Below are 922746 nucleotides of genomic sequence, written 5' to 3' on the forward strand. Positions count from 1 at the left end.
ACGAAGTTGTGGCGCAGGCCGACGGAGTGGCCCATCTCGTGGAGGATCACCGCGTAGTGCGCCCGCTGCGCGAGGTAGCGCCGCATGGCCTCGGCGCGCCGCACCTTCTGCGCGGCGTCTCCCTCGCCGAAGCGGCCGTGCTTGCTCGCGAATTTCTCCTCGAGGATGTCCGCCAGGTTGGCTGTCGCGAGCGGCGCCGGCGCCTCGTGCAGGACGCACGCGCCGCGCTCGGCGAGCGCGAGCTCCCTCAGGTTCCTGAGCTCGCGCTGCACGCTCGGGTTCGCCCCTCGGAGCGGCGAGGCGAAGCGCATCACCTCGTCCGTGAGCGGCAGCGCCTCCACGCCGGTGAGCTCCTGGATCCTCTTCGTCGTGAGCTCGGCCTCCAGCTCGGTGCCCACCGCGGATCTGCGGCGCGCCTCGTAGACCGCGCGCATGCTGTCCGGCGCCGTCGCGTCGGCCGCGATCGCGCGCACCTCCTTCGAGAGCCGCCGGAGGCTCTCGCGCAGCGCTGGATCGCGCGCCATCTGGCCGGACGCGTCCTCCGCGTCCCCCGCGTCCACCCCGGCGGACCGGGCGATCCGCCGCGCGATCTCCTCGCGCGTGAGCCTCGGCAGCGCGCCGCCCTTCGACGCCCCGTCGCTCGCCTGCGCCCAGTCCCGGACGTAGTCGCCGTCGGTGACCTCCTCGGTCTTCAGCTCTCCCTTGATGTAGCGGGCCGTGTCGACGACGCCCTGGCTCCACATGTCGCTGACGTGCGTCCAGACGTTGATGCTCGACGCGATCTTCTCGCCGGTGAGCGGGTCTTCCGAGTCGCTGTAGATGCCCCACGCCGAGGGCGACTGCGGCGCCTCGAAGTTGTTGATCTGGTGATAGCGCAGGTCGCCGATCCGCGCGTTCAGCGCCTCACGGCACGCCTTCATCAGCGCGGGATCGCGCCCCGCCTCCTTGCGGCGCTCGTCGCTGCACATCCTGGCGGTCACGCCCTCCGGGAGCCGGGGGCCGCCGCACGCCTCCGGGTCGGTCGCCTCGACAGGGCTATGACAGACCACGATCGCCTCGGGCATCTTGGCGAGCGCGACGACGCCAGGCGCGTAGCCGCGTTGCTTTCCGAGCTCGTCGGCGAGGGCGTCGCACCCCTGCCCCTCCCGCGCCCCGCCGCGCCGGCACGCGTCGACCTCGCGCGCGAGCGCGATGGCGTCGGCGCTGTCGTCCATCTGCCCGTCGTAGATCGGGAACTCCGCGCGGCAGCGCGCCGCGTCGCCCGCCGTCCGGACGCACTCGGCGTACCTGGCGGTGACGACGGCGCTGCGCAGGGCGACATCCCACTCGTGGGCTGCCCAGTCCGTGGCGTCGAAGTAGTCGGGGTGGCTGCTCGATGTCACGTACCACGGCTGCGGCACGGCCTTGCGCCGCTGGTACGGCAGGGTGCACCGCTGCTTGAAGGCGTCGCACCGCGAGCCGGGGCCCACCGTCACCGGCGCCCCCTCCCGGTCCATCATCGCCCCCGTGACCGCCTCGCACTCGTCCTCGGTCCCGTTCTTGTCGTCGTCGCGGTGCGGATCGGCGGAGGCGGGGGTGGTCTCGGGCGTGAAGCAGGGGATCTCGCCCGTCATGCGCTCCGGATCGGCGTAGTAGTGGCTGCGTTCCCAGAGGTTGTACCGCGTGATCATGCGGTGCCACTTGGCGTCGCTCATGCCGTAGTTGCGCGCGTAGCCGAAGCGCTCTCGCAGGAAGGGGCCGAACGCCCGGAACCGGTACCCGTCCCACTCGGCGGGCTCGTAGTCCCGATCGACGACGCGGCGGAAGGACTGCCGGAGCGTGACCTCGACCGGGTTGCAGGACCCCACCGGCGCGGTGCCGCCGGGGAAGTCCGCGTCGAGCATGCAGGCCGGGAAGCTGTCGATGCCCCACCCGAGGTGGCTCAGATCGATGAGCTGTGGCATCGCGAAGGCCTTGTTTGTGACGTCGAAATATCCCTCCTCGGAGTCGAAGTGGGGCGCGTCCGGGTGGCTCGGATCGCTGACGTAGTAGGAGAGCGGCTCGTACTTCACGCCGCCGTAGACGCCGATGAGCGACAGCGTATCGAAGTCGTAGGAGTCGACGTTCAGGTTCTTCGACCAGTCGACCCGCATGTACTCCCGCGCATACCAGGGACGGTCGGTCGTGTTTTCGACGACGACGTTGCTCTCTTCCCCCGTCGCCCGGTTGTAATCGCGCTGGACGTCGAAATGCGAGAGGATCTTGTACGCGACGGCCACGACGCCGTCGTCCGTGGCGGCGCCGGCCCCCTTGCCGTCGGTGTCGTTCACGCGCTCGTAGGTGAGGCGCCCGATCAGGAGATCTTCCTGGACGATCCACTTGATGCGCGCGACCTCCGCCTGCGCGTACGAGGACGAAAACAGCCCGTCCTGCGAGGCGCCGTAGCCCACGTCGACCACCGTGGTCCGCGTCCAGAACTCCGGATCGTCCTCTTTGCTCTGCAGATCGGCGCCGACGAAGAACGATTTCGCCAGCGCGTTCGCCTGCACCTGGCTGATCGGCTTCCGCTCCTCGGCGCAGCCCGCGTTCAATCCCACGGCTGCCACGAGCAGTGCCAGTCTCACGATCCAACTCATCGCAGAGTCCTCCTCTTGCAGCTCGGTCCCGAGCGCGCGTGCCCCCATGAGAACCTCGGCGTCCGCACGCGATCTGCCGTGACGGCCGCCCCGGTTGCGCGATTGGCGTCTCTGCTCGCCCTCACCGGGTCTGCGGCACATCGCGTGCCACACGCCACAAAGCGCCCTTGTTCGCAGCAACCCCTGCTCGTACGGTGTCTTGTCGACCTCCGCCGTGCGACCGCGCAGCGCCGCCAGCGTTAGCGGACTGACGCCTCCGCCCGCCGGCTCGCGGAACGTCCCAGGCGAGTCGGCGGGTCCCCCGCTCCGCGCCTCGCGCCTCCGCTCCGGGGGCCGAGCAGCCCGGCACCCCCATCTCCCCTCCGCTTCCCTCGCCTCTCTCCGTCCGCTGCGGTATCGACAACCTCACCCGACCGGGAGGAACACCGTGCCTGAGGGAGACGTCCTGCTCTCGAACGCCGACGGCGCCATCCTGGCGCTCGGCCCCGCCGTGCTCGTCTGCGAGTGCCATGGCGACGGCATCGACCTCGCCGTACGTCGCGTCGCCGCGTTCGCGCTGACCGCCTCGCTCATCATCGTGGGCATCGTGGCGGCGCGCGCGGCCCCCTTTCCCATCCTCTTCATCGCGGGTACGTGGACCGCAGGGGCCACCGCGGCGCTGCTCGTCGTCCGCCGGCGCCGCCGGCGCCACGGCCTGTTCCGCCTCGACTTCGAGCGGGCCGAGCTCGTCCAGGAAGGCCGCGGCTTCCGGCGGGTCTTTCCGATCCAGGCGATCGTCGGCGTCTCGACCCCGCCGGCCTGGGACGCCGAGGTCGACGAGCCGGGCCTCGCGCCGCGCTGGCTGCTCCTTCGCCTGTCGACCGGGGAGCAGCTGCGCCTGGGCAGGGCGCCCGCGTACGCGCTCGGCCCCGCGCTCGCCTTCCTCAAGCGGGCCGGCGTCGAGGCGTGAAGCGGGCCCGCCGCCGTGCCGTCAGGGCCTGGACAGGCTGGGGTAAACCGGACCGAATTCCCTGACCATGGTCCGGCTGTCCGAGAGGAACGGCGTCTTCATCGCCTCGTCCTGGTAGATCGGCCTGACGATGCAGGTGTTGCTGCCGCCGCACTGCCCCGGATCGGGCTTGGGGAAGAGCACGTCCGCCACGAGCCAGAACCTGTCGCCTGAGTCCTCCGGGAGGAACGAGACGGGCTGCTCCGGGTCGTAGAAGCCGGTCGGCCCGAGGTCGGCCCCGAGCTCGCCGTTGCAGAAGATCTTGACCCGCGGGTGCACGTCCGTCGACGCGGTGCCGCCGAAGTAATGCACGGCGACCCGCATCCAGCCGTCCTTGGGCGGGAAGTCGACGTTGATGTTCTCCGGCGCGCAGAAATTCGGATTGTCAGGGTCGGTGATGCGGTGAACGCAGGAGATGTTGTCGAGGTCGAGCCGCGGGTTGTGGCACCCTTGGCCGTTGGCGCGCCACGCGTCCCCCACGCCGCGGGGCGCGTAGAAGCACGTGTTGTTGGCCTCCTCCGGATCCAGATACCAGTTCACCGGATCGGGCGGCGTCGCCCCGTCGTCGAACCAGCGGATGGACGAGTCGCCCAGGAAGCCGTCGAGCGTGCAGTTCCCGTAACCGCACGCGACGCTCGAGCCGCCGATCGTCCAGGGCTGCGTGTTGTTCGGCTTGTGGAGGTAGAGGTCCAGATCGACGCTGGCCCGATCGTGCTCCCACTCGAGCTCGACGCGGAGGCCGCGGGCGCCGACGAACAGCGGGTAGGCGCAGGTCGCGGTCTCGCCGCCCGCCACGCGCTTCGTGTACGTGACCGTGTACTCGCCCGACTGCAGCGGCTTGAAGTCGTCCGCCGGATCCGTCCCGCCGACCGAGGGGCACGGGTCCACGCCCGGTGGACAGGTCACCGTCCAGACCTCGGAGCCCGCGAGCGCATCCTCGCCGAACGACCCGGTGCCCTCCTTCAGGTCGACCTTCGCCAGCGGAGCCGTCTGCATCGGGTGGCAGCCCGTCACATCGTTCATGTGGCAGCTCTCGTCCGCGTGCACGCCGCCGACGCACGGACCCCACGTGCCCGTCTCGGCGCAGAGCTGGGTCCCGGGGAAGCACCCCGGGCTGTGCCGGAACGACGGGTCGCCGCGAAAGCAGGAGTGCGCCTGGCCGGGAATGCACGGGCACGTCTCGTCGATCGTCCCGTTGCAGTCGTCGTCGAGCCCGTCATGGTCGACGCCGAGCTCATCCACGCCGCAAAGCTCCGTCGGGCCGCAGGCGCTCCCGCACGGGTTGACCTCCACGTGCGGCGTCTCCTGGGTCGACCCCCCATCGATGTTGATCAGACCGCCGAAGCCCTCCGACGCGCCCGTCGGGTCGCCCGCCTCGTCCCCGGCGGTGCCCGCCCCGCCGGCGCCGCCCGCCCCGCCGGGGTTCGCGCTGCCCCCCGTCGTCCTATCCAATGCGAACCGCTTGCCCTCGGCGCTGCAGCCGGCCGCGATGCCGGCGCCCGACGCCGCGGCTGCGATGACGACCGGGAACGCGGAGAGGACACGAAGACGAAACATGATACCTCCACTCGGCGACTTCGGCGCGGGGTCGCAGCGGGCCTGCGTCCGCTCAGCACCACAGCGAAGAACACCGTACCTTGGCAAAGCGGCGACGCTGCAGCCCGGCGACACGCGAGGATGCGTGCCCAGGGATGGCAGACCACGAAGCCTCATCCTCTTCCGGTGAGAGCCGGAACCAATTTGCAGGCTCAACAGGTGACGTGCAGGACTCCCTGGCTCCCTAGCATGGTTCTCCGGCCGGCGTCGGAGATAACGAGCAGCCGGGAGCCGGAGAAGCGCGCTCTCCGGAGGAGCTGAGTCAGGCAAATCACGATCTAGTTAATCATTACAGGGTTATTGTCCTGCTATCGGGCGCGGCCGAGGCGGCGCTCCGTTCCAGGCGCTCGAGTCCGCCGGCTCGCGCGCTGCCAGCCGCAGCACCGGAGACGTGGCGGCAGCGCTCGCTTGATCGCGGCAGCGCTCGCTTGATCGCGGCAGCGCTCGCTTGATCGGCGAGGAGCTGAGGTGTTCCGGATGCGGGGGCGCCCGTCGCGCCCGCGGCTCAGGGCCGCGTCGGGTAGGCTGGACCGAAGCTCGTCTCGACGTATTCTTCGGTGGTGAGCAGCGGCGTCTTGCTGCTGGTATTCCGGTAGAGCGGCTGGACGACGCAGTTCGCCTGACCGCACTCGTCAGCCTCGGGGAAGATCACGTCGGCCACGAGCCAGAACGTGTCTCCCGCGCCCGCGCGCGCGAAGGCGACGGGCCGCTCGGGGCCGTAGAACCCCGTGGGCCCGAGATCGGCTCCGAGGGTGCCGTTGCAGAAGATCTTGATCCGCGGGTGGATATCGTCGGCCGTCGGGCCTGTACCATAGTAATGTACGCCGATCCGCATCCACTGGTCCTTTGGCGGGAAATCGATGTTGATGTTCTCGGGGGCGCAGAAACCGGGGTCATCGGGGCTGTCCACGGTGGGGTCGCACTTCCCCGTGTTGTCGAGGTCGAGCCGCGGGCTGTGGCAGCCGAGCTTGTGCGCGCGCCACGCGTCCCCCACACCCTGAGGGGCGTAGAAGCAGCTGTTGTTGCTCTCCAGCGGGTCGAGGAACCAGTTCACCGGATCCGGCGGCGTCGCGCTGTTGCGGAACCAGCTGACTCCCGAGTTCTTCGCGAAGTGCTCGATGGTGCAGTTGTTCCAGCCGCAGTCCTCCGACGAGCCCGACGTCGCCCAGGGCTGCGCGCTGTTCGGCCTGTGGAGGTGCAGGTCGAGATCGACGCCACCGACGTCGTGCTCCCACTCGAGCTCGACGCGCAGGCCGCCCGCGCTGACGAAGAGCGGGTACTGGCAGCTCTGCGTCTCGCCGCTCGCGACACGCTTCGTGTAGGTGACGGTGTACTCGCCCGATTGCAGCGGTTTGAAATCGTCCGCTGGATCCGATCCGTCCACGCCGGGGCACGGGTCGATGCCCTCGGGGCAATCCACCGTCCACACCTCGGAGCCCGCGACCGCATCCGCGCTGAAGATGCCGGTGCCCGGCTTGAGGTCGACATCGGCGAAGGGCGACGCCTGGATCGGGTGACACGCGACGTCGCTGTTCCCATAGCAGCTCTCGTCGGCGTGCACGCCGCCGAGGCACGGCCCCCACGTGCCGGTCTCGCCGCAGAGCTGGGAGCCGGGGAAGCAGCCCTCGGCGTTCCGGAACGATGGGTCCCCGCGGAAGCAGGAGTGCGCCTGGCCGGGGAGGCAGCTGCAGTCCTCGTCGATCTCACCGTCGCAGTCGTCATCCAGGCCGAGGTTCGCGCCGGCGCACAGCTCCTGCTCGCCGCACGCGCTCCCGCACGGGTTCACCGTCACGTCACCGGTGGGCTCCTGCCCTCCATCGAAGTTGAGCAGCCCGCCCGCCCCGCCCGCCCCGGCCAGGCCGCCGGCACCCCCTGTGTCGTCACCTCCGCTCGAGCTGAGCCCGCCGGGATTGCCCGTCGCGCTACAGCCGACCGCGATGCCGGCGCTCGACACCGCAGCCCCTGCGATGATGAGGAGCGACGAGGAGAAACGAAGTCGACCCATGAAACCTCCATTCGAGGGCAATGCGGTGACCCAGCGGGTTCACCCCCGCCCGCCACCCCCGGCATTCCACAGCTCACGCGAGCGTAGCAAAATCAGCAAGCGACAGTTGCACTGTAGCGCAGCAGGGAAACGAGGCCCGCGCATCGCGCGCCGCCGTCGATCCGAGCGCCGTCGATTGGCTACATGTCAGGCGAGCCGGGGCGTTCGGCGAGCCGCAGGCCTGGCCGCCGACACGCAGCGTCCTGTCGCGCCGAGGAGCGCCGCGCCGGAACAGCGCGTCACCACGGGCCTGGAGAGCCCTGTTGCATTGCGTTGCAGCTTGCAGGACGGCGCCGGCAGGACGGACGCGCGCCGGGTGACGAGGGGCCACTCTATCCCAGGATCGGCAGCTGCCTGCTGCCCTTGGCCCTCGCCGGCTGGGGCTGCTGCGGCTCCTGCTGCGGCTGCGTCGCGGGCGGAGCGGCGGTGTCCTCGATGTGCACGCCGGACCGGAAGCGCTGCTCTCCCCCCGCGATCTTCCGGTGCGCCAGCGAGTGCTGCATGAAGTTCAGCGGAAAGAAGCCGGCCAGCTGAATCCAGCTCGACTGCCGCGTCAGGGTGAACCTGCGCCAGATCGAGGACGGCGAGTAGAATTTCGTCCATGCCGACACCCAGCCCTCCCGGAGCCGCTCCCGGGACATCTGCTTGGGCACGAAATAGGGTGAACCGGCGTCGTGGTCGCGGCGCAGCCACCAGCGCTCGTCCGTGAGGCGCCCCTCCGCCTTCAGGCGGCGGTACAGCTGCGTCGCCGGGTACGGGGTGAGGATGGCATACAGCGCCATCGTCAGCTTCATGTCGATGCCGAACTCCACGGTGCGATCGAACACCTCGGGATCGTCCGTATCGAACCCGAAGACGAAGCTCCCCCAGACCGAGATGCCGTGCTCGTGGAGCATCGCCATCGTTTCCTTGTACTGCGAGGGCCGGTTCTGCCGCTTGCCGGTGAACTTGACCGTCTCCTCGTCGATGCTCTCGAAGCCGATGAAGAGCGCCTTGCACCCGCTCTCGGCCATGAGCTTCACGTTCTCGAGGCGCTTGACCGCGGCGAGCGAGCACTGGCCAATCCAGTGCTTCTTCATCGGCACCATCCGGGTGAACAGCTCCTTCGAGTAGGCCCGGTGGATCATCACGTTGTCGTCCGCGAACATGATGAGCTTGCCGAGCGTCCTGAGCTCGCTCAGCACCTCGTCGGTCGGGCGGAACCGCATCGTGGTGCCGTTCGCCGTCGACACGCTGCAGAACTCGCACGGGTACGGGCAGCCGCGCATCGTCTGCACGACCTGGAACGGGATGTACTTCTTGGAGGTGAACAGGTCGCGCCGCGGCGGGGGCCTGCCGGCCAGGCTCGGCAGCTCGGGGCGGTAGATGGGTTTGAGCTCGCCGCGCTTCGCGTCCGCGAGCAGGACGGGCCACGCGTCCTCCGCCTCGCCGACCACGACGGCGTCCGCGTGCTGCATGGCCTCGTCAGGACAGGCCGTGGGGTGGATGCCCCCGAGCACCACCTTGACGCCGCGCCTCCGGTAAGCCGCGGCGATATCGTAGCTCCTGCGGGCGGTCTTGCTGTCGACGCTGATGCCGACGAGATCGACGTCCTTGACGTCGCGCTGGAGGTCGAAGGGCTGCACGACGTCATCGGTGTAGATGATCTCGTCCTCGGGGGGCGTGAGCGCCGCGAGGGTGCCGAGCCCCACCCGGGGCAGGTAGGCGGAATCTTCGCTTGCCGTGGCGATGAGCTCGATCTGCATGGCAGATCGTGTTTATCACGGGGCCGCGCCGCGCCGTACCGCCTCCGCGCGCCGCCCGCGTCAGGGCCTCCTGATTGCGCTAGGCGCACCGACACCTCCATCGCACCCTCTCGCGCGCGCTCCGGACGCGGAGCCCCAAGGAGACCCGACGCATGAGCTTGCTCTCTCACGCCGCAGTCCTTCTCGGCGCCGCCGTGGTCGCCGTGCCGCTCTTCAAGCGGATCGGTCTCGGCGCGGTGCTCGGCTACCTCGTCGCGGGCGCGCTCATCGGCCCGTGGGGCCTGCGGATCCTCACCGACGTCGAGAACATCCTCCACTTCTCGGAGCTCGGCGTCGTGCTGCTCCTCTTCCTCATCGGCCTCGAGCTCCAGCCGTCCCGGCTCTGGGTGCTGCGCCGCGCCGTGTTCGGGCTCGGCGGCGCGCAGGTCGCGGTCACGGGCGCGCTGATCGCGCTCACCGGCGTCGCGCTCGGCCTGCGCATCGACACGGCGGTCATCGCCGGCGTCGGGCTCTCGCTCTCGTCCACGGCGTTCGTGCTGCAGATCCTGACCGAGAAGGGCCACATGCAGTCGCAGCACGGCCGCTCCGCGTTCGCCATCCTGCTGTTCCAGGACCTCGCCGTGATCCCGCTGCTCGCGGTGCTCCCCCTGCTCGGCCCCGGAGGCGGGGCCCCGGCCGAGGGGAGCGCCCTCGCGTCGTCGCTCAAGGCGGTGGCCGTGGTGCTCGGCGTGGTCGCCGGCGGCCGTTACCTCGTGCGCCCCTTCTTCCGGGCCATCGCCGCCGCCCGCGCCCATGAGATCTACACCGCGGCGGCCCTGCTCGTCGTGCTCGGCACGGCGCTCCTCATGGTGCAGGTGGGCCTGTCCATGTCGCTCGGCGCCTTCATGGCCGGCGTGCTGCTCGCCGACTCGGAGTACCGCCACGAGATCGAGGCGGACATCGAGCCGTTCAAGGGCCTGCTCATGGGGCTCTTCTTCATCGCCGTCGGCATGTCGGCGAACATCGGCCTGCTCATCGAGCGGCCGCTGCTCGTCCTCGGGCTCGTCCTCGGCATGATGGCGCTCAAGGCCGCCGTCCTGTTCGTCCTCGGCAGGGCGAGCGGGCACGCCGCGGGCTCGGCGCGCGACCTCGCGCTCGCGCTCCCGCAGGGGGGCGAGTTCGCCTTCGTCCTCTTCGGGCTGGCCGCGGGACAGGGCCTCATGGACAGGCTCCTCTCCGATCTCCTGGTCGTCGTGGTCACCCTGTCCATGGCGCTCACGCCGCTGGTCATCTCGCTCGGCGACCTGCTCATCAAGCGATGGCAGCGGACCGGCCCAGCGCGGGAGTTCGACGCGATCGAGGACGGCGACCCCAGGGTCATCATCGCTGGATACGGCCGCTTCGGCCAGATCGTCTCTCGCGTCCTCCGCACGAGGAAGATCCCCTTCACCGCGCTCGACGCGAGCGCGACGCAGGTCGACTTCGTCCGCAAGTACGGCAACATGATCTATTACGGAGACGCCTCCCGGCTCGACCTGCTCCGCGCGGCGCGCGCCGACAAGGCGAAGATCTTCGTGCTGGCGATCGATGACGTCGCGTCCTCGGTGAAGACGGCGGAGGTGGTGAAGCGGCACTTCCCGGAGCTCAAGATCTACGCGCGCGCCCGGAACCGCCAGCACGCGTACCAGCTCATGGATATCGGGGTGGAGGTGCTGGAGCGCGAGACGTTCCTGTCGTCGCTCGAGGTGGCGGCGCGCGCGCTCGAGGGCCTCGGGATGCGCGCGCCGGACGCCCGCGCCACCATCGAGCGGTTCAGGGCCCACGACGAGCGGGTGCTCCTCCGCGGGCACGCGGTCCACCACGACGAGGCCAAGCTCATCCAGAGCGCGAAGCAGGCCGCGCAGGAGCTGGAGGGGCTGTTCGAGACCGACGAGAGCGCGCCGTCCGGCAAGGACGACAAGGCCGCGGCGGTGTGACGCTGGGGTGAGCCGCGGCGCCGGCCGCTCAGTCCTGTTCCTGCTTCGCGCCGATGCCGTGGCGGCGGAGGTAGGCCCGGACGTGCGCCCGCTCCATGCCCGCGCGCCGCGCCATCTCGCTCACGTTGCCCTTCGCGTCCTCGGACAGGGCGGCGAAGTAGTCGCGCTCGAACCGCGCCAGGACGTCGCGCTTCGCTTCCTGGAACTGGCGGCCCTTGAGCGAAGCGAACGAGCTGTTGAACGAGCCGCCGCCGCCCGGGTGGATCGACGGCGACGAGTTGCCGTGCACCGGCGTCTCGGTGAGCGCGCCGAGGTGCGCCGCGACGTCGATCTCCTCGCCCTCGCCCGCGAGCGCGAACGCGACGGCGACCGCGTTCCTGAGCTCGCGCACGTTGCCCGGCCAGTCGTGGCGCATCAGCCGCTCGAGCGTGCTGTTCGCGATGCGCTCGTAGGCGCTCTCGTCGCCGAGATCCTTCAGCATCCGGCGGACGAGCACGGGGATGTCCTCCACGCGCTGCCGGAGCGCCGGCAGCTCGATCTTGATCTGCGCGACGCGGAAGTAGAGGTCGCTCCGGAAGTTGCCGCCGTTGACGGCGCGCACGAGGTCGCGGCGCGTCGCCGCGAGCACCCGCACGTCGACCTCGCGGTAGCCCGACCCGCCGACGCTCTTGATGCGGCGCTCGGCGAGCGCGCGGAGGAGCTTCGGCTGCACCTCGAGCGGCAGCTCTCCGAGCTCGTCGAGGAAGATCGTGCCGCCGTCCGCCTCGTGGAACGGCGAGAGGCGCTTGTCGACCGCGCCGGTGAACGCGCCGCGCTCGTGGCCGAACAGCGTCGCCTCGGCCAGGGTCGGCGGGATCGAGCCGCAGTCCACGACCACGAACGGCTTCTTCGAGCGGGTGCTCCCCAGGTGCAGCGCCTGGGCGACGAGCTCCTTGCCCGTCCCGGTCTCGCCCGTGATGAGCACCGTGAGGTCGGTCGGCGCCATCTTGGAGAGGCGCTCGAAGATGGCGCGCATCCCGGGGCTGCTCGCCACGAGCGGGCCGAACGACGGGATCGCCGAGACCGTGATGCGCTCGGGTCGCAGCGGCTCGAACTGGATCTCGGTCTCGCCGAGCCGGAGCTTCGTGCTCGTGAGCAGGTAGATGTCGCCGACCCGCACGCCGCCGACGAACGTCCCGTTCCTGCTGTCGAGGTCGCGCACGCGGACGCCCTGCTCGGTGGCGACGAACTCGGCGTGCACAGCGCTCACCTTGGCGTCGTCGACGACCAGCTGGCAGGCCGCGTTGCGGCCCACGATGACGGGATCGGTGCCGATCTCCAGCCATCCGCCGCCGCGAGCGGCCGACTTCGTCGGGCGGATACGCCCGCCGCGCACCTCGACCCTGTTCTTCGTGCCTACCGTGGCGTCGAGCAACTCAGTTCCTCTCTGTCTTGCGGCGCGAAGGTGGGCCCTCCGGCCGGGGAATCTCTGCGCCCCCCGTCCTGCTCGGCGGCGCCGGGGGTACCGCGCCTCCCGTCCTGCTCGGCGGCGCCGGCGGGGGTGCCGCGACCCCCGTCCTGCTCGGCGGCGCCGGGGGTGCCGCGACCCCCGTCCTGCTCGGCGGCGCCGGGGGTGCCGCGCCTCCAGCCCGGCTCGGCGGCGCCGGGGGTGCCGCGCCTCCAGCCCGGCTCGGCGGCGCCGGGGGTGCCGCGCCTCCAGCCCGGCTCGGCGGCGCCGGGGGTGCCGCGCCTCCAGCCCGGCTCGGCGGCGCCGGGGGTGCCGCGACTCCCGTCCTGCTCGGCGGCGCCGGGGGTGCCGCGACTCCCGTCCGGCTCGGCGGCGCCGGGGGTGCCGCACCTCCGGCCCGGCTCGGCGGCGCCGCGCCCCCCGTCCTGCTCGGCGGCACCGGGGGCGGCACGCTCCCCGTCCTGCTCGGCGGCACCGGGGGCGGCACGCTCCCCGTCCTGCTCGACGGCGCCGGCGGCACCACGCTCCCCATCCTGCTCGGCGACGGCGGAGGCGGCGGCGGCAGCGAGCTCTGGCCAACGTCGCCGAAACCGCCGTTCTCGGTCATCGTCGGGGGTCCGTCGACGACCGTGGGGTTGTCTTCCAGAAACGCATCGGGCAGCTCCGAGGGGTACCGGCTCCGCTGCGAGCGGCGCATCGCGCGCGAGATGTTCACCGGCTGGATGGCGCGCCAGCTCGCGAGCGCCTCCGCCGCGGTGCTGAAGCGCCCCTCGCGCCGGCGATCGAGCGCCCGCTCGAGGAAGCGCTCGATGCCCACCGGCCACTTCTCGCCGGTCGCCTCGGCGAGCGACGGCGCCGGGCGGTCGAGCTTCATCGCGACGAGCACCGCGGCCGTCGCGCCCTCGAACGGCAGCCGCCCGGACAGGGCCCGGAAGGCCACCGCGCCGACCGCGTAGATGTCAGCCCGCTCGTCGGCCCGCGCGGCGCCCCGCACCTGCTCCGGCGCCATGTACGCGAACGAGCCCAGCGTCGCGTCGAAGGCCGTGAGCGTCGGCTCCTCCTTCTCGCGCCGCGTGAGCTTGGAGATGCCGAAGTCGAGGATCTTCGCGCGCTCGCGCCGATCGGGCAGGCCGAGGTGCTCCAGGTAGATGTTTCCGGGCTTGAGGTCGCGGTGAATGACCCCGGCGGCGTGCGCCGCCACGAGCCCCTGGATCACGTCGTCGATGATCGGGCCGACCTCGCTGAACGGCAGGTACTGCTCGCGCTTCAGCCGATCCGCCAGCGACTCGCCGTCGAGCTGCTCGAACACGAGCAGGTGCGCGCCGTCGTTCGCCTCGCCGACCTCGATCAGCTGGCAGACGTACGGGCTCTTGATGGCGGAGGCGATCTTCGCCTCGCGGTCGAAGCGCCGCACGAGGTCGGGCTTCATCGCGGCGCGCGCCAGCAGGACCTTGATGGCCACCTGCTGCATGTCCGATTCCCGTGTCGCCGCCCAGACTTCGCCCATGCCGCCCCGCCCGAGTAAGCGGGTGACACGGTAACCAGCAACAAGGTCGCCCGGGTGGATCGCCACGTAACCTGGATCGGGACCGTACCAGCGCGGACGCAGAACCGGTGAGAAAAAAGCGAGTGTCCAGGTAAACCCTGTGATTCCCGGAGCGAGCAGAACCGATCACGGAGCGGCACCTCATCGCGCGCGGAGCGACGGCTCGCCTCGGTTCGGTGGACCACCACGGCCGGCGCGGCGCGCCCTCAATCCGACGTGGCGGCGTGGCGGCGTGGCGGCGTGGCGGCGTGGCGTCGGGGCGGCGCGCCCTCCATCCGGCGGCGGGGCGGCGGGGCCGCAGCCGGCGCCGCGGCTCGGAATCCCGGGAGGAACTCGAGGGGCCGCGGCACTAGCCCGATGCGACATGATTCTGTAGGCTCGCCGCGCCATGCCGCGCACCGCCGAGGACGTTGAAACCTACCTCCTGCAGCTCGATCGCCGGTTCGAGAACGACGCCGGTACCTACCTCGTCTCGGGGGGCCCTGACGCGCCGCCGATCGCGATCCGCATCGATCCGCCGATCGTTGCGGTCCGCGTCTCGATCGGCTCCGTTCCCCCCGACGACGCCCACCAGACCAGGCTCTTCCGCCGCCTGCTCGAGTACAACGCGACGGATCTGATGCACGCCTCGTACGGGATCGAGGCGGGCACCATCGTCCTGTCGGCGGCGCTGGAGCTCGAGAACCTCGACATGAACGAGCTCGAGGCGATCCTCAGCGACATCGATCTCGCGCTCGCCCGCCATGTCCCCGTGCTGCACGATCTCGCGCTGAGCTGACCTGCCGCGACGTTCGACCCTGCGCTACCCGTGAGTTGGAGCTGATCTATGGGAATTTTCGCGCGCCTTGCGACCCTCATCAAGTCGAACCTAAACGACCTCATCAGCCGCTCGGAGGACCCCGAGAAGATGCTGAACCAGGTCGTCATCGACATGGCAAACCAGCTGATCGAGGCGAAGAAGCAGGTCGCCGTCTCGATCGCCGACGAGAAGCGGCTGGCGAAGCAGGCCGAGCAGGAGGCGGCCCACGCCGCGGAGTGGGAGCGCAGGGCGATGCTCGCGATCAAGGCGGGCGACGACGCGCTGGCCAAGGAGGCGCTGAACCGCAAGAAGGAGCACGACCAGCTCGCCACGACCTACAAGGACCAGTGGCAGAAGCAGAAGCAGGCGGTCGACCAGCTGAAGACGGCGCTGCGCCTCCTCAACGGCAAGATCGAGGAGGCGAAGCGCAAGAAGAACGTGCTCATCGCCCGGAAGAAGCGGGCCGAGGCGCAGAAGGCGATCCAGGAGACCATGAGCGGTCTCAACAACGCCTCCGCCTTCGAGACGTTCGACCGGATGTCGAACAAGATCGACCAGATCGAGGCCGAGGCGGAGGCCGCCGGGGAGATCGCCGAGCAGTACACGGGCGACACGCTTGCGCACAAGTTCGGGCAGCTCGAGGCGACCGCGGGCGCGGACGACGAGCTGCTCGCGCTCAAGCGGAAGATGGGCGTGCTCCCGCCCGAGCCGCCGCCCGCCGCGACGCCGCCGCAGGTGCGCGTGGCCGGGACGGGCGGCGCGCCGGCCGGCCCCCAGCAGGCCGAGCAGGACGAGCTCGCGGCGGCCATCGCGGAGCTCGAGGCCGAAGAACAACGTGAACAAGCCAGGATGAAGCGCTAGAGCACGCCCGCCCATGAGCCAAGCTGCCACGGCGCTCCGCCGGACCGAATCGAACGCCGCCCCCTCCGCTCTCATTCCCGTGCACGCCGAAGAGGTCGGCGCCTTCCTCGAACGCGTCGGCGTGAGCTCGTCCGGCGGGCTCTCCGAGGCCGAGGCGCAGAAGCGCCTCGAGGAGCACGGGAAGAACCGCCTGCCGGAGACGAAGAAGAAGAGCGCGCTCCTCCGGCTCCTCGAGCAGTTCGCGAACCCGCTCGTCCTCACGCTCCTCGCCGCGGCGACGATCGCCGTCGTCGTCGGCTTCACGGCCGACAAGAGCGAGAGCTTCCTCCACAGGTTCGGCGACGCGATCGCCATCCTGCTCATCGTGATCCTCAACGCGTTCCTCGGTTACTACCAGGAGCGGCGCGCGGAGGCGGCCCTGGAGGCCCTCCAGAAGCTCAGCGCCCCGAACGCGCGCGTGCGCCGCGGCGGCAAGACCGTGGTCATCGCGGCCGAGGACGTCGCGCCCGGCGACATCCTCGAGATCGAGGCGGGCGACTCGGTCCCGGCCGACGCGCGGCTCGTGCAGACGATCAGCCTCGCGACCGAGGAGGCGGCGCTGACGGGCGAGAGCGCGGCCGCGGTCAAGGACGCGCTCGCCCCGGTCGCGCACGACGCGCCGCTCGGCGACCGGGTCACGATGATCTTCACGGGCACGAGCATCGTGCGCGGCAAGGGCCGCGCGGTGGTGACCGCGACCGGCGTGCACACCGAGCTCGGCCGCATCGGCGAGATGATCCGCTCGGTCGGCGAGCAGAAGACGCCCCTCGAGGAGCGCCTCGATCGCTTCGGCTCGATGATCCTGCGGGTGTGCCTGGCGCTGTCCGCGGTGCTCCTCGGCTGGGGGTTCATCCGGGGCGGCCGGCCGTGGCACGAGCTCCTGCTCGAGGGCGTGAGCCTCGCCGTGGCCGCCATCCCCGAGGGGCTGCCCGCGATCACGACGATCACGCTCGCGCTCGGGATGCAGCGCATGGCGAAGCGCGGGGCGATCGTGCGCAAGCTGCCCGCGGTCGAGACGCTCGGCGCCGCGACGATCATCGCCTCGGACAAGACGGGCACGCTCACCCAGAACGAGATGACCGTCCGCAACGTGTACGCCGGCGGCCACCGCTTCACGGTGGCCGGCGAGGGGTACAACCCGGTCGGCGCGCTGCGCGACGAGGGCGGCGCGGAGGTCGTCGACCCCTCGGCGCCCCTCGGCTACCTGTTCGCGACGGTCGCGCTCTGCAACAACGCGTCGCTCAACGAGGACCAGGCGACGGGCCGCTGGAACATCGTCGGCGACCCGACCGAGGGGGCGCTGCTCACGCTGGCCGCGAAGGGCGGCCACTCGCGCGAGTCGGTGGCGCCGTCGCACGCGTTCGTGCACGAGCTGCCCTTCGACAGCGATCGCAAGCGGATGACGGTGATCACGCGGGACGAGCGCGGCCGCGACATCGCGCACGTGAAGGGGAGCGTCGACGTGCTCCTGCCGCTCTGCGTGAAGTTCGCGGACGACAAGGGCGTGCGGGCGCTGACCGAGGACGACCGGAGCGCGATCACCGCCGAGGCGGATCGCATGAGCGCGTCCGCGCTGCGCGTGCTCGCGATCTGCCGCCGCGTGCGGGTCAGCCGCGACGAGAACGACGTCGAGCGCGAGCTCACGTTCCTCGGCCTGGTCGGGATGATGGACCCGCCGCGGCAGGGGGTGAAGGAGGCGGTGGCCGAGTGCCGTCGCGCCGGCATCCGCGCCGTCATGATCACCGGCGACCACCGGCTCACCGCGACGGCGATCGCCCAGGAGATCGGGCTCTGGGACGAGGGCGACGAGGCGCTCAGCGGCGCGGAGCTCGCGGCGATGGGCGACGAGGAGCTCGCGCGGCGGATCATGCACGTGCGCGTCTTCGCCCGGACGACGGCGGAGCAGAAGCTCCGGCTCGTGCGGGCGTTCAAGGCGCACGGCCACATCGTGGCGATGACGGGCGACGGCGTGAACGACGCGCCCGCGCTCCGCGAGGCGCACATCGGCGTGGCGATGGGGCGCGGCGGCACCGACGTGGCGCGGCAGGCGGCGGATCTCGTGCTGGCGGACGACAACTTCGCGACCATCGTCGAGGCGGTGCGCGAGGGGCGCGCCATCTACCGCAACATCCAGAAGTTCATCTTCTTTCTCCTCTCGTCGAACATGGGCCTCCTCGTGGCGGTGTTCGTCGTCTCGTTCTTCGGCAAGTGGCCTCCGCTGACGCCGCTCATGATCCTCTGGATCAACCTCGTGACGAACGGCTTGCCGGCGCTCGCGCTCGGCATCGATCCGCCGGATCCGCAGCTCATGAGCGAGGCGCCGCGGCCGCGCGACGAGGGCCTGCTCATCAAGCGCGACTACCTGGGGATCCTGTACGTCGGCGCGTTCATGGGGCTCGCGGCCGTGGCGCTCTACGCGACGTCGGACCAGACCGAGGACGGGCTGCTCCGCACGCGCGCCGTCGCCTTCTCGCTGCTCGCGCTGTCGCCGCTCTTCCACGCCTGGAGCTGCCGGAGCCCGGTGATCTCGATCTTCAAGTCGAAGCCGCTCGTCAGCCTGCCGCTCCTCCTGGCGGTGACGGCCAGCGCGGTGATCCACCTCGTCGCGCTGCTCGTGCCCGCGCTGCGCCCGGTCTTCCGCACGTACGAGATGTCGTCGAACGAGTGGATGCTCCTGCTCCTCCTCTCGGCGCTCATCGTGCCGGCCGTCGAGATCGCGAAGCTCGTGTACCGCCGGATCCGCCCTGCCGACGCCGGCCCTGCCCGCCTCCCCGCCTCCGCCGGCTCCCGCTGACCCGCCGGTCTGGGCCGGCGCCGCCGGCCCCTCTCCTTCTCCCTCTCCTCGCCCTCCCCTCGCCCTCCCTCGCCGCGTCGAGGTAGCCGCCTCGGCCACGCCGGGGCGCTGCCTCGGGCCGCTCGTGGCGGCGTAGGGCCCGCGCGCGAAGCGATCCGGAAACAAAGTGCTCGTGGTAAGAACAAGCGGGCGCGGAGAGGCGTCCAAACCCGAGCTTATGAGACGTAGAACACCCTATCTCCGTGCGCCGGGGGCTCCGGCCCTCGGTTTCCGCCTCGCCGCGCTCGCGCCGGCCGCGCTGGCCGTGCTGGCGGCCGCCGCTCCCCCCGCCCTCGCCGCCGGCGCGCCGCTCGCGGCGCCGCTTGTCGAGTCGAAATGGCTCAAGTTCGACGGCATCCCGAAGGAGTGGCCGGTGGCGCTCACCTCCCTCGGCATCAAGGTGAAGGGCAAGCCGAGCAAGGCCGATCTCGCCGCGCATGCGGCCGTCGCCTACGACGACGCGCGGATCTACGTGGCGGCCGACGTGACCGATGACGCGCTGCGCGGCGGCGCGGATCACGTGAAGCTCGTCCTTGGCTTCCCGGGCGGGAAGGTCCGCGAGGTCGCGCTCTACCCGGGCCAGCCGGGCAAGACCGCGGGCAGCGTGAAGCTCCCGGGCGGCAAGGCGGTGGCGGGGGCGAAGGTGATCGAGGCGCCGCGGAGCGGCGGGTACACGCTGGAGGCGAGCGTCCCCTGGTCGGCGTTCCCCGAGGCGGCGACGACCCGGGTCGGGCTGCGGGCGGGGCTCTTCGTCCACGACGCCGACGGCGCCGGGGGGGTCGAGGCGATCCTCGGCAGCGCCGCCTCGGAGGCGTACGGGTCGCTGTCGCCGCTCGCGACCGAGCCGGAGCTCGCGCTCACCGACGGCCTGCTGAGGAGCAAGGGCATCCGCGGCGCCCCGAAGTACGACCTCGTCGCCGACGTCGTCGGCGACGCGATGCGGGAGCGGGTGATCGTGCACGAGCGCTTCCTGATCGTCCTTGGCCCCGGGTTCCGGAAGGGGGCGCAGTACTACTTCGAGGACCTCGGGGTCGACGCCAGCGACGGGATGCTGCCGTCGCTCACGGCGCGCGACCTGACGGGCGACGGCCAGGCCGAGCTCATCCTGAGGAAGCGCTCCGGCAGCGGCGCCAAGTACCGCGAGGTCATGCACGTTGTGCAGTTCGGCGCCGGCGACACGCCGAAGCCGATCTTCCAGCACGAGGTCGCGATCTCGACGGAGAAGGGCTCGGTCGTCAACGAGGTCGAGTTCGTGCCCGACGGCGCGAGGATGGCGATCCGCGTGGAGCCGGGCAAGGCGACCCGGTACGACGCGAGCAACTACGCCGAGGCGGTGGAGACGACGTACGACCCGCTGCTCTTGCCGTGGGGGTCGATCAAGTCGCAGCTCTACAAGCTGACCGGGGGGGTGTTCACGAAGGCGAGCGAGCAGCGGCAGGCGCCGGCCGCGGCGGCGCGCCCCGCGGCGAAGGCCGACGAGGCGCGGGGTGCGGCGAAGCCGCCCGCGCTGTCGCCGGCGGAGATGCTCGACAAGGTGTACGCGCTCTACCGGCGCGACCGCGGCGCCTCGTCGAGCAAGCCGCGGTTCGATCTCGCCGCCGACGTGGCCGCGGGTCGCGAGCCCGAGCGGGTGCTGCTGCACGACCGCGATCTCGTGGTGTTCGGGAAGGGCTTCCGGGGCGGCGCGGGGTACGCGTTCATGACGCTCGCGCAGTTCGCTTCCCCGGGCGACATCCGCTCGGTGAGCGCGCGCGATCTCACCGGCGACGGCAAGGCCGACATCATCGTCCACGGCACCGTCCGCGCGGCGGCGCCCAAGGACGCGGGTGGCGGGACGGTGGATCGCGACGTGGTGCTCATCTTCCGGATCGAGGGCGAGAGCATCCAGCGGATCTTCGCGGCCGAGGTCGCGCGCAGCATGGACGACAAGAAGATCGCCGGCGAGCTCAAGTTCGTGCGCGTGGACGACAAGGTGGGGATCGAGCTCGCCCCCGGGCGAGCCATCGAGTGGACGGAGCAGACGTATCCCTTCAACCAGGACAAGGGCCCTGTCGGCGGCTTCGAGCCGCTGCTCCTGCCGTGGGGGGGAGCGCAGCCGGTGCGGTACGTCTGGAATGGGTCCACCTTCGCCAAGTAGGCGGCGCCGGCGAGCGGCCGCTGCGCCCGATCGGGGGCGGCGGCTCCGGTGTCTGCGCGATTCGCCTGCTCCTGAAGAAGGCGTGACGAAAGCTTACTTATTCGTTTCATTCTCGTGCCGGCGCAAATCCTCCATACCGGTCGAACTCTCGTCCATCGGCTCCTTGCCTGGCGTCCCGAGCTGCCCATCTTCTCCCGCTTCCTTGATGCGCTCTGACGGCCGGGGCTGCCCGACGCACTGAGGCACGGGCAGCCCGATCGCAAACCCACAACCTCGAACCACGAGACGAGGGATCCTTGACCAGCCGCAGCGACGGTCACCGAATTCCGGCTCTCCGGCAGGACGGATCCGCTCGGCGATTCGAGACGGCGGTTCGGCCCATTTCGAGGGTCGCCAAGCGCTTGATCGAGGGCTAGCACGTCGGTCGCGTGAGGGTCCCCCCTCGGGCAGCTGGACGGCTCGCCTGGAAGGCTGCATTTGAAGGTCCCCGACCGAGCTCCTGCAGCTTCTCCTCGTCCTCCTGCTTCCGTGTGTGTGTGTTAGAGGCTCCTATCATCTGGCACATTCACGCTCAACGGCCGAGGTCCGCGGTTTGCGTCCCGATGACCATGCGAGCCATCCAAACGATTCTCGCCGTACTCTCTCTGTCTGGAGTCGCACTGTGTGTTGTCTCATGCGTCACACAGACGACAGAACCAGCGTCCGAGACGGAGGACGCCACACCAGACAGCGAACCAGAAACTGACTATGTAACACCTGGCGATGACGAACCGGAGAGCGACTCCGAAACAGCAGAAGCAAGGAGCGCGCTCAAGATCATCCGATGCAAGAAAAGCGAACGCGGCGCAGAATGCATGGAGCGGTGCGCCGAAGAAGGAATATCTTGCGCGGCAGGACGCCGCCATCCATACATGCGCAATGTAGGTACTGGAATGCTAGGACAGTGCAGATCAGCCGCCGGAGTCAACTGCTGCTGGTACTATTACCCAAACGGGCACGTCTGTAGGTTCATTGGGAAGCTTCATCTCTGCCTGTATGAGGGTGGACGTCATGATTGAGGGCGCGCGCGTGGGACGCGAATTCGTCCGAAATGCGCTTCCAGTCCGGGCCGACTAGGGAATCCATGCACTGAAGAGCGAGCGGGTACAGCTCGGGCGACCGCTCGCCACCCGAGAGCGCTGCGGAGCCCAGCGCATGAAGCCGGTGCATCCACTTGACGTCCTCCAAGGTGATGGACGTAGGCCCCTGCATGCGGCCGTGTACGTGCTCCATCATCGCCCACTGGACGGCGGCCATCGTGTTCTCCCACGCCGAGGGATCGACCCCGAGCTCGGCGTCGCCGCGCTCGAGCGCGTCGGCGAGCATGCGGATGTAGCCGACTGCGTAGACCTCGGCACTAGACGCCCAGTCGAGCTGATCCTCCATGTGTTCCTGCTCGGCTCGGTCGGCTTCGTCCGTGGGGCATCCCGGATCGAGCAACGACTCTATGCACCGAAGAGCGAGCGGGTGCAGTTCGGGCGACCGCTCACCGCCAGAGAGCGCCACGGAGCCCAGCACATGAAGCCGGCGCATCCGCTCGACATCCTCCAGGGTGATGGTCGGGGGCCATCTCGCGCGCCCGTGCACGTGCTCCATCATCGCCCACTGGACGGCGGCCATCGTGTTCTCCCACGCCGAGGGATTGACCCCGAGCTCGGCGTCGCCGCCCTCGAGCGCGGCGGCGAGGGTGCGGATGTAGCTGACTGCGCAAACCTCGGCATTGGCCGCCCAGTCGAGCTGATCCTCTAGGTCTTGCTCGTGGGGTCGATCAGAGTGAGCCATGCGCGGAGTCTACTCCAGCCTGACGAATGTGTAGCAGCGCCCACGCCGATGGCGTCCGAGTTCGCGCTCCAGGACATCGACGCTGGCGCGTTCGCTGAGCTCGCCGATCGCCGACCGCGTCCGCGTGGCCGTTGCCGTTCACGACCGCGTCATCCGGCGGGCTCCGGCAGGCAGCAGACGGTGGTCGGGTACGGCTCGCCGCCGGCCGGCTCGCAGAGCCCCAGCTCGTCGACCTCCCATTCGGCGCGGATGCTGCCGAGGGCCGCACCATCCTCCTCGGGACGCAGGCAGCGATCGACCTCGCCGGCCGTCACCGTCGTCGTCCCGAGGAGCGCGCCCTCGCTGCACGCGCGATCCGAGTAGGCGCTCACCCGCGCGACGCACTCCCTCGGCATGATGCAGCGTTCGCGCTGTACGTGGTCGAGCTCGCCACGGTGGCCGAGGAAGAGGACGACGATCTGCTACACTTGCTCGATCACGGTGCGGCGCGAACGGTCGAGGCCCGCCGGTGGTTGGCCGAGCAGGTCGGTGCAGAGGAGAGCTCTATCGCGATGCGCGAGCTGGAAGGCTTCGACGAGGTGCTGCGGACGCTGCTGACGAAGCTGCCGATCGAGGCGTTGCTGCCAGCGCTGCCGATGGAGGAGCTGCTCGCCGGGTTGCCGCCCGAGCAGCGGGTCGCGGGGCTGACGCCCGAGCAGCGGCTCCTCCTGGCTCCCGACGAGGTGCTGCGGCTGCTCCCAGACGACTACCTGCGCTCGCTTCCCGAGGATGTCCGGGCGCAGATCCGCGCCCGGATCGGCCGCCCGCTCTAGCGAGGACCGGGATGCTTCCCGTTAGGTGCCGCTACGAGGGTGGAACTCCTGAATGAGAGCGCGCGCGTAGGACGCGGCTTCCCGCGCCGTGCGCTTCCAGTCCGGTCCGAACAGAGACTCCATGCACCGAAGAGCGAGCGGGTAGAGCTCAGGCGACCGCTCACCGCCCGAGAGCGCAGCGGAGCCTAGTCCGCGGAGTCGCCGCATCCTCTCGACGTCTTCCACGGTGATGGCTGTAGGCCCGTGCAGGTGACCGCGGATGTGCTCCACCATCACCCCCTCGACGGCGGTCAGGGTGTTTTCCCACGCCACGGTATCCACCTGGAGATCGGCGTCGCCGCGTTCGATCGCGTCGGCGAGGATGCGGATGTAGCCGCCTGCGAAGAGAACGGCCGTAGTCGCCCAGTCGAGCAGGTCCTCTTGGTCTTCAGTGAGGGGTTGATCCGGGTGAGGCAGACCCGGAGTCTAGTCCAGTCTCACGATGGGGAAGGGCGCGGCGTACATGGGGCCGCTTGGGGCCGACGCGGGTGCGCCCTCCCCTCCCGCCCCCTCCGTCGCGCGGCGCCGGCACGCCCGCAGCGGAGCTCGACAGGTTGACGACTTCCGGCGCAGCGGAGCCCCCGCAAGAAGCCCTGAAGCTGCCGGGCGAAGGCCGCCGCGTGCGGCCTGGGGTGATTCCTGGGGTGATTGAAGAGGACCGCGTTCGCATTCGTGAGGCCCCTCGTACCGCGCGACCATGCAGTACCGCCACCCGGGGGGCACATTGGCCTCTTGCTGGTTGACCATGCAGACCTCCCCACCCCTTGGACACTCAAAGTCGGCTACGTAGCCACTGCACGCGACCGCGATCTTGGCAGGGCCCGCCGGCGGAGAAGGCTCGTCCACGGTGGACGGCGTGCACGATCCATCCCGCGCCGCCGCGATCCAGATCGCCCTGAACTCCTCTGCCGGCACGGTCCCTGGAGACGTGCATTCGCCTTGCCAGTACTTCGGCGGATTGAACGGCCTGAGCATCGCCGCCGGGGTGTTCTCGCAGGACGCATGCGAGTGCGCCGCAACGATCTCCGGCATGCGGCAGTACGGAACGCTGCATTTGCACTCGGGACAGGGCTCCTCGCCCGGCCGCAACGACCGGAGCCCGAAGGACAGCGTCGGGGCGATCTTCTGCATGTCAACATCACCGTTCCCTGGGCAGGCAGCAGATCGTCACCGGCTCCTCCGGCTCTCGCGCGCCGTCCGGTACACCGCCCTCCGGCGTGCAGCGTCCTGGCTCGTTGACGATCCACGTCGCGCTCAGGCTCCCGATCATCGGGGCTGGCCCAGGGGCCACGCAGACCTCTTGCGTGGTCACACTGATGCCGACGAGCCAATCGCTGCACGCGCTGTCCATGTAGGCGGACATGAACGCCTCGCACCGGCTTGTCGCGGGCGGCTTGCACGTGCACGGCGTACACGCGCGCGTATCCTCGACGCCCTTGTAGAACACCGCCAGCTTCTCGGAGAACCTCGGCCAAGGGTCTCCCGCCGCGGCGGGCGCCTCGCACGCAGTGTCGAGCCCCTCGATCGAGACGCACTGCCGCCACGCCTCGGGCAGGGAATTCTGCTGCTGGTAGACCAGGCATGTCTGGCCCATCTGTGCGCACAGCGTGGTCGATACCCGGCTCGGGCATGCGATCGCGACCTCGCCCGCGACCGCGTCGCGGGGCACCGGGGATTCCTCGACCACCGGCTCGCACGGCCGCTCGATGATCGACCCGATCAGGAGCGATCCGAGCTGCTCGGGCGGCCCCCAGCCCGGCGACACACACGCCCCGTCCCAGCCCGGCGGCGCCGCGAAGGGCGTCCGTGTCTCCGCGGGCCCATCCCCGCACATGGCCAACGAGACCGCCGTCACGTCCGAGGGCAACGCGCAGGACGGTACGGTGCACGCGCACGTGGGGCAATGGAGCTCGACGCGCGGCAGCGCCCGTCCCAAGAGCTTCGGCGTTCCGCTCGACGGCCGGATGATCTCGTCCGTGCCGGGAACGACCCAGGTGAGATCCTCGCACGACGGCGCGAACGTCTCGGGCCCCGTCCAGACGAGCATGGGCTCCCCGAACTTCCCGCCCGGCGGGTACACGCATTGACCCCAGCAGTGGCCGTTGCTCGTGCCGTTGGCGTTCACGATCTCGCAGGTCACTTCCTCCGCGCAGTCGTATTCCCGGGCGCCGCACCCTCCCGCCGCCGCCAGGCCGCCCGCACCGAGGAGCAGGCCCCCCGCCACCCAGCTCCGCACGCGCCGCATCGCCATCGCTCCTTTCGGTCTCCCCTCCGGCCTACCAGTCCAGCAGCTCGCCTGTCCCCGGCCGATCCGCCGGCCGTCGATGAACACCTCGGCCTCGGGCCGGCTCACCGGGATGGTCGCCGGCGCCACCTTCGCGCTCCGCCCTGCGCGGCCCCTCGGAGAAGCGGCGCCACGCCGCCAGCGCGAGCGACTCCGAATCGAGCAGCGACTCCCGCAGGTGCTCCGCCTCTAGCCGCATCACGTGTCCCTCGGCAAGCAGCAGATCGTCTTGGGACCTCGGGCATCGATCTCGCCGACCGGCGCTCCCCCCTCGGGCGTGCAGCGCCCCGGCTCGTTGACGATCCATGTCGCGCTCAGGCTCCCGAGCGTCCGGGTTGACCCAGGGTCCACGCAGATCGCTCGTTGCGTGGTCATACGGCCGACGACGAGGAAGTCGCTGCACGCGCGGTCCTCGTAGGCGGACAGGTCCGCCTCGCACCGGTGCGTCTCGGGCGGCTTGCAGGTGCACGGCGTGCAGCCGCGCGTGTCGTCCACCTCCGTGTAGAACACCCCCAGCTTCTCGGAGAACCTTGGCCAAGGGTCCCCCGCCGCGACGGGCGCCTGGCACTCGCGGTCGTCCCCGTCCGCGAGAATGCAGTGCCGCCACCCCTCGGGCAGGTGGTCCTGCTGCTGGTAGAGCATGCAGCGCTGCCCGTCCTGCGCGCACAGTGTCGACGACACCTTGCCGGAGCAGGCGATCGCCACCTCGCCGGTGAGCGCATCCGGAGGCGCGGGGGATTCCTCGACCACCGGCGCGCACGGCTGCTCGGTGGTGGACCCGAGGTAGAGCGAGCCGAGCAGCTCGGACGGCACCCAGCCCGGCGACACGCACGAGCCGTCCCAACCCGGAGGCGGCGCGAAGGGCGTCCGTGTCCCGGCGTTTTCTCCCTCGCACAGGCGCAGCGAGCTCGTCGTGACGTCCGAAGGCAGCGCACAGGACGGTGCGGTGCACGCGCACACGGGACAGGAAGGCGCCTCCCCCGGCGGGGTGCGCCCCACGAACGCAGGCGGCCGGTCGGCGATCCGTATCACCTCGTTCGTTCCGGGGATGGCCCAGACGAGATCGTCGCACGACGGCGCGAGCATCTCGAGGCCCGTCCATACGAGCATCGGCTCATCGAAACCACGCGGCGGCTCGGGCACGCACTGCCCCCAGCAGTGGCCGTTGCTCGTGCCGTTGGCGTTCACGATCTCGCAGGTCACTCCCTCCGCGCAGTCGTATTCCCCGGCGCCGCACCCTCCCGCCGCCGCCAGGCCGCCCGCACCGAGGAGCAGGCCGCCCGCCACCCAGCTCCGCACACACCGCATCGCCATCGCTCCTTTCGGTCTGTCGCTCCGGCCTACCAAGCCCCGACGAAGAGCACGCCACCGCCTTCCGCCGTCGCAAGCGGCACCGCGCGCACGGCGCTCGCGCGCGGCGCCGGGGCCCACCAGAACGACGAGATCGCGACGGCGCCCGCGACGCCCGCGCCGATAAAGCTCGCCCAGGCAAAGGTCTCCAGCGTGTCGCGCGCGCCGTTCGTCTTGCGCAGCGCCCCGCACGGCTTCTCGTAGTCCGTGTACATGCACGCCGCCGGCCCGCCGCGCCGGCGGATCGCGTCCGCCTGAGCCGCCGCCTCGTCGCCGCGCACCGCCGCCGCGAGCGCGAAGCCCGTGCCGAGCGCGACGCCCGTCGACGCGAGCGCGATCCCCCCGACGCGGAACACCGTGCCCGCCGCCGGGCCGCTCGACGGCGCGGGCGCAGCAGCAGCGGCCGGCACGGGCGCGACCGGCGCCGCAGCGGGCGGCGAGGGCTTGGGCTCCAGGTGAAGGCCGATCATCGCCTCCCGGCCCCGCTGCGCCTCGAACGGATAGACCTCGTCGACATACCCCTCGATCCTGCCGCGCGCCTCGTGCCGCCCCGGCTCGACGTAAACGAAGTACATGCCCTGTCCGCTGCCGATCCGCCGGCCGTCGATGAACACCTCGGCCTCGGGTCGGTTCACCGCGACGGTCGCGGGTGATACCTCGCGCTCCGCCCGCTGGAGCCCGTCGGAGAAGCGCCGCCGCGCCGCCGCCGCGAGCGTCGCGGGATCCAGCAGCGACTCCCGCAGGTGCTCCGCCGCGTCCCGGAACCGCCCGAGCGCGAGCTCGGAGAGCCCGAGCTCCCCCGCGATCTCCGGCCGCGGATCCGCCTGCCACGCGGCGCGATACGCCGCCTCGGCTTCCGCCCACCGCCTCGCGCGGCGCGCCCTCTCGCCTCGCGCAAACGCCTCCTCGGCCTCGGAGCGCGCCGCAGCCGCTCCGGACGGTCCAGCAGGACGATCTTCGCCGGCAGACACCGCCGCGAGACTCCACACGACAGATGCAGCGGCCACCGCGAGGAGCAATCGACCCGTGGAGCTGGGGAATTCCCTCATTTTGTGCCCGTTTACAGCGGGAAATTGAACAGGGAGGCGGGGAGGCGGGGAGTTTTTCTGAGATTTTACTCCCCGCCTCCCCGCCTCCCTGTGAATTTTCCGAAAAATTTGAGGGGATTCCTCAACCCGTGGAGCCCATCTCGCCGGCACACTACGAGTGAGGCTCCATGCGGTCAAGCTGCCTTGGCCCGGAGCAAACGACGAAATCAGCTCAACCGTCAGCCAATTTTGGTAGCTCCTCCGGAATGCTCCGCGCTCCCCTCCACGGCATGGTCCAGAGCGCGCACACACGAGCACGACCGGCCTGGATCGACCCGCCCCAGCATGACGTTTTTTCAAATGTCGAACAGACGCGCCACGTAACTGAGCGGGTATGGGGAAACCTTCTCGCAAGACCGACGCCGCCGCCGAGGGCTCACCGCTCACCCTGGAGTCGATCATGGCCGAGCACCAGGACGCCATTCGCCGCTACGTGGAGCGGCGGGGTTTCCGGGGCGCGGATCGGGACGATCTGCTCCAGGAGATCTTCCACGGCGCCGCGCGGTCGTTGCCCCGGTTCGATCCCCGCCTCGCCAGCGTGCGCACCTGGCTCCTGCGGATCGCGTTCAACCTCACCTCCAACGAGCGCAAGCGCGCCCATCGCCGGCGCGAGGCGCTGTGGCCGGAGGAGGCGCTGGACGGGCTCCCCAGCGATGCGCCGGACTCCGAGACACGGCTCATCGAGGCGCAACGGAGCGACCTCCTCGCCGAGCTGCTCCTGGAGGTCCCTCCGATGCGCCGTGAGATCCTCGTCGCGCACGACCTGGAGGAGGAGGCGGTCCAGGTCATCGCCGAGGAGCGCGCGATCCCGCGCAACACCGCGTGGAACCACCTCCGGCTCGCGCGGCTGAGCCTCGACGCCGCCGCGCGGCGCTGGCGGGCGCGGAACCGCGGCCGAGGCGCGCCGCTCGCGCCGCTCGCCCTCGCGTTCGGCGCGGGCGAAGCGCGCGCTTCGTCGGGGCCAGTCCACGGAGGCCCGCTGCGGCGGCTGCTCGGCTGGGCTCGCCGCGCCCTCGGGCGCGCGCCGTCCCGCGGCGATGCCAGCCAGGCAGCGAGCTCGCGGGGCAACTCGCAGGTGGCGACATGCGCTGTCGGAAGATCGGTGACCAGCGCCGCCGCCGGCGTCGCGGCGGGCGCTCTCGTGCTGTTCGCCCCGGGTGGGACAGGCGATGTTGCGACGCCACCAGCCGACGCGGGCTCGCGGAGCTCACCGCAGCTCCAGGCGGCCGTTCAGCGCGGCAGGGCCCTCCCCTGGGCACCTGCGCCGCCGCCGGATCCACAGGCCGCCGGCGCAGCGGGCGGCGTTCCCGAGGCGACAGGCCGCATCCGGTCGAGCCCGCTGCGAGCACCCGGTCCGCTCCCGGGTGGCGGCGCCCTGTCCGGGCGCGAGGACCGGCTGTGGCGACAGGCCATCACGACGCTCACCTCGGGAGGAGGAGACGCGGCGCGCGAGCTGCTCGAGCAACACCGGCGCGAGTTCCCCCGGGGCGTCCATGCAGGTGACCGCGAGGAGATCCTGCGACGCCGGCCGGCCTCTGCGCGCCCCGAGTGACGCGGTGGGGGTCGGATGCGAAGGCGAAGGCTGCCGCCCGTCGCCCAGGCCCGACGGGTCCACGCCGGCGCCGGGGGTGGCTGGATTTCAACAGGAAGGCGGGGAGGCGGGAGGCGGGCAGGCGGGCAGAAAAAACCAATCATCTTCCCGCCTTCTCGCCTTCCTGTGAACCTCTCCGGGCAACTCCGGCGCAACCCCCATGCGCCGGATCCCTGCCATGGTCTTGCGAAGGGCAGTCGCGCTCGGCAAGCATCGGCTCGTTTGGCTCAACCCAAGGAGGCGCCTGTGGCAGACCCCTATATCGATCCTTTCGAGACGAAGATTTACGGTAAGTTCGCCCGCGAGCAGATGGCCGCGGTCCTGATGGGCAAGCTCCCTGCGCTCGACGGCATGGTCGAGTTCGCGATCGGCAAGCAGCTCATGGCCGATCAGGCGATGTCCGACGTCCTCGATCGCCAGCCCAAGCCCGCGCCGGAGCTCGACACCGGCGCGGTGCTCGAGGAGGCGCGGGACGTCGTCGTGCGGTTCGCCTCGTACCTCGACTCGCTCAAGGGGAGGCCGGTCGATCCCAAGGTGTTCTTCCGCGGCGAGGCGCCGAGCGTCCTCGCGCGCCGGCGGCTCACGAAGCTGACCGCGGCGGTCGGGCACATCGCCGACGAGCTGGAGAAGCACCGCGAGAAGATCCGGGGCGCGGAGGTGTGGCTGGCCGAGCTCAGGGAGGCGCACGAGAAGCTCGGGATCATCGAGCGGCAGCAGCGCGCCACGCGCGTCGAGCGGCTCGAGCTCGGCCCCGAGGTGTCGACCGCGCGCGAGGCCTGGCTGGGTGTCTACAACGCGAACAAGAGCCTCGTGCGCGGGCTGCTCGCCCACCTGGGCAAGCCAGAGCTCCTGCCGCTCCTCTTCGACGACCTGGCCGAGGTCCACCGCGCGAGCGGCGTGAGCGACGCGCTCCCGCCCGGCCAGCCGGCGGCGCCGGCCGCGCCGGCGGCCGGGCCGGCGGGCCAGCAGGAGGCCTCGCCGGACGCGTGAGCCTGCGGCCCGCTGCAACGCTTGATGCAAGCGTTGCAGCGGGCGACTCGGGGGCCGAGTCGGCCGTTTCAAGGCGTGAGACGGCCGACTCGGCGGCCCAGCGGGGCGGATCAAGGCTTGAGATGGGCGGCTCGGTCCCCGAGTCGACCGTTTCAGGGCTTGAGATCGCCGACTGGGCGACCGAGTCGGGCGTTTCAAGCCTTGAAGCGGGTGACTGCGCGCAGGAGAGGGCGATTTCAAGGCGCTCACCGCGCAGCAAGACGATGCAGGGGGCTGGGTGGACGACCTTCCGGCGCTCCCCCGAACGGTGCGCCGTGCAACGACGGAGCTCTCCGGCGTCCCTCCCCGCGGCGCTTCGCCATCCGCTCCGACCGGAACCGGAGTGAAGCGTCGCGAGCCCGATCGAGCGCGGATCCGACTGTCACGCGGGGGAATCGTCCCCGTTCCGATGCTGCTCCCTTCGCGAGCGCGCCCGCGCGCCGCCGCCTCAGATCACCCGGTCCACGAGCGGCTCCCCCCGCTCGAACCGCCGCAGGTTCGCCAGGAAATGCTCGACCTGCGCCACCGGCTCCTCGCGCCGCCCGCCGGCGGTGTGCGGCGTGATGAAGCAGCCCGGTGCGCGCCAGAGCGGGTGCTCGGGCGGCAGCGGCTCGGGATCCGTCACGTCGAGGTACGCGCCCGCGAGGCGGCGCGCCTCCAGCGCCTCGAGCAGCGCCGCCTGGTCGACGGTGGCGCCCCGGCCGACGTTGAAGAACCACGCGTCGGGGCGCATCCGCGCGAGGAGCGCGCGCGAGACGAGCCGCCGCGTGCTCTCCGCGTCAGGCAGGGTCGAGACCACGTGGTCCGCCCACGCGAAGGCGTCGCCGAGCGCGTCCCTCGCGACGACACGGCCAGGCTCGTCGCCGCGGGGACGGGACCGCAGGATGCGCAGATCCACCTCGAACGGGGCGAGCAGCGCGGCGAGGCGGCGGCCGATGGCGCCAAAGCCGAGGAGCAACACCCGCCGGCCGCGGAGGAGCGCGCTCCGCGAACGCACGGGCGCGTCGGGCCAGCCGCGCGGGCCGAGCTGGTTCTCGAGGCACTCGGGCAGCCGCCGGGAGGCCGCGAGCAGGAACGCGAGCGCGTGCTCCGCGCAAGGGTCGGCGTAGACACCGCTGCTCGTCGTGAGGACGGCGCCGCGGGCCGCGAGCGCGGCGCGCACGGAGGGCACATCATAACGGGCATAGCCGGCGGTGCTGAGGTGCACCCAGCGCAGGCGCGGGGCCGCGCAGACGTCGTCCGGATGCGGCTGGCCAAAGACCACCTCGGCGCCCAGAACGACCGGATCCGGCGCGACGACGGCGAGGTTCTCCGCCGAGCGCGCCGCAGGCAGCGCGAGCGCGTGCGGCGCGACCCCCTCGACGAGCAGGCGCGCCGCATCCGCCGGGAAGACGGTGGTGCAGGCGATGATCCTCGGATCCATGGACGCCCCGCTCACCCGTGCACCGCGCGACCGAACTCGCGCATCCACGCCTCCTCGTCCGCGGTGAGCGGCCCCTTCGCGAGCGCGTCGAGGTTCTCCTCCACCTCGGCGCGGGTCTTCGGCCCCGTCAGCGCGAGATCCACGTGCGGGCTGGAGAGCTGGAATCGATAGCAGTCGCCCGCCGTCATCGCCGGGCCGTCCCAGCCCCTCGGCTTCTTCAAGAGGCGCCGCCACGCCGTCGCCGTGTAGGCGAGGACGCTCGGCCTCGCGTCGCGCACGTGCGGGAAGATGTCCCGCTCCGCCCCCGGGTGCGCGGCGTTGTAGCGGATCATCAGCAGGTCGAGCGGAGAGGACGCCGCGAGGCCGCCCGCCCGCGCCCGGTCATGGATGCTCACCCCGAGCGCGCCCACCTTGCCGCTCTCGCGCAGGTGGACGAGCTCACGCTCGGTCGCGCTCGTCCACGCGGCGCCGACGCCGAGCCAGCCGAGCAGGTAGGCGTCGAGGTGATCGGTCCCGAGCTCGCGCAGGAGCTTCTCGGCCCCCCGGCGCACGCCCCAGCCGAACCAGCCGACCTGCGCGACGCCGACCACCGCCACCCGGTCGCGGCGCTGCTTCAGCGCCTCGCGCAGCGGATTGCCGAGCCCACCCGCCCGCAGGGTCCAGAAGAAGAGGTTGACGCCGCGATCCATCGCCGAGCGCACGCCGCCCTCGTCGATGCCGTAGTTCGCCGCGAGACCGAGCCGGAAGATGCGCTTGCCGCGGAACGCGGTCGGCGCGCGGTGGAGCCAGTCGTCCATGCGCCGGAGCTTACACGACCGGGCGCCGGCGCTCGCGCCACGTGCGCCACGTGCGCCACCTCAGTCGATGTCTTCGTACGCTCGGTACAGGAGGCCCGGGATGCGCGGCGTGCGGACGTCGAAGCCGAAGCTGCGATCGACCGCCTCGAAGAGCTCGATCTTGTACGCGAGCCCCTCGGGCTCCCCGACGTTGGACGAGCGGTGGCGCTCTCGCCAGAGGCCCTCGGACCGGACGAGCGGGAAGCCGCGCGTCGCCAGGGCGACAGCGAACGTCCCCGGGCCGAGATACGCCACGTCGGAGGGCTCGCCGCGATAGGCATCCATCCGGGGCGACTCCACCCATTCGAGCCGGTCGCCCTCGGCCGAGGCGCGGATGAGGCGCTCCTTCCGGCCGTCGACGACGACGCTGAACGTGGCCTCCCGCTCGCCGATCTCGATGTCGTGCGCGGGCAGCCCGCGGCGCCACGTGAAGACGAGCGCGTCCGTCCAGCCGGCGATCCACATGCGCAGGCCGAGATAGAACCGCACCGCCGGCTGCCACGCCCAGCAGGTCTGCACGCGCACGCCGGGCACGCCGTGGGCCCACGCGACGACGTCCGCGCGGCGCAGCGCGGCGCCCGCGACGCCGCGCCCGCGGTGGGCGGGGAGCACGTACAGGCTCGAGACCTCGATCAGCCGCTCCCCGCGGGCGCCCGTCGACAGCGCGATGGTGCCGACACGACTGCCACCCTGCATGAGCCAGTACGGGCGCACATAGCGCGCGCCCGCATGAGGCGTCCCGATCAGCGCGCCGTCGCGCGTCGCCCTCGGCTCCCACACGGCGCGCAGCTCGGCGCCGCGCGCCACAGGATCGATGCGCGCGAAGAAGCGGTTCTCGACGAGCGACGCGAGCTCGCAATCCGTCCACAGGCACGTCTGCCGGTCGTCCATGACCAGGGGCGCGATCGTGCCGCCCGCGACGAGCGCCGCGTGGATCGCACCCATGGGCCGATCGGCGGCGTCGTCCCCCGGAGCGCTCATCGCGCGACGCTACCACGCCGCTCGGTCCACACGGAGCGCCGCTCGGTCCACACGGCGGCCGGGGCCGCTCCCGGCGCGCCACACATTCGCCGCCCACGACGGCCCCGACCTGTGCGAGACTCGCCGCGACCGATGGGCCAGGACAGCTCTCCCCGGTGCGCCGGCTGCAGCGCTCCGCTCCCGGAGAACGCCCGCTTCTGCCCCTCGTGCGGCCATCTCATCACCGATCCCGGGCTCGCCGCGACGGCGTTTCCCCCCACACATCTCGGCGCCGGGGGGCTGCCGCCACCCTCGCTGCCGCTGCCGCCGGTGCGGCTCCTGCCCGGCACGGAGATCAGCGTCTACCGCATCGAGTCGACGCTCGGCGAGGGCGGCATGGGCGTCGTCTACCGGGCCCACGACCGGGCGCGCGAGCGCGTCGTCGCCGTCAAGTGCCTGCACTCGAACCTCTCCGGCAACCCCGAGATCCGGCGGCGGTTCGCGCGGGAAGCGCGGGTGCTCCGCTCCTGGAGCCACGACAACGTCGTCGCCGTCTACGACTTCGTCGAGCGCGAGCACCTGCTCGCGATCATCATGGAGTACGTCGAGGGGTCGACCCTCGTGCGGCACCTCGAGCGGTGGCGCGGGCGCATCCCCTTCCAGGAGATCCGCGCGCTGTTCGGCGGGGTCCTCGACGCGATGGATGAGGGGCACCGGATGGGCATCATCCACCGCGACCTCAAGCCCGACAACATCCTCGTCACGACCGGCAAGGACGGCCTGATGCCCAAGATCGTCGACTTCGGCATCGCCAAGATCCTCGAGGGGACGACCTACACCCTGAGCGGCGCGTTCCTCGGGACGTGCTGTTACATGTCGCCCGAGCAGGTGAAGAGCCCCCACGCCGCGGACCCGCGCTCGGACATCTACTCTCTCGGCGTGACGCTCTACAAGCTGTCGACAGGGCAGGTGCCGTTCGACAGCCCCAACCACTTTGCCGTGATGATGGCCCACGTCGCCGATCCGCCGGCGCCGCCCTCATCGCTCCGCCCCGACCTCCCGCCGGCGCTCGACCGGCTCATCCTCGACGCGCTCGCGAAGGATCCGGCCGGGCGGCCGGCGTCGTGCGCGGAGTTCCGGGCGCGGCTCGACGAGGCGCTCGCGGAGTTCTCGCCCTCGCCGGCGCGGCCCTCGTCCGACGGGCGCGAGCTCGCGCCGACGGTCCGCGAGAAGACCGGCGAGCAGATGATCCTCGTCCCCGGCGGGCCGTTCCTGAGCGGGCAGCAGCGCAGGAAGCTCCATGTCGACGCCTTCTACATGGACCGCACGCCGGTCACGAACCGGCAGTTCAAGGCGTTCGTCGACGTGACGGGGTATCGCCCCGACGACGCCGACGCGAGCCGGTTCCTCTCCCATTTCAGGCGCGGCGAGATCCCCGCGGGCCTCGAGGACCACCCCGTGGTGTACGTGTCGTGGGACGACGCGCGGGCCTACGCCAACTGGGCCGGCAAGCGCCTGCCGACCGAGGCCGAGTGGGAGAAGGCCGCGCGCGGCACCGACGGCCGCAAGTACCCCTGGGGGCGCGCCGAGCCGGGGCCGGCGCGCGCGAACTACGACAACCGCGAGGGCGGGACGGTGCCAGTCGGCTCGACGCCGGGCAGCGCCTCGCCCTACGGCATCCTCGACCTCGCCGGCAACGTGTGGGAGTGGTGCGAGGACTACGACGATCCGCACTTCTATGCGGACGGCCCCTCCCACAACCCGCGCAACACGCGGCCTCCGGACAGGCCGCTGCTCGTGATGCGCGGCGGCTCGTGGATGTACGGCGCGCAGTCGCTCCGCACCTGGGCGCGCATGAGCTTCGAGGCGCACTACCGCTTCGCCGACGGCGGCTTCCGCTGCGTGCGCACGGCCTCGTCGAGCTGATCGGCGCGGGCGCGGCGGCTCACGCGCTGCTGGCCAACCGGCGGCGGCGCGGATAGAACGCCGGGCGCAGATGACGAAGGCGATGGCGAGCGGCGGCGTCCGCGTGCGGCTGACCGGCATCCGGCGCGTCTTCCCGGTGCTGGACGACGCCGGCCGCGCGCGGGGGGGCAGCGCCTCCGGCCTTGTCGTGCTCGACGGCCTCGATCTCGACGTCGCGCCGGGCGCGTTCGTCGCGCTGCTCGGGCCCTCCGGGTGCGGCAAGTCCACCTTGCTGCGCCTCGTCGCCGGGCTCGACCGCGCCGACGCCGGCGCGGCCGTCGTGGAGGCCGAGGGGGGCGCGAGCGGCGCGGGCGGCGCGCGCGCGCCCATCGCGTACGTCTTCCAGGACGCGCACCTCCTGCCGTGGCGGAGCGTCCTCGAGAACACCGCCCTGCCGCTCGAGCTCGCCGGTGCGCCGGTCGAGGAGCGCCGCGCCGCCGCGCGGGCCGCGCTGCTCCAGGTGGGCCTCGCCGACGCGGACGCGCGGTACCCGGCCGAGCTCTCCGGCGGCATGCGCATGCGCGTGTCGCTGGCCCGCGCGATGGTGACGCGCCCGCGGCTGCTCCTGCTCGACGAGCCGTTCGCCGCGCTCGACGAGCTCACCCGGAGCCGGCTCGACGATCAGCTCCGCGCCCTGTGGGCCGAGCTCGGGATGACGGTGCTCTTCGTGACCCACTCGATCATCGAGGCCGCCTACCTCGCCGAGCGCGCCGTCGTGCTGTCCCCGCGCCCGGCGCGCATCGTCGCCGACCGCACGCTCTCGCTGCCGGCGGAGCGAACCGCCGCGCTGCGCACCGAGCCGGCGTTCGCGCGCGAGGTGCGCGCGCTGCAGGAGGCGCTCGAGCGCGGCGGGGCGTGAACCGCGGACCGGGGAGCGAAAGGGCGATTCAACGCGCCCCGGCGTTCCTCGCGTAAACCCTCGGGGCTGCCCCCACCGTGGCCGTCCCGCACGGCGCGCGCGGCGCGCGTCCCCGCGCCGCGGACCTCCGCCGCGGGCGACGCCCATCGTGGGCAGAGCTCCCACTCGCCGCACGAAGTCGCGCGCGAACGCGCTTCCATGTCGACTGCGCGCCCGTACAATCGTCTCATGCCCACGTGCCCCCGGCGGATGCTTCCCCTCGCGCTTCCTTGGTTATGGCTCGCTGCAACGGCCTGCAGCAATCCTGAGATCGTGACGAGCCCGGGCGAGGGCGGCGGGGGTGGCGGCAGCACGAGCGGAGGCACCGGCGGCGGGTTCGTCGGGAGCACGGTCGGCAGCGGCGGGGCGGGCGGCGTCGAGAGCGGCTGTGGGGACGTGGACTGCCGGCCGGATCAGCGCTGTGAGATCGAGGACGGACAGGGCACCTGCGTCAACAACACCTGCGCCGACCTCACCTGCGACCCGACCGAGCAATGCCAGATGACCCCGGAGGGGGGCGCCATCTGCGTGGATATCAGCTGCGAGGACGACCTCCGGTGCCCCTTCAACCAGTTCTGCAACGGCACCATCTGCGTCGCCGACGCCTGCACCGCCGGCGAGCGGACGTGCGACGGCGAGAGCCTCCTCTCGTGCGTCTCCAACGGCAGCACCACGAGCGAGCTCTTCACGTGTGGCGGCGAGGCCTACTACGAGAGCACCTGCACCGACGACGGCATGGGGAACGCGAGCTGCCCCTGCGAGGACGACTGGGACTGCCCCACCTACGCCGCCTGCGAGGTCGGCTCCTGCTCCGGCACCGGCGCCGCGCCCACGTGCCTCTTGCCCCCGGAGCCGTTCGCGAGCGTCCTGCCGGAGGTCGAGTTCACGTGGGGAGGGAAGAACCGCGCCAACACGGACGCCGTCGACAGCCCGTTCCCGATCTCGGCGCAGAACGTCATGACCCCGCTCGTCGCCAACCTCGACGACGACAACGGCGACGGGCTCATCAACGAGCTCGACTTCCCCGAGATCATCTTCACGACGTTCTGCGGCTCGACGTACAGAGATAGCGGGGTCCTCCGCGCGATCCACGGCGGCGGACCCAACAAGGGGCGCAACTACTTCGCGGTGCTCGGTGCGCAGGTATGGCAGGAAGGCGAGGCCTTCGACGCGAACTACCTCTGCGCCGACGCGACGCTGATGCCGACCGCCTCGCTGGCCATCGGCGATCTCGACGGCGACGGCGTCCCCGAGATCGTCGCGATCACCGAGTCGCGAGGGCTCCAGATCTTCACCAACACGGGCGAGACCCGGCTCGTCGCGAACGACCTCTGGCTATCCACCGACGTTTACAACGAGCCTGCGCCGGCGATCGCCAACATCGACGGAGCGGGGCTCCCGGAGATCGTGGTCGGGGCGCGCGTGTTCACGCTCCGCGTCGACGCGACGACCCGCGCGCTCTCGATCGTCGACAGGTTCGTGGGCAAGGCGGCGCAGGGGATCCAGGGGGATCCGGCGAACGCGGCCAACCGGCTCGGCCCCATCGCGTGCGTGGCGAACCTCAAGGACGACCACCGGCTGGAGATCGTCGCGGGCAGCACCGCCTACGCCCTGCCCCGCCCGCCGGAGGGCGTGACGAGCAGGGCCGAGTGCGCGCCCCCCTACACGGACCCGGAGGCGACCGCGTTCTGCAACGGGGAGCTCGTCGTGGTCTGGGACGGGCAGACCGTCAACGGGGCGACCCAGATCCCGCTCGCCCAGCGCGACGGGTTCTGCGCCGTGGCCGACGTCCTCGGGGCCGACCAGAGCGCCGCGCCCGGACCGAGCAACCGGCTCGACCAGCTCCCTGAGGTGATCCTGTTCAACAACGGGTATTTCTTCGTGCTGAACGGGCAGGACGGCACGATCGCGCGCCGCATGGCGATGGGCGCGAGCGCCAATTTCGACGGCGGGGCGCCGAACGTGGACGACTTCGACGGCGACGGCTTCCCCGAGGTCGGCACGGCGTTCGGCGGGCGCTACGTGATGCTCGACCTCCAGGAACCGACGGCGGAGTGCCCGGAGTGGCCGAACCCGATCTACGACAACGGCTCGGGGACAGCCAACCCCGCGCGGACGCCGAACGGGAAGGAGTGCACGACCGACGAGGACTGCGGCGGCACCGGCGCGGCGACCTGCAACACGCAGCGGGGCACCTGCGTCTGCTACCACAACGGCTGGCGGCGCGTCATCGAGGACAACTCCAGCCGCGCCACCGGATCGAGCGTGTTCGACTTCAACGGCGACGGCGCCGCCGAGGTCATCTACAACGACGAGTGCTATTTCCGCATCTACGACGGCGTGACCGCCAGCGTCCTGTTCAAGGAGCACTCCCCGAGCCGCACGCGGACCGAGTACCCGGTCGTGGCCGACGTCGACAACGATGGCAACGCCGAGATCGTGTTCGCCACCTCGAACGAGTCCGAGAACTGCCGCGAGGGCGTCGATTACAACAACGGCCTCGAGGTCTGGGGCAGCCCCACCGATACCTGGGTCTCGGCCCGCCGCATCTGGAACCAGCACAGCTACCACGTGACGAACGTGCTCGAGAGCGGCGGCATCCCCCAGCGCGAGCCCGAGAGCTGGAAGACCTACGGCGGCCGCGTCTACAACACCTACCGCTCGAACCCGCGGTCGTACGGGATCGCGCCGGACCTCGCGCTGGACGCCATCCAGATCTCGTCGCCCGACGCGGCCTGCGGCGAGCTCACCGACAACGTCGAGATCACCGTGCGCGTGAAGAACGACGGCGATCTGCGCGTGGGCCCCGGCGTCGTCCTCAGCTTCTACGGCGAGTGGGACGCCGCGGACGGCTGGGAGCCGCTCCTCGACGAGACCCTCGTCCCGCTGAAGGCGGTCCTCCAGACGAGCATCGAGCCGCACAGCTCGCTGCTCCTCACGGTGAGCTACAACGCCGCGAACAGCCCGCTGGCGACGCTGCCCGGCCGCGTGCGCGCGGTCGTCGACGAGAGCGCCATCGAGCGCGAGTGCAACGAGGGCAACAACGAGCAGATCGTGGTCGTGGACGAGGGCGACGCGCTGCCGGACCTCCAGATCGAGATCGGCCGGGTGACCGACGTGAAGTGCAACACCCAGGAGGTCGACGTCCCGACGAGGGTCACAAACGCCGGCTCCGCGCCCGCGAGCGACGTGCGGATCCGGTACTACGCCGGCGATCCCGGTCAGGGCGGGACGGTGCTCCACGAGGAGGTCGTCGCGGGGCCGATCGCGCCGGGGGCCAGCGTGAGCCTCACCGCCACCATCGACGAGTTCCCGTGGAACCTCTCGATCCTGATCTACGGCGCCGTCGACCCCGACGGCGCGATCAACGAGTGCAACGACGGGAACAACAAGGACGCCGCCTCGGACAAGGTGGTGTGTGAGCGCGTCGACTGACGCGCCGCCGTCCGGCCGCCGGGGCCCCTAGACGACCGCGGCGGCGCACGAACCCCCCGCTCTCCCGGGGCGCAGTGCTATGCCTCTGCCCCCCGCGGCGCCGCGCACCGCGCCGCTCCTGACGGCGCGCGCCGCGCCGCGCGGCCCAAGCCCCCAAAGCGCCATGCTCGGAACGTCCAACCTAGCGAAATCCTTCGGTGATCGGACCCTCTTCGAGGGCGTCTCGCTCAAGCTGAACCCGGGGTCCCGCTACGGCCTCGTGGGCGCCAACGGCTCGGGCAAGACCACCTTCCTCAAGATCGTGGCCGGCGACGAGCCCGCGACCGAAGGGAACGTCAGCCTGCCGAAGGACGCCCGCGTGGGCGTGCTCCGGCAGGACCGGTTCCTCGACGACGACCAGATCATCCTGGATCTCGCGATGATGGGCGATCGCGTCGTCTGGGACGCGCTCGTCGAGTCGCGCCGCCTCGCGGAGGAAGGCGGCGACGCCGGCCGAATCGCCGACCTGGAGGACCGCATCCGCGCCCACGACGGCTACACCCTGGAGGCGCGCGCGAGCGCCGTCCTCGAGGGGCTCGGCATCCCCGTGGAGGCCCACCGCAGGTCGCTCTCCACGCTGTCGGGCGGCTTCAAGCTGCGCGTGCTCCTCGCCCAGGTCCTCCTCGGCGGCTCGGACGTGCTCCTGCTCGACGAGCCCACGAACCACCTCGACATCCTGTCGATCCGGTGGCTCGAGAAGTTCCTCGCCGGCTACAAGGGGTGCGCCGTCGTCATCTCGCACGACCAGCGCTTCCTCGACAACGTCGCCACGCACATCCTCGACGTCGACTACGAGACCATCACGCTCTACACGGGCAACTACGCCGCCTTCGTGGTCGAGAAGCAGGCGATCCGCGAGCGCAAGCAGGCCGAGATCGCCCGCGCCGAGAAGATCATCGCCGACAAGCGCGCGTTCGTGGACCGGTTCGGCGCCAAGGCGACCAAGGCGCGCCAGGCGCAGAGCCGGCTCAAGCAGATCGAGAAGATCGAGGTCGAGGAGCTCGCCGACACGTCGCGGCGCACCCCGGCGTTCCGGTTCGCGGTCCAGCGGCCGAGCGGTCGCGACGTGCTCGAGGCGCGGGGCATCTCGAAGGCGTACGGCGACAAGCAGGTGCTGCGCGACGTGTCGCTGTCGGTGCGGCGGGGCGAGCGGGTCGCGGTGATCGGGCCGAACGGGCTCGGCAAATCCACGCTGCTCAAGATCCTCGTGGACCGCCTCGCGCCCGACGCCGGCGGCGCGTCGTGGGGGCACGAGGTGCGCGTCGGCTACTTCGCCCAGGACCACCGCGAGCTGCTCGTCGACGGATCGATGACGCCCCTCTCCTTCCTGTGGGAGGCGTGCCCCGACGAGTCGCCGAGCTACGTCCGCGGCCAGCTCGGCAAGGCGCTGTTCTCGGGCGACGACGTGGAGAAGAGCGTCGGCTCGCTCTCCGGCGGCGAGGCGGCGCGGCTCATCTTCTGCCGGATCCTCGTCGAGCGGCCCAACGTGCTCGTGCTCGACGAGCCGACGAACCACCTCGATCTCGAGGCGATCCACGGGCTCGTCGAGGGGCTCAAGGCCTTCGAGGGGACGGTGCTCTTCGTCTCGCACGATCGCTTCTTCGTGTCCGAGCTGGCGACGCGCATCCTCGAGGTCACGAAGACCGGGCCGCGCGATTTCCTCGGCACCTACGAGGAGTACCTGGCCGGCTGCGGCGACGATCACCTCGACGCCGACACGGTGGTGCTCAAGGCGAAGCGCGAGCACCAGAAGTCGGCCGCCGCGCCCGAGGCGGGCGGCTCCTGGGAGGAGCAGAAGCGGCGGCGCAACCGGCAGAAGGAGCTCCCGGGGCGGCGCGACAAGGTGCTCGCGGCGATCGAGGCGGCGGAGGCGCGGAAGAAGGCGATCCACGACCTCTACTGCAGCGACGGGTTCTTCGAGCGCACGGGGCAGGCGGAGATCGCGGCGTTGAACGCCGAGGAGGAGGCGCTCGGGCCGCGCATCGACGCGCTCATGGCCGAATGGGAGCAGCTGGAGCAGGAGATCGCCGAGCTCGGGGCCATCCAGCCGTGAGGTCTCGCCGAGCTGCCCGGCTTCATGAGCCGCCCGTCAGGCGGGGATCTGCGCGATGTCCTCGCGGTCCCAGTGGCGGTGCTGCGCGATCGCCCGGAGGAGCTCCTGGGTGAACGGCGTGAGCCCGGCGGGATCGCGCAGGGTGATCACGCCCTTGTCGGAGAGGAGCGGGCCCGCGGCCGGCGTGTCGGCGAGCGCCACGCCGCGGATGAGCGACGACGAGAGGAGCGCGACGCCGTCGCCCGTCGCCCCGATCGCCTTGCAGTGCTTGAACGCCTCGTTGACGAAGTGGACCGCCTCGCCGATCGCCGCGAGCGCCTCGACGCTGGCGCGCCCGCCGGGGACGTAGACCGCGTCGAACATGACGGATTTCGTCGTGAGCAGCGTCCTGTCCGCCTCCACGGTGCTGCCGTCGTCCCCGAGGATCGGTCCGAGGCGCGTCGACACGACCTGCGCATGCGCCCCGGCCGCCTCGAGCGCCGCCCGCACCGCCGCGAGCTCGGCGCCGCTGAACCCGTCGGCCGCGAGCACGGCGACGAGCCGGCTCTTCACCGTGTCCTTCACCGTGTTCTCCATGCTGAGCGCCGGTGATGCGTCCACGGAGCGCTTGCCCGCGGCCTTGCCCTTCGAGGGCGCCTGGGGCTGGCCCGCGGGCGGGGCGATGCCGAGGCCCTCGGCGACCAGCCTGCCGAGCTGAGCGTCGACCTCGCCGAGCCGCGCGACCATGCGCTCGCGGACGTCCCGGGTCGCGACGTTGCCGAGCTCGAAGCGCGCCGCGCGGACCAGGTGCCTCTTCTCGGGCACAGAGAGGCTGTTCCAGAAGAGCCTCGCCTGGGTGATGTGGTCCTTGAAGCTCTCGCTCCGCTCGCGCAGCTTGAGCCCGACGACCCGCTCGGGGTAGTGCACGAAGGCGCCCGTCTGCCACGACGCCGTCACAGGGCAGCCGCCGGCGAGCGAGTTCGGGACGTAGTGTGCGCGCCCCTGCTTGATCCGCTGCTGCATGAAGCCGTCCCGGTTCTGGTTGTGCACCGGGGCGAGGGGGCGGTTGATGGGGATCTGCGGGAAGTTCGGGCCGCCGAGCCGGAGGAGCTGGGTGTCGAGGTACGAGAAGTTCCGGATCTGGAGCAGGGGATCGTCGGAGAAGTCGATCCCGGGCACGACGTTGGCCGTGTGGAACGCGACCTGCTCGGTCTCGGCGAAGAAGTTGTCCGGGTTGCGGTTCAGCGTCAGCTTGCCGATGCGGCGCACCGGCACGAGCTCCTCCGGCACGATCTTCGTCGCGTCGAGCAGATCGAAGTCGAAGGCGAACTCGTCCTCTTCCTCGATGATTTGCACCCCGAGCTCGTACTCGGGGTAATCCCCCCGCTCGATGGCGTCCCAGAGGTCGCGGCGGTGGTAGTCCGGATCCCTGCCGGCGAGCTCCTGCGCTTCGTCCCAGACGAGGGAGTGCACGCCGAGGAGCGGCTTCCAGTGCAGCTTGACGAAGCGCGATTTGCCCTGCGCGTTGACGAAGCGGAAGCTGTGGACGCCGAAGCCCTCCATCATGCGGAAGCTCCGCGGGATGGCGCGATCCGAGAGCACCCACAGGGCCATGTGGGTCGACTCCGGCATCAGCGAGATGAAGTCCCAGGAGGTGTCGTGAGCGGACGAGGCCTGTGGGATTTCCCGGTCCGGCTCCGGCTTGAGCGCGTGGATGACGTCCGGGAACTTGATGCCGTCCTGAATGAAGAAGACCGGGATGTTGTTGCCGACGAGGTCGAAGTTCCCCTCCTCGGTGTAGAACTTCGTCGCGAAGCCGCGCACGTCGCGGACTGTGTCCGCCGACCCGCGCGAGCCGACCACGGTGGAGAACCGGACGAAGACCGGCGTCTTGGCGCTCGGGTCCTGAAGGAACCCCGCCCTCGTGTACTCGGCCATCGGCTCATAGACCTGGAAATACCCGTGCGCCCCCGAGCCCCGCGCGTGGACGACGCGCTCCGGGATCCGCTCATGGTCAAAATGCGTAATCTTTTCCCGCAGATGAAAATCCTCAAGGAGTGATGGCCCTCGGGCCCCTGCCTTGAGTGAGTCATCGGTGCTGTCGATCCGGATGCCCTGGTCAGTCGAGAGGATGGTGCCTGTCAGGTCCTCGCGGTGGGGTTCCAGGCTCGCGACCTTGCTGTTCGGGTCGATGCTTGGGCTTTCATTCTTCTTCCCTTGGTCGGCCATGCGTCCTCCTCGTCCTCCTGCCGGTCCAGGCCCTCAGCAGGTGGCGATTGGATGCATGCGGCAGCCCCCCGTCGCACCAGACGCAACTCTTCCTCTCCCCCCCTCTATGCGCAGGACAGACCCCCACCTCCCCCGGACGAGCTCCGGCTCACGAGCCCCCGACCGCCCCCTCACGAGCCCCCGACCGCCCTCTCACGAGCCCCCGACCGCCCTCTCACGAGCCCCCGACCGCCCTCTCACGAGCCCCCGACCGCCCTCTCACGAGCCCCCGACCGCCCTCTCACGAGCCCCCGACCGCCCTCTCACGAGCCCCCGACCGCCCTCTCACGAGCCCCCGAGCGGCGGCTCACCCGCACAGGAGACGGACCCAGATCGGCGTTTTCGGCGCACAGGCGCACTCCAGTGCGCCGAGCACCGAAAACGTCGAGATGGGCCCGTATCCGAAGCGGGTGAGCCGTCGCTCAGTGGGAGCGGGATTTGCGGCTGGCCATGTCGATGCCGACGGCGAGGATGAGGATCACGCCCTTGATGATCGGCTGCCAGAAGCTCTCGGTGTTCATCAGGCTCATGCCGTTGTCGAGCGAGGCCATGACGAGCGCGCCGAGCAGCGCGCCCCAGATGGTGCCCTGTCCGCCGAGGAGCGACGTGCCCCCGATCACGGCGGCCGCGATGGCGTCGAGCTCCATCATCCGGCCGGCGTCCGAGGTCGCCGAGCCGACCCGGGCGGTGAGCACGATGCCCGCGATGGCCGACATCACGCCCATCAGCGTGAACACCGCGATGAGGTGACGATCGATGTTGATGCCGGAGTAGAAGGCCGCCTCGCGGTTGCCGCCGATCGCGTAGAGGTGCCGCCCGAACGTCGTGTGCTTCGCCAGCACCGTGAACGCGGCCGCGAGCAGGATGACGACCAGCACGGGGAACGGGACACCCTGGTAGGAGTTCATCAGCGCGGCGAACGCGAGGGTGAACACGGTGAGCCCGAGCCACGGGAGGCGCGCCGAGCCGGTCGCGCGCGCCGCCTTGTACAGCAGCACGACGGAGAGGAGGCCCGCGCCCGCCCAGCCGAGCGCGTGCGGCACATACGCCTGGCCGACGAACAGGTAGGGCCGCGCCGGTGACACGGAGACGCCCCCGGTGGTGCCGAGCATGGCGCCCTGGAAGATGAGCATCCCGCCGAGCGTGACGATGAAGGGGGGGATGCGCAGCCGCGCCACGAGCGTCCCCTGCACGAAGCCAAGGAACGCCCCGAGGGCGAGCGGCAGGAGGAAGGCGGCCGGCAGCGGCCAGTCGAGGTTCACGTAGATGATCGCCGACGTGGCGCCGAGCAGGCCGGCCAGGGCGCCCACCGAGAGGTCGATCTGCCCCGCGACGATGACCATCACCATGCCGACGGCCAGGATCGAGGTCACCGACATCTGCCGCGCGAGCAGCGTCAGGTTGCGCGACGTCACGAACGTCCCGTCGGTCGTGATCGAGAAGGCGACCCAGATCGCGATGAGCGAGCCAACCATCGAGAGGGCGCGCCAGGGGATACGCACGCGAAGCTTCGCCTCGCTCATTCCGTCACCTTCCTCGTTGCTGCAGCCATCACGCGCTCGGCGGTGGCGTCCTTCCGGTCGAGGCAGGCGGTCGCCCTGCCCTGGGTGAGCACCAGCACGCGGTGGCTCATGCCGAGCAGCTCCGGCAGGTCGGAGGAGATGAGCACCACGGCGAGCCCGTCCGAAGCGAGCTTGTGAATGAGCTGGTAGATCTCCGCCTTCGCCCCGACGTCGATGCCCCGGGTCGGCTCGTCGAGCAGGAGCACGCGCGGCCCCGTCATCAGCCACTTGCCGATGACGATCTTCTGCTGGTTGCCGCCCGAGAGCTGGTTCGCGAGCGCGAGCGGCCCCGGCGCCTTGGTCCTGAGCGCCCTCATCTGCTCGACCGCCGTGGCCTCCCGCGCGGCGTGATCGAGGAAGAGCCCCTTCACGAACCGGCGCAGGGTCGCGAGCGTGATGTTGTCGAGGAGGGTCGCCTCGAGCACGAGGCCGTAGCGCTTGCGATCCTCGCTGACGAGCGCGATGCCCGCCTCGATGGCCCGGGCGGGCGCCGTGAACGGCGGCGAGGCGGGCCGTCCGCAGACCGAGATCGCGCCGGTGACGCGGCTCTGGGCCGCGCCGAAGATCGTCGAGACGAGCGCGGTGCGCCCGGCGCCCATGAGGCCGCCGACGCCCAGCACCTCGCCGGCGCGCACCTCGAAGCTCACGTCGCGCAGCACGAACCGTCCGGGGTGCCCCGCGTCCTCGACCGACCAGCGCTCGACCGAGAGCGCGACGGGGCCCTCCGGCGGCGGCGGGCAGGGATAGAGGTTCGTCACCTCGCGCCCGACCATGAACGAGATGACCTTGTCCGGCGAGAGCTCGGTCCGCGGCTGCGTCGTGATCGATTTGCCGTCCCGGAGGACCGTGATGCGGTCGGCGATCTCGAAGACCTCCTCGAGACGGTGGCTGATGTAGATGCAGGAGACGCCGCGGGCGCGCAGGTCGCGCAGCAGGCCGAGCAGCGTCCTCACGCCGGAGTCGGTGAGCGCCGCCGTGGGCTCGTCGAGGACGAGGATCTTCGCGTCCTTGAGCAGCGCCTTCGCGATCTCGACCATCTGCTGCTGGCCGATGCCAAGGTCCTTGATCGGGCGCTCGGGGTCGACGTCGAGCCCCACGCGCGCGAGCGCCTGCCGCGCCACGGCCCGCACCGCGTCCCAGTCGATGAGCCCTCCCCGGACGGGCTCGCGCCCGAGCACGAGGTTCTCGGCCACGGTGAGGTCGGGGACGAGCGCGAGCTCCTGCGCGATGAGCGCGATCCGGTGCTCCTCGGCGCCGCGCATGCTGCTGAACTCCACGACGCGGCCGTTCAAGCGGATCTCGCCGCCGTACGTGCCGGCCGGGTAGTAGCCGCACAGGGTCTTGATGAGGGTGCTCTTGCCCGCGCCGTTCTCGCCGCAGAGGGCGTGAATCTCGCCCTCCTGGAGGTCGAACGATACGCCGTCGAGGGCTTTCACGCCCGGGAACTGCTTCGTTATCGATGCGAGCTCGAGGAGAGGCATTGTCCTGGGCGCAGGTGCGGAAGCGCGGCCACGTTTACCCGGGACACGCCTGAGATGCAAGCACTTATTTCGGACGGCGCCCGGGCGGCGCACGGACGAGCTGCGCGGGCAGTCGTCGCCGTCGCCGTCGCCCGGGCCAGCTGGAAGCGCAAGACGTGCAGAATGAATGACGGCCCGCGGCGCGACGGCCCCTGGGGAGAGGCCGGCGCGAGGGCGCTCAGTTGTAGAAGCCGAGGTCGTCGATGTAGACGTCGAACGAGGCCGCGTCGGTGATCTGGAACTGGATGGAGTAGAGCTTCGCCGCGTCGATCTGCTCGGTGCCCGCCGGATCGCCCCAGCCGCCCTGCTTCATGTCGGCGAAAGGAATGGTGAACTGCTGCCACTCCTCGGTGACGGCGAGGTCCTTCTTCCACGGGTCGCACAGGTCGGAGCAGGCACCGCCGACCGGGTCCGTGCCCGGGTCCGAGATCAGGACGACCGCGCCCGTGCCGGAGCTCGGACCGAGCTTGGCCCAGAACGTGATTCCGGTGTACGCCGAGGCGTCATATTCGGTCTTGGCCCCCTCGACGCTGTTCAGATCGAAGCCGAACCCGATGCCCCAGTCCTCGAAGCCCGTGCCCCAGGAGCGCGCCGCGTACGCGCTCTGCCCGCGCGCCGGATCGAGCTCCGCCATGGTGAAAGGCGTCTCCCCGGTCCCGTCCGGATCGGGCGGAGGATTCTGCGTGGCCCCCTCCGTCCCGTCATTGAAGGTGTACCAGTAGCCGACTCGACCCCCCTCGGGCAGGAGGGCATTGTCGCCGTCCTCCATGTCATCGATCATCTCGATCGTCTGGGGGCCGCCGCCCGTGCCCGTCGTCGCCGAGGTGCTCGCGGCCGTCGTGGTCGAGGTGGTGGGCTCCGTGGTCCCCGTCGTCGTCGTGGTCGACGGTTCCACGGTGCCCGAGGTGGTGCTGCCCGCGCCGCCCGCGCCGCCCGCGCCCCCGGAGCCGCCCCCGTCGTCATCACCGCACCCCGCGAACGCCGCCACGGCCAGGCCGGCGATCGCCAAGTTAAATCCGCGCAGAAAAATTCTAGTCTTCATACGTTCGAGTCTCCGTACTCCGCCAAATGCCAATCAGGAGTCGCCTTAAGCCGGACATCATGTGAGTTAAGGAGCGTCCTGGCGCGCCGAGTATCGCCCGGAATTTCAGGCACCGCAACCTTCTTCTCTCCACGCTGCAATCCGTCTTTCTCGCGTACGCCGCGAAAGGGAGCGCTCGCGCGGAGCTCCTTGCTGGGGCCGCTCGCAACGGCGGTGGAGTGTTCGGAGCATCGTTGCAACGTGAGCGGCTGGATCATCGCGAGTGGCCGCCTGCTTGCAACGCGCCTTCGTGGGCTCTCTGGACGAGGCTCGAGGGGGGAAAGATGGCAAAAAAGAAGGCTGTCCTGCGAGCGCGCGCCGCGGCGCAACGTACGGAGCAGAGCGCGGGCCGGGAGCGGAGCGCGAGCGAGGGCGCGCCCCCGCCGGAGCAGGAGAGGGCCTCGCCGGGAGCGCAGGTGTTCGCCGCAGGGCCGGGCGAGCCGTGCGCGCCGCTGCCGCGAAGGAGGGGAATCGCGAGGCGGCTCTGGAGCCGCGTGGAGACGGCGGCATACCGCGCCTTCGAGCGGATCTCCGGGCTGTCCGAGGAGCGGCCGGCGCTCGGGGTCGAGATGGCGGCGCCGGTGCTGCGGGCGCTCGGGGTGCACGCGCCGCGGATCGCGAGCAGCGTCACGGTGAGCCGGGCGCGCGCGGCGGTGCTGTGCGCGCTGTACGACGCGGAGGGCGTGCGGCGCTACCTGCAGCGGGTCGCGCGCGTGGAGAGGGGCGTGGCCGAGGGGACCTCGACGATCTGGACGTCCGGCATGGAAGGCCGGGAGCGCGGGAGGACAGGGCTCGTGTCGCTCGCCGAGGCGCCGGGAGCGCGGGGCACGGAGATCCGGGTGGTCCTGCCCGGCGCGCGGCCGAGGGGGCGGCTCGCCCGCGCGGCCGGCGCGCTGCTCGCGGAGGTCCCGAAGCGGCGGCTGCGGGGCGATCTGCGGCGGTTGAGGCAATGGATCGAGATCGGAGAGATCCCGACGACGGTGGGGCAGCCGTCCGGCCGGACAGGCCGTGAAAGGATGTGATCATGCGAGCGATCTGCTGGAACGGGGTGAATGACGTCGTCGTCGAGTCGGTGCCGGAGCCGAGGCTCCTCGGCCCGCACGACGCCATCGTCCGCGTCTCGCTGTCGTCGGTCTGCGGCTCGGATCTGCACCTGCTCCACGGGTACGTCCCGACGATGAAGGAGGGAGACATCCTCGGGCACGAGTTCCTCGGCGAGGTCGTGGAGACCGGCGCGGAGGTGAAGCGGGTACAGCGGGGTGATCGGGTGGTCGTGGCGTCCATCATCGGGTGCGGGCGGTGCGCGTATTGCCAGAGCGAGCTGTGGTCGCTCTGCGAGAACTCGAATCCTCACCACGTGGTGGCGGACCGGGTGTTCGGGGACACGACGGCCGCGATCTTCGGCTACTCGCACGCCTTCGGGGGGGTCGCGGGGAGCCACGCCGAGTACGTGCGCGTGCCGTTCGCGGATCACGGCGCGTTCAAGGTGCCCGACGGGGTGCGGGACGAGAGCGCCCTGTTCGCCTCCGACGCGCTCTCGACGGGCTACATGGCGGCCGAGCTCTGCGACATCCGCCCGGGCCAGGTCGTGGCCGTGTGGGGGTGCGGCGGCGTCGGTCAGATGGCGATCAAGAGCGCCTATCTCCTCGGCGCCGAGCGCGTGATCGCGATCGACAGGGTCCCGGACCGCCTGGCGATGGCGAAGGCGCACGGGGGCGCCGAGGTCCTGAGCTACGCCGAGGTCGACGTGCAGGAGGCGCTCCGCGAAATGACGGGCGGGCGCGGCCCCGACGCCTGCATCGACGCGGTCGGCATGGAGGCCGACGGCACGGGCCTGCAGTACGCGTACGACCGGGTGAAGCAGACGTTCCGGCTGCAGAACGACCGTCCGCTCGTGGTGCGCGAGGCGATGCTGGCCTGCCGCAAGGGCGGTACGGTGTCGATCGTGGGCGTCTATTCCGGGTTCGCCGACAAGATCCCGCTCGGCGCGCTCATGAACAAGGCGCTGATCGTCAGGACCGGACAGCAGCACGGACAGCGGTACATCCCGAGGCTGCTCGAGCTCATGCAGCGCGGCGACCTCGATCCTTCGTACCTCGTGACGCACCGGATGTGCCTGGACGACGGGCCGCGCGGATACCGGCTGTTCGACGAGCGCGCGGAAGGGTGCATGCGCGCGGTGTTCGCACCCTGACGCCGGGCCACGGAGGGGGTGGTGGCCTATTTGACCCGGAGTGAATCCCATGAAGGCGGGAAGGCAGGAAGGCAGGAAGATCATTGATCTTTTCTTCCCGCCTCCCCGCCTTCATGTTCAAATCCGGCCACCCCCCTGGAAAGAGCGGGGAGCTAGCGACCCTGCTCTGACGGCGTGCCCTGCTGCTTCTCCAGCGTCGCCAGGATCGTCCGCGCATGCTCCAGGTGGCTCGCCACCTCATCACGAATGCGCTGGAGCTCCTCCTTCAGGGCCGGCGCTTCCGCCTTCGGGATGAGCTGCTCGTCCAGCATCCGCAGGGCGTAGCGGTGCGTCATCACCTGGGTGGCCATGAACACCTGGTCGAATTTCTTGGCCGGCTGTTTGCGGAGGTAATTCGCGAAGACCGGCGAGTGCCCGACGAGCATCGCGCTCATCCGCGTCGGCTGCACCTCGATCCTGAGACGCAGGAGAACCGCGCTCAGACGGCGCTCGGTCTGGGTGTGGGATTCGAGCATCTCCCTGGCGAAATCCTTGACCTCGCGCGACCGCGCCTGCTTGCGGGCGATCGTCGCCAGGGTGATCTCGATCTGGTTGCTGGCCGAGATGATCCCGGCGATGGCGCCGTCCGACACCTGGGCCTGCGCGCGCTGCGGCCTCTGCTGCTGCGGCCTCTGCTGCTGCGGTCTCTGCTGCTGGGAGATCTGCGCACCTTTCTGAGCGTAACCTCCCCGCCCGGTCGCGTGCGCAGAGCTGGCGATGACGCTCGCGGCGAGCGCGGCGATCACCGCGACGCGATGCTTGAAATGATGACGCATCATGGTGGATTCCCTTCCTTGATTTCCACGGAGCGCTTCACGGACCCATCCATGGACGCCCGCGGTTCACGACGTCTCAGACATCAAGCAAGCGGTGGACCCGCTCTCGACGGAATCGGCGCGACCGCGCTGCTCACCTCGAGGCGCGCAGGGAGGGCGATCGCCGCGCACCCGGCGAGCGCTCGTCGCCGCCTCTCAGGCCTTCACGGCGAAGAGGGAGTCTTGCCGTCATCCATCGAGAGAGAGCGCCTCCGCGAAAGGCGTCCTCTCCGGCGGAGGCCGGCTCCCTCGACCCTCGCGCTCCTCCGGGAAATCCTGGGCGCGGGGGGCGAGAGGGGGTTGCGGGGGGCCGGCCCCGGTGGTCAAGTGTGGCGTGGCGCGGAGCGGTCCCGGGCCGCCCGCGCGCCGGCGACGAGCTCGCACGGAGGCCTCCGCGCACCCGCACATGCCTGACCGCGGCTTCATCCTCACGCCCACCTACCGGGTCGTCGCCGGCTGCCCGGAAATCCATCTGTACGCGGTGATGGAGGACGGCACCCCGGCGCTCGTCATCGAGGACCGGTTCAGGCCTTACTTCTTCGTGCGCGAGAGCGACGCGGACATCGCGCGGCGGCTCGCGGGCAACCGCGTCTCCCCGGAGGCGCTCGAGACGCTCGACGGCGAGCCGGTCCTGCGCATCGACGCCGCGCTCCCGCGGGACGTCGCGGCGCTGCGCGACAAGCTGGCCGAGGCCGGCGCCGACGCCCTCGAGGCGGACGTGCGCTTCGCCTACCGCTTCCTCATCGATCGCGGCGTCCGCGGGGCGTTCGCGGTCTCCGGGCCGTTCGAGCTCCGCCCAGGCGTCGGGCGCGTGTACCGCAACCCCGAGCTCGTCCCCGCGACCTTCGTCCCGGCGCTGCGCGTGCTGTCGCTCGACATCGAGACGAGCCTCGACGGCGAGCACCTCTTTTCAATCGGCCTCGCGGGGGCGGGCGGCGAGCGCTGCCTCCTCGTCCGCGACGAGCCCGTGCCCGGCGGCCTGCCCGCCTACGTCGAGCGCTTTCCCGACGAGCGGTCGCTCCTCGAGCGGTTCCTCGCGTACGTCGCGAAGGCGGATCCCGACGTCCTCACCGGCTGGAACATCCCCGACTTCGATCTGCCCGCGCTCCAGCGCTACTGCCGCCGCGCCGGGCTCTCGTGCGCGCTCGGGCGGGGCGCTGACGAGATCGCGATCCTGCGCGATCCGGGCTTCTCGCGCGAGGCTCGCGCCATCCTCCCGGGGCGCGTGGTGCTCGACGGCCTCGCGCTCCTCCGCAGCGCCTTCATGCGCCTCGACGATTACCGCCTCGAGACCGCCGCGCAGACGATCCTCGGGCGCGGCAAGCTGTTCGGGTCCGAGGACCGGGGCGCCCAGATCGAGGCGTCGTACCGCGACGACCCGGCCCGCCTCGCGGCCTACAACCTCGAGGACGCCCGGCTCGTCCGGGATCTGCTGGAGAAGACCGGGCTGATCGAGCTCTCGGTGCGGAGGAGCCTGCTCACGGGCATGCAGGTCGACCGCGTGGGCGCGCAGATCGCCGCGATCGACTCGCTGTACCTGCCCGCGCTCCGCGCCCGCGGCAAGGTGGCGCCGTCGGTGTCGAGGGAGGCGCCGGACGAGGAGGTCGAGATCGCCGGCGGCCTCGTGCTCGAGCCGCTCCCGGGGCTGTACCGCAACATCGTGGTGTACGATTACAAGAGCCTCTATCCGAGCCTCATTCGCACCTTCAACATCGATCCGCTGACGTTCGTCGCCGGGGACGGCGCGCCGCCCGAGGCGCTCATCGTGACGCCGGGCGGCGCGGCGTTCCGGCGCGGCGAGCCGGGCATCCTCCCCGAGCTCGTCGCGCGGTTCTGGGACGAGCGGGCCGATGCGCGGCGGGCGGGCGATGAGCGGGGCGCGATGGCGATCAAGATCCTCATGAACTCGCTCTTCGGCGTGCTCGGCTCCCCGGCGTCGCGCCTGTTCTCTCCGGCCGTCGCGAACGCCATCACCAGCGCCGGCCAGCACGTCATCCGGCTGACGGCCGAGGCGGTGCGGAAGGCCGGACACCGGGTCCTCTATGGCGACACCGACTCGCTCTTCGTCGAGTTCGGGGAGCCGGACGCCGCGCGCGCCGCCGCCCGCGCCGAGGAGCTCCGCGACGCCGTCTCGGGGTCGGTCGCCGCCGAGATCGGGAGGACCTTCGGGTGCGAGAGCCGGCTGGAGCTCGAGTTCGAGAAGGTCTATGCGCGCTTCCTTTTGCCCGAGCTGCGCGGCGCCGCGCAGGGCAGCAAGAAGCGGTATGCGGGCCTCGTCGCCGGCGAGGGCGGCGGCAAGCTCGAGATCGTCGGGCTCGAGGCGGTCCGGCGGGACGCGAGCGCCGTGGCGCGGCGCTTCCAGCGGGAGCTGCTCGATCTCGTGTTCCACGATCGCCCGGTCGAGGGCTTCGTGCGGGCCTTCGTGACGGAGCTGCGCGCGGGGCGGTTCGACGCGGAGCTCGTGTACAAGAAGGCGCTGCGGAAGCCGCTCGGCGCCTACACGAAGACGACGCCGCCGCACGTCAAGGCGGCCCGCAAGCTGAGCGGGGACGCGGGGCGGATCGTGGCTTACGTGATCACGCGCGCGGGCCCCGAGCCGGCGGGCCAGACGACCGCGCCGCCGGACTACGACCATTACGTGTCGCAGCAGCTCAAGCCGATCGCGGACTCGGTGCTGCGGTGGCTGGGCGGGCCCGATTTCGACGCGATGACCGGCGCGCGGCGGCAGCTGTCGCTCTTCTGACCCGGCGACCCGGCGCCGCGTCCTCACGGCGCCGCCGCGCCCGGGCTCACTTGCTCGACAGCGCGTCGGCGACCATCGCGCGCGCCTCGTCGAGCACGCGATCGAGGTGCGCCTGGTCCTTGAAGCTCTCGGCGTAGATCTTGTAGACGTCCTCGGTGCCCGAGGGCCGCGCGGCGAACCAGCCGTTCTCGGCGACGACCTTGAGCCCGCCGATCTCGCCGCCGTTGCCGGGCGCGCGCGTGAGCTTCGCGGTGATCGGCTCGCCCGCGAGGGAGGTGGCGCGCACCGCGTCGGGGGAGAGCTTCTTGAGCACGCTCTTCTGGCTCGGCGTGGCGGGCGCGTCGATGCGGGTGTAGAGCGGCGCGCCGAAGCGCTCGGTCAGGTCGCGGTAGTGCTCGGCGGGGTCGCGGCCGGTGCGCGCGAGGATCTCGGCGGCGAGCAGGTCGAGGAGGATGCCGTCCTTGTCCGTGGACCACACCTGCCCGTTGCGCCGCAGGAACGAGGCCCCCGCGCTCTCCTCGCCGCCGAAGCCGAGCGAGCCGTCGAGCAGCCCGTCGACGAACCACTTGAAGCCGACCGGCACCTCGCGCAGCGGGCGGCCGAGGTGCTTCGCCACCCGGTCGATCATGCTGCTCGAGACGAGCGTCTTGCCCACGGCCGCGTCAGGCCGCCAGTGCGGGCGGTTCTGGTACAGATAGGAAATCGCCACGGCGAGGTAGTGATTCGGGTTCATCAGCCCGGCGCTGCGCGTGACGATGCCGTGGCGATCCGAGTCGGCGTCGTTGCCGAACGCGAGGTCGTAGTCGTCCTTGAGCGCGATGAGGTTCGCCATCGCGTACGGCGACGAGCAATCCATGCGGATCTTGCCGTCGTGATCGAGGGGCATGAAGCTGAAGGTGGGGTCGATGACCTGGTTCACCACGGTCAGATCCAGCCCGAATTTCTCGGCGATCGGCGCCCAGTACGCGATGTTCGAGCCGCCGAGCGGGTCGACGCCGAGGCGCAGCTTGGCGCCGCGCACGGCCTCGAGATCGACGACGTTGCCGAGATCGGCGACGTAGGAGCCGATGTAATCGTACGGGTGGGTCGTCGACGCGTGCAGCGCGGACTCGTAGGGCATGCGCTTCACGCCCGCGTTGCCGGCGCGGAGCAGCTCGTTGGCGCGGTCCTCGATCCAGCCGGTGACGGTGGTGTCGGCGGGCCCGCCGTTGGGCGGGTTGTACTTGATGCCGCCGTCGTCGGGCGGGTTGTGCGAGGGCGTGATCACCACGCCGTCGGCGAGCCCCGAGGTGCGCCCGCGGTTCTGGGTGAGGATCGCGTGCGAGATGACCGGCGTCGGCGTGACGCCGTTGTGCTCGGCGAAGAGGACGTCGACGCCGTTGGCCGCGAAGACCTCGATGACGGAGCGCTGCGCCGGCTCGGAGAGCGCGTGCGTGTCCATGCCGAGGTAGAGCGAGCCCGTCGTGCCCTGCTTCGCGCGGTAGTCGCAGATGCCCTGGGCGATCGCGAGGACGTGGGCCTCGTTGAAGCTGCGCCGCGCGGCCGAGCCGCGGTGACCGGAGGTGCCGAAGGCGACGCGCTGCTGCGGGTCGCTCGGGTCGGGGACCTCGCTGTAGTACTGCGCGCGCAGCTTGTCCGGATCGATCAGCACATCGGGCGGGGCTTTACGGCCTGCGAGGGGGTGGAGCGGCATGAGCCTCCGCATAGCCGAGCGCGCGGGACGAGCAAAGCCTTCCGCGCGGCGCTGCGGCCGCTCCGCCTTTCGGCGCACCGGACGCCGCGGCGAGCGACGCCGCACGAGCGCGCCACGGGCCGAGCGCGCGGCGCGCCGGGAGGCCTCCTTTCCTGCTGATCTGCGTGCTGCGTCCCGGTATCCTCGTCGGGTCGCGCATGCGGAGCGATCGAGACCTCAAGACGCACCGGCGCGCCCGCACGATCGCTGTCGCGGCGGTGCTCCTCGCCTGGCTCTCTGGCTGCGCCGACGCGCAGGCCACCGCCGGCGCCCCGGAGCCGCGGGCAACCGCCTCGGCCTCGCCGCGCCCGATCGCCGTGGTCGTCGAGCGCGGCGTCGAGTACACCCGCGCTCCCGACTGACGGCCCATGGTGCCCGGCAACGAGCCGCTCAGGCTGCTGCTCCTCCCCGGCCTCGACGGCACCGGCGCGCTCTTCGAGCCGTTCCTCGAGGCGCTGTCCGGCGACATCGCGCCGGAGGTGGTCTCCTACCCTGCGGACAGGGCGCTCGACTACGACGCGCTCGAGGAGCTCGTCGCGGAGCGCCTCCCCGCGGACGGGCCGTACGCGCTGCTCGGCGAGTCGTTCTCGGGGCCGCTCGCGCTCCGCCTGGCCTGCCGGCGCCCCGGCGAGCTCGTCGGCGTCGTCCTCGTGGCCACCTTCGTCACGAACCCGGTGTGGCTCGTCCCGTCGCTCGCGCGGCACCTCGTCGGTCCGTGGCTCTTCCGCCGGCGCGCGCCGGCGTTCGTCTCGCGCCGCTACCTCGTCGGCGCGGGCGCCACCGCCGCGTGGATCGAGCGCGTGGCCGCGAACGTGGCGACCGTCGACCCCGCGGTGATGGCGGCGCGCGTGCGCGAGGTGCTCTCGGTGGACGCGCGCGCGCTGCTCCAGCGCTGCGCCGCGCCGCTGCTCTACCTGGGCGCCGCGGGCGACGCGCTGGTGCCGCCGCGCGTGCTCCGCGAGCTCCGCCGCCTGCGGCCCGACCTCGAGTCCGTCACGGTGGACGCGCCGCACCTCGTGCTGCAGCTCGCGCCGGAGGCGTCGGCGCAGGCCACAGAGGGGTTCCTGAGGCGCGCGGCAGCGCTGCCCAGGAGCGCAGCGCCCGGCTGTCCGGGCGGTCTCTAGTGCGCCGAACCTGCTGAAGATCCTCCGGCGAGGGGTCGGTACCCATCATCACCCGTGCATCGTCGCTCCAAATTGCGAGCGAGGCTTCGTAGCAGGAACGTAACGCAGCCGAGTGTTGACGCAAACAATCCGGCGCACATACGCTGACCTCCGTCCGGCTGAAGCAAGCGGACGTGTGCTGTACGGGGACTACCGGGGCCCCTTCGCGTCGTCCAGCAGGTCATCGGACGAGGCGCCGGACTTTGTGACGATTCAGAGAGCGATGTTCCTGCATCGCAGCCGACCTTTACTGGACTCAATTCAAGGAGATCCTACTGATGGAACAGAGACATGCAGGCGTGAGAGCGCTCGTTGGTGCTGCCTTTGCCCTTCTGGCAGCTGTCGTTTCTTCGGGCTGTATTTACGAAGCTGCCGAGGAGGAGAAGACGGAAGAGTCCGCGAGCGCGCTCTATGACAGCCCGCAGCTTGTGGGGAGCGGCGTGCTGGCGTTGCAGGCCGCGCAGAACCTGACACAAGCCAACGGAAACCTGTGGGAATACTGCGGCCTGGTGGTCCGGAAGGCCAACGGCCAGTACCGCGCCGGAGCCCCGGTGACACAGAATTCCCAGACGTTCTGCTCCGCGAGCATCTCGCTCTCTGCGGGTGAAAGCGTCGTCGGCTACTATCACACGCACCCTGCAGGGGTGGACACCGAGTTCAGCCCCGAGGACATAGCCGACGCCGAGGCCGACAGTCGCATGTATTTCGTGGCGTGCAGCGATGACTGTGGGTACAGATATGACCCTGCGACGAATATCACCTCGCATCTAGGTTGCTCGTTCTGACAAATCCAGTAGCATCGATCGAAGTCGCAAAAACCCCTCCGCTCGGCCCGCTGCAAGGATGAGGTCTTCATGCGCATGACGTGGTTGCACTGTATCGGCGGCGTTGCTGCTGCGACGTTCAGTCTCTGCTCATGCGCAGCCAGGAGCGCGAGAGAAGCCGCACCGACGAAGGTAGACCATGGCGTCCACCAGCCGGCCACAGGCGCTGCCGATGGGCAGGGGGCCGGGCGTGGGGCTCCGTGGCCCGGTTGGGTCGCTGTCCCGGACCCCCAAACCCGTCCGGACGACATCGAGTGCGCCGGGCAGCTGTCAGCACCGATGTGGGGTCTCCGGCGCGATGACGGGGGACGCGTGCTCCCTGTCCAGGTGGGCAAGTGGGCTCCCGTCGTAGACCCCCTCCCGGTCGAGCTGCCAGCTGAGCTTCGTTCCAGCATCCCCGCCGACGCTGCACGTCGCGTTATCGATGTGGACGATGGCTGGCTGGTCGCGGTCGACAAAGGGGAGTTCGGCGCGGGTCTCTTCTGGGTCGACAAGACGGGGATGCGAGGCCGACGCATCGACACGGCGCTCGACGAGCGTATCCGATGGATCTCACGCGTCACGTTCGGGCTCATCGGGGTCGCCGGGCTGTGCCATGGCGAGGCGTGCGCGAGGCACACGAAGCTCTATCGAATCGACCGCAACGAGCGAGGTGACTGGGCGCTGACGCCGCACGCAGATGTCGTCGGCTGCCCCGCCGCGCGCGTGCTCGATCCAGGCGCCGATGCGGTGCTCATCGGCACATGCGGCGCCCTGTACCGGGTGACCAAGGCGGGCGTGGATACGGTGGGCCAGTGGTCGAACCTGCTGATACCGCGCGCGTTCGAGGCATCGGTGACAGGGGATGCGCACGGCGACTATCACGTGAGCTTCGGCCGGCTGATCGCACGGTTCTCGGGCAGCGGAAAGCCGGACTGGTTCGCTCCGACGTCCTGCGCGAGCGTGCAGCGTGATGCAGGCGGAGCGTGCTCCTGCGTCCAATGACCGCGCCGAGGCTGGCCGGGCCAGCGCCGTCGCGCTCGGCTCCCCGCGCGACTTCCTGACGAAGCCGATGGCCCCCGAGGCGTGATGTTCGGCGACGCGAAGATCGCCGCCCGCCGCCGAGGAGGTGAGCCGGCCCGCGGCGGGCTCAGGACCTGCGGTTCACAGCGGGCGCTGCGCCGCGAGCGACTCGAGCCACGCCGCGCACGCGACGTCGTCTGCGGGCGGCTGCACGCCCTTCAGGAGATACCACGCCTCCCGGTGCTGCGCGCGGGCGCCCGGCTCCACGCGCTGCAGCGGGCCGAGCGACTCCACCTCGAGCATGTCCTGGTTCGTGAAGGCCTCGAAATTGACCCCCATGTCCGGGTAGGTCGCGCCCTCGACGAACGGGAACCGCTTCAGGAACACGTTCCCGTGGTTCGCGTACGCCGCGTAGCCCTGGCTCACGAGCATACCCACCTTCTGCGGGGCCTCGCCGGCGACCTGCCGCAGGCGGAGCACGCGCTTGCCCCAGGTCCACCGGGGATCGGTCATGTCGACGTAGGGCCACAGCACGAGCGGCCGCGCCGGCAAGAGGCGGTCGGGGTGCGGGAAGAACGGCGCGTGCGGGAACAGGCACTCACCGCCGCCCGCCATCACGGTGAGCGACCAGGGCGTGAGCTCGACCGCATAGGCGCCGTGGTTCTCGATCGCATGATCGAGGACGAACCTGCCCGCCGCGGCGTCCGCCGTGATGCGGATCTCCTTCTGCATCCCGTACCTGTCCGGGGCGGAGCGGAACACGTGCGCGCCGTTCTCCTCCCGATACTCCACCGGATCGTTGTCGGGCTGCAGCGTCCGCTGCTCGTCCTCCGGGCCGATCCAGAGCCGGTGGCCACCGTAGAACCTGTACCTGGTCCCGCCCGTCGCGCCCTGATCTTCGGGGATCTCGGACAGCTCGTTCGGACCGCCGATGACGCCGTACCGCATGATCCGCGGGCCGATGTCGAGCGTGACGACGAGCTCCGTGTCGCCACAGACGAGGCGCGCGGCGCGCTTCCAACCGCCGTAGGGGATGATCTCCATGAGGGAGGTCTCGTACCGCAGAACCCGATCGCGGTTCAACCCCGACAGCCGGGCGAGCTCTTGGCGCAGGGCCTCCGGAAGGCCCGCACGCGGCGCGCTCGGAGCCCGCGCGGCCCCGCAGCGGTTCGCTCGCTCAGGGCCGGTCGCCGGCGAAGCGCTCCGGAGGGGCGAAGTCGGCCGGACGGCCGCCGAGGCCGACCGCGATGGCGCGCTCCCAGTAGCGGCCGCCGAGGCCGAGCGCGAAGTCCTGCAGCGACGGCAGCGCGTGCGCGCGGCTCGAGGCGGCGGCGACGGCGCGGAGCAGCGGCACGGCGAGGAGCGAGGTCTGCCGCGGCACTCCGAGCTGCTCGGCGAGCTCCTCGCCCAGGACGGCGCGGGATACGCAGCAGAAGATGGCCATGATCCGCTCGGCGCGCCGGCGCTCGCCGTCGCTCCGCGCGCTGCGGATGCTGTGGGTGACCAGCGCGTCGACGAGCATGCGCGAGTCGTTGTCCGGCGCGCCCTGCGTGACGAAGATCATCTCGGCCAGGCGCCTCGCCCCGGCGCACGACCCCGGGATGAGCTCCGGCTCGACGCCGATGACGTAGGCCACGTAGCGCCAGAGATGGATGAGGTCCTCTTTCTGGTCGGGCGGGATGTGGTAGCCGAGCTTGTCGAAGCCGTCGAGCACCGCGACCGAGAAGAGCAGCGCCGTCGCGACCATGTCGTGCTGGTTGATCGGCTCGCCCCAGAGCGATGTCTGCCACCGGCCGCTCGCGCGGATGAGGCGCCGCACCTGGGCGTGCATGATGCGCACCTTCACGGTGATCGCGAAGCCCTCGCCGGAGCGGCGCATGCCGTTCGCCTGGCTCACGGCGTAAACGAACCGGCTCGTCTCGCCGAGGCGACGCCCGGCCTGCTCGCGGAGCCTCCCCGAGAAGACGAGCGGTTTGTTCCCGCCGGGCGAGGCGTACCCGAGGATGAGCGCCTGCATCGCGAGCAGGACCCCCCCGAGCACGCCCGTGCGCAGGAACGCCGTCCCGCCGCGGTTCACCGCCTCCCAGTCCACCCAGAGGGGCACGTGGTCGACCGCCGCGAAGAGCGCCCGCAGCTCGGCCGGGGCGTCTTTGGCGACGTGGTCGACGCCGCGCGCGAGGGCGGCCTCGAGGAGGCCAAAGCCCTGGCCCGAGGGCATCGACGCGAACGCCTCCACGACGGCGTCGGCCACCGGATCGACGCGGAGCAGGAAGGGCGCGAGGCGATCGAGCTGGTCGCCGAAGCGACGGCGGGCATCTGCGGTGTCCTGGAACCGAGAAGGGATCGTCGCGTTCTTCATGCGGTGATACGGAATCCCTTGGCACACCGACGGCGTTACGCAAAGGCGAGCCCGTACGGCCGGCGCCGCCTTCCGGCGAGCACTTCCCTGGAGCCGTGAGCGGCGATGGGGTGCCAGCCCGGGCGCTGCCCCACAGCGTCGCGGGTCGCCCAGCTCGGTAGTCGATGCTGCATGGCGGGAGGGCGCCATCCCCCTCGTGAGGTGAAGTGGAGAGGTGAATTCCACGACCGCGCGGTCAGCGCAGCGCGCTCTCGGGGTCTCCACCGCCGTGAGTCTCTGCCGCGCTCAGGTCTCCGTCCGGCGCGGCGCCTCGATCTGCCCGGCGCCGCGGCGGATCACCTCGGCGATGTCGTGCGCCTTGCGCTGCGCCAGGCAGAACCTGAGGCCTTCCCGCAGGCTGCGCATCGGGTTCAGCTCATCGAACGAGACGCCGAGGGTGACGAGCGTCGCTGCGACGTGACCGCCCAGCCCGGTGAGGACGCAGCGCGCGCCGAGGAGCTGCACCGCCTGGGCGAGCTTGACGAGGTGCAGGGCGGTCATCGAGTCGATGACCGTGACGCCGGTGAGGTCGAGGATCACCCACTCGACGTCGCTGTCGTCCGCCACGCGGGCGAGGAGCCGCTCGGTCACCTCGACGGCCCGCACCGAGTCGAAGAGCCCGACGAGCGGGAGCGTGAGGATGCCGTGCCAGATGTCGATGATCGGCACCGAGAGCTCCCGGATGGCGCTGTCCTGGCGCTGGATGGTCTCCAGCTGGCTCTCGAGCTCCCGCTTGGAGGCAGCGAGCGCGGTGAGCGCCAGCGCGCTCTGCTGCGTCGTCGTGGAGAGCTCGGAGAGAAAGACCCTCAGCGCCTCCTCGACCACCCCGAAGGCGTCCTGCTCGACAGCCTCGATCTGCTTCAAGGCGAGCTCGATCTCTCCCGTCGATGCGAGCGCGACCGCGTCGATGACGCGTTGCATCCGACGCTCCTCGAAAGAGATCATGTTCTCGGATTCTTGCATGGGCTCCTGTGCGCTCAGCAGGGGTTGACCGAAAGGCCTCGCTGCTCCTTCGCGGTGTCGAGGCGCGGTGTCGCCCTCAACGGCGGCCGGCGCGCCCAGACGCGCGCGTGGCGGCCTGACCGCGTGCACCAGGCCGCACAACTACACCTGTTTAGATATCCTACCTGACGGCCCGCCGTGGGAATCGGCTTTCGACCCAGGACAGACAAATAGCCCATCCTCGTCACGGCTGGAAGGAACCTGCTCGTGGGATCGGCCGAGCCGCGGCTCGCCTCCGTGGGTCTGCCCACGAACCGGCGGGCTCATCGTTCTTCGAGCGCCTCTCGGAGACGGGCGGACAAGGGGGGTGGCTCGCGCTCAATCGACCGTGCGAGCGCAGCGGAACCCGGTCGAGACGTCGCCCGCCTCGCGGTCGAACGCGAGGCGGAACGTCGACTTCGCCGCGCTCGCCGAGAAGTCCCACGATCCGCCGCGGAGCACGCCCTTGCTGCCGGCCGCCGGCACGCGGGGATCGGTCTGGGCGCCCTTCGCATAGACGCCTGGATCCCAGCCGTCGGCCACCCACTCCCAGACGTTGCCCGCCATGTCGAGCGCGCCCGACGGGCTCGCCCCGGCCTTCACCGAGCCGACCTCCTGGGTGCCTTTGCCGGGCGCGCCGCAGCCGTGTCCCGAAGACCGCGACACGATCGCGTGCGCGCACCCCGGCGGCTCGTTGCCCCACGGGTACTCGCGGCCGTCGGCGCCGCGCGCGGCGTACTCCCATTCGGCCTCGGTCGGGAGCCGCTTGCCGGCGAAGGCGCAGTACGCGGCCGCCTGCGCCTGATCGACGCACGAGATCGGGTGCTGCGACTTCGCGGGATCCCCCGCGGTGCAGAGCGCGCCGCGCTGCTCGACATCCGCGTCGGTCGCGCGGGGGCCGTGCAGGCCGCTCGGCGTGCACCGGCCCGCCTCGACGCAGCGCTCGTAGGCGGCGACCGTGACCTCGGTGCGATCGAGATCGAACGCGCGGGTCAGCGTCACCTCGTGGGGCGGCCGCTCGGATTTGCCGCCCTTTGCGCTGCCCATCGTGAACCGACCCGCGAGCACCCGGACCATGTCCGTCGGCGGCGCCTTCACCGGCGGCGCGGCCAGGCCGCCGCGCGCGCGCGCCGGCGGCGCGCCGTCGGGGGCGCGGTGCTGGAAGAACGCGACGGCGCCCGCGCCGGCAGCGGCGGCCAGCGCGGCCGCCGAGACGACCGCGGGCAGCAGGCCGCGCCGCCGAGCGGCCCCGGCAGCCGCGGGCGCGGCGGGAGGCGATCCCGGAGGCGGCGGCCCCGGCGGCGCCGCGCTCGCGGAGAGGCCGCGCATCGTGGTGACGCGCGGGGCGGGCGGCGCGCCTGCGGGAGCGGGCAGCGCGCCTGCGGGAGCGGGCAGCGCTGCGGGCGCGGACGTCGCGGCCATCGCGGCCTCGAGCGCTCCCCAGAGCTCGCCCGCCGTGCGGTAGCGCTCGCGCGGCTCGACGGCGAGCGCGCGGCGCACCACCGCCTCGACGGCGTCGGGCGCGCTCACGCCCGCGCCGCGCAGGCTCGGGCGGAACGCCGGATCGGTCGCGGCGATGTAGAGCTGCGTGACGTCGCTCCCGAGGAGGGCGCGATTGCCCGACGCGACCTCGATGAGCACCAGGGCGAGCGCGAAGACATCGGTCCACGGCCCCGTCGCGCCGAAGCGATGGTGGAACTGCTCCGGCGCGCCGTAGTGGACCGTGAAGGCCCGGAGCGCGCTCCCCGTCTCGGCCATCGCCTGCGTCATGCTCGACAGCTCGCTGAGCACCTTGGCGATGCCGAAGTCGAGGACCTTCATCGTGCGCCGGCCGCCGATGTCGGCGAGGAACAGGTTCGCCGGCTTGATGTCGCGGTGGGCAACGCCCTGCGTGTGCGCGACCTCGAGCGCGAGCGCCGCGGGCGCGAGCAGGGAGATCGCCTCGGCGAGCGGGCGCGCCGCCTCGCCGCGGGCGCGCCGCGCGGCGATGTCGTGGTCGAGCGGCGCGCCGTCGAGCCACTCGAGCACGAGGTACGGCGTCCACTCGCCCGACGGCGAGACCGCGGCGCCCGTGTCGAGGGCCTGCACGATGCCGGCGCTCGCCCGGGAGAGGCGGTGGAGGAGCCGGCCCTCGTTGAGGAGCATCCGCTGGAACGCCTCGCGCTCGGCCGGAGCCAGCGCCCCGAGCTGCTTCAGGCACTTGACCGCCACCGGCTCGTCGAACCCGAGGTGGTGGCCGCGGTAGACGACCCCGAATCCGCCCTCGCCGACGACGGCGTCGAGCCGGTATTTGCCGCCGATCGTCGCGCCCACCCAGCCGAAGGGATCCGAAGGTGCCATCGCCCGGCGCGAGTCTACACCGGGCGCCGCTGCCGCGCGGAAATCGCGCCGTGCTCGGGTGTGGAGAGCCCGGATGTCGTCATTGCGTTTCAGGGCTCGAGAGGGTCCGGAGGCGATCCGGAGGAGGCCTGTGTCCCCGAGCCCCCCTCAGCGCGCCCGCGCCTCGAACCCGCCCGGGCTCAGCGCCCGCTCGAAGAACGCGCACAGCTCCTCGTGCCGCGCCCGCGCATCCGCGCGGCCTATCTCGATGAGCCGCCCGGCGAACTCCCCGTCGAACAGCAGGTACGACAGGAAGTCGGCCTCGCGCTGCTCGTCCCCGTCGGCGAGGCGCCGCATCACGCGGCCGAGCACGCTCGTGGTCCGCGCGCGGAACGCCGGCGAGCGAACGAAATCCGCCGCCAGGCTGCCGATGTTCTTGGAGCAGCGGATGAGCAGCGACCGCATCGGCCGGAGCGTGCGCCCCGGCGGGAGCCCGAGCTCGTCGTTCAGCTCGTCGATGAAGCCCTCGCCATAGCGGCGCCGCCCCGCCTCGAGGATGCCGTTGATGCTCTCCAGGCGCGCCAGGTCGTTGTCGATCCGGTCGAGCATCAGCGCGTTCAGCGTCTTCCCGAGCAGGAAGAGCGGCCCGGGGAAGCCCGGCGCGTCGCGCTCGGTCGCCGCCGAGGCCGGCTCGATGTACCGCGGATTGACGACGATCACGCCGTCGGCCCCGAGGCGCCGCGCCGGCGACAGCGGGACGTTCTGGCGCAGCCCGCCGTCGCAGTAGAGCTCGCCGTCGATGCTCACCGGGCGGAACAGGATGGGGAGCGCGGACGAGGCGAGCGCGTGCTCGGCGCGGATCGCGGTGGCGCGCGGGGAGATCGTCGGATCGTGGCTCCAGGGCGGCAGACCGGGCTCGCGGCGGTGGACGAAGACGACGGTGCGGCCGCTCTTGACCAGCGTCGTCGACACGGTCACCGCCGACAGGAGCCCTCGCTCGAGGTGGCCGTCGATCCGCTCGAAGGGGATGGCCTCCGCGATCTGCCGCTCGAGGCCCGACGTGTCGAGGAGCGCCGCGTGGCCGCCGCTCGAGGGCGCGCTCGGGGCCCCGCCACGGAGCAGGTCGTGCCCGACCGCGAGCACGCCGCGCACGTCGAGGCGCACGAGATCGTCGATGCGCAGGCGCGTCCACACCCCGGCGAGGCGCCGCGCGCGGCTCCGCGCCTCGTCCGCGAACGCGGCGAGCCCGCAGACGTTGATGGCGCCGACCGAGGTGCCGCACAGGATGTCGAGCGGCGCCTCGCGGCCGAGGTCGCGCGAGACCTCCTCGAGGATGTGCTGCACGATGCCGACCTCGTAAGCGCCGCGGGCAGCGCCGCCGGCCAGGACGAGCGCGATCTTGGGGGCGCGGCCATTCCGGGTCGAAGCGGGCGAGAGGTCGACCATGCTCTCAGAGTACCATGATCGCCAGCGCGACACCGACCCTGAAAAGCGCGCCGCGCGCGGCGCCATGCTACATCCGCCGTGCGCTCGGACACGGAGGCGCCCGATGACAGCAATCTACCTCGTCCTTGCCTACCTCCTCGGAGCGATCCCGACAGGCTACCTCTTTGCGCGGTTCGTCAAAGGGATCGACATCCGCACGGTGGGCTCAGGGAACATCGGCGCCACGAACGTCCTGCGCGCGTTCGGCTGGAGACCCGGCCTGGCCGTCATGGCCGCGGACGTGGCGAAGGGCGCGCTCGCCGCCGGTCCCCTCGCGTCGTGGCTCGCCGCCGCGCCGGGCGGGTGGGTCGCGGCGGCGGGCGGCCTCACCGCGGTGCTGGGCCACGACTACACGGTCTTCCTCGGGATGAGGGGCGGCAAGGGCGTCGCGACGTCCTGCGGTGTGCTGCTCGTGCTGGCGCCGCGCTCCACGCTCGCCACCCTCGCCGTCTTCGCGGTCGTCGTGCGGGCGACCCGCACGGTCTCGGCGGGCTCCCTCGCCGGCGCGCTCGTCCTGCCGGCGTTCCTCTGGCTCCTCGACGAGCGGGACACCCCGGTCCTCTGCCTCTCGCTCCTCCTCTGCGCGTTCATCTGGCTGAAGCACACCCCGAACATCCGGCGGATCATCGCGGGCACCGAGAGCACGATCTCCTTCGGGAAGCGGACCGACGGCGGCGCGAGCGCCGGCGCGCCGCGCGACGACGAGCGGCGCTGACGCCGCAGGCCGGCCGGGGCCGCGGGCCTCGTCAGCTCACTTGGCGATCGTCTTCGCGTAGAGGACCGCGCCTTGCTTGTCGATGAACTCGAAGCGCAGCGTGGTCCCCTCGGACTCCAGGTAGGCGAAGCCCTCGGTCCCGTCCGTGTAGAAGAGCTGCCCCGGCTCCCTCGGGACCGAGGCCGACGCTCGGCGGATCTTCGAGCCGGCGCCGCTGACGGCGAAATAGGTGCCCGGACACCGCCCGTCGCGCCCCTTGTCGATGAGCTCTAGATTGTGGTCGTGGCCGCTCATGTACATGTCGGCCCCGCAGTAGATCGCGCGCTGCATGTCGAACATCCCGTTCAGCCCGAACTGTTGATTGTCGGCGGCGTGCGCTCCCGACGTGAAGCGGGGGTGATGGCCAAAGACGATCTTCCACCGGGCGTCCGAGGCGGCGACCCGCGCGCTCATGTCGAGCGCTTGCTCATCGGAGGTGAAGTCGACGGTATCGATCCCGAAGAGATGGACGTGCCCGACGCGAACATCGTAGTACGCAGCGGGCATGTGCCATTTGTCGGTCATCCGCGTACCCGGCCCGTCGCCCGGCGGCAGCAGCGAATAATCGATCTGCGCTTGCCGCACGCCGTTGCTGCTGGGGCCGTGATCGTGGTTGCCGAGGACTGCGTAGAACGGGAGGCCGTTCAGGCCCGGCCGATCGTAGGGTTGCTCGAACTTCGGGCCCCACTGCGCGTCGCTGGTGTCGACCACGCCGTGATCGTAAAAGTTGTCGCCGTTCATCATCACGGCGTGACAGCCCCCGACCTCGAGGCACTTTTCGCTCATCCGATCGGCGACCTGGTGCTGCGCGAGGTTGCCCTCGCCGGTGTCGCCGATAGCGATGATCCTGACGACTCTGAGCGGCGCGCCGACGAGCCTGGTGCCGCCCTCGCCGCCCGCTTCCGCGCCCTCACCGTGGCTCGTGGCGCTGCTCGGCGCGGCGCCGCTGCCCTCGCCCGCCGCGCCGCCCGCGCCGGTCGAGTGGCCGCCTGTTCCGGCCTGGGCTCCGCCGCCGGGAGCCGTCGCGTTGCCCGCTCCGCCGCCGCCCGCGCCGCAGGCGACGGCCGGCAACGCGGAGAGGACGAGGGCAGCCATCGCACCCGGAGCTCCGGCGAGACGACAACCTGCAAGGAGATGCGTCATCGGTGCGCATTCTAGCCAGGGCTGGCCTCCGGTGATCATCCACCAGCGCGTCCGTTCGCCATGGCGCACGAGCAAGCTCCATTTTCGCTTGACACCAGCGAGGCCTCCATTTATCGAAGTTGAACATCACTTTCAATATCAACAACGGAGCCCTCGTGAGCCCAGAGATGCCCCCTGCCCTGAGCCCGTCCCCCTGCGCACCGCTCGCCGCTTTCCCCTGGTCCGTCGCGCACCGGGCGGAGGTCTCGTGAGCTCGCGCACGCCGCTCGCCGCGGAACGCCCGCTCCGGACCGATCCCGCGCGCTTCGCAGCGCCCGAGCACGAGGAAGGCTGGCCTCCACCGCCGCACGATCCTCGCGAGCGCGAGCTCGCCCTCGTCGTCGAGGGCTGGGAGGTGCGCGTCTTCGGCGGGCGGAAGTTCGAGTACTTCGTCGCGCGCGGCTTCTGGCACCTCCAGCTCTGGCACCCGGAGGCGCGCGTCTCGGTGCTGACGCCCTCGCGGCTCACGCGCGGGCTCTACGAGGCGTATCCGATCGCGAACTGGAAGGCGCAGGCGCCCGACTACGACAGGCTCGTGACGCTCCTCGGCGGGCTGTTCGCGGCGAAGCTCCCGGAGAGGTCCGCGGTGCTGCGCCTCGAGCGCGCGTTCGTCGCCGAGGTCGTCCGAGGCAGCGGCGGGGTGCTGTCGTGACGCGCCGGCCCCCGGGGGTGCGCGCGCTCGCGCGGCCTCGTGCCCCGCGCCGCCAGGAGGGCGCATGAGCTCCACGACCGTCTCCAGGGACACGGTGCTCTCGCTGGTCGGGCGCGCCGAGGCGCGGGTGCGCTTTCCGGATCTCGACTTCGCCGATCCCTGGGCCGAGGCGATGCTGGCCTCGCTCGACGTGGATCCGGCGGGCTTCGACGCCCGCGCGCTCCGGACCTCGACGGTGCGCACCATGATCGTCGATCGGCTCGTCCGGGACTACTTCGAGCGGAACCCGTTCGGCCTCGCCATCGCGCTCAACGCCGGGCTCTGCACGCGATTCTCGCGCATCGACAACGGGACGCTCCGCTGGGTGGAGCTCGATCCGCCCCACGTGGCCGAGTTCAAGTGCGCGCATCGCCTCTGCCACGCGTCGGACCGCCACGCGATCGCGAGGTGCTGCTCGATCGCGTGCACGGGGTGGATGGATGGCCTCCGCGGCGCGGGCGACCTGCCGACGCTCCTCATCGCCGAGGGCGCCCTGGCCGGCCAGCCGCCCGAGCTCGTCGACGCCTTCTTCACGCGAGCCTCCCTGCGCCTCGCGACGGGGACGGAGCTCCTCCTCGATCATGATGCGTCGTCGCCGCTGCGGATCCCGCCGCGGCTGCGCGCCTGTCTGGAGCTCCCGACGCTGGATGGATCCGTGGCGCGCTACCCGCGACTGCGGCCGTTCGGCGGGGACGAGGCCGCGCCGGCGCTCGGGCGAGCGCTGCGCGAAGCGAGCAGGGCGGCGCGCCTGATCCAGGACGGAGCCGCGCCGTCCGTCCTCCACCTTCGCTTCGCGTGAGCCCCGCCGATCGCCATGGCGTTGCACCTGAGCCCCGATGTCGATCGTCGCGTCGCAGACCACGAACGATCCGCGCGATGGCGGCGCCGCAGGACGCGCGCCGGATCAGTACACGCGGAACTGACCGCTCAGCGTCAACAGCGAGAGCAGGTGGAGCAGCCCCGAGTAGTAGCGCGGCTGCCCCGTCGTCAGCTCGGTCGCCCACGCCGCCTCGATAAACGCGGCGCGCTCCTCGGTGGTCGCGACCAGGCCGGTGACGCCGTTCATGACGATGAGCGCAGACTCCCGTGCGCCGGCCGCCTCGCCTTCGAGCGTGTAGGACCCGACGTAGTAGTCCATGCCCTTGCTCGAGAAGAACGCCAGCAGCCGGTCGGCCTCCTCCACCTGCCACGGGTCGACCCCGAACCACACGTGGTCGAGCGCGATGTTCAGCAGCGCCCGGTAGGACTCCGAACCGAACCGCTCCGAGCCGGTCACCGGCGTGCCATCGAAGCGGACGCGCACCGGGATGAGCCCTGTGCCCGGGTGCGCGACCGCCTTCCAGTGCTCACGCGCGCGGGCCGCGGCCTCGGACCAGAACGGGTCGCCCGTGGCCTGCGCCCAGAGCTCGTAGTACGCGGGCATCGCGGCGGACGGGCGGGTGGTGTCCGCCGCGTCGACGTGCGGGACGTCGAAGACGAGCTTCGTCTCCGCGTCGAAGATGTTCGTCACGCCGTCGTCGACGCCGCCGTTCAGCGTCTCCTTGTGGCGCATCACCTCGAGCAGGGCGATCGCGTCCGCTCCATAGTCGATGGCCCCGGTGTCGCTCCCCCAGCGGCCGTGGGCGAAGAGCAGCGCCATCGCGAGCTGCTGGAGGCCGAACGGATCGGTGCACCGCACCGTTGTACCTGCCGAGGTGTCGCACCACGACCTGAAGTAGCCCTCGCTGGGGCCGGACGTGCGCTCTAGCCAGGCCTTGGCGTACCTCCAGAGCCGATCGAACTCGCTCCGCTTGTCGAGCTCGACCGTGATGATCATCCCGAAGCCGATGCCCTCGGTGCGCACCTGCTCGTGCAGGACATCCCAGATATAGGCCCGATCGGTGTTGGACAGGTCCGGGTAGAAGATCGCCTCGCTCCATGGATCGCCGTAGAAGAGCTGATTGAAGCGATCGTCGATCTTCTCCGCGATCTCCTCGTCCGTCTTGCCGAGCACGTCGCGGAGCGCGTTGGGGTACTCCGGCGGACCGGTCAGCGGGCGGAGCTCATCGCTGATCATCCGGTCGTGACCGAGCCAATCCACCGTTGTCCCACACGCGGGCAGCGCGCAGAGCGCCAGCGGGGCACACACAATGCCCGACGCTAAGCGGAACCAACGGAGGGGGGCGGGACAGCGCATGACCCGGAGTTTAATCAGTTACATAGCGCCGAACCCTGGAAGCAAGCACGCTGTTCGGATGCCGGCGCAGAAACGTCTCGGCGCGCTGCGACGCCGTGTCCGGCCGGCCGCTCTTCGCGAGCGCGTCAATCCGCAAGACCTCGGCCTCGAGCCCCATCCGGCCGCGCGGATGCTCCCTGGAGTAGGCGTCCAGGAGCGCGAGCGCGCCCTGCGCGTTGCCGCTCGCGAGCGTCGTGCGCGCCGCATCCAGCGCGCTGAGCTCCGCCTGGAGCGCCGTGCTCGAGGCCGACGGCTTCGGGGCGACCCTGGGGGCCGCGCCGCCGCTGTCGTCAGCGCGCGCCGGGGCGGGGAGCTCCTCCGGCCGAGCCTCCACGGGCGCCGCCTGGGCCGCCGCCGGGGTCGGGCGCGGCGTGGCCCGTGCAATCGGGTCCGCGAGCGCGTCCGCGAGCGCGCCGCCGAAGCGGTGGACCGCGACGGGCTCCGGCGCCTGTTGCCCGCGCCAGGCGAGATAGCCGGCCGGGATGCCGGCCAGCACGCCCACCGTCGAGAGCGCGACGAGGATCTTGGTCCAGCCGAGCTTCACGGCGAGCGACGAGGACGCAACGGCCGTCCCCGCCGCGGAGACCGCAGCAGGCGCGACGACGCTGGCCGACAGCGCGGCGGCGCCGGCGAGGCCCAGCGCGGCCAGCGTCTTCGCGCGCGTCTCCGGTGAAGTCTGGTACGACGCGCCGGCGCTCAGCAGCGCGCGCTCGAGCGGGCTGTCGCTCTCTTCCAGCATGCGGCGTGGTTCACTCATCGTCTTACCTCGCTCGTCCCAACGAGCTCGAGCGCGCGGACGCGCTCGCGAAAATCGGCCCTGGCCCTTCGTAGCCGAGAGGCCACGGTACCCTGCGGGATCCCCAGCACGCCGGCGATCTCCACCATGCTCATCTCCTCAAATTCGTACAGCACGAACACGGTCCGCAGGTCCGACTCCATCTGGTCGAGTACCTGGTCCAGCATCTGCCGCGCGTGTTTCTGGCTAGTAAGCTGCTCCGGTGTCGCGGCGTCCACGACCTCCGGCGGCTCGGCCGCCGGAAACTCCCGCCGGCGCGCAGCGCTGCGTCGCGCGTGGGCGGCCACGTGAAGCGCTGTCTGGAGGAGAAAACTCTTCTCAGCCCCCGGCCGGACATCGTCCAGCCGCTGGGCGGCGGCGATGAAGGTGCGCTGCACCGCATCGTCGATCTCGGCGGCGGGGGTGCCCGCGTTGCGGAGCACCCGCCCGATGAAGTCAAGATGCGCGTCCACCATCCGGCGCAGGCGCGCATCCCGTTGTCTCAAGCTCGCTGCCGAAGGTTTCACGTTCGCCGGCTCCATTTCAGGCAAAGCAGGCGATGTCAGGACTTCGGCAACCATGTTTCCACTCACCGCGAGGCGGGACATGAGACCAGGGAACAGGCGTTCCGCACGGACGACGACCGGCGGCAGTCAGCGCGGAGCAGGTGCGTCGGGTCGGGGTGGGCACCGTGCCTGCCGCACTGCTTCCTGATGCCGTCCATGTCTCATAATTCCCAGGCTGCATCGAGTTGATCACGGAAGTGCCGGCTCAGAAGCTGTGCACGATCCCGACGGCCGCCAGCGGCGAGATCACAGGCGTTTTACCGACCGTTTCCGTCGGCAAGGAAATGGTGAAGCGCCGATGAACGAGCGGCACGCTGATCCCCGCCTCGATTTCGAAGGCGGTGCCCCCGCCGAGCGACACGGCGGCGCGCGCGAGGGCCCCGGCGCTCCACCACGACCGCACGGCGGACCTCGGGTTCGACAGGTCTTCCCCCGTCGCCGTGAACCAGCCGCCGGTGGCCACGACACACGGCTCCGCGCTGACGATGTCGGCGATCTGCCAGCGCAGCGGGCAGGCGGTGAGCGCAGCGGCCGTCCAGTGGATCAGGGCGTTGTCGGTGCCCTGCAGGATGTCGTTTCGGGCGTAGGTCAGCGAGAGGCCGAGTGAAGGGCTCAGCGCGCTGTCCGTGTGCAAGGTCGCCCGGGCGACGAGCGCGCCGCCCAGGCTCGCGTAGGGCGAGACGACCTGCGTCACAAGGGCCTGCGCTCCGAGCCCGAACGTGAACGGCAGCCCCTGGCGCGGGGCCTCGGGCGGCGGCGGGGGCGGCGCAGGCGGCGGCGGGGGCGGCGGGGGCGGCGGCAAGGGCGCGGTCTCCTCGGCCACCTCGTCGAGCGCGAGCGCCGCGGTGAGCGAGAGCGCCTGGACCACGACCTCGCACGACATGGCCTCGACGGTGCGGGTGTCCGTCGCGCCGCGCTCGTGGATCACGCGCAGCTCGCCGTGGACCCTGGACCCGACGCGCATCAGCCGCACGCGAACTTCCCAGCCGCCCTCTCTGTCCTCCGCCTGCCGCACGCGATCCGATCGGGCGCGGATGCCGTCGTAGAGATCGTCGACCGTCGCGCAGTCCGCCGGCGCGTCGAAGTCGATGCGAATGGGGATCGGCGTCGGCGCCGCGGTGGCCGAGGACCAGCCGAGGACGACGAGCTCGATGAACGAGATGCCGTCACCGGAAGCCACGGGCGCGAAGGTGCCACGAACCGCTCGCAAACCGCCAGACGCTCATGCAGTCCCCGGCTGGGCCGTGCAAAAATCCACGCGGCGACGCGGTGCGGTGGGGGTGAGCGGGCAAGCGCTGTGAGCCAGCTCATCGCCCGAGCCTGAGATCACGCTCGATCTCCCTCGAGGCGCTCGAGCACCTCGCGCAGCGAGCCGAGCTCCTCGTCCGCGCCGGTGAAGTCCGACAGCGCGGTGAGCGGCGACGGGACGACCCAGCACGCGAGGCCCGCCGCCTTGGCCGACCGGAGCCCGCGCTCGGAGTCCTCGATGACGAGGACATCCTGCGCGGCGAGCCCTAGCCGCTCGCAGGCGACCCGGTACGGCTCGGGATCCGGCTTGGCGCGCGCGTACTGATCCCGCGTGAGCGCGAACTCGAACCACGCGAGGAGGCCCGTCATCGCGTGCGCGCGGTGGAACGGCTCGGGCTTGCTGCTCGTGACGATGGCCATGCGGAAGCGCGCGGCGAGCGTCGCGACGATCTCACGCACGCCGGGCAACAGGATGTCTCCGCCCGCGATGAGCTCGAGATACCGGCGGTCCCTCTCGTCGGCCAGCCGCCGCACCGCCGCCTCATCGACCCCGCGCGCGCTGGCGAGGTGCCAGGCGCCGCGCGCCTCGACGAGGAACAGCTGGCGGTAGTCCTCGACGGTGAGCTCGACGCCGACCGACGCGATCGTCTCGCGCGTCGCCTGGAAGTAGAGCCCTTCCGTGTCGACGAGGACGCCGTCGTTGTCCCAGAGGATGGCCTTGAACACGCGGGGCGTTCCTAGCGCCGCCCCTCCAGGCCGGCAAGCGAGCCTCGCGGAGCGGGCGCTACCCCTCGATGAGCCGCCGCTCGGCGAGGATGCGCCCGCGGGCGAGGGCGAAGACGGGCAGGATCGCGGCGCCCGTGGCGAGGACGAGGAGCGGCGGGAGGACGAGGATCCCGCCCGGCAAGAGGCTCGCGAGCGTCGCGTAGCCGAGCGCGCGGACGGCGCCCTTGGGAGCGCCGGCGGCGAGATCGCGCGTCGACGCCTCGTGGATCGCTCGCGCGTGGCGGAAGGCGAGGTACGCCATGAGGGCGTGCACGTGGCCCACGAGGACCAGGGAGGCGCGCACCCAGCTGTCGAAGTCCTCGGTCAGGCCGCTCAACGTGGCGTACCAGCCCTCGAAGCAGCAGTAGATCACGAAGTGCAGCGTGAGCGGCGCGAGCGCCACGAAGCCGGCGAGCGGGAGCGCGACGCTGCGGCGCTCCTCTGCGTCGATCATGCCGCGCACGCGCGCCTCGGGCGCCGCGGCCTCGATCCGCGCGCGGTCCGCGTGCACATCGCCGCTCCGCTGGATCTCGCGGGAGAGCGCGCGCCGGAGCCTCCCGTCGGCGAGCTCCCGGCCCGCGACGCCGGCGAGCGCGGACGTCGCCCACGCGGCGAGGAGCGCGGTCGTGGCGGCGCCGTCGTCGAGGACGCCGAGCAGGGGGGGCGCGGCCGCGGCCAGGATCACGAGGACCGCGCCGCCGAGGGCGACCTGGCCGGCCAGCGTTCGGGCGACGCGGCGACCGTACAGGCGACGGAGGGACTCCGGGATGGCGTCGACCTGCTCGCGGTGGCGCGCGAGGAGCGACTCGATATGTAGACGGGCAACGTCCTCATCGTTTCGGTACGTGGCTCTCATGACAGGTTCCCCTCGGGCCCGGTGAACCCGGTAAACGCCGGCAGACCACGGCGGTTTCCCGGTGCCCTTCGCTCAGACTGTTCAGCAAGCCCGGTGCCGGGTCAAAGACCCTTGTTTTCAGGCACATTCCGGAGACCGTAGCCCCGCCGGCGCCCAGCCGGTGGGCGGCCGGCGTCCACGCCGTGGACACCTCCGGCAGCCGCGCATCGCCCGGAGGAAGCAGGCGGCCATGCTGAAGGCCCCACCGTCTCCCGGCCGTCCTGCTTCTCCGTGGGCGAGCGAAGGCAGCGAGACGGCAAGACGCGCGCGATCGCGAAACACAAAGTTCGTGACTACGCCACCGGAGTTGGTGCTACCCTCGAGGAAGGTGGATTTTTTACCAACGCGTCCACCGAGGCGGTGCTCCCATGGGTGACAAATCTCCGAAGGCCAAAGATCGACAGAAGAAGCAGGACACGGCGGACAAGAACCAGAAGAAAGCAGCCGCGGCAGCCAAGGCGTCGCCGGCTCCGGCCGCGCCCGCCAAGAAGGGCAAGTAGTCGGGCCGTGAGGCGCCGCGCTCGGCGCGGTTCACGCCCCACCTCGACAAGACCCCCTCTCGCCCAAGCCCACCCTCCGCCCGCCGTCGCGGGTGTTCCGGACGCATAGAGATCCACCGCGGTCAGGCACCGGCCGCGCGATGCGTCGCTCTCCACCCCATCTCTCATCGAGCGCGCAGGGTTCTCGACGCGGCTCCTCCGTGCTCGCAACCCCCCTGTGCTCTCGGCCTCTCCGCCTTCTGCGGCGCGATGCGCCGAATCGCTCTCCTCGCGGCGCGCTCGAGCCGTCGTCCTTGCGCATGGCCTCGCGCGCCGCGCCCGCGCGCCGGCCTGGCTTCTTCCGCCGCGCCCTCTTCCTGGCGCGGCGGCGTCGCGCTATGAGGCTCGAGCCGTGCGACCGACTCTGCTCCAGGCCGTGGCGCCGCCGCTCGTCGCGCTCGTGCTCTTGCTCGCGCTCTGGGAGGTGCTCGCCCGCGCGCTCGACATCCCCGCCTATCTCCTGCCGCCCCCCTCGGACGTGGCGCGGGCCGGCGCGAGGGACGCCGCCACCCTGCTCGCCGGCGCCCTCACCACCGCGAAGGCGGCGCTCGCCGGCTTCTGCCTCAGCGCCGCGGTCGGCGTGCTCGCCGCCATCGCGCTCGCCTCGTCGCGCCCGCTCGAGAGGGCGCTCTATCCCTATACCGTCTTCCTGCAGACCGTCCCGATCGTCGCCATTGCCCCGCTGCTCGTGCTCTGGTGCGGCCCCGGCCTGCGCGCGGTCACGGTCTCGGCGTTCATCGTCTCCGTGTTCCCGGTCATCGCGAACACGCTCACCGGCCTGCGCTCCGTCGAGCCCGCGCTGCGCGATCTCTTCCGGCTCTACGGCGCCCGCCGCTTCGCCACGCTCCGCAAGCTCGAGCTGCCCTCGGCGCTCCCCCACATCGTGACCGGGCTCCGGATCGCGGCGGGCCTCGCCGTCATCGGCGCCATCGTCGGGGAGTTCGTCGCCGGCTTCTCGGAGGACGCCGCCGGCCTCGGCATCCTGGTCCTGTCCGCCTACCGCCAGCTGCGCACGGATCTGCTCTTCGCCGCCGTGCTGCTCGCCTCCGCGCTCGGCCTCGCCCTGTTCGGCGCCGTCGACCTCGCCGGCAAGCGGCTCTTGCGGCGCTGGCATCCTTCGGAGATCAATCGCTGATGCACTCCCGTGACAGTCGTCGGCTGGTCCTCCAGCGCCTCGCCTCCCTCATCGCCGTCCCCCTCTTCGCCCCGGCGTGCTCGCGGTCGCCGGAAGGCGATGGGCGCTCATCGGCCCCCTCCCCTCAGGGAAGCGCGCCGGCCGCGCCGGCCCAGGGCGCGCCGGCCGCGGCCCAGGGCGCGCCGGCCGCGCCGGCCCAGGGCGCGCCGGCCGCGAAGGTGAAGCTCGCGCTCAACTGGGTCCCGGAGCCCGAGTTCGGCGGGTTCTACGCGGCGCGCGAGGCCGGCGCGTTCGCGAAGGAGGGGCTCGAGGTCGAGATCCTCGGCGGCGGCGCCGGCGTGCCGGTCGTCCAGATGGTGGCCGGCGGGCAGGTCGATTTCGGCCTCTCCGGCGCCGACGAGGTGCTCACCGCCCGCGCCCGCGGGGCCGACGTGCTCCCCCTCTTCGCCGTGTTCCAGACCTCGCCGCAGGCCATCATGACCCACGAGAGCCGCGGCGCGAAGGGCATCGCCGACATCCTCGCGTCGGGCGGCACGCTCGCGATCGAGCCGGGGCTGCCTTACGCGGCGTACCTCAAGAAGAAGTACGGGTTCAGCAAGGTGAAGGTCGTCCCGTACGACGGCGGCGTCGCCCGCTTCGTCGCCGACAAGGACTTCTCGCAGCAGTGCTTCATCACCGCCGAGCCGATCGCGGCCAAGCGCAAGGGGAGCGATCCCGCCGCGTTCCTCGTGGCCAGCGAGGGGTTCAACCCGTATGTGGTGGTCGTGATCACGCGCGCGGCGCTCTGGAAGGAGAACCCGGAGCGCGTCCGCGCGTTCATCCGCGCCACGCGGGAGGGCTGGCGCGCGTACCTGCACGATCCGAAGCGCGCCAACGAGGTCATGGCCCCGCTCAACACCGCGATGGACGCGGAGACCTTCGTCGCCGCGGCGGAGGCGCAGCGGCCGCTCATCGAGACCCCCGAGACCCGGGAGAAGGGCCTCGGCGTGATGACCCGCGAACGCTGGGAGACGCTCGCGAAGCAGCTCGTGGACCTCGGCGTGCTCGAGAAGGTGCCGCCGATCGACGATCTGCTCGTCGCCGCGCGCTGATCGGAGCGGCAGGCCGGCCGGCGCGCAGCGCGAGGCGAGATCTCGGCCCTCGACTTCGTCTAGAATGCTGCACGCGCGCGCGTCGCGCCCCCACGGCGCTGCCGCGCCACAACGCAAGGGAAAGCGCCCTCCATGGCTTCCACGCATCGACCTCGGGCCAGCCGGCTCCCGTCCGCCTCGCTGCCCCTCGCGGCGGCGTACGTGCCTGCCGCTGTCGTCGTCGCCGTCGCCGTCGCCTCCGGGGCGTGCGGCAAGGAGTTCACGGCGCGCCCGTCCGACATGTCGACGAGCTCCAGCACCGGCGGCGGCAGCGGCAGCGGCAGCGGCAGCGGCGGCGGCAGCGGCGGCAGCGGCGGCGGGTGCCCCGGCGGCGGCGAGGTGTGCGGCGACACGTGCGTCGATACGACGACCGACGCGGAGCACTGCGGCGCGTGCGACGTCGTCTGCTCGGCCTTCGGCGGCCGGCCGAGCTGCCTCGACGGCGTCTGCCAGTCGCCGGAGTGCGAGGAGAACCGCGGCAGCTGCGACAAGGACCCCGAGAACGGCTGCGAGGTGGATCTCCTCACGAGCCTCTCGCACTGCGGCAGCTGCGACAACCCCTGCAGCGGCCAGTGCGTGCAGGGTGCCTGCGTCGTGCCCCGGCACATCTCGGCCGGCACCGATTACACCTGCGCGGTGCTCAGCGACAGCACGGTCTGGTGCTGGGGCAGGAACACCTGGGGCAACATCGGCGACGGCACGCTGCAGCAGGATCGGCCGATCCCGAGGCAGGTCATCGGCCTCGGCGGCGGCGCCGTCAAGGTCGCGACGAGCATCTCGTCGGCGCGGTCGCACACCTGCGCGGTGCTGACCGACGGCGCCGTGGCGTGCTGGGGCGCAGGCAACAGCGGGCAGCTCGGCGACGGCGAGGCGACGAACTCCCTCTCTCCCGTGCGCGCCAAGGAGCTCGCGGGCGCGACCCAGGTCGCCGCCGGCGGGAACCACACCTGCGCGGTGACGGCGTCGCACGATCTCTTTTGCTGGGGCGAAGGCAGCTCCGGCCAGCTCGGTTACGGCGACGAGGCCGATCAGTACGTGCCCACCGTGGTCCTGGACGGCGTGGCCTCGGTGAGCGCCGGCCTCTCGCACACCTGCGCGGGCATGATCGAGCGGATGGGTGAGCGGCGGATGAGCTGCTGGGGCCACAACGAGAGCGGCCAGCTCGGCTCCGGTAGCTTCCAGCCGTCGAGCGTCCCGCTGCCCCTCCCGGGCCTCACCAGCGTCGCGCTCACGGCCGCGGGCGCCTTGCACACGTGCGCCGCGCCGGCGACCGGCGTGGCCTCCTGCTGGGGTGAGGGAGCGCAGTACCGCCTCGGGACAGGCACCGTGAACGTCGAGGCGGCGCCGCGCGAGATCCCGGATCTCGTGGACGTGAGCGGGCTCTCGCTCGGCGCGAGGCACTCCGGCGCGGTGCTGGCCAGCGGCGACGTGCTCCTGTGGGGCGACAACACGAAGGGGCAGCTCGGCAACGGCACGCAGGATCCATTCATCCTCCCGCAGCCGCTCGGGCTGACCGACGTTGTCGAGCTGGCCCTCGGATCGGACCACAGCTGCGCGCTCAGGCGCACGGGCGAGATGCTCTGCTGGGGAGACAACAGGAACGGCGAGCTGGGCGACGGGACCGTGGAGCCGCGGCTCGTGCCGACGCCCGTCGCCTGGCCGGCGCGGCCGTAGACGCGGGGTCCGGCGGGCGAGACGTCGAGGCCAGCGCGGCGCGCTGGGTGTCGCCCGCCGGCATCGACGCGACCTGGATCCTGCGCAATCCCGACAAGCTGGCCACGCTCGGGGCGGCGCTCCCGCTGCTCCCGTCACACCGCCTGCCCGACGCAGCTGCGTGATCGACGCCGGCGCGTCGCGCCGAGCCCGCGCCGACAAGACATTGCTTGGTGCGCGGATCAATCACATTCGATCACAGGACGACACGCGCCTGTTAGCCACTCATGTCAACACGTGGTAACACGTGGTTCAGCGGGGGCGCAAACGCACAAGTACGCAGATTCAATCATAGTAAAGACAGGAACCTGTCCGCGTCGCGCAGCCGCCTCGCCGCGACTTCATGAGTGAAGGAAATTTATCTCGACAGCCGATTGGCTCATCGACATATACTCCAGCCATCATGGACGCGTCTTCGGCTTGACAAAGCCGGGCCGATCGCGCCTTCGCTTCTCGATGGCGTTCATTTCGACAACCCCGGTCCGTGGACCACGGACCCAGGAGGGAGCATGTCGCATTTCGTGCAGTCAAAACTATCGCGCTCGAGCAGAACGGGGCTTGTTTGCGGCGCGCTGACGCTGCTTTCCATCGCGTCGGCGCTGGTCGCAGATTCGGCCCGGGCGCACGGGGAATGGCACGGCCAGATCAAGACGTTCGCGACGTTCCCGGCGTCTCCCGGGTTCCCTGAGGGGATCGCGGTCGATGGCAATCGGGTCTTCGTGTCTGGCCCGGCGACGTTCGGCACCGCGGGTCGGGGGCCGTCGAAGATCTTCGTTCACGACAGGGACAGCAAGGTCCTGAAGGGCACGATCACGGTGGCGGGCGAGGCCCTCGGCGCGGAGCATGCGCTGAGCTGCATCGCGGTCGACGGCCAGGGCCGTGTCTATGCGCTCAGCACGCAGCTAGGACTGCTGCGCTTCACCAAGACTGGACACGGATATGTCCAGGAGACCTACGGCGCTCCGCTGCCGGATCTGCCGGCGTGCGTGGCGGCCGCGCCGGGAGAGGCGTGCTCGCCGACGCCCTTCGAGGTGCCGCCGATCCCGAACGACATCGTCTTCGACGAGGATGGCTATGCCTATGTGACCGACTCGTTCCAGGCGACGATCTTCCGCTATGCGCCCGGGGGCGGCGCGCCGCAGATCTGGTTTCAGAGCCAGGCGCTCTCCGGAGGGGGTCCCCTGCCGTTCGGCGCGAACGGGATCAGGCTCGATCCGCTGCGGGAGCACGTCTATGTGTCGGTGACCTTCTCCCTGTCGGATCCGGGCCTCGGGTCCATCTACCGGCTCCCCTTGGTCGACGCCCCCGAGGAGGCCGATCTGGAGCGGGTCCACGACTACACCGCCGGCGAGGCGCCCGACGGGTTCGCGTTCGGCAAATCGGGGAAGCTCTATGTCACGCTCGCCGCGGCCAACGCCATCTCGGTCCTCGACGAGCACGGGGTCGAGGAGACGCGCATCGAGAGCTCGCCCGGAGACGAGATGCCCCTCGACGCGCCCGCCAACGTCGCCTTCAACGACTCGGCGAAGACGCTGCTCATCGTGAACCACGCGCTCCTCAGCGGGAACCCGGACCACTTCGGGGTGCTGAGGGTGTGGGTCGGCGACAAGGCAGATCCGCTGGAGAAGCCGTGGCTTCCCTGAGGCGAGGCGGGTAGCCCGCGAGCGGCGCCGTCCCGCGGAAGGGGGCTCATCGCGCGGGACGGGGCGAGCGAGCTGACGAGCGACATCGCGCCTCGGGCGAGGCCCCCTCAGGCGAGGCCCCCGCGCCTCCGCACGATCCAGTGCGCGCCGAGGGCCGCGGCCGCCGCGACCGTCCAGGCCCAGGGGGGCAGGAGCGGCGCGACGTGGCGCTCGGCCGCCACCTGCGTGGCAGCCGGCAGCGGCAGCGAGCCGGCGGCCGCCGGCAGCACCGACGCCCCGCCCGTCGCCCTGGCGATCGCCTCCAGGCGCGCGACGTCCGGGCGCGGATCCGCCCACTCGTCGCCGCCGCGCTCGCACGCGAAGTCGCGCCTCGTCGTGGCGCCCTTCGCGTCGCCGGCGGCGCCCTCCGCCGGGACGATCTCCACCGTGGCCGCGTAGCCGCCAGGCTCGAGGCGGCCGGCGGCGAGCTCGATCGGCTCGCCGCCCTCGCCGATCCGCGCGCTCAGCGTCCGCACGACCGTGCCGCTGCCGAGGCGCGCGATCGTCACCCTGGCCTCACCCCGTTGCCCGGCGAGCGGGCGCAGCACGAGCGCCGTCTCCTCGCCCGCGAGGCAGCCGCCGCGCGGCTCGATCGCGGCGGGCTCGAAGCGCGGATCGCGCATGAGCCAGCCGAGCAGGGCGTCCCAGAACGCGCCGTGCGCGCGGCCCGCCGAGCTCGAGGCGAACGCGCTGAAGAGCAGGCGGTGGCTGCCGTCGAGCGTCAGCGCGATCGTCCGGCCGCTCTCGTGCTCGCCCAGCGAGAGCACCGGCATCGGCGCGCCCGAGGCCGTCGTGCGCGTCGGGTGCGTCATCAGCACCGTCGCCCCGGGGAGCGGATCGCCGACCACGTTGGTCCCCGGCATCTCCGGCATCTCGTCGCCGATCAGCGCGAGCAGCGGCGCGAGCACCGGCGCCGCGCGGCCCGCGGCGGTGATGCGCGGCACGAAGGCGCCGAGATCCGGGGGCGCGCGGCCGATGTCGAGATCCACCGGCAGCACGCGGGCGAGCCGCGTGCGCGCGTAGTTGCCCTGCACGAAGGCGTTCGGGCCGCCCACCATGATGAGGCCCCCGCCCTTGTCGACATACTGGGCCAGCGCCGGCAGGTGCTTGGTCAGGCCGTACGGCGCGGCGTCGAAGTCCTGCAGGACGACCGCGTCGAAGCTGGACAGGTGGACGCTGAAGAGCTCGTCCACCGGGAAGGGGATCAGCGCGAGCTCGTCGGACGACGCGTTCACCTCATCGCCCGGGGTGCGCAGGATGAAGAACGCCACGACGTCGACCGAGGCGTCGGCCTTGAGCCACATCCGGAGCGCGCGCACGTCGTACGTCGGCCGGCCCGCCACGTGGAGCACCCGGATGCGATCGCGCGCGACGTCGAGCGTGACGTAGCGGACGTCGTTCTCGGGGAGCTCGTCGCCGTCCGGCGCGTCGATCGCCACCTCCAGGATGCGCCTGCCGGCGCGATCGAGCGTCACGCCGAGCTCGACCATGCCGACGCCTCCCTCGACGTGCGCCGTGCCCGTCGCGAGCGTCGTGGGCGCGCCCTGCTCGCGCAGCTCGCGGGCGACGACGGGGACCGCGTCGCACGCGAGGCCGCCGCTGCAGCCGATGTCGATCCGGAGCGAGAGCGGCTGGTGGGCGACGGCGGCGCCGGAGGTCCGGACCGCGCGGACGCTGGCGTCGCGCACGGACTCGGTCGCCACCGCGACCGTGTGCACCGGGACGTCGAGCCCCTCCAGCGCGGCCCGCGTCGCCGCGGCGGTGTCCTCCGGGCCCGGGCGGTCGAGGCGGCCATCCGAGATGACGACGAACGCCGACGGCCGCTCGTCCGCGGCGCGGGCGAGCGCCTCGAGGGCGGCGCTGAGGTCCGAGCGGCGCTGCGGCCGGCCTCGCGCCGGCGTCGCGGCCAGCGCGGCGGGCGCAGGGGCGCCTGCGCTCCCGCCGGGCGCCGGCGTGGCGCCTGCGCTCCCCCCCGGCGCGGGCGCGGTGCCGGCGCTCCCGCCTGGCGCCGGCGCGAGGCCGCCGGGATCGCCTGCCTGCCCGTCGGCCGGCAGCGGCACCCCTTCGCCGAACAGGTAGCGGGAGAGCCGGACGTCGGCGCGCTTCCCGAGCTCGGCGAGCGCCAGCTGGGCGCTGTCGCGGCGGGTCCCCGCGAGGCCGGGCAGGTCCATGGACCGGGAGCCGTCGACAAGCACCACGACCTTCGGGCCGACGAGGCTCCCGCGCGACGCGACCGCGACCGGGCGGAGGATGGCGGCGAGCAGGCAGAGCACGGCGAGCGCGCCCGTGAGCGCCGTGCCGAGCGCCGCGCCGCGGCCGCCGCCCGCCCCCGCGGCGGCCCGGCCGCGCGAGCGGACGAGCTCCAGCACGAGCAGCCCGAAGCTCAGCGCGGCGACGACGCAGGCGATGGCGACGACCGGCGAGGAGAGATCCCCCGAGGGCGCGAAGCTCCGCGTCACGGCCGCTCCGGGAGCGAGCGAGCAGAGCGAGCAGGAGAGAGCGAAGAGGGAGGCCCGCTGGATGCGCCGGCTGCGTGGGAACGCGACAGCGCGAGCAGCGAGTCGAGGGCGCGCGACACGGGCGGAGCCTAGTACATCGGGCCGAGGGTGTCCCAGCCCGGCGCTCACATCGACGCCGCGTGTCCCAGCCCAGCACCGTCTCTGCGGCGACCTGCCAGGCAACATCGAACAGCCCTGCCAGCGACCTTGAAACGCCCGCGACGCTCCGCGTAGGCTCGCAATCTTGCCGATGGCGCGCGAAGATCTGGGCGAATCCGGGCGGCTTAGAGAAGAAAACGCGGAGCTGCGCGCGCGCGTGGCGGCGCTGGAGAAGGCGCTGGCGGAGCGGTCCGACGGTCGCGCGCCGGACGGCGCGGCGCCGAACGGAGCGGCGCTAGACGGCGCGGCGCCGAACGGAGCGGCGCTGAACGGCGCGGCGCCGAACGGCGCGGGGAGCGCGGGCGCTCACGCCGCGCTCGACGGCCTGCCCACGGCGGTGCCAGCGGTGGTCTACTGGCGCCTGGACGGCACGGTGACACGCTGGAACGACGCGGCCGAGCGCATGTTCGGCTGGAGCGCGGGCGAGGCCGTCGGCCGCAGGCTGGCCGACCTCGTGGCCGCGGATCCCGTGTCCCCGGCCGCGGTGCGGGCGTTCGAGTTCACGCGGGAAGAGAGCCGGTTCGCCGCGACCGCGAGCGAGGCCAGGACGAAAGAGGGAAACGCGCTCGTCTGCCGGTGGACCTACGCCGTGCTGCGCGACGACCGGGGCGACGCGCGCGAGATCGCCGCGATCGTCGACGACACCGGCGACCAGCGACGGAGGGAGCGAACGGTGCACGGGCGCTACCAGATGCTCCTGCAGCTCGTGGACAACGCGCGCAGCTCCATCTTCGTCAAGGACATCGCGGGGCGCTACGTCTTCGTCAACCGCGCCTATGCGCAGTCCTTGCAGAAGCACGTCGTCGAGCTCATCGGAAGCGATGACAGGGAGGGACCCATGCCCCCCGAGGTCGCCGAGCTGCTCGCGGAGAAGGAGCGAGAGGTGATGGCCGGCGGTCAGGTCATGCAGTTCGAAGAGGTGCTGCCGATCGGCGACGATCGACTCCATTATTTCACGGTCAAATTCCCGATCCACGACGAGCACGGCGAGCCGATCGGCCTCGGCGGCATCGTGACCGAGATCACCACCCTGAAGCGCGCGGAGGCCGAGCGGGCCGCGCTTCAGGAGGAGATCATCGCCGGGCAACAGGCCGCCCTGCGGGAGCTGTCCACGCCGCTCATCCCGCTCGCCGACGGGGTGGTGGCGATGCCGCTGGTGGGGACGATCGACAGCGGGCGCGCGGAGCAGATCATGGAGACGTTGCTCTCCGGCATCACAAGACAGGGCGCCCACACCGCGATCCTGGACATCACCGGCGTGCGCGCCGTCGACACGCACGTCGCGGACGCGCTGACGCGGACCGCGCGCGCCGCCCAGCTGCTCGGCACCCGCGTGGTGCTCACGGGCGTCCGCCCGGAGGTGGCCCAGACGCTTGTCACGCTCGGCGTGGACCTCTCCGGGATCACGACGCTGAGCACCTTGCAGAGCGGCATCGCGCACGCCCTGCGTCACGCCCGGCGGTGACGGCGAGCCCCTCGAGCGGCAGGGCCGGTGAGCCCGGCGGCGCACCGGGCTCATGGCCTCCTCCGGCTCATGGCAGCTTCTACCGGGCCGAGGCTGTCTCGGTGCTTGGTCGGTCCTGCTCGCCGAACGAGAACGCGCCCGTGATGCCGAGGTGAAGCGACGTGAAGGCGCCGCCGTAATCCCTCGCCCACATCGCTCCGAAGCCCGCGTGCCCGCCGACCCGGAACCTGCGCGACAGGGCGGCATCCACGGCCAGACCGACGTCCATCAGCGGAGCCTGCGCGCGGCGCTCGTAGCCGTCGGTGTCGCCGGTGATCCACGCGTACCCGCCGCGCGCGAACAGCGACGGGACGACCCGGTCGCCGACGCCGAGGCGCAGGCCGCCGAGGAGACGGAAGGCCGACGGATTCGACGGCAGGAGCGAGGAGCCGTCGGCGACGCCGTCTCCCTGCGCGATGAACACGAATCCCGCGCCGGCCTCGGGGGCGAGGAAGACGCCCTTGCCCAGATCGATCTCGTACCCTGCTCGAGCTGTCATACCGAACGTCGCGCCGTTCCAGTCGGCGGCCTCCCCGACCGCGTGGCCGACGTCGACGTCCCCTGACACCGTGGGCGCCGCGATCGCTGGATGGCTCAGCAGCGCGATCGCCGCAAAGGATGCTCCGAGAAGAAGAACGTGTCTCATGTGATCACCTCGTCCAGAGGCGCCTTAGCAACCGCCATACCCGGCCGCGGAGCGGGGACGCGACAGGATCCGCCGCTCAGCCGCCCTGCGTGAGGTACCGCAGGAGCGCGGCCTCGTCGCTCGTGATCAGCCGCTTGATGCTGTCCCTCCTCGCATAGCGCTGGGCCTGCAGCTCGCCGACGACGCTCTGCACGAGCACGCCGACCCTGCGGAAGCCCTGGAACCAGAGCGGCCGGAGGCGGTCGAGGGCGGCCTCGAACGCGGGATCGTTCCGGCCGGGAGCGGCGCGGACGTCGAGGAGGAGGGCATTACGCGAGCGGCCCAGCCCATCCAGGCAACGGCAGACCGACGCCACCGAGGCCTCGAGCTCCTCGAGCGAGGCGAACGGCTTGCTGCTGCGCACATTCCAGACGATGGCCAGCGGCGCGTCGACCAGGACCGCGTAGTAGTCGTTCTGCCAGACCGGCTTCGGCGCGGGGGCAAGACGACCCGGCATGTCAGCTCACGGCGCCCCGGGGAGCGCGGGCACGGAGCGGGGTCGCGCGTCGTCGATGGCGCGGCGGCGCATCAGGAACGGCGCGTGCACCTGATCGTCCTTGTAGTTCGAGCAGAGCACGTACATCGCGATGTTCACGGCGAGCCGGAACGCGCGCTCGCGCTGCGCCTCGCCCCCGGGCGTGACATCGACGCTCGATCCGCCGCCGTCGGAGCGCGCCAGCGCGCCGGCGAGGTCGTGGTCGGAGAAGATCACCTGCGGCATGCCGCCGCGCACGATCGCCGAGAGCTTCTGCGGGCCCTCGACGCGGCCGACGGCGCGCGGGAGGAGATAGAAGGAGCGGAAGACGACGTTCTCCGTGCCGATCGGGATGGGCGAGCCCTCCGGAAGGACACGGGCGAGCTCGCGCCGCGCGGCGCGGCCGAACGCGCCGCTCCCCGGGGCGAAGTCGTCGACGAAGAGCACGCCGCCCAGCGCGAGGAAGCGCCGCAGGCCGAAGACCTCGCGCTCGGTGAGCGGCGGGAGATCGCCCTCGCCGCCCCAGAGCGCGAACGGCTCGGCCAGGAGCGCCGGATCGTCGGCGCGGACCGTGGTCGGGTTGCGACGCGCGGGCGCGCTCGTCCGGCGCTCCAGCTCGAACGACCAGCGCGCCGGCGCGGTGGCGCGCACGCCCTCCCACCGCGCGTTGCCCGTGAGCAGCGGCCGCGGGTTCCACGCCCCCTCCTCGCCGAAGGCGCGCGCCGGACGCGGCACGGCCGAGAGGAGCAACGCCGAGACAAGCACCAGCGCCGCCGCGACGAGGCGGCGGAGCGGCACCGCCGCGGCGAGGCGGCGGAGCGGCACCGCCGCGACGAGGCGGCCAGGCGTCGCCGCGGCGAGGCGGCGGAGCCCGGAGGAGCCGGCTCTGGCGAGCCACCGTTTCAATCGAAGTCCTCGACCCGCCATACACCCGCCTCGCGCCGGAGCTTCACCTCGTGCCCACCCGGGATCTGAACCGTCGCGGAGTCGCCCGCAATCCGGACCTCGAGGCCCTCGGGCTGGGCGAGCCCCTCGACCAGCGAGCGGAGGTCGCTCTCGATGGCGCTGCGCGTGGCCGGCGTGAGGACCCGCAGCAGGCCGGCGTAGCTGCGGCGCGCGAGGACGCGGCGGAGCTGCTCGAGCGCCTGCTCGGGGGTGCGGCCGCCCGCGGGCAGCGCGTCGGCGGCCGAGATCCGGAAGGCGCGCTCGCGGTCATCGAGCTCGAGCGTCGCGATCTCGCCGTCCGGGTAGCGGACCCGGGCGCGGGTCTTGACCACCACCCCGGGCGCCGTGACGCTCCTGGCCTGCTCGGCGAGCTCGGCGCGCGCCTCGGCCACCCGCCGCCGCACCTCCTCGCGCGACGTCGCGGTGCGGCTCCGCTCGCTCAGCATGCCGTAGATGGAGTCGGCGTCGCCGCGCGCCGCCGCGTCCGCGTAGGCCCGCACCGCCTCCTTCGGGTCGGGGAGCGAGGACGACGCGCACGCGAGGCCGGTGAGCGGCGCGAGGAGCGCGAGCAGCGAGGTGAGGGCACGCGGCACAGGCCGAGCCTAGTACATCGGCGCCGGCGCGTCCCGGCGCCGTCGAGACACGTGGAGACCCGGCCGTGGTAAGGCGGCGCCCTCCGCGCCTCGACGATCTCCTCCACGACCTGAACGAAGCCATCGCCGCATGACCGACGTTGTTGGAAAGCTCTGGGGGTTCTGCCACACGCTCCGCCACGACGGCATCGATCATGGAGACTACATCGAGCAGATCACGTACCTGCTCTTCCTGAAGATGGCCGCCGAGCGAGGCCTCGATCTCTCGCGCGTCGAGCCACGGGCGCCCCGCGACAACGCCGAGACGATGGATTGCTCCTGGCCGGCCCTGCGCGCGACGAGCGGGCAGGCGCTGCTCGACCGCTACGCCGAGGTCCTCCGGTGCCTCGACCAGGCCCCCGGCGTCCTGGGGGAGATCTACGCGGGCTCGCAGGCGCGCTTCAAGAGCCCCGCGAACCTCCAGCGGCTCGTCGACCTCATCGACGACGTCGCGTGGACGCGCCTCGGCGTGGACATCCAGGCCGCGGCGTACGAGGGGCTCCTCGAGAAGGCCGCCGCCGAGGGAAAGAAGGGCGCGGGGCAGTACTTCACGCCCCGCGTCCTGATCCAGTCGATCGTGCGGTGCATGCGGCCCGACCCGCGGGGAAAGCCGGGCTTCGCCCTCTGCGACCCGGCGTGCGGCACCGGAGGGTTCCTGGTCGCCGCCTGGGAATGGCTCGAGGCCGAGGCGCGGGGAACGCTCGATCGGGAGGCGGCGGGCCGGGTCAAGTCCACGGTGTTCTTCGGCCACGAGCTCGTCGCGCGCCCCCGCCGGCTCGCCCTCATGAACCTGTACCTCCACGGGATCGAGCCGAGGATCGCCCTCGGCGACTCGATCGACGCCCCGCCGCCGCCGCCCGAAGAGCAGTTCGACGTGATCCTGACGAACCCGCCGTTCGGCACGAAGGGGGCGCGCCAGGCGCCGGCCCGCGAGGACTTCGCGATCGCGACGGCGAACAAGCAGCTCAACTTCATCCAGCACGTGCTGACGATCCTGAAGCCCGGCGGGCGGGCGGCGATGGTCCTGCCAGACAACTGCCTGTTCGCGGACCAGGCAGGCGCCGTGTTCGAGATCCTCGCCGAGGGCTGCGATCTGCACACGGTGCTCCGCCTGCCGCGCGGGACGTTCACCCCGTACAGCCCCGGCGTGAAGGCCAACGTCGTCTTCTTCACGAAGGGTCGCGCGACGGAGAAGGTCTGGATCTACGACGCGCGGACGGGCGTCCCGTCGATCACCAAGAAGGATCGGCCGCTCTCGCCGGCGCACTTCGCCGAGTTCGAGCGGTGCTACGGCGGCGACCCGGAGGGGCGGGCGCGGCGCGAGGCGGCGAGCTCCAGCGAGGGTCGCTTTCGGAGCTTCGAGCTCCGCGAGGTCGAGGAGCGCGAGTTCAAGCTCGACGGGTTCAAATGGCTCCGGGAGGAGTCGCCCGACGACGCCGGCGAGCTGCCGGAGCCGGAGGAGCTGGCGACCGACGCGATCCAGGAGCTGGAAGAGGCGGTCGCCGCGCTGAACCGCGTGCTCGCGCTGCTCGAGGGCGGGGCGAAGGCGGCGGAGGCGTGAGCGGGCGCCTGCCCGAGGGGTGGGCCGAGACGACGCTCGCGTCGCTCTGCTCGCACAGGAGCGGGAGCTCGAAGCTCATCAAGGGGAAGCTCCACGCCGAGCAGCGGCCCGGGCGCTTCCAGGCGTTCAGCGCCTCCGGCCCCGACGTGTGGTCCGACCGCTGGGAGCACGAGGGCGAGGCGATCGTCGTCTCCGCCGTGGGGACGCGGTGCGGGAAGGCGTTCAAGGCGCGCGGGCGGTGGTCGGCGATCGCGAACACCCACGTGGTCTGGCCGGACCCGCGGGCCATCGACGTCGACTACCTGTTCCTCCACCTCAACGACGAGGGCTTCTGGGCGAAGGGCGGCTCCGCGCAGCCGTTCGTGAAGGTGCGCGAGACCTTCGAGCGCCCCTTCGCGCTGCCTCCCCTCCCCGAGCAGCGCCGCATCGTCGCGAAGGTCGAGGCCCTGCTCGGCGAGGTGGACGCGGCGAGGGCCCGGCTGGCCAGGGCGTCGCTCGTCCTCAGGCGGCTCCGGCAGGCCGTGCTGGCGGCGGCGTGCTCGGGCAGGCTCACCGAGGACCTCCGCGCGCCGGACGCCGCCGCGCCGCCTTCCGCCGAGCCCCCGGAGGCCCTGCGGCGCTCCTGGCCGGCGGCGCCGGGCGCGGGGAGCGACGGCGGCTCGACGCGGCGCCTGCCGGCGTCGTGGGCCCTCTGCCCGTTCGGCGCCCTTGTCGACAACCACGACGGGCGGCGCGTCCCGGTGAACTCCACGGTTCGAGCGGGGCGCCGGGGTTCGTATCCCTATTACGGCGCGTCGGGGATCATCGACTCGATCGATGGCTATCTGTTCGACGGCGACTACCTGCTCGTCGCCGAGGACGGCGCGAACCTCCTGTCCAGGAGCACCGCGGTGGCCTTCGCCGCGAGCGGGCGGTTCTGGGTGAACAACCACGCTCACGTCGTCCAGCCGAAGGCCGGCGTGGTCCTCGGGTACCTCGAGCTGCTCCTGAACTCGCTCGATCTCCAGCACCACGTGACCGGCTCGGCGCAGCCGAAGCTCACGCAGGCGGCGCTGAACGGCATCCCTGCCCCGCTGCCGCCGAGCGAGGAGCAGGCGGAGATCGTGCGCCGCGCGCAGGCGCTCTTCGCGCTCGCCGGCGCGGTCGAGGAGCGCGTGACCGCCGCCGCGGCCCGGGCCGACAGGCTCGCGCAGACGATCCTCGCCCGGGCGTTCTCGGGCGAGCTCGTCCCCACCGAGGCGGAGCTCTCGCGCGCAGAGGGCCGGGACTACGAGCCGGCGGCGGTGCTCCTCTGCCGCGTCCAGAGCGCGCGGGCGGGCTTCATGGCAAGGAAGAGCGCCGGCCGGCGCTAGAACACCGATCGCTTGAAGACCGAGAATGAACCACAGGTCGCAAGCCACCGCAGCCCGGAGAGCTCCTGGCGGGAGCTCTGACGCTCGGAGCTATCTGCCCGCGTTCTGCGCTCCCAGCGCCAGCATCGTGTCCCAGAACATCTTCTCATACGCCTGAAATAGCCGGGTCGTGCGATGGATCGCCCGGGGCGCCACGCCGCGGTCGAGCCCGTCCTGCACGATCGCGACCGCGGTGTCCTCGAACGACGGCAGCGCCGCGAACGCGTCGAGGAACGCAGTGGGCTCCGGGCCGAAGCCGTACCGGTCGCGGAGCGCCCTGGCCATCCTGCCGCAGTTGAACCCCCAGGCAGGGAAGTTGATGAGCAGGGCACACGCGATCTCGGCCGCCGAAGCGTTGGCCGCTGCCCAGGCCATCTGGGTGGCGTAGGCGAACCCCTCCGCGGTGACCTCGTAGCGATCCAGGTCGTCCCTGGTCATGCCGAGCTTCTGGCCCATGGCGGCGATCCCGCCGGGGGCCGCGAGCTCGCCCTGGAGGACGCCGCTCCAGAAGTCGCGAAAGGGCGTGTCCGCGAAGCGCTGGAGCATCATCGCCATCGAGCGCAGATCGCTGAGCGCCACGTGGTGCTGGTGGCCCGGAAACGCCTTCAGCCCATCGAGCGTGACCTCGCCCCGCTCGATGGCGCCCGGATAGGGGTGGGCCCTCAGCTGATCGTCGATGTTGTGGAGCTCTTCGCGGATCTCGTTCACCAGCGCGGTCGCGGCCTTCATGGATGCCTCCTCCGATCGGGCTCCATCCTACTACCGTGTTGCCGCCGAGATCCCACAACCTGCGGCGCGCTACCCGCCGGCGCGCTGCCCCGCTTGCGCCTCCCGCACGCGCGCGATGATCGCGCCGGCGACCTCCTGAGCCGGCCAGCGCTCGGTGAGCCAGCGCTGCGGGATGGTGTGGGCGCGGTCGTCCTCGCGGATCACCAGCGTGAGCGGTTTGGCCGGGGGCTGCATCTCCACGGCCTCGATGCGATCGAGCAGCACGGTGACCTCCCGCGCAGCTCGGAACGGATGCATCGATGGCAAGGTGATCGTTCGAGGGCCAAGGAGGATCCGGAACTGCTTCAGCGCGGCGAAGCGCGCGGCGCCGAGGAACCCCAGCGCGCACATGGCCCCGGACAGGATCGCCAGCGCCGCGTAGAAGATGTCGGCGCCCCCGTGCTCGAGGTGGATGATCCCGTTCAGGATCAGGCCCCGGTCGTTCGCCCGGGCACGGTGGGCGAGGACTGCCGCGCAGACCGCGAAGAAGAAGCCGGCCAGGAGGAGCTCCCGGTAGGGACGGCGGAGCGGGATCTCCAGCGTGTCGCCGCCCGCGTTGTCGCTGGGTTTCATCGATACCCTCCTTCGCCGGCGGACGCCGCCTCGAGCAGTCGCGCGGCGAGCAGCTCCGCGTCGAGCGCCGCCTGGTGCTCGGTCAAGAGAAGCGTGTCGCCGTCCCGCTGGGCGGCGACCCAGGGCAGCGCGCGCGCGTCGCCGATCACCTTGTCCCGGCTGCCAAGGAGGACGAAGACGCCTCGCCCTTCAGGGCTGGTAGCGAGGGTCACGTCGCGAATCAGGGCGGCGGGGATGGTGACCGGAACCCCGTTGGCGGTGAGACGAACGGCATCTGCCGAGATCGCCTCCAGACGGACGGATTGACCGTGACGGGGATCGCGGAGGACGGCGATGTCACGCCCGAGCGCGAGGGCGACGCCGAGCGCTCCGGCGCCGTAGAGGAGCCAGACAGGCCAGGCGATCGACACGTCGAGCGCGGCGAGCGCAGCCCCCCACAGACCGCCGGCCGCGACGAGCGCGGCGGCCATCACGCAAAGGCCCAGGCCGATCCGGATGCGCCGGATCCTGCCGAGCTCCTCGATCGACGTCCCCAGCGCCATGAGCGCCAATGCGGCGATGCCCAGGCCCGCCGGAGACGCGAGGAAGGGAAGAACGCCCTTCGGGCCGGCCGGCGCCATGCACGCGAGCGCCATGCTGGCGAGCCCGATGAACATCGCGCGCGCTCGGAAGGTGACAGGGGGGCGGATCACGAGGAAGGGAGGCTCATGAAATCCGGGAGAGTCCGGGCTGTCAAGGTCCCGTAGCCCCACCTCCGTCTCTCCTGTGTCGATATCCGCCTCGCCGCTCAGGATCAAGGTGGGTGTCGTGGCCTCGCCGGCCCAGGACACCTGCGAGCGCTTGCGGTAGCGCTCAGGCGCGCTCCGCGAAGAAGCGGGCGTTGATCTCCCGGTAATGTTCCCACTCGGCCGGCAGCTCGTCCTCATCGAAGATGGCGTCCACCGGGCACTCGCCCTCGCAGGCGCCGCAGGAGATGCACGACTCGGGATCGATGTAGAGCTGGAGGCGCGCAAGGCGCGTCTTCCGCTCTTCTTCGGGGATGCGCGCGATCTCGTCGGCCGGGAGCGGGCCGTGGATGCACTCGACGGGGCAGACGGAGACGCACGCGGTGTCGCAGGTGGCGATGCAGGGCTCGGCGATGACATAGGCCATGAAGGGTCCTTTCCGCGGAACGGTCGTCCGCGCGCTCTCTCCCTGCTTGGTGCACGGCGCGTACCCGCGGCCCGAGCGGCCCTTTCCCGGGCCTGCGCTGGCCTTGTGCTGCCCCGGCAACGCCCCTACGGTGCCGCGCAACGCCATTTCGGTGGCGTCGCTCCGCGCACGATGACCGCCCCCGCCGATCGCGCCGTTCTCCTGCTCGCCGACCTCGGCGAGGCCTCGGCGCGCGCGCACACGGAGGCGACGCTCGTCCCCGCGGTGAGCGCCGTGCTCGCGCGCCACCTCCCGCTCCGGCGGCTCGATCTCCGCCGCGGCGCGGCCGCGCCGGGCGCGCCGGAGATCCGGCGCGAGGCGGGCGGCGAGACGCTCGCCGTCTTCGCGCTCCGCGACGCGGAGGGCGCCGTCGGCTGCGCCACGATGGCGCTCGGCGAGGGCGCGACGCTCGAGCTCTCGCCCGCGCTGCTCGAGGCGCTGGGCCGCCTGCTCGCCGTGGCGCTCCGGCAGGTGCAGGTCCTCGGGCGCGTCGCGGCGATCGCGCGCCGCGCGCAGGGCGAGAAGCGGGCGCTCCAGGAGGAGCTCGACCGCGTCGCGCTGCCCCGGGAGGTGGTCGCGGCGGGCCCGGCGATGCGGGCGATCTTCCAGGAGATGGTGCCGCTCGTCGCGCGGCAGGACACGACCGTGCTTGTGCGCGGGGAGACGGGCACCGGCAAGGAGGTGATCGCGCGCCGCATCCACGCGCTCTCGCGCCGCGCGGAGCGGGCGTTCCTCGCGGTGAACTGCGGCGCGCTGCCCGAGGGGCTCGTCGAGAGCGCGCTCTTCGGCCACGAGCGCGGCGCGTTCACCGGCGCCTCGGCGCGGCACCACGGGATGTTCGAGCGCGCAAACGGCGGGACGCTGCTGCTCGACGAGGTCGGCGAGCTGCCCAAGGCGGCGCAGGCGAAGCTCCTGCGCGTGCTCCAGGAGGGCGAGATCGAGCGCGTCGGCGGCGAGGGCGCGGTGCGCGTCTCGGTGCGGGTGATCGCCGCGACGCACCGGCCGCTCGAGGCCATGGTGGCGAGCGGGGCGTTCCGTGAGGACCTGTATTACCGGCTGCAGGTGTTTCCTATCGTCGTCCCCCCGCTGCGGGAGCGACCCGAGGACCTGGAGCCCCTCACGCGGGTCATCGTGGAGAAGGTCGCGGCGAGCTTCGGCCGGCCGCCGCAGCGGGTGAGCGCGGAGGCGATGGCGCGGCTGCGGGCGCACGGCTGGCCTGGTAACGTGCGGGAGCTGGAGAACGTGATCGAGCGGTCGATGGTGATGTCGACCGGGGACGAGCTCATCCTGTCAGCGCCGCTCGCCGCGGCGCCCCGCGCGGCGGGGCGCGCGATGACGTACAGGGAGGCGGCGCAGCGCTGCATCGAGGAGGCGCTGCAGGCCTCGGGCGGGAAGATCTACGGGGAGGACGGGGCGGCCGCGGCGCTCGGGCTGAAGCCGACGACGCTGCAAAGCAAGATGCGGAAGCTCGGGATCCGGAGGGCGGGGGGCGAGAAGGGCTGACTCGAGGCCAGCGCAGCCGGGCATCGACGGCCTCGCGAAGGGCGTCGTCGAGCGCGCGGGTGCGGAGCGGCGTGGCGCGAAGTTGACGGTTGCCCTTCACGTGACGTGCGGGGCTGTATCCATTCTTCAGGAGTGTCGAGCATGAGAGTGAATCTGGCCTGCGGAGCGATGGTCATCTTGCTTGCCCAGGGCATGCTGGGATGCGGTGACGAGACGGATCCCGGTGGAACGGCGTCGTCGAGCTCCTCGACGGGCAGCAGCGGCGGCAGCGGCGGCAATGGCGGTAACGGCGGCGACGGCGGCAACGGCGGGAACGGCGGCGACGGCGGCAACGGCGACGCCATCGCGTGGACTCCCTGCCCGCTCTTTACCGACGGCACCGGCGAGGACGCCGAGTGCGCCGAGATCCCCGTCCCGCTCCACTGGGACCAGCCGGAAGGCAAGACCATCACCTTCTTCGTCAAGCGGAAGCTCGCCGCGACCCAGCCGAGCCGCGGGCAGCTCTGGCTCCTGAACGGCGGGCCGGGGGCCTCAGGCGCCGATTTCGAGCCCTTGGTGCAGCTCCTCGCCGGCGTCGATCCGACGCTCGACATGTACATGCCGGACCACCGCGGCACGGGCCGCTCGAATCGCCTCGGCTGCGCGGACGGGGAGACGCCGGAGAGCGAGGCCGGGAGCTACCTCACCGACGCCGAGATGACCGCCTGTCTGCCGGCGATCAAGGCCGAGCTGGGCGACGACATCCAGGGATTCACCGTCACGAACGCCGCGCGCGACGTCGGCGAGATCATCGAGCGGACGCGCGCCCCGGGCGGCGAGGTCATCGTCTTCGGCGGCTCTTACGGCACGATCTGGGGTCACCGCTATCTCCAGCTCTACCCCGACCAGCCGACAGGCGCGTCGCTCGCCGGGCTGGCCGTCAACTCGCACCTCTCGGATATCGATGTCTGGCTCAACGACCTCGGCCAGCGTGTCATGGACCTCTGCGGCGCCGACCCGTCCTGCTCGGACAAGCTCGGCGCCGACCCGTGGGCGACGATGACCGGGACCCTCGACGCGTTCGAGGAAGGGGCCTGCCCGGAGGTGGCCGCGCTCGGCTATGACCGGCAGCTCTTCCAGACGTGGTTCGCGCAGATCCTCTATCAATGGGCGCCGCGGCCGCTCATCCCCGCGCTGATCTACCGGCTGGACCGGTGCTCTCCCGCCGACGTCGCCGTGTTCACGCACCTCGCGGGGCTCCTGCTCGCGCCTCTCCCCGAACCGCTCCCGGCGAGCCTGCGGTTCTTCTCGCCGGTGCTCCGCAACAACATCATGCTGTCGGAGCTCTGGGCCGACCCGCCTCCGTCCGTGTCCGAGACGCAGGAGTTTCTCGCCCAGGCCAACGTGGTCATCGGGCTGACGGACGACGCCGCCGCCATCCGCGAGAGCTGGCCGCGCTACACCCCCGACGCGTACGCAGGGCAGTGGGCCACGACGAGCGTGCCCCTGCTGCTCCTCCACGGGGAGCTCGACTTCATCCCGAGCGCGATACCGGAGGCCGTCGAGAGCCACTTCACCGGCCCGAACCAGACCTTCGTGATGCTGCCGCGGGCGCCCCACGGCCTCGAGAGCCCGACCGACCTCATGGGCGGCTCGTGCGACCGGGAGCTCCTGCTCCAGTTCCTCGCCGATCCCGAGGCGACGCTGGACACGTCGTGCACGGAGCAGGTCCTGCCCCTGGAATTCAGCGTCGATCCGGGCCTGAGCGCCGCCTACCTCGGCACGGAGGACGCCTGGGAGGGCGATCCGAGCGCGGAGCGGCGCGCGCCCGGGGCGTCGTCGTCCGAGCACGATCGCGCGATCGCGCGCATGCGCGAGGCCCTGCACGACCCGGGCAAGGGCCGCGCCCTGCCGCGCCCGCGGCTCCCCTGAGCTGCGCTCCGCTGGCCCTCCCCTCCCCCGACGTTGAGCGCGGCGTGGCCACGCCTCGTTCGCAGTTACACCGCCGATTTCCAGCCATCAGAAGGTGGTTTGCAGGCCTATCGCTCCAGGCCCGAGCACCGGGGTCAGCGCCGCGCGCGAGCCCGCCGTCGGGCCCCGGGGTGGCAGCATCAGCAGGCCGGCGACGCCGACGCCAGCGCCGACGGCGAGGACCGCGAAGCCGACGTTGGAGATGTTGGCCAGCGTGTTGGCCGTGCTGAGCTCGCCGCGCCGGCTCGGAGGGCATCGGTCGTCCGGACACGCCTCGGCGAGCGCCCCGGACTTCGAGAGCGTGAGTGCGCCCGCGACGGCCCCGACCACCAGGCCGACCGCGCCGACGCTGAACCCCGTGGTCATCAGCACCGTCCCGGTGCTTCCCGCCTGCGGCTTCGACGCGGGCGCCGGCCCCGCCGCGCGCGGCGCCAGCGCGCCCGGCGGCGCGCCGGCGGGACCCAGCGCAGCGGGGGGCGCGTCCTCCAGCGCCGGGACGGTGACGACGATCGTGGCGCGCTCGGGCGGCACCTCGACGTCGGTCGACCACGCCCTCTTCCCCGGCGCCGCAGCGGCGACGCGGTGCTGGCCTGGATCGATGGGGAACGGCGCGTTCAGGGCAGCGCCGTTCAGCGGCTCGCCGTCGAGGGTGAGGCGCAGGCTCGCGGGCGGCGCAGCCATCCTGACCTCGAGCCGCGCGAGCCGCTTCTCCAGCGCCTCGCGCTGCGCGCGCGCGAAGCCCTCGCGGTCCTTCCGGCCTTCGCGCCGCGCGACCTCCTCCACCGAGCTCAGCTCGGCCCAGGCGGTCGCGAGCTTCCCCACCTTCTCGTGACAGACGGCGAGGTTGAGGAGCGTCCCGGGCTTCGGCTCGATGCGCTGGCTCTCCTCGAACTTGTCGCAGGCCTCGGGATACTTCCCCTCCTTGAAGAGGTCGCGCCCCTGTCGAAAGAGCACCTCGGCCACGGGCTTGACCGCGCGTTGCGCGCGCTGCGCCGACGCCGCGCTCGACAGCGCGACGGCCCCGAGCAGCACGCCGGAGCCGAGGAACGAGAGCCCTCGCTTCATGTTCCCGGCTCACTCACGCTGGTCGAGGAGCCTCTCCACGTGACCCTGGCGCAACCCCCCGGCGCGCGGGGTCGCGGCGCGCGGGGTCGCGGGGCGCGAGGTCGCGGTGCGCGGCGGCGCGGCCCCCGAAGCCGCTGCGGCAGCCGAGGCGAGCGGCGGCGGCGCTGCGGCAGCCGAGGCGAGCGGCGGCGGCGCGGCGGTGGCCGAGGCGAGCGGCGGCAGCGCTGGCGCGGCGGTGGCCGAGGCGAGCGGCGGCGGCGCTGGCGCGGCGGCGGCCGAGGCGAGCGCCACGGCGCTCGAGCCGTCCAGCGGTGGGAGCCGGGAGGGACGCCCGGCCGCCCACATCCACGTCGCGGCGAGGAGCCCCGCGGCGGTCGCGACCAGGAGCTTCCAGCGCCTCGCCGCCGCCGCCCGTGCGGCCGGAGCGCTCGACGGCGCCTCGACGGCGGCCAGCTCGCGCAGCGACGAGCGATCCTCCGCGTCCGCTCCTCGCACCGGGTCCACCGCCCCGGCGGGCGGCCCTGCCGGGGGGAGGGTCGCGCCTCCAGGGCTCGCCATCGGCCCGGCCGTGCTCTCGGCGACCGCGATGGCCGAGCCCCCGGGCGCGATCGAGGGCTCCGGCGTCGGGACGGTACCGGCGTCCGAGCAGCGGTCCGGCGCCCAGCTCCCGCCGGTCGCCGAGGGCCCTGTCTCGAAGGGAACGCCCGTCTCCAGGGTGGTCGCGTCCTCCCTCGCCGCAGGCGCGAGCCCCGGGCTCCACGTCGCGCTCACCGGCACCACATCCTCGGTGGCCGGAGCCCCCCCTCCCCGCGTCCACATCGCGCTCGCCGGCGCCACATCCTCGGTGGCCGAAGGCTCCATGGCCGATGACGCCAGCCCCGACGTCCACGTCGCGCTCGCCGGCGCCACAACCTCGGTCGTCGAGCGCGTCTCTCCCGGACCCCGCGTCTCGACCGGGGGCGCCGAGACGGGCTCCTCCGGCGCGAGGCCCCGCGTGAGCCCGATCCGGCGCGCGGCGTCCAGCAGCGCGGCGACTGCCCTGCTCGCGCTCGGAGGCCTGTCGCCCGCGCGCTTCTCGAGCATCGCGAGCACCGGCAGGTCGAGCTCGGGCGGCAGATCGGCGCAGACGCTCGACATCCGCGGCGGAGGATCCGATACGTGCTTGTACATCACCTCCACGGCGGACTCCCCGGTGAACAGGGACTTTCCCGTCAGCATCTTGTGAATCATCACGCCGAGCGCATAGATGTCCGCGGGCGGCCCGATCCGCTGCCCGCGCGCTTGCTCGGGCGCCATGTACTGCGGCGTGCCCAGCACGACCCCGGTGCTCGTCTCCTCCGAGCCGTCCGCGAGCTTCGCGATCCCGAAGTCGAGCAGCTTCGGGAACCAGGTCCCGTCGCGCTCCGCCGCGAGGAAGACGTTGTCGGGCTTCAGATCCCGGTGCGTGATCCCCGCCTCGTGCACGGCGTCGAGCGCGTCGGCGATGCCCCGCAGGATGGGGACGATCGTCGGGAACGGCAGCCGCCTCCTGCGCCGGCACAGCTCGCCCAGCGTGAGGCCGTCGAGCAGCTCCATGACGAAGTAGTGCCGCTGCAGCTCCTGGAGCACGCCGAAGGAGAAGATATCGATGATGTTGCGCTGGCGGATCCGGTTCACCGCGCGCGCCTCGGCGACGAACCTGGCGACGGCCTGAGGCTGCGCGGCAAAATACCCGTTCAGGACCTTGATGGCGACCTGCTTGCCGATGATCGGGTGCTCGCCGGCGTAGACCTCTCCAAACGTGCCTGCGCCGAGCTTCCGCTCGATGCGGTACTCGCCGACCATGGTGTGCGCCGCGAGGAGCGGCTCGGCGGGGAGGCTCAGGTCCGTGTGCAGCAGCGGATTGCCGTCTGCCGGACACGCCGTCACATCCTCATCGTACACCGCACCGCACTTGGGGCACCTCGCCATACTGAGCCATGGAAGCTAGGGGTCGCGTGGTCCCGGCTGCCCCCACGCGGGGCAAGTCGTCATGCAAAGCCCTAGAATATCGGGGTCGCGTGGTCTTGGCTACCCCTATCCCCGGCGCCGCCGGGCGCTGTTCTCATCGCGCTCATCGCGCCGCCGGGCCCTGCGGGACGCGCAGGTGGCGCATGCCCGCCGCGTCCACGCCGCAGCGCGGCGCGCGCGGCGCGGCGCGGCGCGTGGCAGGGGTCCTATCCGAGCATGAAGGCGGGGAGGCGAGAAGAAAAGCTCAATGATCTTCCCACGTTCCCGCCTTCATGGGAGCTCTCTCCGGGCCAACGCGACCCCGCCCGGCGCCCGCATGGATCACTGGCATACCTGCGACATGCACGAGCACGAGCTCCCGCACTCCTGATCGATGATGGTGGTCTCGAGGAGGCAAGCAGTGATGCAAATATTCGTCCCACATTCAAATTTCACGTTGCTCGCGCACCCTGACCGGCCGCACTCGAGATAACACGGGCCGTCATGGCTGCATCGCATGAGCAGGCCTTGACACCCGCCGTCGCCGCAGACGACCTCGCACGGGTGCGGCCCTATGCAGACCACGCGGATGTTGTTGCACTGGCCGTTGCACTCGAGCCTCGCCGGGCGCTCCTTCGCGTCGAGCATCCGGTCCCCGACGCACTCGCCTTCGGTGTCGCACCGGGTGACGCACTTGCCCCCTTCGCAGTGCTCGCAGCCGTCGCACGGGGCCGGATCGGAAGGGCTCGCCCCGCACGCCATGCACGTCGCGGTCATCGTGTCGCAGACCGCGGCGTCGACGCAGCCGTCGAAGATCGAGCAGCTCGTGGCGCACGCCGTCCCGCTCAGGTCGCAGGCGTAGGACCCGCAGCTCCTCGGCTCGGCGGAGCACGTCCCGTCGCCCCTGCAGGTGCCCGGAGGCGTGACCGTGCCGTCCTCGCACGTCCCGCCGCACCGGGTACCCACCGGCCCACAGTCGCCGATGACGCCGCCCGCCGACGGATCGACGTTCATCCCGTCGATGCCCGAGACGAGCTGGCAGCCCACCGCCGTGAGGCTCACGATCAGCGCCAGCGCGCCGCGGGCAGCAAGCGCCCTCAAGTCGAGGTCGTTCATCCTGGCGTAGAGTTCAGCCCAGAGGAGCGCCCCGGACAAGCTCGACCTTCAGCGTCCGAGCGACCGAGCCGCCGAGCTCGGTCGTGGTGGATTTTTCTTCCCTGGGTCCACGCCGCGGCGCGACGGACCCGCTCCGCCGCCCTCTTCCAGGCGCGATCGCCGGCGAGCCGACCGAGGCGAGCGTGGACGCGCTTGCCCCCCCGTGCGGCCGGCACCATAGCCGACGGGCCGCGCGCTGGCGCGCGACAGCGCGAGATCCGAGCCGCGATGAGGACGTGCCCGTGATCTCGGCATGAAGGTAGATGCGATGCCGTACTTTGTTTTCCGGAATTTCCCCGACGATACGCCGATCCCCGATGACTGCTACAGCTGCGACGGTGCACCGGACTGGGCGGCGTTGCTGGAGTGGATATGCCCCGACCTCTCGCCCGATGAGGCGGAGCGGCTCGCCGCCGTCGGCGAGGCGAGCGGAGACCGGCTGGACATCGCGAGCCTGAAGCGGCTCATCGAGGAGCACGCGACACCGCAGGCGCGCGGTGAGGAGCGCCCGGACGCGACGACGTGAAGGCGCGACGGCGGCAAGACGTGAAGACGTGAAGACGTGAAGAACCGATGCTAAGGCAAGGACCCGAGAGGCCTGCCGCGGAGCGAACGTGATGACTTGGTGTCAAGCGTCTGACGTGCTCATCTCGGCAGCGAGGCCGCGCCGTTTCCTGCGCGTGGGGCCCGATACTCCGACCCTCGGCCGCTGCGATGCCCTGGCAGGGCGCCTCGCGCGTCGCTAAGGAGGGGGCGATGGCGAAGATCATCGACCCTCAACGTCACACGTGGTGTAGCACCCCGGTGGACAGCTTCGGCCTGCTGGTCGATGCCGACGAGTATTACCCCGAGTTCTACCGGGTCGCGTCCGGGGCGCGGCGCTACGTGCTCCTCGCCGGCTGGCAGTTCGACAGCGACGTCGCCCTGCTCCGCGGCGGGCGGGAGGCGGGGGTGTCAGGCCCGATCACCCTGCTCAAGTTCCTGGACCACCTCTGCGAGATCACCCCGGATCTCCAGATCTTCATCCTGGCCTGGGACTTCCACCTCGTGTTCGCGCTCGAGCGCGAGTGGCTCCAGCAGCTCGTCTTCGAGTGGACGAACCATCGCCTGCACTTCCTCTTCGACTCCACCCACGTCGAGCGCGCCTCGCACCACCAGAAGTTCGTGGTCGTCGACGGCGAGCTCTCCTTTCTCGGCGGCCTCGACCTCTGCGACCACCGCTGGGACGACCGCAGCCACACGAACAAGAACCCGCTCCGCGTCAGCCGCGGAGAGCCGCACAAGCCGTTTCACGACGTCCAGGCCTACGTGCGCAGCCGCGAGGTCGCCCGGGCGCTGACCGAGATCTTCACGGATCGCTGGCGGCGCGCCGGCGGCGTGGCCATGACGCTGCCGGACCTCGAGGCGGCCGAGCCGACGTTCCCCGACTACCGGCCCGAGGGCGGCATCCCCCTCGCGGCGCGGCACGTGACGCTGAGCCGCACCGATCCGCACGGCGCGCCCACCGGCGCTCCGCACTGCACCGAGATACGCGAGCTCTACCTCGATGCCATCGACGCCGCCGAGCGCTTCATCTACATCGAGACGCAGTACTTCAGCTCTCACGTGATCGCCGAGGGGATCGTGCGGCGGATGCGCGCCGAGGGCCGGCCGCTCCTCGACGTGGTGCTCGTGCTGAACATGGAGGCCGAGACGATGAAGGAGCAGATCGCCGTCGGGCTCTCCCAGGCCAAGGTGCTCGGCACGCTGCGCGAGGCGGCGGCCGAGACCGGCCACCGTCTCGGCGTCTACTACACCCTGCCGGCGTGCGGCGAGGACGAGACGGCCGAGCGCGCCACGTACATCCATTCCAAGGTGATGATCGTCGACGACCGCTTCCTCACGGTGGGCTCCGCCAACCTGACGAACCGCAGCCTCTCGATCGACACGGAGATCAACGCCTCGGCCGAGACCGACGATCCCGACGACGCGCTGGGCCGCTCGATCCGCAGGGCGCGCGCGTCGCTCATCGGCGAGCACCTCGGCGACACCGCGTTCGACCAGGTGGACGACCTCGTCGCGTACCTCGACGGGCTGGCGAGCCCCGCGATCGGGCCGCGCGCGCCGGGGAGCTCGTGCCGGCTGAGGCTCCACCCCTCGCCGACGGCGGACGAGCGCGCCCTGCTCGAGGTGATCGACCCGCATCAGCTGCCGTTCGACCCCGCCGCGGTCGAGGACATCGACCAGCGCAACGGCTCGCTCTTCGTGGGCGGGCTCGGCACGCTCTGGCGCCACCTCTTCAGCAGCCGCAGAGAGGCCGGCCGCAGCGGCACAGGCCACAGCGACGCCGGCCGCAGCGACGCGAGCCACAGCGACGCCGGCAGCGGCGACGCAGGCCGCAGCGACGCGAGCCACAGCGACGCCACGTAGCCGCACAGGCGGCGCTCCGCGCCCGCGGAGGGACGGAGCGCGCTGCAGGGCCGCGCCGCCCGCACCGTTGCCGGCCGCCGGTGGCATATGGTATGCTGGTGTACTGTAAACCTGCAGCCAGTTCCTTCGGGTTGTCTCTCGAAGTGGAAGCGTTGACGCGACGAGGAGTATGCAAGAGGCAGAGATCAAGATCGGGGGCATTTCGGTGCGCGACCTCGCGGAGCAGTACGGCACGCCGCTCTATGCCTACGACGCCGAGCGCATCCGGGAGAACTTCCGTCGACTCACGCGCGCGCTGAGCAGCTGTTACCCGGAGGTGTCCGTCTTCTACGCCATCAAGGCGTGCAACAACCTGGAGATAGCGAAGCTCCTGGTCGAACAGGGCTCCGGCGTGGACGCCGCGAGCCCTAACGAGATCCGCCTGGCGCAGGCGCTCGGGCTCTCGGGCGAGCAGATCATCTACACGGGCAACAGCCTCTCGGACGACGACCTGACCGCGGGGCTGCGCGCCGGTGTGATCTTCAACGTGGATGACCACGGCATCCTGCAGCGCCTGTTCTCGCTCGGGCGGCCGCGCTGCATGTCCTTCAGGATCAACCCGAGCGGCGAGGACATCGCGACGCCCGATCTGAAGCCGTTCGCGGGCCCGTCCGCGAAGTTCGGGATCCACCCGCGCTACGTGGAGGAGGCCTACCGCACCGCGCTGGAGAACGGGGTCGAGCGGCTCGGGGTGCACATGATGCCTCACTCGCAGGCGAACAAGCCGGAGAGCTTCGCGCACGTCACCGGCAAGCTGCTCGACCTGATCGGTCCGGTCGCCCGGAAGCTCGGCTTCGACCTCGCGTTCCTGGACATCGGCGGCGGGCTCGGCATCCCCTACCGCAGGGAGCAGCCGACGCTCGACGTGGACGCGGTCGCCCGCGAGATCGCCGCGATGGTGCAGAAGAAGTGCGCCGAGCACGGCCTGAAGGCGCCCCGCCTCGTCATGGAGCCGGGGCGCTACTTCGTCGGGGACGCGGGCTACGTGCTCGGGCGGGTGATCTCGATCAAGCAGGGATACCGGACGATCATCGGCACCGACATCTCGATGAACACGATGGCGCGGCCGGTGATGTACGGCGCTTACCACGAGGTGCGGATCAACGGCCGCCGCGGCCAGACCGCCCCGATGGCGATGACGGGCCAGGTCTGCGAGAACACCGATATGTGGATCAGCGAGCGCGAGTTCCCCGCGGACGTCGCCGAGGGGGACGTGGTCGTCCTGATGGACGCCGGCGCGTACGGCCACGTGATGAGCTACGACTACAACGGCCGGCTGCGACCGGCCGAGGTGCTCATCGACGGCGGGCGGAGCCGGCTCATCCGGCGGCGCGACACGTTCGAGGACATGGTCTCGCGGATGTGCCTGTCCGACGACATCAAGGAGCGGCTGCGCACGACCGCGGCGGAGCCGGCGGGCGCGACCGGCCGCGGCTGAGCCGCGACGCCGGGTGACCGCACGGACGCGGGCAAGGCGCGTCCCGCATGCGGTAGGCTTCCGGCCCTGGCGTCGAGGGGCTCGAGCGGCTCGCCGCCGAGGTGGCCGAGGACGCGATGGCCGTCGCGCGCTCGCCGCCGGCAGATCGACGAAAACTGGTCCACGCCGATCAAGCGCCGGAACATGGATCGGGACGGTGCCCGTCGTCCCGACTCGATGATCCCCAAGAACGCTCGTCCCTCCGGCATTCCCAGGCCGCCTCCACACCCGGCCACCGTCGCGCAGCCCAGGCGGCCCATGCCCGGGATCGCCCCACGACCCCCGCACGCGGCCACGATCGCGATGCGCCGGGCCGCGCCGGCCGGAACAGCCATGCTGCCGCCGCACCCGGCAAAGCCTGCGGCGACGAAGCCCGGTCCGGCCGGCGGACGGTCGCTCCAGCGGATGGATCAACGGGAACGCCCGCTCCACGAGCTGATCTGGGACGTGCTCGACACCGACGAGCTCTCCAGTGATGAAAAGTCGCGCCTCGTCTCGGCGTACAAGAACGACGGAGAGAGCGCGTTCTGGCGCGAGTACAGCTCGATCGTGAGCAGTCGGACGTACCAGTACGAGAAGAAGGTGGTCAACGAGGGGAGGACCGGACCGATCATCAACCACTCGAGCTCGGACGCGGTCAAGCTGTCCAACGACGTCCTCAAGCTGGCGAAGGTGAAGACGCAGGGCGGGAACCCGAAATGGGTGGCCGGCTGGCTCTCCGGCCCGGTGGGCGAGCTCGGAATCGAGATCGGAGAGAACAAAGAGTTCTCCTCCAAGTTTTCGCTCATCGGGGACGACGCCGAGATCGTGGTCTCTAAGGACGACGGCGAGGTGGGCGTGCTCTCGTCGGCGCTCGCCATCCTACGGCAGAAGCCGCTGCCGGTCGTCCAGCTCATCATCTTGGGTCCCTATGGTCCGTGCGACGGGTGCAAGCGGCGAATCCTGCGGTTCGTCCAGTTGGTCCTCGAGATTGGGCAGGTCAAACATGTGGTCGTCCATTACCTGTATGGTCGGGTGCTGGAGAAGTACCGGGGCGACGAGAAGATCAAATCGCAGACCACCTACGGCAGTGAAACCGATGTGGCAATCGAGTACAAGGGAGTCCAGTTCCGTATCCACACCTGGGAGGGAAAGAACTGAAGTCTCCCGCCACGGCCATCGCTCGGCCGCCGCAGGGCCGCCGATGTGCAGCGACCTCGCTGACTTCTCGTATACGTGGGCGGCGCCGTTCACATTCGTCTGCATCGATCACTCGCAGCTGGCGATGTCACCCGGGATGGTCGACGGTGCTGGTCTTCGTCGGGCTGCCCCTCGTACCTAGAACACCAATCATGTTGAAACCGGGAGAAATTTCACAGGGAGGCGGGGAGGCGGGGAGGAAGAAAAAAAAGAATCTCTCCCTCTCGCCGTCTCTCGCTCCCCGCCTCCTCGCCTCCCTGTGAAATTTCTGCTTTTTTTCGGGGTTACAACCCGTTTGTCGCTCTAGCTCCAGCGGTCGGCTGTGTATGCGTCGTAGAGCCTGAGGGTCACCTCTGGGGTGGCCTCGTCTCCGAAGGTGTCGACCGCGGCCCAGATCGGCGTGGGCACCGGCGGTGAACGGTGAACGCCGGCGATCACGTGGCCGCGGTCTTCACCGATCGGACTCGGGACGCGATGATCACCGACACCAGGTCAGCAGCAGCGTGAAGATGGTGAGATCGGCGGCGACGTGCGCCACGTACGGCGCGAGGAGGCCGCCCGCGCGGCGCCGGATCACGCCGAGCATCACCGCGTAGATCGCCGCCAGGGCGACGCCGACCGCCCCGCTCGGGAAGCCGTTCAGGTGGAGGAGCCCGAAGGCAGCCGCCTGGACGAGCACCGCGGTCCAGCCGGAGGTCGTGACGGCGTCCAGCGATTCGAGGAACACCAGGCGGAAGACCGCCTCCTCGAGGAACGCGTTGAACAGCGCGAACCCCAGGCCGCCGAGGAGCAACAGCGGCAGCGAGACAGGCGGCATCAGGGCCCGAATCTGCGACAGATCGGGCCGCATCAGCCGGACCCAGAGCACGAGCGCGAGCCCCGAGACGACGGCGACCGCCGCGACCCACCCGAGGATCACGGGCCCGAGCGCCCCGCGCCGCGGCCGCGGCGCCGACGACCGGAGCGCCGGCACGGCGCGTGCGAGCAGCGCATATACAACGAGCGGCGCGACCAGCGAGATCGGCCAGGGCACGACGAGCCCCGCCGCCGCGGGCGCGAGCGTGAGCACCGCGAGGAGCGGCGCGTGCAGCGCCGCGCGGCCCGACGCGCGCGCCGTGACGAGCAGGGACGCGAGCGCGACGCCGAAGCAGGCCAGGCCGAGGACGCGGTCCGCCGCGGCAAACGGGTACGCGCCGTAGGCGAGCGTCGCGGCAGCGACCGCGACGAGCCCCGACCAGCCAAGGCGAGGCGCGCCCGCTCGCCCGGCGGCTTCACCGACCGCCACAGCGCCGAGCGGCGCCGCGCCGGGCTGCTCGTTCTGCCCGATCTGGCCGAGCCGCTCCCAAAGTTGAGCTTTCACTCTGATATAGTCGAGCTTTAGCTCAGTTTGTCAAGTACACTCGGCGCGTGGCCACGAAGCGCAAGAAGCCGCCGTCGACCGCGCCCCGCCGGGTCCCGCTGCAGGCGAGGAGCCAGCGGCGCAGGGAGCAGATCCTCGACGCGACGGCGGCGCTGCTCGCGTCCCGCGGGCTCGACGCGGTCACCACCAACGCCATCGCGGCGCGGGCGCGGACGTCCATCGGCTCGGTCTACGAGTTCTTCCCGAACAAGGAGGCCGTGCTCCACGCGCTGACGGGGCGTTACCTGGAGCGGCTGCAGGCACGGACCGAGGCCGTGCTGGCCGAGGCGCCGCCGGGCCCATGGCGCGAGCTGACCGAGCGCTGGATCGACGCGCTCGCGGCGTTCTACCGCACGGAGCCGGGCTATCGGGAGCTGTGGTTCGGCGCGCAGCTCTCCGGCGCGCAGCTCTCGACGGGCGTTGCGTGGGGGGACGAGTTCTCGGCGCGCGTCGAGGCGATCCTCTCGCCGCTGACGCCGGCGCTCGCGCCTGCCGAGCGGCGCGTCGTCGCGCGGAGCACGCTGTACATCGCCTCGACGCTGCTCGCCCTCGCCACGCAACAGGACGAGCAGCAGGGCGCTCTTTACGTCGAGGAGGCGAAAAAGGCGGTCTGTCGCTACCTCGCGCCCAGCATCGAGCCGGCGGGCCGGCCGGGGGAGAGCGCGTGACGCGGTGGGGCGCGCTCACGATGCGTCGCTCGCGGCGACGCGCCCCTCGCGCGGAGGACGCGGCTTCAGGCCGCCGACGCCCGGGGCTTCGCCGCGGCCGCGTGGCGGTTCGCCGGCCGCGCCAGCCCGAGGTTCTCCCGCAGCGTGCGTCCCTCGTACTCCGTTCGGAACAACCCCCGCCGCCGCAGCTCCGGGATCACCAGATCGACGAAGTCGTCGAGCCCGCCCGGGAGCCACGGCGGCATCACGTTGAACCCGTCGGCGCCGCCCTGCGTGAACCACGCCTCCAGCTGGTCCGCGATCTGCTCCACCGAGCCGACGAGCGTCCAGTGTCCGCGCGCTCCCGCCACCCAGAGATAAAGCTCGCGGATGGTGAAGTTGCGCTTGCGGGCGATGTCGAACATCAGCGCTTGCCGGCTCTTGTTGTTGTTGGTCTCCGGCAGATCGGGCAGCGGACCGTCCACCGGGTACCCCGACAGATCGATCCCGCCCGACAGGCCCGAGAGCAGCGACAGGCCGACCTCCGGCAAGATGAGGTCCTGCAGCTCCTGGTACTTCGCCCTGGCCTCCGACTCCGTCCGGGCGACCACGGGGAACACCCCCGGCATGATCTTCAGCTGGTCGGGGTGGCGACCGTACCTGGCCATCCGACCCTTGACGTCGGCGTAGAAGGCCTGCGCGTCCTCCAGCGTTTGCTGCGCGGTGAAGATCACCTCGGCCGTCTCCGCCGCGAGCTCCCTGCCCGCCTCCGACGATCCCGCCTGCACGATCACCGGGTGCCCCTGGGGCGGACGCGGGATGTTGAGCGGCCCTCGAACGGAGAAGAACTTCCCCTTGTGATCGAGCCTGTGCAGCTTGTCCGGGTCGTAGTAGGCCCCCGACGCCTTGTCGCGGAGGAAGGCGTCGTCCTCCCAGCTGTCCCAGAGGCCGGTGACCACGTCGACGAACTCGCGCGCCCGGGCGTACCGCTGCGCATGGTCGGGGTGGGCGTCGAGCCCGAAGTTCCCCGCCGCCTCGCCCCCACCGGTGGTGACCACGTTCCACCCTGCCCGCCCCTGGCTGAGGTGGTCCAGCGAGGCGAACTTGCGGGCCAGCAGGTAAGGCTCCTCGTACGTGGTCGACGCCGTGGCGATGAAGCCGATGCGCTCGGTGACGGCCGCGAGCGCGGAGAACAGGGTGACCGGCTCGAAGCTGGCCCCGTAGGCGGTGCGGCCCTGCGCCCCCGGCCGGTTCTGCAGCGCGAGCCCGTCCGCGAGGAACACGGCGTCGAACCTGGCCCGCTCCGCCGTCTGCGTGATGCGCTTGTAATGACCGAAGCGGATGCCTCCGTCGGCCTGCGCTTGCGGATGCCGCCAGGCGGCCACGTGGTGTCCTGCGCCAGGTAAGAAGGCGCCCAAACGGATCTGCCGCGGATTGTCGCTCATGGGTTGTCCTCGGTCTCGGTGCTGGCGCCCGCGGGCGGACATGCCGCCGCGCGAGCGCCGTGCGCGCTGTGCGCGCCCTGCGTGCCCTACGTGCCCTGCCCTGAGCGCAAGCGGCGTGCCCGGGAGCGGGACCACGGGCGCGCCCGTGGAGAGCGAGGCACCGCCTCCCCGGCACAACGACGGCGTGCTGCGGGAGCAGCACCGGACCACCAGCGCTGCGGAAGCGCTGCTGGCAGGGAAGCACCCGCCCGGCCGGAAGGCCCGAGCGCGGCGGCAGCCCGGGCTACTGCCAGCGGAAGAGCTTGAGGGCGAGCGCGAAGCAGACGGCGCCCCAGCCCACCAGCACCGCGAGCTCGGGCGCGAGGGCGGCGAGGGGCGTGGCCTCGAGCATCACGCCGCGGAGCGCGTCGTTCAGCGCCGTGAGGGGCAGCGCCTGGATGAAGGGCTGGACCGCGTCCGGGAAGCGCTCGGTCGAGAAGAAGACGCCGGAGAAGATCCACATCGGGAACATCGCCAGGTTGGTCAGGCCCGAGACGCCCTCGAGCGTCCGCGGCCGCGCCGCGATGAGCAGGCCGAGCCCGACGAACGACAGCGCGCCGAGCACGATGACCAGCGCGAGCGCGGCGAGCGAGCCGGCGATCGGCACGCCGAGGACGAGGACCGCGAACAGCAGCAAGGCGATGACCTCGATCGCCAGGAACACGAGCCGCGCCCCGAGGTGCGCGACCAGGAGCTGCCAGCGCTTCATCGGCGCCGCCACGAACAGCTTCAGGAGCTTGCCGATGCGCTGCTGCACGATCGAGAAGCCGATCGCCCAGATCCCGGTCGACATCAGGTTCATGCCGAGCAGCCCGGGCACGAGGAAATCGATGTAGCGCGAACCCTTCTCGGTCATCTCGAGCGCGGCCGGGCGGAACGCGTCCGCGCGCCCGGCCGCGCGCTGGAGCGCCTCGTCGACCTCGAGCCGGGCGATGCGGCTCTCCGGCCGCGTCGGATCGGACCAGTACGTGGGCGGATCGGTGGCCAGCACGACCAGCGCGACCTTGCCGGCCCGGAGCTCCTGCTGCGCCTGCTCCCGCGGGACCACCCGGGCGACGACCTGCCCGGAAGCCTCGAGCGCGGCGCGCCGCGCCTCGGCCCCGGCGCCCGCCTCGACGCTCACCGGCAGCGGCGCCGCGGCCTGGTCCCGGAACGCGACGGCCAGCGCCGACGAGAGCAGGATGGGGAACACGAGCATCCAGAAGATCGCCTCGGGCTCGCGCAGGAACTCCGCCACCCGCGCCCGGATGAGGAGCACGAGCGGCGCGCCGCGCAGCGAGCGGAGCCACCGCGCCATCACGCCGCCTCCTCGCCCGCGAGCTTCCGCCCGGCGAGCGCCATGAACACGTCCTCCAGGCTCGCGTGGTGCGTGGCGAGCCGCCGCGGCGCGGCGCCGCGCGCGGCGCAGAGCGCGAGCAGCGGCGGGAGCACGCGCGCCACGTCGCGCACCGTCAGCCGGAGCGCCCCGTGCGCGAAGCGCACCGCCTCCACCCCGGGCAGCGCCCTGAGCTCCTCCTCGGCGATCTCGCCGTCCACCTCGACCTCCACGACGTGCTCGGCGCCCAGCGACGCGACGAGCGCCGCCGGCGTGCCGAGCGAGAGCAGCCGCCCGCGGTCGACGATCGCGACGCGGTCGCAGAGGCGCGCGGCCTCCTCCATGTAGTGCGTGGTCAGGAGGATCGTGCGGCCGCGCGCCTTCAGGTCCTCGACGACGTCCCAGATCTCGCGGCGCGACGCCGGGTCGAGGCCGGTGCTCGGCTCGTCGAGGAAGAGCACCTCCGGGTCGCCCGCGAGCGCGCAGGCGAGCGACAGCCGCTGCTTCTGCCCGCCCGATAGCCCGCGCACGAACGCGCCTGCCTTCTCCTGCAAGGACACGCAGCGCAGCGCCTCCTCCGGATCGAGCCCGCGCGGGTAGAAGCTGCGGAACAGCGCGATCACCTCGCGGACCCGGAGCTTGTCCGGGAAGCGCGTCTCCTGGAGCTGGATGCCGAGGCGCTGGCGCAGCGCGATGCCGTCCCCCGCCCAGCGCTCGCCCAGCACCTCGACCTCCCCGGCGTCGGGGCGGGTCAGCCCCTCGAGGATCTCCACCGTGGTCGTCTTGCCCGCGCCGTTCGGGCCGAGCAGGCCGAAGCACTCGCCGCGCCGCACCTCGAGGTCGAGCCCGTTCACGGCCACGACGTCGCCGTAACGCTTGACCAGGCCGCGGCAGACCAGGGCGGGAGAGGCAGACACGGGGCGCATGTATCGCAGGGAACGCCGAAAAGGAACCGCCGCGCGCAACGGCCGGGCGGCGCGTGCGGGGCGGAGGCGCGCTCCAGATCGCCCGCGGCACACGGAGCGCGCCTGCAAGCGCCCACAGGAGCGCCGGAAAATTCGACAGGCGACGCGACGCATTGCCTCTCCGGAGAATCGAATCTCAACAGAGCCTGCGGTAAGCGCGACGAGCGTGGCCCTGCAAGGAACCATCCGGTCCGAGATCGTGGCTGGCCGATCTGCAATCTCAGAGCGACTGAGTGGGGGGGCGCGTAGTGAGCGATGAAGAGGGAGTGGTGCCCGTGCACTGCGGCGAGGTCATCGCGGACCGCTATCGGGTCGAGCGGCTGCTCGGGATCGGCGGGATGGGGGCCGTCGTCGCGGCGCGGCACCTGTCTTTGGGCGAGCTCGTGGCGATCAAATTCATGCGGGCGGAGCACTGCGGCAACGCGGCGCTGCTGAGGCGGTTCCAGCGCGAGGCGCGCGGGATGTTCCGGCTGAAGACCGAGCACGTGCCGCGGATCCACGACCTGGGCGCGCTCGCGCCGAGGCCGGGGATCGCGCTGCCCGTACCGTACATCGTGATGGAGCACCTCTCGGGCAACGATCTCCGCTCGATCGTGGAGCGCCGCGGGCGGCTGCCGGTCGACGAGGCGGCCGAGTACGTCCGCCAGGCCTGCGTCGCGCTCATGGAGGCGCACGCGCTCGGGATGGTGCACCGGGATCTGAAGCCCGCGAACCTGTTCCTGACGTACCGGACCGACGGCACACCGCTCATCAAGGTGCTCGACTTCGGCGTCGCGAAGTTCACGTGCGCGAGGCCCGAGGAGGACGGGCTCGAGATGACGACGGCGCGGTCGGTCATGGGCTCGCGCCGCTACATGGCGCCCGAGCAGATGCTCACGCCCAAGGACGTGGACCTGCGCGCGGACCTGTGGGCGCTCGGGGTCGTGCTCTACCAGCTCGTGAGCGGCGCGCTGCCGTTCGGCGCGGAGACGCTGGAGCAGCTCGTGCTCGTGGTGTCGGAGCAGGCGCCCCGGCCGCTCCGGAACGTGTGCGCCGATCTGCCCGAGGGGTTCGAGGAGATCGTGATGGGCTGCCTGGAGAAGAACCGGGCCCGCCGTCCGGCCTCGGCCCGCGAGCTCGCCGCCGCGCTCGCGCCGTTCGCGCTGCGCGGGCCGCCCGACGCGACGCTGCCCACGGCGGTCCAGCGGGCCCAGCCGACGTTCACATGGCTGGACGAGGGACCGCCGACGACCGCCTTCCGGCCGCCGACGACCGCCTTCCGGCCGCCGACGACCGCCTTCCGGCCGCCGACGACCGCCGTTCGGCCGTCCGAGGCGCGGGGGTCCGGGGTCGTCCACCGCCCCAGGCGGGCATGGCTGGCGGCCGGCGCCTTCTCCGCGAGCGCCGCGCTGGCCATGACCGTCCTTCCGCTCGGGTGGCCGCGCACGGGGGGGGTCACCTGGACCGACCGCGCCGGCGCGCAGCACCTCGCGGGGGTGCCGCACGGGCTCGCCGCGGAGCCGCCGGGGACCCCCGTGGCAGGTGGGCCGCTCTACGCGCCCCGCGCCGCGGCTGACGGCGCGCCGCACGGCGGCGCCGGCGGCGCGTACGGCGCGCCCGAAACCGACGCGAGAAGTGCGCCACCGGCCGCGTTCGACGGCGGCGGCCCCGTCGCGCCCGCGAGGGGGGCGCCGCCCGCGCGGGCGAACGCAGGGAGGCCGTCGCGCGCGCCCGCGCGGGCGGCGCTCGCGGCCGGGACGTGGGCGGGCCCGGCGCCGCAGGGGCGACAGAGGCCGGCGGCGCCTGCCGGCGGCGCGCCTGCCGGCGGCGGTGCGCCCTCGGCGGCCTCGCCTGGGCGCGATGCGCCTCCGCAGCGCCCTGCGCCGCCCGATGTGCCCTCGCCGGCCTCGGCTGCCCTCGCCGCTGGGGAGGGGGCGGGGCCGGCGGGTGCGCCGCAGGCGGCCCCGGTGCAGGCCGCTCCGGGGCCCGCGCCCACGACGTCGTCTGCTCCGGCGCCGCCGCCCGGTCGGGACTCCGCGGCCGGCGCTCCGGTCCACGTGGCAGGGCCCAGCCGCGGCGCGAACGCTCCGACGGTGGGGGCGCCGGACAGCCCCTGGTGATCGCCATGCGCCGAGGAGATCTCCCGAAGGTCTGCAGCTCGCGCCCGCGCGGGCTCGCCTGCGCCCTCGCGGCGCTGTCGCTGTCGCTCTCGCCGGCGAGCGGGGCGGCTTCCGAGCCCGGCTTGAGGCACCCCAACCCGGGACAGCCCAACCTGGGTCAGCCCGGCTTGAGGCACCCCAACCCGGGACAGCCCAACCCGGGTCAGCCCAACCCGGGTCAGCCCGGCTTGAGGCACCCCAACCCGGGTCAGCCCAACCCGGGTCAGCCCGGCTTGAGGCATCCCAACCCGGGACAGCCCAACCCGGGACAGCCCAACCCGGGTCAGCCCGGGGGACACAAGGAGCAGGTGCTCGCGCTGTATCAGGTCGCCCGACAGCTGCTCGACGCGGGGCGCGTCGCCGAGGCGTGCGCCGTGCTCGAGCAGGGCAGGACCCTCGATCCGACGGCGATCAACCTCCTCCTGCGGCTCGGCGAGTGCCTCGCGCGCGCGGGCAGGACCGCGGGCGCCTGGAACGTCTTCAGCGAGGCCGCGGCCATCGCGAAGAGCGCGGGTGACCCCCGCGCGGCGCGCGCGGCCGCGCTCGCGGCGGCGCTCGAACCGCGGCTCTCGCGCATGGCGATCGAGCCGCCCGCGGCCGGCGCCGCGCCGGGGCTGGAGATCCGGCGCGACGGCGTGCTGATCCTGCCCGCCCAGTGGGGGCAGGCGCTCCCGGTCGATCCCGGGACCCACACGGTCGAGGCGCGCGCGCCCGGCAGGAGGCGCTGGTCCACCGCGCGCGCCGTCCCGCCGGACGGCGCGCGCGTGGTCATCGACGTGCCCCCCCTGGAGCAGGAGCCGCCCCCGCGCGCGCTCTCCGCGACGCCGCCGGGCCCCCGCCGGCAGGCGCCTCCCGTCCTGGCGAGCGCCGACCGCGGCGACGGCGGCGACACCGGCGGCCGCGCGCAGCGGATGATCGCGCTCGCGACCGGCGGCGCCGGCCTCGTGGGGCTCGGCCTCGGCGCCGTGTTCGGCGCGGAGGCGATCGCCCGCCGGGACGCCTCGAACCGGGGCCACTGCGACGCGCGCAGCCGCTGCGACGCCGCCGGGGTCGCGCTGCGCGAGGACGCCCAGTCCGCCGGCACCGCCTCGACGATCGCCTTCTCGGCCGGCACCGCCGCGCTGCTCGCGGCCGGCCTGCTCCTCTGGACCGCGCCGCCCCGCGCCGCCGCCCCGCCCGCGCGACGCGCCACGGCGGCGGCCGCCGCCGGCCCCGGGGCGTTCTCGCTCGTCGTGGGCGGGAGCTACTGACGTGGGCGCGCGCGGTGCGATCGGGATCGGCGGGCGCCTCTCGCTCGTGGCGCTCGGCTGCGCCGGGTGCAACACGCTGCTCGGCCTCGAGGACGGCCTCCTCGTCGACGAGCGCTGCGAGCCGCTCTCGGCGGTCGCCTGCTACACCGGACCGCCGACGACCGAGGGGATCGGCGCCTGCCAGACGGGCCTCCGGCGGTGCAGCGCCGCCGGCGACGGCTACGGCCCCTGCGAGGGCGAGGTGACGCCCGCGCCCGAGCGCTGCGGCAACGCCGCCGACGACGACTGCGACGGCGCGGTCGACGAGCCGGCCCGCGACGCCGGCGACCCCGCGGCCGGCGGCGGCGAGGCCTGCGCCTGCGACCCGGGGACGGTCGAGGTGTGCCCCTACGGCGGGCCGCCGGGGACCGTGGGCGTCGGCGCGTGCAGCGCCGGCCGGCGCACGTGCGGCGGCGACGGCCGGTGGGGCGCCTGCGCCGGCGAGGTCACGCCGCGGGCCGAGGACTGCACGACGCCGGCCGACGACGACTGCGGCGGCGGCGGCGACTGCGGCGCGGTGCTCCCCGGCGGGCCCCTCGGCGCGCTCCTCGGCGGCTCCGGCCAGGAGCGGGCGCGGGCGCTCGCGGCGGGGCGCGGGGGTTTCGCGATCCTGGGCGGCGAGTTCGAGGGCTCCCTCGACCTCGGCGCCGGGCCGATCGCGACCGGCGCCGAGCGGGACGTCTTCGTGGCGCGGCTCGAGGCGGACGGCGCGGTCGCGTGGGTGCGGCGGCTCGTCGACGAGGGGCAAGGCGCGCTGCAGGCGCTCGCGGTGGACGCCGAGGGCGAGATCGCGATCGCGGGCGACCTCGAGGGGGTGATGGGCGCCGCCGGGCTCACCGCGCCCGCGCAGCAAGGGTTCGTGGTCAAGCTCGACGCGGGAGGCGGGCTGCGCTGGGGGACGTTGCTCCCCGGCAAACCGCAGGACGTCGCGGTCTCGGCCGCGGGCGACGTCGTGGTCGCGTCGGCGCTCCTCGGGCACGACGGGAGCGACGTGGCGGTGGCCAGGCTCAGCGCGGCGGGCGTGCCGCTCTGGACGCGGGTGCTCGGCGGCGCGGGGACGCAGGAGCCGACGGGCGTGGCCGTCGACGCGCGCGGGGATATCCTCCTGACGGGGACCTTCGAGGGCGACCTCGACTTCGGCGAGGGGGCGCCCCGGCTCTCGTCCGCGGGGATGAGCGACGTGTTCCTGGCCAAGCTCGACGAGCGCGGCGAGCACGTCGCGTCGCTGGCCTTCGGCGACGGCCGCCGCCAGCACGGGGGCGACATCGAGATCGGGCCGGGCGGCGAGATCGCGCTGAGCGGGACGTTCGAGGGGCTCCTCGACCTGGGCAGCGGCACGCTGTTCTCGGAGGGGGTCTCGGCGTTCGTTGTCGAGCTCGGGGCCGCGCGGGAGCACCGCTTCAGCCGGGCCTACCCGGCGGAGCAGCCGCCGCGCCTCGCGCTCGAGGCGGACGGCGGGCTCGTCCTCGCCGGCAGCGTCGAGGGGCCGACCGATCTCGGCGGCGGGCCCCTCGACGGCGCCGGCCGCGGCAACGACATCGTGGCGGCGCGGCTCGACGCCGAGGGGCGCCACGTGTGGAGCAAGCGGCTCGGCCCGGGCGCCGGGCGCAGCGGCGGGCGCCGGTCCGCGGCGGGCGTCGCGGCCTCCGTGGACCGCGGCCACGTCCTGCTCGCGGGGACGGTCGAGGGGAGCGTGGACCTCGACGGCGCCGCCGCGCAGTCGACCGCGGCCGACCTCCTGGTGGTGCGGCTCGCGCCGTGAGGCCCCCGGAGCGCTGAGCAGGCGAACATGTCGCGCAGGAGAGCGGCCGAGCCCGGAGCCACCTTCGCGTCAGGCCCACAAAACACGACAGGCGACCTGCGAGAGGCCGCCTGTCGTGCCCGGTCAGGCCGGAGAGCGGGAGATCACTCGCAGGAGTTGGAGCACTCGGTGAGCGCCTGGCAGTCCTCGGCCGCCTCGCAGGCCGTGTAGGCGTCGTCGTAGCACGAGCCCGTCGCCGACTCCTCGGCGACGCACGTCTGGCAATCGTCGTTGCTCACTTCCATGTTCACCTCCCCGTCTTCCCCGCAGACGTCGGTCGTGGGATCCGTGGTGTCGCAGAACGCGGCGCACCGAATTTCTGCCGCGCAGCCGCAATGCCAGAAGTTCAGCTTTTTGAACGCCTCCGCCTCGCTGGGATGTGCTTCAGCACAGCAGTCCATGCACGCCTGGACCTCCAGGCCGGAGCATTCATTGCCCCCGCCCTCGCCGCCCGTGCCGCTATCCTCACCGCCCTCGCCGCCGGTCCCCGACGTGGTGCTCGTGGAGGTGCTCGTCGAGCCGCCCTCACCGCCCTCACCGCCCGTGCCGCCGTCGCCGTCTGTGACCGTACAGGCCGCCAACGCACACACGCTGACCAGGATCGCCGCAAAACCAAGAGCTTTCATGAATGAATCCTCCGACAAGAAGAGTTGCGCTGCTCATGTGGAAGGACACGTCGGGCGACGCCGCCCGGCAGCCCTTCCTGTGCACTTCAGCGCCGCCGTTGGCGCCGGGTTCTGTTCCTACACCAGAAATTTACGCGATGGTATCCGCTGCGTGCTCACAGCTGCGCCTTACGGGCGCGCCCCGGAGGCGTTCGAAGAGCGCGCGCTTCCGCGAGATGCGCCCGCCAGGCGCGTGTGAGCGATCCACCATCAGCGAATTTGTGAAGCAAGAGCAGACCCTAGCACGGAGGCGACGTGGGGGATCAAGTGTGTCGCGTAGATAACCTGCTCTCCGGGAACCACGACGAGCGCAGGCGTCCTCAGCGGCTCATGCGCGACACCGGGATCGGACGAGCTCGCTCGTGCGATATCCTCGTAGTACAGGGGGTCCGTACCCAGACGAGCGAACGGCCCAGTCAGGCCGGTTTGCAGCGGCGCGTCATTCCGGCGATCCCACGGCTCGTCCGAGCTGTCCCGCCGAGGCCAGAGCGCCGGCGCGGCGCCCGGGCAAGCTGCTTTGAGCTCACGCGAAGTGCGCTGAGCTCACGCGAGGAAGGGAGAGCGTTGGATGGCCGCGAGACGGGTGGGCGCTACGAGCCGCCCGCGGCGCGCCGCATGGCGCAGTCGAGGTCGCCTTTGCAGGGATCGCTCGCCGCGCGCGCGCCGCCCTGGCTCGGCGGCGGGGCGGCGCCGCCGGCGGCCGGTCCGCTGCTCTCGGCGGTGCGCTTCGCCGCCGCCTTGCCCGCGCCTGCCGGGGCGGCGGGCCGGGCCTTCGCCCCGCGGCCGGCGCGCTCCTTCGCCTTGTCGCCCGGCTTTGCCGGAGGCGCCGCCGCGATCGCGCCCGGGGCCTTCGCCTCCACCTTTGGCAGGTGCGAAAGCGCCGCGCTCGCCGCGGAGCGCACCCCGGGCTGCGCGGCCGCGTGGAGCGTCTCGCGCGGGGCGCCGAGCCACACCGCGCTGGCGACGACCGCGGCGCCGACGAGGCCCATGACGCCATAGCGCACACCCGCCGCCCGCCGCGCGCGCGGCGGGCGCAGGTCGATCGGGACCTCGGACGGCACCGGCGTGAGCTCAGGCGACCTGAACGCCGGCAGCTCGGGCGCGCCGAACGGAAAGAGATCCAGGTAGCTGCTGCGCTCCTGTTCATCGCCGGCGGCCGGTCCGTGGATATCCACCGTCCCGGAGCCCTTCGGGCCCTGATCGACCCGCGCGCCGGCCACCTTCGTGGTCGCTGCCTGCTCCACCGCGAGCAGCGCGCTCAGGGAGATCACCACCGAGTTCTCGTCCCGCGGCCCGGCCACGACGCTGTTCGGCGTCGCCCCACCGCTCGAGGATCGCCCATCCGTCTCACCGGGCATGTGATTCGTGCTTCCCATACGCTCCACCCCGTTTGCCGTCCGTGTCGCTCGAGGACAGGGCGCAGACAGCGTCCATCAATGTACCTGGGCACCACCGCTCTTGATACAAGTTTTTTACTGCACTGGAGAGCGCACCTCATCGCAACAGCGCCGGAGCGCTCAGCGCTCGTGCGCGCGGAGGCCAGAGCTCCCCACACTGTATCGGCGCCGGCGACACCGGGCGTGGCGCACGCGCCTCGCTGCCGGGGCCGGCGCTCCAGCGCCACCGCCTGCCCAGCCCGTGCTGGCGCCTCGGACGGCCCTGCCTCGCCCTTCCGCGCGCCGCCCTGCCTTTCCGGGCGCGGCCCGTGTCCGCGCCCGCAGCCGCCGCAGTCGAGGCGCGCGCGAGACTCGCTTTGTGATCGGGGACCCCGATGGCCGGCGGAAAGCGCGCCTCGTCGCCCGACCGGTCGACATTTCATCTCGACGAAACCTCGAGGAAACATGGTGCTCGGCATTAGACACTTCACCACGACGTCGTGTCGCTGGCCCCTGTCCGAGGGCCGAGCCCTGCTGCGCAGGGCGGTCCTTCGGTGTCCAGCCGGGAGTCTCCAGTTGCCGACTCCCGAGCTTTCCCACGGCTCTTGTGCAGTCGGATCGCCGCGCCGCGTCGATGCAGGGCATTGAACGCGCACCCGGCACCCAAGGAGGATGCGTTGAATATGTTCACGTCTGGGTTGGACGTTGAGGAGCGGCCGGCGGCGGGCTCCTTTCGGCGGCGGGCGGTCTGCTTCGCGGCGGCGGCCCTCGCCGGCGCGGCCCTGCTCTCCGCCTGCGGCAAGGAGGGCGAGGAGGCGCCGGCGCCCGGGACGGCGCCCGCGGCGCCCGCCTCGGACAGCGCCACCATCAAGGTCGGCGTGCTCCACTCGCTGAGCGGCACGATGTCGATCAGCGAGGTGGCCGTGAAGGACGCGACGATCCTCGCCATCGAGGAAATCAACAAGGCGGGCGGCGTGCTCGGCAAGCAGATCACGCCCGTGATCGAGGACGGCGCCAGCGACTGGCCCACGTTCAACGAGAAGGCCAGAAAGCTCATCCAGCAGGACGGGGTGGCCGTCGTGTTCGGCGGGTGGACCAGCGCCAGCCGCAAGGCGATGCTGCCCTCGTTCGAGGAGCTGAACGGCCTCCTCTTCTACCCGGTCCAGTACGAGGGCCTGGAGCAGTCGCCCAACATCTTCTACACCGGCGCCGAGCCGAGCCAGCAGATCGTCCCCGCGATCGACTACCTGATCGAGCAGGGCAAGAAGCGCATTTACCTGCTCGGCTCCGACTACGTCTTTCCGCGCACGGCCAACAAGATCATCAAGGCCCAGCTCGCGGCGAAGGGCGGTGAGCTCGCCGGCGAGGAGTACCTGCCGCTCGGCGGGACCGAGGTCAGCACGATCATCAGCAAGATCGGCGCGGCCAAGCCGGACGCCGTCTTCAACACGCTGAACGGCGACAGCAACGTGGCGTTCTTCAAGCAGTTCAAGGACGCCGGCTACACGGTCGACAAGATGACGGTCCTCTCGGTGAGCGTCGCCGAGGAAGAGGTGCGCGGCATCGGCGCCGAGAACATCGCCGGACACCTCGTCTCGTGGAACTACTACCAGACCACGGAGACCCCCGAGAACAAGAAGTTCGTCGAGGCGTACAAGGCCAAGTACGGCGCCGCGCGCGTCACGGACGACCCCATCGAGGCGGGTTATTTCGGGGTCTACCTCTGGAAGCTGGCCGTCGAGAAGGCGAAGTCCACGGAGGTGGCCAAGGTGAAGCAGGCCGCGAGCGCCGGAGACATCGAGTACGCCGCGCCCGGGGGGCTCGTCCGGCTCGACGGGAAGAACCAGCACACCTGGAAGACGGTGCGCATCGGCCAGGTCCGCAAGGACGGCCTCATCCAGGAGGTCTGGAGCTCGGGCAAGCCGGTCCAGCCGGACCCGTACCTCACCGCATACCCCTGGGCGAAGGAGCTGGTCGCCAAGTAGCGCCGCCGGAGGCGGCAGTCCCGCCCTCGAAGCCCGAGGGCCCGACCACGGAGGCGCAGAGCGCACAGGGGGCTCGTCGTGATGCCCGCTGTGCCTCTGCGGCTCGAAGCTCTCTTGCGCGGCGTCTCAACCTGTTCGGTGCTCTAGCATGAACGAAGTTCTCCTCCATGCCTTCAACGGCCTGAGCCTGGGCTCGATCCTCCTGCTCATCTCGATGGGCCTCGCGTTCTCGTTCGGGCTGATGAACGTGATCAACATGGCCCACGGCGAGTTCATCATGGCGGGGGCCTACACGACGTACGTCGTCGGGCAGCACCTTGCGCCGCTCGTCGGGGGGACGGACGCCGGGCTCTGGTTCCTGCTCGCGCTGCCGGCCTCGTTCCTCGTGGCCGGCGTGCTCGGGCTCCTGCTCGAGCTCACGATCGTGCGCTTTCTCTATGGCAGGCCGCTCGACACGCTGCTCGCCACGTGGGGGGTCGGCCTCGTGCTGCAGCAGGCCGCGCGCAGCCTGTTCGGCGCGTCCAACGTGCAGGTCTCGAGCCCGTCGTGGCTGAGCGGCGGCGTCGCGCTCTCGGGCGGGGTGCAGCTGCCCTACAAGCGCGTCTTCCTGATCGCCCTCGTGATCGCGTGCATCGCCGCCGTCTACACGTACCTGCACCGCTCCGCGGGCGGCAGGCGGCTGCGGGCGGTGATGCAGAACCGGCAGATGGCCTCGTGCCTCGGCGTCCGCACGCGCCGGGTCGACGCCGCGACGTTCGCGCTCGGCGCGGGGCTCGCCGGGGTCGCGGGGTGCGCGCTGACGCAGCTCGGCTCGATCGGGCCGTCGCTCGGGACGAACTACATCGTCGACGCCTTCATGGTGGTCATCCTCGGAGGCCTCGGGCGGCTGCCCGGCACGGCGGTGGCGGCGCTCGTGATCGGCGTCGCGAACACGCTGCTCGAGCTCTCGACGACGGCGTCGCTCGGCAAGGCGCTCGTGTTCGCGCTGGTGATCGCCTTTTTGCAGTGGCGGCCGACAGGCCTGCTCGCCCTGCGCACCCGATAGAAGAGGACACGGACATGGCCCTTCGAGACTCCACCCTTCGCAGTTTCCTCTGGACCTGGGGCGCGCCGCTCGCGGTGGCGTTGCCGCTCCTCGTCGCGCCGCTCGTGCTCTCCGACTTCCGGCTGAACCTGCTCGGCAAGTTCCTCACCTACGCCATCGTCGCCCTCGGGCTCGACCTCATCTGGGGCTACGGCGGGATGCTGAGCCTCGGACAGGGGCTCTTCTTCGGCCTCGGCGGCTACGCGATGGCGATGTACCTGAAGCTGGAGACGTCGGGCTCGCGCCTGCCCGATTTCATGAGCTGGAGCGGCCTCGAGGCGCTGCCCCTCTTCTGGGAGGCGTTCCGCTCGCCGGTCGTGGCCCTCTGCGCCGTGGTGCTCCTGCCGATGGCGGTCGCGTCCGCGGTCGGCTACCTCGTCTTCCGCAGCCGCGTCCAGGGGGTGTACTTCTCGCTGATCACCCAGGCGCTCACGCTGATCGCGTCGATCCTCTTCATCGGCCAGCAGGCGCTCACGGGCGGCACGAACGGGATCACGAACCTGAAGACGATCTTCGGCTTCACGCGCGGGGCGGCCTCGACGCAGACGGTGCTCTATTTCGTGACGCTCTTCTGCCTGGGGGCGCTCTACCTTTTTTGCCGGAGGCTCACCCAGTCGCGCTTCGGGCGCCTGCTCGTGGCGATGCGCGACGACGAGAACCGGGTGCGCTTCCTCGGCTACAACCCGGTCACCCTGAAGACACTTGTGTTCGCGCTGTCGGCGGGCATGGCCGGCATCGCCGGCGCGCTGTTCGTCTGTCAGGTCGGCCTCATCTCGCCGTCCTCGATGGGCGTGATGCCGTCGATCGAGATGGTGACCTGGGTGGCGGTCGGCGGGCGCGGCACGCTGATCGGCGCGGTCGTCGGGGCGATCCTTGTGAGCCTGGGGAAGAGCGCGCTGAGCGAGTCGTACCCCGAGGTGTGGCAGCTCGCCTTCGGCGCGCTCTTCGCGGCGTCGGTCATGCTGCTCCCGACCGGCGTCGCCGGCTTCCTGCGGCGCCACGGGTCGAGGCTCGTGCGCCGCCACGCGGGCGGCGTGGCGGGTCCGGCGGGCGCGCTCGGCGAGGCCGCCGTGGCCGGGCCGGCGGGCGCGGGCGAGGTCGAACCGGTGGCGCACACCGAGGCGCCGGCGACGTCCGGGCGCTGAGGGGGAGGAGCGGAGATGAGCGGGGACGAGCGCGGGAATGGACGCGGGGATGGACGCCGGAATGAGCGCGACAACGAACAGAGGAGCGAGGGGATGAGCCGCGGCAACATCGTCGAGATCCAGCAGGTGACGGTGAGCTTCGACGGCTTCAAGGTGCTGGACGGGCTCGACTTCTCGATCGAGCGCGGGGAGCTCAGGTTCCTGATCGGGCCGAACGGCGCGGGCAAGACGACGCTGCTCGACATCCTCACGGGCAAGACGCGGCCGTCGAGCGGACGTGTGGTGTTCCACGGAGGTGGGGAGTCGGGGCGAGAGGCCGTCGAGGTGCACCGGTTGCCGGAGCACGCCCTGGTCCAGCTGGGGATCGGGCGGAAGTTCCAGACGCCGGCGGTGTTCGGCAGCCTCACGGTGCTCGAGAACCTGGAGGCGGCGATGGGCTTCCGGGAGAGCGCGCCGGGTCTGCTCCGCGGGCTGTCCGCGGCGCAGGAGAAGGAGATCTCCGAGACGCTCGACCGGATCGGGCTCCGGCGGCGCGCGGACGTGCGGGCCGCGGTGCTCGCGCACGGGGAGCGGCAGTGGCTGGAGATCGGCATGCTGCTCGTGCAGCAGCCGAAGCTGCTCCTGCTCGACGAGCCGGTGGCGGGGATGACCCGGCGCGAGCGCGACCGCACGGGGGAGCTCGTCCAGGAGATCGCGAAGCAGCGGTCGGTGCTGGTGGTGGAGCACGACATGGAGTTCGTGCGGCGCTACGCGAGCACGGTGACGGTGCTGCACGCCGGCAGGAGGCTGTGCGAGGGGCCGGTCGAGGAGGTCCAGGGCAACGCGCAGGTGATCGAAGTCTACCTCGGGCGGGCGCACGACGCAGGGCGCGCGCGCGGCGGCGCGGCGGCCGCGGCTGCGGCGGAGGAGCGGTAGAGAACATGCTGGTGATCGAGGATCTCGCGGTCTACTACGAAGAGAGCTGCATCCTGTCGCAGGTCAGCCTGGAGGTCGCGCCCGGCCGGGTATCGTGCCTTCTTGGGCGCAACGGGGTCGGCAAGACGACGCTGCTCAAGGCGATCATGGGCGTGCTGAAGCCGCGGCGCGGGAAGGTGGCGCTCGACGGGGCGGACCTCACCTCGAGGTCGCCGAGCGACAGGGCGCGCGCGGGCATCGGCTATGTGCCGCAGGGGCGAGGGATCTTCCCCTATCTGACGGTGCGGGAGAACCTGCTCATGGGCTTCGAGGCCAAGAGCGACCCCACGCCGAGCCCGGCGGCGCTGGAAGAGATGATGGCCATGTTCCCCATCCTCAAGAAGTTTCAGGCGCGGGCGGCAGGGACGCTGAGCGGCGGGCAGCAGCAGCAGCTCTCGCTCGCGCGCGTGCTGCTGAGGAAGCCGAAGCTCCTCTTGCTGGACGAGCCGACGGAGGGGATCCAGCCGTCGATCATGCAGGAGATCGGGGAGGTGATCAAAGGGCTCGGGAAGCAGGGGGACATGGCGATCCTGCTCGTGGAGCAGTTCCTGGATTTCGCGCTCTCGACGGCGAGCGAGTACTTCATCATGGATAACGGGGGGATCGTGCGGCGGGGGAGCGTGGCGGAGTTCGACGACGAGATCGCGAGGGAGTTTCTGGCGGTGTGAGCGGCCGCGCGACGACCTACGCCAGCGCTTCCTCTGCGCTGGCCGAGGTCACCGCCTGATCGAGCCAGCGCTCCAGGGTGACCAGCTCGGAGCAGTCATCGATCCGGGCCTCCTGCGCGGGGCTCAGCGCGAGCCCGCGCCGCGCCAGCACCCTGCGCAGCGCCGCGCGCGCCTCCGTCACCCGGCCTTGCTGCTGGCCCCGCTCGATTCCCTTCTCGACGAGCCGCTCCGTCACCTCCAGGCTGTCTGCGAGCAAGGTCTGCAGGATCTCCTGCCGCCGCGCCTCGATCTCCGGATCGTCGGACCGGCCGAACCGCCGCTTCAAGTCCTCACGCGTCCACGCTGACATCGGCATGTACTGTACCATGGAGAGCACCCATTCCACTTCCCGCCGCGGTGCCACCCACCGGGCGAATTCGTCCAGGGCGCGTCCCGAGCGCGCCACCAGGAATGGCACCAGCTCGTCCCGCAGCGGCAGCTCGTTGGCCGCGATCCACAAAAACTGAAACGGCGACGGCCCCACGCGGTAACAACCGGGCGCAACCGGCTCCAGCAGCTTTCCCACGCGGCTTCGATACCAGCGCTCCAGGAGGAGCGCACTTCGAATAACCGCTCTCCATGGCAGATAAAAAGACATGGGCGCACCGGACTGTGTGTAATTACGCGAGGCCGCGTGTTCTGATCAGCGAACAGCTCGCCACACGTCGGGTTCGGGGCAGCATTGGCGCACTCCACTCAGCAGATGACCTCGCTCAGCTCACGCCCGCGCCGCTGGCCGCGTGCTCCCGAGAGCGCCGGACACGGCGCGCCGGTGCGATCCGGGAGCGCACGCATCGCCGATGCGACGCAGCTGCTCGCTGACCAAACGCGAGCACGGGCGCGCGGCGCGGTGGACAGCGCCCGTGCGGCGGCTGTAGGAGTAAACATGCTCAGCAGGCGCGCCGGGTGGTGGTGGGCGGCATCGGCCTTCCTGGCCAGCGGTTGTACGACGCTCCTGGGGCTGGACAAGGACTATCACCCGCTGGATGGCGCGGGCGGCGACACCGGCTCCGGCGGCGGCGACGCAAGCTCGGGCCGCGGCGGCGCCGGCGCCGGCATCGACAATGGCAGCGGCGCCGGCACCGGAGCGTGCACGCCCGGCGACGCGCGGTGCTCGGACAACCGACCAGAGCGGTGCAACGACCTCGGTCAGTGGGACGCCTCGGAGCCGTGTCCTGCGGAGGCGCCCGTGTGCAGCGGAGGGGCGTGCACGACACCGCCGAGCTGCGAAGGGCTGCCGGCGACGTGCGGGTCGGGCGCCAACGAGGGCTGCTGCGCGAGCGCGCTGGTGCCGGGGGGGACGTTCAACCGCGGCAACGATCCTGCGTATCCAGCGACGGTGAGCGACTTCCGGCTGGATCGCTTCGAGGTGACGGTGGGGAGGTTCCGGAAGTTCGTGGAGGCGTACCCCGGGAGCCGGCCCGCGGCCGATGCGGGAGCGCACTCGGGCATCCAGGCGAGCGGGTGGAACCCGGCCTGGAACGGCGAGCTGCCCCCGGATGCGGCGGCGCTGCGAGCCGCGGTGACGTGCACTCCAGACAGCCCGGACATGCGCACGTGGACGGAGGAGCCCGGCGCCCAGGAGCACCTGCCGATGAACTGCGTGAGCTGGTACGTCGCCTTCGCGTTCTGCGCGTGGGACGAGGGCCGGTTCCCGACGGAAGCCGAGTGGAACTACGCGGCGGCCGGAGGGGACGAGCAACGGCAGTATCCGTGGTCGAATCCGCCGGAGTCGACGACCATCGACGCGAGCTATGCCTCCTATGATTGCAGGGAGAGCGCAGCGCCCGGCTGCACGTTCCAGAGCGACTTTGGCGACATCGCGCCCTCCGGGTCCCGCTCGCCGAGGGGCGACGGGCGGTGGGCACAGGCGGATCTCGGCGGGAGCATGCGGGAGTGGATGCTGGATGGATACGGGACCTACCCGGCGGAATGCGTCGATTGCGCCAACCTGACGGACACCTCGAACCGGGTGGTCCGCGGCGGGAGCACCTTCGGCGCGCCAAGCTATCTCTTGACGTCCGCGCGGGTCAGCGTGGCGCCGTCGGCCCCCTACTACAGCCTCGGCGTGCGGTGCGCGAGGACGCCGTAGGAGGCCGCGCTCAGCCGAAGAAATCGAACGCCGTCCCGGCGCCCCGCTCGCGCGCGGCGGCGTAGACGACGCGCGCAAGCGCCACGTCCTGGATCGCGAGGCCGGTCGAGTCGAACACCGTGATGGCCGCGTCTCCGCGCCCCGCGAGCTTGCCCGCGACGAGCTCGCCGATCGTCCCCTGGATGTGCTCGCGGTGCAGCGCGCCCGCGTGCAGCGGCACGTTGACCTCGCCGCTCTCGGTCGCCTGCGCCCAGTCGTCGATGATCACGCGCGCGTCCCGGAGGATCTCCGGATCGAGCTCCTGCTTGCCGGGCGCGTCGGCGCCCATCGCGTTGATGTGCGCCCCAGGGCGGACCCACGCGCGCTGGACGACCGGCGCGCGCGCGGGCGTGGAGGTGCAGAGGATGTCGCAGCCGGAGGCCTCTTCCACCGAGACGGCGCGCCCGCCCGCCTCGGCCGCGAACCGCTCGCTCGCCTCGCGCGACACGTCCGCGGTGAGCACCTCCAGCTGAGCGCCGTAGACGGCGCGGTGGGCGTCGAGCAGGAAGCGCGCCTGCACGCCGCAGCCGATGAAGCCGAGCGTCCTCGGGTTCGGCCGCGCGAGGAGCCTCGACGCGATCGCCGCCGCCGCGCCGGTCCGCACCGCCGTGAGGCGGGTCGCGTCCATCACGGCGAGGGGTGACGCCGTGGCCGGATCGCTGAGGATGTAGAGTCCCATGACGGACGGCAGGCCGAAGCGCGCCGGGTTCTTCGGGTGAGAATTGACCCACTTCACCCCTGCCGCGCCGTCGGCGTAGGCCGGCATCGCACGGAGATCGCCGTCGTGGGCCGGCAGCCCCAGGTACACCTTCGGCGGCATCGCGGCCTCGCCGCGGCCGTGCGCCGCGAACGCTGCCTCCACGGCGGCGATGGCCGCGTCCATGGCGAGAAGGGAGACCACATCGGACTGGGAAAGGAGCAATGTTTTCTCGGACTTCATCGGACGCGACCGTACGCGAGGCCGAAAGCGAACGCACGCGTTCCGGCGGTGGGCAGGTGTGCTCGCATGCTCCGCGCACCGCCTTCGTGCGCCCTCTTTCCACGAAAGGGACGGCCTGTCCTGCTCGGATCTCGCAGCCGAGAGCGGCCGGTCACGGAACGCCGGCGACATGAACCGGGGGGTTGGCAGGCGAAGCCATTGCGCTGAAGATGGCGTCGCTGCGCCGTGGGGTGGGGTGCACCTCGCGTCTTGACGATCTCTCTTCTGGTGGAGCGAGTGGATGAACGTACGACTCGTTGCAGGTCTCTTTGTGCTCGCGTTCTCGGCGACCGCCGGATGCGGCGATGATGAAGGCGAAGGTGGCAAGGGCGGAGCCGGCGGCGCCGGCGGGAGCGGCGTCACGGGCAGCGGCGCCGGCGCGCCGGACGCGACAAGCACGGGCAGCAGCGGCGGCGCTGAGCCCACCGGCACCGGCGGCTCCGGCGGCGCTGAGCCTACCGGCACCGGCGGCTCCGGCGGCGCCGAGCCCACCGGCACCGGCGGCTCCGGCGGCGCCGAGCCCACCGGCACCGGCGGCTCCGGTGGAGGGACGTCCGCCGGCCATGGCGCGGCGTGCACCTACGATGCGGCGTGCGCCGGTGAGTACTGCATCACGGAGACCGACTGGGGCTGGCCGGCCGGGGCCTGTGCGAGCCTCTGCGATCCCGCCGTGGGCGCATGTTCCGACGGCGCCGTCTGTGTCGATTTCGGCGAGTCGCTCGGCCTGTGCATCCTTCGTTGCAGCACGACCGACGAGTGCCGCGATGGCTACAGGTGCAGCGACATCGGCGGCGAGATCACGGCGTGCATCCCGGGGTGCACCGTGAACTCGCAGTGCGCGGATCTGGGCGTGTGCGACAGGCTCGACGGTGTCTGCAAGCTGGGCGAGGCCGACTGCTCCGACGGCGAGGACGACGAGGGCGACGGCCAGATCGATTGCGCGGACAGCGACTGCGCCGCGACCTGCGGCCCGCTCGTCGACGCAGCCTGCGCGGGCGCGACGCCGGTGACGACGACGATCGAGGGCGACACGTCGAGCGGCACGCGCGCGCTCCAAGGCAGCTGCACCGGCGACGGGCCGGAGGAGCTCCACCTGTTCACGCCGCCCGCGGGCCAGTCGGGCACGCTCCTCGTCGCGCTCCAGTCGGAGAGCAACCACGGCCTCTATACCCGCACGGCGTGCGCGGATGCTTTCACCGAGCTCGCATGCGCGGATGAGCACGCCGCCTCGGACGCCGCGCCCGAGGAGGAGTCGCTCGCGATCGTCGTGCACGAGGGCCAGGCGGTGCCGATCGTCGTCGACGCCCGCACGCGCGCCGACGCAGGGCCGTACACGCTGGAGCTCGTGTTCTCTCCGGCCACCTGCGGCGATCGGACCGTCAGCGCGCCCGAGCAGTGCGACGACGGCAACACGGTCAGCGGCGACGGCTGCTCCGCCGCGTGCACCGCCGAGCTCGACGACGTCTGCGAGGACGCGTCCGTGGCCGTCCTGGGCGACAACCGAGGCAACACGACGGGCGGCACGGTGCTGTTCGCGGGCAGCTGCATCCGCCCCAACACGCCGGAGAGGATCCACTCGTTCACGCCGCCGAGCGCCGGCAGGCTCAGGCTTGTGCTGTCCTCCGAGACCGATCAGGGCATGTACGTGCGGACGGGCTGCACGGGCCCCGAGCTCGCGTGCGTCGACGCCGTGCTCGGAGGCCGCGATGAGACGCTCTCGGTCAGCGTCCAGGGCGGCGTGCCCCTGCTCATCTTCGTCGACACGGACAGCCTGAGGAACGCTGGGCCTTACACGCTCAACCTCTCCTTCACCCCCTCTCCCTGAGCTCCGGCGCCGCCGCGCGGCGCGACCGAGCGCCCTCCGGACGGGGCGGATGAGGTACGCTGCGCGCGTGCTTGCCGCCCCGCCTTCCGCTCCGCCACCTCACCGCACGCGCCTGCTCGCCGCCGCGTTGCTGGCCGCCTGCGGCTGCCAGCCGGCCCCGGCGCCGCCGGCCCGCGCCTCCCAGGACGCCCCGCCGCTCCCCGGCGCGCCCGGCGTCGCAACGCCGTCGCCCCACGACGCCGCCCCGGCCCCGCAGCCCGCGCCGTCGATCGCGGGCGATGGCGCGTCGGGCGCGGGCGCCGGCGCGGCGCGCGCAACGCTCGACAGCAGGTCCCCCGTGAAGCTCGCGCCGCCGCCGTTCAGCCAGACGCTCGTCCGGCCCGCGCCGGCCGGAGGCTCCGCCGCGCCGCGCCTCGTGAAGATCGCCGAGCGGAAGAACGAGATCACGGACGGGGCAGCGTGGTTCACCACGAACGGCCTCTCCCTGCCGACGCTGCAGGTGCCGAGCGCGGCCGCGGGCGGCGCGGGCGGCGCCCGTCCCCTCCCCTCCTTCGTTCCCGAGGGCTACCGCGATCAAGCGCTCGTCAAGGCCATCGATCACGGCGACCACATCGCGCTGTTCTACGGCCCGGACTTCGCCGAAACGCGCTTCGTCGCGATCCTCGACGCGGCGCGCAGGGTCGTCGCCTTCTTCGACTTCGAGAGCTTCCTCAGGCCGCCCGAGTTCGCGCCCAAGGAAGCCGCGTTCGTGCGGGGCCACGTCGGCTGGGCCGTGGTCAAGGACGGCGTGCTCTACGTCTCGTCGGGACACAGGACGTATGCGGCCTCATCGAAGGGCAAGAACGCCTACCTCTCGGCCATCGATCTCGCCTCTGGGCAGCTCCTCTGGCAGAGCGCGCCGCTCGTCTGCAACGCCGAGAACTTCGTCCTGCGCGGAGATCATCTCCTCTGCGGATACGGCTTCACGGCCGAGCCGGACTTCCTCTATGCCCTCGAGCGCGCCACCGGCAAGGTGGTCTCGAAGCTCCCGCTGAAGAGCGGGCCTGAGTTCCTTGTCGAGAAGGACGGCAAGCTCTTCGTCCGCACCTACGACACGGATTACGTCTTCGAGATCCGCTGAAGCGGCGCTCGGGGTGCGGCCGGCGCGCCCGCTGACGGCGGGGGACGGCACGCCGCGATCCGAGGGCCCCGCCGTGCCCGCAGCTGCGGCCAGGCCACCCCGCGCTTCGCGCCGAGGGTGTCCAGCGCCCCGGAACGGCCCGAGAGCGGGGCGCTATGCCCCAGGGCACCCGCTGCTCCTCCGAGGGCGAGGCGAGGTGACGCCGCGAGATCTCGCCCTCGTGCTCGCTCCCCTGTCGCTCCTCGGCGCCGGCGCGACGACGCGCCATGCGCACCTGCTCCCGATCGGCACGGCATTTCGGCACGGCGGGCGGCCCCTCGCATCGTTCGGCGCGAGGGTCCGCCCGCCGCAGTGACCGCCCCTCGCTGCATTACATGGCAGAGCTCGCCCGCCGGGCGCTGACACGCTTTCCTGGACCGGACAGGCGCGTAGAACGCGATGAAATGCAACGGAATGACGCGAGACGCCCCGGGTGTCGCAGATTGCCCCAGGAGAGCACGCTCCGTCGTTCCTCGCCCACGCCGCCCGCGCCAGCCTGGAGATCCACGAGGGACGCAAGAAGCTGCTCTTGTCGCGCAGAGCTTGCGCCGCCCGGACCGCGCCCGGCGTCGCTCGACCGCGGAGCTCGCCGCCATCGGGCTGCCGCACGGCTGAGCGACCCCTGGCAGCGAACTTGCTACCTGCTCACTTCAAGCACACACGAGGAGTTACCTCACAGATCCGGAGCGGCGCGCATTCCGGGAGACAGCGCAGATGCTCGCGAGGCCGGGACAGTACCCGGTGCCCCAATCGGATGCCCTCGCACATGCACTTGAATCGGCTGGTAAGAATCAGCGATGCACATCGACTGCAGTGACGCGTCCAAGCGACGCAGGATGAAAAGGAGCGAGCATGCAAGTGGAGCTCACCTTCCGGCACATCGATAAAAGCCCCTCGCTCGAGGAGCTGATCCGGGAGCAGGCGAACAAGATCGAGCGCTTCAACGACCACATCAACAGCTGCGCCGTGGTCGTCGAGCGCGAACACGCGAGCCAGGGCACGGGCGGCGAGTACCGCGTGCGCGTCGACCTCCACGTGGCCGGCAAGCACGAGATCGTCAGCGAGGAGCGGGCCGCCAGGAACCTGCTGCCCACGGCGGTGCGCGACGTGTTCCACCGCGCCGGTCGCCAGCTGAAGAAGCTCGCGAGCGAGCAGCGGAGCGAGGTGAAGGCCCACCCGGCGCAGGACACCGCCGGCGTCATCACGAAGCTGTTCAACGACTACGGGTTCATCAGGACGATCGAGGGTCGGGAGATCTATTTCCACGAGCGAAGCATCGTATCGGCGCCGTTCGCCGAGCTGAAGATCGGCATGGGCGTCGCCTACACGGAAGAGGACGGCGACGAGGGGCCTCAGGCGAGCACGGTGCGGGTCGTGGACGCGCGCGGCGGCAACCGCAGCCGCGAGGAGATACCTACGCTCAGCTAGGCCGAGCGAAGAGAGCGCGGGGCTCGTGCGCGCGGCGCGGGCCCCGCCTCCCCTCGTCCGCTCTGCGAGCGGCTATATCGTCGTATCGCGCGGCAACGGCGGGAGAGGCGCCCGCGGCGACGTCGAGTCCATCGGGGGCTCGGCCGGCGGCGTCGCGATCTCCTCCTTCTCTTCCTGTGCAGGCGCCGCGTCCCCGTCCCGAGGAGGATCTGGCTGCGGCTGCGCCCTCTGCCGCCTCGCCTCCCACTCCTCGCGCTGCCGCTCCAGGTCGTCGATCCGGTCGGAGGCCTCGTCGAGCTTGCGCTCCAGCCAGCCCACGCGCGCGGATTCACGCCTCAGCTCCGAGAGCGCCGCCCTGAGCTCGTGATCTCTCGAGCGGAGGGCGGCCCTCACCCGCTCGCGCTCGCTCTCGGCTTGCTCGATCCGCGCCGACAGGCGCTCGCGGTCGATCTCGAGCCCGGCGATCTCGTGCTCCATGGCGCTCTTCGACTGCTCGTAGCGCACATCGGCCTCGGCCTTCGCGGCCGACGCGGCGTGGGCCGCGCGCCTCGCCCGGAGCTCGGCGTGCTCGGCCAGGCGCTTCGCCTCGTTCATCGACTCCTTGGCGGAGTTGGCGCTCTTCGCGTCGTCGCTCGCCCGCATCGCCAGGGCGAGCGCCTCCTCGGTCGCGCGCTGCGCCTCGCTCATCTTCGCGAGCGCCTCCTGCGCCGAAGCGTTCGCGGCCGCCTCGAGGCGGCTGTGCTCCCTCGCGGCGCGCTCGGCGGCCTCGGCCGTCTTCCGCGCTCGCGTCGCGTGCACCCAGAACACGGTGGTCGTCGCGACCATGCCCATCAGCACGACCACGCCGAGGGCGAGGAGCCCCCGCGTGAGGCGCTCGCGGCGCGCCTCCGCCGCGACGGCGGCGTCGAGGAAGGCGCGCTCCAGAACGGTGAGATCGTCGATGTCCCGGGCCCAGGCGGACAGCTCGTGCAGCGCCTTGCCGCGAGGCAAGAGCCTCGGCGCCTTGCCGCCGACGACCCACCTCGAGAGCGCCTCGTCGAGCTCCTTCTTCGCCCGACCGAGCCGGTGGAGCGCGCTCGCCACCTCCGTCATGCGCGGCCGCGCCTCGGGCTCGAACGACAGCACCCGGTGGACGAGGGCGACGAGATCGGGCGGCGTGGAAGCGCTCATCGGGGGCGGCCATGCCCCGCTCGGCGCGTCGGGCGTCCGCCCCTCGAGCAGCTCATAGAGGATGACGCCGAGGGAGTAGACATCCGCCTTGACGTCGACGCTCCCGGAGTGGCGCTCCTGCTCCGGCGCCATGTAGCTCCTCGTCCCGAGGCCCCACACGCCCTCTTGCGTGAACGGCATCGTGGGCTGTCCCGCGCCGTCGCTGTGCGGCGCGGGCTCGATCGACGCGCGCGACCCCCGCGCCACCGCGGAGGAGGCCGCCTCGGGCGGGATCTCGACCGACGCGGGGTGGATCGCGGGCCTGCTGACGCTCACGACGGGGAGGCTCCTGAGCGCATCGTCCTCGCGCGCGTCGCTCTCTGACGTGGCGCCCGCGGCGCTCGCGGTGCCGGCCGCGAGCGCGGGGCCGTTCGTGGTGGCCACCGTCGGCGCCGGCCGCGCCGAGAGCTCGGTGCGGATCGTGGGCACGGACGCGGGCGCGATGGATCCCCTCCCCTCCAGCTCCAGCACCTCGGGGAGACCGCCCCAGAGCACCTTCGCGATGCCGAAATCGAGGATCTTGACGCGGCTGCCCCCGGGCGCGAGCTCGTCGTCGACCACCATGATGTTCTCCGGCTTCAGATCGCGGTGGACGACCTTCGACGCGTGGGCCGCGGCCATGGCCGAGGCGATCTGGTAACCGAGGCGCACGACCTGCCGCGGCCGATCCGCGGGCGGCGCCGCCTGCACCCAGTCGCGCAGCCCCCGCCCGTCGAGGTGCTCCATCACGATGTAGGGCGAGCCGTCCTCGAGCTCGCCGGAGTCAAAGACACGGACGATGCCCGGGTGGTTGATGATGTTGACGGCGATCGCCTCCTGCCGGAAGCGGGCCACGACGTCCGGCCGGCGGGCGTAGTCGCCGAGCAGCACCTTGATCGCCGCCCGCGCCCGCGTCTTCGGGTGCCGCGCCCGGAACACCCGCCCCATCCCGCCGCGGCCGAGCTCGCCCTCGATGAGCCAGCCGCGCAGGACCGCGGGGAACGGCGCGAGCTCGTCCTCGATGCGGTCGGAGGCCGGACGCATCTCCATGCCCGAGCATCCTGCACCTGCCCGCCCGGCGGCGGAAGCCCCGACGCGCGCCGGCGCGCCTGACCCCTCGACCGTGGGACGGGGGGCATGGACGCGCCGGCGCGAGGGGCTCAGGTCATCCCGCGCTCGCGCAGTAGCCTGCCCACACCTCCGGGATACGCCGCTCGCTCAGGCCCATGACGGGCGCCGGCGGCAGCCACTTCGGCTTCACCGGGGCGCGGAGCAGCTTCATGCCGGCCTGCTCCGGCGTCCGGCCCCGCTTCATCGTGTTGCACGCGTAGCAGGACGCGACGATGTTGTCCCAGACGGTCCTGCCGCCTTGCACGCGCGGGACGACGTGGTCGTAGTTGAGCTCGCGGGCCACCTTCTTCACGCCGCAGTACTGGCAGCGGAAGCCGTCGCGCAGGAGGACGTTGACCCGCGAGAACCTCACGCCGCGCTTCATCCCCAGCGTCGGCCGCTTCAGCCGCACCACCGCGGGCGCCTTGATGGAGAGCGACGGCGACCGGATGTCGTCGTCGTATTCCTCGATGACCTCCACCTTACCCAGAAAGCTCATCGTGACAGCGGTCTGCCACGAGATGACCTTATGGGGCACCATCCATGGCGTCAAAAGCAGCGTCTGCGCGGTCATGGCCCACCTCTCTAGCGTCTCTTTCTCTTCATGATGTCACTCCACGTCACGTGCGATCGGTGCCCGGGGAGGGAGTCGAACCCCCAGTAGGCTGGGTCTAAGCCAGCAGCGTTTGCCGTTTCGCCACCCGGGCAGGGTGTCACCGGTGGGACTCGAACCCACATACCCCGAAGGGCGCAGGATCTCAGCCTGCCACGTATGCCGTTCCGTCACGGTGACGTCCGCGCGCCGCGGTCTGGGTGGGAGGATTCGAACCTCCAGCCCCCGGCTCCCCGAGCCGGTGCTCTACCAGGTTGAGCCACACCCAGAGGGTCTTCGTCGCGCGTCGCGGCGAGGCGTCGCCTCTCCGCGGTCTGGGTGGGGGGATTCGAACCCCCAGTCCCCGGCTCCCGAAGCCGGTGCTCTACCAGGTTGAGCCACACCCAGAAATATGTCGCTGAGATAGAATTGGCAGGCTCGCTCGCTCGGGCGCGGGCTCCCGAAGTAGCACGCAGGCGAGCGGAGCGGCCCGGCGTCCCCAGCGGGATTCGAACCCGCGTCTCCGGAGCGAAAATCCGGCCGCCTGAGCCTCTAGCAAGATGGGGACGTGGTCACATAGCCACGCAATAGCGACCGCCGGCCGCGGGAGATCCCGGCTCCGCGACGTCGCGGGCGCGGTCCTCTCCCGAGGCGCGGCTCGTGGCTGGAGCGGTGGAGGAGAATCGAACTCCCGTCGCGAGCTTGGCACGCTCGCACTCTACCATTGAGCTACCACCGCAGGTTCATGACGAAAAAAAGGAGGCGGGCCGCCGGGCGCCGCGCGCGCCCGCACGATGTGCGGCACGCCGGCCGGCGGCCCGCCTCGGCGACGAAACGAACGAACGGGCAAGGGGCGCTGTGGGGACGCAGGGTAAGGTGGTAACCCACGAGCTTCGGCCCGTCCGGTGGAGCGACGAGGGGTCGAACCTCGATCCCTGCCGTGCGAGGGCAGTGTTCTCCCGGTTGAACTATCACCCCGTTTCAGCGACTCGACTCTCGCGTCAGATCTTCATCGTCATCTCCTTATCCATTGGCTCCATTGGACGGCTGTCCGCCGGTTCTATTGGGTCAGGCTCGCTCTTTTTTGGAGGAGCCGGGCGTGCAGGAATCGAAGCGTTTCGCAGGAGCTCTGTAGAGCTCCCGAGGCGCCCCCGAGGAGGATCGAACTCCCCTCACCTGATCGACAATCAGGCTGCCTCACCAGATGCATACGAGGGCAACACGGCGCCGCCGGCGGGACTCGAACCCGCGACATCCTAGGTAATGATAACCGTCCTCCTTCGGCCCGGGTCGGGCAAGCGGGCGGAGAACGGTATAGGTGCTCTACCAGGCTGAGCTACAGCGGCAAGGTCGGGATCCGAGAACCGTCGTCCCTCGGCCCGGGTCGGGCAATGGGCGGACAACGGAGGGCGGGATCCCGGCGCCCCCGGCGGGACTCGAACCCGCATCGACCGGCTTCGTAGGCCGGCCCCTATCCATTCGGGCTCGGGGGCAGCTCCTGGGAGCGGAACGCTGGAGTCGAACCGCCCCCCGGCATCGGACGGACGGGCCGGCGGAGCCCGTCCGTCACGCTGTCTGTCACGAGGCACCCCGGGTGAAATCCGCCATCACCTGGGGGGCCGCCCCGTCGAACCCCACGACATCGAGCATGCCGGGGTCCGTCGGGTCGGCGATCGAGATGCCGGTCGACGTCATGCCGACGACGACAAGCTTCGCCGGTCGGCCCATCGCCTGCCGGTAGTCCCTGAGCGCCTGAAACGGGTGAACGCCGCCCGCCCAGGTCTCGTTGTCCGTGTAGATGACGAACGAGTCGACCTCCACCCGGTTCCGCTTCGCCCAGATCATCGGCAGAGCGCAGTCGGTGCCGCCGAAGGGAAGGCCCTCCACCGCGCGCAGCACGTCATCGAGCCGCTGCTCCGGCGAGATCGACAGCGGCAAGAGGCCGGAGACTCCCCCGCCCCACTTGCCGCCGTACCCGCCCGACGCCGCCGAGAAGCCGACCACGCTGTACTCGCGCTCGATCCTCGCCGTCGCCATGGCCATGGCCGCGCTCGCCACGCGCGGCGTCAGGCCGGGGACACCAGCGATGTTGCCGCTGGTCATGGATCCGGAGATGTCGAGCGCCAGGAGGTGCTTCTTCCTGGTCGGCTCGACCGCCCGGAACGCGAGGTAGAACGCCTCGTTCAGGGCGTCGACGATCTCGCGGACCGGGGTCCACGAGAGCGCGTTGGCGCGCCGGCGAGCGCGCTCGCCGTGGCCCTGCTCATAGACCTTGAGGGCCGAGAGCACGGCGACGGGGTGGACCCGCGCCGCGGCCAGGCGGCCGGCGTCGGTGAGCTGTTGCGCCACCCTGCGGGACGCGTCGCTCATCGGCGAGAGCACGCCGATCGCGGTCATCTTCCCCAGGTTCCGGATGAGCGCGGTCTGCGGCATGTGCTCGAGCAGCGCCTCCCAGACCGCGGGGTCGTTCTTCCACTCGGTCTGGAGCATCTCGTGCGTGAAGCGATGCTGCCGGATCAGCGCGGTGACCTGCTTCCGGTTCGTCGCCGCGCGGAGCGACTCGAACGCGCGCACCGCGTCCGGCAGCTCCCCCGGGGGCAGCGCCTTGCCGCGCACCGACTCCTTGCCGAGCGCCTCGATGCCGCCGACGATCCAGCGGTACAGGGCGTCGTGCTGCGGGGTCGGCGCGACCGGATGCGCGAGCCGCAGGAGATCGCGGTGGCTGAACCCGTCGCGCTGCTGGTACTTGATCGCCTGATACGCGACCCTGTCGACCGGCTTGCCGTTGTACCAGGCAGCGACGGCGGACCGGAGCCCGCGCCCCCACTTGCGGAAACCCTGCACGTCGCGGGCGAAGTGGAAGAGATCCGTCCCCGTGCGGCATACCTCGGGCAAGGCCGCGAGGGCAGCCTTCCGGGTCTCGAGCTTCGGGTCGGCCGAGGCCATCGCGAGCGCGAAGATCGCAGGCGCGTTCTTCGGCGCTCGCCCCGAGCCGCTGATGTCGACGATGCGCTGCACGGCGCGGGGCCCGTCCGCGGCGAGGCAGGCCTCGACGGCGCGGGCGTTCTCCACGGTGAGCTTCCGCTCGGTCGCGTAGTAGGTCCCCCCCTCCGCGCCGAGGATGAGCCAGCGGTCGAGCCTCGCCCACTCGTCGAGGGCGAAGGCGAAGCCACCGGCGCTGTTCCTCGCCTGATCGGCGCGGGCCTTGTGCCGCTGCGGGGTGACCAGCGCGGCAAAGTGCTTCAGATAATTGGCCATGACATCACCTCCGGCCCGAGAGCCCGGGCAAAAGAGGACGGATAAGCGGCGCGCTCGGAGGATCTACCAAAGATAACCGAGCGCAATCGACCCGTCCTGGGTGGGCGTACGGGGATCGAACCCGCCTTCGCAGGGTCACAACCTGCCCTCTTCACCAGAAGAGTAACACCCACGCAAACTATCGTCGGGATGGCCGGATTCGAACCGGCGGATCTCCTCACCCCAGATGAGGCGCCTTTCCACTGGGCTACATCCCGGAGCGCCTGCCCACGGCAGGCGCCCACGGCCCCCGGGCCCGGAGGCGAGCCCGAGCCTCGCGTGAACGAGGCGGGCCCTGCCCTCCGAGCGCCGGGGGCGCGGCTCCGGCGGGAGGGATCGAACCTCCAACCCTCCGCTTAACAGGCGGACGCTCTACCATTGAGCTACACCGGAACATGGAGGCGCAGCGCGCCTCCATCTACATTGTACATCCTGGTTGTCACAGAACGAGCGACCCCTCCGCAGAGGGATCCACGAGAGCGCATCGACGATCTCTGCGCTCTCACGCCGCGCGCGCCGGCATTTCACGCCGAGCGGTGCGCCGGGTGGACCCGAGAGGAATCGAACCTCCAGCCGTCCGCTTAAGAAGCGGCTGCTCTATCCAGTTGAGCTACGGGTCCGCACGGAGGGCGCACCTCCGCATCGCCTGCCACGCCGGCAGGCCATCATCCTCTGAAGAGCTCGAACCTCCGCGTCGAAAGAGCGGATGATCTACAGCCGCTCGGGCCACCCCTCGCCCGGAGCGGGCGTACACGAATCCCGATCGCGCCCCCGCGAGCGCGCGCCATGTCCCCCGAACGTCATTCGTTATCGATTCGAATGCTTCCAGCGCATTCTCTACCGCGCCTCCTTTCCATGGGCGCAATTCCCCCCACAGCGCGCGACGACCTCGCGCGCGTTGCAAGCAAGACAATCCCTCTCGTCAACGAGCCTGCAGCCCGCACCCCACAGCGGACCCGAAGCCCACAAGGGAGCCACGGCCCACAGCGGGCCTGTAGCCCACAACGGGCCTCCAGCTCACGAGCCCCAAAACGCCGAAGGCCGCCTGGGTTTCCCGAGGCGGCCTTCGCGAACGTCGTGGATCGACGCGTGCTTAGCTGCCTCTAGGCGCTATTCTCCGGGTTACCGAGCTTCCGCGACGGGCGGAGGCCGCAGGAGTGTCCGGGGTCGTGCGCCAAGGAATCGCCACCCAGCAGATGCTCCCATGCCACGATCGCTTCAGGCGTTCCCACCTTTGGCTGGCTGGCGATGAGCTGCATGTTGTCGCGGCGGCTGAACATAACGAATCCTTCTTGTGCCGAATGAGTACTCCCCTTGGACGGGCTGTGCAACCGAAAAGTTCCTCGAGTCGATTCATTTTTTTTCGCCGCCGTCGATACCTGGGCTCTCCGGGCTCCGACGCGGGTCAGCGCAATCGGGGAATCCCGCGGTTTTCCGGAGGTTTGCCCGGCATATGCCGAGGGCGGCGGCGGGCCCGATCACCAGGCATCATGGGAAGGAGGCGGCGGAACGTGGCTGCGCGGAGAACGCCTCGTGCCTTATCGGGCGCCGGCCTCGAGCCGGACGAAGCGTCCGGAAGACCGGAGCGCGCTCGAGGCCATGAGCCCTCTCCGACTCGGCGCCTCGCACGCGCCCCGTCACGTCGCTACAGCGCGCGACAGGGTACTACAGGGCGCCGGCGCGCCCCGCGGCCGCCTCGGCGGAGCGCACGGCCGCGTCGATCCCGGAGCCGTGGAACGCCGAGCCGGCGAGGAGCACGCCGCTGCCGGCGAGCGCCTGCTCGGTCTCCCGGACCCGCGCCGCGTGGGCGGGCGTGGAGACCGGGAGCGCGCTCGACCAGCGCGAGACCCACGCGCGCTCGAAGGGCCCGCGCACGGGCAGCACGCGCGCGAGCGAGGCCTCGGCGCGGGCCGCCCATGCGCCGTCGTTCATCTGCTCGAGATCCGCCGGCTCGGGGCGGAAGAAGAGGCGAAGCGCGACATGGCCGGCGGGGGCGCGATCGGCGAACTTCGAGGTCGTGAACGTGCACGCGCGGAAGCCGTGCGCCTGGTGCCCCGCGGCGACGACGAAGCCGGTGCCGTCGAGCGGGTGCTCGATCGCGGCGCGCGGGTAGGCCAGCGACACGGTCACGCTGGAGAGCGTCTCGGCGTCGCGGAGCGCCCGCGCCGGCTCGCCGAGCAGCGCGGCCGCGCCGGCGGCGTGGGTCGCGAGCACCACGACGTCGGCGTCGACCTCGACCCCGCCGGCGAGCGCGAGCCGGAAGCCGCCGGCCGCCCGCTCGAGCGAGACGGTCGCGGCGGAGGTGCGCACGTCGACGCGCCCGTCGCTCGCGAGCGCGCGCGCGAGCGTCTCGGTCAGCTGCGCCATCCCGAGGCGAAAGGTCCGGATCCCCTTGCCGAGCTCGTCGCGCGGCACCTGGAAGCCGAGGAACGCCGCCGCCTCGCCCGGCGCGAGCTCCCGCAGCGCGGCGCCGTCGAAGCCGAACGACCTGTGCGTCTCCTGACCGACGAGATCGCCGGCGATGCCGAGCGCGTCCGCCAGCGCGGGGACCGCCTCGCTCCGCGCGATGAACCCCTCGGCGCCGTGCTCCACCACGAAGCCAGAGGTCCGCTCGGTCCAGAGCTGCCCGCCGATCCGCGGCGCCGCCTCGACGAGCGTCACCCGGTCGCCCGCCGCCGCTCGCCTGAACGCGACGATGCACCCGGCCAGACCGCCTCCGACGATGGCGATGCGTCGCATCGCACCCCTATACCACGACGCAGCGCCACGAGAGGCACGCTCGGCCGCGACCCCATGGAGGTCGATTGGCCCCGATCGCGCTCTTCAGGGCCGCTCCACAACGTGGCTGTGGTGCCCGGCGTGCCCGGCGCGGCGTCAGCCGGGCCAGCCTCATCGCCGACCCGTTCCCCCTCCGTGCCGGCGCGCGATCGGCCGCGCTGCTCTCCTCGACGGTCCGCTCACCGTCGGTGTTCGCTGGCGCCTCAGCCGAGCTGCGACAGGAACTTCCTGAGCTGCTGCGCTTCCACCATCGTCATCACCGGGACGAGCCAGGCCTCGAGCGAGGTGGTGTCGCGAAACGCCTTTCGGCTCGAGTTGTGCGCGTCCCGGATGAGCCGCTCGACCTGAAGACCCAGGATCGCGTTCGCCACCGGCAGCAGGTAGGCCGTCCGATGCACCGTCGCGTTCTGGACGCGCATCATCTCCAGGAACTTCTCCGCGCTCTCGGGCGCGAGCACGTCGACCTGGAGCAGCTCGATGCACACCACAGCCCCGTGCCGGTTCTGGGTCACGATGCCCTGGATCCTGGCGATGCACGCGTCGACCTCACCAGCCGGGAGCGGTGAGGCGAGCCTCACCTCGATGAGACGACCGGCTCTGTTGTCAACGGAGTACATGAGCGAAATTAAACGTACCGTAGACGTCCGAGCCCGAGCGCGTCAATGAACGGCGAATTCGTGCGGTACGGCCCCGTACGCGCGCCCACGCCAATGGCGCTTTGTCTGCGGCCGCCTCCAGAGGACAAAACCGCCCGAGACGGCGCTCACGCGTCGGACGAGAAGATCACCTTCCCGGGGCGCGCCTCGTCCTCGGAGGCCGCCTCCCGCTCGGCCTCGATGGCCTTCGCCTCGGTCTCCAGATCGGGAAACCGGTACCGGATCCCCTCGCCCGCCTCGAGATCGACGTCGCCCCCGAGCGCGACCACCTCGCGGGTGATCTCCTCCGAGCGCGGCGCCTCCCCCGCCGCGTCCTGCCAGGCCCGCTGGAGCACGGCCTCCGTGATCGGCTCCCGGCCCTGCCTGGCGCCGATGCGGGTGAGGATCGCTTGCAGCACCGCCCGCCGGGCGTTCCGCCGGGCGAGCCGCCGCCGCTTCAGCGGGCGCAGGAGCGCGCGGCCGAGCGGCAGCGCGAAGAGCGCGAGCGAGAAGACGAGCGGCACCACCCCGAGGGCCACCGCCGTCCCCGTGGCCGGCAGCTCCGCCATCGGCACCCCGCGGGCCAGGAGTCCGAGGTTGTCCAGCGTGAGGTTCGCCCCGAGGGCGTAGAGGCTCATCAGCAGGTTGAACCCGTTGAGCGCCACGATGAGCGCGTTCGCCCCCGGGCCGTTCCCGGTGAGCGGCGGCAGCTCCTCACGCTTCGCCCAGACGGGCGCCGGCGCCCGCGACGGCGCCTCGGCCGCCGTCCGCCGGATCGCCTCGAACCGGTAGACGATGCCTCCCTCCTCCGACACGTCGACCGTGCCGTCGTAGTCGAGCATCAGCCGCGCCATCAGCGGGTCCGCCTCATCGCGCGACAGCCCCGTCACGCGCATCACATCGGCGAGCCCGATCCGGCCCCGCTGCGCCCGGATCTCGGCCAGGATGAGCTTCTCGTTCTCCAGCGGATCGGGCGGCGCCGGCGTCGGTCCGAAGAAGAACCGGTTCACCTTCTCGTAGAACGGCGTCTCGTCCCGGCGCTGCCCGAACGCCCCGCGGCGGCCGTGCGACGAGGACCACGGCGGATCGGCCGTCCACACGAACGGCGAGAACGGGTGGAACGTCCAGAAGATCGCGTCGAAGATCATCCGGAAGAGGAAGTAGCCCGCGAACGATCCGGAGAAGCTGCCGTGATCGCGCGAGTCGCTGCTCGAGCGGGCGAACAGCTGGGCGAGCAGGATCCCGACGAAGATCACGACGTACGCGATCAGGACGATCGCGATCCACGCGCGCACGACGAAGCGGGCCACGCCGGCGGCGCCGCGGAGGACGGCCCCGAGCGCGCGCTCGAGCCGCGTGCGGGTCTCCCACGGCTTGGTGAAGCCGTGCGGGAAGCGGAAGAGCAGCTCGCCTTCGGACGTCGCCTTGAGGTGCCCGCGGTACTCGCTGACGAGCAGGTGCAGGCCGCTCTCGGCGTCGCGCAGCGGCAGGCCGCTCCTGGCCGAGGCGTCGGCGAGCGTCAGATCGCCGGTGTGCCCGCGCAGGGCGGACTCCAAGATGCCGGCGGCGCGGCGGGCCTCCATCAGCTTTGGAGATTTCAGCGTCAACGGTCGCTCGCCCCTCGTTCCGCGGCGGCGCAGCCGCCCTCGCTCGCGGCACCGCCGCGACCGCTGGCACGGCGTCGCCGCGCTCGTTTCCGGAGGCACAACTTCCCCCGTGCTGACCTACATGGTGACGCGCAGGGTTCCGCGCAAAGGTCGCGGCGATTTTTTTCGCGCGCCATCCGCCCACGTTCGCGGCGGTTCCCGTCGCGTCAGCCGCCCGCGGTCGCGGCGGCCGGGGGCGGGAGCGATCTCGGCGTGGCGTCGACCATCCGCACATCGAGGCCGAGCGCGTCGCGCAGCATCCCCGCCTTCGCGACGACCGTCCACTCCTCGAGCGCTCGGTCCTCCGCGCCCTGCACCTCGAGCACCAGCGTGTCGTCCTCGATGCGGCCGCTCACGTCCACGACCTTGGCCCGATGCTCGCGATCGAGCGCGTCGGCGATGCGGAGGATCGACGCCATCGCCTTGACCTTGGCGCGCGCGTCGCGCGAGAGCGCGCGGAAGTTGTCGTGGTCCATGCTGGGCGGCGACTTCCTGTGGTAGCGCGCGATGTTCGCGACGATCGCGCGCTCCTCCGGGGTCAGGCCCATGAGGTCGCTGTGGACGATGATGTAATAGCTGTGCTTGTGGTGCCCCTCGTAGCGGACGAAGTCGCCGATGTCGTGGAGCAGGGCCGCCGCGCGCAGCAGGATCCGGTCGCGCTGGCCGAGGCGGTGGCGCGGCGCGAGGTCGTCGAAGAGCCGCTCGGCGAAGCGGGCCACGAGCGCGCCGTGCTGCTCGTCGAAGTGGTAGCGGCGGCCGAGCCGGGTGCAGGCGTCGCTGACGGCGGCGGCCTCACCGCGGAAGTCGGGCCCGAGGAAGTGCGCGTGGGCGAGGTCGACGAGCACGCCCTCCTTCAGCCCGACGCCGGGCGCGACGATGAGCGGCTGCGCGAACGTCCGGACGATGCGGGTCAGGATCGTCGCGGCGGGGACGATGGTGTCGGCGCGGTCCGGGCGCAGGCCGTAGATCTGCGCGCGCTCCTCGGGCGTCTTCGACGCCAGGTCGTCGAGCAGGCGGGACATCGCGGCCACGTCGATCGCCCGCCCCTCCACGGGCGCGCCCGGCATGGGGCAGAGGTCCGCGAGCGTCTCGATGTTGCCGCCCGTACCGACGAGCAGATCGACCCCCGAGCCCTCGCCGAGCAGCTCCACGATCTCGCGCGTGGCGTCGGCCATGACGCGGTCGACGTACTCCTCGACGAGCCGCCGGTGCCCCGCGTCGACCGGGCGGCGATCCTCGAGGAAGGCCTCGACCATCCGCACCGTCCCCACGGGGAGCGAGCGCGAGAAGACCGCCCCGCGGCCGCGCAGCAGCGTGAGCTCGGTGGAGCCGCCGCCGATGTCGATCAGCAGCGCGGTCCGCTCGCCGAGCGGGACGCGCTCGCAGACGGCGAGCTGGACGAGGCGCGCCTCCTCGACGCCCTCGATGACCTCGACGTGGACGCCGGCCTCACGCGCAGCGCGCTCGACGAAGAGGTCGCCGTTCTGGGCCTCGCGCGCGGCGCTCGTCGCCACGGCGCGGTAACGGTCGACCTTGGCCGCGTCCATCGCCGTCCGGAAGCGCCGGAGCGCCTCGCAGGCGGCGCCGATCACCCCCGACTCGAGCCGGCCCTTCGTGAACACGTCGTGCCCGAGGCGCACGGGCGCGCGATCCGCGTGGACGTCGCGGAACGGGTGGAAGCGCGGCGCGTCATGCGCCCCGGACGAGCCCCCGGCGAGCGCCGGCTCCCGGCCGGCGCCGAACGCCCCGAGCGCAGGAGGATCGACGTCGACGATGCGCAGCCGAATGGCGTTGGATCCGATATCGATCGCAGCGAGCCGCGCCATGTCGGGAGAAGTAGCGAAGCTCCGGGCTGTTGGCTACTCTCATGCCGCTCATGTGGAGGAAGCTTCAACGCGGGTCGGGGGCCCACCATCTCGGTCCCCTTCAGCATCGGTCTTCAGAGCGCGCGCTCGCGCCCGGGTCTGCCCGGGGCGCGCCCCGTCTCCTCGGCCGGGCGCGCGAGGCGGCGCGCGCCGCGCTCGGGATCGCGGCCGCGGCGCTCGCGCTCGCCGGCTGCGGCGGCGGCGAGGCGCGCGCGCCGAACCCGCTGCGCTCCCTCGACGAGCGCCGGGCGATCGAGGTGATCCGCCGGGCGATGGTGCAGGAGGGCGCGAAACCGGTGCTCGGGCGCCAGATCGATCTCGTGAGCGGGGCCAAGGTCCGCATCGACGTCGGCGTGCAGAGCCGCTCGTACGGCGTCGTCTACGTGACCGAGGAGGACGCCCAGGCGCTCGGCGCCGCGATCCCGCCGCCGAACGGCCGGGACGAGAAGCTGCGCATCGTCCGCGGCGGGCCGGACGGGGCCATCCGCATCGTCCTCCTCTACCAGCAGAACTACCTCTACGACGATCTCGTCGGCGAGTCGCACGAGCGCACGACGATCACCGCCGAGCGCGAGCTGACGCGCGACGTGCAGGACTTCATCACCTACGCGCGGACGCAGAAGTTCCAGTGAGCGCGCGCCAGCAGGACGAGGGCCCGCGCCGACCCGCGCGCCGCCGGGGACAGCCGACAGCGACCGAGGACCGCGCGCGCCGCGCGCTCGGCGGCGGGGGGTTGCTCCTCGTGGCCGGGCTCGCGCTGGTCGGCGTCGGGCCGTCGGACGCCGGCATGGCGCTCACGGTGCTCGCGCTCGTCGTGCTCGTCTACGGCATCCACAGCTTCGGCCGGCTGGGGCCGGAGCATGACGAGCGGGCGCGGCTTCCGTCGCGTTGAGGCTTGCGGCGCGCTGCGCCTTCGAGCATATCCGCCGCCATGTATCGCCCTACGCGCCAGCACCAGCACCTCACCCTCAAAGTCGCCCAGAAGCAGGAGAGGAGCGCCCAGAGCTCCCGCAAGCCCGGCCGCAAGACCAAGCGCTGGAGCAAGTTCCTCGCGCAGTACGCGCCGATCGTCGCTGGCGCCGAGACGGCCGCCCCCGCCGAGAGCTGAGCTCCGACGCTGGCCGACGGCGCCCCCTCGGCGCCCGGCCTTCTTATTTTCCGCTTTCTTCAATTTTACAACCTCATGACCGACCGGCGCGAGCCGCGTCCGCTCCGGGCGACGGCCGCGCCGTGTTCGTTCCAGGGGACGGCCGCGCCGTCTTCGCTCCGGGCGATGGCTGCGCGGCCCCTGCGCCACGCCGCGACCGCGCCGCCCTCCCTGTGCTTCCTGCATTTTTCGTGATGGCGTCGCGCTCCTCTCGCCACACAGCCAAGAGAACGCCCCCTCTCCGCGTCTGACTCGCGATCGCCAGGCGGCCTGTCATCCACCCCGCGCGAGACAGGCGCGCCGGCGCAGCGCGCGCGCGCCGTGTGCGACGCGCGAAGGGCCCACTCCATCTCTCGCGCAAGGAAGGATCCATGGCCGATCGCCCTCCGTCCCGCGCTGCCCGCGCAGCCGCGTTGCTCATGAGCTCTCTCGTCGTGGGCGGGACATCGCTCATCTCGGGGTGCCTGAGCCGCCCCATCGCCCATCAAGATACGCGCACGACTGGCACCGTCGTCGAGCGGCTCCCGCAGCGCGTCGACAAGATCGATCTCCTCCTGACCATCGACAACTCGGCGTCGATGAAGGACAAGCAGGACATCCTCGCGCTGGCCGTGCCCGACCTCGTGAGGCGCCTGGTCGACCCCCGGTGCATCAATCCGCTGGAGCCCACGGAATCATCCCCGCCGATGAACGGCAGCTGCCCGAGCGGCACGGAGCGCGAGTTCGAGCCCGTCCTCGACATCCACATCGGGATCATCAGCACGAGCCTCGGCGACCACGGCGCGGCGGGCCCGTGTAAGGCGGAGGGGAATAACTTCTCCAACAACGACAAGGGGCACCTCATCACCAGGAGCGACACGGACAACGACAACGAGCTGCCGACCTATCAAGACAAGGGCTTCCTCGCCTGGGACCCGGAGCAGAAGCTGACCCCAGCGGGCGAGTCCATCCTCGACGACGGCCAGGGTGGCGGCCTCGTGCCGACGCTGGCGAACATGGTCAGAGGCGTGGGCGACGTCGGGTGCGGCTACGAGTCGCAGCTGGAGAGCTGGTACCGGTTCCTCGCGGATCCTGCGCCCCACGATAAGATCGTGGTGGAGAAGGACAACGCGGTGCGGGAAGGGCTGGACACGACGTTGCTGGCGCAGCGCAAGGCGTTCCTCCGACCCGACTCGCTCCTCGCGATCATCATGCTGTCGGACGAGAACGACTGTTCCATCCGCGAGGGCGGGACGGCCTTCTGGGTAGCGAGGTCGAGCCGGATGCCCCGGCCGCGCAAGGAGTGCGAGACGAAAGGCCCAGATGACCCGTGCTGCAGGTCATGCGCGTCGGAGAGGGACGAGTGCCCGGTCGATGAGACCTGCACCGAAGGGGGCAGGATCGCGCCGCTCGACGTGAAAGAGGACGCGATCAACCTGCGCTGCTTCGACCAGAAGCGGCGGTTCGGGGCCAACCTGCTCTATCCGATCGACCGCTACACGAAGGCGCTCACGGAGGCGCAGATCGCGGATCACAAGGGCGAGCTCGTGGACAACCCGATCTTCTCGGATCTCGACCCGACCGACGAGAACAGCACGGTTCGGCCGCCGGAGCTCGTGTTCTTCGCGGGCCTCGTGGGCGTGCCCTGGCAGGACATCGCGCGCCAGAACGACGCGGGCGAGCCCGACCTCCAGAAAGGCAAAGACAAGGACGGCAACCCCGTCGGCGGCTTCAAGAGCGCCGAGGAGCTGAGCGCCCCGAACGCCGGGTTCTCGAGCACCTGGGACATCATCCTCGGCGATCCCAAGGCGCGCCGCCCTCCCGCGGACCCCCACATGATCGAGTCGCCGGCCCCCCGCGAGGGCGAGAACCCGATCACCGGGACGTGGATCGCTGGCCCGGACTCGCCGGACAACGCAAACGAGATCAACGGCCATGAGTGGAATCCCAGGACGAATCTCGGCGACCTCCAGTTCGCCTGCACCTTCCCGCTGCTCGCGCCCACGCAAGGCGGAGACTGCGCGAATGACGGGGCAGACCGGAATAACCCTCTGTGCAAGGACAACCCGGACGGCACCGACAGCGAGCTCCAGGTCTACGCGAAGGCCTATCCGGGCCTGCGGCAGCTCGAGCTCATCCGGGACCTCGGGGACCAGGGCATCGTCGGCTCGGTGTGCCCGGCGCAGCTCAAGAACTCGGGGCCGGGTGACTCCGACTTCGGCTATCGGCCGGCGATCGGCGCGATCGTCGATCGCCTGAAGACGAGGCTCGGCGGGCAGTGCCTGCCCCGCGCCCTCCAGCCGAGCGAGGCCGGACAGGTCAGCTGCCTGGTCCTCGAGGCGCGAAGCGTGAGCGACGGGCAGTGCAGCTGCGACGGGCTCGCGGCGCGGCGGAAGGTGCCCTCGGAGAACCTCGTCGCGGAGCGGATGGTGCTCGACGATCCGGTCGCGGCGGCGAACGGCTGGAACTGCGTCTGCGAGGTCGAGCAGCTCAGCCACCCGGACGAGCTCAAGGCCTGCCAGGACACGATTCCGCCGGCGCCGGTCGAGGTCGGAGGCGAGAAGGTGCACGGGTGGTGCTATGTCGACCCGCGGCTCGGCCTCGGCAAGGACGAGGTCGTCGCCAAGTGCCCGTCCACCGAGCGCCGGCAGGTCCGGTTCACCGGCGACGGTGAAGCCCGCGACGGCGCGACGCAGTTCGTCATCTGCTCCGGCGACACCGCCGACCAGTAGCGCGGCGTGGAACCGCACGGCGGCGGTGTTCACTCCGGCAGCTATGCCGGCGCATCCCGCCGATCGGGTCGCACCAGGAATGGCGAGAGAGGCTGGCGTCGAGGCTAGTTGCCGGCCGTGTGGGCGATCGCGAAGATGAGGTTCCGCTCGAGCCGGATCCCCTGCGGCGTGCGCCACGCCTCGAGCTCCCTCGCCAGCCGCTCGCGCACCTCGCGCTTCTCCTCGGCGCTCAGGTGCGAGAGGTGATTGCCGAACGAGCTCGAGCCGCTGTGCCTCAAGATCTCATCGATGTCGGCGGCGTGGTCGACGAAGGTGCGGATCTCCAGCGTGTCCACGATGAACCCGGCGCGCTGGAGCAGCGCCCGGGCCTCGTCGACCGTCAGCTTGTATGGGAGAGTGCCCTGCGCCTCTTTCCCGAGCTCGGCGAGCACCTTGCGCTGGATCGGCTCGAGCTGGTGCGGCTTCTCCCGCGATCCGGTGCTGAACCCGAGCTTGCCGCCGGGCTTCAGCACGCGCGCCGCCTCGGAGATGGCGCGCTGCTTCTGGACCTCGTTCAGCCAGTGAAGGACGCTGTTCAGGTACACGACGTCGAAGCTGCTCGTGGCGAAGGCGGAGAGATCCTCGGCGCGCCCGACCGCGGGCGTGAGGTTCGCGCGGGTCTTCTGCCGGGCGATGTCGACGCGGAGCGGGAGGGGATCGATGGCCACCACGCTGCCCTCGGCGCCGACGCTCTCGGCCACGTGCGCGGCGAGTCGGCCGGTGCCCGCCCCCACATCGAGCACGCGCTGGCCGCGCCGCACGCCCAGCGCTTCGATGAGGAGCTTGCCGTGGTTGAACTGCCGGTCGCTGCCGCGCTCGTAGGCCTGGGCGAGCTCCGGGGTATCGAGAGAAAGGCTGATCGTGGTCATGCGGGCCGCCTGAGCAGGGGGCGTGCCGGCGCCCGGTGCGGCGTGGCCAGCCGCGGGCGCAGCGAGCCGCGCCGGCGCCTCCACCGCGAGCGAGCCGCGGCCCGCGATCGCCGCTGCTCGTGGATCAGCAGCGCTGCTGCTCGGCTGCTGGGCGCCGAGCAGCTCGGACAGCGCGCTCCCAGCAGCGGCCGGGGGCGGGCCATCCCGGAGCCGGCGGGCAGCGGCACAGGGCGTGCAATCCACGTGAGCTCGAGCAGCCTGCGCATCCGCGCGCCCGGAGCCCCCGGCGGGCGACGCATGCCCGCCGGCGCAGAACCCGGCGAGATCTCTCGTGTAGAAGGAATGATTCAGATGGAGAAGAGACGGATCGGATCGCTCGACGTGTCGGTCGTGGGCCTCGGGTGCAACAACTTCGGCGGTCGCATCGACGAGCAGCGGACGGCGGCGGTGGTCGACGCGGCGCTCGACGCGGGCATCAACTTCTTCGACACGGCCGACATCTACGGCGGTACGCGCAGCGAGGAGCTGCTCGGCCGGGCGCTCGGCGGCCGGCGCAGCCAGGTGATCATCGCGACAAAGTTCGGCCTCCCGCTCGACGACGAGCGCAAGGGCGGCGCGAAGCCGGCGTACATCCAGCGCGCCGTGGAGGACAGCCTGCGGCGGCTCGGCACCGACTGGATCGACCTCTACCAGATCCACCGCTCGGACCCCGAGACGCCGATCGGCGACACCCTGGAGGCGCTCGACGCGCTGGTCCGCGCCGGCAAGGTGCGCGAGATCGGCAACTCGAACTTCTCGGCCTCCCAGCTGCGCGGCGCCGAGGAGGCCACCCGCCCGGGAGCGGCGCGCTTCGTGAGCGTCCAGAACGAGTACAGCCTGCTCCAGCGCGAGCCCGAGCGGGAGGTGCTGGCGGAGAGCGAGCGCCTCGGGCTCACCTTCCTGCCGTACTTCCCGCTCGCTAGCGGGCTGCTCTCCGGGAAGTACCTCCCCGACCGCCCCGCCCCCGCGGGCGCCCGGCTCTCGGCGCCCGACGACCGGCTGACCGCCCGCTTCCTGACCGAGCAGAACCGCAGCGCCGCCGCGGCGCTCGCCGCTTTCGCGTCGTCCCGGGGCCACACACTGCTGGAGCTGGCCTTCTCGTGGCTCGCCGGCCGGCCGACCGTCGCCTCCGTGATCGCCGGCGCGACGTCGCCGGAGCAGGTGCGCGCCAACGCCGCGGCCGTGAGCTGGCGGCTGACCGCCGACGACCTCCAGCAGCTCGATCGCCTCGCGCCACCGCCGGCGGGCTGATGGATCTGCCCTGCCGCGCGTCGCTGCGCCGGCATCGATGCTCGACGCTCCAGGTCCCTCGCTCGGGAGCTCGCCCTTGATCTCGACGCCGCTCCGGGACATCCAGGCCGTCCTGTTCGATCTCGACGGCACGCTGTTCGACCGCGAGGCCGCGGTGCGCGAGGTCGTCACGGGCCAGTACGCCGCCTTCTCGACCGAGCTCGCCGGGGCGACGCGGGAGCGGTTCGTCGGCCGCGTGCTGGAGCTCGACGCGCACGGCTACGGCGACAAGTCGGAGATCTACCCGCGCCTCGTCCGGGAGCTCGGGCTGCCCGAGCCCCTCGCCGCGCGCCTCCACGCGCACTTCTGGGGCGCCTACGCCACGGTGGCGCCGGCGCTACCCGGTGCGCGCGCGACCCTCGCCGCGCTGCGCGCCCGCGGCCATCGGCTCGGGGTCGTCACGAACGGCAGGGTGCGCGTGCAGGAGGCGAAGCTGCGCGCCCTCGACCTCCTCCCGTACCTCGACGTGGTGCTCATCTCAGAGCGCGAGCAGCTCCGGAAGCCGGATCCGGCGATCTTCCTCCGGGCGGTCGAGCGGCTCGGCCTGCGCGCAGGACAGGCCTGCTACGTCGGCGATCACCCGGTGAAGGACGTGCTGGGCGCCCGCGACGCCGGGCTCCACGCCGTCTGGGTCCGCACGCCGCACTTCCCGCCCCCGGAAGTCGCTCACGCCGCGGTCGACGGCCTCGGCGAGCTCCTCGCGCTCGTCTGAGGCAGTCCGGACGAGGCGCGCCGGCGGCCGCTCGATGACCGCCGCCTGGCGCGAGGCTACGACGCCTTGACGCCCTGGGCGCTCGGGTTCCCCGGCCCCTCGAGGTACTCGTCGTACGTCCCGTTGTACAGCTGCGGCCCCCGGGGCGACAGCTCGAGCACGCGGGTGCCGAGCTTGCCCACGAAGTGCCGGTCGTGGCTCGTGACGATGACCGTCCCCTTGTACTCGATGAGCGCCTGGAGGAGCGCGTCGATGCTCTCCACGTCGAGGTGGTTCGTCGGCTCGTCGAGCACCACGATGTTGTTCTTCACCAGGATGAGCTTCGCGAGGAACAGGCGCGCCGCCTCGCCGCCGGAGAGGTTCTCCGTCTTCTTCAGGCCGGCCTCGCCGCTGAACAGCAGCTTGCCGAGCACCGAGCGGACGTGCTCCTTGGGCGCGCTCGGGTCGAAGCGGTACAGCCACTCGTAGGCCGTGAACCCCGGCTCGATCGCCTCGTGGTGATCCTGCGCGAAGTAGCCCACGTTCGTGTCGTGGCCCCACGTGACCTTCCCGGCGTCGGGCGTGAGCTCGCCGACGAGGAGCTTGAGCAGCGTCGACTTGCCGATGCCGCTCGGCCCGATCACGGCGAGCTTGTCGCCGCGGTTCAGGTTGAAATCGAGCTTCTGGATGACGTGCAGGTCGCCGAAGCTCTTGGCGAGGCCCTCGACGCGCAGCACGTCGCGGCCGGAGGGCTTCTCGATCTCGAACTTGATGTACGGCCGGACGACGCTCGTGCGCCGCACGTGGATGCCCGCCTCGAGCTTCTCGATCTCCTTCACGCGCGACTGCGCCTGGCTCGACCGGCTCGCGCTCGCGCCGAAGCGGGCCACGAAGTCCTTGAGCTCGGCGATCTTCTTCTTCTTCTGCGCGGCGTCGGCGTCCGACTGGCGCTTGCCCGTCGTCTTCTGCTCGATGAAGTCGTCGTAGTCGCCCGTGTAGAGCGTGACCGTCTGGTAGTCGACGTCGGCGACGTGCGTCGCGATCGCGTTCATGAAGTGCCGGTCGTGGCTGACGACGAGCAGCGTGCCGCGGAAGGTGTCGTTGAGGTACGCCTCGAGCCAGCGGATCGAGTCGAGGTCGAGGTGGTTCGTCGGCTCGTCGAGGAGCAGGACGTCGGCGCCGGCGAAGAGCGTCTGGGCGATGAGGACGCGGAGCTTGTACCCGCCCGCGAGCGTGCTCACCGTGCTCGTGTGCCGGGCGGTCGCGATCCCGAGCCCCTCGAGGATCTCGGCGGCGCGCGCCTCGGCCGTGTAGCCGTCCTCCTCGCCGATCGTCCCCTCGAGCTCGGCCAGCCGCATGCCGACCTCGTCGGTCATCTCGCCCTCGTACAGCCGGTCGCGCTCGTGCATCGCCTCCCAGAGGGCCCGGTTCCCCATCAGGACCGTGTCGATGATGCGGTGGGACTCGTAGGCGAAATGGTCCTGCTTGAGCACCCCGACCCGGAGCTGCTTCGGGATCTCGACGGCGCCCTGATCCGACTCCTCCTCGCCGGAGATGACCTTGAGGAGCGTCGATTTCCCCGCTCCGTTCGCGCCGACGAGCACGTAGCGCTTGCCGGGGTCGAAGCGCATCGACACGTTCTCGAAGAGAATTTTGGGACCGTACCGCTTGGTGAGCTTTTCGAGCGTGATCATCTCAGCGGCGCGGGGGATAGCACGTGGGCGCCTGCGCTTCCGGTGAATTCCGGCGGAAGCGCGCCCGCGCCAGCCCGGTCACGACGAACGTGGCGCGCCCGCCGGCCGCGCGCGCTCCAGCCGCAGCTCCTGCAGGAGCTCCCGGTGAGCTCCTGCAGGAGCTCCCGGTGGCTGACGCCCACCCCGGCCAGGCGCCGATGCAGCGTCCTCCTCCGCGCGCTCCTCCCGAAGCTGTCGCCGACGCGCACCAGGCTGGGGTTGCCCGCATCGAGCGCCAGCGCCCGGGCGTGCCGGAAGGCCGGCACGAGCTCATCGTCGTGCGAGACCGTGCCGCGGAGGTCCAGGCGGGAGAGCGCCGCCTGGCCGATCTCGATCGGCTCGGCGTGGACACGTCGGCCCTGAGGTCCTCGGCCGAGTCGTTCCTGCGGATGTGGGAGCGCGCCCAGGGCCCGCTCCCCCGCCGGTCGCCGCTGCGAGCCCTTGACCCGCCTTGCGTGCGCCCGCTGGATGGCGCCCCGGGTGATGGGCGTACGGATGCCGCCGGCGGGGGTTCCAGGCCCCGGATCGCCATCCAGGAGTCCCCATGCCCCGCGATCATCGACATGCGGTCCACGGGCCCCGCGGCCCAACGCTATCCCTGCACGCGCGTGCGTCTTCGCACGTCGCATGCAGCGATGGCGTTGGGCTCACTCGGACCATTGCGGATTCCAGACAACCTCCCAGAGATGGCCATCTGGGTCTTGGAAGTAACCGGAGTAGCCGCCCCAGAAGGTGTCGTGCGCGGCCTTGATGATGGCGGCTCCCGCTGCTCTCGCCTTTGCCATGACAGAGTCAACCTCCGCCTTCGATGTGACGTTATGGCCCAGCGTCATCTCGGTCGGGCTAGCACGACCTACGGAGAGGCCCGTGTCATGCGCGATGCTCGCGCGAGGCCACAAAGCCAGACGCAAGCCAGGCTGAAGCTGGATGAACACAACAGCGCCGTATTCAAACTCTTTGCCAACAATGCCTTCGGTCTGGAAGCCGAGACCCTCCCTGTAGAAACGCAACGACACTTCGAGATCGTCGACGCCGAGTGTGATGACTGTGATTCGTGGCTTCATGTTCTCTTCATTTCGTCAGGCCTAACGCGGCCCCTCCGCGCGCCTGACGAAGGCGCTCATCAACTCGGCGCATTCGGCCGGATGGGTCTCGAGAAGGAAATGCGGGCCGTCGAGGATGTGCGCCTCCATGCGCGGGAGCGCCTTCATCCAGGAGAGGGTCTCCTCGAGATCGAAGAAGACATCGTGCCGCCCCCATAGCATCAGCGCCGGGGGCTGCCAGCGATCGAGATAATCGGCAATTTCCGCGAACCGCGCGAAATGGCTGCGATAATCGAGCACCAGCGCACGCTGCGTCTCGAGCCGGCCGGGGAGCGACATGATCCGCCAGTCCTCCTCCCACCGGGGATCGATGCGCTCGGCGATGTCCCGGGGAACGCCGCCCACATATTGGTCGCGCGTCCCCTCGAAGGTCAGGTGTGCGGTCGCCTCGGTTTCCCGCTCCGGCGTGGGATCGTCCCAATAGGCTCTGGTCGCCGACCATTGCGGCCCCATCCCGCTCTCATGGGCATTGGCATTCTGGACGATGAGGCTGCGTATCCTGCGCGGCGCGCGCGTGGCGAGATGAAGCCCTACCGCCGCTCCATAATCGTGGAGGTAGAGGTGGAAGGCCCCGGCTCCGAGCCGCGCGAGCAGTCCGTCGATCATGTCCGCGAAACGCGAAAATGAGGGCCGCTCAACCGGCTCGGAGCCTCCGAACCCCGGAAGGTCCGGGGTGATCACGAAGCAGTCCCGCGCGAGGGTGTCGATCACGTTCCGGAACGATTCCGAGGAGCTTGGAAAACCGTGGATCAGGAGAAGCGCCGGCTTCTCGCGATCGCCCGCCAGGCGGACCGCCATTTCGGCACCTTCAATCTCAAACCTCACCAGTTCCGGCTTTCTCATCGCACCTGGCTCCTTCGATGCCTTCCCAGGTCTCTGCTGACGGCATCGAGCGCCGCCTCCAGCTGTTCGAGGGTTCGCCCTTCCATGAGGTCCTCCGTCCGACGTCGGCACGGAGAGCATGCCATCCCTCCGCCGTCGCCTCAAGCTCCGCCCGGCTCGGGCGGGCGAAGCAACTCTACGCCCGAGGGGCAGCGCACGACCCGTAGCAGGATCCACCCGGTGCACCGGCGGTGCGGAGGTCTGGCCTCGCGGAGCCGGTGCTTACGCTTGTCAGCGTCATCGGGCAGAGCTCGCTGAGCACTCGGATCATCGGGAGCGTGAGCGCCCGTTTGCGGCCCAAGACCTCCGAGACGCGTGCCCTGGAACCGATCAGCCGCTCAAGCTACTTGCGAGTCCACCCGAGTTGCTCGCAGCGCGCCTCGATCGCTGCGATCGGGTCTGGCGGCGCAATGGGGAACTGCTTGCGCTCGTACGCGTCGACCAGCATCGCGAGCGCATCGAGTTCTTGCGCCTCGGGCGAGCCTGGCTCGGCGTCCCAGAGCTCTTCGATTCTGCGGAGCGCCCGACCGTGACTCTCCTTATCCACAACAGGCTCGATCATCGCGGTGCCCTCATACGCTCGTCGCGTCAATTTTGTCGTATTCGGCGCTGCCTCCCGATGATGTGGTCGACTTGATGGGGGAGGATTGAAGCTTCTTGAGGAAGCTGGCAGTACTCACACGCGCCCTGAGCGCGCCGCTGTACCGTCTCCCGCACATCGTTCGGGAGCTTCACGAAGCCGCGCGCATCGTCCAGAAATCCTCGGCCTCGAGCTTGAGGAGGCTGAGCCGGTCGTTCAAGCGGACGATCTCGGCGTACTCCCTTTGCTCCTCCGGGGTGAGCGCGCCTTCGGCGCTCTTCTGCGCGAGCTCCTCGACGCGTGGGGCCAGGTCTCTGCTGACGGCATCGAGCGCCGCCTCAAGCTGTTCGAGGGTTCGCCTTTCCATGAGGTCCTCCGTCCGACGTCGGCATGGAGAGCATGCCATCCCTCCGCCGTCGCCTCAAGCTCCGCCCGCCTCGGGCCGGCGAAGCAGCTCCACGTCCGAGGGGGAGCGCACGACCCGTAGCAGGATCCACCCCGTGCACCGGCGGTGCGGAGGCCTGGCCTCGCGGAGCCGGTGCTTACGCCTGTCAGCGTCATCGGGCAGAGCTCACTGAGCACTGAGCACTGAACCCGTCTGCCGAACGACCCGGCTTCTGCCGCGGCGCGCAGCGCCGCCGGCAGCAAGACCTTGTTAGCCAAGTGCTCACTTTGTGTAGTACAGGATGTAGCCAGAGTAGACCAGGTCACCAGCTGCTTTCGCGTCCTCGAAGGTGTGCTCGAGCTGCTCCTGCGACGTGAACCCGTACTGGCCGAGCCTCTTCCCTGCAAACTGCAGTAAGCGCCAGGCATCAAATCCGTCAATCTGACCCTCGTCGCCGAAATCGAAATCGACCGTCCATTTTGGCCCCGCTACTGCGCAGCCAAAGCCATGCTTGAAATAGCGGTAGCCTCCCGTGAATTCACCGCGACCGGCGACGTCTGTTTGAGACCATTCGAGGCTGCTCGAAGGACGCGGTATGCCGGCACGTTCCAGCAAGGCAACGGCCTCTGCGACCTTTGCACGATAGTCCTCGATGAGCTTGGCAAGGCGCGGATCCACCAGTTTAGCCTTGTTGCAGGGGTTTGGTCGGTGTTCTCATGCTACTGAAGCTGCCCTGGCCCTTCGCGGAGCGACCGTCGCACGTCCTCTGCCTCCGTGGATAACCCGAGACGTGTATATAGGCGCTCGAGACGGGTCAGTGCCGCCACTCGTGCAGCTGTCAACTCGGGCGCGGATGCCGCAATGATAGCAACAATATGCCGCGAGACCGCGACCGATTTGAGGTCAAAACCGCCTCGATCGAGGGCGTCGGCGGCCGACTCATAGAGCTCGATCGCCTCGGACCAACGTCCAGCGCGCACCAACGAATCTGCACGACGCAGCAAGTCTCTCATGGGATCGAGGAAGATTTGGCTAACGGCTTTGCGATGTGCTGCCAAGCCCGCGACGGGGCGCTGCACGAGGCAGCGCGAGTGCCACGCTTCAGTCGGAAGGCGGGCTTGGTCTGCACCATCGTATTGCTGGGCGGCCGCCGTCACACGTCCGCCCGGTGTCGCGTCCCGGCGATGTACTCCTTCAGCTCGGTCTTCATGCGAGATGCCCGGGCCTGGACTGCGCCACGAACGTCGTCGATCGTCTTCGCGGCAGGCGGGTCGACCAGAGCGTCGTCGATGTCCAGGTCCTTGGCCCATGCTTCGACCGTGAGAGAGCCGCTTTTGAATTCGTGAACCCGCTTCAGAAAGTCCCGCAATGGCTCTGCGCCCTTGGCGATATTGAAGGACTTCTCGAGCAAGCAGCAGTTGCCGAGCGCGTTCATCGTCGTCGAGAGATCTTCCAAGGCGAGGGCGGCGTCATTGTCTTCGGCGACCGCCTGTGCGGGCGCGCCTTGCAGCTTCTCCCACAGCTTCACGGCGACGACATGGTCAACGTCAATGCTCAGACTGCCCCGCTTCGATTCGCGAAGAGGCAAAGCCGACGCCTTCCAACGGCCGGCATCCAGACGGTGCCATAGCCAGAGCGGGAGAAAGTACTGGTGAACCGCGTCGCGGGTGAGCACGGCAAGGTCGTCAATGTACTTGTTCGATTCAGAGTGCAGTGCCGTGGTCCACAGCTGCATCCGATCCTGAAGCGCTTTGATGAGGGAATCGGGGGCCGCTGCTTGCTTGATGGTGTCCCAGTCCGTTGCGAGGTCCTTCACGTACTCCGCAAACGCCTTGTCGGTTGACTTGCCCCAACGCCCCGACCACTGCGAGAGCAGGATCCATCGGTCACATGCTGATTCGAACGCAGCGTCGAGACTCTTTTCGAAGCTGTCCTTCGCGGTGACGCTCAGTCTCAGTAAGTGTTCGGTCAGCCACTGCCGGCCGAGGAGGCGCCAGCACAAGAGCAGCGTCAGCACGTTCAGCGACCGATAGTGAACGCCGAAGAGGAACCCACGATCCTCGACGATCTGAGCCCCGTCAACGGCGTTCGATGCCACCGTTTCCCATCGCCGAACGAGATCCTCCGCCATCGGGCGCACCTTCTCTCCCCGGAGAAGGTCGTTTGACGTGAGCAGGTTGCCATCGCGATCGAGCACAGACCACATGGCCGACACAGCTCCCACAAGCGCGTCGATGTCGAGTTTGACTCCCACCGTGGCGAGCGCCTCTCCGAGGTCATCGAAGCACTTTCCAGCGGTCCGGTTCCCGGTCTTGGATTCGTCCCACCCGGTTTTGATCCACGCGAATGTGATCTCCTGACGGGTGAGCGCTCGACCAGCCGTGTTCAGCCGCGTGAAGATGTTGACGATGGCGTCGTTGTATAAATCCTGGGTGAAGGCCTGATCGTTGAACGGCGTAAGCTGAAGGTACGAGACCTTCGACTGCTTGATGGCGACCAGAGTGACGACGAGCTCGGCGAGCGGTTCGAGCACGTCGTCGCTCACGGCCTGCGGAACACCGTGCTCCTTCAGGAGGGGCACGAGCTTCTCGCGAAAGTGGCGCTCGTATAGCCCGGGTTGCGTGGACGCCAGATTCCAAAGTCGGCTGAGTCGTACGAAGCGGCCCTTGTTCTCCGCATCGAGACCGCTCGCGAGCGGGTGTTTGTAGTTCGGAGGGCGCCTCAGCGTCGACGGACCTCCGTCCGGACTCTGCACGACCCAGTTGAGGACGTCGCGGAAGTCCAGCTTGGTAACGTGCTCCGCCGTTTTCAATCGATCCCGGAACGCCCAAACGTCGAGCGACAGATGTCCGAGTGACCAATGACGCTTGGCGTTTCGTCCCCGCGGCCGTTCCGAGTCGAGCACTGTGGACCACTCATGATCGAGGAGACGGAAGCCCCAACTGTCCCCGCCGAACACGAGGAGAAGGCTTTGCAACCGCTGCTGTCCATCGAGCACCATCCGAAACTTCGCGGGCGGGTTGCTCTTGCTCACCTGGGCGTCGTCGAACTCACCGGTCCGATCGGCAACCCTCCAGAACGGACGTGATGGGATTCCGGCGAGGTCCTCCTTCTGGACGCTCCAGAGAAGCAGCGTTCCAAAGGGCCACCCTCGGAGCAACGAATCCACAAGGAGCGTCACCTGGCTGGGGCTCCACACGTAGGGACGCTGCAGGTCGGGGACCAGCAGCGTCGCGCCTTCGTCGGAGCTCGCCGCGCGCAACAGGTCGTGAAGTGGTTCCGATCCTTCGTCGTAGATTTTCATAGGCTCGCTCGATTGACCGGGCCGGCCATATGCTCTGCCTCTAGCCGGAACAAGGGTGGCGGGGAGAAGTCATGTCGCTCGAAGCAGAATCGCAGAGAATGCCATCACCGTAAAGAGCAAATGTAAGCGGCACGACCTGAGCAACGTGACACGCGGACTGAGTACGCGGACGCAGCAACGACCTTCGGTCCGCCCAACTATCAGTCGATTGGTCAACCGAAGCCGCCGGACGAGGTCTGTCTAGAGCGACAAACGGGTTGAAACCCCGAAAAAAAGCAGGAATTTCACAGGGAGGCGAGGAGGCGGGGAGCGAGAGACGGCGAGAGGGAGAGATTCTTTTTTCTCTTCCTCCCCGCCTCCCCGCCTCCCTGTGAAAATTCTCCGGATTTCAACATGATTGGTGCTCTAGATGGTCGTCTTTCGTGACCTCCCCTACCTCCTGCGCGGCCCTGTCAGTCCTCCTGCGCGGGCCCGTCGATCCTCCTGCGCAGGCCCCGGCGCCCTCCTGCGCGGGCCCGTCGGCCCTCCTGCGCAAGCCCCGGCACCCTCCTACGCGGGCCCGTCGGCCCTCCTGCGCAAGCCCCGGCCCCCTCCTGCGCAAGCCCCGGCTCCTCCTGCGCACCAACATTGGTGTCCTATGCTACACCCGCCCCAGTCCTGCGCGGCCCCAGCGCCCCTCCTGCGCGCCCCTGTTGGTGTCCTTCGTCACCATCGTCCGGCTCCTGCGCAGCCCCGGTGGGTCTCCTGCGCAGCCCCGGTGAGTCTCCTGCGCAGCCACGGCGTCGTCTCGCACGCCTTTTTCGTATGCTGCGCAACACTTTCTCCATCGTGCGCCCCCTTCGCCAGCTCCGTGGCCCGCTGCCGGCGGCGCCGGGCAAGCCGCTCCTCTCGATGCCGCGGCACACCGCCTCTCCCACCCTCGGCCCCAGCGCCTCCCTCCCTCGCGACGTGACCGACTCGTGCTCTCCGCTGGCCAATGCCTTGTTCGCCGCTACCCTCGCCGATGCTGCGGCCCCCCATTCCGAGGGGCGCTGGCCCCGACAAGGAGGCGTATCTTTACCATGGCAAAGGCATTCACCACCACGTCGCCCAGGACCAACAAGGTCGCAAGGAAGCGCGCTCCGCGCGAGGCACAGGGCGCGCCTCGGTCCTCGACGAGAGCAGCAGCGTACACGCTGAGCGCCGCCCGCGAGGCCGAGCTCCTCGGAGAGGCCGCGTCGCTCGGGGACAACACCCTGGTTTTTCCAGGCAAGCTCGCTCGACGCGTCATCTGGGCGAGCCGCATCCAGCTCGCCGCCGAGCGCGACGCAGCCGATCTCGTCCGCACCCCGTTCCCCGAGGACGAGCCCGCGCTCACACACGAGGAGATCCATGCGCTCCGCGACAAGATCGAGCTCCTGCGCGTCACGCAATCGCGCTGGCAAGCCGCGCAGCAGCGTCAAGAGCGGGCCATCGCGATGTTCAAGGGGCCGGCCGCCGAAGCCGCCTTGCACCGGCAGACGCTCCTCCGCTTCTTCGATCTCCGCTTCAAGAAGAGCCCTGAAGGTCAAAAGCGGCTCATGGCGATCCGCGCAGGCAGCGGCGACGCGGATCTGGTCCAGGACGTCTCCGACCTCCTCTTGCTCTGCTCCGAGCACGCGGAGGCCCTTCACAAGGCGCCTCGCGGCGAGGTCGACGCGACAGCCCGCCTCCGCGAGCTCTCGCCGCTGCTCGCGCGCATGCTCGCCGACAAGACGCTCTCTCCCGAGGCGCAGCGCTCGCGCAAGCTCCGCGACGCCGCGTACACGCTCGTCGTGCACGCCGAGCGGAGGCTGCGCGCCGCCGCGGAGTACTGGTACGCCGGCACCGACAGGATGAAGGACTATGCGCCCTTCCCCGTCTCCCGCGGCGCCGCGTCCACCGGAGAGGAGAAGGAAGGCGAAGCCTTCGCGGAGGACGGCGCGCCGGAAGGCGACGCGTCGGAGGAGAGCGCAACGGAAGACGGCGCGCCGGGCGAGGGCGAAGACGAGGGGTAATCGCCCCTGGCCGCGGCGGGCGCGTCCATGAGGGGGCGCTTGGTTCGTCGGAGGGGAACCGACAAACGCCTTACGGTATCGAACCGTATCTTCTCATCCGAAGCGCCGGTATGTGGCGATTTCTACCCCGTTGACGCCGTGCGGCTCGCGTACGTACCGTCCGCGGATGGATGTCGTCGAGCCATCGCTGGACGTCTGCGTGACGCTCGGCGGGACCGCGCCATCCGCCGAGGGCGTCCGCGCCGTTCCGGTGGCGGTCCCCGGGCCAGCAGGCGCTCCTCCGTCGGGGCGCGAGGCGAGGCGGAGGGGAGCGCGTGCGTCGTAGGCTCCAGGATCGATGCCGGGGGGTTGCTCGTCGCATCGCGGTCCTCGCGTTGAGCGCCGTGGGGGCTGCGGGCGTGTCCGGGTGCTCCTACGACCACGACTGCGCGAGGACGTTCACGTGCGAGCCGCTCCCCGGCGAGAAGCCGCCGGTGCTGCCGGCGTCGCCGTGCGACGGCGATCCTGCGGCGAGCCCGGCGAAGGACGCGTGCGGGGTGTTCGTCAGCGCCTCGTCAGGCGACGACGGGAACCCTGGCACGAAGGGCGCGCCGGTGAAGACCTTGCAACACGCGATCGGGCTCGCCGCGCACGGACGAGGCGACGGCAAGCCGCCGACCCGGCGCGTGTACGCGTGCGGCGGGTCGTTCGAGGAGGAAATCACGCTGCCTTCCGGAGTCGACCTCTGGGGCGGCCGCCGCTGTGACGACGGCGACGGGTCGTACGCGTGGTCGTTCGGCGGGCCGGAGGAGCGCACCGTCATCGCGCCGCCCGAGGGGATCCCGCTGCGGATCGTCGAGGGGGAAGACCTGCAAAGCATCCCGTGGGACGACGCGACCTCCATGGTCTTCGGCGTGCGCGCCGTGGCGGCGGACGCCTCGGCGCCGGATGGCAAGTCGTCGATCGCGATGATCTTGAGCGCGGGGACCCGGGCGATCGTGCGGGACAGCGCGATCGTCGCGGGCAACGGCAAGGACGGGGAGCCGGGCGAGGACGCGCTCAGCGAGCGAGCGACCGATGGGACGCCGGGGAACCACGGCGCGCACGCCTGCACGGCGGACGCCGCGACGGGCGCCCTTCCGGTCGTGACCGCGTGCGACGATGGAACCGAGTCCGTCGGAGGCTACGGGGGCGACGGCGGGCTCGACGCGGGGGGCGACGGGGAGCCGGGACAGCCGATGCCGGCGGCGAATCCGCAAGGCAGAGGCCTCGCGGGGGCCGGCGCAGGCAGCAGCGCGTGCACACCGGGGAAAGACGGCGCCGAAGGCGGCGAGGGCGGGCGCGCTGCCGGCGCGGTGGGCGCGGGCTACCTCTCGGAATCGTATGGCTGGATCGGCGTCCGGGGCGAGGACGGCAAGAGGGGCGGCGTCGGCCAAGGGGGGGGCGGCGGCGGCGGTGGCAAAGGGCGAGATGGCACGATCGCATGCCGCGCGGGCAGACCGCAGGGCGGCGCGGCCGGCGGCTCGGGCGGGAGCGGCGGTTGCGGTGGGCGGGGCGGCACGGGGGGCGGCTACGGCGGCACGAGCATCGGCATCGTCGCGTTGCAGGGGAGCGCGCTCACGCTCGAGGCGACCGAGATCACCGCGGGCTACGGGGCTCAAGGGGGCGCCGGCGGCAGGGGCCAACCGGGGGGCTTCGGTCGCGGTGGCGGCTCCGGCGGGGTTCACCATGAAACGGACATGTTGAACGCGTGCGGCGGCGGGGGCGGCGGCCGTGGAGGCCGCGGCGGGGACGCCGGCGGCGGCATCGGTGGCTCGTCCTACGGCGTCGCGTTCATCGGTGCCTTCGTGAGCATCGATCCGGCCGTGATCGTCCGCGTCGGAGACGGGGCCAATGGCGGGCCAGGAGGCAATGCGGCGCCTGACGACGACCGGGGCGGGGGCCAGGCCGGCGACGCCACGGCCTACCGTCCGTTCGATGCGCCCGATCCAGGGCCCCCCCAGTGACCGTGGCGGCGCGCCGCGTGCGGCGCCGACAGAGGACCATGAAGACGACCCGATCGACCTATCCGGTTCTTGCACTGCTGTTCGTCGTGGCCGGGTGCGGGACCGCGCCGGTCGCGAGCGACGCCGGCGGAGCACCGTGCGACGGCTCCGCGTCGTGCCACGACAAGGCGCCGCCGGAGTCCGTCTGTCTCGAGCGCCTCGCCGCCGATGAGCTGGTGGACGGCTGCGGCGTGTTCGTGACCAACGAATTCGGAGGCGGTGACGACGCGAACCCCGGCACGACGAAAGAGAAGCCGGTGCGCACGCTCCAGCGCGCTGTCGAGATCGCGCGCACCGGGCGCGGGCGCGTGTTCGTCTGTGCCGACGGGTTCCATGGTCCGCTGGAGCTGCCCTCCGGGGTCGATCTCCTCGGAGGGTTCCATTGCTTCCAGTGGCAGCGTCAGGCAGGCAGCGTCTCCCAGCTTCAGGTCACCGACAAGCCGGCTTTTCCCCTGACCGTCGTGCCGGCGACCGCCGAGGATACGGGCGCTGCGGACGGGGTATCGAGGATCGTCGACATGAGCCTGAGTTCATTTGGCACGATCGCGATGCTCGTCCAGTCGAACACCGAGGTCGAGATCCTCCGAGGCCGGTTTCGCCCCTCCTATGGGTGGGGGGGCCATCATGGCGAGGATTTGCCCGATCCGAGCGACGCAGACGGCGCCGATGGAATGTACGGCGGCGATGCGTGCTCGGCGGAGACCGTGGCCGGCGGGCCTGCCGTGGTGAACCCGTGCGAGAGTGGGATCTCGAGCGTCGGCGGCAAGGGCGGTGACGGATTGCCCGGCGGCGCGGAGGACGGGCGCGACGGCGAGCCGACCCCGACGCCGAACCCCAACAACTACGGACGGCGAGGACTCGGGGACGTGGCCGACGTGGGCTGCACGGACGGCGATTACGGGATCTACGGCGCGCGGGGCACCGTCGGCGCTCCCGGCAAGGGCATCGGGCGCATCAGCGAGGCCGGCTGGGAAGCGGGCTGGGCCGGCGACGGCGGCTGGGGCACGCCAGGCCAGGGCGGCGGCGGAGGCGGCGGCCGCAGGGGCGGGCTCGGCGTGTGCGGCGCGGCGTCCAGGGGAGGCGCCGGGGGAGGATCGGGCGGGGCCGGCGGCTGCGCTGGCCGAGGCGGCAAGGGGGGCGAGAACGGCGACCCGAGCATCGGCATCGTCGCGCTGCACGCCAGGGTGACCGTGCGCGACACCGAGATCGTGGCGCTCGCCGGCGGCCAGGGCGGCGACGGCGGCGAGCCCCAGCGAGGCGGACGAGGCGGCCGGGGCGCGCCGGGCGGCGTGCTGGAGGACGGCTCGGCCTATTCCTGCAACGGGGGCCCGGGGGGCGCCGGCGGCGAGGGCGGTTATGGCGGCCCGGGGCGCGGCGGCGACTCGATCGGCATCGCAACCCTCGACGAGGACCGGCTCACGGTCGAGGGCGTCACCTTCACGCTGGGTCCGCCGGGCAAGGGCGGCATCAGCTGGGACGAGCAGGGCAAGATGATCACGGGCGAAGACGGCGTCGCCGTGGAGACGCTCAGGTTTCCTGAATAGCTGGATTGGAGCTCGCCCGCGCCCGCACAACGCCCCGCGATGAATCAGCCGGCAAGGCCCGTCGGATTCATCACCTTGCTGGGCCACGTCCATCCATCGTCAGGAGAGCACTTCGGTGGCAGTCTTCGCCCCGAGGACGTTATCGATCCAGCGGTCGAGGGTCGCGATGTCCGTGCATGCCTGGATGCGCGCGCTCTCGTTCTCGGTGAGCACGATCCCTGCACGCGCAAGCAGCCGCAGCAGCGTGTCCCTCTTGCCCTTGAGCTCGCCCTCACGGATGCCCTCGAGCTTGCCGCGATCGACGAGCTTCTGCACGAACGGAGGAAACGTCGCCTCGCCTTCGATCTGCCGTTCCATGACCAATGCCTCCAGAGCCTGCCTCATGGGCTCCCGCAACCCGTTCCAGATGAGCTGAAAATAGACCATCGCGTGCGCCTGGTCGAGCCGGCCGAGGCCGGCGAGCGCCGCCTGGACCACGGTGAGCCCGCTCGGCCCGTTGCCGTGCGCCACCGCCGAAAGCACGGCGAGCTCCGTCTCCTGCTCTGCGTCGGCCGGGTCGGTGATCTCGGGGACGACGGCCGGACCGAGCACCAGCGGCTCGACGTTGCCGCGGCCCAGGCCGAGGTCGATGTTCTCCCCGGCCCAGGCAGCCACGCCGGCGTCCGGCGCGACCACGAGGACGATCGTGCCGCAGCGCTTCCTGGCGCGCACGACCGCGACGTACGCCGGCCACGAGAACTTCTTGTCCGGGTCCACGTCACGCTGCACCTCGATGACGATCGCCAGCACGAGCGCGTCGTTCTCGTCTCGAAGCTCGAGCACCAGATCGGCGCGGAACTCCACCGGGAGGAGCTGGTCGAGCGACGACTCGACCACCGCGACCGAGGCGTGCGGCGGCACCTCGACGTGGAAGAGCGTCGCGAGCAAGCGGGGCGCGAGCTCCGGGTGCTCGCGGAACATCTCGACGAGGGCGTTGTGCTCGAGCGTCGGCATGACGCTCGGCCTTCAGCACCCCCCATGCCGACACGAAACGCCGGGGAAATGCGAGCAGAGCTCCAGCTCAGGGGTGGCGGCGCCATGGCGGACGGGGGCGACCACCTCGCGCCACGCCAGGGCACGGCGGCCCAACGCTCCGGGCTTCGCTTGCAGTCGGCCGTAGCCGGGGCGCGGTGCCGAAGCCAAGAGACACGAGCGCACCGCAGCGCAACGCTTCGGGAGCACCCCGACCTCAGGCCCGGCCGAGGATGCGGCGGAAGAAACCGGTCTTCGGGGGCGGTGCCTCGACGGGTCGCCCGGCCAGCCAGCAGTCGGCGACCACGAGAGTCGCGCGCTCCGGGACCTGAGCGGAGGGTCATGGCCTGTCCGGTCGACCTGCGATCGATGAAGGCTTCCCATTGTGCCTCGATGGCAGCGATGTTGAAGCGGTCGCGATCGAGCTCCTGCTCCCAGACGCGAAGAATGTCGTCGTGAAGCCGCGCGAAGCGCGCCGCGAGGGGCTCGCGAGCGAGCACCATGGCGTGGACGGCACACGCGTCGGCGATGGTGTGCTTCCAGCGATCGGGGGCCTGCACGTCACGATGGGACCCCATGGATCACCTCCCGTTCACGGCCAGGCTCTCGAGAGGGTCGACGAGCTCGACGCGGCTCCACACGTCCCCCTCGCACGAGCCCTCGGCTTCGATCCAGGCGCGACACTGCGCGCACTCGGTATAGATCTGGAAGTGCTCGGGCAGCCGAAAGCGCTCGCGATCGGACGCCGGTAAGGCGCACTCCTCGTCGACGTGCTGCCGCGGCGGCGAAGGCATCCCCTGCACCCATTCGAAGAGGCCGCAGGGACCGTCCTTTCCTTGCCAGCCGTCGAGCGTCGACCGACACCTGGGGCAAGCGAGCGGCGGCGTCGGCGTGTACCAGTCGAACATCCCCATGCTGGAAACCTGTCAATGCGGTCGGAACGCCCAACGACTACCCGCTCACCCGCGGTTCGCCCTGCCACGCGAAGCGCGGCAGGGCGAACCGTCGGTACCTGGCACGCTTGTCCTCGCACGACGACGCAGTGTCGCCGCGTGCTCGACGGAGACGACCACGGTGACGCTTACCGACGGCCAAAGGCTCGTCGTCTGGGTGCGCGACGGGATGGGCGCCAGGGATCGCGGCGTGCCGCTGCCGCGCCCGCTGCTCGCGCGTCTGCGTCAGTACTGGGAAACCGAGCGGCCCCGATCCTCGGCGCCGTACCTGTTCGTCCCGCAGGACGGCGTCGCTCCCATGCACGAGACGACGCTGCAGAAGACGTTCACGGCGGCGCCAGTACAGCAGACGTCGCTTTGCATGCGCGATGGCGAGCACGAGCGTGTGCTCGGGGTGCACCTCGAACGCAATGACGTACGGAAAACGGTCGACGATCGCTCTGCGAATGCTCCGTGGTGCAGGAGAAGTCCCTGGCCAGAGCTGAAAAGATGCCGGGGCCTCTCCAATCTTATCGAGCATCGACGAGAACCTCGGCGATGAACTCGTCGCCCAGCCCGGGGCACCTCTCGTCGTACCAGATGGCCGCCGCACGAAGCTCACCGCGCGCCTCAGGATGAAGCTCGACCCGCACGCCGGTCCTCGAGTTCCTTCAGGATCTCCGCCCGCGCCGTGCCCCAGTCGACCGTCTGGGCCTTACCCTCCGCGACCTCGCGCGCTCGGCGCGTCAGCTCACCCGCCCACGCTGCTGCGACCTCCTCGGCGTCGGGCTCCTCAAGGCTGGAGAGCACTTCTTCTGCCAGCCGGGCCCGCTCGTGGCGGGGCAACAGCAGCACCTGCGCGAGAAGTTCCTCAATGGACATAGGGGAACGATAGCATGGCTCGGGTCCGCCACGCACGGCGATGCGGCCTCCAGCTCGATGGCCCGCCGCACCCGCGCCAGGCTGGTCTGCTCGCGGGCCAGAACAGGCGATGGGTTCGGCATGCCGATGCTTCTCCGGGCCGCGCAAACACCGAGGTCGAGATCCTCCGAAGCTGGATTCACCCCTCCTACGGATGGGGGGCACGAGAGCGATCTCAACTGAAGCCGCTTCGTGTCGGGCGAGTTGACCGATCATCCGAACGACTTTGGCACCGCGGTGCTCGGAGCCGCTTGACGAAGATGGAGGCTCTCGCGCGCGGTCTGGCGTTGGAACTCGCGCCGCCGTCCGCGGCATGGCACGCTCCGGCGTGGGCCGGTGGATCCGGCCACCGATCGGAGAACGACATGATCACGCTCTATGGCTTCGGACGTATCTTTCCCGAGGGGGTCGGCGAGACCAAAGACCTCCGGGCGCAGTGGGCGCTCGAGGAGACCGGGCTGCCGTATCGAGTCCACGCGCTCGACCACACCGCCGGCGAGCTCGACAGCGACGCCTACGGCCGCATCAGCCCCTTCCACCAGGCGCCGGTCATCGACGACGACGGCTTCGTGGTGGCCGAATCTGCCGCGGTGGTGCTCTACCTGGCGGAGAAGGCCGGCAAGCTGATCCCGGGCGACGTCCAGGGCCGCACCCGCGTCGTCCAGTGGTGCTTCGCCGCGGTCAGCACCGTCGAGCCGACCCTGGTGTGCATCGACCTGATCGGGATATTCGACAGCGGCAAGGCCGCACACAAGCTCCACGCGGAGGTGCCCAAGCTCGCCCGCCGCTGGCTCGGCGACGTCGAGCGCCGCCTCGAGGACCGCGAGTGGATCGCCTGCGCCGATTTCACGGCGGCCGACATCATGATGGCCGGCGTCCTGCGCAGCATCCGCAAGACCGACCTGATGGATCCCTTCCCGAGGCTCAAGGCCTACTACGAGCGCTGTCAGGCCCGCCCGGCGTGGCAGCGCACCCTTGGCCTCTACGCCGAGCGACTCGGCGTGAGCGTCGACGACATCCGCTAGAGCGACAAACGGGTTGAAACCCCGAAAAAAAAGCAGGAATTTCACAGGGAGGCGAGGAGGCGGGGAGCGAGAGACAGCGAGAGGGAGAGATTCTTTTTTTCTTCCTCCCCGCCTCCTCGCCTCCCTGTGAAAATTCTCCGGGTTTCAACATGATTGGTGTTCTAGAGCGTAAGTTCTCGTCACGACGGGGCAGCGCAGACAGCGCGAGGATCTACGAACCAACGCAGCTCGCGAGGCGATTTCTCATCGTGGTGCTCGGGTGGCATCGCGCGGTTCGGCTCAAGTGACAAAGTGACAGGAGCGGAGGTTGGCCGGCTCTGGACGGTGGTCGTGCGAAGGACTGCTCCTTGGCCCAGAGCTGCTGGCCGCGCTATCACGATGCGGTCACTGTTCCTTCTTGCACGTTACGTCACACTGCCCGGCGCTCACTCTTGCCTTCTGAATGCCGCCGGCACACGGGTTGAGCGGCTTTCGACCGCTGCATGCACATCCTTGTTCGGACGCTTCGGGGGTGCTCCCGTCCGGACAGATGAGCGCGATCCTCTTCAAGCTTTGAGGCGTGGGCTTGCAGATGAAGCCACACTGTTTTCGATCCACCCGGAGCGCTTTGATGCCATCCGCGCACACATTCAATTCATACCCTTCGCAGTCGCAGCGACCCGACTGGTCATCGGGAGGAAACGCGTTCTCACAACGGAGAACCATGTCGCCCGTCTCCTCGTCATTGCCATTCACCGTCCAGTTGGGGATCGGCCTCCCCTTCCTCGAAGGAGCAGGCGGCGTGCTGGAAACATCATCTCGAACGCGACTCGACGAGGAAGGCTGGCTCGGAGCCACATCGATTGCGACAGCCGTCGGCGGCGGCTCTGCAGATATGATCGCTGCGGGGACGTCCGGCTTCGGCGCGGCTGCCGGTGCGCTGGGTGCGGAGCAGGCTGTGGCCAAGAGCGCAACGATGGGGAGAGATCGAACGAGGCCTGTGCTCACTTGTGCTCCTGTTGCCCGGTAGTCCCGGAAGCCTTGCGTCTTCGAGACATCGTCTTCCTTCTCGCGGATGCGTCGCGGCACCCCGTAGCATATCTTCGTATTTCCGCGGACAGGTCGCGATCTTCCGCAGGCTATCTGCGCATCTCCGGAGACAACTCGCGCCCGCCTTGCGCCGATAAAGGTCAATGCGGGTCCGATCCTGCGACGGGTCGACAGGTCCTCTACCACCTGCACGAATCGGCGGTGCAAAGGGCCGTGCACGATGCCGGACGCGCGGCGGGGCTCACCAGGCGCGCGACATGCCAACCCCTCCGCCACAGCTTCGCGACCCACCTGCTCGAGGCGGGCACCGACATCCGGACGATTCAGACATGGCTCGGCCACAAGGATGTGCGGACCACGATGATCTACACCCAGATCGTCGACCGCGGCCCTCTCGACCGCTGACCGCCGCTTCCGCGTGGCGCGCCTTGAACTTCGATCCCAGCCCCACGTGCCGGCCCCACGCATTGTGGAAAGATAGCGTATCCGACGGCTGCCCCTCCTTGTCAAGGAGACCGGCGCAGGATCGTGCGGGCGCTACACCGGACGAAGGCGCGAGCCCCTGCGCCGTGGAGAGCGCCCCGTCGTGCCCCGAGGGCGCCGCCGCGCAGGAGCGCCGCGAGCCGCCGTGAGGGCACGCCCTCGCGCCGGAGCTCCCTCCCGCTCCGCGCTGCCCCCGTGTGGCTGTCCGTAACACTGACGCCAGAACACTGATGCCAGGCGACCACACCCCCCCTGCCGCCGCCCCGCCCATCGCTCCCCGCACCTCCGAACACCGCGCCTCCCGGGCGCGCCGCGCGCCCCCGCCTCCGCGCACGCGCCTTGCTCTTGCTCGGCCGCGCGCCGTCGACTCCTCGACAGCGTTCTGGGTTTGCTGTTGCTCGCGCTCGCCGAGCAGCCCGCCACCTCCGGAGGCCTCATGCATCGGAATCTCTCCCGCACGACAACCCACCTGGCTCTCGCGGCCTTGAGCGCGATCGCCGCCGGCGTCGCGGCCTGCTCCTCTCTCCCCGACGACTCCGCGAATCGGTTGCCGTCGAGCCCCGCGCTCGACGAGCCCCCGCCGCCCATCAGCGGCGGCACGCTGCTGATCGCCCGCGACGGGCACACCGCCGTGGCGGCCGACCCCGATCGCGACGGCGTCTGGGTGGTCGACACCGACGGCGGCGAGCCCCGCGCGATCCCCCTCGCGCGCGGCGACGAGCCCGGGCGCGTCGTCGAAGACGCGGCCGGCCGCGTCCACGTCGCCCTGCGCCGCGCAGGCGAGCTCGCGACGATCGATGTCGGGACGGCGAAGGTGCTCGACCGGCGCGCCGTCTGCCCCGCGCCGCGCGGCCTCGCCTACGACGCGTCGCTCGACGCGATCCATGTGGCCTGCGCCGGCGGCGAGCTCGTGACGCTCCCGGCCCAGGGCGGCGCCGCGCTCCGGAAGCTACGGCTCGACGCCGACCTGCGCGACGTGATCGTCGAGGGCGATCGACTGCTCGTCAGCCGGTTCAAATCCGCGGAGACCCTCGTCGTCGGCCCGGACGGAGAGGTGCTCTCGCGGCGGTCGCTCCCGTCGTTCACCGCGAACGCCGCCGTCGACTCCGACTACCGCCCCTCGGTCGCCTGGCGCATGGTCGCCCTCCCCGGCGGCGGCGCGGCGATGGTCCACCAGCGCGCGTTGACCTCGCCCGTCGTGCTCGCCCCCACGGGCTACTACGAGGCTGCCGCCTGCGATGGCGGCATCCTGCACGGCGCCGTCAGCGTCCTGCCCCCGGCCTCGGCCGCTCCAGGCGACGGAGCCGAGCCCCCGACGCCGGCCCTCTGGCAGATCGCGCTCCCGGTCGACATCGCGGTCGCGCCGGACGGAAAGCGCGCCGCGGTCGTGGGCGCCGGCAACTACACGACCGAGTTCATCCACCTCGACACCATCACGAGCGAGGACGCCTCGGGCACGTGCGGTGTCTACAAGCAGTGGCAGCACTCGAGCCAGCCGATCGCCGTCGCCTTCACAGCGCGGGGCCGTGCGGTCGTCCAGTTCCGCGAGTCGGCGAGGATCGAGGTGCTCGATATCGACACGTTGGATCGCGTGGGCATCGACCTCCCCGGTGACAGCGTGAGGGACCCGGGACACGCGCTGTTCCACAAGCCGCCGCTCAGCTCCCGCGGCATCGCGTGCGCCTCCTGCCATCCGGAAGCGCACGAGGACGGTCACACGTGGCGCTTCGACAAGCTCGGCCTCCGGCGCACCCAGACGGTCGCGGGCGGCGTGCTCAGGACAGCTCCCTTCCACTGGAGCGGCGACCAGAGCGACCTCACCCACCTCATGCGGGAGGTCTTCGTCTCGCGCATGGGCGGCTCATGGCCAGGAGATCGGAATGTCGAGCTCCTCGAGCGCTTCCTCGACAGCGTGCCGGCGCTCCCTGCCTCGCCCCCCGACGACCTGGCCGCCGTCCGGCGAGGAGAAGCCCTGTTCCATGACCCGCAGGTAGGCTGCGCGACATGCCACGCAGGGCCGATGCTCACGAACAACCTCAACGAGGATGTCGGGTTCGGCGAGGCACTCCAGGTGCCCTCGCTGATCGGCCTCTCCGCGCGAGCGCCGTTCATGCACGACGGCTGCGCGAGGACGCTCCGCGACCGGTTCGACCCGGCCTGCGGCGGCGACCGCCACGGCGACGTCTCCGCGCTCGCCCCGGCGCAGCTCGACGAGCTCGTGGCGTACCTCGAGTCGCTCTGACGCCACGGAAGGCGCTCCGCCGCTCACGGCCAGGGATCGCGCCGTGAGGGGGCACGCGTACGTTACTCGCTCACGGAATCGAGGCGCTTGTTCGGGCTGCATCAGGAGAGCACGTCGGCAGCAGTCTTGGGTCGCGTCCTGTCCGATCTCGCAGGCCCCTCCCATGTCGCAGAAGTGCGCGGAATGACCGTGCTTTCTGTTGGGTTTCGATGGGTTGGGCGAGGGCTGCCGAGCCAGACTGGCCGACTTTGCCTGCAACAGGGGCCCCGGGGGCGACGGCGGCGAGGGCGGTCGTAGCGCAAGGCGCTGCCGTGGATCGTAGTGAAAGTAAGTGCCGTAGCGTAGAAGTCGGCGGGGTTAGCCGCCTTATGCCCCCATATAGGCCGCCAGCTCGTCAGGACTTCCCATGGGAAAGGCTTCCTTCAAATGGTCGAGGAAGGCGGATACACGAGCGCTCAGCAGCCGCCGGGACGGATAGAGCGTCCACAGGGCGATGTCTGGGCCGTCCACATCGCCCCAATGCACCAGAGTTCCAGCGGCCAGATCGTGACTTACAAGTGAGATTGGGAGGCGTCCGGCGCCGACGCCCGCTCGGACAGCATCGCGGACCAGGACGAGCGACGATAGGCGCAGGACTGGATCAACCACGATGCGTGATCTTCCAGCTGGCGCCTTGACATCCCAGGCTGCAGTCCGGTCGCCTGCCCCCCGCACTACAGCCGGAACAGCAAGATTGTCCGCCGGTCGAGCGAGGCCCGGGCTCGCGACGACGACCAGCCGATCGCGCAGCAAGATTCGTCCGACAAGGCTTTCATCCGGATCCGGATTGACCCGGATCACCAGGTCATAACCTTCCTCTACCATGTCGACGGCCCGATCTTCCGTCGTGACCTCAAGCCGGACCTCCGGATATTTCAGCGCGAACTCGGCCGCAAGCTGACCCATCGTGATCTGCGAGAAGAGCAAAGGCGCGCTAATTCGTAACTTGCCTCGCGGCCGGTCCCCACCCGAGGCGATCGCTGCCGCAGTCTCGTCGAGCTCGATAAGCAATGCCCCCGTTCGCTCATAGAGCGCCCGTCCTTCCTCGGTGAGCTTCAGTGTGCGCCCCCCGCGCTCGAAGAGACGCAGGTCGAGGGCGGTCTCCAGCTCCGCGACCCGGCGGGACAGGGTCGCTTTCGGGCGCCCCGCGGCGCGTGCGGCTCGTCCGAAGCCTCCGTGTCGGGCGACGAGGCTGAAATCAGCGAGAGCAAGCAGATCCATGCGTTCCACCAGTGAGACGGTCTGTCCCAAAATATCGTCTATCGGCACGAATGTAAATCACCAATTTACAGGGTGTCTTTTGACCCAAACCGGAATGATCCCCATGACCATCCTCGTTACCGGCGCAACCGGCACAGTCGGCCGCCAAGTCGTCGAACAGCTCGCGAAGCGCGGCGCCGACGTGCGCGCTCTCGTCCGTGATCCCGCCAAAGCTGACTTCCCGGCGGGCGTCGCCGTCGCGCCGGGCGACCTGCTCGACGTCGACTCGCTGCGGAGCGCCTTCTCGGGCGTCTCCACGCTCTTCCTGCTCAACGCCGTGGCGCCTGACGAATTCACCCAGGCCCTGATCGCGCTCAACCTCGCCCGCGAGGCCGGCATCGAGCGGATCGTCTACCTGTCGGTGATCCACAGCGACCTCTACGTGAACGTGCCGCACTTCGCGGGCAAGTTCGCCGTCGAGCGCATGATCGAGCAGATGGGCTTGAACGCCACCATCCTGCGTCCCGCGTACTTCATGAACAACGATCTCACGATCAAGGACGTGGTGACCGGACACGGCGTCTACCCGATGCCGATCGGCGGCAAGGGGCTCGCCATGATCGACGCGCGCGACATCGGCGAGATCGCGGCCATCGAGCTGATCCGCCGCGAGCAGGCCGCCGCCCCGCTCCCCCTCGACCGGATCAACCTCGTCGGTCCCGACACGCTGACCGGTGCGGATGCCGCAGCCATCTGGACGGAGGTCCTGGGGCGCCCGATCGCCTATCCTGGCGATGACACCGCCGGGCTCGAGCAGAACCTCCGGCAGTTCATGCCGAGCTGGATGGCCTTCGACATGCGCCTGATGAGCGAGCGCTTCCTCACCGAGGGCATGCTCCCCGAGGCCGGCGATGTGGCACGTCTCACCACGCTCCTGGGACGCCCCCTGCGCTCCTACCGCGACTTCGCCGCCGAGATCGCGACCTCGGTCCAACGGCCGAGCGAACCCCAACACTCACGACAAGGAACATCCTCATGATCTATTCGACCGCCACCGTCCCGGTGAACCCGGAAAGCGAGACCGAGCTGACCCGCGCGCAGGCCTGGGAGGGCCTGGTCCTCAAGGCCCGCGACGCCCGCCTGTTCCTACCGCCCGGCCTCTGCACCCGTTGCGACGTCGTCGAGGAGAGCGGCTCTCACATCGTGCGTGAAGCCACGATCGCAGGCGACGACCTGCGCGAGATCATCACGTTCGAGCCACAGAGCAAGGTCACTTTCTTCCAGGCCACCGGTCCCCGCGAGGGCGCGATCATCAACGAGCTGTTCGAGGACGCCGACGGCACGCTCCAGCTCCGCTTCTACTGCTACCTCGGCCTGCGCGGCAAAGAGCCGAACGGCCCCGAGGAGCAGGCCGAGCAGGAGTGGATGAACGGCGACAAGGGCTACAAGAGCGCCTTGCTGTCGACGCTGAAGCGCACCCGCGAGCTGCTCGCGGAGGGCCGGCGCTGATCACCACAAGGGACATGAACGACGGGACTGCCTCTCAGGAGGCGTCCCGCTTTCCGAGGTATTCACCGCCATCCACTGGATCGTGCGGCCCCGACATGAGGCGCGAGCGTTTTCGACGCTGGCCGACGCGGAGGAGTGGCTTCTCTCGAGGTTGCGCGCCACGGGCGCCGAAGTCACTGCTGCTGCCGCTCCGCGCTAGGGTGCGGGTGCCGCGGCGTCTGCCGATGGGAGGGGGCGATCGACGAGCCGACCCCGACGCCGAATCCCAGCAACTACGGACGGCGAGGACGCGGGGAGGGGGCCGACGTGGGCTGCACGGACGGGAGCTACGGGAGCTACGGTGCGCGAGGCACCGCCTGCAGGGCGCCTCCCTCTTCGGTCTCGAGGAGCACGACGGCCCCGGCGGCCGCGGCGTGACCCGCCTCCATGGCGTCAGCGCCGTAACCGCCCATCGGCCGCCATGGGCGTGGCCCCTCGCGGCGCGCGCCGGGGTCGGCGAACCTGGACGCGGGGCGCCAGGGCGGCTCACTCGGAAAAGCGGAGTGTCTCGACCGCGACGCCGCCCTCGCCCCAGGTAGCAGGATCCGCGGGGTTGCCGGTGGCCCGCCCTCGCCGGGTCTCCGCAGCGGCGGCCTATCTTCGGAGATGCGCAGATAGGTCGCGGAAGTCGCTGCCTAGTCACGGGAATGCGCAGAGTTGCCGCGGAGCGTCGCGACCTGTTCGCGGGAATACGGAGATTGGCCGCGGTGCCTCGCCGTCTACATGCTATAACTCGCCGCTAGGCCCTGCGACGCAGCTGATTGCGACCTTGACCGGACATGGAATGAATCGAGGGAACGAATGAACGGAGGAGACCAGATCGCGAGGGCCGTCGGAGCGATCGTAGACTCTGGCGCGCTTGCCAACGCAGCAACGATGGTTTGGCGCGACGGCAAGGTGGTTCAGCGCGCGTCTGTTGGGTGGCGAGACCTGGAGGCCAAGCTGCCCCTTGAGCATGACAGTCTGTTCCGCATCGCGTCGATGACGAAGCCGATCACCTCGACGGCGGCGCTCATGCTGTTCGAGGAGGGGCGCTTCGCGCTGACCGATCCGATCACCCGCTGGGCACCGGAGTTCAGAGACATGCGCGTCCTGCGTTCTCCCACGGGCCCGCTCGACGAGACCGACCCGGCAGAACGACTGATCACCTTCGAGGATCTGCTGACGCACCGCTCGGGACTAACCTACGGGGCTTTGCATCCTGGGCCCATCGCGAAGGCCTATGGGGAGGCGCTGGGAGGCGATATCGATAGCCACGTAGCGCCCGATGATTGGATCACGCGGCTGGCTGCTTTGCCGTTGCTCGACCAGCCGGGGGCCACCCTTCACTATGGTCACTCGACCGATCTCCTTGGGTTGCTCATCGCACGCATCGAGGACGCGCCGCTCGGCGACGTGCTCAAGCGCCGGATCTTCGATCCGCTTGGCATGGCCGACACCAGCTTCATCGTGCCACGTGAGAAGCGGAACCGGCGAGTCAAGAACTACGGGTTCGATGGTTCGGGCCGCCTCTCCGCGCGCCTCACCTGTCCAGGCGACTCGACGGTTCCTGAACGGCCTGATGACATGGAATATGTCTCCGGCGGCCAGGGGCTGTGGTCGACGTTGGACGACTATCTCGCGTCCGCCCGCATCTTCCTGGGAGCAGGCGCCGTGGATGGCGTGCGTATATTGCAGCCCGAAACTCTCGCCTTGATGACCTCCAACCGTCTCACGGAGCAGCAGCGCGCTACGGCTGAAGTGGGAGGCATGCCGCTCTTCCGGGGCGGTCATGGGTTCGGGATGGGCGTCGCCGTGGTACTCGATCCGAAGAAGGCCGAGCCCACGGTGTGTGGGGGCCGCAAGGGTGCAGTCGGTTGGCCTGGCGGCTTCGGAGGCTGGTGGCGCGCGGACGCCAACGACAACTCGGTGCTGATTTTTCTGGCACATAACATGGTCGAGCGGGACCAGCTCAGCAGAGGCATCGGCTTGGGAGTCTACGAAGCCATCACCCAGTTCCAAGCCTTGGCGTCGGCCGACGACCGCTGACGACCTTATCACTCAGCAGCCGGCTAACATCAGCGCCGGCCGCTTCGAGCTGCTCCCCGGCCGCCGCGCAGGCCCGCGTGCGCATCTTTCCCCGGCGCATGTTCACGAGCGCCGGCGAGGAGGGGGAGCCCGGCGCACCAGTCGAGCACCTCGGAGAACCGGCGAGCGACCAGGACGCCGAAGAGCGGATCGCGCGCGAGCTTGGCCTGGGTGGTCGCCGGGCTCGAGAGGCCGCAGAGGAAGCGCGCCGCCTGGCGAGGGTGACCCAGGGCGCCCCCGTGCGCCGCGCGCAGCGCCGTGAACGCGGCGACGTCGAGCCCCGCCGGCATCGGCGGCGCGCGCGGCGGCTCCGGCAGCCTCAGGGCGACCCGGGTGCGGCAGAAGGTGCAACGCCCGCACGCGGCGTCGAGGCGCTCGCCGAAGTACTCGGCGAGCGCGGCGGCGTGACAGCGCTCCGCGGTGAACAGCTCGAGCACCTGCCGCACGCGCGCGATCTCCGCGTCCTCGCGCCTCGCGAACCGCGCCAGGAGCTCGCCGACGAGGGCGGGCGCGTCGTCCGGCGGCGCGACGCGCACGAAGCGGTGCCGCAGGTCCGACGCCTTGAGCTCCGCGAGCCCCTGCCGCTCGAGGTACTCGAGCGCGCGCACCACCCGCTCGCGCGGCTGGTCCAGCGCGGCGGCGGCGGCGGCCGGATCGATCGCGTACAGGACTCGCCCCCTCTTCGCATGGCCGAAGAGCGCTTCGAGGAACCGCGCCGGCTCGCCCTTCACCGTCGCGACGACCTCCTCGAGCTTGCGGTGGAGCCGCACCTCGTAGCCGGCGTAGAACGGCGTGAGCTGCCGGACCGCGCCCATCAGCTCGAGGTAGGTCAGCGCGGTGCGGAGCACGAGCGGCCGGACGTCGTGGCGCGCCGACAGCGCGTGCAGGCCGAGCTCCACCTGGGGCGCGCCGAGCACGACGCCGACCACCCGGTGGAGCGCCTCCGCGGTCGGCGTATCGCCATAGGCGAAGTTCTCGAGGACCGGCAGATCGTCGCCGCACACGAAGAGCTCGACCGCCGAGGGCGCCTGATCCCTGCCCGCGCGGCCGATCTCCTGGCTATAACTCTCGAGGCCCTTCGGGAGATTGTAATGGTCGACATAACGCACGTCGGCCTTGTCGATCCCCATCCCGAACGCAATGGTGGCGACCACGACGCCGCGGTCGCTCTGCATCCAGTCGTCCTGCACGCGCGCGCGCTCCACCGCGTCCATTCCGGCGTGGTAGGCGCGCGCCGGCAGCCCCGCCGAAGCGATCTGCTCGGCCACGTGCTCGGCGGTCTTCTGGAGCGTGACGTACACGATGGTGGAGCCGGGCGGCCGGGATCTCAGGCGCTCGATCAGGATCCGGTCGCGCGCGGGCGCGCTCACCGCCGTCGCGCGGATCTCGAGGTTCGGCCGGTAGAAGCCGGTGACGATCGCGTGCTCCTCGCGGATGCCGAACGTGGCGCAGACGTCGCGCACGACCCCGGGCGTCGCGGTGGCCGTCAGCGCGAGCACGCGCGGCACGCCGAGCGCCCGGGCGGTGTCCGCGAGCCTCAAGTAGTCGGGGCGGAAGTTGTGCCCCCATTCCGAGATGCAGTGGGCCTCGTCCACCGCGAACAGGGCGATCTTGAGCTCTTTCAGCAGCGCCATGAAGCGCTCGCTCACGAACCGCTCGGGGGCGACATAGAGCAGCTTCGTCTTGCCCGAGCGCAGGTCCCTGTGCGCCTCCGCCGCGTCGTCGGTCGACAGCGACGAGTCGAGCCGGACCGCGGCGATGCCGCGCGCCGTGAGGAAATCGATCTGATCCTTCATCAGCGCGATCAGCGGAGAGATGACGATCGTGACCCCGTCGAGGAGCAGCGCGGGGAGCTGGTAGCAGAGCGATTTGCCGCCGCCTGTCGGGAAGACCGCGAGCGCGCTGTGGCCCGAGAGCAAGGCATCCATGACCGCGCGCTGGCCTGGGCGGAGATCGCGGAACCCGAACCGCGCCTCGAGCACGTCGAGCAGATCCTGGCGGGGGAGCGTCGGCCGGTCCAAGGGGCGCATCCTACACATCGTTCGCGCCGAGGGGGGTCCTGCCCCGCTTCCGTCGACACCCCCGGAGGCACCCGGGGGCAGGGATGGGACGGAGAAGGAGGAGGGCGCTCGAGCCCGGGCGGCGGCGGGCGGACGACCCGATCGGGGATCGGTGTAGACTGCGAGGCCGGAGCTGGGCGATGGGCGGCAAGCTGTTCAACCTACCGAGGATGCCCCGAGGCGAGTACCTGGCGATCGAGGCCGAGGTGCGGCGCTACCTCGACGTCAAGCTGCCGGGGCAGTACCGCATCCCGCGCTACTACGGCGACAAGCCGGACTTCGGGGACATGGATGTGATCGTCGCGTCGCGGCCGGACTGGGGCGAGGTGCGCGCCGAGATCGCGCGCGACCTCGGGGTCACGCAGACCAAGGCCGTGGGGCACGTGTTCTCGACGGTGTACCGCGGGCTGCAGACCGATTTCTTCCCGGTGCCGGAGCGCTACCTCGAGAGCGCGTACAGCTTCATGTGCTTCAACGACGTGGGGAACTTCATCGGGCGGATCTGCCGGCGCTTCGACCTGAAGTACGGGGAGCGCGGGCTCGCCTACGTGTACCGGCGCGAGGGGGGCAATTACCGGGCAGACCTGGAGGTGACGCGGGATTTCGAGCGGATCTGCGGCTTCCTCGGGTTCGATCACGGGGCGTGGCAGGCGGGGTTCGCGTCGCTGCCGGCGGTGTTCGACTGGGTGATCGCGAGCCCTTATTTCTCGGTGGCGCCCTACCTCGATGATGGCGAGAGCCCGCTGCGGGAGCGCGCCGGCGTGCGGTCGACCGTGGCGCGGTTCATCGAGTACCTGAGCGCCCGGGGGATCGACAAGCGGCCCACCCTCGGGGACCGGCGGTCGTACCTGCCCATGATCCTCGCCGCGTTCCCGGAGGCCGATCTCGGCGGGCAGATCGAGCGCGAGCGCGCGGCCGAGGCGCGGCGGGCGCAGATCGACACGAAGTTCAGCGGGAAGCGGGTGATGCGGCTCGTGCCGGGGCTGGAGGGGAAGGCCCTCGGCGAGCTCATCACGCGGTTCAAGGGATCGTTCGACGACTTCGAGGGATGGCTGCTGGCGACGTCGGAGGCGGAGATCGACCGGCGCATCACCGAGTTCGCCGCGCTCCTCGATGCGGAGCTGCGTCCTCCCGGCTCCTGAGCGTCCTTTCCCGCCCGCCGGCTCGACGGACCCGCAGGGCGGCTGCAGCGGGCCTGCTGCTCACCCACCACCCGCCCGAGCGGCTCCCCCCGCAGGCACGCCAGGAGCTCCGCCAGAATGGCCACTCTGAGGCCGGGAATGGATGCGGGTGTTCCTCTACTGTGTCCATGAGGGCTGACTATTGTCGTTCACACGCGGCCGGAGGCCGTCGGGTGCAGTGCCACTGCTGGGCGGAGTCTCGACAGAATGACACCACATGTCGATCGACGCATGCTTTGATCCCAGCACGATCATGCATCTGCCCAGATCACACGGACATCGTAGGGCGTCATGAGCCGATCGGCGGTGACGAGCTGGATGTCCTCGACCTGGGCCTGCGCGACCAAGATCCGGTCAAATGGATCCTTGTGATGCGGGGGAAGTCCAGCGACCTGGAGGGTGTGCCGTTGCTCGATGGGCAGGGAAAGGTGACCGAGGGCGGCCATGCGAGAAGGAATGTATTCGGCAGGCGGGATGGGAAGGGAGAGCTTTCCGAGCGCGTGCTTGATGACGATTTCCCATGCTGTCGCAGCCGAGATGTAGACGTCAGTACCTTCTGCGACGAGCAATCTCCACGACGTCGCGCCTGATCCTCTCGGGGTCGGCGACGAGCCAGAGCCAGCAGTGTGTGTCGAGCAGCAACCTCATGTCTCGCCATCGAACGCTCGCTGTAGGTCCTCCGGCAACGGCGCGTCGAAGTCATCGGCGATCTGGACCGTACCCCGATCCATGCCAAGCGCTGCCCGCTTGTCGAGTGGCGCAGCCTTCTGCGGGGAGGTGATGAGGACGATCACCTCCGCTGGGCCTTCTGGAAGGTCTGCGGGCACCTGCAGCTCTACCCGACGGTCTGCGGGGATGACGATGGGGATCTTGGCGGCTTGCACGATGCTTCCTCCTGCTCCGTTACCGGCGATCTCAGTCTAGCGTCAGAGCTCCCCGGCGTCACGCGCGATGCCCGAGGCGGGCCGGCCGGTGCGCGCGGCCCGGACGGACATGTCCGGCAGGCGCCGGCTCGACCCGACGCGATGAGCCGGAAGCTGCGCCTGAGAGACCCTATCCCGGTCTTTACAAGCCCAATGCCCCAGTTCACCTGCGGGACCTTTGGCCTCCAGGCGCGCCGAACGTACCCTCCGGGCGAGGAACCCGCCAGGCGAGAAACCTGATGACCAGCGGGGCGCTCGGGCGGAGAGCGTCGGCATCTCCTCGAACACCTCGTCGTCAGGCAAGGAGAGGACCTCTTGGCCGGCCGCCGCGAGCCCTTCTCTCGAGCCTCGTTGCGCGACGAGCGCGCGGCCATTCTTCACTGTCCGAGTGCTCTCACCGATTTCTGATCCACTGTTCGAACTCACCCACCGGGCGCTGCGGGTGCAAGAGTGCGGGTGCAAGAGATAGACACCAGCGCCGTCTGCGGCGCGGACCCTCTCGATCAGGTGATGCGGCTCGATCCGAAGCTCTTGCAGAATTTCGAGGTCCTCGGTGAGGTTGTCGAGCCGGGCTGCCGTCCACTCTGTTACTTCAGCAGCCGTCTTCAGGTCGGCGACCGTTGTAATCATCGTTGCTTGAAAGAGCGCTTCGAGCCCACGGGGCCGAGATGCGTGTCGCCGAACGCCGTCCCGTACTTGAGCCCATAGCCCAGCATCCGATCGAAGCCGATGTGCCCGACCCAGATCGCCGCGCCGAGCAGCAGCGTCGGCGAGCCAAGCGCGACCGACGCGGCCGCGAGCAGCGCCGGAGCCAGATGGCTGTGCCCCGCGTTGTAGGCCACCGCGCCCACGCGCGGGCCCGCAAGGTAGCCGAGCAGCGACAGGTCGGGCAGGAGGAAGAGCGCCGCGAACCATCCCCAGCTCCCGCCCAGGTGCGCGTAGGCGAACAGCGCTGCTCCGAGCACGAGCGCGCCCTCGAGGCGCAGGAGCGCGCGCGGCATGCCCTTGGCCCCGCCCGCCGAGACCTCGCAGGTGGGCTGCGGCACGGGGCGGCGGGTAGCGGGAGCAAGGTCGAGCGCAGGGAGCATCGCGGCGGTGGTCATGGTCGTTCTCCTCGTCGTGCGTACCGGCGCGGGTGCCGGCGACGTGGAGAGCATGGTCGCTGCGGGTGCTCATGAACATTGTACAAATGCGTCCATCCGCTCATCATCTTTTGATGAGCCCAGCCGAGCCCTCGTGGGACCTCTACGGTGCCTTCCTTGCCGTCATGCGCACCGGCAGCCTCTCCGCCGCCGCGCGTGCCCTCGACGTCGCGCAGCCCACCGTGCGCCGCCAGATCGAGCAGCTCGAGTCGCAGCTCGGCGTCGTGCTCTTCACCCGCGCGCCGAACGGCCTGGTGCCGACCGAGCTCGCGCTTGCCACGCTGCCCTACGCCGAGTCCATCGCCGCGAGCGCGCGCGCCCTCGTGCGCGCCGTGTCGAGCCCCACCGATGCCGACCGCGGCACCGTGCGCGTCACGTGCAGCGAGGTCGTCGGCGCCGAGGTGCTTCCCCCGATGCTCGCCGCGCTCCTCGTGGCTCATCCGCGCCTTCAGATCGAGCTCGTCGCCACGAATCGCAACGAGGATCTCCTGCGCCGCGACGCCGATGTCGCCGTGCGCATGGCGGAGCCGACGCAGGCCGGCCTGGTGAGGCGCTGCGCCGGGCGCGTCGAGATCGGCCTCTTCGCCACCAAGGCGTACCTCGCCGCGCACGCTGCCCCGACGTCGCTCGCGGGGCTCGTGCCCGACCACGCCCTCATCGGCGCCGACGGCTCCCGCGCCATGATCGACGCGATCGCCGCCGCCGGGCTCGTCACCACGCCGCGCGATTATGCGTTCCGCAGCGACAGCGACATCGCGAAGCTCGCCGCGGTGCGCGCCGGCCTCGGCATCGGGGTGTGCCAGCTCCCGCTCAGCCGGCGGCCGGTGCCGCTCGTGCGCGTGCTGCCCGCGCTCGCCTTCCACCTGGACGCCTGGGTCGTCATGCACGAGGATCTGCGCGCCGTGCGCCGCGTCCGCCTCGTCTTCGAGCACCTCGTCGCGCAGCTGGGTGCCTACGCGACCCAGGCACGCGAAACACGGCCCGTGGCGGCGAAGGCCCGGCCGCCGGGCACGCGGGGAAGGCCCAGCTCGGGCTGAGCGGCGAGGGCCCCTTCATGACGACCGAGGTGGGGTCTCCCACCTGGCCCACGTTGACACTGCGCTCGCCCGCCGAACGCCCTGCCGGTCTGCCGCGGCGCGCAGCGCCGCCGGCAGCAGCGGCTGGTTGGGCAGCTTCATGGTTCAATCATCGGGCGGATGCCACCCCACAATGACCCAGCCTCGCCGGGCTTCCACGATCTCGGCGCGGTTCAGGCGAACCGCAGCGATCGTAGCTCGGCCAGTTGGCGTCTTACCGATGATCAGAGATCCCTCCGTGCTCCAGCTGAAATGATCCAGCCAGACCTGCTGTCGTGGGTTGAAGAGACGCACGACTTCCCCGGTGTACGGGTCGGGAGCAGCGATTCGATTGCCCTTGTGATCGTTGCACATCGAGCATGCGAGCCAGAGGTTTTCCCTGGCAGTAGGTCCGCCCAGCGACTCAGGGATAATGTGATCGATCTCCATCGGCGTGCCGATGATACGCGCCGAGGTCAGGCAGTAGCCGCAGCGATGGCGCGCCTCACTGGCGACCTGCTCACGCAGCGCCCTCCCGATGTAGCTACGGCTCATGTCCTTGGTGAAGCCCCGAGACGTCATGACCTCGCTGTTTGAGCAGCGCGGCAGATCGGGAACGGACCAGCATGATCCGGCTGTACTCCTTCATGAGCGTCGCGAGCGCCTCGATGTCCGACGCGGAGAGCCCTTCGCTCTGGCGCTTGATGTGCAGCTCCTCGAGATCCGCGGCCTTCTCCGGGGCGAGGCTCTGCCTGGCGGCCCGCCATAGATCCTCGTCACCTAGCAAGTGCAGCGCGGCGATGGCCTCCGCCATGTCGGCCGGCAGCCCGTCGGACTCGTCAGGGAGGGAGGTTGTCACCGCATCGACGAGCTCGGCCTCGACGGTTCGTTGCGTCTCCTGCGCGCGGCGAGCCAGGCGCTCGTACAGCGGCTCGGGCAGGTTCACGGTAACGGCTTGAACGGCCATGTCCTAGTTTACGATGGGCCGTCGAGACAAGCAAGCTCGGCGGTGCAAGGCACCGCCGACGCGCAGCCGGCCGATCTCCCCTGCCGTGCCATGATCGGTACCATCGTCTGCCCAACGTCTGGAGTTCACCCGCGAGGTCCCGAGCGCAGCGAGGGCCTCGTCTGGTGCAACGACAAGTTAGACCGCCGTGGGGATAAGGCGAACAAAGGCGTCGCGGTGCATCGAGCGCCTGGGAGCGCGAGCGTTTTGAACGGGATGGTGGCGATGTCGACCAAGGCGCGAGACCAGAATATCACGATGCTAGAGCGTGGCGCTGGATTGCCCCAGGTGAGAGGAAATAGCGAAGTTCCAGGCTTCGGCGAGCTGTTGAACGGGTCGATCCGTGATCGGATGGGGTGCCGTCCGGACACGTCGGCGATCGCTCTGCAATGCTCCGTGGTGAAGGAGAAGTTCCTGGCCAGATTTGAAAAGATGTCGGGGCCTCTCCGATCTTATCGAGCATCGACGAGACCTCGGCGATGAACTCGTCGCCCAGCCCGGGGCGCCTCTCGTCGTGCCAGATGGCCGCCGCACGAAGCTCGGCGCGCGCCTCAGGATGAAGCTCGACCCGCACGCCGGTCCAAGAGCTCCTTCAGGAGCTCCGCCCGCGCCGTGCCCCAGTCGACCGTCTGGACCTTACCCTCCGCGACCTCGAGCGCTCGGCGCGTCAGCTCACCCGTCCACGCTGCTGCGACCTCCTCGGCGTCGGGCTCCTCAAGGCTGGAGAGCACTTCTTCTGCCAGCCGGGCCCGCTCGTGGCGGGGCAACAGCAGCACCTGCGCGAGAAGTTCCTCGGTGGACATAGGGGAAATGTAGCATGGCTCGGGTCCACCACGCACGGCGATGCGGCCTCCAGCTCGATGGCCTACGAGTGCGGGCTCCCGAGCGTCGGCGGCAAGGGCGGTGACGGATTGCCCGGCGGCGCCGAGGACGGGCACGACGGCAAGCCGACCCCGACGCCGAACCCCGGCAACTACGGACTGCGAGGAAGCGGGGACGTGGCCGACGTGGGCTGCACGGACGGCAACTACGGCATCTACGGCGCGCGAGGCACCGTCGGCGCCCCCGGCCAGGGCATCGGGCGCATCAGCGAGGCCGGCTGGGAAGCGGACCGGGCCGGCGACGGCGGCCGGGGCGCACCGGGCGGCGTGCTGGAGCACCGCTCGGCCTATTCCTGCAACGGGGGCCCCGGGGGCGACGGCGGCGAGGGCGGCTACGGCGGCCCGGGGCGCGGCGGCGTTCGATCGCACCTCGCGCGCGGTCGTGCTCACGGACGAGGGGCGCCGGTTCTACGAGCAGGTGGCGCCGCTCCTCGCGGGCATCGAGGACGCCGCCACGGACGCGGCGGGCTCGTCGGCTGCGGTGCGCGGGCGGCTCCGCGTCCACGTCGATCCGCTGTTCTCGCGCCTCGTCCTCGCGCCCCGCCTCCCCGGGTTCCTGGCCGCGCATCCCGGCCTGTCCCTCGACCTCTCCGTGCGGGATCGCCTGGGTGACCTCGTCTCGGAGGGCTTCGACGCGGCCGTGCGCTTCGGCGAGCCGGAGCCGTCAGCGCTCGTCGCGCGCCTCTTGCTGAAGACACGGATACTGACCTGCGCGTCGCCCGACTACATTGCACGGCATGGCCGGCCGGCGCATCCCCGGGAGATCGCCGAGGGGCGGCACGAGTGCATCCTGTTTCGCGATCCGGCCACGGGGCGGCCCTTTCCGTGGGAGTTCCACCGCGGGGACGAGGTCATCGAGGTGCCTGTCTCGGGCCGGCTCACCCTGAACGACTCCACGACGCTGCTCTTTGCTTGCGCCGCCGCGCACGGGATCGCGCCGGCGATGGAGATCGGCGTGGGCGAGCTGATCCGGAGCGGCAGCCTCGTGGAGCTGTTTCCGGAGTGGGGGGATGAGCGGTTTCCGCTCTACGTGTTCTATCCGTCGCGGCACTTGCCGCCCGCGAAGGTGCGGGCGTTCGTGGAGTTCGTGGTCTCTTCCGTCGTGACGTGAGAGGGGCCGGCGTGCGGGCCCCTCAAGGCGCTCCGCAAGTGGCTCTACGGAAGCCCGCGGTTGAAGCGAGGAGCGCCTTCAGGTGCAGCTCGATGCTGTGAAAACACTCCGTGGCAAACGTGGATGCGCGCACCTGGTATTCAACGTGCCTGGTTTCGCCGCGGCGAGCGCCGCCGCCGGTGGGGCTCTCGTGATCACTGCGCAGCGGGCGGAGGAAGCTTGATGTTCGCAACGTTGCATGACGTGCAGGAGGGGCCCTCGCCGTTGGGCTGAATTTCACGGTAGGAGATGGTGCGCTCGAAGCTCACGAGCTCGCGTTGCGTGTCGACGTCGATGACGCTGACCGAATAGACGTCCCCGTCCTCGAGCTCCGTGTCGACGTCCGCCGAGAAATCGATCGAGAGCTCCCATTGCGCGTTGGTCGGGTCGACGTCGAAGAGCGAGAAGCCGAACCGCCCGCCGTCGATGTCGGCGTTCGCGCCGTTGGTAGGGCTCGGCGAGCTCGGCAAATCACCCGGATCCGAGCTGAGCGTCGCTTCTCCGCAGCGCCCGTTCCAGCACGCCCGGACCTCGATGTGCGCCGACGCATTCGCGGCGAGCCCGATAGGCCCCGAGATCTGGACGCCGTCCTCGCAACCGACGTCCGTGCCGTTGCACAACGGACATCCGGCGATGAGCGCCGCGAGCGCGAGGAGGGCCGTCCCGGCGGCGGCCGCGCGCAGCACCGCCCGGCCGCGCCAGCCGCCTCCCGCTCGGGTGTCCCCACGCCTCGAGGAGGACGGATCGATATTCAGGATCGCTGTGGCCGAGGTGCCGGTTCCCTTCATGATACCCTCATTGATGCTGGCTAACGCGCCGTGGGCGGGCCGGACCTCCGATGCGGGATCAGGCTAGCCGGGCTGGCGATAAGCAGGTGTCGAGGATCCCATCCACGCACGGGGCGAGCAAGTTATATCCTCGCCCGCCGGGCGCCGCGGGGGGCCAGCACGGTTCCGGCAGCGAGGCGCGAAGGGGCGTGGGGTCCGGGCGGCGGGCGGCGTTCGGAGCGCATCCAGCGCGGCGCGCTCGTGCCGCCCTCGAGCCCGTGCCGCGCGCCGCGCACCTTGACGCCGGCGAGCGCGTCGCCCCGAGGCGGGTACCGTCGGCGGCGATCGGCGCGGCATCGTTCGCCGGACCGCCAAAGCCCCATGCGGCGATCGTGACGATGCGCAGCCTCACACTTTCGCCCTCCGGCTCGACCCGGGCAGCACGCCACCCTGGCGCGGCAGGGCGGGGTCAGCCATCAGACGCCCGTGCGCGCCGCGCGAACTGCTCGGCACTCAGCCAGCTCCGCTCCCATCGGTCCCCCGCTCGCCCCACTCCACTCTCGTCGCCATCGCTCGCTCCTTCGTCGCGATGGGAACTGGTAACCGGCGCCGCACGGACCGTCACGATGGCGTTGGTCGGGCGCTTACGCGGCGGCGACTCGATCGGCATCGCGCATCGCCTACCTCGACGAGGACCGGCTCACGGCCCTGGGCGTCACCTTCACGCTGGGGCCGCCGGGCAAGGGCGGAATCAGCCGGGACGACCAGGGCAAGATGATCTCGGGCGAGGACGGCGTCGCCGTGGAGATGCGCCGATTTTCTGAATCGCTGGAGTGGGATGGAGCTCGCCCAGCGAACCGCGGCCGTGGAAGCCGGCGCGTCCACAGGCCCGGGTGCAGCGGCGGCCATGGGGGTGATCGGTCGAGCACCGCAGGTTCCCGTACCACCCGGGGCCGTCCCGTCAGCGGGGCGCTCGGGCGGGAAGCGTCGGCATCTCCTCGAACACCTCGTCGTCAGGCAAGGAGAGGACCTCTTGGCCGGCCGCCGCGAGCCCTTCTCTCGAGCCTCGTTGCGCGACGAGCGCGCGGCCATTCTTCACTGTCCGAGCGCTCTCACCGATTTCTGATCCACTGTTCGAACTCACCCACCGGGCGCTGCGGGTGCAAGAGTGCGGGTGCAAGAGATAGACACGAGCGCCGTCTGCGGCGCGGACCCTCTCGATCAGGTGATGCGGCTCGATCCGAAGCTCTTGCAGAATTTCGAGGTCCTCGGTGAAGTTGTCGAGCCGGGCTGCCGTCCACTCTGTTACTTCAGCAGCCGTCTTCAGGTCGGCGACCGTTGAAACCATCGTTGCTTGAAAGAGCGCTTCGAGCCCACGCGGCCGAGGTGCGTGTCGCCGAACGCCGTCCCGTACTTGAGCCCATAGCCCAGCATCCGATCGAAGCCGATGTGCCCGACCCAGATCGCCGCGCCGAGCAGCAGCGCCGGCGAGCCAAGCGCGGCCGACGCGCCCGCGAGCAGCGCCGGAGCCAGATGGCTGTGCCCCGCGTTGTAGGCCACCGCGCCCACGCGCGGGCCCGCAAGGTAGCTGAGCAGCGACAGGTCGGGCAGGAGGAAGAGCGCCGCGAACCATCCCCAGCGCCCGCCCAGGTGCGCGTAGGCGAACAGCGCTGCTCCGAGCACGAGCGCGCCCTCGAGGCGCAGGAGCGCGCGCGGCATGCCCTTGGCCCCGCCCGCCGAGGCCTCGCAGGTGGGCTGCGGCACGGGGCGGCGGGTAGCGGGAGCAAGGTCGAGCGCAGGGAGCATCGCGGCGGTGGTCATGGTCGTTCTCCTCGTCGTGCGTACCGGCGCGGGTGCCGGCGACGTGGAGAGCATGGTCGCTGCGGGTGCTCATGAACATTGTACAAATGCGTCCATCCGCTCATCATCTTTTGATGAGCCCAGCCGAGCCCTCGTGGGACCTCTACGGTGCCTTCCTTGCCGTCATGGCCGTGCGCATGGCGGAGCCGACGCAGGCCGGCCTGGTGAGGCGCTGCGCCGGGCGCGTCGAGATCGGCCTCTTCGCCACCAAGGCGTACCTCGCCGTGCACGCTGCCCCGACGTCGCTCGCGGGGCTGGTGCCCGACCACGCCCTCATCGGCGCCGACGGCTCCCGCGCCATGATCGACGCGATCGCCGCCGCCGGGCTCGTCACCACGCCGCGCGATTATGCGTTCCGCAGCGACAGCGACATCGCGAAGCTCGCCGCGGTGCGCGCCGGCCTCGGCATCGGGGTGTGCCAGCTCCCGCTCAGCCGGCGGCCGGTGCCGCTCGTGCGCGTGCTGCCCGCGCTCGCCTTCCACCTGGACGCTTGGGTCGTCATGCACGAGGATCTGCGCGCCGTGCGCCGCGTCCGCCTCGTCTTCGAGCACCTCGTCGCGCAGCTGGGTGCCTACGCGACCCAGGCACGCGAAACACGGTCCGTGGCGGCGAAGGCCCGGCCGCCGGGCACGCGGGGAAGGCCCAGCTCGGGCCGAGAAGGCGTCTGACAGCGCAGCGAAATCTGCGTGCCTGGGGTCGGCGAAGCGCTGGGAACGGGAGCGGGTTCGTGGCGGAGCGCTCGCCGGCGTCGAGGAGCTCGGCACGCGGCACGGGATCGAGGGCGCTGCGCGGCCCAGACCGATGCCGACGTCTGCGGTAAGCGCAATTGTTTGCCCTCGCAGTACTGCGAGGGCACCCCGGCGCCCTGTTCCGAGATCGCTCTCGAGGACTGCCGCGACGTGCCGAACTGCCGCGTCGAGCCGTGCTCGGCGGGGCATCTTTCCGCTCGACGAACGCCCGGCCGAGCGAAACACAAATACGTTCACGGGCCCGCGGGCATTCTAGGGATGATGGAGCGGTGGCAAACCCGGGCATCCGAGGGCGTTCCGAGTGGCAGCCGGGCGTTTGCGTCCATTGAGGTAGGGGAATTGCGACCATGTCAAAACGCATGAACCGAAGAATTTTCCTCCGGGGGCTGGGCGGAGCTTGCGTCGCGGCGCCGTTCCTCGGCTCGATCTTCGACCGCACCGTGATGGCTCAGCCGGCCACGCCACCGAAGCGGCTGATCGTGATGTACACGCACTATGGCTGCATCACGACGCGGTGGTTCCCGACGAAGTCGCACGGCCCGCTCACCGCCGCGGACCTCCAGTCGACGACGCTCAAGCACCTGGCGCCTTACGTCGACAAGCTCCTCATGCCCCGAGGCATCCGCGCGATGAACGAGTGGACGGCGACGCTGGCGCGGGGGCAAGGGAACGATCGCCACACGCAGGTGAACGGGTCGTACTTCACTTGCCACCCGGTCACTCCCAACAGCGACGACCCGTTCAGCTTCGCCCTGGAGACGAAATTCAACGCCATGCCGACCGGTCCCTCGCTGGACCACGTCATCGCACGACAGCTCAGCCCGCAAGGCACTCCGTTGCTCTTGAACACGACGGGTCAGACTGAGAACGCTCAGTCGGCGATCTCCTACTCCGCCGCCGTGACCCTCTTCAAGGGCCTGAACGCGTCGCAGGCCTTCAGCAGCCTCACGGGCATCTTCGAGGCGGGGAAGCCGCCGTCTCCGGACACCTATGCGGCGATGCGCGGCAAGAGCATCCTCGACATCGTGAAGGATGATCTGCAGACGCTCGAGCGGTTCGACATGAGCCGAGCCGACAAGCAGAAGCTCGCAGCCTGGAAGGAGCTCCTCCACTCGACAGGAAACGTGGTGGCTTCTGCGCAGTGCGACACGTCCCTCGCCACGGCGCTCGGTGTGACGCAAGAAAACATCGACCTGGCGAGCACGGCCCCGAGCGTCGACGACAGGCTGACGCGGCGAATCTCGGACAGTCTGGACGGAGCGGACCTCTGTTCGAACCTCGCCGTGCTCGCGGCGGCGTGCAACGCGAACCCCGTCATCTTCCTGAAGTACCCCGGGAGCTACACCTTCAAGGGGCTCGGCCTGACGCAGGAGAGCGCGGGTCTCTCGGGTCGCTTGGGGAGCGCGGGCATGGTCGGCACCTGCGTCCCCGGTGCGATCGACAAGCTCCTCACGATCGACGACTACTATGCGAGGAAGTTCGCCCACCTCGTCGGGCAGCTGAACGGTATCGACGAGGGCGACGGGACGCTCCTCGACAACTGCGCGGCCGTCTGGCTCCAGGACGTGTCGGACGGCTGCGCCCGCAACCTCAACAACCTGCCGATCGTCCAGGTCGGCAGCGCCGGCGGCTACTTCAAGACCGGCTGGGCCGTGAACGTCGATGACGGCTCGCCCGATCTCACGACCGGCAACAGCGAGATCACGTGTGCCGACGGCACTCCGAACGAGGTCGACGGGATGTCCCAAGAAACGGGGACCGATCCGTCGCTCGCCAACGCGCCGATCAACAAGTACTTCTGCAACTTGATGAACGCCCTCGGGGTCAAGGCAGGCGTGGATGGTTTCCCGGCACGGGGCGGTTCGGAGCCGGTGACCCACTTCGGCATGTACGACCGGACGGAAGACTTCATCGGTGGCGGGATCAATCCCCCCACCATCCACGATCCAGGCGAGTTCGCCGCGCTCAGGGCGAGCTCCTGAGCGGTCTCGTTCCCGAGCCTGTCGCGCGCCCGGGTCATGAACGCGCCGCGGCGGCCCGGTGCTCCGGCGTCGACCTGGGGCAAGGGTGGCATCCGCCGGGACGACCAGGGTAAGAGGATCTCGGGCGAGGACGGCGCCGCCGCGGAGACGCTACGGTTCGCTGAATAGCTGGAGTGGAGATCGCCCGCGTCCGCGCAACGCCTTGAGAGTCACGTGCAGCGCGAAGCGGCGTCGGGTGCATTGCCGTATTGGGCGGGCCATTCACAAGGCACGAGTGAGCCAGTACAGCGGACGCTGCTTTGCATGCGCGATGGCGAGCACGAGCGTGTGCTCGGGGTGCACTTCGAACGCAATGACGTACGGAACACGGTCGACGATCGCTCTGCGAATGCTCCCGTGGTGCAGGAGAAGTCCCTGGCCAGATCTGAAAAGATGTCGGGGCCTCTCCGATCTGATCGAGCATCGACGAGATCTCGGCGATGAACTCGTCGCCCAGCCCGGGGCGCCTCTCGTCGTACCAGATGGCCGCCGCGCGAAGCTCGGCGCGCGCCTCAGGATGAAGCTCGACCCGCACGCCGGTCCTCGAGCTCCTTCAGGAGCTCCGCCCGCGCCGTGCCCCAGTCGACCGTCTGGACCTTACCCTCCGCGACCTCGAGCGCTCGGCGCGTCAGCTCACCGGTCCACGCTGCTGCGACCTCCTCGGCGTCGGGCTCCTCAAGGCTGGAGAGCACTTCTTCTGCCAGCCGGGCCCGCTCGTGGCGGGGCAACAGCAGCACCTGCGCGAGAAGTTCCTCAGTAGACATAGGAGAACTATGGCATGGCTCGGGTCCGCCACGCACGGCGATGCCGCCTCCAGCTCGATGGCCTACGAGGGCGGGCTCCCGAGCGTAGGCGGCAAGGGCGGTGGCGGATTGCCCGGCGGCGCGGAGGACGGGCGCGACGGCGAGCCGACCCCGACGCCGAACCCCGGCAATTACGGACGGCGAGGACGCGGGGACGTTCCTGCTCGCCACCGCCTTGGCATCGGTGTGATGAATGTTGGATGGTAGGGACCATGGCATCATATCAAAGTGGCGCGACGATGACAACGGGTTGCGTCGCTGGCAGCATTTCTCGGCCCAACGCCAGAATCAGCCGCGGACGCGCAGCGCTCGTCGGCTGCATGCAGGGCTGGGGGGCCTGCGGGTACGAACGGGTTATTCATCCTTCTCGGGTGCTCCCGTCTCTGCTCCGCATTTGGCATCTGAATCACGATCGAAAGCATCGTTAGCAGGTAGGAGCCAAACTCCCCCCGGCAGATCGCGGAAGGACTGCCCCCAATACCTCTTAGCCTCGCGAGTATCGTCTCCTAAAAGGCCACGTCATGATGCGCATCTGTTCCGATTTGGAGGAGTTCGATGGTTCCGATTGTCCGGCGATCTGTACTGTACTGACCTTTTAGTGACAAAGCAGTACCCTTGTCTGTTTTGACGGCTACAACTCTAAGTATTGCGGTCCCATTATATGACTCCCGACCGGGTATTTTCGAGTCGGACCGGTACACGTAGTGAAGACGGTGCTGGCCCTTTTCAATAATTGGCGTCGCAGACTGAGTAACAGAATCAAATGTTTCTCCGTGAAAATCGATAAATAGAACCAATATCGAATGTTTAATGCTTGCGCGCACCACCAAAGGCTCACTCGCCTTGTCGGCCCTGTCCGGCACCGGACATATCTTCCCTTCCCAGGATCCTGTTAAGTTTGGATATGTATCCCTGCTCCACCACCGAAGGGTATCCCAGATTGCTCGGGACACAAAGTTCGAAAACGCTATAATGGTTAATATCGAAGAAATCGATGACGATAGTGTAACGATCTTGTATATCTCCCAGTCTATCTTGAGCACGCGTTGAATTACCAGGAAAACGGCTACTGAAGCTGCAGTCGTGACGAGGGCGTAAGCTGGGAGCACTTTCTTGGGATCCAAGAGGTGAAGCATGAGACGCTCCGGATAGATGATTAAATGGGCTCCTGGTGAATGATTTCGTAGTCTACGTGCATATTTTTCCCAGAGCACTTTGCGTGAGTTAATGCCAGATAAGCCTGTTGAAGACTTTGGCCGGTACCAGCAGAAAACGTGATGCCTTTAGGCGCCAACTCTCGAATTTGGTCGAGCAACTTATCGGCATTGATTGGATTCTCATTTGCTCCAACTACCCCGTCGGCGGCACAAAAAATAACTCGAAATCCCATCTTGTCCAGTAGTCGAGATATCGCCACCACTGCCCTGCTCATGTCGATGCTGATTTGGGCCAATCTGGATTCATCGTTAGATATGTAGCAAGACGTGATCTTTCTCCCGATGTCGTCGCCGTCTATGATAATGAATACCATTGATTCCTTCTTTGGTTGACTTGGCCCGACGATATTTCGATCGTGGCGGCATGGGTGCACTGGGCAGTGTGCGACATTTACTCCCTGCTGCCGGCCCAACGTCGCAATTAGCTGTGCTGCACAAATATGTATCCGCGTTGATGGGCTTCGGACGGCGACGGCGTGTCGCGGAGCAAGATACGCGCCTGTAAATGATCACCTCGGGCGACTGATGTGCGGCCGAAATATCCGCCGGCCGCCGCAACTTCGACTCATCGGCGAGCTCCTCTACGGAAGCGGCCTCCGCCTCCTCAAAGCGCTTTCGATTCGCATCGAAGACGTCGACCTCGATCATCGGCAAATCATGTTGAGCCGCGGAAAAGGACAGCGCGACCGGCCGGCCCTGCTCCTGAGGTAACTCGCGGCTGGTCGCGGCGAGGTCGACCTGCCCCACGCTCTGCGAGGCAAGATGCCAGGACGAGCCACGAGCCTCGCCTGGCAGTCCCTCTTCCCCGCCTCTCGCCCTTGCACCGCTCGTGCGACTAGTCGACAGGTCCTCTACCACCTGCACGAATCGGCGGTACAGAGGGCCGTGCACGATGTCGGACGCGCGGCGGGGCTCACCAAGGGCGCGACATGCCATGCCCTCCGCCACAGCTTCGCGACCCACTTGCTCGGGGCGGGCACCGACATCCGGACGATTCAGACATTGCTCGGCCACAACGATGTGCGGACCACGATGATCTACAACCACATCGTCGACCGCGGACTTCTCGACGTGATCAGCCCTCTCGACCGCTGACCGCCGCTTCCGCGTGGAGCGCCTTGAACCCCGACCCCGCCCCCTCGTGCCGCCGCCACGCATCGTGGGAAGTTAGCGTATCCGACAGCTGCCCCACCTTGTCAAGGAGACCAGCGCAGGACCGAGCCGGCGCTACACCGGACGAAGGCGCGAGCGAGCCCTCGATGCCCTACCCCTCCGAAGCGAAGCAGTGCCCCTACGACGGCCCGACCGATCAGCGGCGGGGCTGTTCAGGTTGCCGCAGCTCGCCGAGTTCTCCACCGCGCAGGGCGGGCCTGCCGTGGTGAACCCGTGCGGGGGCGGGCTCCCGAGCGTCGGCGGCAAGGGCGGTGACGGATTGCCCGACGGCGCGGAGGACGGGCGCGACGGCGAGACGACGCCGACGCCGAACCCCAGCAACTGCGGACGGCGAGGAGGCGGGGACGTGACCAACGTGGGCTGCACGGACGGGAGCTACAGGATTTGTGGCGCGCGAGGCACCGTCGGCGCCCCCGGCCAGGGCATCGGGCGCGTCAGCGAGGCCGACTGGGAAGCGGACTGGACCGGCGACGGCGGCTGGGGCACGCCGGGCCAGGGCGGCGGCGGAGGCGGCGGCCGCAGGGGCGGGCTCGGCGTGTGCGGCGCGGCGTCCAAGGGGGGCGACGGGAGAGGCTCGGGCGGCGCCGGCGGCTGCAGTGGCCGAGGCGGCAAGGGGGCGAGAACGGCTACCCGAGCATCGGCCTCGTCGCGCTGCACGCCAAGGTGACCGTGCGCGACTGCGAGGTCGAGGCGTCCGACGGCGGCGAGGGCGGCGACGGCGACGAGCCCCAGCGAGGCGGACGAGGCGGCCGGGGCGCACCGGGCGGCGTGCTGGAGGACCGCTCGGCCTATTCCTGCAACGGCGGCCCCGGGGGCGATGGCGCCGAGGGCGGTTACGGCGGCCCGGGGCGCGGCGGTGACTCGATCGGCATCGCCTACCTCGACGAGGACCGGCTCACGGTCGAGGACGTCACCTTCACGCTGGGGCCGCCGGGCAAGGGCGGCATCAGCTGGGACGACCAGGGCAAGAGGATCTCGGGCGAGGACGGCGTCGTTGTGGAGACGCGCCGGTTTCCTGAATAGCTGGATTGGAGTTCGCCCAGCGAACCGCGTCGGTGGGAGCCGGCGCGTCCACAGGCCCGGGTGCAGCGGCGGCCATGGGGGTGATCGGTTGAGCACCCCAAGCTCCCCCCACCACCCGGGATCCGGGCCGCCCCGTCAGCGGGGCGTCAGGCGAGGAGAGGACCTCTCGGCCGGCCGCCGCGAGCTACGCTCTCGGCCCGTCCCGGAAACGCGTGCGGAAGGCGGCCGACGGGCGGAGGGTCATGGCCTGTCCGGCCGACCTTCGCCGGTAGGTGGTCCCGACGCCGGCCGCGCTCGCCTCGACGAGGCTGAGATTGAGCTTCCTGAGGCACACGGTCGCTCTTCGACGTCAATGGCGTGGGGCCAGGAGACACGCAGGGACACAGCGCGCACCGGCTCGCGCTCGACGCCGTCGAGCGGCGTGCTGGCCACGTCCTCTGGCTCCGCTACCGCGTCCAGCCACGGGACAAGCTCCGGTAGCCGCGTAGATGCGAACGTAGCTTGGTGTCGTCGCGAGCTGACGCCTTCAGGCCCAAGAGCATAAGGCGCACCAATTTAACATTAGCCGGCTGTTTCCATTGGAGACCCATATCCGACAACATCTCCTGCCCTAGTAACTGAGGCAAGTGGGTGGAACCCATACAATTCCCGCACTATGGATCCATGCTCCAATCGAACAGAGCTCGTACATGGAAGGAGGTCATGCGGAAGCGGCACTCTCGCACGCGGGTTAAAGAACACAGTAACTCCCTGAGACCATGCTTCGCGAGACATGTGCGAATCACCGACATCATACTCAAAATCAACTAGCTCACACCGGTCTCCTGGCGAAAAAACATATGCGGTACCAGCCCGCTGCGCCGAGGTCGACGTTTCAAGGCCACTCTCAATGGCGATGCGAAGAAACTTCGGGACCGTGAACGAGTTCGCGTAAATCACGGCGCTAATGTGTTCACTGTCCACCTGACAAAAAAAGTTCGATCGCACAGAACGTCCATTGTAGCTATGACGATCGACCGGCACTGAGCGCACCCAAAGACCATTGCGCTCGACCCAGCCGGTATATTCCTCGATTCCATACAGATATCGACTAAGCACATCATCAGTAAACGACGTCGAGCCAGCCTCAAAGAGAGGGCTGACGATGATAACGAATGGCACATCTCTGCAGTGAGGGAGCGCCCAATAACGCTTCTGGCGTTTGCCAATCAATAGTCTTCCCATTTTTACCGGAAACTCGTTAAGAACTTTATCAGAGAGTGCATCGTGAGACAGATCCTCAAGGCTCCGGAGAGAAATGTCGGTCGTCTGTCGTGACACTGGATTTGCCGTGGCAGCCTCTATGGCTACACGGCTGCCATCGACAGATATCAAGAAGTCGGGGGCCTCGTGTTCACGATCAATGAGCGCTCCCATCTCTTCAATATATGCAAAACAAGCGAGTTCAAACATTCGAGAGTGGAACCCCTCGGACTGAAAGTCCGAGCAAAAATTTCCGTTGGGGTCCCCCATTCGATCATATAGTCCATTCATGAGCAGACGCGCACCGGAGTGATTCGGCGAATTCCTTAACGCCAGAAACGCGGGATGAGCTTTGGATTCAGCTACGATCAAGTCAAAAAGATCTACCATACATTCTCTTATACGTCTGCCGTGCTCGGGTGGCGAGGGGTAACCGCCCGACCGTCGCCATGGTCGTGAGCCCTTGCCGCTGTCGCCGAAGGGCGACGATGCTGGACGCGGGGCGGCGTCAGCCCGGGCCCGGGCGGGCTTGGGACGATGCCCGGCAAGGCCGTTGCGGGCGTGTCGTCGACTGGGCCGGCGACGGCGGCTGGGGCACGCCGGGCCAGGGCGGCGGCGGAGGCGGCGGCCGCAGGGGCGGGCTCGGCGTGTGCGGCGCGGCGTCCAGGGGGGCGCCGGGGAAGGCTCGGGCGGGGCCGGCGGCTGCGGTGGACGAGGCGGCAAGGGGGGCGAGAACGGCTACCCGAGCATCGCCCTGGTCGCGCTGCACGCCAAGGTGACTGTGCGCGACTACGAGATCGAGACGTCCGACGGCGGCCAGGGCGGCGACGGCGGCGAGCCCCAGCGAGGCGGACGAAGCGGCCGGGACGCACCGGGCGGCGTGCTGAAGGACCGCTCGGCCTATTCCTGCAACGGGGCCCCGGCGGCGACGGCGGCGACGGCGGCGACGGCGGCCCGGGGCGCGGCGGCGACGCGATCGGCATCGCCTACCTCGACGAGGACCGGCTCACGGTCGAGGGCGTCACCTTCACGCTGGGGCCGCCGGGCAAGGGCGGCATCAGCTGGGACCACGAGGGTAAGATGAGCTCGGGCGAGGACGGCGTCGCCGTCGAGACGCTCCGGTTTGCTGAATCGCTGGACTGGAGCTCGCCCAGCGAACCGCGTCGGTGGAAGCCGGCGCGTCCACAGGCCCGGGTGCAGCGGCGGCCATGGGGGTGATAGGTCGAGCACCCCAAACTCGCCCCAACACCCCGGGCTGCTCCGTCAGCGGGGCGCCCCGGCGGGAGGCGCCAGCACCTGCTCGAACACCTCAGCATCCGGCAAGGAGACGGAGAGGACCTCTTGGCCGGCCGCCGCGACTTGCGTTTTCGGCACGTGCCGGAAACGCGCGCGGAAGGCGACCGACGGGCGGAGGGTCATGGCCTGTCCGGTCGACCTGCGCCGGTAGGTGGTCTCGACGCCGGCCTCGCTCGCATCGACGAGGCTGAGGTTGAGCTTCCCGAGGCCGCCGCCAACGTCCCGACGTCGTAACGGTCGTGGCTGGCTGCAACTTCCCCACGACCGACGCCGACGTCTCGCGAGGTAACGGGCGGCGCTCGTCAGCTGGAACCGCCTGTTGGACCGCCCAGCATCATTGATGCACGGGTGGCCATTGGGGTCTCATCCGCCCGGTGCTCTATGCCTGGACAACCTTGAGGCTATCCAGCCCTAGCTTCATTCTTCGCCCGCCGTGATCAAACCAGAAATGGGCGTCTTTAACTTCAACCCTTCCCTCCAGCTCGGTTCCTCTAACTGCTTCCATCAATCCGACGTCCCCAAATGCGTCTCTGACATTGACCAGAACACCCTCCCAATACAACACCTCGGAAAGGCGACTTTGCATCTCGTGGACAAAGTTTGCAAAATCGTCTTCCGAGATCGCACCATCCATTCTGTCAAGACGCTCGCGCAAAGGCTTCACGCTCCAGACGGAACTCATCTTCCAGAAGCCAGATGGCCAAGTAGTGATTCCCTGATGCCCGCCAGGCGTGATGACGGGCTTGTGGCAGAGTTGCGCGAAGGCGCTCATGAGTGCGTGCTCCAGACCGGTGTCGGGCAAAAATTGCCGTACGCGCTCACAGAACCGGTCGACGCGATCCATCCCCCTCCACACGCCCTGCATGCGAGCATCCAGCTTTTCGAGCCACTCGACGAGCAAATCTCGGTCGGTGGTCAAGGCCTCTTCCACCGCCATTTCCGATTGCGATCGCCAAGAGATGCTGATCGGTGGACACCCGCTGCGCCCCTGATGCAGTACGACGCGCCATGCATTATTCTGAGCGACGAGCACAGGGGGACCCGACGTCGGACACGTGGTGAGAATAACCTCGACACGAGGCCCGTCGGTCGTCACGCTCCATTGGTCTTGCTCGCGCGCGGTTCGGACCCCGTCGCCTACAACCACTGCGATATCCCAACCACCTCCACCCACCCGAAAGGCGACGCGTCGAGGGTCCTCAAGGAGGCGTCTCGTTCCGCTGACTGTCGAGCTTGCACGATTCGACATGACCCGCACACGGGCATTCGCGAACCAGCGCAAAACACTCTCGTCGGGCTCGTCTGGAACGCTGACTCGCCACGCGCGCCACTTCGCGAGGTTGCCTCCATGTCGCGGAGGCTGCAAGAGGGAAACCGGAGTCGCACCCAATGGCATATAGTCATTCGCGGAGGTCAAAATATAGTAGTCTCCGCCAGGTAGCACGATGTCCCGAGACAGGACTCGGGTTCCAAGCGCGGTCGCATCGAACACCATCCATTTTGAACTACTGGCGTCACACGAGAGACCCTTGGCTTCAACGTGCTTATGACCAATCAACTCATCTCGTAAAAGTTGCGCACTCCAACGAGATACGGTATCAACGGCAAGAACCCATATTCCGTCTTCGGTTACGCGGACACTACGCGCAGGAAATGCGTCGCTCTTGCCGGTCCACAGGACTGACCCTGCAGCAGCGTAAAACGGGCACTGCGGGCTCGCCGTGCCACGGACATGCGCGAAATACACTTTGTTTCGGTCCCCGTCGCGAAGTTCGACTGGGGCTGCGCAATCCGTATTGGGACACATGTGCGCCTCGCGACGGTGAGCTTCGCTAGCTACAACGCCGCGACCCGTGGCAACGAGGATTGCAAAGTCCATGTGAGAGCCTCAGCCGGTGTTCATGCTTCGCGTAGTCCGGGTGCAGCTTGACCACGATTCGTTTCACGACTCGGGATCGGCTCTATGGCGGAGCCGTCGTTTCGTCGATGTACCGTGCCGCCTGTGCCCGGTTAACGCCAGTATCAGTCGAGTCGAAGGCGCCCGTCGACTGCAAGCAATTTTTGCCTGGACTCGATGTCGATCGTGCTCATTGAACTAACAACTAAATGACCTCGCCGCACTGAGGGCACATGTGGTGCTTCTTGAAGACAGGCTGATCTTCTGGAAAGTGCGCTCGACAATGTGGGCATGATCGTTCATCCGGGCTACGCAGGTATTCATCGGGTAGAACAGTGTTCCGGATTTTTCGGCGATCCGGATCCTGTAACTCCAAAAGCTTCTCGACCCAATCCGGCAGCGTCTGTTCGGGCTCCACGCCAGCTTCCCGCGCCTCCTTCAGAACAACATCGGACGCCTTCAAGATGTGGCGGTAATTGGGAGCGTTGAGATGATCGACCACCACGCAGTAGTCGATGGCAAGCACCACAAACCGTTCGCCGGAGTATGTTGGCGAACTATAGTTTCGGTCGTATATATGAAGAATTCTATTGTGCACGAGGTACTGAAGAGGAACGGAGCTCGCAAGATGCTCACGGACCATAAAGACGCCCTGGTGCTTGACCTGTAATATCTCTTTCAATATTCCTTGAAACAATGCTGATCCTGCAACGTTCTCCTTGATAGAGTCGAGCTTCTCTGCCCCAAAGTCTCGCGCCGCACTGGTTATATTATCGACGTTAATCTTGGGTGCTTCGGATTCTCTCCAGTACAGGTAAGCCTTCTTGAACAAATTCAGGTAATCACGCGGGTTGCCATGGGAGAACTTCAGTAACCGAACATGTGCCTCCTCGGTAAAAAGTTCATCCAGAAAGTGGTCGGCGGACGTGGGCAAGGTCACCATGTGGCGTGGAATCCGCCGCAATGCATGGACAAGGTGCTTGTGAAGAACGGCGGGCAAAACTCGAGCGGCACGCTCAGGGTTGCGCTGATAAACGAGGTCGGCATCGAGATCTATCGCCTGATAGATGTCACCGTTGCGCTCAAAGCCAACGGTGTCAGGGCCCTCGCTAATCGCGAAGTTTGTCTGGAAGGGAAGCGTCGCAATCTTGACTGCGATTTTTTTACTAGGCAGGAAAGTTCGCTTGATGAGGTCCGCAAGATAAGGCTGCACGGAAGACGTGAAGAATGCCCACTCATCCAACAGCACATAAAGTCGCTCAAGATCGTTCGCGTCTAGAAATTGCTCGATCGCTTCACGAATGGCGACGTATGAGACTCGCCTTGCGCTAAGGTATTGCGTTTCGGTCTTCTGTTCTCTCTTTTTTAGCCAGCCCAAAAGACCCTTTGCTGTGGCGCCTGCGCTCGATGGGTCATGAGACAGGGATGCTTCGATGCTGACCCCGGCCTCTTTACTTTCGTGGTCGGATGTGGTCGATTTCGAGGTGCCTAGAGCCATAGGACGGTCTACGCCGACCACTGCAGCAGTCAGGAGAGTTTCGATGGCTCGGTGACTGTTCTCAGCTACGCGTTTCTCCCACTCTGAACGCTCTGTGGGAACCTCATTCTGCCAAAGTTCGCGAGCGGCTATATCTCGCAATCCGTCCGCGATTCGAAGGATCAGTTCGCGAAACATCTGACGGGCAGCGATCTTCGGAGATTCTGACTCTCCCGACTCAATCGCGAGATCTCTTGCGTCGACGTAAACTGCGCAGTGGAGATCTTTGTTGATCTTTGTGTTTATGCTTTCGGCGAGGAAGCCAAAAAGGTGAGTCTTGCCCGTTCCTCTGCGACCGTCGATATACTGATGGATGGGTGTTGTGCACTTCTCGGCGTGACCCATGTTTACGTAGGCATCGAGGAGCACGTCGCGAGCAAGTTGCTCGCTCTTGGGGACGAGGTCGCAGACTGCTTGAAAAATGACTATGTCGCGGTAATTCATGAAATTTGTCACTCGAGGAGATGGATTTATAGGCAATCTATGCAGCGGATGGTGAGTTTTCCGGACCGTCGAACGTGATCGCAGCCAGCCGCGGTGCGCGCAGACCTCCGACCCCCGTCGTGCCACCCCCATGCATCGTAGGAAGGCAGCGTATCCGACGCCTACCCCGCCTTGTCAAGGAGACCAGCGTAGGCGCGTGCGGGCCCCACCTCGACGGCGCGAGCGGACCCCCGACGTCCTACCCCTCCGAGCCGATCAAGAAGCGCTGGAACGGTCCGGCCGATCAGCGGCCCGGCTATTCAAGTTGCCGCGGCTTGCCGAGCCGTCCAACCCACCACGCGGGGTAGCGTCCGCAGTCGCAGCAGTGCACGCGTCGACTCTGAGCCAAGCGCGTGGATGCCCGCGGGCTGTCGCGATGCGGGCACCGGGAATGGCTTTCAAATGCCGGCGGGACGCTTGCGCGGCCGGCCGCGTTTGATCTCCGGCATCTCCGCAGGCCGGAGGAGAGCCGCCGGTGAAACGTCGAGCGCGTTCGCGAGCCGCACGAGCGCGCCCAGGCTCACGCTCTGCCGCATGCCTTCGATGTCCTGCAACGTCCGGAGATCGAGCTCGGCAGCCTCCGCGAGGCTCTCCTGGGTCATGCCGCGCTTCTGGCGCAGACGCCGAAGATTCGCGGCGATGTAGACCAGAACGGTGTCCAGGGTGAGCGTTCGCACCAGGTCGACGTACACCCTTGCTCGGCCCAGAATAACGCGGCCCTACCGTGCTTTTCCTTGACGCTTCCCGCCGGCAGCCCGTAGGGTTGCGGGACCACGAATAGTGCCGCCCGCGGGTGCTGGTAACACCCCGGGCGGCGTGGCCGAACCCCGCTCGAACGAGGTCCGACATGGGAACAATACGTTCACGCCCTGAACAGGGCCAAGAGATCGATCCGCCCTCCCGCCGCCGCGTCCGCTCCGGCGCTCCACGCCCGCTCGGGCAATGGCCCGGCAGGCGCGGTTCTCCCGCCGCACATCCCGCCGTCTACCTCGACCCCACCGCGCTCCTCGAACAGCGCCCGCTCATCCGCCGCACCCTCCGCGCCCGCGGCGTTCTCCCCGCCGATCTCGACGACCTCACCCAGGACACCGTCCTCGGCGCCTGGCGCAGCATGCGCGCCGGCCGCTTCCGCCCCTCCCCCGCTCTCCCTCCCGCCGACGCCCTCCGCCGCTGGCTCTCCGGCATCGCCTCGCGGCAGGCCTCGCACTACCGCGACAAGGCCCACCGCCGCCACGAGCTCCCCGCGGCCGACCCTGACCGCCTCTCCGCCTTCGCCGCCCCCTCTCCCGAGGCCCGCCTCGTCGCCCGCGGCCTCCTCCGCGCCTTCCACCGTCTCCGCCCCGAGCTGCGCGAGATCCTCTCGCTCGCCGCCACCGGCCTTTCCTCGCTCGAGATCGCCGCCTCCCTCTCGCTCCCGCGCCCCACGGTCGCCACCCGCCTCCGCCTCGCGCGCCGCCTCTTCGCCCGCGCCCTCACCCGCTCTCGGAGGTGGCCCCGATGAGCCCGATGAGCCGCGCCCCCGTCGACGCCCCCGCCGAGACGGCGGCCGAGCTGCCGACCGCGACCGAGGCCGCCCTCCTCGAGATGGTGCTCGGCCTGCCCGGCGTCGGACCGCGCATCCTCGGCACGGCCGCCCTCCCCTCGCTCGGTCGCCTCTCGCCCGCGGCGCTGGCCGAGCGCACCCAGATCGCCCTCTTCGACGCCACCCGGCTCGCCGCCGCCTTCGAGCTCGGCCGCCGCTATCACGCCGCCCGCGCGCGCCGGGGCGCGCTCCTCACCGACGCCGCCCGCGTGGCGCGTTACTTCGGCCCGAGGCTCGCGTCCCTGGTCCACGAGGAGCTCTGGATCGCAGCGCTTGACACCCACGGCCGCGTCCGCGAGACGCGCCTGCTCGCCCGCGGTTCCGACGACGCCCTCTACGTCGGCCGCTCCACCGTCCTGCGCACGGCGCTGGACATGGCCGCCCACAGCTTCGTCCTGGCCCATAACCACCCCAGCGGCGACCCGACGCCGACCCGCGAGGACGAAGCGATGACCCTGGAGCTGCGCCACCTCGGCTCGGAGCTGCACATCCCGCTCACGGCTCACGTCATCGTCACGCCCAGCGGCCGCTACGCCGCCGTCCACGAGTAGGTCTCCTCGCGCGGCGCAGCGCCCCTGCGGAGGGGCGCCCCGCCCCTGCGGGATCACACCCGGAGCAAGGCCCGGTCAACCTCCAGCACGGATGTGGCGGCACCGCGAAGGGCCGGACGTTTCAGCGCTCGCTTCCACCAAGCAAAGCGGCCACGGCTGCCCGAAGACGCGTGATCTCTCCTTGGAGCGCCTCGTTTTCGCGCCGCAGACGCGCCTCCGCCTCCCGTGAACGCGAGAGATCGGATCTCTGCGCCTGAAGGACGTGGAGCAGATGGCGCCTCTCGATGAGCTGCGGGCGGTTGAGGTGCAGTCGCTGGATGTGAAACCAGCCACGAGGCGTGAGCCCGATGAGCCGGCCGTGGACCGTCTCCTCGACGTGCGCGCCGAAATCGTCACGCTGAGGGCGAAGGAGCCGCAAGCTCTCAGGTGCATCGTGTGCGGGCGCATAGTCGCCCTTGAACCGGTTGCACGCGGTGCAAGCGTAGACGAGGTTCTCGATGTCATCGGACCCACCCGCTGCCAGCGGGTGGAAGTGATCAATCTCCAGCTCGCCCCCCACGGACGTTTCGGAAACGCCGCAGTAACCACACCGGCCACCGAAGGCGACCCGGACGATGGCGCGCGTTTCCGTCGAGACGGCCATTCACGCAGCGTGCAGCGGGCCGCCGGCGATGCGGGCAAATCCGTCGAGGATGGAGGCGCGGCGCCGGTCGAACTCCTCGAGGAACCTGCGCGTGTCGGCCACGAGGGCCTGTTGCTGGGCCATGAGCTGGGCCAGCTGTTCGTTCTCGCTCTCGACCCGAGCCAGCTCGGCCGCCACGTCTCCGGCCTCGGCACGCAGCCGAGCCATTTCCGGGGCAAGCAGCGCCGCCTCCTCCGCCTCGATCCGCGCCATGAGCGCCGCTAGCTCCGCCTGCTCGGGCTCCGTCAACGTGCCGGAGAGCTCCTTGCCACGGAGATGGTCGAGCTTGCTCTGGTCATCCTTGGTCCAGCTCATGACAGCCACCCTAGCCATACCAGGCCAGGAGCACCGGGGCAACGGCCGGCCTCTTCTACCTTGCACGAGAGCATGGTCGTTGAGCAGGACAGCTCGTCGCCGTCGTCGCGGCATCTCCTCGCCGATGGGGAAGCGCGCCTGGGCAGCCTCCGAGCCGCGCGGTACAATCCTTCCGTGAACCTTCCCGAGCTGGAAACCGAAGCCCTGAAGCTGCCCGTCACGGAGCGCGCACGTCTCGCAGAGACGCTTCTGGAAAGCTTGGGCGAGCTCGCCGAGGAGGAGCACTGCCGCCTCTGGACCGAGGAAGCGACGCGCCGGGACGCAGAGCTCGACGCAGATCCGTCCCGGGGGCGACCGGCCGAGGACGTCTTTCGTGACGCCCGCGCGCGGCTCCGGTGACGCTCCCGGTCATCGTTCACGACCTGGTTGAGGTCGAGCTGAACGAGGCCGCCGCTCACTAAGCTCGGGCACGTCCTGGCCTTGGCGACGCCTTTCTCGCCGAGGTTCAAGGTGCAGTCGATGCCCTGGCTGCATCACCGCTCGCGGGGAGCGCCGTGGAGAGCGATGTGCGCTGGTGGCTCGTGCGGCGATTCCCCTACAGCGTGCTGTACCGGGTACGCGACGATCCCATTCGTATTCTCGCGATTGCACGTCAGAAGCGGCGGCCCTTCACCTGGCGCGGGCGCCAATAGTCCGGCTCGGCGCCTGCTCGCCCGCGGCTCCGACGACGCCCTCTACGTCGGCCGCTCCACCGTCCTGCGCACGGCGCTCGACATGGCCGCCCACAGCTTCGTCCTGGCCCACAACCACCCCAGCGGCGACCCGACGCCGACCCGCGAGGACGAAGCGATGACCCTGGAGCTGCGCCACCTCTCCGCGGAGCTGCACGTCCCGCTCACCGCCCACGTCATCGTCACGCCCAGCGGCCGCTACGCCGCCGTCCACGAGTAGGCCCTCGCGGCGCGCTGCGCCCCTGCGCATCCAGCCGCCAACGCGCCACGCATCGCCCCGGCCGGCTGTTCCGTAAGCCGCAGGCGAGGGCACGAGGTGCTGGAGCACATGGCGCCACCACGGGACCCGACCCAGGGCACTGCATCGAGGCCGATCCGCACTCACGCATCGCCTCCGGCGACCGCCGGCGCGCCGGCGTCCGCACCGAGGCCCGGCATCGTGCGCCCGACGTGCGACCTCGACCTGGATGGCGCGCGAGAAAGGCGCTCGCGAGGTCGGGCGGTGGGAGCCACCCGGCCGCGGCGACGTCCAAGGCGGGAGGAGTGCGACGAGCGTACGCGCTCAGGGCGACGATAGCCGGCCGGCCTCGGGAGCGTTGTTCGCTCGCTATCGTCGGGGAGAGTCGAGCGCATGCGGAAGGCACTGGAGTTCATCGAGGAAGCGAAAGCAGCCCATGGTCACCGACTTTCGGCGCGTCGTTGAAGCGCTCAGCGGTGAGCATGTCGGTTGGCGCCATAGACCTGCTGGGCGATGTGCCCGGAGTGGGTAGCTTCGACGACGTTGTGAAGGGGTCGGAGGAAATCCAGCTCTACGGCTCCGCGGTTCGAATCCTGGGGCTGAACGCCCTGGAACGCGCCAAGCGCGCGGCCGGTCGTGCCAAAGATCTGCTCGATCTCGGTGAGATCGCTGCGATCCGTGGGCGCCGATCCCCCTGATACTGACCGACGTCGACCTGCGAGAACGAAGCGACGCCGGCTACCGCAAGCCGGCTACCGCAAGCCGGCTACCGCGACCTGGTCGGGTTCCGCTGCCGCACCCACGCCGCCCGCGCGCGCCGGGGCGCGCTCCTCACCGACGCCGCCCGCGTGGCGCGCACCTTCGGCCCGAGGCTCGCCTCCCTGGTGCACGAGGAGCTCTGGAGTCCAGACGTTTCGGAGACGTCAAGTCCCACCGCTGGGACTCTTCATCCAGGATTCCGATTCGCAGGACAAGACAGGGCAGACGCGCCTCGGCGGGTCCACCTGGGGCGGCGTGAAAGGGGATCCCTGCGCCGGCCCCAAGCCTCGCCTCTCGATAAATCGCAGTTCGATCGTCGACGGAAACATTGACGAAATGAAGCCGCGTCTACACTCCGCGGGACGTCGAGGGAGCTCGATCGCTCCGGCACACGCCGGGGCGATCCGTTCGCGCTGCCGCCCAGGCCGCGCCGGCCAGCGTGGCGCGGCCAGCCAGGGGCGGGCGCGCCAAGCTCGAGTCCTCTCGCCAGTCACGTCTTCACGGAGGAAAGCCAAGCTTATGTCCTATTTGGCGCCGGCAGAATTTGTCACCAAGATGGTCGATGCGGGCGAGTCCAAGGTCTTCATGTCGACCCGGGACACGTTGATCCGAGCCTACATGGCCGGCGCGCTGCTCGCGCTCGCCGCCGTCTTCGCGGTGATGGTCACCCAGCAGACGGGATACCCGATCATCGGCGCGATGCTGTTCCCGGTCGGCTTCTGCATGCTGTACCTGCTGGGCTTCGATCTGCTCACGGGTGTGTTCGTGCTGTCGCCGCTGGCGCTGATCGATCGCCGCAAGGGCGTCACCCTGGGCGGCGTCCTGCGCAACTGGGGCCTGGTCTTCATGGGCAACTTCGCCGGCGCCGTCACCGTCGCCGTGATGATGGCGGTCGTCTTCACCTTCGGCTTCTCCACGGAGCCGAGCGCCGTCGGCAAGGCCATCTCCGGCATCGGCGAGGCGCGCACGCTCGGCTACAAGGAGTATGGCGCCGCCGGCATGCTGACGCTCTTCGTGCGCGGCGTGCTCTGCAACTGGATGGTCTCGACCGGCGTGGTCGGCGCGATGATCTCCAACACCGTCGGCGGCAAGGTGACGGCGATGTGGATGCCCATCATGCTGTTCTTCGCGATGACGTTCGAGCACTCCGTGGTGAACATGTTCCTGTTCCCGTCGGCCATGCTCATGGGCGGCAACTTCTCGGTCATGGACTACATCGTGTGGAACGAGATCCCGACCGTCGTCGGCAACATGCTCGGCGGCATCACCTTCACGGGCCTCACCCTGTACGTCACCCACCTCAAGACCGCCCCCAAGCACGTCCCCGCCGCCAGGGAGCGCGAGCTCCCCGCCGAGCCGCTCCGCGCCTCCACCAGCTCCGCCTCCTGACGCGCCCGCAGGCACCAGGGCCAGGTCAGCCCGTTCTACCTTCGTCTCGAACGCGTTTTTTCCAGACAGACGGGCTGCGCCGCTGATGGAGTACGGCAAGGATGACCGCGGCCCGCTCGCTTCCTTCAACACGGAGCAGGAAGTAAACCGTGTGGGGGGATCGCTTGAGCAGCGCGCGCCGGACACCCCGCCCGACATCGGGGAACTGCGACGGAAGGTCGCTGATCCGGCGGACGATGTGCCGTAGCTCGTCGACGAACTGTCCGCCCAGCCCGTCCTCCTCGCCCTCGTACCAGTCCGCCGCCTCCCGGATGTCCAGCTCGGCAGACGGGCGAACGAGGAGCCGACTCATCGACGCGTTGCGAGGCGCGCACGGAGGTCGGCCTCGACCTGTTCCCAGGACCGGCCAGCATCCGGTGCGGCCTCGTACTCGGCGAGCCGGCGATCGAGCTCGACCTTGTGCCACTCGGGTACCGGCACCTCGTCCTCCCTCGCCGCGATCCGCTCCCAGAGCGCCTGGACGTACTCGATCTGCTCGTGCACGGTGAGATCGTCGAAGCCGGGCGGCGGGCCCTGGATGGCTCGTTCCATGAGCCGCAAGATACCACGAGGCACCGGGACGGCGCAGCACACGGCCCTCGCGGTCGAGAACGAGCGGCGCCGACGGCGAATCACGCACTGCCGCGCCGTCCGGCCGAGCCCGGGCCGCCTCGTCATCGCGGTCGGCGGAGAGGAGCGGAGGGCTCCTCGTGCTAGGCTCGACGGCGAAGCGGGCTTGCCTCCCGCGTCCACCCCAGCGCGATGTCGACCGCCACCGTCACCCTCGCTCTGCCCGAGGCGCTCTACCAGCGGCTGAGGGGGACTGCGCTCGCGACCCGACAGCCGCTCGAAGCCGTGATGCTGCGCGCGCTGAGCCTCGGCAGCCCTCCCGCCTGGGACGACGCGCCCCCGGAGTTCCAGGTCGACCTCGCCTGCCTGGACAAGATGGACGACCAGGCGCTCTGGCAAATCGCGAAGAGCCCCAGGTCCGAAGCAGAGCTCGCGCGCTACGACGAGCTGCTCGACCGGAACGCCCAGGGGCTCCTCACGCCGGCGGAGCGCATCGAGATCGAGCGCCTTCGCCACGAGAGCGACCTGTTCATGCTCCGCAAGGCGCACGCTGCGGCGCTCCTGCGATGGCGCGGGCACGCGGTCGCTTCTCCGTAGCGCGCGCCCTCCACGAGACGGACGACGGACTGTCGACCTCACGCTCATCCGCTGGATGCTGAGGCTCACGCCCGCAGATCGGGTCGCCACCCTCCAGGCCCACATCGACTTCGTCACGCTCGGCCGTGAGAGCAGGCGCGCGCGAGAACCGCATGCTCGCGCCGACGAAGATCGCTGAGCTCCTCGGCGTGCTCGCCCGGCACCTTTCGTGCTAAAATTCGTGCTAAAAGCAGAATTGCCCGCCCCTCCAAGCAACCAAGGACGGAACATGGCAACTCGACAGATTGTGGTGGATGTGCCCGAGAAGGTGCTCCTTGCGGAGAAGATGGACGAAGCTGAGTTCGCGCGAGAGCTCCGCACCCTCGCCGCGGTCAAGCTGTACGAGCTGGGGCGGCTCTCGTCCGGACGCGCTGCGGAGCTCGCCGGCATGGCGCGAGTCGAATTTCTCTTGAGTCTGGGTCGCTACAAGGTTTTCCCTCTCGACGCCGAGCTCCGCGCGCTGGAGGCCGCAGTTGGTTGAGGCCATCAGCAATACCTCACCCCTGCTGTACCTTCACCGCATCGGCGCCATCGACTGGCTCGCCGAGATGTTCAAAGACGTCTGGGTCCCCAGCGCTGTGGATCTTGAGTTGAAGGAGGGGCGACGCAAGGGGTATGAGGTCCCCACGCTGAGCACTCATGGGTGGGTGAAGATCGTCGACCCCAAATCCAAGCCATCGGAATGGCTCGCGCTCGACCTGGGAGCGGGAGAGCTTGCAGCCATGGCCCTGGCTCTGGAAAATCCATCCCGTGTGATTCTCCTCGACGATGCGCTGGCACGACGCACGGCTCAAGCGGCAGGGCTGGTCGTCTGGGGAACGCTCAAGATCTTGCTGGAGGCAAAGTCTCGAGGGATCACGCAGAACGTCGGACCGTGGGTCGACAAGCTCGCCGATGCGGGCATGTGGCTGTCTGGCGAGATCCGCCAGAGAATCCTGTCGCTGGCTGGGGAACTGGGTGAGCGGCCGCCTTGATGAATCCTCGATCGTCGAAGCGCCAACGATCCCACCCCAGCGGCGACCCGACGCCGACCCGCGAGGACGAAGCGATGACCCTGGAGCTGCGCCACCTCGCCTCGGAGCTGCAAGTTCCGCTCACGGCCCACGTCATCGTCACGCCCCTGCGCGACGGCCTCGCGCGCGGCGAGGTACTCTGCTCGTTTCGAGCTCTTCTTCGTCGTCGTTCGGGAAGCCATGGAGTTCTCCTGGCTCCTTCAAGGTCGATGATGGCTTCGCCACCATGGAATGATGGGGCGGCCATCATTCCATCCTGGAACGGCCATCGTCGAGGCCTGCGAGGTCAACCCCGGAGCAAGGCCCGGCCAGCGCTCAGCATGGGTTCAGCGACATCGCGAACGCCCTGACGGTGTGCTGCGGGAGGGAGAAGGAAGTGCCGCGTTCACTCCACAGCCTGCGGGCCAGATGGCCAGATGGCCGGATGAGGTGGTCAGGCGGTCGCCCCAAGGCTTGACTCCCGTATCGCCCTCTGGCTTCCTGGCCCCCTTGTTCAACTTGCTGGCGAGGCCACGGCGGCCTGGCGGACGCAGGTTGTCCGGCGGAGTGGTGAATGACGATCGAACGGCAGTGGCGCAGCGGGAACCTCGGCCTTTTGTCGGCGGCCCTCTCGATGCTGGCCTGGGCGCTCTTGACGAGCTGCTCGGACGGGAGCTCCGCCGACGCGGCGACGAGCACGAGCGGCGCGCACGCCGGCGGGGGCGGCAGCACGGGGAGCGGCTCCGGCGAGGGTGGGGCCGGCGCCGGTCACCCGTTCGACGACCCCGGGACCTGCTCGGACGGCGAGCGCAACCAGCGTGAAGACGACGTGGACTGCGGCGGCCCGTGCGAGCCCTGCGTGTTCTGGCAGCGCGTCGCGCCCTCCGGCGCGGTCCATCTGTTCCTCACCGGGCAGGGGACCCTGCTGGGGAGCAACGAGTATGACTGGCTCAGCCGGCTCGAGCGGCTGGACGGCGCGTGGCAGCGGGTGCTGGCGGACGGTGAAAACGTCACGGTGAAGCCGCTGGCGAACGGGAGCAGCGGCGAGATCTATGGCGCGGGCGACGGCCTCGTGCGCTCCGACGACGATGGGCTGACATGGCAGGTCATCAACCCCGAGCTCAGCCCCAGGTTCTTGAAGGTGATGGATGACGCGCTCTACGCCGGGCTCGGCAACGATCTCTACCGGTCGACGGACGCCGGGGTGAGCTGGGAGCTCGTCGCCGGCGGCTTCGGAGGTGGCGAGCTGGTCCGCCTGGAGGTCAACTCCGACGGGATCTGGTTCCTGCTGTCCCACAAGCTGGTGATGCGGTCGCTGGATCGCGGCGCCACCTGGTTCGAGGTGGCCTCCACGGAGGGCGATACGAGCGCCTGGCTCGTCGAGCTCTCCGATGGAGTCGTGCTCGTCGGGCAAGGTGCGCGTCCTCCCGTGTCGTCCGTCGATCGCGGCGACTCCTGGCAGCAGCCCGAAGAGGTCGACGTGACGGCGTGGGTGCTCGCGGCCAACTCCACGGATCTGCTCTTCTCGGGCGGGACCGGCGTGGACATGTCCGAGGACGGCGGGCTCACCTGGACCGAGCGGGGCGACGGCGACCTGTTCGGCTTCCGGTCGATGGTGATGCTCCCGGACGATCGCCTCGTGGTCCTCGACAACAACGACCAGGTGTTCGTGAGCCGGCCAACCACGTTCTGGGGCAAGCACGAGCGCCGTGGCGAGCCGCTCCCGGCGTCGTGCACCGACGGAGCCCAGGGCCCGGGTGAGCAGGGCGCCGACTGCGGCGGAAGCTGCCCGGCGTGTCCGACGTGGCGGCGCCTCGCCGAGGTGAACCTCACGAACCTTCAATGGGTGGCAGCGACGCCGGACGGCACGCTGTTCTTCGACAATCAGGAGGCAAGGTACCGGTCGACGGACGCCGGCGCCTCGTGGGCTCCCCTCGAGCTCGACGGCGAGCCGCTGCCGTTCATCAGCACCGTCATCCAGATGGGAGATGGAACGATGCTCGCCACCTCGGGCGCCGAGCTGTATCGCTCGTCGGACCGCGGCGGCTCGTGGAGCGTGATCGACGCGACCCTCGACGTGGGCGCGATCGCCCTCCATCCAGACGGCCGCCTCTACAGCTTCAAGCAAGGGTTCTCGAGCGACGGCGGCGTGTCCTGGGAACGGGTATCGGATGAATCACGAGACATCACGGGGGTCGTCTTCACCGACAACGGCGATCTCTACGCTCATGGCTCACGGTCTCTGGTTCGCTCGCTCGACGGCGGCAGGACGTTCGAGCCCCTCGACGGCGTGCCCCTCGACAACGACGACAGCTACGTCAAGCTCGCGGCCGCCCCGAACGGCCACCTGTTCCTCGCCTCGACGAGAGGCATCTTCCGCTCGATCGACAGGGGAGTCTCCTTCACCGAGGTCACCGCCGACGCCTGGAATGTGCTGGTCGACTCGAAGGGCAACGTCTTCGCCTTCGGACAAGGCATCGCCATGTCGCGCGACGACGGCGATACCTGGGAGAGCCGCCTGCTCGGGGTCAATGCGGCGCCTCGGGCCGTGGCCCTGGCCGACGACCGCATCTACCTGAACACCGCTCTCGGCCACTACCTGAGCACGACGACCACGGCGTGGTGAACGCCGCGGAGCGATCACCCGCGACGACCCCCCTCTTGGGCGCGAGTTCTTCAGGGTGCTGGTGGAGGTGGACGAGGCGGTGACGCGCCGGGTCGCGGCCGAGGGCTGCCCCGTGTGCGACGGGCCGCTCCCGGCGTTTGGCCTGCCCATGGAGCTGCCGGAATAGGGCGCGAAGATTTTTTCGAGCGACCGATGATTTCTCCGCGGGCGGGGGGTCCATGGAGCAAAAGGAAGACCCCCTCATGTCCCACAAGCTCTTCGTCAGCCTGCCCATCAAGAACCTCGATCGCACCATGGCGTTCTTCAAGGCCCTCGGCTTCACGTTCAAGTTCACGGACGAGAACGCCGCCTGCATGCTCATCGGTGAGCACGCCTACGCGATGCTGCTCGTCGAGCCGTTCTTCAAGACGTTCACCAAGAAGGAGATCTGCGACACCGCGACGCACGTGGAGGGGGCCTTCGGGCTCTCGTGCGAGAGCCGCGCCGAGGTGGACGCGATGGTGGCGAAGGCGCTCGCCGGCGGCGGCAAGGAGGCGGGGCCGCCGCAGGACCACGGGTTCATGTACGGGCGGAGCTTCGAGGATCTCGACGGGCACCACTGGGAGGTGCTGTGGATGGATCCAAAGGCCGTGCAGTAAGCCGCACGGAGCTCGACGGAGGAGAAGGGATTCGAACATCTCGTCCCCGGGTCGGTCAATCCTGGCAGCAGCCGTCAAGCGCCTGGTGGGCCGTCTGCCCTGATTAGGGCACCACCTCTCGACACCCTCCGGGTTGAAATTCAATTCTCCCCGGAGGCTCAGCTCGGGCTCTGCGACGCGATGAGCGATCGCAGCCAGTCGTCCGAGGCCTTGCGGTACTCGGGGACGCGGCTCCGCTCGGCCACGGCGAGCGCCTCCTTCAGCCGAGGCGCGTCGAGGTCGTGGAGGTAGCTGGGGGTACCCGGCTGCTGGCGCCACGAGTCCTCGAGGCCGCCCGCGTCGACCGGATCGAAGCCGAGCTCGTCGACGAGGCGCATGACCTTCGCCCGCGCTTCCGGCGGCTCCCCCGCGATCGGGAGGGCGACGCGCCCCGGCGTGCCCTTCGGATTGCGCTTCGCGAGCAGGCTCTCGAAGTAGATGTTGTTGAACGCCTTGACCACCGGCCGCCCGATCTGCTCGGCGACCCACGCGCTCTCGACCTGCCCCGCCTCGATGGCCGGGATGCTGCCGTCGCGGACCGGGTAGTAGTTGTTGGTGTCGATCACGACCACGTCGGCGGGCACGCCGGCGAAGAGATCCTTCGGCAGGTCCACGACCGCGCGCTGGGGGATCGTGACGACCACGATCTCGCCGCCGCGCGCGGCCTCCGCGGCCGTGACGGGGGTGGCCCCGGTCTCGGCGGCGAGCTCGCGGAGCGTTTCCGGCCCGCGCGAGTTCGCGATCACCACCTGGTGACCGAGCTTCCCCAACAGCTTCGCCAGCGACCCGCCGATCAAGCCGGCACCGATGATTCCGATCTTCATTCGTCACTCCTTCGAGCCGAGCCGCCCGCGATCGAGCGCGGAGGCCGGCGGTCCAGGTGCGTCGTCTGACGCAGACGGGCGATCGCTCGCGCCGTTCACGTCGGAGACGGGCTGTACCACGACGGGCCGCCCCCGGCCCGCGCAGCCCGCGCAGGAGGCTGCCCCCAGGACGACCTTGCCCTCGGGGTATGACCTGACCCTCAAGGTAGGACGACCTCATCCACGGACAGCGCGACGTCGCCCCCTTGCTGCGCCAGCAGCGGGCGCGTGCTGCGCGTGCAGCAACACCCGATTCGGCACAGCGGACGAGTGACCGCAGCAGCTAAGCCAGCTGACGCAAGAACGACAGGACCACCTCTCCCAGGCGCTCGGGTTGTTGAAATGGAAGGCCGTGGCCGGCGTCCTGTACCTGCTCGATTCGTACGCGCGGGTTGAGACTCCGCAGCTCCGTTGCCATCTCGAGCGTGACGACGGGGCTGCTGTCACCCATGACGAGCAGGCTCGGGACGTCGATCGCGCTCACCACGTCGCGAACCTCGGGGTTCGGCGGCGTGAGAACGTCGAACGCGCCCATGCGGGTCTTCAGTCTCGCCTCGGCTTGCAGCTCGACGATCTCGGGCGAGCAACGCGGGTGTCGGGCTCGGGCCTGCGCGACGAGGTCAGACTTCTGTAAGCCGAGGGCCTGGCGGTGTTGATCGGCGACGTCGCTGTCGCGCACCTCGCGCTGGCGCTCGGGGCTCAAGAACGTCGGGTCGACAAGGATGAGGCCGCGGATGCCCCCCGCCCCTCGACTCGCCACCACCGCGGCGGTCATGCCGCCCATCGAGTGGCCAAGCAGAACCGGACGAGAGAGCCCCAGGCCGCGGAGGAGGCCCACGACGTCGCTCGCGTGATCGTCGTACCGGTATCCGTGGTGCGGCGCGCTCGAACCGCCGTGCCCTCTGGCGTCGGGCATGACGACGTCGAATTCACCTTCGAGCGCCCGCGCCAGGGGAGTCCAGCAGGCGCCGCTCCCCATCAATCCATGGAGCAGAACGACGGGATACTTGGCGCCTCCAGTTCGGAGGTAGTGGATGTTGATGCCGTTCGTTTCGCAGACTCCACGGATCCAGGTCGTCATGGAACTGTCCCTGCCTGCCGCAGCTTCGCAAGTGTGATGAAGTGGTTCAGGTCCAAGTACGCGGGAATATCGGCATCAATTCTCCCCGCGGTCCGCTCGGCGCGTCAAGTGACTGTTCAAACCTCTCGCCACGCGCTGGAGCCAAGTGCATGCCCTCCGCCACAGCTTCGCGACCCACCTGCTCGAGGCGGGCACCGACATCCGGCCCTCGCGGGGCGCAGCGCCCTGCCGCCGGCGCGCTGCGTCCGGCTTCCTGAATAGCGGGATTCGAGCTCGCCCGCCCCCGCGCAACGCCCCGCGATGAATCAGCCGGCAAGGCCCGACGGATTCATCGCCTTGCTGGGCCGCGTCCGTCCATCGTCAGGAGAGCACGTCGGTGGCAGTCTTCGCCCCGAGGACGTTATCGATCCAGCGGTCGAGGGTCGCGATGTCCGTGCATGCCTGGATGCGCGCGCTCTCGTTCTCGGTGAGCACGATCCCTGCACGCGCAAGCAGCCGCAGCAGCGTGTCCCTCTTGCCCTCGAGCTTGCCCTCACGCCTGCCTTCTCGCATGCCCTTGAGCTCGCCCTCACGGATGCCCTCGAGCTTGCCGCGATCGACGAGCTTCTGCACGAACGGAGGAAACGTCGCCTCGCCTTCGATCTGCCGTTCCATGACCAATACCTCCAGAGCCTGCCTCATGGGCTCCCGCAACCCGTTCCAGATGAGCTGAAAATAGACCATCGCGTGCGCCTGGTCGAGCCGGCCGATGCCGGCGAGCGCCGCCTGGACCACGGTGAGCCCGCTCGGCCCGTTGCCGTGCCGCAGCGCTTCCTGGCGCGCACGACCGCGACGTACGCCGGCCACGAGAACTTCTTGTCCGGGTCCACGTCGCGCTGCACCTCGATGACGATCGCCAGCACGAGCGCGTCGTTCTCGTCTCGAAGCTCGAGCACCAGATCGGCGCGGAACTCCACCGGGAGGAGCTGGTCGAGCGACGACTCGACAACCGCGACCGAGGCGTGCGGCGGCACCTCGACTGCGCCATTCTTGGGAATCACCACAGCCAGGGCAGTGTGCGTGGGCGATGACGACGTCGAGAAGTCCCATAATCCTTCGCTCGGCGAACGCCTGAGTCAAGCCGTGCCGCGAAGCGGCGTAGGCTTGAACGATCGGTTATCTATCACTCCATAGGCTGGCGGACGATGGTCTTCCACTTGGCCGGATCGGCGCGACGTATGTCGCTCAGATACACCTCGTGGTGCTTTCCTGCAAGCGCCGAGCGCGCACCGATATAATCATGGACTCGCTGGATGGTCGGTCCTTCTTCAGTGAAGGGGCCAATGTGAAGTATCTGAGCACATGATCCTTCGGAGAAGCTCTCCAGTCTGAGCGCGTCTACCGCGGGGAGCGCCTTCTTTCGCCTCACCTCCACCATGGCCCCCTGAATCACCGCCTCCTCCACGAAATGAGGCTGCATGATCATCATCGTCCATTTCCACCTTGACCTATCGTCGGAGGTGAAGACGGACATGTCATCCGACCACCAAAGGCCTTCGAGAGGCATCACCGCATAGTCAATTCCTTGCGCCCCCTTCTTCACCATGAACTTCGTCGTGTAGGAAACGGAGAACAGCGCTTCCACTGCCTCGGCATACCCCTGTGATGTGTTGGGGTCGCCCTCGCCGTCGATCATGAGGAACCGAAATGTTGGCACTTCAACCTGAACCACCTCCTTCGCGGATGCGTGGTAGAGATGTTTGAGCTCCCTCTTGAGATCAACTTTCGACACGAATGCACCTGTTGATAGCTAACGGCCACGTGCTCACCAGCGGCCGACCGAGCATCGAGGCCGGACGGCGGGCCCTGGATGGCTCGTTCCATGAGCCGCAAGATACCACGAGGCACCGCGACGGCGCAGCACACGGCCCTCGCGGGGCGCAGCGGCCCCGCCGCCGGGGCGCTTCGCCCGTGCGCATCCAGCCGAAAGCCTCCGTCGTTCGGGGAACCATGGACTCCCCCTGGCGGGTTCAAGGTCGATGGTGGCTTCGTCAGCATGGAATGATGGGTCGGCCATCATTCCATGCTGCAACGGCCATCGTCGAAGCCTGCGGGGTCAACCCCGGAGCATGGCTCGGCCAACCTCCAGCACGGGTTCAGCAACATCGCGAACGGCCAGGCGTTCACCCTCCCACGGACGGGGGGCCGGCTGGCGAGGACTTGCCCGGGCCGAGCCGTACCCCCGACGGCGCCGATGGGATGTACGGCGGCGACGCGTGCTCGGCGGAGACCGTGGCCGGCGGGCCTGCCGTGGGGAACCCGTGCGAGGGCGGGCGCGGGCGTACCTTGACGGTTTCGCGCCCCGCCGCGCCAGACCGGGGTAACATGCGCCCGTCATGCCTCGCGCGCCCGTCAGCCATCCCTGCCGCTCTCGCCGCGCTGGCTTCGCCGGCCTGGCCGGCGCCGCGATGACCCCCGTGGCCACGACCGGGGGTGGTCCTCGCCGATGACCCGAGTCGAACCTGAGGGCTTCCGGCCGGAGGCGCTGGTAGGCCAGGTCCTGCGCGGCAAGTGGCGCCTGGAGCACCTGCTCGGCTTCGGCGGCATGGCCATGGTCTACGCCGGCACGCACCGCAACGGGATGCGCGGCGCGGTGAAGATCCTCCGCCGCGAGCTGTCCGAGGACCAGGAAGCGCGCTCGCGGTTCCTGCGCGAGGGCTACGTCGCCAACCGCGTGGACCACCCGGGCATCGTCCGGGTGCTCGACGACGACGTCACCGACGACGGCTCGGTGTTCCTGGTCATGGAGCTGCTCGAGGGCGAGACGGTCGAGGCGCGCCGCGCGCGCGAGCCGAGCGGCACGCTCGGCGTGAACGAGGTGCTCGGCATCGCCGACGACCTGCTCGACGTGCTCGCCGTCGCGCACGAGCGCGGGATCGTGCACCGCGACCTCAAGCCCGACAACCTGTTCCTCACGCGCCAGGGGCAGCTGAAGGTGCTCGATTTCGGCATCGCGCGGCTGCGCGAGCTCTCGTCCCCGGCGAACAACGCGACCACGCGCGCCGGCACCCTGATGGGGACGCCGCAGTTCATGCCGCCCGAGCAGGCACGGGGGCAGTGGGACAAGGTCGACGCGCGCACCGACCTCTGGGCCGTCGGGAGCACGATGTTCCAGCTCCTCTCGGGGCGGTACGTGCACGAGGCCGAGACGTTCCCGCTGCTCCTGCTCGCCGCCATGACCCAGCCGGCGCCGCCCGTGGGCAGCGTCCTGCCCGCCGTCCCCCCGCCGATCGCCGCCGTCATGGACGTGGCCCTCGCGTTCGATCCCGACCGGCGCTGGCCGAACGCCCACGCGATGCAGCGCGCGCTCCGCCAGGCGCGGGGGGGCGCGGCGTTCGACCCGGCCCCGGGCTCGCACGCGGATGCGGCGCGCATGTCCGCGCACCCGGATCCGGGGCGCGCGCTCATGTTCTCGGATCCCGGGCGCCCGACCGTGCAGGCGCGAGGCCCGGGGAGCGGGCCGCGCGGCACGGAGTTCACCGCGGCGAGCCCGGGGAGCGGCGGCGCGGTCAGCGCCGGCTCGGCGGGCGGCCCGGCCAGCGCCGGCACGGTCTCGCCGGTCGTGGAGCGCTCGGTCGGCACGGAGCGCCCGGCGCCGCGCTCGGCGGTCCTGGGCGCGATCCTGGCCGGTGCCGGCGCGCTGGCCGTGGGTGCCCTTGTCGCGCTCGTGTGGTGGCAGCGGGGGAGCCCGGGCGGGGACGCAGAGCACCCGTCCAGCGGGTCCGCGGTGGAGGCCGAGCCGCGCCCAGGCGAGCGCGCGGGGGCGGAGCCGGAGCCACCCGGCGGCGCGGGCTCGCCGGGTGCGGGCGCGCAGCCCGCTCCGTCCGGCGATGCGGTCCCGGCGATCGCGCCGTCCGCGCCCGTGCCCGCCCCGCCGCCCGCGCCCACGCCGAGCGCGTCCGCGACCGGGGCGCCGTCGAGCGCGACCGCGGCCACCTCGAGGCCCGCCGCGGGGGACAGGGCGCGACCGCCCGCGACCGCTCCGGTGAAGACGCCGCCCGCGCCGACGCCGGCTCCCGCGCCGACGCCGGCAGAGGACCCGTACAACCGGAGACGTTGAGGTCGCACGGATGGGTAGATTGAGCTCGCGTAGACGATTCCCGGCCGAGGTGCTCGCCCTGGGAGGGGCCGCGCTCCTCGCCTGCCCCGACGCCTCGGCGCAGGCGCGTGATCCCGCGGCCGCGGAGGCGCTGTTCGACGCCGGCAGGGCGGCGCTCCAGGCGAAGGACTACGAGACCGCGTGCCCGAAGTTCCGGGAGAGCTACGAGCTCGACCCGGCGCCCGGGGCGCTGCTCAACCTCGGCGACTGCGAGGAGAAGCGCGGCAAGATCGCGACCGCGTGGTCGATCTTCCGGCAGCTCGCCCGTGATCTGCCGGCGAACGACGACCGGCGCCCCATCGCGCAGGCGCGCGCCGCCGCGCTGGAGGGCCGCGTGCCGAGGCTCACCATCCGGCTCGCGCCCGGCGCGCCGGCGGACACCGCCGTGCAGCGCTCGGGGATCCCGGTCGGCGCGGGCTCGCTGGGCGCGCCGTTGCCCGTGGACCCGGGCGAGGTCCAGGTGACGGCGACGGCGCCGGGCCGGAAGCAGAAGACGTTCAAGGCGCAGCTCGCCGAGGGCGCGCAGGCCGAGCTGGTCGTGGCGCCGGAGGAGCCCGCCGCCGGCGGCGGGAGCGCAGGGCCCGCGCCCCCCCCGAAGGAGGGCTCGCAAGGGGCGGGGAGCTCGGCCTGGCGAACGGCCGGCTGGATCGGCGCCGGCGTCGGCGCGGTCGGGATCGGCGTCGGCGCCGCGTTCGGGCTGCGCGCGCTCGGAAAGAAGGGCGACGCGGAGGCCTACTGCAACGAGGCCAACGTCTGCGGGGAACAGGGGATCCGGCTGCAGGAGCAGGGCGCCACCGCAGGGACGATCTCGACGGTCGCGTTCCTCGTCGGGGCGGCGGCGCTGGGCGCCGGCGCGGTGCTCATCTTCACGGCGCCTTCCCCGGCACAGGCGTCCTCGGCCCCCAGGGCGATGGTGGGCGTGGTGCCGGGAGGCGCCGTGGCGAAGGTGATCTTTTGACGGCGGCCGTACGCGCCGCGCCACGGGAGGCGGGAAGATGACGCGCGATCTCATGAGCACTCGACCCCTGTTCTGCGCCGGGCTGCTCGTCGTCGCGGCCACAGGGGGCTGCAACGCGATCATCGGGCTCGAGGTCGGCGAGCTGGACTCCTCGTCCGGCAGCGCGGGCGCGACGTCGGCGAGCGTGTCCGCGGGCGGCACGGGCGGCGGCGGCCATGGCGGGGGTGGCGGCGGCGGGGGTGGCAGCGGCGGCGAGGGTGGCAGCGGCGGCGGGGGTGGCGGCGGCGGGGAGGAGGCGCTCTGCAGCCATGTCCGCGAGGGGGCTGTCCGCGCGCCGTCGAGCGAGTGGGGAAAGCTGTCGGGCCTGTCGGTCGCCGGCATCGCGGCGCTGGACGGCGCGGTGACGGCGATCGTCAAGGAAAGCCGAGGGCTCGCCACCGCGTCCGACAAGATCGGGTTCTCGGTCGCGAGGTGGAACCCGTCCGGGACCCTCGACGGCGCGTACGGGATGCGGACCGGGGACCTGCCCGGCAGCATCTGGCCCGAGCACCTCCTCGTCGTCTCGGACGTCGCCTACGTGACCGGGTCGTCGGATGCGCAGTTCACCTTGCTCACGCCGGATGGCGGGTGCTCCGTCGGCGCGCACGCCAGTACCGGGCATAAACCGAGCTTTCTCGCGGCGCTCGACCAGCTGGGCAAATGCAGCTGGATCTGGAGCGTCGATGCCGAGCTCAACACCTCCCCCGTCGCTCTGGCGGCGACGCCCAAGCGGGTCGTGTTCGCTGTCTCGGTGTCGGGAGCGGCGCGCGCGAGCACCGGCGATTGCATCCTCGGGACCGGCGACGCGCGCGGGTCCACGGAGCTCGTCGGGCTTGACGCGGACGGCATGTGCATCTGGAATCTCGCGTTCGAGACCACCGCGACCGTGCGCGTCGAAGAGCTCGTCGCCGCCCCGGAGACCGGGGAGGTGCTCGTCGTCGGCGACTACGATGCGCCGGAGGGGGCGATCAAGATCCAGGCGAAAGAGCTCCCCGCCACACCGGATCGCGACCTGTTCGTCGCGCGCGTCCGGCTCGAGGACGGCGAGGTGACGGAGGTCCTCCCGCTCAGGGCCCCTGGAAACCAGTCGGCGGCGCGACACGGGGCCGCGCTGCTCCCGGGCGGCGACGTCGTGATTTCCGGGACGTACACCGGGCCGTCCTTCAGCTTCCAGGACGACTGCCCGCTCCTGCCGGAGGCGGGGGAGACGGAGAACACCTTCGTCGCGCGCGTCTCGAAGGGTGGAGTGGTCTGGAGCCGTGGATTCGGCGACGCCGCGGAAGATCAGATGGTCGTCAGCCTCGAAGTGGACAGCGCCGGCTCGATCTACGTGGCGGGGACGCTCGAGGGCGAGATTCCTCTGGGGCCCGGCGAGAGGCTCGCGGCCGAGATGGATCAGCTGTCGAGCTATCTGATCGTGCTGAGTCCGGACGGCAACGTCCTCTCGGCCAACGCGCTCGCGGGGGCCGGCACCGTGGCTGTCTGGTCGGTCGCGCCGGGCGCGACGCTCGGCGATCCGCTCTACATCGCCGGTGAGCTGACGGACACGTTCCCTCTCGTGCCCATCGACGACCATCCCATCCTGGCGCCGGGAGAAGGGTTCATCGCTCGGTTGAAGGGCATGCCGTGACCGCCGCGCGCGGTCTCGAGCGCGCGCCCGACGAACAGCCCACGACATTTCCACACGACACCGCAGAGCCTGCCACGGTGCGGCGCGGCGCATCATCCAGCCGTCGGTTGACGCCGGGGGGATCGGCAGCTTCCATTCGTGCATGCGCTCGCTTCACCGATGTTTCCACCTGGCTCTCCCCACCGCCGCCGCCGCCGCCGCTCTGAGCGCCGCCGCGGGGTGTGATTTCCCCGACGCCACGTTCACCGATGACACGAGCGCCGCGAGCGCTGGCGGAGCTGGCGCGGGCGCCACCACGTCGTCGGCGAGCACCGCCGCCTCGTCCTCGGACGCAGCGGGCTCCGGCGGCGGCGCGGCGACCTCCGGCGCCGGCGGGGACGGCGGCGGCGCGGCGGCCTCCGGCTCCGGCGGCGCGGGCGGCGCGGGCGGCGGCGGCGCGGGCGGCGGCGGCGCGGGCGGCGACGCGGCGACCTCCAGCTCGGCCACCTCCGGCTCCGGCGGCGGCGCGGCGTCCTCCAGCGCGAGCTCCAGCTCGGCCGTCTCCGGCTCCGGCGGGGGCGGCAGCGTCGACTGCGACGCCGACGAAGACGGCTATCGTTCGACCGCGTGCGAGGGCGGCAACGACTGCAACGACGACAACCCCTCGGTCCACCCCGGCCAGCCCAGCGTGTTCTACGACACGCCGATCGCCCTGGGACGCGGCTTCGATTACAACTGCAGCGGCGCGGAGGAGCCGGAGCTCCCGGCGGCCAACTGCAGCGGCCTCGTTTGCGCGGCGAGGACCAACGTGTTCCTGACGAACGTCGCGTGCGGAGGCCGAGGTCCGCTCGGCGCTTGCAACACCCTCTGCCAGAGCACCATCACCTATCCTGACTCCGTCAGGGCTTGCCACTGAGCCCGCGCTGGCGCGATGGCGGCCTCGGGGATGCCACGCAGCGGAGAGCCGATCCGATGAAACGCGAACCTCGTACGATCCGATCCGTCGTGTCCTGCGCCGGCCTGTTCGCCGCCGTGGCGGGCGGCTGCAACGCGCTCATCGGGCTCGAGGTCGGCGAGCTGGATTCATCGCAGGCCGGCGCGGGCGCGGCCCCGGGCGCGACCTCCTCCTCGGAGGTCTCGGGCACGGGCGGCTCGGGCACCGGCGGCATGGGCGCGGGTGGCTCCGGTGCGGGTGGCTCCGGTGCGGGTGGCTCCGGCGCCGGAGAGTCGGGCGGCGGGGGCTCGGGCGCGGGAGGTGCGGGCAGCGGCGGCGGGGGCAGCGGCGGCGGGAGTCCGGTGTGCAGCGACGCCGGGGGCGCCATCATCGAGCCGTCGGCCGAGTGGGGCGAGACCCTCGGCTTCGACGTGGGCGACCTCGCCGCATCGGGCGGCGCGTTGACGGCCGTCGTCACGGATGTCCTCGAGGATTCGGCGTATCAGTTCACGGTCGCGAAGTGGAGCGCCGGCGGGGCGCGCGACAGCCGGTACGGGCTGGCGACGAAGGGCGTGTGGGGCTTGCACCTGGCTGCCGGCAGTGACTTCACCTATGTGACCGGGGAGTCCGAGGGGGCCGTCAACCTGCCCACCGGGAACCTCAGCGCATGCCGCGTCGGCCCTGCTCTGCTCGGCACCGCCTTCACGACGAGCTTCGTGGCAGCGCTCGGTCCAGAGGGCAAGTGCGGGTGGGTGTGGAGCGTCGACGCCGAGCACGGCACCACCGCGCGCGGCCTCGCGGCGACCTCCGAGGCGGTCGTCTTCGCCGTCGATGTGTCGGACGCCGGCAGGAGCTTCGGGCCGTGCGCGCCCGGGGACATCCCGGCCGATTCGGCGCTGCTCGCCGCGCTCTACCCGGCGGACGGTGCGTGCAGGTGGCAGCGCCGCCTCGGACCGCGAGCGGCCGTGACCGTCAAGGCGATCGCCGCCGACACGAGGTCGGGGTCGAGGCTCTTGACCGTCGTGGGCGACTACGACTCGCTCAGCGGAGATGTCTCGTTCGGCGGAGACACCCCCTTCGCCTCGCAGCACCGCGATGTCTTCATCGCACGCTATGTGTCGAGCAACGGCGCCCTGCAGGGCGTGAAGCCGCTGAACCTCGACGGCGATCAGCAGGTGGCGCAGCACGGGGCCGCGCTGCTCCCGGGCGGCGACGTCGTGATCGCCGGCACGTACCGCGGGCGCATCAGCTTCGGCGATCGCTGCCCGGCGCTGCCCGACGCGGGGGAGACGGAGAACTTCTTCATCGCGCGCGTCTCGGACGATGGCGTCATGTGGAGCCGCGGGTTCGGCGACGCGACGGAGAGCCAGATTGCCGCCGGCGTGGCGGTGGACGAGGGTGGCTCGATCTACGTCACGGGCGAGTTCACGGGCGCGATCGCGCTGGGGAGCGCCGGGGTGCTCACGACCTCCCGGAAGCGGGCGGGATTCCTGATGAGGCTGGATGCCCAAGGCAACCTCATCTCGGCGGCCCGGTTCGAGGGAGACGGCTCCGTCGCCCTGCGGGTCGTCGCGGCGAGCGGGACATCCGACGAGCCTCTCTACGTCGCAGGCGCCGTGACGGGGACCCTCGACCTCCCCGGGCTCGACAAACCGCTCGGCAGCGACGGTGATCCGGAATCGCACGGGTTCATCGCGAGGCTGTCGAGCATGCGCTGATCCGCGAGCGCGGCGAGCACAGCTGGAAGCGCCGGCGCCGCGCTCGCGTCCCGTACGGCCTCAGCGGCCATGAGGCGTATGGGGATCCCTGCGGTCGATTTCAAGGGCGGATTTGTTTATCCGCACGCAACATTGTGTTTCCAGAAGACGTCGTGAGCAGCAGAGACGCCCCGTCCGGGACCGCATGATGCTCTGCCGGCCCGGACTCAGGCACACTGCGTGTTCGAGCGGACCGGCCTTTGAGCCTGCGCTCGCCTCATGGCGGCCACGACTGCGCCGTGCAATAGAGGTCGACGCAATGAAGCGCGCTCTCACGATGGTCCGAGCTGTGTTCTGCGCTGGGCTGTTCGCCGCGGGCGCGGGAGGTTGCAACGCCCTCATCGGCCTCGAGGTCGGTGAGGCCGATCCAGGCGAGATCGATGACGGCGCGCCCTCCTCGTCCGCGGGCGGCTCCTCCGCCGTCAGCGCGGGTGCTGGAGGGGGCGGCGGCGCCGACAGCGGAGGGGGGGACCTCGCCTGCAACGACACGAGGCCGGGAGCCATCGCCGCGCCGTCGGGCCTCTGGGGCGACACGATCGGCGTGGACGTGGGGGACATCGCGGCCCTGGATGATGCGGTGACGGCCATCGTCAACGAGACAGCCTCGTTCACCGTGGCGCGGTGGAGCTCCACCGGGGTGCGCCAGAGCGGGTATGGCCTGTCGGCGCCGGGCGTCTGGGGCACGCACCTGGCCATCGGGGCGGGCGTCACGGTCGTCGCCGGGGAGTCGGCGCTGGGCGTCGACCTCGCCGATGCGCGGTGTCACGTCGGCCCGCACGAGGGGGCCACGACCACCCGGCCCAGCTTCGTGGCGGCGCTCGATGCGGCGGGTCGGTGCGCCTGGGCGTGGAGCATCGACTCCGATCACGGCACCGCCGCCCGGGGCCTCGCGGTGACCTCGGACGCGGTCGTCTTCGCCGTCGAGTCAGTGGACAAGGGCAGGAGCTTCGGCCCGTGCAATCTCAAGCGCACCGTGACGGAGGAGTCCGTGCTGGTCGCCGCCTTCGATCCGGCGCGGGGTGCGTGCAAGTGGAGCCGCAACCTCGGGACGCGAGCGGGCGTGACCGTCAGGACGCTCGTCGCCGGCGCGACGTCGGGGGAGGGGTCGGTGGCGGTGGTGGGCGACTACGACACGACGCGCGGCTCCGTCGCGTTCGGCGAAGATACACCCCGCGCGGCGGAGGGCCGCGGGATCTTCGTCGCGCGCTACGCGTCGAGCGACGGCGCTCCGCAGAAGGTCACGATGCTGCGCCTCGAGGGCGATCAGCGCGTCGCGGCACACGGCGCTGCAGGGCTCCCGGACGGCGACGTCGTGATCGCCGGCAGCTATGCCGGAGCCCTCGATTTCGAGGATCCTTGCCCGCGAATGCCCGAGGCGGGCGGCACGGACAACGCCTTCGTGGCGCGCGTCTCGGAGCACGGGACAGTGTGGAGCCGCGGGTTCGGCGACGCGGCGGCGATCCAAACGGCGGCCGGCGTGGCGGTGGACGACGCTGGCGCGATCTACGTCACGGGGCTGTTCACCGGCGAGATCGACCTGGGCGCCGCCGGAAAGCTCGCGGTCCGGCCGGGGAAGCAGGCAGGGTTTCTGATCAGGCTCGACGGCGCGGGCAACGTCGTCTCGGCGTCGACGCTCGAAGGGGACGGCGCCGCCGACCTGCGCGTCGTCGCGGCGGGCGGGGCGCGCGGCGGTCCCGTCTACGTCGCGGGGAACCTGACCGGACCCCTCGAGCTCGGGCTCGACGAGCGGCTCGGCAGCCACGCCGACGCGGAGCCTCACGGGTTCGTCGCGCGGCTCTCCGACGCGCCCTGACGGGCGTCGCGCCGCGCGCCGCCGTGCTGCTCCTGCATCCGCCGGCGGAGCGGCGGCCCGGCTCCTGGCGGCCGGAGATCTTCGCGAGCGCGAGCTCGGTCTCCGGATCCAGAGCCAGGGGCCGCAGGCGCCTGGATCGACCTCGGCGGCGCCTCGCCGTCGCGCCGGAGCCCTGGATCTCGCTCGGATGCCGTGACCTGCTTCACGAGCCCGAGCGGCTCCGGTTGCGCCGGCGAGGCGCGCCGTCGCACCCTCGCGCGCGATGCCCGCCAGCAGCTCGCTCCGCCGGCCGCGCCGCGCCGCGACCGCGGCGCTCTCCTGCGCCTCGCTCGCGTGCGCCGCGCTCTCCCTCTCCTGCGTCCCGGCGCCGGCGCTCTCCCCCGCGAGGGAGCCGGCGCCGCTCCGGAGCCTGCGCATCACCGACGGTGACCTCGACGGCGAGCCGCGGACCGTGTCCGCGGCCGAGGCGCTCCGCGATCTCGACGACGCGCGCTACGCCTTCGAGCACGCCTACGCGGGCCTCGACGGGCGCTCGCCCTCGCCCTCGCCGCTCGCGATCGCCCGGGCCCAGGGCGCGCTCCGCAGCCGCGCGGCGTGGCGCCCCGCCGAGCTCGCGCGGCTCCTCCGCGACGTGTTCGCGGCGCCCGACGGCCACCTCGCGTTCGGCCACGGCGGCCGCGCGCCGCTCCGGCTGGCCGCGACCCCGCCGCCCGCGACCCCGCCGCCCGGCCCCGCGCCGCGCCTCGAGCGCGCAACCGCCGCCGAGACCGCGCCCCTCGCGCCCCCTCCGCGGCGGCGTGATGCCCCTCCGCGGCGGCTCGACTCGCCGCGCCGCCTCGGCCACAGCCCGGCCGTCGAGCTCACGCGGAGCCGCGATGGCGTCCCCGTGCTCGCCATCCGCACGTTCAGCAGCGCCGCCGCCGCGGCGCTCGCGGCGCTCCCTGCGCTCGCGGCCGAGCTGCGGCGAGCGCCCGCCTTCGTCGTGGATCTGCGCGGCAACGCCGGCGGCAACTACCTCTTCGCCGAGCGCTTCGCGCTCGCGCTCACCGACGCGCCGCTCTGCGCGCTCGACGAGCGGGAGGTCCTCTCCGTCGCGGCGGCCGAGGGGCGCGCCAACAGCGTCCGCCGGCGGCTCGCTCGCGGCGACGTCCCGGACGAGGCGCGACCGCGCTTCGTCGATCACCTCGCCGCGCTCGAGCGCCTCGCCGGGACGCTGCGGGCGCGCGCGTTGGACGGCGGTGCCGCGGCGCCGCGCGCCGACCTCACGACCCGCGGCGCGCAGGTCCGCGGGCGGGCGGAGGGGCCGCTCGAGGGGCGCGCCGTCTTCCTGGTCGACCGCGGCTGCGCGTCGGCGTGCGAGATGCTGCTCGCGCTGGTCCGACAGATCCCGGGTGTCCTCGTGGCCGGGCAGAACACCCGCGGCGGCATGAGCGTCGGCGAGATCGCGTTCTTCCGGCTCCCGCGCTCGGGCGTCACCCTCTCGTTCGGCACCCGCGCGTTCCGCGACCCGCTCGGCGACTTCGCCGAGCTGCGCGGGTTCGAGCCCGACGTCCGGCTCGACGGCGCGGACCTCGCCGAGGAGGCGGCTTCGCTCGCGCTGCGCGGGGCGCCCTCGGGCGCACCTCGCCGCGACGCGCGGACATCGTGCGCGCCTCGTTGAGTTCGCGAGCAGTCCGCGTATCCTGGCCTCGCTGCACCGAAGCCACCCGCAGTTCCTTGGAGTCGCCGCGCGAGCGCGACGGGAGCCAGCATGCCGATCGGGCAAACGGAAGGGAGTATCGTGCCGCGTCGCCGCCTCGCCGCGCCGCGCGCCCGCTGCGCGCAGGCCGCCGCGCTGCTCGCCGCGCTGCTCGGGATGGCCGCGCCGGCGGCCGCGCAGGTGCCGGCCGCGCCGCCGGGGCCCGCGCTCGGCAGCACGTCGGCGAGCCCCGCCGTGCAGGGCGCTCCTCCCGCGCCTGCGGGCGCTCCTCCCGCATCCGCGGGCGCTCCTCCCGCATCCGCGGGCGCTCCTCCCGCATCCGCGGGCGCTCCTCCCGCGCCTGCGGGCGGCGCGCTGGTGCCCGTTCCGCAGGGCTACTACTTGCCGCCGCCGTCGCTCCCGCCGTGGGCGAACCCGCGGACCATCCAGTACGAAGAGGGGGACCCGATCCCGCGCGGCTACGCGCTCAGGACCAGGCCGGACCGCACGCTCGTCGGGGCGGGGCTCCTGACGTTCGGCATCCCGTACGCGATCTCGTTCACGGTCGCGGGCATCGCGACCCTCGCGGAAGAGGATTTCGACGAGTTCGGGCCGCTGTTCATCCCGTTCGTCGGCCCGATGATCGGCACGGCGACCATGGACGTCGAGGGCGCGGGACTCTTCTGGCTCACGATGGACAGCGTGCTCCAGGTGAGCGGGCTGCTCCTGTATGCCGCCGGCTTCGCCCACGAGGAGGTCTACCTGGAGCGCCAGTTCTCGGTGAGCCCGCGCGGCAACGAGCACGCTGCGTCCCTGTGGCCTGCGATCTCGATAGGCCCGTCGTCCGCGGAGCTCCGATGGCGATTCTGAGCCGGCGATCCTGCGCCGGGAGCTCTCACCCCGAAGGGAGACGCACGTGATCGCGATCCGCACTGTCCTCTCGATGGCCTCGCTGCTCGGCGTGCTCGCGCTCGCTACGCCGGCCGCCGCGGAGGGCGTCGCACCGTCCGTGCAGGGCGCGCTGCCGCCGCCTGGCTACCCGCCGCCGCCTGGCTACGCGCCTCCAGGCTACCCGCCGCCTGGCTACCCGCCTCCTGGCTACCCGCCTCCAGGCTACCCGCCTCCAGGCTACTCGCCGCCTGGCTACGCGCCTCCTGGCTACCCGCCGCCACCGGGCCACGCCTATGCACCGCTCGTCATCCTCGGCATGCCGCGGACGCTGCCCTTCAAGGAACGCGAGCCGCCGCCGGAGGGCTACCGCCTCGAGACGCAGATGAGCCGCCGGCTGGTGGTCGCGGGGTCCATCGTCCTCGGCACCGCGTGGGCGCTCGCCGCGCTGACGGCCGGGAGCATCCTCGCCGAGGGAGAGAGCGAGGCCGGCAGCTACGCGCCGCTGTTCGTGCCCGTGGGCGGCCCGTTCATCACGCTCGCCACGGGCGAGGACATCGACTTCTCCAGCGACGACGGCCAGGTCGCCGGCACCCTCGTGCTCCTCGGCGGGCTCACCCAGGTGACGGGCTTCGCGCTGCTCGTCGCGGGCCTCGTCTCCAACCAGCAGGTCTGGGTGCGCAGCGACATCCCGCGCAAGGTGTCGCTCCACACCCCCGAGCTCCTCGTCGGCCCGACCGGCGGGACCCTGCGCGTCCAGTTCTGAGGCGCGAGCGCCAGGAGCGCGTCTCGGCTCCCGGCGCCTCCTGCGTCCTTCACGCCTCGCCGGGGCCCATCCGTCGGCCGCCCCGAGCAAGGCAGCACGCCCCCCGGGGCGGACGCCCCCTCACCGCGCCAGCCGGTACGTCGCGTCGAACGGCGAGCCCCCCTGCGGCACCTCCCGGACGACGCCGCGGTCCGGGTTCGCCGCGAGGTGGCGCAGGATCCAGAAGACCGTCTCGACGTCGTCGGTGCCCGCCGCGCGCGCGATCTCCTCGAGCGGCAGCGCGCGCCCCGCGCCGGTGGCCAGCGCCGCGAGCACCTTGGCCTGCAGATCCAGCACCACCTGCGCGGCCTTCTTCCCGGCCTCGACGCCAGGCTGGTGGTACGCGTTGATGCCCACGAGCGACGCATACAGCCCGACCGCGCGCTCGTAGAGCGCGATCAGCATGCCGACGGCGCGCGCGTCGACCGTCTCGATCGTGATCGAGATCGACTCGCGCCCGCTCTCGCTGAGCGCCTTGCGCGTCCCCTGGAGGAAGCCGGAGAGGTAGTCGCCCGTCGTGACGCCGGGGTCGACCTCGATCGCGCCGCGCGAGGGCGCGCGATCGCGGAGCACCTCGATGAACGTGACGAAGAAATTGTCGAGCCCGTCACGCAGCTGCTGCACGTACGCGTGCTGATCGGTCGAGCCCTTGTTGCCGTAGACGGCGATCCCCTGGCAGACCTCCTTGCCCTGGCGATCGAGCCGCTTGCCGAGCGACTCCATCACGAGCTGCTGGAGATAGCGGGAGAAGAGCTCGAGCCTGTCCTTGTACGGGAGCAGCACCATGTCCTTCCGGCCCACGCCGCCCGTCGCCGAGTACCAGGCGAGCGCGAGCAGCGCCGCCGGGTTCCGGAGCACCTCCTTCGAGCGCGTGACCTCATCCATCTCGCGCGCCCCCTGCAGCATCTCCACGATCGACAGCCCCTGCAGCGCCGCCGGCAGCAGGCCGACCGCCGAGAGCTCGCTCGTCCGCCCGCCGACCCAGTCCCACATCGGGAAGCGGGCCAGAAAGCCGTGCTTCGTCGCGAACCTGTCGAGCTCGCTCCCCTCCCCCGTCACCGCGACCGCGTGCGCGCCGAGCGAGAGACCGAGCCGCCGGTACGCCGCCTCGAGCTCGAGCATCCCGTTGCGCGTCTCCTTCGTCCCGCCCGATTTCGAGACGATCACCGCGAGCGTCGCGCCGAGGTCGTCCCCGATCGCGTCCAGCGTGCGATCGATCCCGTCAGGATCCGTGTTGTCGAAGAAGTACGGCTGCATCCGGTCGGCCGGCGTCCCCAGCGCCGACGCGACGAACTGCGGCCCGAGCGCCGAGCCGCCGATCCCGACGACGAGCACCTTGCGGAAGCGGGCCGCCCGCTCCGGCCGCACGCGCGCCGCGTGCACGTCCGCCGCGAAGCTCAGGATCCGCGCGTTCGTCGCCTCGATCGCGGCGCGCAGCGCGGCCTCGGGCGCGAGCTCCGGCGCGCGCAGCCAGTAATGGCCAACCCGGCGGTCCTCGTCGGGGTTCGCGATGCTCCCGCCCTCGAGCGCCGCCATTTCGGCGAGCGCCGCCTGGATGCGCGGTTCCATCGTGGCGAGAAAATCTTTCTCGAAGTGAATCCGGCTCACGTCCAGCCAGAGACCGAGGCCGGGGTCGTGGAAGAGGTGGTCCCGGAAGCGATCGAAGGGGAGGACGGCGGGCGCCGGTCCTCGACCCGGGGTTGCGCGGTCTTGATCCATGGGCCCCTTCTACCGCTTCTCCCTACCGTTTCTCCAGGCGCTCGGACCCCTTGCCCGGGCGATGATCCGCCCCATGCGCCGGAGCCATCGGAAAACGACTCTAGCGTGCCGCCCCGACCCGCGTTATTTGCACGACGAACACGATGCAGCTTGATTTCGGAATCAATGCAGGGCTCGTCGAGGAGCTCTATGCTCAGTACCTCGAGAACCCCGAGTCGGTAGACCCTGGCTGGCGCTCGTTCTTCGAGAGCAAGAACGGCGGGGCGGCGCCCATCAGGCTGCCCGCTCCCGCCGCGCTGCCATCCATCCAGCCTCACGTGCTGCGGCCGTCGGCGGCGCCCGGGAACGGGCACGGCAAGACGAACGGCGAGGCCGCGAAGACGCTGGAGGCCGCGTTCGCGCAGACGCTCAGCGAGCACCCGACCTCGCTCGAGACGTCGCGCGATCTGAAGGTGCTCGCGGAGGCCGCGCTCAAGGCGCGCGTGTACGCCCTCGTGAACGCCTACCGCGTGCGCGGCCACCTCTTCGCGCACGTCGACCCGCTCGGCCTGCCGCCCGCCACGCCGCCCGAGCTCGACCTCACGAACTTCGGGCTCCGCGTCGAGGACCTCGACCTCGCCTTCCCGACGACCGACCTCGCCGGCGTGCCGCCCGTCCTCACGCTGCGCGAGATCATCCGCCGGCTCGAGGAGACGTACTGTCGCTCGATCGGCGTCGAGTTCACGTTCATCGAGGAGCCCGAGGCGCGCCAGTGGCTCCAGCAGCAGATGGAGTCGACGCGCAACCGCCTGACGCTCGACCGCCAGAAGCAGCTCCGGATCCTGACGAAGCTCTCCGACGCCGAGATCTTCGAGCAGTTCATCCACAAGTCCTACGAGGCGGGGACGAAGCGCTTCTCGCTGGAGGGCGCCGAGAGCCTCATCCCGCTGCTCGACCTCATCATCGAGCGCGCGGGATCGCACGAGGTCGACGAGATCGTGGTCGGCATGGCGCACCGCGGCCGGCTCAACGTCCTCGCGAACATCATGGACAAGAGCCTGCGCGAGATCTTCGCGGCCTTCGAGGACAAGGAGGCGGAGCGCCACCTCGGCAGCGGCGACGTCAAGTACCACCTCGGCTACTCGACCGACCGGGCGCTCGAGAACGGGCGCAACGTCCACCTCACGCTCACGTTCAACCCGAGCCACCTCGAGTTCGTGAACCCCGTCGTGCAGGGGCGCGTCCGCGCGAAGCAGGACCGGCGGCTCGCCGACGGCGCCCCCGACGCGCGCCGCCGCGTGATGCCGCTGCTCATCCACGGCGACGCGGCGTTCATCGGCCAGGGCGTCGTCGCCGAGACGCTCAACATGATGAACCTCCCCGGCTACACGACCGCCGGCACGGTCCACGTCATCGTGAACAACCAGGTCGGCTTCACGACCGATCCGATGGAGGGGCGCTCGACCCGCTACGCGTCCGACATCACCCGGATGCTCAAGGTCCCGGTGTTCCACGTGAACGGCGAGGACCCGGAGGCGGTCGCCCACGTCGCGCAGCTCGCGATCGACTACCGCACGCGCTTCGGCTCGGACGTGGTCATCGACATGTACTGCTACCGGCGGTACGGCCACAACGAGGGCGACGAGCCGCGCTACACGCAGCCGCGGATGTACGCCGCGATCGACAAGAAGCCGACCGTGCGGCAGGTCTACGTCCGGCGCCTCATGGAGCTCGGGCAGGTCACCGAGGAGAAGGCCGAGGAGATCGTCGTGCGGCGCCGCGAGGCGCTCGCCGCCGCGCTCGACGAGGTGAAGCAGAAGGGCTTCGCGCCGGTGCTCTACTCGATGGGCGGCGTGTGGTCGCACTACCGCGGCGGCGCCGATCACGCGACGCCGGACGTGCCGACGAACGTGCCGGCCGAGAAGCTCATCGCGCTGTCGGAGCGGCTCCTCGAGCTGCCCCAGGGCTTCAAGGCGCACCCGAAGGTGCTGCCGACGCTCAAGCTGCGGCACGAGCGGCTCGTCGCCGGCGAGCCGTTCGACTGGGGCACGGGCGAGATGCTCGCCTACGCGACGCTGCTCGCCGAGAAGACGCCGGTGCGGCTCTCCGGGCAGGACGTGCAGCGCGGCACCTTCAGCCACCGGCACGCGGTGCTGCGCGACGTGGAGACGAGCACGCGCTACGCGCCGCTGTCGCACGTGGCCGAGGCGCCGGGCCGCTTCGAGGCGTTCAACAGCCCGCTCAGCGAGGCGGGGGTGCTCGGCTTCGACTTCGGTTTCAGCCTCGACTACCCGGACGGGCTCGTCATCTGGGAGGCGCAGTTCGGCGACTTCCTCAACGGCGCGCAGGTCATCGTCGATCAGTTCCTCACGTCGAGCGAGGACAAGTGGCACCGCCTGAGCGGCATCGTGCTCTACCTGCCGCACGGCTACGAGGGCCAGGGGCCGGAGCACTCGAGCGCGCGCATCGAGCGCTGCCTGCAGAACAGCGCCGAGGACAACATCCAGGTGTGCAACCTGACGACGCCGGCGCAGCTGTTCCACGTGCTGCGGCGGCAGGTGCACCGGCCGTGGCGCAAGCCGCTCATCATCGCGACGCCGAAGAGCCTGCTGCGCGTCCCGGCGACGTCGAAGGGCCCGCACCGGCCGGTGTCGACGATCAAGGACCTCGCCGAGGGCAAGTTCCACCGCGTGCTGCCCGACACGAGCGGGGTCGATCCCGCCGACGTGAAGCGGGTCCTGCTCTGCTCGGGCAAGGTGTACTACGACCTCGCGCTCGCGCGGGAGACGCGCGGGCTCAAGGACGTGGCGATCCTGCGGCTGGAGCAGCTGTTCCCGCTCAACGAGGAGATCGTGAACGCGCTCGCGCCCTACAAGGACGGCACGCCGCTCGTGTGGGTGCAGGAGGAGCCGCGCAACTACGGGGCCTGGTACTACATCCTCGCGGTGCTCCGGCAGCGCATCGGCGACCGGCTGCCGCTCTCGTGCGTGGGCCGATCGCCGAGCGCGAGCCCGGCGACCGGCTCGCGCGCGAGCCACCTCCTCGAGCAGAAGATGCTGATGGACGAGGCGTTCGTCGGGGGCAGGAGTTGAGCGAAGCGGCGAGCCTGCAGGACAGGTATGCGCCGCAGAGCCGCTGCTTCGGGTGCGGGCCTGCGAACGACAGGGGGCTCCGGCTGAAGAGCCGCGTCGAGGGCGACGCGGTGGTCTGCGACTTCACGCCGGAGCCGCACCACGAGGCGTTCCCCGGGATGCTCAACGGCGGCATCATCGGGGCGCTGCTCGACTGTCACTCGAACTGGACCGCGGCCCACCACCTCATGCAGGCGCGGGGGGCCGACGCGCCGCCGTGCACGGTGACGGCGGACTTCCACGTGAAGCTGAAGAAGCCGACGCCGCTCGGTCCGCTGCGCCTGCGAGCGCAGGTGGCGGAGGCGGAGGGCGACCGCGTCGTGGTCGAGGCGACCCTGGAGGCAGGGGGCCGGGTCACGGCGACGTGCCGCGGGACGTTCGTGGCCGTCAAGGAAGGGCACCCGGCCTACCACCGCTGGTAGGCCCGCGGGCCGCGCGGCGGCGTCGTGCGGTGAGCGGCGGGGCGGCCTCTCGCGCCGCCGCGCCGCCCGTCCGCGACCGAGAAGGCGGTGCGCGCCGCCCCGTGGCACACGCGATGCTCGCGCCCCCGGCGAGCGGCGTCCCCGGGCGGGTCGCGCGGCGTGGGTCGCGCAGCGTGGAGCGCGGATCGCGGATCGGCTCCGCCGCCTCGTGGCGCCGCGAACGAGGAGGATCCGCAATGAAGGCAAACACGGGGTTCGTGGTCGTCGCGGGCGCGCTCGGCGTGCTCTGCGCGCGCGCCGCCTCGGCGCAGGATTTCGGGGGCGAGATCCCGCCGAGCTACCTGAGCTCGCCGCTCAGGGCGCCGAGCAACGCGCTCGAGCTCGGGGTCGGCGCCGGATACACGCAGGGGTTCGGCCACATCGCGAGCGAGCGGCGCCTTCGCGACGTGTCGGGCCCCGGCGCCGGCGTGGCCGTGAAGCTCGGCTACCGCGCGACGCCGAAGCTCGGCCTCGGCCTGACGTCGAGCTACGAGCAGTACATGGCCATGGGCCCGGACCGGCGCGAGACCGACGTCCGCGGCCTCACGGCGGGCGTGGAGGCGAGGTTTCACCTCGCGCCGTTCGAGCGCATCGACCCGGTGATCTCGCTGGGCAGCGGCTACCGGGCCCTCTGGTCCGCGGCGCCGGGCCGGCAGCGCGACACGCTCACCCACGGCGTCGAGCTCGCGCGCCTCGGCGCGGTGATCGACGTCCGCATGTCGGACAGCGTCGCGCTCGGCCCATCCATCGGCGGCGGGCTCGACATGTTCCTCCTGGAGCGCGCCGGGGGCGCGAGCGCCGCCCGCGAGGTCCGGGGCAGCCGCGTGAACAGCTTCGTGTTCGCGGGGCTCGAGGGGCGCTTCGATATCGGCGGCCAGCGCGTGCGCGAGATCGTCGAGATCGCGCGGCGCTGAGCGCCCGGGGCCGGCTCGCGCCGGCGGCGTACGTCCTGAATCGACTCCTCCCACCTGCGACAGGCCATCTCGCGGCCGCGCCGCTCTCCCCGTCACCGCTTTACACGTGCTGGACACAACGCAGCTCCCCCGTCAGGGAGAGGCGCCGACCGAAGACACCCGCTCTCGGAGAAGCACCTTCGTGGCGGAGCAAACACCGATTTTTATGGACCCTCAAAAACCGATACCGTAACGTACGAGACATCGACTCGACGAAGGCGGCGCAGACGGGGGACACGTCCGCTCGGGAGCTCTTGAAGGCGGAATAGCGGCCTGCCGACGCGGCGCTCGCGGGCAGCGCGGGGCGCCGCCTCCGGCGCGTGTCGGCGTGACGGCGGCCGCGTTCGTCATCGGGCGGGGCGCTGCGGGATCTTGCTTTCAAGGGGGCCACTTCATGACCACCATTCTCCTCGTCGAAGACAACGAGATGAACCGTGACATGTTATCGCGACGCCTGCTTCGCCGTGGATACGCCGTGGTGACCGCCGTGGACGGCGAGTCGGGGGTGGAGATGGCGCGGACCAAGCGGCCACAGCTGATCCTCATGGACGTCGGTTTGCCCAACATCGACGGCCTCGAGGCCACCCGTCGGCTCAAGGGAGACACGCGCACCAGGGACATTCCCATCATCGTCCTCACCGCCCACGCGATGACCCGCGACAGAGAGCAGGCCATCGAGGCGGGAGGCGACGACTACGACATCAAGCCCGTCGAGATCGAGCGCCTCGACGCGAAGATCCAGACGCTGCTCGGCCGGGAGTCGCCGTGAAGCGCCCGGCCGATCCCCTCGCCGGGCGCGGCGCCGCGACGGGCGACAGGCCTGGCCGACAGGAGCTCTGGAGATCGCTCGTCGCGCACCTCCGCCACGAGCTCCACACGTCGCTCACCGCGATCGTGGGCTACGGCGACCACCTCCTGGAGTGCCTGCCCCTCGACGCGCCGACGAGCACGTTCGACGCGCTCAACGGGCTCCGGGGCATCGGGGCCTTCGTGCTCACCCAGGTCGACGAGCGCATCTCGGAGGAAGCCCTCGGCAGCCGCGACTCGCAGGCGCTGCTCTGCAGCCTGCGTGAGCTCAACGCCGCCACCGAGCCGCACACGAGCAAGATCGAGCCTCTCTGCGCGGAGCTGCTCTCCCGGTTCGAGCGCGAGGAGCGATTCGCGCTGATCCCCATCCTCTGCAGGATCCAGGCGGCGGGGGTGATGCTGCGCAACCTCATCGCGGGGTACTCGCAGAGCGGCCTCCCGAAGGCCCCGTGGCTCGGGCTGCCGCTCGGCCAGGACGAGCCTCCCCCTCCTGCGCTGCTCCCCCAGACCAGGGCCGGGGGCATCGGAGGGCGCCTGCTCATCGTGGACGACAACTCCGTGAACCGCGACATGCTGACCTCGTGCCTCGAGCGGCGGGGGTACGAGGTGGACCAGGCGCCCGGGGGGCGCACGGCGCTGCAGCTCATCCGCGAGAACGACTATGACTTGATCCTGCTCGATCTCGTCATGCCGGACCTGAACGGCCTCGAGGTCCTGGAGAAGCTGAGGGGCGAGGGGCGCCTCGGCTTCGCGCCGGTGGTCCTGCTCTCCGCGTCCGACAAGCTCGGCGACGTGGCGCGCGGCATCGAGTGCGGCGCCGAGGACTACGTGACCAAGCCGTTCAACATGGTCCTGCTCCACGCGCGCATCCGCGCCTGTCTCGAGCTCAAGCGGCTCAGGCAGTGCGAGGAGGCCTATGTCACGCTGCTCCGGGAGCACCGGGCGCGCGCGGAGGAGGCGCAGCGCGCGGCGCGGGGCGCCGCGAACGAGCAGGGCGGGGGCTGAGCGAGGGGGACCGCTCCGGCCGGGGCGCGTCGCGGGGCGATGGTCCGTGAACACAAGTGCGCCTGGCCGCGGCGTGCCGCGGCGGCGCGGAGCGGCAGGCCATGCAGGTCATCCACAACATCGTCAGGGAGAGGCGCGAATACAACAGCTGGGTCGCCAACGAGACCATGGAGGACTACTCCCTCCGCTACGCCCCGAGGTCGTTCCGGAAGTGGTCCCCGGCGCTCCTCGCCAACACGGCGCTCGGCGGCATCTCGTTCCTGGCGCTGGAGGCCATCGGCGGCTCGCTGATCGTCAGTTACGGATTCACGAACTCGCTCTGGGCGATCCTTGTCTGCAGCGCCGTCATCTTCCTCACGGGCCTGCCGATCACCTACTACTCGGCGACCTACAACCTCGACATGGACCTCCTGACGCGAGGCGCCGGGTTCGGTTACATCGGCTCGACGATCACGTCGGTCATCTACGCGTCGTTCACGTTCATCTTCTTCGCCCTCGAGGCCGCCATCATGGCGCAGGCCCTCGAGCTCTACTTCGGGCTGCCGCTCGTGCCCGGGTACCTCGTGTGCTCGGCGGTGATCATCCCGCTCGTGCTCTATGGCGTGACCCTGATCAACAAGTTCCAGCTCTGGACCCAGCCGCTGTGGCTCGTGCTCATGGCGCTGCCGTTCGTCTTCGTGCTCCAGAAGGACCCGGAGGCGCTGTCCGGCTGGACCAGCTTTGCCGGCAGGTCGCCGAGCGGCAACGCGTTCGACCCGCTCCTCTTCGGCCTCGCGGCCAACGTGAGCTTCTCCCTCATCGTGCAGATCGGCGAGCAGGTCGACTACCTGCGGTTCATGCCGGACAGGACGAGATCGAACCGCCGCCTGTGGTGGATCGCGCTGATCCTCGCGGGCCCGGGGTGGATCCTCCTCGGCGGCGCCAAGCAGCTGGCCGGCGCCTTCCTCGCGTCGCTCGCGGTGAGGCAGGGCTCGAGCATGGACGCGGCGCTCCGGCCGGTGGTGATGTACCTGGCCGGCTACGAGCACGTCTTCTCGAACCGGAGCGTGGTCCTCCTCGTGGCGATGGCGTTCGTCGTCGTCTCGCAGCTCAAGATCAACGTGACCAACGCCTATGCCGGGTCGCTCGCGTGGTCGAACTTCTTCTCGCGGCTCACGCACCGCCACCCCGGCCGCGTCGTGTGGCTCGTGTTCAACGTCGCCATCGCGCTCCTCCTCATGATGTTCGGGGTCTTTCAGACCCTCGAGAAGGTGCTCGCGATCTACTCCAGCGTCGCGATCGCGTGGATCGGCGCGATCGTGGCCGACCTCGTCGTCAACAAGCCCCTCGGGCTGAGCCCGCGATACATCGAGTTCAAGCGGGCGCACCTCTACAACGTGAACCCGGTGGGGGTCGGCGCGATGGGCGTGGGCGCCGCGGCGTCCATGCTCTGCTTCGCCGGGGTGTTCGGCCCCGCCGCCGCGGCGTACTCCTCGTTCATCGCGCTCGGCCTCGCGTTCGCGCTGTCCCCCGCCATCGCCTGGCTCACCAAGGGCAAGTATTACATCGCCCGCCACAACACCCATTTCTCGAACGACAAGGACCAGGGTATCGCGCAGTGCTGCGTCTGCGAGCACGGATACGAGCCGCAGGACATGGCGTACTGCCCCGTGTACGAGGGGGCGATCTGCTCGCTCTGCTGCACGCTGGACGCGCGCTGCCACGATGTCTGCAAGACGCCGCGGGCCGGGGTCGACGCGCGCCGGGCGACGGCGCTCCGCGCCTTCGTGGCGGAGCGGCTGTCGGCGCGGCTCTCGTCGCGGCTCCTGCGCTTCGCGCTCGTGTTCCTCGCCATGGCCGGCGTCGTCGGGGCGCTCTTCTGGCTGTTCTACTGGAGCGCTGCCCTGACCCCCGAGGCGCGGCCGGAGGTCCTCGCCGCGTTCATCAAGCTCTATTCGGCGGTGGCGGTCCTCATCGGCGTCGGCGCGTGGTGGCTCGTCCTGTCCTGGGAGAGCCGGGAGCTCGTCGAGGAGGAGCTGGATCGGCAGAACGAGCAGCTGCAGCAGGAGATCGCCCTGCACAAGGAGACGGAGCGGGCGCTGTCCCAGGCGATGGAGAGGGCCGAGGTCGTGAACCGGCAGCTCTCCGAGGCCAAGACGCACGCCGAGGCCATGGCGAGGGCGGCCGAGCGCGCGAACCTGGCGAAGAGCCAGTTCGTCGCCAACATGAGCCACGAGCTGCGGACGCCGCTCAACGCGATCCTGGGCTACAGCGAGATGCTCCAGGAGGACGCGACCGACCTCGGCAACCACGCGTTCGTGTCGGACCTGAAGAAGATCCATCAGGCCGGCACCCACCTCCTCGGCCTCATCAACGACGTCCTCGACATGTCGAAGATCGAGGCGAGCAGGATGGAGCTCCACCCCGAGTCCTTCGACGTCCAGGCCCTGCTCGACGAGGTGACCTCGACCGTGCGCCCGCTGGTCGCGCAGCACCGGAACACGCTCTCGATCCACCGCCCCGACGGCGCGATCACCCTGCACGCCGACCCGCGGAGGACGCGGCAGATCCTCTACAATCTCCTCAGCAACGCGGCGAAGTTCACCGCCGACGGCGCCGTGCGGGTGCGGGTCGCGGTCGAGGGCGGGCCCGGCCGGCCGACGCTGCACCTGCAGATCGAGGACGAGGGCATCGGGATGACGGAGGAGCAGCTGAAGCGGCTGTTCCAGCCGTTCGTCCAGGCCGACTCGTCGACGTCGCGCAGGTACGGCGGCACCGGGCTGGGCCTCATGCTCACGAAGCGGCTTGTCGAGCTCATGGGCGGCGCCATCGACGCGACGAGCGAGCCCGGCAAAGGCTCCACGTTCAGCGTGCGGCTGCCGCTCGCGGCGGCGCCCGACGAGGCCGCTGCGCGGAACGGCGCGGCGGACGGCCACGGACGCGCCGGCGTCGAGGCGTGGACACCGGGTCACGGGGACGTGCAGCGGCTCGTCCTCGTGGTGGATGACGACGCCACGGTGCGCGACCTGCTCAAGCGGCACATCGAGGCGCTCGGCCACCACGTGGCGCTCGCGCCGGGCGGGAAGGAGGGGCTGCGCCTCGCCGGCACGCTGTTTCCCGATGTGATCACGCTCGATCTCCTGATGCCCGAGATGGACGGCTGGCGGGTGCTCTCGGCGCTCAAGTCGACCCCGGCGCTCGCGTCGATCCCCGTGATCGTCATCTCGATCGTCGAGGAGCGGGGCATCGGGTATTCGCTCGGCGCCGCGGACTACATCACGAAGCCGGTGGAGCGCGAGGCCCTGGAGCGCGCCCTCGCGCGCTGCGCGCTCCGGAGCGGGCGCAGCCCGCGCGTCCTGGTGGTCGAGGACGACGCGCCGAGCCGGGAGGTGCTCGAGGGGATGCTGCGCCGGTCGGGCTGCGACGCGCTGTCGGCGGCGAACGGGCGGCTCGCGCTCGATCTCCTGGCCACCGACACGGAGGCTCCGGACGCGGCCATCGTCGATCTGATGATGCCGGAGATGGACGGGTTCGAGCTGATCGAGCGGCTGCGCCTCCACGAGCACTGGCGCCGGATGCCGCTCATCGTGCTCACCGCCAAGGAGCTCACGGACGAGGATCGCGCGCGGCTCCGGATGGGCACGGAGCGGGTGTTCCAGAAGGGCCAGCTCGGCCTCCAGGAGCTGCTGGAGGAGGTCCGTGTCTGCGTCGAGGCCGCGGCGCAGGCCGGCGCCTCCCGGGCGCCAGCGCCGGCCGGAGCGCCCGCGGCGTGAGCTCGCCGGCGCGCCCCCGCGGCTCGGGCCGCTCCGATTCCGGTCCCGCGCCGCCCGGCCTCGGCTATCCTGCCGAGCCAGCGCGGCGCCGCCGCTGCGCGCCCTGCCACCGATGCGGTTGTACGTCGCCCTCGCCCACTTCGAAGGCTGTCCCTTCGACTTCCTGAACAGCCCGACCGCGCTCCGCGGGGTGCTGGAGGCGGCCGTGGCCGCCGGGCCGTTCACCCTGCTCGAGATGGTGGTCGTTCCGTTCTCGCCGCAGGGCATCACCGCGTGCGCGGTCGTCAGCGAGTCGCACGTGGCGCTGCACTCCTGGCCCGAGTCGGGGCGGCTCTTCGTCGACGTCGCCTCGTGCAGCACGCTGGAGAGCGTCCGCCGCGCCGTGGCCGCCATCGAGAGCGCGCTGCCCGCGGGGCGGCTCGCGGTGCTCGACGAGCGGATCGTCGACCCCGGCGGGGCCCGGGCGCCCTGACGCGGCGGCGCCCCCCGTCTCGGGGGCACCGCCGCGCCGGGATCCGCCCGGTTCACTGATTGCCGATGACCCGGCGGAGCGGCTTGTTGAACGCGAACATCGCGGCGCCGGCGCCGATGCCGAGGACGGTGAGCATCAGGAAGAACATGTCCTTCGACCAGCGCTCATAGAAGATGCCGAGGAAGCCGCTCAGCGTGTTGCCGAAGAAGCTCGAGACGAACCACATGCCCATCATCATCGAGACGATGCGCACCGGCGAGACCTTGGTCACGAGCGACAGGCCGATGGGCGACAGGTAGAGCTCGCCGATCGTGAGGAGCAGCGTGCAGAAGAGCGGCCAGAACAGGCTGCCCTTGCCGTCGCCGACGGCCTGCGCGCCGAGGATCATCACGATGAACGACACCCCGAGGAGGGTGCAGCCGATCGCCATCTTGGACACGCTCGTCGGCTCCGTGCCCCGCCTCGCCTGCCAGCGCCAGAAGATGTCGAGGAGCGGGGCGAGCAGGATGATGCAGAGCGGGTTCCACGACTGGAACCACGTCGAGGGGAGCTGGAAGCCGAGGACGCTGGGCCATATCGTCTTCTCGTCGGCCCAGCTCTGCATCGTGTTGCCCTGCTGCTCGTAGACCGCCCAGAAGACGATGTTGAGGGCGCAGAGCGCCACGAGCGCGCCGACGCGCTTCCACTCGTCGCTCGTGAGCGGCTGCTTCTCCTCGCCGGTGCCCTCCGCCGCCTTCATCAGGTTGTCCTTGGCGAGGTACTTCTGCCCCATCAGGTAGACGACGAGCCCAAGGCACATCCCGACGCCCGCGGCGGCGAAGCCGTAGTGCCAGCCGTAGACGGCGGCCAGCGTGCCGCACGCCAGGTTGCTGATGAAGGCGCCGAGGTTGATGCCCATGTAGAAGATGGTGAAGGCGCCGTCGCGGCGCGGATCACCCTTCGGGTACAGGCTGCCGACCTGGGTCGAGATGTTGGGCTTGAACGCGCCGTTACCGAGGATGAGCAGGAGCAGCGCGAGGAAGAACGAGTTCTCCAGCGCCATCACGAAGTGTCCGACGGCCATCAGGACGCCGCCGATCACCACCGTCTTGCGCTGGCCCCACACCCGGTCGGCGAGGATGCCGCCGAAGAACGGGGTGAGGTAGACGAGGCCCGTGTACAGCCCGTAGAGCACGGACGCCTGCTCGCCTGGCGCGCTCGGGAGCAGGCCCCGGATGAACTCCCAGCCGAACACCGAGGCCGGATCGCCATGGACGAGCTCGCACGGCGGCGCGTGCTGTCGGCACCCCTGGTACGCCTCGCGCGCTGTGACGAACAGGTAGTTCGCCATATACAGCTTGAGGAGGCCGCGCATGCCGTAATAGGAAAAGCGCTCCCACATCTCCGCGAAGAAGAGGATCACGAGCCCCGGCGGGTGCTTGAAGCGCCTCTCGAAAGCGGTGACGGGGAGGGCGGGCTCGATTGCTTGCTCGCTCAATGCTGTCTCTCCACGAGCTGGGACCACGCTGCGTGGTCGTCGGGCGATGCAGGGGATCGTGGGGCGTGATGCCCCTCGCAGGCGGATGCTAGACGATCCGCGACGCCCACGTCACGCCCTTGTTGCGCACAGCGTCGAGCCGGGTGAACAGGGTGTTCACGTGGGCGGCCCCGCGGCGCCGTGGCGACAACCCGGCGTTCCAGACCGGCGGGAGGTGCTGGGGTCGCCCTGCGCCGGCAGAGCGGCCGCCGCGCCGGCGGAGAGGCCGCCGCGCTGACGCCGCCCGGCGGGACGGCGGTCGCGGCGACTGGGCAGCGCCGGCCCGCGCTGTCCTCGGTTGTGCCGGGAGCGTCACGGGGGGCCGCGGGATCCGCCCTGGGCGCGTGCTGCCCCTGTCCTCCGGCAGGGGAGATCCACACTCGAGGCTTCCGGTGAGGCGCCGCCGGTCGCAGGTGATTCGTGATGCGAACTCCCCAGCTCCGCTCCGTCCCGAGGGACAGAGCACGTTCGAACAATCTCCTCTGGATCCTGCTCCTCCCTGCCTGCGCCGGGATCGAGCCCTCGCCGCCCGCGGCGTGCGCTCCCGGCGAGGAGCTCTTTCGCGGGCGGTGCGTCCACCCTGCTGCCCGCTACGAGCCTGAAGAGCGCATCGACCGGGACAACGTCGTCGCCTTCGGCGAGCCGCCCACCCGGCTCACGCTGCCGGAGCCGCCGCGCAGCGGCTTCAGGATCATCGCGCCGCCGCGGACCCTCGCGCCCGGCGAGGAGGCGACCTTCTGCCTCTCATGGCCCTTCCCTGCCCTCGTGAACGAGACCGTCCACGCGGCGCGCGTCTACACGACGGCCGGGCTGCACCACAGCAACGTCATCGCCAAGCCGGTCAATCCATCGCTCGGGCCGAACCCGTACCCGGACTGCCATCCTGGCGCCGACGACCCCTTTGGCGCGCTGCCGGTGGTCATCCCGGACGTCCTCTTCGCGAGCTCCACCCAGGTCGTCGGCGACGAGACGCTCGTCTTCCCGGAGGGGATGGGCTTCACCCTCGACACGTCCCGCGAGATCGCGACGAGCGTCCACCTGCTCAACGCGTCGGCCGAGCCCGCGGTCGTCGAGATCGCCTACGACTTCTTCACCATGCCTCTCTCGGAGCGCACGGAAGAGCTCGTGCCGTTCGTCATGAACGTGAACGACTTCCTCGTCCCGCCGCGCGCCACCCGGACCATCGGCGCCGCGTGCTCGACGTTCGGCGGAAACATCGTCTCCCTCATGCCCCACACGCACCGTTACGCCGAGGCCTTCGACGTGGATATCGTCCGCGAGGACGGCGGCGAGGCGCGCGTCTACGAGGGCGGGGCGTTCGACCTGGAGGGCGACATCGAGGTCTACCGGCCGGCGATCGCGCTCGAGGAGGGCGACTCCCTCCGGTACGCGTGCAGGTTCCGGAACACGTCGGACCACGATCTCACCTTCGGCCTCGGCGACAACGAGATGTGCACGCTGTTCGGGTACATGTACCCTCCCGAGAAGCAGCTCGCGGCGATCTCGGTGCGCGACGGAGAGCCCTGTCTCTCGTTCGGCATCGGCGCGTTCCGGTGAGGGGCTGTCGGACCGGCGGGCCGCTGCGCCTCGGCGGAGGGTCTGTCGAGCGTCGGGGATGGAGAGCGTCGAGGGTGGAGAGCTCACGCCGGCCGGCCCGTCACCTCGGGCGCCGGGGTTGCCGAGCTTGCCAGCACCCTGAGCCGCGCCTTCGCCCTCCGTAATGTGATTTGGAACACTTTATCCATCGCAAAAGATTAGACAATCATTGCACATTCATGAACAAACGATACACACCTGAGTGCGCGCCGCGCAGAATAGTGAGCTAAACCACAATCACCCTTCGTTCGAAGGCCACGTTCAGGAGATTCGACCGTGAAGCAAGAGCTCCTCCATTCACCGCACGTGATGCTGGGCGCAGCGCTCCTCGTCTCGGCCCTCGGAGGGCTGGGGGCCTGTCAAGAGACCGAGGGAAAGGCCGCCTCGGGGGCCCCCGAGGCAGCGACCGAGGAGCCCGGCGGCGTGGGCACGGGCGGCGCCGTCTTTCAATGGCCCGAGCAGGCCTGCGTCGACCCGATGGCCGGCGAGCCGGCCGGGCAGAGCGACGGCAAGGTCTGCACGTTCGGCGCGATCTCGGGCTGCACCGAGCCCGGCCGCCTGTTCACCGACTACGCGTCGTGCGAGCCGGTCCTCACGCAGCGCCCGTACTGGCCCGCTCCTCCCTCGGATTACAAGACCCCGAGCGATGATCCACGCCTCTCCGACCCGCAATGGCTCGGCGAGCTCGCCTGGGTCACGGAGCAGACCGAGGCGTGCGGGTGCGTGTGCTGTCACTCGGAGGAGGCCGCGCCGGCCGCGGGGCCGTCGAACTGGTACATCGAGGCCGGGCCGGTCTGGACCGACAGCTTCTATCCGGCGGGCCTCGCGCTGGTCGCCGGCTGGGTCTCCTCGGATGCGCTCGGCGCCTATCCGGCGGACCAGAACAACGGCTTCTCCCGCGACGTCGCCGGCCTGCCCACCACCGACTCGGCGCGTATGGTCGCGTTCTTCGAGGGCGAGCTCCAGCGCCGCGGATTCACGAAGGAGGATTTCGCGGACCAGACCCCGTTCGGCGGGCCCCTCTACCAGCAGAGCCTTTATGCGCCGAGCGAGTGCGCGGCGGGGGAAGGCGTGGACGCCGCAGGCAAGATCACCTGGACCGGCGGCGACGCCCGCTACGTCTATGTCTTATCGGCGGACGCCGAGAACCCGGGCGCCCCGCCCAACCTCGACCTGCCCGAGGGGACGCTCTGGCGGCTCGACGTGCCCTCGAGCGGCGAGCCTGTGAAGAGCGGTATCGCCTACGGCGAGGTTCCACCGGATACGAAGCAGGGCTATCCCGCCGACGGGAGCCCCGAGGAGCTCGTCCCGGGCACGAAATACTACCTGTACGTGTGGGCGGACGTCGCCATCCCGATCACGCGGTGCCTGTTCGAGGTTTCGCCCTGAAGTCAGCCTGGTCGACCGGTGGGTGTGACGCCGAGCGCGATGAGCGTGCGCCGGGTCAGGCCGCTCGGCGGGCTCTCGTCGAGCGCCGCGCGGAGGAGCGTCGTTTGCAGCTCTCTCCCCTTCTGGTCCAGGAGGCGCTCAGGATCACTCATCGCACTCACCTCGGGAATGGCCCCGCGCCTCGATCCGCCTCACGGCGGCCTGGAAGTGCTCGCGCGCGCGGCGAAGGCGGGAGGCGACCGTGCCCGGTGGGAGCTCGAGCATCACGGCGATGGCCGCCATCGTCATCTGCTCCAGCTCGAACAGCACGAAGACGGCGCGCAGATCGAGCGGCATGCTCTCGAGGATGGCGTCGAGCGCCGCGCGGGCGCGTGCGCGATCCACCATCTCCTCGGGATCCGGCGCCGGATCCACGCGCTCGTAGGGCGCGTCCTGGAGGACCTCCCGGCGCCGCCGCTGCGTCCTCCGCGCGTGCCAGGCGATCCGCTGCGCCGTGCAGAACAGGAACGCGGACTCACGGCCGGTCTCGATGACCGAGAGCTTCCGGGTCGCCACGAGGAAGACCTGCTGCACCGCGTCCTCGGCGTCGGCGCGCGGCACGCCGAGCCGCACCAGCGAGCGCCACACGAACTCCGAGTGCTCCGCCACGAGCGCGGCGATTCGCCCCGCCGCCGCCCGGCTCTCGGTCAGAACGGCGGCGGGGAGATCCGTCAGGGCCAGCGCTTCACCACGGCTCACACCTCGTGCAATCTCCGGATCGCGGCCGTCTGATCAGCAAAACGAAAGGCTCGCGCCAACGTGGAGCGCCCGCGTGACCGGGGGCACCTCGTGGATGAGCGGCGCGGGCTCCTCGAACACGAACGAGCGCCGCAGCAGCGGAAATTGCGGTCCACCTTGCGCCTCGACGCGCACGCGGGCGCCGAGCGAGTACAGGGTTACGGTACCTGGCAGGCTCGTGCGCTGGCTGCACGAGCTGCTCGGCTGAAGCGAGGAAGGCCGCACTCGCCTGGCGACCCCCAATTCGGTAGGGTGCGCGCTCGAGGGATGGCACCGATGCACAAGAATTTGATTTCGATTGGGCTGCTCACCTGCTTGCTCTTGTCTTGCGACTCGTCGACGTCGAGTCCGGACGATGCCGCCCCGGACGACGCCACCGGCGCCACCGGCGGCACCGCGAGCACGGTTCAAACGGGAGGAACATCGGCGAGCTCCGTGGGGGGCGCGGGCGGAAGCGACGCTGGAGGCAGCGGTGGGGCGCCGGCCGGTACCAACAGCGGTGGTCAGACGAACGAGGGTGGAAGCGGTGGCACCCCCGACGCTACTTCCGGAGGCACGGGGGGCGCGGAGGACGACCCCAAGAACCTGGCGGAGAAGTACGCGAGCTATTTCCCGATCGGGGCAGCGGTGGATTCGCAGTCGTACATGACGCACGCCGCGCTGCTGAAGACGCACTTCAACAGCATCACCGCCGAGAACGAAATGAAGTTCGAGTCGCTGCAGAGGACCGAAGGCAGCTTCTCCTACGGCCCGGCGGATAGCATCGTGAATTTCGCGGTCGCGAACGGGATGAAGATCCGCGGACACGCCCTGGTCTGGCACAGCCAGAACCCCGCTTGGCTGTTCTCGAACGGCTCTGGCGGCACCGTCTCGAAGCAGACCTTGCTGGCACGCATGAACAGCCACATCAGCAACGTGATGCGTCACTTCCGGGGCAAGGTCTACGCGTGGGACGTCGTGAACGAGGCCATGATGGAGGACGGCACGTACCGCACGGGCAACCTGGCGGATGGCCAGAAGAGCCGCTGGCACGAGATCATCGGCGAGAGCTATATCGCGGAGGCCTTCAAGTCCGCGCACGCAGCCGACCCGGACGCCAAGCTGTTCTACAACGACTTCTACAACTACATCCCCGCCAAGCAGCAGGGCATCTACAACATGCTCAAAGGCTTGCTCGCTCAGGGCGTGCCAGTCCACGGCGTCGGGCTGCAAGCTCACTTCAACGTCGAGCCCTCCACGGTGACCACGAACCAGGCATATTACCAGCACGTGGCCAACCTGGAAGAGGCGATCAAGCTCTACTCGTCGCTCGGCCTGGAGGTGCAGGTCACGGAGCTCGACATCTCGTTGTACATCCCCGGCATGACGTACAACCAGAGCACGTTCTACACGGCCGCGACCTTCACCGACGACCTGAAGGCCAAGCAAGCCGCGCGCTATCGGGAGTTCTTCGAGCTGTTCCGGGAGTACAAGAGCGTGATCACGGGCGTCACCTTCTGGGGCATAGCGGACGACAACACCTGGCTGTCCGAGTTCAGCTCGGGGCGCAAGGACTTCCCCCTGCTCTTCGACGTCAACCACGACCCGAAGCCGGCCTACGACGCCGTGATGGATTTCTGAGCGGTCACGAAGGCGATACGAGCTGACCTGGTGAGACCGGGGGGCGTTCGACCTGCGGAGGGCGACATCGAGGTCGACCGACCGGCGAGCGCGCTCGATGAGGGCGGTCCCCTCCCCCTCAGGTCCCGTGGATCGGACCAGGGCCCTGGCGCAACCTGGCGACGCCGATCCCGCGAAGCCGGATCCCCAGCGCGATCAGGAACACGCCGAACACGAGCGCATACGCCCCGATCCACACGATCATCACGAGCGCGCCGACGCCGGGCGACGCGAACATGAGCACCCCGAGCGCGATGGAGAGCACCCCCGCGAGGCCGAGCAGCCACTCGCCCTCGATGTGATCGCGGAGCCGGATGGCCAGGCCGATCTCGAGCGCGCCCCGGAGGATCGCCCACGCGCCGATCCAGAAGACGAGCGCGACGGCGGTGATACCCGGCAAGAGCAGCGCGATGAGCCCGATGCCGACGCCCACGATGCCCTCGAGGAGCAGCACCCACCAGCGCCGCCGCTCGTCACCACCCCGGACGGCGCCGATGATGCTCGTCACGCCCTCGGCGACGGCATAGACGCCGAAGACCAGGATGAGCGCCTTCAGGCTGATCCGCGGCACGGCGAGCGTGAACGCGCCGAAGAGCACCGCGAACACGCCGCGGATGACGGGCGCCCACCAGTTTCGAACAATGAATTCGGTCATCATCGCATTCTCCAAGAAGGCGCGCCCTCGGGGCGACGTGCATCCTGCGGCGCACCCTCGCGAAGGGGCTGAGCCTGCCGCCCGCCGCCGTAGCGACCTATCTGCCCGCCCGCTCGCTGCCGCTGCATTCCGGTGGATTGACCGCCGGCCCCCTGAAGTGCCCGCCGGCCCGTCGCCCGGCTGCTCTGCTTGCCTTGCTGCGACCTGGAGACCGGCACGTCCTGACCCGCCTGCTGGCGCTGCTGTTCCGCCATGGGAAGGAACCTCCTCTCACCCGCGTGCTCAGCAAGCGCAGTGCCGCGACGCCAGCGTGAAGCAACGCGCTGCACGGCGAGCGGACGCGACGCTTCGTGCTGTGCAAGGCCACGCCGCGTGCGGCGCACAGAGGGCAGAGGCAGCACGGTTTGCCCACCTCCCGGTGAGCGACCCTGCCACGGAGGTGAGCCCGTCTCTCACGGTCCATGGCCCATGGCCCCACGGCGTCGGCGTGCGCGCGTCCGAGCTCGGAGCGAGCGGCACCGGGCGCGTCGGTGCCTCGACCGGCAGGTCGTGAATGCGCAGACGGACGCAGAGAGACCGGACCCGCGCCTACTTCGCCCTCTTCGCCGGCAGCGCGCGCGACCTCGGCCGATACACCCCCGTCGGCGCGTCGTAGCGCCACGTGATCTCCACGGCGCGCTTCGCCTCGCCCTCGCTCTCCGGGAGCACCCGCGTACCGCGGATCCCGAAGCGGTCGAAGCTCGTCGAATGGAACTCCTCGACGTCGTCGGCCCAGGGACGGTTGTCCTCGGAGTGCTCCAGGATATCGGCGTACTCGCCGCTCGGTTTGACGCCGATGACTCGCCAGCTCGCGCTCTCGGCCCAGATGTCCGTCGACGTGTAACGATCGTAGAAGAACACGTGCAGCTCCTTCTTGCGCACCACGAAGCCCGTCGGCGCGCCGGAGGTCTCGATGGTGTCGACGACCTCGCCCTTGCGCAGGATGACGAGCGCGGGCCGCCGCAAGAAGAGCTCGCCGACCTCGATGTCCCCCATCGTGAACAGCGGGCTGTAGAGCCCCTGGTACCCGGGCTCCAGCGCGGTACCGTCCGAGCCTCTCGAATAGCCGATGATCTCGAGCCCGAGCGGGTCTCCCGGCTGGTACGACATGGCGACGCGGCCGATCATCTCCGGCGACTGGAACGCCAGGGCGCGGAGGTTTGCGAAGGGCTCGTAACTCACCGGCTCCGGGACGGCCAGCCAGACCCACGCCTCGTCCGCGGGCGCCGGCGGGCGCGGCGCGTCCGCGGCCCGCGCGAGGAGCCGGATGCCGTCGATCGGCGCCGACGAGGCGCGGGGCAGCGCCGAGGTCGGCAGCGTGGCCTCGATGGTGAGCTTCCCATCGCCGCCCTTCACCGCCGCCTTCGCGCCGTCCACGAGGCGTCGCTCCCCGTCCTCGCCGATCACCGAGAGACCGCCGCGATCCAGCCGGAAGAACCGCTCGAAGCGCGCCTCGTGGCCGGCGGTGAACGCGGCATGCCGTTCCAGGGTTTCATTGCAGTCCTTCTGCACCTCGGCCGGGAGCGGCTCGCCGCCCATGTCCGTTTCGCAGTTGAGCGGCGTCACCCCGCCCCCGCGCTGGAAATAGCCGATGGGCGGCAGCTCCGGGACGCCGAAGCCGATCCCCAGCCAGATCCCGTCCTGCGACCCTTCGTCGAGCTCGGCCGCGAGGGTGACGCCCGCGCTGGAGAGCACCACGACGACGTGCGAAGGCGCATCCAGCGCGCCGGGCGAGGGCGGCGGGCTCTGTCCTTGTGCGGGCCGCGGAGTACGTGGTGGCGACGGGACCAGCGAGCCCCACTCCGTCACGTCGCCATCGAGCGCGAATCGTTCGGGCACGCGTGCCTCGGTCTTCACGCTGACGCGCGGCGAGGGCCGGGGCGCGGCCGCTGGAGGCGCCACGACGGCGGGCGCAGGCAGCGTCGCGGTCTCGGCGCGCATCGTCGCGGGAGGCGGCACGGGCCGACAGGCAGCGACAAAGAGAGGCGCGAGAAGGACGGCCGGCGGGGGACGGGTTCGCATGGGAGACCTCATGGTACTCGAATGGGAGCGGGTCGTCCGGCGAGGCCCGGGCGCGCGCCGAGCGTGCCCGCAGCGAGGACCACCTCGTCCGCGGCCGGATCGATGCCGAAGGCCACGGCCATCGCGGCGCCCATGCGCTGGTAGACCACCTCCCAGCGCACCGCGAGCCCGTCGATGGCCGCCGGGAACACGAGCCGCACGACCCGCGGCGCCCCCGACGCGGGCAGGCGCGTATCGCCGGCCGGAACGCGCTCGATGCCTCCGTCGATCGCGCGCACGGAGAACCGCCGCTCGAGGATCACAGGCGCGGCGGTGGCCACGGTCGTTCCCTCCGCATCCACGGCCGACGCGCGGATCTCGAGCCGGCGGAACATATCGCCCGTGGGGACGGCGTGCCCCGCGGCGATCACGCGCGCGCTCACCTCGATGGCATTCGCGCCGCTGCGCGACGCGCTGGCGTCGATCGCGGAGCGCAGCAGGGCCGGAGACCCGAGCACGGTGAACCGATGATCGCGGTGCGCCCTCCCGGTGCTGCCCTGAACCAGCGGCATGTGGCAATCGCGGCAGGGTCGCGCCGCGAAGCGCCCTGCGCGATGCTCGGCCACGGTGTCCTGCATGGCCGCGCCGGGCGCCTCCGGAAAATCGAACTGATGGCAGCGGGCGCAGGCCTCATCGGTCGAGAGCCGCGCGTCGCCGCGGACCGTGTGCGCGCTGCCACGCGCGTCCCGGCCGTGCGCGGAGACGACCTCTCCGGCCACGAGGTGGCACGTGACGCAAGCGACCCCCACCGCCTGCGCGTCCGCGCCGGGATGGTGGGCCGGATCGGCCTCGGGCGCATGGCAGCCACGGCAGAAGGGCAGCGGCTCGATCGCGTAGGATCGCTGGAAGACGCGATCCGTGAACGCCTGCCGGTGCAGCGAGGCGCGCCATTCGGCCGCGATGTCCTCGTGGCACCCCTCGCAACGCTGGTTCTCTGTGCGCGCGGAGAAGCCCTGCGGCCTCGCCTGTGGCGCGGGGCCCGGCAGGTGCGGCAACGGATCGCCGCGCACACCGGGTGTGGGTACGAACAGCAGCGCCGCGAGCGCCATGACTGCGACACCCGCGATACGCGGCGTCATCAAGTCACCGGAGCCCGTCCGACGCCGCCTGCCCATGTTCGCTCAGGATAGCACTCTCCTGGACGGCCGATGAAGCTTCGTGCAGAGGGCGACTGCCGACGCGAGCGAAGGTGTACCCTGGAGCGCGTTGTCGCGCCGCGGTCGTCATTCCGTCGACGCTGAGCTCGATGCGGTGACGCGTGAGCACCGTCGATCGGTATCTCGAAGCTGTCCGTGCCGGAGGTCTCGACGTAACCGCCCGGCGGGCGCCATCTGGCATGAACAGGCATGTCCCGCTCGGGGGAGATTGTTCAGGCCGCTGTCGCGGCCTCCGACTTCGTGCTTCAATGCCATCATGCCATTCGAGAATGGCAACTCTCGCACGGGAGCCGCCCTCATCGGCAAGTGCACGAGCCATGGCCTGGGGCGGATCCGCGTCGACGGCCCCGACCTCTCCCCGCCTCGCTGACGTCGGCGGCGCCATCTCGCGTGAGCGGCTCTCCCCTTCTCCTCACGCCGATCGCTACCGCCGGCCGCTCCTCCGCGCTACGGTGGCCGCCGTGGACGCACCCCGACCGTCCGGCACTCGCCGTGCGCTGCTCATCGGCCTCCCCCTCGCCGCGCTCGCCGCGGCGGCGTTCCTCTTCCTGGATCGCGACGAGCCCCCCGCCCTGAAGGCGCGGCCGTCGAGCGCGGAGTCCAGTGCAGCTACGAGGCCGCAGCGACGCGATGAGTCATCCGTCGTTCCCGCGCCGCCGCCTGTCGCTGCCACCGTGAGCGCCGCAGCGGAAGAGCCGGAGCCACCGCCGGACACGGACCCCGAGGCCCGTGTCATCGAGCGTATGCGCGCCGCGTTGACGAGCGACCCCGAGGAGGTGCTCCGGCTCGACGACGCCGCGTCGCGCGACTTCGGCGACAGCCCCCGCATCGCCGAGCGCGGCCTGCTCCGCGTGCGGGCGCTCGTGCGCATGGACCGGACCGGCCAGGCCCGCAGCCTCGCGGAAGACCTCGTCGAACGCTATCCGGACGACCCCTCGGCGAAGAGCGCCGCCGCGTACATGGGGATTCACCCCAGGCCGCGTGGGCCCTCCAGGTAAGGCGAAATACCCTGGCTGCCGTGCAGGAGAGACGATGATCTCGCCAGGGCCGCTGTGACAATCATCTTGTAGCCATGGCAGAACGTTACGCGCCGAGTCACTGAACCGATTAAGAGATCGGGCTGGCTCGCTCGCGCGTTTCTGGCGATAATCGGCCCATGCGCAACTGGCTTTCTCTTGTTGGGGTTCTCCAGCTCACCACGGCTGGACTGGGCTGTGGCGACGGAACGGGCTACGGCGGCGAGGGCGGCGCGGGCGGCGACCCAGCGGACAGCGGCCCTACCGGCAGCGGCTCCTGGGGCACGGCCGGGCCGACAGGCACGGGCGCCGGCTCGCCCACCGGCACGGGTGGCGGCTCGCCCACGGGCGGGCCCGCGAGCACGGGCAGCGGCGACCCCGTGGGCAGCAGCACCAGCAGCGGCGGAGAGCCCAGCACCTGCACCGACGAGGACGCCTGTCCGTTCGATGCAGGGGTCGAGATCGCCTGCCGCCTCCGCTTCATGTACGGCGTCAACTACGCCTGGCGCGACTTCGGCGCCGACTTCGGCGGTCAGTCCCGGTGGAGTCAGGCGGGCATCTCGGGCAAGCGGAGCCAGGTGCTCGCCGATCTCCAGGACATGCGCGCCAACGGCGTCGACGTGGTCCGCTGGTGGATCTACCCCCGCTTCTACGGGGACCAGATCGCCTTCGACGGGCAGGGCAATCCGACCGGGCTCGGCGGCACGTCGAAGCAGGACATCCTGGCGGCGCTCGAGCTCGCGGACCAGGCGCAGGTCAACGTGATGTTCACGCTGTTCTCCTTCGACGGCTTCCACAAGACGTCGCACAACCCGCCGGACGGCCTGTCGGTCTGGAGCATGGGGCCCATCGTCGCGGACGCGAGCCGGCGCGCCCGGCTCATCGAGAACGTCGTCCGGCCCATCGCCCAGACGGTCGCGTCGAGCCCGCACCGCAGCCGCATGCTGGCCTGGGACGTCATCAACGAGCCCGAGTGGGCGATGACCGGGCCGAGCCTCCACGGCGACGATCCGCCGTTCGAGGGGGACTCCAGCAAGTTCGACCTCGTCACGCACCAGCAGATGGAGGCGCTCGCCAAGGAATCGGCCGCCGTGCTGAGGGGCGAGACCGGCGCGCCCGTGAGCGTCGGCAGCGCCGCGATCAAGTGGGGTCAGGCGTGGACGAAGTCGGACGTCGACTTCTACCAGGTCCACATGTACGGCTGGGTCAACGACTACTTCCCGTACAACAAGCCCCTCTCCGAGTACGGGCTCACGGACAAGCCGGTCGTCATGGGCGAGTTCCCCATCAACATGGCCGAGATGGACGTGGGCTACGACAAGTTCGTGAGCGACCTCTACAACATCGGCTATGCGGGCGCGCTCTCCTGGTCGATCACCGATGGGAACTTCCCCTGGTCGTCCCACAAGACCGCCGTGAAGGCGTTCGCCGATCAGCACCCCTGCGAGACGCGGTACTGAGCACCGGGTGAGCGCCGCTGTCCGCGGCGCCCCGCATCGCTCCATCGAAGCCGAACCTGGCTGTCACGCCGGCGTGGCGAGCTCGTCCCGGACGGGCCCGGCCGCGCCGGCGTGACAGCTTGCCCCAGCGTGTGGCGCATTGGCGCATCGGCGGCTCGGCAGCGCCCTAGTCTAGCCCGGCGAGGCCATCTTTCATGGTGCCGGCGCTCCTCCTCCGCCCCTCTGGGCACGTCGGTTGCTGCGCAAGTGGACCCGCGGCTCACGGAGGTGTCCGCCTGTGTGAGCCTCGAGAGGTGTACACCAGCACCCATAGGAGAGCGACATGGCACGAGATCGCTACGATGACCGGGGCTTCCGTGACGAGGGGATGCGCGACGACTGGCGTCACCGGGAAGAGCAGGGGCGCTTTCCAGAGAGCGATGATCCGCGCGGCTTCCGCGGACACGAGCAGGAGCGCGACGCGTTCGAGCGAGGCTCGTACAGCCGCGGCAACTACGCGAACCAGAGCGGTGGCAGCCGGCAGGGCGAGCTGGGCCAGGAGCCGCGCTACGGACAGCCGCAGTACGGACAGCAAGGGCGCGGCGAAGGCAGGGGCCCGTGGCAGGCGGGCGGCCAGCGCGGACCGGATCACCGCGGCGGGTTCGGCGGGCGCGGACAGGAGCAAGGAGGCTTCGGCGGGCGCGGCGACCGCGAGCACGAGGAGAACCGCGCGTACGGAAAGGACAGCCCGTCGTGGGAGCGGAGCGGCGGGCGCGGCGATCACTTCAGCGGACGGGGCGCGGAGGACGAGCGCAGAGGGTTTGGATCGGCTCAGCGAGGGCGCGACGAGAACCGCGGCGATCTCGGCCGCGACATGAACCGCGGGACCACCGGACAGGACGAGGACCGGGGCCGCCGTGCTTACGGGCGCGACGATTACGGCCGCGAGGAGAACCAGCACCGCGGCTACGGGCGTGAGGAGGAATACGAGGGCCGCGGCCACGGGGGCCAGAGCCGCGGCTACGCTCACGGGCGCATCGAGGGCCAGGGGCGCGGCGATCAGGGCCGCGACGACTACCAGAGTCGCGAGGGCCAGGGCCGCGGCTATCAGAGCCGCGACGACTACCAGAGTCGCGAGGGCCAGGGCCGCGGTTCTCAGGGCCGCGACGACTACCAGAGCCGCGGCTATCAAGGCCGCGACGACTACCAGAGCCGCGGCTATCAAGGCCGCGACGACTACCAGGGTCGCGGGGGCCAGAGCCACGGCTACGGCTACGGGCGCGGCGATGGCCAGGACCGCGGGTATCGAGGCGGCGACGAGCGCCAGAACCCGGGCCATCACGGCTGGGGCGACGAGCGCGGGTTCAGCGGCGGCGAGCGCGGCCGCGACGAGCACCAGCGCTCCGGCGGCCGGGGCTGGGAGGCAGAGCGCGGCGGGCTCAGCGGCGGCGGTCGCCGCGATCGCGACGAGGACCGCGGCTACCAGGGCCGCAGCGACGAGGACCGCGGCTACCAGGGCCGCAGCGACGAGCGCGAAGGCCACGGCCGCGGCCAGGGCGAACTGTACAACCGCCCGGAGCGCCGGCCCGGGTTCGGCCGCTTCATGGGCGACGAGCTCCCGCAGGGGTACTCGACCCGCATCCACGAGCGCGACGACGTGCGCGCCTCGCAGGGCCAGCGCCGCTCCTCCGCCGAGGACAGCGGTCGTTCCGAGCACGAGCGCCAGAACCGGACCTGGAACTGAGCGCCTCCGCCGCGCGCCGCCGCGATAGACACTCCCCCTCCCCCGAATGCCCGCCGCGCGGGGCGCGCAGTCGACTCCCCCGCCGGGCGAGCCTGCGCTCCGGCGGCGCGGAGGACATCAACCGATCTCGGCGTCTCCACGCCCGCATCGCGGAGTCTGAACCGGTTCGCAGGGAAAGATTGGTGTTGTGTGCGCCACGGACTTGCAGCATCCTCCGCCGCATGAAGACAGCAGCTTACTCAAGCCTCCCGATGCTCGCTTTCGCCGTCTGCATCGCCTCGTCGGCGCTGGCCGGGTGCGGGGACGACGATCCGAACGGGGCGACGGGCGCAGGCGCAGGCGCATCGACCTCGACCAGCGCCTCCGGCGCAGGCGGCGAGGGCGGCACCGGCGAGGGCGGCGCAGGCGAGGGCGGCGCAGGCGAGGGCGGCGCAGGCGCAGGCGCGACGACGTCGAGCACGAGCGGGACCGGCGGGGGAAACCCCTCCGGGGACACCATCCGCTTCATCGGGCGCTTCGACACGACGAAACCCGAAGGCCCCCGCTTCTCCTGGGCTGGCAGCGCGATCGCCACGCGGTTCTCGGGGACGTCGATCAGCGTCCGCTTCAACGACGCGTCGACCGCGGCCCAATCCAACTTCTTCCAGGTGGTGATCGACGGCGAGTCGAAGGGCGTCCTCAAGGTCAACGGAGACGAAGAGCTCTACACGGTCGCCGAAGGGCTGCCCGACGGCGAGCACGATCTCCTGCTCCACCGCCGGACCGAGCCGCTGGTCGGGGTGACGCAGTTCGTCGAGTTCGTCCCGGAGCAGGGCGAGGCGCTCCTGCCGGTTCCGCCCGCGCCCGAGCGCCGGATCGAGGTGATCGGCGACTCGATCTCCGCCGGCTACGGCATCGACGGCGCGGACGAGACCTGCCCCTTCACGAGCGACACGGAGAACAACTACCTCGCCTACAGCGCCCTGACGGGCCGGATGCTCGAGGCCGACACAACGATCGTCGCCTGGTCCGGCAGAGGCGTTTACCGGAACTACGACGATGAAGCGGCCGACACCATGCCCGAGATCTACGGCCGGGCGATCGCCGACGAGCCGGAGCCCGCATGGGACTTCTCGTCCTGGGAGCCGCAGGTCGTCGTGATCAACCTGGGCACGAACGACTTCAGCATCAACGTCCCGGGCGACGCCCAGTTCCGCGCGCCGTTCACGAACGCCTATACAGACCTCGTCGATACGGTCAGGGAGAACTATCCGGAGGCGTTCATCTTCTGCACCATCGGCCCCATGCTCAGCGACGGTTACCCGGAGGGCGCCGAGGCGCTCACCAGGGCGCGCGACTACGTCGGCCAGGTGGTGAAGGCTCGGACCGACGGCGGCGACGATCGGGTGCGCTTCCTCGAGTTCCCCCCGCAGGACGGAGCGGCGAACGGGCTCGGCTGCGACTACCACCCGAGCGTGAAGACGAACCAGATGATGGCCCAGCAGCTCTCCGAGGCCATCAGCGAAGAGCTCGACTGGTAAGAGCAGGGCGACGAGGCGCAGGGACATCGATCCTCCCCTGCGCCCCCCAGCCGCGCCGCGGCTCGTCGCTCTCTGCTCTGCAAAGAGCAGCCTGGCCACGAGATCGGCCTTTTCTCCAGCACCCCGCAGCAGCTCGACGCGCCGTGCCACCGCGGTACGGCACCGGGCATCGTGTCACCGGCGCCTCTCATCCGCTGTGGCACGCCGCTACACCCGCTGCACGTCCGGTACAGCGCGCGCGTCACGGCGCGCGAACACCGATCCGATTTCCTCGCCAAAGCGTGATCAGGATGGCGTTCCAGCCTTGGTACACGCGGTGCATCTCGCGATGTCACGCGACGTCAGAACACCGGACGGGCGGCGCAGCGGAAAGCGCGTGGGAGTGCCGCCGAGCGAGGAGATTATCCATCATGCAGACCAAGCAAGACGGCTCCCAGCGGGCCACCCGCAGAAGCCACGGCCAGGATATCGTGGAGGCAGCGCGCAATAGCGCGAGTCGCGCGGACGATCGCGACGCGTTCATCCCCGACCCGGGGGACGGCCCCACGCAGGGGGTGGACGAGTTCGCCGAGCAGATCGCCGAGCAGTACCTCGCCTCCGCGACATCGGGCAGGGGCGACCCCTCCGAGGATTACGAAGACACGATGGATTCCGAGGAGCTCGGGGGCCCGTTCATCGTCACCACGGCCGAAGAGGAGATGGGGTACAGCAGGGATTCGATGAACCCCGACGACGCCGAGGTCGAGCCGTTCCCCCTGGTCAGCCGCTCGCCCCTCGGCTGAGGGTCCGGCGCGAGCGACGGCTCGCGCCGGCGCGACCGACAGCTCGCGCTGGCGCGGACAGCTCGCGCTGGCACGACCGACAGCTCGCGCTGACGGATGCGAGCGGCAGCTCGCGCCGGCAAGACCGTCCGACAGCGCATCGCCCACGCGGCAGGTCGACCGGCGCCTCGAAGCCGGCGGCCTGGGTGGATCTGCTTGGCATCCGCCCTCCGCGCGCCTACGACCCTTGCTGCCGCACAGCTGCACAGAGGAGGATGCAACCATGGCTCAGACCAAGTTCAAGGGAAGCCCCGTCCACACCGCCGGCGAGCTGCCGTCCGTCGGCGCGACTGCCCCCGATTTCACGCTCGTGAAGAGCGACCTCTCGGAAGGAAAGCTCTCGTCCTATTCCGGCAAGAAGATCCTCAATATCTTCCCGAGCGTCGACACGGGGGTTTGCGCGAAGTCCGTGCGCACGTTCCACGAGCGCGCCGAGAAGCTCCCGGGCGTGACGGTGCTCAACATCTCGGCGGACCTGCCGTTCGCGCACGGCCGCTTCTGCGCGGCCGAGGGCATCAAGAACGCGGAGGGCCTCTCGACCTTCCGGGGCGATTTCGGCGAGAAGTACGGGGTCAAGCTGGTGGACGGGCCGCTCGCCGGCCTGCTCGCGCGCTCGGTCCTCGTGCTCGACGAGCAGAACAAGGTCGTCCACGCGGAGCTCGTCCCGGAGATCGCGCAGGAGCCCGACTACGACGCGGCCCTCGCCAAGGTGCGGTGAGCCGGATCGCGGGCGCCTGCGCCCTCACACGCCCGCGCGCCTGGTGAACCGGATGCGCAGCCCCTCCGGCTGCATCGCGAACGCCATCCGCTCCCGCACCGGCGCGGTGTGATCCGCGAGGTGCACCGTGAAGCTCCGGAGCACCATGCCGACCGTCACCGCGCACTCCAGGAGCGCCATCGAGCGACCCGGGCAGATGCGCGGCCCGCCGCCGAAGGCGAGCGCCATCCTCGGCTCGTGCGGCAGCGTCGCGGGCGCGCCCGCGAGCCAGCGCTCGGGGCGAAACGACTCCGGATCGCCGAAATACTCGGGCTTACGCCCCGCCGCGCGCGTGAGCGCCATGACGCCCGCGCCGGCGGGCACCGCCACGTCGCCCACCGCGGTGTCGTGGTTCGCCTCGAGGTAGAGCAGCGGCGCCGCGGAGCGCAGGCGCAGCGTCTCGTGCGTGACGGCGCTCGTGTACTCCAGGCGCTTGCTCTGCTCGAGCGTCGGGATCAGGGCGCCGCCGAGGACGCGATCCGCCTCCTCGCGGGCGCGCGCCTGCACGTCGGGGCGCGAGCCCAGGTAATAGAGGATCCACGCGAGGGTGTTCGCCGTGGTGTCCTCGCCCGCGAGCAGCATCGTGAGGACGTTCGCGTAGACCTCGGCGTCCGAGAGGCGCGCCTTCGGGTCCTCGCCGTCGCGCGCCGCGATCATGAGCTCCAGGAGCGTCCGCGGGCGGGCGGGCCGGTCCGCGCCGCCCTCGCTCTCGCGCCGCGCTGCCGCGCCGCCCTCGCTCTCGCGCCGCGCTGCGGTCACGAGATCGAGGATGAACCGCTTCACCGCGACCAAGGCGCGGTCGTAGGCGCGGTCGGCGGGGAGGCCCAGGTAGCGCCAGTAGGGCAGCGGCGCGAGTATCCGCCGGTTCAGGCCGAGAAAGACGCGCTGGAGGTGCTCCTGGAGCGCGTCCGGCCCGCGGGCGAGCGTGTTGAGATCGCGGCCGAAGGCGACCGACGAGGTGACGTCGACCGAGTAGCGCATGAGATCGCCGAGGACATCGCGCGCGGCGCGCTCGTCGGCCGCCTGCGCCCAGAGGTCGCGCAGCCTGCCCGTGATCTCGCAGATGCTCGGGAAGAAGCTCTCGACGTGCCGCGCGTGGAACGTCGGGCTGATGAGCTGCCGCTGCTTCCGCCACGTGTCCCCGTCCGCCGAGAACAGCCCCACCATGTCCGCCTCGCGTGACACGTCCTCGATGGTGCGCATCCGCCGGAACACCGCGGGGCGGCGCTGGAGCACGTCGCGAACGAGCTCGCCGTCGGCCACGACGAGGATCGGCCGGCGGCCCAGCCGCACGACGAACAGGTCTCCATGGACGCGCCACCATCGCTCGAACTCGAGGTGCCAGCGGTCGGGGTGGATCGCGAGCAGATTGCCGATCACGGGCAGCCCCCTCGGCCCCGGGAGGTCCGCCAGCGTCCGCCGCGGGCGCGCGGGCTCGGCGCCGCGGCGGATGGAGTCATCCATGGCAGGGAGCGTGGCCTTCATGCTCTCTTCATACAGAGCCGGCGCGCCCCGGCGCAAACCCGACAGGCCATGAAGGACGCGCGCTCGTAGCGCTGGACCCATCGAGGCAGGCGCGCTCTGCGTCGCCGTCCGACACCGGCGCCGGTGGGCGTGGGTCGAGGCGTTCGTGGCGGCGCGGATCGGGGCGCCTCGCGGTCGGCCGCGCGGGAGCGGGGCGCTGGCGTGGCGGCGTCGGCGCGGGTAGAGACGCGGACATGGCGGAGCCGCTGGAGAGAGAGCTCGCGAGGCTGTCCGGCGAGGAGATGGTGGCGGCGCTCGGCCTCGGCGGGGCGCCGGCGTGGGTGCGCCGCGCGGGGTGCGCCGCCTTCGCGGTGCCGTCGTTGCCGCTCGGGCGGGTGCTCGCGCGGTTCGATCGGCGCACCGGCGAGGCGGGGCTCCACGTGGCGGCGCGGGAGGCGCTCTCCGGCTTCGGCGCGCGGTGGGCGGCCGACGCGGCGCCGCCGTCGCGGGGGGCGCTGCTGGTGGTCTCGAATCACCCCGGGGCCTACGACGCGCTCGCGCTGATGGCGGCGCTCGGCCGGGGGGATCTGATGATCGTCGCGGCCGAGCGGCGGTTTCTGCGGGCGCTGCCCCACGTGAGCCAGCGGCTGCTCTTCGTGCCGATCGACGAGGGCGGCGGCCGGCGCGAGCTCGCGGCGCGGACGGTCGGGGTGCGCCGCGCGCTGCGGCACCTGCGCGGCGGGGGTGCGCTGCTGCACTTCCCGGCGGGTCGCATCGAGGCGGATCCGGCGTTCGCGGGCGCGGGCGAGGCGCTGCTCGGGGCGTGGCACCCGAGCGCCGGGGCGCTGCTGCGCGCGGCGGCGGCGGCGGGGGGGCGCGTCGCGGTGGCGGTCGTCTCGGGGGTGCACTCGCCGCGGGCGAAGCGGCTGGCCGTCACGCGGTGGGCCGAGCGCCGCGGGATCAGCACGCTGGCGCCGCTCCTCCAGGTGGCGCTGCCGGGCTTCGACGACGTCGACGTGCGGGTGCGGCTCGGCGAGGCGCGGGAGGCGGCGGCGGTGGTGATGGGCGGGGGAGACGATGACGCGGGGCTCACGCGGCGGCTCCGGGAGGAGGCGGCGGCGCTGCTCGCGGGGGACGCGGGACGCGCGGGGGGCTCACCTCTCCAGCGGCCCTCCAGGACTTGGGTCCGCTCGCCGGGGGACGACAGAAAACGAGATTGTCCCGGCTGATGCGGTTGAGCGCATGCAACCGCCTCAAGCGGTCGGCCGACGCCACGGACAGCCAGACATCTGACCAGGAATCGATCGTGCAAAACGAGGGCACGAGGGCACGAGTGCACGAGGGCACGAGTGCACCGCAACAGGCCACGGCAATTCGAGCCGATGCAACGAAGCACACAGGCGAGCCCATTCCCGCGAACAGGACAAAATTGCCGTAACATGAGTTGATTATCGTTCGAAAGGCTCACAAAAGGGGATGTGGGTCGACGGGAAGACGGATTTCCACACTCCCGGCCCTCATCATTCCCATGGACTCACACAAATTACCGCGGTCGAACGCGTGAATTGGTCGATTTGCCGATTGACTTGTGGATCGGCCACGCATGATCCTCACGACTGAGGACACCCATGCTCAGAACACTGCTCGCCACCGCGTTGTTGCTCGCGCCGCTCGGATGCGGCAGCGACTTCGAGCCACCGCTGGTCGCGGGGAGAGCCGTGCTCACCCTCGGGGCGAAGCAGTTCTTCCTTGATACGGGCAACAACGGGGAGACCGCGGTCGCGTTCGACGAGGACAATCAGCGCAGCTGGTACACCGATTGTGGGGTGAAAGGCGATGAGTTCGAGGTGATGATCCTCAACAGTCCAATCCGCGAGAAGAAGGGGTTCTGGGGAATCACCCTCCGCGCATCCCACGACATGAGCCAGGACGCCTGGAACGTGTCCGCCAACCTGGGCGACGACGCGCTCAACGGTGTTTGCCAGCTGAACCACAAGACAACGCGCGAGAAGGACCCTTACGAAGGGGAGCTCTCCGTGGCGGCGTGCATCGTGAAGGACCCGACCGCCGACGCGGACGGCCTGCAGGAGGCCCGGTTCGACGCCTTCGTCCGCGCCAAGCGGTGCTTCCTGCGCGATCCCGTCGGCGCCGCGGAATGACGGCTCAGCGCGCGTCGGGCACCCGCGCGAGCACCGCGCGCACCGCGACCGCGGCGCCGTCCCAGGTGGGCAGCGCCGCAGCCCGGAGCAGCGCCGCGCGGCTCATGCTCGCCCGCAACGCCCCGTCCTCGATGAAGCGGGAGAGCGCCCGCACGAGCCCCTCGCCGTCGTCCCAGAGCAGCGCCTCGGCGCCGTCCTGCACGACCTCGGCGATCGCGCCGGCGCGGGCGGCGAGCACCGGGACGCCGGCGCGGACCGCCTCGGTGAGCACCATGCCGTAGCCCTCCAGCAACGAGGGCAGGACCAGCGCGTCCGTCTCGGCGAGCGCGGCCGCGAGCGCCCCGTCGTCGAGCACGCCGGGCACCGCGACGCGCGCCCGCAGGTACGCGGAGCCGGCGATCGCCCGGCGCACCCGCTCGGCATAGGCCGGATCGCGCGCCGCATCGCCGATGAGGCGCAGCGTGGCGCGCGCGCTCCCGACCCGCTCGAACGCCGCGAGCAGCTCCAGCAGCCCCTTGCGCGGGATGAAGCTCCCCACGAACGTGAGCCGCAGCGGGCCGCCGTCCCGCGCGGCGCGAGGGCGCAAGGGGAGCCGGTCCGCGCCCGGCGTCGCCACGTCGACCCGGTCGAGCCCGTGCTCGCCCCGGAGCCGCGCCGCGGTCGTCGCGCTCGTCGCGAGGTGCGCATCGGAGAGCCGGATCACCGCCCCTTCGGCGAGCGAGAGCGCCGCGCGACGCGCGCCGGGCGGGAGCTCCCACGCGCTCAGGTGGTGCACGAGGAGCACGCGCGCGATCCGCCGCGGCAGCGCCGCGAACGCCGGCCCGAGCTCCGGGAAGCAGAGCTCGTCGCCGACCACGACGGCAGGGTCGATCCGGGCGAGGCGCCGCGCGAGCGCGAGCCCGGCCAGCGCGCGCGACCGCGGCGCCGGGTCGAGGGACACGACCTCCACGACGTCGCCCCGCGACCGCAGCCGCTCGACGACGAGCCGATCGTAGATGTACCCGCCCGTGGTCTGGTCGAGGGCGCCGTAGACGATCCAGGCGATGCGCATGGGTCCGGAGAGCAGCTCGACCTGATATACCCCCCTCGCGACGCGCAGCAACGCGCCGCGCGGCGTCGCGCGCCCGACGCATGCCTGGCCCCGCGGCGCCGCTCGCCCGACGCCTGCCCTCGCCGCACGCCCCCGCGGCGCTCGCCCGGCGGCGGGCGCTACAGGTCGCGCTCGAAGCCCGCGTACGCCGACGGCGACTCGCGGACGAGCACCCGCAGCGTCGCGCCCGGGTGCGGCGCCTCGTCGGCGGGCAGCTTCGCGATGTCCGCGGCGAGGAGGCCGGCCACGTGCTCGGCCACGCGCTCGGTCGTCGAGGTGCGCCCGGGGAAGGCCTGGTGCTCGTCGAGGTTCTGGTAGTCGATCGTGCCGAGCGCCCGGCGCAGCGACGCGTGCAGCGCGCCGATGTCCATGACCACGTGGTGCGGGCCGAGCGCCGTCGCGCGGATCTCGACCTCGATGGCGTACGTCGCGCCGTGCATCCGGGTCGCCGGACCGAAGAACGGATCGGAGAAGCTGTGCGCGATCATCACGTGATCGCTGACGCCGAGGAGGAACATGGCAGACCTCTAGGTTGCCTCTCGCGTACCCGATCGCGCGCCGTACTGGAAGACCGTCTGCAGCCTCGCCCCGGGCGCGGCGGCGAGCTCGGCGTACACCGACGGCGCGGCGTCGAACGGGACGGGCGGGTCCAGCAGCGCGTCGAGGGCAGCGTCCTCCAGGAGGGCGCGCACCAGCGCGAAGCGCCGCGCGTGATCCCAGCGGGGCGCGCGCTCGGGCGGGATCGTCGAGACCTGGCTCGCGCGCAGGCGCAGCCGCCGGCGGTGGAACTCGGCGCCGAGCGCGACCGGGCTCGTCCGCGCCCCGTAGAACGACGCGACCGTCACCGTCGCCTCGCGCGCCGCGTGCGCGATCGCGCGGTCGAGCTCGCCCGGGTCGCCCGTCGCGGCGATCACGACGTCCGCGTCGCCGCACGGCCGGTCGTCCTCCGGCCGGATCGCCGCGGCAGCGCCGAGCGCGAGGCCGGCCAGGCGCCGCCGCTCGCTCGGCTCGATCAGCCGCACCGCTGCCCCCGCGCGCCGCGCGAGCGCCACGACGAGCAGCCCGACGACGCCGCCCCCGAGCACCACCACGGCGTCCCCGAGGCCCACCCCCGCGTCCCACACGCACGTGATCGCCGTCTCGAGGTTCGCGGCCAGCACCGCGCGCTCGCCCGGGATCGAGCGGGGCAGCGCGCGCGCCGCGCCCGGCCCGAGCAGGTGCAGATCGCCGTGCGGCGCGAGCGCGAAGACGCGGTCGCCCAGCCCGAGCGCCGCGCCCTCGCCGCGGGCGACGACCTCGCCCACCCACGCATAGCCGTAACGGCGCGGGTAGGTCGGCGCGCCCGGCGCGTCGAGCGAGGGATCGAACGGCGTCGGCCCCTCGCCGCGGAAGAGCAGGAGCTCGGTCCCCTGGCTGACGCCCGAGGCGACCGCTCGCGCCACGACCTCGCCGGCCCGGGGCTCGCGCGCCGGGGCGCCCCGGCGCACCTCGACGAGGCCGGGCCGGACGAACCAGAGCTCCCGGGCGGGCAGCGCGGGCGCCGTGAGCGGCGCGGGCCTCTCCGGCGGCGCCGGATCATCAGTCGGGATAGGCAACTTTCCCTCGCAGGAGCAGGTTGCTCCCCAGGAGCTCGAGCGCCGTCTCCCGCAGGTCGATCGCCGACGCGAGCGACGCCTCTCCCAGGGCGCCGACCGCGGGGATCGCCGTGTCGCCGAGCAGGCGCGGCGCGATCTCGACCTCCGCGCGGTCGGCGAGCCGCGCGCGCAGGAACGAGGTGAGCACGGCGCCGCCCCCCTCGACGAGCAGCCGCCGCACGCCGCGCGCGTGGAGCTCGGCGAGGGCGTGCGGCAGCGAGACGCGGTCGTGGTCGTCCGCGGGCACGACGACCACCTCCGCGCCGCGCTCCTCGAGCCGCGCGCGCGCAGCGTCCAGCGCGCGGCCTGCCGCGCCAATGACGAGCACGCGCCCGCCGGCCGGCTGCCCTCGGCTGGACGACCGCAGCAGGCGCGCCCCCTCCGGCACGCCGAGGGCGCTCGCCAGCACGACGCGCATCGGCTGCGGGCCCTCGCACAGGCGCACCGTCAGCAGGGGATCGTCGATCACGACGGTGCGGATCCCGACGAGCACCGCGTCGTGCTCCGCGCGCGCCCGGTGGGCGTGCTCGAGCCCCGCGGGCGTGCTGATCTCGACGCGCTTGTTGGGGGTCGCGATGCGGCCGTCGAGCGTCTGGGCGAAGTGGAGCGTGACCAGCGGGCGCGGAGCGCTCATGGCGTGCTCGCGGGCGCCCGCGCGGCGCGGCCGAACGCGCGCGCCGCGCGGGCGTTGGGGGACGGCGTCTTCGTCCCGAGCCGGCAATCGAGCCTCCGCGCCACAGCGCCACTCTAGAACAGAACGCCTTATCCGGGGAGGAGGGCGCGCCCTGACTTCGTGCCCGCTCCGGAAGCCTCCGTGCCCGCGACAGAAGCCTTCGTGCCCCCGACGGAAGCCTTCGCGCGGGCGCCGGGGCCAGAGCTCGCTTGCCGCGCCGGTCCGGGCGCCCTAAGCGGGCCCCGGTGCCCATCGGCTGGCCAGATCTCTCGGCGCGCTGCGACCGCGCGGGTATCCCGCTGCGCGGCGGCTTCCACCCCCTCGACGCCGACGGCGTCCCCGCGGCCGGAGACCTCGCCGCGGGGACGCTCGTCCTGCTCGGCAATGCCGGCCCGTCCATGTGGCGCGCCTTCTCCCGCGCTCGCGAGCAGGCCCCCGATCTCGCGCTCGACGACTGGACCCTCGCGGTGGTCTCCGCGCTCGCCGCGGAGCTCGGCGCGGCCGCGCTGTTCCCCTTCACCGGCCCTCCGTACTGGCCTTTCCAGCGCTGGGCGCAGCGGGCCGAGCCGGTGTACCCGTCGCCCCTCGGCATCCTCATCCACCCGCGGTTCGGCCTCTGGCACGGGTACCGCGCCGCCCTCGTCTTCGCCGAGCGGCTGTCGCTCCCGCCGCGCGAGGACCGGCCGAGCCCCTGCGCGTCCTGCGCCGACAAGCCCTGTCTGGGCGCCTGCCCCGTCTCCGCGTTCTCGCCCGGCAGCTACGATGTCGCCGCCTGCGTCGGCCACCTCGACGCCCAGCTCGCCGGGGCGTGCATGACCGGAGGGTGCCTGTCGCGCCGCGCGTGCCCGGTCGGGCAAGAGCACATCTATCCCGACGAGCAACGCCGCTTCCACATGCGCGCGTTCCGCCGCGCCGCGCCGCCCGCGGGACGCTAGAGCACAGCGTCGCCCGACGCCGCGAAGCCGGGGAACGACGCACCTGGCGCGCAGGACGCGATCGCAGATGACAGCACGGGACCGCTGGCAGATAGTGAGCCCGCCATGATCCAGCGCCCCCTGCCAGCCCTGATCGCCTCGCTCTCTCTCGTGGTCGCGTGCAGCAGCGACAGCCCCGGCGCGGGCGGCGGAGGCGCGGGCGGCGCGATCTCCCAGGACGGGGGCGGCGGCGGCGCAGGCGGCGCGGCTTCCGGTGCGTCGTCGGGCAGCACAGGCAGCGGCAACACGTCCGGCAGCGGGAGCGCACAGGCGAGCTCGACAGGCAGCAGCAGCAGCGGCGGCGGCGGTGGATCCGGCGGCGCGAGCCCGATGCCGAGCGCCGGCTGCGACAAGGACGCCTCGCAGGCCCTCGAGCAGTGGGTCGCGCAGCCCGACCTGAACATCGAGTCGGTCGATCGGAAGTGGTGGGTCTGGCTGCCCGCGAAGTACGACCCGACGCGAGCCTACCCGGTGGTGTTTCTCTTTCATGGCTGCAGCTCGGGCGACAACAACGTGCCGATGCAGCGCCAGACAGGGGACGACGCCATCCTGGTGCGCGGCGTCGGTGTGTCGAGCAACACCTGCTGGGACGCGTCCGCGGACGGCCCCGACGTCGCTTTCTTCGATCGGATGCTGGACGCCGTGCTCCAGAATCACTGCGCCGACACGTCGCGCGTCTTCGCGGCCGGTTACAGCAGCGGCGCGTGGCTCATCAACACGCTCGAGTGCCGCCGCGGCGACAGGCTGCGCGCCGCCGGGTCGGTGGCGGGCGGCGCGGTGAACCCCCGCGACTGCGTCGGGCAGGTCGCGCGCATCTTCGTGCACGACATGAACGACATGGACAACGACATCAGCGGCAGCGTGGTCGAGCGCGATCGCCTGCTCGAGGCCAATCACTGCGACGCCGAGCTCGAACCGGTGGCCGAAGAGCCGGCGCCGTGCGTGCGCTATCAGGGCTGCGACGAGGGGTACCCGGTGATCTGGTGCGAGACCAGCGGACGGGGCCACGATCGCCAGGACGCCCTCGCGCCCGCTGCGTTCTGGGGCCTGTTCACCGAGCTCTGAGCCGGAAACGAGCGACGCGCAGCTCCGCGCCGCTCAGCGCGGGCTGCACTGCACGACGCAGATGGCCGAGGCGCCCTTCGCGCGCGCGCTCGCCTCGCACGACCGCTTGGCTTGCTGCGAGGCGAGGAAGCGGTCCTTCCCTCCGCCGTTGCCGAACACCATCTGATAGTTGCAGGCGCCCGCAAAGCCGCAGACGCGCACGGAGGCGCTCGCCGTGCACCACCAGGACGCCCCGCCCGTCGCGCCACCGCTGCTGGGGCCTCCGTTCGAGGAGCCCTCGCTCGGAGCGGTGGGCGTCCGCCCCGCGGCCAGCGAGGGCGTCGGCGCTTCGCCCGTCCCGTCGTCGCCGGAGGGCGACGCGACATCGCCCGGGGCGTGGTCGCCGCTGGACGGGTCAGCGCCCGCCACCTCATCGGCTTCGAGGTCCGGGCGGAGCGGGGTGCTCGTCGGCGCGGGCGGCACGGGCAGCACGGGCGAGACGCCGCCCGTGGTCGACACGTCGGAGAGCGCGGGCTCGCCGACCGCTTGCTCCGGCTCCGCGCTCGCCACCAGGTACACCGCGCCGCCGATCACGACGAGGGCGCCCACGCCGAGCGCGAACAACCCGCCCACGACGGCGAGCACGATCACGAGCGGCGACACGCCCGGCTTCGGACGCCGCGGAGGGGGTGGCGGAGGAGGGTAGTAAGGCGGCGGCTGCGGAGGATAGTAAGGCGGCGGCGGAGGACGGTTCTGAGGATGCCCGGGACCGAACATCCCGCAGTCGTAGCGCAACGGAGCCGTCCGCGCTGCGTGGGATAGCTGCCCACGCTGTCGGCGAACGACGGTTCTCGAGACGACCGAGCCCGCCCGCACGCCGGCCTTGCCGCGAGCTCGCGGGGAGGCGCGCGCGCCTTCGCCGGCTCAGCGGGGAGGATCGGACCGGGGGCTCATCCCCTGCCTCGTCGCGCTCCCGGCGACTCGAAGGCCGACGTCGTGGGTCTCGAGCGACAAGGGCTGACGAGAGGCGCTCTCAGTCCGCAAACGTGGGTTTCCAGGGCGCGAGCATGTTCTCGACCGTATAGCTTGCAGCCTCGGCCGCGCTGAGCTGCTTGGACTCGCGGGCCCGCTCGCTCGGCTTCGCGCCAGGTCCCGTGGTCATGTACTCGGCGAAGCGCGCTGTCGCGAGCGTGTTTTCGCTCATGCGGACCCAGCCGACGGGCGAGATGTGCGCGCCGAGCTCGGTTCCGAGGTAGGTGGCCGCGCCGTAGGGTCTCCAGTTGCGACCGAGGGCGATCGAACCGGACCGGATCGATCCGACCGCCGTGGCCTTTCCTCCGAGGAACACGATTCCGAAAGGAATCGATGCGTCCGTGCTCGGCGCGGTGATCGCCGTCCCGCTCGCGACGTTATGGACCGTACAGTCCTCGAACACGGCCGTGGCGCCTCCGAAGATGAAGTCGACGGTGCCCTCGATGTAGCAATCCCTGAAGTACTGCGATCCGTTCTTCACATAGAGCGTGTCCTGGTAACCGATGGCCCGGCAGTGACGGAACTGCACGCGACTGCCGGAGACGAGGAGAGCCACGGCCTGCACGCCTGGGCCCGTGCTGTTGGCGAAGGTGATGTTCTCGGCCGAGACGTCGCTCGCCGAGATATTGACGCTGAAGCTCCCCGAGGTGCCCAGCGTGCCCCCTGCGCCGTTCGAGGTGTTCGCGCTGTCGCCGTAGGTGAGCACGGTCGTCTCCGCCTGACCTGTCTGGCCGCAGAGCGTCACGTGCGGACGGTCGACGACGAGCTTCTCGGAGTAGGTCCCGGGGGCGATGCGAAGGATAGTGGGCGTCGTGTTCGACCTGGCGACGCTGTTGATCGCGGCCTGAACCGAGGTGAAATCACCCGATCCATCCCGGTTCACCTCGATGAGCGTCCCACCCGTCACGCTGTTGCAGTCGGAGGCACCGCTGCCGCCGCCTGAACCACCAGCGCCTGAGCCGCCGGCGCCTGAGCCGCCGCTGCCGTCGCCGCCGGTCCCCGAGGTCCCGCCCGTGCTGCTAGACACGCCGGCGCTTCCGCCGGTGCCTGCGCCTCCCGGGCCGCCGGGCGACACCGTGCCGCCGCTCCCCGTCGTGCCGCCCGAGGGCCCGCCGGATGCGGCGAGCGAGCCGCCTCCGGCGGGCGCGGCCGGATCATCGGCGCCCTGCTCGCTCGAACAGGCGAACGAGGCGAATGAACAAGAGAGAGCGAGAAGGGATGGGAGTGCGAGGCAGGACCAAGGACGCAACATAGGGGAGTTCTCCAGAACGCAAGCAGGGCGCAGCCTGAGGGCCTCGTCTTGAGCGGGTATGGCGAGGGGCGCGCCTCCGCCGGCTCAGCGGGGGACGAGGTTGCGGCAACCGCTGCCGCAGGCGTCGCCGTCGAGGTTGTTGCCGTCGTCGCACTCCTCGACATCCTGCACGGTGCCATCGCCGCAGAACTCGCCGAGCTGGCAGCTCGGTCCGCACTCGCCGTAGCCGCCGTCGTTCACGCCGTCGTCGCACTGCTCGCCCAGGCCGACGACGCCATCGCCGCAGATCGCGGCGCACTCGCTGCGCGCCGTCGCGAAGCCCTGCAGCGTGAGCTTGAACGTCGACGCCGCGGTCTGGCGCTCGGCGTGGAACACGGCGATCTGATAGACGCCGCCGTCCACCAGGCCGAGGTCGACGTTCCGCGCCGGGATGTTGTCGTCCTCTCCTCCGGCGTAGGTCACCCTGCCTGCCCCGTTGGCGCCGATGACGAGGTGCCCGGTGACGGCGCTGTGGATGCCGCCCACGTCGACAGCGAGGCGATCGTTGATGAACACCCACACGTCGTCATCGCCGGTGAAGTCGAGCACGTACTCCTCGCCCGCCGTGTACTGGAACCAGTAGCGGATCTCGCTCGTGAAATGGAAGTTGTGGTCCGGGGTGCCGTCCTCTTTCAACCAGCTCCCGTCCCCGTAGCTCGGGAAGATATCGGCAGGGACGCGCTCGGCCGCCGGGGTGAATCGATCGCCGTCGACCGGAAAGAACAGCGGGTTCCCGTCGTAGGTGGCGTCCACGTACCTCGCCCAGTAGACCCCGCCGCGCGCCTCGCAGCTGTGGAACTCGGGGCTGTGGATGTCGCCGCAGGCCGCGGTGTTCTCGGTCGTCGAGGTACAGGGCTCCCCGTCCTCCTCGTTACCGACGTTGCCGCAATAGTGCGCGCTCTCCGGGGACAGCAGGGTCCACGGCTCGCCTTCCGCGCCCCAGCGGTTCACGAAGCGGCCATCCCCGGTGTCCCACAGCGTGAGGGTGGCGACCGTGGTGCTGTTGGTGCCGGGCACGTCGTGGTACCAGTCGGCGAAGCTCTGCGCGCTCGTGACCAGGCTGTTCGCGACCGCCATGTACGCAGGCTTCTTCTCGGCGTCGAGCCGGTTCGCGACCATGCCGAAGACCGGCGCGCTGCGGCCGGGACCCTTCGGCTCGAAGTCGGGGTGGGCCGCCCGGAAGTCGCGGAACACCACCGGCACAGCCATGGATCCCGAAGGCTGGGGCACGGCGCAGCGATACCCGGGCTCTGTCGCGCAGGCCCCGGAGCACCCGTCGCCGTCGATGTTGTTGCCGTCGTCGCAGTCCTCCGCGAGCACGAGGCCGTCTCCACAGCGGGAGGCGCAGGAGCCCGCGGCGCAATCGGGCTCGGCCTGGCACGTCGAGGAGCAGCCATCGAAGGGCATCGTGTTGCCGTCTTCGCAGCTCTCGGCCCCCTCCTGGGCGGTGTCGCCGCAGGTCGTCTCGGTGCAGGCGCTCGGGCTGCCGTCGCATTTGTAGCCCACCTCCACCTTGCAGGTCGGCGAGCAGCCGTCGCCCGGCTCGGTATTGGCGTCGTCGCAGAGCTCCGGAAACACCACGGCACCGTCCCCGCAGCGGGCGGCGCGGGTGCAGGCAGCGCCGGGCCTGGGGCAGGACCAGCCCAGCTCGACCGAGAGGCAATCTCCGGGGCAACCGTCGCCCCCCGCGAGGTTGCTGTCGTCGCAGGCTTCGTCCGACGTCAGGATCCCGTCACCACAACGGAACGTGGCGTTGTTGTCGCCGATGCCGATGTCGCCGTCGCCATCGCCGAGCTCGCCGCCGGTGCCGGTGTTGTCCCCGGCGCCCGAGCCGCCGCCGCCGGGGGTGCCCGTGCTGTTGTTCTCGCCGGACGCAGAGCAGCTCGCCAGCACGGCAAGGCTGCTCGCGATGGTGATCGTCGACCCAAGCCACGAAGCACGAGGACGCATGACCCGCTCCTTTCGGCCGCCCCCGATCGCTCGGGACGCGTGAAGCGGTCGCAGTCTTCCACGCGGTTGCCCTGAACTCGAGCCCCTCGTGCGCCGAGCCGACACCCGCACGATCGTGGCGTGAAGGATACGCCTTCGACGCGCGGACAAATCCCGACACAGCGTTGTTTTTCTGCGAGGGCGGATCACAGAGAGCTCTTGATCAACCAGGTATGCAGCGTGGCTGTATGATGGGACGGAGGCCGCGAGGGGCTTGATTTTCAGACGGCGCGGCTCACTGCTTCGTGATGCGATACCCCGCGCGCGGGAAGTGCAACGCGATCTCCCCCACGGCCGGATCGTGGCGCCGGACCGTGATCTCGGAGGCCGAGAGCCGCACGACGACGCCCCGGCTCTCCTCTGGACCGTAATCGTCGGCCGCGATCGCCACCGCATCTCCCGGCCGGAGGCCCTCTCCTGCCGCGATCTCCCCGCCTGCGACGTCGGCCGGCTCGGACGCCCGGGCGATCGCGAGCGCCTCGGCGGCGCTCATCGGTCGAGCGTCGCCCGGGCCGAAGGCCTCGATGCGCGCGAGCCACGCCGCGAGCGCCGGCCGCGCCTCGACCTCCGCGAACAGCCTCGCGCTCTGTTTCACGCTCTGTTTCACGAACCACACCGGGTGGAAGCACGCCGCGTCCGCGATCGAGAACGCGTCGCCCAGCAGGAAAGGCCGGTCGCGGAGCTGGCCGTCCAGGCGATCGAGCGACAGCAGCGCCTGGCTCAGGGCGTGCGGCGCCGCCCCGAAGATCGCGTCCTTGCTCAACGCCGGCGACATCGCCGCTCGATCCGCGAGGATGCCGGGCGGCAGGAAAGCAAACAGATCGACGATCACCGGCGGCACGATCTGCTGCATCAACCGGTGGTCGGCCCAGTCCTCGATCAGCCCGGCCAGCCCGGCCTCCCCGGGCGGGATGCAGGCAGGCTCCGGCCGTAGCTGCTCCAGGCGCCGCGCGATGCACGCCGTGTCGCAGTAGACGTCCGCGCCGATCTGCATGACCGGGATCCGCCGGTAACCGCCGGTGAGCGGCGTCAGCTCCGGCTTCGGCGCCATCATCGGCTGTTCGACCGAGCGCCACGCGATCTTCTTGTATGCCAGGATCCTGCGGATCTTCTCGGCGAAGAGCGACAGGGGATAGTGGTGGAGAACGATCTCGGCCATGGGAAAACCTCGGTTTGGGGCGACCTTCTCTGGTCGACGCTCATCCTAGACACCGCGCCAAGCGTCGTTCTTGGAGAATCTTGCGATCTCCGAGCCATCGCCGGGGGCGCTCGGCGGAGCGCCCAACAGGCCGGCGGAAGCCGCCGTGACACCCGTCCTCGGATCGGGTAGCTCGACGCCATGCATCGAGCGATCACGGGCTACCATCGGGACGACGCGAACGACTGGGTGGCCGAGCTGAGCTGCGGTCACGGCCAGCACGTCCGGCACACCCCGCCCTTCATGGTGCGCCCCTGGGTGCTCACGCCCGAGGGCCGTGCGTCCATGCTCGGAACCGAGCTCGACTGCGTGCGTTGCGATCGGCTGGAGATGCCCGACGGGATGGTCGCGTACAGTCGAACGGCCGAGTTCGACGAGGGCACGATCCCGGGCGGCCTGAGAAAGAACCACACGACCAAGCCCGGTGTGTGGGGCGTGATCCACGTCGTCTCGGGGCAGCTCCGCTATCGCATCGACGGGCTCGGCGGTCGCGAGATGCTGCTGGATCCGGAGTCCCCGGGGACCGTCGTGCCGGAGGTGCTGCACCACGTCGACCTCCACGGTCCAGTCCGGTTCTTCGTGGAGTTTTACCGCAAGGCAGGGTGACCCCGATCGGCCGGCGGTGTCGATTATCGGTAGAGCGTCGCTTTTCCAGGAGAGTGAACGAACCTCATAAGGTTCTATGCTCGAGCCAGCGCGCGCAACGTGACTGTACGCTGCACGGCAAGCTGCACGCGAACTGCACGCGAACTGCACGCGAAATCACCTCGACAAATAAAAGAGTCTTGACTTTCGCCACGAATTTGTATGAATGTTCTAATCCCCTTTGGCGCCCCGGACCGTTCCCGGCCGGGCGCCGCTGTCGGTCGCCGGACGTTCAGGGGCCGACTCCGAGCGGGGCTACTGTCGGGATAACTTGCTTTTGGCGGCTGCGCGTCCGAGCTGCTCTTGCTTTCTAAGATGCCCAGCCTCCTCGCGCGGGGTATCCGCAGGTGAGCATCTCTCCGACCAACATCGTGTAGGCCAGGCATGTCGTCGGCACAGGCCCGCGGGAGCAACCGTGATCGGGAGCACGCTGGCCGTTCATCTCGAACTCTAACCAATGGATCGGGGGAGATCGCGGGCGTCACGCTGGTTCACAACTCTGCCTTGAGCAGAAGCCTGCGACCCGACCGGTCCGATCATGGAGAACCTTAATGCGTATCACTCGCTTGCTTGGCTGCATGTCCGCTTCGCTCGCATTCAGTGTGCTCGGGTGCAGCGTTGAGCCCCTCGAGGACGAGGAGCTCGACCATCTAGATTCCGCCTTGGACAGCGCCGATAACTCGATGTCGGCGGCTCTCATCCTTCGGTCGGACTGGGGAAACGGCTACTGCGCGGACGTGACGGTAACGAACAAGAACCGCACCCCGGGGACCACCGGCTGGAGCGTGGACGTCGCGCTCAATGGCTCGTCGAAGGGCACCCCGTGGAACGTGACCGTAACGGACTCGAACGGGCGGTTCACCGCCAGGAACGTGAGCCATAACGGAGCGCTGGCTCCGGGCAACTCGACGACGTGGGGATTCTGCGGGACCGGCACCGGGCGGCCTTCGATCGCATCGGTCACCGGCAGCGGCGGCACGGTCGGCACGGGCGCTTCCACCTCATCGAGCAGCAGCAGCTCGACCTCGTCGTCCAGCAGCTCATCGTCGTCCAGCAGCTCATCGTCGAGCAGCAGCTCATCGTCGAGCAGCAGCTCGGGGACGGGCGGCAGCGGCGGGGCCGGCGGCTCCGGCGGGGCCGGCGGCTCCGGCGGCTCCGGCGGCTCCGGCGGTTCCGGCGGCGGCGGCGGGACGGGCGGCTCCGGCCCCGTCGAAGACAGCGGCGCGAGCTGCCCCAGGCCGGCCTTGCCTGCCGCGTCGTCTCTTCCGGCTCACGAGACGCATCAGGATCCGTTCCTGATGACGAGCGGCTCGCGCATCGCGAGGAAGTCGGACTGGGCATGCCGACGCGCCGAGATCAAGGCGCAGGTCGAGGAGTACGAGTCCGGCGCGAAGCCCGTGGTGTCCAAGGACAAGGTCACGGGTTCGTTCTCGGGGAAGAAGCTGACGGTCAACGTCAGCGAGGGGTCGAAGAGCACCTCCTTCGGCCTCGACATCAACCGGCCTTCCGGGGCGCCTTCCGGTCCGATTCCGCTGCTCATCAGCCTCTCCGGCTTCGGCGCGATCACCCTCGACTCCAGCGTGTTCAGCGCCAACGGCGTCGCGACGGCCATCTACAACAACAACGAGATCGGCGCCCAGAGCGGGGGCGGCTCACGTGGGACGGGCAAGTTCTACGACCTCTACGGCAGGAGCCACTCGGCCAGCTCGATGATAGCGTGGGCCTGGGGTATCAGCCGGATCATCGACGCGCTGGAGAAGACCCCGTCAGCCAACATCGACCCGAGGCGCATCGCCGTGACGGGTTGCTCGCGGGATGGAAAGGGCGCCCTCACTGCGGGCGCGTTCGACGAGCGCATCGTGCTGACGATCCCTCAGGAGTCGGGCGCCGGAGGCTCGGCGAGCTGGCGCGTGTCGCAGGCAGGGGCCAACTCTGGGCAGAACGTGCAGACCCTGTCCAACGCGGCCAATGAGCAGCCGTGGTTCCGCCAGAATTTCGGCTCGACCTTCGGCAGCAGGGTGAACAACCTCCCCTTCGATCATCACATGGTCATGGGCCTCGTCGCTCCGCGCGCGTTGCTCGTCCTCGACAACAGGATCGACTGGCTCGGCATCGATAGCACCTTCACGGCTGGGTCCATCGCCCACGCGATCTGGGAGGGGCTCGGCGTGCCCGACAAGATGGCTTACTGGCAGCTCGGCGGCCATGAACACTGCCAGTTCCCCGCCGCGCAGAGGGCGCTCCTCGAGGCCTACGTGAAGAAGTTCCTCGTCGGAGGCGGCTCCGGCGAGACCAACGTGGTCAGGAGCGACGGGGCGAGGGCCGACCTGACCCGGTGGATGAAATGGACGGCGCCGCGCCTCGAGTAACCGCTCCCGCCGAAGCGGTCGCCTGGTCACCGCACGAAGAGCTCGTGCAGACGACATGATGTCTGCCGCCGGCAGGGCGCGTCACTGGACGCGCCTTCCGGCGCGCACACCCAGCAGACACCCCCCTTCCCCGTCACGGTCGCCACATGACGAGCGCCGTCCAGCGCCGCTCGGGCGCCGGCGTGCGCCCCGGGGCGCTGCTGTTCCTCCAGGCCACGGCTTCCCCCGGCGGCCTTCGGATAGAAGGGAAAGCAAACCGATCAGAACGGCCCGGCCACGCCTTGGCGTGACCGGGCCGTCGAGCGGGCCCGGCACCTTTTCTTCGGTGACCGGGGCCCGTCTTTCACTCGCCTTACTACAAGGTGGGGGTCTCCCAGTCGATCACATCGGTGAAGTCCAAATCGAAGTTGCCCTCTTGCGGCTGGATGACGATCTCGGTCTGTGCGTCCATTCCTTTGAGGAACTTGTCCACGAATGCCTTGACGCTAGCCTGTTGAGCTGCCGGGGCCGCGCAGTGGCCGTGGTTGCTCGTGAAGTCGAAGCCGATGTTCTCTGGCACTCCCATGGCCTTCCAGACTTCCTTGGCGGCATTGATCGATTTCCATCCGGATTCATCACCCAACCATTCAAAGTCCTGGTTGCCCAGGGCGATGATGGCGCGGGGGGCAATCATGGCGATGAGCTCATGGTGGTCGTGGGGCAAGCTGTAGGGGTCGAGCTGCTTCATGCTGCCCAGGAACCAGGAGCCGTTGGTGTTGTCGATCTTCTCGATGTTCGTCCCGGTGCGGGTCGTGAAGTTTTGAGACGTCCTCCAGGAGGTGATGCCACCCCCGCCCGATTCCTGGGCAACGGTGAGCGCCACCCGTTCATCGAACGCACCGCCGAACAGGGCCATTTTCCCGGCATAGGAGCAGCCCTGCAGGCCGATTTTGGTCGGGTCGACATTCAGCTCATCCTTCACCTGCTCGATACCGTCGATGAGGCGGCTGATACCCCATGACCAGGCGTTGTACTTTCCGATTTTGCCCCACAGTTCGGGGTACACTTTGTAGAAGGGGTTGTTTTGATTGTGCGAGCCGCCGCCCCCGTCGTAACCCACCACTTGATCGTGCATGAAGGGAATCTGGGTGCAGCCGCTGATCAGGCCCGCGTTCCCGTTCATCCCGATGGCGACGCAACTGCCCGACCCTCCGATAGTGGAGGTGAGCGTGATCGAGCCTGCAGCTGTCGTGACGACTACGTTCAGCATGTTGCCGGACACGCTGGCCTCAACCATCGGGGGTTCAGGCTTGGGGCCGATTTCGTACTTCTCAATCTCCGTCTTGATTTCCGCTCGTCGGCACTTCCATGCTGCCTTGGTGGTGATGGCGGTTCCGTCGTTCATGACGAAGGGATTGGGCAGATTGTCATTCTTCTTCAGTTCACCGGCAGTTACCTCACAGTCGGCGCCGGTGTGCTCGGGGTAGCCATCACCGACGACCGGACCGCCGCCTGTGCCGGGGGCACCGCCCCCAGTCCCCGTTCCCGTGCCTGCGCCACCGGTTCCACCGCCACCGGTTCCACCGCCACCGGCGCCGCCCGTTGACGACGTGTTGCTGACCGACCCGGTGCTGCCGGTCGGATTGCCGGTGCCGTCGGAGCCGCCGGCGCTTGTGTCGCCCGTGTCATCGCTCGAGCCGCACGCGACGAGCAGGGGGAGGAGGGCGGCTGCGGTGAGCTTGGAGTACTTCGGTCGAAAGGACATGGGGGGCCTCGCTGAGTCTAAGGGGCTCGGCATGGTCATGGTCGGACAGGTCGTGCTGCGTGTTTTTCCGTCGGAAACACCGCGCAGCGCGACCGCATGTACATTCCCGGTGGAAGGCGTTTCCATCAGCTTCCTCGTGGTCGCAATCGCCGTTGTCACGATGCTTGCGTTGAACGCGTTGCCATCGTGCGCGACAGGCCGCATCCGGGCGATCTTGTGCAGGCTGGAGCTGGCGCGCCGCCACGCGTCGAAATGGCCGCTGCGCAGCGCACACGCCGTCTGCTGATCTCCCCGATTCGGGTACCACACGAGGGGTCGAGAGAATACACATTTCACCCCTGGCAAAGCGCGCGGGTAGCCTCGCTCGGCGACGTCGCGCTACGATCGGTAACACGCGGACCACGTCGCGCTACGATCGGTAACACGCGGACCACGTCGCGCTACGATCGATGGCAGAAGCGGCTCTGGCTGCGCTAGGTCGCGGCGCACAGGCAGTGCGCGGCGTCGATGCAGAGAATATCGGTGCACTCTGGAACGAACCAGCGCTCGTCGCCCATGCACTCTTCACCTGTACGATAATTCTACGCCCAATGCCATGCTTTCTTACGGCTCACGGCTCACGGCTTACGGCGCGTCACGGCGTGTCACGCCGCGTTACGTCGCGAACTTGAAGAAGTGGATAAGCCTGTGAATCGAAGCACACAACACTGCTGCGGCGATGTGACCCGCCGCGCCAGGATCTGAATCGCCGCCGCCTTCTCTTTCGGGTCGCTCCAGTCGAGGTCGAGCCCGGCCTTGATGCAGGGAGCTCCGGACGCGGACGAGATCATGGCCTGGCGAGACCGTCGAGCCTTCCATCGAAGCGCCCGGAATTGTCACCAATCCACCTGAACGGTGCTCTACGCTGCCTCCATGGCCGAAGGGGAATCCGAGGACTTCGCCGCGGCGCTCAACGCCGCGAGCATCGACGGCTGGATCAGCGCCATGGGTCTCCGGCTGATCCGCGCCACGGGCGACGGGGTGGAGGCCGAGCTCGACATCGGACCGCAGCACCTGCAGGCCTACGGCATCGTGCACGGCGGCGTCCACGCGGGGCTCATCGAGACGCTGGCGTCGGTCGGCGCCGCGCTCCACGCCCTGCCGGACGGCCGCTCGGTCGTCGGGCTCGAGAACCATACGAGCTTCCTGCGCGCGGTCCGGTCGGGGCGGCTCCGCGCCACGGCGCGGCCGCTCGACCGCGGGCGGCGCACCCAGGTCTGGGAGGGCTCGGTCCACGACGAGGAAGGCCGGCTCTGCGCCACGGGCCGCGTGCGCCTCCTCGTGCTGGAGCCGGACGCCGTGCTCGCGGGCCAGCGCGCCGGCACGCCTGGCTGACGCCGCCCGGCCGCCTGATCGCAGCCGCCTTCGCGAGGTGCCCCCGTTGCGCGACGCAGCCGCCCTTCGGATGATCGATCGCATTCCCCGGCTCGGGTGGATCGGCGCGCCCTCGCCGGTCGCGGCGCTGCCGCGGCTCGCCTCCGCGCTCGGCCTCGACTTTCTCGGGATCAAGCGCGACGACCTCTGCGAGCCCCTCCACGGCGGGATGAAGATGCGGAAGCTCGACTACGTGCTCGCCGCGCCCCCGCTCTCGACCGCGGCGGCGTGGTCCGCGGCGGGCGGCATCGGCTCGGGCAACGTGGCGGCGCTCGCCGCCGCGGCGGAGCGGCTCGGCCGGCGGGTGCACGCGCACCTGTTCTGGACCGACCCGTCCAGGAGCGTGATCGACAACCTCGCGTTCATCGCCTCGGGGCCGACCTCGATCCGGTTCTATCCCTCGCGCCTCGAGCTCGCGCTCGCGCGCCCTTCGCTCTTCCTGCCGCTGCGCGCGCGGGATGGCGACGGCGCGGCCATCGTGCCGCTCGGCGCCACGTCGGCGCTCGGCATGGTGGGCGTGGTGCGCGCGGCGCTCGAGCTGTGCGCGCAGGTCCGCGCGGGCGAGCTCCCCGAGCCCGAGCGCGTCTACGTCCCGCTCGGCTCCGGCGGCACCGCCGCCGGGCTCGCCGCCGGGCTCGCGCTCGGCGGCCTGCGATCGCGGGTCGTCGCCGTCGCCGTGGTCGAGCGCCTCCTCGCGTCGCGCTTCCGCCTCCGCGCCCTCACGGCCGAGCTGCGCGCCCTGCTCGCGCGCAAGGGCGTCGCGCCCCTGCCCCCCGCGGCGCCCATCGACCTCGTCCACGGCTACCTCGGCCGCGGGTACGGCTCCCCGACCCCCGCGTCGCTCGCCGCCTGCGAGGCGCTCGCGGCCGAGGGCATCTCGCTGGAGCCGGTCTACACCGGCAAGGCCATGGCCGCGCTCATGGCGGACGCGCGGGGTCGGCGGCTCGGCCCGGTGCTGTTCTGGCAGACCGCGCGGCGCGAGCCCCTGCCCCGCCCATCCGATTTCTGCGAGCGGCTCCCGTCCGCGCTGTCGCGGCGGCTCAACACCTACTGTGGCGGCAGCTCTCGATAAAAAACCTACCTACCTACCAGCGCGTCTCCTGTGGACCGGCCGCTGTCGCGTCGTCACAATTTTGTGCTTCGACCCGCTATGATGGCGGGATAAGATCGTTTTCTCCCTTGCGCCCTGGGCCGGCGTTTGGTTTGGCTGCCCTGGCGCGTGTCCGCGCAACTCACGCTCAGAAGGAGTCTTCGCATGCTTCAGCCGCTGCAATCGAATTGGTGTGCTCCGCTCGCAATGATGCTGGTCCTGGCCGGGGTCGCCTGTGGGGGCGGCGACGGCGAGTCGACCGGCTCCGGGGACAGCTCCGGCGCCGGGGCTGGCGCGGGCGCGAGCTCGGGCGGCGACGACATCGGGAGCGGCGTGACGGGGCCGGGCGCGGGCAGCGGCAGCGGCAGCGGCAGCGGCAGCGGTTGCGACGCGAACCTCACGGGCATCGTGCGCGACTTCCGCGCCTATGACGACGGCGACGGGCACCCCGACTTCGAGACGTTCACGGGCAGCGGCCTGAAAGGCATCGTCGAGCGCGAGCTGGGGCCGGATCAGAAGCCCGTCTATGCGCACCAGGGGGGCACCGAGCACACAACCGGGCCGGCCGAGTTCGATCAGTGGTATCGCGACGTACAAGGGGTGAACATGCCGATCCAGTTCACCATCACGCCCACGGTCGACGCGGACGGCATTGCCACCTACGACAACCGGGCGTTCTTCCCCATCGACGGGGAGGGCTTCGGGAACGAGCGGAGGGAGCACAACTTCCACTTCACGTTCGAGCTCCACATGAAGTTCGTTTACAGCGGCGGCGAGGTGTTCTCGTTCAGGGGCGACGACGACCTCTGGGTGTTCATCAACAACCGGCTCGCGATCGATCTCGGCGGCCTCCACAGCCCGCAGTCCGACGAGCTCGACCTCGATGCCATGGCCTCCGAGCTCGGGATCGTGCCCGGCCAGGAGGTTCCGCTCGACTTCTTCCACGCCGAGCGGCACACGAACGAGTCGAATTTCGTGATCCAGTCGACGCTCGCGTTCACGAACTGCGAGCCCATCTTCGTCGACTGAGCAGCGCTCGCGCGGCGCGCGGAAGAATTTGAGCCACGAGGCACGGAGGCACGGAGGACACAGAGTTTCTCTGTTCTCTCCTCTGTGTCCGCTGTGCCTCTCTGTGGTTCAAATTCTCATGAACCCAGGGACGGCGTGGCGACGCGGCGCTAGAACCGGAACGACCCGCTGACGAACGTCGAATCCGCGAACCGGTAGGGCACCCCCATGATCTCCCTCGGCCGCGGCCCGCGCGCGAGCTCGCGCGGGAGCTCGTAGGTCTGGTCCATCAGCCGGATCTCGAGCGGCCCGGAGTCCTCGACCTCCAGCGACCACTCGATGCCTCCGGGCGGCAAGCCCATGTAGGTGAATCCCCAGCGGACGTCGCGCCCCGCCGCCGCGCCGCGGGCCGACTCCTCCACGCGCCGCCCGTCCACCTCCGCGCGGATCACCTCGGTCGGGGACGCCACCTCGGCGAGCAGCCAGGGGGCTCCCCGGGGCGACGCGACGCGGACCCGGAGCGACCGGACACCGCCGCGCACCGCGTCGCCGAGCACCGTGAGCGAGGGCGGCGGGAGGGCGAGGGACGGCGCCTCGCTCTGGCGGGTCACGCTCACGAACGGCACCGCGAACGAGGGCGACTGCTCGCGCTCCGCCGGGAAGTACCCGGCGGTCCACGGGTCGAGGTCCCGGTCGGCCGAGAGCCAGTGGGCCTGCTCGGCGGCGGTGTCGAGCGCGTAAGCGAGGCTCGCCGGCCGGGGCTCTGCCTCGGTGAAGCCGAGGGGCGCGCAGGCGACGGCGAGCGCGGCGAGGCCCGGGAGGGCGAAGGCGAGCGCGAGCCGCCGCGAGAGGCCGCCGCCGAGCACCTCGGCGTGCGGCAGGAAGAGCCCGAACACGAGCGCGACGGCGAGGGCCGGCGCCGCCGCCATCGGCAGCCCCACCGCGACGAAGAGCACGTACGGGCCGGGCACGGCCAGCGCGACCACCGGCACCGCGGCGGCGACGAGGAGCGCCGCGTCCGCGAGCGTGGGAGGGGCGTCGCCGCGCCGGATCGTCACGGCGAGGCCGAGCAGGGCGAACGCGAGCGGCCAGGCGAAGTAGAAGCTCGCGCCCGGCATGAAGAGGCTCGCCCCGACGAGGAGCAGCAGCCACAGGAGCAGCGCGCCGAGGGCGAGCTCGCAGGCGCCGAGGCGCCGCCGGAAGAGCCGGTAGCCCGCCGCGGAGACCGCGAGCGCGGCGAGGGCGAGCGCGAGCCGGAACGCGGGCGCGTTGTACGGCTCGAACGGCATCGCCCGCAGCACCGGGTGGACGCGCCGGAGGATCCACCCGAGCCCGCCCACCGCCGCGGCGGCGCCGGCGAGCAGCGCCAGAAAGGCGAATAATCCCGCGGAGATGCGACCGAGCGAGGCGACCCGCCGGCGCCGCGCGACTAAGACCGCGCCGGCGAACAGGCCGGCGACCAGCGCGGCGATCGGGATCGCCCAGCCGATCGGGTGGGAGACGACGTGGGCGCCCCAGGTGTTGAAGTACACCGCGTCCTCGCGGTCCCGGTGCCGCAGGTCGAGCCCGCCGAAGCGGCGCGCGAGCGAGAGCGCGTAGTCCCCGGCGTGCTGCACGCTCCGGAGGTCGAGGTTGCTCAGGGTGTCGGACGGCGTGTGGTAGTGCGCGGCGTCGTCGCTGAAGGCGAAGTTCAGCCCGGGGATGCCAGCCCGCTTGAAGACGCTGAAATCGGTGCTGTGGCCCAGGCGCCGCGCGACCTCGGGGAAGAGCGACGACGCGATCGGGAACGGCGCGGCGCGGGCGAGCTCGCGGACGGGAAACGCGTCCCCGGGCCCGGTCTCGAACATCGCGACCACGCCGCCGGCGCCGCGGGCGTCGAAGTTGAGCGCGATCCCCACCTCGCGGCTCAGCGGGTGCTCGTCCATGAACGCCTTGCCGCCGAGCACGCCTCCCTCCTCCGCGTCCGTGAACAGGAGCAGCACGTCGTTGCGCAGCGGTGGGCCGCTCTTCAGCGCGCGCAGCGTCTCCAGCAGCGCCACCACCCCGCTGCCGTCGTCGGCCGCCCCCGGACTGCCGGGCACCGAGTCGTAGTGCGCCACGAGCGCGACCGCCCGGGTGCTGTCCGCGCCCGGCAGCCGCGCCACGAGGTTCTCGACGTGCGCGGCGTCGTACGGCAGGCCCCACTGCCGGCTGAGGACCGAGGTGCTCTGGACCTCGGCCTGCACGCCGAGCTGCGAGAGCTGCGCGAGCAGGTAGTCGCGCGCCCGCCGGTGCCCCGCCGAGCCCGTGGGGCGCGGCTCCGCGGCGATCTCCAGGAGGTGCGCCCTGGCCCGCTCGGCCGAGAACACGTCGGGCGGGGCGCTGGCCGGGACGACGCTGGGAGGGCTCAGCTGCGCGATGCGCAGCGCGACAAGCGCGAGGAGCGCAAGGGCCAGGGCGAGACGGGGCGACCGCGCCATGCCGCGGTCGTATCACCGTTCCGCGGCGGCGCGGAGCGCACAGCTCGCCCGCTTTCGCCCGGGCTCCGCGTCAGCCCACCGGCGGCGCGTGCCTCGCGCCGCCCTGCGGCTTGCCGCCGCCCCCGCCGGGCCGGTCGATGTCCGGGCCGTCGTCCTCGGGCCGGCGCGACAGGCGCACGGCCGCGCGCCGGTAAAGCTCGGTGAGCGGCGCGCGGTGCGCGGCGAGGAGGATCGTCGCCCCGGCCAGCCACAGCAGCGCGAGCGGCACGAGCGCCGAGGACGTCGTGTAGATGAGCACGGGGTGGAAGACGCGATCGCGCGTGACGAGCTCGCGGCTCGCCTGGACGGCCCGGTCGTACTCCGGGAGCGTCAGCGCCACCGGCGTCACCCCCTCCAGCACGGTGCCGCCGGGCGCGAGGGAGCCTCCGCCCTTGGCCTTGGCCTGGTCGTCCGTGCTGGCGATGCGCGCGGACGAAGACGGCGCCATGGACGTCTCGTACGAGGAGTTCCATCGCTCGCCCCGGTAGCGCCCCGCCGAGACGGCGAAGAGCCCGACAAGCAGCGCGATGCCGCCCATGCCGAGCAGCACCACCATCGCGACAGCGCGGCTCGTGCCCTTGAAGAGCCGCCCCACGAGCCACGCCGCCCCGGCCGTCGCGATCCCGACAAGGAGCGCCACGAACGTGGCAGGCGCCACGAACCACAGGCCCGCCATGATCAGCCCGCCCAGCACGCGCAGCGCGCGCAGGCGCCCGCGGCTCGGCGCCCCGCCGGGGCGGACGGCGATCCACGCCGCCACGAAGCCGAACGCCACGGCGACGGCGTCGCCCAAGTCCGCGAACCACACCGGCCGGTCGCCGCCGAGCAGCGCGAGCGGCACCACGAGCTCGGGCAGCCCGACCGTGAGCGCCACCTCGCTCGCGGTGAGCGGGTAGCTCGGCATCGGCAGCTCCATGGATCCGCCGAGCGGACGCACCACCGCCTGCGCCAGCGACTGCACCTGGATCCTGTGGCTCCCCGTCTGCAGGGGCACGAGGACCTCCTCCGCGGCCGCGCCCTGGTGCATGATCCGCTGGGCCTTGCCGTCGGTGGCGAGGAAGATCGGCCGCCCGCCGGGCGCGTAGGTCAGGTAATCGATGCCGTTGTTCTCGTAGGTCAGCTCGTCGTCGGCCACGAGGTCCCCGCGCTCGGTCAGGATCAGGGTGCGGCGGTGCTCGCGCACCACCGCGGCGAGCACGTCGACGCCCGCGAGCGGCTCGACCTCGACCTCGACGCGCTGCCCGCGCTTCAGGAGCAGCAGCCGCGACGTCGCCTGGGTCCGCGGGATCGGCGACTCGGCGGCGTCGACCTGGCGAATGTCGCCCTTCACCGTGAGGCGGTGCTCCACGTCCGACTCGAACAGCCACCACTCGTAGGCGGAGCGCGGATCGGGCGAGAAGCCCCCGACCTTCGGGAGCGTGCCCGAGATCGTCATCTCCGCGGTGCGGCCCGACGTGGGCAGCACGAGCTCCCCGCCCTCGACCCGGAAGCCGCTCGCGCCGGTGACGTCGAGCACCTTCTCCCCGAACGCGAGCGGCAGGCGCACCACGCCGAGGTCGCTGCCCGACCGCAGGACGAGCCGGTACTCGAAGCCGATCTCCCGCCCGACGCGCACCGCGCGCGCGAGCTGGAAGACCGTGGGGCCCGCGCTCTGCGCCGCCGCGCCCCCGTCGCGGCTGAAGTGGAGCGTCGCCCCCGAGAGCCCCGAGAGCTGGGCGCCCTCCGCGACCGAGCCGCCGGTGACGTCGGCCTCGAACGTGTTGAGCGGACCGGCCACGAGCAGCGTGAGGTCGCCCTCGAGCCACAGCGAGCCTCGGAGCACGAAGCGGCGCGCGGCCGTCCAGAGGTAGTAATGGCCCTCCGCGAAGCTGATCGGCGCGGCCTCGCGGCGCGACGCGGGCCTTCCATCGTCGAGCACGGCCTCGATGCGGAGGTGCGCCGGCGGCCCGAAGAGCGGGATCGCCACCGGGCCGTCCGCGAGCACGCCGCCCGAGAGCTCGAACTGGAGCGGCCCCTCGCCCACCGCGCCGGTGATGCGCAGCCGGTCGAGCGCGTAACAACGCTCCGCGCACCGCCCCGCGCCGCGGCGCTGGTCGACCCAGCGGGAGAGCATCTCCAGCTGGCCTGCCCACGAGTCCGGCGGAGGCCCAAGCGCCTGTGCCTGCGCCTGCGCCGCGGCCGCCTTCGCCGCGGGCGCGGGCGCCGCGCCCGCGGCAGGCGCCGCCGTCGGATCGCCCGGCCCCTGCGCCAGCGAAGGCGAGGGAACGGCGAGCAGCAACAGCACCACGAGGAGCCAGAAGAGCCTTGAAGGCGCCGCCTTGTTCCAGCGCGCTAGCGACATAGGGAAACTCCCTTCCTTGACCTGCCGAGCGAACGCGATGGCCGCCGCAGCGTCCTCATCAAACAACCTAGTGAAAAACGACTGCAACAAAATCGACATGAACCCTTGACAGTTAACGCGTCGCGTCGCAGTGTCGTGACGTCGCGCTTGTGCCTCCGACGGGCCCACCGAGTGGCGCTGTTGGCTGGCATGGCCGCGCGGCGAGGCCCCTCGCTCCAGTGCACATCGCGTCTTGCGGCGACGCGCGGGACCGGGGGGTCTGCGCTCGATGGATCCTTTCTGTACGCCCGCGGCCGTCGCGGGGGGACAAACCGAAGTGGGAGGCAGATCATGAGTGAGACCCAGAGCATCACGGAGCCGAAGGCCGGAAACAGCGTGAACGGGAGCGCCGCCCCCGCAACTCAGGTGGACGCGGGCGCCGCGGCGCCGGCGACCAAGCCGCCTTTCGTCGAGACGCTGCGCGAGCTGGGCACCTCCTGGGCAGGGGTGGCGATCGGGTATGGGCGGATCGCGCTCGAGCACGCTGCGCGCACCCTCGACCGGACGGCGGGAAAGCTCGGCGAGCTTCAAGGGAAGCTCAAGAAGGGCGACGTGGCCGCGGCCGAGGGCGCCCGCTGAATTGCCACCGATCCTCCGCGCCGCCGAGGAGCGTTCATCACGGCGCTTCTGGCGGCGCGGGGACCGGCGCGCCGACGATGCCGACCGCAACAGCGTAGATCGAGCCGGCTGCGCCCCCGACATAAAGGGTCCTTGCATCGAAGCCGGGGCCCGATCCGAACTGCGCATTGGCGACCCCGGTCGGAAAGCTCGCCAGGAGCTCCGGCCCTCCCAGGGCCGCACCGCCCCGATCGAGCCGCACGCGATAGAGCTCTCTGTCCTTGTTATCGAGCGTGTAGAGGTGACCGCACGTGTCGAGGACGAGCCCATCGAGCGTGGCCGACGCGACCGTCGCCACGAGCGCGGGCCGCGCGTCGGGGGCGGCGAGGTCGATCCTGCGGATCTCGCCCGCTGAGGAGTTCGTGTAGAAAACCGCCCTTCGCGCCGGGTCGAAGACGATTCCGTTCGGCTGGCTCACCTCGGGAGCGCCGCTCGCGATCTCGTCGACCGTGGCGTCCGGGTTGAGGCGGAGCACCCGGCCGCCGGCGAGGTCCGTCGCCCAGACGTTGCCGTCCGCGTCCGGAGAGAGACCGTTCGGGTCCTGGAGATCCTCGACGTACTCGGAGACGATGCCGGTCGCCGAGATCTGGACGACGTCGCCCTGGTCGGGCCGCGCCGCCACGAGGGTCCCGTCGGACCGATAGCGCAGCCCGAGCACGTCGCCCGGCAGAGACGCGAAATTCGAGGTGTGCGTCGTGGCGTCGAAGCGAACGAGGTTCGGCCCCTGCTTCGCGACGAGGTAACCCTGGCCATCGAACGCGAAGTCCTCGCTGCCGCTGAACACGTCTGTGACCAGCGTCGGCTCGAAGGGCCCTGGCGCGACCGCCGCGCACTCGCCCGTCGGGCCCCCGCCCACACCCACGCCCACGCCGCCACCCCCGCTGCCCGCCGCCTCGCCGCCGCCTTCGCCGCGGCCGCCTTCACCGCCGCCCGAGCTCGCGCTGCTCGACGTCGCGTCCGCCCCGCCGCCCGACGTCGCGCCGGTCGTCTCGCCGATGTCGCCGCCGCAGGCCGAGGGCGCACCTGAAAGGAGCAGCGCCCATCCGAGCAGCCGGTAACCTCTCCTCATCTACCTCGCCTCCTCGCGGCGCACACTACACGTCGCCCCCCGCATTGCCTACGGTCGACGGCGTTGGTGCAGAGCGGCGCCCGTCCGGCGCCCACCACCGCGGCCGAGGCGCCCCACGTTGCCCCACGCGGATCCAGAGCGGCGGTCACCCGCACAGGAGACGATGACGACGCCGGCGCCGACGATGGCGGCCGCCGCCCACGTCGTCGTGGAGGCGCGCTCGCCGCCGAGCAGGATGCCGAGCGCGATGGCGACGATCGGGTTCACGTAGGCATAGCTCGTCGCGATCGCCGGGCGCGTGTTACGGAGCAGGAACGTGTACGCGCTGAGGGCCACGATCGACCCGAACACCGTCATGTAGCCGAGCGCGAGGAGCGATCGCGCGGACGGGGGCGCCGCGAGGTGCTCGCCGGTGAGCGCGCTGATCCCGAGCATCACCGGGCCCGCCGCCAGCATCTCCGCCGCGACCGCCATCGGCCCCTCCGGCAGCGGCAGCGAGCGGCTGTACAGCGAGCCGAGCGCCCACGCCACGGGGGCCAGCACGATGAGCAACGCCCCGGCGTGCGCCGCGTGGAGGCCGCCGCCGAGGTGGAGCAGCGCCGCGCCGGCGAACCCGACGAGGAGCCCGAGCCACTCGCCCCGGGAGACATCCGGGGCCCCGGCGGACGCGCCGCGCGCGCCGCGCACGGTCGTGAACAGCGCCAGCCAGAGCGGCATCGTGGACACCACGACCGCGGCGACGCCGGAGCTCACCCACTGCTGCGCGACGACGACGAGCCCGTTGCCGAAGACGAGCAGCAGCACCCCCACCCGCGCCGCCGCGCCCCACTGCCGCAGGGTCGGGCGAGGGACGCCGCGCAGCCGGAGCCCCCCGTAGAGCAGCGCGCCCGCCGTCACGAAGCGCACCCCGGCCAGCAGGAACGGCGGCAGCGTCTCGAGCGCGATCGAGACCGCCAGGTACGTCGAGCCCCAGATCAGGTACAGCGCGGCGAGCGAGAGGAGCACGAGCCAGCTCCCCCGCGCCCCCTCGAGCGCCGCGCGCCCCCGCTCGAGCGCCGCGCGCACCGTCCTCTGCGCCTCGCCCGCGGCCACCGCGATCTGCGCCGGCTCGAGCGCCTCCACCACGAGGAGCCCGCGCCCCTCGCCTCCATAGCTGGCCCCCGCCTCCAGCACCACGTCGTCCGGCTCCCCCTCTCGGGTGAGCCAGACCGAGCCGGCGGTGCAGCTCAGGAGGAGCGGCCCGCCCCGGAGGCGGTGCGTCCACAGGCCCCCCTTCCCCAGCTCGATCCGCGACGACTCTCGGAGGCGCGAGCGCGCCTCCGGAACAAGTGAGGTCAATTTCATGCCGCCCAGCTTGGGCTCAAGCGAGCGACCGGCACAGAGGCAGTCCGCCCGACATTGAGGCCGGCACAGTTCGCGGAACCGGCGACTGTGCTGGTCCTCACGCCCGCCGGCTGTACCGGTACCGCAGCGCCCGCCCGGTTGTACACTCGTCCCTCGTGCTGGTGCCCATCGAAGCGGAGGCCGAGGCCCATCTCTACGATCGCGTCGCCGCGCACATCGCCGATCTGATCGCGCGCGGCACGCTGCGGTCGGGCGACCGGATCCCGTCGGTGCGGCGGCTCAGCCGGCAGCAGGGGGTGAGCGTCGCGACGGTGCTGCAGGCGTACCTGCAGCTCGAGAACCGCGGGATCATCGAGGCGCGCCCGCAGTCGGGGCACTACGTCCGCGCCCGGCGCCTCTCGGCGCTCCCCGAGCCGCGCGCCGCGCGCGCCTGCACCACCGCCTCGCGCGTCAGCGTGAAGAGCCTCGTCTCGAAGGTCTACCGGGCCTCCCGGGATCCGCACATCGTCCCGTTCGGCGCGGCCTGCCCGAGCCCCGAGCTCCTGCCCACCGACAAGCTGAACCGGATCCTCAGCGCGATCGCGCGGAGCGCGGGCGGCGCGGGCGTCTCGTACGACCCGCCACCCGGCCTGCCGGCGCTGCGGCGGCAGATCGCCCGGCGCTCGGTCGAGTGGGGCGTCGCGCTCTCCGCCGACGACATCGTGACCACGGTCGGCGCCATGGAGGGGCTCCACCTCTGCCTGCGCGCGGTCGCGCGCCGCGGCGACACGGTCGCGCTGGAGTCGCCGGCATACTACGGGCTCCTCCAGCTCATCGAGAGCCTCGGCATCAAGGCGATCGAGGTCCCGTCGCACCCCCGCACCGGCATGGACCTCGACGTCCTCGAGGAGATGCTGGGCCGCCACCGCATCAAGGCGTGCCTCGCGATCCCGAACTTCAACAACCCCCTCGGCAGCGCCATGCCCGACGAGGCGAAGGAGCGGCTCGTCGCGATGCTCGCGCGCCGCGAGGTGCCGCTCATCGAGGACGACATCTACGGCGACCTGCACTTCGGCGACGTCCGCCCCCGCCCGGCGAAGGCGTTCGATCGCAAGGGCCTCGTGATGCTCTGCTCGTCGTTCTCGAAGACGATGGCGCCGGGCTACCGGGTCGGCTGGACGGCCCCCGGCCGCTTCCTCGACGAGGTCGAGCAGCTCAAGTTCGGGCAGAGCGTGGCGTGCGCGACCTTGCCGCAGATGGCGGTCGCCGAGTTCCTCGAGATCGGCGGGTACGACCACCACCTGCGGACGCTCCGGCGCCGGCTCGCCGCCCAGGTCGCACGCATGAGCGAGGCGATCGCCGAGCACTTTCCCCCCGGCACCCGCGTCTCGCGCCCGGCGGGCGGCTTCGTGCTCTGGGTCGAGCTCCCGCCCGGCGCGAGCGCGCTGGACGTGCACGAGCGCGCGCTCGAGCACGGCATCAGCATCGCGCCGGGGCCGATCTTCTCGGCCAAGCACCGGTTCTCGAACTACATCCGGGTGAACTGCGGCTACCCGTTCACCGACCTCACCGAGCACGCGGTCCGGACGCTCGGGCGGCTCTGCGCCGAGGCGGCGGAGGCGTGACCCGCCCGCCGAGGCGGCGAGGGCGCCCGCTCGTCGAGACGGCGGCGGCGTGCCGCGGCAGACGGCGCGGCTGACCCCTGACGGCCGCGCCCTGGATGCCGTACCCGCCCTGAAGTAGAACCTCGTCGCTCGCCACGAGCGCCCCCGACGAGCCCACGACCTTGCGTCCCAGACATCCCGCGTCCCTTCCTTCGCCCGCGCCCCCGCCGCCGCCCGCGCTCCGTCCCTCCGGGCCCGCGTGCGCGGCCCGTCCCTCGCCCGCCCGCGCGGCCTGGGCGCTCGCGGCCCTGCTGGCGGCCGCGCCCGCCTGCCGCGCCGGGGCGACCGCCTCGCCGGGCGCGCCGGCGCCCGAGGCGCTGCGCGCGCTCCCGGATCGCATCGACGGCAGCACCCTGCTCGGCAGGGACGCGCAGCGCGCCGCCGAGGCCGGCGCGGGCCCGCTCCGGGTGATCGGCGCCGACATGGCGTCCGACGGCGATCGGGTCGGCGCCTTCGTCGAGGTGCCCGCCGGGGAGTGCATGCTCGCGATGGCGCGCGTCTCGCCCACGATCGGCGACGTCGACCTGTTCGCCTTCGAGGACGACGGCAGCGCCTTCTCCACGGACGAGGCCGCCGACGCGCGCGCCTCCATCCTCGTCTGCCCGCCGCACCCGCGGCGGCTCTATGTCATGGCGCGCGTCATGTCGGGCGCCGGGGCGGTCAGCGTCGGCGTGCAGGGCGTCCCGCTCAAGGCGGCCGACGCCGTCGCGCGCGCCGTCGGCGCGCGCGGCCGGGCCGGCGACGAGAGCGGGCGGCTCGAGTCGTGGCCCGGCCTCGAGGCGAAGGTCCGGGCGCACCGCGGCGCGATCGGCGCGCGCTGGGAGGACGTCCGGCGCGTCGCGCTGCCCGTCGGCTCGAGGACCGCGAGCCGCATCGGGGCCACCCTCGAGGGCGGCCGCTGCATCGACGTGCTCGTCTCGCCGAGCGACGAGGTCGCCTCGCTCGAGGTGGTCGCGGAGGACGAGACCGGCAGGATCGTCGCGCGCGCCCGCGAGCGGGGCCAGGATCGCCTGCTGCTCCTCTGCTCGACGATCTCGATCGAGCTCTCGATCGCCGTCCGCTCGCGCGGCACCCAGGGCCTCGTGGCCGTGGTCGTCGGCCGCTCGCAGCCGGGCGCCGAGGCGGAGATCTCCGGGGCCACGCCGATCGAGCGCGTGACCGAGAGCCGCGACCTCGCCGAGGCGCGGGCGGCCCACGGCCGCGCGCTCGCGGGCCGGGGCTACGGCGCGCCGCGCGTGTCGACCGGGGCCGCGCGGCTCGGCAGCCGCACGACGCTCCCGATCGAGCTGCCGGCCGGCTGCGCGCGGATCGACGTGCTGGCCGGCAGGCCGCTCGCCGACGTGCTCGCGGAGCTCTGGAGCGACGCCCACGCCCTCCTCGGCCGCGCCCGGGGCGGCGCCCGGGCGACGCTCTTCGCCTGCGGGAGCGGCGGCCCCGCCCGGATCGACGTCGAGTCGATGGCGCAGCCCGGCCCGTTCGCCGTGGAGGTCCGCAAGGAGCCCAAGGCCCCGCCCGCGCTCGTCGCGCACCCGCTCGCCGCCGCGAGGCTGCTCGGGCGCATGAGCGCCGCCGGCCTCGTCGACGCCGCGGCGGCCTCCGGCGCCCAGACGGTGGCGCTCGACGCCTCGCGCCTCAAGATCCTCCCGCTCCAGATCCCGGCCAACACGTGCGCCGAGGTGATCGCGGCGCTCGACGCCGGGGGCGCCGGCGTCGATCTGCGGCTCGTCGACACCTCGACCGGGGAGAGCTCGCTCGCCCGTGCGCGCCATATCGTGTCCGACAGCCGCTGCGCCGGCGCCTCGCCCGTCCCCGCGTCGATCGAGCTCAGGCTCGCCGACGGCAAGGGCGAAGCCCTCGTGCTGACCCGCACCTCCTCTCGAGCGCCGTCGCCCTGAGGCCGCCGCCGCGGGGCGGCGACCCCGCAGGCTTGACAGCGGACACCTCGGAGCCCTCAGATACGGCCGAGAGGCCCTTTCATGTCGTCGGGTCGCTTCGCCATCGCCACGCACGCCCTGGCGCTGCTCGCGCAGACCGGTGAGAGCTGCGCGAGCGACGAGCTGTCGGCGAGCATCAACACGAACCCGGCGTTCCTGCGGCGCATCCTCGCGCGCCTGTCGCAGGCCGGGCTCATCGAGGCGCGGGAGGGCCGCGCGGGCGGCTATCGCCTGGCGAGGCCGGCGAAGCGGATCCGGCTGAGCGAGGTGTACGCCGCCGTGGAGCCGGAGGGCGCCATCGCGCCGAGCCCGTGCGAACCGGACGCGAAGTGCCCGATCGGGGCGGGGATCCAGCGGGCGTTCGACGAGGTCGCGGACGCGGCCAACGAAGGGCTGCTGCGCGGCCTCTCGCAGAGGACCGTCGCGGACATCGCGCTCCGGGCGCAGCACCTCGGCCGCCCTGCGCCGGCGCCGGTCAAGGCCCGCTGATCGGCCCGCGCGGCGGTCTCCCCTCCCCCTGGCAGAAACTGAAACCGTGCCTATAACAGTTCATGCGAGCGTCGCTGTCGCGACCAGGCCGGCGTCGAGCCGGCGCGCGCGGCCAGGGGCGCTCGCTTCCGAGAAGAACTGAAAGGACAGCGCCATGGGCAGCAGCAACGTCATTGAAGTCAACGACCTGAATTTCGCGCGAGAGGTCCTGGAGACGGACACACCGGTGCTCGTGGACTTCTCCGCGTCCTGGTGCGCCCCCTGCAAGCGGCTCGCGCCGATCGTCGATGAGATCGCGGCGGAGACAGCGGGCCAGGTCAAGGTGGTCAAGCTCGACGTCGACGCGTCGCCCGCGGCCGCGAAGCGCTTCGGGATCCGGGGTCTACCGACCGTGGTCGCCTTCCAGAACGGCGAGCCTCTGGGGCGGCACATCGGCCTCACGAACAAGAAGACGCTGCTCGCGCTCCTCGGACGTTGAGCGCATCGAGCGCGCGTTGAGCGCATCGAGCGCGCCGGGCCTTCGCCGGCGCCTCAGCGCCGATCGCTTGCGTCGTGATGCTCCCCACACATGACGCGGATGCCGCCGCGGCGCCGTGCGCGGGTTTCCGACATCGACCTTCATTTGCGCGAGTCGCGCGCCTTCACCGCAGCGGCGCGCGTGGTGTGCGACGCTGCATCGCTCGTCCGCTGTCTTCGACGGACGCAGCATCCCGTTGACATCACCCCCCGATACGAGATCCTCTCGGCAAGGAAGCCCAGCATTCCGCAGCGCTGCTCGCGGCCGTCCGTCAAGGAGGTCCGGGGGTCGCCACGCGGAGCCCTGCCGGTGTGGGGTTTTGCTGGCATGGCGCGACTCAGCCTGGCTTCCCGAAGGCCATGGCTCTGTTCGACGACGACTTCGAGACGCTCGAGCAGCTCCCCGAGATGCGAAAATCTCGCGGAAAGGGCGGGGATTCGCACGGCCAGAGCCCCACGCCCGTGAACCCCGGCCGCGCCCGGGCGGAGCTCTCGGATCTCACGAGCGACGGTCCCCGCTACGAGGTGCGCTCGCTCCTCGGCGTCGGCGGGATGGGGGAGGTCCACTTCTGCAGGGACCGCCGCATCGGCCGCGACGTGGCCATGAAGGTCATCCGCGCGGAGCACCAGGGCGACACGACGCTCCGCCACCGGTTCCTCCGCGAGGCCCGGGTCCAGGGCCAGCTCGAGCACCCCTCGATCGTGCCCGTCTACGACCTCGGCCTGGACGCCAAGGGCTCGGCGTACTTCACGATGAAGCGCCTCCGGGGCCTCACGCTGGCGAGGATCCTGAACGAGCTCCGCGAGGGCGACGCGACGGCGCTGCAGAGCTTCTCGCGCCGCAAGCTGCTCACCGCGTTCTCGTCCATCTGCATCGCCGTGGACTTCGCGCACTCGCGCGGCGTGCTCCACCGCGACCTCAAGCCCGCCAACATCATGCTCGGCGACTTCGGCGAGGTGTACCTGCTCGACTGGGGCGTCGCGAAGCTCATCGATTCGCCGCACCAGACGATCGACATGGGGGAAGATCCCATGAGCACGAGGACCATCCCCGGCGACGTGCTCGGGACCCTCGGGTACATGTCGCCGGAGCAGGCGCAGGGGTGCGTCGACACGCTCGACGTGCGCAGCGACGTGTACTCGCTCGGGGCCATCCTCTTCGAGCTGCTCACGCTCAAGCCGCTCCACCCGAAGAAGGATCGCGGCGAGATGCTCGACTCGCTCATCCACGGGGCCGACGCGCGGGCGTCGGTGCGCGCGCCCGAGCGCGAGGTGCCCCCGGAGCTCGATGCCATCTGCGTGCGGGCGACCCGGCGCGAGCCGTCCGAGCGGTACCCGACCGCGCGCTCGCTCTACGAGGCGGTCGAGCGGTTCCTCGACGGCGACAAGGACGTGGAGCTCCGCCGCGGCCTCGCGGCGCGGCACGCGGGCCTGGCCGAAGAGAAGGTGGCGATGGCGCTCGCCGGCGGGAGGGAGGCCGAGAGCGCCCGCAAGGCGCTGCTCAGCGAGGTCGGCCAGGCGCTCGCCCTCGATCCCTCCAACGAGCGCGCCCTGGAGACGCTCCGGCGCATCCTGACCGAGCCGCCGCGCGAGATGCCGCAGGAGGTGCTCGCCGAGCTGGACGCGACCGCGGCGACGCGGCACCGGCTGCAGCTGCACGCGGGCATCCGCGCCGAGCTGCTCGCGACGGCGATCGCGACGCTCGTGGCCGCGGTGTGGCTGGGCATCCGCGAGTGGCAGGTCTTCGGCTTCATCCTGGGCTTCACGGCCCTGGCAGCGCTGATGAAGTTCATCGCGGCGCGCCTCGTCCACCGCCGGTCCGCGGAGTGGTACGCCTACGCCGGGTTCGTCTTCAACGTGCTCAGCTTCCTGTTCATCGCGCGCGGCTTCGGCCCGCTGCTCTTCATGCCGATGCTCCTCGTGATCTTCACGTACGGCAACTCGTTCACGTACCGGACGGCCTACCGCGTCGCCGTCGTCGTCACCGGCTGCCTCGCGGTGCTGGCCGCCGCGTGGATCGAGTACTCGGGCATCCTGCCCCGCTCGTACGAGTTCACGGGCGGCGCGATGGTCATCCTTCCCCAGGCCGTCGAGCACTCGAAGGTCCCGACGATCACGGCGCTGACGCTGACCACCCTGTTCATGCTGGTCGTGCCGGCGTTCATGATGGGCCAGCACCAGCACGCGCTCCGCGACGCGGAGCGACGCGCGTTCCTGCAGGCGTGGCAGCTCCGCCAGCTCCTGCCGGAGCGGGCCCAGTCGGGCGCCGTGACCAGGCCCACGCCGGAGCCGATCACCTCGCGCCGCCCGAGACGCCCCCGCACGGAGGGGTGAGCCGGCGTCAGTCCATGGGCCAGACCGAGAGGACCCAGACCGGCGAGCCGCCGCGCGCGGACACGCGGACGGCGGCGCTCTCCTCGATCTCGGAGCAGAAGGCCACGCCGGCGCCCTCGCCGTGCTCGCCCGCGTCGTCGCGCGCGGCCCGATCGCCCAGCTCGACCGAGATCCGGAGCGCGCGCATCTCGCCCCGGACCAGCGCCGCCGCCGCGAAGTAGCAGCGGCCCGGCTCGACCTGGACGGGGACGAGCGTGTCGCCCTGCGCGCCGACGGCCTCGACGATCGCCTGCGCGCGCGGCGCGGGCGCGCGGCGGCGCTGCAGCGCGAAGGCCAGGTTGCCCCGGGCGCGCGCGCCGAAATACCCCGGCACGTGCGAGGGCATGGGCCACTGCGCGTCGGACAGCACGACCTTCACCGGGCCCGCCGCCCCGAGGAACGGCACCTCGACGACCCCGGGCTCCCCGAGACAGAAGTCGAGCCGCGTGTCGGGCGCGTCGGAACGGTCGCGACCGAGCAGCCTCCCCGTGCCCGCCTCGCGCGCCTCGGCGTCCAGGTCGGTCGCGCGGCGCACCGCGACGCCCGGGACCTCGGCCATCAGATCGAGCCGGTGACAGCCCTCGCTGAGCTTGACCGAGAACTGTCCGGTCCCGACCGACGAGGCGCGCATGTCGATCGGCGCGACGCGCGGCGCCCCCTCCGCGCGCGCGCGGCGCGCGGCGCGCGCGACCCGGGCGTCGAGCGGCCCAGGCTCGGCCGGCCGCCCCGGGTCGCCGCGCGGCGCGATGGGCCCGGAGACCCGCTCGGGCAGGATGGACTCGAGGCGCTCCGGCGGCCCGCTCGACGCCGCGACCACGACATCGAAGGCGCCTCGCGTCGAGAGCACCTCGACCGCCACGCGGCGCAGCCCCTCGCGCGCGGCCCCGCACCGGAGGATCGCCGCGGCCCCGGCGACGCTGTGGATGCGTCGCTCGTCCTCGGGATCCGGGCCCCGCAGCCGGTGCACGAGGCCCTCCAGGGCGGAGGGCTCGCCCGCGAAAGAGTCCGGCTCCAGCGTGAACTCGACGGTGCGCGGCGCGAGGAACACGACGGTGAGGCACTCCTCGGCCTTCGGTCCAGCCGCGCCGGCCGCGCCGCTCGCGCCGGCCACGCCGGCCACGCCGGCCGGCGGCGGATCCACCGCCACCACCCTGACGCGGCCATGCTCGATGAAGAAGGGGGGAAGGCGCGCGACGCGCGCGCCCGAGAGCGACCACACCCGCGCGACGCGCGCGGCATCGTCGCTGAGGTCCGCGCGCGCCGGCGCCCCCGCGGAGAGGCCGGCGAGCGCGGTCAGGAGCGCGAGGGCCGCGCCGCGCGCGGCGCCGGCGGCCGCGCGGCGGCCCCGCTCGACGAGGCCGCGCGCCGCCGCCATCACGGCTCCAGGGCTACGACGAGCTGCGCATCGCCTCGATGAGGATGCGCGCGACCTCCGGACGGGAGAACTCGGGCGGCGGCAGCTCGCCGCGCTGGAGCAGCTCGCGCACCTTCGTCCCGGACAGATTGACCTGCGTCGACGCGTCGCCCGGCGCCGTCTTCGCGGTGGCCATCGCTCCGACCACCGTCGAGTAGAACGCGTTCTCGAAGTTGAGCGTGGCGATGCCGAGCTCGCCGGGGCTGAAGACATTGAAGATCTCCTGCGCGTCGTACGTGCCGTAGTAGCTGCCGACGCCGGCGTGATCGCGCCCCACGATGAAGTGGGAGCAGCCGTAGTTCTTGCGCGCGAGCGCGTGGAAGATCGCCTCGCGCGGGCCCGCGTAGCGCATCGCCGCCGGGTAGATCGAGAGGAGCACGCGGTCCTTCACATAGTACTTCGCGATGAGCTCCTCGTAGCAGCGCATCCGGACGTCCGCCGGGATGTCGTCCGACTTTGTCGCGCCGACCAGCGGATGGATCATCAGCGCGTCGCAGCTCTCCAGCGCCGTCTTGGTGATGAACTCGTGCGCCCGGTGGATCGGGTTCCGCGTCTGGAACCCGACGATGCGGCGCCACCCCTTCTCGGCGAAGTACGCCCGCGTCACCGCCGGGCCCCGATCGTACGACGGGAACGGCGACTCGACCGGCCGCTCCAGCACGCGGATCTCGCCGCCGACGTACACGGCGCCCGTGCTCATCAGGTAGGCGACGCCCGGGTGCTTCGTCTCGGTCGTCCGGAACACCTCCTGCGCCTCGATCTCCTTGTTCGGCCGCCACTTGTCGCTCAGCTCGATGACCGCCACGATGCGGCCGTCGCGCGCGCGGAGCGCGGCCTCGGAGCCCACGCGGAGCCCCTCCGCCGCCTGCTCCGAGACGGCGAGCGTGATCGGCATCGACCACGGCAGGCCGCTCTCGAGCCGCATCTCGCGCACCACGCGCAGGTAGTCCTTCGAGTTCATGAAGCCGCGCAGCGGCGAGAACGCGCCGACCGCGATCATCTCGACGTCGCTCTCGGTCCGCTCGTCGAGCTCGATGACCGGCAAGCCCTTCGCCCGCTCGGCGAGCGACGCCTTCTCCGCGCCCTCGACCCACCGGTTCACGAGCTCGCCGCCGTGCGGCGCGATGAGCCCGCGGCCGCCGCCCGCCGCCGCCCCCGCGGCAGCAGCGCCGGACACCGCGACCGCGGCGCCGCGGCGCGGGACGTAGCCGACCTCCTCGAGCTTGGCGAGGATCTTGGCGAGGCTCTCCTCCTTGGTCTCCTTGTCGGTGTAGACGACCACCTCGGGGCTCTCGGGCGCCTCGTACGGGTCGTCGATCCCCGTGAAGTTCTTGATCTCGCCCGCGAGCGCCTTCTTGTAGAGCCCCTTCGCGTCGCGCTCGGCGAGCACGGGGATCGCACAGGAGCAGTACACCTCGACGAACTGCGGGATCTGGGCCCGCTGCTCGTCACGGATCGCCTTGTACGGGCTGATGGCGGCCGTCATCGCGCACGCGCCCGACCGGGCGATGAGCTTCGCCACGTATCCGATCCGCCGGATGTTCGTATCGCGGTCCTCCTTCGAGAACCCGAGGCCCTTCGAGAGGTTCGTGCGCACCTCGTCGCCGTCGAGCACCTCCACGTGGACGGAGCGGGCGCGGAGCTCGGCCGAGAGCATCGCCGCGAGCGTGCTCTTGCCTGCGCCGCTCAAACCGGTGAACCAGACAACAAAACCTGACATTTAGGCAACTCCTTCGATGATCAAGTGACAACTACAGAATCAGCCTCGCTGGGCCTCGGGAGTCGATCCCTGCAAGCGGGTGCGGGCAGCGCGAGGACGGCGGACGCGCCCCGGCGCGATGAGCTCAATCGACGACGGTGAACGTCGACGCGACGAACGCGGCGCCGTCCCAGACGAAGAGGCGGTGCTCGGCGATCCGGGGCTTCCCTTCCGGGCCCCCGTCGCCGGAGCCGCCGCGCACGCTTGTGACGAGGAACGCGAGCGGGAACGCCGGCCCGGGCCCCATCACGATCTGGGCCCCCTCCTCGGCCGGCGGCTCGCCGCCGCTCATCATGGCGGCGTCCGTCGGGCTGAAGTAGGCGCCGGCATCGAGGTGCGAGTGGTACAGCACCTTCACCGGGCGTCCCTCCGCGGCCCCCTTCTCGACGGCATCGGAGAAGCGCTTCCCGTTGAAGTCGAAGAACGTCCGCGCCGTCCGGAAGTACCGCTCCGGATCGACGGCGTGGAGCTTGTTCGCGATGTTGTCCATCCGGACGTGCTCGTCGCAGAGCAACGACTCGCCCGCGGGCCCCTTCAGGTACCCGCAGGCCTCCTCGTCGCGCGCGTAGCCGGCGAGCGCCTCGTCCTCGACCGCCTTCAGGACGCCCGCCTTCAGGACGACCCCGCCGGCGGTCCACGGGTGAGGTGACATCACCATAGGTAACGCTTCTCCCATTTCATTGGCGCAAAATAGCGGTCGCCCCGGTCCGGGACAATCGCCACAACGCACCCTCCCTGCTGTTCGCGGTGCAGGCGCTTCGCCACCTCGAAGGCCGCGAAGATCGCCGCGCCGCCCGAGTGCCCCACGTGCAGCGCCTCCTCGCGGGCGAGGCGGTCGGACATGTCCCAGCCGTCCTCCGTCATGATGCGCATCGTCTCGTGGTACGCGCCCGCGTCGTGGATGGCGGGCACCAGCGAGCTCGGCAGGTGCTTGAGCCCCTCCAGCCCGTGGAGCGCGTCCGCGGGCTCGACCGCGATGCAGCGGATCGGCCGGTGGTGCTCCCGGAGCCGGCGGCTCGTCCCGACGATGGTGCCGCTCGTGCCGACCCCGGCCACGAAGTGCGTGATCCGGTCGCCGACCGCCTCGAGGATCTCCCGCGCGGTGCCGTGGTAGTGGGCGAGCGGGTTGTCCTCGTTCGAGTACTGGTCCGGGTAGAAGTACTTCTCGGGGTCCTTCTCGACCAGCGCGCGCACGTGACGGATCGCGCCGTCGGAGCCCTCCATCGGGTCGCTGAAGATGAGCTCCGTGCCGAACGCGCGCGCGATGTCCTTGCGCGCCTTGGACACGTTCGACGGCATGACGAGCGCCACCTTGAAGCCCATCGCCGCGCCGAAGATGGAGTAGGCGACGCCGGTGTTGCCGCTCGTCGAGTCGATGAGCGTCTTCTGGCTGGTCAGGCGACCCTCTTCGGCCGCGCGGCTCATCATCCGCAGCGCGGCGCGGTCCTTCACCGAGCCGCCGGGGTTCGTGAACTCGAGCTTGGCGTACACCTCGACCGACGGCGTCTCGCGGCCGATGCGCGAGAGGCGCACGAGCGGCGTGTCGCCCACGGCGTCGACGACCGACCCGAGCCGGATCGAGCGGGCGAGGGAGCGCCTCATGACGGCCCGCCCTCCGGCAGCCCGCCCTCCGGCGCGCTCCCCTGCCCCGCCCCGGCGACGCCCCGGCCGAGCGCGGCCCGCATCTCGGCGAGGGCCGCCCGCGCCCCGGCGAGCACCGCCCGCGCGGCGGGCGACGCGACGAGCTCCGCGGGCGCGAGCGCGGCGACGTCGATCGCGCCCTCCGCGAGCGCGCCGAAGCCGGCGCCGCGCGCGTAGCGCTCCGCCACCTCGTGCGCGAGCGGCGGCGCGCCGCCGCTGCCGCCGAGCACGCGCGCCGTCGCCGCCCCGAGCCTCGCCTGTCCCTCTGGACCGATCTCCGCGAGCAGCACCTGGCGGAGATAGCGCGGGTCGTCCACCTCAGCCCCCGGCGATCGCGGGCACGATCGCGATCTGATCGCCGCCCTTCACGGGCGTCTTCAGCCCGTCGAGGAAGCGGATGTCCTCGTCGCCCACGAAGATGTTCACGAAGCGCCGCACCCCCTTCTCGTCGAGGAGGCGGTCGCGGATGCCCGGGTAGCTCTTCTCGAGGTTCTCGATCAGCTCGCCGACGGTGCCGCCGGCGGCTTTGACCTCGTCCTGCCCGCCGGTGAGGGTGCGGAGCGGGGTCGGGATGCGGACGGTCGCGGTGTCAGCCATGGTCTTGGTCTCCAGTGTTGAGGTGGGTCGGGGAGCCGCTTCCGCGGTCCGTTTCAGCGTGGGTCGGGGAGCCGCTCTCGCGGTCCGTTTCAACGTGGGTCGGGGAGCCGCTCTCGCGGTCCGTTTCAACGTGGGTCGGGGAGCCGCTCTCGCGGTCCGTTTCAACGTGGGTCGGGGAGCCGCTCTCGCGGTCCCCTCGTTCTGCACCACACGAGATCACGTAGCGAGACGCGTCGATGGTCGCGATGTCGGCGCGCTCGCCGCACAGGGCGCAGCTGGGGCGCGCGGCGACAGGGACGCTCCGCAGGGTGTCCGAGAGGCCGTCGTAGGTCGCGATCCGGCCGTAGACCGACGTGTCGCCCAGGAGGATCGCGAGCGCCCGGTCCGCCGCGAGCGCGCCGGCCACGCCGCACACGGGGCCCGCCACGCCGGCCGTGGCGCAGTCCGGCGCGTCCCCGGTCGGCAGATCCTCGAACAGGCAGCGGTAGCAAGGCCCCCCCTCCGCCGCGACCGCCATCACCGTCGTGCACCAGCGGATCGCCGCCGCGTGCACCACCGGCGTCCTCGTGAGGCGGCACACGTCGGCGATCAGGAACCGCGACGCGAAGTTGTCGGTCGCGTCGACGACGACCGAGACGCCCGGCAGCAGGCCCGCCGCCGCGCTCGGCGCGAAGCGGCCGTGCCGGCGGTCGACCCGGAGCCCCGGGAAGCGGCGGCGCAGCGCCTCGGCGAAGGCGTCGAGCTTCGGGCGGCCGACGTCGTCGGCGTCGAACAGGATCTGCCGGTGCAGGTTGGTGAGATCGACCTGGTCGTCGTCGACCACCCGGAGCTCCCGCACGCCCCCCGCCGCGAGCGCGAGCGCGGCGGGCGCGGCGATGCCCCCCGCCCCGACGAGGAGCACGCACCCGCGGATCGCCTCGCCGTCGCCGCCGCTCATCGGAAATACTCGTCCAGGCTGAAGTACCGCTCGCCTGTGTCGCAGAGGACCGTCACGACATTGGCGTCGGGGCCGAGCTCGCGGGCGACGTCGAGCGCCACCCGCACCGCGGCGCCGGCGCTGATGCCGACGAGCAGCCCCTCCTGCCGGGCGAGCGCCGCCTTCGTCTCGTACGCGGCGCGATCGCTGACCGTGCGCACCTCGTCCACCACGCCCGGATCGTAGTTCGCCGGGACGAACCCGGCCGCGAGCCCCTGGATCTTCGTGGGCCCGCGCTCGCCGCGCGAGATCGTCGCGCACGACTCGGGCTCGACCGCGATGACGCGCGTCGCGGGGCGCAGCCGCTTGAGCACGCGCCCGACGCCGCTCACCGAGCCGCCCGTCCCCACGCCGGCCACGAACGCGTCGATCGCCAGCGACTGCCGCGGGCCGGACCGCCCGGGCCCGTCGAGGCCGGCCATCGCGTGCAGGATCTCCCGCGCGGTCGTCTCCGCGTGGACGCGCGGGTTGTCGGGGTTGTCGAACTGGCTGAGGATGACCGCCCCCGGGATCTCGGCCGCGAGCGCGCGCGCCCGCTCGATCGCGCCCTCCATCTGCAGCTCGGGCTCCGTCAGCACGACCTCGGCGCCGTAGGCCTCGAGCAGCTGGCGCCGCTCCAGGCTCATGCTCGCCGGCATCGTCAGGATGCACCGGTACCCCTTGGCCGCGCACACGATCGCGAGCCCTATCCCGGTGTTCCCCGACGTCGGCTCGATGACCACGCCGCCCGCGCCCGCGCCGAGCCGCCCGCGCGCCTCGGCGCCCTCGATCATCGCGAGGCAGATCCGGTCCTTCAGCGAGCCGCCCGGGTTGTACTGCTCGGCCTTCCCGAAGACGCGCCCCCGGGGCGTCGCCGCGTCGACGCGGCAGATCTCGAAGAGCGGCGTGTCGCCCACGAGGTCGAGCACGCTGTCGACGACGCGCGGGTGCGAGGGCAGCGGGGGCAGCTCGGCGTCCCCCGCCGCGGGTGCGCGGGGGACGCCGGGGGACAGGTCGGCTCGGTCGGGGCTTCTCATGGCTGTCAGCTCAGATCACGTAGGTCGACCGCTCGGGCCGCCCCTTGCGGCGCACGCCGAGCTCGACTCCGCGCTCGCAGACGTCGGCGATCGACACCGAGTCGAAGCAGCGCTCGATCGCGAGGGCCAGATCGAGGAACACGGCCGTGGGCGGATCGAGCGGCGAGCTCTCCGGGCTGCCGTCGTCGTCCGGCACGAGCACCGCGACCGGCCCCTCCAGGGCGCGGACGACGTCGCCCAGGCTGATCTCGTTCGCCGGCCGCGCCAGGTGGTAGCCCCCGCGCGGGCCCCGCTTCGAGCTGATGAGCCCGGCCCTCTTCAGATCCTGGAAAATCTGCTCCAGGAACCGGGCCGGGATGAGCTCCCGCTCCGAGATCTCGCGGATCTGCGTCGGCCGCCCGTCGTTGTGGAACGCGATATCGAACAATGCGCGCACACCGTAGCGACCCTTGTTCGAGAGCTTCACCGGCAGCCATATGCATTGGTGCATCGGAGAAGTCAAGAACCCCACAAAGAGCGACTTGGGCTTCTTTCCGTGCGACACGGCACCCGAACAGCGCACAGAAACCGGCCGGCGCGCCGAAATTGACAGCCGGGGTTCACCGTCCGCTGCGTCACCGCGACGCGTCGCTCGGCTTCCTGTTGAACCGGATGGGACGTGTTCAGTAGCTTCGAGTCGATGAGGCTGCGAGTCGCCGCGCCTGCCCGCATGGGCGCGCGGAACCGGATCCGACGCGTCCGCGTCGGACGGTTCGGGCTGCGGCGCACCAACCCAGGAGTCGGCCGGTGGCTTTCTATCAAGACCCCCCATCACTCGGGAACCAGTACGACGATGACCGCGTGCTGCGGTCCTACCTCGCGCGGGTGCTGCCGCGCGAGGTGGCCGCGTCGATCACGCCCTCGCTGCGGGAGATGGGCGAGCTCGCGGGCGGCCGCCTCTACCGCCTGCAGCTCGCCGATCGCCCGAACGAGCCGAAGCTCACGTCGTGGGACGCCTGGGGCAAGCGCGTCGACCAGATCGAGGTGACGCAGCTCTGGAAGGAGGCGGCGCGGATCGCGTGCGAGCACGGGGTCGTCGCGACGGCGTACGAGCGGGCGCACGGCGCGCTCTCCCGTGTCCACCAGTTCGCGCTCGCGTACCTCTTCGACGCGTCGAGCGACGTGTACACGTGCCCGCTCGCGATGACCGACGGCGCCGCGCGGGCGCTCCTCGCGAGCGAGAACCGCGCGCTCATCGACCGCGCGGTGCCCCGCCTGACGAGCCGCGACCCGGCGCTCGCCTGGACGTCGGGGCAGTGGATGACCGAGCGCACCGGCGGCTCGGACGTGGGGCGGAGCGAGACGGTGGCGCGGCCCGGGCCGGACGGGGCCTACCGGCTCCACGGGACGAAGTGGTTCGCCTCGGCCGCCACGTCCGAGATGGCGCTCGCGCTCGCGCGCCCCGAGGGCAACCCGGAGGGCAGCCGCGGGCTCGCGCTGTTCTACGTCGAGCTCGCGGGCGAGGCGGGGCGCCGCGAGGGCGTGCTGCTCAACCGGTTGAAGGACAAGCTCGGCACCCGCAAGGTCCCGACCGCCGAGCTCACGCTCGACGGCGTCCTCGCGACGCCGGTCGCGGGCCTCACGAACGGCGTCCGGGCGATCGCGCCCATGCTCAATGTCACGCGCACCTGGAACGCGATCGGCGCCATCGCGGGGATGCGGCGGGGGCTTTCGCTGGCGCGCTCCTACGCCCAGAGCCGCGTCCAGTTCGGCACGACGCTGGCGGAGAAGCCGCTGCACATGGACACCCTCGCCGAGCTCCAGGCCGAGTTCGAGGGCGCCTTCCACATCACCTTCCGCGCGATCGAGCTGCTCGGGCGCGAGGAGACGGGCTCGCTCACCGAGTCGGAGGCGAAGCTCCTGCGGCTGATGATCCCGCTCGCGAAGCTCACGACCGCGAAGCAGGCGGTGTCGGTGCTGAGCGAGGTGCTCGAGGCGTTCGGCGGGGCCGGCTACGTCGAGGACACGGGGCTGCCGCGCCTGCTGCGGGACGCGCAGGTCCTCACGATCTGGGAGGGCACGACGAACGTGCTCGCCCTCGACGCGCTGCGGGTGATCCAGAAGGACGGCTCGCTCGACGTCCTCGCGGCCGAGGTGGCGCGCCTCCTCACCGGCGTGGTCGAGCCGAAGCTCGCCGAGGCCGAGACGGCCGCGTCGCGCGCGGTGTCCCACGCCCGCGCGTGGATCAAGGAGATGGCCGCCAAGGACCGCCCCGGCCTCGAGGCGGGCGCCCGCCGGGTCGCGATCACCCTGGGCCGGGCGCTGCAGCTCGCCCTGCTCGTGCGCCACGCGGCGTGGGCCATGGACCGCGAGCGCAGCCGGACCGCGCTGGCCGCGGCGGTCCAGTTCGAGCGCAACGGGGTCGACTGCATCCGCGACCACGACCCCGACACCATCGAGGCCCTCGCCGAGACGCGGCAGAAGCCCGCCACCTGAACCGACGACGCCGCACACGGCACTGAACAGCGCCCCGCCCAACCCGGGTGCTGCGCCGGCGTCAGCGGCCGGATCCGTCCTGCCTCGCGAGCCTCCGACGATTTTTCCGCGGGTTACCTGCGTTCTAAGCGCACAGAATAAATGATGGGTTTCAGATAGTTGCGGACGCGGTGGCGGACCGGAGGCGGACGACCTTTGTCCTACCGGCGCGCGAAGGCACTAGACGGAACTAACTGAACGGGCATACAGTAATCCGTAGCTGCGGCGCTGAACGCGTGCCCGACGGGGGCGGCGTGCGGGTGGTCCTGTCCCTGGGGGCGGGCGCTGCCGGCGCGGCGTCCCCGGGGGGTGAGATCCGCCTGCGCGCGCCCGCTCCGGCGCGCGAGGGACTTCGTCCGCCTCGTGGACGGATCGGGCACGCGTGGCCCCGGGCACGCGTGCGGCGCGCGGTGCTGGCGAGCGCACACGACGAGCTGCGAAGAGGCGAGATGAAGACGCAATACACGCTGCTGTCCGGCGAGACGGTCGAGTTCGCGACGCCGACCGGCGAGCTCGGCACCTTCTTGTCCCGGGTGCTGGCGGCGGCCCGGGATCCGTCGGTGTCCGAGGCCGAGCTGGCCGATCTCGTCCTCGGTCCGGAGAACCCGCTGCTGGACAGGACCGCCGTGGCGGGGCGGAGCGTCGCGACGGCGGAGGTGTACCGCGATCCGGCGTTCCACGTGATGCTCGACTGCCTGGCGCGCAAGCGGCTGCCGCCCGAGTCGGCGGTGGCCACGCCGCGGACGCGGTACACGATGACCGTGCCGGAGGCCGCGCAGCAGCTCGGCATCTCGGAGAGCGCGGTGCGCCAGGCGATCTACGCGGGGCGGCTGCGCGCGAGCAAGGAGGGCGGCACCTACTACCTCGATCCGCACGCGGTGGCGGGCTACCGGGTGAGCAAGCGCGGGCCGCGGCGGCAGGACCAGGACGCGAAGGGGCCGCCCGGCGGGACGCTCGACGCGCGCATCGGATCAGGCCCGGACGCGAGCTTCCGGGTGAAGCACAGCCGCGACGACTTCGAGCTGACGGAGAAGCGCGGACCGGAATGGACGGGCAGGATCCCCGCGGGGTGGCGGCGCATCGCCGTCCTCGGCACGTCGAAGGATCGCTCGCGTTACTGGGAGATCGAGCCGGCCGAGGGGGAGAGCGTGCTGCACTTCGAGGGGTTCTACGTCCGCGGGGGCTTCCGCATCGTCGAGACCGTGAGCAGCACGCAGCGGGCGGTGGCGGCGTTCAAGGGGTTCCAGCCGCGGTGAGCGCGGGCGGCGGGCCGGCGGCGGCGCGAGGGCAGCGGCGCGGCGAGCGCCGGAGCTCGGAGAGGCGGGCGCGGCGTGCCCCGGATCAGAAGCGGGCCTGGGCGCTCATGCCGCCGCCGAGGAAGTCGGGGTTCAGGAAGGTGCGCAGCGCGACGGTGCCCTCGGAGGGGTCGCGCTCCATGAAGGTGCCGTTGTTGTCGCGCACGTACTGGACCCACGCGATCGCGGAGAGGATCCGGCTGATATCCCACTTGAGGCTCGCGCGGGCCTGGAAGATGGGCACGGCGGACCGGTTGTAGGGCAGGATCGACAGGTTGCCCTGCTCGCGCACGACCACGGTGCGCGCGATCGGCGCGCTGAAGACGTCGAGCGAGGTCGTCTTGAACGTGGCGGGGAACTGGAGCCCCGCGCCGATGCCGGGGGTGAGCCGCGCCGACGCGATGTAGTAGTCGGCCGCCAGCGCGAAGAAGAGCTCGTCCCCCGTCCAGGCGCCGCCGGTCTCCGGGATGGTCTGGAAGGGGATGAAGCTCGGCTGGTTGCGCAGCACGAACGGCAGATCGCGGTAGATGCCGGTGACGCTCGCGCGCGCGTACCCCGACTTGAGGACCGCCTGGAGGGCGCCCGTGCGGGCCGGCTGGAGGGTGGTCACACCGGTGGACTCGAAGTCCTTGAGGTTCTGGTAGAGGTTCGACGCTTCGAGGCTCACCGCCCATGTCGTCTTGCCCGGCGTGTACGCCTCGGGCTTGAAGATGATATGCGGACGGTTCGGGTCGTTGCGGTAGAGGAGGAAGTCGACCGACTGCGGGATGGGCTCGCCCTTCGTGTGCGCGACGACGCGGGCCGAGGCGCCGTACGTATAGACCGGCTCGCCCGCGACGTCGGGCAACTCGAACCTCCCCTGCTGGAAGTAGCCGGCGCCGAGGTCGGCGTGCACGTACGGGTGGAGATCGGCGCCGCCGCCGAGGAGAAAGCCGTAGTTCGTCTGCGCGACGCTGATCTGCTCGACCTCGCTCGTGCCGGGGGTGAGCACCCGCTGGAGCTGGGTGAGGCTCGCGACCTTGAACCCGGCGAAGACGCTGAACCGCTCGGCGTCGAACTGGACCTTCGCGCCTGGCGCGGTGCCGATGATGCGCGGGAACATCGACTGGTTGATCGATCCGTTCGTGCCGCCCCACGAGATGTCGTAGAGGTAGCCGAGGCGAAAGCGGTCGGTGTCGAGGGGCCAGAGCGTGATGCCGAGGCCGGTCTTGCCGTCGGCCTTGCCGTCCGTGTGATAGAAGGCGCGGATGAACGAGCCGGCGTCGTAGAACGCCTGATTGACGTTGTTGTTGTTCCTGGACAGCGACGCGATGTCGATGCGCAGGACGAGCGAAGCCTCGGTGTCCAGCCGCTCGATGAACCCAGGCATCTTCTTGTAGAGCGCGAGGTGCGTCAGGTTCTCGCGCCCGCTGAAGCGGGAGTTGAGGTTGTCGAAGAAGAGCCGGTACTGCTTGCGATCGCCGATGCTCAGGTTCAGCGAGAGCGGCTGCGCCTGGCCCGTGTCGTGGAGCAGGTCGTCGTCGCCGAGCGTCCAGGTGAGGCGCGTGTCCATGGCGTCCCCCACCCGGACGGGCGGCTCCTCGGCCGCGACGCGGCGCTCGTGCCGCGGCAGCGCGGTCGGGGCGGGGGCCTGCGCCGGCGCGGGCAGCGCGGTCGGGGCCAGCGCGGCGGGGGCCGGAGCCGCCGCGGCGGGGGCCGGGGCCGCCGCGGCGGGCTCCGGGGTCGGCGCGGCGGGAGCCTGAGCCGGCGGCGCAGGCGCCGGCGCGATGGGGGTCTCGACGGGCGCAGCGGGCGCCGGCGCGGCCTGGCCGGGGACCGGCTGGGGCTGGCCCAGCGCCGGCGGCGCGAGGGTGACCAGCAGGGCCGCGGAGACAGCAGGGGCGAGGAGCGCGCTTCGGTGCATGGCGGGCGGTGGGCTTCCTTGGGCCAGGGGGATCCGGCGGGCGCGGCGCGGCCGCGGCGAAGAAAGGTGGTGGCTAGTTGGTCTCCGCGTCGTTGTCGTTGAGGCTGCGCCGCCGCACGCAGGCCTCGTTCGAGGGCTTCGCGGCGGGCGCGCAGCCGGGCGCCTCGCAGACGAGATCGTCCGGACAGCGGGCCTCGATCGTCCAGTTCAGCGAGCCGCCCGAGAAGTTCCGGAGCGTGCCCGTCACGGCGTCGAGCACCTCGCCCCGGTGGGACGTCGGATCGAAGGCGCTCACCGTGCCCGTCTGGATCTGGATCATGCTCGACCCGTCCGTGACCTTGTAGTTCCCGCGCGCGGAGTAGCTCGTCCACTCGCTGCACTCGGGGTCGCGCGAGCACGCGTTCCCGCAGCTCCCCTCGGCCGGGCTCTCGAAATCGACCTGGCCGTCGCCGTTGAGATCGCAGCTCGACTGCTCCGGGCCGAAGACGTTGTTCCTCGCGGGCTTCGGGCCGAAGTTCTCGCTGATGTGGAACCCCTCGACGCGCACGAGCCCGCTCTCGAGGCGCTCCATGGCCGAGGCGTCGGCGATCGTCCGCGCGTCGAGCCCCCTCGGCTCCGGGACCTGGCACTCCGCCCCTTCCTCGAAGGGCGCGATCTCGTAGGAAGGGAACGAGAGCTCGGTGAAGCCGAAGAACTCGTTCACGGTGCCCGCGAGGTACTCGAGCCGATCGCAGACACGCATGTTGGCGGGGGTGTTGAAGTTGTACGCGAAGAGGTGGTTGTACCCGCCGTCCTGGCCCCCGAGGTCGGTGACGTAGAAGCCATCGCTCGCGACGCGCGTGACGACGACCCGCTGGGGAGCAGCGGTGTTGACCTCGATCCCCTCGAACGCGTAGGGCGTCGCCGAGCCGCCCCCCTGGATATCGGCGATGCGCGGCAGGGCGTAGGCGACGGGCTTCGAGGCGCCCGCGCTGAAGGTGCCGCCCTCCTCGGTGTCGTCGTCGGCGAACGCGCACCCGGGGTCGGCGGGGAAGTCGATGAGCACGTCGCCCGGCGCGTCGTCGTTGGCGCCGTTCGCGCACGCGGGCTGGCCGTCCCGGGGCGCGGGCCGGTAGCCGACGTCCTCGACCCAGAGCCGGGTGGGCCCGTAGACGGCCGTCACGTGGACGACGCCCTCCGCCACCCCGTCGCGCAGACGGAGGTTGCGGCCGACCGCGAGCCCCTCCTCGTCGGCCTCGACGTCGACGACGGCCCCGGGCTCGACGCTGAGCCGGACCATGCCGTCGAAGGGCGCCCGGCGACCGGCGGGATCGCGCGCCTCGACCCGGAACGCCCAGGCGTCGACCGCGTCGCCGCGGTTGGCCGGCAAGGGCGCGTCGGCGGGAGGCGGCGCCTCGCCGTTCACTTGAACGACCTGGACCCAGAAGCTCGAGACGCCCCGGGGCGGTCCGGCGTCGCTGCCGCACCCGGCGAGCGCCGCGGCCAGGAGGGCCGCCCGGAGCCGCGCCCGCGGCGTCACTGGCCCACCATCCGCAGGCGGCCGTCGGAGAAGTTGCCGAGCCGCCGGTCGACGCACGGCAGGTACTTGCACTGCTCGCCGGCGGCGCTGCACGGGGCGAGCGCGCTCTCGCACTGCCGCCGCACCTCGGCGGTCGGCGCCGCGGCGCAGACGTCGCGCTGGTAGGCGGCGACGTCGTCGCGGCAGCGCGCGAGCACGCACGCGCCCTGGGCGCACGGCGCGTCGCCGGTCGCGCACACCGCCCCCTCGACGACCGACTCGGGGCACGCGCAGACGTAGCCCTCGCCCACGCCCGCGCAGTCGGCGTCCCGCTGGCACGACGCGAGCTCGCCGCGGTCGTCCGCGCCGCACGGGCGGCCGGCGCGGATGTAGTCGATCAGCGCGTCGCGCTGCTGCACCTGGGTGTCGAACTGGGTGGTGTTGCGCTGGAGCACGCGGAACCCGCTGCCGCCCTGGGCGAGGTAGTTCGACGTCGCGAGCTCGTAGGTGGAGATCGGATCGATCGGCTGCCAGCACCGGCCGGCCTCGACGTCGCAGCTGCCCGAGAGGCCCCCCGGGCAGTCGGCGTCGCCGTCCGGGCACGCGATCGGCGGGTCGTGAGCGCCGATATAGACGTGGGTCGCGACGCCGGGCGCGGCGCCCTCGGAGGCGCGCCCGGCGCAGTCGATGACGACCCGCGCGCCCGCGATCTGCGCCTGCGACACGCACCCGCGGCCGCTCGATCGGCGCGCCACGAAGTCGAAGAGGTCCTGCACCTCGAGCCCGGAGAGCTGCATCTTCGAGATCGAGTTGTCGAAGGGGAAGATGTTGAACATCTGCTCGACCGTCACCGGTCCGGGCACGAGGTCGGCGCGGATGCCCGTCGTGTTGGTGAGCGAGAAGTCGGTCTGGATGCCGAGGCGCAGCCACATCGCTGCGGCGATCATGTTGCCGAGCGGCGAGTCGCCGCCGCTCGTCGAGAAGCGGCGCGAGCCGTCGAGCGCGTAGCCGACCAGGAGATCGAGGTTGGCGAGCGCGTCGAGCCCCTGCGCGTACGGCTCGAGCACCGAGGCGACGATCGGATCGGCGGGCACGCTCTCGGTCACCGGGAAGAGCTCGTAGCGGTTCGAGATCACCTCGAAGCCGTTCAGCGGGTCGTGGTCTTTGCCGAGCTCCGAGGCGTCCTTGGACAGCACGAGGTCGAGGCGTCCGACGAACTTCGCGAAGGCGCCGGAGTGCGCGAGGACCACGTCGCGCGGCGCGCAGTAGCGCCGGCGCTTCTCGCCCTCCTCCGGGGAACGCTCGTCGTTCAGGAGGATGTAATGGCTCTGCTTCTCCTCGTCGTAGTACCGCGAGCAGTCGCGGACGCGCTTCGGCGGCTGGAGCACGATGTGGTTGTGCCCGCCGAGCACGACGTCGATGCCCGTCGTCGTCTCGATCATCCGCTCGTCGACGTCGAGCCCGAGGTGGGTGACGAAGACGATGACGTCCACCGTGGGGCGGAGCAGATCGACGTAGAACTGCGCGACCTCGGTGGTGTTCAACGGGGTGACGCCGAGCCGGTTCGGCGCCTCGAAGATCGACGTCAGGCTGGAGAGGTTGCCCATCCCGATGACGCCCACGCGGAGGCCCTCGAGATCGAAGACCGTGAACGGCTGCAGGATCGCGCCGAGCGGGGAGGCGCCGGGCTGCGCGGGGTCCTCGAGGAGGTAGTTCGCCGCGAGGATGGGGAAGCCGGCATTCTGCTGGAGCTGGATGCCGAGGTTCAGCGCGCCGCGGTCGAATTCGTGGTTGGCGACGATCATGGCGTCGACGCCCATCGCGCCGAGGGTGCGGATCTCCGCCTCGCCCGAGTAGAAGTTGAAGATCGGCGCCCCCTGGAAGCAGTCGCCGCCATCGAGGTGCAGCGCGCGCGACGACCGCGCGCGCTCGCGGCCGATGATATGGGACATGCGCGCGGCGCCGCCGACGTTGGCGATGGAGGTCGCCTCGCCGAGGCCGAGCCCCGCGTCCACCTGGCCGAGCTGCAGGTTGTACGGGAAGAGCCGCGAGTGGATGTCCGACGTGTGGAGCAGCGTCAGGTGCACCTGCCCCACGAGCCGCGTGGGCGGATTCTCCTGCTCGCAGCCCGCCGCGCACAGGCCGAGCGCCACGGCGCAGGCGGCCAGCGCGCGCGACACGCGCGACGCGGCCGGCGCCGCGGGCGAACGCCCCGCCGCGCCCGTCACGCCGCGCGCCGGAGAGAGGAGAGCCTCGGAGGGCGGTGTCGTTGCCCCCGGCGCCGCGCCCATGGCTTTACGGGACTTCATGGAGCGGCATCACGCTAGGAAGCCCTCCACGCGAGCTCAAGCGAAAAGGAGGTGAAGGCGGCGAGGCGGTCGACCCGCGGCGCAGGTCACCGCGCGTCGCGCTCTCCCGTGAGCAGATCGTAGAGATCCGGCGCGAACGCCGCGGCGACGCAGCACTCGACCTCCTCCGCCGTGGCGTAGGCGAGCGCCTCCGCCGCGACCGCCTCGGCCTCGGCGACCGTCACGCGCCGGAGCGTCTCCTTGATTTCAGGGATCGCCGCCGCCTCCATCGAGAAATCGCGGAGGCCGAGGCCGAGCAGGAGCAGGGCGGCGAGCGGGTCGCTCGCCATGGCGCCGCAGAGCGACACCGGGCGACCGAACTCCTGCCCCGCCCGGATCACCTTCGTGATCAGCCGGAGGATCGAGGGATCGAAGGGCGAGGCCAGGTAGGCGAGCGAGCGGCTGGTCCGGTCGACCGCGAGCGCGTACTGGATGAGGTCGTTCGTCCCGAGGCTCATGAACGCGGCCTCGCGCGCGAAATGGTCGACCATGATCGCCGCCGCGGGCACCTCGATCATCACGCCGAGCGGGATCTCGTCGGCGCACGGCTGGCCGCGGGCGCGCACCTGCTCCTGCGCGCGGTGGAGCAGCGCGCGCACCTGACGGAGCTCGCCGAGGCCCGCGACCATGGGGATCATGATCCGCACGTCGCCGTAGGCGGAGGCGCGCACCATGGCGCGGAGGTGCTCGAGGAAGACGTCGGGGCGCGAGAGGGCGAGCCGGACCGCGCGGAGGCCGAGCATCGGGTTCATCTCCGGCGGCACCTGGAAGGTGGAGACGAACTTGTCGCCGCCGATGTCGAACGTGCGCAGCGTGACCGGCTTCGGGCGGAGCGCCTCGACGACGGCGCGGAAGATCTCGAACTGCTGGTCCTCCGAGGGGGGAGACGTGCGATCGATGTAGAGGAACTCGGTCCGGTAGAGGCCGATGCCGTCGGCGCCCTGGTCGCGCGCGAGGATCGCCTCGGCCGGGAGCTCGACGTTGGCCCGGAGCGACACCTTGACCCCATCCTTCGACTGGGCCGCGCGGTGCCGGGACTCCGAGAGCGCCTTGGCGAGCGCGCCGAGGCGCTCGGCGCGGGCGCGCGCCTCGGCGAGCTCGGCGGGCCCGGGGCGGACGATGACCGAGCCGCGCAGGCCGTCGATCACGACGACGTCGCCCGTGATCACGCGCTGCAGCACGTCGCTGACGCCGACCACAGCCGGGATCTCCAGCGCGCGGGCCATGATGGAGGTGTGGCTCGTGCGGGTGCCGACCTCGGTGACGAAGCCGACGACCGGTTCGTCGACCATGGCCGCGGTGTCCGCCGGCGATAGATCGTGCGCGATGAGGATGGTCGGCCCGGAGAAGCGCGGCAGCGCCGCGCCGAACGTCGCGGGCATGGCGATCGAGTTCTGCAGCTCGATCAGGCTGCGGGTGGAGAGCGGCGAGGTGTCCCGCGAGGACGGCGGCTCCTGGGGCGGGAGGCTGAAGGCGCGCAGCAGGCGCTCGCCGACGAACATGACGTCGTGGCTGCGCTCGCGCAGGTACGGATCGTCGAGGGCGGCGAAGCGGCCGGCGATCGCCTCGCAAGCGGTCACGACCGCCCACTCGGCGCATTGCCGCTCCTCGGTGACCTGGCGCTTCACGGCGTCGGCGAGCACCTCGTCGCCGAGCATCAAGAGGTACGCTTCGAGGATCGACGCCTCGGCGCGGTGATCGCCGACGCGCTTCGACATGTCGCGGAGCTCGTCCTGCGCGCGCTCGACCGCGGCCTCGAAGCGCCCGATCTCTGCCTTGATCTCGCCGGAGCTGACGCGGCGGCGCGGGTGATCCGTCCTGTGCCCGCCGATCACGACGGCGGCGCCGATGGCGACTCCGGGCGACCCGGAGATGCCCCGCAGCGTCTCGGTCCGGGCGCCGGGCGGCAGCGAGCTCCCGCGGGCGCCGGGCGCCGCCGGGTCCCGGGCGCCGGGCGCCGCCGGGTCCTGGGCCCCGGGCGGCTCCGGGTCGCTCCGGACGCCGGACGCCGTCGCGTCGCCGCGGGCGGCGTCCGCCGGGGCGGTATGAGGGCCCGGGGCCCCCGCGGAGAACGCGCTCCGGCCGCGCGTCACTCGGGCTCTCCGAAGCGCGAGGCGATCAGCGCGCCGATGGCGGAGACCGCCTCGGCGGCCTGATCGCCGGTCGCGCGGACCTCGATCACGGTGCCCATCGAGCCGCAGAGCAGGAGCACGCCCATCACGCTCTTCGCGTTGGCCGACTGCCCATCAGGCCCCATCAGCGAGATCTCGCAGTCGTAACGGCCGGCGAGCTGCACCAGCTTCGTCGCGGCGCGCGCGTGCAGCCCGCGCACATTGATGATGGTGAACCGCATCGTCACCGGCTCGGTCGTCACCGCTCGCCCCCCGTCACGCTCTTGTCCGACGCCGGGCGAGACTCCGGCGCGGCCGCTCCCGGCTGAACCCGCCGGAAATCCACGCTGGGCGTCCCGGCCATGCCCTCACCCGCCCCCGAGGGTACTACACTACTGCTCACCCGGGCGACGTCCCGGTGCACGACCGTGATCGGGAGCCCCGTCTTCCGCCGCAGGCTGTCGCTGAGCACGTTGGTGAGCACGACGGAGCGGTGCCGGCCCCCGGTGCACCCGATGCCGATCGTGAGATAGCTCTTTCCCTCGCTGGCGTAGCGCGGCATGCAGAACGAGAGCAGCCCCTCCGTTCTGCTGATGAACTCGAGGGCATCGGCGTTCTTCAGGATGTACTCCCGCACCGGCTCGTCGTTGCCCGTCAGCTCGCGGAGGCCGTGGACGAAATACGGGTTGTCGAGGAAGCGGACGTCGAAGAGCAGATCGGCGTCGAGCGGGATGCCGTACTTGTAGCCGAACGAGATGAACCGGGTGGACATCCGGGGCACATCGACCTTCGCCGGGCGCAGCCGCTCGATGACGACGCGGCGCAGGTCGTGCGTCGACAGCCGCGTCGTGTCGAGCTCGATGGTCGCCCTCGCCCGCAGCGACGCGAGCCGCTCGCGCTCGAGGAGGACGCCGTCGAGCATCGCGATGGCGCCGCTGCCGCCGGTCGTCAGCGGGTGCGGGCGCCGGGTCTCGCTGAAGCGCCGGAGCAGCGTCTCGTCCGAGGCGTCGAGGAAGAGGATCACCACGTCGCGGCCGACCCGGATCGAGTCGAGCGCCGCCGTGGCGCCCGCGAGGAACGAGCCCACCCGGACGTCGATGCCGAGGCCGATCCGGGTGATCCCGCCCGCCTCGCACGCCTCGACCGCCGGCCGGACGAGCGACGTGGGCAGGTTGTCGACGCAGAAGAAGCCGAGATCCTCCAGGGCGTGGAGCGCCGTCGACTTGCCCGCGCCCGAGAGGCCCGTGACGACGACGACGCGCGACGTCGCGCCGTCGGGCGGCGGCTGCGCGGGCGGCTGCGGATCGCCTCCGCCGCTCACCCTCGCCTCCTCGGCCGCGGCAGGCTCACGGACGACTCCGTGGCGTCGAACCCGGGGCTCGGCCGCTCCGGGAGCGGGGGCGGCCTCCCCCGCTCCACGGGCTGCCGGAAGGCGCTGCTCGGCGGGCTCTGCACGGCCCGCCCCGGCCGCGGCGGCCGGGGCGGGCCGTGCGGCGCCGCGTGGCGCGGGGCCCCCTCCTCCGCGAGCCGCACCGGCGGCGGGACCGACGACTCCTCGGCCGAGCGCTCGCGGAGCAGCTCGCCCTCGACGTTGCCGAAGAACTCGCGCGCCGCGTGGAACCCGGCGTTCTTCAGGAGCTCGTTGCGGGCGGCGACCTCGAGGATCGACGCCATATCGCGGCCCGGGCGCACCGGGATGACGAGCTCGCGGATCTTCACGCCGAGGATGGTGTGGTACCGCTCGTCGAGCCCGAGCCGGTCGTACTCGGTGTCCTTCGACCATTCGACCAGCTTCACCACGACGTCGATCCTCTTGCGCTCGCGGATCGAGGTGACGCCGAAGAGGTCCTTCACGTTGAGGATGCCGAGGCCGCGCACCTCGAGGTGGTACCGGAGGAGCTCCGCCGGGGCGCCGAACACCATGCCGGGCGGGCGGTAGTCGCACTCCACGGCGTCGTCGGCCACGAGCCGGTGGCCGCGCATCACGAGGTCGAGCGCGCACTCGCTCTTGCCGATCGCGCTCGATCCCACGAGCATGAGGCCCACGCCGAAGACGTCGACGAGCACGCCGTGCAGACGGATGCGCGGCGCCAGGCGGTCGTCGAGCAGCGCGTGCAGGGCGGTGATCGTGACGCTCGACCGCACCGCCGAGACGAGGAGCGGCGTCCCGCTCTCCTCGGCGCACTGCGCGAGCTCCGGCACGGGGACGAAGCCGATGCCGGAGCCGTTGGTCTCGAACGGCTGGTCGCCCTGCGTGATGATGACGCAGCAGAGGCCGAGCTCGAAGAAGCCGCGCAGCGACAGGAGCCGGTCCTCGCGGGTGAGCTTGTGCAGGAACGAGAGCTCGGTCTGCCCGAGGATCTGCACCCGCGTCGGGACGATGCCGTGGAAGTGGCCGACGAGCGCGAGCCCCGACTTCTGGATGCGGGTGTTCATGATGGGCCGGTCGAGGCCCGCCGCCCCGGCGATCAGCGTGAGCTCGATGCCGAGCCCTTCGTCGGCCATCAGGCTCCGCACCGTGAGGGCGGGGCGGTCGGGCCGCCCTGCGCCGGTGGGGGGCACCCGGCCGCCTCCGTCCCCTTCCTGTGTGCTGCCGCGCGAGCTGCTCATGATACCGACCTCCCTTCCTCGGCGGCGATGAGCTCGAACGCCGCCCGCCCGGTCGAGGCGCCGAGCAGCCGCCTCCTGAACGCCTCGTCCCGCAGGAGGCGGGAGATGCGCGCCAGCGTCTTCAGGTGCTCCCCGGTGGCCCGCTTCGGCCCGATCACGGCGACGAGGATGGACACCGGCGCCCCGTCGATCGCGTCGAAGTCGATCGGCTTCGGGCAGAGCAGCACGGCGCCGATCAGCCGCTCGACGCCCTCCATGGCGCCGTGGGGGATGGCCACGCCGCTGCCGACGCCGGTGGACTGCAGGCGCTCGCGCTCGGCGAGGACGCGCTCGATGTCCTCGGTCTTGACCCCCTGCTGCGCTGTCGCGAGCAGGGCGGCGAGCCGGTGGAGCGCGTCCGCCTTGGAGCGGACGACCCCCTCCTGCTCGCTGGCGACGGATACCTGGTGCGCGGTCAAGATGTCGCAGACTTGCATGCTGATTTCGGCGCTCGGGAGAGGTGAGAGGGCTCTGGAGTGGCGCCCGTGGCACGGACGGCGCGGCGCTCGGCCAGGGCCAGGCGCGCCGACGGTGGCCATCGTACCCTGGGGACCTCGGGTACGCGACTCAAGGACGCCATCGCGGCCAGCGGCCCCGGAGGGAGCGTCCTTCGCCTCGTGATCGCAGACGACCGCCGCAGCGCGGGCGGCGGGATCCTCGGGCGCGTTGCGCGCTCGGGTGCGGGATCAGGCCCGCAGCGACGATCGCCGTTCGACGCCGCGGCGGCTCGCCTGCGGGAGACCGCCGCCGCCGCGACGGCGAGCGCTGCGGCTCACCTGCGGAGAGCCGCCACCGCCGCGACAGCGAGCGCGGCGGCTCGGATGGGGTGCGCCCCGCCGACTCGGCGGCTCAGGATCGCGTGCGTCCCGCCCCTGCCACCGCTTCCCTCTCCACCTCGGCGGCGTACTCTCCGGCGCTCGTACCGCCGCGCTTGCGCGCTATGGTGTGCCCCTTTCCATCGCGGATCTGCCGCTCGATCTTGTCGTGGACCATGTCGATCGACGCGTACATGTCCTCACCCCGCTCGGTCGCCTGGAAGGCCAGGCTGCCGGAGGAGATGCGGACGTCGGCGACGTGGGTCAGGCCCTCGACGGAGAGGGTGACCTGCGCCGTCATCGCCTGCCTAAGGAATTTCTGGAGCTTGGCGACCTTCTCGTGAGCATACTTTTTGACGGCCTCGGTACCCACCATGTGCCGGAACGTGATCGTAATGTTCATCGGGCCAGCCTTCCTTCCCTGACGCGTAGAGGAGACAATCGACTACGGCTACAGAGCACCCCTCCATCACCATAGTAACACTGCTGTAGAGCTCCGGTCTGCCCTCAACGGCGCGGCGCTTTCGTTTTGTTTGGCTCCGTTTCGTTCTGCTCGTTCTGCATGCCCTTGCTGGGTCTCGCCGAGTTTTGCCGCGTCTTGCCGCGCCGCGCTGCGTCCGGCGTGGCCTCCACGCGTCCTCTTCAACAAGTCTTGGCACGCCCGGCTTGTTCCAGGGCCCGGCGCACCGTGTGCGGGGCGTGGCCAGAAGCCAGCGCGATCTCGCCGATCGTGGGTGTGCGCCCAAGCTCGGCCGCGAGCCGCCTCGCGCTCCCGAGGACCACGTGGAGCACCTCGACGTCGCCCGAGTCCAGCGGCTCGGCCACGCGGAGGCCCTCGGACTCGAGCTGGTCGATGATGTACTCCACCTCCTCATACGAGACCGGCCGGCGGTCGATGACGTCGGCGATGTCGTTGAGGTCCACCCGACCGGTCGACCGATGGCGCGTAAGGAGCTCCTGGATCATGTCGTCAATGACAGGCCGCACGGAGCTAGGGTGCCACCTTCGCGCAGGCCGCGCACGCGCAGGCCGCCCCAGCGCCGGCGCCCGCACCGCTGAGCCGCCCGAGCGCTCCGGCCCGTCCTCCGCGACCGCCCCGGCGGCCGGGGCGCTCGCAAAGGCCTGAACAGCTGGCTCGCGGGGCGCCGGCCGCCTCGCCTCGTCCCCGCGTCATGGCCACGGCGCCCGGTTTCCGTCCCCACCTCGTCGGCTCCACCTCGGCGCATTGGCAGCACCCGCACCGGCTCAACAACGTTTCCGCCAGGAACCGCGGAGATATGATAGACACAGTGGAGTCATCGAGCGGATACATATCAGGAGATCTCTCCATGCGCTGGACTCCTCCCGAATCGCGATCCCGTTATGCGATCCGCGACCATATCGAGGCGAACCTCGATCCGGTCAAGGACCATCAAGAAATCGCGTTTCTCACGACATACTATGATTTCCCGTGGGACACGCAGCGCGGCCTCGAGCTCGCGCTGCTCCGTGTCTTCGGCATCGCGAAGGGCACACCGCTCCTGGTGCAGACAGGGGAGCTCCTGCAGCGCACCCAGAAGCGCTACGATGACACGACCCTCATCCTCTCCGAGATCCTGGAGAACGGATACGACAGCGAGCGCGGCCGGGCGGCGCTCCGGCGCATGAACCAGCAGCACAGGCGCTACACCATCCCGAACGACGAGTACCTGTACACGCTGTCGACCTTCATCTTCGAGCCCGTCCGCTGGAACGAGCGCTTCGGCTGGCGGCCGCTGACCCGGAAAGAGAAGCTCGCGGGATATCACTACTGGAAGCAGGTCGGGACGCTCATGAACATCCAGGACATCCCGCCGAGCTTCGAGGCGTTCGAGCGCTTCAACCTCGAATACGAGGCGGAGCACCTGCGGTTCTCGGAGAACAACCATCGGCTCGCCGTCGCGACGCGCGACCTCATGCTCGGCTGGGTGCTGCCGAAGGCCCTGTGGCCGCTCGGGGCGCAGGTCATCCACGCGCTCATCGACGATCCCCTGCTCGACGCGGTCGGGCTGCCGCGGCCGCCGCCCGCGCTGCGCCGCATCGTCGCGGCGGCGCTCCGCGCGCGCGGCCCGCTGCTGCGGGCGATGCCGCGCCGGCGCTCGCCGCGCCTGCTCACCAGGATGAAGAGCCGCACGTATCCGGAAGGTTACCGCGTCGAGGACCTCGGCGCGCGGTGACCCTGCATCGGCCCGTCAGCGCATCGGCGCATCCGCGCCGGAGGGGAGACCGCCTGTCCGTTCAGGGCAGCTGGCGCCGCAGGAACTTGAGCGCCTCGCGCGCCGCCGGGTTCACCGGCTCGTAGACGTCGGGGCTCTTCCGGAGCGGCGCGCCGATCGGCTCGCCGGGACGGGCGCCGAGGATGCGCTCGACGTCCTCCAGGAGCGATTGCATCGAGTCGAAGCGGTTCCCGGGCAGCTTGCGGAGCGCGGTGGCGACCAGCGCCTCGAGGCGCCGGTCGATGCCGGGGCGGATCGTGCTCAGCCGGGGGGCCGGCGTGCAGGCGTGCTGGGCGACGACCACCACGTCGTCCGGCGAGGAGAAGGGCAGCTGGCCGGCGAGCATGCGAAACATCGTGATACCGAGGGCGTAGATGTCGGTGCGGCCGTCGACCGGATCGGCGAGGGCCTGCTCCGGGGCCATGTAGGGGACGGTGCCCAGCACGAGGCCGGCCGCGGTCACGGGGCCCGATCTCAGCTTGGCGAAGCCGAAATCCATCACCTTGATCACGCGCGGGCCGCTCGGGGAGCGGACGAGGAACATGTTGTCCGGCTTCACGTCGCGGTGGACGATCCCGACCGCGTGCGCGTCGGCGAGCGCCGACGCCGCCTGCCGTATCAGCGGCAGCGCGACGGCCTCGCTCACGGCCACCTCGCGGCGGAGCAGGACGCCGAGCGACTCGCCGGTGAGGAGCTCGAGCACGATGAATGGGGAACCGTCCTTGCGCTCTCCCGCGTCGAGGACCCGGATGATGTTGGGGTGCCCGAGCTCGGCCGCCACCTCGAGCTCGCGGAGGAACCGCTCGCGCTGGGTCCGGTCCGCGGCGAAGTTGCGGTTCAGGATCTTGATCGCGACCTGCTCCTTCGTGCGGCTGTCCACCGCGAGGTACACGCGCGACATCCCGCCGGCGCCGATGAAGCCCTGGATCACGTAGCGATCCTCGAGGACGGCGCCGAACTGCCGCGTCGGCTGCGCGGGCGGCGCGGACGACAGGGACTCGACGAGGCGGGAGCCGTCGTCGGGACAGAAGCCGTAAGAGCGGTCGGCGTACGCGCGGTGGCAGCGCGGGCAAATCATGGACGCGCGTCATGATGGCGGCGCGAACGGGGAACCTCAAGGGAACTTGCGCCCGGCGGGCAATCTCGCGAGGGGCCGACGAGCGACGAGCGGCCGACGAGACGAGAGGGCGGGCCAAGGGGGTGAGGCCGCGATCTACCTCGCCGGAGCGGCGGCGCGTCCCGCCGCTCCGGCGAGGTAGATCGCGGCGCGCACCTCGGCTATGTGTGCGACTTTCCTCGTCAACGCGACGATCACCTCGAGCCCGAGAAGAGACAGACCGTGACCTCACCGAAGCACCCTGCGACCCTCATCCCCGGCGACGGCATCGGCCCCGAGATCGTGGAGGCGACGCTGCGCGCCCTCGACGCCCTCGGCGCGCCTTTTGAATGGGAGACGTGCGTGGCCGGCATGGCCGGCGTCAAGGAGGCCGGCGATCCCCTGCCCCGGGCCACGCTCGACAGCATCCACCGCACGCAGCTCGCGCTCAAGGGGCCGCTCGAGACGCCGATCGGCGGGGGATACCGCTCCTCGAACGTGCGCCTGCGGCAGGAGTTCAAGCTCTTCGCGAACGTGCGGCCCGCGCGCACGCTGGTCCCGGGCGGCCGCTACGAGAACATCGACATCGTGCTCGTGCGCGAGAACCTCGAGGGCCTCTACGTGGGCTTCGAGCACTACATCCCGATCGGCAGCGACGAGCACGCGGTGGCGATCGGCTCGGGCGTGAACACCCGGGTCGGCTCGCGCCGCATCGCCGAGTTCGCCTACGACTACGCCGAGAAGCACGGCCGCAAGAAGGTCACCATCGTCCACAAGGCCAACATCATGAAGGCCCTCACCGGCCTCTTCCTCGAGACCTCGCGCGAGGTGGGCAAGGGCTACGAGGGCCGCGTGGCGACCGACGAGCGCATCGTGGACGCGTGCGCGATGCAGCTCGTGCTGAACCCGTGGCAGTTCGACGTCATCGTCACGACGAACCTCTTCGGCGACATCCTCTCGGACGAGATCGCGGGCCTCATCGGCGGCCTCGGCATGGCGCCGGGGGCCAACATCGGCCAGCACGCCGCCATCTTCGAGGCGGTGCACGGCTCGGCGCCGGACATCGCCGGCAAGGGCGTGGCGAACCCGATCGCGCTGATGCTCGCCGCCGCGATGATGCTCGACCACGTGGGTCACCAGGAGCTCGCCGGCCGCCTGCGCGCCGGGATCGACGGGGCGCTGAACGTGGACGGGGTGCGCACCGGCGACCTCGGCGGCAAGTCGGACACGAAGGCGCTCACGGACGCCATCGTGGCGCGCATCCAGAACGGCTGAGCGGTCGCGGCGGACCTCGTGTCGGCCGTCGCCGCGGAGGGCGCCGCGGGCGCGGCGCTCGCGTGTCCGCCGTCGCGGCGGAGGGCGCCGCGGGCGCGGGATCAGTCGCCGCTCGAGGGCGCGTCCGAGAGCGGGAGCGTGAAGTGGAAGGCCGTCGTCTCGCCCGGCTCGCTCCGCGCCCAGATGCGACCGCCGTGCGCCTCGACGATGCCCTTGCAGATGTAGAGCCCGAGGCCCGTCCCGGGCGGGCTCCGCCTGGACGGGGCTGACGCGAGCCGCTGGAAGCGCTGGAAGAGCCTCGGCAGATCGTCCGGATGGATGCCCGGCCCGCGGTTCTCGACGGCGATCTCCGCCTCGGCGTCGCGGCGCGAGAGCGTCACCCGGATCGGCGCGGCGGGGTCGCCGTACTTGGCGGCGTTGACAAGGAGGTTCCCGATCACCTGCTCGATGCGCGCCTCGTCCACGTGGACGAGCGGCACGTCGTCGTCCGCGGTGAGCACGACGTCGCGCTCCGGCCGCTCCGCGGCGGCGAGCTCGACGGCGTCGCGGAGGTGGGCGCGCAGGTCCGTCGGCCGCCGGTCGAGGGAGAAGCGCCGCGCCTCGATCTTTGAAGCGTCGAGCAGATCCCCCGTCATCCGCTCGAGGCGCTGGACGCTGGCCAGGATCTTCTGGCTCCACGGCCTGATGTCGGCGGCCTCGGACCTTCGCGACAGCACGCCCGCGCACGCGGTGATCGCGGTGAGCGGCTGCTTGAGGTCGTGCGCCACGATGGTGATCCACTCCTCGCGGAGCCGCTCGCGCTCCATGAAATGGGTGACGTCCTCGTAGCTGGCGATGGCGCCGAGGATCGTGCCCTGGCCGTCGCGGATGGGGCCGGCGCTCACCACGACGGGGACGTGGCTCCCGTCGGTCCTCCGGAACCACAGCTCCGCGCAGGTCGTCCCCTGGCCGCGCGCCGCCCGGACGAGGGGCATCTCGTGGTGCGGAAGGGGCTGCCCGCCCGGCGCGCAGAGGAGCGCGCGCTGGGCGGGCGCGGGCGTCGTGAGCGGGTGCGGGCCGCCGCAGAGCTGCTCGCAGCGGCGGCTCGCGAGGAGCGAGCGGTCGCCGCGCTCGTCGAAGACGGCGATCGCGACGGGGAAGTCCTCGATGATGCTGCGCAGCCACTGCCGCTCCGCCGCGAGGCGGGCGTCCGCCTCGCAGGCCGCGGCCCGGGCGTCCCGGTGGAGCGCCTCGGCGCGCTGCTCCGCCTGCGCGCGCGCGTCGGCGTCGTCGACGCGCGCGCCGTGGAGGCGGCGCTCGGCGCCCCGTTCGACCTCGCGCTCGGCGGCCGCCAGGGCGAGGGCGAACAGCGCGCCGAGGGCCTGGACGCGCGGGAGGAGCTCCAGCGAGGGCGCGCTGCGGCCGCTGAACGCGCAGGTGAGGACGCCCAGCAGCCGGTCTGCGCCGAGCAGGGGGGCGGCCAGCACCCAGCAGGCCTTCAGGCAGGTCTCGATCGCGCGGATATCGGCGAAGCGATCGAGGGCCGCGTCGTCCGCCGCTGCCTGCTCGACGCGGCGACTCTCTGCGGCGCTCAGGGCGAGGGACGGGGTGCTCGTGAGGTCGTCGAGCGCCCCGGCGAGCGCACCCGGCAAGCCGGAGGAGGCGAGCAGGCGGAGGGGGCGCGGGCGATCTGTCGGCATGCGCGTGCGCGTGCCGTGGAGGAGCGAGAGGTCGGCGCCGAGCAGCCGGGTGGCCTGCGCGGCGATGGTGTCGTGGAGCTGCTGCGGATCGAGCTTCCCGGAGAGCGCGGCGGACGCCTCGACGATCGCCTCCGCGAGCTGGGCGGAGGCCGCTGCGGGCTCTCCGTTCGTGCCCGGGGTCCGGTCATGCGCCGAGATCATCGTCACGCGTCCTCGGACCTTGGCCTAGCACCTGCGTAGGGAGGTGCCGCTCGAGCGGATGGCGCATCGACCTCGTTCGGGCGGCGTGAGCGAGCGGACGGAGGCGGGCGGTCCATGCTGTGGGCCGAGCTGTCGGCGATCAACGGGACGGATCGAAGCGGCGTTTGGCCCAGCTCACGAGCGGGCTGTTGTCGCGGGTCCGCGCGGCGCCGGGCGCGCCGCGACGTTTCCGCCAGTCGCCTTCGCGGACGCGGCGGCAGCCTGCGGCCTGTTCCATCGAGAGGAGGTAGGCCTGGGCCTCCCGCCCGTCGGCGAGGCGAACGGCGGCGCGGCGGTGCAGGATCGGGTGTCCCCGGTGCACGTCGAGCGCGGCGAGCGCGGCGGGCGCGACGGCGTAGAGCTCGCCGGTCACGGTAACGAGCCCGCCCTCGACGAGGGCGCCGCTCGTGCCCAGGTCGACGAGCGCGTACCGGGAGATCGTGCTCGCCTCCCCGAGCGGGCGTGCCGCCGAGAGCCACTCGTGCTGGTCCTCGCCCTTCATGAGGTTGTCGTAGACGAAGAGCGCGATCTCGCTGGTGGTCATCTGGCGTGGTCCCCGGGACGGGCCCGGCGGCCCGGCAGAGACCCTCGCAAGGGGAGGGGGCGGGCGCAAGGTCGGCCGGGAGGACGCGGGCGGGGAATCGGCGGGAGATGCAGCGCGATGGGAACGTTGCACCTGCCCGCTCGGGGAGCTGCGACTCGGGGCTGAGGCTCGGACGAGGGGGGGTGCCGCGATGAGGGGAGATGGCTCATCGACTCTTGAGCTGTCGGTCAGCGCGTGGACGAATGCGCCTCGCGTACGTCGGTCTCCGCGACACCCGATCTCGCCACGGGATCTCGCGATCGGCTTTGCGACCGGATTGACCGCCCCTTACCGCCCCGCGCGCGGCCCTACCAGCTCACCACGAACTGCAGCGCGTCCGGCCCTCGCACATCCACGGAGATCGTCGGCTTGGCGCCGTATCCCATGACGAGCGCCTCGAAATTGCCCAGCGGGTACTCCAGCGTGCCGCGGAAGCTGCTGATGTCGATCTGCACCTCCGACGGACCCAGCTGCCGCGCCCTGGCCGACGGCCCCTTCACGAGCGCGCCGAGGCTGCCCGTGTAGCGCATCAGCGCGGCGCCCGGGTCGGTCGCGAGGTGCATCGTGATCCGACCGAGCGCGCTCTCCCTGAACGCCGCGACCTGCTGCCGCGCCAGGCGCCGGTACGCCTCGCGCGAGCTCCGGTTCGGGTGCGAGAGCCGCGCGGCCGCGTCGTAGACACGCAGGAAGTCCCGCATCGGATAGTCCGAGAACGGCAAGTAAAGCCCACCCCGCGGCGGGCTCGACAGCGTCGTCACCACCTGCACGAACCGCTCCCCGAGCGTCGCCGCCAGCGCGTTGAAGAACATCCCCTTCATCGCGTAAAACTCGGGGACACCCGCCACCACGGCGTCGATGTCGATGTTGCCGAGGAGCGGGTCGGACGGACGCACGTCGAAGGACGCACCGTTCGGCCCCACGAGCGGCCCCTCGGCGGCCGGCGCGCTCGCCGGCATGACGCTTCGAGGCACGGTGCGCATGACGCCGCTTCTGGGAATCGGCGTCTCGTTCGCTTGCCGTTGCTGGTCGCTGCGGACCTCTTTCATCATGGTGCTCGCCGCGGAAAATCCTCGACACGGGGCCGCTTGCGGTAACCACCGCAGCAGAGGGAACACTCCCGCTATTGCAACGGCCATGCCGCCCGATGTCGACACGAGTCACCGCACGAACACGGGGGTTCACGGCGGATTTCCCTTGCATGGATGAAACGCCGCTTCAGCGGTGCAACCGAGGGCAATGGCCCGGACGGTACCGACCTCCGCTCCGGCCGCGAGCGCGCGTAGGCGGAGACACACATCCGAGAGCGCCCGGGGCGAAGGGACACCGCGTCACGTCTCCTGACAGCACGCTGTCAGGAGGGCCGTCGTAGGCTGCCAGGGCGCGCGGGCGGAAGTCCCGCGAGGAGGACCTCATGAAGGCAGGACTGGGTGGCGTGATCGTCTATGTGCCCGATGCGGTGGAAGCCGCGGCGTTCTACGAGCGCGCGTTCGGCTTCGAGCGCAAGTTCGTCTCCGGCGGCAACGATTACTGCGAGATGCACGGAGACGTGCCGCTCGGGTTCGTGCAGGAGGACTACGTCCAGAAGCACCTGCCCGAGTTCGTGAAGAACCGGTCCGGCGCGCACCCCGCCGGGTTCGAGATCGCCGTCACGAGCAAGGACGTGGACGCGGCGTTCGCGCGCGCGGTTCAGGCCGGCGCCGCGCCCGTCACGGAGCCCCACGACATGCCCTGGGGCCAGCGCGTCTCCTACGTGCGCGATCTGAACGGCGTGCTCGTGGAGATCTGCTCGCCGTGGACCACCTCATGAGATCGACCGCTGCGCCGCGGCGCCATCGCGGTGGCACCGTCGCTGCGACGCAGTGCGCCGCCTGCCGCGAGGGTGCGCCCTGTCGCCTGACAGCGCTCTCCTGACAGGCGCCTGCGGCAAGTCCTTGCCGCGCCTGACGCGGCCTGCTTAACCTCCGCGCGTGAACGCGAACGGTCGGACACGGGTGCATCTGCTCGTGGCAGCAGCGATCGCCCTGCTCGCGGCCGGCCCCTCGGGGCTCGGCGGCGGGCCCGTCGCGGAGGCCAAGGAGGCCGCCGGGGGCAAGAGCAAGAAGAAGAAGGCGCCGCAGTACGAGTGCCGCCCGCAGAGCCCGCAGAAGTTCCTGAAGCGGCGCACCTTCGTCCAGAAGGGCATGCTCAACCCGAAGAAGCACGCCAAGGCGGTCCGCTACCTCGCCGAGCGTTACGGCCACGTCGATACCGAGGAGACGCGGCGCTACAACCCCGAGAGCGCCCACGCCCAGGCCACGACCGTGCGGTTCATGGGCCTGCCGCTCTCCATCCACGAGAAGGTCGCGCCCGCGCTCCACTGCGTCGAGAAGCGGATCCGCGCGACGTGCAACAGCAAGTCCCGCCGCTACACGCCGCGCGCTGTCGGCGGGTTCCGCACGGCGAACAGCTACCGCGGCGCGGAGATCTCGAACCACCTCTTCGGCACCGCCATCGACATCGATCCCGAGCGGAATCCGTGCTGCGGCTGCGTCGATCCGTGGCCCACGAGCCCGCTGTGCCACGAGAAGAAGCGCACCGCCTACGAGCGCACGGCCCTCCCCCGCTGCTGGATCAAGGCGTTCGAGCGCTACGGCTTCGACTGGCTGGGCCACGACGACCTCGAGGACACGATGCACTTCGAGTTCCTCGGGGATCCCGACCGGTTCAAGAAGAGGTAGCGCTCACGCCCCGCCGCGGCCGCCCGCGCGCCGGGAGAGCCGGCGCGCGCGCCGCTCTGCCGCGGCGTCGGCGAGGCGGCGATCCTCGTCCGTCTCCAGCCGGAGCGGCGGCACCGCCGTCGGCCGCAGCGACGCGTCGACGGCCACGAACGTCACGAAGGCCGTGACCGTGGGCCAGACGTCGCCCGTCGTCGCGTCCTCCCCCTCGACCGACACCAGGATCTCGAGCGACGTGCGGAACGTCGCCGTCACCCGCGCGGCAAGGCGCACGACCTGACCGACCTTGATCCCGCGGTCGAACGAGAGATCGTCGATGCCCGCGGTGATCACCGTGCTGCCGGTGTGCCGCTGCGCGCAGATCGCAGCGCACAGGTCGACCCAGGCGAGCACCTGCCCGCCGAAGATCGAGCCGAGCGCGTTCGCGTGCGTCGGCAGGACGTACTCGGTCATCGTCGTGACCGAATCGGAGGCGCGCTTCTCTTGCTGTGCTTTCACCCGCCAGATGTATCACCGCGTCGCCCGCGCTCGTCCTCGAGCGCGCGGGCGACGCGGCACTAGCTAGCTGGAGCTGGAGACCCGCCCCGGGCTCGGGAACAACGCCGGCTCCTCCGGGGTGGGCGTGCGGCCCGGGCTCGACGAGGAGACCGGCGGCTGCTTGGCGAGCCCCGCCGGCCCCGTCGGGAGCGTGGGCTCGTCCTCGAAGCGCATCGACGTGACCTTCAGCCGCGCGAAGATCGCCTCGGCCCGCTCGTTCATCGTCACCGCCTCGCGCCGCGCCGCCATGTTCGCCAGGAAGCTCCGGTCGGTCGTCAGGAACCGCGCGTAGGCCTGGAACGTGCGCGCGAGCTCGAGCTCGTTCCCCGTCTCCTCGAAGATGCTCACGGACCGCGCGAAGTAGGCGCGCGCGCTCTTCGTGTGCGCGCTGCCCCAGCCGCCCGCCGCCGTGATCTCGCCGAGCGTCCGCAGCGCGATGCCGAGGTGCACCTTGCTCCGGACCGAGGCGAACAGGTCCACCGCCCGGCTGATCGAGTCACGCGCCTTCTCCAGATCGCCCCGGAGCATGTAGGCCTTCCCGAGGGCGCGCCGCGCCTCGGCCAGGCCGAGCCGGTCGCCGAGCTCGTCGCAGAGCTCCTCGGCCTGCTGCAGCACCCGCACCGCCTCGTCGGGATCGCCGCTCCGGTAGAGCGTCCCGCCGATGTTCGTCAGGATGAGCGCCGTCCGGTTGCGATCGCCGACCTGCCGCGCCACCTCCAGCGCCTCCTCGAAGAGCTCGAGGGCGCGGCGGTGGTCGCGCTGATCCTGGGCGATCATCCCGAGGTTGTTCAGGCTCACCACGACGCCGAGCAGATCCGAGATCTCGCGCCGGATCGCGAGCGACCGCTCGAACGTGTTGAGGGCCTGCTTGAACTCGCCCGAGTCCTGCAGGGCGAGGCCGAGGTTGTTCAGCGACAGCGCGATCGAGCGGCGGTCGCCCATCCGCTCGCGGCGGGCGAGGGCGTCGCGCAGCCACTTCAGCGCCTCCTGGTACTCGCCCCGGAGCCAGTGCAGCTTGCCGATGTCGTCGATGGTCGAGGCGATCCCCCGCTCGTCCCGCGCGCCCTCGAAGAGGCGGAGCGCGGTCGTGAGGTGCTTGCCGGCCTCGTCGAGCGAGCCGCTGTCGCGGTAGAGCCGCCCGATGCGGTTGTGCGCCGCGCCGCCCTTGCGCCGGTTGTCGAGCCGGTAGGCGAGCGTCAGCATCTCGCGGAAGGCGGCGAGCGCGTCGTCGATCCGCCCGGCGAGCTGCAGGACGTCGCCGTAGTCGTGGAGCGCGTCGATGCGCCGCGCGACGTGCGCGTCGCCGAGCAGCGACAGCCCGCGCGCGTAATACTCCGCGGCCTTCGCGTTCGAGTAGCGCCCGCGCGCCACGTCCCCGGCGTCGAGCAGCGACAGCCCCGCCCGCACCGAGTCGCCGATGCGCTCGCGGTGCGTCGCGAGCTCGGCGAGGAACTCCTCGCTGGCGCGCACCGCCACCTGCTGCTCCAGCCACTCGGCGATCGCGTGGTGGTACCGCCGCTGGGCCGCGGCGCTCATCCGCTTCTGGAGCGCCTCGCGCTCCTTGTCGTGCATGAACACGAACTCGTCCGAGCCCGCGAAGCTCGACTCGCTCTGCTTGCGCAGGTAGCCGCGGTCGCACAGCGAGCGGAGCGCGGCGTTGATCCGGTCGAGGTCCTTGTCGCTCTCTTCCTCGCCCCACAGCTCGGGCGCCTGACAGCCGGCCCGGCCGAGCACGAACAGCGCGCCGCTCCAGAACGCCGGGCCGATGGTCGCGGCCTGCTCGAGCAGCTGCCGGCAGTCGTGATCGAGCGCGGCGAGGCGGACGTTCACGGCGTCCTCGACCGTCATCGGGAGGTGCGCCGTCGACAGCTTGCCGAGCTGCACGCGCCAGCGCGGCCCGCCCGAGTCGGGCGCGAGCTCCTCGATCACGCCCTGGTCGTGGCAGATGCGGACCATCTGCTCGATGAGCGCCGGGTTGCCGTTCGCGAAGGAGCAGGCCGCCTCGACGAGCTCGGGCGGCGCGCCCGGCCGGCCCTGCGACTCCGCGCCCGCGGCGTCGACGACGACGACGTCCTCGCCGCCGCGCGGCATGCAGGGCGCGAGCAGCGCCCTCGCCAGCTCCGCCGCCTCGGCCTCGCCGAGCGGCGTGAGCTCGACCAGCGCGTGGCGCCGCTCGCCGACCTTGCCCCAGTCGTCCTCACGGGTGAGCAGCTCCGGGCGGGCCGCGCAGACGATCAGGACCGGGCCCGCGAGGTACTCGATGAGGTAGCGCAGGAGCGCGAGGGAGTCGTCGTGGGCGGCGTGGATGTCCTCGAAGACGAGGCACACGGGGCCCTGGGCGGCGTCCGCCTCGAGGAACGCCTTCAGCACGGCGCGGCGGATGAGGTCGGCCTGCGCCGGGTCGTCCTGCACCGCGCGGGTGAGCGGGCTGTCGCCGAACGCGAGCCCGATGAACTGGCCGAGGAAGTAGATGACGTCCCCGACCTTGCGGTCGCCCATCACGTGCGCGACCTGCGCGCGGACCTCGGCGCGGGCCGCGTCCTTGTCCATGCCGTCCGAGAGGCCGAAGCGGGCGCGCAGGAGCCGCGTGAAGATGCCGTACGCGGACGCCATGTCGCCGGCGCTGCCCGCGTAGACGCGCAGCGCGGCGGAGCCCTGGCGCTGCCGCTCGAGGAAGTCGCGCGCGAGCCTGCTCTTGCCGATGCCCGGCGGGCCGACGAGCGTCACGGTCCGGGTGGAGCGCTCCCGCTCGACGGCGTCGAGGGCGCGGGCCAGCGCCGACAGCTCGGCCTCGCGCCCGATCAGCGGTGCGCGGGCGGGCGTCGCTGCGCCAGTTGCACTGTCCTCTCGGCTCATCTCCATGGCCTCCACGTCCCCGGGGGCCGCAGCGCGGGACATTCCCCTCGGCTCATCTCCCTGCCTCCGCGTCCCCGGGTGCCGCAGCGCGGGGACACGATGTCCCGAGCCTATACCAGGTTCGGCTTCGGTGGCGCGTGCGGTAAGCTGCGGGCGTGGACGACGAGGTCACGGGGACGCCGCGGAGCGCCGGCAACACGGCGCGCAACGCCGCGGAGATCCGCGGACGCATCACGGCCTGCTTCAGCCTGGCCGAGCTGCGCCGCTTCGCAGAAGAGCTCGGCGTGCCCGACATCCCCTGGGATCGGGGGATCCAGGGAGCAGCGCACGAGCTCGTCCGCCGCTTCGAGCAGCGGCGCGAGCTCTTGTCGCTCGTCGAGCAGCTCCGCGCGGTACGGCCGCTCGTGGAGTGGCCCGACATGCCGATGGTGCCGCCGGCCACATCGATCGCGCAGGCGCACACGGACATCCCGCGACCGGCGCCGCTGCCGAAGCTCGCGCCGCTGCAGGTCCCCTCGCCTCCCACGGAGGTCCCGACGCTGGCGCCGCCGCCGATCCCGCCGACCACACGGACGCCGACCGTCCCCATGGCGGAGCCCGCGAAGCTGCGGTCGCCCGGCGCCGCCGGGCCGGCGTACCGCGCGGCCGGCCCTCCGGGCGCCGCCGAGCGCGCGCCGGCCCGCGCCTCGCGCCGCATCGACTCGCGGCTCCTGCTCGCCGCCCTGGGGCTCGTGGCGGTCAGCCTGTTCGTCGCCTTCCTGATCGGCAGGGCGTCGAGCGCGCCGGACGATGCGGCGGCGCGGGCGAGCGCCGCGCCCGCGAGCGCCGCTCCCGCGAGCGCCCCGCCGCCGGCGGCCCGACCGGACGGGGTCGCGGCGCGCGCGGCCGCCGCGATCGAGCGCCGGATCGAGAGCGTGGCGCGGGCGTGCGAGATCTCTCCGGGCTCCGCGGAGGACGTGATGCGCCGCGCCTTCGAGCGCTGCGGACCGGCGCCCGCCCACCCGGCGCAACGGACGGCCCCGGCGCAAGGGAGCGATGCGCCGGCGGCGGAGCGCCCGGCGTTGCCGCCGGCCGCTGCAGGGGCGGCGCCTCGCGCGGCCGCCGCGGCCGGCAACACGCCCGCCGGCGGCAACGCCGGGTGCGTGGGGGCGTGCGAGCGGCGACACAAGGCGTGCAGGGCGACGCAATGCGGTAAGGAGCCCACGCAGGGCAGCCAGTACCAGCGCTACCAGAGCTGCCTGTCGACGTGCCTGGAGCAGGCGTCCAGGTGTCGCCTCGGCTGCCTCTGAGCTGCCTCCCGCTCGCGGGCGCCGTGAACGGCGGCGTCGCGCGGGCGCCGTGAACGGCAGCGTCGCGCGGGCTCCGTGAACGGCAGGGCCCCGCGAGCGGCTTGCGCCCAGCGACCGGCGCCAGCCGCGCGATCGCGGGCCGGCGTCAGAGCGGCGGGCGGCTGCGGCGCATCACGCTGACCGTGGCGGTCGGCTGGTGCTCGGGGCAGCCGGTGCGGCCGGATCGGCTCGGGTCGAAGTCGATGCGGAGGCAGGTCTTGCAGACGCAGAGATAGGCGTCGTGGAACTCGCGGTAGTTCAGCATGTCCACCGCGAACAGGCTGAGGACGATGTCGCTGAGCAAGTCCTCTTCGCGCGGGCACGACTCCCAGAGCGCGGCGTCTCCGGCGCGGCGCACGCGCCCGCCGTCGATCGCGGCGGCGAGGAAGCGATCGTCCGCGGCGGGCGGCATGAAGGCGCGGAGCGAGGCGAGCACCCGGAACCGCGCCGCCTCGACGAGCTCCTGGAGCTCGGGCTCGTCCGGTTCTGCCGGGGCGAGCGGGCCGAGCGCCACCTGCTTGGAGAAGCCCTCGGTCACATAGGCCGGGCGTGGCATCCGCCCGGGCGCCACGAGGTGCTTCTCGAACCAGCGCGCGAGCGCCACGCAGCTCTGTGGAGGCTTGTCGACGAACGTGAGCGCCGCGAGCAGCGCGCGCCGATCGTGACCGCTGGCGACGAGCGACGGAGCCGATGGAAGCGTGGGAATCGAGGTGTGGGAGTCAGCTTGGCGCATGAACACCCCCCTTTATCCACCCCAGTCTGCACGAGGATTTCTCTCGCGGTCCAGATGCGATGGCGCCCCGGTCAAAGATTGCGGAACCACCTGCAACGCATTGCGTTATAGGCGCCTGACTGTGACGGTGCGCGGGGAGGCGGGTCTCAGTCCGTGATCTTGAGCGCCCCGCTGTCGTCGAGCGCGCCGCTCGCGTCGGCGCCGTCCGAGTCGGCCTCGACGTCGTCCTGGGACGTGGACTTTCGCAGAAACGACAGGTCGAGGCCGCCCATGGGCTGCTGCGCTGCCGCGCGCGCGGCGGCGGCGGGGAGCGCGTCGGCTTCACCCGCGCGCGGCACGGCGCGGCGCCCCTCCTTCTCAGGGCGCGGCTCCTCGCGGCGCGGGTCCTCGCGGCGCGAGCCTTTCGCGGGATCGCGCCGGCTCGCTCCGGCCTCGCGGGGCCGCTCCGGCGCGGGCGTCGCGGTCGCCGCCTGCGGGCGCGCGGCCTGAGCGCGGGCGGAGGGGGTCCGGAGCGCCTTGGCCGTCTTCGCCATGCGCCCGCGCGTGCGGAACGAGGGCGCGTTCTTCGCGAGCTCGATGCAGCTGCCGCGCATGGCGCGCGGGCAGGAGATGCGCACGTGCATGTGGTCGTCGTGCGGCTCGGCGCCCGTCGGCTGCATCATGGCGAGCTGCGCGCGGACGAGCAGCGCGCGGGAGACGCCGATGCGCTTGGCGTGGGCGAGCAGCGCGTGCCGCAGCGGATCGGAGATGAAGATGTGGCTCACGTGGGCGCGGGGGTCGGTGAGCAGGTGCTGCACGAGCAGCCAGTTGCGGGGCACGTCGAAGCGCGCCCCGGGCAGGTTGGTCGAGGCGAGCCGGGCGTTGAATTGCAGGAAGCGCGGCGCGTGGACCTGCTTGCCGCGGCCGTCGAGCGCGTAGAAGCCGAGGTCGACGTCGCGGCCGCTCTCGTGGGAGTTGTGGCGGTGGACGTCGCCGCCGCGCTGGCGCGACAGGTCGCCGACCTCGAGCACGGCGCCCGGGAAGCGCCTGGCCACGCCGCGCGCCGCGCGCTCGATCATGCCGACGAGCGCCGGCACCCCCCAGCGGACGTCGGCGTGCGCGTAGGCGGGCACGACGCGGATGTCCTTGCGCGAGGTGTCGAGCCGCACGCCGCCTTCGAGGCGCCCCTCGTTCGGGTGGCCGACCGACGAGGCGGGCGCCTTGGGCGCGGCCTTGGTCTTGGCCGGCTCGGCCGATCTCGCCCCTGCGTCGCCGGCGCGGGGACGGTGGCCCTTGCCGGCGTCCTTCGTGAGCCGCGCGCGCGGCGACCCCGCGCGCGCCCGTGTGCCCGCGGCGGGGCGCGCCTTCGAGCCTGCCGGCTCTTTCGCTGCAGAGCGCGCCTTCGAGCCCGCCGGCGTCTCCGCGGCAGAGCGCGCCTGCGCGTCCGGCGCCGCGGCCGCCGGGGCGCCGGGCAAGGAGAGCGCCAGGATCGTGAACAGCAAGGAGAGCGGTCGAGGCACACCGGTGCGTTACGGGGTTTCGGCGGGTAGGGCCAAAAAGCCGGCGCCGCCCGGTCCCCGTGCCGCGCTGCGGCGGCAGCGGAGGCTTTTGCCTCGCGGCCAGTTGGGGTACCTCTCGGTCGGCCATGGACAAGGTCTACAAGAGCGCTCTGGATGCCGTGAGGGACATCCCCGGCGGCGCCACGATCCTCTCGGGCGGCTTCGGCCTCTGCGGCATCCCGGAGCACTGCATCGCTGCGCTCCGCGAGCTCGGCACGAAGGATCTCGTGGTCGTGTCCAACAACTGCGGGGTCGACAGCTTCGGCCTCGGGATCCTCCTTCAGAACCGCCAGATCCGGAAGATGATCTCGTCGTACGTCGGCGAGAACAAGGAGTTCGAGCGGCAGTACCTGAGCGGTGAGCTCGAGGTCGAGCTCACGCCGCAGGGCACGCTGGCCGAGCGCATCCGCGCCGGGGGCGCCGGGATCCCGGCGTTCTACACCCCGACCGGGGCGGGCACGGCCATCAGCGAGGGCGGGCTGCCGGTGCTCTACAACCCCGACGGCACGGTGAAGAGGTACTCCGAGAAGAAGGAAGTGCGGCAGTTCGACGGCCGCGACTACGTGCTCGAGCCGGCCATCCGCGGCGACTTCGCGCTCGTGAAGGCCTGGAAGGGCGACCGGTTCGGCAACCTCGTCTACCGCCACACCGCCATGAACTTCAACCCCATGATGGCGATGGCCGCGAAGGTGACGATCGCCGAGGTCGAGGAGCTCGTCGAGGTCGGGTCGCTCGACCCGGACCACATCCACACGCCCGGGATCTTCGTTCACCGGATCTTCCAGGGCGAGCGCCACGAGAAGCGGATCGAGCGGCGCACGGTGCGCAAGGCGTCGGCCGCCTAGGCGCGGCGCCGGGACAGGGGAGACGATGGGACTCACGCGGGAACAGATCGCGCAGCGCGCCGCGCTGGAGCTCAAGGACGGCTACTACGTCAACCTCGGCATCGGGATGCCGACGCTCGTCGCCAACTACATCCCCGCCGGGGTCGAGGTGGTGCTCCAGAGCGAGAACGGGCTGCTCGGCATCGGCCCGTACCCGGTCGAGGGCGCCGAGGACCCGGACCTCATCAACGCCGGCAAGGAGACCGTGACGATGCTCCCCGGCTCGGCGATCTTCTCGAGCGCCGAGTCGTTCGCGCAGATCCGGGGCGGCCACATCGACCTCGCGATCCTCGGGGCCATGGAGGTCTCCGAGAAGGGCGATCTTGCCAACTGGATGATCCCCGGCAAGATGGTGAAGGGGATGGGCGGGGCGATGGATCTCGTGGTGAGCGCGAAGCGCGTCGTCGTGATCATGGATCACGCGGCGAAGAACGGCGCGCCGAAGATCCTGACCGAGTGCGCGCTGCCCCTCACCGGGCGCGGCGTGGTCCACCGGATCATCACCGATCTCGCCGTGCTCGACGTGACGCCCGAGGGGCTCGTGCTGCGCGAGCTCGCGCCCGGCGTGAGCGCCCGAGAGGTGCAGGAGAAGACACAACCAACGCTCCGGGTCCCCTCCGATGTCCAGGAGATGGGCCAGCGGGGCGCCTGAGGGTTCGCCGATGACCTGGCCCGAAAAGACCCTGCCGACGACCGACGCGAGCGAGAAGCGCTCGCTGGGAGCGGGCGTGTTCCGTCGCTGCGACGGCTGCTCGCACACGCACGACGCCTCCGAGCTCGCCCGCACCTTCGAGGTGTGCTCGCAGTGCGGCCACCACCACAAGCTCGACGCCGAGGGGTGGCGGAGGCTCCTGCTCGACGACGGCGAGCTCGCCCAGTGGGACGACCACCTCGTCCCCAACGATCCGCTCCGGTTCAGCGACGGCAAGAGCTACCGGGACCGCGTCGCGGCGCTCCACAAGAAGGGGCGCGCGAAGGAGGCGATCGAGATCGGCCGGGCCAGGCTGGACGGCCGCGACATCGCGTACGGCGCGTTCGTCTTCGCCTTCATGGGCGGGAGCATGGGCTCCGTCGTCGGCGAGAAGATCACGAGGCTGTTCGAGCGCGCGACGCGGGAGGAGCTCCCGGTGGTGCTCCTCCAGTCGTCGGGCGGCGCGCGGATGCAGGAGGGCATCCTCTCGCTGATGCAGATGGCGAAGAGCGTGGCCGCGCTCGAGCGCTACCGCAAGACGCGGCTCCCGTTCCTCTCGGTGCTGCTCCACCCGACCACGGGCGGCGTGGCGGCGAGCTTCGCCTTCCTCGGCGACGTGAACATCGCCGAGCCGAAGGCGCTCATCGGCTTCGCCGGCCCCCGGGTCATCGAGAACACGATCCGGCAGACGCTGCCGGAGGGCTTCCAGCGGGCCGAGTTCCTGCTCGATCACGGGATGGTCGACGCCATCGTGCCGCGCCCCGAGATGAAGGCGTACATCGGTACGCTGCTCCAGCACCTCGTGGGCAATCGCCAGGCGCGGCGATGAGCTCGGCGGCGCCGCGGCTCCCGGCGCTGCTCGCGGCGCTGGGGCAGCGGGCGCCGCGCGGCATGGTGCTCGGGCTCGACCGGATGCGCGAGGCGCTCGCGGCGCTCGGCGACCCCCAGGCCGAGCTCTCCGCTGTGCACGTCGCCGGCACCAACGGCAAGGGGAGCGTGTGCGCGATGGTCGAGTCGGTCGCGCGCGCGGCCGGGCTCCGCACCGGGCTCTACACGTCGCCGCACCTGTCCCGCTTCGCCGAGCGCATCCGCATCGGCGGCGACGCGATCGGCGACGCGGCGCTCGAGCGCGCGCTCGCGGCCGCGCTGGAGCGGGTCCCCTCGCCGCTCACGTTCTTCGAGGCGCTGACGGTGGCCGCGTTCGTTGCGTTCCGCGACGCGGACGTCGACCTCGCGATCCTCGAGGTCGGCCTCGGCGGGCGGCTCGACGCGACCAATGTGATCGCGGCGCCGCTCTGCACGGCGATCACGTCGATCGCGTTCGACCATGTGGACCTGCTCGGCCCGACGCTGGCCGACATCGCCCGGGAGAAGGCCGGCATCCTCAAGCCGGGCGCGCCCGTGGTGCTCGGCCCGCTCGATCCCGAGGCCGACGCCGCGATCGAGGCGGTCGCACAGGCGATCGGGGCCGGCCCGCGCCTCCGCGTTGCGCGGGCCGAGCACGGCGGGCGCGCGGGCGAGATCGCGGTGGGGCGCGCGGGGCCTGAAGCGCGCGCGACGCGCATCGCCGGACCGGGGCGCCGCGCGCTCGAGGTGGAGCTCGGCCTCCGCGGGGCGCACCAGGCGGAGAACGCAGGCGTGGCGTGCGGGATCGCGTGGCAGCTCGCGGGCCGGTGGCCCGAGATCGAGCGGGCGCTCCCGGAGGGGCTCGCCGCGACCCGCTGGCCCGGCCGGCTGGAGCGGATCGACGCGGGCGCCGCCCAGGTCCTGCTCGATGCTGCGCACAACCCGCACGGCGCCCAGGCGCTCGCCGCGTGGCTCGACGAGGAGGGTCCGGGCGCGGCGCGCACCGCGCTCGTGTTCGGAGCGATGGGCGACAAGGGGTGGGGCGAAATGCTACAGACGCTCGCCCCGCGTGCGCAGCGGCGGTTCTACGCGACGCCGCAGGGCCGCGCGGCGGCCCCGCTCGATGCGCTGCGCGACATCGCGCCGGGCGAGCCGATCGGCGATCCGCGCGCGGCGGTGGCGAGAGCGATCGAGGTCGCCGGGGCGGGTGGGCTCGTCGTCGTGGCCGGCTCGATCTACCTGGTCGGCGAGGTGCGGTCGGCGCTGCTCGGCATCGTGCCGGACCCTGTCGTGACGCTCTGAAGCGAGCGCGCCGCCGCGCGATGTGCAGGCGCGTCGCTGCGTGACGGCGCGCCGGTCTGGCACGGGCGATGCCGGTCCGGCGGCATGGCGTTCAGGAAGCGGCGTTCTCCGGTGCTCTTTCCTGCGGCAGCCCTCGGGGCGGCCGCGTTCGCGCGGATGGCGTTCCGCGCCCTGCGGCGGCTCGACCTGCGCGGCCGGGTCGTGGTCGTCACGGGCGGCTCCCGCGGGCTCGGGTTGCTCCTGGCCGAGGAGTTCGGCCGGCACGGCGCCCGGGTGGCGATCGCCGGCCGCGACGCGGGGGCGCTCGACCGGGCGGAGCAGCGGCTGCGGACGCTCGGCATCGAGGTGCACGCGGTGGCGTGCGACCTCGGCGATCGCGCCGCCGCCGAGGCGTTCATCGACGGCACGGCGAGCGTGTTCGGCCGGATCGACGTGCTCGTGAACAACGCCGGCGTGATCCAGGTCGCGCCGATGCAGGACCTCGGCGTGGAGGAGCTCGACGAGGCGATGCGCTCGAACTTCTGGAGCGCGGTCTACACGACCCTGCGCGCGCTGCCGCACCTCCAGCGGCAGGGGCGCGCGGCGCGGATCGTGAACGTGGTGTCCATCGGCGGGCGCGTCGCCGTGCCGCACATGCTCGGGTACAATGCGTCGAAGTTCGCGATGATGGGCTTCTCGGAGAGCCTCCGAGCCGAGCTCTCCCACGGCAGCGCGCGGGGCCCGCGCGTCACCACGGTGATCCCCGGGCCCATGCGCACGGGGTCGATCTACAACGCCGAGTTCGGCGGCAACCCGCAGCGCGAGTTCGGCTGGTTCAGCCTGGTCTCGTCGATCCCGATCGCGACGATCGACGCGCGGCGCGCGGCGCGGCAGGTGGTGGCGGCGGCGCGCGAGGGGCGCGCCGAGGTGAAGCTCGGGCTGTCCTCGCACCTGCTCAGCTGGGCGCACGGGATCGCGCCTCAGACGACGGTGCGGTTGATGGGCCTGATCAACGCGCTCCTGCCGTCGCCCCGCGGCGGCGAGGGGACGACGCGCGGGCGGGATCTGCACGCGCCGGCGCAGGGGTCGGTCCTCTTGCGGCTGAGCAACGAGGCGGCGCGGCGCAACAACGAGGCGCCGCCGGAAGCGGCGCGGTGACCGGTGCGCCGCCGCCGGCGCCGGCGCGCGGCGAACGGTGGCGCAGGCAGCGACCGCGTCACACGGAAGCGGCGCGATGAGCGACCGCGTCACAAAAGCGGCGCGATGAGCGACCGCATCACAAAAGCGGAACGATGAGCCCAGGGTCGCCGCGCCGGCAGTTGGCCGTAGGCTGTCTTGGCAAAGGTTGCTAAGGGTGGTCTCCTCAGCCCAGACCCACAGAGAGGGACCGTGCCGAAGCACACCAAGAAGGATCATAGGGAGGGCGCTCCGTCGGCGACGGGCGCACCACAGAAGGCCTCCGCGGGGCGCAAGCTCTTCGGCACCGACGGGGTGCGCGGCGTGGCGAACCAGCCGCCGATGACGCCCGAGATGGCGCTGCGGCTCGGGCGGGCGATCGCGTTCGTCGCGAGCCACGGGAAGTCGCGGCAGGTGCGGGTGGTGATCGGGAAGGACACGCGGCTGTCCGGCTACATGCTGGAGACCGCGATCGCGTCCGGCGTGTGCGCCATGGGTGGCCGCGTGATGCTGAGCGGGCCGATTCCGACGCCGGCGGTCGCGCAGCTCACGCAGAGCATGCGGGCCGACGCCGGGGTCGTGATCAGCGCGAGCCATAACCCGTATCAGGACAACGGCATCAAGATCTTCGGGCCCGACGGCTACAAGCTGCCCGACTCGGCGGAGGAGGAGATCGAGCGCCTCATGGAGAGCCACGAGCTCGACGAGGCCCGGGTGGTGGGGTCGGCGATCGGCAGCGCGGTGAAGCTCGACGACGCGCGGGGGCGGTACGTCGTGTTCTGCAAGAGCACGTTCCCCACGGCGCTGTCGCTCGACGGCGTGAAGATCGTCGTCGACGCGGCGCACGGGGCGGCCTACCGCGTGGCGCCCTCGGTGTTCACCGAGCTCGGCGCGCACGTGACAGCGCTCGGCGTGAAGCCGAACGGCCGCAACATCAACCGCGAGACGGGCGCGCTGCACCCGGAGAACGTGACGACCGAGGTGCTCAAGCGGGGCGCGGCGATCGGCATCGCGCTCGACGGCGACGCGGACCGGGTGATCATGGTCGACGAGCGCGGCCAGGTCGTGGACGGCGACGCGATCATGGCGCTCTGCGCGCTCAGGATGCTGCGCATCGGCAAGCTGCCGCGGAGCACGATCGTGACGACGGTGATGTCGAACCTCGGCCTTGAGCGCGCGCTCAAGGCCCAGAACGGGCACGTGGTGCGGACGGCGGTCGGGGACCGCTACGTCGTCGAGGCGATGCGGAACGGCGGCTACTCGTTCGGCGGCGAGCAGTCGGGGCACCTCATCTTCCTCGACCACGCGACGACGGGCGACGGCATCGTGGCGGCGCTGCAGGTGCTCGCGATCATGATGGAGGAGGACAAGCCGCTGAGCGAGCTCGCCTCGAGCGCGATGCAGCGGGTGCCTCAGGTGCTGGAGAACGCGACGTTCTCGACGCGGCTGCCGCTCGACAGCATGCAGCGGACGCGGATCGCGGTCGATCGCATCGAGAAGACGCTCGGGGACAAGGGGCGCATCCTCGTGCGGTGGAGCGGGACGGAGCCGAAGCTGCGCGTCATGGTCGAGGGCGAGGACGCATCGACCATCGAGGCGTACGCGCTCGAGATCATCGAGGCGGCCAAGCAGGACGTCGCCGGCGCCACGGCCTAGCGCCCCCCCTCTCTCCCTCCCCATCCGCGGCGCAGCGCGCCGAGCTCTCCCTCCCCATCCACGGCGCAGCGCGAGGCCCGCTCGCACAGGAGACGGGCCCAGATCGGCGTTTTCGGCGCGCAGGCGTACTCTCGTACGCCGAGCACCGAAAACGTCGAGATGGGCCCGTATCCGAAGCGAGCGGACCTCGCTCAGAGGGCGCGGCGCATGAAGAGGTCCTCGAGCGTCTCGCGGCGCGGCGTCACCTCGACCACCTGCGCGCCCGCGGCGAGCGAGCGCTGAAGCACCTCGCGCACGCCCGCCTCGCCCTCCACGTCGACCACCACGACGTCGCCGCGGCGCGTGGTCGCGAAGCCCAGCGCGCCGAGCTCCTCGAGGAGGGCCGGGCTCGCGCCCGCCAGCGTGACGTCGGTGCGCAGCACGTCGCCCCGCAGGAGCTGCCGGATCGCGCCGCTCACCACCACGTGGCCCTCGCGCAGAATCGCCACGCGATCGCACATCGCCTCGACGTCGCTCAGGATGTGCGTCGAGAAGAAGATCGTCCGGCCCTGATCGCGCTCCGCAAAGATGAGATCGCGCACCTCCTTGCGGCCCACCGGATCGAGGCCGCTCATGGGCTCGTCCAGGATCAGCATCTCGGGATCGGCGACCAGCGCGGCGGCCAGCCCCGTGCGCTGCAGCATCCCCTTCGACAGCCGGCGCACCTGCCGATCCGCGGCGTACGCGATCTTCACCTGATCGAGCACCTCCATCGTCCGCCGGCGCAGCGCAGCGCCGCGCATCCCGGACAGGCGGCCGCAGAGCTCCACGAACTCGCGCGGGGTGAGGTAGGGATACACGTACGGGTTCTCCGGCAGAAAGCCGATCTTCCGGCGCGCCTCGGGCGACGGCACGCGCGCGCCGAACAGGTACGCCTCACCGCCGGTCGGGGCGATGAGGCCCGTCAGCATCTTGATCGTCGTCGTCTTGCCGGCGCCGTTCGGCCCGAGAAAGCCAAAGATCTCGCCGCGGCGCACGCCGAAGCTCACTCCCTTGACCGCCTCGACCGCCTTCCGGCGCAAGAAGCCCACCTGGAACGTCTTGAGGAGTCCGCGGACGTCGATCAGCAGCTCGCCGTCCAGCGCCTCCCCGCCGGCGCCGGCCGGCACGGCGCGCTCGCCGCGCTCCTCGACGATCGATCCGGCACCGCTGCTCATGCGCCCTCCTCGCCCTCGGAGCTCTCGCCGGACGCGCCGTCTCCCGGCCGTGCCCGGCCACGCCCGGCCGCGCTGTACTCGTGCAGCTTGTACTGGATCTTGCGCGGGCTGATCCCGAGGATCGTCGCCGCCTTCGAGGTCGAGCCCTTGCACGCCTCGAGCGTGCGCAGGATCGCGTAACGCTCCAGGTCGTAGATGGTGCTCCCGGGGACGCGCGGCATCGCGTCGGACGCCTCGGCCGGCTCGGACCCCATCTGCGCCGGCAGGTGCCGGAGCTCGATGCGCGCGCCGTCGCAGAGCACCGCCGCCCGCTCGATCGCGTTCTCCAGCTCGCGCACGTTGCCGGGGAACGAGTAGCTCGTCAGCGCCGACAGCGCCTCGTCCGTGAAGCCATCGATCCGCTTGCCGTTCTCCTGCGCATAGCGGCCCAGGAAGAACGTCGCGAGCTCGGGGATGTCGCTCCGGCGCTCGCGGAGCGGCGGGATCTCCAGGGTGACGACGTTGAGCCGGTAATAGAGATCCTCCCGGAACAGGCCCTCGGCGATGCGCTGGCGCAGGTCGCGGTTCGACGCGGCGAGGATCCGCACGTCGACCTTGAGGGTCTCGTTGCCGCCGACCCGCTCGAACGTGCGCTCCTGCAGGAAGCGCAGCAGCTTCACCTGCGTGGCGAGCGGGATCTCGCTCACCTCGTCCAGGAACAGGGTGCCGCCGTTCGCCTGCTCGAAGCGGCCCTCGCGGCGGCCGACGGCGCCCGTGAAGGCGCCGCGCTCGTGGCCGAACAGCTCGCTCTCCAGGAGCGATTCGCTCAGGGCAGCGCAGTTCAGCCGGACGAGCGGCGCTTTCGCCCGCGGGCTCGCGCGGTGGATCATCTCGGCGATGAGCTCCTTGCCCGTGCCCGTCTCGCCCACGATCAGCACGCTCGCGCGGCTCGGCGCCACCTGCTCGACCATCCGGAGGAGCTTCGCCATGCTCGGGTGGCTCGCGATCACGTGGCCGAACGCGTTGCGCTCGCGCAGCCGCTCGCGCAGGCGCGAGTTCTCCTGGAGCAGCCGCGCCCGCTCCACCGCGCGCTCGACCACGACCGCGAGCACCGAGAAATCGAGCGGCTTCGTCAGGTAGTTGTACGCGCCCTTCTTCACCGCCTCGACGGCGCTCGAGATGGTGCCGAACGCCGTCATGACGACGAACGTCGCGTCCGGCAGCGCGAGCTGCGCCTTTTCCATCATCCGGATGCCGTCGAGCCCCGGCATCTTCAGGTCGGTCAGGACCACATCCGGCGCGAACTCCTCGAGCTTGCCGAGCGCCTTGAAGCCGTCGGCCGCGGTCTCGGTCGTGTACCCCTCCTCGCGGAGGATCTCGGAGAGCGCCGCGCGCGCGTTGGCCTCGTCGTCGACGATCAGGATGCGCCCGCGGGATGCCATGGTGATGGCTTTCCTAGCATGCGCGCCCGCAGAATTGGGCGGCTGCTCGGCCTCGGCCGAGGAGCGCCGTCGCCCCGGGGCGCCCCGGTCGAGCACGTTTGCGACCGGGTCGCCGGCGCCGAAGCGCGACAGAGCGCGCAGAACGCGACAGAGCGCCGAGCGCGCCGCAGGAACGAGGCGCGGAGGAGGCCGAACGACCGGGCCTCACGGGCGCGGCGAGGCCGCGCTTAACGAGGCGTGCGGCGCGGCCTGTCGAGGAGCTGCTGCCGAAGAAAACCGCTGTTTCGTGTGCCGCCCGGAGTGATACAACGGGCCGCGCGCGAGGTCTCCACCGTCCCGATTGGCGGGCGTTTCCTTGTTCGATCTCGCGGATGAGGCTCGATGCATACGCTTCGGAAGGTGTTTGCCGACAGGCTCCGGCGCGCTGCGCTCACGGCGCTGCCGCTCGTCGGCTCGCTCACGCTCGCGGGCGCTGCCGAGGCACAGCAGCCGCAGCCGCCCTTCGGACCGCAGCCACCTCCGGGCCAGCCGGCGCCGCCGCCTGGGTCGTTCGGGCCCCAGCCTCCTCCCGCCCAGCCCGGTCCCTTCGGGCCGCAGCCGGGCTTTCCGGGCGACGCGCCCCCGCCGCAGTTCGGCCAGCAGCCGGGCTTTCAGCCGGGCTTTCCGGGCGACGCCCCGCCGCAGTTCGGCCCGCAGCCGGGCTTTCAGCCGGGCTTTCCGGGCGACGCCCCGCCGCAGTTCGGCCAGCAGCCAGGGCAGCCGCCGCCGGACGCGAACTTCTCCTTCGGTGCGCAGGCGTCCGCCGGCAATCAGGGCCTCCAGGCCGGCGCGACGGCGCCGCGCTCCACCGCATGGGACGAGGAGGAGCGCGCGCTCTCGCTCACCGCGCAGCCGAACCTGTGGGGGTCGACCGGCCTCCTCAGGACGTCGTACGCGGGCTCGGGCGCGCCGGGCACCTTCCGGGTGTCGTTCCTGCTCGACTGGTTCTCGACGAGCGGCTTCCTCTGCGATCCGGCCGAGTCGACGCTCGCCGGCCACCCGATCACCTGCGGCCCCGACGCGCAGGAGGACTCGGCGAGCCACGTGGGGGCGTTCTTCACGCTGAACGCGACCCCCCTGCCCTTCCTCGAAGGCTACGCGTCGATCCGCACGTTCGCGAACGCGAACGACCAGGGCCGCCCGCGGCTGCTGCAGGTGCTCGGCGACACGACGCTCGGCGTGAAGGCGTTCACGCCCACGAAGATCGGCAAGCCGTTCACCTTCGGCGGCGAGGCGCAGCTGCTGCTGCTCAACGGCACGGGCGACGTGGGCCTCGCCGGCGGCGGCACGAGCGCGGTCTTCCGCGGGCTCGCGACGCTCGATCTGCGCAAGCCGCAGGGCAAGGGGTTCCCGCTGCGGGTGAACGTGAACCTCGGCTACAAGGTCGACAACTCCGGCAAGCTCGTGGAGGAGGTCGAGAAGGAGCGGGCCAAGGCGTTCACTGACGAGCGCGATCGGCAGCCGATCTCGCGCATCGAGCGGTTCGGGCTCGGCATCAACCGGGTCGACTTCTTCCAGACCCACCTCGGCGTCGAGGTGCCGCTGCCGAAGGTGCAGCCGTACCTCGAGTACACGCTCGACATCCCGGTGAACCGGCAGGGCTACGAGTGTCACACGAGCCGCGTGTCGCGCGGCGACGTCTGTCTCGGGCTCGACGACTTCGCGTCCCCCGACCCCCAGAGCCAGGGTGGGCCGGGCTACGCCGCGGCGCCGTCGCGGCTGTCGCTCGGCGTGCGGGTGACACCGTTCGAGAAGGCGTTCCGCGGGCTCTCCGGGCATGCAGCGTTCGACCTCGGCCTGTCGGCGACCTCCGTGTTCATCGAGGAGGTCGCGCCTCAGGCGCCGTGGACGCTGTACCTCGGGATCGGCTACGCCTACGACACGCAGCAGAAGGCGCCGCCGCCGGCCCCTGCGCCGCAGATCATCAAGGAGCCGCCGCAGCTCGTGCCGGCGCCGCAGAGCTTCGTGCGCGGCTTCGTGCACGAGCAGAACCGGCCCGACGCGGCGGTGGCCGACGCCATCGTGACGGTCGAGGGCGCGCCCCAGCCGCCGTACGCGACCGGTCCGGACGGCCGCTTCCTCACGCGGCACCTCGAGCCGGGGACATACACATTCAACATCCGGGCGAACGGCTACAAGCCGGGCACCTGCCAGGCGACCGTCCTCGCCGGCGGGGCGGCGCCGGGGCAGCCCGGCGCCTTCGGCCTGCAACCGGGGCAGCCCGGCGCCTTCGGCCCGCAGCCGGGGCAGCCCGGCGCCTTCGGTCCGCAACCTGGAGCCTTCGGTCCGCAACCGGGGCAGCCCGGCGCCTTCGGTCCGCAACCGGGGGCCTTCGGCCCGCAGCCCGGCGCCTTCGGTCCGCAGCCCGGACAGCCCGGCGCCTTCGGCCCGCAGCCGGGCCCCTTCGGCCCGCAGCCCGGCCAGCCCGGCGCCTTCGGTCCGCAACCCGGCCAGCCCGGCGCCTTCGGTCCGCAGCCCGGCCAGCCCGGCGCCTTCGGTCCGCAACCCGGCCAGCCCGGCGCCTTCGGTCCGCAGCCCGGCCAGCCCGGCGCCTTCGGTCCGCAGCCCGGTCCCTTCGGCCCGCAGCCCGGGCAGCCGGGGCCCTTCGGCCCGCAGCCGGGGTTGCCCGGCGGTGCACCGAGCGCGGCGCAGCCGCAGGGGCCGACGTTCGTGGACGTCGACTGCTCGCTCGAAGCGCTGCCCAAGACGGGCAACATCGTCGGGACGGTGAAGGACACGGAGAGCGGGGACGCGGTCGCCGGCGCGACGATCCGGCTGGTCGACGTGGCGGGCCGCGAGCAGACGGCGACGGCCGACGCGAGCGGCGCCTTCCGCTTCCCGGATCTGCCGGCCGGCGCGGTGACGCTCAAGGTCGAGGCGCAGGGGTACATGAACCACGTCAACCAGGCCGACGTCCGGACGAGCGAGGACACGCGCGCCGCGCTCACGGTGAACAAGCGGCCGAAGGTCTCGCTCGTGAAGGTGCAGGGCAACGAGATCAAGATCTCGCGGCAGATCCACTTCGAGACCGACTCGGCGAAGATCCTGGGCGACTCGAACGCGCTGATGGAGGAGATCGCGGACGTGCTCCAGCGGAATCCGAACATCCGCAAGGTCGAGATCCAGGGGCACACCGACAACACGGGCGGGCGTGAGCACAACCAGACGCTCAGCGAGGCCCGGGCGAACTCGGTGCGCGCCTGGCTGGCCAGGGCCGGCGTGGACGCCTCGCGGCTGCTCGCGAAGGGCTACGGGCAGGACCGCCCGGTCGCGCCGAACGTCACGCCCGCGAACAAGGCCAAGAACAGGCGCGTGCAGTTCATCATCGTGGAGAAGTGAGCCTGGCCCGCCGTCGGGCGGATCCGGCGCACGGCCGCGCCCCGCGGTCGCTTGTCGGCGCCGGGGCGGTGCGATAGGGCACGCGCATGATGAAGCACGTCGTCGTGGGCGCGCTCGCGGTGATGACGGGTTGCGCGGCGCCCACCCCGGCGCCGGACGCCCGGCCCGCCGAGAGCGCCCGGCCCTCCTCGGCCGCCGCCGCGCCCACGGCGGCGGCGACAGCGGCGGCGGGCGCGGCCGAGGCGGCGCCGCGGCCGGAGGACGCAGGTGCGCTGGGGCCGCCGCAGAATGGGGGCGCTCGCACGGCGGCCGAGGCGGCAGCGACGGACGGGTCGCCCCCGCCGGCATCGCCGCCTGTCCCTGGCGCGGATACCGGCGCCACGGCGACCGCCCTCGCGACGAACAAGATCCTGCCGCCGCTGGAGAGCGAGGAGCTCACGGCGCGGGCCAGGGAGCTGTTCGACGCCATCGTGAAGAACGAGCCGGCGCTGGCGGATCCCTTCTGGTTCCCCAAAGAGCCGTTCATCCCGCTCAAGGACGTGAAGGATCCCGGCAAGTACTGGGACCACCTCCACGCCGCCTACGCGAACGACGTGAAGGCGATGCACCGGAAGCGCAAGAGCTGGGAAGGCGCGCATTTCGTCGGCTTCGAGGTCGGCTCCAGGCCGAAGTGGGTGCCTCCGGGCGACGAGGTCAACAAGATCGGCTATTACCGCTCCTTCCACGGCAAGCTGAAGTACGAGATCGACGGCAAGCCGGCGAGCCTCGATGTCCACACGATCATCTCGTGGCAGGGTCGCTGGTACATCACGCACCTCGGCGACTTCAAGAAGCGCTAGGTGCCCGCTCCCGGTCGCCGCGGCGACACCTCTCGTGGAGACGAAGGACCCCAGGGGAACGCGATGGAACAGCCAGAGCGCGTCGCGGGCAGGCTGAGGGCGCGGTACGACGCCGTCCGGGCGTTCACGGAGTCGCTCTGCGCCCCGCTCTGCGCCGAGGATTACGTCATCCAGTCGATGCCGGACGCGAGCCCGGTGAAGTGGCACGTCGCGCACACGACGTGGTTCTTCGAGACGTTCGTGCTCGGCGAGCGCGCCGGATACGCGCCCTTTCACCCGCGGTTCGGGTACCTCTTCAACTCGTATTACGTGAGCGTGGGCGAGCGGCACTGCCGCCCGCGGCGAGGGGTCCTGTCGCGCCCGACGGTGGAGGAGACCTCTCGCTACCGGCGCCACGTGGACGAGAGGATGCGCGAGCTCCTCGACGAGATCGGCGCGGGCCGGCACCTCGATCTCGCCTTCACGATCGAGGTGGGGCTGCACCACGAGCAGCAGCACCAGGAGCTCATCCTGACCGATCTGAAGCACGCGATGGCGCAGAACCCGCTGCGCCCGGCGATCTTCGGCGGCGCGCCGCCGGGCCGGAGCGGCGGAGCTGCCGGGGAGCTCCGCTTCGTGGAGCACGCCGAGGGCGTTCGCTGGATCGGCCACGGCGGGGACGCGTTCGCGTTCGACAACGAGACGCCGCGGCACCGCGTGTTCGTCGGCGCGTTCGCGCTCGCGGAGCGGCCGGTGACGTGCGGCGAGTACCTCAGGTTCATGCAGGACGGCGGGTACGCACGGCCGGAGCTCTGGCTATCGAGCGGCTGGGACGCGGTCGTCGCGAACCGGTGGGAGGCGCCGCTCTACTGGGAGCCTCGGGACGGAGGGGTTCAGCTGTTCACGCTCCACGGGCTCCGCGAGGTGGACGTCGATGAGCCCGTCTGTCACGTGAGCCACTACGAGGCCGACGCCTACGCCCGCTGGGCAGGCGCGCGGCTCCCGACGGAGGCCGAGTGGGAGACGGCCGCGCAGGGCGCGCTCTCCGGCGCGGAGGAGGTCCCCGGCGGCGCCGCGCCGGGCGAGGCGCCGCCGGGGAATTTCGCCGAGCGCGGGCGCTTTCACCCGGAGCCTGCGAGCGCGCCGCCGCGACCGGGAGCCCCACGACAGCTGCTCGGCGACGTGTGGGAATGGACGTCGAGCGCGTATGCGCCCTATCCCGGGTTTCGCCCGTGGCCCGGAGCGCTCGGCGAGTACAACGGCAAGTTCATGAGCAGCCAGCTCGTGCTGCGCGGCGGCTCCTGCGCGACCCCGGCGACGCACGTCCGCGCGACGTACCGGAATTTCTTCCCGCCGGACGCGCGGTGGCAGATGAGCGGCATCCGGCTGGCCCGCGATCTCTGACGCGGGCCGCCTGACGCGGACCGTATCGGCGCGCGCCCGGTACCGCGCATCGCGGCTCGCCGCGCCGCCGCGCCCCGTCGGCGATGCGCCGGCGGCGCTCCCTTCCTGTGGACGCTGCGCCGGCGCGCCGCCATGGTCTCGGCGTGGCGCCGCTCGTCTCCGTCTTGCTCCCGTACCGGCAGGCGGAGGCGACGATCGAGGAGGCGCTGGAGAGCGTGCTCGCCGAGCGCGAGGTCGACCTCGAGGTGATCGCCGTGGACGATGGCTCCACCGACGCTGGCCCGGCCAGCGTCGCGCGCATCGCGCAGCGCGACCCCCGTGTCGTTCCGGTCGCGACGGGCGGCGTGGGGATCGCGCGGGCGCTCTCGCGCGCGACGGAGGCGGCGCGCGGCGAGCTGCTCGCGCGCATGGATGGCGACGACATCTCGGTCGGCGGGCGCCTCGCGCGCCAGGTCGAGGCGCTCCGGCGGGATCCAGGGCTCGGCGTCGTCGGGGCCCGCGTCGAGGCGTTCGCGGCGGGGCCGATCGGCGAGGGCATGCTCCGCTACGTGGACTGGCTGAACTCGATCATCACGCCCGAGGACCACGCGCGGGAGATGTTCGTGGAATCCCCGCTGTGTCACCCGTCGGTGATGCTGCGGCGGAGCGCGCTGGAGCAGGTCGGCGGGTTCCGAGAGACCCCCTGGGCGGAGGACTACGACCTGTGGCTGCGCCTCGACGCCGCCGGCGCGCGGATGGCGAAGCTCCCGGAGCTCGGCCTGCGCTGGCGGCACCGCGAGGGCCGGGCGACGTTCGCGGATCCGCGGTACGCGATTGCGCGCTTCCTCGAGGCCAAGGCGCACTACCTCGCGAGAAAGCTGGGCTCGGCGCGCCCCGTGGCGGTGTGGGGCGCGGGCAAGACCGGCCGGCGGCTGGCGAGGGCGCTCGCCCGGAACGGCGTGACGCCGGAGCGGTTCGTGGACATCGATCCGCGCAAGATCGGCCGGATCGCGCAGGGGGCGCCGATCGTCGACCCGTCGCGGCTCTCGCGGGGCGCGCAGACCCTCGTCGTCGCCGTGGGGGCGCGGGGGGCGCGCGCGCTCATCCGCGCTCACCTCGCCGCGCGCGGCTTCGTCGAGGGCTCCGACTATGTGTGCGCGTCCTGAGCGCGCAGCGCGCGCAGAGCGGCTATTTGCAACCGCGGGCTCCGGTGGGAGGATTCGACCCCACAGCGATGCGCGTCCCGGTGCTCACGAGCAAGCTCGACTTTCCTCCGCCCGAGCGCGCGACCCCGGAGGGGATCGTGGCCGTGGGCGGCGAGGCCTCGCCGGAGCGGCTGCTGGCCGGCTACCGCCGGGGCATCTTCCCGTGGCCCCACGAGGGGCTGCCGCTGCTCTGGTTCTCCCCGGATCCGCGCTTCGTCCTGCCGCCGCGCGAGGCGCACATCCCGCACTCGCTGCGCAAGCGGGTGCGCCGGGGCGAGCTCGAGGTGCGGACCGACACGGCGTTCGCGGACGTCATGCGGGCCTGCAGCGAGTCGCCGCGGCCCGGGCAAAGCGGTACGTGGATCACCGAGGAGCTCGTCGACGGATACACCGCGCTGCACGGCGCCGGGATCGCGCACAGCATCGAGGCCTGGTCGAACGGCGAGCTCGTCGGCGGCCTCTACGGCGTGTCGCTGGGGCGCATGTTCTTCGGCGAGTCGATGTTCGCGCGCGCGCCCGACGCCTCGAAGGTCGCGTTCGCGACGCTGCTCGGGAACCTCGTCGCCTGGGACTTCGCGCTGGTGGACTGCCAGGTGTACACGGACCACCTGGAACGCTTCGGCGCCGTGGAATGGCCGCGGCGCGAGTTCCTCCGCGCGCTGACGACGGCGCTCGACGCCCCGACGAAGGTGGGACCGTGGCGCTTCGACCTCGAGCCCGCGCAGGCGATCGAGCGGCTCATCCCGCGGTGATCGCGCCCGGGGAGCGCGCGGCGCTCCCCGGCCCCGGCGCTACGAGCGCGGGTCTCCTGGCTCGTCCTTGATCTCCCGGAGCAGCTCGTCGATCCGCCGCTCGGCGTCGGGGCCCTCGTCGTAGAAGAAGCGCAGCGTCGGCACGACACGCAGGCCCATCGTGCGTGCGACGTCCCTGCGCAGCCGGCCCGACGCCGCCTCCAGGCCCTTGAGCAGGGCGCGACGCGACGCCGCGTCCTCCGCCCCGAACTCGTGGCGCACGTGGATCTTCGCGCTCTGCAGATCGTCGGTGATCTCCACGCGCGACACGAGCACGCCGGCGATCCGCGGATCGCGCATATCCCGGAGCAGGTTGGACAGGTCCTCGCGGAGCCGTTCGGCGACCCGCGTCGCCCGCTTCACCGTGCCGCTCATTCGTCGTCCTCTGCGTCCTCGAACATGTCGGAGGGCGCTCCCAGATCCCCATCCTCGCGACCGAGCGCCTGCTCGATGCCGCCCTGCACCCCCGCTCCTCCCTCACCGAACGACACGATCTCGGTCGCCCGGTCGGTGAGGACGGCGTGGGGCAGCGATCCGGCCATCGCGGCCACGTCCGCGAGGACCTTGTCGCACATGGCCGCCGAGTTCGAGACGACCGCGACGCCGAGCGTCGCCCGCCTCGGATCATCGAGCACGCCGATCTCGGCGATCGACACGCGCATCCGGCTCTGCGCCCGCTCCTTCAAGGAGCGCACCACGCTGCGCTTGTCCTTGAGGGAGCGGGCCCCGACGATATCGAGGCGGAGACGGAGAACGCCGACGAACATCTAGCGGCTCAGAGCCTCGTCTTGACCTCGTCGATCTCGAAGCTCTCGATGAGGTCGCGCTCCTTGATGTCCGAGTAGCCATCGAGCGAGATACCGCACTCGAACCCCTCGACCACCTCTTTCACGTCGTCCTTGAAGCGGCGCAGCCCCGAGAGGCGCCCCGTCCAGATGACGGCGTTGTCCCGGATCAGGCGCGCCTCGGCGGTGCGCTTGACCGAGCCGCTCACGGCCATGCAGCCGGCGACCGTGCCCGCCTTCGTGATCTTGAAGACCTGGCGAACCTCGGCGCGGCCGAGGACCTTCTCCACCTTGGTCGCGGGGAGGAGCCCCTCCATCGCGCTTCGGATGTCGTCGACGGCGTTGTAGATGATGTTGTAGAGCCGGATCTCGACGCCTTCGTTCTCGGCCAGAGCGCCCGCCTTGCCGGCCGGTCGGACGTTGAAGCCGACGATGATCGCCTTCGACGCGACCGCCAGGTTGACGTCGCCCTCGGTGATGCCACCGACGGCGCCGTTCACGATCGTGACCTTCACCTTCTCGGTCGTGAGCTTCGCCAGCGCGTGGGTGATCGCCTCGACCGAGCCCTGCACGTCGCCCTTGATGATCAGCTTGAGCTCGAGCTGATCGGCCTCCTGCAGGTTCTTCGTGATCGACTCGAGCGAGACGCGCGAGTCCTGCGGGATCAGCGTCTTCGACGCCTTCTTGCGGCGGGTCTCGGCGATCTCCTCCGCGGTCTTCCCGTCCTTGACGGCGTGGACGGGATCGCCCGCGCTCGGCACCTCGGCCAGGCCAAGGACCTCGACCGGCGTCGCCGGGCCGGCCTCGGCGACGGAGCGCCCGAGCTCGTCGGTCATCGCCCGGACCTTGCCCCACGCGGCGCCGGCCAGGAGGATGTCGCCCGTGCGGAGCGTGCCGTCCTGGACCATGACGCGCGCGACCGGTCCGCGGCCACGATCGAGCAAGGCCTCGATGACGGTGCCGCTGGCGCGCTTCTTCGGGTTGGCGCGGAGGTCCTGGACCTCGGCGAGGAGCAGGACCGACTCGAGGAGCTGGTCGATGCCCTGCCCCAGCTTCGCCGACACGCTGCAGAACATCGTCTCGCCGCCCCACTCCTCGGGCTGCAGCCCGAGCGCAGCGAGGTCGCGCTTGATCTTGTCCTCGTCGGCGCCCGGCTTGTCGATCTTGTTCACCGCGACGATGATCGGCACCTTCGCGGCCTGCGCATGCGAGATCGCCTCCTTGGTCTGGGGCATCACGCCGTCGTCGGCCGCGACCACCAGGATCACGATGTCGGTGAGCGAGGCGCCGCGGGCGCGCATCGCCGTGAACGCCTCGTGGCCCGGCGTGTCGAGGAAGGCGATCGTCCCGCGCGGCGTGTCGACGCGGTAAGCGCCGATGTGCTGGGTGATCCCGCCCGCCTCGCCCTCGGCGACAGTGGCCTTCCGGATCCTGTCGAGCAGCGACGTCTTGCCATGGTCGACGTGACCCATGACGGTGACGATGGGCGGACGGTTCTCGAACTCCTCGTCGGCTTCGGTGCCGGCCTGCATGGCGGCGGTCAGCGTGTCCTGCTCGCTGACAGCCACGTCCTCGACGCTCCAGCCGAACTCGCTCGCGAGGATCTTCGCCGTTTCGGCGTCGAGCGTGCTGTTGATGTTCACGCCCGTCATGCCCATCGACAGGAGCCGCATGAGCACATCCGTGGCCTTCAGGCTCATCTTCGCGGCGAGCTGCTGAAGGGTGACCTGCTCCTCGATCTTGATGACCTTCTTGTGCGAGGCCATCTCCTGCGTGGAGACCTGGACCGGCTTGCGCGGGAGAGAGCCCGGGCGCGGCCGCCCGAACATCCCCGGGCGCGTGTTCCGGCCGCCCATGGGCCGGCCGCCTGGACCGAAGCTGGGACCGCCGGGGCGCGCTTGCTGGGCGTTCGCACGCGGATCGTAGGTCGTGCGCCGCGCCGGCGGCGTGCCGGTGCGGGCAGCAGGCATCGTGACGCCGGGGCGCCCCTGCCACACCTCGATGCCGGTCTTCGGCGGCGAGGACGGCCGGCGCGGCGCCTGGTTCGCGCCAGCCGGGTCGTCCGGCTTGGCCGCGGACGCCGATGCGGGCGGCGCTGTCGGCCGGGATCCCGGGCGGGCCGCGGACGACGCAGGGTGGTGCGCCGGACCGGAAGGCCGATGCGGCGTGGGGGGCGGCTGCGTCGACCGAGACGCCCCATGCGCCGGGGCAGGCGCCGAGGGCGCAGCCTGCGTCCGGGCCGGCGCAGGCGCCGCGGTGGACGCGGGCGCTGCAGGCTTCGCCGGAGCCGGCGCAGCCGCCTGCGCCGCGGTGGGCGCGGGCGCAGCCGGCGCGGCGGGAGCAGGCGCTTGCGCCGGTGAGGGCGCAACCGCGGCGGGGGCCGGCGCGGCAGGCGCCGACTCGGCGGGAGCCGGCGCGACGGCGGCGGCAGATGGCGCCGCGACGGCGGCGGGTGGAGCAGGCTTCGGCTCGGGCGAGGTCACCTTCGTCTCCTCCGCGAGCGCGGGCGCGGACGCCGCGGCAGACGCGGGTACTACGGGAGCGGGAGCCGCCGGAGGCGGCGGCGCTGCCGGCGCTACCGCAACGGGCGGCGCTGCCGGGGCAGGTGCGCTGGGCGCGGGCGCTGGTTCGCGCGGGCTCGCGGCGACCACCGGCTCAGGCGCCGGCGCCGGGGGCGCTGCGATGGAAGCGGCGGGCGGCGGCGGAGCGGGGCGATGGACCGGCGCTTCTTCCTGAGCAACGCGCTCGTGCGGCGGGGAAGCTGGAACGGACGCAGCCGCAGGCCGCGAAGGCGCCGGCTCCGGAGCGGCGCGCACCGGCGCCTCCGGGTCCGGCCCGCGGCCCGGCGACGACGGCTCGGGATCGGCCCCAGGCCGAGCACGGCGCTTTACGACCGTCGGGCGGATCCGCTCCTCCACCACCTCAGGCGACTTCTGCCGCTCGAGATGCCGCTTAACCCGCTCGACGACGTCGGATTCGACGGCGCTCATGTGATTGCGCACGTCGCCAATACCCATGGATTGGAAGAGCGCGACCAGCGTCTTCTGGTCCATGTTCAGCTGCTTGGCGACCTCGTAGACCCGGACTTTGCTCATGCACCTCGCTCCACGTTAACCAATCCGCTTCACCCATCCGCGCGGGCGACCCGTTGCGGCCACTCTGTCCACCGTCGTGGCGCGTCCGGCAGAACCGGACCTCGCCACCGTGCCCCCGACAGGGCCGCCTTCCCCGGTGCCCCGCGCAATTGCAAGAAGCCGACCGGACCCACTCTTTGACGCCAGCCGCTCGTCGCGGCCAGCAAGCCCGCCCGCCGGGCTGTCAGGTTTTTCCCCGACCCCCTCGGACGCTGGCCGAGCGCCAGAGCTGAGGTGCTCGACGTGCTCGACGTCCACCCCCGCCCTCCCCGATCCACGGCGAGGGGCCGGGCCAGCATGGCCGGACGCAGCCTTCCGTCGCTCGGGGACCCCACCTGTTTCCGACCGGACAGCCGCGTTGCGCGCCGACCGCCCCCTTCGACCGGAGCTGCCGCGCCCGCCCTCCGCGGCGCCCTCGCCCCGCTCGATGCGGGCGCAGGCGTCCACGACGTGCGCTGCGTGCGCAACGGCGACCGCGAGCGATGCCGAGAAGATCGCCATCACCGCCACGCCGCGCTCGCGCGGGCCGCCCGCCAGGGAGCCGAGCACCTGTTGGGTGCCCCATGCGACAGCGCGCCCCTCCGCGATCGCCCGCCGCACCTCCGGTAGATCCGCGCCTGCCGGCGCGTCGCACGCGACCAGCAGGAGCGCGGCCTCGCCCCGCTCGCACGACCCCACGACCGCATCGGTGCCGATCGCCACGCTCTGAGAGCGGACGGCCGCACGGATGAGCCCCTGGAGCCGGCGCTCCGTCGCCTCCCGGATGGCCCGCGCCAGCGAGACGGCCGTGAGCGGCTCCGCGCCCGGGGCGGCCTGATCGCCGGCGCCCTCCGCGCCCGGGCCTGAATTTCCCAGGATCGCGTGGACCCGCCCCTTGGCGGCACGGGCGAGACCCCGGGCGACCGCGGCCGCCACGCAGTCCCGCTGCGGATGGACGTGGGCGCCCCGCCCGAACCCGCCGTCGCCCGGATCGACCGCGACCACGCCGCCGGGACCGAGGATGAGCCGGACGAGCGGACGAGCGCCGCGGACGTCATCGACGCCGACGCGCTCCCCGCAGCCGACACACGTGCGCACCCGCCCCCTCTCGAAGGGCTCGCGCTCACCCGCGTCGTTCTGTCTGCTCACCAATGATTCCATCCTCGGTCCTCTGAACCCCACTCCTTGAAACGCGTTACACGTGTCTCGCTTCGGCGGCGCGACGAATGTCCGCCCGCGCTGCATCGAGCACCTTCTGCTCGCTCTCGACGAAGTCCCGCGCGCCCTGCTTGATGGCGCGCGCCTTCTTGATGCCAAGGCCCGTGCGGATCGCCAGCCGATCCTCGTCTTCTCGCAGCAGGTCCTCCACGCTGCGGTACCCGGCTTCCTCCAGCAGTACCACCGTCCGCTCGCCGACGCCGCGGATGAACATCAGCCGCTCGCGGTCGGTGAGGGGCTCGGTGCGCGAGCTCGCGGTACGGATGCGCTCCTGACGCAGTCGCTCCATCGTCGTGTCCGCCTGCGCCTTGATGCGCTCGGCGGCCTCGGCGCCGCCGAGGCCCGGGATGGCGGCGAGCTCCTCGACCGAGGCCTCGCTCACCTCTTCCAGGGCGCGGAAGCCGAGCCGGTACATGGACTTGGCGATCTGCTCGGTCACCCAGTCAATCTGCTGCAGGGCGGAGATCGCCTCCTCCTCCATCTGCTTGAACTTTGTCTCGCTGATGATGTCGAGCTTCCAGTTGGTCAGCTGCGCGGCGAGCCGCACGTTCTGGCCCTTGCGCCCGATCGCGAGCGACAGCTTCTCGTCCGGGACCACGAGCTCCATGCGCCCGTCGGCCTCGTCGACGATCACCTTGTGCACCTCGGCCGGCTGGATCGCGGCGATGACGTAGCGCGCCGGATCCCGATCGAACGGCACGATGTCGATCTTCTCGCCGCGGAGCTCCTGGACCACGGCCTGCACGCGCGAGCCCTTCATGCCCACGCACGCGCCCACCGGGTCGACGTCCGCGTCGCGGCTGGTCACCGCGATCTTGGAGCGGGCGCCCGGCTCGCGGGCGACCGACACGATCCGCACGATGCCCTCGTAGATCTCGGGGACCTCGGCCTCGAAGAGCTTCTCGACGAGCCGGGGATCGGAGCGGGAGAGGATGACCTGCGGGCCGCGCGCCTCGCGATCGATGTCCTTCACGTACGCGACGATGCGGTCCCCCGGCCGGTACGTCTCGCGCGGCGTCTGCTCGCGGAACGTGAGCACACCCTCGGTGCGGCCGATGTCGACGATGATGTTGTTGCCCTTCTCGAACCGCCGCACGATACCGCGAATGAGCTCGCCCTTGCGATCCTTGTACTCATTGAAGATGAGATCGCGCTCGGCGTCGCGCACGCGCTGGAGCAGGACCTGCTTCGCCGTCTGCGCGGCGATGCGCCCGAAGGTCGTGCGGCCGTGCTTCAGCTTCAGGATGTCGCCGTACTCCTTGTCCTGATCGCGCGCCTTCTCCGCGTCCTCGGGGCGCCAGAAGACCTGGAAGCCGAGCTCCTCGCCCAGGGTCGCGTCCAGCTTGAGCTTGTCCACGTCAGTGATGGAGATCTCGCGCTCCGGCTCCGCCACGGCCTCGACCACGGTCATGTACTGGAAGAGGTCGATCTGCCCGCTGTCCTCGTTGAAGCGCGCCTCGAGCTCGCGGGTGGGGCCGAAGACGCTCTGCGCGGCCTTCAAGATCGCGGCCTCGATCGTCTCGACAAGGATCTTCTTGTCGATCCCCTTCTCCTTCGCGACCTGATCGAGGATGCTGCCGAGGCTCGTCTCCGAGGTCGGCATCGCTGCCATCGTTGCCATGACGTCCCTGTCTCCTGATCTTTCTTCTCTCTACTTGCGCTTCTCGGAACCGCGCGCGCTCCGCATTGAGGCCGGTCGCGGAGCCGCCTCCGAGAGCCGCTTCGTCGGCCCCGACTCCTTAGCGGTCTCCTTGCCCTGCCGCTGCCCCTTCTTGGGCTTGGGCTGCGACGAGAGCTCGAAGACGAGGCGCGCCTCCATGACATCCGAAAACGGCACCTCGATCCGCTTGCCGTCGACCAGGACCGCGACCTGCCCCTCCGGAGCCGTAAGGAGCTCGCCCCGGAGCACCCGCTGGCCGTCCGGCGCCGGGCGCGACAGCTTCACCTTCGCCGTCTTGCCGAGGAAGCGGACGAACTCGGCCGGTGTGCGCACCCGCCGGTCGAGGCCCGGAGAGCTGACCTCGAGGTTGTAATGGTTGGGTATGAGATCCTCGACGTCGAGGACCGAGGAGACGTCGCGCGACACATCCACGCAGTCCTCCAGCGTGACGCCGCCGCCCACCTCGGCCGCCCCCTCGCGCTCGATCGTGAGCCGCAGCGTCCAGCCCGCACGCTCGGTGGTCCACTCCAGGTCGACGAGCGTGACCCCATGCGTGGCAAGCACCGGCGCGAGGGCGTCGCGAACGCGCCCGAGATCGAACACTGCTCTGGTCGAAGGCTCCATCAGTTGCGGCATGTGCATGTGAGAGACGTCACCCTTGGCGGATCCGGGAACTTTCAGCGCCATGAACCCCGAGCGACGGTGCCCGGCGCCCCTGCGCCAAAAAAAAAGAGCCGATTCCCGAACTGGGAACCCGGCTCGCGGATCCGCCTAGTTGTCGGCGGACAACCTAGTCGAATGCTGGACCTCATGCAAGGGGGGATACGGGCAAACCGCCCCCTCGTGGCCGGGGATCTCCCCGCCGGTTCGCCCCCGCCCTGGTCTGCGCCGCGTCACCGCCGGAGGGCGGGCTGCCTTACGCCAGATTCGGCAGCGCGACGATATCCACGTGCAGGACCTCCTCAAACGCCGCGATTTCCTTCAGGCAGGCTTCGCTCGGCCGGCCGGAGACCCGCATCTTCGTGCACGTGGCAGTGGCCCCCTCGAAGACGGTATTTGAAATCTCCTCGATGTTGATTCCGTGCCGTTTCATGACGCTGAGCGTGTTCGCGAGCACGCCGACCTTGTCCAGCATCCGGACGACGACCGCGTAGCGAGCGGGCGAGGTAGCGCAGATGTTGACCACGTTGGGCAGCTCCTCCTCCGTCATGAAGGAGCGGATGATCCGGGCCGTCTCGAGGGCGATGGCCCGCTGGGCCTGCTCCGTCTGCGCGGCGATGTGCGGGGTCCCATAGACGAGCCCCCGCGCCAGGAGGTGCGACTCGAACGACGCCGAGCCCTTGTCGGGCTCGCTGGCGAAGACGTCGAGGCCGACCCGCAGCCCCTTGCGCGGGATGAGCTCCTCGAGCGCGGCGTAGTCCAGGACCTCCGGGCGCGCGGCGTTCACGACGATCGCGCCGTCGGGGAGCGCCTCGAGGACGCTCCGGCCGACGATGCCGCGCGTCTGCGGGGTGGCCGTCAGGTGGATGGTGAAGATGTCCGAGCGGGCAGCCAGGTCCTCCAGGGTCCGGGCGTAGCTGACGTCGAGCTTGGCGGCGCGGCCCGGCGTCAGCGAGCGCGACCAGGCGTGCGGCTCGAGCCCGAAGGCGCGGGCGCGCATCAGCACCTCGCGGCCAATCGCGCCGAGCCCCGCGATCCCGATCCGCCGGCCGAACAGCCCCCGGGCCGACGAGTACTTCGTCTTCTCCCAGCGGCCGGCCCGGAGCTCGGACGTCGCGTCGACCAGCCGGCGGTCGAGCGCGAGGATGAACGCCATCGTCAGCTCTGCCACCGCGGTCGCGTTCTTGCCGGGGCAGTTCGCCACGTAGACGCCGCGCGCGCTCGCCGCCGCGACGTCGATCGTGCCCACGCCGACCCCGGCCCGCACGATCAGGTTGAGCTGACGGCCAGCCTCGATCGCCTTCGCCGTGACCTCCGTCGAGCGAACGACGAGAATGCCGATCCCGTCCAGGGCCGCCGGCAGCGTGTCCTGGGTGAGCTCGGGGCGGGACTCGATCTGGATCCCGAGTACCTTGAGCTCTTCCAGAGCCGAGAGATCCATCTTATCGGCGACTAGCAGGCGCATGCGGAAGGGAACGGTAACAGAAAAGCTCTCGCTGACGATGTGCGTTCTGCTCATCTCCTGCGCCAGCGATCATCAGGTCTCGCCCTGGGGCACCGCGCGCAGGCCGCCCCTCGGCGCGTACGTCACGCCCCCGGACCTCGAGGCTCAGCTGCGCGCCATCGACGTGGAGACCGCCGAGCTCGGGCTGAAGCTCGAGGTCGAGCTCCGCGGCGCGCTCCCGCGCCGCGGAGGCGAGGTGGTCCTGCGCGGCTACCGCGGGACCGACGCGCTCGGGCGCCGCACCTCGGCGGTCCGCGTGGCGACGCCGCGCGGCGTGGTCATGGCCGCGGGGCCCCTCGACAGCGGGCGCATGGACCGCAGCCAGGCGACCCAGCTGATGCCGTCGCTCCTCCCGGGATCGCAGCCGGACGCGACGGAGCAGCTCGGGGCGTTCCGCTCGGGGACCGATCTCAACCGCGACGGTGCGCCGGACGTCGTGCTCAGAAACGAGGCGGGAGAGCTGGAGATCTGGGGCGTACACCCGCTCGGCGCGACCCGGTACACCGTCGAGCTCGCGATGCCACCGCGGCTCGCGCTCGACGTCGACCACGACGGCACGCTGGAGCTCGCCGGTCGGATCGGCGTGGCCGAGGAGGATCCCATCGCGCCGGATCTCCTCGACGTCGCGGGCTTCGAGGGCGATCGCTACACGCACCGGGGCAGCGCGGCGCAGGCGTTTCATGAGACGCGCGCGCGAGGCCCGGGCGCGGAGGCGGCCGGGCAGGGTAAGCGGCAGGAGCCGCCGAAGGACGACGCTGCGCGGCTCAGGGGCGCGCTCGAGCATGCCTGGCACGCGCTGCTCGCGGGCAGGCCGGCGGCGGAGACGCTCGCGGCGCTCGACCGAGAGCCGGTGCCGCCCGCGCTCCGGGGGGCGTTCACGGCCCACCGCGCGCGGGTGGCGAGCGCGGCCCCGGCGGCCCCGAGGGGCGCCCCGGCCGGGGAGGAGCCACGCGGGCGCGGCGGCGCGCCTACTCGTCCGCAGGGAGCATCGGAAACGCCTGACCGGCGCTGAGGACGATGATGCCCGGGATCGCACCGGGCCCCCTGTAGCCGCGCGTGAGCGGGAAGCCCCAGTCGACGCGCGTGACGATGCGGTTGAACTGCGGGAAGAGGGCCCGGAGCCCGAAGCCCGCCGACTGCTTGAGGCGCAGCTCGTCGTAGCCGTCGAACGCGTCGCCGGCGTCGAAGAAGGCCGCGCCACCGAGCTGACACGACCAGATCTCCACCGGGCGCGTGCGGAGCTCGAGGTTCGCGGAGAGCACGTCCTCGCCGATGAACGCCGCCGACTTGTACCCGCGGAGGCGCGTCTCGCCGCCGAGCGGCGACTGCCTGTTGAGGTAATTCCGGTAGCGGTCGAGCAACCGCACGTCGAACACGAGCCGCCCGACGCCGAAGCTCGGCGTGTGCACGCGCGCGCGCGCCTCGATCGAGGCGTCGAAGATCCGGGAGCGGTCGAGCTCCGTGACGGTCTCGACCACCGCGCGCGCGAGGCCGTCGCCGAGCGCGACGGTGTACGCCGCCGCGGCGGAGACGCCGAGGAAGCTCCGGGTGGAGTTGAGCGCGGTCGTGACCGGGTAGAGCAGGATCGAGAGCTCGTGTCCGAGCCGGTAGTCCTCCTGCAGCGCGAGCGTGTTGAAGTCGAGCACGCGCGAGAAGCGGGTCGAGTACGTGGAGTACTTGAACGTCGGCGCGACGCGGGTGTCGCTCACCGGCATCACGCGCGCCTCGAACTCGGCGAGCGCGGCCGGAGCGAAGCCCGCGGGCGCGTCGAGGCGGTACACCTTGCGGCTCGCCTCGATGCCCACCGAGAAATCGTGCTTCACGGCCGAGGCGGCGGCGCCGAAGCTGCGCGTGACGGCGTAGCCGCCCACCAGGAGATCGCTCCGGTAGCGGTACGGGATGCGGTCGTCGTCCGGCGTGGCGCTCGCGTCGAAGGTGGCGAGCTTCGCGCCGATGAAGCGGCGGGTCACCTCGTCACGCCAGGTGACCTCGGCGTCCCAGGCCCACTCCGCCTCCGTCGCGTAGAGCGGCTGCCCGTACACGAACTCGCCGCGCGTGCCCTCGAGCTCGCCGGTCTGCCGATCGACGATCGCGTTCAGCTCGGTCCGCATCCGCACGTGGCTGCCCCCGATGCCCGGCATCGCGTAGGCGACGCCGAGCGAGAGCGCGCCGGGATCGAGCGTGAGCTGCGCCGCGACGGCGTGGTGGATGCCGAGCAGGTTCTGCTCGGCGGCCTGCAGGAAGAGCTTCTCGAGCTCCCCCTCGGCGATGCGGTAGTCCGTGTTGAGGCGCAGGCTCCAGACGTCCTTGGTGGCGACCGCGACCCGCACCCGATCCGGCGCGCTGCCCCGCACGGCGAAGACGAGGACGAGCGACACCTGGCTCAGGCCACGCAGGTTGCGCGCCGACTCATCGGCGAGCGCCTGCGCGTAGGGGCGCCCGACCGCGAGCAGCACCTCGCGCCGGATGACGTACGGCCGCGAGAGCGCGTGGAACCAGTTCAGGAAGGACGGCGCGGGATCGCGGTCCTCGATCACCTCGAACGGGACCACGTCGATCCCCTCGACGATCTTGCCCTCGGGGGCGGGATCGAGCGTCGCGCCGAGCCGCGCCAGGGCGCGATCGATCGTGGCGCTCTCGTAGCTCGAGTAGCCCTCGTGCTGGCGAGGCTCGGCCGGCGCAGCCGGCGCGCTCTGCTGCGCCTGCGCCTGCGACGCGATCGCGATGACCGCCCCGAGGAGCGAAGGCGCGCAGCGCATCAGCACGATCGATGCGCGCCGCACGAGCCGCTCGCCTCAGAAGGAGTCGCTGGCAGGGTACGTCGCCATGACGTTGATCTTGTACTTCACGTACTGGTGCGGGATCGTCCCCCAGTCGGGCGTCGGCATCGCGCGCTTCACGCAGCGGAGCAGCTCCTTCGTCTTCGCGCGGTCCACCGTCGTCGACTTGCCGGCGTAGACGTTGGTGCGCTTGCGCCGGAAGTCCATCTCGAAGACGAAGCTCACCGTGACGCTCGCCTTGCCGGACGGGGCGCACTGGACGTTGTCGCGGATCGCGCGCGCGAGGGCGTCCTCGAAGAAGGTGACGTGATCGCAGCGCTCGGGCGGCGTGGTGCCCGGGCCGGGGTTCTCGCACTTGATCGTGGTGAACGGCGAGAGCTTGACGCCCTCCGCCAGCGCGGCGCCCGCGTCGGCGAGCGCCCCCGCGTCCCAGGCGTAGGCGCCGGCGTCGGCCGTCGCGGCGTCGGCGGACGGGATCGACTCAGGCTTCGGGCGGCGCCAGAGGTAGAGCGGCACCGCCACGAGGATTAGCCCCGCGACGAGCGCGATGATGATCTGGAGCCGCACGGGGCGCTCGCCGCCGCCGCGACCGAGATAACGGTACGGCGAGGGCTGAGACGGCGGACTGGACGGGAACGGAGGCCGGCTGTTCATCGGACGCGTTCAGGTTCAATCGATGAGCGTCCGCGCAGGGCGCCCGGGCTCGCCCTTCACCAGCGTCGCGCCAAGCTCGAGCGTCTCGGGGAGCATCCCCTGAACCTGCGCGACCACCTGCTCGACCACGTGGCGAGCCTCGTCGATGCTCGGACCCACGATCGAGACCACGAATTTGAGCGGCCCCGTCCGCCCCGCCACGGCGGGGGTGAGGCTGAGCAGGAGCATCTCGGTCAGATCGATCACCCGCTGCGCCGCCTTCCGCAAGGCGAGCATCTCCAGGATGGTCGGGCGCTCGCTGACCTGGCGGTTCGGCCCGCGCAGCTCGTAGCGCGCGACCTGCATCGGCACCTCGGCCCAGTCGGCGAACAGGCCGTCCTCGTCGATCGCCTTCATCAGGTGCTCGCGCACGAGCAGGCCGGTGAGGCCGTCGCGCTTCGCGAGGTACTGCTTCGCGCGCCGGTGCTGCGGCGAGTCCGGGCCGAAGGTCACGAGCTTCATCCGGCACTCGCCGACCTGCACCTCGCCGCCGTGCAGCAGCGAGACCTGCGACTTGCGCTCGTAGTTGAAGTCCGCGTAGGTGCCGTTCGTGCTGCCCTGATCCTCGATCAGCCACGAGCCCGTCTGCCACTTGAGGATCGCGTGCGCCCCCGAGACGGTCGCCTCGGGCACGCACAGGCTCTGATCGCTGCGCCGGCCGAGCGCGAGCTTCGTGTCGTGCAGCGGCAGCAGCGAGCCGACGATCTCGGGCGCGTTCGTCGCGTACGTCACGAGCAGCGACTGCGCCGCGGGGGTGAAGTTCAGCTTGAGCGCGCCGCCCGGCGGCGGCCCCGGATCGAGGCGCTCGCGCGGCAGCTGGATCGGGCTCGTCGTGAGCTGCGACGGGTTGAAGAAGCGCATGTGCCGCGCCTGCGGCCGCATCGACGGATCTTCGTTGAGGCCGCGGAAGATCTGCCGCACCTCGTCGATCGACAGGCCCGCCGGGACGTCGAACATGATCTGCTGCTTCATCGTCTTGAGCCGCGGCTTGTAGCCGGGCTCAGGGACGCGGCAGGTCCACATCTCCCAGAGCGTCAGGGCCATGGCGTACACGTCGTCCTCGGGGCTCGCGCCGCCGTTGCGCAGCCGCTCGGGAGACATGTAGTTCGGCGTGCCGCCGTCGGGCGGCGCGCCGGGGCGGCGCGCCGAGGCGCGGGCGCGCTCCTGCGCGAAGCCGAAGTCGAGGATCACCGCGCGGCCCTCGGAGACCATCACGTTGCCGGGCTTCAGGTCGCCGTGCACGAGGCCCTGCGCGTGGATGGCCGCGAGCCCGTTGCAGACCTCGCTCGCTATCTTGCGGAACTCGTCCGCCGTGTAGCCGCCCTGGGCCTTGCGCTTGCGGATGTGCGTGTGGAGCGTCTGCCCGGGGATCTGCTCCATCACGAGGATGGGGCCCCACGGGCTCGGCGCGAGGTCGTGCACGCGGCAGACGTTCGGGTGGCCGACCGAGCGCGCGAGGAGGAGCTCCTGGCGGAGCGCCTCGTCGTCGCCCGGCATGCGCGACTCTTCGCGAACCACCTTCAGAGCCACGGTCTGCTGGGTCGAGCGATCGAAGGCCAGGAAGACCTCGCCCATGCCGCCTTTACCGAGGCTCTGACGGATGTCGTAACGATCGTTGATGACCGTTCCGGCAGTAATGGGAGGAGGGGGTGTCTTGGTCACGGCCCGCGGTGGATAAAAGGAGCGCGAACCGGAGCGTGCCCGACACCGGCTGCGGCGCACAGCGTCGTCCATCTGAACGTGGAGCGCAACGGTCGTTCTGGGGGACAGGCAGGACACCGCGCGGCGGCAGCCGCCGGCCCGCTGGTTTGTGCCGAGATCGCCCCTCCGGACGCCCCGGGCGCCGGGATCTCTTGACGATGACCGCCGATTTGTTTACGCGGCTCGATCAGCCCGGCGCGACCGCCGTGCGCCGGCGCTGACGACGCGAGGCGCTCCGGGCCAGCGAGCCGGTGGAGCCGTGATCCGGCGCAGCGCCCCCGCCGGCCCGGAGCCCGGGACGGACGCGATCACCGGACCGCAGCGCCGCGGATCCTCGGAGGCATCGATGCGCTGGGACGGCTGGATCCAACAGGGAAGAGCGCGCCTCGCCGCGGCGGCGCTCTGCGCAGCGGCGGCGCTCGCGCTGGGCTGCGGCGACGACACGGACGGGAGCGCCGGAGCGACGTCGGGCGGGAGCGGCGACGCGGACGGCGCCGGGTGCCTGGACGCGCGATCCCACGACGCGCTCTTCTCGCTGGTCGACCCCGCGTGGTGCGCCATCGCCGTCTACACGACGGACGAGGAGATCGGCTTCGCCTCGGTGACGTGGGGACGGCACGGCGGACCGATGCTCGCGCGGAGCGACGCCGATGGCGCGGTCGAGATCGTGCGGCTCACGCCGCCGGACGGAGCGGACGGGGAGCTCGCCGCGGCGCGGACGACCGTCGACGCCGGCATCCCCGACGGCGCCTTCCTCGGCGGACAGGCCGTGGACCTGCCCTTCTTCGGCTGGACGGCGATCTCGTGGACCAGCGCGTTCCCCGACACGCGCGGGGACCTGGTCCTCATCGAGGACCGCGCGGTGGCGAAGCGCTACGAGGTGAACGGCTTCTTCGCGGTCGCCGCCGTCGAGGGGCGCCTGCTCCACACCGGGCTCTCGCCGCTCGGCGATCCCGCCGCGGGCCCGAACGGCCTCTATGCAGCCGACCGCTGCGGCGCGGCGGGGCAGGACGCGCGGCTCGTGCCGGAGGGCGACGCGAGCTGCGCGGAGCCCACCGCCGTCGCGGCGTGGGGCGACAGCTCCGGCCCCGTCGCCGCGGACCTCCGCGGCAACGTGTTCGCCGTGCTCCCGTCTGCAGACGGAACGCAGCAGGCGCGCGGCTTCGCGGCCAGCGCGATCGCGCGGGGCGCCGGGCCTGCGGAGGGCGACGTCCTCTTCTCGCTCCCGGGCAGCGGCATGAGCCTGGCAGCCCTCGCGCCCGAGCAGGGCGCGCCGGGCCTCCTCGTCTTCCAGCCGAGCGACCCCGCGACCTACGAGGCGCTCGCGCCGGTCGCCGTCGCCTTCAGCGACGACGGCGGTCGCGTGCGCGCCGACGGCTCCCCGGCCCCGCTCCTCGAGCTCGCGACGGCGGGCACGTCGCTCGCGCTCCTCGCCGACGAGGAGAACCGCCTCTGGATCGGCGGCCCCCTGCCGAGCGGCGGGTTCCTGTTCGCTGTCGCCGCCCGACGCTGAGCCACCTCCAGCGGACCCTTCCGGCGCGATCACCGCGCCGGGAAGCCGCCGCACCGCGGCTCACCGACCGTCCGGACGGCAGCGCACCACATGCCGCGCATTTCCTGCGTGTATCGTGGCACTGCAGATTGACACGTCAGAGTCGCCTCAGTCACACTGCTCCCGAGGCGGCTGCTGTGTGTCCAATCTTCACCTCCTCACGCTGCCCGAGGAGAGGCACGACATGCCTGATGGCCGACAGCGAGAGGTAAACGGCAGCTCGAGGGCATCGAGGTCTGCCGCGCCGGACCCGCTGCTAGGGCGTGTCATCAACGGCCGCTTCAAGATCGTCAGCGTCATCGCCCGCGGCGGCATGGGCAAGGTGTACAGGGCCGAGCAAGCGCCGCTCGGCCGCATCTGCGCGCTCAAGGTGCTGAGCCCCAAGTACGAGGGCGACCACGATCCCGAGTTCCACAGGCGCTTCTTCCTCGAGGCGTCGACCGCGGCGAAGCTCTCGCACCCGAACACGGTCACCGTGTTCGACTACGGCCATAGCGACGACGATATCTACTACATCGCGATGGAGTACATCGAGGGGAAGACCCTCCACCGCGTGCTCCGCGAGGAAGGACCGTTCCCCGAGGCGCGCGTCGCGCACATCGCCCGCCAGATCTGCCGGTCGCTCCGCGAGGCGCACGCGATCGGCGTCGTGCACCGCGATCTCAAGCCGGGCAACGTGCTGCTCGTCGACCACGAAGACGAGCAGGACCACGTGAAGGTGCTCGATTTCGGGCTGGTCAAGGACACCCAGAGCGGCGAGGACCTGACGCAACAGGGCCTGTTCATGGGCTCGCCCAAGTACATGGCGCCCGAGCAGATCGCCGGCTGCGACGTGTCCGCGCGCACCGATATCTACGCGCTCGGCGTGATGATGTACGAGATGCTGTCGGGACAGGTGCCCTTCGACAAGGGCGCGAGCGTCGGGACGCTCATGTCGCACGTCCACGACCCGGTCCCGCCCATGCAGGTGCACAACCCGACGCTCTCCATCTCTCAGACGATGGAGGGGATCGTCTACCGCTGCCTGGAGAAGGACCCGGCGCAGCGCTTCTCCTCGATGAACGAGCTCGTGACCGCGCTCAAGTTCGCCGCGGGGGGCATCTCCACGCGAGACACGGGCGAGACCGCGCCCATGCTGCCGGGCACGACGAGCTACCGCGCGTCGGCCCCCTCGTATCCGTCGGCCTCGTCGTATCCGTCGATCCCTTCGTATCCGTCGGCTCCGTCGTACTCGACGTTGGGCGAGCTCCCGGCCCTCTCCACGCCGAACTCGTCACCTCCCACGAGCTCGCTCGTGACCTATACAGGCCCCCTCACCACCGACAGCGCGCTGAAGCCGCCGGCGGCGCCCCTCTTCGTCGCCCCGTCGATCACCGACTCGATGGGGCCGCGCCCGGCGCCGCACGCGGAGGGCCTCGCGTCGACCCAGCCCGGCGCGAGCCCGGGTCGGAAGGTCGTCCCCTGGGCGATCGCCGCGGCCCTCGCGGCCGTGGTCGGCGTCGCCGCCGTCATGACGACGCGCGCGCCGGCGGCAGAGACGAGCGCGGCGGCGCGCGAACCGAGCGCAGGGAGCACGCCGGCGGACGAGACGGCCCCGGAGGTGAACGCGCCCGCGGCGAACGCGCCCCCGGCGCGCCCGCTCCAGGTCGAGAGCACGCCGCCCGGAGCGGCGGTCAGGGAAGGCAACAAGGAGCTCTGCACCGAGACGCCGTGCGAGATCATCTGGCGCGGGAGGGCGGCCTCGCTCGCGTCCGAGCACGAGCTCGTGTTCGAGAAGCAGGGCTACAAGCCCGCGATCGTGCGCGTCTCCGGCGCCGAGGAGAAGGTGCGCGCGAAGCTCGATCCGGCCCCCATCACGGCGCCGGGGACGCCGAGCAAGCCCAGGGCGAACGCCCAGAAGACCGAGCCGTACAAGAGCAACCCGTACTGACGAGCGCGCGGACGCGCGCCGGCCGCTTTGTTAGAATCGCCGCGCCTTCGCGGCCAGAACCGCTTACCATGACCGCGGTGGCTTCGCGCTCGCGCGAGGGGCGTGGCGGGCGCTCCTCGCGTCGATGAAGTGTTCGGTGTGATGTGGGGAGCAGCGCCGTCCGCGCTCCCGAGCTCTCGCCGGGCTCGCCGTCGCGACCCGGCCTTTGTCGCCGGAGGCTCGCGGTCGCGCCCCCGGCCCCGATGAGGACAGGGCGAACGCATGTCGTCTTCCGATTCCTGCTCGCACGGCCTCCGCGACGCCGTCCCGGCGCCCGCCCCGACGAACGACGCCCGCGCAGCGCGGCCGCGCAGCGGGGCGGCGCTCGGGCGGAGGCTCTTGGCCTGCGCCGTCGCCCTCGGCGCGATGACCGCCCCGCGAGGCGCGCTCGCCGACGCCCGCACCGAGGCGCGCGTCCACTTCCGGGCAGGCATGGACCTCATCGCCCAGAAGCAGTTCGACGAGGGCATCCGCCAGCTCCACAAGGCCAACGAGATCCTCCCGCACCCGAACGTCGTCTTCAACATCGCGCGCGCGCACGCCGAGGCCGGCCACATCGAGCAGGCGATCGCCGCGTACCGCGAGTACATCGCGAGCGACCCCCCGGACAGGGAGCTGGCGACGCGGGTCGTGGAGCAGCTGGAGCAACGCCTCGCCGCGCAGCGCGCCGCGGCGGCCCCGGAGCCGAGGCAGCCGCCGGCGCCCGAGCCGCAGCCGCCCGGGCCGCAGCAGGCCGCCCCCGGCGACGCGCCCGCCCAGCCCACCGCCGGGCAGCCCACCGCCGAGGGCGCGCCCGCGAACGCCGCGGTCCCGGCGCCGGCGCCGGCATCGAGCGCGGCCCCCGGCGACGCCGCGGGGATCGTCGGCGCGGCCCGCACCGAGGACGTCTACCAGGAGACCGTCATCACCGCGTCGCGCGGCGCCCAGAGCCCGCTCGACTCCCCGAACTCCACGACCCTCGTCACCCGCCAGGACATCCGGCTCTCCGGGATGACCCGCATCCCGGAGCTGCTCCGGCGCGTCGCCGGCATGGACGTCATGCAGATCACGGGCGGCGACGCGAACGTCTCGATGCGCGGCTTCAACAGCCGCCTCGCGAACAAGCTCCTCGTCCTCGTGAACGGGCGCACGGTCAAGAACGACGTGCTCGGCTCGACCTTCTGGGAGGCGCTCTCGATCGACGTGGACCAGATCGAGCGCATCGAGGTGGTGCGCGGCCCGGGCTCGGCGCTCTACGGCGCCGACGCGTTCGCCGGCATCGTCAACATCATCACGATCGAGCCCGGCGTCGGGAAGAGCGGCTTCCGCGCCGGCTACGGCGATCACCAGCAGGGCTACGGCTCGGTGTGGACCTCGGCGCGCGAGGGGGACTTCGCGTACCGCCTGTCGGCGGGCTACACGCGCTACCCGCGGTGGACGCGCGAGGTCGCGGACGACCGGATCGACCTCGAGACAAGCGGCCAGAGCCAGGATCTCGGCGCGCAGAACGTGCGCATCGACCTCCGGGCCACGCAGCGGCTCGGGCCTCAGCGCGAGCTCGCGGTGGGCGCCGGCTATTCCCGGAGCGAGCTCGACGTCTACGGCATCGGCCCGTTCAACGACTACAACCTGGAGGCCGCCAACACGGACGCCTCGGTCGCGTACCGCAGCGAGAACGTCAACGCGCGGACGTACTACTCGCACATCGACGGGTACTCGCAGCTCAACGCCGCGTACCTCGGACACCCGTTGTACGCGGGGAGGCCGCGGCAGCACATCGTGAACGCCGAGCTCGAGTTCGTGAAGACGCTCCGGGCGCCCGCGCCCGTCGTGCACGACTTCCACATCGGCCTCGGCTACCGGCTCAAGGCGACCGACTGGAGCTACCTCGACGACGACATGCCGATCGAGCACCACGGCTCGGTGTTCCTCCAGGACTCGATGAAGCTCGGGGAGCGCGTCACGCTGGTCGCCTCCGGAAGGCTCGACTACGTGCCTTACCTGGAGCGGCTCATCCCGTCGCCGCGCGGCTCCGTCATCGTCAAGCCGACCCCGCGCCAGGCGATCCGCGTCTCCGGCTCGACCGCGTTCCGCTCGCCCACGTCGCTCGAGGCCTACGTCGACCTGCCGATCCAGCTCGCGCTGCCCGGCCTCGAGTTCCTCTCGACCACGCGGCCGCCGGTCAGGTCCGACGTCATCGTCGACCCCGAGCAGATCATCACCGCCGAGGCGAGCTACCTGAACCAGCAGAGCGACCAATTCGAGTTCGAGGTCACCGCGTACTACAACCGCGTGAGCAACCTCATCGTGCTCGCCGAGCCGCAGCGCACGACGCTCTCGCAGCGCGCCCAGGGGTTCGGGGGGCTGAACCCGGAGACGGGGCGCTACACCTCCGGCCTCGGCGGCTTCGAGAACCAGTGCGACATCTACCACGTGCTCGGCGGCGAGCTCGGCGGCCGCGTCTACCCCGCCGAGGGGCTCGACGTCTTCGCCAACTACGCGCTCAACCTGTCGGAGCAGGAGCTCCCGGCCGGGTGCAAGGCCCTCAAGGACGGGCGCACAAGCCAGCACAAGGTGAACGCGGGGGTCCAGGTCCGCACCCCGGTCGGCGTCGACGGCGAGGTCACGCTCCACTACCAGTCCAAGCAGGAGTGGGCCGAGCAGGTCCCGGCGGGGACGGTCATCGACACGCACATCTACAAGCTGCCCGCGTACACGCTGCTCAACGCGCGCCTCGGCTACCGCTTCCTGAACAACCGCGCCGAGATCTCCGCGACCGTCTTCAACGCGCTCGACGGGCTCGGCGATCAGCCGCTGCAGATGCACCCGTTCGGCAACCGCATCGGCCGGCGCTTCATGGGATTCCTCAGGTACTCGCTCTAGGCACCCCCATGCTCCGACCCACCCCCCGCACCGGTCTCTCCCTGCTCGGCGCACTCCTCGCGGCCCTCCCGGGCTGCGAGGCGGTGGACGTCTTCATCCCGCTGCCGGACCACAGCGGCCCCGCCGGGGTGCTCGACGGCACGGTGACGTACGCCGGCCCCCGGCCCTGCACGAAGGACGGCCACGTCGTCGGCGCCGCCGTCGTGCTCGGCTTCGACACGCGCCTCCTGCCGCCGCCGGAGGGGCTCGGCACCTCGGCCGCGAGCCTCGACGTGATCCCCGGCGACGAGCTGTTCGGGGGCCTGGGCGCCGCGCTCGATCTCACGAGCGACGGCGTGCTCCGCTGCCCCGAGCCGGACGATCCGCCCGTGACCGTGAGCGCCACCTGGAGGCTGTCGCCGCTGCCCGCCGGCACCTACCAGATCCGCGGCTTCTACGACCACGACGGCGATTTCGACCCGACCTTCAGCATCGCCAACCTGCCGAGCCGGGGTGACGTGGCCGGCGGCGCGATCGAGAACGCGACCGAGGTGCTCGGCGGCGCCGCCCCGCGCTACCGCGAGATCACGCTCGCCGCCCCGATCCCCGCGACGGGCGCGCGCGTCAGCGGCATCGCGGTCACCCTCGGCCTCCCGCTCCCGCTGGAGCGGCCGATCTTCCACGTCGCCGAGGTCCTCGCGCCAGCGTCCGGCATCCGCCCGAGCTCGAGCGAGGTGGTCATGGCGTCCGACTTCCAGCTGGAGACGTTCACCCTGGCCGATCCCGCCGGCGCCGAGGCGTCGCTCCTGCGCCTGCGGCTCGCCGCGGGGGTGCCGGCCAGGGAGATCGCGAGCGCGGCGATGCCCCCGATCTCGCTGCCGGTGGGCGGCGAGCCCGCGCCGACGCTCACGTACGCGCGCCAGGACGTGAACCGCGACGGAGCGATCGACGCCGACGACCACGTCCCCGACTCGGCCCAGATCCCGGCGCTCTTCCCGATCTCGGTGTTCACCAAGCTCGACGACCACGACCCGCTGGTCCGCCAGGCCGCGCCCGCGGTGCTCCTCCAGGGGCTCACGATCTACGACGACCTCGCGACCACCGCCCTGCTCGGCGCGGCGCCGCTGGACGAGCCGCGCGAGAGCGTGCTCGTCGGCGTCCGGCCCGCTGCGCTCTGCATGCACCCGACCGAGCCGAAGGGCGTCCTCGTGATCAGCCACGAGACGGACACGGAGGGCAACGCCATCCTCCCCGAGCCGGAGGACGAGAACGCCGGCGCATGGGGTGTCCGCGACGTCGAGGAGGCGCTCACGCGGCAATTCGGGCGCACGATCGAGGTCGTCTACGGCTGCCTGCCCGTGGGGCGCTACGCGCTCAACCTCATCTACGGCACCGGCCAGGCCTGGACCGTGCCCAACGAGGCCGGCGTGTGCGCGCCGTCGGAGAGCGCGTCCCCCGACACATGCGGCGCGCGACCGCGCCTCGCGTCGCAGGACATGGTGCTCCGCATCGGTCCGCCGGACGACCCGACGTACTGCGCCCAGCACCCCACCCCCGCGGCCTGCACGCCCTCGCCGCCCTCGCCCTGAGCGCCGCCGCCGCGCCCGGTCCCCCGCGGCGCGCAGACCTCCGCGAACCGGGCGCGGGCGCGGGGAAAGCGCCGCTTTCCTGCGGCGAGCGCCGGTTGCCTCGCGCGCATGGACCGATGGTAGGGTCTCGGCATATGCGCTGCATTCGCTTTTCCTCGCTTGCTTTTCTGGGGGCGCTCGGCGGCGCCGCGGCGGGCGCGCTCGTTCCCTCCGATGCGTCCGGCGGCTGGCCGCCGCCCCCCTCGGCCAGCGCAGCGGACATGGCCGATCCGGAGAGCTGGCCGAGCGATCCCGGGTACGGCACCTCGGCCACGCAGAGCGGGCAGTGGAGCTTCTACTCCTTCATCCCGGCCCCGAGCGAGGGCGTCCGCCCGCGCCCGGAGGAGACCGCCGCCGGCATGGCGATCGATCTCGCGTGGCGGCTCACCCAGGGGGACCCGCGCGTCAGGATCGCCGTCACCGACTCCGGGATCCTCTGGGGCGAGGGAGATCTCCTCGAGAAGGTGTGGATCAACCGGGGCGAGCTCGCGCCCTACCCGCCGCTGCACGCGGACGGCACGCCGTGCGGGGGCGACGGCGAGCTCGCCGGCTTCGACTGCAACGGCGACGGGGTCCTGTCCGCCTCGGACTACAAGAATACATCCTGGCTCACGCCCGGGGCGTCGGAAGGGCGGCCGCAGGGCGACCGGAACGCGAACGGCCAGCTCGACGCCGGTGACCTCATCCTGCACTTCTCGGACGGGGTCGACGGCGATCAGAACGGCTACGTCGACGACATCGCGGGCTGGGACTTCTTCAAGAACGACAACGATCCGTTCGACGACACCCGGAACGGCCACGGCACCGAGGGGGCGAAGACCTCGGCGGCGCAGACGAACAACCAGCTGGGCGGCGCGGGCGTCTGCCCGCAGTGCAGGGTCGTCCCGCTGCGCGTCGGCGACAGCCACGTCGCCGACGCGCAGGACCTCGCGAAGGCGCTCCTCTACGCGGCCGACCTCCGCGCCGACGTCGTGCAGTGCCCGGTGACCGCCGTCGACAGCACCGCCTTCCTCCAGGCGGCGCTCGACCACGCCCACGCCAAGGGGACGCTCGTCGTCGTGTCGATGGGCAACGAGGGCTCGCGCCACCACAGCGCGCCCGCGACGAGCAACCACGCGCTGCCCGTGAGCGCCGTCCGCTACGACGGCCAGAGCGTCACGACGTCGACCTCGTTCCTCGACGCCTCGCCGTGCTCGAGCTTCGGCGGCAACAACCTGCTCGCCGTGTCGAGCGCCGGCTGCGCCAGCGACGCGACCGCCGAGCTCTCCGGCATCGCGGGGCTCCTGTACTCCGCCGCCCTGGAGCGCGGCGTGACCCTGTCCCCCGGCGAGATGCGGGGCCTGCTCATCGCGAGCGCCGACGACATCGCCGTGCCGGAGTCGCGCGAGCCGGGGTCGCCGTACCGCGCTTCGCAGCCCGGGTTCGATCAGCGGTTCGGCCACGGCCGCGTCAACGCGAACCGCGCCGTCGAGGCGCTCAGCGACGGGCGCGTGCCGCCCGCGATCGACCTCACGTCGCCGCGGTGGTTCGAGGTCCTCTACAAGGATCAGGTCCAGGTGCCGGTGCCGATCGAGGGCACCGTCTCGGCGAAGCGGGCGACGGCGTACGACTACTCGGTCGCGTGGGCGCCGGGCGTGCAGCCGCTCGCCGCGGACTTCAAGGTGATCCACCGGGAGGTGAACGTCGCGCCGACGGTCACCATCGGCGGCCAGGGCCCGATCGCCTCGCTCGACGTGCGCACCATCGACACGTCCCACGCCCGCGACGCCGACAGCCCCCACGGCGAGAACGACCGCGCGATCACGGTGCGCATCCACGCGGTCGCCCACTACGACGGGGCCACCGGCGACGTGGAGAGCGAGGCGCGGCGCACGTACTACGTCGCCAGCGATCCGACGCTGGTCCAGGGCTTCCCCCGCTTCATCGGCGACAGCGGCGAGGGCAGCCCGAAGCTCGCGGACCTCGACGGCGACGGGGCCCGCGAGCTCATCTACCCGACGGCCGGCGGCGAGCTGCACGTGCTGACGATGACGCCGAAGGGACCCGAGCCGCTGCCGGGGTTCCCGTTCCAGACGCGGCTCGCCGACGGCCTGCTCGATCCTGCGCCGTCGCCGGCCACGCCCGTCTACCGGAGGGCCCGCGCGTACGGCGAGGTGGCCTGGGCGCTCGGCCGCGAGCCGATCCTGGGCGCGCCCGCGATCGCGGATCTCGACGGAGACGGCGCGCAGGAGATCGCGGTCTCCACCTGGCCGGGCACGGTCTACGTGGTCGGCGCGGACGGCCTCCTCCGGGCCGGGTGGCCGGTACGCCTGCCCGAGATCCCCTCGTGCCCGCTCGATCCCGGCGCGCCGGCGAGCGCGCCGTGCATGTCCGAGGGGGCGCGGATCGCGCGGGGGGCCTCCGCCTCGCCGGTCATCGCCGACCTCGACGGCGACGGCTGGCTCGACGTGATCCAGGCGGCCTTCGACGGCAAGATCTACGCGTTCGACGCGAACGGCGACGCGCTGCGCGGCTGGCCCGTGGAGGTGCACTACACGGGACCGCTGGCCGCGGAGCCTGCGCGGAGCCGCCTGCTCGCGACGCCGGCCGTCGCCGACTTCAACGGCGATGGCCTCCCCGACCTGCTCGTCGGGTCGAGCGAGCGGCTCGGCGACGACGGCGAGGCCGGGGCGGTCTACGTGCTCGACGCGCGCGGCACGGCAGCGGCCTCCGGGCCGGTGCTCGCGGGCTGGCCTGTCACGATCCCGTCGCTCTCGCTCGCCCCGCTCGTCGCGGAGGGGATCACGGCCTCGGGCGTCGTCGGGCGGTTCGACGGCACGCTGGCCGGCGTCATCCAGGGCAACGGCGCCGCGCCGCTCGTGCTCCCGGCCTCGCCCGGCGGGCAGGACGCGCTCCTCTCGACCCCCGCGGGCGCGCTGCCGCCGGCGCGGGGGGGCTCGCAGGCCGGGCTCGATCCGACGTTCGGCCCGCTCTCGCCCGCCGCGGGCGCGCGGACGATGCTCCCGCTGCTCTCGCATCCCGCGCTCGGCGACGTCGATCAGGACGGCACGCCCGACGTCATCGCCGCCGGCTCCTCGGAGGCGGCCGCGCTGGCCCTGGCGGGCGCGCGCGGCGCGGAGCAGCCGGGGCCTCACCTGCTCGCGGTCTGGAGCGGCAGGTCGGGCGCGATGCTGCCGCGCGCGCCGTTCGTCCTCGAGGATCACACGCTCGGCAACAGCCAGGCGGTGGTCGATCTGAACGGCGACGGTTATCCCGAGGTGCTGACGGGCTCGAGCGGCTACTTCCTGCACGCCTTCGACGGGTGCGGCCGGCAGCCGCGCGGGTTCCCGAAGTTCACCGGCCAGTCGATCGCGACGACGCCTACCGTGGGCGATCTCGACGGCGACGGGACGCTCGAGGTCGTGGTGGGCACCCGCGACGGCTGGCTCTTCGCCTGGCACACCGAGGCGACGACGGACGCGGTCATCGCCTGGGAGAGCTTCCACCACGACAACCGGAACACAGGCAACCTCGAGACGCCGCTCGATCAGGGCAGCGGGCGGCGCGCGCCGCGCCCGCTCACCGTGGACCTGTGCGAGGGGGCGCAGCAGGCTCCGGTCCTCCTCCGTCCAGGCGGCGGCTGCGCCTGCGCGACCTTGGGCGACCCGCAGCGCGGGGGCGGCGATGGCGCGGCGCTGGGGGCGGCGCTGCTCGGGGCGATGGCGCTCTGGGGGCGGCGGCGGGGGGCGTAAGGGCGGGAGGGGGGCTGAGCGGCGGAGGGTGGGGAGCTCGCCAGCCGATCGGTTGACGAACACCCCGCACAAACCCTTCCCGGAATTCAACGCAAAGGCGCAAAGGCGCAAAGGCGCAAAACGACGGAGGGAAAATGAACGAGAATGAGATGGCCAAGATCGTCGTCGACGCGGCGATCGAGGTGCATCGCAGCCTGGGAGGTCCGGGGCTGCTCGAAGCCGTCTACGAAGAGGCGCTTGCCTTCGAGCTTGAGTCGCGAAGGCTGAGCGTGGTGCGCCAGAAGACGGTGCCGCTCGTGTACAAGGGCAAGCGCCTTGCGTCGGATTTGCGCCTCGATCTGCTCGTGGGCGAGCGAGTCATCGTCGAGTGCAAGGCCACGGTCGCGTACAACAGAGTATTCGAAGCGCAGGCCCTCACCTACCTGCGGCTCTCGAATCTCAAGCTCGCGATCGTCATCAATTTTGGCGAGGTGAGAGTGAGTCAGGGTATCCATCGCGTGGTCAACGGATTGCAGGAATGACTCCCCCCTTCCTTGCCTTTTTGCGCCTTTGCGCCTTTGCGCCTTTGCGTTAAATTCCGGCTTCCCGTTGCGAAGAGACGGGTTCCGTCACCGCTTCAGCGACCAAGGTGGTGGGGAGGCGCTCCGCGTTGCTCCTCGGTCTACCAGGAGACGGAGACCAGCGCCTCGAGAGCGCTCCCGACCCGGACCGGTGCGGTCGACATGGGGGCGCACGTTCCCGACGCACGCCGCGGGTGACATGGGCTTGCCTGTCCAAGTAGCTTGCCACACTGGAGGATCTCATGGGCCAACCCAAGACATCAAAGTCCCCGAAGGCACCCAAAGCCGAGCGCACCGAGACAGAGCCGCTCGACGAGCCGCTCGATGAAGCGACGCCGACCGAGCTCGACGCCGAGGCCACGGCGCTCCTCGGCCGCGTCCATACCTTGCTGTTCAACCTCCCGAAGCACCTCGACCGGGCGAGGCGCCACGGGTACACGCAGAAGGAGCACGACCTGGGATGGGAGCTGTACACCACGGCTTCCGGCAAGAACCGACGCTTCGAGCACTGGCTGGCGGAGAGCGATCAACGCGACGTCGCGACCGGCGTCTCGGCGGAGCGGATGCGCTTGCTCCAGGAGATCGACGCGTTCGAGAACCTCTGGTTCCCGCGGATGCGGGCGCTCATCCCGCGGGTGATCCCGCGCGAGAGCACAGACCGGTTCGCCGCCGCGTTCTTCAAGGACCTCTCCCAGCAGCCGCTCGGCCCCGCCGTGGTGGACTCGGTGAAGACGTTCCTGAACCGCATCGACGAGCTCGCGTCGAGCGCCGAGCCAGGCGCGCGGGCGCTGTACGAGACGCTCGGCGAGCGCGGCCTCACGCCGAAGAAGATCGACGCGATGCGCCGGCTGATCGCCGCCGCGGAGGAGCACAGGACGCCGGACAAGGCCGCGCCCGCGCTGAGCCGGGAGGAGATCGCGAAGGCCAAGGAGGCGCAGCTCGCCGCGCTCGAGTCGCTCCGGCTCTGGTACAACGACTGGGCCACGACGTTCCGCGGCGTCTTCGGCACGCGCGCGCAGATCACCCTCGGGCTCACGGCGCTCAAGCGGAAGAAGAAGGACGCCGCGCCGGAGGACGCCCTGCCGGACGGCGAGGAAGAGGAGGACGGCGACGCGGGCGATTTCTAGCAGCGCCGCCGGTCACGACCTTCCACGACCCCCGTCGGACAAGCGCGCCCGACGGGTCCCCCCTCCGCCCCCAACACGGTCGACCGTGGTCCGGGGCGCGTTGACCACGGCGACATAGCGTCTCCATCGCGCTCCGGAGGGATCCCGGCTGCAGTTCCCGGGGATCCGGACCGCAGTCCCGAGGGGTCCGGACTGCGGTCCGGCGGGGTCCCGTCTGCAGTCTCGAACGGTCCGGGTGCAGTCCGGAGGGGTCCCGACCACAGTCCGGAAGGATCCTCACTGCAGTCCGTACCGTCCGGGGACGATCACCGCCGCCTCCTCGCCGCCGGAACCTCCCCGCGGCGCCGCTGTCTGTTGCCCGTACGACGGACAGCCGGCCAGAGCGGCCGAGCGCCTCGCCCGGAGGACGCGGATCCACGCGCCCTCCGCCGGACTTCTGACGACATGAGCGCGCCGCCCCTCGCGGCGCACAGGGGAGATCCATGCCCAGCGCGAACCCATCGGACGCCGAGGGCGGCGCCGCCGCCTCCACCGACGCGAGCCCCACCGACGCGAGCCCCACCGACGCGAGCCCCACCGACGCGAGCCCCACCGACGCGAGCCCCACCGCCGCGGGGCCCCCGGACGCGGCGAGCACCGGAGAGGCCGCGGTGGCCGCGGTGCGCTGCGTGGAGATCCTCATCTCCTGGGGGACGACCGTCCTCCTCGTCCAGCACCTCGCGCCGCCCCGCGCGTTCGACGTCGGCGAAGGGCGCGACGACGGGCGCCCGTGCGACGGCTTCCTCCCCGAGCGCGTGCTCGGCGCGCGCCGCGCGCCCCTCCTCGAGGTCGATCGCGCCGGGCGCGTCCGCTTCGTCCTGCTCGGCGCGGCGACGGGGACGCTCACCCTGGGCGGCGCGCCCCTGTCCGCCGCCGCCGCGCGGGAGCGGCACGCCGGCGCGGCGCACGCGGAGATCCCCGGCGCGGTGCGCGTCCCCCTCCCCGCGCACGCCCGCGTGGACGTCGAGATCGCGGGCGTCCGGATCCAGATCGGCGCCGACGTCGCCGCGGGCGTGCGCGCGCGCCGGTCGCTCGTGAACCGGAAGAGCCTCGCCCTCCACGCCGCCTCGGCGGCCCTGCACCTCGGGCTCCTCGGCGCGCTCGCGCGCTGGGCGCCGCCTCTCGTCGACCCGTCCTCCGGCATGAGCGCCGATCGGATCGCGCTCGTGCAGCGGTACCTCGCGTCCGCAGACGAGCGCGAGCTGCGCGCTTCACACGAGGAGGAAGGCGAGCAGAGCGCGGACGCGAAGGAGGGCGGCACGGGAACGAGGGCGAAGGGCGAGGAAGGATCGATGGGCAACCCGCCCGCGCCCGGGATGGCGATGGGGAACCGGTGGGGGGTCACAGGCCCGAGCGATCACCCCGCGCCGCACGGGACACCGCAGGAGGCGCTGCGCGACGCCGCGGAGTTCGGGATGATCGGCCTGCTCAACCGCGGCGCCGGCGGCCAGCCGGGCGCGCCGGCGGCGGCGTGGGGCCACCCCAGCGCGCCCGCGGGCGCCGGCGGATCCGGCCTCCCCCTGGACGGGCTCGGGGACGCCGCCGGCGGCCTCGGGGACGCTGGCGGCGGGGGGCTGAGGCTCGGCGCCATCGGGACGATCGGGCACGGCGCGGGCGCCGGGACAGGCCAGGGGTTCGGCAGCGGTCACGGGCGCGCCGGCGCCGCCGCGCCGCCGGGATCGCCGCGGGGCGCGGCCGCCTACGCTCCGGAAGCCGAGATCCCGCTCGATCCGAACGGCCGCTTCGCGACCACGTACCGGCCCGGGGGCGGTCACCTCGCCGCCTTCGAGGCCGCCCTCGCGCGCGGCGTCGTGCCCGAGGCGGAGCGCGAGCTCGTCAGCGACGTCGGCGCCCGCTACGCCCCGGAGGTCCCGCTCGCTCCCGGCAAGGCGCTCGGCCTGCGGACCGACCTGGAGCGCGCCGCGCTCGGACCGGGCGGCGGCGCCCTCCACCTGCGCCTCGCGCTCCGCTCCGCGGCGGCGGCGGCGGCGGCGGAGCGGCCGCACCTCTCGGTGCACCTCGTCCTCGACACGAGCGGCTCGATGGCCGGCGCGCCGATCGAGAGCGCCCGCCGCGCGGCGCAGGCGCTCGTCGACCGCCTCGCGCCCACCGACGACTTCTCGCTCACCACCTTCTCGAGCGACGCCGAGGTGAGGATCGAGGACGGCCCGGTCGGCCCGCGCCGCGCGGCGATCCGCGGCGCCATCGAGGGGATCCACGAGGGCGGCGGCACGAACATCGGCGCGGGGCTCACGCTGGGCTACGCGCAGGCGAGCCGGCCCGGCATCCCCGAGGACGCCGTGCGCGTGGTGCTGCTCGTCTCCGACGGCCGCGCGACAAGCGGCCTCACCCACGGCGAGCGGCTCGCGGGGCTCGCGCGGGGCGCCTTCCAGCGCGGCGTCCAGACGAGCGCGCTCGGGCTCGGCGACGACTACGACGGCCAGCTCATGAGCGCGATCGCGAGCGACGGGGCCGGCGGCTACTACTACCTGCGAGACCCGGCGCAGATCGCGCCCGCGCTGTCGACCGAGCTCGACAAGCGCCTCGACCCGGTGGCGACCGCCGTCGAGGTGCGCGTCCGCCTGAAGCGCGGCGTCGACCTGCTCCGCGTCTACGGCTCGCGCCGGCTGAACGACGCCGAGGCCTCCCGCGTCCGCGCCCAGGAGATCGCCGCCGACGTCGCCGCGCTGTCGCGGGACAGGATCGCGGTCGACCGGCGCGACGATGCCGAGGGCGGCATGCGCTTCTTCCTGCCAATCTTCGCCCGCGATGACCGGCACGCCCTCTTGCTCAAGCTGAGCGCCGAGCCCGGCACCGGGAAGCGTACCCTGGCGACCGTCGAGCTCAAGTACAAGGACCGACTCTCCAGGAAGAACGTGATCGAGGAGATCCCCATCGAGGTGCGCTACGCGGACAGCGACGCGGCGAGCGCGGCGTCTGTCGACGCCTCGATGACGCGGACTCTTCAAGGCTTCGCCGCGGGCGAGTCGCTCGCCGAGGCCGCCGCCCGCGTCGGGCGAGGCGACCCGAGCGGCGCGGCCGCGCTCCTCGCCGAGCGCGAGGGCATCCTGCGCGAGGCAGCGGCCCGGCTGAACGAGCCGCTGTTTCTGGAGGACGCTGCGCGCCTCGCGCGCCTCCGCGCGCACATGGGCGCAGAGCACGGCCTCGGCGACCCGCTCGTGCTCGCGATGCTGCTGGAGACGGCGGGCCGATCCCACCTGCGCTGACGCGCGCAATCGCAGCGCGCGCACGGGCGGAGGCGTCGCCCAGGTGGTAGGCTGAGCGCGGCCATGACAGAGAGAGTCTCATCGACCGGCCGCGCTGCGCTGCGAGAGTCGCTGCTCCAATTCTCCGCCTTCGCCGACGCGCTCGAATCCCGTGCCATGCGCGAGGCGATCGAGGCCTGCATAACCGTCCTGGACGCTCCGGGACCCCTTGACAAACGCGTCCTTGCCCCGTGGCTCAAGGTCGTCCACGAGCGCGCTGCCGAGGTCTTTCGTCGGGGCATCCGCGAGACCTCGGGGATGCTGCGCCAGCAGATGATGCACGGGCTGAAGCAGGCCGAAGAGGACGCGGTCTGGATGCAAGAGGCCATCGACGCGCTGAGTCGAGACCACGCCAACTGACACGCCGGGAGGAGACGGCGTCTGGGGTCCTGGGGACCGGGCGCTCGTACAAGAGATACAAGAGATCTGTATTCCTCGAACCACGCTGGAAGCGACGCGGCGTGGGACGATGGTTGTGGATGGACGGCTGATCGACGGCTGACCGACGCGGATCGACGGCTGATGGATGAGCGCGCCTCGTCAGGCTGCGCTGATCGGGTGTCACGCACCGCCGCGCCGAGCCCGACGAACCGACTTTCTTGGGCCGAGTCAAGCGGGCGTTCTTCACCGGATCTGCCGGGAGTCCACGGAGCTCCGCGGGCCGGACGAGACGAGATCGAGCGCTCGGCCGCCGCGCGCGGGGCCGGTGCGCCGCGGGCGCGGCAGGGAGCCGCCCCACGCCGGCGTAGCACGGAGCGCGTGCTCCGTGCTACGAAACGGGCCATGTTCGCCTCGGCGTTTCCGCTGCTGCTCCTCGGCTTCTCGCTCGGTATGCGCCACGCCACCGACGCGGACCACGTGATCGCGGTGGCGACGATCGTGAGCCGCGTCCGGAGCCTCGGGGTGGCGCTGCTGATCGGCGCGATGTGGGGTCTGGGGCACACCCTCACGCTGATGCTCATCGGGGGCGGCATCCTCCTGTTCGGGCTCGTGGTGCCGCCGCACGTCGGCCTGGCCATGGAGCTCACGGTCGCGCTGATGCTGATCGGCCTCGGCGCGTACCATCTCCTGCGGCTCTACCGGGCGGTCCGGCGGGGCGAGCCGCAGGCGCAGGGGGCGGAGCATCACGACGGCCACGGGCACGGCGTCGGCTGGGCGGACCGCGTGTTCGGCCGGTCACGCGTCTACGTGAGCCTCCGGCCGCTGCTCATCGGCGTGGTGCACGGGGTGGCGGGCTCCGCGGCGGTCGCGCTCCTGGTGCTGACCACGGTGCGCGATCCGCGGTGGGGGCTCGGGTACATCGCGCTGTTCGGCGCGGGCACGGTCGCCGGGATGATGCTGATCACCGGGATGCTGGCGGTGCCGTTCGCGTACACGAACGCCCGCTTCGGCGGGATGCACCGCGCGCTCGGCGCGGGCGCGGGCCTGCTCAGCGTGGGCTTCGGCCTGTTCCTCGCCTACGACATCAGCATCGGGTCCGGGCTGTTCACGGCCAACCCGCAGTGGACGCCCGGCTGACGGCGCCCGTCGCGAGCCGCCGGGCGCCTACGGCGCCCGTCGCGGGCCGCCGGGCGCCTACCGGCTCGCGGTCGACCACGCGCGCTCGGCCTCGCGCGGCGGCGGCGGCGCGAGGTGCGCGTCGATCTGGGTCATCAGCCAGTCCATGAACTCGTCCTTCAGGATCGTCTGCGCCACGTGCAGGTCGGTCCAGACGGGCGCGCGCGCCGCGGCCCGATCGCTCGTCTGCACCACGACCGGGATCGTGCAGAACCTCGCGTCGGCGCGCATCGCGCGGATGAGCTCCATCCCGTTCATGACGGGCATGTGGACGTCCACGATGGCCAGCGCCACGGGCTCGCTCGAGAGCAGCGCGAGGGCGTCGCGCCCGTTCTCGGCCTCGAGCACGGTGAAGCGCGGCTCGAGGATGAACCGGTAGCACTCGCGGATGTCCGCGTCGTCGTCCACGACGAGGACGGCGACCCCCTCGACGGCGCCGAGCACGCGCTCGACGGCGGCGCGCAGCTCCGGGGCGGTGACGGGCTTCCGCACGTAGCCGGCGACCCCTCGCAGGATCGCCTCCGCCGGCTTGTTCACGACGGAGACGAGCATCACGGGCACCCGCTCGCGCGACTGCACAAGCCGGTTGAAGGCGAAGCCATCCATCTCGGGCATCAGGAAATCGGTGAGGATGAGGTCCGGCGTCCAGGTCCGGAGGAGCTCCAGCGCCGCGCTCCCGCCGCTCACGGTCCGGACGTCGTACGCCGCGCCGTCGAGCGCCTCGGCCATCCACGCGAGCGTCCCCGAATCATCGTCGACCAGCAAGAGCTTGGCCATGTCATCACTCCCTTCGCGTCTCGCACTGGGCCCCGCCGCCCGCCGCCTCGCCCGCCGCGCCGACGCGCCGCAGCCGGACCCAGAACCTCGCCCCTCCTTCCGGCCGCGCCTCGTAGCCGATCGCCCCGCCCCACCGCTCCACCGCGATCCGGGCGCCGTAGAGCCCGAGGCCGCTGCCCGCCCCCGGGTCGCGGCCGTACGCGAACTTCTGGAACAGGCGCGGCGCGATGGCAGGCGAGACGCCCGGGCCCTCGTCCTCCACCGTCACGCGAGCCCACCCGGGCTCGTCCTCGTGCACGAGGACCCGCACCGACGTGCGCGCAGGCGCGAAGCGGAGCGCGTTCTCGACGAGGTTGGAGACGACGCGCGCGAGCCTGCGCCCCTCGCCGACGACGCAGCACGGCTGTCCCCCGCCGCTCTCGGGCGGTCCTTCCAGGCGAACACACCGGCTGCACGCCATGGGCAGGAGCGCCTCGACGACCTGAGCGACGGTGCCGCGCAGGTCCGCCACCTCGGCGAGCTCGCCGTCGGAGGCATCGAGCGCGGCCCCCTCGGCGGCGAAGGTGTCGAGGATCTCCCGGATGAGCTCGCGCTGCCGCAGGGCGGCCTTCAGCGCGACCGCGGCGAGCGCGCCGCTCTTCTCGGGGAGCGGCTGCTCCTGCAGCAGGGACAGGGCGCCGAGGAGGCTGTTCAGCGGGCCGGAGAGGTCGTGAACGATGCAGTGGACGAGGACGTCCTTCCGCTCGACCTCGCGCGACAGCGCCTCGTGCACGAGGCGCAGCTCGCGCGCCCGCTGGAGGACGCGGCGGCGCTCGTGAAACAGCGCGTCGTTCCGGGTGATCACGAGCAGCCGCGAGGAGCCCACGCAGAGCGCCGTCGCCTCGAGGTGCAGCGCCTCGTCGTCCTCGGTCATCTGCGTCCAGCCGTCGGACTGCACGCTCCGCTGCGTCCAGCCGTCGGCTCGCGCGCTCCGCGATGCGTCCGTGGACCAGGCCCGCTCCGCCTCGGGGAGGAACACCTCCAGGAACGGCAGCGCGCGATCGATCCGGAGCGGCGTATCGCGCCACGGCGGCGCGATCCCGAGCCGGTGGAACCACGGCGGCGGCTCGCCGCGGACGACGAAGGTGCCGTCGCACAGGCGCTCGAGCACGAGCTTGTCCAGCGCCGAGAGGAGCCAGGTGTCCACGTCCATCAGCCCCGCCACAAAGGCGCATCGCTCGCCAGCATGGCGCGCGCGAGCGCGCTGAACGCGCCCTCGACCCCGGCGCCGGTCTTGGCGCTCGTCCTCGTGACAAGGAGGCCCGCCCTCCTCAGCCTGGCCTCGGCGGCCTCGTCGATCTCCCACGCTGCCGTGAGATCGGCCTTGTTCAGGACGACGACGGACGGGAGCTCCCCGGCCATCGCCCGCGCGGCGGCGTGGAGGCGGAGCCCCGTCTCCACCGTGAAGCGCCGCGTGCCGTCGATGACGAGGAGCAAGCCCGCGGAGCCGCGCACGTACGATATCTGGACGTCCTGGAACTCGTCCTCTCCGCTCAGGTCCCAGAGGATGAGGTCGAGCTCGCGATCATCGCACCTCACGCGCCGCGTCTCGATCGTCACGCCGATGGTCGTCAGGTAAGTCTCGGAGAAGATGCTGCGCGCGAAGCGGGCGACGAGGCTCGTCTTGCCGACCCCCGTGGCGCCCAGCACGCAGACCTTGCGTTTCTCCGCCATGACTCATTCCTTGCTCGCCGCGCGCAGGTCCACAAGGAAGATCACGCTGCGCGCGCGCCGCTCGTCCGCGCCGGCGATGCACCCTGTCCGCGCCGCTCCCCCCGGACAGGACGGGGACTGGAGCTCGCGCCGCAGGCCCGCGCCGCTCGCGCGCAGCCGGTCGGCCGGGACGCCGCGCGCGCCGAGCTCGGCCGCGACGTGCTCCGCGCGGGCCAGGCTGAGCGCTCGATTCGACGCCTCCGATCCGACCGGATCCGCATAGCCGATCACGCGGATCTCGGCGGTCATGCCGGCCTCGCGCGCGAGCGCGAACAGCCGCTCGGCCGCGGCCGCGACCTCGTCAACACGCGCGCGCTGCTCGGAGGAGAGCCGCGCAGCGCCGCGGGGGAAGAGGAGCTCCACCTCCTCGAGGGATCTCGCCGCGGCGCGCGCCCGGTCGATCGACTCCTGGGCCTGCAGGCGCTCGCCGTCGAACCCCGAGACGCCCGGGAGCACCGCCGCCGACCAGCGCGCGCGCTCGATCCAGCGCTCGGGCGCGACCCCGCTGGCCACGAGGACGCCGTCGCGCAGCGCCAGAGAGACCCCCGGCGGCGGCTCCAGCGCGCGCGCCGCCCGGCGCTCGACGATCTGCGGGTGGAGAGAATAGAAGGGCTCGAAGCGCAGCGTGACCGCCGGGGGCGCGGGGACGCCGCGCTCGATGACCGCCCTCGGATCGGCGGCGAGCGGATCGCGCACCCCCGTGAGCACGACCTGGCCCTCGCGCCGCTCCGCCGCGGTCACAAGCAGGCCGGGCTCGCGCCGCAGCGCCTCGACGCAGCCGGCGAAGCGGCGCTGGTCCTCCCACGAGGCGCGCACCCAGAAGACGAGGGCGGTCGCGGCGAGCGCGGCCAGCACGGCGGCCGCCGCGAGCGCGGCCCGACCTCGGCCCGGGGCCGGCTTGCGTTGCTGTTGCAGGCTGCGCGAGAGCAGCTCGCGGGCGCCGGAGAACGGCGTCCGATCGCCGCGGAAGCCGGCGAGCTCATCACCGTACGCGAGGTGAACGCGCTCCAGCGTCTCGCACAGGACGGTCCCGTACGCCGGCGGCGCCGCGCCGCGCACGATGGCCACGAGGAGGGCCGACGGGCCATGCTCCACCCACCCCGTGAGATCTCCCACGCGAAAGCGCTCCAGCCGCGCATCGGTCCGAAACGCGTCGTGGGCGAACGCGTCGATGGCGGTGAGCATCGCCGAGACCTGATCGGGATCCCTGTAGGGGATGTCCTCGGCGGTCACGTGCTCGAGGGCGATCCCCGTCCCGCGGTGGACAAGGAAGAGCTGCTCGGTCCGATAGACCATCGAGCGGAGCAGCACCACCTCGGCGAACGAACGCCCCGTGCGGCGCGCCTCGAGGCGCCAGCGCAGGCTCTCCCAGGACAGGCCGAGGGCGAGCGCCTCGTTGAGGCGCTGGATCATCGCGCGGAGAGCGCAGGCCACGGCCCTGCGGATGGCCGGCCCCATGGCAGGGGAGATCGCGTCCGCGAACGACCCCGGGTCCCGGCGCACGCGCTCGTGGATCGCGGCGGTGATGAGCGGCTCCAGCGCCCACGTGAGCGCCTCGCCCTTCTTGCGGCTCTCGATCACGGCCTCGGGCAGCACCCCCGCGACCATCTCGGCCATGGACTGGTCCAGCCGCTCCTCGATCCGCCGGATGCGGCGCTGCTCGGGGCCCACGAGCAGGGGGCGGAGGTCTTCGAGCGTCCTCACCACCGGCGAGGGTGCCCCGCGACGCGCTCTCGGCTGTCCCATCGTTCGTCTCCGGACCTCCGCGCCCGCTCGCAGGAGCGGCGCCGTCGCCTCACGCGGCCTCGTCCGAGCGGCGCTCCGTCTTCTGGTACCGCTCGGACTCCGCGGCCCCCTCGCGCGTCGGCGTGTCCGGCGCGCCCGCGTCGGCGCTGTCGGTCCACATGGCGGCGAGCTCGCGCTCGAGCAGGTTGCTCAGCTCGCTCCGCGTACGCCGCGTCTCGTCGAGGAACGAGTTGGACTGTTCGAGCAGCTGTTGCCGGAGCTCGCGCTGCGTGCGCGCCACGAGATCTTCCAGCCGCTGGACCCGCTGCTCGAGCAGCTCGAGCCCCTCGCGCGAATCGCGCGCGACGTTGCCGAGCGCGCCGACGCCGGCCGCGCGGTGGGCCTCGATCGACGCGCTGAGCGCCTCGATCTCCCTGCGCACGTGCGCCTCCAGCACGTCCAGGCGCCGTCGCGCCTCGATCCGGAGCTCCTCCGCCTGGGCGGCGACCTGAGCGTCGGTGTGCGAGAGCCGGCGAGCGAGCTCGCGGAGCTGGGCGCCGCACAGGATGTCACGCACCTGCTCCAGGCTGTTGGTGATCGCGGATTCCGCATGCCCGGCGCTTGCTTCGAGCTCCGTCCGCCCGCTCGTCCTCATGGTCATGATGAAGATCCCCCCGACGCGCTACATGGGTCAGCGCCGCGGCTGCTGGTAGCCCTCGGGAGGGCGTCGGGGCTGGCCACGGCGCGGGCCGAGAAGCCGCTCGGCCGCTCCGGGGCGGCGCACAGCGCACGGGGGCTCCCGGAGCGCGGGAAGAGGCGTGCGCGCGGGGACGGACGCGGTGACAGCCATGGTCGCGAGGATCGCGCGCCTGACCGCCGCCGTGGGACGCTGGCGCCACGGAAGTCCCTCAGGGCGCCACGGAAGGCCCTCAGGGCGCCAGAGGGGCCTGGAGGGCCTTCGGGGGCGCCACGGAGCCCTCAGGGCGCCACGGAGGCCCTCAGGGCGCCACGGAGAAGGAGACCGGCTCGCCTGGGAACGGTCCGCCGCCCTGCACGATGCGGTTGTTCTCGAACACCGCGTTGATCACGCTGGCGGTGATCGGCGCGCCGGCAGCGCGGAGCTTTTCCCAGGCCGCCGCGTCCGGCGTGTAGCTCAGCTTCGTCGTGAACACCCGGAGCAGCCCCTCGCGCTCTGCAGTCGAGAAGACAAGGAAGTAGGCGCGCCCGTTGATGGGCGTCCCGTGCGCCCGCGCCGCGCGCACCGGCCCGAGGAGCGCGCCGACCTCCGCCCAGAGCGACGCCCCCGCCGCGCCGGAATCCCCCGCCCCCGGCGCGGCGCCCGCGAACCGCAGCGCCGGCGCGGCCCGAGGGGCCATCCACTGCGCCGCGCCCGCGACACGGAAGGTCAGCTCCGGCGCGGCGTCGCCGGCGAGCGTCGCGCCCTCCGCGGGCGCATCGAACACCGTCCCCTGCGACGGCTCGTCCTTCGGCGCCGCCGCGAGCAGCGCGAGCAGCGCCTCGTCGGTCGCGCCGCCCTCGTAGATGACGTCGTCCAGGTTCGGCCCGGACGACGTCCCGCTCGACGTGTCCCCGTGGTCGTGGTCGTGGCCGCACGCCCCGGCGTACATCGCGGCCGACACGAGCGCCGCCAGCGCGGGGACGAGGAGCGCCCTCTGGAGGATGGGTGCCCGGCTCACGGCGCCTCCGCCCACGGATCCGCGTAGCGCGGGTCCTTCAGAAACTCATCGTCGGTCAGGCTCTGCAAGAAGGCGATCACGTCTGCTTTCTCCTCTGCTGTGAGATCGAACCCGGTGATGAGCTCGCTCTTGAACTTGTTCTCGCTCCCCACACCGGCGTTGGGGCCGTCCTCGATCGTGCGCCCTCCTGCGGCGTAATGGTCGAGCACCTCCTCGAGCGTCTCGACGCTGCCGTCGTGCATGTACGGCGCCGTGAGGGCGATGTTGCGCAGCGTGGGCGCGCGGAACCGGCCCATGTCCGCCTCGTTGCCGGAGATCTCGTAGACCCCGGCGTTGCCCTCGGGATAATCCCCGCTCCCGCCGATGTTGTAGAGACCCGTGTTGTGGAACATCACCTCCGTGAAGGTGGTCCCGTCGTGCTGCACCGAGTCCGACAGGTTGAAGCCACCGTGGCAGTGGAAGCACTCTAGCTTCTCGGAGAAGAAGAGATCCATGCCGCGCAGCGCCGCGTCCGGCATCCCCGAAGGGTCGCCGTCGTAGCGGTACCGGTCGTAGGGCGAGCGGTACGAGAGCAGCGACCGCTCGAACGCCGCGATCGCCCTCGTGATGTTGGCGAGGTCGATGGGGGCCTCGTCGCCGGGGAAGGCCGCGGGGAAGAGCTCCTGGTACAGCGGCTCGTCCCGGAGCCGCTCGAACAGCTCTTCTTCCATGCCCGCGAGCCCGAGCTCGACAGGCGTCTCGCCGAACATGGGAAGGAGCGCCTGCTCCTCGAGCGTGTCGAGGAGCGGATTCCCCCAGGTCAGCGTCGTGAGGTAAGCGACGTTGACCAGGGCCATCGAGCCGCGCGAGTGCAGCTGGCCGGTCGAGCCCTCGGCGCTCGCGAGGCCGTCGGTGAACGCGAGCTCCTGGACATGGCACGAGCCGCAGGAGTACGTGCCGTTGCCGGACAGGCGCCTGTCGTAGAACAGCCGCCTGCCGAGCTCGACCTTGGCCGACGACATCGGGTTGTCCTGGGGGACCTTCGGCACCGGGAAGCCCGGCGGCAGCCCCCAGACGTACGCGCCCGCGTCGCCTCCCCCGCCGCTTCCACCATCGCCCCCGCCCTGGCCGCCGGCGCCCTCCCCCGAAGGCCCGCCCGCGCCCGGCGAGACGACGTCGTCGCCACACGCACAGGCGAGGGCCGCCAGCGCGGCCAGGACAGAGGAGAGCGCGGAGCGGCGGAGGGCGTTCACCAGGGGGAACATGGTCATGGCTCCTAGTCTATCCTGAAGAACGACTGCTGCTCGGGGCGCGGCGAGCCGTCGGCGGTGTCAATGCCGAGGTGGAGGAACAGCGGCGGACAGTCGGGATCCGTCGGGTCGGACATGCAACCGGGCGTGCCGCCGGCGTTCCCCGACACGTCGCTGTCCGAAACGAGCGCCGCATAGTCGACGAGCACCTTCGTCGTGAGCGGATCGATGTCCTGGATGACGATCTCGGCCACGTTGGGGCGATCGCACGCGGCCATCTCGCCGCCCTCGCCGGCGACGCAGCCGGTGCTCCCGACGTGCACGAGGAAGGGGTTCTCGCCCACCTCGGAGACGCTGTCGAGGCGCAGGAACTTGTACCCGGCCTGCCAGCTCCAGAACAGCCCGGTCAAGTTGAGCGGCGACGGCGCGACCGAGGCGTCGCCGTGGTTGAGCTCGAACGGGACGCCGAGCTTGAACGACAGGCCATCGTACTCCCCGGCCGGAACCGTCCCGCGCACGAGCCCGTTCGTCTCCTGCGTCCCGTTGGCGCAGCTGCCCGACCTGTCCTCGAAATCGAGGAGCACGACGTTCTCGTGCTGCCACAGCCCGTCCTGTTCGAGCGAGAGCGGCACCACCTCGCCGTCCGCGCGGCGCAGGCGTACATCGTGAATGTACAGGCGGAAGTCGTTGAGCTTCACGTCCGTCGCCGCGGTGCCGACAGCGTACGTGTCGCTGCAGGAGAACACCTCGTCGCGGACGCGGCCCTCGAACTGCAGCTCGACAGCGACCGCCGCGTCGCCGCCGCCGGCCCCGCCGCCGCCTGCCTCGCCGCTCCCCCCCTCGCCGCCGGCCCCGCCGGCCCCGCCGCCCCCGCCGGCCCCGCCGCCGGCGGCGCCCGTCGAGGTCGATGAGGTGCCATCGACAGGGTTCACCCCACCATCGCTGCCGCACGCCGTGAGCGAGAGCGCCGCCCCGACCAGCGGGAACAAGAGCCGTGATGCACGAAGACCGCGTTTCATGAGAGTCCTCCTGAGGAACCAAGGAACAACGCGCGCCACGATAGGCCGCGTCGTCACCAACCTGAATGCGTCATCTTGTCGCGATCGCTATCGCGATCCGCTCCAGCGCACGAATCGAGCGGGCATCGAGAAATAGCCCCTGCTCGTCCAGGAACGGCGCCAGGCGGCCAGCGACAAGGAACGCCGCGGACACCCCGCGCCCGCCGCCTGAAACCTCTAGCAGGCGCGCCGGTGGGGTCCCAGGCGAGCGAGCGCATCCAGCTGCGTAGCACGAACTCAAAAAAACGTGCTACTGAGCGGTCCCGCTGTGATCCTCTCCCTGCGCACGGCGCTCGCGCTGCTCCTTATCACCACGGCCGCCGTCCCGGCGCGCGCCGGCGACGCCGCGCCGGTCGCGGTCGTGGTGCAGGGCGCGCCGCCGCCGCGCAGCGCCTCCGAGACGGTGCGGGAGCGGGCCGAGGTGCGGGCCGCGCCCCACCGCACCGCGAGCGACGTGCTGCAGCTCGTGCCGGGCGTGTTCGCCGCCCAGCACAGCGGCGAGGGCAAGGCGCACCAGATCTTCTTCCGCGGCTTCGACGCGGTCCACGGGCAGGACCTCGAGATCTGGATCGCGGGCGCGCCGGTCAACGAGGTGTCCAACGTCCACGGGCAGGGCTACGCCGATCTGCACTTCGTGATGCCCGAGGTGATCCGCGAGCTCCGCGCGCAACCCGGGTCGTACGACCCGCGCCAGGGGGACTTCGCCGTCGCCGGGACCGTGCGCCTCGAGCTCGGCTACGACGAGCCGGGGATCACCGCCACCGCCTCCGCCGGCTCGTTCGGCGCGCGACGGCTCTTCCTCGCCTACCACCCCGAGCACGCCGAAGAGACCACGTTCGCCGCCTTCGAGGCGTACACGACCGACGGCTTCGGCCCCGCCCGCGCCGCCAGCCGGACCTCGGCCATCGCGCAGGGCGTCTACGAGCCTTTCGCGGGGGTCCGCGCGCGCGTGATGGTGTCGGCGTTCGCCTCGCGCTTCGGCTCCGCCGGCGTCCTGCGCCTCGACGACCTCGAGGCGGGCAAGGTCGACCGCTTCGCCTCGTACGACCCGGATCAGGGCGGCGACTCCTCGCGCGCGCAGCTCGTCGTCGACCTGCGCTCGTCCGGCGGCGACGCCGCCCGCGGCGAGGGCCTCTCGCTCGCGCCGTTCGTCGTGCTGCGCGCGCTCCGCCTGCGCTCGAACTTCACCGGCTACCTCACGGATCCGACCTCCGGCGACGCCACCCAGCAGCTCAACGAGGCGATCACGGCGGGCGCGACCGCCTCGTACCGGCTCAGGTTCCCGGTGCTGTCGGATCGCGACACGTTCGAGGCGGGCATCGTCGCGCGCACCGACTGGATCGAGCAGTCGCAGCGGCGCCTCGCGGCCGTCGACGGCCGGCCGACCGCGACGCTCGTCGACGCGAAGGTCCGCGCGACCGACCTCGCCGGCTACCTCGACGCGTCGATCCGGCCGGTTCGGCGGGTCACGGTGCGCGGCGGGCTCCGCGCCGACGGGCTCGCCTACCAGGTCGTCGACCACGCCGGCGAGGGCGCGCAGGCGCGCAGCGCGCAGGGCGTCCACGTGGGCGGCAAGGGCACGATCGACGTGACGCTGCTCCCCGGGCTGCACGCGCTCGCCAGCGTGGGCCAGGGGTTCCGCTCGCCCCAGGCGCGCAGCCTCGGCGAGGGCGAGCGGGCCCCCTTCACGCGCGCGCTCTCCGCCGAGGCCGGGCTCCGCTACGCGGACGAGCTCGTGAGGGCGTCGGCGGCGCTGTTCCACGCGCGCCTCAGCGAGGATCTCGTCTTCGACGAGGCGATCGGCCGCAACGAGCCCGTCCCCGCCACGGCCCGCACCGGGGTGGCCCTCGACGCTGTCGCGCGCCCCGCGCCGTGGCTCGTGTCGAGCGTCGGCCTGACGTACACGCGGGCCGCCTTCACCGCCGCGGGCGGGCGCTACGCGGCGGGCGATCTCCTCCCGTTCGTGCCGCAGGTCGTCGCGCGCGCCGATCTCGCGGTGACGCCGCGCCTCGGCGCGCTGTTCGGCCGGCGCCTCGAGGCCCGCGCCGGCGCCGGCGTGACGCTGCTCCACGGCCGCCCGCTGCCGTACGGAGAGATCGGGCGCGACGCGCTCCTCACCGACGTGACGGCGCACCTCCGCTACCACCGCGTCGAGCTCGGGCTCGACGTCTACAACCTCCTCGACGCGGCCTGGTTCGACGGCGAGTTCGTCTACCCGTCGAGCTTCACCCGGGGCGCGGCGCCCGACCTCCTGCCCGCGCGGCACGTGACGGTCGGCGCCCCGCGCAGCTTCCTCGTCTCGCTCTCTCTCTTTCTCGGATGAGGTCCTCGATGACGTCCACCACAGCACACGAAAGGCCCCGCCGGCGCGCCGCGCTCGCCGCGGCGGGGCTCCTCGCCGCGGGCGCGCTCGCCGCCGGGTGCGGCGCCGCGGACGGCGACTCGACCGCCGGCAAGCGCCTCACGCTCGCGACCGAGATCGCCGCCGACGCGGCGCCGGCCGAGCCGTTCACGAACGCGCTCGGCTGGACGATCACCCTGTCGAAGGCGCACCTGTCGGTCGGGCCGCTCTACTATTTCGAGGGCGCCCCGTTCACGGCGCGGCGCGGGGCGCCGGGCCGCGGCGGCGCGCCCTCGCTGCTCGACCGGCTCGCCCGCTGGGCCGTTCCGGAGGCGCACGCCCACCCGGGCCATTATCAAGCCGGCGAGGCGAGGGGCCAGATGACGCAGCCCACCTCGGTCGACCTGCTGGAGGGGGCGACCCCGCTCGCGGACGCCGACGCGGTGAGCGGCGTCGTGCGATCGGCGCGCTTCACGTTCGGCGCGCCGCCCGCGGGCCCGTTCGCCGCGGAGCTCGACGGGCACGTCGTCGCCCTCGAGGGCCGCGCCGAGAAGGGCGACGTCGCGCGCGTGTTCCGCGCGCGCGCCCTGCTCGCGGACGTCGTCAGCGGCGCGACCGGCGAGCCGGCGGTGGAAGGGTGCGTCTTCGAGGAGGTCTACCTCGACGGGCCCGGCGTCGTCACGCTCGTGGTCAAGCCGGCGGTCTGGCTCGACCAGGTCGACTTCGAGGACGTGGCCGGGAGCGACGACGGCGCGCCGGCCGATCTCGAGCCGGAGAGCCAGGCCCGGCGCGGCTTCGCGCGGGGCCTCAAGAAGGGGACGGCCTACGCGCTCTCGTTCGCGCCCGGCGCCCCGCAGGAGAAGGAGAAGGAGCGATGAGGATCACCGGAGGAATGTGCGCGGCGGCGCTGTCGCTCGCCGCGACGGCGCTCGCCGGCTGCGGCGACGACGGCGCGGCGGGGGCCGGGAGCGTGGCGTTCTCGACGTGGGGAGAAGAGTACATCGAGCAGGAGATCCCGGCCGCGGATCTCGAGGACGGCTGGAGCATCCGGTACGAGAAGTTCCTGTTCGTCCTCCGGAACGTGACCGTCGCCGATCGCGAGGGGAACGTCGGGGCCCGGATGGAGGGCTCGATCCTGGTCGACCACACGAAGCCCGGCGTGAAGCCGGTGGTGACGTTCGAGGGCCTCGAGGCGAAGCCCTGGGAGCGCGTCTCCTACGAGATCGGCCCGGCGGACGCGGACACCGCGCTCGACGGGGCGACCGAGGAGGACAAGGCGCTGATGCTGGCAGCGGGCGCGTCGGTGCACATCGAGGCGATCGCGCGGAAGGGGGATGGCGGCGACGAGAAGCGCCTCGACTGGACCTTCTCGCTCGCGACGCGCTACGCCGACTGCCAGGGCGAGAAGGCCGGCAAGGAGACCGAGGGCGTCCTCGTCACGAACGGCGGCACCGACACCGTGGAGCTCACGATCCACGGCGACCACTTCTTCTACGACGACCTCCAGTCCGCGACCGCGGCGCGCCGCTTCGCGCCGATCGCCGCCGCGGACGCCGACGGCGACGGCGCCGTCACCCTGGAGGAGCTCGCCGCGGTGCGCCTCGTCGCGATCGAGGAGGGCGGCTACGGCACGGGCAGCGCCGGAAATATCAATGATCTCGGTGCGTTCGTCGCGGCGCTCTCGCGCACGCTCGGGCACTTCCGCGGCGAGGGCGAGTGCGTCTCCGAGGGCCCGTGACCGGGCCGGCCGGCCGCTAGAGCGACAAACGGGTTGAAACCCCGAAAAAAAGCAGGATTTTCACAGGGAGGCGAGGAGGCGGGGAGCGAGAGACGGCGAGAGGGAGAAATTCATTTTTTTCTTCCTCCCCGCCTCCTCGCCTCCCTGTGAAAATTCTCCGGGTTTCAACATGATTGGCGTTCTAGCTCCGCCCGCGGAGCTCACTCGATCGCGACGGTCGTCGAGACCTCTTGGAGCTCGTTCCCGTCGAACGGCGGCACCCGCGTGGAGCCGAGCACCATGTGCACGCAGCTCCCGGCCGGGGTCATCGCGACCCTCGGATCGATCCCGATGCGCTGCACCGCGCCCGCGGGGTTGAAGAACACGCGCGCCGTCACCGCCTTCGGCCCCTCCCTGCCCTTGCAGTGGACCGGCGCGGTCGACCCCTTGCGTTGCAGCGCGGCGTGGGCCGCCGCGTGATCGAACGGCCTCGCCGCGCTCGGCTGCGCCGTGGTCGAGGGCGCGGGCGCGCCGCCTTCGCGCGAGGGGCGCGGAGCCTTCGGCAGGGGCACCAGCCCGTTGCGAGGGCCGGGCGCCGACGGCTGGGCGTCCGCGCCGTCCGCGCCGGCGGCCGGCGGGCGCGCCCCGTCGCCGCGGCCCGCGCTGACCACCGTGGGGCGCGCCGGCGCGGGCAGGCGCTGCACCAGCGCGACATCGCGCGGCGTGCGGCCGGTGGCGAACGCGAGCGCCGCCGCCCCCGCAGCGCCGCCGAGCAGGCCACCCGCGAGGAGCAGCATGGGCCTCCACCGGGCCGGCCTCCGGAGGGCTTCCGCCGGCGCGCTGCTCGCCAGGGCCGGCGCGCTCGCCGGCGCAAAGGACGCGCCCTGCCGCGACCGATCCGCCGGCTGCGAGGAAGGCGGCGCACCCCAGCGCGCGCCGGGGGCCGCTGGCGGCGGGCGCTGCGCGTCGGCGGCCACCTCGGTCGGGCCGGTCATCGAGAGGCGCGAGGCCGTCCCCGCGGAGGTGACAGCCGCCGCCGCGATGGCGGGCGGCGCCGCCGAGATCGCGGCGCCGGCGGGGCGCGCGCTGCGCGGGTCGGCGAAGAGCGCCGGCCCGAGCGCGTCGAACGCCTCCTGCGCCGTCTGGAAGCGCTCCGACGGCTCGCGCGCGAGGCAGCGCGCGAACCAGGCGTCGAACGGGTGCACGATGCTGCCGGCGCTCCCGAGCGCCGTCGCGCGCGTCGAGGCCGGGTCGATCGGCTCGAAGAGGATCTCGCGGAGCAGCACGGGCATCGCGGTGCCCATCGGGTCGTTCGCGGCGCGCCAGTACGTGCGGCCGGTGAGCATCGCGAAGGCGATGAGCCCGAGCGCCCACACGTCGGTCGCCGGCGCGATCTGCCCGCGCGTGTCCGTCTGCTCGGGCGCCATCCAGAGCGGCGTGCCGAGCGACGCGGTCGCCATCGTGCTCGCCTCCGCGGCGATCTTCGCGATGCCGAAGTCGAGGACCTTGACCGACCACGGCGCCGTCGCGCTGTGCGTCCTCGCGAGGAAGACGTTCTGCGGCTTCATGTCCCGATGGACCACGCCCGCCCGGTGGGCGGCGCCGAGCGCGTGGCAGAGCTGCCGGAAGATCTCGTGCACCTCCTGGGGCGGGAGCAGCCCGCAGCGCTTCATGCGCTGCGCGAGGTCCTCCCCTTCGAGCAGCTCCATCGCGAGCCACGGCACGCCGTTCGCCGGGTCGATGCCGGCGCCGATCACCTGCACGATGTGATCGCTCTCGACCAGCGCGCCGACCCGCGCCTCCTGCTCGAAGCGCTCGCGCAGCCGGGTGTCGGCGCAGAGCTGGGGGTGCATGAGCTTGAGGGCGCGCAGCTTGCCGGTGCTCGCCTGCTCGGCGATGTACACGGCGCCCATGCCCCCGGCGCTGAGGGGTCGAACGATCCGGAACTCTCCGAAGAGCATCCCGGCCGCCGGCTGAATCGGCGCGATCATGGCCGGCGATGCTAGCATGGCGCTGTCGAGGGGGGCCGGCGCGCACGGGCGCGGCGCGGGTCGCTACGGGTGCGCGCCAGCGCCGTCGCCATCGCCATCGCCATGTACGCCCCGCGGCGGGAGCGACGCGACGAGGCGCTCGATCCCGAGCCGGCCGACGACGAGCGCGCCCGTCGCCGCGGCGCGGAGCGCGTCGGGCGCCGGCTGGGGTCTGCCGGCGAAGTGGCGCATGCCGAAGCGCAGGAACGACGGCTCGCCGAGGAGATAGCGCTCGACGCGCTCCCGCGGCGCGCCGTAGAAGGCGCGCATCACCCGGCGCCGGAACCGGATGTCCAGGCCGAGCAGCGAGCGCTCGACGCGCCGGGCCCAGTCGTGGAACCCGAGATCGCGGGCCTCGAGCTTCTCGGCGAGGTACTCACCCGCGAGGGCGCCGTACGCGATCGCCTGGGCGATCCCCTCTCCCAGCATCGGATCGATGCCCGCGGCCTCGCCGACGAGCAGGGCCGCAGGCCGCGCGACCGCGGCCCTCCGGTCGAGACCGCGCTCGGCGAAGCGCTTCCGCCGGTAGCGGTCCGGGTCGAGGCCGAGCGCCGCGAGCCGGCTCCGGAGGACGCGCTCGGCGTCGGGCGCGGGGCGCGCTGCGCCGAGGGCGCCCTCGTGCAGCACGTACGCTCCCCGGCAGACGAGCTCGCGCCCGCCCACGATCGTGGGAAAATCCCACAGGTAGCCGGGGAACGAGCGGTCCCGCATCTCGAAGTGCAGGAGGTCGCGCGCCCGGTCCCCCGCGACGGGCTCGGTGTCGACCTCGACGGCCTGCGCGCGCAGCCTGCCGAACGGCAGCCCCATCGCGCGGCGAACGACGCTGCCGACCCCGTCCGCGCCGACGACGACGCGGCCGTCGAAGACCCCGGCCGAGCTCTCGATCCGGGCGCCGTGGGGGCCCAGGGAGGCGCCGGTGACCCGCGCCCCCTCGACGATCCGGACGCCTCGCGCCCGCGCGGCGAGGGCGAGGCCGCGATCGAACTCGACGCGCCGGACGACGCGGCCGATGTTCCCCTCGCGGAGCGCGATCTCGCCGGTCTGGAACGCCGCGCTGACGCCGTGCACCACGACCGAGGGCACGTCGATCGTCACCCCGATCGCCGCGAGCGCCCTGTCCGCTCGCTCGCCGAGCCCCCCCGCGCAGCACTTGTCCCGCGGGTAGCGCTCCTTCTCGAGCACCACGATCCTGTCGGTGAGGGCCGGGCGATGGTGGGCAAGGAAGATCGCCGTGCTCAGGCCCGCCGGCCCGCCGCCGACGATCACGACTTCATGCGCCGACATGCGGCGCCGCTCTAGCACGGCGCCTCCCGCAGCGGGCGCGCGGGATGCTCGGCCGGCGAACGGGGCGCTCGGCGGGCGCTCGGCGGACGCGCGGGGCGCTCGGCGGGCGCGCGGGACGCTCAGCGCCGCTCGTAGAAGGCCACCAGCGTCCGGTACGGAAAGAGGTACACGCTCTTGCCCGCAAGGTCCGGGTGGTTCCCGGCCAGCTCGCGGACCTCGTTCAGGACCGCGTACCGCTCCTTCAGGGGGAGCGCGGAGATGTAGCTGGTCGAGGCGACGCGCTCGAGGAGCCCGTCGAGATCGAGCTCCTGCGTGTGGGTGAGCTCGTGCTCTCGGATCGATGCGAAGAGGCGGGAGTCGGAGAAAGGCTGGCGCCAGGCCCCGAACCGGTGGACCGGGGCATCCCGGCCGTAGCGGTCGAGGATGTGGGAGATGCGAGCGACCCAGTCGACGCGCTCGTCCCGCAGGTTGAAGAGCAGGGAGAGGCGCCCCCTCGGCCGGAGCACCCGGTGGATCTCGGTGAGCGCGAGATCGCCGTGGAACCAGTGGAACGACTGCGCGGCGACCGCGGCGTCGACCGACGCCTCGGGCAAGGGGATCGCCTCGGCCACGCCGTCGAGCGGGATGGCCGACGGGACCATCTGGCCCAGCTTGCGGCGCATCCCCTCGACCGGCTCGAGCGCGAGGAGCCGGGCGCCCGTCGGCACGAGGAGGCGCGTGAGCTTGCCGGTCCCCGCGCCGAGATCGAGCACGGTGCTCGCGGCGTCGATGCGGAGGGTGTCGAGCAGGAGCTCGATCGCGCCGCGCGGGTAGTCGGGGCGCCCCTTCTCATAGGCATCCGCTGCAGTGGCATAGCCCTGTGCAGCGAGGCGATGGAGAGTCATGGCCTGCATCCGCTCCGCGTGAGGATGAGTTCGTGCAGCGCCGGAGGGACCACCCACCCCGACGGCCCTGTCGAGAGAGACTACGCAGCCTGGAGCCTCGTTGGAAGCGGATTATCGCTCAAGGTGCGCATTACGTTATCGCGCAGCAACTTGCCGATGACACGCTCGCTCAACCCAGCTTGGAGCAGCGCATCCGTCAAGAGCGGAAGATGGGCGGCATCGCACAGCTCTCGTGTGGGAACGATGAAGCCGTCCCAATCGGATCCGAGCGCGGGGGTGTCCTCGCCGGCAACGTTGATGATGTGCAGGAGGTGCTTGACCACGGGGGCGAGGCCGTTGCCGCCGAGGTAGAGCGGGCAAAAGATGATCCCGGCGCACCCGCCGCGGTCGGCGAGGGCGCGGAGCTGCTCGTCATCGATGTTGCGCCAGTGCTCGAACGCGCCGGCAACGCCGGTGTGGCTGACCATGGGTGGCCGGCGCGCGAGCGCGCACGCCTCGAGGAAGCCAGCGCGGTTGATGTGCGCGAGGTCGACGATGACGCCGAGATCCTCGGCGCGGCGCACGACCTCGCGGCCGAAGGGGGTGAGGCCTTCACCGTCCCTGCGCCCGCGGCCGTAGGCGGGATAGCACACGTCGTTGGCGCTGAAATGGCAGAGCCCGAGGTAGCGCACGCCGCGCCGCGCGAAGCGCTCGAGCGTGTCGAGGTCGCCCTCGAGGGCGTGCGCCCCCTCGATCCCGAGCAGCGCCGCGACGGCGCCGCGGGCGCTCGCCGCCTCGATGTCCTCGGCGGTGAGCGCCTTCATGAGGCGGCCCGGCTGCGCGCGGACGGCCTGTTCCAGGAGGTCGATCTGCTCGTCGACGACGGCGGCGAGCCCGCGCCGCTGCCCGATGGGCACCGAGACAAGGCCGAAGAACTGCGCGCCGACGCCGCCCTCGACGAGGCGGGGGACATCGACGTGCCCGGCCAGGGCAGCGAGCGGCAGCGGCGGCTCGTGGCGCTCGTGCAGATCGTAGCCGACCCAGCGCGCCCACATGAGGCTGTCGGCGTGGAGATCGATGGCGGGGAACTGCGCGTGCAGGGCGCGGGCTTCGGGGGTTCCGTGCATGGAGGGGAGGTTAGTCGACCCGCGGCGGTCGGTCGTGCGCGCCGGAGCGGAGATCGCTCAGGGGCTCGACAGCTTGAGGCCGAGGATGGACACGACGAGCAACGCGAGGAAGCCGAGCCTCGCGGGCGTTGCAGGGTCGCCGAACAGGAAGATGCCGGCGATCGCCGCCCCGAACGCCCCGATGCCGACCCAGACGGCGTAGGCCGTGCCGATGGGCAGGGTCCGCGAGGCGGCCTCGAGGAGCACGAGGCTCGCGATGATCGCGGAGATCGTGAGCACGGTGGGCAGCGGGCGCGTGAAGCCCTGTGTGTACTTCAGTCCGACAGCCCAGCAGACTTCGAGCAGACCTGCGAACAGCAACAACAGCCAGGACAAGACGAATCTCCTCGTGGTGTGGCTGCGTCGTCTTGTCCTGACCGGGTACGGCGCGTCTCGTCCGGGACGCTCTCGTCGAGCGCCGCGGGGAACCTAGCAGGCAAGACGGGCTGCGCAACGAGCTCGTCGGCGACGCGGTGCGGCGCGGACAGGACGCACCGGGGCCACGACGCGCTTGTCGAGCCGTCGAGCACCTCCTCCTCCTCGGGCACCGCGAACGAGGCCTATCACGAGCCAGGGCGACGAGGTCGCTAGTCGAGCTCGTCGCCCTGGAGCATCGCCAGGCTGCTTTCTGCATCGCTGATCAGCGCCGCGGCGAGCTCGTTGATGTACTCCTCGACCGCTGTGTAGCCGGACGACATCACCCTGCTGTGATCGTCTGCGCTGGACGGGCTGAGGCCGTGCGCGCGCTCCCACGCGTCCGCCATGCCGTCGCCGTCGGCGTCGGCGGGCGCCCTCCCGGGGGTGAGCCCTTCCATCAGGTTCTTCGCGTAGCGAGCGCCCCACGCGCCGTCGCGGCGCTCGATGTTCTGAAGGACGCCTCTCGTCACGACGTCGTGCGGCAGCGCGCCCGCCTGCGCGAGGACGAGCCGAGAGGCATCCGCCGCGCTGTGCGTCGTCACGGGGATGTACCCCGGGACGTCGCGCGAGAAGTTGAACTGCGACGACGCGCGGTGCGACTCGGGCTTGTTGAGCCGGCTGAAGCTCGGGTGGAGGTACGGCTTCTGCCAGGGGTTGTTCACCACCCCCGTGAACCTGCCAGGATCGTCGATGTGGTTGTCGGCGAGGAAGTACTTGAGCCCCGCGCCCGCGCTGCCGTCGAAATAGAAGGGGATCAGCTGATCGCTCGGCCCCTTGATGTACGAGTTCCCCACGATGTTGAACTGGCCGCTCGCCCGGTTGTGATGCACGAACCCGTGCCTGACATTGTAAGCCACGTTGTTGCGGATATCGGCGGGGCCGTTCGCGACCGCTGGGCACCTCGCCTTGTGATGCGCGAACAGGTTGTGATGAATCGTGATCCGATGGCCATCAGGGCCGTTGATGAGACCGTAATTGTGCGCCCCCTCTGGATGGCCCGTGGTCGACGACGACTCGATGGTGGACCACTGCACCGTGACGTCATCTGCCTCATAGAGATCCAGGGTCTCGTCGACGCCCCAGGCGATGGAGACGTGATCGAGGATCAGCTTCGAGTTCAGCGAGAACTGCGCGCCGTCGAACTGCTCTCCGGCCGAGCCGCCGAACACAGGGCGGACTCGCAGGAATCTTACGATGACATTGTTGACCGCATTCGAGTACCTGGCGAGGAGGCGGCCGCGCACGGTGATGCCTGCGCCCGGCGCCGTCTGGCCCGCGATGGTGACGTTTCCATTGCGGATGACGGCATCCCCCTCGATCACGCCGCTCACGTCGAAGACGATGATGCGCGGCCCGCTCGCGTCGAGGGCCGCCTGGAGGCTGCCCGCCCCGCTCGCCCGCAGGTTGGTGACCTTGATGACGCGCCCGCCGCGCCCGCCGGTCGCGACGGCGCCAAAGCCCTCTGCACCGGGAAACGCCGGGAGCGCGCTCGCCGGAGCCGACAGCGCCGTGAGCGCAGACACCGCTGCAATCGCGCAGCCGAAGCGGCGAAGCCCCTGTGCTCCAATGGAAGAACAAGTAGGAAGGTATGTCATGACGTTCGCTCCCCTTTCGTACGTCTTAAACCGCAAGCCGTAGTGTGATGACCCTACAGGACCAACTTCATCGACGGCAATCGACAATTGCCAATCTGTGCGACAGGGCACACCAAAAGCGATCTGGCAATTTCAACTCGCCAGATGAAGCGAGCTTGGTTATCCTGCACGTGAAGCGCACAAGCGGGCTCATGACATACCGAGACGCTCCCACCTGCGACGACAGCGGGCACACACAAGAATAAACGAACACCGAACAACGCGCGCGCGGAGAGAGGAGATTGCCAGTCTCGACGATCACGCAGATCGATTGAACACGCCCGCGCGCTCAGCGGTCGAGCGCGTCGAGGTGCGGAGAGAGCACCTCGGTGATCCAGCTCATCACCGCGCGCACGCGGCGCGGCACGCCCCTGCCGTGCGTGTGGAGGAGCGAGACCGGCATGGGCGCGCAGGTGAGGGCGGGCAGGACCTCGACGAGCACGCCTGCGGTGATGCTCTCGAGCACCCCTACCCGCGGCGCCTGGATGATGCCGAGGCCCGCCACGCACGCCGCGCGATAGGCGTCGGCGCCGTTGACCGTCACCACGCTGCGCATCGGCCGCTCGCGGTAGCCGCCGTCATCGGGGTACTCGAACGACGGCGCTTCGGCGCCGAGCGCCGACGAGTAATGCACGACGAGGTGCCGGTCGAGATCCTCGAGTCGACGGGGCGTGCCGTGCTTGCGCAGGTACGCCGGGCTCGCGCAGTTCATCATCCGCAGGACGCCGAGCCTGCGGCCGACGAGCTCCGCGTCGCCCGGGGCGCCGATGCGCACGACGCAGTCGAAGCCCTCGCGGAGCGGCTCGACGCGCCGGTCGGTCGTGCTGACGACCATCTCGAGCTCGGGGTGGCGCGCGAGCAGCTCGGGCAGGCGCGGGATGATGACGTTGCGCGCGAAGTTCACCGGCAGATCGATCCGCACGCGCCCGCGCAGGGCCCTCGCCGACTGGAACATCCCGCCGATGTCGTCGGCCTCGAGCACGAGGCGGCGCGCCCGCGGGAGGAGCGCCTCCCCGTCCGGCGTGAGGCGCACGACGCGCGTCGAGCGCTGGAGGAGCCGGCTGCCGAGCTCCGCCTCGAGCGCCTTCAGCCGCAGCGACACGCGCGCCTTGGGCATCCCGAGGTGCTCGCCGGCGCGCGTGAAGCTCTCGAGCTCGGCCACCTTCACGAAGATCTTCAGCGACTCCAGGTCGACGCTCATTGTTTCGCCTGGCGAAACAGTGTGTCGGTTCTCCCGGCCTTTATCAACCCGGAACGGAGCGCTATTCATGCTCGCAGACAGCGGCGAGCGGCCGCGTCACCCGCGAAAGGACCTGATCATGAGCACATCGAAGCCCAATCCCGTCGCCCTCATCACCGGCGGAAGCCGCGGCCTGGGAAAGAGCATGGCCCTCCACCTCGCCGATCGCGGCGTGGGCGTCGTCATCACCTACCGCAGCGGCGCGGCCGAGGCGGCCGACGTGGTGAAGCAGATCGAGGCCAAGGGGAGCACCGCAGCGGCCCTCGCGCTCGACGCCGCCGATACGCGCAGCTTCGACGCGTTCGCCGGGGCGGTGAAGGCGGAGCTCGCCGGCCGCTTCGGGCGCGATCGTCTCGATTACCTGGTGAACAACGCCGGCATCGGCGCCCACGCGAGCTTCGCCGAGACGACGGAGGAGCAGTTCGACGCTCTCATGAACGTCCACCTGAAGGGGACGTTCTTCCTCACGCAGAAGCTCCTTCCGCTCATCGCGGACGGGGGGCGGATCCTCAACGTCTCGTCGGGGCTCACGCGGTTCTCCTTCCCCGGGTACGCCGCCTACGCCGCGATGAAGGGCGCCGTCGAGGTGCTCACCCGCTACATGGCGCAGGAGCTCGGATCGCGGAAGATCGCGGTCAATGTGCTCGCGCCGGGCGCGATCGAGACCGATTTCGGGGGCGGCGCGGTGCGCGACAACGCCGAGCTCAACAAGATGATCGCCGCCCAGACCGCCCTCGGCCGGGTCGGGCTCCCCGACGACATCGGCGGCCTGGTCGCGCTGCTGCTCTCGCCCGAGGGCCAGTGGATCAACGGCCAGCGCATCGAGGCGAGCGGCGGAATGCAGCTCTGAGGCGCGCGCCCTTGGGGCCATGGCGGTCCCCCTCGCAGCCCGACTTCTCGCAGTAGCGTCAGAAGACGCCTCGCATGGCGGCGCCGAGGTGCAGGATCTGGAGCGGCGTGTCCGAGGGCGTGCGGAGGGGGCGGACCTGGTATTCGAGGACGAGCGTGGGCTGCGCGTCCTCCTCGGGGAAGAGCGCGAAATCGAGGCCAGCGCCCACATAGAGGTCGGCGCGGAGCGCGCCTTGCTCGCCGCCGACCTCACCGCCCAGGCTCAGAAAAGGGTCAATCCGCTCGTAGGTCGTCATCTGGGCGAAGGCGAGCGGCCGGAGCTGGCCGCCGAGCGCGAGCACGCCGCCGCCGCGCCCCTCCACCTGCTCATAGCGGATCGCGCCGGCGAGACCGATTCCGCGCACGCTCATCGAGGCGCGCAGGCTCACCCCGCCCGGATCCTCCCAATCGCTGATCGCGGCTGCGGCGCCTATCTGGGCCTGGCCCCAGAAGCGGAGCTCATTGAGCGCCTCGACGACGGCGGAGCCCAGGCCGGTGAACGCGGGCGCCGAGCTCGAGGCGCTGGCCGCGGCCGGAGACAGGAGCGCGGCGGCCACGGTCGCGGCGGCGAGGGCGCGTCTCGCGGGTGAGTTGCACGGGCTCATTCTGGCCAGATCAGCACTGGGCGCCCGCAATCACAGGAGTGATCCGAGCGCCCACGCCATGCCGCCCCCACACCTGCCGGACTAGCGCTTACCTGAAGCAGTCGACGCCGAGGCCTGCGCGGGCGGCATGATGACGCGGAATTTCCCGCTCAGGTGCAGCAGGGACATCGTGTAGAGCATGCCGTCATAGTACCGCCACTTGCCCGTGGGCGCCTCACGTTGATACACGTCCTCGACGAAGCGCCAGGCCCGCGGATGGGTAGCAGCCAGCGCCGCAACGCCGTTCATCGACACGAGTCCGAGCGAATCGTGCTCGACGATGGGCTTCCCCTCGAGGGTGAAGTTGGCCCGGTACTTGGGGCCCTGTGACTCGAAGAAGGCGAGAAGTCGATCGCTCAGCTCGGTCTCCCGCGGATCCTTCGCCCACCATGCCGCATCCACCGACCAGTTCATCGCGGTACGGAACGCGTCGTAACGGAAGTTGGCGGTCCCCGCGTCCCAGGAAGCAGCCTTGGGCGTGCCATCGAAATTGGAGTAATCCGGAGCGAGCCCGGTCTTCGGATGGGTCGTCTTGACGAAGTAATCGCGGCTCACCTTGGCCGCTTCGGCCCAGAACGCACGATCCGCCTCGGGGCCCCAAACTGCCCAGATCTCGTAGAACGCAGGCAGGTGATACGACGGATCCGTATGATCGCCGTTCTTCGAGAAGTTGTCCGAGTCAGGCGTGAACCGCACCATCTTGTGCTCGGCATTGAAGAGCGAGAGCAGCGTGGTCTTGCGCTTGTCTGCGTTGACCGGTCCGGTGATGGACTTGCGGTTCTTCATCGCATCGAGGAGGCTCAAGGCCTCCTTCCGATAGTCGTAAATCCCTTTGCCGTTCCCCCAGCGATGGGACGCGAACAGCAATGCCGTGGCGAAATACTCCTCCGCGTCGGCGGCAGGATTCTCATCGATGGCCGTGCCATCCGGGCGCATCTGCCAGGAGAAATAGCCGAACCCGGGGTGACGCGGATCCGCATGATACATGTGAGACTTGGCCCAGTTCCACAGAGCATCGAAGTCGTCTTTTCGATCGACCTGCACGGCGATCATCATGCCGTACGACATCCCTTCGGAGCGGATGTCATTATTGCCGATGTCCATGATGTACGCCTTGGGGCCGCTCGCGTTCTTCCCCGCCGCGAACATGACGGCTTGTTCCTTGGGATCGCCATGGAACAGCTGCGCGTAGGCCTTCGCGATCTTGGCGTCGATCTCGGCGGGTTTGTGCCCCAGCTCGGCGAACAGATTGCGATACTCACCCGTGAAGTACGCCCCTTTGGCGGCCGGCTGAAGCGGGGGACCCAGGGGCGCAGGCTCCGCCGCCGGGGACGCCTGAGCCGCGCCGCTCTGGCTCGAGGTGCCGGCCGGAGCGGCGCTGCTGGCTTGATTTGTAGCGCTCGCCTGATTGGGAGAGCCAACCTGGTTGCCTTGGTTGCTGGGCGCGCAGGCGATCACCGTGAGCGCGAACCATGACGATGCGACCGGAAACTTTAACATTCTCAAGTTCATCACTGTCCTCTTTAGCGAGCTCGCATCCTATCGGAAACGTGCTCCGCGTCAACATCATTGACGAGCTCACGTGTGCCATGCTCGCAAAGTGCCGCCTTCACTCCACAGCCTGCTGGCTCCTCCGTCGCGGCGCATGCCCATGCGGCCTCGTTGGCGGCGCGGATAGGGCCAGCCAGCCAGCAAGCCCTCGTCTTCAGCCGCGAGCGACAAGCCGCCTTCGCCAGGAGCGATGGCGGCCTCGATGAGCCACGACGGCACGCCTGTTCGTCCTCGATCCATGTCCCGGCGGCCGCGGCGCCGGCCCGGCGCGCCGGGCGAGGAGCAGGAGCGCCTGAGGAGGGACGCCACGGCGCGCGTCATTGGGAACGACGCCCTGGCGCGAGCGCCGCTCGAGGGGCGACGCCACGACCGGCCGGGCGTCGCGCCCGCGCCGGACGGCGCACCGGACACGGCGGAGCGGCCGCCGACCACGAAGAACGGCGCGCCGTCGATGCCGAGCGAGCCGGCCTCGCCTCGTCGGCGCGCACCTCGGGCGCGTGCGAGGTCGGACCCCACGTCCGCACGGAGCTGCTCCATGAGCCGGAGCGTATGTCGCGGCGGATAGGAACGTAGGGCTTTTGCCCATGTCAAGCCCGGCGGGGGACGGCGCCGGGCGAGCCGTCCTGGCCCGTGAGACACCAGCTTGCCCCGTCGCAGGACCGGCGCGCCGTGCTCGGCTGAGTCAGATCGGTCTGCCCATGACCGCTTCCAGCACAGGAAGATGTTTGTCGTTGCACGCTTGCGGCAGGTTTGATAGCCATCCTCTGACGCCGCGAAACCGTCCCCGTTCTCGACGGTCATTCGCCCGGCCGCGGGGCGCGATCCATAGGAAGGACCATGAGCACATGCCTCAATTGAACGGCAACGCCTGTGAAATCGATGAGCTTCCGGATGGTGTGACCGTAACCATCAAAGTCACGACCAACTCAAGGTACACTCAAAAGATAACCGTGACTCGCAACGATGAGGTCCTGTGCGTCTTCGCAGGCTCTGGTGAGCGCAACGCGATGACGGGCCAGTCGACCGTCGTCTCCAATTCAAGAGCGAAGCTGCAAGCGAAGTTCGAGTATCAAACGGACATCAACGCAGAATGGATCAAGTCCCGCCAGCTGAAATCTGGCGGCCCTTACACGATAGGCAACTACAATCTCATGGTGATCGTCGCTGAAAATGGAGACGACGGCGACTACAACGATAGCATACTTGAATTCAGCTGGAACACGCCCACGTAGCATTGTCCGGAGCTCCGGAGGCGGGGCGCCGTGGGGGTCAGCGGGCGGCGTCCGACGGCCCGTTTTCGTTCGATACGGCGCCGGGCAAGCGCCTCGTCCTCGAGGGGCGCGTCCCACCGAAGGTGAACGACCGAGATCGTCTCAGAGACCTCGACGCGCGAGTCGACCGCACGTTCGTCGCACCGAAGTACCGCTGGACCGAAGCGTACTGGATGGTGCCGGGGAGTGCCTCTCAAGGCCGGGGAGTGTTCCCCGCAGCCCCGCACACGACCTCCACGATCGACGTGATATCGTCGCTTCTGGACATGACGACCCGCGCGAACGGGAAAAACCGCCCATGCCCCCGCGAGGAATGAAGCATACCCGTGTTGGTAGCAACGGCCTGAGATTCGTCGAGCCGGAAGGCCCCTCGATTACCGCGCCGGCGCGCGGCGCCCCTCGACCGCCGTGAGGTAGTCGAGCACGGACTGCTGCATGCCGACCTCGAGCGCGAGCGCCACGAGGTGGTGGCCGATCGACACCTCCTGGATCTGCGGCGCCTCGCTCACGAGCGGCGCGAGGTTCTCCACGGTGAGGTCGTGCCCCGCGTTGATCCCGACCCCGGCCGCCACGGCGGCCCGCACGGTCGCGACGATCTTGTCGAGCTCCGCGCGGTGATCGCCGCGATCGAACGCCTCTGCGTAAGGCCCGGTGTAGATCTCGATGCGATCGGCCCCCATCTCCGCGACCACCGGGACGACCGCAGGGTCCGCCTCGACGAAGAGGCTTGTCCGGATCCCCTCCTCCTTGAGCCGCTTCACCACCGGCTGGAGGAGGAAGCGCCACTTCACGACGTCCCAGCCGCGGTGCGAGGTGAGCTCTCCGGGCGTCACCGGGACCAGCGTGCACTGCGTCGGCCTGAGCTCGAGCGTGAGGTCCAGGAACTCCTCGCGGAGATCGCCCTCGAAGTTCGTCTCCACGGTGGTGATGTGGCGAGTCACCGCCCGCGCGTCGTCCGGTGTGATGTGCCGCCGATCGGCCCTCGGATGGATCGTGATGCCGTGCGCCCCGTAGGACACGATCTTCTGGGCGAAGGAGAGGACGTTCGGGGCGTCGTGTCCCCGCGAGTTCCGCAGGAGCGCGATCTTGTTCACGTTGACGCTGAGCTTCATGGGGGCATCCTCTCGCGGGCTCGGGCGCGGCGCTCGCGACGCCGCTATACACGATCGACGCCCCGAGGCGAACACGCCACGAGCCGGACGTGGGGACGCGGCCTGCCGGCGACCCCGGACCGGACGCCACGCCCCCGCTCGCCGCGGCCCGACGGCTGCTACAGGCGCGGCACGGTCCGCGACCGCCGCACCGCGACCTCGGTCGGGACGAGCGACACGATGAAGAGGCCGATGGCGACGAGCGCGTTGTTCCACACCGTCCCCGCCGACAGCGCCGGTATCGACCAGGCGCTGAGGAAGAGCCAGATCGCCAGGATCGTGTTGAGATAGCGCGCCCGGGGCGCCCAGATCGCGAGCACGGCGAAGAGCACGCACAGCGCGCCCACCACCCAGGTGTTGGTGAACTGCCCCTGGCTGTGCCGCCAGAGGAACGCGGAGATGACCAACCAGACCCCGAGCGCGATGTTGATGCCGCGCACGGTCGCCGTCCGACTCTGCATGGCTTCCCCCTCCTCTCCTGTCGCCGTGCCGGCGCTCTCCGCCGTGCGGCGCTCCCGCTCCCTCGCTCCCCCGCCCGCTCGCCGCAGCCCGCGCGCAGGCGTCACGCTCCCGAGCGGCCCGGAAGGGCCGAGTCCGCTCACCCCCTCTGCCGAGCGCCGGCGTGCCTGCGCCCGACCCACACATCAACGAGCTCGCCGAGCTCCGTGCGAATCCAGTGCCACCGCCGCGGCTCGCCCGGCTCGTCCGGCAGCCGCAGGGCCGTTCGTGAGGGCCGCCGCGCGGCGGTTCGGCTACAAGCCCGGTCGCCATGGACTTCTTCGCGACCGCCGCCAAAGGCACCGAGCCCGCCCTCCGCGACGAGCTCCGCGAGCTCCGGTTCCGCGGCGTCCGCGCCGATCGCGGCGGGGTCCACTTCGCCGGCGCGGCGGACGAGGGCTTCCGCGCCTGCATCGAGCTCCGCACCGCCGTGCGCGTGCTCGCGGAGCTCGCCTCCTTCGACGCGCCCAGCGGGGACGCGCTCTACGAGGGCGTCTCCCGCGTCGACTGGGCGCCTTACCTGAGCCCGGTCCACACGCTCGCGGTCCGCTCCTCCTGCCGCTCGAGCGCGCTGACCCACACCCAGTTCATCGCCCAGCGGACCAAGGACGCCATCGTCGACCAGATCCGGCGCCGCGTCGGCGCGCGCCCGTCGGTCGACCTCGAGGACCCGGACCTCGCCCTCTTCGTCCACCTCGTCCACGACCACGCGACGCTCTATGCGGACCTCGGCGGCGCCGCGCTCCACCGCCGCGGCTACCGCACGCACATCGGCGGGGCGCCGCTCAAGGAGACCCTCGCCGCCGCGCTGCTCCGCCTCTCCGGCTGGGACCGCGCCCGCCCGCTCGTCGACCCGATGTGCGGCGCCGGCACCATCGCCCTCGAGGCGGCGCTCTGGGCGCGGGACATCGCCCCCGGCCTGCGCGCGCAGCGCTTCGGCTTCGAGCGGTGGGCCTGCCACGATCAGGCCGCCGCGCAGCGCACGACCGCCCTCCGCGACGCCGCCCGCGCGCGGATCCGGCCCGAGGGCCCGCCCATCCTCGCCGCCGACATCGATCCCCGCGCCGTCGAGATCACCCGCGGCAACGCCCGGATGGCCGGCGTGCAGCTCGACGTGCGCTGCCAGCCCATCTCCGTGCTCGCGCCGACGGCGCCGCCGGGCCACGTGCTGACCAACCCGCCCTATGGCGAGCGCCTCCCGGGGACGCTCGACCTCTACCGCGACATGGCGGCCGCGCTCTCGCGGCTCGCGGGCCACCGCGTCGCCATCCTCGCCGGCACCGAGGACATCGAGCACGCGATGCGCCGCCGGCCGGAGCGGTCGCTCGTCGTGTTCAACGGCCCGATCGAGTGCCGCCTGCTCACGTACGACATCCCCTGAAGCGCGCCTCGCCGCGCGGCGCGCGCCGGTCGCGCGGGGAGGCGCGGCGCATCAGCGAAAGCGCGTCAGGAGAAGAGGCGCATCAGGAGCACCATCGCCGCCGCCGTGAGGATCATCCCCGCGACGAAGCCGATGATGAGCCCGCGCTTGCCGGCGAGCCAGCTCGGCTCCCGCACCGGCGACGGCGCGGGCGGCGCCTGCGGCACAAGGAAATGATCCGGCATCGTCGCGCTGCGCTCCAGGATCGTGCGCTCCGCTGTGAGCGTCGAGGCGAGCCCGAGCGGCAGCGACTCTGCTGCGGCCCCCGCCGCGGCGCTCCCGGCGACCTCTGCGCTCGCCGCACCCAGCCCTGACGGGCTCGCCGCCTGCAGATCGCCGGGCTGTACCGTGGGCATCTGGCTGTCGGCCGGCGGCGGGTACGAGACCAGCCGGAGCGTGTTGGCGACGCGCTTCGGTCTCGTCTCCCACGCCGCCGCGTCCGGGTCGAACTGCGGGCTCGGCGGCGTCGGCGGCATCGGCGCGGAATCGACGCGCACCAGGCCGACCTCGGCCCGCTTCTCCGGCGTGCCCAGCCCGAAATCCTCGGCGGAGCGGAGCGTCGCCTTCACCTCGCGCCCCGGCGGCGTGAGGTCGAGCTCGTCGCCCTCGTCATACGCATCATACGACCCGGTGTGGACCCGGACCCTCGCCGGACCGAGCAGCTCGTCGCGGCGGACCATCGTCAACGTGCTGTCCTCGCCCGCATCGCCCGCATCGACCGCATCGTCGGACGAGCCGGGCCCAGCCAGGCCGTTCCCCGAGAGCAGCGCCTCGCTTTCGCTGTGGGACCAGGACGGAAGCTGCAGCGAGATCTCCGGCACCGACTCCGCGGCCCAGCGCTGCGGCTCGGCGCCCATGGACGGGTACACGCCCGGCGGATCGAGCGTGGGCGGGAAGTCCAGGGCGGGCGTGCGGAGCTGCACCGGCGGCGGGGGCCCCGTCTCCGGCGCGACCGTCCCGGAGACGAGCGTCCGGGCCGACTCGATCGACGCCTCCGCGCGCGGGTCCGGGCCGAAGAGCGGCACCGACGTCGAGCTCGGCAGCGACGTGAGCGGCGGGAGCGACGACTGCGGCCGCGGCGGCACGTCCCGCGAGAGCACCGAGCTCGGCTGCCGGCGCGAGATCGGCCCCAGCCCCACGGCCGTATCGGGCAGATCGGCGAGCAAGGTGTGCAGCGCATAGCCGAGCTCGCGCGCCGTCTGATGCCTGTCCGCCGGCTGCTTGGCGAGCGCCTTCACGAGCAGCGCCTCGAGCCGACGGTCGATCCCCGGCGCGCAGGTGCTCGGCACCGGCACCGGCGCGTGGATGTGGAGCGTCGCCGTGTGGAGCGGCGTCTCCCCCTCGAACGGCAGCCGCCCCGTGACGAGCTGGAACAGCAGCACCCCGCACGTGTACAGATCGGCCCGCTGATCGATCGGCAGCAGCCCGCACTGCTCCGGGGACATGTAAGCCGGCGTACCCACAAACGTGTTCGCGCGCGTGACGACCGACAGCGGATCGGCGTGGATCTCGGGCTCGTCGCCGGCGAAGGCGGTGTCGAGGATCTTCGCGATCCCGAAATCCAGCACCTTCACCCGCTCGCCGTGAGGGTGCGTCAGGTCCGGGACCACCATGATGTTCTCGGGCTTGAGATCGCGGTGCACGACGCCCATCTCGTGGGCGACCGCGAGCGCCTCGCACACCTCCGAGAGGATGCGGACCGCCCTCGCCTGACCGATCGCGCCGTGGCGCTCGAGGAGGACGTAGAGGTCGTCGCCCGCGAGCAGCTCCATCACGATGTAGCTGAGCGCGCCCTCGATCCCGTACTCGAAGATCTTGACGGAGTTCGGGTGCTTCACCCGCGCCGCCGCCTTCGCCTCGCGCTGGAAGCGCCGGACGAACGCGCGGTCCGCGGTGAACTCCGGGTTCATGATCTTGATCGCCACCCGGCGGGGCTCGGCGTCGCGCTCGGCGATGAAGACGCTGGCCATCCCGCCCTCGCCGAGGAAGCGGGTGATCGTGAACCGCCCGGCCACCTTGCGGCCGAGGAGAGCGTCATGCCTCATGCGCCTGGCACCCGCCCGCGCCTGCGACGTTCGCTCGTCACCGGGCCGCCGTACCGCCCACCTGCCCGCGGGCGCCCGCGCAGAAGCGCACCGCCACCAGGGCCGTCCGCGCGCCTGCGCGACCCGCGCGCTCGATGCGAGGGGGAGTGCACGCGGCGACCATACCAAAGAACGTGACAGGGGACGACTTGTCGGCCCCCCCGGCGGCGGACACAGCCGCCTCCCAGCGCGATCGGCCGTCCCGACCACCGTTCCCGACCACCGTCACCCCGGACACGGCGCCGGTCGCAGGCTCGACCGACGGCAGTTAACTCTTTAACGCCACCCCAGGTGCAAATGTGCGACAGGTGCTTAACTTATCGAAAGGGTTCGCCTTCGAGCGTTGGCAACATTCTTGCTTGGGGGAAACGCCTCGCGCCGCGCCGGGTGCGTCGCGAAGGCCGGCTTGTGCATCGATCTCGACAGGCAGCTTCCGGAGGATCGTTGATGAATCGAATTTTTAGGCGCGCGGTGCTCCTTGGCACCGTTGCGCTGACCGTCGTGGGGGCGGGCTGCGCAGAGGAGCGGCAGTCCATCAGAAAGGTCCAGAGCGATGCGCTGGCCAAGTCCTTCTTCGTCGGAGGGAGCCTGGACGACATCGCCGACGACCCCGAGTTCTACATGCGGGGCACGGTCATCGACGTCGGGTACGGCGCTGCCCAAGATGGCCTCTTCACATCGACGTACGCCCAGCCCGTCTCTCGCATCAAGTGGGAGGTCACCGAGCACCAGCTCAATGCTCGGCTCGCTTACGAGCGCATCGAGGGCACCGACACCAAGGGCAACACCTATAACGGGCTCACCAGGAAGACGACGAACGACGGCCAGATCGTCGCGAGCTACGCGATCGAGTCGCACTTCGACATCCGCCGCGACTACAACCCGGCGACGGGCGAGGAGTCGAACGTCATCGTCGAGAACACGACCGACAAGCTCTGGTTCGATCGCGAGTACATGCGCGTCGACTGGTCGCGCAACCTCGCGACCGACGCCTACGACTTCGACACCCTCTCGATGCTCGGCCTCTACGGAGGCGTCGAGTACGAGCCGCTCGCCTATTACGTCAACGATCCCAACGCCGCCGACGCCCCGAAGTTCGACGCCAAGAACGGCTACTTCGACGTGACGACGAAGGCGTTCGCCACGCCCGCCATGCTCGACCTCTCCAGCCTCGGCTGGGGCATCGACAAGTTCCCGGCCTGCATGCTCCCGGGCGACTTCGCCGGCGGCACCGACCCGTACGGCAACTGCAACCCGGTCGAGATCACGATCCGGCAGTCGTTCAAGAAGGTGGTCGACACCGACTACGAGCCGGTCGACTTCGACGGCGTCCGGTTCCAGGCGTTCGGCATCTTCAACTTCGACTACCGCTACGGCTACGAGCGCAACTACGGGATCCTGGACAACCAGTGGCGGCGCTTCGCGGCCCGCTACAACCTCTGGAAGCGCAGCCACCACTACACGAGCCCGGAGACGATGGAGGGCGCGATCGCCTGCGCGACCCGGGAGACGACCCAGGGATCGGGCGACCTGACCGCCGATCCGAACCGCGACGAGAACAAGGACGGCACCGCGGACGAGTGCGCCGCGGCCGGCCCGGGCTCGCAGTGCGACGTGTACAAGCAGAAGTGCACGCTGCCCTACGCGCAGCGCGAGGCCGTCGTCATCCCCTGGTACCTCGGCGGCAACACGTCGGAGGACCTCTTCGAGGCGACCAACTGGGCCGCCGAGGAGTGGGATCTCGCGATGAAGACCGCGATCCAGACGTCGCGCCTCGTCGAGTGCAGGAAGACCGGCGGCGCCGACTGCGAGGCGCGGTTCCCGATGTGGAGAGGCCAGCAGGACGACATCGACGAGGCCACCACGATCTCGCGCGACCTGAACGCGTGCCGTCGGGCGAACGGCTGGGACGCGCCGCAGTGCGACCAGGCGGCCAGGGCGGCCGTGCAGGACCTCTCCGAGAGGCGCGGCAACGACCAGGCGACGCTCGCGATCGGCGGCGTCGTGACGCAGCCGCCCGTGATCGTCCTCTGCCACAACCCCGTCATCGCGGGTGATCACCCGGCCTGCGGCGAGGAGGGGCTCTCCCCGCGGCTCGGCGACCTCCGCTACAACAGCGTCCTCATCGTCGACAAGCCGCAGACCCCCTCGCCGTGGGGCATCATGGCCGACGCCGACGACCCGATCACCGGCGAGAAGCTGGCCGCCAGCATCAACATCTGGAGCCACGTCACCGACTCCGCGGCGCAGGGGCTGCTCGATCTCGTCCGCTACATCAACGGCGAGATCCCGACCGCCGAGATCACCGAGGGCAAGTACATCCGCGACTGGTCGCAGGCGAGCCGCGTCTCGGGCGGCGGCCAGGGGCCCACGATGACGAAGGACGAGGTCACCTCGCGGCTCGCGAGCGCCACGAAGCTCGACCCCGAGGCGTACAAGGCCCTCGTCGCGCAGGGCGCCTCCCCCGCGCTCAAGGCGATCATCCAGCCGATGAAGGCCCAGGTCGCCGACATCGCGGTGCGGGGCGACATCGCCTCGCCGCAGCAGGCGGTCGTGAGCGCCCGCATGAAGGCCGCCCGCGGCAGCCTCGCCGAGGCGGAGCTCATGAACCCGGCGATGCTCCAGCGCGCGGGGATCCCGGCCGGCATGCCCGTCGAGGGCCCGCTCGCCGACGCCGCGTCGCCGTTCGGGATGAACAACCCGAAGGTGCAGTCGCAGCTCCGCCGCATGCACGACAACGCGCTCGCCAAGCGCGGCGCCTGCATCCTGCACGAGGCCCCCGAGGCCTCGGCGATGACGGGCCTCGCGGAGGCGCTCAGCGAGAAGTTCCCCGTGGGTGACAAGGAGACCGACGCGGACAAGCGGGGGCGCTACGAGCGGATGTTCAAGTACATCCAGCGCCGCTACCAGTACGCGGTCATCGCGCACGAGATGGGGCACTCCGTCGGCCTCCGGCACAACTTCGTGAGCACCTACGCCTCGCTCTTCTTCCGGCCCCAGTACTGGCAGCTCAGGACGAAGAACGGCGCGATCAAGGCGGCGTGCACCGGCGAGGCGGGCGAGGACACGGACAAGTGCGTCGGCCCCCGCTACTTCGACGCGATCACGGACGAAGAGCAGAAGAACATGATCTGGATGTTCCAGCACTCCACGGTCATGGACTACCCGGGCGACGTCTCGCAGGACCTCGTCGGCCTCGGCGTCTACGACTTCGCCGCCGCGCGCTTCTTCTACGGCGACACGGTGAGCGTCTACGACAACGGCGACCCCAACTACCTGGCCGGCCGCAAGATCGGCGGCGCGCTCCTCGCCGCGACCGACTCCTTCGGCGGGCTGGCCGGCATCAAGTACGGCACGTTCGCGAAGGGCAACGCCACCAACGACCCCAGCGTCACGGACTTCCACTACTCCCAGCTGCACTCGGAGTACGGCATGATCCGCGACTGCTACGACGTGCCGACCCAGCCGCCCGCGAGCTGGAACGAGGCGGTCGACGGCAAGTGGCACCAGGTCATCGACGGCGGCATCGTCACGGTCGGCAACGAGACGAAGCGCTGCCGCCAGCAGCCGGTCGACTACGTCGGCTGGAAGCACCTGCGCAAGCCGACGGACAAGGAGACCGCGATCGGGAGCTTCCGCGGCGGTCCGGCGGTCGACGAGCAGAACCGGGTCCGCGTGCCGTACGCGTTCGCGAGCGACAACTGGGCTGACACCGGCAACGTCTCGGTCTTCCGTCACGACAACGGCGCCGACCCGTACGAGCAGCTGATGTTCCTGCTCACCTCCCAGGAGAACAGGCACATCTTCGACAACTTCCGGCGCGACCGCACGACGTTCAACGTCCGCAGCGCGGCGGATCGGTCCTACAGCCGCTACAGCGAGAAGCTCCTCGGCATCGCGGGCGGCATCGGGTTCTTCGGGACGATCTACCAGGATCTCGCGACGAACCAGGGCCTGTCGTTCGACACGCTGTGGCCGCTCCTCATCGACGGCGGCCTGGAGGAGAACGTCGTGGCCGCGACGGTGGCCTTCGACCACTTCGCCCGGCAGCTCTCGCGCCCGGAGGATGGGCCGCACTACCTGCGCAACACGGAGGCCAACGTCGTGAACGACCCCTGGTCCGAGTGGCGCGTCCTGCGCTCGAACAAGGACGGCGACGACTACGGCGCCGGCACCGACTTCGGCAGCTTCGGCGGCACGGTCAACAGCCCCGTGCTGGTGCAGATCCCGAACGGCTCGACCGGCTACCTGAAGGACGTCGGGTTCGGCGGTCACCCGCTCGAGAACGCGAACTCGGAGGACAACGGCGACTTCGACACCGACTTCACGATCAACGCGGGCAGCTACTACGACAAGGTGAACGCGGCGATCCTGCTCTCCGAGTCGGAGGACCGGTTCGTGAGCAGCTCCCGCCGCGACTTCTACGACGCCCGCTTCCGCGCGGTCGGCATGGCCGACGTGCTGCCCGAGGGGTACCGCCGCCTGCTCGCCAACGCCCTCACCGGCGATCGCTCGCTCCTCGCGCCTCGCATCGAGGCCGACGCGAACGGCTTCCCCGTGGTCGACGCGGAGAGCACGGATCCCGACCCGCTGGCGAAGGAGTTCCCGGCGCGCCCGATGGGCTGGGTCAGCTGGTGGCCGAACGAGGGGCCGAAGGTCTGCTTCCCGACGGACGGGAAGAACCTCTGCTCGAACTACCTCGGCGGCGACTTCAACCCGGAGACCGTCCCCCGCACCATCGCGGTCGATCCGCAGATCGGCTGGGAGGTGCAGAAGTTCCTGATCGCCTGGACGCTCGCGTACATCCCCGCGAACGGCAAGACGAACTGGATGGACATGCTGCGCGTCTACCGGCTCGGCACCGACGCCGAGCCCGGGATCGAGCAGCGCATCGAGTGGCAGGATCCGACGTCCGGGCAGGTCTACTACGCCCGCACGTACGGCATGGAGTGCCTCTTCGGGATCGGCAAGGACAGGGCGGCCTGCGAGGGCACCGGCGGCAAGTGGGTGCAGAAGGGCATCGCGGCGCGCGTGCTCGAGTACGCCAACGCCCTCACCGCGAAGGGGTACCAGCTCGACCCGAGGCACGAGGCGCAGCCGGGCAACCCCAGCGACAGCATCCCCGCGGATCCGGCGTACACGGCCGGGTACGGCCCCGGCTTCAACAGGTACGGTCGCGCGATGGTCACGTACCACCCGGACGGCGCCGCCATCATCATCCCGGACCCGGCCATCAAGGACGTGCCCCCGGTCGGCACGCTCAAGGACGTGCCGGCGTGCGATCAGAACATCGACCCGAACTGCACGCAGCTCACCGTCTACAAGAACCACTACGCGTACGAGCTGAAGAGCTACAAGTCGGTGCCCGACTACATGCTCCAGATGATGGCCAGGTTCGGCCTCGCCGATCCTGAGCAGCTGGGCTTGTACCTCGACTGATCCGCTCCTGGCTGCACCGGGGGCCCCTCGCCGGGGCCCCCGCCCTCCTCTCCCCTTCCAGCTCCAGTTCCAGCTCCAGCAACCCGAGCGCGCGGACCACGGCCTTCGCCGTTCGCCCCGCGCGCGGCCGTCGCCGGCCCTCAGTCCGGCTCAGCCAGGGGCCGCCCGCCCCCGCCCCCGCTCCGTTGGAGGTCGCGCGGGCGCCGCGGCGGCATTACGCTCCCCGCGGCGCAGCGCGCGCCACGGCATGGACGTTTCCCTCGCCCTCCCCGCCATCACCCCGGCGCAGCACTCGGACGCGCGGGCCTTCATGACCTACCTCGTCGAGCACGTGGCCGAGTCCGGCCGCCGCGGCGTGCCCCATTTCGCCGTCGTGACGTCGCTCGCCCCCGACGAGGTCGAGAAGAGCGCGCGCGACCGCTGGAGCAAGGCGCTCGACGAGCCGCTCTGGGGACGGGCCTGGCTGCTCCGATCGACCGAGCCGCGGGCGCGCGTCATCGGGCACATCGAGCTGCGCGGCGGCCGCGTCTGGTCCGAGAGCCACCGCGCCGTCCTCGCGATGGGCATCCTCGGCCCCTACACCGGGCAGGGCCACGGCCGGCGCCTGCTCGAGACGGCGATCGCCTGGGCGCGCGACAAGGCGGGCCTCTCGTACCTCGATCTCGGGGTCTTCTCCAACAACGAGCGCGCCATGCGGCTCTACGCGCGGATGGGCTTCGTCCCGATCGGCACCCGCGAGGACGCGTTCCGGGTCGACGACGCCATCCTGAACGACATCCAGATGACGCTCGCGCTGCGCGATCCCGACCCGCGTCCGGACGCACGCGGGGCCAGACAGGCCGGGCGCTGACCCCCGGCGCAGCGGCGCCCCGGGCCGGCGCGCCGGCCGGGCGGGGCCGCCGAGGCGCGCTGGAGGGTACCCACCGCGCCGCAGATGGGTCATGAGGACACCGCCGTCCGGGCGCCCGTCTGCCGATCCGGCCACCTCCGGCGCGGATCTCCGCGGTCCTCACCGCCGTCATCGCCACCGAAAGCCACCATGCTCCGCTCGCCGCTCCTGCCGATCTTCCTTACCGTCTTCGTCGACGTCCTCGGCCTCACGCTCGTCCTGCCGCTGCTCCCGTTCTACGCCGAGCACTTCGGCGCCAGCGAGCTCATGGTCGGCGTGCTCGCGGCGAGCTACGCGGTCTGCCAGCTGATCTCCGGGCCGATCCTCGGGCGGATCTCCGACCGGGTGGGCCGCAAGCCGACGCTGCTCGCGAGCCAGACCGGCACGTTCCTCGGGTTCCTCGTGCTCGGCTCGGCGGGCTCGCTGTCGATGCTCTTCGTGGGGAGGATCATCGACGGCCTCACGGCCGGGAACCTGACGATCGCGCAGGCGTACATCAGCGACGTGACCCGGCCGGAGGAGCGCACAAGGGCGTTCGGCCTGATCGGCATCGCCTTCGGCTCGGGGTTCCTGCTCGGCCCGGCCGTCACGGGGGAGCTCGCGAGCCGGTTCGGCTACGGCGCCCCGGCCTACGGCGCGGCGGCGCTGTCGCTGCTGTCGATCGTCCTGACGGCCACGCTGCTGCCGGCGAAGCCGATCGTGCCGGCGGCCTCGCCCGATGCGGCCGCGGCCGCGCCTGCTCGCGCGGCGACGATCGGCCGCGGGGACGCCTTCCGCCGGTACTTCGATCGGCCGCTCCCGCGCCGCCGGCTGCTCGAGTTCTTCGCCTTCACCCTCTCGTTCTCGACGCTCATCGGCGGCCTCGCGCTCTTCCTCGAGCGGCGCTTCGCGTTCGGCATCAAGGAGACGGGCTACCTCTACGCGTTCTCCGGCCTCATCGGCGGGAGCATCCAGGGCGGCGCGATCGGCCGGCTGGCGAAGCGGTATGGCGAGGAGCGGCTCGCGCTGATCGGCTTCGGCGCGATGGCGGTCGGCTACGGGCTGCTCGGCGTGGCGTCCGCGCTGCCCACGCTGCTGGTGCTCGTGGCGATCGGGGCGTTCGGCTCGGCGGTGGTGCGGCCGGCCGTCACCACGCTGCTCACGAAGAGCGTCGGCCGCGACGAGCAGGGGGCGGCGCTCGGCGTGAGCCAGTCGCTGGCGAGCATCTCGCAGATCGTCGGCCCCATCAGCGCCGGCTGGCTGATCGAGCACCGGGCGCTGGCGGCGTACGGCCTGATGGCCGCGAGCTTCGCCGCCATCGGCGTCGTCCTCGGCCTGCAGAAGATCCCGGTCGGCGAGCCGGTCGAGTCCTGAGCGGCGCGCTCGGACCGACCCCGGAGCGGCGCGCTCAGGGGCGCGCGCCCTTCACGAAGGGCAGGACGGCCTCGACGAGCGGCGGCGTGGCGTCGTCGAGCTTCCGGGGGTTGTACCAGGCGAACGGCTCGACGAGCCGCGAGGGGCGCAGGCCGAGCTTGCCGCGCGAGCACTCCACGAGGAGCGACAGCGCCCCGTGGCGATCGTGGAGCCAGTCGATCTCCAGGCCCGCCTTGCGGATGCCCCAGGCGAAGCGGACGTAGGACATGGCGCGGTACGGCTTGCGGTCCGCGGCGCGCGCGACGCGCAGGGCGAAGGCGCGGTGCTCGGCGGCGTCGGCCACGGGCCAGAGGCTGTGCGCCGGCGGGTACAGCACGGCGCCGCCGGCGCTGTGCAGCGACAGGGCGCGGTCGATCCGGCGCGAGGACAGCGCGTGCGCGATCGCCTCGACCTCGGGCTCGCTGGCGGGGCGGCTGCCGGGCGAGACGACGAGCCCGATGAGGCGCTGCACGAGGCCACGCTCGTACCACCCGGCGTCGAAGTTCCGGTTGAGGTCGACGCCGCGGGCGTTGCCGCGCACGTAGCGGTGGCGGCCGGAGCGGAGGTTCATCTCGACGCGGAGGAGCCCGTCGGGGTTCACGATCGGGACGGCGAAGATCGACCGGCCGCCGAGGTCCTCGGTCGCGAGGCGGTCGAGCAGCGCGAGGTGCGCCTCGATGCCGACCCATTCGAGGGGGTGGATCCCGGACAGGATCACCGTGGTCCGCTCGCGGCCGCGCGGCCCGGCGCCCGCGGAGCCGCGCGGGTCGAGCGGGCCGGCGCGCACGGGCGGCTCCGCGGCGGCGGCGTCGCTCGCCGACGGCTCGTCCGCGCCGCCCGGCGCGCCGCTGCCCCCGTGGGCGCCGCGGGGCGGGGCGCCGTTCGAGGAGCTCCGCGCGCCCTGGGAGAGCAGCGCCGGGCGCCCCACACCCGGCCGATCGCCGGCGGCCGGGCGGGCTGCGCCGAGGTGGACGGCGAGCAGCGGCTCGCCGCGGACCGAGCGCCCGATCAAGGAGAGCTGCGCTCCCCGGTCGGCGAGCCGCTCGATCGCCTCGAGGAGCTCGCCGTAGCCGCGGTAGGGGCCGAGGCCGCGGCGGGCGAGCAGGCGCGAGAGGGGCGCGCGGCGATGCACGAAGAGGGCCGCCCTCAGGGCGGCCCGACCTTGCTCTTCCGACGCCGGATCGGACTTCGGCATGCAGGGCTCACCTTTACCCGAGATGACATGAACTATAGAGCACCGGTCGCGCCTTCGCGCGACCCGGACCAGGCCGATCCCGGGATTACCGTGGCAGCGGGCGCGCGAATGGAATTCGATAGCAACGGGTGGGCGGAAGGACGTATCGAGCTCTTGCCGCCGGGCCAGGGCTGGTCGCTGCTGTCGCCCGAGCCGGAGGCGCGGATCGACGAGCACCGCTGGGCGCATCAGGCGCGCGTCTTCTTCGGAGCGGAGCTCGCGGTCGTGCAGAAGAAGGCGTATCCGTCGGGGGCCACGCCGATGGTCGACGCCGTGGAGGTCGACATCGCCCGCGCCGGCGGCGCGCCGAGCCGGGTGCTCGTGCTGACGGCGCCGCTGGATCGCGCGCCTCTCCTGCGGGCGGCGGCCGCGGCGGGGGTGCGGGCGATCGGCGGGCGCGGGTTCGACGCGCTGCTCGCGCGGGCGCGGCGGGCCTGGCAGGTGCGCGAGCCGCCGGTCGCCGGCGACGACGCGCGCGCGCCGCTGGTCGTGACCGCGGTCCTCGCGGCGGTGCTGCTCGCGCCCGTGGTGCCGCCCGACGAGGAGACGATCTTCGGGGTGAAGGGGGCTCGGGAGCGGCTGCAGCGGCTCGGCTGGTGACGGCGCGGCGCGGAACGCTCGTTCCGTGGAGCGCCCTGTCGCGTGGCCGCCCGCCCCTATCGCGCCGCTAAGGTGCCTGCTTCTCGCGCGCCTGTACTAGCTTGCGCGCCCGTGCGTACCCGCTTCCCGCTCGTGGTCGCCCTGTTCTTCGTCTCCGGCGCGACCGGCCTCCTCTACGAGGTCGCCTTCTCCAAGCTGCTCGCCTACGTCTTCGGCGCCACCGCCTATGCCGTGAGCACGGTCCTCGCCGCCTTCATGGGCGGCCTCGCCCTCGGCGCGCACCTCGGCGGCCGCCACGCCGCGGCCGCCCGCCGCCCGCTCGTCGTCTACGGCGTGCTCGAGGCGATCGTCGGCGTCATCTGCGCCGTCTCGCCGTTCGTGTTCGAGGCGCTGACCTCGGCCTACGTCGCCGTCGCCCGCGCCGCGCCGGACTCGCTCGCGCTGCTCACCGCGGCGCGCGCCGCGCTGACCGCCCTCGTGGTCGTCGTCCCCACGGTCGCGATGGGCGCCACGCTCCCGGTGCTCTCGCGCATCCTCCGCGCCGGCGCCGCGCCGGACGGGGGCGCGCTCCCCGCCGAGCACGAGGCCGCGCGCCGCCTCGCCTCGCTCTACGCCATCAACACGGCGGGCGGCGCGGCCGGCGCGCTCGCCGGCGCCTACGTCGTCCTCCCGCACCTCGGGATCCGCGGAGCGCTCTGGTCCGCGGCGATCGCCAACCTCGTCCTCGGCGCCGTCGCGATCGTCGCCGGGCTCCGCGGCCCGGCGCCCGTCCCGTCCACCGCCGTCGCGACCGACGCCCCCGAGGCTCGCTCCTCGGAGGCTCGCTCCCCCGAGGCTCGCTCCCCCGAGGCTCGCTCCGCGAGCGCCCCTCTCCCGCCCGCCGTCGGCCGCGCCGAGCCGCCGTTCCTGCTGCCGCTCGCGTTCGCCTCGGGCTTCCTGGTCTTCGCCGCCGAGGTGGTCCAGACGCACCTGCTCGCGCTGCTCATCGGCAACAGCGCCTACGCCTTCGGGCTGATGCTCGCCGTCTTCCTCGTCTGCCTCGCGGCCGGCGCCGCGCGCTCGCCGGCCCTCGCGCGCCGTCACGGCGAGGGCGCGCTCTGGCGCGGGCTCGTCGCCGCGGCCCTCGCGCTCGCCGCCACCATCCCGCTGTGGGACCAGCTCCCGCGGCTCTTCGCCTTCGCGGGCAAGCACGTCGACGGGTGGGCCGGCCGCGAGGCGTGCCGCGCGCTCGCCGCGCTCGCGATCCTCGCGCTGCCCACGCTGTGCATGGGCATCACCTTCCCCCTCCTCCTCGCGCGCGCCGCCGCGCACGCCGACGTCGCCGCGCGCGTCGGCAAGCTGACCTCCGCGAACACCCTGGGCACGATCGCCGGCTCCATCATCACCGGCTACCTGATCCTGCCCGCGCTCGGCTCGGAGCGCGCCCTCCTCGCGATCGCGCTCGCCTTCGCCCTCACGGCCGTCCTCGCCGCCGCGCGCGCCCGCGCGGAGCTCCCCCGCGCCCTCGCGGTGGCCGCCGCCGCGGTGGCCCTCGTCGCGCTCTCGCCTCGCTGGGACATGGCCCGCCTCACGAGCGGCGCGAACGTCTACTTCGCCATGGGGCCGCGCCCCGAGCGCATCGACTTCGTGCGCGAGGACGTGCACGGCGGCGTCACCACCGTCGCGCGCCGCGCCGGCGTCACGACCATGTTCACGAACGGCAAATTCCAGGGCGACGACGGCCCCGAGATGACCGCGCAGCGGCGGTTCGCGCACTTCCCCTCGCTCTTCGTCCGCGACACGCGCGCCGCGCTCGTCATCGGCCTCGGTACGGGCACGACGACCGGCACCATCGCGGCCTACCCCTTCGAGCGCATCGACGTCGCCGAGATCTCGCCCGCGATCGTCGAGGCCTCTCGCCGCTTCTTCGCGGGCCCGAGCCTCCACGCCCTCGACGACCCGCGCGTCCACCTCTCGCTCAACGACGGCAGGAACGAGCTGCTCGTCGCCCCCGAGGGCCGCTACGACCTCATCGCGATCGAGCTCACCAGCGTCTGGTTCGCGGGCGCCGCGAGCCTCTACAGCCGCGAGTTCTACGAGCTCGCCCGGTCCCGGCTCACCGAGGGCGGCGTCCTGCAGCAGTGGGTGCAGCTCCACCACATCCGGCGGCGCGAGCTCGCCGTCGTGATCCGGACGATGCGCAGCGCCTTCCCGCACGTGGCGCTGTTCGTGGGCGGCGCGCAGGGCATCCTGGTCGCGAGCGCCGCGCCGCTTTCCGCCTCGGAGGCGCGCCTCGCCGCGCTCGACGCGCGCCCGGCGCTCCGCGCGACGCTCGCCGGCGCGCGGCTCGCGGATCTCCTCGACGATCTCGTGACCTCCGGCGACGATCTCGACCGCCTCATCACCGACGCGGCCGAGGACGGCGGGCCGATCCTGTCCACGGACGACAACCTCTACCTCGAGTACGCCACGCCGAAGGGCAACGTGCTCCCGTACGGCGCGTCGCTGGAGGCGGCGCTCGCGCTCCTGGAGCGGTACCGCACGCGGTCGCCGCGCGCGCGCCACCTCGCGCCCTGAGGGCGCTCACGCGCTGAGAGCGCTCAGCCCCCGCCCGCCGGCGGCGCCCCGCCCTTCGCGGGCGCTTCCTTGGCCGGCGCGCTCGGCTTGAGCGGCTCGCCCTCCGGCCCCCCGGTCTCGACCGGCGGCTTGACCGGCACCGGCTTGATCTCGTCGCCCGTCGCCACGAACGCCTTGCGGGGCGGGGGCGCCTTGGGCTGCGCGGCCTGCGCCGCGCGCAGCTTGCGCTCCTCGAGGCTCAGCACCTCCAGCGCGAGGCCGCCCGCGTACGGGTCCTGCCCCTGGAAGGGGCGCCCGTTCACCTCGGCCACGTGGAGCTCGACCCGGCGGTTCTCGCTGCGCCCCGCCGCGATCTCGTTCGGCCCGAGCGGGCGCGACTCGCCGAAGCCGACCGCGATCAGCCGGGTGTTCTCGACCCCGCGGTCGACCAGCCAGTCGGCGACCGCGAGGGCGCGCCGCGCGCTGAGCTCCTGGTTGCGCTCCTCGCTCGACTGCGCGTCGGTGTGCCCCTCGATCCGCAGCCGCGTCACCTCGGGGTGCTCCTTGAGGAACTGGAGCAGCGTCTCCAGCGTCTTCTCGCTGCCCGGCCGGATCACCGCCTTGCTCGTGTCGAAGACGATCTTGCCCTCGATGTAGACCTGGCTCTCCCCGCCCTGCTCCGACCAGGCTCTCTCCGGGTACCAGCGCGGGAGCGACCGCTGCTCGTCCGCGCGCGGCAGATCCCGCGGCGGCAGCCGGTTGTCTCCGCACCCCTGGCCGGCGTTCGCGGCGGCCGCGAGCGCCACCGCGACCGCGAACGGCAGGGCGGTGCGGCCTGCCTGCTTCCTCTTCGAGTCCATCTCGCCGTTTAGCGTGTCAGAACCGGCGCTCGAACCGCAAGTAACCTGGCGGCATCGGGCGCGGATCCCGCTCGGGCGCCGGGCCGACCGGCGCGCCAGACGGCTTGTGGTAAAGGGAGGATCGCCATGTCCGCGCCGTCGCTCACGCCCCAGGGCTCCCCCATCGACCCCAAGCTCGCCGGGCTGCGCGCCCGGCTCCGGGAGCTCGGCTCCGTCCTCGTCTGCTACTCCGGCGGGGTCGACAGCGCCTTCGTCCTCGCGGTCGCCCACCAGGAGCTCGGCCCGAGGGCCGTCGGCATGACCGCGGTCTCGCCGAGCCTCGCGCCCGCCGAGAAGGAAGACGCCACGGCGATCGCCCGCCTGATCGGCGCCGACCACCGGCTTGTCGCGTCGTCCGAGATCGACGATCCGCGCTACGTGGCGAACAACCCCGACCGCTGCTTCCACTGCAAGAGCGAGCTCTACCGGATCGCCGTGCACAAGCGGTCCGAATGGGGGCTCGCGGCGATCCTGAACGGCACCAACACGGACGACCTCGGCGACTACCGCCCCGGGCTCGAGGCGGCGCGCGAGGCCGGCGTGGTGAGCCCCCTCGTCGAGCTCGGCTTCAGCAAGGCCGACGTGCGCGCCGGCGCGGCGCGCGTCGGCCTGCCCATCTGGGACAAGCCGGCCGCCGCCTGCCTCTCCAGCCGCATCCCCTACGGGACCAGCGTCACCCGCGAACGGCTCTCGCAGATCGGCGGCTTCGAGGGCGCGCTGCGCGGCCTCGGGTTCCGCCAGGTCCGCGTCCGCTACCACGACGACCTCGCGCGCATCGAGCTCGACGCGGGCGAGCTGGCGCGCGCCGCCGAGCCCTCGTTGCGCGCCGAGATCGTGGCCGCCGGCAAGCGGCACGGCTTCCGGTACGTGACGCTCGATCTCGGCGGGTACAGGACCGGCAGCCACAACGAGGTCCTCGTCGGCCGCGCCCTCAAGATCGTGAGCTGACCGGCGGCGCGCCCCGCCGGGAGCTGGCAGGAGCGCGGGCTCCCGGCCGACGCGCTCTGGATCCTCGACGTGGGAGAGACGCGGGCGCTCGCCCGCTGAGCGGGCGCGGCGGCGACCGGCACACGCCCATCTGGACACGCCGCACGCCCATCTGGACACGCAGCACGCCCATCTGGACACGCAGCACGCCCATCTGGACACGCAGCACGCCAATCTGGACACGCAGCACGCCAATCTGGACACGCAGCACGCCCATCTGGACACGCAGCACGCCCATCTGGACACGCAGCACGCCCATCTGGACACGCCGCTTTCCTGCCTTCGCGCCGTGCGGCGGCGTCGCGCGCCCCGCTCGGCCGCGCGGCCTCACATCAGCGACGAGCGCACGGCCTTCGCGCGCTCGTCGCGCTCCTTCAGGTGCTCCAGGATGATCACCGCCGTCTCCTCGATGGCGCGCCCGGTGACGTCGACCACCGGCCACTCCGGGTGCGCGGCGAAGAGCCGGCGCGCGAAGTCGAGCTCCTGCCGGACGTGCTCGCGCATCGCGTAGTTCGTCTCGGAGGGCATCCCGAGCTGGCGCAGGCGCGCCTGCCGGATCTCGCAGAGCTGGTCGAGCCCGATGGTCAGGCCGACGACCCTGTCCTGCGGGGCGTCCACGAGCTCGGGCGGCGGCGCGACGCCGAGCACGAGCGGCAGGTTCGCGACCTTGAGGCCGCGCTGCGCCAGCAGCGTCGACAGCGGCGTCTTCGACGTGCGCGAGACGCCGACGAGGACGATGTCCGCCCGCTTGAAGTTCCTCGGCTCCTTGCCGTCGTCGCTCTTGACCGCGAACTCCACCGCCTCGATGCGCCGGAAGTACTCCTCGCTCAGCGGCAGCATCGCGCTCGGCAGGTTGATCGGCTCCCGGTCGAGGAAGGTGCCGAGCCGGCCGATGAGCGAGCCGATCAGATCGATCGCCTCGATGTTCAGCTCGGCCGTGGAGGCGTGCACGAACTCGCGCAGCTCGGGGCTCACCACCGTGAACACGACGAGCGCGCCCTCCCTGGCCGCGCGCTCGAGCACCGGCCGCGCGATGTCCGGCGTGCGCACCCGGGTGTGGAGGCGGATCTGCACCCCCGCGTCCGGGTACTGGAGCAGCGCGGCGCGCACGGCCTTCTCCGCCGTCTCTCCCGTGGAGTCGCTCAGGACGTCGATGAACTTCGGTTTGTCCATGTCCGATGCCTCCTTCGCCATGTCGGCTCAGGTGCTCGAGGCAGCGCTCGTGCCTCGGCGTTCAGCGGGACGCAAAGGATCGCCCGCGGGCGCGCGGCAGGTCAACCAAACAGGCCCTTGAGCTTGTCCATGAAGCTGGCCTGCTGCGGCTGCACGCTCTCGCCGAGGTCCTTCGCCAGCTGGGCGATGAGCTCTTTTTGCGAGGCGGTGAGCTGCGTCGGCACCTCGACGCTCACCTCGACGAGCTGGTCGCCGCGCCCGCCGACGACGCGGCGCGGGATGCCCTTGCCCTTGATCCGGAGCACCGAGCCGGGCTGCGTGCCCGGGGGGATCCGCAGCCTGCCCTTCCCGTCGAGGGTCGGGATCTCCAGCTCGCCGCCGAGCGCCGCGCGCGCGAACGAGATCGGCACGGCGCACACCACGTCGTCGCCGACGCGGCGGAAGAGCTCGTGCGGCGCGACGCGGATGGTGAGCTCGAGATCGCCCGGCCCGCGATCGGGGCGGGCGGCGTTGCCGCCGCGCTCCACGAGCCGGGTCGCGCCGTTCTCCACGCCCGCGGGGATGGTCACCTCGATGGTCTTCTGCTTCGCCGCGAGGCCGGCGCCGCGGCACGTCTTGCACGGGTCGGTCACGATCCGGCCCGTGCCGCGGCACCGGCCGCAGGGGCGCTCGATCGCGATGGGGAACATCCCCTGCTGCATCCGGACCCGGCCGCGGCCCGCGCACGCCGCGCAGCGCTCGGTCGACGCCCCGGGCGCGGAGCCCGAGCCGGCGCAGTCGCCGCACGGCTCGACGCGATCGTAGGTGATCTGCTTCGTGCAGCCGAACGCCGCCTCCTCGAAGCTGATCCGCACCTCTTTCTGCAGCGTCCCGCGGTCGCCCACCTTGATGCCGAGGGCGCCGAGCAGGTCGCCGAAGATGGCGTCGAGGTTGAGGTCCTGCATGTCGAAGGGCACGCCCTGGAAGCCCGAGCCGGCGGCGGCGCCGACGGCGGCGGGGCCGAACCGGTCGAACGCCGCGCGCTTCTGCGGATCGCTGAGGATCTGGTAGGCCGCGTTCAGCTCCTTGAAGCGGACATGCGCGCCCTGGTCCCCCGGGTTCTTGTCGGGATGGTGCTGCGCGGCGAGTCGCCGGAAAGCGCCTTTAATTTCATCCTGCGTCGAGGAGCGCTCGACGCCCAACACTTCGTACGGATCCCGCACGAGGTGCGAAATAGCATCGATCGCGCTCCCGGGACAGCGGCTACCGGCGCGCCTATTCCGCTGGTTTCGGCTCGGGTCCGGCGAGGTCGCGCTTCATCACCTTGCCCGTCGGGTTGCGCGGCAGCGCGTCGACGAAGACGATCTCGCGCGGGACCTTCGGGCCCGCGAGCTCTGCGCGGCAGTGCGCCTTGATGTCGTCCTCGCTCGCGGCCGCGCCGGGGCGCAGGGCGACGAACGCGCGCACGCGCTCCCCCCAGGCGCGATCCGGGACGCCCACCACGGCGGCCTCGGCGACCGCCGGGTGATCGTGGAGCACCGACTCCACCTCGGCGGGGTACACGTTCACGCCGCCCGAGATGATCAGGTCCCGCTTGCGGCCTTCGATGTGGTAGCAGCCGCGCGCGTCGCGGCGCGCGAGGTCGCCGACCGAGAAGTAACCGTCCAGCATCGACTCGCGCGTGGCGTCCGGATCTCTGTGGTAGCCGGAGACGAGCAGGGGGCTCCTCACATAGAGCTCGCCCACCTCGCCGTCGCGGCACGGCTTCCCGTCCTCGCCCACCAGCATGAGCTCGCTGCCGGCGACCGGGCGCCCGATGGTGCCCGGCGACGCGCGCAGATCCTCGGGGCCCGCGATCGTCACCATGCCCGTCTCGGTCGCGCCGTAGAAGTTGAAGAGCCTGTCGCCGAACACCCCCATCACCTTCGTCGCGAGCGCCGGCGGCAGCGGCGCGCCGCCCGTGAAGATCGCGGTGAGCGACGACGTGTCGTGGGCGCGGAGGCGCGCCTCGCCGAGCTCGAGCACGCGGTGGAGCATCGTCGGGACGACCGTCGTGGTCGTCACGCGGTAACGCTGGATCGCCTCGAGGAAGAGCTCCGGATCGAACTCCGGGAGGATCACGATCGTCGCGCCGAGGACCAGCGAGAGGTTCACGAAGCCGAGCGCCGTGAGGTGGTAGAGGGGGCCCACGGCGAGGTGCACGTCCCCCGCGCGCATCGGGGTCGCGCCGATCGCCCCGAGCGCCGACACGACGACCCCGCCGCCGAAGCCGCGCACCGCGCCCTTCGGCTTGCCGGTGGTGCCGGAGGTGTACATCACCACCGCGGCCCGCTCGCTCCGATCCGGCGCGGCGCCGCGCTCGGCGATGAGCTCGTCGAAGTGCGCGAAGCCCGGGGCGCGCTCGCCGACCGCGATCATGCTCTCGCGCGGGATCCCCTCGAGCCGCGGCGCGGCCTCGCGGATCACGTCGGCGATGTCGGCGTCGAACACGAGCAGGCGCGCCCCGGAGTGGCCGGCGAGGTAGGAGAGCTCGGCGGGGGTCGATCGCCACGAGGCCGTCACCACGGACGCGCCGACGCGGGCGAGCGCGATCTGGCTCATCACGAACTCGGGGCGGTTCTTGAGCGCGAGCAGCACGGTCGCGCCCGGGCCGACGCCGCGCCGGTCGAGCGCGTAGCCGAGCCGCTCGATCGCCTCGTTCAGCGCGAAGAACGAGTAGACCCGATCCTCGGCCGGGGCCTTCACGTCGCCCTCGGCCGCGCCGCGCGCGAGGCTCCGCGGGTCGACCACCGCGATGCGGTGCGGGCTGTTCTCGGCGTAGAACCGGAACAGGAGCGACGGGTTCGCCTTGCCCTTCGCGAGCTCGCGCGCGAGGACCTTGAGCCCCGGCCAACGCAGCGCGGCGAGGAGCCCCGTCTGCGTCACCGCCCGCCCGGCGACGAGCGCCCCGTCCTTGAGCGCGCCGATCCTGCGCCGCCCGCTCGCGACCGCGGCCCTGGCACCACCAAGTTCCATGACCGGCGACTTTACTCTGGGCCGCGTGCGCCGTGGTAGGGTGGTGCCGTGACGGAGACGGACCGCCGCTCAGCCCATCGGGCCGCGATCGAGCTGAGCGTGGAGTACAAGCGACTCAACACGTTCTTTGCTGACTACACGCGCAACATCTCGAAAGGCGGGACGTTCATCCGGACCGATCGGCCGCTCGCTATCGGCACCGAGTTCGTCTTCGCCCTCTCGATCCGCAACCTGGCCGAGCCGCTCCGCCTCCGCGGGCGGGTGAAGTGGATCGTGATGCCCGCCGAGGCGACGGAGGAGGCGCCGGCGGGGATGGGCATCGAGTTCCAGTATGCGAGCGAGGCGGAGAGCGCCGCGACCGAGGCGGTGGTCGAGCAGCTGATGATGAGCGAGCTCGGCGAGACGCTCGCGTCCAAGCTGCTCGGCCGCAAGCTCGGCGACGCCTCGCGGTAGCGCTGGCGACAGAGCGCCCCGGGGGGTGCGCGCACGCTTCGCCCGTGTACACTGCCCTGCAATGTCGCTGCCGACCTTGTTCCCCCGGCGCCGTCTCGCCCGGGGTCTCGCCGCGCTCGCCCTCGCGCTCTCTCCCCTCGCCTGCGGGGCCTCCGGCACACCGGGGGCGAAGGGGCCGCCCGGCGCCGAAGGCCGCGCCGCGGTCGTCGAGGTCCGCGACGCCGATTTCTCCGGCAGCCTCTACACGATCGTGCGCGACGGCAAGCAGAGCCCGCAGCGCACGGGCCTGCTCATCGGCGTGATCCGCAGGCAGCTCGCGCACGCCGCGGCGCGCTTCCACGCCGGGCAGCCCGACCGGGCCGTCGACAGCGTCCTCGGCGCGCTCTACCTCGTCCGTCCCGGCGAGGGCCACGCCGAGATGATCGACGCCGTGGGCGAGCGCGCCCTCGCCGGCGCCATCGAGCGAATGAGCCCGCGCGGCGACGAGGGGCGGGTGCGGGCGCTCATGGAGCTCCGCGCCGCCGCGCTGCCGAGCGGCAGCCGGGCCCGCGCCGAGGTCGACGAGCACCTGGCCGCGCTCGATCGCTGGATGAAGGAGACGCGCACCGGCGGGCCGCTCGAGCAGCTCGGCATGGAGCAGCGCGCGTCCGTCTCGCGCGCCCTCATCGACAGCCGCCCGGAGACGATCCAGCGCGCCGCCGCCGCCACCGCGGCGTGGATCGATCGGGCGATCGAGTTCAACATCGAGTACCGGCAAGGGGGAAAGCGGCCGGAGCGGGAGGAGGCGGTCGAGGCGGCGCGCGCGCTGGAGTCGGGCGGCGCGAGCATGGCCGCGCTGCTCCTCCGCTACGGCGACGCGAAGGGCGCGCTCGAGCAGATCGACCGCACGAGCGCGCGCCGGGTGATCCCGCCCGGCCTGTACGAGCGGATCAAGGCCGCCGCGTCCGGCGACGACGCGGTGTCGTGGCAGGCGCTCGCGACCGCCTTCGCCCTCCACGACACGCAGGAGCGCGACGCCGAGACCGGGATGCTGCAGGACCTGCTCAACGGGGCGATCTGGGGCACGGCGCTGGAGGCCTACCGGCGCGATCCGCTGAGCTACGACAGCGCCACCCTGCTCTCCCAGGTGATGATCCGCCTCGGCATGTCGGAGGCGACGCCGCTCGTGATCGCCGGCGCGCTCGGCGACCGGCCGAGCCCCGGCGCGCTCGGGGCCGCGCTGGGGCTCCTCTTGGGCGCGCTCTCGGAGGAGGCGTCGAGCGACGATTTCGAGGCCGCCCGGCGCACCTACAGCGCCGCGGGGCCGCTGCTCGTGCTCGCCGACCGGGCGGCGCGCGGCGGCGCCGTGCTCGATCCGTCGGGCGCGCGCGTCCGGTCCCTCATGGCGTCGCTCGAGCTGCGCGCCGGCCACCTCGCCGGCGCGCTGCCGCTCCTCCGCGCCGCCACGGCGGCCGAGCCGACGGTCAACGGGCTCACGCTGCTCGCGATGGCCGAGCGGCAGTCCGGCGAGCTCCAGGCCGCGCTGGAGGACGTGCGGCGGGCGCTGGGAGCGCCGGACGCGCGCACCGCGCCGCTCGAGATCATCCAGGCGCACCTGCTCGCCTTCGAGCTCCACCGCGAGGCGGGCACGCAGGAGCGGGCCAAGGAGTCGCTCGACGCGGCGCTCGCCGCCGCGCTCGACGCCCGGCAGCGCGCGCGGGATCCCGGCACGAAGGCGCGGACAGAGCGGCTGCTCGGGCGCATCCTCGACGGCTATGGCGACGAGAAGGGCGCGACCCGCGCCTACGAGCGGGCGTTCGCCCTGGTGGCCGCCGAGCCGCCGCAGCTCGGCGCCACGATGCTCGACGCCGTGGGGCGCGCGCTCGTCGAGCGCGATCTCCCCGCCGCGCGGCGGGCGCTGAAGCGCGGCCTCGAGGCGAACGTGGACGAGGAGGATCTCGTCTACGGCGGGCTCTGGGTCCTCCTGCTGGAGCGCGCCCTCGGCGTCGCGACGGACGGCACCGCGGGCCGCGCGCTGGACAGCGCGGCGACTCGCGCGTCCTGGACAGGGAAGCTCGCGGCGTGGGCGAACGGCAGGCTCAGCGACGCGGATCTCGGCAAGCTCGCCCAGAGCGCGGCGCAGCGCGTGGAGACGCAATTTTACACGGCGATGGCCAAGAAGGCGGCCGGCGATGCGGGCGCGGACGAGCGGCTCCGGGCGGTGTCGAAGAGCCCCGTGATCGACCTGCTCGAGGTGCACCTCGCGCGCGAGATGCTGGCCCCCGAGCTGCGGATCGAGCTGCCCCGCAACGCGAGCCTTCCGTGAAGGCAAGGTGGGAGGTCATCCCCCGCGCTGGGCAAGCGGCGAGGTGATCGGACGGCCAGCGCGCGGGGGCGCGAAACCGCGCGCGGAGAGAAAAAAGCTCCCACGCCTCTGCGCACTTGCTCGATCATCGATGGATGCCCGATGACCGGAACGATCCTCTCGAGAAGCTCGCCGCCGCTCACCGGAGCCTGGAAGAGAACCTGAACGACCTCGCGCGCGCCGCGCGGGCGCTCAGCGATGGCCGCGGGCGCGCCGCCGCGCTCGAGGGTCTCTCCAGCGTTGTGGCCTACTTCGAGCGGTCGATGAGCCGGCACCAGGAGGACGAGGAGCGCTCGCTGTTCCCGCGGCTCGCGGTGCTCGAAGCCATCGCGCCGACCCTCGATCGCCTCCGGCAGGAGCACAAGGCGCATCAGCGCGCGATCAACGCGCTGCGCACCGCGATCGAGCGCGACGGCGGCCCCGAGGCGGTGGAGGTGCTCCCCCAGCTCATCGAGAGCCTGCGCGCCGCGTACCAGAGCCACGTGGCCTGCGAGGAGCAGGAGGTCTTTCCGGCCGCTCGCCGGTTCCTGCAGGCCTCGGCCATGCAGGGGATCATGAACGAGATGGAGACGCGCCGGGGGCGCGGCGCGCAAGGCAACCCTGCCAAGGGGATCAGCGGGCGCCCTCACCGCCCAGGCGGGATGCGCAGGGGCCCGTAGCGGCTCGGCGCCGCCTGATCGAGTCGCTCCTCGAGCGCGGCGCTCGGTCCGCTAGAACGCCAATCATGTTGAAACCCGGAGAATTTTCACAGGGAGGCGAGGAGGCGGGGAGGAAGAAAAAAATGAATTTCTCCCTCTCGCCGTCTCTCGCTCCCCGCCTCCTCGCCTCCCTGTGAAAATCCTGCTTTTTTTCGGGGTTTCAACCCGTTTGTCGCTCTAGAACGTCTCCTCGCTCGCGCGCTCCAGCGCCGCGCGCAGGTGGTTCTGCGCCCGCAGCGTGTACGCCCCGTCGGGGTGCTGCTCCAGGTGGCTGCGGAACGCCTCCGCCGACTGCACGAACTTCCCCAGCCGGTAGAGGGTGACGCCGCGGGCGAGGTGCCTGGGGTACGCCGGGTCGAGCGCGGCGAGCTCGTCGATCTTCTTCAGGCGATAGTGCTCCTCGGCGCGCTGCGCCTCCGCCGCGCGGAGCGCCGCCGCGGGCGAGCGCGGCCCCGGCTCGCCGGCCTGCTGCTCCGGGCGCGCCGCCGCCTCCGCGGCGGGAGGCGCCGCGAGATCCTGCGCGCTCCTCCCGCCGAGCGGGTGCGACAGCAGGAACTTGAACAGCGCGCGCTCCTCGTCGAGCGCCACCCCGAACGGAGCTCGCTGGAGGCCCACGATGGCGCCCCAGCGCTTCTTGAAGAGCACCCCGAGCACGGCGCCATCCATGGCGATGCGGCGCGCCTCGTCGCCGCCGCGCGGCCCCGCCTCCCCTCGCCTCAGCCATGTGTTTCGGCGGAGCAGCCCGATGAAATTGCCGCCGAGCTCGCGGAGCTCGTCGGACTCCTCGCCGGTCGCCTCGAAGCGGCGCACCTCGCGGACGAACGAGCTCATCTGGTAGGCCCGCAGCCGGAGCACCGCCTCGTCCCCCTGGGCGAGCGCGGGGCCCACGGCCTCGAGCACGCGCCTGCGCGCGGCGAGGAGCTCGGCCTCGGTGTGATCCGCGTCGGCGTCCACGACCCCGAACGCGCGGATGGCGGAGCCGAGCTCGCGCACCTCGGCGTCGAGCCCGAGCTGCTCGGCCTCGCCAGCGCGCGCGATGTCCGCGTCCCGCGCCTGCGCGAGGGCCTGCGCGTCGGCGAGCGGCAGCGGCAGCTCGGCGGGCTCGACCGATCGCGGCACCGCGAGGATGGCCGCGGAGCCCGCGATGAAGAGGGCCACGAGCCCCGGCTCCCAGCCTTCGAGGTGCCGCTTCCAGCCGCGGCGCTCCGCCGCGACCTCCGCGCGCGACGACGCGACGGCCCGGCTGCGGCTCGACCGAGCCGAGCGCGGCTCCCGGCGCTTGACAGCGACGCTCTCGGCTCGCGACATTGATCGTCTCCTCTGCGCTTCAGAATACCCCACGCGGCGACCTCCAGCGCCGCGCACCTAGCCAGCGAGGCACGTGCGAGATCACCGCAAGCACCCGCGCAAGCCCATCGAGCTCTCGATCGCGTTCCGGATCGGCGACGGCCCGCGCGTCGATGCGACATGCCGCGACATCAGCCTCGGCGGGATGTTCATCAAGACCAGCTCGCCCGCTCCCTTCGGAGCGACCATCGAGGTGCTGCTGTCCCTGGCGGGCCTGAAGCAGGCCGCCGCGATCCCGTCGATCGTGCGATGGACCACCTCCGAGGGGATGGGGGTGCAGTTCGGGGTGATGGGCGCGCGGGAGACCTACGCGCTCACGCAGCTCCTCGGCTCGCTCTGAGCCTCCGCGCGACGGCCGCGCAGCGCTCCCCGCGCGACGGCCGCGCTCAGTCCTCGATGGTCAACGGGATGGCGAGCTGCCTCGGGCCTTCCGCGAAGCGACCCTGGTAGAGGCCTGCGGCACAGGCCTGCAGCGCAGGCCGGAGCGGCGGGTCGAAGCGCACGGCGGCGACGCTGCCGTCCGGGTGCACGGAGATGCGCAGCGTCGAGACGATCGACCTGCGGACCCAGGACGAACCGCCAGCGCTCTCGCGCGCGAAACAGCTCGACAGCAGCGATTGCACGGACGCTGGCGTCAGCGCCGGCGGGTGAGAGGTCGCCGGCGGGTCGGGGACCGGCTCTGCGACGGCCAGCGACGGCTCGGTCGCCGACGGCGGAGTCGGCTCGTCGACCGCCGGGGCGGCCGGCTCGGCGATCGCCGAGAAGGCGGGCGCGGCGGCCTCCTCCACGTGAGCGACGGCCACCGGGGCCGCAGCAGCTCCGCTCGGCGGACGCACGCCGGTGGTCGGCCGGGGCGACGCAGGCGGACGCGCCGGCTCCGGCGGGGCGGCGGCGGGGGCGCTGTCCTGCGGCGCGGGGCGCTGGAGGAGGCGCGCCTCGCGGCCGCCGTCGAGCGAGAAGGTGCCGCGCGACGGACCGACGAGCAGGTGCGCGGTGGTCGCGCCGCGGTACGCCGCGGGACCGACCGCGACGGTGCCGTGCTCCACGTCGACCTCCACGCGATTCTCCAGGCGGGTCACGGTGAAGAGCGTGCCGTGCACCGCGACGCGGGTGCCGTCCACCTCGACGGCGAACGCCTCGACGAGCCCCTCCTCGGGCGCGCGCGTGACGACGTCGGCCCGGACCGAGCCCCGATCGAGCGCGATCACGTGGCCGACCCCCGCCGCGCCCACGGCGCGCACCACGGCGCGGCTGTTCGGTAAGAGCGTCCAGCGCACCGAGCCGACATCGACGAAGGAGATCGCGTGGGCCGCGGTCTCGACGGAGTCGCCTGGCCGGAGGGCGCGAAAATCCAGGTCGTCGGCCGCCCCGGCGGCCCTGGGCACGTCCGCGAGATCGCGGGCGCGCGGCGGCGTCGACGTCGCCGCGACGGGCGGGGCGGAGCGCCCGGCCGCGAGGACCGCGAACGCGATCGCCGCCGCGGCCGCCGCGAACGCGAGCGCGCGCCCGAGCGGCGAGCGCTGCGGCGGAGCGGCGCGACGCTCCGAAGAGGGCCGATCGATCCGCGCGAACAGCTCGCGCTCGATGGCGTCCCAGCGAGGCTCCGGAGGCTCCTCGGCGCGGAGCAGCCGATCCATGTGCTCCCGTGCCCGCTCGTACTGCTTTGCGCCGCTCACATGTCCTCCGCGTCGACAGCCGCTTGATCCGCCGCGGGATACCCCACAGCGGCGCCCCCTCTCGAAACCCGTTCGCGCGTCGCCTCCGGACCTGTGGCGTCCACCCTGTCCGCGCCGCCCTCGGCCAGCTCGACGGCGAGCTGGGCGAGCGCGGGCTCGGCGCGCATCATCGCCTCGATCTCCCGGCGCGCATAGAACAGCCGCGTCCGGACGGTCAGGACCGGGGCGCCGACGATCTCCGCGATCTCGGTGGGCGCGATGCCCTCGAGCTCGTGGAGGACGTAGACGACCCGCTTCTTCTCGGGGAGGCGCTCCAGCACCCGCCGGAAGGCGTCGATCCTGCGAGCGCGAGCGGCGTCTTCGTCCGGGAGCATGCCGCGGTCGGCCTCGAGATTGATGCTGGGCTCGCACGCGAACACCGGCCGGGAGCGCGCCGCGCGCCGGGCCATCAGCACCGCGTTGACCGTCACCCGGTGGAGCCACGTCGAGAACTTCGACTGCCCCCGGAAGTCCCCCAGGCTCCGGTGCACCTGGATGAACACCTCCTGGATGACGTCCTCCGCGTCGGCGGTCGGCCCGAGCATCCTGAAGACGAGCCGCGCGACGTCGCGGCGATAACGCCGGAAGATCTCGGCAAAGGCCGTGGGGTCGCCGCTCTGGAAGCGGCGGATCCACTCGCCCACGTCGTCGGGCTCGGTCACGGGCGGAAGCCTATCCGCCCCTTCGGCGCTCATGGAACTCGATGGCGAGACAACGAGCGCCGGACGGCGAGACAGGTCATGGCGCGCGAGCGCCGCGTCGAGCGCCACGCGCGCGTCCTGCGCGGCCCGGGCGTCCGCGCGGCCGTTCGGCGCCCCCCAGCCGAGGCGGAAGAACGACTGCGGGAGGTGCGCCCAGAACGCCCCCGTCTCGACCGCCACGGTATGCACGAAGGTCTCCGATGCGCCGAGCAGCCGGACCATTCATGGCGCTGCGAGGGCCGATAGCGCCCATGCAGCGCCGCCCCGGGCCGCGATGACGCCCGGAAACGCACAAAAGTTGTTCCTTCGGGCACATCGGCGCGACCTTCCGGCGCATGATCCTCATCGCCGTGTCGCTGACCGTGGCCCTCGTCGCCGCTGACCTGCTCGAGCTGGGCTCGCGCCGCCGCGATCGCGCGTAGCGACCGGCCTCAGTCCCTGGACAAAAAGGTGCCCGGCTTGAGCCCGCTTCGGCCTCAGGCCGACGTGCGCTCAAGCCGGGCGACGGGAAAAAACCGTGGGGGTGCCCGGGTCGTCCGGCCGGGTCAGCCCGCGGCCTCGGCGCCCTCCACCGCGGCGCCGCCCTTCTTCGGCAGCTCGAAGAGCGCCGACAGCTCGATCTTCTCCTGCTTCTTCTGCTCCAGGATGCGGTTGACCGCGCGCAGCAGGCGCGTCTTCGCAGGGCCGCTGATCGGCTTGCCCTGCAGCGCCGCACCCAGCGTGCGGTCGGTCACCGGGCGGCCGCTGCGCGGCTTCTTGGTGCTTGCGGCCTCCTTCTTCTTCGCAGCATCCTCGCTGCTGCGCGCCAGCCGCTTGGTCAGGCGGATCGCCCGATCCTCCGGCTGCAGCCGCTCGATCTTGACCGACACCGCAATGATGCGGCGGGGGTCGATCTTCTGTTCCTTCAAGAAATTTTCGATCTTGGTGCCCATCGTCGTCACTTGCCCCGAAAGGGCGGCGACCCTACCACGCTCGGTGCCGCTGTGCATCTGCGACGTTTACCTCCCGCGTCGCCCTCGGGTAGCTTGTCGCGGTGACCCTCCTGGCCGAGCTCGACGAAGCAGCGCACATCATTCACCAACGAATTCCGGCGCCTCCGAGCATCGGTGTGGTGCTGGGATCTGGGCTCGGGGGCTGGGGCGACGAGCTCTCCGGGCTCGTGAAGGTCCCCTACGCGGAGATCCCCGGCATGCCCCGGCCCGCCGTCGAGGGGCACGCCGGCTTCCTCTGCGCCGGGCGCGTCGGGGACGTGCCGGTCGCCTGCTTGCAGGGGCGCGCGCACCTCTATGAGGGGCACCCGCCGGCGAAGGTCGCGTTCGGCGTGCGCGTGCTCGCGCGGCTCGGCTGTCGCGCCGTGCTCCTGACGAATGCGGCGGGCGGCATCCACCCCGGCTTCGCCGCCGGCGACCTCATGCTGCTCACCGATCACCTGAACCTGATGGGGGTGAACCCGCTCCTCGGGCCGAACGACGAGGCGCTCGGCAAGCGCTTCCCCGACATGACCTACGCGCACGATCCCAGGCTGCTCGAGCTCGCGCGGGCGGCGGCGAACGACGCGAGCGTCTCGCTGCGCGAGGGGGTCTACGCCGGTCTGCTCGGGCCGACGTACGAGACCCCCGCCGAGATCCGGATGCTGCGCACGCTCGGGGCAGACGCGGTCGGGATGAGCACGGTCCCGGAGATCATCGCGCTCAGGCACATGGGCGTGCCGGCCGCGGCCATCTCGTGCATCACGAACCTCGCGGCGGGCCTGACGCAGCGCGAGCTCGACCACAAGGAGGTCGAGGAGACCGCCCGGAGGGCGCGCGCCCGGTTCACGGCGCTGCTCTCGGCATGGGTCCGCCGCGCCGGCGAAGGCGCCGCGGCCGGGAGCCCTGCGTCGTGAGCCGCGCCCCGCAGGACGCCGTCGAGGCGCCCGCCGCGACCGAGGCGGCGCGGGCGATCGACTGGGACGCGCTCGACCGGGCGGCCCTCGCCGTCCGGGAGCGGGCGCACGCGCCGTACTCGGGCTACTGGGTCGGCGCGGCGATCCTCGTGCGGTCGGGCCGCGTGTTCGCCGGCTGCAACGTCGAGAACGCCTCGTACGGGCTCACCCTCTGCGCGGAGCGCTCGGCCATCGCGCAGATGGTCGCGGCCGGCGAGCGCGACCCGATCGCGCTCACCGTCGCCACCAGCGGGCCCGTCCTCGGCAGCCCGTGCGGCATGTGCCGGCAGACCCTCGCCGAGTTCGCCGTCGATCTCCCGATCCGCCTCATCGCCGCCGGAGACGGCAGCGTGGCGCCTCGGCTCACCTCGCTGGCAGCGCTCCTGCCCGAGGCGTTCGGGGCGGCCGCGCTCTCGCGCTGATCGCCCCCGCGCCCCGCCAGCGAGCGCCGCCGGCTCACTCGATCGACAGCGCCTCGCCCTGATCGATCTGCGACAGCGCGGAGGCGAGCGCCTCCCGCGCGCGCTCCAGCGAGGCGCGGTCCTCGCCCCACTTCGAGCGCGCCTTCTGCAGTCGGGCACGCTCGACGGCGAGCTGCTCGGCGAGCTGCTCGCCCTGCGTCCTCAAGGTGTCGCGCTCCTCGGTCCGGTGCGAGAGCTGGGCGCCGAGCTCGCTCTCCCGCTGCTCGGCCTCGGTGAGCCGGCCCTGGAGCGCCTCGACGGCGCGCGCCCGCTCGGCGAGCTCCCCCAGCAGGCGATCGCGCTCCTCGACGCGGGTGGACAGCTCGCCCGTGCGCTGCTCCAGCTGCTGATCGAGGTCGCGCGAGCGGGCCTCGAGGTGCGCCACCTGGTTGCGCGCCTGCCCGAGCTCGGCGGAGAGCCCGAGGGCGATCTCGTCCAGCTCGTGTTTCTGCGCCGCCCAGGCGGCCTCGCGCTCGGCGATCTCGGCCTGGTGTGCGCCGCGGAGGTCGGCGAGCGCCTGCGCGTGCGCCGCCTCGATCTGCGCCTGCCGGTCGGCGGCGCGCGTCTCGAGCTCGGACACCCGAGCCGCATGCGCGTGCTCGGCGGCGCGAACGGCCTGCTCGCGCTCCTCGATGAGCTCGCGCTCTCGAGCTGCGAGCCGCGCCGCGAAGTCCTCTCGCGTCGCCTCGAGCGCCCGCGCGTGCTCGTTCGCCTGCCCCTCGATGGCGCGGGCGTGCTCGGTTCGCAGGCTGAGCAGCGCGGCCGCGTGCTCGCGGTCGCGCCGTTCCCCGTCCTCCGCATGCTCGCGCCGCAGCGCCTCGACGGCGGTCGCGTGGTCGCCCCGCAGCGCCTCCAGCGCGGCGGCGTGCTCGGCCTGCTGCCGCTCGACGGCGGCGACCTGCTCGGCGCGCACCCCCTGCAGCGCGGCCGCGTGCTCCGCGTTGATCCGCTCGACGGCGGCGGCGTGCTCGACGCGCGCCGCGTCCAGCCCGGCGGCGTGCTCGGCGCGCGCCGCGTCCAGCCCGGCGGCGTGCTCCCGGTCGCGCCGCTCCGTCTCGCCCGCGTGCTCGCGCCGGAGCGCCTCGACGGCGGCCTCGTGCTCGCCCTGCGATGCCTCGACCGCCGCGGCGTGCTCCGCCCTCAGCCGGTCCAGCGCCGCAGCGTGCTCCGCGCTCAGGTCATCCACGGCCGCGGCGTGCTCGGCCCTCACGCCGTCCACGGCGGCCTCGTGCTCGGCCCTCAGGCCATCCGCCAGCGCCGCATGCTCGGCCCTCACCCGATCGAGCGCCGCAGCATGCTCGGCGGCCTGCTTGTCGATGGCCGCGGCGTGCTCGCCGGCCAGCCTGTCGGCGGCGGCGCGTTGCTCGGCGGCCTGCTGCTCCACGCGGGCGGCGTGCTCGGCGTTCAGCCTCTCGACCTCCGTCCGGTGCGCCGCCGTCGCCTGCTCGAAGCGCTCCCGCTCCGCCTGCGCGCTCTCCTCGATCTCGCGCCGCGCCGACGCTTCGACGGCGGCGATCGCCTGCGCCATCTCGTCCGCCGCGGAGCGCAGCGCCTCGGTGTGCGCGGCCTCCGCGCTCATCAGGGCCTGCCGGGCCGCCGAGACCTCCGCGTCGCGGGCGACGACCTGCGCCTGCATCTTCTCGGCGCGCGCCTTGAAGTCGTCGGCGCGCTTCGCCGCGAGCTCCTTGTCGGCGCGCAGCGACGCGAGCTGCCCGTCGAGGTCCTCGCTCGCACGCTCGAGCTCCAGGATCCTGTCGACCTGATCGGCCTTCTCCCGATCGAGCGACAGCGATTGATCCCGGAGCTCCAGGAGCTCCTTGTCCTTGCGCGACATCTGGTCGCGGAGCGCGAGGATCTCCTTGTCTTTCTTGTTCAGCGCCTCGCGCAGATCGAGGAACTCGCGGCTCGACACGCCGCCGGGCCTGGAGCCGCTGCCGCCGGCCGCGAGCTTCGCCTTGAGCTCGTCGAGCTCGCGCCGCAGGCGGACCGCCTCCTGGCTGCCGTCGTTCGCCGTGGAAATCTCGCCCTCGAGGCGGAGCGACGTGGCGCGCGCAGCGGCCACCTCCTTGGTGAGGCGGACGATCTCGCTCTTGGACCTGTCCAGGTCGGCGCGCAGGCGCTCGATCTCGCCCGCGTCGGCGTCGGAGCGATGCGGCGCCGGCGGCGCCGGGGTCAGCCGCCCGCGCTCGGACACCGGGGCGCGGTAGGCGCCCCCGCGCTCGGAGACCGGAGCGCGGTAGGTGGCCACCGGCGACGAGCTCACCGGCGGGGGCACCGAGGCTGGCAGGGGCGTGCCGGTGGACGTCGGCGTCCGCGTCGACGGCACGACCGAGGGCGTCCGCGTCGACGGCACGACCGAGGGCGTCCGCGTCGACGGCGCGACCGAGGGCGTCCGCGTCGACGGCGCGACCGAGGGCCTGACGTCGGTCGGCTCCTCCTCTTCGTCGCGGATCAACCGGGTGAACGCGCCGCCGATGAACTCCTCGATGTCCTCATCCGACTTGCGGGAATCCGACCTCACGACGGCGGCCTGAGGAGGCTTCGTCGGTCCTGGCGCCCGCACACGCTCCTGGGCGGCGGCGGACGGCGGCGCGGCGGACGGCGGCCTCGGCGCGGCGGATGGCGGCCTCGGCGCGACGGATGGCGGCCTCGGCACAGCCGACGGCGCCGGCGGCGCGACGCTCGCGGGCGTGCCGTTCGAGCCCACCGCCGCGGTGATGATCGTGGGATCCCCGGAGTCCTCGTCGATGTCGGCCTCGAGCACCTCGGCCTCATCGATCATGATCGGATCGGCCTCCGCGTCGTCGCCGTCGAGCGGGACATGGTTGCGGATGTGCTCGAGGAGCTCGCCGAACGCGATCGGCTTGTGGATGTAGTCCTCCGCGCGCGTCCTGAGCTTTCGGTGCTGCTCGAAGGTCTCCTCGCTCGACTCGCTCGACATGATGACGAGCGGGACGTCCTTGAGCTGCAGGTCCTTCTTGAGCTTGTTGCAGACCGAGAAGCCGTTCATGCGCGGCAGCTCGATCGACAGCAGGATGAGGTCGGGGCGATCGGCCGCGGCTGCCTGCAGGCCGACGTTGCCGTCGTCGACGACCTGAACGGTGCAGCCGAGGCGGCCCAGTTCCGTGCGGAGCTCCCCGGCAAACGCCGGATCACTCTCAAATACGAGGACTTTCGTCATGTTCCGGGGTGTGCGCGGGTTCGGAGGGGAACCCAAGATATCGGCCCCCTTCGACGAGTGTCAAACACGAGGCTGGTCGCCACGCTCAGGCCGCCCGGCCGGCGGCGCGCCGCGCGAATGACACCCGGTGGCAGGCGAACCTGGACAATCCGCCACGGCTCCTGCCGGGCCGACGGCCGACAGCGGCACACCCGCGCGCCCCGGGATCAGGTGGCGGCGAAATGGTCGGACGGCTCGTCGCCGAAGCACAGGCCCATCTCACGGGCCGTGACGACCGTGTCCGAATCGAGCGGCACCGTCTTCGTCTTGCCGGCCACGTCGTCGAGGGAGACCAGCTCGATCCGGTTCGCCCGCAGCGCGACCATCCCGCTCCCGCAGTCCTCGACGAGGGAGCGCATCGCGGCCGCGCCGAAGCGGAGCGCGAGCAAGCGGTCCGCCGTCGTGGGTCCGCCGCCGCGCAGCAGGTGGCCGAGCACCATCGAGCGCGCTTCCTTGCCCGTGCGGGTGGCGAGCTCCTTGGCGACGCGCTCCGCCACGCCCCCGAGGACGGCGGCGCGGCGGAAGGCGTCGCCCGCGTCCTTGATGACCAGCTCTCCCCCCTGCGAGCACGCCCCCTCCGCCGCCACCACGATGGAGAAGCGCCGCCCGCGCGAATCCCGGAGGCGGATCTTCTCGGCGATCGGCTCGTACTGGAACGGGATCTCCGGCATCAGGATGACGTCGGCGCCCCCGGCGACCCCGGCGTTGAGCGCGATCCAGCCCGCGTGCCGCCCCATCACCTCCACGACCATGATCCGCTCGTGCGCCTCGGTCGTGGTGTGGAGCCGATCGAGCGCCTCGGTCGCGATGGAAACGGCGGTGTCGAAGCCGAACGTGACGTCGGTGCAGCAGACGTCGTTGTCGATCGTCTTCGGCACGCCGATGACGAGGGGCAGCCCGCGCTCGAGGAGCTGGTGCGCGATCCGCATCGAGCCGTCGCCGCCCACCGCGATGAGCGCGTCGAACCCGAGCGCGCGGAACCGCCGCACGAGATCCTCGGACCGATCCCGCGGCACGAGCCCGTGCTCGCCCGGCACCGGATAGTGGAACGGATCGCCGCGGTTCACGGTACCCAGGATCGTGCCCCCGAGGTGCGCGATGCCCCGCACCCGCTCGCGGTCCAGCCGGATGAGCCCGTCCGGAGAGTCGTCGAGCAGCCCGCGGTAGCCCTGCCGGATCCCCCAGACCTCCCAGCCACGCTCGATCGCGGCGAGCGTGGCCGCGCGGATCACAGCGTTGAGCCCGGGCGCATCGCCGCCTCCGGTATTGATAGCGATCTTACGTGCCGCCATGAGGCGGCCAGCATCGCGAGCCCTCCTCGGCGACGCAATAGACAATAGACATCTTCCTCGCCCCGGTCTCGAGAGCCGCGGAACGCGCGCGAGAGCCGCGGAACGCGCGCGAGAGCCGCGCTTCGCGGCGACCACGAACGACGACGCGCGCCGCGCTGGACGAGCGCTGGACAACACAAGGAACGCTCCCGCGAAGCGTCATTCGCACCGGCCGCGCTCGTCTGCGGCCGGGGCCGCCCCGGGACGCGTCTCGCGCGCCGGGCGGAGCGCCGCATGACGGTCGCGAGCGCCGGCGACAGGGTATAGGGGCATGCGCAGGCGATCACCCCGGCTGCACGCCCCCGTATGAACCGCGCCACCCTGATCCGAGGCATCCAGGTCGTCGTCACGCTCACGCTCGCGTCGTTCGCTTACGTGCTCTACAGCGAGATCCACGACAAACAGGAGAGCCTCGCCGCCGGGCTCGCGCACGTGCGGCCGGGCTGGCTGCTCGTCGGCGCCGTGCTGGCGCTGCAAGAGGGCGTGTTCGGAGGCCTCAGGATCTGGGTCCTCGGGCGCGTGCTCTGGCCCGGGCTCAGCTTCCGCACCGCGGTGACCTCGGAGTTCGTGCTGATGTTCTGCGCCGGCGTGACCCCGGGGCAGGCCGGCGCGGCGCCCTCGCAGGCCGCCGTGCTCGTCCACGGCGGCATGCGGCTCGTCGACGTGGCCACGGCGGAGCTGCTCACCGCCTCGTGCACCGTCACATTCTTCCTCCTCTCGGCCCTGACCCTCTTCGCGCTGCGGCAGAACGGGATGCTGGTCATGCACGGGGGGTCGCAGATCGAGTGGCTGCTCTTCTTCACCGTGGCCATGTTCGGCTCCGCGCTCGTCGCGCTGATCGTCGCGGCGGCGTACCCGCCGCTCCTCAAGGCGATCGTGCGCGCGCTGTCGGTGCCGCTCGGGCGGCTCCTGCGCGCCGCGCTGCTCGGCGCCCGGCGCGTGCCCCGGCTGCGGGCCCGCGCCGACGCCGCGCTCGCCGCGCCCGGCGCCATGACCGCGCGCCTGCTGCGGAGCGTGGACGAGTTCCACGAGGGCTTCCGCGTCTACATGCGCCGCGGCAAGCGCGCCTACGCCGCCGCGCTGCTGCTCACGTTCGGCTTCTTCTGGTCGCGGTTCGCGGTCGCCTACTTCATCCTGCTCGGGCTCGGCATCCCGACGTCGCCCTCGACCTTCGTCTCGGTGGGCCCGCCGATCGTCCAGGTCGTCCTGACCCAGACGCTGCTCAACTTCGCGCTCTACATGAGCCCCACGCCCGGCGCGAGCGGCGTCGCCGAGCTCGGCTCGAACGCGCTCATGTCGCCCTGGGTCCAGGGCGCGTTCGTGGTGCCGTACGTCGTCATCTGGCGGGTGCTCGCCCTGTTCCTCTGCATGTTCGTGGGGGGCATCTATGTCTTCCGCTACCTCGGCGCCGACGTGCTCGAGGAGCGCGTGAAGCAGACGGAGGCGGAGAAGCGCGCGCTCATGGAGGCGGCGCGCGCCGCGGACGCCTCGCCTGCGAACGCGCCCGAGGGTCGAGAAGAGACCGCCGGCCGACGGCAAGGCGTGGGGTGATCGGGAAAGACCGGCGCGCGCCGGCCGCGCCGCAGGATCAGCGCGCGGGGATGGGCACGGCCGCGAACTGGACGACCTTCCCGCGCCGCACCTTGAGGAGCGCCATCGACCCTTCCTTGACCTTGGCGATGGCCGCGCGGAGGCCGGCGGTGTCCTTGATGGGGGTGCTGTTCACCTCGACGATCACGTCGCCCACCTGGAGATCCTGGACGTTGCCGCCCGACGCGAACCCGTCGACCCGCACCCCGCCGCCGGGCGCGTCGGAGATCTGGATGCCGAGCTTCTCGGCGCTCTGCTGCCGCTCGGGCCGGGCGCCCTGGCTCGGCCGCGCGCGGCTGGCCGCGTCACCCTCCTCGTCCTGCAGCGCGTCCAGCTTGGCCCGGAGCTCGTGCCGCTTCTGGGCGCGCACCACGGTCACCTCGATCTCGGCGCCGGGCGCGTTGCGCGCCACGTTGCGCCGAAGCTCCTCGGCGTGGTGGATCGGGACGCCGTTCACGTCCACGATCACGTCGCCCGGCTTGATGCCGGCGCGCGCGGCGGCGCCGCCCGGCTCGACCTCGGCGACGAGCGCCCCCCTGGGCGCGTCCAGCTGGAGCGCCGCGGCGAGCTCGCGCGTGACCGGCTGGAACAGGAGGCCGAGCTTGCCGCGCTCGACGTGCCCCTTCTCGCGGAGCTGCGGGAGCACGTCCTTCAGCGCGTCGACCGGGATCGCGAAGCCGATGCCGTTCGCGCCCGCCCGGATTGCGGTGTTGATGCCGACGACCTCGCCCCGCCAGTTGAACAGCGGCCCGCCGCTGTTGCCCGGGTTGATCGAGGCGTCGGTCTGGATGAAGTCGTCGTACGGCCCCGCGCCGATCGCGCGCGCCTTCGCGCTGACGATGCCGAGCGTGACCGTGTGGCCGAGCCCGAACGGGTTGCCGACCGCCAGCACGTGCTCGCCGACCCGCAGCTGCTCGCTCGTCCCGAGCGGCGCCACGGGCAGGCCGTTCGCGCCCTTCAGGCGGAGGAGCGCGAGATCGAGCTTGGGATCGCGCCCGACGACCTCGGCCTCGAACTCCCGCTCGTCGGCGAGCCGCACGCGGACGCCGGACGCGTCGTGGATGACGTGCTCGTTCGTCACCACGTAGCCGCTCGGATCGATGATGAAGCCGGTCCCGAGCGCCGTCTGCGGCGGCCGCGGGCCCCGCGGGTTGAGCCGGCCGCCGCCCTGCGGGCCGAAGAAGTACTCGAAGGGATCGAGCCCCTCGGGACCGCGCGACTCGTGCATCGTCGTGATGTTGACGACCATCGGCCTGACCCGCTCGGACAGCGCCGCGACATCGAAGGTGGCCGGCACCGGCGCCGGCGGAAGCGTCACGGTCGAGACGGGCGGCGGCGCTGCAGCGGGCGGCGAGGCGACGGCAGCCTGGGTGGAGGGGGGCGTGGCGTGCGCCTGCTGGCCGCACCCACCGAACGCCAGCGCCGCCATCGAGAGCAGCGCGAGGGCCGAAGCGCGAGAGCGATAGGAAACCGCTTGAATCATGGAATCTCCGTCGGGCAGTCGAAAGGTCCCGTCCTGCGTTCGGCGAACAGGGAACCGACTGCGTTCATTCCGCCGCACAAATAACGTCACGGCGTCCGCTGACAAGGGCGCTCGCCGCGCGCGGGGGGAAGGCGCGCCGCGCGTCCGCTCGCCCGTCCATGGCAGCGCGCCGCGCCGGCGGCGATGACCGTCGAGATTTGAGCCGCGGGCTCGGCAGGGCTGCTAGGGTGCGCGCTCTTGGAGGTGAGCATCGCGATGGGGAGCGACGACGGCCGGCTGCGAGGGCGCAAGATCGGGTTTCTTGGCGGCGGGAACATGGCAGAGGCGCTCATCCGAGGCCTGCTCCAGGGGGGCGCCGTGGGCGCGGAGCAGATCCGGGCGAGCGATCTCAAGAGCGAGCGGCTCTCGTTCCTCCACACGCGGTATGGCATCGAGACCACGGAGGACAACGAGGCGCTCTGCCAGTGGGCCGACGTCCTCGTCATCGCCGTCAAGCCGCAGATCGTCGATCGCATCCTCGCCCCCCTCTCGTCGGGGCTGGGCCGCACGGATGTCGTCATCTCGGTGGCGGCCGGCGTGCCGATCGACGCCATCGAGGCGCGCCTGCCGGAGGGCGCGCGCGTCATCCGCAGCATGCCGAACACCGCCGCGATCGCGCTGGCCGGCGCCACGGCGATCTCCGCCGGGAGCCACGCCACGAGCGACGACATCGAGATCGCGCGGACCCTGTTCCAGGCGGTCGGCCGCGTGGTCGTGCTCGACGAGTCGCTGCTCGACGCGGTGACCGGCCTGTCGGGCAGCGGCCCCGCGTACATCATGCTGATCATCGAAGCGCTGGCCGACGGCGGCGTGAAGGTCGGCCTCGGCCGGGACGTGGCGCTGCTGCTCGCGGCGCAGACGGTGTACGGCGCCGCCAAGCTCCAGCTCGAGACCGGCGAGCACCCCGGCCGCCTGAAGGACATGGTGACGAGCCCCGGCGGCACGGCGATCGCGGGGCTCCACACGCTGGAGGCAGGCGGGCTCCGGCGCACCTTGATCGACGCGGTCGAGACCGCGTCGAACCGCTCGGCCGAGCTGGGCGCCCAGATGGCGCAGAAGCTCCGCCGCACCTGAGCGAAGGGGCAGCCCTCGGGGGCGCCGCGCGGAGGTGTTGGCGTTCGGCCGTCTCTTGACTATGTTCGCCGCGTCGCAGCGGGACAGGCGATCGCCGGCGGCCGGGGAAGCCCGGTCGCGGGAGGAAAGTCCGAGCTCCGCAGGGCAGGGTGCCGGGTAACGCCCGGTGAGAGCGATCTCGAGGAAAGTGCCACAGAGAACAGACCGCCGCGCCGCGCGCTCCGCGAGGGGCTCGCCGCGCGGCAAGGGTGAAACGGCGGGGTAAGAGCCCACCGCGCCCTTGGTAACAAGGGCGGCACGGCAAACCCCACCTGGAGCAAGGCCGCGTAGGGAGGCGTCCGCGGCGGCAACCGCCGCCGCGGCAAGGGTTGCCCGCCCCAGGCCTCCGGGTTGGCTGCTTGAGGCGCGCGGCAACGCGCGCCCTAGAGGAATGATCGCCGGCGCAAGGGGGGCGACCCCCCGCGCAACAGAACTCGGCTTACGTCCCCTGCGACCACGGAGCCCCGCCTCGGCGGGGCTCCGTGCTTTTGTGCTCGCCCGCCGCTCACCTGTGGCAAGTCGCTACGCGGCCAGCGGCTGGAGACGGTCGCGCAGCTTCTTCTTTGCGCGCGCCTCCAGCTGCCGAGCCCGCTCGCGCGATACCCCGAGGCGGCGCCCGATCTCGGCGAGCGACAGCTCCTCCTCCGGATCCGCCATCATCCGGGTCTCGACGATGTACCGCTCGCGCGGGTCGAGGTTCTCCACGGCCTGCGTCAGCCGCTCGCGGAGCAGCGCCCCCTCCTCCGCGCGGGAGAAGCGCTCCTCCTGGTCCTGGTCGTCCGCCGGCAGCGTATCGACCAGCGACCGGGCGCCGTCCTCGAACACCTTCGTGTCGAGCGAGACGTCCCGGGCCTCGAGCCGGTGGGCCATCTCCAGCACCTTCTCCGCGGGCGCTCCGAATTTCTCGGCCAGCAGCCGATCGCCCTCCTCCCCCTCGCCCACGAGGCCCGCGATGCGCGCCCGCTCCCGCCGCAGGCGAAAGAACATCTTCGAGCGGAGCGGGCCCGAGCCCACGCCGACCAGGCTCCAGGAGTGAATGACGTGGTTCAGGATGTACGCCCGGATCCAGTAGGCCGCGTAGGTCACGAAGCGATTTCCACGGTCCGGGTCGTACTTGCGGATCGCGTGGACGATCCCGAAGTTCCCCTCGGCGATGAGATCGGCGAGCGGGATCCCGTAACGCCGGTAGCTGATCGCGATCGAGACAACATGCCTCAGGTTCGCGAGCGCGAGAGCGGCCGCGGCCCGCTCGTCGCCGTGGTCCCGCCACCGTCGAGCGAGCTCGACCTCGTCCTCGCGCGACAGCTCCGGGATCTGCCGAACATGCGTGATGTAGCGCGAAACCGCGCTGGCCTGATCTCGGGACGTTTGCACAGGGTTTCCTTCAAGGTCCGAAGACCCCGGTTCGATTGATGAGGCCGGCCGATGCCGGACCTCGGCTCCTGCTGTCGAGGCCGGCCGACGACGCGCCTCGATCGCGTTGATCGCTTCACCGGCACTTGCCGCCGAAGTGGTTGGTTCGAGATACCGAAGAGAGCAGCCCACCCAGGCTGCGATGCAGCTGGCATGCCGCCCCGGGCGGGCAGGTTGTACACCGTGGCTGCGAAGCCATGGCGCACGCCGCTCAGGCTCGCGTGCGCGAGCACTGAGGCAAAAAGGAGGGACGAGAGAGCCGGGAAGGTCTCGATGCTCCGGGCGGACGCGCCCAGGGGCTCGTGTGCATCTCACGTCGGCCGCTCCGCCAAAGGACGGAGCGAGCCAGGACGGACGCGAGGTTCAGGCGGAGTGCGAGCGCGCGATCAGACGGAGAACGAGGAGCCGCAACCGCAGGTGCTCTTCACCGTCGGGTTGCTGAACTTGAAGCCGGAGCCGTGGAGGCCCTCGACGTAGTCGATCTCGGTTCCGTCGAGGTACTGGTAGCTCAGCGGGTCGATGTAGAGCTTGATGCCCCGGTCCTCGAACTCCTCGTCGAACTCGGTCGGCTTGTCCTCGAAGTACAGGTCGTAGGAGAAGCCTGCGCATCCGCCGCCCACGACGCGCAGGCGCAGCCCCTGCCCCATCAGCTCCTCCGCGGTCGCGATCTCCATCACCTTCTCGGCTGCCTTCTGCGTGATCGTGATCATCCTGAAATCTCCTCTGCGTGCTTTGTCCGGCCGGGGACGGCTGCCCTGCCCGAGGGGGCGCTCGCCCCGCTGGAGGCGAACCGCGCGGTGAGCCCGGCCGGCCGTGCCCTGGGGTGGGGTGCTCAGGGCTAGCCAAAGATACGCACCTCCAGCGATGTCCGCCAGTGCCTCAGCCGGAACGGGGTACGCGATCGACCCGACGCCGCCCGTCCAGGTGTAGCCGCCATTCGCCCAGGGGCCCGCCCCCCTCGTCCCAGGGGAGGCCGCGCCAGGTGAGGCCTCGGATTCGGAGGAAGACCGCTGCCCTCGCCGACCGCAGGCGGCGCTTGACGCGTGCCCGCAGGTCCGCCAGTCTCCAATCCGTTCATCCGGATTAGTAGATACAAAGAGCAGAGCCATGAACGAAAGCGAACACCCCGCGCGCATCGAAGAGATCCTCGACGCCCGGATCCTGTGCCTCGACGGCGCGATGGGCACGATGATCCAGCGCTACGGCCTGGGCGAGGCCGACTACCGCGGCGAGCGCTTCCGCGACCACGCGATCGATCTCAAGGGCAACAGCGATCTCCTCGTGCTGACGCGGCCGGACGTCATCGCCGAGATCCACGGCGCGTACCTCGAGGCCGGCGCTGACATCATCGAGACGAACACCTTCACGGGCACCTCGATCGCCCAGGCCGACTACCGGCTCGAGTCGCTCGCCTACGAGATCAACGTGACCGCGGCCCAGATCGCCCGGAAGGCGGCCGACGCGTGGACGGCGCGCACGCCCGACAAGCCGCGCTTCGTCGCGGGCTCGCTGGGACCGACGCCGAAGACGCTGTCGATCTCGCCGAGCGTGAACGACCCGTCGTTCCGCGCGGTGACCTTCGACGAGCTGCGGCGGGCGTTCGCCGAGCAGGTGCGCGGGCTCGTCGACGGAGGGGCCGACGTGCTCCTCGCGGAGACATTCCTCGACACGCTGAACCTGAAGGCGTGCATCGTGGCGATGGAGGAGGTCTTCGCCGAGAAGGGGCGGCGCCTCCCGATCATGCTCAGCGTGACGATCACCGACCGGAGCGGCAGGACGCTCTCCGGCCAGACGATCGACGCGTTCTGGACGAGCGTCGAGCACGCGAGCCCGCTCAGCGTCGGCCTCAACTGCGCCCTCGGCGCGAGCGACATGCGGCCATACCTCGCGGATCTCGCGAAGCTCGCCCGGGCGCGGGTGAGCTGCTACCCGAACGCCGGCCTCCCCAACGCGTTCGGCGAGTACGACGAGCTGCCAGAGACGACGTCGCGGCTGCTCGCGGAGTTCGCGGAGAGCGGCCTCGTGAACATCGTCGGCGGCTGCTGCGGGACGACGCCGGACCACATCCGCGCGATCGCCCGGGCGACGGCCGAGCTCAGGCCGCGGCCCCTGCCCGCGGAGCGCGACGGCTTCGGGCGCTTCAGCGGCCTGGAGACGCTCGTCATCCGGCCCGACACGAACTTCATGATGATCGGCGAGCGGACCAACGTGACGGGCTCGGCCCGGTTCATGGAGCTCATCAAGAAGGGCGACTTCACGACCGCGCTGGAGGTGGCGCTCGACCAGGTGCGCGGCGGGGCGAACATCCTCGACGTGAACATGGACGAGGGCATGCTCGACTCCGAGCAGGCGATGACGACGTTCCTGAACCTCATCGCCACCGAGCCCGAGATCGCCCGCATCCCGATCATGATCGACAGCTCGAAGTGGTCGGTCATCGAGGCGGGGCTCAAGTGCATCCAGGGCAAGGGGATCGTCAACTCGATCAGCCTCAAGGAGGGGCCGGAGGACTTCCTCAAGAAGGCGCGCGTCGTCCGGCGCTACGGGACCGGGGTCGTGGTGATGGCCTTCGACGAGCTCGGTCAGGCCGAGACGGTGGAGCGGAAGGTCGCGATCTGCCAGCGCGCGTACAGGCTGCTCATCGAGGAGGCCGGCTTCGATTCGCAGGACATCGTCTTCGACCCGAACATCCTCGCGATCGCGACAGGCATCGAGGAGCACAACGAGTTCGCCAAGAACTTCATCGAGGCGACGCGGATCATCAAGGCGACCTGCCCGGGGGCGCGCGTGAGCGGCGGCGTGTCGAACCTGTCGTTCTCGTTCCGCGGCAACAACGCGGTCCGCGAGGCGATGCACTCGGCCTTCCTGTACCACGCGATCCGGGCGGGCATGGACATGGGCATCGTGAACGCGGGGCAGCTCGCGGTCTACGAGGACATCCCGAAGGACCTGCTCGAGCGGGTGGAGGACGTCATCTTCAACCGGCGCCCGGACGCGACCGAGCGGCTCGTCGATTTCGCCGAGCAGGTGAAGGGCAAGGGGAAGAAGAAGGAGCTCGACCTCGCCTGGCGCGAGGCGCCGGTCGAGCAGCGGCTGTCGCACGCGCTCGTGAAGGGGCTTGTCGACTTCATCGAGGCGGACGTGGAGGAGGCGCGCAAGAAGTACGAAAGGCCGCTCTCCATCATCGAGGGGCCGCTGATGGACGGGATGAAGATCGTCGGCGAGCTGTTCGGCGCCGGGAAGATGTTCCTCCCGCAGGTGGTGAAGAGCGCCCGGGTGATGAAGCGGGCCGTCGCGTACCTCATGCCGTTCATGGAGGCCGAGAAGGCCGCGGGCGAGTCGTCGTATCAGGGGAAGATCGTGATGGCGACCGTGAAGGGCGACGTGCACGACATCGGCAAGAACATCGTGGGCGTGGTGCTCGGGTGCAACAACTACGAGGTGGTCGACCTCGGCGTGATGGTGCACCAGGACAGGATCCTGGAGGCCGCGCTGAACGAGAAGGCCGACATGATCGGGCTGAGCGGGCTGATCACGCCGTCGCTCGACGAGATGGTCAGCGTGGCGCGCGAGATGGAGCGGCGGGGCATCCGGCTGCCGCTGCTCATCGGCGGGGCGACGACGAGCCGGCAGCACACGGCGGTGAAGATCGCGCCGGAGCTCAGCGGGACCGTGGTGCACGTGCTCGACGCGTCGCGGGCCGTGGGCGTTGTGTCGAGCCTGCTCGACGCGGCGAAACACCGGGCGTTCGACGCGCAGAACCGGGAGGACCAGGCCCGGCTGCGCGAGCTGTTCGCGAGGAAGCGGGCGAAGCCGCTCGTGACGCTCGCCGCGGCGGACGAGGGGCGGCTCAAGATCGCGTGGCGGCCCGAGGACATCGCGGCGCCGTCGTTCACCGGGCGGCGCGTGGTGGACGACATCTCGCTCTCCGAGATCGCGCGGTACATCGACTGGACGTTCTTCTTCACCGCGTGGGAGCTCAGGGGGCCGTATCCGCAGATCCTCGAGCACCCACAGTACGGCGAGGCGGCGCGCGAGCTGTTCGAGCACGCGCAGAAGGTGCTGCAGCGGATCATCGACGGCGCGCTGCTCGAGGCGCGGGGCGTCTACGGGTTCTGGCCGGCGAGCGGCGAGCAGCGGGACATCGTGCTCTACGGGGACGCGGCGCGCTCGCGGGAGCTCCTCCGGTTCAACATGCTGCGACAGCAGCAGGTGAAGGCCGCGGGCGGCGCCGAGGAGGACGGCGAGAAGGCCGCCTTCGGGGCGAAGCCGCACCTGTCGCTCGCCGATTTCGTGGCGCCGAGGGAGAGCGGGCTCGCCGATCACGTCGGCGCGTTCGCGGTGACGGCGGGGATCGGGCTCGATGAGATCGTGCGCGCGTACGAGCAGGACAAGGACGACTACAGCGCGATCATCGCGAAGGCGCTCGCGGACCGGCTCGCGGAGGCGTTCGCGGAGCTGCTGCACGCGCGGGCGCGGAAGGACTGGGGGTACGGCGCGGGCGAGGCGCTGACCAACGAGGAGCTGATCGAGGAGAAATACCGCGGGATCCGGCCGGCGTTCGGGTACCCGGCGTGCCCGGATCACACCGAGAAGAGCAAGCTGTTCGCGCTGCTCGACGCGCCCGCGGTCGGCATCGAGCTGACCGAGACCTTCGCGATGATGCCGGCGGCGAGCGTCAGCGGCATCTACCTGGCGCACCCCGCGTCGCGGTACTTCATGGTGGGGCGCCTCGGCAGGGATCAGGTCGCGGACTACGCGAAGCGCAAGGGGATCACGGTCGAGGAGGCCGAGAGGTGGCTGTCGCCGAGCCTCGGGTATGACCCGAAGGCGGCTGCCAGCGCATGAGGCAGGCGCGCGGTCTTCCTCGCCCCGCAGGGCCCGAGCCGAGCGCACCGCATCCGCCTGGTCCGGGCAAGCGAGACTGGGGGCTGCTCGGCGTGCTCGTCGCGATCGGGCTGCTCGAAGTGGCCGCGAGGCTGGAACAGTCGTGGACGTCCGCCTCGCTGGTGGTCGGCGTCGCGCTCATGCCCACGGTGTTGTGGCGGCGATCGCGGCCGCTCTTGATGATCTCGATCCTGTTCGGCGCGACCGCAGCCATCGCGCTGGCCCGGCTCTTGACCGGCAGCGACCTCCCCACGCTGTACACGGCGGTCTTCCTGCTGTTGCTCCCCTACTCCCTGCTCCGGTGGGGTGCGGGACGCGAGGTCATGATGGGCGCCGCCCTCATGCTGGCCTCGGCGTCGCTGCGTCTCCTCTCGGAACAGGCGAAGGTGAGCGATGTCATCGGGGGCTTCGCCGTCCTGCTCTCCGCCATGGCGCTCGGTGCGGCGGTCCGCTATCGGGCTCGCGCGCGCTCTCACGAGATCGAGCAGGTGAAGATGCGTGAGCGCGAGCAGCTCGCCCGCGACCTCCACGATACGGTCGCCCACCACGTGTCGGCCATCGCCATCCGCGCGCAGGCCGGCCTGGCCACGGCGCCCACGAACCCGGAGGCCGCGATCGACGCGCTCCGCGTCATCGCGACCGAGGCATCGCGCACCCTCACCGAGATGCGTGCGATGGTCCGGCTCCTGCGGCGAGACGAATCCGCCGATCTCGCTCCCAACCCGCGCATCGCGGACCTCGAGCGCCTGACCCAGCGGCCCGCCGAAGGCCCCGAGATCCATGTCGATATCTCCGGGGACCTCGACGACCTCTCACCGTCTGTTTCAGCCGCCATCTACCGCCTCGCGCAGGAGTCGATCACCAACGCTCGGCGACACGCGCGGCACGCGACGCGGATCGACGTCGGAGTCACCGCCGACGGTGCCTCGGTGCGCCTGCGTGTCAGCGATGACGGCGACCCCACGCACGCTCGGCAGCCCGCCTCGGCGGGCTACGGGCTCCTCGGCATGATCGAGCGAGCGGAGCTGCTCGGCGGCACTTGCCACGCGGGCCCCAACCCGGAGCGCGGCTGGGCGGTGACCGCCGTGCTACCTCGACAAGGACCGGCCACATGAGCATTCGAATCATCATCGCCGACGATCAGGAGATCGTCCGCACCGGACTCACGATGATCCTCAACGCCCAGCCCGACATCGAGGTCGTGGGCGTCGCCGCCGACGGACTCCAGGCCGTGCGGCTGGCGCTCGACCTTCACCCCGACGTGTGCCTGTTCGACATTCGCATGCCCGGGATGGACGGCATCGAGGCCACGCGACGGCTCGCCGGCCCGAACGTCGACCGGCCCGTCGGCGTCGTCGTGATCACCACCTTCGACCACGACGACTACGTGTATGCCGCCCTCAAGGCCGGCGCCCGCGGCTTCCTGCTGAAGGATGCCGGCCCTGACCTGCTCGCCCAGGCCATCCGCGCCGCCGCGAGCGGCGACGCCCTGATCGCCCCGAGCATCACCGCACGGCTGCTCGCTGCGTTCGCCGACTCCCGGCGCGACCTGCCGCGAGCGCAACCGAGGGAGGCCCTCACCGACCGGGAGGAGGAGGTCCTCCTCACCGTGGCCCGCGGGCGAACCAACGCCGAGATCGCCGACGAGCTCCACATCAGCCTCAGCACCGTCAAGAGCCACATCGCCAGCCTCATGACCAAGCTCGGCGCGCGCAACCGGGTCGAGATCGCCATCTGGGCGTACGAGACCCATCGCGTCCGGAGCTGATCGGCCGAAAGTACGACTCCACGGTCGAACTCTCGGCCAGCTCAGATCTGGCCGCTCTGCCGATGTTCCGCGACCGGAGCCATCGTTACGCTCGAGCGCATGATGAATGAGAGCGCTGCGGCGTCCTGTGCTTCGCCCTCCCTGTCGCCGCCGAGCGGCAGGCGCCTGGAGGGCGGACAACAAGGACGGTCGAGCACGACGATCCCCTCGGAGAAGGGGGTGTGGCGAGCGCCCGCGCTGCTGATCGCGCTCAGCGCGGTCCCGGTCGTCGCCGGCATCGTTCGCCTGGTCGGGCTGGCCGGCGGCGCGGAGATCACACCGGAAAACGCGCGGTTCTTCGCGGCCCCCCTGCCCGCGGTGCTGCACATCGTCAGCGTCAGCGCGTGGTGTGTCCTGGGTGCGTTCCAGTTCTCCTCCGGCCTGCGCCGCCGGAGCCCCGGCTGGCACCGCGCTGCTGGACGGGTGCTGGTTCCTCTCGGGCTTGCCGCCGCGCTCTCGGGTCTGTGGCTGACCCGGACCTACCCGCCTGCCGACCATGACGGCCCGCTCCTTCATGCCATCCGGCTGGTGGTGGGCTCGGCGATGGCCCTGTTCATCTGCCTCGGTTTCGTCGCCATCCGCCGCCGGGACATCGCCAGGCACCGCGCCTGGATGGTGCGTGGCTATGCGCTCGGCCTCGGCGCCGGCACGCAGGTGCTGACCCACGTGCCCTGGCTCCTGTTCGGAGGCATCCAGGGCGAGCTCAGCCGGGCGCTCGCCATGGCGGCCGGCTGGGCGATCAACCTCGCCGTGGCCGAATGGATCCTCCGCAGGCGACCCGCCCTTCCGGCGCGGTCCCGCGCGCTCGGAGGTCCATGATGAAGGCGCGCCCGACCGGCGACGTAGCGCGACCTGGCGCACGCGCGATCACGGCGGCGTCCGCGGGAGGCCGCGGCGCGATGCGGCGCGGCAGGAGCCGTGATAGACAGGCTCCCATGACCGAGGCCGAATGGTTTGACACGAACCGCGCCGCCTGGAACGCCCGCACCCGCGTGCACCTGGCCTCCAGGTTCTACGATCTGACCTCCTTCCGGGCCGGCGCGGGCTCGCTCAAGCCAATCGAGCTCGATCAGGTCGGCGACGTGCGCGGCAAGTCTCTCCTCCACCTGCAGTGCCACTTCGGTCAGGACACGCTGTCCTGGGCGCGCCTGGGCGCGCGCGTGACCGGGCTCGACCTCTCCGACGAGGCCATCCTCGCCGCGCGCGCGCTCGCGGAGGAGCTCTCGCTGGACGCGCGGTTCGTGGAGGCCAACGTCTATGACGCTCCAGCGGCCGTCGGCGGCGAGACATTCGACATCGTGTTCACATCATACGGTGTGCTCGGCTGGCTTCCCGACATGACGCGCTGGGCGCGCGCGGCCGCCGCGTGCCTGAAGCCCGGGGGCGTCCTGCACCTCGTCGAGTTCCACCCCGTCGTGTGGACGTTCGACGACGCGTTCGAGCACATCGTCTATCCGTACGACGGGCACGGAGAGCCGATCCTCACCGAGGAGACAGGCACGTACGCCGACCGCGACGCGCCCGTGAGGCTCAAGGAGGTCGGCTGGAACCACGGTATCGGGACGGTTGTGACAGCGCTCCTCGACGCCGGGCTCACGCTGGAGCGGCTCCGGGAGATCGACTGGTCTCCGTACGACATCTTCCCGGACATGGCGGAGGGGCCGTCCGGGCAGTTCCGCATGAGGAGGTTCGGGCGCCGCCTGCCGCTGGTCTATGCGCTCGCGGCGCGGCGGCGGTCCTGAACGGGGTTCGCCGGCTCGCGATGGGTTCGACCGCCGCACAGCCTGGCCTTGGGCCTGGTCGCGGGGGGGTCGACCCCCGTACAGGGCCGGGTCTTCTCAGCTCGTCCTGCGTGGGCGAGCGGCGGCTCAGGCCACGAGCGCGTTCAGCGGGCTCTTCCGGCCGAGGCCGCCGTGGAGATCCTGGACGCGGCCGAGCCACGCGAGCAGCGGGTCGTCGCTCATGAGGAGCGGCGCGGTGGCGATCGACGCGATCCAGAGCAGGAAGCCCGCGACGATGTAGTCCGCATAGCCGGGGTGCGCCCCCGAGAGGAACCGCGCGCCGCCCTTGAGCGTCAGCCGGACCGAGTCGAAGCCCGCGCGCGCCGCCTCGATGCGCTCCGCGCGCTCGCTGGCCAGCTCCTCGAGCGTGCGGCCGAACAGCTTCTCCCGGCTCTGCCGGAAGTAGGCGCGGTCCCTCTCGAGCGCGTGATCGTGGATGTCCTTCAGGTAGCTCATGAGGAGCGACTTGCCGGCGCTCACGAACAGGCTGGCCTCCACGAAGCGACAGAGCTCGCGCTCCGCCGCCGAGCCGAAGAGGCGCGGCCGGTCCGGATAGGCCTCGTCGAGGTAGTCGGCGATCGCCCAGGAATCGCCGACGGTCTTGCCGCCATCCTCGATGATCGGCACGGTCTTGTGCGCGCCGCCCGCGATCGACGGGATGTCCGTGAGCGCGGTGGGCACGGCCTCGAACGGGAGCCCCTTGTGGGCCAGGGCGTACTTGATACGCCAGCAAAACGGGCTCGGCCGGCGGTCGTCGCGCACCTGGAGATCGTAGAGTCGGATGGTCGTCATGGCGGCGGCCATCCTCCGGGCAACCCGCTCGCGGGCGCAAGCCTCGCGCACGCTCAGGGCGCCGCGCCGCCGGCCGCCTTCGTATACGAGCTGCCCGCCGGCGCGGTGAGGTGCGGGTTTCTCTCGACCTCCTCCGCGGCCGCCGCGGACCAGCGCGCCATCGCCGGGAGCGACGTGAGGGTGCCCGCATACGCCCGCGCGACGTCATCGATCTCGACATCGTACGAGAGCAGGCGCGTCACCACGGGCGCGAACATCGCGTCGGCGATCGAGAAGGCGCCGAACAGGAACGGTCCGCCCTGGCCGAACCGAGCGCGGCAGTCGCGGAAGATCCCGAGGACGCGCGCGATGTCGCGGGCGGCGGCGTCCGAGACAGCGCGCCGCGGGTGCCGCCGCGCGATGTCCATCGGCAGCTCCCGGCGCAGGTCGGCGAAGCCGGAGTGCATCTCGCTGCTGACCGCGCGCGCGACGGCGCGGGCCTCGCGCCCCTCGGGCCACAGCCGCGCTCCGGGGAACGCCTCGGCCACGTACTCGCAGATGGCGAGCGACTCCCACACGACGAGCTCGCCGTGGCGCAGGACGGGCACCTTGCGCGTCGGCGAGCGCTCCGCCACGCGGTCGCCCCAGTCGGGGAGCTCGTACGGGATGACGTGCTCCTCGAACGGGACGCCCGCATGGGACATCGCGAGCCACGGCCTGAGCGACCAGGACGAGAGGTTCTTGCTGCCGATGTAGAGGTGAAGCGCGGGGGTGCTCATCGTTTCGCCTCTTATCCCCTCCCCACGGCACCTGCAGCAACCCCGATCGTCGCAACACAGAGCGGCGCTCCCCCGCATAGAACGCGCTCGTCGACGGGGAGTCGCGGACTGCGCTCGGGGTGCGCGAAGCTGCCGGGCGATCGCAGCGCGTCGCTGAGGCGCGCGTCGGCCAGCGAGACGAGCGCGTCGGGCGCCGCCGGCAGCGGGCCCTCGCAGGCGATGGCGTGCGCCAGCGCGTGCACGGTCGGACCGGGCCGGAGGAGGCTCTCGTACAGCGCGTGGCCGAAGACGAGCGCCGCGGCCTCGCCCCGCTGCACGGCGCCCTGCACCTCGCCGGCGCAGCGCCGCAGATCGGAGGCGTCGACGAGCAGGGGCGCCGCGCGCGCGTGCGCGCCGTCGTAGAGCAGCAGGAGCCCGCCCTCGTCGAGGAGCGCGAGCCCGTCCAGCTCGCGCGTGCGCGCCGGCGGGAGCGCCTCGGCGGACGGGTCGAGGCGCGCGGCGATCGCCCGGTGCTGGCGCGCGTGGAGCGCCGCCTTGGCGCGCGGGAACGCGGCCCACACAAGCATGTTGAGGAAGTCATGCCAGTTCCTCGGACGCGTGGGCACGCAACCCTCGACGTGGATGCGCGCGTCGTAGAGCGCCGAGAGGTCCAGCGGCCCGTGCCGCCCGCGGCGCCGCGGCCTCGGCGGCTGCTCCACGAAGCGGACGGGGAAGCCCTCGCCGAGCGCCCGGTTGTAGTCCTCGACCGGCGGCCAGTCGACGCACCCCGCGAACGCCTCGGCCCGCGGACGGATCGGCCAGTAGAGACGGCTCTTCTCGTGGAAGAGCGGCTCCCAGGGGACGGGGCTGCGCCCCGGTGCGCCGCCCTGGCGCGGCGCAGATCGGCCGTCGGCGCTCACGCCGGGCAGCGTAGGAGCAGGACGGCGAGAGCTCAAGCCGCGACGGTGCGCCGCCTCGGCGGTCCGCCCGGCGCCGTGGTATCGTCGCATCCCGATGACGCCGGACCTCATCGTTCGCGGGTTGCGGGTGGTCACCGGAGGCGCCGTGCGGCCGGCCTCGGTGCACATCCTGGGCGGGACGATCGTCGCCGTCGCCGGACATGACGAGGTGCCGGAGGGCTGCCCCGTCGTGGACGCGCAGGGCGCTGTGGTGATGCCCGGCCTGGTCGATGCGCACGTGCACATCAACGAGCCCGGACGGACCGAGTGGGAAGGGTTCGAGACGGCGACGCGCGCCGCGGCCGCGGGCGGCGTGACGTCGCTCGTCGATATGCCCCTCAACAGCATCCCGCCGACGACCACGGTCGCGCACCTCGAGGAGAAGGCGCGCGCGGCGGAGGGCCGGTGCCTCGTCGACGTGGGCTTCTGGGGCGGCGCCGTCCCGGGCAACGCGGGAGAGCTGATTCCGCTGCTCGAGGCCGGCGCGCTCGGCTTCAAGTGCTTCATGGTCGACTCCGGCGTGGCGGAGTTCGGCCACGTCGCCGAGGCGGATCTGCGGGCGGCGCTCGAGGTGCTCGCGGGCACGGGGGCGCCGCTGCTCGTCCACGCCGAGCTCCCCGGCCCCATCGACGCGGCGCGCGCGGCGCTCGCCGGCCTGGATCCGCGGACGTACGCCGCCTACCTGCGCTCGCGGCCGCGCGAGGCGGAGGACGAGGCGATCGCCCTGCTCGCGGCGCTCTGCCAGGCGACGGGCGCGGCCGCGCACGTGGTCCACCTCTCGTCGGCGACGGCGCTCGGCATCCTGAGGCGGGCGCGCGACGGCGGCGCCGCGCTGTCCGCGGAGACGACGCCGCACTACCTGCACTTCGCCGCCGAGGAGATCCCGGACGGCGCGACGCCCTTCAAGTGCGCTCCGCCGATCCGGGAGCGGGAGAACCGCGAGGAGCTCTGGGCCGCGCTCCAGGGCGGGCTCATCGATCTCGTCGTCTCCGACCACTCCCCGTGCACGCCCGAGCTCAAGCGGCTCGAGGCCGGCGATTTCGACGCCGCCTGGGGCGGGATCTCGAGCCTGCAGCTCGGCCTCTCGATCGTGTGGACCGACGCCCGCCGCCGGGGCATCCCGATCGAGCGGCTCGCGGACTGGCTGTGCCGGGGGCCGGCGCGGCTCGCCGGGCTGCGCTGCAAAGGGGAGATCCGGCGAGGGTTCGACGCGGATCTCGTGATCTGGGATCCCGAGGCGACCTTCCGGGTCGAGCCGCCGCTCCTCCAGCACCGGCACAAGGTGACGCCGTACGCCGGGGAGGAGCTCCACGGGGTCGTTCAGGCCACCTACCTTCGCGGCGAGAGGGTCTATGACCGCGGGAGCTTCTCCGGGGAGGCGAGGGGACGATGGCTGAAGAGAGAGGGGTGACGGGGCCGGCGTTCGCGGAGGCGCTCGACCTCGCCTCGGAGCGCCTGGGCGGCGCGGTGATCTCGGCGAACGACGAGTTCTTCGCGCCGAAGGAGAACCTGCTCAAGGCCGGGAGACCGGTGTTCCTGGAGCACGAGTACACAGATCGCGGGAAGTGGATGGATGGCTGGGAGACGCGCCGGCGCCGGACTCCCGGGTTCGACTGGTGCCTCGTCCGGCTGGGGCTGCCCGGGATCATCCGCGGGGTCGTCATCGACACGGCGTTCTTCCGGGGCAACTACCCCGAGCACTGCTCCATCGAGGCGTGCGCGGCGCGGCCGGACACGCGGGTGGAGGAGCTGCTGAATCCGCGGACCCACTGGGTCGAGATCTTGACGCGGTCGGCGCTCGCCGGCGACTCGCAGAACGCGTTTGCGGTGAGCTGCCCTTCTCGGCTCACGCACCTCCGCCTGAACATCTATCCGGACGGCGGGGTGGCGCGGCTCCGGGTGCACGGCGATGCCGTCCCCGACTGGCGCCGGCTCGACCGGCCGGGCGCGGAGCTCGACCTCGGGGCCGCGGAGAACGGCGCCCGCGTGCTCTCGTGCAGCGACATGTTCTTCGGGGTGCGCCACAACCTCATCCTGCCCGGCCGGGCGGCGAACATGGGAGAGGGCTGGGAGACGCGCCGCCGGAGGGGGCCCGGGTACGACTGGGCGATCGTGGCGCTCGCAGCCCAGGGCGAGATCCGCCGGATCGAGGTCGACACGAACCATTTCAAGGGCAATTACCCCGACAGCTGCATGATCGAGGGGCTCGACGCGGCGGGGCGCCCCGTGGAAGAGCTCGCCGGCGCGGGCGACTGGCGGGAGATCGTGCCGCAGACGAAGCTCCAGGCGCACACGCGCCACCTCTTCGAGGACGAGCTGCGCGCGGCGGGGCCGTTCACGCACGTCCGCATGAACATCTATCCTGACGGCGGCGTGAGCCGGCTCCGCATCTTCGGCAAGGCGACCCGGAGCGGGGCGGCGGAGCAGCGGCTCCGCTGGCTCAACGCGCTCACCGAACGGGAGGCGGAGGCGGAGCTCCGCGCGGCGTGCGGGGCGTCCTCGTGGGCGTCGCGGATGGCGGCGGCGCGGCCGTTCCGCGACGAGGAGGCGCTGCTCGCGGCGGCGTCGGAGGGGTTCGCGCGGCTCGGTCCGGAGGACTGGCTCGAGGCGTTCCGCGCGCACCCCCGCATCGGGGAGACCTGGCCGCAGGCGGAGGCCGCGGAGGCGAGCGCGACGGCGAGGCGATTCTCGAGCCAGGAACAGGCGGGGATGAACGCCGCGGCCGAGGAGCTGCGGGAGGCGCTCGCGCAGTACAACCTCGCTTACGACGAGAAGTTCGGGTTCATCTACATCGTCTGCGCCACCGGGAAGAGCGCGGACGAGATGCTGGAGATGCTGCGCGAGCGGATCGAGCACACGCCGGAGGAGGAGCTGCACATCGCGGCGGAAGAGCAGCGGAAGATCACGGAGATCCGGCTGAGGAAGCTGCTGTGGGGCGGGTAGATCCGGGGAGGCACGGCCCCCGGGGAGGGAGCTCGTCATCGGCACAGCGCCTGTCCGGGCTGCCGGGGTGTCCGGGCTTCGGGCGGGGCGATCAGCGCGAGAGCTGGCCTCGCAAGGCGCCGTCGGGGAAATCGGCGGTGCGGACGGCGACGTAATACCGCTCCGGTGCGGTGAGCAGCGCGCTCAGGTCGTCGCGGGCCGCGCTGACGCAGCCGCTGGAGCTGCCGCCCGTCGGCGGCATCAGCGTGATGACACCGCGGCCCGCGTGGCCGGCAGGGCCCTCGTGGATGCGCGCCGCGACCGCCGGCGCGATGCCGGCGACCGTGAGGTCGAAGCAGACCTCGCCCCGGACGAGATCGAACGTGAGGCGGGCCGTGCCGCTCCCCCTCGGATCGCCGGGACCGGGGACCTCGTCCTGCCCGGTCAGCGCGGCTGTGAGCGGGCGGGCCGGGCGCTCAGGCAACGCCGCGCGCGAGAGCGCCGTCGCGAGCAGGACGGCGCCCAGAGCGGACATCGTGAGATGCTGCATGTCTCCCTCCTGCACATCCCAGGGATGCGCCATGCAAGGGCGCCACAAGGAGCAAAGACGACGCCGGGCCCGCGCGCACGCCGCGCGACGCCCGGCACGTCGAGCGGCGGCGCCCGGCGAGGGCTGCGACGGACACGCTTTCTCCCCGGGCCGCGTCCGGCAAGCCGAAGAGAGGACGCCAGCGGAACAAGAGCGCAACGGGAGCGCAGCGAGAGCGGCCCAATGCATGAACCGGAGTCGCCGCTTCTGCCGAGATTGAACCCGGATCGACGGAAGCGTAGGGTGTCCGCCTCTCATGATCTCGCCCCGAAAGCCGTCCCGCGCCGCGACGTCCCGGCGCGTCGATGGCAAGCCGCCCCGGCAGCGGCTCGACCTCGACGCGCGCCGCGCGCAGCTGCTCGCGCTGGGGCTCGAGCTCTTCAGCCAGCGAGCCTACGACGACGTATCCATCGACGAGGTGGCGCAGGCCGCAGGCATCTCGAAAGGGCTTCTTTACCACTATTTTCCAACCAAGCGCGATTTCTATATCGACGTCCTGCGTGAAGCGGCGCGCGAGCTCGTCGAGCGGTCGCTGGACGTCGACGACGTGCCGGAGCCGGAGCGGCTGCGCACCGGGCTGGACGCCTATCTGACGTATGTCGAGCAACAGGGGATCTCCTACGCAGCCATCTTCCGGGGCGGCATCGGCTCGGACGCCGAGGTGCTGGCGATCATCGAGGAGACCCGCAGCCGGTTCCTCGACAAGCTGCTCGCCGATGCGCCGGTGGCCGAGCGGCCCCCGGCGCTCCGGGTGGCGCTCCGCGGGTGGATCGGGTTCGTGGAGGCGACCAGCCTCGACTGGATCGAGCGCCACGAGCTCGACCGGACGTCGCTGCGCGATCTGCTCGCCGATCTGCTGCCCGAGGTGGTGAGGCTCGCCCTGCTGCACGCGGGCGGACAGGGCGCGGCCGAAGCAGCGGCGGAGGCGCCCGCCTGAGGGCGCCCGGTCCGTCGCGGCCGGGGTCAAGGTTGACGGCGAGTCCGCGTTCTGCCAGGAGACGGGCGCGCGCGACGCGCGCGGAGAGCACGGCGGAGGACCACGATGAGCACAGAGAACCCGAAGATCGAAGACGACTGGACCATGCCCAAGCTCATCGCGCTTGCAGCCGCGACGCTCACCGTGGCCTTCACGGTCATCTACCTCATCTCCCCCTGACCGCGGCGCCTGACGGCGCTGGTCAGCGTCGCCTCACGAAGCGCGGCCGGCGCTACAGCGGCCTTGCGCAGCGGACCCCGAGCGCGTCCGTGAGATCGGCCGGGTCCCAGCTCTCCCGAAGGGGAGTGGAGATGTCCTCCGCTTCGGGCTGCCACCAGCTGCCGCCGCGGATCACCCGCGTGGAGCCGCCCTCGACCTCCGCGCAATCGGAGCACCGGGCGAGGTACGGCCCATGGAAATCCAGGGTCCACTCCCACAGGTTCCCCGCGAGGTCGGCCTGCCCCCACCGGCCATCGCCTCTCGGCGATTTCGAGCCGACAACCGCGCTGCCCGCCGCGTTGTACACGGCGTACGTCGCGTTGGGAAACGCGTTGCCCCACGGATACTCCCGCTGCTCGCTCCCGCCGGCAGACGCATGGTTCCACTCCGCTTCCGTCGGGAGCCGCCCGCCATCCCAGGCGCAGAACGCGAACGCAACGAACCAGCTCACGCAGCTGATCGGCCTGGCCTCGTTCTCGCCCGCGTCGTCAGTCCACGTGTGCAATCCCGGCTTGCACTTCAATGCTTCCCTCAGCTCGGCCTGGGTCGCCGGCAAACGAGCGCCCCATCCGCCGTCCCAGCCGCTTCGCGGGATCGTCGGGTGAGCTCCGGCGCCGGCGGCAGGTCGGCTCTCGGGGTACGCCTCGACGAAGCTGCGGAACCGTCCGACCGTGACCTCGTACCGGTCCATGCGAAGATCGCTCACCTCCGCAGGATAGGCCTCGTCGTTGCTCCGGTTGTACCTGCCGCCCGGAACGCGCGGGCTCGCGCAGCAAGGCTGGTTCCGCTCCGGACCGCAGGCCTCGCCTGCTCCGGGCGAGCCGCCCTGGCAGCTCCGCGGCACGACGCACGCGCCCGCGCCGCACCACCCGGCGCAGCCGACGGGTCGCCACTGCCCGTCTCCGCCGCACGCCTCCAGGAGATCGCCGGCGCACCGCGCCTCCGCGGGAGAACACGCCACGGGGCTCCCCCCGCCGCTGCCAGCGCCGCCGCCACCCGCCTCGCCGCCACTGCCAGCCCCGCCACTGCCAGCCCCGCCGTCGCCAGCCCCGCCGCCGCCAGCCTCGCCGCCGCCGCCTCCCGCAGCGGCGGATCCACCTGCTGCACCACCGGCGGCGCCATCCCCTCCCGTGGCGCCTGGATCGACGAAGCGCCGCTCCTCCGGCGCACACCCGGGCGAGGGCGCAACCATCGCGACGACGAGCAAGCCAGCACCGCGCCGGCGATCCCGCGCTTCACCTGAGCGAGTTCGTAGAGAGCTCACCGTTTCCCCTCCAGCTGCCCCAATACCGGGCGGCGTCCATCGTATCATGAGCTCCATCGCCATGCGCCACGCGGGAGCCGCCGCCGCCGCGGGCCCCTCGATCGCATCCGCATCAGGCGCGACCAGCGCACGCGCTCCAGCGCGCGACGCTCGAGCGCCCATGCTCCGTCGCATCGCCCGCGGGCGCGCGCTCAGCTCTCAGCTTCCGCGGTACGTGGTGTAACCGTAAGCGCTGAGCAGCAGCGGGACGTGATGGTGCTGCGCCGGGTCCCGGATCTCGAAGAGAATCGACACGGTGGGGTAGAAGCTCTCGACCCCGAGCGCCGCGTGATAGGCGCCGGTGTGGAAGGTGAGCCTGTAGGCGCCCTCGATCGGCCGCTCGCCGGGCGGGAGCAAGCCTCTCTGCCGGCCGTCGTCGTCGGTCGTGCCCCGGCCGACCTCCCGGTAACCGCCGCCGTCGCCGACCTCCAGCACCACCAGCACGCCGCTCGCCGGGCAGCCCCGCGAGGTGTCCAGCACGTGCGTCGTGATCGCGCTCATCGGTTCTCCTCGGGCCCGGGGCCCGGGCCCCTGTGCGATGCGTCCGTTCCGATGCTCTCCTATCACACGCTCCGGCGCGCCACGATGGCAGGGAAGGATCGCCCCCTGAGCTCGTCCGGCGTGAGGCCGGTCCTCTCCGCCGCCTCGACCTCCGTCATCGCGCCCGCGCTGATCGCGCGCAGGAAGAAGCGCAGGAGCCCCTGCCCCGTCGCGGCGTCGTCGAACACCGTCCCGACGACGGTCGCCTGGGCGGCCCGCTCGATGAAGCCCCGCAGCCGGGCAGAGGTCGCCTCGACGCCCTCCAGGAAGAAGGCGTAGGTGGCCGCGTAGCGCACCGGGAGCTCCGCCGGGTGCAGGTCCCAGCCCTGGTAGTAGCCGCTCCCGAGCGCGCGACGGACGTGCTCGTACTTCAGCCGCCATGCGCCCACGACGGCGCGACGGTTGTCCTCCACCTGCTGCGGTGTGAGCGGCGCCCCGCCGGGCCGCGCGCGGTGCGGCGCGACGGGCAGGACGTTGCTCGCGCCGTCGGAGAGCCAGACCCCCGAGCCGGCCAGGGCAATCTGCATCACGTGTCGCGCGAAGTCGCACGCCGGGTGGGCGAGGTGCTGATGCGCGGCCGTGATCTCGCAGCTCGCCGTGTAATCGTAAGCACCGAAGTGCGCCGCCGCGCACCGCCCGCGGGCCGCCTCGACCATCCCGGGCAACGCGATCTCCCCGCGCGGGCCGAGGATCGACGCCGGCGTCTCGACCATCAGCTCGATCCGGATCGAGCCGGCGGGCAGGCGCAGGGCGCCCTCGAGCGCGTCGAGGGCGTCGGCCAGCGCGGAGACCTGCTCGGGCGCGACCACCTTCGGCAACGTCACCGCGAAGCCGGGCGGGAGCGCGCCGCCCGACGCGGCGACGAGCGAGGAGAGGAAGAGGTCGAGCGTCCTCAGGCTCCGCTCGGCGCATTCGTCGCCGAGCGACTTGATCCTGATCCCGAGGAACGGCGGCAGGCCGCCCGCGGCCATGCCCAGGGCGACCTCGCGCGCGGCGGCGGCGGCGTGCGCGTCCTCCTCGTGGCCTGGGCGCACGCCGTAGCCGTCCTCGAAGTCGATGCGCAGGTCCTCCACGGGCTCGCGGCGGAGCTTGTCGAGCACGCGCGCGTACACCGCGTGCGCGAGCCTCGCCGGCCCGGAGGCGCGCGCCGCCGCGCCGCCGCCGGCCTCGATCGCGGCCGAGAGCGCGAGGGCCTCGGCGCGCTCCTCCGGGAGCCCGTCGGCCCCCGGCAGGCCGATCGCCCGGGCGAAGGCGGCGAAGTCGGGGGCGTGCTCCTCGACGACGCGGAGCGCCACCGCCCCGAGCTTCCGGGCCGTGTCGGCCTTGAACAGGTGGGCGCCGCCGTAGACGGTATGGACCGGCTGGCGCGCGCCGGCGCGGCCCCGCTCGGGAGGCCCGCTGCGGAGGCGCGCGAGGGCGCCGCGCAGCGCTTCAGGGGAGAGGTGGGTCTGGAACATGACATGCTTTCAGCGGGTCGAGCCCGCACGAGAGGCCGCCTTACTCGGCACGTCAAGTACCCCTCGCGCCCTTCGCGCGGAGGCGCCATGCTGCGGCCCGCGGCGCCCGAGCGAGCCCGAGGAGCGCGCGGGCGCGCGGCGCGAGGGCGGGCCCGGCGCCGCCGTTGCGCGCGCAGCGCCCGGGGTGTATCCGTCGTTGGAGGACTTCAATCGATGATGAGACGCCGAGACTTTCTTCGCGCCACCCTGGTGACCGCCGGCTCGGTGGTCGTGTCGACGGCCTGCACCGACGAAGAGGGCGGGCCCGGCGCCTGCGACGTACAAGAGGATGACGCGTCCTTTCCCCAGTCGGTGGCCTCCGGAGACCCGAAGCCCGACAGCGTCGTGCTGTGGACCCGGCTCGTCGACAGCGACCAGAAGACGGATCTCAGCCTGTCGCTCGTCGTCGCGCTCGACGAGGAGTTCACGCGGCTCGTGACGCTCAAGGCGACCTCCGGCAACGCGGCCACCGTGGGATCGAACAGCACGCGGTTCCCCGTGACCGCCCGGGCGGAGTTCGATCACTGCGTCAAGGTCAAGGTGAGCGGCCTGAGCGCCGGGACCACCTACTATTACCGCTTTTACTACACGACAGGAGACGGCTGTGTCAGCTCGCGCATCGGCCGGACGCGGACGGCGCCGGCGCCCGACGCGGACGTGCCTGTGCGCTTCGCCTTCGTGTCGAGTCAGGACTACGTCGGTCGCTACTACAACGCGTATGCGGCCCTGGCGAGACAGCAGCTCGATTTCATCGTTCACCTCGGGGACTACATCGTCGAGACGACCGGCGATCCGAGCTTCCAGGCCCCTTCGGAGGAGCGCAAGATCACCTTCTCGGACGTGAACGGCGCCATCGCCTTCGAGCCGGCGCAGGGCGCGCCGTACTACGCCGCCAAGTCGCTGAGCAACTACCGGGAGCTCTACAGGACGTACCGGTCCGACCGGGCGCTCCAGAGGGTGCACGAGCTGTTTCCCATGATCGCCGTCTGGGGCGATCACGAGTTCTCGGGCGATTGCCACGGCGCGACAGCGACCTATTTCAACGGCCGGCAGCCGGAGACGGACGAGGAGCGGCGCAAGGCGGCGAACCAGGCCTGGTTCGAGTACATGCCGGTCGATTACACGGCGGGCGACGACTTCCGCTACGACAAGACGGTCGAGTACCCCGAGGACATCACCATCTACCGGGACTTCACCTTCGGGAAGCACGTCCACCTCGTGATGACGGATCTCCGCACCTACCGCGCGGATCACCTGATCCCGGAGGAGGGCTTCCCGGGTAAGGTCTTCGCGACGGATAGCGCTATTGTGAGCGCGGGCGGAAGCGTGCCCGACGTAGCGGGCAAGTACATCGCGGACATCGATGACTACGACGACGGCTACTACGCGAACGTGCTGAAGGAGGCCGCGCCCGTGCTCGGCTTCGATCCGAACCTCGGGTACACGCAGGACGAGCGGACCCGCTCCATCAGCGTCGCCTTCATCAATGCGATCGTGGAGAAGCTGAACGAGCAGGGGGCAGAGCCGCCGCTGCGCCTCATCGACAGCACCATGAGCGCCTTCTTGGATATTGGGCTCGCCTACGTCGACCTCGGAAAGTACGTCGATCTCGCGCTCGAGAAGCCCGACTACTACAGCGCGTTCGGGTCGCGCTACTTCGTGGTCAAGGACACCTTCGATGCGGCCTCGCTGATCGCGTTCAACCCGCCCGCCGAGGCCACGGTCATGGGGGAGGCACAGCTGGCGTGGTTCAGGGACAAGATCAACGGGTCCGAGAGCACATGGAAGGTGTGGGGAAACGAGTACTGCCTTTCACAGCTCGCCATCGATATAACGATGTCCGCCACAGAGCCGCTCAACCGGCGCTTCTACCTGAGCTGCGACGGCTGGGACGGCTTCCGCGAGCAGCGGAACGCGCTGATCCGCGAGATCGCGGCCCCCAACGTGGTGGCGATCTCGGGCGATCCCCACGCCTTCCTCGCAGGGACGCCGGCCGTGGACAGCGCCGACGCCGACCCGCCGAAGATCGTGGAGTTCGCCGGCGCCGCGATCTCGTCGACGACGTACCAATCGCGGCTGCAGAAACAGGTGGCCAGCCATCCGCTGCTGAAGAACGTCAACGAGATGGCGAACATCGCCGAGCTCATCGAAGTCGACCCCTTCAATCCCAAAGAGGCGACGATCAATCCGTACCTCGCCTTCAGCAACACAAAGAGCAACGGATTCTGCATCGCCGAGGCGAACGCCGAGGAGTTCGTCGTGAGCATGCACATGCTCCCCGCCGACGCGCTCGCGAAACCCCTGTACGAGGAGGCCGACGCGGCGACGCTCGACGACCAGATCACGATCACGCGGTTCAGGACGGCCGCGGGCGAGTCGGAGCTGTACTTGGACGAAGAGGGCACCTGGAAGAAGTGGACCCCGAACACGGCGAGCCAGGACGGCTGACCCACGGCCGTCCCCGGAGCACCGCGCGGGCGCGTTGACCGCGGCCCCCTGCGGCCGGCCGCAGGGGGCGCCAGGGCCCGGGCGCGCGGCTCAGCGCGCCAGCATCACCACGGTGCCGTCACGGCAAGCGATCGCCATCCGCTCCTCGCCCGCAGGGACGACGGCGACCGGGGCAGCGCAGACACGCTCGGCGGCGATCGAGACGTTGCCGTCCGCCTCGACCACGCCGGCGCGGCCTCCCGCACGCACGAAGCCGACGCGGCCCGTGCGATCGATCACGACCGGCGGGCTCGGCTTCGCGTCCGCCGGGCCCAGGAAGCCGGAGAGCCCGGCGGCGGGCGGGGCGGCGAGAGGCCGGTCGATGGCGACCCGGAGCGCCTCGTTGCCCGAGGCGTCGACCCCGAGGAGCAGGCCGACGGTCGAGAGGACCACGGCCACGCCGCCGACGCCGACGGCGGGCGGCCCGTCGAGCACGCCGAAGGCGCCGCCGACGCGGACGCCGGTGGTCCCGGTCGGCAGATCCAGCGCGACGAGGCGGCGGCCGTCGATGACCGCGAGCAGCGTGCGGGCGTCGGCGAGCGCGGCGCCGCGGCGGGGCAGGCCGCCGAGGGAGCCGAGCCGCCTCGGCGCGCTGGGCGGACGCCAGGTCAGCACCGCGCCCGACTCGGTGGTGACGAGCGTGCCGCCGGGGCCCGCGAGCAGGGCGCCGGTCGCGCGATCCGGGATCTCGGCGCGGGCGCGCACGCTCCCGTCCGCGGCGAGCTCGACGAGGGAGCGCCCCGCGGCGACCACGAGCCCGCCGTCGTCGAGCGCGAGCGGCGTCACGTCGGCGTCGCGCCCGCGGAGGCCAAGGGGGACCGCGAAGCGCACGCTCCCCGCAGGCGTGAGCCCGACGGCGAGGCCGGACGAGGTGATCAGCGCGAGGGTGCCGTCGCTCGTGATCGCGGCGGGCGCGAGCGGCGCGCTGTCGCCGATGCGCACGCGCCAGCGCTCCCGGCCGTCGGCGCCGAGCTTGACGACCTCGGGGACGGTCAGCGTGAGGAGCAGGTCGCCGTCGGCGTCGACGAGCGGCGCCGCGTCGATGCCGCCGCGGAGCTGCCTCCGCCACGCCTCGCGCGCGGGGAAGGGCAGCCGCGCCGCGGAGCGGCCGGTGCGGCGCGCATCGAGCCGGTCGCTCGGGGCGAAGCCGCGGGGCGCGCCGACCACGATGGTGTGCGGCCGGCTCGTGTCCACCGCGTCGGCGAAGGCGAGCGGCGCCGCGGCGGGGAACAGGACCGCGGCCGCGGCGAGGCCCGCCCTCCAGAGGCGACGCGGCCGGCGCGGGCCGCGCTCTGGCGCGCGCGCGGCGCTCATCGGGCGCCCTTCAGGGTGAACTCGACCCACACCTCGGGGATCTCGGCGCCGCCCGGCGCGGCGAACGGGGGCGCGACGCTGCCGTAGGCGGTGAGGACGTCCCCGCGCTGGGCGGGGTTGTCGGCGCCGTGGACGAGCCGGACCTTGCACGCATCCGGCGAGCGCGCCGCGGCGCCGGGGCTCGCGCTCGCGGCGGTCGCGCCGGCCTCCTTGCAGCCGGAGGCGGGCGGCACCGAGAGCAGGATCAGCGTCGAGTACCCCTGCCGGCGCGCCTCGAGGACCTCGCCGGTCAGCGCGACCGGCTTGCCGATGTGGTCCTTCCCGCCCGCGGCGAGCTCGGCGTAGCCGATGGGACCGCGGCCGGCGAACTCCTTCGCGGCGGTGGCGAGCCGGTCGACCCGGCGCACCGCGATCTTCGCGATGCGCGGCGCCATGCCCTGCATCTTCGCGCGCACCTCGAACTGGGTCGCGCCCACGGACGAGACGTTCATCACGTGCGCGAAGGTGCCGTCGGGGCGGACCGCGATCGGGTGCGCGCCGGCGAAGAGCTGGGCCCCGCGGGCCGTGCGCCCGGCGAGCACGAAGCTCTCCTTGTCGATGACCACGCTCGGGCCGGGCGCCTCGATGCCGAGCGGGACGATGCCGACCGCGACGCTCACCATGCCCTGTTCGCGCGGGCCGTCGGGCGGCACGACGGTGTACGGCACCTGCCGGCTCAAGGTCTTCGTCTCGTCCGAGAGCCCGGTGACCGCCGCGGTGACGTCGATCGACTCGATGGCCCGGCCGCTCGTGAGCGCGACCTCCTTGCCGTCGAGGATCACCTGCGTGCCCTTGCTCGCCTCGACCACGACCTGGATCGAGGGGCGCTCCCCTTGCAGGGTGCCGAGGTCGGGGCGGATCCGGTAGGCGACGTGGATGGAGACGCCGACCGTCTCGTCGCGCCCCCTCCCGGGGCGGTCGATGGCGACCTTCATCCGGTTTTCGCCGACGGAGAGCGGGCTCGCGAGCGGGATCTGCGCGACGCGGGCGGCGATGGTCGCGCGGCCCTCGCCGGTGGAGACCGCCGTGCCGTCGGGGCAGCTGTCGCACCGGAGCTCGATGACCTCGCGGCCGCCGGCGTCGGCGCGGGCGCGCGCGGTCACCGGGGGCGCGCTCGGCCAGAGCAGCGCGAACAGGACGGCGCCGAGCGCGAGCACGCCGCCCGCGGCGACGACGACGACGGCCCGGCGGGACGTGCGCGCGCGCGTGTTCGGCGGCGCCGGCGCCAGCCGCTGCTTCAGGCGCTGCGGGCGCATGAGCTCCGGGTTCCGCAGCGCCGGGGGACGGAAGCGCATGGGGGCGATCGTCGCGCCGAGCTCGCCGGCCGGCTGGTAGCGCGCCTCGAGCTCGGGATCGGGCCCGGGTTCGGCCGGGGCGCCGGGCGCGAGCGGCGCGATGCCGGGCCGGGCGACACCGACCAGCGTGCGGGACGCGGCCGGCGGCGGCGGTGGCGCCGGACCGCGCGCCGCGGCGAGGCTCGGGGCGAGCGGCACGGTAAGGTCGAGGAGCTGCGCGCCCGGCGGCGGGTACACAGGCGCGCCCGGCGGCGGGTACACAGGCGCGCCCGGCGGCGGGTACACAGGCGCGCCCGGCGGCGGGTACACAGGCGCGCCCGGCGGCGCCGGCGCATCGAAGCGCGCGCCTGACGCGACTGCCCCCGGGGTCCCGACGGCAAGCGTGCCCCCGGACAGGCGCGGATCCGCCTGCACAGGCGCCTGGCCGAAGATCGCGGCGGGCATGCCGACGATCGTGCGCGAGGCGGCGCTCGGCGCGCCGGCCATGGGCGGCAGCGCGGCCTTGCCGTGGCCCGCGCCGCGCGGATCGGCCGGGGCGGGCGGCGTCTGCCGGAGCAGGTCGGGGAGCGCGACGCCGACCATGGTGCGGGCCGCGGGCTTCAGGCCGTGATGGCCCGCCGCTCCGCCCGGCGGCATGAGCGCGGCGCCACAGTGCGGGCACGCGTTCGAGCCCTCGGAGATGGGTTTCCCGCAGTGCGGGCAATGCATGGGCGCCATGGTAGCGAGGAACCGCGGCGCGGTCAGGCTCCGGGCGTCCGGTCCCACGCGCGGCCCGGTCTCCGCGACAGAAACGCCGGCGAAAGCGCGGGAGGGCGCTCGCGCGCTTTCGCCGGCGAGAGCGCACGGCGCAACAGTTGGCCCACGCGCGGCAGGTACGCTAACGCCCACGTATGCTCGCGAAGCGCATCATCCCGTGCCTCGACGTCAAGGACGGCCGCGTCGTGAAGGGCGTCCGCTTTGTGGGGCTGCGGGACGCCGGCGATCCCGTCGAGGCCGCCCGCCGTTACGACGCCGAGGGCGCGGACGAGATCACGTTCCTCGACATCACCGCGTCGCACGAGAAGCGCGGCATCATCCTGGACGTCGTGGCGCGCACGGCGGACGTGCTGTTCACCCCGCTGACGGTGGGCGGCGGCGTCAAGTCCGAGCAGGACATCGAGGCGCTCCTCCACGCCGGGGCCGACAAGGTGGCGATCAACACCGCGGCCGTGAACGATCCCGACCTCGTGCGCCGCGCCGCGGATCGGTGGGGCGCGCAGGCGATCGTGGTCGCGATCGACGCGCGCCGGATCGCGGATCCCTCGCGCGTGGCATGGACGGTGGTGACCCACGGCGGCCGGCGGGATACGGGGCGCGACGCGGTCGCGTGGGCCGAGGAGATCGCGCGCGCGGGCGCCGGCGAGCTGCTCGTCACGAGCATGGACCGCGACGGCACGCGGGACGGGTACGACCTCCTGCTGACGGCCGCCATCGCGCGGGCCGTGCCGGTCCCGGTGATCGCGTCGGGAGGCGTCGGGACGCTGGATCACCTGCGCGCCGGCCTCGTCGAGGGCGGCGCCGACGCCGCGCTCGCCGCGTCGATCTTCCACGACGGCGAGTACACGATCGGCGAGGCGAAGGCGTACCTCGAGGCGGCGGGGGTGCCGGTCAGGCCGGCGCGCGCGAGCGACGCGGCGGCGCGGGGGCTCTCGTGAGCGCCTGCGTCACGCTGGAGGAGGTGCTCGCGGCGGCGCACGCGCGCTGCGCCTCGCTGGTGCCGGAGACCTCGGGCTACCTCGCGCTGGCGGTCAGCGATGCGACGTCGCGCCTGCCCCTCCGGCTCGACCATCGCGCGGTGCTGCTCACGACCGAGGGCACCGTCACGCTGCGCTCGCGCGGCGAGGCGGTGGCGCCGGCGGAGGCGGCGCGGCTGCTGCGCGATCTGCTCGCCCGGCTGCTCGCCTCGTCCGCGGGCAGCATGCCGAGCCTCGGGGCGACGGCGCGCCCGCGCCCCGCGTCCGAGCAGGACCCGGACGCGGTGGCGCGCGAGCTCGAGGCCGCGCTGATCCCGGTGAACCGCAACGCCGCCCGGCGCGCGCTGGCGCGGCTCGCCCGCGAGACGCTGCGCGCCAAGGAGGCCGGCCGGCTGAAGCGCGCGCGGGCGGAGGTCCAGGCGAAGCCCGCGGCGCAGGAAGCGAACGAGAGGGTGCAGCCGCCGCCCGCGCGATCGCAGCGCGAGCCGCGCGCCGAGGCAGCGGTCGCGCCGCGTGACCAGGCCGCCGTGGCGCCGCGTGACCCAGCCGCTGCGATGCGCGACGAGGCCGCGCCGCCGGCGCCGGCGATCGTGGAGCTCACCCTCAGCCCCGGGCCGATTGCGCGGCGATCGTGGAGCTCACCCTCAGTCCCGGGCTTGTCGCGTGCGAGCCCGGGCTGGTCGCGTGCGAGGCCGCCCGGCCGCCGCTCCCGGCCTCTGCGGTGGCGGGCGAGGTCACCGGGACCGCGGCCGTCGAGCCGTCTCCCGAGCATGCCGCGCGCGCCGGCGAGCAGTCCGGGGCGCCCGAGCCCCCTCCGCGCGCCGAGGCGCAGACCGGCGCGGTCGAGCCCCCTCCGCGCGCCGAGGCGCAGACCGGCGCGGTCGAGCCCCCCACGCACGCCGGCGCGCAAGCCGAGGCTTTCCCGGAGCCGACGCCCACCATCGTGCAGGCGGTGGTGGAGATCGAGACGGCCGGAGCGCGGGCCGAGGTCCCGGTGATCCCGGAGCTCATCGAGCCTGTGCGGTCGATCGCGCCCGTGGCGCTCATCGCGTCGAGCTCGCCGATCGCGCCGGCGGTGGCGGCCGTCGCGCCTGAAGAGACGCGCGCCGTGGCAGCCTCATCGCCTGTCGCCTGCGCCTCGGGGTACGGGGAGGCGCTCACGAGCCCCGAGGGGATCGAGGTGTTCCTCGTCGACTTCTCCCCTGCCCCCGCCGGCGTCGCGCCGCCTCCCTGGGAGCCCACGCCGACCGACTCGATCCTCGTCGAGCTCTCGCCGGATCCCGCCGGCGTCGTCCCGCTCTCGCAGGAGCCGACGCCCACCGTGGCCACGGCCGTATGGGCGGAGAGGATGGCGGCCGAGGGCGCCGCGGCCAACCGCCTGGCGGAGGCGCCCGCCGGGGTGACCGAGGTTCCGGCGGAGGCCGTCGAGGCTGCGCGCGCCCTCGCCATCCATTTCAAGGTCGAGGAGGCGGCAGCTCTCCAGGTCACCCCGGCCTACGGCGGCTGGCCGCTCGTCCGTCGGGAGCACCTCGGCGCCGTGCCCGCGGGTCCTCGAGCGCCCGTCGCGTCGCTCGAAGAAACGCCGGAAGCGCGACACACGCTGCCCTGGCCCCTTCCGGCGCAGCGCGGCGACGATGCTCCGGCCGCGGCGGCCCTGGCGGCTCCGCCTGCGTCCGCCGAGGCCTCGCCGGCGGTGGAGGCGGATGCCCCGCTGTCGGCGCTCGACGCCGTGCCGCCCGCGGACGCGGCCCCGGCAGACCCGCCCGCGGACGCGGCCCCGGCAGACCCGCCCGCGGACGCGGCCCCGGCGGAGGAGCCGTGCCCGGCGGGCCTCGGTCCCATCGACGCCATCGTGTGGAGCGCCTCGCGTCGATCCCGGAGCGCGCGCCCCCCGGCGGACGGCGCCGGAGCTTCCCGGGTCGACGAGCTCGTCGCGCGCTTCGTGGCGCAGTCGGAGCACAGCGCGCAGCGCCGCGCCGCGCGCAGCATGAAGGCGCTCGCAGGCCTCGACCTCACCCTCACGCCTCCCCCGGTCGCGACCCTCTCCGCGAGCTCCGCGCTCGCCATCGCGGGCGTGCGCTCGCCCGTCTCCGGGGCGGGGCGTCCCGTTCCGTCCGAGCGCGCCGCGCCCGAAGCCGAGCCGCTCCCCCTGGACGAGGGCAGCAGACCGCCTGCGCCCCTGGTGACCCGGCGCCGGAGAGGCCTGTCCCTGTGGCTCGCGCTCGTCGCGCTTGCCCTGCTCTTCGCCGGGCTCGCCGGGACGCTGCGGCCGGAGCTCTTCGCCTCGCTGGCCGGGCCGCTCGCGCGCGGCGCCCTGCACGTCGTGCCGCACGCGGAGGCGAGGACGCCGCCCCCTCACGATTGACGTTGCCCCGGAGGAGCGACGACACTCGTCGCCATGCAAGAGCAGAGCATGGCGATCGTGAAGTCGCTCGTGAGCGTGGCGTGGGCGGACGGCGAGTTCCACGACACCGAGCGCGAGATGGTGGAGGGGCTGATCGCGGCGTTCGAGGCGAGCGAAGACCAGGCCAAGGAGATCCGCGCCTACGCCGCCGAGCGAAAGACCCTGGACGACGTGCCCCTCGGTGAGCTCGGCGGCGACGACCGCCGCACGCTGCTCCAGCACGCGGTGCTGCTCACCTTCGTCGACGGCGAGCAGCACGACGCGGAGAAGCAGTACCTCGCCGCGCTGTGCAAGAAGCTCGAGATCCCCGAGCTCGAGTCCGAGCAGATCATCCAGTCGGCCGAGGCCCGCGCCCGGCGCCTCCTCACCTTGCTCTGAAGCCCGACGCGAGCCCGACGCGAGCCCGAGCGGCACGACGTCGAGACCGCCGCGATCGAGGCGGACGGAAGACCAGCAAGCACGCATGCGCCGAGGATCGCCGTGGCACGGCTTCGATCCAGGCGATTCGCGCCTCGAGAACGGGCGTGGAGGCAACGCCGCGCTGCCTGTCCCGGCGAAATCCCCGGCAATCACCGGCCATCGACGCGATGGGTCCAGCGGAATCTCTTGACAGGGCGGTCATCCTGCACGTACATAGCCGCCTCAGCTAGCGACTTTCATTATCATCTTCATGAAAGGGTCGTCGATCATGCCTTCGAGGAGAACCTTGCCGTCCGCTCATCGGACCGTTCTCGCAACGTTCGGAATTTCCTGGTGCGTGCTGTTCGGCGGGGTGGCTGCATGCGGTGACGACACCGACGGCCAGGAGAATTCTGGAGGCGGCGGGGGTGCAGGCGGCGCGACCTCGACGAGCAGCACAGGCGGGGGCGGTGCAGGCGAGGGCGGCGGCACCGGCGGCGCGGGTGAGGGCGGCGCGGGTGAGGGCGGCGGCACCGGCGGCGCGGGCGAGGGCGGCGCGGGCGAAGGCGGCGGCACCGGCGGCGCGGGCGAAGGCGGCGGCGCGGGTGAGGGCGGCGCGGGCGAAGGCGGCGGCACCGGCGGCGCGGGCGAAGGCGGCGGCGCGGGTGAAGGCGGCGCGGGCGAAGGCGGCGGCACCGGTGAGGAGCCCTGGGCGGACGGCTTCGCAGGGGTCGTGGCGCTCGATGAGGCCGCCGACGACCGCTTCTGGGCCGTGGCGTTCGACGCCGAATCGAAGGCTTACGCCGCGGGACACGTGGCCGTGGAGGGCGACACCCACATGGTGGTGGCGCGCTTCAACACCGATGGCTCGCTCGACACCACCTTCGGCACGAACGGGATAGCGAAGGTCAACGTGGTCGCGGGCAGCACCGCAGAGACCGCGCGCGGCATCGTCCTGCAGTCGGACGGGAAGGTCGTGCTCGCGGGCAATGTCGAGCACGACCCGAGCGCCACGCCGCCCGACGCGGATCTCGCGGTCGTACGGTTCAACACCGACGGCACGCTCGACACGACCTTCGGTACGGACGGCATCGCCATCCACGATCTCGGCGCCGGCGAGGGCAACACGGGCGACATGCTCTGGGGCGTCGACCGCGACATCGACGATCAGCTGGTCCTCTTCGCCTCCAAGAAGGCGGAAGGCCGCACCGATCGAGACCGCGCGATCGTGCGGCTCACCGCGGACGGCGATCTGGACACCACCTTTGCGACCGAGGGGGTTCACACGCTCGACATCGACGGGCTGAACCTGGGCGACAACCCGCGCAACGGGCTCGTGCAGCCCGACGGCAAGATCTTCTCTTCCGGCTACACGAGCGTGGGCGGCAGGAACCAGATCGTGCTGCTGCGGCTGAACGACGACGGGACCCCCGATACGACCTTCTCGTCGGACGGCGTCGTGAGGCTCGCGCCGTTCCCGGTCGGCATGGCCGAGGCCTACGGCGCGGCCCGCCAGTCGGACGGCAAGTACGTGACCACCGGATACGGGCGCGCCGAGGAGAGCGGCCCTGTGGATCTCGTGTCCTTCCGCGTCACGGCCACCGGCGGATTCGACGCCTCCTGGGGCGTGAGCGGCGGCTTCCTGCTCGACGTGGCCGGCGACAACGATCGCGGGCGCAACCTCCTCGCCCTGCCCGACGATCGCGTCGTGATGGTCGGGAGCGCCACCCCCGCCACGGGGAACGTCGATGCCATGATCGCCCTGCTCGATCGGAACGGCGCCCCGGACACGCGCTTCTCTCCGAGCGGACATCGGCTCTACGGCTTCGAGCGTTCCGATGACTCGCTCTACGGCGTCGCGGTGTCGCCGAACGGCGCCTGGATCGCGGCCGCGGGATACCGGTCCGACGGCAATGGGCCCGAGGATGACGACGCGACGCTGGTCCTGCTGCCGGTCCCGGCCCCGAGGGACTGACACGACCGATACGAGAGGCAGCGCGCTCCCCGTCTCGTGTTGACGGACGGGGGGCGACGGACGATCCTCCCGTGAAACGAGCCTGGGGCCGCCGCGACGCCGCGGGGCCCGGGCGAGCGCCCGTATCCCAGGAAGGCTCCATGAACAGCGTGAGGCCGAGAATGTACCGGGCCCGGAACGGGAGCGCAGCCCACCGCCTCCCGACGGCGCTCCTGCTGTCGCTCGCCGGCATCGCCACGGTCGTCGCGTGTCGTAAGCCTCCCCCGAACGAGGTGGTCTACACCGGCCAGAACGCGGTTCCCGGCGGCGCGCAGCCATCGGGCAGCGGCGGGGCCGCGCCCGCGCCTTCGACCGGGAGCGGCGCCGTGAGCTCCACGACGGGGGGCGCCACGACGGGGAGCGCCACGACGGGGAGCGCCACGACGGGCGCCTCCACGAGCGCCGCGACCGGAGGCGCGGGGGGCGGCGAGCCGGGCGTCGGTGACGTCTGCGCCCCGGTCCCCATCGCGGAAGGCCCCTTCACCAAAGCCAAGCTGCTCTCGGCGGCCGCCGACTGCGCGCTGAACCGCGCCTGCGAGTTCGAGGCGCAGGCGCGCGCGCTGAACGAGAGCGCCTCGGCCCTCGCCAGCGCCCCGGGCGAGCCGAGCGCCTCCGCCGCGCGCGGCGCCTGGCTCGCCGCCATGACGGTCTGGCAGGAGGCAGAGATCTTCCGCTTCGGCCCCGCGGCGAGCTCCGCGCAGCCCGGAGGGCAGGATCTCCGGGACCAGATCTACGCCTGGCCCCTCGTGAGCCGGTGCAAGATCGAGGAGCAGATCGTGAGCCGGGCCTACGCGCAGCCGGGCTTCTCCTCGTCGCTCATCAACGCCCGCGGCCTCGCGGCGTTCGAGTACCTCGTCTTCCACGGTGGCGGCGACAACGCCTGCTCGCAGTTCTCGACCATCAACGCGAACGGCACCTGGGCGGCGCTCGGCGCCGGAGAGCTCGCGCGGCGCAAGGCCGATTATGCCGCCGCGGTGGCCGCGGACGTGCTCACCCGCGCGGGCGCGCTCGCGCGCGTCTGGGCGCCCGAGGCGGGGAGCTTCCGGGAGAAGCTCACCCAGGCCGGCCACGGGAGCCCCGTCTTCGCGACCGAGCAGGACGCGCTCAACGCGGTGAGCGACGCGATGTTCTATGTCGAGAAGGAGCTCAAGGACTGGAAGCTCGGGCGGCCGCTCGGCTTCACCGCGGACTGCGTGACCCCCACCTGCCCGGAAGCGCTGGAGTCCCGCTTTGCCCTGGTCTCGACGGCGCACCTCCGGGCGAACCTGAGGGGCTTCCGGCGCCTGTTTCAGGGCTGCGGCGAGGGCGGCGAGGGCGTCGGGTTCGACGACTGGCTGCGCGAGGTCGGCTCGGGTGATCTCGCCGATCGCATGCTGGAGGCGCTCTCGGGGGCCCAGGCGGCCGTGGACGCGCTCGACCTGCCGATGGAGCAGGCGCTCGCGACCGACCGGGCGAAGGTCGAGGGGGTCTACAACGCCGTGAAGGCCCTGACGGACCTGCTCAAGACGGAGTTCGTCAGCGCGCTGAACCTCGAGCTGCCCCAGTCGTCGGAAGGTGACAACGACTGAGCTCCCTGACCGCGCGCCCCCTCGCGGGCTCGCGGCGGCGTGGTCGCGCGCGGCCGGGGCTCTGACTCGCCCGATCGACATCGCCTGGCTCGCCGCGTTCCGCGCCCTGTTCGGGCTCACGATGTGCGTGAGCATGGCGCGCTTCGTCGCGTACGGCTGGATCGACGAGCTCTTCGTCAAGCCGAGCTTTCATTTCAAGTACTGGGGCTTCGCCTGGGTCGAGCCGCTGCCGCCGGCCGGAATGCACGCCCTGTTCTGGGCGCTCGGGGCGCTCGCCCTGGCGATCGCCCTCGGCTTCATGTTCCGCGTCGCGGCGCCCTTGTTCGTCGTCGGCTTCACCTACCTGCAGGTCATCGACGTCACGACGTACCTCAACCACTATTACCTCGCGAGCCTGCTGGGCCTGCTGCTCGCGGTGTCGCCCGCGCACCGCGCCTGGTCCGTCGACGCACGGTTCTCCCGGCGCCGCCAGCGCTCCGTCCCGGCCGCGTGGCTCACCCTGTTCCGCTTCCAGGTCGGCGTCGTCTACACGTTCGCGGGGCTCGCCAAGGCGCACGCCGACTGGCTCCTGCACGCGCAGCCGCTCAGGATATGGCTCGGCTCGCGCACCGACATGCCGGTCCTCGGCCCGCTCTTCACGCACCCGTGGGCCGCGCCGCTCATGAGCTGGGCGGGGTTCCTGTTCGACACAAGCATCGTCTGGCTGCTCCTCGTCCGGAGGCTCCGTCCCTTCGCCTACGTCGCGGTGATCCTGTTCCACGCCGTCACGCGCGCCCTGTTCCCGATCGGGATGTTCCCGGTGATCATGGTCCTGTCCGCGCTCGTGTTCTTTCCCCCGGCGTGGCCCAGGCGGCTCGTCGCCCGGGCGCGCGCGCTCCTCGGCCACGGCAGCGCCGGCGGCCACGGCAGCGCCGGCGGCCACGCCAGCGCCGGCGGCCACGCCAGCGCCGGCGAGCGGCCCGCGCTCGCCGGCGACCTTGCCGCCTCGCCGGCGGCGCCCCCCTCGCGACGGCTGCGCGCGCTCGGGCTCGCGCTCGGCGCCGCGTATTGCGCCGTCCAGCTCGCGCTGCCGCTCCGCTTCCTGGCGTACGGCGGCAACGTGCGCTGGCACGAGCAGGGAATGCGCTTCTCCTGGCGCGTGATGGTCCGCGAGAAGAACGGGAGCGTCACCTTCATGGTCCGCAACACGCAGACCGGCCGTACGTGGCACGTGAGCCCGCGGGAGTACCTGACCCGCCAGCAGGAGCGCGAGATGGCGGGCCAGCCCGACCTCATCCTGCAGCTCTCTCGCCACATCCGGGAAGACTTCGAGCGCCGCGGCCGCGGGCCCGTGGAGGTGCGCGCCGACGCCCTCGTCTCGCTCAACGGCCGCCGCATCGCGCGCCTCATCGATCCCGGCGTCGACCTCGCCTCGGTCCGCGACGGCATCGGCCCGGCGTCTTACATCCTCCCGGGCCCGAAGGAGCCTCCGCCGCACCTCCGGCCGCTCTGATCGACGCCAGGCTCCGCGTCAGAACGACGCCTTGGCCCCGACCTGGATCCACCGCGGCGCGTTCGGCCGGGCGCCGAAGGGCCGGCGCGACACGATGTACTCGGAGCCGAGGAGGTTCCGCGCGTTCGCGTAGAGCACGAGCGGCCCGACGACACGCACCCTGGCGCTCGCGTCGATCAGGAGCTGCTCGTCGGTGGCGAGCGCCTGGGCCATGGGCTCGCCGCCGGCCTTCTCGCGCATCGCCGACACGTAGCTTGCGCCCACGACGACGCCGGCGCGCTCGTGCTCGACCCCGACCGACAGGCTCGCCTGGTGCCGCGGCACGTAGGGCATCTCGTCCCCCTTCGCCACCCGGCCGAAGATGGGGTCGTCCGAGGTGAAGCTCGTGAGAAACTCGGTCTGCGTGAGCGTGTAGGCCACGGTGATCGGCAGCTTCAGCTGGCCGAGCGGGATCTCGTGCTCGGCGTAGGCTTCGACGCCGTAGATCCTGGCCTCGCCCGCGTCGTACTGGCGGTCGAGATCCGCGTCGAGGCAGCCGCTCGAGAGCGTGCAGACGTCCGTGATGTTCGAGTAATCGTTGTAGTAACCGATGAGCTCCGCGCGCAGCGGTCCGTCGGCGAAGCGCGCGCCGCCCTCGTAGTTCACGCTGAGCTCGGGCTGGACGTGCTCGTCGCTCCCCGGCGCCGGCGGGCTGAAGCCGCGGTAGACGCCGGCCAGGAGCCCGAGCGCCTCGGTGAGCGCGTAGTAGGCGCCGGCGCCGGGCAGGAGCGCCCGCGCGAGCCGCGTCTGCTCGCTCCCGGCCGCGCGATCCACGAGCGCGGAGCGCATCATCTCGATCCGGACGCCGGGAGTCACCGTGAGCGATCTCCACGTGACCGCGTCGCTCGCATGGAGCGCGGCCGCCTCGGTCCACGCCTCGTTGAACTGGGTCACGACGGTCGGGCCGCCGTCCGGCACGAGCGTGCCCCCGAGCACGTGAAACCCGTTCTCGCTGTGGCGGCGCTCGACCCGATCGTAGTGCAGGCGCAGGCCGTACTCGACGCGGTGCGAGACCGGCCCCGTGGTCGTGTTCCAGCGGACGCGGGTCTCCACGCCATGGGCGGCGAAGTCGCGCTCGTTGGGGCCGATGAGCAGCGCCTCTCCCGGCGTCGAGCTGTCGAGCTGCCCGGTGAGCACGGCGTAGTACACCGCGTTCTGCGGCTTGTCGGGGGCGGCGAGCACGTCGAACAGGTTGGCCCCGCGGAACCCGTTCACCTTGCGCCACGCGCGCGAGAAGTCGTTCCGGTAGACGGTCGTCGTCACCGACACGTCCGGGGACGGCTCGAGCACGTGCGTCAGGGCGACCGCGGTGCGGTGGTTGCGCATCCGGTCGAGCGCGCTCGCGCCGTAGCGGCGGAGCGGGCTCTTCTCGAAGTCCTCGTCCGTGATGCCGAGGTACGTCTCGTTCGAGAGCTCTTCCGAGTACGTGAGCTTGAGGCGGAGCTCGTTCTTGATGCGCGCGGTCGGGTCGACGACGTAGCTGCCCTTGAGCATCACCTCGTTGCGGTAGAACCCGGTGTCCTCGCCGCCCGGGAGCTCCTTGAACCCGTCGCTCCGGAGGTGCACGCCCTCGACGAGGAAGTCCATCTGACCGTCGCTCGACCCGAGATAGCCGTGCGCCTTGCCGTAGCCGTACTCGCCGAGGGCGAGGTCGAGCGCGCCCGAGGCGAGCGACGGGGCGGAGCGGGTGATGAGATCCACCGTGCCGCCCACGGTCTGCGGGCCATAAGCGATGGCGCCGGGCCCCTTGATCACCCGCACGTTCGACATGCGCGTGATCAGGGGAAAGTAATAGGCTGCTGGCGCGGAGTACGGCGCAGGCGAGATGGGGACGCCGTCCTCCATGAGCGTCACCTTCTTGCTGCGATCGGGGTTGACGCCGCGCACACCGATGTTCGGCCGCAGGCCCAGCCCGTCTTCGCCCCTCACGTACACGCCTGGGACGCTGATCAGCACCGCGTGCGGGTCGTCGTGCTCGAAGCGCTCTAGCTGGCGGCTCTTGATCACATGGGCCGAGCCCGCGGTCCTCGTCACGCGCGTTCCCGCGACCGTGACCTCCACCGGCGCTTCGTCGCGAGAGGCCGCCTGCTCCGGCGCAGCAGCGCCCTGGGCCTCCGCCGGCGCTTCGTCGCGAGAGGCCGCCTGCTCCGGCGCAGCAGCGTCCCGACCCTCCGGCGGCGCTCCGGCATCCGGAGGGGAACCCGAGGCGGATGGGTTCCCCGTGGCCCCTGGGCTCGGTTCAGGAGACTGCGCATACGCGCGGGCCAGGGTGAGCAGAAGCACGGGCGCGGCGAGGCCAAGCCGACGCAGGGAGGTACGGAGCAGCATCAAATGTAACAAATATTACAAATAGAAAATTACCGTGCCGCGCGCTCGGCGGGCACGCAGCGTCTCGAACGCGCGGGTATCACGGACCCACTCAAAATGAAAGTCAACATCAATTAGGCAGCGCTCTGCCGCGTCGGGTACGGCATGTCCCGGGATGTCGGCGCGGCCCGTTCTTCGAGCCACGATCCGAGGCTTCCGCGCGATGTTTGCCGCGCCGTCGCGCGCGCGTCGCCCCTCCAGCGCATCCTCCCGCCGCTCGGGCCGTCCCGGAGCGTTCATCGTCGAGGAGTGCTCATGAAATACGATATCGGCATGATCTGCCAGGCCTGCGGCTGCGTCACCATTTTCCAGGCCGGCACCAACACCCCGCGGCGATGCGCTCGCTGCGATGACGTGGACATGGATCCCCCGCCCGCGCTGCCGTCGCGCGAGCGGTCGGCGTGCTCCGGCGGGCGCAGCCGCCGACTCGAGGCCGCGCAGCTCGACTGGATGGAGTGATCAGACCGGCGCGCCGAGCTGCCGGAGGAGCTCTCGCACCACCCCGCGAGCGCAGTGCTCCCGGTAGGCGCGCGTCGAGCGCACGTCATCGATGGGCGAGATGTCCTGCGCCACCGCGGCGTCGAGCTCCGCCGCGGTGAGCTCGTCGAGCGGGTGCGACAGGCAGAGCGCGCGCACGCTCGGCAGGAGCGCCGTCGTGGGCGCGACCGACGCCATCCCCAGCCCGAGCCGAACGAGCCGCCCGGATCGCACCTCGGCCACCCCCGCGAGCGCGACCTTCGAGATCGCCTGAGCCCGGCGCGCGCCGACCTTCCGCCAGTACCAGGGCGTTCCGGGCTCCGGCAGCGCGATCTCCACGGCGACGATCACCTCGTCCGGCGCGCGCGATGTGCGCTTGTAGCCCGTCTGCAGGGCGCTCATCGGGATGCGCCGCTCCCCCCGGACGCTCTGCACCACGACGATCGCGTCGTAGGCGGCGAGCGCGGCGACGCCGTCGGCCGCCGGCGACGCGGTGGCCAGGTTGCCGCCGAGCGTGCCGCGCGCCTGGATCTGCACCGCGCCCACGTCGCGGCTCATCCGCGCGAGGAGCGGCGCCCGCCGGGCGATCGCGTCGCTCCGGCGCATCTCCAGGTAGGTCGTCGCGGCGCCCACCCGGAGCGTGTCGCCCGAGATCGAGATGCCGCGCAGGTCCGGGAGCCGGGACACGTCGACGACGATCGGCGGCGCCGCCGGATCGGCGCTCGCCGGCGGCGCCGCCGCCGGGGCCGGGGCGGGCACACCGAGCGGAGGCCTGAGCTCCTGCTCGACGACCCAGTCGGTGCCGCCGGCCAGGAGCGCGACCGGCGCGCCGCGCGCGGCCTGCTCCGCCACGAGCTCGCACAGGGGGCCGAGCCCGGAGACGCGCCGCATCTCGAACAGGGGGAGATCCGCGATGCTCACGGGGCCCTCCCCCCTCCCCGGCGCAACGCCGCCGCGGCGCGGACGCTCTCGACGATCCGCTGGTAGCCGGTGCAGCGGCACAGGTTGCCCGCGAGCGCCTCGCGCACGTCGAGCTCCGAGGGATCCGGGTTCCGCACGAGCAGCGCCTCGGCGGAGACGAGCATGCCGGGCGTGCAGATCCCGCACTGCGCGCCGCCCTCCTCGACGAAGCAGCGCTGCAACGGCGACAGGTGCCCGGCGGCGGCGAGGCCCTCGACCGTCGTCACGTGCCGCCCCTCGCACTGCCCGATCGCGACGAGGCACGCGTTCACGGGGTCGCCGTCGATCAGCACCGTGCACGCGCCGCACTCGCCCTCCGCGCACCCCTCCTTCGTGCCCGTGAGCCCGAGCGGCCCCCGGAGCGCATCGAGCAGCCGCGAGAGCGGCGGCAGATCGACCTCGCGCGGCGAGCCGTTGACGACGAGCGATACCTTCATGCGCGCTCCCCTCTCCCCGCCGCCGTCCGCGGCGCCGCGGCGCCGCGCGCCGCCTCGAACAGGCGCTCCGGCGTGAGCGGCAGCGCGCACGCGGCGATCCCCGTCGCGTGCTCGACCGCCGCGGCCACCGCGGGCGCGCCGCCATCCATCGGCATCTCGCCGATGCCCTTGGCCCCGCCGCCCGGACCGAACGGGAACGGCGCCTCGACCAGGACGACATGGAACGGCGGCGCGTCGAGCGACGTCGGGATGATGTAGTTGGTCATCCTCGGGTTCCTGATCTTGCCGCCCTGCCAGACGATCTCCTCGGAGAGCGCCCAGCCGATCGCCTGGAGGCTGCCGCCCTCGATCTGCCCCTTGCACATCACCGGGTGGATCGCCTTGCCCACGTCCGCGGCCGACCAGAAGTCGACGACGGTCACCTCGAAGGTGTCGAGGTCCACCTCGACCTCGGCCACGTCGCACGCCCAGCCGAAGCACGGGTACGCGTCTCCCTTGTAGGCCTCGTCGTCCCAGCGCACGTAGCTCGGCGGCTCGTACTGCTTCAGCGACGTCACCTTCCCCTCGCGGGCGAGCAGGCGGTCGGCGGCCTCCTCGAAGCTCAGCGCCGGAGGCGCCGCGCTGCTCGCCTGCCCCTCCTGCGCGGCGCGCGGCTGCCGCGCCGCCTCCTGCTCCTCGCGCACGCGGCTCGCCAGCTCGCGCGCCGCGGCCTCGAGGATCGACCCGACCACCATGACGGTGCGCGACGCCACCGTGGGGCCCGAGTCGGGCACCGTCGTCGTGCACGGCACCTCGAACTCGACCCGATCGAGCGGCAGCCCCGCCGCGTCCGCGGCGATCTGCCGGAACACCGTCTCCGTCCCCTGGCCGATGTCGGTCGACGCCGTGCGGATGCGGAGGCGCCCGCCGGGCGCGAGGTCCACCGCGATCTTGCCCTTGTAGTAGCGCTCGCCCGACCCGGTGAAGCCCGCGCCGTGCATGAACACGGACAGCCCGATCCCGCGCGCCACGCGCCCGCGCACGACCGGACCGGCCGCGCGCTTCTGCCGGTAGCCGCTCGCCGCGATCGCCTTCGCGATGCACTCCTCGCCCGCGACGCTCTCGCGGAGCACCTGCCCCGTCGCGGTCGAGTCGCCGGGGCGCAGCACGTTCTTCGCCTTCAGGTCGAGCGGATCGCAGCCGAGCTCCCCCGCGACGCGGTCGAGGTGCCGCTCGATCGCCCAGATCGTCTGCGGCGCGCCGAAGCCGCGGAAGGCGCCGTTCGGCGGCGTGTTCGTCGCGACGGCGGTCGCCTCGATCCAGACGTCGTCCCAGCGGTAGGCGCCCGACGCGTGGAGGGCGCCGCGCGACAGGACGACCTGCGACAGCGTCGCGTACGCGCCGCCATCCATGAGGACCCGGATCTTCAGCGCGCGGAGCGTCCCGTCCCGATCGCAGCCGCTCGTGATCTCGCAGGACGCCGGGTGGCGCTTCGTCGTCGCCTCGATGTCCTCCGTCCGGTCGTAGATCATCCGCACCGGGCGGCCGCTCTTCCTCGCCAGGAGCGCCGCGTGGAGCGCGATGATCGACGGGTACTCCTCCTTGCCCCCGAAGCCGCCCCCGGTCACCGACTGCGTGATGTGAATCCGGTCGGGCGGCAGCCCAAACGCCTTCAGGAACGCCTTCTGCACGTAGAACGGGCACTGGATCGAGCCGGTCGCGTGCGCGCCTGCCTCGTCCCACCAGGCGATGACCCCCTGCGGCTCGATGTAGAGCTGCTCCTGGTGATGCGAGGCGTACGTCCCGGTGACGACCACCTCGCAGCGCGCGAGCGCCGCGTCGATGGCGGCCTCGCTGCGCTCACGCTCGGCGTCCGCGCACCCCTTCGTGATGAGGTACCGCTTGATGACGTTGTCGGTGCCCCAGAGGATCTCGTCGCCCTCGAGCGCGGCGCGCATGTCGAGCACCGGCGGCAGCGGATCGATGTCGAGCGTGACGGCCTGGACCGCCCGCGAAAGCTTCAGCCGGTCCGCGCAGCCGAGCAGGACGATCGGCTCGTAGGCGTGGTTCACCTTCCCGGTCCCGAGGATCGGCTGATCGTCCAGGATCAGCGCGACCACGTTGACCGGGACGTCCTCGGCGAGCACCACCGTGACGTCGCTCCAGTCGAACGCGGGGTCGAACCGCACCCCTCGGAGGATCCCGCGCGGCACCGGGCTCCGCACGGTGCGCCCGAAGATCTCGCCCGGCATCGCCGGGAGATCGTCGACGTAGCGCGATGCCCCCGTGACCTTGGGGGGGCCGTCGGCGCGGGGCACGCTGCTCCCCACGGCGCTTGCTGAGGCTGGAGGGCTCGTCGCCATTCTTCTGCTCCTCCTCACCGACGATAGCCCGGTCGCCCGGGTGACGTCGACCCGGGCGCGCTGCGCGACGTCGTCGACGAGCGCCGATCGCCCTCAGGTGAGGAAGCGCGGCGGCCCCCCGAGCACGCGGATCACGTCCACCGGGATGTTCAGGTCGTGCAGCACCCTCGGATCGTCCACCTCCTCGCCCACGCACCTGTCGCCGAGCGCCCTCAGGTGCTCGCGGAGCGGCGGCGGATCCGGCTCGAGGTAGCGCTGCAGCGCCTCGGCGCGCAGCACCACCGGGTGGCCGCCGCGGCCGAGGTGCCGCGGCCGCACCGCGAGCGGCGGCGCCTCGGACGGCGCGCCCGCGTCGAGCCGGGCGATCAGCCGCGCCACCGTCGCGGCGCTCGCGGGGGGCACGTCGACCGGCGTCACGACGACGGCGTCGGCGTCGCCGATGCGCGGCGCGGCGACGGCCAGCGAGCCCGCTGGGCCGAGGTCGTCCGGGGCGGTCCACGAGACCAGGTCGATGCCCGGCCGCACGTGGGCCAGGAGCGCGTGAAAGACGGAGGTGCGCACCACCACGAGCACCCGCGCGCTCTCGGCCGCGAGCCGCGCCTCCGCGTGCGCGATGGCCAGCGGCCGCTCGACCCCTCCCTTCGCCCCCGCGGGCCAGGCGAGGAGCGCCTTCGGCCCCCCGAGCCGCTTGCCCGCGCCCGCGGCGAGCACGATCGTGATCACGGTCTTCATCGAGCCTGCTCCTCCCCCGCCTGCGCGGCCGCGGCGGTCGACCCCCGAGCGCGCTGTCGCCCCGAGCGCCAGGCGACCAGCTCCGCGGCGAGGGCGACGCTGATCTCGGCCGGAGTGCGCGCCCCGATGTCGACGCCGACCGGCATCCGGACCCGCGCGACGTCGCTCTCCGACACCCCCTTCGACTCGAGCCGCGCGCGCGTGCGCGCCGCCTTCGCCCGGCTCCCGACCCCGCCGACGTAGCCGAACCCGCGCGCGAGCGCCCACTCGATCGCCGCCTGGTCGAGCCCGTGGTCGTGCGTCATCACGAGCGCCGCCGCCTCGCCGAGATCCCTCGGCAGGCCCGCCGCCACCTCGGGGTCGTCGTGATCTGCGAGCACGAGCCGCACCTGCTCCGCGAGCGCGGGCAGGGGCCCCTGCTGCGCGCCGTCGTGCAAAGGCGGCACGCCGGTGAGCGGCCCCGACGGCGGCACGCGGGCGGGATCGGCGGCGGCGGCGCGCGCGTCGCAGAGGGTGACCCGGAAGCCCAGCGACGCGAGGAGCGGCGCCGCGAACGCGCCCACGTGCCCGGCGCCGATCACGAGGACGTGCACCGCGGGCAGCATCGGCTCGATGAGGACCTCGACCGAGCCGCCGCAGCACATCCCGAGGCTCGGGCCCAGCCGGAAGGTCTCGAGCTTCGGGGTGCTGGCGAGCTCGTCGAGCGCGCGCCCCATGATCCCGAGCGCCGCCCGCTCGACGGCGCCGCCGCCGATCGTGCCGATCGCGGTGAGATCCTCGAGCAGGCAGAGCTTCTGCCCCGGCGTCGACGGCGCCGAGCCGTGCCGCGCCACCACCGAGGCGAGCACCACCCGCCGCCCCGCCTCGAGCGCGCCGAGCGCCGCGCGCAGCACGTCGTTCGGCAACGCCGTCCGCGGGATGACCTGGCTCAGATCCGGCATGGTGGAACTCTAGCGACCCGGGGACCGAAAACGAGAGCGCCGAGAGGTCCCACGCTGAAAGAGCTTGCCGGAACGGCGCGCTTGTCGCGAAAGTCGAGCGCGCGCGGCGAGCGACGCAGGCACCCCCTGGATCCCGGCCGGCTGCATCCGCCGGGATCCCCAATGAAAACGTGGAGATCCCAGACTCGATGAGCTCCCCCGCCACGCCCGACCCCGACCTCCAGCGCGCCCTCTCGGACCCGGGCTTCACGCCGGGGCGCCGCCACTTCACCGCCCTCCTCGAGCTGCTCGAGACGGCCGGCGAGCCCGCCGAGCTGGCCGAGCGGGCGCTGCGGCGCGCCGGCGCGGCCGCGCTGCCGGCCGCGCTCGAGCGCGCCGCAGGCGCGGCGCCGTCGCTGCGCGCGCCGCTCACCCGGCTCATCGGCAAGCTGATGGCCGCCGCGCCGCTCGATCCCCAGGTCTCGGAGCGGGCGCGCGACTACCTGCTCGCCTGCCTCCGCGACGACGATCGCCGCACGCGCCGGATGGCGGCGGTGGCGCTCGGCAAGCCGAAAGCGGCGGATCTCGGTCGCCCGCTCGTCGAGCAGGCGCTCGCCGAGGCGGCGCGCAGCGAGCGCTCGCCCGACGTCCGCCGCGCGCTGATCGACGCGCTCGGCAAGGTCGGCGGCGGCGTCGCGCTCGACGTGCTGGCCGAGCTCGGCGGCGACGACGACGTCACCGGCGTGCGCGCGCGCGCCGAGCTCCTGGCCAGGAGGACCCTGTCGCGCGGCGAGCCGTCGGAGATCGCCGGCGATCGCGCGCCGGAGCTCCCTGTCCGCGTGGCGGTGCGCTGCCGGCGCGGGCTCGAGGCGATCCTCGCCGAGGAGCTCGCGGCGCTCGACAAGGACTCTCCCGGCGGGGCGCTCGTCCCCGAGCTCCGGAGCGATCCGTGCGGCGGCACGCGCGTCGAGGTGATGCTGAGCGGCCGCCTCGACGTCCTGTTCGGGGCCCGCACGATGCTGTCGATCGCGCTGCCGCTGCCGCTGCGGAAGCTCGATCCGGGCGCCGATCTCGCCGCGGCGGTCGCCGAGCGCCTGCTCTCGCGGGAGTCGCTCGAGATCCTGCGCCGCTTCACGCTCGGCGCGATCCGCTACCGCATCGACTGGGCCGGCGGCGGCAAGCGCCGGGCAGCGGTGTTCCGCGCCGCGGCGGCGGTCGAGGCAGGGGCCCCGGAGCTCGTGAACGATCCGACGCAGAGCACGTGGGACGTGGTCGTCTACGAGGGCGCGGGCCGCGTCCGGGTCGAGCTCGCGCCGCGCCTGCCCGACCCGAGGTTTACGTACCGCCGGGGCGACGTGCCCGCGGCGTCGCACCCGACGATCGCGGCGGCGCTCGCGCGCATCGCGGGGGTGCGCGCCGACGACGTCGTCTGGGATCCGTTCGTCGGCTCGGGCCTGGAGCTCTGCGAGCGCGCCCTGCTCGGGCCGTACCGGCGGCTCGTGGGCTCGGATCGCGATCCTCGGGCCCTGGAGATCGCGCGGGAGAACCTCGACGCCGCGGGCGCGCGCGACGCGGAGCTCCTCCAGCGCGACGCGTACGGTGGGCCGCCCCCGGGCGACGCCCCCACGCTGATCCTGACCAACCCGCCCCTCGGCAGGCGCGTCGAGCGCACGGGAGAGCTCGACGCCATGCTCGACCGCTTCGTCGAGGGCGCCGCGCACGCGCTCGCACCCGGCGGCAGGCTTGTGTGGATCTCGCCGTTCCCCGAGCGGACCGAGGCGGTCGCGCGCCGCTCAGGCCTCCGGCCCGAGGCGCTCCAGCGCGTGGACCTGGGCGGCTTCGACGCCCAGATCCAGAGCTTCCACAAGGCGGCGGTCCAGCCGCAGGCGAGCCTCGACCGAGGCGACGGCCGGCGCGGGGATCGGCTGGACCGTCCCCTCCCCGGGCGCGCCGGGCGCGGCCCCCAGCAGGCCGAGCTGCGCGGCGAACAGCATCGCCCCCGCCGCCAGGAGGAGCGCCACGAGCACCGCGATGATCATCCCAAGCCGCCCCGAGCGATCGGGGGGCGGGTCGGTGGTCATGCCGTCGAGCCTGCCGAAGGGCGGCGACGCCGGCGCGGCTGAGCCCTGCTGCGCCGGAGCCGCGCTCGGCTGCGCGGCGAGGGCGTTCTGCGGGGGCGGCGATGCCGGCTGTCGCGGGCTGACCGCACCGACGGCAGCGGCGCGCGGCCCGGGGAGCCCGCCGCTCCCGGCGTCGGGGCTCCCGGACGCAGGGGCCAGGGGCACCCCCGGCGCGCGATCGACCGGCGCTCCAGCGGGGCGGCCTTTCGCCGCCGCGTCGGCGAGCGCCCGTGGCGTGCTGACCGACGCTGCCGCCATGACCTGAAGCGGCGCGTCGGACGTGGTCTGGGATGCCTCCCGCGTCCGCGTGGGGACGTCGTCCTCGTCGTCCTCGTCGTCGACGACCGTGGGCGCATCCAGCGTGGGCTCGTCGTGGATGTCGTCGTCGAGATCGCCCAGGAAGGGCATGTCGTCGTTGCGCTGCGGATGCGGCCTCGCCAGCGCGCCGTGCTCAGCGCCCGGACGCTCGCGCCCAACGAACGCCGGGGCCGGCGCCCCGAGCGCCGACGGCTCGCGAGGACCTCCGGCGGGCAACCCCGCGCTCGTTCCGGGCCGCCCGGCGCTGCTCACGCGGTGCGCGACGGAGGGCGTTCCTCCGAAGGGCGGCGGCGCTGCGGCCGCCGGCCCCGCCGCTCCGCGGAGGTCCAGGGGCGACCCCTCCCGCGTGAGCGTCATCGGCTTCTCGCCTTCGCGCTCGTCGCCGAACGACTGGGTCAGCGGGACCGCCCCGACGCCCGGGAGCCGCCCTCGCGCGGCCGGAGCGCGGCCTCGCGTTGCTGGAGCGGCTGGCGCTGCAGCTGCAGGCGCTGCCACGGGCGCCCTGGGGACGGGGGCGGCACCCAGCCTCGGCGACGACGCGCCGTGGTACGCCGCTGGAGGCTGCGGGCGCTCAGGCGGAAGTTGCGGCGGCGGCTGCCCTGCGGCCGCTGCCGCCGTGCGCTGCGCGATGATCGCGTCGAGCTGGCTCGAGCTCAGCGGCGCGACGCGCATCAGCGTCCGCACTTCGTCGTCGTCCTCGTCGTTCGTCGCGTCCTCGTCGTCGAGCGGGAGCAGCGTGCGCACCGCGGGGTCGGGGTGCCATTCCTCGAGGGCGCGCCGGAAGGCGGCGGCGTTTGTCGTGCGGACGGAGCGATCGCGCTGGAACGCGTCGTCGAGGACCCGCTGGAGATCGTCGTCGCCGACGTCGAAGACCGCGAGCGGCGCCGGCGAGGAGCTCGCGATCCTTTGCCGCGTCTCGGCGTCGCTCCCGCCGCCGAAGGCGCTCGTCCCGGTCAGCACCTCGTAGAGCGTCGCCGCGATGGCCCACACGTCGTCGCCGGGCGAGAGCGTCCCGCCCGCGATGCGCTCGGGCGACTGGTAGGCGGCGCGGCTCGGCGTCTGGCGCAGATCAGCCAGGATGGCCTTCGAGGTGCGGTCGACCGCGGTCGTGAGCACGCACTCGGGCGAGATGGCCCCGTGCGCAACGCCGAGGGCGTGCAGCGCCTCGATCCTCTTCGCGAGACGGATGGCCCAGCCGACGGCGTCGAGCTCGTTCAGCGGGCCATCGCGCAAGATCCGAGTTGCAAGCGTTTCCACTTACGAAGCCAGGGTAGTACCGGTTCGCCGAAGTTTGTACCGGGATCCGCGTGCAGTTCGCACCGGGACCGACCAATTCCGGGATGCGCGTCCAGCCGCGCACCTTCCTCGGGGGCGGCGCCCCCGACGGACGGCGCCGGCGCGGGGATCTGCGGCGCGGGGGGACGCGCTCGTCACGACCGCTCGCCCCCGGTCGCGTCGGTCGGGACGATACGGACGCGGCGCACCCTCCGGCCAGCCACGTCCATGGCCACCAGCGTATAGCCCTCGCACTCGACGCGCTCACCGGCCTCCGGTGGGTGCTCGAGCCGGCCGAGCATATAGCCGCCGACCGTCTCGACGGTCTTCACCTCGGGCAGCAGCACGATATGGGCGTCGCGCTCCAGGTCCGCGAGCAGCACGCGGCCGTCGACGTCGACGATGCCGCCGCCGCGGCGGTGGATGGGCGGCACCTCCTCGTCGTTCTCATCGCGGATCTCGCCGACGATCTCCTCGATGAGGTCCTCCATCGTGACGAGCCCGATGAACTCGCCCGAGGCCGAGGTGATGATCGCCACAGGCACCTGGCGCGCCTGCATCTCGAGGCGGAGGCGCTCGACCGAGGTGTTCTCGCGCGCGAAGATCGGCTTGCGGAGCAGCTCGGCCACGCGCGTCGCGCGGCGTCGGTGGCTCAGGACGTCGAACAGATCGCGGAGGTGCAGGTAGCCGAGCACGTTCTTGCCCTGCTCGTCGAGCACCGGGTACCGGGAGTACCCGGCGTCCGCCACGGTCCGCACCGCCTCCTCGATCGTCATGTTCGCGCGCAGGATCGCCGCGTCGGAGCGGAGCGACATCACGTGCCGCGCCGTGCGCCGGCGCAGGTCGAAGATGCGCACGAGCATGCTGCGCAGCGCCGGATCGAGCCCCGCGGGGCTCTTGGTCAGGAGCAGCCGGAGCTCCTCCGAGGTGTGCGCGATCTCGGCCTCGCCGACCGGCCGGAGCCCGAAGAGCCGGACGAACCCGTTTGCCATCGAGTTGAGCACCCAGATCACCGGCCACATCAGGACGAAGAACCCGTGCAGCGGGCGCGCCGCCCAGAGCGTGACCTTCTCCGTCCGCTGGATGGCGAGCGACTTCGGCGCGAGCTCGCCGATCACCGTGTGGAGCGCCATGATCACGATGAACGCGATGCCCACGGCGAGGGCGTGCGCGCCGACCCCCGACCACGCGCCGATCGGCGCGAGCATCGGCTCGATCAGGTGGGCGATCGCGGGCTCGCCGATCCAGCCGAGCCCGAGCGACGCGAGCGTGATACCCAGCTGGTTGGCCGAGAGGTACTCGTCGAGCCGCTGCGACATCTGCAGCGCGAGCCGCGCGCGCGCATCCCCCTCGCGCACGAGCTGCTCCAGCCGCGTCGGCCGCATCTTGACGATGGCGAACTCGGAGGCGACGAAGAACGCGTTGAGGAGCACCAGGAGCGCGGTGCCCAGGAGATAGACAAACGTCATGCCGGTCGACGTCCCCCCGCGGAGGCGCCTGCCCCCCCGCGCCTCCCCGGCGACGAACCGCGCTTAAATCCGCGCACGATCGAGGATCTTGCTTCGCAGGTCCGGGTCGTCGTTGCTGAGTCCATCGACGAGAGCATCGGCCGGAGACTGCCCCTTGGCGATGAGCGCGCTGAGCCGGTCGAGGTGGACGCGCTCGTCCTTGCCGCTCTTGTTCAGGCGCGCGCGCCGCTCGAGGCCGCCCGAGGCGATCGAGACGAGCTGCTCGGCCATCGCCGCGAGCGGCTTGCCGCGGAATGTAGCGCGGAGCGCGCGCTCGGCGATCATCGGGCGCACGGCCTCGAGCTCATCGAACCTGAAGCTCTCGGACAGGGCGTCGGCCTCGTCGAGCGCGCGCGCGTCGTACAAGATCCCCGTCCACAGCGCCGGGAGCGCGCAGACCAGGTTGCCCGGCAGCGAGTCCGCGCCGCGGACCTCGAGGGTCCGCTTCAGTCGGACCTCCGGGAAGAGGGTGTTGAGGTGCATCTCCCAGTCGGCGCGGGTGGCCCGGTGCCCATCGCGGCCGTGCTCCAGGAACTCACGGAACGTCTGCCCCGTGTTCTCGATCACCTCGCCGTCGCGCTTGATGAGGAACATCGGCGCGTCGACCGCCCACGCGACGTAGTCCGAGAAGCGGCGGCCGCGCTCGAGCACGTTGCGGAGCAGCCCCTGCCGCGACGGGTCGACGTCGAGCCAGACCTTGGCGCGGTAGCTCCGCCCGCCGAACAGCGCGCCCTCGTAGAACGGCGAGTTCGCGAAGATGGCCGTCACCAGCGGGGAGAGCCGGAGCGACACGCGGAGCGCGCGCATCGCCGCCTCCTCGCTGGCGTAGTCGAAGTTCGCCTGCACCGTGGCGGTGCGGCGCATCATGTCGAGGCCGTGCGCGCCGCGCGTCGGCAGGTAGCGCCGCATGATCGCGTAGCGCCCCTTGGGCACCCAGGAGAGCTCGGCTTGGGACGCGAACGGGTGGAACCCGATGCCGAGCCACGCGAAGCTGAGCTCGGCGGAAATGTCGCGCAGCTCCGCGAGGTGCCCGCTCATCTCCATACAGATCTGGTGGATGTTCTCGAGGGGCGCCCCGGACAGCTCGAGCTGCCCGCCTGGCTCGAGGGTCACCGAGGCGCCGGCCCGGGCGAGCGCGATCAGCGGACCGCCGGGGGTCTCGTGCTCGGGCGTCCAGCCGTGCCGCTCGACGAGCGCCTGGAGCACGGAGAGGATGCTCCGCTCACCCTCGTAGGGGATGGCGGCGCCCGTCCTGGCATCGACCCCGAACTTCTCCGCCTCGGCGCCGATCCGGTGGAGCGACTCGGGCTTCACCGCTTCGTGGAAGGGAAACATCAGATCGTCGAACGTCTTCAACGGTTGAGACATCGACTCGCTCGCGTGGCTTGCATCGGCCATCATCACGGTTCCGGTTTGTTTCGTTCTCGCCTAGAGCGCACGCCTAAGCAGGGGCGCGCGCTGCGTCGTACGGAGCATCTTCGCGAGCGCACCGAGGTGCGCCAGCGTTGTCCCCGTCCCTCCCCCGAGCATTCGCGCGCCCGCCTCGATGAGCCGCGCCGCGGACACGGCCCAGGCGTCGCACGCCTCGGCGGGCGAGGGGCGTTCGGCCCCCTCTCCATGCGCGGGCTCGACGCCGAGCAGCACGCCGACCTGGGCCTCGTGGGCGACGCCCTCGAGGCGCCGGAGGATGTTGAGCCCGAGGTCGACCGACGCGATCTCGAAGAGCAGCGCGTCCGCGCCGCTGTCGAGCGCCCCCCGGGCGACCTCCTCGAAGCCCTCGCCGTCGGCGGTACGTCCGGCCCCGTCGAGCTCCACGAGCGCCCACGTCGCCAGCTGCGTCGTGCTGGCGCTGACCACCGCCGCGCGGCGCGCGAGCCGCGCGACCGCGGGGGAGACGCACGCCGCCTGGACGGGATCGAAGCCGCAAGCGACGAGGATCTCGCAGCCGGCGGCCGCCAGCCTGGCCGCATGGACCGCGTAATCTTCCGCAATCCGGTCGGCCATGGGCGCGGCGGCAGTGTGGCCCAGGATACCGGCCACCGCCACGCGGCGAGCGGCCGCGCCTGCCGCCTCCGCCGCGAGCTCGACCGCTGTTCCGGTCAGCGCGGCGGCTCGGAACCCCATGCCGATGGGCGCCAGGGCACGCGTCGTCGTCGCGGACGTGAGGGCCCGGACCACGTCGATCCCCAGCGCGATCTCCTGCTCGTGGAGCTCCGCGATCGTCCGAGGCGACTCGCGGAGCAGCCGGCCGAGGGCGGTGTTGGAGGAGACCGAGGCGCCCCGGCCGCGGAGCGAGGCGAGCGGATCGCCGCTGATGATGAGCGGACGACCTACCGGAGGCCGAAAGGTGGAGGCCTCGAGCGCGTTCACGTCCTTCGCTGCTTTCCAGGGCTCCTCTACCACCGGTCTATAAGGGGAAACTAGCCCAAGACAGCCCCTCCGCGTCGCGAAATGGTGCGGGCCAGCGGTCTGGAGCACAGCGATCCATGCAGCGGAGTCGGGGGCAACCTGACGGATGCTCGCCGGTGCTGGGCGTGACGGCGGCGCGGAACGGGGGATCAGCGATCATCGGGGCTCGGTTGTGCCGCGGGCCGTCATACGGCGGGGAGGCTCCGGCCTCCTACCCCGCGGCCGCGGCGTGCGACGAACTTCCGGTCGAAGAGCCGCACCCGCCGGACGAACAGATCGAGCAGGAAGACGAGCATGGCGGCATAGATGAACCGCTGCCAGAGCTCCTCGTGGAAGGTCACCTTCTCCCCGGCCGGGTCGAAGATGGCCGCCACGCCGTTCGGATCGACCGCGCCGCCGGTCAACGTCGCGGCCTTCTCGAGGGTCGTGAGCTCGGGCTCGAAGCTTGCGTACTCGCGGGGGTACGGGTTCGAGACGTGGCCGTAGCTGACGGCGACAGGCCGGAGCGAGCCGTCCTCGGCCTCGCGAAGGTGTTCCGCCCGCAGCAGGAAGGAGCCGTACCGATCCAGCGCGAGCGCCGTCTCGTACCGGCCCGGCGCGGTCTGACGCATGTCGACCACCCGCGTCGTCCCGCCCGGCTCGGGCCCGATGATGCTGAGCCGGGAGGACAGGTTGTTCTCGAACCGGTCGTCTGCCCCGAACGCGTCCACCGACGCGCGCAGCTCTCCGTCCACGATCTCGGCCTTCATGTCGAGCTCGCGCCGGTGCTTCTGGCGCATGTGCTCATGGATGAGCTGCCCCCAGAACTTCTCGAAGCCCGGCCACCTCAGCCACTCCACGGCCCAGCGCGCCTTGACGTCGCTCGTCCAGGCCAGCGTCCACCCGAGGCCGACCCGCCAGCGCGCGAGGATCGGCTCCTCGGTGTCGCTCGTGAGCAGCTCCTGGGCCGGCGACGGCTTCAGCTTGGTCGAGACGTAGCCGTGCAGGTTCGGCGCCGTGCGGATGTCGATGCCGCGGAGGAACGCCGCGTCGCCGACCTGCGTGACCGGAAACCACTCCTCGACGGCAGCGGCGCGCGCGACCATCTCGGTCTCCTTGGTGAAGATCCGCGGCAGGTTGTTCGGATCGGGGACCGCGTGGAAGCGCCCTCCGCCCACGTCGGCGATCATCTTGAGCAGCTGCTCGTCGAGGTCGTTCCCCAGCCCCACGGTGGTCACCGTGATCGACTCCGCGATCATCGCGGACACGAGGTCGCGGATGCCGCCCGTCGACGCCTTGCCGTCGGTGAGGAGGATGACGTGCTTCTTGCGCGCCTGGGTCACGGTCATGTCCTGGTAGGCGGCGTCGAGCGCGGCGAAGATCTCGGTCCCGCCGCCCGGCTGGATGCGCGCGATCTCGCCGGCGATCCGCGAGCGGTTGCGCGCGGGCTGCATCTTCACGTACCGGGTCGGCGCCGAGTCGAACGCGATGACCTCGATCAGGTCGTCGGACGACAGGACCCCGGCGGTCGCCTTCGCCGCGGCCTTGGCCATCTCGAGGGGCAGCCCGGTCATCGACCCCGAGCGATCCATGACGAGCGCCATCGCGACGCTCGGCATGTCCTTCTTCCGCTCGTTGTCCATCCGCACCGGCAGGATCCGCTCGATGGTGGTGCGGTACCAGCCGCCGAGGCCGTACCCTGACTCGCCGCCGGCGAAGAGGAACCCCCCGCCGAGATCGCGCACGTAGCTCTCGATGATCTCCTGCCCCTGCAGGCTGAGCGCTTCCTTCGGGGTATCGGACACGATCAGGAAGTCGTAGCGCTCCATCTCCTTGAGGGAGCCGGGGAAGCCGGCCGGCGGCCTGACGTCAACGTCGAGCTGCTGCGCGGTGAGCGCGCTCGAGAGCGGGCCGGCGTGCTGCGGCGTCCCCTCGATGTAGAGCACCGACGGGCGTCCGGGCACGTCGATGGTGGTCGCGTACCGGTTGTTCTCCTTGAATTTGTCGTCGGCGATCTGGTCGAGCTCGAGCGCGTAGGTCACCTGCCCCGCGATGCGCACGACGCTCTTGAACACGACGTCGTTCGGCCCCGCCTTGAGCTCGAGATCCCGGATGCCCTCGAGGCCGTTCAGCGCCTCCCCCTGGAACAGCCGCACACGGGCCTTTGTGGCGCGGCTGGCATAGATGTCGGCGTGGATCTCGAACGTCTCGCCGACCTTGACGCGGTCCGGCATCCTGAGCTCGCGCACCGCGACCTCGGGCGGCGCGGGTCGCCGGTACGGGATGGAGAACAGCCGTACCCCGAAATCGCGCGCCCGGTTGGCCTCGGCCAGCACGTCGCCGTCGGTCTGGACGCCGTCCGACATCAGCACGGCGCGCTTGAGATAGCCGGGCGGGTACAGCCCGTAGGCCAGCTGAAGCGCTGCCTGGAGGTTCGAGCCTGCGCCGAGATCGCCGCGCTGTCCTTTCTCGTCGAGGTGGCGGCCGATGGCCGGCGCGCGCCGCTCTGCGTCGCGGCCGGCCGCCTCGCCGGCGGCGTGCTCGACGAGCCGCGGCCGTCGCGCGAACGTGATCACCTTGATCACGCCGTCCTCCGGCTTCTCGGCGAACGCCTTGTCGACCGCCGCGCGCGCGTCGCCGAGCGACTCGTCGGTGACGGACTCCGAGACGTCGATGAGATAGATGGTGGCGACCTTCTCCGTGGTCGCGGTCCTCGCGAGCCGCGAGAGCCCGAGCGCGATCAGCGCGACGAAGGCGATCCTCAGCAGCACGGAGAGCACGCGCTGCGGGAGGGGAAGGTCGGCGAGCGATCCCGCGAGGACGCCCACGAACCAGGGGGCGAGCAGGAGCGCGCCGAGCATCTTCGGGTTGAGGAGCTCGTACTTCACCCCCTCGCGCACCCACGTGAGCGTCGGATCCGGATGCAAGATGACGTACTTCCGGTACGCCCAGAACAGGATCCCACCGAGGGCGGCGCAGGTGATGGCCCACGCGACGACGCGGAACTTGCGGCCACTGAACGCGCTCACACCGTCACCCTCCTGTGGTACGTGAACCACTCGATCGCGGTCACGAGGAGCACCGCCGCGAGCAGGTAGACCCAGAGCTCACGGCGAACGCCGATCTTGAACTCGCTCACCGCGCCCGCGCCGCGTCCGTCGACCTTGAGCTCGGCGGCGGGTGCGATCGCGCTCTCCTGCGGCGCGGAGAGGTTCGCGGCGAACATGCTCTCCTCCTGCGCGCCGGCGGCGCCGACGCGCAGCGTATAGAAGCCGGCGTGCTGTCCGAGGAAGACGGCGCGCCCGTCCTGGATCGGGACCGCCCGCTTCGTCCCGTCGGGCAGCTCCAGGCTGGCCGACTCCGCGGACGAGGACGCCGGGATGTGCCAGACGGCGCCCGTGCGGAACGAGGAGATGTAGCTCGTGTCCTCCTCGACGAAGTCGTTGATCGCGTTGAGCAGGAAGAGCGGCCAGGCGATGCGGAGGGGGAAATCGCTCTCGCGGACGTCGAAGCCGAGCGCGACGAATTTGACGCCGCCGCGCCGCCCCTCGATGAGCAGCGGGCCCTTGTAGCTCCGGCCGACGACCCTGTCTTCCTTGTTGCCCTTGAGCACATGGGCGCGCGCGACGTTCACGTCGCTGAGCGCCGTGTAGCGCAGGAGCGGGTGCTTCGCGTCGAGCTCGTCGAACCCCAGACGGTAGTTCGGGTCGTCGTCCAGGATCTCCTTGCCTACCTCGAACGGGAGGGTGGTCCCGGTCGGGTTGAGGTAGAGCAGGCTCCCGCTCCCCGGCGCGACGCTCGGCGCCACGCCGTCGAAGATGGTCACGTCGAACGACGACGCCGTCGGGTAACGCTGCGGCTCGACGTACGTCACGTCGAGGTACTCGTCGAGGAGCAGCGCCGCCTCGAGGAACATGTTCCCCGCGGAGACGACCTGGACGCGCGCGCGGCGCCGCTCGGGGAGGAGCGCGTACGCGCGGTTGTCCGCCGGGAGGTCATCGGAGCTGCCGTCGGCCAGCGCGAGCTTCGCCTCGAGCGTCTTCGATGCGCCGGAGAGGTTCGGGTAAAAGCGGGGCAGCTTCTCCTTGGGCTTGAGCCGGATGCGCGTCAGATCCGTGAGCTGGCCGTCGCCGAGCAGCGACAGCTCGAGATCGAGCGGCTCGTCGCTCGTGTTCGTGACCTCGAGCATCACCTCGTAGCGGCTCTTGTCGAGCGGGTAGCGCCGCACCGAGAACTCGGTGATGGCGGCGTTCCGCTGGCCCGTGCCGATGGGCAAGAACGAGAGCTTGATGTCGCCGAGGTGCACCGGCCCGCCGGCGTCGGCCGGTTCGCCGAGCGCGCCGTCGCTCACGACGATGACCTCCGGCGACGGGAGCCCGCTCAGGGTATCGCCCGCGAAGCGCAGCGCGCGCGCAAAATCGGCCGTGGCGTCGGTCGGCTTCACCGCCGCGACGGCGGCCTCGAGATCGGCGATCTCGCCGGTGAGCGTGGACAGCGGCGTGACGGCCGCGTCCATCTGGGCCAGCAGCATGCGGTCGCTGCCGGACAGGCCACGGACCATCTTCCTGACCTCTTCCTTCGCGAGCTCGATCCGCGAGGGCGCGACGTCGACGGCCTGCATGCTCGCGCTCGCGTCGACGAGGACGACGATGTTGCGCCCCTCGACGAGGTTCGCCTGCGGGCGAGGATCCCCGAGCGCGAGCAGGAGCAGCGCGAGGAGCGCGAGCTGCAGCAGGAGCGAGAGGAGCCGCTTCAGCTGCGAGAACAGGCTCGTCGCCTCCTTGTCCCGGAGGACGCGCTCCCAGATCTTCGAGAAGGGGACCGCGACGGGCCGCCGGCGCAGCTTGAGGATGTAGAAGACGACGACCACCGCGCCGGCGAGGGCGCCGATCTGGAGCAGAGTCTGCAGCGGGACGCCGGTGAAGTGCAGCATCGCTACCGGAGGAAGCCGCCTCTGCGGAACACGCGCAGGATCAGCTCGTCGAAGGGGACGGACACGTCGGCGCGGAAGTAGCTCACCTGCCGCGACGTACAGAAGCGGCGGATCTCGTCGAGGTACTGCTCGTACGCCTCGGCGTAGCGATCCAGCACCTTCGCGGTCACGGTGACCTCGCGCTCGTCGCCGGTCTCGCAGTCGTAGACGCGCACGTCGCCGCGCAGCGCGGGCCGAGCCTCGCGCGGGTCGACGATGTGGAGCACGAACGGCTCGAACCGGTTGTACCGGAGCACGTTGATGCCGCGCTCGAAGCCCACCGGATCGTAGAGGTCGCTGAGGATGACGGCGAGCCCGCGCCGCTTGTGCTGCGCCACGAAGGTCTTCATCGCCTCCCCGAGATCGGTCGCGCCGCCTTTGCGCGCCTCCCCGAGGAAGCGGAAGATCCTGAAGATGCGCGCCTTGCCGCGGGTCGACTGCATGCGCCCGCTGATCTCGTCGGTCGCGGTGACGATCGCGATGCGGTCGAGGTTGGCGAGCCCCACGTACGCGAGCGCCGCGCAGAGGCGCTTCGCGTGGCGCAGCTTCGCGCCGTCGCCGAACGCCATCGACGCCGACGTGTCGAGGATGAAGTAGATCGAGAGATCTTCCTCCTCCTCGTAGAGCCGGATGAGGAGCCGGTCGAAGCGCTGGTACGCGGCCCAGTCGAGGTACCGGAAATCGTCGCCGGGGGCGTAGTCCCGGTGATCGGCGAACTCGACCCCGGAGCCGGTCTTCTTGGTCCGCCGCTCCGCGCGCATCGCTCCCGAGAAGACGCGACGGCTCACCATGGCGAGGTAGTCGAGCTTGCGCTGGAACTCGTCGTCGAAGAGCTCCTCGTCGGGGGCGCCGGCGGAGAGCGCTGAGAGCCGGCGCAGCGGCGCGGCGGCCCTCTTGAACGCGTCGAAGAGCCCCATGCTACCCTAGGCGGCGCCTCATTTGCTCTCCGGCAAGTGCTTGAGGATCGCCTGCAGCACCTCGTCGGTCTTCACCCCCTCGGCCTCTCCCTCGAAGTTGAGGAGCACACGATGGCGCAGCGCGGGCAGCGCGCACGCGCGCACGTCGTCGACCGACGCCGCGAACCGCCCCTCGAAGAGCGCCCGGATCTTCGCGGCGAGCAGGAGCGCCTGCGCCCCGCGCGGCGACGCGCCGAACTTCACGAACCGCTTCACCTCGTCGAGGCTGTCTCCCTCGGTGGGGTGGGTGGCCTGCAGGAGCCGCACCGCGTAGTCCTGCACGTGCTTCGCCACGGGCACCTCGCGGACGAGCCGCTGCATCGCGATGATCCGCTCCCTGTTGAGGACCGGGCGCGCCGCGACCGCGTCGGTCCCGGTGGTCCGCTCGAGGATCGAGTTCAGCTCGTCGCGGCTCGGGAACGGCACGTGCAGCTTGAAGAAGAACCGATCGAGCTGCGCCTCGGGCAGCGGGTAAGTCCCCTCGCTCTCGAGGGGGTTCTGCGTCGCGAGGACGAAGAACGGCTCCTCCAGAGTGTAGCTCTGCCGCGAGACCGTGACCCGGTGCTCCTGCATGGCCTCGAGGAGCGCGCTCTGCGTCTTCGGCGTCGCCCGGTTGATCTCGTCGGCGAGGACGATGTTCGCGAAGAGCGGCCCCTTGCGGAACGAGAACGACCGCTGCCCGCCCGCGCTCTCATCGATGACCGTGGTGCCGATGATGTCGGCGGGCATCATGTCGGGCGTGAACTGGATGCGTGAGAACTGGAGCTCGAGCGCCTCGGCCATGGTGCGGACGAGCATCGTCTTGCCGAGCCCCGGCACGCCCTCGAGCAGCGCGTGCGAGCCTGCGAGCATGCACGTGAGCACCCCATCGATCACCTCGCGGTTGCCGACGATGACCTTCCCCACCTCCTCGCGCAGCCCTCCGATGCTCGCGCGGAACTCGTCTACCTCGGCCCGCGCTGCTTCCTTCGTCTTCTCGGCCATAGCTTCCTGCTTCGTGCCCGCTGTCGTGGAGCGCCGCTAGAGTCGCGGAACGCCGCTGGAGTAGAGAGGCGCGGTCGCGTTCGAGCCGCCGGCTCGACTCACTCGCGCGGCCTGATGAGCTGGAAATACCGGTTCACGTAGAACCGGTATCCATCAGGGATCTGGTCCTTGTTGATCTGCTGCTCCGCGACCGTGTGGTAGTCCGTGAAGACCTTCTTGTAGCCGGTCCCCTTGAAGCCCCGCTCGGCGGCGCTGAGGATCACCTCGCTGTTCGACGGCCCCTGCTGCGTGTCGAGCCCCTGGGCCTGGACGTCCTGGGTCCCCATCTTCGGGTCGGTGCGCTTGCCTGCGACCTCGCCGCCGCGGCTGGAGCCGGCGCCGTCGCCCCCGGGCTGATTGCCGCCGTTGCTGTTGCCCTGGCCGCTCCCCTGCCCGTCCTGCCCCTGCCCCTGCCCGCCGGGCATCAGGATCTTCTTGCCGCCGGGCCCGATCACCAGCTCCTGACCCTTGCCCTGACCGCCCTGGCCCTGACCGCCCTGGCCTGGCTGACCGTTCTGGCCTTCCTGCTCGCCGTCGCCCTGCCCCTGCTGGCCCTGCCCCTGCTGCTCCTCGCCGCTGCCCTGGTTGCCGCGCGCGCGCTTGCCGAAGCGGAGCATCCTCGCCATCCGCTGCTTGCCGCCCTGCCCTTGCTGGCGCACGAGCTCCCGGAGCTCTTCGAGCCGCTGGCGCAGCTCTTCCTTCTCCTGCTCGGACATCTCCTCCTGCTGCATCCGGTTGATGTCCTCGGCGGCCTGCTCGAGATCGTCCGCTGACATCCCGAGATCGCGCATCAGATCCTCGGCGGCCTTGGCGAGCTCTCGGTCGAGCCGGTCGAGCTGGCGCCCCGTCCGCTCCTTCTGCTCGGCGTCGCGGTCGAGCCGCTCCAGCTCGCGCTCCTTCTTCTTGAGCAGCCGCTCCTCTTCGGACTTCTGCTGCTCGTTCGCGGAGGCCTTCTGCTTCTGCTTGAGGAGCTGCTCGCGCACCTCGGCCCGCTTCTCGTTGATCGCGGCGAGGGCCTCCTTGCGGCGCGAGGCCGCCTCGGCGAGCGCCTTGCGCAGCCGCTCGATCTCGGCCTTGTTGAACTTCTGCTTCTTGTCGCGGAGCTTCTCGGCGAGCTCCTTCAGGTCTTTCTTCGCCTTCTCGAGGTCCTTCTTCTCGAGGGACTCCCCCACGCCCTTCGCCAGGTCGCTCTTCTTGAGATCGATCCCGGTCTCCTTCAGCGCCTCTTCGAGCGCCTTCAGGTCGGCCTCGGCGCCCTTGAGGAGCTCGCGCTCGAGCGCCTCCATGCGGCGGAACGCCTCGGTCCGATCGAGGCGCTTGTTGGCGATGTCCTCGATGAGCTGGTTGAACCGCTCGACCGCAGACTTCATTTCCGGGCTCTGGTCCTGCCGGTCGAGCGCCTTCGCCGCGTCCTTGAAGAGCTCGAGGTCGTCGGGCGACATCGCGAGCGCGTCGATGGTCTGCGCGACAGGCGCTTGCTTCCGCGGGATGCGCACCTCGAGCAGCGCCACCGCGAGCACGCCGAGGCCTACCGCGGCCGAGGTCCAGAGCTCGCGCGGGAACGCGAGCGGCGCGGCGCCGGCGGGGCGCAGCGTTGCCGCGTGCTCGCAGGCGTCATCGATCGCCGCCTCCATCAGGGGGGTCCGCTGCGCCGCGGGCAGCTTCTCGAAGGCGAGGGCGTTGGTCAGCCGGTCGTGAAGACCGTGGTGCCGGTCGAGGGCGATCGTGCCGGCGCGGGGAGGCAGGCGGCGCAGCATCGCCAGCGCGAGGGTGGCCAGCACGAGCAGCCCCGCGCCGAGCAGGATCTGCCGCGTACGCGGCTCGCTCAGGTGCGCGGGGAGCGCCTTGTGGACCGCCAGCGTCCCGGCTGCGAGCGCCAGCGCGAGGGTCAGCGCGGTCGGCAGAGCGCGCAGCGCGCGTCCGAACCGGAGCCTCAGCTCGACGGCAAGCGCGGCGCTGCGGATACGGTCGAGATGCTTCGTGCGAGAGTCGCTCACGGTGCTCAGCGCTCCGGACGCCCCCCGCGGGGGCCCTCGAAGAGGAAACGTCGCAGCATTGTACCCGCTGATGGGTCAGGCGCCCGAAAGTTCCTGGGAGGCTGCGCGCGACGCGTGAGGGCATGACGCGCGGCGAACCCCGATCATTCCCGCGCAGGACAGCCACTGCGCTCAGCGGACTTCCGGCATCGATCGCGCTCCCGGGAGTGCGCGAGGGCTCTTCCTCCGATTTCCGACCGGATGGATCCCCTGCGCCCTGGCGCCAGCAGGCGAACGCGTGCGTTCTATGGGAACGACGTGACCGGGCGCGCGCACGGCGCGGCCCAGGGTGGCTTACTTCGCCGTCTTCTTCTTGGGTGCCGCCTTCGTGACGGCTGTCTTCTTCACCGCGGCCGGCTTCTTCGCCGCGGCCTTCTTGGGCGCCGCTTGCCTCGCGGCCGGCTTCTTCGCCGCGGCCTTCTTGGACGCCGCTTGCTTCGCGGCCGGCTTCTTCCCCGCGGCCTTCTTGGGCGCCGCTTGCCTCGCGGCCGGCTTCTTCGCCGCGGCCTTCTTGGACGCCGCTTGCTTCGCGGCCGGCTTCTTCCCTGCGACCGGCTTCTTCGCCGCGGCCTTCTTGGGCGCCGCTTGCTTCGCGGCCGGCTTCTTCGCCGGCGGCTTGGCGGCCACCTTGTTCGTCGCAGCGCCGTTCGCCGCCGACTTCTTCGCCCCGGTCGCGCGCGCGGCGGACGGTTGCTGCGCGCGCGGCGCATCCGTCTCGCGCTCCTCGCCTGCTGCGCTCGGCTGGCCCTTGCTGCCGTTCGCTTCGGGCAGCTGCTTCGCGTAACGCGCGAGCGTCTCGCGCACCCGCGCATCGAGATCCGCGAAGTCGAACGGCTTGTTCAACCAGGCGTCCGCGGCGAAGAGCGGCGACGTCATCTCGTTCAGGTTCTCGCCGATCCCGGTGAGCATGATGACGCCGGTGCTCGCGAACGGCCGGCCGTCGGACGTGTCGCTCTTCAGCCGCTTGCAGATCTCCCAGCCGCTCATGCCGGGCATCATCACGTCGAGGATCACCAGGTCCGGCTGGTGCTCGCGCGCGAGATCCCAGGCGGAGTCGCCCTCGGAGGCCTCGATCACGGAGAAACCCAGGTTCCTCAGGTGACGCGCAACGAGGCTCAACATCGCCGGTTCGTCTTCGGCCACCAGCACACGGGGCGGCATCATGCTCGCGGAAGGCATCGTGGATGCGGATGAGAGTACGTGCGCGCGAACCGGTCAAGAGAGAACGAGCCCGCGCGGCCACGACCGGCGCTCGGAGCCGTCCCCCAAGGACGACCCCGAGCGCCGGTCGCGGCCGCGATCAAGCGGCTCGCGCGAGGGCTATCTTTTCCGTCTGCCCCGCCGCGTAGAAGCGTCGAAGCGCGGCGAACAGCTCGGCGTGCCGGCCGCGGCGGGCAAACTGGGCCTCCAGCCGGCCCGCGAACCGCGCCGCGAGATCGTTCGCGATCCGGTAGCGATCGCCGGTCTCCGTGCCCGGGGGATCCATGAAGGTGACGCGCTCGAACAGGTGGGCGCGGATCCGCGCGGCGCGCTCGGGCTCGAAGCACGCGGGCCCCGGTGGAGCGACCTCGCGGCGGCGCCGGAGCGGCGGGCCGGGAGGCTCCACCTCCTCGGCCAGACCGCCGTGGACGAGCAGCACGTACTTGTCCACCTCGGCCTGGAGCTCGAGCTCGAGCTGGGTCGCCGGGAGCTCCCTGCGCGCCCGCTCGGCCACATAGATGAAGTGGCTCACCCCCTCGACGATCTGGCAGATCTCGTCGAACGTCCCCTCTCGCCCCCGCGTGATCGCGCGGCGGGGCAGGTGCAGCGCCACCTCGATGTCCCCGTCCGCGTGCCGGATCAGCAGCGCTTCGCGCGCCCTTCCGTCCGTCGGCCGGATGAAATCGTCGACGGCGGGCGCGTCGTCGAGCGCGTAGGTGCGCGCGAGGTGCTGCTGGATCCGACCGGGGAAGGTCGCGCCCGGCATCAGTTGAGCCCGCCCGTGCCACGGCCCGGCACGATCCCACGCGCCCCGAGCTCCTCGGCGAGGCGGCTGGAGCCGGTGCGGACCCAGCGCTCGTACAGCCGGAGCACCGAGCGCTCATCCCGAGCACCGGACGCGAGCGTGCCGTCGGCCACATCGTTCAAGACGCTCACGAAGCGCTCGAATTTCTCGGCCATCTCCGAAAGGACATCCGGGCCCTGGCCGACGCGCGCGTTGAGGCGCAGCATAGCGGCGGCATGGTGGTAGGCGGTCGACCCGACCCCGACCACATAGCCGCGATCGACGCCCTTGAGCTCGATGTGGCCGCCGAAGAAGCCGACCACATAGAGGACGCCATCGCCGAGGTTGCGCAGCCGGCGGAAGCGCTCGGCTCCGGAGGCCTCCAGGGCATCGCGCAGGAGAAAGGTCAGGGGTTGGTTGAAGGCGGACTCGGCGTGCTCGTCCGGGTGAGCGAAAGCACAAAGCAGACTGACCAGGTAACTCGACGCCGCCTCGGTCGCGGTGACGTTCCGAACTCGGAGCGCCTCGTCCACAACCTCTTGGAAGTAGCGGGTCATGCTCGGGGACAGAGAGATCGCTTGGCTCACGGGGGCACCTCACCTGCGCGGGCGCCCTGGATACCGACGTAACCCGGGCCACCGCGCGCTCAGGCCAACCAGACACGTCCTGTCGGCCTCCATCGGGCTGGAGACCGTGAGGGCGTCGCGTCACGCTGCTGCCGCATTTCCGCCCTCATAGGCTCACTCTAGCCGATGGCCCTGACCGAGCCCAGCCTCACACCCCGCACCTTTCCTTGGGATCTTCAGCATTTACAGCCACCCCAGCGCCTGGCTGCCAGCCCGCAAAGTGCCGGACTGGCCCGCGCTTGACACCCCGGAGGGGGTGGCTATCTTCCGCGCGCTCGCTAGCACTCCCATGAGGTGAGTGCTAGCAAAGTGCCCAGACTGCAATCGTATGGGACCTTGCGGCAGCTCAGGCGGGCTGTCTGGGTCCTGCCGTCTCGAGGGACGCGGCCGCTCGTCCCCGGAGGATTCGCAAGATGAAGATTCGACCGCTCCAGGACCGCGTGATCGTTCAGCGCGTGAAGGAAGAAGAGAAGACCAAGGGGGGTCTCTACATCCCGGACACGGCGAAGGAGAAGCCGATCGAGGGCACGGTCATCGCCGTCGGCAACGGCAAGGTCGGCGAGGACGGTACCGTGCGGAAGCTCGACGTCAAGGAGGGTGATCGCATCCTCTTCGGCAAGTACTCGGGCACCGAGGTGAAGATCGACGGCGAGGAGCACCTCATCCTCCGCGAGGACGACATCCTCGGCGTGATCGAGAAGTGACGCGGGCGACAGCAGGAACTTAGGAGAGACACCATGGCAGCCAAAGAAATCATCTACAACGAGTCCGCCCGCAGCATGATCCTCGCGGGCGTCAACGCCCTCGCCGACGCGGTCAAGGTCACCCTCGGCCCGAAGGGGCGCAACGTCGTCATCGAGAAGAGCTTCGGCTCGCCGACGGTCACCAAGGACGGCGTCACGGTCGCCAAGGAGATCGAGCTCGAGAACCGCTTCGAGAACATGGGCGCCCAGATGGTCCGCGAGGTCGCCTCGAAGACGAGCGACATCGCCGGCGACGGGACGACCACCGCGACCGTGCTCGCCCAGGCGATCTACCGCGAGGGCTCCAAGCTCGTCGCGGCCGGCCACAACCCGATGGAGATCAAGCGCGGCATCGACAAGGCGGTCGAGGCGATCGTGGCGCACCTCCACAGCACGGCCAAGCAGACGAGGGACGCGAAGGAGATCGCGCAGGTCGGCACGATCAGCGCGAACGGCGACGAGACGATCGGCAAGCTCCTCGCCGACGCCATGGAGAAGGTCGGCAAGGAGGGCGTGATCACGGTCGAGGAGGCCAAGAGCTCCGACACGACCCTCGACGTGGTCGAGGGCATGCAGTTCGACCGCGGCTACCTCTCGCCGTACTTCGTGACCGACCCCGAGGCCATGAAGGCGAACCTCGAGGACGCCTACATCCTCATCTCGGAGAAGAAAATCTCCAACATGAAGGACCTGCTCCCCGTGCTCGAGGCGATCGCCAAGAGCCAGAAGCAGCTCCTCATCATCGCCGAGGACGTCGAGGGCGAGGCGCTCGCGACCCTCGTCGTGAACAAGCTCCGCGGCACGCTGCACTGCGCGGCCGTGAAGGCGCCGGGCTTCGGCGATCGCCGCAAGGAGATGCTGAAGGACATCGCGACCCTGACGGACGGTCAGGTGATCGCGGAGGAGCTCGGCCTCAAGCTCGAGAACGTCACGATCAGCGATCTCGGCCGCGCCAAGACGGTCATCATCGACAAGGACAACACCACGATCGTCGGCGGCCAGGGCAAGAAGGACAAGATCAAGGCCCGGCAGCAGGAGATCCGCGCCCAGATCGAGAACACCACGAGCGACTACGACCGCGAGAAGCTCCAGGAGCGGCTCGCGAAGCTCGTGGGCGGCGTCGCGGTGGTCAAGGTCGGCGCTGCGACCGAGACCGAGATGAAGGAGAAGAAGGCCCGCGTCGAGGACGCGCTCCACGCGACCCGCGCGGCCGTCGAGGAGGGCATCGTCCCGGGCGGCGGCGTGGCGCTCATCCGCGCGCAGAGCTCGCTCGAGAAGATCCAGGTCAACGACGAGCAGCGGTTCGGCGTGAACATCATCCGCCGCGCCATCGAGGAGCCCCTCCGCCAGATCTCGGCCAACGCCGGCGAGGAGGGCTCGATCGTCGTGCAGAAGGTGCGCGAGGGCAAGGACTCGTTCGGCTACAACGCGGCGTCGGGCAGTTACGGCAATCTGCTCGAGATGGGCGTCATCGATCCGGTCAAGGTCGTCCGGTCGGCGCTCCAGAACGCGGCCAGCGTCGCCAGCCTGATGCTCACCACCGAGGCGCTCATCGCCGAGCGGCCGAAGGACGAGAAGGCGGCGGCCGGCGGGGCCCACGCGGGCCACGGCCACGACTTCTGATCGCGGCGCGGGCAGCTAAGCCCGGCGGGCGAGGGCCGGCTTCCTCCTGGGGAAGTCGGCCCTTCGCCATTTCGACTTCCGGCAGGCCGCGACGCGTGATCTGATCCGCGTAGGTTCGCGATGAGCACCCTGACTACCGAGCGCCTAGATCTGACCCCGGTCTCGCTGCCCCTGCTCGAGGCGGTCATCCGCGGAGATCGCCTCGAGGCTGAGGCGATCTCCGGCGCGCGCTTCCCCGACGCCTGGCCCGGGCGCGCGCTCGTCGAGCGCGCCTTCAGCTCACCCCTCGACCGGCTGCGCGAGGATCCGGACGCCTTCCTGTGGGGCACGCGGCTGATGGTGACGCGCGGGCAAGAAGAGCGCGTCGTCGTGGGCAGCGTGGTGCTGAACGGCCGGCCCGACGCGACCGGGACGGTGGAGATCGGCTACGGCGTCGAGGGCAGGTCCCAGGGACAGGGCTACGCGACCGAGGGGTCGCGCGCCGTCCTGCGCTGGACGCTGCAGCAGGCGAGCGTGAGGCGCGTGATCGCCACCACGCCGGCCTGGCACCGCGCGTCGCTCCGGGTGATCGAGAAGCTCGGGATGCGCCCTGCCGGGACGCTCGATCACGACCTCCTGGGCGAGCTCCTCGTCTTCGAGCGCTTTCGCGAGTAGCGGCCCCTCGCCCCGCGCGGACACCGCGCGGCGGCGCGGCTCAGCCTCCCGGCGCGGCTCAGCCTCCCGGCGCGGCTCAGCCGCCGGCGCGGCTCAGCCGCCGGCGCGGCTCACGCCGCCGCGCGGATCGCGCCGCCGAGCCCACTCGCACAAGGTCATGCCTGCGGCGATCGCCACCGGGTACGAGTGGTTGATCCCGTACATGGGGATCGCGATCACGTCCTCGCACGCGTCGAGCAGCACCGGCGGCAGCCCGTCGTCCTCGCTGCCGAAGAGGAAGACGAGCCCGTGGGGCAACGGCGCCTCCCAGAGGGTCCGCCGCGCGTGATCGCGCTCGACGCCGATGAGCGGGCGGCCGCGCGCCGCCTCCAGGAAGGCCGCCTCGTCGGGGCACTCGACGAGGGTCTCGTACTTCTGCATGCCCATCGAGGCGCGCTCGTAATAGGGCTCGGTCCCGATCAGGAAGATCTCCCGCACCAGGAAGGAGTGCGCGACGCGGATGATGGCGCCGATGTTGAACGGGTTCTTCGCGCGGCAGACGGCGATCGAGAAGTCATTCCGCAGGGGGGCGAGCTCTTCGCGGATCTCCAGGGTGGTGAGCCCGAACGGCGGGATCTTCACGGCGCGCTGGCTCCCTTACTCGGCGGCAGAGAAGCGATCGAACAGCGGATAGATGGGTCCCTCGTGGACCCTGAGCCGCTCGGTCGCGCCTGTGGTGTGCTTGACCAGGAGCACGAGCCCGGCGCGCGGCGCGGCGTCGAACACGCCCCGGATCGCGGCGACCGACAGGCGTCGCACAGGCCGCCCCGCGATCTCGAGCACCTCGTCGCCCTTGCGGAGCCCGGCGCGCTCGGCGGGCCCCCCCTCCAAGGTCCGCGAGATGAACGCGGAGCCCGAGTGCAGCTCGTACCAGAAGCCGAGGCCGAGCTTGGCGTGGGCCGGCTCGAACGCCAGCGTGAGCCAGCCGCCCCCGTCGAGCTCGACCTCGATCTCCGCGGCGGCGCGCTGCGTATCGGTCGGCCGGCCGATGTCGCGTACCCCGATCGGCGTGTCGAGGAGCGCGTCCGACTCCCAGACCTCCACGCGGAGCCGATCCTCGGGCGAGATATGAAAATTTCCGCTGGGAGCGTCGGGCCACGTCGGGTCCAGGGTGTCCGATTGCACCTTGGTCCGAAAGACCTCCTCGCCGTTGACCAGGATGCGGGCATAGGGGTCGGGGAGGCCGCCCGCCTCTGGATCCCAGGCTCGACCGTCCCGCGTGCGTTCCGGGATCCTGGCCTGGACGATCCGGAGCCACCGGACGTCCTCAGGCGGCGGAGGATGCAGCTCCTGCCCTGGAGGGGGCTCGTGGAGCCGCGTCGCGAGCTCCGGGTAGAGGAACGAGCAGCCACCTGCGGCGAGCAGGATGCTCCCTGCGGCGAGCAGCTTGGACAACACAGGCGCGCAGAGCGCGCGACGCTTTCGGAAGGCCACGATGGCGCCATTTTTGGCCGGAGCCGGCGTCAGCCGCAACTAAACCGTGCTATTTCGGGCCCCCATGCAGGACTCGCCCGTCATCGCTACCAGCGACCTCAGCGAGCACGTCGACAGCAGGGTCGTGCTCCGCGGATGGCTCTACAACAAGCGCTCAAGCGGCAAGCTCCACTTCCTCGAGCTCCGCGACGGCTTCGGCACCGTCCAGTGCGTGATGGCGAAGAGCGACGTCGGCGACGAGGTCTTCGCGGCGGCGGACAGGGTGACCCAGGAAAGCGTGATCGAGGTCACGGGTCAGGTGAAGGCGCACCCGAAGCGCGCCGGGGTGGTCGAGGTCGTCGCGTCCGGCTTCCGCCTGCTCGGCCCTACCACGGGCGAGTACCCCATCTCCCCGAAGGAGCACGGGACCGATTTCCTCATGGATCACCGCCACCTCTGGCTGCGATCGAGGCGGCAGCACGCGATCTTGCGCGTGCGTCACACCATCATCCAGGCCATCCGCGACTTCTTCGACGGGCGAGGGTTCACGCTGGTCGACGCGCCCATCTTCACGCCGAACGCGTGCGAGGGGACGAGCACGCTCTTCCAGACCGATTACCACGGCGACAAGGCGTACCTCACCCAGTCGGGGCAGCTCTACATGGAGGCAGCGGCGGCCGCGTTCGGGAAGGCGTACTGCTTTGGCCCCACGTTCCGCGCGGAGAAGTCGAAGACCCGCCGCCATCTGGCCGAGTTCTGGATGGTCGAGCCCGAGGTCGCGTTCATGGACCTCGAGGGGGATATGGACCTCGCGGAAGACTTCCTCTGCTTCATCGTCGAGCGCGTCCTCGAGCGGCGCCGGCCCGAGCTCTCCGTGCTCGAGCGCGACGTCACGAAGCTCGAGGCCGTCAAGAAGCCGTTCCCGCGCATTCGTTATGACGAGGCCGTCGCCCTCCTGAACGAGGCGCGCGTGGAGAAACGTAAGATAGCGGCAGAGTCTGGAGTTCCGGACTTTCCCTGGGGCGAGGACCTCGGCGGCGAGGACGAGACGATCATCTCCAGCCGGTATGATCGCCCCGTCATGATCCACCGCTATCCGGCCCAGGTGAAAGCCTTCTACATGAAGCGCGATCCGACGGACAACCGGCTCGCCCTCTGCGTCGATGTCCTGGCGCCTGAGGGCTATGGTGAGGTGATCGGGGGCGGGCAGCGCGACGACGATCTCGCTACACTCGAGCGGGCAATCGAGACGCATCAGCTGCCCCCCGAGGCGTTCAGCTGGTACCTGGATCTGCGCCGGTATGGCACCTTCCCGCATGCGGGCTTCGGGCTGGGTGTCGAGCGGAGCGTCGCCTGGATCTGCGGCCTGCCCCATGTGCGCGAGACAATCCCGTTCCCGCGTATGCTGAATCGGCTCTCGCCTTAGTGCCGCGCGTCAGAGGTCCTGACGGTATGTCTGGCCACCGCTCTGCCGCGCCTCGCGCGCCGCGCGGGGCTGCTCCTCGGGTCTCGGCCGCGCGCTCTGCCCCGAGGCCGCGGATGCACAGCGGCCGCTGCGCAGCGGCCCGCGGTGCAGCAGCCGCCTGTGCCGGCCGCACGTCGCGAGGCCAGCGCGAGCTACCGGCGGGGCGGCCGAGCGCTGGAGGAAGCGCGCCACGGCGCGATGCGCCACGGCCTCGACGCGATGAGCCGACGCGTAGAGCAGAGCAGACGAGGCTAGCCGCTCGCGGGGGAAGGAGCGGGAAGGAGAGGGAAGGAGCGGCAGGTAGGAGCGCGCCGTGCGAGGAGCGTGAGTAAGAGGTAACGCGACCGGCACCGGCGGCACCGACACAACGAGAACGAGCGGCGGGCAGTGTGGTCAAGCCGTGCCCGCGACCAGCGTCGCCGCTGGGGATCCGTTTTTGCTCCGCTTGCAGGGCGACTCTGTCGTATCAAGAAAGCATAGGGCGCAACCCGCGACCCACGCTCACTCGGCCGACCGACGGAGCCACCCCTGCTTGCAGATGAGGGAGCGCTCTACCGGCGAGCCGGACCCTGCCCCCGCCCCCCGGCCCAACTCGCGAGGACAAAGCTATGGCTCGTCTCGTCGGCTTTATCGGTAACCGTCCGGATCTCGGCGCGCGTGCGATCGAGCTTGAAGACCGTGCCCTCACGGTTCGGCGAAGGGAGGGCGTGATTCCTGGCTGGGGCGTCGGCTTCTACCAGGGAGGAGAGATTCTCCTCAAGCGCCGGCCGATCGACGATCGACCCGAGATCAGCCTGGTCGATATGACCAAGGATGTGCGCGCCGACATCCTCGTGGCGCATGTCCGGGCTGCGACGGTCGGCAGCCTGCGCACCGAGAACACGCACCCGTTCCGCTACCGGCAGTGGCTGTTCGCCCACACGGGCACGGTCGAAGGGTTCGCCCGGCTGCGGAGCCAGCTGAGCGACTCGCTGCCGCAGTTTCTCCAGCGCGACGTCCGCGGCGAGACGGACAGCGAGATCCTCTTCCACCTGTTCCTGTCGTTCCTCCACGACAGCGGCCAGCTTGATCGGCCCAACGTGGACGCGGCGAGCGCGCGGGCGGCCCTCCGGTCCTCCGTATCGCTCGTCGATCGGCTCTGCGCGGAGGAAGGGGCCGGACCGAGCGCGATGAACATCGTGGTCACGAACCCGGAGTACCTGCTCGCAGCCCACGGCGGCACGCCGATGGCGTACCGCATCTACCAGGGCAGCGACGACATGGAGCGGCTCCTGAGCGACGGCGGCCTCGGCCGGATGCGCATGCCCGACTACGCCGCGAGCCGGTTGACGCTCGTCGCGTCGGACTTCGACGACGACCAGGCCCCCGCGGGGTGGACCGACGTCGGCGAGCGTGCGATCGTGACGTTCACGCGCGCCGATGCTCCAGCGATCGAGCCGATCTGACCGCCCCCATGGCCCGCAGGGGGCCGGGGTGCATGCATGGCCGGCCGGCGTCCCCGACGCCTCGCAAGCGCCGCCGGCGCTCCCTTCGCTGCTCATCGCCGTGCTCATCGGCTCATCCCTCCTGGGGTGCGGATTCGGAGGAACGGCCTCGTTTCCCGCCGCTTCCGAGCTCCCCGACGAGCGTCGCCGCCCGGACGGCGTGGCGATCGATCCGGCGAGCGCTCCACCGCAACCCGCGAACCAGGCAGACGCCAGCGACAGCGTCGTGACCCTCCGGACGCCGCTCGGGGTCGGCCTGGCGCTGGACGTCGTGGCCGAGTTCTTCAAGCGGATCATCGCCGAGGACAGCGAGGCGCTGAGCGAGCTGCTGACGCGCGATGCCCTCGCGATCCACACCGGCTCCGGCGGATCGGGGCAGCCGCCGAGCGCCGGGCTCTGGTGGGAGCAGCGGTTCCGGCGGCTCGAGTACGGCAAGCTCGCCGGAGAGCCGGTCTACCGGGAATCGGAGCTCCAGATCTTCCGGGCGGAGGACGTGCTCGCGACGCCGCAACACCCAGCGATCCAGCCCGAGACGCTCGACGACCAGGACATCGTGATCCGCGTGCCGATCATGACGGCTCGGATCGCGGCGGATCGGCTGCTCGGCGACGAGCTCGTGGTCTGGCTGCGGCGAGACGGACCGAGATTCAAGATCTACCGGCTGCTCGAGGACTTCCAGCTACAGTAGGCTTTGCGCTTGTGCCACATCTCCGACAAGATCAGGGCTCGATGAGCCGCCTCAAGATCGCGTTCGTTGGCTCCGGGGGGGCGGCGCGAGGCCTGGCGCACCTCGGCGTGCTGAAGGCCTGCGAGGAGCTCGGGATCCATCCAGAGATCTACGTGGGCGCGGGAGCTGGCGCGCTGGTCAGCGCGACGTACGGGCAGGACATCCCGCTCGATGTGCTGCTCGACGCCTACCGCCTCCCGTGGAGACGGCGTCACCGCGGACCTCGCCTCCACGTCTCGAGCTTCTTCGGACCGCCCGCGCTGCGCGATCTGCTCGACCCGGGGTACCTCTGCTCGGGGGTGTTCTCGATCGATCGGCTCGAGCGCTATGTGCGCCGGACGCTGCCGATCAACGATTTCCGACAGCTGCCGCACGCGGTCTACGTGACGGCGGTCGACGTGGACAGCGCCAAGCGCGTCGTGTTCGGCCCGGGCTACGACGAGGCCACGCCGATCAGCCAGGCGGTGGCCGCGAGCTGCTGCGTGCCCGGCCTGTTCCGGCCCTACCGCATCAACGGCCGCTATCACCTGAGCGGCGAGGTGATCCGGACGCTCTCCGCCGACGTGGCCGTGAACGCTGGCGCGAACATCGTGATCATCTCCAACATCTACCGTCCCGAGGAGCGCGACGAGTCGCAGCGCTCGATCGCGAGGAGCGGCGCGCCCGGCGTCGTCCGGCAGTCGCTCAGCATCCTCCTGGCCGAGAAGGAGCGCCGCGGCGTCGAGCTCCTCTCGAAGCTCTACCCGAACGTCACCTTCCTCGACGTGGCGCCCGCGATCGGCCGATACAGCTACATGAACCGGTTCGCCGCGAAGCCGCTCGTCCTGCGCGGCTACCGCACGGCGCTCCGCGTGCTCGCCGCCGCGAAGGAGAAGGGCGTCTTCGATGCCCCCTCATCGAAGAGCGCGCTGAACTAGCTCCGCCCCCTGCGTCGCTCGACGGCGCCACAGGGCAGCGGCCGAGCGGCTACATCCCCGCGACGATGCGGTACTCGTCCTGGTGCTCCACCAGCTCGAGACGGTTGTCGTCCACCTTGCGACGCCACTCTTCGCCCTTGCGACCCGGGATGCGGTAGCTGGCGCTGAAGGTGTAGTCGACAAAGATGAGGTCATCCTCCCTGAGGACGCGCCGGTAGCGGATCTCGTAGCGGATGGCGCGCGCGTCCTGGAACTTGCCGTTGAGGTACTCGCGCAAGCCGGCGTAATCGAGGTCGTCCGCCGCGTCGATGTTGCCGCCGTCCTCGTAGTACTTGGGCGAGACGAGCTGGAGCAGCGCACCGATGTTCTTGCTCTCCACCGCGTTGCGGTACTTCTCGCAGAACGAGATGATCTTGCGGTTGTCGTCGTTGTCCTCGACGTCCGTGTTCGGGATGTAGTGGGTCGCGCAGCCGGCGAGGACGGTCGAAGCGACGACGAGGAACGAGGCGACAGCTTTTGTTTGGCGGCAGAGCATACGCGGGCAGGACAACGCTCAGGGGAAGTAGCTGATTCCAGCCGGGGACCTTGCCAGATCGAGGTGCAGATCGGCAAGCGAAGCGATCAAGACCACGGCGGATGACACGGACGGGCACGGGCGTACCCGCTACCCGTGCTCATCGAGCCAGCGGAGGAGGGCGAGATGACCGACTGGCCCCTCGTGGTCGACAGAGAGGTCGAGCTCGACCTGGCGCAGGCGCCCGGCGTCGCCGGGTGCCGCCTGCCCGGCGTCGCCGGGTGCCGCCTGGAGGAGGAGCGCGACGGCGCCGCAGGCGAACGGGCGGTGCTGCGCTCCGGTGAGGCCGAGCAGCTCGCGCGCGACCGGCCCCGCGTCGTCGGCCGCGACGACGACCATGCGATCGGCGTCGGAGGACGCGACGAGCTCTGCCGCGGCGCGGAGCGCCTCCAGCGCGCCGCCGAGCCCGGCGCCGACCGCGAAGCTCGGCCCGGTGAGCTGGTACGCGATGGCACACTCACCCGCGATCGCGTTCGGCGACGTGGCGGGAAAGAGGCGCGGCTCGACAAAACGGGCGCCGCGCGCGCGGCGGCGGGCGTCGTAGACATCGTTTGTGTCGATCGTCGCGAGCGCATGGCCCGCGACGATGCCGGCGCCCCGCAACGAGTCGGCGCCGACGACGTCGGCGAGGGCCGCCACCGCGGTCAGCCCGAGACGGCAGAGCGCGTCGAGGCGCGCAAGGCGGTCGCGCGCGATACCGGTCGCCTCGGCGAGGCGTCCAAGATCGAAGCCCGTCACGCGCGCCTCTGCGCGAAGGTACACGGGGCGAGCGCGCCGCGGCGTTCGGCCGCTCGCGCAGGACGTGAGCAAGAGCGCGGCGTTGGCGCCGCCGAAGGCCGCCGAGAGCTTGAGCGCCGCAGCGAGCGGGCGCGGCTCGGCGCGCTCGAGCAGGAGGGCCGGAGCGTCGGGATCGAGCTCGCCTTCGGACGCCGCCGGAGGGGCGATGGACGCCGCGAGGGCAGCCGCGGCCGAGAGCGTCTCGAGCACGCCCGCGGCCCCGAGCGTGTGTCCGATCTGCGCCTTGAACGGGTGGACCACGGGCGGAGGGAGATGGACGCCCGGCGGCTCGCCCGAGCCCTCCGCGGGGCAGGGCGTCGCGAGCAGCGCGGCGATCGCGCGCGACTCCATCGCGTCGTTGTAGGGAGTCGCCGTCGCGTGGGCGCTGACGAGGCCGACGCGCGAAGCAGGCCACCCGGCGTCGGCGAGCGCCGCAGCGCCGGCGCGCATGAGCCCGGAGCCCGTCCGATCCGGGGCGGTGATGTGCACCGCGTCCGTGGAGGCGCCGAAGCCGGCGACGCGAACCATCACCGGGGCGCCGCGGCGGCGATCCTCGCGGACGAGGGCGACGACGGCCGCGCCCTCGCCGAGCGCCATGCCGTCACGGCCGAGGCGGAAGGGCCGCGACCTGGACGCCGTCGTCGCGCGGAGCGCCTCGAAGCCGGCGGCGACGAAGGTGCTGAGGGCGTCGTAGCCGCCGGCGAGCACGAGATCGCAGGCGTCGCGATCGAGCCAGCGGAGGCCGAGGCCGATGGCCAGGGTGCTCGCGGCGCACGCGGCGAGCAGGTGCGTGCGCCGCGGGGTCCGCTCCAGCCCGAACGCGGCGAGCGCATCGTTGAACGGCGCGAAATAGGTCGCGCCCGAGGCCAGCGCGGCGAGCGAGGCGGCGTCGGCCCCCTCGGCCCGCGCAGCGAAGAACCGCTCTGCGGTGAGCATGCCGCCGCTGGACGTGCCGAGGGCGATGCCGATGCGCTCGCCCCGCCAGCCCGGGCGCACGCCCTCCAGCGCCGAGAGCGTCTGCGAGAGCGCGGCCTTCAGGAGATCGGTGGCGCGATCGGTCCCCGGAGCGACGCCGAGCGCTGCGGGCGCCCGAGCGGCGAAGGGCCGCAGGAGACCGGCACGCACGAGCCCTTCGTCGCGCGCGATCGCGACAGGCGCGGGCTCGCCAGCGTCGGGGACGCGGTAGGCGAGAGGGCCGAGGCCGAGCGCGGAGACAGCGCCCGAAGCGATGACGCAGGCATCGCTCATGAGTCGTCCCCCGGCCCGATCGCATCGGGATCGACGAAGGCGCGCGGATCCGGCGCGCGGTCTCGCTCCTCGGCCTCGCAGATCACCGTGACGAGCAGCCCGGTCGACGCCTGCGCGTAGCGGACGTGGCCGCAGCCCATGCCCTGGGCGATCACGATCTCCTCATCGAGCCGGCGCCGGCGCGCGCCCTCCGCCGACCACGTCGTGCGGCGCGCGCCGATCAAGCCGCGGTCGTTGATCCGCAGATCGATCACGGCGTCGCCGTCGCGCAGGACGAAGGCGGCCGTGCTCGCGGCGCGCTCGTACCAGAGCAGCGTCCCCGCTGCCGGGTGGAGCATCCACCAGCGCAGGAAATCTACCGGCAGGCCGCGGAGCGATGCCCGTGGCGTCGCGGCATCTCCGCGCTTCAGCAGATCGAGCGCGGGGACGGCGAAGCGGAAGCGGTCGCCGCGTGCCCACAGATCGAGCGCGGTGGTGCCGCCTGGCCCGAGGAGGATCATCCGGAGCGCGCCCTCCGGCTCGAGGACCGCGCTACCCGCCGCGCGGGCGCTCCCGTCGATCGCTGGCGGCGCGATCGCGATCGCGCCGCGGGCCTCGAGCACCTGGCCGGTGCGCGGCTCCCGCAGCGCCAGGCGGACGCGGAGCGTGCGCGGGCCGGCCCCCTCGACCTCGCGGCGGAGATCTGCGAGGCGCTCTCGCCCCTCGCGCCACCCCGAACGATCGGGCCGCGCGGCGGACGTGCCCGGCGACGGGAGAGGCAGCATCCGCGCGAACTCGGCGTCGAGCGGGCTGCCGCGCCGCGCGACGTTGGCGGCGCAGGCGGGGGCGCACGCGAGCGAGAGCAGCAGGCACGCAGCGCTCACGAGGCGGCGCACACGGCGGCCGGGCGCAGGCAGCGATGTCGTCACGCGTCGCCGGGAGCGACCAGCAGGATGGCGTATCCGCGGTCGGGTGCGCCGCCCAGGATGAGCACGCTCGCGAGGGCGCCGCTCGCGATTGCCGCGACCGCCGCAGCCGCAGCGAACCCGCCAGCGCCCTCGTGATCGCCTGCGCGCGGCGCCAGCGTGGAGCACGGAACCTCGGCCCACGGCGAGCCCCGCAGGCAGGCGACGATGCGCTCCGCCTTCCGCCCGACGAACACGGCGGCGGGCGTCGGGACGCTGGGCTGCACGCGCTGCGCGACAGCTTCGGGAGGGCCGGGGGGCGCCGGCGCCGGCGCTCCCGCGAGCATCCCCGCGCCGTCGCCGCGCCAGGAGCTCCACCAGGCCACCGTCGCCATCGGGCGCGCCCCCCGCTCGCGCACCCGCGCGGCGCTCTCGAAGAGCAGCACGGCGGCGCCCTCGCTGCGCACGCCGCAGCTGACGACCTGCGAGCAGATCGGACCGAGGCACCGCTCGACCATGGGGCTCGCCTCCTCGACGCTGCCGGCGGCGAGCACCTCCCCTTCCCCGGCGGTGATGAGCTCGATGGCCGTGACCATGGCCGCCTCCGCGGTCGCGCCGAGATCGGCCATGGCGAACACCGGCCCGCGGAGGCCAAGGTAGATGGAGGCGTGCCCGACCGGTGACGAGGGGACCAGGTTCGGGAAATCGGCGGGGCTCGCGTACTTCGCCCCCTTGTCGTAGATGCGCCGCATGTAGGCCGTCGAGGCGTCGACGCTGCCGAAGGAGGCGCCGACGATGGCGCCGGGCAGGGTGCGGCTCGGCGCGACGTCAGCCGCCGGGTCGCCCGCGCCGGCATCGCCCTGAGCCGCGCCACCGAGGCCGGCATCCGAGATCGCCGTGAGGATCGCGGCCGTCGCCAGGCGGCCGGCGCGATCGAGCCGCCTCGCGCGCGCGAGATCGAGGTGCGCGCCCGTGTTGAAGGCGATGGGGCCCTCGGGTGGCGGAGGGCCGGGCTCGAGGTACGCGGCGCCGCCGCGGGACGCGAGGACGCCGAGCGGACCGATCGTCGCGGCCGCCGTCACGACGACCGAGCGCCGCACAGGCGCGCTGCCGACGCCGAGCGGCGGCGGAAACCGATCGGGCTGCGTGAACACGAGCACGCTGTCCGTGCCACCGAAGCCGAAGGAGTTCGACATCGCCGCCCGGATCGGCGCCTCGCGCGCCTCCTTGAGGTGCAAGAGCTGGCACGCCGGATCGACCTCCTCGAGGCCGCCGGTCGGCGGCATCACGCCGCGCGCGATGGCGAGGGCGGTGATCGCCGCCTCGACCGCGCCCGCAGCGCCGAGCGTGTGCCCGATCTGCCCCTTGGACGACGAGACGGCGATGCGGCTCACCTCGGCGCCGAGACAGGCGCGCAGGGCGGCGCTCTCCATGACGTCGTTCAGCGGCGTCGCGGTGCCGTGCGCGTTGACGTAGTCGAGATCCGAGGGCGAGAGCGCCGCGCACCGGAGCGCGTCGCGCATGACGCGGGCGGCGGTGCGCCCCTCGCGCTCGGGGTTCGTGATGTGATGCGCCTCGGCGCCGGTCGCCCATCCGCGGAGCTCGACGATCGGCTCCGCTCCCCGCGCGCGCGCGGCATCCTCCGACTCGAGCAGCAGGAACGCCGCAGCCTCGCCCAGGTTCAGCCCGGCGCGCCGCCGATCGAACGGGCGGCACGGATCCGGATCGACGGCCGCGAGGGCGCCGAAGCCCGTGTACGTCAGCCGGCACAGGCCGTCGGCGCCCCCCGCGAGCACGCGGGTGGACAGGCCGGCGCGGAGCCAGGCCGCGCCCAGCAAGACGGCATTGGCGCCGCTCGAGCAGGCGCTGCAAACGCTCCTCACCCGGCGGAATGGGCCGACGACGGCGCGGACGTGATCGGCCGTCGACGAGAGCGGGTGCGAGAGCATCCGCTTCAAGGGAGCGATCGCGCTGGGATCGTGCGAGAGCCAGGCGAGCAGCTCCTCCGTCTCGAACATCCCGGCGGTCGTCCCGCCGACCACCAGGTCGACCGGCATGGCCCCGGGGTCGACGCCCGCGTGTGCGAGCGCCTCGCGGGCCGAGAGCACGGCCATCGCGTCGGTTCGAGACCACCCTTCCGCCTCGCCCGGCGGAGCGACCTCCTCGGCGGAGAGATCGCGGACCTCCGCGGCGATGCGCGCGCGCGCCCCGGGGATCTCGAACAAGGAGAGCGGCGCGAAGGCCCGGTCTCCTGCGATGAGCCGGTCCATCGTCGCCCTCGCCCCGCGCGCCAGGGGCGAGACGACGCCGATGCCCGTCACCCAGATTCGCACGCTCGAACGGCTCTCTGCGGCGGGATCACGCGGCCGCGGTCGACTTGAGGATGTGGGCCACGAGCGCGTCCACCGATGCGAAGATCGGCCTCGCCTCGTCGCCCTCCGGGATGCGGACGCCGAACCGCTCCTCCACGCTCATGGCGAGCTGGAGCGCGTCCAGCGAATCGAGGCCCAGCCCCTCGCCGAACAGCGGCGCGGCGTCGTCGATGTCGGCCGGCGTCTTCCCCTCGAGGTTCAGCTCCTCGACCATGAGTTCTTTCAACTTCTGCCGCACGTCCTGCGCGTTCATGAGCACGTCCCTGCGGGGTAGCACAATCTCGCGCCATTCTACCAGGGGGCAGCGCTTTTTCTGACGGTTTGGTAAAGAGGCCCATGGCTCTCGTCGACTACGCCACCTCTGCAGGCGTCGCGCTGCTTACCCTCAATGATCCGCCCGTCAACGGGTACACCCACGAGATGATGAAGGACCTCGACGCGGCCATCCTCGAGGCCCGCTTCGACAACGATGTACATGTCATCGTCATCACCGGGCACGGCGAAAAGTTCTTCTGCGCCGGAGCGAACATGAACATGCTCCGCGAGTCGGATCCGACGTTCAAATACTACTTCTGTCTCCACGCAAACGAGACGCTGAGCCGCCTCGAGCACACGCCAAAGCTCTGCATCGCGGCGCTGAACGGTCACACGGTAGGCGGCGGCCTCGAGATCGCGATGGCGTGTGACCTCCGCATCGCCCGCAAGAACGCCGGAAAGATCGGCCTCCCAGAGGTAGCGCTCGGCGTCCTTCCCGGTACGGGCGGCACCCAGCGCCTCGCCAGGCTCATCGGTAAATCCCGGGCGATCCAGCTGATCTGCGAGGGCCAGACGTTCGATTTCGAGACGGCGCTCGCGGTCGGCCTGGTCAACGACGTCTGGGAGACGGCCTCCCACGGCGAGTTCATGGACCGGATCCTCGCGTACAGCCACACGTTCACGCTGCCGGATCGCGCGGCCCTGGCGGTCGGACGCATCAAGCGCGCGGTGCAGACAGGCTTCGAGGTGGGACTCGAACAGGGGCTCGCCCTCGAGCGAGAGCTCCAGGCAGAGCTGTTCGCATCGGAGGATGCTCGCGAGGGGCTCGCCGCATACATGGAGAAGCGGAAGCCGGTGTTCCAGGGCAAGTGAGCTCGCGCTGCACGTGCAGTGAAATTTTGTAGTTTATACTACAAATAAACAGCTCGCTGGGATGGTCTGACGATTTTCAAATCGGCGGGGGTTGCTGCACGTAAGTTCAGGCATGCAAGAGCCTCTTGGGCACGTGCCGCTCCTGGAGCGGCCCAGCTTCGAGACCGTGTACACGGTTGGCCTGTCGTTTCTCCGGCAAGCGCTCCGCTGGCTCGGGGTGGCGGAGCGCGACATCGACGACGTCCTGCAAGACGTGATGATCGCTGCGTACCACGCCCTGGAAAGCTTCGATCCGAGGCGCAGCACAGACGGGGCACGCGCCGGCCACCCCCGTTCCAGGCACGACCCCAGCTCGGAGCGCAGGGCTCCGCAGACAGCGATCCCGCTCGGCGAACCCCTCAGGCGCTGGCTGTTCGGCATCGCGTGGCGACAGGTAGGCCACTACCGTGCGCGAGCCCATCGCCGCCGAGAGATCGCGGTCGGCGCGGGGACGAGCTGGCCGTTCGACCTCGCCGACCCAGGCTTGAGCTCGGAACAGCTGCTCGCGCGCGAGCAGAGCGGCCAGCTCGTCGGCCGGTTGCTGGGAGCGATCGACCTCGAGCGACGGGTCGTCCTGATCTTGCACGACCTGCTCGACGTGACGACCGCCGACATCGCGCGCGATCTGGACGTGAAGGAGAACACGGTGCGCAACCGCCTCCGGCTCGCCCGCGAGGACTTCCGCGTGGCGGTGAAGCGCATGAACGCCGAGGACCGGCGCGCGCTCCGCGATCCCTTGAGCCTCCCGGTCGCGGAGCGCTCACGAGCGGTGGACGGAGAGGCGCTCATGAGCGAGGCCAGGCTCGTCCCCGAGGTGCCGGATGCGATCCGGCGCAGGCTCTGGATCGCGGTGACGCGCGCGCTCGCCCACGCGCACACGGCCGGATCGAGCGCGCAGGCAGCCGCCGCGCCGCCCGTTTGAGCGAGCACCGAGCACGTCGAGGCGAGCGCCGCCGGGAGCGGCGCGCGGGTCGGGCGCGATCAGTGCTCCAGCATCCTGCCGTAGTGCTCGGCGAGCGCCGTCCCACCGAGGCGGGAAAAGAAGGATGAATAGCAGATCCAGATCGCCAGCCCGTTCATGTCGTCGAACAGCGGCGGGAGATACGGGGGCGGGCGGATGATCCCGTCGGTCACGTGCGCGTGGAGAACGGGGACGTCCTCGTGCGCGACCTTCCCCACGAACAGGAAGGGAATGAGCATCGCTCGATCGTGCTGAATGGCAGCGCGCATGAAGGCGTAGTTGAGGACAATCCCCTTGCAGTAGCAGGCGTCCTTCGTGAACGGCGCTCCCCCGGCGAGCACGCCGCCGCGGAAGACGCGCCGGGCATTCTGGAAGCACTCCTCTTCCTCGTAACCTTCGGTGCGGTACCACTCGAACACGTCGAGGAAGGATGCCCCGTCCTCCGCTTTGTCCACCGCGAGGATGCGGTCGTTCAGCTTCTTCGCGCGACGCGGCGTGCTCCTGAAGGTGAGGATCTCGAGCAGGACGGCGAGCCCTTCCTGAACCGCCGTGGTGCGCGGAGGCCCCTTCGCCAGCCAGCGCGCCACAGGCTGAGCCTGCCCGTTCAGGCTGGTCGCGACGTGCACCCACCCCTCGTGCGCCTCGAGGATGTCGACGTCGCTCCTGGAGAACATCGCGCCGCTCCTGATCTTCACGTAGTCGCTGCCGGCGGCGGCGTCCGCGAGGAGCGAGTCGTCCACCTGCACGCGGATCGACGCGCCGCCGAAGAAGCGGTCGAAGCGGCCGTTCAGCTCGAGCGCCGCCATCCCCGCCGTGATCTCGCGCTGCTGCGACGGGCCGAGCCGCTCACCGCCGATCGCCGTCAGGAGATCATAGAGCACGAACCCCATGTCCCGCACGCTCGTCTTCCCATCGGGCAGCTTGTCCTTGGGGGAGCCGTAGAGCTCGCGGGACAGGGTGTAAAACGCCTTCGTTCCCCGCCCCATGAGCATGGTCACGACCTTCCTGTACTCGTCCGCGGTCGTGCGGAGGATCTGGCCGAGCCGATCTCGCTTGCCGAGCTCCCGCTCGGCGTCGCGGAGGATCTCCTCGAGCTCGCGCTGCTTCGCCGCCGGGTCGAACCCGAGATCGTCCGAGTAAGTCACCCTGGGCAGCTCGCGCTGCTTCGAGCGGAAAAACTGCTCCTCGACCTCGGCTTCCCACCGGAGCGCCTGGAGGATCCGGATCGGGCGCTGCGCCTCAAGCACCCGCTGGGCCAGGGTCGCGAGGATCTCCTTGTAGGAACGCCACGGCCCCGCGACCGGCGGAAGCGGCGCGTGCGGGATCGGTCCGTCGTGCAGGCTCAGCGACTCCAGCGGCGCCGAGGGCGCTTCGCCGCTCGCCCCACCGCCCTCGTCAGGGCCGTCCTGTCCACCCGCCGCGGGGGCCTCGATGCCGTCCTCCGCCGCGCCGGTGCCGCCGCTGGGCGGCTCGTCCGCTGGCTCGCTCACCTTGAGCTCGCGCTGCGCCTCCCCGTCCGCCGCGTGCGCCCCCCTCCTCTCCCGGGCCTCAGAGCTCTGCGCCATTGCGATCGATTGCTAACACTGGCTCACCGGTCGGAGCAAACGTCCACGGAGCAGAACGCCGCCGCGGTGAGCGCTGGCTCCGCCGGGTCCTTGTCGGCATCGCCGCCTCGGGGTACGAGCCCTGCCCGTATGAGCGATCCCGAGCACACGAACGACGCCGAGACGACCGCCGACGAGGAGTCGAGCTCCCTCTCGGATGCCGCGCTCCTCGAGCGCACAGCGGAAGGAGCCAAGCGGCTCCGCTCGGCGATCGCGGCGGCGGTGGTCGGGCAGGACGACGTGGTCGAGGCCATGCTGATCACGCTCGCCGCGCGCGGGCACGCGCTGCTCGTGGGCGTCCCGGGGCTCGCCAAGACGCTGCTCGTGTCGTCGCTCGCCAAGGCGCTCGACCTCAGCTTCGGGCGCGTCCAGTTCACGCCGGATCTGCTGCCCGCCGACATCACGGGGACCGACGTGCTGCACGAGCAGCACGGGTCCCGGAGCCTGCGCTTCCAACCCGGCCCCATCTTCCACAACCTCGTCCTCGCGGACGAGGTGAACCGGACGCCGCCGAAGACCCAGGCGGCGCTGCTGGAGGCGATGCAGGAGCGCAAGGTGACCGTCGGGACCACCACCCACGCCCTGCCCGACCCCTTCCAGGTGTTCGCGACGCGGAACCCGATCGAGCAGGAGGGAACGTACCCGCTGCCAGAGGCGCAGCTCGACCGCTTCCTGCTCGAGATCCACGTCACGTACCCGAGCGAGGCCGAGGAGCGCGAGGTGGCGCGGAGGACGACCTCGGGGAAGCCGCCGGTGATCGCGGCGGTGCTCCGGGCGGCAGAGGTGCGTGCGATCGGCGGCCTCATCCCGAGGATCCCGGTGACCGACGAGGCCGTGGATCTCGCGGTGCGCCTCACCAGGGCGACGCGGCCGGGGGCGGAGCGCGCCGCGCAGGAGGTCCGGGACTACGTGCGCTACGGCGCGGGGCCACGCGGGAGCCAGGCGCTCGTGATCGCCGCCAAGGCGCGCGCAGCGCTCCGCGGCGAGGCAGCTGCGGACGTGGACGACGTGAGGGCGCTGCTGATCCCGGCGCTGCGGCACCGGATCGTGCTGTCGTACCGCGCCGAAGCGGACGGCGTGCGCGACGTCGACGTGCTGAGCGCCGTGGAACGCTCGGCGCGCTGAGCGCGCGTCCGTACCTCCCCGCCGCTCAGCGGGAGCGAGGCGCCTGCTACTGCGCTTCCTTCACCGGGTCGACCGCCTTCATGGCCTTCAGATCCAGGGCGAAGCGCAACGTCCCCGGCCCACGCCCGTCCCAGCTCACCGCAACGACGCCGCTCTTCTTCAGGCCTGTCCAGCCGACGTCGCCGAGCAGCGATGTCACCAGCGCCGACAGCGAGGGCTCGTGCCCCACGAGCGCCAGCGGCTGCGGCCCCTGATACTGCGAGAGGAGGCGGAGGATCTCGGCGGTGTCCCGGGAGGGAGATAGCTCGGCGACCACCGAGACCTCGTCGGTCAGCTCGGCAGCCTCGGCGATGATCTCCGCGGTCTGCACCGAGCGCACGAGGGGGCTCGTCCAGAGCGCCGCAGGGCATCGGCCCTTCTGCTTCGCGAGCCACCTGGCGACGCGCCGGGTCACCTTGCGACCCTTGCCCGTCAACCAGCGACCGGCGTCACCGAGGTCGGACGCGTCATCCACGGCCTGGCCGTGGCGAATGATGAGGATCTCCATGCCGTGACCTTAGCCCGGGCGACCGCCAGCAGGGGAGCGCCGTGCGCGCGGACGAGGCGAGGGCGCCGGCCTCCGAGCCCTCAGAACTCGCACTGGCTGGTCGCGTCGTTGCAGTGCGAGCCCGGTGCCACGAAGGGGCAAACGCTCCCGAAGAAGCTGTTGCACGGCAAACCGCACGTGTACGCCGTGTGCGCGTAGCAGATCTGCCCCGCGTCGCAATCGGCGTCCGAGGCGCATCGGCAGTTGAAGTCGTCGGGGATCCCGTTGCCGTTTTCATCGAGGCCGTCGCAGCACTCCGTCACATAAAAGTCGCTTGCGCTGCAGTCCTCGTCAGCACAGTCGAGCGTGCCGTCGCAGTCGTTGTCGATCCCGTCGGTGCACGCGGCGGACCCGAACTCGGGGCCAGGCGCGGCGCCGTTCGCGCAGCCCCGGCAGGGGCCGAAGGCGGCGCAGTCGGGATCGGCGCAGTCGACGTGGTGATCGCCGTCGTTGTCGAGATCGTCGTCGCAGCGCTCGCTCGGGTTCGGGGTGATCTCGACGTTGAGCACGAAGGGCCCCTCGTTCGCGCCGCTCCCGGGATCGATCGTGTAGCCGTCGAGGAAGACGAAGTACGTGCCCGGGTACAGGATGCTGAAGTCGAGCCGCGAGGACCCCGATTCGCCGCCGCTGTCGTCGTCGCAGCCGATCTCCCGGCCGGAGTTGCAGATGCCGGTGCGGACATAGAGCACCGAGTCGAAGCCCGACCCCCGCGAGTCGAGGAGCACGCGCGACGGCGAGGTGAGCACGAAGAAGAAGACCGCCTCGCCGGCGTCGCCGCCGCACGCGCCCCGGGTCTCGCTCACGTGGCCGGTGGTGTCCCCCGTGTAGGTGCCGGTCCCGGGGATACGCCTCGGCGAGAGGCAGTTCGCCTGCGCGAGCACGCACACCGGGCTGCTCGCGCAGTCCGGATCCCGGCAGTCGATCAGGGCGTCGCGGTCGTCGTCGAGCTCGTTGTTGCACTGCTCCGGCGTCGGCTCGCAGTTCGGCGCGAAGACGCAGGCGGCGTCGGCGCAGTCGATGTGCTCATCGCAATCGTTGTCGACGCCGTCGTCGCAGACCTCTGGCACGCAACGATCGCAGGCCGGCGCGGAGATGCACTGCGGGTCCGCACAGTCGATCCTCCCGTCGCAGTCGTTGTCCTGGCCGTCCTCGCACCGCTCCAGCGAGCCGGGCGGCTCGCACACGCAAGGGAAGAAGTTGCGGCAGTCCGGGTCGGCGCAGTCGACAAGGAGATCGCAGTCGTCGTCCGCGCGGTTGTCGCAGAGCTCTCCCTGGAGGCTGCAGGCGCACAGCGGGTCGGCCCCGCAGTTGCCGTCATCGCAGTCGAAGACGCCGTCGCAGTCGTCGTCGACGCCGTTGCCGCACTTCCCGGTCTCCGAGGCGGAGCAGCCGCAGGCGGGGGTCCCCGAGCAGTCCGCGTCGAAGCAGTCGACGATGGTGTCGCAGTCGTCGTCGACGCCGTTCTCACAGCGCTCGCCGGCGGGGCTCGGGGTACAGCCGCAGTCCTGCCCTGCGGCGCACGCGGGATCGAAGCAGTCGCTCACGCCGTTGCAGTCGTTGTCCGCCGCGTCCGTGCAGATCTCCGGAGCGCCCGGGAAGACGGACGGGTTGAAGTCGTTGCAGTCGCTCCCGCCGCAGATCGTCGGCCCCCGGCCGTCCTCGTCGTCGTCGCGGGGACGGTGCTCGCAGCGCCCGTCCTCGCAGTCGTCGCTTGTGCAGTCGTCGCCGTCGTCGCAGTCCGTGGGGCTGCCGCACGCCACGAAGCCTCCGGCGCCGTCGCCGCCGTTCGACGACGTCGACGCGCTGGCGCTGGTCGTGCCGACGAGCCCACCTCCGACGCCGGCCCCGCCGACGCCGGCATCCGAGAGCTCGAGGAGGCTCGTCCGGCCGCACGCCCCCACCAGCGCGCCGAAAGCCGCCCACGCCCCGATCGCGAGGAGGGATCGTCGAATCCCGGGGGACCGCGGATGCGCCTCCCCGACCCATGCTGAAGAGCCCGGCTTCATCTCTGACCCTCTCGGACCGGCCGCATGGTGCCCACGCGTCGATTCACTTTACACGCCCGAGTTTCCAGGAAAGCAAGTCTTGATCCCCTGACGCTGTCCGGTCTGTCTGCGCGGCCCCGGGGGCCCGCCGCCTCGAGCTGCGCGGCTGGATATTGAGGAGGTGCCAGGACGGCTGGCGGGCGGGGTGGTGCGCCGATCAGGCTGGCTCGCGCCGCGGATCAAGTTGCGGGTCGACGCATCCGCGTGTAACGAGGCTCGGTGGGCGCGCAGCTCCAGATCGAGTACGAGCGGCCGCCTGCCGGCCTTCAGCGCGGCCGTTACCCTGCGCCACAATGGGTCATCCTGGCGGTCGGCGCCGCCGTGGTGCTCGGGGCGGTCGCCGTCCTGATCTGGCGAGCGCGGCGCGCCTTCCGCTCACGAGGGAGAGGCGGGTCGCATTCGGCGGGACGCCGGTGACGAGGAAAGTGCCGGTCGCCCGCTCCAGGCGGATGAATGATCGACAGCAGGTGCGATCGCGGGTTGACACCGAGCAGACCGGACCGGTAGGCACCTTAGAGGGACGCGCTCCCGGTCGGCTGATGTAGAGTGCCGCCCGAGCGCGCGACGCGCCCGCAACAACCGGGGCCGAAAACGCGGCCTAGTGAGGCCCTTTGGTTCCTGAAGAACGCCGCGCAACTGCGGCCCGTGGATACATGGCACCGATCGAACGTGGCGTTGAGCTTGTGCATCGGGTGATCGCGCAACTGAAGAAGCGCCCTTCCAGCCATGCCGCCGTGGGAGCGAGCCAGGCAGCGCTCGATGCGCTCGAGTCGAAGTTGATGGTCGAGCTACCGCCCACGCTGCGGGCGTTCCTGGAGTTCGATTTCACCCTCGATAGCCTGGGCCCGCGGTTCAAGGGGCGGCATCGCTTCGGCCAGGACCCGTCGGCGCCTCGACCGAAGCTCACCTCGGTCCGCAAGCTGGCCGAGGCGAAGACCGACCTCGGCTGGACCGAGTCGCGCCTCCGAAGCAAGGTCGTGCGGTTGCCCAACCTCCCCGGTCAGGCGTGGAACGCGCTCTACCTCGGGGAGGCCAGGCGGGACGGCGAGCTCGTCATCCTCGGCCTCGACAACGAGGACACGAACGTCCGGGTCTTCCCTCGCTACACGGCGTTCGACCTGTACCTCGTCGAGCAGTGCGGCCTCGCCAGGCTGTCCGAAGCGCAGCGGCTCGAGGACCTCGAGTCGCACATCGCGCTCAACCCCGAGCTCGGGACCGCCGAAGAGGACGACGAGGGCGATACGGAGTATTGATCGCGCGGCGAGCGACGCCCTCACGCTGGCGCCGCTCGGCCGTGAACGACGCCCGTGACGAACGCGATGGCTGCCGGTGGGGAAGCGCTCCACTTCCGGGTGGACGACGGCGACCCGCGTGACCGGCTCGACAAGCTCGTCGTCCACCTGCTGGAACGCGCGGGCCGCGCGACCTCGCGCGCGGCGGTGCAACGATGGATCGCCGCCGGTCGGATCCTCGTCGATGGGGAGCCGGCGCGCGCGTCGGTGGCGGTGCGCTCGGGCGCGCTCGTCGACATCCGGCCGGAAGAGCCGGCGCCCTCCGCCGCGGCGGCCGACCCTGGCGTGGCCATCCCGGTCGTGTACGAGGACGAGCACCTGCTGGTGATCGACAAGCCGGCAGGGCTCGTCGTGCACCCGGCGCGCGGGCACGAGTCGGGCACGCTGGTCAACGGGCTGCTCGCCCTGCCCGGGTTCGCGCTGGCGCCCGCCGATCCGCGCGATCCCATGGGGCATGTCCGCCCCGGGATCGTGCACAGGCTCGACCGAGGCACGAGCGGCCTGCTCGTCGTGGCCAAGGACGAGCCCACCCGCGAGGCGCTGAAAGCTCGGTTCGCTAGGCACGAGATCGAGCGCGAGTACGCCGCGATCGTGGCCGGCGAGGCGCGAGACGCGACCTACGACACGCTCCACGGCCGCCACCCGACCGACAGGCTCCGCTACACGTCCTGGATGCGCAGCGACGCCGCCGCGCCCGGCGCGCGCGCCACGGCGCCGCGCCGCGCGGTGACGCACGTCCGCGTGCTCGAGAGGCTCGGCGACGCGGCGACGGTCGTCGCGTGCTCGCTCGAGACGGGCCGCACCCACCAGATCCGGGTGCACCTCGCCGAGCGCGGCAGGACGCCGGTCCTCGGCGACCCCCTCTACGGCAAGCCGCCGAAGAAGCCGGCGGTACGGGCGATCGCGGAGGAGCTCGGGCGGCAGGCCCTGCACGCGCGCGTGCTCGGGTTCATCCACCCCGCCACGCGAGAGCCGGTGCGCTGGGAGAGCGCCCTGCCAGCGGACATGCGCAAGGCGCTCGACCAGCTGCGCAGGCTCGCTACCAGATCTTCGATTTGATGTGGCCCTTGGACTTGACCAGGATGTCCACGAGGGCGCGGTCGTAAAAATTCTTCTGGAAGAGATCCGGCGACACGCGGCTCTTGTAGAGGGCGCGACCCTCCTCGACCTCCTCGGACAGGACCGTGAAGAGGTCATCCTGCTGGATGCCCTGCACGATCTTCTCCTCGTTGTAGAGCGAGAGATCGCTTGCGATGGCGCGCGCAAGGCGTCGCGCCGCCTCTTCGGTTTCAATCAAGGGCATCCGTCTCTCCTCCAGGTTCGCCGGCCGGGGGCACGCGCTCCCGAGCCGGCGGGCGCCTAGGATGCAGCAGCCCGGGCGGCGCTGTCAAAGTAGCTCGTCTTCCGGCCCGCTCGGAGGCGCGGAGGCCGCCTCGCCCGTGGGGTGCGGCGCGCCGGCGCGAGGCGGCTCGGAGCTCTGGCGCGCCGCGGCGAGGGCGGCGAGCCCCGAGAGGAGGGGGAACGCGACCAGCCCGTAACGCCCCGCGCCGAAGAACACCGCGTGCGTCGCCGCGGTCGCAGCGAGGACGGCGAGCGCGGTGACCGCGAGCACCGGCGCCCGGAGGAGCGCGCGGCCCTGGAGCAGCGCGAGGCCGAGGAGCGCGAGGTAGCCCACCCACGCATGGACGTGCAGCGCGGCGACGACCCCCAGCGCGAACAGCGCGAGCCGAGCAAGCAAGAGCGCGCGCTGCGCGAGCCGGCGAGCGCGATCATGAGGAGCGACGGGCGCCTGCGCGGGCTTGCGCGCTGCCCACATGAGCGCGAAGAGGAGGACGAACCGCTCGAACGCGGTCTCGACGGCGCCGAGCGCGACCTTGTCGTCCTCGCTGAACGCCGCCGGGTTCGAGGCGTGCAGGTACCACCCGGCCGCGCCGCAGTAATCGAACGTCGCCGCGAGCTTGCGGGGCACGAGCCCGAGCCATGCGCCGGGGTGCTCGGCGATGTAGCGGCGCGCCTCACGGCCGAAGCAGGCGTCCTTGCCCGCCTCGTCGAAGACCTCGCGGCACGCCTCGGGCACCTGGATGGGCGCCCAGGCGCCGGTGGAGGCCGGGTCCGCGCCGATGAGGAGGTTCCAGCCGCCGTTCACGCTGACCAGCGCGCACTGGTTCATCCGCACGCAGTTGCGCGCGGTCCAGGGCGCGCAGACGAGGAGCGCCGCGATGACGGTCACCAGGACCGGCGCCGCGCGTCGCGCCGCGCGCGCGGCGAGGGGCCCATCGATCCGGGCACCGTCGCCGGGTGGAGAGCCCAGGAGGGCGAGGCCGGCGAAGAGGGGCGCGAGCAGGAGCGTCTGCGGGCGGACGAGGGTTGCGACGCCGACGAGCAACCCGAGGACGGCGAAGGGAGCCAGCGCCGGGCGGCGCTCGCGCGCCCACGCAGACGCCCACGCCGCGCAGGCGACGAGCGAGCCGGTGACGCCCTCGGTCATGAGGGCCGGGGTGTACGCGACGAGCCCGGGGTGGAGGGCGACGAGCGCGCCCGAGAGCGCCGGCACGGCGCGCGAGCGCGGCGCAGCGCGGGCTGCCAGGCGGTGGACGGCGAGCGCCGCGAGCGCTCCGAGCACCGCGTTCAGCAGCATCGCGACCGCAGGGTGCGCGCCGAGCAGCGCGTACAGCGCCCCGACGGCGCCCGGGTAGCCGACCGGATAGTGCGCGGCGTACGTGACGACGCCGTCGGGCCACATCCACGTGTAGCCGAGCCCCGCCGCGATCCGTTCGGCGATGCGCTGGTAATAGGTGCCGTCGGCCGCGGGCGGGAAGCGCCCGGCCGCCCAGACGACGACGGCGATCCGCACCGCGAGGGCGAAGGCGAAGATCGCGCCTCCGTCGCGCCGGCGCGCGGCCATCGAGACGGCGTCGCTCATGACGAGCGCGCGGGCGACAGCGGGAAGCGCGCGAGCAAGCCGGTGGCGCGCAGCGCCGCGACGACCTCGCACGCGGGCAGGCCGACGACGTTGGAATAGGAGCCATCGATGCGCGCGACGGCGAACGCGCCGACGCCCTGGATCGCGTAGGCGCCGGCCTTGTCGAGCCCCTCGCCGGTCGCCGCGTACGACGCCACCTCGTCCTCGTCGAGCTCGCGGAAGCGCACCCGCGTCACGACCGTCTCGACGTGGAGGGCCTCGGCGCGGCCCGGGACGGCCGCCGGCGCGAGATCGGCGTGACCGCCGCCGGCGATCGCGAACCGGGTCCAGACCTGGTGCTCGCGGCCCGAGAGGGCGCGGAGCATGGCGCGCGCGTCGGCCTCGTCCCGCGGCTTGCCGAGGATGGAGTCCTCGAGGATGACCGAGGTGTCAGCGACGAGGATCGCGCCGGTCCCGGCCGCCTGGTGCAGGCGCCGCGCGGCCGCGAGCTTCGCCAGGGTGACTCGCTCCAGGTAGGCCATAGCCCCCTCGCCGGGGTGCCCCGCCTCGTCGACCTCGGCCGCCGCGACGCGGAGAGGCAGGCCGAGCGTGGTCAGGATCTCTCGCCGACGCGGCGAGCCGGAGCCAAGCAGGAGCGGATGCGCGTCGTCGATCATGGTCGTGCGGACGCCGGCGGCGCCGGGCCCGGCCGGGCGTGGTCGTAGCACGGCGCGAGAGCGAGCGCGGGACGCAGCGCGCCGCGGAGCGTCGGGTGCCCCCCGGATCGCGCCGAGGCGATTGCTGTTTTGACTCTCACCCCGGCAGTAGTAGAGGGTCGGGCGCGATGCGCGCCAACTGCAGGGTGCCGGCACGATCAAGCCTCCCGCTGCTGGTGGCCTCCGGGATCTTCATGGCGGCGCTCCTTCCGGCGCCGGCGCGCGCGGACGAGTGCGCGCCGGCGGACGGGCTGTCGGGCTGCATCGACGCCGACAACCTCTGGCCCCACGCGGGCGGCGGCCCCTTCTTCGCCGTGGGGAGCACGGGGACGGCTCCGAGCGCGAAGGCCTCCTTCGGCCTCGTGGCGAGCTACCTGTCGCGGCCGGTGGCCCTGCGCGACCCCTCGCCCGACCCTGACGGGACGGTCGTCCACGTGCTCGACAACATGTTCGACGCGACCTTCCTGTGGTCGCTCGGGCTCACCGATCGGATCGAGGTCACGGTCGCCGCTCCCGTCACCCTGTACCAGGACGGCGCGGGCTTCTCCGATGTCCTCGGCACCGACACGGAGCTGCAGCGCAGCGTGATGCGCGACACGCGCCTCGGCGCAGCGTTCGCGATCGTGCCGCCGCCCGTGCAGGGTCCGCTCGACGGCTTCTCGCTCGCAGCGCGCCTGGAGCTGGGTCTGCCCACCGGCGACGAGACCGTGTTCGCCAGCGCCGGGACCGTCACGTTCGCGCCGACCGTCACCGCGGCGTACCAGCTCGGCGAGCTCCGGCTCGCGGCCGAGGTAGGCGCCAGGCTCCGCGGCTCGAGCACGCTGATCGACGTCGCGATCGGCTCGCAGCTCCTCGGCGCTTTCGGCGCCGCGGTCGACGTGCTCCCGGACCGCTGGCTCACGGCGTCCGCAGAGGCGTTCGCCCTCTACACGCTCGCCGAGCAGCCCGCCCGGGACGCGGCGCCGGTGCCGGCGGAGTGGATCGTCTCTGTGACGAGCGCCCCGCTGCTCGCCGGCGACGTCTCGCTGTCCGCCGGCGGCGGGAGCGCGATCCCGTTCTCCTCCGAAGGCGCGCTCACCGCGCCGCGCTTCCGGTTCAACCTGGGGCTGCGCTATGCGCCGACGGGACGCGACGCGGATGCCGACGGCGTCCTGGATCGCGACGACGCGTGCCCGCTCATCGCGGAGGATCGCGACGGGTATCAGGATGGCGACGGCTGCCCCGATCCCGACAACGACGGCGATCGGATCCCCGACGGGCGCGACAGGTGCCGGGACGAGGCCGAGACGATCGACGGCTTCCAGGACGGCGACGGCTGCCCCGATGCCGACGACGACAACGACGGCGTCCCGGACGACACCGACACCTGCCGGAACGCCGCCGAGGACCGCGACGGGTTCCAGGACAGCGACGGCTGCCCCGATCCCGACAACGACGGCGACGGGATCCCGGACGAGCGTGACACGTGCCCGAACGGCGCAGAAGACGTCGACGGCTTCAAGGACGACGACGGCTGCCCCGATCCCGACAACGACATCGACCAGGTCCCTGACGCCCGCGATCGATGTCCGGACGCGCCCGAGGATCGCGACGGCTTCCAGGACGACGACGGCTGCCCCGATCCCGACAACGACGAGGACGGCGTGGTCGATACGGCCGATGCATGCCCGGTGACGGCTGAGACGATCGACGGTACGAACGACGCCGACGGCTGCCCCGAGCCGGCGGCCAGGTCGCTGCCGCAGTGGTCCGGCGACCGGATCCTCCTCGACGGCCTGGTCCGCTTCCCTGCGGGGAGCGCACGGGTACCGCCGGCCCTGGCGGCACAGATCGGCATGATCGCCCAGCTCATGCGCGGGCGCATGCCCCTCGACGTCGTCATCGTCGAGGCTTACCCCGATCGTCAGGGCGATCAGTCGACGCGCGCGATCGAGCTCGCTGGCGCGCGCGCGAGCGCCGTCAAAGATCACCTCGCAAGCGCAGGGTTCCCGGCGGACCGGATCACGGCCGCCGCTGGCGACACATCAGCCATGCGCGCGAAAGACGCGCCCCAGATCGAGGTGACGGCGACCCGTGCTCGGCGCTCGGAAGAAGCCCCCCGTGCGCCGGGCGCAGCCTCCTCGACCCCCGGAGAGAAGAAACCGCGATGAACGTTCTCGAGGCACGCCGTGCCCGCCATTTGATCATCCGCCTCGATCGAGGCGAGGAGCTCCCAGCAGCGCTGGTGCGCGCCCTTGACGAGGCCGAGGCGCGCGCCGGCTGGATCGAGGGGACAGGCTCGCTCGAGAAGGCGGAGATCGCGCTGTTCGATCAGGCCTCCCGCACCTACGCGAAGACGCGCGTCCTCGAGGGGCCCTGCGATGTGGTGGCGCTCTCCGGGAGCGTCGCGCTCCAGCAGGGCGAGACCTCGCTTCGCCTGTCCGCCACGCTCGCCCGCGAGTCCGGCGTCGGTCTCCAGCTCGCCGCCGGCGAGCTCGTCTGGGCGCGCGTCTACGGGCTCGAGCTCCGCGTCACAGCGTTCGACGATCTGCCCCTCGTGCGGGCGTTCGACGATCGAACGGGCCTCATGCAGCTCGCAGCCCAGTCGACCGGCATCCCGGCGACCGTGAGCGAACCGCCCCGGATGACGCCTCCGGCGCAAGCCGCCGAGCCGACGCGCACGGCGCCTCCGGCGCCGGCCGCGGAGCCGCCCCGCGCGATGGCCGCCGAGCCGCCCCGCGCGGCGGTGGCCTCAGTTGCCGAGCCCGCCCGCGCGGCGACGACCTCCGTCATGGAGCCCGCCGTTTTGCCGCTGCCGCACCGCCCGGTCCGCCCTCGCCAGGAGGAGGAGAGCTATCCGGAAGTCGGCGACAGCGTGACCCACTTTCACTTCGGCGAGTGCACCGTGATCAGCTCCGACGGCGAGCGGATCCGCCTCCGCCAGGAGCGCGACGGGCGCGTGCGCGAGGTCTCGCTGACGATGCTCCGCATCGAGCCTCACACCGTGGATCCGGCGACGGGCAGGAAGCAGTTCCGCCTCGCGCGGAAGAACTGAGCGCACTGCGCGCCACCTCGCTCGAGAGGTGGCGCGCAGCGCGTCGTCGCTCAGAAGACGCGCTGCGCGACGTTGATCGAGTCCCCTGCCTGGAGCGGCACATCGGGGATCTTGTTGTCGATGATGTCCTCGACCGAGACGGTGGCGAACACGGTCTTGCCCTGGGACTTCCTGCGGATCGTGACGCGATCCTTGTTTGCGATGCTGTTGAATCCCCCCGCCATCGAGATGGCGCGGAGCAGCGTCATGCCAGGTTGAAGCGGCAGGGACCCGGGCTTCTGCACCTCGCCGAGCACCTCGACCCGCTTCGAGTTGTACTCCTTGATGCTCACGCTCACGCTGGGGTCGGTGAGGACCTGCCCCTCCATGAGCTTCGCGCGGACGAGCTCCGCCACTTCCTGAGGCTCCAGGCCCGCGATCTTGAGCCGCTTCACGTAGGGGAAGTCGACGGTGCCATCCGGCGCGACGGTGAACGCCGTGGGCAGCTTGTCTTCCCCGACGATGCGGAGCTCGAACACATCTCCGACACCGATGGTCGTCGCCTCCACCGGCGGGGGCAGGTTCACCGGCCCGGGCTGGCGCGACGAGCAGGCGGCGATCACCAGCGCGAGGATGGCGGCAACCCACCGACCGGAACGCCGCATCACATGAACCAGCGCACGCCCAGGTAGGCTTCGAGCTGCTGCCATCCGAGATAGTTCTGCGGCTCGGACTGGCCGAGGATCGTGAGCGCGGTGCTGCTGACGTTGTTGCCGTACCGCAGGGTCGAGTTGATCCCCAGAGAGTCCCCTATCCGGTACTCGCCGAACAGAGAGGCATCGATACGGACGTCCGTCCAGGGCTCCTGGCGCCCGACGAGGCCTCCGTTTTCCCCCGGGATCCCGGGAAACACGTGGGCTGCCACGCCGCCGTCGACGATGAGCAGAAACCGTCCGCCGAAGAAGTAGGTCAGCTTGAGGTACCCGCGATCGCGCTCGAAATAGCTCGTGAGGAAGCTGTCGTGAAAATCGCGCGTGAAGCCAGCCGAGAGCGAGGAGAGCGCGAGCGTCGCCGCCGCAGGATCGGTTGACGGGTTCGGCGTCAAAAACCACTTCAGCTCGAGCTGGCCGATGACGCTGTCGAAGTCGTGCACGACGTCCCCGGCGTCGTTTGGCGTGTAGAAGCTCGCGCCCCAGCCGGCCATCGCGAGGAGACCGAAAGACGACGTCACAAGACCGTTGATCCCGATCTGGGCCCGCAGAGGATGAGAGCCGAGCTGAGCGCCCGGATTCGGGTAATCGACGAACCCGAGCGACGCGTCGTAGATGAGCGCGGTGCGCGGCAAGAAGCGCCAGCGGCCCCGCGTCCGGACGATATGATGCATGTTCGTCAGGCTGTCGTACTCATCGACCTCGAAGAACGTGCCCATGAAGCGATAGCCCAACCGCCAATCGAGCAGCCCCCCGCCCGGCGTCCACACCAGCTCTGCTCCCGCGCCCGCGTTGACGCGCCGGAAGCTCTGGTTGGAGATCCCGATATCGGAGGAGGCGATGGTCCGGCCGAGCGACGCATCGAGGATCGCGGACCACGGGCGTTGGGGCAGGATCGTCAGGTTGGCGTCGAGTATGCCGCCGATGTTCCGCTGCTGACTCAGCCGCTCCTGCCCGCGCTCCGACCCGGATACCGGGATGAACTCATCGTAGGTCGCGGCGATGCCGCCGCGAAACTCGACATCCGGCGGGGGCGCGCCGGGCGTCGCCTCCTGGCGCTGCTGACTGAGCGTCGAGAGCGAGAAGGACGGCGTGATCCGGAGCCGCATCGAGCCCACAGGCCCGATGTCGTCCGGGCTGGCCTCGTCTCTCTCGGCCCTGCGGAAGAAGTTGGAGTCATAGCCGAACTCCGCGGCGACCCCCGGGTGCAGCTCGAGGTCGCCAGCGCGTATCCCGATGCCCTCGGTGTAGCGACGATCCTTGAGCCAGGGCTGATCCTGCGCCAGGGCCAACGCCGGGGACAGAGTGAGTGGGAATACGGCAGCGACTATGATTTCACGAAGTTTCATCGCCTATTGGGCAGTGGCAATCCGAGAGAGGCGGTCGCCTACCGAAAACAGCTACTGCACGCAGGCGGCTCGATGATGATCGGGTTGACGGGATACTCGGAAGGATCCTCCTTGGGAAGATTCGGATCGATCGTGGCTGTGACGGCACTATCGCCCACGAAGCCCGCTTCCTGGCCGATGCACTGGTTGGCCTCAGCCGTCAGTTGCTCGGTCCGCTGCCGCAATACCGTCAGGATCGTGAACTCGTGGTTGGAGAGATCGGCATCCTGCCGATTCACGGCGAGCTCCAGGCCCTGCCGCCGCTCGCGGGCGGAACGGATGGCGACGTCGACCTGATTCAGCTTGTCGTTCAGGCAGAGCGTCTTCACGACGTCTCGCTGCGACCGCGCCGTCTCGAGCTGGCGACGAACGGACGTCCGGGCCCCGTCCATCCGGGCAAGGAAGGTCTCGCTCTGCGCGAGCTGCTCGGCAGGCGAGAGCGTCACCTGCCGCGCGAGGCCTGCGGACGCATCCGGCGGAGGCGCCGTCTGCGCCTGCGCAGCAGCGATGCCATGGCCGATCACGACCGAGATCAGCGCGACTGCTGCGAAGCCGGGGATCTGTTCACGCTTCATCGAAGCCTCCGAAAGTCAGGCCCGCGCATTATAAGTGCGGGCAGACGCGGTTGTCAAAACGCAATGAACATGCCGGGCATCCAGCAGCTCGCTCCATCGGGAGGACCCGTACGAGGTTCTTCCCCATTGGATGCGCGACGCCAGCACGCCATTCACCTTCAGGCGAAGCGAGAGGATTGCGCCTTGTCCACGGAGTCGGGTGGCATCGGGTCTATTGGCTCACGAAGGTGACAGGAATCACAACCGTCGCGCCGCCGCCCTCGGGCGGCGCGAACTGCGCGCTCTGGACGCGCGCAACGACGCAGGAGACCACGGTCCCGGACAGGCCGGAGCCGCCGGAGGGAGTCGCCGAGAGCACCTCACCGTTGGGGCCGATCTTCGCGGTGACCCGGACCGACCCCTTCATGCTCGGGTCCTCCTGAAGACCTTTATTGTAGCAACGACGGAAGCCAGCCGTCATCCCTGCCACGACGGAGGGTGCGTTCGAGACGCTCCCGCCGGAGACCGCGGCGCCGCCCACCTGGGCGTTGCCCACCGGTCCCTTCACCGTCTGCGCCGAGCCGGCGGTCGCCGGGCCGCTGGTCCCGGTGTTGCCGATGCTCGCAAGGCCACCGCCGCCGGCGGAGCCAGGTCGCACTGTGCCCCCACCGGCGGCGCCCATGTTCAATCCCGCCACACCGCCCTTTCCGACGCCGGACCCGGAGGCGGCCGCGTTTTCGAGGAGGCCGGTCGGCACATCGCCGGAGCTGAGGACGCTGGCTGTGGCGTTCGCGCTCGAGTTGAGCGCGCCCAGCATCTGCATGTCGAGCTGCGCGAGCTCGTTGGTGAGCGCCGAGGCGCGAGCGTCGCTCAGCCCGCCGGAGCCCTTCCCCGGGCTGGCAGCCGCGCCCTTGTTCCCGCCGCCGCTCGCGGCCTTCGGCGCCTCGGCGGTGGGCGCCGCCGTCGCCGCCGTCGCCTCGGCGTTCTCCTTCGGCTGCTCGACCACCGGCGGCGGGGGCAGCTGCCTCACGGACTCGAGCAGCGCCGCGACGTCGACCTCATCGTCGACGACCGGGTCCATCCAGTCGGAGTAGATCGACCCCACGGCACCGAAGTGGAACAGGAACGAGAAGGCGGCGATGATCGTGGTCGTCCAGTCGATGTCGTTCGCGATCCCCGACTTCACCGAGACGGGCAGCTGCGGCTTGGGCTGCACCGGCGGCGGCGCGACGAACTGGAACAGGAACGTCGTCTCCCCCACGACGATCTTGCCGCGCGCCTCTTCGCTGAGCTGGACCTGATAGGCCTGGGCATTGCCCACGGCCGCGCGCTTGGCAGACGACTTGAGCGTGGAGAGCTCCGAGACGCCGGCCTTGAAGGCGACCCGGCCGGTCATCCCGTCCAGGAAATTGAGGAGGTAGTCGCCGCCCACGAGCTCGAACAGCCGAAAGCTCGGCGGGATGCTCTTGCTCGGGATGACGAACATGCTCTTTTCGCTGGGACCGATGGTGACGTGGGTGCGCTGCTTGATGACACGCTCCTCGATCACCTTTCCCCCCTGGACCAGGCCGATCCTGAGGACCTTCGGGCCGGTCACCGGTGCGACCGCCCGCATGACCGCGGTCATCTGCCCGGGCTGCCCGGGGCGCGACGGGGTGGGGTGCGGGTGCTGCTGGGTCATTCCAAGGGACTCCGGGAGAGAGGGGACGCTGCAGGGGCCGCCGCCGATCGCGCGCGGCAGGCGGAGCCGCGCCCCCGGGTCCGGTGGGCCCCGGGCCTCGAACCGCGGAAGGAGCGCTGCACGGCGGAGGGCACCACAGCTCGCGAGGGTACACGGACAGGTGGGGGCGGTCCAGGAGAGCGCGCCGCGCTCACGGCCGCGCGCGGCGCGATCGCCGCGGTGATGCAGAGGGCGCGCTGGCGGCCCGGACGACGCTGTCGAGCGGTCCCAGAGCGACGCCGACGAGCGCATCGACGGCCTCGCGCTTTCGCGAGGCGGCGGTGCGGCCGGCGCGCCCGGCCGCCGCGGACGCGATCGCACCGGCGGCGCCCGCGACAAGGACGAGCGCGATGACCGATGGCCCGGCCTGCGCGAGGAAGGAGAGCGCGGCCAGGAGCAACGCGGCGAGCGCCGAGAGACGCGCCGCCGCGCGCGGCCAGCCCGCGCCGGCGTCGAGCCGCTGCTCGAGCTCGACGAGGAGATCGTTGGCCGCCGCGATCTTCGCGCGCGGGTCCGCGGCGGACATGACCTCGAGCGCGAGCCGGCGCTCCCAGCTCTCCGGCGGCGAGCGCCTCGCCAGCTCGGCCAGCCGCGCCTCGCCGGGCAGCGCGCGGAGCGAGCGCGCAAGCGCCGTCAGGTCGCCGCCCGTCGCGCGCGCGATCTGCGCCGGATGCTTCCACGAGATCGCGGCGCACGCGCCGCTCGCCGCGAGCGACACCGCGATGAAGAGCGCGGCGGACACACCGCCGCCTAGCGCTCGGCGCGCGAGCTGCCGCCGGCGGCGCGAGGCACTAGAACGGCTCCTTGAAGATCGCCTGCTCGATGCGGTCCAGGAAAGGCTGACGCAGCTCGGCGAGCGTGAGCTTCGGCTGGATCCGGCTGACGTCGACGGCCGCGATGGGCTTCTGGATGCGGCCGGTGATCGTCACCTCGGCGAGCGTGATGACCCCGCGCTGCTTGCCCTTCTCCTGCGCGCTCGCGCGCTCGCCGTGGCAGAGGATCGCGAGCAGGACCGAACCCAGCGCAAGTGTCTTGTACATGCTCATGGCCTCCCTCACCTGTCGGTCGCGGCGTCGGCGACGCCTCCATCCGCGGCGGCGGCAGGAGGAGGAGCCGCGGGCTGCGCTGCGGCTGCAGCCGCGTTGAGCTCGCCCTCCTTGAGCTTGGCGCGGTTCAGGAGCTCCTCCGAGTCGTCACGCTGGCCCTTGTTGCGCAGCTCCTGGAACTTCGTCAGCGATTTTATCGCCTCCGCCACCTGCTGCTTGGGCGTCATGCCGGGGACGCTGGGGGCGAACAGGTAGAGCAGGCCGAGGTCGTAGTGGACCTGGGGCAGGTTCGGATTCCGGGCGAGCACCCAGTCGAACTCGCGCTTCGCGTCGCCGTAGCGCTCGAGCAGGCGGTAGGCGTCCCCGAGGTTGAGGTGCGCGGCCACGTGCTCGGCGTCGAAGCGGACGGCGCCCTCGAGGAGGGGCAGCGCCTCCTGGGCATTGCCCGCCTCGAGCAGGTAGGTCGCGAGCTGCACCCGCGCCTCGACGAGATCGGGGCGGCGCGTCACCGCCTTGCGGAACTCCTCCAGCGCCGCGGCGCGCTGCCCCTGCTCCCGGAAGATCAGGCCGCGGAGCAGCAGCGCCTCCGCGTTGTCCTTGTCGCGCGGCGGGTTCTCGCTGACCGGCTCGAACCCGTCCAGGATCGCCTGGAGCGCGTACAGCGCGAGATCGAGGCGCCGGTTTCTGTAGTGATCGCGGGCGATGACGACCATCGCCGGCCGGTAGTCCGGGTTGATCTTCAGCGCCTCCTGCGCGATCCGCTGGGCGGAGCCGGTGTCCTTCTGGAGCGACTTGATCTCCGCGAGCGTCGCCGCGACGGCCGCCGACTTCGGCATCTGGCCGCGCTTCTCGTTGAGGAGCCGCTCGGCCTCGCCGAGCTGGTTCTTCCGGGCGAGGAGCATCGCGTACGCGATGATGGCGGGCTCGTAAGCCGGCACGAGCGTGAACGCCTGGCGGTAGCTCGCGCCGGCGCCCTCGTCGCGGAGCCGCTCCTGCACCACGCCGAGCGAGTAGAAGGCCTGGTGCGCGCGCGGATCGGCCTGCGTTGCCTGCGTGAACTGCGCCCTCGCGCCGGCGAGGTCGCCGATCGCGAACGACTGCAGGCCGCCCTGGTAGAACGCCGCCGCCCGGGCGTTCATGGCCGGATGCGTCGCCTGGGCAGGCTGGTCGTACGGCCGCGTCGAGCTCGGCGCGTCGTTCATGCCGTACGGCGCCTGGACGGGCGGGGCCGCGCCAGGACCCGCCACGGGGCGGGTGGGCACCTTGGGCGGCGGCGTCGCCTCGTCGCCGCAGGACGCGAGGGCGAACGGCGACACGACCGCGAGCAGGCTGACGAAGAGGGTGACAGAGAGGCGGCGCTTCATGGGACGACCGGCAGGGGCAGGGGGAGGCCGTCGGGCGCGAGCGGCGGGGTCATGCCGGGCCGCGTCCGGAGGAAAAGGCCATCCTTGTACTCGAACGGACGCTTCGTCTCGGGGTCGATGATCCCCTGGCTCCACTCGCGGAGCTTGGCGTCGCCGAGGATGTCCGTGAAGAACGCGAGCCGCTGGATCGCATAGTCCACCGCCGGATTCCGGACCTTCCACGCCTTCGCCCAGACGACGGACTCGACGTAGAACTTGACCATCGCCTTGTCGGCGTCGGTGAGGAGCCGCTCGCGCGCCGCGCGCCATTGCTCGCGCCGGTTCTGACGGAGCGCGTCGGCCGTCTCCTGGAGATCCTCGCGATCGCTCGTCTCGGCGAGCTTGAGCAGCTTCTCTTCCTTGTCCGTGTAGAGCCTCAGGCCCGGCGGGCGCGCGTTGTAGAGGCCCGTGCGGCAGGAGTCGTAGAGCGAGCCCTGCCGCGCGCGCGCGGCGACCGACCACTGCCGCGATTCATAGGCGGCGATGACCTCCTGGAGCTCCTTCCAGTACCGGTCGTTGGCCTTGGTGATGTCGGCCTCGAAGGCCCGCTTCACCTGATCGATGACCCCCTCGTAGCGGTGGTGCCCCGTGTCGTAGTCGAACTCGGCCTTGATGCGATCATCGATGGCCTTGTAGGCGCACTCCGCGGCCATGTCGGCCTGCACCGATCCCAGGGGCTTCACCTTGTCGCCGGTCGCCGAGCTCCGGAACGACGTGAACGCCGTCATGGTGTTCTTGCACCAGTCCCGCGCCTTCGGATCGGCGGCGGCGCTGCGCATCTTGGACGCGTGGTAGGCCGCCTGGACGACATACCCGCGCGCGGCCGGGTTGTTCTTGTTGGCCGCATAATAGGCCTCCATGGATTGCATGGCCTTGGTGCGCGCAGCGCGGTTCGGACCCTCGTCGGACCCCTGCTCGTCCCAGGCCTTCAGGTCCGCCGACGCGACGAGAAAGTCGATGTCGGCCTTCTGCTCGGGGGGCGGGTTCAGGCTCATGAAGGTGGCGCGCGAGGCGGTCATCTTGTCGCGCTCCCCGATGTTCGCGTAGAGCAGCACCGAGTTCCGGGCCGCGTCCCGGCGCGCCGCCTGCTCGAACCGCGTGTTGCGCGCGATGGTGTCGTAGGTCTCGGCCGCGCCGCGGTAGTTGAAGAAGAGGACATACGCCGCGGAGAGCGCGTCGTAGGCCTGCTTCAGGTACTTCACCCGCTCGGCGTAGCGCTTCGGATCAGGGTTCTTCGGAGGGTTCGCGTCCGGATCGCCCTTCTCGAGCTTCGCCAGGTTCTCCTCGTTTCCGTACTCCTTGATGAACAGGGAGTACATCGCGATGGCCTGGTCGTAGTCGCCCACCTGCTTGTAGCAGTAAGCGCCGTTCATCGCGGCCTCCGGCGCCTCGTCGCGGGCCGGCGCCTTCTCGAGCGCGACCTTGTAGAGCGCCGCAGCCTCGCGCCAGGCGGCGACGCGCGCCGGGCCGTCCGGCATCTTCTCGGCCTTCTCGAAGGCCCGGGCAGCGTCGAGGTAGTAGCCGCGCGAGATCGTCGGCCGGGCGATGTCGCCCTCCTTCAGCTTCTGCTCCTCGCTGACAGCGCAGCTCCGCGTGAGCGCCGCCTCGGCCAGCTTGCGGCTCTGCTCGACGTTGTTCTCGAGGTTCGACATCGTCGTGAGCCGCTCCCACGCCTTGTAGCCGAACTCCGTCTTGCCGCACTGCGCGTTGTAGATGGGCTCGAGCCGCCTGCGCGCCTCGGCGAACTGGCCGTAAAGGAAGTAGTAGTCGGCCGCCTGGAACGCATAGAGATCGATGTTCTTCGGGGCGTCGAGCGCGGGCGGGACGCGCTGGATGTACTCGTCCCGGGCGGTGACGGACGCCTGGACCTGCGGGGGCAGCGGCTCGGCGATCACGCGCTGCTCGTCGCCCTCGCCGGCGATCTTGACCTTCTCGCGCGGCTCGATCCCCTCGGCGCCGTTCGTCCGCTGGAAGAGCTTGTGCCGATCCAGGAGCGCCTGGTGGGCGGTGTCGACGACCATGTACGCCGCGGGCTGCAGGTATTTGTCGTCCTCGTTGGAGTCCCGCACGCTGACCGCAGAGGTCCTCGCCAGCTCGACCTCCTGCGGGGTGGGCGAGCGATCCATGGCCACCGCGATCACGACGACCATGTGGTGCGCGTCGGCCAGCCAGTACCGGCTCTCGTATGCGTCCGGAGCGTTCTCGTCCTGGGCCAGGTAGCCGGCCCAGCCCTGCGCGGCGAGGCGATACTCGCCGAGCGCCCGCTCGAAGATCGGGTCGCGCGTCTCCTTCTCGCTGACGGTCAGCGCCTGCTGCACGAGGGCGCTGCCCGCGTTGGTGTGATCGGCGGCAGCCCGGCGGAGCCCGCCGCGCACGAGCCGCTCGGCGGTCTGGATCGCCTCAGGATCGTCCTTGTTGGCCTCGACCCACGGGGTCGTGCCGACGTACTGGGCGAGCTTCGTCCGCGCCTCGAGCGCCTTCGCCGAGTTCATCGCCCGCTCGGCCGTCCCCTCGCGCGACTGCGACGTGAGCGTGTCGTAGATGTCCGCGATCTGGTTCTGGATCACGGGCGCGTCGCGGTGCATCGGCCACTTCTGGAGGATGATCTCGCTCACCTCCACCGTGTTCCGGTACTGGTTGAGCTCCTTGAACTCCAGCGCGAGCGCCTTGTAGACCTCGACCGTCCACTTCTGATCCTGCGGGATCAGCTTGGGATCCTGGACGCGCTCGATGGCGATCCGCATCTTCTGCTCGGCCATGCGCGGGTCGGTCTCGACGTCGAGGACGTCGTTGCGCGGGATGTAGGGCTCCTCCGGCCCAGGGCCGACGAAATCCAGGTACGTGAGCGAGCCGGCGATGTAGGTGTACGCCTCCGCCCGGAAATCCGCGCCTGGGTCGCCCGTGAGCTTCTCCTGCTCGTCGGTGTAGCGGAGCAGCTCGATGAACTGGCGTACCGAGGTCTCGTAGCGCTGCTGCTTGAAGTACGTCCAGGCGAGCTTGTACATCGCGACGCCGTGGACAGGGGGCTTCTTGTACTTGATGGACTGCCGGTAGGACGACTCCGCCCTGTTGTAGTTGAACGGGCCGCCGGCGCGGTCGATCTCGTTGAAATGGTAGTCGCCGATCTGCCACCAGACCTCGGCGATGTAGCGGGGCTCGGCGCCGAGCGCCGTCTTCTGCGGGATCGGCTGGCAATCGTCAGGATACGGAGCGACATAGGCCGTCTCGTCCTCGACGACGGGGGCTGTCCCCCGCGCGGCCCTGCGGGCGGGCTGGATCGCCCGGCCGCCCGGCGTGGAGCCGATGGGCGTCGGGTGGCGCGCCTCCCAGCCGGTCCAGTAATCGTCGTCGTGGTCCTGCGGGAGCTTGCCGACCGTGTCGCGCGTCGGATCCTTCGGGTCGGGCGCGACGGGATAGGGATACCTGTCGTGGCACACGAGCGAGCGCCACACCTGCTGCGCCTCGGGGAACCGGACCGAATCGTTCAGCGCATGGCCGAGGTAGTAATAGATCCCGGCGAGCTCGCGGTACTGAGGGAACTCGTTGATGACGCGCTTGTAGAGCGCGATGGCCGGGAGCAGCGCGAGGCTGAGATCCTCGCTCGCGTCGGTGTCGGTGCGCGCGCGCTCCTCGTAGAGCGCGGCCAGGCGGAACATCGCGTCGGGGGTGTTCTCGGGGTGAGCGTTCGGGCCGCTGTAGCGCTGGACGAACACCTCGAGCCGGCGGATCGCCTCTTCCCGGGCGTCGCGGAGGCCCTTCCGCTCCGTCTCGATCTCCCGGTCGAGCGACGAGAGGATGCGGCGGCGCCTGTCCTCGTAGTGGTGCTGCACGATGCGCGTGATGGCGCTCCGGTAGTCGCGGGCCGCGTTCTCGTAGGCGGCCGCTTCCTTCTCGAGCGCGGCGAGCGCGGCGAGCTGCGCGGGCGTCGGAGGTGGAGGCGGCGGCGCCTGCTTGCGCCCGACGGACATCGGCGGCGCGAAGGGTTGCGCCGGCGGCGCAGGGGCGGCGCCGGCCTGCGCCGCAGGCGCCCCGGCCCCTGGCGAGGCCGGCGCCGCGGCCCCCGGCGAGGCCGTGGTCGGCGCGGCCGCAGGAGCGGCGGAGGTCGCCGGCCCGGGCGACGGCTGGCCGCCTGGCTGCGAGCGCGCGAGGGGCGCGACCGCCAGCACCAGGGCAAGGCTGGCAACCCCGAGCGCGCCGCGCGGGCGACGGCGCCCCGCTCTCACGGCGTCGCCGAGCGGCACGCGCGCGCCCCCGGGCTCGAGGATCTGCGCCCCTGCCCCTGCGCGCGGTGCGTCAGCGTTCTTCGGCGCGCTCGCGCCGCCCTGCTCCTTGCTCACTTCTCGTCCTCCGGATCGCCGCTGTCGTCGAGGACCTCGTTGAGCTCCTCCTTGAGGAGCCGATCCTCACGGGCGCGCTCGACCTGCAGGCTGCGAACACGCGTCATCTGCTCCTCGCGGACCTCCCACGCCTCCTCGGTGATGCCGACGTCGGCGCGGAGGATGATGTTCTTCAGCCTGTCGCGGACGAGGCCGAAGTTTCGCATCGCGACCTCGCCGACGACGAGGCGCGCCTCCCGGTCGAGCGCGTCGAGCTGCACCGAGTGATGCACGACGCTCGCCGTCTCCCGGCTGACGATCTGCCGGAGGCCCGAGGACTTCTGGGCGACCTCTCCCTCGATCTCGCGGAGCGCCGCCTCGACCTTCGCGTCCGCCGCGTCGCCGGCGCGGAGCACCGGCGTGATCCGCTGCGCGTACGCCGCGAGATCCGGGCCGCCGGCGCCCGCCGCGGCCAGCTCGACCTCGCGCGTCAGAGCGTCGCGGTGCGCCTTGCGCGTCTGCGCGTCCTCGATGAAGCGCTGATCGCCGAAGCCGACCTGGACCCGGCCCGCGCTCACCTGCTTGCGGAGCACGTCCGCCTGCTGGCGGTAGAGCCCGAGGTCGCGCTCGTTCTGCGCGAGCTCGTGCTCGAACCGGGCGATGCTCGCGGGATCTCGGACGACCCCGGCGTGCGGCCCCTCGCGGAGCAGCCGCCTGAGCCCGTTGACCGTCGCCTGCAGCGTGTCCATCTGCAGCGTCAACTGCTGGAGGCGCTGCGACTGGGTGTTCCACTGCTTGAGCGCCTGCGTCTCGCGATCCTGGAAGTCACCGTCGGTGACGGGCACCCGCGAGAGGCGCTTCTCCAGCGCGCGGCGCCGCGCGCGGACGCTGCCGATCTCGCCCGAGAGCGAGCCGTCCTCCACGTCGTCCATCCCCTGGCCGAGCGCGAGGCGCGCGAGCGCGACCCGGTTGAGCAGCGCGAGCGCCCTCTCCTCGCCGGCCTTGAGCTCCGGGAACGCGCGCACCCGGTTGGGCGAGCTGAGCACGGCGTTCAGCTTCTCGATGAGCTCGTTCGACTGCTTGATCAGCTCGCGGCAGGAGTGGATGTCGTCGATGACCGCGAACGCAGCCGGACCATCCTCGGCCTCGCGCGCCCACTGCACCGCGAGCGGCGGGAGCGCGGAGGTCGTGTCGAGCGCCTCGAGCTGCTCCTGGCTCAGCTTGTCGTAGTAGACCGCGGGATCGCTCGTCGAGCCGAGGAACGCGTCCACGCGCGCGCGCATCGGGTCGTAGGTGGCGCGGACGCCCTCGTACACCTTCAGCGCCTTCTCGAAGCGGCCGGCGCGCAGCATCAGATCGCCGCGGAGCAGCGAGCCATCCGCGATGTTCTGGCTGTCCGGCTCGGCGATGGCGAGGATCTCGAGCGATCGCTGGGCGCGATCCACGTCGCCCAGGCGGACGTACACCCAGGCGAGCTCGTAGAGCATGGCCCCGAACTCGGGCGAGACGCGGTCGATGTGGCCGTACGCCTGCACGGCCTGGGCCCACTGGTCCGCCTCGTAGAAGAGCCGCCCGATCGCGAGCCACGCAAGATCGATGACGCGCCGGTGCTCCGGGGTGTCGGCCGGCAGCTGCGTCACCTTCTGGAACAGGTCGATCGCGGCGACGTAGCGGGTCTTGGGCACCGCCGGGGGCACGTCGCCCTCCTTGAGCGGCTCCGGCGGGGGCGTCGCTTCCTTCACCGCGATGAGGCCGAGCAGGTACCTCGCCTGGTGGAAGTACTCGCTCCGCGGGTCGACCGCGCCGAGCGCCGCCTTCGCGCCGGCGAAGTCCTTCTTCACGTAAAGGCCCTTGCCGCGCGCGTACGAGAGGGTGCTCCCCGCCGCGGAGGACGGGATGTTGTTCATCGACGCGAAGATGGCGTCGAGGGCGTCGTAATCCTTGATCCGGAGGCAGATGTCCACGAGCCGCCCGAGCGCCTTCGCCTGGTAGGCGGCGAAGCGCGGCTCGGCGCTGCTCGCGACGATCCGCTGGAACGCGCGGCGAGCCGAGAGGTACTGCTTCGAGCGGAAGTACGTCTCGCCGAGCAGCGTGAGCGCGTCCGGGAAGGCCGTCGGATGGTCAGGGTATTTCTCGACCACCTGGTTCAGCACGTTCGCCGCGCGCTCGTAGTCCCTGGAGCCCATCAGCAGGACGGCATCCGCGATGCGCTGCGCCGGGGTGCGCTGCTCGCCGCGGGACTTCTGGATCGCCGCCTGGATGGCGCCCAGCCCGGAGGCGACGCCGCTGATCTGCTGAGACGCGCTCGTGTAGGCGCGCTCGGAGTCCAGGGCCCACGCGTCGGCAGGGGCCACGGTCGTGGCCGCGCCGAGCAGGAGCAGGCCAAGCAAGGCAGGGGTAACCCGCGATCCGGAGTCCCAGGTCATGGCGACTTGTCCTAACGAGCTCGAACCTACTTGCCACCCGCGGCGGCGGCCGGCTGCCCGGGAGCATCCGAGAGGCCGCTCACAATCTTCTCGACGAAACGGACCGCCGGGCGCTCTTCGAGCGGGGTCGTGACCCCCCCCTTCTCGAACGCGACCGCCTGGAGGTTCATCGTTTTCCCCTCGACCGCCGTGAAGGAGTGGCTGGAGCGCACCTCGAAGCGGTAGCCGCGGAGGTAGGAGAACACCCCGTAGCCGTTGCCCTGCAGGTTCACGAGCACCTGGAGGGTGTGATCCCCCGGCGGAACCGAGCCGTTGAAGATCGGGATCTCGGTCTGCTCGGCGAGGGCGCCCGACTGATCGGTCTTGTTGTACTGAACGGCACCATCCAGGACGATCAGCACGCGGGTCACGCGGAACGCGCTCGACAGCTCGTTGTTGAACCGGATCGAGGCGCGCGAGCCGGCGCCGCCCCCGGAGAGGATCGTGTCGCTGAGGAGCGAGAGCCGCGTATGGCTGCGGCGGATCTGCTCCTTGAGCTCATCGATGCGCTGCTCCAGATCGCGTAGCCGCACCGCGTAGGTCGGGCCGTCCATCGCCGGGGCGGCGGTGGTGCCCGCAGCCGGCGCGGCAGGCGATGCAGCCGCGGCGCCCGTCGTGGCAGGCGATGCAGCCGTGCCCGCAGCCGGGGCGCCCGCCGTGGCAGGCGATGCAGCTGCAGCGCCCGTCGTGGCGGCGGGCGCAGGGGCGGCCGGCGCTCCCGCCGCAGGCGCTGAGGCGGCCGGCGCCGCAGAGGCGGCAGGAGCAGCGGCCTTGCCCGACGCGCCGCCGGGGCTCTGCGCGAGGGCGGGCATGGCCATCAAGAACGAGGCCCCCACCCCCACAGCCAGCATCCTGATAAGTCGCATCGAAAGGTAACCTCGTGGTTTTACCCTCGTCAGCAGAGGGGGGCGACCTCACGCCCGGTGCCGGGGAGTCTAGTGGCGGCGGGCTTCCGAGCGCAACGACCTGGACAGCTTCCTCATCACCCCGCAGAGCGCGCCGCCGCTCGCGACGCAACGGCGGCGCGAACCGGGCAGCGAAAATCGTGCTGGAGCCCTCACCCAGCGCACGCCCGCGGCGTCCTCGGCCGGTCGGCGATGCGCTGCCACGAGGACGCCACGCGACCGAAAGCGGGCTCCCCTCCGGACGCCCGCGACCCTCGCCTCGCCGTGGGCGAAGGGGGCTCGCTCGCTCGGGGGCGGATCCGCTAAGGTGCGCTTGTGTCAGGGGAAGGAGAGCGCCTCAGATCTTCGAGCCGCGCTGCGCGTCCGATCCGACGCCGCGGTCGTCGCCACGAACACCCCGCCGATCGGGCCGCCGAAGGAGCGCCGCAGAGGCTCGGCCGCTCCGGGAGCTAGGATGGTCCCGATTTCTCGCGAGGAGGTCACCGACGAAGCCCTGATGATGCGTTTTCAGGGCGGCGACCGCGCCGCATTTGCCGGGCTCGTCCGGCGGCACAAGACGCCCATCTACAACTTCATCCTGCGGCAGGTCCGCGGGCCTGCGATCGCCGAGGATCTGGTGCAGGATGTGTTCGTGAAGATCGTGCAGAGCGCGTCCGACTTCAAGCATGAGGCGCGGTTCACCACCTGGACCTACGCCATCGCGCGCAACGTCTGCATCGATCACCTGCGCAAGATGTCGCTCCGGCGCCACCCGTCGCTCGACCAGGGCTCCGGTGACGGCGGCGACGGGCCCACGCTCGGCGAGCGGACCGCGGACCCGGCGCCCCAGGCCGCGGTGGACCGGGTCGCGATCGGCGCCGAGATGGGGCAGCTCATCGTGCGCGCGGTGGAGGGCCTCCCGCACGAGCAGCGGGAGGTCTTCCTGCTCCGGGAGATCGGGCACGTGCCCTTCAAGGACATCGCCCAGATCGTGGGGGTGCCCGAGAACACGGTGAAGAGCCGGATGCGCTACGCCCTGGAGCGGCTGCAGGAGGCGCTCTCGGAGTACGAAGATTACGCGAGGGCGCTGCGCTAGCGCGCCGGAAGAGCTGTCTATGGACTGCGAGAAGTTCGACCAGCACGTGATGGACGCGCTCTACGACGAGCTCGACGAGCTGACGCATGCGGCCATGAAGCGGCACATGGACAGCTGCGGCCGGTGCGCCTCGGCGTTCGCGGGGCTGCGCGCGGCCCGCGACGCCGGCCCCTTGCCGCTCGAGGAGCCGAGCGAGGAGCTCGAGGCGCGGATCCTCGATGCGGTCGAGGTCGCGCAGAAGAAGACGCCGTTCCGGCGCAAGGCGCTCCGCGCGCTCGCCTGGGCCGGCAGCCACGCGATGCGGCCGCAGCTGGCGATGGCGGCGCTCTTCGTGCTCGTCATCGGCTCGAGCCTGCTGCTGCTGCGGCCGAAGACCGGCGTGGCCCCCGTGCGGGTCACCGAGTGGGGCCAGCCTGCGTCGGTTCACCAGGAGCCGCCCAGCGTCCCCGCGCCGGCCGCCCTCGCCACATCGACGGAGGAGGGCGATGCCCGGCGCCTGGCCGAAGCGAAGGCGGGCGAGCCACCGAGGACGATGGTGGAGGCGACGAAAGATACGGCGAAGGAGAAGAGCGCGCGCGCGGCAGCGGACCCCGAGGACGGCGCGAGCGCCGCGCTCCGGGAGGCGCAGGCGCTGCAACGAAAGTCGGGCTGCGCGGCCGCCGTCGGCAAGCTCGACGAGGTCGGCGCGCGGTACCCGGGCACGCCGGCCGCGCACGCGGCGATGTGGGAGGCGGCCCGGTGCTACGAGGCTGCCGGGGAGACGGAGAAGGCGCGAGAGCTGCTGCTCGCGCTCCGCGCCGCGAAGGGGTACGGCGACCGCGCCGAGCAGATGCTCGCGGGCCTCGAGACGAACGTCGGGCGCTCGCAGGCCAAGAACGCGATCCCGATGGCCTCCCGCCCCGCCGCGGCAGCCCCACCTCGCCGCGCCGCGCCGAGCGCGAAGCCCGCGGCGCCGCCGCGCGCAGACGACGCGCAGGAGCCGGCGCAGGCGGCACCTCCCGACGCCGTGATGGGACGCTGACGGGCCGCGGGCGCACGCGCCGGCGTCGCCGCGAGGGGACGCCGCGGGCGCACCCGCCGGCGTCAGTTCGATCTCACCGGCGCATCGCGGATGTAGGCGATCGTCCTGATCGTGTCGACGATGCGCTCGCGAGCGTCGGGCGTGAGATCGATGAAGCGGATGCCCATGCCCGGGTTCGGGTTGTCGTGGAGAGGGCGCACCTCGTTGATCCACTGCACCGTCCCCTCGAGCACGTACGAGCCCTCGGCCCCCGGCGGCGAGAAGCGGAGCGTGAGCCGCGTGCCGATCGAGAGCGGCTGCGTCGTGCGGACGAAGATGCCCATCTCCGAGATGTTGGTGATGGAAGCGTAGAGGAACGTCTCCTCCGTCTCGCAGTCCACGAGCCACGTGACGTCGAGGCGCTCGGACGAGCGTCGGTTGAGCGAGTCCGGGGCGGAGCTCTCGCGCTCGTCCTCCCCGCCGGCGTGGCGTTCGTCCCCGTAGGCGCCGCTCTGCGCGGGGGATGCCGATGAACCGCCAGGCACGTCGGGCGGATGGTTGGAATCACCACGGCCCCCGGTCATGTTTCTGCGACTAGCCGCTTTCCGCACGCGCGTCGAGGGCGCTCGACGGCGAGGACCGCGCGCGCGTCGCCGGGCGCACAGGGGAACCCGCGCGCCACGGCACGCGTCGTGAACCCCACAACGAGCCGCTCACCGCACGCGGATGACGCCGCCGCGGATGCGGTTCTCGTGCTCAGGCCCGCGCGTCACCTGAAAGCGCGTCTCGCCGGCAAAAAGGCCGAAGTAGAACGCGTAGTCGCCCGGGGTGAAGTTGGGCTCGAGCCGGAGCTCATGGTCGTCCACGATGACGTCGCCCGGTTGCCACAGGCTCAGCGGGTAGCGCCCCTCGAGCACGGGGTGGTCGCCGTTGTAACGGCGCTGGAACCCATCGATGTGAACGAACATCTTCCAGTTGCCGATGATCGACCGGTGGACCCGGAAGTAGGTCCGCAAGTGGTAGGTCTTCTGGGGGACCACGCTCGAGACCTTCTGGCCATCGTCGTCGGTCAGCTCCCAGCCGAGCACCTCCAGCTGATCCTCGAACATCGCGTCGATCGGGTTCGCGGGCGCGACGGGCTCGTCGAGCACGACACGGCTGAGCCAGCTCTCGTTCGGTCGACCGCCGAGCTCGTTCGACGCGAGGAGGATCTGGCTCGATCGGCCGTCGAGCACGGGCAGGTTGCGCTTGTGGTGCTTGCGGAAGAGGCTGTTCAACCTGGGGAGCTCGTCGGATTTGACGACGAGCCAGCGGCGAGCCCCGGGAGCGGCGGATCCCTCCGCAGCGCTGTCCGCCGTGGCGGTGAGCCAGGCGAACGCCTGCGGGACGTCGTCGAACGACGCGATCTCACCGCCCTGGTAGTAGGCCGCCGCGCGGCTCCGGACGCCGAGCGTCGCGAGCGGCTCGCCGGGTCTGCGCAGCGACCCGTACGACTCGAAGACCGCCTTCGGGGAGAGCTGAGCCGCGAGCGCCGGGTAGTACCAGAAGCTCAGCGCGAAGCCGGCGAGGAGGCCGGCGAGCGGCGTGCCGAGGGCGCGGGGCATGGCGGCGCGCGCGACGACGAAGCGGAACGCGTCGCGCACCGCGATGAGCACCACGGGCCCCGCCGCGAGCAGCAAGGGCAGCGCCCACCACGCGTTCATCCCGTAGGCGGCGAGGTGGTTCGGCATCCGCGCGACGGTCCCCCATCCGATGCGCCTGCCGACGAAGAGCATCGCGCCGACGCCGACGAGCGCCGCCTCGAGGACGATCAGCAGGAAGAGCAGGTTGCCGCCCCAGATGCGGGCGAGCTCCCCGGCGCCGGCGTGGAGCTCGTCGGCGAGGCGCCGCGCCCACGCCTTGAAGCTGCGATCGAGCTCGCGGGGCTGCTCCTCGAACCAGGTGAGCGCGACGAGGCCCGCGAACGCGATCAGGACGAAGCGCATCGCGGAGGCCGCCTCCTCCTCGAAGCTCTTCGGGAAGACCGGCTTGTCGACGGAGAAGACGCTGAGGGCCCTGTCCGGCGAGAGGACGAGGTCGCGGTAGAGGACGAACGCGAGCACGGAGCAGCCGACGGCGAGCGCTCGCGAGGAGGGGGCGCCGCGCTCGAGATCGCGGATGGCGAGCGCGGCGATCGCGGCGAGGAGCGCGGGGCCGCTGAACGGGAGCGCCCCGGCGTGCGGCGCGAGCAGCGCGAAGGCGCCGTAGGCGAGCGCCGATGTGACGACGAGGGCGATCCGGACGCCCGCCTCGCGATCGAGGCGGGGCGCGACGGCCGCGGCCCCTGGTTCCACGGCAGGGGCGCGGAAGATCCGGCCGATGGCGAACGGCAGGAAGGCGCTCCACGGGAAGAGGGCGTGGCCGAGCTGGCGCAGCGTGAGGTCGAACGTGGACTCGACCGGCGGCTTCTTGAGGAGCGCGACGCCGAGGGCGCGGGGGAGCGGCGCGTCGGCGCTGGCGCTCGCGAGCACGAGGAGGCCCTTCGCTGCCGCGGCGACGCCGAGCAGGAGCGCAGCGCAGCCCACGAGGTCGCCGAGCGTGGGGCGCGGGCCCTCCGGCCCGGGCCAGGCGCCGGACGTCCGGAGCACGAGCCAGGTCAGGCCGGCGCCGAGCGCGGGGACCGCGACCCCGATCAGCAGGCCGCGGCTGAGGTATCCGGCGGCGAGGCCGAGGATCCCCACCGCGAGCCACGCGGCCGGCGCGAGCAGGGCGCCGCGTTGCGCTCGTCGCCCGCCCTCGAGCAGCGCGCCGGTCAGCCCGCAGAACGCCATCGTGAGCGCGGCCATGGTGACGATGTCGCCGAGCATGGTGCGGGCCTGCATCACGTAGAGCGGCATCGTCGCGAGCACCGCGACGCCGTACAGGCCGGCCTTGCGGTCGACGAGGCGCGCGAGAAACTCGTAGAGCACGAGCGCGCCGGCCAGCCCCCACAGCGCGAGCGGGAGACGCCCGGCCCAGTCGTGCAGGCCGAACAGCCGGAAGCCGAGCGCCATCGAGGTGAACCCGAGCTCGCCCATCCCGAGGTCGGTCAGGGTCGGCAGCTGCCCGACAGACGCAGCGAGATCCACGCCGCGCGCGCCGAAGACGTGGAGGGCGATACGGCGGGCAAGGTCGGCGTTGTCGAGCTCGTAGGGGTCCCAGATCCCGCTCGTGCCGAGGAGAGGCAGCAGCGCGAGGGCCGCGAGCGCGAGGGCGGCGAGCCGCGCAGGGCCGGCTCTCCAGCCGCCGTCCACCGCGCCGGCGCGGACCCTGGCCGGCGCGCTGTCGGTCTCGGCCGAGCGGTCCTCGCGGGGTGGCGCCGCGTCGTGGGACGGGGCTCCGGTCGCGTGCGGGTCGGGGGCGGCGGGCGGGGCTCCGCTTTGGGGGTCCCCTCGGTGGACGCTCGACATGCGAGGCATCCCCTTACCGCCTTCGCGCGCGCTTGACCACGGATCGTAGGGAAGCGTTTGTAGCCCCCCTGGGCGTCTGCTATCGCGCGCGGCGTGGTAAAAGGCCGTCCCCAGAGTGCGCCCAAGGGCGCGAAAGCGCGCCAGCAGGCGCCGAAGCCCTCCCCGGCTGCCGCCGGCCCCCGTCCAGCCAGGAACGGTGGCCGAGGCAGCCGCCGGGAAGCGCAATCCGGCGAGGAGCCCCGGACGGACGAGGCGGCGACCCCGCCGGCGCGCCCGCCGCGGCGTGAAGACGAGGCGCACGCCGACGACAGGTCGCGAGGCGCGGGTAAGCGAGGCGGCGCCGAGCGCGCTGCCGGGCGGGGCGGCGCCGAGCGCGCTGCCGGGCGGGGCGGCGCCGAGCGCGCTGCCGGGCGGGGCGGCGCCGAGCGCGCTGCCGGGCGGGGCGGCGCCGAGCGCGCTGCCACCAAGGCAGGGGATACCGAACGGGGCGCCAGGAAGAGCCGGAGCTCCGCGGCGCGCTCCTCCGGCGCTGCCCGCGGCCAGGCAGGACGTGAGCCCCGCCCCGCTGGCGACGCGAAGGGGCGACCGCTCCCCGAACGGGCGGCGGGCGCGCGAGGCGGCGGGCAGCAACAGCGAAGGAAGAGCGCCGAACCGAGGCGGACGGAGGAGCCGGACGCTTCTCTGCCGCGGCGATCCGGGCGCGTGGCCCTGGTAGGGCGGCCCAACGTGGGCAAGTCGACGCTGCTCAACGCGGCGCTCGGCCACCCGCTCGCGATCGTCTCGCCGATGCCGCAGACGACGCGCGACGCGATCCTCGGGGTCGTGCACCACGGCTCGGCGGAGATCGCGCTGCTCGACACGCCCGGGCTGCACCGGCCGCGCACCGAGCTCGGGCGCGTGATGAACCAGGCGGCGCGCGAAGCGGCGCGGAGCGCCGACGTCATCGTCTTCGTGACGGAAGCGCCGGATCCTGCGCGCCTTCCACGGCGCGCGAAGGAAGGCGAGGACGGCCCGCCGCTCGTGCCACATCCGGGCGACCTCACGCTGCTCGCAGACCTGGGGAGCGAGGCGCCGGTGGTGTTCGTGCTCAACAAGGTCGACCGGATGCGGGACAAGCCGCGGCTGCTGCCGCTCCTCGACGCGTTCGGCAGGCTCCGGGATTTCGCGGCGATCGTCCCCATCTCGGCGCTGCGCGAGAACGGCGTTCAGCGCGTGCTGGACGAGGTGGCGAAGCTCTGTCCCGAGCGGGACTGGGGCTTCGCGCCCGATGAGCTCACCGACAGGCCGACGCGCTTCTTCGCCGCCGAGTATGTGCGCGAGCAGATCCTCCGCGCGACGAAGGCCGAGGTACCGCACGCCAGCGCCGTGCAGATCGAGCGCTACGTCGAGCCGACGGGCGACGGCGTGCTGCACATCGACGCGACGATCCACGTGGAGCGGCCCGGGCAGAAGAAGATCTTGATCGGCGCCGGCGCGGAGCAACTGAAGCGGATCGGCACGGAGGCTCGGCTCCGGATCGAGGAGCTCGTCGGGCGGCAGGTGAACCTCAAGCTCTGGGTGCGGGTGACACCGGAGTGGCGGGAGTCGCTCCAGCGACTGGAAGAGCTCGGTTACAACAAGGGAGAGACCACGTGAGCGCGGCAAAATCAGCTCTTTCAAGGACGACCAGGCGCGGTAAGGATGCCGCCGGAGGGGGTCGGGCGACGAAGAAGGGCGCTGCTCCCGAGAAGAGGCGCGGCGTCGCCTCCACGAAGGGCGCTGCTCCCGAGAAGAGGCGCGGCGTCGCCTCCACGAAGGGCGCTGCTCCCGAGAAGAGGCGCGGCGTCGCCTCCACGAAGGGCGCTGCTCCCGAGAAGAGGCGCGGCGTCGCCTCCACGAAGGGCGCTGCTCCCGAGAAGAGGCGCGGCGTCGCCTCCACGAAGGGCGCTGCTCCCGAGAAGAGGCGCGGCGTCGCCCCCACGAAGGGCGCTGCTCCCGAGAAGAGGCGCGGCGTCGCCCCCACGAAGGGCGCTGCTCCCGAGAAGAGGCGCGGCGTCGCCCCCACGAAGGACGCTACCCCCGAGAAGAGGCGCGGCGTCGCTCCCACGAAGGACGCTGCCCCCGAGAAGAGGCGCGGCGTCGCCCCCACGAAGGGCGCCGCCGTCTCCAGCAAGAGCGCCGTCGCTCCCAGAAAGAACGCGGCTGCGTCCGGCAAGGGCGCTACCGCGTCCGGCAAGGGCGCCGCCGGTTCGCAGAAGGGCAGAGGATCGGGCCCGAGCAAGGGGCGTGCTCCCTCCGAGCAGAGCAGCCACGATCCGACGGAGCACAGGGAGGAGCTCACGGCGGAGCTCGCCGATGAGGCCTTCGCGGCCGCCGAGGACGCCGCGGCCGATGCGCCTGCGCCGCTCCCCTTGGCCGGGATCGTCGCCCTGGTCGGGCGGCCCAACACCGGCAAGAGCACGCTGTTCAACCGGCTGGTCGGCAGGCGCGTCGCGATCGTGCACGACGAGCCCGGGGTGACCCGCGATCGCCACTACGGCGACGTCATCTCGCGGGGACGGCGCTTCGCGCTCGTCGACACGGGCGGGTTCGACCCCGAGAGCGGTGATCCCATGCGGCAGGGGATCAAGCGCCAGATCGACCTCGCCATCGCCGAGGCCGACGTGATCGTGTGCGTGCTCGACGCCGTGACGCCGGTCACGCCGTCCGAGCACGCCGAGCTCGGCCTCCTGCGCCGCGCGGGCAAGCCCGTGATCTACGTCGCGAACAAGGCGGACTCGACGCGCGCCGAAGCAGAGGCGGCGGAGCTGTACCGCCTCGGGATGGAGCGGCTCATCCTGATCAGCGCCCTCCACGGCCGCGGCATCTCGGATCTGGAGATGGCCATCGAGGCCGCGCTGCCCGAGAAGCCCACGGCGCCCGAGGAGTCGGCCGAGGGGGCGCTCCGCATCGCCATCGTCGGGCGGCCGAACGCAGGGAAATCGTCGCTCGTCAACCGCATCGCGGGCGAGGAGCGCATGCTGGTCGACGCGCAGCCGGGCACGACGCGCGATCCGATCGACACCCTGGCCGAGCGCGATGGGAAGCGGTTCTTGCTCATCGACACGGCCGGCATCCGGCGCAAAGCGAAGGTGACGAAGGAGGACAGCGCCGTCGAGGCGGTCAGCGTGATGCACGCGATCCGCGCCATGGAGCGGGCAGAGGTCGTGCTCCTGCTCTGCGACGCGGCCGAGGGCGTGGCCGAGCAGGACGCGAAGATCCTCGGCCTCGCGGTCGACCGGGGGTGCGGCATCGTGATCGGCCTCAACAAGATCGATCTCCTCGACCGGAAGGCCCTCGCGAAGGCGGAGCAGGACGCCCGCGACAAGCTCGCGTTCGTGTCGTGGGCGCCGATCGCGCACGTGAGCGCGCGCAACGGGCGCGGCGCGACGAAGCTCCTCGAGACCGTGGTCCAGGTGGCCGACGCCTACCGGAAGCGCGTGCCCACCGGGGAGCTCAACCGCTTCTTCGAGCAGATCCTCCTCACGCACCCGCCGCCCACGCATGGCGGTCGCGCGCCCCGCCTGTTCTTCGTCACGCAGGCCGAGACGTCGCCGCCGCTGTTCGTCGTGATCGCGAGCGACCCCGAGAAGCTCCACTTCAGCTACCGGCGCTACGTGGCGAACCAGCTCCGGCAGGCGTTCGGGCTGGAGGGCGTGCCGGTCCGGGTAAAGTACAAGGAGCGCCGGCGCGGCAGCAGATAGCCGGCGCCGCGGGCGCGCCTGCGGCCACACCGCAGGCGCGCGCAGCGCCGCACGTCGACAGGAGGGGCGGGTGCTACCCCGCCGCCCCGGGCAGCGGCGCCAGCACGTCGGCGATCCTCGCGAGGCCGGCCACATCGTAGATGTCGTAGGGGAAGGCCGGGACGTCGACGCGGACGCTGCCGCCGGTCTGCTCGTCTTCCAGCGCCGCATCGAGGGCGATGAGGTTCAGGTGATCGAGCTTGCCCATGCGGCTCTCGTCCTCGGCGGCCTGGAGCAGGCGCGCCGCGGCGCCGGGGCCGAGCGCGAGGCCGCTCCCGTCGAGCGCGGCGGCGATCTCGGCGGCGCCGGGGATCGCGCCGTACACCGGGTGGACGCGGTTCACGACGAACGCGTCGCGCCGCATCTCCTGCTCGCGCAGGCGATCGGCGAAGTACAGCACCTCGCGCACGCAGAGCGGATCGGGCGTCGTGACGAGCACGTAGGCCACGTCGGGGCCGCGCAGCGCCGAGGCCACCGCGTCCGCCCGCTGCTTCCAGCCGCCGAAGACCGCGTTCATCTCGTGGATGAACGCCGCGATCTGCTCGAGGAAGCCGCTGCCGGTCAGCTTGCCGATGCCCCGGAGCACCGCGGCGGTCGAGCGCGCCAGCAGGTTGAGCGACAGCTTGCCGGAGCTCTGGAAGGCCTGCACGAACCAGCGCGTCGCCGCGCTGTCGATGGCGCCCACGAGCCGCTCCGGCGCGTCGAGGAAATCCAGCGCGTTCGCCGTGGGCGGCGTGTCGAGCAGGACGAGGTCGTAGCTCGGGTCGCTCCTCACGGCGTAGAGCTTCTCCATCGCCATGTACTCCTGCGTGCCCGCGAGCGACGTGGAGATGTACTTGTAGAGGACGTTGCCCAGGATCCGGTCGCGCTGCTCGGGCGACGGGGCGAGCGAGGCGACGAGGCTGTCGAACGTCGACTTTGTGTCGAGCATCATCACCGTCATCGAGCCGGACACGTCGACCCCGGCCCTCTCGAACCGGGCGGGCTCGATCGTCTGCGCCTCCGTCTTCATCTCCTCGATCCCGAGGCTCTGGGAGAGGCGGCGCGCCGGGTCGATCGTCAGGCAGAGGACGCGCTTGCCACGGCGGGCCGCGGCGAGGCCGAGCGCCGCGGTGGTGGTCGTCTTGCCGACGCCGCCGCAGCCGACGCAGAGGATCACCCTGCGCGAGGCGAGCAGCGGGGCGAGGCCGGCGTCGTCCGCCAGGAGGGATGCGTGAACGGCGGGCGGGGTGTTCCGAGGGGGTGCGAGCGGGCCGGGCATGGCGCGCGACCTGAGGCCGCGGCCCCTTGTAGCACGAACCGGGGAACGCGAGCGCTCGGGCTGCTGCGGGACGAGCGCTCGCCTGCGGCCGGCCGAGCGCTCAGCCTGCGGCCGGCCGAGCGCTCAGCCTGCGGACGGGCGAGCGCTCAGGCTGCGGTGCGCAGGATGCGCAGGCACCCGGCGGCGGCCCGTGCGATGGAGGCGCCGCGCTCCGCCGTGCCGCCGCGGCCGCAGAGCAGCACCTCGCTGCCCGCCACGGAGAGGCTCTGGACCTCGACCTCCGCGGTGAGCGCGGCGATGCGCGAGCCGAGCGCCGCGCTCTGGACGGCGTCCGGGTTGACGAGGAGCGGGGCATAGGCGGCGAGCTCCTCGCACGCAGGCCACGCGCCCGCCCCCGCGACGAGGCAGCCGCTGTCGTCCACGAGGACCACGACGTCCAGGTTCGCCTCGGAGCGCGTCGTCGAGAGCTGATAATGCAGCGCGGTGATCGGGTCGTCGCTGCGACGGCGCCGCCGTTCGGAGGCGGGGACCGCCTCCTCCGAGGCGTTCGCGCCCCCCTCGGCCGAGAGCGCGCCTGGGTCGACCGGCCGCTGAGCGCGGCCTCCCTGCTGGTCGCCGCGCAGGCCCCCCGCGCAGCCATCCGACCCGGGCTGAGGCACAAGCTGCTGGTTCGATAACGAGAGCGACACGAACACCTCCTCGACGCGAAGGATGGTCGTAGCGCACGACGGCGGCCAACTTTGCTAAGTTCGAGGCCACGATGCGCGGCTTCATCGATCTCCACTGCCACTGGGTCGCGGGCATCGACGACGGCGTCCGCACCGTCGAGGAGAGCTTCGCCCTCCTCACCGCGCTCCGCGGCGCCGGGTTCGACACCGTGGTGGCCACGCCGCACATGCGCCCCGGGATGTTCGACAACACCCAGCAGAGCCTCCGGGCCGCCTACGACGCGACCTGCGCCGCGCTGCGCTGCGCCGATGGCGCGCGCGACCTGCCCGCGCTCGACCTCTCGTCGGAGCACTTCTTCGATGACGTCGTCTTCCAGCGCCTCCTCGACGGCAGCGCCCTCCCCTACCCCGGCGGCCGCGCGGCGCTCGTCGAGTTCCCGACCCGGAGCTTCCCCGTCCGCATCGCCGAGCGGCTCTTCGACCTCAGCCGCCGCAAGCTCCGCCCCGTCATCGCCCACCCGGAGCGCTACGAGCCCGTCCTCGACGACTGCTCCTCGCTGGATCCGCTGATCGACGCCGGCGCGGTCCTCCTCCTCGACGTCGCGGCCCTCACCGGCAAGTACGGGCGCGCCCCCCGCCGGGCCGCAGAGCAGCTGATCGAGGCAGGCTACTACTACGCCGCGTGCAGCGACGCCCACGCCGCCAGCGACGTCGCCGCCGTGCGCGGCGGCATCGACGCCCTCTTCGCCAGGGTCGGCGAGGAGGAAGCGACCTTCATGCTCATCGACGGCCCGCGCGCGATCCTCGAAGGAAAGATCGAGCCCTGAGCCCACGAGGGCCCGCTTCCTTGACGGCACCGCGCGCCCCGCTATAAGTGAACCAACCGTTCACTATTTGCCATGGCACAGGTACTCAAGGACGACGTCCAGGAGAGCATCGCCGCTGCCGCGCTGACGATCTTCGCGCAGAAGGGGTACGAGAGCGCGACCATGGCCGAGATCGCCCGCACGGCCGGCGTCTCCACGGGCAACATCTACCGGTACTACGCGAACAAGGACGCGCTCTTCTACGCGGTGGTGGACGACGGCTTCGCCCGCGCCCTCACGCTCCTGCTCCGCCGCCGGATGAAGGCGCTCGACGGCGTGGAGGACCTCCGGACGCTCGCGCCGACGGCCCCGTACCACCGGGTCGCCGAGGAGCTCCTCCGCTTCTGCATCGAGAACAGGCTGCGCGTCGTGATCGTCCTCGGACGGGCCGGCGGCTCCAGGTACGAGCGGTTCTCGGAGGAGACCGTGGAGCGCCTCGTCGCGCTCTCGATCGAGCACTTCCGCTCCGTGAACCCGTGCCTGTCGGTGACCGAGGCGATGCGGTTCAACCTGGACCAGATCTACCAGAGCCTCGTCAGGACGATGGTCGGCGCCCTCGCGCGCTTCGAGGACGAGGCCGCCATCCGCGAGGCGATCCACGGCTACTCGAAGTACCACCTCGCCGGGCTCAGGTGCTTCTTTGCATGAGATTTTTTTCGTCTCAAAAGTGAATGTATCGTTCATCAATGCGAGCTCAGCCCCTCGCGACGGCGAGGGGCGCACGGAGGCCCACCATGCTGCAAAGCAGGCTTGATCTGCCGGTCGAAGCGCGCGCCGTCATCGAGGAAGAGGAGGCGCTCCTCGAGCGCGTGCGCGCGGCCCTGGAACGGGCGCGGGAGCGCGCGGCGCGCCCGGCCGCGCCGCGCGAGCTCAGGTCCGTCGCCGCGCTCCGGGAGCTCCGCGACGAGGCCGCCGCTGCCTCGGCCGACGATCTGCCGGCGGTGCTGCTCGAGATGAGCGTGCGCCAGCGCCTCATCGCGCAGGAGACCGGGGAGACGCTGCCCGACCCGCTCTGCCCTTACCTCGCCCACCTCCGGGTCGACGAGGGCAAGGGGGCGAAGGACTACCTGCTCGGCCACGCGACGTTCCTGGATCCGTCGGCCGACGTGCGGATCCTCGACTGGCGTGTCGCGCCGGTCGCGCAGATCTTCTACCGGTACCGCGAGGGCGACGAGTACGAGGAGGCCTTCCCGGGCCGCGTGGCCGAGGGCGTGGTGAAGGCGCGCCGCATCGTCGTCGTGGAGCGCGGCGTCCTCACCCGGATCGTGGGTGACGGCCTGGTCCTGACGCAGGGCGGCGACGGGCGGTGGACCCTGGCGGACCGCGCCGCGCTCGCCATGCAGCCGGGAGGCGCCGGGACCGCCGCGCGCCCCGGCAGCCTGGGTGTCGGCGCCGGCGCCCAGGAGCGCGCGCGGGCCGCCGAGGTCACCGCCCTGCTCGACGCCGACCAGTACGCCGCGGTGTGCGCGCCGCCGGAGCAGCCGCTGCTCGTGCTCGGCAGCGCCGGGAGCGGCAAGACGACCGTGGCGCTGCACCGCCTCGCCAGGATCGCCGCGCTCGATCCGGCGCGGTACCCGCTCGCGGCCATGAGCGTCGTCGTCCCCGAAGAGGGGCTCGCGCGGCTGTCGCGCCGCCTGCTCGCCCCGCTCGGCGCGGGCGAGGCCCAGGTGAAGACGCTCGACGCCTGGTCGTCCGCGACCGCGCGCGAGGTCTTCGGCCAGCCGATCGCCCTCTGCGCCGACCCCCCGGCGCTCGTCTCGAGCCTCAAGCGCCACCCGGCGCTCTACCGCGCGCTTCGCGACCGCTTCGCGAAGCTCGCGCGGGCGAGCACGACGCTCCCGCGGCTGCGCCGCCGCCTCGCCGATGTCTTCACGGATCGAGGGTTCCTCGAGGGCGTCGCCGCCGCCTCGGGCGGGGACGTCCCGCGGAGCGCCGTCGAGGAGACCGTCCGGCACACCCTGCTGCAGATCGCCGAGCCGCTCGACCGGCAGCTCGCCTCGATCACCGTGGCCTCGATGAAGCAGGCGCTCGACGGCCGCGCCATCGCCGAGGGGACCCCGGACGAGCTCGCCGGGACGCTCGATGTCGATGATCTGCCGATCCTGCTGTTCCTGCGCGCCTCGCGCGCCGGCCTCGACGGGGCGGGGTGGTCGCACCTCGTGCTCGACGAGGCCGAGGACGTCTCGCTGTTCGAGCTGTTCGTCCTGGGGAAGCTCCTTGGCGAGGCGCGCAGCGTCACGCTCGCCGGCGACGAGGCGCAGCAGACGTCGTCGAGCTTCGCCGGGTGGGACGGGGCGCGCTCGGCGCTCGGCGTCGGCGACGCGGCGACCTGCCGCCTCGCGGTGTCGTACCGGTGCCCGCGGCCGGTGACGGAGCTCGCGCGGCGGCTCCTCGGCAAGCTCGCGCCCGAGGCGCCCGCGCGCGCGGCGCGGGACGGCGCGCCGATCGGGTTCTTCCGCTTCCCGAGCGAGGCGCAGGCGCACCTGTTCCTCGCCGGCGCGCTCCGCGACCTCGCGGACCGCGAACCCCGCGCCTCGGTGGCCGTCATCGCGCGGGACGAGGCCGCCGCGCGGCAGTTCCACGCGCTCGTCGCGGAGCTGCCGGAGGCGCGGCTCGTGCTGGAGGGGGAGTTCTCGTTCGAGCCGGGCATCGACGTCACCGACGTGGACAGCGCGAAGGGGCTCGAGTTCGACTACGTCGTCGTGCCCGACGCGACCGCGGCGGCGTACCCGATGACCGACGAGGCCCGCCGGCGGCTCCACGTCGCGGTGACGCGGACGTCGCACCAGCTCTGGCTCATCTCCGGTGCGGCGTGGTCGCCGCTCCTCGGCGACGTGGGGGCGAGCTGACGCTGCTCGCGGCGCTCTCCGCGCGCGGCCCGGCGGGGGCGGTGAACGCGGCCGGCGGGAGCGGGCTGTCCTTCACCGCCGAGGTCCCGGCGAGCGCGACCCCGAGGACGGCTGCCCCGAACGCCCACGCCGTCTGCGCCCACCGCCGCGGGGAGCCCGAAGGCTCGGTCTCGTCGACCGAGCCGCCCCCCGGATCGAGCGACTCGAGCGCGGCGCGCAGCTGCTGCGTGCGGAGGTGGGACGCGTCCCCGAGGACCTGTCCGATCCAGCTCGCGACCAGCACGTCGTTGCCCGGGTGCGCGGCGCCCGGGACCGCCTCCTCGAGCGCGCGCATGAGCTGCGCGGCGGTCGCCGTGCGCGCGGTGGGCGACTTGGCGAGCGCCTCGGAGACGAGGCGATCGAGGGCGGACGGGATCGTCTCGCGCGGCGGCGCCGAGCTCAGCCGCTCCGCGAACCCGCGGCGGGACAGGACGGCGCGCGACGACAGCGGCGCGGCGGGCCGCTCACTCGCGATGTGGGTCATCGTGCTCTCGCTGTCGTCGGCCTGGAACGGGTGCGCGCCCGACAGGAGCTCGTAGAGCAGCACCCCCACCCCGAAGAGATCGGCCCGCCGGTCGCACGGTTGCCCGCGGATGTGCTCCGGCGCCATGTACGGCGCGCTGCTCCTGAACAGGAGCGCGCCCCCCTCGCCGCCCCCCGCCGCCGCGGCGAAGGCGCGCCTGCCGTCGCTTCGCAGCGATGGAGGCCGGCGCTCCGATAGCCGCTCCTCCTCGAACTTCGCGATGCCGAAATCGACCAGGCGGACGAGCCCCTCGGACGTGATGAGGACGTTGTCCGGCGAGACATCGTAGTGGAGGAGCTCCCGGGGGTTGCCGACCTCGTCCCGCAGCTCGTGCGCGGCGTCGAGCGCCGCGCAGATCTGGTAGGCCAGCCTGGCCGCGGCGAGCACCGGCGCCGGGCGCCCGCGCGCGGCGCGCAGCACCGACGAGAGGGGCTCCCCGCTCACCCACTCCATGACATAGAAGAGGGTGCCGCCCTCCTCGCCGAGATCCACGACGGGCACCACGTTCGGGTGCCGGATGCGCGCCGCGAGCGCGGCTTCCTCCAGGAACATCCGCACGGCGTCGGGGTCGGGCGAGAGCTCGGGACGAAGCACCTTGATGGCAAAGAGCTTCTGAAACCCGTGCTCCCGCCTGAGCCGCCCCGCCCAGATCTCTCCCATGTCGCCTGCGGCCACCCGCAGGACGAGCTCGTACCGGCCCAGGGAAAACCCCGGGAAAAAGCGGCCCCCACCCCCCACTTGGAAGGTGTGGCCCACAGATGAAGAGTCCGCCAGCGCTCCCCGTGTGCGACGATCACGATTGTTGCCTGGATTGTGAGACTCCACATCAGCCGGGAAACAGCGCTTCCGACCGCGACAGGATCGCCCTGTTCGGAGGCGGCCAGTCCGGGGGTCGTGCCCGGGCGGCGGCCCGACGCACCGCCGAGCGCGCCCGCTGCCAGGTCCGGCCCGGCCGGGTCGCTGCGCGGACGTTTTCGGTCCTATCCTGGGTGCGGGAGTCTTGCTTCCTGAACAACCGGACAGTAAAGCTGCCGGAAACTGTGGGTCCGCGCGTCGGGGGTTCGCCGGCGCGATCCCCTTCGGTCTCCCCCTCCCTTTGGCCCCCCTCTCCGAGGTACGCATGAGTGACGAGAAGAACACCAAGCAGAAGTCTGCCGCCCTCGAGCTCGCGATCGCCAGCGTCGAGAAGGAGTACGGCAAGGGGGCGATCATGCGCCTCAAGGACGGGCAGAGCCTGCACGAAGAGGTCGCGGCCGTGCCGACCGGCTCGCTCGGCCTGGACATCGCTCTCGGCATCGGCGGCTACCCGCGCGGCCGCATCGTCGAGGTCTACGGGCCGGAGTCGAGCGGCAAGACGACCCTCACCCTCCACGCCATCGCGGCCGTCCAGAGGGCGGGCGGGACGGCGGCGTTCATCGACGCCGAGCACGCCCTCGACGTGAACTACGCCAAGCGGCTCGGCGTGAAGACCGAGGAGCTGCTCATCTCCCAGCCCGACTACGGCGAGCAGGCGCTCGAGATCGCCGACATGCTGGTCCGCTCGAACGCCGTCGACGTCATCGTCGTCGACTCCGTCGCGGCGCTCGTCCCCAAGGCGGAGATCGAGGGCGACATGGGCGACAGCCACGTCGGCCTCCAGGCCCGGCTGATGAGCCAGGCGCTCCGCAAGCTGACCGGGACGACCTCGCGCTCGCAGTGTCTGCTGATGTTCATCAACCAGATCCGCATGAAGATCGGCGTCATGTTCGGCAGCCCCGAGACGACGAGCGGCGGCAACGCCCTCAAGTTCTACGCCTCCGTCCGGCTCGACATCCGCCGCATCGGCGCCATCAAGGAGGCCGCCGCGGGCGGCAAGGAGCCGGCGGTCGTGGGCAATCGGACCCGCGTCAAGGTCGTGAAGAACAAGATGGCTCCCCCGTTCCGCGAGGTGGAGTTCGACATCCTCTACGGCCACGGCATCAGCCACAGCGGCGACGTCATCGACCTCGCGACCGAGGCGAGCATCATCGAGAAGAGCGGCTCCTGGTTCTCGTTCCAGGGCGAGCGCATCGGCCAGGGCCGGGAGAACGCCCGCACCTACCTCGAGCAGCACCCGGCGGTGCTCGAGAAGATCGAGTCGATGGTCCTCTCGAAGCACGGTATCTCCCGCACCGGCGCGGGCGCCGCGGCGAACGGCGCCGCAGCCGCCGGCCCGAAGGGCGGCGCGACCGCGGCCGCGGCCGCGGCGGAGCCCCCCGCGCAGGCGAAGGGTCGCGGCGAGGCAGCCCCGGCCGGCCCGGACGCCCGACGCCCCCCGGGCAAGACGAACTGACGCCGATCGCCCCATCGCCATGCACCTCTACGTGATGCGGCACGGCCCGGCGGAGGACCGGTCGGCGAGCGGACGCGACGCGGACCGGAGGCTCACCCCCGAGGGCCGCGCGCGCGTGGAGCGGGTCGCGATCGAGCTCCATCGCGTCCGGGGCGGCGCCCCGCTGTCGCGGGTGCTCGCGAGCCCCCTCGCGCGCGCCCGCGAGACCGCCGAGATCGCTGCGCCCCTCTGCGGTGCGCCGGAGGTCGAGGTCCGGGACGAGCTCTCGGTCGACGCAGAGCTCCCGCTCGCGCTGGTCGCCGCGCTCGTCCGAGGCGGGGCCGACGCGCTCCTGATCGGCCACCAGCCGAACGTGGAACACCTCGTCAGGACGCTCATCGACTCGCCCGGCCGGGGCGCGACGGGCCTGCTCCTCGCCAGCTTCTGCACGGCCCTGGTCGTCGCCCTCGAGCCCGAGCCGGCGCCGCGCGCGCAGGACCGCTGGCGCGTGGCGCAGATCGTCGACCCCCGCGCGCTCACCTAGCGAGGGCGCGCCGTGTGCGCGCCTAGCGAGGGCGCGCCGTGTGCGTGCCGTGTCCTGGAGAGGGAGCAGGAGCAGACGGCACGCGTCCGAGGCGGAAGGCGGCTCGACCGGAGCCAGCTCGACCGGAGCGGTCCCGCGGCGAGCCGCGGCGGTTCAGGCAAGTCCATGAAAGTGCGTCAGAAATCCGGGTGGCCGGCGGACGGCGGCGGCGACTCCCGCCATACCCCTCCGGCGAGGTCGGCCTCCTGCTTACGTAATCATAAAGCCAAACGATTTCGATGATTTCGGCCGCTCGCTTGACAAGGATCCCACCCGAGAATACGCCCAAATAAGGAGGATTGAGATGGCGGGACAGATGGCCTTCCCCTTCGCTCAACCCCCTCCAGGCCGTCTGTCGCGCAGCGGTGGGAAGGGCGCAGCACCCTCTTCCCTGTGGCCGCGCGTTTCCCGGGCGGTCGTCCGGGTGCCGGACCCCCGTCACCATCCGCTACACATCGGCCTGCCGTCGGGCCAGCCGCAGATCTACGTGCACGAGGGGGCGCGCCAGGCGCTCATCCGGCGCCTCGAGCTGGCCCAGAAGCGGCCGGTCCTCCTCTCGGTGACCGACAACTACCGGCAGATGATCTCCTCGTCGCTGCGGGAGGGCATCCTGCAGGCGCGCGTCCACCACATGTTCCTGGATGCGCCGGCGGTCGTTCAGGAGGCGCTCGTCCGGTATGTGGTGACCCAGGACCGGGCCGCGTCGCTCGTGGTCGGCCAGTACATCGACGAGAACGGCCACCGCATCCGGGCGAGCCAGCCGGTGAGTACGCCGCTCTCGACGCAGGGGCAGACGCACGATCTGCTGACCCTGTTCCAGAAGCTCAACCACGCGTACTTCGGCGGCGTGGTCGACGCGCTGATCACCTGGGGCAAGCGGACCAGGGCGCGGAAGCCGCGGCGCACCATCAAGCTCGGGAGCTACTCGGCGGTGGAGCGGCTGATCCGCATCCACCCGGTGCTCGACCGGCCCTGGGTCCCCCGCTACTTCATCTCCTACGTCATCTACCACGAGATGATCCACCACGTGATGCCCGCGAGCCACGGCAACGGGCGCCGGATGCTCCACCCGCCCCAGTTCCTCGCCCGCGAGCGGCTCTTCCGCGACTACGAGCGCGCCCTCTCCTGGGAGAAGGACCACGTGGTCAGGCTCCTCCGCACCTGAGGCGCCGTCTCCGGCGGACGCTCGCCATCCGGCATCGCCGAGCGACGAACCCGCGCCGAGCGACGAACCATTGCGCGGAGTACCGGCTGGCTCTAAACCGGCGGACCCCGTGCGGGCCGCGCGAACCGGCGCGCCACGGGCGATCCCGTAACCTCGAAAGTGTGGAAGGCCAGCGTGCAGGAGATTCTCACCCAGGAAGCGAGCCCGAAGCGGGCCATGGAGGCGCTCGAATGGGCCGTTCAGCGATCAGAGACGGCGGAGCCCGCGCAGCCCGAGGCGGCCGACGAGCCACGCTCCTCGGCCAGGGTGATCTCCGGGCGCCCCGCCGACTTCAAGGCGGCGGCGGCGATCTACCTGCCTGACGTCCGCAAGCAGCTCGACCGGATCATGATGAGCAAGGACGCCGAGGCCGGGCTCGACGCGCTGCTCGAGTCGGGCGCCCTCGCGGCGATGCTCCCCGAGGTCGAGGCGATGGTGGGGTTCGGCGACGGGGAGTGGCGCCACAAGGACGTGTGGAAGCACACGAAGCAGGTGGTGCGTCAGGCGGTCCCGAGGCTCGAGGTCCGCTGGGCGGCCCTGCTCCACGACATCGGCAAGACCAGGACGCGCTCGATCTCGCCGTCGGGAGAGGTCCATTTCTTCGGTCACGCCGAGGTCGGCGCGCGCATGTTCGACAAGATCGACCGGCGCCTGCCGCTCTTCGCGAAGGAGGAGGCGTTGAAGGGCAGCATCCGCTTCCTGATCCTGCACCACCTGCGGGCGAGCCAGTACGAACCGTCGTGGACCGACAGCGCGGTGCGCCGCTTCGCGAAGGAGATGGGCGACTGTCTGAACGACGTGCTCGACCTGTCGCGGGCGGACATCACGACGAAGCGGCCGGAGAAGAAGCGGAAAGGGCTGAAGCAGATCAGCGACCTGGCCGACCGGGTGCTGCATGTCCAGGCCGAGGACGCGGTGGTGCCGCCGCTGCCGAGCGGCATCGGCGACGCCATCATGCGGGCGTTCGGGCTGCCGCCGTCGCGGCGGGTGGGCGAGGTCAAGCGGGCGCTGGAGCAGGCGGTCGAGGAGGGCGAGGTGCCGTCGCACCAGGAGGCGGACGTCTACATCGCGTTCCTCCGGGAGCACGCGACGCGCTTCGGGATCTGAGAGGCGGCGGCCGGGCCGCTTGCTGAGCTGCCCGGCCCACGAACGAGCCGGGCGGACGCTGTACCAAGCGCTCACCGAGCGGCGGTCGCCCGCACAGGAGACGGGTCCAGATCGGCGTTTTCGGCGCGGAAGCGTACTCCAGTACGCTGAGCACCGAAAACGCCGAGATGGGCCCGTATCCGAAACGGGCGACCGCCGCTCAGCGGAGGGGGGCGTCGCAGGTAGCGCAGCGGGGGGGGATGCCGTCCTTGTGGTAGAGCTCGCCGCAACGGCCGCAGAGGCGGGCGTCGGCCTCGAAGGAGATCAGCTTGTCGGTCGCCTTGCAGTGAAGCCCGGCGACCTGCGGCGGGTCCAGCGGGCGCACCTCGCCAGCTGCGTCGTCGGGCGGAGGCAACGCGCCCTCCTTGATGTCGACGACTCGCCCGGGGACGCGCTTCCTCGCCTCCGCCAGGACGCGGGAGGCCGCGGGGAGATGCGCGCGCAGCGGGATGGCGAGCACGGTGCCGCCCCCCTGAACCGTGAGCACAGACTCCGTGAGCAACAGGCCCGTGACATCGTGCCAGCCGATGCGCTCGATCTCGCCAGGCCCGTTCTCGATCGCCACGCCGGCATCACCGACACGGACGGGCTTCATCGACCACTGACCGAACAGACCCACCGCCGCGCCGAGGAGCAGCGCGCCGACGAGCAGGTACGGAGCAGCTGGGTGCGAGCCCGCCTCCTCGCCCCGGAACCACTGGCCGTAAACACCCGCCCCCGCCAGCAGCGCCGCGATGGACATGCCGAGCAAGGTGAGACCGAGCTCCAGCGAGGCCTTCGGCTCGAAACGCCGCTCGCTGCGCGGATCGGTCCGCTGCCGCAGAAGAACCTCGCCCCCCTGCCCCGTGGCCCCCGAGCCCTTGCGCCTGCGCTTCACCGGTCTGTCGCCTGCCATCGGCCGCTTCCTATCGGAGGAGACGCCCGGACGCAAAGGGGCTCGGCACGAACGACAGCGCTCCGCACGAGCAGCCAGCCCGATCCGAGCCCCGACCGCGCCGCAGGGACGGAGAGGTATGCTGGGGCAACCATGATCTCGATGCCCAACGCGGCGACCTATGTCCTGCCTGCGCTCAGCATCGGGCTCGCGGCGCTCGTGATCCTGGGACCAGGAGCGCAGCGCATGGCCACCGGCGTGCGGGTGTGGGGAGCGCCCGTCGCCGGAAGCGAGGCGCTGGCGCTCCGCATCGAAGGGGTGCGCCGGCTCTACGGCGCCGACGATCCAGCTGCGCTGCCGGAGCTCGAGGTGAGCGCGACGTCCGCGGGGACGCCGCTCGAGCGATGGATCGGCTCGACCGGGAAGGACGGCATCGGCGAGGCGCTGCTGCGCGCAAGGGGCGGGCTGAAGGAGCCGGTCGTGGTGCGGATCGCGCGGGGCGGCGACACGCTCGTGGAGCAGGAGCTGCCGCTCTTGCCCCCGCTCCCCGCGGCAGAGACGAGCGCGCTGCCCGGCGCGGCGCACACGAGCGCGCTGCCCGGCGCGGCGGACGGGGAGCTCCGCCTCCGGGTCACGGCCGCGCGGGGCGCCCTGGCAGCGCCGTTCCCGGAGCCGGTGCGCGTCGCGGTCGAGACCGAGAACGGAGCGCCCGTGCCAGGGGCGCGCGTGGAGGCGAGCGCCGTCGGGGCGGATCTCGAGGGGCAGGGCAGCGGGCCGGTGCAGCTCGCGGCCGATGCGCGCGGCGCCGCGGAGCTCACGATCAAGCCGCTGGCGCACGCCGTCGAGCTCACGCTGCGCGCGACGCGCCCGGGGAGCGCGGCGCCGGGGCCGCCGGGGTCACGGGGGGCGAGCGGCACCTGGGAAGGGAGGCTGCCCGTGATCCCAGGCGCGATCTGGCTCGATCCGGCCGGGCTCGCGGGCGGGCGGCCGGAGCTCCGGCTCACCTCCCCGGCGCCGAAGCCGCGCGCCTACGTCTCGATCGGAGGCGCGCACGGCCGCCTGCTCGGGGCGGTCGTCCCGCTCGCGGCCGACGGCGCAGGCTTCTTCTCGGGGACGCTGGCGCTCCCGGACGGACCTTCGCCCGGCGCAGCGGGCTGGGCGGTCGTCGCGAGCGACCCCTACGAGCAGGGCGCGGGTACGGTGGCCTGGCCGCTCTCGCCAGCCGCAGGCCCGGCCCTGCCGCGGCGCGTGGCGCTGCTCGCGGACGGGATGCCGGCAGCCGAGGCGCGCGAGCAGGGCCGCGCCTCGCAGGCGCGGCGCGCAGGCCTCCTGGTGCTCGGCGCCGCCGGGGTCGCACAGATGATGCTGCTCGCGCTGCGAGCCCGGACCGCGCGGCGGCGCCTCGAGGCACACCTCGCCGCCGCGTCGGGCGGCGAGGGCGAGGACGGAACCGACGGGGCGCCGCTGTCCAGGGAAGATCGCGGCCGGCTGCTCGCCACCGTGCGGGCGGAGCCGCTCGTGTCGGTGCTCGCGCTCGCCGCGCTCGTCGGCCTCTCCTTCGCGGCGGTTGCGGCGCTCGCCACGTTCCGATGACCCGGCAGGCGCGAGGCGGCGCCGCATGGATTTCATCCGCTGCGGGGCCCGAGCCGCTAGACTGGGCAGACAGACGGGACGGGGCGGGAGGACGACAGACAGGGCATGTCCGAGCAGCAGCGTTACCGGGTCATCAAGCGCCTCGCCTCCGGCGGCATGGCGGAGGTCTTCGTCGCCGAGAGCGCGGGGATCGAAGGGTTCAAGAAGCAGGTCGCGATCAAGCGCGTCTTGCCGCAGCTCAGCAAGAAGGAGCAGTTCATCGCGATGTTCCTCGACGAGGCGCGCCTCTCGGCGCACCTCTCGCACTCGAACGTCGTGTCGGTGTTCGACATCGGCGTCGGCGACGGCACCTACTTCATCGTCATGGAGTACGTGGACGGCGCCGACCTGAGGGCCCTCCTCGAGCACCAGAAGAAGGTCGGCCGGCCGATGAACGTCGAGGTCGCCGCGTTCATGGCCGCGAGGATGTGCCAGGGCCTCGCCTACGCGCACGATCTCGCGACCGCCGACGGAAAGCCGCTCCAGATCGTGCACCGGGACATCACCCCGGCCAACGTGCTCATCACCCGCTACGGCGAGGTGAAGATCGTGGACTTCGGGCTCGCGAAGGCGTCGAGTCAGCTCGCCGAGAGCGACGCGGGCATCATCAAGGGGAAGTTCGGCTACCTGGCGCCCGAGACGGTGCTCGAGCAGGGCGTCGACCAGCGCGTCGACATCTTCGCGCTCGGGATCATCCTCTGGGAGATGCTCGCCGGGCGCCGGCTCTTCCTCGGCGACTCGGACTACATCACGGTGCGGCTGGTGCGCGACGCGGTGGTCCCGTCGCTCCAGCAGGTCAACAGCGAGGTGCCGCGCGAGCTGGAGCAGATCATCCGCCGCGCGCTCGCCCGCGATCCGGGGGCTCGCTACCGCAACGCGCGCGACCTCGGGCGCGACCTCACCCGCTTCCTCTACCGCTACGGCCGCCCGGTGAGCGAGGACGACGTCGCCGCGCTCGTGGAGCGCACGAAGGGCGGGCCGGCGCGGACGATCGACGGGACGCAGAAGATCGCCGAGCTCATCGACATGATGCTCCTCGAGTTCAAGTCGCTCACGAAGGATCCGACCGCGGGGGGCAGCGGCCTCAGCCTGCTGCCCACCCTGGACGGGGCCACGAGCCTGACGCACGGGCAGGCGCACCCGAGCTCCTCGCCCCCGCGCAGCGAGGCGCCGCTCGGCGGGCTCGCCGACGAGCTGGAAGGACCGGACTCGCTCCACCAGGACGAGTCGTCCTCGTCGGTGGCGGCCTGGTTCCGGGGGCTCATCCCGCGCTGATCCCGCGCGGGCAGCGACGTGACGCCCGCGCCGCACCGCTCCACCGTTCCACGACCGGTCACCGGCCGGGAGGAGCCTTCCTCCGGCCCACAGCAAAGGCAAAGAGAAGATGAGTGTAGAGATTGGAAAGCCGTTCCCGAGCTTCGCCCTGCCGAACCAGGACGGCAAGACCGTGAAGCTCGAGGACTTCGCGGGCAAATGGCTCGTCGTCTACTTCTATCCGAAGGACGACACGCCGGGTTGCACCATCCAGGGCAAGTCGTTCACCGCCTCCAAAGAGGACTTCGACAAGGCCAATATCACCGTGGTCGGCGTCAGCGCGGACGACGTCGCGTCGCACAAGAGCTTCTGCGACAAGTTCGCGTTCACCATCGATCTGCTCGCCGACACGAATCACGAGCTCCTCAAGGCCGCAGGCGTCGGGCAGAGCGAGTGGAAAGGCAACCTGTACTGGGACCGGACGACGTTCGTCGTCGATCCGCAGGGCGCGCTGCGGAAGACCTACCTGAAGGTGAAGCCCGAGGGGCACGAGCAGACGCTCCTCCAGGACATCGCGGAGCTCAAGGCCCAGGGCTGAGCTGGAAGGCGCCCGCGCGCGTCCCGGGGGGCCGGGAATCCGGCAATTTGGGAATCCGGGAATCCGGGAATCCGGGAGGTGGGCGGGGCGTCCTGCGCAAAGCCTGCTCCCGCTGGATTTGCCAGCGTTGCGCCCCTACCCTGTCGCCTTTGTGGCTGCACGCCTTCCCTTCGCGCCAGGTCGAGTCGTATCGCTCACAACCTTCGCGGCGCTCGCCGCGGCGGCGCTCGCGACCGCTGCCTCCGTGGGCGCCTGCAAGGACCCCGGGGTCGGCGGGGCCGGCGGCGGCTCGGGCATGGGCGGCGCCGATGGCTGCCCGATGGGGCCGCGACAGGCGATGTTCACCATCACCGTGCGCGCGAAAGGCGCCCCCGTCCCGCCGGACACCACCGTTCACGTCGCGTGGAGCGCAGCGGAGGAGCCGACCTTCGTCCTGAACGACCCGACCACCTGGAAGACGCTCGACGAGGCCAACCTTGTGTGCGCCGTCGATCGCGCGAAGCCGCCTCCGGACGCGCTGGAGGCGCTCGTCTGCGAGCTGTGGACAGCAGGGGTGACGCAGGTGAAGATCTCGGGGACAGGCTATGAGGACTTCGAGCAGACGCTCACGCCTGTCATGAGCGAGGAATGCGAGGACTCCGTTCCTCAGGAGATCGACATCGAGCTCGTGCCGGCGGTGGACGGGGACGGCGAAGAGTAGCCGGCCGGAAACCCGGGGGCGGGGTCCCGGTCGTCGCGCCGCGCGCTCGCGGACGCGCTGGAGGAGGACGGGACAGGCGGGCTGTCGCCGTGATGCGCCCCGAGCGCAGGACCGGCAGGAGCGGCCCTTCATCGACGAGCCCGCGCCGCTCCGATATCCTCCGCCCGTCGCCGCCGCATTCACGGAGGGTCATCACGCCATGCCGACGAACCAGCCCCAAAGCTCCCTCGAGGAGCTCTTTCGCGAGCTCGAAGCGACCCCTCACGCCGCCGGCATCTTCTATCCGAGGCAGGTGAGGAAGGTCCCGCTCGGCGGCGCGACGGACTACGACGTCCCCGTCGCCCCCGGGGTGACCGTCGGGGCGCGCTGGCACCTGTCCGACCCGCAGAGCCCGACGGTGCTCGCCTTCCACGGGAACGGCGAGACCGTCCCCGACTACGACGACATCGCCCAGGAATGGCAAGCGATCGGGCTCAACCTCTTCATCGTCGATTACCGTGGCTACGGCTGGAGCGGAGGGCGGCCGACGTTGCGCTCGCTCCATGACGATCCCGCGAAGGTCGCCGGCTTCTTCGAGCGGGAGCTCGCCGAGAAGAGCCGCGCCGCAGGCCTCGACCGGCCGCCGAAGCCGCTGCTCTTCGGCCGCTCGCTCGGCAGCTCGCCCGCGTCGCGCATCGCTGGCGAGCGCGGCAGCGCCTACCGCGCGCTGATCCTCGAGAGCGGCTTCAGCGACGTGCGGCACCTCCTCGCCCTCTTCCAGATCGAGCTCGGCGACCTGCGCGACGAGGCGCACCGCCGCTTCTCGAACCCGGAGCTCCTGAAGCACGTCGAAATTCCGGTCCTCTCCCTGCACGGCGCGCACGACAGCCTGCTCCCGCCGTTCCACGCCCGCGAGAACCACGCGGCCGTCCCGCACGAGAAGAAAGAGCTGCGCCTCATCGACGGCGCCGGACACAACGACATCCTCCTCTTCGCCCCCGCCTACTTCGGCGCGATCCGCGAGTTCCTGCAGAAGCACTGATCCGGCGCCATTACACCTCGACCAGGAGGAACGACCGCCCGGTGAGCTTCCTGAGCAGCGGCATGGCCACGTTGTAGACGGGAGTCCCCTTCGGCGTGCGCCCCTCGAGCGCCCCGTGGTGCGCGTGGCCGTGGAAGACCACGTCGGCGCCGTACAGATCGATCGGCGCGGCCAGCCGGCTCGTCCCCAGGAAAGGCCTTATCTCCACGTTCTCGCCGACGGTCGTCTCCAGGATCGGCGTGTAATGCATGATCACGATCCGCTTTTCGCTGTCGAGCTGCGAGAGCGCCGCCTCGAGCTTCAGCGCCTCGGTCACGGCCTCCTGGACGAAGGCCTTGAGCGGGCCCTCGCCGAACGCCTGCAGCGTCGCATTCCCGAACCCGCCCATGAACCCCTTCACGCCGGCAACGCCGAGGTCGTCGCGCAGGATCAGGTGATCCCCGTCGAGCACCTCGACGCCCGCGTCGCCCAGGAGCCTCGTGACCTCGGCGCCCGCGCCGCGGTCGAGGTCGTGGTTGCCGAGCACGGCGGCGCATGGCACCGACAGCCCGGAGAGCGCGTCGGCCAGCACCTTCGCCTCCTCGGGATGGCCGCGATCGGTGAGATCGCCGCACAGGACGAGCACCTCGGCCTCCGCGTTCACCGCCTTCACGAACTCGCGCATCCTTCCGCCGTGCTCCGGCCGGCAGTGCAGGTCCGAGGCCGCCGCGACGCGCCGCTTGCCGTGGTCCCCGCGGTCCCCGTTTGCGCCGGCGCCGGCGCTCATGATCCCGGCTTGCGGAGCCGCGCCGCCTCGACCTCCGCCCCCAGACGCTCCGCGCCGCCCGGAGCCCCCTCGCGGATCGGCACCCCCTTGCCGAGGTGCCGCCGCGCCGCCGCGGGCGGCCGGCGCTTCCGGCACAGCGACCCCCGCATCACCTCGGGCTCGAGCACGGCGGGCGCAGCCATGAGCCCGAGCTTCTCGTAATCATGGATGTACTGCCGCCGGCTGATCAGGTTCCCCCGACAGACCCGGTGCGGCGCGTCGCCCGCCCGCGACTGCTCCAGCGTGCGCCGGCAGAGCTCCTCGACGAGCCACTCGGGCACCCGGCTCCGCGCGCCGGGATAGACGAAACGGTAGAGCGTGACGTGCGCGAACAGGACCTCCCAGTGCGGGCCGAACCGATCGAGGAGCCGCTCCCAGTCCATCTCGTCGCCGCACGCGTAGATGAGGTGGTTCACGTCGGCGCCGTCGTACCGCTCCCGCTCGTCCACGAACGCCTTCGTGAAGATGATCTCCTCGACCGGCGCGATCAAACAGCTGTGCCCCAGGATCGTCGCCGGACGCGCGTGCTCGAACCAGCCGCAATCCACCACGCCCAGGCCGTTGCTCGACGAGAAGATGAGATCGATGAACCTGTCGCCGGCATACGCCTTCGCGATCCACCGCGGATCGAGCACCTCCGTCTGGAAGCCGGCCCGCTCGAGCGCCCGGAACGCCGCCGGCACCTCCCGCTCGTCCAGCATCACGTCGAGATCCTTCGTGTCGCGGAAGATGCCGGTGTACGCGAAGAAGGCATACGCCCCCGCCACCATGAACGGCACACCGGCGCACAGGAGCGACTCCAGCGCCTTTACCCTCACCTCCAGCTCGCCCGCACAGGACAGCGGGCCAGCGGCATCGTCGACGGCCGGCGGAGGGAGCGTCGCGCGCTCGCCGGCCCGCGTCGCCCGGGCAGAAACCGCGCGCTCCGCGTCGTCAACGGCAGGGGATCCGCTGCGGGCCATCCCGCTCTGCGTAATGAACAGAACGTGCGATGGCGACCCCCCTCCGCCCCCATGCGACCGCGAACTGCGGCAGAGGGGCGAAAGCCGCGGGAACGGGAACATAGGCGGGGTCGTCCTCGCTGACCATTGCAAGGAGAGGCAGGTCTGGCTCAAGCTCGCCTGCCGGGATCGCTCGGCGCGCCCTGCGCAGGCAGGAGACAGGGCGCGGCCCCCGGCGCTCGAAGAGGAGGCACATCCGTGAACACGGCCATCGCGACGATCAATCCAGCGACGGGAGAGACGCTTGAAACCTTCGAGCCCCTCTCGTCGGCGGCGCTGGAGCAGAAGGTGGCGCGCGCGCACGCCGCGTTCCGCAGCTTCCGGCAGACCCCGCTCGCCGACCGCGCCCAGAAGCTGCGCCGGGCGGCCGAGATCCTGGAGGGAGAGAAGGAGCAGCTCGGGCAGCTCATGACGGTCGAGATGGGCAAGACCATCGGCTCCGCCATCGCCGAGGCCCAGAAGTGCGCGACCGTGTGCCGCTACTACGCCGACAACGCCGAGCGCCTGCTCGCCCCCGAAGAGGTCGCGACCGACGCCGACAGGAGCTACGTGGCGTTCCACCCGCTCGGCCCGGTGCTCGCCATCATGCCGTGGAACTTCCCATTCTGGCAGGTCTTCCGCTTCGCCGCGCCGGCGCTCGTCGCCGGCAACGTCGGCCTCCTCAAGCACGCCGCGAACGTCCCCCGCTGCGCGCTCGCCATCGAGGACATCCTCCGCCGGGCCGGCTTCCCGGAAGGAGTCTTCCAGGCGCTGCTCATCGGGACCGACGCGGTGCCGCGCCTGCTCGCCGACCCGCGCGTCGTGGCCGCGACGCTCACCGGCAGCGAGAACGCGGGGCGCAGCGTCGGCGCCCACGCGGGGAAGCACCTCAAGAAGGTGGTGCTGGAGCTCGGCGGCAGCGATCCGTTCATCGTCCTCCCGAGCGCCGATCTCAACGCCGCCGTCGGGACCGCGATCAAGGCGCGCATCATCAACAACGGGCAGTCCTGCATCGCGGCGAAGCGCTTCATCGTGCACGAGTCGATCGTGCCGGAGTTCGAGCAGCGCTTCGTCGCGGCCATGCGGCGCCTCCGGGTGGGCGATCCGATGGATCCGTCGGTCGACGTCGGGCCGCTCGCCACGGCGCAGATCGTCACGGAGCTCGAGGAGCAGGTGCGGGCGTCGGTGGCCGCGGGCGCGCTCCTCCTCACCGGCGGCAAGCGGCTGAAAGGCCCGGGCAACTACTTCCCGCCGACCGTGCTCACCGACGTCCGGAGCCCCTCCCCCGCCGCCGACGATGAGCTCTTCGGCCCGGTCGCCGCCGTCATCCGCGTCGCCGACATCGATGAGGCCATCCACATCGCGAACGCCACCCGATTCGGCCTCGGGGCGAGCGCCTGGACCCGCGACCCGCAGGAGCGCGAGCGCCTCATCGACGAGCTCGACGCCGGCCAGGTGTTCATCAACGGGATGGTCGTGTCCGACCCGCGGCTGCCGTTCGGCGGGATCAAGATGTCCGGCCACGGCCGCGAGCTCTCGTCCTACGGCCTGCGCGAGTTCGTGAACATCAAGACGGTCTGGATCGCCAAGGACGAACGCCAGAGAGGCGTGCCCGCCACCGAATGACCCATCCCACAGCGAGCGCGTGCACCTGACCTGGCCTGCGCTGACCTGACAGGAAGGAAAGCGCCCGAACCGGAACGTCGCGTCGCGACGCGCAGCCGGTTGCGTCTTCGTGGGCGTGGACCTAGCGTGGGCGATTGTGTCGGAAGATCCGGCCGTGGCCGCTCTGCTGAGCGAGTACCCGCCCGCAGCGCAGCAGCTGACCTTGCGCGTGCGCAAGCTGCTCCTCCGCGTCATCCCCGACGTGCACGAGCACGTCTATCCAGGCTGGCGGATCATCAGCTTCCGGATGGGCGACGGGCACGAGCACCAGATCTGCTGGCTCGCCCCGCAGCGCTTCGGCGTGAACCTCGGCTTCGAGCACGGCGCCGAGCTGCCCGATCCGGACCGCGTGCTCACCGGCAACCCCAAGCCGGCCAGGAACGTCCATATCCGCTCCGCCAAGGACGTGGACGTCTCCAAGATCGCCGCGCTGGTCGCGACCGCCATCGCGCTCCACCGGGACCGCTGATCGCGCGGGGCCCCGCGGCCCGAGGGCGACGGGCGCCGCCGCGGCTCAGGAGCGACGGTAGACGACCCGCCCGCCGGTCTTGCCGAGCGCGTACGAGAACCCAAGCTCCAGGGTGGAGCGGGTGACGATGTCCCCGAGATCGAGCCCCTGCTCCACCATGAGCCGCGCCGCCTCGGGCGCGATCCCGACGAGCACCACCTCGGACCCGAGCATGGCGGCGGCGCGCGCCGCCTGCACGAGGTGGCTCGCCGCGCTCGCGTCGACGACCGCCATGCCGGTGACGTCGATGATCACGACGCGCGCCTGGTGCTCGGAGATCTCCGTCAGCATCGCCTCGATGAAGCGGCCGGAGCGCGTTGCGTCCAGCGCGCCGACGATCGGCATGACGAGGACGCCGGGCGCGATCGGCACGACCGGGCTCGACATCACGGCGATCGTGTCGAGGAGCGCCACCTGGCGGCTGCTCAGCGACTCGAGCTCCCTCGTGCGCTCCTTGATCCGCGAGAGCAGCCGCGCGTTCTCGAGCACGACGGCCGCCACCGAGGCCACGCGCTCGAGCAGCGCCAGGTCGTTCGCCGAGCACGCGTCGGGCTGCGGGCTGCTCAGGACGAGGACCCCGAGGACCGCGTCCCGGGAGAGCAGCGGCACGCCGACCAGCGTGCGCGCGCCGTTCCAGCGGGCCTCGACGACATCGCTGAAGTGCTGGTACTCGCTCGACGCGGTGTCGATGACGAGCGAGCAGCACGAGCTCATCACCCGGCCCACCAGGGAGTCGTCCACGACCGGCGCGCGCTCGTCGTCGACGAGGCTCTCGCGCTCGGCCATGCCGATCACCAGAAACTCGAGCGATCGCGCCCGGCTCGCCGCGCCCAGCCTGCGGTTCGCGACCCGGCGGGCGGAGCTCATGGCGAGGTGATCCGAGAGCGCCACCGAGAACGGCGTGCGCTCGACGGTCACGACGTCGACGCCCGTGTCGATGAAGCGCGACGCCGGCAGCTCCGAGAGCGCCGCCTCGGCGCCCCGCGTGGCCATCTCGTAGAGCACCTGCACGCAGCGGTAGCCCATGTCGTACTCGCGCTGCACGATCGCGGCGTGGATCACGCCGTCCTGGAGCATGGCGACCGTGGACGTGATGAGATCGAAGGCGAGGATCTTGAGGTCTCCGGCCCTGCCGAGCGTCATCGACGCCGTGCCGAAGCTCGAGCCGTTCTCGCTGCACACCCCGAAGGCGCCGGCGATCCCGGGCTTGTCGCGCAGCGTGGAGAGGGCGAGCTCGATCCCGCGCGCGGGGTCGAAATGGTTCTCCAGGGGCGCGTCGAGGCGGGTCGCCGAACCGGCGACGGCCTCGCGGAAGCCCTCGAGGCGCTCGCTGGCGTTGGACACGGCGAACGAAGGCGCCTGGGTGACGACCAGCCCGCCTTGCGGCAAGAGCCGCTGCATCATCTCGCCCGCGAGCCTGCCGGCGACCCGGTTGTCGGTCCCGATGTAGACCGGGGCCGCGCTGCCCTCCACGGTCGGCGAGTCGATCGCGACCACCGCGATCCCCGCCGCGACCGCGCGGCGGATGAGCGGCTCGAGCGCGACCGGATCGATGGGGGCGACGGCGATCCCCTTCACGCCCCGGCGGAGCCCTTCCTCGAACAGCGCCTCCTGGGACGCGGGATCGGCGCCCACCCCGCTCCTGAACCCCACCGCGACCCGCAGGTCCCGCCCCGCGGCCAGCACGCCGTCGCGCACGTTGTTCCAGTACGCCGTCATGGGCCGGCGGGGAGCCCGGTAGAGGCGCAGCGTCCGCCGCGCATCCGCCGCGGGCCCTCGCCCCGCGTCCTCCAGGATGGCGAGGTCGATCGTGCCCCAGCGCGGGCCCGTCTGCACGCTCCTGATGCCGTCCGCGAGCGTCTCGATGAGCTCGAGGAGATCGACCGACTCGGCGACGGAGCTCAGCACCTCCTCGAGCAACCGCAGCTCCTGCGCGACCTGCGCCTTCTCCTCGAACAGGCCGCGCCGCTCGAGCGCGGCGCCCGCGCTCTCCGCGACCGACTCCAGGAGCGCGCGGTAAGGGCCCGACAGCGGCGCGTCGTCCGGCTGCTCCAGCGCGAAGTAGGCGCCCGGCGCGCCGAACAGGTGCACCGGCACGACCTGCACGTGGGCCCCCTCCGGAGGCCAGCCGGGCCGCTGCGCGACCTCGGGCAGGTGCGCCCGGTACCACACAGCCGCGGGGACGAGGCACGGGCCGCGCGCCGCCTCGGGCGCCGCGGCGGGGCCGAACGGCGCCGACGCGCTCAGCAGCCCGCCGTCCGACGGCATGTGCACCCGACCCGGCAGGATGCCATCGAGCCCCACGGACGCCCTGTACACGAGCCGCCGTCCAGCGCGCACCAGCAGGCTGCCACGCTGCGCGCCGGGGAGGCTGGCCGTGGCGCGCTGCACCAGGTGGTGGAGCGTCGAGAAAACATCGAGTCCGGTATTCATGCAGATCCGTTCAGCCGGTCACCCGGTCGCACGTTGCGCACGGCGCAAGAGAGCACAGGCGCTAGCAGGCGTGAGCCGCGTCGTGCTTGTCAAGCGAAGACGATGAGACCACCGTAACGGCACGAGGAGCTCGCACCCGCATGAAGCTCGCCTCTCTCCGCGGCCCCGGCCGTGACGGCACGCTCGTCGTCGTCCGCCGCGACGGCCTCGCCTGCGCGCCGGCCGGCGCCGCCTTCCCCACGCTCCAGGCCGCGCTCGACGACTGGGAGCGCGCCGAGCCCGCGCTCCGCCGCATCGCCGACGACATCGAGCGCGGCGACGCGGAGGTGGCCCCGCTCGTCATGGAAGAGCTCGCTGCGCCCCTGCCCCGCGCGTACGAGTGGATCGACGGATCTGCGTACATCCACCACATCGAGCTCGTGCGCAAGGCGCGCGGCGCCGAGCCCCCCGAGACGCTCACGACCGATCCGCTCGTGTACCAGGGCGGCTCCGGCGTCCTCCTCGGGCCGACCGACGACATCGTCCTGCGCGACGAGGCGTGGGGCCTCGATTTCGAGGCCGAGGTCTGCGTCGTCCTCGGCGACACCCCGCAGGGCACGCGCCGCGACGAGGCCCACCGGCACATCCGCCTCTTCCTGCTGGCCAACGACGTGACGCTGCGCAACCTCGTGCCCGCCGAGCTCGCGAAGGGCTTCGGGTTCTTCTGCTCGAAGCCGGCCACGGCGTTCTCCCCGTTCGCGATCACGCCGGACGAGCTCGGCGACGCGTTCCGGGACGGGCGCGTCCACCTGCGGCTCCGCTCGACCTACAACGGCGCGCTCATCGGTGATCCCGAGGCCGGCCCGGAGATGCACTTCTCGTTCTCCGATCTGGTCGAGCACGTCGCCAGGACCCGCAGCTTCACGGCCGGGACCCTCCTCGGCAGCGGCACCGTCTCGAACCGGGATCCGGCGCGCGGCGTGTCGTGCCTGGCCGAGAAGCGCATGCTCGAGATCCTCTCGCACGGCGCGGCGAGGACGCCTTTCATGAAGCCAGGAGACACGATCATGATCGAGATGCTGAGTCGCTCGGGCGAGAGCCTGTTCGGGCGCATCGCGCAGCGGGTGGTGGCCGGATGAGCGCCGCGATCCAGGGGCTCACGCTCTACGGCTACTGGCGCAGCTCGTGCAGCTGGCGCGTGCGCATCGCCCTCGCCCACAAGCGCGCCCCGCACGCGTACCGGCCGGTGAACCTCGTCCGGGACGGCGGCGAGCAGCTCCGCGACGACTACCGGGCCAAGAACCCGATGGCGCAGGTGCCGCTGCTCGAGTTCGAGCAGGGCGGCGCCGTCCGGCGCGTATCGCAGTCGGTGGCGATCATCGAGCTGCTCGAGGAGCTGTTCCCCGCGCCGCCGCTCCTGCCCGCGGATCCGTACCTGCGCGCCAAGGCGCGGCAGCTCGTCGAGATGGTCAACTCCGGCACGCAGCCGATGCAGAACACCGCCACCTTGAAATACGTGCAGAGCGAGCTCGGCGGTGACGAGAAGGCGTTCGCGAGGCGCTTCATCGCGTCGGGGCTCGCCGCGTTCCAGGCCGCGGCGGCAGAGCTCTGCGGCCAGTTCTGCGTCGGCGATGAGGTCACGGTGGCGGACGTGTTCCTCGTGCCCCAGCTTTACAATGCGCGACGCCACGGGGTCGACCTCGCGCCGCTCTCGACCCTCACGCGGATCGAGGCGGCGTGCATGGCGCTGCCCGCCTTCCAGGCCGCCCACGCCGACCGCCAGGCCGACGCGGTCGCCGCGGGCGCGTAGCTCACCCCCTGCGTACCCCCCTCGCGACGGAGGACCGGATGGCCAAGGTGGAGTCGATCGGCATCAAGCGGGTGGAGGCGCTGCACTACTACGTGCGCGACCTGGAGCGGAGCCGCAGGTTCTACACGGAGAAGCTCGACTTCCAGGAGATCGCCGCGAGCTCGCCGGAGCTCACGGCGGCGGCGGCGCAGCGGTCGGTCGTCTTCCAGGCCGGCGAGTGCGCCATCGTCTGCTCGCAGCCGCTCGGCGAGGGCGGGCGGGCGTGGCGCTACCTGCGCAAGCACCCCGACGGGGTGGGCACGATCATCTTCGAGGTGGAGGACGTGGACCGCGCCTTCCGGCTGCTCGAAGGCCGCGGGGGCACGCCGATCGACGAGATCCACCGGGTGGCGGAGGGGAGCGGCGCCTTCGCCTCGTTCTCGATCACGACGCCGTTCGGGGACACCACCTTCCGCTTCGTGGAGCGGCGCGGCTACCCGGCGCAGTTCCCCGGCTGCGTGGCCCACGACGCGCCGCGCGGCGGCGAGAACCGCTTTGGGATCGCCCGGTTCGATCACATCACCTCGAACTTCCAGACGATGGCGCCCGCCCTGCTCTGGATGGAACACGTGCTCGGGCTCGAGCCGTTCTGGAAGATCGCGTTCCACACGAACGACGTCGCGAAGGACGCCGATCACGGCTCGGGCCTGCGCTCGGCCGTGATGTGGGACCCGGGCTCGGGCGTGAAGTTCGCGAACAACGAGCCTTATCGGCCCTACTTCAAGAGCTCGCAGATCAACGTCTTCAATGAGGAGCACCGCGGCGACGGCGTGCAGCACGTGGCGCTCGCCGTGGAGGACATCCTCGCGGCCGTGCGGGCGATGCGCGCGCGTGGCGTGGAGTTCATGCCGACCCCGGCCGCCTACTACGACATGCTGCCCGAGCGCCTGCAGCAGCTCGGCGTCGGGCAGCTCGACGAGGACGTGGCGGCGCTGCGGGAGCTCGAGGTGCTTGTCGACGGCGACGGCGAGAGGTCTTACCTGCTCCAGATCTTCCTCAAGGAGTCGTCGGGCACGCACCGCGATCCCGACGCCGGACCGTTCTTCTTCGAGCTCATCCAGCGCAAGGGGGACCGCGGCTTCGGCGCCGGCAACTTCCGGGCGCTGTTCGAGAGCATCGAGCGGCAGCAGAAGTCGGAGGGGCGCGGCTGATGCTCGATCGCGTCGTCGCCGGGAGCGTCCCGCGCAAGCACCACATCGCCCTCCGGAGCGAGGCGGGGGAGCTCCGCTACGAGGAGTGCCTGACGCGGGAGGGCTTCGACGGCCCCTACACGATCGCCTACCACGAGCGCCGGCCGCACGAGCACCGGGTCGCGCGGGCGGCGCACGGCTTCGCGCTGCCGATCGCCGCGCCGGCGCGCCCGCTCGCGAAGCGGCACTACCGGTCGCAGGACCTGCCGCGGCGCGGCGGGCCCGCGATCGACTGCCGCGTGCCGCTGCTCTTCAACGACGACGTGGTGATCGGGATCGCCCAGCCGGACGCCGCCGACCCGGTGTACTTCGCGAACGCGGACGCCGACGAGCTGCACTTCGTCTTCCGCGGCGGCGGCGTCCTGCGCACGATGCTCGGCGATCTCCGCTTCGAGCAGGACGACTACGTCGTCGTCCCGAAGGGCCTCTTCCACCGCTTCCTCCCGGACGCCGCGCCCCAGCTGTGGCTCTCGATCGAGGCGGCGGACATCCACCTCCCGCGCAGGTGGCGCAACGAGGTCGGCCAGCTGCGGATGGACGCGCCCTACTCCCACCGCGATTTCCGGCGGCCCACGTTCGTCGGCCCCCTCGATGAGGGCATCCGCGCGCTCGTCGTGAAGCGCGGCGGCGCGTTCCACGGCTTCGCCTGCGAGCGCTCGCCGCTCGACGTCGTCGGCTGGGACGGGACGGTGTACCCGTTCGCGTTCCCGATCCAGAGCTTCCAGGCGCGCGTCGGGCTCGTGCACCTGCCGCCGGACTGGCACGGGACGTTCGCGGCGCGGGGCGCCCTCATCTGCAGCTTCGTGCCGCGCCCTGTCGACTTCCACCCGGAGGCGATCCCCTGCCCCTACCCCCACTCGTCCGTCGATTGCGACGAGCTCCTGTTCTACTGCCGCGGCAACTTCACCTCGCGCCGCGGCGTCGGCCCCGGCAGCATCTCGCACCACCCGGCCGGCGTCCCGCACGGGCCGCACCCCGGCGCGTACGAGGCGAGCCTCGGGAGCCGCGAGACGAGCGAGCTCGCCGTCATGCTCGACACGATCCGCCCGCTCGCGGCCACCCCGGCCGCGCTCGCGGTGGAGGACCCCGGCTACCAGGACAGCTTCATCGCGGGCCCCTGAGGGCCCAGGCGATCAGCGACCCTGGAAGCAGAGGCTATTGCACTCGTTGAAGCGCTGGGCCTCGTCGAACTGGGTCCCGTTCACCCCGTCGCAGGACACGCTGAGGATGCACTCGGCGTTGCACGCGATCTGCTCGGAGCACGCCTCGGCGCCGGGCGCGAAGGCGCCGCTCTGCCCGCACGCCGCGAGGTGGTCGTTGGCGTGCTCGCAGACGGTGCGGAAGACGAAGACGCCGCACTGGCGGAGGCTCCTCTCCTGGTCCTCGCAGCCGTCTGAGGAGAACGCATCGTCCTTGCACTCGATCTCCTCCTCGAGGCAGGCCAGGTACTCGTCGAAGGCGGCGGGGCAGCTCGCCTCCGCCGCGACCGTCTTCGCGGTCTCCGTCTTGTCGACGCAGTCGAGGTAACGCGCCTCGCTGCAGCCGGTGCAGTCGCAGAGGAGATCGCACGCGCGCTCCTCCTGCGAGGGGCAGCCGGCGGACAGGAGCGCGCCGCCGGCGGCGGCCAGGGAGAGGAGCACCTCGAGGAGGCGCGGCGGGCGGGGTATGGCGGCAAGCACGCTGGCCCGCTCCGCTATTTCGGCATCTTGCCGAGCCGCTCGAGGAGGGCGCGCACGAGGAGCGGCCAGGCGACCGTCGCGTCGGCGTACACCTCGGAGAAGCGGCCGCCCTCGCGCGGCGGGGTGAACTTCCCCCAGCTCACGCCCTCGGAGTAGGTGCAGCCGGAGAGGCCGCCCCAGTGCACGGGCTCGGGGCAGATGCGGACGCCGTACTGGAACCGCGGGTGCTCGACCTCGATCCCCAGGCGATCGCCCACGATGTCGTAGAACGGCGCGACCTGCTGGGCCCAGTTGCGCGGGACGCCGCCGCCGATGGTGAAGATGCCGAGGCGCTTCTTCGTGCGGACCAGGCGGGCGTAGCTCAGGAGGTCGAGGAACGGGTTGTACGAGGGCGGCACGGCCTCGCGCCACACGTCGAAGTCCGGTTTGTCGCCGTGCTGCGCCTTCACCTTGCGCAGCATCCACGTCGCCACGTCGAGGCCCATCTCGCTGTCGGTGAAGGCCGGCACGTAGACGGGAACGTTGCGGAGGTACGCGCTCCGGAGCACGCCGGGCGAGTCGCCCATCTCGGCCAGCGCCTTGCCGAGCTGGCGGCAGATGATCTCGCTCGACCAGGGCGACCCGGGGTCCAGCTGGTCGAGCTCCTTCCGGACGAAGACCTCGATGGCGTTGAGGTTCTTCTCCATCTCGAGCGTGTCGTAGACCCGGTTGTACCCCTTGTCGAAGTACGTCTCGTCCGAGATGCCCGGGTTCGCCTTGTAGTGGGTCAGGCCGACCGCCTCGCTCAGCCCGTGCGCCATGAGCGCCCCGGTGCTGATGACGCAGTCGATCATGCCGGCCTCGATCATCCGGACGATGACGACGCCCATCTTGGCGACCGTCATGGCGCCGGAGAAGGTCGCCACGACGAGGCAGTCCTCGTCGCGCACCATCGCCTCGAGCACGTCGCACGCCTCGCCGAGCGCGCGGCCGCCGAACGCGGTCCGGCTCATCGCGCGGAGCAGGTCGTCGAACGACCCGATCTTCAGCGGGTCGAGCGCCTCGAGCGGGACGAGCTTGTCTTCAACCCCATCGCCGAGATGTCGGTGCGAGGAGCTCGGGTGTTTCGGAGAGGACATGGCGCGCGAACATATAACCGCCCGGGGGGTGGGGCGTCGAGCACGAAGGTCCTCGCAGCAGCGGCGCTTCAGGGCCGGACAGGCAGGGAGCACGCGAGGCGGCGCGCTGTTCCGCGTGCTGTTCCGCGCGCTGTTCCGCGTGCCGTTCCTCCGCCCCTGCCAACGCCTTCGCCGATCCCACGCTCGCCACCTTCGGCGCGCCGGGCCGCGAGATCGGCGCGGACGAACGCGATCTCGCCGGCGCCGGGGCGGGCGCTGGGCTCGCCTTCGGTCCGGCGATCGAGATCGATCAGCGCGGCGACCTTCGCCACGCAAGCGTCATGGCCTGACACACGAACGTCATAGACAGCCGTGCTCGCGATCGCGCCGTGACCGTCGATGACCACGGAGGCGCTCGCGCGGTCGAGCACGAAGCGCGCGCCGCGCGGGCGCGCGGGGCACGCCGGCAGGCGGGTGAGCTCGGTGCGGACATTCGGGGCGATCTCCCAGCCGTCGAGCGGCAGGAGCGGCGGGACCTTCGCGGGCGCTGCCGGCGCGGTCTTCTCCGGAGGTGCTCCCGGCGCGGGCGCTGCCTGCGCGCCTCGCTGCGCGGGCGTCCCCGGCGGGGTCTTCTCCGCGGGCGGGATCGGCACCGTGCGGCCGAGGGTCACGTCGCGGAAGCCGAGCAGCAGCGGCACGCCGGCGCTCGTCGGCTGCCCGAGCGCGCGCGCGCCGCGGCTCGCGAGCGAGGCGATCGGCCGCGGGGCGTCGCCGGATTGCCAGGCGATGAGCGACGTGCCGCGGAGCCACGCCATGGGCCCGTCCGGCGCCTCGCTGAAGGCGACCTCCGTCTCGGGCATCAGCTCCTGCGGCACCTCGACGACCTCGGGGCCGCGGCCGGGCCTCGCCCGGATCAGCAGGTCGCGGCCCGGGGCGCGCACCCCGAAGACGAGCCGGTCGCCGGACGCCGCGAACCGCGTGAGGATCGCGTCCCGGCCGACGCCCTCGGGCGCGGGGCCCGTCCACGAGCGGACCCTGGCCTGGAGCTCCGTGGGGTCGAGCCAGCGCAGCGTCCACGTCACGCGCGGCGCCGCGGCGGCGCCGCCCCCCGGGCCGGCGCTCCTGGCCGCGCCGTCGGGCGCGCGCGCCTCGAGCACGGCGACGGTGGAGAGCAGACCCCACCGCCGGTCGCTCACCGACGAGACGTGCCGCTGCCCCGTGGGCGCGGGCTTCGCGTCGCTCGCGAGCAGCGCGAGCGCCTCCTGCGCGCTGCTCGGCGGCGGCACGCCCGGCGGCGCGGGCGGCGGGCCCGGCTGCGTCGTGCAGGCGAGCGCGCGCTCCGGGAGCCCCGGCGCCGGCGGCGGGCGGTGCGGCAGGAGCGGCGCGGCCTCGAGCGCCGGCCCGGCGGCGGGCGCCCCCTGCGCTGGCAACGCCGGCCCCCAGCCGACGCGCAGGTGGGCGTCGATCTTCAGGCCGACCTCGTTGACGGCCAGCACCCCGGGCTCGGCGAGCAGATCGCCGAGCTGGGCGGCCGCATCCAGGGCGCGGGGCGGGACCTCGATGGGCGCCCACGAGCGGCCGGCGTCGGCCGACGCGAGCACCTTCCCCTCCCCGACGGCGACGCCATGGCCGCCGTGGATCAGGGCGTGCGCGACGCCGGCCAGACGAGCCCGCGACGCCTCGCCGCCGGAGGGCAGCACCACCGCGGTGAGCTCGCCGGCCTCGTCGGCCACAACGAACGACAGGGCGCCGTCGTGCCCCTCCTCGATCGGGCTGACCACGTGGATGTCGCCGCCCCCGTCGCGCAGCCAGCGGAGCGGGATCAGCGGCTCCTCCCTGCCGCGGGCGTCGATCACCGCGACGTGGGCGCCGGCCGCGGCGCCCTCGCGGCCCTGGCCGCCGCGCGGCGCGGGCTCCCCGCGGGGCGTGGGGTCCTCGCGCGGCGCCACGTCGCTGTTCCAGAGGCCGCGCACGATCGCGATCCGGCCATCGGCGAGCGGCCCGGCGCCGCGCCAGTGGATGTCGGTGCCCGGGCGGACCGTGATCCATTGCCCGCTCGGCTGGCGCACGCACGCGCTGCCCTCCTCGTCCGCGTCGCACGGCGCGAGCAGCATGGCGCCGCCGCTCGGCGACACGCGCAGCTCGGCCTCGCCGCTCCGCAGGAGGACCGGGGGCTCGCGGCCAAGGGCGCCGGCGGCCGTGACCTGGAGCACGCCGAACGGATCGTGACGCCTGTCGGCCCCCTCCTCGCCGAGCGCGCAGGCCACCCACGCCGAGCGCCCCGCGCGACCGACGCCGCAGGCGTTCAGCCACCGGTCGCCGCGGCCCACGGGGGCGACCTCGTGCAGCGCGCCCGAGGCGAGGTCCACGCGCGCGAGGAGGCCGTGGCTCGCCGTGATCGCGGGGCCCGTCCACGCCGCGCCGCTCGCGATCGCGGCCTCGAGCGGGTGGCGTCCGGTCGCGCGGATCCAGCGGAGCAGCGGGGCGCCGGCGCCGGGCTCGGGCGCGCCGCCGGCCGGCGCGAGCCGCGCCTCGGCGACAAGGATCCGTGCCTCGCGCTGCCCGGGCGGCGCGGTCGCGCCGTGCGTCACGGCGAGCAGCTCGTCGCCGCGCAGCCGCAGGCCGGAGATGTGGAGCAGGGCCGCGGGGTCTGCCTCCTGGCCGTCGTCGCGCAGCGCCGGGGCGACGGGGCGCCACGACGCGCCGCCGTCGGCCGTGACCGCGAGCCCCGCCGCCTCGAAGAGCCCGGCCCCCTGCCGGGGATCCCGGAACGCGACGGCGCGCAGCGGCAGCGCGGGCAAGCCCGGCAGCGCGCGCGGCTGCCCCGTCTCGATGTCGAGAAAGCTCGGCAGATCCGAGGCGGCGTCCCACACCGCGACGACGGCGGGCCCGCCGCCCAGGCGCAGGAGCTCGGTCTCGGACCGGGCGAGGAGCGCGGGCGCGCCGAGCGGATCATCGAACCGGTAGACGCCGTGGACCCCGCGCCCGACGAGCCGCGGGCCGGCGGCGGACGGCACGAGGGCGAGCTCGATCAGGGGCTCGGGGCAGGCCGCGGTCTCCGGCCGAGCTGCGCCGTCGCTCCCGACGAGGAAGCGCCGGCCGCCGAGCAGGGCCATGGTGCCGCCGGCGACCCGGGGACCGACCGCGGTCGCGCCGCTCGCGTCGACCCAGCGGGCGCGGAGGAGCCCCGGCGCCGGCCGCGGGGGGTGCGCCGACGCGGGCGCGCGGCCCTCCTGCGGCGCGGGTCGGGGCGGCGCGCCCCCGCAGCGGGCGAGCGCGAGCGCCGCGAGGAGCGCGGCCGCTCGCCGAGACCGGCGCGGGGGAGCTGCGAGGCGGGGAGCGCCCGCCGCTCTGGGCTGCATCATCGCGGCGGAGCCTACCGTGATCCGCGGCCGTGGCGACGCCGCGACCGGCCGCAGGCGCCCGCGCGCGGCGCAGGCCACCGGCGTCCACCGGACGCGGGATGTCCACGGACGCTGCGGGGGCGACGGAGGCTCAGTGGACGGTCGAGGCGGCCTGGACCGGGGCAGTCTCGCTGTCCGGCGACTCGGCCCTGCGGGCGAGGAGCGCCACGAGCCCCTTGGCCCCGAGCACGGCGTAGTCGGACACGCAGTTATTGAAGATCGCGTGTACCCGCTCCGCCTCCTGGGAGAGCCGCGCGACGGTCTCGGCCCACGAATCGAGCTCTGCGGGATCGTAGACGTACCTGAACTTCTCGTTCACGCTGACCGAGGCGTCCCAGGTCTCCGCGCGCCGGCCATGAAAGCGCACCACGGCGAGGCGCGTGTCGGCGACGAGCGGGGTGGGAGGCATGCTGTTCTCCTTGCCCTGCGGCTCGTCGACGACGACATAGAAGGCGCCGAGATCTCGCAGGAAGTCGACGACGCGCTCGATGCGACCGGGCGCGCCCCACGACGCATGCCGGAGCTCGACGGCGAACGGGATCCCGTCCATGCGGCCGCGGCAGTCCTCGATGACCCGCACGCTGCCGCGCGTCGCCGTGAACCACGGAGGGAACTGGAAGAGCACGTACCCGAGCTTTCGCGCCTGTCGCAGCGGATCGAGCGCTTGCCGGAAGCGCTCCCAGAGCACGTCCCTGGTCTCGGCCGGCAGGTCGCCGGGATAGAGGCGCCGCCTGTCGAGGAGCCCTGCCGGCAGGGCGCGCTGGACGTCCGCGGGAAGGCGGGCGGGCTCCACCGGGTGCTGGGTGAGCGGCGCGAACGCCTTCATGTTGAGCACGAAGTCGGGCGCCGTCCGCTGGACCCACTGCTCCACCATCGCCGGGCGGGGGAGGGCGTAATAGGTCGAGTTGACCTCGACGACCGGGAACTGGGACGCGTAGAACTTGAGCCGTTGCTCCGGGCTCGACACGCCCTTCGGGTAGAATCGCTGGCTCTTCACCAGGGAGGGATCGGTCCACCCGGCGGTCCCGGCCAAGACGCGATCGAGGCGGGCGGGCACAGGCGCGCACGCCGCGAGGGCGGTGGCGCGCGCGAGCCGCTCCTCGTCCTCGTGTGGAGTCTCCTCTGAAGGCGACCGCGGCGGGTCGCGCAGGGCGGCTTCGTGCATCTCGAGAACACCCTAAGGCCTTTTCGCAGCGACGGAAGCGCTCTCCGGGGAAGAGATGGCGACGGGTCAACGTGTCTTTGGACGGTCCGCTCTCGCCTCCTGTGCGACCGCCCGCGCCCGCTCGCCGCCTTCGGCACATTCCGTCGACATCGGGTATTTCTCACACGTTCTGCGGGCGCTCGGGGCCGCGAGCGGGTCGCAGGGCGCCTGTGGTTCACGAGGGAGCCGCGACGAAGCCGCCGGCGGGCGGCCCCTGCGCGGCGGGCGTCGCCGTCCCCGCCCGGCGGACCGAGCCGAGCCGTCCCGCGACCGCTGCCCACGACGGGCCGCAGCGGCAGCCGGTTCGGGTCGCCGCGCCGGCCGCGGTCGCCGGCGGCTCGCCGCTCCTCCGGCGCGGCGAGCGCGAGCTTTGGTCCCCTTCCGCCGGGCCTTCGCCTATGCTGCCTTGCTGCCCGGACCGAAGGGCAATCGCTGCCCGCCTCGCCGCACCTCGCGGCGAGGTGCTCCTGGAAGCGCGCAGCAAGTCGAAAGGGCGCAAGCCGATGCTGAAGAAAACTCTCTTGGAAAAGTTAACGACGGCGAAGCAGGAGATCACCGATGCGGAGGGCAACCTCGAGCAGGCCCTCGCGGAGATACAGGTCGCGCCGCGCGCCGACAAGATGGCCGTCAGCGAGGTCGTCCAGGAGGCGTTCACCAAGCTGAGGGCCGCGAGGATCAACCTCACCGAGCTGGAGAGGCTCGTCATGAGCGAGGAGGACTGAGCCGCGCGGAAGCACCGAAGCACGGAAGGACCGAAGCACGGGAGGACCGAGCGGCGACGCCGACCTCGGTACGAGGCGCGCTCGGCACGGAATGGAGGAGCTCGCCGCGCGCGATCCTGCGCTCCTCTCCACGTCCAGCGCATCCGCATCGAGCTCTTCTGCACATCCCCTCGCGCCCGCCGGCCAGCGCGGTGTGCTGGCCTGTGATTGGCTGTCCTCGGCTGATGTGACTTCGATGCAGGCGCTCTCCCGTTACGCCCTCTCGTGGCCGATCGACGCCATCCAGGAGAGCCCAGATTGTGCATGCACCGCGCCGTCGACTGCGCTATACTGTACAAGGGCAGGGGCTTGGTGCATTCCTGCGCGACCGAGGTGGTAGATGTATTCAGCGAATCGTCGCAGGAATATCGAGCGGGAGGAGCGCATGCTCCTCCGCGGGAAGCGCGAACAGGCGGCTGGCAAGCTCCTTCAGAAGGTGCCGGATCTGACGAGCTTGAACCTGGAGATCCGCGAGAGCCGCCCCAACGGACTCACGAACGACACGCAGTACATCCGCCGTGTCGTCGTGGAGCACGCCCATGCGCTGTTCGAAATGCCGTGCTCGTACTCTTCCTGCGACAACGGCGGCTACGACGTGACACGAGAGGTCCTGAACGCCCTCGCTTCGCGCGCGGCGCGCTTCGAGGGTGAATGCGCCTGTCGGGGGAGCTGTGGTGGCGAGTTCTGCTCCAGGGTCCTCCACTACGTCGCCACGGCCACGTACCGGTCGGGCCCCGAAGCGTAGAGGCGGGGGGGCGAGCGTTTATCGCCCCGTCATCACCCGAGGCGTGTCTCGGGTGATGAGGCATTGCTCGACGGACGCCGCGAGCGGCCTGTGCCCCGGCGCTCGACGCTGCGGGCCGTCTGTACCGTCTGTACCCAGGCCAGAGCGGTGCTTGAACGAAGAAAAGTAAACCGCCGAGGCCCCAAGAAGAGACCTTCTTGGTTCCCTTGGTGTCCTGACGGTCTTCTTTTCTGAGTCGTTGCACCGGATGAAGTCGGTGCACCGATCGAGAGCGGCGATGTTACGTTACGGCGTCTCGGGCTCGAGGTGTCTACGCCACTCGTTCCGAGCGCTTGCGTACGCGGTCCGGGCGGCGAGCTCGCGCTCTACGCCGGTGATGGCGGGCATCTTGCGGTGCAGCAGCTCGCTCGGGAGGTTGATCTCTACCTGAGTCCGCGCTTCGCGCAGCGTGCCGGGCCATCCGCCAGCAGCGGGGCGGCCTTCGCGATGAAGGTCTTGACGCCACTGCTTGGCCCACGCCTGTCCCAGCGTGGTCGCGCTCTGCTCGATGAACCGTCGCCTTGCGGTGGTCTGCGCCGAGTTTTCCGGATCAGTCTCTGGCTCGGACGGGGCGCTCTCGGCGCCCTGGCTCGGCGCTGCGCGTTTCACTCTACGACCGGAGGCTGAGGCCCCGGGATGATCCCCGCAATGTCCGGATCCTCTCCCGGTGAACCGTTGTCGCCGGGGCCCTTTTCCTTGCGGCGTGCGACGCGGTTCGCGTCTTTCTCGCGCTGCTTTTCTTGGCGCGCGCGTTCTTTTTGCCGCTTCAATGCTCCCTGCTTCTGCATGCGGAACCAGGCCTTTCGGCGCCTTCGGGCGCGTTCTTCAGCGCCCTATGGCGCATTGAAGGCGCAGGCGCGGCGGCGCACGAGCTCCGCCGCGCCGCGCCGGTGATCAGTACCGGTCGCGACCGCCGCGGCCGCCACCACCGCCGCCGTAGCCGCCGCGGCCGCCACCACCACCGCCGCCGTAGCCGCCACCGCCGCCGCCACCGCCGAAGCCACCCCCACCGCCGCCGCCGCCGAAGCTGCGCGCCGGGCGCTCCTGCGCCTCGTTGACCTTGAGCGCGCGGCCGTCGAGGACGGCGCCGTTGAGTTGCGAGATGGCGCTGTTCGCGGCCTGGGCAGAGCCCATGGTCACGAACGCGAAGCCGCGCGGCTGCCCGGTCTCACGATCGGTCGGCATCGCGACCTCACGGACCTCGCCGGCTGCGGCGAACGCGGACTCGAGGGTCTCGCGGGTGGTGCTGAACGAAAGGTTTCCTACGTAGAGACGATTTCCCATGCCATCCTGCTTTTTTTACGGCTTTCTGGTGCGCCATGCGGCGCTCTCGGCCTGCCATCCGACGAAGCCGTATCGGATCGAACGGAGACGTGCCGCGCGGAACCCCCGCGCGGTCACACGGTGCGTCGTCCAGTCGTCCGAGCGAGCTGCAGTCTCCCTCGCGAAAGAGGGAAGAGGGAAAGCGTCGTATCGAGGGCCAGGGACGTTCGTGAGGAGGAGCATCCTAGCCCGACGCGACGTCTTTCGCAAGCGGGCCGTTCCGTCTTCCGTCGCGGAACCTGCTTCCGGCGCTGCGAGCGCTCGGTTGCGCTTGGTTGCGCGGTCGGTTGCGGTCGGGTTCGCCTACGGACGGCTCGGTTGATCGTCGGCGCGGGCGAGGCCGCCCTCTGCGGTCGCGACGTTCCCGCGCGGTGCGGGCTCGGCCGCGGCGGCGCCGACGTCGACCGGGGCGGTGCGGCTCGCGAACCAGAGCCACACGACGACGGCGCCGAGCGCGATGCGGTACCAGCCGAACGGCGCGAGGCCGTAGCGCTTGAGGTAACGAAGGAAGACCGCGATCACGAGCAGGGCGACCACGAACGAGACGGCGAGCCCGATGACGAGGGCCGCAGCGCCGCCGGGCGCTTCGAGGAGGGCGCGGCCATTCTGGGCGAGGTCGAAGACGGTCGCGGCGCCGAGCGTCGGGATGGCGAGGAGGAACGAGAACTCGGCGGCCGCGGCGGTGCTGAGGCCCGAGAGCTGGCCGCCGACGATGGTGGCCATCGAGCGCGACGCGCCGGGCCAGAGCGAGAAGCACTGCGCGACGCCGATCGCGAGCGCGCGCCGCAGCGTGACGTCCTCGAGGCGGGGAGCGCCCTGGTCGGACCGGCGCCGGCGGGCGGACTCGACGCCGATCATCAGGAGGCCGCCGGCGATGAGCGCGACCGCGACGGGGCCCGGACCGAAGAGGTACGCCTTGATGGCCTTGTGGAAGAGCAGGCCGACCACCGCGGCCGGGACGAAGGCGACCGCGAGGGCGAGCGCGAGACGGAGGCTGTCGGGGTCGCGGCGGAAGATGCCGCGCACGGTGGCGGCGAGGCGCTCGCGGAAATAGACGACGACGGCGAGGACCGCGCCGAGCTGGATCACGATATCGAGCGTCTTCGCCGCCTCGCTCTGGTGACCGAGCCACGCGCCGAGCAGGATGAGATGACCGGTGGACGAGACGGGGAGGAACTCGGTCAGGCCCTCGAGGACCCCGAGCAGGACGGCATCGAACCAGAACATTGCGCGGAGTCTAGCCGCACGCCGGGCGCGGCGGATCGAGAGCGCGCAGAGGATCGACCGGCGTGGCGGCGAGCGCCGGAGGCCGGCGTGAGGGTGGAGCCCTGGCTCACCAGCACCGGCGCGCGATCCGGCCAGCGAGCGCGCTCCTGGCGAGCCGCAGCCTGCTGGCGGCCGTGGCGGGGCTCAGGCCGTGCGCCCTGGCGTGGGCGGCGAGGGTCCGAGGGCCGGCCGCGACGCGGAGGAGCTCGCGATGGCGGGCGGACAGCTCGGCGAGGGGTTCGAGCGCGGCGCGGGCCAGGAGCCTGCCTTCCGGGTCGATGCTGCCCTCATCGACCAGCGCGCGCGGCTCGTCGACCGGAATCTCGCGGCGGACGCAGGCGCGCCCCAGGTGATGTCCCGCCTGTCGCCACGTGATGCCATGCAGCCACGACTGGAGCGCGCGGCGGATCGGCCCGCGGATCGGGGCGGTACCTGCCCGACTGGATGGCTTCCCAGGCGGCGATGAGCACGATCTGGAGCAGGTCCTCGCGATCGCGCGCGGGGACGCCGCACGCAACGAGCCTGGCCGCGATGAGCCGTCTCGGCTGCGCCCTGCACCGAATGGAATTACGGAACACGACCGGGATCCGACAACGGACTTTTCCGCGCCGCAGCCACCCGCCGCGCCCACCCTGACGGGAGCTGAAGACCTCGAGGTCTGCGGAACGGGTCGATCCCCCGTTCCAGAAAGCCCGCCGGCCTCTCAAACAGGTCGCCGACCCCTGGAAAGAACCCGATCGGCCTGCGCCAGCACGACGGCGACCCGATCCCGGAAGCCCTGCGGTATCTCCGGGCCGGACGGCGACCTGTCGGCGACCCCTCCGGGCATCGCCGGCAGGTCGCCGACCCGTCCGGCAACCCTCCGGGCATCGCCGGCAGGTCGCCGACCCGTCCGGCAACCCTCCGGGCATCGCCGGCAGGTCGCCGACCCGTCCGGCAACCCTCCGGGCATCGCCGGCAGGTCGCCGACCCGTCCGGCAACCCCGGACGGCCCCCGGGCAGGGCTCACCGTCGCGCTGCCCTCCCCCACACGCGCCGGCGGTGGCCCCATCCGAACAGGGACATGGGCACGCGGGGGCGGAAAACCTCAATGCTCCTTCTCCTCTTCCCCTCCTCGTGAAGACTTCCAGGCATCCACCCGCCCCCTCACCACGGGCGTTCCCCGGCACGCGCCAGGGCGCCGAGAGCACATTGACGACGGCCGGAGCGCTGGACTCGGGATACCGGCGTTCATACCATGCGGCGATGGATCCCACGTTCGATGCTTCCGTGTATGTTCGCGCTCCCATCATCAACATCGCCAATGGCGTGACCCTCGCCAACACGCTGGTCGCAGCCTGTCCCGAGGCGGCGCCGGAGAACGTCGCCAAGGCGTGCACGAAGCTGAAGGCCGCCGCGGAGGCAGGCCAGAAGGCGCTCACCACGCGCCGCCGCGAGAACGGCGCCCTGTCCGAGGAGGACGTGCGCGTGCTCGACCGCGAGGGCGACGCGAGCTTCGGAGCGCTGCGCATGCGCCTCGTCGCGACCTCGATGCTGCCCGCCGAGCGTTACCCGCAGGCGCGGCGCGCGGGGGAGCTGGTCAAAGAGCTCTTCGGCGACGACGGCCTCTCGTTCCTCACCGCCGAGTACTCCGTGCAGAACACGGTCATGGCCTCGATCGTCGAGCACATCCAGGAAGCGGATCTCCAGCCGGAGATCGATGCGATCGCCGGACCCGAGTTCCTCGAGCAGATCGGCAATGTCCTGCCGCGCTACAACGCGATGGTGCGAGACAGGCTGCAGAAAGAGACCGCCGCGACATCGAACCTCACCACCGTCGTGCGCGCCATCCAGTCCGCCATCGTGAATTATGCGACCAAGGTCGCCGGCATGGTCGACGAGGACGAGCCCGCAACCATCGAGACCGTCCGGAAGGCGCTCCGCCCGCTCGACGCGCACCGCGAGACCGGCGCCCGGCGCGGGCAGGGCGGCGCCAAGGGCGAGGCGACGAACAGCGCGCCCACCGCCCCGGCCGCCCCGACCGGACCGGCAGCGCCGGGGACGGGCACCGACGGCGGCGGAGCGCTGAGCGCGCCGGTCTGACACGGACCCTCCCGACGATCCGATCGGGCCCGCCATCGAGGCGCTCGAGGACCTGGGCCAGCAGAGCCAGATTCGGGTCGTGGTCCTATTCGAGCAGGAAGGCGGGAAAGCGGGAAGAGGGGCGCGCAGGCCTGGATCAGGCGTACAAGAAGCGAAATGCCACCTTGACCTCCAGCTCGCGGAGCCTTTGCAAAGGGCGCTCCACGCAGGCGACTGCCCTGTCTCGCGACAGGCGAACGCCGGATGAGGCGCTCGGCCACAGCTGTCGCAAGATGGCCAGCGCGCTCCTTGCCTGACGGGCTCAGCGGAGGGACGGGGCACGCGCGACTGGCAGGCTCCAGGGGGGTAGAGACGTACCTCACTGTGAAGATTCGAACATCGGACATTTGTTAATTATCGTGCATCCGCGTCCGCAAGCCCGAGGCGCGCTTCCGCAGCCGCGATGAGCCGGTTCGTTCACGTTACACCTCCGACGTCCCGGCTACCTGGAATACCCCATTTCACGCAGGCAGAACGGAACTTGATATCTTCGTGCTGGCCTATCGAGAGGGCGTGTTGCGGTGTTGACTCCAACAAACCGGGTCGTGTAGATCTCCAAAGCAGAGGCCGTCGGCGCGGGGGGCGCCGGGCAGGCGCTCTACACCACGCAAGCGCGCTCGCGCACCTCCGCGACCAGCGGCACAGGACGCGGACCCGCGATCGTCGCAGGAGGCAGCCACCGTGTCATCGACCGTAAGAGCTCATCGCACCTCTTCGGAGGGTCAACACAGAGGCGCCGTATGCTCATCGTCCCGGCGGAGATACTGCGTCCTCATTGTCGAGGATGATGAGCAAGCGCTGAGCAGCATCTCTGCGGTGCTCTCCACGGATGTCGACGTCGTGGAATGTACGTCGGCGGAGCAGGCGCTCGCGCTGCTCGAAACGAAGGAGTTCCACCTGGTCTGCTCCGATCTCATGATGATTGGAATGAAGGGAGACGAGCTCCTCCGGAAGGTCACGAGCATGCCCGTTTACACGAGCTGTCTCCTGATCACCGGGGCCGAGGAGTACGCGCGCTCGAAGGAGGCGGGAGTTCTCCATGTGCTGCTCAAGCCGTTCCATCCTGAGCGGCTGATGGCGCTCGTCCTCCAGCTGGCGCGCCTCACCGAGATGAAGCGCTCGGTTCACTCGATGGCGGACTCGCTCACGCCGACCGACCCCGGGGGCGAGCTCATCTCGTGCGACGGGTCCGACGCCGGGGCCGCGCCGGAGTCGTCGTCGCGGGCGCCGAGATCCACGAGGTTCGAGGCCCGCGTGACGCGCGGTGCCGCGCTCGATCTGCAGGAGCCGGAGCCGTCGCGGGCCGTCGCGCTCTCGCCCCGCGCCCCGCGACGGCCGGCCCGGTGAGCCCGCGGGCCGCGGCGCGCGGCGCGACCCGCATGGGCGCGTGCGGCGACTCGGCGAATCGGCGGCGGCGGCCCGGGCGGACGCCGCGCGGCTCAGGCGCCGCTCGGGCCCTTCTCGTCCCACCACCTCGCCATGCGCACCTGCATCTCCTCGACGGAGACGTCCTCGATGACGGCCGAGAGGATCCACTGGTGCCCGAACGGGTCCTCGACCCTGCCTTCGCGCCGGCCGTAGAACTGGTCGTCGATCGGGTAGATGATCTTGGCCCCCGCCTCGACGGCGCGCGCGGCGACGGCGTCGGGGTCCTCGACGTTCAGGGTGATGACGATGGGCGAGCCGCCGAGCGCCTTCGGGCCGCGGGCGTTCCACTGGGGGGCCTCGTCCGCGACGCTGACGACCGAGTCGCCGAGGACGAGCTCGGCGCAGACGATGGCGCCGCCGAGCTTCGGGTCGGCGAGGCGCATCTTCTCGGTCGCGCCGAACGCCTTCTTGTAGAACGCGATGGCGTCCGTCGCGCCGGCGACGACGAGGTGGGGCACGACGGTGTGGTACGGGGGCGGGGCGATGGGGTGAGGTCGCTGGGTCATGGGCGGAGGATGCCCACGCGGCCCGAGCGGGTATTGTAAAAACGTGCCGGCCGGGTCAGCCGTCGAGCGGGACGTGGTTCCGCTCGCGCCGCCTCGCGACGTACTCGGTCGGGGTGAGGCCCGCGAACGCGCGGAAGTCGTGGATGAAGTGCGCCTGGTCGTAGTAGCCGCACGCGGCCGCGACGCCCGCCCACGAGACGCGCTCGTCGCGCGCGATCGCCGAGATCGCCTGCTGGAAGCGCTGCACGCGGCAGTAGCGCTTCGGGGTGAGGCCGACCTGCGCGGTGAAGCTGCGGATGAACCGCTTCGAGCTCATCCCGAGCTGCCCTGTCACGTCGGCCACGGTGGTCGCGCGGGACGGGTCAGCGAACGCGGCGAGCGCGAAGTCGACCGCGGGGTCGCGCGCGAGCGGGCGCGCGGGGCGGCGGAGGAGCCGCGCCGTGAGCGCGGCCTCGAGCGCGCGGAGCCTGGCGTCGGGGGTCCTCGCCTCGAGGACGCGCTCGCGGACGAGGGCGGCCTCGCGGCCCCAGAGCGCGTCGAGCGAGACATGGGCGCCGCTGAGCGCCTCGGTGTCCGGGCCGAAGAACGGGGACGCGCCGCCCGGCGTGAGCTCGGCGCCGACGATCGCGCGCTGCTCGGCCGTGTCGATCGCGAAGTGCTCGGCGTGGGCGCCGCAGACGGCGATGCCGGAGAGGCGGTGGCAGCGGGCGGAGGAGGCGGCGACGGTGGCGCCGGCGGGGGTGGCAGGCGCGGCCTCGTACCAGCGCAGCTCGTCCTCGGCGAGGTTGATGAGGAGGCTCATGGCACCGGTGGGGAGCACGCGCTCGAGCAGGTCGGGGAGCTCGGGGGCGGCGTAGTACCAGAGCAGGCGGACGAAGCGGTCGAGCGGTGGAGGCGGGGCGTACGTGACGAAGTGCATGGGGCGGCCCGAGGGAGGCAGCATGCCATGGGCGGAGGACCGGGTGGCGTGAGGAAGCCGTTCCGGGCGCGTGGCGTAGCCGGGGAGGCGCGGCCCGGAAGGGGCGCGGTGCTCGGCGGCTGGACGGTGGGGAGGGCGATCTCTAGGATGCCGGCTCGTGACGGCGGCCGTGCGACAGGCGAAGACTGGGACGGGGCGAGGTAAGGCCGCCGCCGGGGCGAAGCGCCAGGCCAAGGTGAAAGCTGCGGCAGCGGAATCGCCGGAGGCGTTGCTCGACAGGATCTTCGGCGAGCTGCCGGATAACCCTCACGCGAGCGACGGCCTGCCCGAGGTGGTCCGCAAGAACCGGCGAGGGCGGGCAAGGCGGCGGCTGCTCGATGCGCTCGCGGCGCGCGGGCCTTATCCGGTCCCGGAGGGGCTGCGCGGCGAGCTGCGCGCGCTCGTGGAGCGGTGGGGGCAGAAGGGCTTCGAGGATGCGTTTCCGGAGGCGGATGCGTTCGAGATCCGGTGCGCCGAGGAACGCGCCGTGCTCGACGCGGCGGCCCGGGGCGACGAGGAGGCGCGCTTCGCGGCGGCGGAGCGGGCCTATCGGCGCGAGGTCGAGGCGAGGTACGGGCAGATCGAGATCCGTGGGCTCCAGCTCAGCGCGCGCGTGCGCCAGGATCTCGAGATCGCCTATGTGCCGCTGCACGTCGAGGAGCCGCTCGAAGAGCTGCGCTCAGCGAAGCCGAGGAAAGCGGCTGGCAAGAGGCCAAAGGGCGAAGAGACGACGGTCGAAGCCAAGGCGGCCAGCGCCATGCTACGCGTGCTGGAGCGGCCACGGGTGCTCGCGACGGATGCGCTCGTGAATCACCCTCGGCTCCTGATCGTCGGCGAGCCCGGTAGCGGCAAATCGACGCTCCTCGCGTACCTGGCCACGCGCGCCGCCCGCGGCGAGGTGGCCACCTCCACCCCAGGGCGCGAGCCTGAATCCATTCCCTTCCTCGTACCGGTGCGAGCACTTCAAGAAGATGCAGCGAGCCCGGAGGGGATCGCTCGCGCGGCCGGCGCGGAGCCCTGGTTTGTGGAAGCGGCGCTTCGACGCGGGCGAGCGCTGCTCCTCGTCGATGGCCTCGACGAGGCTCGAACCGAAGTGGCGGGGAAGGTGCTCCCGACCCTCACGGCGACGCTCGACGCGTCCCCGGGGAACTCTGTAATCGTCACGACGAGGCCAGCCGCCGCTCCTGGGAAGGACGAGACCGCACCCAGGGGTTTTGCGCGCGCACGCCTCGTGCCCATGACGCGCGACGAGGTCGGCGTCTTCATCGACCGATGGTGCCTTGCAGCCGAGCTGAGCCTCAACAAACCGCGCAGCCAGGCCGAGCTCGACGCACGTGCCGCCGCAGACGACTTGAAAGAGCGGGTGCGGGCGAGCCGGGCGATCGAGAAGCTCGCGGAGACTCCCCTCCTCTGCTCGATCATCTGCGTCGTCCACCGCTTCCTCGGGCAGCGGATCCCGGAGCGCCGGGTCGCCCTCTACGAGGCGATCACCAACGTGCTGCTCTACGAGTGGGACCGGGCCAAGTTCGCGGAGGGCGCCATCATCGGCAAGCTCGACGCTCACGCAAAGCGCGCGCTGCTCGCCCGGTTAGCACTCTCCATGCATAGGGCGCGCGTGGCGGATCTGCCCGCGGAGGAGGTCGTCAAGCGGCTCGCGACCCACCTACCGGATCTTGGCCGTCCAGAGGAGGAGGCGGCGGCGATCGTGGCCGAGATTCGCGACCGCAACGGCGTGCTCGTGGAGCGGGCGCCGGGGTCGTTCGCGTTCTCGCACCTGACGTTCCAGGAATACCTCGCAGCAATGGAGCTGGTGAACGCGCACGCTTACGACGAGCTGCTGCGCAACCACAAGGACAAATGGTGGCACGAGGTCATCGTCCTCGCCGCCGGGTTCCCGGGGGCGCATGCGGATCGGATCATCCGCGGGCTCCTCGACAAGGACGGCGAAGACGTGGCTGCAGGGACGATGCTCGCAGCGCAGTGCGCCGAGACCGCCATCGAGGTGAGGCAGCCGCTGCGGAAGGAGCTCGAGAAGCGCGTGGCACGGCTGGTCCCGCCGGCGAGCCGGACAGAGTTCTGGACACTTTACCATCTCGGCGAAGTAGCTGGACCGGCGCTGCTTCGCTCGCTCGATAAGGCGAGCACGGAAGAGCGGGCTTCGATCTTGATGCTACTCGCATTTATCCGATATGAGCCAGCAACAAGGACAGTCACCAAATTCCTGAAAGACCCCAGCCGGACCGATCGCCCGTTCCCCAGCCTCAACGGAATGAGCGTTACAACTTACACACTCGCCGAATGTGCCGCTCATTTTGTGAAATTCGTGATCGAGGTCTCGCCAGCAGCGTTCTCCGTGTTCCTGGACGCTATTCCCTTGGCCCATCCAAGCGCCATAGAGATGCTTAAAATCTTCAGGAAGATTGAGAAGGGCCCCCGGGAGCAAAGCAAGCTCGAAGCGCTCATCGCGCGCGCCGAGGCCGCACACGCGAAGGATTCTTCCGCCTTCGCCGCCCGCTGGCCCAGACGCGCCGCACGTTCTGGTTGATCGCCTCGGAGAACGCCACCGGCCGCGTGATCAGCATGTCCTGGAGCTCGATGCCAGGACGCCCCATTAGCCTCCTCACGAAGTCGAGATGGCACTGGATCGCCGTCCCCCGGTGCTGCGTGAGCCAGTGACGCGTCAGGCCGAAGTCCTCGACCGTGCACCTCGCCTGCTCATCGCCTTCACGGGCCGCGATCTCGCCGTTCTCCGCGAACACGAAGCGGCTTCCCGGCCTGCCCTCGTCAGGCCGGACATACCCGCAAGCCGGCCACTTGTCGTGCTTCGCGCCGTTGCACGCCATGCACGCCAGGAAGTAGTTTTTCCACTCGTAAGCCTGCGCGGGAAAACGCGCCTTGGGCCGGAAGTGCTCGACCTGCCCCGGCGGCCTGTCCTCGCCGCTGGTCCCGGGGTGGTTCGAGCTGACAGGAGACTGGCAGTAGGCGCAGAAGCCCTGCGACATCCCGGCGATCGCCTGTCGGACCCGCGCATCGGTGCGCCAGACGGGCGGGAAATCCGGCTTCCCCTTCTCGTCCGCCGGCAGCACCTCCGGCGCGTAGCTGGTGAACCCCTTCTTCCGCTTCGCCCCTTGCCCGGCGAGCTTCTCGAAGGCCCTCGCCTTCTTCCAGAACGCCGCCGCGTCCGGGAGCGCCGCGTCCACCGTGCCTTGCCAGTCAGCGGGCGGCCTTACGCCTCTTCGCCGGAGCCGGATCACGCCGTCCCCCTCCTTTCGCGGAAAGCTGTGCATCCAGCCGCCTGAGCAGCGCGATCTGCGTCCGCGCGATCTCGGAGAGCAGCGGCCCCTTGCCCTCCCGCTCCTCCTCCCGCGCCAGAACGCCTTGAAGCTGATCCAGCGTCTCCAGCAACGCCTGCCGGTCGCGCGCAGTCGCCGTGCCGCCCTCGACCTTCCGCCGGAGCTCGGCGGCCTTCACCTCCAGCGCCTCGTACGTCGGCGAGAGGCGCGACGGCACATCGAAGACGGCGTCGTCCACCATCACCGAGTCGACCTCCGCGCCGTCGAGCCGCTCCAGATCGCCCTTCGTCAAGGGCCGCACCGTCGTGCCCTCGCCAGGCTTCTCGTCCAGCACGAGGATCTGGATCTCGCGCTCCCTGTCGTCGATCGCGGCCTGCACGACCGCCGGGGAGTGCGTGGTCAGCACGAAGCGCGTACGCGGGAACAGGCGCGTGAGCTGGTCGATGATCCGCCGCTGCCAGCGAGGGTGGAGGTTCAGGTCCACCTCGTCGATGGCCACCATGGCCTCGCCGGCGAGCGGATCGTCCAGCGCGGAGAAGAGCTGCGCGTAGCGGATCGCGAGATCCAGCACGACGGAGAGCATCGCGCGGTACCCGTCGGAGAGCTCCGAGATCGAGAGCACCACGCCCGAGCGACGGAACGCCGCCACGCGGCGCCCTTCCTGCTCGACGATCTCCACCCCCTCGATGCGCCGGTCGAGCCCCACCAGCCACGCGCGGAGCCGCTCCCAGACCGCCCGCGCGGCAGGGTCGTACTCGCCCCGCTCCTCCAGGAGCGCGACATAGGCCGAGAGATCCCGGAAGAGGTACTCGTCGAAGTCGACCAGCGTGCGCGTGGCCGGGCGGCGCAGCGCGTCCTCGAGGTGCGCCGGGAGCGCCCTCGCCAGCGCCTGCTCCCACTCCGGACCGAGGAGCGCAGGGCCGGTCGCCTGGCGCGGCCTCGCGGGCGGACGCAGGGCGCGGTACTGGCCGTAGGCAAAGACATGATGTCCGCGCGGGAGCCGCGTGCGCTCGGGGCGCCCTTCGCCATCAGCCCAGCGCGCGAGCGGCTCGGCGCCGATCCCGCGGAGCGCCATCGAGCCGCCGGACGCCCCGCGGCGGAGCGGAAAGCGGTCGAGCCCCTCGCCGTCGCCGGGCGCGAGCGATGCGAGCGCCTCGACGATGCTCGTCTTGCCGGAGCCGTTCTGCCCGATGATGACCGTGACCTGCGCCCCGAGCGGCACCTCGCCACGCACGAAGCAGCGCACGTTCTCCAGGACGAGCCGGGTTTCACCGGAGGAGCCTGCCCCCGGCGGGGACACCGGCGGCGGCTTGCTGCGTTTGCGGCGCGTCGTCACGCGCCGACTATACCCCGAAGCATCGCAAAGAGGGCGCCTGCTGGCAGAGCTTCAATCCGCCCGAGCGCTTACCTGATCGGATACTGATCGAGCGCGCAATCCGATCATGGCCGCGGGCCACGTCAATAAGGCGGCAGCATCCTCCGGAACCCGTGCCCCAGCGCCAGCACCAGGAAGAGCAGGTTGCGCACCGGCAGCGCCGGCCAGAAGAGGCCGAGAGGCCCTTCCCCGCCGGAAGCGCGCTCCCCCGCCGCGACGCTACCGTCCTCGCCGCGGAACGCCCGCGCGAGCCGCGCGCCGAGCCGCCGCATCCACGGGATCGATCGCGGGAAGTCGGCAATCCCCTCCAGCCACGCTCCCGGGATCCCGCGCGCCCCCAGCGTCGCGCCCGCGAGGCCGCCGACGATCGCGCCGGTGCTGTCGGCGTCGCCGCCGAGCAGGATGACGTCCTCCACTGCGCGCCGGAAATCGCCCGGGTGCGCGAGCCAGCAGAACAGGGCCGCTGGAGCCGTGTCGACGATGAACCCGCTCACCCCCTCCTGGAGCCCGATCGCCGCGGCGAACTCCTCCGCCGAGGCGCGCCGGTCGAGCAGCTCCGCCGCGCAGTCGAGCCGGCGGCGGAGCTCCACGTCCGAGACGCGCTCGCGGAGCAGCGCCAGCAGCTCGGCCGGATTCACCTGCTCCGGCGTGCGCACGGCGGCGTACGCGGCGGCGAGCGCGATGATCCGCGCCCCCTCCTCGGCGCGCGGGTCGGTGTGCGTGAGGCGCGTGGACGCGCGCACCATGGGCTCGACGCGCGAAGGCGTGAGGGCGAGGGCCGCGCCCAGGATCGGCGCGCGCATCGCAGGGCCGTTGCCGGCCGAGAAGACGCCGCTCCGCTCCGGAGAGAACCCGAGCCAGAGCTTGAGAGTCGCCCGCAGCGTGGCGTATCCGACGCCCGCCGGCAGCGAGGCGAGCCAGCCGCGGAGCTGCCAGCCGAGCGAGCGCGCGAACCGCGCCGCGTCTGCCGGAGCGGCCAGGAGGGCCTGGGCCGTCATGCACGCATGCTCGGCGTCGTCGCTGATCATCCCGCGGCCGAGCACGAAGCGGTGCTCGAGCGGCGACGCGCCGAAGAGGCGGGCGGCGCGGCGGCGCGAGAGGCCTTCACGAGGGAGGCCGAGCGCGTCGCCGACCGCCGTGCCGAGGAGGACGCCGGCGAGCCGGTCCTCGCGATCGATCGATGTCATCTCGATGGGCATGCGAGCGCGCCTTTCACGCTCCGTGCCCGGCGAGCTCAGCGGAGATCCGCGCCCCAGGGCGCCCCTCCCGAGGGCCCCGCGCGCCAGGATGGCAGCCACGACTCAACGGCAGACATCATGTCACGCCCCCGACACCTCTCTCCGAGCTGCCCGGCGCTCTCCCGCTGCGCTCCGACGTCGCTCGCACATGCGGCCCAGAGCGGCGGTCACCCGCACAGGAGACGGGCCCAGATCGGCGTTTTCGGCGCGGAAGCGCACTCCAGTGCGCTGAGCACCGAAAACGTCGAGATGGGCCCGTATCCGAAGCGGGTGACCGCCGCTCTAGCCTGAACCCCTCGGCACGCCCGGTGAAGCATCTCACCGGCCGACCTCGGCCGAGGCACATTGCTCCACAGCCCGCCGGCGCATTGCTCCGCACCGCGCGCACGAGCCAAAACGGCGCCGCCCAGCACGCTCTTCCCTGTTGACGCTGAACCGTTTAAGTGGTCTGCCACGACGCGCACCGATGCGAGGGTGACACCCTGAGTGGAGATTTGCATCGGCGCGAGAACCGGGGAGCTCGCTGTGGCCACGGCAACACGATCACCACGACGGCGACGCGACAGCCCGGCACGTCACCACACGCCGGCCGTGGGCTCCGGGCGGCAGAGCTCAACCACTCTCGAGGAACGAACCTCGTACCACGTAAGGAACCGACCATGAACAAGACCTTGTTGCTCGCTTTGGGTTTGCTCTCCCTCGCCGCGTGCACCTCCGACACGACCGACCCCGGGCCCTCCGGCGGCACCGGCGGGTCCGGCGGGTCCGGCGGCAACGACGCCACCGGCGGCGGCGGCACCGGCGGGTCCGGCGGGTCCGGCGGCAGCGACGCCACCGGCGGCGGCGGGGACGGAACCGGCGGCAGCGAGCCGCTCGACTGCGCCGAGCAACCCGAAAAGTGCTACGTCCGCGCCGATGGGAGTATGCTCACGCTCGACGGGAAACCGTACAAGTACATGGGCACGAATTTCTGGTCAGCTCCTTACATCAGCCTCGAGCGCCTGCGCCTTGAGCTCGACATCCTCGAGGCCCATGGCGTCATGAACCTCCGGCTCATGGCGCTCAGCGAGGGCGACATCCCCGAGGCGCAGCAGAACGACGCGCAGTACGGCCCGCAGCGGATCTACCCCGCGTCGTCCAACGAGCCGTGCGCCGATCCGGAGCTCGAGACGTTCGCGGACAACCTGGCGACGGTGCTCGACGAGATCCACAGCCGCGGCATGAAGGCGGTCATGACCCTGAACGACTTCTGGCACTGGTCCGGCGGGATGCCCCAGTACATGAAGTGGGCCCACGACGAGGCCGACACCTCCTGCGGAGAGGACTTCGGCGCGTACCAGGTCGGCCTGACCCACCCCGCGACGGGCGCCGACCTGCTCGCGGCCGACCACCACGTGCCGTTCGCCGGCTCGATTCGGTTCGAGGAGGGCACCGGCGAGGACTGCCAGGCCGTGGCCATCAACGAGTGGGCGATCCCGCACTCGGGCACCCTCGACCCGGCCACGAACCCCTGGCCCGACCAGATGGACCTCTCCAGCCTGTTCTTCTGCAACAAGAAGGCCCAGGAGTTCTACTTCAGCCGGGCCAAGGCCGTGATCGAGAAGCTCAAGGATCACCCGGGGATCATGGCGTGGCAGCTCGGGAACGAGCCGCGCTCCTTCAAGGGCTGGGGCCCGCTCTTCAAGCTCTGGGTCGAGAGGAACGCGAAGTTCATCAAGGACATCGACCCGAACCACCTCGTCTCCATCGGCTCGGAGGGCGACCTCTCCTACAACTGGGGCGACTACGCCAACAGCGATTTCCGGGCCTTCCACGACGTGCCCGGCATCGATTACCTCACCTTCCACGTCTGGCCGGAGAACTGGGAGTGGTACGACCCGTCGCTCCCGATCGACAGCTCCGCCGACAAGTCGCTCCGGTCGGCCATCACCAAGAGCGACGAGTACATCGAGCTGCAGATCGCGCACGCCAAGGCGCTGAACAAGCCAATCGTCGTCGAGGAGTTCGGCCTCGCGCGGGACGACAAGTCCGAGCCGGTCGAGTCGCCCGTCGCCAAGAGGAACGAGTACTACTCGTCCGTCTTCGACGCCGTCGTCAACAACGCGGAGCTCGCCGGCGTCAACTTCTGGGCCTGGGGCGGGGCCGGAAGGCCGTCGGACGACGACAACGAGTACTGGCTCCTCGGAAACGACTACATCGGCGATCCGCCCCACGAGCTCCAGGGGTGGTACTCGGTGTACGACAACGACACGGAAACGCTGAACGTCATCATGAGCTACGCCGATAGCATCAGTACGATCGAGTAGCTCCGGCCCCAACACAGCCCCACATTTCTCATCATCTGACTCGGAGGTCACCTTGATTCGTCGCTCCACCTTTCTCATGGCGCTGCTCTCTCTCACGTTCTCGGCCGGCTGCTCGAAGCCGGCCTCCGAAGGCGAGCCGGGCGCGGCCAAGACCGAGGACAAAGCCGCAAAGACCGCGGACGCCAAGGTTCCGGAGAAGAAGAAGAAGATCACCATCGGATTCTCGATGGATACCCTCAAGGAAGAGCGGTGGCAGCGCGACCGCGACCTGTTCAAGGCGAAGGCCGAGCAGCTCGGGGCGCAGGTGCTCGTGCAGTCCGCGAACAGCGATGACGCCCTGCAGAACTCGCAGGCAGAGAACCTGCTCACGCAGGGCGTCGACGTGCTCGTGGTCGTGCCCCACAACGCCAAGACGACGGCCACCATCGTCGAGTCGGCGCACAAGCAGGGCGTGCCCGTCATCGCCTATGACCGGCTGATCCTCGACTCGGACCTCGATCTCTACGTGTCCTTCGACAACGTCCGCGTGGGAGAGCTTCAGGCCGACTACCTCGTGAAGAAGCAGCCGAAGGGGAGCTACGTCCTCATCGGCGGCTCCCCCACCGACAACAACGCGAAGCTCTTCCGCGACGGGCAGATGAACATCCTGAAGCCGCTCATCGACAAGGGGGACATCAAGGTCGTGGCGGACCAGTGGGCCAAGGACTGGCAGCCGGTCGAGGGGCTCAAGATCACCGAGAACGCCCTCACCAAGAACAACAACAACGTCACCGCGGTCGTCGCCTCGAACGACGGGCTCGCGGGCGCGGCGGTCCAGGCCCTCGGCGAGCAGAAGCTCGCCGGCAAGGTCGTCGTCTCGGGGCAGGACGCCGAGCTCGCCGCCTGCCAGCGCATCGCGGCCGGCACCCAGAGCATGACCGTCTACAAGCCGCTCAAGGCGCTCGCCGAGAAGGCCGCCGAGCTCGCCGTCAAGCTGGCGAAGAAGGAGCCCCTCGGCGAGAAGTCGCAGGCGATCAACAACGGGAAGAAGGACGTCCCGAGCGTGCTCATCGCGCCGATCGCCGTGGACAAGGACAACCTCGCCTCCACGGTGATCGCGGACGGGTTCCACAAGGTCGAGGACGTCTACAAGGACCTCCCCAAGGACCAGTGGCCCGCGGCGGGCAAGTAGTCGCCCCCAGGCCGGGCCGCGCCGCCCGGCAGGCGCCCCCGCCGCCGCGCTCGCCGGCGGCGACCGCGCTCCCTCCCAGGACACAATCACGCCCGTCGCGCTGAGGGTTCGGCAAGTCCGGATTCCCCATCGTGGTCATGCACGCTCGCGAATCCGGAGCTTCGCCCGTACGCTGAGCTGCGCCCGAGAGGTGCGGCGCGGCGCACGCCTCGCGCGGCGACGCAAGTTCTGCAAGCGCACCGCGGCCGGGCCGACGCGCGGCCTCCCCCGTGGACCCCGGTCGGCGCCGGGCCCGGCGGCGACCGGGGCGCAGCGCGACCGGGCTCGTCAGGTACGTGGCCCGACTCTCGCAAGTCTCTCGCAGATCGCGCCCAGGCCACGACGCCCGCACGCCCGAGGAGCCCATGAACGCCCCGCAGACCCTGCCTGAATCCGACCCCTCACGCCAGGTCCGCCAGCTCGTGGAGGCGGTGTTGCCGGACGCACGGGTCGAGGACGTCACCACCCTGGGACCGGACGGCGGCCCGGGCAACGACCTGACCGAGAAGGCCGCCGGCTACGGCGTCCCCCGGCGGATCACGGTGGTGAGGCCCGACGGCTCGACGCAGCGGCTGGTCCTGCACACGTCGACCGCCAACGCGTTCGGACACGACAGGCGGTCGGATCGCGCGGCGGAGATGCTGCTCGCGTTCGACACCTTCGGGTCGATCCCGGCGCACGTGGAGGTCGTGGACGTCGGCTCGCTGACCCGCGACGGGCGCTTCCTGTCCCTGCGGGACGCGGGCGAGTTCTACCTCCTGACCACGTACGCCGAGGGAGACGTCTACGCCGCGGATCTGCGGCGGATCGCGAAGGAGCGCCGCGCGCGCCCGGAGGATCGGATGCGCTGCGAGGCGCTCGCCAAATACCTCGTCGCGCTCCACGGCGCGAAGGGCGCGCAGCCGGGCAGCTACCGCCGCGCGGTGCGCGACCTCGTGGGCCACGGCGAGGGCATCTTCGGTATCATCGACGGCTATCCGGACGACGTGCCCGGCGCGCCGCCCGCCCGGCTCCAGGCCATCGAGCGGCGCTGCGTGGAATGGCGCTGGAAGCTCCGCGGCCGGGATCAGCGGCTCGCGCGCACGCACGGCGATTTCCACCCGTTCAACATCGTGTTCAACGAAGCGTCGCAGCTCACGTTGCTCGACACGAGCCGGGGGTCCCAGGGCGACCCCGCGGACGACGTCACCTGCCTCGCCATCAACTACGTCTTCTTCGCGCTGGGCGCGCCCGGCGCATGGCAGGGCGGCTTCCGCGCGCTGTGGCAGCGGTTCTGGGACGTCTACCTCGGCTGGAGCGGCTCCGCGGGCGTGCTCGACGTGGCGGCGCCGTTCCTCGCGTGGCGCGCGCTCGTGCTGGCCAACCCCGGCTGGTATCCCGCGGTCACGGCGAGCGCGAGGGACGCCCTGCTCGACCTCGTGGAGCGCACCCTCGACGCCCCGCGCTTCGATCCGGCCGACGCCGAGAGGCTCTTCGCGTGAGCGGCGGGGTCGTCTGGATCACGGGGCTCCCCGCGTCGGGCAAATCCACCCTGGCCGCGCGGGTGCACCGCGAGCTCCTCGGCGAGGGCCGGGCGAGCTGCCTGCTCGACGGCGACGAGGTGCGCGACGCGCTCGTCCCGCGGCCGGGGTATGCGCCGCGAGAGCGCGACGATTTCTACGAGACCCTCGCGCGGCTCGCGGCGCTGATCGCGCGCCAGGGGCCGCTCGTGATCGTGGCGGCGACCGCGCACCGCCGCGCTTACCGGGAGCGTGCCCGCGCGCTCGCGCCGCGGCTCGTCGAGGTGTACATGGATGTCCCTCCCGGGGTCTGCCGCGAGCGCGATCCGAAAGGGCTCTACCGGGCGGCCGGCGCCGGCGAGATCGACGCGCTCCCCGGCGCAGGCCCCGACTACGAGGCGCCGCGCTCGCCGGAGATCGTCGCGCGCGGCGGCGAGGATGAAGCGGCGCTCGGGGCGATCCTGGAGCGCGCGAGATCGTGGTCCGCCGCCGCGGAAGCGCGCTCATGGTAGGCTCCCGCGCCGTGCCCGCGCACGAGACGCTCTTCGACGAGATCAAGCGCTACGTTCGCTTCGAGGACGAGGACGCAGGCTGGCTGGCCGCCTTTCGCGCGCACGCGGAGCCGCACTTCCCCCGCATCGCGGACGAGTTCTACGATCGCATCCGCGAGCACGAGGGCGCGCACGAGGTCTTCACCGGCGAAGAGCAGGTGGAGCGCCTCAAGCGCTCGCTCGTCCGCTGGATGACGCGGATCTGCACCGGGCCCTACGACGGCGCGTACTTCGACGAGACCGCGAAGATCGGGCGGATCCACGTCCGGGTCGGCCTGCCCCAGCGGTACATGTTCACGGCGATGACGCTCATCCGGATCGCGTTCTACGAGATCGCCCAGGGCGCGCTCGGCGCGCAGGCGATCCCGGTCCGATCCGCGGTGAGCAAGGTGCTCGATCTCGAGCTCGCCATCATGCTGGAGACGTACCGGGACGACTTCCTCGCGCGCGCGCAGCGCGCCGAGCGCCTGGACCGGGAGGAGGTCGGCCGCACGCTCGCGCGCACGGAGCACCGGTACAAGAGCGCGGTCGAGCTCGCGCGCGTCCTGGTCGTGGGTCTCGACGCGCACGCGGTCGTGCGGCTCTTCAACCGCGAGGCCGAGCGGATCACCGGGCTCGGACGCGAGGACATCCTCGGGATGCCGTTCGTCGAGATGCTCCTTCCCGAGGAGATCCGCGCGGATCACGGCGCGCTCGTGGAGGACGTCGCCGCGGGCCGCCGCGCCGGCGCCGATCTCCTGGAGAGCAGCCTCCGCACGCGCGCCGGCAAGATCCGCGACGTGCGATGGCAGCTCGCGTACGCCCCCTCCGCGGCGGATGACGAGGTGGTGCTGTTCGCCATCGGCCAGGACACGACCGACGAGAACGCGCTCGCCGCGCGCGTGCGTCAGAGCGAGAAGCTCGCCGCGGTGGGGACGCTCGCGGCCGGCCTCGCGCACGAGATCAGGAACCCGCTCAACGGCGCGCAGCTGCACGTGACCTTCCTCGAGCGGGGGCTCGCGCGCGCCGGCATGAACGACCCGGACACCGTGGAGGCCATCCAGGTCGTCCGCGACGAGATCCGCCGCCTGTCGGAGCTGGTGAGCGAGTTCCTGGACTTCGCCCGGCCGAGGCCGCTGGTCGTGAAGCCGACGTCGGTCGTCTCGCTCTGCGAGCGGGCGGCGCGCGTCGCCGTGGCGTCGGACGGCGACGGCGCCGGCGCGCACGCCGAGGTGAAGGTCGATCTGCCCTCGACCGACATGGTGCTCGACCTCGATCCCGCCCGGATCGAGCAGGTCCTGCTGAACCTCCTCCGCAACGCGATGGAGGCGGCGGGGTCGGCCGGAGGCGGCACCGTCACCCTCCGCGCGCGCCGGAAGCCGCGCCACGTGCTCCTCGAGGTGGAGGACGACGGCCCCGGGGTCGCGAGCCCGGACGCGCCGATCTTCGACCCGTTCTACTCGACGAAGCCGGACGGCACCGGGCTCGGCCTGGCCATCGCACACCGCATCATCACCGATCACGATGGGACCCTCGATTTCCAGAGCCGCCCGGGGAAGACGCTGTTTCGCGTGACGCTGCCGATCCGCCTCTCCGGCTGAGCTCCCCGCCGTCCGCGGCGCACGGGCCGCACCCCGTCGCTGGCACGCAAGTTGGTAGATCGCCCGGCGTGGAACCACGCAGCATCATCGAAGAGCCGCTGATCCTCCTCGTGGATGACGACATCCGCACCGCTCGCCTGCTCGCGCGCCTGCTCGAGGACGACGGCTTCCGGGTGGAGCTGGCCACCGACGGCGCCTTCGCGATCGCGCGGCTCGCGCGGACGCCGGTCCCCGACATCCTGGTGACCGACTTCCGCATGCCCCACGCCGACGGCATCGCGGTGGCGCGCTTCGCGCGGTCGCTCCGACCCGATCTCCCGCTCTTCGTGCTCACCGGCTACCCCGAGCTCGTGGCGCGGCTCGGGCGAGGGCTCGTCCCCGAGGCGGTGGTGCACACCAAGCCGGTGGACTACACCGCCCTGAGCGCCGAGCTGCGCTCCAGCGTGGAGGCGGTGTCCTCCAGCGCCGCGCGCGCGCAGCCGAGCGCTGCGGCCCCCGGCCCGCTCCCGTCCCCGATCCCGGCCTGAGCCCCCGGCGAGCGCCCGCCCGGGCGAACGGCTTGCGCCCCCGTGCAACCGCTGCGATCCATCACCCCGCCGCGGCCGGCGGGCAGGCCGCGGCGCGGCCTCCCTCCGCCATGGATCCCGGGCCGGCGGCGCGCCGTGGACGCGGGCGCGCGACGCAGGGGGCCGGGAGCCGGGCGGGGCCGGCGTGGCGCGCCTCGTGCACCAGGTCCAGGCATGTCCCTGTGCCGATTTGAACATGGCGCCGTGTGCGCAGAGCTGACCGAGACTGCAATCGACGTCGCGCGCAGGATGCGCGACTTCCGCGTGGGCTGCGTCGTCGTCACGCAGGGCGCGCGCGCCATTGGCATCCTCACCGATCGCGATCTCGTGATGCGGGTGATGGCCGACGCGCGCGACCCCGGGAAGACGCTCGTGTCCGAGATCGTGACGTACGATCCCACGACGCTCCAGCAGACCGACAGCATCGAGACGGCGCTCCGCCTGATGCGCGATCGCGGCGTCCGGCGGCTGCCGATCGTCCGTCACAACGGCAACGTGACCGGCATCGTCACGGCCGACGATCTCACCGTGATGCTCGCCGCGGAGCTGGCGGACCTCGGCGCCGGCATCCGCGACAACGTCGACGCGACCGAGAGCCGCTGACGGCTCCTCGTCCTTAATCCAGCAGACCCAAGCGACGCGCCGCTCACCCCGCGGCCCTTGCGCCACCCTCCGGGCGGTGCTTGCCTGCCGCGCCGTCGCCGACGGAGGCGCGCCGCAGCCGGAGGAGAGCCGCGACGCGCCTCCATCGACTGCGGCGCGGTATCCTCTGGCGGTCTTCGGAAGGGACGACATGAACGCTGAGAAGAGGCAGGGCTCGAGGGTGCTCGTCGTGGACGACGAGGCGAGCGCGCGCTCGGGGCTGGAGAAGCTCCTGCGACAGGAGGGCTACGCTGTCGACTCGGCGGCGGACGGCGTCGAGGCGCTCGAGGTCGCGACGGAGCGGCCGCCGGACGTCGTGGTCACCGATCTGAAGATGCCGAACATGGATGGCGTGACGCTGCTCGGGAAGCTCCGCGAGCAGGACCCCTCGCTGCCGGTGATCGTGGTCACCGCGTTCGGCGATGTGAGCTCGGCGGTGCAGGCGATGCGGGCCGGGGCCGAGGACTACCTGACGAAGCCGGTCGACTTCGACGCGCTCCTCCTCTCCCTCGAGCGCGCCCTCGAGCGGAGCGCCCTCCGGGTCGAGGCGGAGAACCTCCGCCGGCAGCTGCGCGAGCGCGAGGGCGAGGGCGTGGAGGGGCTCATCGGGACGAGCCCGGCGATGCAGAAGGTCTACCGGATGGCCCGGCAGGTGGCGGGCGCGCGGGCGACGGTGCTCATCACCGGCGAGAGCGGCACCGGCAAGGGGGAGCTCGCGCGCGCCGTCCACGCGAAGGGCCCGCGCGTCAAGGGCCCGTTCGTGACGCTGCACTGCGCGGCGCTCGCCGAGTCGCTGCTCGAGAGCGAGCTGTTCGGCCACGAGCGCGGCGCGTTCACCGGCGCCGACAAGCGGCGCATCGGGCGGTTCGAGCAGGCGCACGGCGGGACGCTCTTCCTCGACGAGGTCGGCGAGATCGCGCCGTCGACGCAGGTGAAGCTGCTCCGCGTGCTCCAGGAGCGGAAGTTCGAGCGCGTCGGCGGGAACGAGACCGTGTCGGTCGACGTGCGGCTCATCGCGGCCACGAACCGCGATCTCGCGGCGGCCGTGCAGGAGGGCCACTTCCGGGAGGACCTCTACTACCGGCTCAACGTCGTCCACATCGACATGCCTCCGCTGCGCGTCCGCGACACCGACGTGCTGCTCCTCGCGAATCACTTCCTCCGCCGGTTCGCCGCGGAGAACCACCGCAAGATCGAGGGGTTCACCGACGAGGCGCGGGCGAAGCTCATCGCGCACCGGTGGCCGGGGAACGTGCGCGAGCTCGAGAACGCGATCGAGCGGGCCGTCGTGCTCTGCGACGAGACGCGCATCGACGCGGAGCACCTCCCCATCGACGCGGCGCCGGTCGCCAAGGGCGCCCTGCGGGTCCCGGGCGCCACCATGGCGGAGATCGAGCGCTATGCGATCCTGTCGACGCTCGAGGCGACGAACGGCTCGACGACGCGCGCGGCCGAGCTCCTCGACATCAGCATACGCACCATCCAGTACCGCCTGCACGAATACGGCCTGACGGCGAAATCCAAGCGATCGCCGGCCACGGAGTAGGCGCCGCGCAAGGAGCCCGCGCCGCGCGACGCCCGCGCGGGATCCTCGTCAGACCACGTCGTGCATCCAGCCGTGCCGGTCGGGGGCGAGGCCGTGCTGGATGTTGAGCAGCGCCTCGCGGAAGCGCGCCGCCACCGGCCCCGTCTCGTTGTTGTGGATGGCGAAGCTCTCCTCTCGCGACTTCACGGCGCCGATCGGCGTGATGACCGCGGCCGTGCCGCACGCGAACGCCTCGGTCATGCGGCCCTCGCGCACCGCCGCGCGCCACTCGTCGAAGGTGACCTTGCGCTCCTCCGCGCCATAGCCGAAATCCCGGGCGAGCTGGATGATGCTGTCGCGGGTGATGCCCGGGAGGAGCGTGCCTGTCAGCTCGGGCGTCACGAGCACCGTGCGCCCGCCCTCCTCGTAGACGAAGAAGATGTTCATTCCCCCCATCTCCTCGACGACCTTGCGGTGCACCGCATCGAGCCAGACCACCTGCGCGCAGCCCTCCGCCGCGGCGTTCATCTGCGCGAGCAGGCTCGCGGCGTAGTTGCCGGCGAACTTGGCCGCGCCCGTGCCGCCCGGCGCCGCCCTGACGAAATCCTCCGAGATCCAGACCGTCACCGGCTTCACGCCCTGGGGGAAATACGCGGCCGCGGGAGACGCGATCACCAGGAAATCGTACTCGCGTGACGACCTCACCCCGAGCGCCACCTCGGTCGCGAACATCAGCGGTCGGATATACAGGCTCTCGCCCACCGCCGCGGGCACCCACGCGCGATCCTGGCGGATCAGGGCGTCGACGGAGCCCACGAACAGAGGGACCGGCATCTCCGGCATCGCGAGCCGCCGGGCAGAGCTGTTGAAGCGGTGCGCGTTCGCCTCCGGCCGGAACGTCCTGATGCGCCCGTCCGGCTGGCGGTACGCCTTGAACCCCTCGAAGATCGCCTGACCGTAGTGCAGCACCATGGCCGCGGGATCCAGCGTGAGCGGCGCGTACGGCTTGAGCTGCCCCCGGAGCCAGCCCCTGTCCGCGGCGTACGGGATCACGACCATGTGCTCCGTGAACACGCGCCCGAAGCCGGGGTTCTGCATGCGCTGCGCGCGCTCCGCGTCGCCGAGAGGGTGCTGCGTGGGGAGGATCTCGAGATCGACCTTCGTGGCGGACGCGCTTTCGGTGCTCATCGTGCTCGACTTCCGCGACGGACGGCGATCGATCCGGCTCAAGGGAGCCGGTGCGCGCTCTCGTCGTGCGGCATTTTTCGGAAGAATCCTGCCAGGATGCAAGCACTTTCTCGCGGGAAAGCGGCGCCGGCGCGCGGGCTGTTCAAGGCGGGAAGGCGCGAAGATGCCGGGGCTCTTCTTCCAGTTCCAGCGTTCCCGCGTTCCCGCTTTACACGTCTTCGCCCCCAGCGACAGCGCGATCGGCCGGCGGCGGATCACGCACGCAAATAAGGGTTTGTGTCGCGCTCCTCACCGATGGTCGTGGAGGGGCCGTGTCCGGTCACCACCCGGGTCGACGGGTCGAGCGTGAGCAGCTTGCTCCGGATGGATGTGAAGATCGCCTGCGAGTCGCCTCCCCAGAGGTCGGTCCTGCCGACGCTGCGCCGGAACAGGGTGTCCCCCGTGAACGCCACCGCGCCCGTCGTCGAGAGGGCCAGGAACGACACGCTGCCGGGCGTGTGCCCCGGCGTGTGGAGCACGTGCAGATCGAGCCCGCCGGCCTTCACGACCGCGCCGTCGTTCAGGTCGCCGTCGAGCTCGCAGCGCTCCGGCAGCGCGATGCCGAGGAGCGCCGCCTGGTCGGGGAGCAGGTCATAGAGGAAGCGGTCGGCCTCGTGGATGCGCGCCGCGGCGCCCGACCAGCGCTGCAGAGGCGCGGTCGCGCCGACGTGATCGATATGGGTGTGCGTGTGCACGATGGCCGCGACCGTCGCCCCGGCCCGCTCGAGGCGCGCGCGGATCTTGTCGAAATCGCCCCCGGGGTCGATGACGACCGCGGCCTTGCTGGCCGGGTCGACGACGATCGAGCAGTTGCAACCCAGCGGACCGACGGCAAACGTCTCGAGCAGCACGGGGCGGGCTTGTAGCACGCCGCGCCCCGGCCTCCACGCGCGACCTCTACTTCGGGGCGCTCACGATGGTGCCGCCATCGCCGAGCGCGTTGGTCCAGTAGACGCGGTTCGCGTCGAGGGCGATGCCGAAGGGCGACAGCTCCCTGGCGGCGAAGGCCCCGATGATGCCGTTCGGCAGCATCCGCATGATGTGCGGCGACGTCGGGTCGGTCCAGTAGACGCCCGTCGCGTCGGCGACGATGCCCCTCGGGTTCTCCTGCTCCGTGACGATCGCCGTGGGCTCTCCTCCGGTCTTGGCCACGCGCATGACCGTGCCGGTCCTGCTGGTCGTCCAGTACACGTGCGTCGCGTCGATCGCGATCTCGCGCACCTCGCCTTGCTCGGTCGCCAGCTCGTTGAACGGACCCTCGCCCGTGGAGTCCTTGGGCGCGGACATCACCCGGCCGATCTCGTCGCGGACCGTCCAGTAGACATGGGTCGCGTCGACCGCGAGGGCGTGGGTCGTCCCCCCGCGGTTCGAGATGGTGACGAACGGTCCATTGCCGTCCGAGTCCTTTCGTGCGCGGACCACGGAGCCGCCGCGCTCGCGGTTCGTCCAGTAGACGAACTCGTCGTCGAGCGCGACGCCGAACGGGGCGGCCTGCCCTGCGGCGAGGGCGATCGGCTCCTCTTCGCCGCCGATGCGCGCCCTCATCACCTGGCCGTCGTTCATGCCGCTCTGGCCCTGGTTGGCCCAGAAGACGTGGGTGTCGTCGGCCTTGATGTCGGCCGGCTCCGGCTGGCCGGTGGCGATGTTGATCGCGATGTTCTCGCCGGGCGACCACTGCCTGACGACGCCCTGCTCCCCGTTGGTCCAGAACACAGTGCCGCGGGAGACCGCGAGGTACAGCGGCTCCTGCTGGCCGGAGACGTGGGTTGTGGTGCCGGCGCAGACGCCGGCCCGGCAGATGCCGTCACACACGACGGGGCACGTGCCGCAGTGGAGGGCGTCGTTCGTCACGTTGATCTCACAGCTGTTCTCCTCGTCCGCGTCGCAGTCGACGTAGACATCGCCGCACACCGGCGGCTCGTCGACGATGACGGGCCCCGCGCCCGCGCCCGCGCCCCCGGTACCCGCGCCCGCGCCCCCGGTACCCGCGCCCCCATCGCCGCCCACGCCCGCCGCGCCCCCGTCGCCCGGGGCGCCGCCCTCGCCTCCGCTCGCGGAGGTCACGCTCCCCGGTCCGGAGCCGCCGGTAGCGAAGAGGCTCGACGCATCGGGAGCGGAACAAGCTGCCACGGAAAGCCCGGAGAAGAGCGCGAGGAGAACGGTGCGACGCATTGTGCTCTGCATGGAAACCTCCACGAATACAGGCTACACGAGCCCGTCGAGAAAACGCATCTGCGAACTTGGCGTGTTGCTCAAACGGCGTTCGTCCACGCACGACGGGCGCCGATGTGGGCTGCTCGTGGCAGAACAGCGGGCGCGCGCCCGCCAGAGCCGGCTCGGCCGTCCGGCCCGCGCGCGGGGCCGGAGCTCCGGCGAGGTCGCGGGATCTGCCGAGAGGTGGTCGCGCTCCGCCGGCGACGGGCGGGCGCCGCCCGGCGCGCAATGGGGCCTCTCTCAACGGGGGTTGCGGGCGCGACTCCGCATCTCGTTTCCAGCGTCTCTCCTTGTCCGCGCCGCCGCGGGCCACAGGCCATGATGGCTCCTGACCCGCTGTCCGGCCGGAGGCACGATGCGCCTGCGCCTTCAGAGCAGGAGACGGCGCAGCCCGGCGATTCTCCGTCACGGCGGAGCGGTCGAATCCCGGGCGCGAGGCGACGAGGGCACGACGATCCGCGGGCAGCCCCCGCCGAGGGCGGCGAGCGGTGCCGTTCCCGGGCTCGCTCGGGAGGCGCGGCTCACCCGTGCTCCGTGAGCTCCAGCCTCGGCGCGCGGGCGGGAAGCGCCCCCGCGCGGGCGCGCTTCCCGCCCGCGCGCCGAACCGTGGCGATGGCGCTGGGCACGGAGGGGCGCTACCCTCGAACGCCCGGTGCGTGAGCGTATGATGTCAGCAAGGGTGGAACCGCCGTTCCACCGCGAGGCGCCTTGCGGGCGCGGCGCGGCTGTGCCCGCAAGGCGCGGCGGCGCGGCCTGCGCGCGAGGGGCTCGGCCTGGAGGCGCCGCCGCATGAGCGGGCCCATGGTCCTCGCGGGTGGTCAGGCGAGCTCCGCGGCGCACGAGCGGGCCATGGCGCTCATCGGGCGCACGCTCCTCCACCGGTACCGCATCGAGGAGCTCGTCGCGATGGGCGGCATCGCCGCCGTCTTCAGGGCCACGAAGCTCGCGACCGGCGAGGACGTGGCCGTCAAGGTGCTCCACCCGGACGCCGAGGAGCTGCCGGAGCTCATCGAGCGCTTCGAGCGCGAGGCCATCGCCGGCCGCCACATCTTCCATCCCAACGTCGCGGCGGTCTACGAGATCAACCAGCTCGACGACGGCGCGTGGTTCATGGTGATGGAGTTCATCCGCGGCATCACGCTGCGCAAGCTCATCGACCAGGGCCCCATCCCCCCGCCGCGCGCGGCGAACATCGCGCGCCAGATCGCGACGGCGCTGAACGCGGCGCACGATTTCGGGATCGTGCACAGGGACGTGAAGCCGCTCAACATCATGGTCCTCGACGGGCCGGAGGAGCGCGTCCAGCTCATCGACTTCGGCCTGGCCAAGGTCCCGATCGAGCAGTTCTCGTTCACGGACGAGGGCTCGCGCCGCTCGCTCACGAACGCCGGGGTGCTGCTCGGCACGATGGCGTACATGGCGCCCGAGGCGGCGCTCGGCATGCGCTCGGTCGACCGGCGGGCCGATCTCTACGCGCTCGGCATCATCCTCTACGAGATGCTCGCGGGCCAGCACCCCTTCACGGCGGTCGAGCCCTCGGCGCTGTTCGCGCAGCACCGCTCGACCGAGCCGCCGCCGATCGCCGAGCGCTCCCCCGGCATCGTCGTCCCGCCCGCGCTCGAGGCGGTCGTGATGCGCCTGCTCGCCAAGGATCCGGATCACCGCTTCCCCCACGCGCGCGCGGTGCTCGTGGCGCTCGACGCCGCCATGCAGAAGATCGGCGCGCGGGACAGCAGCCTCGGCATCGCCGCTCCGGCCAGCCTCCGGGCGGCCGCCAGCTTCATCGAGCGGCGGGCCTCGCGCGCCGTGCTCGCCGGCGCGGGCATCCTGTTCTTCACGCTGGGGGGCGTGATCACCTGGCTGCTCGTGTCGCGCTGAGCGCGCGCGCCGTCGAACACCGTACCTCCCTCGAGCACGGAGCAGCCCGAACACGTTATCTCGGCCGCGGCGAGCGCCGAGGAGCCCTCCGCGGCCCGCGAGCGGGGTTGATGCGAGGTAAGCGCTCCGTCCCGGGCGCCCCTCTCGGCTCCGCGGCCCGCGCGCGTGGTCGCTCCGGATCACAGGCAATCTCACCGAAATCTGGCACGGCGGCCCGGACGAGAAAAACGCAAGACGCCGAGGACACCAAGAGAGCCGAGACTATTTTCTCCCTGGCGTCCTTGGCACCTTTACAGTTCGAATCCATCTCTCCCGAGCACCGCGATTGAGCCGCAGACTCATCGCGCGGCCCACGACCCCGACGGGCCTGGATGACAGGGAATCACCTCGACTTCCGTCGTCAGGCAATGAGCCATCGGATTGACGAAGACCCTTTGCGTGCCTCACCTACTCGTGGGAGGCTCTGCGATGAGTGATTCGAACAACGAAAATGGCGCGCCGAAAGACCTGGATGTCTCGATAAAGGAGCTCCGCAATGCCATCGACGATTTGTCGAGCAGGCTGGAGGAAATGGAAATAGCAAATCCGGCCAGCTACAACTGTAGCTGTAGCTGCGGTTGGAGCTGCAGTTGTAGCTGTGGTTGGAGCTGCGGCGGCCACCACTGCGGCGGCCACAGGTGCGGCGGCCACAACTGCGGCGGCCACCGCTGCGGCGGCCACAACTGCGGCGGTCACCGCTGCGGCGGCCACCGCTGCGGCGGCCACAACTGCGGCGGCCACAGGTGCGGCCACAGGTAGCGCTGAAACCAGCCCGAAGGCCGGCGAGGCCGAGCTATCGAGCTCTCGGGAAAGGCGAGGAGCGCGGGGGACCCCAAAAGCACCTTCCCGTCTTCCTGGGCTCACCACGATCACGCGACCTCGCGCGCCAGCCGCGCGCGAGGTTCTCCTCTCCTTTGCTTGTCGGGGCGCCGCTCCGCGAGCGCCAGGGTTGAACCTGTTGAACCTGTTTACCGAAGGTGCAGCGCGGCGCCGGTCGAGACGCCGCCGCGCTGCCCTTTCCTGGAGATCTCGGGTGACCATCCAACTGCCCAGCGCATCGATCGCCGCTTCGTCGCTCGGGGGGACCGCCGCGCCGGCGGAGGCGCACGAGAAGCTCGCGCGTTCGCGCGTCCTCGTGGTCGGGCTCGAGCCGTGGGGCGCCGTCGCGGCCACCGAGCTCGCGTCCGCCGGCGTCGGCGCGCTCCACGTCCTCGACGACGGAGAGGTCACGGCGGACGATCTCGGCCCCTTCACCGAGGGGGATCTCGGGAAGGCTCGCGCGGTTTCGCTCTCGCTCGCGCTGTCGCGGATCGCTCCCGGCTGCGCGGTCACGCCGGGGACGCTGATCGCCGAGGCCGGTCGACCGCTCGCCCTGGAGGACACCCGATGGGACCTGATCCTCGCGTGCGTCCCGGGCGATGATCTCCTCGTCCTTCAGGGCGTCGCCCGCTTCGCTCACGAGGCCTCCGTCCTCTCGCTCAGCGCGCACCTCGAGGGGCTCGACGCCGTCATCGGCCCGGCCGTCGTGCCGGGCCAGACAGCATGCTGGGACTGCTGCCGTCTCCGGAGGCTCGCCACCAGCGCTCAGCCCGAGGCAGATCACGCGCTCCAGGCGTCGCTCCTCGCCGGGCGCCCAGGGCGCCGCGCGCGCACCTACCTCGCGCCGGTGCCGGCGCTCCTGGGCCACGCCGTCGCGCTCGCGGCCCTCGATCTGCTCGTCACCCGAGCCGCTTCGCCGCTCGCGGGGCGCTTCCTGGTCCAGGACCTGATCGACCTGGAGGCGTCGTTCCACGCCGTCCTGCAGATGCCCTGGTGCCCGGTCTGCGGCGGCGCCGAAGGCGCCCTGCGCAGGGGGAGCGCGCGGAGGCGCCCGCGCGTGCACCTCCGCGACGCGCGCGACCCGGCGGCGCTCCGGCGGATGCTCGCCGGCATCGTCGACGCGCGGGTCGGCATCGTCCAGCACCTCGCGCTGAGCGCGACGAGCCCGGCGCTCGCCCCCGAGGCGCCCGTCACGGCCGTGGCCGTCCTCAGCGACTTCACCGACGGCTCGAAGCACGCTCACCGCGGCGAGGAGCGGCAGGTCGGCACCGGAAAGGGCCTCACGGCCGTCGAGGCCATGGTCCGGGCGACCGGCGAGGCGGTCGAGCGCTACTCCGCCGGGATCTTCGACGAGCAGGCGCTGCTCCGCGCCTCGGTCGCCGAGATGAAGGGCGACTTCATCGCTCCGGAGCGGCTCAGCCTCTACGCCGAGGAGCAGTACGCGAGGCCCGAGTTCCCCTTCGCGCGGCTCGATCCGGCCACGCCCATCGCGTGGGCCGTGGGGCGCTGGCTGGACACCCACGCACCCGTGCACGTGCCAGCGCTCCCGACCTACTACAATTACTGCGCAGGGCCCGACACCTTCTGCGAGGTGACCTCGAACGGGCTCGCCGCCGGCGCGACGCTCGAGGCCGCGTCGATGGGCGCCGCGCTCGAGCTCATCGAGCGCGACGCGTTCATGATCTCGTGGCTCGCTCGCCGGCCGGGGCAGCGGATCTTGCCCGACGACACGGTCGACCGCGAGGTGCACGAGATCGCCCGGCAGCTCGAGGAGCGCGGCGCCCGGATCGAGCTGTACCTCCTCGACGCCGGCATCGCGGTGCCCGTGGTCATGTGCGTGGGCTACGGCGACGGCAAGCGCTGGCCCGGCGCGGTGGTCTCGGTCTCCGCCCACCTGAGCCCCCTCACCGCGATCAAGAAAGCCATCCTGGAGCAGGGCCAGATAGGCCATTACGTCTTCCGGCTCATGACGGGCGAAGCGGTCGCCGTCCCCGAGCGGCCGGAGGACGTGCGCTCGCTCGAGGATCACGCGGTCTATTACATTCCCCCGAGCCGCGCCGCGGCCTTCGACTTCCTCCGCCGCGGAGGGACGGTGACCGCCGCCGAGCTGGAGGAGCCCGGGGAGGTCTCGCTGCCCGAGCTCGCCCGACGCGTGGAGGCCGCGGGGCTGCGCATCGCGATCGTCGACGTGACGTCGCCCGATCTCGCGCCGACCCCCTTCCGCGTCGCCCGGGCCCTCGGGCCGGACTTCCAGCAGATCCACTTCGGCCACGAGCGCGCGCGGCTCGGCAATCCGCGCCTCCACGCGATGGCCCCCCGCGGGATCAACCCTGACCCTCACCCGATGGCCTGAGAGAGGACACCATGGCAAGGAGCAAAGAGGCGGACGTCGCGCGGCTCTATCATCTCCAGTCCTCCCACGTGAGATCGCGGGGGATCGAGCCGCCGTTCGACAAGGATCTCCAGCCGCTCCGCTTCCGCACGTACGCCGGCTCCACGCGCACGCCGCTGCCCGGGCGCGATTTCTCGATCGACGCCCCGCTCGGCGCGGTGCTGGAGCGGCGGCGATCGGTCCGCGATTTCGCCCTCGGGCCGATGCCGGCGGCGACGCTCGGGCGGCTCCTCCACGCGAGCTACGGCGTCAGTGGCATGCGAAAAATCGAGGGAGAGTGGAGCCACGATCGCCCCGCTCCCTCGGCCGGCGCCCGGTACCCGCTCGAGATCTACGTGGCGACGCAGGCCGTCGAGGGGGTCCCGGACGGCCTGCACCACTACGACGCGCGCGCGCACGAGCTCGAGCTCCGCCGGGAAGGCGTCACCCACGCGGCGCTCGCGGAGCTGGCCGTGGACCAGCACATGGTCCTGAACGCCAACGTCGTGGTCGTCATCACGGCGGTCCCGTTCCGCACGATGTGGAAGTACGGCCAGCGCGGCTATCGCTTCCTGTGGCTCGACGCGGGGCACCTCGGCCAGAACCTCTATCTCGTCGCGACGGCCATGGGCCTCGGCCCGGTGGCGATCGGCGGCTTCTACGACGAGGAGCTCAAGCGCTTCCTGGCGCTCCCGGCCGAGGAGGACGCCATGTACCTCGTCTGCATCGGTCAGCCCGCACCGGCAGAGGGCCGGACCGGGGCCCAGCAGGCCTGAACAGGGATCGTCGGAGAGCACCATGCCCAGCATTCGACTCAGCCGCTCTGCCAGCATCACGCCCACGGACGTGGGCGTCATCCTCCGCTCCGATCTCGGCACCTTCCAGCTCACCGGCGGGGACGTGGGCGCGTTCCTCGAGCGGATGGTGCCGCTGCTCGACGGGTCGCGCGACCGCGAGGCGCTCGTCGAGGCGCTCGCCGACTACTCGCCGCAGAGCGTGACCGCGTTCCTCGACCTGCTCGAGGCGCGCGGGCTGGTCGAGCCGGCGCCCGACGCGCCGCCGTCCGTCGATCGCGATCGCCTCCGCGGGCAAGTCGAGTTCCTGCGCAGGTGGTCCTCGGCCCCGGAGCAGGCGGCCCAGCGGATCGCGAGCGCGCGCGTGCTCGTCGTGGGCCCGGAGCCCTGGGGCGCCGCGGCCGCCCTCGCGCTCGCGGCGGCGGGGATCTCGGCGCTGCGCCTGATCGACGAGCGCGGCGGCGCGGTCGACCCGCGCGACGTCGCGGTCGCCCAGGCGCGGGGCCAGGCGGCGCTCGGCGCGCCCCGCCGCGGCGCCGTGGCGGCGCTGATCCGCGAGCGCGCGCCGCTGTGCCGGGTGGACGAGAGCCCCGCCGCCGCGCTCCTCTCGGACGACCTCCTCGCGCCCGACGAGCGCCCCCACCTCCTCGTCGCGGCGGTGCGCGGCGACGACGCGGAGCTCCTCTCGCGCGTCGCGCGGTTCGGCCACCGCGCGCGGATCGCCTCCCTCTTCGCGCACCTCGCGGGGGCGACGGCCGTCCTCGGCCCCCTCGTGTTCCCGGGCGAGACGGCGTGCCGGGTCTGCGCGATGGCCGAGGCGCTGAGCCCCCTGCCCGCGGCGGCCCTCCGGGCCGAGCCCGCGCCCCACGCCGGCGCGATGGGGCAGCTGCTCGGCCAGCTCGTGGCCATGGAGGCCCTCAAGGTGCTCTCGGCGTACACGCCCTCGAGGCTCGGGGGCCGGCTCCTGATCCAGGACCTCTCGACCTTCGAGACGTCGCGCCACACGCTCGTGAGGCTGCCGTGGTGCAGGTGCTGCGGCGAGGGATGACGCGGGGGCGGAGGTGCTCTAGCCTGCAGCCGTGAAGAGGGCCCGCCCCCAAGCCGCCGCCTCACGCTCCGCCGACGCGCTCGCCAAGGCGGCCGTCGCCGGCGTTCCGGGCCTCCCGTCATGATCGGTCGAGTCCTCGACGACCGCTATGCGATGCTCCGGCTGCTCGGCCAGGGCGGCATGGGCGCCGTCTACGAGGCGCGGCACACCGGCACCGGCCGCCGCGTCGCGGTGAAGGTCATCCTCGGCCAGGCCGCCGACGACGAGCTCCTCCGCCGCTTCCAGCGCGAGGCGCGCGCGGTCGGCGCGGTCGAGTCGGAGCACATCGCGCAGGTGTTCGACACCGGGCGCGACCGCGAGACCGGCTCGCCGTACATCGCGATGGAGTTCCTCGACGGCGAGGACGTGCAGGCGCTCATCGAGCGGCTCGGCCCGCTGCCGGTCGATCTCGCGCTGCGCATCGGCCTGCAGGCGTGCCTCGGGCTCGAGCGCGCGCACGAGGCCGGCGTCGTCCACCGCGACATCAAGCCGGCGAACCTGTTCCTCGCGCGGAAGCAGGGCGGCCAGCGCGTCGTCAAGCTGCTCGACTTCGGCGTCGCCAAGATGAGCGACCAGAGCCTCGGCAACGGCGGGATGACGAAGAGCGGCGCGCTGCTCGGCTCGCCCCTCTACATGTCGCCCGAGCAGGCGCGCGGCAGCGGCGCCATCGACGCGCGCTCGGACATCTGGTCGCTCGGGATCAGCCTGTACCACGCCCTGTCGGGGCAGCGCCCCAACCAGCACCTGACCGGTCTCGGCGAGCTCGTCCTGGCCATCTGCACGACCCCCGTGCGCTGGATCCAGGAGATCGCGCCGTGGGTGCCGCCGGAGGTCGCCCACGTTGTGCACCGGGCGCTGATCATCGATCCGGCCGGCCGCACCGCGAGCGCCGGCGAGCTCGCGGCGGCGCTGCGCGCGTTCCTGCCGCACGGCGAGGCGATCGTCGAGGCGATGCTCGTGCCGCTCGACGCCACCGTGCGCGCGTCGCGGGCGCCGTTCGGGGCCGCCGCGCCGTTCGGGACCGCCGCGCCGTTCGGGGCCTCCTCGGGGCCGCCGCGCCTGTCGGGCGCGCCGTTCGACGCCGCCTCGACCCCGCCGCGCCTGTCGGGCGCGCCGTTCGACACCGCGTCGGGCCCGCCCCGCCTGTCGGGCGCGCCGGCCGGGCCGCACGCGCTGTCGGGCACGGCGCCCGCCACGAGCATGGGGCTGTCGAGCCGCAGCGAGCGCCCGGCGTCGCGCGCGCCCATCGCCCTGGTCGCCGGCGGCGTGCTGGCCGCCGCGATCGCGGGCGGGGCCGGCGTCTACCTCGCGGTGCGCGGCAGGTCGCCCCCGGCCGCCCCCTCGGCCGCCCCGGAGCCCCCGCGCGCCGAGGCCGAGCCGCCGCCGCCGTCCGCGGGCGCCGAGACGAGGCCGGCGCCTCGCGCCGAGGCCGAGCCGCCGCGCGCCGACGCGCCGGCGCCGGGGGACGCGCCGGCCGCAGCTTCATCGACGCCCGAGGCGCCGCCCTCGGCGACCGCGCGCGTCGCTGCGTCGGCGAGCGCGGGCGCCGTCGCGCGCCCGCCCGCGCCGAGGCCGCCCGCGGCCAGGCCGCCGTCGACTCCCAGGCCCCCGAGGAATGATGATGACGAGACATCGAGGAAATAGCCGCGTCGCGTGGTGTGTCGCCGCGCTCCTGTCGCTCTCCGCGGGCGTCGCCCGCGCGGAGCCCTCGGCGGATCAGGCCGCCGCGGCCGAGGCGCTCTTCCGCCAGGGGCGCGATCTCGTCGCGCAGGGCAAGCTCGTCGAAGCGTGCCCCAAGTTCGCGGCGAGCCAGCGGCTCGACCCGGGCTACGGCACCCAGTGGAACCTGGCGGACTGCCTCGAGCGGCTCGGCCGGACCGCGAGCGCCTGGGCCGCGTTCCGCGAGGCCGCGGACATGGCGAGCCGGGCTGGCCAGGCCGACCGCGAGGCGAAGGCGGCGCGCCGCGCGGCCGATCTGGAGAAGCGGCTCGAGCGCCTCGCCATCGCGGTGAGCGCGCCGGCCGACGGGCTCGTCGTGCGGCGCAACGGCGCGGTCCTCGACGCCGGCGCGTGGAGCGCGCCGCTCCCGGTCGACCCGGGCACGCACCGCATCGAGGCGACCGCGCCCGGCAAGAAGCCGTTCTCGGTGGAGGCGCAGACCGCCGGCCCCGGCAAGGTCGTCACGGTGGCGGTCCCGCCGCTCGAGGACGACCCCGCGGCGGCCGGGGCGACCGCAGCGGCCCCGTCGCAGCCCGGAGGGCCGTCCGCGCCGGCGCCCGGGGCGCCGCTCCGGCCGGTCGCGGGCGGCGACGGCGACGACGGCGCGAGCACCCGCCGCACCCTCGCCTTCGTGGCCGGCGGCGTCGGCGTCGCGGGCGTCGTGACCGGCTCGATCTTCGGGCTCATCGCCAGCGCGCGGTGGGGCCGGGCCCAGGACGACCACTGCCGGACCGCGACGCTCTGCGACGATCAGGGCGTGGCGCTGGTCGACGACGCCAAGAGCGCGGCGACGCTGTCCAACATCGGCTTCGTGGTCGGCGGGGTCGGGCTCGCGGCCGGCGTCGCGCTGTTCGTGACGTCGCTCGGCGACGCCGAGCCCGCGGCGGCGCGGATCGTGGTCACGCCCGCCGTCGGGACCACCGGAGGCGGCCTGGGGATCCAGGGCCGCTTCTGACGGACGGCAGCGGTCGCCTCTGACGCGCGGCGGCCGCCCGCGCGGCGCCCTCGACGCGCGGGCGGCCGCCCGCGCGGCGCCCTCGTGGAAGAGCGCGCGCGCGGGGAGGAGCGCGCCTCAGTTGTCGACCACGAACTCCACGCGGCGGTTCTTCGCCCGGCTCGCGTCGTCGTCGCCCTCTGCGAGCGGCTTGTCCGGGCCGAAGCCCTCCGCCGTGAGCCGGCCAGGGCTGACGCCCTTCTGGATAAGGTACTTCCGGACCGTGTCCGCGCGCTCCTGGCTCAGCCGGAGGTTCAGCTCGCGCGTGCCGGTCTCGTCGGTGTGCCCCTCGATCCGCAATCGCTCGACCTCGGGGTTCGCCTTCATGACGAGCGCCACCTGGTCGAGGGTCTTGTACGACTCCGGCTCGAGCTCGGCCGACCCGGTCCGGAAGCGGACGGTATCCCGCATCACGATCTGGCCCTGCTCGTACGTGACCTGCGGTTCGCCCTTGTCCGGGCAGCCGTCGTCGTCCTCGACGCCGTTGATCGTCTCCTTCTCGTCCGGGCACTCGTCATCCGCGTTCGCCACGCCGTCCTGATCGTCGTCGGCGTCCTCCTCGGGGCAGCCGTCGCTGTCGTAGTCGGCGTCGCGATCCTCGGGCACGTCGGGGCACTGGTCGCGCTCGTCGTCGACCCCGTCGTTGTCGCGGTCGTGCGAGGTCGGCGTGTACTTCACCCCCGCGAACACGCGGAAGATCGGCACGCCGTAGCCGGCCAGCGCGCCGATACCCGGGCCCGCGACGATCTCCCACTCCTCGCTCGGGTTGATCTTCACGTAGCCGAGCGCCTCGAGCGGCGTCTCTTCTTCCTTCAAGTCGTCCGCGGTGAAGCCGATGCCGCCGTTCGCCTCGGCGCCGATCTCGACCTTCCCGTCGATGCCGCCGAAGCGGTAGCCGAGCGCCGCCGCGTAGGTCAGCTCGCTCCCCGCCTCGACGTTCGCGTACGTCGTCCGCTCGCGGATCGCGACGCCCGCGTTGACGCCGAACCGCAGGCCCGGCGCGAACCGGTGATCGAGGATGATGCGCGGCCAGAACACCACGTTGCGCGCGCCGCCTGAGAAATCGCCGGTGTGCGTGGGCACGCGCAGCTCGGCCACGAGGCCGAGGCCGATGGAGTCGCGGTCGTCGAGGATGCGCAGCTTCGGCACGAGCCGGATGTCGCCGAGGCCCCCGAACGACGGCGAGCCCTCCCCCGACTGGAAGAGGAAGAACGGGATGTCGAGGCCGAGCGCGAACGGCTCGGCGATGGTGACCGAGGCCATGAGATCGGCGCCCAGGCGGCCGCTCACGATCTGCGTCCGCACGTCCCCGTCGCCCGTCGCGACGATGAGCGGGTTGCGCGCGTAGTTCAGCAGCAGCCCGAACTCCCAGGGATCCTCGGGCTCCCGGACGCCGGAGCCCTCGGTGACCACGAAGGCGTCGTGCGTGACGGCGGGCTTGAAGCGCTCGATGTCGATGTCGGTCTCCTGCGCCGACGCGCCCGTCGCGGCGGCGAGGATCGTGAAGATCGTGCAGGCGGTGGCGGCGGTGATCCGTGCGCGCATGGGTCTCCTCTTCATCGGCCAGCCCCCGGTCCGCGGCGGGGACGTCTGCGCCAGGCGAGCGAGAGCCCGCCGGCGGCGAGCAGCGAGAGGGCGCCGCCGCCGAGGGGCGCGGGCCCCGTCGCGCAGGCGCAGGCGCCGCCCTGGACCGCATCGCCCTCGAGCAAATCCGGCTCGCCGGGCCCGCCCGCGCCGCTCGACGCCGCGCCGTCGACGCAGCGCCCGGTCGGCGCGCAGCGCGCGTCCGGGCCGCAACTGTCGCCGCCGAGCGAGCATGGGCTGCACTGCCCGCCCACGCACACGAGGTCGCCGCAGTCGACGTTCGACGTGCAGCTGCCCGACGGCGCGGGGATGCACCGGTGATCCGGCGAGCAGTCCTCGTCCCCGGCGCAGTCGGTATCGTCGACGCACGACACCGGCAGCACGCAGTCGCCTGCGACGCACACGCCCGCGCCGGCGCAGTCCGCGTCGCGGGTGCAGCCGGACGACGGGACGATCACGTCGGGCACGCGGTCGCCGTCCCCGTCGTCGGCCACGCACGGGGCGGAGAGGCCGATGTCGAGATCGCCCGGCCCGATTTCCGCGGCGCCGTTCACCGACCGGAAGTACAGGTTCGCCGCGCACGCCACGCTGACGCCCACGATGTTGAGATCGATGGATCCCTGCACGTATCCCCGCGTCGCGTCGCCGAGCAGCAGGGGATCGACGTCCGTCCTTGCCTCGGTGGCCACCTGCATGTCGGTGACCGTGACGCGCTCGTAGCTCCCCGGCGGCTCCACGAACCTCCAGACGTCCGAGAGCGTGCCGTCGCCCTTCACGCCGAGCACGTACTCGTAGCCGCCCATCGACGCATCGGCCGTGAACTTCGGGTCGATCTCGGGCGCCTCGGCCGTGCCGCCGGTCCCCCGGTTCTTGTCGGCGTCGATGAACACGAAGAGCGTCGTCTGGGCGCCGATCGCGGTCGTCCCCGACACGTAGGCGCGCACCCAGAGCCGTCCGGCGTCGGCGACCGCGTAGGCGGTGCGGAAATCGATCGACTGCTCCGGCTCCGCGAAGGTCGCCTCGCCGTCCCCCGCGACGTCCTCGTCGCCGTAGGGCCAGCGCGGCTCCCCGGTCCTGTCGATCGCGACGATCTCGTCGAGCACCGGCGTCGTCCGTCCGCCGGTCCACGTCTGAGCGGACGAGCTCTTCGGAACGAGCGCGACGGCGAGCGCCGCGCTCACAGCCAGGGGCGCGGCCAGCCAACGCCCCCTCCTCCACCCCTCTCGATGATGTGCCATGGCGGGCAGCATCCTCGCATAGGTCGCTGCAACCCTTGCAAATGAACGGCGAAACGACAGACGCGCTGCGCCCAGGGTACGCAAGGGTGCGCGCGCCTTGGCCAGCGCCGGCGCGCGCTTCGGGCTGCCCGCGGCCCGAGCGCCGCGCTCGCCTGCGCCGGCGGCGCCGCGTCGACGCGCGGCGACCCCGAGCGTCGCGCGCCCGTGGCGCACGCAACCGAGCGCCCCGCTTTTTCAACACCGGGCCTCCCCGCCGCGATCTCCGGGGCGTCACCTCCGCTTGGCCACGGGCGCAGCGACGCGTAACTGTCCATAGGTCAGTTACGCGTCGCTGCGCCTGTCTGGGCTCGGGTTACCGGGCTGCGGCTTCCGGCGGGCGAGATGAAGCGCCTCTTCCGATCGAAGGAGACCGGATGCACTGCACTGTCCAGAAACACCGCCCCGGAGCGTTCCGGGTGGCCTGCCTGCTGCTTGGATCGCTCGTCGCGGCGTGCTCGGGGGAAGGCCCGGCGCCGCTCGAGGGGAGCGCGTTCGACGTCGAGCGATACGATCTCCGGGGCGAGTTCGACTGGGAGCGAGGCCGCCTCGTCGCGACGCTGGGCCTCACGCTGTCGGTCACCGGCGACGGCCCGCGCGTCGTCGTGCTCGACAGCGCCGTCGCCGAGGTGAAGGAGGTCCGGCAGAAGGACGGCGGCGCCCTCCCGCACGAGCTCGATCCGGCGCGCGCGGCGCTCGCGGTCGATCTCTCGAGCGTGCCCGAGGCGACGCGCGGCGAGCCGATCGAGATCGAGATCGACTACGAGGCGCTCTCCGGCGACGCGCTCCGCGCGGTGCCGGAGCGCATGGGCGATCCCGTCGCCGTGCGCGCCGTCTACACGGTGTCGGAGCCGCTCGGGGCGTCGCGGTGGATGCCGTGTCACAACGCGCCCTCGGACCGGGCCTTGTTCTCGGTCGCGATGCGGGTCGACGGCGGCGAGTCGCTGATCGCGAACGGCGATCTCGTGGGCGACGAGGACCTCGGGGCCTCGGGCCGCCTCGTCCGTTACGAGACCGCCTATCCGCTGCCGCCTTACCTCATGGCGTTCGCGATCGGCGATTTCGAGGTCGAGCGCGGGGCGAAGGGGGACCTCCCCATCGCGATCTGGCGCCGCCGCGGGCTGCCCGGCGATCACGGCAAGATGCTGGACGAGATCGCGCGCGCGATCGACCGCTTCGAGGAGCTGCTCGTGCCGTACCCGTTCGAGAAGTACGCGCTCGTGCTCCTGCCGGACTTCTCGGTGGGCGGGATCGAGCACGCGAGCATCAGCTTCCAGCGCGAGGAGCGGAGCACGGAGCCTGCCCTCGCCTCGGATCTCCTGCTCACGACGCACGAGCTCGCGCACCAGTGGTTCGGCGACCTGGTGACGGTGGAGACCTGGGACGACCTCTGGATCAAGGAGGGCATGGCGACGCTGCTCGAGCAGGAGGGCGTCCGCGCCTACACGGACGAGAGCGGCGCGGGGACGCTGAACGGCGACGAGCTCGGCCCCCACGCGGGCGATGCCGTCCGCGATCCATCGCTCGCGCCGGGCGAGAAGTACACGAGCGGCCCCTACGGCCGCGCCGCCTGGCTGCTCACCCAGATCCGCAGCCTCACCGGCGAGGACGCCTTCTGGTCGGCGCTCCGCGGGGTGCTCGAGGAGCACCGCTTCGGGACGATCGGCACGGACGAGTTCCTCGACGCCTTCGCGCCGGCGCTCGGCCCGGAGGCGCTGGCCCGCGCGCGGCGCGCGGTCGCGGCCAGGGCGCTCCCCTGGCTCACGGTCGAGCCCGCGGCCTCCGGCGGGGCATTCGTGACGCTGCACGACCCGGACGGCGCGCTCGTTGCCCCGCTGGAGCTCGCCTGGGTGGCCGGGGACGGCCTCACCCGCGTGCAGACGCTCGCGCCCGCCGAGCGCGTCGAGGTCGCGCCCGGGGCGCCTTCCGAGCTCCTCGTCGTCGATCCGCTGGATCGCCACCCCGAGTGGGCCTTCCTGAGCACCGAGCGCGATCTCGACGCCTACGCCACGACGCTCGCCCCGCACCGCGTGCCGTCGGATCCCGACGCGATCTCGCGCTTCCTCGACGTCGGCGGCGCGCACCAGCTCGCCGCGCTCCAGGGCGGCCTGCCCGCGGGGCTCGCGCCCGAGCAGCTCGAGGCGTTCGTGGCCGGCCTCGACGCCGAGGCGGCCCGGGCCGTCGCGCTCGCCGCGGCGTGCGACGCCGCGTGCGCGCCGGGCCTCGACGTCGAGGTCCGCGGCGCGTGGTCGAGCGTGCTCACCGGCATCTTCGCCGGGGCTCCCTACAGCTACGGGCTCGACTACGTCGACAGCTACGCGGCGTGCAGCAGCGTCGTCTCGCCCGAGGATCTGTTCGCCGACGACTGGTCCGCGCTGCGGACCGGGCTCGCGACCGGCGGCGTCTCGGACGCGCGGCTCCAGTACCTGTCCAAGTTCAGGTTGCCGCCCGACGCGGCGCTCCGCACGTGGGGCCAGGTCGCGCTGGCGTCGAGCTCGGTGCGCGCGCGCGTGCTCGCGCTCCGGCACCTCGCGGCGTACCTGGAGGGGCTCGACCCTGCCGCCCTCCCCGCGTGGCGCGCCTTCTTCGCCGGCGTGCTCCGCGTGACCGACGTCTCCGATGTCCTCACCGCGGATCTTCGCGCCGTGGTGGCCTCTGCCGCGCCCACGGCGGCAGGCAACGAGGAGGCGCTGGAGGGCCTGACTCGGGTGCTCCGCGCGCCCGCGGCCCGCTCGGTCCACCCCCGCGCCGTCTGCGCGGCCCACGCGTTGACGGGCGGTGACGAGCAGGCGTTCCGCCGCTTCGCCGCGGGTCTCGACGGCGCCGACTTGACGGATCTCGCCGCGGCCTTGCTGCGTACTCCCTCCGACTGCGGCTGAGGCATCGCTCGCCGCGACATGGCGCCTCGCCCGGCCGGCCTCGTTTCAAGGCGAGGCTGGCCGCCTGCGCCGAAGCGGAACGCTGCTAGGCTCCTCTGCCCATGTCGGAGCTCATCCAACTTCTTCGCCAGAACGCCCCGGTAGCTCGCCTCGCGGAGCACCTTGATGGCTTGACGCACGACGAGCGCCTCCACGCCCTGTCGACCACGACCCGCGCGGATCAGCGGTCGCTCTACACCGCCGCGCTCCACGCCCCCCCGCTCACGCTCGACTTCTTCGTCCCGGACGGCACCCCGCGTCGTGTTGCAGTTCATCACAAGGGCAGGAACAGTCTTCCTCTCCCGTCCCTGCTCCGCTTCTTCGAGAAGCGTTTTGCCTTGCCCGAGGACGGCAGCGCTCGGCTCTTTGGTTACAACGAGGGGTTCACGCGCTCCTGGATCGGCCCTGGCTTCTTCGTCGCGCTCCCGACGGCGGGCAACCTGGCGTGGCAGGAGCGCGGAGCGGTCGTGATCGATTACTTCCAGGTCCCGGACGGCCCCGTGCCCGACGGCTGGCCCCAGGTCGTTCCCAACGGCAAAGGCCTCCAATTCTTCGTCTACAACGGAACGCGCGACTTCATGCGCCGGGTTTCAAAGGACGTGTCCATCGGCGCCGCGTTCAAGGGGGAGAAGTCGCTCGATCATTATTTCACGCTCTGTCGGTCCCCGTCGTCCTAGCCCACCCTCACTTCCCAAAGGCGTATCCGCCGCCCCCTAGTTCGGCCCCGTCCCCCCCGTCCCCGACAGCCGCGCGATCATCCCCTTTCTCAGGAGCCCCACCTTGTTCCGCATCGCGGTCACCTGCTGCCGCATCCCGTCCGCCTGCTCCGCGAGATCCACGATCCCCGCCTCCGTCGCCGCCTGAGCCAGCCCGCGCGCCTCGTCCGCGAGGTGCCCCATGCGCCCTTCGACCTCGTCCATGGCGGCCACCACCTCCCCGATCTGCTCGGGGCTCGTCGCCTCGCGCTGGCGCGCCGCGGCCTCCTGGACCAGCTGGTTGATGTTCCGCCCCTCCTCGCCGAGCGCCGCGAAGCGCTGGAACAGCTCCCCGAGCTGCTCTGCCCGCCGCTTGATCTCCTCGCCGCGCCCCGCGAGCGCCGTCGCCGTCGCCTCGTGGCGATCCCGCGCCGCGGCGATCGCCGCGATGAGCGACCCGAGCGCCAAGCTCACGCGCTGCTGCGCCTCCGCGGCCTCGGTCGTCGACCTCGCGGCGCGCTCGAGCCCCTTGCGCGTGTCGAGGGGCAGCCTCCGCGCCGAGTCCGCGAGCTCCTCGAAGCGGCTGAGCTCGCGCTCGAGCGCGCGCGCCGCCTCGGCGAGCTCGCCCCCGCCCTTGCCGTGATCGTCCTTCCCGCCCCCGCCGCGGCCGTTCTTCTCGCGCTTGTTCACGTTGTGCACTCTCGACCGCCCCTTGCGTCCGTCCGCGTGAGGCGCCGTGCATCCTGCACGATCCCCGGCCCGCGCGGCAGCCCCCGCTCTCGCCCGGCGCGCGATCCCGGCCGAGCGGCGCTGCCGCCACAGGCGTGTCGCGGGCGCGCCGGCGCCTGCGGCCCCCCTGCGCCGGCCCGGGCAGCGTGGTACCGGATGGCCCCCTACGCCCGCGTCCGGTATCCTCGCGACCCCGATCCCCTCGCGGTCTGTTGTTGTCCATGAGCACGAAGAACAGCAGCCGCGCCAGGCGGCCATCCAGCAGGAAGAAGAAGCCAGCGACTGCGCAGGTCACACCCAAGCTGGATGTTCGTGCGCCTGGCCCGGTCGCCGAGAGCGCCGAGGACACCCGAGCGCCGGCCCCCCGCGAGCCGCTCGTCCAGGCGAGCCCCACCTATGTCGTCGGGATCGGCTCCTCCGCGGGCGGCCTCGAGGCGCTCAGGATCCTGATAGGCGGCCTGAAGGCCGCCGACCGGATGAGCCTCGTCATCGTGCAGCACCTCGCGCCGCAGCATCGGAGTCGGCTCGTCGAGATCATCAGCCACTCCACCGCCCTGAGCGTCAAAGAGGTCTCCGAGGGCGAGGTCCTCTGCGCGAACACGGTCTACGTGACCCCGCCCAACGCCGACGTGGTGGCCGACGGCCGCGTCCTCCTCCTGCGGCGGCCCGAGACAAAGGTCGGCCCGAAGCCCTCGGTCGACCTGTTCTTCAAGTCGATCGCCGAGCACTACGGCGAGAACGCCATCGGCGTCGTCCTCCCGGGGACGGGGTCCGACGGCGCGCAGGGCGTCCGCGCCATCAAGGCCGCGGGCGGGGTCACCCTCTGCCAGACCTCCGAGTCGGCCAAGTACGACGGGATGCCGCGCGCCGCGAAGCAGACCGGCGCCGTCGACCTCGAGCTCGGCCTGGAGGAGATGGCCAATCAGCTCAGCAAATTCAACGAGCTCGCCGGCCGCTCCGACCAGCCGGACGCCTCGCTCAGACAGCTCAGCCTGAGCCAGCAGGATCCTTATCACAGCATCCTCTCCTTCCTGGAGAAGGCGAGCCGGGTCAACTTCGCCCAGTACAAGCAGACCACCGTCCGCCGGCGGATCGAGCGGCGCGTCATCGCCACGCGCTGCGAGTCCATCGAGGCCTACGCCGACTACCTCCGCGTGCGCCCCGAGGAGGGCAGGCTCCTCTTCCAGGACATCCTGATCTCGGTGACGTCGTTCTTCCGCGACGAGCCCTCGTTCAGGGCCCTCGCGGCCGCCATCGCGGAGCGGATCGACCGGAAGCGGCCGGGCGACAGCTTCCGCGCCTGGGTCGTCGGGTGCGCCACGGGCGAGGAGGCGTACTCGATCGCCATCCTCGTGTTCGAGGCGCTCGCGAAGGCGAACAAGCAGCTCAACGTCCAGATCTTCGCGACGGACATCGACGAGCAGGCGATGTCCGTCGCGCGCAAGGGGCTCTATCAGAAGGCCTCGGTCGCCGACATCCCCTCCCGGCTGCGGTCCAGATACTTCGACGAGCAGGACCCGTCGTTCAGGATCAAGGACCATATCCGCGACGCCATCGTCTTCGCGCGCCACGACGTCGCCCAGGATCCGCCCTTTCTCAAGCTGGATCTCGTCTCGTGCCGCAACGTCCTCATCTATTTCAACCCCCACCTGCAGGAGCACACGCTCAAGACGTTCCATTTCGCGATGGACGACCAGGGCGCGCTGTTTCTCGGCAAATCCGAGGCGGCGACGATCGTGGGCGATCTGTTCGAGCTCACGGACAAGAACGCGAAGATCTTCGTCCGGTCCGCCAGGAAGGGCGACCTCCCGCGGTCGTACTCGAGGCAGGAGTTCAACCGCGAGAGCGCGCTCATCACGAAGGATCGCCAGTCCACCACGGCCATCGATCTCTTCAACGCCATGGTGAACGGCTTCGCCCCGGACTCGGTCCTTGTCGACGACGACCACCGGGTGCGGCACGTGTTCGGGAACGCCAACCGGTACCTGAACTTCCCCAAGGGCGAGCCCACCGTCTCGATCCAGAAGCTGCTCCCGCCCGACGTGGCGATCGAGCTCACCGCGCTGCTCCACCGGGCCGGGCGGTCGGGCCACGCCGCGAAGGGGGACCAGCGGCACGCGTTCGTCGTCGACCGCGAGGAGAGGAGGCTCCAGCTCACCGTCGTGCCGCTCCCGTCCGACGGCCGGACCGAGTTCATCATCCGCTTCAGCCACGCGCCGCACGCCCCGCCCCGCCCCGTCAAGGCGCCCGCGAGCGCCTCCCGCCTCGCGCCGGGGGAGCAGATCCGGCGGCTCGAGCAGGAGCTCGCGGCGACGCGGGAGCACCTCCAGACCCTCGTCGAGGAGCACGACACCGCGAGCGAGGAGCTCCAGGCCCTCAACGAGGAGCTCCAGTCCACCAACGAGGAGCTGGAGACCACGAACGAGGAGCTCCAGTCGGCGAACGAGGAGCTGACGACGCTGAACCAGGAGATCAACGTCAAGTCGTCCGAGCTCATGACGCTCAACCAGCGGCTCGTCGCGATCCAGAGCGTGATCGCCTATCCCCTCCTCGTCATCGACAAGAACCTCCGCCTGACCGACTACAACCCCGCCTCCCGCCACCTGTTCCGCATCTCGGAGGTGGATCGCGGCCAGCACGTCCGCGCCGCCCTCGCGCACCTCAACGTCGATCCCGTCCTCGAGATGATCATCGAGAGCGCGCGCGAGCGGCGGCCGATGAGGCTCCAGCTGGAGGTCCTCGACCGGCACTTCGAGGCGCGCCTCCAGCTCATCCCGGGGCCGAAGGGCGAGGTGGACGGGGCCGTCGTGAGCTTCGTCGACAACACCGAGCTCGTGCACGCGCTGACCCAGAGCAGGGTCAGCAGGGAGCGGCTCTCCGCCATCCTCGACAACACGCCGGCGCTCGTGACCATGAAGGACTCGATCGGCGCCTACGTCTACGTCAACCAGCGCTTCTGCGACGTCCTCGGGCGCGCCGAGAAGGACGTGCTGGGGAGGACCGACGAGGAGCTGTTCGGCCAGAGGGCCGGCAGCGCGCTGCGGGAGCGCGATTTCGAGGTGCTGAAGAGCCGGTCGCCCACGTGGCTGGAGGAGAGCCTGCATGTGGGCGGCAGGCTCCGTTACTGGCTGTCGTCGAAGTTCCCCCTGCTCGACGACAGGCGCAACGCCCAGTCCGTCTGCACGATCGCGCTCGACATCACGGAGCGGGTGCTCCACGAGCAGCACCTCGAGGTCTTCAAGAAGGTCGTCTCCGCGTCCAACGCGGGCCTCGCGATCCTCGAGTCGGACGAGGGGCTCTACCGGGTGACCTTCGCCTCGAACGAGTTCGCCGACAAGGTCGGCAGGGGCGAGGCCGAGCTCCACGGCCTCGCGCTCGACGAGCTGCTCGGCGTCGTCCTTCGCGGCGCGGGGTCGCCGCGCATCGCCGATGTCTCGGAGGCGGCCCGCCAGAAGCCGCTCGCGTCGTTCACCATCAACCTGGCAGAGCGGACGGGCGGCGAGCTCTGGATCGAGCTCCGGACCGCCACCGTCAGCTTCGGCGCCGAGGAGCCGAGCTACCTCATCCTCCTGATCTTCGACGTCACGCAGCGGGTCCAGGCGCAGCGGATCATCCTCTCCCAGCAGGAGGAGCTCTCGAAGTTCAGCAAGCTCGCGTCGCTCGGCGAGGTCGCGGCCGGGATCTCCCACGAGATCAACACGCCGCTCAACGTGATCACCACGAAGACCGATCTCCTGAAGAGGCTCGCGGAGCGGGGGCAGCTGGAGAAGGAGCGCCTCGCCCGCCTCGCGACCGAGATCGACGGCATGGTCGAGAACATCACCAACGTGATCTCCGGCCTCAAGTCCATCACCCGGATGGAGTCCGAGAAGCTCCGCCCTCACAACGTCCAGGAGCTGATCCGGGAAGCCGTCCGCGTCAGCGGCTTCCGGCTCCAGCCGGCGAGCGTCCAGCTGAGCTTCGATCTACCGCGGGAGGAGCTCGTCATCGACTGCTACCCCGTCCAGATCGTGCAGATCCTCATCAACCTGATCAACAACGCGGTCGACGCCATCTCGGCGCTCCGGGAGCGATGGATCCGGATCGAGGCGCGCTCCTCGGATGACAAGGTCTACGTGCGCTTGATCGACAGCGGCAAGGGGATCGATCCCGCGCTCGCGGAGAAGATCATGACCCCGTTCTTCACGACGAAGAAGGAAGAGCACGGCACCGGACTCGGCCTCAGCCTCTCGCGGAACATCGCGCAGCACCACGGAGGCGATCTGAGGCTCGTCTCGGAGCACAAGAATACCTGCTTCGAGCTGGAGCTGCCCCGGAAGCAAGCTTGAGGCCGCCCGCGCACCTGGTGCGTACCTGGGGTCGCCGCAGGCGCGGGCGGGCCGCCGAGCGGCGCCCCGGGCTTCGTTCCCGGGGCCGGCCCCCTTGAATCGGCGGTCGTTTTGCGTAGAATACACGACTTCATGTAAGGTCGAGGCTTACGCCTGCGCCTTACGTCTGCTCGAAGCGCCGGAGACGGCCCGCGCTTCGAGCAGGGCGCGCCCCTGGGACTGGAAACCTCGACGTCCGTCGCACGAGCTGCTAATCCGTCGTGAATGCCCTGCGTGCATGTTGGCACGCGGGCCCATGCGGTGGTGGGAGCATGCTCCTGAACATCATCATCGTCGAGGACAGCGAGGAGCTGTGTGAAGGGTGGCAGGACATCCTCACGCTCGACGGCCATCACGTGCACTGCTTTCTCCACGGCAGGGATGCCCTCGAGAACCGGGCGCTCATCATGCAGGCCGACGTCCTGGTCACGGACTATTACTTACCCGACATCAATGGATTGACGCTGGTCTCCATGGTCCGGAAGGTCCGCACCGACCTCCCGATCATCCTGCTCACCGGCACGCGCGACCCGGCCATCCAAGAGAGCCTCCGCCAGGTGGAGAACGCGATGTTCCTGAGCAAGCCGATCAGGATAGAGCAGCTGGAGCGCAGCATCCGCGAGCTCATCGCCGCCTCGTCGAAGGCCCCGTCCGCCGAGCCGGACAAGGTGGACCGCACGCGCTCCTCGCCGTACTGAGCCGCGCGCTCCGGGGCGGGCCTCGCGAGGTGAGGGGGTGTGAGGGGGACGCGCTGCCCCGCCTGCCGCACTTTCCGGAAGGGCGCCGCCGTTTCGCGTGCAGCTTTCGCGTGCAGCGGTTGTTCGGACCGGTGTACTGTATCAAAACGGCGGACCGTACGTCGGACGCACCTCGGAGGAACCGATGCGAAGCGCGCTGCTCGTCCTCGTCGGAGTTCATGCCCTGCTGGGCTGCGGGGCGGCGTCGCGGAGAGAGCCGGCAGCCGACGCGGATCCCGCGCACGTCCGGAGCGCCGCCCTGCACGGCTCGCTCGGAGAGACGCGCGCCGCCCTGCCCTCGCCCGAGGAGGCCCCCCTGCGCGCGTCCGAGGAGAAGGAGCGCGCCGCCCTGCGCTTGCCTGGAAGCGAGCGCGCCCGCGACAGCGCGCCTGACGCCCCGAAGGAGCGCGCCCCAATTCCCCTGTCCGACAAGGGGCGAACGCCCGTCCCCTCGGCCGACAAGGAGCGCGCCCCCGTCCGCTCGGCCGGCAAGGAACGCACCCCCATCCGCTCGGCCGACAAGGAGCGCACCCCCGTCCGCTCGGCCGACAAGGGACGCGCCGCCCGCTCGCTCGAGGCCGACTGCAAGGCGCTCGGGCCGGAGGTGCAGAAGGCCTCACGGATGGTCGAGGTGCTCCGGCAATCCGATCTGAGCACGCCGCCCGACGTGCTCCAGCGGATCGCGGACCGGCTCGGCCTCTGGGCCCGCACGGCCGCGGTGCAGGCCTCGGATCCGAAGCTCGCCCAGGCGGCCACGGAGCTCCGGGAGAGCTTCGCCCGGACCGGCGCCGCGGTCCGCAAATTCCGGGCGTCCCTCGTCGCGCGCGACCGCAAGAAGGCCGGCGTCAGCCGCGCCGGGCTGGAGCGGGAGCTCGATCAGGACGCGAAGGTCGTCCGGAGCATCGTCGGCCGTTGCAAGAGCAATCCCTATGATCCGATCAAGGGCAAAGCCCACATTCCACCCCAGGTCGTGCGGCGCGTCGTCCAGGAGAACTTCGGCGCGATGCGCGCTTGCTACGAAAAGGGCCTTCGCCAGAACCCGAAGCTCCAAGGGCGCATTCCCGTCCACCTCGCCGTCGATGGCCAGGGGAAGGTGACGTACGCGGGGGACGCCGATCACCCCCCCGCGGACGCGCCCCTCCTCATCGCGCTCCCCTCGCCCGGCGCATCGGCGCCGTCGTCGACCGCTCCGCCGCTCCGCGACCCCAAGGTCGTCGGCTGCGTGCTCGACGTCTTCCGCGGCCTCCGATTCCCCTCCCCCGCGGACCGCAAGGGCGTCGCCACGGTGGTCTATCCCGTCGTCTTCGGTGTGGACGACAACCGCCCTTCGGCCACGTCCGCCAGGTGACGCAGAGCGCAATCGCCGCGGCGAGGCGGTGAACATCTACCGTCCGAGCGGGGCCGACGCCAAGCATGCTCGCGGCCTGACGTGCAAAGTTATTTCCTTCTCAGGAGCCAGAGGGTAAGCATTTCCCCGATGAAGCTCTCGCTCACCGAGCTCCAGGACATCCGCCGCACCCTCGCGGCCCGCATCGTCTTCGGCCTCTCCACGCCCGGCACCGAGATCGCCGCGCTCCCTGCTTACCTCGCGCCGCCGCCGGACGGGATGACGGGCCGCGCCGTGGTGGTCGACGCCGGCGGCACGAACCTGCGCGCCGCGGTCGTGGAGCTCCTGCCGGGCGGCGTGTCGCGCATCGTCGCGGGGCCCGAGCCGGCGAAGTTCCCGGGCGGGCCGGAGGTCGCGGGCGACGCCTTCTTCGATGTGCAGGCGGAGCTTGTCGAGCGCCTCGGCGCCGTGCACGGGCTGCCGGTGGGGTATTGCTTCTCGTATCCCTCGGAGACGCTGCCGTCGCTCGATGCGCGGCTGCTCCGCTGGACCAAGGGCGTCCAGGTCGCGGGGGTCGAGGGCACCTCCGTGGGCGAGCGGCTCGGCCGGGCGCTCGGCGCGCGGAGGCTCCGGCCTGGCCCGGTCCGGGTGCTGAACGACACGGTGGCGAGCCTGCTCGGGGGCGCCTTCGCGCACGGCGGGTCGCAGGCTGCGGCGTTCATCGGGCTCATCGTGGGGACGGGGACCAACATGGCCACGTTCCTCCCCGCCGGCCGCATCCCGAAGCTCAAGACGGGGCATTTCGTGGCGCCGATGGCGGTCAACCTCGAGAACGGCAACTTCAACCCTCCGCACCTCCAGCCCTTCGACGCGGAGGTCGACGCGAGCTCGGAGAACCCGGGGGCCCAGCGCTTCGAGAAGGCGGTGTCCGGGGCCTACCTGCCGCGGCTCTTCGCGCGGCTGTGCCCGGACCATGCCCCCCTGACGAGCTCCGCCGATCTCGTGCGGCTCCGCGACGAGGGCACGGGGGACGCGGGGCGGGTCGCCGGCGACCTGCTCCAGCGCTCGGCCGACCTCGTGGCCTCGGCGCTCGCGGCGGTCGCCGACGTGCTCGAGAGCCCCCCGGGGATCGGCATCCTCGCGGAGGGCAGCCTGTTCTGGGGCGACCCCCGCTACGCGCCGCGGGTGCAGGAGACGCTGCGCTCCCTCGTCGGCTCGCGCGTCGAGCCGCGGATCGCCCGGCTCGACCACGTCAACCTGATCGGGTCGGCCTGCGCCGCGCTGTTCGCCTGATCGGCCGCGCGCGGCGCGGAGCGCGCCGGAACCGGCAGCGCGAAGCCTGAACAGGCTGCCGGCAGCGCGAAGCGTACAGATTTCCAGGATTTCCGCTTGTCTGTCCAGAGCGACCGCGGCGTCCGGCCTGGCGGCGCGACCGTGCCTCGGGCATCCTGTGGCGGCAGGATCGCACATTTCTGGCCGTATCCGCCGTTTGGGACCACCATGGCGCAGCGTTGACCCCGCGGGAGGAGCTCGGCCGGTGATGTGTGGAACAGCAGCATGCTTCGGCGTTGCCGGACCGGATGGACCGGCGGGGCGCCTCCGGTCGTCGCGGGCGGGCCCTGGCAGCCGGAATGGCTATCGTCGTTAGAGACATGCTCCCGTCGAACCGCAGACTCGCGTTCCGAAGGCAGCCGCACCTGCTCGACGACAGCGGGAGCGTCGGCGTGTGGATCACGCAGCCGTCGGGCATGGTCGTGCAGCTCCTGCGCGAGACGGCGGCGACAGGCGACCTGGCGCGGTTCATCTCGGTCGACGCGTACCAGAAGCTCGTGGGCGTCATGCGCCCGGGGGAGCGGGCGTACTTCATCTACGACATGGCGCTCATGGTGCGATACGAGACCGAGGCGCGCGTGGTCTTGACGCAGTGGGGGCTCAGCGTGCGCGACAGGATCGAGCACATCGTGGTCCGTCCGCCGCCCGAGATGAACAAGCTTGGGCGCATGGGGATCCAGACGATCGCGGCCGCGATGAGCCTGGCGGGGGTGCAGCTCGACGTCACGGACGACCTCGAGCCGTTCCTGCGCGAGCGGAACCTGCGGCCGCGGATCAGCCTCACCTGAGGGGTGCTCCTCGCAGAGGGCCCTGAGGCCCTCCTGGAGGCCCGGCTCGAGGAGGGAGGTCCGGCCGGCTCGGCTGGACCTGCTCAGCCCTGCGCTATCAGGAGGGGAGTGCGGAGCCGGCGAAGGTCAGTGCCCGCCGCCGGTCCCCTTGATCTCGAGCTGAGGACGGGAGGGATGCGGCCAGTCGAGGTGGAAGGCCTTGCCGCGCGGCTGGTCCGTGCGCTCGTAGGTGTGGGCGCCGAAGTAGTCGCGCTGCGCCTGCAGGAGGTTCGCGGGCAGATGGGCCGCGCGGTAACCGTCGTAGTACGACAGGGCCGACATGAACGCAGGCGCCCAGACGCCGTTCTGCGCGGCGATCGAGACCACCTTGCGCCAGTTGGACTGACCCAGCTTGATCTGATCGTTGAAGTACGGGTCGAGCAGGAGGTTCGTCAGGCGAGGATTGCGCGTGTACGCCTCCGTGATCTTCTGGAGGAACCGGGCGCGGATGATGCAGCCGCCGCGCCAGATGCTCGCGATCGTGCCGAAATCAAGCTTCCAATTGTACTCCGCCTGGGCCGCCGCCATGAGCTGGAACCCCTGGGCGTAGGCGCAGATCTTCGAGCAATACAGCGCGTCGCGGATCGCCGTGATCGTCCCCTGCCGGTCCTTGACCGGGGTCGGGGTCGGTCCCGCGAGCTGCTTCGAGGCCTCGACACGCTCGTCCTTCAGCGCCGACAGGCAACGGGCAAACACCGCCTCGGCGATGGCGTTCGCGGGAATGCCCATATCGAGCGCATTGCTGCTCGTCCACTTGCCCGTGCCCTTCTGCCCCGCCGTGTCGAGGACGAAATCGACGAACGGCTTGTCCTTCTGGACAGGATCCTTCTGCTGGAGGATATCGGCGGTGATCTGGATGAGGTACGAGTCGAGATCGCCGCTGTTCCACTCGGCGAACACCCGAGACATCTCGTCCTTCGACATCCCGAGCAGCCCGTCGAGGAGCGTGTACGCCTCGCAGATGAGCTGCATGTCGATGTACTCGATGCCGTTGTGGACCATCTTCACGTAATGGCCCGCGCCGTTCGGCCCGATGTACGCCGTGCAAGGCACGCCGCCCTCCACCGGCTTGCCAGGGGACGCGCCCTCGAGCGGCTTGCCGGTCGCAGGATCCACCCTGGCGGCGATCGCGCGCCAGATCGGCTCCAGGTGCTTCCAGGACTCGGGGTCGCCGCCGGGCATCAGCGAGGGGCCGAAGCGCGCCCCCACCTCGCCGCCGGAGACGCCCGAGCCGAAGAACTTGCACTGCTTCGCGTACTCCTGCTCGCGACGGATGGTGTCGGTCCACAGCGAGTTGCCCAGGTCGACGACGATATCGTCCGGCTCGACGCCCGCCTCGAGGAGCTGCTTGACCACCATGTCCACCGGCGGACCGGCCTTGACCAGGATCACCGCCTTGCGCGGCTTCTTCAGGGCGCGGACGAAGTCCTTCAGCGTCTCGCAGTAGACCAGGCCGCCGGGGGTGCTCGGGTTCCTCGCGACGAAGTCCTTCGCGACCTGCACCGTGCGGTTGTACACGGCCACCTTGAACCCGTGGTCGGCCATGTTGAGCGCGACGTTCTCGCCCATGACGGCCAGGCCGATCATGCCGATGTCGCAGCTGGATGTGGCATCATTCATCCCGGTTCTTCTCCTTCACACGTTGCTCATGCTCCGTCAGCGACCGCTTGTCTTGCGCGCATCGGAGGGCTCAGCAAGGCCTCGGCCCGCGCGCCGTCAATCTCGTTGGGTCGGCTGGCAGCCACGGCCGCGCATTCTGAGCAGGCCGGCGGCGCGGCGTCCAGTGCGCTCGTGACCGGCCGCCGCATGCGCTCGCTGGACGCCGCGCCGCCGGCGTGGAGCCGCGCTCGCGCGCCGTGGTAGGCTCGCGCCGGTGCGACCGGGCCCGGCGCTCGTAGGCCTCCTCCTTGCCGCTGCCGCAGCGTCGGCCTGCGGCCCCGCCACGTACAACGTCCGCGCGGCGCGCGCCTTCGCCAACGAGGACGCCCGCCGCGCGATCATCGACGACCGCGCGGCCGATCTGGAGCGCGCGGCCTGGCTGGCCGACGAGGCCCTCGCGAACACGCCCTACTCCCCGGGAGACACGTGGGTCGCGGCGCTCCGCCTCGACGACGACGAGGGCGAGCGGCTCCGCAAGCGCTTCGAGGAAGCAGCGCCGTACGACGGGGAGCACGAGGTCCCGCTCGCCAAGCTCTACCGCGTGAAGCTCGACGAGGCGCTCGCCCGCGCGGCGGCGCCCCGGCCGGCGCCGCCCGCGTTCGCGCGGCTCTTCGACGCGCTCGCCGCGCTCGCGGCGCCCGCGTCCGCGTCCGGAGAGAGCGCCGCGAGCCGCCTGCCGGCCGCGTGGCAAGCGCTCGCCGAGCACGCGCGGGCGCTCGCCGCCGAGGAGCGGAACGTCGAGCGGCTCTCGGCCGGAAGGCCCCTCGGTGCCCCCGACACGCCCGAGATCGCCGCCGCGAAGGGGAGGGCCGCCGCGCGGCGGCGGGCGCTCGCCGGAGCGCAGCGGGACATCGCGGGCGCCGCCGCCACGCTCCGCGCGGCGAGCGCGGGGCAGGAGCCCGCCGCGACCCTCGCGCGCGACGCCCTCCGCGTCACGTCGTTCCTCCTGCGGATGCACACCGAGGCGCTCACCGTGGCGCCCTACGTGGTGAAGCAGGCCCGGCGCGTCGCGCGGGGCGAGCCCGGCTACGGGGCCACCGTGGCGCGCGCGGAGGCGCTCTCCAGGGTCCTCGAGGAGCAGCGCGAGGCGCTCTCCGCCTGCGCCGAGGCGCTCTCCGTGCCGGCGCGGACGCCGCTCGAGGACACCGCGGGCTTCGAGATGCAGGAGAGCCTGCTCGATCAGGGCAGGGCGATCAGCCTCGACGCTGTCCACCTGCAGCTGAAGAGCGACGTCGAGCTCCTCTTCTTCCACCAGCTCGCGAGCCCGAGCTCCTCCGGCGGCATCAACGATTACCGGGGCAGGACGCGGCGGCTCGCCTACGACGTCGATCCCGTGTTCATGGTCGGCGGCCGGGCGCTGCTCACGTACGACTTCGAGCACGTGCGCAACGCCGCGCGCCTCAACGCCGGGTTCAAGACCGACCGGCTGTTCTCGTCGGGGGGCGACATCGCGTACGATAACTCGCTCGGGAGGCTGATCGGCCTGAACGGCTTCGCGAGCGACGTCTTCGACATCGGCGCCGACCTCGTCGGCATCAGCACGAGCCTCAAGATCGCGCGGTTCACCGCCGGGAGCGTGACCGAGCTCGCCGTCGATCCGGTGACCGGGCGAGACGCCGGCGCCGTGGCGAGCGCGCCATTCCAGCTCCTGGTCCGCCAGGTGGACGTCGGCTTCGACGTGACGAAGCTCTTCCCGGAGGCCGCGGACGATCTCTATCTCGAGGAGCTGCTCGTCGGCTTCCGGTACATGGATTACAAGCTCCCGCGCATCTTCTATGCGCTCCGCGAGCGGGATCCGGGCACGGGCGACGTCTACGTCTTCGAGCGGCAGAGCCCTGCCCAGAGCGTGACGTCGCGCTTCTACCAGGGCGGCTTCAGCCTGCGGATGGGCAACGGCGAGTGGCCGCGGCTCGCGCCGTTCGGCGACCTCGGCCTCTACGGCGGCGCCGGACCGGTGCGCTACGCCTTCCCGGCGGATCCCGCGGTCCCGGGCGGCGCGCGCGAGGCCGACGAGGCGACGATGATCGCGCTCTCCGGCAACCTGTCCCTGGGGCTCCGGCTCCGGCTGACCTCGAACCTCAGCCGGCTCCGCCTGCTGACCGAGCTGTCCTACAACGTCGAGGCGATCGGCCAGGGCATCGTGTCCAGCATCCACGCGACGAGACGCGGAGACGAGACGACCTACACGGTCGGCCGCAAGCTCGATATCGGCGGCTTCGACCTGTTCCACGGGCCCCGGCTGCTCGCGGTGCTCGTGCTCTGAGCCGGATCTGCCGTCGCCCTGAGCCTGTCTATCGAGGAATGTCACGCGGTCACGGCCGGCGCCGACAACGAGCCTCGACAACGCATCGCGAAAGGCGCAAATTGCGTCAATGGCGCAGACAGCGCAGACAGCGCAGGTCGAACGCGCAGCCTTCACACCTGGCCATCGCTGTAGGGGGACCTACGACGTTCAGTTCCTGAGTGCAGCCGTCCGGCCTCAGGTGTAAGCTCGTTCGACGCGGTGGACCCATGTCGCTGAACTTCAACGAGGGGAGGCTGTTCGCAGGCAGGTACCGCATCGTGCGCAGCATCGCGACCGGCGCGATGGGCGCGGTCTACGAGGTCGTGCACGTCGAGACGGAGCGGCGGCGGGCGCTCAAGGTGATGCACCCCCACCTCGCCGATAACCCCGAATTTCACGCCCGGTTCAAGCTCGAGGCGCGCATCGCCGCCCGCATCGCGACCGAGCACATCGTCGAGGTGTTCGACGCGGGGATCGACGAGGAGACCGGCATGCCGTTCCTCGTCATGGAGCTGCTCCGCGGCGAGGAGCTCAACAAGCGCCTCCGCCGCGCCGGGCGCCTGTCGCCGGCGGAGGTCATCGCCTACCTGCGCCAGACGGCGGTCGCCCTCGACAAGACGCACGCCGCCGGGGTCGTCCACCGCGATCTCAAGCCGGCGAACCTCTTCCTGGCGGCGAGCGACGACGACGACGAGCTCCGCATCAAGGTGCTCGACTTCGGCATTGCCAAGCTCGTCGCCGAGACGTCGCTCGACTCGGCGACGACCGCGGCCCTCGGGACGCCGCTCTACATGGCGCCCGAGCAGTTCAGCGGCGCGTCGATCTCGAAGGCCGCCGACCTCTTTGCCCTCGGCATGATCGCGTACACGCTCCTCGTCGGCAAGGCCTACTGGCTGAACGACATGCGGGAGTTCAGCAACACGCTCGCGTTCGCGGTGATCGCAATGTACGGCCCGCAGGAGCCCCCGTGTGCGCGCGCGGAGGCCGACGGGGTGATGCTGCCCCCGGCCTTCGACGCGTGGTTCTCGAAGGCGACGGCGCGCGACCCGACGGCGCGCTTTTCGACCGCATCGGCCGCCGTGGCGGCGCTCGCCGAGATCTTCGACATCGTGCCCGTGCCGATGAGCTCGTCGCTCCTGTCCAGGGTGGACACGCCGGACCCGCGTGGGGGTCAGGGGCCCGCGTCGTCGGTGCCTGTGGCCGCCCAGTCCTCCAGCACGGGCGTGGAGACCAGGATCGTCGTCGCCGCGAGGCCGCGGAGCCGGTCCGCGATCGCTGCCGCGGCCCTCGCCCTGGCCGGCGGAGGCGCCATCGCGTTGGCCTCGCTGCGCGGGGGTGTGCCCCCTGCCCCCGGCACTGCGGAGGACGTGCCGGCGGCCGTGGCTGCAGCCGCCTCGCCGACCCCCGCGCCGACCTGGGCCGGGTCGGCTCCCGCTCTCCCCGAGGCCTCCGGGACGCCTGGAGCGCCCGGCCTCGTGACGCCCGCGACGAAAGCCTCCGCGTCGCGCGAGGACGGCGACCGGACGCCCGCCCCCGCAGCAGCGTCCGCGAGCGCGAGGGCCTCGATGCCGCCGCCCGCCGCGGCGCATTCGCCCGCCGCAGCGCATTCGCCCGGCGCGGCGCCTTCGCCCGGCGCGGCGCCCTCGCCCTCGCCCGGCGCGGCGCCTTCGCCCGACGCGGGGCACGGGCCCACGCCGGCCGCGGAGCCGTCCGCTTCCTCCTCGGCCAGGCCCCGGGAGTCGCTCTACTCGGCGGACTGACGTCGCGGCCTCTGCGGCGGCCGGATGCAGCGGCAGCGGAGCGGTGCTTTTCTTGCCTGGCGCGATACCGGGGATGATATCTCCTGCCCCACCAATGCGATTCGTCTGGCCTGCGCCCGTGTTGAGCGGATTGCTGAGCATCGCCCTCATCGCTCCGGCCAGCGCGCAACCCGACGCCGTCGCCGTGGCCGAGTCGCTCTTCAACCGCGGTCTCGCGGACATGCTGGCGGGCCGGTATCCGGCGGGCTGCCCTGCCCTCGCCGAGAGCTATCGGCTCGATCCTCGCGCAGGGCGGCTGTTCACGCTCGCCGAGTGCGAGGCCCGGTGGGGGCGCATCGCCACCGCCGTCGCGCGCTACAACGATTTTCTGGCGCTGTATTCCCGCATGTCGGAAGCCGAGAAGCTCCAGCAGCACGAGCGCTACAAGGTCGCGCTCGAGCAGCGCAACGCGCTCGCGCCGCTCGTGCCGCAACTCACGCTATCGCTGCCGAGCGGCGCGCCCGCGGGCACGGTCGTGCAGCGCGACGGCATCACCCTGGAGCGGCCTTCCCTCGGCATCGCGCTCCCCGTCAACCCGGGAGAGCACGTCGTGACGACGAGGGCGCCAGGGGGGCCCGTGCACGAGGTGCGGTTCACGATCGACAAGTCCGCGTCGAGGACGATCGAGCTCGAGGTGAAGCTCCCCGTCGAGGAGCCGCCGCGCGCGAGGCCGATGGATCGGCCGCCCAGCCAGGTCGTCGGGCCGCCCGTGAAGCCCATCGAGGGGCCCGCTCCGTCCACGGAGACGTCCGGGCCCAGCGGCCGCCGTGTCGTGACCTACGTGGCGGGCGGGCTCGCAGTGAGCGGGCTGGTCCTCGGGTCGGTGACCGGATGGATGGCGCTCAACGAGAGCAGCCGCGCGGCCGAGGCGTGCGAGGACGACGGCCCCGGCGCGGCGACATGCAGCCCCGAAGGGAAGGCCGCCGGCGACCGCGCGAAGGACCTCGGGAAGGTGAGCACGATCGGCTTCAGCGCCGGGGCGGTGCTGGCGGGCGCGGCGGTGCTGCTCTTCCTGACGGAGCCGTCCCCGCCCGGCCCGCGGGCGGCCGCGGCGGCCCGCTCGCAGGCCAGCGCCGCACCCCGCCCGAGGGCCGGCGCGGTGAGCTGGTCGCTGCTCGCCGGACCGAACGGCGGCGGCGTCGCGGTGCACAGCCGGTGGTGAGCCAGCCCGCGCCCGTCGCCGCCGGCGCGTACGCCCGGTAGCGCTGCGCGCCCACGGCGCCCCTCGCGCTCCGCACGCTGGCGCCTCGCGCCGCGCGCACAGGGTGGGCTCACGTGCCCTTGCGCTCACGTTGCCAGAGGCGGTGCACGGTGAATCCATGACGGGATCTCCCCGACTCGTCGAAACCGTGCGTCTCGTCGTGGGACGCGATCGGATATAGTATCAATAAAAAACTACAGGCCGGCGCGCCCGGGTGGTAGTTGGCGATGAGGAAAGGACAACTCATGATCACGAAGACCACGATGGCCATGTTCGGGCTCGCCGCCTGCGGGTTGCTCGCGGGCTGCACGGAGACGCTCGACTCGAAGCAGATCCGCACCGGAGGGATCTCGGCGACCCTGGAGGCGACCGCCGAGAGCGCGTCGTCGACGAGCCTGAAGGCCACCCTCAAGGCAGGCGGCGACGAGAGCAACACCTACGTCATCCTGAGCGCGGGAGACCGGATCTCGGCGACGGCGGACGACGAGGAGGTCGAGATGCGCTCCGAGAGCGCCGGGGTCTATGTGGCTCACTTCGACGTCGGGGAAGGAGGCACCGAGTTCACGGTGCGGCTCGACCGCGAGGACGACGACGACGCGCCGGACAACGCCGGGACGCTCCCCGACCCGTTCGAGCTCGAGGCGCTGCCCAAGGAGCCGGTCCCGCGCGGCGAGGACCTCACGATCGCGTGGTCGCCGAGCGGCTCGGGGGACGACATGGTGATCCGGGTGGACGGCGACTGCATCTTCTCCAAGACGTTCGATGTGGGGGGCGACACGGGGACGTACACCATCGAGGCGGGCGAGCTGGACCCGACGAGCTCACAGGAGCCCGAGACCTGCGATGTGGACCTCGTGATCAGCCGCACGCGCGGCGGCACGACGGACAAGACCCTGGACCCGGAGAGCTCGTTCGAGCTGGCCCAGGTCCGGGAAGGCCGTTTCACCTCGGCGCCCTGAGGCACCCCCGGCCCTCTGCCCCCCTCGCGCGGAGCCTCCCCGGCGTCAGCGCGGGGCAGCAAGCTCAGCCGGACAGCGCGGGCGCGGTCGTCCTCGCGAGGGCCCACCAGCATCCGGTCCCCATCACCAGCACGGGTCAGCCTGTCGAGATCTGCGCCTACCGGTAGAAGGCGACGTCGTCGACCCAGATATCGAACGCCTGCCTCGGATCGAAGCTGAAATAGAAGCCCCAGAGCTGATCCATGGCGGGCGCGTTGAACTGCTGACCGAACCCTTCCTGTTCGAGGCACTTCGCTGGAACCTTGAAATGCTTCCAGTCGTCCGCCAGCACGACGCGCTTGTGGAAATGGTCGTTGCATTGGTCGTTCGCGTTGTCGCAGATGCCCCCCGTATGACGGGTCTGCCGCTCGACGAACATCACCTTCAGCCTCCTGGAGGAGCCCTCCGCGGCGCGGGCCCAGAAGGTGATGCCGCGGTAAGCGGAGGCGTCGTAGTAGTCATCGTCGTTCACGAAGACGGCAACGCCGGCTCCCCAGACACGGAAGCCGTTATTGGCGCTTGTGTGCAGGGCCACAAGGCTATCGCCGCGCGGAGGGTCGAGGGGGGTCATCAGGTCAGGCTCGTTCGCAGGCTCGTGGATTCCTCCCACGGACTCGTCGTGGTCCATGAACCAGGTCCCTTCCCGAGGGGCTGGGCCGTCGCCGTCGAGGATCCAGAGGTCCTCGTCTTCCATGTCGTCGATGATCGACAGCTCCAGGCTCTCCCCCGGCATCACCTCGAGGACCTCACACTCCGGATCCGGACCGCCGCCCCCAGCGCCCCCTCCCCCGGCGCCGCTGCTTGCGGTCGCGCCCCCTGAGCCGCTGCTCGCGGTTGCGCCCCCTGAGCCGCTGCTTGCGGTTGCGCCCCCGCCGTCACCGCCTCCTGCGCCGCCGCCCCCGGCGGCCCCGCCCACGGTGTCGTAGCTCTTGTCGAAGCCGAAGATCTGCGCGCATCCGAGCCCGAGCATCGCGATGGCACATGCGCCGGCGCACCCAACGAAAAACAGCCCTGTCTTCCTTCTCATGGCAGTCTTCCCGACATCTTCTATGAACGAGGGTAGGACGGTGTCCGCCCAAATGAAATGGGGACATGGCCGGGGCGCCTCGCGACCGCCTGCCGCCGCCCTGCCCCCGAGGAGCCAGTCGCCGCAGATCCCCCGGCGCGACGACACAGCTCGAGGGAGCGCTCCTCACACCAGTTACCTCAGGCGAGCGATGTGAGGAGCCCGCGATCGCCCTCGTCCCCTCGCGCCGGCGGCGCGCTGCCGCGCATCCGGGGCCCGCAGGGGAGCGGCGCCGGCTCAGGCGAACAGCGCGGCGTAGTCGTCCTCGCGAAAGCCCACCAGCACCCGGTTGCCCTTCACCAGCACGGGCCGCTTGACGAGCTTCCCATCCTCGCTGAGCCACCGCGCGACCTCCGCGTCGCTCGCGGCGTCCACCCGCGCCTTGCCAAGGGCGCGGTAGCTCTGCCCGCTCGTGTTGAGCCACCGGCGCACCGGGAGCCCGCTGGCCGGGACCCACCGGGCGAGCTCCTCGGCCGTCGGCGGCTCGTCGACGATGGGCCGGACGGCGACGTCCACGCCGCGCTCGCCGAGCCACTTCAGCGCCTTCTTGCAGGTGCTGCAGCCGGCATAGGAGAGGATCTGAACCTTGCTCATGCCGGCCTTCTGCCCTCGCCCCCGGGAGAGGGCAAGCCCGATGGAAATGCAGGAGAAACGCAGCCGTCGCCACAGCCGAGGGCCGTCACTGGAAAGATTCCCCATAGCAAGAGAGAAACCCGAGCTCGCATAAGCAAAGACCTCGGTCCGGAAGCGAGCAAAGCGCAGAGTCACCACGGCTCGGCGGCGGGCCCAGGCCGCCGCGCAGGGCGCAAGAATTGCCACATCGCGCGACGGGCCGTCTGGTATACGTGCGCGGAAAGGAGCCGCCTCCCGCGGCAGCGACCCTCGTGATCCGCCTCGATTCTATCAGCAAGCAGCACGGTAAGCAGATCCTCTTCCTCGAGGCCTCGGCGGCGGTGAACCGCGGCGAGAAGATCGGCCTGGTCGGGCCGAACGGCTCCGGCAAGACGACGATCTTCCGGATGATCACCAAGGAGGAGGCGCCCGACGGCGGCCAGGTCGCGATCGACCGCGGCGTCACCATCGGCTACTTCAGCCAGGATGTCGGCGAGATGAAGGGCAGGAGCGCCGTCGCCGAGACCATGGACGGCGCCGGCCCGGTCTCCACCGTCGCCGCGGAGCTCCGCGACCTCGAGGCCGCGCTCGCCGACCCCGAGCGCATGGACGAGATGGAAAGCCTGATCGAGCGCTTCGGGCAGGCGCAGGCCCGCTACGAGGAGCTCGGCGGCTACGCGCTCGACGCCAAGGCGCGCGAGATCCTCGCCGGCCTCGGCTTCAGCCAGGCCACGATGGACGGCGACGTCGGCGCCCTCTCGGGCGGCTGGAAGATGCGCGTCGCGCTCGCGCGCATCCTCCTCATGCGGCCTGACGCGCTCCTGCTCGACGAGCCGACCAACCACCTCGACATCGAGTCGATCATCTGGCTCGAAGGGTACCTGAAGCAGTATCCAGGCGCGCTCGTCATGACCTCGCACGACCGCGAGTTCATGAACCGCATCGTCACGAAGATCATCGAGATCGACGGCGGCGAGCTCACCAGCTACTCGGGCAATTACGAGTTTTACGAGCAGCAGCGCGCCATCAACGAGCAGCAGGCCGAGGCCCAGTACGAGCGCCAGCAGGCGATGCTCGCGAAGGAGATGCGCTTCATCGAGCGCTTCAAGGCGCAGGCCGCCAAGGCGGCGCAGGTCCAGTCGCGCGTGAAGAAGCTCGAGAAGATCGACAAGGTCGAGCCGCCGAAGCGCCGGAAAACCATCCGCTTCGAGTTCAAGCCCGCGCCGCGCTCGGGCGACGACGTGGCGCGCCTCGACGGGGTCAGGAAATCGTTCGGAGGCCGCCCCATCTACGACGGGCTCGATCTCCTGATCCGCCGCCGCGAGCGCTGGTGCGTCATGGGCGTGAACGGCGCCGGCAAATCCACCCTCCTCAAGCTCGTCGCGGGGACCTCCGCGCCGGACGCCGGCGAGGTGAGCGTCGGCGCGAGCGTCAAGATGGGGTACTTCGCGCAGCACGCGATGGAGCTCCTCGACCCGACCCGCTCCGTCTGGGAGTCCATCGTCGCGAGCTTCCCCCAGGCCTCCATCGGCTCGCTCCGCACGCTCGCCGGCGCATTCGGCTTCTCCGGCGACGACATCGACAAGCCCTGTCGCATCCTGTCCGGCGGCGAGAAGGCCCGCCTCGTGCTCGCGATCATGCTCTACGATCCGCCGAATTTCCTCGTCCTCGACGAGCCGACCAACCACCTCGATATGGCGACCAAGGAGATGCTCGTCGGGGCGCTCGCCTCGTTCGAGGGCACCATGCTGTTCGTCTCGCACGATCGCCGCTTCCTCGCCTCGCTGTCGAACCGCGTCCTCGAGCTCGTGCCCGAGGGACCGCGCGTCTACGGCGGCGGATACCTGGAGTATGTCGCCCAGAGCGGACACGAGGCGCCAGGCATCCGGAGCTGACAGGGCCCTCGCGCGTGGCCGCGCGGGGCGCGCCCGGCCATGCGGGCTGCACCTGAGCTAGACTCCCGCTCGTCGGCTCCATTCACCGCGCGGCGCGAGGTGAACACACGCTCAAGGTTTCGCGCTATCGTAAGGGCCTAGATGGATCAGCTCGGTAGACCGAGCCCAAAGCGGCTCTCCGGCTTCATCCAGCGCCACCGCGACGCGGTCCTGGAGGCATGGAAACAGCGAGTCCGCGCGATGAGCCCGGCGCGGCGGCTGTCGGATCCGATGTTGATCGACCACGTCCCGAACGTCCTCGACTACATCGCCGAGGTCACGGGCAGCGCGAGCACGGGGGCCGCGGTCGACCGGAAGCTCCAGGGCATGCCCGGGTATCACGCGCTGAGCCGGCTGGCCCACGGGTACGACCTCGCCGACGTGGTGATGGAATACGCGGCGCTCCGCGCCGTGATCCTGGAGCTCTGGGAGCGGGACGGCGGCGGGGACGGCGGGCGCGAGCTGATCCAGCTGAACGCGGCGCTCGACGAGGCGATCGCGGACGCCGTGTCGCGCTACCAGGAGGCGCGCGTGCGCCTGCTCCAGGCGCTCGACGTGATCTCGGCGGCCGCCCTCGGCAGCAGCGACCTGGATACCTTCCTGAAGGCGCTCATCCGGGCCACGCGGGAGGCGGCGGCCGCCGTGGATGTGGCGATCGTCCTGCTCGGGGACGGGGACCGCCTCGAGGTGCACGCGACCGCCGGCCTCGACGACGGGCCGCTGCTCGGCCCGCCGCTCGAGGCGACGCGGGAGCTCGCCCGGGCGGTCCTCGCGCTGCGCGGGCCCACCTCGCTCGACGCCGCGCTCCCGACCTTGCCCGTGACGGCGCGGGAGATCCGGTCGAGGGGGCTGCGCGCCGTCTACGGCGTGCCGCTGCTCCACGGGGGGCATCCGATCGGCGTCGCGATCCTCGGCTCCCGCAGCGCCAAGGAGTTCTCCGACGAGGACCTGCTGATGCTCCGCACGATGACCAACCGGGCGACCGGGATCATCGTGCAGGCGCAGCTCGTCGCGAAGGAGCGCGCGTCGCGGCACCAGGCGGACGACGCCCGCGCGCTGCTCGCGACCGTGGTCGAGCAGATGCCGGCGGGGCTCATCATCGGCGAGCGGGAGACGGGGCGCGTCCTGCTCACGAACCAGCAGGCCACGGCGATCTTCCGGGGGTCGCTCGCCGGCATCCAGAGCATCGAGGGCTACAACCTCTACCGGGGGTTCCATCCGCGGTCGGGCAAGCCGTACGAGACGTGGGAGTGGCCGCTCGCGCGCACCGTCACGACCGGCGAGGTCGTGAACGACGAGGAGATCGACCTGCTCCGCGGCGACGGCACGTGGGGGCGGATCCTCGTGCGCTCGTCGCCGGTCCGGGATCCGGGCGGGCGCGTCTCGGCGGGGGTCGTGACCTTCTTCGACATCACCGAGCGCACGCGCGCCGAGCAGGGGCAACGCTTCCTCGCCGCCGCGAGCGCCGCCCTGAGCGACAGCCTCGATCTCCAGGGCACGCTCGACCGGCTCGGCCGCCTCACGGTCCCCGAGCTCGCGGACTGGTGCGTCATCCAGACGCTCCCGGAGCTCGAGGCGGCGCGGCGGATCACGGTGACGCACGCGGACCCGGAGGCGGTCCGGAGGGCGCGCGCGCTCTTCCGCGAGGTGGATCCGCCTCCGGGGCTCGCCGCGCTGATGGAGAAGGCCCCCTGTATCGAGCGCCCGGAGCTCGTCCGGGACCTGTCGCACCCGCTGCTCGCCTCGCTCGGCGAGCACGCCGCCTTCCGCCGGCTCGTCGGCGAGCTCGGGATCACGTCGGCCATGGTGGTCCCGATGGTCGCGCGGGGCCGCACGTTCGGCTGCATCACCCTGGCGACCGCGGAGTCCGGCCGGATCTACGACGAGGCGGACCTCGCGGTCGCGCACGATCTGGCGCAGCGGGCGGCGCTCGCCGCGGACAACGCCCGGGTCTACGAGGCCGCGCAGCGCGCCATCGAGCTCCGGGACAACGTGCTCGCCACGGTGTCCCACGACCTCAGGAACCCCCTGAGCGCGATCATCACCGCGGCCGCCGTGATGACCAAGCGCGCGGCGGTGCGCGGGGACACGGGCGATTCGAAGGCGATCCAGGCGATCCAGCGCTCGGCGCACCGGATGGATCGGCTGCTCCACGACCTGCTCGACTTCGCGAGCCTCCGCGCCGGCCGGCTGGCGCTGCGCCGGCAGCCGCAGGACCCGCGGGAGATCGGCCGGGAGGCGGTCGAGACGTTCGAGCCGCAGGCCCAGGAGAAGGGGATCCACCTGGGCGTCGTGTCGTCGACCGAGGACGTCCCGCTCGTCGTGTGCGATCGCGATCGCGTGCTCCAGGTGCTCTCGAACCTCCTGAGCAACGCGGTCAAGGTGACGGGCGCCCAGGGGTCGGTCACGGTGCGGTGCGAGCATCGGGAGGAGCACGTCCTCTTCTCGGTGGCGGACACGGGGCCGGGGATCCCGGAGGACGAGCTGCCCTACCTCTTCGAGCGGTTCTGGCGCGGCCAGCGGAACGGCTACAAGGGCACCGGGCTCGGGCTGGCCATCGCCCGGGAGCTCGTTGTCGCGCACGGGGGGACCATCCACGTGGAGAGCCGCGTGGGCGTGGGGACCACCTTCCGGTTCACGATCCCCGTGGGGAACGCCGAGGCTGAGCCGGCGGCGGGTCGCGCGGCCGGGCAGGAGCGGCCGGCGGCGGGTCGCGCGGCCGGGGGGTGAGCCCGCGGCGAGCGCGCCGGCACGGCCTCCGCGGAGGAGTGGACGATCGCGCGCGCCGGCCCCAGAGGCCTCCGGAAGGAGGAAACATGGGAGACGAGACAACGCACGACCCGCTGGACGCGCCGCGCGCCGCGGGCGAGGTCAGCGAGGAGAAGCGGCCTCACCCGCAGGCGGACGTCCCCGGCGTCCGCGGGCCGATCACGTCGTCCGGCGAACGAGAGGATGCTCCCCCCGGCGAGGTCGAGACCTGGGGCAGCGAGGGCGGCGCCGGCGTGTACGAGGGGGGGCCGGTCGTCTCGGACACGAAGCTCCCCGCGGGGAGCTCTGGCCGCAAGCCTTCGTAATTACATATATTTTAGCGAGGCCGCGGTTCGCGGCGTCTCGCGGTCGGCCGCCGGCTCACGGCTGCTGCTGCTGCGTCGGCCTGGGCGCGCACCGATGCATGTAGGCAGGCTCGGGGCAGCCTTCGTGGGTCAGGATCTCGTTTTCCTGGCACTTCACGAGCGCCGCCCGGATGTCGAGGCACTTCCCGGGCCCCGCCTCCACGCACCGGTGCACCGGGGTGGTCCCGTTGGCGCAGCCATCGAGCTGCCCCTCGGGGCAGGCAAGGAGCGGCCCGACCGAGCAGTCGCTCTCCGGTGTCGGATCGGTCGCTGTCGTCGACGTCCCCTGGGTCGCCTGCTGCCGGGGCGTGCAGGCGGCGCTCCCGGCGAGCGTGAGCCCCGTGAAGAGGAAGAGCAGGCCCCGGCGGGGCGAGCTGCTGCGCGTGTTCATGCGGTCGTTCTCCGTGGGTGAGGTCGTGCCGGGAACCCGAAAGGCAGGTCGCCGCCCGGCGCGCCCGGCAGACTACTCCACGGAACGACGGAACGACGTCGTCCGGGCGCTTTTGCCGGCTGCCAGAGAGGCCGCGCACCTCAACCACGGTCGGAACGAGCTGAGCCGCCCGCCCGCCTCAACCCCGGTCGGGCCGCCTCAACCACGGTCGGGCCGCCTCAACCACGGTCGGGCCGGGCCGCCCCAACCCCGGTCGGGCCGCCCCAACCCCGGTCGGGCCGCCTCAACCACGGTCGGGCCGGGCCGCCCCAACCCCGGTCGGGCCGCCTCAACCACGGTCAGAACGCGCCGCCGCCGTGCGCGAGCAGCGCCCAGCTGTCTCCGCCCGTCTGGGTCGCCGAGCCGCGGACGGTCAGGTCGTCGAAGAAGGCAGGGCGGAAGTTGAGCCGGGCGCCCAGCTTGACGTTGCGCGTGACAAGCCGCTCCACCCCCGCGGTGAGCGGCACCGACACCGCGAACGCGTCGCCGCCCTCGCCCGCCCAGCCCGTGTAGCCCACCCCCGCGACCACGAACGGCTGCACGATCGCCTCGTCGGCGCGCAGGACGTTGTAGCGCAGCCCTGCATCGAGCGAGGTCATCACGAGCGACCTCCCCAGCGTCGCTCGCTGGTTCACCGAGCCGATGTAGTTCGCCTCGACAGCCACGCGCGGCGACATGCTCCCGGTCACGCGCACGTTCCAGGTGGGCCCGACGCCCGCGGTGCCGCCCAGGTAGCCCAGCATGCCGAAGCCGCCCTCGACCGCGATCGAGGGCTCGGGGATGCGCCGGATGAGCGGCTGATCCGCCGGAGGGACATTGCCCAGCGGCCGATCGCGCTGTTCCGGTCGCGCCGCCCCCTGCGCCTCCGCCGCGCCGGCGAGCGCCATCATGGCGGCGGCGGCCAAGGCCGGCGCCGCGAATCGTTGCGTGCTCATTGCTGTTCTCCCCCCATGGACCGGTTCCGTCGTCGACGACCGCCTCGTGCACACCGCAGGCCACGCGCGGCTGTGCAGCGCGGGTCCGGCGGCCCCACCCCGCGCCACACGCCCGCCTCCGCGCGGCCGCGTCCGCCGGCGAAACCGCGCCGCCGCTCGCACGTAACCCGTACGTGGAAGTGAAGCGAGGCGCGCCCGAGCGACCCCTCGCTCGCTCGGATCGGATGCCGCTTGCGGCCGCGAACCAGCTCGGATCGACAGCGACATCGAGCGAGCGGATGGGGGGACGGGCAGCCCCGATCTCCCTTCCCGTCCTCCTGCCTTCCTGTTCAAGTGGAGAGCGCCACGCGACCGGGACGGCCGCGCATCAACCCATGGAATCCAGGAGACGATCATGACGACGATGCGAACAAGGCCCCTGCTCCTCCTCGTGCTCGCGGCCGTCGGGCCGGGCGCGGCCGCATGCCAGGGGGAGCCGCCGCCGCCCCTCGCGCCCGCCGCGACCGAGCTCAAGGCGCCGGAGCCGAAGGCGCCCGCCGCGGCGGCCTTCGCGATCGACAGGGCGGGCAGCAAACTCGAGCTCGCGATGGACGCGCCGCGGGAGAAGATCCGCGGGCGGATCGAGGGCGCCGCCGGGGGGACGTTGCAGGTCGATCCCGCCGACATCACGAGGACGACAGGCCTCATCACGGTCGACCTCTCCACGCTCGAGCTCTTCCAGACCGCCGTCGGCGACGACGGCAAGCCCGGCGAGGAGAAGAAGAGCGACCTGCAGAACGAGCACGCTCGCACCTGGCTCGAGATCTCGAAGGACACGCCCGACGACGTCCGAGCGAAGAACGAGAAGGCCCAGTTCGCGATCCGGTCGATCTCGACCGCCGGCGAGAAGGACCTCTCGAAGCTGTCCGGCGCGGAGCGGACGGTGACCGTCACCGCATCGGGCGACCTCCTGCTGCACCAGCGGCAGACCCCGAGGACCGTGGAGCTCATCGCCACGTTCAGGTACGAGGGCGACAGGCCCGCCGCCGTCACCGTGAAGACGGCGAAGCCGTTCTCGGTCGGGCTGGCCGAGCACGACGTCCGCCCGCGCGAGGCGTTCGGCAAGCTCGCCCAGAAGACGCTCGAGGTGCTGTCGCCCAAGGTCGCCAAAGAGGCGATGGTGTCGCTGGAGCTCACCGCGACCGCCGGCGCTGCGGCCACGGCGCCCGCGGGCAGCGCCGCGCGGTGAGCGCCGCGCGCGCCGCCGGCGAGCCCGGTGGCCCCCCAGTGAGCCGTTGCGGCGCCGTGGCGGGTCTGGGAAACATGGCGCTCCGGACGCCGCCGGGAAACCGGATCACGCCTCGCCCGTAAGGGGTGCAGGCCCGTCGATGACGAGAACCAGAGGAGCCACACGATGCTGTCGAAGAAGAGCATTTACGAGACGCTCGCCGCGCTGAGCGCCGGTGCCATGCTGATGAGCGGCTGTGGCGGCGCGCAGGCGCCGGTCAACGCGACCGAGGTCCCCGCCGAGCAGGAGGCGACCCCGGTCGCGCCGGCCGAGCCCGCGCCGGCCGAGACCACCTCCGGCGACGCCGCCGCGGGCGCGAACGTCCCCGCGGCCCCGGCCGCGCCGGAAGCCCCGGCGGCGCCGCCCGCGAGCGACGTGCAGTCCGCCGCGACGGCGCCGCAGGTCGCCCCCACGGCCACCCCGGCGCCCGTCCCGCCCACGCCGACCGCCGCCCCGGCCAAGCCCGCCGCGAAGAAGCCGGGCGCCAAGAAGGCCGGCCACGCGGGCTGTGGCCAGGGCACCTGCGGCTGATCCCGATCGGCCCTGCCCGCCCCGCACCCCCATGACCGGCAGCGCGCTCACCGGCGTCGGCCTCGGGCTCCGATGGGAGTTCCTCGACGAGGTGCTCGCGGCGCTCGATGCGCCCGGCGAGGGCGCGCGCGGCGCGGCGCTGCCCGTCCCCTTCTTCGAGCTCTCCCCCGAGAACTACATGCGCCGCGGCGGCTACTTCCCCGCCGCGATCGAGCGCGTCCGGGAGCACCGCGCGATCCTGACGCACGGGCTCACCCTGTCGGTCGGCGGGGTCGATCCGCTCGACGACGGCTACCTGCGCGCGCTGCGGGGGTTCGTCGATCGGCTCGATCCCCCCTTCCACAGCGATCACCTGTGCTTCTCCGGCGTGGGCGGCAGGTTCCTCCACGACCTCTTGCCGCTCCCGCTCACCTCCGCGGCCGCCGCCCACGCCGCCGCCCGCATCCGCGAGACGGAGGAGCGGCTCGAGCGCCCGATGGCGATCGAGAACATCACCTACTACCTGGTCCCGGGCCGCGCCTCGCTCGACGAGGCCGACTTCCTCGTCGAGGTGCTCGAGCGCGCCGGCTGCGGGCTCCTGCTCGACGTGAACAACGTCTACGTCAACGCCCGGAACCACGGCTTCGACCCGGCCGCGTACCTGGAGAAAATTCCACCTGCACGCGTTGTCTCGATGCATGTGGCCGGGCATGCGTGGCGCGACGACGCGGAGGTCCTCGTCGACACGCACGGCGCGCCGGTCATCGAGCCCGTGCTCGACCTGCTCGCCCGCGCGGTCGCGCGGACCGGGCCGGTGCCGGTCGTGCTGGAGCGCGACAACGAGGTGCCGCCGCTCGAGGCGCTGCTCGCCGAGCTCGCCGAGGTCGACGCGGCGTACCGGCGCGGGCTCGCGGCGCGCGAGGCGCGGGCGTGAGCGCGGCGCGCGAGGCGCGGGCGTGAGCGCGGCGCGCGGAGACGCGGGTGTGAGCGCGGCGCGCGAGGCGCTGAACGAGCCGCCGCCGGAGCTCGCGGCGCTGCAGCGGGCGCTCCAGCTGAGCGTGAGCGCGCCGGACGGCGAGGCGATCGCGGCCGATCCGCGCGCGTGGCTCGCCCGCGCCGGGCTCGAGGGGCCGGACCTCGAGGCGATGGCCGCGCTCCCGCCGAAGCGGCTGCTGCTCTACCGGGGCCTCATCCGCCGCGGGCTGACAGGCGCGATCCGCGCCGGGATCCCGCGGACCGCGGCGCGCCTCGGTGCCCGGTTCGAGGCGGACGCGGCGCGCTTCCTCGACGTGGAGCTGCCCCGCTCGCGCTACCTCCGCGACGTCGCCTTCGATTTCGTGGGCTTCGCGGCGCCGCGCTGGGCCGAGGACCCGGAGGTGCCCGCCTACCTCGCGGATCTCGCGCGCCATGAGCTCGCCGCCTTCGCGGCGTCGTTCGCCGAGCCGGACGGGGAAGAGGCCGGCGCAGCGGGTCGACCGGACCCGACAGGTGACCCGGGTGCGCCGGACGCGCCGGACGCGCCCGCCTCCGGCGACGAGCTCTCCCTCGACCGCGGCGTGCGCTTCCAGCCGGCCGCGGCGCTCGTGCGCCACGAGCACGCGGTCCACAGGCTGCAGGGCGCCGAGTCGGCGCGCGACGTGCCGGCGCGCGAGCCCACGCGCCTGCTCGTGTACCGCGACGCCGGGCACGACGTGCGCTTCCTCGAGCTCACGCCGCTCGCGGCCGAGCTCCTCGGCCGCCTCCTCGCGGGCGCCACGCTCGGCGAGGCCGTGGTCCAGGGCTGCGCTGCGCTGGGGCACCCGGTCGACGGCCCGGTGCTGGAGAGCACCGCGGCCCTCCTGAGCGACCTCGCCGAGCGCGGGGCGCTCCTCGGACCGTCGCGCCGCGGGCCGCAGGCCCCGGGCGCGCCGAGCGAGACGCCACGCTGATCGCCGGCGCGCAACGGGTGTATGCCGTCGGAGCCGCCATGGACGAGCTCGCCCTGAACGCAGCGATGGACCGGTACGCGTGCGGCGACGCGCGCGCGTTCGCGGAGCTGCACCGCGCGCTGTCGACGCGCCTCCTCGCGTACCTCACCCGCATGTGCGGCTCCGAGACGCTCGCCGGCGACCTGGCGCAGGAGACGTTCCTGCGGATGCACCGCGCCCGATCGACCTTCGCCCAGGGCGGCGCCGTCACCCCGTGGGCCTACGCCATCGCGCGGAACGCGTACCTCGACCACGCGCGCGCCCAGAAGCACCGCAGCACCGAGCGCCTCCCGAGCGATCCTGGCGCGGAGCCGCCGGACGCGGACGGCGCCGACGGCGAGGCGGTCGCGATCGCCTCCGAGACGGCGCGGGCGGTCGAGCGCGTGCTCTCGTGCCTCCCGGCGTCGCAGCGCGAGGCGTTCGTCCTGCTCCGGTACGAGGGGCTGAGCGTGCAGGACGCCGCGGCGATCCTGGGGACGACCGGGACCGCGGTGAAGCTCCGCGCGTTCCGCGCCTACGAGGCGCTGCGCGCCGCGCTCGAGGAGCTCAAGCGGCGGCCCGGGGCGGAACGAGGCGCCGACAGGAGCGTAGAAAAGGGCCAGGAGAAGAGCGACAGGCCCGCGGCCGCGAGGCCGGAGCGGAGCGGTCGCCGTGGCAAGGGACAGGCGGGCGTCCGGGGAGGTGTCGATGGCGAATGAGCACGACCTGCTGAGGGGGATCGACGACATCCCCGATCCCGCGGCCCACCTCGCCGCGCGCCCGCCGCCCGCCCTGGCGGAGGCGCCGGCCGAGCCGTCGCTGACGCGCCCGGCGCGCGAGCGCCGCGCCCTGAGCGCGACCCTGGCCGGGCTCGCCTGGGTCCTGCTCTTCAGCTGGAGCGAGGGCCTCCGCGACGACCTCGGGTCACCCCGGGTGGTCGTCCCGCTCGCCGTCGTGGCGGTGCTCTCCGGCCTCGGCCTGCTGCTCGCGCTGAGGCCGCGCGCCCGGGGGCTGCCGGCGAGCGTGAGGGCGATCCAGGCGCTCGCCGTCGCGGTGCCGGTCGGATTCCTGGCCGCGGCCGTCGTGAGGTCGCGCGTGTCCGACCCGCCGGTGCCTCTGGAGCTGCACCTCCAGTGCATCGTGAGCGCCCTCTGCACGGCGCTCGTGCCGTTCGCGCTGGCGGCGCTCGTGCTGCGCCGCTCGTTCCTCTCGGCGCCGGCGTGGCGCGGCGCCGCGATCGGGTCCCTGTGCGGCCTCGGGGTGGTGGTTGGCGTCGAGGCGCACTGCGCGCTCGACGATCTCCTCCACGTCGCCTTCGCCCACGGCCTCCCGATCGCGGCCGGCGCGCTCCTCGGCGCCGCCGCCGGGGCGCTGCGCGGGCGCGCCTGAAGCGCCGCGCCGCATCGTGCGCCCTCCCCGGAAAGCGCCGCGCGGGGCGCGTCGGCCAAGCACGCCTCGCCCCGCATCGCGACGGGGAGCGCCGTGGCGCTTGCCCCGCGGCGCAGTCCGGGGATAACCCAGGTCCAGGTGAACGTGGATCGATCGATGCAGCGCACCTTCCTCTGCCTGGTGGCCGGACTGTGGCTCGGATGCGGCCGAGCCGGCGCCGGGACCGCGAACAACGGCGCGACGACGGGCACCTCCGGGAGCGGCGGTGACAGCATGAGCCAAGGCAACGGCACGACCAGCACCGGCACCGGCGGCAACGGCAGCAGCGCGAGCAGCACCGGCGCCGGCACCGGCACCGGCGGTGGCGCCGGCGGTGGCGCGCAGCCCACCGGCGCGCCCCTGGTTTACGTCGGGGGCCACGAGGGCATCTACGTCTTCCGCCTGGACGACGCCGACGGCGCGCTCTCGGCCGTGCAGGGCCCGCTCGACGCCGAGATGAACCCGACCTTCCTCGCCGTCGATCCCGCGCGCCAGCGCCTCTTCGCGGTGAACGAGCTGAGCGAGGTGGACGGGGAGATGTCGGGGGCGGTCAGCGCGTTCCGGATCCACCCGCAGGCCGGGACGCTCGAGCTCATCAACCGGGTCTCGTCGAAGGGCCAGGGCCCTGCCCACCTGTCCACGGATCGGTCCGGGCGCTTCGTCCTCGTCGCCAACTACGGCGGCGGGACGGCGGCGGTGCTCCCCGTCGGCCAGGAGGGCGCGCTCGGCCAGGCGGCCTCCGAGGTGTCCTTCGGGCGCCGGACGAGGTCGCACCACGCCGTGACCGATCCGGCCAACGGGTTCGCCTTCGTCACGAACCTCGGGAGCAACGCGATAGCCCAGCTCACCTTCGACGCGGAGACGGGCCGGATGGAGCCGAACGACCCGCCGGCGCTCTCGTTCTCCGCGGGCACGGCGCCCCGGCACCTCGAATTCCACCCGAACGGCCGGTTCGCCTACGTGATCAACGAGTCCGCCGACTCGATTACCACCCTGAGCTACGATCCGTCGCGCGGGACGCTGTCCGCCCTCGACACCGTCTCGACGCTCCCCGACGGCGTGAGCGGCGAGGAGAACGCGTGCGCCGAGATCCAGGTGTCCCCGTCGGGCAAGTTCGTTTACGGGTCGAACCGGGGTCACGACAGCATCGCCATCTTCGCGGTTGATCCCGAGCGGGGCACGCTCACGCCCGCCGGCCACGCGTCGACGCGGGGCAAGACGCCGCGCCATTTCCAGATCGCGAAGACAGGCAAGCTGCTGCTGGTCGCGAACCAGGATTCGGGGAACATCGTCGCGTTTCACGTGGACGAGGCGACGGGCGCCCTCGAGCCGACAGGCCGGGTCACGGAGGTCCCCGAGCCCACCTATGTCGGGATCGTGGCCGAGCTGGGCCGGTGACCGGGGCGCCCTCCCCTGGGCACGCCCCCGGGCCCTCCGGTGGATTCGCTACATCGCCGCGACGCGCCTCTGCTTGTCTTCCAGGGAGAGGTCCTCGATCCGGTGCGCGAGGCCCCAGCGATGGCCGTACGGATCGCGGAGCCAGGCCATCCTGTCTCCGAACGGCTGATCCTGCGGCGGGCGCTCGATCGTCGCGCCCGCCGCGGCGGCCTGCGCGGCGAGCGCGTCCACGTCCTCCACGTAAACGACGATGCTCGCGCTGGTGCCCTTCAGCGTCTCGGGGCTGACGGCGCCGAGCTCGGGATACTCATCCGACAGGAAGAACCGGGCTCGACCGATCGACAGCTCGGCGTGGCCGATCCGCCCATCGGGCATCGTGACGCGCCAGTCCTCGCGCGCGCCGAAAGCGCGCTTGTAGAAATCGATCGCCTCCACGGCGTTGCGCGCGCTCAGGTAGGGAAAGCACGTCTGACCTTCGGGGACGGGGGGTACCTGGCTCTTCGTCATCGTCGCGCTCCTTGGTGCTCGAATCGCATCGCGATCGTTCCCGGGGGAACGGCGGATGTCGCCTTCCTGCCTAGAGGATCGCGCCGCCGACGTATTGGAAGAAATTTACCTGCGCGCCTTGGATGCCGATGAGCCCGCCTTCTCGGTCGGCGCCGGTCGCGTCCCCGTCACCTCACCCATGGCTCTCCTCTGCCCCCATCGCCCAGTGCTCCTTGACGCAAGCGTCATCTACACGTATGCCCTCTCACAACAACTGCGTGAGCTGCGCAAAGACCTCGTGCTGCAACGAGTACGACGCGAGCGCCGGTGATGCTCGCTGTGTTTGCCTTGTCGACTGCCTGGCCGGCGACAACCCAGTCTCTATCTGCACCCTGCCCGACAACTGCGGCCCCGCCGATCGGGTCTTCACGGAGGCAGCCTCGTGCCTGGACGACGCCTGTCAGGCGCAGTGCCCGAGCCCGGGCGCTCTCGGCGCCGACTCGACAGACCGCGCGCCGCCCAGCGGCGCGAAAGACGTCGGCGTCGGGGACTCTCCGTTCGCCGGAGACGCCCCATGAACGCGAGCGCTTAGCGGACGTTCGAGGTCGTCGAGCACGGACGGTGGGACACGTCGGAACCGAAGCAGGAACTCATGGTCATGCCCACTGAATCGACCGAGCGCGCGACCGTTGTCGCGGTCGGCGACGAGCTCGCCGGCACCCACGTCTGGCACGTCCTGAGCCACGCGCTTCAGGTGAGGCTTTCCCTCGACGAGCGCGAGGGTCTACCAGGGCTCATCCGGCACAGCGAGAGGCAGGAGACCACGGGCCCGATCTGCGACTCGGGACGCTTCGCCACGGCCCTGGTGGGAAAGTTGCGCGTCGACCGGCGAGGCGAGCTCGCGGACGCGATCGTGTCGTTGCTGGGCGGCGGCCCGATCGACGCCGACCCGATGCCCTGGCTCAACGAGGTTCAAGGAAAGATCGCCATCAGGAGCCAGACGGCCGCAGCGCACCGCGCCTGCGGGCACCACGAGATGGCGAGCCTGGTCGAGAACACCCTGTCGCTCGACCTCCGGGTGGCGCTGAGAGAGCGGCTTTGCGCCGATGGGCGCCGCGACCTCGCGGATGCCATCTCGAGGGCGACCTATGCCTACGAAGAACAGGAGCGCTGCGAAACAGGAGCGCCGGCTCCGGCCCAGCCGCCCGTACCGGCTACGAAGTACGAGCCCCCGCCCGATGTCGCTGCCCGCTGGGCCCTCGCCGACGCGCTCGGCCGCACCCACCCCGCGGGCGTCCTGGCCTATGCGCTCGTCACCAAGCTTCGCTCCGAGGGCCGCGACGTGCTCGCAGGCTCGCTCATGATGTTCTGGGCGCGCGGCATTGCCGGGCCGATCGTCGACCCGGCACGGCTCGCGGCCGACCTGGTCGCTCAGCTCCGCGTCGAAGGACGCGGGGAGCTCGCGGACACCATCGCATTGCTGCTGCGGGGCGCCGTCATCGATCGCGATCCGTGCGACATCATGGCAGTCTGGATGAACGAGCTCGCCGGACCGATCGTCGCCCCAGAACCGCTCGCCGCCGCGCTGGTCTCGGTCCTCCGGAGGCAGCAGCACGACAAGCTCGCGGACGGCGTCGAGGCCTTGATGCGCCCGAACCAGTGAGCGCACATCTCCGTCGCGCCCGAGAGCGAGCCGATCGCGATCTCGATCGCGCGCGCCGGGGGGAGCGTCTCAGCTCGACTCCGCCTATTCAGGAAAGCGAAGCGTCTCCACGGCGACGCCGCCCTTCCGCCTGTCGTCACCCCGGACGCCGATCCATCCATCGACGCTGAGGTAGCCTGCGCCAGCCGCGCCGGCAGCGCGCCCGCGGTCGACACCGTCCGCCGCCTGCCCCAGGTGTGCACACCTCGCTGCCCGCGCCGGTCCCTCCACGGCCCTTGCCCTCTGGATTGTCCGCGGGCTCCGGCTGCTGCCCTGGAGCGCCATCGCGCCCCTCGTCGATGCCGCCGTCACCCCCGTATCCGCGCGTATACTCGATGCCGTCGTCGCACACGGTCACCACCGTCCGGGCGCCCGTCACGACGTCCGCCGTGCAGGCGTCCGCGCCGTCGTTCCCCTTCACCCCGTCCTTCGCCCGGTCGCCCGGCACGTCCTCTCCCGCCTCCCCGTCCGTGCCGTTGCCCGCGACGCCCTCGCTCGCTCGCACGATCGCCTGTCCGCTGCCGGCGCGAGCGCTGGATCCCCGTCACAAGGAGACGGCTCGGGAGGAGGGAGCTCACACCGCTAGAAATCCGCGCAGCTCTCGGAGTAGCAGCCGGAAATGCCGAGGGCGCCCCCCAAGCCCAGCGCGACGAGCGTGAGAGACCGACGAGCGTGACGCATGAGGGCACGGAACGGTGCCGCCCGCGCGAAGTCAATCGGCCTGAGCTGACCTGTGGGCGAGAAAAGGCGGCCTGACGTCGGAATGTCAAACTGTATGCGCCGGACGCGCCCCCGCGGGCGAAGGTGGCGCACAGTCCTTCTTCGCAGCCTGCCGCGCGGCATGCCGAGCCTCGGTCCGACTTCCTCCGTGAACGCATTCGGGCTCAACACATCCCGGCCCACCCTGCGGCCAGCATGCCGCCGGGCCGCCAGCCAGCGCGGCGCTGGCCACGGAGGCCGTTCCGGGCACGGACCTCCCCGGGCCGCTTTCGTGCTGGCGAGGCCCGGGCCGGGGAGGGTGATGTATACCCGAGCAGAGCGCCGCGGCGAACGCTCCCTGCTGGTGCGGGACTCGCGGCCTACTGCCGGAGGTGAAGCATGTCGATGCGCGCGAAAGGGATGGTGCTCTTGAGCCTCGGCCTCGGCCTTGGCCTTGTCTGCGCGAGCTGTGCCAAGAGCGAGGAAGACGTCCAGGAGGAGTTCGATACGATCGTCGCCGAGTCGAACGCGTGCAACGACGCCTCTGAATGCGTCTATGCGTCGCCCGGTTGCCCGCTCGGGTGTTTCGTGGCCGTGAACAGCACCAAGAAAGCGGTTGTGGAAGAGGAGGCGCGCGCGCTCATCGAGGACTACGAGCGCTGGGGGCGGGCGTGCGCGTACGAATGCGTCGAGCCGGGCCCGATCGAGTGCACCGAGGGCCGCTGTCAGGGGGGTGACTCGCCCTGACGCGCGGCTCACCGCGAGCCTTGGTCCCCTCGCGACCGCCCTCGCCCGCGACCACAACGCGTCCTGGTCCCCTCGCGACCGCGCGGTACTGCTCAATTTTGAGCAATGGGCCCGGTGTGCCGTTGACGCCTGACTCGATGCTTTAGCCAGGCCATCAGCTCTTCCTCACCCTCTACCTCCCACCCTTCCCGCTTCATCAATTCGATGTAGGCCATGTGTGCCTGAGGCAGGATCTGGACCGCTAGATCTTCGGCGTCCTCGGACAGGGAGACTCTGACCTCGCCGCGTTCGGCGTCCTCCTCCACAGCGTTGACCTTCCGCTGCCGGTCAGCCTCGACCGTAGAGTCCACCCTCGGAACTTTGGTAATCTCCACAACCTTGGTCATGGCATGACCACCGTTCTCCAGGACGAGTCGCGCACGCATGGGCGAGACGCTATCACATGCATGCCGCCACCGATCCGCCAGTCCACATCGAGGGGGAGCGAGGCCGTCAAACAGGCTGTAACCGCGCCTGTTTGGCTATGACATCGTGTGTCCTAGCTACACCGAAACGCCGGAAAATTCAGGCGTTTCGTGCTCTGTTCCAGGGTACTTAACAAAGCGCCCTGTCCCCGGCTGGACCCCGAAGACAGGGCTGCGGAACACCGGACGGTGGCCCGTCCAGCGCACCTCGCACGCGCATCATGGGCCGCCGCTTGGGGAGAGGCAAGGCCCTGCATGGCACACGTGCTGCCGATGACGAAGCGCGTTGAGGTCGTCGCACATCTTGTCGAGGGAGCGGGCATCCGCCCCACGTCGCGGCTCACCAGCGTGAGCCAGCCTGCGATCCTGTCGCTGCTGCTTCGCGTCGGCGACGGCTGCGCGGCGCTCCACAACCGGCTCGTGCGCGACGTCGACTGCCGGACGGTCCAGGTCGACGAGATCTGGAGCTACGTCCAGAAGAAGCAGGCGGGCGTCCAGCCGGGCGACTCGCCCGAGGTCGGCGAGGCGTACGTGTTCGTTGGCATGGCGAGCGCGTCGAAGCTCGTGATCTCCTACCGCGTGGGGAAGCGCGACGACGAGAACACGCGCGCGTTCATCGCCGATCTGCGGGCCCGCCTGATGACCATCCCGCAGCTCTACAGCGACGGCTGGCAGCCCTACACCACGGCCGTCGGCGAGTCGTTCGCGCTCGCCGGCTCGGTCGACTACGCCCAGGTCGTCAAGAACTACAGCCGGAAGGCGCGCCGGGACGACGACCACCGGTACGAGCCGCCGCGCGACCCGTTCATCACGCGCACTCCCGTGTTCGGCGTGCCCGACGTGAAGCGGGCGAGCACAAGCCACGTCGAGCGGCAGTACCTCACGATCCGGATGCACATCCGCCGCTTCACGCGGCTCTGCAACGGCTTCAGCAAGCGCCTGCCGCACCACAAGGCGGCGGTCGCGTTGCACATGGCGTTCTACAACTTCTGCCGCCCGCACGAGGCGCTACGCGTCACGCCCGCCATGGAGGCGGGGGTGGCCGATCACGTCTGGAGCATCGAAGAGCTCGTCACGGCGGCGCTCGCCGAGACGCCCACGGAGCCGCCGAAGCCGAAGGCGCTGAAGCTGCCGGAGCAGCCCGCCGGGACGCCCACGGCGCCCGCCAGAGCCCTGCCGAACGGGCGCGGGTTCCTCCGGCTAGTCGGGAGCGTTCCGGCTGCGCCTGTGGCGCCTACGCCAGCTCCGGAGCCCCCGCCGTCAGAGCCACCGCCCGCGCCGCGTGCGGATGGTGCAGTTGAGCCTGTTCGGCGAGCCTGACAGCACGGGGTAAGGGCATCCGGTGCGTCGAGCCGCCCGTGAAGGCGGGCAAGGCGGCCAAGAAAAGGGGCGCGTCGAGCTCAGCTACCCTGTCGGTCACGCGGCAATGCTTGCATTGGTGGAGCAGTTCTGTACCTGGTCACTCAATGGGCCACCTGATTTTCGGGCAATAATCTCCTTGACGTCCCGGTGGCATGCGGTCCACGCTTCGGTACAGAGGCGCGGGGGTGCCGTGTCTCAGGCCGCAAACCGCACACGCGGAAGTGGACCAACAGGAGGTTCAGACGATGGATACGGGAGTAAGCTACGAGGAGCACGTGACGCGCGTCAGGTCGGAAGCCGCGCGAATTTTCAACGCCGTCGGTGCAAGCGGTTGGGAGGAAGTCCCGAAGCCCAGCAACAGGCCCAGGGTTGGCGAGCGGCCGTTGTCGACGTCGGGCGCTTTCGCCATCGATACCAACTACACGGTGCAAGGCTGGTTTTCTGTAACGTTTGACGGGCGGCCGGTGCCCATAACGGTCGTTCAGCAGTACACGAACCGCAGAAACTGGAACACGATCATTCTAAACGCGAATCGCGGCGAGTGCGCGTCTGATCAGGTGTTCCTTGAGCACGTTCAAGAGGAGCTGAGGCGCGAGGCCCGGCGCGTGCCAGTATAGCGGCGAACGACACGCCTGACGACTGCGGCCCAGCTCGGACGGGCCGCAGTCGGAGCCGCCGCCAGCGCCGGGACCGCGCAGGATGGTGCAGTTGTCGCTGTTCGACCCGTAGGCGAGGTTGACAAGGGCAAGTGCCGGACCAAGTCTCAGCGCCGGCTACCCACGTCCGGCTGCGGTCGTCCACACCCGCAGCGGACGACCGCCGTGTCGTATAGACAGTACGATCCACCCAGGACACGGCACGAAGACAACTGCTTCAATATTGTTGGATAGCGCGATGACGTGCTTGGTCATGTTCGAGGCCGAATCAAACACGGAGGTACCCATAGGATGTCAGAGAGCGGAGGAGCCGGGGATAAGTTGAATCGACTTTTCGGCATGTACAAGGCTGAGGAACAGCGTGTACGGGAGGACAAGACTCGCCGTGACAATGAGAAAAACGCGTTTTCTAACGCGGTTGACGAAGCGCTGAACACAGCGCTGAGGCCGGCGTTCGAGGAAGTGGCCTCTCGCTACAAGGAGAACGGGCTGAAGGCGGAGACTGGGGAAGGTAGGCCCATCACCTGCAACGGCGAGAAGTCCACAGAGGCGCACGTTGCCGGCGTGAAAAAGTCGCTGATCTCTATGAGGTTTCAGCTCATAAAGGGGTGGCTCTCGCCGAAGGATTTTAGGGTGCCTCATATGCCCGACTTGGGCATAGTGGCGGACAAGTCCAAGAGCAGGCTTGTGCTCTTCGTGACTGACCTTCGTGAGCCGTCGCCCGTGGCCCCGCGCGAGGTTGCCTCGTTCGATCCGACTGCGCTCACAAAGGAAGCAGTGGTTGATGCCATTGTCGAAACGCTTACCGAGGCCAACAACATCGGCAGGCGTCCCTAGTGGACTGTTCGACAAGTTTTTTAACATAATCACGCGGCATGCCGCTCAACCCAGCGGTGCATCTTCTGCCGCGTCCAGGACCACCTGAAAGGGTGAGCGTAGAGCTGGTCGTACTCCCGCCAGCTCACGTTCAGGTGCTCGACGAACTGCTGGCGGCTGTTCCAGCTGCCGCGCTTCAGGTAGCGCTCGCTGAATGCGCGCAGCAGCAACTCGGCCTGGTTGAGCCACGAGGCGTGCGCCGGCGTCACAAGCACGCGGACGTGCGGGTAGAGGGTACGCAGCAGGGTGGTGGTCTCCTGTGCGACGTGGGACGGGGCTCCGTCCCAGATCAGGTGCACGCGTCGCGCATTGCAGCACTCGTGGAGTAACTCGGGCAGGATCGCGCGCAGGTGCTCGCTATCGTTCCGGCTGGGGCACCACCCGCGCATCTTGCCCGTGTGCACATCGAGCACGGCGGCGAAGTTCACCGTCCCGTGCCGGATGTACTCGAACTCCTGGTGCTCGATCTGGCCGCGCCTCACGGGGCGGGTCGGTCGTCGACGTTCGAGCACCTGGATGTTCGGCTTCTCGTCGAAGCAAAGTACAACTTCGCCGCGCGCAGCTAGATCCGAGGCTCTTTCGTAGCACCACAGGATGCGCGTCGCCCTCCTCTCGAAGTCGGCATCGATCGTGGGCGTCTTCCAGTACCGCGAACGGTGGGGTTGGAGATCGGCGGTACGCAAGATCAGCGAGACGGTCGAGTGCGCGATTTTCGGCACCAGCCCACGCTCAGCCGCCACCTTCGCCAGGCTGCGTGTCGACCAGTGCGTCATGTGCAGCCCGAGCCCTGCGGGCTCACAACAGGCGAGCATCTCGAGGCCGACGCGTTGCAGAGGGGGAAAAAGCCCGGGGCCGACCTTCGCGAGGAGCGTCCTCGGCCGCCCGAACCCCCAACTTTTCGTACCGACGGCAGAGGTGCCAGATGGTCTCGCGCCTCTGCTCCACGTGCGCCGCCAGCTCCTCCACGACCGTCGCCGGGTCTGCCATGGCCAAGAGCACCCGAGCTCGGCGAGCGACGCGTTGCTCGGTGCGTCCATCGCGCACCAGCCGCTCCAGGTACGCCCGATCCTCCCGCGACAGCTCGATCCTCCTGGGTGGTCGTCCTCGCATGCCGAAGCTTACGCCACCCCGGGGAATATGTTAAAAAACTTATCGAACAGTCCACTAGCGCTTCGCGTTAGGGGCCACGGCTGTTGTTCATCGCCGCCACCTGCGAAACTTCAGCGCGAGCGCCTCCCGCGCGATGCGGAGCCGGCTGAGCGCCGTGTGCGGGCTCATGCGGTGCCGCCGTGCGTACGCCGAGACGCTCTCCGGGTCGTCGACGGAGAGCAGCGCGTCGACCTGCCAGCCCGGCAGGCTGGCCATGGCGTCCAGCACTTCACGAGCCTCCATCTGCGCGTGCAGTCGACGCCGACAGGCTCGCGAAGCATGCCGAGCGGGCTCGGATGGAGTACCGCGTGACGCACGTACGCGCTCTTGATGTAGTGCGAGGCGAGGCGCCAGGCGATCCCGTGGAGCCACTTCCGGAGCGCGTCGCGCGGCTTGTCCTTCGGGTCGGGTCTGTACATGCCTCGCTTCACGGCGTGCCAGGCGCCCATGAGCACCTGCTGCTCCACGTCGGCACGGTCCCGCTTCGGGATGCCGGCGAGCGTCGCCAATATGATGCCGCGCTCCGCTAGGATTTCTGCCATCGGCGGTCGCTTGCTCCGATGTCGTGCGGCAGGCGGGCGGCGAGCCACCTTCCGCGACTTCGTCACCCGGACCTCCCGCACGTGGGGCAGCGGTCCGCCGCCGTGAGCCCGCCGAGGAGCTGCTCAACCGGGACGCCGGCAGCCTTCGCGGCGCGCTGCGCGGTCGCGGGCGAGCCGTTGTCGCGACCGTTCGCGATGGCTTCGACGCTGACGACGGACATGCCCATGACCTCGGCGAGGCATGACCACGAGCCGTACGCGGCGCGCAGGTTGCGCAGGGCTGCCCGGAGGCGCTTGCGCTGGGTCGGGGTGAGGGAGAGGCAGGGAATGGAACGGCGGCGGCGCGCGGGCGCACCTTCGCCTTGCCCACCGTCGGGGTGGATCAGATACAGTTGCACTGTCGGACCTCGGTAGCTCGGGGTTCGGCCACGCAGCCCGGGGTGTTTGCCGCACCCGCGGGCTGCACTTCTTCCGGCCGACCCTACGCGGCGAGATCCCTAGTCGCCACGCCGATCAAACAAAGTTGAGCACTCAGGGCCAAAGTTGAGCATTACCGACCGCGCTCGCCCGCGACCACAACGCGTCCTGGTCCGCGGAGATGGATCTTATGAAGATTGCTTGACTTTTGACGACAACGTGAGCCGTCTCACAGCCTCAGGCTCGGCTCACGCCGGATCGGCCAGGGGCTCCGCTTCCGCTCCCGGCGGCGCGGCAGGCGCGGCGGTCGCGGCGGGCGTCTCGGGGACGTCGCCGGCGCCGCCGTTCGAGCCCGCCGGCCGCGACTGCCACGCCGCGAGCGGCTCGAGCAGCGCCGCGCTGACCTCCTCGCTGCCGGGCACGTCCGGGTCCGCGTGCGCGGCGACCCGGGTCGCGTAGTCGCGGAGGGCGGCGAGCGTCGCCATGAACGCGGCGCGCACGTCGCCGGTCGGAGCGCTCTCGGGCTTCGGCGCGGTGATGTGCAGGGCCCGGCCGTAGGCCTCGTGCGCCTCCTCCAGGTGCGCGAGGAACCCCTCGCCGCCGAGCTTCTTGAACGTCCTGTCGTGCCGCGCGCCGCGGAGCGCGTCGAGGCGCGCCTTCGACTCCTTCCATTCGAGCTTGTACGGGAGCCGGGTGAAAGAGAGGCCGTCCGGGTAAAGGATCTTGAAGAGATCCTTCGCCTCATCGAGGCTCGGGTTCCGCTCCGGCGGGAGCTTGCACCAGCCTCCGAGCCAGTCGAACGTCGCGCTCCACGCGTTGTCGAGGAGACGATCGGCCTTCGGCTTGGTCTTCGTCTCCACCGGGTCGCCCCCCTGCGGCCGGGTGAGCGCCTCGAGCGTGGCGACCGCGGCGACCAGGCGCCCTTTCGAGCGCCCGATCGCCTCCGGGAGCTTCTTCGGCTTGAGCCGCCGCTCCCTGGCGTCAGCCACCGTGATGAGCTCCGTGGCGAGCACGACCGACTCGGCGGCATTGAGGCGCGGGAGCGCGACGAGATCCTGGGAGGTGAATGAACGGGCCATGGTGAACTCCTTCCCTGAAACGGCGCAATCGTTTGCGCCGGGAAGGCGCGCCATGGCAAGAACGGAGCCACGCGCGACACCTCGGGGTCTCGCGCTCTCCACCGCCCCGTGCATGCCTCTGGCCAGGCCTGGACCGACCTGTCTTGGCCGGCCTGGCCTGGCCTGGCCGGCCTGGCCGCGCACAGGCCAGCGCGCAGGTCGTCACCAGCCCCGCGCCGAGCTCTCCAGGCCTTCGGAGACCGCGCTCCCCAGGCGCGGCCCTTCCCCCTTCAGAACGTGGCGTCGAGCTGGAGGCGACCGACGTGGCGGCCCTCGGAGGCATCGTTGCCGAAGATGTAGAAGTAGTCGCCCTGGAGCTTCAGGGCATAGCCGTTCAGGTAGTAGTTGAGCCCGCCGCCGACCTGCTTCCCCTGCGTGTCGACGAGCTCGACAAGCTTCGGATCGGTGCCGCGCTCGGCGAAGATCTGGTCCCATCGCGCGGCGACCTCGACCCGCTCGGTCAGCAGGAAGCCCGACTGGACGAAGTAGCCATAGCCCGACCGGGTCCACTGCCGCGCGGGCGCGCCGTCGATCTCACCCTCGAAGGAGTCCCTCTCGGCGTGGCGCACGACCGCCTCGGCCGAGAGCGAGAAGCCGGCGTACTTGAAGACGAGATCGGCCGCGCCATGCAGGTAGTCGGCCGCGCCGAGCGAGAGCGTCGTGCCAAAGGTGCTGTTCTGGCGATTGGTCTGGTGGTTGTAGGCGCCAGTGACGCCCACCGCGAGCCGGGGCTTCGCCTCGCGCTTGAGGTCGCCGTCCTGGTCGTCGTCGAACGCGCCGAACGGGTGGACGGCGAGCCGCGCTACCGCGAGCGGACCGTGCTTCTGGCCGCCGAAGCGATTGCGCCCCTCGCCGCCGCCAACGAAGAGGTTGTACGACAGCTTGCCTCCCAGGCCGAAGAGATCGGGCGACGAGAACATCAGGCCGACGTCGCGATCGAGGTTGAGCTCGCGGACGGCGATCGGGCGCTCGGTTTGCTGGAGGGAGACCTCGCGCAGGGTCCGCGCCCGGTTGAACGGGGTAAGGAACTGGCCGACACGCACGTTGAGATCGCGGATCCCCGTGTACTCGACGAAGGCATCGAAGACCGGAGAGGCGCTGTCCTTCTCGAAATCGTTGCCGCCAAAGGCGAGCTGCACGTTGTACTTCAGGTCGGGCGAGACGACATGACCGCTCGTCGTGAGGCGCACCGTCTTGATGTTGATCTCGTTGGTGTCGTCCTCCGCCGTGTGCGTGAGGGTCTCGCGGATCTGCACGCGGGCCCGGATCGTGGACGAGAAGCTGTCATCCGCCGCCCTGACGGTGAAGCCCTTTCCGGGGGCCGCCGTCACCTTGACGCCGCCGCCCTTGTCCTTCGCTTCCTGCTTCTGCCCGGCGCCGGCCTCCTTCTCGGCCGCCGCACGGCGCTCCGCGGCGAGGCGCTCCTCCAGCGCGCGCTGCTGCTGCTCGAGCTCCGCGACCCGGCGACTCAGCTGCTCGACGGCAGCCGCCGCGCCGGCCTCCTGTGGCGCCGGTGGCGGCGCTGCCGCCGGTGCCGGTGGCGGCGCCGCGGGCTCCTGAGCCGACGCCTGGAAGGGGAGCGCGGCGGCGAAGAGCGAGAGCGCTGCCGCCGCGCGGACCGTGTGCGACTTCGTTCGGTTGATCGATTTCAAGCGTCTTTATCCTCGGATCAGACCCTCTGCTGCGCGTCCAGCCGGCGCAGGTCGCCGGCGCGAAGGCGCACCACGCCCTCGCAGGCGGCGGACCAGCGCTCCCAGGCCTGCGCTTCGCGCCACACGCGCAGACACCGGACAGCAGCCACGAGCGCCCAGCTGGGATCAGCGACGCCAGCAGGGAACCACCGTGTCCTTGTCCAATATAACGGACGGCCGAGGCTGTCAAGGCATCCTGAAGATGGCGACAACAGCGCTAGAACCCAGAATTGTACGCGCCAACACCTGCCTCAAACATCCGTCATGCCGGACACCGAGGGCCGTCTCCGGCAGCGCTCGCCGGCGCTCGCCGGGCGCGGCGGTGGAGGGCGGCGCCGGGGCGGCGCGGACGCCGGATCGCGCGAAAGAGTTCCAACCGACCGCGGGGCCACTAAGATGGCCCCGACCACGCACGAGGCGCTCCGATCGGCGCCCCGTCGCGGCCCGTAGAGATCTCATGAGCCAGAACCCGGACCGCAGCGATCCGCTCAACATCGCCGGCAGCCTGATCGCCGACAAGTACAGGATCGAGCAAGCCGTCGGCGAAGGCGGCTTCAGCGTCGTCTACAGGGCCGAGCACATCATCTGGAAGCAGCCCGTCGCCCTCAAGTGCTTCACGCTCCTCGCGGACGCGCCGGCCGAGCAGCGCGAGCAGCTGCTCCAGGCGTTCATCCAGGAGGGCAAGCTCATGGCGGAGCTCTCCAGCCGATCGGCCGCCATCGTCCAGGCGCGCGACATCGGCACGTTCAACGCGCCCGACGGGCAATGGCTGCCCTACATGGTCCTCGAGTGGCTCGACGGCAAGCCGCTCGACCGGGTCCTCCACGAGGAGGCGACCCAGGACGCGCCGCCGCGCGATCTGTACGCGATGGTCGCGCTGCTCGAGTCGGCGGCGATCGCGCTCGAGCTCGTGCACTCTCGGAGCATCGCGCACCGCGACATCAAGCCGGCGAACCTGTTCGTCATCGGCCCGCCGCGCGACGCCTCCACCTTCGTGAAGGTGCTCGATTTCGGCATCGCCAAGGTGATGGCCGAGCACGCGGCGGCGGCGACGGCGCTCGCCCACACCGGCAAGGACATCACCGCGTTCACCCCGAGCTACGGCGCCCCCGAGCAGTTCAGCCGCACCCACGGCGCGACCGGGCCCTGGACCGACGTGTTCGCGATGGCGCTCATCATGGTCGAGGTGATGCTGGGCGGAGCGCCGGCGCTGCAAGGCGACGACTACCTCCAGCTCGCCGTCGCGAGCCGCGATCCGTCGCGCCGGCCGACCCCGCGGACCCTGGGGCTCACGGTCAGCGACGAGGTCGAGGCGGTCTTCGCGAAGGCGCTCGCCGTCGCGCCGGCGGATCGCTTCCCCACCATGGGCCGCTTCTGGGCGGCGCTGCACCGGGCCGTCTTCCCCGACGATCCGGGCTGGGCGCTCGCCACGGGCGGCGGCTCGCTCGCGCCCCCCTCCGGGGCGACGGCGACCCGCGGCTCCGCCCCGCGGATGTCCTGGCCGCAGATCGCGCCGACGATGGCGGCGCCCGCCACGGCGCCGGGCCCCCCGCGCGCGGCCACGTCGCCGACGGTCGCCGCGGTCGGCCCGAGCACCACGGGCGGCACCGCGAACGACGCGTCGACGCAGCGGTCGTCGGCGACGGCGGCGCCGAGGTCGAGGGGCGCGCTGGCGCTCGGCGGCGGCGCGATCGCGCTCGCGGCCGGCGGCGCGATCGCCTGGAGCTTGCTCCGCTCCGAGCCGCCCGCGCCGGAGGCGTCGCGCCTCGATCCGGTCGCCACCGCGTCCGCGACGGCGGTCCCGACGGCGAGCGCCGCGGCCGCGCCGGCCGCGCTGCCCGCGCGGCGGACCGAGTGCCCTTCCGGCATGGTGCTCGTCCCCGGTGGCAAGTTCTTCATGGGCTCCGACGAGCCGGCCTTCAAGCTGTGGCAGCCGGCGCACAAGGTGACGCTCGACACGTTCTGCATCGACATCCACGAGGTGACCGCGGGCGACTACAAGGCGTGCTCGGACAAGGGGGAGTGCAAGCGGCCGCCATCCACGCCCGACTTCCCGAAAGCGGACGGGGTGTCCGCCGCCGAGCACGAGAAGACGCTCACGGCCCTCGCCGAGCTCTGCACCTTCGGCAAGCCCGAGCTCGAGAAGCACCCGATCAACTGCGTGCCGTGGAGCCTCGCGGACGCCTACTGCGACGTCCACGGCAAGCGCCTGCCGACCGAGGCCGAGTGGGAGTACGCGGCGCGCGGCTCCGACGGGCGCAAGTTCCCCTGGGGCGACGCGCCCGGCGATCGGACCTTCATGAACGCGTGCGGCACCGAGTGCACGGCGTGGGAGAAGGCGCGCGGGCTCACGCCGAGCACGCGCATGTACGACGCCGACGACGGCTTCTTCGGCACGGCGCCGGTCGGCTCGTTCCCGAAGGGCAAGACGAGGTTCGGCGCCGACGACGTCGTCGGCAACGTCTGGGAGTGGACCGCCGACTGGTTCGAGACCTACAAGGACGAGGAGCAGGTGAACCCGAAGGGGGCGCCGGCCGGCGATCGCAAGGCGATCCGGGGCGGCGGCTACAACGGCGGCGTCTCGCTCTGGCTCAACCCGGCGTTCCGCTACCACCAGCTCGCGACGGCGAGCGCGCCGGGCATCGGCCTCCGCTGCGTGACGAACCTGTAGGCGAACCTCTGGCCGTGCCGGTCCCCGCCTCGCAGCTCGCGAACCCATCGATCGCCGGCCCGCTCGGCACGCTCGCGTTCTCGCAGGTCCGGCCCCTGAGCTCGTCGCTCGCGCTGCGCGCGATCCGCTGGCACCAGAGCCTGGAGCGGCTCGGGGTGGTGCTGCCGTTCGCGCTGGTGCACGACGCGGGCCTGCTCTTCTCGACGCCGCGCGAGCAGATCGAGATCGGCCCGCGCTGCGACGCGAGGGAGCTCGCGGGCCGGCTCCGCGACGCGGAGCGCATCCTGGACGGCTACCGGGCGGTGCTCCGGGAGCTCGCCGAGAGCGAGGCCTCGCGCTGCGCGGCGCAGCTCCGGATGAGCGACGACCTCGTGACGGTGGTGCTCTCGCGGCTCTTCAGCGCGGTCGCGGCGCGCACCCACGCGGCGCCGGCCTACCGCGCGATGCTCCCCGCGGACGCGGCGCTGTTCGAGGGGATCGAGCCGCAGCTCCGCGGCCTGTTCCTGTCGGCGCGGCGCGAGTTCGAGCAGCGGGCGCTGGAGGCGCTCGACGTCTCGCGGCTCTACGTGCTCACGATGTCGGACGCGCTCGACATCGAGACGCTGCGCCTGTTCGGCATGCTGGGCTCGGAGGCGTCGGCCGGGGCGCTCGCCCAGGTCGACCTGCTCGCGGCGCTCTCGTCGCCCGAGGCGAACGACATCGTGAACTTCTCGCTGGAGATCTTGCCGAGCGTGCTCGAGACGAAGACGCGCCCGGCGGCGGGCACGACGGCGGCGCACGGCTACTCGGGGCTCGGGACGCGCGGCTCGATCGACAGCATGGTGCTGACGGAGCTCGCCTGGGACGACGTGGAGCTCGCGCGCCGGATCGCGGACAACGAGGTGCTCTATTTCGCCCGGGAGCAGAGCCGGGACGAGCAGCGGCGCATCCACTATCTGCTCATCGACGCGTCGGCCTCGATGCGCGGCGATCGCCAGACGTTCGCCCGCGGGATGGCGATCGCCACGGGCAAGCGGCTGCTGCTCGAGGGCGAGGACGTGGCGTTCCGCTTCTTCGACGCGCGCCTCTACGAGCTCCACCGCGCGAAGAACGGCCAGCTCCCCACGGCGCACCTGCTGTCGTTCAAGGGGGAGCGCGGCAGGAACCCGGCGCGCGTGTTCGCCGAGCTCGCGACGGACCTCGATCTGACGCGGCACCACGACCCGCGCACGCCGGTGGTGCACCTCTTCACGCACGCGGCGCTCTACATTCCGCGGGAGATGGTGCAGGCGGTGCTCAATCACGCGCACATCTCGGCGGTGTTCATGCTGCCTTCCGGGGGGCAGCTCGACCTCGAGTACCTGGACCTCCTGGACGCGCACTGGGTGGTCGACCATGCGACGGTGGCGAGCGGGGCGGCGAGGACGAGCGCGGCGAAGGCGATCCTCGGGGAGAAAGACCGGCAGGACCGGCCCGAGGAGGGAGGTCCCGCCGCGCGGCGCCCGGGGGCCCCGCCGAGCTAGCGCGCAGCGGCGCCGTCAGTGGTGCGCGATCAGGCCCAGCATGTCGAACGGGCTCGACTCGTACTCCTCCTGGGTCAGGAAGTCCTCGAGGTCGAGCCACGCCGCGAGCGACCGGCACGCATGCACGTTCCATGGCTTGATGAGCGCCGCCATCTCCTCGGGCGTGCGCGGGTAGACCTTGATCCCGGCGAGGGCCCCTGCGCTGTTCAGATGGTGCGCCGCGGAGGCGCCGCGTGGCACCAGGAAGCTGACGGCCAGCACGCTGCCAGGGGCGCAGAGCGCGTGCATCCTCCGCAGGAGGTCGCGCGAGCTCTCATCATCCATCATGTACATGATACCGATGCACCCCAGCGCGATGCGGCGGTCTGCGCCGAAGAACTGCGCCGCGGCCGCGAGGAGCGGCGACGGATCTCGCAGATCGGCCTGGAAGTAGCGCATGTTCGGCTTGTCAGCCAGGATCTCCTCGCCGTAGATCACGCTCACCGGGTCGATGTCCGAAAACAGGATGCGCGCCTCGGGCAGATAGTCGTTGAGGTGGCCCTGCGTGGGTAGCCCCGAGCCGAGATCGAGCACGCTCGTGATGCCCGCATCGGACCATTGCTGTCCCACGAGCTGGAGGAACCAGCGGTTGAGCCTCGCCCACTTCGGATAGGTCGGAACGAGCTTCAGTATCTCCGTGGCAGCGCGGCGATCGACCTCGTAATTGTGGTGTCCTCCGAGGACGTAGTCGTAAACCCGACCGATGTGCGGCTTTGTGGTGTCAATCTCCATGGTCCCCTCCCAGAGGTCGCGGTGCGCTCGTCAGCGGCCGCGGTACAGGCGAGCAGCCCCGCGCTGCGCGAGCGGACTGGCACACACTTCGAGCCCCTCCCGCCGCAGCGCATAGACGATACCGCTTTGAAGGTTGGCCAGGACCACGATGCCCGCGAGGTGGGCGTCCTGATCGCTCAGCGCACGGGCTATCTCGGGGCGGATGCCGACCAGCACCGGGTGAGCGCCGAGGAGGTCGACCGCGCGCGCGGTGCGCACGAGCGCGTCGATGGCCTCCGCGTCCATCGCCGGCACGCCGGTCACGTCGATGATCGCGGTGCGCGCTTGCCGGTCCACCACGTCACGCAACAGGCACTCGGTGATCCTGCTCGCTCGCTCGGTATCGAGCTTTCCGATGAGCGGCAGCACCAGGATGTGGTCGTACACCGGCATGATCGGCGTCGAGAGCTCCAGGATCACGCGGCGCAGCTCGCGCTCGCGGTTCTGTATCGCGCGCTCGAGCGCGAGCTGCATCTCGTCGCGCTGGACGCAGATCTCGCGCCTCTCCTGCTCCGCCACCGCGTCCACGAGCAGCGTGAGGTAGTCGTTCACGCGCGCCGCCTCCTCCAGCGCTCCAGGCGCATTTCCGGGCAGGCGCGCCAGCACCTGGCGCAGAAGAGCGCGGCTCAGCCCGAGGAGGGCGCGCAGCCCGAGCCCCTGCTGACCGAGCTTGTGCCCGAGCGACAGGACGGGCGCCGTGTCGCCGGCGGACATGAAATGGAACAGCTCGTCCAGGAGCTGCTGCGCGACCTGCGGCAACCGGAACGGTGGGAGGCCGCTGCGGTTGTGCACGACGTTGTCCTTGAGCACCTTCGCGGCGCTCTTCGCCAGCGCCTGGCGCTCCGGGTCGATCCAGCTCTGCATAGGACGTCCGCTTCCTTGGCCTTGGCCATGTCGTATGAATGCTCACGAAGTAGAAAAAAATAGATCACCCTTGGACCGCGCAAGCCTGTCTGTGCGCCAGACTGGAGTGGATCTCGGCACCATGCCGCGATCTGCTCGTCATGCAGACGAATGTCGTGACTTCGCAAGGTGCTCCCCCCACCGAGATGCAGCCTCACGCCCCCGTGCCGTCTCTCTACATACCAGTATCCTGGCCGTCTGTGCTCCATGACAAACGCGGCGTGCAGCGGCGCAACCACGGCACCCGGTGGGCCCGCACCGCGGCTTGCAGGGACGGATCGAGCATGAGCGATGGTCGAAACCTCCTTATTGTAGATCCCTCGACGCCCGCCCCCCGGCGCCGTTGGCCCCTGCCGCCGACCGGCTTCAGAACGTCGATGTCGGTAGACGGCCCCGGCAGCGGCCCGCCGATGTGACGCGCGCGCTGGCATGCGCCTCGCCATGCAATTCTGCGCGCGACGGATCGCGTCGCGTGGAGCGCGCAGCAGGTCTGCCCCTCCGGCGCCCGCATGTCGCGCCGCTCGCAACGCGTCGGGTTGTCGTCCCCCATGCAACCAGGCTCCAGCATCGGGAGGCGACCGACTGCCGTTCTGGCGCTCGGAGCGACGCGCATCCCACAGCGCTCGCGCCGCCCTATCGGCAAACGGGCGCTACAGCCGGTACACCCACCAGACGCGCATCACGCCGTCCCAGGGGTCGAGCGTGGTGCGAACGCGGTAGGAGCCGACGGCGAGACGCACGGTCGTGGTGTCGTCTCCAGGAAGCCGGTAGGCGTCGCCCTCTGCGGTCTCTGCGAAGCGCTGGACGGCCGCGTCGATGCGCTCGCCGTCTCGCCATGGGATCCGCTGGAGCGAGACGATGCCCTGCGGCATCCACTCGATCCGCCAGGTCATCGAGGACGGGACGGTGCGCGCCCGCGGGCCCGCATGATCTCCTCGTACTCCGCCAAGGCGCCCTCGGCCTCGGCCCTCTTCCGGATCTCAGCCGTCACCACTTCGCCAGGGATACCCGGAGCATTCACGTCAGCCGCCATCACGGCACGCTCCTCGTCGCTGATCTCCTCATCGTAGCGCGTTGGCGCTCGCAGAACGGCCTGCCACACCGGGTCGTTCTCGGGGATGACCGGCTGCCGAGCGGGGGCGGTGCTATCTCGTCGCGGGCTCATGTCCGGGAGGCTACTACGGCACCCTCGTCGGATCGACGGCGTCCGGCGTGGAAAATGCCGACAGCTAAAGGGAATGCTGCTTCGGCCGAGCTGCTCCCGCTCCCAGCGCTCCTGCTCGGCGATCGGCGCGTCGGCGGCACGGACGCCCCCGACGAAGAGCGCCGCGTCCGCGGGGTCGTCCAAGTCCAGGCCGAGCCGAAGCAGTACGGCGCGGTCGCGCGGCGGGACCGAGCGAAGGATCTCGGCGGCGGAGCGGCGGCCGGGCACGGACGCGTGCCTGCCACGCCGAGCAGGCCGGTAGGCCTCGGCTCCAGCATCCCGTGATGCCTAAGGTTGTTGACCGTAATACGCCGGCTCATTGCCGGGCTTCCACTTGATGTTGCAACCGATGCTCGGGCGCTGATCCGAGGGGACGGGCGCCGACGCGAGCACCGCGTCGATGGCGGCGCGGAGGTCGCGGCCAGTCACCGGGACGTCGTTGCCAGGACGGCTGTCGTCGAGCTGACCGCGATAAAAAAGCCGGCGATCGGGGCCGAAGAGGTAGAAGTCCGGCGTGCAGGCCGCCCGATAGGCCTTGGCCACCTGCTGCGACTCGTCGAGGAGGTACGGGAACGTATAGCCGACCTCGCGCGCCTCCCTCGCCATCGCCTCGGCGTTGTCCGCCGGATAGGCAACGATGTCGTTCGGGTTGATGGCCACGATGGCCACATCCTCGGGGCGATAATCGCGCCGCAGCCTGGCGAGCTCGTGGCGGACGTGTTTGACGAACGGACAATGATTGCAGATGAACATCACGAGGAGCGCCCGCTCCCCGGTGAAATCCGACAGCGCAACCTGCTTTCCGTTGAAGTCCGGCAGCCTGAAATCGGGCGCCGGGGTGCCCAGCTCAAGCATCGTGGACGGAGTGCGTGCCATGACAGGATTCTCCTCTCGCTGTAACGGGGCGCACCATACCACGCGGGAGGGCAGGAACGCCCGCGCCGCGCGCACGGGCGTCGCCGCTCCCCGCCCCCGCCGCCTGCGGCTCGGCGCGGCCGCCGGACGCCGGACGCGCTGAGCCGGAGACGGCGGGCGGACAACCCCATGCAGGCGCGCCGACGCCATGAGCCCCCGGACAACCGGGCACGCCAGACAGCCCGGGACGAATGCACACCTCCGCGAGACGGCTGACGGACAGCGCACGAGAACGCACGAGAAACAGACGCTCTCGTGGCTCATCGGTCCACGCGCACTACATTCATCGGATGCGACTCCAATCGCTGGACATCTTTCGCGGAATGACGATCTTCGCGATGCTCCTCGTCAATTTCCAGGACAGCTTTCCGGCCGTCTACCCGCCCCTTGTCCACTCGTACTGGGATGGCTGCACCCCCGCAGACACGATATTTCCTTGCTTCCTGTTCATCATCGGTGTGACCCTGCACATTTCCATGTCGGCCCGCCGCGCGCGCGGGGCGACCGACGGTGAGATCGTCCTCCAGGTCGTCAGGCGCGGCGCGATCTTCGTCCTCCTCGGGCTGTTCCTCTCGGCGTTCCCGTTCTACCCCGAAGGGCGCCTCACGCAGCTGCGCATCCCGGGCGTCCTCCAGCGCATCGGCGCCGCGTACGTGCTCGCGGCGCTCCTCAGCCTCAAGACCACGGCGCGACAGCAGGCGGGCATCATCTTCGCGGCCCTGATCGGCTACTGGCTCCTCCTGCGGGTCTATCCGCTCGACGACCCGCTCCAGACGCTGACGGCCCGGGTGGATCGGTATTTCCTCGGAGCGCACATCGCGCCCAAGGGGTGGGACGCGATGGGCATCCTCGCCACCGTCCCCGCGGCGATGACGGTGATGCTGGGAGGCCTCGGCGGCCGCTGGCTCACCTCGACCGCGGGGCTCCGCACGCGCGTCGCCGGGCTCCTCGCCGCCGGCGCCGCGGCGATCGCGCTGGGCCTCGTCTGGGGCCAGTGGTTCGCGTGGAACCGCGGCGTGTACTCGAGCTCGTTCGCGCTGTTCACCGCCGGCGTGGCCGCGGTCGTCCTCGCCGCCTGCATGTGGATCGTGGACGTGAAGCAATGGCGGCGATGGGGCGCCCCGTTCCTGATCTTCGGCGCGAACCCCATCGCGGCCTACGTGGGCTCGACCATGATGTGGCGCCTGCTCTACCACTCGAGCATGACCGGAGACGACGGCGCGAGGACGAGCGCGCTCCAGCTCCTCTACGCGCGCCTCTTCGCGCCGTGGCTCTCGCCGCTGAACGCCTCCCTCGCCTTCGCGCTCACGGTGGTCGCCCTGTGGCTCGCGCTCCTCTACCCCCTCCACCGCCGGGGCATCTTCCTCAAGGTCTGAGGCGCGCGGGCAGGCAGGATCGAGCGCCGCGCTCACCTCGGGAAGCAGCGCCCGCTCTCCTTCCCACGCGCGGCCGCCCCCTCCGGCGGCCGCTGCCGTGGTGTACTACGCTCGCTCCCCGCATGACCCAAGGCGTCCGCCCCCTGCACGAGCTCCGCGACGAGGCCCGCTCCGCGCTGGCCCGGAGCGATCTGCCCCGCGCGCGCGACGCGCTCTTCAGCGCCCTCCAGCACACAATCGCCCGCGAGGACGACTACGTCGCCATGACGGACGAGCTCCGCGACGTGCTGGTCCGGCTGGGCGACCCGAGGAGCGCCCTCACCGTGGCCTGGTACGCGGGCAGCGAGCACAGCCAGCGCCCCCTCATCGCGCACGTCCCGCCCATCGACCGCGCGCGCACCCTGCTCGCCTGGGCCGAGCGCGAGCAGGACCCCGAGCGGCAGAAGCGTCTCCACGCCCGCGCCGCCGACGAGTACGAGGCCGCCGGCCTCGTCGCGCAGGCCGCCATCGCCCGCGAGCGCGGCCAGGACTTCGCCCGCGCCCGCGCGCTCTGGTCGCGCCTCGCCCAGCTGCTCTCCTCGTCGGGCAGCGACCTCTACGCCGCCGGCCTCGCCCGCTTCAACCTCGCCCGCACCTCGCTCCGCACCGGCGACGCCGCGGCCGCGCGCGAGGCCGTCTTCGCCTCCGTCCACCTGCTCGAGGAGGCCGCCGACCGGTACGAGACCATCGGCCAGCGCGAGCGCGCCTTCGACTGCTACCAGGTCCTCATCGCCGTCGGCCGCGAGAGCCGCGCCTTCGAGCACGTCCTCGAGGGCTACGTGAACGTCATCCGCATCCTGCGCGAGGACCACCTGCGCTACTACGCGCTCCAGTCCTACGAGGAGGCGGTCGCCGCGGCCGAGAAGCAGGGCGAGATCTCCGCCGCCGCCACGCTCGCCCGCGAGATGGCCACGTACGCCCGGAAAGAGGGCCTCACCGCCGTCGCCAACTTCGCCGTGCTCACGCAGGCCCGCCTCTGGCAAGAGGTGTCCGCCGTCTCGCAGAAGCGCGCCGCCCCCCCCGAGATCGCCGAGAACGCGCTGCTCGCCGCCGTGATCGCGCTCGGCGAGGCGGGGCAGTACAGCAAGGTCGGCACTATCTATCGCGCCCTCGCGCAGCTGCCGCTCGAGGAGACCCGGAGGAAGCACTACGCCCGCGCCGGCGGCCGCTACGTGAGCGCGCAGGACCTGCCGATCGACGCGTCGCCGCTGCCGGCGCACCTCCGCCACGAGCTCGGCTTCCCCGACGTCTGGCACATCGATCTTGTCGAGTGGGAGCAGGCCGGCAGCGCCAGCCAGGCGTGCGGCGACATCGTCCTCGACCCGGCGCAGTGGTCCGAGGTCACCCGCCGCCGCGCCATGCTCGCCCGGCTGACCGCGCTCGCCGTGGAGGGCGCGACGCCCGAGGCCGCCCCCGCGCAGCGGTCGCCCGCGCAGCAGCTCATCAGCCTTGCCGAGCAGCTCGCGACGGTCGAGCTCTACACGATCCTCTCGCCGCTCGAGCACCTGTTCCGCCGCCCCGAGCCGAAGATCCGGGTGGCCGTGGTCCGCGCCCTCTCCCGCTTCCTCTACAAGCGCACGTTCATCACGCTCCGCGACGCGCTCGTGGACCCCGACCCGACCGTGCTCCACGAGGCCGCGCGCGCGCTCGAGGAGCTCCGCTTCGCCCACGCCTTCGAGCCGCTCGCCCGCATCTACCGCGAGTCGCAGGCGCCCGCCGTCCGCGCCAGCGCCGTGCGCGCGATCGCGAAGATAGACACCCTCGAGGCCGGCGAGATGCTCCTCGGCATCCTCCAGCACGAGGGCGCCGAGGAGCGCGCCGCGGCCGTCGAGGCGCTGAAGCGCGCGCGCGGCATGAAGTTCGTGGAGCTCGCCCGCGCCTCGCTCGCCGAGCTGCCAGGCTCCGCGCAAATGGTGGTGCGCGAGATCCTCCAGAGTCGCGGCATCAGCCCGTGAGCGCACCAGCGCACCAGCGCGCCTGCGCGCCCACCGGTCGCCGGCTCCCCGCGCCGGGCAGCGCCGGGGTGGTTGCCTGTCCGGACGTCAACAGCAGGCTGCGCCCGGTCCCCACCCCCGCTCATGCGCTGGAAAGCGGATCAGACGAGTAACCCCGCGATTGTGCGCCGCGGCAAGGGGATTCCCCTAACGACTTTGTGTCTGGCGTCGCGATGGGAGGGTGCACGGCACCTTCCAGTCGGGATACCCTGCACGCGCCAATCCAACTCATCCCGAGAGCAGCTCGGCGCGTAATGTCGTAAGCATTGAAGCGGACGGAGCGCTTGGGGGAGCGCTGGGAAACCGCCGTCCGGGCTCCCGGTGGTGCGCTGCTCGACAACGGTCGACTTCTCAGCGCGCCACCGGCGGCTCTTCTTGCGTGGGCAGCAGCTGGGCGCCGTCGCGCGGCGCCCAGCTGCCCTGGCAGACACGTCGCTGCCGGGGCGGACGCGCGCCGGCTTCTCCGCGGGCGCTCGGCTCCGCGGGCGCTCGGCGGCCGAGGCCAGGCGCTCGGCGGCTGAAGCTCGGCTCAAGCGCGGCGGGCGCCGGCGGCGAGCGGGGCTCAGCGGCCGAAGATCGACTCGAGCGCAGGCACCAGGCGGGCGTGGCGGAACGTGTAGCCGAGCTCCTCCGCCCGCCTGGGATGGACGCGCTGCCCGGTGGTGACGATCTCGGCCGCGTCGCCCATGCCGAGCTTCACCACCGCCTCGGGCACACGGAGCCACGACGGCCGGCGGAGCACGGCGCCGATCGCCTGCGCGACCTCCTCGCCGGTCGCCGCGTGCGGCGCGGTCACGTTGAAGGGGCCCCGCACCGCGTCGCTGTCCAGGGCGAGCAGGGTCATCGCCACGACGTCGTCGCAGTGGATCCACGAGATCACCTGCTTGCCGTCGCCGATCGGCCCGCCCAAGAAGAACCTGAAGGGGGCGATCATCTTCTCGAGCGCGCCGCCGCCCTCGCCGATCACCACGCCGATCCGCAGCTGCACCGAGCGGACGCCGTGCTGCTCCTCGACGGCGCGGGCCGACTCTTCCCAGCGGACCACGACGTCGGCGAGGAAGCCCTCCCCGGGCGGGGCGCCCTCGTCGAGCACCTTCTCGCCCGGCTGCGGGCCGTAGTAGCCGACCGCCGAGGCGCAGAGGAACGCGGCCGGCTTGCGCTTGGCCTTGCCGATCGCCTCGCCCATGAGGCGGGTCGTGTCGACGCGGCTGTTCACGATCTCGCGCCGCGCGTCCTCGGTCCAGCGCTTGGTGATCGACTCGCCCGCGAGGTGGATGACCCCGTCCACCCCGTCGAGCTCCTCGAACCACGGCCCCGCGCTGTAGGGGCTCCACGACACGACGCGCGCCCCGGGCAGCGCCGCCTGCGTCCGCCCCACGTCGCGCGTCAGCACCGTCACCCGATCCCCCCGCGCGAGCAGCTCCTTCACGAGACTACGCCCGATAAACCCGCTGCCGCCGGTGACAAGAACCGTCTTCACGAGATCGTTCTATCACGGCTCGGACGGAGGCGGGGCTTCCCTTCGGGCGCCTCGGGCGCCACGACGGAGGCGCGCCGGACGGGCGGCAGCTGTCCAGTCGTGACGCGGAGCGCGGGAGACGGTAAGACGCCGGACGTGATGGATGACCTAGAGACCTTCAAGAAGCTTCCTCTCGGCGGCCTGGATCGCCGCTCGCTCGTCGGGGCGCTGGCCGAGCACGGCGCGCGCGTGGCGACCGAGCAGCTCGCGGCGCACCGCGCCCGCATCCGCCCGGCCGGCGCGAAGATCGCCCCGGACGCGGCGGTGCTGATCCTGGGCGGCTCGAACGGCATGACCCGGGCGCTCGCGCTGCAGCTGCTCTTCGGGGAGCGGGCCGCCGTCTTCGCCGTGCACTTCGACAGCGAGAAGATGCAGATCGGCCCGCACCACGTGAAGGCGATCACGGACGCGGCGGAGGCCGAGGGGCTCACGGCGCGCTTCTGGAACAGCGACGCCACGAAGCCGCAGGTGATCGACGAGGTGGTCGCCGCGCTGAAGGAGCGGTATCGGGCGGTGCACCTCGTGAACGGCATCGCGGCCGGCGCGATGAAGCGGTACGCGGAGCACGGGCCGACGAAGGTGAAGGACCTCGACGTCGCGTTCGATCCGGTGCTCCAGGTGCCTGATTTCTCGCGCCCCGAGAACGTCCGCAAGCTCGGGCTCGTCGAGGTGGACGTCGCGAACGACGCGGACATCGAGCGGACGAACAAGTTCATGGGCACCTCGTCGCTCCTGTGGGCCGAGCCGCTCGCCGCGGCGGGGCTGCTCGCGAAGGGCGAGAGCGTCGTGTCGTTCTGCGACTACGACTACCCGAGCGACGATCCGGTCTACGCGATGGGCCCGCTCGCCGGCGCGAAGCAGCTGCAGCGCAAGACGATGGCGGAGATCCAGGAGCGGTTCGGGGTGCGGACGGCGCGCATCTGCTATCCGGCGCTGGCGACGACGGCGCTCGGGGCGATCCCGGGAGGGCTGCTGATGTTCGGGCTCAGCACGCAGATCCTGAAGGAGCGCGGGCAGTTCAAGGACGTCATCGATCTCGCGGGCGAGACGATGGAGATCTGGCGCCCGGGCTGGGATGGGAGCGATCTGCGGGTGGACGCGGCCTATCAGGCCTGTCTTCCGGAGTTCAACAAGCGCAAGGATCAGCTCGGGCCGAAGGACGTCCCCGGCGCGTTCCGGCTGCTGTTCACGTAGCGTCGAGGGGAGCCGCGCGCGGGGGGCCGGCGCGGCCGGCCCCTACCCTTCGGCCCGCGCGGTCTCGGGCTCCATCCGGGCGACCTGGCGCTTGTCGGACATCTGGAGGATGCCCACCCAGCCGAGCACGCGGATGACCTGATAGGCCGGGTCGATCTCGAACCACCGCACCGCGAAGTTCGGGCTCATCGCGTACTTGTGGTGGTTGTTCTGGAAGAGCTCGCCGAGCGTCACGACGTCGAGGACCAGCGTGTTGCGCGAGTCGTCGTCGCTGTTGAAGTTGCGGTAGCCGTAGCGGTGGCCGCACCAGTTGACGATCGCCCCGTGCAGCGGGCCCATGGTCCAGTGGAGCGGGAGGAACAGGAACTGCCACCAGTGCGAGGCGAAGGCCACGTAGAGGAGCGTGTACCCCGTGCCCCACGCGAGGCGGCTGATCCACGAGTTGCCGATGCGATCGAGCGTCGGCCACTCCGGGTAGCCGCCGAGGAAGCGCGGCTCCACGTCGGCCTTGCCGTCGTAGATCGCGTCGTAGCGCTTCGCGGTGTCCAGCATCATCGAGACGACCCCCGAGTAGTACCGCGGCGAGTGCGGATCCTTCGGCGTGTCGCTGTACGCGTGGTGCATGCGGTGCAAGATCGCGTAAACCCACGGAACCAGGTACGAAGAGCCCTGCGTGAGGTAGGTCAGGAAGTGAAAAGTCCGCTCCCACCGCTTCGACATCGTGAACATCCGATGCGAGGCGTACCGGTGCAGGAAGAAGGTCTGGAAAAAGACCGAAAGCGTAGAGTGGGCGATGAGAACGACCGCGATCTCCATGCTCCGGTCGTATCCCGGCGGTCGGCGGCAGGGGGTCAGGGCACCGTCACGTTTCCGTAACGGGGGCCTGGATCCCGCGTGTTTTCGGGTTGCTTCCGACATCCCCGGGCTCTCCCGAGCCCGTTCGTGGTAACGGCGGCGTCGTGAAGGCCGTGATCATCGGTGCGGGCCGGGGCAGCCGGCTGCGTCACCTGACCGAAGAGCTGCCGAAGACACTGGTTCCGATCCTTGGCCGCCCGATGCTCGACAGCATCCTCGACGCGCTCGCGGCGGGCGGCTTCAAGCGGTCGGATGTCGTGTTCGTCTGCGGCTACAAGGCCGACGTGATCCGGGCTGCTTACCCGGATCTGACGTACGTCGAGAACCGCGACTGGGAGCAGAACAACATCCTGCTGTCGCTGCTCTGCGCGCGCGAGCACCTCGAGGGCGGCTTCGTCTCGACGTACGCGGACATCGTCTACCGGCCCGAGATCGTGGCGGATCTCGTGCGCTCTCCGCACGACATCGCGCTCGCCTGCGACACGGACTGGCGGCGCCGCTACGTGGGCCGCTCGCAGCACCCGGAGACCGACGCGGAGAAGCTCCGCGCCGACGCGGCCAGCGCCGATCGCGTCGTGGAGCTCTCGCGCCGCATCCCGTCGGAGGCCGCGGCGGGCGAGTTCATCGGGGTGATGAAGCTCTCCGCGCGGGGCGCCGCGCAGTTCCTGGCCGCCTTCGACGCCGCGCGCGCCGCCTTCTCGGAGCGGCCGGAGTTCCGCGAGGGGCGCTCGTTCCGGCGCGCCTACCTCATCGATCTGCTCCAGCACATGCTCGAGTCCGGCGCGGCCCTCCACAAGATCGACACGCACGGCGGCTACATGGAGATCGACACCCTGGAAGACGCGTCGCTGGCCGACGCGTGGTGGCGCGGCGCGACCTGAAGCGGCCGCCGCGCGCGCGCGGCGGCTCGCGCCGCCCTAGAAGACGTCGGCGAAGTCGGCGCCTTGCGCGAGGAGGCCGGGCAGGCCGCCGGTGTGCAGGAACAGCACCCGCTTGCCCGAGAGCTCGCCCCGCTCGGCCATGTCCCAGAGCCCGGAGAATGCCTTGCCCGTGTACACCGGGTCGAGGATGAGCCCCGACAGCCGCGCCACCTTCAGGATCCGCGCCCGTTGCTCCGGCGTGGAGACGGCGTAGGCCGGCCCCCTCGCGGAGTCGTCGATCACGAGGTGGGCGGGCGCGCCGAGGCGCGGATCGAGCGCGCGCGCGTCGTCCATGATCTGGACCGCGATGCGCGCGAACGTCGCCCTGTCCTCGCACACCGCCATCGCGCGCACCTCGCCGGCCACCTCGTAGCGGGCCGCGCCGAGCGCCGTGCCCGCCGCCGTCCCGCCCGAGCCGCACGCGTGCACGATGACGTCGAACGGCTTGCCCCCCGCGAGGCCGAGGTCGAGCTGCTTGCGGATCTCCTCCATCGCGCGCACGTAGCCGAGCGCGCCGAGGCCGTTCGAGCCGCCCTCGGGGATCACGTACGGCCGGCCGCCCGCCGCGCGGAGCTCGGCGGCCGCCTCGGCCATCACGGCGTCGCGGCCCCGGTACGCCTCGGGCGAGATCAGCCGGATCTCGGCGCCGGCGAGCCGGTCGAGCAGCGTGTTGCCCTGGAGCGGCGCCCCGGCCGACGGCTCGGCGGTGCGCAGGAACAGCACCGAGCGCAGGCCGAGCGAGGCGCAGAGCAGCGCGGTCGCGCGCGCGTGGTTCGACTGCAGGCCGCCGCAGGTGAGCACGCAGTCGGCGCCCTCTTCGCGCGCGGCGGCGAGCAGGTACTCGAGCTTGCGGATCTTGTTGCCGGCCTCCGCGCCCGCCGTCATGTCGTCGCGCTTCACGTAAAGATCGACGCCGAGCGCCTCGGCGAGCCGCTGCGGGCGCTGGATCGGGGTCGGAAGGTGGCTCAGCGCGAGTCGTTTGCGCATCGTTTCTCTCCCATGCGGTCAATGGATCACGCCCAGCTTGAGCGTGAGTAGGTACTGGTCGGCAAGCTCCGTGCCGGAGGCGTCGTCGAACGCGCCGCCGGGGAAGAGGACGCCGGCCTCGGTGCCGAACTGGAGGGTGACGAGCCTGCCCATCGCGATGCGCGCGTCCACGCCGAGGTCGAGCTCGACGCCGAGATCGCGGCGGCGCGTGGGGCCGCCGTCGTAGTTGGCGAGGTTGCCGCCCGCCCGGGGGGTGCTGTGCGGGTCGACGACATCGGTCGTCGCCTCGGCGATGATCGCCCCTGCCTTCAGGTCGAGCCAGCGCGCCGGCCGCACGACGATCCGCGGGTTCACGTAGGCGGCGCCGAACACGCCTCCCTTGGAGGGCAGCGACCGGATCCCGGGCTCGGGGGACGCGGCGAAGAGCTCCCGCTCGGCGATCGTGGCCGAGCGCGCGGTCTTCCAGGCGAGCACCTGGTCGAACAGGAGGAGCCCGACGTTGTGGCTCGGGTCGAAGGTGAAGCGCCGCGACACGCCGTCCCTGGGGTCGTCGTCGCCCGACGCGTAGCCGGCCTCGATCTCCGTGACGACGCGCCCCCATCGCTCGGCAGGCCGCCGACCGCGGCCCGCGACGTGCACGGCCCCGAGCGTGGCCGCGCCGCCGACCGAGCGCACCGCCACGGGCGCGCGCCCTGCCGCCGCGCCCGAGGGCGGCGCGGGCCCGCGCGGGATGAACGACGTCGAGCCCAGGATCACCGCGGCCTCGATCTCGCCGTAGACGTGGGCGCCGCCCCCCGGCACCGGCGCGTCGAACTTGCCGGTCACGTCGATCACGGCCGAGGCGAGCGTCTCGGTGGACCGGGCCGGGCTCGTCTTCGCGCGGCGCTCGCGGGCCTGCCGCCGCAGGGCACCGTAGATCCCGACCTCGCCGCGCCGCTCGCGCCAGAGCGCCGACACGACCGCCTGGAGCGCGCGATCGCCCTCCCCTTCGTCCTGCCCCTCGACGTCGTTTCCGAGCAGGTCGGCCGCGCTGTCCTCGAACACGAGGTCGCCTGCGATCGTCACGAGGAGCGGTCCGGTCGGGCCCATCGGCGTCGCCGCGAAGAGGACGCGCTGGACGAGCGATCCGCGCTCGTAGTCTCCGAAGAGGGTCGCGCGCTCGCCGTCGTTGGCGACGAGCCCCATCCCCCAGTGCGCGCCCTGCTGGCCCAGCCGGAAGACGCCGACGGACGACGGCAGCTCCAGGTAGAGGTAGCGCGGGTGCACCTCGTACCAGGCCAGGGCGGCGCGCGCGTCGCGCACCTGCTCGACGTGCCGCGTGACGTCGCCGGCGATGAGCCCGCGGACGACGTCGATCTGCGCGACGATGGACGCCTTGTCCTTGTAGTGGAAGCGCGGCGAGAGGCGCAGCCAGTGAGCGATGTACTGGTTCTGCCCGAGCGTCGTCGCGCCCGGCGCCGAGAGGCGCGGCGCCCGGAGCCGGAGATCGCTCATGGCGCGGTAGCGGAGCTGGTACTCGCCCTGGAGCGAGAACGTCGACCGGGTCGGGTCCGGCGGGGGCGGCGGCGAGCGGCCGGTGTCCAGGACGAGCCGCGGATCGAAGTGGTCGGCGGACGGCGCGGACGGCGCGGACGGCGCGGACGGCGGCGCGCCCAACCCCGCGCTGCTGGCGCCGTCCGCGTCCTCTGCGCCCGCGTCATCGACGGGCTGAGCGGCGCTCGGCGAGGCGAGCGCGACAGCAAACGCAAGGGGGGCGAGGAGGGCAAGGGCGAAGCGCATCGGAAGCAAGCAACCGCACGCCGGCGCGCGGCGCGGGAACGCGCCGGCGAGGATAGGCGGATCGATCCCCGCGGGGCACTGGATTCTGCGCTTTCCAGCCGGGGCGCTGTCGGAGCCCCGCTGGCCGCCGGCGGGCGGTCGAGCGGCACCGCGGATCGCCGCTCGGGCGGCTTTTCTCGAGGCATCCACCGCTCTAGCGTGCGTCCCCGTGACCCTCTCCACGCCGCGCGCCGCCGCTGTCTCTCCCTCTCCGTTGCTCCTGGGCCGCCCCCTCTCCCTCGCGGATCTCGAGGACGTCGCGCGACGCGGCCGTCCGGTGGCGATCTGCGCCGAGGCGCGCGAGCGCGCCGAGGCCTCGCGCCGCGCGATCGACGCGATCGTGGCGGCGGGCGACGCCGCGCCTGCGGTGTACGGGATCAACACCGGCTTCGGCGCGCTCGCGGAGACGCGCATCGCCGATCACGACATCCGGGCGCTCCAGCGGAACCTCGTGCGGAGCCACGCCTGCGGGGTGGGGCCCGATCTCGGCGAGGCCGAGGTGCGCGCGATGATCGTCCTGCGCGCGCAGGTGATCGCGCTGGGGCACTCGGGGGTGCGCACGGAGGTGCTCGACCTGCTCGCCGCCCTGATCGAGCGCGGCGTGTGCCCGCGCATCCCGGCCCAGGGCTCGGTCGGCGCGTCGGGCGATCTCGCGCCGCTCGCGCACCTCGCGCTCTCGCTCATCGGCGAGGGGGAGGCGCGCTTCGAGGGGCAGCTCATGCCGAGCGCGGTGGCGCTGGCGAAGGCCGGCGTCGCGCCGCTCGCGCTCGCCGCGAAGGAGGGGCTCGCGCTGATCAACGGGACCCAGTACATGACCGCGCTCGGCGCGCTCGCGCTGCGGGACGCGGCCGCGCTCTGCACGGTCGCGGACATCGCCGGCGCGGTGAGCCTCGAGGCGCTGATGGGCTCGAAGCGCCCGTTCGACGAGCGGCTCATGCGCGTGCGCCCGCACCCGGGCCAGGCCGGCACGGCCGGCAACCTGCGCACGCTGCTCGGGGGCAGCGAGATCATGCAGAGCCACGCCGACTGCCCGAGGGTGCAGGACGCCTACTCGCTCCGCTGCATGCCCCAGGTGCACGGCGCGACGCGCGACGCGCTCGCCTGGGCCACCGAGGTGCTGACCCGGGAGGTGAACAGCGTCACGGACAACCCGACGGTGTTCCTCGGCGAGGGGGGCGCCGAGCTGCTCTCGGGCGGCAATTTCCACGGGCAGCCGGTCGCGCTGGCCCTGGATCTCGCCGCGATGGCGGCGGCCGAGCTCGCGAACATCAGCGAGCGGCGGGTCGAGCAGCTGGTCAATCCCGCGCTCTCGACCGGCCTCACGCCGTTCCTCGCGCCGCGCGGCGGGCTGCACTCGGGGTTCATGATCGCCCAGGTGGCGAGCGCCTCGCTGGTCAGCGAGAACAAGGTGCTCTGCCACCCGGCGAGCGTCGACTCCATCCCCTCGAGCGCCGGCCGCGAGGACCACGTGAGCATGGGCAGCATCAGCGCCCGGAAGCTCTCCCAGGTGATCGAGAACGTCCGCAGCTCGCTGGCGATCGAGCTCATCACGGCGGCGCAGGGGGTGGACCAGCGGCGCCCGCTCCGCCCGAGCGCGGGGGTGGCCGCCGCCCACGCCGCCATCCGTCGCGTGGTGCCGGAGCTCCTCGAGGACCGACCCCTCTACCTGGACATCGCGGCGGCCACCGAGCTCATCCGGAGCGGCGCGCTCATCGCCGCGGTGGAGGAGGCGGTGGGTTCGCTCAACTGATTTTTTCTGTTGTCGCAATTACATCTGAGACGATTCTGTGGAAATCCGATGCGACTCATCGGAATGCAAATGCTCCATCGAAGGGGGAGTTGCTGTACATTGGCTCAGTGCCCATTCCGGTCAGCACCCCGCCGTTTCCATTCGATGCCGTTCGAGATCTGCTCGGCGTGGTGCGGGCGATCTACGCGGCGGCGAAGGACGGGGGGGCGTCGCGGGAGCAGCTCGCGCGCATCGAGCGGGTGGGCCGGGAGCTGAGCCGAGCGCTGGACCTGGCGGGGTCGCCCCAGCAGGGGGTGTCGGGTCACTCGACGGCGTGGAAGGTGACGGACAAGGCGATGCTCCAGGTGAACGACCTTGTCGATCCGCTCACGCCGGCGGCGCCGCTCCTGCTGGCGGCGCGGAGCCGCGTCACCGGGAGCCGGCTGGCCGTGCGGAGCAAGCCTCAGGGACGGTAGGGGGCTGGGGGCGAGGGCGAGGACGAGGACGTCCAGGCGGGGGCGCCGGGAGCGGGGGCGGCAGGGACGGGGCCGCTGGGAGCGGGGGCGGGCAGGAACGGGCTGCCGGCCGGCGCGCTTCGAGGAACGCACCGCAGGGGTGGAATCGTCAGCTGCGACCGAAAAACCTGCGACCGCGGGACCGCTCGGCGTCGCGCCGGATGCCCTGCATCACCATGCGGATGAGCTCGCGGTTGTAAGCGCGCCTGTCATGGCGCTTGTGCTCGGGCAGCTTGACCCCCAGCGCGTGTGCAAGACGTTCGACGTTCTCTAGCTTCGCCTCGCGCAGACAATCGATATCCAGATCCATGTAGTGGCGCTCCCATTACTAGAGCCGACTTGGTTTGTCGAGCCCAGAGGCGACAGGGCACGGCTGCGCGCTGGTTGGGCTTCAGACCGTGACAGGTGCCATCAGCCCGTGACGGGGGCGCGGCGTCTCGGGCACGTCAGCGCCACGAGGGACACAGAGCGACCTGGAGCGACCTGGTCCCGTTCGAGGCGGGCAAGCAGCTCAGGTCAGCCGCTGCCGCGGGAGGTGGATCCGCCGCTGCCGCTCGATCCCCGGTCGTCGTGACGCACGATGTCAGGCCAAGGTCACGAGCTCACCACAGAGAGGGTGAGGGGGAAGCGCTCCGCAGCAGTGGAGGGTGTGAGATGCCGTGAGCGGCAGCAGAGGGCGTGTCCGGTGGGGTCCCGGCCGAGCGCCCCAGGCGGGGAAGCAGAGGAGAGAGGAGAGAAGGGATTGCGGCGAAGCTGCAAGATGGCCATGAGCCTGGCGGACGCGCGGCGAGGAGCCGAGCTCGCCAGCTTCCAGGTCGAAGCGCAGTCCCCCTGGCTGCGCTCGATAGCCCCCAGGTGGAAGCTCGATGCGCCCGGCGGCTCTCGCCGGCCGGGCGCACCGAGGGCCCATCACGTCGTCGGGGGCCCGATCGGCACGTCACCCCACGAGGTAGCCCCGGCCGGACTCGAACCGGCACGCCCAAGAGGGCCGCGGATTTTAAATCCACCGCGTCTGCCTTTTCGCCACGGGGCCAAGTTGTTGGTTTTGCTTCTATTTTTGTCTCTGGCGCCCCGCCCTCTCCCTCTTCTGTGCCGTCTCCTGTGACGCTTCCGGCGAGCTCGGGGATCGCCTCGGCGAGGGAAGCTAGCTCGCCAAGGCCCAGCTCTGCAAACGTCCTGGGGGCTCGGCGGCACCTCGGGTCACGACGGAGCCCCGGTGCCGGGTCCGGTCGGCGATCCGGGTCTCGCTCCGGCGGTTCGCGAGGGCGACGGGGATGAAGGTCGATCGCGTGTCGTGCGCGCCCACTTGCTGCCGCTCGTCCATGGCCTCGACGAGCTCCGGGCGGTCCATGCATGGCCTCGACGAGCTCCGGGCGGCCCATGCCGGCGAGCTGGAGGTGGCGCGGAGCCGCTCGGCGGCGTGCTCGAGGCTGAAGCGAGCGCCGTCCTCGTTCACGAAGAGCGACGCGGAGGGCGCCGGGTTGCCGCGGAGCGCGAGCCATGCGCGCAGCGCCTGCGGTACGCCGGGACAGCGCCCACGCGCGGGGGTCGTTCGTCTTGTTCTTCCCGAGGCGCAAGGCGCCGCGATCGAGGTCGACGTCCTGCACCTGCAGGCGCGCCGCCTCGCTGATGCGTGGGCCCTCGCGGTTCAGGAAGCCCCAGAGGGCGCGCCAACACAGCGGGATCGCGGTGCTGGCCAGCAGGCGCGCGTCCTCGTCGGGGTAGAGGCACGCCTTCGCCTTCGCAGGGCCGAGCTTCGGGAGAACGCCGCGGGGCAGCGGGTTCGTCGCGAGGAGACGGCAGGGGAAAACGGCCATCGCCATGAGCCGGTGCAAGAGCTGCGCGATGTGACGGCCCGACGCGGGCGACATCGCGCAGAGCGTGCGCATGACGCGCCCCGCGTCGTCGAGCGTGAAGGCAGCGACGGGGACACGCCCGGCGATCGGGTACACGTGGCGGTCGAGCCGGTAGACGTCTTGCTCGACGCTGCGCTTCGGCTTGACATGGTCGGGGACCATGCGCGCGAGCTCGCCCGAGGTCATCGGCCGAACGCGCCGGTCTTGGCTGAGCTCCGCAGGGCTAGCCACAAGGCTCGCCCGCAAGAGGGCCGCGCCTCACCTCGATTGGGTGGCGACGTAGACGCTGCGCCAGAAGCGTTCGAGAGCTCCCGAGAACAGAAAATCGGAGGATTGTGTCATCACTATCCCGATTAGCTCGCGGCTCGGATCATTGATCCAGGACGTCCCGAACCCGCCGTCCCATCCATAGCGCCCAGGCACCTCCGAGACGGCGTCCGGCGCGGTGAGCACGGCCATCCCATGACCCCAGCCATGCGTCTCGAAGAAGCCCGGGAAAAATGAAGACGCCGCTTTCTGGGCCGGCGTGAGATGATCGGTCGTCATCTCGCGCACCGAGGCGGCGCTCAAGATCCGCCGGCCCTCGTGCACGCCGCTGTTCGTGAGCATGCGCGCAAACACGAGGTAGTCGTCCACCGTCGACACGAGCCCGGCAGCGCCCGAAGGGAACACGGGCGGGCTGGCGTAGGCGCTCTCGACCCCGTCGCGATCCATGCGCGTCTTCGCCATCGTCTCCGGGTCGGTGAAGTAACCACAGCCGGCGAACCGATCGAGCTTGTCCGCCGGCACGTGGAAGTCGGTGTCCCGCATCCCGAGCGGCGCGAGGATGCGCTCGCGCACGAACACATCGAAATCCTTGTCGGCCACGCGCCGCACGAGCACCCCCTGCACCAGGCTCCCCGTGTTGTACATCCACTGCGCCCCCGGCTGATGCATCGACGGCAGCGTCCCGAGCCGCCGGATCCACTCGTCTGGCCCGTGCGGCGTCATCGGTACCGGCTCCCCGTTGACGAGCTGGAGCTCGTCGATGGCACGCTGGATCGGCGACGAAGCATCGAACAGGAGTCCAAAGCCCATGGTGAACGTCATCAGGTCGCGCACCGTGATCGGCCGCTCAGCGGGCACCGTCTCGTCGATCGGACCATCGATGCGTGCCAGCACCCTCCGGTTCGCGAGCTCCGGCAACCAGCGGTCGACGGGGGAGTCGAGGTCGAGCTTGCCTTCCTCGACGAGCATCATCACCGCCGTCGCGGTGACCGCCTTCGTCATCGAGGCGATCCGGAAAATCGTGTCCCGCCGCATGGGTGTGCTGCCGCCGATCTCGGTCACGCCCACCGCGTCCGCGTGCACGTCGCCGCCGCGCGCAATCAGCCAGACCGCTCCCGGCATCTGCCCCGCCGCGACCTCTGCCCCCATCACCTCGCGCACGGGCGCCAGCGCGGCAGCCGGCCCCGCGCCGGCCCCTCCGCTCTGCCCTGGCCGCCCCTCCTCTCGCTCCACGTCCCCCACACAGGCCGGCGCCACGATGCTGCCCAGAACTCCCATGAACTCTCTCCTTCTCATCATCATCGATGCCTCTCCGAGCGGGGACGCCTGTCCCTTTCGAAAGCACTGACTGCCCGCGCCCGAAAAAATCATCGGTGCCGAGACGATCGCCGCTGGGTGGCCAAGGTACGCCGCGCTACCACAACATCAGCAACGTCGGAGGATCCGCACGGGCTTGCGATTACCTCGTAGAGGGCGGTCCAGTTGTCGGTGCCGTGCCCGGCGGCGATCGCCCGGCTCTCGATGCCCCGGCGCCCGCGCAAGAGTCCGCGCAGCGCCTCGGCGCTCGCCCCGGTGGGCGAGCTCGAGCGCTACGGCGCGCCGGCGCTGCTGCCCGGCTGAGGGCGGGCAGGGCCGCGTCGAAAAAAAACGAGGGCGACCGATGAGTTTTCGCCGCCGCCCCGGTCTCAAGGGGAACGTGCCTCGAAGCATGGGGCACCCACCTCGACAGGAGCACCGACGATGAAACTGTACGAATTTGCGCCGACCCGATCCATTCGTGCCCGCTGGACGCTGCAGGAGCTGGGGGTCGACTTCGAAGCCATCGAAGTCGACCTCGTCGCGGGCGATCATCACCGGCCCGAATTTCGCAAGATCAACCCCGCCGGCAAGGTGCCCGCGCTCGTCGACGGAGACTTCGTGGTCACCGAGTCGGTGGCGATCGCGCTCTATCTCGCGGAGAAGTACCCGCAAAAGCGCCTTTTGCCCACCGATCTACGGCAGCGGGCCGAGGTCGACCGCTGGCTTTTGTTCACCGTGACCGAGCTCGAGCAGCCGCTCTGGCGCATCGCCAGACACACGTCGCTCTACCCCGAGGCGCTGCGCCTGCCTGCCGACGTCGACCTCGCCGGCCGCGAGTTCAAAGAGATGGCCGCGGTGCTCGAGGAGCACATGCGGGGCCGCCAGTTCGTTGTGGGCGACGGCGTCACCGTCGCCGACTTCGTGCTCGCCTACACGCTCGACTGGGGAAACGAGGCCAAGCTGCTGGGCGATTGCCCCCAACTTATCTCTTACATGGAGCGAATGTACGCCCGCCCCAGCGCAGCGCCGCGTATCGCACAGGCCAGGGCGAGCCTCGCGGCCAGGTAGGTCGCCTTCGCCGCCCGCGCCACCCGGGCTCCGAGCCCGCTCGGCCTCACGCACCCAACGTAAACAGACCCTGGTGTCGTCTCCGCCTCGTCGCCTCCGGCTGCCCCTGCGGCTCCGGTACTTCGATCCGGGAGAGCGCGCCCCTCTCCTCAGGACGCCTGCGCGAGGCCGATCTCGCCCTCCGGCTCGACGGGCAGCTCGACGACGAACGTGGTTCCTGAGCCCAGCTGACTGTGCAGATCCACGCGCCCTCCATGCGCTCGTACGATCTCCCGAACAAGGTACAGCCCGAGCCCGAGGCTCTGCGCTTGATGAAGCCCCGTCGCGCGCTCGAACGCCTCGAACACGCGCCGCTGGTCGGCCTCCGAGATCCCGATGCCCTGATCGGAGACCGAGAGGCGAGCGACGGCCCCGTCCGCGTCGGCGACGATCCGAACCGGCCTTCCGGCTCCGTACTTCATGGCGTTCGTCAAGAGGTTCGTCGCGACCTGCTCGAGCCGCAGCCGATCCCACTGGCCCCAGGCGGCGCGCTCCGCCTGCACGTGGAGCGCACATCCAGCCAGCTCGGCCTGCTCGCTCAGCCTCCCGACGACGTCCCGCACGAGGGCCGTCAGGTCCACCGGCTCACGCGTCAGGACGAGCCGCCCCACCTGGACGCGCGAGAGGTCGAGCAGGCTGTCGATCAGCAGGCTGAGCCGACCGAGCTGACGCTTGAACGACGTGAGCGACGACGACAACCAGGACGAGGATACCGTCTCTTGCTGCTTGATCGATCGCGTGAGCGCGTCGAGCTTCAGATGGAGGCCTGTCAGCGGCGTCTTCAGCTCGTGGGCGAGGAACGCCGTGCGCCGCTCCGCGGTCTCTGCCGCCGCCCGCGCCTCTCGCTCCCTGGCGACCAAGAGCGCGTTCTCGAGGGAGATGGCCGCTTGCGTGGCGAGCAGCTCGAGGGCGAGGAGCCGCTCGGGCGTGAACGCGTGCGTGGTGAGGTTGTTCTCGAGGTAAAGCAGTCCGAGCACCTCGGCCTGCCGCAAGAGCGGAACGCAGAGGATGGACCTCGGGTTGTGTCGGACGATGTACTCGTCCCCCGAGAACCTGCCCGCCTTCGCGGCGGCATCATCGAGGAGCACGCGCTCCTTGGTGAGCCGCACGTAGTGGAGGAGCGAGGCAGGGATGAGCTGGGAGGAGGACACCGGCAACGACTGTAGAACCTGGGTCACGGTCCCTTGTCGCTCCTCGATCGCGGCTTCCGCCTCGATCGTCAGGTCGCCGTCCCGCACGAGGATGAGGCAGCCCTTCTGGGCACCTCCCTGCTCGAGGACGAACTCGAGCAGGGTTCGCAAGAGCTTCTCGAAGAGGATCTCGCCCGAGATCGTCTGCGACGCCTTGACGACCGAGAGCACGTCGAGCAGGTCCGTGCGCGCCGCGAAGGTGGCGGTGGGCGCGAGCGGCCGTCGTTCGAGGAGCTGCGGATAGAGCTGTTCGAGCTGCCTCACCTTGCCGTCGGCCCCCCAGCGCACGTAGCACGAGCGGGCTTCGCGCAGGTACGTATCGGAGAAGCGCTCGAACCCTCGTGCTCGATAGAACCGAGACGCGAGCTCGTAGGCAAGCGCTTCATTGTGGACGAAGCCGCTCTCGCGCGCCGAGCGGATGGCCTCTTCATAGAGGCGCATCGCGTCGAGGTCCCGGCCCTCGACGCGGGCGACCTCGGCGGATACCAGGGCGTAGCGGCTCCGGAAGTTGTCGGGGCAGCTGTCGGCCCAGTGCCTCAGCTTCTGTAGCTGCTTCTCGAGGGTCCGAGCCAATTGCTGCCGCTGCTCGGCCGGCGCCTGCGCGTGGAGCGCCGTCACCGTGAGCGCGTAGTAGAAGTGGTGCGCCGCCCCCATGGCCAGAGACGCCACCTGGTCCTGCATCAGCGCGGCGCTGGCTGCGGACTCCAGCGCTTCGGCGTGACGTCCATGCGTGAACGCCGCGATCTGCTTCATGATATGATACGCGGCGATCCCAAGGCCGAAGCCCGCCTTCTCGAGGATCGCGAAGCTGCTGTCCTCGTCGAAGTCGCCGCTATTGAAGCTCGTGGATGCCCGCGTCGCTCCCTTCAGGCTCGCCGCGAGCTGCTCCTCGAGCCGGACCACATGGTACACGACGTCGTTGTGGGTCTTCCGGGCGAAGGCGGCGTACTTCCGCGCGACGTCAATGACATGATCGAGCGGGTCGCCGTTCTCCAGAACAATCCACACCATGTTGTACGTCAAGTAGCCGGCAAACACGAAGTCTCCGACCTCGAGGCAATCGGAAAATGCCTTATCGAGGAGCGGGAGGCTCGTCGCGTAGTGCCTGTACCAGATACTGATGACGCCCGCGTGGTGGAAGAGCAGCCTCCCCTTCAGCATGGCCGTGACGCTCTTGAACTTCTCGTTCAGCCTGAGCGCCATCTCGGAGAACTGGAACGCGCACGGGATGTCCCCGAGGATGGACACCATGACGCCGGCGTAACAACTGTAGACGAAAGAGGACTCCTCGGCGTGTCCGCGCTGCAGGGAGACGTTCACCCCCTTGGCGGTGAGCAGCGGCCAGAGCGCCGGTCGCACGGAGAATACGAGGGGGCACGACTCGGCGACCAGGCCGATGAACACCCGCACGTCTTCGTCGGTCGCCACGGGCGCATCGACGAGATCGGCGATGCGACGCCCGCGCAGGGCGTCCGGGACCTGCCGGATCTCGGCCTCCACGGCCGCCTGGATCTCCTCGTCGGCCTCCGGGAGCGCCACCCCGTAGAGCCGCAGGGCCTCGATCATGACCGTCATGGCATCGCGGTGTCGTCCGGCGATCTGGTAGAGCCGCATGCGCAGCCGGTGGGCCCTGGCCCGGTCGGACCTGGAGCGGGCGTTCTGGAGGATCCGATCGAACAGGTCGTCGGCCGGCTGGAAGTTGCCGGCGAGGGACTCGCATTCGGCGAGCTCCAGGTAGAGCGTGAGCGTGTCCTCGTACCGTGCGCTCCAGGCGTCCGGTGGCAAGAGAGACGCCGCCTGCGCCAGATAGATGCGCGCCGAAGCGTAGGCGACCGAAGCCTTTGCCTTGATCCCTGCCACGAGGTTGAGCCGGCAGAGCGCCTCCCTCTCGCGTGGATCGTTGATGAGGTGGGCGCCGTGATTGAGCTGGTTCGCGACGTCAAAAGCCCGCTCCTCGATGGCCCCGCTGGGCAGATGAGACACGAGGCGCCGGCCGATCTTGAGATGCGCTGCGGCCCGCAGATCCTCCGGGATGAGCGAATAGGCCGCCTCCTGGACGCGGTCGTGGAGGAACTTGTACGTGCCTTCGTGGCAGAGGACGAGCCCCGCGCGAACGGCCTGCCAGACCTCCGCGTGCAGCTCCTCCTCCGAGCGGCCGCACGCTATCGTCGAGACGCCGACCTCCGTGGCGTTCCCGAGGCAGGCGAGCTGCTTCAGCGCCTCCTGGGTGCCAGCAGGGAGCCGCGCGAGTTTGTCGACCATCAGGTCGACCACGTTGTCGGTGAAGCCTTTGGCGCGGATCTTCGCCATGTCCCACCGGAAGGCGCCCGCATGGGGGTCGAGCTCGATCAGCCGCTCTTCATGGAGGGCGATGAGAAACTGGATCGCGAAGAAGGGGTTGCCGGCCGTCTTCTCATGGACCAGGGCCGAGAGCGGCGCGGCGTCCTCAGGGCGGCATTGGAGCAACTCACTGACGAGCATGGACAGGTGCTCGCGGGAGAGCGGGCCGAGCACGATATCCCGGACGCGCGCGCCCTCCCTCCTCACGTTGTCCAGCGCCGTCATGAGCGGGTGCGAGGGGGTCACCTCGTTGTCGCGATACGCACCGATGACGAGAAGATGGCCCGTGTCGAGGTGCTTCACCAGATCCTGCAGGAGCCCGAGGCTCGCCGAATCGGCCCACTGGAGATCGTCGAGGAAGAGCACGAGGGGGTGCTCCTTCCGGGCAAACACCCCGATGAAGTGCCGGAAGACGATGCGAAACCGGTTCTGCGCCTCGACCGGCGGCAGCTCGGGAGCCGGCGGTTGCGGGCCGATGACCAGATCGAGCTGCGGGATCAAGTCCACGATGAGCTGCCCGTTGACCGTGAGGACCTCGAGCAACCGCTGCTTCCAGGCCGCGATCCTCTCGCTGTCGGCGAGGAGCTCGAGCACGATCTCCTGAACGGCCTGAACGATGGTGAAGTAAGGGATATCGCGCTTGTGCTGATCGAATTTTCCCGAGGCGAAGAATCCCCGCTCGCGGGTGACAGGCTTGTGCAGCTCGTGGACCAGCGTCGACTTGCCGATGCCGGAGTAGCCCGATATCAGCACGAGCTGTGGCGATCCGGTGTCGACCACGCGCTCGAAGGCGCGCAGCAGCACCGCGATCGCCTCGTCGCGCCCGTAGAGCTTCTGAGGGATCTGCAGGCGGCCCGACGCGTCCTGCTCGCCCAGCGGGAAGGGTTCGATGCTGCCACCGCAGCGCCATGCTTCGAAGCACCGTTCCAGGTCATGGCGCAGGCCGCGGGCCGTCTGGTAGCGCTCCTCGGGCATCTTCGCGAGGAGCTTGATCACGATGCGCTCGACCGCCTCGGGCACTTCGGGGACCACCTCGGACGGAGCCGCGAACGAGCGGGCGACGTGACAATGGATCCATTCCAGCGGGTCGCGGGCATCGAATGGGAGCTCCCCCGTGAGCATCTGGTAAAACGTGATCCCCAGGGAATACAGATCACTGCGGCTGTCGGTCCCACGGTTCATCCGCCCCGTCTGCTCGGGCGACATGTAAGGTAGGGACCCCTCGATGAGGCGTGCTGGCTCCGCGGCCTGCTGTTCGCGGGGGAGCCGTAAGGCGAGCGCGAGGTCGGCGATCTTCACCGCGCCGGTGGCAGGAATGACCAGGATATTCGCGGGCTTGAGGTCTCTGTGAACGACGCCTCGCTGGTGAATGTCGGAGACGGCCCCCGCAATGCGGATAGCGAGATCGAGGAACCTGCCGAGCGCCATCGGCGCGCCGAGCAGTCGATCAAGCGGCTCAGCGCCGGAGTCTTCCATGACGAGGGCGAGCGCCCCATCGTACGTCTCGAGGGCGAGGGGCCTGACGATGGCTCCCACGTCGAGCATCTTGCCCGTCTCGTACTCCCTCTTGAGCCGGTCGATGTCCATCGGCCGGCAGCTCCTCGGGTCGAGCACCTTGAGGACCACCGGATGGCCGTCGGCGTTTCGAATGGCGCGGTACACGGCGATACCGCGGCCCTCGTAAACGGTTTCGCCGATCGTGTAGGAAAATGGAGGAGACGGGCTCGTCATGCAGGCGCAGGGAGAGGCAGCCTCGGCAGTGGCAGCAGGAGCCCGCCTCCCCCGATGAGGTATAACATTCCCCGCCCCCGTCCTGGCCGGCGTTGCGGGCGATCCAACGCGAAGTCGCCTCCGCCGTCGGGCTCGGCCGCCTGCGGTACCCGAGGCGCCGTCGCCAGGCCGTCTCCGCCGAGTGTCGCTCCTCTCAGGATGCCAGGCGCTCCGATCAGGATACCAGGAGCTCCGACAATGCTTCGAACGTCACGAAGATCGCAACGATCGCCGGAGCAGGATCTGGATGGAACCCGGGCCGCACGCGCTCGCCTGGGCGTCATGGTCGACGAGGCCGTAGCCGATTTGTGTTCACACCCGCGCCGGCGCGGGTCTGCCTCGAGGAACGCCGGCGGAGGGCCGGCCTCACCCGAGGAGCAGAGCCATGACTCGCATCGATCCGAGAGCACACCTGTGGACCAAGGCGGCGCGGACCCTGACGGCGCTGGGCGCCCTGCTGGCCGCGGCGGCCGCCCCTGCCAGCGCGCGCGCCGAGATCCTCGCTTACGACGAGCACGACGGCGAGGCGGGCGGCGCCGTCGGCTGGACGGACGATTGGCCCTTCGCGCGGGCGGGCGGCGAGCTCGCACAGACCTACGGCTACTGGCGGCGCCGGTTCGCGGCCCCGCTGTCCGCCGCGCACGCCACCCGGTGGATCGCCGTCACCGGGCGCATGGCCGCGCCCCCCGTCGGCTACGCGTACCACGTGCCCATGGGCGTCAGCTCCTGGACGACCGCCCACCAGCACCACGGCCTCCATTTCGACACGTCGAGCCCTGCGGGCCTGCTCGTCGACGGAGCCGGCCCGACGAGCGCCATCGCCGGGACCACGCAGCAGACGTGGCTCGCGCGGTACGTCTTCGGCCCCGCCAATGCGAGCGGCCGTCACAGCGCCACCGTGAGCATCTGGGCCGGATCCGGCGCCGGTCGCCGCATCGATCCGGGGGCGCCGCCCGTTGTCGTCCGCACGCTCACCGACACCACGCTGGACAGCCTCTATTCCGGGCAGAGCGACGCCCAGAACATCTTCTTCGTGGAGCGCGAGAGCGTCGCCACAACGGCCCGGGAGGCGCTCGCCGCGCCCGAGCGCGATCTCTACGTGGTCGCGCACCAGGACGACGATCTGCTCTTCATGAACCCCGATATCGCGGATTCGATCCAGGCGGGGAACTTCGTGCAAACCGTCTACGTCACCGCGGGCCTCGGCGGCAATGGCCTGCCCGTCATGGACGAGCGGGAGGCCGGGATGAAGGCCGCGTATGCGGCGATGGCTGGCCTCGCCAATGGCTGGAGCTGCGCCGAGGCCGCGGTGCTGGACAAGGAGCTCGTGCGCTGCGCGCTCGACGGGAGCGCCGGCCGCGTCGGGCTCGTGTTCCTGCGGCTCCCATCGTACCCGGACACCGCGCTCCTGAGCGACCTCTGGAATGGGGGCGCACCGACCGTGCCGCGCGTCGACCGCACCGACGATGACCCCGCCGGCGAGGTCCCCGTCGATTACACCCGCGAGGAGCTCGTCGCCGTCCTCTCGCGCCTGATGTCCGATTACCGCGCGAGCCGCGTCGGCACGCTGAACAGCGACCACGGCCACGCCGGCGACCACACCGACCATTACTACACATCGATGTTCGCGTTCGCCGCGCACCAGGTCTACGCCGCCGGGCACGCGCTCCAGACCTACCGGGGCTACGACATCTCGAACGAGCAGGCGAACGTCTCCGACGCCGAGTTCGACATCACGTGGGACGCATTCCGGTGGTACGCGCAATGCGACCGGTTCACCTGCACGGACATGAGCGCGTGCGGCACCGGGACCACCTGCGACCCGGACAAGCCGGACTATCGCGCCTGGGCGCGGCGCCGGTACGTGGGCTCGGCGATCGCGGGCGTCTCGGGCCGCCTCGGCGCGCCCGGGGGCAAATGCCTCGCGGCCGTCGGCACGTCGAACGGCGCGCCCGTGGTCCTCGCCGATTGCTCCACGACCTCGGCGCAGCCATGGACCGTCGCGGAGAACCGCATCGGCGGCATCGGCGGGCGCTGCCTCGGCGTCGCCGGCGGCAACACCGCGAACGGCGCGCTCGTGGTGCTCGAGAATTGCGCCGAGACCGCGGGCCAGGGGTGGACGATGCTGGACGGCGGCCAGATCCGCGGCCTCCAGGGGAGGTGTCTCGCGGTCGCCGGCGGCAGCACCGCGAACGGCACGCCGGTGCAGATGATCGACTGCAATGGCGGCGAGGCGCAGCGGTTCGCGATTCAGCTCTCGGCGCCCACGCGCTGGTCGTCCGGCAACGATTTCTCGGACGCCCAGATCGGCACGAGCGAGTCCACCACCCGCACGGTCCGGCTCGGCGACGTGAACGGCGACGGCAAGGCCGACGCGTGCGTGCGGCGCACCGACGGCGTGTATTGCGCGCGCAGCAACGGCGCAGGCGGGTTCCTCCCCGCGCAGCGGTACACGACGGAGTTCTCCGACGCGAACGGCTGGCAGCCCGCGAGATACGGCAACACGATCCAGCTCGCCGACATCGACGGCGACGGCAAGGCCGACGTCTGCGGCCGCGGTATCCACGGCATCCTCTGCCAGGTCGCGAACGCCGCCGGCGACGCCTTCGTGACCTCCGGCAGCGTCTGGTGGACGTACAGCTTTTCCGACGCGGAGGGATTCGCCGACGCACCGAGCCATTACCGCTCGATCCACCTCGCCGACGTGGACGCCGACGGCCACGCCGACGTGTGCGGCCGCGGCGCCGACGGGGTGCGCTGCGCGATCAACACGAGCGCCGGGAGCTTCGGGGCGGCGACGCTCTGGCTCGCCGAGATGTCCGACGCGAACGGCTGGCTGCCGGAGCGTTACGGCGCCACGATCCAGCTCGGCGACATCGATGGCGACGGCGCGGCGGACGCGTGCGGCCGCGGGCCGTCGGGCGTCGTGTGCGCCGTGGCGAGCGCTTCCGGCCCCGGGTTCGTGCGGCCGCACGTCTGGTCGTACAGCCGCGGCGGCGCGCCCGATTACGGCGACGCGTCCGAGTTCGACGCGGCGCCGGGCCACTGGGGGAGCCTCGGCCTCGGCGACGTCGACGGCGACGGCGACGCCGACCTCTGTGGCCGCGGCACCTCCGGCGCGCTGTGCGCCATGTCGAACCGCCTCGATTTCGGCGCGGCGCGCCCCGCTTCGCTCGGCGCCTTCGGCGATGCCCAGGGGTGGCTCCCCGCGCGGTACGGCGCGACGGTGCAGCTCGGCGACGTCGACGGCGACGGCCGCGCCGATCTGTGCGGCCGCGCGTCGGACGGCCTCTGGTGCGCGCTCGCGCCGTGAAGCGGTGTCCACGGTCGAGGAGTCGATCACGATCACGATGAGCGCCGTCGCAGGGCGGCGGGCTCGTCGACCGCGGAAGCTCGGCGGACGGTGATATCCTCGGCGCCACGATGTCCGTCGATCGAGAGCACCTCGAGCGCGAGGTCCGCGAGCACTGCGAGAGCGGCGCCGTCACGCGGGCCGCCGAGCTCGCCATCCGCGGCTACGGGCCCGAGATCCTCGGCTTCCTGACCGCGCTCCTCCGCCGCGAAGAGGACCCCGACGACGTCTTCTCGCTGTGGTGCGAGCGCATCCTGCGCGGGCTGCCGACCTTCGCGTGGGAGTGCTCGCTGCGCACCTTCGCTTATACGATCGCGCGGAACGCGGCGAAGAACCACGCCCGCGACAGGCGCGCCCGCGACAGGCGCGTGCGCCCCTCGGTCGGGACGACGGAGCTGAGCGCGATCGAGCAGCAGGTGCGCACCGAGACGCGGCCCTACCTGCGCACCGACGCGAAGGACAAGCTCATGGAGCTGCGCGAGGCGCTGCCGCCGGACGATCGGATATTGCTCGTGCTGCGCCTCGACAAGGAGCTGGAGTGGAAGGACGTGGCGCGGGTCATGCTCGATGAAGAGGCGGTGGTGGACGAGGCCGCGCTGAAGCGGGAGGCGCAGCGGCTGCGCAAGCGCTTCCAGACGGTGAAAGATCAGCTCGTCGAGGCGGGCCGGCGCGCGGGGCTGTTCGGCGAGGGATGACTGGTTTCACGTGTCAGAAATCCCGCCAGAAACACCGGTTGATGACGACTGGCGGCCGGGAATAGTAGCGGTTTTCGTAGCCTCCGCCTGTTTCGCCGCCGAAGGCGGCTCCGGTGTGGCGAGCGGGGCGCCCTCCGCCGCCGCGTCGCCCGCGGTGAAGGGCTCGCGGCATCACCGGTCCCACCGTACGGCCAGTGCGGCGGGTGCGGTATGCTCGCGGCCACAGGTGGCCTCATGTCCCGCTCGCCCCTCCTCGCGCTCGCCCTCGTTCCCCTCCTGCCAGTCGCGTGCGCTCGCGGCCCATCCGTGCCGGGTGCGCAGCCGGTCGCGTCGCGATTGCAGCCCGCCGACATCGCGGCGCTGCGGCTCGCGGACTGGCGGCCCGTGCCGCTCCTGGCGCTCGATCGCACCGCGATCGCGCACCTGGCCGTGCCCGCCGTCGATGTTCACACGCACCTGCGCCGGGTCGTGGACGTGGCGGCCGAGGTCGCGCGCATGGACATGCTCCACGTCGAGACGATGGTCAACCTCGATGGCTCCTCGGGCGAGCGCCTGGTACGCGAGCTCGAGCGCTTCGACCGCGCGTATCCGGGGCGCTTCCTGACCTATGCCAACGTCGACCTCACGCTCGTGGGCGCGCCGGGCTGGGGCGCGCGCGTCGCCGCGCAGCTCGCGGCCGACTTCGAGGCCGGGGCCAAGGGGCTCAAGATCTTCAAGGAGCTCGGGCTCACGGTGCGCACGCCCGAGGGCCGGCGCGTCGCGCTCGACGACGCGGAGCTCGAGCCCGTCTGGCGCACGTGCGCGCGCTACCGCCGGCCCGTGCTCTGGCACGTGGCCGACCCGTCGGCGTTCTTCGTCCCGCTGGACGCGAAGAACGAGCGCTGGCACGAGCTGCACGAGTTCCCGGACTGGTCGTTCGCAGACCGGAAGCGCTTTCCCACGCGCGCGCAGCTCTTCGAGGAGCGCAACCGCGTGCTCGAGCGCCACCCCGACGTCACCTTCATGGGCGCGCACATGGGTAGCTCGTCCGAAGACCTGCGGCAGCTCGCGAGCTGGCTCGATCGCTACCCCAACTTCCACGTCGACATGTCGGCCAGCGCCAGCGAGCTGGGCCGGCAGCCGCTCGCGGCGCACCGCTTCTTCGTGCGCTACCAGGACCGCGTGCTCTTCGGCACCGACCTCAAGGGCGCCAATGCCGCGGGCTACGAGGTCTACGCCCGCTTCCTCGAGACCGAGGACGAGTATTTCAGCACCGAGGCCGCGAACGGCCGCCAGGGGTTCTGGATGATCTACGGCATGCACCTGCCCGCGCCCGTGCTGCAGAAGATCTACCGCGACAACGCCCGTCGCCTGTTGTACCCCGCAGATCCCGATCGGCCCGCGGCACGCCTGTGAACTCCCGCTGAGCCGCACCTCCGCCCACGCGTTTGAAGAACGCGCCCGGTGTGAGCCCGACGAGCAGACGGAAGTCGGCGATGGCTTCGCCCAGCGATAGGGCTTCTTTCACTTACGCGCTCGAGCGCTGGTACGAGGAAGCCGCCGCCGTCCTTGGGGCAGCGCGCGAGGTACGCGCGGAGGATCTGGATGAACATGACGTCCGCCATCCGGAGGAGGACGATCTCGGACCCGGGATCAGATGTTGCTCGTGCTGCGCCTCGACAAGGGGCTGGAGTGGAAGGACGTGGCGCGGGTCATGCTCGATGAAGAGGCGGTTGACATAGAGAACCCTACATGACCGACTCAGTCGGCAGGATCGTACCGGCACAGGACGGACCCGCGCGGCCGAGGCGCGGGCCAAGGGCAGCTTGGCCACGGCGGGATCCAGCCCCGTAGAATCAACTGTTCGCTGGCCGCCAAACGTCCCGGCGCCCCGCTGCACGGCGCCGTTGCGCTCCACGAGCCCGCTCGGTACCCTCGGGGGAAAAATGACGTCCACCGCGCCGCAGGGCTGCTGCGAGAGGAGCCATGTCCACCGTTCGGCTCCCCCTCTGACCAGAGCCCTGCCTCCGCCGCCGCTCCCTCCGGCCCGATGAACAAACGGCGCGGCGCCCCGTCCCCCCTCCACGGCATGTTACACACAGCGGCGCACACCGACATGCGAATCAAACACCACGCCAGGGCCGAACGCCGTGGCTTGGCAGACCGATGAAAGGAGTTCTGACGACATGAAGACGTTCTTGGCTCTGTTTGCCGCCTTGGGTTGCTCCCTCGCCACTTCGCTCGTGCTCGCGGGTCCTCTCCCTGTGACCGGCCAGTGGCGGACGATTGATGAGCAGGGGGTCGAGCAGTCGGTGATAGAGATTTACGAGAAGGGCGGGAAGATCTTCGGCAAGATCGTGAGCCTGAAGCAGCCGCTCGACGCGAAGGGGAAGCCGAAGATCTGCACCGCCTGTGAGGGTGCCGACAAGAACAAGCCCCTTGTGGGGCTCGTCATCATCAAGAACATGGCCCGCGATGACGACGAGTACGATGACGGTACGATCCTGGATCCGAACAACGGCGAGACCTATAGCTGCAAGCTCGAGGCGATCGAGGGCGGGAAGAAGCTAAAGGTGCGCGGCTTCTTGGGCATCTCCCTCCTCGGCAGGACCCAGACCTGGCTGAAGAAGTAAAATCTTCTCATACACCAGTCGTGGGGCACCGCGGGGCGCTCGAAAACTAGAACGGCGTTCAGGCCGGTGGCAACCATGCGCACATGTCGGCAGCGAGCCGTCTTCTTTGGCGTGCTGAAGGCCTACGAGGTCATGCTGAGGCGGGGCGGATCGCGCCCCGCGGTCCTCGACGAGCAGCGTCAGAAGGACCAGAGCGGCACGCTCGAGGCCCATGTGGCCGCGGCGTGGACGAAGCGTCGAGGGCAAGGGGCTTGATGGCAGTCGCCGTCGCGGTCCAGCGTGACGTAGACAACATACCACAGCCGAGTGAACCCGTTGGATTTGTTGTCTATTGTAGACGGGTCAGTGGATCGTGCTTATTGGATGTTAGGTCAACTGGTTGTCGTTGGCGTAAAATTCTTGACAAATCGAAATGGCTTTGCGCGGACCATTCTCCGGCCCTCGGCGGCAGGCCATGAAGATATTTAACTTCATCTCACCCCGTGCTATTTCTGGACCAGTGCATTCACTCGATCATGGGATGAGGTCAGCTTCATGAAAGTATACGTTTTCAAATCGTTGCCGCCATTTCTTTGGGGTTACACGCGCGACCTCCGTGCGACGTGGGCGCTGGAAGAGTGTGGAATCGCCCACGAGGCCGTCGGGCTCGATTGCGGTCCGAACGGTCTTCAGGATGAAGTCGAGTTCGGAATGGTATCGCCATTCAAGCAAGTTCCGGCGATCGATGATGACGGGTATATTTTGACGGAGTCGGGTGCGATTCTGCTTTACCTTGCGGAGAAATCCGGAAAATTGATTCCTTCTGATCTGAAGGGGCGCGCGCAGGTCTATCGCTGGACGATCACGTCATTGAACAATATCGAGCCTTTTTCGCTGCCGATTCTATTTGCCGATCTTCAAGGCGACTCAAATCCCCATTTACAGGCCTTGCGCCCTTGGCATGTCGAGATACTCGATCGCTTCTTGCCGACGATCGACCAAATGCTGCAGGCTCAACCGTTCATCACGGGGGCTGACTTCACGGTTGCCGACATTATTCTCACGTGCGTGCTGCGCGAACTTCGTAAGACGGAGATCCTCGCCAAGTATCCGAACGTCGAAAACTTCCGCCGTCGCTGCGAAGAGCGACCCGCGTTCGTGAAAGTCCTGAACGCCTACGAAGACCGCCTCGGCATTCCCCGCGGAAGCGCGCGATAAGCGACCCGCCGTAAGCGCCCGACCAATGCCATCGTGACGGTCCGTGCGGCGCCGGTTACCAGTCCCCATCGCGACGAAGGACGAAGCGATGGCGACGAGAGCAGAGTGGGCCGAGCGGGTGGACCGATGGGCGAGGAGCGGGTTGAGCGCCGAGAAGTTCGCGCGGCGCGAGGGGTACAAGCCCAAGCAGCTGTACTGGTGGCGCTGGAAGCTGCGGGCTGAGGGGCCCTCGCAACCCGCGCCGTTGCGGTCGACGGAGGCACCGCGCTTTCTGCCGGTGCACGTGGTGGCCGACGCAGCGCCGAGCAACGCGTCGCCGAGCTCGAGGCGGCGCTCGCCGCGGAGCGCGTGGCGGTCGCGGCGCTGACCGTCGAGCGCGACACGCTGCGGCTCGCCTACCGCAACCTGCAGCACGAGCTGGAGTTGATGCGGCGCCGGCTCTTCGTCGCCAAAGCCGAGCGGCTCGATACGACCCAGCTCGAGCTCGAGTTTGCCCACAAGCTCGCGGCACTCGACGCGCTCAACCAGCAGCTCGGACAGCCCGCTGCGTCCGCGCCGGCGGATCCAACCGAGACGGGCGGGTCGCGCCCGCCTGGCGGCAAGCGCAAGCCGACTGGGCGTCGCGACCTACGCGAGGCCGCCCTCCCGGAGGAACGCATCGAGCTGACCGACCCGCTGCTCGAGGGCTCCGCCCCGAGGATCGGCTGGGAGGAGAGCTGTCAGCTCGCCTGACGGCGCCCGAGCCACGTCCGCATGGTCATCGCCCGCGCCAAGTACCGCGACGCCGGCGCGGCGGACACTGCCGAGCCGACGATCTTGACCGCACCGCTGCCGCCGCAGATCCTGCCGCGCGCGCTCGCGACACCTTCGCTCCTGGCGCACATCCTCAGCGACAAGTTCTGCGACGGCCTGCCGTTCCATCGCCAGGAGTGTTAGACTCGCCGCATGGGACTCTTGACCTTCAGCATCAACGTCACCCTGGACGGCTGCGTCGACCACCAGGAGGGAATCGCCGACGACGAGACACACGCCATCTTCACCCGCCTCATGGACGAGGGCGGGGCGATGCTGTGGGGCCGCGTCACCTACGAGATGATGGAGAGCTACTGGCCGGCGGTCGCCCGCGGCGACGAGGAGGCGCCGCCGGCGATGCGCGAGTGGGCGGTCAAGCTGGAGGCCAAGCCGAAGTACGTGGTGTCGTCGACGCGAAAGGACTTCCCGTGGACCAACAGCCACCACATCGCCGGCGACCTGCGCACGGGCGTGCAGAAGCTCAAGGACGCGACCCCGGCCGGCGTGCTCCTCGGTAGCGGCAAGCTCGCGACCGAGCTGGACCGGCTGGATCTGATCGACGAGTACAAGTTCCTCGTCCACCCCAGGATCGCCGGCCACGGCCCGACCCTGTACCAGAGCGGGCTGCCCAGCACGCGACGGCTCGAGCTGGTCTCGGCGAAGCCGCTCCGCAGCGGCGCGGTCGCCATGCACTACCGGCGCGCGCGCTGACTCGGAGCAGCCCCATCGCGCCCAGCTCGCGGGCCAGCGCGTCGTCGGGAGCCTTCTCGCCGCGCAACACGGCGTACCCGCTGCACGAGCCCCGTCTTGAGCATGACCGGCTGAGCGGTGCAGGGTGCAGGGGATGGCGGATGCAGCTACGTGGAAGAAGCATGTGGCGGCCTGGCGTGCGAGCGGAGACGTCCGGCGTCCTGGTCACCACCTTCTCCGGCAACGGCTTCGACCATCGGCGTCCAGATGTAGCCAGGATGTACGGAGTTCACTCGGATGCCGTAGCCTGCCTTCGAGCAGTGCAGCGCGGCTGATTTGGTGAAGAGCCGTACACCTCCCTTGCTGGCGTTGTAGGCGGCGAGGTTCGGGTCGCCGATATGTGCATTCCACAGCCGAGCCGGCGCTCCTCGGGCACGATCCTCTCGCCGTCGTCGCCGCCGCGCAGCATCGCGGCGTAGCCTGCGTAGCCATCGCCCTGCAGATAGCCAGTGAAGCCCTGCAGCAGCGCAGCTGGGTGCTTTGGCTGCCAGTCCGGTGCGTACACGAACGTCACGAGCTCGGCCCCGACGAAGGCCCACATATGCCCTCGCTTCACCCCGGCCGGATGATCCCGATCCAGCACGCGCATGCCCGTGTCGTCGGCGCGCACGTAGCACGCACCCAGCACGCGCTCCTGGATCCTCTTGGCCACGGGGGCGAGCACGTCGAGCGCGAAGGCCGACCACTCTCCCAGCGTCGACGGCGACAGCGACACGCCGAAGCGAGCGTACTGCTGCGCCTGCCGGTAAAGCGGCATCGCGTCCTCGAACTTCTCCACGATGATGCTCGCGAGCAGCCCCGGACCCGGGCGCCCACGATCCATCACCTTCTCGCTGTCGGCCGTCGTCACTCCCTGCTCGGGGCAGCGCGGACAGGCGAGCTTCTCTCTCTGCTCTGCGAGGATCCGGAACTGCGCAGGGACGAACTCGAGCACCTCCCCTTCCTCGACGGTCGTGAGAGTGAACTCGCCGAAGGTCATATCCATGTAGAGCTGACCGACGAGGACGATCGAGCCTTCCGCGTCGATCGTCATCAACTCTGGCTCAGCGGCTCCGGGCAGTGCGAGCGCGTGGAGAACTTCTCCGGTCGCCGAGTACTCCGCAAGAAAGGGTTCGTCGATCGAATCGGGGAGGAGCTCCGCGGGAGCTCGAGCGCCGACCGTGATGACTGAGCCGTTTCTGGTCGCCGCGAGCGGTTGACCGAGACCAAAGACGTTGCGCCGCGGGAAGCTCAGCAGAAATTCCTCGCCGGCCCCATCGGGGTCGGGCTGCGCTCCGCCGCTCCCGTTCGCGCCGCCACTCGCAGCGCCGCCGCTTGCTGCGCCGCCGCTTGCTGCGCCACCCGCACCAGCACCGCCACTTGCTCCACCTGACGCCGTTCCACCACCACGCGCAGCGAAATCTCGCAAGCTCCCCAGCTCGCCTTCAGCAGGTGGATATCGCTTTCCCTTGCGTCCCTTGCGCTCTTGCGGTGTCCTCTCCATGGATCACGTCGTTGGTGGCGGGGGATCGCATCGGAGGACGAGCATGAAGAGCTTCTCGCGGTGGACGATGGGGGTGTCTGGGCTCGGGCTGATCGTGGCCCTGACGGGAGCCGCCGGCTGCCTCGGCACGGCCGAGGGGGAGGACGCAGCGCTGGCCGAGCCGATGGCGGCGGGGGCGCAAGCGCTGACCGGGTGGCAGTGCGCGGCGTGCGTCAGCGGTGAATACACGCACTCCGTGTCGCTGAGCCAGGGCAGCGCGCTCGGCTGCGCGAACGGCGAGGCCTACCGCTGCGAGCTCATCCCCTGGGCCACGCGGGCGTCCTTCGCGCATTGCGGCGCCTCCGTCGCCTGTCCGCCCGGCTGGTACGTGAGCGGCTCGCAGAGCGGGCCGAGCTACTGCGCCGGGATCTACGATCGGATCTCGTGTGGCGCGGTGCCGTACCCGAGCGGGGCTTACGCGACGTGCGACCCGATCTGCTACCCTGGCTTTACCGAGACGGTGGTGAATGCCGGCGTGCCGAGCTGTGATTACCAGGACAAGCGCACCTGCGTGAAGTGAGCGGCGGCGCCACCTTTCGCCGCGACCCAGCTCTCTCCGGCGAGCGCGCGCGCGAGCCACGGCGACGGCATCGGTCCTGCCCGTCGTCAACGGTCGTCGCGCATCGATTGGGCTTCCCTCCTCCTCCGCGGTGGTGACCTAATTCGAACATGAAGGCGGGAACGCGGGAAGAAACCTCAATGTTCTTCCCGCCTTGACGGCGTCGATCTCGTGGACCGGGAGCGGCAGGTGGCGGTTGCGCTCGAAGGACTCGGCGGCCCTGGCAGAGGCCGCAGTCGAGGAGGACGGTGGCGTCACGCGTCCTCAGGAGGTGCATGGATCCGGTGACGGTCTGGGCGGCGCCGATGAACTCGAGGTGCACGGGGCGATGATAGTGCCAGCACAGCCGAGATGGTCTGCCCCTCGCTGGCGATCATGATCGCCGCTGCCTGCAACGTGCCCCGGCGTGTGGTGCAGCCTCCCGACACCGTCGCGTTGATCGGCTCGCGGTTGCACCTCTGGCGGCCACGCTCGGCCTTCTTCCCGGCAGGCCTCGCGGGCGCGGGGCTACCCGCCGGGCGGGGTCCTCGATGAAGATCCTCCCCATCGCCGTCGCGACCTCCGCGCGAAATGCAGCCAGGCGCCGGATCTCGAATGGCAGCGAAAGCACCCATTGTCTCACCGGCATTGCTGGCAGTACGCGATCGACGAGTTGGACCCGGGTTGGGCCCATGCCTCCCGAGGGGGTGCGATCCGTCGTCACGCCCTCCCATGATCCCCGGGGATCCGACGGATGGAGACGGTTCGCCGCCGAGGGCGCCTCCGGTGTGGCCCAACGGGGCGCCCTCCGCCGCCGTGTCGCCCACGGTCAAGGGCTCGTGCCATCACCGGTCCCACCGTACGGCCACGCTGCGCGTGCTGGCTGACATAGAGAACGCGGCGCTCCGAAGGAGACCCGCCAGCCTCGTCCTCCCTCGGGCTCGAGGACAGCCGCAGGCCGGTCGATTGGAATTGACATCCGACATGTGAGCGCTCACATTGACCTGGAGGGGCATCCTTTTGCTTGGACGATCGACTGCGTGCCGCCGGCGTCCGTGGGGCGCCAGAAGACCCGTGTACATCTGCCCCGTCAGCACCACGGGAGGATGGCAACATCAAATCAACCTCGCCCGGTCGGCGCCGGGCCGGACGCTGCCGCATCCGAGTCGCAATAAATATTTATAGTGTGGATCGAGTCGAGGGCGACGCCTCGGGGTCACACTTGGCTACCAGCGACTCAAATCGCGGAGAGACGCGAATGGGGCCCCTCCCCTCTTCCTTCGATCGCTAGATATAATATGGAGTCGCTATGAAAACAAAATCGAGTTGGGCTTTCACCTGGGCCGCGCTGGGCATGATTGTCGGGGCTTGCGGCGGCTCAAGTGACGACGGCAACCTTGGGGGAAGCGGCGGAGCCCCGGCGGCCACAGGTGGGAGCGTGAGCGGCTCGGGCGGAGAGCAGGCGGGCGCCACCGGAGGGCCTCTGCCTACGGGCTCGGGTGGCTCACAGAACACGACCGGAGGGTCTGAGCCCTCCGGCTCGGGCGGAGGAGCGCCTGCCGGCGGCGGGGAAATGGCCGGCGGGAACGGAGGCTCGGGCGACGGCAGCGGCGGCTTTACCGGCACGTGCACCGAGTCACAACCGGCTCGTCGAGACGTGTCGGGGAGCGGCCCTCATGAGGTGGTCGTCGAGACGAATTCAGACCCGGGCATCAACCAGGGCACGATCTTTCGTCCGGCGGATCTCGGTGGGGACGCCAAGTATCCGATCTTCGTCTGGGGGCAGGGCGGATGTTCGCGAGACGGGCTCGCGACTGAAGCGGCCATGGCCGAGATTGCCTCGCATGGCTACTTCGTGGTGGCGGACGGGACACCGGGAAACACGGAGCCCAACCGCGAGCTCGGGGGCGGAGGCGACGTGCTGCTCGCCTACATCGACTGGGTGATCGCCGAGAACGGGAAGCCTTGCAGCGCCTACTACCAGCGTATCGAAACCACGAAGGTCGCCTCGAACGGCTTCTCCTGCGGCGGCTTGATGGCGGCGGGGACCGCCGCAGATCCCAGAATGACGACCTGGGGACACACGAGCAGCGGCTCTTTCTCGGCGAACCAGGCATTCTACGACTCGATTCATACACCCGTATTGATCGTCACCGGCACCGAGGATAGCCTGGGCGCGGACGAGAACGGCGCGAGAGACTTCGAGAACATCGCCGCCTTGGGTGATATCCCGGTCATGATGTTCGCCAAGGTCGGCGCGGATCACGGGGGCGATCTGTGGGCTCGGAACGGCGGCGAGTTCACTCAGGTCAACCTGGCGTGGCTCAACTGGTGGCTCAAGGGCGACGAATCGGCCACCGGCAAGGGCCTGCTCGTCGGCGCGAGCTGCCGCTTCTGCAGCGACAGAAGCTGGAATATCTCTTCTGCCAATCTGCCCTAGAGTGGATCGCTCTCAAACCGCCTTGCTCCGAGGAGCAGGGCGGTTTGACCGGCAACGAGGGCCCCACAAGGCCAATCCTGCTGGTTCCCGCACCTGCCGACCGTGGCCGCGCAACCGGACACGTCGGAGTGTCAAGCGACAGTAACTTCGGCTCTCCCCTTAGGCGCACGCGCGGCGTGGCTTGTCCTACATCATCGCCTCCTCCTCGCCCAGGCTTCGCCTCACGCACTCTGCAGATCTACCTTGACAGGTGAGCAGTACTGCGCAAAAGTTCGACCGGGTATGCCTGCGCCCGCACCCCCTTCGAACGAGGAGACGACAATGCCCATGATCGGACGACAGTGCACACGCGATGGCAGGACGGTCTGCCTTCGGATGAGTCAGACCGATCTGCCGGTGAATCAGGAGGAGCCCGGGCTCACGCTCGTTTACGGGTGGTCGAGCGAGGAGCGCCGCGCGCAAGGGCTTCCAGCTTCGATCCAGGGCGTCGAGCTCCGCACCGACTCGGGCAAGCTCCTGGCATTCGACTACTGCCCGTTTTGCGGCGAGAAGTTTGCGGGGAGCGCGAGGAGCGTCCGAGCGACCGTCGCGCGGCGCACCGCGTCGGAAGGCGCCCGCACCGAGTCGCCGCCGGTGGTGGCTGAGCGCGCACAGCGGGCCGGGCGCGCGATCGAGGTCGTGCCGCCTCCCCCTCCGAGCGCACCGGCGCGCGCGCAAGCGGCGACGGGCTCGACGGCGCTGAAGGTGCTTCGCGAGAAGCTCGGGCTCTCGCAGGCCGAGCTCGGCGAAAAGCTCGGCCTCGCGCGCAGCTCGGTCGCCAACTACGAAAACGGACGGTCACCTCTATCGCAGCGGCTCCGCAAGTGGGTCGCAAAGCACGAAGCGAAGCTCACCGAGGGGAGAAACGGCGCAGCCGGCCGCGGGAGCGCGGCCGCCTAGTAACGACCGCGCGCCTCGAGCGGCTAACGCTTCGATCCGGTGGCATCGAAGCGCGGAGCCTCCGGGAGCTCCGGGGCTTCGAGCCCCGCGAACGGATCGCGCCAAGCGTCGAGCTGCCACAGGCGCGCGTGCCAGGCCGCGACGTGCGGGTAGTCCGCCAGCGGCAGCCCGGCGAGATCCGCGAACGGAAGCACCGACGCCATGCGAAAGTCCGCATATGAGACCACGCTCCCGACGAGCCAGTCCCTGCCGCTCAGGACCTGTTCGAGCAGCGTCGCCGCTTCGGCGAACCCCGAAAGCCCCTCCGCCACGAGGTCGTCGCGGATGGGACCGAGCCCGTAGCGCTGCTTCGTCACGCGCTCGAAGTGGACCTTGTCGCACGCGGCGACGAAGTTGTGCGTGCCCCAGCTCAACCAGCGGATCATCTCCGGTTGTGCGGTACCCGTGCGCCAGAAGTCCGAGCCCATGAGCTGCGAAAGGCGGCACGCGATCGCGTCCGTTTCCCAGAGCGACTGGTTCCCCTCGACCAGGATGGGCAGGCGCAGGTTCGGATTCAGCGCTCGAAACTTCTCCTGCTGTGACGGGTCAAGAGGAGCCGCGTGGACGCATTCCACCGGTGCCTCGAGGTGGCGCGCCACGGCAACGGCGACCCGTGGATTCAAGTTTCGGCTGAAGTACAGTTTCACGGATCGTCCTCTCCTGCCCGCTCATTCCACGACGACCTTCGCCGTCGTGAACTTGACTGTCCCGCTGTTGGACTGGGCCTCGAGCAACAGCTTGACCTCGTGCAGATTCCCCAGGGGAAGGCCGAGCTCTTCCCACTGGGTGAAGTGTTCGGAGACGGAGATGGTGCCGCACGTGCGAGCCGTCCGCCGGATGCTGAAATACTGATCGAACGTTTCACTTGAACCCGTGATGGCCGGCTTGTTCACGCGGGTTTTCTTCCACACGTCGTAGGTCTCGCCATCGGCAGTGAGCGTGCCCACCTCGTCCCGCGGCGTCCCGTCGGAAGAAAAACCTCCCGGCTTCTGGCTCCCCCAGTCGTCGAGGATGTAGAACTCGCGCAGCGGATTGACGGTCCAGCCGTAGATGCCGATGTACGTGAAGCCGCCGTCCTCCTCCGTCTTTGTATGCGCGAACTCCGCCGAGAAGGTGCCGATCTGGGTGTGCTTCTGCGTTTGGTTGAAGTCGAGCCCGACGCGCGCCAGGAAATCCTCGACGTTGTTCCATTCCGCGCTGAACGTGGCGTCGACGCCGTGCACGGTCATGCAGCCCGACCCGCCTCCTTCCGCCCAAAGCTCATAACCGTAACCCCTGCCCGCATTGCCTCGGCTGTTCGAGCAATACTCCATGCCTCCGGTCAGGGGTGTCGCAGGCGGGCAGGTGTTCGCGCCGCCGCCCGTGGACCCGCCGCCGCCGTCGCCGGCGGAGCCACCTCCACCCGTCGCTCCGCCCGCACCAGGGAGCCCACCGCTGCTGCTCGCGCCGCCACTCCCCGTGACACCTCCGGTAGCGGAGGTAGCGCCCGCGCCCCCGGCGCCCGGTTGACCACCGCTTCCGCTCTCGCCGGTGGATGCTGCGATCGATCCGCCGCTCCCGTCTTCGTCCTTCACCTCCCCGGAGCCGGCACAGCCCGTGAAGGCCGCGCCAGCCAGGCAAGCGGCGAGGGTACCCAGCGACCAGCGGGACGGAACGACAACCTTCATGGTTGGAGCATGCCAGGGTCTGCACCGTTTGATCAAGCGAGGCGAACCGTTTGAAGGATACCTCGTCGTCGGGTTGCCGCATCGGGCAGAAGTTTCCACAACCGCGCGAAGATCCGCTTCACTTCGGCGCGCCCGACACTGCCGAGTGAGGACCGAGGTCCCCACTCACCTCACAATCGTCGCCGCGGCGCGCCATCCCTCTTGCACTGCTGCCGCAGATTTCTCACCGAAACGCCGGAGGTTGCGCTGCTCCGGTGACGACGGCTTCGATTGGGCCGATAAGAATGTCCTGTCAACCCGAGACAGGTCCCGCAGCTGGGGCTTGACGTTCCCGAAACGTTTGGATTTCCTTCGCGCCGGGATAGTGTGACGCATGGGAAATTTGACCGAAGCTTCTGGTCTCGCCTCGCCGCGGCTCACGATGACCCGCCACGGGATCGCAGGTCTCCTCTTGCTCGCAAGCTCCGGCTGCTCGGCGGAACGAGAGGAATCCTCCAAGGTGCGTTCGACGGCTCAGCCGCTCATCACCGAGACGCGCGCGGAGTTTCATCTCGTCGCAAACGCCCCGCCGATCGTTCCCGCGGCGCTGCTCGCGGCTCCGCTGCTCGAGTGCGGACCCAGCACGTGCCTTTCCATCTACGAGTCCAACGTATCTGGCGCAATCAAGTGGATGACGCGCGTGTCCGCCACGGGCCAGCTCCTGGACACGCCACGCAACGCTTTGTCGGTGGCGCCTCGCGCGGTCACCCGCCTTGGCAGCGACTTCGTCGCCCTCAGCGGACCCTTGAACGGCCTGAAGCTCACACGCTTCAATGCGGCGACCGGTGCGATTATCAAGGAGGCATTGAGCGGCGTTCCAAGCGGCTACACGGACGCGTCTCTGGTGGGCAACGGGGATACGGTCGCCATCCTCGCCACAGGCAACCCCATTGCACCCGGCTCCACGCTGCGGATCTACGATGCGGAGCTCGCCTCGGTCGGCAGCGCCATCGGTGGGGTGCAGAGCGCCTATCCCGGCCCCGACCAGTACCTGGTCCCCGCGTCCGACGGAGTGCGGCGAGTGTCGTCGACCACCGGCGCAGTGCTCGACGCCCAGAACATACAATATCGCAAGTACGAATTAATCTCTACTGCGCAGCAGAGCGTGTCGTACGTGAACGGCACCTACCATTTCTTCTGGGTCAGCAGCGAAGGCGGCGACATCCGCACCTCCCGCGTTCGCGCCAGCGATGGCGCCGTCCTCGATCCCGCTGACGAGTTCAATCAGGTGTCCGGCGCACGGACCGTCTGCTCCGGTTGTGGCGGCACCTCGTGGTCCAGCGTCGTGCGCGACGGTCGCCTGCACGTCGTCGGCAGAAAGCCCAACGCTGGTACGGCGGCGCTCCACGCCTTCGAGCTGGATCCGAGCAGCGGCGCTCGCCTCGATGCGTCGACGGCGCTCCCCGCCTCCTTCGGTTCCCTTCCGAACACCGTCGCGACGCGCTGGGTCGGCTCGGATGCCGGCTTCCTCGTGGAGAACGACGGCCAGGTGCGGGCGGTCGGCGTGTCCGCGACGAGCCCGGCCACCTATTCCCTGGGCAGCGCGACGCCGGTGGCTCTCGAGTCCGTCGATGGCGCCGTCCATGCCGTGGCGTCCAACGGGCAAGACTTCCTGGTCGTTGGCGCCCAGGACGACCGGCTCGTGGGCGTGCGGGTGAGTGGGACGAGCGGCAACGTGCTCGATGCGACGCCCTTCGAGATCGCGCCTCGCTTCGTGCAGGGCGCCAGCACGGTCGCAGCGACGAGCTCGGGTACGGACTACGTGGTTGCCTATCAGCAATCGCAGGGGGTGATTGGCCGCGCGCTGGTCAGCGCGGCTGGGAACGTGACCGCCCTCGCCACGCAGAGCAAGATCGATCTGCGCAACACCAACTTCGACCTGTCGCTCGTCGGCAATGGCGCGCGGATTCTCCTCGCGTTCAACGAGCTCAACAACACCTACCTCCGGCGCATGGAGCCCGACGGAGACTGGGTCGACACGTCGCTCAGGACGGCTCCCAAGAGCGTCGTGAAGCAGGTCTACGCGCTCGCGGTCGCCGCGGACAGCGCGCCCACCCCCGAGATGCGCACCTTCATGATGTTTTCGCAGAGCGAGACTGGCGTTGATACCTTCCGCCTCCGTTCGGATTCCGGGACGCTCCTCACGGGAACCACGCCAGTCGCGGGCATCCCGACCTCGCTCGAGGCGGCATCCAACGGCGCGGACATCGTGCTCTTCTCGACGAGCGGCCCGACGCTCGTGGCCACGCCAGTCGACGCCGTCAGCGGCGAGGCCATGTCCGGCAGCTTCGGAGCTCCTTTGTTCGACGCCGGAGCGGGCGTCGTGACAGCGAGCTACGATGGCGTGAGTTACGTCGTCTTGCTCGGCGGAGCGCGGAACACGAGCGGATTTCGCGATCTGCGCATCGTGCGGTTCGACCCGGAGGATCTCGATCCGCTGGATGATGTCTCGTCCACGGGCGGCCACTACGTCACCCAGGACGAAAACGTGAACGTGGTCATGGCCTCCAACGCCGCTGGGCGCACCCTCATCGGCCTGTCGAGATACGATCGAGATCGCTTTGGGTTCGCCCTCAAGGCCATCCTCTTGAACAACGATGGTCAAGCGGCGTCCCCGGGAGACAGCGGCGGCGGCTCGGGCTTGGGCGGAGGCGGCGGCTCAGGCTTGAGCGGAGGCGGCGGCTCAGGCTCGGGTGGCGCGGCGAACACGGGTGGCTCGGCGAATAGCGGCAGCTCGGCGAATAGCGGCGGCGCCAACGGAAGCGGAGGCTCCGGTGGCCATGGCGGGACAGCAACGGGCACCGGCGGGGCGGAACCCTCGGGCTCCGGTGGCTCCGCCGGCGCGGGGGGCGATCCCGGCGAGACGCCCCCGGATGGCGGCCCCAACGACCCCCGAAGCGGTGGCGGCGGCTGCGGCTGCACGGTGGCCTCGACGAGCTCCGGCCATGTCCCGCTTTTTGCAGTCATCGCGATGGCCCTCGTGGGCTGGGCTCGCCGTCGCCGTGACGATTCGACGTCACGCACGATGAATGAAACAGCAGCGCCCTGCTGTCGCTGACACGGGTCAACGGCCGCCCGGACGACGAGCTGTGAATCTGGCCAGCTTGTCGTCCTTCTGTTCACCCAGGAGAGCGCCGAGGGAGCCTCCGGCACCGCCCCCTGCCGCAGACATGCGACTTCAAAAATCCAGCCCCGCGGCGAGGCCTGCCGCGCCCCCTCGGGGAGGCGGCCGCGCCCCGATTGTTCGTGTGGGCTACACAGTCAGAGCGCGGCGCGCCGTCCAATCAGCCTGCCCTCGGCGAGCTATTCATGAGGACTTCAACCGCGCCGCCGTCGCGAGCACGAGCGCCGAGGAAGGCGAGCAAAAGATGCTGGAGAGGTATGGTGACCTCAACCTCCCGATCATCCTGCAGCTGAGCGCCCAGGCGGCGTTCAGCGAGGCGGCGCCGTGACCGGCGCTCCAGGCTGCACGAAGGCGCTCACCGCCCCGCCCGCTCGCCCCGCTCGCCTTCACTCCACAGCCTGCGGGTCACCGTCGTCGTCGTCGCTGTGGCCGTCCTCGCCGTCATCCTCGTCGTCCTCGTCCTGCTCGGGGGGCTTCGGCGCGAGCACCACGGGCGGGTATCGCTCGCCAGACGGGTCACGGCGCCCGGCCTCCCAGGCGTCCTCGAGGTTGACGAGCTCATACCAGCCGAGGCGATTCACGGCCTCGAAGAAGAACCTGCCGTCGGCGCTCGGCTCGAAAGTGAGGGGCTCCGGCTCGATCTCGGCGAGCGTGCGGACGCCGTCGTCGTAGACGCCCCAGACCCGGACAGGCTTGCCTTCGGAGACCTCCAGCACGGCCACGCGGCCACCCGCGGCGCGCTCCACGACGCGCAGATCCAGGTCGCCGCGCGCCTCCAGCCTGGACGCGCCGCCGCTGACCGAGAAGATCCAGGTCTCCGACGAGGTGCCGACGATCACCCGCCCGGAGGCGAGCGCCTCGAGCGTGTAGACCTCGTCCTCGCTCTCCTCCTTGCTGAAGTCGTGCACGAGGACCGGCTTTCCATGCGGGAGGTCTACCCACCAGAGCTTGGCGTCGCCGTCGGTCGCCACGAGAGCGGTGCTCCGATCCGCGCTCACCAGGCCCGACGACGAGGCGGAGCCCGCCTTCACCGCGGTCTCGATGAGCTCCCCGTCCTTCAGCACGGCGAAGACGAAGGAGCGCCGGGCTTCCTTCTTCCACCCGATGTACACGTCGGCGGGGCGGTAGCGCTCGACCTCCCGCGCGCCCGCCCCGAAACGCGCGCGCACGTCCTTCGGGATGTCCTCCTCGTCCTCCGGCAGCGGGCGCTGCTTGCCCAGGTAGCGCAGGCCGACGCGGCCCGGGGCGGGCTCGATGGCGTACTCCTCGGGCGCCCTCTTCGGGCCCGACTCGGGCGCCCCGTCGCCGTCGTCGTCATCCTCGGACGGCGTGTACACGGCGACCTCGGGGAACGCGTCGGGGCTCGTGGCGAACCGCTCGACCAGCGCGTCGAGGCCGAGCAGCTCGTAGGTGTCGCCGCTGTGATCCATGAAGGCCCGGCCCTCGGCGATCCGGACCTCGCCCACCGAGGCCTTCACGCGGCCCACGCGGCGCAGCTTGCTCCCGTCGAAGCCGACGAGGGTCAGCCCGTCCTCGGAGTCCTCGCCCTCGTAGCTCTTGACGAGGAGCAGCCGGCCGCCGTGGGCGGGGGTCAAGCCGTAACCGCTCACGGCCCAGCGCTGCTCGAGGACGGCGCCCTCTCCCTCGCGGCGGTAGACGTCGAGGGACTCGTCCGCGGCGAGGAGGATGCGGTCCTCCGGGCCGTAGGCGATCTCGGAGATCGACGCCTCGTGTTCGAAGAGGCGGCGCAGCTTGCCGTCCGCGAAGGAGAGCTCGGCGACGAGCTTGTCGTCGAACCCGTACAGCACCGCGCCGCCGTCCTCCCGCGCCGCGATGTAGCCGTGGGGGCTGGGCAGCACCTCGCCCTCGGCGCGCTTGAGCTCCCCGCCCTCGATCCAGGCGGCCGTCACCGGCTTGCGCCGGAGCTTCGCGATGCCGTAGACGCGGCCGCCGGGAGCCATCGAGACGCAGGAGGTCGACCCGAACAGCTCGCGCTGCGCGCGCTCGATCTGGGGCTCCGCGGGCACCTCGCGCGACCTCCGCCGCTCCACGCGGATCGCGCCCTCCAGCACCTCTGGCCGGGATCCCTCGTCTTCGTCGCCCTCGTCGGACGCGCTCTCGTCCTGGTCTTCGTCCCCGTCCTGGTCGCCGGGTTCGCGCTTCTTCAGCTCGGGGAAGGAGGCCGGCTGCACGGCGAAGCGCGCGGCGAGCTCCTCCAGGCCGAGCAGCTCGTAGCGCTCGCCGCCGTCCTCCACGATGACGCGGGCGCCGTCGACCACGATGTCGCCGATCGAGATGCGCACGCGGGCCAGCCGGCGCATCGTGGAGCCGTCGTAGCCGAGGAGGGTGACGCCGTCCGTGCTCTCGTCCTCGTCGTCGTAGCACTTCACGAGGAGCAGGCGTCCGCCGAACACCGACCGCATCCCGTAGCCGTCGAGGTCCCAGCGCCCCTCGAGCGCGGCGCCCGAGCCCTCCCGCCGGTAGACGTCGATCGTGCTGCCCGCGAGCAGGAGCACCCGGTCCTCCGGGCCGTAGGCGACGTCGGAGAAGGACTCGTCGTGCGTGAAGAGGCGCCGCACGGAGCCCTCCGCGAACACGACCTCCCATACAGCCTCCGAATCCTCCCCGATCAGCGCCGCGCCGCCGTCGTCGCGCGCGGCGAGGCACACGCTGTCCGCAGTGGCGAGCGGATCGCCCTGAGCGGTGCGGAGCTCGCCGTCCTCGATCCACGCGGGGACAGGCGGCTGGCGCTTCGGCCGGGCGACGCCGAAGACGAGGCCGTTCGGCGCGACCTGCGCCTCGCCTCTCCGACCGAAGAGCTTCTGTTGCTCGGCGAGGGGCTCGGGCGCCTTGTAGCCCGGCTCGCGCTCCAGCCGGAGCCCGCCGGAGATGACCCTGGGCTTGTCGTCGTCGTCGCTGGCCTCCGCCTCGCCTGCGTCGTGGTCGTCGCCCGCCTCGCTCGCCCACGAGCGCCCCTCCTCGGGAGGCGCGGCGCGCGCCGCGTCGCGCGCGGCTTCGACCTCCGGATCCACCGCGCACGCGGCCTCGAAGCGCTCGCCTCCGCCGAAGCGGGGCAGCTCGACGGGCCACCTCGGGCCCGTCGGGGGCTCGGGTCGCTGCTCGGCGGACCAGGCGTCCCAGTCGGTGTCGCTCTCGATCGCCTCGGCCAGGGAGGCCACCTCGATCGGGTGCGCGCCGTGCACCGCGGTGAGGGCCCGCTGGACCGCGCGCGCCATGTCGGCGATGCAGGGCTTGCTCCACCCCGCCGGCTGCACCCGCACGAGCGCCCAGCGACCGGCCCACCAGAAGGGCTCGCATTGCTCCACCGCGCGCGGGTCGAGCGCCCGCTCCCACGCCTCGCCGACGGCGCGCCGCGCGGCCGCGTCCGGGGGCGCCGCGAAGCAGAGCTCATAGGAGAACAGGTCCCCTTCGAGGTCGAACCAATCGCTCGGCGCTGCCCCGAAGAACGCAAACGAATAGGGCGGAGATCCCGGCATGAGGCGAACGGTACCGCAGGAAAAAGGCGAGGTGAAACGATTTGAGGATGTCAACGGCGAATAACCAAGCTCGCTTCCGGCAACTGAAGGGTGCCGATCTGGGTGTGCTTCCGGATTTGGTTGAAGTCGAGCATCGAGCGTGCCGCACAACCCAGCGGTGCATCGAGTCCGGGGCCGGCACCAACAATGGCAAGCATTGGTTATCTTCACGGCTCGCCTGATCCCCTGAGAGAGCCTGACAAGTCGACCGGTGCGGGGGGGACAGCGCGAGCAGGAACCTGCTCGGTTGCCGAAGCGTGGGGACGACCACGGCTCTGCCGTACAGCAGAGGTTGCCCGAAAAATTCCCCAGAGGGAGGGGAGGATCGGTGGTCGCATTCCGCCCCGCTCGATACTACGATGATGCTCGGACAGCAGCGCCCCTGAACGACAAGGACGCGAGGGGGGAAACGATGGAGCTGCGGGATTACACGCTGGAAAAGGTAGTCTACGACGGCAACGAGACACGAGTATGGCGCGCGGTCCATGTCCCCTCGGGGGCGCGCGTGGCAATCAAGATCCCGGTGGCCGAGGTGCCCAGTCCGCGCGTGATGGGGCGGCTGATCCACGAGCACCAGGCGCTCATGCAGCTCGCAGAGGTGCCCGGGGTGGCGCGCGCACGGGCGCTGGAGCAGCAGGGCGGCACGGCGGCGCTGGTGCTGGAGGATCCTGGCCTCGACTCGCTCGATCGCCTGCTCGCCAAGCAGGGGCGCTTGCCGGTCGGGACCGCGCTGCGGCTCGGCCGGCTCCTGTCACGGGTGCTCGAGGGGGTGCATGCCGCTGGCGTGATGCACAAGGACATCAAGCCGCAAAATGTGCTGGTGGACGAGGCGTGCGAGGGGGTCACGCTGCTCGACTTCGGCATCGCCTCGTTCCTGTCCCAAGAGGCGACCGAGGCGAGCATCCCCGAGGCGCTGGAGGGGACGCTGGTTTATATTTCGCCGGAGCAGACGGGGCGCACAGCGCGCGCGCTCGATACCCGCACGGACCTGTACTCGCTGGGGGTGACGCTCTTCGAGGTGATGTCGGGGCGGCTGCCGTTCACGGAGCGCGATCCGCTCTCGCTGGTGCACGCGCACCTGGCCAAGGACCCGCCTCCGCTCGATTCCGTCGCCCCGGAGGTGCCTGGGGCCGTGGCAGCCATCGTGGCGAAGCTCCTGGCCAAGGATCCCGAGCGACGCTACCAGACGGCCCGCGGCGTGGCGGAGGATCTGGAGGAGGCTCTCCGGCAATCGGACGAGCGTGGCACGGTGGAGCCGTTCGGCCTGGGAAGCAAAGACTTCTCGCGCAAGCTCCGGTTGCCGCAGGTTCTGGTGGGGCGGGAGCGCGACGTCGAGCGGATGGGCGAGTCCTTTGCGCGCGCCGCGCAGGGGATGACGGAGCTCCTGCTCGTCGGCGGCCCCTCGGGCATCGGCAAGACGGCGCTGGTGCGCACCGTCTACAGGGATATTGCGCAGGCGGGGCGCGGGCTCTTGATCGCGGGCAAGCACGATCAGCTCGCGCGGTCGACGCCGTACGCGGCGCTGGCGCAAGCGTTCGGGGCGCTGATGCGCCAATGGCTCTCCAGCTCGGAGGCGGTGCTCGAGGCCTGGCAGGAGCGGATCCGGCGCGAGGTCGGGGACAACGCGCGGCTCATCGCGGACGTGGTGCCCGAGCTCGACCTGGTCATGGGCAAGCTGCCGCCGGTGCCGCCGGTGGAGGGCGAGCAGGTGCTCAACCGGCAGAAGCTGACGTGGCTGAATTTCGTGCGAGCCGTCACGGCGCCGAACCCGCCGCTGGTGATGTTCCTGGACGACATGCAGTGGGCCGACAGCGCGACGCTGATCATCCTGCAGACGCTGCTGACGGACGTGGAGCGCAAATCGTTGCTGGTGATCGCGGCGCACCGCGACAACGAGACGCCGCCCGAGCACCCGCTGTGGAAGCTCGTGGAGGCGGTGGAGAAGAGCGAGGCCAGGGTCTCGCGAATGACGGTGGGCCCGCTGTCGGGAGAGCAGGTGCAAAAGTGGTGCTCGCGGACGCTGGAGAGCGAGCCCGCGCGGGTGGAGCCGCTGGCGCGCGTGCTCTCGCACAAGACCCGCGGAAACCCCTTCTTCCTGGAGCAGTTGCTGCTCTCCCTGCACCGGCAGAAGCAGGTGGTGAGGGACCCGGAGAGCGGGGCGTGGCAATGGGAGCAATCGTCGCTGGAGAAGGCGGGCGTCACCGATAACGTGGTGGCGCTCTTGACAGACAAGGTGCGCGAGATGCCCGAGCCGACGCAGCAGCTCCTGGGGCTCGCGGCCTGCGCAGGTCACACGTTCCACCTGCAGGACCTGGAGCGGCTCAGCGGGTGGGAGCGCGCCCCGGTGACGGGGGCGTTATGGCCGGCGCTGGATGCCGAGCTGGTGGTGCCGGTCGATGGGGCTTACCGCCCCGCGCAGGCGCTCGGAGGCATTGGCTGGGTGGCTCTGGACGCGGCGTACCGGTTCCTGCACGACCGCGTGCAGCAGGCAAGCTACGAGCGGATCTCGCCGGAGCAGCGGGTGCTCGCGCACCTGGAGATCGGCCGGCGGCTCCAGGCGCGTTATCGTGCCGAGGGGGGTACGGCCCCGCAATTCCTGGAGCTCGTGCGGCACCTGAACCTGGGCTCGGCGCGGCTCGAGTCCGTGGAGGAGCGCAAGGAGCTCGCGCGGCTGAACCTGCAGGCCGCGCGCACCGCGAAGGCGGCGAGCTCGTACCGATTGATGGCCAACCTGCTGGACAGCGCGCAGGCGCTCCTCGGCGAGCGCGCCTGGGAGCAGGAGCGCGAGCTGTCGGTGGAGACCGGGTTGGAGCGCCTGGAGGCCGCCTATCTGTTGCGGGAGTTCGACGACGTCGAGGCGCGGGCGCTCGCCTTGCTGGACAGGCCTCTGCCGGAGGTTGCCTGGCTCTCGGCGCAGGAGATCCGCACGCGCTGCTGTGTCGCCACGGGGCAGTACGCGCGGGGAATCGGGCTCGGGATGGCCGCACTTGCGAAGCAGGGCATCACGTTCCCCGACACGGATGAGGCGTGTCAGGTAGCGCTCCTGCGAGAGTCCACCGAGCTGGATCAATGGCTCGAGCACGACTCGGACGGGTTTGATCGAATGCAGGTCGATGAGTCGCTGGAGCACCGGCTCATCGATGCCCTGATGACGCAGGCGCAGCTCTGCGCGATCTACGGTGGCCGGCCGATGTTGTATTCGCTCGTCATCGCCCGCATCGTGTCCGAGGCGATACGGCGGGACGCGCTCACGCCTGCTGCCACCTTCATGATCTGCAGCTTCGCCAACGCATGGTCGGTGGCGACGGGCATGTATCGCCGTGTCATGCGCTGGCTCACGCCCGGGGTGCGTGCCGCAGAGCGTGTGGGCTCCCAGATGCTCCCCGAGTGCATCGCGCTCAAGGGGATCTACCTGGTCCACTCGAGGCCCATCGATGAAGCGTCCCTCGTCTACGAGCAAGCCATCGCAGCCGGCTTGAAGATCGGGTCGTTTCAAGGCACGAGCTGGGGGCTCTTGTCCGACTTGCTCTACTACCGGGTGTGGCGTGGTCTGCCGCTCGGCCAGGTCGATGCGCAGCAAAAGGCTCGCTGGGAGCTGGTGCAGCGCGCGGGGGACGCCGTCGGGCGACACCACTTCGAGCTGGTCGCGTCCTTTTGCGAGGTCTTGATGTCTCCTGACGGAGCCAAGAACCTCCTGGAGGAGGAGCCGCTGCCACGAGGTTCGCGCTCTCTCCTGGCCGATGGGGACAGGTACACCGGAGGGTTCGCTCGTACCCTGGAAGGGTATCTGTTCTGTGCTGTCGGCAAGTGGGAGCGGGCGCTGTCGAGGATGCGGGAGGCGGAGCAATTCCAGGCAGACATTCTTGGAGTTCCGCCAGTAACGGACATCGCGCTCTTTCTCGCGCTCGCAGCAGCGAAGTGCTGGCCCAACGCCGCCACGAACGAGGAACAGGCGCGGCTGCGGCAGCACATCGAGCACAGCCTCACGCGATTGCGCTATTTCACCGAAGGCTGCGAGGCCAATTTCCTCCACAAACTGCGCCTCGGCGAGGCGGAATACGCCCGCGTCCTGGGCAAGCCCGATGAGGCAGCGGCCAAATACGACGAGGCCATCGAGCTGGCCCGCGAGCACCGCTTCCTGCACATCGAGGCCCTGGCAGCCCAGCTCTCCGCCGAGTTTCGACTGGAGACGGGCAAGAGCCATGTTGGGGCGATGTACCTGCGCGAGGCTCACGATGCCTACGCGCGCTGGGGCGCTTACGCTGTGGTCGCCCATCTGAGCGCGAGGTATCCCGCCGTGCTCAAGGCGTCCATGCACAGGTCGACCCCCGAGCGTACGACCGTGACGGCGACCACCACGACCACGGGTGAGTCCACGGGCGCGCATTTCGACGTGAAGACCGCGGTGCGCGCGGCGCAGGCGCTCTCGGTCGAGCTCGACCCGGGGCGCGTGGTGGGCCGGCTGATGGAGCTCACGCTGGAGAACGCGGGGGCGCAGCGCGGCGCCCTGGTGCTCAGCGACGGGGAAGCGCTCTCGGTCGTTGCTCGGCTATGGGTGGAGGGGACCCGCATCGAGGCGGGGCTGTCGGAGCCTCTCGAGCAGAGCCACGACGTGCCGGTGGCGGTGGTGCAATATGCGGCCCGCACGGGCGAGCCGGTGGTGATAAGCGACGCGAGGTCCGAGGCGCGCTTCGCCGGCGACCCGTACCTGGCATTGCACGCGGTGCTCTCGCTGCTAGCGCTGCCCTTGACGCACCGGGGCCACGTCGTGGGCGTGCTGTACCTGGAGCACCGCGACGTGCCGTCGGCGTTCCCTCCCGCGCGTGTGGAGCTCTTGTCGGTGCTCGCCTCACAGGCAGCGATCGCCGTCGAGAACGCCGTGCTGTACCGGGACCAGGAGGTCAAGATCCAGGAGCGCACGGCTCAGCTGCGGATCGCCAAGGAGGCTGCCGACCGCGCCAATCGAGCGAAGAGCGATTTCCTCTCGAGCATGAGCCATGAGCTACGCACGCCCCTCAATAGCATCCTGGGTTACGCTCAGTTCCTCATGCGAGCGCCCGAGCTCTCGCCGAAGAGCCGCGAAGGGGTGCAGATCGTGAAGAGATCGGGCGAGCACCTGCTGGCGTTGCTCAACGATCTCCTGGACCTGGCGAAGATCGAGGCCGGCAAGATGGAGCTCGTCCCCCGGACGTTCGACTTTCCCTCCTTCGTGCACAACGTGGTGGACCTCTGCGGCGTGCGCGCCGAACAGAGGGGCATCGCCTTCACCCACGAGGTGCGGGACCCGGCGCTCGCCGCCGTGCACGCCGACGAAAAGCGCTTGATGCAGGTGCTCCTCAACCTGCTCGGCAACGCCATCAAGTTCACCGAGCGCGGCGCGGTCACCTTGCTCGTCGACGTGCTGGACGAGGGCGGAGGAGATGGGCAGCGCGAGGTGCGCTTCCGGATCGAGGACACGGGCACCGGCATCGCCCCGGAGCACCTCGCGCGCATCTTCGACCCCTTCGAGCAGGTGGGAGACCCGAGGGTGAAGAGCGAGGGCACCGGGCTCGGCCTGGCCATCAGCAAGCGGATCATCGAGCAGATGGGCGGAGCCATCCATGTCGAGAGCGAGCTCGGCAAAGGCAGCGCGTTCACGGTGGCGCTCGCGCTGGCCGAGGCGCTCCCTCCCGCGGCCGCCGACGAAGCCCTGGGGTGGGACACGATCACCGGTTATCGCGGCAAGCGCCGCAAGATCCTCGTCGTGGACGACAACCCCAGTAACCGCGCGTTGTTCGGCGATCTGCTGGTCCCCATAGGCTTCGACCTCGTCGAGGCCGACGGCGGCGAATCCGCGCTGCGGCTGGCGCTGGAGCACAGGCCGGCGCTGATCCTGATGGACCTGGCCATGCCAGGGCTAGACGGCTATGAGACCACGCGTCGCCTGCGACAGATGCCCGAGCTCGACGGGGTGGTGATCCTTGCCTCGTCGGCGAACGTCACCGCCGTCGAACAGCCGAAGGGGGCCCACGCCGGCTGGGACGACTTCTTGCTCAAGCCGGTGCAGGCCAGCTTGCTCTTCGAGAAGATCGCGCGTTTCCTGGGCGTGGAATGGACGCATGAGCCGGCGAAAGCCGCGGCCCGCATGGCGGGGAAGTGGGATAGCGCGCTGGTGCCGCCCTCGGCCGAGCAGCTATCGCGGCTATCGTGGCTGGTGGCGTCGGGCCATATCCGGAACGTGCTGGCGGAGGCGGAGCGGATGCAGCAAGACGAGCCGCGACTCGGCCCCTGGCTCAAGCAGCTCCAGACGCTGGCGCGGACCTATCAGATGCGGAAGCTGCAGGAGTTCGTCGAGGAGCATGCCGCGGTAGGCCGGGCGGTGGCCGAAGAGAGCACCTGACGAGCAACCGACGAGGAGGTGGATCGTATCATGGAAGCCTGGGCGTGGACCCCGTATCAGATCATGTTGCCCTCACGGCTTTCCCTGCGGCCGCGGCCAATCGGATCGCTGTCGCCCTGTCACGCGAGTGATCAGCGTGCATGGGAAATTTCGGGCCGGCTGGCCCAGGGGCTCGCGTGGAAGGTGACGCCGGGTCTCGGTGCGCGACGCGCCTGGGGCGGTCAGCGATCATGAGCAGAGCCTCCGCGCCCGGTGCTCGTGAGGGCACGATCCTCATCGTGGATGACATGCCCACCAACCTGGCCGTGTTGGTGGATCATCTGGAATCCGCAGGTCATCGGGCGCTCGCCGCTCAGGACGCGGAAGCGGCCTTGAAGCGGGCTAGCCTCATGAAGCCCGACCTGATCCTGCTGGACGTGGTGATGCCTGGGATCGACGGCTTCGAGACCTGCCGGCGCCTGAAGGCGGCTGAGAGCACCCGAGACATCCCGGTGATATTCATGACCTGCCTCGGAGAAGTGGCGGACAAGCTCGTGGGGTTCGAGGCGGGGGGCGTCGATTACATCACCAAACCGTTCGAGATTGAAGAGGTGCTCGCGCGGATCAAGACGCAACTGATCTTGCGCGAGGCACAAAAGGAGCTCGAAGCGAAGAACGCGCAGTTGCAGCGTGCCCATCAGGAGCTGGAACAACGGGTGCGAGGGCGCACGGCCGAGCTGGCGAGATCGAACGCTGCTCTCAAAGCGGAGAACGCCGAGCGCCGGCGCGCGGAATATGCTTTGCGCGAGAGCCAGCATCTGCTTCAGGCCATCGTCGAGAACTCGACAGCCGTCATCTACGTCAAGGACCTCGAAGGCCGATATTTGATGGTCAACCGCCGCCACGAAGAGTTATTTCATGTGCCCGCGCGGACGATTATCGGCAAGACCGACTATGACTTTTTCCCCGTGGAACATGCCGACGCATTTCGCGCTTTCGACCAGCAGGTGGCGGCGGCCGGGAGGCCGCTGGAGATGGAAGAGATCGTGCCCCAGGACGATGGGCTCCACACGTACATCTCGATCAAGTGCCCGCTCCTCGACGAGTCGGGCCGGCCGTATGCGGTTTGCGGGATTTCCACGGACATCAGCCAGCGAAAGCGGGCGGAGGCGGAGCGGGAGGTGCTCCTCTCTCGCGAACAGGCGGCGCGGGCGGAGCTCGAGCGTACCGGGCGGCTGAAGGATGAGTTCCTGGCGCTGCTGAGCCACGAGCTGCGGACGCCGCTCACCGCGATTCTCGGCTGGTCGCAGCTACTCCGCATCCGCGGCCCCTCGGACGAGATCCTGCGCCGGGCGCTCGGGACGATCGAGCGGAATGCGCGGGCGCAGTCCAAGCTCATCGACGACCTCCTGGACATGTCGCGTATCATCAGCGGGCGGCTGAGCCTCGACGTGGAGGTGGTCGATCTGGCCGAGATGCTCGAAAGGCTGCTGGAATCGGCGGAGCCGGCGGCGAACACGAAGGGGATCCGCCTGGAGCTCAGCGTCGAGTCGACCGGAGGACAGGTCATGGGGGACTCGAATCGCCTCCAGCAGATCGTGTGGAACCTGCTCAGCAACGCGATGAAGTTCACGCGGCAGGGCGGGCAGGTGAAGGTATCGCTTCGTCGCGAGGATTCGTACGCGCATCTCGCGGTGAGCGACACGGGGATCGGCATCGATCCGGAGTTTTTGCCGTACGTATTCGAGCAATTCAGGCAAGCAGACGCGTCGACCACGCGTGAGCACGGCGGGCTGGGTCTGGGTCTTTCGATCGTGCACCACCTGGTGGAGCTGCACGGGGGGACGGTGGAGGCGGCCAGCGCAGGGAAGGACCAGGGGGCGAGCTTCACGGTGAAGCTGCCGCTGGAGGCCAAGCATGCCGAGGCTTTGGCCGGAGGAGAGCCGCCCTCGATGCCGCCGCGCCGGCCATTATCGCACCGTGGCGGGGAGCTCATGGATTTGAAGGGGGTGCGGGTGCTGGTGGTGGACGACGAGCCGGACACGCGAGAGCTGCTCCTGCAGATACTGGCGGAGTGCCATGCGGAGGTGCGGACGGCGGGTTCGGTCGTGGAGGCTCTGGCGGAGCTGGAGCGAGACCAGCCGATGGTCCTGGTGAGCGACATCGGCATGCCGCAAGAGGGCGGGTATGAGCTGATCCAGAAGGTACGGCAGTTGCCGCAAGAGCGTGGGGGGCGCGTGCCGGCGCTGGCGTTGACCGCATTTGCGCGCGCCGAGGACCGCACGCGGGTGCTCATGGCCGGATACCAGATGCATCTGGCCAAGCCGGTGAAGCCGCCGGATCTGGTGGCGCACGTGGCGACCTTGGCCGGGCGAAACTATCGTGGGGGCGAGATGAGCCCTGATGGCCGCGTCCGGTCAGTGTAGCAACGACGCTACCGCCGCAGGCTGTGTCTGGCGGGATGTCCGACGTGCGGAGCTACCCCGCCAGCGTGGCGGCGAGGCGCGCGGGGCGCCGCACGCCGCGGGCCTGCATCCACGCGTCCGCCGAGGCGACGAGCGCGCGCCCCTCGTCGCCGCCGAGCCAGATCCCCCGCGCGCGGCGCGCGGCGGCCGCCACGAGGGCGGCGCCCTGCCGGTCGAGCGCGGCCTCGGCGCCGCGCATGCGCTCGGCGGCCTCGGTCGCGCGGCCGCGCTGCCCGGCGACGCTGGCCCGGATCATCGCGGCCACGGGCGGGCCCCACCAGACGTCGCGCCGATCGAGCGCGCGCGCGTCGGCGAGGGCGAAGACGCGCAAGGCGATCGCCCGGGCGCCGCCACCCGCGGCGACCGCGAGTGACGCGAGGGCGCGCAGGTAGTGGAGCTCGCCCCGCACCACCGGGATCGCGACCATGCCGGAGCCGAGGAGAGGCGGCGTCCCTGCCAGGACGAAGCGCAGGGCCGCGGCCGCGTCGCCCTCGTAGAGCGCGATCCGCCCGCGGGCGAGGACCTCGCGGAAGTGCTGGAGGTGGTAGCCGGCGCGCGACCAGCGCTCCATGGCGGCGTCCACCGTGGCGCGCGCCGAGTCCGGCCGATCGGCGGCGAGGTCGAGCAGGTACGCGCCGTTGAGGCGGATCATGGTCTCGCGGTAGCGGTTGCCGCGCTCGCGCGCCTCGGCGAGGCGATCGGCCGTGGTCGCGGCGAGGCCGGGGATCTTGCCCTGGAGCCAGAGCACCGTCGCCAGCAGCGCGTGCGCGAAGCTGGCGGCGCTCCCGCCCTCGCCGCCGTGCGCCCCGAGCGCCGCGCTGCTCTGCCGCAGGAGCAGCTCGGCGCGCTCGAGCTCTCCACGGACGAACGCGGCCACGCCCTCGGCCAGCCGGTGAAGGTGGCGCGTCTCCGGGCGCGGCGAGCGCGCGGCCACCTGCTCGAGGAGCGCCAGCAAGGCGGCGGCGCGGCGGCCATCGTCGCGCCGGCCGCCGCGGACCGCGGCATGGATCGTCTCGCGGGTGAGCGCCTGCGCGAGGCGGTGCGGCTCGCCGGCGTCGAGCGCGAGGAGCAGGTGCCTCGCCGAGAACGGCGCGCTCTGGACGGGCGCCGCCACGGCGAGGCTCGCGGCCGAGTGGCAGGCGTCCATGGCGAACAGGTCCCGGTCGGGGATCTCGCGCTCCGCGCGCTCGCGGAACGCGAGGCCGCGGGCCCACAGCCGCGCGCGCAGGGCGGCCGCCTGCGCGAGCGCCTCGAGCGTCGACGCCGGCCTGGAGAGCCCCAGCTCCGAAAGGACGCCGTCGAGCACCGACAGCCCTTCGTCCACGTAGCCGCCCGCGAGGAGCAGCTGCATCGCCTGCCGCCGGTGGGAGAGCGCCTCGCGCGGCGGCTCGCGCGACGCGAGATCGAGGTGCGCCTCCGCCGCCTCGCGCGATCGGCCGGCGCTCGCCAGCGCGGAGGCGAGCGCGAGGCGGGCGTCGCGGGCGACGGCGGCGTCACGCTCGCCCAGCGCGAGGGCCTCGCGCGCGAAGCGCGCCGCCTGATCGAAGGCGAGGGCCGCCTGCGCCTGCGCGGCCGCCTCGATGGCGCAGGCCGCGGCCTCCGCGTCGAGCCCGGCCCCGCGGAGGTGGTGCACGAGCAGGGACGGCTCGGCGCCGCCTTGGCCCCGCAGCGCGCGCGCGAGGCGAAGGTGGTGCTCGCGGCGATGGGCGTGCGGCAGCGCGGCGAGCACGGCCTCGCCGACACGATCGTGGTACGGCAGGAGCTCCTCGCGATCGTGCGCCTCCCGCACGCGCACGACCTGCGCGGCGACGAGCCGCGAGAGCGCCTCGGGCTCGTCCAGCGCCTCGCCCTCCACCTCCGCCGCGCGCGCCGCGGTCCGCCGCGCGATCGGCTGCCCCGCCACCGCGACCACCTCGAGCAGCCGCCGCGCCGGCGCGGGGAGCCGCCCGATGCGCCCCGCGAGCAACGCGGACAGGTCGGGCGCGGCGCCGCCCGGAGGGCCGCTCTCGCCCGCGAGGCGCGCGAGCTCGGTGATGAAGAGCGGGCTGCGGTGCGCCTCCGCCGCGATCCGCGCCGCCGCGCCGCCTGACGCGCCCGCGCCCGCGAGCAGCGCGCCCGCGAGCGCCACGGCGTCGGCGGGAGGCAGCTCGCCGACGTCGATCTCGTGCAGGCGCACGTCCGCCGCGAGGCCTTCGCGCAGCGCCGCGAGCAGCGCGCGGAGGACGGGGCTCGTGGAGGCCTCCTCCACCCGGTACGAGGCGATGAAGAGCAAGGGCGGCGCCGCGGGAGGGCGCATCAGCTCGGCGAGCAGCGCGACGCTGTCGAGGTCGCCCCACTGGAGATCGTCGACCGCGAGCACCAGCGCGCGCGCGCGGCCGAGGCGCGCGCACAGCCCGCGCAGCGCGGCGAAGGCCCGGCGCCTGCGCTCCGCGGCGTCCGGCGCCGCGCCCTCGCGCGGCGCGGCCGCCGCGATCGCCGGCACCTCCCGGAGCACCGGAAAGACGCGCCCGAGCTCGACAACGTCGTCGGGCAGCCACATGGCGAGGTCCTCCGGCGCCGCGCGGGCGAGGAGCCGGCCGAGCTCGTCGACGACGCCGTCCAGCGCCTTGTACGGCACCGACTCCTGCTGAAAGCAGCGCCCCGCGAGCCTGACTGCCGGGGGCGCGCCTCCCGCCGACTCCAGGAACCGCTGCAAGAGCGCGCTCTTTCCGATCCCCGACGATCCCCGAAGCAGCGCGACCACCGTGCGCCCCGCGCGCGCCTCGTCGAGGGCTGCGTGGAGCCGCCCCAGCTCGGCCGCGCGCCCCACGAAGGGAGCCGCCGGCGCCCGGGGTCGCGCGAGCGGCGCGCCGGCGGCCTGGCCGAGGAGCCGCGCCGCGACCTCGCGGGCCGTGGGTCGGACCGCGGGGTCGTGCGCCAGGAGCTCGCGGCAGAGGCGGTCGAGATCCTCGGGCACGGCCGTCGCGGCCGGTCGCGGCGCGGGCGTTGCGCCGCCTTGCGCCGGCAGGCGGCCGGTGAGCGCCTGGTGGAGCATCACGCCGACGGCGTACATGTCGGCGGCCGGCCCGACCGCGAGCCCCGCGGCCTGCTCCGGCGCCATGTACCTCGGTGTCCCCGCCCGCACGGGCGCCGTGGGGGCGTCGAGATCGGCGATGAGCCCGAAGTCGAGGACCTTCACGGCGCCGGCCGCGTCGACCATCACGTTCGACGGCTTGATGTCGCGGTGGAGCTTGCCCGCGTCGTGCAGGAACGAAAGCCCCTCGGCGATCTCCCGGAAGGCCGCGCGCAGGCGCGCCTCGTCCGGGCCTTCCTCGCCGCGCACGTGGGTGATCACGTCCGTGCCCGAGACGAGCTCCAGGGTGAAGAACCAGCGCGCGTCGTCCCGGTGCAGCTCGTAGAGCCGGACGAGGCGCGGGTGGACGATCCCGGCCAGCGCGCGAAACTCCTGCTTGAACAGGTAGATGGCCCTGGCGTCCGGGCGCCGCAGCACCTTGAGCGCGACGAGCGCGCCGCGCTTTCCGTCGAAGGCTTCGTACACGGTGCCGAACCCGCCGCTCCCGAGGCGCCGGCGGAGCGCGAAGCGCGGCGGATCTTCACCGGCGGCGAGGAAGGCGCCGCTCTCGTCGGCGTCGATGGAGGCGGCTGGGACGACCTCGGGCACGCGGGCGATCTGGCGGAGGAACGCGAGGGACGGCGAGGAAGCGGTGGAGCCGCCGCCGGAGAGGCTGTCGGCGTCGCCCGTGACGCCGGAGGATGGCTCGGATCGGTGGCCTTCGAGGGACAAGCAGGGGCTCCTGGGGCAGGAGCATACCGCGGGCGCGCTTGACGATGTAGGCTCCGCCGGCGCGAGCACGGGTGTGAGGGGGTGTATTCGCCCCCGAGGACGTTGTCACCGGTGCGACTCGTTACCGCAGTAGTTCGATCCCTTCATGTTGACCGTGCACTTCGCGGGCTCCGCGGATGAGCCTCCAGAAGTCCACCCGCCGCTCCTGCTGGCATACATGGTGAGTCTTTGCGGAGAACTTCCATGTCGATGAAACCGCCATCCGGGAGGATGAGATATTTCCAGGGACATGCGAGCCCGCATGCTTTTTGTGTCACATCCTGTCTACAACAGTCGAAGGCCGGGAATGCGTGAATAGCCTCCGTGCTTGGTGCCTCCGCAGTACCTGCCCATGGGTGGGCAGGAGGAGGAAACCACATGCACTGGCTCGATCGCGTTCAGAACCTCCGTCGTTTCACTCCGTCCCGCTCCCTGGGCTTACGTGCCCTGGTGGGCGTCGGCCTCCTCGCGGGGGCAGGCCTGCTGCTTCCCGAGGTGGCCTCGGCGCAGGAGGAGGACCCCATTCCCTGCCCCTTCGACAGCGTCCTCTGCCTCTTCGAGGAGGAGGGCTACGGCGGGGAAATCTTCAACGTCCGGGCGCTGAACCCGCAGGTGGGCACGTGCGTCAACCTTCCGGAGCACGGCTGGGAGGGAAGGGCACACTCTGCCTACAACACCAACGGCGTCGGCGCCGCGATGTTCCAGAACGAGGACTGCATCGGCTACCCGTACCCCATCTACGCGGAGAGCGGCCTGAGCCCGCTGCCGTTCATCCCGAAGAGCGTCTACGTTTTCTGACGCCATGATCGGGCGAAGTCCATCACGTCGAGCTTGATCTCGGAGCTGTCGTTCCCTTCGGCGCCTCCGGGGCATGGACGCGGGTCCACGTCTCGCCGTCGAAGCGCGCGATGTCCGTGGGGCCGACGCACCAGAGGACGCCGCCGGCCTGTTCGATCGTGTGAATGTAGCGCAGCTCCTGCTCGAGGCCGGTGCGCACCCGCACGGCGCGCCGGCGCTCGAGGTCGTAGCGGAAGAGACCGTAGTTCGACCCGAGATAGAGGGTCTCCTGGTACATGGCGACGGCGTGGAAGAGGTGCGGGCTCCTCTCCCTCGACACGCTCCGGAAGCCGTCGCGGTGATTGCCGACGAGCAGCGCTCCCTCGTGCCCGCACACCCAGATGCGCTGCGCGCTCTCGACGTGAACCGCGTTGAGCCCGCCGATCGGCGGCACCTCGAGGCGGCGCCACCGCGGGCCGCCCAGGTGATACAGGCTCCCTTCGAGCCCGAGCGGGCCGAGCTGCTGCGCGGCCAGGTAGATGTCGTCCTCCGCCGGCCCCTGGAGGTCGATGGGCCGCACGATGTCCTTGAAGTCCACGCCGGGCGCCTGGAGGAGGCCCGCGTCCGCGTGCGCCCAGCGGCCGGGACCGAGCCTCCGGTACACCTGCCCCGCGCTCCCGCAGGCGAACAGGCGGTCGCCGACGCGGCGCAGCGCCGTGAGGAAACCATATCCCTTCGACGTCGGCCGGTAGAGCCCGGCCTCCGGGATCTGCTCGATCACCGCGCCCCGCGCAGACAGGATCTCGACCTCGCCGTCCAGGGAGAGCGCGAACAGCGTGAGATCTTCCCCGTGGGCGGCATGCTGCTCCAGCCCGACCGTGAAGAAGCCGGCATCGTGCGCTGTCCACGGCGGGGCGCCGCCCTCGTCGTACAGGAAGAGCCTTGTATACGGGGTATAATCGCCCGGCGTGGCGAAGGTCGCCGAGAGATAAACGCTGGAGGCGCTCAGGGCGAGCGCGCCCGTGATCGTCATCGGGGTGTCGCCGGGATCGTCCGGCGTTGCTCGGGGATCCGCGCCGCTCGAGTTCATCTGATCTTCACTCGCTGGGTGGTGTCGATCCCTTGAAACGCCCTGGTCACCTCGCGGAGGATCTGGGCAGCACACTCCGGCTTGTGCGCGATGGTCACGCGGAGTGACGATCCTATCACGTCGGAGAGCGGGAGGGTGCCGTCGGTCGCCAGGCCGGCGGCGACCTTGTTGTTGAGGAGGTTGTTCAGGTCCGCGTGGATGGCGTTGTGCATCGTGCCCCTGATGAAGGCGTTTCCGGGGATGCAGATGGCGGCGCCGTCGTCCTCGGAGAGGATCCGGTACGCGGAGCCGTTGCGCGTGCCCGATCGCACGAACTCGTCGGGGACGATGTGGTGCGACTGGGAGCCCTCGCCCGGCACCAGCTTGCAGATCTTCTTGAGGTCGCCGTGCCGCCCCACGAGGCACCGGGGGCTCGTGACCCGGACGTTTGTGTCGAGCCTCGGCGACGCGCGGGGGCCGAGGCCCATGTCCAGGCCCAGGAAGGGCGTGCGCATCGGCCGCTGAGACGGATCGGTGAGCGCGTCCTCGGTGAGGGCACGGGTCCGCGAGATGCCGATCAGGCCGATGCCGCCGGCGATGGCGCCCCACACCCCCGCGCCGACGGCCGCTCCGCCGGCCGCCGGGCCGAGGGTGGACAAGGCGCCCGGCGCCGCCCTCTTGGCGGCCTCCTCCGCCGCTTTCCTGGCGGCCTCCGCCGCGAGCTGCCTGGCGAGCTCCTCGTCGAGCAGCGCCACCTGCGTTCCCTCTCTCTGTGTCGTGTAGACGCGCCCGAGCGCGTTGGCGGCTGGGTTGCCGTCGCCGGGCGTCTCGCTCCGAACGGAGGCGTCGATCTGCGCGCTGGGAGGGAGGGCCACGGCGTCAGGCCTTCACGTTCATCCAGCAGCGATCGCCCCTGCGCACGATGCGCCGGCCGTCGGCGCGGACGTTCGTCGACGCCTCGTGCGACCACACCTTGCCCTGGTTCACGCCCGACTTGACGCCGCCGCCGATGCCGGGCTCGTCGCCCTGAACGGTCGGCGCCAGACTGTGATCGTAGACGTAGGTGGGCTTGCCGTTGAGGTTCACGTGCTCGATGCACTTCATGCTGCTGTCGAAGCTGGCGTAGAGCATGTACGGGACCGGCACCATCGCGCCGCCCACCGGGGTCAAGCACACGTCCGGGGCGAGGGTCACCGCGTAGAAGCTGCTGTCCTTTCGAGCTCCGATCGGCATGTTCTTCCTCCGTGCTTCGACTAGGCCGCGCCCGTCTGTTTCATGTACCCGAGCGCCAGGAGGCTTATGCCCTCAACCTCGAGCGACGCCGGGATGCGCGCGCGCCACACGAGCGACAGGCGCATCTGCTCGAGGTCGACGATGACCGTGTCGATGGGCACGGCGGCGAAGCTCACCGCGTCGTCCTTGCCGGTGAGCCGGACGACCACGGCGGCCTCGGGCAGGTGGAAGCGGCAGGCGGTGCCCGCGGTCTCGGGCGCCACGCCCGGCGCGCTCCGCGGCAGCAGGTTCCACAGCTCCGCGAGCTCGCCGCCAAACAGGTAGTCGCACTGCATGTCGGGGTGCGCGCCGTTCCAGTAGGCCATGTCGAAGTCGGGCGGCATGTACGGCCAGCGCTCGGCGAGCCAGCGATCATCGAAGGTGCCGGCCAGCTTCAGCCGCGGTTGCCAGGGCTTGGCGATGACGCCGACCCCGCGCGGCGACAGCTCCGGCACCTCGCCGGCGCGCACCTCGCCCGCCACCATCCGCGCGAAGATCTCCGCCGTGATCCCGGCGCCGGGCGCCTCGATCTGCGGGGCCGGCCAGCGCTTCACCTCGGCCGCGTCCGCGTACCAGCCCTCGAGGAAGCCGACGCCGAACGGATTGTACGCGCAGGTCGCGTGCGCCACCGGGGCAGCGTCCGCCTCCGGGTGCGCCCGGCGCGCCTCCTCGCTCAGCCGGTGCGCGTCGTCGACCCGCTTCGCGGCCTCGTCCTCGGCGTACACCTTGAGCTGGCCGCCGAAGGCGTGCTCGTAGCGCAGCGGCAGCGCCACGAAGGGCTCCGGATCCGTCAGCGCCCATCCATCGTCCGTGCGCTCGAACGCCCGCGCCCCGCGGACGGCCAGGTGGTGATCCAGCAGCGTGCCGGCCTCCGCCAGGTCGGGGATCGCGGCCAGGCGCCGGATGCGGGCTCGCACGTCCACGCGCGCCACAGCCTCGCCGGCCGGAGCGTGCGCTGCGCCGATCACGATGACGTCGCACCTCGGCTTGCTCTGCGCGAGATCGCTCTCGTACTTGACGCTGCTGCGGTTGATCTCGCCGTGGACCACATCCGAGAATACGAGCTCACCCTCGGTGATGGCGGCAACGTGGGTGATCCTCGCGCCGTCGCTCTCGCCCGCCTCCGGCGCGGCGCGCAGCGCGTAGCTGCCCCGCGCGACGACGACGTGCGATTCGTCGCCCCGAGGGTCGACGACGTCGTACTCCAGCGCAGAAAACGGAGTGCGGTTCTCGAGCTCCATCACGGCCGCGGCAGGATACCCGAGCGCTTCGGAGCGGAGCAAGGCCGCTCGCAGCGGGGACTCGCGGCGGGGATCGGCGTGGAATCGGCCGGTGCGGCTTGAAAGGCGAGGCCGCTTGGGGGCAGCATCGGGCGCATGAATCCTATCGAGTTCGTCGACGTCGCGACCGCGAAGGCGGCCCGCGGCGTCCGCGTGGTCGCGTCGGGGATGGTCCCGAGCCCCTGGTCGGAGGCCGCGAAGGGGCTGTTCCGGCTTCAGGGCGTGCCGGTGCGCGTGGTGCGGTTCTCGCGGGACGACGCGGAGCTCGCGGCGTGGATGCGCGCCGACAACGTGCCCGCCGTCTTCCACGATGACGAGCCCCCGCGCGTCCACTGGGCCGCGATCGCGACCCTCGCCGCCCGCCTCGGCCCGCCGGGCGCCCTGCTCCCCGACGACCTCGATCACCGCGTCCGCCTCGTCGGCCTGCTCCACGAGATCGCGGGCGAGGAGGGCCTCGGCTGGAACGCGCGCCTCCTCATGATCCACGCCTCGATGACGAGCGGGGGCAAGCGCGGCTTTCCGCTGCCCGTCGCGCACTACCTCGCGGCGCGCTACGGCTACTCCCCCGCGAGCGACCTCGACCGCGTGCGCGCCCGCATCATCACCACGCTCTCCGCCCTCGCCGCCCGCCTCGACGGAGGCCGCGACTACCTCGACGGCGACCGACCGAATGCGCTCGACGTCTACGCCGCCACCTTCCTGACCCCGCTCTGCCCGATCCCGGAGAGCGACTGCCCCCGTCTCCAGCCCTTGCTCCGCCAGGCCTTCGGGACCGCGTGCGAGGCGATCGGCGACGCGGTGCCGCGCGCGCTCCTCGAGCACCGGAGCCGGATGTACGAGCGCCACCTCGGCTGGCCGATCGAGATCTGATGGCGTAGGTGCCTATCCAAGGGTCGCCCTGCGGCAGCCTTGCTCGGGGCACATTACCGTGGTACTGTGCAAGCATGAAGCTCGCGCAATCCAGGGTCACAGCGCAGGGACAGATCTCGGTTCCCGCCGAGGTACGCAAGCGCCTCGAGCTCGTACCAGGATCCATCTTGGAATGGGATGCCGAAGGCGATCGAATCACCGTACGGCGTGTCGGTCGGCACACGTCCGAGGATGTTCACCGGGCGCTGTTCCCGCAGGAGCCCCAGCCGCGAAGCCTCGCGGATCTCAAGGAAGGCATCAGGCAGCACATCAGGGCCCGCCATGCGCGCCGTTGACACCAACGTCCTCGTTCGTTTGCTGGCGCGCGACGACGCAAAGCAACTCGCCGCTGCAGAGGCCTTCGTGCAGACGGGTGCATGGATCTCCCATCTCGTGCTCATGGAAGCCGTTTGGGTCCTGGATTCGGTGTACAGCATCGAGCCGGAGCAGATCTCGAACGGAATAGAGATGCTGCTTGACCACAACGAGTTGGTGGTGCAGGACGCCAACGTGGTGAAGGCGGCCGTCGCGCAGTACCGCAATCATGCCGGCCTTGGCTTCTCCGATTGTCTCATCCTCGAAGTCGCCCGCGCAGCGGGCCACGTTCCACTTGGAACCTTCGATCGCGGCCTCGGGAAGCTGCAAGGTGCTCAAAAGCTATAACCTCCTCGCCCAGCCGAAGAGCCGGGGAGCGGGCGCAACAGGCGACTGGCGCCGACCGCGCTTCGCACGGCGGCATGCCCGCAAGGCGTTGGGGGGGTACCGCCGGTCGGTCGCAGGCGCGCGCCGCATTCCTGCTGCCCCCCTACGTCGAGAGGGTCGACGACCTCGCGAGGTCCCGTCGAAGAGCCCGCGCCAGGAAGCCCGAAGCTATCCCGGCGCCCCCACCCCGGGCGGTCCGCATGCCGTGAACCCATCCGGGTGAGCTGGCTCATCCACGCGGGAGATGGATCGCACCCGTCTCCCGGTGGACGTGCCTCCAACAAAAGATGGGTCGCACCCATCTCCTGGTGGACATGCCTCCAAGACTTCCCTGGTGCCGCGGAGCGATCGGCATGAAGGTCAATAATTTCAATCGGTTCGAGTCGATGCTCGACCGCGCTAGCTTCCGGTGTGGCCCAACGCGGGCCCAACGAATAGGCGTTTGCGGGACTGCGCCTGAGCAGCAGCGGCGGCGAGGTCCCGGCGCAGTCCCGCAAACGCCTATTCGTTCGGATGTGGCAGGAGTAGCTACCCTCGCGCGGTCGGCGGCTCCAGACGCGCGGTCGGCGGGCCGCGCTGGCAGGCGACGCTGCTGCACGGGCGGCATCGTGTGCAGCCCCAGGCGGTCGGCGGCTCCAGACGCGCGGCCCGCCGATCGCGCGAGCCCAGGATTTCTTTGGCCGCACGGCGGAGCAGGGGGAGACCCTCGACGCGATCGCCAAGAACCTGCCGGCGCAGATCCTGGGTGGGGCGAAGGTGGGGAAGTCGTCGCTCTTGCGCTGGGTGGAGCGGCATGTGCCCGCGGGCCGGCCGGTGGCCTGGATCGATCCGGGCGTCGGCTTCTCGCCAGGGATGCTGGTCGCGGCGATCGCGCGGAAGGTGAACAAGCCCGAAGTGGCCGCACGGATCGAGCAGGAGGGGGCGACCCTGCGCGCGGCGGTGGAGCAGTCAGGGAGGCTCGGGAAGCTGGTGTTGATTCTCGACGAGGCGGACAAGCTCGCGACGGTGGGACAGGGGTTCGATGAGGGCTTCTTCGAGGCGATGCGTGGGCATGTGGAGGGGCGGAAGATCACCTGGGTCTCGGCGTCCCGGCGGGATCTCTATGAGGTGTTTCAATAGAATGGACTGACGTCGCGATTCTTGACCAGCTCGCAGCGGATCTGGGTCGGGCCGCTCGATGCGGAAGCAGCGAGGGAGGTGGCCGCGCAAGGAGCCGCGGCGCACGTGGAGCAGGTGATCGAGGAGGTGGGCGGCTTCGCCTACGGGCTGCAGTGGCTCGGCGAGCGGCTGCTCCGGGAGGGCGACGTGGACGAGGAATGTACCGACCGTCGCCTCGTTCGGGTGGAGGACGCGGAACGTGTCCACGAATCCCGGAGGGGCAGGCACCGGCGCGGGCAGATAGGACAAGCAAACGCGTTCCGCAAAGTCAAGATTATCGGAGCCGTTCCTGACTCGTGCAGTCCGACTGTACGAGCTCATTGGCAGAACGGGCCTTATGCGATCAGGCAGGTCTTCCATGCCTGAAACGCCTGGGATTACCGCGACGTAGCACCAAGCGGAAGGCATCCTACCGTATAGCTGTACCCTACTGGCTCGAACAAGACGATGCCCGGCGAGAACAGGTCCGACCGCGGATCGATTGGATCCCCGATGGCCTGCTCCGGCGACATGTAGAGCTCCTTGCCCTTGATGTGCCCGGTCTGGGTCCACACGTTCTTCTGCACCTTCGCGATGCCGAAGTCGGTCAGCTTCACCGCACCGTCGGTGCTCAGCAGGATGTTCGACGGCGACACGTCGCGATGGATCAGCCCGATCGCGTCCGTGTCCGCGAAGCGCATCCGATGCGCGTACGACAGCGCCTTCGCGAGCTCCGCCGCGATGTACACCACGACCTCGATCGGCAGCCGCTCCCCAGAAGCACGCCGCGCAGAGATCAACGCGCGCACGTCGAGGCCCTTGACCAGCTCGAGCGCCATCCACCAGATCCCCATCGTCTGGTCGAAGTCGTAGAGCGCGACGATATTCGGGTGACGCATCGGCGCGACGAGGCGCGCCTCGTTCTTGAAGTCCTCGATCCACTTCGGGTCGGGAAGCTCCTGCCCGAGGAGCGTCTTCACACAGACGCGCTGCACCACGCCCGTGGCGCCGGTGCGCTCGCCGACGAACGTCTCCCCCATCCCGCCCTTGGCGATGCGCGAGAGAAGACGGAACGGGCCGAGCCGCGTCAGCACTGAGCCTGATCCTACCGAAACGTCGTGCAGAGAGAAACGAGCGTGGCGAGCGGCTCGGCCGCAGGCCCGCGCACTGGATCGGCGACGTCTGCTGATCCAACTCGGCGCGCGACCGTCGGATCGCTCTTCCTCAGCGATCCGGGTCGACTCGCTGCCGTCGGATCCGCGACCGTCGGCGCTCCAACTCGATCGCGTTCGCCGAAACGTTCTTCAGATCGTCGGTCAGTCGGCCCTGCGCCTAGGGAGGGCGAAGGACCATGGCCGGGCGGCCGAGCGGCAAGGCTCGCCCGGCTCTGCGCGCGCTGCTGCGCCGGGCGCAGCCGTTTGGCCGGCGGACCGCACCGCCGTGAAACGAGGGGGTGGCGAACCCTGTCGACCTCGCGAGCGTTCGCGCCGATCCACGTTGACACTCTAAGCTAATAGAGTTAGCTTAAAGGTAACGAAGCTAGCCGCTTCCGGGAGGACATCATGGTCGAACACTTGAGCATCGGCGCCAACACCCTTGCGTACGACGTCACGGGCAAAGGCCCCCTCGTAGTCCTCGCACACGGGATGGGTGACAGCCGACACTCCTACCGATTCATCGCCCCGGCGCTGGCGGCGGCCGGGTACCGCGTTGCGAGCGTCGACATTCGCGGCTGCGGTGACTCGAGCCTCGGTTGGGACGGGTACAGTCGGACCGACATCGCCGGTGACCTGGTCGCGCTCGTGCGCCGCCTGGGGGGCCCGGCGGTGATCATCGGCCAGTCCATCAGCGGCGGCGCCGCCACCATCGCCGCCGCCATCGCGCCCGACTTGATCACCGGCATCATCGAGCTCGCTCCGTTCACCCGTACGCAGTCGGTCTCCCTGGGCGGGCTGTTCCGGGTGAAGCGGTATCGGGATGGGTCCACCCAGCTGGGCATGACGATGATGTTCGGCAGCCTGTCGAGCTGGAAGAAGTACCTGCACCTCGCGTACCCGACCAAGCCGGTCGACTGGGACAGCGAGTTGGCTCGAATCGAGGCCAAGATGAGCGAGCCGGGCCGGATGCAGGCGCTCCAGGCCATGTGCAAGACGGACCCGGGTGACGCCGGCGCGCAGCTCGCGAACGTCAAGTGCCCGGTGCTGATCATCGAAGGCAGTCTCGACCCCGACTGGGCCGACCCACGGGCCGAGGGCGAGAAGATTATTGCCGACCTGCCTTCCGGTCTCGGCGAGCTGGTCGTCATCGAAGGTGCCGGTCACTATGTCCACGCACAGATGCCCAATGAGCTCATGGCCCTAACCCTGCCGTTCCTCACCAAAACGACCGCGCGTGCCTAGGGCCGGACTCGGCCCGGCCTCCGTCACCGAGGCTGCGGCAGCGCTGGTCGACGAGATCGGATTCGAGAACCTCAGCATGGGGTTGGTCGCCGAGCGCCTCGGAATCAAGACGCCCTCCCTCTACAAGCATGTGTCCAGCCAGGCTGTTCTCGGGCATCGGATCGCCGTGCTGGCCATGAACGAGCTCGCGGATGCTATCCGCGACGCCATCCAGGGTCGCGCCGGCCCGGAGGCCCTGGTCGCCGGCGCGCAAGCCATGCGCACGTACGTGCGGAAACACCCCGGCCGGTACGCCGCAGGCAACGTCGCCCGCCCCACCGGCCCCGACGACCCGCTCGTTCGAGCCGCCAACCGGGTGATGGCCTCCTGGACAGCCATGCTGCGCGGGTACCAGCTGGAGCCCGACCAACAGATTCACGCCCTGCGGACGCTGCGCAGCCTACTGCACGGATTCGCGACGCTCGAAGCAGCCGGCGGCTTTCAGTTGAGCGCCGAAGTCGACGACAGCTTCACCTGGATGCTCGACTTCATCGACCGCGGACTCGGGCAGACGGGTCGCTGAGAAGACGCGCTGCTGCGCGGATCCGCTGGCCACGCGCCCACGCGCAGGCGGCAGACCAGCCCGTCGACCGACCTCTCGAAGACACAAATGGCCATTCGGCTTCGTCAGCGGCAGGTGTCGCGACCTGCAAGAACTCAGCGTGGAGTGAACCGTGAGCTATGTAATCAACACGATTGTCGACATCAATGCCAGCAGGGCAGCGGTCTGGAGCGTGCTGGTCGACTTCGCTGCCTACGGCGAGTGGAGCAATTTCTCGAGAGCCGAAGGAGCGGCTCAGGTGGGCAGCCGGCTCACGATGCGTATGCCAGGTTTTTCGTTCAGGCCCACCGTCACTGTCGCGGAATCTGGCCAACAGCTGCAGTGGGCCGGCACGCTCTTCACCAAGCGGCTGTTCCACGGGGAACATTCCTTCATCCTTCGTTCCAACCCCGACGGCACCACCCGCGTGACCAACCGTGAGGAATTCTCGGGCTTCCTGGTGACCCTGGCGCAGCCCTTCATGAAGCACAACGATGCCAATGGCTACGCCGCATTCAATGCAGGCCTGAAGCGGCAAGTAGAGGCGCGGACCGCCGCCGCTCCTCGGCGCTAGCTAGCCGGCAGGCCGGGGTGTCGCCGGGTCCTCGACGAGGATCGGGGGGAGTGACCTCTGCGACGTCCATTGGCGTCAGAAGCCCTCCGCCTGGCACGTGCTGCGGCGGCCTGCGTGCCCGAACGACGGTGCCGAGCATCCGCATCTCCCTCGCCGGGATCGCCCACGCGATCACGGCGTCCCAGCGGCCGGCAGCCCGCCGTTTCCCGCTGCGGAGCGGTAGCGTGTCAGGCGCCCGGTCACGTACGCGTCGCGGCCGAGCGTTCGTTCACGCCCGTCGCGTCACCGGCACCGCGTCCCGCTCCGTCAGCCCGCCCTCCGCCTCCACCCCCACCCCGCCCGCGCTCGCCCTCACGATCCCGCCGAGCGTCTTCGCCACGTTCCATAGAAGGACAAGCAAACGCGTTCCGCAAAGTCAAGATTCTCGGAGCCGTTCCTGACTCGTGCAGTCCGACTGAACGAGCTCATTGACAGAACGGGCCTTATGCGTTCAGGCAGGTCTTCCACGCCTGAAACGCCTGGGATTACCGCGACGTAGCACCAAGCGGAAGGCATCCTACCGTATAGCTGTACCCTACTGGCGTGCTTCCCGGGAAGGGTTTTCGCTGGGACTTGAGCGCGGCCTGATTGCAGGGTGACAAGACAGCGCGAGCGGTTGACGCGACGGCAGGCCCTGGGTCGGTTCATTGACAGCGGCGCCAGGGGATCAGCCCATCAATATAGTTAAACTCGACGGATGCTCTTCCCGTGCCACCGATCGTGGCGCGGAGTTGCACGTGGACCGTAGCCGAGGTGGCACCACACGGGGCGCTGCCCGCTTGTCCCCCGGCGGGCATAGAGAGCAGCTCGAACACCCCTTCGACGTCCGTGTCGATGTTCTCAAACGTCTTGGAGACGCTGGCCGTGCCGGCCAGTGATTGGCTTGCTTGAACCGTGACGACAGCTGCGTCTTCGGTATACACGTCACCAAACACATCCAAGGACGGCGCATCGAACGTGTAGCCCGCTGGAAACGTATAGGTGACCTCGACGTCACAAGCGACGTCGTACGTGCCAAAGTCGTCGCGGCCCCCGCGAGCGTCATCGAACGTGAGTGCGTATTCCGTGTTGACAGCCCCAACCTGCGTATTCATGGTTCCGCAGCCGGAGGCAGTTGCCTTGACCGAGACCTGGCTCGGGTCAGGCACGTCGCCATCGTCGAGGGCGACCGGCATGCTTTCCACTATCTCGCCTTCGTCGGAGGTGTCGGCGCACGCGACGCACAGGGAGGAACAAAGCAGCATCGCAAGACACGACCGAACATGACGGTTTAAAAGCTCGTTGGCAAATTGGAATCGTCTCATAACGTCCTCTCATGGTGACCGGACAAGCCGGTGCGACATGCAGCTCTGAGCTCTCGATTCGTGCGACACACGTCGCCCGCAGACCGTAGGAGATTGGTTGCCCTCATGCATTGCGAGCTCCGTGCCAGCTTCCGGGCCCGCGCTCCGCCTTGTCCTTCGGAGCGCCATCTTGCCCAATGCCATGGCAGACCGCGTGCCATATGGGACGCGGCGGTGGCGACGGTGCGTTACCCCCCGGGGGGCCGCGCGGCGTCGCTTCAGTCCGTGACCAGAGGCCCGATGCGGTCGGCGAACGGCCACCCCTGGCTCTCGTCGGTGTGGATCTGCCAGTCGAACGCCCCGCGGAGCGTCGGGTGGTTGCCCTCGACCTCGTTCCACGTGGGGATCGCCTCGTCGATCGACATGTAGTGCTGCGCGTCCCAGATCCCGAAGCCCACGACGACGTGCGTGGGACCGAGCAGCCGGACCCACTGGTCCACGTTGTCCACGATGTAGGACTGCTGGTCGAGGTCGGGGCCGTCGTAGTACTGCGGGGCGGCGTAGTCCATGGCGCCGGCGTCCACCATCGCCTTGCAGAAATCCTTGTCGCGCTGGTTCCATGGCGCCGGAGGCGCGGTGATGATGAAGCCGGGGAAGCGCCGCTTCAGCTCCAGGCTGATCCAGATCATCTCCTCGGTGTCGGGGTTCTGGTTGGCCTCGAAGGTGTTCCAGTCGATCCCGTCGAACCCACCCAGGTCGTTGTAGATGCCGGCCACGCTGTCGACGAACGTCTGCGACTTCCCGCGGTCCGGGAAGCTCATGCCCTGGCCGGCGCCGCCGATGGAGAGGATGATCCTGCGATCCTGGGTCGTCCGGGCGTACTGGATGTCCTCCTTGAGGTGCGTCGCCGCTCCCCTGCCGTCGCCCGGCGGCGTCCAGGTGACGGCGCCGGTGGTGCCGGGCGGCCCTCCCACGGGATGCGCGGCGAAGAGGTAGATGAGGTTGTAATTGCTGTTGATGTCGCGGATGCGGACGGGCGACGGCGTCCAGTTGGGGTAGTAGCCGGCGACGACCTTCGCGGGGAGCGCTCCGACCGCGCCGGGCTCGGGGGTGTCGGTGCAGCCGGGGTGCGGGTCCCAGAAGTACGTGCTGACCGTCGGGATATAGCCGGGATTGCCGTGCTCGGCGATGTAGGCCGATCCCTGGTAATTCACAATGGTACCCTCCTCGTACCATTGACCTTCGTGCCATTCCGGAGAGCCAGCGCACGCGGCAGATTCGTTGTGCCCTACATCGGCCTCGCCCTGCGACGACCCGGAATCGAGGCATCCGATTCCGCCCGCGGCGATGGCGACAAGGAGAAAAGTTATCCTGGCAGCAGTGAAGATGGAATTATGCAGCAAAGTAGAACCCTTTTCGCACATCGGCCCAGAGCACACACGACAGCTCGCCTCCCGGATCCGGGCAGCTCATGGACTTGATGGCGCGACGGGGACCAGCCCTTCAGATTATTTGATCAGGGCGTGTTCAGCCCGTTCGCTTGTCCGCCGCGTGATGATGCGGTCACGAACGGGTTAACCATGTACCGAGGCGTGGCATTTCCTGCCGCGACGAAATCATCCGTGGTCGCGGGACCACGGATCCACCTGGGTGACGCGGTGTTGACGCTGGAGGTACGAAGCGCGGCGGTCGCCGGGGTGGCGTGCCGATGAGCGGCCTTAGCGCAGCGCTTCCGGCGGCTCCTTGAGCACGCAGAGCGCCATCTCGGGATCGCAGGTGACCCACGCGGGGTCCGCCGGGTACCGCGCGCGGCACTCCAGCGGCTCGGCGAACAGACCGAGGTGGCTCAAGATCTTCCTCGCCGTCGCCTTATCCGTGATTGCGGCCATGAGTCGCATCCGTCCGCTGCATCGCGGGCACGCGAGAACATCTACGGCGTAAGTCCGCCGCAAAAGCTTCGCCCATTCGACGCGAGGCGACGTCGCCAGAAGGAGCCCATCCAGCAGCCGATCAAGGTGCCAGACCGAGATCCCCTCCGACACGAATCCAACATCAGCCCACGGCAGCACAGCGCCCAGCGCAGTCGACACCCGCTCGCGCTCGACCTCGCCATGCACCATCGTCAGCAGCGCCCCAACCGCCACGTCCCGAGCGCCTCGCTCCGACACTGCCGACGGCGCCGCCTCGCTTCGCTCGTCTCCTCTGCGCGACGGCTTCGCCATGCCTCTCGCCCGCCCCTTCGGCGCCTGCCTCGTCGGCATGGGCGTGATCGTCGTCTTCTTGTCATCGCTGCCCGCGCTATCAGCTCCGGCGCGCTGCTCGCCCTTACACGCCTTCCCCGTCGCCTTCGGTACCACGACGCTGCGTTGCTTTGCATGCGGCGCGAGCACACCGTGGTAGCGCACCAGCGGAGCCGCCGTGGGGGCGCCGGGCGCGGTGGCGGCCGGCCGGACGGGCGCCGATGGCGTTCGGGTTCGACGCCGCGTAGCTGGGCACACGACCCGCCCCCGTCATGGCGAGCGCACGCAGCCGTCGTCGAGGCACGGCTGCGCCCGGAGCACGCCGCCCCAGCCCTGCGACGGGGCAAGCGGGTGTCTGATGGGCCAAAAACGGCTCGCCAGGCGCCGTCCCCGCGGGGCGTGACACGGGCGAAAGTTCTACCGTTTCCTATCCACCGGGCGGGGCGATCGACGTCGATACGGCCGACGACGTGCGCGCGCTCGACGGCCACGCGCCGGCGAATCAGCCGAGCTGCTGAGCCGGCGCGGCCAGGCGCCGCGCGCACGGCCTCGATGCGTGGGAGAGCGGAGGGCGGCCGCGCGATGCCGCACGAGGCGCTCGCGGCCTCCGTCCTCGTCGGCCGCGGCGCGCGGTCTCCTGCGTCAGCGAATCTCGTCGACCCGCCAGATGAACGTGTTCCCCTGGAATCCGTCCTTCTTCAGGTAAAGGTGCCAGGTGCGATTGTTCTTCGCGAGGATGGTGATATGTGTGCCGCGGCTGTCTTCGTGAATCCCCTTGGTGATCCAGATGGGGAAGTCCATCGCGATCATGGTCGCGAGCGCGCCATCCGAGTGATCGTAGCTCAGGCTGGTGAGCGTCGGTATCTCGGCGACGATCGCGATGACCTCTTCTCGGCTTCGATCGGAGGTGTGGTTGCCAGTCGAGTCCCAGCCGGTGTCCGTGTCGATGTTGGGCATTCGGATCTTCTTACGGGTTGATTGTTATCGGGAGCGAAGTCGGTTAACGGGCGACGGAGCCGGATCGTGCCCGGCGTGAACCTCGCTGGGTTGCAGTGCTGGCAAGGGGCATGCCCGAACCTCGGCCAGTGCCAGCAAACGATTCGAGAACGCCCCATCAAGAATCCCCGCGGAAATCGACGTCCGAGGTCCTGCACGGCGACCGCAAGGCGCCGCTGGCCGGCCCTTGGCCGGCCAGCCGAGACCGATCTTCAATGTAAGGATGGCGCGGATTGACGTCAATTTCAAGGGTCCGCAGCGGTTCGACCGCCCGCGAGGCCCGAGATCGGCGCCAAGGGGGCGGTTCGACCGCCCCTCCAGGCTCGAGATCGGGTGGTGTCCTAATTTGAGAACTCTTGTCCTAGTTTGACTCCGGGCCTCGCGTGAGCGGCTAAGTTCGGCCGAAGTAGTGCAGCCCGCGTCGGCGCCAACCGACCGGGCTGCGTGGTCCGACATCCGCCTACACGGAGCCGAACAGTGCAGTTATACCTCATTCCGCCTGATGGCGGGCAAGGCGAAGGTGCGCCCGCGCGCCGCCGCCAACGTCTCACACTTACACCCACACAAACCAAGCGCCTCCGGGCGACCCTGCGGAACCTACGCGCCGCGTGCGGCACGTGGAGCTGCCTCGCCGAGATCTTAGGCGTCTCGCGCAGCACCATCCGCAACATCGTGAAGGGCCACGACGGCGGCTCGCTCGCGATGGCCATGCGCGCCGCCAAGGCGGCCGGTGTTCCCGTCGAACAACTGCTTGGCGGGCTCGTCGTCGCTGACCGCTGTCCAAGCTGCGGGAGGAGCGGGTGAAGCGCCAGCGGAAGGGGGCGCAGAGCCCGCCTGCCGCACGACATCCCAGGAAGAAGCCGACGATCACCGCGATCATCGCCGAATGCGGCATCATAGTAGCCACGCTCGCCGGCATCCCGAAGCGCGACCGCGCGGACGTGGAGCAGGCGGCGCTCATGGGCGCTTGGATGGCTGTAAAAAATGGGCGCTACCGACCGGACCCCCGGGTCGAACCGCGTGTGGCAATGCGCGCCTGGCTGCACGGAATCGCTTGGCGGCAGGCCGCGAAGTACTTCGCGAGCGCGTGGGTTCGTCACACGGTCCTCCATGCGCAGCCGCTCGGGTTGCTCCGCGAGCCCATGGGACCGAGCCTGGAGGCCCAACTCCAGGCTCGCGAGGTGCTGGCGGCGCTTGCAGAGCTGCCGTCGTGGCAGGTCGAGGCGTTGCTCATCGTCGACGCGCCCGAGACGCTGGCGGAGTACGCCCGGCAGCACGGGCTCAACCCGCACACCGCGGCGAGCCGCTTGCGCATCGCCCGCGAAGCGCTGGCCCTCAAGATCCGGAGGTGGCGCCGATGAGCCACCCCGACTTCAAGCAGCGCGTGCTGACCAGCGAGGACCTCTCCCTCATCGCCGGAGGGGTCCCCGCGCTCGACGACTTCCCAGGCGTGCGCCCCTGGAACCGCGACAAGCTCTGGGCCGCCGTCCTTCGCGCCTTCCTCGACGCGAGGACCAAGGCCGAACGCGAAGCGGCCCAGCAGGCCATCGGCGCCATCCAGGCGCTCGACAGCGTCGATCTGCTCTTCGTTCGGCGCGACGAGTAGGCGCACGCCTCCGGCTGCATGCCGGCGGCGGCGCGTAGCCCGCCTGATCTAGCGCTGAGCCCCCTCGCTCCACATACGCGCCAAGTCCACGTGACGAACAGCATGTGCCTAAACAACCGCTATTGCTGTAGCGACCGACCTGTCGGTGTGGGCCAAGCCCCTGTTCACGTTGCCCACAGGACGACTCGTCCGTTCAGTGTTACAATGTCGTATTCCCCCCGCTTTAGTTCGTCCTTCCTGGACTTGGACGCCTTCCTGTATTAGCTAGGAATGCCCGAGCTGAACTTGCGACCGAACCACAAGGTGGTTCAGAACTACTATCAGTCGCTCCGCCAGTACTCGCTGCTTCACGCCACGCATGAGGGCGCTGTAAGCGAGGCGTTCGGCTCGTTGCTCCAGAACTGCGCTCGGCAGTTCTCCTGGATGGTCGTCAACCAGTACGAGATCAAGCGCCGCGAGCGCAAGTCGCTCCGCGTGGACGGTGCGCTCGTCGACCCATGGTCGCTCGCCCACGGATACTGGGAAGCCAAGGACCAGTACGACGATCTAGCTGTCGAAGCGAAGAAGAAGATCGACGTCGGTTACCCGACAGACAACATCATCTTTCAGGCGCCGGATCGGGCGATCCTGTACCAAGGCGGCAAGAGAATCCTTGATGAGCCCATCAAGGAACCGTCCGTTCTAGTCGATGTCGTCAAAGAGTTCTTCCGCTATCAGCCCCCAGTAGCGGACCAGTGGGAGCGCGCCGTCGCGGAATTCCGTGAGAAGGTACCGCAACTTGGCGCCGCGCTGCTGGCGCTGATCGAGAAGGAACGCAGAGAAAACCCTCTCTTCCTCAGGGCCTTCGACGCATTCGTTCAGGTGTGCCGACGGTCCCTGAACCCGGCGCTCTCCGAGACGGCCGTCGAGAAGATGCTCGCGCAGCACATTCTCACAGAGCGAATCTTTCGCAAAGTGTTCGACAACCCGGACTTCGTTAGGCGCAACGTGATCGCTTGCGAGATCGAGAAAGTCATCGACTCCCTCACTCAGCGCTCGTTCAATCGAGGCAGGTTCCTTGCCGGGCTGGACAGGTTTTACAGCGCGATCGAGGAGACCGCGGGGTCACTTAGCGATTTTAGTGCAAAGCAGGCGTTCCTCAATACCGTCTACGAGAACTTCTTCCAGGGCTTCGACGCCAAGACCGCTGACACACATGGCATCGTCTATACGCCGCAGCCCATCGTCAAGTTCATGGTCAAGAGCGTTGACGATATTCTGAAGAATGAGTTCGGGCGCTCACTAGGGGACCCAGGCGTCCACATTCTTGATCCATTCGTTGGGACCGGCAACTTCCTCCTTCACGTGATGCGCCATATACCCAAGAGCCGCCTCCCGAGGAAGTACGCTAGCGAACTGCACGCGAACGAGGTCATGCTGCTTCCGTACTATATCGCCTCGATGAACATCGAGCACGAATACACGGAACTCGCGGGCGAGCACAGCCCGTTCGATGGCCTGTGCCTTGTGGACACATTCGAGCTTGCCGAGCCGGAGCAGCAGAGTTTCTCAGCAATGACGGAACGCAACGCAGAGCGGGTCGAGCGGCAGAGAAAGTCGCCCATCACGATCATTATCGGCAATCCTCCGTACAACGCTTGGCAGGCCGACGAGAACGACAACAACAAGAACCGGAAGTACAAGCACGTTGATGGGCGGGTCGCCAAGACGTACGCAAAGGATTCTGCGGCAACGTTGGTGAACAGTCTCAGCGACCCGTATGTGAAGGCATTTCGCTGGGCCACGGACCGCATAGGAGAGGAAGGCGTTTTGGCCTACGTCTCCAACAACAGCTACGTCGAGCAACTCGCGTTTGACGGAATGCGCAAGCATCTAGTCAACGACTTTGACGCGATCTACGTGCTCGATCTGGGCGGCAACGTCCGGAAAAACCCGAAGCTCTCTGGCACAACACATAATGTGTTCGGTATTCAGGTGGGCGTTGCGATCGGTTTTTTTGTCCGGCGCAAGCAGTCTGGCACGGCCATCCGACGGGCTAAGATTTATTATGCCCGAGTCGGCGAGGACTGGCGTAAAGAAGCGAAGTACAGTTTTCTTGATGGTGCGACCAGCTATTCCGGCGTCGAGTGGACGGAGATTGTTCCAGACTCCAGAAGCACATGGATCACGAGTGGCCTGCGCTCTGATTTTGATACGTTTACGCCGTTGGTATGCGACGACTCAGGCAAGGATGCGCGCGAAGGAATTTTCAGGGTATCGAGCAACGGCGTAAAGTCGAACAATGACGCATATGTGTGCGGCTTTGATCGCAGGTCGTTAGAGGAACGGTCGCGCCGCATGGTTGAGGCGTACAACACCGAGCGCCTGCGCTGGGTGGCGTCTGGAAGACCAGACGACATAGACGGATTCCTCAAGGTTGACGAGAAGACGCTCAAATGGGTTCGCAAAACTAAGAGGTGCTTGGCAAGAGGTCTTGAGGCGAAGGCTAACAAGGCGTCGATCGTTGAATGCGCATACCGACCGTTCGCGCGACAGTTCCTGTTTCTCGATAAGATGTTCAGCGAGGACGTGTACTGGGCGCCGCGAGTCTACGGATCTGGACGCGCCGTCCCAGCGCTCGTCGTGGCTGGCGTCGGGAACAGGCAAGCGTTCGGCGCATTCATGGTTAACGCGACGCCCGCCCTGGACTTCGCGTTCGAAAAGGCGAACTATCTGCCAATCGAGCTGCCGGAGCACGGGGATGAGCCTCGATCCGACAACATTACTGATTGGGCTCTAGAGACGTTTCGCCGGACCTACAGCGACAATAGCATCAGCAAGCGCGACGTGTTCTACTATGTGTATGCCGTACTGCATCACGGAACGTACCGCGAGAGATACAAGGACAACCTAAAGCGCGAACTGCCACGAATCCCATTTGCTCCGAATTTTCGCGCATTCTCGGACGCTGGCAAGAGGCTCGCAGAACTTCATGTTGATTTCGAAAAGCAACCAGAGTACACGCTGAAACGTATTGAAAACCCGAAAGAGCCGCTGAACTGGCGCGTTGAAAAGATGAGGCTGACCAGGGATCGGCAAGGTGTTATATACAACAACTTCCTCACGCTGAGCGGCATCCCGGTGGATGCATTTGAGTACCGCATCGGCAACCGCTCGGCGATCGACTGGGTAATCGACCAGTACATGGTCAGCACAGACAAGCGGAGCGGTATCACGAACGACCCGAACCGTCGCGACGACCCGGAATTTATTGTTCGCCTCATCGGGCAGATCGTCACGGTGAGCGTCGAAACGGTCAAGATCGTGCGCGGTCTACCGGCGCTCGACTCAGCTGACGCAGACGCACGCGAGGCGGCTCCACCTCGTCAGAACGGGAAAGTGAAGGCCGGGCAAGCGCAGAAGGTGTCGCCAACGAGGCCGACTGAACCGACCGGCGTGCGTCCCCATCAGCCTGGGCGGCTCGCACAGGAGGACGTAGCGGCGTCGCTGTCGGCCATGTGGCCGAAGGGGCGAACCCCACGCCAGAAGCCGTCCTGAGCGCTAGTCGTCGAACAAGTTCATCTGCGCGGGCGCCATCGGCTTCGGCCTCCACGAGAACAGGTCGAGCTGGCGCGAGAGCTCGGCCGGAGGCGCAGCAGACGCGACGGCGGCGGGCGGCGTATCGGGCGCAGAGATGACGGGCGGCGGTTGCGGTGTCGAGGGCGCCGATGTGGCGGGGCCGCCCGGGAGGACGCGCAGCCAGCCGCGACCGGCGGGGAGCTCCCGAGCGGTCCCCTCCGGCTTCGGGATGGTGAGCGGCTGCGGTTCGGGCTTCTCGCCCGCGGGCTCGTCCAGCGCGGCGATCATCAACTCCTCCAGCGTCCACGCGCGGTCGGTGACCCCTGCCGCCATCGCTGGGGTGACCCGCATGTTCCGCGGAATGTGGCAGAAGTTCACGTGGACGTAGTGCAGCGCGACCGCGGCGCAGTGCCGCGAGAGCTTCTTCGAGAACGCGAGCGTGCGGCGCCGAAGCCGCGCGTTCCACTGCCGCGCCGTGAGGTTGCTCCGTTCGATCGCGTAGTTCGTCGCCTTGGCAGGGTCGGGCGTCCCGAAGATGGCGCGCTTCTGGATGAAGTCGACGCCGCGCGGCACCGCGAACTTCTCCGAGGTGCCCGGCTTCCCAGGGCGCGAGGAGAAGTTCTTGACCGTCTGCATGTACGGCACGGCTCGCCCGAAGTTCGCCGCGATCGACTGCGCGTAGAGACCGAGCCCGTCGGTGGTGATCTGTGGCATCACCACGAGCCGCGCGCGCACGTCCTCCACGAGAGCATCGGCGCTCTCCTGGTCACGCTTTCCGACGTGCCAGGCGACGATGAGCTTGCTGGTGCGGCAGATGGCCGCCCACGTCCACTGCTCGCCCACGGCCGCCGTGTCGTCCTTCGCCGCGTCCACCTTCATCTGGCGCTTGCGGCACCACGAATGCTGCTCGTCCAGATCCACCAACGAGCACGTCAGATCGCGCACCATGCGGTCATGAAGCCGCGCGCAGCCCTCGCCCATCGCCTGCGCGAAGCGGCCGATCGTGTCGCGATGGACGCCGGTTATGCGCTCGGCTGCGCGGACGCTGGTTCCGTTCACGAGCGCCGCCAACACCTCTAGCCGCCGCTCCGCTGGGAGCACGTTCGCCATGGCCCTTGCACCTCTCCAGAGGCGAGCCCATGATCGCAGTGCGTCGTGCGACGGGTGGCCCACCATCCGGCGTTCCGCAGCCCCGTCTCGGGTACCAGCCGAGGCGGGGCGCTTTGCCTGTGCAAGTGAGTATAACCCTTGTTTCCTAGGTCTCCAGCGCGGCTAGGACAGCGGATGTCCTAGCCGCCGTCACGGATCCAGCGTCAAACAAGGGGTTTTATACACAGTCAAGGGGAACGGGTGCGCCGTGTGACACGGCCCGTCCTACGGGCGGCTGGACGCCTTGACGTGGCGCGTAGGCGGCCGACCGATGGCGAGATCGCGCGGTGAGGTCAGGTGTGATAGATGATGGCGGATGCTGGGCGGCGCCGAGCCGATGGCTTCGAGGCGGTCAAGGTGTCGAGGGGCCCTCTGTCCTAATTAGGACACCACCCGAGATCGGTGCTCCGGGGGCGGTTCGACCGTCTTTCCCCGCTGCCCGCCGCGTGGGCGTGGGCGGTTCGGTGCGCTCGCGGGCCTTTCAGTCCTCGCCCCGGACGCGATGGAGAAGGTACATCGCCGTCAGCCTTCCGAACTGGCTCGCCGCGTCTCGCGCGCGACCTCCGCTCGATGGGTTGGTCAACGACGATTTCGACTTCGTCTCGAACAAGACCTCGTCGAGCACTTTCCCGGCCGGGCCGGTGATCTGCACGGTTGCCTTGAGGAGCGTGTCCATGTTGAAGACGCCCGTGAAAATGCCGGGCTCGTAGAACGTCACGTTCGCACGGATGAAGAACGGCGCGTCGGCTGCGCTCGACGCCCTGACGACGACGGCATCCTCCGACGCTGCCTTCTCGACGAGCGCCTCCGTGAACTCCTCGTTCATCGCCGCCTTGTCCTCCTGCCAGCTCTGCCGCTGCTCGTCGTCCTTCTCCGCCATCCAGTCGGCCTCGGTGGTGTTGCCGACCTCGAGGGCGTTGAACGTCACCGGGACGACCCCGAAGCGCCCCTTGCCGTAGAACGGGTTCGGCGCAGCCGCCGAAGATCCCGCTTGTGAGGTACCATGGCGTGTTCGCGCCTCGCTCGTCGTGGCGTTCTCTCGTGACGCCCAAACCCCCGGCCCGCGCCGCGAAGCCTGAACCGTGCCCGGGGCACGTGCCTCGGCCCGCTGCACCCGCGTCGCCCGCGTCTGCGTCGCCTGCGCCTGCGTCGCCCGCGTCTGCGTCGCCTGCGCCTGGCCCTGCGTCGTCGTGCGCTCCGTCGGCGCCCTCAGCGAAGTCGCTCGCGCATGCCGAGCCTACGGTGCGAGTTGAGCCGACACTGATCTCGGTCTTGCACTGGGGGCCTTGCGGCGGGCCCTGGAAGCGGCGGCGCTTCAGCGCAAACCAGACGACGGCCGTCACCGCGAACACGACGAGCATGATGGGTGTCTGATGGGCCAAAACGGCTCGCCGGGCGCCATCCCCGCGGGGCTTGGCGGATAGGCATGTTGGGAACGTGGCGTCCGCAGCCCCGTCCCCGCAGATCCCCGCATGTGCCGACGGCACCGGTCCGACCGGCGACGTGGGCGCATCTCCGCCGTCGCCTGGGGACGGTGGCACCGTGCTCGCTCGTGTCCAGGCGCTTCGCCCCGCTGCGCGGGCGCCTGCGGCGGCCCGGACACGAGCTGCGCGCGGTGCCTCACGGGAACCGTGGGCGACGGCGGAGGGGCGCTCCGCTGGGGGCTCGAGCTCGGGGCAGGTGGGGCTGACTGGCCGCGAGGGTGGCGTCGAGGCGAGCGAGCCCATGACAGCGAGCCTGCGGAAGGGCTGGCGCCCTCCGTTCGTCGAGGCCAGCGTTGGTTTGCAGATCCAAGCAGCTGCGAAAGGGGGCGCCAGTGCAGAGGTATATCGGTCTGGATGTTCACGCCGCAAGCACGACGTTTGCGGTGATTGGGGAGAGCGGCAAGCGGCTGGGGTCGCACGTGGTCGAGACGAACGGCCAAGCGCTCGTGGAGCAACTCAAGACGATCCCCGGCAAGAGGCACGTGGTGTTCGAGGAAGGGACGCAAAGCGGGTGGCTCTACGAGATCCTCTCGCCGCACGCGGAGGAGATCGTGGTGGCGATGGTCTCGGAGAGCCGAGGCCAGAAGAGCGACGAGCGCGACGCGTTCCGGCTGGCCGAGCAACTGCGCACGGGAGCGATCAAGACGCGCGTGTTCAAGGAGGTGGGCGAGTACAAGACGCTGGGCGAACTGGGCCGCACCCACTCGATGATCGTGCAGGACGTGGTGCGGGTGCAGAACCGGATCAAAGCGTTGCTTCGGTCGCGCGGCGTGGCCGTGGCGGGCAAGAGCGTGTACTCGGAGCAGGGCCGCGGGGAGTTTTTGGAGAAGCTGCCCAACGCGAGCCGTGCGGCGGCGACGATGCTCTACGCGCAGTACGATGCGGTGGAAGCGGTGCGGCGGCGAGCGGAGAAGGGCCTCGTCGCCGAAGCGCACCGACACCCGATGAGCCGGGTGCTCGAGTCGTGCCCTGGGCTGGGGCCGATCCGGGTGGCGCAGATGATGCCCATCGTCGTGTCGCCGGCGCGGTTCCGGACCAAGCGGCAGTTCTGGTCGTATTGCGGCCTCGGGATCGTGATGCGCTCGACGTCGGACTGGATCCAGATCAAAGAAGGCGGCTGGAGGCGGGCCGAGGTACAGAAGACGCGCGGCTTGAACCTGAATCACAACCACACGCTGAAGAACGTCTTCAAGGGCGCGGCGACGACGGTGATCACGCAGCTGCCGAACGAGCCGTTGCATCAGGACTACCAGCGGCTGATCGATGCGGGCACGAAGCCGAACCTGGCGAAGCTGACGATGGCCCGCAAGATCGCCGCGATCGCTCTTTCGATGTGGAAGAGCAAGGAGAAGTACGACCCGACGAAGCATCGCAAGCAAGGCTAAAGACTCGTCTCACGTGTGGATTTGTCAATCCCCAGCAGCGGTGTAATCGCCGGCGCAGCAACTGGAGACGAGCAAGGTTCGAGGGTGAGTATCCGTGCTTGTCCTGGCCCAGGAGCAGTCGACCTGAGGTCCCTCGGATAGGCTATGCCCCCTCGGAGTACCGAAAGAAGCCATGGTCAGAAGAGGCCCAGATAGAAGGATGGTTCCCGCTCCGTGCGCGAGAACAACAGGGCTTCGATCTCGTCGAGGATGCCAGCGAAAACACCCCAGAAAGGGAGCTACCGTCATCCTCCGTATTGGCTAGCGGTTCCAACGCCAATCGCGGACGCGTGACCGACCGGGAAGCGCTCAAGGCTCGCCGCGCTTGCCAGCTGAACGCGGGCAAGCCCCGTCGCAAAAGCCAGCCGAACCCGGACAAGCCACGCCGCACGTGCCGACTGGGAACCGACGCCTCCGTTGAAGAGGACGGTCGGCGATCGGGAGGGATCTGGCTTGACACTACGTTCCATAGAAGGACAAGCAAACGCGTTCCGCAAAATCAAGGTTCTGGGAGCCGTTCCTGACTCGTGCAGTCCGACTATACGAGCTCATCGACAGAACGGGCCTTATGCGATCAGGCAGGTCTTCCACGCCTGAAACGCCTGGGATTACCGCGACGTAGCACCAAGCGGAAGGCATCCTACCGTATAGCTGTACCCTACTGGCAGAGCGTCACGAACAAGGACGGCAATACTCACCAACACATCATCGGTGTGGTGACGAAGTCTGAAGCGTTCTACACGAACAAGGAGGTGGTCGACAGCCTTGACAAAGGCCACGAATGGTACACGGAAGTGGAAAAGGAACCCAAGGCAAAGATCAAGGAAATGGGGCATTGCCCAAAGTCGGACTGCCACCACAAGCCATATCTCACCACTGACCCAGATCATACAACCAAGAACAATCTCGAGAATCTTCCACGTGGCTGAACGATAGGCCCGCCACGCGGAGAGGCGGAGAGAGGGGCCACTGCACGCGCTTCAATCGCCGACCATCGTCCGTTGAGCGCTCGACCGCTCCGCCCTTACCCAGGTGGCCATCGAGGGCCCCGAACTCGACCGAATCGACGGCCTCGAGCTCGCCCGAGTGGATATCGACGCGGCCGCTCCGCGATCAGCCAGACGGACATCGAGGGTCCCGAGCTCGCCGGCGTCCATCTCGACGCCGCGGCCGTGCTGTCTGCTCTGGCACCATTCTGCTCTGGCACCATGTAGCGCGACGCCTGTCACCCGGATGCCTACCGCTCACGCCCGTACAGCGACCACGCGGCTACCCGGCCGCGCGGTGGCGCGCTCACGCCATTCGCCTGGACACGCTCTCGTCAGCTTGAGCCAGGCTCGAACCAGTCGCGTGACCGCGCAGCCTGCCCTCAACGTCTGGTATGCTCGCGGAGTGCCTTCCGCCCGCTATCCCCGCTCCGCGGCCGAGATCCTCCGCACCGTCCCGCCGCGCCACCGCGCCGTGCTGCTCGGGTTAGGCCTGAACCTGGACGACCCTGCGGACGCGGAGCTCTTCGTCTCGGGTGTCCATGCCGCGGACAACGCGATCACGGCGCAGGAGCGCTGGGAACGGGAGAGAGGGCTACGTTGAGCTGGTCCATCCCGAAGCGCGACCCGGAACCACCTGCCTGACGCCCCCCGAAAACCGGCGACGGCGAGGCTCGGGCCGGCTATCTGCATGGCTCACGGAGGCGTGAGCCGTGACCCAGAACATCTACGACGATCCCGGATTCTTCGAGGCCTACAGCCAGCTTCGCCGGTCCGTCGAGGGCCTTGACGGCGCGCCGGAGTGGCCGGCCCTTCAGGCCCTCGTGCCCGACCTGACGGGCCTGCGCGTGGCGGACCTCGGCTGCGGATTCGGCTGGTTCTGCCGGTGGGCGCGCGAGAAAGGCGCAGGCTCCGTGCTCGGCCTGGACGTGTCCGAGCGCATGCTGGAGCGGGCCAGGTCAGAGACCTCGGACGAGGCGATCCTCTATACGCGGACGGATCTGGAGCGCCTCGACCTGCCGGAGGCGGCGTTCGATTTCGCCTACAGCTCCCTCGCCCTGCACTACATCGAGCACCTCGGCGGGCTGCTCGCCGCGGTACACCGGGCCCTGGCGCCTGGAGGGCGCCTGGTCTTCTCGGTCGAGCACCCGATCTACACGGCGCCGAGCCGCCCCGGCTGGCGCGTCGAGGCGGACGGGCGCAAGACCTGGCCAGTCGATGGCTATCTGGCGGAAGGCCCGCGCACGACGAACTGGCTGGCCGAGGGCGTGGTGAAGCAACACCGCACCCTGGGCGCCACGCTCAACGCGCTCATCCGCGCAGGCTTCGTCATCTCGCACGTGGAGGAATGGGGCCCGACCGAAGCGCAGATCGCCGCCTGGCCGGAGCTCGCGGAGGAGCGCGAGCGGCCGATCTTCCTGCTGGTGGCCGCCCAGCGCTAGAAGGCCGACGACCTCGCGAGGTCCCGTCGAAGAGCCCGAGCCAGGAAGCCCGAAGCCGTCCCGGCGCCCCCGCCCGGGGCGGTCCGCATGCCGTGAACCCATCCGGGTGAGCTGGCTCGTCCACGCGGGAGATGGGTGGCACCCGTCTCCCGGTGGACGTGCCTCCAACAAAAGATGGGTCGCACCCATCTCCCCGGTGGACGTGCCTCCAACAAAAGATGGGTCGCACCCATCTCCCGGTGGACGTGCCTCCAACAAAAGATGGGTCGCACCCATCTCCCGGTGGACGTGCCTCCAACAAAAGATGGGTCGCACCCATCTACCGGTGGACGTGCCTCCAACAAAAGATGGGTCGCACCCATCTCCCGGTGGACGTGCCTCCAACAAAAGATGGGTCGCACCCGTCTCCCGGTGGACGTGCCCGCGTATCGTGCAGGAGGCGCTGCACCTCGACATCCTGCGCCTGGTCGCGGCGGGCTTCGGCGTCTCCATCCTCACGGAATCCATCAAGAACATCCGGCGCCGGGGCCTCGCGCTGCGCCCGATCGTGGGCACGCCGTCGACCGATCTGCTGCTCGCGTGGCGCGCCGACGGCGCGTCGCCCACGGTCCGTGCGCCGGGTCGGCGTCAACAAGCCGCCCGCCGCGCGCCACGGGCAGGCCGCGGGAGGCCAGCGCGGCGAGGTGCCCGAGGGCCGCGAGCCTCGGGAAGGCCGCGAGCCTCGGGAAGGCCGCGAGCCTCGGGAAGGCCGCGAGCGCGGCGGCCGCGATCCGGCGCGGCGCGCCCGGGCGCGAGGCGCCGCTGCCGCGGAGGAGCAGGGGGCGCGGGGTCGAATTTCAAATGGGGACCTCGGCCCGTCCCCACGTACCCGCAGCACTTCAACCCTTCTTCGAGGGATCGATATGTTTCGGTTGTATCTTTCTCTGATCTCTGCGGGCGTGTTTTCCCTCTCGCTCGCCGCGTGCGCGAACGGCACCACGCTCGATCCTTCCGCCGGAGCGCGCCCCGGCGAGGGCGGGAGCGGAGACGCCGGGGGCGGAGACGCCGGGGGCGGCGGCGCCGGGGGCGTAGACGGGTGGGGCGGGGTCGGGGGGTGGGTGAACCCCGGCGGGCCGAGCGAGTGGAACCCTCCGTCTGTCACCGTGCCCGGCGCGTGCTCCGAGCTGACGTCGCACCACATCTACACGGTCTCGTCATACAGCGAGCTGTACTCGTTCCACCCGGCCACGCTGGCCTTCCGGTTCATCGGCAAGTTCGAGTGCGCGTATCCCAACAAGTTCTGGCAGCCCGAGCCCGTGTCGCCGCTGTCGATGGCCGTCGATCGGAGCGGCGTCGCCTGGATCGAGAGCCATAGCGGTCGGCTCGTGCGCCTCCATATCGAGACCGGCGTCTGCGAGCCGGTCCTGAGCACGTCGGGCAGCGGCCCGCGCCAGAGGTTCGGGATGGCGTTCGCGTCCGACGACGTCCCCGGCGAGGAGACCCTCTTTCTCCGCGAGGCGCTGCTCGACGTGTCCTCCGACGAGGTGGATCCCGTCCGGGCGCTCGCCCTGTTCGACGCGCGGAGCCACGCCGTCCGTCCGCTCGGCGTGGGCAAGGGCGGGGACGCGGACCTCACCGGCACGGGCGCCGGCCGGCTCTTCGGCTTCGTGAAGGGGGCGCCGGGGGAGCCGGCGTCCCTCAGCGAGTATGACAAGAGGACCGGCGCCACGCTCTCGCAGGCGCCGCTCTCCGGCGTGAGCATCCACGACGACGCGAGCTGGGCGTTCGCGACCTGGGGAGGGGCCTTCTACTTCTTCCTCACGAACCCCGACCCCGTCGACGGGATCACGTCGAGTGTCTATCGCTACGACCCCGGCTCGGGCGCGCCGCCGGAGCGCCTGCGGGACGACCTCCCCGCCGAGATCATCGGCGCCGGCGTATCGACGTGCGCCCCGACCGTCGTCCCCCAGTAACCAACCGTCGCCCCGCCCCTGCCTCCCGAGGACGTCCGGCCTCCCGGGGGAGCCGTCAGTCGCCCCCGACGCCCACCTCGCGCCAGCGGATGTCCACCCGCTTCGCCCCGAGCTGGGTCGCGAGCGCCGTGAGCTGCCGCTCGGCCTGCGCCCTCGCGCGCACCATCACGTCCCCCTCGAGCGCGGCCTTCTCGATCGCCTCCGTCGCCTCCTTCCGGGCCCGCGACTCGAGCTGCTCGTTGCGCCGCGCGAGCAAGCTCGTCGACCGCGTGTAGACGTACGTCCCGTCCTCGTCGAGCCGCGTCGAGAAGACCTCCGGCGCCGGCAGCGTCATCCGCGCGACGCCGGTCTCCGGATCCATCGCGATGTCGTCCTCGCCGAGCCGCGCGAGATCGACGCCGATCGTGACGTGCCCCACCGCGACGAGCAGGAGGGCGTCGCTGGCCTGCACAAGACCGAACAGGCGGCTCTGGCGGTCGGCCAGATCCACGACCTTCTCGACGTGCACCTCCGTGGTCTCGAGCCGCGACAGGTCGCGGATCGCGACGAGGATCGCAGGAGACGGCCGCACGACCACGGCGCTCTCCGGCGCGGGCGCGCGGAGGCGCGGCGCCACAACGAGCGCGCCGAACCCGATCGACGCGAGCGACGCGACGACGAGCAGCGCGATCCGCGCGGCGCGGCCGGCCTGCGCGGGGGGGCGCGGCGCGTGAACGGCGACCGAAGCGTAAGGATCCTGGAGCGGGCCTTCCATCGGGGGCTACCTCGGAGGGCCACAGGCGCGCAGGCGCCCACGGCAGCTCGGCTGGACACAGACCCGAGGAGCCGCGCGTCCTCGGGAGAGAGTTCTGGGAACAGGAAGGCCGGAAGGCGAGAAGAATCGACCTGCCCCGCACGACCTCGCGAGGACCGCGCCCCCGCGGGTCAGCTTCACGCACGCCGCCGCCACCGTGCCACCGTACACCGCGGCAGGCCCCGCAGGGCAGCCTCACGCCGCCGGCCTCACGCCGCGGGCCTCACGCCGCCGGCTTCACGCACCGCAGCGCGGACATCGCCGGCCGCGCGGCCGAGGACGAGAGCGCCTGCTCGAGCATCCCGTCGTCGATGTCGCCCTCGGCCGCCTGCTCGATGGCGAGCCGCACGTCGCGGTTCGCGCAGCCCTCGGCCGCGATCCGCAGCCGCTCTGCCGTCTGGACGTCGCGCGACGACGAGAGCGCGAGCGCGGCGCCGATGCGGAGCTCGGCCGGCGCGCCGCCGTCCTCGAGCACCGCGAACGCCTGCTCCCGCGTGAGCTTCGCCGTGCGGTAATCGGCGCCGGCCTCGCTCAGGAGGCGGCGCAGCGCCGCCCGCCAGGCCGGCGCAGGCAGGCCGCGGCGCTCGAGGAGCGCGCCGGCGCGCCCCACCTCGCGCGCGCCACACCCGCTCCGCTCGCGCAGCAACGCGAGCAGGTGCTCGCGGCGCCGCTCGGCGAGCACCATGCTGAGCCCCGTCTCGCTGGGATCGCGCAGCAGCTGCGGCGACACGAGGGTGAGCGGGAGCTCCTCACCCCCCGTGAGCAAGAGCTCGACCCCGAGCGCGGTCTCGTCGACCCGCTCGATGCAACCGAACGAGACAAAGCGCTCGCCGGCCTCGTCCCGGAGCGAGAGCCCGTCGCTGCCCGCCACGAGCACGCGGCGCGCAGAGCCCTCCCTGAGCAGCGCCGCGAGCGCCCACGCCGAGCCGCCCGTGATCACGCCGAGCGAGAGCGCCAGGTCGAAATCGAGCACCGCCCAGCAGATCAGGGACACGAACGACGCGACCCCGACGAACAGACGGCGCCGGAGCAGCGGCGACACGTCGTCATACAGCCGAGCGCTCCACGTGCCCCGCGCCCGCCCGGCGGCGATCGCGCCGACCAGCCGCTCCGCGTCGACCGGATCGTCGACGCGCACGCGGATGACATCGCCGTCGTCGGTCCTCAAGGTGACCTCGCCACCGGAGCTCGAGAGCCCCGCGCGCGTGAGCGAGAGGAGCGAGAACGACCTCCGATCGCCAGGACGCTCGATCCACAGCGCGTTGCTCACCCGGACGACCGACGCGCCGGACGAGCCCACCGCCGCCCAGAGCCAGGCGATCGGCGTGTACAGCATGCACGCGACGCAGAGCAGCGCGAGCAGCAAGCCGAGCAGCACGAACGGCGTCAGGAGCACCGTCGCCAGCGGGCCGGCGATGGGCTCGACGAGCGAGGCGACCGAGAAGACGACAAGCAGCCAGGCGAGCGCCGACATGAGCAGCCGGCCGACGAAGCGCGCGTCCGCGTAGGGCTGGATGAGCACCCCGCAACGCTTGAACACGCCGTCCCTTCCAGCGGTTCCTGCCACCCCATCACGGTGAGCTCACCCGCCCGCAAGTTCAAGCGCACAGCGCAATTCCAACGTAGGGAGAACCCTTGCGCCGTCGCGGCGGCGGCCGCCCTCAGTACGCGTCCGCCGGAGCCCGCGCGTCCGCGGGGAGCGTGAGCGGGAGCATCCCCACGGCCGCATCCCCGCCGGCCAGCCACTGATACCGCGCCAGGTTCGAGAGGACACGGCCCACGTAGCCGCGCGTCTCGTCATACGGGATCCGCGCCACCCACACGTCGGTGTCCCGGTCGATGCTCCCCTCGAGCCAGTGCGACACGGCCTTCGGACCGGCGTTGTACCCCGCCGTCGCGAGCGGCAGGCTGCCCTCGAACGTCCGGAGCAGCTTGCCGATGTAGAAGCCACCGAGGCGCAGGTTGATCGGCGCGCTCTTGAGCTGCCCGAGCTCGAAGCCGAGCGAGAGCTCGCCCGCCGCCTTCCGCGCCGTCGCCGGCATGAGCTGCATCAGCCCGACCGCGCTCGCGGGGCTCACCACGACCGGATCGAACGCGCTCTCCTGGCGCATCAGCGCGTGAACGAGGCCCTTCGGCAGCCCGTGCTGCGCCTCGAGCGCGCGCACCTCGCCGACGTAGGGCTCCGGATAGACGCACTCCCACGTCCAGCGATCGGCCCCCGAAGGCGCGCGCTGGAGCGCCGCGGCGGAGACCGCCTGCGTGCCCACCCGGTAGCGCCGCTTCGCGGGCGAGAGCATGCCGTACATCCTGCAGAGCGCCTCGCTCTCCTGCCCCGCATAGGCCGCCGTCACCTCGCGCTCGTTCTCGGCGAGGTAGCTCTCCGCGTCGCGGTCGAGCCCCATCGACGCGAGCAGCGACGCGGCCGGCGGCAGCTTCACCTCCACGGGCAGCGCGTCCGGGAGCGACGCCGGGACGAGCAGCGGCGGCATGGGCGCGCCCACGGCCGCGAGGCGCGAGCGCGCGAGCAGCGCGCCCCACGAGAGCGGCTGCTCCTTCATCACCTGCGTCCAGAGCCGCACCGCGCCGGCGCGATCGCCGCCGCGCAGCGCCGCGAGCCCCGCGAGCTCGCGCAGCCTCGCCGCGTCGACCGCGCGCGCGCCGCGCGCGAGCTGCTCCAGCGGCTGGCGCGCCCGCGCGGCGCCGCTCGTCGAGAGCGTCGCGAGCGCGCGCTCGTAGACGGCGTCGTCGCGACGCTCGCTCCGCGGGTAGGCGGCGATGAACCGGCCGTACTGCGCGACCGCCTCCGCGTAGCGGCCGACCTGCATGAGGAGGCGCGCGGACAGCAGGCTCGAGAGCTCGCCCCAGCGGGTCTTCCGGAACCTGCGCGCGACCGCGAGGTGCCGCTCGATCGCCTCGGCCTCGCGGTGGAGCCGCGAGAGCGAGCGCGCCGCGAGGTGCAGCTGCTCCGCCTGGCGCGCCGACGGCGAGGCCGCGACCTTGAGGAACGCCTCGGCCGCGCCCGCGTAGTCGCGCGCCTGGTACAGCGCCGTGGCCCTGCGGTGGCGGAGCTCCGACGCCGGCACGCCCGAGAGTTTGTCGAGCTCGGCGATCGCCTCGGCCGCGCTGCCCCCGGCGACCATGGCGTCGACCTTCTGGAGCCGGTCCTCCTGCGAGAGCTGCCCCGGCATCGCGGCGAGGAGCGCCGCGGCCTCGCGCCCGTCGGGCGACGACGGAGCGTTCTTCACGATCCACCGGAGGTCGGCGAGCGCGAGCGCCGCCGCCGCCGCGGCCCTCGCGCCGCCCTTGTCCTGAGGCCGCTCGGCGGCGTCGCGCACGCCGAGCTGGACGCGCGCCCGCGAGAGCCGCGCCGCCGCCTCGTCGCGCGACCTCCGCGCGCGCTGCGCCGCCGTCACGGCCCGATCGGCGAGCGCGCGGGCCTGCTGGAGATCGCCGCCCTTCATGTAGGCGATCGCCGCGCGCGCGAGGCCGGGCGCGGCGCTCGAGGCCTCGAAGTGCGCCGCCGCCGCGAGGAACGGCCCCACCTCGAACGCCGCCTCCGCGCGGTAGCGCGCCACCTCGCGGGCGAGCAGCGGCAGCTCCTGCTCCAGGCCGTGGAGCAGCTCCACGGTCTTGCCGTGATCCCCGTGCTCGAACGCGACGCGCGCCCGCGCGTACTTCATCGCGGGCAGCGCCCGCTGCTCCATCGGCAGCGCGTCGAGCCGCTCCGCCGCCTCGGCCCAGCGCTCGAGCCGCACCGCCTCGACCCACGCGCCGTCGGCCATGAGCGGCGCGAGCGGCGCGACGGCGGCCGCGGCAGGCGGCGCGGCGGAGGGCGCGGCGCGCGCGGTGCTCTGCGAAGGCGGCGGCCCGGACGCGTGGTGCTCGGCGCACGCGACGAGCGAGGTGCCGAGGAGACACGCGGCGGCCAGCCGGCGGCGCGCCTCCCGCGACGACGGCTTCGATGGCGACGGAGCCCGTTTCATAGCCGACCCGGCGCGGTGGACGCCCCACCGGCAGCGCGCCTCGAGGACCGGGCCCCGCGGGACGACGGCCTCCGCGCGCAGGCCGCTCGAACCGCAGCGCTCGCGCTGCCGACCCCTCTAGCTAGCAAGCTTCGGCCCGAGGTCGCAAACAAAGTGTCGGGCCCGACGCGATCCACCGCTTTCCGATCTCGACGTCCTCCTCGAACAGAAAGGCCTCGACCTCGTCGAGCGAGCCGGCGCGGTTCGGCGGCGCACCGAGGCGGAGCGCCGCGGCCTTGCCGAACGCGGCGACCACCGGGTGCGGCGAGCTCGCGAGCCGCAGGAGCTCGGGCACGAGCTCCGTGGCCCCGAGCACGCCCGCGAGGATCGCCGCCAGCGGCCGCGGATCGGCGGGGCAGTCGTAGCTCCACGACAGCGCCGAGCGCAGCACCGCGATCGTCTCGGGCGCCGCCGCGCGCGCCGCCGCCGTGCGGTAGCCGCCCCCCGGGAGCACGAGCTGCGCGGCGCCGCGGCTCGTCGCGCAGACGCCGTCCGCCGCCTGCAGCAGCGCCGCGGCGATCGGCTCGGTCACGCCGTCGCCGAGCACCGTCAGCCCGTCGATGTCGCCGGCGACGGGCCGCGCCGCCTCCTGCGCATAGCCCTCGAGGTTGGCGAGGAGCCGATCGAGGTCCACCGCGCCCGCGGCGCGGCCGGCCAGCACGTCGCGCGCGGTGTGCACCGTCACGAGGCTCGACACGACGGCCGGCGTCCCGCCGCGCAGGGTGTGCGAGACGTCGACGCTCACCCGCTTCACGGCGGGCCACCGCAGCACCCGCGGCTCGGTGTCCGGGTCGACGAGGATCCCCCAGGGCACGACGGCCATCGCCACCTCGCGCGCGCCGCGCTGGACCCGGAGGCGCTGCTCGGCGCGGGCCAGCGCGAGCACGCCGAGCGCGCTCCCCATCGCCATGAGCCCCAGCGAGAGCGCCTGGCTCCCGGCGCTCCACATCGCCGCGGAGGCCCCCGCGAGCCCCGCGGTCCCCGCCGCGGCGAGCGCGCCGGTCGAGCCGGGCCCCGGATGGAGCCACACGTAGCGGAAATCCGGCGGAGGCAGCTTGCGCAGCACGGTGACGACCCCGGACAACGACTCTAGGCTGCCGCGCCGCCGCGCGCCACCGGATGCGCGGGGTCGCCGCGCGCGGGGGATGGAGGATGGCGCAGGCAGGCGCTGCCGTCGCCACCCCACCCCGCCCCACCCCACCCCGCGCGCGAGGCGGTGATAGCTTCGCGGGCGGTGCTGCTCTCCCGCGTCCGCCTCGCCCATGTCGGCCCGTTCGATGACCTCTCGCTCTCCTTCGAGGACGCCGCCGGCGCGCCGCGCCGGCTCGTGGTCCTCTTCGGCGGAGACGGCGTGGGCAAGACCTCGATCCTGTCGGCGATCGCGTCGACGCGGCCCGGGTACGCGGTCGCACAGCTGAGATCGCGCGGAGACGACGGCTCGCCCCCGCTCGTCGTCACCGACTGGATGCTCGGCACGGACGACCCGGCGCGCGCGCACCCGCTGCGCGTCGCGAGCCCGAACGCGCGCCTCGACGAGCCCGAGGACGCGGCGCTCCTGCGGCGGAGGGAGCAGGCGCTGTTCGAGCGGCGCGCGGCGGAGGGGGGCTTCGTCCTCGTGGCGCTCTCGGGCGCGCGCTGGTTCTCCCGCACGTCGATCCTGCTGACGACGCCCGAGCGCAGCATCCTCCGCTACGACGTGCGCGCGGCCGCGAGCTTCGACGACGCGACGCGCACCGATCTCGCCCGCGAGACGAAGCAGGTCCTCTCGTTCATCCCCGTCGCGGCCGCGATCGCCCGCGACCGCGCGGAGAGCCAGCCGGAGGCGCGGCCTCCCGCGCGAGCGGACGCACAAGGAGAGCGGCTCGGCGCGCTCGAGCGCGCGCTCAAGGAGGTGCTCGAGGCGCTGCTCGAGGGCCACGACGCGACGTACGCGGGCGTCGATCCGCTCCGGCTCGAGCCGATCTTCGAGCGCGCGAACGGCCAGCGCGTCGATTTCGACGAGCTCGGACGGAGCGCGCGGCACACCATCGCGTTCGGCGCGCTGGCGCTCCGCGCGCTCGCCTCCGCGCACCCGACCGGCGATCCGCGGCTCGCCGAGGGGGTGGTGCTGATCGACGACATCGAGGCGCAGCAGCCGGTGCACCGCCAGCGATCGCTCGCCGCGCGCCTGCGCGCGGCGCTGCCCAACGTGCAGTGGATCGTCACGACGTCGTCGCCCGCGATCGCGCTCGGCTGCGAGCTCTCCGACGTGATCGCCCTCCGCCGCGAGCCCTCGTCGGGGCGCGTCGAGCTGCACGAAGGCCCGGACGCCGTGCTGCACTGAGCCGCGCGGCGGCGGCGGCGCTGCGCGCTCCGCCTCTCCCCTGGCGCCCGAGCCCGGGCGCCGCGCGCGTCAGGCGAGCGGCACGGCGAGGAGCACGATCTCCTTGCCCCGGACCTCGATCTTGTAGCGCATGGGCTTGCCGTGCTTCTGCCCGAGCTCGAGCTCGCTCGACTTGAGGCGGGCGACGAACGCGTCGCGGGTGATGTGATCCACCGGGTCGCCGAGCGACTTCTTCGCGGCGATGTACTCGGCGAAGATGCGCGCGTAGTAGGCGTCCTCCGGCTCCTCGAGGAGCGCCTTGGCGTCGGCCGGGATCTCGCCGGGGGACAGCGCGGCCATCCGCTCGTCGACGTCGAGGGCGTCACGGAACGACGCCGACGTGGGCGCGCGCGACGGGCGCCCCTCGGCGTCGGTCTCGTCCTCCTGCACGCCGAGCAGCTGGTTCAGGAGCGAGTTCAGCCGGAACACGAGCCCGCCGAGCTCGGCGTGCTCGATCTCGAACCGGAGGTCGGTCCGGCCGTTCATGATCGCGAGCAGGCCGTCCTCGATCTCGGAGACCGGCTGCGAGATGTACGCGTCCAGGAAGTAGGCGGCGATCACGACGAGCACGAGCCCGAGCGCGGTGACGCCGAGCAGCGGCCAGAGCAGCGAGCTGGCGAGCCCCGGCGTCTGGAGCTGCGCGATGCTGAGGAGCACCGCCCGCCGCCCGTCGCCGTACCCGTCGAGCGCGTGCCCGACCGCGCTGTACTCGCCGGAGAGCCCGCTGATGTCGACCGACCGCCCGGAGCTCAGCGCCTGGAGGGCGCTGTCCTTCGCCGGCGACGCCGTGAGCGCCGCGACGAGCTGCGGCCGGGCGTCGCGCGACTTCGCGACCACGTCGAGCCCGTCGCCCGACTGCATCGCGACCACGAGCAGCCGCCCGCTCGTGCGCTCGCTCGCGTTGGTCAGCCGCTCGTCGTTCAGCGCGGTGCCCACCGCGACGGCGCCGATGATCTGCCCGGCGTCATTGCGGATCGGCGCGTAGGACGCGAGCAGCTGCTCGTTGCGCGCCCGGCTCACCCACACGTCCGAGCCGGTCACGCCCTGCTCGATCGCGCGCTTCAGCGACGGGTAGACGGCGCCGAGGTTGTCCCCGCGCATGAGCGCCGAGGCGTTCCGCCCGAGCACCACGCCCTTCGTGTCCACCAGGACCACGAGAGAGGGCGGGGTCCTGGCCAGCTCGGGCGAGGCGGCGACCGCCTCCCGGATGGCGTTGGCGGCGCTCGTGGCCGCCTCGGCGCGGGCCGGGGCGGTGCCGGCGTTGAACGGCTCGCGCAGCTTCGGGTCGCTCGCGTGGGAGGCGAGCCACCGCTCCAGCACGAGGCCGTCCACCTGAAGCTGCGCCATGGCGGCCGCGAGCGCGCGCGACGCCTCGCCCGGACGCCCGATCTCCCCGAGGGAGGCGCGCGTGAGGGCGTACGAGAGCCCTCCGACCATGAGGACAATCACGGCGAAGACTGCGATGATCTTTCCGCGCATCCTGCGTCTCCACTCCTTCTTTCCGGGGCCCAGGGCACGCTACCATCCGCTGCGGCGCTGCTACAACTCTCCACCCAGCTCATGGTGCACTTGAATCAGCCGCACTCCGAGGCCCCGCGCCTCTACGTCGTCGACGACGCGCTGTTTGAACAACATCGCGCGCGCGGCGCCCACCCCGAGCGCCCGGAGCGCCTCGAGGCCGCCCGGCGGGCGATCGAGCGCTGCGCGGCGTCCGGCCTCTCGCTCGAGAGCGTCGCGACGCGCGACGCCACCGAGGAAGAGCTCGCCCGGGTCCACGCCCCCCGGTACCTGGAGTCGCTGGGTCGGGTCAGCGGGCACTACGCGGCGCTCGACCCCGACACGTACGTCGTCCCGCGCTCGGTCGACGCGGCGAGGCGCGGCGCCGGCGCCGCGGTGGCGCTGGTCGAGGCGGTGCTCGCCGGCCCCGGCCGGCTCGGGGTCGCGCTGCTGCGGCCGCCCGGCCACCACGCGACGCGCGACGCGGGCATGGGCTTCTGCCTCCTGAACAACGTCGCCGTGGCGGCGAGGGCCGCGTTGAACAGCGGGCTCTCGCGGGTGGCGGTGATCGACTTCGACGTGCACCACGGCAACGGCACGCAGGACATCTTCTGGGACGACCCGCGGGTGCTGTTCTGCTCGCTGCACCAGTGGCCGTTCTATCCCGGCACCGGCGCCGCCGAGGAGCTCGGCGGCGGCGAGGGCTCCGGCTACACGGTGAACGTGCCGCTGTCCGACGGGGCGACGGATGCGGTCTACGAGGCGGCGTTCGACGAGCTCGTCCTGCCGGTGCTCGACGAGTACGCGCCCGAGCTCATCCTGGTCTCGGCCGGGTTCGACGCGCACGAGCGCGATCCGATGGCGGCGATGAAGCTGTCGCGCTCGGCCTACGCGGCGATGGGTCGCCGGCTCGCGGCGATGGCGAAGGCGAAGGCGGGGGGGCGGCTCGCGATCTTCCTGGAGGGCGGCTACGACCTGGCCGCCCTCGAGAGCTCGCTCACGGCGGCGCTGCTCGCGGCTTCCGGCCGCGAGACGGCGGACGAGCCGACCGGCGCGGCCGGGCCGCCGGCGCAGCGCGCGCCGATCTCGACGCGCCACCGCGCGGACCTCGACCGCGCCCGCCGGGTCGCGCTGCGCCGGTGGGCGACGCTCTGAACGAGCCGCCCGGGGCGGGGGGGCGCAAATCCTCGGGGCGCGGGAGGCCGCCGGAGGCCGCGGGAGGGAAAGAGCGACGCGCGGAGCGTTTACCCGATTGCACTCTGCGCGGAGCTGAGTATTCTGCCAGGCCTTCGCAGCCCCCGGGCCGCGAAGAACGGTGGGTATAGCTCAGTTGGTAGAGCACTGGATTGTGGCTCCAGTTGTCGCGGGTTCGATTCCCGTTACTCACCCCAGGTAGAACAGCCCGAAATCGTTAGCGAAAGCGGCGACCCGACGGCGCGCGTGGGCCTCACGGGCATGCGCGTGCACACGGGTGCCTCCCGGCGGCGCGGGCAACGCCCCGCCCATCGCCAGGGACGGCGGCCCCGGCAAGCGCCGCTTGGCGAGCGCGGTGCCTCCAGCGCCCGCGCAGCAGCCCGACCCGTCGAGCCGCGCGCCCCTGCCCACGGGGAGCGACGCGCGCGTCCGGGCCATGCGCTCCATCCCCGAGCCACCCGCGAGCCACGGACGTCCTCCCCCGGCCGACTTCGCGCAGGCATGCCCTCGTCCGAGCGCGCGACGCGCTCCAGGCGGTCGCTCTCCATGAGCGCGCTCGCACGTCACATCAAGAGCGCGCTCGCGCATCACCCCGCGAATCGCTCGATTCAATAACTACTCTTCTGGCGCACCGCAGAGCTCGATTCATGGATATCTCCCCATCGCGGTGAGCCATTATCCCCTCTCCCGGAGACAGCAAGTCTCGCCTCTGTAACCCGTTCGCCACAGTACCTGCGTAGCGTCGGCGCGCATGAAAACCACTCTCCCTGGGAGCCGCGCGCTGGCCGCGCGCCTCATCTCTGCCGTTTTCCTCGCGGCCTTCGCGCCCGGGCTCGCGGCGTGCGCCGCCCCGCCGGACGATGTCGCGGATCCTGCCGAGCTGCCGGCCCCCGGCGCTGTCGATGTCGTCCAGCCGCTCAAGCTGTCCGAGCGCGCCCGCGTCCCCGAGAAGGAGCCGGGGTTCGTCGCCGCGGAGCTCGGGGATCACGAGCTCGTCATCACCCACGACGGCAGCCTGCCGCCGTTCGCCGCGGGCGACGTGCTCGGCGGCACGCAGGGCGGCGGCTACCTCGCCCGCGTCGTGCGCGTCCGCGTGCTCGACGCGGCGCGGGTCGCGCTCGAGACGACGCCCGCCGACCTCACGGAGTTCATCACCGAAGGGCATTTCCACGTCCACTACGACGCGCGCGAGTACGCGCAGGCCATCGACGAGCACCTCGCGCGCGCTCGCGAGATCGGCGTGGAGGACGGCGAGCAGATCGCGAGCCAGGCGGAAGCCCTGAAGATCTCGTCCGGCGCCTCGATGAAGCTGTTCGAGCTCTCCTCGGCCTCGCTCCCGGCCTCGTGCGGGGTCGGCGCGCACGGGACGGCGGCGCTCGACGTCACGGCCGAGCTCTCTCCGGTGCTCGACTTCGAGGTCCACGTCGGCCCGCGGGGCACCATCAACCCGGTGCCGGAGCTGAAGCAGCTCCGCTTCGTCGCGTCGGGCAGGCTCGACGTGAGCGCCGAGCTCCACGGCGCCGGCACGATCACGGGGCGCTGCACCGTCGATCTCCTCGAGCTCGCCGGGGGCGTCCCCAGCGTGCCGCTGCCGACGCTGACGTTCTGGGTGGGCCCCGTGCCCATCGTCGTCACGACGAACGTCGTGCCGAGGGCGAAGGCCGACGTGGGGCTGTCCTTCACGGCCGCCGAGGTCGTGGCCGAGGCGCAGACGACCGCCGAGCTCAGGGCCGGGGTCGAGTACAAGAACGAGACGTGGCGCACGATCTGGGAGCCCTCGTGCTCGGCCTCGGGGACAGCCTCGATCGGGGCGCCCGGCCCGATCACGGCGTCCGGCAAGGTGAGCGCCGGCGCCGAGCTCCGAGCGCGCCTGTACGGCATCCTCGGTCCGAACATCGGAGTCCAGGCGTATGCGCGCGTCAGCGCGGAGACCGCGCCGCCCTACTGCTCGTACGACGCGCGGGTCGACGGCGGCGTGCGCGCCTACGCCGAGGCGGAAGCCGGCGTGTCGGTCGGCCCGCTGGACCTGACGTTCAAGAGCCTCGATCTGGTCGATCTCGAGCTCCTGCGCTTCGACGGACCGCACACCTCGGGCAAGCTCCGCGACGCGCCCGAGTGCGACGCGGAGCCGTGATCGCGCCGGACATCATCGCGCCGGACATCCGGCCGGGAGGCGCGGCGCGCCCCGCCTCCCGCGCAGGCGCTCGCCGGGCTCAGGGGTCCGCGCACGCGACATAATCACAGGACGCCTCGTTCACGCACGCCTCGGTTCGTTCCACGAGATCGGCTCCCTCCATGCCGAGGCACGCGGTCTCACAGCTGGTCTGGCTCGGCGGCGGTGCCTCTTGCTCCTCCGCGCAGAGGATGCGGTGCTTGCAGAGCTCACTGCACGCGTGCAAGCTCTCTTCTCCCTTGCACCCGGCGGCGCCCGCGGCAGAGAGGCCGAGAGCGGCGGCGATGACGAGGCGAATCGATCGGAGTCCTGCGTTCTTCATGGGCAGCTCATCTCGGTTGTAGGGCTCTTCCCGGCGAGCGACCGGCTGCCGGCAGCCCGGGTCAGCGCACGAGAAGACGAGCGCGCGACCCGGCACGATCGCAGCGCTCTGCAACAGGCCTGCAGGCCTCACCATGAGGCCACGCCGCCGCGCCCAGCATAGACGAATCCCACGCCGCCGCCCACGGCGCGCCGCTCCCGCGCGCGCGCACGGCAACCTCGCCGCGCCGCCGCGCTGGCTCGATGCGCAGGACGTGGTACATCGTGGCATGGGCGCCCCGACGCGCCCTCCACGTCCCAGGCCGAATGTCCTCCAAGGAATCCGATACCCTGCTCGAGGCCGACCCAGCCCAGCGGCCGGATCGCGAGAAGCCCGAGTCCACGCGGCTCCCTCTCGTGCTCGTGGTCGACGAGGACAGGAGCCTCTGGCAGCCGCTCGGCGCCCTCCTCTCGGAGCGATATCACCTCGTCGTGTGCACCTCGGCCCTGGACGGGGTCGCCGCGTTCACCGAGGATACCTGCGCCGTGATCATCGATGTGCGGATGTCGGGGCAGGACGGCTTCTGGGTCTGCGACCAGATCCGGAAGGTGCAGCCGGAAGTGCCCGTGATCTTCTATTCGGCGTATCAGGACGAGAAGGACTCGTTCGAGGTCATCAACGCGCACCGGCCGTTCGCCTACGTCGACAAGCACGGCGCCGCGCAGAGGCTCCTCGACGCCCTCGAGAAGGCGACGCGGATCTTTCAGAGCACGCTCCGCAGCAGGCGGATCATCGAGCGGCTCCAGCGCCGCCGGCAGGAGGCGGTCTGACGCCGCAGACGAGCGAGCCGCGCCGGCGCGACGACCGGCGAGATCTGTGGCGCACGCTGGTCCAGCTGGCGCTCAGCCTGGGCGCGCTCTTCGCGCTCATCGCGCTCGCGGCGCACCTCGCGCGCGATCAGCTCGACGCGCTCGGCCGCGGGTTCGTGCAGCGCTTCGGCCTCGCCGGGATGTTCGTCGGCACCTACCTCGCCGATGCGTTCTCCTTCCCGATCCCGCCGCAGTTCTACATGCTGACGGCGATCTCCTCGGGAGGCTCGCAGGTCGCGCCCATGATCACGATCTCGGCGGCCTCGCTCCTCGCCGGCTACACGGGGTACCGCCTCGCCGGCCACCTCGCGCGTCTCCGCATCTTCGCGGCGCGCCTCGAGCGGACGCGGCCCAGGATAGACCGGCTCTTCGACCGTTACGGGTACTGGGCGATCGCCGTCGGGAGCCTCTCGCCGATCCCCTTCTCGATGCTCTGCTACATGTCGGGGCTGTACCGGATCCCGCCGCGGTACTTCTTGACCATGGTGCTGTTCCGGGTGCCTCGCCTCCTGGTCTTCTACGCCCTCATCCGGCTGGGATGGAGCCAGTGAAGCCGGAGGCGTGAGCTCTATCTGGGGCTGTCCGTCTCCTCGGACGGGTTCACCCGGACGCGCTCCAGGATCTGATCGACCATGCCGAGATCGATCCCGGAGCGCTCCACGACGTTCCTGGAGAACAGCCGAGTCGCCTCCTTCGCGAGCTCCTCGTCCGGGAGGAACGGCCGCGCGGGCGACCGCGGCGCCGGCAGGCCGATCTCCTTCTCGAGCTCGGAGATCGCCCGGATCATCTCCTGGTAGCAGGCGGAGGCGATCTGCACGGAGAACGGGAAGACCTGGGCATTGCCCCGGCCGGCGCGCACCGCGTGCAGCGTCGCGGCGGCCTGCTCGGCGAACTGGCGGCTCCCGAACGCGTTGGCCATGTGCGCGTACATCGCGATGGACTCCTGGTCCGCCGCGAGGTCTTCCTCCCTCGAGCGCGGCGCCCCGGCCGCAGGCGCCGAGGACCACCGGACGATCGTCCGCGCGTAGTCGTCGAGCGCGCGCCGCTGGAGGGCCAGTCGCACCAGGAGCGCTTCCCGCCGCTGTCTCTGGAGCTCCGCCCTCTCCTCGTGCTCGGCCCGCCGATCCGCGCTGAGATCTGCCGATCTGCGCGCCAGGTAAGCGCCGATGAAGAGGGCGACGCCGTTGCTAACAGCGATGAAGAGCATCTCCAAGATCTTGGGATCCATGCCGTTCTCAAGACTTCTAGCACGTTCGCGCGGAACGCAGAGATATGCCGCATGACGCGAAGAAAAGTTGGCCACCTCCCTCCCCCCGTGCAGGTGCGTCGCCATCCTACAGGCAGCCGCGGCGCAGCGCTCGCCGGCGAGCTCGCCGCGCCACGACGCCCGGCGCCCGGGGGGGCGCCGAGCGGGCGCGCCGGGCGTCGTGCGCGTCGTCGATAGCGCGCGCATCGTCGGCGCCGCCCGGGCGCCCGGGCGCGCGGGCAGCCATGATACGATGTTCGCATGACCGGCTCACGCGACGCAGGGGCGGGCCCGCACCTCGCCTGGCTGGAAGGCCCGCTGCGCGAGGCGCTGGAGAGGAGCCTCGCCGACCGGCTCGCCGGCAGCCCCGGGGCGGAGCTCAACCTGGACAACGCGTTCTGGGGCGCCCCCGCGCCCCGCGACCTCGGCGAGGCGCTCACCCGGCTCGGGCCGACGTGCGTCAACGTGGTTGCGCGCGTCTTCGAGCGGTTCCACGACATCGACCCTACGCTCGGGCTGTGGACGCAGATCAGGTATCTGCGCAACGTGTGGGTCGGCGGGAGCGCGGGATTCAAGGTGGTCTACGCCGAGCCGGCGGCGATGCGCGAGCGCCTCGACGGCCAGTTCGCGAGGACGGGCGGCCGCCGCATGGCGCGCGACACGATCCTCGGGGGGATCGAGCACCAGCGAGGCGCGCTGCTCGGCGCCCTCGCGGGGAGCATGGGCTCGCTCCTCCGGGGCGGCGAGCCGCTCGACGCGGACAGCTGGCGCGAGGTGCACCGGCCCGATCAGGAGGCGGTGCACGTCTGCGTGGGCAAGCGCGAGCCGCGGCCGCCGGAGCTCGATGACATCCACCTCGACTGGAGGTCGCCGGTGGTGGGCGTGAACGAGGCGACCCGCCGCTGCCGGTATGGCCTCCTCATCGGCGTGGTCCACTGGATGCAGGCGCGGTTCGGGCTCGGCAAGCCGGTGTTTCCGTTCCAGAGCCTCGATGACCGGATCGCCGCCCTCTCCGCGCGCGAAGGCGCGCCGGCGCGCTGGGCCGAGTTCGCGGCGCGCTGGCGCGACGCGCGGTGGACGCTCGCGATGCGCGGCAGCGACGGCGCGGACGAGGCGCTGCGGTGGCTCCGCGAGTGCGACGAGCTGGCCCCGGCGCAGGGAGGGGGCGGCTGAGGGCCCATGCCCTACCCCGCTCCCGACGGCACCGAGTTTGTCGAGCACCTCGGCACGGGCGCCACGTTCGACGTGGCGCTGGTCCGGCTCGGAGGCCCGCCGCGCGCTCCCGCGCTCGTGTGCAAGCGCCTCGTCCCCCGCGTCCTCCACGAGCACGCCGGGCGGGCCGCCATGGTCCGCGAGGCGAAGGCGCTCTCCCTCGCCCGGCACCCTGCCCTGCCCGCGCTCGCGCGCGTCGGCGCCGACCGCCACGGCCCCTTCCTCCTCGAGAGCCGGCGCGAGGGCGCCTCCCTCCGCGACGTGCTCGACGGATGGCGCGGCCGCGGCCGGCCGCTGCCCGCCTCGCTCGTCGTCCACGTCGTCCGGACCGCGATCGAGACCCTCGCCGAGCTCCAGGAGCTCGAGGACGCCGGGGGACCGCTCGGCTTCGTCCACGGCGATCTCGGCCCCGATCACGTGCTGCTCGGTCCGCTCGGCGACATCGGCCTCGTCGATCTCGGCGCCGCGCGGTTCCGCGGCATGGATCCGGATCTCGAGACCGCCGACCGGGGCACCCTCCCGTTCGTTGCCCCCGAGATCGCCCGCGGCGAATCGCCGCCGACCGCGCGCGGCGACGTCTACGCAATGGCGGCGACCCTCGTCGCCTTCGCCACCGGCGCGCCGCTCACGCGCGCGCGCGAGCAGGCCGCGAAGCTTGTCGAGATCGGCGAGTCGGGCCTCCGCCTCGAGGCGCTCGCCGCGGTGGAGGCGCTCTCGCCGGGGCAGCGCCGCGCGCTCGTTCGCGCGCTCGATCGCGATCCAGCGCGCCGCGTGGAGAGCGCGCGGGCGCTGCTCGACGCCTTCGACGCAGCCGCTCCGCAGGGCTAGCTCCGCCCGCGGAAGCGGGGGAGGACCCCGCGCGCGCCGGGCCCTCGTGCCCGCCAGGAGTGGACGCACGCGGCCCATGGGATAAGTCTCGCTCGCATGAAGCCCCACCTAGGTCACGACAGGCTCGCCCTCGACACGCTCGCCATCCACGCCGGACAGCCGCCGGATCCGACGAGCGGCGCGGTCATGACGCCGATCGTCCTCGCGAGCACCTTCGCGCAGGAGCGGCCGGGCGATCACAAGGGGTTCGAGTACTCGCGCAGCGGCAACCCCACCCGCAAGGCGCTCGAGACGTGCCTCGCCGCGCTCGAGGGCGGGCGCCACGGCTTCGCCTTCGGCAGCGGCTCCGCGGCGACCGCCACCCTGCTCCACACGCTCCGGCCCGGAGATCACGTGCTCTCGGGTGACGACGTCTACGGCGGCACGTTCCGGCTTTTCGACAAGGTCATGCGGCCGATGGGCATCCGCTCGACCTCGGTCGACATGAGCGACCTCGACGTCGTCCGCAGCGCCCTCACCCCGGCCACGCGGATGATCTGGATCGAGACCCCGACGAACCCCATGCTCAAGATCTCCGACATCGCCGGGATCGCCGGGGTCGCGCGCGCGCACGGGGCGCTGCTCGTGGTCGACAACACGTTCGCCACGCCGGTGCTCCAGCGGCCGCTCGACCTCGGCGCCCACGTCGTGGCGCACTCGACAACGAAGTACCTGAACGGGCACTCGGACGTCGTCGGCGGCGCGCTCATCACCTCGGAGGACGCGCTCGCCGAGCGGGTCGGGTTCCTGCAGAACGCGCTCGGCGCCGTGCCGAGCCCGTTCGATTGCTACATGGTGCTCCGCGGGATCAAGACGCTCGGCGTGCGCGTGCGCCAGCAGTGCGCGTCGGCCGCGCTCATCGCCGCGAAGCTCGCCGAGCACCCCGCCGTCCAGGCGGTGCACTACCCCGGCCTGCCCACGCACGCCGGCCACGCGCTCGCCGCGCGGCAGATGCTCGCGCCCGGTGCGATGATCTCGCTCGTCGTGCGCGGCGGCCTCCCCGTCGCCTCGCGGTTCCTCGAGCGGCTCGCGATCTTCTCCTGCGCCGAGAGCCTCGGCGGCGTCGAGTCGCTCGCCGAGCACCCCGCCCTCATGACCCACGCCTCCGTGCCCGCGGCGGCGCGGGAGGCGCTCGGCATCGCCGACGGCCTCCTCCGGCTCTCGGTCGGCCTGGAGGCCAGCGAGGACCTCTGGAACGACATCGCGCAGGCGCTGGGGGACGCGCACGCGTGAGCGCGCGCCGGACGCGCGTGCGCCCGCGGCGCGGAGGCTCGCGCTCGCGCGGCGCGCGGAGGCGCGCGCTCGCCGCGTGAGGCGCGGCCGCCGTTTGATCGCGGACCCCCGAATACGATAGAAGCGAGGTGCGGCCTCGGGGCCGCCATCTACCACCGGAGCTTGCCATGAGTCTCGCCCGCCTCGGCTTCGTGCCCGTGCTCGGTCTTCTACCCCTGCTCGGCCTCGGCTGCAGCGACGCCGAGGCGCCTATCCCGCGCGGCGCCTACTCCCTGAACTTCGTCGACCCAGGCATCGACTGCAACGTGTCAGGGCACTCGGAGATCCTCGGCGACGTCACCGCCGACCAGAAGACCCGGATGCTCGCCGACGGCGAGGAAGGCGCCACGGTCGACTGCTCCGTGACCGGATCGGGCACCTTCGCCGTCACGGGGAGGGCCAAGAACAGCGCCACCGCCACGGAGATCCGCGTCAAGATCGACGGCATCAGCCCCACCGCGACGAGAGAGATGCCCGCCACCGGCAGCGTCAGCTTCTCGTCGGCGAGGACGAGCGGCATCGCCTTCACCTCCACGACGGAGGAACAGTGCACGTTCTGGTTCGACCCCGAGAGCGAGCAGGGGGTCGACGCAGGCAAGATCTGGGTCGCCTTCGAGTGCACGGCCGTGAAGAGCGGCCGGGATATCTGCGAGATCAGGCTGGGCACCCTGTCCTTCGACAGCTGCGGGGCCTGAGCCGACCCGGACGCCCGGGGTGCTGACCGCGCGCCCCGGGCGTCAGTTCTTCTCGGAGCGCGAGCCCGACGCCGCCGGGACCGTCGATCGCTCGCCCATGTTGACCTGCTGCGAGTCGGCGGGCGGGCCGAGGGTCGCGCTGTTCGGGAGCGCGGCCTCGTCCTGATCGTCGATCCGGATCACGAGCGCCGTGATGTTGTCCTCGCCGCCGTTCTCGTTGGCCTTGGCGATGAGCCGGCGGCACATCTCCGGCACCTCCGCGGTCGAGCTCACGATCTGGAGGATCTGGTCGTCCGAGAGCATCCCGCTCAGGCCATCGGAGCAGAGCAGGTAGACGTCGCCGGGCTGCGGCTCGTCGTTGATCAGATCCACGGCGACGCTGTCGTTCATCCCGAGCGCGCGGGTGATGACGTTGCGCGGGAGCTCGGCCCGCTGCTCCTCGGTGAGCTCGGGCATCGCCATGATGTAGTCGTTGAACAGCGAGTGATCGCGCGTGAGCTGGCTGATCGAGCCCTTGCGGACGCGGTACGCGCGGCTGTCGCCGACGTGGCCGACGTAGATGCGGTTCTTCTTCTTCGAGAAGAGCGCCCCCACGACCGTCGTGCCCATCCCGGCGCAGTCGCGCGACCGGATGCTGCGCTCGAAGATCTGGCGGTTGGCCACGCGGATGCCCGCCTGGAGCCGGTTCTCCTCCTCCGACAGGCTTGTGTCGAAGTGGAACGGCCAGGTGGCGTCCTCCCGCGACGTGGACCGGAAGAAGTCCGCGATCGACTCGGTCGCCAGCCTGCTGGCGACGTCCCCCGCGCGGTGGCCCCCCATGCCGTCCGCGACGATGAACAGATCGTACTCCGATAAGACGGCGTAGCTGTCCTCGTTGTGGTCGCGTTGGAGACCAACGTCCGTCATTCCTGAAGCGATCGCTCGCATAACCTCGGGAATCCTTGAGACGGCTCCGGGCCTTCGGCTTCGAACACCAACCGTTTCATGCTACCGAAAACCTGTCAAGCAGGGCCTCTCGCACCACAATGGGCGTCTTCCAACGTCCACCAAAGTCCACTCGCCGACCTTCCTGATCCTACCGACTCGAACCGGGGGGACCGCAAGCCTCTTTTTCATTGAACGCTTCATTGTCGGCCCGGGCCTTGATCCCGGCACGGCCTCGGGTCGCGCGCCGGCAGCACGGCGAGGCGCATGCGCGGCGCCACCGCCCCGGTCTTCAAGCTCGGTGGCCGGCGCCACGCTGCCGCGGATCCCGCTCACACGTCCAGGATGTCCTTTTCCTTGGCGGCGATCACCGCGTCGACCAGCCTCGTCCCCTCGGCCACCGCGTCCTCGACCTTCTTCTTCGAGCGGTCGGCCTCGTCTCCGCTGACCTCGCCGTCCTTTTCGAGGGTGTCGATCATCTCGTTGGCGTCCCGACGATGCTTCCGGATGGCAACTTTACAGTCCTCTCCGTTCTTCTTCGTCAGCTTCACCATCTCGCGGCGCCGCTCCTCGGTCAGCGGCGGGATCGGGAGCCGGATGAGATCCGCGTCGACCTGGGGGTTCAGGCCGAGGTCGCTCTCCCGGATCGCCTTATCGACCGCCTTCACCTGGTTCTTCTCCCAGGGCTTGACCGTGATGAGCCGCGGCTCCGGCACGGACACGGTGGCCATCTGCACGAGCGGCGTCGGCACGCCGTAGTAATCGACGCGGATGCCGTCGAGCATGGCCGCGTTCGCGCGCCCGGTGCGCACCTTCGACAGGTCTCGCCGGAGAGCTTCGATGGCCTTGTCGATCCCTTCGCGCAGCTCCTTGATGACGTCCTCGAGCATGATCCGGCTTCCTCCGTGGGGGGCTCGCCCAGCCCGTCCTCTTCGCGGGCGGGCGCGGAGCTTACCGCGTATTTCTGGGCCGGCGGAGAAATCGATCCGCCCCGGTGCCGCCGGCGTCGCGGTCGGCCGAATGCTCCCCCCCGTCCGGACGCGGCGCAGGCGCGCGCGCGCCCGGGCGCGCCACCTCCGCTGTCACGGTCGCGCCGAGCTGTAGTAACTCTGGGAGGCAGGGCGACCCGATGCGCGATCTGGACTGGAACAGCTTCGACGTCCTCGTCGTCGACGACGAGCAGGACAACCTCGATGCGTTCCGGTTCGCCTTCAGAAAGTCGTTCAAGCTCCACTATGCGCTGGGCGGCGCCGAGGCCCTCTCGCTCATCGATCGGCTCGATCCTGCGGTGATCGTCGCGGATCAGCGGATGCCGGGGATGAGCGGTATCGAGTTCCTCAAGCAGGCGAAGGAGCGGCGGCCGGACGCCGCGGGCGTGCTGCTCACCGCCCACGCGGACATGGCGGTGCTCATCGATGCGGTCAACTCGGGCGCGGTCGACCGCTACGTCCAGAAGCCCTGGAACTCGAAGGAGCTCGCCGTCATCCTCCGGCAGGCGATCGGCGGGGTCGCGACCCTCCGGGAGAACCGGCGGCTGCGCGAGCAGCTCGCGCACTACGCCGGCTACCTCGAGCGCGAGCAGCGGGACCCGATCGATTTCGGGGAGATCGCCGGCGAGAGCGAGGCCATGCGCGAGGTCGCCGCCCGGATCAGCGAGGTGGCGAAGGCCGCGACGCACGTGCTGATCGAGGGCGAGGAGGGGGCGGAGAAGGAGGTCGTCGCCCGGGCGATCCACGTGGGCTCCCCGCGGGAAGAGCAGCCGTTCGTCAAGGTGACGTGCGCCGCGTTCCGGGGCGACGCGCTCGAGCGCGAGCTGTTCGGCTGGCGGCGAGGCGCCTTCGACGGCGCGTTCGCCGAGCGAGCAGGCCGGCTCGATCTCGCCCACCGGGGGACGATCTACCTCGACGAGCCGGCGCCGCTCACGCCCTCGCTCCAGGCGCGGCTGCTCCGCGTGCTCACCGACGGCGAGGTCGAGCGGCTCGGGTCGACCGAGACCACCCGCGTCGACGTGCGCGTCGTGCTGTCGCTCACGCCCGGCATCGAGGAGGCGTGGGCGCGCGCGGGCGTGCTGCCCGAGCTCGTCTCCCGGCTCTCGGTGTTCCCGCTGCGGCTGCCGCCGCTCCGGGAGCGGCGCGAGGACATCCTCGCCCTCGCCGAGCACTTCCTGCGCAAGGTCGCGCGCCGCAACGCGCGCGCGGCCACGGCGCTCTCGGACGAGGCGATCGCGAAGCTCACGGCCTCTGCGTGGCCGGGGAACACGCGCGAGCTGGAGAACGTGGTCGAGCGCGCCGCCATCCTCTCCCGCGGCGACGTGATCCTGCCCGAGCACCTCGCGTTCACCGCGCGCCCCCAGCCGGCCGAGCCGCCCGCCCGCGCGCCGAAGGCCGCGGACCCGGAGGCGGACGCGACCGCAAAGGCGCTCGCCTCGCCGGCGTCGTCGCGGCCGAAGCTCGACCTGAGCTCGCAGCTCGACGACATCGAGCGGCGGGAGCTCCTCGCCGCCCTCGAGCGCTGCGGAGGGAACAAGGCGGAGGTCGCGCGGCAGTTCGGCATGCAGCGAACGACCCTCTATTACCGGCTGAAGCGGCTCGGCATCGACACGTGACGTCGCGCGGGTGGAGCGCGGCACGCCGCGTCAGCGCGCCGCGCCGCCTCGCCTGTCGACGCGGGCGGCGACTTGCGGCAGATTGCCGCGACATGCTGAAGGTCGGTGAGCTCGCGCCGGAGATCGACAAGCTGGCGACGGATGGCCAGCGCTTCGTGCTGTCCGGGCAGGGCGGGCTCTGCACGGTCGTGTTCTTCTTCCCGAAGGCGTTCACGCCCGGATGCACCGTCGAGACCCGGCAGTTCCGCGACAACCACGCCGAGCTCGTGCTCGCCGGGGCGAGCATCGTCGGCATCAGCACCGATGATCACAGGACGCAGTGCAGGTTCGCCGGGTCGAACAAGGTCCCTTTCCCGATGATCGCCGACGACGACCGCAGCGTGAGCCGCGCCTACGGCGTCCTCTGGCCGATCATCGGCGTCGCCCGGCGGGTCACCTACGTCATCGAGCCCGGCATGCGCATCGCGGCGGTGTTCCATCACGAGCTCCGGGCCACGAAGCACCGCGACGACGTGCTCTCGTTCATCGACGAGCGCTTCCGGGCGGCGCGCCCCCCCTGAGCGGGGCGCGCTCGTCCCGCGCGCCGGACATCCCGCCGGAGAGCCGAGAGCCCGCCATGCGCCCCACGCCCGAGCCTCACACGCCCCGCGACGGAGCCGCCGCGCTCCTCGAAGGAGCGGCGCCGCTGCCGCGCGACTTCTACGCTCGCCCCCCGCTCCTCGTCGCGCGGGCGTGCATCGGCAAGGTGCTCGTCCACAGGAGCCCCGAGGGCATCGCCGCCGGACGGATCGTCGAGACCGAGGCCTACCGCGGCCCGGAAGATCTCGCCGCGCACAGCGCCGGAGGGCGACGGACCGTGCGGACGGAGGTCATGTTCGGCCCGGCGGGCCACGCCTATATGTTCATGCTCTACGGCATGCACTGGGCGTTCAACCTCGTCGTGGCCTCGGAGGGGGAGCCGCACGTGGTGCTCGTGCGCGCCATCGAGCCTGTGCTGGGGCTCACGCTCATGAGCCGCCGGCGGGGCGTCGCGCCCGGGCGGGTCGAGCTGACCAACGGCCCTGGTAAGCTCTGCAAGGCCCTGGGGCTCGACCGCTCCGCCTACGGGATGGATGTCTGCGGAGCCCAGCTCTCGCTGCTCCCCGGCGCGGCCGGGCCCATCGGCAGGTCGCCTCGCATCAACGTGGACTACGCAGGTGTGTGGGCGAAGAAACCGTGGCGCTTCTACGAGCGCGGCAATCGCTATGTATCGGTTCCGCCTCGCCACTGAGCGGGCGTGAGGGCGCGCGCGCTCGAAGCGCTCGCGCCCGGGCCACGGATCGCGCGAGAATGGCCGCATGGGATTCTGGCCTTTCGGGAGCCGCGAACCTGCCGATGTCGAGAGCGCTTCGCAGGTCGTCACGGCAGCCATGCGCCGCGAGACCGTGAGGGGAAAGTTAACGCTCTATTTCAAGGATCCGCAGACGCAGAGCGCCGCCGAGAGGGCCGCGGAGCGATGCGCGCAGCTCGCCGGAGACCTGCTGCGCGAGACCGGCGAGCAGGAGCCGCTCCTCGGCAGGGAGGCAGAGCTCGCCGCGGCGATCGCGGCCCGCGCGCCGCGCGGCGTCCCGGCGCTGCGCGCGATCGAGCTCGCGTCCCTGCACGTCGTGGCCGAGCGCACCACGCAGTCGCGGCGCAGCAGGCCGACCCCGGTGCCGCCGCTCTTCCAGGATGCGCCGCGGAGCGCCGGCGCGCGCGCGCCGTCGAGCCGGCCGCCGGCGGGCGGCGCCGGCCGGCTCACCAGCGCGGCGCCGCCGAGCAGCCGCGGCTTCGGGCAGGTGCCCGGCGCATCGCCGGTCGTCGACCCCAACCCGCCGTCGAGCATCCCCCCTCCCAACAGCGTGCGCTCGCCGCCGAGCTCGAGCGCGTACCGCCTCCGCGGCGCGGGGGCGGGCAACGGGCGGGGGTCGAGCCCGGGGCTCATCGGCTCGCCCCCCACGGTGATCGCCGCCGCGCTCGCGCCGCTCCTGCGCGACGCGTCAGCGCGGCTGCTCCTCGGATGTCTGCGTGCGCACGACCTGATCATCGTGCGCCGCGTCGCGATCGATCCCGGCTCGGCCGATCACCTGGCGGCGCTCCTGCCGGTCTCCGAGGCGCCGCCGGGCGAGTTCGAGGCGAGCCGGGCGGCCGAGCTCTCGCGCTGGCACGCGGCGCTCGGCTCGCCCGTGATCAGCCAGCTGCGCACCGAGTCGTGCACGATCAGCGCGCAGAAGGCCCGGATGGCGCTGAGCACCGCGGCCATCGCGCCGGGCCTCGTGGGCGAGCTGGTCGACGCGCTCTGCCGCACCGCCTTCCCGGGCTTCGCGCTGTCGAGCGCCCACATCGATCGCTACGTGGAGCGCGATCTGAGCGAGCTGGCGGCGGAGAGCGTGGCGCGCGTCCTCCGGCACCCGAACCCGAAGCAGCTGCGGCTCGCGCTCGGCCCGCTGCTCGACGCGGTGCAGACCGACATGGACGCGATCTCCGGCCTCGCGAAGGCCTCGCTCGGCAGCCCGCCATGAGGCCGCCGCTCCCCGGGGCGCGTTCCCTTCTCCGCGGGCTTTCGCTAGAAGGCGCAGGTGCGACACCATGATCTCCTCGATGAGCTCTCCACCGTCCAGAGGTCGCTACGGGGCGGCCTTCCCCTGCTCGTCGCGCTGCTCTGCGCGTGCGGATCGGCCGAGCCCACGGTCGCGCCGCCCGCGCAGCCCGGGGCGAAGGGGCCCGTCGTGAGCGCGGTCAACGCGCCGCCCGGCGCCGCGGGCGCGGAGGCGGGCGCGGAGGCGGGCGCCGAGCGGGCGCTCGCGACGCTGTCGGCGCGCGTGCTCGAGGAGTACCTGCGCGACGAGCCGGTCCGCGCCACCGAGGCGGGGGACCACCGGTACGACGGCGCGTGGCCGGACGTCACCGAGCAGGGCGAGGCGGCGCGCCGGCGCACGATCGAGGCCGCGCTGTCCGAGCTCCGGGCGCTGCCCCTGGAGCAGCTCGGCCTCCAGAGCCGCGTCGACGCGGCGATGATCGAGAACCAGCTGCGCTCCTGGCTGTTCGCGATCGACGAGCTCCGCGAGGCGACGTGGAACCCGATGGTCACCACCGGCCTCATCGGCGACGGGCTCGACCCGCTGATCACGAGGAGCTTCGCGCCGCTCGAGGAGCGCCTGCGGAGCCTCGGGGGCCGCCTCTCGGGCATCCCCGCGCTCGTCCGGAGCGCGCAGCAGCGCCTCACGGCGGCGCCGCCGCGCATCCACACCGAGACGACGATCGCGCAGAACAAGGGGCTCATCGCGCTCTGCAAGGCCGAGCTCCCGGCGCTGTTCGCGTCCGCGCCGGCGCAGAAGGCCGAGCTCGACGCGGCCGCGAAGGCCGCCGCCGCGGCGCTCGAGGGCTTCCAGGCGTTCCTCGAGAAGGACCTGCTCCCGCGGAGCGACGGCGACTTCCGGCTGGGCCGCGCGCGCTTCGAGAAGAAGCTCCGCTTCTCGCTGGACGACGCGTCCGTCGACATCGACGGCGTGGTGACGGGCGCCCGCGCGCTGCTCGCGGCGACGCACGCCGAGATGCTGGAGACCTCGAGGGAGCTCTGGCCGGAGCTCTTCGGGAAGCAGCCGTTCCCGCGGGTCGAGACGCAGGACGAGAAGATGGCGGCGATCCGGAGGGTCCTCGACGCGATCGCGGCCGATCGCCCGACGAACGCCACCATCGTGAAGGCGTCGGAGAAGCTGCTCGCGGAGGCGACCGACTTCGTCCGCAAGCGCGACCTCGTGCGCGTCCCGGACGAGCCCTGCCGGGTGATCGAGATGCCGGAGTACCGCCGCGGCGTCGCGATCGCCTACTGCGACGCGTCCGGCCCGCTCGAGGCGAAGCAGGAGACGTTCTTCGCGATCGCGCCGACGCCGAAGGACTGGCCGAAGGCGCGCGTCGACTCGTTCTACCGCGAGTACAACACGAGCATGCTCGCCGACCTCACCATCCACGAGGCGATGCCGGGGCACTTCCTGCAGCTCATGCACAACAACGAGTTCCCCTCGAAGTTCCGCGCGGTCTTCTCGAGCGGCCCGTTCGTCGAGGGGTGGGCGGTCTACACCGAGTGGCTGATGGCCCACCACGGCTTCGGGGGCCCGAAGGTGCGGATGCAGCGCCAGAAGATGGTGCTGCGCATGGCGGCGAACGCCATCATCGACCACGGGGTGCACGCGGGCGCGATGGACGAGAAGGAGGCGCTCGCGCTCATGACGAAGGACGCGTTCCAGGAGGAGGGCGAGGCCGTCGGCAAGTGGCGGCGCGCCCGGCTCACGAGCGCGCAGCTCACCACGTACTTCCACGGCTTCACCGAGATGATGCGCCTGCGCGCCGAGCACCAGGCCAAGCCCGGCTTCTCGGAGCGCGCCTACCACGACCGCCTGCTCAGCCACGGCTCGCCGTCCGTGCGCCACCTCAAGGCGCTCCTCTCGCAGTAGCGCCGCTCTGTCAGACCGGGCTGATCGAGCCGCCTAGCTCCACGAAGCGCGCCTTGGGGAACGCCTTTGCGCAGGCGTCGAGCTGCCATTCGCCCTTGAAGAGCACGACCGCGTTGCCGTGCACGTCGCGGGCGCCGTAGCCGTAGAGGCTCGACTCGAGCTCGGCGAGGGGCACCGGCTCGCCCTCGACCCAGCGGGCCAGGCTGAACGAGAGCCGCTCGAGCCGGGCGTCGACGCCGTACTCGGCCGCGAGCCGGTGCTTCACGACGTCGAACTGGAGCTCGCCCACGACCCCGAGGATGGCCTCGCCCTCCCGCCCCTCCGGCGGCCGGAAGAGCTGCACCGAGCCCTCCTGCGCGAGCTGATCGAGCCCCTTCTTGAGCTGCTTGCGCTTCATGGGGTCGATCATGAGGACGCGGGCGAACTGCTCCGGCGGGAACTGCGGCAGCGCGGCGTACTTCACGGGCGGGCCGCTGCAGAGGGTGTCGCCGATGAGGAACAGCCCGGGGTCGAAGACGCCGATGATGTCGCCCGCGAAGCCGTCGTCCACGAGCGTGCGCTCCTGGGCCATGAACTGCACCGGGTTGGTGAGCCGGATGTCGCGGCCGAGGCGCACGTGGTGCACCTTCATCCCGCGCTCGTAGCGGCCGGAGCAGACGCGGAGGAACGCGATCCGGTCGCGGTGGGCCCGGTCCATGTTCGCCTGGATCTTGAAGACGAACGCGGTGAAGCGGTCGTCGTCCGGGGCGATGGGGCCCTTGTCGCTGCCGCGCGGCGCGGGCGGGGGCATGAGCTCGATGAAGGCGTCCAGGAACTGCGGCAGGCCGAAGTTGGTGATGGCGCTGCCGAAGAACATCGGCGTGACCTCTCCGCGGGCGAGCTTGTCGCGATCGAGCGCGTCGCCGGCGGCGTCGATGAGCTCGATGTCCTCGCGCAGCTGGCGCGCCCCCTCCTCCTCGAGCACCTCGACGAGCTCGGGCGCGTCGAGCGACACGACCTCCATCGGGGCGATCTCGGCGCCGTGCGCGACGAGCTCGAAGAGGAACACCTGCTTGCGCTCGCGGTGGTACACGCCGCGGAACTTGCCGCCCACCGAGATGGGCCAGGTGACCGGGTAGACGCCGATGCCGAGGACCTCCTCGACCTCGCCGATGAGCTCGAACGGGTCGCGCCCCGGGCGGTCGAGCTTGTTGACGAAGGTGAAGATCGGCATCTGCCGGAGCTTGCAGACGCGGAAGAGCTTCTTCGTCTGCACCTCGACGCCCTTCGCGCAGTCGAGGATCATGATGGCCGCGTCGGTCGCCATGAGCGCGCGGTACGTGTCCTCGCTGAAATCGGCGTGGCCGGGCGTATCGACCAGGCTCAGGAGGCGGCCCTTGTAAGGGAACTGGAGGACGCTGGTGGAGATCGAGATGCCACGCTCGCGCTCCATCTCCATCCAGTCGCTGACCGCGTGGGCCCGCGCCTTCTTCGCCTTCACGGCGCCGGCGAGCTGGATCGCGCCTCCGTACAGCAGGAGCTTCTCGGTGAGCGTGGTCTTGCCAGCGTCGGGGTGGGAAATGATCGCGAACGTCTTTCGGCGGGCGATCTCGCGGGTGAGCATTGGATCGGGCACAGCGGCGCGGCAGGATAGAGTCCGGGAGGGCTGCGTCAACCCGACGGGCGACGGACCCGGGGCGGGAGGGGGTGGGGGCGCTATTTCGGGGCGCGGAGGGAGAGGGTGACGGTGACGCCCACGGGGTCGACGCTGGGGGTGCCGATGTGCCGGTTCTTGAGGAACTGACGGATGCAGCGCTGAGCGTCGGGGGTCACGCCACGGGAATCGAGGATCTCGACGCCCTCGGCTCGGCCCCGGACGCGGACAAGGAACTGGAGCTTGATGCTGCCCGTCACGCCGGAGAGGCCGCCATGATCGGCGACGCACTTCGCCAGGTCGGCGGAGACCTTCTCCAGCCGCTTGGCCACGTTCGGGACGTCGCCGTTCATGAACTCGGGCTCCTTGACCTCCACGAGAGGAGGCGGGGCCGAGACGATCGAGGCGTCAGGGGCGCCGCCGTCGATGGGGCCGCCGTCGGGCGGCGGGGCGCCGGCGTCGTCCGGAGGGGGCTCGGGCTGCGGGGACGGCGGCAGCCAGCCGGCGTCCGCCTCGCCCGGCTCGAGGCACCGCACGAAGCCACGGTGCGGGTCCTCCAGCGCGCCGTGCGGACACCGCGGGCCGGCATCCGCGTCAGGCGTCGCGGCGGTGATCCACCCCTGCGCCGGCGGATCCTGCGGCGACGCGGCCTGCGCGCCGCCTTCGGTCGCCGCGCCGACGCAGGCGCCGATGGCGCTCATCGAGAGCGCCAAGGAGACCATCCACTGACCCAGACGCCCACCTGCTGCTCGCCACCGCATCGGCCGCTGTGATACTGCGGAACGGGCGCGCGTACAGCGGAAACGGCGCTTTTTTGTCCCGGATCAGAGGGCGATCTGCGCGAGCGAGCCCGCCGAGGCGTCCCAGAGCGCCCGGGCGCGGGCGAGGACCTCCGCGTGCGCCCCGGTCCCCGCGGTGGGACCCGTCACCGAGACCTCGCCGCCAGGCCCGAGCTCCACCCGCTCGACCCCGGCGTCCGGGAACTCGCCGCGGAGCTCCCTGGTCATCCGCTCACCGATGCGCTCGAGGAGACGCGCGAGCCGGTCGGGCGTGATGTCCCGGAACACGAGCACCTGCGGGAGCTTGAGCTCCGAGACGAGAGGCGCGCGATCGGACAGGCCCCGCTCGGCGAGCCGCCGCTCGACGAGCGCCGCGAACACGCTCCCGTAGGCCCGGTCGACCTGCTCGCGCCGGAACCGCTCGTCGATCGCCGGACCGAGCCGCGTCTCCAGCTGCGCGACGCCGTTCAGCCCGTTGGCGAAGCGCCCCTCGTTCTGCGCGAAGTACTCGCCCCGCGCGCGGAGGTCAGACGCCAGCGACGCGAAATGCTCGCCCATCGTCGAGAGGGCCCGCAGCACGAGATCGGTGAACCGGAGCTCCTCCCGGATCCAGCCCACGTCCGTCACACGGTCGGCCATGAACGGCCAGGCGACGAGGTTGTAGTAGTTGTTGAAATCGAGCAGGTACTTCAGCCGGTAGAGCTCGAAGCTGCCGAACACCGGATACATGCGCTCATAGAGCCGGAGCGTGCTGTCGTACTTGAAGCGATAGTACGCGTCGTACGCCCCCACCCTCTCCTCGAACCCGGACCGGTCGCCGCCCACGTCGGCGAGGATCATCTGCGTGATGAACTCGTTCGCGGTCGCGATGAAATCGGATCCGGGGCTGTAGAACGGATCGGTGAACGCGCCCGCCTCGCCGGTGACGGCGTAACGGTCGGTCGAGAAGTACCGATCCGCGTGGTACGGCAGGTGCGCATAGCTCTGGAAGTCCTCGAGCTCCGCCCCTTCGAGCAGCTCGCGCACGGCGCGGTGGGCGCCCAGGAAGCGCTCGAAGTCGGCGCGCGTGCGCGGCCCGGGCAGCGCGCCGGCCGGCGCGTTCCCCTCGCCGATCCGGTCCTTGTCGAAGACCACGCCCACGCTCATCAACGCGGGTCGGGGATCCGCGTTCGCGGTCCCCTCCAGGTCTCCCGCGAGCGGGATGAACCAGATCCAGTACCCGTCGTACATGAAGTGGTTCGTCGACAGGTGGCGCGACGTGTACCGCGCGCGCGACCGCCACGCCGCGTCGGTGACCGCATCGAGCCCCGCGACGCCGCGGTAGCGCCCCCACGCGGCCGCCGTGTTGAGCCGCGTCTCCTTGTGCACCTTCACGCCGAGCTTGCGGAGGAGCACGTGCCGCCGACCGGAGGCGTCGCACACCCAGCGGCAGGCGACCTCGCGCCGCTCGCCGCCCTGCTCGTAGACCACCCTGTGCCGCCCGCGACCGTCGATCGCGACGTCGACCACCTTGGCGCCGAGCTCGACCTCGGCGCCCGCCGCGCGGTTCATCGCGACGAGATCGCGCTCCAGCCGCGCGCGCTCGAGCTGGAAGCTCGGGTGGAACGGCATGTGGTCGGAGCCGATCTCGCTCATCCGGGGGAGCGGGAGATCCTTGCCCGGCGAGTCGAAGAAGAAGCGGAGCCCGTTCTTGGGCAGCTGGTGCTGGTACAGGTAGGTGCCGAGGTTCAGCCGACGAACCATGTAGTTCGCCGCGACCTCCACCGTGCTCTCCCCGACCTTGTAGTCCTCCATCGCCGCGGCGGCCTCGAGCACGAGGACCCCGAGGTCGGGGCAAGCGAGGCGGAGCTGCCGCGCGAGGAAGCCGCCGGCGATGCCGCTGCCGATGATGACGACGTCGAAGGTGCGCATGACGCCGGCCCTTATACCCCGCCGCGGGCCGGCGGCCCGGGCTCTCCGAGCAGCTCGGCGCGGAGCGCGCCCGGCATCGCCGCCGCCTCGTCCGGGCGGAGCAGCCCGTCGCCGTGGACGATCGACGCCGAGAGGCGCCCGCCGAAGCGGCTGAAGATGACCTGGAAGCCCGGCGGCGTGACGACCGCAGGCAGCGGGTACGCCGAGCGCACGGGCCGCCCCGCGAACCGGTCCACCGTCACCGCGCCGGGGTTCGAGACGATCAGCGAGGCGAGCTCGCCATGGAACGGCTGGTCGCCGAGCCAGCGGTAGACCGGCCCGGGGAGCCAGCGGGCCAGATCGAGCGCGGCGACCATGCCGAGATCGAGCCGGTCGCGCACCATCGCGCGCTGCTGCTCCGCCAGGCGGGCCACCGCGCGGGCCTCGTCGTGGAGCTCGTCGCGGCCGAGCGAGAGCAGGACCATCGTGAGGTGATTGCCGAACAGCCGCCGCGCGCCCGCCTTGGGGTCGAGCGAGAGGGGCAGCGGGACCACGTGGTGCGGCGGGGCGAAGCCGCGGGCCACGAGCGCGCGATCGGCGAGCCGCGTCGCCGCGATCAGCATGAGGCTCGACTCGGCGAGCCGCGCGCGCTGCCGCACCCGGAGATCGAAGGCGCGGGTCTCCTCCGCCGAGAGCGAGAGCCGGACGACGCGGGAGGTCGCGGCCCGCACCCCCGGACAGGCGCGCGCGAGCGACAGGATCGGCGCGCGGCCGAGCGCCAGCACGTGGGCCTTGTACGCGCGCGCCAGCGCGAGCCGCTCGTCGCGGCCCATCGCCGCGAGGAGGCGCTCGGGGGCGTCGTGCCGCTCCTGCCGCAGCGGCGGATCGTCCGGCGCGTCGCCGCTGCCCGAGCCGAGCCACGCGGCGAGCCGATCCGCGCCCCTGCCGTCCGTCAGCGCATGGTGGTGGCGGAGCACGACCGTATCGCCGCCGCCCGCCCCGCGCACGACGTCGAGCGCCCACGGCCGCTCGCCCGAGGTCCGGTCCGCGAGCAGCGCCTCGATGCGCGCCGCGCGCTCGCGCTCGCCGGCGACCTCGTGGAGGCGCGGCTCGGGGGCGCGCCGGTGGTGATCGACCACCCAGCGGGGCCGCCCCACCCGCCCGAGCACGCTGTTGTCGAGCCGGAAGCGCAGCTCGGGCAGCGCCCGCGTCGCGCGATCGAGGCGCGCCGCGAGCCGGCCGAGGTCGAGGCGACCGTCGAGCTCGAGCACGAACAGGCAGTGATTGCCCGCCTGGCCGCGCGATCGCATGGCGCGATCGTTCATGAGGTGGAAGTGGTCGATCCCCCCGAGCAGAACGGTCGATGTCATGGTCTCCGCGGGGCGCCGCCGGTCAGGTGGCGCCGCGGGCGACCCTAGCAGCCACCCCGGCCGCACGACAGCGCCCGCAGGCGCCGGGCCGCGCACGTTCCGGGCCGCCCGTGCGCTCCGGCACACCCCGCGCGCAAGAAAACGCAAGTATCCATCCTGTGGATATGCATTTAGTTATATATTCCACGGGTGAATCTATCGGCGATCGACGTCAACCTCGTCATCGCGCTCGACGCCTTGCTCCAGGAGCGCAGCGTGACCCTCGCGGCCCGCCGGGTGGGGCTCAGCCAGCCCGCCATGAGCCACGCGCTGACGCGGCTGCGCGAGCTCTTCTCCGACCCGCTGCTCGTCCGGGTCGGCCGGCAGATGGCGCTCACCTCGCGCGCCGAGGCGATGACCCCGCAGGTCGCGGCGATCATGCACGATCTCGCGAGCCTCTTCGGCGGGACGAGGCCGACCTTCGACCCGGCGACGAGCGAGCGCACCTTCCGGATCGCCACGACCGAGTACGTGGAGCTCCTGCTCCTGCCGCAGCTCAACGCGGCGCTCGCGGAGGGCGGACCGAAGCTCGCGCTCCACCTGCTCCCCCTCGACGCCCGCGCCGTCGACGCGCTCCGGAACGGCGAGATCGATCTCGCGATCGGTGTCTTTCCGGAGGACACCCTCCCGTCCGGCCTGCGCCGCGCGGCGCTCTTCGACGATCGCTTCGCCGGGCTCGCGCGCGCGAGCCACCCGACGGCGCGCGGGCGCGTCGACCTCCAGAGCTACGCCGCCCTCGGGCACGTCGTCGCCCCCCGGCACGGCGCCCACGACGGGGTCGCGGACGACCTCATCGCGGCGCGCGGCATCGCGCGGCGCGAGGCCATGGCGGTGCCGCACGTGTTCCTCCTGCCGCACGTCGTCACGGCGTCGGACCTCGTGGCCACCGTGGCCACGCGCCTCGGCAGGGCGTTCTCGAGCCTGCTGCCGCTCCGCACCTTCGACCTGCCGTTCGAGCTGCCGCCCATCGAGATCGCGATGGCCTGGAACGGCCGGACCGAGGACGACCCCGCGCGGGCGTGGCTGCGCGACGTCGTGACGGCCGCCGTCCCGACGATGCGGGAGGCGGCCCGGCGGAAGCGCCTCTGACGGGGAGCTCTGGCGGGGAGCTCTGACGTGGAACTCTGGCGTGGAACGGCGCGCCGCGGCGAACGCGCGGCGGCGGGAGCGCTAGCGGCCGAGGGCCTCGGCGCGGTTCACGATGCGCGGCGTGAGGAAGATGACGAGCTCGCTCCGGGTGTCGCTCGCGCGGCGCCGCTGGAAGAGCAGGCCGAGGACGGGGATGTCCCCGAAGAACGGCACCTGGTCGAGGTTCCGGCCGGTGTTGCGGGTGAAGATCCCGCCGATCACCGCCGTGTGCCCGTCCATGATCAGGAGGTCGGTCTCCGCCTCGCGCTTCAGGATGGTGGGATCGCCGCGGGCCGAGGTCTGGTTGAAGTCGGGCTCGTCGCGGTTGATCTTCACGTGCATCGCGACGCTGCCGTCCGACGTGACGTGCGGCTTGACGAGCAGCTGGAGCTTGGCCTCCTGGAAGGTCGTCTGCACGCCCTGGGCGCTGATCTGCGAGAACGGGATCAGCGTGCCCTGGCTGATCCGCGCCTCCCGGTTGTCGAGCGTGAGGATGCGCGGGCTCGAGATGATCCGCAGCATGCCGCTGGCCTCGGCCGCGGAGAGCCGGACGCCGAGGTTGACGGTGTTGTTGATCGAGCCGAGCGTGAAGCCGAGCGCGCCGCCCTGCCCGGCGCCGACGATGGCCGGCAGGTTCACCGCGAAGTTCGGGTTCGCGACCTGGTTCGCGAACGGCGAGAGGCCGCCGGTCGGGGTGTTCGAGTCGGTCGCGCCGCCGGCGACGCCGATCGCCGAGGGGAACACGAGCCCCGTCGGGTTGCCGGTCGCCGCGCTGAACGTCCCGTCGCCGCCCCACTGGATGCCGATGTCGCGCACGTAGCGGCTCGTCGCCTCCACCACCCGCGCCTCGATCAGCACCTGCGGCGTCTGCGTGTCGAGCGAGCGGACGAGCTCCTCGATCTGGTTCAGGTTGCCCGCGACGTCGCGGGCGATGAGCACGTTGGTCCGCTCGTCGACCGCGAGCGAGCCGCGCGGCGAGAGCATGTCCTTCGAGCGATCCTGGAGGTCCTTCGCGTCCGCGTAGTTGATCGGGATGAGCCGCGTCTCGATCGGCGCGAGCTGGAGCTCGCTCTTGCGCCGCGCGATCGCGAGCTCCCGCTCCTTGTTGAGATCGGCGATCGGGGCGACGCGGATCATGTTGCCCTGCCGGACCACCCCGAGGCCCTTGGCCTGGAGCACCGTCTCGAGCGCCTGGTCCCACGGGACGTTGCGCATCCGGATGGTGACCGTCCCGCTCACGTTGTCGGCGGTCACGATGTTGACCCGCCCCACGTCGGAGATCAGCCGGAGGACGTTGTGGATGTCCGCGTCCTTCAGGTCGAGGTCGATGCGCCGCCCCGTGAACCGCCGCTGCTGCCCGGCGAGCGCCGGCGTGAAGGCGCCGGCCTGGTCCGGCTCGACGAGCGACTCCTGGCTGCTCGCGACCCCCTCGAACGAGGTCTCGATCTCCGGCGCCCCGACGCCCGGGAGCTCCTCGCGCGCGACCGTGCGGGTCCGCCGCGCCGCGCCCCCGTCGACGCCGATCCCCGAGAGGGTCGAGGGCAACGCCCCCTTCGCGACGCTGAGCACGAGCGCGTTGCCCTCGCGCGAAAGCGCGCCCGCGGCGCCCTCGGCCTGCTCGACCTCGACGACGACCCGGGAGCCGTCGCTGTTGCGCCGGAACGTCGAGATCGCCCGCACCGGACCGCCGAAGGCGCCGACGTCGAGCTTGCGCTGGAGGGCGTCGGGCAGCCGGACGCCGCTGAGCTCGATGACGCGGCGGCCGGCCCTGCCGGTCGACTCGCGGTAGCTCGGGATCGACGAGAGCTCGATGATGACCCGATCGAGCGTCGCCTGGTGCTCGAAGCGCACGTCGGTGATCGTCGCCGGCTCGCGCGCCGGCGCCGCCGCCTGGGGCGAGGCCGGGGCCCGCGCCGCCATGGGCGCGGTCGCGTCGGCGGCGGCGAGCTCGATCACGAGCGCGCCCTGCTCGGCGCGGATCCGGTAAGCCGCCGGGCGCGCGAGCTGCACGAGCACCCGCGTCGTGCGCTGCGCCGCCTTGCCGAACCCCTGGGTCATCACCCCCGCCACGATCGCGTTGCCGTCCGTGATCGCGCCGGGTGCCCCCGCCGACGACTCGGCGCCCTCCAGGTCGACGAGGAGCCGCTTGCCGCCGTCCGCCACGCGCGCCGAGAAGCGCGGCGCCCCGCTCGTCGCGACCACGATCTCGGCCCTCCCCTCTGAAGGCGCCGTGAGCCTGACGTCGCTGACCTGGATCGGGGCGGCCGCGTCTGCGTCTCCCGCAGGAGCGCCGAGGGTCAACATCATCCCGAGTGCCGCAGCACGGCGAAGCGCGCCCCGCCTCGGGCGATAGTCTCGATTGCTCTTCATTGCACTCCCGCTTCGCGGTGACGCGAGATCTGCGTCACGCTGCCGGGAGGCTACTTCGGGTGCCCTGGGCGGGCCCAATTCGTGGCGGTCAGGGCGAGCCGAAGGTCGGCTCGTTCGTCTCGCCGAGCGGCCTCAGCGCGATCACGCGCGTGGTCGGCGGGATCTCCGGGTGCGACGGGTCCTCGCGGATGAAGACGAGGTCGGAGTCGCGGATCCGATCGACGCGCCAGTTCACGGCCACGTCGACGCCCGTGGGGCCGCCGGCGTGCACGATCTCGGCCTTGCCGACGAAATCGCCCACCTTCACCACCCACCCGAGCCCCGTCGGATCGGTGAGCAGCGCGCGGGCGGGCGCGCGCGAGACGACGCCGACCAGCTTGAGCTCGTCGAGCGCGAAGCGATCCACGAGGACCTGCCGCTGGATCGTCACCCGCCCCCGGACCTGGGTCGCGAAGAGCGACTCGAAGCTCCGGAACGGGTCGCGGCTCCGGTCGCTCTCGGAGAAATCGGCCTCCTGGAACTCCCGGAGCGGCAGCGGCGGCATCTCGGGCACGCCGGCGTCCGCGGCGGCGGACGCGCCGGCCGCGGGGGTGCGCGGCGGCGAGGCGCTGGCCTGCGGCGCGGCCTTCGCGCCCGTCTGGCTGGAGGTGACGACCGGCTCGTCCTCGCACCCCGTGAGCGAGAGGGCCGCGGCGGTGGTCGCCCCGAGGGCGAGCAGCAGCATCCGGCCGGCGTTCACCGCACACCTCCGGCGCCCCGCCGCTTCACGCCGCTCGTCGGGGTCTCCCCCGCGCGCACGGCGCGGAACGCGGTCGCGAGGCACTCCACCTCGACCTCCACGTCGGACCCCACGACCTTCGGCTCCTTGATCTGGACCTCCTCGAGGTTGATGATGCGGTCGAGCTGCCCCACGCCGTGGAAGAACTTCGCCACCTGGTGGAACTTGCCGGAGAGCGTCAGCTTCATCGGCACCTTGGAGAAGAACTCCTGCGGGACCTCGTCGGTGGGGCTCCATGACGTCAGGTTGACGCCGGAGACGGTCGCGACGCCCTGGATCGCGGAGAGGAAGGCCGGCGTCTCGGACTCGTCCGGGAGGATCTTCTTCTGCTCGCGGCTCAGCTGCTCGCGGCGGGTCTTCTCGTCGAGGTCCTTCTGGTAGGCGGCCTTCGACGCTTGCGCCTTGGTGAGCTCCGCCTGGAGCACCTGCTGCTTCTGGACGGCGCCCTCGATCTGCGAGTCCACCTCGGCGTAGAAGCCGACGAAGTACAGGATGCCGACGAGCGCCGCGAAGAGCGCGCCGACGCCGACCTTCGCGAGCGGCGGCAGCCGGTCGAGCGCCGAGCCGGCCTGCACGGGCTGGGGCTTCGTGGCCATCAGTACCTCACCTTCAGCTGCAGCGCGAACGAGACGAGCTCGAGCCGCGACGCCTTCTCGTTCTCCTTCTTCCCCGGCAGCAGCTGCACGTCGTAGAAGTACGACGACAGCTTGAGCCGCTGGGCGAGCTCGTAGACGTCGGTGCCGTCGCGCGCGAGCCCCTCGACGCGGACGGTCCGATCGGACTCGATGTAGCTCGAGAGCCACAGCCGCCGGCTGTCCCAGGAGGGGTTGTAGACGGCGAGAGGGTTCTCCTTGCGGAGCTGCGCGAGCTTGTCCGGGTCGGCGGTCGGCCCCTTGCCGTTCGTCAGCAGCTGCGCGAGCTCGAGCAGCACCGCCGTCGGCCCGCTGCGCGCCGCCTGGAGCTTCGCGATCGCGTCCTCGCGCGCGCGGAGGACCTCGAGCGACTTCTTGATCTCCTCGTGGTTCGCGACGAGCGTGCGGATGTCCTGGATCTGGCTCTGGAGCACCGAGTTCTTCCGCGTCTGCTCCCCGAGCTCCTCGACCTTCGTCTGGTGGAAGAGGAAGAGCGCGACGATCTCGAGGATCACGACGCCGAGCGTGACGAGCAGCCACCGCTGGCTCGCCTGGGGAGCGGCCCCGCGCGCGCCGCGCCGCTGCGGGAGCAGGTTGACGCGAATCACGAGCGCTTCTCCCGGTCCTTGCGCATCGCGAGCCCGAGCGAGACGCAGAACTGCGCCGCCCGGAGCCGGAGCAGCTCCTGGTTGACTTCCTTTGCTTCCACGGTGATGCGCTCCATCGGCTGGATCAGCTCGACGGCGACCCGGGCGCGCCGCCCGATCGCGGCGGGCAGCGCCGGCAGGTTGGACGAGCCGCCGGTCAGGTAGATGCGGTGCATGTCGCCCTCACCGCTCGTGGCCAGGAAGAAGTCGAGCGAGCGCTGGATCTCCCCGGCGATGGAGTCGCACACCTGCTCGATGGTCTCGATGACCTGGGCGGGCACGCCGCCCGGGCCCGAGGTCACGCTGGCGCACTTGAACTCCTCGGCCTGCTCGAAGCTGATCCCGAGCTTCCGCTGGATCTGCTCGGTGATGTAGTTGCCGCCGTTGCCGATGTCGCGGGTGAACGCGCTCGCGCCGCGCGACACGATGTTGATCGACGCGAGGCTCGCGCCGACGTTGATGATCGCGAACGTCTGGTCCGGTGGGACGCCGCGGTTCACCTCGAACAGGTTCTGGACGGTGAACGCGTCGATGTCCACCACCATGGGCTTGAGCTTCGCGTTCCTGGCGATCTGGGTGTAGTCGTTGATCTCGTCGCGCTTCGCGGCGACGAGCAAGAGGTCCATCTGCCCGGCCTCGGGGCGGCGGCGCAGCACCTCGTAGTCGACGTGCACGTCCTTGATATCGAAGGGGATGTGCTGCTCGGCCTCCCACTGGATCTGCTCGTCCAGCTCGGCGGCGGTCATGAGCGGCACCGTGATCTTGCGGATGATGACCGCCTGGCCGCTGATGCTGAGCGCGATCTCGCGCTGGCGGATCCTGGCCTCGGAGAAGGCGCGGCCGAGCGCCTCGACGATGGCCTGCGCGTTCATCACATGGCCATCGACGATGGCCTGCGGCGCGAGCGGCGCGTAGCCGAGCCGCACGAGGCCGTAGCCCTTACGGCCTTCCTTGATCTGAGCGATCTTGATCGCGCTCGATCCGATGTCGACCCCGACCAAGTTCTTGCCTTCCGACATCCCGTCCGTCCTGCTCCGCGCCCGCCTCGATGAAGAAAGGGAGGCCGGGCCGCGTTGCCCGGTCTCCCGGGCGCCCGATCCCCTCTGATCGCTTCTGGCCGCTTCTGGCGAAGCTTCGCACCACAGCCGATCGCGGGGCAAAAAACCGCTTTACGCTTGCCTCTCGCCCGCCTATCGAAGCTCGATATGCGGCACGGCGCCGCCGGTCGAGCCGGCAGGCGCGCGCCAGCCCAGGGTAGCACCGTCCGGGGCTCGGTCGTCGGGCACGGATGAGGTCAGGTCAGAGTCCCCTCATGCATCCGGAGATCTCCCGTTTGTGCGGCACCGGCGGCCTCCGTGCCGGGACCGCGATGGAGCCCCGCCCGCGGCCGTCGCGGCTGCGGTCCATGGTCGCCGCCCTCGCGGCGGCCTTTCTCCTGAGCGCCGCCCCCGGCGCGGCGCTCGCCGAGCGCGCCGAGGACGGCCAGCACACGGTTTACGCCGGCCAGACGCTCGGCAAGATCGCGAAGCGCTACCGGATCACGGTCGACGCGCTCCGCGAGGCGAACGGGCTCAAGCCTGGCCAGCGGATCCACCCGGGCCTCGTCCTCGTGATCCCCGAGCGGGGCAAGCCCGCCGCGCGGGCCACGCCCGGCCGGGCGGCGGCCTCGCTGCGCAACGAGCCGGAGCCGGGCCGCGGCGCCAGCGCCAAGCAGCGGGTCGCCGAGACCCGTCCCCTGGGCAAGGGGTCGATGAAGCGGGACGCGAAGGACGCGAAGGCAGATGCCCGGTCGCTGCCGCCGAACAAGCGTTACACCCAGCGGCCCAAGCGCCCCGGGTGGGTCCGCCTGGTGCGCGGCGCCGAGCGGCTCGAGCTCCGGGTGCTCACGCCGAAAGGGCGCCTCGTCCCCAAGGCCCTCCCCAAGCTGAGCCGGCTGATGCGCGCGTCTCCCACCGCCTCGATCCCGATCGACCCGCGCCTCGCCACGCTGATCGGCATGGTCAGCGACCACTTCGGCGGCAGGACCGTCCGCGTCGTCAGCGGTTATCGCCCCTACTCTCCGACCCAGTACACCCCGCACTCCAACCACAACTTCGGTCGCGCGGTCGACTTCATGGTCGAGGGCGTGCCCAATACCGTGGTCCGCGATTTCTGCCGCGGTTTTCGCAACGCGGGTGTCGGGTATTATCCCAACTCGACATTTGTCCACCTGGACGTTCGATCAGACAAGGTCTACTGGGTGGATTACTCGAGGCCTGGAGAGGCGCCGCGCTACGGGGGAGCGAAGGGCTCTGTCGCGGCCGACGAGGCAGCGCGCGATGTCCCCGTCTCGGCGGAGGAGGAGGTGTATGGGTCAGGTGAGCCCCGCGCCACTCAGGCGCAACCCTCGAATACTACAGGCGCAAATTCGGACGCGGGGCGCAACGGTAGCGAGCCGCCGAAGAACGTGGGTACAGGAACACCCACCCCGGCTCCTGCCACATCAGCGACGGGAAAGTGAGCTGCCCAGGCCGCTGGCTAGTTTCCACACACTGAACATCCGCACCAGACACAATTGCACGGCTCTACCTTGCACGCTGCGAGAGTTGTGGCACCAATCCACCTCACGTGCAGCAATCGACCCGACTGCAGCGGGAGGAGGTTGCTCCTCCCAGGCCACTCCCCCCGTGCTGTGACGGGGAAGAGTTTGTCCAGCCGGTCATCCTGGGCGCGACGTGCCCGGTCGTCACGTGTGATCGCGCGCTGATCGAGGCGCCCGGCGCGGTCGACCTCGACGCGCTGGACGCTGTGCCTGGCGCCGCGGTGCAGGAGCCCGTCGCGGCGCTCGCGCACGATGCGTGGGAGTCCGTAGAGGTCACGTCAAGCTGCGCGCACGACATCTGGGAATCTGCGGAGACCCCGTCCCCCTGCGCGTACGAGGAGGGGTGGCCCGCCGCGGCGCCGGACAGCGGCGCGAGCTGCCCGCCGTGCTGTACCGAGGCGGCCGGCGCGAGCGAGTCGCACCGCCGCGAGCCGCCGGGCGCGCCGCTCCGTCCGGAGGTCCTGAAGGGGTACTTCCCGCTCGTCCGCAAGCTTGTGCGCCAGGTGTCGCGGCACCTGCCGCCCAACGTGCAGCGCGACGATCTGCTCAGCGCAGGGATGCTCGGGCTCGTCGACTCGCTCCGCAAGAACGGCGGCAGCGACGGCGAGACGTTCGCCGGCTACGCGAAGCTCCGGATCCGTGGCGCGATCGTCGACGAGCTCCGCGCGCAGGACTGGCTCTCGCGGCGGGCGCGCGAGGCGGTCGAGGCCGGGGCGGCCGGCAAGGTCGGCGGAACGACCGTCTTCGTGAGCCTGAGCGAGGTGACGCCCACGGAGGAGTCGGCGCACATGTCCGGCGGCGACGACCCGATCGAGGTGATCGCGGCGCAGGCGACCCGGCGTGCCCTGTCCTTCGCCATCGCGCAGCTCCCCGAGCGGGAGCGGCGCGTGATCGGCATGTACTACTTCGAGGGGGCCAAGCTGAAGGACATCGGCGCCGAGCTCGGGGTCGGCGAGCCGCGCGTGTCGCAGCTGCACACGCGCGCGCTCGGGATGCTGCGCGGCATGCTGTCCCACGCCTGACCGCCGCGCCCGACCGCCGCTCGCCCCGATCGCGGCCGATCAGGGGCGCGCCCCCTCCGTGAGCCACCGCGCCCGGCCGGGCATCGCGAGGCCGACCGCGAAGAGCGCGGTCTCCTCGTAGGCCTGCTGCAGCGCGGGGTCGCCGGAGGCGCGGTGCACGAACGCGTTGCGGTGCGCGCCGCGATCGAGGGCGACCACGCGCGCGCAGCCGAGATCGAGCAGCGCCTCGGTCGTCGCCTCGTCGCTGTCGAAGGTCGTCGTGGCCACGAGGAACGTCCCGTCCTCGAGCACACAGGCGGCGCTGCGCCGGCGCATGGTGCCGATCTCGCGCGCCTCGGGCCGCAGCCTGCCCTCGTCGGCGGTGAGCGGCAGCTCGGTCGCGTCCGTGCCCGGCGCGACCTCGACGCCGCCGGCCGGGCGGATCTCGACGCGGCCGCGGCGGACCAGCAGCAGGCCCCCCTCGCCCCGGAAGCGGAGCCCGACGGTGCCGCCCACGGCGAGCCCGCGCGGGCCGCGCCGCCGGCCGGTGCCGACGCCGATCGCCGCCATGACGTGCGGCCGCTCGTCGGCCGGCACGTCGGCGTCGAGCTTCGGCGCGGTCCGCGGCGAGATCTCTCGGGAGCCGGCGCGGAGGCGGAAGAGGAACCGATCCGGAGCGAGGGCGTGGACGCGGACCTGCGCGCCGAGGTGCACGGTGTCGGCGGCGTACACGGCCGGGCTCCACGCCGGCGGCGGCTGCGCGCCGCTGTCCGCGGTCCAGCCGACGCGCTCGCCCGGGAGCGACAGATCGGGCGCCGGCGGGCCGTCCGTCGAGCGCGACTCGAAGTAGAGGAAGGGGCGCGGGGAGGCCGACGCGACGTGCGCCGACGGCGCGAGCGACATCGCCGGCGCGAGGCGCTCCGCGGTCAAGCTGCCGTCCTGCTGGCGGCTCAGGAAGGCGACCCCGAGGGGCTCCGGCGCCCGGCCCAGCGAGACGCCGGCGAGGCACCGCGCGCGCTCGAGCGCCGCCCGGATCGCGGCCGCGTCGGCGGCGCTGCTCCACGCGTGGACCACGAGGCCGCGATCGGTCATGCACAGCGCCGAGCGCTCGACGACGAGGTCGTCGCCGTCGCCGGGCGAGAGCGTCGCGTCGGCCGGCGCGCGCTCCGCGAGGGGGCCGGCGAGGGCGGCGAGCGCGGCCGCGGGGCCCGCCGCTTCGAAGAAGGAAGGGCCCTGCCACAGCGCCCAGGGAAAGCGCTGGCCGCCCCCGTCGCGGAGATCGCGGGGGCTCGCGGCCGGCGGGCGCTGCCAGAGCGCCCAGGGCACGCGATCGACGTCGCCGCGCGACGGCCACGCGCCGAAGTACGGCCGGCCCGAGAGGTCGACCGCGAGCGTCGCCGCGCCGTCGCGCGGCGGCACGAGCGCGCGGCCGCCGACGACCATGCCGAGCGCCTCCGCCCCGGCGGGGGGCGCGGCCGGATCGTGCGGCCCGACGCCGAGGCCGATGGCCCCGCGGAGCGTCGACGCGTCGGGGAGCTGCCCCGTGCCGCGCGGGCCGACCGACGGCCTGGGCGCCTCGAAGCCGGCCTGCAGGGTGAGCTTGATGTGCCGCGTGTCGATCGCGAACAGGTGAACGCGCACCTGCTCCCGCTGCGGATCGGGGCGGATCGTCGTCGCAGCGAAGGGGCTGGACGGGCGCTGCGGGTCGCCCTCGATGCCGGGGAGCGAGGGCGCCACGAGCACCCAGTCACCCTCCCCCGGGAGCGGGGGCTGGACCGCCGGCAGCACCTTGGGCGGCGGCCAGAGCGAGGGCCACCCCTCCGGCGCGGGCTCCGGCGACGCGGCGCCGTGGGTCAGGTACGCGGCGGCCGGCTCGGCGCGGAGGCCCGCCGCGGCGCGGTCCGCGGCGAGCGCGAGCCGCTCGACCGCGGCGGCCGCCCCCGGACCGAGCAGGCGCCCGGCGGACGGCCCGGCGAGCTCCAGGAACGACGGCACGCGGCGCGGGACGTGGTGCACGCGGGCGCCGAACGCATCGCGCCCGCCCGTGTCGACCTCGCCGGTGGCGGCGTTGAGCGCCGCCGGCACCGCCTCGGGTCCGAGGGCCATCACCAGGCCCTCGTCGACGAGATCGAGCCGCGCCGACGCGGGCGGGCTGTCGAAGACGATCTCGCTGCGCGACGCGCCGTCCACGCTCCCGGTCTCGAGCCAACCGTCGACGGCCGCGCGGAGCCGCTCGCCGAGGGGCCGAGGCCCCGGGGGCGCGCCGCCGAGATCCAGCAGCGTGATCCCCTGCACGACGCCGAAGGCGGAGGTGGTCACCGCGACGCGTCGGCCGCGGGCGACCAGGCTGCGATCGTCGCCGAGGGGCGTCTCGGTCAGGTTGTGGACGCCGCCGAGGCTCACCGGCCGGCCGGAGCGGGTGAGCCGCACGCGCGCGCGGTACAGGTCGGCGGCGCCGCGCCCGTCCGCCGCGGGCTCGGCGCCCGCCGCGGGCTTCCCGTCCGCCGCGGGCTCACCGGCCGGCGGTCGCGGGACGCCCAGGAACAGCACCCGGCGGCCCAGCAGCGCGTCGGAGAGGAACCCGCCGCGCTCCTCCCAGACGAAATCGTCCGGGCTGACGGCGCCGCCGATCGCCTCCCCGAGCATCCCGGCGATGGCGTCGGCGGTCCGCGCCGGCGGGGACGGCGTCGAGAGCCGCGCGCCCGCCCCGAGCAGGGCGACGCCGAGCGCGATCGGGAGCCGGCCCCGGAGGTGATCGACCCATGTGGAGAGCGGCCGTCCGGTCATTCCTGCGCGAGCGCGCTCCCTCCTGCAGCCGCGCCCGCCTGGGTCGCCGCGGCGCGCGATCCGATCCCGAGGAGCTGGCGCGCGCGGTCCGGATCGACCACCTCTCGGCCGATGCTCCGCGCGAAGGCGGCGGCGCGCGCGACGAGCGGCGCGCTCCCCTCGGCGAGCACGCCCTTGTCCAGGTAGATGTTGTCCTCCAGCCCCACCCGCGCGTGCCCGCCGAGCTGCATGGCGAGCTCGGTCATCGGGCGCTGGTGGCGGCCGACGGCGGCGACTCCCCAGCTGGAGCCTCGCGGGATCTGGCTGATCATGAACCGGAGCACGTCCTCGCGCGCCGCGATGCCGCCGGGCACCCCCAGCACGAACTGGAAGTGGAGCGGCTCGGCGAGGAGCCCCTCGGCGAGCAAGCTGAGCGCCTCATGGATATGGCCGACCTCATAGCACTCGAGCTCGGGGACGCTCCCCGCCGCGCGGATCCGGGCTGCCATGTCCCGGATGAGCGGCCGGGTGTTGTCGAAGATCCCGTCGCCGAAGTTGAGCGTGCCGCAGTTCAAGGTGGCCATCTCGGGGTTGCAGAGCAGCGGCTGGGCGCGCTCGTCGACGCTCATCCCGACGGCGCCGCCGGTCGACGTCTGGACGATGACGTCCGTCGTCTCCTGGATGGCGGCGATCGCCTCGGCGAAGAGCGCGCGCGACTGGCTCGGCGTCCCGTCCGGGTTCCTGACGTGCAGGTGGACCACCGCGGCGCCCGCGTCGCGGCAGCGCGCCGCCTCGTCGGCGAGCTCGCGCGCCGTGACCGGCAGGTGCGGCGTCTGCGCCCGGGTCGTCTCGGCGCCGACGATCGCCGCCGTCAGGATCAGGGCGCTCTGCAGCGGCGTGACGATGATCCGGGGGGGCGGCGTGATGATCGGCCGCGGCTCCGGGAGCTGCGCGTGGTCCGGGGGCGGCGCCGACAGCGCCGGCAGGACGAGGCGCGGCCTTCGCTGAAGCTCCTTCGGGACGACACAGGTGCCGAGCGCCCGGCAAACGATGATCGGCTCGGCCAGCGCGTCCGCCGCCGAGGGCGCTACCCCGGCTTCGCGGACGCTGGCGACGACCTTGCGCGCCTCGAAGGCCATCGCGCGCGACGTGGCGCCGACCTTCGTGACCACCCCGGTCGCCTCGATGAAATCGCCTGCTCGGACCGGGGCAAGGAACTCGACCGCCTCGTACGCACGGAAGAGCCCCTCGTCGCCGTCCAGACGGATGAGGAGCTCGGTGGCGACGTCGCCGAAGAGCGCGAGAATACGCGCGCCATCGCACAGCTCCCCCGCGTAATGTGCGTCGTGCGCGCCCATCCTGACGCGCAGCGTGATCGTGAGACCAACCCCAGTGCTCATGGGCGTGAAGACTCAACAGTCGACAGTCGTTAGTCAACAAGGGAAACTCCCCCTGCCGATGAACCTCGTAGAAGCCAGAAATCTCCCGCGCCACGTCGGAATCATCATGGATGGCAACGGCCGCTGGGCGGAGCTGCGCGGCGAGCCGCGCGAGGCCGGGCACAAAGCCGGCAGCGCCGCCGTGCGGCGGATCGTGCGTGTCTGCCGGAGGCTCGGCGTCGAGGCGCTGACGCTGTACGCCTTCAGCGAGCAGAACTGGGCGCGGCCTCAGAACGAGGTCGACGCGCTCATGGGCCTCTTGCGCGAGTTCCTGATGACCGAGCGCGGCGAGATCCTCGAGAACGACATCCGCCTGGTCGCGATCGGCGACATCAGCCGGCTCCCCGAGGCCGTGCGCGACGTGCTCGACCCGCTCCGGAAGGCGTCCGCCACGAACCGGCAGATGACGCTCGCGCTGGCGCTGTCCTACGGGGCGCGTGAGGAGATCGCCGCCGCGGCGCGCGAGCTCGCGATGGAGGCGGTCGCCGGCAGGCTCGATCCGGAGACGATCGACGGGGCGCTGCTCGCCGCGCGGCTGCCGAGCCTGAGCGTGGGCGAGCCGGATCTCATCATCCGCACCGGCGGCGAGCAGCGGCTCTCCAACTTCCTGCTCTACGGGGCCGCGTACGCCGAGCTGTCGTTCACGGAGCGGCTGTGGCCGGACTTCACCGAGGACGACCTCTTCGCGGCCATCGCGGCCTACCAGCTGCACGACAACGCCGACGAGCCCGCGGAAGGGGCGGAGGGCGGCGGCGAGGGCGAGGCGGCCCGCGCGAAGGGCGCGCTCGACGCGGGACGGCCGTGGCGCGCGCTCGATCTCGCCTCTCACAACGGTTCACGAACGGGAGTCTGACGCTTGGCTGCTTCCAACCTCACGATGCGGGTCATCACCGCGATCGTGGCCGCTCCGATCCTCCTCTCGCTGCTCTACCTCGGCCCGAGCTGGGGGTGGGCCGCGCTCATCGCGGCCGCCGCGGCCATCGGCGCGCTCGAGTTCTTCGCGATGACGCACGCGGACGACCTCGCGGCGCGCGTCGCCGGCGTCGCGCTCACCCTCGCCGTCGTCGGCGTGCTCTGGCGCTTCGGGGGCTCGCCGGGCGCGCTCCTCGCGCTGATCTTCCTGCTCCCGCTCGTCGCGATGCTCGTCACGCTCGTGCGCCTCGGCGAGATGCGCACCGCGGCGCTGCGCGTGCTGGCGATGACCTTCGGCCCGCTCTACGTGGGCGGCGGGCTCGGCGCGCTGGCGCTCCTCCGGCGCGACGCCGGCGCCGACGGCCCCTCGTTCGTGGTGCTGGCGCTGCTGCTCTCCTGGTTCTCGGACACGGGCGCCTACTTCGCCGGCCGCTTCCTCGGCCGGCGCAAGCTCTACGAGGCGGTGAGCCCCAAGAAGACCGTCGCGGGCGCCCTCGGGGGCCTGCTGTTCGCGGTGCTCGGCGCGCTCCTCGCCCACGTCTGGTTCCTCCGGTCGCTGCCGCTCGTCGACGCTGTCGCGCTCGCGATCGTCGCGGGCGGCCTCGGTCAGGCGGGGGACCTCGGGGAGTCCCTGTTCAAGCGGTCCTTCGGGATCAAGGACTCTGGCGGGATCGTGCCCGGCCACGGCGGCATCCTCGACCGGGTCGACGCCCTGCTCGTCACCGGGACCCTCACGTATCTGTACGTCCTGTGGTCGAGATCATGAACGGCGCCTCGCGTCGCGCACTGCCAGGCTGACGCATTGCCGCGGCCGTCCGGATCGCGATGACGCGCCGCATGATTGCGCCCGACATTGAACTGGGGGGCGCGGCGCACTAGAAAGTTACAGAGCCATGGAAGATCAAGTCAGTACCAAGGTCACGACTCCGCCGGTGAGCACCCCTCCTGCTCCGGGCCAGAAGCACAAATACGAGTTCTTCAAAGTCATCCAGGGTTATCTCGACGAGGCCGCCCGCCTGATCGAGCTGCCGGGTTACATCACCACGATCTTGAGCCAGCCCAAGAACGAGGTCATCGTCAATTTCCCCGTGCGGATGGATGACGGCAGCATCCGGCTCTTCAAGGGTTACCGGATCCAGCACAACAACCTCCTCGGGCCGTTCAAGGGAGGCGTTCGCTATCACGAGACGGTGTCGCTCGACGACCTCAAGGCGCTCGCCGCGATGATGACGTGGAAGTGCGCGCTCATGAACCTGCCGCTCGGCGGCGGCAAGGGAGGCATCAAGTTCAACCCGAACGAGGTGTCGCGCGCCGAGCTCCAGCGCATCACGCGCCGCTTCTTCCATGCGCTCGGCTCGAACATCGGCCCGGAGACGGACATCCCTGCTCCCGACGTCGGCACCGACGCGAAGACCATGGCGTGGGCCATGGACACGTACATGAACACCGTCGGACAGCTCTTCAAGCAGGCGGTGAAGGGCGTCGTGACGGGCAAGCCGGTGGCGTCGGGCGGCACGTACGGGCGAGAGAAGGCCACGGGACAGGGGGTCGTCCACTGCATCACCGAGTGGGCCGAGGACAACGACGTGAACCTCGGCGGCGCGACGCTGCTCGTGCAGGGGTTCGGCAACGTCGGCTCGAACACGGCCGTGCTCCTGTCGAAGCTCGGCGCCTCGACGATCGCGGTCGGCGACCACACCGGGTATCTCTACAATCCGGAGGGGTTCAATCCGCACAAGCTGCAGGACTACGTGAAGAAGCACCGCTCGATCGCGGGCTACCCGGCCGGCAAGCCGATCAGCCGCGAGGAGTTCTTCCGGCTCAAGGCGGACATCTTCATCCCGGCGGCCCTGGAGAACCAGGTCGGCGTGGAGGAGGCGAGCTGGCTGCAGGTCCGGCTCGTGGCCGAGGGCGCGAACGGGCCGTGCTCGCCCGAGGGGGAGAAGGTCCTCCTGGAGCGCGGGATCGACATCCTGCCGGACGTCCTCGCCAACTCGGGCGGCGTCACGGTGAGCTACTACGAGTGGGTGCAGAACAAGCGCTCCGAGACGTGGACGCTCGAGGAGGTCGACGCCCGGCTCGAGAAGGCGATGAAGCGGGCCTACCGCGAGGTGACCGAGATGGCGCGGCAGAAGAAGTGCACGCTGCGCCTCGCCGCCTACGCCGTGGCGCTGCAGCGGCTCGCCGCCGTGTACGGCGAGCGCGAGATCTTCCCGTGAGCCGGGGCGCGGCGCGGGCCGCGCGCGGCTGAGCTGCGGAGCGGGGTGGGGCGGAGGGTTCCGGGGCGGGGGGGCGGGAGCGGGCCTTCCGGGACAGGGAACCGCCCCTCCGGGACACGGGGTGGCTCTTCCGGGACAGGGAACCGCCCTTCCGGGACACGGGCGCCCGTGTCCCCGTGCCTCGTGGCCGACACGACGTGCATTCCTTCAAGCTGGCCCGGCGCGCGCGGCGAACGACACTCGAGGCTCACGGCGGGAGCAAGCGGCACGGAGGATCGACTCGGCCTGCTGCAGGGCGCGTGGAGGTGCCCTGCAGCAGGCCCTCTTCGCCGCGGAAAGGACCGTCAGTAGCCGCGGTGCACGTGGAAGACCAGGTTGTTCGCGACGGTGGTGCCGTCGCGGTTGATGATCGTCCACTTCTGGAGCGTCGTGTCGTAGCGCAGCGCGCTCCGCTTCGTGTGCAGGGTGCCCGTGCCGCTGAAGCTGTGCGTGAAGAAGAGGCGGGCGTCGGGCACGCCGTTGATGTTCGGCTCGTCGATGACGAGGGCGTTACCGACCCGTGTCGCCGGGCTCGATGTCACCTTGAAGTCGCCGCCCAGCTTGACCGCGAACAACGCTCCGGGCTGGAGTGTGCCCTGGTCCTCGTTGTAGACGACCCACTTCTGCACGCTCGTATCATACCAGACACCCACAGGATGGTTGTTGTAGACGCCCGGTGCTCCCGGCAGGTTCCAGATGCGGCTCACCTGCACGGCGATGGACGGGCGCCCGTTGAGCGCTGGATGATTGATGGTCGAGATCGTGCCCGTGGGATTGTTGGCGGCCGTGACCTCATGGATGAAGACGCTGTCGCTGGGCGGCATCGCGCGGACCGAGAAGCGCACGCCCAGCGGCATCGCGGCGAGGTCCTCGTTGTAAACGGCCCACCGCTGCAAGGCTGTGTCGTACCAGACGCCCACGTGGCGGTCGTTGCTGACGGCGCCGGCGACGGGTGACATGAGGAGGATGAGATCCGGCTTCCCGTTGAGCGCCGGATGATTGATGTGGCTCAAGCTACCCACCGTGGACGTCACCTCGTGGAACAACGAGACGGACCCCGCCTCCTCGTTGCGCGCCGCTTGGCGCATCGCCTCCTTGATGGTGCTCGCCGTGTTCATGTCGACGGTGGTCGGCGTCATCTCCGTGGGATCGGGCAGACCGTTCGGGCCGGTGGCCATGAATAGATAGGTCTGCGCGCTCTGATTGGCGGGCATGCCTCCCGTGGGGCTCTCGAATACCTGCCCGTTGAGCGCCGTGACCCTGAAGGTATCTCCGGCCCACAGCTCCAGGCTGTCGCCGAGCTGGAGCACCATGCCCGGCGCAGCCGGCGTGCTCTGCCCGTGCGAGAAGACCAACCGCGCCTGTCCGCTCACTTGCACGATCGTCGCCCCCTCGGCCCAGGCCAGGAAGACGCCGCCGCGCGCCGGCGTCATCGGCATCGGCAGGTCGGTCACCACGCGCGGATCCACCGGCGGCGGGCGCGTCGTGAACCAGTCCGAGTTGAACGTGCAGCTGAGGCAGGGCCACGGCCGCGGCAGATCGGGCAGGACCGCTTCTCGGTAGATGCACCCCCCGGAGGGGCAGATCTTCGACCAGTCGATGTTCTGAGGGAACGACTCGTCCGCGCAGTTGACCGAGATGCCATCGAACTCCTCCGTCTGCGGATCGACCCAGCTCTCGCAGGCATCGGAAGGCGTGTCATCGGCGAGCGTGCCGTCGTTCTTCATGTCACCCACTTGGAGCTGCGGGGGCGAATCGAAGTCGGTCTCGGCGAGCCCGACGCCGTGGGGGACGCCCTCCAGCATGAACTGCGGCGTCTTGACGAACACCTCGCAGAGATCTCTCAGGGCGGCATTCCCCTGCGCCGCCGTGGTGTACGCGCTCGCAAACGTCGCGGTCATCGATTTCCCGAGGAACGTGCTGAGAGCCGTCGCCTCGCCGGAACCGGCCGAGAGGCCGCGCCCGAGGAGGCGGAAGCGCAGCGCCTCGACGGCGCCGCGCACGGTGACCCCTCCGGTCACGGCGCGGTCGGTGAGCGCGTCGATCCAGTCGCGTGAGATCGCCGCCGGTCGATCGCAGCGGCCCGCGGAGGCCTCCCACCCGAGCATGGAGTACTGCGATGACGTCGGGTTCGCCGTGCTCAGGCGCGAGAGATGAAGACCCATCGCCTCCGCCTGGGAGGGCGTCGGGTACGTGGTCGATTGGGGGAAGTGAGTGACCCAGCGCTTGCCGCCGACCTTCCAGTCGAGCGCCGACGCCTTCATCCGAAAGAGCAGATCCGCGGAGCGTCGATGAACGGCGTCGCCCACGTAGTCCTGGGCCGGCGTATCGATGAACGGCTCGAAGACCTTGGGCATCGTCTCCGAGGATTCAGGCAAGCGGTTGAAGTATGGCGACGTGACGATCTCGGTGAGCAACCCCTTGAGCGACCAGCCCCGTCCGGCGACGTGGTTCTCGGCGAGGTTCCAGAGCAGTTTGTGCTCGTCCGTGTTGCGGGAGGTGAAGTTCGGGATGGTCAGCGGAGCGCCGAAGAGCTCCCTCCAGACGTCGTTGGCGAAGGCGGCCGCGAGCCAGAAAGCGCCGAGCGTCCGGCCTTGATTCGCATGGCCCGATCCCGTGTCGAGATCACCGGAGTCGTACGATTTACGCAGCGCGAGGAACCCCTCCTTCAGCCGATCATCGAGCGCCCACACCGTCGTGCTGCTCGCGTCAGGGAGCAGGAGGCCGGTCCCGCTCGGTGTGGCGGTCGACGTGTCGTTCGAGAAGCTGCCGCAGCTCGCCCCGTCCCAGCCGACGAAGGGGACATTCGCCCCCTGGGACCGACGGAAGGACCCTACCCAGTCGGCGTCCGTCGGCGTCTGGAACGAACCGGAGGCCGCCCATGCCGAGAGGCCCGAGAAGACGCGCCCCTCCTGCCCATTCGCCCAGTCGTAACCGGGAGTGAAATAGGACGCCGCAGGCGACGACACCGAGCTGAAGTGCGTGCGATGGCACTGCAGGCATTCCATCGATTTGTTCGCATAGACCTGCGTGAAGTGCTCCGCGATCTGGCGCTGCTTGACGTACGTCTCTGCATCATCGGTTCCATACTGGCGTACCAGCGCGAAGACGAACCCGCGGTAGGCCGGAAAGACGTTGTCCATGAGGAGCGACCCGCGCACGACGTCGGCCATGTTGTACGTGCCCGGGGACGCCGGAACAGAGGGCTCGTCCACGCTCTCCGACAGGGAGGTGGCGTTCCCGAGGCGCCGCGTGTAGAGGACGACTTTCGCCGCCCTGATCTTGGAGCTGTCGCTCGATAGCAGCGGCTGGGAGAAGCAGTCCGACTGGCTGCGCGCTCCCTCCCGATCCACGCGCATGCGGTCGAGCAGCACGCCGGTCCAGCGATCGACGAAGGCCGGATGCTCCATGAGCGCCTCGGCCATGCGGGCGCGGCCGACGCGCGCGGTCATGAGGGTGAGGAACTTGAGCTCGCCGAAGCTGCGCACAGGCCTGCCGAGCAGCGCCGGTACGACCTGCTCGACCCAGGCCGCGTTGCCCGCGTCCACTCCACCGGGGGACGTAGGCTCCGGCGCGAGCGCCGCTTGGCTTACGCCGGGAGGGGCTTCTTGCGGCTGCGGCTCGGTCGTGCTGCAGCCCGCCAGCAAATTGCCGGCGAGCAGCACGGCGAGCGCTCCCCGCGCCGACTCCATCATTTTAAGTTTCATGCGATCTCCTCTCACGCCTGGAAGAACGGCTGCTCGTACGACGACGGTATCCCCGGCGGCAGTTCGTTGAACGCAAAGTTGTCCGTGCCGTGCGGATCGATACCGGCCGCCGTCAGCGCCACGCACGCGAGGTTGGCCGGCGTGTACCTGCCGGCCGGAGAACCCGCCGTCCAGTCGATGGTGCCGATCAGCTTCGGCTCCCCCGAGGCCGTGGGCTGGATGGGACCACCGATGAGCACGACCACGTAGCCTCGACCGTAGTGGTTGCGGCCCGTGCTTCCTTGCGGCAGCGGGGTGCGGCCGAACTCCGTGTTGAGGATGATCAGCGTGTCGTCGACGCTGATGCGGTCCGTCGCCGGCGTGCTCGTGCTCGTCACCCGAGACAGCTCCTTGAGGAGCAGAAACAAGTTGCCGAACGTCACGCCGGCGGTATGCCCGTGGCCGTCGTACGCGGCTGCGGTGTCAGTTCCGACGCCGACATCGACCATGCCCACGTAACGCGTGCCCTTCGTGTTGAAGAGCCACGCCGCCATATCGAGGCATGCCGCCGTGGTGTTGCGCGGCGTTCCAGCGGAGGACACGTTCGTCGAGCAATGCGTGGCCGACGCGCCCTCGCCGCGGAGGCTCGAGTTGAATACGCTCGTGAGGCTCGGGCTCCCGGGCAGGCTGTCGAGCGCGGCTCTATAAGCGTCGTACCCGCGAGATCGAGATCCGTCAAGGTGGGTCTCATAGACGTCGGCGTAGTAGCTCGTCAGCGCATCGGCTCCCGCGTTGACGCCGGTCCGCGAGGCCCAGTCGGCCATCTCGCTCACGCCGGAGCTCATGGGGACGAGCACGGGCCGCGCCGCGGAGCCGTGCGCGCCGACCGAAAGCCACGCGGAGAACGCGTCGTCGTCTCCGGGGAAGAAGCGCCCGTTATCGGGCATCAGGACGTAGGACGTGTGCTGTCCCGGGTGGCGGCGCTTGATCGCGGCGCCGAGGCTCGCCGCGCGCCCATCGCCCAGACGACGTCCCGTGAGCGCGAGCGGGATCGCCACAGGATGCGCGGTGAACTCGTGCGTCATCGTGACGACGCGCGTACGGGCCAGGAGGTCGGGCCGGCTCCACAGGGGGGACGTCGCGACGCTCCATCGCATCCCCCCGAACGTCTGCAGGGTCGTTCCATTTTGGGTACTTCCGCAGTGCGTCAGCAGCGCCGTCGAATTGAATGCGTTGAGCTGGCTGGCAGTGAACAGGGTATCTCGCAGATCGACATAGAACGACTCCCACGCGGAGAGCCCCCCGTAGAGGAAGATCTCGAGGATCTTCTTCGGCCCACCCCACGTGGCCACGTTCGGATACGGGGCCCAGGACTCCCCCACAGGGCCATCTGCCCAGGCGGGCCGGCCGGGCAACGCCGCTGCGGCGGCGAGCGCGCCGGCGCCCGTCAACAGTTTTCGTCGAGAAATCATGCTCTTCTCCTGCGTCTCAACACGGGACTGAAAGAAGCGCCGCGCCCGGCCGTAATCGCGATCGACGTGCCGGGCTGCGCAGCGGACAACGCTCTCGCCGAATTGCGAGCGCAGCGAGGCCCATGGCAAGGTCCGTTCCTGGTGCGTGAGCTCGGGACGCTGGGTGGCGATCGCTCAACGAGGGCGCGCGAGCGTGGCTCGTGCGTCGCACCACGCTGAGAGCATCTCCTTGTCGCCGGGGATGGGTCCCCGAGCGACCGCCTCGCCCGGCGTCCGGCGCTCGCTCCGCCGCACGAGGCGCAGAGTCATGGCCGAGCCGTGACATGTCACGGATCGAGCGTGACATGTCACGGATCGAGCGTGACATGTCACGGATCGAGCGTGCCCCACGGCAATGACCTTCCTGCGCTCGGCGGAGCACATGGAGAACTGGAAGCAACACCTGCCCGCGGCCCGCCGTCGGGGCGTCCTGCCGAGCCTGCATTACCCCGTGACCCGCCGCTTCCCCATAGTCCACGCGCCCGACGTGGGCCTCGTGGCGGCCGAGCTCCTCGCCGATGCCGGAGCCACGCCGGGCGGGCCCTGCGTCGTCCACGCGGGGCATATCGTGGAGTGAGCCCCGCCGGATGCCGCGGTGAGGACGGCGCAGGTGGCAGTGCGGCGGGGGCGGATCGAGGCGTTGGCGGTCGCGCTGCCGCCTCCGGCCCGCAGGCGAGCGAGGGCGCAGCAAAACAGCGCTCGACGCGCCGCGGGGGCCGCCCGATGGGCTGGCGCGGCGAGCGAGATCGATTCGAGGTCCGCGCGCCGCGGATTGCCTCCCAGCGCGCGGTGCGATACACGGTATCGATGAACTTCGCTCCTTGGCTCGGACTGGCAGCAATCTGCTTCTTCGTGGCGTGCTCCGGGGAGCGGGACGACCCTCCGGACGGACGCGGCGGCGCCGCCGGTGACACGATGACAGCGGGAGCAGCGGGGAGCGGCGGCGCGGGCGGCGGCAACCCAGCCGGCGTCGGCGGGGGCGGTGCGGGGGGAAGCGGCTGTGATCCGGAGCTCGCGCGCGCGAACAAGGCCCTCGTCGGACAGGCCCTCGACGAGCTGCTCGTCGACAAGGATGTCACGGCGGTCGATCGCTACTGGGCCGACCCGTACCTCCGGCATCATCCGGGGGCGCCGAGCAACCTCGCCGCGTTCAGGACCCTGATGGGCGATGAAGTCGCGTCGCTGGGGTTCGGCTACGAGCGCCTGCGCACGCTGGCCGAGTGCGACCTGGTGGTCGTGCATGGCCGCTACGCGGACGCCGGCGTGATCTTCGACATGTACCGCGTCAAAGACGATAAGATCGTGGAGCACTGGGACTCCAACACGGCCGAGGCATCGGATGCCGCCGGGCCGACGGAGATCGAGGACGAGGCGCTCACGGCGCAGAGCCGCGCGCTCGCGCTGAGCTTCATCGACGCCGTGCTCGTCGACGGGGAGCACGCGCGCGTCTCCGAGTTCCTCGACGCGAGCTACGTCGAGCACCGCTATGCCACGGCGACCGGCCCCGCCGCGCTCATCGAGTACGTGGAGAGGGACTACCTCACCTACTACAAGGTGCATCACGTCGTCGCCGATGGAAACTTCGTATTCACCCTCTCCGAAGTGTCGCGCGGCGGAGGCCCCTACGGTGTATATGACCTGTTCCGCGTCGACGACGGCGCCATCGTCGAGCACTGGGACTCGCGGCGCATCGTGCCCGCCTCGACCGGTAGCGAACTCCCGATCTTCTAGTGGCCGGAGCTCCGTGGCGCGCAGGAGGCGGTGATGTCGGCGCAGGGCCGATGATCTTGCGTCGCGGCCCGGCGGCCATGACCTCGGCCGCTCGGAGAGGTGCGCATGCCGGGCGAGCCGAGCGCGAGCACCCGCTGCCTAGGGTTTCGCGGCGGGGGCGCGCGTGATCTCGGCCGCCCGGCCGGCGACCCGGAGCGCCGTGCCCTGGAGGGCGTGCTTGTACTTGACGTAGCCGAGCGCGAGCACCCGCTGCCCGCGCGGATCCTTGACCTGGCTCGTGACGGCGCCCACGGCGGCGCCGTCGGGCAGCGCGATCTCCGCGCCCGCGGGCACGTCGCCTTCCCCCTCGACGGCGAGCTGCACGAGCCGCTTCTTGGCGTGGCCGCGCATCTGGAGCATGAACACCGTCTCCTGCCCCAGGTAACAGCCCTTGTTGAACGAGACGGCGCGCTCCTCGAGCGAGGCCTCCTGCGGGAAGTTCTGGTCGTCGAAGTCGACGCCGAACCGCGGGACGTTGTTCTCGACCCGGAGCACCTCCCACGCCGCCGCCGTCGCGGGCAGGACGGGGCCGGCCTCGCCCGGGGCGAGGAGCGCCGCGAGCACGGCGCCCTCGGCCTGCCGGGGCGCGACGAAGAGCGCGCCCCCGAGGCCGGTCCAGTCGACGATCGCCGCGTCCGCGCCGGCCGCGCGCCCGGCCACGGCGAGATCGGCCGCCCGCGGGCCGTGGGCGAAGACCCAGGCGTGCTCGCCGGAGGCGTCCGCGAGCTCGGCGTCCTCCATGATGAGGTAGCGCTCGAAGCTCTCGCGCAGCGCCTCGATGCGATCCCGCAGCGCGCCGACGTAGATGCGGTCCTCCGCGATCACGATCCACACCTCGGCGAAGATCTTCCCGGTCTTCACCACGTTGAGCCCGTACGCCCCGCCCGCGGGGGGCGGGACCTTCGCCCCGGCGGGCAGCGGCTTCTGCGGGGCGAGATCGCAGGTGACCAGGCCGTTCAACCAGGTCTGCCGGTCCGAGCCGGTGACGATCAGCGTCCCGAGCTCGGGCATGGCCTGCACGAGCGCCCCTTCGCGGAGCGCGCGCCGCTGCTCGTCCAGTTCGTGGGCGTTGTTCATCAGGGCCAGATCGTGGAGGCGGGAGCCCGGGGCGTCGAGGGGCGGCCCGACATTTCGGCGGCCGCTCCGCCCGCGCTCAGGGATCGACCTCGGCGACGAGCGCCGGGAACTGGGCCGACGTGTGGACGGCCGGCGGGACGATCACCGCGTCGACGTGGCCCGCGAGGCGGCGGAGCGCGTCGGCGTCGGCCGAGAGCACCTCGGCGACGACGGTGAGCGTCCTCGGGAGCGACGCGATCGACGCGATCACCGCCTCCGCCGTGGCGCCCCGGACCAGGATCGCGCGCGCGCCGACCTTCGCGGCGGCCTCGACCCCCTCCGGGCTCTCGGCCAGGGCGAGCGGCAGCATGCGCATCGTCCTCGCCCCCTTCGCGAGGCGGTCCCACTCGTCGAGCGGCAAGAGCGCGTCGATGCAGACCCCGTCCGCCCCGTGGTAGCGCGCCGCGAGCGCGCCGTCGCGATCACCCACCCGGGACAGGCAGAGCGACGGCACGGTCCTCGTCGCGCGCGCAGCCCCCTGCATGGCGGGCCCCGCCTCGGCAAACGCGAGGGCAGAGATGTTGAGCTCATGGAGCCGCAGCGCATCCTCCGCGGGCGATTCCGAGCCGACGAGCCCGACCAGAGCCATGTTCTTTCTACGGGTGGAGATCACCTGGAGAAGATCGCGTGTGGACGGGACGATCGATCCCGCATCGAAATCCGGCATGGGAGGGCCGGTAGACGAGCCGAACGCGCGGGTCAAGCGAGGGATCGCTCGAGCTCCTCGAGCGCGGGTCGGGAATTCATGGCTGGAACGTCCTGCGCGCGCATCCACACCGCCGTCTGATCGCCCTCGTAGCAGACGCGGTCCTCGTGCCGGAACTCGAACGCATAGCGGATCATGTGCCGCTTTTCGCCGAGCCGGGAGCGCGTCGCCACGCACGTCGCCTCGATGGGCGCGCCCGGCTGGACCAGCTTGCGAAAGACCACCCGGTGGATGTTTGTACCATAGCCGATCCAGCCCTCGCGGTGCCGCAGGCCGAGCAGGTGGTAGGCGTGCACGAAGCCGAGCATCCCCGTCGCGTGCACCAGGATCGCGCCGGCGACGTGGCGCGGGTGCAGCAGCGGGTGCGCCCGCTGCGCGTCGACGAGCGGCATCGGCTGGTCGGTCGGCATGCGACAGCGCACCAGGCTCTTCCCGGCGTCCACCTCGAGGAGCTCGTCGAAGAAGAGGACCGAGGGGTCGTAGGGCAGGTCCGCGAGGAACTCGGCGTCGAACGGACCCAGCTTCACAGGAGGGGGCGCGCCGCTCGCCGCGCCGGGTGCAGAGGTCGTCATCGGTTGGCTCTGGGATCCCGGATCCCCGAGGCAGCTCCCTAGCAGCGGCCGATCGCGTGGGCAACGGTCGTCACGAGCCGGAGAAAATTCGGCGGCTCATCGGAATGAGCCACGGGGGGGTGCCGTTGGAAATCGTTGGAGCTCCATGGATTTCCAGGCGCTCTATCGAAGGTCTGCGGCTAAGGTTCTGTGATGCACACGACAGACTCCCTCGACCGCTTCATGGCGGATGTCCGGGCGGGCCTGAAGGCGTCGCCGAAGCACCTCTCGCCGGAGTATTTCTACGATGCGCTCGGCTCGCACCTCTTCGAGGCAATCTGTCAGCTCCCGTGGTATCCGCTGACGCGCGCGGAGCGGGCGCTGCTCGAGCGGCACGCCGAGGAGATGGTCGCGCCGTTCGGGGCCGGCGCCTCGATCGTCGAGCTCGGCTGTGGCAGCGGAGAGAAGCTCGCCTTGCTGGCGGCGCCGCTCTGCAAGCGGGTGCCTCGCCTCAGCGTACACCTCGTGGACGTGTCGGAGACGGCGCTCGACCTCTCGCGCCGGACCCTGGGCCGCCTGCCGCGCGTGGAGACGTCGGCCCACCGGGCGAGGTACGAGGAAGGCCTGTCCCGCGCGACGGCGCGGCGCGCGATCGACGCGCGGGGCGGCGAGGGCGCCGTCCTCGTGCTGTTCCTCGGCTCGAACATCGGCAACCTGGCCCCGGCGGCCGCGGCGGCGTTCCTCGCGGCGCTGCGCGCCTCGCTCCGCGCCGGGGACGGGCTGCTGCTGGGCGCCGACCTCGTGAAGCCCGCGGCGGATCTGGTGCTCGCGTACGACGATCCGCTCGGCGTGACCTCCGCCTTCAACAAGAACCTGCTCGCGCGCATGAACCGGGAGCTCGGCGCGACGTTCGACCTCCGCTCGTTCGATCACCGCGCGACGTGGAACGCGCAGGGCTCGCGCGTCGAGATGCACCTCGTCAGCCGCCGGCGGCAGTCGATCCGCGTGGGCGCGCTCGACCTCGAGGTCGCCTTCGAGGAGGGCGAATCCATCTGGACGGAGAGCTCGTACAAGTACGAGCCGGACGACGTTGTGCGCATGGGGGAGCGCGCGGGCTTCCGCTGCTGCAAGCAGTGGATCGAGCCGATCGGGCGGTTCTCGACGACGCTGCTCCTCGCCGAGGAGCGCGCGGGGAGCCGATGAGCCAGCAGGCTCAGCGCAGCGCGCCGTCCGGCGGGATCGCGACACGGCGCGCCGCGCGTCATGCGCCATCAGGAAATGCCCGTACGCACAGGCATCCTAATTTGACGCGTTGCCCGGCGTCGCGTAATCCACTCGGTCATGTCAGGCAGTCGTAGTCCTCGCGGGCCTGCGGCGCTCGCGCTCTGCGGGTCGTTGCTGGGACTGGCGTTCAGCGCCTCGTCGACGTTCGACTACATCCGGCACCTCGACCGGCAGGTCCATGATCTGCACTGCAGCTTCATTCCCGGCCTCGACGCGCAGGCGGGCGCCGACACCGCGTGCCGCGTGGCCATGTACAGCCCCTACTCCGCGCTGTTCCGCGAGAGCTTCTGGGGCGGTATCCCGATCTCGCTGTTCGCGCTGGGCGCGTTCGCGTTCTTCGCGGCGTTCGCGCTCTACGTGCTGCTCTCGGGCCAGCACGCGCCGCGGCGCTCGGCGCACTTCCTGTTCGTCGCGGGCCTGACGCCGCTCGCCGTGTCGATCCTGATGGCGCTCATCTCGGCGCTGCGCCTCGGGGTGTTCTGCAAGACGTGCGTCGGCATGTACGTCTCGTCGGCGCTGCTCGCGGCCGGCGGTATCTGGGCGTTCGTCGAGGACCGCAGGGCGGCGCGCGCCGCGGCCTGGTCCAGCGCGACGCCGAGCCCGGCCGGGGCGGCCGGGGTGGGGCCCACGGTGCCCATGGCGCCCCTGGGCGTCGACGGGCCGGGCAGGGCGGCCCCCGCGCCCGCGCGCCGCATGGGCTCGAAGCTGCTCCTGCCGGGGTGGCTCGTCGCGCTCGGCGTGTGCACGGTGACGCCGGCGCTGCTCTACGCGAGCGCGCTGCCGAGCTACGCGCGCTACCTGACCGGCTGCGGCAAGCTGGAGAGGCCGACCGAGCCGAACGGCGCGCTGCTCCACGTGAAGCAGCCGGGCGCCGTGCAGCCGGCGACGATCTTCGTCGATCCGCTCTGCCCGACGTGCAAGGCGTTCCACCAGCGGCTCGTGTCCGAAGGGGTGTTCGAGAAGCTCGACACGACGCTGGTGCTGTTCCCGCTGGACAGCGAGTGCAACTGGATGCTCGACCGGCCGGTGCACCCGGGCGCGTGCCTCCTCTCCAAGGCCATCCTCTGCAGCGATCACCGGGCGATGGATGTGCTCGAGTGGGCCTACGACAACCAGGAGGATCTGCTCGAAGGGGCGAAGGCGGGGGCCGGCACCGCCAACGTGCAGGCGGCGATCCGGCAGCGCTGGCCGGGGCTCGACGCGTGCATGGACTCGAAGGAGACGGCGCTGCGGCTGAACCGGATGCTCCGCTACATCGTGGACAACAAGCTCCCTGTCTCGACGCCGCAGATGTTCCTGGGCACGACGCGGCTCTGTGACGAGGACACGGACATCGGGCTGTCGTATGCCATAAGGCAGCTCGCGCCGGCCCTCCGGACGAGGTGAGGTGGTCATGAGAGGCGCAGGGATCATCGGGATCGTGGCGGGGTGCGCGATGCTTGTCGCGTCCGGCGTGACGGTGCACGGGGAGGTGCAGGCCGCTTCGCAGCGCCTGAAGACGGGGGTGGCCGCGGCGGTGAGGCCGGCGGTGGCCATCGCCAACGACGCCGAGGCGCCGTACTGCACGCCGGCGTTCAAGACGGTGCTGCAGCGGGTGCTCAACGCGTGCGGCCTGGTCGGGGCCGAGGCGCGGCGCGGGTGCCAGCCGGCCGACGTGAAGACGCTCGCGTCGATCAGCGACGACGACTTCAACGCGCTCTTCACGCCGCTGAAAACGCGCGGCGGGGTCGTGATGTTCGACGACGCCTCGGAGAAGCTCGACGACGACTCGAGGAAGATGGTCGAGGAGATGTGGCTCGATCGGCGCGGGGCGCGCTACTTCTTCATCGTCGCCCGGGCGTCGAAGACGGGGACGCCGGAGTTCAACCGGACGCTGTCGCACAAGCGCGCGAACAGCGTGCTCTTCGACATCTCGGACAAGTTCAAGGAGCAGGACCTGGACAAGAAGGTCGGGATGCTGTGGCTCGGGAACGAGTTTGCCCAGCTCGGCGCGGAATACTGCCAATGGAACGTCTCGCGCAAGAACAAGGCATGTACGGCAGAGGCCATCAACCGGAGCGCGTTCGTCTCCTGGGTGGACTGCCAGCTGTGAGCGCCGTCAGGAGGAGCATCGCGCTCGTCGCGCTCGCCGTGGCCGCGGGGCTCGCGGGCGGGTGCGATGGGGAGAAGGCGGATCTGCCGCTGCCCCCGACGCCCGGCCAGGGGCGGAGCAACGCGGTGACGGCGCCGGGCGCGGCCGCGACGGCGACGGCGAGCGCCAGGGCGCCCGCGAGCGCGGCCGCGCCGGCGGCGCCGCGGCTGCTGTGCGCGGGGCAGTCGCCGCGGCCGGCGCCCTCGTCGGGCGGGCTCACGGCGGTCGCAGCCCAGGGCGCGGAGCCGCTGCCGGCGAACATCGGGTTCGGCGTCGGCAAGTGGGTGTGGGTGAACTTCTGGGCGGCGTGGTGCAAGCCGTGCCTGGAGGAGATGCCGCGGCTGCTCGCGTGGCAGCAGAAGCTGCGGGCGGCCGGCGTGCTCGTCGATCTGGCGTTCATCTCGATCGACGACGACGAGCGGCAGCTGTCGCGGTTCCTGGAGGCGCAGCCGGGCACCGGGGTGCGCGCCTCGTACTGGCTGCCCGACGGGCCCCAGCGGGCGGGGTGGCTGCGGGCGCTCGGCGTGAAGGAGGCGACCGAGCTGCCGGTCCACGCGCTCGCGGCGCCGGGCGGACAGGTGACGTGCGTGATCCAGGGGGCCGTGGAGGACAGCGACTATCCGACCATCGCGGCGCTGCTCGGGGCGAAGAAGTAGGCGGCGGGGGCGCGCGGACGCGTCCCGGGGGGCGGGGGGGCTGGACGAAACGGTGCTAGCCAGGGGGATCCTTGGCACGCCGGAGACGATCGAGCTCTGCCCTCGCCTCGGCGAGATCTTTTTCAAGCAGCGCGGCACGGTCGGCCTCAGCCTGCGCGCGGTCGGCCTCGGCCTGCGCGCGGTCGGCCTCGGCCTGCGCGCGGCGCTCGGCGTCCTCCTTGCTCGCGAGCGCCTCGTTCAGGGCCGCTCCGAGCCGGGTGATCAGCTCGTCAGCCTCGAGGACCACGTCACTTCCGTGGAGGAAACGCAGCCGGTCGCCCTCGAGCATGATGTCGAGACCGAGGACTTCCGAGGAGAATCGGCCCTCCTGCGGCACGATCGGCCGATAGACGCAGGGCCGCGCGACGCTCCCCTCGCGCGCGCTCGGCAGGCGGTAGCCCTGGAGGATGCGCCGGCGACGATCGAAATAGAAGTACTCCTCGATGCCCAGGCGAGCATACCGCTCGACGTTCTCGATCTCGTCCTTTTGCCGGCTTCCCAAGACATGCACCTCGATCGCAAGGTCGAGCCCTCTGCCCTCGGTGGACACGACCCATTTCTCCCGATCGTGCGGCTCGACGTCGCGCACCGCGAGGACATCCGGGGCAAAATAGCGTTCGCCCGGGTAGTACACCGCCAGGTTGGAGGAGATGTAGATCCGGCGCCCGATCCGGCGGAAGAAGGCGTCGAGGGTGAAGCGAGCCCCCGTGGCAGCCTTTGTGTGCGTGTCGCCTTCCGGAGGAGGGGCCGCCTCAAGCGTGAACTCCGAAGGGAGCATGGCGACCACACGGGCGCGCTGCTCCGGGCTCATGCTGTCCCACGTTTCCTGCAACGGGGCGCGCGGGTCCTCGGGATCGATGCGGTAGTCGTCTGGGAGGCGGAGGACCATGGCCAGAGTCTACCCCCGAAATACGAGGGGCGCGATCGCTCTTCGTGTCATGAGGCCCCGTATCCAGGGGAGCATCTGCATCTCTGAGATACGGCAATGACGTCATCTCGTTTCAAAATCGTCCAGCCACCGGGCGCTCTCCCCGCGTCTGCCCATGCGCAGCGCCACCGAGGCACTCCGGGGAGCCGCGGCGCGCAGGGACGGCGACCTCGTGCGCGAGCAGCCACCGCTTCCTGTCGATGCCGGCGGAATAGCCTGTGAGCTCCCCGCCGGCGCCGACGACTCGGTGGCACGGGATGATGAGGCAGACCGGATTCCGGCCGTTCGCCATGCCGACCGCGCGGGACGCAGAGGGCTGCCCGAGCGACGCCGCGACCTCTCCGTAAGCACGCGTCGCGCCTGGCGGGATGCGCCGGACCTCCGCCCAGACACGACGCTGGAAGACGGTGCCGCCGGGCTCGACCTTGATGTCCGAGAGCGCGACGAGGTCGCCGCACAGATAAGCCCTCACCCGGCTGGAGAAGCCGCAGGGATCCGCGGCGCTGTGGAGCGCGACGACACCATACCGCGCCGCCAGCGATCGGCGGAGGCGCGGCGCGCAATCCGCGAAATCGAGCCCGTGAATCGCACCGCCCGCGGCGGCCAAAAGGATGACCCCGATCGGCGACTCCAGTTCATCCATCGAGAAATCCACGCGATACCTCCCTCTCCGCAGCCGGCTCGCCCCGCGCGTCCGCCATCCACAAGAGCATCGCGGCGTAGGCGCGCCAGGGGCGCCACGCCTCCGCCATCGCCAGGAGATCCGCGCCGGAGACGCCGCCGAGCGCGCGCCGCAGGCCGAGATCGGTGGCCGGGAACGCGTCCGGCTCGCGCAGCGCCCGCATGGCGACGTACTGGGCGGTCCACTCGCCGACGCCCGGCACGCGGCAGAGCGCGCGCACGGTCTCCTCCAGGCCGCGCGAGGCGTCGAGCGCGACCTCGCCGCGGGCCACGTGCGCCGCGAGGGAGGTGATCGCCGCCGCGCGCGCCCGCGGCACGCCGAGGTCCGAGAGATCGGCCGCGGCGAGCGCCCCGGGCGTCGGGAAGACGAGGCGGAGGCCCTCGGCGCCCTCGGGCGGGCCGCCGGGCAGCGAGAGCGGCTCGCCGTGCCGCTCGACAAGGCGGCCGGAGAGCTGCGTGGCGGCGCGCACGCTCACCTGCTGGCCCAGGATCGCCCGCACCGCGAGCTCGAAGCCGTCCCACGCGCCCGGCACGCGCACCCCCGGCAGCGCCGCGACCCGGGGGGCGAGCTGCGGGTCGGCCCCGAGGTGCGCCGAGATCGCGTCGGGATCGGCGCCGAGGTCGAAGAGCCGCCGCAGGCGCTCGGCGCAGTGGATCAGCCCCTCGGTGCCGGGCAGCCGCAGCCGCGCGAGGAGGCAGGCCTCGCCGGGCACCGGGCGCACCTCGACGACGCCGTGCCCGCCGGCGACGCGCACCGTGCGGCGGTACGCGCCGGGGCCCGCCGACTCCACGCCCGGGATGGCGCGGGCGCCGAGGAAGCCGGCGAGCGCGTCCCAGTCGAGCGGCGGGCGGAACGGGAGGCGGAGCGCGATGTCCGGCGCGCTCGTGTCCGCTCGCGCCGCGCCGCCGCCCCGCCGCGACGCAGCCTGCCGCAGCTCGCGCGGCGTCCGCGCGTAGGTGGCGCGGATCGCGTCGTTGAAGCGGCGCACGCTCGAGAACCCGGACGAGAGCGCCACCTCGGTCATGGAGAGCGCGGTCTCGTCGAGGAGCTTCTTCGCGAAGAGCAGGCGCCGCGTCTGCGCCACCGCGAGCGGGGAGGCGCCGATGTGCCGCAGGAAGAGCCGCCTCAGGTGGCGCTCGCCCACGCCAAGCCGCGCCGCGAGCTCCGGGGCATCCGCGTCGTCGAGCGCGCCCTCCGCGATGAGCCGCAGCGCCCGCGAGACGACGGCCGAGGTGCCGAGCCACGCGGGCGTCCCGGGCGAGGCCTCGGGGCGGCAACGCAGGCACGGGCGGTAGCCGGCCTCCTGCGCGGCGGCCGCCGAGGGGAAGAAGACGCAGCGCTCCCGCTTCGGCGTCCGCGCCGGGCAGATCGGGCGACAGTAGATGCCCGTCGACTGCACGCCCGTGAAGAAGCGACCGTCGAAGCGGAGGTCGCGGGTCTCGATCGCGCGATAACAAGCGTCTTCGTCGAGCCGCATGCAAAGCGTCGTAGCGCAGGCGCCGCCGCGCCTCTGGCGCTTTTCGGACCTGTGAGAGCGGACGGTACCCGCCGCTCCCGATCGCCCCCCCGGCTGCCCGCCGCTCCCGATCACGCCCAGCGCACCGGGCGCGCCGCGGCGCGGGCCGCCCTGCGGGCGTGCCGACCCGGGCGGTCGCCGCGGAATGGTACGCTCGGCGCGCCATGAAGAACGTGTTCGACACCCTCGCCGCCATGGGGCACGAGCAGGTCCTGTTCTGCGCGGACGAGCCCGCGGGCTACCGCGCGATCATCGCGATCCACAGCACCGCGCTCGGCCCGGCGCTCGGCGGCACGCGGCTCCTCCGGTACGCGAACGACGAGGAGGCGCTCGTGGATGCGCTGCGGCTGTCGCGCGGCATGACCTACAAGAACGCCCTCGCCGGGATGGACGTCGGCGGCGGCAAGGCGGTCGTCCTCCGCAGCGACGAGGAGCCGCTCGACCGGGAGCGGCTCTTCCGCGCGCACGGGCGCTTCATCGAGCGCCTCGGCGGCAGGTTCATCACCGGCGAGGACGTGGGCACAACCCCCGCGGACATGGAGCTCATCCGGCGCGAGACACGCCACGTCAAGGGCCTCGCCGGCGAGGGGGGCGACCCGTCGCCGTGGACCGCGCGGGGCGTGCTCCGCGCGATCCAGGCCGCGGCCCGCCACCGCTGGGGCAGCGACGACCTCGCAGGCCGGACCGTCGCGCTCCAGGGCTGCGGCAGCGTCGGCGGCCGGCTCGCGGCGGAGCTCCACCGGCTCGGCGCGCGGCTCATCGTCGCGGACGTCGCGCCGGATCGCGCCCGCAACACCGCCGCCGAGCTCGGGGCCACGGTCGTGCCGCCGGACGCGATCGCCTCGGTCCAGGCCGACATCTTCGCCCCGTGCGCGCTCGGCGGCGTCCTCGACGACCGCGCCGTGCAGGAGCTGAGGGCGGAGATCGTCGCCGGCGCGGCCAACAACCAGCTCCTCGATCCGCGCCACGGCGAAGCGCTCGCGGCGCGCGGCGTCCTCTACGTGCCCGACGTCGTGGCCAACGCAGGCGGCGTGCTGAGCGGCGGCGCGGATCTCTTCGGCTGGCCCCGCGCCGAGGTCGAGCGGCGCGTCCACGCGATCTACGACACGGTCCTCCGCGTCCTCGAGATGGCGGCGACCGACGGCGCGCCGCCGCAGCTCGCCGCCGAGCGGCTGGCCGAGCAGCGCCTGCGCGATCGCGCCGCGGCGGGGTGACGCGCGGCGCGATCCAGCCCCCTCAGCGCGCCGGGCCGGGCGCCGGCTCGACGGCCGGGCCGTTCTTCAGGGCCTTCACCGCCTCGACCATCAGCGACACCGCGAGCCCGATCAGCGCGAGCCCCACGAGGCCGTTCAGCGTCGTCGCGTTCAGCGTGAGCCCCTCGGCCCGCACGGTGACGAGCGCGCTCCGCACCTGCAGGATGAGGGCCCATAGGGTGATCGTCATGACGAACACCATCGGGATCGCCGTGTACCAGATGCGCCGCTTCTCGCGGTGCAGCCAGACCGTGACCGAGAGGAGCGTCAGCGCCGCGAGCAGCTGGTTGCTCGTGCCGAACAGCGTCCAGAAGTCGAGGTACGCGGGCCGCACGCCGGGCGCGGGCGGGCGCGCGGTCATGATGAACAGCGTGGGCGGCGCCAGCGAGAGCGCGGTCGCGGCCGCGGACAGCGCCCTCCCCTTCCAGTGGAACAGCTCCTCGAGGATGTAGCGGCTGAGGCGCGTCGAGACGTCCAGCGTGTCGAACACGAAGGTGGAGAACGCCATCGCGCCGAACGTCGCGGCGAAGAGGAAGTGCTCCTTGCCGATGATCACGGTGAGGAACTTGCCGATCCCGTCGCCGTAGATCTTGCCCGGGCCGCCCAGCTTCGTCCCCTGCGCCACGATGACGAGCGTCGCGAGCGCGATCAGCGCGACGAACGCCTCGGCCAGCATCGCGCCGTAGCCCACGGAGTGGGTGTGCGTCTCCTTCGAGATCTGCTTCGACGTCGTCCCCGAGCAGACGAGCCCGTGGAAGCCGGAGCAGGCGCCGCAGGCGATGGTGACGAACAGGAACGGGAAGAGCATGCCCGTCGCGCCGCCGGCATCCCACGTCGTGAACGCGGGCTGCCGCAGCTCGAACTCCCCCGGGTACCGGAGGTTCCCGAAGAAGATCCCGATCACGCCGACCGCGAGCGCGATGTACAGAACGAACCCGCCGAGGTAGCCGCGCGGCTGGAGGAGCAGCCAGACCGGCAGGAGCGAGGCCACGAAGCAGTAGACGAGGATGATGAGGCCGAACGCGCGCTGCGGGTTGTCGACCGGCAGCACGAACGAGGTCGAGATCTTCGTGCCGAGCCAGACGACGGCGAGCGTCGCGGGGACGAAGAGCAGGGTGGTGAGCCAGAGCGGCGGCTTGAGGTACCGCTGGACCACGCCCATGGTGAGGGAGAGGCCGAGGTAGGCGACGCTCGCGGCCGCCACGGCGCCGCCGGGGTTGAACTGGAACGTGCCTCCCTCGAACTCCTCGGTCTTGCCGACAAAGGTGCTCGCCGTGATATCCGTGAAGGCGACGATCACGTAGGAGAGCGCCAGCCAGATGAAGATCATCATCGACAGCCAGGCGCGCCGGCCGATGTGCCGCTTCGCGATCTCGGCGACGCTCTCGGCCTCGTGGCGGACGCTCGCGATGAGCGCGGAGAAGTCGTGCACCGCGCCGATGAACACGACGCCGATCGCGATCCAGAGCACGCACGGGAGCCACCCGAACGTCTGGCCGGCGAGGATCGGGCCGGCGATCGGCCCCGCGGCGGCGATGGCGCTGAAGTGCTGCCCGAAGAGGTAGAACGGCTTCGTGGGCACGTAGTCCTCGCCGTCGTTCACCTTGACCGCGGGCGTCACCGCGCCGTCGTCGAGCGCGTAGTTGCGCGCGACGAGCCTCCCGTAGAAGCGGTAGCCAAGGCACAGCACGACGATGACGGTCAGGGCGAGCAGCGGCAGCACGCGGCGGAGTATAAGTCCAACCGCGCGCCGCTGTGATCCTGCAAACGGACCGAACCACGAGGGGCGGCGAGGGGGGACGCGCGCCGCTCCGGGACGCGAGCGCGGGGCCTTCCTGGACGGCGCAGGCTCAGGACGGCAGCATCAGCGGCGCGCGCACCTTCGCGGCGACCTCCTCGCCGCGGAGCCGCGCGACAAGCGCGAGCGAGAACGCCATCGCGGTGCCGGGCCCCTGGCTGGTCACGAGCTGCCCGTCCTCGACGACCGGGCTCGCGACGAGCGCGCCGTGCGCCGACACCACGTCGTTCACGGACGGATGGCACGCCATCTTCTTCCCCTGGAAAAGCCCGTGCGCCGCGAGCGCGATCGGCGCCGCGCAGATCGCCGCGACGAGGCGGCCCGCCTGCGCCTGCGCGCGGAGGCGCTCGCCGACGGCCGGCGAGCCGGCCAGACGGTCAGCCCCGCCCTTGCCGCCCGGGAGGACCACGACGTCGAAGTCGCCCGCCACCGCCGAGAGCTCCGCGTCCGGCACGAGGCGCACGCCGCGGCTGCAGCGCACCGGCCCCGGGCCGTCCAGCCCGGCGAGGACGACCTCGACCTCGGCGCGGCGGAGGACGTCGACGAGGATGGTCGTCTCCATCTCCTCAGCTCCCTCGGCCAGGATCACGAGCGCTCGCGGTGTCTTCATGAGCGCCGGCATGGCGCCGTGAGCCACCGGATGCAAGCGGACGTGACGAGGGAAGCAGAGGGAAGAAGCAGAGGGAGGAAGCGGAGGGAAGCGGAGGGAAGCAGAGGGAAGCAGAGGGAAGCAGAGGGAACAGAGAACCTAGGCAGGCGGCGCCGAAGCCCCTTTGCCTGCGAACGGCGACGCGCTAGGAGCGGGGCATGGTGGAGCCGTCCGACGATCCTTTCGGCCTCTCGGGGCAGACCATCGAGGGGAAGTACCGCGTCGCGGCCGTCATCGGCGATGGCGGGTTCGGCGTCGTCTACCGCGGGATTCACGAGGGATTTGGCGAGCTCATCGCGATCAAGTGCCTGAAGATGCCGACCTCGCTCGACGCCGCGCAGCGCGACGCGCTGCTCGAGACGCTGCGGGGCGAGGGGCGGATCTTGCACCGGCTGTCGCGGGCCACCTCGGGCATCGTGCAGGCGCTCGACGTCGGCGCGTTCACGACCCAGGCCGGCGTGTGGGTGCCCTACCTCGTGCTGGAGTGGCTGGAGGGCCAGACGCTCGGGCAGCACCTCCGGGACCGGCGCGACCGGGGGGAGTTCGGCATGTCGATCGCCGAGGCGATCCAGCTGCTCGCGCCGGCCGCGCGCGCGCTCGCCGTCGCGCACGCGCACAAGGTCGCGCACCGCGACGTGAAGCCGGCCAACCTGTTCCTCACCGACGTCGGCGGGGTGCGGACGCTGAAGGTGCTCGACTTCGGCATCGCGAAGGTGCTGGCCGACCACCCCACGTTCACCGAGGCGCTCGCGGCGACCCGGCAGGGGCCGAGCGCGTTCACGCCGCGCTACGGGGCGCCCGAGCAGTTCAACAGGGCCCGCGGCGCGACCGGCCCCTGGACCGACGTGTTCGCGCTCGCGCTCATCTTCGTCGAGCTCGTGAGCGGCAAGCGCGCGCTCGAGGGGGACGACCCCACGCAGCTCTACATCGCCTCGGCCGACCCGGCGGTGCGCCCGACGCTGCGCGCGCGCGGGCTCCCGGACGCGCCGGAGGCGATCGAGCGCGTGCTCGACAGGGCGCTCTCCATCGAGCCCAAGCACCGCTTCACGAACGCGGGCGAGTTCTGGGACGCGCTGTCGGCCGCGGCGCGCGGCGAGCGCGCCGGGTCGGGCGCGGGGCTCGACGCCCCGGGCGCGGAGCACGCGGGTGGGCTGTCGACCGCGGAGTACGCGGCGTCGCGCGGGCTCGGCCTCGCGACCGGACACGCCGGCTTGCCGATCGAGCCGACGATGCTCGCCGACGCGCTCGCGCCCGCCCCGGCGCGACCCGCCGTGGTCAAGGTGAGCCACGGCGCGAGCGGGCATCCGCCGGGCGGCGCGGCCGGCGCCACGGGCGGCGCGGCAGCCGCGGCCGGCGTGCTGGCGACGGGGGGCTCCCGGACCGCGCAGGTCGACGACTCCATGATCGAGACGGTCGCGCCCGCCGCCTACCCCGCGGCCCGCCCGCCGCCCCCACCGCCCGGCGCCGCCCCGCCCCCTCCGCCCGCGGCGGGCGGGCCGCCGCACGCCGCGCCGCCGGTCGCCCCGCCGCAGCACCGCCGCAGCCCTGCGCGCGCGGCGCTGCCCTGGCTCCTCGCGACGCTCCTGCTCGGCGGCGCCGGCGCGGCGGCGTACTTCCTGACGCAGGCGCCCGACGGCAAGAAGCCGGCGCGGGCGCCTGCCGCGCGCGCCCCGGCGAAGGCGTCGCCCACCGGACGCGCCGCGGCGGCCCCCGCGGGCGCGGCGGCGGCGATCGCCACCGCCGCGCCCGCGGAGAGCGCCTCGGCGGCGGCGTCGGCCGCCGTGCCCGCCGCCGTGACGGCGCCGCCGGCCGACATGGTCTTCATCGGGCCGCTCACGACCACGATCGGCGCCGCGGGCGAGGCCCGCCAGGTGACGCTCACCCGCGGGTTCTACATCGATCGCAACGAGGTGACCGTCCGCGCCTACCGCGCCTGCATGCAGCAGCGCATGTGCTCCACGGCGGATCACGTCTCGCTGACCCCCGAGCTCCTGCCCGGCGCGCAGGCGCCGGCGGCGTCCGAGGACCAGAAGGAGGCCGAGCTGTGGTCGCGGCGCTGCAACGAGCCTCGCAACGCGACCGGGCACCCGATCAACTGCGTCGACTACTCCCAGGCCGAGAGCTACTGCCGCTTCCGGGGCCGGCGGCTGCCCACGGAAGCGGAGTGGGAGGTCGCGGCGCGCGGCGCGGCGGGCCGGGCCTTCGTCTGGGGCGACGACGCGCCGACCTGCGAGCGCGCCTGCTACGACCGCAACGAGGCCTGCCTCGCGCGCGGCACCGAGGTCGCGACCTGCGCGTCCGGCGCCCACCCGAGCGATCGCACGCCCGAGGGCGTCTACGATCTCGCCGGCAACGTGTCCGAGTGGGTCTCGGACGGCCTCGTCTTTCCGCCGCCCGGCGGCGAGAATCCGCAGGGCGACCCGTCCTTCCCGCTCAAGGTGGTGCGCGGCGCGAACTTCCTGGACGGCCCCGAGAAGCTCTCCACCACGTACCGCACCGCCGCGGCGCCCGTGACGGCGCACGCCTGGATCGGCTTCCGCTGCGCCATGGATGTTCCCGCGCCGGAGGCCGCCCCGGCGCCCGAGGCCGCCCCGGCTCAGGAGGACGCGCCGGCCCCGTGATCGCCGCGTGACGCGGGCGGCGAATCCCCCGCGGCCCCGGCGAGGCGCGGCGCGGGCGCCGGGCCGCCCGCGGCCCCGGCGAGCAGCACGATGGCGAGCGCCCCGACCACGATGAGCGACAGCGCGACGGGGAGGCTCGTGGCCGCGGCGATGTGGCCGACCACGGGCGGACCGCCGAGGAAGGCCAGGTAGCCGAACGTCGCGACGGCCGCGATGGAGGTGCCGGTGGGGCCGGTGCGCGCGGCCGCGCTGAAGACCGTCGGGACGACGCACGAGAGCCCGAGCCCCACGCTCGCGAACCCGAGCAGGCCGGCCATCGGACGGCCGATCAGCAGCGCCGCGGCGAGCCCCAGCGTCACGAGGACGGCCCCGCCCCGCACCACCGCGACCGGGCCGAGCCGGGTGCTCACCCCGTCGCCGAGGAAGCGGCCCGCCGCCATCGCCACCGAGAAGGCCGCGAACCCCGTCGCCGCGAAGGCCGCCGACGTGCCGAGCGTGTCGCGGAGGTACACCGCGCTCCAGTCGGCCATCGCGCCCTCGCCGAACATGCACAGGAAGGCGATCGCGCAGAGCGGCCACATCGCGCGTGGCGGCAGCGCGAAGGGGTTCTTCGGCGGCTCCGGCGCCGGGACGCCGGGCCGCACCCAGGCCGAGAGCAGCCCGACGAGGAGCAGCGCCGCCACCGCCGCGAGGGAGAGGTGCGCGGCCGGCGCCACCCCCGCGTGCGCGAGCCCCCCGCCGGCCGCCGCGCCGGCGAGCCCCCCGACGCTGTAGAGGGCGTGGAACGACGACATGATCGGCCGCCCCCACGCGAGCTCCACCTCGGCGGCGTTGGCGTTCATCGACACGTCCATCACGCCGTTCGAGACGCCGAAGAACGTCAGCGCCAGGAACAGCTCGACCGGCGTCCGCGCGAACCCCAGCCCGAACAGGCTGACCGCGAACGCCGCGCCGGCGGACACCGCCACCGCCCGGCTCCCCAGGCGCGCGACGAGCCACCCGGCCATCGGCATCCCCACGAACGCGCCGAGCGCCGGCGCGAGCAGCACGTTGCCCAGGGTCGCCTCGCTCAGCGCGAGCGCCCGCTTGAAGTCGGGGATGCGCGTCACCCACGTGCCGATGCAGAAGCCGTTGGCGAGGAAGATCAGGAGCCCGGCGATGCGCTGCGCCCTGAGCCGCGCGGCGGGCGCCCGCTCCCCGTCCTCCCTGGAGGTCTCCACGTCGCGCGCTGCCATCACGAGACCGCGGCCCGGGCGGGGTTCTCGCCGCTCACCGCTCCACCGGCGCCCCGTCCCGTAGCCCGAGCGTCTCCTCGCGCGCCGACAGGCACGCTTCGCTCCCCACCACGAACGCGCGGCAGTTGTCCGGCCTGAGCTCGTAGATCGCGCAGCGCAGGTCCTCGCCGAGGTGCTGGCACCGCCCGCTCGCCGCGAAGCGCAGCGTGATCTTCCCGTCGCGCGCCCGCCGCACGTAGGCGCGCGCCGTGAGGTCGCCCCGCCCGGCGTCCCGAAAGCGCGACAGGTCCACGTCGTCGAGCACCACGTGCGCGTCGTGGCAGCACGCCCCGCACGCGAGGCAGTCGAGCGCCACCTCGCGGATCGCCCCGGGGTGCACGCTGTCGCGCTCGCACCAGTCGAGGACCGAGCCCTCGTACTCCCGCTTCACCCGCGCCGTCGCGAGCCCCAGGGCCGGGCCCTCGCTCACGCGCCGGAAGCGCTGCTGCTCGATCGACAGGAGCGACCACAGCCCGAGCTCGGTCAGCTTCCCCTGCGCGTCGACGGAGAGGAGGAGATCGACCCGCTCGTCCGGCAGCACGATGGCCGCGTGTCCGCCCGCCCTCACGTGCGCGGCGGCGCGGGGCAGGAAACGCGGGCGAAACCGCCGCCACACCGGGCGCGGCACGACATAGGAGGACATCGGGGAGCATCTTCGCGCCCCGGCCCCGCGCTGCCAAGTCCCGCTCTCGCCCGCCGGCCGCTCTGCTATGTTGAAAGGGTGGGACATCCGAAGAAGATCGTCATCGTCAAGACCGGTGAGCCCGTGCCCCCGGTCCTCGAGCGGCGCGGCGACTTCGCGGCCCTGATCGAGCAGACGATCGGCGCCGCGTGGCGCGGCGGATACGCCACCTTCGACGCCCGCACGGGCGACCTCCCCGCGGCCGATGCCCCCGGGACCGCCGCCTTCGTCCTCACCGGCTCCTCGGCCAACGTCCCCCACCGCGAGCCCTGGATGCTCCGCTGCGAGGCGTGGCTGCGCGACGTCGTCCGCGCCGGCGCCCCCACGTTCGGCATCTGCTTCGGCCACCAGATCCTCGCCCAAGCCCTCGGCGGCGAGGTCATCCGGAACCCGCGCGGCCGCGAGATCGGCCGGATCCGCGTCCAGCGCCGCGCCGACGACGTCATTTTTGACGGGCTCCCGTCGAGCTTCGAGACCCACGCGACCCACGTCGACACGGTCGGCGCGCTGCCCGAGGGCGCCCGCAGCCTCGCGTTCACCGAGCTCGACGACCACCAGGTCATCCGCTTCACGAACACCTGCTACGGCGTGCAGTTCCACCCCGAGATGGACCACGACGTCATCGCCGGCTACATCGCGTGGCGCCGCGAGGTCTTGCAGGCCGAGGGCCTCGACGTCCCGGCGCTCCTCGCCCGCATCTCGCCGGATCAGCTCGGCACCCGGACCCTGCTCAACTTCATCGCGCACATCGTCGCGCCGCGCCTCGGCCGTACGCCGTCCGCCGGACCGGCGTCGTCACGGCCCTGACTGACGCGCCGGTCAGTCCCCCTTCGCCCTGGCGCGGCGGGCGCGCGGCGGGCTCGCCCGCTCCGCCCGCTCGGGCGCCGCGTCCTCCGGCGCGGGCGCCCCGCGCTCGCCTCCCCCGCGCTGCGCCGGCTGCCCGGGCGCGGAGTCCATCCGGAGATACCCGCGCCGCAGGAGATCGTAGAGCGCCGTGACGATCCGCTCGCGCGGGCGGGCCTGGTCCTCGAGGGCGTTCTCGAAGAGCACCTCCTTCAGCGCGCCGATCGTGAACGTCGCGTAGAGCTCGGTGTCTCCCGGCTCGATGATGCCGAGCCGCTGCCCCTCCGCGAGGCTCCGTTCCAGCAAGAGCTTCACCTCCTGCCGGAAGGCGCGCAGCTCCTTGACGAACGCCGGGTCGAGCCCCGCCGCGTGCGACAGGAGGATGCTCGTCAGCGCCGAATCGTCGAGCAGGACGGCCACGATCGCGCGGATATTGTGCTTGATCTGCGCCTCCACGTCCGCCGACGGATCCACGCGCAGGATGGCGCCGCCGAGGCGCGAGAAGAGCCCGCCCACGAGCTCGCCGAACACCGAGCGCTTGTCCGGGAAGTAGAGGTAGAACGTCCCCTTCGCGACCTTCGCGAGCGCGACGATGTCATCGACCTTCGCCTCGTGATACCCCTTCTCGGAAAACACGGTGCGCGCCGCGCGGAGGAGGGCTTGGCGGCGCTCGGACTTGTTCATGGGTCGGTCGCTTTACCATCACCGGCCCGTCACCTGGGGTTCGATGTCTCCCACCGCCGTCGCGCGGGCGCGCCGCCCGAAAACGCCTGGAAAGATCGGAGGCAGGCGGACGACACGCGCGGGATGCCGTGCCGAGCCCAGCGACGAAATCGTGCGCCCTGGACGCAGATCCCCGGAAAAACAGCGTTCCGCGATCTCCAAACCCGGCCGAGACACACCGAATCATTTGATTTTCGGGGCATCTCGTTGTAGCCATCACGACTGACCAGCCAGTCAGTCGGACGCTGGTGACCGGCGACGGCGGTGGGAGGAGCTCCGATGGGAAGGCAGATCCAGGATCCGGTCGTGGTCGGCATCGATGTCGGCTCGACGACCGTGAAGGCGGTCGTGCTCGATCCGCAGACGCTCGAGATTCTCTGGAGCGACTACCAGCGGCACCAGACGAAGCAGCCGGAGAAGGTGGTGGAGCTCCTCGATGCGATCGAGGCGTCGTTCCCTGCGTCTCCCCGGGAGCGCTGGCGGGTGTTCATGACGGGCTCCGGCGCGGCGCCCCTCTGCGCCGGCCTCGGCGCCAAGTTCGTCCAGGAGGTCAACGCGGTCACCCTCGCGGTCGAGAACCTGCACCCGGACGTGGGCAGCGTCATCGAGCTCGGCGGGCAGGACGCGAAGATCATCATCTTCCAGCGGGACGCCAAGACGGGCGACAAGACGGCCGCGCCGTCGATGAACGACAAGTGCGCCTCCGGCACGGGCGCCACCATCGACAAGTGCATGATCAAGGTGGGCCTGCCGTCGAGCGAGGTGGTCAAGATCCACTTCGACGACTCGAAGCTCCACCACGTCGCCGCGAAGTGCGGAGTCTTCGCCGAGACGGACATCGTGAATCTCGTGAAGAGCGGTATCCCCTCGACGGAGATCCTCTGCTCACTCGCCGACGCGATCGTCCTCCAGAACCTGTCGGTGCTGACGCGCGGCTCGACGTTGAAGCACAAGGTCCTTTTGCTCGGCGGCCCCAACACCTACCTTCCCTTCCTCCAGGAGTGCTGGCGCAAGCGGATCCCCGAGACCTGGGACGAGCGCGGCTACGCTTGGCCGAAGGACCAGCCGGTCGAGGAGACGATCTTCGTCCCGGAGAACGCGCAGTACTACGCGGCGTTCGGCGCCTGTGTTTACGGGCTCAAGGAGGCCGCGGAGGTCGGCCTCTACGCCGGCAAGGCGGGGCTCATCGAGTACATGACGAACGGCAGGAAGGCCCGGCTCGGCGAGAGCGCGGGCCCGCCGCTCGTGAAGACCCAGAACGAGGTCGACGAGTTCCGCAAGCTCTACAGCATCCCGAGGTTCACGCCGATGAAGCTCACCCCCGGCCAGGTGGTGCGCGGGGTCATCGGCCTCGACGGCGGCTCCACCTCGTCGAAGGCGGTGCTCATCGACGAGGACGGGGGCATCGTCTGCAAGGCCTACCAGCTCTCGAAGGGCAACCCGATCCAGGACGCGAAGGAGCTCCTCGCCCAGCTCCGGCAGTACGTGCTCGACGAGGGCGCGACGCTCGAGGTGCTCGGGTTCGGCGGCACCGGGTACGCGGCCGACGTGCTCCAGGAGTGCATGCGGGCCGACGTCAACATCGTCGAGACCGTCGCCCACATGATGAGCGCGGTGAAGTTCTTCGGCGACGTCGACGTCATCTGCGATATCGGCGGACAGGACATCAAGGTCCTGTTCATGAAGAACGGCGATATCGCGAACTTCCGCCTCTCCAACTCGTGCTCTGCGGGCAACGGCATGCTGCTCCAGGCGATGGCCGACCAGTTCGGCCTGAAGGTGACCGAGTACGCCGACACGGCGTTCGGCGCCGAGCTCGCGCCGAAGTTCAGCTACGGCTGCGCCGTCTTCCTCGACACCGACCGGGTGAACTTCCAGAAGGAGGGCTTCTCGAAGGAGGAGCTGCTCGCCGGCCTCGCCCAGGTGCTGCCGAAGAACGTGTGGCAGTACGTCGTGCAGATCCCGCGGCTCGCGGCGCTCGGCACGCGCTACGTGCTCCAGGGCGGCACGCAGTACAACCTCGCCGCGGTCAAGGCGCAGGTCGACTACATCAAGGAGCGCGTCCCCGGCGCCGAGGTGTTCGTCCACCCGCACACCGGCGAGGCCGGCGCGCTCGGCGCCGCGTTCGAGACGCTCCGGGTCGTGAAGCGCAGGGGCCGGTCGACGTTCATCGGCATCGATGCGGCGATCGCCCTCGAGTACACGACGAAGAACGACGCGGAGACCGTCTGTCACTTCTGCCCGAACGAGTGCAAGCGGACGTTCATCGACACGACGCGTCCTGACGGCTCGACGAGCCGCTACATCTCGGGCTTCTCGTGCGAGAAGGGCACGGTCGAGAGCGAGCAGGCGATGCTCGCGCTCGTCGCCGAGCGGAAGAAGATCGCGAAGCAGTTCCCGAACCTCGTCGACTACGAGTCGAAGCTCGCCTTCCGCCACTTCTACGACACGGCGCCGCTGCCCGAGGACGGAGCGCCGGTGAAGGACGTCGTCGTCAAGAAGGGCTTCCTCGCCATCCGCCGCGTGGAGACGACGCGCCCGTTCCGGCGGAGCGGCCTCGAGACGCGCGAGCGCCTCCGCCGCGTCCGCATCGGCATCCCGCGCGTGCTCAACATCTACTCGACGGGCCCGTATTACCGGTCCTACTTCGAGGCGCTCGGCGTCCCGAAGCAGAACGTCGTCTTCAGCGACGCGACGAGCGAGGAGATGTGGGTCGAGGGCGGCAAGTACGGCTCCATCGATCCGTGCTTCCCCTCCAAGGTGGCGCAGGCCCACGTCCACAATCTCCTCTTCCACCACCACACGGACGAGAAGAAGCTCAATTACATCTTCTTCCCCATCCTCACGCACGTGCCGAGCTTCGGCGAGGGGGTGATGGACAAGACGAGCTGCCCCATCGTCGCGGGCGTGCCGGACGTCATGAAGGCGGCGTTCACGAAGGAGGTCGACTTCTTCAAGACGCGCGGGATCGAGTACCTCGATCCCGCGCTCACGTTCTCCGAGATGACGCTGACGGCGCGCCGGATGTTCGAGACGTGGGGCCCGCGGCTCGGCATCACCGAGGACGAGAGCGATCACGCGCACCGCGAGGGGATGCGGGCGCTCTCGCAGTTCGAGCGCGATCTGCAGGACAAGGGGCGGGCGATCCTCGAGACGGTCGAGGCCGAGAACCGCGTCGCCATCCTGATGGTCGGGCGGCCGTACCACTCCGATCCGGGCCTCAACCACGGGATCCCGGAGGAGTTCCAGGTGCTCGGCTATCCGGTCCTCTCGGTGCGGTCGATCCCGCGCGACATGGATTACCTCGCGCGGTACTTCAAGGACGAGATCGCGACGGGCCAGCACCCGCTCGACATCAACGACGTCTGGCCGGAGAACTACTCGGCGAACAGCGCGCAGAAGGTCTGGGCGGTCAAGTTCGCCGCCCGCCATCCGAACGTCGTGCTGCTCGACCTCTCGAGCTTCAAGTGCGGCCATGACGCGCCGACGTACGGCATCATCGACAGCATCGTGACCTCGAGCGCCACCCCGTACGCCGCGCTGCACGACATCGACGCGAACAAGCCGGGCGGCTCGATCAAGATCCGCGTGAAGACCTACGCGCACAGCCTCAAGCTGCACGAGGAGGCGCTCGAGGACGCGGCGAAGAAGAAGGCGCAGCTGGTCCAGCGCATCGACGAGAAGCGCCTCGAGCTGCTCCAGGTGAAGCGGGAGCAGCAGGCGGCGCGCAAGATCACGGATCCCACGCTCGAGCGGGAGATCGCGGCGCTCGCCGACAAGGTGAGGAGCTACGTCGCGCCGGTGTCTCCGCCCGAGGTGCCGAAGACGGGGCTCGTGCAGCTCAAGAAGAAGCAGTCCGACGGGACCGTCGTCCCCTTGGAAGCCTGAAGACACGACCGAGGTCGAGGGGGGGACGGCGCGGCCGGCCTCCTTCCAGCATCCAAGTGAAGGGAAGCCACGCCATGGAACAGACGATCACGCAGAAGACGCGCCTTCCTCTCGTCGGCGAGACGAGATCCAGCAAGACGGACATCGACATCGAGGCGGAGCTCCGGGCGTTCGAGGAGGCCGAGCGCGAGCGGCTCGGGATCAAGGCCGAGCGGCGGCAGTGGGTCGACGGCATGCTCAAGCCGAAGATGACGAAGAAGGAGCGCGACAACGTGACGCTCCTCATCAGCGGCCTCACCGCCGCGCAGGACTTCCTGTGCGAGGGCGCGCTCAAGGGCCTCGGCTACAACGTCACCTACTTCGGGATGAGCGACAACGCCGGTCTCCAGACGGGCAAGGAGTTCGGCAATCGCGGGCAGTGCAACCCGACATACTTCACCGTCGGCGGCCTCGTGAAGCACCTCATCGACCTGCGCGACAAGCAGGGGATGTCGACCGAGGACATCATCAAGAACTACGTGTTCCTGACGGCGGGCGCCTGCGGGCCGTGTCGGTTCGGCATGTACGTGACCGAGTACCGGAAGGCGCTCCGCGACGCCGGCTTCGACGGCTTCCGGGTGATGCTCTTCCAGCAGACGGGCGGCCTCTCGCAGGCGACGGGCGATGACGTCGGCCTCGAGATGAACCCTGCCTTCTTCATCGCGATCATCAAGGCCATCGTGTGCGGCGACACGCTGAACGCGCTCGGCTACCGCATCCGGCCTTACGAGATCGAGGCCGGCGCGACGAACCGCGCGATGGAGAGCGCGAAGCGCATCCTCTACAAGGCCCTCTTCGAGCAGACGAACATCTTCCGGGCGCTCTACGACGCGCGCAAGGAGTTCGAGGGCGTCCGGGTGGACAAGCTCCGGCCCAAGGCGAAGACGTCGATCATCGGCGAGTTCTGGGCGATGACGACCGAGGGCGACGGCAACTACGCCCTTCAGAAGTTCCTCGAGAGCGAGGGCGGCGAGAACGACATCCAGCTCACGACCGCGTGGCTCCTCTACAACATCTGGGAGTGCGCCCGCGACACCCGCGAGCGGCGCGACCTGCGCGGCGCCGACGAGGGCAACTACGGCCTCGCCAGCCTGGACGAGCTCGGCGTCGCCAAGCGCCTCGCGACGATGCGCCTCGCCGAGGGGGCGCTCCGCGTCGGCTTCCAGGCGTTCGCGCTGCCGCTCGGCCTGCTCGACTACCACCTTCCGGACATGGAGCTCGTGGCGGATGTGGCGAAGGACTACTACTCGAACGACCTCCGCGGCGGCGAGGGGCACATGGAGGTCGGCAAGCTCATCGTGAACGCCGTGAAGGGGAAGGCGCACGTCACGGTGAGCGTGAAGCCGTTCGGGTGCATGCCCTCGTCGGGCGTCTCCGACGGCGTCCAGTCGCTGATCACGTCGCGCTACCCGGGCACGATCTTCTGCGCGGTCGAGACGAGCGGCGACGGCGCGACGAACTTCTACTCCCGCGTCCAGATGTACATGTTCAAGGCGCGCATCCTGGCCGAGCAGGAGCTCGCCCGCGTCTACGAGGAGACGGGCGTCACGGAGGCCGAGGTGCGCGCGTTCCTCGAGAAGAACCCGAAGTACGCGAGCCCGCTCCACCACGCGCCGCACCGCGTCGCCGGCTCGGCCGCCAACCTTGTCTACGAGGTGGCGCCGCTCATCAAGCAGTCGGTGGCCGAGCGCGCCGTGGTGAAGGCCAAGGCGGCGGCGGGGGCGCTCCGCGAGGCGGTGATGTCCGCTCCGGCGAAGGCGAACGCCGTTGGGGCGTTCCTGACGAACCCGGAGACGCTCTCCCGGGCGCGCGAGGACGTCGCGCTCCTCCGCGACATCATCGGCGGCAAGGCCTCGGAGCGGTTCAAGCCGCTCGTCAAGCGCCTGGCCGGCAAGGCGTACTTCGAGAACAACCCCGAGGTGAGCCCCGCGGCCTACAGCGGGGAGGCCATCGCGGCCGAGTGAGGTGGACGCCGCCGGGCTCGGCCCGGCGGTCACCTCGGCTTCTCCGGATCCACTCGGGTCGCGACGCGGCGGCGAAATTCTGCTAGACATCGCCCGCCATGACTGAACTGCGTTCGTTGTCCCCCGAGGCTCTTGCCTCGCTCACCCGGGAGCTCGAGGCACGTTATGCTGCCTTTGAAGCCCGGGGCCTCAAGCTCGACATGACGCGCGGCAAGCCGTCGTCCGAGCAGCTCGACCTCGCGAACGGCATGCTCGGCCTGCCCGACGCGAGCGATCTCGTCGCCTCGGACGGCTCGGATACGCGCAATTACGGCGGCCTCGACGGGCTGCCCGAGATGAAGGCCCTCTTCGCCGAGCTGCTCGAGGTGCCCTCGGCGCAGGTCATCGTCGGCGGCAACAGCAGCCTGACCATGATGCACGACGCGGTGGTCCGCGCGCTCGTCCACGGCGTGCCCGACGGGAACGGCGCCTGGTCGAAGCAGTCGAAGGTCAAGTTCCTGTGCCCGAGCCCCGGCTACGATCGTCACTTTGCGATCTGCGAGCACCACGGCATCGAGATGATCACGGTCGATCTGAACGACGCCGGCCCGGACATGGATCAGGTCGAGCGGCTGGTCGCCGAGGACGCGTCCATCAAGGGCATGTGGTGCGTCCCCAAGTACAGCAACCCGACCGGCACCACGTACGCTCCCGAGGTCGTCCGCCGGCTCGCCAGCATGAAGACGGCGGCCGCGGATTTCCGCCTGTTCTGGGACAACGCCTACGCGGTCCACCACCTCTACGCCGAGGGCGATCGGCTCGCGGACATCGTGTCGGCGTGTCAGTCCGCGGGCAACCCCAACCGGCCGTTCGTCTTCGCCTCGACGTCGAAGATCTCGTACGCGGGCAGCGGCGTCGCGGCCATGGCGTCGAGCCCCGCGAACGTGGCGGACGCGAAGAAGCACCTCGCCATCCAGACCATCGGTCCGGACAAGGTGAACCAGCTGCGGCACGTGCGGTTCTTCAAGGATTACAAGGGCTTGCTGAGCCACATGCAGCGCCACGCCGAGCTCCTGCGGCCCAAGTTCGAGGCGGTGACGAGCATCTTCGAGCGCGAGCTCGGCGGCAAGGGCATCGCCAGCTGGACCTCGCCGCGCGGCGGTTACTTCGCCAGCCTCGACACCCTCGACGGCTGCGCGAAGGAGGTCGTGCGTCTGGCCAGCAAGGCGGGCGTGAAGCTCACCGGCGCCGGGGCGACGTACCCGTACGGCCGCGATCCTCGCGATCGCAACATCCGGATCGCGCCGTCGATGCCGCCGCTCGATCAGATCCGCGTCGCCATGGACGTGGTCACGGTCTGTGTCCAGCTCGCGAGCGTACGCAAGCTCGCTGGCTGATCGCCCCTATCCCCCTCATCACCATCCGCCTTGCCGCTCGCGCGCGTTGCGAGCGGCGGACCCCCGTGCCAGGCTCGCCGCTTCCTCCTGGAGCGCCTCATCATGCAGCAACTCACCCCCGAAGGTCAGCGGAGAGTCTCCGATCTGTCACAGCGCTATTTCGTCAGCACCGACGCGGTGATGACGCTCCTGCAGGCGCTCGTGAACGGTCATGGAACGATGGCGCAGTTCTACCACCCCGAGCTGGGCGGTGGAGGGCAGTGGATGCAGGGCGGCATGACCATGATCGGGGACATGTTCAACAGCTCTCTCAAGGCCAAGGTGGAGGGCCTGTGCGCCGAGCTGTCGAGTCTCCTGGCGAACCAGCCGTTCGCTCCGGCGCCTGCGAGCTATCAGTCCCAGACGCACGGAGGGCAGCAGCAGCAGCAGGGTGGCAGCGGCGGCTTCGGGGGCTCGCCGGTCAGCCTGTTCGTTCCGGCGTCGGGGGGCGGTTCTGGCAGCTGGTGGCCCGGGGAGCTCGGCGTGCCGAGCTCCAGCGGGTCGCAGAACAACATCCGGTATGCCTATTTCCCCGGAGCGCGCCGCGTGGCTGTCGATGTCAACGGGCGAGTCAGCGTCTATGACACGCTCGATCATCAGATCAGCGGTGTGTCGCAGCAGCAAGGGTCGGGGTCGTCGGTCACGTTCACGAGCCAGTACGGCGTGGTGAGCGTGCTGAGCTTGCCGATCATCTCCGGCGACCTCGCCGTGCAGCAGGCGCCGCGCGCTGCCCCCGCGCAGGCGCCCGCTCCGGCGCAGGCCGACGCCGCCCTGCCCCGCTCCTCGTCGGCTGCGGAGGCGGACATCTTCGCTGCCATCGAGCGGCTCGCCGACCTGCGGCAGAAGGGGATCATCACCGAGCAGGAGTTTGCTGCGAAGAAGACGGATCTCCTGAACAGGCTCTGAACGCGAGCCCTCGAGACGCGCGCTCAGCGCCGGACTCAGCGCCGGAGACGATCGCTCGTCGCCTCGCGTCCTTCGTCCCCGGCCCGTCGGCCCTCAGGGCCCATGACACACCGCCTCGATGTTGTGCCCGTCCGGATCGAGCACAAACGCCCCGTAATAACCCGGGTGGTACTGCGGCCGGGGCCCCGGCGGGCCGTTGTCGACGCCCCCAGCCGCCAGCGCGGCCTGGTGGAATGCGTCGACATCAGCACGCGTCTTCGCGACGAAGGCGACATGCATGCGGCCCTGCAGGGCGGCGCCGGTGCCGATCCAGAACTGCGGGTTACCGCCGGCGCCCAGACCAGCGTGGCTGCCCGCCCCCCCGGTCATCTCGGGGGTAATCTCCATGATGAGCCCGTAACCAAGAGGCGCCAGGACCGCCAGATAGAAGGCCTTGCTACGTTCATAGTCCGAAACCGGAAAGCCGATGTGGTCGAGCATGGCCGCCATCATCGCCCAAGCGCGCGCGCGCCGGCTGAAGAAAGGACGCAGCGCCTCTCCCCCTCCGGCAAGACGCGCAGATCCACGCTCCGATCGCATTCCGGCAGGCCACAGGCGTTTGCCGCCCTCAGCAATAACTCAGCATCGCGGGCCGCGCAGCGTTCCCGGCCCACCTCGCGGACCGCGCCCACCTCGCGGGCCGCGCAGCGCCCCAGCCTACCTCGCGGACCGCGCGTCCTCGCGCTCCAGCCCGCGGAGGACCTCCTCGAGCGCTTCCTGGGTGATGAGGCCTACGTGTCGGAACGCCTCCCGCCCCTCGGGGTCGAGGATGACGACGCTCGGCACGTGGTGTAGCCCGGCGAAAGGCCCCTCCCCGGCGATCGTCGGGGCGTCCGCGAGCGCAACCGGGTACGGGAGCTTGAGCGTGGCGACGAAGGCCTCGACGAGCGGCCGGTTCTCGGGCGCCTCGAGGACGAGGAGCGCCGCGTTGATGCGCGGCGTGTGATCGCGGAACAGCCCCGCGAGGAACCGCGCCTCCACCTGAGACGCCACGTCGTAGGTCGCGACGAAGGCGATCACGCTGAACCTGCGCGCAAGCGACGCGGTGGAGAGCTCGCCCCCGTCGAGCGTCTCGTACGAGAAGCTCCGCACCGGGCCGCGCGCCGGGGCCGCCGCCGCGACCTGCGGCGCCGCCGCGGGCTCCCGGACCGCGTCGCCCCCGCCGGCGCAGCCGCTCGCGAGCAGCACGAGCGGCAAGCAGACTGGCGCCAGCGACCTCATGGCAGCGGATCCCCCTCCAGGTGCGCGTCGAAGAGATCGGCGCAGAGCTGCAGCGACGGCGGGAGCTCGGCCCCCTTGCGCTGCTGCGCGAGGATCGCATGGCACAGCTCCTCGATGACCAGCTTGATCGGCGTCACCTCGATCTGCGCGCCGTCGAGCAGCATCCCGGGGCCGGGCGCCTCCTCCGCCCGGACGATCGGGTCGTGCCGCGCCCAGGCGATGCCGTCCTCGGGGAGATAGCGACACCAGAGCACCCGCACGAAGCGCAGGTAGAGCGGCGTCACGAGCGCCACCACCCGATCGCCCCCCGCGGCGATGCCGCGCAGCGCGAAGCCCCCGGCCGGACGCGGGGCGAGCTCCCCGTCCTCCTCGCCCATCGCGATCGCGATCTCGATCCGCTCGCGGCGCGCCGCGTCGCTCTCGACCGACAGCAGCGGCGCGTAGATCGCGACCGTCGGGACCTGCAGCTTGGGCGCGTCCTCCGCGAGCACGTCGAGCCACGCCTCGCGCGCCTCGGGGCCGAGCTCGCCGTACACGTGCGCCGCGGCGATGGCGGCCTCAGCGTCGGTCGCGAGCGCGGCCAGCCACTCCCGCCAGGCGGCGAGGATGCGCGGATCGAGCAGCGCGCCCGAGGACGCCGGCAGGCCCTGCGCCGCGCCGTCGTGGGCAGCGACGTCCAGCGAGGCGTCCTGGACGAGATCGACCGAGCTCGGATCGCGGTGCTCCGTCATGCCCGCCTCAGCGTTGCGCGCCGCGGCGCCGCGCGCCGACGTCCTGCTCCAGATCGCGCAGGAGCTCGGCGAACTCGTCGCCCCGACCGAGCGGCGCCGCGAGGGTGATCTCACCGCCGCGCTCCGCGAACAGGAGCGCGATGCCTTCGCTCGCCTCGACGATGCCCTTCACGAACACGACGTCCGCTGGATGAACCAGGACATCCTGGACCAGCATGCCGACGCTCGCCTCCGCGATCGAGAGCGGGCCGCGAGCGGGCCCGAGCGGCCCCACGCCCGCCGCCGAAGGGTGTCCATCGGCCGGAGACGCGGGGGCGACTCGGCTTGAATTGCTGTCGCGCCGGCCCATCGACGGCGGAGCTAAGCACCGCTCGCCGGAGGGATCCAGCAGGCATACCGGGCGGGGATGGCCAGGGCCCTCGCCGCGTCAAGAGGCCGCGGTCGTCCCTCGATCCGCGGACCCCGAGCCGCTCTCGATCCAACCGAAACGCTTCGCGAGATCGTCGGGGCGCTCACCTTCGAACGAGCGGAGCTCGTGGGCGCGCTCGACCGGCACGACCACGAAGCGCCACGGCAGCGCCGCGAGCTCGCTCCCCTCGATGCACCGGGCGACGTGCGCCGCGTCGAGCGCCGCGCTGATCGTCGTCTCGATCACGCCCTCGTAGAAGGCGGACAGCTCGACCGACCCGGACTCGACCGGCGGCCGAACGAAGCAGGCGACGCGCGGGGGATTGGCGCAGAAATCCGCGGCGAGCCGCCCCATCCCGAGCTCGGCGAGCACCTGATCGAGCGCGCCCACGGCGAGCAGCACCGGCGCCTCGTCGAGCGCGGCCGCGCCCGCCTCGGCCACCGCGTGCTCCGCGACGCCCGCGATCTTGCGGCCGACGCCGCGGCCGAGCTCCCGCGCGGCGTTCTGGCCGACCCGCGCGAGCAGCGCGGCGATCTGATCCCACGCGAGCGGGAACATGGCGCCGAGCGGGCCGTTGAGCCGACCGCGATCGCGCTCGTGGCGGATCGTCGCCGGGCGCTCGTGCTCGTCGTGCTGGATCGGCATGCGGTGCACGGTCATGAAAACGCGGTTGGCCTGCGCGCGCGCGAGCTGGACGAAGACGTCCTGCGCCCCGTGGAGGAAGTGGAAGCGGAACGCGAACCGGTCGGTCGCGCCCGGCGGCTGCTGCGCGAGCGCGCGGAACCGGCCGAGGAACGCCTCGACCCGGGTGCACGGGGCGATCTCCTGGAAGAAGCTCCTGCCGACGACCCGCGCCGACGGGAGGCGGCTCATGCGCTGCTCGTAGCGGTTGTAGAGCAGCACGACGCCCTCTTCGTCCAGCATGATGAAGCCGTACGGGAGGTCGTCGACCTCCTGCGAGGTCATCTCTGCGAGGCGCTCCACGCTCAGGGGGAGCGCGTCGTCGAGGCTCGCGGGCGCGTCATCCATCGTCGACACCTGGGTCATCGCTCGACTCCTTCGAACAAGACGCTCGCCCAGCCGACCTGCTCGACGAGGCGCGTGAGCCCACCAAGGACCTCCCGGATGCGATGGCGCTGGAAGCGCGACGGGACCTTCTCCGCGGCGGCGTCGAAGAAGGCGACGATCCAGGCGGCGACCGCCTGCGGGATCGCCGAGCGGGCGCGATCGATCTGGGCGACCGAGACGAGCGCGTCGCCGCTGATGGCGAACGCGTCGAGCGCCCTGTGGTGCTCGCACGCGGTCGTCCAGGACGACGCGAGCAGGCGCGACGTCATCGGAGGCCCGAGCCAGGCGCGCGCGTAGGCGGTGCAGGCGTTCACCACGGCGGCGGCCAGGGCCACGTCGGCCGCGTCGTCGGCGGGGAACGCGGGCGGGCTGTGGCTCTCGCGCTCGCCGCGCTGCGGCACGATCGCGTCGCTCGCGACGACCTCGAAGGTGGCGCCACGCCACGCGCCGATCGAGGCGAGCGCGTCGGTCCCGTGCTCCGAAGGCCTCACGCCGTCGGCGCGGGCGTGGACGGGCCGCCCGGCGTCGACCGTCACCTCGGCGCGGAGCCCGCCGGCGCGCACGCGGATGAAGCAGCTCCGGCTGCGCGACGCGAGCGACGCGAGGAGCCCGTCGAGCCCCACGTCGTCGAGCTCGCCGCGCAGGATGACGCGGCTCCGCTGCCGCTCGGTCTGCGCCGCGAGCCGCTGGACCTGCGCGGCGAGCACCGGGCCCGGGACGTCGTCCGCGAGCACCCCCGCGAGCTCGACCATCGAGACGAGCGCCCGCGATGAGCTGACGCCGATCACCGGCGGCGGGCCGTCAAGCATCGCGCGGAGCGAGCGGGCCATGTCCAGGAGGGCCGCCGGGCTCTGCGCGCAGACCACGGCCGCGTCGACCCGCAGCGCGTCGGGCGGCGGGCGGTTGGGCGCGACCTCGCACGTGACTACCCGCATGCGGGCCTCGCGAAGCGCGGAAGCGACTCGACGGGCAAAGGGCGTTGCCGGCGCGGAGGTGACGACGATGTCGAACATATCGAAGCGGACTCTATGACCATGAACAGTATAGGTCAAATCACATAAACAAACATTACATAACATATCCGCTCCGGAATGACACTAAATCATCCGTAAAAAGCCGTACATGGGTCGCTATTTGTGTATTTTGAAATACATTTACGCGAGTATGGCGGTACATGAGACAATCATTGTACAAAGATGATCTCCGGGGGCGGTACGGCAGCACGGCCGCCGGGGCGCGGCGGGCCATGGGCCGGAGTCGGGCGGCGGGGGCGGTCCGCGCGCCGCGGCAGGCGGGCTCTGGAGGGCGACGGAGCGCGTCGATGAGGCGCTGCGCGGGGCGAAAGCGCCGCGAGGGGCGCTACACTCCCGCCGATGTCAGCTTCACGAGCCTGCAGCGAGCGAACGGAGCCGCGCCGCGAGACGTGCCCGGCGCCGCAGCCGAAGACCGCGGTCGACGAGGATGAACGCGAGCACGACGAGCACGACCACAAGCTGATCGACCTGCCGCCGCTCGGACACGAGGAGGAGGAGGCGGGCGACGAGAGCTTCGAGGAGCTCCTGCAGACGCTCGACGACGCGGAGCACGGGCTCGACGACGCGAACGCGAACGACCTCGAGGTAGGCGTCGAGCTCGCCGTGGACGACGGCGCGAGCGGGGAGGACGAGCCCGCGGAAGAGAACGTCGACGTGGGGGCGCTCCACGAGGGGATCGCGGACGCCGACGCGGGCTCGTGGCTGTCCGACGAGGCCGCCGAGCACGACGACGCCGAGCACGACGATCTCGACGACGGCGAGGGGCACGGCGACGACGGCGGCGCGGAAGGGACGGGAGAGGATCCGTCGGACGACGTCGACGAGGGCGAGCTGCCCGCGCTCGACGCCGATCAGGACGGCACCTACGAGGGCGAGGATCTGCTCGCGGAGCTGCCCGACCTCGCGGACGACCAGGCCCCGGTCTGGGACGCGCTGCCGTGGACCGTCGTCGAGGGCGCCGGGGCCGCGGTCCCGTGCAGCACGCTCGCGGTGGCCGGCGGCTGCGTCGTCGCCGGGGGCGCCGGCGCCGAGCCCGCGCTGGCGAACGAGCCGGCCCCGCGCGCGGCAGGCCGCTCGCGCCGCGCGGACCGGGCGGGCGGCGATCGCGGGACCGTGCTCGTGATCGACGCGGGAGCGCTGTCGGCGCGCCGCGCCGGCGTCGATACGTCGGCGTCGTCGATCGCGCTGTCGGACAGCGCGCTCCTCATCGCCACGCGCCGCGGCAACCTGCTCCTGAGCGACGACCGGGGGAAGACCGCGAGCCCGCTCGGCGCGTGGGGGTCGGGCGGGGCGCCGGTGACGCTCGCGACGACGCCGGGGCGGCTCTGGGTGCTGGCCGGCAAGACGCTGTGGTCGCCCGCGACCGGCGCGGTCGCCGTCCCGCCGGAGACCGGCTCCGCCGTGCCCCCTGGATCGCCGCGCCGCGACGCCGCGCCGTCGCGGGGCGCCCCGTCGCTGTCGCCCGGGCCCGCGCTGCGGGACGGCGTGCTCCGGATGAGCGCGAGCGAAGGCGTGATCGTGGCGCTCACGATCGCGGCCGGAGGCCCGCAGCTCGAGCGGCTCCGCGGCGACGACGAGGGCTCGCCTGTCGTGCCGCTGTCCGGGGCGGCGCGGCGCGCGGCGGAGGCCGACGACGGCCGGCTCGCGGCGGCGGCGGGCGGGCGCTCGATCGCGCTGTCGGGCGCCGGGCTCCTGTGCGTGTCGCGCGACGGGGGCGAGAACTTCCGCGTGATCGAGGGCCTCCCCGCGGTCGTCGCGCTCGCCTTCGCCGGCGACCCCAAGGGCTCGCCGCTGCTCGCGCTCGTCGCCCGCGAGGGCGAGCGCCGGGCGCAGCTTGTCCACGTGCCGTCGAACGCCGCCCCCACGCTGGTCGCCGAGATCGGGGCGACGCCCCACGGCGCGGCCGAGGAGGACGCCGCGTCCATCGGTCCGGCGGCGGTCGCGTGGGACCCGTCGCGCGAGGTGGTCTGGGTCGCGTGCTGGGCGGGGCTCGTAGCGCTCACGCGTCAGCGGAAGCACTAGAGCGACAAACGGGTTGAAACCCCGAAAAAAGCAGAAATTTCACAGGGAGGCGAGGAGGCGGGGAGCGAGAGACGGCGAGAGGGAGAGATTCTTTTTTTTTCTTCCTCCCCGCCTCCCCGCCTCCCTGTGAAATTTCTCCCGGTTTCAACATGATTGATTGGTGTTCTAGAAGCGCTCAGGCCTCGACGAACGACGCGTGGAGCAGGCGCTGCGCGGGCGCGGCGTCCGCGGCGTCGACGAGGGCGCCGAGGCGCAGGGGGCCGGCCACCGTGAGCCGGGAGGCGATGCGGGCGCGGCCGAGGACCTCGACGAAGCGGGTCAGCGGCTCCGCGGTCGCGGTGAGGCCGTCGCCGACGACGCTGACGGCCGAGAGGCCCTCGACGAGCTCGATCGACGGAAGCAGCGCGGCGAGCTTTCGCCTCGCGCCCTGCCAGTCGGGCACGTTGAGGAGCGGGAGCACGAACGCCCCGCCGCCGTGGCCGAAGGAGAGATCACGGAAGCCCAGCCCGAGCTCACCGGCCGCGCGGAGGAGCTCGTCGAGCCGGAGCCCGCCGTGCGCCCGCGCGAGGACGACGTTGCCCTCGGCGACGATCGCGCGCGCGGAGAGCGTCGAGGACGCCGAGCCCGGCGCGAAGCGACGCACCACCGTCTCCCGCGCGCCGGGACCGGCGTCGAAGGTCGAGCGCGCATAGAGGGCGACGCCGGAGCGCCGCGCCCACTCGACCGCCTGGGCGCAGACGACCTTCGCGCCGCACTCGGCCATCTCCTGGAGGACCGCGCAGTCGAGCTCGGGCAAGTGACGCGCGTCCGGGACGACCCGGGGGTCGGCCGAGTACACGCCGTCGACGTCGCTGTAGATCTCGCAGCGCTCGGCGCCCAGCGCCGCCGCGAGCGCCACCGCCGTGGTGTCGGAGCCGCCGCGGCCGAGCGTCGTGATCTCGCGGCGGTAGCTCATCCCCTGGTAGCCGGCGACGATCACGATGCGGCCGCGCGCGAGCTCGTCCTCGATCCGGAACGGGCGGACCTCGATGATGCGGGCGTCGAAATGGCGATCGTTCGTGAGGATGCCGGACTGGGAGCCCGTGAACGAGATCGCCTCGAAGCCCCGGGCCTGGATGGCGATCGAGAGGAGCGCCATCGAGACGCGCTCGCCCGTCGAGAGCAGCATGTCGAGCTCGCGCCGGGGGGGATCCGCGGCCGCGCTCGCCGCCTGCCGGGCGAGGGCGAGCAGGCCGTCGGTCGTCTTGCCCATCGCGCTGACCACGACCACGACGTCGTTGCCGGCGCGCTTCGCGGCGACGACGCGCTCGGCGACCTGGCCGATCCTGTCGACGTCGGCGACGGACGAGCCGCCGTACTTCTGCACGATGATCGGACGGCCGGGCTTCGCGGGCGAGGCGCCCGACGCGCACGGCGAGCCCTCCTGCTGGACGCGGTTCGGCGGCTGCTCGGGCTCGGCCATGCTGCACCTCCAGGCGCAGCGCGCGCTGCGCAGGAGATCCGGCTATCACGCGCGCCGAGCACGGGCCAAGCGCGCGGCGGCGCCGGGCGAGCTCCGCGCCGGCACCGTCAGGTGAGCTCGCTGTGGAGCAGCATCTCGTAGAGCTCCGCCTCGGAGTCGCGCCCCTCGGCCCGCGCCCTCCTGGCGAGCCGCGCGAGCACGTCGCGCCGCCGCGGCGCGACCTCCAGACGGGCGGCCTCATCCCCCTCCTCCAGGCGCGCGGAGAGCAGGGCGAGGAGATCGAGATCGCGGCCGAGCCGCTCCAGCACGTCGGCGAGCGCCATCGCCACCCCCTGGTCGGTGGGATCGGCGCGGACCCGATCCGCGAGCCGCTCGGCCAGGAGCTCGTCGTCGACGCCGAACGCGCGGGCCAGCGGCACCTGCCCCTCCGCGAGCGTGACGCTGTTCGGGACGGGCGCCATGTCGGTCGCGGTGTCGCTGCCGTCGAGCGTGGGCATCTCGTCGAGGAGCCCGGAGTCGCCCGGCGCGATCGGCGCGGCGACGGCCGGCGTCCGGGCGACGGGGGCAGGCACGATCGGCGGCGAGGGAGGGGGCGCCGGGGCGATCACCACGGGCTCGGGCGGGAGCGTGCGCCGGCGCGGCACAGCGACGTGGACCTCGATCCGCTGCTCGGTCGCGCGGGGCCGCCGGGCCGGGCTCGACGGCGCCGCGGGCGGGGACGCGATCGGGGGCGCGAGCTCGCCCGAGACGCGGCGGAAGGCGGCGGTGATGGCCGGGTCGCGCGGGCGGAGGCGCAGCGCGAGGCCGAGGTGGCGCTGCGCGGCGAGGAGATCCCCCCGGGAGCGCTCCTCGATCTCGGCGGCCTCGGCGAGCATGGCCGCGACGGCGGCGGGGCCGCCGTCGAGCAGCGAGCCCGCGCGGGCGGATCCGGCGTCGCCGGCGGCGCGGCCCTGCAACGCGAGCTCCACCGCGTCGCGCAGCCGCCCGAGCGCGACCGACGCTCCCCCGAGATCGCCGAGCTCGGCGCACCAGCGGCCCTCGAGCAGCCGCGCCTCCAGCGCCTCCGGCGCGCCGGGCGGGATGGCCCGCACGCGCGCGACCGCCGCGGGGAGATCCCCGGCGATCTCCGCGAGGCCGCGGCCGAGCTCCAGGTCGAGCGCGCTGGCGGGCGCCCCGCTGCGCGCGGCGAGCGCCCGCGCCCGGGCGAGCAGGTCGAGCGCGCGCCTCCCCTCCCCGGCCGCCCGCAGCGAGCGCCCGAGGCCCGCGACAACGTCGGGGCTCTCCGGGGCGTAGCGGAGCGCCCGCTCGAAGAGCACCCGCGCGTCGGCCGCGTGGCCCCGCGCGAGGAAGGCCTCCGCGGCCCCGCGGGAGACGGCGTGGCGCGCCTCGGCCCCGCGCGCCGAGGCCTCGAGGTGCTCGGCGTCGGCGAGCGCGCCGCGCACGTCGGCGACGTCGAGCCGCGCCGCGAGCCGCGCCCAGCGCAGCGCCTCGATCCCGGGCGCGCGCGCGACGCCGAGGTTCAGCGCGTCGAGGCGCACGTCGAGGGCGTCCGCGAGCCTCGCCGCGCGCAGCCAGGCGAGCGCGGCGAGCGGGCCGTACGGCTCCGCGTGCGCGGCGCGCGCGAGCGCCGAGAAGGCGCCGTCGCGATCGCCGACCGCCTCGAGGAGCGCGCCGCCGAGGAGGCCGGCGTCCACGGCGGGCATGGCGTCGACGACGGTCGAGAGCGCCCCCTCGGCGCGCTCGCCGATCACGAGATCGATCCAGGCGAGGCGCGAGGAGATCTCGGGGTGCCGCGGGGCGCGCTCCAGCGCGGCGAGGTAGGCGCGGCGCGCGTCGTCGAGGCCGCCCGCGAGCGCGAGCTCGTCGGCGACGCCCGCGAGCTCGGCCGTCTCGAGCGCCCGGAGCGCGCGGTCGCCCAGCGCCGGAGGCGCCGCATCGAGCGCGCCCTCGGCGCGGAAGCGGCCCGCCTCGGCGACGACCGCCGTCCACTGCACCCCGGCCACGTCGGGCGCCCTCGCGCCGGCGGCGGGCAGGAGCAGGCGGACGATCCGCTCGACCGCGGCGTCCAGCACGATCGCGCCCTCGACGATGCGGCCGTGCGCGCCCGCCATCATCGAGAGCGCCTGGAGCGCGAGCGCGTGCGGCGGCGCCCCGAGGCCGACGCCGCGCGCGCGCTCCGGCAGGAGCCTGAGCGCGCGCTCGCCGGGCGCGACGGCGACGTCGAACGCGAGCGCCGTCTCGCCCGACCGCAGCGCGACGAGCGCGCCCTCCTCGATGGGCGCGATGATCAGCTGCGGCGTGCCGTCACCGAGGAAGCCGCGGAGCCGCGGCGCGGCCCAGCCGGCGAGCTCGGTCCCCTGCGCCTCGACGGCGAGCCGGGCGAGCTGGCCGCGCCGGTGCCGGAAGCGCGCGACCCCGCCGGAGAGGTCGACGGGAAACCGGATCCCGGCGAGCCGCACGACGAGCTCGGTGACGCGGAGCGGACCGAGCGCGAACGGCTCCCCGAGCTCGATCGCGAGCGCCCCCTTGCTGACGGCGAGCCGGAGGACGGGGCGGTCGTCGGGCGGGCGCGGAGCCGCACCGCCGCCGGGCGCGAGCGCGCGGAGCGACGGCGACACGCCCAGCGCGCGCGCCGGCCGGCCGCGCCTCTGTCCAGCAGCCATACCCGCCAAGGGTATCAACCCTGCGGCGATCCAGGCGAGTTAGCGGCGATCACGCCGGGCGAAGCGCGACGTGACGGAACGGGCGCTCAGAGGTCGCCCTTGGCGAGCTTGTCCTTCATTTTCTGGATGAGCACGGGGAACCCATCCTTCTTGATGATCTTCGTGAACTGGGCGCGGTAGCTCCCCACCAGGCTGACGCCCTCGGTGACGATGTCCCGCACGAGCCAGGTGCCGCCCTTCTGGGAGAGCTTGAAGGCGATCTCGACCGGCTCCTCGCGCGCGTCCTTCTTGGAGACGGCCCTCGTCTTGACCGTCATGACGCCGCCGCTCTCGGTCTCGCCTGTGTACTCGATGTTGAAGTCGAGCGTCTTCTTCAGGTTGCGCTCGTAGGCCCTGCGGACGAGCTGCTTGAGCAGATCGCTGAACTGCTTCTTCTCGGCGTCGGTCCGGGCCGCCCACTCGCTGCCGAGCGAGCTCTCTGCCAGCGCCGAGTAGTCGAGCATCTCGTCGAAGACCGAGCCGACCTGCTTCTGGCTCTCGCCCCCTCCCTTCTTCAGGAGGTCGAACAGGACCGTCTGCTTGGCCTTGACGACGTCCGTCGCCGGCCCGGCGTTCGCGAGGCCCACCGGGCCGAGCGTGAGCGCGAGCAGCGAGAACGTCGCCGCGAAGAGATGGGTCATCGTGCGTGTCACGTAGGGTTCTCCTTCTGTGCCTGCGGGCTGCGGGCGAGCCTCGCGTCGCTTGTACGGCTCGCCCTCGGTCCGCGCACTCTTACGTAGTACGAGGCAAGCGGCCTGCCACGTCGGACGAGGGCCACGGCGGCCCGGTGACGTCCTGTCCTGCTCTCCATGAACGCCGCGAAACGACACGGCAATCCGCCGGCGCTGGGCCGCGCTCCAGGGGCAGACGACGGTCTCCGCGGGCTATTCATGCGCGGGAGCGGGCTCCGCGGCCACCTCCCGCTCCCCGGCCGCGGGCGGCCGGTCCGGGACCCGGACCCGGAACGCGGTGCCCTCGCCCTCGCGGCTGTCGACCTCGATGGCGAAGCCGTGATCGTCGAGGATCCGCTTCACCACGGCCAGGCCGATGCCCATGCCGTGCGCGCGGGTCGTGAAGAACGCATCGAAGAGGCTGTCGCGGGCGGCTGCAGGGATGCCTCGCCCCTGGTCGCGGATCTCCAGGAGCCAGGCGCTCGGGTCGCGCCAGAGGCGCACGGTCACGCCCGCCCCCGCCGAGCTCGCCTGGATCGCGTTCCGCACGAGGTTCCAGACGACCTGGCGCATCTGGGCGGCGTCGGCGATCACGGGGGCGGACGGCGGCCCCTCGAAGCGGACCTCGACGTCGCCGCCGCGGCCCGAGCGCGCGGCGAGCACGACGACGTCGCGGGCCGTCGACGAGAGATCCACGCCCTCGAGCGCCGGCACCCGCGGGCGCGACAGATCGAGCATGTCGCCCACGAGGTCGTTCAGGCGCGCCGTCTCGCGCTCGATGATCTCGCAGAGCTTCCGGTCCTCGTCGGAGAGCGTCCCGCCCGTGCGCAGGAGCTCGATCGATCCCGCGATCGAGCCGAGCGGGTTGCGGATCTCGTGGGCCAGCCCCGCGGCGAGGCGGCCCAGCGCCGCGAGACGCTCGGCCTGCTCCGCGCGCGCCGTGGCCTGCACGAGCCGGCCGCCGGTCGCGCGCAGCCGCTCCGCCAGGTAGCTCGCGAGCAGCGTGACCACCACGATCGCGAGCAGGTTGACGAACATGGGGTACCGGAGCTCGCCCCACTGCGTCACGTACGCGCCGGAGGGCTGGTCCGGCGGCACGCCGAGCAGCTGCAGCCCGAGCGCGGCGCACAGCAGGAGGTACGCGGCCGCCCCCGACGCGGCGGCGACGATCGCGCCGGGGAGCCCGAGGAGGATCGCCCCGGTCAGGCAGGTCAGGCCGTAGAGCGACGTGGCGCCGCTCGTCGCCCCGCCGGTGATGTACACGAGCGCGGTCCAGGTGATCTGGTCGGTCACGAGCTGCGCCCTGGCGATCGCGCGGAGGGCGCGCTGCATGCGCAGGAACACCGCGTAGATCCCCGAGACGCCGTACGCCGCGGCGACCGTCACGAGCGCGACGATGCTGGAGAAGCCCCCGGGGGTGAACCCGCGGAGGTACACCGCCGCGGTCACGACGAGGAAGACCGTGAGCACCGCGAGGCGCAGCGCGATGAGCCAGGTGAGCCGGCTCGCGAGCGGCGTCTCGGCGCCGCCGGGAGCGCCGGACGGGAGCGGCGTCGCGACCGGCGAGCCGCGGGCGTCGATCGACGGCCCGGCCTCGACCCGGTCTCGCCGCGCGACGGCCTCGCCGCCCGGGCTCGCCGGCGAGGCCGAGGGCGACATCACTCCGCCTTGATCTTGCCGGCGAGATCGAAGATCGGCAGGTACATCGAGATGAGCACGACGCCGACCATGCCGCCGACGATGACCATGAGGAGCGGCTCGAGCAGCGACGTCAGCGCGGAGACGGCGACGTCGACCTCCTCCTCGTAGAAGTCGGCGATCTTGTTGAGCATCGTGTCGAGCGCGCCGGTCTGCTCGCCGACCGCGACCATCTGCACGACCATGCCGGGGAAGACCTGCATCTCGCCGAGCGGATCGGCCATGTTCTTCCCCTCCGAGATCTTCTGGCGCGAGTACATGAGGCCCTCCTCGACGACGACGTTGCCGGCCGTCTTCGCGACGATGTCGAGCGCGTCGAGGATCGGCACGCCGGAGCCGAGCAGCGTGCCGAGCGTGCGCGAGAACCGCGCCACGGCGATCTTCTGCATGACCGGGCCGAGGATCGGGAGCCGGAGCAGGAGGCGGTGCACCATCCGCTTGCCGCCCGGCGAGCGGTAGAAGTAGGTGGCGCCGACGACCCCGGCCACGGTCAGCACGACGATGAGCGGGAGGTAGGTGACGAACGCCTTCGAGGTCGCGATGACGATCTTCGTGAGCTGCGGGAGCGCGTCCTTCGCCCCGAACTCCGCGAACATGGTCTCGAAGGACGGGATGACGAACGACATCAGCACGATCATGACGCCGATCATGATCACGATGACGGCGATCGGATACGCGAGCGCGCCGCGCACCTGGCGCGCGAGCTTGACGCGCTTCTCGATGTAGATCGCGAGCCGGTTCAGGATGCTGTCGAGGATGCCGCCCACCTCGCCGGCCTGGACGAGGTTGACGAACAGGTCGTCGAAGATCTTGGGGTGGCGCCGGAGCGCGTCGCTGAACGTGGCGCCCTGCTCGACCGTGTTCTTGATGTCACGCAGCGCCGCCTGGAAGACCTTGTTCGGCTCCTGGTTCGACAGGATCTCGAGGCACTGGACCAGCGGGAGGCCCGCGTCGATCATCGTCGCGAACTGGCGGATGAACTTGACGAGGTCCTTGGCCTCGACCCCCGAGCCGAAGCTCAGGTTGAAGCTGAACCGCGCCCCCTTCTTCTTGACCCGGGTCGGGCTCAGCTGCTGAGCGCGGAGCCGGTTCTGCACCGCCGCCTCGTTCTCGGCCTCCATCGTGCCCTTCCGGATCTCTCCGGAGCGGCCGCGCGCCTCCCAAACGAACTCCGCCATAGTGCTTCCGGTCTTCTCCCTGGTCCACGGCGGGCCGAGCCGACGCGCCGGGGCGGCCCCGCCTCCGGGAACGCCAGGATAAAGTTCCGGGTGGTCCAGGGTCAAAGACGGTGGGGCGTTCTCTGATCCAGGGGGCGGGGCGGTGGGGCGACGTGGGCGCAGGGGTCTGGCGCGGGCGCGGGCGCGGGCGCGAACGCGAGCGCGGAACCGGAGGAACGTCGTGCCCAGCAGCACGCGCCGGCACGGCGCTCGGTGCGCCCCGACGTGAACGGATGGCACACATCGTCGCAGTTCGCGCCTGAAAAATGTGCCACCAGGACGCGGAAGCGCGTCGTCTGGACATCGGGATGGGCCATCTGGACATCGAGGTGGGCCATCTGGACATCGAGGTGGGCCATCTGGACATCGAGGTGGGCCATCTGGACAACACAGCCCTCGATACGACCAGGGAGGGCGACGGCCCCGTGGTCGAGGCATCGCAGCACCCGGTCGGAAGCCCGACGATCGCCACGAGGTCGAGGGCGACGCTTCAGCCGCGCTGCACGACCGGCACGAGACGCTCCTGCACCTCGCGCACGAAGCGCGCGAGGCCGCACGCCACGCCGTTGGCTTCGAGGCGCTCGACGGGAACGTCGGCCCAGCGCGCGTCCGCACCTCGCCCCGCGCTCGTCAGCACCGCGAGGACCCGCTTCGCGTCCTTGCGATCCGCTGGGTTCTATCCCTCACCGACGAGGCTCCACAGCTCCCCCGGCCGGAGATATCCGCCGCGCTTTTGCGATGCTGGGTGCTCGTCGAGCCGGCGCAGGGCCGAGCCCCCTTCACGGCCGCGGCTCATCACGAGGACCTCGTCCATACGCAGCTCGTCGAGGAGGAACGGCGAGTGGCTCGTCGCCACGATTTGCAGCTGAGGCGTCGCCTCGAGTACGCCGCGGAGGTGCGCGACGAGCCTGCGCTGCGCTACGGGGTGCAGCGCCTTGTCCAGATCGTCGAGCAGGACGAGGCGCGGCGCGTCGAAGCGCACGACCGTGATGAGGCCGAGGGCGAGCAGCGTCCCCTCGGAGAGCTGACCGGCCGGCACCCACCCCAGCCCTTCCCACTCGACCTCGAAGCGGGCGCCGGTGACCTCGCGCGACTGATCGGCCCAGAAGTCCTGGCCACCGATGGAGATCCGTTGCTTCTCCCGGCGCCGGACGCGGGCGGGGAGCGCGCGGATACGCCGCGCGCCGGGGACGATGGTCGCCAGATCCCGTTCGATCGCGTCCAGGGTTCCGTCACGCAGCCCCTGCAGGTATTGCAACACCGAAGCCAGACCCTCACCGTCGTGTCCGACGCCTGGGATCTCCTCTTCAGAGTAGTGCTCCGCGGCGAGCGTCTCGGCGTGCAGCTTGAGCCGGACGACCGATCCGAGCTTCGCCTCGCGGGGACCTCGAAAGAAGAGCCGTTCTTCCTCCTGGTCGTCGCAGGGCAGAGAGAGCTCCGTCTGCTGCCCTTCCTTGCCGAACCACAGGTGCAACCACTCAGGTTCCGGCTCCTCCTTCGCGGCCCCTGCGCGAAGACCGAACCGCCTGCCGTCCGCCAGGACGGCCTCCAGCTCGAGCTCGGTGGCGTCCGGCTTCGCGACAAGGTCTTCCACCGCGCGTCTGCCCAAGAAGAGCGACCCCGGACGGAGGGTCGCGGACCCGGGCTTCGCGGAGGCAAGCAGGAGCAGGTAGTGCATCCCCTCCAGCACGGTGCTCTTGCCCACGGCGTTCGGGCCGACCAGCACGTTGAGCCGACCGAGAGGCAGCCTCACGTCTCGAAGCAGCTTGAAATTCTTGAAATATGCTTCCGTCAGCATCGCCGCTTCCGCTACTCCGCGATCAGCGCCGGATACAGGAGCCCTCGGGTCTCCCTCTCCACCACCACGGACCCCGGCGCCGGCCGAAGCGAAGCGAGTTCCACCCACCAGGAGTCCGGCCAGGGATCCGGAGAGAGATTTCAACGCAAAGGCGCAAAGGCGCAAAGGCGCAATAAGAACAAATCTCGTTCATTTTGCGACTTTGCGTTCTTGGCGTCTTTGCGTTGAAATCTCTCTCCGCTCGCGAGGCAGATCCCTGGCAGGATTTCTGACCCGCGGTGCTAGGGCTGCCCGCGCTCCGCCACGTAGCGGACCGCGCCGTGCACCTCGCGGAGGAGCGCGCCCTGCCGGCGCTCGACCCGCATGAGCTCCTGGTGGCCCTCCCACGCGCCGACCGGCGCGACAAGGACGCCGCCGTCGGCCAGCCGCTCCTCGAGCGCGGCCGGCGGCTCGGTCAGCGCGTAGGTCACCGCGACCTTCCACGGGCGCTCCGAGAACGGCGTCCGGCCGCGCGCGAGCGCTCGCTCGGCGAGCGAGCGCCCGTCGCCGCACAGCAGCGCGACGCTCGCGCCCTCGTCGGAGGGCCCGGCGCTGCTGCTCGCGAGCGCCTCGTCGTCGCCCCGACGATCCGGCCGCGCGCCGAGGAGCCGCGCCGCGCGCGCGTGCAGGGCAGGGTCGATCTCGATCGAGGTGACGTGCCCGGTCGGGCCCAGGATGCGCCGCGCGAGCGCCGCGCCGTAGCCGGTGCCCGTGCCCAGCTCGAGCACGTGATCGCCCGGCGCGAGGCCGAGCAGGCTGTATGTGAGCAGGTACGCGTGCGGCGCGCTCACGGTCGCGTGCCCGGCACGATCGAGCGGCAATGGCGTGTCGTCCGCAGAGGCCGCGACGTCCTCCGGCAGGACGAAGCGCTCGCGCGGCACGAGCAGGATCGCGTCGAGGTAGCGCGCGGGGAACTCGAAGCGGCGCGCGAGCTCGGTCACGAGCGGCGCTCGCGCGACGCGCCCGGCCTCGGCGAGCTCGACGTCCTGCGCGATGGCGGCGTCGAGCGGCTCGGGGACCTGTGCCCAGCGATCGGGGCGGCGATCGTCGTACCTCGCCGCGAGCGCAGCGAGCGGCGCAACGGCGGCGCGGGAGTCGATGCTCGGGGGAGAAGCCACGGCGAGATCCTGAAGCAGGACCGACCGCACCGCTCGATATTTCGGGGATCTTTCGGGGATTGTTCCGCGTTTCTCCGGGCCCATCCGGCCCACCGCCAGAGCTCGTTTGACAAGGGCGCACGAGCCTCTTCATCCTCGGCCATGGCCCTCGTCGATCTCACGCCGATCGCAGCGATCGCGATCGAAGAGCACCGCGCCGCGCCCTGCGCCTGCGTCGCCGCCGCGGTGCGCACGCGAAACGACGTCCGGTACGGATCCGGCGCCGCAGGACGGCTGTGGTTCGAGGACAGCCCGCCGGCCGGCGCGCGCGGCGCGACGCCGCCCGCGGCGACGGGCGACGCGATCTTCGATCTCGCGTCGGTGACGAAGCCGTTCACCGCGCTCGCGTTCGCCCGGCTCGTTCGCGCCGGCAGGATGAGGCTCGACGAGCCGCTCGGGCAGGTGCTCCCCGAGCTCGCGGGCACGCGATCGGCGCGCGTGCCGCTCGAGCTCCTCGCCGCGCACCGGGCCGGGCTCGAGGCGCACCGCCCGCTCCACCCGCCCGGCGACAGCGCGCCGATCGATCCGCTCCAGGCGCTGCTCGCCTGCGCGGACGCGCGCCGCGAGGCGTGCGCGGGCGCTCCTCCCGACGGCGGGTTCCCGCCGGTGTACAGCGACCTCGGTTACCTGCTCCTCGGCGCCGCGGTCGCGCGGCGCGGCGAGGCCGAGCTCGACGAGATCGTCGCGCGCGAGGTGACCGGCCCCCTCGGGCTCGCGGTCGCGCCGCCGAGCCGGCTCCGGCGCCGCGATCCGCGGTTCGACGAGCGCGTCGTCCCCACCGAGGACGTCGGGTTCCGCGGGGGAATGATCCGCGGCGCGGTGCACGACGACAACGCCTGGACGATCGCGCGCGACGGGATGGCCGGGCACGCGGGCCTCTTCGGCGACGCGATGTCCGTGGCGCGGCTCGGGGTCGCGCTGCTCGAGGCGCTCGCGGGCGAGCGGCCGGAGTGGCTCTCGCGCGACGAGGTCCGGCGGCTGATCGAGCCGCGGCCCGGCGGGTCGCTGCGCGCCGGGTTCGACGGCAAGAGCGGCGAGAGGCCGAGCGCCGGCGCCCGCTTCGGCCCGCGGACCTTCGGCCACCTCGGCTTCACCGGGACGAGCCTCTGGATCGACCCGGACGCCGAGCTCGTCGGCGTGCTGCTCACGAACCGCGTCCACCCGACGCGCGCATCCGACGCGATCCGACGCGCGCGACCCGCCGTCTACGATGCGATCGCGGAGGCCATGGCGCGCGCGCGATGACGCGCGATGACGCGAGGAGACGCGAGGAGACGCGAGGAGGCGATGGCGCGCCGCATCGAGCCCGCGTTTTCGCGGGCTGACGCCGAGCGATGCTAGGCTGCCGCGGTGTCACACGGCGCCGCCTCCGAACCGCTGGGCCCGTCCTCCGGGTCGCTTCGCTCGCCCGCCGAGCCCGCGCGCGCGCCCGGCGAGCTGCGCCCCGGCGCGGTGGAGCTCGATCCCGACAGCGCGCCGAGGCCGCTCGACAGCGCCGACAGCGCGCCGAGGCTGCTCGACGGCGCGGACGATACGTTGCCGTCCAGCGGCGCACTCAGAGCGCCGAGGCCGCCCGGCAGCGCGCCGGGGCCGTTCGATGGCGCAGGCGCTGCTCCGCCGTCCGCCGCGCTCCATCCGGCGCAGCGCCCCGAAGCGCAGCCCCGCTCGTTCCGGCAGAACGCCGCGCAGAGCGGCCGCTTCATCCGCGCCTACCTGACGACGTTCACCGTCATCGCGAGCTACCTCTGGTTCTTCTTCCTGCGCCGCCTCTTCGGCGACGCGTGGGCGCAGAGCCGCGTGGACGAGGTCCACGCGAGCAACGCTCGGCGCATCGAGCGCACGATCGTCGAGCTCCAGGGCCTCTTCATCAAGGTCGGCCAGATGCTCAGCATCATGGCGAACTTCCTCCCCGCGACGCTGCGCGCGGGGCTCGAGGGGCTGCAGGACCAGGTGCCGCCGCGGCCCTACGAGGAGATCGAGCAGCGCATCGCCGAGGAGCTCGGGCGCCCCATCGACAAGGTCTTCGCCCGCTTCCACAAGGAGCCGCTCGCGAGCGCCTCGCTCGGCCAGGTGCACGAGGCGTGGCTCATGGACGGCACGCGCGTCGCCGTGAAGGTGCAGCACCGCGACATCGACGAGATCGTCCGCCTCGACCTGCTCACCATCCGCCGCATCATGGCGATCGTCGCGAAGTTCGTCCCCGTGCAGGGGCTCGACGCCTACTACCACCAGATCCGCTCGATGATCCTGGAGGAGCTCGACTTCGTGCGCGAGGCCAGGAACATCGTGCGCATCGCCGACAACTTCGCGAAGCAGCCGCAGGTCCAGTTCCCCAGGCCGATCGAGCCCTACTGCACGCGGCGCGTGATGACGACGACGTTCGTCGAGGGCATCAAGGTGGGCGACGTCGCGGCGCTCGACGCGCACGGCATCGACCGCAAGGCGCTCGCCCGGCACATCGTGCAGGTCTTCTGCCAGCAGATCTTCATCGACGGCGTCTACCACGCGGATCCGCACCCGGGGAACATGCTGGTCGGGCCGCGCGGGGAGCTCATCCTGCTCGACTTCGGCGCGGTCGCCGAGCTCTCGCAGGAGATGCGCGAGGGCATCCCCGAGTTCCTCGAGGCCGTGATCCGCCGCGACACCGAGGGGATCATCAAGGCGCTGCGCAAGATGCGCTTCTTCTCGCGGCGGGACGCCGTCGACATCAGCGAGAAGGTCGTCGAGTTCTTCCACCAGCGCTTCCAGGACGAGGTGAAGCTCGAGTCGTTCAACCTGAAGGACATCAAGCTCGATCCGCAGAAGGGCATCGAGAGCCTGATCGACCTCAGGCGCATGAACATCGGCCTGAAGGAGCTCTCCGCCGCGTTCCACGTGCCGCGCGACTTCGTGCTGCTCGAGCGCACCCTCCTGCTGCTCACCGGGGTCTGCACGCAGCTCGATCCGGACCTCAACCCCATGGATGTCGTGCGCCCGTACCTGCAGGACTTCGTCCTCGGCAGCCGCGACTGGGCCAAGATCGCCCTCGAGGCGGCGAAGGACATGGGGATCAAGGCGCTGACGATCCCGGACGACCTGCGCAAGTACCTCACGCGCGCCAACCGCGGCGAGGCCGAGGTGAAGGTCCGGGGCCTCGCCCAGGCCGCGTCGCTGGTCTATACGGGGGTGCGCCAGCTCGTCTACGCGGCGCTCGCGATCGCGGCGGGCTTCGCGGGGCTACAGCTCTACCTGGCTGGCCACGCGGCGCTCGCGCGCTATTGCCTCTACGGCGCCGCGGCGGCCGGGGCGCTGCTCGCTGGGAGCATCCTGTTCACGAACCGAGGTTGACGACACGCCATGAGCTCGATCGATCTGTCGCAGTACGAGGCCGAGGTCGCGGCCGCCGAGGCCGAGGTCACGCGGATCAGGGCGGCGAACGCGGAGCTCGCCGAGGAGCACCGCGGCGATCGGGCGCACGGCGCGCACGAGATCCTGCGCCGCGGCGCGGCGTCGCTCGCCGCCGCGCGGGACCGCCTGGAGGCGGCGCGCGTGGCGCTGAAGCTCGCGGAGACGACCGGCTCGCCGCACGGGCTGCTCGCGCGCGAGGGGTTCGTCCTGGGCTCGGTGGCCGTCGCCATCCCCGCCGGCACGACGAGCGGCGAGCGGGTCCGGCTCATCGAGGAGGCGCTGGCGGCCGAGCTCACGGGCGCGGCGCGCGACGTCGGGGTGGTGCTCGCCGCCCCGGCGGAGCGCTACACGCGGGAGCGACCCGGGCGCGACGCGGAGGGGCGCACCGTCCTCGACGTCTGCGGGCACGTGGAGGGCGACGTGCTGATGCCCGCCATCTCCAGGAACGCCAAGAACGCGCGCAGGAGCTGAGCGCCGCGCGCCCCGTCGTCGCGGCGCTCAGGCCTTGAACGCGGCGATGACCGCCGCGGCGCGCTCCTCGACCCGCGCGCGGAGCGGGGCGAAGCGCGCGTCTGCCCGCGCGCGGTCGAGCACCGCGCAGCGCTGCATCCAGAGGGCGTCGAAGAGCCCCGCCTCCACCGCGCTCGCGAGCGTGCGGAAGAGCGCGTCGTCCTCGCCGAGGAAGGCGAGGATCTCGGCGTACATCTGGAGGAAGAGCGGGCGCAGGCGGCTGCCCGGCTCGGAGCCGTCCGCCGTCGAGCGCAGGAACGCCCGCTGCTCGTCCGACAGCCGCGACGTCGCGAGCACGTCGCGGTAGAGGCGCGCGTACTGGACGGGGACGTTCTCCATCCCGTGCGGCAGCTCGTCGATGGCGAACGGAGCGCGGTGCCACAGCCCGAACCGAGCGCGCATGATCGCCTTGTGAAAGCGGCTCGACGGGTCCTCGGCCGGCAGGTCGAGCAGCGCGCCGGCCGCGGCCCAGTCGCCCAGCAGCGCGCGGCCGCGCGCGAGCTCCCAGCGCGGGAACAGCTCGCCCGGGTCGAGCGACAGCGCGGTCTCGAGCCGGAAGACCGCCTCGTTGACGAGCCCCGCCTCGAGGAGGATGCGGCCGAGCAGCTCGTGCGCCTTGGCCAGGCTCGGCGCGCACTGGAGCGCCTTGCGCAGCGCCGGCACGGCGCCGACGGGGTCGCTCGCGCTGAAGCGGACCGTCGCGAGCGCCACCCACGGCTCGCCGAGCGAGGGGGCCTGCGCGATCGCGCGCTCGGCGGCCTGCTGCGCCTTCGCGAGCTGCGCCCTGCCGTCGCCCCGCGCGGCCATCAGCCGCGCCGAGGCGACGGCGTAGCCGGACAGGATGTTCGGGTCGTTCGGCGAGAAGGACAGCGCCTCCTCGAAGAGCGCCACGGCCGGCGCGGCGTCGCCGTACCAGAGGTGCCGCAGCTGGTGGCGCGCGCGCAGGTACAGGTCGATCGCGCGCGGGTCGCTCGGCGCCTCGCGGTCGCGGCTGGCGGCGTCGACGGTGAGCGCCCCGGCGATGGCGCTCGCCGCGTCGTCGCTCACCTCGAGCAGCGCCTCGGGCGAGCTGTCGAACCGCTTCGCCCAGAGCTGGAACCCGTCCTCGACGCTGATGACGCGCGCGGTCACGCGCACGCCGCCGGGCGCGAGGCGCGGCCCCGGCCGCGAGTGCGGCGCCGGAGGCTGCGAGCGCGGCCCGTCGAGCCCGTGGCCGGCGCCGCCGGCGCGGCGGATCGACCCCTCGACGACGACCTGCACGCCGAGCTCGCGGCCGATGTCCCGCGGGTCGCGGTTGTCGAGCCGCACCCGGGACACCGCGGCGTGCGGCCGCACCTTGAGGCCTGCGGTCATCGAGAGGGTGTCGGTGAGGTCCTCGGTGAAGCCGTCGGCGAGGTAGTCGTCGTCCGGGGCGCCGCCGTTGCGGAACGGGAGCACGGCGACGGTCTTCAGCGCCGGCGAGGACGCGGACGAGGGCGCCGGCGCGGGCGTGAGCACAGGCGCCGAGAGCGCGGGCGACACGAGCCGCGGCTGCGGCGCGGTGATCGCCTCGGCCGACGCGGCGACCCGGGTGGGGCTCTGCTCGACGGGCTGCGGCGCGGTCGGCGCGGCCGTGGCCGTCGACGCGGCGATGGCCGAGACGAGCGACTGCGCCGGCTGCGGGGCGATCGACACCCGCGAGCGCGCGAGCAGCAGCGCGCGGTGGGCCTCGGCCGCGCTGGCGTAGCGGTCCTCGCGCCGAATCGCCATGCACCTCAGGACGACGTCCGCGACGACGAGGGGCACGTCCGAACGGACGGAGCGCGGGTCGGGTGGCGGGGACCGCAGCCGGGACATGGCGGCGGCGATCGCGCCGGCGCCCGGCCACGCGCGCCGGTGGGTCAGGCACTCGAAGAGGATCATGCCGAGCGCGTAGATGTCGGTGCGCGCGTCGATATCGGGCTCACCCGTCAGCTGCTCCGGCGACATGTACGCGGGGGAGCCGAGCACGAAGCCCGCCGACTCGCCGGCGCTCGGCCCGGACGAGGTGCGGGCGATGCCGAAGTCGGTGATGACGACCCGCCCGCTCCTGTCGAGGAGCACGTTCTCGGGCTTGAGGTCGCGGTGCACGATGCCCGCCGCGTGCGCGGCGCCGAGCCCATCGCAGAGGGAGCAGCCGATGCCGATGGCCTGCTGCGTCGGCATCGGGCCGGTCCGCGCGAGGACGCTGTGCAGCGACTCGCCCTCGACGCACTCCATCGTGAGGAACTTCTCGCCCTCGTGGTCGCCGAAGTCGAACGTCCGCGCGACGTTCCGGTGCGTCACGCGCCGCGCGAGCTTCACCTCCTGCCGGAAGCGCTCGATCATGCCGGCCGAGCTGGCGAGATCGCGCCGCAGCATCTTGAGGGCGACCACCTCGTCGAGCTCCACGTCGCGGACGCGGTAGACGCTGCCCATGCCGCCGGCGCCGAGCAGGCCGAGGATCTCGTAGCGCCCCGCGATGCGCTGGGGCGCCGCGACGAAGCCGGAGCTCTGGCTCTCGCTGCGCGGCTCCCCGCGGGGCGTCGGCTCGGAGGCCGTAAGTCGCCTGTCGCTCACGCGCTCAGTCTACCCACGCCGAAGGGTAGAAGTCAGCGCGAGCGAGCCGCTGGACAGAAAACATGAAATTCGCCGCATCCCGCTCACCTCGACACACCTTCTTCCCGCTTCCTTCCCGCTTCCGCTTCCGGCGTGGGTCCGTTATATGTACGTGCCCCGCAGGTGGACGAATGCAGCATCGCACCAAGCATGAGCCGTCGTCCTCGCTGCTGGAGGTCACCCTCGATCCGGGCGAGGCGATGCTCGCAGAGGCGGGCGCGATGGTCGCGCGCTCGCCGAGCCTGCGGACGGTGGTCCGGCTCAACGCGGGCCGCGGGGCCGGGCTCTTCGGGCGGCTCAAGGCCTTCGTCATCGCGCTGCTCCGGAAGCTTTCGGGCGGCGAGACGTTCTTCGTGAACCACATCGAGGCGCCCGAGGGCGGCGGGTGGGTGTGGCTCGCCCCGCCGCTCAGCGGCCGCGTGAGGCACGTCCCCCTCCAGGGGGAGACGATGCTCTTCAGCGCGGGCTCGTACCTCGCGAGCGCGGGCGACATCGACGTGAGGGTGCGCTGGGGTGGGCTGCGCGCCGTGCTCGCGCGCGAGGGCATCTTCTTCATCGAGGCCTCCGGCGTCGGCGATCTCTGGATCACGAGCTACGGCGCGATCGAGGAGCTCCCCTGCGACGGGTCGCTCCTCGTGGACGGCGGGCACCTCGTCGGGTTCGACGCGTCCCTCGCGCTCGAGATCAGGAGCCCTGGCGGCGGGCTGATGGGCCTCATGGTCTCGGGCGAAGGCGTCGTGTGCGAGTTCACCGGCCGCGGCCGCGTGCTGATCCAGTCGCGCAGCGCCGACGCGCTCGTGGGCTGGCTCGCGCCGCTGCTCCCGCCCTGAGCGGGCGACGGAGACCGACGTCCGATGCAGGTGAATCTCCTCTACCGTCCCTCCCAGGCCCTCGCGCAGTGCTGGCTCGCGCAGGGCGAGCGCGTGATCGCCGAGAGCGGCGCGCTCGTGGGCATGTCGACCCACGTGCGGGTGGAGACGCAGGCGGGCGGCATCATGTCGGGCCTGAAGCGGATGCTGGCCGGAGAGTCGTTCTACCGGAACGCGTTCGCCGCGGAGGGCGGCGACGGAGAGGTGCTGTTCGCGACGCCGCTCTCCGGGGACATGACGGTGCTCGAGGTGGGCGACAGGCAATGGTGCGTCCAGAGCAGCGCCTATGTCGCGTCGAGCCCCGAGGTCGAGGTGAAGACGCGCACGGGCGGCCTGCGCGGCTTCTTCTCGGGAGCGGGGCTCTTCGCCCTCGAGACGGCGGGGCAAGGTCAGATGATCATCGGCGCCTTCGGCGCGCTCGAGGAGCTCCCGGTGAGAGGCCACGTCGTCGTCGACACGGGCCACCTCGCAGCGTGGGAGTCGACGCTCTCCTGCCGGATCGGCAAGAGCACGCCGACGTGGCTCGGCACGTGGCTCTCGGGCGAGGGCCTCGTCTGCCACGTCGAGGGGCACGGCAGCCTGTGGGTCCAGTCGCGCAACGCCGGCAGGTACGGCGCGGCGATCGGCGCGCGGCTCGCCCCGCGGCAACCCTAGAGATCCAGGGGACGGCGTGCGCGACGAGATCCGAGACAACCCCGAGTTCGGCGTCCTCCACGTGACCTTCGAGCACGCCGGCGAGCAGATCATCGCCGAGAGCGGCGCGATGGTGGCGCGCGACGCGGCCATCGACATGAAGACGAGCGTGCAAGGGGGGCTCGCCAGCGCGCTCAAGCGCAGGCTGACGGCGGGAGAGAGCCTCTTCCAGAACACCTTCACCGCGACGGCGCCCATGCAGTCGATGCGGCTCGCGCCGGCGCCCGAGGGGTCGATCGAGCGCATCGTCCTGCGCTCGGGGATGGAGGTCTTCCTCCAGTCGGGCGCCTATCTCGCCTCCTCGCCCGGCATCACGCTCGACACGAAGTGGCAGGGAGCCAAGGGCTTCTTCGCCGGCGGCCTGTCGCTGCTCCGGGCCTATGGCGAGGGCCTGATCTGGTTCTCGAGCTACGGCGGTATCCACGCGATCGACGTCGGCCGCCAGCACGAGGGATATATCTGCGACAACACACACCTGCTCGCGTTCACCGAGGGCCTGCGGTATCAGGTGCGCAAGCTGGCCGGCCTGAAGGGCCTGTTCCTGTCCGGCGAGGGGCTCGTCTGCGAGTTCCAGGGGCACGGGCGGCTCTGGCTGCAGACCCGGAACCCGGGGGCGCTCTCGGCGTTCCTCCACCCGTTCCGGCCCGTGGGAGGCGGCCATTAGCCCGCTGCGCATCACGGAGGCCGCGGACCCCGGGCGGATCGCCGGCGGATCGCCAGACGGGCGCGATCTTCCGCCGCGGCTGCGCGCGGGCCCGGCGCCGCCGCGTCCCGCCGGCGGGCTGCGGGCGGCTCGCCGCGCAGGGACGCGCGCCCCTGCCGCCGCGCCGGCAGGCTGGCCCGCCCGGTGCTTGCCCGGCGCTGGCTGCCGGCGGCCGGCGAGACGTTGCGGTCCGGGCCGCCCGCCATGGGGTGGTGCGCCGTCGTTGCCTTCCCGGAGGCGGACTCGCTAAAGTAGGCGGGCCTCGCTGAGGAGGCTCGTACGGCGAGCGGTGGATGCCACGGATCTACAGGCGCTCGCGGAGCGAGCCTGGCTTCGCCTGAATGCCCCGAACCCGCTATGTGGAAGCTGACGATCGAGGATGACGAGGGGAAACAGACGGGGCTCCCCCTCGCCCATGAGGAGTATGCGCTCGGGCGCGGAGAGTCGAACTCGATCCGGCTGACCGACCGCAACGTCTCGCGGCAGCACGCGACGCTGGCCAAGAACGGCCAGGGCTGGGTCATCCGCGATCTCGACAGCTACAACGGCACGTACGTCAACGGCGGGCGGGTCACCGGCGAGCAGCACCTGCGCCACGGCGACCTCGTGCAGCTCGGCGACTACCGCATCGAGATCGTCGATGAGGCGCTCTCGTCCGCGGTGACGAGCCCGACGCCGCCGCCCGGCAGCCGCAGCACGGCGCACCTGCCGCTCCACACCCGCCCCAACCGGCTCGTCATGGTCGTCGGCCCGACCCCCGGCGCCGAGTTCCCGCTCGACGGCGAGCGGTTCACGATCGGGCGCTCCGAGGACGCGACGATCTCGATCAACCACAGCTCGGTGAGCCGCCTGCACGCGGAGCTCATCAGCCTGGGCAACGGCCGCTACGAGGTCGTCGACAAGCAGAGCGCGAACGGCGTGCGCATCAACGGCGTCGAGCTGAAGCGCGGCCTGCTCGAGGCGGGCGACGCGCTCGAGCTCGGCGACGTGCGGCTCCGCTTCGTCGCCGCCGGCAAGATCTTTCGCGCCGGGCCGGACGGCGCTTCCGGCTCGGGGGCCGCGCCGGGGTCGTACGGGAGCGTGGCCACTGCGGTGCCGTCGCCCCCTTCGCTCGGCGGGACGAGCAAGGCGATGGGGATCCTCCTTGCGGTCGTCGTGATCCTCATCCTCGCCGTGGTCGCGGTCACCCGCGCCCGCTCGCAGGGGCCGGAGGCGCCCGAGCCGGAGGCGCGGCCCGCGGCGCCGGAGCTCGAGGGGAACGACGCGCAGATCCTCGACGCGGCGCAGGAGCACTTCCGCGCGGGGAGCATCGACGTCGCGCACCGGAAGCTGCAGGAGATCGCCGAGACGGCGCCGGTCCGGGAGACGCAGCGCTTCCGGGAGATCGAGGAGCGCTGGGCGGAGGGGATGTTCCAGCAGGTCGAGCGGGCCGGGACGAAGGACGAGAAGCTCGCGCTGCTCAACGAGATCGCGAAGACGACGAGCGTCCCGACGGCGCTCCGCGCGCGGGTGGCCGAGATGCGGCGGCAGGTCGACCCCGAAGCGCCGCCCGAGCCGGAGCCCGCGCCGCAGCAGAGCAGCCCGCAGACGACGTCCTGGTCCCCGCAGCACACGCCCTCGCCCTCGCCCGCGCCGCCGGCCTCGACGCCCAAGATCGCCGACGCGGGCGCCCCGCAGGCGAGCTCTTCGCTCGACTCGAGCGCGTACCCGGCGCAGCGAAAGGCGCTCGAGCCGAGGGTCTGGGGCGGGCGCGCTTCGGCCAGCGAGATCAAGCTGCTGCGCGCGATCTGCATCCACCAGGGCGACATGAGCTGCCGCGACAGGGCGACCGCGGCCCTGGACAAGCTGGAGAAGCGCCCGCCTCCTCCCGATCGGGATGCGTCCCCCTGAGCGGGGCGGGTCGCCGCAGAGCGCCTCCCTCTCCGTCCGCGCGCGTCGATGACCTCCACGAGCAGCACAAGCGCCCACGAGCCGGCCGTCCACGAGCCTTCCGCCCACGAGCCGGCCGTCCACGATTCGCCTCCGCCCGGCGGGCGCGACGCTCCTCCAGCGGGCGGCGCGCCGGTGGGCTCGCCGCGGAACGGGCTCGTCTCGTCGGCGGCCGGGGCGCTGGCGACGCTCGCGCTGCTCGTGCTGTTGCCCTACGCGCACCCGGGCCTGTCGCGGCTGCGGCTGCTCACGCCGCTGCCCGAGGGCGAGGGGCTCGTCGTGGTCCCGGCGCCGGCGCCCGTGGCCTCGATCGGGGAGACGACGCTCGTCACGGAGACCACCGAGCAGGCCGAGCTGCGCCAGCCCGAGGAGGTCGCGCTGCCGGCCGCGGCCGCAGAGCTCTTGCCGGCCGCGGTCGCCTCCGAGGGGAAGCCGCCGCGCCCGATCGAGGACCCGAGCGGCAAGGCGATGACGCCGTTCTTCCGCGCGCTCGCCGCCGTGGAGCGCAAGGCGCCGGGCTCGATCGCGCGCATCACCTACTTCGGCGACTCCATCGTGGCGAGCGACTTCGTGACGTCGACGCTGCGGCGCAAGCTGCAGAAGCGGTTCGGCGACGCGGGCCACGGGTTCATGCTGATGGCCAACGCCTGGCCTGGATATTTCCACAACGACGTTGTCCGCCTCGCCGTCCCCGGCTGGCAGGTGAGCCGCGTCGTGGGCCCCTTCGCCAAGGACGGGCTCTACGGGCTCGGGGGCGTGTCGTTCCGCTCGCAGGGCGCGGGGGTGTTCTCGCGCTTCGCCACCGCGGAGACCGGGACCTACGGGCGCGCGGTCTCGCGGTTCGCCGTCGATTACCTGAAGCACCCCGAGGGGGGGCGGATGGAGATCAAGATCGACGGCGAGAGCCGGGAGATGATCGACACCCGGGCCGCCGAGGCCGTCTCGGCGATCGCGACCTACGAGGTGCCCGACGGGCCGCACGGGATCGAGGTGCGCGCGCACGGCCCGGGGGTGCGCGCGTTCGGCGTCTGGATGGAGCGGGACGAGCCGGGGGTGGTGCTCGACGCGATCGGCATCCAGGGCTGCCGCATCCGCTTCCTCGACAAGAGCGATGACGCGCACTTCGCCGAGCAGCTGCGCGCGCGGAGCCCGTCCTTGACGGTGTTCCACTACGGCATGAACGAGAGCGAGGACGGCGAGCTGTTCCCGCTCGATCAGGTCGAGTCGACGATGAAGGCGGTGCTCGAGCAGGTGACGGCGGCGCTGCCCGAGTCGTCGTGCATGCTCGTGGGCCCGATGGACCGCGCCGACAAGAAGGGCGAGGTCTACAGGAGCCGCCCGGTGATCCCGAAGCTCGCGGCGATCCAGCGCCGGGTGGCCGCGCAGGTCGGCTGCGGCTACTTCGACACGTTCGGCGCGATGGGGGGCTCCGGGTCGATGGGGGTCTGGGTCCAGCGGGGGCTCGGCGGCGCCGATCTCGCGCACCCGTCGGGCGCGGGGGCCGAGGTCATCGGCCGCTGGCTGTACCTGGCCTTGATGGAGGCCTACGAGGCCTGGAAGGTGAGCGCGGCCGCGGGCCGGCCCTGACGCGGGCTCCGTACGTCGGAGATCCGGTCGCCCACGGCGAGCGCGGCGCTTCACCCTTGACATCCCCGGAGCGCTTTGCTCCCCCGAACCCGGGCGAGCACGGCGGCGTCGCCATCGCAGCGCGCGCAGGGCGGCGACGCGAGACGCGGCGAACTGCAGGCCGGGATCCTCGTCGGTGATCACGGCCTGCCCGAGCACCGGCAGCAGCCCTGTCCCGCGGCGAGCCTCGCTGTGATTGGCCGGCGACAGATCTCAACGTGCTGGGTCCGGTCACTCCCTGAACGGCGCCGCCAGGATGACGTCGTAGAAATTGGGGGCATGGAAGCCCTGGATCAGGCGCTCGGCGATATCGGCCGTGAAGTTGTAGAAGGCAGTCTCAGGCTTGCTGGCGAGCATGTCAGCGATCGCCTGTGGAAATGCGCGCTTGAAATCGAGACGCGGGTACGCCTGGAGCACCTCATCCACCTCATCCACCTCGTCCGCAGAGAGCTCCTTCAAGTCCTTGCCAGTGATGTCCATGATAGTTCCGACGTGGGGATCCGTGCCGGCGTCAGCGCACGAGGGGCTCCGAGGCGCACTTCAGGCCGGTCAGCACCCTGTAGCGGGCGGCGATGGCCGAAAGCTCGCCGGGGGCGAAGACGTCCTCGATACGGTCGAAGCCGTCGGGTGCGCGCTCGTAGGCGATCTGCAGGCACTGCTCCGGACCGTTGCGGCGATTGGCCGCGACGATGGCGGCGGTGGCGGGCAGGCGCTCGGCCTCGTAGGCGGCCAGCGCTTCCACCGGATCGGCATGGGCGGCGAGCGCGCGGACCAGGGCGCGGGCGTCCAGGATGGCCTGGCTCGCCCCGTTGGAGCCGTTCGGATACATGGGATGGGCGGCGTCGCCCAGCAGCGTCATGCGCCCATGGCTCCAGCGCGGCAGGGGATCGCGGTCGACCAGCGGGAACTCGTAGATCGCCTCGGCGCTCCGGATCAGGCCGGGCACATCCAGCCAGCCGAAGTGCCAGGCCTCGAACCTGGGCAAGAAGTCGGCGGGGTCGCCCGGCCGGTTCCAGTCCTCCCGTCGCAGGTTCCTGGCGACCGCGAGATCGGCGGCCCAGTTGATCCTCTGGCGGCCGTCCGGCCCCGGTGGGGAAATCGGATAGACGACGAACTTCTGGTCCTGATGCCCGGCAATGATCATGCTGGCGCCGGTGAGGAAGGGCGCCGCCAGGCTGGTCGCCCGCCACAGGATGCGACCGCCGTAGATCGGCGGCCCCTCGTCCGGATAGAGGCCGGCGCGCGCCGCCGAGTGGATGCCGTCGGCGCAGATCAGGAGGTCGGCGGGAACCTTCGAGGCCACGCCCTCGCGATTGAAGAAGCGCGCCACGATGCGGCCTCCGCCCTCTTCATGGTCCGAAAGGCGCCGGTCGCAGATCACCCGGCCTTCGCCCAGCCGCTCGACGGCGGCGTCGAACAGCACGCCCTGCAGGGCGCCGCGGTGCAGGGAGATCTGCGGCGCGGCGTGACCCGCGAAGCGGCCGCGCGGCTCGTCCCAGATGCGCTGACCGAAGCGGTTGAAATAGACAAGCTCGCGGGTCGCCACCCCGTGGGCCAACAGGGCCTCGAGCAGGCCCAGCTCGCCCAGCACCTCCGCGGCGTGGGGCAGGAGGTTGATGCCGACCCCGAGCGGCAGGATGCTGGGCGCCGCCTCGAACACCGTCACCTCATGACCCGAGGCGTGCAGCGCCAGAGCCGCGGTCAGGCCGCCGATCCCGGCGCCTGCGACGATCACTTGCATAAGTCCTCCCGTGGACATGCGGCTCGACGCCGCCCCTTGTTGAAGCCTCCGCCCTCTCGATCGCGGGCACGGCGGCCGCGGAGGGTCATCATCGCGGCCGCCGAGCATTGAAACATCCATCCTCGTGGTCGAGCATCCGTGTTTACCGAATTCGTGCATGTTTCCGGCGCATCAAGACGGCGTCGCGCCTCGGGCATCACGTCAACGGGCATGTGCGGCAGGATGGTACTGGACCGCCGGAAGACGTTTGGAAGCGCTACCCTCCTACCCTCTACCCTCTACCCTCTTTACCGCGACAGCGTTCGGCGCGCGCTCGCGGGTCGACCGGCGCTAAGGTCGCGCTCATGACGTCCACCGTGACCCGCAACGCCGGCTCCACCATCAAGTACGCCGTCATCACAGCGGTGCTCGCCGGCCTCTCGTTCCTCTGTTTCCGCGCGATGATCGGCCGCTCCGGTCCGCTGTGGCTGCTCTGTCTGGTCGGCGGCATCGGGTTCGCGGTGTTCGCGTTCGGGTCGCTCCTCGTCGCCAGGGACCTGGCCGGCACCGCGACGTGCCCGCGCTGTCAGGCGACGCTCGCGGAGATCGAGCTCAACCACACCGACGACCCGGCGTTCTGCGACAAGTGCCAGGCCGCGTACCTCGTCGACAAGCGCGTCCTCACCGTGCTCGCCGGCGACTACGTCCACCCGCAGCCGGGATTTCCAGTGCCGGTGACGAGCGAGGCGATCAGCTGGCCGGAAGGCTGCTGCGTGTGCGCGAAGCCGGCGACTCGCGGCATCGAGGCGAAGGCGGACGACGGCCAGACCGGGACCAACGTGGCCGTCGCCGCGGCCGGGCTCGCGCTCGGGAGCATCGCGGTGCGCACCGGCGGCGGCACGAGCTACACGCTGCGCATCCCGCACTGCGCCGAGCACGACGACGGCGCGAAGCTCGAGATCAAGAGCGGCAACGAGCCGCCGCTGCAGATCCGCTTTCGCTCGTACGCCTACCAGCGCCGCTTCCTCCAGCTGAACCCGAAGCCGGCGAAGGCCGCGTAGATCCGTTTCAGCCCTTCACTTTCGCGCACGTCTCTTCCGCGCGCGGCGAGCGCAGGCTCGTCTCGATTCGTTGGGTCCATGCCTTGCGAGGGAGTGCGATCCGTCGTCACGCTCTCCCCACATCCCCGTGGCAGCGACGGATCGCGACGGTTCGGTGCCGCAGAACAGTCCCGCCAGGAATCCCGCCAGGGGAGCTACGCGGCCTTCAGGCCCTCGGCGTCCGGCTCGTCCGCGGCGCGCCGCTTGTGCTCCCGGGCGATGCCGATCACGACGCCGAGCCACACGAGCGCGAGCGCGATGTTGATCATCGCGAAGTGGCGGATGGAGAGCGCGAGCACCTGGCCGACGATCACCCCGACGGCGGCGAGCACGTCGCCCGCGCGGACGACGAAGGTGTCGATGGCGGCCTTGGCGCTGTACTTCGCGTCGCGGCCGACCGGCAGGAAGAGCGCCTGCCGCGCCGTGTTCTGGACCGAGTAATCGGTGCTGTTCTCGGCGATCTTCGCGACGCGCACGACGGCGAGCGCGGGCAGGACGGCGAGGGACGCGTAGCCGAGGACGGCGATGGTCGGGAGGATGAACAGGGCGAACCGCACGCCGAGGTACTTGAAGATGCGCGAGACAAGGAAGAGCTGCAAGATGACGCCGAAGGTGTTCACCCAGTAGAAGAAATCGCCCTTGAAGGTGCCGATGATGGCGCCGAGCGCCGCCTCTTTCCCCTTCTCGGTGCGCGGGTGGACGAGCCCCTTCGCGGCGCCCTCGACGACCTTGCCGCCGGCCTCGACGTCGAACGCCCCGCCCTTGACGGCGGCGATCTTCCCCTCGAGCAGGCGCGACGCCTCCGGATCGACGAGGTAGACCGGGGCGCCCGCCGCGAGCGGCGCGCCCGGGTCTGCGCCCTCGGCCCCGGCGGGGGGCGGCTCCCTTTCGTCTGCGGCGCGCGGCGCGCCTTCCGGGCTGAGCGCGCTCGTGGCGGACTCGATCAGGGTGCGATCGAGGATGTACTCGCCTGTCGAGTTCACCCAGTTGAGGACGAGCGTCAGGCCGGCGATGAGGAGGAGATAGCGGTCGCGCGCGATGATCTTGAAGCCGCCGGCCGCGCCTCCGGGCGGCGCGTCGGCCCTGGCCTTCTCGCCGCCGAGGCGCGCGAGGTCGTTGCGGTGGACGATGCGCGTGAGCCACAGACAGACGAGCAGCACGCCCGCCGCGAGCAGCATCATGTTGTAGGGGCCGATGGGCACGTAGACGCGCTTCGCGATCTGCGCGCCGAGCATGGCGCCGAGCGAGCTCCCGATACCGACGATCGCGAAGAGCCGTTTGCCCTGCTCGGGGGTGTAGATGTCGTTGGCGAACGACCAGAACTGCGCGATCACGGTGAGGTTGAAGCAGCCCACCCACAGATAGAACGGCACCCCGAGGGGGACGCCGAGGCGCGCGAGGAAGAAGAAGAGGACGAGGTTGCCGGCGAAGAAGAGCGTCAGCGCGGTGGTGAGCTGCATGCGTCCGAAGCGCCTGGCCATGGCGCCGTAGGCGCGGACCACGCCCACGAGGAGCAGCGCCTGGCCCGCCGCCGCGTAGGCCTTCACCTCTGGACCGTCGAGGTCGAGCTGCTGTCCGCCGATCTCGAGCCCGCCGCCCGCGAGGATCAGCGGCTCGCGGACCACCTTGAGGAGGTAATAGCCCGTGAGCAGGAGGAAGACGTTCAGCGTCAGGACGAGGACGCTGAAGACCTCGCGCGGCTTCACCTCGGCGAAGATGGAGAGGAGCTTGTGAAGCACCCCTCGGGATCGTGTCTCGTTCTCGCCTGTGCTCGCCACGCGCCGCTCCATCCCGGGAAGACCGCCGTTCAGGCGGCACCGGAACAGGACCGATGCCCGAACGCGGGAGGCTATCGAGCCTGGTCCCGGCCGGCAACATCCCTCTCGGCGCCGCCCGTGTGAAGCGCCGTACAGGGGGTTCCACAGGGGCGCGTGGCGCGGACAAAAGTCTCTCGGGCCGGGAACTCCGCTAGGCTCCCGCGTGGCGACGTGCGAGAGACGGGGCCGATTGGGCACGAACGAGAAGGGATGGACGCGCGCGCTCGGCCCGGGTTGGCGGCGGCGCACGGCCGCGCTCGCGAGCTGCGCCGTGCTGTCGCTGTGCGCCGAGGCGCTGGCCGCGCCGCAGGCGGGGGGCGCTGAGCCGGCCCCGCCGGGGCGATCTCCCGCCGCGGCGCCGCGGGAGCAGGCGCCCAGCGCGAAGCGTGCTCTGCCGGACTACGATGGTCGTCCGGACGAGGGGGCGAGCATCGGCGACGCGCTGCTCTGGGTGCCGCGCGTCGCGTTCTTCCCCGCCTACCTCGTCAGCGAGTACCTGGTCCGGCGGCCGCTCGGCTATCTCACGGTCGCGGCGGAGCAGGGCGAGTGGATCGAGGAGCTCAAGGACATCTTCACCTTCGGGCCCAACGACACCATTGGCATCGTCCCCACAGCGCTCCTCGATTTCGGCTTTCGCGAGAGCGTCGGCGTTTACATCTTCTATGACGACCTGTTCTTCCCCGGCAACGAGCTCCGCGTGCACGCGGCGACCGGCGGGGTCGACTGGCTGAGGCTCACGATCGCCGACCGCATCCCGCTCGACGGGCGCGCGCACGTGAAGCTCCGCGGCGAGGCGGACACCCGGCCTGACTGGCTGTTCTCGGGGATCGGCCCGAGGTCCGTGGGGCGCGACTGGGCCCGCTACAGCGCCCGCAGCGTCGAGGGGAGCGCGACGGTCCACGTCGGTTTCGACGCGTTCAGCTTCGTCGAGGCGTACACCGGCGCGAAGACCGTCGATTTCGACGACATCTGCTGCGAGCCGACGGTCGGCTGGCGGGTCGCGAACGGCCGCTATCCGCTGCCCCCCTCGTTCGACACGGGGTACACGGCCTACCGGATCGGGGCCCGGGCCGCCCTCGACTCGCGGCGGCCGCGCCCCGAGCGGGGCCACGGCGTCCGGCTGGAGCTCTCCGGCGAGCACGCCGCCGACCTGGAGCGACCGCTGCAGAGCCGATGGCTCCGCTACGGCGGCACGCTGGGCGGGTTCGTCGATCTCACCGGACACGACCGCATCGTGAGCCTCGCCCTCTCGGCGGCCTTCGCGGACCCGCTCGGCCCCGCCGACGTCCCCTTCACCGAGCTCGTCGAGCTCGGCGGCGGCGCGCCGATGCATGGGTTCCGCGAGGGGCGCCTCCGCGGGCGGAGCGCCGCCGCGGCGACGCTCGAGTACCGTTACCCGGTCTGGGCGTTCGTCGATGGCACGGTGCAGGTCGCCGCGGGCAACGTGTTCAGCGAGCACCTCCGCGACTTCGATCTCGACCTTCTGCGCATGTCGTTCGTGCTCGGCCTGCGCACGAGCGATTCGCGCGACCACTCCTTCGACTTCCTGATCGGCTCGGCGACCGAGACGTTCGAGCAGGGCGCCAGTCTGCAGGAGCTGCGCCTCATGATCGGCGCCAGCCACGGGTTCTGAACGGCCGGGGGGAGCTCAGTCGGGCGGATCGGCCTTGTCTGGACGCTCGATGCCGACGAGCTTGTAGCCGCGGCGCGGGCCGAGATCGTAGAGGTGGGCGCGCAGCGGGCCGGGGGCATGCCCGTTCAGGAGGTCGACGATGGCGTAGCGCGAGGGCGCGTCGTCGGGCGCGCCGCCGTCCGTGGCGATGTGCGGGAGCGAGAGGCACACGCGGCCGTCCGGCGAGGGGCGCACGACCGGCCGCGCGCGCGGGGAGAGCGCCTCGCCGGCGTACATCGCGGCCTCGTAGCGGAGGCTTTGCGCGCGCGCGACGCCGGTGCGCCGCGCGAGGTCGACGCCGCACAGCGCCGCCGGCGAGGCCAGGGCGACGTCGGCGATCGGCGACAGGCGCGTGAGGTAACGCGCCAGGATCGCGCGCTTTCGCTGGATGAGCTTGTCGATCAGGAACGCGGTGTGCCGCGGGGCGGTGAAGTCGCCGGTCCGCACCGCCGCCTCGATGAGCTCCGGCGTGAAGCGCGCGAGCGCCCGGGCAGCCCAGGCGCCGTCGAGCTCGGTCATGCGCGCGAAGGCCGGGTTGGGGTAGCCGCCGCGCCAGTCCTCCGGCCGGAAGTCGCGATCGCTGAAGAAGCCGAAGATGTCGCCCCGCGGGTCGCGGGTCGCCCGGTCCCACGGCCGCTCGGGGATGCCGAGCGTGGCGAAGTCGAGGAGCGCGTACTCGGCGTCGAAGTAGTAGGCGTGGCCGAGGCGCTTCGAGATGTCCTCCCACTCCCACTCGCTGCCGAAGCAGTCGCCGAGATCGATGGCGTAGTGCCGCACGTGGCCCGGCGATGCGTCCTTGTCGTCGCCGTCCTCGGCGAGCCAGACATCCATCGAGTTCTGCTCGCGCGAGTCGAAGTGGTTGAGCCACGCGGCGAGCAGGCGCCCCCCGCGCAGGTCGCGCCGGTCCTCGTGCGGGATGACGTCGTTCGGGTCGTCCTCCCGGGTCCCCTCGTACTTGAAGGGCCCGAGGGCGCGGCCCGGCAGCCAGCGCGAGGCGACCATGCGCACCCGGTCCCCTCGCTTGGAGGCCTTGGCGAGCACGCCGTCGAGCGCCGCCTGGTCGAAGGGCCTAGTGGTCCCGCTGTTGTCGGTCACGGTGAGCCCGGGCGAGAGCTTCAGGACCGACGGCTTCAGGTAGACCACCGAGTCGCACGGCGCCCAGAAGCCGGCGGCGTGGTAGAGGCGCGCCGCGATCGCGGTGGCGCCGGTGGCCCGCTCGGGCTGCTCCGAGGGGTCGGCCTTGAGCATGAACTTGCCGATCCCCTCGACCTTGATCCGGAAGCCGGGGTTCGCGCCGTTCGGCTTGCCCATGTCGATGACCCAGGACCCGTCCGGCGCCTCGTCGTCCAGCGTCCTGTCGCCGCACGGCCCGCGCACGAGCTCCTCGGCGGTGAGCGGCCGCTTCCCGATCCGGTTCGTGAACCAGCTCGAGTCCGGCACCTCGTCGAGGCTGTTGACGTTGACCGCCCCCCCTCCCGGATCCACGGCGAAGAACCGCGTCACCGGCCGGAAGACGAGGTTGTCGGCCGCGTCCCACGCGAACGACGACTCGTACGGCTCAGGCGTGCAGAGGCGGTGCTGCGGATCGTCCCTGGGCGCCTCGGGATCGGGGCTGCAGGGCACCGAGACGGGGTTCAGGTCGGCGTCGCGCCAGACCGGATCGCGCAGGGGAAACCGGCGCACGTCGCCGCTGCAGGCCGCGCTGAGCAGGGCGAGCAGCGGGAGCGAGCAGGTGAGCGGCGCCTTGAGCATCGCCGGGAAGGGTACTGGACGGGGCGCCGTTCGGGGCGGCTTTCGCTCGTCAGAAGCCTTCTTGCCGGAGCCGCTCGATCACGGCGCGGTAGAAGTCGAGATAGAGCCAGGGGTTCCCGTCGCCCGGGCTCTGCCCGAAGAGCTGGCCGATCTCGTCGAAATGGTCGGCCGGCAGACAGCCCCAGAAGTGGCCCCATCGCGCGTCCCGCGCGCGCACCAGGCCGTCGTTCGGGAACGACTCGCCGAAGCCGCCGTCGAGGATCGTCTCGGTCAGCGAGAGCAGCGGGTGCACCGGATCGAGGCCGTCGTCGAACTGCGCGACGAAGGGCGCCGGGACGAGCGTCGTGCAGTCGCTGCCGCCGAGCGCGCGGTCGGTCCGGCCGCCGAAGGAGGCATAGAACACCCCGGGCGCGTCGGTGTACTTCGCGTTGAACGCCGCGATGCCGGGTGTCGAGAACTGCTCGAGCGACGTGAAGACGCTCGTCTCGTTGCCTATCTGATCGTAGAGCGGCGCCCCGATGGCATTGAGGAGATCGTCGAGGACGTCCTGCAGCCGCTCGTGGGCGACGAGCTGGAGCGCGATGTCGGCGACCTTCGAGCCGAGATGAGGCGTGGCGACGGTCACGACGGAGGCGACGAGATCGGGCCGCTCGTGCGCGACCACGCGGGCGTCGAGGCCTCCCTGCGAGTGGGCGATGAGATTCACCTTCTCGTGGCCCGTCTCGGCGAGGATCTGCTCGATCCGCGCGAGCAGCTGGGCGCCGCGGTACGTGGAGCTGTTGAACGGATCGACCGAGGGCGTGAAGACCACCTCGCCGCCCTCGCCGAGGGAGTGCTTGAGGTTGTAGAAGTAGCTGACGTATCCCGCGCCCGCGAAGTCCTCGAATCCGAAGAAGCCGTGGGCGAGCACGATGGGATAAGGCGGCCCGAGCTTCCCTGACGACGGCCAGCCGCCCCCGCCGCCGCCCGAGCCCTCCGCGGCGCCCTCCCAGCCGCCCGAGGCGGAGCTGCCGCCCGCTCCCGTGAGCACCTCCTCGCCGGTGCCCCACGGATCGAACTGCTCCTCGGCGGCGCCGCAGCCGGCGAGGAGCGCACAGGATGCGAGTGATGCGAGTGTCGCACACCTCCAGAGACCAGCGGACACCCGTCGTCCCCTTGGACGAGCGTCCGTGTGAGACTTCCACTTACGCGAACCGCCAATACGCGATGATGAGAGTGCGGACGAAGAAAGATCCAGCACGACCACCTCCTGCCGGAATCAGCTCAGACTCTGCTGATGGGGCTCTGATGTCAAGTGCTGTCGGAAAACTGAACCATTTGAGAGCGTATGGCGAGAGGGTATGGCGAGAGCGTCTGGCGAGACCGGCGATCGAGAGCGACGATCGAGACTGACGAGAACGTCGAGGGCGTCGAGGGCGTCGAGGTCGTCGAGGTCGTCGAGGAGGCGTCGAGGCGACTGGCGCATTGCGTTGTGAACGGGGGCGCGGGTTTCCTGCATTGCGCCATGGGGCTTCGAGGCCGCGCTGGCGCATTGCGTCGCGGGGTGATGTTATTTTTCCATGCGGAGGGGCGTGCCGGCTCCGGTAGGTTCGTGGGCCATGCGATCTGTCCAGAGCTCTTTTGCGCTTGTTCTGATGGGTTCCCTGGTCGCTTGCGGCGGCGCGACGCCTCCTCCGTCGGAGCCGGATCCTGCGGACGCCGAGGCGGCCGCGACGCCGGCCGCGGCGTCGGGCGGCGAGGCGGCGGAGGAAGGGGACGGGAAGAAGGAGGAGGACGCGGCGGCGGATGCGTCGAAGCAGGTCCCGACGACGTGCGAGCAGCGAGACAAGATGTGCTTGCCGCCGGCGGCGTTCGTGAAGCGGCTCTGCGGCGGGTTCTATCCGGACGTGGCGCTCAACCTGTTCGCCAAGGGGACGCCGTTCACGCGCGGGTACCTCACCCGCGATACCGAGGCGTGGAACGCCTCCGGCGGATCGTCATCGAACGACAAGCTGCTCTTCGATGAGGAGGTGCTGATCCTCTATCAGCGGGTGCCCGACACGGGCGGCATGGTCGTGAGCGGCGCCGGGGGCGGCTACGACGTCCTGCGCTGGGACGGGACCTGCGCGTCGCTGATGACGGAGGAGGTCCGGCTGCACGTGCCGCCGAAGCCGAAGTTCGCGCCGATCCCGTGGAAGAGCCTCGATCAGAAGACGCGCGACGCGTTCCAGGCCGACGAGAAGGTCGGCAAGGTGGTCACCGAGCGGCGGAAGGAGTGCAAGGGCGCGACGATGGGGGCGGTCAGCGCGAAGTGCGAGAAGGTCGACAAGCAGATGGGCGCCGCGCTGATCGAGTTCGTGCGCGGCGGCGGAGCGCTGCCGGCACCCGGGTCGCTGCCGTGAGGGGCGGGCGGGGGGAGCCGGGGCGGCCGGTGAGCGGGGGCCCGGGGGGTGAGCCGGGTGAGCCGCGCGGGTGAGCGGGCGGTGCGGATGAGGAGGGCCGGGGCGCAGGACCGCAGCCGGCAGGTGGACGGGAGCGCAGGACCCGCAGCCGGCAGGTGACGGGAGCGCCGCCGGCGACAGGGCCGACGGGGAGCGGCTACTCCTGCTTGTCCTTGGGCGCCACGTAGTCGGGCGGGAGCTGCGGGGCATCGTTCCCGCCGCTGAAGAAGTACTTGTCGAGCTCGGTCATCCAGAGCCGCTGGCCGGCCTCGGAGATGAGATCGAGGCGGTACTCGTTGATCAGCATCTTCGAGTGCTCCAGCCACAACCGCCACGCCTCCTTGGAGACGTTGTCGAAAATCCGCTTGCCCACCTCGCCCTTGAGCGGCGGCTTCTCCAGCCCCTCCGCCTCACGGCCGAGCTTCACGCAGTGGACCATCCTCGCCATAAGTTGCCCGTCTCCTTTTCCTTTTCGCGGGCTTCTTAGCCGAGCCAGGGGGAGCCGTCGAGAGCAGCAGGCAGGCAGGCGAGGTCGGCAGGAAGAAGCGGGGGCGGCCGGCGTGGGGGGTAGCGGCGGGTGCGACCGGCGTGGGGGAAGCGGACCGGGGTCGGGGAGCGGCGGGTGCGACCGGCATGGGGGGAGCGACCGGAGTCGGGGAGCGGCGGGTGCGACCGGAGGCAGGCGCGAGCAGCTCGCCGGAGAGCGGACCGGGAGCACGGTCGAGCCGGGACGCAGGCAAAAACGCAGGCGAGAACGAGCCGTGCCGGCTGGAAGCGCCCGGACCGAGCCGGCAAAACCGGAGAACCGCGGATCGACGCCGGACGGCGGACGGCGGACGGCGGACGCGAAGCGCGCTCAGCGGCGGAGCGATCTGACGCCGAGGGGCGCGGAGGGGTTGACGGCAGCGCAGTTTCTAGCAATGTTTGGTCCGTCTGAACGAACCACGAGGGGGCGATCGGCTTCGACGTGGGGACTGAAGGTCTGTCTGCGTGCTGGCGGCTCCTGCTCCGCCTATCAAGCGGGACGTACAATTGCGAACGACAACGCATACGCTGTCGCGGCCTAAGAACCGCTAAGCCATCCGAAGAGAAGGTCGTCCTAGTACTCTAAGGGTGTCAACCACAGGGCTGGGCCGCGTGAGGATGCCCTCGATAACGCGACCGAGATTCAGTGAGGGATAGGTCGTAGCCGAATCTACGAACGCCGTCGTCAGCGTAAGGCGACTACGCACGTGAACGAAGGTAGACTGGATGCCTTGCGGACCCGGGTTCGATTCCCGGCGCCTCCACTAAAAAGACACGGTGAGAACCGTGTCTTTTTTCTTTTGTGTGCCCTGCGTGTGACCTGACAAATTTTGGGGGCATCCTTCCCCGTGGTGCCGCGATGAACCGGGACGAGCTGCTGGACCGGATCTCCATCGACCCGAACGTCTGCTCCGGCCGGGCCTGCATCCGCGGGCACCGGATCTGGGTGTCGCTCGTGCTCGACTTCCTCGCCAGCGGCCTGTCCGTCAAGGAGGTGATGGACGAGTACGGGATCGAGGAGGCCGACGTCCTCGCCTGCATCGCCTACGGCGCCGAGATGGCCCGGTTCGCCGATTTTCCAGTGTCACAGGACAGACATCGGCCGAGCTAGCTGGGCCACTGGTCGGAGGCCTCGCAGAGTCGGAGCTCCACGGCGAGCACCAGGCCGGCGGGGCCGACCCCGGGTCCGAGACTGCGAGCTGGCGTGCTGGCGCAGCGCGTAGCCGAGCGAACGGGCACGACCTTGTGGGAGGCTGGCGGTGGGCGGGGTCCCTGCCCTGCGGGGCCGGCTCATCCCCTGCCCTGGCCGCGGCCCCTTGCCGGAGGCAGCCCCGTCTTGACACGGGACGGCATCTCCGCTGGCCTCACAGAGTGGGGTGGCTATGGGGGTAGCTGGTGTGGCAGCGAGGACGAGAGGGATGCCACCGATGGTGTGCGCGAAGCGGCGCGAACTCTCGCTGGCACCTGCCGGTCCCAGCGGGGGACTTCTGCCTCAGGTCCCTCCCGCAGTCTGCCGCACGAAGTCGTTTTCGCGATCGCATTACACTGATCCGCTCTTCCTATGCCACCAGGCGATGGCAAAGCGATTGATCATAGCCTAAAGTCGAGAACACTGTAAAGACGACCTTCGCCAAACGACCGATTTACCGCAACATTGCAGCTCAGCACCCACCTGCTCTTTACCACACAGCAAAACCACACCGAGGCCTGGCATATCTCGCATTGAGCACAGGCCCACGAAAGACGCATGAATCGCAAATCAAAAGCAACAGAAACAAAGAAGAAGAAGAAGAGGAATCACACCCCTGATGAGGTGCTCTCGCTCGGCCCTCTGCACATAGCGCGATTCGGGCGCACTACACTTATGCAGTCCAAGTGGAACCCTGCGGAGTTTCGTCGCTTCCGAGAGAGCCTCCCCGCGGCGCGAGCAAAGTGCGAATCCTCTTTGCAATCTCACATATCGACCGCCATCAACCAGATACAAAAATCTGACCCCATAGAATTGCTAGCGGCGTTCTTCGTAAAAAACAGCATCGGCGACCCGACAACGTACGTAGAATCGTCCAGCACAGGAAAGGAGTATTTGTCCGAATATGTATTTAGCACATTCGCAGCAATTCCGATTGCTGATCTTGCCGCTGGCACTCTCAAAGAAGACACGCTCCCTGTTCTAGAATCTACCATTGAGCATATCTTCTCTAATGCGCGAGACATGATGCTCCTAGATCCCGCCAATCCAGCAACCAAAGACCTGCAGGAGTTTCGTGTACAAATGTTCCTGCAGCACCTGCTTGTTCGAGGAGATTCATATCCCGACCATCATATCGCTCTCGTTCGAGCTTTCGCATCTCCACACGACGCTTACCTCCAGAAAGCATGTGGATTTACCAGCACGGAGATGATCCAGACCTTCCAGGCGGTCGAGGCTCAGATCCAAAAGCGACTGGATGCATTTCAGGACTGGGTACGGGCCGTCCGCGCCGTCCAAGTGGAAGCCTTGGCGAAGCTTGAGCGGGATACGGCCCATCTGGAGGACATGGCTTCGGAGGAGGACGTTCGCCGATATATCGCCGCCGCCGTTCCCGAACAGACGCGTCAACGCATAGCTCAGAATGCAGAATCCATTTATAAGACCGGGCGGGATCTGCTGACGGTCGACTTAAACGATCCGCTTATCTCAAGAAGGGTCGTAGAAGCCTTCGCATGCACTCCGGGAGACAATGCGGCATTCCTTTCGCCGCCGTTCGCCGGGTACCCCACGAAGGACACAATCATCTGGGCTAAGCCGTTCGTGCGACTCGAAGAATCGTTTTTTTGCCCAAGTCCACCACTACTGTTTCGGTCGATGCTCGAAGCCTTGGATGGTATACTACTCAAGGACAAAGGATACGCGCAAACGTATCAGAGTGCACGCGGCGCAACCCTGGAGAAAATGGCCGTCGAATTCTTGCAGCGCCTTCTTCCAGGGTGTCAAGTTAGCAGGACACTCTATTACACGACGCCTGATGGAAAGCGTCCTGAGACAGACGCGATTATTCAATACGACCGCTATGTATTCGTTGTCGAAGCCAAGGCGGGCGGGCTAAGCCTCCCGGCTAGGCGAGGTGCCCCCAGTCGGCTCAAGCATGATTTTGGCAAAATCATCGAGGACGCATTCATCCAGGGAAATCGTGTACAGAATTATATCATGGACCAGGATGAGGCAATTTTTACGGATGAGCGAGGCGCTTCCCGTCTCACTTTGAGGCGCTCCGAGATCGACCAGATCTATATTATCAACCCAACCCTCGCGTCAATGAATCCGCTAGGTGCTCAGTTGGGTCTCGCGCGCGAAAAAGGACTTCTTTCCGCTGGCGTCCACTGGCCTTGGTGCGTGTTCATTAGTGATCTTCGAGTGGTCTCAGAAATGATCGAGTCTCCGTCAGAATTCATCTTGTTCCTCCAGAGGAGGCTTGCGGTAAATCAATTACCGTATGCGCCACACGACGAACTCGATTTGCTATGCAAGTTTTTAGCAGACGGGCTCTACCATGAGCCTGGGGAGCTGAAGAAGTTTCATCGTGTCGGGCTCCACGGATACACCGATATGCTGGATAGGTGGTACATTGGCCGGCCGCACGGAGCTGCTGTAGCAAAGCCGGCGAGGCCGATTCCGGCCGAGATCCTCCGTCTTGTCAGCCTGATCGAAGCTACAAACAAACCCAAGAGAACCATGGCCGCGATTCGGCTACTTGAGCTGGACCAGGATGGACTCGACCGTATCCATGCATTTCTAAAAAAATTCCGCGAAGAATGTGCAAAAGATGGAAAAGAACATGACCTATCAATGCAATTCCTTGCTCCCAATCGTGGTTTTAGCATCTACGTGTCGAAACGAGGGATATTAGACAGTAATGCCAGAAAACATTCGACCACGCGAATGTGTTTGGCGAGTGCGGACGAATGGCTTAGCATCGGAGTGTCCGCTTCCGATGATCATGTCGAATTCGTATTTTTTACGAAGAGCGATGTTTCCGCTGAAGTAGGCCACTCTGTCGAACGAATCCGTCGAGAAAGACTGAGCGGTTACGTTGAACAACATGGCCGTCCGCCTGGTCGCAACGATCTATGCACCTGTTCGAGCGGCCGGAAATTCAAAAAGTGCTGTAGTTCGCTCCTTGCTACCTGCCGTTGAATGTAACTGTTCACAAAGGGGGAATCAGGGTTGTGCTACCAGCGGGGCTCCACCAGCCGGAGCAGGTCCAGCAGGGCGCGCCTCGACCTCCCCCTGAGGCGACCGCACCCGGCCGGCGACGTGAGCCAGCGGCTCGGCGGCGGAAACCTGCCCCCGTCGGACGCCACGCAACCGGCGCCGCTGTCCCGTCGATACCTCGGGCATGATCGACCCTGACGAGCTCGACGCCATCGCTGAAGCTGTTCTCGCGGAGGAGGATCAGACCTTCGCCCTGCCCGTCGCCCCCGGTCTCGTGCTGGAGCTCGCCTACGACAGCTGCGGCCTGTTCGCCGCGACCTAGCGGGCCGGGTCATGGTGGCGGGTGGTCGAGATCGGGGAGGCGTGATGCCTTGCCTCGCGGCAGGCGTGCCTTGCGTGCCTGCGGCAGGCAGGATCGATCGCGGGCCCCACGTACGCCCACAACAGATCGGCCCAGGTGACGATCACCGCGAGCACAGCCGCAGGATGCCCTCCCCCTGCGAGAGCACCGCGGTCCGAGTTGGTGTCGTAAGCACATAGCCAAAGGTGCCACGATATTCACCAGTTAACGCGGCATGAGCACTGCACACACGAACGCACAAGGAGGTTCGTCATGAAGCAGAGGCTGGAAATTTGGGCCATCGCGCTCACGGTCGCTTTCACACCCGCGTGCAGCCACGCGCCCGACCAAGACGCAGCAAACAACACAGAAGAGGAAGACATAACAGTCAGCGAATCTGCGCTTTCGAAAGCGATTGTATGCGAAAGTCGATATTACAAGTACAGCAAGTGCTCCGTTGGCTTCAGCATCCGCACAGCCTGGGTACTGGAGAAGTACTCGAGAGCCGACTGTATAGAGGGAGACACCTGGGGATTTGAGGGCGACTACATATGGGTCGAAAATGGCTGCCGCGCCAAGTTCGGTACCTGGGATTGAGGGGTAAGCGCTGCAAGAAGCGCCGTTTCCCCCGGCAGCCCTTGGCTCCGGGCGACCCCCGACACTTTACTCCCCCTCGCTGGCGAGAATCAGCACGCGGCGCTCGCGGGGCTCCACCAGCCTGAGCAGTTCGAGGAGGGCGCGCGCCTCGACCTCCGTATGGGAGACGGCCCCCGTTCCCGGCCGGCGATGTAGGCCAGCGGAACGGCGACCGAAACCTGCCGGATCGTCGGCGACCCTCGGGCGTAGATGATCCCACGCTACGAGGGACCGCACGACGATCACGGATCGGCGATCGCTACCTACGCCGCCTGTACGCCGGCCGCATGAACGGCGGCGCCTGCACGAACGGCCTCGGAACCCGAGGGAGCGGTTCGTAGCGCGGCAACGGAGCTGGACGAGGAACGCGTTGCTGCGCGTCCTCCAGCTCGGCGAGCATCTCAACGTGCAACTTCAAGAACTGAAACATCTCGGTTCGGCTGCCTTTCCAGGAGGACAGACCACCGCCTTGGCAGCACCGAGACCTTGACGCGTGCCAGAACCTCGATAGGCTCTGGCGCAGTCGCCCGCACAGGGACTGTCGGTCGCGGTTCTCAGGGCTGCGCGACAGGAAGACTAGAAGGGGTTCCGGGTTCGAGCCGGAGCCCTTTCGCCTTCCATGCCCAACGGAATCTGCTGTGAGCCCTACAAGCCCGTGCCTCCAGGGCAGAGGTGTGGCACACCCGGCAGTGTCGAGCAATCAAAATCCGCGTCAGACCCTCGCCTGGCGCGAGTATATACATTCGTAGAACCATGCGCAACAGAAACATGGTGCGCGCAGGCGCAAGGACATTGCGCGCACTGGGTTCCCGCGATCCTGAACCTAACGAGGAACTCGCGCGCGGTAGGTGAGGTCTAGCGCGAGCGACGCCGCCGCTTAAGCACGGCGGCAAGACGCATCCGTCCCCGCCGTAACCGTGAGAACTCGGTCCCGACCGGCAACCCCAGGCTCCGGGCGACCTCGCTCACCTGCTCGCCCTTGCCAACGAGGATGAGCACCCCGCGCTCCCGCGGATGTACCTGCCAGAGCAGCTCCAGCACGGCGCGAGCCTCGACCTCCCCGTGGGGGGACGGCACCCGGCCGACGACGTAGGCCCGCGGATCGACGACGGCGATCTCCCGGCGGCGGTAGGCCTTCTCGTGGTACTTCCGGGCCTGGTGGACGGCGATGCCGATCAGCCAGCGCTGGAGGATCCGCCGCGGGTGCAGCCCGGGTTCCGGGCGGTACCTCCCCTCCCGCACGGCGACGACGGCGCCGATGAGGCACTCCTGGAGTACGTCGTCGCGATCCCGCGCGGGCACGCCGCATCTGGCGAGCATGGCGCGGATCAGCCGGCTCTCGGCGAGGATCGCCTCGGGCTCGATCGTCGTCGACGGTGGCTTTGTCGGCGCGGCGGGCGGGCGCTTGGCCCCCCTCCGCCGCTTGCTCACCCAGCCCTCCCGCGTTCAGCCGGGCCGGCAGGCGTCGAGGAGCTGCCTGGATCGGCGGGCGACCAGGGGCGAACGATGGACGGATCGATTCCTTGGCCCCAAGTCGGGGCTCGAGATACACGGTTCATTTGTCGGACCTCGTGACGCGGGGTTCGGCCACGCAGCCCGGGGTGTTCCACCACCCGCGGGCTGCACTTCATTTCGGCCTTCTAACAGCCACGATCACGCAGGCACAAATCACGCCAATCCTGCGGAGCTCGTTTTTCTGCGAAGCTCCAGAGACGAGCGCGTCAGTCTTCGTCAGGAAGCATGATGGTGATGACCGGCTCGCAGTCGTCGCCGGGCCCGCACAGCGCCTTGAGCTCCACGAGGGATGGCGTGATGGAGTCGGTGACTACGTGTAGCTGGAACAGGACCTCGCTCTTGTCCTTCGCTCGGAGCGCGGCCCACCTGAACATCCACACGATGTCCCAGATTCGCCCTTCCTCGCCGTTGCCCGCCCGGATCGCGGCCGGCGTCAGCTTCACGTAGCGCTCCCAGACGGCGCTCGTCACGGCGACGGGGATCTTCACGCCGAGCTCGCGAGCCGTGGCGCTTACGTCGATGAGCACGCCGTCCTCGAGGGCCTGGGCTCGGGCGTACGAGTACACCAGCTCCATCGTAATCTCGTCGTCGATCGCCGACC

General features: G+C 71.3%; 740 protein-coding genes, 16 tRNA genes, 2 other RNA genes, 5 pseudogenes and 1 riboswitch (1 of these 764 running past the window's edge). Of the genes and pseudogenes, 377 read left to right on the top strand and 386 right to left on the bottom strand.

The window, feature by feature from the left end; all coding sequences use genetic code 11:
- Positions 1-2603: the 5' portion of a hypothetical protein gene (locus tag WMF36_RS29155; RefSeq protein WP_437574040.1), read on the bottom strand. It extends 2251 nt beyond the left edge of the window; the window shows 2603 of its 4854 coding nt (coding positions 1-2603); it begins with the start codon at positions 2601-2603; its stop codon lies beyond the left edge, outside the window.
- A 439-nt stretch (positions 2604-3042) separates the two neighbouring features.
- Between WMF36_RS29155 and WMF36_RS29160 the strand changes: the two genes are divergently transcribed.
- Positions 3043-3564: a hypothetical protein gene (locus WMF36_RS29160; protein WP_437574041.1), complete on the top strand. Its 522-nt coding sequence runs from the start codon at positions 3043-3045 to the stop codon at positions 3562-3564.
- 21 nt (positions 3565-3585) lie between these two features.
- On the opposite strand, the gene WMF36_RS29165 is transcribed toward WMF36_RS29160, so the two are convergent.
- The 3 genes from WMF36_RS29165 to WMF36_RS29175 form a co-directional block, all read right to left on the bottom strand.
- On the bottom strand, positions 3586-5160 hold the full coding sequence (locus WMF36_RS29165) for a hypothetical protein (protein WP_437574042.1): 1575 nt from the start codon (positions 5158-5160) through the stop codon (positions 3586-3588).
- A 544-nt stretch (positions 5161-5704) separates the two neighbouring features.
- Positions 5705-7204 carry a hypothetical protein gene (locus WMF36_RS29170; RefSeq protein ID WP_437574043.1) on the bottom strand — a complete coding sequence of 500 codons (1500 nt, stop codon included), beginning with the start codon at positions 7202-7204 and terminating at the stop codon, positions 5705-5707.
- Between the two features lie 371 nt (positions 7205-7575).
- Positions 7576-8988: a B12-binding domain-containing radical SAM protein gene (locus WMF36_RS29175; protein WP_437574044.1), complete on the bottom strand. Its 1413-nt coding sequence runs from the start codon at positions 8986-8988 to the stop codon at positions 7576-7578.
- Between the two features lie 152 nt (positions 8989-9140).
- On the opposite strand from WMF36_RS29175, the gene WMF36_RS29180 reads away from it, so the two are divergent.
- Positions 9141-10943, top strand: a complete 1803-nt coding sequence (locus tag WMF36_RS29180) for a monovalent cation:proton antiporter-2 (CPA2) family protein (RefSeq protein ID WP_437574045.1) — start codon at positions 9141-9143, stop codon at positions 10941-10943.
- Positions 10944-10971: 28 nt separating this feature from the next.
- Here WMF36_RS29180 and WMF36_RS29185 read toward each other — a convergent pair whose 3' ends face one another.
- Together WMF36_RS29185 and WMF36_RS29190 are read right to left on the bottom strand one after the other, a co-directional pair.
- Positions 10972-12357, bottom strand: a complete 1386-nt coding sequence (locus tag WMF36_RS29185; RefSeq protein ID WP_437574046.1) for a sigma 54-interacting transcriptional regulator — start codon at positions 12355-12357, stop codon at positions 10972-10974.
- A gap of 1 nt (position 12358) precedes the next feature.
- The gene (locus tag WMF36_RS29190) at positions 12359-13963 is read right to left on the bottom strand and encodes a serine/threonine-protein kinase (RefSeq protein ID WP_437574047.1); all 1605 of its coding nucleotides are present in this window, start codon (positions 13961-13963) and stop codon (positions 12359-12361) included.
- Between the two features lie 361 nt (positions 13964-14324).
- Between WMF36_RS29190 and WMF36_RS29195 the strand changes: the two genes are divergently transcribed.
- The 4 genes from WMF36_RS29195 to WMF36_RS29210 all read left to right on the top strand — a co-directional run bounded on the left by WMF36_RS29195 (position 14325) and on the right by WMF36_RS29210 (position 20605).
- The gene (locus WMF36_RS29195; RefSeq protein WP_437477700.1) at positions 14325-14714 is read left to right on the top strand and encodes a CesT family type III secretion system chaperone; all 390 of its coding nucleotides are present in this window, start codon (positions 14325-14327) and stop codon (positions 14712-14714) included.
- Positions 14715-14762: 48 nt separating this feature from the next.
- Positions 14763-15596: a PspA/IM30 family protein gene (locus tag WMF36_RS29200; RefSeq protein WP_437574048.1), complete on the top strand. Its 834-nt coding sequence runs from the start codon at positions 14763-14765 to the stop codon at positions 15594-15596.
- 13 nt (positions 15597-15609) lie between these two features.
- A complete protein-coding gene (locus tag WMF36_RS29205; RefSeq protein ID WP_437574049.1) occupies positions 15610-18429 on the top strand; it encodes a cation-translocating P-type ATPase in 2820 nt (939 codons plus the stop codon).
- Positions 18430-18646: 217 nt separating this feature from the next.
- Positions 18647-20605, top strand: a complete 1959-nt coding sequence (locus WMF36_RS29210) for a hypothetical protein (protein ID WP_437574050.1) — start codon at positions 18647-18649, stop codon at positions 20603-20605.
- Positions 20606-21613: 1008 nt separating this feature from the next.
- On the opposite strand, the gene WMF36_RS29215 is transcribed toward WMF36_RS29210, so the two are convergent.
- Together WMF36_RS29215 and WMF36_RS29220 are read right to left on the bottom strand one after the other, a co-directional pair.
- Positions 21614-22426, bottom strand: a complete 813-nt coding sequence (locus WMF36_RS29215) for a hypothetical protein (RefSeq protein WP_437574051.1) — start codon at positions 22424-22426, stop codon at positions 21614-21616.
- 149 nt (positions 22427-22575) lie between these two features.
- Positions 22576-22821: a hypothetical protein gene (locus WMF36_RS29220; protein ID WP_437574052.1), complete on the bottom strand. Its 246-nt coding sequence runs from the start codon at positions 22819-22821 to the stop codon at positions 22576-22578.
- Positions 22822-22842: 21 nt separating this feature from the next.
- Between WMF36_RS29220 and WMF36_RS29225 the strand changes: the two genes are divergently transcribed.
- Positions 22843-23238 (top strand): hypothetical protein, encoded by a 396-nt coding sequence (locus tag WMF36_RS29225; RefSeq protein WP_437574053.1) that lies wholly within the window; start codon positions 22843-22845, stop codon positions 23236-23238.
- A gap of 1177 nt (positions 23239-24415) precedes the next feature.
- Here WMF36_RS29225 and WMF36_RS29230 read toward each other — a convergent pair.
- From WMF36_RS29230 to WMF36_RS29245, 4 genes are read right to left on the bottom strand one after another with little or no spacing between them, the layout of a single operon-like run.
- Positions 24416-25528: a hypothetical protein gene (locus WMF36_RS29230; protein ID WP_437574054.1), complete on the bottom strand. Its 1113-nt coding sequence runs from the start codon at positions 25526-25528 to the stop codon at positions 24416-24418.
- A gap of 25 nt (positions 25529-25553) precedes the next feature.
- Complete coding sequence (locus WMF36_RS29235; protein WP_437574055.1) at positions 25554-25760, bottom strand: hypothetical protein; 207 nt, start codon at positions 25758-25760, stop codon at positions 25554-25556.
- Complete coding sequence (locus WMF36_RS29240; protein ID WP_437574056.1) at positions 25760-26875, bottom strand: hypothetical protein; 1116 nt, start codon at positions 26873-26875, stop codon at positions 25760-25762. The genes WMF36_RS29235 and WMF36_RS29240 overlap by 1 nt, the downstream gene beginning before the upstream one ends.
- Positions 26876-26901: 26 nt before the next feature.
- Positions 26902-27882, bottom strand: a complete 981-nt coding sequence (locus tag WMF36_RS29245; RefSeq protein WP_437574057.1) for a hypothetical protein — start codon at positions 27880-27882, stop codon at positions 26902-26904.
- 451 nt (positions 27883-28333) lie between these two features.
- On the opposite strand from WMF36_RS29245, the gene WMF36_RS29250 reads away from it, so the two are divergent.
- Together WMF36_RS29250 and WMF36_RS29255 are read left to right on the top strand one after the other, a co-directional pair.
- Positions 28334-29551, top strand: coding sequence for an RNA polymerase sigma factor (locus WMF36_RS29250; protein WP_437574058.1), 1218 nt, complete (start codon positions 28334-28336; stop codon positions 29549-29551).
- Positions 29552-29836: 285 nt separating this feature from the next.
- The gene (locus tag WMF36_RS29255) at positions 29837-30580 is read left to right on the top strand and encodes a hypothetical protein (RefSeq protein ID WP_437574059.1); all 744 of its coding nucleotides are present in this window, start codon (positions 29837-29839) and stop codon (positions 30578-30580) included.
- A gap of 487 nt (positions 30581-31067) precedes the next feature.
- On the opposite strand, the gene WMF36_RS29260 is transcribed toward WMF36_RS29255, so the two are convergent.
- The 3 genes from WMF36_RS29260 to WMF36_RS29270 are packed head-to-tail and all read right to left on the bottom strand — an operon-like array spanning position 31068 to position 33859.
- On the bottom strand, positions 31068-32042 hold the full coding sequence (locus WMF36_RS29260; RefSeq protein WP_437574060.1) for an NAD(P)-dependent oxidoreductase: 975 nt from the start codon (positions 32040-32042) through the stop codon (positions 31068-31070).
- 11 nt (positions 32043-32053) lie between these two features.
- Entirely contained in the window at positions 32054-32839 is a 786-nt protein-coding gene (locus WMF36_RS29265; RefSeq protein ID WP_437574062.1) for an aldo/keto reductase, read from the bottom strand.
- A 60-nt stretch (positions 32840-32899) separates the two neighbouring features.
- Complete coding sequence (locus tag WMF36_RS29270) at positions 32900-33859, bottom strand: GNAT family N-acetyltransferase (RefSeq protein ID WP_437574063.1); 960 nt, start codon at positions 33857-33859, stop codon at positions 32900-32902.
- Between the two features lie 132 nt (positions 33860-33991).
- On the opposite strand from WMF36_RS29270, the gene WMF36_RS29275 reads away from it, so the two are divergent.
- From WMF36_RS29275 to abc-f, 4 genes are all read left to right on the top strand, one after another.
- Entirely contained in the window at positions 33992-35764 is a 1773-nt protein-coding gene (locus WMF36_RS29275) for an SUMF1/EgtB/PvdO family nonheme iron enzyme (protein WP_437574064.1), read from the top strand.
- Positions 35765-35834: 70 nt separating this feature from the next.
- Positions 35835-36662, top strand: coding sequence for an ABC transporter ATP-binding protein (locus tag WMF36_RS29280; RefSeq protein ID WP_437574065.1), 828 nt, complete (start codon positions 35835-35837; stop codon positions 36660-36662).
- A gap of 312 nt (positions 36663-36974) precedes the next feature.
- Positions 36975-40136 (top strand): CARDB domain-containing protein, encoded by a 3162-nt coding sequence (locus tag WMF36_RS29285; protein ID WP_437574066.1) that lies wholly within the window; start codon positions 36975-36977, stop codon positions 40134-40136.
- A gap of 163 nt (positions 40137-40299) precedes the next feature.
- Positions 40300-42228 carry a ribosomal protection-like ABC-F family protein gene (gene abc-f / locus WMF36_RS29290; protein WP_437574067.1) on the top strand — a complete coding sequence of 643 codons (1929 nt, stop codon included), beginning with the start codon at positions 40300-40302 and terminating at the stop codon, positions 42226-42228.
- Positions 42229-42264: 36 nt separating this feature from the next.
- On the opposite strand, the gene WMF36_RS29295 is transcribed toward abc-f, so the two are convergent.
- The 4 genes from WMF36_RS29295 to WMF36_RS29310 all read right to left on the bottom strand — a co-directional run bounded on the left by WMF36_RS29295 (position 42265) and on the right by WMF36_RS29310 (position 48566).
- Entirely contained in the window at positions 42265-44436 is a 2172-nt protein-coding gene (locus WMF36_RS29295; RefSeq protein ID WP_437574068.1) for a catalase, read from the bottom strand.
- A 461-nt stretch (positions 44437-44897) separates the two neighbouring features.
- Complete coding sequence (locus WMF36_RS29300) at positions 44898-45998, bottom strand: sugar ABC transporter permease (protein ID WP_437574069.1); 1101 nt, start codon at positions 45996-45998, stop codon at positions 44898-44900.
- Positions 45995-47518 carry a sugar ABC transporter ATP-binding protein gene (locus WMF36_RS29305; RefSeq protein WP_437574070.1) on the bottom strand — a complete coding sequence of 508 codons (1524 nt, stop codon included), beginning with the start codon at positions 47516-47518 and terminating at the stop codon, positions 45995-45997. Before WMF36_RS29305 ends, WMF36_RS29300 begins: the two co-directional genes overlap by 4 nt.
- A gap of 217 nt (positions 47519-47735) precedes the next feature.
- Positions 47736-48566: a hypothetical protein gene (locus WMF36_RS29310; protein ID WP_437574071.1), complete on the bottom strand. Its 831-nt coding sequence runs from the start codon at positions 48564-48566 to the stop codon at positions 47736-47738.
- 356 nt (positions 48567-48922) lie between these two features.
- Between WMF36_RS29310 and WMF36_RS29315 the strand changes: the two genes are divergently transcribed.
- Together WMF36_RS29315 and WMF36_RS29320 are read left to right on the top strand one after the other, a co-directional pair.
- Complete coding sequence (locus tag WMF36_RS29315; RefSeq protein ID WP_437574072.1) at positions 48923-49660, top strand: hypothetical protein; 738 nt, start codon at positions 48923-48925, stop codon at positions 49658-49660.
- A gap of 2 nt (positions 49661-49662) precedes the next feature.
- Positions 49663-50832, top strand: coding sequence for a zinc-dependent alcohol dehydrogenase (locus WMF36_RS29320; RefSeq protein ID WP_437574073.1), 1170 nt, complete (start codon positions 49663-49665; stop codon positions 50830-50832).
- 152 nt (positions 50833-50984) lie between these two features.
- Here the strand turns inward: WMF36_RS29320 and WMF36_RS29325 are convergent, their stop codons facing one another.
- The gene (locus WMF36_RS29325; protein WP_437574074.1) at positions 50985-51617 is read right to left on the bottom strand and encodes a DUF4142 domain-containing protein; all 633 of its coding nucleotides are present in this window, start codon (positions 51615-51617) and stop codon (positions 50985-50987) included.
- Positions 51618-52092: 475 nt separating this feature from the next.
- Between WMF36_RS29325 and WMF36_RS29330 the strand changes: the two genes are divergently transcribed.
- Positions 52093-54429 carry a DNA polymerase II gene (locus tag WMF36_RS29330; protein ID WP_437574075.1) on the top strand — a complete coding sequence of 779 codons (2337 nt, stop codon included), beginning with the start codon at positions 52093-52095 and terminating at the stop codon, positions 54427-54429.
- 46 nt (positions 54430-54475) lie between these two features.
- Here the strand turns inward: WMF36_RS29330 and pgm are convergent, their stop codons facing one another.
- Positions 54476-56122, bottom strand: a complete 1647-nt coding sequence (pgm, locus tag WMF36_RS29335) for a phosphoglucomutase (alpha-D-glucose-1,6-bisphosphate-dependent) (protein ID WP_437574076.1) — start codon at positions 56120-56122, stop codon at positions 54476-54478.
- A 164-nt stretch (positions 56123-56286) separates the two neighbouring features.
- Here pgm and WMF36_RS29340 point away from each other — a divergent pair, with 164 nt between their 5' ends.
- The 4 genes from WMF36_RS29340 (at position 56287) to WMF36_RS29355 (ending at position 59132) form a co-directional block, all read left to right on the top strand.
- On the top strand, positions 56287-56523 hold the full coding sequence (locus WMF36_RS29340; protein ID WP_437574077.1) for a hypothetical protein: 237 nt from the start codon (positions 56287-56289) through the stop codon (positions 56521-56523).
- 6 nt (positions 56524-56529) lie between these two features.
- Positions 56530-57285 carry an alpha/beta fold hydrolase gene (locus WMF36_RS29345; RefSeq protein WP_437574079.1) on the top strand — a complete coding sequence of 252 codons (756 nt, stop codon included), beginning with the start codon at positions 56530-56532 and terminating at the stop codon, positions 57283-57285.
- Between the two features lie 317 nt (positions 57286-57602).
- A complete protein-coding gene (locus WMF36_RS29350) occupies positions 57603-58109 on the top strand; it encodes a DUF4329 domain-containing protein (RefSeq protein WP_437574080.1) in 507 nt (168 codons plus the stop codon).
- A 465-nt stretch (positions 58110-58574) separates the two neighbouring features.
- Entirely contained in the window at positions 58575-59132 is a 558-nt protein-coding gene (locus WMF36_RS29355; protein WP_437574081.1) for a hypothetical protein, read from the top strand.
- Positions 59133-59291: 159 nt separating this feature from the next.
- On the opposite strand, the gene WMF36_RS29360 is transcribed toward WMF36_RS29355, so the two are convergent.
- The 5 genes from WMF36_RS29360 to WMF36_RS29380 form a co-directional block, all read right to left on the bottom strand.
- Entirely contained in the window at positions 59292-60194 is a 903-nt protein-coding gene (locus tag WMF36_RS29360) for a hypothetical protein (RefSeq protein ID WP_437574082.1), read from the bottom strand.
- 133 nt (positions 60195-60327) lie between these two features.
- Complete coding sequence (locus WMF36_RS29365) at positions 60328-61509, bottom strand: oxygenase MpaB family protein (protein WP_437574083.1); 1182 nt, start codon at positions 61507-61509, stop codon at positions 60328-60330.
- A gap of 285 nt (positions 61510-61794) precedes the next feature.
- Positions 61795-62469 (bottom strand): STAS domain-containing protein, encoded by a 675-nt coding sequence (locus WMF36_RS29370; protein WP_437574084.1) that lies wholly within the window; start codon positions 62467-62469, stop codon positions 61795-61797.
- A gap of 399 nt (positions 62470-62868) precedes the next feature.
- Positions 62869-64869 (bottom strand): SUMF1/EgtB/PvdO family nonheme iron enzyme, encoded by a 2001-nt coding sequence (locus WMF36_RS29375; protein WP_437574085.1) that lies wholly within the window; start codon positions 64867-64869, stop codon positions 62869-62871.
- A gap of 147 nt (positions 64870-65016) precedes the next feature.
- Entirely contained in the window at positions 65017-66294 is a 1278-nt protein-coding gene (locus WMF36_RS29380) for a patatin-like phospholipase family protein (RefSeq protein ID WP_437574086.1), read from the bottom strand.
- A 103-nt stretch (positions 66295-66397) separates the two neighbouring features.
- On the opposite strand from WMF36_RS29380, the gene plsY reads away from it, so the two are divergent.
- A complete protein-coding gene (gene plsY / locus WMF36_RS29385; protein ID WP_437574087.1) occupies positions 66398-67048 on the top strand; it encodes a glycerol-3-phosphate 1-O-acyltransferase PlsY in 651 nt (216 codons plus the stop codon).
- A 36-nt stretch (positions 67049-67084) separates the two neighbouring features.
- Here the strand turns inward: plsY and WMF36_RS29390 are convergent, their stop codons facing one another.
- Positions 67085-68182, bottom strand: a complete 1098-nt coding sequence (locus WMF36_RS29390; RefSeq protein WP_437574088.1) for a metallophosphoesterase — start codon at positions 68180-68182, stop codon at positions 67085-67087.
- Between the two features lie 295 nt (positions 68183-68477).
- Between WMF36_RS29390 and WMF36_RS29395 the strand changes: the two genes are divergently transcribed.
- Positions 68478-68921, top strand: coding sequence for a hypothetical protein (locus tag WMF36_RS29395; RefSeq protein ID WP_437574089.1), 444 nt, complete (start codon positions 68478-68480; stop codon positions 68919-68921).
- Positions 68922-68985: 64 nt separating this feature from the next.
- Positions 68986-69759: a class I SAM-dependent methyltransferase gene (locus WMF36_RS29400; protein WP_437574090.1), complete on the top strand. Its 774-nt coding sequence runs from the start codon at positions 68986-68988 to the stop codon at positions 69757-69759.
- A gap of 105 nt (positions 69760-69864) precedes the next feature.
- Here the strand turns inward: WMF36_RS29400 and WMF36_RS29405 are convergent, their stop codons facing one another.
- From WMF36_RS29405 to WMF36_RS29430, 6 genes are all read right to left on the bottom strand, one after another.
- Complete coding sequence (locus tag WMF36_RS29405; RefSeq protein ID WP_437574091.1) at positions 69865-71040, bottom strand: glycosyl hydrolase family 8; 1176 nt, start codon at positions 71038-71040, stop codon at positions 69865-69867.
- 106 nt (positions 71041-71146) lie between these two features.
- On the bottom strand, positions 71147-71932 hold the full coding sequence (locus WMF36_RS29410) for a hypothetical protein (protein WP_437574092.1): 786 nt from the start codon (positions 71930-71932) through the stop codon (positions 71147-71149).
- Positions 71929-72531, bottom strand: a complete 603-nt coding sequence (locus WMF36_RS29415) for an RNA polymerase sigma factor (protein ID WP_437574093.1) — start codon at positions 72529-72531, stop codon at positions 71929-71931. Before WMF36_RS29415 ends, WMF36_RS29410 begins: the two co-directional genes overlap by 4 nt.
- Positions 72532-72721: 190 nt before the next feature.
- Positions 72722-73696: a hypothetical protein gene (locus WMF36_RS29420; protein WP_437574094.1), complete on the bottom strand. Its 975-nt coding sequence runs from the start codon at positions 73694-73696 to the stop codon at positions 72722-72724.
- A gap of 146 nt (positions 73697-73842) precedes the next feature.
- Positions 73843-74490: an HAD family hydrolase gene (locus WMF36_RS29425; RefSeq protein ID WP_437574095.1), complete on the bottom strand. Its 648-nt coding sequence runs from the start codon at positions 74488-74490 to the stop codon at positions 73843-73845.
- 58 nt (positions 74491-74548) lie between these two features.
- Complete coding sequence (locus tag WMF36_RS29430) at positions 74549-75385, bottom strand: hypothetical protein (protein WP_437574096.1); 837 nt, start codon at positions 75383-75385, stop codon at positions 74549-74551.
- 407 nt (positions 75386-75792) lie between these two features.
- Here WMF36_RS29430 and WMF36_RS29435 point away from each other — a divergent pair, with 407 nt between their 5' ends.
- The 5 genes from WMF36_RS29435 to WMF36_RS29455 all read left to right on the top strand — a co-directional run bounded on the left by WMF36_RS29435 (position 75793) and on the right by WMF36_RS29455 (position 81584).
- On the top strand, positions 75793-75924 hold the full coding sequence (locus tag WMF36_RS29435) for a hypothetical protein (RefSeq protein ID WP_437574097.1): 132 nt from the start codon (positions 75793-75795) through the stop codon (positions 75922-75924).
- A 391-nt stretch (positions 75925-76315) separates the two neighbouring features.
- Positions 76316-77098 (top strand): ABC transporter permease, encoded by a 783-nt coding sequence (locus WMF36_RS29440; RefSeq protein WP_437574098.1) that lies wholly within the window; start codon positions 76316-76318, stop codon positions 77096-77098.
- Positions 77098-78189 (top strand): ABC transporter substrate-binding protein, encoded by a 1092-nt coding sequence (locus WMF36_RS29445; RefSeq protein WP_437574099.1) that lies wholly within the window; start codon positions 77098-77100, stop codon positions 78187-78189. The genes WMF36_RS29440 and WMF36_RS29445 overlap by 1 nt, the downstream gene beginning before the upstream one ends.
- Before the next feature lie 132 nt (positions 78190-78321).
- Positions 78322-79902: a hypothetical protein gene (locus WMF36_RS29450; protein WP_437574100.1), complete on the top strand. Its 1581-nt coding sequence runs from the start codon at positions 78322-78324 to the stop codon at positions 79900-79902.
- Positions 79903-80462: 560 nt separating this feature from the next.
- A complete protein-coding gene (locus tag WMF36_RS29455; RefSeq protein WP_437574101.1) occupies positions 80463-81584 on the top strand; it encodes an SMP-30/gluconolactonase/LRE family protein in 1122 nt (373 codons plus the stop codon).
- 107 nt (positions 81585-81691) lie between these two features.
- Here the strand turns inward: WMF36_RS29455 and WMF36_RS29460 are convergent, their stop codons facing one another.
- Positions 81692-84082 (bottom strand): glutamine amidotransferase, encoded by a 2391-nt coding sequence (locus tag WMF36_RS29460; protein ID WP_437574102.1) that lies wholly within the window; start codon positions 84080-84082, stop codon positions 81692-81694.
- A gap of 289 nt (positions 84083-84371) precedes the next feature.
- Between WMF36_RS29460 and WMF36_RS29465 the strand changes: the two genes are divergently transcribed.
- Entirely contained in the window at positions 84372-85745 is a 1374-nt protein-coding gene (locus tag WMF36_RS29465; protein ID WP_437574103.1) for a PAS domain-containing protein, read from the top strand.
- 79 nt (positions 85746-85824) lie between these two features.
- On the opposite strand, the gene WMF36_RS29470 is transcribed toward WMF36_RS29465, so the two are convergent.
- From WMF36_RS29470 to WMF36_RS29485, 4 genes are all read right to left on the bottom strand, one after another.
- The gene (locus tag WMF36_RS29470) at positions 85825-86430 is read right to left on the bottom strand and encodes a hypothetical protein (RefSeq protein ID WP_437574104.1); all 606 of its coding nucleotides are present in this window, start codon (positions 86428-86430) and stop codon (positions 85825-85827) included.
- 76 nt (positions 86431-86506) lie between these two features.
- Entirely contained in the window at positions 86507-86926 is a 420-nt protein-coding gene (locus WMF36_RS29475; protein WP_437574105.1) for a hypothetical protein, read from the bottom strand.
- Positions 86927-86932: 6 nt separating this feature from the next.
- Positions 86933-87850 carry a DUF4159 domain-containing protein gene (locus tag WMF36_RS29480; protein ID WP_437574106.1) on the bottom strand — a complete coding sequence of 306 codons (918 nt, stop codon included), beginning with the start codon at positions 87848-87850 and terminating at the stop codon, positions 86933-86935.
- On the bottom strand, positions 87847-88482 hold the full coding sequence (locus WMF36_RS29485; protein WP_437574107.1) for a hypothetical protein: 636 nt from the start codon (positions 88480-88482) through the stop codon (positions 87847-87849). Before WMF36_RS29485 ends, WMF36_RS29480 begins: the two co-directional genes overlap by 4 nt.
- A 130-nt stretch (positions 88483-88612) precedes the next feature.
- Between WMF36_RS29485 and WMF36_RS29490 the strand changes: the two genes are divergently transcribed.
- On the top strand, positions 88613-90082 hold the full coding sequence (locus tag WMF36_RS29490; protein WP_437574108.1) for an N-6 DNA methylase: 1470 nt from the start codon (positions 88613-88615) through the stop codon (positions 90080-90082).
- Positions 90079-91434 (top strand): restriction endonuclease subunit S, encoded by a 1356-nt coding sequence (locus tag WMF36_RS29495; protein WP_437574109.1) that lies wholly within the window; start codon positions 90079-90081, stop codon positions 91432-91434. Before WMF36_RS29490 ends, WMF36_RS29495 begins: the two co-directional genes overlap by 4 nt.
- Positions 91435-91524: 90 nt before the next feature.
- Here WMF36_RS29495 and WMF36_RS29500 read toward each other — a convergent pair whose 3' ends face one another.
- From WMF36_RS29500 to WMF36_RS29515, 4 genes are all read right to left on the bottom strand, one after another.
- Positions 91525-92202, bottom strand: coding sequence for a hypothetical protein (locus tag WMF36_RS29500; RefSeq protein WP_437574110.1), 678 nt, complete (start codon positions 92200-92202; stop codon positions 91525-91527).
- 69 nt (positions 92203-92271) lie between these two features.
- On the bottom strand, positions 92272-92814 hold the full coding sequence (locus WMF36_RS29505) for a hypothetical protein (protein WP_437574111.1): 543 nt from the start codon (positions 92812-92814) through the stop codon (positions 92272-92274).
- On the bottom strand, positions 92811-93506 hold the full coding sequence (locus WMF36_RS29510) for a hypothetical protein (RefSeq protein ID WP_437574112.1): 696 nt from the start codon (positions 93504-93506) through the stop codon (positions 92811-92813). Before WMF36_RS29510 ends, WMF36_RS29505 begins: the two co-directional genes overlap by 4 nt.
- Positions 93507-93666: 160 nt before the next feature.
- The gene (locus tag WMF36_RS29515; protein WP_437574113.1) at positions 93667-93966 is read right to left on the bottom strand and encodes a 4Fe-4S dicluster domain-containing protein; all 300 of its coding nucleotides are present in this window, start codon (positions 93964-93966) and stop codon (positions 93667-93669) included.
- 171 nt (positions 93967-94137) lie between these two features.
- Between WMF36_RS29515 and WMF36_RS29520 the strand changes: the two genes are divergently transcribed.
- Both WMF36_RS29520 and WMF36_RS29525 read left to right on the top strand, forming a co-directional pair.
- Positions 94138-95508, top strand: a complete 1371-nt coding sequence (locus WMF36_RS29520) for a sigma-54 interaction domain-containing protein (protein ID WP_437574114.1) — start codon at positions 94138-94140, stop codon at positions 95506-95508.
- Positions 95509-95649: 141 nt separating this feature from the next.
- Positions 95650-97419 (top strand): alpha/beta fold hydrolase, encoded by a 1770-nt coding sequence (locus WMF36_RS29525; RefSeq protein ID WP_437574115.1) that lies wholly within the window; start codon positions 95650-95652, stop codon positions 97417-97419.
- Between the two features lie 87 nt (positions 97420-97506).
- Here the strand turns inward: WMF36_RS29525 and WMF36_RS29530 are convergent, their stop codons facing one another.
- The 3 genes from WMF36_RS29530 to WMF36_RS29540 all read right to left on the bottom strand — a co-directional run bounded on the left by WMF36_RS29530 (position 97507) and on the right by WMF36_RS29540 (position 101607).
- Complete coding sequence (locus WMF36_RS29530) at positions 97507-98523, bottom strand: hypothetical protein (RefSeq protein WP_437574116.1); 1017 nt, start codon at positions 98521-98523, stop codon at positions 97507-97509.
- A gap of 9 nt (positions 98524-98532) precedes the next feature.
- Positions 98533-100446 (bottom strand): protein kinase domain-containing protein, encoded by a 1914-nt coding sequence (locus tag WMF36_RS29535; RefSeq protein WP_437574117.1) that lies wholly within the window; start codon positions 100444-100446, stop codon positions 98533-98535.
- A gap of 387 nt (positions 100447-100833) precedes the next feature.
- Positions 100834-101607 carry a hypothetical protein gene (locus WMF36_RS29540; protein ID WP_437574118.1) on the bottom strand — a complete coding sequence of 258 codons (774 nt, stop codon included), beginning with the start codon at positions 101605-101607 and terminating at the stop codon, positions 100834-100836.
- A gap of 307 nt (positions 101608-101914) precedes the next feature.
- Between WMF36_RS29540 and WMF36_RS29545 the strand changes: the two genes are divergently transcribed.
- From WMF36_RS29545 to WMF36_RS29560, 4 genes are all read left to right on the top strand, one after another.
- Positions 101915-102172 (top strand): hypothetical protein, encoded by a 258-nt coding sequence (locus WMF36_RS29545; RefSeq protein ID WP_437574119.1) that lies wholly within the window; start codon positions 101915-101917, stop codon positions 102170-102172.
- A 230-nt stretch (positions 102173-102402) separates the two neighbouring features.
- The gene (locus WMF36_RS29550) at positions 102403-104055 is read left to right on the top strand and encodes a phospholipase D-like domain-containing protein (RefSeq protein WP_437574120.1); all 1653 of its coding nucleotides are present in this window, start codon (positions 102403-102405) and stop codon (positions 104053-104055) included.
- A gap of 169 nt (positions 104056-104224) precedes the next feature.
- The gene (gene lysA / locus WMF36_RS29555; protein WP_437574121.1) at positions 104225-105532 is read left to right on the top strand and encodes a diaminopimelate decarboxylase; all 1308 of its coding nucleotides are present in this window, start codon (positions 104225-104227) and stop codon (positions 105530-105532) included.
- A gap of 444 nt (positions 105533-105976) precedes the next feature.
- Positions 105977-106711, top strand: coding sequence for a hypothetical protein (locus WMF36_RS29560; protein ID WP_437574122.1), 735 nt, complete (start codon positions 105977-105979; stop codon positions 106709-106711).
- Between the two features lie 517 nt (positions 106712-107228).
- Here the strand turns inward: WMF36_RS29560 and WMF36_RS29565 are convergent.
- Positions 107229-108110: a CPBP family intramembrane glutamic endopeptidase gene (locus WMF36_RS29565; RefSeq protein ID WP_437574123.1), complete on the bottom strand. Its 882-nt coding sequence runs from the start codon at positions 108108-108110 to the stop codon at positions 107229-107231.
- A 47-nt stretch (positions 108111-108157) separates the two neighbouring features.
- Here WMF36_RS29565 and WMF36_RS29570 point away from each other — a divergent pair, with 47 nt between their 5' ends.
- Positions 108158-108817, top strand: a complete 660-nt coding sequence (locus WMF36_RS29570; RefSeq protein WP_437574124.1) for a TetR/AcrR family transcriptional regulator — start codon at positions 108158-108160, stop codon at positions 108815-108817.
- 65 nt (positions 108818-108882) lie between these two features.
- On the opposite strand, the gene WMF36_RS29575 is transcribed toward WMF36_RS29570, so the two are convergent.
- The 3 genes from WMF36_RS29575 to WMF36_RS29585 all read right to left on the bottom strand — a co-directional run bounded on the left by WMF36_RS29575 (position 108883) and on the right by WMF36_RS29585 (position 112521).
- Positions 108883-110241 (bottom strand): LLM class flavin-dependent oxidoreductase, encoded by a 1359-nt coding sequence (locus WMF36_RS29575; RefSeq protein ID WP_437574125.1) that lies wholly within the window; start codon positions 110239-110241, stop codon positions 108883-108885.
- A gap of 283 nt (positions 110242-110524) precedes the next feature.
- Positions 110525-111577, bottom strand: a complete 1053-nt coding sequence (locus WMF36_RS29580; RefSeq protein ID WP_437574126.1) for an ABC transporter permease — start codon at positions 111575-111577, stop codon at positions 110525-110527.
- Positions 111577-112521 (bottom strand): ATP-binding cassette domain-containing protein, encoded by a 945-nt coding sequence (locus WMF36_RS29585; RefSeq protein ID WP_437574127.1) that lies wholly within the window; start codon positions 112519-112521, stop codon positions 111577-111579. Before WMF36_RS29585 ends, WMF36_RS29580 begins: the two co-directional genes overlap by 1 nt.
- A 314-nt stretch (positions 112522-112835) precedes the next feature.
- Between WMF36_RS29585 and WMF36_RS29590 the strand changes: the two genes are divergently transcribed.
- Genes WMF36_RS29590 through WMF36_RS29600 form a run of 3 tightly spaced genes read left to right on the top strand, consistent with a single transcriptional unit; the run spans position 112836 to position 117749 of the window.
- A complete protein-coding gene (locus WMF36_RS29590; protein WP_437574128.1) occupies positions 112836-114659 on the top strand; it encodes a protein kinase domain-containing protein in 1824 nt (607 codons plus the stop codon).
- A gap of 5 nt (positions 114660-114664) precedes the next feature.
- Positions 114665-115948, top strand: coding sequence for a tetratricopeptide repeat protein (locus WMF36_RS29595; RefSeq protein ID WP_437574129.1), 1284 nt, complete (start codon positions 114665-114667; stop codon positions 115946-115948).
- A 1-nt stretch (position 115949) separates the two neighbouring features.
- Positions 115950-117749: a hypothetical protein gene (locus WMF36_RS29600; protein ID WP_437574130.1), complete on the top strand. Its 1800-nt coding sequence runs from the start codon at positions 115950-115952 to the stop codon at positions 117747-117749.
- A 143-nt stretch (positions 117750-117892) separates the two neighbouring features.
- On the opposite strand, the gene WMF36_RS29605 is transcribed toward WMF36_RS29600, so the two are convergent.
- Both WMF36_RS29605 and WMF36_RS29610 read right to left on the bottom strand, forming a co-directional pair.
- Positions 117893-118414, bottom strand: a complete 522-nt coding sequence (locus tag WMF36_RS29605) for a hypothetical protein (RefSeq protein ID WP_437574131.1) — start codon at positions 118412-118414, stop codon at positions 117893-117895.
- Between the two features lie 629 nt (positions 118415-119043).
- Positions 119044-119829, bottom strand: coding sequence for a hypothetical protein (locus WMF36_RS29610; protein WP_437574132.1), 786 nt, complete (start codon positions 119827-119829; stop codon positions 119044-119046).
- Positions 119830-120512: 683 nt separating this feature from the next.
- Here WMF36_RS29610 and urtA point away from each other — a divergent pair.
- The 5 genes from urtA to urtE all read left to right on the top strand — a co-directional run bounded on the left by urtA (position 120513) and on the right by urtE (position 125665).
- Positions 120513-121814: an urea ABC transporter substrate-binding protein gene (gene urtA, locus WMF36_RS29615; protein ID WP_437574133.1), complete on the top strand. Its 1302-nt coding sequence runs from the start codon at positions 120513-120515 to the stop codon at positions 121812-121814.
- Between the two features lie 148 nt (positions 121815-121962).
- Positions 121963-122859 (top strand): urea ABC transporter permease subunit UrtB, encoded by an 897-nt coding sequence (gene urtB / locus WMF36_RS29620; RefSeq protein ID WP_437574134.1) that lies wholly within the window; start codon positions 121963-121965, stop codon positions 122857-122859.
- A gap of 14 nt (positions 122860-122873) precedes the next feature.
- A complete protein-coding gene (gene urtC / locus WMF36_RS29625) occupies positions 122874-124043 on the top strand; it encodes an urea ABC transporter permease subunit UrtC (protein WP_437574135.1) in 1170 nt (389 codons plus the stop codon).
- A gap of 93 nt (positions 124044-124136) precedes the next feature.
- Positions 124137-124958 carry an urea ABC transporter ATP-binding protein UrtD gene (gene urtD, locus WMF36_RS29630; protein ID WP_437574136.1) on the top strand — a complete coding sequence of 274 codons (822 nt, stop codon included), beginning with the start codon at positions 124137-124139 and terminating at the stop codon, positions 124956-124958.
- A 5-nt stretch (positions 124959-124963) separates the two neighbouring features.
- Entirely contained in the window at positions 124964-125665 is a 702-nt protein-coding gene (gene urtE / locus WMF36_RS29635; RefSeq protein WP_437574137.1) for an urea ABC transporter ATP-binding subunit UrtE, read from the top strand.
- 16 nt (positions 125666-125681) lie between these two features.
- Here the strand turns inward: urtE and WMF36_RS29640 are convergent, their stop codons facing one another.
- Positions 125682-126230, bottom strand: a complete 549-nt coding sequence (locus WMF36_RS29640) for a hypothetical protein (protein WP_437574138.1) — start codon at positions 126228-126230, stop codon at positions 125682-125684.
- A gap of 360 nt (positions 126231-126590) precedes the next feature.
- On the opposite strand from WMF36_RS29640, the gene WMF36_RS29645 reads away from it, so the two are divergent.
- Entirely contained in the window at positions 126591-127796 is a 1206-nt protein-coding gene (locus WMF36_RS29645) for a formylglycine-generating enzyme family protein (RefSeq protein WP_437574139.1), read from the top strand.
- Positions 127797-127806: 10 nt separating this feature from the next.
- Here the strand turns inward: WMF36_RS29645 and WMF36_RS29650 are convergent, their stop codons facing one another.
- Positions 127807-128775 (bottom strand): ornithine cyclodeaminase family protein, encoded by a 969-nt coding sequence (locus WMF36_RS29650; protein ID WP_437574140.1) that lies wholly within the window; start codon positions 128773-128775, stop codon positions 127807-127809.
- 280 nt (positions 128776-129055) lie between these two features.
- Here WMF36_RS29650 and WMF36_RS29655 point away from each other — a divergent pair, with 280 nt between their 5' ends.
- From WMF36_RS29655 to WMF36_RS29670, 4 genes are all read left to right on the top strand, one after another.
- Positions 129056-130639: a DUF4215 domain-containing protein gene (locus WMF36_RS29655; RefSeq protein WP_437574141.1), complete on the top strand. Its 1584-nt coding sequence runs from the start codon at positions 129056-129058 to the stop codon at positions 130637-130639.
- Between the two features lie 67 nt (positions 130640-130706).
- The gene (locus WMF36_RS29660) at positions 130707-131759 is read left to right on the top strand and encodes a hypothetical protein (protein ID WP_437574142.1); all 1053 of its coding nucleotides are present in this window, start codon (positions 130707-130709) and stop codon (positions 131757-131759) included.
- Between the two features lie 196 nt (positions 131760-131955).
- Entirely contained in the window at positions 131956-132114 is a 159-nt protein-coding gene (locus tag WMF36_RS29665; RefSeq protein WP_437574143.1) for a hypothetical protein, read from the top strand.
- 536 nt (positions 132115-132650) lie between these two features.
- On the top strand, positions 132651-133226 hold the full coding sequence (locus WMF36_RS29670) for an HPF/RaiA family ribosome-associated protein (protein WP_437574144.1): 576 nt from the start codon (positions 132651-132653) through the stop codon (positions 133224-133226).
- Between the two features lie 72 nt (positions 133227-133298).
- Here WMF36_RS29670 and WMF36_RS29675 read toward each other — a convergent pair whose 3' ends face one another.
- The 21 genes from WMF36_RS29675 to WMF36_RS29775 all read right to left on the bottom strand — a co-directional run bounded on the left by WMF36_RS29675 (position 133299) and on the right by WMF36_RS29775 (position 146298).
- On the bottom strand, positions 133299-135464 hold the full coding sequence (locus tag WMF36_RS29675) for a protein kinase domain-containing protein (RefSeq protein ID WP_437574145.1): 2166 nt from the start codon (positions 135462-135464) through the stop codon (positions 133299-133301).
- Between the two features lie 115 nt (positions 135465-135579).
- Positions 135580-136098 (bottom strand): HNH endonuclease, encoded by a 519-nt coding sequence (locus tag WMF36_RS29680; protein WP_437574146.1) that lies wholly within the window; start codon positions 136096-136098, stop codon positions 135580-135582.
- A 60-nt stretch (positions 136099-136158) separates the two neighbouring features.
- Positions 136159-136231: transfer RNA gene (locus tag WMF36_RS29685), tRNA-Leu, on the bottom strand.
- Between the two features lie 4 nt (positions 136232-136235).
- Positions 136236-136317, bottom strand: a tRNA-Leu gene (locus WMF36_RS29690).
- A gap of 15 nt (positions 136318-136332) precedes the next feature.
- Positions 136333-136406 (bottom strand) — tRNA-Pro (locus WMF36_RS29695).
- 44 nt (positions 136407-136450) lie between these two features.
- Positions 136451-136524: transfer RNA gene (locus WMF36_RS29700), tRNA-Pro, on the bottom strand.
- Positions 136525-136610: 86 nt separating this feature from the next.
- Positions 136611-136684, bottom strand: a tRNA-Glu gene (locus WMF36_RS29705).
- 97 nt (positions 136685-136781) lie between these two features.
- Positions 136782-136855: transfer RNA gene (locus WMF36_RS29710), tRNA-Gly, on the bottom strand.
- Between the two features lie 167 nt (positions 136856-137022).
- Positions 137023-137094, bottom strand: a tRNA-Ala gene (locus WMF36_RS29715).
- 168 nt (positions 137095-137262) lie between these two features.
- A tRNA-Asp gene (locus tag WMF36_RS29720) sits at positions 137263-137334 on the bottom strand.
- A 7-nt stretch (positions 137335-137341) separates the two neighbouring features.
- Positions 137342-137462, bottom strand: a tRNA-OTHER gene (locus tag WMF36_RS29725).
- Positions 137463-137537: 75 nt separating this feature from the next.
- Positions 137538-137609, bottom strand: a tRNA-Arg gene (locus WMF36_RS29730).
- Between the two features lie 85 nt (positions 137610-137694).
- The gene (locus tag WMF36_RS29735; protein WP_437574147.1) at positions 137695-139374 is read right to left on the bottom strand and encodes a TROVE domain-containing protein; all 1680 of its coding nucleotides are present in this window, start codon (positions 139372-139374) and stop codon (positions 137695-137697) included.
- Positions 139375-139471: 97 nt separating this feature from the next.
- Positions 139472-139546, bottom strand: a tRNA-His gene (locus tag WMF36_RS29740).
- 12 nt (positions 139547-139558) lie between these two features.
- Positions 139559-139631: transfer RNA gene (locus tag WMF36_RS29745), tRNA-Pro, on the bottom strand.
- 103 nt (positions 139632-139734) lie between these two features.
- A tRNA-Asn gene (locus tag WMF36_RS29750) sits at positions 139735-139806 on the bottom strand.
- A 153-nt stretch (positions 139807-139959) separates the two neighbouring features.
- Positions 139960-140033 (bottom strand) — tRNA-Lys (locus WMF36_RS29755).
- Between the two features lie 1045 nt (positions 140034-141078).
- The gene (locus WMF36_RS29760; protein ID WP_437574148.1) at positions 141079-142152 is read right to left on the bottom strand and encodes a protoporphyrinogen/coproporphyrinogen oxidase; all 1074 of its coding nucleotides are present in this window, start codon (positions 142150-142152) and stop codon (positions 141079-141081) included.
- 242 nt (positions 142153-142394) lie between these two features.
- Complete coding sequence (locus tag WMF36_RS29765; RefSeq protein ID WP_044986386.1) at positions 142395-142808, bottom strand: hypothetical protein; 414 nt, start codon at positions 142806-142808, stop codon at positions 142395-142397.
- Between the two features lie 146 nt (positions 142809-142954).
- Positions 142955-144433 carry a hypothetical protein gene (locus WMF36_RS29770; RefSeq protein ID WP_437574149.1) on the bottom strand — a complete coding sequence of 493 codons (1479 nt, stop codon included), beginning with the start codon at positions 144431-144433 and terminating at the stop codon, positions 142955-142957.
- Between the two features lie 206 nt (positions 144434-144639).
- Positions 144640-146298, bottom strand: a complete 1659-nt coding sequence (locus WMF36_RS29775) for a Ppx/GppA phosphatase family protein (protein ID WP_437574150.1) — start codon at positions 146296-146298, stop codon at positions 144640-144642.
- Between the two features lie 50 nt (positions 146299-146348).
- On the opposite strand from WMF36_RS29775, the gene WMF36_RS29780 reads away from it, so the two are divergent.
- From WMF36_RS29780 to WMF36_RS29795, 4 genes are all read left to right on the top strand, one after another.
- The gene (locus WMF36_RS29780) at positions 146349-146969 is read left to right on the top strand and encodes a hypothetical protein (RefSeq protein WP_437574151.1); all 621 of its coding nucleotides are present in this window, start codon (positions 146349-146351) and stop codon (positions 146967-146969) included.
- Entirely contained in the window at positions 146966-147229 is a 264-nt protein-coding gene (locus WMF36_RS29785; RefSeq protein WP_437574152.1) for a hypothetical protein, read from the top strand. The genes WMF36_RS29780 and WMF36_RS29785 overlap by 4 nt, the downstream gene beginning before the upstream one ends.
- Positions 147230-147268: 39 nt before the next feature.
- Positions 147269-147445: a hypothetical protein gene (locus WMF36_RS29790; RefSeq protein WP_437574153.1), complete on the top strand. Its 177-nt coding sequence runs from the start codon at positions 147269-147271 to the stop codon at positions 147443-147445.
- Between the two features lie 458 nt (positions 147446-147903).
- The gene (locus WMF36_RS29795; RefSeq protein ID WP_437574154.1) at positions 147904-150195 is read left to right on the top strand and encodes a hypothetical protein; all 2292 of its coding nucleotides are present in this window, start codon (positions 147904-147906) and stop codon (positions 150193-150195) included.
- A gap of 104 nt (positions 150196-150299) precedes the next feature.
- Here WMF36_RS29795 and WMF36_RS29800 read toward each other — a convergent pair whose 3' ends face one another.
- Entirely contained in the window at positions 150300-151103 is an 804-nt protein-coding gene (locus WMF36_RS29800; protein WP_437574155.1) for a class I SAM-dependent methyltransferase, read from the bottom strand.
- A 342-nt stretch (positions 151104-151445) separates the two neighbouring features.
- Here WMF36_RS29800 and WMF36_RS29805 point away from each other — a divergent pair, with 342 nt between their 5' ends.
- Both WMF36_RS29805 and WMF36_RS29810 read left to right on the top strand, forming a co-directional pair.
- Positions 151446-152393 carry an aldo/keto reductase gene (locus tag WMF36_RS29805; RefSeq protein WP_437574156.1) on the top strand — a complete coding sequence of 316 codons (948 nt, stop codon included), beginning with the start codon at positions 151446-151448 and terminating at the stop codon, positions 152391-152393.
- Between the two features lie 76 nt (positions 152394-152469).
- The gene (locus WMF36_RS29810) at positions 152470-153144 is read left to right on the top strand and encodes an HAD family hydrolase (RefSeq protein ID WP_437574157.1); all 675 of its coding nucleotides are present in this window, start codon (positions 152470-152472) and stop codon (positions 153142-153144) included.
- A gap of 56 nt (positions 153145-153200) precedes the next feature.
- Here WMF36_RS29810 and WMF36_RS29815 read toward each other — a convergent pair whose 3' ends face one another.
- The 7 genes from WMF36_RS29815 to WMF36_RS29845 form a co-directional block, all read right to left on the bottom strand.
- Positions 153201-154817 (bottom strand): ABC-F family ATP-binding cassette domain-containing protein, encoded by a 1617-nt coding sequence (locus WMF36_RS29815; protein ID WP_437574158.1) that lies wholly within the window; start codon positions 154815-154817, stop codon positions 153201-153203.
- Between the two features lie 686 nt (positions 154818-155503).
- Complete coding sequence (locus WMF36_RS29820; RefSeq protein ID WP_437574159.1) at positions 155504-155920, bottom strand: VOC family protein; 417 nt, start codon at positions 155918-155920, stop codon at positions 155504-155506.
- A 21-nt stretch (positions 155921-155941) separates the two neighbouring features.
- Positions 155942-156802 carry an alpha/beta fold hydrolase gene (locus WMF36_RS29825; RefSeq protein WP_437574160.1) on the bottom strand — a complete coding sequence of 287 codons (861 nt, stop codon included), beginning with the start codon at positions 156800-156802 and terminating at the stop codon, positions 155942-155944.
- Positions 156803-157184: 382 nt separating this feature from the next.
- A complete protein-coding gene (locus WMF36_RS29830; RefSeq protein WP_437574161.1) occupies positions 157185-157403 on the bottom strand; it encodes a helix-turn-helix domain-containing protein in 219 nt (72 codons plus the stop codon).
- 169 nt (positions 157404-157572) lie between these two features.
- A complete protein-coding gene (locus WMF36_RS29835; RefSeq protein ID WP_437574162.1) occupies positions 157573-157788 on the bottom strand; it encodes a hypothetical protein in 216 nt (71 codons plus the stop codon).
- Between the two features lie 300 nt (positions 157789-158088).
- Positions 158089-158484 (bottom strand): DUF6896 domain-containing protein, encoded by a 396-nt coding sequence (locus WMF36_RS29840; protein ID WP_437574163.1) that lies wholly within the window; start codon positions 158482-158484, stop codon positions 158089-158091.
- A 475-nt stretch (positions 158485-158959) separates the two neighbouring features.
- The gene (locus tag WMF36_RS29845) at positions 158960-161110 is read right to left on the bottom strand and encodes a DUF262 domain-containing protein (RefSeq protein WP_437574164.1); all 2151 of its coding nucleotides are present in this window, start codon (positions 161108-161110) and stop codon (positions 158960-158962) included.
- 1061 nt (positions 161111-162171) lie between these two features.
- On the opposite strand from WMF36_RS29845, the gene WMF36_RS29850 reads away from it, so the two are divergent.
- The 3 genes from WMF36_RS29850 to WMF36_RS29860 all read left to right on the top strand — a co-directional run bounded on the left by WMF36_RS29850 (position 162172) and on the right by WMF36_RS29860 (position 166693).
- The gene (locus WMF36_RS29850) at positions 162172-163125 is read left to right on the top strand and encodes an ATPase (protein ID WP_437574165.1); all 954 of its coding nucleotides are present in this window, start codon (positions 162172-162174) and stop codon (positions 163123-163125) included.
- A gap of 398 nt (positions 163126-163523) precedes the next feature.
- Entirely contained in the window at positions 163524-165110 is a 1587-nt protein-coding gene (locus WMF36_RS29855) for a hypothetical protein (RefSeq protein WP_437574166.1), read from the top strand.
- A gap of 38 nt (positions 165111-165148) precedes the next feature.
- Positions 165149-166693 (top strand): hypothetical protein, encoded by a 1545-nt coding sequence (locus WMF36_RS29860; RefSeq protein WP_437574167.1) that lies wholly within the window; start codon positions 165149-165151, stop codon positions 166691-166693.
- Between the two features lie 99 nt (positions 166694-166792).
- Here the strand turns inward: WMF36_RS29860 and WMF36_RS29865 are convergent, their stop codons facing one another.
- The gene (locus tag WMF36_RS29865) at positions 166793-167686 is read right to left on the bottom strand and encodes a hypothetical protein (RefSeq protein ID WP_437574168.1); all 894 of its coding nucleotides are present in this window, start codon (positions 167684-167686) and stop codon (positions 166793-166795) included.
- Between the two features lie 599 nt (positions 167687-168285).
- Positions 168286-168618: a hypothetical protein gene (locus WMF36_RS29870; protein ID WP_437574169.1), complete on the bottom strand. Its 333-nt coding sequence runs from the start codon at positions 168616-168618 to the stop codon at positions 168286-168288.
- Between the two features lie 160 nt (positions 168619-168778).
- Here WMF36_RS29870 and WMF36_RS29875 point away from each other — a divergent pair, with 160 nt between their 5' ends.
- Positions 168779-169198: a hypothetical protein gene (locus tag WMF36_RS29875; RefSeq protein WP_437574170.1), complete on the top strand. Its 420-nt coding sequence runs from the start codon at positions 168779-168781 to the stop codon at positions 169196-169198.
- A 68-nt stretch (positions 169199-169266) separates the two neighbouring features.
- Here the strand turns inward: WMF36_RS29875 and WMF36_RS29880 are convergent, their stop codons facing one another.
- Positions 169267-169518, bottom strand: coding sequence for an addiction module protein (locus tag WMF36_RS29880; RefSeq protein WP_437574171.1), 252 nt, complete (start codon positions 169516-169518; stop codon positions 169267-169269).
- Between the two features lie 404 nt (positions 169519-169922).
- Between WMF36_RS29880 and WMF36_RS29885 the strand changes: the two genes are divergently transcribed.
- The 3 genes from WMF36_RS29885 (at position 169923) to WMF36_RS29895 (ending at position 174336) form a co-directional block, all read left to right on the top strand.
- Complete coding sequence (locus WMF36_RS29885; protein ID WP_437574172.1) at positions 169923-170582, top strand: glutathione S-transferase family protein; 660 nt, start codon at positions 169923-169925, stop codon at positions 170580-170582.
- 378 nt (positions 170583-170960) lie between these two features.
- Complete coding sequence (locus WMF36_RS29890; protein WP_437574173.1) at positions 170961-172016, top strand: tyrosine-type recombinase/integrase; 1056 nt, start codon at positions 170961-170963, stop codon at positions 172014-172016.
- 514 nt (positions 172017-172530) lie between these two features.
- Positions 172531-174336, top strand: a complete 1806-nt coding sequence (locus WMF36_RS29895) for a cytochrome-c peroxidase (RefSeq protein ID WP_437574174.1) — start codon at positions 172531-172533, stop codon at positions 174334-174336.
- A gap of 366 nt (positions 174337-174702) precedes the next feature.
- Here the strand turns inward: WMF36_RS29895 and WMF36_RS29900 are convergent, their stop codons facing one another.
- Positions 174703-175596, bottom strand: a complete 894-nt coding sequence (locus WMF36_RS29900) for a LysR family transcriptional regulator (protein ID WP_437581977.1) — start codon at positions 175594-175596, stop codon at positions 174703-174705.
- A gap of 103 nt (positions 175597-175699) precedes the next feature.
- Here WMF36_RS29900 and WMF36_RS29905 point away from each other — a divergent pair, with 103 nt between their 5' ends.
- From WMF36_RS29905 to WMF36_RS29915, 3 genes are all read left to right on the top strand, one after another.
- Positions 175700-176614 carry an SDR family oxidoreductase gene (locus tag WMF36_RS29905; RefSeq protein ID WP_437581978.1) on the top strand — a complete coding sequence of 305 codons (915 nt, stop codon included), beginning with the start codon at positions 175700-175702 and terminating at the stop codon, positions 176612-176614.
- A complete protein-coding gene (locus WMF36_RS29910; protein WP_437574175.1) occupies positions 176611-177084 on the top strand; it encodes an SRPBCC family protein in 474 nt (157 codons plus the stop codon). The genes WMF36_RS29905 and WMF36_RS29910 overlap by 4 nt, the downstream gene beginning before the upstream one ends.
- A gap of 840 nt (positions 177085-177924) precedes the next feature.
- Complete coding sequence (locus WMF36_RS29915; protein WP_437574176.1) at positions 177925-179151, top strand: serine hydrolase domain-containing protein; 1227 nt, start codon at positions 177925-177927, stop codon at positions 179149-179151.
- Between the two features lie 29 nt (positions 179152-179180).
- Here WMF36_RS29915 and WMF36_RS29920 read toward each other — a convergent pair whose 3' ends face one another.
- A complete protein-coding gene (locus WMF36_RS29920) occupies positions 179181-181220 on the bottom strand; it encodes a RecQ family ATP-dependent DNA helicase (RefSeq protein WP_437574177.1) in 2040 nt (679 codons plus the stop codon).
- A 170-nt stretch (positions 181221-181390) separates the two neighbouring features.
- On the opposite strand from WMF36_RS29920, the gene WMF36_RS29925 reads away from it, so the two are divergent.
- A complete protein-coding gene (locus WMF36_RS29925) occupies positions 181391-182392 on the top strand; it encodes a hypothetical protein (RefSeq protein WP_437574178.1) in 1002 nt (333 codons plus the stop codon).
- Positions 182393-182682: 290 nt separating this feature from the next.
- Here WMF36_RS29925 and WMF36_RS29930 read toward each other — a convergent pair whose 3' ends face one another.
- The 4 genes from WMF36_RS29930 to WMF36_RS29945 form a co-directional block, all read right to left on the bottom strand.
- Positions 182683-183000, bottom strand: a complete 318-nt coding sequence (locus tag WMF36_RS29930; protein ID WP_437574179.1) for a type II toxin-antitoxin system VapC family toxin — start codon at positions 182998-183000, stop codon at positions 182683-182685.
- A 75-nt stretch (positions 183001-183075) separates the two neighbouring features.
- On the bottom strand, positions 183076-183315 hold the full coding sequence (locus WMF36_RS29935; protein WP_437478152.1) for a hypothetical protein: 240 nt from the start codon (positions 183313-183315) through the stop codon (positions 183076-183078).
- Positions 183316-183357: 42 nt separating this feature from the next.
- Positions 183358-183984: a hypothetical protein gene (locus WMF36_RS29940; RefSeq protein ID WP_437574180.1), complete on the bottom strand. Its 627-nt coding sequence runs from the start codon at positions 183982-183984 to the stop codon at positions 183358-183360.
- Positions 183981-184457: a DUF4260 domain-containing protein gene (locus WMF36_RS29945; protein WP_437574181.1), complete on the bottom strand. Its 477-nt coding sequence runs from the start codon at positions 184455-184457 to the stop codon at positions 183981-183983. Before WMF36_RS29945 ends, WMF36_RS29940 begins: the two co-directional genes overlap by 4 nt.
- A 113-nt stretch (positions 184458-184570) precedes the next feature.
- Here WMF36_RS29945 and WMF36_RS29950 point away from each other — a divergent pair, with 113 nt between their 5' ends.
- Positions 184571-185533, top strand: a complete 963-nt coding sequence (locus WMF36_RS29950; protein ID WP_437574182.1) for a LysR family transcriptional regulator — start codon at positions 184571-184573, stop codon at positions 185531-185533.
- Positions 185534-185677: 144 nt separating this feature from the next.
- On the opposite strand, the gene WMF36_RS29955 is transcribed toward WMF36_RS29950, so the two are convergent.
- The 3 genes from WMF36_RS29955 to WMF36_RS29965 all read right to left on the bottom strand — a co-directional run bounded on the left by WMF36_RS29955 (position 185678) and on the right by WMF36_RS29965 (position 187360).
- On the bottom strand, positions 185678-186106 hold the full coding sequence (locus WMF36_RS29955) for an HNH endonuclease (RefSeq protein WP_437574183.1): 429 nt from the start codon (positions 186104-186106) through the stop codon (positions 185678-185680).
- On the bottom strand, positions 186096-186518 hold the full coding sequence (locus tag WMF36_RS29960) for a hypothetical protein (RefSeq protein ID WP_437574184.1): 423 nt from the start codon (positions 186516-186518) through the stop codon (positions 186096-186098). The genes WMF36_RS29955 and WMF36_RS29960 overlap by 11 nt, the downstream gene beginning before the upstream one ends.
- Positions 186519-187108: 590 nt before the next feature.
- A complete protein-coding gene (locus tag WMF36_RS29965) occupies positions 187109-187360 on the bottom strand; it encodes an addiction module protein (protein ID WP_437574185.1) in 252 nt (83 codons plus the stop codon).
- 460 nt (positions 187361-187820) lie between these two features.
- Between WMF36_RS29965 and WMF36_RS29970 the strand changes: the two genes are divergently transcribed.
- A complete protein-coding gene (locus WMF36_RS29970) occupies positions 187821-188549 on the top strand; it encodes a substrate binding domain-containing protein (RefSeq protein WP_437574186.1) in 729 nt (242 codons plus the stop codon).
- Between the two features lie 194 nt (positions 188550-188743).
- Here the strand turns inward: WMF36_RS29970 and WMF36_RS29975 are convergent, their stop codons facing one another.
- The 3 genes from WMF36_RS29975 to WMF36_RS29985 all read right to left on the bottom strand — a co-directional run bounded on the left by WMF36_RS29975 (position 188744) and on the right by WMF36_RS29985 (position 191176).
- The gene (locus WMF36_RS29975; RefSeq protein ID WP_437574187.1) at positions 188744-189376 is read right to left on the bottom strand and encodes a hypothetical protein; all 633 of its coding nucleotides are present in this window, start codon (positions 189374-189376) and stop codon (positions 188744-188746) included.
- Positions 189377-190316: 940 nt separating this feature from the next.
- Positions 190317-190703, bottom strand: coding sequence for a hypothetical protein (locus WMF36_RS29980; protein ID WP_437574188.1), 387 nt, complete (start codon positions 190701-190703; stop codon positions 190317-190319).
- Positions 190679-191176: a DUF4260 domain-containing protein gene (locus tag WMF36_RS29985; RefSeq protein ID WP_437574189.1), complete on the bottom strand. Its 498-nt coding sequence runs from the start codon at positions 191174-191176 to the stop codon at positions 190679-190681. The genes WMF36_RS29980 and WMF36_RS29985 overlap by 25 nt, the downstream gene beginning before the upstream one ends.
- Positions 191177-191289: 113 nt before the next feature.
- Here WMF36_RS29985 and WMF36_RS29990 point away from each other — a divergent pair, with 113 nt between their 5' ends.
- Both WMF36_RS29990 and WMF36_RS29995 read left to right on the top strand, forming a co-directional pair.
- Entirely contained in the window at positions 191290-191883 is a 594-nt protein-coding gene (locus WMF36_RS29990) for a LysR substrate-binding domain-containing protein (RefSeq protein ID WP_437574190.1), read from the top strand.
- A gap of 428 nt (positions 191884-192311) precedes the next feature.
- The gene (locus WMF36_RS29995) at positions 192312-193946 is read left to right on the top strand and encodes a DUF1552 domain-containing protein (protein WP_437574191.1); all 1635 of its coding nucleotides are present in this window, start codon (positions 192312-192314) and stop codon (positions 193944-193946) included.
- Positions 193947-194497: 551 nt separating this feature from the next.
- Here the strand turns inward: WMF36_RS29995 and WMF36_RS30000 are convergent.
- The 3 genes from WMF36_RS30000 to WMF36_RS30010 form a co-directional block, all read right to left on the bottom strand.
- A complete protein-coding gene (locus WMF36_RS30000) occupies positions 194498-194749 on the bottom strand; it encodes an addiction module protein (protein ID WP_437574192.1) in 252 nt (83 codons plus the stop codon).
- Positions 194750-195294: 545 nt separating this feature from the next.
- On the bottom strand, positions 195295-195924 hold the full coding sequence (locus WMF36_RS30005) for a hypothetical protein (RefSeq protein WP_437574193.1): 630 nt from the start codon (positions 195922-195924) through the stop codon (positions 195295-195297).
- Between the two features lie 20 nt (positions 195925-195944).
- Positions 195945-196319: a mCpol domain-containing protein gene (locus WMF36_RS30010; protein WP_437574194.1), complete on the bottom strand. Its 375-nt coding sequence runs from the start codon at positions 196317-196319 to the stop codon at positions 195945-195947.
- Positions 196320-196530: 211 nt separating this feature from the next.
- Here WMF36_RS30010 and WMF36_RS30015 point away from each other — a divergent pair, with 211 nt between their 5' ends.
- The 4 genes from WMF36_RS30015 (at position 196531) to WMF36_RS30030 (ending at position 198201) form a co-directional block, all read left to right on the top strand.
- Positions 196531-196716 (top strand): tyrosine-type recombinase/integrase, encoded by a 186-nt coding sequence (locus WMF36_RS30015; protein ID WP_437574195.1) that lies wholly within the window; start codon positions 196531-196533, stop codon positions 196714-196716.
- A 51-nt stretch (positions 196717-196767) separates the two neighbouring features.
- Entirely contained in the window at positions 196768-197100 is a 333-nt protein-coding gene (locus tag WMF36_RS30020; RefSeq protein ID WP_437574196.1) for a tyrosine-type recombinase/integrase, read from the top strand.
- A 190-nt stretch (positions 197101-197290) separates the two neighbouring features.
- Positions 197291-197845 (top strand): hypothetical protein, encoded by a 555-nt coding sequence (locus WMF36_RS30025; protein WP_437574197.1) that lies wholly within the window; start codon positions 197291-197293, stop codon positions 197843-197845.
- Positions 197846-197847: 2 nt separating this feature from the next.
- The gene (locus WMF36_RS30030; protein ID WP_437574198.1) at positions 197848-198201 is read left to right on the top strand and encodes a hypothetical protein; all 354 of its coding nucleotides are present in this window, start codon (positions 197848-197850) and stop codon (positions 198199-198201) included.
- A gap of 561 nt (positions 198202-198762) precedes the next feature.
- Here WMF36_RS30030 and WMF36_RS30035 read toward each other — a convergent pair.
- The 4 genes from WMF36_RS30035 to WMF36_RS30050 form a co-directional block, all read right to left on the bottom strand.
- On the bottom strand, positions 198763-199833 hold the full coding sequence (locus WMF36_RS30035; protein ID WP_437574199.1) for a hypothetical protein: 1071 nt from the start codon (positions 199831-199833) through the stop codon (positions 198763-198765).
- Between the two features lie 1285 nt (positions 199834-201118).
- Positions 201119-201658, bottom strand: coding sequence for a hypothetical protein (locus tag WMF36_RS30040; RefSeq protein ID WP_437574200.1), 540 nt, complete (start codon positions 201656-201658; stop codon positions 201119-201121).
- Between the two features lie 1183 nt (positions 201659-202841).
- Positions 202842-204617, bottom strand: coding sequence for a hypothetical protein (locus WMF36_RS30045; protein ID WP_437574201.1), 1776 nt, complete (start codon positions 204615-204617; stop codon positions 202842-202844).
- Positions 204618-205054: 437 nt separating this feature from the next.
- Positions 205055-205333, bottom strand: coding sequence for a helix-turn-helix domain-containing protein (locus WMF36_RS30050; RefSeq protein ID WP_437574202.1), 279 nt, complete (start codon positions 205331-205333; stop codon positions 205055-205057).
- A gap of 170 nt (positions 205334-205503) precedes the next feature.
- On the opposite strand from WMF36_RS30050, the gene WMF36_RS30055 reads away from it, so the two are divergent.
- On the top strand, positions 205504-206157 hold the full coding sequence (locus WMF36_RS30055) for an RNA polymerase sigma factor (RefSeq protein WP_437574203.1): 654 nt from the start codon (positions 205504-205506) through the stop codon (positions 206155-206157).
- Between the two features lie 5 nt (positions 206158-206162).
- Entirely contained in the window at positions 206163-206789 is a 627-nt protein-coding gene (locus WMF36_RS30060) for a JAB domain-containing protein (protein ID WP_437581979.1), read from the top strand.
- Between the two features lie 121 nt (positions 206790-206910).
- On the opposite strand, the gene WMF36_RS30065 is transcribed toward WMF36_RS30060, so the two are convergent.
- Both WMF36_RS30065 and WMF36_RS30070 read right to left on the bottom strand, forming a co-directional pair.
- On the bottom strand, positions 206911-207432 hold the full coding sequence (locus WMF36_RS30065) for an HNH endonuclease (protein ID WP_437478113.1): 522 nt from the start codon (positions 207430-207432) through the stop codon (positions 206911-206913).
- On the bottom strand, positions 207433-207786 hold the full coding sequence (locus WMF36_RS30070; RefSeq protein WP_437478116.1) for a hypothetical protein: 354 nt from the start codon (positions 207784-207786) through the stop codon (positions 207433-207435). It lies immediately after the preceding gene.
- Positions 207787-207960: 174 nt separating this feature from the next.
- Here WMF36_RS30070 and WMF36_RS30075 point away from each other — a divergent pair, with 174 nt between their 5' ends.
- The 6 genes and pseudogenes from WMF36_RS30075 (at position 207961) to WMF36_RS30100 (ending at position 210903) form a co-directional block, all read left to right on the top strand.
- A complete protein-coding gene (locus tag WMF36_RS30075) occupies positions 207961-208185 on the top strand; it encodes an addiction module protein (RefSeq protein ID WP_437574204.1) in 225 nt (74 codons plus the stop codon).
- A 125-nt stretch (positions 208186-208310) separates the two neighbouring features.
- Positions 208311-208478 (top strand): hypothetical protein, encoded by a 168-nt coding sequence (locus WMF36_RS30080; RefSeq protein ID WP_437581980.1) that lies wholly within the window; start codon positions 208311-208313, stop codon positions 208476-208478.
- Between the two features lie 10 nt (positions 208479-208488).
- A pseudogene (locus WMF36_RS30085) lies at positions 208489-208737 on the top strand (JAB domain-containing protein); the annotation flags it as partial.
- Positions 208738-209231: 494 nt separating this feature from the next.
- Positions 209232-209453 (top strand): hypothetical protein, encoded by a 222-nt coding sequence (locus WMF36_RS30090; protein WP_437574205.1) that lies wholly within the window; start codon positions 209232-209234, stop codon positions 209451-209453.
- Positions 209454-209549: 96 nt separating this feature from the next.
- A pseudogene (locus WMF36_RS30095) lies at positions 209550-209657 on the top strand (JAB domain-containing protein); the annotation flags it as partial.
- Between the two features lie 376 nt (positions 209658-210033).
- On the top strand, positions 210034-210903 hold the full coding sequence (locus tag WMF36_RS30100) for a formate/nitrite transporter family protein (RefSeq protein WP_437574206.1): 870 nt from the start codon (positions 210034-210036) through the stop codon (positions 210901-210903).
- A gap of 25 nt (positions 210904-210928) precedes the next feature.
- Here the strand turns inward: WMF36_RS30100 and WMF36_RS30105 are convergent, their stop codons facing one another.
- Together WMF36_RS30105 and WMF36_RS30110 are read right to left on the bottom strand one after the other, a co-directional pair.
- A complete protein-coding gene (locus WMF36_RS30105) occupies positions 210929-211255 on the bottom strand; it encodes a type II toxin-antitoxin system RelE/ParE family toxin (RefSeq protein WP_437574207.1) in 327 nt (108 codons plus the stop codon).
- Positions 211252-211494: an addiction module protein gene (locus tag WMF36_RS30110; protein ID WP_437574208.1), complete on the bottom strand. Its 243-nt coding sequence runs from the start codon at positions 211492-211494 to the stop codon at positions 211252-211254. The genes WMF36_RS30105 and WMF36_RS30110 overlap by 4 nt, the downstream gene beginning before the upstream one ends.
- Before the next feature lie 210 nt (positions 211495-211704).
- Between WMF36_RS30110 and WMF36_RS30115 the strand changes: the two genes are divergently transcribed.
- From WMF36_RS30115 to WMF36_RS30140, 6 genes are all read left to right on the top strand, one after another.
- Positions 211705-212109 carry a hypothetical protein gene (locus tag WMF36_RS30115; protein WP_437574209.1) on the top strand — a complete coding sequence of 135 codons (405 nt, stop codon included), beginning with the start codon at positions 211705-211707 and terminating at the stop codon, positions 212107-212109.
- A 268-nt stretch (positions 212110-212377) separates the two neighbouring features.
- Positions 212378-212629: a UPF0175 family protein gene (locus tag WMF36_RS30120; RefSeq protein ID WP_129572626.1), complete on the top strand. Its 252-nt coding sequence runs from the start codon at positions 212378-212380 to the stop codon at positions 212627-212629.
- Positions 212622-213122, top strand: coding sequence for a DUF3368 domain-containing protein (locus WMF36_RS30125; RefSeq protein ID WP_437574210.1), 501 nt, complete (start codon positions 212622-212624; stop codon positions 213120-213122). The genes WMF36_RS30120 and WMF36_RS30125 overlap by 8 nt, the downstream gene beginning before the upstream one ends.
- Positions 213122-213511, top strand: coding sequence for a JAB domain-containing protein (locus WMF36_RS30130; protein ID WP_437574211.1), 390 nt, complete (start codon positions 213122-213124; stop codon positions 213509-213511). Before WMF36_RS30125 ends, WMF36_RS30130 begins: the two co-directional genes overlap by 1 nt.
- A 203-nt stretch (positions 213512-213714) precedes the next feature.
- A complete protein-coding gene (locus WMF36_RS30135) occupies positions 213715-215766 on the top strand; it encodes a WD40/YVTN/BNR-like repeat-containing protein (protein ID WP_437574212.1) in 2052 nt (683 codons plus the stop codon).
- Positions 215767-216008: 242 nt separating this feature from the next.
- A complete protein-coding gene (locus WMF36_RS30140) occupies positions 216009-216404 on the top strand; it encodes a VOC family protein (protein WP_437574213.1) in 396 nt (131 codons plus the stop codon).
- Positions 216405-216562: 158 nt separating this feature from the next.
- Here the strand turns inward: WMF36_RS30140 and WMF36_RS30145 are convergent, their stop codons facing one another.
- The 5 genes from WMF36_RS30145 to WMF36_RS30165 all read right to left on the bottom strand — a co-directional run bounded on the left by WMF36_RS30145 (position 216563) and on the right by WMF36_RS30165 (position 220158).
- Positions 216563-217267 carry an NADPH-dependent F420 reductase gene (locus tag WMF36_RS30145; protein WP_437574214.1) on the bottom strand — a complete coding sequence of 235 codons (705 nt, stop codon included), beginning with the start codon at positions 217265-217267 and terminating at the stop codon, positions 216563-216565.
- 322 nt (positions 217268-217589) lie between these two features.
- The gene (locus tag WMF36_RS30150) at positions 217590-218387 is read right to left on the bottom strand and encodes an alpha/beta fold hydrolase (RefSeq protein ID WP_437574215.1); all 798 of its coding nucleotides are present in this window, start codon (positions 218385-218387) and stop codon (positions 217590-217592) included.
- A 360-nt stretch (positions 218388-218747) separates the two neighbouring features.
- Complete coding sequence (locus WMF36_RS30155) at positions 218748-219041, bottom strand: hypothetical protein (RefSeq protein ID WP_437574216.1); 294 nt, start codon at positions 219039-219041, stop codon at positions 218748-218750.
- Between the two features lie 23 nt (positions 219042-219064).
- Positions 219065-219427 (bottom strand): hypothetical protein, encoded by a 363-nt coding sequence (locus WMF36_RS30160; protein WP_437574217.1) that lies wholly within the window; start codon positions 219425-219427, stop codon positions 219065-219067.
- A gap of 122 nt (positions 219428-219549) precedes the next feature.
- A complete protein-coding gene (locus tag WMF36_RS30165) occupies positions 219550-220158 on the bottom strand; it encodes a GyrI-like domain-containing protein (protein WP_437574218.1) in 609 nt (202 codons plus the stop codon).
- 714 nt (positions 220159-220872) lie between these two features.
- Here WMF36_RS30165 and WMF36_RS30170 point away from each other — a divergent pair.
- The 9 genes from WMF36_RS30170 (at position 220873) to WMF36_RS30210 (ending at position 232967) form a co-directional block, all read left to right on the top strand.
- Complete coding sequence (locus WMF36_RS30170; protein ID WP_437574219.1) at positions 220873-222486, top strand: protein kinase domain-containing protein; 1614 nt, start codon at positions 220873-220875, stop codon at positions 222484-222486.
- Between the two features lie 10 nt (positions 222487-222496).
- Entirely contained in the window at positions 222497-223483 is a 987-nt protein-coding gene (locus WMF36_RS30175) for a tetratricopeptide repeat protein (protein WP_437574220.1), read from the top strand.
- 52 nt (positions 223484-223535) lie between these two features.
- A complete protein-coding gene (locus WMF36_RS30180; protein ID WP_437574221.1) occupies positions 223536-225152 on the top strand; it encodes a hypothetical protein in 1617 nt (538 codons plus the stop codon).
- Between the two features lie 142 nt (positions 225153-225294).
- The gene (locus tag WMF36_RS30185) at positions 225295-226047 is read left to right on the top strand and encodes a hypothetical protein (RefSeq protein ID WP_437574222.1); all 753 of its coding nucleotides are present in this window, start codon (positions 225295-225297) and stop codon (positions 226045-226047) included.
- 89 nt (positions 226048-226136) lie between these two features.
- Entirely contained in the window at positions 226137-227783 is a 1647-nt protein-coding gene (locus WMF36_RS30190) for a hypothetical protein (protein WP_437574223.1), read from the top strand.
- A 298-nt stretch (positions 227784-228081) separates the two neighbouring features.
- Positions 228082-229635 (top strand): hypothetical protein, encoded by a 1554-nt coding sequence (locus tag WMF36_RS30195; RefSeq protein WP_437574224.1) that lies wholly within the window; start codon positions 228082-228084, stop codon positions 229633-229635.
- 262 nt (positions 229636-229897) lie between these two features.
- Entirely contained in the window at positions 229898-231295 is a 1398-nt protein-coding gene (locus WMF36_RS30200) for a S41 family peptidase (protein ID WP_437574225.1), read from the top strand.
- 120 nt (positions 231296-231415) lie between these two features.
- Positions 231416-232183 carry a hypothetical protein gene (locus tag WMF36_RS30205; RefSeq protein WP_437574226.1) on the top strand — a complete coding sequence of 256 codons (768 nt, stop codon included), beginning with the start codon at positions 231416-231418 and terminating at the stop codon, positions 232181-232183.
- A 46-nt stretch (positions 232184-232229) separates the two neighbouring features.
- On the top strand, positions 232230-232967 hold the full coding sequence (locus tag WMF36_RS30210) for a hypothetical protein (RefSeq protein WP_437574227.1): 738 nt from the start codon (positions 232230-232232) through the stop codon (positions 232965-232967).
- A gap of 120 nt (positions 232968-233087) precedes the next feature.
- Here WMF36_RS30210 and WMF36_RS30215 read toward each other — a convergent pair whose 3' ends face one another.
- Positions 233088-234725, bottom strand: coding sequence for a glucose-6-phosphate isomerase (locus WMF36_RS30215; RefSeq protein ID WP_437574228.1), 1638 nt, complete (start codon positions 234723-234725; stop codon positions 233088-233090).
- A gap of 143 nt (positions 234726-234868) precedes the next feature.
- Between WMF36_RS30215 and WMF36_RS30220 the strand changes: the two genes are divergently transcribed.
- From WMF36_RS30220 to speD, 7 genes are all read left to right on the top strand, one after another.
- Entirely contained in the window at positions 234869-237796 is a 2928-nt protein-coding gene (locus WMF36_RS30220; protein ID WP_437574229.1) for a 2-oxoglutarate dehydrogenase E1 component, read from the top strand.
- Complete coding sequence (locus WMF36_RS30225; RefSeq protein WP_437574230.1) at positions 237793-238257, top strand: PaaI family thioesterase; 465 nt, start codon at positions 237793-237795, stop codon at positions 238255-238257. Before WMF36_RS30220 ends, WMF36_RS30225 begins: the two co-directional genes overlap by 4 nt.
- A gap of 236 nt (positions 238258-238493) precedes the next feature.
- Entirely contained in the window at positions 238494-239210 is a 717-nt protein-coding gene (locus WMF36_RS30230; protein ID WP_437574231.1) for a hypothetical protein, read from the top strand.
- A 433-nt stretch (positions 239211-239643) separates the two neighbouring features.
- Positions 239644-240018, top strand: coding sequence for a response regulator (locus WMF36_RS30235; RefSeq protein ID WP_437574232.1), 375 nt, complete (start codon positions 239644-239646; stop codon positions 240016-240018).
- Positions 240015-241061 (top strand): response regulator transcription factor, encoded by a 1047-nt coding sequence (locus WMF36_RS30240; protein ID WP_437574233.1) that lies wholly within the window; start codon positions 240015-240017, stop codon positions 241059-241061. Before WMF36_RS30235 ends, WMF36_RS30240 begins: the two co-directional genes overlap by 4 nt.
- A gap of 101 nt (positions 241062-241162) precedes the next feature.
- The gene (locus tag WMF36_RS30245; protein WP_437574234.1) at positions 241163-244813 is read left to right on the top strand and encodes a hybrid sensor histidine kinase/response regulator; all 3651 of its coding nucleotides are present in this window, start codon (positions 241163-241165) and stop codon (positions 244811-244813) included.
- A gap of 112 nt (positions 244814-244925) precedes the next feature.
- Entirely contained in the window at positions 244926-245285 is a 360-nt protein-coding gene (speD, locus tag WMF36_RS30250) for an S-adenosylmethionine decarboxylase (RefSeq protein ID WP_437574235.1), read from the top strand.
- Between the two features lie 52 nt (positions 245286-245337).
- Here speD and WMF36_RS30255 read toward each other — a convergent pair whose 3' ends face one another.
- Complete coding sequence (locus tag WMF36_RS30255) at positions 245338-246762, bottom strand: peptide MFS transporter (protein WP_437574236.1); 1425 nt, start codon at positions 246760-246762, stop codon at positions 245338-245340.
- Positions 246763-247224: 462 nt separating this feature from the next.
- Between WMF36_RS30255 and WMF36_RS30260 the strand changes: the two genes are divergently transcribed.
- On the top strand, positions 247225-248358 hold the full coding sequence (locus WMF36_RS30260) for a hypothetical protein (protein ID WP_437574237.1): 1134 nt from the start codon (positions 247225-247227) through the stop codon (positions 248356-248358).
- A 315-nt stretch (positions 248359-248673) separates the two neighbouring features.
- Positions 248674-249786: a proteinase inhibitor gene (locus WMF36_RS30265; RefSeq protein ID WP_437574238.1), complete on the top strand. Its 1113-nt coding sequence runs from the start codon at positions 248674-248676 to the stop codon at positions 249784-249786.
- Positions 249787-249788: 2 nt separating this feature from the next.
- On the opposite strand, the gene WMF36_RS30270 is transcribed toward WMF36_RS30265, so the two are convergent.
- A complete protein-coding gene (locus WMF36_RS30270; protein WP_437574239.1) occupies positions 249789-249938 on the bottom strand; it encodes a hypothetical protein in 150 nt (49 codons plus the stop codon).
- Positions 249931-250524 (bottom strand): RNA polymerase sigma factor, encoded by a 594-nt coding sequence (locus WMF36_RS30275; RefSeq protein ID WP_437574240.1) that lies wholly within the window; start codon positions 250522-250524, stop codon positions 249931-249933. The genes WMF36_RS30270 and WMF36_RS30275 overlap by 8 nt, the downstream gene beginning before the upstream one ends.
- Positions 250525-250839: 315 nt before the next feature.
- Between WMF36_RS30275 and WMF36_RS30280 the strand changes: the two genes are divergently transcribed.
- On the top strand, positions 250840-252183 hold the full coding sequence (locus WMF36_RS30280; protein ID WP_437574241.1) for an endo-1,4-beta-xylanase: 1344 nt from the start codon (positions 250840-250842) through the stop codon (positions 252181-252183).
- 118 nt (positions 252184-252301) lie between these two features.
- On the opposite strand, the gene WMF36_RS30285 is transcribed toward WMF36_RS30280, so the two are convergent.
- The 3 genes from WMF36_RS30285 to WMF36_RS30295 form a co-directional block, all read right to left on the bottom strand.
- A complete protein-coding gene (locus WMF36_RS30285; protein ID WP_437574242.1) occupies positions 252302-252880 on the bottom strand; it encodes an HdeD family acid-resistance protein in 579 nt (192 codons plus the stop codon).
- Between the two features lie 585 nt (positions 252881-253465).
- Entirely contained in the window at positions 253466-254857 is a 1392-nt protein-coding gene (locus tag WMF36_RS30290; protein WP_437574243.1) for a hypothetical protein, read from the bottom strand.
- An 89-nt stretch (positions 254858-254946) separates the two neighbouring features.
- Positions 254947-256056, bottom strand: coding sequence for a multiheme c-type cytochrome (locus WMF36_RS30295; protein ID WP_437574244.1), 1110 nt, complete (start codon positions 256054-256056; stop codon positions 254947-254949).
- A gap of 539 nt (positions 256057-256595) precedes the next feature.
- Here WMF36_RS30295 and WMF36_RS30300 point away from each other — a divergent pair.
- From WMF36_RS30300 to tpx, 6 genes are all read left to right on the top strand, one after another.
- A complete protein-coding gene (locus tag WMF36_RS30300; RefSeq protein ID WP_437574245.1) occupies positions 256596-257132 on the top strand; it encodes a tetratricopeptide repeat protein in 537 nt (178 codons plus the stop codon).
- A gap of 158 nt (positions 257133-257290) precedes the next feature.
- Positions 257291-258610, top strand: a complete 1320-nt coding sequence (locus tag WMF36_RS30305) for an endo-1,4-beta-glucanase (protein WP_437574246.1) — start codon at positions 257291-257293, stop codon at positions 258608-258610.
- 322 nt (positions 258611-258932) lie between these two features.
- Positions 258933-260333 (top strand): hypothetical protein, encoded by a 1401-nt coding sequence (locus tag WMF36_RS30310; protein ID WP_437574247.1) that lies wholly within the window; start codon positions 258933-258935, stop codon positions 260331-260333.
- Positions 260334-260584: 251 nt separating this feature from the next.
- Positions 260585-261853: an SGNH/GDSL hydrolase family protein gene (locus tag WMF36_RS30315; protein ID WP_437574248.1), complete on the top strand. Its 1269-nt coding sequence runs from the start codon at positions 260585-260587 to the stop codon at positions 261851-261853.
- Positions 261854-262263: 410 nt separating this feature from the next.
- A complete protein-coding gene (locus tag WMF36_RS30320) occupies positions 262264-262635 on the top strand; it encodes a hypothetical protein (protein ID WP_437574249.1) in 372 nt (123 codons plus the stop codon).
- A 262-nt stretch (positions 262636-262897) separates the two neighbouring features.
- Positions 262898-263392, top strand: a complete 495-nt coding sequence (tpx, locus tag WMF36_RS30325) for a thiol peroxidase (protein WP_437574250.1) — start codon at positions 262898-262900, stop codon at positions 263390-263392.
- A gap of 24 nt (positions 263393-263416) precedes the next feature.
- Here the strand turns inward: tpx and WMF36_RS30330 are convergent, their stop codons facing one another.
- A complete protein-coding gene (locus WMF36_RS30330) occupies positions 263417-264916 on the bottom strand; it encodes a cytochrome P450 (protein WP_437574251.1) in 1500 nt (499 codons plus the stop codon).
- 233 nt (positions 264917-265149) lie between these two features.
- Between WMF36_RS30330 and WMF36_RS30335 the strand changes: the two genes are divergently transcribed.
- Complete coding sequence (locus WMF36_RS30335) at positions 265150-266124, top strand: 1-acyl-sn-glycerol-3-phosphate acyltransferase (RefSeq protein ID WP_437574252.1); 975 nt, start codon at positions 265150-265152, stop codon at positions 266122-266124.
- Between the two features lie 399 nt (positions 266125-266523).
- Positions 266524-267054 (top strand): hypothetical protein, encoded by a 531-nt coding sequence (locus WMF36_RS30340; protein ID WP_437574253.1) that lies wholly within the window; start codon positions 266524-266526, stop codon positions 267052-267054.
- A gap of 4 nt (positions 267055-267058) precedes the next feature.
- On the opposite strand, the gene WMF36_RS30345 is transcribed toward WMF36_RS30340, so the two are convergent.
- The 4 genes from WMF36_RS30345 to WMF36_RS30360 all read right to left on the bottom strand — a co-directional run bounded on the left by WMF36_RS30345 (position 267059) and on the right by WMF36_RS30360 (position 270412).
- On the bottom strand, positions 267059-268105 hold the full coding sequence (locus WMF36_RS30345; RefSeq protein WP_437574254.1) for a glycosyltransferase family 4 protein: 1047 nt from the start codon (positions 268103-268105) through the stop codon (positions 267059-267061).
- Between the two features lie 158 nt (positions 268106-268263).
- Positions 268264-268662: a 6-pyruvoyl trahydropterin synthase family protein gene (locus tag WMF36_RS30350; protein WP_437574255.1), complete on the bottom strand. Its 399-nt coding sequence runs from the start codon at positions 268660-268662 to the stop codon at positions 268264-268266.
- Between the two features lie 9 nt (positions 268663-268671).
- Positions 268672-269739 (bottom strand): zinc-dependent alcohol dehydrogenase, encoded by a 1068-nt coding sequence (locus tag WMF36_RS30355; protein ID WP_437574256.1) that lies wholly within the window; start codon positions 269737-269739, stop codon positions 268672-268674.
- The gene (locus tag WMF36_RS30360) at positions 269723-270412 is read right to left on the bottom strand and encodes a RibD family protein (protein WP_437574257.1); all 690 of its coding nucleotides are present in this window, start codon (positions 270410-270412) and stop codon (positions 269723-269725) included. The genes WMF36_RS30355 and WMF36_RS30360 overlap by 17 nt, the downstream gene beginning before the upstream one ends.
- A gap of 284 nt (positions 270413-270696) precedes the next feature.
- On the opposite strand from WMF36_RS30360, the gene WMF36_RS30365 reads away from it, so the two are divergent.
- Both WMF36_RS30365 and WMF36_RS30370 read left to right on the top strand, forming a co-directional pair.
- Positions 270697-271386, top strand: a complete 690-nt coding sequence (locus tag WMF36_RS30365) for a hypothetical protein (RefSeq protein ID WP_437574258.1) — start codon at positions 270697-270699, stop codon at positions 271384-271386.
- 105 nt (positions 271387-271491) lie between these two features.
- On the top strand, positions 271492-272490 hold the full coding sequence (locus WMF36_RS30370) for an alpha/beta hydrolase family esterase (protein WP_437574259.1): 999 nt from the start codon (positions 271492-271494) through the stop codon (positions 272488-272490).
- A 33-nt stretch (positions 272491-272523) separates the two neighbouring features.
- Here WMF36_RS30370 and WMF36_RS30375 read toward each other — a convergent pair whose 3' ends face one another.
- From WMF36_RS30375 to WMF36_RS30390, 4 genes are all read right to left on the bottom strand, one after another.
- Positions 272524-273132: a hypothetical protein gene (locus WMF36_RS30375; protein WP_437574260.1), complete on the bottom strand. Its 609-nt coding sequence runs from the start codon at positions 273130-273132 to the stop codon at positions 272524-272526.
- 370 nt (positions 273133-273502) lie between these two features.
- Positions 273503-274528 (bottom strand): pectinesterase family protein, encoded by a 1026-nt coding sequence (locus WMF36_RS30380; RefSeq protein ID WP_437574261.1) that lies wholly within the window; start codon positions 274526-274528, stop codon positions 273503-273505.
- Positions 274529-274837: 309 nt separating this feature from the next.
- The gene (locus WMF36_RS30385) at positions 274838-276742 is read right to left on the bottom strand and encodes a DUF4215 domain-containing protein (RefSeq protein ID WP_437574262.1); all 1905 of its coding nucleotides are present in this window, start codon (positions 276740-276742) and stop codon (positions 274838-274840) included.
- 274 nt (positions 276743-277016) lie between these two features.
- Positions 277017-277940 (bottom strand): glutathione S-transferase family protein, encoded by a 924-nt coding sequence (locus WMF36_RS30390; protein WP_437574263.1) that lies wholly within the window; start codon positions 277938-277940, stop codon positions 277017-277019.
- 180 nt (positions 277941-278120) lie between these two features.
- On the opposite strand from WMF36_RS30390, the gene WMF36_RS30395 reads away from it, so the two are divergent.
- A complete protein-coding gene (locus tag WMF36_RS30395; protein WP_437574264.1) occupies positions 278121-278585 on the top strand; it encodes a DUF3565 domain-containing protein in 465 nt (154 codons plus the stop codon).
- A gap of 617 nt (positions 278586-279202) precedes the next feature.
- Entirely contained in the window at positions 279203-280993 is a 1791-nt protein-coding gene (locus WMF36_RS30400; RefSeq protein WP_437574265.1) for a glucuronyl esterase domain-containing protein, read from the top strand.
- Between the two features lie 355 nt (positions 280994-281348).
- On the opposite strand, the gene WMF36_RS30405 is transcribed toward WMF36_RS30400, so the two are convergent.
- A complete protein-coding gene (locus tag WMF36_RS30405; RefSeq protein WP_437574266.1) occupies positions 281349-282737 on the bottom strand; it encodes an alpha/beta hydrolase family protein in 1389 nt (462 codons plus the stop codon).
- Positions 282738-282768: 31 nt separating this feature from the next.
- Between WMF36_RS30405 and WMF36_RS30410 the strand changes: the two genes are divergently transcribed.
- The 4 genes from WMF36_RS30410 to WMF36_RS30425 all read left to right on the top strand — a co-directional run bounded on the left by WMF36_RS30410 (position 282769) and on the right by WMF36_RS30425 (position 286269).
- Positions 282769-283023 (top strand): hypothetical protein, encoded by a 255-nt coding sequence (locus tag WMF36_RS30410; protein ID WP_437574267.1) that lies wholly within the window; start codon positions 282769-282771, stop codon positions 283021-283023.
- A 626-nt stretch (positions 283024-283649) separates the two neighbouring features.
- Positions 283650-284111 (top strand): PaaI family thioesterase, encoded by a 462-nt coding sequence (locus WMF36_RS30415; RefSeq protein ID WP_437574268.1) that lies wholly within the window; start codon positions 283650-283652, stop codon positions 284109-284111.
- Between the two features lie 70 nt (positions 284112-284181).
- Positions 284182-285222: a pyridoxal-phosphate dependent enzyme gene (locus WMF36_RS30420; protein ID WP_437574269.1), complete on the top strand. Its 1041-nt coding sequence runs from the start codon at positions 284182-284184 to the stop codon at positions 285220-285222.
- A 225-nt stretch (positions 285223-285447) separates the two neighbouring features.
- On the top strand, positions 285448-286269 hold the full coding sequence (locus tag WMF36_RS30425; RefSeq protein ID WP_437574270.1) for a fibro-slime domain-containing protein: 822 nt from the start codon (positions 285448-285450) through the stop codon (positions 286267-286269).
- 149 nt (positions 286270-286418) lie between these two features.
- Here the strand turns inward: WMF36_RS30425 and WMF36_RS30430 are convergent, their stop codons facing one another.
- Positions 286419-288707: a M20/M25/M40 family metallo-hydrolase gene (locus WMF36_RS30430; protein WP_437574271.1), complete on the bottom strand. Its 2289-nt coding sequence runs from the start codon at positions 288705-288707 to the stop codon at positions 286419-286421.
- Between the two features lie 70 nt (positions 288708-288777).
- Positions 288778-291087 carry a hypothetical protein gene (locus tag WMF36_RS30435; protein ID WP_437574272.1) on the bottom strand — a complete coding sequence of 770 codons (2310 nt, stop codon included), beginning with the start codon at positions 291085-291087 and terminating at the stop codon, positions 288778-288780.
- A 330-nt stretch (positions 291088-291417) separates the two neighbouring features.
- On the opposite strand from WMF36_RS30435, the gene WMF36_RS30440 reads away from it, so the two are divergent.
- Positions 291418-291705, top strand: a complete 288-nt coding sequence (locus WMF36_RS30440; RefSeq protein ID WP_437574273.1) for a hypothetical protein — start codon at positions 291418-291420, stop codon at positions 291703-291705.
- A gap of 37 nt (positions 291706-291742) precedes the next feature.
- Here WMF36_RS30440 and WMF36_RS30445 read toward each other — a convergent pair whose 3' ends face one another.
- Both WMF36_RS30445 and yedA read right to left on the bottom strand, forming a co-directional pair.
- On the bottom strand, positions 291743-292813 hold the full coding sequence (locus tag WMF36_RS30445) for an SMP-30/gluconolactonase/LRE family protein (protein WP_437574274.1): 1071 nt from the start codon (positions 292811-292813) through the stop codon (positions 291743-291745).
- 48 nt (positions 292814-292861) lie between these two features.
- Positions 292862-294157: a drug/metabolite exporter YedA gene (yedA, locus tag WMF36_RS30450; RefSeq protein WP_437574275.1), complete on the bottom strand. Its 1296-nt coding sequence runs from the start codon at positions 294155-294157 to the stop codon at positions 292862-292864.
- 155 nt (positions 294158-294312) lie between these two features.
- On the opposite strand from yedA, the gene WMF36_RS30455 reads away from it, so the two are divergent.
- The 5 genes from WMF36_RS30455 to WMF36_RS30475 all read left to right on the top strand — a co-directional run bounded on the left by WMF36_RS30455 (position 294313) and on the right by WMF36_RS30475 (position 301073).
- Positions 294313-295761: a PLP-dependent aminotransferase family protein gene (locus WMF36_RS30455; protein WP_437574276.1), complete on the top strand. Its 1449-nt coding sequence runs from the start codon at positions 294313-294315 to the stop codon at positions 295759-295761.
- A gap of 161 nt (positions 295762-295922) precedes the next feature.
- Positions 295923-297695 (top strand): hypothetical protein, encoded by a 1773-nt coding sequence (locus WMF36_RS30460; protein WP_437574277.1) that lies wholly within the window; start codon positions 295923-295925, stop codon positions 297693-297695.
- An 81-nt stretch (positions 297696-297776) separates the two neighbouring features.
- Positions 297777-298223, top strand: a complete 447-nt coding sequence (locus WMF36_RS30465) for an Rrf2 family transcriptional regulator (RefSeq protein WP_437574278.1) — start codon at positions 297777-297779, stop codon at positions 298221-298223.
- Between the two features lie 154 nt (positions 298224-298377).
- Entirely contained in the window at positions 298378-298701 is a 324-nt protein-coding gene (trxA, locus tag WMF36_RS30470) for a thioredoxin (RefSeq protein WP_437478304.1), read from the top strand.
- A gap of 398 nt (positions 298702-299099) precedes the next feature.
- Positions 299100-301073, top strand: a complete 1974-nt coding sequence (locus WMF36_RS30475; protein ID WP_437574279.1) for a serine/threonine protein kinase — start codon at positions 299100-299102, stop codon at positions 301071-301073.
- 7 nt (positions 301074-301080) lie between these two features.
- Here the strand turns inward: WMF36_RS30475 and WMF36_RS30480 are convergent, their stop codons facing one another.
- The 9 genes from WMF36_RS30480 to WMF36_RS30520 form a co-directional block, all read right to left on the bottom strand.
- The gene (locus tag WMF36_RS30480) at positions 301081-302487 is read right to left on the bottom strand and encodes a hypothetical protein (protein ID WP_437574280.1); all 1407 of its coding nucleotides are present in this window, start codon (positions 302485-302487) and stop codon (positions 301081-301083) included.
- A gap of 13 nt (positions 302488-302500) precedes the next feature.
- Complete coding sequence (sat, locus tag WMF36_RS30485) at positions 302501-304246, bottom strand: sulfate adenylyltransferase (RefSeq protein ID WP_437478312.1); 1746 nt, start codon at positions 304244-304246, stop codon at positions 302501-302503.
- Between the two features lie 124 nt (positions 304247-304370).
- Positions 304371-304943, bottom strand: a complete 573-nt coding sequence (locus WMF36_RS30490; protein WP_437478315.1) for a Mov34/MPN/PAD-1 family protein — start codon at positions 304941-304943, stop codon at positions 304371-304373.
- The gene (locus WMF36_RS30495) at positions 304937-305887 is read right to left on the bottom strand and encodes a PLP-dependent cysteine synthase family protein (RefSeq protein WP_437574281.1); all 951 of its coding nucleotides are present in this window, start codon (positions 305885-305887) and stop codon (positions 304937-304939) included. Before WMF36_RS30495 ends, WMF36_RS30490 begins: the two co-directional genes overlap by 7 nt.
- Positions 305884-306243: a hypothetical protein gene (locus tag WMF36_RS30500; RefSeq protein ID WP_437574282.1), complete on the bottom strand. Its 360-nt coding sequence runs from the start codon at positions 306241-306243 to the stop codon at positions 305884-305886. Before WMF36_RS30500 ends, WMF36_RS30495 begins: the two co-directional genes overlap by 4 nt.
- Before the next feature lies 1 nt (position 306244).
- Positions 306245-306523 (bottom strand): MoaD/ThiS family protein, encoded by a 279-nt coding sequence (locus tag WMF36_RS30505; protein ID WP_061612430.1) that lies wholly within the window; start codon positions 306521-306523, stop codon positions 306245-306247.
- Positions 306516-307460, bottom strand: a complete 945-nt coding sequence (locus WMF36_RS30510; RefSeq protein ID WP_437574283.1) for a HesA/MoeB/ThiF family protein — start codon at positions 307458-307460, stop codon at positions 306516-306518. The genes WMF36_RS30505 and WMF36_RS30510 overlap by 8 nt, the downstream gene beginning before the upstream one ends.
- Entirely contained in the window at positions 307457-308515 is a 1059-nt protein-coding gene (gene cysK, locus WMF36_RS30515; RefSeq protein ID WP_437574284.1) for a cysteine synthase A, read from the bottom strand. The genes WMF36_RS30510 and cysK overlap by 4 nt, the downstream gene beginning before the upstream one ends.
- Positions 308516-308525: 10 nt before the next feature.
- Complete coding sequence (locus WMF36_RS30520; RefSeq protein WP_437574285.1) at positions 308526-309005, bottom strand: RrF2 family transcriptional regulator; 480 nt, start codon at positions 309003-309005, stop codon at positions 308526-308528.
- 296 nt (positions 309006-309301) lie between these two features.
- Between WMF36_RS30520 and WMF36_RS30525 the strand changes: the two genes are divergently transcribed.
- Positions 309302-310990 carry an acyl-CoA dehydrogenase family protein gene (locus WMF36_RS30525; protein ID WP_437574286.1) on the top strand — a complete coding sequence of 563 codons (1689 nt, stop codon included), beginning with the start codon at positions 309302-309304 and terminating at the stop codon, positions 310988-310990.
- Between the two features lie 488 nt (positions 310991-311478).
- Positions 311479-312285 carry a helix-turn-helix domain-containing protein gene (locus WMF36_RS30530; RefSeq protein WP_437574287.1) on the top strand — a complete coding sequence of 269 codons (807 nt, stop codon included), beginning with the start codon at positions 311479-311481 and terminating at the stop codon, positions 312283-312285.
- 85 nt (positions 312286-312370) lie between these two features.
- On the opposite strand, the gene WMF36_RS30535 is transcribed toward WMF36_RS30530, so the two are convergent.
- The 10 genes from WMF36_RS30535 to WMF36_RS30580 form a co-directional block, all read right to left on the bottom strand.
- Complete coding sequence (locus WMF36_RS30535; RefSeq protein ID WP_437574288.1) at positions 312371-314227, bottom strand: hypothetical protein; 1857 nt, start codon at positions 314225-314227, stop codon at positions 312371-312373.
- A gap of 73 nt (positions 314228-314300) precedes the next feature.
- Positions 314301-315746 (bottom strand): hypothetical protein, encoded by a 1446-nt coding sequence (locus WMF36_RS30540; RefSeq protein ID WP_437574289.1) that lies wholly within the window; start codon positions 315744-315746, stop codon positions 314301-314303.
- Complete coding sequence (locus WMF36_RS30545; protein ID WP_437574290.1) at positions 315743-318034, bottom strand: bifunctional metallophosphatase/5'-nucleotidase; 2292 nt, start codon at positions 318032-318034, stop codon at positions 315743-315745. The genes WMF36_RS30540 and WMF36_RS30545 overlap by 4 nt, the downstream gene beginning before the upstream one ends.
- An 86-nt stretch (positions 318035-318120) precedes the next feature.
- Positions 318121-320166 (bottom strand): phosphoenolpyruvate--protein phosphotransferase, encoded by a 2046-nt coding sequence (ptsP, locus tag WMF36_RS30550; protein WP_437574291.1) that lies wholly within the window; start codon positions 320164-320166, stop codon positions 318121-318123.
- Positions 320163-320447, bottom strand: coding sequence for an HPr family phosphocarrier protein (locus WMF36_RS30555; protein ID WP_437478347.1), 285 nt, complete (start codon positions 320445-320447; stop codon positions 320163-320165). The genes ptsP and WMF36_RS30555 overlap by 4 nt, the downstream gene beginning before the upstream one ends.
- Positions 320444-321505 carry an RNase adapter RapZ gene (gene rapZ / locus WMF36_RS30560; protein WP_437574292.1) on the bottom strand — a complete coding sequence of 354 codons (1062 nt, stop codon included), beginning with the start codon at positions 321503-321505 and terminating at the stop codon, positions 320444-320446. The genes WMF36_RS30555 and rapZ overlap by 4 nt, the downstream gene beginning before the upstream one ends.
- Positions 321502-322794, bottom strand: coding sequence for an HPr(Ser) kinase/phosphatase (hprK, locus tag WMF36_RS30565; protein WP_437574293.1), 1293 nt, complete (start codon positions 322792-322794; stop codon positions 321502-321504). Before hprK ends, rapZ begins: the two co-directional genes overlap by 4 nt.
- Complete coding sequence (locus WMF36_RS30570) at positions 322791-323270, bottom strand: PTS sugar transporter subunit IIA (RefSeq protein ID WP_437574294.1); 480 nt, start codon at positions 323268-323270, stop codon at positions 322791-322793. Before WMF36_RS30570 ends, hprK begins: the two co-directional genes overlap by 4 nt.
- 412 nt (positions 323271-323682) lie before the next feature.
- Positions 323683-324051 (bottom strand): ribosome hibernation-promoting factor, HPF/YfiA family, encoded by a 369-nt coding sequence (hpf, locus tag WMF36_RS30575; RefSeq protein ID WP_437574295.1) that lies wholly within the window; start codon positions 324049-324051, stop codon positions 323683-323685.
- Between the two features lie 239 nt (positions 324052-324290).
- Positions 324291-324635, bottom strand: a complete 345-nt coding sequence (locus tag WMF36_RS30580; RefSeq protein ID WP_437574296.1) for a sigma-70 domain-containing protein — start codon at positions 324633-324635, stop codon at positions 324291-324293.
- A 341-nt stretch (positions 324636-324976) separates the two neighbouring features.
- On the opposite strand from WMF36_RS30580, the gene WMF36_RS30585 reads away from it, so the two are divergent.
- Positions 324977-325843 (top strand): oxygenase MpaB family protein, encoded by an 867-nt coding sequence (locus WMF36_RS30585; protein ID WP_437574297.1) that lies wholly within the window; start codon positions 324977-324979, stop codon positions 325841-325843.
- Positions 325844-325904: 61 nt separating this feature from the next.
- Here WMF36_RS30585 and WMF36_RS30590 read toward each other — a convergent pair whose 3' ends face one another.
- On the bottom strand, positions 325905-326960 hold the full coding sequence (locus WMF36_RS30590; protein ID WP_437574298.1) for a serine/threonine-protein kinase: 1056 nt from the start codon (positions 326958-326960) through the stop codon (positions 325905-325907).
- A 261-nt stretch (positions 326961-327221) separates the two neighbouring features.
- Here WMF36_RS30590 and WMF36_RS30595 point away from each other — a divergent pair, with 261 nt between their 5' ends.
- The gene (locus WMF36_RS30595) at positions 327222-328253 is read left to right on the top strand and encodes an isocitrate/isopropylmalate dehydrogenase family protein (protein WP_437574299.1); all 1032 of its coding nucleotides are present in this window, start codon (positions 327222-327224) and stop codon (positions 328251-328253) included.
- A 101-nt stretch (positions 328254-328354) separates the two neighbouring features.
- Here WMF36_RS30595 and WMF36_RS30600 read toward each other — a convergent pair whose 3' ends face one another.
- The 3 genes from WMF36_RS30600 to WMF36_RS30610 form a co-directional block, all read right to left on the bottom strand.
- Complete coding sequence (locus tag WMF36_RS30600; protein WP_437574300.1) at positions 328355-330133, bottom strand: ATP-binding protein; 1779 nt, start codon at positions 330131-330133, stop codon at positions 328355-328357.
- Between the two features lie 139 nt (positions 330134-330272).
- Entirely contained in the window at positions 330273-330716 is a 444-nt protein-coding gene (locus WMF36_RS30605; protein ID WP_437574301.1) for a gamma-glutamylcyclotransferase family protein, read from the bottom strand.
- A 347-nt stretch (positions 330717-331063) separates the two neighbouring features.
- Entirely contained in the window at positions 331064-331735 is a 672-nt protein-coding gene (locus WMF36_RS30610) for a DUF2378 family protein (RefSeq protein WP_437478378.1), read from the bottom strand.
- Positions 331736-332166: 431 nt separating this feature from the next.
- Between WMF36_RS30610 and WMF36_RS30615 the strand changes: the two genes are divergently transcribed.
- The gene (locus tag WMF36_RS30615) at positions 332167-332562 is read left to right on the top strand and encodes a VOC family protein (protein ID WP_437574302.1); all 396 of its coding nucleotides are present in this window, start codon (positions 332167-332169) and stop codon (positions 332560-332562) included.
- Between the two features lie 196 nt (positions 332563-332758).
- Positions 332759-333472, top strand: a complete 714-nt coding sequence (locus WMF36_RS30620) for a M15 family metallopeptidase (RefSeq protein ID WP_437574303.1) — start codon at positions 332759-332761, stop codon at positions 333470-333472.
- 3 nt (positions 333473-333475) lie between these two features.
- Here the strand turns inward: WMF36_RS30620 and WMF36_RS30625 are convergent, their stop codons facing one another.
- Positions 333476-333967 carry an acyl-CoA thioesterase gene (locus WMF36_RS30625; RefSeq protein WP_437574304.1) on the bottom strand — a complete coding sequence of 164 codons (492 nt, stop codon included), beginning with the start codon at positions 333965-333967 and terminating at the stop codon, positions 333476-333478.
- 63 nt (positions 333968-334030) lie between these two features.
- Complete coding sequence (locus WMF36_RS30630; protein WP_437574305.1) at positions 334031-336904, bottom strand: ATP-binding protein; 2874 nt, start codon at positions 336902-336904, stop codon at positions 334031-334033.
- Between the two features lie 113 nt (positions 336905-337017).
- Here WMF36_RS30630 and WMF36_RS30635 point away from each other — a divergent pair, with 113 nt between their 5' ends.
- Complete coding sequence (locus WMF36_RS30635; protein ID WP_437574306.1) at positions 337018-338151, top strand: hypothetical protein; 1134 nt, start codon at positions 337018-337020, stop codon at positions 338149-338151.
- Between the two features lie 145 nt (positions 338152-338296).
- Here the strand turns inward: WMF36_RS30635 and WMF36_RS30640 are convergent, their stop codons facing one another.
- Entirely contained in the window at positions 338297-338923 is a 627-nt protein-coding gene (locus WMF36_RS30640; protein ID WP_437574307.1) for a hypothetical protein, read from the bottom strand.
- A 146-nt stretch (positions 338924-339069) separates the two neighbouring features.
- Positions 339070-340422: a penicillin-insensitive murein endopeptidase gene (locus WMF36_RS30645; protein ID WP_437574308.1), complete on the bottom strand. Its 1353-nt coding sequence runs from the start codon at positions 340420-340422 to the stop codon at positions 339070-339072.
- Between the two features lie 125 nt (positions 340423-340547).
- On the opposite strand from WMF36_RS30645, the gene WMF36_RS30650 reads away from it, so the two are divergent.
- From WMF36_RS30650 to glmM, 6 genes are all read left to right on the top strand, one after another.
- Positions 340548-341306: a CoA transferase subunit A gene (locus WMF36_RS30650; RefSeq protein ID WP_437574309.1), complete on the top strand. Its 759-nt coding sequence runs from the start codon at positions 340548-340550 to the stop codon at positions 341304-341306.
- Positions 341307-341331: 25 nt separating this feature from the next.
- On the top strand, positions 341332-341997 hold the full coding sequence (locus WMF36_RS30655; protein ID WP_437478402.1) for a CoA transferase subunit B: 666 nt from the start codon (positions 341332-341334) through the stop codon (positions 341995-341997).
- A 10-nt stretch (positions 341998-342007) separates the two neighbouring features.
- Positions 342008-342865: an acetyl-CoA carboxylase, carboxyltransferase subunit beta gene (gene accD, locus WMF36_RS30660; protein WP_437574310.1), complete on the top strand. Its 858-nt coding sequence runs from the start codon at positions 342008-342010 to the stop codon at positions 342863-342865.
- A complete protein-coding gene (locus tag WMF36_RS30665; RefSeq protein WP_437574311.1) occupies positions 342862-344184 on the top strand; it encodes a bifunctional folylpolyglutamate synthase/dihydrofolate synthase in 1323 nt (440 codons plus the stop codon). Before accD ends, WMF36_RS30665 begins: the two co-directional genes overlap by 4 nt.
- A gap of 84 nt (positions 344185-344268) precedes the next feature.
- Positions 344269-345321 carry an SDR family NAD(P)-dependent oxidoreductase gene (locus WMF36_RS30670; protein WP_437574312.1) on the top strand — a complete coding sequence of 351 codons (1053 nt, stop codon included), beginning with the start codon at positions 344269-344271 and terminating at the stop codon, positions 345319-345321.
- Positions 345322-345552: 231 nt separating this feature from the next.
- Positions 345553-346995 carry a phosphoglucosamine mutase gene (gene glmM / locus WMF36_RS30675; RefSeq protein ID WP_437574313.1) on the top strand — a complete coding sequence of 481 codons (1443 nt, stop codon included), beginning with the start codon at positions 345553-345555 and terminating at the stop codon, positions 346993-346995.
- A 191-nt stretch (positions 346996-347186) separates the two neighbouring features.
- Here glmM and WMF36_RS30680 read toward each other — a convergent pair whose 3' ends face one another.
- Together WMF36_RS30680 and WMF36_RS30685 are read right to left on the bottom strand one after the other, a co-directional pair.
- Positions 347187-348191, bottom strand: coding sequence for an ABC transporter ATP-binding protein (locus WMF36_RS30680; RefSeq protein WP_437574314.1), 1005 nt, complete (start codon positions 348189-348191; stop codon positions 347187-347189).
- Entirely contained in the window at positions 348188-349612 is a 1425-nt protein-coding gene (locus WMF36_RS30685; RefSeq protein WP_437574315.1) for a sigma-54-dependent transcriptional regulator, read from the bottom strand. The genes WMF36_RS30680 and WMF36_RS30685 overlap by 4 nt, the downstream gene beginning before the upstream one ends.
- 381 nt (positions 349613-349993) lie before the next feature.
- Here WMF36_RS30685 and WMF36_RS30690 point away from each other — a divergent pair, with 381 nt between their 5' ends.
- The 5 genes from WMF36_RS30690 to aat all read left to right on the top strand — a co-directional run bounded on the left by WMF36_RS30690 (position 349994) and on the right by aat (position 357148).
- Entirely contained in the window at positions 349994-352990 is a 2997-nt protein-coding gene (locus tag WMF36_RS30690) for a carboxypeptidase regulatory-like domain-containing protein (RefSeq protein ID WP_437574316.1), read from the top strand.
- A gap of 86 nt (positions 352991-353076) precedes the next feature.
- On the top strand, positions 353077-353829 hold the full coding sequence (locus tag WMF36_RS30695; RefSeq protein WP_437574317.1) for a hypothetical protein: 753 nt from the start codon (positions 353077-353079) through the stop codon (positions 353827-353829).
- 63 nt (positions 353830-353892) lie between these two features.
- A complete protein-coding gene (gene egtB / locus WMF36_RS30700; protein ID WP_437574318.1) occupies positions 353893-355212 on the top strand; it encodes an ergothioneine biosynthesis protein EgtB in 1320 nt (439 codons plus the stop codon).
- Between the two features lie 143 nt (positions 355213-355355).
- The gene (locus WMF36_RS30705) at positions 355356-356357 is read left to right on the top strand and encodes a glycosyltransferase (RefSeq protein WP_437574319.1); all 1002 of its coding nucleotides are present in this window, start codon (positions 355356-355358) and stop codon (positions 356355-356357) included.
- A gap of 68 nt (positions 356358-356425) precedes the next feature.
- A complete protein-coding gene (gene aat, locus WMF36_RS30710; protein WP_437574320.1) occupies positions 356426-357148 on the top strand; it encodes a leucyl/phenylalanyl-tRNA--protein transferase in 723 nt (240 codons plus the stop codon).
- 39 nt (positions 357149-357187) lie between these two features.
- On the opposite strand, the gene rbfA is transcribed toward aat, so the two are convergent.
- From rbfA to WMF36_RS30745, 7 genes are all read right to left on the bottom strand, one after another.
- Positions 357188-357562, bottom strand: a complete 375-nt coding sequence (rbfA, locus tag WMF36_RS30715) for a 30S ribosome-binding factor RbfA (protein ID WP_437478432.1) — start codon at positions 357560-357562, stop codon at positions 357188-357190.
- Entirely contained in the window at positions 357559-357954 is a 396-nt protein-coding gene (locus WMF36_RS30720) for a DUF503 domain-containing protein (protein ID WP_437574321.1), read from the bottom strand. Before WMF36_RS30720 ends, rbfA begins: the two co-directional genes overlap by 4 nt.
- Before the next feature lie 8 nt (positions 357955-357962).
- Positions 357963-361067 carry a translation initiation factor IF-2 gene (infB, locus tag WMF36_RS30725; protein WP_437574322.1) on the bottom strand — a complete coding sequence of 1035 codons (3105 nt, stop codon included), beginning with the start codon at positions 361065-361067 and terminating at the stop codon, positions 357963-357965.
- Positions 361068-361082: 15 nt separating this feature from the next.
- Positions 361083-362234 (bottom strand): DUF448 domain-containing protein, encoded by a 1152-nt coding sequence (locus WMF36_RS30730; RefSeq protein ID WP_437574323.1) that lies wholly within the window; start codon positions 362232-362234, stop codon positions 361083-361085.
- 46 nt (positions 362235-362280) lie between these two features.
- Positions 362281-363924 carry a transcription termination factor NusA gene (nusA, locus tag WMF36_RS30735; protein WP_437574324.1) on the bottom strand — a complete coding sequence of 548 codons (1644 nt, stop codon included), beginning with the start codon at positions 363922-363924 and terminating at the stop codon, positions 362281-362283.
- Between the two features lie 30 nt (positions 363925-363954).
- Positions 363955-364587 (bottom strand): ribosome maturation factor RimP, encoded by a 633-nt coding sequence (rimP, locus tag WMF36_RS30740; protein ID WP_437574325.1) that lies wholly within the window; start codon positions 364585-364587, stop codon positions 363955-363957.
- A 292-nt stretch (positions 364588-364879) separates the two neighbouring features.
- The gene (locus WMF36_RS30745) at positions 364880-366064 is read right to left on the bottom strand and encodes a phosphoglycerate dehydrogenase (protein ID WP_437574326.1); all 1185 of its coding nucleotides are present in this window, start codon (positions 366062-366064) and stop codon (positions 364880-364882) included.
- Positions 366065-366125: 61 nt separating this feature from the next.
- Between WMF36_RS30745 and WMF36_RS30750 the strand changes: the two genes are divergently transcribed.
- Positions 366126-367139, top strand: coding sequence for an FG-GAP repeat domain-containing protein (locus WMF36_RS30750; protein ID WP_437574327.1), 1014 nt, complete (start codon positions 366126-366128; stop codon positions 367137-367139).
- On the opposite strand, the gene WMF36_RS30755 is transcribed toward WMF36_RS30750, so the two are convergent.
- From WMF36_RS30755 to WMF36_RS30765, 3 genes are read right to left on the bottom strand one after another with little or no spacing between them, the layout of a single operon-like run.
- The gene (locus tag WMF36_RS30755) at positions 367096-368910 is read right to left on the bottom strand and encodes a hypothetical protein (protein WP_437574328.1); all 1815 of its coding nucleotides are present in this window, start codon (positions 368908-368910) and stop codon (positions 367096-367098) included. The genes WMF36_RS30750 and WMF36_RS30755 overlap by 44 nt on opposite strands.
- A 12-nt stretch (positions 368911-368922) precedes the next feature.
- The gene (locus tag WMF36_RS30760; RefSeq protein ID WP_437574329.1) at positions 368923-369561 is read right to left on the bottom strand and encodes a hypothetical protein; all 639 of its coding nucleotides are present in this window, start codon (positions 369559-369561) and stop codon (positions 368923-368925) included.
- A gap of 15 nt (positions 369562-369576) precedes the next feature.
- Entirely contained in the window at positions 369577-371322 is a 1746-nt protein-coding gene (locus WMF36_RS30765; protein ID WP_437581981.1) for a protein kinase domain-containing protein, read from the bottom strand.
- 238 nt (positions 371323-371560) lie between these two features.
- On the opposite strand from WMF36_RS30765, the gene WMF36_RS30770 reads away from it, so the two are divergent.
- From WMF36_RS30770 to WMF36_RS30815, 10 genes are all read left to right on the top strand, one after another.
- Positions 371561-372814 carry a hypothetical protein gene (locus WMF36_RS30770; RefSeq protein WP_437574330.1) on the top strand — a complete coding sequence of 418 codons (1254 nt, stop codon included), beginning with the start codon at positions 371561-371563 and terminating at the stop codon, positions 372812-372814.
- Between the two features lie 223 nt (positions 372815-373037).
- Positions 373038-374783 (top strand): serine/threonine protein kinase, encoded by a 1746-nt coding sequence (locus WMF36_RS30775; RefSeq protein WP_437574331.1) that lies wholly within the window; start codon positions 373038-373040, stop codon positions 374781-374783.
- Between the two features lie 261 nt (positions 374784-375044).
- Positions 375045-377684 carry a TonB-dependent receptor domain-containing protein gene (locus WMF36_RS30780; protein WP_437574332.1) on the top strand — a complete coding sequence of 880 codons (2640 nt, stop codon included), beginning with the start codon at positions 375045-375047 and terminating at the stop codon, positions 377682-377684.
- 8 nt (positions 377685-377692) lie between these two features.
- Entirely contained in the window at positions 377693-379252 is a 1560-nt protein-coding gene (locus tag WMF36_RS30785; RefSeq protein WP_437574333.1) for a hypothetical protein, read from the top strand.
- Positions 379253-379386: 134 nt separating this feature from the next.
- Positions 379387-383022, top strand: coding sequence for an FG-GAP-like repeat-containing protein (locus tag WMF36_RS30790; protein WP_437574334.1), 3636 nt, complete (start codon positions 379387-379389; stop codon positions 383020-383022).
- A gap of 149 nt (positions 383023-383171) precedes the next feature.
- Positions 383172-383543 (top strand): GxxExxY protein, encoded by a 372-nt coding sequence (locus WMF36_RS30795; protein WP_437574335.1) that lies wholly within the window; start codon positions 383172-383174, stop codon positions 383541-383543.
- Between the two features lie 281 nt (positions 383544-383824).
- Positions 383825-384709 (top strand): hypothetical protein, encoded by an 885-nt coding sequence (locus WMF36_RS30800; RefSeq protein ID WP_437574336.1) that lies wholly within the window; start codon positions 383825-383827, stop codon positions 384707-384709.
- Between the two features lie 482 nt (positions 384710-385191).
- Positions 385192-387975 carry a VWA domain-containing protein gene (locus WMF36_RS30805; RefSeq protein WP_437574337.1) on the top strand — a complete coding sequence of 928 codons (2784 nt, stop codon included), beginning with the start codon at positions 385192-385194 and terminating at the stop codon, positions 387973-387975.
- A gap of 156 nt (positions 387976-388131) precedes the next feature.
- Positions 388132-388374, top strand: a complete 243-nt coding sequence (locus WMF36_RS30810) for a hypothetical protein (protein WP_437574338.1) — start codon at positions 388132-388134, stop codon at positions 388372-388374.
- Positions 388375-388797: 423 nt separating this feature from the next.
- Complete coding sequence (locus WMF36_RS30815) at positions 388798-389532, top strand: high-affinity nickel-transport family protein (RefSeq protein WP_437574339.1); 735 nt, start codon at positions 388798-388800, stop codon at positions 389530-389532.
- Between the two features lie 57 nt (positions 389533-389589).
- On the opposite strand, the gene WMF36_RS30820 is transcribed toward WMF36_RS30815, so the two are convergent.
- The 8 genes from WMF36_RS30820 to WMF36_RS30855 all read right to left on the bottom strand — a co-directional run bounded on the left by WMF36_RS30820 (position 389590) and on the right by WMF36_RS30855 (position 397770).
- Complete coding sequence (locus tag WMF36_RS30820) at positions 389590-390348, bottom strand: response regulator (protein WP_437574340.1); 759 nt, start codon at positions 390346-390348, stop codon at positions 389590-389592.
- A gap of 4 nt (positions 390349-390352) precedes the next feature.
- Positions 390353-391540: a sensor histidine kinase gene (locus WMF36_RS30825; protein ID WP_437574341.1), complete on the bottom strand. Its 1188-nt coding sequence runs from the start codon at positions 391538-391540 to the stop codon at positions 390353-390355.
- Positions 391540-392061, bottom strand: a complete 522-nt coding sequence (locus WMF36_RS30830) for a Rab family GTPase (protein WP_437574342.1) — start codon at positions 392059-392061, stop codon at positions 391540-391542. Before WMF36_RS30830 ends, WMF36_RS30825 begins: the two co-directional genes overlap by 1 nt.
- 3 nt (positions 392062-392064) lie before the next feature.
- Entirely contained in the window at positions 392065-393804 is a 1740-nt protein-coding gene (locus tag WMF36_RS30835) for an OmpA family protein (RefSeq protein WP_437574343.1), read from the bottom strand.
- A 91-nt stretch (positions 393805-393895) separates the two neighbouring features.
- On the bottom strand, positions 393896-394486 hold the full coding sequence (locus WMF36_RS30840; RefSeq protein ID WP_437574344.1) for a hypothetical protein: 591 nt from the start codon (positions 394484-394486) through the stop codon (positions 393896-393898).
- A 337-nt stretch (positions 394487-394823) separates the two neighbouring features.
- The gene (locus WMF36_RS30845) at positions 394824-395522 is read right to left on the bottom strand and encodes a hypothetical protein (protein WP_437574346.1); all 699 of its coding nucleotides are present in this window, start codon (positions 395520-395522) and stop codon (positions 394824-394826) included.
- Positions 395519-396772: an MbnH family di-heme enzyme gene (locus WMF36_RS30850; RefSeq protein WP_437574347.1), complete on the bottom strand. Its 1254-nt coding sequence runs from the start codon at positions 396770-396772 to the stop codon at positions 395519-395521. Before WMF36_RS30850 ends, WMF36_RS30845 begins: the two co-directional genes overlap by 4 nt.
- Positions 396773-396777: 5 nt before the next feature.
- Positions 396778-397770 carry an MbnP family copper-binding protein gene (locus WMF36_RS30855; protein ID WP_437574348.1) on the bottom strand — a complete coding sequence of 331 codons (993 nt, stop codon included), beginning with the start codon at positions 397768-397770 and terminating at the stop codon, positions 396778-396780.
- Positions 397771-398077: 307 nt separating this feature from the next.
- On the opposite strand from WMF36_RS30855, the gene WMF36_RS30860 reads away from it, so the two are divergent.
- Genes WMF36_RS30860 through WMF36_RS30870 form a run of 3 tightly spaced genes read left to right on the top strand, consistent with a single transcriptional unit; the run spans position 398078 to position 401888 of the window.
- Positions 398078-400132, top strand: a complete 2055-nt coding sequence (locus WMF36_RS30860) for a TonB-dependent receptor (protein WP_437574349.1) — start codon at positions 398078-398080, stop codon at positions 400130-400132.
- A gap of 8 nt (positions 400133-400140) precedes the next feature.
- Complete coding sequence (locus WMF36_RS30865) at positions 400141-401028, top strand: hypothetical protein (RefSeq protein ID WP_437574350.1); 888 nt, start codon at positions 400141-400143, stop codon at positions 401026-401028.
- Positions 401025-401888: a hypothetical protein gene (locus WMF36_RS30870; protein WP_437574351.1), complete on the top strand. Its 864-nt coding sequence runs from the start codon at positions 401025-401027 to the stop codon at positions 401886-401888. Before WMF36_RS30865 ends, WMF36_RS30870 begins: the two co-directional genes overlap by 4 nt.
- A gap of 200 nt (positions 401889-402088) precedes the next feature.
- Here the strand turns inward: WMF36_RS30870 and WMF36_RS30875 are convergent, their stop codons facing one another.
- From WMF36_RS30875 to WMF36_RS30905, 7 genes are all read right to left on the bottom strand, one after another.
- The gene (locus WMF36_RS30875) at positions 402089-403858 is read right to left on the bottom strand and encodes a protein kinase domain-containing protein (RefSeq protein WP_437574352.1); all 1770 of its coding nucleotides are present in this window, start codon (positions 403856-403858) and stop codon (positions 402089-402091) included.
- A gap of 63 nt (positions 403859-403921) precedes the next feature.
- A complete protein-coding gene (locus WMF36_RS30880) occupies positions 403922-405181 on the bottom strand; it encodes an NAD(P)/FAD-dependent oxidoreductase (protein WP_437574353.1) in 1260 nt (419 codons plus the stop codon).
- 119 nt (positions 405182-405300) lie between these two features.
- Complete coding sequence (locus tag WMF36_RS30885) at positions 405301-406065, bottom strand: class I SAM-dependent methyltransferase (protein ID WP_437574354.1); 765 nt, start codon at positions 406063-406065, stop codon at positions 405301-405303.
- Between the two features lie 80 nt (positions 406066-406145).
- Complete coding sequence (locus tag WMF36_RS30890) at positions 406146-407171, bottom strand: dipeptidase (protein ID WP_437574355.1); 1026 nt, start codon at positions 407169-407171, stop codon at positions 406146-406148.
- A gap of 57 nt (positions 407172-407228) precedes the next feature.
- Positions 407229-407546 (bottom strand): quaternary ammonium compound efflux SMR transporter SugE, encoded by a 318-nt coding sequence (gene sugE, locus WMF36_RS30895; RefSeq protein WP_437574356.1) that lies wholly within the window; start codon positions 407544-407546, stop codon positions 407229-407231.
- A 21-nt stretch (positions 407547-407567) separates the two neighbouring features.
- A riboswitch (guanidine-III (ykkC-III) riboswitch) is annotated at positions 407568-407633 on the bottom strand.
- Positions 407634-407797: 164 nt separating this feature from the next.
- Entirely contained in the window at positions 407798-409150 is a 1353-nt protein-coding gene (locus WMF36_RS30900) for a pectate lyase family protein (protein WP_437574357.1), read from the bottom strand.
- Between the two features lie 400 nt (positions 409151-409550).
- The gene (locus WMF36_RS30905) at positions 409551-410462 is read right to left on the bottom strand and encodes a LysR family transcriptional regulator (protein WP_437574358.1); all 912 of its coding nucleotides are present in this window, start codon (positions 410460-410462) and stop codon (positions 409551-409553) included.
- A 118-nt stretch (positions 410463-410580) separates the two neighbouring features.
- Between WMF36_RS30905 and WMF36_RS30910 the strand changes: the two genes are divergently transcribed.
- Complete coding sequence (locus WMF36_RS30910) at positions 410581-411351, top strand: SDR family NAD(P)-dependent oxidoreductase (RefSeq protein WP_437574359.1); 771 nt, start codon at positions 410581-410583, stop codon at positions 411349-411351.
- A gap of 58 nt (positions 411352-411409) precedes the next feature.
- Here the strand turns inward: WMF36_RS30910 and WMF36_RS30915 are convergent, their stop codons facing one another.
- Together WMF36_RS30915 and WMF36_RS30920 are read right to left on the bottom strand one after the other, a co-directional pair.
- Positions 411410-411994 (bottom strand): hypothetical protein, encoded by a 585-nt coding sequence (locus WMF36_RS30915; protein ID WP_437574360.1) that lies wholly within the window; start codon positions 411992-411994, stop codon positions 411410-411412.
- 81 nt (positions 411995-412075) lie between these two features.
- Positions 412076-413545 (bottom strand): glycosyl hydrolase family 8, encoded by a 1470-nt coding sequence (locus WMF36_RS30920; protein WP_437574361.1) that lies wholly within the window; start codon positions 413543-413545, stop codon positions 412076-412078.
- Positions 413546-414429: 884 nt separating this feature from the next.
- Here WMF36_RS30920 and WMF36_RS30925 point away from each other — a divergent pair.
- The gene (locus WMF36_RS30925; protein ID WP_437574362.1) at positions 414430-414816 is read left to right on the top strand and encodes a fucose-binding lectin II; all 387 of its coding nucleotides are present in this window, start codon (positions 414430-414432) and stop codon (positions 414814-414816) included.
- A gap of 413 nt (positions 414817-415229) precedes the next feature.
- On the opposite strand, the gene WMF36_RS30930 is transcribed toward WMF36_RS30925, so the two are convergent.
- Entirely contained in the window at positions 415230-415967 is a 738-nt protein-coding gene (locus tag WMF36_RS30930; RefSeq protein ID WP_437574363.1) for a pyridoxine 5'-phosphate synthase, read from the bottom strand.
- Between the two features lie 158 nt (positions 415968-416125).
- Positions 416126-416467, bottom strand: a complete 342-nt coding sequence (locus WMF36_RS30935; protein WP_437574364.1) for an SPW repeat domain-containing protein — start codon at positions 416465-416467, stop codon at positions 416126-416128.
- Positions 416468-416775: 308 nt separating this feature from the next.
- Between WMF36_RS30935 and WMF36_RS30940 the strand changes: the two genes are divergently transcribed.
- Positions 416776-417885 (top strand): THUMP domain-containing class I SAM-dependent RNA methyltransferase, encoded by a 1110-nt coding sequence (locus tag WMF36_RS30940; protein WP_437574365.1) that lies wholly within the window; start codon positions 416776-416778, stop codon positions 417883-417885.
- Positions 417886-417950: 65 nt separating this feature from the next.
- Here WMF36_RS30940 and WMF36_RS30945 read toward each other — a convergent pair whose 3' ends face one another.
- Positions 417951-419969: a serine/threonine protein kinase gene (locus tag WMF36_RS30945; RefSeq protein ID WP_437574366.1), complete on the bottom strand. Its 2019-nt coding sequence runs from the start codon at positions 419967-419969 to the stop codon at positions 417951-417953.
- A gap of 486 nt (positions 419970-420455) precedes the next feature.
- Here WMF36_RS30945 and WMF36_RS30950 point away from each other — a divergent pair, with 486 nt between their 5' ends.
- From WMF36_RS30950 to WMF36_RS30960, 3 genes are all read left to right on the top strand, one after another.
- Positions 420456-425447: a hypothetical protein gene (locus WMF36_RS30950; RefSeq protein ID WP_437574367.1), complete on the top strand. Its 4992-nt coding sequence runs from the start codon at positions 420456-420458 to the stop codon at positions 425445-425447.
- 247 nt (positions 425448-425694) lie between these two features.
- Entirely contained in the window at positions 425695-426297 is a 603-nt protein-coding gene (locus tag WMF36_RS30955) for an N-acetyltransferase family protein (RefSeq protein WP_437574368.1), read from the top strand.
- A 189-nt stretch (positions 426298-426486) separates the two neighbouring features.
- Positions 426487-427689 carry an MFS transporter gene (locus tag WMF36_RS30960; RefSeq protein ID WP_437574369.1) on the top strand — a complete coding sequence of 401 codons (1203 nt, stop codon included), beginning with the start codon at positions 426487-426489 and terminating at the stop codon, positions 427687-427689.
- Between the two features lie 34 nt (positions 427690-427723).
- Here the strand turns inward: WMF36_RS30960 and WMF36_RS30965 are convergent, their stop codons facing one another.
- Entirely contained in the window at positions 427724-428923 is a 1200-nt protein-coding gene (locus WMF36_RS30965; RefSeq protein ID WP_437574370.1) for a M14 family metallopeptidase, read from the bottom strand.
- A gap of 27 nt (positions 428924-428950) precedes the next feature.
- Here WMF36_RS30965 and WMF36_RS30970 point away from each other — a divergent pair, with 27 nt between their 5' ends.
- Both WMF36_RS30970 and WMF36_RS30975 read left to right on the top strand, forming a co-directional pair.
- A complete protein-coding gene (locus WMF36_RS30970) occupies positions 428951-429562 on the top strand; it encodes a hypothetical protein (protein ID WP_437574371.1) in 612 nt (203 codons plus the stop codon).
- A gap of 111 nt (positions 429563-429673) precedes the next feature.
- Positions 429674-432118, top strand: coding sequence for a fused MFS/spermidine synthase (locus WMF36_RS30975; protein WP_437574372.1), 2445 nt, complete (start codon positions 429674-429676; stop codon positions 432116-432118).
- 23 nt (positions 432119-432141) lie between these two features.
- On the opposite strand, the gene WMF36_RS30980 is transcribed toward WMF36_RS30975, so the two are convergent.
- Positions 432142-432957 (bottom strand): OmpA family protein, encoded by an 816-nt coding sequence (locus WMF36_RS30980; RefSeq protein ID WP_437574373.1) that lies wholly within the window; start codon positions 432955-432957, stop codon positions 432142-432144.
- Between the two features lie 126 nt (positions 432958-433083).
- Here WMF36_RS30980 and larE point away from each other — a divergent pair, with 126 nt between their 5' ends.
- Positions 433084-433944, top strand: coding sequence for an ATP-dependent sacrificial sulfur transferase LarE (larE, locus tag WMF36_RS30985; RefSeq protein WP_437574374.1), 861 nt, complete (start codon positions 433084-433086; stop codon positions 433942-433944).
- A 366-nt stretch (positions 433945-434310) separates the two neighbouring features.
- Here the strand turns inward: larE and WMF36_RS30990 are convergent, their stop codons facing one another.
- From WMF36_RS30990 to WMF36_RS31000, 3 genes are all read right to left on the bottom strand, one after another.
- Positions 434311-435156: a pyruvate, water dikinase regulatory protein gene (locus WMF36_RS30990; protein WP_437574375.1), complete on the bottom strand. Its 846-nt coding sequence runs from the start codon at positions 435154-435156 to the stop codon at positions 434311-434313.
- A gap of 101 nt (positions 435157-435257) precedes the next feature.
- Complete coding sequence (dnaJ, locus tag WMF36_RS30995; protein ID WP_437574376.1) at positions 435258-436358, bottom strand: molecular chaperone DnaJ; 1101 nt, start codon at positions 436356-436358, stop codon at positions 435258-435260.
- Positions 436359-436410: 52 nt separating this feature from the next.
- Complete coding sequence (locus WMF36_RS31000) at positions 436411-438150, bottom strand: class I adenylate-forming enzyme family protein (RefSeq protein ID WP_437574377.1); 1740 nt, start codon at positions 438148-438150, stop codon at positions 436411-436413.
- 48 nt (positions 438151-438198) lie between these two features.
- Here WMF36_RS31000 and WMF36_RS31005 point away from each other — a divergent pair, with 48 nt between their 5' ends.
- The 3 genes from WMF36_RS31005 (at position 438199) to WMF36_RS31015 (ending at position 441606) form a co-directional block, all read left to right on the top strand.
- Entirely contained in the window at positions 438199-438603 is a 405-nt protein-coding gene (locus WMF36_RS31005; protein WP_437478627.1) for a PilZ domain-containing protein, read from the top strand.
- A 61-nt stretch (positions 438604-438664) separates the two neighbouring features.
- On the top strand, positions 438665-440908 hold the full coding sequence (locus tag WMF36_RS31010) for a hypothetical protein (protein ID WP_437574379.1): 2244 nt from the start codon (positions 438665-438667) through the stop codon (positions 440906-440908).
- A 134-nt stretch (positions 440909-441042) separates the two neighbouring features.
- A complete protein-coding gene (locus WMF36_RS31015; protein WP_437574380.1) occupies positions 441043-441606 on the top strand; it encodes a hemerythrin domain-containing protein in 564 nt (187 codons plus the stop codon).
- Positions 441607-441822: 216 nt separating this feature from the next.
- On the opposite strand, the gene WMF36_RS31020 is transcribed toward WMF36_RS31015, so the two are convergent.
- Entirely contained in the window at positions 441823-442953 is a 1131-nt protein-coding gene (locus tag WMF36_RS31020; RefSeq protein WP_437574381.1) for a hypothetical protein, read from the bottom strand.
- A gap of 73 nt (positions 442954-443026) precedes the next feature.
- On the opposite strand from WMF36_RS31020, the gene WMF36_RS31025 reads away from it, so the two are divergent.
- On the top strand, positions 443027-443332 hold the full coding sequence (locus WMF36_RS31025) for a PilZ domain-containing protein (RefSeq protein WP_437574382.1): 306 nt from the start codon (positions 443027-443029) through the stop codon (positions 443330-443332).
- Positions 443333-443378: 46 nt separating this feature from the next.
- On the opposite strand, the gene WMF36_RS31030 is transcribed toward WMF36_RS31025, so the two are convergent.
- The 3 genes from WMF36_RS31030 to WMF36_RS31040 all read right to left on the bottom strand — a co-directional run bounded on the left by WMF36_RS31030 (position 443379) and on the right by WMF36_RS31040 (position 446340).
- The gene (locus WMF36_RS31030; RefSeq protein ID WP_437574383.1) at positions 443379-444668 is read right to left on the bottom strand and encodes a FecR domain-containing protein; all 1290 of its coding nucleotides are present in this window, start codon (positions 444666-444668) and stop codon (positions 443379-443381) included.
- The gene (locus tag WMF36_RS31035; protein ID WP_437574384.1) at positions 444665-445597 is read right to left on the bottom strand and encodes an RNA polymerase sigma factor; all 933 of its coding nucleotides are present in this window, start codon (positions 445595-445597) and stop codon (positions 444665-444667) included. The genes WMF36_RS31030 and WMF36_RS31035 overlap by 4 nt, the downstream gene beginning before the upstream one ends.
- A gap of 356 nt (positions 445598-445953) precedes the next feature.
- Entirely contained in the window at positions 445954-446340 is a 387-nt protein-coding gene (locus WMF36_RS31040; RefSeq protein ID WP_437574385.1) for a hypothetical protein, read from the bottom strand.
- A gap of 101 nt (positions 446341-446441) precedes the next feature.
- Between WMF36_RS31040 and WMF36_RS31045 the strand changes: the two genes are divergently transcribed.
- Together WMF36_RS31045 and WMF36_RS31050 are read left to right on the top strand one after the other, a co-directional pair.
- Positions 446442-447293 (top strand): purine-nucleoside phosphorylase, encoded by an 852-nt coding sequence (locus WMF36_RS31045; protein WP_437574386.1) that lies wholly within the window; start codon positions 446442-446444, stop codon positions 447291-447293.
- Positions 447290-447754, top strand: coding sequence for a cytidine deaminase (locus WMF36_RS31050; protein WP_437574387.1), 465 nt, complete (start codon positions 447290-447292; stop codon positions 447752-447754). The genes WMF36_RS31045 and WMF36_RS31050 overlap by 4 nt, the downstream gene beginning before the upstream one ends.
- Positions 447755-447788: 34 nt before the next feature.
- Here WMF36_RS31050 and WMF36_RS31055 read toward each other — a convergent pair whose 3' ends face one another.
- Together WMF36_RS31055 and WMF36_RS31060 are read right to left on the bottom strand one after the other, a co-directional pair.
- Positions 447789-450974, bottom strand: a complete 3186-nt coding sequence (locus tag WMF36_RS31055; RefSeq protein ID WP_437574388.1) for a response regulator — start codon at positions 450972-450974, stop codon at positions 447789-447791.
- 206 nt (positions 450975-451180) lie between these two features.
- A complete protein-coding gene (locus tag WMF36_RS31060) occupies positions 451181-452305 on the bottom strand; it encodes a 6-phosphofructokinase (RefSeq protein ID WP_437574389.1) in 1125 nt (374 codons plus the stop codon).
- A gap of 345 nt (positions 452306-452650) precedes the next feature.
- Here WMF36_RS31060 and WMF36_RS31065 point away from each other — a divergent pair, with 345 nt between their 5' ends.
- A complete protein-coding gene (locus WMF36_RS31065; RefSeq protein ID WP_437574390.1) occupies positions 452651-453895 on the top strand; it encodes a lysylphosphatidylglycerol synthase transmembrane domain-containing protein in 1245 nt (414 codons plus the stop codon).
- A gap of 37 nt (positions 453896-453932) precedes the next feature.
- On the opposite strand, the gene WMF36_RS31070 is transcribed toward WMF36_RS31065, so the two are convergent.
- Positions 453933-455417 carry a Do family serine endopeptidase gene (locus WMF36_RS31070; RefSeq protein ID WP_437574391.1) on the bottom strand — a complete coding sequence of 495 codons (1485 nt, stop codon included), beginning with the start codon at positions 455415-455417 and terminating at the stop codon, positions 453933-453935.
- A gap of 255 nt (positions 455418-455672) precedes the next feature.
- On the opposite strand from WMF36_RS31070, the gene proC reads away from it, so the two are divergent.
- Both proC and rnpB read left to right on the top strand, forming a co-directional pair.
- Entirely contained in the window at positions 455673-456530 is an 858-nt protein-coding gene (gene proC, locus WMF36_RS31075; protein WP_437494958.1) for a pyrroline-5-carboxylate reductase, read from the top strand.
- A 75-nt stretch (positions 456531-456605) separates the two neighbouring features.
- An RNA gene (gene rnpB, locus WMF36_RS31080) (RNase P RNA component class A) lies at positions 456606-457025 on the top strand.
- Between the two features lie 66 nt (positions 457026-457091).
- On the opposite strand, the gene WMF36_RS31085 is transcribed toward rnpB, so the two are convergent.
- Both WMF36_RS31085 and erpA read right to left on the bottom strand, forming a co-directional pair.
- Positions 457092-457943, bottom strand: coding sequence for a sigma-70 family RNA polymerase sigma factor (locus WMF36_RS31085; protein ID WP_437478665.1), 852 nt, complete (start codon positions 457941-457943; stop codon positions 457092-457094).
- A 425-nt stretch (positions 457944-458368) separates the two neighbouring features.
- Entirely contained in the window at positions 458369-458692 is a 324-nt protein-coding gene (erpA, locus tag WMF36_RS31090) for an iron-sulfur cluster insertion protein ErpA (protein ID WP_437478668.1), read from the bottom strand.
- A 397-nt stretch (positions 458693-459089) separates the two neighbouring features.
- Here erpA and metH point away from each other — a divergent pair, with 397 nt between their 5' ends.
- From metH to WMF36_RS31115, 5 genes are all read left to right on the top strand, one after another.
- On the top strand, positions 459090-462830 hold the full coding sequence (gene metH, locus WMF36_RS31095; RefSeq protein WP_437574392.1) for a methionine synthase: 3741 nt from the start codon (positions 459090-459092) through the stop codon (positions 462828-462830).
- On the top strand, positions 462827-463984 hold the full coding sequence (locus WMF36_RS31100; RefSeq protein ID WP_437574393.1) for a sensor histidine kinase: 1158 nt from the start codon (positions 462827-462829) through the stop codon (positions 463982-463984). Before metH ends, WMF36_RS31100 begins: the two co-directional genes overlap by 4 nt.
- Positions 463981-464637: a response regulator gene (locus WMF36_RS31105; RefSeq protein ID WP_437478676.1), complete on the top strand. Its 657-nt coding sequence runs from the start codon at positions 463981-463983 to the stop codon at positions 464635-464637. The genes WMF36_RS31100 and WMF36_RS31105 overlap by 4 nt, the downstream gene beginning before the upstream one ends.
- Before the next feature lie 99 nt (positions 464638-464736).
- Complete coding sequence (locus WMF36_RS31110) at positions 464737-465495, top strand: DUF2306 domain-containing protein (protein WP_437478679.1); 759 nt, start codon at positions 464737-464739, stop codon at positions 465493-465495.
- 116 nt (positions 465496-465611) lie between these two features.
- Positions 465612-466418 (top strand): class I SAM-dependent methyltransferase, encoded by an 807-nt coding sequence (locus WMF36_RS31115; RefSeq protein ID WP_437574394.1) that lies wholly within the window; start codon positions 465612-465614, stop codon positions 466416-466418.
- A 126-nt stretch (positions 466419-466544) separates the two neighbouring features.
- On the opposite strand, the gene WMF36_RS31120 is transcribed toward WMF36_RS31115, so the two are convergent.
- From WMF36_RS31120 to WMF36_RS31130, 3 genes are read right to left on the bottom strand one after another with little or no spacing between them, the layout of a single operon-like run.
- Positions 466545-467249, bottom strand: a complete 705-nt coding sequence (locus tag WMF36_RS31120) for a glutathione S-transferase family protein (RefSeq protein ID WP_437574395.1) — start codon at positions 467247-467249, stop codon at positions 466545-466547.
- A gap of 53 nt (positions 467250-467302) precedes the next feature.
- The gene (locus tag WMF36_RS31125; RefSeq protein WP_437574396.1) at positions 467303-468007 is read right to left on the bottom strand and encodes a glutathione S-transferase family protein; all 705 of its coding nucleotides are present in this window, start codon (positions 468005-468007) and stop codon (positions 467303-467305) included.
- A gap of 11 nt (positions 468008-468018) precedes the next feature.
- The gene (locus WMF36_RS31130; protein WP_437574397.1) at positions 468019-468906 is read right to left on the bottom strand and encodes a DUF3025 domain-containing protein; all 888 of its coding nucleotides are present in this window, start codon (positions 468904-468906) and stop codon (positions 468019-468021) included.
- 94 nt (positions 468907-469000) lie between these two features.
- Between WMF36_RS31130 and allB the strand changes: the two genes are divergently transcribed.
- Both allB and WMF36_RS31140 read left to right on the top strand, forming a co-directional pair.
- A complete protein-coding gene (gene allB / locus WMF36_RS31135) occupies positions 469001-470356 on the top strand; it encodes an allantoinase AllB (protein WP_437574398.1) in 1356 nt (451 codons plus the stop codon).
- Positions 470335-471888, top strand: coding sequence for an allantoicase (locus WMF36_RS31140; RefSeq protein ID WP_437574399.1), 1554 nt, complete (start codon positions 470335-470337; stop codon positions 471886-471888). Before allB ends, WMF36_RS31140 begins: the two co-directional genes overlap by 22 nt.
- Before the next feature lie 91 nt (positions 471889-471979).
- Here the strand turns inward: WMF36_RS31140 and WMF36_RS31145 are convergent, their stop codons facing one another.
- Entirely contained in the window at positions 471980-472417 is a 438-nt protein-coding gene (locus tag WMF36_RS31145) for a CHRD domain-containing protein (RefSeq protein WP_437574400.1), read from the bottom strand.
- A 295-nt stretch (positions 472418-472712) separates the two neighbouring features.
- On the opposite strand from WMF36_RS31145, the gene WMF36_RS31150 reads away from it, so the two are divergent.
- Positions 472713-473393 (top strand): TetR/AcrR family transcriptional regulator, encoded by a 681-nt coding sequence (locus WMF36_RS31150; protein ID WP_437574401.1) that lies wholly within the window; start codon positions 472713-472715, stop codon positions 473391-473393.
- 271 nt (positions 473394-473664) lie between these two features.
- Here WMF36_RS31150 and WMF36_RS31155 read toward each other — a convergent pair whose 3' ends face one another.
- From WMF36_RS31155 to WMF36_RS31165, 3 genes are all read right to left on the bottom strand, one after another.
- On the bottom strand, positions 473665-474612 hold the full coding sequence (locus WMF36_RS31155; RefSeq protein WP_437574402.1) for a formylglycine-generating enzyme family protein: 948 nt from the start codon (positions 474610-474612) through the stop codon (positions 473665-473667).
- A 501-nt stretch (positions 474613-475113) separates the two neighbouring features.
- Positions 475114-475455 carry a hydroxyisourate hydrolase gene (gene uraH / locus WMF36_RS31160; protein WP_437574403.1) on the bottom strand — a complete coding sequence of 114 codons (342 nt, stop codon included), beginning with the start codon at positions 475453-475455 and terminating at the stop codon, positions 475114-475116.
- A 62-nt stretch (positions 475456-475517) separates the two neighbouring features.
- Positions 475518-476951, bottom strand: a complete 1434-nt coding sequence (locus WMF36_RS31165) for a DUF6986 family protein (RefSeq protein WP_437574404.1) — start codon at positions 476949-476951, stop codon at positions 475518-475520.
- 213 nt (positions 476952-477164) lie between these two features.
- On the opposite strand from WMF36_RS31165, the gene WMF36_RS31170 reads away from it, so the two are divergent.
- Positions 477165-479438 (top strand): alkaline phosphatase D family protein, encoded by a 2274-nt coding sequence (locus tag WMF36_RS31170; RefSeq protein ID WP_437574405.1) that lies wholly within the window; start codon positions 477165-477167, stop codon positions 479436-479438.
- A 90-nt stretch (positions 479439-479528) separates the two neighbouring features.
- Here the strand turns inward: WMF36_RS31170 and WMF36_RS31175 are convergent, their stop codons facing one another.
- The gene (locus tag WMF36_RS31175; protein ID WP_437574406.1) at positions 479529-480791 is read right to left on the bottom strand and encodes a hypothetical protein; all 1263 of its coding nucleotides are present in this window, start codon (positions 480789-480791) and stop codon (positions 479529-479531) included.
- Positions 480788-482833: a zinc ribbon domain-containing protein gene (locus WMF36_RS31180; protein ID WP_437574407.1), complete on the bottom strand. Its 2046-nt coding sequence runs from the start codon at positions 482831-482833 to the stop codon at positions 480788-480790. Before WMF36_RS31180 ends, WMF36_RS31175 begins: the two co-directional genes overlap by 4 nt.
- Positions 482834-483015: 182 nt before the next feature.
- Here WMF36_RS31180 and hisF point away from each other — a divergent pair, with 182 nt between their 5' ends.
- Positions 483016-483819 (top strand): imidazole glycerol phosphate synthase subunit HisF, encoded by an 804-nt coding sequence (hisF, locus tag WMF36_RS31185; RefSeq protein ID WP_437478721.1) that lies wholly within the window; start codon positions 483016-483018, stop codon positions 483817-483819.
- 76 nt (positions 483820-483895) lie between these two features.
- Here hisF and WMF36_RS31190 read toward each other — a convergent pair whose 3' ends face one another.
- Entirely contained in the window at positions 483896-484459 is a 564-nt protein-coding gene (locus tag WMF36_RS31190; protein WP_437574408.1) for a hypothetical protein, read from the bottom strand.
- A gap of 30 nt (positions 484460-484489) precedes the next feature.
- Here WMF36_RS31190 and WMF36_RS31195 point away from each other — a divergent pair, with 30 nt between their 5' ends.
- The 5 genes from WMF36_RS31195 to WMF36_RS31215 all read left to right on the top strand — a co-directional run bounded on the left by WMF36_RS31195 (position 484490) and on the right by WMF36_RS31215 (position 491735).
- Entirely contained in the window at positions 484490-486223 is a 1734-nt protein-coding gene (locus WMF36_RS31195; RefSeq protein ID WP_437574409.1) for a hypothetical protein, read from the top strand.
- A 33-nt stretch (positions 486224-486256) separates the two neighbouring features.
- Positions 486257-486640, top strand: a complete 384-nt coding sequence (locus WMF36_RS31200) for a TerB family tellurite resistance protein (protein WP_437574410.1) — start codon at positions 486257-486259, stop codon at positions 486638-486640.
- Between the two features lie 394 nt (positions 486641-487034).
- Positions 487035-488636: a hypothetical protein gene (locus tag WMF36_RS31205; RefSeq protein WP_437574411.1), complete on the top strand. Its 1602-nt coding sequence runs from the start codon at positions 487035-487037 to the stop codon at positions 488634-488636.
- A gap of 140 nt (positions 488637-488776) precedes the next feature.
- The gene (locus WMF36_RS31210; protein ID WP_437574412.1) at positions 488777-490243 is read left to right on the top strand and encodes an imelysin family protein; all 1467 of its coding nucleotides are present in this window, start codon (positions 488777-488779) and stop codon (positions 490241-490243) included.
- Positions 490230-491735, top strand: coding sequence for an HTTM domain-containing protein (locus WMF36_RS31215; RefSeq protein ID WP_437574413.1), 1506 nt, complete (start codon positions 490230-490232; stop codon positions 491733-491735). Before WMF36_RS31210 ends, WMF36_RS31215 begins: the two co-directional genes overlap by 14 nt.
- 18 nt (positions 491736-491753) lie before the next feature.
- On the opposite strand, the gene WMF36_RS31220 is transcribed toward WMF36_RS31215, so the two are convergent.
- A complete protein-coding gene (locus tag WMF36_RS31220; protein WP_437574414.1) occupies positions 491754-493808 on the bottom strand; it encodes a TonB-dependent receptor family protein in 2055 nt (684 codons plus the stop codon).
- 588 nt (positions 493809-494396) lie between these two features.
- Between WMF36_RS31220 and WMF36_RS31225 the strand changes: the two genes are divergently transcribed.
- The gene (locus tag WMF36_RS31225) at positions 494397-494600 is read left to right on the top strand and encodes a hypothetical protein (RefSeq protein ID WP_437574415.1); all 204 of its coding nucleotides are present in this window, start codon (positions 494397-494399) and stop codon (positions 494598-494600) included.
- On the opposite strand, the gene WMF36_RS31230 is transcribed toward WMF36_RS31225, so the two are convergent.
- The 5 genes from WMF36_RS31230 to WMF36_RS31250 form a co-directional block, all read right to left on the bottom strand.
- Complete coding sequence (locus WMF36_RS31230; RefSeq protein WP_437574416.1) at positions 494601-495539, bottom strand: FAD binding domain-containing protein; 939 nt, start codon at positions 495537-495539, stop codon at positions 494601-494603.
- Positions 495536-496015: a (2Fe-2S)-binding protein gene (locus WMF36_RS31235; protein ID WP_437478744.1), complete on the bottom strand. Its 480-nt coding sequence runs from the start codon at positions 496013-496015 to the stop codon at positions 495536-495538. The genes WMF36_RS31230 and WMF36_RS31235 overlap by 4 nt, the downstream gene beginning before the upstream one ends.
- Positions 496012-498357, bottom strand: coding sequence for a xanthine dehydrogenase family protein molybdopterin-binding subunit (locus WMF36_RS31240; protein WP_437574417.1), 2346 nt, complete (start codon positions 498355-498357; stop codon positions 496012-496014). Before WMF36_RS31240 ends, WMF36_RS31235 begins: the two co-directional genes overlap by 4 nt.
- 93 nt (positions 498358-498450) lie before the next feature.
- Complete coding sequence (locus WMF36_RS31245) at positions 498451-499089, bottom strand: nucleotidyltransferase family protein (protein WP_437574418.1); 639 nt, start codon at positions 499087-499089, stop codon at positions 498451-498453.
- Positions 499086-500030, bottom strand: coding sequence for an XdhC family protein (locus WMF36_RS31250; RefSeq protein ID WP_437574419.1), 945 nt, complete (start codon positions 500028-500030; stop codon positions 499086-499088). The genes WMF36_RS31245 and WMF36_RS31250 overlap by 4 nt, the downstream gene beginning before the upstream one ends.
- Positions 500031-500218: 188 nt before the next feature.
- Between WMF36_RS31250 and WMF36_RS31255 the strand changes: the two genes are divergently transcribed.
- A complete protein-coding gene (locus WMF36_RS31255) occupies positions 500219-502132 on the top strand; it encodes a HEAT repeat domain-containing protein (RefSeq protein ID WP_437574420.1) in 1914 nt (637 codons plus the stop codon).
- Between the two features lie 1745 nt (positions 502133-503877).
- Here WMF36_RS31255 and WMF36_RS31260 read toward each other — a convergent pair.
- The 11 genes from WMF36_RS31260 to WMF36_RS31310 all read right to left on the bottom strand — a co-directional run bounded on the left by WMF36_RS31260 (position 503878) and on the right by WMF36_RS31310 (position 519176).
- A complete protein-coding gene (locus tag WMF36_RS31260) occupies positions 503878-505191 on the bottom strand; it encodes a hemolysin family protein (RefSeq protein WP_437478754.1) in 1314 nt (437 codons plus the stop codon).
- 63 nt (positions 505192-505254) lie between these two features.
- Positions 505255-506631 carry a glutamate--cysteine ligase gene (locus WMF36_RS31265; RefSeq protein WP_437574421.1) on the bottom strand — a complete coding sequence of 459 codons (1377 nt, stop codon included), beginning with the start codon at positions 506629-506631 and terminating at the stop codon, positions 505255-505257.
- 27 nt (positions 506632-506658) lie between these two features.
- Positions 506659-507633 (bottom strand): homocysteine S-methyltransferase family protein, encoded by a 975-nt coding sequence (locus WMF36_RS31270; RefSeq protein ID WP_437574422.1) that lies wholly within the window; start codon positions 507631-507633, stop codon positions 506659-506661.
- 191 nt (positions 507634-507824) lie between these two features.
- Entirely contained in the window at positions 507825-510647 is a 2823-nt protein-coding gene (locus tag WMF36_RS31275; RefSeq protein ID WP_437574423.1) for a VWA domain-containing protein, read from the bottom strand.
- Positions 510644-512551, bottom strand: coding sequence for a vWA domain-containing protein (locus WMF36_RS31280; RefSeq protein ID WP_437574424.1), 1908 nt, complete (start codon positions 512549-512551; stop codon positions 510644-510646). Before WMF36_RS31280 ends, WMF36_RS31275 begins: the two co-directional genes overlap by 4 nt.
- 2 nt (positions 512552-512553) lie before the next feature.
- Complete coding sequence (locus WMF36_RS31285) at positions 512554-513507, bottom strand: DUF58 domain-containing protein (protein WP_437574425.1); 954 nt, start codon at positions 513505-513507, stop codon at positions 512554-512556.
- Positions 513508-513525: 18 nt separating this feature from the next.
- Positions 513526-514530 carry an AAA family ATPase gene (locus WMF36_RS31290; protein WP_437574426.1) on the bottom strand — a complete coding sequence of 335 codons (1005 nt, stop codon included), beginning with the start codon at positions 514528-514530 and terminating at the stop codon, positions 513526-513528.
- A gap of 98 nt (positions 514531-514628) precedes the next feature.
- Positions 514629-516566, bottom strand: coding sequence for a hypothetical protein (locus tag WMF36_RS31295; protein ID WP_437574427.1), 1938 nt, complete (start codon positions 516564-516566; stop codon positions 514629-514631).
- A gap of 333 nt (positions 516567-516899) precedes the next feature.
- Positions 516900-517784, bottom strand: coding sequence for a response regulator transcription factor (locus WMF36_RS31300; protein WP_437574428.1), 885 nt, complete (start codon positions 517782-517784; stop codon positions 516900-516902).
- 121 nt (positions 517785-517905) lie between these two features.
- Positions 517906-518571 (bottom strand): hypothetical protein, encoded by a 666-nt coding sequence (locus WMF36_RS31305; protein ID WP_437574429.1) that lies wholly within the window; start codon positions 518569-518571, stop codon positions 517906-517908.
- Positions 518571-519176, bottom strand: a complete 606-nt coding sequence (locus WMF36_RS31310; protein ID WP_437574430.1) for a hypothetical protein — start codon at positions 519174-519176, stop codon at positions 518571-518573. Before WMF36_RS31310 ends, WMF36_RS31305 begins: the two co-directional genes overlap by 1 nt.
- A gap of 452 nt (positions 519177-519628) precedes the next feature.
- On the opposite strand from WMF36_RS31310, the gene groES reads away from it, so the two are divergent.
- From groES to WMF36_RS31325, 3 genes are all read left to right on the top strand, one after another.
- Complete coding sequence (gene groES / locus WMF36_RS31315) at positions 519629-519919, top strand: co-chaperone GroES (RefSeq protein WP_437478775.1); 291 nt, start codon at positions 519629-519631, stop codon at positions 519917-519919.
- Positions 519920-519952: 33 nt separating this feature from the next.
- Positions 519953-521581: a chaperonin GroEL gene (gene groL, locus WMF36_RS31320; RefSeq protein ID WP_437574431.1), complete on the top strand. Its 1629-nt coding sequence runs from the start codon at positions 519953-519955 to the stop codon at positions 521579-521581.
- A 120-nt stretch (positions 521582-521701) separates the two neighbouring features.
- On the top strand, positions 521702-522235 hold the full coding sequence (locus WMF36_RS31325; RefSeq protein ID WP_437478779.1) for a GNAT family N-acetyltransferase: 534 nt from the start codon (positions 521702-521704) through the stop codon (positions 522233-522235).
- 93 nt (positions 522236-522328) lie between these two features.
- Here WMF36_RS31325 and WMF36_RS31330 read toward each other — a convergent pair whose 3' ends face one another.
- Positions 522329-522856 carry a TrmH family RNA methyltransferase gene (locus WMF36_RS31330; protein ID WP_437478781.1) on the bottom strand — a complete coding sequence of 176 codons (528 nt, stop codon included), beginning with the start codon at positions 522854-522856 and terminating at the stop codon, positions 522329-522331.
- Positions 522857-522871: 15 nt separating this feature from the next.
- Positions 522872-523708, bottom strand: coding sequence for a PDZ domain-containing protein (locus tag WMF36_RS31335; protein WP_437574432.1), 837 nt, complete (start codon positions 523706-523708; stop codon positions 522872-522874).
- Between the two features lie 64 nt (positions 523709-523772).
- Here WMF36_RS31335 and asnS point away from each other — a divergent pair, with 64 nt between their 5' ends.
- From asnS to WMF36_RS31355, 4 genes are all read left to right on the top strand, one after another.
- Positions 523773-525113 (top strand): asparagine--tRNA ligase, encoded by a 1341-nt coding sequence (gene asnS, locus WMF36_RS31340; protein ID WP_437574433.1) that lies wholly within the window; start codon positions 523773-523775, stop codon positions 525111-525113.
- Between the two features lie 746 nt (positions 525114-525859).
- Positions 525860-526597: a class II glutamine amidotransferase gene (locus WMF36_RS31345; protein ID WP_437478787.1), complete on the top strand. Its 738-nt coding sequence runs from the start codon at positions 525860-525862 to the stop codon at positions 526595-526597.
- 28 nt (positions 526598-526625) lie between these two features.
- Positions 526626-527324, top strand: coding sequence for a hypothetical protein (locus WMF36_RS31350; protein ID WP_437574434.1), 699 nt, complete (start codon positions 526626-526628; stop codon positions 527322-527324).
- Between the two features lie 41 nt (positions 527325-527365).
- On the top strand, positions 527366-528280 hold the full coding sequence (locus WMF36_RS31355) for a patatin-like phospholipase family protein (RefSeq protein ID WP_437574435.1): 915 nt from the start codon (positions 527366-527368) through the stop codon (positions 528278-528280).
- 49 nt (positions 528281-528329) lie between these two features.
- Here WMF36_RS31355 and WMF36_RS31360 read toward each other — a convergent pair whose 3' ends face one another.
- The 5 genes from WMF36_RS31360 to WMF36_RS31380 all read right to left on the bottom strand — a co-directional run bounded on the left by WMF36_RS31360 (position 528330) and on the right by WMF36_RS31380 (position 534388).
- Entirely contained in the window at positions 528330-528815 is a 486-nt protein-coding gene (locus WMF36_RS31360) for a hypothetical protein (RefSeq protein ID WP_437574436.1), read from the bottom strand.
- 129 nt (positions 528816-528944) lie between these two features.
- Positions 528945-530879 (bottom strand): beta-ketoacyl synthase N-terminal-like domain-containing protein, encoded by a 1935-nt coding sequence (locus WMF36_RS31365; RefSeq protein WP_437574437.1) that lies wholly within the window; start codon positions 530877-530879, stop codon positions 528945-528947.
- Positions 530876-531787 carry a hypothetical protein gene (locus WMF36_RS31370; RefSeq protein WP_437574438.1) on the bottom strand — a complete coding sequence of 304 codons (912 nt, stop codon included), beginning with the start codon at positions 531785-531787 and terminating at the stop codon, positions 530876-530878. Before WMF36_RS31370 ends, WMF36_RS31365 begins: the two co-directional genes overlap by 4 nt.
- Entirely contained in the window at positions 531784-534096 is a 2313-nt protein-coding gene (locus WMF36_RS31375; RefSeq protein ID WP_437574440.1) for a beta-ketoacyl synthase N-terminal-like domain-containing protein, read from the bottom strand. Before WMF36_RS31375 ends, WMF36_RS31370 begins: the two co-directional genes overlap by 4 nt.
- A 25-nt stretch (positions 534097-534121) precedes the next feature.
- Positions 534122-534388, bottom strand: a complete 267-nt coding sequence (locus WMF36_RS31380) for a phosphopantetheine-binding protein (RefSeq protein ID WP_433927994.1) — start codon at positions 534386-534388, stop codon at positions 534122-534124.
- Positions 534389-534471: 83 nt separating this feature from the next.
- On the opposite strand from WMF36_RS31380, the gene WMF36_RS31385 reads away from it, so the two are divergent.
- Both WMF36_RS31385 and WMF36_RS31390 read left to right on the top strand, forming a co-directional pair.
- The gene (locus WMF36_RS31385) at positions 534472-535263 is read left to right on the top strand and encodes an enoyl-CoA hydratase/isomerase family protein (RefSeq protein WP_437574441.1); all 792 of its coding nucleotides are present in this window, start codon (positions 534472-534474) and stop codon (positions 535261-535263) included.
- A 112-nt stretch (positions 535264-535375) separates the two neighbouring features.
- Complete coding sequence (locus WMF36_RS31390; protein WP_437574442.1) at positions 535376-536224, top strand: RNA polymerase sigma factor; 849 nt, start codon at positions 535376-535378, stop codon at positions 536222-536224.
- 59 nt (positions 536225-536283) lie between these two features.
- Here WMF36_RS31390 and WMF36_RS31395 read toward each other — a convergent pair whose 3' ends face one another.
- The gene (locus WMF36_RS31395; RefSeq protein WP_437574443.1) at positions 536284-537828 is read right to left on the bottom strand and encodes a flavohemoglobin expression-modulating QEGLA motif protein; all 1545 of its coding nucleotides are present in this window, start codon (positions 537826-537828) and stop codon (positions 536284-536286) included.
- A gap of 129 nt (positions 537829-537957) precedes the next feature.
- Between WMF36_RS31395 and WMF36_RS31400 the strand changes: the two genes are divergently transcribed.
- Positions 537958-538992, top strand: coding sequence for an AAA family ATPase (locus tag WMF36_RS31400; RefSeq protein WP_437574444.1), 1035 nt, complete (start codon positions 537958-537960; stop codon positions 538990-538992).
- Between the two features lie 46 nt (positions 538993-539038).
- Here the strand turns inward: WMF36_RS31400 and sixA are convergent, their stop codons facing one another.
- Complete coding sequence (gene sixA, locus WMF36_RS31405; RefSeq protein ID WP_437574445.1) at positions 539039-539539, bottom strand: phosphohistidine phosphatase SixA; 501 nt, start codon at positions 539537-539539, stop codon at positions 539039-539041.
- A gap of 80 nt (positions 539540-539619) precedes the next feature.
- The gene (locus WMF36_RS31410; protein WP_437574446.1) at positions 539620-541584 is read right to left on the bottom strand and encodes a MopE-related protein; all 1965 of its coding nucleotides are present in this window, start codon (positions 541582-541584) and stop codon (positions 539620-539622) included.
- A gap of 731 nt (positions 541585-542315) precedes the next feature.
- On the opposite strand from WMF36_RS31410, the gene WMF36_RS31415 reads away from it, so the two are divergent.
- The gene (locus tag WMF36_RS31415; RefSeq protein WP_437574447.1) at positions 542316-542876 is read left to right on the top strand and encodes an SMI1/KNR4 family protein; all 561 of its coding nucleotides are present in this window, start codon (positions 542316-542318) and stop codon (positions 542874-542876) included.
- 54 nt (positions 542877-542930) lie between these two features.
- Positions 542931-543974, top strand: a complete 1044-nt coding sequence (locus tag WMF36_RS31420; protein ID WP_437574448.1) for an RluA family pseudouridine synthase — start codon at positions 542931-542933, stop codon at positions 543972-543974.
- On the opposite strand, the gene WMF36_RS31425 is transcribed toward WMF36_RS31420, so the two are convergent.
- The 3 genes from WMF36_RS31425 to WMF36_RS31435 form a co-directional block, all read right to left on the bottom strand.
- Positions 543955-544218 carry a hypothetical protein gene (locus WMF36_RS31425; RefSeq protein WP_437478816.1) on the bottom strand — a complete coding sequence of 88 codons (264 nt, stop codon included), beginning with the start codon at positions 544216-544218 and terminating at the stop codon, positions 543955-543957. The genes WMF36_RS31420 and WMF36_RS31425 overlap by 20 nt on opposite strands.
- A gap of 84 nt (positions 544219-544302) precedes the next feature.
- Positions 544303-545838 carry a hypothetical protein gene (locus tag WMF36_RS31430; RefSeq protein ID WP_437574449.1) on the bottom strand — a complete coding sequence of 512 codons (1536 nt, stop codon included), beginning with the start codon at positions 545836-545838 and terminating at the stop codon, positions 544303-544305.
- The gene (locus tag WMF36_RS31435; protein ID WP_437574450.1) at positions 545835-546494 is read right to left on the bottom strand and encodes a Maf family protein; all 660 of its coding nucleotides are present in this window, start codon (positions 546492-546494) and stop codon (positions 545835-545837) included. Before WMF36_RS31435 ends, WMF36_RS31430 begins: the two co-directional genes overlap by 4 nt.
- A 167-nt stretch (positions 546495-546661) precedes the next feature.
- Here WMF36_RS31435 and WMF36_RS31440 point away from each other — a divergent pair, with 167 nt between their 5' ends.
- Both WMF36_RS31440 and WMF36_RS31445 read left to right on the top strand, forming a co-directional pair.
- Positions 546662-548683: an OmpA family protein gene (locus tag WMF36_RS31440; RefSeq protein WP_437574451.1), complete on the top strand. Its 2022-nt coding sequence runs from the start codon at positions 546662-546664 to the stop codon at positions 548681-548683.
- Complete coding sequence (locus tag WMF36_RS31445) at positions 548680-549567, top strand: PPC domain-containing DNA-binding protein (protein WP_437574452.1); 888 nt, start codon at positions 548680-548682, stop codon at positions 549565-549567. The genes WMF36_RS31440 and WMF36_RS31445 overlap by 4 nt, the downstream gene beginning before the upstream one ends.
- Positions 549568-549617: 50 nt before the next feature.
- Here WMF36_RS31445 and WMF36_RS31450 read toward each other — a convergent pair whose 3' ends face one another.
- The 10 genes from WMF36_RS31450 to WMF36_RS31495 all read right to left on the bottom strand — a co-directional run bounded on the left by WMF36_RS31450 (position 549618) and on the right by WMF36_RS31495 (position 564014).
- Positions 549618-550211, bottom strand: a complete 594-nt coding sequence (locus WMF36_RS31450) for a polysaccharide biosynthesis/export family protein (RefSeq protein WP_437574453.1) — start codon at positions 550209-550211, stop codon at positions 549618-549620.
- Positions 550211-551548, bottom strand: a complete 1338-nt coding sequence (locus tag WMF36_RS31455; RefSeq protein ID WP_437574454.1) for a hypothetical protein — start codon at positions 551546-551548, stop codon at positions 550211-550213. Before WMF36_RS31455 ends, WMF36_RS31450 begins: the two co-directional genes overlap by 1 nt.
- Positions 551549-551643: 95 nt before the next feature.
- Positions 551644-552219, bottom strand: a complete 576-nt coding sequence (locus tag WMF36_RS31460) for a hypothetical protein (protein WP_437478827.1) — start codon at positions 552217-552219, stop codon at positions 551644-551646.
- Positions 552220-552430: 211 nt separating this feature from the next.
- Entirely contained in the window at positions 552431-553879 is a 1449-nt protein-coding gene (locus WMF36_RS31465) for an AgmX/PglI C-terminal domain-containing protein (RefSeq protein ID WP_437574455.1), read from the bottom strand.
- A 190-nt stretch (positions 553880-554069) separates the two neighbouring features.
- Positions 554070-554660 carry a hypothetical protein gene (locus WMF36_RS31470; protein WP_437574456.1) on the bottom strand — a complete coding sequence of 197 codons (591 nt, stop codon included), beginning with the start codon at positions 554658-554660 and terminating at the stop codon, positions 554070-554072.
- A 49-nt stretch (positions 554661-554709) separates the two neighbouring features.
- Positions 554710-554958, bottom strand: coding sequence for a hypothetical protein (locus WMF36_RS31475; RefSeq protein WP_437478833.1), 249 nt, complete (start codon positions 554956-554958; stop codon positions 554710-554712).
- A gap of 14 nt (positions 554959-554972) precedes the next feature.
- A complete protein-coding gene (locus tag WMF36_RS31480) occupies positions 554973-556328 on the bottom strand; it encodes a tetratricopeptide repeat protein (protein WP_437574457.1) in 1356 nt (451 codons plus the stop codon).
- Positions 556325-560704, bottom strand: a complete 4380-nt coding sequence (locus WMF36_RS31485) for a tetratricopeptide repeat protein (RefSeq protein WP_437574458.1) — start codon at positions 560702-560704, stop codon at positions 556325-556327. Before WMF36_RS31485 ends, WMF36_RS31480 begins: the two co-directional genes overlap by 4 nt.
- Positions 560701-563109, bottom strand: a complete 2409-nt coding sequence (locus WMF36_RS31490) for a tetratricopeptide repeat protein (protein ID WP_437574459.1) — start codon at positions 563107-563109, stop codon at positions 560701-560703. The genes WMF36_RS31485 and WMF36_RS31490 overlap by 4 nt, the downstream gene beginning before the upstream one ends.
- Before the next feature lie 26 nt (positions 563110-563135).
- On the bottom strand, positions 563136-564014 hold the full coding sequence (locus tag WMF36_RS31495) for a hypothetical protein (protein ID WP_437574460.1): 879 nt from the start codon (positions 564012-564014) through the stop codon (positions 563136-563138).
- 493 nt (positions 564015-564507) lie between these two features.
- On the opposite strand from WMF36_RS31495, the gene WMF36_RS31500 reads away from it, so the two are divergent.
- Positions 564508-565128 (top strand): RNA polymerase sigma factor, encoded by a 621-nt coding sequence (locus tag WMF36_RS31500; protein WP_437574461.1) that lies wholly within the window; start codon positions 564508-564510, stop codon positions 565126-565128.
- 19 nt (positions 565129-565147) lie between these two features.
- Positions 565148-566149 carry a zf-HC2 domain-containing protein gene (locus tag WMF36_RS31505; RefSeq protein WP_437574462.1) on the top strand — a complete coding sequence of 334 codons (1002 nt, stop codon included), beginning with the start codon at positions 565148-565150 and terminating at the stop codon, positions 566147-566149.
- A 62-nt stretch (positions 566150-566211) separates the two neighbouring features.
- Here WMF36_RS31505 and WMF36_RS31510 read toward each other — a convergent pair whose 3' ends face one another.
- Both WMF36_RS31510 and WMF36_RS31515 read right to left on the bottom strand, forming a co-directional pair.
- Positions 566212-566673 (bottom strand): TIGR02266 family protein, encoded by a 462-nt coding sequence (locus WMF36_RS31510; protein WP_437574463.1) that lies wholly within the window; start codon positions 566671-566673, stop codon positions 566212-566214.
- Positions 566674-566841: 168 nt separating this feature from the next.
- The gene (locus tag WMF36_RS31515; RefSeq protein WP_437574464.1) at positions 566842-569556 is read right to left on the bottom strand and encodes a glycosyltransferase family 39 protein; all 2715 of its coding nucleotides are present in this window, start codon (positions 569554-569556) and stop codon (positions 566842-566844) included.
- 702 nt (positions 569557-570258) lie between these two features.
- Between WMF36_RS31515 and era the strand changes: the two genes are divergently transcribed.
- Together era and der are read left to right on the top strand one after the other, a co-directional pair.
- Positions 570259-571191 carry a GTPase Era gene (gene era / locus WMF36_RS31520; RefSeq protein WP_437574465.1) on the top strand — a complete coding sequence of 311 codons (933 nt, stop codon included), beginning with the start codon at positions 570259-570261 and terminating at the stop codon, positions 571189-571191.
- Complete coding sequence (gene der / locus WMF36_RS31525) at positions 571188-573278, top strand: ribosome biogenesis GTPase Der (protein ID WP_437574466.1); 2091 nt, start codon at positions 571188-571190, stop codon at positions 573276-573278. Before era ends, der begins: the two co-directional genes overlap by 4 nt.
- A gap of 73 nt (positions 573279-573351) precedes the next feature.
- Here der and WMF36_RS31530 read toward each other — a convergent pair whose 3' ends face one another.
- A complete protein-coding gene (locus WMF36_RS31530; protein ID WP_437574467.1) occupies positions 573352-574578 on the bottom strand; it encodes an ArsA family ATPase in 1227 nt (408 codons plus the stop codon).
- A gap of 146 nt (positions 574579-574724) precedes the next feature.
- The gene (locus tag WMF36_RS31535; RefSeq protein ID WP_437574468.1) at positions 574725-575267 is read right to left on the bottom strand and encodes a hypothetical protein; all 543 of its coding nucleotides are present in this window, start codon (positions 575265-575267) and stop codon (positions 574725-574727) included.
- 71 nt (positions 575268-575338) lie between these two features.
- On the opposite strand from WMF36_RS31535, the gene WMF36_RS31540 reads away from it, so the two are divergent.
- The 3 genes from WMF36_RS31540 to WMF36_RS31550 all read left to right on the top strand — a co-directional run bounded on the left by WMF36_RS31540 (position 575339) and on the right by WMF36_RS31550 (position 578961).
- Complete coding sequence (locus tag WMF36_RS31540; protein WP_437574469.1) at positions 575339-576073, top strand: tyrosine-protein phosphatase; 735 nt, start codon at positions 575339-575341, stop codon at positions 576071-576073.
- Positions 576074-576145: 72 nt separating this feature from the next.
- Complete coding sequence (locus tag WMF36_RS31545) at positions 576146-576760, top strand: TetR/AcrR family transcriptional regulator (RefSeq protein WP_437574470.1); 615 nt, start codon at positions 576146-576148, stop codon at positions 576758-576760.
- Between the two features lie 86 nt (positions 576761-576846).
- The gene (locus tag WMF36_RS31550; RefSeq protein WP_437574471.1) at positions 576847-578961 is read left to right on the top strand and encodes an ATP-binding domain-containing protein; all 2115 of its coding nucleotides are present in this window, start codon (positions 576847-576849) and stop codon (positions 578959-578961) included.
- Here the strand turns inward: WMF36_RS31550 and WMF36_RS31555 are convergent.
- Positions 578909-580279 carry a serine/threonine-protein kinase gene (locus WMF36_RS31555; RefSeq protein WP_437574472.1) on the bottom strand — a complete coding sequence of 457 codons (1371 nt, stop codon included), beginning with the start codon at positions 580277-580279 and terminating at the stop codon, positions 578909-578911. The genes WMF36_RS31550 and WMF36_RS31555 overlap by 53 nt on opposite strands.
- Before the next feature lie 364 nt (positions 580280-580643).
- Here WMF36_RS31555 and recA point away from each other — a divergent pair, with 364 nt between their 5' ends.
- From recA to WMF36_RS31575, 4 genes are all read left to right on the top strand, one after another.
- Positions 580644-581834: a recombinase RecA gene (gene recA / locus WMF36_RS31560; RefSeq protein WP_437574473.1), complete on the top strand. Its 1191-nt coding sequence runs from the start codon at positions 580644-580646 to the stop codon at positions 581832-581834.
- 19 nt (positions 581835-581853) lie between these two features.
- Positions 581854-582357 carry a SixA phosphatase family protein gene (locus WMF36_RS31565; protein WP_437574474.1) on the top strand — a complete coding sequence of 168 codons (504 nt, stop codon included), beginning with the start codon at positions 581854-581856 and terminating at the stop codon, positions 582355-582357.
- Between the two features lie 463 nt (positions 582358-582820).
- Positions 582821-583561, top strand: a complete 741-nt coding sequence (locus WMF36_RS31570; protein WP_437478868.1) for a hypothetical protein — start codon at positions 582821-582823, stop codon at positions 583559-583561.
- Positions 583562-583735: 174 nt separating this feature from the next.
- Positions 583736-584707 carry an HDIG domain-containing metalloprotein gene (locus WMF36_RS31575; RefSeq protein ID WP_437574475.1) on the top strand — a complete coding sequence of 324 codons (972 nt, stop codon included), beginning with the start codon at positions 583736-583738 and terminating at the stop codon, positions 584705-584707.
- Positions 584708-584906: 199 nt separating this feature from the next.
- Here WMF36_RS31575 and WMF36_RS31580 read toward each other — a convergent pair whose 3' ends face one another.
- Entirely contained in the window at positions 584907-585641 is a 735-nt protein-coding gene (locus tag WMF36_RS31580; protein WP_437574476.1) for a hypothetical protein, read from the bottom strand.
- 132 nt (positions 585642-585773) lie between these two features.
- Between WMF36_RS31580 and WMF36_RS31585 the strand changes: the two genes are divergently transcribed.
- The 5 genes from WMF36_RS31585 to WMF36_RS31605 all read left to right on the top strand — a co-directional run bounded on the left by WMF36_RS31585 (position 585774) and on the right by WMF36_RS31605 (position 590825).
- Entirely contained in the window at positions 585774-587213 is a 1440-nt protein-coding gene (locus WMF36_RS31585) for a hypothetical protein (protein WP_437574477.1), read from the top strand.
- A gap of 105 nt (positions 587214-587318) precedes the next feature.
- A complete protein-coding gene (locus WMF36_RS31590) occupies positions 587319-588527 on the top strand; it encodes a serine/threonine protein kinase (protein WP_437574478.1) in 1209 nt (402 codons plus the stop codon).
- A gap of 109 nt (positions 588528-588636) precedes the next feature.
- The gene (locus tag WMF36_RS31595; RefSeq protein ID WP_437574479.1) at positions 588637-589104 is read left to right on the top strand and encodes a peroxiredoxin; all 468 of its coding nucleotides are present in this window, start codon (positions 588637-588639) and stop codon (positions 589102-589104) included.
- A gap of 151 nt (positions 589105-589255) precedes the next feature.
- Positions 589256-589804, top strand: coding sequence for a hypothetical protein (locus WMF36_RS31600; protein WP_437574480.1), 549 nt, complete (start codon positions 589256-589258; stop codon positions 589802-589804).
- Between the two features lie 199 nt (positions 589805-590003).
- Entirely contained in the window at positions 590004-590825 is an 822-nt protein-coding gene (locus tag WMF36_RS31605) for an alpha/beta hydrolase (protein WP_437574481.1), read from the top strand.
- Positions 590826-590835: 10 nt separating this feature from the next.
- Here WMF36_RS31605 and WMF36_RS31610 read toward each other — a convergent pair whose 3' ends face one another.
- Together WMF36_RS31610 and WMF36_RS31615 are read right to left on the bottom strand one after the other, a co-directional pair.
- Complete coding sequence (locus WMF36_RS31610) at positions 590836-591591, bottom strand: metallophosphoesterase family protein (RefSeq protein WP_437574482.1); 756 nt, start codon at positions 591589-591591, stop codon at positions 590836-590838.
- A complete protein-coding gene (locus WMF36_RS31615) occupies positions 591588-592448 on the bottom strand; it encodes a hypothetical protein (protein WP_437574483.1) in 861 nt (286 codons plus the stop codon). The genes WMF36_RS31610 and WMF36_RS31615 overlap by 4 nt, the downstream gene beginning before the upstream one ends.
- 381 nt (positions 592449-592829) lie before the next feature.
- Here WMF36_RS31615 and WMF36_RS31620 point away from each other — a divergent pair, with 381 nt between their 5' ends.
- Both WMF36_RS31620 and WMF36_RS31625 read left to right on the top strand, forming a co-directional pair.
- Positions 592830-594236: an NAD-dependent succinate-semialdehyde dehydrogenase gene (locus WMF36_RS31620; protein ID WP_437574484.1), complete on the top strand. Its 1407-nt coding sequence runs from the start codon at positions 592830-592832 to the stop codon at positions 594234-594236.
- 154 nt (positions 594237-594390) lie between these two features.
- Positions 594391-594744 carry a DUF1801 domain-containing protein gene (locus WMF36_RS31625; protein ID WP_437574485.1) on the top strand — a complete coding sequence of 118 codons (354 nt, stop codon included), beginning with the start codon at positions 594391-594393 and terminating at the stop codon, positions 594742-594744.
- A 45-nt stretch (positions 594745-594789) separates the two neighbouring features.
- Here WMF36_RS31625 and WMF36_RS31630 read toward each other — a convergent pair whose 3' ends face one another.
- Positions 594790-597216 carry a substrate-binding domain-containing protein gene (locus tag WMF36_RS31630; RefSeq protein WP_437574486.1) on the bottom strand — a complete coding sequence of 809 codons (2427 nt, stop codon included), beginning with the start codon at positions 597214-597216 and terminating at the stop codon, positions 594790-594792.
- Between the two features lie 140 nt (positions 597217-597356).
- On the opposite strand from WMF36_RS31630, the gene WMF36_RS31635 reads away from it, so the two are divergent.
- Genes WMF36_RS31635 through WMF36_RS31650 form a run of 4 tightly spaced genes read left to right on the top strand, consistent with a single transcriptional unit; the run spans position 597357 to position 601355 of the window.
- A complete protein-coding gene (locus tag WMF36_RS31635; RefSeq protein WP_437574487.1) occupies positions 597357-598334 on the top strand; it encodes a fumarylacetoacetate hydrolase family protein in 978 nt (325 codons plus the stop codon).
- A complete protein-coding gene (gene maiA / locus WMF36_RS31640; protein WP_437574488.1) occupies positions 598331-599005 on the top strand; it encodes a maleylacetoacetate isomerase in 675 nt (224 codons plus the stop codon). Before WMF36_RS31635 ends, maiA begins: the two co-directional genes overlap by 4 nt.
- Positions 599006-599043: 38 nt before the next feature.
- On the top strand, positions 599044-600195 hold the full coding sequence (locus tag WMF36_RS31645) for a 4-hydroxyphenylpyruvate dioxygenase family protein (protein WP_437574489.1): 1152 nt from the start codon (positions 599044-599046) through the stop codon (positions 600193-600195).
- The gene (locus tag WMF36_RS31650; protein ID WP_437574490.1) at positions 600195-601355 is read left to right on the top strand and encodes a homogentisate 1,2-dioxygenase; all 1161 of its coding nucleotides are present in this window, start codon (positions 600195-600197) and stop codon (positions 601353-601355) included. Before WMF36_RS31645 ends, WMF36_RS31650 begins: the two co-directional genes overlap by 1 nt.
- A 12-nt stretch (positions 601356-601367) precedes the next feature.
- Here the strand turns inward: WMF36_RS31650 and WMF36_RS31655 are convergent, their stop codons facing one another.
- From WMF36_RS31655 to WMF36_RS31670, 4 genes are all read right to left on the bottom strand, one after another.
- Positions 601368-601913: a hypothetical protein gene (locus WMF36_RS31655; protein WP_437574491.1), complete on the bottom strand. Its 546-nt coding sequence runs from the start codon at positions 601911-601913 to the stop codon at positions 601368-601370.
- 14 nt (positions 601914-601927) lie between these two features.
- Positions 601928-603031 carry a deoxyhypusine synthase family protein gene (locus tag WMF36_RS31660; RefSeq protein WP_437574492.1) on the bottom strand — a complete coding sequence of 368 codons (1104 nt, stop codon included), beginning with the start codon at positions 603029-603031 and terminating at the stop codon, positions 601928-601930.
- 68 nt (positions 603032-603099) lie between these two features.
- Positions 603100-606375 (bottom strand): hypothetical protein, encoded by a 3276-nt coding sequence (locus WMF36_RS31665; protein WP_437574493.1) that lies wholly within the window; start codon positions 606373-606375, stop codon positions 603100-603102.
- 130 nt (positions 606376-606505) lie between these two features.
- Entirely contained in the window at positions 606506-607579 is a 1074-nt protein-coding gene (locus WMF36_RS31670) for a DUF72 domain-containing protein (protein WP_437574494.1), read from the bottom strand.
- A 542-nt stretch (positions 607580-608121) separates the two neighbouring features.
- Between WMF36_RS31670 and WMF36_RS31675 the strand changes: the two genes are divergently transcribed.
- Together WMF36_RS31675 and WMF36_RS31680 are read left to right on the top strand one after the other, a co-directional pair.
- A complete protein-coding gene (locus WMF36_RS31675; RefSeq protein ID WP_437574495.1) occupies positions 608122-608340 on the top strand; it encodes a hypothetical protein in 219 nt (72 codons plus the stop codon).
- Between the two features lie 424 nt (positions 608341-608764).
- Positions 608765-609124 (top strand): hypothetical protein, encoded by a 360-nt coding sequence (locus tag WMF36_RS31680; protein ID WP_437478902.1) that lies wholly within the window; start codon positions 608765-608767, stop codon positions 609122-609124.
- 285 nt (positions 609125-609409) lie between these two features.
- Here the strand turns inward: WMF36_RS31680 and WMF36_RS31685 are convergent, their stop codons facing one another.
- The 4 genes from WMF36_RS31685 to WMF36_RS31700 all read right to left on the bottom strand — a co-directional run bounded on the left by WMF36_RS31685 (position 609410) and on the right by WMF36_RS31700 (position 611713).
- On the bottom strand, positions 609410-609772 hold the full coding sequence (locus tag WMF36_RS31685; RefSeq protein WP_437574496.1) for a hypothetical protein: 363 nt from the start codon (positions 609770-609772) through the stop codon (positions 609410-609412).
- Positions 609769-609951 (bottom strand): hypothetical protein, encoded by a 183-nt coding sequence (locus WMF36_RS31690; protein WP_437478904.1) that lies wholly within the window; start codon positions 609949-609951, stop codon positions 609769-609771. Before WMF36_RS31690 ends, WMF36_RS31685 begins: the two co-directional genes overlap by 4 nt.
- Positions 609952-610057: 106 nt before the next feature.
- Positions 610058-610447 carry an RNA recognition motif domain-containing protein gene (locus WMF36_RS31695; RefSeq protein ID WP_437574497.1) on the bottom strand — a complete coding sequence of 130 codons (390 nt, stop codon included), beginning with the start codon at positions 610445-610447 and terminating at the stop codon, positions 610058-610060.
- A 342-nt stretch (positions 610448-610789) separates the two neighbouring features.
- Positions 610790-611713 (bottom strand): undecaprenyl-diphosphate phosphatase, encoded by a 924-nt coding sequence (locus WMF36_RS31700; protein WP_437574498.1) that lies wholly within the window; start codon positions 611711-611713, stop codon positions 610790-610792.
- Positions 611714-611903: 190 nt separating this feature from the next.
- Here WMF36_RS31700 and WMF36_RS31705 point away from each other — a divergent pair, with 190 nt between their 5' ends.
- The 3 genes from WMF36_RS31705 (at position 611904) to WMF36_RS31715 (ending at position 615220) form a co-directional block, all read left to right on the top strand.
- Positions 611904-612218: a hypothetical protein gene (locus WMF36_RS31705; RefSeq protein ID WP_437574499.1), complete on the top strand. Its 315-nt coding sequence runs from the start codon at positions 611904-611906 to the stop codon at positions 612216-612218.
- A gap of 779 nt (positions 612219-612997) precedes the next feature.
- On the top strand, positions 612998-613834 hold the full coding sequence (locus WMF36_RS31710) for a hypothetical protein (protein ID WP_437574500.1): 837 nt from the start codon (positions 612998-613000) through the stop codon (positions 613832-613834).
- 855 nt (positions 613835-614689) lie between these two features.
- Positions 614690-615220 (top strand): response regulator, encoded by a 531-nt coding sequence (locus tag WMF36_RS31715; RefSeq protein ID WP_437574501.1) that lies wholly within the window; start codon positions 614690-614692, stop codon positions 615218-615220.
- A gap of 92 nt (positions 615221-615312) precedes the next feature.
- Here WMF36_RS31715 and WMF36_RS31720 read toward each other — a convergent pair whose 3' ends face one another.
- Both WMF36_RS31720 and WMF36_RS31725 read right to left on the bottom strand, forming a co-directional pair.
- Positions 615313-615807, bottom strand: coding sequence for a VOC family protein (locus WMF36_RS31720; protein ID WP_437574502.1), 495 nt, complete (start codon positions 615805-615807; stop codon positions 615313-615315).
- A 55-nt stretch (positions 615808-615862) separates the two neighbouring features.
- The gene (locus WMF36_RS31725) at positions 615863-616726 is read right to left on the bottom strand and encodes a helix-turn-helix domain-containing protein (RefSeq protein ID WP_437574503.1); all 864 of its coding nucleotides are present in this window, start codon (positions 616724-616726) and stop codon (positions 615863-615865) included.
- Positions 616727-616883: 157 nt separating this feature from the next.
- Here WMF36_RS31725 and WMF36_RS31730 point away from each other — a divergent pair, with 157 nt between their 5' ends.
- Entirely contained in the window at positions 616884-619310 is a 2427-nt protein-coding gene (locus tag WMF36_RS31730; protein ID WP_437574504.1) for an NACHT domain-containing protein, read from the top strand.
- Here the strand turns inward: WMF36_RS31730 and WMF36_RS31735 are convergent.
- From WMF36_RS31735 to WMF36_RS31745, 3 genes are all read right to left on the bottom strand, one after another.
- Positions 619225-619965, bottom strand: coding sequence for an HNH endonuclease (locus WMF36_RS31735; RefSeq protein ID WP_437574505.1), 741 nt, complete (start codon positions 619963-619965; stop codon positions 619225-619227). The two genes, WMF36_RS31730 and WMF36_RS31735, sit on opposite strands and share 86 nt — an antisense overlap.
- Before the next feature lie 13 nt (positions 619966-619978).
- Entirely contained in the window at positions 619979-621394 is a 1416-nt protein-coding gene (locus tag WMF36_RS31740) for an AAA family ATPase (RefSeq protein WP_437574506.1), read from the bottom strand.
- 122 nt (positions 621395-621516) lie between these two features.
- The gene (locus WMF36_RS31745; protein WP_437574507.1) at positions 621517-622632 is read right to left on the bottom strand and encodes an ADP-ribosylglycohydrolase family protein; all 1116 of its coding nucleotides are present in this window, start codon (positions 622630-622632) and stop codon (positions 621517-621519) included.
- Positions 622633-623330: 698 nt separating this feature from the next.
- Between WMF36_RS31745 and WMF36_RS31750 the strand changes: the two genes are divergently transcribed.
- The 8 genes from WMF36_RS31750 to WMF36_RS31785 all read left to right on the top strand — a co-directional run bounded on the left by WMF36_RS31750 (position 623331) and on the right by WMF36_RS31785 (position 632571).
- Positions 623331-624977 (top strand): glycoside hydrolase 5 family protein, encoded by a 1647-nt coding sequence (locus WMF36_RS31750; protein WP_437574508.1) that lies wholly within the window; start codon positions 623331-623333, stop codon positions 624975-624977.
- Between the two features lie 76 nt (positions 624978-625053).
- On the top strand, positions 625054-626148 hold the full coding sequence (gene xylF, locus WMF36_RS31755; RefSeq protein WP_437574509.1) for a D-xylose ABC transporter substrate-binding protein: 1095 nt from the start codon (positions 625054-625056) through the stop codon (positions 626146-626148).
- 404 nt (positions 626149-626552) lie between these two features.
- A complete protein-coding gene (locus WMF36_RS31760; RefSeq protein ID WP_437574510.1) occupies positions 626553-627668 on the top strand; it encodes a phosphotransferase in 1116 nt (371 codons plus the stop codon).
- Positions 627665-628198 carry an adenylyl-sulfate kinase gene (locus tag WMF36_RS31765; protein WP_437574511.1) on the top strand — a complete coding sequence of 178 codons (534 nt, stop codon included), beginning with the start codon at positions 627665-627667 and terminating at the stop codon, positions 628196-628198. The genes WMF36_RS31760 and WMF36_RS31765 overlap by 4 nt, the downstream gene beginning before the upstream one ends.
- Positions 628192-629817: a protoglobin domain-containing protein gene (locus WMF36_RS31770; RefSeq protein ID WP_437574512.1), complete on the top strand. Its 1626-nt coding sequence runs from the start codon at positions 628192-628194 to the stop codon at positions 629815-629817. The genes WMF36_RS31765 and WMF36_RS31770 overlap by 7 nt, the downstream gene beginning before the upstream one ends.
- A 68-nt stretch (positions 629818-629885) precedes the next feature.
- Positions 629886-630344, top strand: a complete 459-nt coding sequence (locus WMF36_RS31775) for a response regulator (protein ID WP_437574513.1) — start codon at positions 629886-629888, stop codon at positions 630342-630344.
- 243 nt (positions 630345-630587) lie between these two features.
- Positions 630588-630986 (top strand): CBS domain-containing protein, encoded by a 399-nt coding sequence (locus WMF36_RS31780; protein WP_437574514.1) that lies wholly within the window; start codon positions 630588-630590, stop codon positions 630984-630986.
- A 190-nt stretch (positions 630987-631176) separates the two neighbouring features.
- The gene (locus tag WMF36_RS31785; protein ID WP_437574515.1) at positions 631177-632571 is read left to right on the top strand and encodes a sigma-54-dependent transcriptional regulator; all 1395 of its coding nucleotides are present in this window, start codon (positions 631177-631179) and stop codon (positions 632569-632571) included.
- Between the two features lie 48 nt (positions 632572-632619).
- Here the strand turns inward: WMF36_RS31785 and WMF36_RS31790 are convergent, their stop codons facing one another.
- The 3 genes from WMF36_RS31790 to WMF36_RS31800 form a co-directional block, all read right to left on the bottom strand.
- Entirely contained in the window at positions 632620-633738 is a 1119-nt protein-coding gene (locus WMF36_RS31790) for a branched-chain amino acid aminotransferase (RefSeq protein WP_437574517.1), read from the bottom strand.
- 254 nt (positions 633739-633992) lie between these two features.
- Complete coding sequence (locus tag WMF36_RS31795) at positions 633993-634628, bottom strand: MBL fold metallo-hydrolase (RefSeq protein ID WP_437574518.1); 636 nt, start codon at positions 634626-634628, stop codon at positions 633993-633995.
- A 46-nt stretch (positions 634629-634674) separates the two neighbouring features.
- Positions 634675-635949, bottom strand: a complete 1275-nt coding sequence (locus WMF36_RS31800; RefSeq protein ID WP_437574519.1) for a hypothetical protein — start codon at positions 635947-635949, stop codon at positions 634675-634677.
- 831 nt (positions 635950-636780) lie between these two features.
- On the opposite strand from WMF36_RS31800, the gene WMF36_RS31805 reads away from it, so the two are divergent.
- From WMF36_RS31805 to WMF36_RS31830, 6 genes are all read left to right on the top strand, one after another.
- A complete protein-coding gene (locus WMF36_RS31805; RefSeq protein WP_437574520.1) occupies positions 636781-637869 on the top strand; it encodes a serine/threonine-protein kinase in 1089 nt (362 codons plus the stop codon).
- A gap of 1072 nt (positions 637870-638941) precedes the next feature.
- Positions 638942-641080, top strand: coding sequence for a TOMM precursor leader peptide-binding protein (locus tag WMF36_RS31810; RefSeq protein WP_437574521.1), 2139 nt, complete (start codon positions 638942-638944; stop codon positions 641078-641080).
- An 11-nt stretch (positions 641081-641091) separates the two neighbouring features.
- Positions 641092-641874, top strand: a complete 783-nt coding sequence (locus WMF36_RS31815) for a SagB/ThcOx family dehydrogenase (protein ID WP_437574522.1) — start codon at positions 641092-641094, stop codon at positions 641872-641874.
- A gap of 22 nt (positions 641875-641896) precedes the next feature.
- Positions 641897-642940: a TOMM precursor leader peptide-binding protein gene (locus WMF36_RS31820; protein ID WP_437574523.1), complete on the top strand. Its 1044-nt coding sequence runs from the start codon at positions 641897-641899 to the stop codon at positions 642938-642940.
- Between the two features lie 120 nt (positions 642941-643060).
- On the top strand, positions 643061-644623 hold the full coding sequence (locus WMF36_RS31825) for a protein kinase domain-containing protein (protein ID WP_437574524.1): 1563 nt from the start codon (positions 643061-643063) through the stop codon (positions 644621-644623).
- Positions 644601-645653 carry a hypothetical protein gene (locus WMF36_RS31830; protein ID WP_437574525.1) on the top strand — a complete coding sequence of 351 codons (1053 nt, stop codon included), beginning with the start codon at positions 644601-644603 and terminating at the stop codon, positions 645651-645653. Before WMF36_RS31825 ends, WMF36_RS31830 begins: the two co-directional genes overlap by 23 nt.
- Positions 645654-645770: 117 nt before the next feature.
- Here the strand turns inward: WMF36_RS31830 and WMF36_RS31835 are convergent, their stop codons facing one another.
- Together WMF36_RS31835 and WMF36_RS31840 are read right to left on the bottom strand one after the other, a co-directional pair.
- The gene (locus WMF36_RS31835; RefSeq protein ID WP_437574526.1) at positions 645771-647237 is read right to left on the bottom strand and encodes an OmpA family protein; all 1467 of its coding nucleotides are present in this window, start codon (positions 647235-647237) and stop codon (positions 645771-645773) included.
- 11 nt (positions 647238-647248) lie between these two features.
- Positions 647249-648514 carry a hypothetical protein gene (locus tag WMF36_RS31840; RefSeq protein WP_437574527.1) on the bottom strand — a complete coding sequence of 422 codons (1266 nt, stop codon included), beginning with the start codon at positions 648512-648514 and terminating at the stop codon, positions 647249-647251.
- A gap of 413 nt (positions 648515-648927) precedes the next feature.
- Here WMF36_RS31840 and WMF36_RS31845 point away from each other — a divergent pair, with 413 nt between their 5' ends.
- A complete protein-coding gene (locus tag WMF36_RS31845) occupies positions 648928-651429 on the top strand; it encodes a M1 family aminopeptidase (RefSeq protein WP_437574528.1) in 2502 nt (833 codons plus the stop codon).
- A 101-nt stretch (positions 651430-651530) separates the two neighbouring features.
- Positions 651531-652145: a hypothetical protein gene (locus WMF36_RS31850; protein WP_437574529.1), complete on the top strand. Its 615-nt coding sequence runs from the start codon at positions 651531-651533 to the stop codon at positions 652143-652145.
- Between the two features lie 36 nt (positions 652146-652181).
- On the opposite strand, the gene WMF36_RS31855 is transcribed toward WMF36_RS31850, so the two are convergent.
- Positions 652182-652853, bottom strand: a complete 672-nt coding sequence (locus WMF36_RS31855) for a hypothetical protein (protein WP_437574530.1) — start codon at positions 652851-652853, stop codon at positions 652182-652184.
- A gap of 260 nt (positions 652854-653113) precedes the next feature.
- On the opposite strand from WMF36_RS31855, the gene WMF36_RS31860 reads away from it, so the two are divergent.
- From WMF36_RS31860 to WMF36_RS31880, 5 genes are all read left to right on the top strand, one after another.
- Positions 653114-657220: a chemotaxis protein CheB gene (locus WMF36_RS31860; protein ID WP_437574531.1), complete on the top strand. Its 4107-nt coding sequence runs from the start codon at positions 653114-653116 to the stop codon at positions 657218-657220.
- 311 nt (positions 657221-657531) lie between these two features.
- The gene (locus tag WMF36_RS31865; protein WP_437574532.1) at positions 657532-657957 is read left to right on the top strand and encodes a response regulator; all 426 of its coding nucleotides are present in this window, start codon (positions 657532-657534) and stop codon (positions 657955-657957) included.
- Between the two features lie 184 nt (positions 657958-658141).
- Positions 658142-659344 carry an AgmX/PglI C-terminal domain-containing protein gene (locus WMF36_RS31870; protein WP_437574533.1) on the top strand — a complete coding sequence of 401 codons (1203 nt, stop codon included), beginning with the start codon at positions 658142-658144 and terminating at the stop codon, positions 659342-659344.
- Positions 659345-659473: 129 nt separating this feature from the next.
- Positions 659474-660616 (top strand): hexokinase family protein, encoded by a 1143-nt coding sequence (locus WMF36_RS31875; RefSeq protein WP_437574534.1) that lies wholly within the window; start codon positions 659474-659476, stop codon positions 660614-660616.
- Positions 660617-660975: 359 nt separating this feature from the next.
- Positions 660976-661443 carry a hypothetical protein gene (locus WMF36_RS31880; RefSeq protein ID WP_437574535.1) on the top strand — a complete coding sequence of 156 codons (468 nt, stop codon included), beginning with the start codon at positions 660976-660978 and terminating at the stop codon, positions 661441-661443.
- 126 nt (positions 661444-661569) lie between these two features.
- Here WMF36_RS31880 and gndA read toward each other — a convergent pair whose 3' ends face one another.
- Positions 661570-663102 carry an NADP-dependent phosphogluconate dehydrogenase gene (gene gndA, locus WMF36_RS31885; protein ID WP_437574536.1) on the bottom strand — a complete coding sequence of 511 codons (1533 nt, stop codon included), beginning with the start codon at positions 663100-663102 and terminating at the stop codon, positions 661570-661572.
- Positions 663103-663355: 253 nt separating this feature from the next.
- Here gndA and WMF36_RS31890 point away from each other — a divergent pair, with 253 nt between their 5' ends.
- The 4 genes from WMF36_RS31890 to WMF36_RS31905 all read left to right on the top strand — a co-directional run bounded on the left by WMF36_RS31890 (position 663356) and on the right by WMF36_RS31905 (position 669384).
- A complete protein-coding gene (locus WMF36_RS31890; protein WP_437574537.1) occupies positions 663356-665404 on the top strand; it encodes a hypothetical protein in 2049 nt (682 codons plus the stop codon).
- Positions 665405-665652: 248 nt separating this feature from the next.
- The gene (locus WMF36_RS31895; RefSeq protein ID WP_437574538.1) at positions 665653-667185 is read left to right on the top strand and encodes a serine/threonine-protein kinase; all 1533 of its coding nucleotides are present in this window, start codon (positions 665653-665655) and stop codon (positions 667183-667185) included.
- A gap of 94 nt (positions 667186-667279) precedes the next feature.
- Positions 667280-668386, top strand: coding sequence for a hypothetical protein (locus WMF36_RS31900; protein ID WP_437574539.1), 1107 nt, complete (start codon positions 667280-667282; stop codon positions 668384-668386).
- A 284-nt stretch (positions 668387-668670) separates the two neighbouring features.
- Positions 668671-669384, top strand: a complete 714-nt coding sequence (locus tag WMF36_RS31905) for a hypothetical protein (protein WP_437574540.1) — start codon at positions 668671-668673, stop codon at positions 669382-669384.
- A 157-nt stretch (positions 669385-669541) separates the two neighbouring features.
- Here WMF36_RS31905 and WMF36_RS31910 read toward each other — a convergent pair whose 3' ends face one another.
- Complete coding sequence (locus tag WMF36_RS31910) at positions 669542-670450, bottom strand: hypothetical protein (protein ID WP_437574541.1); 909 nt, start codon at positions 670448-670450, stop codon at positions 669542-669544.
- A 276-nt stretch (positions 670451-670726) separates the two neighbouring features.
- Positions 670727-671083 (bottom strand): arsenate reductase family protein, encoded by a 357-nt coding sequence (locus WMF36_RS31915; protein WP_437574542.1) that lies wholly within the window; start codon positions 671081-671083, stop codon positions 670727-670729.
- Positions 671084-671373: 290 nt separating this feature from the next.
- On the opposite strand from WMF36_RS31915, the gene WMF36_RS31920 reads away from it, so the two are divergent.
- From WMF36_RS31920 to WMF36_RS31930, 3 genes are all read left to right on the top strand, one after another.
- Positions 671374-672996: an ABC-F family ATP-binding cassette domain-containing protein gene (locus WMF36_RS31920; RefSeq protein WP_437581982.1), complete on the top strand. Its 1623-nt coding sequence runs from the start codon at positions 671374-671376 to the stop codon at positions 672994-672996.
- Positions 672997-673137: 141 nt separating this feature from the next.
- Positions 673138-675765: an ATP-binding protein gene (locus WMF36_RS31925; RefSeq protein WP_437574543.1), complete on the top strand. Its 2628-nt coding sequence runs from the start codon at positions 673138-673140 to the stop codon at positions 675763-675765.
- Between the two features lie 86 nt (positions 675766-675851).
- A complete protein-coding gene (locus tag WMF36_RS31930; RefSeq protein ID WP_437574544.1) occupies positions 675852-676109 on the top strand; it encodes a hypothetical protein in 258 nt (85 codons plus the stop codon).
- A 55-nt stretch (positions 676110-676164) separates the two neighbouring features.
- Here the strand turns inward: WMF36_RS31930 and WMF36_RS31935 are convergent, their stop codons facing one another.
- Both WMF36_RS31935 and WMF36_RS31940 read right to left on the bottom strand, forming a co-directional pair.
- Entirely contained in the window at positions 676165-676539 is a 375-nt protein-coding gene (locus tag WMF36_RS31935; protein WP_437574545.1) for a hypothetical protein, read from the bottom strand.
- Positions 676540-676877: 338 nt separating this feature from the next.
- Positions 676878-677513, bottom strand: coding sequence for a hypothetical protein (locus WMF36_RS31940; RefSeq protein WP_437574546.1), 636 nt, complete (start codon positions 677511-677513; stop codon positions 676878-676880).
- Between the two features lie 394 nt (positions 677514-677907).
- Between WMF36_RS31940 and WMF36_RS31945 the strand changes: the two genes are divergently transcribed.
- The 7 genes from WMF36_RS31945 to WMF36_RS31975 all read left to right on the top strand — a co-directional run bounded on the left by WMF36_RS31945 (position 677908) and on the right by WMF36_RS31975 (position 684062).
- A complete protein-coding gene (locus WMF36_RS31945; protein ID WP_437574547.1) occupies positions 677908-678741 on the top strand; it encodes a hypothetical protein in 834 nt (277 codons plus the stop codon).
- Between the two features lie 165 nt (positions 678742-678906).
- The gene (locus WMF36_RS31950) at positions 678907-679311 is read left to right on the top strand and encodes a hypothetical protein (protein WP_437574548.1); all 405 of its coding nucleotides are present in this window, start codon (positions 678907-678909) and stop codon (positions 679309-679311) included.
- 31 nt (positions 679312-679342) lie between these two features.
- Entirely contained in the window at positions 679343-680224 is an 882-nt protein-coding gene (locus tag WMF36_RS31955; RefSeq protein ID WP_437574549.1) for a DUF692 domain-containing protein, read from the top strand.
- Between the two features lie 22 nt (positions 680225-680246).
- Complete coding sequence (locus WMF36_RS31960; protein ID WP_437574550.1) at positions 680247-681218, top strand: HvfC/BufC N-terminal domain-containing protein; 972 nt, start codon at positions 680247-680249, stop codon at positions 681216-681218.
- Positions 681219-681256: 38 nt separating this feature from the next.
- Positions 681257-681955, top strand: coding sequence for an RNA polymerase sigma factor (locus WMF36_RS31965; RefSeq protein WP_437574551.1), 699 nt, complete (start codon positions 681257-681259; stop codon positions 681953-681955).
- Positions 681945-682625, top strand: coding sequence for an NrsF family protein (locus WMF36_RS31970; protein WP_437574552.1), 681 nt, complete (start codon positions 681945-681947; stop codon positions 682623-682625). The genes WMF36_RS31965 and WMF36_RS31970 overlap by 11 nt, the downstream gene beginning before the upstream one ends.
- A 156-nt stretch (positions 682626-682781) precedes the next feature.
- Entirely contained in the window at positions 682782-684062 is a 1281-nt protein-coding gene (locus WMF36_RS31975) for a lactonase family protein (RefSeq protein ID WP_437574553.1), read from the top strand.
- Positions 684063-684110: 48 nt separating this feature from the next.
- On the opposite strand, the gene WMF36_RS31980 is transcribed toward WMF36_RS31975, so the two are convergent.
- Complete coding sequence (locus tag WMF36_RS31980) at positions 684111-684569, bottom strand: VOC family protein (RefSeq protein WP_437574554.1); 459 nt, start codon at positions 684567-684569, stop codon at positions 684111-684113.
- A gap of 257 nt (positions 684570-684826) precedes the next feature.
- Here WMF36_RS31980 and WMF36_RS31985 point away from each other — a divergent pair, with 257 nt between their 5' ends.
- Together WMF36_RS31985 and WMF36_RS31990 are read left to right on the top strand one after the other, a co-directional pair.
- Positions 684827-685126 carry a hypothetical protein gene (locus WMF36_RS31985; RefSeq protein WP_437574555.1) on the top strand — a complete coding sequence of 100 codons (300 nt, stop codon included), beginning with the start codon at positions 684827-684829 and terminating at the stop codon, positions 685124-685126.
- Between the two features lie 80 nt (positions 685127-685206).
- A complete protein-coding gene (locus WMF36_RS31990; protein ID WP_437574556.1) occupies positions 685207-686211 on the top strand; it encodes a hypothetical protein in 1005 nt (334 codons plus the stop codon).
- Positions 686212-686347: 136 nt separating this feature from the next.
- On the opposite strand, the gene WMF36_RS31995 is transcribed toward WMF36_RS31990, so the two are convergent.
- A complete protein-coding gene (locus WMF36_RS31995) occupies positions 686348-686755 on the bottom strand; it encodes a hypothetical protein (RefSeq protein ID WP_437574557.1) in 408 nt (135 codons plus the stop codon).
- Between the two features lie 593 nt (positions 686756-687348).
- On the opposite strand from WMF36_RS31995, the gene WMF36_RS32000 reads away from it, so the two are divergent.
- On the top strand, positions 687349-687696 hold the full coding sequence (locus WMF36_RS32000) for a hypothetical protein (RefSeq protein WP_437574558.1): 348 nt from the start codon (positions 687349-687351) through the stop codon (positions 687694-687696).
- Between the two features lie 92 nt (positions 687697-687788).
- Here the strand turns inward: WMF36_RS32000 and WMF36_RS32005 are convergent, their stop codons facing one another.
- A complete protein-coding gene (locus WMF36_RS32005; RefSeq protein WP_437574559.1) occupies positions 687789-688082 on the bottom strand; it encodes a hypothetical protein in 294 nt (97 codons plus the stop codon).
- A gap of 351 nt (positions 688083-688433) precedes the next feature.
- Between WMF36_RS32005 and WMF36_RS32010 the strand changes: the two are divergent.
- The 3 genes and pseudogenes from WMF36_RS32010 to WMF36_RS32020 all read left to right on the top strand — a co-directional run bounded on the left by WMF36_RS32010 (position 688434) and on the right by WMF36_RS32020 (position 691015).
- Positions 688434-689493 (top strand): annotated as a pseudogene (locus tag WMF36_RS32010) (IS1 family transposase).
- Positions 689494-689767: 274 nt separating this feature from the next.
- On the top strand, positions 689768-690139 hold the full coding sequence (locus WMF36_RS32015) for a hypothetical protein (RefSeq protein WP_437574560.1): 372 nt from the start codon (positions 689768-689770) through the stop codon (positions 690137-690139).
- Positions 690140-690517: 378 nt separating this feature from the next.
- Positions 690518-691015, top strand: coding sequence for a hypothetical protein (locus WMF36_RS32020; protein ID WP_437574561.1), 498 nt, complete (start codon positions 690518-690520; stop codon positions 691013-691015).
- Between the two features lie 29 nt (positions 691016-691044).
- Here WMF36_RS32020 and WMF36_RS32025 read toward each other — a convergent pair whose 3' ends face one another.
- The 5 genes from WMF36_RS32025 to WMF36_RS32045 all read right to left on the bottom strand — a co-directional run bounded on the left by WMF36_RS32025 (position 691045) and on the right by WMF36_RS32045 (position 695932).
- Positions 691045-691827, bottom strand: coding sequence for an IS630 family transposase (locus tag WMF36_RS32025; RefSeq protein ID WP_437573855.1), 783 nt, complete (start codon positions 691825-691827; stop codon positions 691045-691047).
- Positions 691828-692251: 424 nt separating this feature from the next.
- Positions 692252-692446, bottom strand: a complete 195-nt coding sequence (locus WMF36_RS32030) for a hypothetical protein (protein WP_437574562.1) — start codon at positions 692444-692446, stop codon at positions 692252-692254.
- Between the two features lie 361 nt (positions 692447-692807).
- Positions 692808-693143 (bottom strand): transcriptional regulator, encoded by a 336-nt coding sequence (locus WMF36_RS32035; protein WP_437574563.1) that lies wholly within the window; start codon positions 693141-693143, stop codon positions 692808-692810.
- Positions 693144-693410: 267 nt separating this feature from the next.
- Positions 693411-694241 (bottom strand): hypothetical protein, encoded by an 831-nt coding sequence (locus WMF36_RS32040; protein ID WP_437574564.1) that lies wholly within the window; start codon positions 694239-694241, stop codon positions 693411-693413.
- Positions 694242-694510: 269 nt separating this feature from the next.
- The gene (locus WMF36_RS32045; protein WP_437574565.1) at positions 694511-695932 is read right to left on the bottom strand and encodes a porin; all 1422 of its coding nucleotides are present in this window, start codon (positions 695930-695932) and stop codon (positions 694511-694513) included.
- A 496-nt stretch (positions 695933-696428) separates the two neighbouring features.
- On the opposite strand from WMF36_RS32045, the gene WMF36_RS32050 reads away from it, so the two are divergent.
- Both WMF36_RS32050 and WMF36_RS32055 read left to right on the top strand, forming a co-directional pair.
- Positions 696429-698642 (top strand): SUMF1/EgtB/PvdO family nonheme iron enzyme, encoded by a 2214-nt coding sequence (locus WMF36_RS32050; protein ID WP_437574566.1) that lies wholly within the window; start codon positions 696429-696431, stop codon positions 698640-698642.
- A gap of 14 nt (positions 698643-698656) precedes the next feature.
- On the top strand, positions 698657-700144 hold the full coding sequence (locus WMF36_RS32055) for a hypothetical protein (RefSeq protein WP_437574567.1): 1488 nt from the start codon (positions 698657-698659) through the stop codon (positions 700142-700144).
- Between the two features lie 15 nt (positions 700145-700159).
- On the opposite strand, the gene WMF36_RS32060 is transcribed toward WMF36_RS32055, so the two are convergent.
- The 4 genes from WMF36_RS32060 to WMF36_RS32075 all read right to left on the bottom strand — a co-directional run bounded on the left by WMF36_RS32060 (position 700160) and on the right by WMF36_RS32075 (position 703022).
- A complete protein-coding gene (locus tag WMF36_RS32060; RefSeq protein ID WP_437574568.1) occupies positions 700160-700915 on the bottom strand; it encodes an SAM-dependent methyltransferase in 756 nt (251 codons plus the stop codon).
- Positions 700916-700945: 30 nt separating this feature from the next.
- The gene (locus WMF36_RS32065) at positions 700946-701818 is read right to left on the bottom strand and encodes an STAS domain-containing protein (RefSeq protein WP_437574569.1); all 873 of its coding nucleotides are present in this window, start codon (positions 701816-701818) and stop codon (positions 700946-700948) included.
- Between the two features lie 689 nt (positions 701819-702507).
- Entirely contained in the window at positions 702508-702750 is a 243-nt protein-coding gene (locus WMF36_RS32070; protein WP_437574570.1) for a type II toxin-antitoxin system RelE family toxin, read from the bottom strand.
- Positions 702747-703022, bottom strand: a complete 276-nt coding sequence (locus WMF36_RS32075) for a hypothetical protein (RefSeq protein WP_437574571.1) — start codon at positions 703020-703022, stop codon at positions 702747-702749. Before WMF36_RS32075 ends, WMF36_RS32070 begins: the two co-directional genes overlap by 4 nt.
- A gap of 54 nt (positions 703023-703076) precedes the next feature.
- Between WMF36_RS32075 and WMF36_RS32080 the strand changes: the two genes are divergently transcribed.
- Complete coding sequence (locus WMF36_RS32080) at positions 703077-703346, top strand: hypothetical protein (RefSeq protein WP_437574572.1); 270 nt, start codon at positions 703077-703079, stop codon at positions 703344-703346.
- 3 nt (positions 703347-703349) lie between these two features.
- Here the strand turns inward: WMF36_RS32080 and WMF36_RS32085 are convergent, their stop codons facing one another.
- Positions 703350-703937, bottom strand: a complete 588-nt coding sequence (locus WMF36_RS32085) for a thioredoxin family protein (protein ID WP_437574573.1) — start codon at positions 703935-703937, stop codon at positions 703350-703352.
- Between the two features lie 329 nt (positions 703938-704266).
- On the opposite strand from WMF36_RS32085, the gene WMF36_RS32090 reads away from it, so the two are divergent.
- Both WMF36_RS32090 and WMF36_RS32095 read left to right on the top strand, forming a co-directional pair.
- Complete coding sequence (locus tag WMF36_RS32090) at positions 704267-705352, top strand: acyltransferase family protein (protein WP_437574574.1); 1086 nt, start codon at positions 704267-704269, stop codon at positions 705350-705352.
- Between the two features lie 122 nt (positions 705353-705474).
- A complete protein-coding gene (locus WMF36_RS32095; RefSeq protein WP_437574575.1) occupies positions 705475-707346 on the top strand; it encodes a HEAT repeat domain-containing protein in 1872 nt (623 codons plus the stop codon).
- Between the two features lie 601 nt (positions 707347-707947).
- On the opposite strand, the gene WMF36_RS32100 is transcribed toward WMF36_RS32095, so the two are convergent.
- A complete protein-coding gene (locus WMF36_RS32100) occupies positions 707948-708865 on the bottom strand; it encodes a TIGR01777 family oxidoreductase (protein WP_437574576.1) in 918 nt (305 codons plus the stop codon).
- Positions 708866-709003: 138 nt separating this feature from the next.
- Between WMF36_RS32100 and WMF36_RS32105 the strand changes: the two genes are divergently transcribed.
- Positions 709004-710098, top strand: coding sequence for a hypothetical protein (locus WMF36_RS32105; RefSeq protein WP_437574577.1), 1095 nt, complete (start codon positions 709004-709006; stop codon positions 710096-710098).
- A 42-nt stretch (positions 710099-710140) separates the two neighbouring features.
- Here the strand turns inward: WMF36_RS32105 and WMF36_RS32110 are convergent, their stop codons facing one another.
- Positions 710141-710914, bottom strand: coding sequence for an acyl-CoA desaturase (locus tag WMF36_RS32110; RefSeq protein ID WP_437574578.1), 774 nt, complete (start codon positions 710912-710914; stop codon positions 710141-710143).
- A gap of 143 nt (positions 710915-711057) precedes the next feature.
- On the opposite strand from WMF36_RS32110, the gene WMF36_RS32115 reads away from it, so the two are divergent.
- Positions 711058-711834 carry an NTP transferase domain-containing protein gene (locus WMF36_RS32115; protein ID WP_437574579.1) on the top strand — a complete coding sequence of 259 codons (777 nt, stop codon included), beginning with the start codon at positions 711058-711060 and terminating at the stop codon, positions 711832-711834.
- Positions 711835-711870: 36 nt separating this feature from the next.
- Here the strand turns inward: WMF36_RS32115 and WMF36_RS32120 are convergent, their stop codons facing one another.
- On the bottom strand, positions 711871-712860 hold the full coding sequence (locus WMF36_RS32120) for a D-cysteine desulfhydrase family protein (RefSeq protein ID WP_437574580.1): 990 nt from the start codon (positions 712858-712860) through the stop codon (positions 711871-711873).
- 18 nt (positions 712861-712878) lie between these two features.
- On the bottom strand, positions 712879-714639 hold the full coding sequence (locus WMF36_RS32125; RefSeq protein WP_437574581.1) for a hypothetical protein: 1761 nt from the start codon (positions 714637-714639) through the stop codon (positions 712879-712881).
- Positions 714640-714847: 208 nt separating this feature from the next.
- Here WMF36_RS32125 and hutH point away from each other — a divergent pair, with 208 nt between their 5' ends.
- A complete protein-coding gene (hutH, locus tag WMF36_RS32130; RefSeq protein ID WP_437574582.1) occupies positions 714848-716428 on the top strand; it encodes a histidine ammonia-lyase in 1581 nt (526 codons plus the stop codon).
- A 107-nt stretch (positions 716429-716535) separates the two neighbouring features.
- Positions 716536-716883, top strand: coding sequence for a hypothetical protein (locus WMF36_RS32135; RefSeq protein ID WP_437479007.1), 348 nt, complete (start codon positions 716536-716538; stop codon positions 716881-716883).
- Positions 716884-717031: 148 nt separating this feature from the next.
- On the opposite strand, the gene WMF36_RS32140 is transcribed toward WMF36_RS32135, so the two are convergent.
- From WMF36_RS32140 to WMF36_RS32155, 4 genes are all read right to left on the bottom strand, one after another.
- Positions 717032-717232 (bottom strand): hypothetical protein, encoded by a 201-nt coding sequence (locus tag WMF36_RS32140; protein WP_437479008.1) that lies wholly within the window; start codon positions 717230-717232, stop codon positions 717032-717034.
- A 640-nt stretch (positions 717233-717872) separates the two neighbouring features.
- Positions 717873-717955: transfer RNA gene (locus WMF36_RS32145), tRNA-Leu, on the bottom strand.
- 111 nt (positions 717956-718066) lie between these two features.
- Positions 718067-718378, bottom strand: a complete 312-nt coding sequence (locus tag WMF36_RS32150; protein WP_437574583.1) for a hypothetical protein — start codon at positions 718376-718378, stop codon at positions 718067-718069.
- A 658-nt stretch (positions 718379-719036) separates the two neighbouring features.
- On the bottom strand, positions 719037-720323 hold the full coding sequence (locus tag WMF36_RS32155; RefSeq protein WP_437574584.1) for a serine hydrolase domain-containing protein: 1287 nt from the start codon (positions 720321-720323) through the stop codon (positions 719037-719039).
- Positions 720324-720527: 204 nt separating this feature from the next.
- Here WMF36_RS32155 and WMF36_RS32160 point away from each other — a divergent pair, with 204 nt between their 5' ends.
- Both WMF36_RS32160 and WMF36_RS32165 read left to right on the top strand, forming a co-directional pair.
- Positions 720528-720665 carry a hypothetical protein gene (locus WMF36_RS32160; protein ID WP_437574585.1) on the top strand — a complete coding sequence of 46 codons (138 nt, stop codon included), beginning with the start codon at positions 720528-720530 and terminating at the stop codon, positions 720663-720665.
- 120 nt (positions 720666-720785) lie between these two features.
- Complete coding sequence (locus tag WMF36_RS32165) at positions 720786-721412, top strand: glutathione S-transferase family protein (protein ID WP_437574586.1); 627 nt, start codon at positions 720786-720788, stop codon at positions 721410-721412.
- A gap of 149 nt (positions 721413-721561) precedes the next feature.
- Here WMF36_RS32165 and WMF36_RS32170 read toward each other — a convergent pair whose 3' ends face one another.
- The gene (locus tag WMF36_RS32170) at positions 721562-726712 is read right to left on the bottom strand and encodes an AAA family ATPase (RefSeq protein ID WP_437574587.1); all 5151 of its coding nucleotides are present in this window, start codon (positions 726710-726712) and stop codon (positions 721562-721564) included.
- 424 nt (positions 726713-727136) lie between these two features.
- Between WMF36_RS32170 and WMF36_RS32175 the strand changes: the two genes are divergently transcribed.
- The 10 genes from WMF36_RS32175 (at position 727137) to WMF36_RS32220 (ending at position 736110) form a co-directional block, all read left to right on the top strand.
- The gene (locus tag WMF36_RS32175) at positions 727137-730064 is read left to right on the top strand and encodes an FG-GAP-like repeat-containing protein (RefSeq protein ID WP_437574588.1); all 2928 of its coding nucleotides are present in this window, start codon (positions 727137-727139) and stop codon (positions 730062-730064) included.
- Positions 730065-730174: 110 nt separating this feature from the next.
- A complete protein-coding gene (locus WMF36_RS32180) occupies positions 730175-730798 on the top strand; it encodes an RNA polymerase sigma factor (protein WP_437574589.1) in 624 nt (207 codons plus the stop codon).
- A gap of 234 nt (positions 730799-731032) precedes the next feature.
- Positions 731033-732193: an amidohydrolase family protein gene (locus WMF36_RS32185; RefSeq protein WP_437574590.1), complete on the top strand. Its 1161-nt coding sequence runs from the start codon at positions 731033-731035 to the stop codon at positions 732191-732193.
- Positions 732194-732963: 770 nt separating this feature from the next.
- Positions 732964-733410, top strand: coding sequence for a DUF2147 domain-containing protein (locus tag WMF36_RS32190; protein ID WP_437574591.1), 447 nt, complete (start codon positions 732964-732966; stop codon positions 733408-733410).
- 75 nt (positions 733411-733485) lie between these two features.
- The gene (locus tag WMF36_RS32195; RefSeq protein WP_437574592.1) at positions 733486-733665 is read left to right on the top strand and encodes a hypothetical protein; all 180 of its coding nucleotides are present in this window, start codon (positions 733486-733488) and stop codon (positions 733663-733665) included.
- A 279-nt stretch (positions 733666-733944) separates the two neighbouring features.
- A complete protein-coding gene (locus tag WMF36_RS32200; protein ID WP_437574593.1) occupies positions 733945-734607 on the top strand; it encodes a glutathione S-transferase family protein in 663 nt (220 codons plus the stop codon).
- An 88-nt stretch (positions 734608-734695) separates the two neighbouring features.
- Positions 734696-734974, top strand: a complete 279-nt coding sequence (gene tnpA, locus WMF36_RS32205; RefSeq protein WP_437574594.1) for an IS66 family insertion sequence element accessory protein TnpA — start codon at positions 734696-734698, stop codon at positions 734972-734974.
- Positions 734956-735339, top strand: a complete 384-nt coding sequence (locus WMF36_RS32210) for a transposase domain-containing protein (RefSeq protein WP_437574595.1) — start codon at positions 734956-734958, stop codon at positions 735337-735339. The genes tnpA and WMF36_RS32210 overlap by 19 nt, the downstream gene beginning before the upstream one ends.
- A gap of 21 nt (positions 735340-735360) precedes the next feature.
- Positions 735361-735543, top strand: a complete 183-nt coding sequence (locus WMF36_RS32215; protein ID WP_437574596.1) for an IS66 family transposase — start codon at positions 735361-735363, stop codon at positions 735541-735543.
- Between the two features lie 9 nt (positions 735544-735552).
- Complete coding sequence (locus tag WMF36_RS32220; RefSeq protein WP_437574597.1) at positions 735553-736110, top strand: dihydrofolate reductase family protein; 558 nt, start codon at positions 735553-735555, stop codon at positions 736108-736110.
- A gap of 188 nt (positions 736111-736298) precedes the next feature.
- Here the strand turns inward: WMF36_RS32220 and WMF36_RS32225 are convergent.
- Positions 736299-736487, bottom strand: a pseudogene (locus WMF36_RS32225) (SDR family oxidoreductase); the annotation flags it as partial.
- Positions 736481-737086: pseudogene (locus WMF36_RS32230) on the bottom strand (IS66 family transposase); the annotation flags it as partial. The pseudogenes WMF36_RS32230 and WMF36_RS32225, both read right to left, overlap by 7 nt.
- Before the next feature lie 589 nt (positions 737087-737675).
- Here WMF36_RS32230 and WMF36_RS32235 point away from each other — a divergent pair.
- The 3 genes from WMF36_RS32235 (at position 737676) to WMF36_RS32245 (ending at position 741588) form a co-directional block, all read left to right on the top strand.
- On the top strand, positions 737676-738191 hold the full coding sequence (locus tag WMF36_RS32235; protein WP_437574598.1) for a hypothetical protein: 516 nt from the start codon (positions 737676-737678) through the stop codon (positions 738189-738191).
- Between the two features lie 1591 nt (positions 738192-739782).
- Positions 739783-740649 carry an alpha/beta hydrolase family protein gene (locus WMF36_RS32240; protein WP_437574599.1) on the top strand — a complete coding sequence of 289 codons (867 nt, stop codon included), beginning with the start codon at positions 739783-739785 and terminating at the stop codon, positions 740647-740649.
- Between the two features lie 375 nt (positions 740650-741024).
- A complete protein-coding gene (locus WMF36_RS32245; protein ID WP_437574600.1) occupies positions 741025-741588 on the top strand; it encodes a helix-turn-helix domain-containing protein in 564 nt (187 codons plus the stop codon).
- 23 nt (positions 741589-741611) lie between these two features.
- On the opposite strand, the gene WMF36_RS32250 is transcribed toward WMF36_RS32245, so the two are convergent.
- Together WMF36_RS32250 and WMF36_RS32255 are read right to left on the bottom strand one after the other, a co-directional pair.
- Positions 741612-742274 (bottom strand): glutathione S-transferase family protein, encoded by a 663-nt coding sequence (locus WMF36_RS32250; protein WP_437574601.1) that lies wholly within the window; start codon positions 742272-742274, stop codon positions 741612-741614.
- 21 nt (positions 742275-742295) lie between these two features.
- A complete protein-coding gene (locus tag WMF36_RS32255; protein ID WP_437574602.1) occupies positions 742296-743294 on the bottom strand; it encodes a glycoside hydrolase family 11 protein in 999 nt (332 codons plus the stop codon).
- A 373-nt stretch (positions 743295-743667) separates the two neighbouring features.
- Here WMF36_RS32255 and WMF36_RS32260 point away from each other — a divergent pair, with 373 nt between their 5' ends.
- Complete coding sequence (locus WMF36_RS32260; RefSeq protein ID WP_437574603.1) at positions 743668-746391, top strand: MYXO-CTERM sorting domain-containing protein; 2724 nt, start codon at positions 743668-743670, stop codon at positions 746389-746391.
- 452 nt (positions 746392-746843) lie between these two features.
- On the opposite strand, the gene WMF36_RS32265 is transcribed toward WMF36_RS32260, so the two are convergent.
- Positions 746844-749954 (bottom strand): hypothetical protein, encoded by a 3111-nt coding sequence (locus WMF36_RS32265; protein WP_437574604.1) that lies wholly within the window; start codon positions 749952-749954, stop codon positions 746844-746846.
- Positions 749955-750004: 50 nt separating this feature from the next.
- Entirely contained in the window at positions 750005-750151 is a 147-nt protein-coding gene (locus WMF36_RS32270; protein ID WP_437574605.1) for a hypothetical protein, read from the bottom strand.
- A 254-nt stretch (positions 750152-750405) separates the two neighbouring features.
- Between WMF36_RS32270 and WMF36_RS32275 the strand changes: the two genes are divergently transcribed.
- The gene (locus WMF36_RS32275; RefSeq protein WP_437574606.1) at positions 750406-756372 is read left to right on the top strand and encodes an AAA family ATPase; all 5967 of its coding nucleotides are present in this window, start codon (positions 750406-750408) and stop codon (positions 756370-756372) included.
- A gap of 230 nt (positions 756373-756602) precedes the next feature.
- Positions 756603-758777: a response regulator gene (locus tag WMF36_RS32280; RefSeq protein ID WP_437574607.1), complete on the top strand. Its 2175-nt coding sequence runs from the start codon at positions 756603-756605 to the stop codon at positions 758775-758777.
- Positions 758778-758829: 52 nt separating this feature from the next.
- Here WMF36_RS32280 and WMF36_RS32285 read toward each other — a convergent pair whose 3' ends face one another.
- On the bottom strand, positions 758830-762600 hold the full coding sequence (locus WMF36_RS32285) for a protein kinase domain-containing protein (RefSeq protein ID WP_437574608.1): 3771 nt from the start codon (positions 762598-762600) through the stop codon (positions 758830-758832).
- Positions 762601-763089: 489 nt separating this feature from the next.
- Here WMF36_RS32285 and WMF36_RS32290 point away from each other — a divergent pair, with 489 nt between their 5' ends.
- Positions 763090-763437, top strand: a complete 348-nt coding sequence (locus tag WMF36_RS32290) for a peptidase inhibitor family I36 protein (protein WP_437574609.1) — start codon at positions 763090-763092, stop codon at positions 763435-763437.
- A 22-nt stretch (positions 763438-763459) separates the two neighbouring features.
- Here the strand turns inward: WMF36_RS32290 and WMF36_RS32295 are convergent, their stop codons facing one another.
- Genes WMF36_RS32295 through WMF36_RS32310 form a run of 4 tightly spaced genes read right to left on the bottom strand, consistent with a single transcriptional unit; the run spans position 763460 to position 767040 of the window.
- A complete protein-coding gene (locus WMF36_RS32295; protein WP_437574610.1) occupies positions 763460-764506 on the bottom strand; it encodes a hypothetical protein in 1047 nt (348 codons plus the stop codon).
- The gene (locus WMF36_RS32300) at positions 764503-765360 is read right to left on the bottom strand and encodes a hypothetical protein (RefSeq protein ID WP_437574611.1); all 858 of its coding nucleotides are present in this window, start codon (positions 765358-765360) and stop codon (positions 764503-764505) included. The genes WMF36_RS32295 and WMF36_RS32300 overlap by 4 nt, the downstream gene beginning before the upstream one ends.
- Positions 765361-765364: 4 nt before the next feature.
- Positions 765365-765718 (bottom strand): DUF4150 domain-containing protein, encoded by a 354-nt coding sequence (locus tag WMF36_RS32305; RefSeq protein ID WP_437574613.1) that lies wholly within the window; start codon positions 765716-765718, stop codon positions 765365-765367.
- 20 nt (positions 765719-765738) lie between these two features.
- Positions 765739-767040, bottom strand: a complete 1302-nt coding sequence (locus WMF36_RS32310; protein WP_437574614.1) for a DUF2169 family type VI secretion system accessory protein — start codon at positions 767038-767040, stop codon at positions 765739-765741.
- Between the two features lie 93 nt (positions 767041-767133).
- Here WMF36_RS32310 and WMF36_RS32315 point away from each other — a divergent pair, with 93 nt between their 5' ends.
- From WMF36_RS32315 to WMF36_RS32335, 5 genes are all read left to right on the top strand, one after another.
- The gene (locus WMF36_RS32315) at positions 767134-767907 is read left to right on the top strand and encodes a glutathione S-transferase family protein (protein WP_437574615.1); all 774 of its coding nucleotides are present in this window, start codon (positions 767134-767136) and stop codon (positions 767905-767907) included.
- Positions 767908-767981: 74 nt separating this feature from the next.
- Positions 767982-768242: an AbrB/MazE/SpoVT family DNA-binding domain-containing protein gene (locus WMF36_RS32320; protein WP_437574616.1), complete on the top strand. Its 261-nt coding sequence runs from the start codon at positions 767982-767984 to the stop codon at positions 768240-768242.
- Positions 768229-768609, top strand: a complete 381-nt coding sequence (locus WMF36_RS32325; protein ID WP_437574617.1) for a PIN domain-containing protein — start codon at positions 768229-768231, stop codon at positions 768607-768609. The genes WMF36_RS32320 and WMF36_RS32325 overlap by 14 nt, the downstream gene beginning before the upstream one ends.
- 693 nt (positions 768610-769302) lie before the next feature.
- On the top strand, positions 769303-769767 hold the full coding sequence (locus WMF36_RS32330) for an nSTAND1 domain-containing NTPase (protein WP_437581983.1): 465 nt from the start codon (positions 769303-769305) through the stop codon (positions 769765-769767).
- A gap of 105 nt (positions 769768-769872) precedes the next feature.
- Positions 769873-770172: a hypothetical protein gene (locus WMF36_RS32335; RefSeq protein ID WP_437574618.1), complete on the top strand. Its 300-nt coding sequence runs from the start codon at positions 769873-769875 to the stop codon at positions 770170-770172.
- A gap of 11 nt (positions 770173-770183) precedes the next feature.
- On the opposite strand, the gene WMF36_RS32340 is transcribed toward WMF36_RS32335, so the two are convergent.
- Positions 770184-770879, bottom strand: a complete 696-nt coding sequence (locus WMF36_RS32340; protein WP_437574619.1) for a serine/threonine-protein kinase — start codon at positions 770877-770879, stop codon at positions 770184-770186.
- A 468-nt stretch (positions 770880-771347) separates the two neighbouring features.
- On the opposite strand from WMF36_RS32340, the gene WMF36_RS32345 reads away from it, so the two are divergent.
- The 3 genes from WMF36_RS32345 to WMF36_RS32355 all read left to right on the top strand — a co-directional run bounded on the left by WMF36_RS32345 (position 771348) and on the right by WMF36_RS32355 (position 773338).
- Positions 771348-772184, top strand: coding sequence for an alpha/beta fold hydrolase (locus WMF36_RS32345; protein WP_437574620.1), 837 nt, complete (start codon positions 771348-771350; stop codon positions 772182-772184).
- The gene (locus WMF36_RS32350; protein WP_437574621.1) at positions 772177-772746 is read left to right on the top strand and encodes a WHG domain-containing protein; all 570 of its coding nucleotides are present in this window, start codon (positions 772177-772179) and stop codon (positions 772744-772746) included. Before WMF36_RS32345 ends, WMF36_RS32350 begins: the two co-directional genes overlap by 8 nt.
- 151 nt (positions 772747-772897) lie before the next feature.
- Entirely contained in the window at positions 772898-773338 is a 441-nt protein-coding gene (locus WMF36_RS32355; RefSeq protein ID WP_437574622.1) for an SRPBCC family protein, read from the top strand.
- Between the two features lie 683 nt (positions 773339-774021).
- Here the strand turns inward: WMF36_RS32355 and WMF36_RS32360 are convergent.
- From WMF36_RS32360 to WMF36_RS32375, 4 genes are all read right to left on the bottom strand, one after another.
- Positions 774022-774681: a DUF4360 domain-containing protein gene (locus tag WMF36_RS32360; protein ID WP_437574623.1), complete on the bottom strand. Its 660-nt coding sequence runs from the start codon at positions 774679-774681 to the stop codon at positions 774022-774024.
- Positions 774682-774938: 257 nt separating this feature from the next.
- Positions 774939-775874, bottom strand: coding sequence for a glycosyl hydrolase family 18 protein (locus tag WMF36_RS32365; RefSeq protein WP_437574624.1), 936 nt, complete (start codon positions 775872-775874; stop codon positions 774939-774941).
- 504 nt (positions 775875-776378) lie between these two features.
- Complete coding sequence (locus tag WMF36_RS32370) at positions 776379-777065, bottom strand: transposase (protein WP_437574625.1); 687 nt, start codon at positions 777063-777065, stop codon at positions 776379-776381.
- A 477-nt stretch (positions 777066-777542) separates the two neighbouring features.
- The gene (locus WMF36_RS32375; protein WP_437574626.1) at positions 777543-777857 is read right to left on the bottom strand and encodes a hypothetical protein; all 315 of its coding nucleotides are present in this window, start codon (positions 777855-777857) and stop codon (positions 777543-777545) included.
- A gap of 516 nt (positions 777858-778373) precedes the next feature.
- Between WMF36_RS32375 and WMF36_RS32380 the strand changes: the two genes are divergently transcribed.
- The 4 genes from WMF36_RS32380 (at position 778374) to WMF36_RS32395 (ending at position 783039) form a co-directional block, all read left to right on the top strand.
- Positions 778374-778700 (top strand): helix-turn-helix domain-containing protein, encoded by a 327-nt coding sequence (locus tag WMF36_RS32380; RefSeq protein WP_437574627.1) that lies wholly within the window; start codon positions 778374-778376, stop codon positions 778698-778700.
- On the top strand, positions 778697-779257 hold the full coding sequence (locus WMF36_RS32385) for an RNA polymerase sigma factor (protein ID WP_437574628.1): 561 nt from the start codon (positions 778697-778699) through the stop codon (positions 779255-779257). The genes WMF36_RS32380 and WMF36_RS32385 overlap by 4 nt, the downstream gene beginning before the upstream one ends.
- Positions 779254-779502 carry a hypothetical protein gene (locus WMF36_RS32390; RefSeq protein WP_437574629.1) on the top strand — a complete coding sequence of 83 codons (249 nt, stop codon included), beginning with the start codon at positions 779254-779256 and terminating at the stop codon, positions 779500-779502. The genes WMF36_RS32385 and WMF36_RS32390 overlap by 4 nt, the downstream gene beginning before the upstream one ends.
- A gap of 270 nt (positions 779503-779772) precedes the next feature.
- Positions 779773-783039: a type ISP restriction/modification enzyme gene (locus WMF36_RS32395; protein ID WP_437574630.1), complete on the top strand. Its 3267-nt coding sequence runs from the start codon at positions 779773-779775 to the stop codon at positions 783037-783039.
- Between the two features lie 3 nt (positions 783040-783042).
- On the opposite strand, the gene WMF36_RS32400 is transcribed toward WMF36_RS32395, so the two are convergent.
- Together WMF36_RS32400 and WMF36_RS32405 are read right to left on the bottom strand one after the other, a co-directional pair.
- Entirely contained in the window at positions 783043-784170 is a 1128-nt protein-coding gene (locus WMF36_RS32400; RefSeq protein ID WP_437574631.1) for an IS1 family transposase, read from the bottom strand.
- Between the two features lie 520 nt (positions 784171-784690).
- A complete protein-coding gene (locus WMF36_RS32405; protein ID WP_437574632.1) occupies positions 784691-785137 on the bottom strand; it encodes a hypothetical protein in 447 nt (148 codons plus the stop codon).
- 888 nt (positions 785138-786025) lie between these two features.
- On the opposite strand from WMF36_RS32405, the gene WMF36_RS32410 reads away from it, so the two are divergent.
- The 5 genes from WMF36_RS32410 to WMF36_RS32430 all read left to right on the top strand — a co-directional run bounded on the left by WMF36_RS32410 (position 786026) and on the right by WMF36_RS32430 (position 791497).
- Positions 786026-787078 (top strand): IS110 family transposase, encoded by a 1053-nt coding sequence (locus WMF36_RS32410; RefSeq protein ID WP_437574633.1) that lies wholly within the window; start codon positions 786026-786028, stop codon positions 787076-787078.
- Between the two features lie 566 nt (positions 787079-787644).
- Complete coding sequence (locus WMF36_RS32415) at positions 787645-788046, top strand: DUF3892 domain-containing protein (protein ID WP_437574634.1); 402 nt, start codon at positions 787645-787647, stop codon at positions 788044-788046.
- 463 nt (positions 788047-788509) lie between these two features.
- On the top strand, positions 788510-788707 hold the full coding sequence (locus tag WMF36_RS32420; RefSeq protein ID WP_437574635.1) for a hypothetical protein: 198 nt from the start codon (positions 788510-788512) through the stop codon (positions 788705-788707).
- Positions 788708-788816: 109 nt separating this feature from the next.
- Entirely contained in the window at positions 788817-789545 is a 729-nt protein-coding gene (locus WMF36_RS32425) for a class I SAM-dependent methyltransferase (RefSeq protein ID WP_437574636.1), read from the top strand.
- A 938-nt stretch (positions 789546-790483) separates the two neighbouring features.
- On the top strand, positions 790484-791497 hold the full coding sequence (locus WMF36_RS32430) for a hypothetical protein (RefSeq protein ID WP_437574637.1): 1014 nt from the start codon (positions 790484-790486) through the stop codon (positions 791495-791497).
- Between the two features lie 55 nt (positions 791498-791552).
- Here the strand turns inward: WMF36_RS32430 and WMF36_RS32435 are convergent, their stop codons facing one another.
- The 4 genes from WMF36_RS32435 to WMF36_RS32450 form a co-directional block, all read right to left on the bottom strand.
- Positions 791553-792251, bottom strand: coding sequence for a DUF4230 domain-containing protein (locus WMF36_RS32435; protein ID WP_437574638.1), 699 nt, complete (start codon positions 792249-792251; stop codon positions 791553-791555).
- 262 nt (positions 792252-792513) lie between these two features.
- Complete coding sequence (locus WMF36_RS32440; protein WP_437574639.1) at positions 792514-793830, bottom strand: hypothetical protein; 1317 nt, start codon at positions 793828-793830, stop codon at positions 792514-792516.
- 121 nt (positions 793831-793951) lie between these two features.
- Positions 793952-796273, bottom strand: a complete 2322-nt coding sequence (locus tag WMF36_RS32445; protein ID WP_437574640.1) for a transglycosylase SLT domain-containing protein — start codon at positions 796271-796273, stop codon at positions 793952-793954.
- Positions 796274-796394: 121 nt separating this feature from the next.
- On the bottom strand, positions 796395-797396 hold the full coding sequence (locus tag WMF36_RS32450; protein ID WP_437574641.1) for a hypothetical protein: 1002 nt from the start codon (positions 797394-797396) through the stop codon (positions 796395-796397).
- Between the two features lie 150 nt (positions 797397-797546).
- Between WMF36_RS32450 and WMF36_RS32455 the strand changes: the two genes are divergently transcribed.
- Complete coding sequence (locus WMF36_RS32455) at positions 797547-798635, top strand: hypothetical protein (protein WP_437574642.1); 1089 nt, start codon at positions 797547-797549, stop codon at positions 798633-798635.
- A gap of 69 nt (positions 798636-798704) precedes the next feature.
- On the opposite strand, the gene WMF36_RS32460 is transcribed toward WMF36_RS32455, so the two are convergent.
- Complete coding sequence (locus WMF36_RS32460; RefSeq protein WP_437574643.1) at positions 798705-800153, bottom strand: MXAN_5187 C-terminal domain-containing protein; 1449 nt, start codon at positions 800151-800153, stop codon at positions 798705-798707.
- A gap of 81 nt (positions 800154-800234) precedes the next feature.
- Between WMF36_RS32460 and WMF36_RS32465 the strand changes: the two genes are divergently transcribed.
- From WMF36_RS32465 to WMF36_RS32475, 3 genes are all read left to right on the top strand, one after another.
- Entirely contained in the window at positions 800235-801326 is a 1092-nt protein-coding gene (locus WMF36_RS32465) for a histone deacetylase family protein (protein ID WP_437479100.1), read from the top strand.
- 160 nt (positions 801327-801486) lie between these two features.
- Positions 801487-801562, top strand: a tRNA-His gene (locus WMF36_RS32470).
- A 554-nt stretch (positions 801563-802116) separates the two neighbouring features.
- A complete protein-coding gene (locus WMF36_RS32475) occupies positions 802117-803499 on the top strand; it encodes a hypothetical protein (RefSeq protein WP_437574644.1) in 1383 nt (460 codons plus the stop codon).
- 79 nt (positions 803500-803578) lie between these two features.
- Here the strand turns inward: WMF36_RS32475 and WMF36_RS32480 are convergent, their stop codons facing one another.
- Positions 803579-803860, bottom strand: coding sequence for a hypothetical protein (locus WMF36_RS32480; protein ID WP_437574645.1), 282 nt, complete (start codon positions 803858-803860; stop codon positions 803579-803581).
- Positions 803861-804165: 305 nt separating this feature from the next.
- Here WMF36_RS32480 and WMF36_RS32485 point away from each other — a divergent pair, with 305 nt between their 5' ends.
- Together WMF36_RS32485 and WMF36_RS32490 are read left to right on the top strand one after the other, a co-directional pair.
- Positions 804166-804669 (top strand): response regulator, encoded by a 504-nt coding sequence (locus WMF36_RS32485; RefSeq protein WP_437574646.1) that lies wholly within the window; start codon positions 804166-804168, stop codon positions 804667-804669.
- A 155-nt stretch (positions 804670-804824) separates the two neighbouring features.
- Complete coding sequence (locus WMF36_RS32490) at positions 804825-805259, top strand: YqaA family protein (RefSeq protein WP_437574647.1); 435 nt, start codon at positions 804825-804827, stop codon at positions 805257-805259.
- A gap of 17 nt (positions 805260-805276) precedes the next feature.
- Here the strand turns inward: WMF36_RS32490 and WMF36_RS32495 are convergent, their stop codons facing one another.
- On the bottom strand, positions 805277-805936 hold the full coding sequence (locus WMF36_RS32495) for a hypothetical protein (protein WP_437574648.1): 660 nt from the start codon (positions 805934-805936) through the stop codon (positions 805277-805279).
- A gap of 279 nt (positions 805937-806215) precedes the next feature.
- Between WMF36_RS32495 and WMF36_RS32500 the strand changes: the two genes are divergently transcribed.
- The 4 genes from WMF36_RS32500 (at position 806216) to WMF36_RS32515 (ending at position 810000) form a co-directional block, all read left to right on the top strand.
- The gene (locus WMF36_RS32500) at positions 806216-807127 is read left to right on the top strand and encodes a hypothetical protein (protein WP_437574649.1); all 912 of its coding nucleotides are present in this window, start codon (positions 806216-806218) and stop codon (positions 807125-807127) included.
- 6 nt (positions 807128-807133) lie between these two features.
- Positions 807134-807994, top strand: coding sequence for a protein kinase domain-containing protein (locus WMF36_RS32505; protein ID WP_437574650.1), 861 nt, complete (start codon positions 807134-807136; stop codon positions 807992-807994).
- 96 nt (positions 807995-808090) lie between these two features.
- Entirely contained in the window at positions 808091-809266 is a 1176-nt protein-coding gene (locus WMF36_RS32510) for a cystathionine gamma-synthase (protein WP_437574651.1), read from the top strand.
- Between the two features lie 167 nt (positions 809267-809433).
- Positions 809434-810000, top strand: a complete 567-nt coding sequence (locus WMF36_RS32515) for a hypothetical protein (RefSeq protein ID WP_437574652.1) — start codon at positions 809434-809436, stop codon at positions 809998-810000.
- 42 nt (positions 810001-810042) lie between these two features.
- On the opposite strand, the gene WMF36_RS32520 is transcribed toward WMF36_RS32515, so the two are convergent.
- On the bottom strand, positions 810043-810906 hold the full coding sequence (locus tag WMF36_RS32520; RefSeq protein ID WP_437574653.1) for a Stp1/IreP family PP2C-type Ser/Thr phosphatase: 864 nt from the start codon (positions 810904-810906) through the stop codon (positions 810043-810045).
- Between the two features lie 350 nt (positions 810907-811256).
- Positions 811257-811814: a ribosome recycling factor gene (gene frr, locus WMF36_RS32525; RefSeq protein WP_437574654.1), complete on the bottom strand. Its 558-nt coding sequence runs from the start codon at positions 811812-811814 to the stop codon at positions 811257-811259.
- Between the two features lie 239 nt (positions 811815-812053).
- Between frr and WMF36_RS32530 the strand changes: the two genes are divergently transcribed.
- The 5 genes from WMF36_RS32530 to WMF36_RS32550 all read left to right on the top strand — a co-directional run bounded on the left by WMF36_RS32530 (position 812054) and on the right by WMF36_RS32550 (position 818001).
- The gene (locus WMF36_RS32530; RefSeq protein WP_437574655.1) at positions 812054-813529 is read left to right on the top strand and encodes a sigma-54-dependent transcriptional regulator; all 1476 of its coding nucleotides are present in this window, start codon (positions 812054-812056) and stop codon (positions 813527-813529) included.
- Between the two features lie 92 nt (positions 813530-813621).
- Entirely contained in the window at positions 813622-814089 is a 468-nt protein-coding gene (locus WMF36_RS32535; RefSeq protein WP_437574656.1) for a peroxiredoxin, read from the top strand.
- A 56-nt stretch (positions 814090-814145) separates the two neighbouring features.
- Positions 814146-814799 carry a DNA-3-methyladenine glycosylase gene (locus tag WMF36_RS32540; RefSeq protein ID WP_437574657.1) on the top strand — a complete coding sequence of 218 codons (654 nt, stop codon included), beginning with the start codon at positions 814146-814148 and terminating at the stop codon, positions 814797-814799.
- 154 nt (positions 814800-814953) lie between these two features.
- Positions 814954-816069 carry a hypothetical protein gene (locus WMF36_RS32545; RefSeq protein WP_437574658.1) on the top strand — a complete coding sequence of 372 codons (1116 nt, stop codon included), beginning with the start codon at positions 814954-814956 and terminating at the stop codon, positions 816067-816069.
- A gap of 57 nt (positions 816070-816126) precedes the next feature.
- On the top strand, positions 816127-818001 hold the full coding sequence (locus WMF36_RS32550; protein ID WP_437574659.1) for a DUF885 domain-containing protein: 1875 nt from the start codon (positions 816127-816129) through the stop codon (positions 817999-818001).
- 10 nt (positions 818002-818011) lie between these two features.
- On the opposite strand, the gene WMF36_RS32555 is transcribed toward WMF36_RS32550, so the two are convergent.
- The 4 genes from WMF36_RS32555 to WMF36_RS32570 all read right to left on the bottom strand — a co-directional run bounded on the left by WMF36_RS32555 (position 818012) and on the right by WMF36_RS32570 (position 823673).
- Positions 818012-819604 (bottom strand): peptide chain release factor 3, encoded by a 1593-nt coding sequence (locus WMF36_RS32555; protein WP_437574660.1) that lies wholly within the window; start codon positions 819602-819604, stop codon positions 818012-818014.
- 92 nt (positions 819605-819696) lie between these two features.
- Positions 819697-820356, bottom strand: a complete 660-nt coding sequence (locus WMF36_RS32560) for a hypothetical protein (RefSeq protein WP_437574661.1) — start codon at positions 820354-820356, stop codon at positions 819697-819699.
- A gap of 102 nt (positions 820357-820458) precedes the next feature.
- On the bottom strand, positions 820459-822324 hold the full coding sequence (locus tag WMF36_RS32565) for an FAD-dependent oxidoreductase (RefSeq protein WP_437574662.1): 1866 nt from the start codon (positions 822322-822324) through the stop codon (positions 820459-820461).
- 11 nt (positions 822325-822335) lie between these two features.
- The gene (locus WMF36_RS32570; protein ID WP_437574663.1) at positions 822336-823673 is read right to left on the bottom strand and encodes a wax ester/triacylglycerol synthase domain-containing protein; all 1338 of its coding nucleotides are present in this window, start codon (positions 823671-823673) and stop codon (positions 822336-822338) included.
- Positions 823674-823862: 189 nt separating this feature from the next.
- Between WMF36_RS32570 and WMF36_RS32575 the strand changes: the two genes are divergently transcribed.
- The gene (locus tag WMF36_RS32575) at positions 823863-824801 is read left to right on the top strand and encodes a LysR family transcriptional regulator (RefSeq protein WP_437574664.1); all 939 of its coding nucleotides are present in this window, start codon (positions 823863-823865) and stop codon (positions 824799-824801) included.
- Positions 824802-824882: 81 nt separating this feature from the next.
- Here the strand turns inward: WMF36_RS32575 and WMF36_RS32580 are convergent, their stop codons facing one another.
- The 5 genes from WMF36_RS32580 to pilM all read right to left on the bottom strand — a co-directional run bounded on the left by WMF36_RS32580 (position 824883) and on the right by pilM (position 830286).
- The gene (locus tag WMF36_RS32580; RefSeq protein WP_437574666.1) at positions 824883-827147 is read right to left on the bottom strand and encodes a type IV pilus secretin PilQ; all 2265 of its coding nucleotides are present in this window, start codon (positions 827145-827147) and stop codon (positions 824883-824885) included.
- A gap of 151 nt (positions 827148-827298) precedes the next feature.
- Complete coding sequence (locus tag WMF36_RS32585; RefSeq protein ID WP_437574667.1) at positions 827299-827949, bottom strand: pilus assembly protein PilP; 651 nt, start codon at positions 827947-827949, stop codon at positions 827299-827301.
- Positions 827946-828584 (bottom strand): type 4a pilus biogenesis protein PilO, encoded by a 639-nt coding sequence (locus WMF36_RS32590; RefSeq protein ID WP_437574669.1) that lies wholly within the window; start codon positions 828582-828584, stop codon positions 827946-827948. The genes WMF36_RS32585 and WMF36_RS32590 overlap by 4 nt, the downstream gene beginning before the upstream one ends.
- Positions 828584-829228, bottom strand: coding sequence for a PilN domain-containing protein (locus WMF36_RS32595; protein WP_437574670.1), 645 nt, complete (start codon positions 829226-829228; stop codon positions 828584-828586). Before WMF36_RS32595 ends, WMF36_RS32590 begins: the two co-directional genes overlap by 1 nt.
- A complete protein-coding gene (gene pilM / locus WMF36_RS32600; RefSeq protein WP_437574671.1) occupies positions 829225-830286 on the bottom strand; it encodes a type IV pilus assembly protein PilM in 1062 nt (353 codons plus the stop codon). The genes WMF36_RS32595 and pilM overlap by 4 nt, the downstream gene beginning before the upstream one ends.
- 293 nt (positions 830287-830579) lie before the next feature.
- Here pilM and WMF36_RS32605 point away from each other — a divergent pair, with 293 nt between their 5' ends.
- Positions 830580-831767 carry a DUF882 domain-containing protein gene (locus tag WMF36_RS32605; RefSeq protein ID WP_437574673.1) on the top strand — a complete coding sequence of 396 codons (1188 nt, stop codon included), beginning with the start codon at positions 830580-830582 and terminating at the stop codon, positions 831765-831767.
- A gap of 107 nt (positions 831768-831874) precedes the next feature.
- On the top strand, positions 831875-832870 hold the full coding sequence (locus tag WMF36_RS32610) for a sigma-70 family RNA polymerase sigma factor (protein WP_437574674.1): 996 nt from the start codon (positions 831875-831877) through the stop codon (positions 832868-832870).
- Positions 832871-832909: 39 nt separating this feature from the next.
- Here WMF36_RS32610 and WMF36_RS32615 read toward each other — a convergent pair whose 3' ends face one another.
- Both WMF36_RS32615 and WMF36_RS32620 read right to left on the bottom strand, forming a co-directional pair.
- Positions 832910-835636, bottom strand: coding sequence for a hypothetical protein (locus tag WMF36_RS32615; RefSeq protein WP_437574675.1), 2727 nt, complete (start codon positions 835634-835636; stop codon positions 832910-832912).
- Positions 835633-837015, bottom strand: a complete 1383-nt coding sequence (locus WMF36_RS32620; protein WP_437574676.1) for a 3-keto-5-aminohexanoate cleavage protein — start codon at positions 837013-837015, stop codon at positions 835633-835635. Before WMF36_RS32620 ends, WMF36_RS32615 begins: the two co-directional genes overlap by 4 nt.
- 58 nt (positions 837016-837073) lie before the next feature.
- Here WMF36_RS32620 and uppS point away from each other — a divergent pair, with 58 nt between their 5' ends.
- From uppS to WMF36_RS32635, 3 genes are all read left to right on the top strand, one after another.
- Positions 837074-837907 carry a polyprenyl diphosphate synthase gene (gene uppS / locus WMF36_RS32625; RefSeq protein ID WP_437581984.1) on the top strand — a complete coding sequence of 278 codons (834 nt, stop codon included), beginning with the start codon at positions 837074-837076 and terminating at the stop codon, positions 837905-837907.
- Positions 837908-837910: 3 nt separating this feature from the next.
- Positions 837911-838732, top strand: coding sequence for a phosphatidate cytidylyltransferase (locus WMF36_RS32630; protein ID WP_437574677.1), 822 nt, complete (start codon positions 837911-837913; stop codon positions 838730-838732).
- 127 nt (positions 838733-838859) lie between these two features.
- On the top strand, positions 838860-840185 hold the full coding sequence (locus WMF36_RS32635) for a Glu/Leu/Phe/Val family dehydrogenase (RefSeq protein ID WP_437574678.1): 1326 nt from the start codon (positions 838860-838862) through the stop codon (positions 840183-840185).
- A 344-nt stretch (positions 840186-840529) separates the two neighbouring features.
- Here the strand turns inward: WMF36_RS32635 and WMF36_RS32640 are convergent, their stop codons facing one another.
- Both WMF36_RS32640 and WMF36_RS32645 read right to left on the bottom strand, forming a co-directional pair.
- Entirely contained in the window at positions 840530-843931 is a 3402-nt protein-coding gene (locus tag WMF36_RS32640) for a DUF7452 domain-containing protein (protein ID WP_437574679.1), read from the bottom strand.
- 11 nt (positions 843932-843942) lie between these two features.
- Positions 843943-845382 (bottom strand): DUF1501 domain-containing protein, encoded by a 1440-nt coding sequence (locus WMF36_RS32645; protein WP_437574680.1) that lies wholly within the window; start codon positions 845380-845382, stop codon positions 843943-843945.
- Positions 845383-845776: 394 nt separating this feature from the next.
- Between WMF36_RS32645 and WMF36_RS32650 the strand changes: the two genes are divergently transcribed.
- Both WMF36_RS32650 and WMF36_RS32655 read left to right on the top strand, forming a co-directional pair.
- Entirely contained in the window at positions 845777-845998 is a 222-nt protein-coding gene (locus WMF36_RS32650) for a hypothetical protein (RefSeq protein WP_437574681.1), read from the top strand.
- Positions 845999-846228: 230 nt separating this feature from the next.
- On the top strand, positions 846229-847152 hold the full coding sequence (locus tag WMF36_RS32655; protein WP_437574682.1) for a nuclear transport factor 2 family protein: 924 nt from the start codon (positions 846229-846231) through the stop codon (positions 847150-847152).
- Positions 847153-847290: 138 nt separating this feature from the next.
- On the opposite strand, the gene ygfZ is transcribed toward WMF36_RS32655, so the two are convergent.
- From ygfZ to WMF36_RS32670, 3 genes are all read right to left on the bottom strand, one after another.
- On the bottom strand, positions 847291-848268 hold the full coding sequence (ygfZ, locus tag WMF36_RS32660) for a CAF17-like 4Fe-4S cluster assembly/insertion protein YgfZ (RefSeq protein WP_437574683.1): 978 nt from the start codon (positions 848266-848268) through the stop codon (positions 847291-847293).
- A 76-nt stretch (positions 848269-848344) separates the two neighbouring features.
- On the bottom strand, positions 848345-848896 hold the full coding sequence (locus WMF36_RS32665) for a hypothetical protein (RefSeq protein ID WP_437574684.1): 552 nt from the start codon (positions 848894-848896) through the stop codon (positions 848345-848347).
- Between the two features lie 110 nt (positions 848897-849006).
- Entirely contained in the window at positions 849007-849585 is a 579-nt protein-coding gene (locus WMF36_RS32670; RefSeq protein WP_437574685.1) for a hypothetical protein, read from the bottom strand.
- A gap of 192 nt (positions 849586-849777) precedes the next feature.
- Here WMF36_RS32670 and egtD point away from each other — a divergent pair, with 192 nt between their 5' ends.
- The 4 genes from egtD (at position 849778) to WMF36_RS32690 (ending at position 853635) form a co-directional block, all read left to right on the top strand.
- Positions 849778-850767: an L-histidine N(alpha)-methyltransferase gene (gene egtD, locus WMF36_RS32675; RefSeq protein ID WP_437574686.1), complete on the top strand. Its 990-nt coding sequence runs from the start codon at positions 849778-849780 to the stop codon at positions 850765-850767.
- A 138-nt stretch (positions 850768-850905) separates the two neighbouring features.
- Positions 850906-852234 carry a vitamin K epoxide reductase family protein gene (locus WMF36_RS32680; RefSeq protein ID WP_437574687.1) on the top strand — a complete coding sequence of 443 codons (1329 nt, stop codon included), beginning with the start codon at positions 850906-850908 and terminating at the stop codon, positions 852232-852234.
- A 7-nt stretch (positions 852235-852241) separates the two neighbouring features.
- Positions 852242-852940, top strand: a complete 699-nt coding sequence (locus WMF36_RS32685; RefSeq protein WP_437574688.1) for a hypothetical protein — start codon at positions 852242-852244, stop codon at positions 852938-852940.
- Positions 852937-853635, top strand: coding sequence for a thioredoxin-like domain-containing protein (locus WMF36_RS32690; RefSeq protein WP_437574690.1), 699 nt, complete (start codon positions 852937-852939; stop codon positions 853633-853635). Before WMF36_RS32685 ends, WMF36_RS32690 begins: the two co-directional genes overlap by 4 nt.
- A 55-nt stretch (positions 853636-853690) precedes the next feature.
- On the opposite strand, the gene WMF36_RS32695 is transcribed toward WMF36_RS32690, so the two are convergent.
- From WMF36_RS32695 to WMF36_RS32705, 3 genes are all read right to left on the bottom strand, one after another.
- Complete coding sequence (locus tag WMF36_RS32695; protein ID WP_437574691.1) at positions 853691-854563, bottom strand: Uma2 family endonuclease; 873 nt, start codon at positions 854561-854563, stop codon at positions 853691-853693.
- Between the two features lie 112 nt (positions 854564-854675).
- Positions 854676-855245, bottom strand: coding sequence for a methylated-DNA--[protein]-cysteine S-methyltransferase (locus WMF36_RS32700; protein ID WP_437574692.1), 570 nt, complete (start codon positions 855243-855245; stop codon positions 854676-854678).
- Positions 855238-856761, bottom strand: coding sequence for an AlkA N-terminal domain-containing protein (locus tag WMF36_RS32705; RefSeq protein WP_437574693.1), 1524 nt, complete (start codon positions 856759-856761; stop codon positions 855238-855240). Before WMF36_RS32705 ends, WMF36_RS32700 begins: the two co-directional genes overlap by 8 nt.
- A 203-nt stretch (positions 856762-856964) precedes the next feature.
- Between WMF36_RS32705 and WMF36_RS32710 the strand changes: the two genes are divergently transcribed.
- Positions 856965-858014, top strand: a complete 1050-nt coding sequence (locus tag WMF36_RS32710) for a Glu/Leu/Phe/Val dehydrogenase dimerization domain-containing protein (protein ID WP_437574694.1) — start codon at positions 856965-856967, stop codon at positions 858012-858014.
- A 22-nt stretch (positions 858015-858036) separates the two neighbouring features.
- Here WMF36_RS32710 and WMF36_RS32715 read toward each other — a convergent pair whose 3' ends face one another.
- Together WMF36_RS32715 and WMF36_RS32720 are read right to left on the bottom strand one after the other, a co-directional pair.
- Positions 858037-859776, bottom strand: a complete 1740-nt coding sequence (locus WMF36_RS32715; protein ID WP_437574695.1) for a carbon starvation CstA family protein — start codon at positions 859774-859776, stop codon at positions 858037-858039.
- Positions 859777-859903: 127 nt separating this feature from the next.
- Entirely contained in the window at positions 859904-860461 is a 558-nt protein-coding gene (locus WMF36_RS32720; protein ID WP_437479149.1) for a DJ-1 family glyoxalase III, read from the bottom strand.
- A 197-nt stretch (positions 860462-860658) separates the two neighbouring features.
- Between WMF36_RS32720 and WMF36_RS32725 the strand changes: the two genes are divergently transcribed.
- A complete protein-coding gene (locus tag WMF36_RS32725) occupies positions 860659-863121 on the top strand; it encodes an SUMF1/EgtB/PvdO family nonheme iron enzyme (protein WP_437574696.1) in 2463 nt (820 codons plus the stop codon).
- On the opposite strand, the gene WMF36_RS32730 is transcribed toward WMF36_RS32725, so the two are convergent.
- Positions 863097-864356: an MFS transporter gene (locus WMF36_RS32730; RefSeq protein ID WP_437574697.1), complete on the bottom strand. Its 1260-nt coding sequence runs from the start codon at positions 864354-864356 to the stop codon at positions 863097-863099. The genes WMF36_RS32725 and WMF36_RS32730 overlap by 25 nt on opposite strands.
- A 34-nt stretch (positions 864357-864390) precedes the next feature.
- Entirely contained in the window at positions 864391-865038 is a 648-nt protein-coding gene (locus tag WMF36_RS32735; RefSeq protein ID WP_437479152.1) for a YkgJ family cysteine cluster protein, read from the bottom strand.
- Between the two features lie 78 nt (positions 865039-865116).
- Between WMF36_RS32735 and WMF36_RS32740 the strand changes: the two genes are divergently transcribed.
- A complete protein-coding gene (locus WMF36_RS32740; RefSeq protein WP_437574698.1) occupies positions 865117-865884 on the top strand; it encodes a glutamine amidotransferase in 768 nt (255 codons plus the stop codon).
- 12 nt (positions 865885-865896) lie between these two features.
- Here WMF36_RS32740 and WMF36_RS32745 read toward each other — a convergent pair whose 3' ends face one another.
- Positions 865897-866604 carry a TetR/AcrR family transcriptional regulator gene (locus WMF36_RS32745; RefSeq protein ID WP_437574699.1) on the bottom strand — a complete coding sequence of 236 codons (708 nt, stop codon included), beginning with the start codon at positions 866602-866604 and terminating at the stop codon, positions 865897-865899.
- Between the two features lie 318 nt (positions 866605-866922).
- Here WMF36_RS32745 and WMF36_RS32750 point away from each other — a divergent pair, with 318 nt between their 5' ends.
- From WMF36_RS32750 to WMF36_RS32765, 4 genes are all read left to right on the top strand, one after another.
- Entirely contained in the window at positions 866923-870531 is a 3609-nt protein-coding gene (locus WMF36_RS32750; protein WP_437574701.1) for a BadF/BadG/BcrA/BcrD ATPase family protein, read from the top strand.
- A gap of 74 nt (positions 870532-870605) precedes the next feature.
- Positions 870606-872534, top strand: a complete 1929-nt coding sequence (locus WMF36_RS32755) for a 2-hydroxyglutaryl-CoA dehydratase (RefSeq protein WP_437574702.1) — start codon at positions 870606-870608, stop codon at positions 872532-872534.
- A gap of 98 nt (positions 872535-872632) precedes the next feature.
- On the top strand, positions 872633-873910 hold the full coding sequence (locus WMF36_RS32760; RefSeq protein WP_437574703.1) for an aminotransferase class I/II-fold pyridoxal phosphate-dependent enzyme: 1278 nt from the start codon (positions 872633-872635) through the stop codon (positions 873908-873910).
- 102 nt (positions 873911-874012) lie between these two features.
- Positions 874013-874855, top strand: coding sequence for an SHOCT domain-containing protein (locus WMF36_RS32765; RefSeq protein ID WP_437574704.1), 843 nt, complete (start codon positions 874013-874015; stop codon positions 874853-874855).
- Between the two features lie 93 nt (positions 874856-874948).
- Here WMF36_RS32765 and WMF36_RS32770 read toward each other — a convergent pair whose 3' ends face one another.
- The 6 genes from WMF36_RS32770 to WMF36_RS32795 form a co-directional block, all read right to left on the bottom strand.
- A complete protein-coding gene (locus tag WMF36_RS32770; protein ID WP_437574705.1) occupies positions 874949-875335 on the bottom strand; it encodes a VOC family protein in 387 nt (128 codons plus the stop codon).
- 216 nt (positions 875336-875551) lie between these two features.
- Complete coding sequence (locus tag WMF36_RS32775) at positions 875552-876115, bottom strand: TlpA family protein disulfide reductase (protein WP_437574707.1); 564 nt, start codon at positions 876113-876115, stop codon at positions 875552-875554.
- Entirely contained in the window at positions 876112-876846 is a 735-nt protein-coding gene (locus tag WMF36_RS32780; protein ID WP_437574708.1) for a hypothetical protein, read from the bottom strand. The genes WMF36_RS32775 and WMF36_RS32780 overlap by 4 nt, the downstream gene beginning before the upstream one ends.
- A gap of 7 nt (positions 876847-876853) precedes the next feature.
- On the bottom strand, positions 876854-877063 hold the full coding sequence (locus WMF36_RS32785; protein WP_437574709.1) for a DUF4911 domain-containing protein: 210 nt from the start codon (positions 877061-877063) through the stop codon (positions 876854-876856).
- A 210-nt stretch (positions 877064-877273) separates the two neighbouring features.
- Complete coding sequence (locus tag WMF36_RS32790; protein WP_437574711.1) at positions 877274-878302, bottom strand: PAS domain-containing protein; 1029 nt, start codon at positions 878300-878302, stop codon at positions 877274-877276.
- Entirely contained in the window at positions 878299-879258 is a 960-nt protein-coding gene (locus tag WMF36_RS32795) for a DUF4388 domain-containing protein (protein ID WP_437574712.1), read from the bottom strand. Before WMF36_RS32795 ends, WMF36_RS32790 begins: the two co-directional genes overlap by 4 nt.
- 438 nt (positions 879259-879696) lie before the next feature.
- Here WMF36_RS32795 and WMF36_RS32800 point away from each other — a divergent pair, with 438 nt between their 5' ends.
- Positions 879697-881379 carry a hypothetical protein gene (locus WMF36_RS32800; protein ID WP_437574713.1) on the top strand — a complete coding sequence of 561 codons (1683 nt, stop codon included), beginning with the start codon at positions 879697-879699 and terminating at the stop codon, positions 881377-881379.
- Between the two features lie 175 nt (positions 881380-881554).
- On the opposite strand, the gene WMF36_RS32805 is transcribed toward WMF36_RS32800, so the two are convergent.
- The 8 genes from WMF36_RS32805 to WMF36_RS32840 all read right to left on the bottom strand — a co-directional run bounded on the left by WMF36_RS32805 (position 881555) and on the right by WMF36_RS32840 (position 892084).
- Entirely contained in the window at positions 881555-882841 is a 1287-nt protein-coding gene (locus WMF36_RS32805; protein WP_437574714.1) for an aspartate kinase, read from the bottom strand.
- Positions 882842-882948: 107 nt separating this feature from the next.
- Entirely contained in the window at positions 882949-885504 is a 2556-nt protein-coding gene (locus WMF36_RS32810; protein ID WP_437574715.1) for a tetratricopeptide repeat protein, read from the bottom strand.
- 86 nt (positions 885505-885590) lie between these two features.
- Positions 885591-886196: an MlaC/ttg2D family ABC transporter substrate-binding protein gene (locus WMF36_RS32815; RefSeq protein WP_437574716.1), complete on the bottom strand. Its 606-nt coding sequence runs from the start codon at positions 886194-886196 to the stop codon at positions 885591-885593.
- Between the two features lie 231 nt (positions 886197-886427).
- Positions 886428-887873 carry a sensor histidine kinase gene (locus WMF36_RS32820; RefSeq protein WP_437574717.1) on the bottom strand — a complete coding sequence of 482 codons (1446 nt, stop codon included), beginning with the start codon at positions 887871-887873 and terminating at the stop codon, positions 886428-886430.
- Positions 887873-889090: a type II secretion system F family protein gene (locus WMF36_RS32825; protein ID WP_437574718.1), complete on the bottom strand. Its 1218-nt coding sequence runs from the start codon at positions 889088-889090 to the stop codon at positions 887873-887875. The genes WMF36_RS32820 and WMF36_RS32825 overlap by 1 nt, the downstream gene beginning before the upstream one ends.
- Positions 889091-889619: 529 nt before the next feature.
- Positions 889620-889766: a hypothetical protein gene (locus WMF36_RS32830; protein WP_437574719.1), complete on the bottom strand. Its 147-nt coding sequence runs from the start codon at positions 889764-889766 to the stop codon at positions 889620-889622.
- A 39-nt stretch (positions 889767-889805) separates the two neighbouring features.
- Complete coding sequence (locus WMF36_RS32835) at positions 889806-890927, bottom strand: AAA family ATPase (RefSeq protein WP_437574721.1); 1122 nt, start codon at positions 890925-890927, stop codon at positions 889806-889808.
- A gap of 281 nt (positions 890928-891208) precedes the next feature.
- Positions 891209-892084, bottom strand: coding sequence for a protein-L-isoaspartate O-methyltransferase family protein (locus WMF36_RS32840; RefSeq protein WP_437574722.1), 876 nt, complete (start codon positions 892082-892084; stop codon positions 891209-891211).
- A 141-nt stretch (positions 892085-892225) separates the two neighbouring features.
- On the opposite strand from WMF36_RS32840, the gene WMF36_RS32845 reads away from it, so the two are divergent.
- The 3 genes from WMF36_RS32845 to WMF36_RS32855 all read left to right on the top strand — a co-directional run bounded on the left by WMF36_RS32845 (position 892226) and on the right by WMF36_RS32855 (position 895981).
- Complete coding sequence (locus tag WMF36_RS32845) at positions 892226-893368, top strand: serine hydrolase domain-containing protein (RefSeq protein WP_437574723.1); 1143 nt, start codon at positions 892226-892228, stop codon at positions 893366-893368.
- Positions 893369-893473: 105 nt separating this feature from the next.
- Positions 893474-895450 (top strand): AarF/UbiB family protein, encoded by a 1977-nt coding sequence (locus WMF36_RS32850; RefSeq protein WP_437574724.1) that lies wholly within the window; start codon positions 893474-893476, stop codon positions 895448-895450.
- A 9-nt stretch (positions 895451-895459) separates the two neighbouring features.
- Positions 895460-895981 (top strand): hypothetical protein, encoded by a 522-nt coding sequence (locus tag WMF36_RS32855; protein ID WP_437574725.1) that lies wholly within the window; start codon positions 895460-895462, stop codon positions 895979-895981.
- Positions 895982-896008: 27 nt separating this feature from the next.
- Here WMF36_RS32855 and WMF36_RS32860 read toward each other — a convergent pair whose 3' ends face one another.
- Complete coding sequence (locus WMF36_RS32860; protein WP_437574726.1) at positions 896009-898597, bottom strand: protein kinase domain-containing protein; 2589 nt, start codon at positions 898595-898597, stop codon at positions 896009-896011.
- Between the two features lie 170 nt (positions 898598-898767).
- Here WMF36_RS32860 and WMF36_RS32865 point away from each other — a divergent pair, with 170 nt between their 5' ends.
- From WMF36_RS32865 to WMF36_RS32885, 5 genes are all read left to right on the top strand, one after another.
- Positions 898768-899466 (top strand): TIGR00266 family protein, encoded by a 699-nt coding sequence (locus WMF36_RS32865; RefSeq protein ID WP_437574727.1) that lies wholly within the window; start codon positions 898768-898770, stop codon positions 899464-899466.
- Between the two features lie 24 nt (positions 899467-899490).
- Positions 899491-900159, top strand: coding sequence for a TIGR00266 family protein (locus tag WMF36_RS32870; protein ID WP_437574728.1), 669 nt, complete (start codon positions 899491-899493; stop codon positions 900157-900159).
- 16 nt (positions 900160-900175) lie between these two features.
- Positions 900176-900862 (top strand): TIGR00266 family protein, encoded by a 687-nt coding sequence (locus tag WMF36_RS32875; protein WP_437574729.1) that lies wholly within the window; start codon positions 900176-900178, stop codon positions 900860-900862.
- A 396-nt stretch (positions 900863-901258) separates the two neighbouring features.
- Positions 901259-902791 (top strand): FHA domain-containing protein, encoded by a 1533-nt coding sequence (locus tag WMF36_RS32880; RefSeq protein ID WP_437574730.1) that lies wholly within the window; start codon positions 901259-901261, stop codon positions 902789-902791.
- Positions 902792-902839: 48 nt separating this feature from the next.
- Complete coding sequence (locus WMF36_RS32885; protein ID WP_437574731.1) at positions 902840-904417, top strand: GDSL-type esterase/lipase family protein; 1578 nt, start codon at positions 902840-902842, stop codon at positions 904415-904417.
- Between the two features lie 270 nt (positions 904418-904687).
- Here the strand turns inward: WMF36_RS32885 and WMF36_RS32890 are convergent, their stop codons facing one another.
- The gene (locus WMF36_RS32890) at positions 904688-904936 is read right to left on the bottom strand and encodes a hypothetical protein (RefSeq protein ID WP_437574732.1); all 249 of its coding nucleotides are present in this window, start codon (positions 904934-904936) and stop codon (positions 904688-904690) included.
- Positions 904937-904967: 31 nt separating this feature from the next.
- A complete protein-coding gene (locus tag WMF36_RS32895; protein ID WP_437574734.1) occupies positions 904968-906197 on the bottom strand; it encodes a flavin-dependent oxidoreductase in 1230 nt (409 codons plus the stop codon).
- 344 nt (positions 906198-906541) lie between these two features.
- Here WMF36_RS32895 and WMF36_RS32900 point away from each other — a divergent pair, with 344 nt between their 5' ends.
- On the top strand, positions 906542-907237 hold the full coding sequence (locus tag WMF36_RS32900; RefSeq protein WP_437574735.1) for a hypothetical protein: 696 nt from the start codon (positions 906542-906544) through the stop codon (positions 907235-907237).
- A 194-nt stretch (positions 907238-907431) separates the two neighbouring features.
- Here WMF36_RS32900 and WMF36_RS32905 read toward each other — a convergent pair whose 3' ends face one another.
- Complete coding sequence (locus tag WMF36_RS32905; RefSeq protein WP_437574736.1) at positions 907432-909015, bottom strand: NTP/NDP exchange transporter; 1584 nt, start codon at positions 909013-909015, stop codon at positions 907432-907434.
- 268 nt (positions 909016-909283) lie between these two features.
- On the opposite strand from WMF36_RS32905, the gene WMF36_RS32910 reads away from it, so the two are divergent.
- Positions 909284-910726, top strand: a complete 1443-nt coding sequence (locus WMF36_RS32910) for a BamA/TamA family outer membrane protein (protein WP_437574737.1) — start codon at positions 909284-909286, stop codon at positions 910724-910726.
- 15 nt (positions 910727-910741) lie between these two features.
- Here the strand turns inward: WMF36_RS32910 and WMF36_RS32915 are convergent, their stop codons facing one another.
- Positions 910742-912517 carry a hypothetical protein gene (locus tag WMF36_RS32915; RefSeq protein WP_437574738.1) on the bottom strand — a complete coding sequence of 592 codons (1776 nt, stop codon included), beginning with the start codon at positions 912515-912517 and terminating at the stop codon, positions 910742-910744.
- A 49-nt stretch (positions 912518-912566) separates the two neighbouring features.
- Positions 912567-913661: an esterase/lipase family protein gene (locus tag WMF36_RS32920; protein ID WP_437574739.1), complete on the bottom strand. Its 1095-nt coding sequence runs from the start codon at positions 913659-913661 to the stop codon at positions 912567-912569.
- 490 nt (positions 913662-914151) lie between these two features.
- Here WMF36_RS32920 and WMF36_RS32925 point away from each other — a divergent pair, with 490 nt between their 5' ends.
- Positions 914152-914898 carry a hypothetical protein gene (locus WMF36_RS32925; protein WP_437574740.1) on the top strand — a complete coding sequence of 249 codons (747 nt, stop codon included), beginning with the start codon at positions 914152-914154 and terminating at the stop codon, positions 914896-914898.
- Positions 914899-915094: 196 nt separating this feature from the next.
- Here WMF36_RS32925 and WMF36_RS32930 read toward each other — a convergent pair whose 3' ends face one another.
- Positions 915095-915385, bottom strand: a complete 291-nt coding sequence (locus tag WMF36_RS32930) for an oxidative damage protection protein (RefSeq protein WP_437574741.1) — start codon at positions 915383-915385, stop codon at positions 915095-915097.
- Positions 915386-915885: 500 nt separating this feature from the next.
- Here WMF36_RS32930 and ssrA point away from each other — a divergent pair.
- The 5 genes from ssrA (at position 915886) to WMF36_RS32955 (ending at position 920591) form a co-directional block, all read left to right on the top strand.
- Positions 915886-916229: a transfer-messenger RNA gene (gene ssrA, locus WMF36_RS32935) on the top strand.
- Between the two features lie 92 nt (positions 916230-916321).
- Positions 916322-916573 (top strand): DUF433 domain-containing protein, encoded by a 252-nt coding sequence (locus WMF36_RS32940; protein WP_437574742.1) that lies wholly within the window; start codon positions 916322-916324, stop codon positions 916571-916573.
- 636 nt (positions 916574-917209) lie between these two features.
- Positions 917210-919636, top strand: a complete 2427-nt coding sequence (locus WMF36_RS32945) for an SEC-C metal-binding domain-containing protein (RefSeq protein WP_437574743.1) — start codon at positions 917210-917212, stop codon at positions 919634-919636.
- 202 nt (positions 919637-919838) lie between these two features.
- Positions 919839-919976, top strand: a complete 138-nt coding sequence (locus WMF36_RS32950) for a hypothetical protein (protein ID WP_437574744.1) — start codon at positions 919839-919841, stop codon at positions 919974-919976.
- Between the two features lie 291 nt (positions 919977-920267).
- Complete coding sequence (locus WMF36_RS32955) at positions 920268-920591, top strand: DUF3011 domain-containing protein (protein ID WP_437574745.1); 324 nt, start codon at positions 920268-920270, stop codon at positions 920589-920591.
- Between the two features lie 894 nt (positions 920592-921485).
- On the opposite strand, the gene WMF36_RS32960 is transcribed toward WMF36_RS32955, so the two are convergent.
- Both WMF36_RS32960 and WMF36_RS32965 read right to left on the bottom strand, forming a co-directional pair.
- A complete protein-coding gene (locus tag WMF36_RS32960) occupies positions 921486-922061 on the bottom strand; it encodes an RNA polymerase sigma factor (RefSeq protein WP_437574746.1) in 576 nt (191 codons plus the stop codon).
- 290 nt (positions 922062-922351) lie between these two features.
- Complete coding sequence (locus tag WMF36_RS32965; protein ID WP_437574747.1) at positions 922352-922720, bottom strand: DUF6573 family protein; 369 nt, start codon at positions 922718-922720, stop codon at positions 922352-922354.
- Between the last annotated feature and the right edge of the window lie 26 nt (positions 922721-922746).

Origin of the sequence: Sorangium sp. So ce887 (assembly GCF_051521455.1) — a bacterium.
In the GTDB taxonomy this organism is placed as follows: Bacteria; Myxococcota_A; Polyangia; order Polyangiales; family Polyangiaceae; genus Sorangium.

Excerpts from the sequence above, each read along its gene's own strand:
- WMF36_RS29165 (WP_437574042.1), bottom strand. The coding sequence starts at position 5,160 with ATGTTTCGTCTTCGTGTCCTCTCCGCGTTCCCGGTCGTCATCGCAGCC.
- WMF36_RS29170 (WP_437574043.1), bottom strand. The coding sequence starts at position 7,204 with ATGGGTCGACTTCGTTTCTCCTCGTCGCTCCTCATCATCGCAGGGGCT.
- WMF36_RS29175 (WP_437574044.1), bottom strand. The coding sequence starts at position 8,988 with ATGCAGATCGAGCTCATCGCCACGGCAAGCGAAGATTCCGCCTACCTG.
- WMF36_RS29180 (WP_437574045.1), top strand. The coding sequence starts at position 9,141 with ATGAGCTTGCTCTCTCACGCCGCAGTCCTTCTCGGCGCCGCCGTGGTC.
- WMF36_RS29195 (WP_437477700.1), top strand. The coding sequence starts at position 14,325 with ATGCCGCGCACCGCCGAGGACGTTGAAACCTACCTCCTGCAGCTCGAT.
- WMF36_RS29200 (WP_437574048.1), top strand. The coding sequence starts at position 14,763 with ATGGGAATTTTCGCGCGCCTTGCGACCCTCATCAAGTCGAACCTAAAC.
- WMF36_RS29205 (WP_437574049.1), top strand. The coding sequence starts at position 15,610 with ATGAGCCAAGCTGCCACGGCGCTCCGCCGGACCGAATCGAACGCCGCC.
- WMF36_RS29210 (WP_437574050.1), top strand. The coding sequence starts at position 18,647 with ATGAGACGTAGAACACCCTATCTCCGTGCGCCGGGGGCTCCGGCCCTC.
- WMF36_RS29215 (WP_437574051.1), bottom strand. The coding sequence starts at position 22,426 with ATGGCTCACTCTGATCGACCCCACGAGCAAGACCTAGAGGATCAGCTC.
- WMF36_RS29220 (WP_437574052.1), bottom strand. The coding sequence starts at position 22,821 with ATGCCGAGGGAGTGCGTCGCGCGGGTGAGCGCCTACTCGGATCGCGCG.
- WMF36_RS29230 (WP_437574054.1), bottom strand. The coding sequence starts at position 25,528 with ATGGCGATGCGGCGCGTGCGGAGCTGGGTGGCGGGGGGCCTGCTCCTC.
- WMF36_RS29235 (WP_437574055.1), bottom strand. The coding sequence starts at position 25,760 with ATGCGGCTAGAGGCGGAGCACCTGCGGGAGTCGCTGCTCGATTCGGAG.
- WMF36_RS29240 (WP_437574056.1), bottom strand. The coding sequence starts at position 26,875 with ATGGCGATGCGGTGTGTGCGGAGCTGGGTGGCGGGCGGCCTGCTCCTC.
- WMF36_RS29250 (WP_437574058.1), top strand. The coding sequence starts at position 28,334 with ATGGGGAAACCTTCTCGCAAGACCGACGCCGCCGCCGAGGGCTCACCG.
- WMF36_RS29260 (WP_437574060.1), bottom strand. The coding sequence starts at position 32,042 with ATGGATCCGAGGATCATCGCCTGCACCACCGTCTTCCCGGCGGATGCG.
- WMF36_RS29265 (WP_437574062.1), bottom strand. The coding sequence starts at position 32,839 with ATGGACGACTGGCTCCACCGCGCGCCGACCGCGTTCCGCGGCAAGCGC.
- WMF36_RS29270 (WP_437574063.1), bottom strand. The coding sequence starts at position 33,859 with ATGAGCGCTCCGGGGGACGACGCCGCCGATCGGCCCATGGGTGCGATC.
- WMF36_RS29275 (WP_437574064.1), top strand. The coding sequence starts at position 33,992 with ATGGGCCAGGACAGCTCTCCCCGGTGCGCCGGCTGCAGCGCTCCGCTC.
- WMF36_RS29280 (WP_437574065.1), top strand. The coding sequence starts at position 35,835 with ATGACGAAGGCGATGGCGAGCGGCGGCGTCCGCGTGCGGCTGACCGGC.
- abc-f (WP_437574067.1), top strand. The coding sequence starts at position 40,300 with ATGCTCGGAACGTCCAACCTAGCGAAATCCTTCGGTGATCGGACCCTC.
- WMF36_RS29295 (WP_437574068.1), bottom strand. The coding sequence starts at position 44,436 with ATGGCCGACCAAGGGAAGAAGAATGAAAGCCCAAGCATCGACCCGAAC.
- WMF36_RS29300 (WP_437574069.1), bottom strand. The coding sequence starts at position 45,998 with ATGAGCGAGGCGAAGCTTCGCGTGCGTATCCCCTGGCGCGCCCTCTCG.
- WMF36_RS29305 (WP_437574070.1), bottom strand. The coding sequence starts at position 47,518 with ATGCCTCTCCTCGAGCTCGCATCGATAACGAAGCAGTTCCCGGGCGTG.
- WMF36_RS29315 (WP_437574072.1), top strand. The coding sequence starts at position 48,923 with ATGGCAAAAAAGAAGGCTGTCCTGCGAGCGCGCGCCGCGGCGCAACGT.
- WMF36_RS29320 (WP_437574073.1), top strand. The coding sequence starts at position 49,663 with ATGCGAGCGATCTGCTGGAACGGGGTGAATGACGTCGTCGTCGAGTCG.
- WMF36_RS29330 (WP_437574075.1), top strand. The coding sequence starts at position 52,093 with ATGCCTGACCGCGGCTTCATCCTCACGCCCACCTACCGGGTCGTCGCC.
- pgm (WP_437574076.1), bottom strand. The coding sequence starts at position 56,122 with ATGCCGCTCCACCCCCTCGCAGGCCGTAAAGCCCCGCCCGATGTGCTG.
- WMF36_RS29345 (WP_437574079.1), top strand. The coding sequence starts at position 56,530 with ATGGTGCCCGGCAACGAGCCGCTCAGGCTGCTGCTCCTCCCCGGCCTC.
- WMF36_RS29350 (WP_437574080.1), top strand. The coding sequence starts at position 57,603 with ATGGAACAGAGACATGCAGGCGTGAGAGCGCTCGTTGGTGCTGCCTTT.
- WMF36_RS29360 (WP_437574082.1), bottom strand. The coding sequence starts at position 60,194 with ATGGAGATCATCCCCTACGGCGGTTGGAAGCGCGCCGCGCGCCTCGTC.
- WMF36_RS29365 (WP_437574083.1), bottom strand. The coding sequence starts at position 61,509 with ATGAAGAACGCGACGATCCCTTCTCGGTTCCAGGACACCGCAGATGCC.
- WMF36_RS29370 (WP_437574084.1), bottom strand. The coding sequence starts at position 62,469 with ATGCAACGCGTCATCGACGCGGTCGCGCTCGCATCGACGGGAGAGATC.
- WMF36_RS29375 (WP_437574085.1), bottom strand. The coding sequence starts at position 64,869 with ATGGCACCTTCGGATCCCTTCGGCTGGGTGGGCGCGACGATCGGCGGC.
- WMF36_RS29380 (WP_437574086.1), bottom strand. The coding sequence starts at position 66,294 with ATGGTCGACCTCTCGCCCGCTTCGACCCGGAATGGCCGCGCCCCCAAG.
- plsY (WP_437574087.1), top strand. The coding sequence starts at position 66,398 with ATGACAGCAATCTACCTCGTCCTTGCCTACCTCCTCGGAGCGATCCCG.
- WMF36_RS29390 (WP_437574088.1), bottom strand. The coding sequence starts at position 68,182 with ATGGCTGCCCTCGTCCTCTCCGCGTTGCCGGCCGTCGCCTGCGGCGCG.
- WMF36_RS29400 (WP_437574090.1), top strand. The coding sequence starts at position 68,986 with ATGAGCTCCACGACCGTCTCCAGGGACACGGTGCTCTCGCTGGTCGGG.
- WMF36_RS29410 (WP_437574092.1), bottom strand. The coding sequence starts at position 71,932 with ATGAGTGAACCACGCCGCATGCTGGAAGAGAGCGACAGCCCGCTCGAG.
- WMF36_RS29415 (WP_437574093.1), bottom strand. The coding sequence starts at position 72,531 with ATGGTTGCCGAAGTCCTGACATCGCCTGCTTTGCCTGAAATGGAGCCG.
- WMF36_RS29430 (WP_437574096.1), bottom strand. The coding sequence starts at position 75,385 with ATGAGAGCCACGTACCGAAACGATGAGGACGTTGCCCGTCTACATATC.
- WMF36_RS29435 (WP_437574097.1), top strand. The coding sequence starts at position 75,793 with ATGGGTGACAAATCTCCGAAGGCCAAAGATCGACAGAAGAAGCAGGAC.
- WMF36_RS29445 (WP_437574099.1), top strand. The coding sequence starts at position 77,098 with ATGCACTCCCGTGACAGTCGTCGGCTGGTCCTCCAGCGCCTCGCCTCC.
- WMF36_RS29450 (WP_437574100.1), top strand. The coding sequence starts at position 78,322 with ATGGCTTCCACGCATCGACCTCGGGCCAGCCGGCTCCCGTCCGCCTCG.
- WMF36_RS29465 (WP_437574103.1), top strand. The coding sequence starts at position 84,372 with ATGGCGCGCGAAGATCTGGGCGAATCCGGGCGGCTTAGAGAAGAAAAC.
- WMF36_RS29470 (WP_437574104.1), bottom strand. The coding sequence starts at position 86,430 with ATGAGACACGTTCTTCTTCTCGGAGCATCCTTTGCGGCGATCGCGCTG.
- WMF36_RS29475 (WP_437574105.1), bottom strand. The coding sequence starts at position 86,926 with ATGCCGGGTCGTCTTGCCCCCGCGCCGAAGCCGGTCTGGCAGAACGAC.
- WMF36_RS29490 (WP_437574108.1), top strand. The coding sequence starts at position 88,613 with ATGACCGACGTTGTTGGAAAGCTCTGGGGGTTCTGCCACACGCTCCGC.
- WMF36_RS29500 (WP_437574110.1), bottom strand. The coding sequence starts at position 92,202 with ATGAAGGCCGCGACCGCGCTGGTGAACGAGATCCGCGAAGAGCTCCAC.
- WMF36_RS29505 (WP_437574111.1), bottom strand. The coding sequence starts at position 92,814 with ATGAAACCCAGCGACAACGCGGGCGGCGACACGCTGGAGATCCCGCTC.
- WMF36_RS29515 (WP_437574113.1), bottom strand. The coding sequence starts at position 93,966 with ATGGCCTATGTCATCGCCGAGCCCTGCATCGCCACCTGCGACACCGCG.
- WMF36_RS29520 (WP_437574114.1), top strand. The coding sequence starts at position 94,138 with ATGACCGCCCCCGCCGATCGCGCCGTTCTCCTGCTCGCCGACCTCGGC.
- WMF36_RS29525 (WP_437574115.1), top strand. The coding sequence starts at position 95,650 with ATGAGAGTGAATCTGGCCTGCGGAGCGATGGTCATCTTGCTTGCCCAG.
- WMF36_RS29530 (WP_437574116.1), bottom strand. The coding sequence starts at position 98,523 with ATGAAGCGAGGGCTCTCGTTCCTCGGCTCCGGCGTGCTGCTCGGGGCC.
- WMF36_RS29540 (WP_437574118.1), bottom strand. The coding sequence starts at position 101,607 with ATGAACGACCTCGACTTGAGGGCGCTTGCTGCCCGCGGCGCGCTGGCG.
- WMF36_RS29545 (WP_437574119.1), top strand. The coding sequence starts at position 101,915 with ATGCCGTACTTTGTTTTCCGGAATTTCCCCGACGATACGCCGATCCCC.
- WMF36_RS29550 (WP_437574120.1), top strand. The coding sequence starts at position 102,403 with ATGGCGAAGATCATCGACCCTCAACGTCACACGTGGTGTAGCACCCCG.
- lysA (WP_437574121.1), top strand. The coding sequence starts at position 104,225 with ATGCAAGAGGCAGAGATCAAGATCGGGGGCATTTCGGTGCGCGACCTC.
- WMF36_RS29560 (WP_437574122.1), top strand. The coding sequence starts at position 105,977 with ATGGATCAACGGGAACGCCCGCTCCACGAGCTGATCTGGGACGTGCTC.
- WMF36_RS29575 (WP_437574125.1), bottom strand. The coding sequence starts at position 110,241 with ATGAGCGACAATCCGCGGCAGATCCGTTTGGGCGCCTTCTTACCTGGC.
- WMF36_RS29580 (WP_437574126.1), bottom strand. The coding sequence starts at position 111,577 with ATGGCGCGGTGGCTCCGCTCGCTGCGCGGCGCGCCGCTCGTGCTCCTC.
- WMF36_RS29585 (WP_437574127.1), bottom strand. The coding sequence starts at position 112,521 with ATGCGCCCCGTGTCTGCCTCTCCCGCCCTGGTCTGCCGCGGCCTGGTC.
- WMF36_RS29595 (WP_437574129.1), top strand. The coding sequence starts at position 114,665 with ATGCGCCGAGGAGATCTCCCGAAGGTCTGCAGCTCGCGCCCGCGCGGG.
- WMF36_RS29605 (WP_437574131.1), bottom strand. The coding sequence starts at position 118,414 with ATGAAAGCTCTTGGTTTTGCGGCGATCCTGGTCAGCGTGTGTGCGTTG.
- WMF36_RS29610 (WP_437574132.1), bottom strand. The coding sequence starts at position 119,829 with ATGGGAAGCACGAATCACATGCCCGGTGAGACGGATGGGCGATCCTCG.
- urtA (WP_437574133.1), top strand. The coding sequence starts at position 120,513 with ATGTTCACGTCTGGGTTGGACGTTGAGGAGCGGCCGGCGGCGGGCTCC.
- urtB (WP_437574134.1), top strand. The coding sequence starts at position 121,963 with ATGAACGAAGTTCTCCTCCATGCCTTCAACGGCCTGAGCCTGGGCTCG.
- urtC (WP_437574135.1), top strand. The coding sequence starts at position 122,874 with ATGGCCCTTCGAGACTCCACCCTTCGCAGTTTCCTCTGGACCTGGGGC.
- urtD (WP_437574136.1), top strand. The coding sequence starts at position 124,137 with ATGAGCCGCGGCAACATCGTCGAGATCCAGCAGGTGACGGTGAGCTTC.
- urtE (WP_437574137.1), top strand. The coding sequence starts at position 124,964 with ATGCTGGTGATCGAGGATCTCGCGGTCTACTACGAAGAGAGCTGCATC.
- WMF36_RS29645 (WP_437574139.1), top strand. The coding sequence starts at position 126,591 with ATGCTCAGCAGGCGCGCCGGGTGGTGGTGGGCGGCATCGGCCTTCCTG.
- WMF36_RS29650 (WP_437574140.1), bottom strand. The coding sequence starts at position 128,775 with ATGAAGTCCGAGAAAACATTGCTCCTTTCCCAGTCCGATGTGGTCTCC.
- WMF36_RS29655 (WP_437574141.1), top strand. The coding sequence starts at position 129,056 with ATGAACGTACGACTCGTTGCAGGTCTCTTTGTGCTCGCGTTCTCGGCG.
- WMF36_RS29670 (WP_437574144.1), top strand. The coding sequence starts at position 132,651 with ATGCAAGTGGAGCTCACCTTCCGGCACATCGATAAAAGCCCCTCGCTC.
- WMF36_RS29675 (WP_437574145.1), bottom strand. The coding sequence starts at position 135,464 with ATGGAGATGCGTCCGGCCTCCGACCGCATCGAGGACGAGCTCGCGCCG.
- WMF36_RS29680 (WP_437574146.1), bottom strand. The coding sequence starts at position 136,098 with ATGACCGCGCAGACGCTGCTTTTGACGCCATGGATGGTGCCCCATAAG.
- WMF36_RS29735 (WP_437574147.1), bottom strand. The coding sequence starts at position 139,374 with ATGGCCAATTATCTGAAGCACTTTGCCGCGCTGGTCACCCCGCAGCGG.
- WMF36_RS29760 (WP_437574148.1), bottom strand. The coding sequence starts at position 142,152 with ATGCGACGCATCGCCATCGTCGGAGGCGGTCTGGCCGGGTGCATCGTC.
- WMF36_RS29765 (WP_044986386.1), bottom strand. The coding sequence starts at position 142,808 with ATGTACTCCGTTGACAACAGAGCCGGTCGTCTCATCGAGGTGAGGCTC.
- WMF36_RS29775 (WP_437574150.1), bottom strand. The coding sequence starts at position 146,298 with ATGGCGCGGCTCGCTGCGATCGATATCGGATCCAACGCCATTCGGCTG.
- WMF36_RS29780 (WP_437574151.1), top strand. The coding sequence starts at position 146,349 with ATGTGGAGGAAGCTTCAACGCGGGTCGGGGGCCCACCATCTCGGTCCC.
- WMF36_RS29790 (WP_437574153.1), top strand. The coding sequence starts at position 147,269 with ATGTATCGCCCTACGCGCCAGCACCAGCACCTCACCCTCAAAGTCGCC.
- WMF36_RS29795 (WP_437574154.1), top strand. The coding sequence starts at position 147,904 with ATGAGCTCTCTCGTCGTGGGCGGGACATCGCTCATCTCGGGGTGCCTG.
- WMF36_RS29800 (WP_437574155.1), bottom strand. The coding sequence starts at position 151,103 with ATGACCACGATCAGCCTTTCTCTCGATACCCCGGAGCTCGCCCAGGCC.
- WMF36_RS29805 (WP_437574156.1), top strand. The coding sequence starts at position 151,446 with ATGATTCAGATGGAGAAGAGACGGATCGGATCGCTCGACGTGTCGGTC.
- WMF36_RS29815 (WP_437574158.1), bottom strand. The coding sequence starts at position 154,817 with ATGATCACGCTCGAAAAGCTCACCAAGCGGTACGGTCCCAAAATTCTC.
- WMF36_RS29820 (WP_437574159.1), bottom strand. The coding sequence starts at position 155,920 with ATGAAGCCACGAATCACAGTCATCACACTCGGCGTCGACGATCTCGAA.
- WMF36_RS29825 (WP_437574160.1), bottom strand. The coding sequence starts at position 156,802 with ATGAGAAAGCCGGAACTGGTGAGGTTTGAGATTGAAGGTGCCGAAATG.
- WMF36_RS29830 (WP_437574161.1), bottom strand. The coding sequence starts at position 157,403 with ATGATCGAGCCTGTTGTGGATAAGGAGAGTCACGGTCGGGCGCTCCGC.
- WMF36_RS29835 (WP_437574162.1), bottom strand. The coding sequence starts at position 157,788 with ATGGAAAGGCGAACCCTCGAACAGCTTGAGGCGGCGCTCGATGCCGTC.
- WMF36_RS29845 (WP_437574164.1), bottom strand. The coding sequence starts at position 161,110 with ATGAAAATCTACGACGAAGGATCGGAACCACTTCACGACCTGTTGCGC.
- WMF36_RS29850 (WP_437574165.1), top strand. The coding sequence starts at position 162,172 with ATGGCAAAGGCATTCACCACCACGTCGCCCAGGACCAACAAGGTCGCA.
- WMF36_RS29860 (WP_437574167.1), top strand. The coding sequence starts at position 165,149 with ATGAAGACGACCCGATCGACCTATCCGGTTCTTGCACTGCTGTTCGTC.
- WMF36_RS29865 (WP_437574168.1), bottom strand. The coding sequence starts at position 167,686 with ATGCCGACGCTCGAGCACAACGCCCTCGTCGAGATGTTCCGCGAGCAC.
- WMF36_RS29870 (WP_437574169.1), bottom strand. The coding sequence starts at position 168,618 with ATGGGGATGTTCGACTGGTACACGCCGACGCCGCCGCTCGCTTGCCCC.
- WMF36_RS29880 (WP_437574171.1), bottom strand. The coding sequence starts at position 169,518 with ATGTCCATTGAGGAACTTCTCGCGCAGGTGCTGCTGTTGCCCCGCCAC.
- WMF36_RS29885 (WP_437574172.1), top strand. The coding sequence starts at position 169,923 with ATGATCACGCTCTATGGCTTCGGACGTATCTTTCCCGAGGGGGTCGGC.
- WMF36_RS29890 (WP_437574173.1), top strand. The coding sequence starts at position 170,961 with ATGCGGTCACTGTTCCTTCTTGCACGTTACGTCACACTGCCCGGCGCT.
- WMF36_RS29895 (WP_437574174.1), top strand. The coding sequence starts at position 172,531 with ATGCATCGGAATCTCTCCCGCACGACAACCCACCTGGCTCTCGCGGCC.
- WMF36_RS29900 (WP_437581977.1), bottom strand. The coding sequence starts at position 175,596 with ATGGATCTGCTTGCTCTCGCTGATTTCAGCCTCGTCGCCCGACACGGA.
- WMF36_RS29905 (WP_437581978.1), top strand. The coding sequence starts at position 175,700 with ATGACCATCCTCGTTACCGGCGCAACCGGCACAGTCGGCCGCCAAGTC.
- WMF36_RS29910 (WP_437574175.1), top strand. The coding sequence starts at position 176,611 with ATGATCTATTCGACCGCCACCGTCCCGGTGAACCCGGAAAGCGAGACC.
- WMF36_RS29915 (WP_437574176.1), top strand. The coding sequence starts at position 177,925 with ATGAACGGAGGAGACCAGATCGCGAGGGCCGTCGGAGCGATCGTAGAC.
- WMF36_RS29920 (WP_437574177.1), bottom strand. The coding sequence starts at position 181,220 with ATGCGCCCCTTGGACCGGCCGACGCTCCCCCGCCAGGATCTGCTCGAC.
- WMF36_RS29925 (WP_437574178.1), top strand. The coding sequence starts at position 181,391 with ATGGGCGGCAAGCTGTTCAACCTACCGAGGATGCCCCGAGGCGAGTAC.
- WMF36_RS29940 (WP_437574180.1), bottom strand. The coding sequence starts at position 183,984 with ATGATTACAACGGTCGCCGACCTGAAGACGGCTGCTGAAGTAACAGAG.
- WMF36_RS29945 (WP_437574181.1), bottom strand. The coding sequence starts at position 184,457 with ATGACCACCGCCGCGATGCTCCCTGCGCTCGACCTTGCTCCCGCTACC.
- WMF36_RS29950 (WP_437574182.1), top strand. The coding sequence starts at position 184,571 with ATGAGCCCAGCCGAGCCCTCGTGGGACCTCTACGGTGCCTTCCTTGCC.
- WMF36_RS29955 (WP_437574183.1), bottom strand. The coding sequence starts at position 186,106 with ATGAGCCGTAGCTACATCGGGAGGGCGCTGCGTGAGCAGGTCGCCAGT.
- WMF36_RS29960 (WP_437574184.1), bottom strand. The coding sequence starts at position 186,518 with ATGGCCGTTCAAGCCGTTACCGTGAACCTGCCCGAGCCGCTGTACGAG.
- WMF36_RS29965 (WP_437574185.1), bottom strand. The coding sequence starts at position 187,360 with ATGTCCACCGAGGAACTTCTCGCGCAGGTGCTGCTGTTGCCCCGCCAC.
- WMF36_RS29975 (WP_437574187.1), bottom strand. The coding sequence starts at position 189,376 with ATGAAGGGAACCGGCACCTCGGCCACAGCGATCCTGAATATCGATCCG.
- WMF36_RS29980 (WP_437574188.1), bottom strand. The coding sequence starts at position 190,703 with ATGGTTTCAACGGTCGCCGACCTGAAGACGGCTGCTGAAGTAACAGAG.
- WMF36_RS29985 (WP_437574189.1), bottom strand. The coding sequence starts at position 191,176 with ATGACCACCGCCGCGATGCTCCCTGCGCTCGACCTTGCTCCCGCTACC.
- WMF36_RS29990 (WP_437574190.1), top strand. The coding sequence starts at position 191,290 with ATGAGCCCAGCCGAGCCCTCGTGGGACCTCTACGGTGCCTTCCTTGCC.
- WMF36_RS29995 (WP_437574191.1), top strand. The coding sequence starts at position 192,312 with ATGTCAAAACGCATGAACCGAAGAATTTTCCTCCGGGGGCTGGGCGGA.
- WMF36_RS30000 (WP_437574192.1), bottom strand. The coding sequence starts at position 194,749 with ATGTCTACTGAGGAACTTCTCGCGCAGGTGCTGCTGTTGCCCCGCCAC.
- WMF36_RS30005 (WP_437574193.1), bottom strand. The coding sequence starts at position 195,924 with ATGCTTCACCTCTTGGATCCCAAGAAAGTGCTCCCAGCTTACGCCCTC.
- WMF36_RS30010 (WP_437574194.1), bottom strand. The coding sequence starts at position 196,319 with ATGGTATTCATTATCATAGACGGCGACGACATCGGGAGAAAGATCACG.
- WMF36_RS30015 (WP_437574195.1), top strand. The coding sequence starts at position 196,531 with ATGTGCGGCCGAAATATCCGCCGGCCGCCGCAACTTCGACTCATCGGC.
- WMF36_RS30020 (WP_437574196.1), top strand. The coding sequence starts at position 196,768 with ATGCCAGGACGAGCCACGAGCCTCGCCTGGCAGTCCCTCTTCCCCGCC.
- WMF36_RS30035 (WP_437574199.1), bottom strand. The coding sequence starts at position 199,833 with ATGGTAGATCTTTTTGACTTGATCGTAGCTGAATCCAAAGCTCATCCC.
- WMF36_RS30045 (WP_437574201.1), bottom strand. The coding sequence starts at position 204,617 with ATGAATTACCGCGACATAGTCATTTTTCAAGCAGTCTGCGACCTCGTC.
- WMF36_RS30055 (WP_437574203.1), top strand. The coding sequence starts at position 205,504 with ATGGGAACAATACGTTCACGCCCTGAACAGGGCCAAGAGATCGATCCG.
- WMF36_RS30060 (WP_437581979.1), top strand. The coding sequence starts at position 206,163 with ATGAGCCGCGCCCCCGTCGACGCCCCCGCCGAGACGGCGGCCGAGCTG.
- WMF36_RS30065 (WP_437478113.1), bottom strand. The coding sequence starts at position 207,432 with ATGGCCGTCTCGACGGAAACGCGCGCCATCGTCCGGGTCGCCTTCGGT.
- WMF36_RS30070 (WP_437478116.1), bottom strand. The coding sequence starts at position 207,786 with ATGAGCTGGACCAAGGATGACCAGAGCAAGCTCGACCATCTCCGTGGC.
- WMF36_RS30100 (WP_437574206.1), top strand. The coding sequence starts at position 210,034 with ATGTCCTATTTGGCGCCGGCAGAATTTGTCACCAAGATGGTCGATGCG.
- WMF36_RS30105 (WP_437574207.1), bottom strand. The coding sequence starts at position 211,255 with ATGAGTCGGCTCCTCGTTCGCCCGTCTGCCGAGCTGGACATCCGGGAG.
- WMF36_RS30110 (WP_437574208.1), bottom strand. The coding sequence starts at position 211,494 with ATGGAACGAGCCATCCAGGGCCCGCCGCCCGGCTTCGACGATCTCACC.
- WMF36_RS30115 (WP_437574209.1), top strand. The coding sequence starts at position 211,705 with ATGTCGACCGCCACCGTCACCCTCGCTCTGCCCGAGGCGCTCTACCAG.
- WMF36_RS30120 (WP_129572626.1), top strand. The coding sequence starts at position 212,378 with ATGGCAACTCGACAGATTGTGGTGGATGTGCCCGAGAAGGTGCTCCTT.
- WMF36_RS30130 (WP_437574211.1), top strand. The coding sequence starts at position 213,122 with ATGAATCCTCGATCGTCGAAGCGCCAACGATCCCACCCCAGCGGCGAC.
- WMF36_RS30135 (WP_437574212.1), top strand. The coding sequence starts at position 213,715 with ATGACGATCGAACGGCAGTGGCGCAGCGGGAACCTCGGCCTTTTGTCG.
- WMF36_RS30140 (WP_437574213.1), top strand. The coding sequence starts at position 216,009 with ATGTCCCACAAGCTCTTCGTCAGCCTGCCCATCAAGAACCTCGATCGC.
- WMF36_RS30145 (WP_437574214.1), bottom strand. The coding sequence starts at position 217,267 with ATGAAGATCGGAATCATCGGTGCCGGCTTGATCGGCGGGTCGCTGGCG.
- WMF36_RS30150 (WP_437574215.1), bottom strand. The coding sequence starts at position 218,387 with ATGACGACCTGGATCCGTGGAGTCTGCGAAACGAACGGCATCAACATC.
- WMF36_RS30155 (WP_437574216.1), bottom strand. The coding sequence starts at position 219,041 with ATGGAACGGCAGATCGAAGGCGAGGCGACGTTTCCTCCGTTCGTGCAG.
- WMF36_RS30170 (WP_437574219.1), top strand. The coding sequence starts at position 220,873 with ATGACCCGAGTCGAACCTGAGGGCTTCCGGCCGGAGGCGCTGGTAGGC.
- WMF36_RS30175 (WP_437574220.1), top strand. The coding sequence starts at position 222,497 with ATGGGTAGATTGAGCTCGCGTAGACGATTCCCGGCCGAGGTGCTCGCC.
- WMF36_RS30180 (WP_437574221.1), top strand. The coding sequence starts at position 223,536 with ATGAGCACTCGACCCCTGTTCTGCGCCGGGCTGCTCGTCGTCGCGGCC.
- WMF36_RS30185 (WP_437574222.1), top strand. The coding sequence starts at position 225,295 with ATGCGCTCGCTTCACCGATGTTTCCACCTGGCTCTCCCCACCGCCGCC.
- WMF36_RS30195 (WP_437574224.1), top strand. The coding sequence starts at position 228,082 with ATGAAGCGCGCTCTCACGATGGTCCGAGCTGTGTTCTGCGCTGGGCTG.
- WMF36_RS30200 (WP_437574225.1), top strand. The coding sequence starts at position 229,898 with ATGCCCGCCAGCAGCTCGCTCCGCCGGCCGCGCCGCGCCGCGACCGCG.
- WMF36_RS30215 (WP_437574228.1), bottom strand. The coding sequence starts at position 234,725 with ATGGATCAAGACCGCGCAACCCCGGGTCGAGGACCGGCGCCCGCCGTC.
- WMF36_RS30220 (WP_437574229.1), top strand. The coding sequence starts at position 234,869 with ATGCAGCTTGATTTCGGAATCAATGCAGGGCTCGTCGAGGAGCTCTAT.
- WMF36_RS30230 (WP_437574231.1), top strand. The coding sequence starts at position 238,494 with ATGAAGGCAAACACGGGGTTCGTGGTCGTCGCGGGCGCGCTCGGCGTG.
- WMF36_RS30235 (WP_437574232.1), top strand. The coding sequence starts at position 239,644 with ATGACCACCATTCTCCTCGTCGAAGACAACGAGATGAACCGTGACATG.
- WMF36_RS30245 (WP_437574234.1), top strand. The coding sequence starts at position 241,163 with ATGCAGGTCATCCACAACATCGTCAGGGAGAGGCGCGAATACAACAGC.
- speD (WP_437574235.1), top strand. The coding sequence starts at position 244,926 with ATGCGGTTGTACGTCGCCCTCGCCCACTTCGAAGGCTGTCCCTTCGAC.
- WMF36_RS30260 (WP_437574237.1), top strand. The coding sequence starts at position 247,225 with ATGCGAACTCCCCAGCTCCGCTCCGTCCCGAGGGACAGAGCACGTTCG.
- WMF36_RS30270 (WP_437574239.1), bottom strand. The coding sequence starts at position 249,938 with ATGAGTGATCCTGAGCGCCTCCTGGACCAGAAGGGGAGAGAGCTGCAA.
- WMF36_RS30280 (WP_437574241.1), top strand. The coding sequence starts at position 250,840 with ATGCACAAGAATTTGATTTCGATTGGGCTGCTCACCTGCTTGCTCTTG.
- WMF36_RS30285 (WP_437574242.1), bottom strand. The coding sequence starts at position 252,880 with ATGATGACCGAATTCATTGTTCGAAACTGGTGGGCGCCCGTCATCCGC.
- WMF36_RS30290 (WP_437574243.1), bottom strand. The coding sequence starts at position 254,857 with ATGCGCGCCGAGACCGCGACGCTGCCTGCGCCCGCCGTCGTGGCGCCT.
- WMF36_RS30295 (WP_437574244.1), bottom strand. The coding sequence starts at position 256,056 with ATGACGCCGCGTATCGCGGGTGTCGCAGTCATGGCGCTCGCGGCGCTG.
- WMF36_RS30305 (WP_437574246.1), top strand. The coding sequence starts at position 257,291 with ATGCGCAACTGGCTTTCTCTTGTTGGGGTTCTCCAGCTCACCACGGCT.
- WMF36_RS30310 (WP_437574247.1), top strand. The coding sequence starts at position 258,933 with ATGGCACGAGATCGCTACGATGACCGGGGCTTCCGTGACGAGGGGATG.
- WMF36_RS30315 (WP_437574248.1), top strand. The coding sequence starts at position 260,585 with ATGCTCGCTTTCGCCGTCTGCATCGCCTCGTCGGCGCTGGCCGGGTGC.
- WMF36_RS30320 (WP_437574249.1), top strand. The coding sequence starts at position 262,264 with ATGCAGACCAAGCAAGACGGCTCCCAGCGGGCCACCCGCAGAAGCCAC.
- tpx (WP_437574250.1), top strand. The coding sequence starts at position 262,898 with ATGGCTCAGACCAAGTTCAAGGGAAGCCCCGTCCACACCGCCGGCGAG.
- WMF36_RS30330 (WP_437574251.1), bottom strand. The coding sequence starts at position 264,916 with ATGAAGGCCACGCTCCCTGCCATGGATGACTCCATCCGCCGCGGCGCC.
- WMF36_RS30335 (WP_437574252.1), top strand. The coding sequence starts at position 265,150 with ATGGCGGAGCCGCTGGAGAGAGAGCTCGCGAGGCTGTCCGGCGAGGAG.
- WMF36_RS30340 (WP_437574253.1), top strand. The coding sequence starts at position 266,524 with ATGCTCAGAACACTGCTCGCCACCGCGTTGTTGCTCGCGCCGCTCGGA.
- WMF36_RS30345 (WP_437574254.1), bottom strand. The coding sequence starts at position 268,105 with ATGCGCATCGCCTGGATCGTCTACGGCGCCCTCGACCAGACCACGGGC.
- WMF36_RS30350 (WP_437574255.1), bottom strand. The coding sequence starts at position 268,662 with ATGTTCCTCCTCGGCGTCAGCGATCACGTGATGATCGCGCACAGCTTC.
- WMF36_RS30360 (WP_437574257.1), bottom strand. The coding sequence starts at position 270,412 with ATGAGCGCTCCGCGCCCGCTGGTCACGCTCCACTTCGCCCAGACGCTC.
- WMF36_RS30370 (WP_437574259.1), top strand. The coding sequence starts at position 271,492 with ATGATCCAGCGCCCCCTGCCAGCCCTGATCGCCTCGCTCTCTCTCGTG.
- WMF36_RS30385 (WP_437574262.1), bottom strand. The coding sequence starts at position 276,742 with ATGCGTCCTCGTGCTTCGTGGCTTGGGTCGACGATCACCATCGCGAGC.
- WMF36_RS30390 (WP_437574263.1), bottom strand. The coding sequence starts at position 277,940 with ATGGCCGAGATCGTTCTCCACCACTATCCCCTGTCGCTCTTCGCCGAG.
- WMF36_RS30395 (WP_437574264.1), top strand. The coding sequence starts at position 278,121 with ATGCATCGAGCGATCACGGGCTACCATCGGGACGACGCGAACGACTGG.
- WMF36_RS30400 (WP_437574265.1), top strand. The coding sequence starts at position 279,203 with ATGTCCGCTTCGCTCGCATTCAGTGTGCTCGGGTGCAGCGTTGAGCCC.
- WMF36_RS30405 (WP_437574266.1), bottom strand. The coding sequence starts at position 282,737 with ATGTCCTTTCGACCGAAGTACTCCAAGCTCACCGCAGCCGCCCTCCTC.
- WMF36_RS30410 (WP_437574267.1), top strand. The coding sequence starts at position 282,769 with ATGGTCATGGTCGGACAGGTCGTGCTGCGTGTTTTTCCGTCGGAAACA.
- WMF36_RS30415 (WP_437574268.1), top strand. The coding sequence starts at position 283,650 with ATGGCCGAAGGGGAATCCGAGGACTTCGCCGCGGCGCTCAACGCCGCG.
- WMF36_RS30420 (WP_437574269.1), top strand. The coding sequence starts at position 284,182 with ATGATCGATCGCATTCCCCGGCTCGGGTGGATCGGCGCGCCCTCGCCG.
- WMF36_RS30425 (WP_437574270.1), top strand. The coding sequence starts at position 285,448 with ATGATGCTGGTCCTGGCCGGGGTCGCCTGTGGGGGCGGCGACGGCGAG.
- WMF36_RS30430 (WP_437574271.1), bottom strand. The coding sequence starts at position 288,707 with ATGGCGCGGTCGCCCCGTCTCGCCCTGGCCCTTGCGCTCCTCGCGCTT.
- WMF36_RS30435 (WP_437574272.1), bottom strand. The coding sequence starts at position 291,087 with ATGTCGCTAGCGCGCTGGAACAAGGCGGCGCCTTCAAGGCTCTTCTGG.
- WMF36_RS30440 (WP_437574273.1), top strand. The coding sequence starts at position 291,418 with ATGAGTGAGACCCAGAGCATCACGGAGCCGAAGGCCGGAAACAGCGTG.
- WMF36_RS30445 (WP_437574274.1), bottom strand. The coding sequence starts at position 292,813 with ATGAGGAGAGGTTACCGGCTGCTCGGATGGGCGCTGCTCCTTTCAGGT.
- yedA (WP_437574275.1), bottom strand. The coding sequence starts at position 294,157 with ATGAAATTGACCTCACTTGTTCCGGAGGCGCGCTCGCGCCTCCGAGAG.
- WMF36_RS30465 (WP_437574278.1), top strand. The coding sequence starts at position 297,777 with ATGTCGTCGGGTCGCTTCGCCATCGCCACGCACGCCCTGGCGCTGCTC.
- trxA (WP_437478304.1), top strand. The coding sequence starts at position 298,378 with ATGGGCAGCAGCAACGTCATTGAAGTCAACGACCTGAATTTCGCGCGA.
- WMF36_RS30475 (WP_437574279.1), top strand. The coding sequence starts at position 299,100 with ATGGCTCTGTTCGACGACGACTTCGAGACGCTCGAGCAGCTCCCCGAG.
- WMF36_RS30480 (WP_437574280.1), bottom strand. The coding sequence starts at position 302,487 with ATGGCGGCGGCGCGCGGCCTCGTCGAGCGGGGCCGCCGCGCGGCCGCC.
- sat (WP_437478312.1), bottom strand. The coding sequence starts at position 304,246 with ATGTCAGGTTTTGTTGTCTGGTTCACCGGTTTGAGCGGCGCAGGCAAG.
- WMF36_RS30490 (WP_437478315.1), bottom strand. The coding sequence starts at position 304,943 with ATGGTGATGTCACCTCACCCGTGGACCGCCGGCGGGGTCGTCCTGAAG.
- WMF36_RS30495 (WP_437574281.1), bottom strand. The coding sequence starts at position 305,887 with ATGAGGCGCTCCCTCGCCCGCTCGATCCGGCTCGGGTCGGTCGTCGAC.
- WMF36_RS30505 (WP_061612430.1), bottom strand. The coding sequence starts at position 306,523 with ATGGCTGACACCGCGACCGTCCGCATCCCGACCCCGCTCCGCACCCTC.
- WMF36_RS30510 (WP_437574283.1), bottom strand. The coding sequence starts at position 307,460 with ATGAGCGGCGGCGACGGCGAGGCGATCCGCGGGTGCGTGCTCCTCGTC.
- cysK (WP_437574284.1), bottom strand. The coding sequence starts at position 308,515 with ATGAGAAGCCCCGACCGAGCCGACCTGTCCCCCGGCGTCCCCCGCGCA.
- WMF36_RS30520 (WP_437574285.1), bottom strand. The coding sequence starts at position 309,005 with ATGCACCAATGCATATGGCTGCCGGTGAAGCTCTCGAACAAGGGTCGC.
- WMF36_RS30530 (WP_437574287.1), top strand. The coding sequence starts at position 311,479 with ATGAAGACGCAATACACGCTGCTGTCCGGCGAGACGGTCGAGTTCGCG.
- WMF36_RS30535 (WP_437574288.1), bottom strand. The coding sequence starts at position 314,227 with ATGCACCGAAGCGCGCTCCTCGCCCCTGCTGTCTCCGCGGCCCTGCTG.
- WMF36_RS30545 (WP_437574290.1), bottom strand. The coding sequence starts at position 318,034 with ATGAAGTCCCGTAAAGCCATGGGCGCGGCGCCGGGGGCAACGACACCG.
- hprK (WP_437574293.1), bottom strand. The coding sequence starts at position 322,794 with ATGAGCAGCTCGCGCGGCAGCACACAGGAAGGGGACGGAGGCGGCCGG.
- WMF36_RS30570 (WP_437574294.1), bottom strand. The coding sequence starts at position 323,270 with ATGCAAGTCTGCGACATCTTGACCGCGCACCAGGTATCCGTCGCCAGC.
- hpf (WP_437574295.1), bottom strand. The coding sequence starts at position 324,051 with ATGAACATTACGATCACGTTCCGGCACATGGTGGGTACCGAGGCCGTC.
- WMF36_RS30585 (WP_437574297.1), top strand. The coding sequence starts at position 324,977 with ATGCGCTGGACTCCTCCCGAATCGCGATCCCGTTATGCGATCCGCGAC.
- WMF36_RS30590 (WP_437574298.1), bottom strand. The coding sequence starts at position 326,960 with ATGATTTGCCCGCGCTGCCACCGCGCGTACGCCGACCGCTCTTACGGC.
- WMF36_RS30600 (WP_437574300.1), bottom strand. The coding sequence starts at position 330,133 with ATGATCTCGGCGCATGACCGGACCCCGGGCACGAACGGAGAGCCCGCA.
- WMF36_RS30605 (WP_437574301.1), bottom strand. The coding sequence starts at position 330,716 with ATGACCACCAGCGAGATCGCGCTCTTCGTCTACGACAACCTCATGAAG.
- WMF36_RS30610 (WP_437478378.1), bottom strand. The coding sequence starts at position 331,735 with ATGCGCACCGTGCCTCGAAGCGTCATGCCGGCGAGCGCGCCGGCCGCC.
- WMF36_RS30615 (WP_437574302.1), top strand. The coding sequence starts at position 332,167 with ATGAAGGCAGGACTGGGTGGCGTGATCGTCTATGTGCCCGATGCGGTG.
- WMF36_RS30630 (WP_437574305.1), bottom strand. The coding sequence starts at position 336,904 with ATGTCCCGCGCTGCGGCCCCCGGGGACGTGGAGGCCATGGAGATGAGC.
- WMF36_RS30640 (WP_437574307.1), bottom strand. The coding sequence starts at position 338,923 with ATGCGCCAAGCTGACTCCCACACCTCGATTCCCACGCTTCCATCGGCT.
- WMF36_RS30650 (WP_437574309.1), top strand. The coding sequence starts at position 340,548 with ATGGACAAGGTCTACAAGAGCGCTCTGGATGCCGTGAGGGACATCCCC.
- WMF36_RS30655 (WP_437478402.1), top strand. The coding sequence starts at position 341,332 with ATGGGACTCACGCGGGAACAGATCGCGCAGCGCGCCGCGCTGGAGCTC.
- accD (WP_437574310.1), top strand. The coding sequence starts at position 342,008 with ATGACCTGGCCCGAAAAGACCCTGCCGACGACCGACGCGAGCGAGAAG.
- WMF36_RS30665 (WP_437574311.1), top strand. The coding sequence starts at position 342,862 with ATGAGCTCGGCGGCGCCGCGGCTCCCGGCGCTGCTCGCGGCGCTGGGG.
- WMF36_RS30670 (WP_437574312.1), top strand. The coding sequence starts at position 344,269 with ATGGCGTTCAGGAAGCGGCGTTCTCCGGTGCTCTTTCCTGCGGCAGCC.
- WMF36_RS30680 (WP_437574314.1), bottom strand. The coding sequence starts at position 348,191 with ATGAGCAGCGGTGCCGGATCGATCGTCGAGGAGCGCGGCGAGCGCGCC.
- WMF36_RS30685 (WP_437574315.1), bottom strand. The coding sequence starts at position 349,612 with ATGGCATCCCGCGGGCGCATCCTGATCGTCGACGACGAGGCCAACGCG.
- WMF36_RS30690 (WP_437574316.1), top strand. The coding sequence starts at position 349,994 with ATGCATACGCTTCGGAAGGTGTTTGCCGACAGGCTCCGGCGCGCTGCG.
- WMF36_RS30695 (WP_437574317.1), top strand. The coding sequence starts at position 353,077 with ATGATGAAGCACGTCGTCGTGGGCGCGCTCGCGGTGATGACGGGTTGC.
- egtB (WP_437574318.1), top strand. The coding sequence starts at position 353,893 with ATGGAACAGCCAGAGCGCGTCGCGGGCAGGCTGAGGGCGCGGTACGAC.
- aat (WP_437574320.1), top strand. The coding sequence starts at position 356,426 with ATGCGCGTCCCGGTGCTCACGAGCAAGCTCGACTTTCCTCCGCCCGAG.
- rbfA (WP_437478432.1), bottom strand. The coding sequence starts at position 357,562 with ATGAGCGGCACGGTGAAGCGGGCGACGCGGGTCGCCGAACGGCTCCGC.
- WMF36_RS30720 (WP_437574321.1), bottom strand. The coding sequence starts at position 357,954 with ATGTTCGTCGGCGTTCTCCGTCTCCGCCTCGATATCGTCGGGGCCCGC.
- infB (WP_437574322.1), bottom strand. The coding sequence starts at position 361,067 with ATGAGCAAAGTCCGGGTCTACGAGGTCGCCAAGCAGCTGAACATGGAC.
- nusA (WP_437574324.1), bottom strand. The coding sequence starts at position 363,924 with ATGGCAACGATGGCAGCGATGCCGACCTCGGAGACGAGCCTCGGCAGC.
- rimP (WP_437574325.1), bottom strand. The coding sequence starts at position 364,587 with ATGGAGCCTTCGACCAGAGCAGTGTTCGATCTCGGGCGCGTTCGCGAC.
- WMF36_RS30745 (WP_437574326.1), bottom strand. The coding sequence starts at position 366,064 with ATGGATCTCTCGGCTCTGGAAGAGCTCAAGGTACTCGGGATCCAGATC.
- WMF36_RS30750 (WP_437574327.1), top strand. The coding sequence starts at position 366,126 with ATGTGCGTTCTGCTCATCTCCTGCGCCAGCGATCATCAGGTCTCGCCC.
- WMF36_RS30760 (WP_437574329.1), bottom strand. The coding sequence starts at position 369,561 with ATGAACAGCCGGCCTCCGTTCCCGTCCAGTCCGCCGTCTCAGCCCTCG.
- WMF36_RS30775 (WP_437574331.1), top strand. The coding sequence starts at position 373,038 with ATGCCTGATGGCCGACAGCGAGAGGTAAACGGCAGCTCGAGGGCATCG.
- WMF36_RS30780 (WP_437574332.1), top strand. The coding sequence starts at position 375,045 with ATGTCGTCTTCCGATTCCTGCTCGCACGGCCTCCGCGACGCCGTCCCG.
- WMF36_RS30785 (WP_437574333.1), top strand. The coding sequence starts at position 377,693 with ATGCTCCGACCCACCCCCCGCACCGGTCTCTCCCTGCTCGGCGCACTC.
- WMF36_RS30790 (WP_437574334.1), top strand. The coding sequence starts at position 379,387 with ATGCGCTGCATTCGCTTTTCCTCGCTTGCTTTTCTGGGGGCGCTCGGC.
- WMF36_RS30795 (WP_437574335.1), top strand. The coding sequence starts at position 383,172 with ATGGCCAAGATCGTCGTCGACGCGGCGATCGAGGTGCATCGCAGCCTG.
- WMF36_RS30800 (WP_437574336.1), top strand. The coding sequence starts at position 383,825 with ATGGGCCAACCCAAGACATCAAAGTCCCCGAAGGCACCCAAAGCCGAG.
- WMF36_RS30805 (WP_437574337.1), top strand. The coding sequence starts at position 385,192 with ATGCCCAGCGCGAACCCATCGGACGCCGAGGGCGGCGCCGCCGCCTCC.
- WMF36_RS30810 (WP_437574338.1), top strand. The coding sequence starts at position 388,132 with ATGCGCGAGGCGATCGAGGCCTGCATAACCGTCCTGGACGCTCCGGGA.
- WMF36_RS30815 (WP_437574339.1), top strand. The coding sequence starts at position 388,798 with ATGTTCGCCTCGGCGTTTCCGCTGCTGCTCCTCGGCTTCTCGCTCGGT.
- WMF36_RS30820 (WP_437574340.1), bottom strand. The coding sequence starts at position 390,348 with ATGGCCAAGCTCTTGCTGGTCGACGATGATTCGGGGACGCTCGCGTGG.
- WMF36_RS30825 (WP_437574341.1), bottom strand. The coding sequence starts at position 391,540 with ATGGACGTGGACACCTGGCTCCTCTCGGCGCTGGACAAGCTCGTGCTC.
- WMF36_RS30830 (WP_437574342.1), bottom strand. The coding sequence starts at position 392,061 with ATGGCGGAGAAACGCAAGGTCTGCGTGCTGGGCGCCACGGGGGTCGGC.
- WMF36_RS30840 (WP_437574344.1), bottom strand. The coding sequence starts at position 394,486 with ATGACCATGAGGACGAGCGGGCGGACGGAGCTCGAAGCAAGCGCCGGG.
- WMF36_RS30850 (WP_437574347.1), bottom strand. The coding sequence starts at position 396,772 with ATGACCATGTTCCCCCTGGTGAACGCCCTCCGCCGCTCCGCGCTCTCC.
- WMF36_RS30855 (WP_437574348.1), bottom strand. The coding sequence starts at position 397,770 with ATGAAACGCGGTCTTCGTGCATCACGGCTCTTGTTCCCGCTGGTCGGG.
- WMF36_RS30865 (WP_437574350.1), top strand. The coding sequence starts at position 400,141 with ATGACGTCCACCACAGCACACGAAAGGCCCCGCCGGCGCGCCGCGCTC.
- WMF36_RS30870 (WP_437574351.1), top strand. The coding sequence starts at position 401,025 with ATGAGGATCACCGGAGGAATGTGCGCGGCGGCGCTGTCGCTCGCCGCG.
- WMF36_RS30875 (WP_437574352.1), bottom strand. The coding sequence starts at position 403,858 with ATGATCGCGCCGATTCAGCCGGCGGCCGGGATGCTCTTCGGAGAGTTC.
- WMF36_RS30880 (WP_437574353.1), bottom strand. The coding sequence starts at position 405,181 with ATGTCGGCGCATGAAGTCGTGATCGTCGGCGGCGGGCCGGCGGGCCTG.
- WMF36_RS30885 (WP_437574354.1), bottom strand. The coding sequence starts at position 406,065 with ATGACTCTCCATCGCCTCGCTGCACAGGGCTATGCCACTGCAGCGGAT.
- WMF36_RS30890 (WP_437574355.1), bottom strand. The coding sequence starts at position 407,171 with ATGCACGGAACCCCCGAAGCCCGCGCCCTGCACGCGCAGTTCCCCGCC.
- WMF36_RS30905 (WP_437574358.1), bottom strand. The coding sequence starts at position 410,462 with ATGAGCGTCGACCTGGAGTCGCTGAAGATCTTCGTGAAGGTGGCCGAG.
- WMF36_RS30910 (WP_437574359.1), top strand. The coding sequence starts at position 410,581 with ATGAGCACATCGAAGCCCAATCCCGTCGCCCTCATCACCGGCGGAAGC.
- WMF36_RS30915 (WP_437574360.1), bottom strand. The coding sequence starts at position 411,994 with ATGAGCCCGTGCAACTCACCCGCGAGACGCGCCCTCGCCGCCGCGACC.
- WMF36_RS30920 (WP_437574361.1), bottom strand. The coding sequence starts at position 413,545 with ATGAACTTGAGAATGTTAAAGTTTCCGGTCGCATCGTCATGGTTCGCG.
- WMF36_RS30925 (WP_437574362.1), top strand. The coding sequence starts at position 414,430 with ATGCCTCAATTGAACGGCAACGCCTGTGAAATCGATGAGCTTCCGGAT.
- WMF36_RS30930 (WP_437574363.1), bottom strand. The coding sequence starts at position 415,967 with ATGAAGCTCAGCGTCAACGTGAACAAGATCGCGCTCCTGCGGAACTCG.
- WMF36_RS30935 (WP_437574364.1), bottom strand. The coding sequence starts at position 416,467 with ATGCAGAGTCGGACGGCGACCGTGCGCGGCATCAACATCGCGCTCGGG.
- WMF36_RS30940 (WP_437574365.1), top strand. The coding sequence starts at position 416,776 with ATGGACTTCTTCGCGACCGCCGCCAAAGGCACCGAGCCCGCCCTCCGC.
- WMF36_RS30945 (WP_437574366.1), bottom strand. The coding sequence starts at position 419,969 with ATGAGGCATGACGCTCTCCTCGGCCGCAAGGTGGCCGGGCGGTTCACG.
- WMF36_RS30950 (WP_437574367.1), top strand. The coding sequence starts at position 420,456 with ATGAATCGAATTTTTAGGCGCGCGGTGCTCCTTGGCACCGTTGCGCTG.
- WMF36_RS30955 (WP_437574368.1), top strand. The coding sequence starts at position 425,695 with ATGGACGTTTCCCTCGCCCTCCCCGCCATCACCCCGGCGCAGCACTCG.
- WMF36_RS30960 (WP_437574369.1), top strand. The coding sequence starts at position 426,487 with ATGCTCCGCTCGCCGCTCCTGCCGATCTTCCTTACCGTCTTCGTCGAC.
- WMF36_RS30965 (WP_437574370.1), bottom strand. The coding sequence starts at position 428,923 with ATGCCGAAGTCCGATCCGGCGTCGGAAGAGCAAGGTCGGGCCGCCCTG.
- WMF36_RS30970 (WP_437574371.1), top strand. The coding sequence starts at position 428,951 with ATGAACTATAGAGCACCGGTCGCGCCTTCGCGCGACCCGGACCAGGCC.
- WMF36_RS30980 (WP_437574373.1), bottom strand. The coding sequence starts at position 432,957 with ATGGACTCGAAGAGGAAGCAGGCAGGCCGCACCGCCCTGCCGTTCGCG.
- larE (WP_437574374.1), top strand. The coding sequence starts at position 433,084 with ATGTCCGCGCCGTCGCTCACGCCCCAGGGCTCCCCCATCGACCCCAAG.
- WMF36_RS30990 (WP_437574375.1), bottom strand. The coding sequence starts at position 435,156 with ATGGACAAACCGAAGTTCATCGACGTCCTGAGCGACTCCACGGGAGAG.
- WMF36_RS31000 (WP_437574377.1), bottom strand. The coding sequence starts at position 438,150 with ATGGAACTTGGTGGTGCCAGGGCCGCGGTCGCGAGCGGGCGGCGCAGG.
- WMF36_RS31010 (WP_437574379.1), top strand. The coding sequence starts at position 438,665 with ATGTCGCTGCCGACCTTGTTCCCCCGGCGCCGTCTCGCCCGGGGTCTC.
- WMF36_RS31015 (WP_437574380.1), top strand. The coding sequence starts at position 441,043 with ATGCCCGATGACCGGAACGATCCTCTCGAGAAGCTCGCCGCCGCTCAC.
- WMF36_RS31020 (WP_437574381.1), bottom strand. The coding sequence starts at position 442,953 with ATGTCGCGAGCCGAGAGCGTCGCTGTCAAGCGCCGGGAGCCGCGCTCG.
- WMF36_RS31040 (WP_437574385.1), bottom strand. The coding sequence starts at position 446,340 with ATGGGCACCAAGATCGAAAATTTCTTGAAGGAACAGAAGATCGACCCC.
- WMF36_RS31055 (WP_437574388.1), bottom strand. The coding sequence starts at position 450,974 with ATGACGAAAGTCCTCGTATTTGAGAGTGATCCGGCGTTTGCCGGGGAG.
- WMF36_RS31060 (WP_437574389.1), bottom strand. The coding sequence starts at position 452,305 with ATGGCGGCACGTAAGATCGCTATCAATACCGGAGGCGGCGATGCGCCC.
- WMF36_RS31065 (WP_437574390.1), top strand. The coding sequence starts at position 452,651 with ATGAACCGCGCCACCCTGATCCGAGGCATCCAGGTCGTCGTCACGCTC.
- WMF36_RS31070 (WP_437574391.1), bottom strand. The coding sequence starts at position 455,417 with ATGATTCAAGCGGTTTCCTATCGCTCTCGCGCTTCGGCCCTCGCGCTG.
- proC (WP_437494958.1), top strand. The coding sequence starts at position 455,673 with ATGGGGAGCGACGACGGCCGGCTGCGAGGGCGCAAGATCGGGTTTCTT.
- erpA (WP_437478668.1), bottom strand. The coding sequence starts at position 458,692 with ATGATCACGATCACGCAGAAGGCAGCCGAGAAGGTGATGGAGATCGCG.
- metH (WP_437574392.1), top strand. The coding sequence starts at position 459,090 with ATGAACGAAAGCGAACACCCCGCGCGCATCGAAGAGATCCTCGACGCC.
- WMF36_RS31100 (WP_437574393.1), top strand. The coding sequence starts at position 462,827 with ATGAGGCAGGCGCGCGGTCTTCCTCGCCCCGCAGGGCCCGAGCCGAGC.
- WMF36_RS31105 (WP_437478676.1), top strand. The coding sequence starts at position 463,981 with ATGAGCATTCGAATCATCATCGCCGACGATCAGGAGATCGTCCGCACC.
- WMF36_RS31110 (WP_437478679.1), top strand. The coding sequence starts at position 464,737 with ATGATGAATGAGAGCGCTGCGGCGTCCTGTGCTTCGCCCTCCCTGTCG.
- WMF36_RS31115 (WP_437574394.1), top strand. The coding sequence starts at position 465,612 with ATGACCGAGGCCGAATGGTTTGACACGAACCGCGCCGCCTGGAACGCC.
- WMF36_RS31120 (WP_437574395.1), bottom strand. The coding sequence starts at position 467,249 with ATGACGACCATCCGACTCTACGATCTCCAGGTGCGCGACGACCGCCGG.
- WMF36_RS31125 (WP_437574396.1), bottom strand. The coding sequence starts at position 468,007 with ATGAGCACCCCCGCGCTTCACCTCTACATCGGCAGCAAGAACCTCTCG.
- allB (WP_437574398.1), top strand. The coding sequence starts at position 469,001 with ATGACGCCGGACCTCATCGTTCGCGGGTTGCGGGTGGTCACCGGAGGC.
- WMF36_RS31140 (WP_437574399.1), top strand. The coding sequence starts at position 470,335 with ATGGCTGAAGAGAGAGGGGTGACGGGGCCGGCGTTCGCGGAGGCGCTC.
- WMF36_RS31145 (WP_437574400.1), bottom strand. The coding sequence starts at position 472,417 with ATGCAGCATCTCACGATGTCCGCTCTGGGCGCCGTCCTGCTCGCGACG.
- WMF36_RS31150 (WP_437574401.1), top strand. The coding sequence starts at position 472,713 with ATGATCTCGCCCCGAAAGCCGTCCCGCGCCGCGACGTCCCGGCGCGTC.
- uraH (WP_437574403.1), bottom strand. The coding sequence starts at position 475,455 with ATGAGCGCGATCACGACGCACGTGCTGGACACCTCGCGGGGCTGCCCG.
- WMF36_RS31165 (WP_437574404.1), bottom strand. The coding sequence starts at position 476,951 with ATGTTCCAGACCCACCTCTCCCCTGAAGCGCTGCGCGGCGCCCTCGCG.
- WMF36_RS31170 (WP_437574405.1), top strand. The coding sequence starts at position 477,165 with ATGATGAGACGCCGAGACTTTCTTCGCGCCACCCTGGTGACCGCCGGC.
- WMF36_RS31175 (WP_437574406.1), bottom strand. The coding sequence starts at position 480,791 with ATGAGCGCCGCGCGCGCGCCAGAGCGCGGCCCGCGCCGGCCGCGTCGC.
- WMF36_RS31180 (WP_437574407.1), bottom strand. The coding sequence starts at position 482,833 with ATGCATTGCCCGCACTGCGGGAAACCCATCTCCGAGGGCTCGAACGCG.
- hisF (WP_437478721.1), top strand. The coding sequence starts at position 483,016 with ATGCTCGCGAAGCGCATCATCCCGTGCCTCGACGTCAAGGACGGCCGC.
- WMF36_RS31200 (WP_437574410.1), top strand. The coding sequence starts at position 486,257 with ATGCAAGAGCAGAGCATGGCGATCGTGAAGTCGCTCGTGAGCGTGGCG.
- WMF36_RS31210 (WP_437574412.1), top strand. The coding sequence starts at position 488,777 with ATGAACAGCGTGAGGCCGAGAATGTACCGGGCCCGGAACGGGAGCGCA.
- WMF36_RS31225 (WP_437574415.1), top strand. The coding sequence starts at position 494,397 with ATGAAATACGATATCGGCATGATCTGCCAGGCCTGCGGCTGCGTCACC.
- WMF36_RS31235 (WP_437478744.1), bottom strand. The coding sequence starts at position 496,015 with ATGAAGGTATCGCTCGTCGTCAACGGCTCGCCGCGCGAGGTCGATCTG.
- WMF36_RS31240 (WP_437574417.1), bottom strand. The coding sequence starts at position 498,357 with ATGGCGACGAGCCCTCCAGCCTCAGCAAGCGCCGTGGGGAGCAGCGTG.
- WMF36_RS31245 (WP_437574418.1), bottom strand. The coding sequence starts at position 499,089 with ATGAAGACCGTGATCACGATCGTGCTCGCCGCGGGCGCGGGCAAGCGG.
- WMF36_RS31250 (WP_437574419.1), bottom strand. The coding sequence starts at position 500,030 with ATGCCGGATCTGAGCCAGGTCATCCCGCGGACGGCGTTGCCGAACGAC.
- WMF36_RS31255 (WP_437574420.1), top strand. The coding sequence starts at position 500,219 with ATGAGCTCCCCCGCCACGCCCGACCCCGACCTCCAGCGCGCCCTCTCG.
- WMF36_RS31260 (WP_437478754.1), bottom strand. The coding sequence starts at position 505,191 with ATGACGTTTGTCTATCTCCTGGGCACCGCGCTCCTGGTGCTCCTCAAC.
- WMF36_RS31265 (WP_437574421.1), bottom strand. The coding sequence starts at position 506,631 with ATGATGGCCGATGCAAGCCACGCGAGCGAGTCGATGTCTCAACCGTTG.
- WMF36_RS31280 (WP_437574424.1), bottom strand. The coding sequence starts at position 512,551 with ATGCTGCACTTCACCGGCGTCCCGCTGCAGACTCTGCTCCAGATCGGC.
- WMF36_RS31285 (WP_437574425.1), bottom strand. The coding sequence starts at position 513,507 with ATGGGGCTCTTCGACGCGTTCAAGAGGGCCGCCGCGCCGCTGCGCCGG.
- WMF36_RS31290 (WP_437574426.1), bottom strand. The coding sequence starts at position 514,530 with ATGGCCGAGAAGACGAAGGAAGCAGCGCGGGCCGAGGTAGACGAGTTC.
- WMF36_RS31300 (WP_437574428.1), bottom strand. The coding sequence starts at position 517,784 with ATGCCTTCCGCGAGCATGATGCCGCCCCGTGTGCTGGTGGCCGAAGAC.
- WMF36_RS31305 (WP_437574429.1), bottom strand. The coding sequence starts at position 518,571 with ATGCCGGGCGCGACCTTCCCCGGTCGGATCCAGCAGCACCTCGCGCGC.
- groES (WP_437478775.1), top strand. The coding sequence starts at position 519,629 with ATGAAGATTCGACCGCTCCAGGACCGCGTGATCGTTCAGCGCGTGAAG.
- groL (WP_437574431.1), top strand. The coding sequence starts at position 519,953 with ATGGCAGCCAAAGAAATCATCTACAACGAGTCCGCCCGCAGCATGATC.
- WMF36_RS31325 (WP_437478779.1), top strand. The coding sequence starts at position 521,702 with ATGAGCACCCTGACTACCGAGCGCCTAGATCTGACCCCGGTCTCGCTG.
- asnS (WP_437574433.1), top strand. The coding sequence starts at position 523,773 with ATGCAGGACTCGCCCGTCATCGCTACCAGCGACCTCAGCGAGCACGTC.
- WMF36_RS31355 (WP_437574435.1), top strand. The coding sequence starts at position 527,366 with ATGAGCCGCCTCAAGATCGCGTTCGTTGGCTCCGGGGGGGCGGCGCGA.
- WMF36_RS31360 (WP_437574436.1), bottom strand. The coding sequence starts at position 528,815 with ATGCTCTGCCGCCAAACAAAAGCTGTCGCCTCGTTCCTCGTCGTCGCT.
- WMF36_RS31365 (WP_437574437.1), bottom strand. The coding sequence starts at position 530,879 with ATGAGCGATGCCTGCGTCATCGCTTCGGGCGCTGTCTCCGCGCTCGGC.
- WMF36_RS31380 (WP_433927994.1), bottom strand. The coding sequence starts at position 534,388 with ATGAACGCGCAGGACGTGCGGCAGAAGTTGAAAGAACTCATGGTCGAG.
- WMF36_RS31385 (WP_437574441.1), top strand. The coding sequence starts at position 534,472 with ATGGCTCTCGTCGACTACGCCACCTCTGCAGGCGTCGCGCTGCTTACC.
- WMF36_RS31390 (WP_437574442.1), top strand. The coding sequence starts at position 535,376 with ATGCAAGAGCCTCTTGGGCACGTGCCGCTCCTGGAGCGGCCCAGCTTC.
- WMF36_RS31395 (WP_437574443.1), bottom strand. The coding sequence starts at position 537,828 with ATGGCGCAGAGCTCTGAGGCCCGGGAGAGGAGGGGGGCGCACGCGGCG.
- WMF36_RS31400 (WP_437574444.1), top strand. The coding sequence starts at position 537,958 with ATGAGCGATCCCGAGCACACGAACGACGCCGAGACGACCGCCGACGAG.
- sixA (WP_437574445.1), bottom strand. The coding sequence starts at position 539,539 with ATGGAGATCCTCATCATTCGCCACGGCCAGGCCGTGGATGACGCGTCC.
- WMF36_RS31410 (WP_437574446.1), bottom strand. The coding sequence starts at position 541,584 with ATGAAGCCGGGCTCTTCAGCATGGGTCGGGGAGGCGCATCCGCGGTCC.
- WMF36_RS31425 (WP_437478816.1), bottom strand. The coding sequence starts at position 544,218 with ATGCCCTTGATTGAAACCGAAGAGGCGGCGCGACGCCTTGCGCGCGCC.
- WMF36_RS31430 (WP_437574449.1), bottom strand. The coding sequence starts at position 545,838 with ATGAGCGACGCCGTCTCGATGGCCGCGCGCCGGCGCGACGGAGGCGCG.
- WMF36_RS31435 (WP_437574450.1), bottom strand. The coding sequence starts at position 546,494 with ATGATCGACGACGCGCATCCGCTCCTGCTTGGCTCCGGCTCGCCGCGT.
- WMF36_RS31440 (WP_437574451.1), top strand. The coding sequence starts at position 546,662 with ATGCGCGCCAACTGCAGGGTGCCGGCACGATCAAGCCTCCCGCTGCTG.
- WMF36_RS31445 (WP_437574452.1), top strand. The coding sequence starts at position 548,680 with ATGAACGTTCTCGAGGCACGCCGTGCCCGCCATTTGATCATCCGCCTC.
- WMF36_RS31450 (WP_437574453.1), bottom strand. The coding sequence starts at position 550,211 with ATGCGGCGTTCCGGTCGGTGGGTTGCCGCCATCCTCGCGCTGGTGATC.
- WMF36_RS31460 (WP_437478827.1), bottom strand. The coding sequence starts at position 552,219 with ATGAAGCGTGAACAGATCCCCGGCTTCGCAGCAGTCGCGCTGATCTCG.
- WMF36_RS31465 (WP_437574455.1), bottom strand. The coding sequence starts at position 553,879 with ATGACCCAGCAGCACCCGCACCCCACCCCGTCGCGCCCCGGGCAGCCC.
- WMF36_RS31475 (WP_437478833.1), bottom strand. The coding sequence starts at position 554,958 with ATGTACAAGACACTTGCGCTGGGTTCGGTCCTGCTCGCGATCCTCTGC.
- WMF36_RS31480 (WP_437574457.1), bottom strand. The coding sequence starts at position 556,328 with ATGAAGCGCCGCCTCTCTGTCACCCTCTTCGTCAGCCTGCTCGCGGTC.
- WMF36_RS31490 (WP_437574459.1), bottom strand. The coding sequence starts at position 563,109 with ATGACCTGGGACTCCGGATCGCGGGTTACCCCTGCCTTGCTTGGCCTG.
- WMF36_RS31495 (WP_437574460.1), bottom strand. The coding sequence starts at position 564,014 with ATGCGACTTATCAGGATGCTGGCTGTGGGGGTGGGGGCCTCGTTCTTG.
- WMF36_RS31500 (WP_437574461.1), top strand. The coding sequence starts at position 564,508 with ATGGTCCCGATTTCTCGCGAGGAGGTCACCGACGAAGCCCTGATGATG.
- WMF36_RS31505 (WP_437574462.1), top strand. The coding sequence starts at position 565,148 with ATGGACTGCGAGAAGTTCGACCAGCACGTGATGGACGCGCTCTACGAC.
- WMF36_RS31515 (WP_437574464.1), bottom strand. The coding sequence starts at position 569,556 with ATGTCGAGCGTCCACCGAGGGGACCCCCAAAGCGGAGCCCCGCCCGCC.
- WMF36_RS31530 (WP_437574467.1), bottom strand. The coding sequence starts at position 574,578 with ATGCCCGGCCCGCTCGCACCCCCTCGGAACACCCCGCCCGCCGTTCAC.
- WMF36_RS31540 (WP_437574469.1), top strand. The coding sequence starts at position 575,339 with ATGCGCGGCTTCATCGATCTCCACTGCCACTGGGTCGCGGGCATCGAC.
- WMF36_RS31545 (WP_437574470.1), top strand. The coding sequence starts at position 576,146 with ATGGCACAGGTACTCAAGGACGACGTCCAGGAGAGCATCGCCGCTGCC.
- WMF36_RS31550 (WP_437574471.1), top strand. The coding sequence starts at position 576,847 with ATGCTGCAAAGCAGGCTTGATCTGCCGGTCGAAGCGCGCGCCGTCATC.
- recA (WP_437574473.1), top strand. The coding sequence starts at position 580,644 with ATGAGTGACGAGAAGAACACCAAGCAGAAGTCTGCCGCCCTCGAGCTC.
- WMF36_RS31565 (WP_437574474.1), top strand. The coding sequence starts at position 581,854 with ATGCACCTCTACGTGATGCGGCACGGCCCGGCGGAGGACCGGTCGGCG.
- WMF36_RS31580 (WP_437574476.1), bottom strand. The coding sequence starts at position 585,641 with ATGGCAGGCGACAGACCGGTGAAGCGCAGGCGCAAGGGCTCGGGGGCC.
- WMF36_RS31585 (WP_437574477.1), top strand. The coding sequence starts at position 585,774 with ATGATCTCGATGCCCAACGCGGCGACCTATGTCCTGCCTGCGCTCAGC.
- WMF36_RS31590 (WP_437574478.1), top strand. The coding sequence starts at position 587,319 with ATGTCCGAGCAGCAGCGTTACCGGGTCATCAAGCGCCTCGCCTCCGGC.
- WMF36_RS31595 (WP_437574479.1), top strand. The coding sequence starts at position 588,637 with ATGAGTGTAGAGATTGGAAAGCCGTTCCCGAGCTTCGCCCTGCCGAAC.
- WMF36_RS31605 (WP_437574481.1), top strand. The coding sequence starts at position 590,004 with ATGCCGACGAACCAGCCCCAAAGCTCCCTCGAGGAGCTCTTTCGCGAG.
- WMF36_RS31610 (WP_437574482.1), bottom strand. The coding sequence starts at position 591,591 with ATGAGCGCCGGCGCCGGCGCAAACGGGGACCGCGGGGACCACGGCAAG.
- WMF36_RS31630 (WP_437574486.1), bottom strand. The coding sequence starts at position 597,216 with ATGAATACCGGACTCGATGTTTTCTCGACGCTCCACCACCTGGTGCAG.
- WMF36_RS31635 (WP_437574487.1), top strand. The coding sequence starts at position 597,357 with ATGAAGCTCGCCTCTCTCCGCGGCCCCGGCCGTGACGGCACGCTCGTC.
- maiA (WP_437574488.1), top strand. The coding sequence starts at position 598,331 with ATGAGCGCCGCGATCCAGGGGCTCACGCTCTACGGCTACTGGCGCAGC.
- WMF36_RS31645 (WP_437574489.1), top strand. The coding sequence starts at position 599,044 with ATGGCCAAGGTGGAGTCGATCGGCATCAAGCGGGTGGAGGCGCTGCAC.
- WMF36_RS31650 (WP_437574490.1), top strand. The coding sequence starts at position 600,195 with ATGCTCGATCGCGTCGTCGCCGGGAGCGTCCCGCGCAAGCACCACATC.
- WMF36_RS31660 (WP_437574492.1), bottom strand. The coding sequence starts at position 603,031 with ATGTCCTCTCCGAAACACCCGAGCTCCTCGCACCGACATCTCGGCGAT.
- WMF36_RS31665 (WP_437574493.1), bottom strand. The coding sequence starts at position 606,375 with ATGATGCAGCCCAGAGCGGCGGGCGCTCCCCGCCTCGCAGCTCCCCCG.
- WMF36_RS31670 (WP_437574494.1), bottom strand. The coding sequence starts at position 607,579 with ATGCACGAAGCCGCCCTGCGCGACCCGCCGCGGTCGCCTTCAGAGGAG.
- WMF36_RS31675 (WP_437574495.1), top strand. The coding sequence starts at position 608,122 with ATGCTGAAGAAAACTCTCTTGGAAAAGTTAACGACGGCGAAGCAGGAG.
- WMF36_RS31680 (WP_437478902.1), top strand. The coding sequence starts at position 608,765 with ATGCTCCTCCGCGGGAAGCGCGAACAGGCGGCTGGCAAGCTCCTTCAG.
- WMF36_RS31690 (WP_437478904.1), bottom strand. The coding sequence starts at position 609,951 with ATGCAGAAGCAGGGAGCATTGAAGCGGCAAAAAGAACGCGCGCGCCAA.
- WMF36_RS31695 (WP_437574497.1), bottom strand. The coding sequence starts at position 610,447 with ATGGGAAATCGTCTCTACGTAGGAAACCTTTCGTTCAGCACCACCCGC.
- WMF36_RS31700 (WP_437574498.1), bottom strand. The coding sequence starts at position 611,713 with ATGTTCTGGTTCGATGCCGTCCTGCTCGGGGTCCTCGAGGGCCTGACC.
- WMF36_RS31710 (WP_437574500.1), top strand. The coding sequence starts at position 612,998 with ATGGATCCCACGTTCGATGCTTCCGTGTATGTTCGCGCTCCCATCATC.
- WMF36_RS31720 (WP_437574502.1), bottom strand. The coding sequence starts at position 615,807 with ATGACCCAGCGACCTCACCCCATCGCCCCGCCCCCGTACCACACCGTC.
- WMF36_RS31725 (WP_437574503.1), bottom strand. The coding sequence starts at position 616,726 with ATGCACTTCGTCACGTACGCCCCGCCTCCACCGCTCGACCGCTTCGTC.
- WMF36_RS31745 (WP_437574507.1), bottom strand. The coding sequence starts at position 622,632 with ATGCCCATCGAGATGACATCGATCGATCGCGAGGACCGGCTCGCCGGC.
- WMF36_RS31750 (WP_437574508.1), top strand. The coding sequence starts at position 623,331 with ATGAACAAGACCTTGTTGCTCGCTTTGGGTTTGCTCTCCCTCGCCGCG.
- xylF (WP_437574509.1), top strand. The coding sequence starts at position 625,054 with ATGGCGCTGCTCTCTCTCACGTTCTCGGCCGGCTGCTCGAAGCCGGCC.
- WMF36_RS31760 (WP_437574510.1), top strand. The coding sequence starts at position 626,553 with ATGAACGCCCCGCAGACCCTGCCTGAATCCGACCCCTCACGCCAGGTC.
- WMF36_RS31770 (WP_437574512.1), top strand. The coding sequence starts at position 628,192 with ATGGTAGGCTCCCGCGCCGTGCCCGCGCACGAGACGCTCTTCGACGAG.
- WMF36_RS31785 (WP_437574515.1), top strand. The coding sequence starts at position 631,177 with ATGAACGCTGAGAAGAGGCAGGGCTCGAGGGTGCTCGTCGTGGACGAC.
- WMF36_RS31790 (WP_437574517.1), bottom strand. The coding sequence starts at position 633,738 with ATGAGCACCGAAAGCGCGTCCGCCACGAAGGTCGATCTCGAGATCCTC.
- WMF36_RS31800 (WP_437574519.1), bottom strand. The coding sequence starts at position 635,949 with ATGCGTCGCACCGTTCTCCTCGCGCTCTTCTCCGGGCTTTCCGTGGCA.
- WMF36_RS31805 (WP_437574520.1), top strand. The coding sequence starts at position 636,781 with ATGAGCGGGCCCATGGTCCTCGCGGGTGGTCAGGCGAGCTCCGCGGCG.
- WMF36_RS31815 (WP_437574522.1), top strand. The coding sequence starts at position 641,092 with ATGGCAAGGAGCAAAGAGGCGGACGTCGCGCGGCTCTATCATCTCCAG.
- WMF36_RS31820 (WP_437574523.1), top strand. The coding sequence starts at position 641,897 with ATGCCCAGCATTCGACTCAGCCGCTCTGCCAGCATCACGCCCACGGAC.
- WMF36_RS31825 (WP_437574524.1), top strand. The coding sequence starts at position 643,061 with ATGATCGGTCGAGTCCTCGACGACCGCTATGCGATGCTCCGGCTGCTC.
- WMF36_RS31830 (WP_437574525.1), top strand. The coding sequence starts at position 644,601 with ATGACGAGACATCGAGGAAATAGCCGCGTCGCGTGGTGTGTCGCCGCG.
- WMF36_RS31835 (WP_437574526.1), bottom strand. The coding sequence starts at position 647,237 with ATGCGCGCACGGATCACCGCCGCCACCGCCTGCACGATCTTCACGATC.
- WMF36_RS31840 (WP_437574527.1), bottom strand. The coding sequence starts at position 648,514 with ATGGCACATCATCGAGAGGGGTGGAGGAGGGGGCGTTGGCTGGCCGCG.
- WMF36_RS31845 (WP_437574528.1), top strand. The coding sequence starts at position 648,928 with ATGCACTGCACTGTCCAGAAACACCGCCCCGGAGCGTTCCGGGTGGCC.
- WMF36_RS31850 (WP_437574529.1), top strand. The coding sequence starts at position 651,531 with ATGTCGGAGCTCATCCAACTTCTTCGCCAGAACGCCCCGGTAGCTCGC.
- WMF36_RS31860 (WP_437574531.1), top strand. The coding sequence starts at position 653,114 with ATGAGCACGAAGAACAGCAGCCGCGCCAGGCGGCCATCCAGCAGGAAG.
- WMF36_RS31865 (WP_437574532.1), top strand. The coding sequence starts at position 657,532 with ATGCTCCTGAACATCATCATCGTCGAGGACAGCGAGGAGCTGTGTGAA.
- WMF36_RS31870 (WP_437574533.1), top strand. The coding sequence starts at position 658,142 with ATGCGAAGCGCGCTGCTCGTCCTCGTCGGAGTTCATGCCCTGCTGGGC.
- WMF36_RS31875 (WP_437574534.1), top strand. The coding sequence starts at position 659,474 with ATGAAGCTCTCGCTCACCGAGCTCCAGGACATCCGCCGCACCCTCGCG.
- WMF36_RS31880 (WP_437574535.1), top strand. The coding sequence starts at position 660,976 with ATGCTCCCGTCGAACCGCAGACTCGCGTTCCGAAGGCAGCCGCACCTG.
- gndA (WP_437574536.1), bottom strand. The coding sequence starts at position 663,102 with ATGAATGATGCCACATCCAGCTGCGACATCGGCATGATCGGCCTGGCC.
- WMF36_RS31895 (WP_437574538.1), top strand. The coding sequence starts at position 665,653 with ATGTCGCTGAACTTCAACGAGGGGAGGCTGTTCGCAGGCAGGTACCGC.
- WMF36_RS31900 (WP_437574539.1), top strand. The coding sequence starts at position 667,280 with ATGCGATTCGTCTGGCCTGCGCCCGTGTTGAGCGGATTGCTGAGCATC.
- WMF36_RS31905 (WP_437574540.1), top strand. The coding sequence starts at position 668,671 with ATGATCACGAAGACCACGATGGCCATGTTCGGGCTCGCCGCCTGCGGG.
- WMF36_RS31910 (WP_437574541.1), bottom strand. The coding sequence starts at position 670,450 with ATGAGAAGGAAGACAGGGCTGTTTTTCGTTGGGTGCGCCGGCGCATGT.
- WMF36_RS31915 (WP_437574542.1), bottom strand. The coding sequence starts at position 671,083 with ATGAGCAAGGTTCAGATCCTCTCCTATGCCGGCTGCAGCACCTGCAAG.
- WMF36_RS31925 (WP_437574543.1), top strand. The coding sequence starts at position 673,138 with ATGGATCAGCTCGGTAGACCGAGCCCAAAGCGGCTCTCCGGCTTCATC.
- WMF36_RS31930 (WP_437574544.1), top strand. The coding sequence starts at position 675,852 with ATGGGAGACGAGACAACGCACGACCCGCTGGACGCGCCGCGCGCCGCG.
- WMF36_RS31935 (WP_437574545.1), bottom strand. The coding sequence starts at position 676,539 with ATGAACACGCGCAGCAGCTCGCCCCGCCGGGGCCTGCTCTTCCTCTTC.
- WMF36_RS31940 (WP_437574546.1), bottom strand. The coding sequence starts at position 677,513 with ATGAGCACGCAACGATTCGCGGCGCCGGCCTTGGCCGCCGCCGCCATG.
- WMF36_RS31945 (WP_437574547.1), top strand. The coding sequence starts at position 677,908 with ATGACGACGATGCGAACAAGGCCCCTGCTCCTCCTCGTGCTCGCGGCC.
- WMF36_RS31950 (WP_437574548.1), top strand. The coding sequence starts at position 678,907 with ATGCTGTCGAAGAAGAGCATTTACGAGACGCTCGCCGCGCTGAGCGCC.
- WMF36_RS31955 (WP_437574549.1), top strand. The coding sequence starts at position 679,343 with ATGACCGGCAGCGCGCTCACCGGCGTCGGCCTCGGGCTCCGATGGGAG.
- WMF36_RS31965 (WP_437574551.1), top strand. The coding sequence starts at position 681,257 with ATGGACGAGCTCGCCCTGAACGCAGCGATGGACCGGTACGCGTGCGGC.
- WMF36_RS31970 (WP_437574552.1), top strand. The coding sequence starts at position 681,945 with ATGGCGAATGAGCACGACCTGCTGAGGGGGATCGACGACATCCCCGAT.
- WMF36_RS31975 (WP_437574553.1), top strand. The coding sequence starts at position 682,782 with ATGCAGCGCACCTTCCTCTGCCTGGTGGCCGGACTGTGGCTCGGATGC.
- WMF36_RS31980 (WP_437574554.1), bottom strand. The coding sequence starts at position 684,569 with ATGACGAAGAGCCAGGTACCCCCCGTCCCCGAAGGTCAGACGTGCTTT.
- WMF36_RS31990 (WP_437574556.1), top strand. The coding sequence starts at position 685,207 with ATGCCCACTGAATCGACCGAGCGCGCGACCGTTGTCGCGGTCGGCGAC.
- WMF36_RS32000 (WP_437574558.1), top strand. The coding sequence starts at position 687,349 with ATGTCGATGCGCGCGAAAGGGATGGTGCTCTTGAGCCTCGGCCTCGGC.
- WMF36_RS32005 (WP_437574559.1), bottom strand. The coding sequence starts at position 688,082 with ATGACCAAGGTTGTGGAGATTACCAAAGTTCCGAGGGTGGACTCTACG.
- WMF36_RS32015 (WP_437574560.1), top strand. The coding sequence starts at position 689,768 with ATGGATACGGGAGTAAGCTACGAGGAGCACGTGACGCGCGTCAGGTCG.
- WMF36_RS32020 (WP_437574561.1), top strand. The coding sequence starts at position 690,518 with ATGTACAAGGCTGAGGAACAGCGTGTACGGGAGGACAAGACTCGCCGT.
- WMF36_RS32025 (WP_437573855.1), bottom strand. The coding sequence starts at position 691,827 with ATGACGCACTGGTCGACACGCAGCCTGGCGAAGGTGGCGGCTGAGCGT.
- WMF36_RS32030 (WP_437574562.1), bottom strand. The coding sequence starts at position 692,446 with ATGGAGGCTCGTGAAGTGCTGGACGCCATGGCCAGCCTGCCGGGCTGG.
- WMF36_RS32040 (WP_437574564.1), bottom strand. The coding sequence starts at position 694,241 with ATGGCCCGTTCATTCACCTCCCAGGATCTCGTCGCGCTCCCGCGCCTC.
- WMF36_RS32050 (WP_437574566.1), top strand. The coding sequence starts at position 696,429 with ATGAGCCAGAACCCGGACCGCAGCGATCCGCTCAACATCGCCGGCAGC.
- WMF36_RS32060 (WP_437574568.1), bottom strand. The coding sequence starts at position 700,915 with ATGGAGATTGACACCACAAAGCCGCACATCGGTCGGGTTTACGACTAC.
- WMF36_RS32065 (WP_437574569.1), bottom strand. The coding sequence starts at position 701,818 with ATGCAGAGCTGGATCGACCCGGAGCGCCAGGCGCTGGCGAAGAGCGCC.
- WMF36_RS32070 (WP_437574570.1), bottom strand. The coding sequence starts at position 702,750 with ATGACCTGGCGGATCGAGTGGATGCCGCAGGGCATCGTCTCGCTCCAG.
- WMF36_RS32075 (WP_437574571.1), bottom strand. The coding sequence starts at position 703,022 with ATGAGCCCGCGACGAGATAGCACCGCCCCCGCTCGGCAGCCGGTCATC.
- WMF36_RS32080 (WP_437574572.1), top strand. The coding sequence starts at position 703,077 with ATGCCGACAGCTAAAGGGAATGCTGCTTCGGCCGAGCTGCTCCCGCTC.
- WMF36_RS32085 (WP_437574573.1), bottom strand. The coding sequence starts at position 703,937 with ATGGCACGCACTCCGTCCACGATGCTTGAGCTGGGCACCCCGGCGCCC.
- WMF36_RS32090 (WP_437574574.1), top strand. The coding sequence starts at position 704,267 with ATGCGACTCCAATCGCTGGACATCTTTCGCGGAATGACGATCTTCGCG.
- WMF36_RS32095 (WP_437574575.1), top strand. The coding sequence starts at position 705,475 with ATGACCCAAGGCGTCCGCCCCCTGCACGAGCTCCGCGACGAGGCCCGC.
- WMF36_RS32105 (WP_437574577.1), top strand. The coding sequence starts at position 709,004 with ATGGATGACCTAGAGACCTTCAAGAAGCTTCCTCTCGGCGGCCTGGAT.
- WMF36_RS32110 (WP_437574578.1), bottom strand. The coding sequence starts at position 710,914 with ATGGAGATCGCGGTCGTTCTCATCGCCCACTCTACGCTTTCGGTCTTT.
- WMF36_RS32120 (WP_437574580.1), bottom strand. The coding sequence starts at position 712,860 with ATGCGCAAACGACTCGCGCTGAGCCACCTTCCGACCCCGATCCAGCGC.
- WMF36_RS32125 (WP_437574581.1), bottom strand. The coding sequence starts at position 714,639 with ATGCGCTTCGCCCTTGCCCTCCTCGCCCCCCTTGCGTTTGCTGTCGCG.
- WMF36_RS32140 (WP_437479008.1), bottom strand. The coding sequence starts at position 717,232 with ATGGATCTGGATATCGATTGTCTGCGCGAGGCGAAGCTAGAGAACGTC.
- WMF36_RS32155 (WP_437574584.1), bottom strand. The coding sequence starts at position 720,323 with ATGGGAGTTCTGGGCAGCATCGTGGCGCCGGCCTGTGTGGGGGACGTG.
- WMF36_RS32165 (WP_437574586.1), top strand. The coding sequence starts at position 720,786 with ATGAAACTGTACGAATTTGCGCCGACCCGATCCATTCGTGCCCGCTGG.
- WMF36_RS32170 (WP_437574587.1), bottom strand. The coding sequence starts at position 726,712 with ATGACGAGCCCGTCTCCTCCATTTTCCTACACGATCGGCGAAACCGTT.
- WMF36_RS32175 (WP_437574588.1), top strand. The coding sequence starts at position 727,137 with ATGACTCGCATCGATCCGAGAGCACACCTGTGGACCAAGGCGGCGCGG.
- WMF36_RS32180 (WP_437574589.1), top strand. The coding sequence starts at position 730,175 with ATGTCCGTCGATCGAGAGCACCTCGAGCGCGAGGTCCGCGAGCACTGC.
- WMF36_RS32185 (WP_437574590.1), top strand. The coding sequence starts at position 731,033 with ATGTCCCGCTCGCCCCTCCTCGCGCTCGCCCTCGTTCCCCTCCTGCCA.
- WMF36_RS32190 (WP_437574591.1), top strand. The coding sequence starts at position 732,964 with ATGAAGACGTTCTTGGCTCTGTTTGCCGCCTTGGGTTGCTCCCTCGCC.
- WMF36_RS32195 (WP_437574592.1), top strand. The coding sequence starts at position 733,486 with ATGCGCACATGTCGGCAGCGAGCCGTCTTCTTTGGCGTGCTGAAGGCC.
- WMF36_RS32200 (WP_437574593.1), top strand. The coding sequence starts at position 733,945 with ATGAAAGTATACGTTTTCAAATCGTTGCCGCCATTTCTTTGGGGTTAC.
- tnpA (WP_437574594.1), top strand. The coding sequence starts at position 734,696 with ATGGCGACGAGAGCAGAGTGGGCCGAGCGGGTGGACCGATGGGCGAGG.
- WMF36_RS32215 (WP_437574596.1), top strand. The coding sequence starts at position 735,361 with ATGGTCATCGCCCGCGCCAAGTACCGCGACGCCGGCGCGGCGGACACT.
- WMF36_RS32220 (WP_437574597.1), top strand. The coding sequence starts at position 735,553 with ATGGGACTCTTGACCTTCAGCATCAACGTCACCCTGGACGGCTGCGTC.
- WMF36_RS32235 (WP_437574598.1), top strand. The coding sequence starts at position 737,676 with ATGAAGAGCTTCTCGCGGTGGACGATGGGGGTGTCTGGGCTCGGGCTG.
- WMF36_RS32240 (WP_437574599.1), top strand. The coding sequence starts at position 739,783 with ATGGCCGGCGGGAACGGAGGCTCGGGCGACGGCAGCGGCGGCTTTACC.
- WMF36_RS32245 (WP_437574600.1), top strand. The coding sequence starts at position 741,025 with ATGAGTCAGACCGATCTGCCGGTGAATCAGGAGGAGCCCGGGCTCACG.
- WMF36_RS32255 (WP_437574602.1), bottom strand. The coding sequence starts at position 743,294 with ATGAAGGTTGTCGTTCCGTCCCGCTGGTCGCTGGGTACCCTCGCCGCT.
- WMF36_RS32260 (WP_437574603.1), top strand. The coding sequence starts at position 743,668 with ATGGGAAATTTGACCGAAGCTTCTGGTCTCGCCTCGCCGCGGCTCACG.
- WMF36_RS32265 (WP_437574604.1), bottom strand. The coding sequence starts at position 749,954 with ATGCCGGGATCTCCGCCCTATTCGTTTGCGTTCTTCGGGGCAGCGCCG.
- WMF36_RS32270 (WP_437574605.1), bottom strand. The coding sequence starts at position 750,151 with ATGCTTGCCATTGTTGGTGCCGGCCCCGGACTCGATGCACCGCTGGGT.
- WMF36_RS32275 (WP_437574606.1), top strand. The coding sequence starts at position 750,406 with ATGGAGCTGCGGGATTACACGCTGGAAAAGGTAGTCTACGACGGCAAC.
- WMF36_RS32280 (WP_437574607.1), top strand. The coding sequence starts at position 756,603 with ATGAGCAGAGCCTCCGCGCCCGGTGCTCGTGAGGGCACGATCCTCATC.
- WMF36_RS32295 (WP_437574610.1), bottom strand. The coding sequence starts at position 764,506 with ATGAACTCGAGCGGCGCGGATCCCCGAGCAACGCCGGACGATCCCGGC.
- WMF36_RS32305 (WP_437574613.1), bottom strand. The coding sequence starts at position 765,718 with ATGCCGATCGGAGCTCGAAAGGACAGCAGCTTCTACGCGGTGACCCTC.
- WMF36_RS32315 (WP_437574615.1), top strand. The coding sequence starts at position 767,134 with ATGAATCCTATCGAGTTCGTCGACGTCGCGACCGCGAAGGCGGCCCGC.
- WMF36_RS32320 (WP_437574616.1), top strand. The coding sequence starts at position 767,982 with ATGAAGCTCGCGCAATCCAGGGTCACAGCGCAGGGACAGATCTCGGTT.
- WMF36_RS32325 (WP_437574617.1), top strand. The coding sequence starts at position 768,229 with ATGCGCGCCGTTGACACCAACGTCCTCGTTCGTTTGCTGGCGCGCGAC.
- WMF36_RS32345 (WP_437574620.1), top strand. The coding sequence starts at position 771,348 with ATGGTCGAACACTTGAGCATCGGCGCCAACACCCTTGCGTACGACGTC.
- WMF36_RS32360 (WP_437574623.1), bottom strand. The coding sequence starts at position 774,681 with ATGAGACGATTCCAATTTGCCAACGAGCTTTTAAACCGTCATGTTCGG.
- WMF36_RS32375 (WP_437574626.1), bottom strand. The coding sequence starts at position 777,857 with ATGCCCAACATCGACACGGACACCGGCTGGGACTCGACTGGCAACCAC.
- WMF36_RS32390 (WP_437574629.1), top strand. The coding sequence starts at position 779,254 with ATGAGCCACCCCGACTTCAAGCAGCGCGTGCTGACCAGCGAGGACCTC.
- WMF36_RS32395 (WP_437574630.1), top strand. The coding sequence starts at position 779,773 with ATGCCCGAGCTGAACTTGCGACCGAACCACAAGGTGGTTCAGAACTAC.
- WMF36_RS32400 (WP_437574631.1), bottom strand. The coding sequence starts at position 784,170 with ATGGCGAACGTGCTCCCAGCGGAGCGGCGGCTAGAGGTGTTGGCGGCG.
- WMF36_RS32435 (WP_437574638.1), bottom strand. The coding sequence starts at position 792,251 with ATGGAAGGCCCGCTCCAGGATCCTTACGCTTCGGTCGCCGTTCACGCG.
- WMF36_RS32445 (WP_437574640.1), bottom strand. The coding sequence starts at position 796,273 with ATGAAACGGGCTCCGTCGCCATCGAAGCCGTCGTCGCGGGAGGCGCGC.
- WMF36_RS32460 (WP_437574643.1), bottom strand. The coding sequence starts at position 800,153 with ATGCGCGGAAAGATCATCGCAGTCTTCGCCGTGATTGTCCTCATGGTC.
- WMF36_RS32465 (WP_437479100.1), top strand. The coding sequence starts at position 800,235 with ATGGTGCACTTGAATCAGCCGCACTCCGAGGCCCCGCGCCTCTACGTC.
- WMF36_RS32475 (WP_437574644.1), top strand. The coding sequence starts at position 802,117 with ATGAAAACCACTCTCCCTGGGAGCCGCGCGCTGGCCGCGCGCCTCATC.
- WMF36_RS32480 (WP_437574645.1), bottom strand. The coding sequence starts at position 803,860 with ATGAAGAACGCAGGACTCCGATCGATTCGCCTCGTCATCGCCGCCGCT.
- WMF36_RS32485 (WP_437574646.1), top strand. The coding sequence starts at position 804,166 with ATGTCCTCCAAGGAATCCGATACCCTGCTCGAGGCCGACCCAGCCCAG.
- WMF36_RS32495 (WP_437574648.1), bottom strand. The coding sequence starts at position 805,936 with ATGGATCCCAAGATCTTGGAGATGCTCTTCATCGCTGTTAGCAACGGC.
- WMF36_RS32500 (WP_437574649.1), top strand. The coding sequence starts at position 806,216 with ATGACCGGCTCACGCGACGCAGGGGCGGGCCCGCACCTCGCCTGGCTG.
- WMF36_RS32505 (WP_437574650.1), top strand. The coding sequence starts at position 807,134 with ATGCCCTACCCCGCTCCCGACGGCACCGAGTTTGTCGAGCACCTCGGC.
- WMF36_RS32510 (WP_437574651.1), top strand. The coding sequence starts at position 808,091 with ATGAAGCCCCACCTAGGTCACGACAGGCTCGCCCTCGACACGCTCGCC.
- WMF36_RS32515 (WP_437574652.1), top strand. The coding sequence starts at position 809,434 with ATGAGTCTCGCCCGCCTCGGCTTCGTGCCCGTGCTCGGTCTTCTACCC.
- WMF36_RS32520 (WP_437574653.1), bottom strand. The coding sequence starts at position 810,906 with ATGACGGACGTTGGTCTCCAACGCGACCACAACGAGGACAGCTACGCC.
- frr (WP_437574654.1), bottom strand. The coding sequence starts at position 811,814 with ATGCTCGAGGACGTCATCAAGGAGCTGCGCGAAGGGATCGACAAGGCC.
- WMF36_RS32530 (WP_437574655.1), top strand. The coding sequence starts at position 812,054 with ATGCGCGATCTGGACTGGAACAGCTTCGACGTCCTCGTCGTCGACGAC.
- WMF36_RS32535 (WP_437574656.1), top strand. The coding sequence starts at position 813,622 with ATGCTGAAGGTCGGTGAGCTCGCGCCGGAGATCGACAAGCTGGCGACG.
- WMF36_RS32540 (WP_437574657.1), top strand. The coding sequence starts at position 814,146 with ATGCGCCCCACGCCCGAGCCTCACACGCCCCGCGACGGAGCCGCCGCG.
- WMF36_RS32555 (WP_437574660.1), bottom strand. The coding sequence starts at position 819,604 with ATGCTCACCCGCGAGATCGCCCGCCGAAAGACGTTCGCGATCATTTCC.
- WMF36_RS32560 (WP_437574661.1), bottom strand. The coding sequence starts at position 820,356 with ATGGTCTCCTTGGCGCTCTCGATGAGCGCCATCGGCGCCTGCGTCGGC.
- WMF36_RS32565 (WP_437574662.1), bottom strand. The coding sequence starts at position 822,324 with ATGCGCACCTTCGACGTCGTCATCATCGGCAGCGGCATCGCCGGCGGC.
- WMF36_RS32570 (WP_437574663.1), bottom strand. The coding sequence starts at position 823,673 with ATGACATCGACCGTTCTGCTCGGGGGGATCGACCACTTCCACCTCATG.
- WMF36_RS32580 (WP_437574666.1), bottom strand. The coding sequence starts at position 827,147 with ATGATGTTGACCCTCGGCGCTCCTGCGGGAGACGCAGACGCGGCCGCC.
- WMF36_RS32590 (WP_437574669.1), bottom strand. The coding sequence starts at position 828,584 with ATGGCCACGAAGCCCCAGCCCGTGCAGGCCGGCTCGGCGCTCGACCGG.
- pilM (WP_437574671.1), bottom strand. The coding sequence starts at position 830,286 with ATGTCGGAAGGCAAGAACTTGGTCGGGGTCGACATCGGATCGAGCGCG.
- WMF36_RS32605 (WP_437574673.1), top strand. The coding sequence starts at position 830,580 with ATGCATCCGGAGATCTCCCGTTTGTGCGGCACCGGCGGCCTCCGTGCC.
- WMF36_RS32615 (WP_437574675.1), bottom strand. The coding sequence starts at position 835,636 with ATGACCGGACGGCCGCTCTCCACATGGGTCGATCACCTCCGGGGCCGG.
- WMF36_RS32620 (WP_437574676.1), bottom strand. The coding sequence starts at position 837,015 with ATGAGCACTGGGGTTGGTCTCACGATCACGCTGCGCGTCAGGATGGGC.
- uppS (WP_437581984.1), top strand. The coding sequence starts at position 837,074 with ATGAACCTCGTAGAAGCCAGAAATCTCCCGCGCCACGTCGGAATCATC.
- WMF36_RS32635 (WP_437574678.1), top strand. The coding sequence starts at position 838,860 with ATGGAAGATCAAGTCAGTACCAAGGTCACGACTCCGCCGGTGAGCACC.
- WMF36_RS32640 (WP_437574679.1), bottom strand. The coding sequence starts at position 843,931 with ATGAAACTTAAAATGATGGAGTCGGCGCGGGGAGCGCTCGCCGTGCTG.
- WMF36_RS32645 (WP_437574680.1), bottom strand. The coding sequence starts at position 845,382 with ATGATTTCTCGACGAAAACTGTTGACGGGCGCCGGCGCGCTCGCCGCC.
- WMF36_RS32650 (WP_437574681.1), top strand. The coding sequence starts at position 845,777 with ATGACCTTCCTGCGCTCGGCGGAGCACATGGAGAACTGGAAGCAACAC.
- WMF36_RS32655 (WP_437574682.1), top strand. The coding sequence starts at position 846,229 with ATGAACTTCGCTCCTTGGCTCGGACTGGCAGCAATCTGCTTCTTCGTG.
- ygfZ (WP_437574683.1), bottom strand. The coding sequence starts at position 848,268 with ATGAACAACGCCCACGAACTGGACGAGCAGCGGCGCGCGCTCCGCGAA.
- WMF36_RS32665 (WP_437574684.1), bottom strand. The coding sequence starts at position 848,896 with ATGGCTCTGGTCGGGCTCGTCGGCTCGGAATCGCCCGCGGAGGATGCG.
- WMF36_RS32670 (WP_437574685.1), bottom strand. The coding sequence starts at position 849,585 with ATGACGACCTCTGCACCCGGCGCGGCGAGCGGCGCGCCCCCTCCTGTG.
- egtD (WP_437574686.1), top strand. The coding sequence starts at position 849,778 with ATGCACACGACAGACTCCCTCGACCGCTTCATGGCGGATGTCCGGGCG.
- WMF36_RS32680 (WP_437574687.1), top strand. The coding sequence starts at position 850,906 with ATGTCAGGCAGTCGTAGTCCTCGCGGGCCTGCGGCGCTCGCGCTCTGC.
- WMF36_RS32685 (WP_437574688.1), top strand. The coding sequence starts at position 852,242 with ATGAGAGGCGCAGGGATCATCGGGATCGTGGCGGGGTGCGCGATGCTT.
- WMF36_RS32695 (WP_437574691.1), bottom strand. The coding sequence starts at position 854,563 with ATGGTCCTCCGCCTCCCAGACGACTACCGCATCGATCCCGAGGACCCG.
- WMF36_RS32700 (WP_437574692.1), bottom strand. The coding sequence starts at position 855,245 with ATGGATGAACTGGAGTCGCCGATCGGGGTCATCCTTTTGGCCGCCGCG.
- WMF36_RS32705 (WP_437574693.1), bottom strand. The coding sequence starts at position 856,761 with ATGCGGCTCGACGAAGACGCTTGTTATCGCGCGATCGAGACCCGCGAC.
- WMF36_RS32710 (WP_437574694.1), top strand. The coding sequence starts at position 856,965 with ATGAAGAACGTGTTCGACACCCTCGCCGCCATGGGGCACGAGCAGGTC.
- WMF36_RS32720 (WP_437479149.1), bottom strand. The coding sequence starts at position 860,461 with ATGAAGACACCGCGAGCGCTCGTGATCCTGGCCGAGGGAGCTGAGGAG.
- WMF36_RS32725 (WP_437574696.1), top strand. The coding sequence starts at position 860,659 with ATGGTGGAGCCGTCCGACGATCCTTTCGGCCTCTCGGGGCAGACCATC.
- WMF36_RS32730 (WP_437574697.1), bottom strand. The coding sequence starts at position 864,356 with ATGGCAGCGCGCGACGTGGAGACCTCCAGGGAGGACGGGGAGCGGGCG.
- WMF36_RS32735 (WP_437479152.1), bottom strand. The coding sequence starts at position 865,038 with ATGTCCTCCTATGTCGTGCCGCGCCCGGTGTGGCGGCGGTTTCGCCCG.
- WMF36_RS32745 (WP_437574699.1), bottom strand. The coding sequence starts at position 866,604 with ATGAACAAGTCCGAGCGCCGCCAAGCCCTCCTCCGCGCGGCGCGCACC.
- WMF36_RS32750 (WP_437574701.1), top strand. The coding sequence starts at position 866,923 with ATGGGAAGGCAGATCCAGGATCCGGTCGTGGTCGGCATCGATGTCGGC.
- WMF36_RS32755 (WP_437574702.1), top strand. The coding sequence starts at position 870,606 with ATGGAACAGACGATCACGCAGAAGACGCGCCTTCCTCTCGTCGGCGAG.
- WMF36_RS32760 (WP_437574703.1), top strand. The coding sequence starts at position 872,633 with ATGACTGAACTGCGTTCGTTGTCCCCCGAGGCTCTTGCCTCGCTCACC.
- WMF36_RS32765 (WP_437574704.1), top strand. The coding sequence starts at position 874,013 with ATGCAGCAACTCACCCCCGAAGGTCAGCGGAGAGTCTCCGATCTGTCA.
- WMF36_RS32770 (WP_437574705.1), bottom strand. The coding sequence starts at position 875,335 with ATGCTCGACCACATCGGCTTTCCGGTTTCGGACTATGAACGTAGCAAG.
- WMF36_RS32775 (WP_437574707.1), bottom strand. The coding sequence starts at position 876,115 with ATGAGGTCGCTGGCGCCAGTCTGCTTGCCGCTCGTGCTGCTCGCGAGC.
- WMF36_RS32780 (WP_437574708.1), bottom strand. The coding sequence starts at position 876,846 with ATGACGGAGCACCGCGATCCGAGCTCGGTCGATCTCGTCCAGGACGCC.
- WMF36_RS32785 (WP_437574709.1), bottom strand. The coding sequence starts at position 877,063 with ATGCTGGTCCAGGATGTCCTGGTTCATCCAGCGGACGTCGTGTTCGTG.
- WMF36_RS32790 (WP_437574711.1), bottom strand. The coding sequence starts at position 878,302 with ATGACCCAGGTGTCGACGATGGATGACGCGCCCGCGAGCCTCGACGAC.
- WMF36_RS32795 (WP_437574712.1), bottom strand. The coding sequence starts at position 879,258 with ATGCGGGTAGTCACGTGCGAGGTCGCGCCCAACCGCCCGCCGCCCGAC.
- WMF36_RS32800 (WP_437574713.1), top strand. The coding sequence starts at position 879,697 with ATGTCAGCTTCACGAGCCTGCAGCGAGCGAACGGAGCCGCGCCGCGAG.
- WMF36_RS32805 (WP_437574714.1), bottom strand. The coding sequence starts at position 882,841 with ATGGCCGAGCCCGAGCAGCCGCCGAACCGCGTCCAGCAGGAGGGCTCG.
- WMF36_RS32810 (WP_437574715.1), bottom strand. The coding sequence starts at position 885,504 with ATGGCTGCTGGACAGAGGCGCGGCCGGCCGGCGCGCGCGCTGGGCGTG.
- WMF36_RS32820 (WP_437574717.1), bottom strand. The coding sequence starts at position 887,873 with ATGTCGCCCTCGGCCTCGCCGGCGAGCCCGGGCGGCGAGGCCGTCGCG.
- WMF36_RS32825 (WP_437574718.1), bottom strand. The coding sequence starts at position 889,090 with ATGGCGGAGTTCGTTTGGGAGGCGCGCGGCCGCTCCGGAGAGATCCGG.
- WMF36_RS32835 (WP_437574721.1), bottom strand. The coding sequence starts at position 890,927 with ATGCTGACGGAAGCATATTTCAAGAATTTCAAGCTGCTTCGAGACGTG.
- WMF36_RS32845 (WP_437574723.1), top strand. The coding sequence starts at position 892,226 with ATGGCCCTCGTCGATCTCACGCCGATCGCAGCGATCGCGATCGAAGAG.
- WMF36_RS32855 (WP_437574725.1), top strand. The coding sequence starts at position 895,460 with ATGAGCTCGATCGATCTGTCGCAGTACGAGGCCGAGGTCGCGGCCGCC.
- WMF36_RS32865 (WP_437574727.1), top strand. The coding sequence starts at position 898,768 with ATGCAGCATCGCACCAAGCATGAGCCGTCGTCCTCGCTGCTGGAGGTC.
- WMF36_RS32870 (WP_437574728.1), top strand. The coding sequence starts at position 899,491 with ATGCAGGTGAATCTCCTCTACCGTCCCTCCCAGGCCCTCGCGCAGTGC.
- WMF36_RS32880 (WP_437574730.1), top strand. The coding sequence starts at position 901,259 with ATGTGGAAGCTGACGATCGAGGATGACGAGGGGAAACAGACGGGGCTC.
- WMF36_RS32885 (WP_437574731.1), top strand. The coding sequence starts at position 902,840 with ATGACCTCCACGAGCAGCACAAGCGCCCACGAGCCGGCCGTCCACGAG.
- WMF36_RS32890 (WP_437574732.1), bottom strand. The coding sequence starts at position 904,936 with ATGGACATCACTGGCAAGGACTTGAAGGAGCTCTCTGCGGACGAGGTG.
- WMF36_RS32895 (WP_437574734.1), bottom strand. The coding sequence starts at position 906,197 with ATGCAAGTGATCGTCGCAGGCGCCGGGATCGGCGGCCTGACCGCGGCT.
- WMF36_RS32900 (WP_437574735.1), top strand. The coding sequence starts at position 906,542 with ATGACGTCCACCGTGACCCGCAACGCCGGCTCCACCATCAAGTACGCC.
- WMF36_RS32915 (WP_437574738.1), bottom strand. The coding sequence starts at position 912,517 with ATGCTCAAGGCGCCGCTCACCTGCTCGCTCCCGCTGCTCGCCCTGCTC.
- WMF36_RS32925 (WP_437574740.1), top strand. The coding sequence starts at position 914,152 with ATGGGTTCCCTGGTCGCTTGCGGCGGCGCGACGCCTCCTCCGTCGGAG.
- WMF36_RS32930 (WP_437574741.1), bottom strand. The coding sequence starts at position 915,385 with ATGGCGAGGATGGTCCACTGCGTGAAGCTCGGCCGTGAGGCGGAGGGG.
- WMF36_RS32940 (WP_437574742.1), top strand. The coding sequence starts at position 916,322 with ATGAACCGGGACGAGCTGCTGGACCGGATCTCCATCGACCCGAACGTC.
- WMF36_RS32945 (WP_437574743.1), top strand. The coding sequence starts at position 917,210 with ATGAATCGCAAATCAAAAGCAACAGAAACAAAGAAGAAGAAGAAGAGG.
- WMF36_RS32950 (WP_437574744.1), top strand. The coding sequence starts at position 919,839 with ATGATCGACCCTGACGAGCTCGACGCCATCGCTGAAGCTGTTCTCGCG.
- WMF36_RS32955 (WP_437574745.1), top strand. The coding sequence starts at position 920,268 with ATGAAGCAGAGGCTGGAAATTTGGGCCATCGCGCTCACGGTCGCTTTC.
- WMF36_RS32965 (WP_437574747.1), bottom strand. The coding sequence starts at position 922,720 with ATGGAGCTGGTGTACTCGTACGCCCGAGCCCAGGCCCTCGAGGACGGC.